Source organism: Gracilibacillus saliphilus, assembly GCF_010994085.1.
GTDB lineage: Bacteria > Bacillota > Bacilli > Bacillales > Amphibacillaceae > Gracilibacillus > Gracilibacillus lacisalsi.
This window is the reverse complement of sequence record NZ_WJEB01000001.1, coordinates 1-888,054: the sequence shown is the minus strand read 5'-3', so window position 1 is coordinate 888,054 and position 888,054 is coordinate 1. Positions and strand designations below refer to the sequence as shown.

855 protein-coding genes, 1 tRNA gene, 1 other RNA gene, 7 pseudogenes, 4 riboswitches and 4 other annotated features are annotated in these 888,054 nt (G+C 36.6%); of the genes and pseudogenes, 171 read left to right on the top strand and 693 right to left on the bottom strand.

The features are described from left to right. Positions 1 to 176: 176 nt before the first annotated feature. From GHT08_RS04275 to GHT08_RS04260, 4 genes are all read right to left on the bottom strand, one after another. Positions 177 to 1,100 (bottom strand): manganese-dependent inorganic pyrophosphatase, encoded by a 924-nt coding sequence (locus GHT08_RS04275; protein ID WP_163580058.1) that lies wholly within the window; start codon positions 1,098 to 1,100, stop codon positions 177 to 179. 75 nt (positions 1,101 to 1,175) lie between these two features. Continuing rightward, positions 1,176 to 2,420: a glutamate-5-semialdehyde dehydrogenase gene (locus tag GHT08_RS04270; RefSeq protein WP_163580056.1), complete on the bottom strand. Its 1,245-nt coding sequence runs from the start codon at positions 2,418 to 2,420 to the stop codon at positions 1,176 to 1,178. Beyond that, positions 2,413 to 3,540: a glutamate 5-kinase gene (gene proB, locus GHT08_RS04265; protein ID WP_163580054.1), complete on the bottom strand. Its 1,128-nt coding sequence runs from the start codon at positions 3,538 to 3,540 to the stop codon at positions 2,413 to 2,415. Before proB ends, GHT08_RS04270 begins: the two co-directional genes overlap by 8 nt. A gap of 112 nt (positions 3,541 to 3,652) precedes the next feature. Continuing rightward, positions 3,653 to 3,871 (bottom strand) — a binding site (T-box leader). Positions 3,872 to 3,916: 45 nt separating this feature from the next. Beyond that, positions 3,917 to 4,993 (bottom strand): branched-chain amino acid aminotransferase, encoded by a 1,077-nt coding sequence (locus GHT08_RS04260; protein ID WP_163580052.1) that lies wholly within the window; start codon positions 4,991 to 4,993, stop codon positions 3,917 to 3,919. Positions 4,994 to 5,128: 135 nt separating this feature from the next. On the opposite strand from GHT08_RS04260, the gene GHT08_RS04255 reads away from it, so the two are divergent. Then, a complete protein-coding gene (locus GHT08_RS04255; protein ID WP_163580051.1) occupies positions 5,129 to 5,860 on the top strand; it encodes a CBS domain-containing protein in 732 nt (243 codons plus the stop codon). 268 nt (positions 5,861 to 6,128) lie between these two features. On the opposite strand, the gene GHT08_RS04250 is transcribed toward GHT08_RS04255, so the two are convergent. Together GHT08_RS04250 and gltB are read right to left on the bottom strand one after the other, a co-directional pair. After that, complete coding sequence (locus GHT08_RS04250) at positions 6,129 to 7,625, bottom strand: glutamate synthase subunit beta (RefSeq protein WP_163580049.1); 1,497 nt, start codon at positions 7,623 to 7,625, stop codon at positions 6,129 to 6,131. A 16-nt stretch (positions 7,626 to 7,641) separates the two neighbouring features. Continuing rightward, positions 7,642 to 12,195, bottom strand: coding sequence for a glutamate synthase large subunit (gltB, locus tag GHT08_RS04245; RefSeq protein ID WP_163580048.1), 4,554 nt, complete (start codon positions 12,193 to 12,195; stop codon positions 7,642 to 7,644). A 127-nt stretch (positions 12,196 to 12,322) separates the two neighbouring features. On the opposite strand from gltB, the gene gltC reads away from it, so the two are divergent. After that, a complete protein-coding gene (gene gltC / locus GHT08_RS04240) occupies positions 12,323 to 13,225 on the top strand; it encodes a glutamate biosynthesis transcriptional regulator GltC (RefSeq protein ID WP_163580046.1) in 903 nt (300 codons plus the stop codon). A 64-nt stretch (positions 13,226 to 13,289) separates the two neighbouring features. On the opposite strand, the gene GHT08_RS04235 is transcribed toward gltC, so the two are convergent. Continuing rightward, complete coding sequence (locus GHT08_RS04235; protein WP_163580045.1) at positions 13,290 to 14,186, bottom strand: 5'-3' exonuclease; 897 nt, start codon at positions 14,184 to 14,186, stop codon at positions 13,290 to 13,292. 97 nt (positions 14,187 to 14,283) lie between these two features. Here GHT08_RS04235 and msrA point away from each other — a divergent pair, with 97 nt between their 5' ends. Next, on the top strand, positions 14,284 to 14,811 hold the full coding sequence (gene msrA, locus GHT08_RS04230) for a peptide-methionine (S)-S-oxide reductase MsrA (RefSeq protein WP_163580043.1): 528 nt from the start codon (positions 14,284 to 14,286) through the stop codon (positions 14,809 to 14,811). 452 nt (positions 14,812 to 15,263) lie between these two features. Here msrA and hisIE read toward each other — a convergent pair whose 3' ends face one another. Genes hisIE through GHT08_RS04195 form a run of 7 tightly spaced genes read right to left on the bottom strand, consistent with a single transcriptional unit; the run spans position 15,264 to position 20,878 of the window. Next, a complete protein-coding gene (gene hisIE / locus GHT08_RS04225; RefSeq protein ID WP_163580041.1) occupies positions 15,264 to 15,911 on the bottom strand; it encodes a bifunctional phosphoribosyl-AMP cyclohydrolase/phosphoribosyl-ATP diphosphatase HisIE in 648 nt (215 codons plus the stop codon). After that, positions 15,901 to 16,659, bottom strand: a complete 759-nt coding sequence (gene hisF / locus GHT08_RS04220) for an imidazole glycerol phosphate synthase subunit HisF (protein WP_163580040.1) — start codon at positions 16,657 to 16,659, stop codon at positions 15,901 to 15,903. The genes hisIE and hisF overlap by 11 nt, the downstream gene beginning before the upstream one ends. Then, on the bottom strand, positions 16,656 to 17,273 hold the full coding sequence (gene hisH, locus GHT08_RS04215; protein ID WP_163580038.1) for an imidazole glycerol phosphate synthase subunit HisH: 618 nt from the start codon (positions 17,271 to 17,273) through the stop codon (positions 16,656 to 16,658). The genes hisF and hisH overlap by 4 nt, the downstream gene beginning before the upstream one ends. Next, positions 17,270 to 17,857, bottom strand: coding sequence for an imidazoleglycerol-phosphate dehydratase HisB (hisB, locus tag GHT08_RS04210; RefSeq protein ID WP_163580037.1), 588 nt, complete (start codon positions 17,855 to 17,857; stop codon positions 17,270 to 17,272). The genes hisH and hisB overlap by 4 nt, the downstream gene beginning before the upstream one ends. Continuing rightward, positions 17,857 to 19,140 (bottom strand): histidinol dehydrogenase, encoded by a 1,284-nt coding sequence (hisD, locus tag GHT08_RS04205; RefSeq protein WP_163580035.1) that lies wholly within the window; start codon positions 19,138 to 19,140, stop codon positions 17,857 to 17,859. The genes hisB and hisD overlap by 1 nt, the downstream gene beginning before the upstream one ends. Further along, positions 19,137 to 19,757 (bottom strand): ATP phosphoribosyltransferase, encoded by a 621-nt coding sequence (hisG, locus tag GHT08_RS04200; protein WP_163580034.1) that lies wholly within the window; start codon positions 19,755 to 19,757, stop codon positions 19,137 to 19,139. Before hisG ends, hisD begins: the two co-directional genes overlap by 4 nt. Beyond that, positions 19,754 to 20,878: an ATP phosphoribosyltransferase regulatory subunit gene (locus tag GHT08_RS04195; protein WP_163580032.1), complete on the bottom strand. Its 1,125-nt coding sequence runs from the start codon at positions 20,876 to 20,878 to the stop codon at positions 19,754 to 19,756. Before GHT08_RS04195 ends, hisG begins: the two co-directional genes overlap by 4 nt. Positions 20,879 to 21,051: 173 nt before the next feature. Here GHT08_RS04195 and hisJ point away from each other — a divergent pair, with 173 nt between their 5' ends. Continuing rightward, the gene (gene hisJ / locus GHT08_RS04190) at positions 21,052 to 21,855 is read left to right on the top strand and encodes a histidinol-phosphatase HisJ (RefSeq protein ID WP_193568276.1); all 804 of its coding nucleotides are present in this window, start codon (positions 21,052 to 21,054) and stop codon (positions 21,853 to 21,855) included. A gap of 63 nt (positions 21,856 to 21,918) precedes the next feature. On the opposite strand, the gene GHT08_RS04185 is transcribed toward hisJ, so the two are convergent. The 4 genes from GHT08_RS04185 to GHT08_RS04170 form a co-directional block, all read right to left on the bottom strand. Continuing rightward, on the bottom strand, positions 21,919 to 25,518 hold the full coding sequence (locus tag GHT08_RS04185; RefSeq protein WP_163580030.1) for a dynamin family protein: 3,600 nt from the start codon (positions 25,516 to 25,518) through the stop codon (positions 21,919 to 21,921). 776 nt (positions 25,519 to 26,294) lie between these two features. Then, on the bottom strand, positions 26,295 to 28,748 hold the full coding sequence (gene parC / locus GHT08_RS04180; RefSeq protein ID WP_163580028.1) for a DNA topoisomerase IV subunit A: 2,454 nt from the start codon (positions 28,746 to 28,748) through the stop codon (positions 26,295 to 26,297). Positions 28,749 to 28,888: 140 nt separating this feature from the next. Next, positions 28,889 to 30,841 (bottom strand): DNA topoisomerase IV subunit B, encoded by a 1,953-nt coding sequence (parE, locus tag GHT08_RS04175; protein ID WP_163580026.1) that lies wholly within the window; start codon positions 30,839 to 30,841, stop codon positions 28,889 to 28,891. Between the two features lie 71 nt (positions 30,842 to 30,912). Beyond that, the gene (locus GHT08_RS04170; protein ID WP_163580024.1) at positions 30,913 to 31,326 is read right to left on the bottom strand and encodes a CoA-binding protein; all 414 of its coding nucleotides are present in this window, start codon (positions 31,324 to 31,326) and stop codon (positions 30,913 to 30,915) included. Positions 31,327 to 31,546: 220 nt separating this feature from the next. Between GHT08_RS04170 and plsY the strand changes: the two genes are divergently transcribed. The 3 genes from plsY to yidD all read left to right on the top strand — a co-directional run bounded on the left by plsY (position 31,547) and on the right by yidD (position 33,399). Continuing rightward, complete coding sequence (gene plsY / locus GHT08_RS04165; RefSeq protein ID WP_163580023.1) at positions 31,547 to 32,131, top strand: glycerol-3-phosphate 1-O-acyltransferase PlsY; 585 nt, start codon at positions 31,547 to 31,549, stop codon at positions 32,129 to 32,131. A gap of 106 nt (positions 32,132 to 32,237) precedes the next feature. Then, the gene (folE2, locus tag GHT08_RS04160; RefSeq protein WP_163580021.1) at positions 32,238 to 33,161 is read left to right on the top strand and encodes a GTP cyclohydrolase FolE2; all 924 of its coding nucleotides are present in this window, start codon (positions 32,238 to 32,240) and stop codon (positions 33,159 to 33,161) included. A gap of 10 nt (positions 33,162 to 33,171) precedes the next feature. Next, positions 33,172 to 33,399, top strand: a complete 228-nt coding sequence (gene yidD / locus GHT08_RS04155; protein ID WP_083939080.1) for a membrane protein insertion efficiency factor YidD — start codon at positions 33,172 to 33,174, stop codon at positions 33,397 to 33,399. A 101-nt stretch (positions 33,400 to 33,500) separates the two neighbouring features. Here the strand turns inward: yidD and GHT08_RS04150 are convergent, their stop codons facing one another. The 6 genes from GHT08_RS04150 to GHT08_RS04125 form a co-directional block, all read right to left on the bottom strand. Beyond that, entirely contained in the window at positions 33,501 to 33,800 is a 300-nt protein-coding gene (locus GHT08_RS04150; RefSeq protein WP_163580019.1) for a hypothetical protein, read from the bottom strand. A gap of 6 nt (positions 33,801 to 33,806) precedes the next feature. After that, on the bottom strand, positions 33,807 to 34,226 hold the full coding sequence (locus GHT08_RS04145; protein WP_163580017.1) for an acyl-CoA thioesterase: 420 nt from the start codon (positions 34,224 to 34,226) through the stop codon (positions 33,807 to 33,809). Then, the gene (locus GHT08_RS04140; RefSeq protein ID WP_163580016.1) at positions 34,223 to 36,502 is read right to left on the bottom strand and encodes an AAA family ATPase; all 2,280 of its coding nucleotides are present in this window, start codon (positions 36,500 to 36,502) and stop codon (positions 34,223 to 34,225) included. The genes GHT08_RS04145 and GHT08_RS04140 overlap by 4 nt, the downstream gene beginning before the upstream one ends. A 24-nt stretch (positions 36,503 to 36,526) precedes the next feature. Then, entirely contained in the window at positions 36,527 to 37,123 is a 597-nt protein-coding gene (locus GHT08_RS04135) for a redoxin domain-containing protein (protein WP_163580014.1), read from the bottom strand. Positions 37,124 to 37,787: 664 nt separating this feature from the next. Continuing rightward, on the bottom strand, positions 37,788 to 40,490 hold the full coding sequence (gene acnA, locus GHT08_RS04130; RefSeq protein WP_163580012.1) for an aconitate hydratase AcnA: 2,703 nt from the start codon (positions 40,488 to 40,490) through the stop codon (positions 37,788 to 37,790). A gap of 182 nt (positions 40,491 to 40,672) precedes the next feature. Beyond that, positions 40,673 to 41,773: an ATP-binding protein gene (locus GHT08_RS04125; protein WP_163580010.1), complete on the bottom strand. Its 1,101-nt coding sequence runs from the start codon at positions 41,771 to 41,773 to the stop codon at positions 40,673 to 40,675. 190 nt (positions 41,774 to 41,963) lie between these two features. Here GHT08_RS04125 and GHT08_RS04120 point away from each other — a divergent pair, with 190 nt between their 5' ends. Then, positions 41,964 to 42,437: a DUF2621 family protein gene (locus tag GHT08_RS04120; RefSeq protein WP_163580008.1), complete on the top strand. Its 474-nt coding sequence runs from the start codon at positions 41,964 to 41,966 to the stop codon at positions 42,435 to 42,437. A 58-nt stretch (positions 42,438 to 42,495) separates the two neighbouring features. Here the strand turns inward: GHT08_RS04120 and GHT08_RS04115 are convergent, their stop codons facing one another. The 6 genes from GHT08_RS04115 to GHT08_RS04090 form a co-directional block, all read right to left on the bottom strand. Continuing rightward, complete coding sequence (locus GHT08_RS04115; protein ID WP_163580006.1) at positions 42,496 to 42,921, bottom strand: Na(+)/H(+) antiporter subunit B; 426 nt, start codon at positions 42,919 to 42,921, stop codon at positions 42,496 to 42,498. A gap of 43 nt (positions 42,922 to 42,964) precedes the next feature. Next, complete coding sequence (locus tag GHT08_RS04110; RefSeq protein ID WP_163580004.1) at positions 42,965 to 43,669, bottom strand: cytochrome c biogenesis CcdA family protein; 705 nt, start codon at positions 43,667 to 43,669, stop codon at positions 42,965 to 42,967. A 238-nt stretch (positions 43,670 to 43,907) separates the two neighbouring features. Then, entirely contained in the window at positions 43,908 to 44,132 is a 225-nt protein-coding gene (locus GHT08_RS04105; protein WP_018934021.1) for a YneF family protein, read from the bottom strand. A gap of 218 nt (positions 44,133 to 44,350) precedes the next feature. Continuing rightward, positions 44,351 to 46,351, bottom strand: coding sequence for a transketolase (gene tkt, locus GHT08_RS04100; protein ID WP_163580002.1), 2,001 nt, complete (start codon positions 46,349 to 46,351; stop codon positions 44,351 to 44,353). A gap of 166 nt (positions 46,352 to 46,517) precedes the next feature. After that, positions 46,518 to 46,745, bottom strand: coding sequence for a DUF896 domain-containing protein (locus GHT08_RS04095; protein ID WP_153834217.1), 228 nt, complete (start codon positions 46,743 to 46,745; stop codon positions 46,518 to 46,520). 113 nt (positions 46,746 to 46,858) lie between these two features. After that, positions 46,859 to 47,506, bottom strand: coding sequence for a YneB family resolvase-like protein (locus GHT08_RS04090; protein WP_153834218.1), 648 nt, complete (start codon positions 47,504 to 47,506; stop codon positions 46,859 to 46,861). A 262-nt stretch (positions 47,507 to 47,768) separates the two neighbouring features. On the opposite strand from GHT08_RS04090, the gene lexA reads away from it, so the two are divergent. Then, positions 47,769 to 48,389: a transcriptional repressor LexA gene (lexA, locus tag GHT08_RS04085; protein ID WP_163580000.1), complete on the top strand. Its 621-nt coding sequence runs from the start codon at positions 47,769 to 47,771 to the stop codon at positions 48,387 to 48,389. A gap of 227 nt (positions 48,390 to 48,616) precedes the next feature. Here the strand turns inward: lexA and GHT08_RS04080 are convergent, their stop codons facing one another. Together GHT08_RS04080 and GHT08_RS04075 are read right to left on the bottom strand one after the other, a co-directional pair. Next, complete coding sequence (locus GHT08_RS04080) at positions 48,617 to 49,345, bottom strand: hypothetical protein (RefSeq protein ID WP_163579998.1); 729 nt, start codon at positions 49,343 to 49,345, stop codon at positions 48,617 to 48,619. Between the two features lie 424 nt (positions 49,346 to 49,769). Beyond that, positions 49,770 to 50,693 carry an N-acetylmuramoyl-L-alanine amidase family protein gene (locus GHT08_RS04075; protein WP_163579997.1) on the bottom strand — a complete coding sequence of 308 codons (924 nt, stop codon included), beginning with the start codon at positions 50,691 to 50,693 and terminating at the stop codon, positions 49,770 to 49,772. Positions 50,694 to 51,136: 443 nt separating this feature from the next. On the opposite strand from GHT08_RS04075, the gene GHT08_RS04070 reads away from it, so the two are divergent. From GHT08_RS04070 to GHT08_RS22110, 3 genes are all read left to right on the top strand, one after another. Continuing rightward, a complete protein-coding gene (locus GHT08_RS04070; protein ID WP_163579996.1) occupies positions 51,137 to 51,700 on the top strand; it encodes a hypothetical protein in 564 nt (187 codons plus the stop codon). 23 nt (positions 51,701 to 51,723) lie between these two features. Next, the gene (locus GHT08_RS04065; RefSeq protein WP_163579995.1) at positions 51,724 to 51,942 is read left to right on the top strand and encodes a hypothetical protein; all 219 of its coding nucleotides are present in this window, start codon (positions 51,724 to 51,726) and stop codon (positions 51,940 to 51,942) included. A gap of 114 nt (positions 51,943 to 52,056) precedes the next feature. Then, the gene (locus tag GHT08_RS22110; protein ID WP_238343495.1) at positions 52,057 to 52,284 is read left to right on the top strand and encodes a hypothetical protein; all 228 of its coding nucleotides are present in this window, start codon (positions 52,057 to 52,059) and stop codon (positions 52,282 to 52,284) included. Positions 52,285 to 52,439: 155 nt separating this feature from the next. Here GHT08_RS22110 and GHT08_RS04060 read toward each other — a convergent pair whose 3' ends face one another. Beyond that, entirely contained in the window at positions 52,440 to 52,769 is a 330-nt protein-coding gene (locus GHT08_RS04060; protein ID WP_163579994.1) for an HIT domain-containing protein, read from the bottom strand. A gap of 310 nt (positions 52,770 to 53,079) precedes the next feature. Here GHT08_RS04060 and GHT08_RS04055 point away from each other — a divergent pair, with 310 nt between their 5' ends. Further along, positions 53,080 to 53,262, top strand: coding sequence for a hypothetical protein (locus GHT08_RS04055; RefSeq protein WP_163579993.1), 183 nt, complete (start codon positions 53,080 to 53,082; stop codon positions 53,260 to 53,262). A 1,209-nt stretch (positions 53,263 to 54,471) separates the two neighbouring features. Here GHT08_RS04055 and GHT08_RS04045 read toward each other — a convergent pair. The 4 genes from GHT08_RS04045 to GHT08_RS22545 all read right to left on the bottom strand — a co-directional run bounded on the left by GHT08_RS04045 (position 54,472) and on the right by GHT08_RS22545 (position 56,144). Then, complete coding sequence (locus GHT08_RS04045) at positions 54,472 to 54,816, bottom strand: DUF898 family protein (protein WP_163579992.1); 345 nt, start codon at positions 54,814 to 54,816, stop codon at positions 54,472 to 54,474. Between the two features lie 132 nt (positions 54,817 to 54,948). Beyond that, complete coding sequence (locus GHT08_RS22365) at positions 54,949 to 55,083, bottom strand: hypothetical protein (protein WP_272953877.1); 135 nt, start codon at positions 55,081 to 55,083, stop codon at positions 54,949 to 54,951. A gap of 212 nt (positions 55,084 to 55,295) precedes the next feature. Continuing rightward, entirely contained in the window at positions 55,296 to 56,027 is a 732-nt protein-coding gene (gene erm(A) / locus GHT08_RS04040) for a 23S rRNA (adenine(2058)-N(6))-methyltransferase Erm(A) (RefSeq protein ID WP_163579991.1), read from the bottom strand. Positions 56,028 to 56,084: 57 nt separating this feature from the next. Next, positions 56,085 to 56,144 carry an erythromycin resistance leader peptide gene (locus GHT08_RS22545; protein WP_163580097.1) on the bottom strand — a complete coding sequence of 20 codons (60 nt, stop codon included), beginning with the start codon at positions 56,142 to 56,144 and terminating at the stop codon, positions 56,085 to 56,087. A gap of 232 nt (positions 56,145 to 56,376) precedes the next feature. Between GHT08_RS22545 and GHT08_RS04030 the strand changes: the two genes are divergently transcribed. The 3 genes from GHT08_RS04030 (at position 56,377) to GHT08_RS04020 (ending at position 57,458) form a co-directional block, all read left to right on the top strand. Next, the gene (locus GHT08_RS04030) at positions 56,377 to 56,616 is read left to right on the top strand and encodes a YolD-like family protein (RefSeq protein ID WP_163579990.1); all 240 of its coding nucleotides are present in this window, start codon (positions 56,377 to 56,379) and stop codon (positions 56,614 to 56,616) included. Between the two features lie 71 nt (positions 56,617 to 56,687). Beyond that, a complete protein-coding gene (locus GHT08_RS04025; protein ID WP_163579988.1) occupies positions 56,688 to 57,062 on the top strand; it encodes a YhjD family protein in 375 nt (124 codons plus the stop codon). Between the two features lie 120 nt (positions 57,063 to 57,182). After that, positions 57,183 to 57,458, top strand: coding sequence for a DUF378 domain-containing protein (locus GHT08_RS04020; RefSeq protein ID WP_337747074.1), 276 nt, complete (start codon positions 57,183 to 57,185; stop codon positions 57,456 to 57,458). 30 nt (positions 57,459 to 57,488) lie between these two features. Here the strand turns inward: GHT08_RS04020 and GHT08_RS04015 are convergent, their stop codons facing one another. The 115 genes from GHT08_RS04015 to smc form a co-directional block, all read right to left on the bottom strand. Continuing rightward, on the bottom strand, positions 57,489 to 57,797 hold the full coding sequence (locus GHT08_RS04015; RefSeq protein WP_163579986.1) for a hypothetical protein: 309 nt from the start codon (positions 57,795 to 57,797) through the stop codon (positions 57,489 to 57,491). A 175-nt stretch (positions 57,798 to 57,972) separates the two neighbouring features. Then, positions 57,973 to 58,284: a hypothetical protein gene (locus GHT08_RS04010; protein WP_163579985.1), complete on the bottom strand. Its 312-nt coding sequence runs from the start codon at positions 58,282 to 58,284 to the stop codon at positions 57,973 to 57,975. Between the two features lie 264 nt (positions 58,285 to 58,548). Further along, positions 58,549 to 59,880: a type I glutamate--ammonia ligase gene (glnA, locus tag GHT08_RS04005; protein ID WP_163579983.1), complete on the bottom strand. Its 1,332-nt coding sequence runs from the start codon at positions 59,878 to 59,880 to the stop codon at positions 58,549 to 58,551. A gap of 25 nt (positions 59,881 to 59,905) precedes the next feature. Next, positions 59,906 to 60,313: a MerR family transcriptional regulator gene (locus GHT08_RS04000; protein ID WP_163579981.1), complete on the bottom strand. Its 408-nt coding sequence runs from the start codon at positions 60,311 to 60,313 to the stop codon at positions 59,906 to 59,908. Between the two features lie 117 nt (positions 60,314 to 60,430). Then, positions 60,431 to 61,651, bottom strand: a complete 1,221-nt coding sequence (locus tag GHT08_RS03995) for a methionine gamma-lyase family protein (protein ID WP_163579979.1) — start codon at positions 61,649 to 61,651, stop codon at positions 60,431 to 60,433. Next, positions 61,648 to 62,901 carry a GTPase HflX gene (gene hflX, locus GHT08_RS03990; RefSeq protein ID WP_337747071.1) on the bottom strand — a complete coding sequence of 418 codons (1,254 nt, stop codon included), beginning with the start codon at positions 62,899 to 62,901 and terminating at the stop codon, positions 61,648 to 61,650. Before hflX ends, GHT08_RS03995 begins: the two co-directional genes overlap by 4 nt. A gap of 89 nt (positions 62,902 to 62,990) precedes the next feature. Further along, positions 62,991 to 63,215, bottom strand: a complete 225-nt coding sequence (gene hfq / locus GHT08_RS03985) for an RNA chaperone Hfq (protein WP_018934477.1) — start codon at positions 63,213 to 63,215, stop codon at positions 62,991 to 62,993. A 38-nt stretch (positions 63,216 to 63,253) separates the two neighbouring features. Continuing rightward, positions 63,254 to 64,189: a tRNA (adenosine(37)-N6)-dimethylallyltransferase MiaA gene (miaA, locus tag GHT08_RS03980; RefSeq protein ID WP_163579978.1), complete on the bottom strand. Its 936-nt coding sequence runs from the start codon at positions 64,187 to 64,189 to the stop codon at positions 63,254 to 63,256. Positions 64,190 to 64,256: 67 nt separating this feature from the next. After that, entirely contained in the window at positions 64,257 to 66,107 is a 1,851-nt protein-coding gene (gene mutL / locus GHT08_RS03975) for a DNA mismatch repair endonuclease MutL (protein ID WP_163579975.1), read from the bottom strand. Beyond that, a complete protein-coding gene (gene mutS / locus GHT08_RS03970) occupies positions 66,108 to 68,711 on the bottom strand; it encodes a DNA mismatch repair protein MutS (RefSeq protein ID WP_163579973.1) in 2,604 nt (867 codons plus the stop codon). A 557-nt stretch (positions 68,712 to 69,268) separates the two neighbouring features. Beyond that, positions 69,269 to 69,832 carry an outer spore coat protein CotE gene (cotE, locus tag GHT08_RS03965; protein ID WP_153834231.1) on the bottom strand — a complete coding sequence of 188 codons (564 nt, stop codon included), beginning with the start codon at positions 69,830 to 69,832 and terminating at the stop codon, positions 69,269 to 69,271. A 547-nt stretch (positions 69,833 to 70,379) separates the two neighbouring features. Continuing rightward, a complete protein-coding gene (locus tag GHT08_RS03960; RefSeq protein ID WP_163579971.1) occupies positions 70,380 to 70,799 on the bottom strand; it encodes a YlbF/YmcA family competence regulator in 420 nt (139 codons plus the stop codon). After that, positions 70,800 to 72,377: a tRNA (N6-isopentenyl adenosine(37)-C2)-methylthiotransferase MiaB gene (gene miaB, locus GHT08_RS03955; protein ID WP_163579969.1), complete on the bottom strand. Its 1,578-nt coding sequence runs from the start codon at positions 72,375 to 72,377 to the stop codon at positions 70,800 to 70,802. 106 nt (positions 72,378 to 72,483) lie between these two features. Next, positions 72,484 to 73,401, bottom strand: a complete 918-nt coding sequence (locus GHT08_RS03950) for a dipeptidase (RefSeq protein WP_163579967.1) — start codon at positions 73,399 to 73,401, stop codon at positions 72,484 to 72,486. 76 nt (positions 73,402 to 73,477) lie between these two features. Further along, entirely contained in the window at positions 73,478 to 73,738 is a 261-nt protein-coding gene (locus tag GHT08_RS03945; protein ID WP_003468886.1) for a stage V sporulation protein S, read from the bottom strand. 124 nt (positions 73,739 to 73,862) lie between these two features. Continuing rightward, complete coding sequence (locus GHT08_RS03940) at positions 73,863 to 74,660, bottom strand: TIGR00282 family metallophosphoesterase (RefSeq protein WP_163579965.1); 798 nt, start codon at positions 74,658 to 74,660, stop codon at positions 73,863 to 73,865. A gap of 271 nt (positions 74,661 to 74,931) precedes the next feature. Then, on the bottom strand, positions 74,932 to 76,491 hold the full coding sequence (gene rny / locus GHT08_RS03935) for a ribonuclease Y (RefSeq protein WP_018934489.1): 1,560 nt from the start codon (positions 76,489 to 76,491) through the stop codon (positions 74,932 to 74,934). 720 nt (positions 76,492 to 77,211) lie between these two features. Next, positions 77,212 to 78,243 (bottom strand): recombinase RecA, encoded by a 1,032-nt coding sequence (gene recA, locus GHT08_RS03930; protein WP_163579963.1) that lies wholly within the window; start codon positions 78,241 to 78,243, stop codon positions 77,212 to 77,214. Between the two features lie 194 nt (positions 78,244 to 78,437). Further along, the gene (locus GHT08_RS03925; protein WP_163579962.1) at positions 78,438 to 79,685 is read right to left on the bottom strand and encodes a competence/damage-inducible protein A; all 1,248 of its coding nucleotides are present in this window, start codon (positions 79,683 to 79,685) and stop codon (positions 78,438 to 78,440) included. Beyond that, positions 79,685 to 80,263 (bottom strand): CDP-diacylglycerol--glycerol-3-phosphate 3-phosphatidyltransferase, encoded by a 579-nt coding sequence (pgsA, locus tag GHT08_RS03920; RefSeq protein ID WP_163579960.1) that lies wholly within the window; start codon positions 80,261 to 80,263, stop codon positions 79,685 to 79,687. The genes GHT08_RS03925 and pgsA overlap by 1 nt, the downstream gene beginning before the upstream one ends. Before the next feature lie 344 nt (positions 80,264 to 80,607). After that, positions 80,608 to 81,504: a helix-turn-helix domain-containing protein gene (locus tag GHT08_RS03915; RefSeq protein ID WP_163579958.1), complete on the bottom strand. Its 897-nt coding sequence runs from the start codon at positions 81,502 to 81,504 to the stop codon at positions 80,608 to 80,610. A 261-nt stretch (positions 81,505 to 81,765) separates the two neighbouring features. Continuing rightward, the gene (locus GHT08_RS03910) at positions 81,766 to 82,023 is read right to left on the bottom strand and encodes a DUF3243 domain-containing protein (RefSeq protein WP_163579956.1); all 258 of its coding nucleotides are present in this window, start codon (positions 82,021 to 82,023) and stop codon (positions 81,766 to 81,768) included. A 144-nt stretch (positions 82,024 to 82,167) separates the two neighbouring features. Beyond that, positions 82,168 to 82,887 carry an elongation factor P 5-aminopentanone reductase gene (gene ymfI, locus GHT08_RS03905; RefSeq protein WP_163579954.1) on the bottom strand — a complete coding sequence of 240 codons (720 nt, stop codon included), beginning with the start codon at positions 82,885 to 82,887 and terminating at the stop codon, positions 82,168 to 82,170. A 9-nt stretch (positions 82,888 to 82,896) separates the two neighbouring features. Then, positions 82,897 to 84,183, bottom strand: a complete 1,287-nt coding sequence (yfmH, locus tag GHT08_RS03900) for an EF-P 5-aminopentanol modification-associated protein YfmH (protein ID WP_163579952.1) — start codon at positions 84,181 to 84,183, stop codon at positions 82,897 to 82,899. After that, on the bottom strand, positions 84,173 to 85,456 hold the full coding sequence (yfmF, locus tag GHT08_RS03895; RefSeq protein ID WP_163579950.1) for an EF-P 5-aminopentanol modification-associated protein YfmF: 1,284 nt from the start codon (positions 85,454 to 85,456) through the stop codon (positions 84,173 to 84,175). Before yfmF ends, yfmH begins: the two co-directional genes overlap by 11 nt. Before the next feature lie 213 nt (positions 85,457 to 85,669). Continuing rightward, positions 85,670 to 86,392 carry a GntR family transcriptional regulator gene (locus tag GHT08_RS03890; RefSeq protein ID WP_163580092.1) on the bottom strand — a complete coding sequence of 241 codons (723 nt, stop codon included), beginning with the start codon at positions 86,390 to 86,392 and terminating at the stop codon, positions 85,670 to 85,672. A gap of 103 nt (positions 86,393 to 86,495) precedes the next feature. Next, complete coding sequence (locus tag GHT08_RS03885) at positions 86,496 to 88,808, bottom strand: FtsK/SpoIIIE family DNA translocase (protein WP_163579948.1); 2,313 nt, start codon at positions 88,806 to 88,808, stop codon at positions 86,496 to 86,498. Positions 88,809 to 88,932: 124 nt separating this feature from the next. Beyond that, positions 88,933 to 89,154, bottom strand: a complete 222-nt coding sequence (locus tag GHT08_RS03880; RefSeq protein WP_163579946.1) for a YlzJ-like family protein — start codon at positions 89,152 to 89,154, stop codon at positions 88,933 to 88,935. Further along, positions 89,151 to 89,870: a ClpP family protease gene (locus GHT08_RS03875; RefSeq protein WP_163579944.1), complete on the bottom strand. Its 720-nt coding sequence runs from the start codon at positions 89,868 to 89,870 to the stop codon at positions 89,151 to 89,153. Before GHT08_RS03875 ends, GHT08_RS03880 begins: the two co-directional genes overlap by 4 nt. Positions 89,871 to 90,251: 381 nt before the next feature. Beyond that, positions 90,252 to 91,127, bottom strand: a complete 876-nt coding sequence (gene dapA / locus GHT08_RS03870; RefSeq protein ID WP_163580090.1) for a 4-hydroxy-tetrahydrodipicolinate synthase — start codon at positions 91,125 to 91,127, stop codon at positions 90,252 to 90,254. Positions 91,128 to 91,464: 337 nt separating this feature from the next. Then, a complete protein-coding gene (gene dapG, locus GHT08_RS03865) occupies positions 91,465 to 92,679 on the bottom strand; it encodes an aspartate kinase (RefSeq protein ID WP_163579942.1) in 1,215 nt (404 codons plus the stop codon). A 13-nt stretch (positions 92,680 to 92,692) separates the two neighbouring features. Next, positions 92,693 to 93,745, bottom strand: a complete 1,053-nt coding sequence (gene asd, locus GHT08_RS03860; RefSeq protein ID WP_163579940.1) for an aspartate-semialdehyde dehydrogenase — start codon at positions 93,743 to 93,745, stop codon at positions 92,693 to 92,695. Between the two features lie 94 nt (positions 93,746 to 93,839). Next, positions 93,840 to 94,430 (bottom strand): dipicolinate synthase subunit B, encoded by a 591-nt coding sequence (locus tag GHT08_RS03855; RefSeq protein ID WP_163579938.1) that lies wholly within the window; start codon positions 94,428 to 94,430, stop codon positions 93,840 to 93,842. Between the two features lie 115 nt (positions 94,431 to 94,545). Further along, complete coding sequence (gene dpaA / locus GHT08_RS03850) at positions 94,546 to 95,424, bottom strand: dipicolinic acid synthetase subunit A (RefSeq protein WP_163579936.1); 879 nt, start codon at positions 95,422 to 95,424, stop codon at positions 94,546 to 94,548. Between the two features lie 298 nt (positions 95,425 to 95,722). Then, positions 95,723 to 95,962: a YlmC/YmxH family sporulation protein gene (locus GHT08_RS03845; protein WP_018932622.1), complete on the bottom strand. Its 240-nt coding sequence runs from the start codon at positions 95,960 to 95,962 to the stop codon at positions 95,723 to 95,725. A gap of 19 nt (positions 95,963 to 95,981) precedes the next feature. Then, positions 95,982 to 97,199 carry a M16 family metallopeptidase gene (locus GHT08_RS03840; RefSeq protein ID WP_163579934.1) on the bottom strand — a complete coding sequence of 406 codons (1,218 nt, stop codon included), beginning with the start codon at positions 97,197 to 97,199 and terminating at the stop codon, positions 95,982 to 95,984. A gap of 638 nt (positions 97,200 to 97,837) precedes the next feature. Beyond that, entirely contained in the window at positions 97,838 to 99,943 is a 2,106-nt protein-coding gene (gene pnp, locus GHT08_RS03835; protein WP_163579932.1) for a polyribonucleotide nucleotidyltransferase, read from the bottom strand. A gap of 263 nt (positions 99,944 to 100,206) precedes the next feature. Continuing rightward, a complete protein-coding gene (gene rpsO, locus GHT08_RS03830; RefSeq protein ID WP_153834254.1) occupies positions 100,207 to 100,476 on the bottom strand; it encodes a 30S ribosomal protein S15 in 270 nt (89 codons plus the stop codon). 126 nt (positions 100,477 to 100,602) lie between these two features. Next, a complete protein-coding gene (gene ribF, locus GHT08_RS03825) occupies positions 100,603 to 101,547 on the bottom strand; it encodes a riboflavin biosynthesis protein RibF (RefSeq protein ID WP_163579930.1) in 945 nt (314 codons plus the stop codon). Between the two features lie 9 nt (positions 101,548 to 101,556). Further along, positions 101,557 to 102,468, bottom strand: a complete 912-nt coding sequence (gene truB, locus GHT08_RS03820) for a tRNA pseudouridine(55) synthase TruB (RefSeq protein ID WP_163579927.1) — start codon at positions 102,466 to 102,468, stop codon at positions 101,557 to 101,559. Between the two features lie 370 nt (positions 102,469 to 102,838). Further along, entirely contained in the window at positions 102,839 to 103,195 is a 357-nt protein-coding gene (gene rbfA, locus GHT08_RS03815) for a 30S ribosome-binding factor RbfA (RefSeq protein ID WP_018932628.1), read from the bottom strand. 26 nt (positions 103,196 to 103,221) lie between these two features. After that, positions 103,222 to 103,500, bottom strand: coding sequence for a DUF503 domain-containing protein (locus GHT08_RS03810; RefSeq protein WP_163579926.1), 279 nt, complete (start codon positions 103,498 to 103,500; stop codon positions 103,222 to 103,224). Further along, positions 103,500 to 105,575 carry a translation initiation factor IF-2 gene (gene infB / locus GHT08_RS03805; RefSeq protein WP_163579924.1) on the bottom strand — a complete coding sequence of 692 codons (2,076 nt, stop codon included), beginning with the start codon at positions 105,573 to 105,575 and terminating at the stop codon, positions 103,500 to 103,502. Before infB ends, GHT08_RS03810 begins: the two co-directional genes overlap by 1 nt. Before the next feature lie 4 nt (positions 105,576 to 105,579). Further along, positions 105,580 to 105,900: a YlxQ family RNA-binding protein gene (locus GHT08_RS03800; RefSeq protein ID WP_163579922.1), complete on the bottom strand. Its 321-nt coding sequence runs from the start codon at positions 105,898 to 105,900 to the stop codon at positions 105,580 to 105,582. 1 nt (position 105,901) lies between these two features. Next, positions 105,902 to 106,171: an RNase P modulator RnpM gene (gene rnpM / locus GHT08_RS03795; protein WP_163579920.1), complete on the bottom strand. Its 270-nt coding sequence runs from the start codon at positions 106,169 to 106,171 to the stop codon at positions 105,902 to 105,904. A gap of 12 nt (positions 106,172 to 106,183) precedes the next feature. After that, positions 106,184 to 107,332, bottom strand: a complete 1,149-nt coding sequence (gene nusA / locus GHT08_RS03790; protein WP_163579919.1) for a transcription termination factor NusA — start codon at positions 107,330 to 107,332, stop codon at positions 106,184 to 106,186. Between the two features lie 14 nt (positions 107,333 to 107,346). Continuing rightward, the gene (gene rimP / locus GHT08_RS03785) at positions 107,347 to 107,820 is read right to left on the bottom strand and encodes a ribosome maturation factor RimP (RefSeq protein WP_163579917.1); all 474 of its coding nucleotides are present in this window, start codon (positions 107,818 to 107,820) and stop codon (positions 107,347 to 107,349) included. Between the two features lie 517 nt (positions 107,821 to 108,337). Continuing rightward, on the bottom strand, positions 108,338 to 112,624 hold the full coding sequence (locus GHT08_RS03780; protein WP_163579915.1) for a PolC-type DNA polymerase III: 4,287 nt from the start codon (positions 112,622 to 112,624) through the stop codon (positions 108,338 to 108,340). Positions 112,625 to 113,277: 653 nt separating this feature from the next. Next, positions 113,278 to 114,978, bottom strand: a complete 1,701-nt coding sequence (locus tag GHT08_RS03775) for a proline--tRNA ligase (protein WP_163579913.1) — start codon at positions 114,976 to 114,978, stop codon at positions 113,278 to 113,280. 52 nt (positions 114,979 to 115,030) lie between these two features. Then, on the bottom strand, positions 115,031 to 116,287 hold the full coding sequence (rseP, locus tag GHT08_RS03770) for an RIP metalloprotease RseP (protein ID WP_163579911.1): 1,257 nt from the start codon (positions 116,285 to 116,287) through the stop codon (positions 115,031 to 115,033). 30 nt (positions 116,288 to 116,317) lie between these two features. After that, on the bottom strand, positions 116,318 to 117,460 hold the full coding sequence (gene dxr / locus GHT08_RS03765) for a 1-deoxy-D-xylulose-5-phosphate reductoisomerase (RefSeq protein ID WP_163579909.1): 1,143 nt from the start codon (positions 117,458 to 117,460) through the stop codon (positions 116,318 to 116,320). A 24-nt stretch (positions 117,461 to 117,484) separates the two neighbouring features. Further along, a complete protein-coding gene (locus GHT08_RS03760) occupies positions 117,485 to 118,267 on the bottom strand; it encodes a phosphatidate cytidylyltransferase (protein WP_163579907.1) in 783 nt (260 codons plus the stop codon). A gap of 14 nt (positions 118,268 to 118,281) precedes the next feature. Continuing rightward, positions 118,282 to 119,049, bottom strand: a complete 768-nt coding sequence (locus GHT08_RS03755; protein WP_163579905.1) for an isoprenyl transferase — start codon at positions 119,047 to 119,049, stop codon at positions 118,282 to 118,284. Positions 119,050 to 119,180: 131 nt separating this feature from the next. After that, on the bottom strand, positions 119,181 to 119,738 hold the full coding sequence (gene frr, locus GHT08_RS03750) for a ribosome recycling factor (protein WP_163579903.1): 558 nt from the start codon (positions 119,736 to 119,738) through the stop codon (positions 119,181 to 119,183). 3 nt (positions 119,739 to 119,741) lie between these two features. Next, entirely contained in the window at positions 119,742 to 120,464 is a 723-nt protein-coding gene (pyrH, locus tag GHT08_RS03745; RefSeq protein WP_018932642.1) for a UMP kinase, read from the bottom strand. A 163-nt stretch (positions 120,465 to 120,627) separates the two neighbouring features. Beyond that, on the bottom strand, positions 120,628 to 121,515 hold the full coding sequence (tsf, locus tag GHT08_RS03740; RefSeq protein WP_163579901.1) for a translation elongation factor Ts: 888 nt from the start codon (positions 121,513 to 121,515) through the stop codon (positions 120,628 to 120,630). A gap of 79 nt (positions 121,516 to 121,594) precedes the next feature. Continuing rightward, the gene (gene rpsB / locus GHT08_RS03735) at positions 121,595 to 122,347 is read right to left on the bottom strand and encodes a 30S ribosomal protein S2 (RefSeq protein ID WP_163579899.1); all 753 of its coding nucleotides are present in this window, start codon (positions 122,345 to 122,347) and stop codon (positions 121,595 to 121,597) included. Between the two features lie 152 nt (positions 122,348 to 122,499). Continuing rightward, positions 122,500 to 122,970: a DUF6115 domain-containing protein gene (locus GHT08_RS03730; protein ID WP_163579897.1), complete on the bottom strand. Its 471-nt coding sequence runs from the start codon at positions 122,968 to 122,970 to the stop codon at positions 122,500 to 122,502. 10 nt (positions 122,971 to 122,980) lie between these two features. Next, positions 122,981 to 123,286, bottom strand: a complete 306-nt coding sequence (locus tag GHT08_RS03725) for a hypothetical protein (RefSeq protein WP_163579895.1) — start codon at positions 123,284 to 123,286, stop codon at positions 122,981 to 122,983. A gap of 64 nt (positions 123,287 to 123,350) precedes the next feature. After that, positions 123,351 to 124,718 carry a DUF342 domain-containing protein gene (locus tag GHT08_RS03720; RefSeq protein ID WP_163579893.1) on the bottom strand — a complete coding sequence of 456 codons (1,368 nt, stop codon included), beginning with the start codon at positions 124,716 to 124,718 and terminating at the stop codon, positions 123,351 to 123,353. 21 nt (positions 124,719 to 124,739) lie between these two features. Next, complete coding sequence (locus GHT08_RS03715) at positions 124,740 to 125,504, bottom strand: FliA/WhiG family RNA polymerase sigma factor (RefSeq protein ID WP_163579891.1); 765 nt, start codon at positions 125,502 to 125,504, stop codon at positions 124,740 to 124,742. A 34-nt stretch (positions 125,505 to 125,538) separates the two neighbouring features. Then, positions 125,539 to 126,030, bottom strand: a complete 492-nt coding sequence (locus tag GHT08_RS03710; RefSeq protein WP_163579890.1) for a chemotaxis protein CheD — start codon at positions 126,028 to 126,030, stop codon at positions 125,539 to 125,541. After that, positions 126,027 to 126,653 (bottom strand): chemotaxis protein CheC, encoded by a 627-nt coding sequence (locus GHT08_RS03705; protein WP_163579888.1) that lies wholly within the window; start codon positions 126,651 to 126,653, stop codon positions 126,027 to 126,029. Before GHT08_RS03705 ends, GHT08_RS03710 begins: the two co-directional genes overlap by 4 nt. Positions 126,654 to 126,657: 4 nt before the next feature. Beyond that, positions 126,658 to 127,128, bottom strand: a complete 471-nt coding sequence (locus tag GHT08_RS03700) for a chemotaxis protein CheW (protein WP_163579886.1) — start codon at positions 127,126 to 127,128, stop codon at positions 126,658 to 126,660. 10 nt (positions 127,129 to 127,138) lie between these two features. Then, positions 127,139 to 129,187, bottom strand: a complete 2,049-nt coding sequence (locus GHT08_RS03695; protein ID WP_163579884.1) for a chemotaxis protein CheA — start codon at positions 129,185 to 129,187, stop codon at positions 127,139 to 127,141. A 7-nt stretch (positions 129,188 to 129,194) separates the two neighbouring features. Beyond that, complete coding sequence (locus tag GHT08_RS03690; protein ID WP_163579883.1) at positions 129,195 to 130,244, bottom strand: protein-glutamate methylesterase/protein-glutamine glutaminase; 1,050 nt, start codon at positions 130,242 to 130,244, stop codon at positions 129,195 to 129,197. Between the two features lie 6 nt (positions 130,245 to 130,250). Further along, complete coding sequence (locus tag GHT08_RS03685; protein ID WP_163579882.1) at positions 130,251 to 131,105, bottom strand: MinD/ParA family protein; 855 nt, start codon at positions 131,103 to 131,105, stop codon at positions 130,251 to 130,253. Between the two features lies 1 nt (position 131,106). Next, the gene (gene flhF, locus GHT08_RS03680; RefSeq protein WP_163579881.1) at positions 131,107 to 132,216 is read right to left on the bottom strand and encodes a flagellar biosynthesis GTPase FlhF; all 1,110 of its coding nucleotides are present in this window, start codon (positions 132,214 to 132,216) and stop codon (positions 131,107 to 131,109) included. Next, positions 132,213 to 134,246: a flagellar biosynthesis protein FlhA gene (flhA, locus tag GHT08_RS03675; protein WP_163579880.1), complete on the bottom strand. Its 2,034-nt coding sequence runs from the start codon at positions 134,244 to 134,246 to the stop codon at positions 132,213 to 132,215. Before flhA ends, flhF begins: the two co-directional genes overlap by 4 nt. A gap of 38 nt (positions 134,247 to 134,284) precedes the next feature. Then, the gene (flhB, locus tag GHT08_RS03670; RefSeq protein ID WP_163579879.1) at positions 134,285 to 135,364 is read right to left on the bottom strand and encodes a flagellar biosynthesis protein FlhB; all 1,080 of its coding nucleotides are present in this window, start codon (positions 135,362 to 135,364) and stop codon (positions 134,285 to 134,287) included. A 3-nt stretch (positions 135,365 to 135,367) separates the two neighbouring features. Beyond that, positions 135,368 to 136,138 (bottom strand): flagellar biosynthetic protein FliR, encoded by a 771-nt coding sequence (gene fliR / locus GHT08_RS03665; protein WP_163579878.1) that lies wholly within the window; start codon positions 136,136 to 136,138, stop codon positions 135,368 to 135,370. Positions 136,139 to 136,141: 3 nt separating this feature from the next. Beyond that, positions 136,142 to 136,411, bottom strand: coding sequence for a flagellar biosynthesis protein FliQ (gene fliQ, locus GHT08_RS03660; protein ID WP_163579876.1), 270 nt, complete (start codon positions 136,409 to 136,411; stop codon positions 136,142 to 136,144). A gap of 25 nt (positions 136,412 to 136,436) precedes the next feature. After that, positions 136,437 to 137,111: a flagellar type III secretion system pore protein FliP gene (gene fliP / locus GHT08_RS03655; protein WP_163580087.1), complete on the bottom strand. Its 675-nt coding sequence runs from the start codon at positions 137,109 to 137,111 to the stop codon at positions 136,437 to 136,439. Continuing rightward, positions 137,095 to 137,757, bottom strand: a complete 663-nt coding sequence (locus GHT08_RS03650; RefSeq protein WP_163579874.1) for a flagellar biosynthetic protein FliO — start codon at positions 137,755 to 137,757, stop codon at positions 137,095 to 137,097. Before GHT08_RS03650 ends, fliP begins: the two co-directional genes overlap by 17 nt. 4 nt (positions 137,758 to 137,761) lie before the next feature. Beyond that, complete coding sequence (locus GHT08_RS03645; RefSeq protein WP_163579873.1) at positions 137,762 to 138,124, bottom strand: response regulator; 363 nt, start codon at positions 138,122 to 138,124, stop codon at positions 137,762 to 137,764. Positions 138,125 to 138,146: 22 nt separating this feature from the next. Then, positions 138,147 to 139,325 (bottom strand): flagellar motor switch phosphatase FliY, encoded by a 1,179-nt coding sequence (gene fliY / locus GHT08_RS03640; protein ID WP_163579871.1) that lies wholly within the window; start codon positions 139,323 to 139,325, stop codon positions 138,147 to 138,149. Beyond that, positions 139,315 to 140,316, bottom strand: a complete 1,002-nt coding sequence (fliM, locus tag GHT08_RS03635; protein ID WP_163579869.1) for a flagellar motor switch protein FliM — start codon at positions 140,314 to 140,316, stop codon at positions 139,315 to 139,317. The genes fliY and fliM overlap by 11 nt, the downstream gene beginning before the upstream one ends. 25 nt (positions 140,317 to 140,341) lie before the next feature. Further along, positions 140,342 to 140,758, bottom strand: coding sequence for a flagellar basal body-associated FliL family protein (locus GHT08_RS03630; RefSeq protein ID WP_163579868.1), 417 nt, complete (start codon positions 140,756 to 140,758; stop codon positions 140,342 to 140,344). Next, a complete protein-coding gene (locus tag GHT08_RS03625) occupies positions 140,748 to 140,972 on the bottom strand; it encodes a flagellar FlbD family protein (RefSeq protein WP_163579866.1) in 225 nt (74 codons plus the stop codon). The genes GHT08_RS03630 and GHT08_RS03625 overlap by 11 nt, the downstream gene beginning before the upstream one ends. Before the next feature lie 46 nt (positions 140,973 to 141,018). Further along, a complete protein-coding gene (gene flgG, locus GHT08_RS03620) occupies positions 141,019 to 141,876 on the bottom strand; it encodes a flagellar basal body rod protein FlgG (RefSeq protein ID WP_163579864.1) in 858 nt (285 codons plus the stop codon). A 76-nt stretch (positions 141,877 to 141,952) separates the two neighbouring features. Beyond that, a complete protein-coding gene (locus GHT08_RS03615; protein WP_163579861.1) occupies positions 141,953 to 142,312 on the bottom strand; it encodes a TIGR02530 family flagellar biosynthesis protein in 360 nt (119 codons plus the stop codon). 15 nt (positions 142,313 to 142,327) lie between these two features. Continuing rightward, positions 142,328 to 142,780: a flagellar hook assembly protein FlgD gene (gene flgD / locus GHT08_RS03610; RefSeq protein ID WP_163579859.1), complete on the bottom strand. Its 453-nt coding sequence runs from the start codon at positions 142,778 to 142,780 to the stop codon at positions 142,328 to 142,330. A gap of 10 nt (positions 142,781 to 142,790) precedes the next feature. Continuing rightward, positions 142,791 to 144,185, bottom strand: a complete 1,395-nt coding sequence (locus GHT08_RS03605) for a flagellar hook-length control protein FliK (RefSeq protein ID WP_163579857.1) — start codon at positions 144,183 to 144,185, stop codon at positions 142,791 to 142,793. Between the two features lie 28 nt (positions 144,186 to 144,213). Then, complete coding sequence (locus GHT08_RS03600; protein ID WP_163579855.1) at positions 144,214 to 144,798, bottom strand: MotE family protein; 585 nt, start codon at positions 144,796 to 144,798, stop codon at positions 144,214 to 144,216. A 14-nt stretch (positions 144,799 to 144,812) separates the two neighbouring features. Continuing rightward, positions 144,813 to 145,253, bottom strand: a complete 441-nt coding sequence (gene fliJ / locus GHT08_RS03595) for a flagellar export protein FliJ (RefSeq protein WP_163579853.1) — start codon at positions 145,251 to 145,253, stop codon at positions 144,813 to 144,815. Further along, a complete protein-coding gene (fliI, locus tag GHT08_RS03590; protein ID WP_163579852.1) occupies positions 145,253 to 146,569 on the bottom strand; it encodes a flagellar protein export ATPase FliI in 1,317 nt (438 codons plus the stop codon). Before fliI ends, fliJ begins: the two co-directional genes overlap by 1 nt. Further along, positions 146,544 to 147,311, bottom strand: a complete 768-nt coding sequence (gene fliH, locus GHT08_RS03585; RefSeq protein ID WP_238343494.1) for a flagellar assembly protein FliH — start codon at positions 147,309 to 147,311, stop codon at positions 146,544 to 146,546. The genes fliI and fliH overlap by 26 nt, the downstream gene beginning before the upstream one ends. Continuing rightward, the gene (fliG, locus tag GHT08_RS03580) at positions 147,304 to 148,314 is read right to left on the bottom strand and encodes a flagellar motor switch protein FliG (protein ID WP_018932675.1); all 1,011 of its coding nucleotides are present in this window, start codon (positions 148,312 to 148,314) and stop codon (positions 147,304 to 147,306) included. Before fliG ends, fliH begins: the two co-directional genes overlap by 8 nt. 15 nt (positions 148,315 to 148,329) lie before the next feature. Continuing rightward, positions 148,330 to 149,928, bottom strand: coding sequence for a flagellar basal-body MS-ring/collar protein FliF (gene fliF / locus GHT08_RS03575; protein WP_163579848.1), 1,599 nt, complete (start codon positions 149,926 to 149,928; stop codon positions 148,330 to 148,332). A gap of 44 nt (positions 149,929 to 149,972) precedes the next feature. Next, positions 149,973 to 150,272 (bottom strand): flagellar hook-basal body complex protein FliE, encoded by a 300-nt coding sequence (gene fliE / locus GHT08_RS03570; RefSeq protein WP_163579846.1) that lies wholly within the window; start codon positions 150,270 to 150,272, stop codon positions 149,973 to 149,975. A 23-nt stretch (positions 150,273 to 150,295) separates the two neighbouring features. Next, positions 150,296 to 150,751 carry a flagellar basal body rod protein FlgC gene (gene flgC, locus GHT08_RS03565; RefSeq protein WP_163579844.1) on the bottom strand — a complete coding sequence of 152 codons (456 nt, stop codon included), beginning with the start codon at positions 150,749 to 150,751 and terminating at the stop codon, positions 150,296 to 150,298. 2 nt (positions 150,752 to 150,753) lie between these two features. After that, on the bottom strand, positions 150,754 to 151,146 hold the full coding sequence (gene flgB, locus GHT08_RS03560; protein WP_163579843.1) for a flagellar basal body rod protein FlgB: 393 nt from the start codon (positions 151,144 to 151,146) through the stop codon (positions 150,754 to 150,756). A gap of 881 nt (positions 151,147 to 152,027) precedes the next feature. Next, positions 152,028 to 152,804: a GTP-sensing pleiotropic transcriptional regulator CodY gene (gene codY, locus GHT08_RS03555; protein WP_163579841.1), complete on the bottom strand. Its 777-nt coding sequence runs from the start codon at positions 152,802 to 152,804 to the stop codon at positions 152,028 to 152,030. 17 nt (positions 152,805 to 152,821) lie between these two features. Then, a complete protein-coding gene (hslU, locus tag GHT08_RS03550) occupies positions 152,822 to 154,225 on the bottom strand; it encodes an HslU--HslV peptidase ATPase subunit (protein ID WP_163579840.1) in 1,404 nt (467 codons plus the stop codon). A 19-nt stretch (positions 154,226 to 154,244) separates the two neighbouring features. Continuing rightward, positions 154,245 to 154,787, bottom strand: coding sequence for an ATP-dependent protease subunit HslV (gene hslV / locus GHT08_RS03545; protein ID WP_163579838.1), 543 nt, complete (start codon positions 154,785 to 154,787; stop codon positions 154,245 to 154,247). 12 nt (positions 154,788 to 154,799) lie between these two features. After that, positions 154,800 to 155,705: a tyrosine recombinase XerC gene (gene xerC / locus GHT08_RS03540; RefSeq protein WP_163579836.1), complete on the bottom strand. Its 906-nt coding sequence runs from the start codon at positions 155,703 to 155,705 to the stop codon at positions 154,800 to 154,802. 323 nt (positions 155,706 to 156,028) lie between these two features. Continuing rightward, positions 156,029 to 158,107 (bottom strand): type I DNA topoisomerase, encoded by a 2,079-nt coding sequence (topA, locus tag GHT08_RS03535; protein ID WP_163579833.1) that lies wholly within the window; start codon positions 158,105 to 158,107, stop codon positions 156,029 to 156,031. 291 nt (positions 158,108 to 158,398) lie between these two features. Beyond that, positions 158,399 to 159,298, bottom strand: coding sequence for a DNA-processing protein DprA (dprA, locus tag GHT08_RS03530; RefSeq protein ID WP_163579832.1), 900 nt, complete (start codon positions 159,296 to 159,298; stop codon positions 158,399 to 158,401). A gap of 64 nt (positions 159,299 to 159,362) precedes the next feature. Next, the gene (gene sucD, locus GHT08_RS03525; RefSeq protein WP_163579830.1) at positions 159,363 to 160,265 is read right to left on the bottom strand and encodes a succinate--CoA ligase subunit alpha; all 903 of its coding nucleotides are present in this window, start codon (positions 160,263 to 160,265) and stop codon (positions 159,363 to 159,365) included. A gap of 36 nt (positions 160,266 to 160,301) precedes the next feature. Then, the gene (sucC, locus tag GHT08_RS03520; RefSeq protein ID WP_163579828.1) at positions 160,302 to 161,468 is read right to left on the bottom strand and encodes an ADP-forming succinate--CoA ligase subunit beta; all 1,167 of its coding nucleotides are present in this window, start codon (positions 161,466 to 161,468) and stop codon (positions 160,302 to 160,304) included. A gap of 114 nt (positions 161,469 to 161,582) precedes the next feature. Further along, positions 161,583 to 161,864, bottom strand: coding sequence for an EscU/YscU/HrcU family type III secretion system export apparatus switch protein (locus tag GHT08_RS03515; RefSeq protein WP_163579826.1), 282 nt, complete (start codon positions 161,862 to 161,864; stop codon positions 161,583 to 161,585). Next, complete coding sequence (locus tag GHT08_RS03510) at positions 161,861 to 163,930, bottom strand: hypothetical protein (RefSeq protein ID WP_163579824.1); 2,070 nt, start codon at positions 163,928 to 163,930, stop codon at positions 161,861 to 161,863. Before GHT08_RS03510 ends, GHT08_RS03515 begins: the two co-directional genes overlap by 4 nt. 15 nt (positions 163,931 to 163,945) lie before the next feature. Continuing rightward, positions 163,946 to 164,707, bottom strand: coding sequence for a ribonuclease HII (locus GHT08_RS03505; protein WP_163579823.1), 762 nt, complete (start codon positions 164,705 to 164,707; stop codon positions 163,946 to 163,948). A gap of 768 nt (positions 164,708 to 165,475) precedes the next feature. Continuing rightward, positions 165,476 to 166,321, bottom strand: a complete 846-nt coding sequence (gene ylqF / locus GHT08_RS03500) for a ribosome biogenesis GTPase YlqF (protein WP_163579821.1) — start codon at positions 166,319 to 166,321, stop codon at positions 165,476 to 165,478. 24 nt (positions 166,322 to 166,345) lie between these two features. Continuing rightward, positions 166,346 to 166,897 (bottom strand): signal peptidase I, encoded by a 552-nt coding sequence (lepB, locus tag GHT08_RS03495; RefSeq protein ID WP_163579819.1) that lies wholly within the window; start codon positions 166,895 to 166,897, stop codon positions 166,346 to 166,348. 97 nt (positions 166,898 to 166,994) lie between these two features. Then, positions 166,995 to 167,339, bottom strand: coding sequence for a 50S ribosomal protein L19 (gene rplS, locus GHT08_RS03490; RefSeq protein WP_163579817.1), 345 nt, complete (start codon positions 167,337 to 167,339; stop codon positions 166,995 to 166,997). 120 nt (positions 167,340 to 167,459) lie between these two features. Then, a complete protein-coding gene (trmD, locus tag GHT08_RS03485; RefSeq protein WP_163579815.1) occupies positions 167,460 to 168,203 on the bottom strand; it encodes a tRNA (guanosine(37)-N1)-methyltransferase TrmD in 744 nt (247 codons plus the stop codon). Next, positions 168,203 to 168,712, bottom strand: coding sequence for a ribosome maturation factor RimM (rimM, locus tag GHT08_RS03480; RefSeq protein ID WP_163579813.1), 510 nt, complete (start codon positions 168,710 to 168,712; stop codon positions 168,203 to 168,205). Before rimM ends, trmD begins: the two co-directional genes overlap by 1 nt. A gap of 17 nt (positions 168,713 to 168,729) precedes the next feature. Then, positions 168,730 to 169,116, bottom strand: a complete 387-nt coding sequence (locus tag GHT08_RS03475) for a YlqD family protein (protein WP_163579811.1) — start codon at positions 169,114 to 169,116, stop codon at positions 168,730 to 168,732. A gap of 681 nt (positions 169,117 to 169,797) precedes the next feature. Next, positions 169,798 to 170,025 (bottom strand): KH domain-containing protein, encoded by a 228-nt coding sequence (locus GHT08_RS03470; protein WP_018932698.1) that lies wholly within the window; start codon positions 170,023 to 170,025, stop codon positions 169,798 to 169,800. Positions 170,026 to 170,042: 17 nt separating this feature from the next. Next, the gene (gene rpsP / locus GHT08_RS03465) at positions 170,043 to 170,312 is read right to left on the bottom strand and encodes a 30S ribosomal protein S16 (protein ID WP_018932699.1); all 270 of its coding nucleotides are present in this window, start codon (positions 170,310 to 170,312) and stop codon (positions 170,043 to 170,045) included. Between the two features lie 78 nt (positions 170,313 to 170,390). Further along, positions 170,391 to 171,752 (bottom strand): signal recognition particle protein, encoded by a 1,362-nt coding sequence (gene ffh / locus GHT08_RS03460; protein WP_163579809.1) that lies wholly within the window; start codon positions 171,750 to 171,752, stop codon positions 170,391 to 170,393. A 12-nt stretch (positions 171,753 to 171,764) separates the two neighbouring features. Further along, positions 171,765 to 172,082, bottom strand: a complete 318-nt coding sequence (locus GHT08_RS03455) for a putative DNA-binding protein (protein ID WP_018932701.1) — start codon at positions 172,080 to 172,082, stop codon at positions 171,765 to 171,767. A gap of 78 nt (positions 172,083 to 172,160) precedes the next feature. Continuing rightward, on the bottom strand, positions 172,161 to 173,159 hold the full coding sequence (ftsY, locus tag GHT08_RS03450; protein WP_163579808.1) for a signal recognition particle-docking protein FtsY: 999 nt from the start codon (positions 173,157 to 173,159) through the stop codon (positions 172,161 to 172,163). Positions 173,160 to 173,177: 18 nt separating this feature from the next. Further along, positions 173,178 to 176,744, bottom strand: coding sequence for a chromosome segregation protein SMC (gene smc, locus GHT08_RS03445; protein WP_163579806.1), 3,567 nt, complete (start codon positions 176,742 to 176,744; stop codon positions 173,178 to 173,180). 148 nt (positions 176,745 to 176,892) lie between these two features. Between smc and GHT08_RS03440 the strand changes: the two genes are divergently transcribed. Further along, on the top strand, positions 176,893 to 177,114 hold the full coding sequence (locus GHT08_RS03440; RefSeq protein ID WP_018932704.1) for a DUF1128 domain-containing protein: 222 nt from the start codon (positions 176,893 to 176,895) through the stop codon (positions 177,112 to 177,114). A 574-nt stretch (positions 177,115 to 177,688) separates the two neighbouring features. On the opposite strand, the gene GHT08_RS03435 is transcribed toward GHT08_RS03440, so the two are convergent. From GHT08_RS03435 to GHT08_RS03390, 10 genes are all read right to left on the bottom strand, one after another. Then, positions 177,689 to 179,209 carry a methyl-accepting chemotaxis protein gene (locus GHT08_RS03435; protein WP_163579804.1) on the bottom strand — a complete coding sequence of 507 codons (1,521 nt, stop codon included), beginning with the start codon at positions 179,207 to 179,209 and terminating at the stop codon, positions 177,689 to 177,691. Between the two features lie 361 nt (positions 179,210 to 179,570). Next, a complete protein-coding gene (rnc, locus tag GHT08_RS03430) occupies positions 179,571 to 180,257 on the bottom strand; it encodes a ribonuclease III (RefSeq protein WP_163579802.1) in 687 nt (228 codons plus the stop codon). Positions 180,258 to 180,488: 231 nt separating this feature from the next. After that, positions 180,489 to 180,722, bottom strand: coding sequence for an acyl carrier protein (gene acpP / locus GHT08_RS03425; protein ID WP_018932706.1), 234 nt, complete (start codon positions 180,720 to 180,722; stop codon positions 180,489 to 180,491). Between the two features lie 35 nt (positions 180,723 to 180,757). Next, on the bottom strand, positions 180,758 to 181,498 hold the full coding sequence (fabG, locus tag GHT08_RS03420; RefSeq protein WP_163579800.1) for a 3-oxoacyl-[acyl-carrier-protein] reductase: 741 nt from the start codon (positions 181,496 to 181,498) through the stop codon (positions 180,758 to 180,760). Positions 181,499 to 181,500: 2 nt separating this feature from the next. Beyond that, positions 181,501 to 182,445, bottom strand: a complete 945-nt coding sequence (fabD, locus tag GHT08_RS03415) for an ACP S-malonyltransferase (RefSeq protein ID WP_163579798.1) — start codon at positions 182,443 to 182,445, stop codon at positions 181,501 to 181,503. A gap of 3 nt (positions 182,446 to 182,448) precedes the next feature. Then, positions 182,449 to 183,453: a phosphate acyltransferase PlsX gene (gene plsX, locus GHT08_RS03410; protein ID WP_163579796.1), complete on the bottom strand. Its 1,005-nt coding sequence runs from the start codon at positions 183,451 to 183,453 to the stop codon at positions 182,449 to 182,451. After that, positions 183,450 to 184,031: a transcription factor FapR gene (gene fapR, locus GHT08_RS03405; RefSeq protein ID WP_163579794.1), complete on the bottom strand. Its 582-nt coding sequence runs from the start codon at positions 184,029 to 184,031 to the stop codon at positions 183,450 to 183,452. The genes plsX and fapR overlap by 4 nt, the downstream gene beginning before the upstream one ends. 105 nt (positions 184,032 to 184,136) lie before the next feature. After that, entirely contained in the window at positions 184,137 to 186,170 is a 2,034-nt protein-coding gene (gene recG, locus GHT08_RS03400; protein WP_163579793.1) for an ATP-dependent DNA helicase RecG, read from the bottom strand. A 652-nt stretch (positions 186,171 to 186,822) separates the two neighbouring features. Further along, positions 186,823 to 188,487 (bottom strand): DAK2 domain-containing protein, encoded by a 1,665-nt coding sequence (locus tag GHT08_RS03395; RefSeq protein ID WP_163579790.1) that lies wholly within the window; start codon positions 188,485 to 188,487, stop codon positions 186,823 to 186,825. A gap of 68 nt (positions 188,488 to 188,555) precedes the next feature. Continuing rightward, positions 188,556 to 188,918: an Asp23/Gls24 family envelope stress response protein gene (locus GHT08_RS03390; RefSeq protein WP_163579788.1), complete on the bottom strand. Its 363-nt coding sequence runs from the start codon at positions 188,916 to 188,918 to the stop codon at positions 188,556 to 188,558. Between the two features lie 437 nt (positions 188,919 to 189,355). Between GHT08_RS03390 and rpmB the strand changes: the two genes are divergently transcribed. Continuing rightward, positions 189,356 to 189,544, top strand: a complete 189-nt coding sequence (rpmB, locus tag GHT08_RS03385; RefSeq protein WP_163579785.1) for a 50S ribosomal protein L28 — start codon at positions 189,356 to 189,358, stop codon at positions 189,542 to 189,544. 65 nt (positions 189,545 to 189,609) lie between these two features. On the opposite strand, the gene spoVM is transcribed toward rpmB, so the two are convergent. The 14 genes from spoVM to GHT08_RS03315 form a co-directional block, all read right to left on the bottom strand. Continuing rightward, positions 189,610 to 189,687, bottom strand: coding sequence for a stage V sporulation protein SpoVM (spoVM, locus tag GHT08_RS03380; protein ID WP_100362494.1), 78 nt, complete (start codon positions 189,685 to 189,687; stop codon positions 189,610 to 189,612). 132 nt (positions 189,688 to 189,819) lie between these two features. Continuing rightward, a complete protein-coding gene (locus tag GHT08_RS03375) occupies positions 189,820 to 190,458 on the bottom strand; it encodes a thiamine diphosphokinase (RefSeq protein ID WP_163579783.1) in 639 nt (212 codons plus the stop codon). Between the two features lie 44 nt (positions 190,459 to 190,502). Then, positions 190,503 to 191,150: a ribulose-phosphate 3-epimerase gene (rpe, locus tag GHT08_RS03370; protein ID WP_163579782.1), complete on the bottom strand. Its 648-nt coding sequence runs from the start codon at positions 191,148 to 191,150 to the stop codon at positions 190,503 to 190,505. A gap of 1 nt (position 191,151) precedes the next feature. Continuing rightward, a complete protein-coding gene (rsgA, locus tag GHT08_RS03365) occupies positions 191,152 to 192,033 on the bottom strand; it encodes a ribosome small subunit-dependent GTPase A (RefSeq protein ID WP_163579780.1) in 882 nt (293 codons plus the stop codon). Continuing rightward, entirely contained in the window at positions 192,034 to 194,022 is a 1,989-nt protein-coding gene (gene pknB / locus GHT08_RS03360) for a Stk1 family PASTA domain-containing Ser/Thr kinase (protein WP_163579778.1), read from the bottom strand. Further along, on the bottom strand, positions 194,016 to 194,765 hold the full coding sequence (locus GHT08_RS03355) for a Stp1/IreP family PP2C-type Ser/Thr phosphatase (RefSeq protein ID WP_163579776.1): 750 nt from the start codon (positions 194,763 to 194,765) through the stop codon (positions 194,016 to 194,018). The genes pknB and GHT08_RS03355 overlap by 7 nt, the downstream gene beginning before the upstream one ends. A gap of 20 nt (positions 194,766 to 194,785) precedes the next feature. Then, entirely contained in the window at positions 194,786 to 196,144 is a 1,359-nt protein-coding gene (gene rsmB / locus GHT08_RS03350) for a 16S rRNA (cytosine(967)-C(5))-methyltransferase RsmB (RefSeq protein ID WP_163579774.1), read from the bottom strand. Continuing rightward, complete coding sequence (gene fmt / locus GHT08_RS03345; RefSeq protein ID WP_163579772.1) at positions 196,141 to 197,079, bottom strand: methionyl-tRNA formyltransferase; 939 nt, start codon at positions 197,077 to 197,079, stop codon at positions 196,141 to 196,143. Before fmt ends, rsmB begins: the two co-directional genes overlap by 4 nt. A 14-nt stretch (positions 197,080 to 197,093) precedes the next feature. Beyond that, positions 197,094 to 199,502: a primosomal protein N' gene (priA, locus tag GHT08_RS03340; protein ID WP_163579770.1), complete on the bottom strand. Its 2,409-nt coding sequence runs from the start codon at positions 199,500 to 199,502 to the stop codon at positions 197,094 to 197,096. Between the two features lie 2 nt (positions 199,503 to 199,504). Next, the gene (gene coaBC / locus GHT08_RS03335; RefSeq protein ID WP_163579769.1) at positions 199,505 to 200,704 is read right to left on the bottom strand and encodes a bifunctional phosphopantothenoylcysteine decarboxylase/phosphopantothenate--cysteine ligase CoaBC; all 1,200 of its coding nucleotides are present in this window, start codon (positions 200,702 to 200,704) and stop codon (positions 199,505 to 199,507) included. 82 nt (positions 200,705 to 200,786) lie between these two features. Continuing rightward, complete coding sequence (gene rpoZ, locus GHT08_RS03330; protein ID WP_018932724.1) at positions 200,787 to 201,002, bottom strand: DNA-directed RNA polymerase subunit omega; 216 nt, start codon at positions 201,000 to 201,002, stop codon at positions 200,787 to 200,789. After that, positions 200,999 to 201,619, bottom strand: coding sequence for a guanylate kinase (gmk, locus tag GHT08_RS03325; protein ID WP_163579767.1), 621 nt, complete (start codon positions 201,617 to 201,619; stop codon positions 200,999 to 201,001). The genes rpoZ and gmk overlap by 4 nt, the downstream gene beginning before the upstream one ends. A 14-nt stretch (positions 201,620 to 201,633) precedes the next feature. Continuing rightward, positions 201,634 to 201,894: an extracellular matrix/biofilm regulator RemA gene (remA, locus tag GHT08_RS03320; protein ID WP_018932726.1), complete on the bottom strand. Its 261-nt coding sequence runs from the start codon at positions 201,892 to 201,894 to the stop codon at positions 201,634 to 201,636. Positions 201,895 to 201,926: 32 nt separating this feature from the next. Beyond that, complete coding sequence (locus GHT08_RS03315; protein ID WP_163579765.1) at positions 201,927 to 202,805, bottom strand: YicC/YloC family endoribonuclease; 879 nt, start codon at positions 202,803 to 202,805, stop codon at positions 201,927 to 201,929. A 303-nt stretch (positions 202,806 to 203,108) separates the two neighbouring features. Between GHT08_RS03315 and GHT08_RS03310 the strand changes: the two genes are divergently transcribed. Then, positions 203,109 to 204,827 carry an Rqc2 family fibronectin-binding protein gene (locus GHT08_RS03310; RefSeq protein WP_163579763.1) on the top strand — a complete coding sequence of 573 codons (1,719 nt, stop codon included), beginning with the start codon at positions 203,109 to 203,111 and terminating at the stop codon, positions 204,825 to 204,827. A 100-nt stretch (positions 204,828 to 204,927) separates the two neighbouring features. Here the strand turns inward: GHT08_RS03310 and GHT08_RS03305 are convergent, their stop codons facing one another. Beyond that, on the bottom strand, positions 204,928 to 205,626 hold the full coding sequence (locus GHT08_RS03305; RefSeq protein ID WP_163579761.1) for a polysaccharide deacetylase family protein: 699 nt from the start codon (positions 205,624 to 205,626) through the stop codon (positions 204,928 to 204,930). A 275-nt stretch (positions 205,627 to 205,901) separates the two neighbouring features. Next, the gene (locus tag GHT08_RS03300; RefSeq protein WP_163579759.1) at positions 205,902 to 207,002 is read right to left on the bottom strand and encodes a citrate synthase/methylcitrate synthase; all 1,101 of its coding nucleotides are present in this window, start codon (positions 207,000 to 207,002) and stop codon (positions 205,902 to 205,904) included. A 116-nt stretch (positions 207,003 to 207,118) separates the two neighbouring features. Here GHT08_RS03300 and GHT08_RS03295 point away from each other — a divergent pair, with 116 nt between their 5' ends. The 3 genes from GHT08_RS03295 (at position 207,119) to GHT08_RS03285 (ending at position 209,941) form a co-directional block, all read left to right on the top strand. Continuing rightward, positions 207,119 to 207,997, top strand: coding sequence for a LysR family transcriptional regulator (locus tag GHT08_RS03295; protein WP_163579757.1), 879 nt, complete (start codon positions 207,119 to 207,121; stop codon positions 207,995 to 207,997). A 216-nt stretch (positions 207,998 to 208,213) separates the two neighbouring features. Beyond that, on the top strand, positions 208,214 to 209,476 hold the full coding sequence (locus GHT08_RS03290; RefSeq protein WP_163579755.1) for an alpha/beta hydrolase: 1,263 nt from the start codon (positions 208,214 to 208,216) through the stop codon (positions 209,474 to 209,476). Between the two features lie 18 nt (positions 209,477 to 209,494). Further along, on the top strand, positions 209,495 to 209,941 hold the full coding sequence (locus GHT08_RS03285; protein WP_163579753.1) for a DUF3887 domain-containing protein: 447 nt from the start codon (positions 209,495 to 209,497) through the stop codon (positions 209,939 to 209,941). Between the two features lie 826 nt (positions 209,942 to 210,767). Here the strand turns inward: GHT08_RS03285 and GHT08_RS03280 are convergent. The 7 genes from GHT08_RS03280 to GHT08_RS03250 all read right to left on the bottom strand — a co-directional run bounded on the left by GHT08_RS03280 (position 210,768) and on the right by GHT08_RS03250 (position 218,667). Further along, entirely contained in the window at positions 210,768 to 212,000 is a 1,233-nt protein-coding gene (locus tag GHT08_RS03280; RefSeq protein ID WP_163579751.1) for an MFS transporter, read from the bottom strand. Positions 212,001 to 212,020: 20 nt separating this feature from the next. Beyond that, the gene (locus tag GHT08_RS03275; RefSeq protein WP_163579749.1) at positions 212,021 to 213,070 is read right to left on the bottom strand and encodes an ArsR/SmtB family transcription factor; all 1,050 of its coding nucleotides are present in this window, start codon (positions 213,068 to 213,070) and stop codon (positions 212,021 to 212,023) included. Between the two features lie 226 nt (positions 213,071 to 213,296). Then, the gene (locus GHT08_RS03270) at positions 213,297 to 213,521 is read right to left on the bottom strand and encodes a DUF3892 domain-containing protein (protein ID WP_153836514.1); all 225 of its coding nucleotides are present in this window, start codon (positions 213,519 to 213,521) and stop codon (positions 213,297 to 213,299) included. A gap of 151 nt (positions 213,522 to 213,672) precedes the next feature. Next, positions 213,673 to 214,899 (bottom strand): MFS transporter, encoded by a 1,227-nt coding sequence (locus tag GHT08_RS03265; RefSeq protein WP_163579747.1) that lies wholly within the window; start codon positions 214,897 to 214,899, stop codon positions 213,673 to 213,675. Positions 214,900 to 215,163: 264 nt separating this feature from the next. Continuing rightward, positions 215,164 to 215,426: a binding site (T-box leader), on the bottom strand. Positions 215,427 to 215,628: 202 nt separating this feature from the next. Further along, on the bottom strand, positions 215,629 to 216,891 hold the full coding sequence (locus GHT08_RS03260; protein WP_163579746.1) for an MFS transporter: 1,263 nt from the start codon (positions 216,889 to 216,891) through the stop codon (positions 215,629 to 215,631). Positions 216,892 to 216,988: 97 nt separating this feature from the next. Further along, positions 216,989 to 218,119 carry a winged helix-turn-helix domain-containing protein gene (locus tag GHT08_RS03255; protein WP_163579745.1) on the bottom strand — a complete coding sequence of 377 codons (1,131 nt, stop codon included), beginning with the start codon at positions 218,117 to 218,119 and terminating at the stop codon, positions 216,989 to 216,991. A gap of 245 nt (positions 218,120 to 218,364) precedes the next feature. Beyond that, positions 218,365 to 218,667, bottom strand: a complete 303-nt coding sequence (locus tag GHT08_RS03250; protein WP_163579744.1) for a metal-sensing transcriptional repressor — start codon at positions 218,665 to 218,667, stop codon at positions 218,365 to 218,367. A 376-nt stretch (positions 218,668 to 219,043) separates the two neighbouring features. Between GHT08_RS03250 and GHT08_RS03245 the strand changes: the two genes are divergently transcribed. From GHT08_RS03245 to GHT08_RS03235, 3 genes are all read left to right on the top strand, one after another. Continuing rightward, positions 219,044 to 220,744, top strand: a complete 1,701-nt coding sequence (locus GHT08_RS03245) for a DUF2207 domain-containing protein (RefSeq protein ID WP_163579743.1) — start codon at positions 219,044 to 219,046, stop codon at positions 220,742 to 220,744. Positions 220,745 to 221,139: 395 nt separating this feature from the next. Next, complete coding sequence (locus GHT08_RS03240; protein ID WP_163579742.1) at positions 221,140 to 221,382, top strand: DNA alkylation repair protein; 243 nt, start codon at positions 221,140 to 221,142, stop codon at positions 221,380 to 221,382. 24 nt (positions 221,383 to 221,406) lie between these two features. Continuing rightward, the gene (locus GHT08_RS03235) at positions 221,407 to 221,559 is read left to right on the top strand and encodes a small acid-soluble spore protein P (protein WP_153836518.1); all 153 of its coding nucleotides are present in this window, start codon (positions 221,407 to 221,409) and stop codon (positions 221,557 to 221,559) included. Between the two features lie 411 nt (positions 221,560 to 221,970). Here GHT08_RS03235 and GHT08_RS22105 read toward each other — a convergent pair whose 3' ends face one another. The 26 genes from GHT08_RS22105 to GHT08_RS03110 all read right to left on the bottom strand — a co-directional run bounded on the left by GHT08_RS22105 (position 221,971) and on the right by GHT08_RS03110 (position 246,978). Then, positions 221,971 to 222,117: a hypothetical protein gene (locus GHT08_RS22105; protein ID WP_238343493.1), complete on the bottom strand. Its 147-nt coding sequence runs from the start codon at positions 222,115 to 222,117 to the stop codon at positions 221,971 to 221,973. Positions 222,118 to 222,213: 96 nt separating this feature from the next. Further along, positions 222,214 to 222,378 (bottom strand): hypothetical protein, encoded by a 165-nt coding sequence (locus GHT08_RS03230; RefSeq protein ID WP_238343492.1) that lies wholly within the window; start codon positions 222,376 to 222,378, stop codon positions 222,214 to 222,216. 184 nt (positions 222,379 to 222,562) lie between these two features. Further along, positions 222,563 to 223,324 carry a class I SAM-dependent methyltransferase gene (locus GHT08_RS03225; RefSeq protein ID WP_163579741.1) on the bottom strand — a complete coding sequence of 254 codons (762 nt, stop codon included), beginning with the start codon at positions 223,322 to 223,324 and terminating at the stop codon, positions 222,563 to 222,565. A gap of 219 nt (positions 223,325 to 223,543) precedes the next feature. Beyond that, positions 223,544 to 223,828, bottom strand: a complete 285-nt coding sequence (locus GHT08_RS03220; protein WP_163579740.1) for a hypothetical protein — start codon at positions 223,826 to 223,828, stop codon at positions 223,544 to 223,546. A 491-nt stretch (positions 223,829 to 224,319) separates the two neighbouring features. Beyond that, entirely contained in the window at positions 224,320 to 224,943 is a 624-nt protein-coding gene (pyrE, locus tag GHT08_RS03215; protein ID WP_163579738.1) for an orotate phosphoribosyltransferase, read from the bottom strand. Continuing rightward, complete coding sequence (gene pyrF / locus GHT08_RS03210; protein WP_163579736.1) at positions 224,936 to 225,640, bottom strand: orotidine-5'-phosphate decarboxylase; 705 nt, start codon at positions 225,638 to 225,640, stop codon at positions 224,936 to 224,938. Before pyrF ends, pyrE begins: the two co-directional genes overlap by 8 nt. After that, complete coding sequence (locus GHT08_RS03205) at positions 225,640 to 226,548, bottom strand: dihydroorotate dehydrogenase (RefSeq protein ID WP_163579734.1); 909 nt, start codon at positions 226,546 to 226,548, stop codon at positions 225,640 to 225,642. Before GHT08_RS03205 ends, pyrF begins: the two co-directional genes overlap by 1 nt. After that, entirely contained in the window at positions 226,545 to 227,306 is a 762-nt protein-coding gene (locus tag GHT08_RS03200) for a dihydroorotate dehydrogenase electron transfer subunit (RefSeq protein WP_163579732.1), read from the bottom strand. The genes GHT08_RS03205 and GHT08_RS03200 overlap by 4 nt, the downstream gene beginning before the upstream one ends. Continuing rightward, positions 227,303 to 230,503, bottom strand: coding sequence for a carbamoyl-phosphate synthase large subunit (gene carB, locus GHT08_RS03195; protein WP_163579730.1), 3,201 nt, complete (start codon positions 230,501 to 230,503; stop codon positions 227,303 to 227,305). Before carB ends, GHT08_RS03200 begins: the two co-directional genes overlap by 4 nt. Continuing rightward, complete coding sequence (locus GHT08_RS03190; protein ID WP_163579728.1) at positions 230,503 to 231,594, bottom strand: carbamoyl phosphate synthase small subunit; 1,092 nt, start codon at positions 231,592 to 231,594, stop codon at positions 230,503 to 230,505. Before GHT08_RS03190 ends, carB begins: the two co-directional genes overlap by 1 nt. Continuing rightward, positions 231,591 to 232,871, bottom strand: coding sequence for a dihydroorotase (locus GHT08_RS03185; RefSeq protein WP_163579725.1), 1,281 nt, complete (start codon positions 232,869 to 232,871; stop codon positions 231,591 to 231,593). The genes GHT08_RS03190 and GHT08_RS03185 overlap by 4 nt, the downstream gene beginning before the upstream one ends. Next, the gene (locus tag GHT08_RS03180) at positions 232,831 to 233,760 is read right to left on the bottom strand and encodes an aspartate carbamoyltransferase catalytic subunit (protein WP_163579723.1); all 930 of its coding nucleotides are present in this window, start codon (positions 233,758 to 233,760) and stop codon (positions 232,831 to 232,833) included. Before GHT08_RS03180 ends, GHT08_RS03185 begins: the two co-directional genes overlap by 41 nt. 34 nt (positions 233,761 to 233,794) lie before the next feature. After that, complete coding sequence (locus GHT08_RS03175; protein WP_163579722.1) at positions 233,795 to 235,174, bottom strand: solute carrier family 23 protein; 1,380 nt, start codon at positions 235,172 to 235,174, stop codon at positions 233,795 to 233,797. Between the two features lie 130 nt (positions 235,175 to 235,304). Then, positions 235,305 to 235,847, bottom strand: a complete 543-nt coding sequence (pyrR, locus tag GHT08_RS03170) for a bifunctional pyr operon transcriptional regulator/uracil phosphoribosyltransferase PyrR (RefSeq protein WP_163579719.1) — start codon at positions 235,845 to 235,847, stop codon at positions 235,305 to 235,307. Between the two features lie 217 nt (positions 235,848 to 236,064). Then, the gene (locus GHT08_RS03165) at positions 236,065 to 236,979 is read right to left on the bottom strand and encodes an RluA family pseudouridine synthase (protein ID WP_163579717.1); all 915 of its coding nucleotides are present in this window, start codon (positions 236,977 to 236,979) and stop codon (positions 236,065 to 236,067) included. Beyond that, positions 236,976 to 237,449 carry a signal peptidase II gene (gene lspA, locus GHT08_RS03160; protein ID WP_163579715.1) on the bottom strand — a complete coding sequence of 158 codons (474 nt, stop codon included), beginning with the start codon at positions 237,447 to 237,449 and terminating at the stop codon, positions 236,976 to 236,978. Before lspA ends, GHT08_RS03165 begins: the two co-directional genes overlap by 4 nt. 454 nt (positions 237,450 to 237,903) lie before the next feature. Next, a complete protein-coding gene (locus tag GHT08_RS03155; protein ID WP_163579714.1) occupies positions 237,904 to 238,461 on the bottom strand; it encodes a TetR/AcrR family transcriptional regulator in 558 nt (185 codons plus the stop codon). Continuing rightward, positions 238,461 to 239,339, bottom strand: a complete 879-nt coding sequence (locus GHT08_RS03150; RefSeq protein WP_163579712.1) for an SDR family oxidoreductase — start codon at positions 239,337 to 239,339, stop codon at positions 238,461 to 238,463. The genes GHT08_RS03155 and GHT08_RS03150 overlap by 1 nt, the downstream gene beginning before the upstream one ends. Positions 239,340 to 239,677: 338 nt before the next feature. Next, positions 239,678 to 242,437, bottom strand: coding sequence for an isoleucine--tRNA ligase (gene ileS / locus GHT08_RS03145; RefSeq protein WP_163579710.1), 2,760 nt, complete (start codon positions 242,435 to 242,437; stop codon positions 239,678 to 239,680). A gap of 277 nt (positions 242,438 to 242,714) precedes the next feature. Then, positions 242,715 to 242,933: a binding site (T-box leader), on the bottom strand. 59 nt (positions 242,934 to 242,992) lie between these two features. Next, positions 242,993 to 243,508 carry a DivIVA domain-containing protein gene (locus GHT08_RS03140; protein ID WP_163578543.1) on the bottom strand — a complete coding sequence of 172 codons (516 nt, stop codon included), beginning with the start codon at positions 243,506 to 243,508 and terminating at the stop codon, positions 242,993 to 242,995. A gap of 85 nt (positions 243,509 to 243,593) precedes the next feature. After that, positions 243,594 to 244,367: a YlmH family RNA-binding protein gene (locus GHT08_RS03135; protein ID WP_163579708.1), complete on the bottom strand. Its 774-nt coding sequence runs from the start codon at positions 244,365 to 244,367 to the stop codon at positions 243,594 to 243,596. An 8-nt stretch (positions 244,368 to 244,375) separates the two neighbouring features. Next, complete coding sequence (locus GHT08_RS03130; protein ID WP_163579705.1) at positions 244,376 to 244,660, bottom strand: YggT family protein; 285 nt, start codon at positions 244,658 to 244,660, stop codon at positions 244,376 to 244,378. Positions 244,661 to 244,669: 9 nt separating this feature from the next. Then, complete coding sequence (locus GHT08_RS03125) at positions 244,670 to 245,104, bottom strand: cell division protein SepF (RefSeq protein ID WP_163579703.1); 435 nt, start codon at positions 245,102 to 245,104, stop codon at positions 244,670 to 244,672. A 12-nt stretch (positions 245,105 to 245,116) separates the two neighbouring features. Then, positions 245,117 to 245,797, bottom strand: coding sequence for a YggS family pyridoxal phosphate-dependent enzyme (locus tag GHT08_RS03120; protein WP_163579700.1), 681 nt, complete (start codon positions 245,795 to 245,797; stop codon positions 245,117 to 245,119). 23 nt (positions 245,798 to 245,820) lie between these two features. Next, entirely contained in the window at positions 245,821 to 246,621 is an 801-nt protein-coding gene (gene pgeF / locus GHT08_RS03115; RefSeq protein ID WP_163579698.1) for a peptidoglycan editing factor PgeF, read from the bottom strand. Positions 246,622 to 246,684: 63 nt separating this feature from the next. Next, positions 246,685 to 246,978: a YlmC/YmxH family sporulation protein gene (locus GHT08_RS03110; protein WP_153837045.1), complete on the bottom strand. Its 294-nt coding sequence runs from the start codon at positions 246,976 to 246,978 to the stop codon at positions 246,685 to 246,687. A 122-nt stretch (positions 246,979 to 247,100) separates the two neighbouring features. Here GHT08_RS03110 and GHT08_RS03105 point away from each other — a divergent pair, with 122 nt between their 5' ends. Beyond that, on the top strand, positions 247,101 to 247,274 hold the full coding sequence (locus tag GHT08_RS03105) for a YfhD family protein (protein ID WP_018932758.1): 174 nt from the start codon (positions 247,101 to 247,103) through the stop codon (positions 247,272 to 247,274). A gap of 331 nt (positions 247,275 to 247,605) precedes the next feature. On the opposite strand, the gene sigG is transcribed toward GHT08_RS03105, so the two are convergent. The 23 genes from sigG to GHT08_RS02990 form a co-directional block, all read right to left on the bottom strand. After that, a complete protein-coding gene (gene sigG, locus GHT08_RS03100) occupies positions 247,606 to 248,385 on the bottom strand; it encodes an RNA polymerase sporulation sigma factor SigG (protein ID WP_163579696.1) in 780 nt (259 codons plus the stop codon). Positions 248,386 to 248,478: 93 nt separating this feature from the next. Next, positions 248,479 to 249,198 carry an RNA polymerase sporulation sigma factor SigE gene (sigE, locus tag GHT08_RS03095; protein WP_153837044.1) on the bottom strand — a complete coding sequence of 240 codons (720 nt, stop codon included), beginning with the start codon at positions 249,196 to 249,198 and terminating at the stop codon, positions 248,479 to 248,481. Between the two features lie 27 nt (positions 249,199 to 249,225). Next, on the bottom strand, positions 249,226 to 250,119 hold the full coding sequence (gene spoIIGA / locus GHT08_RS03090) for a sigma-E processing peptidase SpoIIGA (RefSeq protein ID WP_238343491.1): 894 nt from the start codon (positions 250,117 to 250,119) through the stop codon (positions 249,226 to 249,228). A gap of 823 nt (positions 250,120 to 250,942) precedes the next feature. Continuing rightward, positions 250,943 to 252,094 carry a cell division protein FtsZ gene (ftsZ, locus tag GHT08_RS03085; protein WP_163579692.1) on the bottom strand — a complete coding sequence of 384 codons (1,152 nt, stop codon included), beginning with the start codon at positions 252,092 to 252,094 and terminating at the stop codon, positions 250,943 to 250,945. 68 nt (positions 252,095 to 252,162) lie between these two features. Next, positions 252,163 to 253,467, bottom strand: coding sequence for a cell division protein FtsA (gene ftsA, locus GHT08_RS03080; RefSeq protein ID WP_163579690.1), 1,305 nt, complete (start codon positions 253,465 to 253,467; stop codon positions 252,163 to 252,165). Between the two features lie 137 nt (positions 253,468 to 253,604). After that, the gene (locus GHT08_RS03075) at positions 253,605 to 253,973 is read right to left on the bottom strand and encodes a small basic family protein (protein WP_163579688.1); all 369 of its coding nucleotides are present in this window, start codon (positions 253,971 to 253,973) and stop codon (positions 253,605 to 253,607) included. Further along, a complete protein-coding gene (locus tag GHT08_RS03070) occupies positions 253,973 to 254,698 on the bottom strand; it encodes a DUF881 domain-containing protein (protein ID WP_163579686.1) in 726 nt (241 codons plus the stop codon). The genes GHT08_RS03075 and GHT08_RS03070 overlap by 1 nt, the downstream gene beginning before the upstream one ends. Before the next feature lie 5 nt (positions 254,699 to 254,703). After that, a complete protein-coding gene (locus GHT08_RS03065; protein WP_163579684.1) occupies positions 254,704 to 255,390 on the bottom strand; it encodes a DUF881 domain-containing protein in 687 nt (228 codons plus the stop codon). After that, positions 255,380 to 256,174, bottom strand: coding sequence for a cell division protein FtsQ/DivIB (locus GHT08_RS03060; protein WP_163579682.1), 795 nt, complete (start codon positions 256,172 to 256,174; stop codon positions 255,380 to 255,382). Before GHT08_RS03060 ends, GHT08_RS03065 begins: the two co-directional genes overlap by 11 nt. A 106-nt stretch (positions 256,175 to 256,280) precedes the next feature. Further along, a complete protein-coding gene (gene spoVE, locus GHT08_RS03055) occupies positions 256,281 to 257,375 on the bottom strand; it encodes a stage V sporulation protein E (RefSeq protein WP_163580085.1) in 1,095 nt (364 codons plus the stop codon). A 102-nt stretch (positions 257,376 to 257,477) separates the two neighbouring features. After that, positions 257,478 to 258,824, bottom strand: a complete 1,347-nt coding sequence (gene murD / locus GHT08_RS03050) for a UDP-N-acetylmuramoyl-L-alanine--D-glutamate ligase (RefSeq protein ID WP_163579681.1) — start codon at positions 258,822 to 258,824, stop codon at positions 257,478 to 257,480. Beyond that, complete coding sequence (gene mraY, locus GHT08_RS03045) at positions 258,821 to 259,807, bottom strand: phospho-N-acetylmuramoyl-pentapeptide-transferase (protein WP_163579679.1); 987 nt, start codon at positions 259,805 to 259,807, stop codon at positions 258,821 to 258,823. The genes murD and mraY overlap by 4 nt, the downstream gene beginning before the upstream one ends. 46 nt (positions 259,808 to 259,853) lie before the next feature. Beyond that, complete coding sequence (locus GHT08_RS03040; RefSeq protein ID WP_163579677.1) at positions 259,854 to 261,311, bottom strand: UDP-N-acetylmuramoyl-L-alanyl-D-glutamate--2,6-diaminopimelate ligase; 1,458 nt, start codon at positions 261,309 to 261,311, stop codon at positions 259,854 to 259,856. A gap of 90 nt (positions 261,312 to 261,401) precedes the next feature. Continuing rightward, positions 261,402 to 263,327 (bottom strand): stage V sporulation protein D, encoded by a 1,926-nt coding sequence (locus GHT08_RS03035; RefSeq protein WP_163579675.1) that lies wholly within the window; start codon positions 263,325 to 263,327, stop codon positions 261,402 to 261,404. A gap of 84 nt (positions 263,328 to 263,411) precedes the next feature. Continuing rightward, a complete protein-coding gene (locus GHT08_RS03030; RefSeq protein WP_163579673.1) occupies positions 263,412 to 265,619 on the bottom strand; it encodes a penicillin-binding protein in 2,208 nt (735 codons plus the stop codon). Between the two features lie 9 nt (positions 265,620 to 265,628). Continuing rightward, positions 265,629 to 266,009: a cell division protein FtsL gene (gene ftsL / locus GHT08_RS03025; protein WP_018932774.1), complete on the bottom strand. Its 381-nt coding sequence runs from the start codon at positions 266,007 to 266,009 to the stop codon at positions 265,629 to 265,631. Positions 266,010 to 266,025: 16 nt separating this feature from the next. Beyond that, positions 266,026 to 266,985 (bottom strand): 16S rRNA (cytosine(1402)-N(4))-methyltransferase RsmH, encoded by a 960-nt coding sequence (rsmH, locus tag GHT08_RS03020; protein WP_163579672.1) that lies wholly within the window; start codon positions 266,983 to 266,985, stop codon positions 266,026 to 266,028. 26 nt (positions 266,986 to 267,011) lie between these two features. Then, entirely contained in the window at positions 267,012 to 267,443 is a 432-nt protein-coding gene (mraZ, locus tag GHT08_RS03015) for a division/cell wall cluster transcriptional repressor MraZ (RefSeq protein ID WP_018932776.1), read from the bottom strand. Between the two features lie 654 nt (positions 267,444 to 268,097). Next, complete coding sequence (gene bshC / locus GHT08_RS03010; RefSeq protein WP_163579670.1) at positions 268,098 to 269,720, bottom strand: bacillithiol biosynthesis cysteine-adding enzyme BshC; 1,623 nt, start codon at positions 269,718 to 269,720, stop codon at positions 268,098 to 268,100. A gap of 104 nt (positions 269,721 to 269,824) precedes the next feature. Beyond that, positions 269,825 to 270,211 (bottom strand): DUF3397 domain-containing protein, encoded by a 387-nt coding sequence (locus tag GHT08_RS03005; protein WP_163579668.1) that lies wholly within the window; start codon positions 270,209 to 270,211, stop codon positions 269,825 to 269,827. A gap of 421 nt (positions 270,212 to 270,632) precedes the next feature. Next, positions 270,633 to 271,082 carry an RsfA family transcriptional regulator gene (locus GHT08_RS03000; protein WP_163579667.1) on the bottom strand — a complete coding sequence of 150 codons (450 nt, stop codon included), beginning with the start codon at positions 271,080 to 271,082 and terminating at the stop codon, positions 270,633 to 270,635. A gap of 216 nt (positions 271,083 to 271,298) precedes the next feature. Then, positions 271,299 to 271,472, bottom strand: a complete 174-nt coding sequence (rpmF, locus tag GHT08_RS02995; protein ID WP_018932780.1) for a 50S ribosomal protein L32 — start codon at positions 271,470 to 271,472, stop codon at positions 271,299 to 271,301. Between the two features lie 32 nt (positions 271,473 to 271,504). Then, a complete protein-coding gene (locus GHT08_RS02990; RefSeq protein WP_018932781.1) occupies positions 271,505 to 272,032 on the bottom strand; it encodes a YceD family protein in 528 nt (175 codons plus the stop codon). A gap of 222 nt (positions 272,033 to 272,254) precedes the next feature. Between GHT08_RS02990 and GHT08_RS02985 the strand changes: the two genes are divergently transcribed. Further along, positions 272,255 to 273,496: a nucleotidyltransferase gene (locus GHT08_RS02985; protein WP_163579665.1), complete on the top strand. Its 1,242-nt coding sequence runs from the start codon at positions 272,255 to 272,257 to the stop codon at positions 273,494 to 273,496. A gap of 71 nt (positions 273,497 to 273,567) precedes the next feature. Here GHT08_RS02985 and GHT08_RS02980 read toward each other — a convergent pair whose 3' ends face one another. Then, a complete protein-coding gene (locus GHT08_RS02980; protein WP_163579663.1) occupies positions 273,568 to 274,593 on the bottom strand; it encodes a SepM family pheromone-processing serine protease in 1,026 nt (341 codons plus the stop codon). A gap of 164 nt (positions 274,594 to 274,757) precedes the next feature. Here GHT08_RS02980 and ylbJ point away from each other — a divergent pair, with 164 nt between their 5' ends. After that, positions 274,758 to 275,954 (top strand): sporulation integral membrane protein YlbJ, encoded by a 1,197-nt coding sequence (gene ylbJ, locus GHT08_RS02975; protein WP_163579661.1) that lies wholly within the window; start codon positions 274,758 to 274,760, stop codon positions 275,952 to 275,954. 98 nt (positions 275,955 to 276,052) lie between these two features. Here the strand turns inward: ylbJ and coaD are convergent, their stop codons facing one another. The 7 genes from coaD to GHT08_RS02940 all read right to left on the bottom strand — a co-directional run bounded on the left by coaD (position 276,053) and on the right by GHT08_RS02940 (position 280,095). After that, positions 276,053 to 276,538: a pantetheine-phosphate adenylyltransferase gene (gene coaD / locus GHT08_RS02970; protein ID WP_163579659.1), complete on the bottom strand. Its 486-nt coding sequence runs from the start codon at positions 276,536 to 276,538 to the stop codon at positions 276,053 to 276,055. Further along, complete coding sequence (gene rsmD / locus GHT08_RS02965) at positions 276,531 to 277,100, bottom strand: 16S rRNA (guanine(966)-N(2))-methyltransferase RsmD (protein WP_163579656.1); 570 nt, start codon at positions 277,098 to 277,100, stop codon at positions 276,531 to 276,533. The genes coaD and rsmD overlap by 8 nt, the downstream gene beginning before the upstream one ends. Before the next feature lie 439 nt (positions 277,101 to 277,539). Then, positions 277,540 to 277,818, bottom strand: a complete 279-nt coding sequence (locus tag GHT08_RS02960; RefSeq protein WP_018932787.1) for a YlbG family protein — start codon at positions 277,816 to 277,818, stop codon at positions 277,540 to 277,542. Between the two features lie 29 nt (positions 277,819 to 277,847). Next, positions 277,848 to 278,291 carry a YlbF/YmcA family competence regulator gene (locus tag GHT08_RS02955; protein WP_163579654.1) on the bottom strand — a complete coding sequence of 148 codons (444 nt, stop codon included), beginning with the start codon at positions 278,289 to 278,291 and terminating at the stop codon, positions 277,848 to 277,850. A 63-nt stretch (positions 278,292 to 278,354) separates the two neighbouring features. Beyond that, a complete protein-coding gene (locus GHT08_RS02950; protein WP_163579652.1) occupies positions 278,355 to 278,588 on the bottom strand; it encodes a YlbE-like family protein in 234 nt (77 codons plus the stop codon). 10 nt (positions 278,589 to 278,598) lie between these two features. Beyond that, positions 278,599 to 278,988 (bottom strand): spore coat protein YlbD, encoded by a 390-nt coding sequence (gene ylbD / locus GHT08_RS02945; protein WP_163579650.1) that lies wholly within the window; start codon positions 278,986 to 278,988, stop codon positions 278,599 to 278,601. Positions 278,989 to 279,057: 69 nt separating this feature from the next. After that, positions 279,058 to 280,095 (bottom strand): CAP domain-containing protein, encoded by a 1,038-nt coding sequence (locus tag GHT08_RS02940; protein ID WP_163579648.1) that lies wholly within the window; start codon positions 280,093 to 280,095, stop codon positions 279,058 to 279,060. A 155-nt stretch (positions 280,096 to 280,250) separates the two neighbouring features. Here GHT08_RS02940 and GHT08_RS02935 point away from each other — a divergent pair, with 155 nt between their 5' ends. Together GHT08_RS02935 and ytvI are read left to right on the top strand one after the other, a co-directional pair. Beyond that, positions 280,251 to 280,616, top strand: coding sequence for a YugN family protein (locus tag GHT08_RS02935; protein WP_163579645.1), 366 nt, complete (start codon positions 280,251 to 280,253; stop codon positions 280,614 to 280,616). Positions 280,617 to 280,720: 104 nt separating this feature from the next. Beyond that, entirely contained in the window at positions 280,721 to 281,776 is a 1,056-nt protein-coding gene (gene ytvI / locus GHT08_RS02930; protein ID WP_163579643.1) for a sporulation integral membrane protein YtvI, read from the top strand. Positions 281,777 to 282,123: 347 nt separating this feature from the next. On the opposite strand, the gene GHT08_RS02925 is transcribed toward ytvI, so the two are convergent. The 7 genes from GHT08_RS02925 to cyoE all read right to left on the bottom strand — a co-directional run bounded on the left by GHT08_RS02925 (position 282,124) and on the right by cyoE (position 288,947). Then, positions 282,124 to 282,579, bottom strand: a complete 456-nt coding sequence (locus tag GHT08_RS02925; RefSeq protein WP_163579641.1) for a DUF420 domain-containing protein — start codon at positions 282,577 to 282,579, stop codon at positions 282,124 to 282,126. Positions 282,580 to 282,597: 18 nt separating this feature from the next. Then, positions 282,598 to 283,488: a cytochrome c oxidase assembly factor CtaG gene (ctaG, locus tag GHT08_RS02920; RefSeq protein WP_163579639.1), complete on the bottom strand. Its 891-nt coding sequence runs from the start codon at positions 283,486 to 283,488 to the stop codon at positions 282,598 to 282,600. 519 nt (positions 283,489 to 284,007) lie between these two features. Next, positions 284,008 to 284,331 carry a cytochrome c oxidase subunit IVB gene (gene ctaF / locus GHT08_RS02915; RefSeq protein WP_163579637.1) on the bottom strand — a complete coding sequence of 108 codons (324 nt, stop codon included), beginning with the start codon at positions 284,329 to 284,331 and terminating at the stop codon, positions 284,008 to 284,010. A 3-nt stretch (positions 284,332 to 284,334) separates the two neighbouring features. Next, positions 284,335 to 284,955: a cytochrome (ubi)quinol oxidase subunit III gene (locus GHT08_RS02910; RefSeq protein ID WP_163579635.1), complete on the bottom strand. Its 621-nt coding sequence runs from the start codon at positions 284,953 to 284,955 to the stop codon at positions 284,335 to 284,337. Continuing rightward, positions 284,955 to 286,805 carry a cytochrome c oxidase subunit I gene (gene ctaD, locus GHT08_RS02905; protein WP_238343500.1) on the bottom strand — a complete coding sequence of 617 codons (1,851 nt, stop codon included), beginning with the start codon at positions 286,803 to 286,805 and terminating at the stop codon, positions 284,955 to 284,957. The genes GHT08_RS02910 and ctaD overlap by 1 nt, the downstream gene beginning before the upstream one ends. A gap of 26 nt (positions 286,806 to 286,831) precedes the next feature. Then, positions 286,832 to 287,926 carry a cytochrome c oxidase subunit II gene (coxB, locus tag GHT08_RS02900; protein WP_163579632.1) on the bottom strand — a complete coding sequence of 365 codons (1,095 nt, stop codon included), beginning with the start codon at positions 287,924 to 287,926 and terminating at the stop codon, positions 286,832 to 286,834. Positions 287,927 to 288,011: 85 nt separating this feature from the next. Next, complete coding sequence (cyoE, locus tag GHT08_RS02895; RefSeq protein WP_163579630.1) at positions 288,012 to 288,947, bottom strand: heme o synthase; 936 nt, start codon at positions 288,945 to 288,947, stop codon at positions 288,012 to 288,014. Between the two features lie 371 nt (positions 288,948 to 289,318). On the opposite strand from cyoE, the gene GHT08_RS02890 reads away from it, so the two are divergent. Then, entirely contained in the window at positions 289,319 to 290,209 is an 891-nt protein-coding gene (locus GHT08_RS02890) for a COX15/CtaA family protein (RefSeq protein WP_163579628.1), read from the top strand. A 248-nt stretch (positions 290,210 to 290,457) separates the two neighbouring features. Here the strand turns inward: GHT08_RS02890 and GHT08_RS02885 are convergent, their stop codons facing one another. Continuing rightward, positions 290,458 to 291,651 carry an FtsW/RodA/SpoVE family cell cycle protein gene (locus tag GHT08_RS02885; protein WP_163579626.1) on the bottom strand — a complete coding sequence of 398 codons (1,194 nt, stop codon included), beginning with the start codon at positions 291,649 to 291,651 and terminating at the stop codon, positions 290,458 to 290,460. A gap of 274 nt (positions 291,652 to 291,925) precedes the next feature. After that, entirely contained in the window at positions 291,926 to 292,207 is a 282-nt protein-coding gene (locus tag GHT08_RS02880) for an Fpa/YlaN family protein (RefSeq protein ID WP_153835369.1), read from the bottom strand. Positions 292,208 to 292,381: 174 nt separating this feature from the next. Here GHT08_RS02880 and GHT08_RS02875 point away from each other — a divergent pair, with 174 nt between their 5' ends. Both GHT08_RS02875 and GHT08_RS02870 read left to right on the top strand, forming a co-directional pair. Then, the gene (locus GHT08_RS02875) at positions 292,382 to 292,840 is read left to right on the top strand and encodes a hypothetical protein (RefSeq protein WP_163579624.1); all 459 of its coding nucleotides are present in this window, start codon (positions 292,382 to 292,384) and stop codon (positions 292,838 to 292,840) included. A gap of 86 nt (positions 292,841 to 292,926) precedes the next feature. Beyond that, entirely contained in the window at positions 292,927 to 293,517 is a 591-nt protein-coding gene (locus tag GHT08_RS02870) for a YhcN/YlaJ family sporulation lipoprotein (RefSeq protein WP_163579622.1), read from the top strand. A gap of 102 nt (positions 293,518 to 293,619) precedes the next feature. Here the strand turns inward: GHT08_RS02870 and GHT08_RS02865 are convergent, their stop codons facing one another. Then, entirely contained in the window at positions 293,620 to 293,874 is a 255-nt protein-coding gene (locus GHT08_RS02865) for a hypothetical protein (protein WP_238343489.1), read from the bottom strand. A 642-nt stretch (positions 293,875 to 294,516) separates the two neighbouring features. Here GHT08_RS02865 and GHT08_RS02860 point away from each other — a divergent pair. Further along, positions 294,517 to 294,723 (top strand): YlaI family protein, encoded by a 207-nt coding sequence (locus GHT08_RS02860; protein ID WP_153835366.1) that lies wholly within the window; start codon positions 294,517 to 294,519, stop codon positions 294,721 to 294,723. Positions 294,724 to 294,859: 136 nt separating this feature from the next. Here the strand turns inward: GHT08_RS02860 and GHT08_RS02855 are convergent, their stop codons facing one another. After that, positions 294,860 to 295,243: a YlaH-like family protein gene (locus tag GHT08_RS02855; RefSeq protein WP_163579618.1), complete on the bottom strand. Its 384-nt coding sequence runs from the start codon at positions 295,241 to 295,243 to the stop codon at positions 294,860 to 294,862. Positions 295,244 to 295,367: 124 nt separating this feature from the next. On the opposite strand from GHT08_RS02855, the gene GHT08_RS02850 reads away from it, so the two are divergent. Next, on the top strand, positions 295,368 to 295,538 hold the full coding sequence (locus GHT08_RS02850; protein ID WP_163579616.1) for a DUF5325 family protein: 171 nt from the start codon (positions 295,368 to 295,370) through the stop codon (positions 295,536 to 295,538). Between the two features lie 36 nt (positions 295,539 to 295,574). On the opposite strand, the gene GHT08_RS02845 is transcribed toward GHT08_RS02850, so the two are convergent. After that, the gene (locus tag GHT08_RS02845) at positions 295,575 to 296,378 is read right to left on the bottom strand and encodes an inositol monophosphatase family protein (RefSeq protein ID WP_163579614.1); all 804 of its coding nucleotides are present in this window, start codon (positions 296,376 to 296,378) and stop codon (positions 295,575 to 295,577) included. Between the two features lie 140 nt (positions 296,379 to 296,518). Here GHT08_RS02845 and GHT08_RS02840 point away from each other — a divergent pair, with 140 nt between their 5' ends. Continuing rightward, entirely contained in the window at positions 296,519 to 297,139 is a 621-nt protein-coding gene (locus tag GHT08_RS02840) for a YktB family protein (RefSeq protein ID WP_163579612.1), read from the top strand. A gap of 104 nt (positions 297,140 to 297,243) precedes the next feature. Here the strand turns inward: GHT08_RS02840 and GHT08_RS02835 are convergent, their stop codons facing one another. Next, complete coding sequence (locus GHT08_RS02835; protein WP_163579610.1) at positions 297,244 to 297,513, bottom strand: UPF0223 family protein; 270 nt, start codon at positions 297,511 to 297,513, stop codon at positions 297,244 to 297,246. Between the two features lie 144 nt (positions 297,514 to 297,657). Here GHT08_RS02835 and GHT08_RS02830 point away from each other — a divergent pair, with 144 nt between their 5' ends. Continuing rightward, on the top strand, positions 297,658 to 299,127 hold the full coding sequence (locus GHT08_RS02830) for an aminotransferase class I/II-fold pyridoxal phosphate-dependent enzyme (RefSeq protein WP_163579608.1): 1,470 nt from the start codon (positions 297,658 to 297,660) through the stop codon (positions 299,125 to 299,127). 65 nt (positions 299,128 to 299,192) lie between these two features. Here the strand turns inward: GHT08_RS02830 and GHT08_RS02825 are convergent, their stop codons facing one another. The 8 genes from GHT08_RS02825 to GHT08_RS02790 all read right to left on the bottom strand — a co-directional run bounded on the left by GHT08_RS02825 (position 299,193) and on the right by GHT08_RS02790 (position 308,013). Beyond that, positions 299,193 to 300,110 (bottom strand): hypothetical protein, encoded by a 918-nt coding sequence (locus tag GHT08_RS02825; protein ID WP_193568275.1) that lies wholly within the window; start codon positions 300,108 to 300,110, stop codon positions 299,193 to 299,195. A 92-nt stretch (positions 300,111 to 300,202) separates the two neighbouring features. Continuing rightward, entirely contained in the window at positions 300,203 to 300,712 is a 510-nt protein-coding gene (locus GHT08_RS02820) for a TetR/AcrR family transcriptional regulator (RefSeq protein ID WP_163579607.1), read from the bottom strand. Between the two features lie 195 nt (positions 300,713 to 300,907). Beyond that, complete coding sequence (locus GHT08_RS02815; protein ID WP_163579605.1) at positions 300,908 to 301,816, bottom strand: polysaccharide deacetylase family protein; 909 nt, start codon at positions 301,814 to 301,816, stop codon at positions 300,908 to 300,910. Between the two features lie 359 nt (positions 301,817 to 302,175). Beyond that, positions 302,176 to 303,585 (bottom strand): dihydrolipoyl dehydrogenase, encoded by a 1,410-nt coding sequence (lpdA, locus tag GHT08_RS02810; protein ID WP_163579603.1) that lies wholly within the window; start codon positions 303,583 to 303,585, stop codon positions 302,176 to 302,178. Between the two features lie 4 nt (positions 303,586 to 303,589). Then, positions 303,590 to 304,885 (bottom strand): dihydrolipoamide acetyltransferase family protein, encoded by a 1,296-nt coding sequence (locus tag GHT08_RS02805; RefSeq protein WP_163579601.1) that lies wholly within the window; start codon positions 304,883 to 304,885, stop codon positions 303,590 to 303,592. A 30-nt stretch (positions 304,886 to 304,915) separates the two neighbouring features. Then, the gene (locus GHT08_RS02800) at positions 304,916 to 305,893 is read right to left on the bottom strand and encodes an alpha-ketoacid dehydrogenase subunit beta (RefSeq protein WP_163579599.1); all 978 of its coding nucleotides are present in this window, start codon (positions 305,891 to 305,893) and stop codon (positions 304,916 to 304,918) included. Between the two features lie 3 nt (positions 305,894 to 305,896). After that, positions 305,897 to 306,979, bottom strand: a complete 1,083-nt coding sequence (gene pdhA, locus GHT08_RS02795; protein ID WP_018932819.1) for a pyruvate dehydrogenase (acetyl-transferring) E1 component subunit alpha — start codon at positions 306,977 to 306,979, stop codon at positions 305,897 to 305,899. 389 nt (positions 306,980 to 307,368) lie between these two features. Beyond that, a complete protein-coding gene (locus tag GHT08_RS02790; RefSeq protein ID WP_163579597.1) occupies positions 307,369 to 308,013 on the bottom strand; it encodes a YkyA family protein in 645 nt (214 codons plus the stop codon). 172 nt (positions 308,014 to 308,185) lie between these two features. Between GHT08_RS02790 and def the strand changes: the two genes are divergently transcribed. Then, on the top strand, positions 308,186 to 308,743 hold the full coding sequence (gene def / locus GHT08_RS02785) for a peptide deformylase (RefSeq protein WP_163579595.1): 558 nt from the start codon (positions 308,186 to 308,188) through the stop codon (positions 308,741 to 308,743). Positions 308,744 to 309,025: 282 nt separating this feature from the next. Here def and GHT08_RS02780 read toward each other — a convergent pair whose 3' ends face one another. Then, positions 309,026 to 309,802 (bottom strand): Cof-type HAD-IIB family hydrolase, encoded by a 777-nt coding sequence (locus GHT08_RS02780; RefSeq protein WP_163579594.1) that lies wholly within the window; start codon positions 309,800 to 309,802, stop codon positions 309,026 to 309,028. A 430-nt stretch (positions 309,803 to 310,232) separates the two neighbouring features. Between GHT08_RS02780 and GHT08_RS02775 the strand changes: the two genes are divergently transcribed. Beyond that, positions 310,233 to 310,442, top strand: a complete 210-nt coding sequence (locus tag GHT08_RS02775; RefSeq protein WP_163579592.1) for a DNA-dependent RNA polymerase subunit epsilon — start codon at positions 310,233 to 310,235, stop codon at positions 310,440 to 310,442. Positions 310,443 to 310,445: 3 nt separating this feature from the next. Then, positions 310,446 to 312,113 carry a ribonuclease J1 gene (gene rnjA, locus GHT08_RS02770; protein ID WP_163579590.1) on the top strand — a complete coding sequence of 556 codons (1,668 nt, stop codon included), beginning with the start codon at positions 310,446 to 310,448 and terminating at the stop codon, positions 312,111 to 312,113. 76 nt (positions 312,114 to 312,189) lie between these two features. On the opposite strand, the gene GHT08_RS02765 is transcribed toward rnjA, so the two are convergent. The 3 genes from GHT08_RS02765 to GHT08_RS02755 all read right to left on the bottom strand — a co-directional run bounded on the left by GHT08_RS02765 (position 312,190) and on the right by GHT08_RS02755 (position 316,603). Then, on the bottom strand, positions 312,190 to 312,861 hold the full coding sequence (locus GHT08_RS02765; RefSeq protein ID WP_018932825.1) for a potassium channel family protein: 672 nt from the start codon (positions 312,859 to 312,861) through the stop codon (positions 312,190 to 312,192). Positions 312,862 to 312,997: 136 nt separating this feature from the next. Beyond that, the gene (locus GHT08_RS02760) at positions 312,998 to 314,824 is read right to left on the bottom strand and encodes an ABC transporter ATP-binding protein (protein WP_163580084.1); all 1,827 of its coding nucleotides are present in this window, start codon (positions 314,822 to 314,824) and stop codon (positions 312,998 to 313,000) included. 27 nt (positions 314,825 to 314,851) lie between these two features. After that, the gene (locus GHT08_RS02755) at positions 314,852 to 316,603 is read right to left on the bottom strand and encodes an ABC transporter ATP-binding protein (protein ID WP_163579588.1); all 1,752 of its coding nucleotides are present in this window, start codon (positions 316,601 to 316,603) and stop codon (positions 314,852 to 314,854) included. 200 nt (positions 316,604 to 316,803) lie between these two features. Here GHT08_RS02755 and GHT08_RS02750 point away from each other — a divergent pair, with 200 nt between their 5' ends. Next, complete coding sequence (locus GHT08_RS02750; protein WP_238343488.1) at positions 316,804 to 317,637, top strand: mechanosensitive ion channel family protein; 834 nt, start codon at positions 316,804 to 316,806, stop codon at positions 317,635 to 317,637. A 99-nt stretch (positions 317,638 to 317,736) separates the two neighbouring features. Here the strand turns inward: GHT08_RS02750 and GHT08_RS02745 are convergent, their stop codons facing one another. The 3 genes from GHT08_RS02745 to cbpB form a co-directional block, all read right to left on the bottom strand. Then, positions 317,737 to 318,852 (bottom strand): N-acetyldiaminopimelate deacetylase, encoded by a 1,116-nt coding sequence (locus GHT08_RS02745; protein WP_163579586.1) that lies wholly within the window; start codon positions 318,850 to 318,852, stop codon positions 317,737 to 317,739. Between the two features lie 203 nt (positions 318,853 to 319,055). Beyond that, positions 319,056 to 319,775 carry a 2,3,4,5-tetrahydropyridine-2,6-dicarboxylate N-acetyltransferase gene (gene dapD / locus GHT08_RS02740; protein ID WP_163579584.1) on the bottom strand — a complete coding sequence of 240 codons (720 nt, stop codon included), beginning with the start codon at positions 319,773 to 319,775 and terminating at the stop codon, positions 319,056 to 319,058. 69 nt (positions 319,776 to 319,844) lie between these two features. After that, positions 319,845 to 320,285, bottom strand: a complete 441-nt coding sequence (gene cbpB, locus GHT08_RS02735; RefSeq protein ID WP_153835350.1) for a cyclic-di-AMP-binding protein CbpB — start codon at positions 320,283 to 320,285, stop codon at positions 319,845 to 319,847. Positions 320,286 to 320,461: 176 nt separating this feature from the next. Here cbpB and GHT08_RS02730 point away from each other — a divergent pair, with 176 nt between their 5' ends. The 3 genes from GHT08_RS02730 (at position 320,462) to GHT08_RS02720 (ending at position 322,434) form a co-directional block, all read left to right on the top strand. Further along, positions 320,462 to 321,313: a metallophosphoesterase gene (locus GHT08_RS02730; RefSeq protein WP_163579583.1), complete on the top strand. Its 852-nt coding sequence runs from the start codon at positions 320,462 to 320,464 to the stop codon at positions 321,311 to 321,313. A gap of 13 nt (positions 321,314 to 321,326) precedes the next feature. Then, entirely contained in the window at positions 321,327 to 321,899 is a 573-nt protein-coding gene (locus GHT08_RS02725) for an SCO family protein (protein WP_163579581.1), read from the top strand. 70 nt (positions 321,900 to 321,969) lie between these two features. After that, positions 321,970 to 322,434 (top strand): YkyB family protein, encoded by a 465-nt coding sequence (locus GHT08_RS02720; RefSeq protein ID WP_163579578.1) that lies wholly within the window; start codon positions 321,970 to 321,972, stop codon positions 322,432 to 322,434. A gap of 60 nt (positions 322,435 to 322,494) precedes the next feature. On the opposite strand, the gene GHT08_RS02715 is transcribed toward GHT08_RS02720, so the two are convergent. Beyond that, the gene (locus GHT08_RS02715; protein WP_163579576.1) at positions 322,495 to 322,827 is read right to left on the bottom strand and encodes a hypothetical protein; all 333 of its coding nucleotides are present in this window, start codon (positions 322,825 to 322,827) and stop codon (positions 322,495 to 322,497) included. 108 nt (positions 322,828 to 322,935) lie between these two features. Here GHT08_RS02715 and GHT08_RS02710 point away from each other — a divergent pair, with 108 nt between their 5' ends. Then, the gene (locus GHT08_RS02710; RefSeq protein ID WP_163579574.1) at positions 322,936 to 324,096 is read left to right on the top strand and encodes an aminotransferase A; all 1,161 of its coding nucleotides are present in this window, start codon (positions 322,936 to 322,938) and stop codon (positions 324,094 to 324,096) included. Between the two features lie 827 nt (positions 324,097 to 324,923). On the opposite strand, the gene GHT08_RS02705 is transcribed toward GHT08_RS02710, so the two are convergent. Then, positions 324,924 to 325,103, bottom strand: coding sequence for an aspartyl-phosphate phosphatase Spo0E family protein (locus GHT08_RS02705; protein ID WP_163579572.1), 180 nt, complete (start codon positions 325,101 to 325,103; stop codon positions 324,924 to 324,926). A gap of 866 nt (positions 325,104 to 325,969) precedes the next feature. Here GHT08_RS02705 and GHT08_RS02700 point away from each other — a divergent pair. The 3 genes from GHT08_RS02700 to GHT08_RS02690 all read left to right on the top strand — a co-directional run bounded on the left by GHT08_RS02700 (position 325,970) and on the right by GHT08_RS02690 (position 329,059). Then, positions 325,970 to 327,088, top strand: coding sequence for a hypothetical protein (locus GHT08_RS02700; protein ID WP_163579570.1), 1,119 nt, complete (start codon positions 325,970 to 325,972; stop codon positions 327,086 to 327,088). A gap of 16 nt (positions 327,089 to 327,104) precedes the next feature. After that, a complete protein-coding gene (locus GHT08_RS02695; RefSeq protein WP_163579568.1) occupies positions 327,105 to 328,232 on the top strand; it encodes a S1C family serine protease in 1,128 nt (375 codons plus the stop codon). Between the two features lie 167 nt (positions 328,233 to 328,399). Beyond that, positions 328,400 to 329,059 carry a hypothetical protein gene (locus GHT08_RS02690; RefSeq protein WP_163579567.1) on the top strand — a complete coding sequence of 220 codons (660 nt, stop codon included), beginning with the start codon at positions 328,400 to 328,402 and terminating at the stop codon, positions 329,057 to 329,059. 96 nt (positions 329,060 to 329,155) lie between these two features. Here the strand turns inward: GHT08_RS02690 and GHT08_RS02685 are convergent, their stop codons facing one another. Beyond that, positions 329,156 to 329,602 (bottom strand): hypothetical protein, encoded by a 447-nt coding sequence (locus GHT08_RS02685; RefSeq protein ID WP_163579565.1) that lies wholly within the window; start codon positions 329,600 to 329,602, stop codon positions 329,156 to 329,158. Between the two features lie 158 nt (positions 329,603 to 329,760). Between GHT08_RS02685 and GHT08_RS02680 the strand changes: the two genes are divergently transcribed. From GHT08_RS02680 to spoVAE, 4 genes are read left to right on the top strand one after another with little or no spacing between them, the layout of a single operon-like run. Further along, positions 329,761 to 330,219 carry a YhcN/YlaJ family sporulation lipoprotein gene (locus GHT08_RS02680; RefSeq protein ID WP_163579563.1) on the top strand — a complete coding sequence of 153 codons (459 nt, stop codon included), beginning with the start codon at positions 329,761 to 329,763 and terminating at the stop codon, positions 330,217 to 330,219. Positions 330,220 to 330,232: 13 nt separating this feature from the next. After that, positions 330,233 to 330,688 (top strand): stage V sporulation protein AC, encoded by a 456-nt coding sequence (gene spoVAC, locus GHT08_RS02675; RefSeq protein ID WP_018932843.1) that lies wholly within the window; start codon positions 330,233 to 330,235, stop codon positions 330,686 to 330,688. Further along, positions 330,688 to 331,692, top strand: a complete 1,005-nt coding sequence (gene spoVAD / locus GHT08_RS02670) for a stage V sporulation protein AD (protein ID WP_163579561.1) — start codon at positions 330,688 to 330,690, stop codon at positions 331,690 to 331,692. The genes spoVAC and spoVAD overlap by 1 nt, the downstream gene beginning before the upstream one ends. A gap of 17 nt (positions 331,693 to 331,709) precedes the next feature. Then, a complete protein-coding gene (gene spoVAE, locus GHT08_RS02665) occupies positions 331,710 to 332,060 on the top strand; it encodes a stage V sporulation protein AE (protein ID WP_163579560.1) in 351 nt (116 codons plus the stop codon). Between the two features lie 289 nt (positions 332,061 to 332,349). Here the strand turns inward: spoVAE and GHT08_RS02660 are convergent, their stop codons facing one another. Beyond that, positions 332,350 to 333,327, bottom strand: coding sequence for a zinc-binding dehydrogenase (locus GHT08_RS02660; protein ID WP_163579558.1), 978 nt, complete (start codon positions 333,325 to 333,327; stop codon positions 332,350 to 332,352). A gap of 1 nt (position 333,328) precedes the next feature. After that, positions 333,329 to 333,802 carry a DUF6884 domain-containing protein gene (locus GHT08_RS02655; RefSeq protein WP_163579556.1) on the bottom strand — a complete coding sequence of 158 codons (474 nt, stop codon included), beginning with the start codon at positions 333,800 to 333,802 and terminating at the stop codon, positions 333,329 to 333,331. A 665-nt stretch (positions 333,803 to 334,467) separates the two neighbouring features. Between GHT08_RS02655 and ilvB the strand changes: the two genes are divergently transcribed. The 8 genes from ilvB (at position 334,468) to GHT08_RS02615 (ending at position 343,491) form a co-directional block, all read left to right on the top strand. After that, positions 334,468 to 336,201, top strand: coding sequence for a biosynthetic-type acetolactate synthase large subunit (gene ilvB, locus GHT08_RS02650; RefSeq protein WP_163579554.1), 1,734 nt, complete (start codon positions 334,468 to 334,470; stop codon positions 336,199 to 336,201). After that, positions 336,198 to 336,716, top strand: coding sequence for an acetolactate synthase small subunit (gene ilvN / locus GHT08_RS02645; protein ID WP_163579552.1), 519 nt, complete (start codon positions 336,198 to 336,200; stop codon positions 336,714 to 336,716). Before ilvB ends, ilvN begins: the two co-directional genes overlap by 4 nt. A 57-nt stretch (positions 336,717 to 336,773) precedes the next feature. Further along, positions 336,774 to 337,805, top strand: a complete 1,032-nt coding sequence (ilvC, locus tag GHT08_RS02640) for a ketol-acid reductoisomerase (protein WP_163579546.1) — start codon at positions 336,774 to 336,776, stop codon at positions 337,803 to 337,805. Then, positions 337,792 to 339,315: a 2-isopropylmalate synthase gene (locus tag GHT08_RS02635; protein WP_163579544.1), complete on the top strand. Its 1,524-nt coding sequence runs from the start codon at positions 337,792 to 337,794 to the stop codon at positions 339,313 to 339,315. Before ilvC ends, GHT08_RS02635 begins: the two co-directional genes overlap by 14 nt. A gap of 24 nt (positions 339,316 to 339,339) precedes the next feature. Next, complete coding sequence (gene leuB, locus GHT08_RS02630; protein ID WP_163579542.1) at positions 339,340 to 340,407, top strand: 3-isopropylmalate dehydrogenase; 1,068 nt, start codon at positions 339,340 to 339,342, stop codon at positions 340,405 to 340,407. A gap of 128 nt (positions 340,408 to 340,535) precedes the next feature. Next, positions 340,536 to 341,954 (top strand): 3-isopropylmalate dehydratase large subunit, encoded by a 1,419-nt coding sequence (leuC, locus tag GHT08_RS02625; protein ID WP_163579540.1) that lies wholly within the window; start codon positions 340,536 to 340,538, stop codon positions 341,952 to 341,954. 21 nt (positions 341,955 to 341,975) lie between these two features. Next, positions 341,976 to 342,560: a 3-isopropylmalate dehydratase small subunit gene (gene leuD, locus GHT08_RS02620; protein ID WP_163579538.1), complete on the top strand. Its 585-nt coding sequence runs from the start codon at positions 341,976 to 341,978 to the stop codon at positions 342,558 to 342,560. Between the two features lie 232 nt (positions 342,561 to 342,792). Next, a complete protein-coding gene (locus GHT08_RS02615; protein WP_163579536.1) occupies positions 342,793 to 343,491 on the top strand; it encodes a TraR/DksA C4-type zinc finger protein in 699 nt (232 codons plus the stop codon). A gap of 246 nt (positions 343,492 to 343,737) precedes the next feature. On the opposite strand, the gene GHT08_RS02610 is transcribed toward GHT08_RS02615, so the two are convergent. The 11 genes from GHT08_RS02610 to GHT08_RS02560 all read right to left on the bottom strand — a co-directional run bounded on the left by GHT08_RS02610 (position 343,738) and on the right by GHT08_RS02560 (position 352,349). Further along, a complete protein-coding gene (locus tag GHT08_RS02610) occupies positions 343,738 to 344,343 on the bottom strand; it encodes a DUF421 domain-containing protein (RefSeq protein WP_163579534.1) in 606 nt (201 codons plus the stop codon). Positions 344,344 to 344,394: 51 nt separating this feature from the next. Then, positions 344,395 to 345,423 carry a spore photoproduct lyase gene (splB, locus tag GHT08_RS02605; RefSeq protein WP_163579532.1) on the bottom strand — a complete coding sequence of 343 codons (1,029 nt, stop codon included), beginning with the start codon at positions 345,421 to 345,423 and terminating at the stop codon, positions 344,395 to 344,397. Next, positions 345,417 to 345,680, bottom strand: coding sequence for a transcriptional regulator SplA domain-containing protein (locus tag GHT08_RS02600; RefSeq protein WP_163579530.1), 264 nt, complete (start codon positions 345,678 to 345,680; stop codon positions 345,417 to 345,419). The genes splB and GHT08_RS02600 overlap by 7 nt, the downstream gene beginning before the upstream one ends. 70 nt (positions 345,681 to 345,750) lie before the next feature. Beyond that, a complete protein-coding gene (locus GHT08_RS02595) occupies positions 345,751 to 346,494 on the bottom strand; it encodes a CPBP family intramembrane glutamic endopeptidase (RefSeq protein ID WP_163579528.1) in 744 nt (247 codons plus the stop codon). Between the two features lie 154 nt (positions 346,495 to 346,648). After that, complete coding sequence (gene deoC, locus GHT08_RS02590) at positions 346,649 to 347,320, bottom strand: deoxyribose-phosphate aldolase (protein WP_163579526.1); 672 nt, start codon at positions 347,318 to 347,320, stop codon at positions 346,649 to 346,651. Positions 347,321 to 347,329: 9 nt separating this feature from the next. After that, positions 347,330 to 347,731, bottom strand: a complete 402-nt coding sequence (locus GHT08_RS02585) for a cytidine deaminase (protein ID WP_163579524.1) — start codon at positions 347,729 to 347,731, stop codon at positions 347,330 to 347,332. A 20-nt stretch (positions 347,732 to 347,751) separates the two neighbouring features. After that, positions 347,752 to 348,564, bottom strand: coding sequence for a purine-nucleoside phosphorylase (locus GHT08_RS02580; protein WP_163579522.1), 813 nt, complete (start codon positions 348,562 to 348,564; stop codon positions 347,752 to 347,754). A gap of 16 nt (positions 348,565 to 348,580) precedes the next feature. Beyond that, positions 348,581 to 349,759: a phosphopentomutase gene (gene deoB / locus GHT08_RS02575; RefSeq protein WP_163580082.1), complete on the bottom strand. Its 1,179-nt coding sequence runs from the start codon at positions 349,757 to 349,759 to the stop codon at positions 348,581 to 348,583. A 17-nt stretch (positions 349,760 to 349,776) separates the two neighbouring features. Next, a complete protein-coding gene (locus GHT08_RS02570) occupies positions 349,777 to 349,941 on the bottom strand; it encodes a XapX domain-containing protein (protein WP_163579520.1) in 165 nt (54 codons plus the stop codon). 94 nt (positions 349,942 to 350,035) lie between these two features. Next, positions 350,036 to 351,337: a pyrimidine-nucleoside phosphorylase gene (locus GHT08_RS02565; RefSeq protein WP_163579518.1), complete on the bottom strand. Its 1,302-nt coding sequence runs from the start codon at positions 351,335 to 351,337 to the stop codon at positions 350,036 to 350,038. 286 nt (positions 351,338 to 351,623) lie between these two features. Then, positions 351,624 to 352,349, bottom strand: coding sequence for a GntR family transcriptional regulator (locus GHT08_RS02560; RefSeq protein WP_163579516.1), 726 nt, complete (start codon positions 352,347 to 352,349; stop codon positions 351,624 to 351,626). Positions 352,350 to 352,577: 228 nt separating this feature from the next. Between GHT08_RS02560 and htpG the strand changes: the two genes are divergently transcribed. From htpG to GHT08_RS02545, 3 genes are all read left to right on the top strand, one after another. Then, entirely contained in the window at positions 352,578 to 354,458 is a 1,881-nt protein-coding gene (htpG, locus tag GHT08_RS02555; RefSeq protein ID WP_163579514.1) for a molecular chaperone HtpG, read from the top strand. Between the two features lie 466 nt (positions 354,459 to 354,924). Beyond that, positions 354,925 to 356,862, top strand: coding sequence for an aconitate hydratase (locus GHT08_RS02550; protein WP_163579512.1), 1,938 nt, complete (start codon positions 354,925 to 354,927; stop codon positions 356,860 to 356,862). Between the two features lie 20 nt (positions 356,863 to 356,882). Further along, positions 356,883 to 357,059 (top strand): hypothetical protein, encoded by a 177-nt coding sequence (locus GHT08_RS02545; protein WP_163579511.1) that lies wholly within the window; start codon positions 356,883 to 356,885, stop codon positions 357,057 to 357,059. 45 nt (positions 357,060 to 357,104) lie between these two features. Here the strand turns inward: GHT08_RS02545 and GHT08_RS02540 are convergent, their stop codons facing one another. The 7 genes from GHT08_RS02540 to GHT08_RS02510 form a co-directional block, all read right to left on the bottom strand. Then, positions 357,105 to 358,148: a lactonase family protein gene (locus GHT08_RS02540; RefSeq protein ID WP_163579509.1), complete on the bottom strand. Its 1,044-nt coding sequence runs from the start codon at positions 358,146 to 358,148 to the stop codon at positions 357,105 to 357,107. A gap of 333 nt (positions 358,149 to 358,481) precedes the next feature. After that, the gene (locus tag GHT08_RS02535; RefSeq protein ID WP_018934037.1) at positions 358,482 to 358,739 is read right to left on the bottom strand and encodes a hypothetical protein; all 258 of its coding nucleotides are present in this window, start codon (positions 358,737 to 358,739) and stop codon (positions 358,482 to 358,484) included. A 72-nt stretch (positions 358,740 to 358,811) separates the two neighbouring features. After that, complete coding sequence (locus tag GHT08_RS02530; protein WP_163579508.1) at positions 358,812 to 359,348, bottom strand: RNA polymerase sigma factor; 537 nt, start codon at positions 359,346 to 359,348, stop codon at positions 358,812 to 358,814. Between the two features lie 14 nt (positions 359,349 to 359,362). After that, positions 359,363 to 361,369, bottom strand: coding sequence for a DUF6449 domain-containing protein (locus GHT08_RS02525; protein ID WP_163579506.1), 2,007 nt, complete (start codon positions 361,367 to 361,369; stop codon positions 359,363 to 359,365). Next, entirely contained in the window at positions 361,344 to 362,243 is a 900-nt protein-coding gene (locus tag GHT08_RS02520) for an ABC transporter ATP-binding protein (protein ID WP_163579504.1), read from the bottom strand. Before GHT08_RS02520 ends, GHT08_RS02525 begins: the two co-directional genes overlap by 26 nt. Continuing rightward, the gene (locus tag GHT08_RS02515) at positions 362,218 to 362,625 is read right to left on the bottom strand and encodes a GntR family transcriptional regulator (RefSeq protein ID WP_163579502.1); all 408 of its coding nucleotides are present in this window, start codon (positions 362,623 to 362,625) and stop codon (positions 362,218 to 362,220) included. The genes GHT08_RS02520 and GHT08_RS02515 overlap by 26 nt, the downstream gene beginning before the upstream one ends. Positions 362,626 to 363,103: 478 nt before the next feature. Next, positions 363,104 to 363,712, bottom strand: coding sequence for an alpha/beta hydrolase (locus GHT08_RS02510; protein ID WP_163579500.1), 609 nt, complete (start codon positions 363,710 to 363,712; stop codon positions 363,104 to 363,106). 158 nt (positions 363,713 to 363,870) lie between these two features. Here GHT08_RS02510 and GHT08_RS02505 point away from each other — a divergent pair, with 158 nt between their 5' ends. Beyond that, complete coding sequence (locus tag GHT08_RS02505) at positions 363,871 to 364,512, top strand: precorrin-2 dehydrogenase/sirohydrochlorin ferrochelatase family protein (protein ID WP_238343487.1); 642 nt, start codon at positions 363,871 to 363,873, stop codon at positions 364,510 to 364,512. 161 nt (positions 364,513 to 364,673) lie between these two features. On the opposite strand, the gene GHT08_RS02500 is transcribed toward GHT08_RS02505, so the two are convergent. From GHT08_RS02500 to nirB (GHT08_RS02480), 5 genes are all read right to left on the bottom strand, one after another. Then, entirely contained in the window at positions 364,674 to 365,720 is a 1,047-nt protein-coding gene (locus tag GHT08_RS02500; RefSeq protein WP_163579498.1) for an anthranilate phosphoribosyltransferase, read from the bottom strand. Beyond that, on the bottom strand, positions 365,692 to 366,459 hold the full coding sequence (locus tag GHT08_RS02495; protein WP_163579497.1) for a sirohydrochlorin chelatase: 768 nt from the start codon (positions 366,457 to 366,459) through the stop codon (positions 365,692 to 365,694). Before GHT08_RS02495 ends, GHT08_RS02500 begins: the two co-directional genes overlap by 29 nt. A gap of 12 nt (positions 366,460 to 366,471) precedes the next feature. Then, positions 366,472 to 367,254: a uroporphyrinogen-III C-methyltransferase gene (gene cobA / locus GHT08_RS02490; RefSeq protein WP_163579496.1), complete on the bottom strand. Its 783-nt coding sequence runs from the start codon at positions 367,252 to 367,254 to the stop codon at positions 366,472 to 366,474. A gap of 672 nt (positions 367,255 to 367,926) precedes the next feature. Then, positions 367,927 to 368,253: a nitrite reductase small subunit NirD gene (gene nirD, locus GHT08_RS02485; RefSeq protein WP_018934047.1), complete on the bottom strand. Its 327-nt coding sequence runs from the start codon at positions 368,251 to 368,253 to the stop codon at positions 367,927 to 367,929. A 17-nt stretch (positions 368,254 to 368,270) separates the two neighbouring features. Continuing rightward, positions 368,271 to 370,670, bottom strand: coding sequence for a nitrite reductase large subunit NirB (nirB, locus tag GHT08_RS02480; protein ID WP_163579495.1), 2,400 nt, complete (start codon positions 370,668 to 370,670; stop codon positions 368,271 to 368,273). A 235-nt stretch (positions 370,671 to 370,905) separates the two neighbouring features. Between nirB (GHT08_RS02480) and nirB (GHT08_RS02475) the strand changes: the two genes are divergently transcribed. The 4 genes from nirB (GHT08_RS02475) to GHT08_RS02460 all read left to right on the top strand — a co-directional run bounded on the left by nirB (GHT08_RS02475) (position 370,906) and on the right by GHT08_RS02460 (position 378,882). Next, entirely contained in the window at positions 370,906 to 373,230 is a 2,325-nt protein-coding gene (gene nirB, locus GHT08_RS02475; protein WP_163579494.1) for a nitrite reductase large subunit NirB, read from the top strand. Positions 373,231 to 373,341: 111 nt separating this feature from the next. Beyond that, positions 373,342 to 375,477, top strand: coding sequence for an assimilatory nitrate reductase catalytic subunit NasC (gene nasC, locus GHT08_RS02470; RefSeq protein ID WP_163579493.1), 2,136 nt, complete (start codon positions 373,342 to 373,344; stop codon positions 375,475 to 375,477). 372 nt (positions 375,478 to 375,849) lie between these two features. Then, on the top strand, positions 375,850 to 377,292 hold the full coding sequence (locus GHT08_RS02465) for an MFS transporter (protein WP_163579491.1): 1,443 nt from the start codon (positions 375,850 to 375,852) through the stop codon (positions 377,290 to 377,292). Between the two features lie 144 nt (positions 377,293 to 377,436). After that, on the top strand, positions 377,437 to 378,882 hold the full coding sequence (locus GHT08_RS02460; RefSeq protein ID WP_163579489.1) for a nitrate/nitrite transporter: 1,446 nt from the start codon (positions 377,437 to 377,439) through the stop codon (positions 378,880 to 378,882). A 57-nt stretch (positions 378,883 to 378,939) separates the two neighbouring features. On the opposite strand, the gene GHT08_RS02455 is transcribed toward GHT08_RS02460, so the two are convergent. Next, complete coding sequence (locus GHT08_RS02455; protein ID WP_163578453.1) at positions 378,940 to 379,167, bottom strand: hypothetical protein; 228 nt, start codon at positions 379,165 to 379,167, stop codon at positions 378,940 to 378,942. A gap of 230 nt (positions 379,168 to 379,397) precedes the next feature. Here GHT08_RS02455 and GHT08_RS02450 point away from each other — a divergent pair, with 230 nt between their 5' ends. Genes GHT08_RS02450 through GHT08_RS02435 form a run of 4 tightly spaced genes read left to right on the top strand, consistent with a single transcriptional unit; the run spans position 379,398 to position 383,688 of the window. After that, a complete protein-coding gene (locus tag GHT08_RS02450) occupies positions 379,398 to 380,531 on the top strand; it encodes an ABC transporter ATP-binding protein (RefSeq protein ID WP_163579487.1) in 1,134 nt (377 codons plus the stop codon). Further along, on the top strand, positions 380,528 to 381,454 hold the full coding sequence (locus GHT08_RS02445; RefSeq protein ID WP_163579485.1) for a carbohydrate ABC transporter permease: 927 nt from the start codon (positions 380,528 to 380,530) through the stop codon (positions 381,452 to 381,454). Before GHT08_RS02450 ends, GHT08_RS02445 begins: the two co-directional genes overlap by 4 nt. After that, entirely contained in the window at positions 381,451 to 382,263 is an 813-nt protein-coding gene (locus GHT08_RS02440; RefSeq protein WP_163579484.1) for a carbohydrate ABC transporter permease, read from the top strand. The genes GHT08_RS02445 and GHT08_RS02440 overlap by 4 nt, the downstream gene beginning before the upstream one ends. 18 nt (positions 382,264 to 382,281) lie before the next feature. Then, positions 382,282 to 383,688 carry an ABC transporter substrate-binding protein gene (locus tag GHT08_RS02435; protein WP_163579482.1) on the top strand — a complete coding sequence of 469 codons (1,407 nt, stop codon included), beginning with the start codon at positions 382,282 to 382,284 and terminating at the stop codon, positions 383,686 to 383,688. A 93-nt stretch (positions 383,689 to 383,781) separates the two neighbouring features. On the opposite strand, the gene GHT08_RS02430 is transcribed toward GHT08_RS02435, so the two are convergent. From GHT08_RS02430 to GHT08_RS02415, 4 genes are all read right to left on the bottom strand, one after another. Next, positions 383,782 to 384,714 (bottom strand): aldo/keto reductase, encoded by a 933-nt coding sequence (locus GHT08_RS02430; RefSeq protein WP_163579480.1) that lies wholly within the window; start codon positions 384,712 to 384,714, stop codon positions 383,782 to 383,784. Between the two features lie 13 nt (positions 384,715 to 384,727). After that, complete coding sequence (locus GHT08_RS02425) at positions 384,728 to 385,696, bottom strand: 2-hydroxyacid dehydrogenase (protein ID WP_163579478.1); 969 nt, start codon at positions 385,694 to 385,696, stop codon at positions 384,728 to 384,730. Between the two features lie 837 nt (positions 385,697 to 386,533). After that, a complete protein-coding gene (locus GHT08_RS02420; protein WP_163579476.1) occupies positions 386,534 to 387,343 on the bottom strand; it encodes a pyruvate, water dikinase regulatory protein in 810 nt (269 codons plus the stop codon). Between the two features lies 1 nt (position 387,344). Beyond that, positions 387,345 to 387,995, bottom strand: coding sequence for a helix-turn-helix transcriptional regulator (locus GHT08_RS02415; protein ID WP_193568274.1), 651 nt, complete (start codon positions 387,993 to 387,995; stop codon positions 387,345 to 387,347). Between the two features lie 241 nt (positions 387,996 to 388,236). Here GHT08_RS02415 and GHT08_RS02410 point away from each other — a divergent pair, with 241 nt between their 5' ends. Beyond that, positions 388,237 to 389,472, top strand: coding sequence for an MFS transporter (locus GHT08_RS02410; RefSeq protein WP_163579472.1), 1,236 nt, complete (start codon positions 388,237 to 388,239; stop codon positions 389,470 to 389,472). 97 nt (positions 389,473 to 389,569) lie between these two features. Here GHT08_RS02410 and GHT08_RS02405 read toward each other — a convergent pair whose 3' ends face one another. The 11 genes from GHT08_RS02405 to GHT08_RS02355 form a co-directional block, all read right to left on the bottom strand. Continuing rightward, positions 389,570 to 390,316, bottom strand: coding sequence for an SDR family NAD(P)-dependent oxidoreductase (locus tag GHT08_RS02405; protein WP_163579471.1), 747 nt, complete (start codon positions 390,314 to 390,316; stop codon positions 389,570 to 389,572). A 25-nt stretch (positions 390,317 to 390,341) separates the two neighbouring features. Then, the gene (locus tag GHT08_RS02400) at positions 390,342 to 391,814 is read right to left on the bottom strand and encodes a sodium:solute symporter family protein (RefSeq protein WP_163579469.1); all 1,473 of its coding nucleotides are present in this window, start codon (positions 391,812 to 391,814) and stop codon (positions 390,342 to 390,344) included. Positions 391,815 to 391,967: 153 nt separating this feature from the next. After that, positions 391,968 to 393,704, bottom strand: a complete 1,737-nt coding sequence (locus GHT08_RS02395; RefSeq protein ID WP_163579466.1) for a methyl-accepting chemotaxis protein — start codon at positions 393,702 to 393,704, stop codon at positions 391,968 to 391,970. 619 nt (positions 393,705 to 394,323) lie between these two features. Beyond that, complete coding sequence (locus GHT08_RS02390) at positions 394,324 to 396,036, bottom strand: DNA-binding protein (RefSeq protein ID WP_163579465.1); 1,713 nt, start codon at positions 396,034 to 396,036, stop codon at positions 394,324 to 394,326. Positions 396,037 to 396,202: 166 nt separating this feature from the next. Continuing rightward, entirely contained in the window at positions 396,203 to 396,892 is a 690-nt protein-coding gene (locus GHT08_RS02385) for a hypothetical protein (RefSeq protein ID WP_163579463.1), read from the bottom strand. Positions 396,893 to 396,903: 11 nt separating this feature from the next. Next, positions 396,904 to 398,049, bottom strand: a complete 1,146-nt coding sequence (locus GHT08_RS02380; RefSeq protein ID WP_163579461.1) for a substrate-binding domain-containing protein — start codon at positions 398,047 to 398,049, stop codon at positions 396,904 to 396,906. Positions 398,050 to 398,137: 88 nt separating this feature from the next. Further along, positions 398,138 to 398,803 carry an ATP-binding cassette domain-containing protein gene (locus GHT08_RS02375; RefSeq protein ID WP_163579459.1) on the bottom strand — a complete coding sequence of 222 codons (666 nt, stop codon included), beginning with the start codon at positions 398,801 to 398,803 and terminating at the stop codon, positions 398,138 to 398,140. Continuing rightward, the gene (locus GHT08_RS02370) at positions 398,796 to 399,161 is read right to left on the bottom strand and encodes a GntR family transcriptional regulator (protein ID WP_163579457.1); all 366 of its coding nucleotides are present in this window, start codon (positions 399,159 to 399,161) and stop codon (positions 398,796 to 398,798) included. Before GHT08_RS02370 ends, GHT08_RS02375 begins: the two co-directional genes overlap by 8 nt. 3 nt (positions 399,162 to 399,164) lie before the next feature. Further along, positions 399,165 to 399,899 carry a hypothetical protein gene (locus GHT08_RS02365; RefSeq protein WP_163579455.1) on the bottom strand — a complete coding sequence of 245 codons (735 nt, stop codon included), beginning with the start codon at positions 399,897 to 399,899 and terminating at the stop codon, positions 399,165 to 399,167. Positions 399,900 to 399,991: 92 nt separating this feature from the next. Beyond that, the gene (locus tag GHT08_RS02360) at positions 399,992 to 400,477 is read right to left on the bottom strand and encodes a GNAT family N-acetyltransferase (protein WP_163579453.1); all 486 of its coding nucleotides are present in this window, start codon (positions 400,475 to 400,477) and stop codon (positions 399,992 to 399,994) included. Between the two features lie 86 nt (positions 400,478 to 400,563). Next, entirely contained in the window at positions 400,564 to 400,845 is a 282-nt protein-coding gene (locus GHT08_RS02355) for a DUF2524 family protein (RefSeq protein WP_018934075.1), read from the bottom strand. Between the two features lie 113 nt (positions 400,846 to 400,958). Between GHT08_RS02355 and mnmM the strand changes: the two genes are divergently transcribed. Both mnmM and GHT08_RS02345 read left to right on the top strand, forming a co-directional pair. Further along, positions 400,959 to 401,516: a tRNA 5-(aminomethyl)-2-thiouridylate-methyltransferase MnmM gene (mnmM, locus tag GHT08_RS02350; protein WP_163579451.1), complete on the top strand. Its 558-nt coding sequence runs from the start codon at positions 400,959 to 400,961 to the stop codon at positions 401,514 to 401,516. 19 nt (positions 401,517 to 401,535) lie between these two features. After that, complete coding sequence (locus GHT08_RS02345) at positions 401,536 to 402,261, top strand: class I SAM-dependent methyltransferase (RefSeq protein ID WP_163579450.1); 726 nt, start codon at positions 401,536 to 401,538, stop codon at positions 402,259 to 402,261. 60 nt (positions 402,262 to 402,321) lie between these two features. Here GHT08_RS02345 and GHT08_RS02340 read toward each other — a convergent pair whose 3' ends face one another. Both GHT08_RS02340 and GHT08_RS02335 read right to left on the bottom strand, forming a co-directional pair. Beyond that, entirely contained in the window at positions 402,322 to 402,720 is a 399-nt protein-coding gene (locus GHT08_RS02340; RefSeq protein ID WP_163579448.1) for a hypothetical protein, read from the bottom strand. Between the two features lie 230 nt (positions 402,721 to 402,950). Beyond that, positions 402,951 to 404,021, bottom strand: coding sequence for a tetraprenyl-beta-curcumene synthase family protein (locus tag GHT08_RS02335; protein ID WP_272953873.1), 1,071 nt, complete (start codon positions 404,019 to 404,021; stop codon positions 402,951 to 402,953). An 82-nt stretch (positions 404,022 to 404,103) separates the two neighbouring features. Between GHT08_RS02335 and GHT08_RS02330 the strand changes: the two genes are divergently transcribed. Beyond that, on the top strand, positions 404,104 to 404,631 hold the full coding sequence (locus GHT08_RS02330) for a gamma carbonic anhydrase (RefSeq protein WP_163579445.1): 528 nt from the start codon (positions 404,104 to 404,106) through the stop codon (positions 404,629 to 404,631). A gap of 23 nt (positions 404,632 to 404,654) precedes the next feature. Here GHT08_RS02330 and asnB read toward each other — a convergent pair whose 3' ends face one another. The 6 genes from asnB to GHT08_RS02300 form a co-directional block, all read right to left on the bottom strand. Then, positions 404,655 to 406,556, bottom strand: coding sequence for an asparagine synthase (glutamine-hydrolyzing) (gene asnB, locus GHT08_RS02325; RefSeq protein WP_163579443.1), 1,902 nt, complete (start codon positions 406,554 to 406,556; stop codon positions 404,655 to 404,657). 215 nt (positions 406,557 to 406,771) lie between these two features. Beyond that, positions 406,772 to 407,974: a methionine adenosyltransferase gene (gene metK, locus GHT08_RS02320; protein ID WP_163579441.1), complete on the bottom strand. Its 1,203-nt coding sequence runs from the start codon at positions 407,972 to 407,974 to the stop codon at positions 406,772 to 406,774. 454 nt (positions 407,975 to 408,428) lie between these two features. Then, positions 408,429 to 408,911: an RNA deprotection pyrophosphohydrolase gene (gene ytkD, locus GHT08_RS02315; protein ID WP_163579439.1), complete on the bottom strand. Its 483-nt coding sequence runs from the start codon at positions 408,909 to 408,911 to the stop codon at positions 408,429 to 408,431. A 22-nt stretch (positions 408,912 to 408,933) separates the two neighbouring features. Then, the gene (locus GHT08_RS02310) at positions 408,934 to 409,488 is read right to left on the bottom strand and encodes a hypothetical protein (protein WP_163579438.1); all 555 of its coding nucleotides are present in this window, start codon (positions 409,486 to 409,488) and stop codon (positions 408,934 to 408,936) included. Positions 409,489 to 409,587: 99 nt separating this feature from the next. Further along, a complete protein-coding gene (locus GHT08_RS02305; protein ID WP_163579436.1) occupies positions 409,588 to 409,911 on the bottom strand; it encodes a hydrolase in 324 nt (107 codons plus the stop codon). Positions 409,912 to 410,022: 111 nt separating this feature from the next. Next, entirely contained in the window at positions 410,023 to 410,868 is an 846-nt protein-coding gene (locus tag GHT08_RS02300; protein ID WP_163579434.1) for an ABC transporter ATP-binding protein, read from the bottom strand. Between the two features lie 370 nt (positions 410,869 to 411,238). On the opposite strand from GHT08_RS02300, the gene GHT08_RS02295 reads away from it, so the two are divergent. Then, a complete protein-coding gene (locus GHT08_RS02295) occupies positions 411,239 to 412,489 on the top strand; it encodes a DNA polymerase IV (protein WP_163579433.1) in 1,251 nt (416 codons plus the stop codon). A gap of 65 nt (positions 412,490 to 412,554) precedes the next feature. Here the strand turns inward: GHT08_RS02295 and GHT08_RS02290 are convergent, their stop codons facing one another. From GHT08_RS02290 to GHT08_RS02270, 5 genes are all read right to left on the bottom strand, one after another. Then, on the bottom strand, positions 412,555 to 413,985 hold the full coding sequence (locus GHT08_RS02290) for an o-succinylbenzoate--CoA ligase (protein WP_163579430.1): 1,431 nt from the start codon (positions 413,983 to 413,985) through the stop codon (positions 412,555 to 412,557). Positions 413,986 to 414,464: 479 nt separating this feature from the next. Beyond that, entirely contained in the window at positions 414,465 to 415,283 is an 819-nt protein-coding gene (gene menB / locus GHT08_RS02285; RefSeq protein WP_163579428.1) for a 1,4-dihydroxy-2-naphthoyl-CoA synthase, read from the bottom strand. Then, the gene (gene menH, locus GHT08_RS02280) at positions 415,261 to 416,073 is read right to left on the bottom strand and encodes a 2-succinyl-6-hydroxy-2,4-cyclohexadiene-1-carboxylate synthase (protein ID WP_163579426.1); all 813 of its coding nucleotides are present in this window, start codon (positions 416,071 to 416,073) and stop codon (positions 415,261 to 415,263) included. The genes menB and menH overlap by 23 nt, the downstream gene beginning before the upstream one ends. Then, positions 416,063 to 417,805: a 2-succinyl-5-enolpyruvyl-6-hydroxy-3-cyclohexene-1-carboxylic-acid synthase gene (gene menD, locus GHT08_RS02275; RefSeq protein WP_163579424.1), complete on the bottom strand. Its 1,743-nt coding sequence runs from the start codon at positions 417,803 to 417,805 to the stop codon at positions 416,063 to 416,065. The genes menH and menD overlap by 11 nt, the downstream gene beginning before the upstream one ends. Before the next feature lie 2 nt (positions 417,806 to 417,807). Next, positions 417,808 to 419,193 (bottom strand): isochorismate synthase, encoded by a 1,386-nt coding sequence (locus tag GHT08_RS02270; protein WP_163579422.1) that lies wholly within the window; start codon positions 419,191 to 419,193, stop codon positions 417,808 to 417,810. A gap of 232 nt (positions 419,194 to 419,425) precedes the next feature. On the opposite strand from GHT08_RS02270, the gene GHT08_RS02265 reads away from it, so the two are divergent. Then, positions 419,426 to 420,358, top strand: a complete 933-nt coding sequence (locus GHT08_RS02265) for a 1,4-dihydroxy-2-naphthoate polyprenyltransferase (RefSeq protein ID WP_163579420.1) — start codon at positions 419,426 to 419,428, stop codon at positions 420,356 to 420,358. A gap of 15 nt (positions 420,359 to 420,373) precedes the next feature. Beyond that, positions 420,374 to 420,748 carry a PaaI family thioesterase gene (locus GHT08_RS02260; RefSeq protein ID WP_163579418.1) on the top strand — a complete coding sequence of 125 codons (375 nt, stop codon included), beginning with the start codon at positions 420,374 to 420,376 and terminating at the stop codon, positions 420,746 to 420,748. A gap of 34 nt (positions 420,749 to 420,782) precedes the next feature. On the opposite strand, the gene GHT08_RS02255 is transcribed toward GHT08_RS02260, so the two are convergent. Together GHT08_RS02255 and GHT08_RS02250 are read right to left on the bottom strand one after the other, a co-directional pair. Next, positions 420,783 to 421,361 carry an ECF transporter S component gene (locus GHT08_RS02255; protein ID WP_163579416.1) on the bottom strand — a complete coding sequence of 193 codons (579 nt, stop codon included), beginning with the start codon at positions 421,359 to 421,361 and terminating at the stop codon, positions 420,783 to 420,785. A gap of 68 nt (positions 421,362 to 421,429) precedes the next feature. Further along, entirely contained in the window at positions 421,430 to 422,488 is a 1,059-nt protein-coding gene (locus GHT08_RS02250) for a M20/M25/M40 family metallo-hydrolase (protein WP_163579415.1), read from the bottom strand. A gap of 70 nt (positions 422,489 to 422,558) precedes the next feature. Between GHT08_RS02250 and GHT08_RS02245 the strand changes: the two genes are divergently transcribed. Next, entirely contained in the window at positions 422,559 to 423,578 is a 1,020-nt protein-coding gene (locus GHT08_RS02245; protein WP_163579413.1) for a potassium channel family protein, read from the top strand. A 736-nt stretch (positions 423,579 to 424,314) separates the two neighbouring features. Here GHT08_RS02245 and GHT08_RS02240 read toward each other — a convergent pair. The 3 genes from GHT08_RS02240 to yugI all read right to left on the bottom strand — a co-directional run bounded on the left by GHT08_RS02240 (position 424,315) and on the right by yugI (position 426,751). Beyond that, a complete protein-coding gene (locus tag GHT08_RS02240; RefSeq protein ID WP_238343486.1) occupies positions 424,315 to 424,731 on the bottom strand; it encodes a YugN family protein in 417 nt (138 codons plus the stop codon). A 139-nt stretch (positions 424,732 to 424,870) separates the two neighbouring features. Beyond that, positions 424,871 to 426,217 carry a glucose-6-phosphate isomerase gene (locus tag GHT08_RS02235; protein ID WP_163579409.1) on the bottom strand — a complete coding sequence of 449 codons (1,347 nt, stop codon included), beginning with the start codon at positions 426,215 to 426,217 and terminating at the stop codon, positions 424,871 to 424,873. Positions 426,218 to 426,400: 183 nt separating this feature from the next. Continuing rightward, positions 426,401 to 426,751 (bottom strand): S1 domain-containing post-transcriptional regulator GSP13, encoded by a 351-nt coding sequence (yugI, locus tag GHT08_RS02230; RefSeq protein ID WP_163579407.1) that lies wholly within the window; start codon positions 426,749 to 426,751, stop codon positions 426,401 to 426,403. Positions 426,752 to 427,358: 607 nt separating this feature from the next. On the opposite strand from yugI, the gene GHT08_RS02225 reads away from it, so the two are divergent. Then, positions 427,359 to 428,165 carry an alpha/beta fold hydrolase gene (locus GHT08_RS02225; protein WP_163579405.1) on the top strand — a complete coding sequence of 269 codons (807 nt, stop codon included), beginning with the start codon at positions 427,359 to 427,361 and terminating at the stop codon, positions 428,163 to 428,165. Positions 428,166 to 428,248: 83 nt separating this feature from the next. Next, positions 428,249 to 429,418, top strand: a complete 1,170-nt coding sequence (locus GHT08_RS02220) for a MalY/PatB family protein (RefSeq protein WP_163579403.1) — start codon at positions 428,249 to 428,251, stop codon at positions 429,416 to 429,418. Positions 429,419 to 429,450: 32 nt separating this feature from the next. Here the strand turns inward: GHT08_RS02220 and GHT08_RS02215 are convergent, their stop codons facing one another. From GHT08_RS02215 to GHT08_RS02205, 3 genes are all read right to left on the bottom strand, one after another. Beyond that, positions 429,451 to 430,032, bottom strand: coding sequence for a superoxide dismutase family protein (locus GHT08_RS02215; RefSeq protein WP_163579401.1), 582 nt, complete (start codon positions 430,030 to 430,032; stop codon positions 429,451 to 429,453). Between the two features lie 59 nt (positions 430,033 to 430,091). Next, complete coding sequence (locus GHT08_RS02210; RefSeq protein ID WP_163579399.1) at positions 430,092 to 430,259, bottom strand: hypothetical protein; 168 nt, start codon at positions 430,257 to 430,259, stop codon at positions 430,092 to 430,094. Positions 430,260 to 430,347: 88 nt separating this feature from the next. Next, a complete protein-coding gene (locus tag GHT08_RS02205) occupies positions 430,348 to 430,611 on the bottom strand; it encodes a phosphocarrier protein HPr (RefSeq protein WP_058306856.1) in 264 nt (87 codons plus the stop codon). Positions 430,612 to 430,850: 239 nt separating this feature from the next. On the opposite strand from GHT08_RS02205, the gene deoD reads away from it, so the two are divergent. Further along, on the top strand, positions 430,851 to 431,558 hold the full coding sequence (gene deoD, locus GHT08_RS02200) for a purine-nucleoside phosphorylase (protein ID WP_163579397.1): 708 nt from the start codon (positions 430,851 to 430,853) through the stop codon (positions 431,556 to 431,558). Between the two features lie 198 nt (positions 431,559 to 431,756). Then, the gene (locus tag GHT08_RS02195) at positions 431,757 to 432,230 is read left to right on the top strand and encodes a divergent PAP2 family protein (protein WP_163579395.1); all 474 of its coding nucleotides are present in this window, start codon (positions 431,757 to 431,759) and stop codon (positions 432,228 to 432,230) included. 79 nt (positions 432,231 to 432,309) lie between these two features. Here the strand turns inward: GHT08_RS02195 and GHT08_RS02190 are convergent, their stop codons facing one another. From GHT08_RS02190 to GHT08_RS02180, 3 genes are all read right to left on the bottom strand, one after another. Next, on the bottom strand, positions 432,310 to 432,993 hold the full coding sequence (locus GHT08_RS02190; protein ID WP_163579393.1) for a 3D domain-containing protein: 684 nt from the start codon (positions 432,991 to 432,993) through the stop codon (positions 432,310 to 432,312). A 68-nt stretch (positions 432,994 to 433,061) separates the two neighbouring features. Beyond that, positions 433,062 to 433,373, bottom strand: a complete 312-nt coding sequence (locus GHT08_RS02185) for a YuiB family protein (RefSeq protein ID WP_163579391.1) — start codon at positions 433,371 to 433,373, stop codon at positions 433,062 to 433,064. Between the two features lie 407 nt (positions 433,374 to 433,780). Continuing rightward, positions 433,781 to 434,995, bottom strand: coding sequence for an NAD(P)/FAD-dependent oxidoreductase (locus GHT08_RS02180; protein ID WP_163579389.1), 1,215 nt, complete (start codon positions 434,993 to 434,995; stop codon positions 433,781 to 433,783). A gap of 282 nt (positions 434,996 to 435,277) precedes the next feature. Here GHT08_RS02180 and GHT08_RS02175 point away from each other — a divergent pair, with 282 nt between their 5' ends. Next, a complete protein-coding gene (locus GHT08_RS02175) occupies positions 435,278 to 436,261 on the top strand; it encodes an NAD(P)/FAD-dependent oxidoreductase (protein ID WP_163579387.1) in 984 nt (327 codons plus the stop codon). A gap of 142 nt (positions 436,262 to 436,403) precedes the next feature. Here GHT08_RS02175 and GHT08_RS02170 read toward each other — a convergent pair. The 15 genes and pseudogenes from GHT08_RS02170 to GHT08_RS22540 all read right to left on the bottom strand — a co-directional run. Further along, positions 436,404 to 437,071: pseudogene (locus tag GHT08_RS02170) on the bottom strand (IS3 family transposase); the annotation flags it as partial. A 263-nt stretch (positions 437,072 to 437,334) separates the two neighbouring features. Continuing rightward, positions 437,335 to 437,964 (bottom strand): 4'-phosphopantetheinyl transferase family protein, encoded by a 630-nt coding sequence (locus GHT08_RS02165; RefSeq protein ID WP_163579385.1) that lies wholly within the window; start codon positions 437,962 to 437,964, stop codon positions 437,335 to 437,337. A gap of 176 nt (positions 437,965 to 438,140) precedes the next feature. Then, complete coding sequence (locus GHT08_RS02160) at positions 438,141 to 440,378, bottom strand: ABC transporter permease (RefSeq protein WP_163579383.1); 2,238 nt, start codon at positions 440,376 to 440,378, stop codon at positions 438,141 to 438,143. Further along, positions 440,378 to 441,076 carry an ABC transporter ATP-binding protein gene (locus GHT08_RS02155; protein ID WP_163579381.1) on the bottom strand — a complete coding sequence of 233 codons (699 nt, stop codon included), beginning with the start codon at positions 441,074 to 441,076 and terminating at the stop codon, positions 440,378 to 440,380. The genes GHT08_RS02160 and GHT08_RS02155 overlap by 1 nt, the downstream gene beginning before the upstream one ends. A 98-nt stretch (positions 441,077 to 441,174) precedes the next feature. Next, positions 441,175 to 441,900 (bottom strand): hypothetical protein, encoded by a 726-nt coding sequence (locus tag GHT08_RS02150; RefSeq protein ID WP_163579378.1) that lies wholly within the window; start codon positions 441,898 to 441,900, stop codon positions 441,175 to 441,177. Next, on the bottom strand, positions 441,901 to 442,602 hold the full coding sequence (locus GHT08_RS02145; RefSeq protein ID WP_163579376.1) for a fluoroquinolone export ABC transporter permease subunit: 702 nt from the start codon (positions 442,600 to 442,602) through the stop codon (positions 441,901 to 441,903). Between the two features lie 244 nt (positions 442,603 to 442,846). Beyond that, complete coding sequence (locus GHT08_RS02140) at positions 442,847 to 443,392, bottom strand: hypothetical protein (RefSeq protein ID WP_163579374.1); 546 nt, start codon at positions 443,390 to 443,392, stop codon at positions 442,847 to 442,849. 18 nt (positions 443,393 to 443,410) lie between these two features. After that, complete coding sequence (locus GHT08_RS02135; protein ID WP_163579372.1) at positions 443,411 to 444,001, bottom strand: NAD(P)/FAD-dependent oxidoreductase; 591 nt, start codon at positions 443,999 to 444,001, stop codon at positions 443,411 to 443,413. Positions 444,002 to 444,022: 21 nt separating this feature from the next. After that, a complete protein-coding gene (locus GHT08_RS02130; RefSeq protein WP_163579370.1) occupies positions 444,023 to 444,241 on the bottom strand; it encodes a hypothetical protein in 219 nt (72 codons plus the stop codon). 211 nt (positions 444,242 to 444,452) lie between these two features. Continuing rightward, positions 444,453 to 445,049, bottom strand: coding sequence for a TetR/AcrR family transcriptional regulator (locus tag GHT08_RS02125; protein WP_163579368.1), 597 nt, complete (start codon positions 445,047 to 445,049; stop codon positions 444,453 to 444,455). A gap of 95 nt (positions 445,050 to 445,144) precedes the next feature. Further along, a complete protein-coding gene (locus GHT08_RS02120; RefSeq protein WP_163579366.1) occupies positions 445,145 to 446,002 on the bottom strand; it encodes an ABC transporter ATP-binding protein in 858 nt (285 codons plus the stop codon). Between the two features lie 69 nt (positions 446,003 to 446,071). Further along, complete coding sequence (locus GHT08_RS02115; protein WP_163579364.1) at positions 446,072 to 448,483, bottom strand: thioesterase domain-containing protein; 2,412 nt, start codon at positions 448,481 to 448,483, stop codon at positions 446,072 to 446,074. Next, on the bottom strand, positions 448,452 to 449,000 hold the full coding sequence (locus GHT08_RS02110; protein ID WP_163579362.1) for a polyketide synthase: 549 nt from the start codon (positions 448,998 to 449,000) through the stop codon (positions 448,452 to 448,454). The genes GHT08_RS02115 and GHT08_RS02110 overlap by 32 nt, the downstream gene beginning before the upstream one ends. Beyond that, positions 448,988 to 449,923, bottom strand: coding sequence for a beta-ketoacyl synthase N-terminal-like domain-containing protein (locus GHT08_RS02105; RefSeq protein WP_163579360.1), 936 nt, complete (start codon positions 449,921 to 449,923; stop codon positions 448,988 to 448,990). Before GHT08_RS02105 ends, GHT08_RS02110 begins: the two co-directional genes overlap by 13 nt. A 26-nt stretch (positions 449,924 to 449,949) precedes the next feature. Continuing rightward, entirely contained in the window at positions 449,950 to 450,057 is a 108-nt protein-coding gene (locus tag GHT08_RS22540) for a beta-ketoacyl synthase N-terminal-like domain-containing protein (protein WP_420370952.1), read from the bottom strand. A gap of 188 nt (positions 450,058 to 450,245) precedes the next feature. Between GHT08_RS22540 and GHT08_RS22470 the strand changes: the two are divergent. Next, a pseudogene (locus GHT08_RS22470) lies at positions 450,246 to 450,452 on the top strand (beta-ketoacyl synthase N-terminal-like domain-containing protein); the annotation flags it as partial. Here the strand turns inward: GHT08_RS22470 and GHT08_RS02090 are convergent. Continuing rightward, entirely contained in the window at positions 450,445 to 451,017 is a 573-nt protein-coding gene (locus GHT08_RS02090; RefSeq protein WP_163579356.1) for a ketoreductase domain-containing protein, read from the bottom strand. The pseudogene GHT08_RS22470 and the gene GHT08_RS02090 sit on opposite strands and share 8 nt — an antisense overlap. Positions 451,018 to 451,573: 556 nt before the next feature. Between GHT08_RS02090 and GHT08_RS22100 the strand changes: the two genes are divergently transcribed. The 4 genes from GHT08_RS22100 (at position 451,574) to GHT08_RS22085 (ending at position 452,456) form a co-directional block, all read left to right on the top strand. Then, positions 451,574 to 451,774 carry a recombinase family protein gene (locus GHT08_RS22100; RefSeq protein ID WP_238343485.1) on the top strand — a complete coding sequence of 67 codons (201 nt, stop codon included), beginning with the start codon at positions 451,574 to 451,576 and terminating at the stop codon, positions 451,772 to 451,774. 52 nt (positions 451,775 to 451,826) lie between these two features. Continuing rightward, positions 451,827 to 452,006, top strand: coding sequence for a recombinase family protein (locus GHT08_RS22095; RefSeq protein ID WP_238343484.1), 180 nt, complete (start codon positions 451,827 to 451,829; stop codon positions 452,004 to 452,006). Positions 452,007 to 452,111: 105 nt separating this feature from the next. Then, complete coding sequence (locus GHT08_RS22090) at positions 452,112 to 452,216, top strand: hypothetical protein (RefSeq protein ID WP_238343483.1); 105 nt, start codon at positions 452,112 to 452,114, stop codon at positions 452,214 to 452,216. Between the two features lie 33 nt (positions 452,217 to 452,249). After that, entirely contained in the window at positions 452,250 to 452,456 is a 207-nt protein-coding gene (locus tag GHT08_RS22085; protein WP_238343482.1) for a hypothetical protein, read from the top strand. 381 nt (positions 452,457 to 452,837) lie between these two features. Here the strand turns inward: GHT08_RS22085 and GHT08_RS02080 are convergent, their stop codons facing one another. The 3 genes from GHT08_RS02080 to GHT08_RS02070 form a co-directional block, all read right to left on the bottom strand. Then, entirely contained in the window at positions 452,838 to 453,197 is a 360-nt protein-coding gene (locus GHT08_RS02080; protein ID WP_163579355.1) for a HesB/IscA family protein, read from the bottom strand. A gap of 93 nt (positions 453,198 to 453,290) precedes the next feature. Further along, a complete protein-coding gene (gene dapF, locus GHT08_RS02075) occupies positions 453,291 to 454,145 on the bottom strand; it encodes a diaminopimelate epimerase (RefSeq protein ID WP_163579354.1) in 855 nt (284 codons plus the stop codon). A gap of 16 nt (positions 454,146 to 454,161) precedes the next feature. Beyond that, on the bottom strand, positions 454,162 to 454,407 hold the full coding sequence (locus GHT08_RS02070; protein ID WP_163579353.1) for a DUF1450 domain-containing protein: 246 nt from the start codon (positions 454,405 to 454,407) through the stop codon (positions 454,162 to 454,164). Between the two features lie 194 nt (positions 454,408 to 454,601). Between GHT08_RS02070 and GHT08_RS02065 the strand changes: the two genes are divergently transcribed. Continuing rightward, positions 454,602 to 454,832, top strand: coding sequence for a NifU family protein (locus GHT08_RS02065; protein WP_018930821.1), 231 nt, complete (start codon positions 454,602 to 454,604; stop codon positions 454,830 to 454,832). Between the two features lie 659 nt (positions 454,833 to 455,491). Here GHT08_RS02065 and thrB read toward each other — a convergent pair. From thrB to GHT08_RS02045, 4 genes are all read right to left on the bottom strand, one after another. Beyond that, positions 455,492 to 456,400: a homoserine kinase gene (gene thrB, locus GHT08_RS02060; protein ID WP_163579352.1), complete on the bottom strand. Its 909-nt coding sequence runs from the start codon at positions 456,398 to 456,400 to the stop codon at positions 455,492 to 455,494. Beyond that, positions 456,397 to 457,458, bottom strand: a complete 1,062-nt coding sequence (gene thrC / locus GHT08_RS02055; RefSeq protein WP_163579351.1) for a threonine synthase — start codon at positions 457,456 to 457,458, stop codon at positions 456,397 to 456,399. The genes thrB and thrC overlap by 4 nt, the downstream gene beginning before the upstream one ends. A 5-nt stretch (positions 457,459 to 457,463) precedes the next feature. After that, entirely contained in the window at positions 457,464 to 458,756 is a 1,293-nt protein-coding gene (locus GHT08_RS02050; RefSeq protein WP_163579350.1) for a homoserine dehydrogenase, read from the bottom strand. 158 nt (positions 458,757 to 458,914) lie between these two features. After that, positions 458,915 to 459,886, bottom strand: a complete 972-nt coding sequence (locus tag GHT08_RS02045; protein WP_163579349.1) for a protein kinase family protein — start codon at positions 459,884 to 459,886, stop codon at positions 458,915 to 458,917. Positions 459,887 to 459,968: 82 nt separating this feature from the next. On the opposite strand from GHT08_RS02045, the gene GHT08_RS02040 reads away from it, so the two are divergent. Then, positions 459,969 to 460,481 carry a phosphatidylglycerophosphatase A family protein gene (locus GHT08_RS02040; RefSeq protein WP_163579347.1) on the top strand — a complete coding sequence of 171 codons (513 nt, stop codon included), beginning with the start codon at positions 459,969 to 459,971 and terminating at the stop codon, positions 460,479 to 460,481. Between the two features lie 490 nt (positions 460,482 to 460,971). Here the strand turns inward: GHT08_RS02040 and GHT08_RS02035 are convergent, their stop codons facing one another. Together GHT08_RS02035 and mobA are read right to left on the bottom strand one after the other, a co-directional pair. After that, a complete protein-coding gene (locus tag GHT08_RS02035; RefSeq protein ID WP_163579345.1) occupies positions 460,972 to 461,370 on the bottom strand; it encodes a YbaN family protein in 399 nt (132 codons plus the stop codon). A gap of 86 nt (positions 461,371 to 461,456) precedes the next feature. Next, positions 461,457 to 462,050 (bottom strand): molybdenum cofactor guanylyltransferase, encoded by a 594-nt coding sequence (mobA, locus tag GHT08_RS02030; RefSeq protein WP_163579343.1) that lies wholly within the window; start codon positions 462,048 to 462,050, stop codon positions 461,457 to 461,459. A 160-nt stretch (positions 462,051 to 462,210) separates the two neighbouring features. On the opposite strand from mobA, the gene GHT08_RS02025 reads away from it, so the two are divergent. Beyond that, complete coding sequence (locus GHT08_RS02025) at positions 462,211 to 462,942, top strand: Crp/Fnr family transcriptional regulator (protein WP_163579341.1); 732 nt, start codon at positions 462,211 to 462,213, stop codon at positions 462,940 to 462,942. Positions 462,943 to 462,961: 19 nt separating this feature from the next. Here the strand turns inward: GHT08_RS02025 and mobB are convergent, their stop codons facing one another. From mobB to GHT08_RS01985, 8 genes are all read right to left on the bottom strand, one after another. Next, on the bottom strand, positions 462,962 to 463,438 hold the full coding sequence (gene mobB, locus GHT08_RS02020; RefSeq protein ID WP_163579339.1) for a molybdopterin-guanine dinucleotide biosynthesis protein B: 477 nt from the start codon (positions 463,436 to 463,438) through the stop codon (positions 462,962 to 462,964). Position 463,439: 1 nt separating this feature from the next. Beyond that, positions 463,440 to 463,673 carry a molybdopterin converting factor subunit 1 gene (gene moaD, locus GHT08_RS02015; RefSeq protein WP_163579337.1) on the bottom strand — a complete coding sequence of 78 codons (234 nt, stop codon included), beginning with the start codon at positions 463,671 to 463,673 and terminating at the stop codon, positions 463,440 to 463,442. After that, entirely contained in the window at positions 463,666 to 464,142 is a 477-nt protein-coding gene (locus tag GHT08_RS02010; protein WP_163579335.1) for a molybdenum cofactor biosynthesis protein MoaE, read from the bottom strand. Before GHT08_RS02010 ends, moaD begins: the two co-directional genes overlap by 8 nt. A 2-nt stretch (positions 464,143 to 464,144) precedes the next feature. Continuing rightward, positions 464,145 to 465,386 (bottom strand): molybdopterin molybdotransferase MoeA, encoded by a 1,242-nt coding sequence (locus tag GHT08_RS02005; RefSeq protein WP_163579333.1) that lies wholly within the window; start codon positions 465,384 to 465,386, stop codon positions 464,145 to 464,147. An 11-nt stretch (positions 465,387 to 465,397) separates the two neighbouring features. Continuing rightward, the gene (locus GHT08_RS02000; protein WP_163579331.1) at positions 465,398 to 466,411 is read right to left on the bottom strand and encodes a ThiF family adenylyltransferase; all 1,014 of its coding nucleotides are present in this window, start codon (positions 466,409 to 466,411) and stop codon (positions 465,398 to 465,400) included. A 17-nt stretch (positions 466,412 to 466,428) separates the two neighbouring features. Further along, positions 466,429 to 467,448, bottom strand: a complete 1,020-nt coding sequence (gene moaA, locus GHT08_RS01995) for a GTP 3',8-cyclase MoaA (protein ID WP_420370951.1) — start codon at positions 467,446 to 467,448, stop codon at positions 466,429 to 466,431. A 100-nt stretch (positions 467,449 to 467,548) separates the two neighbouring features. Continuing rightward, entirely contained in the window at positions 467,549 to 468,175 is a 627-nt protein-coding gene (locus tag GHT08_RS01990; RefSeq protein ID WP_163579327.1) for a helix-turn-helix transcriptional regulator, read from the bottom strand. A gap of 22 nt (positions 468,176 to 468,197) precedes the next feature. Beyond that, entirely contained in the window at positions 468,198 to 468,638 is a 441-nt protein-coding gene (locus GHT08_RS01985; RefSeq protein WP_163579325.1) for a DUF86 domain-containing protein, read from the bottom strand. Between the two features lie 839 nt (positions 468,639 to 469,477). Here GHT08_RS01985 and GHT08_RS01980 point away from each other — a divergent pair. Beyond that, complete coding sequence (locus tag GHT08_RS01980; protein ID WP_163579324.1) at positions 469,478 to 469,759, top strand: SAV0927 family protein; 282 nt, start codon at positions 469,478 to 469,480, stop codon at positions 469,757 to 469,759. Positions 469,760 to 469,773: 14 nt separating this feature from the next. On the opposite strand, the gene GHT08_RS01975 is transcribed toward GHT08_RS01980, so the two are convergent. Next, the gene (locus tag GHT08_RS01975; RefSeq protein ID WP_163579322.1) at positions 469,774 to 470,049 is read right to left on the bottom strand and encodes a YutD family protein; all 276 of its coding nucleotides are present in this window, start codon (positions 470,047 to 470,049) and stop codon (positions 469,774 to 469,776) included. 117 nt (positions 470,050 to 470,166) lie between these two features. On the opposite strand from GHT08_RS01975, the gene GHT08_RS01970 reads away from it, so the two are divergent. Further along, positions 470,167 to 471,129 carry a M23 family metallopeptidase gene (locus tag GHT08_RS01970; RefSeq protein ID WP_163579320.1) on the top strand — a complete coding sequence of 321 codons (963 nt, stop codon included), beginning with the start codon at positions 470,167 to 470,169 and terminating at the stop codon, positions 471,127 to 471,129. A gap of 31 nt (positions 471,130 to 471,160) precedes the next feature. Here GHT08_RS01970 and GHT08_RS01965 read toward each other — a convergent pair whose 3' ends face one another. The 7 genes from GHT08_RS01965 to GHT08_RS01935 form a co-directional block, all read right to left on the bottom strand. Next, positions 471,161 to 471,262 carry a MetS family NSS transporter small subunit gene (locus tag GHT08_RS01965; RefSeq protein WP_163579318.1) on the bottom strand — a complete coding sequence of 34 codons (102 nt, stop codon included), beginning with the start codon at positions 471,260 to 471,262 and terminating at the stop codon, positions 471,161 to 471,163. Between the two features lie 26 nt (positions 471,263 to 471,288). Beyond that, complete coding sequence (locus GHT08_RS01960; RefSeq protein ID WP_163579316.1) at positions 471,289 to 472,770, bottom strand: sodium-dependent transporter; 1,482 nt, start codon at positions 472,768 to 472,770, stop codon at positions 471,289 to 471,291. A gap of 217 nt (positions 472,771 to 472,987) precedes the next feature. Next, a complete protein-coding gene (gene yunB / locus GHT08_RS01955; protein ID WP_163579314.1) occupies positions 472,988 to 473,779 on the bottom strand; it encodes a sporulation protein YunB in 792 nt (263 codons plus the stop codon). A gap of 64 nt (positions 473,780 to 473,843) precedes the next feature. Then, positions 473,844 to 474,938, bottom strand: a complete 1,095-nt coding sequence (locus tag GHT08_RS01950; protein ID WP_163579312.1) for an HD-GYP domain-containing protein — start codon at positions 474,936 to 474,938, stop codon at positions 473,844 to 473,846. A 112-nt stretch (positions 474,939 to 475,050) separates the two neighbouring features. Beyond that, complete coding sequence (locus tag GHT08_RS01945) at positions 475,051 to 475,359, bottom strand: YunC family protein (protein ID WP_163579310.1); 309 nt, start codon at positions 475,357 to 475,359, stop codon at positions 475,051 to 475,053. Between the two features lie 51 nt (positions 475,360 to 475,410). Then, the gene (locus tag GHT08_RS01940) at positions 475,411 to 476,799 is read right to left on the bottom strand and encodes a bifunctional metallophosphatase/5'-nucleotidase (RefSeq protein ID WP_163579308.1); all 1,389 of its coding nucleotides are present in this window, start codon (positions 476,797 to 476,799) and stop codon (positions 475,411 to 475,413) included. A 15-nt stretch (positions 476,800 to 476,814) separates the two neighbouring features. Then, on the bottom strand, positions 476,815 to 477,645 hold the full coding sequence (locus GHT08_RS01935) for a sulfite exporter TauE/SafE family protein (RefSeq protein ID WP_163579306.1): 831 nt from the start codon (positions 477,643 to 477,645) through the stop codon (positions 476,815 to 476,817). Between the two features lie 503 nt (positions 477,646 to 478,148). Between GHT08_RS01935 and GHT08_RS01930 the strand changes: the two genes are divergently transcribed. From GHT08_RS01930 to GHT08_RS01915, 4 genes are all read left to right on the top strand, one after another. Then, on the top strand, positions 478,149 to 478,763 hold the full coding sequence (locus GHT08_RS01930; RefSeq protein ID WP_163579304.1) for a hypothetical protein: 615 nt from the start codon (positions 478,149 to 478,151) through the stop codon (positions 478,761 to 478,763). 372 nt (positions 478,764 to 479,135) lie between these two features. Continuing rightward, complete coding sequence (locus GHT08_RS01925; RefSeq protein ID WP_163579302.1) at positions 479,136 to 479,432, top strand: DUF378 domain-containing protein; 297 nt, start codon at positions 479,136 to 479,138, stop codon at positions 479,430 to 479,432. A gap of 30 nt (positions 479,433 to 479,462) precedes the next feature. Continuing rightward, complete coding sequence (locus GHT08_RS01920) at positions 479,463 to 479,699, top strand: hypothetical protein (RefSeq protein ID WP_163579300.1); 237 nt, start codon at positions 479,463 to 479,465, stop codon at positions 479,697 to 479,699. Positions 479,700 to 479,726: 27 nt separating this feature from the next. Next, the gene (locus GHT08_RS01915; RefSeq protein ID WP_163579298.1) at positions 479,727 to 480,629 is read left to right on the top strand and encodes a nucleoside hydrolase; all 903 of its coding nucleotides are present in this window, start codon (positions 479,727 to 479,729) and stop codon (positions 480,627 to 480,629) included. A gap of 150 nt (positions 480,630 to 480,779) precedes the next feature. Here the strand turns inward: GHT08_RS01915 and sufB are convergent, their stop codons facing one another. The 10 genes from sufB to GHT08_RS01870 form a co-directional block, all read right to left on the bottom strand. Then, positions 480,780 to 482,177 (bottom strand): Fe-S cluster assembly protein SufB, encoded by a 1,398-nt coding sequence (gene sufB, locus GHT08_RS01910; protein ID WP_163579296.1) that lies wholly within the window; start codon positions 482,175 to 482,177, stop codon positions 480,780 to 480,782. A 33-nt stretch (positions 482,178 to 482,210) separates the two neighbouring features. Continuing rightward, positions 482,211 to 482,654, bottom strand: a complete 444-nt coding sequence (sufU, locus tag GHT08_RS01905) for a Fe-S cluster assembly sulfur transfer protein SufU (protein WP_163579294.1) — start codon at positions 482,652 to 482,654, stop codon at positions 482,211 to 482,213. Further along, positions 482,644 to 483,864, bottom strand: a complete 1,221-nt coding sequence (locus GHT08_RS01900) for a cysteine desulfurase (protein ID WP_163579291.1) — start codon at positions 483,862 to 483,864, stop codon at positions 482,644 to 482,646. Before GHT08_RS01900 ends, sufU begins: the two co-directional genes overlap by 11 nt. Then, entirely contained in the window at positions 483,864 to 485,171 is a 1,308-nt protein-coding gene (gene sufD, locus GHT08_RS01895; protein WP_163579290.1) for a Fe-S cluster assembly protein SufD, read from the bottom strand. The genes GHT08_RS01900 and sufD overlap by 1 nt, the downstream gene beginning before the upstream one ends. Positions 485,172 to 485,186: 15 nt before the next feature. Next, a complete protein-coding gene (gene sufC, locus GHT08_RS01890; RefSeq protein WP_018930858.1) occupies positions 485,187 to 485,972 on the bottom strand; it encodes a Fe-S cluster assembly ATPase SufC in 786 nt (261 codons plus the stop codon). A gap of 953 nt (positions 485,973 to 486,925) precedes the next feature. Beyond that, entirely contained in the window at positions 486,926 to 487,066 is a 141-nt protein-coding gene (locus GHT08_RS22650) for a YuzK family famiily protein (protein WP_475404879.1), read from the bottom strand. Between the two features lie 215 nt (positions 487,067 to 487,281). Next, positions 487,282 to 487,605 carry a thioredoxin family protein gene (locus tag GHT08_RS01885; protein WP_163579288.1) on the bottom strand — a complete coding sequence of 108 codons (324 nt, stop codon included), beginning with the start codon at positions 487,603 to 487,605 and terminating at the stop codon, positions 487,282 to 487,284. 17 nt (positions 487,606 to 487,622) lie between these two features. Next, positions 487,623 to 487,973 (bottom strand): ribonuclease M5, encoded by a 351-nt coding sequence (locus tag GHT08_RS01880; protein WP_153836526.1) that lies wholly within the window; start codon positions 487,971 to 487,973, stop codon positions 487,623 to 487,625. A gap of 369 nt (positions 487,974 to 488,342) precedes the next feature. After that, positions 488,343 to 488,726: a glycine cleavage system protein GcvH gene (gene gcvH / locus GHT08_RS01875; protein ID WP_163579286.1), complete on the bottom strand. Its 384-nt coding sequence runs from the start codon at positions 488,724 to 488,726 to the stop codon at positions 488,343 to 488,345. A 22-nt stretch (positions 488,727 to 488,748) separates the two neighbouring features. Continuing rightward, a complete protein-coding gene (locus tag GHT08_RS01870; RefSeq protein ID WP_163579284.1) occupies positions 488,749 to 489,105 on the bottom strand; it encodes an arsenate reductase family protein in 357 nt (118 codons plus the stop codon). Positions 489,106 to 489,315: 210 nt separating this feature from the next. Here GHT08_RS01870 and GHT08_RS01865 point away from each other — a divergent pair, with 210 nt between their 5' ends. Genes GHT08_RS01865 through crcB form a run of 5 tightly spaced genes read left to right on the top strand, consistent with a single transcriptional unit; the run spans position 489,316 to position 492,102 of the window. Then, complete coding sequence (locus GHT08_RS01865) at positions 489,316 to 490,068, top strand: metal ABC transporter ATP-binding protein (protein ID WP_163579282.1); 753 nt, start codon at positions 489,316 to 489,318, stop codon at positions 490,066 to 490,068. A gap of 13 nt (positions 490,069 to 490,081) precedes the next feature. Next, a complete protein-coding gene (locus tag GHT08_RS01860; RefSeq protein ID WP_163579280.1) occupies positions 490,082 to 490,945 on the top strand; it encodes a metal ABC transporter permease in 864 nt (287 codons plus the stop codon). 4 nt (positions 490,946 to 490,949) lie between these two features. Next, positions 490,950 to 491,357 (top strand): Fur family transcriptional regulator, encoded by a 408-nt coding sequence (locus tag GHT08_RS01855; RefSeq protein ID WP_163579278.1) that lies wholly within the window; start codon positions 490,950 to 490,952, stop codon positions 491,355 to 491,357. Then, positions 491,348 to 491,743 (top strand): fluoride efflux transporter FluC, encoded by a 396-nt coding sequence (locus tag GHT08_RS01850; RefSeq protein WP_163579276.1) that lies wholly within the window; start codon positions 491,348 to 491,350, stop codon positions 491,741 to 491,743. The genes GHT08_RS01855 and GHT08_RS01850 overlap by 10 nt, the downstream gene beginning before the upstream one ends. Next, positions 491,740 to 492,102 carry a fluoride efflux transporter CrcB gene (gene crcB, locus GHT08_RS01845; protein ID WP_163579274.1) on the top strand — a complete coding sequence of 121 codons (363 nt, stop codon included), beginning with the start codon at positions 491,740 to 491,742 and terminating at the stop codon, positions 492,100 to 492,102. The genes GHT08_RS01850 and crcB overlap by 4 nt, the downstream gene beginning before the upstream one ends. Here the strand turns inward: crcB and GHT08_RS01835 are convergent. Continuing rightward, a pseudogene (locus GHT08_RS01835) lies at positions 492,092 to 492,489 on the bottom strand (universal stress protein). The gene crcB and the pseudogene GHT08_RS01835 sit on opposite strands and share 11 nt — an antisense overlap. Positions 492,490 to 492,663: 174 nt before the next feature. Here GHT08_RS01835 and GHT08_RS01830 point away from each other — a divergent pair. After that, entirely contained in the window at positions 492,664 to 493,809 is a 1,146-nt protein-coding gene (locus GHT08_RS01830) for a glycosyltransferase family 4 protein (protein WP_163579270.1), read from the top strand. Between the two features lie 615 nt (positions 493,810 to 494,424). On the opposite strand, the gene GHT08_RS01825 is transcribed toward GHT08_RS01830, so the two are convergent. After that, complete coding sequence (locus GHT08_RS01825) at positions 494,425 to 495,582, bottom strand: acyl-CoA dehydrogenase family protein (protein WP_163579268.1); 1,158 nt, start codon at positions 495,580 to 495,582, stop codon at positions 494,425 to 494,427. 139 nt (positions 495,583 to 495,721) lie between these two features. Here GHT08_RS01825 and GHT08_RS01820 point away from each other — a divergent pair, with 139 nt between their 5' ends. From GHT08_RS01820 to GHT08_RS01805, 4 genes are all read left to right on the top strand, one after another. After that, complete coding sequence (locus tag GHT08_RS01820; protein WP_193568273.1) at positions 495,722 to 497,227, top strand: spore germination protein; 1,506 nt, start codon at positions 495,722 to 495,724, stop codon at positions 497,225 to 497,227. A 7-nt stretch (positions 497,228 to 497,234) separates the two neighbouring features. Further along, the gene (locus tag GHT08_RS01815) at positions 497,235 to 498,338 is read left to right on the top strand and encodes a GerAB/ArcD/ProY family transporter (protein ID WP_163579266.1); all 1,104 of its coding nucleotides are present in this window, start codon (positions 497,235 to 497,237) and stop codon (positions 498,336 to 498,338) included. After that, entirely contained in the window at positions 498,325 to 499,404 is a 1,080-nt protein-coding gene (locus GHT08_RS01810; RefSeq protein WP_163579264.1) for a Ger(x)C family spore germination protein, read from the top strand. The genes GHT08_RS01815 and GHT08_RS01810 overlap by 14 nt, the downstream gene beginning before the upstream one ends. A gap of 67 nt (positions 499,405 to 499,471) precedes the next feature. Further along, a complete protein-coding gene (locus GHT08_RS01805; RefSeq protein WP_163579262.1) occupies positions 499,472 to 500,104 on the top strand; it encodes a YczE/YyaS/YitT family protein in 633 nt (210 codons plus the stop codon). 451 nt (positions 500,105 to 500,555) lie between these two features. Here GHT08_RS01805 and GHT08_RS01800 read toward each other — a convergent pair whose 3' ends face one another. The 7 genes from GHT08_RS01800 to GHT08_RS01770 all read right to left on the bottom strand — a co-directional run bounded on the left by GHT08_RS01800 (position 500,556) and on the right by GHT08_RS01770 (position 506,644). Then, complete coding sequence (locus tag GHT08_RS01800; RefSeq protein WP_163579260.1) at positions 500,556 to 500,912, bottom strand: response regulator; 357 nt, start codon at positions 500,910 to 500,912, stop codon at positions 500,556 to 500,558. A gap of 30 nt (positions 500,913 to 500,942) precedes the next feature. Continuing rightward, positions 500,943 to 501,410: a chemotaxis protein CheW gene (locus tag GHT08_RS01795; protein ID WP_018930876.1), complete on the bottom strand. Its 468-nt coding sequence runs from the start codon at positions 501,408 to 501,410 to the stop codon at positions 500,943 to 500,945. Positions 501,411 to 501,428: 18 nt separating this feature from the next. Then, positions 501,429 to 501,896 (bottom strand): chemotaxis protein CheX, encoded by a 468-nt coding sequence (locus GHT08_RS01790; protein ID WP_163579259.1) that lies wholly within the window; start codon positions 501,894 to 501,896, stop codon positions 501,429 to 501,431. 980 nt (positions 501,897 to 502,876) lie between these two features. After that, entirely contained in the window at positions 502,877 to 503,875 is a 999-nt protein-coding gene (locus tag GHT08_RS01785; RefSeq protein ID WP_163579257.1) for a siderophore ABC transporter substrate-binding protein, read from the bottom strand. Positions 503,876 to 504,001: 126 nt separating this feature from the next. Beyond that, on the bottom strand, positions 504,002 to 504,760 hold the full coding sequence (locus GHT08_RS01780) for an iron ABC transporter ATP-binding protein (RefSeq protein ID WP_163579255.1): 759 nt from the start codon (positions 504,758 to 504,760) through the stop codon (positions 504,002 to 504,004). Further along, positions 504,754 to 505,701, bottom strand: coding sequence for an iron chelate uptake ABC transporter family permease subunit (locus tag GHT08_RS01775; RefSeq protein WP_163579253.1), 948 nt, complete (start codon positions 505,699 to 505,701; stop codon positions 504,754 to 504,756). The genes GHT08_RS01780 and GHT08_RS01775 overlap by 7 nt, the downstream gene beginning before the upstream one ends. Continuing rightward, positions 505,691 to 506,644 (bottom strand): ABC transporter permease, encoded by a 954-nt coding sequence (locus tag GHT08_RS01770; RefSeq protein WP_163579251.1) that lies wholly within the window; start codon positions 506,642 to 506,644, stop codon positions 505,691 to 505,693. Before GHT08_RS01770 ends, GHT08_RS01775 begins: the two co-directional genes overlap by 11 nt. 257 nt (positions 506,645 to 506,901) lie before the next feature. Between GHT08_RS01770 and GHT08_RS01765 the strand changes: the two genes are divergently transcribed. The 3 genes from GHT08_RS01765 (at position 506,902) to GHT08_RS01755 (ending at position 509,704) form a co-directional block, all read left to right on the top strand. Then, positions 506,902 to 507,480 carry an anthranilate synthase component II gene (locus tag GHT08_RS01765; protein WP_163579249.1) on the top strand — a complete coding sequence of 193 codons (579 nt, stop codon included), beginning with the start codon at positions 506,902 to 506,904 and terminating at the stop codon, positions 507,478 to 507,480. Continuing rightward, on the top strand, positions 507,481 to 509,199 hold the full coding sequence (pabB, locus tag GHT08_RS01760) for an aminodeoxychorismate synthase component I (protein ID WP_163579246.1): 1,719 nt from the start codon (positions 507,481 to 507,483) through the stop codon (positions 509,197 to 509,199). It begins immediately after the preceding gene. Positions 509,200 to 509,275: 76 nt separating this feature from the next. Then, a complete protein-coding gene (locus tag GHT08_RS01755; RefSeq protein ID WP_163579244.1) occupies positions 509,276 to 509,704 on the top strand; it encodes a BrxA/BrxB family bacilliredoxin in 429 nt (142 codons plus the stop codon). A gap of 749 nt (positions 509,705 to 510,453) precedes the next feature. Here the strand turns inward: GHT08_RS01755 and GHT08_RS01750 are convergent. The 7 genes from GHT08_RS01750 to GHT08_RS01720 all read right to left on the bottom strand — a co-directional run bounded on the left by GHT08_RS01750 (position 510,454) and on the right by GHT08_RS01720 (position 519,197). Continuing rightward, entirely contained in the window at positions 510,454 to 511,686 is a 1,233-nt protein-coding gene (locus GHT08_RS01750; RefSeq protein WP_163579242.1) for a coiled-coil domain-containing protein, read from the bottom strand. A 253-nt stretch (positions 511,687 to 511,939) separates the two neighbouring features. Further along, the gene (locus GHT08_RS01745) at positions 511,940 to 512,572 is read right to left on the bottom strand and encodes a YesL family protein (protein ID WP_163579240.1); all 633 of its coding nucleotides are present in this window, start codon (positions 512,570 to 512,572) and stop codon (positions 511,940 to 511,942) included. 43 nt (positions 512,573 to 512,615) lie between these two features. After that, positions 512,616 to 513,455 (bottom strand): carbohydrate ABC transporter permease, encoded by an 840-nt coding sequence (locus GHT08_RS01740; protein WP_163579238.1) that lies wholly within the window; start codon positions 513,453 to 513,455, stop codon positions 512,616 to 512,618. Between the two features lie 2 nt (positions 513,456 to 513,457). Beyond that, positions 513,458 to 514,354 carry a carbohydrate ABC transporter permease gene (locus tag GHT08_RS01735; RefSeq protein WP_163579236.1) on the bottom strand — a complete coding sequence of 299 codons (897 nt, stop codon included), beginning with the start codon at positions 514,352 to 514,354 and terminating at the stop codon, positions 513,458 to 513,460. Positions 514,355 to 514,440: 86 nt separating this feature from the next. Continuing rightward, complete coding sequence (locus tag GHT08_RS01730; RefSeq protein WP_163579234.1) at positions 514,441 to 515,769, bottom strand: ABC transporter substrate-binding protein; 1,329 nt, start codon at positions 515,767 to 515,769, stop codon at positions 514,441 to 514,443. A 130-nt stretch (positions 515,770 to 515,899) separates the two neighbouring features. Then, positions 515,900 to 517,441 carry a response regulator transcription factor gene (locus tag GHT08_RS01725; protein WP_163579233.1) on the bottom strand — a complete coding sequence of 514 codons (1,542 nt, stop codon included), beginning with the start codon at positions 517,439 to 517,441 and terminating at the stop codon, positions 515,900 to 515,902. Next, a complete protein-coding gene (locus GHT08_RS01720; RefSeq protein WP_163579231.1) occupies positions 517,416 to 519,197 on the bottom strand; it encodes a cache domain-containing sensor histidine kinase in 1,782 nt (593 codons plus the stop codon). The genes GHT08_RS01725 and GHT08_RS01720 overlap by 26 nt, the downstream gene beginning before the upstream one ends. 173 nt (positions 519,198 to 519,370) lie before the next feature. On the opposite strand from GHT08_RS01720, the gene nagZ reads away from it, so the two are divergent. Beyond that, positions 519,371 to 520,603 (top strand): beta-N-acetylhexosaminidase, encoded by a 1,233-nt coding sequence (gene nagZ, locus GHT08_RS01715; RefSeq protein WP_163579229.1) that lies wholly within the window; start codon positions 519,371 to 519,373, stop codon positions 520,601 to 520,603. A gap of 75 nt (positions 520,604 to 520,678) precedes the next feature. Here nagZ and GHT08_RS01710 read toward each other — a convergent pair whose 3' ends face one another. Further along, complete coding sequence (locus GHT08_RS01710) at positions 520,679 to 521,116, bottom strand: DoxX family protein (RefSeq protein ID WP_337746916.1); 438 nt, start codon at positions 521,114 to 521,116, stop codon at positions 520,679 to 520,681. A gap of 97 nt (positions 521,117 to 521,213) precedes the next feature. Between GHT08_RS01710 and GHT08_RS01705 the strand changes: the two genes are divergently transcribed. The 3 genes from GHT08_RS01705 to GHT08_RS01695 all read left to right on the top strand — a co-directional run bounded on the left by GHT08_RS01705 (position 521,214) and on the right by GHT08_RS01695 (position 523,250). Next, the gene (locus GHT08_RS01705; RefSeq protein WP_163579227.1) at positions 521,214 to 521,912 is read left to right on the top strand and encodes a YetF domain-containing protein; all 699 of its coding nucleotides are present in this window, start codon (positions 521,214 to 521,216) and stop codon (positions 521,910 to 521,912) included. Between the two features lie 96 nt (positions 521,913 to 522,008). Further along, positions 522,009 to 522,125: a biofilm-forming protein gene (locus GHT08_RS01700; RefSeq protein WP_163579225.1), complete on the top strand. Its 117-nt coding sequence runs from the start codon at positions 522,009 to 522,011 to the stop codon at positions 522,123 to 522,125. Between the two features lie 264 nt (positions 522,126 to 522,389). Then, complete coding sequence (locus GHT08_RS01695; protein WP_163579223.1) at positions 522,390 to 523,250, top strand: AraC family transcriptional regulator; 861 nt, start codon at positions 522,390 to 522,392, stop codon at positions 523,248 to 523,250. A gap of 296 nt (positions 523,251 to 523,546) precedes the next feature. Here the strand turns inward: GHT08_RS01695 and GHT08_RS01690 are convergent, their stop codons facing one another. Next, positions 523,547 to 524,140, bottom strand: coding sequence for a YitT family protein (locus tag GHT08_RS01690; protein ID WP_163579221.1), 594 nt, complete (start codon positions 524,138 to 524,140; stop codon positions 523,547 to 523,549). A gap of 113 nt (positions 524,141 to 524,253) precedes the next feature. Beyond that, positions 524,254 to 524,412 carry a hypothetical protein gene (locus GHT08_RS01685; protein WP_163579220.1) on the bottom strand — a complete coding sequence of 53 codons (159 nt, stop codon included), beginning with the start codon at positions 524,410 to 524,412 and terminating at the stop codon, positions 524,254 to 524,256. 577 nt (positions 524,413 to 524,989) lie between these two features. Between GHT08_RS01685 and GHT08_RS01680 the strand changes: the two genes are divergently transcribed. Next, positions 524,990 to 526,288: a hemolysin family protein gene (locus tag GHT08_RS01680; protein ID WP_163579218.1), complete on the top strand. Its 1,299-nt coding sequence runs from the start codon at positions 524,990 to 524,992 to the stop codon at positions 526,286 to 526,288. Positions 526,289 to 526,550: 262 nt separating this feature from the next. On the opposite strand, the gene GHT08_RS01675 is transcribed toward GHT08_RS01680, so the two are convergent. From GHT08_RS01675 to secG, 11 genes are all read right to left on the bottom strand, one after another. Continuing rightward, positions 526,551 to 527,084 carry a DUF5643 domain-containing protein gene (locus tag GHT08_RS01675; protein WP_420370950.1) on the bottom strand — a complete coding sequence of 178 codons (534 nt, stop codon included), beginning with the start codon at positions 527,082 to 527,084 and terminating at the stop codon, positions 526,551 to 526,553. Between the two features lie 499 nt (positions 527,085 to 527,583). After that, positions 527,584 to 528,171 (bottom strand): YdcF family protein, encoded by a 588-nt coding sequence (locus tag GHT08_RS01670; RefSeq protein WP_163579214.1) that lies wholly within the window; start codon positions 528,169 to 528,171, stop codon positions 527,584 to 527,586. A 357-nt stretch (positions 528,172 to 528,528) separates the two neighbouring features. Further along, entirely contained in the window at positions 528,529 to 529,014 is a 486-nt protein-coding gene (locus GHT08_RS01665) for an NUDIX hydrolase (RefSeq protein ID WP_163579213.1), read from the bottom strand. A gap of 115 nt (positions 529,015 to 529,129) precedes the next feature. Then, the gene (locus tag GHT08_RS01660) at positions 529,130 to 529,714 is read right to left on the bottom strand and encodes a hypothetical protein (protein WP_163579211.1); all 585 of its coding nucleotides are present in this window, start codon (positions 529,712 to 529,714) and stop codon (positions 529,130 to 529,132) included. A gap of 413 nt (positions 529,715 to 530,127) precedes the next feature. Next, entirely contained in the window at positions 530,128 to 530,583 is a 456-nt protein-coding gene (locus GHT08_RS01655; protein WP_163579209.1) for an arsenate reductase/protein-tyrosine-phosphatase family protein, read from the bottom strand. A 350-nt stretch (positions 530,584 to 530,933) separates the two neighbouring features. Continuing rightward, on the bottom strand, positions 530,934 to 534,023 hold the full coding sequence (gene ileS / locus GHT08_RS01650) for an isoleucine--tRNA ligase (protein ID WP_163579207.1): 3,090 nt from the start codon (positions 534,021 to 534,023) through the stop codon (positions 530,934 to 530,936). A gap of 53 nt (positions 534,024 to 534,076) precedes the next feature. Next, positions 534,077 to 534,329 (bottom strand) — a binding site (T-box leader). Positions 534,330 to 535,325: 996 nt separating this feature from the next. After that, positions 535,326 to 535,688: a transfer-messenger RNA gene (gene ssrA / locus GHT08_RS01645) on the bottom strand. A gap of 129 nt (positions 535,689 to 535,817) precedes the next feature. Next, entirely contained in the window at positions 535,818 to 536,282 is a 465-nt protein-coding gene (smpB, locus tag GHT08_RS01640) for an SsrA-binding protein SmpB (RefSeq protein WP_163579205.1), read from the bottom strand. Positions 536,283 to 536,434: 152 nt separating this feature from the next. Further along, positions 536,435 to 538,717, bottom strand: coding sequence for a ribonuclease R (rnr, locus tag GHT08_RS01635; protein ID WP_163579203.1), 2,283 nt, complete (start codon positions 538,715 to 538,717; stop codon positions 536,435 to 536,437). An 87-nt stretch (positions 538,718 to 538,804) separates the two neighbouring features. Then, positions 538,805 to 539,545: an alpha/beta hydrolase gene (locus GHT08_RS01630; protein WP_163579201.1), complete on the bottom strand. Its 741-nt coding sequence runs from the start codon at positions 539,543 to 539,545 to the stop codon at positions 538,805 to 538,807. Positions 539,546 to 539,713: 168 nt separating this feature from the next. Beyond that, positions 539,714 to 539,944 (bottom strand): preprotein translocase subunit SecG, encoded by a 231-nt coding sequence (gene secG / locus GHT08_RS01625; RefSeq protein WP_163579199.1) that lies wholly within the window; start codon positions 539,942 to 539,944, stop codon positions 539,714 to 539,716. A gap of 105 nt (positions 539,945 to 540,049) precedes the next feature. Here secG and GHT08_RS01620 point away from each other — a divergent pair, with 105 nt between their 5' ends. From GHT08_RS01620 to ptsP, 4 genes are all read left to right on the top strand, one after another. Further along, positions 540,050 to 540,292 carry a hypothetical protein gene (locus GHT08_RS01620; RefSeq protein ID WP_163579197.1) on the top strand — a complete coding sequence of 81 codons (243 nt, stop codon included), beginning with the start codon at positions 540,050 to 540,052 and terminating at the stop codon, positions 540,290 to 540,292. Further along, positions 540,282 to 541,229, top strand: coding sequence for an alpha/beta hydrolase (locus GHT08_RS01615; RefSeq protein ID WP_163579195.1), 948 nt, complete (start codon positions 540,282 to 540,284; stop codon positions 541,227 to 541,229). Before GHT08_RS01620 ends, GHT08_RS01615 begins: the two co-directional genes overlap by 11 nt. Positions 541,230 to 541,332: 103 nt before the next feature. Continuing rightward, positions 541,333 to 541,602, top strand: coding sequence for a phosphocarrier protein HPr (locus GHT08_RS01610; protein ID WP_018930942.1), 270 nt, complete (start codon positions 541,333 to 541,335; stop codon positions 541,600 to 541,602). A 7-nt stretch (positions 541,603 to 541,609) separates the two neighbouring features. After that, positions 541,610 to 543,325, top strand: coding sequence for a phosphoenolpyruvate--protein phosphotransferase (gene ptsP, locus GHT08_RS01605; RefSeq protein WP_163579193.1), 1,716 nt, complete (start codon positions 541,610 to 541,612; stop codon positions 543,323 to 543,325). 794 nt (positions 543,326 to 544,119) lie between these two features. On the opposite strand, the gene GHT08_RS01600 is transcribed toward ptsP, so the two are convergent. The 17 genes from GHT08_RS01600 to clpP all read right to left on the bottom strand — a co-directional run bounded on the left by GHT08_RS01600 (position 544,120) and on the right by clpP (position 565,427). Next, the gene (locus tag GHT08_RS01600) at positions 544,120 to 546,153 is read right to left on the bottom strand and encodes an iron ABC transporter permease (RefSeq protein ID WP_163579191.1); all 2,034 of its coding nucleotides are present in this window, start codon (positions 546,151 to 546,153) and stop codon (positions 544,120 to 544,122) included. A gap of 6 nt (positions 546,154 to 546,159) precedes the next feature. Then, a complete protein-coding gene (locus GHT08_RS01595; RefSeq protein WP_163579189.1) occupies positions 546,160 to 547,179 on the bottom strand; it encodes an ABC transporter substrate-binding protein in 1,020 nt (339 codons plus the stop codon). A 683-nt stretch (positions 547,180 to 547,862) separates the two neighbouring features. After that, entirely contained in the window at positions 547,863 to 549,149 is a 1,287-nt protein-coding gene (gene eno, locus GHT08_RS01590; RefSeq protein WP_163579187.1) for a phosphopyruvate hydratase, read from the bottom strand. Positions 549,150 to 549,173: 24 nt separating this feature from the next. Further along, positions 549,174 to 550,712, bottom strand: coding sequence for a 2,3-bisphosphoglycerate-independent phosphoglycerate mutase (gpmI, locus tag GHT08_RS01585; protein WP_163579185.1), 1,539 nt, complete (start codon positions 550,710 to 550,712; stop codon positions 549,174 to 549,176). Continuing rightward, positions 550,709 to 551,467: a triose-phosphate isomerase gene (gene tpiA / locus GHT08_RS01580; RefSeq protein ID WP_163579179.1), complete on the bottom strand. Its 759-nt coding sequence runs from the start codon at positions 551,465 to 551,467 to the stop codon at positions 550,709 to 550,711. The genes gpmI and tpiA overlap by 4 nt, the downstream gene beginning before the upstream one ends. A gap of 20 nt (positions 551,468 to 551,487) precedes the next feature. Beyond that, positions 551,488 to 552,669: a phosphoglycerate kinase gene (locus GHT08_RS01575; protein WP_163579178.1), complete on the bottom strand. Its 1,182-nt coding sequence runs from the start codon at positions 552,667 to 552,669 to the stop codon at positions 551,488 to 551,490. Between the two features lie 134 nt (positions 552,670 to 552,803). Further along, positions 552,804 to 553,811, bottom strand: a complete 1,008-nt coding sequence (gene gap / locus GHT08_RS01570; protein ID WP_163579177.1) for a type I glyceraldehyde-3-phosphate dehydrogenase — start codon at positions 553,809 to 553,811, stop codon at positions 552,804 to 552,806. Positions 553,812 to 553,849: 38 nt separating this feature from the next. Continuing rightward, positions 553,850 to 554,878, bottom strand: a complete 1,029-nt coding sequence (locus GHT08_RS01565) for a sugar-binding transcriptional regulator (RefSeq protein WP_272953872.1) — start codon at positions 554,876 to 554,878, stop codon at positions 553,850 to 553,852. A gap of 118 nt (positions 554,879 to 554,996) precedes the next feature. Continuing rightward, a complete protein-coding gene (locus GHT08_RS01560; protein ID WP_163579176.1) occupies positions 554,997 to 555,251 on the bottom strand; it encodes a glutaredoxin family protein in 255 nt (84 codons plus the stop codon). 368 nt (positions 555,252 to 555,619) lie between these two features. Beyond that, positions 555,620 to 556,576, bottom strand: a complete 957-nt coding sequence (locus GHT08_RS01555) for an L-lactate dehydrogenase (RefSeq protein WP_337747089.1) — start codon at positions 556,574 to 556,576, stop codon at positions 555,620 to 555,622. A 91-nt stretch (positions 556,577 to 556,667) separates the two neighbouring features. Then, on the bottom strand, positions 556,668 to 557,585 hold the full coding sequence (locus GHT08_RS01550; protein WP_163579174.1) for an alpha-hydroxy-acid oxidizing protein: 918 nt from the start codon (positions 557,583 to 557,585) through the stop codon (positions 556,668 to 556,670). Positions 557,586 to 557,661: 76 nt separating this feature from the next. Continuing rightward, positions 557,662 to 557,769, bottom strand: a riboswitch (SAM riboswitch). 12 nt (positions 557,770 to 557,781) lie between these two features. After that, entirely contained in the window at positions 557,782 to 559,467 is a 1,686-nt protein-coding gene (gene acsA / locus GHT08_RS01545) for an acetate--CoA ligase (RefSeq protein WP_163579171.1), read from the bottom strand. 24 nt (positions 559,468 to 559,491) lie between these two features. Continuing rightward, the gene (locus tag GHT08_RS01540; protein WP_163579169.1) at positions 559,492 to 560,220 is read right to left on the bottom strand and encodes an ABC transporter ATP-binding protein; all 729 of its coding nucleotides are present in this window, start codon (positions 560,218 to 560,220) and stop codon (positions 559,492 to 559,494) included. 15 nt (positions 560,221 to 560,235) lie between these two features. After that, entirely contained in the window at positions 560,236 to 561,093 is an 858-nt protein-coding gene (locus GHT08_RS01535) for an ABC transporter permease (RefSeq protein ID WP_163579167.1), read from the bottom strand. A gap of 60 nt (positions 561,094 to 561,153) precedes the next feature. Next, positions 561,154 to 562,161 (bottom strand): aliphatic sulfonate ABC transporter substrate-binding protein, encoded by a 1,008-nt coding sequence (locus GHT08_RS01530; protein WP_163579165.1) that lies wholly within the window; start codon positions 562,159 to 562,161, stop codon positions 561,154 to 561,156. A 26-nt stretch (positions 562,162 to 562,187) separates the two neighbouring features. Continuing rightward, on the bottom strand, positions 562,188 to 563,984 hold the full coding sequence (locus GHT08_RS01525) for a PLP-dependent aspartate aminotransferase family protein (protein ID WP_163579163.1): 1,797 nt from the start codon (positions 563,982 to 563,984) through the stop codon (positions 562,188 to 562,190). Positions 563,985 to 564,074: 90 nt separating this feature from the next. Continuing rightward, positions 564,075 to 564,182, bottom strand: a riboswitch (SAM riboswitch). A gap of 197 nt (positions 564,183 to 564,379) precedes the next feature. Further along, positions 564,380 to 564,494, bottom strand: a riboswitch (SAM riboswitch). Between the two features lie 336 nt (positions 564,495 to 564,830). Continuing rightward, positions 564,831 to 565,427, bottom strand: a complete 597-nt coding sequence (clpP, locus tag GHT08_RS01520) for an ATP-dependent Clp endopeptidase proteolytic subunit ClpP (protein ID WP_163579161.1) — start codon at positions 565,425 to 565,427, stop codon at positions 564,831 to 564,833. Between the two features lie 257 nt (positions 565,428 to 565,684). Between clpP and GHT08_RS01515 the strand changes: the two genes are divergently transcribed. Next, positions 565,685 to 565,757, top strand: a tRNA-Arg gene (locus tag GHT08_RS01515). Positions 565,758 to 566,208: 451 nt separating this feature from the next. On the opposite strand, the gene GHT08_RS01510 is transcribed toward GHT08_RS01515, so the two are convergent. The 51 genes and pseudogenes from GHT08_RS01510 to GHT08_RS01270 form a co-directional block, all read right to left on the bottom strand. Then, the gene (locus GHT08_RS01510) at positions 566,209 to 567,087 is read right to left on the bottom strand and encodes a peptidoglycan recognition protein family protein (protein ID WP_163579160.1); all 879 of its coding nucleotides are present in this window, start codon (positions 567,085 to 567,087) and stop codon (positions 566,209 to 566,211) included. A gap of 12 nt (positions 567,088 to 567,099) precedes the next feature. Then, positions 567,100 to 567,378, bottom strand: coding sequence for a hypothetical protein (locus tag GHT08_RS01505; protein ID WP_163579158.1), 279 nt, complete (start codon positions 567,376 to 567,378; stop codon positions 567,100 to 567,102). Between the two features lie 12 nt (positions 567,379 to 567,390). After that, entirely contained in the window at positions 567,391 to 567,648 is a 258-nt protein-coding gene (locus tag GHT08_RS01500; protein ID WP_163579156.1) for a hemolysin XhlA family protein, read from the bottom strand. Positions 567,649 to 567,822: 174 nt separating this feature from the next. Beyond that, the gene (locus tag GHT08_RS01495) at positions 567,823 to 567,966 is read right to left on the bottom strand and encodes a hypothetical protein (RefSeq protein ID WP_163579154.1); all 144 of its coding nucleotides are present in this window, start codon (positions 567,964 to 567,966) and stop codon (positions 567,823 to 567,825) included. A gap of 261 nt (positions 567,967 to 568,227) precedes the next feature. After that, a complete protein-coding gene (locus GHT08_RS01490) occupies positions 568,228 to 570,714 on the bottom strand; it encodes a phage tail spike protein (protein ID WP_163579152.1) in 2,487 nt (828 codons plus the stop codon). A 68-nt stretch (positions 570,715 to 570,782) separates the two neighbouring features. Then, entirely contained in the window at positions 570,783 to 570,929 is a 147-nt protein-coding gene (locus GHT08_RS01485; protein ID WP_163579150.1) for a hypothetical protein, read from the bottom strand. A 12-nt stretch (positions 570,930 to 570,941) separates the two neighbouring features. Beyond that, positions 570,942 to 571,598: a hypothetical protein gene (locus tag GHT08_RS01480; protein ID WP_163579148.1), complete on the bottom strand. Its 657-nt coding sequence runs from the start codon at positions 571,596 to 571,598 to the stop codon at positions 570,942 to 570,944. A gap of 11 nt (positions 571,599 to 571,609) precedes the next feature. Continuing rightward, positions 571,610 to 573,106 (bottom strand): distal tail protein Dit, encoded by a 1,497-nt coding sequence (locus GHT08_RS01475; protein ID WP_163579146.1) that lies wholly within the window; start codon positions 573,104 to 573,106, stop codon positions 571,610 to 571,612. A gap of 10 nt (positions 573,107 to 573,116) precedes the next feature. Continuing rightward, positions 573,117 to 575,147 carry a tape measure protein gene (locus GHT08_RS01470; RefSeq protein ID WP_163579144.1) on the bottom strand — a complete coding sequence of 677 codons (2,031 nt, stop codon included), beginning with the start codon at positions 575,145 to 575,147 and terminating at the stop codon, positions 573,117 to 573,119. Between the two features lie 252 nt (positions 575,148 to 575,399). Beyond that, entirely contained in the window at positions 575,400 to 576,005 is a 606-nt protein-coding gene (locus tag GHT08_RS01465) for an NUMOD4 domain-containing protein (RefSeq protein ID WP_163579142.1), read from the bottom strand. A 119-nt stretch (positions 576,006 to 576,124) separates the two neighbouring features. Next, entirely contained in the window at positions 576,125 to 576,385 is a 261-nt protein-coding gene (locus GHT08_RS01460; RefSeq protein WP_193568272.1) for a hypothetical protein, read from the bottom strand. A gap of 110 nt (positions 576,386 to 576,495) precedes the next feature. Beyond that, on the bottom strand, positions 576,496 to 576,852 hold the full coding sequence (locus GHT08_RS01455) for a tail assembly chaperone (protein ID WP_163579140.1): 357 nt from the start codon (positions 576,850 to 576,852) through the stop codon (positions 576,496 to 576,498). A gap of 49 nt (positions 576,853 to 576,901) precedes the next feature. Beyond that, positions 576,902 to 577,411 carry a phage major tail protein, TP901-1 family gene (locus tag GHT08_RS01450; RefSeq protein WP_163579138.1) on the bottom strand — a complete coding sequence of 170 codons (510 nt, stop codon included), beginning with the start codon at positions 577,409 to 577,411 and terminating at the stop codon, positions 576,902 to 576,904. A 5-nt stretch (positions 577,412 to 577,416) separates the two neighbouring features. Beyond that, a complete protein-coding gene (locus tag GHT08_RS01445) occupies positions 577,417 to 577,803 on the bottom strand; it encodes a hypothetical protein (RefSeq protein WP_163579137.1) in 387 nt (128 codons plus the stop codon). A gap of 4 nt (positions 577,804 to 577,807) precedes the next feature. Next, complete coding sequence (locus tag GHT08_RS01440) at positions 577,808 to 578,158, bottom strand: HK97-gp10 family putative phage morphogenesis protein (RefSeq protein ID WP_163579135.1); 351 nt, start codon at positions 578,156 to 578,158, stop codon at positions 577,808 to 577,810. Beyond that, on the bottom strand, positions 578,155 to 578,457 hold the full coding sequence (locus GHT08_RS01435) for a hypothetical protein (protein WP_163579133.1): 303 nt from the start codon (positions 578,455 to 578,457) through the stop codon (positions 578,155 to 578,157). The genes GHT08_RS01440 and GHT08_RS01435 overlap by 4 nt, the downstream gene beginning before the upstream one ends. Beyond that, a complete protein-coding gene (locus GHT08_RS01430) occupies positions 578,457 to 578,783 on the bottom strand; it encodes a phage head-tail connector protein (protein WP_163579131.1) in 327 nt (108 codons plus the stop codon). The genes GHT08_RS01435 and GHT08_RS01430 overlap by 1 nt, the downstream gene beginning before the upstream one ends. A gap of 12 nt (positions 578,784 to 578,795) precedes the next feature. After that, entirely contained in the window at positions 578,796 to 579,974 is a 1,179-nt protein-coding gene (locus GHT08_RS01425; RefSeq protein ID WP_163579129.1) for a hypothetical protein, read from the bottom strand. A 66-nt stretch (positions 579,975 to 580,040) separates the two neighbouring features. Next, a pseudogene (locus tag GHT08_RS01420) lies at positions 580,041 to 580,298 on the bottom strand (fibronectin type III domain-containing protein); the annotation flags it as partial. A gap of 13 nt (positions 580,299 to 580,311) precedes the next feature. After that, positions 580,312 to 581,199: a phage capsid protein gene (locus GHT08_RS01415; protein WP_163579127.1), complete on the bottom strand. Its 888-nt coding sequence runs from the start codon at positions 581,197 to 581,199 to the stop codon at positions 580,312 to 580,314. Positions 581,200 to 581,214: 15 nt separating this feature from the next. Continuing rightward, the gene (locus tag GHT08_RS01410; RefSeq protein WP_163579124.1) at positions 581,215 to 581,811 is read right to left on the bottom strand and encodes a capsid assembly scaffolding protein Gp46 family protein; all 597 of its coding nucleotides are present in this window, start codon (positions 581,809 to 581,811) and stop codon (positions 581,215 to 581,217) included. Between the two features lie 269 nt (positions 581,812 to 582,080). Beyond that, positions 582,081 to 582,275, bottom strand: coding sequence for a hypothetical protein (locus GHT08_RS01405; protein ID WP_163579122.1), 195 nt, complete (start codon positions 582,273 to 582,275; stop codon positions 582,081 to 582,083). 10 nt (positions 582,276 to 582,285) lie between these two features. Continuing rightward, positions 582,286 to 582,438, bottom strand: a complete 153-nt coding sequence (locus GHT08_RS01400) for a hypothetical protein (RefSeq protein WP_163579120.1) — start codon at positions 582,436 to 582,438, stop codon at positions 582,286 to 582,288. A gap of 63 nt (positions 582,439 to 582,501) precedes the next feature. Further along, on the bottom strand, positions 582,502 to 582,681 hold the full coding sequence (locus GHT08_RS01395; RefSeq protein ID WP_163579118.1) for a hypothetical protein: 180 nt from the start codon (positions 582,679 to 582,681) through the stop codon (positions 582,502 to 582,504). Position 582,682: 1 nt separating this feature from the next. Further along, positions 582,683 to 583,600: a minor capsid protein gene (locus tag GHT08_RS01390; protein WP_163579116.1), complete on the bottom strand. Its 918-nt coding sequence runs from the start codon at positions 583,598 to 583,600 to the stop codon at positions 582,683 to 582,685. Further along, positions 583,593 to 585,056, bottom strand: a complete 1,464-nt coding sequence (locus GHT08_RS01385) for a phage portal protein (protein ID WP_163579114.1) — start codon at positions 585,054 to 585,056, stop codon at positions 583,593 to 583,595. The genes GHT08_RS01390 and GHT08_RS01385 overlap by 8 nt, the downstream gene beginning before the upstream one ends. An 11-nt stretch (positions 585,057 to 585,067) precedes the next feature. Beyond that, a complete protein-coding gene (locus tag GHT08_RS01380; RefSeq protein ID WP_163579112.1) occupies positions 585,068 to 586,333 on the bottom strand; it encodes a PBSX family phage terminase large subunit in 1,266 nt (421 codons plus the stop codon). Further along, positions 586,320 to 586,760 (bottom strand): helix-turn-helix domain-containing protein, encoded by a 441-nt coding sequence (locus tag GHT08_RS01375; RefSeq protein WP_163580074.1) that lies wholly within the window; start codon positions 586,758 to 586,760, stop codon positions 586,320 to 586,322. The genes GHT08_RS01380 and GHT08_RS01375 overlap by 14 nt, the downstream gene beginning before the upstream one ends. 193 nt (positions 586,761 to 586,953) lie before the next feature. Beyond that, positions 586,954 to 587,154 (bottom strand): hypothetical protein, encoded by a 201-nt coding sequence (locus GHT08_RS01370; protein WP_163579111.1) that lies wholly within the window; start codon positions 587,152 to 587,154, stop codon positions 586,954 to 586,956. A 79-nt stretch (positions 587,155 to 587,233) separates the two neighbouring features. Then, entirely contained in the window at positions 587,234 to 587,689 is a 456-nt protein-coding gene (locus GHT08_RS01365) for a sigma-70 family RNA polymerase sigma factor (protein ID WP_163579110.1), read from the bottom strand. A gap of 209 nt (positions 587,690 to 587,898) precedes the next feature. Further along, entirely contained in the window at positions 587,899 to 588,105 is a 207-nt protein-coding gene (locus GHT08_RS01360) for a hypothetical protein (protein WP_163579109.1), read from the bottom strand. A gap of 279 nt (positions 588,106 to 588,384) precedes the next feature. Next, positions 588,385 to 588,744: a RusA family crossover junction endodeoxyribonuclease gene (locus GHT08_RS01355; RefSeq protein ID WP_163579108.1), complete on the bottom strand. Its 360-nt coding sequence runs from the start codon at positions 588,742 to 588,744 to the stop codon at positions 588,385 to 588,387. Beyond that, positions 588,741 to 588,866 (bottom strand): hypothetical protein, encoded by a 126-nt coding sequence (locus GHT08_RS22360; protein ID WP_272953871.1) that lies wholly within the window; start codon positions 588,864 to 588,866, stop codon positions 588,741 to 588,743. Before GHT08_RS22360 ends, GHT08_RS01355 begins: the two co-directional genes overlap by 4 nt. 1 nt (position 588,867) lies before the next feature. Further along, complete coding sequence (locus tag GHT08_RS01350; protein ID WP_163579107.1) at positions 588,868 to 589,185, bottom strand: MazG-like family protein; 318 nt, start codon at positions 589,183 to 589,185, stop codon at positions 588,868 to 588,870. Next, the gene (locus GHT08_RS22645) at positions 589,185 to 589,286 is read right to left on the bottom strand and encodes a YuiA family protein (RefSeq protein ID WP_475404878.1); all 102 of its coding nucleotides are present in this window, start codon (positions 589,284 to 589,286) and stop codon (positions 589,185 to 589,187) included. Before GHT08_RS22645 ends, GHT08_RS01350 begins: the two co-directional genes overlap by 1 nt. Positions 589,287 to 589,301: 15 nt before the next feature. Further along, positions 589,302 to 589,586 (bottom strand): hypothetical protein, encoded by a 285-nt coding sequence (locus GHT08_RS01345; protein WP_163579106.1) that lies wholly within the window; start codon positions 589,584 to 589,586, stop codon positions 589,302 to 589,304. 4 nt (positions 589,587 to 589,590) lie between these two features. Beyond that, positions 589,591 to 589,938 carry a hypothetical protein gene (locus GHT08_RS01340; RefSeq protein WP_163579105.1) on the bottom strand — a complete coding sequence of 116 codons (348 nt, stop codon included), beginning with the start codon at positions 589,936 to 589,938 and terminating at the stop codon, positions 589,591 to 589,593. After that, a complete protein-coding gene (locus GHT08_RS01335; protein ID WP_163579104.1) occupies positions 589,939 to 590,112 on the bottom strand; it encodes a hypothetical protein in 174 nt (57 codons plus the stop codon). Positions 590,113 to 590,117: 5 nt separating this feature from the next. Then, positions 590,118 to 590,279 (bottom strand): hypothetical protein, encoded by a 162-nt coding sequence (locus GHT08_RS01330; RefSeq protein ID WP_163579103.1) that lies wholly within the window; start codon positions 590,277 to 590,279, stop codon positions 590,118 to 590,120. 115 nt (positions 590,280 to 590,394) lie between these two features. Further along, positions 590,395 to 590,565 (bottom strand): hypothetical protein, encoded by a 171-nt coding sequence (locus GHT08_RS01325; protein WP_163579102.1) that lies wholly within the window; start codon positions 590,563 to 590,565, stop codon positions 590,395 to 590,397. After that, positions 590,549 to 590,896 (bottom strand): hypothetical protein, encoded by a 348-nt coding sequence (locus tag GHT08_RS01320; RefSeq protein WP_163579101.1) that lies wholly within the window; start codon positions 590,894 to 590,896, stop codon positions 590,549 to 590,551. Before GHT08_RS01320 ends, GHT08_RS01325 begins: the two co-directional genes overlap by 17 nt. Before the next feature lie 5 nt (positions 590,897 to 590,901). After that, positions 590,902 to 591,027 (bottom strand): hypothetical protein, encoded by a 126-nt coding sequence (locus GHT08_RS22355; protein WP_272953870.1) that lies wholly within the window; start codon positions 591,025 to 591,027, stop codon positions 590,902 to 590,904. Next, a complete protein-coding gene (locus GHT08_RS01315; protein WP_163579099.1) occupies positions 591,024 to 591,797 on the bottom strand; it encodes a DNA cytosine methyltransferase in 774 nt (257 codons plus the stop codon). Before GHT08_RS01315 ends, GHT08_RS22355 begins: the two co-directional genes overlap by 4 nt. 8 nt (positions 591,798 to 591,805) lie before the next feature. Continuing rightward, on the bottom strand, positions 591,806 to 592,066 hold the full coding sequence (locus GHT08_RS01310) for a hypothetical protein (protein ID WP_163579098.1): 261 nt from the start codon (positions 592,064 to 592,066) through the stop codon (positions 591,806 to 591,808). 138 nt (positions 592,067 to 592,204) lie between these two features. Further along, positions 592,205 to 592,531, bottom strand: coding sequence for a hypothetical protein (locus GHT08_RS01300; RefSeq protein WP_163579095.1), 327 nt, complete (start codon positions 592,529 to 592,531; stop codon positions 592,205 to 592,207). Beyond that, positions 592,528 to 592,908, bottom strand: coding sequence for a YopX family protein (locus GHT08_RS01295; protein WP_163579094.1), 381 nt, complete (start codon positions 592,906 to 592,908; stop codon positions 592,528 to 592,530). Before GHT08_RS01295 ends, GHT08_RS01300 begins: the two co-directional genes overlap by 4 nt. A gap of 10 nt (positions 592,909 to 592,918) precedes the next feature. Continuing rightward, positions 592,919 to 593,209, bottom strand: a complete 291-nt coding sequence (locus tag GHT08_RS01290) for a hypothetical protein (RefSeq protein ID WP_163579092.1) — start codon at positions 593,207 to 593,209, stop codon at positions 592,919 to 592,921. An 11-nt stretch (positions 593,210 to 593,220) separates the two neighbouring features. Next, on the bottom strand, positions 593,221 to 594,003 hold the full coding sequence (locus tag GHT08_RS01285; RefSeq protein WP_163579091.1) for an ATP-binding protein: 783 nt from the start codon (positions 594,001 to 594,003) through the stop codon (positions 593,221 to 593,223). Positions 594,004 to 594,015: 12 nt separating this feature from the next. Continuing rightward, the gene (locus tag GHT08_RS01280; protein ID WP_163579090.1) at positions 594,016 to 594,789 is read right to left on the bottom strand and encodes a DnaD domain-containing protein; all 774 of its coding nucleotides are present in this window, start codon (positions 594,787 to 594,789) and stop codon (positions 594,016 to 594,018) included. 19 nt (positions 594,790 to 594,808) lie between these two features. Further along, on the bottom strand, positions 594,809 to 595,378 hold the full coding sequence (locus tag GHT08_RS01275; RefSeq protein ID WP_163579088.1) for an endonuclease domain-containing protein: 570 nt from the start codon (positions 595,376 to 595,378) through the stop codon (positions 594,809 to 594,811). A gap of 4 nt (positions 595,379 to 595,382) precedes the next feature. After that, the gene (locus GHT08_RS01270) at positions 595,383 to 595,535 is read right to left on the bottom strand and encodes a toxin-antitoxin system HicB family antitoxin (RefSeq protein ID WP_163579087.1); all 153 of its coding nucleotides are present in this window, start codon (positions 595,533 to 595,535) and stop codon (positions 595,383 to 595,385) included. A 132-nt stretch (positions 595,536 to 595,667) separates the two neighbouring features. Here GHT08_RS01270 and GHT08_RS01265 point away from each other — a divergent pair, with 132 nt between their 5' ends. Beyond that, complete coding sequence (locus GHT08_RS01265; RefSeq protein ID WP_163579086.1) at positions 595,668 to 595,811, top strand: type II toxin-antitoxin system antitoxin; 144 nt, start codon at positions 595,668 to 595,670, stop codon at positions 595,809 to 595,811. A 174-nt stretch (positions 595,812 to 595,985) separates the two neighbouring features. Here GHT08_RS01265 and GHT08_RS01260 read toward each other — a convergent pair whose 3' ends face one another. The 20 genes from GHT08_RS01260 to GHT08_RS01165 all read right to left on the bottom strand — a co-directional run bounded on the left by GHT08_RS01260 (position 595,986) and on the right by GHT08_RS01165 (position 604,106). Then, complete coding sequence (locus GHT08_RS01260) at positions 595,986 to 596,429, bottom strand: DNA N-6-adenine-methyltransferase (RefSeq protein ID WP_163579085.1); 444 nt, start codon at positions 596,427 to 596,429, stop codon at positions 595,986 to 595,988. Then, the gene (locus GHT08_RS01255) at positions 596,426 to 597,007 is read right to left on the bottom strand and encodes a hypothetical protein (RefSeq protein WP_163579084.1); all 582 of its coding nucleotides are present in this window, start codon (positions 597,005 to 597,007) and stop codon (positions 596,426 to 596,428) included. Before GHT08_RS01255 ends, GHT08_RS01260 begins: the two co-directional genes overlap by 4 nt. After that, positions 597,000 to 597,245, bottom strand: coding sequence for a hypothetical protein (locus tag GHT08_RS01250; RefSeq protein ID WP_163579083.1), 246 nt, complete (start codon positions 597,243 to 597,245; stop codon positions 597,000 to 597,002). The genes GHT08_RS01255 and GHT08_RS01250 overlap by 8 nt, the downstream gene beginning before the upstream one ends. An 11-nt stretch (positions 597,246 to 597,256) precedes the next feature. Beyond that, a complete protein-coding gene (locus GHT08_RS01245; protein WP_163579082.1) occupies positions 597,257 to 597,865 on the bottom strand; it encodes a DNA cytosine methyltransferase in 609 nt (202 codons plus the stop codon). A 163-nt stretch (positions 597,866 to 598,028) separates the two neighbouring features. Beyond that, positions 598,029 to 598,430, bottom strand: a complete 402-nt coding sequence (locus GHT08_RS01240) for a hypothetical protein (RefSeq protein WP_163579081.1) — start codon at positions 598,428 to 598,430, stop codon at positions 598,029 to 598,031. Further along, positions 598,411 to 598,755: an HNH endonuclease gene (locus GHT08_RS01235; RefSeq protein WP_163579080.1), complete on the bottom strand. Its 345-nt coding sequence runs from the start codon at positions 598,753 to 598,755 to the stop codon at positions 598,411 to 598,413. Before GHT08_RS01235 ends, GHT08_RS01240 begins: the two co-directional genes overlap by 20 nt. Before the next feature lie 26 nt (positions 598,756 to 598,781). After that, complete coding sequence (locus tag GHT08_RS01230) at positions 598,782 to 599,411, bottom strand: ERF family protein (protein ID WP_163579078.1); 630 nt, start codon at positions 599,409 to 599,411, stop codon at positions 598,782 to 598,784. Then, complete coding sequence (locus GHT08_RS01225; protein WP_163579076.1) at positions 599,412 to 599,951, bottom strand: host-nuclease inhibitor Gam family protein; 540 nt, start codon at positions 599,949 to 599,951, stop codon at positions 599,412 to 599,414. Positions 599,952 to 600,051: 100 nt separating this feature from the next. Continuing rightward, positions 600,052 to 600,261, bottom strand: coding sequence for a hypothetical protein (locus GHT08_RS01220; protein ID WP_163579075.1), 210 nt, complete (start codon positions 600,259 to 600,261; stop codon positions 600,052 to 600,054). Continuing rightward, complete coding sequence (locus GHT08_RS01215; protein ID WP_163579073.1) at positions 600,254 to 600,466, bottom strand: hypothetical protein; 213 nt, start codon at positions 600,464 to 600,466, stop codon at positions 600,254 to 600,256. The genes GHT08_RS01220 and GHT08_RS01215 overlap by 8 nt, the downstream gene beginning before the upstream one ends. Then, positions 600,435 to 600,575 carry a DNA-binding anti-repressor SinI gene (gene sinI / locus GHT08_RS01210; RefSeq protein ID WP_163579072.1) on the bottom strand — a complete coding sequence of 47 codons (141 nt, stop codon included), beginning with the start codon at positions 600,573 to 600,575 and terminating at the stop codon, positions 600,435 to 600,437. The genes GHT08_RS01215 and sinI overlap by 32 nt, the downstream gene beginning before the upstream one ends. Positions 600,576 to 600,745: 170 nt before the next feature. Beyond that, entirely contained in the window at positions 600,746 to 601,018 is a 273-nt protein-coding gene (locus GHT08_RS01205; protein ID WP_163579070.1) for a hypothetical protein, read from the bottom strand. 246 nt (positions 601,019 to 601,264) lie between these two features. Then, a complete protein-coding gene (locus tag GHT08_RS01200) occupies positions 601,265 to 601,543 on the bottom strand; it encodes a hypothetical protein (RefSeq protein ID WP_163579069.1) in 279 nt (92 codons plus the stop codon). A gap of 2 nt (positions 601,544 to 601,545) precedes the next feature. Next, entirely contained in the window at positions 601,546 to 601,707 is a 162-nt protein-coding gene (locus GHT08_RS01195) for a hypothetical protein (protein ID WP_163579068.1), read from the bottom strand. Then, positions 601,704 to 601,892 carry a hypothetical protein gene (locus tag GHT08_RS01190; RefSeq protein WP_163579067.1) on the bottom strand — a complete coding sequence of 63 codons (189 nt, stop codon included), beginning with the start codon at positions 601,890 to 601,892 and terminating at the stop codon, positions 601,704 to 601,706. The genes GHT08_RS01195 and GHT08_RS01190 overlap by 4 nt, the downstream gene beginning before the upstream one ends. Positions 601,893 to 602,128: 236 nt before the next feature. Further along, on the bottom strand, positions 602,129 to 602,413 hold the full coding sequence (locus tag GHT08_RS01185) for a helix-turn-helix transcriptional regulator (RefSeq protein WP_163579066.1): 285 nt from the start codon (positions 602,411 to 602,413) through the stop codon (positions 602,129 to 602,131). Between the two features lie 141 nt (positions 602,414 to 602,554). Further along, entirely contained in the window at positions 602,555 to 602,842 is a 288-nt protein-coding gene (locus GHT08_RS01180; RefSeq protein WP_202882518.1) for a helix-turn-helix domain-containing protein, read from the bottom strand. A gap of 12 nt (positions 602,843 to 602,854) precedes the next feature. Continuing rightward, complete coding sequence (locus tag GHT08_RS01175) at positions 602,855 to 603,175, bottom strand: hypothetical protein (RefSeq protein WP_163579064.1); 321 nt, start codon at positions 603,173 to 603,175, stop codon at positions 602,855 to 602,857. Then, a complete protein-coding gene (locus GHT08_RS01170) occupies positions 603,175 to 603,864 on the bottom strand; it encodes a Rha family transcriptional regulator (RefSeq protein ID WP_163579063.1) in 690 nt (229 codons plus the stop codon). Before GHT08_RS01170 ends, GHT08_RS01175 begins: the two co-directional genes overlap by 1 nt. Further along, complete coding sequence (locus GHT08_RS01165; protein ID WP_163579062.1) at positions 603,861 to 604,106, bottom strand: helix-turn-helix transcriptional regulator; 246 nt, start codon at positions 604,104 to 604,106, stop codon at positions 603,861 to 603,863. The genes GHT08_RS01170 and GHT08_RS01165 overlap by 4 nt, the downstream gene beginning before the upstream one ends. Before the next feature lie 153 nt (positions 604,107 to 604,259). On the opposite strand from GHT08_RS01165, the gene GHT08_RS01160 reads away from it, so the two are divergent. The 3 genes from GHT08_RS01160 (at position 604,260) to GHT08_RS01150 (ending at position 606,896) form a co-directional block, all read left to right on the top strand. Continuing rightward, a complete protein-coding gene (locus tag GHT08_RS01160) occupies positions 604,260 to 604,661 on the top strand; it encodes a helix-turn-helix transcriptional regulator (protein ID WP_163579060.1) in 402 nt (133 codons plus the stop codon). Positions 604,662 to 605,218: 557 nt separating this feature from the next. Continuing rightward, a complete protein-coding gene (locus GHT08_RS01155; protein ID WP_163579058.1) occupies positions 605,219 to 605,677 on the top strand; it encodes a hypothetical protein in 459 nt (152 codons plus the stop codon). Positions 605,678 to 605,717: 40 nt separating this feature from the next. Further along, a complete protein-coding gene (locus tag GHT08_RS01150; protein ID WP_163579056.1) occupies positions 605,718 to 606,896 on the top strand; it encodes a site-specific integrase in 1,179 nt (392 codons plus the stop codon). A 271-nt stretch (positions 606,897 to 607,167) separates the two neighbouring features. On the opposite strand, the gene GHT08_RS01145 is transcribed toward GHT08_RS01150, so the two are convergent. The 7 genes from GHT08_RS01145 to GHT08_RS01115 form a co-directional block, all read right to left on the bottom strand. Next, positions 607,168 to 607,311 (bottom strand): hypothetical protein, encoded by a 144-nt coding sequence (locus tag GHT08_RS01145; RefSeq protein ID WP_018930962.1) that lies wholly within the window; start codon positions 607,309 to 607,311, stop codon positions 607,168 to 607,170. 102 nt (positions 607,312 to 607,413) lie between these two features. After that, positions 607,414 to 607,671 (bottom strand): HPr family phosphocarrier protein, encoded by a 258-nt coding sequence (locus GHT08_RS01140; RefSeq protein ID WP_163579054.1) that lies wholly within the window; start codon positions 607,669 to 607,671, stop codon positions 607,414 to 607,416. Between the two features lie 100 nt (positions 607,672 to 607,771). Beyond that, a complete protein-coding gene (gene whiA, locus GHT08_RS01135; RefSeq protein WP_163579053.1) occupies positions 607,772 to 608,719 on the bottom strand; it encodes a DNA-binding protein WhiA in 948 nt (315 codons plus the stop codon). 36 nt (positions 608,720 to 608,755) lie between these two features. Next, on the bottom strand, positions 608,756 to 609,709 hold the full coding sequence (locus tag GHT08_RS01130; protein ID WP_163579052.1) for a gluconeogenesis factor YvcK family protein: 954 nt from the start codon (positions 609,707 to 609,709) through the stop codon (positions 608,756 to 608,758). 2 nt (positions 609,710 to 609,711) lie between these two features. After that, complete coding sequence (rapZ, locus tag GHT08_RS01125; protein WP_018930966.1) at positions 609,712 to 610,593, bottom strand: RNase adapter RapZ; 882 nt, start codon at positions 610,591 to 610,593, stop codon at positions 609,712 to 609,714. Between the two features lie 332 nt (positions 610,594 to 610,925). Beyond that, on the bottom strand, positions 610,926 to 611,876 hold the full coding sequence (trxB, locus tag GHT08_RS01120; RefSeq protein WP_163579050.1) for a thioredoxin-disulfide reductase: 951 nt from the start codon (positions 611,874 to 611,876) through the stop codon (positions 610,926 to 610,928). A 72-nt stretch (positions 611,877 to 611,948) separates the two neighbouring features. Continuing rightward, complete coding sequence (locus tag GHT08_RS01115) at positions 611,949 to 612,956, bottom strand: tetratricopeptide repeat protein (RefSeq protein ID WP_163579049.1); 1,008 nt, start codon at positions 612,954 to 612,956, stop codon at positions 611,949 to 611,951. A 177-nt stretch (positions 612,957 to 613,133) separates the two neighbouring features. Between GHT08_RS01115 and GHT08_RS01110 the strand changes: the two genes are divergently transcribed. Next, positions 613,134 to 614,060 (top strand): ketopantoate reductase family protein, encoded by a 927-nt coding sequence (locus GHT08_RS01110; protein WP_163579047.1) that lies wholly within the window; start codon positions 613,134 to 613,136, stop codon positions 614,058 to 614,060. Positions 614,061 to 614,115: 55 nt separating this feature from the next. Here GHT08_RS01110 and GHT08_RS01105 read toward each other — a convergent pair whose 3' ends face one another. From GHT08_RS01105 to GHT08_RS01055, 11 genes are all read right to left on the bottom strand, one after another. Continuing rightward, the gene (locus GHT08_RS01105; RefSeq protein ID WP_163579045.1) at positions 614,116 to 614,655 is read right to left on the bottom strand and encodes an acyltransferase; all 540 of its coding nucleotides are present in this window, start codon (positions 614,653 to 614,655) and stop codon (positions 614,116 to 614,118) included. Positions 614,656 to 614,657: 2 nt separating this feature from the next. Further along, on the bottom strand, positions 614,658 to 615,299 hold the full coding sequence (gene ppaX, locus GHT08_RS01100; protein WP_163579044.1) for a pyrophosphatase PpaX: 642 nt from the start codon (positions 615,297 to 615,299) through the stop codon (positions 614,658 to 614,660). A gap of 63 nt (positions 615,300 to 615,362) precedes the next feature. Next, on the bottom strand, positions 615,363 to 616,208 hold the full coding sequence (gene lgt / locus GHT08_RS01095) for a prolipoprotein diacylglyceryl transferase (protein WP_163579043.1): 846 nt from the start codon (positions 616,206 to 616,208) through the stop codon (positions 615,363 to 615,365). Between the two features lie 23 nt (positions 616,209 to 616,231). Further along, positions 616,232 to 617,194 carry an HPr(Ser) kinase/phosphatase gene (gene hprK / locus GHT08_RS01090; protein WP_163579041.1) on the bottom strand — a complete coding sequence of 321 codons (963 nt, stop codon included), beginning with the start codon at positions 617,192 to 617,194 and terminating at the stop codon, positions 616,232 to 616,234. A 547-nt stretch (positions 617,195 to 617,741) separates the two neighbouring features. Further along, on the bottom strand, positions 617,742 to 618,083 hold the full coding sequence (locus GHT08_RS01085) for a phage holin family protein (protein ID WP_163579039.1): 342 nt from the start codon (positions 618,081 to 618,083) through the stop codon (positions 617,742 to 617,744). A gap of 2 nt (positions 618,084 to 618,085) precedes the next feature. Next, complete coding sequence (locus GHT08_RS01080) at positions 618,086 to 618,283, bottom strand: PspC domain-containing protein (RefSeq protein ID WP_163579038.1); 198 nt, start codon at positions 618,281 to 618,283, stop codon at positions 618,086 to 618,088. Between the two features lie 98 nt (positions 618,284 to 618,381). After that, positions 618,382 to 619,038 carry a bacillithiol biosynthesis deacetylase BshB2 gene (gene bshB2 / locus GHT08_RS01075; protein ID WP_163579037.1) on the bottom strand — a complete coding sequence of 219 codons (657 nt, stop codon included), beginning with the start codon at positions 619,036 to 619,038 and terminating at the stop codon, positions 618,382 to 618,384. 18 nt (positions 619,039 to 619,056) lie between these two features. Further along, positions 619,057 to 619,407 carry a YojF family protein gene (locus tag GHT08_RS01070; protein ID WP_163579036.1) on the bottom strand — a complete coding sequence of 117 codons (351 nt, stop codon included), beginning with the start codon at positions 619,405 to 619,407 and terminating at the stop codon, positions 619,057 to 619,059. Positions 619,408 to 619,555: 148 nt separating this feature from the next. Beyond that, on the bottom strand, positions 619,556 to 622,411 hold the full coding sequence (gene uvrA / locus GHT08_RS01065; RefSeq protein ID WP_163579035.1) for an excinuclease ABC subunit UvrA: 2,856 nt from the start codon (positions 622,409 to 622,411) through the stop codon (positions 619,556 to 619,558). Positions 622,412 to 622,416: 5 nt separating this feature from the next. After that, positions 622,417 to 624,402, bottom strand: coding sequence for an excinuclease ABC subunit UvrB (gene uvrB, locus GHT08_RS01060; RefSeq protein WP_163579034.1), 1,986 nt, complete (start codon positions 624,400 to 624,402; stop codon positions 622,417 to 622,419). Positions 624,403 to 624,640: 238 nt separating this feature from the next. Then, positions 624,641 to 626,221 carry a peptide chain release factor 3 gene (locus tag GHT08_RS01055; protein WP_163579033.1) on the bottom strand — a complete coding sequence of 527 codons (1,581 nt, stop codon included), beginning with the start codon at positions 626,219 to 626,221 and terminating at the stop codon, positions 624,641 to 624,643. A 153-nt stretch (positions 626,222 to 626,374) separates the two neighbouring features. Between GHT08_RS01055 and GHT08_RS01050 the strand changes: the two genes are divergently transcribed. Next, positions 626,375 to 629,602, top strand: a complete 3,228-nt coding sequence (locus GHT08_RS01050; protein ID WP_163579032.1) for a DEAD/DEAH box helicase — start codon at positions 626,375 to 626,377, stop codon at positions 629,600 to 629,602. 3 nt (positions 629,603 to 629,605) lie between these two features. Here GHT08_RS01050 and GHT08_RS01045 read toward each other — a convergent pair whose 3' ends face one another. The 21 genes from GHT08_RS01045 to GHT08_RS00945 all read right to left on the bottom strand — a co-directional run bounded on the left by GHT08_RS01045 (position 629,606) and on the right by GHT08_RS00945 (position 653,111). Next, on the bottom strand, positions 629,606 to 630,805 hold the full coding sequence (locus tag GHT08_RS01045; RefSeq protein ID WP_163579031.1) for a PDZ domain-containing protein: 1,200 nt from the start codon (positions 630,803 to 630,805) through the stop codon (positions 629,606 to 629,608). Positions 630,806 to 631,176: 371 nt separating this feature from the next. Beyond that, positions 631,177 to 632,655: a S41 family peptidase gene (locus tag GHT08_RS01040; protein WP_163579030.1), complete on the bottom strand. Its 1,479-nt coding sequence runs from the start codon at positions 632,653 to 632,655 to the stop codon at positions 631,177 to 631,179. 253 nt (positions 632,656 to 632,908) lie between these two features. Continuing rightward, positions 632,909 to 634,321 (bottom strand): murein hydrolase activator EnvC family protein, encoded by a 1,413-nt coding sequence (locus GHT08_RS01035; protein WP_163579029.1) that lies wholly within the window; start codon positions 634,319 to 634,321, stop codon positions 632,909 to 632,911. Positions 634,322 to 634,361: 40 nt separating this feature from the next. After that, complete coding sequence (gene ftsX / locus GHT08_RS01030; RefSeq protein ID WP_163579028.1) at positions 634,362 to 635,255, bottom strand: permease-like cell division protein FtsX; 894 nt, start codon at positions 635,253 to 635,255, stop codon at positions 634,362 to 634,364. Next, the gene (gene ftsE / locus GHT08_RS01025; RefSeq protein ID WP_163579027.1) at positions 635,245 to 635,931 is read right to left on the bottom strand and encodes a cell division ATP-binding protein FtsE; all 687 of its coding nucleotides are present in this window, start codon (positions 635,929 to 635,931) and stop codon (positions 635,245 to 635,247) included. Before ftsE ends, ftsX begins: the two co-directional genes overlap by 11 nt. A 201-nt stretch (positions 635,932 to 636,132) precedes the next feature. Next, positions 636,133 to 636,996 (bottom strand): YitT family protein, encoded by an 864-nt coding sequence (locus GHT08_RS01020; protein WP_193568271.1) that lies wholly within the window; start codon positions 636,994 to 636,996, stop codon positions 636,133 to 636,135. 118 nt (positions 636,997 to 637,114) lie between these two features. Continuing rightward, positions 637,115 to 638,216 (bottom strand): peptide chain release factor 2 gene (gene prfB, locus GHT08_RS01015; protein ID WP_163579026.1). Its coding sequence is split into 2 segments (ribosomal slippage): positions 637,115 to 638,143 and positions 638,145 to 638,216, totalling 1,101 coding nucleotides; the frame shifts between segments, so codons are not numbered across the junction. Between the two features lie 22 nt (positions 638,217 to 638,238). After that, the gene (gene secA / locus GHT08_RS01010; protein WP_163579025.1) at positions 638,239 to 640,749 is read right to left on the bottom strand and encodes a preprotein translocase subunit SecA; all 2,511 of its coding nucleotides are present in this window, start codon (positions 640,747 to 640,749) and stop codon (positions 638,239 to 638,241) included. An 870-nt stretch (positions 640,750 to 641,619) separates the two neighbouring features. Next, complete coding sequence (locus tag GHT08_RS01005; RefSeq protein WP_163579024.1) at positions 641,620 to 642,597, bottom strand: SPFH domain-containing protein; 978 nt, start codon at positions 642,595 to 642,597, stop codon at positions 641,620 to 641,622. A gap of 26 nt (positions 642,598 to 642,623) precedes the next feature. Beyond that, complete coding sequence (locus tag GHT08_RS01000; protein ID WP_163579023.1) at positions 642,624 to 643,388, bottom strand: TPM domain-containing protein; 765 nt, start codon at positions 643,386 to 643,388, stop codon at positions 642,624 to 642,626. Continuing rightward, complete coding sequence (locus GHT08_RS00995; protein WP_163579022.1) at positions 643,385 to 644,413, bottom strand: TFIIB-type zinc ribbon-containing protein; 1,029 nt, start codon at positions 644,411 to 644,413, stop codon at positions 643,385 to 643,387. Before GHT08_RS00995 ends, GHT08_RS01000 begins: the two co-directional genes overlap by 4 nt. 10 nt (positions 644,414 to 644,423) lie before the next feature. Beyond that, entirely contained in the window at positions 644,424 to 644,948 is a 525-nt protein-coding gene (locus GHT08_RS00990; protein ID WP_163579021.1) for a hypothetical protein, read from the bottom strand. A gap of 154 nt (positions 644,949 to 645,102) precedes the next feature. Then, entirely contained in the window at positions 645,103 to 645,663 is a 561-nt protein-coding gene (gene hpf, locus GHT08_RS00985; protein ID WP_018930994.1) for a ribosome hibernation-promoting factor, HPF/YfiA family, read from the bottom strand. Positions 645,664 to 645,857: 194 nt separating this feature from the next. Beyond that, on the bottom strand, positions 645,858 to 646,211 hold the full coding sequence (gene fliT, locus GHT08_RS00980) for a flagellar protein FliT (protein WP_163579020.1): 354 nt from the start codon (positions 646,209 to 646,211) through the stop codon (positions 645,858 to 645,860). Then, on the bottom strand, positions 646,211 to 646,609 hold the full coding sequence (fliS, locus tag GHT08_RS00975) for a flagellar export chaperone FliS (protein ID WP_163579019.1): 399 nt from the start codon (positions 646,607 to 646,609) through the stop codon (positions 646,211 to 646,213). The genes fliT and fliS overlap by 1 nt, the downstream gene beginning before the upstream one ends. Positions 646,610 to 646,637: 28 nt before the next feature. Then, a complete protein-coding gene (gene flaG, locus GHT08_RS00970; protein WP_163579018.1) occupies positions 646,638 to 647,003 on the bottom strand; it encodes a flagellar protein FlaG in 366 nt (121 codons plus the stop codon). Positions 647,004 to 647,141: 138 nt separating this feature from the next. After that, positions 647,142 to 647,318 (bottom strand): YjfB family protein, encoded by a 177-nt coding sequence (locus GHT08_RS00965; RefSeq protein WP_100361070.1) that lies wholly within the window; start codon positions 647,316 to 647,318, stop codon positions 647,142 to 647,144. Positions 647,319 to 647,349: 31 nt separating this feature from the next. After that, a complete protein-coding gene (gene fliD, locus GHT08_RS00960; protein ID WP_238343481.1) occupies positions 647,350 to 649,440 on the bottom strand; it encodes a flagellar filament capping protein FliD in 2,091 nt (696 codons plus the stop codon). 281 nt (positions 649,441 to 649,721) lie between these two features. Continuing rightward, positions 649,722 to 651,035, bottom strand: coding sequence for an acyltransferase family protein (locus GHT08_RS00955; RefSeq protein ID WP_163579017.1), 1,314 nt, complete (start codon positions 651,033 to 651,035; stop codon positions 649,722 to 649,724). Then, the gene (locus GHT08_RS00950; protein ID WP_163579016.1) at positions 651,025 to 652,146 is read right to left on the bottom strand and encodes a DUF58 domain-containing protein; all 1,122 of its coding nucleotides are present in this window, start codon (positions 652,144 to 652,146) and stop codon (positions 651,025 to 651,027) included. Before GHT08_RS00950 ends, GHT08_RS00955 begins: the two co-directional genes overlap by 11 nt. Then, on the bottom strand, positions 652,143 to 653,111 hold the full coding sequence (locus GHT08_RS00945) for an AAA family ATPase (protein WP_163579015.1): 969 nt from the start codon (positions 653,109 to 653,111) through the stop codon (positions 652,143 to 652,145). Before GHT08_RS00945 ends, GHT08_RS00950 begins: the two co-directional genes overlap by 4 nt. Positions 653,112 to 653,359: 248 nt before the next feature. Between GHT08_RS00945 and GHT08_RS00940 the strand changes: the two genes are divergently transcribed. From GHT08_RS00940 to GHT08_RS00915, 6 genes are all read left to right on the top strand, one after another. Next, entirely contained in the window at positions 653,360 to 654,421 is a 1,062-nt protein-coding gene (locus GHT08_RS00940) for an NAD(P)/FAD-dependent oxidoreductase (RefSeq protein ID WP_163579014.1), read from the top strand. Between the two features lie 245 nt (positions 654,422 to 654,666). Beyond that, positions 654,667 to 655,278: a CalY family protein gene (locus tag GHT08_RS00935; RefSeq protein ID WP_163579013.1), complete on the top strand. Its 612-nt coding sequence runs from the start codon at positions 654,667 to 654,669 to the stop codon at positions 655,276 to 655,278. 117 nt (positions 655,279 to 655,395) lie between these two features. Beyond that, positions 655,396 to 656,295: an amyloid fiber anchoring/assembly protein TapA gene (gene tapA / locus GHT08_RS00930; protein ID WP_163579012.1), complete on the top strand. Its 900-nt coding sequence runs from the start codon at positions 655,396 to 655,398 to the stop codon at positions 656,293 to 656,295. Then, positions 656,292 to 656,888 (top strand): signal peptidase I SipW, encoded by a 597-nt coding sequence (gene sipW, locus GHT08_RS00925; RefSeq protein ID WP_163579011.1) that lies wholly within the window; start codon positions 656,292 to 656,294, stop codon positions 656,886 to 656,888. The genes tapA and sipW overlap by 4 nt, the downstream gene beginning before the upstream one ends. Positions 656,889 to 656,964: 76 nt before the next feature. Continuing rightward, a complete protein-coding gene (locus GHT08_RS00920; protein ID WP_163579010.1) occupies positions 656,965 to 657,600 on the top strand; it encodes an LPXTG cell wall anchor domain-containing protein in 636 nt (211 codons plus the stop codon). Between the two features lie 189 nt (positions 657,601 to 657,789). Then, complete coding sequence (locus tag GHT08_RS00915; protein WP_163579009.1) at positions 657,790 to 658,572, top strand: EAL domain-containing protein; 783 nt, start codon at positions 657,790 to 657,792, stop codon at positions 658,570 to 658,572. Positions 658,573 to 658,770: 198 nt separating this feature from the next. On the opposite strand, the gene GHT08_RS00910 is transcribed toward GHT08_RS00915, so the two are convergent. The 4 genes from GHT08_RS00910 to GHT08_RS00895 form a co-directional block, all read right to left on the bottom strand. Beyond that, positions 658,771 to 660,024, bottom strand: coding sequence for an anti-sigma-I factor RsgI family protein (locus GHT08_RS00910; RefSeq protein WP_163579008.1), 1,254 nt, complete (start codon positions 660,022 to 660,024; stop codon positions 658,771 to 658,773). Further along, positions 660,021 to 660,731 (bottom strand): RNA polymerase sigma-I factor, encoded by a 711-nt coding sequence (gene sigI / locus GHT08_RS00905; protein WP_163579007.1) that lies wholly within the window; start codon positions 660,729 to 660,731, stop codon positions 660,021 to 660,023. The genes GHT08_RS00910 and sigI overlap by 4 nt, the downstream gene beginning before the upstream one ends. 184 nt (positions 660,732 to 660,915) lie before the next feature. Next, the gene (locus GHT08_RS00900; RefSeq protein ID WP_163579006.1) at positions 660,916 to 662,010 is read right to left on the bottom strand and encodes a DUF5667 domain-containing protein; all 1,095 of its coding nucleotides are present in this window, start codon (positions 662,008 to 662,010) and stop codon (positions 660,916 to 660,918) included. Between the two features lie 18 nt (positions 662,011 to 662,028). After that, positions 662,029 to 662,520, bottom strand: coding sequence for a hypothetical protein (locus tag GHT08_RS00895; protein ID WP_163579005.1), 492 nt, complete (start codon positions 662,518 to 662,520; stop codon positions 662,029 to 662,031). A 28-nt stretch (positions 662,521 to 662,548) separates the two neighbouring features. Then, a riboswitch (cyclic di-GMP riboswitch) is annotated at positions 662,549 to 662,623 on the bottom strand. Between the two features lie 166 nt (positions 662,624 to 662,789). Here GHT08_RS00895 and GHT08_RS00890 point away from each other — a divergent pair. After that, the gene (locus GHT08_RS00890; RefSeq protein ID WP_163579004.1) at positions 662,790 to 663,545 is read left to right on the top strand and encodes a hypothetical protein; all 756 of its coding nucleotides are present in this window, start codon (positions 662,790 to 662,792) and stop codon (positions 663,543 to 663,545) included. Between the two features lie 14 nt (positions 663,546 to 663,559). Next, positions 663,560 to 664,645, top strand: a complete 1,086-nt coding sequence (locus GHT08_RS00885) for a hypothetical protein (RefSeq protein WP_163579003.1) — start codon at positions 663,560 to 663,562, stop codon at positions 664,643 to 664,645. 404 nt (positions 664,646 to 665,049) lie between these two features. On the opposite strand, the gene GHT08_RS00880 is transcribed toward GHT08_RS00885, so the two are convergent. From GHT08_RS00880 to GHT08_RS00785, 20 genes are all read right to left on the bottom strand, one after another. Continuing rightward, the gene (locus GHT08_RS00880) at positions 665,050 to 666,060 is read right to left on the bottom strand and encodes a sulfotransferase (RefSeq protein ID WP_202882517.1); all 1,011 of its coding nucleotides are present in this window, start codon (positions 666,058 to 666,060) and stop codon (positions 665,050 to 665,052) included. A gap of 272 nt (positions 666,061 to 666,332) precedes the next feature. Continuing rightward, positions 666,333 to 667,160, bottom strand: a complete 828-nt coding sequence (locus tag GHT08_RS00875; protein ID WP_163579002.1) for a glycosyltransferase family 2 protein — start codon at positions 667,158 to 667,160, stop codon at positions 666,333 to 666,335. Between the two features lie 16 nt (positions 667,161 to 667,176). Next, the gene (locus GHT08_RS00870; RefSeq protein WP_193568270.1) at positions 667,177 to 667,875 is read right to left on the bottom strand and encodes an acylneuraminate cytidylyltransferase family protein; all 699 of its coding nucleotides are present in this window, start codon (positions 667,873 to 667,875) and stop codon (positions 667,177 to 667,179) included. A gap of 1 nt (position 667,876) precedes the next feature. Next, positions 667,877 to 669,496 carry a beta/alpha barrel domain-containing protein gene (locus GHT08_RS00865; RefSeq protein WP_163579001.1) on the bottom strand — a complete coding sequence of 540 codons (1,620 nt, stop codon included), beginning with the start codon at positions 669,494 to 669,496 and terminating at the stop codon, positions 667,877 to 667,879. Beyond that, positions 669,496 to 671,340: a motility associated factor glycosyltransferase family protein gene (locus tag GHT08_RS00860; RefSeq protein ID WP_163579000.1), complete on the bottom strand. Its 1,845-nt coding sequence runs from the start codon at positions 671,338 to 671,340 to the stop codon at positions 669,496 to 669,498. Before GHT08_RS00860 ends, GHT08_RS00865 begins: the two co-directional genes overlap by 1 nt. A 2-nt stretch (positions 671,341 to 671,342) precedes the next feature. Beyond that, positions 671,343 to 671,933: a hypothetical protein gene (locus tag GHT08_RS00855; protein WP_163578999.1), complete on the bottom strand. Its 591-nt coding sequence runs from the start codon at positions 671,931 to 671,933 to the stop codon at positions 671,343 to 671,345. A 124-nt stretch (positions 671,934 to 672,057) separates the two neighbouring features. After that, positions 672,058 to 672,891 (bottom strand): flagellin N-terminal helical domain-containing protein, encoded by an 834-nt coding sequence (locus GHT08_RS00850; RefSeq protein ID WP_163578998.1) that lies wholly within the window; start codon positions 672,889 to 672,891, stop codon positions 672,058 to 672,060. Positions 672,892 to 673,018: 127 nt separating this feature from the next. Continuing rightward, positions 673,019 to 673,249, bottom strand: a complete 231-nt coding sequence (gene csrA, locus GHT08_RS00845) for a carbon storage regulator CsrA (protein ID WP_163578997.1) — start codon at positions 673,247 to 673,249, stop codon at positions 673,019 to 673,021. A gap of 1 nt (position 673,250) precedes the next feature. After that, the gene (fliW, locus tag GHT08_RS00840) at positions 673,251 to 673,697 is read right to left on the bottom strand and encodes a flagellar assembly protein FliW (protein WP_163578996.1); all 447 of its coding nucleotides are present in this window, start codon (positions 673,695 to 673,697) and stop codon (positions 673,251 to 673,253) included. Between the two features lie 12 nt (positions 673,698 to 673,709). After that, the gene (locus GHT08_RS00835) at positions 673,710 to 674,300 is read right to left on the bottom strand and encodes a DUF6470 family protein (protein WP_163578995.1); all 591 of its coding nucleotides are present in this window, start codon (positions 674,298 to 674,300) and stop codon (positions 673,710 to 673,712) included. A 59-nt stretch (positions 674,301 to 674,359) separates the two neighbouring features. After that, positions 674,360 to 675,256, bottom strand: a complete 897-nt coding sequence (flgL, locus tag GHT08_RS00830; protein ID WP_163578994.1) for a flagellar hook-associated protein FlgL — start codon at positions 675,254 to 675,256, stop codon at positions 674,360 to 674,362. 9 nt (positions 675,257 to 675,265) lie between these two features. Beyond that, a complete protein-coding gene (gene flgK, locus GHT08_RS00825; RefSeq protein WP_163578993.1) occupies positions 675,266 to 676,912 on the bottom strand; it encodes a flagellar hook-associated protein FlgK in 1,647 nt (548 codons plus the stop codon). Between the two features lie 15 nt (positions 676,913 to 676,927). After that, positions 676,928 to 677,425, bottom strand: coding sequence for a flagellar protein FlgN (locus GHT08_RS00820; RefSeq protein ID WP_163578992.1), 498 nt, complete (start codon positions 677,423 to 677,425; stop codon positions 676,928 to 676,930). Between the two features lie 31 nt (positions 677,426 to 677,456). Continuing rightward, positions 677,457 to 677,711 carry a flagellar biosynthesis anti-sigma factor FlgM gene (gene flgM, locus GHT08_RS00815; protein WP_163578991.1) on the bottom strand — a complete coding sequence of 85 codons (255 nt, stop codon included), beginning with the start codon at positions 677,709 to 677,711 and terminating at the stop codon, positions 677,457 to 677,459. A 200-nt stretch (positions 677,712 to 677,911) separates the two neighbouring features. After that, positions 677,912 to 678,334 carry a TIGR03826 family flagellar region protein gene (locus GHT08_RS00810; protein ID WP_163578990.1) on the bottom strand — a complete coding sequence of 141 codons (423 nt, stop codon included), beginning with the start codon at positions 678,332 to 678,334 and terminating at the stop codon, positions 677,912 to 677,914. 25 nt (positions 678,335 to 678,359) lie between these two features. Beyond that, positions 678,360 to 678,905: a ComF family protein gene (locus GHT08_RS00805; protein ID WP_238343497.1), complete on the bottom strand. Its 546-nt coding sequence runs from the start codon at positions 678,903 to 678,905 to the stop codon at positions 678,360 to 678,362. A 149-nt stretch (positions 678,906 to 679,054) separates the two neighbouring features. Further along, positions 679,055 to 680,392: an ATP-dependent helicase ComFA gene (locus GHT08_RS00800; RefSeq protein WP_238343480.1), complete on the bottom strand. Its 1,338-nt coding sequence runs from the start codon at positions 680,390 to 680,392 to the stop codon at positions 679,055 to 679,057. Positions 680,393 to 680,435: 43 nt separating this feature from the next. After that, a complete protein-coding gene (locus GHT08_RS00795; protein ID WP_163578988.1) occupies positions 680,436 to 681,278 on the bottom strand; it encodes a DegV family protein in 843 nt (280 codons plus the stop codon). A 338-nt stretch (positions 681,279 to 681,616) separates the two neighbouring features. Further along, a complete protein-coding gene (locus GHT08_RS00790; RefSeq protein ID WP_018931049.1) occupies positions 681,617 to 682,318 on the bottom strand; it encodes a response regulator transcription factor in 702 nt (233 codons plus the stop codon). A gap of 109 nt (positions 682,319 to 682,427) precedes the next feature. Beyond that, the gene (locus GHT08_RS00785; RefSeq protein ID WP_163578987.1) at positions 682,428 to 683,573 is read right to left on the bottom strand and encodes a sensor histidine kinase; all 1,146 of its coding nucleotides are present in this window, start codon (positions 683,571 to 683,573) and stop codon (positions 682,428 to 682,430) included. A 156-nt stretch (positions 683,574 to 683,729) separates the two neighbouring features. On the opposite strand from GHT08_RS00785, the gene GHT08_RS00780 reads away from it, so the two are divergent. Continuing rightward, a complete protein-coding gene (locus GHT08_RS00780; protein ID WP_163578986.1) occupies positions 683,730 to 684,371 on the top strand; it encodes a YigZ family protein in 642 nt (213 codons plus the stop codon). A 50-nt stretch (positions 684,372 to 684,421) separates the two neighbouring features. On the opposite strand, the gene GHT08_RS00775 is transcribed toward GHT08_RS00780, so the two are convergent. From GHT08_RS00775 to GHT08_RS00770, 3 genes and pseudogenes are all read right to left on the bottom strand, one after another. Continuing rightward, positions 684,422 to 684,568 carry a hypothetical protein gene (locus GHT08_RS00775; protein WP_238343479.1) on the bottom strand — a complete coding sequence of 49 codons (147 nt, stop codon included), beginning with the start codon at positions 684,566 to 684,568 and terminating at the stop codon, positions 684,422 to 684,424. Continuing rightward, positions 684,513 to 684,773: pseudogene (locus GHT08_RS22535) on the bottom strand (VanZ family protein); the annotation flags it as partial. The gene GHT08_RS00775 and the pseudogene GHT08_RS22535, both read right to left, overlap by 56 nt. A 619-nt stretch (positions 684,774 to 685,392) precedes the next feature. Continuing rightward, positions 685,393 to 685,719, bottom strand: a complete 327-nt coding sequence (locus GHT08_RS00770) for a helix-turn-helix domain-containing protein (protein ID WP_163578984.1) — start codon at positions 685,717 to 685,719, stop codon at positions 685,393 to 685,395. A gap of 305 nt (positions 685,720 to 686,024) precedes the next feature. Between GHT08_RS00770 and GHT08_RS00765 the strand changes: the two genes are divergently transcribed. Together GHT08_RS00765 and GHT08_RS00760 are read left to right on the top strand one after the other, a co-directional pair. Continuing rightward, positions 686,025 to 686,600, top strand: a complete 576-nt coding sequence (locus tag GHT08_RS00765) for a class D sortase (RefSeq protein ID WP_163578983.1) — start codon at positions 686,025 to 686,027, stop codon at positions 686,598 to 686,600. A 55-nt stretch (positions 686,601 to 686,655) separates the two neighbouring features. Further along, positions 686,656 to 688,677 (top strand): penicillin-binding transpeptidase domain-containing protein, encoded by a 2,022-nt coding sequence (locus GHT08_RS00760; RefSeq protein WP_163578982.1) that lies wholly within the window; start codon positions 686,656 to 686,658, stop codon positions 688,675 to 688,677. Between the two features lie 123 nt (positions 688,678 to 688,800). Here the strand turns inward: GHT08_RS00760 and GHT08_RS22075 are convergent, their stop codons facing one another. From GHT08_RS22075 to GHT08_RS00740, 5 genes are all read right to left on the bottom strand, one after another. Then, the gene (locus tag GHT08_RS22075; RefSeq protein WP_238343478.1) at positions 688,801 to 689,157 is read right to left on the bottom strand and encodes a hypothetical protein; all 357 of its coding nucleotides are present in this window, start codon (positions 689,155 to 689,157) and stop codon (positions 688,801 to 688,803) included. Positions 689,158 to 689,334: 177 nt separating this feature from the next. Beyond that, positions 689,335 to 689,757, bottom strand: a complete 423-nt coding sequence (locus tag GHT08_RS22070) for a nuclease-related domain-containing protein (RefSeq protein WP_238343477.1) — start codon at positions 689,755 to 689,757, stop codon at positions 689,335 to 689,337. 54 nt (positions 689,758 to 689,811) lie between these two features. Next, positions 689,812 to 690,804, bottom strand: a complete 993-nt coding sequence (locus GHT08_RS00750) for a Gfo/Idh/MocA family protein (RefSeq protein WP_163578981.1) — start codon at positions 690,802 to 690,804, stop codon at positions 689,812 to 689,814. Between the two features lie 12 nt (positions 690,805 to 690,816). Beyond that, on the bottom strand, positions 690,817 to 691,590 hold the full coding sequence (locus GHT08_RS00745; RefSeq protein WP_163578980.1) for an SDR family oxidoreductase: 774 nt from the start codon (positions 691,588 to 691,590) through the stop codon (positions 690,817 to 690,819). Between the two features lie 120 nt (positions 691,591 to 691,710). Continuing rightward, positions 691,711 to 692,163, bottom strand: coding sequence for an IDEAL domain-containing protein (locus tag GHT08_RS00740; protein ID WP_238343476.1), 453 nt, complete (start codon positions 692,161 to 692,163; stop codon positions 691,711 to 691,713). Positions 692,164 to 692,373: 210 nt separating this feature from the next. Here GHT08_RS00740 and GHT08_RS00735 point away from each other — a divergent pair, with 210 nt between their 5' ends. Continuing rightward, positions 692,374 to 693,414: an FUSC family protein gene (locus GHT08_RS00735; RefSeq protein WP_163578978.1), complete on the top strand. Its 1,041-nt coding sequence runs from the start codon at positions 692,374 to 692,376 to the stop codon at positions 693,412 to 693,414. A 33-nt stretch (positions 693,415 to 693,447) separates the two neighbouring features. Here GHT08_RS00735 and GHT08_RS00730 read toward each other — a convergent pair whose 3' ends face one another. Then, the gene (locus GHT08_RS00730; protein ID WP_163578977.1) at positions 693,448 to 695,178 is read right to left on the bottom strand and encodes a methyl-accepting chemotaxis protein; all 1,731 of its coding nucleotides are present in this window, start codon (positions 695,176 to 695,178) and stop codon (positions 693,448 to 693,450) included. Between the two features lie 802 nt (positions 695,179 to 695,980). Between GHT08_RS00730 and pxpB the strand changes: the two genes are divergently transcribed. The 3 genes from pxpB to GHT08_RS00715 are packed head-to-tail and all read left to right on the top strand — an operon-like array spanning position 695,981 to position 698,338. Further along, a complete protein-coding gene (gene pxpB, locus GHT08_RS00725; protein WP_163578976.1) occupies positions 695,981 to 696,661 on the top strand; it encodes a 5-oxoprolinase subunit PxpB in 681 nt (226 codons plus the stop codon). Then, entirely contained in the window at positions 696,651 to 697,622 is a 972-nt protein-coding gene (locus GHT08_RS00720; RefSeq protein WP_163578975.1) for a 5-oxoprolinase subunit C family protein, read from the top strand. The genes pxpB and GHT08_RS00720 overlap by 11 nt, the downstream gene beginning before the upstream one ends. After that, positions 697,610 to 698,338, top strand: coding sequence for a 5-oxoprolinase subunit PxpA (locus GHT08_RS00715; RefSeq protein ID WP_163578974.1), 729 nt, complete (start codon positions 697,610 to 697,612; stop codon positions 698,336 to 698,338). The genes GHT08_RS00720 and GHT08_RS00715 overlap by 13 nt, the downstream gene beginning before the upstream one ends. 183 nt (positions 698,339 to 698,521) lie before the next feature. Here the strand turns inward: GHT08_RS00715 and GHT08_RS22465 are convergent, their stop codons facing one another. From GHT08_RS22465 to GHT08_RS00675, 8 genes are all read right to left on the bottom strand, one after another. After that, the gene (locus tag GHT08_RS22465; RefSeq protein WP_163578973.1) at positions 698,522 to 702,391 is read right to left on the bottom strand and encodes a family 43 glycosylhydrolase; all 3,870 of its coding nucleotides are present in this window, start codon (positions 702,389 to 702,391) and stop codon (positions 698,522 to 698,524) included. Next, a complete protein-coding gene (locus GHT08_RS00705; protein ID WP_163578972.1) occupies positions 702,388 to 704,634 on the bottom strand; it encodes a family 43 glycosylhydrolase in 2,247 nt (748 codons plus the stop codon). Before GHT08_RS00705 ends, GHT08_RS22465 begins: the two co-directional genes overlap by 4 nt. Before the next feature lie 147 nt (positions 704,635 to 704,781). Then, positions 704,782 to 708,315: an immunoglobulin-like domain-containing protein gene (locus GHT08_RS00700; protein ID WP_163578971.1), complete on the bottom strand. Its 3,534-nt coding sequence runs from the start codon at positions 708,313 to 708,315 to the stop codon at positions 704,782 to 704,784. Between the two features lie 30 nt (positions 708,316 to 708,345). After that, positions 708,346 to 711,105, bottom strand: coding sequence for an immunoglobulin-like domain-containing protein (locus GHT08_RS00695; protein ID WP_163578970.1), 2,760 nt, complete (start codon positions 711,103 to 711,105; stop codon positions 708,346 to 708,348). 28 nt (positions 711,106 to 711,133) lie between these two features. Further along, positions 711,134 to 712,120 (bottom strand): galactofuranose ABC transporter, permease protein YjfF, encoded by a 987-nt coding sequence (gene yjfF, locus GHT08_RS00690; protein ID WP_238343475.1) that lies wholly within the window; start codon positions 712,118 to 712,120, stop codon positions 711,134 to 711,136. After that, positions 712,117 to 713,160, bottom strand: coding sequence for an ABC transporter permease (locus GHT08_RS00685; RefSeq protein ID WP_238343474.1), 1,044 nt, complete (start codon positions 713,158 to 713,160; stop codon positions 712,117 to 712,119). The genes yjfF and GHT08_RS00685 overlap by 4 nt, the downstream gene beginning before the upstream one ends. A 1-nt stretch (position 713,161) precedes the next feature. Beyond that, on the bottom strand, positions 713,162 to 714,673 hold the full coding sequence (locus GHT08_RS00680; protein WP_337746853.1) for a sugar ABC transporter ATP-binding protein: 1,512 nt from the start codon (positions 714,671 to 714,673) through the stop codon (positions 713,162 to 713,164). An 830-nt stretch (positions 714,674 to 715,503) separates the two neighbouring features. Continuing rightward, positions 715,504 to 716,565 (bottom strand): ABC transporter substrate-binding protein, encoded by a 1,062-nt coding sequence (locus GHT08_RS00675; protein ID WP_163578969.1) that lies wholly within the window; start codon positions 716,563 to 716,565, stop codon positions 715,504 to 715,506. 282 nt (positions 716,566 to 716,847) lie between these two features. Here GHT08_RS00675 and GHT08_RS00670 point away from each other — a divergent pair, with 282 nt between their 5' ends. The 4 genes from GHT08_RS00670 to GHT08_RS00655 are packed head-to-tail and all read left to right on the top strand — an operon-like array spanning position 716,848 to position 722,316. After that, complete coding sequence (locus tag GHT08_RS00670; RefSeq protein WP_163578968.1) at positions 716,848 to 718,089, top strand: HAMP domain-containing protein; 1,242 nt, start codon at positions 716,848 to 716,850, stop codon at positions 718,087 to 718,089. Positions 718,090 to 718,113: 24 nt separating this feature from the next. After that, positions 718,114 to 719,847: a cache domain-containing sensor histidine kinase gene (locus tag GHT08_RS00665; protein WP_163578967.1), complete on the top strand. Its 1,734-nt coding sequence runs from the start codon at positions 718,114 to 718,116 to the stop codon at positions 719,845 to 719,847. A 1-nt stretch (position 719,848) separates the two neighbouring features. Further along, entirely contained in the window at positions 719,849 to 721,354 is a 1,506-nt protein-coding gene (locus GHT08_RS00660) for a response regulator (protein ID WP_163578966.1), read from the top strand. A gap of 14 nt (positions 721,355 to 721,368) precedes the next feature. Then, positions 721,369 to 722,316: a substrate-binding domain-containing protein gene (locus GHT08_RS00655; RefSeq protein WP_163578965.1), complete on the top strand. Its 948-nt coding sequence runs from the start codon at positions 721,369 to 721,371 to the stop codon at positions 722,314 to 722,316. A gap of 650 nt (positions 722,317 to 722,966) precedes the next feature. Here GHT08_RS00655 and GHT08_RS00650 read toward each other — a convergent pair. The 7 genes from GHT08_RS00650 to GHT08_RS00620 all read right to left on the bottom strand — a co-directional run bounded on the left by GHT08_RS00650 (position 722,967) and on the right by GHT08_RS00620 (position 730,080). Next, the gene (locus GHT08_RS00650) at positions 722,967 to 723,569 is read right to left on the bottom strand and encodes a YesL family protein (RefSeq protein WP_163578964.1); all 603 of its coding nucleotides are present in this window, start codon (positions 723,567 to 723,569) and stop codon (positions 722,967 to 722,969) included. 10 nt (positions 723,570 to 723,579) lie between these two features. Next, entirely contained in the window at positions 723,580 to 724,614 is a 1,035-nt protein-coding gene (locus tag GHT08_RS00645) for a LacI family DNA-binding transcriptional regulator (protein WP_163578963.1), read from the bottom strand. 30 nt (positions 724,615 to 724,644) lie between these two features. Continuing rightward, positions 724,645 to 725,490, bottom strand: a complete 846-nt coding sequence (locus GHT08_RS00640) for a carbohydrate ABC transporter permease (protein WP_163578962.1) — start codon at positions 725,488 to 725,490, stop codon at positions 724,645 to 724,647. A 13-nt stretch (positions 725,491 to 725,503) separates the two neighbouring features. Then, positions 725,504 to 726,424 carry a carbohydrate ABC transporter permease gene (locus tag GHT08_RS00635; RefSeq protein WP_163578961.1) on the bottom strand — a complete coding sequence of 307 codons (921 nt, stop codon included), beginning with the start codon at positions 726,422 to 726,424 and terminating at the stop codon, positions 725,504 to 725,506. Positions 726,425 to 726,506: 82 nt separating this feature from the next. Beyond that, complete coding sequence (locus GHT08_RS00630) at positions 726,507 to 727,805, bottom strand: ABC transporter substrate-binding protein (RefSeq protein WP_163578960.1); 1,299 nt, start codon at positions 727,803 to 727,805, stop codon at positions 726,507 to 726,509. A gap of 510 nt (positions 727,806 to 728,315) precedes the next feature. After that, positions 728,316 to 728,996 carry a YesL family protein gene (locus GHT08_RS00625; RefSeq protein WP_163578959.1) on the bottom strand — a complete coding sequence of 227 codons (681 nt, stop codon included), beginning with the start codon at positions 728,994 to 728,996 and terminating at the stop codon, positions 728,316 to 728,318. 49 nt (positions 728,997 to 729,045) lie between these two features. Further along, positions 729,046 to 730,080, bottom strand: a complete 1,035-nt coding sequence (locus GHT08_RS00620; protein WP_337747087.1) for a LacI family DNA-binding transcriptional regulator — start codon at positions 730,078 to 730,080, stop codon at positions 729,046 to 729,048. A gap of 412 nt (positions 730,081 to 730,492) precedes the next feature. On the opposite strand from GHT08_RS00620, the gene GHT08_RS00615 reads away from it, so the two are divergent. Next, complete coding sequence (locus GHT08_RS00615; RefSeq protein WP_163578957.1) at positions 730,493 to 731,002, top strand: DUF3221 domain-containing protein; 510 nt, start codon at positions 730,493 to 730,495, stop codon at positions 731,000 to 731,002. A 55-nt stretch (positions 731,003 to 731,057) separates the two neighbouring features. Here GHT08_RS00615 and GHT08_RS00610 read toward each other — a convergent pair whose 3' ends face one another. Then, complete coding sequence (locus tag GHT08_RS00610; RefSeq protein WP_018931074.1) at positions 731,058 to 731,240, bottom strand: cold-shock protein; 183 nt, start codon at positions 731,238 to 731,240, stop codon at positions 731,058 to 731,060. Between the two features lie 61 nt (positions 731,241 to 731,301). Beyond that, positions 731,302 to 734,403, bottom strand: a complete 3,102-nt coding sequence (lacZ, locus tag GHT08_RS00605; RefSeq protein ID WP_163578956.1) for a beta-galactosidase, LacZ type — start codon at positions 734,401 to 734,403, stop codon at positions 731,302 to 731,304. Between the two features lie 133 nt (positions 734,404 to 734,536). Here lacZ and GHT08_RS00600 point away from each other — a divergent pair, with 133 nt between their 5' ends. After that, positions 734,537 to 735,520, top strand: a complete 984-nt coding sequence (locus tag GHT08_RS00600; RefSeq protein WP_163578955.1) for a LacI family DNA-binding transcriptional regulator — start codon at positions 734,537 to 734,539, stop codon at positions 735,518 to 735,520. Between the two features lie 9 nt (positions 735,521 to 735,529). On the opposite strand, the gene GHT08_RS00595 is transcribed toward GHT08_RS00600, so the two are convergent. The 7 genes from GHT08_RS00595 to GHT08_RS00565 all read right to left on the bottom strand — a co-directional run bounded on the left by GHT08_RS00595 (position 735,530) and on the right by GHT08_RS00565 (position 740,109). Continuing rightward, positions 735,530 to 736,303 (bottom strand): sugar phosphate isomerase/epimerase family protein, encoded by a 774-nt coding sequence (locus GHT08_RS00595; protein ID WP_163578954.1) that lies wholly within the window; start codon positions 736,301 to 736,303, stop codon positions 735,530 to 735,532. Between the two features lie 15 nt (positions 736,304 to 736,318). Continuing rightward, positions 736,319 to 737,314 (bottom strand): hydroxyacid dehydrogenase, encoded by a 996-nt coding sequence (locus GHT08_RS00590; protein ID WP_163578953.1) that lies wholly within the window; start codon positions 737,312 to 737,314, stop codon positions 736,319 to 736,321. 320 nt (positions 737,315 to 737,634) lie between these two features. Next, on the bottom strand, positions 737,635 to 738,252 hold the full coding sequence (locus tag GHT08_RS00585; protein WP_163578952.1) for a hypothetical protein: 618 nt from the start codon (positions 738,250 to 738,252) through the stop codon (positions 737,635 to 737,637). Between the two features lie 135 nt (positions 738,253 to 738,387). Next, positions 738,388 to 739,404, bottom strand: coding sequence for a dienelactone hydrolase family protein (locus GHT08_RS00580; protein WP_163578951.1), 1,017 nt, complete (start codon positions 739,402 to 739,404; stop codon positions 738,388 to 738,390). Between the two features lie 160 nt (positions 739,405 to 739,564). Then, on the bottom strand, positions 739,565 to 739,708 hold the full coding sequence (locus tag GHT08_RS00575) for a hypothetical protein (protein WP_163578950.1): 144 nt from the start codon (positions 739,706 to 739,708) through the stop codon (positions 739,565 to 739,567). Beyond that, positions 739,698 to 739,868, bottom strand: coding sequence for a hypothetical protein (locus tag GHT08_RS00570; RefSeq protein WP_163578949.1), 171 nt, complete (start codon positions 739,866 to 739,868; stop codon positions 739,698 to 739,700). Before GHT08_RS00570 ends, GHT08_RS00575 begins: the two co-directional genes overlap by 11 nt. Positions 739,869 to 739,899: 31 nt before the next feature. Beyond that, positions 739,900 to 740,109 carry a hypothetical protein gene (locus GHT08_RS00565; RefSeq protein ID WP_163578948.1) on the bottom strand — a complete coding sequence of 70 codons (210 nt, stop codon included), beginning with the start codon at positions 740,107 to 740,109 and terminating at the stop codon, positions 739,900 to 739,902. Between the two features lie 174 nt (positions 740,110 to 740,283). Between GHT08_RS00565 and GHT08_RS00560 the strand changes: the two genes are divergently transcribed. The 3 genes from GHT08_RS00560 (at position 740,284) to GHT08_RS00550 (ending at position 743,055) form a co-directional block, all read left to right on the top strand. Continuing rightward, positions 740,284 to 740,535 carry a YkuS family protein gene (locus GHT08_RS00560; protein ID WP_153835851.1) on the top strand — a complete coding sequence of 84 codons (252 nt, stop codon included), beginning with the start codon at positions 740,284 to 740,286 and terminating at the stop codon, positions 740,533 to 740,535. 228 nt (positions 740,536 to 740,763) lie between these two features. After that, on the top strand, positions 740,764 to 742,155 hold the full coding sequence (locus GHT08_RS00555) for a Na+/H+ antiporter NhaC family protein (RefSeq protein WP_163578947.1): 1,392 nt from the start codon (positions 740,764 to 740,766) through the stop codon (positions 742,153 to 742,155). Between the two features lie 54 nt (positions 742,156 to 742,209). Further along, positions 742,210 to 743,055 carry an alpha/beta hydrolase gene (locus GHT08_RS00550; RefSeq protein WP_163578946.1) on the top strand — a complete coding sequence of 282 codons (846 nt, stop codon included), beginning with the start codon at positions 742,210 to 742,212 and terminating at the stop codon, positions 743,053 to 743,055. Between the two features lie 443 nt (positions 743,056 to 743,498). Here GHT08_RS00550 and GHT08_RS00545 read toward each other — a convergent pair whose 3' ends face one another. Further along, positions 743,499 to 744,155: an SGNH/GDSL hydrolase family protein gene (locus GHT08_RS00545; RefSeq protein ID WP_163578945.1), complete on the bottom strand. Its 657-nt coding sequence runs from the start codon at positions 744,153 to 744,155 to the stop codon at positions 743,499 to 743,501. Positions 744,156 to 744,172: 17 nt separating this feature from the next. Next, positions 744,173 to 744,694, bottom strand: a complete 522-nt coding sequence (locus tag GHT08_RS00540; RefSeq protein WP_163578944.1) for a D-lyxose/D-mannose family sugar isomerase — start codon at positions 744,692 to 744,694, stop codon at positions 744,173 to 744,175. 271 nt (positions 744,695 to 744,965) lie between these two features. Here GHT08_RS00540 and GHT08_RS00535 point away from each other — a divergent pair, with 271 nt between their 5' ends. Beyond that, a complete protein-coding gene (locus GHT08_RS00535) occupies positions 744,966 to 745,538 on the top strand; it encodes a DUF6434 domain-containing protein (RefSeq protein WP_163578943.1) in 573 nt (190 codons plus the stop codon). Positions 745,539 to 745,570: 32 nt separating this feature from the next. Here GHT08_RS00535 and GHT08_RS00530 read toward each other — a convergent pair. The 5 genes and pseudogenes from GHT08_RS00530 to GHT08_RS00510 all read right to left on the bottom strand — a co-directional run bounded on the left by GHT08_RS00530 (position 745,571) and on the right by GHT08_RS00510 (position 751,366). Further along, positions 745,571 to 746,486, bottom strand: a pseudogene (locus GHT08_RS00530) (IS1595 family transposase). Between the two features lie 111 nt (positions 746,487 to 746,597). Further along, positions 746,598 to 747,752: a Gfo/Idh/MocA family protein gene (locus GHT08_RS00525; protein ID WP_163578942.1), complete on the bottom strand. Its 1,155-nt coding sequence runs from the start codon at positions 747,750 to 747,752 to the stop codon at positions 746,598 to 746,600. Between the two features lie 64 nt (positions 747,753 to 747,816). Continuing rightward, complete coding sequence (locus tag GHT08_RS00520; RefSeq protein ID WP_163578941.1) at positions 747,817 to 748,695, bottom strand: carbohydrate ABC transporter permease; 879 nt, start codon at positions 748,693 to 748,695, stop codon at positions 747,817 to 747,819. 11 nt (positions 748,696 to 748,706) lie between these two features. Then, on the bottom strand, positions 748,707 to 749,621 hold the full coding sequence (locus GHT08_RS00515; protein WP_163580060.1) for an ABC transporter permease: 915 nt from the start codon (positions 749,619 to 749,621) through the stop codon (positions 748,707 to 748,709). Between the two features lie 95 nt (positions 749,622 to 749,716). Further along, positions 749,717 to 751,366 carry an extracellular solute-binding protein gene (locus GHT08_RS00510; RefSeq protein ID WP_163578940.1) on the bottom strand — a complete coding sequence of 550 codons (1,650 nt, stop codon included), beginning with the start codon at positions 751,364 to 751,366 and terminating at the stop codon, positions 749,717 to 749,719. A 418-nt stretch (positions 751,367 to 751,784) separates the two neighbouring features. On the opposite strand from GHT08_RS00510, the gene GHT08_RS00505 reads away from it, so the two are divergent. Then, entirely contained in the window at positions 751,785 to 752,447 is a 663-nt protein-coding gene (locus tag GHT08_RS00505; RefSeq protein WP_163578939.1) for a YesL family protein, read from the top strand. A 215-nt stretch (positions 752,448 to 752,662) separates the two neighbouring features. On the opposite strand, the gene GHT08_RS00500 is transcribed toward GHT08_RS00505, so the two are convergent. The 12 genes from GHT08_RS00500 to GHT08_RS00445 all read right to left on the bottom strand — a co-directional run bounded on the left by GHT08_RS00500 (position 752,663) and on the right by GHT08_RS00445 (position 769,036). After that, the gene (locus GHT08_RS00500; RefSeq protein ID WP_163578938.1) at positions 752,663 to 753,682 is read right to left on the bottom strand and encodes a Gfo/Idh/MocA family protein; all 1,020 of its coding nucleotides are present in this window, start codon (positions 753,680 to 753,682) and stop codon (positions 752,663 to 752,665) included. A gap of 100 nt (positions 753,683 to 753,782) precedes the next feature. Next, positions 753,783 to 756,047, bottom strand: coding sequence for an alpha-xylosidase (gene yicI, locus GHT08_RS00495; RefSeq protein ID WP_163578937.1), 2,265 nt, complete (start codon positions 756,045 to 756,047; stop codon positions 753,783 to 753,785). Positions 756,048 to 756,068: 21 nt separating this feature from the next. Next, positions 756,069 to 756,893, bottom strand: coding sequence for a carbohydrate ABC transporter permease (locus GHT08_RS00490; RefSeq protein WP_163578936.1), 825 nt, complete (start codon positions 756,891 to 756,893; stop codon positions 756,069 to 756,071). Beyond that, positions 756,890 to 757,753 (bottom strand): carbohydrate ABC transporter permease, encoded by an 864-nt coding sequence (locus tag GHT08_RS00485; protein ID WP_163578935.1) that lies wholly within the window; start codon positions 757,751 to 757,753, stop codon positions 756,890 to 756,892. The genes GHT08_RS00490 and GHT08_RS00485 overlap by 4 nt, the downstream gene beginning before the upstream one ends. 72 nt (positions 757,754 to 757,825) lie before the next feature. Then, positions 757,826 to 759,121 carry an ABC transporter substrate-binding protein gene (locus tag GHT08_RS00480; RefSeq protein ID WP_163578934.1) on the bottom strand — a complete coding sequence of 432 codons (1,296 nt, stop codon included), beginning with the start codon at positions 759,119 to 759,121 and terminating at the stop codon, positions 757,826 to 757,828. Positions 759,122 to 759,317: 196 nt separating this feature from the next. Next, complete coding sequence (locus GHT08_RS00475; RefSeq protein ID WP_163578933.1) at positions 759,318 to 759,752, bottom strand: type 1 periplasmic-binding domain-containing protein; 435 nt, start codon at positions 759,750 to 759,752, stop codon at positions 759,318 to 759,320. After that, positions 759,749 to 760,396: a substrate-binding domain-containing protein gene (locus GHT08_RS00470; protein ID WP_163578932.1), complete on the bottom strand. Its 648-nt coding sequence runs from the start codon at positions 760,394 to 760,396 to the stop codon at positions 759,749 to 759,751. The genes GHT08_RS00475 and GHT08_RS00470 overlap by 4 nt, the downstream gene beginning before the upstream one ends. An 848-nt stretch (positions 760,397 to 761,244) precedes the next feature. Beyond that, positions 761,245 to 763,272: a beta-galactosidase gene (locus GHT08_RS00465; protein ID WP_163578931.1), complete on the bottom strand. Its 2,028-nt coding sequence runs from the start codon at positions 763,270 to 763,272 to the stop codon at positions 761,245 to 761,247. Positions 763,273 to 763,497: 225 nt separating this feature from the next. Next, a complete protein-coding gene (locus GHT08_RS00460) occupies positions 763,498 to 765,198 on the bottom strand; it encodes an ABC transporter substrate-binding protein (protein ID WP_163578930.1) in 1,701 nt (566 codons plus the stop codon). Positions 765,199 to 765,359: 161 nt separating this feature from the next. Continuing rightward, positions 765,360 to 767,048: an ABC transporter substrate-binding protein gene (locus GHT08_RS00455; RefSeq protein ID WP_163578929.1), complete on the bottom strand. Its 1,689-nt coding sequence runs from the start codon at positions 767,046 to 767,048 to the stop codon at positions 765,360 to 765,362. Positions 767,049 to 767,095: 47 nt separating this feature from the next. After that, positions 767,096 to 767,980, bottom strand: coding sequence for a carbohydrate ABC transporter permease (locus GHT08_RS00450; protein WP_163578928.1), 885 nt, complete (start codon positions 767,978 to 767,980; stop codon positions 767,096 to 767,098). A gap of 21 nt (positions 767,981 to 768,001) precedes the next feature. After that, a complete protein-coding gene (locus tag GHT08_RS00445) occupies positions 768,002 to 769,036 on the bottom strand; it encodes an ABC transporter permease (RefSeq protein WP_163578927.1) in 1,035 nt (344 codons plus the stop codon). 695 nt (positions 769,037 to 769,731) lie between these two features. Between GHT08_RS00445 and GHT08_RS00440 the strand changes: the two genes are divergently transcribed. Next, entirely contained in the window at positions 769,732 to 770,430 is a 699-nt protein-coding gene (locus tag GHT08_RS00440; protein ID WP_163578926.1) for a hypothetical protein, read from the top strand. Between the two features lie 566 nt (positions 770,431 to 770,996). Here GHT08_RS00440 and GHT08_RS00435 read toward each other — a convergent pair. The 14 genes from GHT08_RS00435 to GHT08_RS00370 form a co-directional block, all read right to left on the bottom strand. After that, positions 770,997 to 772,337 (bottom strand): DUF4340 domain-containing protein, encoded by a 1,341-nt coding sequence (locus tag GHT08_RS00435; RefSeq protein ID WP_163578925.1) that lies wholly within the window; start codon positions 772,335 to 772,337, stop codon positions 770,997 to 770,999. Then, entirely contained in the window at positions 772,324 to 773,010 is a 687-nt protein-coding gene (locus GHT08_RS00430; protein ID WP_163578924.1) for a YesL family protein, read from the bottom strand. Before GHT08_RS00430 ends, GHT08_RS00435 begins: the two co-directional genes overlap by 14 nt. Before the next feature lie 12 nt (positions 773,011 to 773,022). After that, on the bottom strand, positions 773,023 to 774,504 hold the full coding sequence (locus GHT08_RS00425; protein ID WP_163578923.1) for a response regulator transcription factor: 1,482 nt from the start codon (positions 774,502 to 774,504) through the stop codon (positions 773,023 to 773,025). Continuing rightward, positions 774,505 to 776,313, bottom strand: a complete 1,809-nt coding sequence (locus tag GHT08_RS00420; RefSeq protein ID WP_163578922.1) for a cache domain-containing sensor histidine kinase — start codon at positions 776,311 to 776,313, stop codon at positions 774,505 to 774,507. Positions 776,314 to 776,384: 71 nt separating this feature from the next. Continuing rightward, positions 776,385 to 778,646, bottom strand: coding sequence for a glycosyl hydrolase family 95 catalytic domain-containing protein (locus GHT08_RS00415; RefSeq protein ID WP_238343473.1), 2,262 nt, complete (start codon positions 778,644 to 778,646; stop codon positions 776,385 to 776,387). Then, positions 778,643 to 781,438: a beta-glucosidase gene (locus GHT08_RS00410; protein WP_163578920.1), complete on the bottom strand. Its 2,796-nt coding sequence runs from the start codon at positions 781,436 to 781,438 to the stop codon at positions 778,643 to 778,645. The genes GHT08_RS00415 and GHT08_RS00410 overlap by 4 nt, the downstream gene beginning before the upstream one ends. A gap of 126 nt (positions 781,439 to 781,564) precedes the next feature. Then, complete coding sequence (locus GHT08_RS00405) at positions 781,565 to 782,350, bottom strand: Nif3-like dinuclear metal center hexameric protein (protein WP_238343472.1); 786 nt, start codon at positions 782,348 to 782,350, stop codon at positions 781,565 to 781,567. A 186-nt stretch (positions 782,351 to 782,536) separates the two neighbouring features. Further along, positions 782,537 to 783,529: an endo-1,4-beta-xylanase gene (locus GHT08_RS00400; RefSeq protein WP_163578918.1), complete on the bottom strand. Its 993-nt coding sequence runs from the start codon at positions 783,527 to 783,529 to the stop codon at positions 782,537 to 782,539. 19 nt (positions 783,530 to 783,548) lie between these two features. After that, entirely contained in the window at positions 783,549 to 784,466 is a 918-nt protein-coding gene (locus GHT08_RS00395) for a carbohydrate ABC transporter permease (protein WP_163578917.1), read from the bottom strand. A gap of 12 nt (positions 784,467 to 784,478) precedes the next feature. Then, the gene (locus GHT08_RS00390; RefSeq protein WP_163578916.1) at positions 784,479 to 785,447 is read right to left on the bottom strand and encodes an ABC transporter permease; all 969 of its coding nucleotides are present in this window, start codon (positions 785,445 to 785,447) and stop codon (positions 784,479 to 784,481) included. Positions 785,448 to 785,672: 225 nt separating this feature from the next. Further along, on the bottom strand, positions 785,673 to 787,394 hold the full coding sequence (locus tag GHT08_RS00385; RefSeq protein ID WP_163578915.1) for an extracellular solute-binding protein: 1,722 nt from the start codon (positions 787,392 to 787,394) through the stop codon (positions 785,673 to 785,675). Positions 787,395 to 787,661: 267 nt separating this feature from the next. Then, positions 787,662 to 789,422, bottom strand: coding sequence for a sensor histidine kinase (locus tag GHT08_RS00380; RefSeq protein WP_163578914.1), 1,761 nt, complete (start codon positions 789,420 to 789,422; stop codon positions 787,662 to 787,664). Positions 789,423 to 789,432: 10 nt separating this feature from the next. Next, complete coding sequence (locus GHT08_RS00375; RefSeq protein ID WP_163578913.1) at positions 789,433 to 790,971, bottom strand: response regulator transcription factor; 1,539 nt, start codon at positions 790,969 to 790,971, stop codon at positions 789,433 to 789,435. After that, the gene (locus tag GHT08_RS00370) at positions 790,964 to 791,629 is read right to left on the bottom strand and encodes a YesL family protein (RefSeq protein WP_163578912.1); all 666 of its coding nucleotides are present in this window, start codon (positions 791,627 to 791,629) and stop codon (positions 790,964 to 790,966) included. The genes GHT08_RS00375 and GHT08_RS00370 overlap by 8 nt, the downstream gene beginning before the upstream one ends. Before the next feature lie 196 nt (positions 791,630 to 791,825). Between GHT08_RS00370 and GHT08_RS00365 the strand changes: the two genes are divergently transcribed. After that, the gene (locus GHT08_RS00365) at positions 791,826 to 792,965 is read left to right on the top strand and encodes a family 8 glycosyl hydrolase (RefSeq protein WP_163578911.1); all 1,140 of its coding nucleotides are present in this window, start codon (positions 791,826 to 791,828) and stop codon (positions 792,963 to 792,965) included. Positions 792,966 to 793,061: 96 nt separating this feature from the next. Here the strand turns inward: GHT08_RS00365 and xylB are convergent, their stop codons facing one another. Together xylB and xylA are read right to left on the bottom strand one after the other, a co-directional pair. Beyond that, the gene (gene xylB / locus GHT08_RS00360) at positions 793,062 to 794,561 is read right to left on the bottom strand and encodes a xylulokinase (protein ID WP_163578910.1); all 1,500 of its coding nucleotides are present in this window, start codon (positions 794,559 to 794,561) and stop codon (positions 793,062 to 793,064) included. A 115-nt stretch (positions 794,562 to 794,676) separates the two neighbouring features. Next, on the bottom strand, positions 794,677 to 796,002 hold the full coding sequence (gene xylA / locus GHT08_RS00355; RefSeq protein ID WP_163578909.1) for a xylose isomerase: 1,326 nt from the start codon (positions 796,000 to 796,002) through the stop codon (positions 794,677 to 794,679). Positions 796,003 to 796,163: 161 nt separating this feature from the next. On the opposite strand from xylA, the gene GHT08_RS00350 reads away from it, so the two are divergent. The 3 genes from GHT08_RS00350 to GHT08_RS00340 all read left to right on the top strand — a co-directional run bounded on the left by GHT08_RS00350 (position 796,164) and on the right by GHT08_RS00340 (position 799,431). Next, complete coding sequence (locus GHT08_RS00350; protein ID WP_163578908.1) at positions 796,164 to 797,339, top strand: ROK family transcriptional regulator; 1,176 nt, start codon at positions 796,164 to 796,166, stop codon at positions 797,337 to 797,339. Between the two features lie 184 nt (positions 797,340 to 797,523). Then, the gene (locus GHT08_RS00345; RefSeq protein ID WP_163578907.1) at positions 797,524 to 798,396 is read left to right on the top strand and encodes a superoxide dismutase; all 873 of its coding nucleotides are present in this window, start codon (positions 797,524 to 797,526) and stop codon (positions 798,394 to 798,396) included. Positions 798,397 to 798,480: 84 nt separating this feature from the next. Continuing rightward, a complete protein-coding gene (locus tag GHT08_RS00340) occupies positions 798,481 to 799,431 on the top strand; it encodes an NERD domain-containing protein (protein WP_163578906.1) in 951 nt (316 codons plus the stop codon). Between the two features lie 231 nt (positions 799,432 to 799,662). Here the strand turns inward: GHT08_RS00340 and GHT08_RS00335 are convergent, their stop codons facing one another. From GHT08_RS00335 to GHT08_RS00290, 10 genes are all read right to left on the bottom strand, one after another. Continuing rightward, positions 799,663 to 801,171, bottom strand: coding sequence for a GH39 family glycosyl hydrolase (locus GHT08_RS00335; protein ID WP_163578905.1), 1,509 nt, complete (start codon positions 801,169 to 801,171; stop codon positions 799,663 to 799,665). Beyond that, the gene (locus tag GHT08_RS00330) at positions 801,168 to 801,812 is read right to left on the bottom strand and encodes a bifunctional 4-hydroxy-2-oxoglutarate aldolase/2-dehydro-3-deoxy-phosphogluconate aldolase (protein ID WP_163578904.1); all 645 of its coding nucleotides are present in this window, start codon (positions 801,810 to 801,812) and stop codon (positions 801,168 to 801,170) included. The genes GHT08_RS00335 and GHT08_RS00330 overlap by 4 nt, the downstream gene beginning before the upstream one ends. An 11-nt stretch (positions 801,813 to 801,823) precedes the next feature. Beyond that, the gene (locus GHT08_RS00325; RefSeq protein ID WP_163578903.1) at positions 801,824 to 802,780 is read right to left on the bottom strand and encodes a sugar kinase; all 957 of its coding nucleotides are present in this window, start codon (positions 802,778 to 802,780) and stop codon (positions 801,824 to 801,826) included. Positions 802,781 to 802,782: 2 nt separating this feature from the next. Next, positions 802,783 to 803,628: an SDR family oxidoreductase gene (locus tag GHT08_RS00320; RefSeq protein WP_163578902.1), complete on the bottom strand. Its 846-nt coding sequence runs from the start codon at positions 803,626 to 803,628 to the stop codon at positions 802,783 to 802,785. After that, complete coding sequence (gene uxuA / locus GHT08_RS00315; RefSeq protein ID WP_163578901.1) at positions 803,597 to 804,703, bottom strand: mannonate dehydratase; 1,107 nt, start codon at positions 804,701 to 804,703, stop codon at positions 803,597 to 803,599. The genes GHT08_RS00320 and uxuA overlap by 32 nt, the downstream gene beginning before the upstream one ends. Before the next feature lie 17 nt (positions 804,704 to 804,720). After that, the gene (locus GHT08_RS00310; RefSeq protein ID WP_163578900.1) at positions 804,721 to 806,766 is read right to left on the bottom strand and encodes an alpha-glucuronidase family glycosyl hydrolase; all 2,046 of its coding nucleotides are present in this window, start codon (positions 806,764 to 806,766) and stop codon (positions 804,721 to 804,723) included. A gap of 17 nt (positions 806,767 to 806,783) precedes the next feature. After that, a complete protein-coding gene (locus tag GHT08_RS00305) occupies positions 806,784 to 807,461 on the bottom strand; it encodes a GntR family transcriptional regulator (RefSeq protein ID WP_163578899.1) in 678 nt (225 codons plus the stop codon). A gap of 77 nt (positions 807,462 to 807,538) precedes the next feature. Further along, positions 807,539 to 808,024: a hypothetical protein gene (locus tag GHT08_RS00300; RefSeq protein ID WP_163578898.1), complete on the bottom strand. Its 486-nt coding sequence runs from the start codon at positions 808,022 to 808,024 to the stop codon at positions 807,539 to 807,541. 892 nt (positions 808,025 to 808,916) lie between these two features. Next, positions 808,917 to 809,435 (bottom strand): DoxX family protein, encoded by a 519-nt coding sequence (locus tag GHT08_RS00295; protein ID WP_163578897.1) that lies wholly within the window; start codon positions 809,433 to 809,435, stop codon positions 808,917 to 808,919. A 53-nt stretch (positions 809,436 to 809,488) separates the two neighbouring features. After that, entirely contained in the window at positions 809,489 to 810,007 is a 519-nt protein-coding gene (locus GHT08_RS00290; protein WP_163578896.1) for a DoxX family protein, read from the bottom strand. A gap of 245 nt (positions 810,008 to 810,252) precedes the next feature. Here GHT08_RS00290 and GHT08_RS00285 point away from each other — a divergent pair, with 245 nt between their 5' ends. Next, complete coding sequence (locus tag GHT08_RS00285) at positions 810,253 to 811,173, top strand: aldo/keto reductase (RefSeq protein WP_163578895.1); 921 nt, start codon at positions 810,253 to 810,255, stop codon at positions 811,171 to 811,173. A 76-nt stretch (positions 811,174 to 811,249) separates the two neighbouring features. Here the strand turns inward: GHT08_RS00285 and GHT08_RS00280 are convergent, their stop codons facing one another. The 5 genes from GHT08_RS00280 to GHT08_RS00260 form a co-directional block, all read right to left on the bottom strand. After that, entirely contained in the window at positions 811,250 to 811,672 is a 423-nt protein-coding gene (locus GHT08_RS00280) for a hypothetical protein (RefSeq protein ID WP_163578894.1), read from the bottom strand. A 467-nt stretch (positions 811,673 to 812,139) separates the two neighbouring features. Continuing rightward, on the bottom strand, positions 812,140 to 812,961 hold the full coding sequence (locus GHT08_RS00275) for a sugar phosphate isomerase/epimerase family protein (protein WP_163578893.1): 822 nt from the start codon (positions 812,959 to 812,961) through the stop codon (positions 812,140 to 812,142). Next, positions 812,958 to 814,136 carry a dihydrodipicolinate synthase family protein gene (locus GHT08_RS00270; RefSeq protein WP_163578892.1) on the bottom strand — a complete coding sequence of 393 codons (1,179 nt, stop codon included), beginning with the start codon at positions 814,134 to 814,136 and terminating at the stop codon, positions 812,958 to 812,960. The genes GHT08_RS00275 and GHT08_RS00270 overlap by 4 nt, the downstream gene beginning before the upstream one ends. Positions 814,137 to 814,149: 13 nt before the next feature. Next, the gene (locus tag GHT08_RS00265) at positions 814,150 to 815,301 is read right to left on the bottom strand and encodes a Gfo/Idh/MocA family protein (RefSeq protein ID WP_163578891.1); all 1,152 of its coding nucleotides are present in this window, start codon (positions 815,299 to 815,301) and stop codon (positions 814,150 to 814,152) included. Positions 815,302 to 815,521: 220 nt separating this feature from the next. Then, positions 815,522 to 816,343: a helix-turn-helix transcriptional regulator gene (locus GHT08_RS00260; protein WP_163578890.1), complete on the bottom strand. Its 822-nt coding sequence runs from the start codon at positions 816,341 to 816,343 to the stop codon at positions 815,522 to 815,524. A 131-nt stretch (positions 816,344 to 816,474) separates the two neighbouring features. On the opposite strand from GHT08_RS00260, the gene GHT08_RS00255 reads away from it, so the two are divergent. Next, complete coding sequence (locus GHT08_RS00255) at positions 816,475 to 817,656, top strand: Gfo/Idh/MocA family protein (RefSeq protein ID WP_163578889.1); 1,182 nt, start codon at positions 816,475 to 816,477, stop codon at positions 817,654 to 817,656. A 43-nt stretch (positions 817,657 to 817,699) separates the two neighbouring features. On the opposite strand, the gene GHT08_RS00250 is transcribed toward GHT08_RS00255, so the two are convergent. Together GHT08_RS00250 and GHT08_RS00245 are read right to left on the bottom strand one after the other, a co-directional pair. Beyond that, the gene (locus GHT08_RS00250; protein ID WP_153834351.1) at positions 817,700 to 817,948 is read right to left on the bottom strand and encodes a hypothetical protein; all 249 of its coding nucleotides are present in this window, start codon (positions 817,946 to 817,948) and stop codon (positions 817,700 to 817,702) included. Between the two features lie 36 nt (positions 817,949 to 817,984). After that, positions 817,985 to 818,875, bottom strand: coding sequence for a helix-turn-helix domain-containing protein (locus GHT08_RS00245; protein ID WP_163578888.1), 891 nt, complete (start codon positions 818,873 to 818,875; stop codon positions 817,985 to 817,987). 275 nt (positions 818,876 to 819,150) lie between these two features. Between GHT08_RS00245 and GHT08_RS00240 the strand changes: the two genes are divergently transcribed. Then, positions 819,151 to 821,520 carry a carbohydrate binding domain-containing protein gene (locus GHT08_RS00240; RefSeq protein WP_163578887.1) on the top strand — a complete coding sequence of 790 codons (2,370 nt, stop codon included), beginning with the start codon at positions 819,151 to 819,153 and terminating at the stop codon, positions 821,518 to 821,520. 63 nt (positions 821,521 to 821,583) lie between these two features. Here GHT08_RS00240 and dhaM read toward each other — a convergent pair whose 3' ends face one another. The 7 genes from dhaM to GHT08_RS00205 form a co-directional block, all read right to left on the bottom strand. Beyond that, the gene (gene dhaM / locus GHT08_RS00235; protein WP_163578886.1) at positions 821,584 to 821,970 is read right to left on the bottom strand and encodes a dihydroxyacetone kinase phosphoryl donor subunit DhaM; all 387 of its coding nucleotides are present in this window, start codon (positions 821,968 to 821,970) and stop codon (positions 821,584 to 821,586) included. A gap of 2 nt (positions 821,971 to 821,972) precedes the next feature. After that, the gene (gene dhaL / locus GHT08_RS00230) at positions 821,973 to 822,593 is read right to left on the bottom strand and encodes a dihydroxyacetone kinase subunit DhaL (RefSeq protein WP_163578885.1); all 621 of its coding nucleotides are present in this window, start codon (positions 822,591 to 822,593) and stop codon (positions 821,973 to 821,975) included. A gap of 12 nt (positions 822,594 to 822,605) precedes the next feature. Further along, positions 822,606 to 823,598, bottom strand: coding sequence for a dihydroxyacetone kinase subunit DhaK (dhaK, locus tag GHT08_RS00225; RefSeq protein ID WP_163578884.1), 993 nt, complete (start codon positions 823,596 to 823,598; stop codon positions 822,606 to 822,608). 117 nt (positions 823,599 to 823,715) lie between these two features. After that, positions 823,716 to 825,368, bottom strand: coding sequence for a glycerol-3-phosphate dehydrogenase/oxidase (locus tag GHT08_RS00220; protein ID WP_163578883.1), 1,653 nt, complete (start codon positions 825,366 to 825,368; stop codon positions 823,716 to 823,718). A gap of 124 nt (positions 825,369 to 825,492) precedes the next feature. Then, entirely contained in the window at positions 825,493 to 826,983 is a 1,491-nt protein-coding gene (gene glpK / locus GHT08_RS00215) for a glycerol kinase GlpK (RefSeq protein WP_163578881.1), read from the bottom strand. A 66-nt stretch (positions 826,984 to 827,049) separates the two neighbouring features. Further along, positions 827,050 to 827,892, bottom strand: a complete 843-nt coding sequence (locus GHT08_RS00210) for an MIP/aquaporin family protein (protein WP_163578880.1) — start codon at positions 827,890 to 827,892, stop codon at positions 827,050 to 827,052. Between the two features lie 216 nt (positions 827,893 to 828,108). Beyond that, complete coding sequence (locus GHT08_RS00205; protein WP_163578879.1) at positions 828,109 to 828,645, bottom strand: glycerol-3-phosphate responsive antiterminator; 537 nt, start codon at positions 828,643 to 828,645, stop codon at positions 828,109 to 828,111. A 367-nt stretch (positions 828,646 to 829,012) separates the two neighbouring features. On the opposite strand from GHT08_RS00205, the gene ppc reads away from it, so the two are divergent. From ppc to GHT08_RS00185, 4 genes are all read left to right on the top strand, one after another. Continuing rightward, the gene (gene ppc / locus GHT08_RS00200; RefSeq protein ID WP_163578878.1) at positions 829,013 to 831,766 is read left to right on the top strand and encodes a phosphoenolpyruvate carboxylase; all 2,754 of its coding nucleotides are present in this window, start codon (positions 829,013 to 829,015) and stop codon (positions 831,764 to 831,766) included. 579 nt (positions 831,767 to 832,345) lie between these two features. Next, positions 832,346 to 832,627 carry a spore morphogenesis/germination protein YwcE gene (locus GHT08_RS00195; RefSeq protein WP_163578877.1) on the top strand — a complete coding sequence of 94 codons (282 nt, stop codon included), beginning with the start codon at positions 832,346 to 832,348 and terminating at the stop codon, positions 832,625 to 832,627. Between the two features lie 167 nt (positions 832,628 to 832,794). After that, positions 832,795 to 833,925 carry a glycerate kinase gene (locus GHT08_RS00190; protein ID WP_163578875.1) on the top strand — a complete coding sequence of 377 codons (1,131 nt, stop codon included), beginning with the start codon at positions 832,795 to 832,797 and terminating at the stop codon, positions 833,923 to 833,925. A 64-nt stretch (positions 833,926 to 833,989) separates the two neighbouring features. Beyond that, positions 833,990 to 834,940 carry a ribose-phosphate diphosphokinase gene (locus GHT08_RS00185; RefSeq protein WP_163578874.1) on the top strand — a complete coding sequence of 317 codons (951 nt, stop codon included), beginning with the start codon at positions 833,990 to 833,992 and terminating at the stop codon, positions 834,938 to 834,940. Positions 834,941 to 835,362: 422 nt separating this feature from the next. Here GHT08_RS00185 and GHT08_RS00180 read toward each other — a convergent pair whose 3' ends face one another. Further along, positions 835,363 to 835,779: a DUF3995 domain-containing protein gene (locus tag GHT08_RS00180; RefSeq protein ID WP_163578873.1), complete on the bottom strand. Its 417-nt coding sequence runs from the start codon at positions 835,777 to 835,779 to the stop codon at positions 835,363 to 835,365. A 34-nt stretch (positions 835,780 to 835,813) separates the two neighbouring features. Next, on the bottom strand, positions 835,814 to 836,392 hold the full coding sequence (locus GHT08_RS00175) for a TetR/AcrR family transcriptional regulator (protein ID WP_163578872.1): 579 nt from the start codon (positions 836,390 to 836,392) through the stop codon (positions 835,814 to 835,816). A gap of 305 nt (positions 836,393 to 836,697) precedes the next feature. Here GHT08_RS00175 and GHT08_RS00170 point away from each other — a divergent pair, with 305 nt between their 5' ends. From GHT08_RS00170 to GHT08_RS00155, 4 genes are all read left to right on the top strand, one after another. Then, positions 836,698 to 837,453 carry an ABC transporter permease gene (locus GHT08_RS00170; RefSeq protein ID WP_163578871.1) on the top strand — a complete coding sequence of 252 codons (756 nt, stop codon included), beginning with the start codon at positions 836,698 to 836,700 and terminating at the stop codon, positions 837,451 to 837,453. A gap of 20 nt (positions 837,454 to 837,473) precedes the next feature. Continuing rightward, complete coding sequence (locus GHT08_RS00165) at positions 837,474 to 838,244, top strand: ABC transporter ATP-binding protein (RefSeq protein ID WP_163578870.1); 771 nt, start codon at positions 837,474 to 837,476, stop codon at positions 838,242 to 838,244. A gap of 26 nt (positions 838,245 to 838,270) precedes the next feature. Continuing rightward, complete coding sequence (locus GHT08_RS00160; protein ID WP_163578869.1) at positions 838,271 to 839,341, top strand: ABC transporter substrate-binding protein; 1,071 nt, start codon at positions 838,271 to 838,273, stop codon at positions 839,339 to 839,341. 99 nt (positions 839,342 to 839,440) lie between these two features. Next, complete coding sequence (locus GHT08_RS00155) at positions 839,441 to 839,968, top strand: nitroreductase family protein (RefSeq protein ID WP_163578868.1); 528 nt, start codon at positions 839,441 to 839,443, stop codon at positions 839,966 to 839,968. Positions 839,969 to 840,228: 260 nt separating this feature from the next. Here GHT08_RS00155 and GHT08_RS00150 read toward each other — a convergent pair whose 3' ends face one another. The 28 genes from GHT08_RS00150 to GHT08_RS00015 form a co-directional block, all read right to left on the bottom strand. After that, positions 840,229 to 842,019, bottom strand: coding sequence for a DUF2264 domain-containing protein (locus tag GHT08_RS00150; protein WP_163578866.1), 1,791 nt, complete (start codon positions 842,017 to 842,019; stop codon positions 840,229 to 840,231). Between the two features lie 10 nt (positions 842,020 to 842,029). Next, complete coding sequence (locus GHT08_RS00145; protein ID WP_163578865.1) at positions 842,030 to 843,721, bottom strand: heparinase II/III domain-containing protein; 1,692 nt, start codon at positions 843,719 to 843,721, stop codon at positions 842,030 to 842,032. Next, on the bottom strand, positions 843,718 to 845,325 hold the full coding sequence (locus GHT08_RS00140; protein WP_163578864.1) for a response regulator transcription factor: 1,608 nt from the start codon (positions 845,323 to 845,325) through the stop codon (positions 843,718 to 843,720). The genes GHT08_RS00145 and GHT08_RS00140 overlap by 4 nt, the downstream gene beginning before the upstream one ends. Beyond that, positions 845,303 to 847,123, bottom strand: coding sequence for a sensor histidine kinase (locus GHT08_RS00135; protein ID WP_163578863.1), 1,821 nt, complete (start codon positions 847,121 to 847,123; stop codon positions 845,303 to 845,305). Before GHT08_RS00135 ends, GHT08_RS00140 begins: the two co-directional genes overlap by 23 nt. A 92-nt stretch (positions 847,124 to 847,215) precedes the next feature. After that, a complete protein-coding gene (locus GHT08_RS00130; RefSeq protein WP_163578862.1) occupies positions 847,216 to 848,619 on the bottom strand; it encodes an ABC transporter substrate-binding protein in 1,404 nt (467 codons plus the stop codon). A gap of 109 nt (positions 848,620 to 848,728) precedes the next feature. Then, entirely contained in the window at positions 848,729 to 849,568 is an 840-nt protein-coding gene (locus tag GHT08_RS00125; RefSeq protein WP_018931170.1) for a carbohydrate ABC transporter permease, read from the bottom strand. Positions 849,569 to 849,586: 18 nt separating this feature from the next. Next, complete coding sequence (locus GHT08_RS00120) at positions 849,587 to 850,528, bottom strand: carbohydrate ABC transporter permease (RefSeq protein WP_153834374.1); 942 nt, start codon at positions 850,526 to 850,528, stop codon at positions 849,587 to 849,589. Next, positions 850,518 to 851,186, bottom strand: a complete 669-nt coding sequence (locus GHT08_RS00115; RefSeq protein WP_163578861.1) for a YesL family protein — start codon at positions 851,184 to 851,186, stop codon at positions 850,518 to 850,520. The genes GHT08_RS00120 and GHT08_RS00115 overlap by 11 nt, the downstream gene beginning before the upstream one ends. A gap of 228 nt (positions 851,187 to 851,414) precedes the next feature. Further along, on the bottom strand, positions 851,415 to 855,257 hold the full coding sequence (locus GHT08_RS00110) for a glycoside hydrolase (RefSeq protein ID WP_163578860.1): 3,843 nt from the start codon (positions 855,255 to 855,257) through the stop codon (positions 851,415 to 851,417). Positions 855,258 to 855,398: 141 nt separating this feature from the next. Next, positions 855,399 to 858,518 carry a family 43 glycosylhydrolase gene (locus tag GHT08_RS00105; RefSeq protein ID WP_163578859.1) on the bottom strand — a complete coding sequence of 1,040 codons (3,120 nt, stop codon included), beginning with the start codon at positions 858,516 to 858,518 and terminating at the stop codon, positions 855,399 to 855,401. 323 nt (positions 858,519 to 858,841) lie between these two features. Continuing rightward, positions 858,842 to 863,758, bottom strand: coding sequence for an immunoglobulin-like domain-containing protein (locus tag GHT08_RS00100; protein ID WP_163578858.1), 4,917 nt, complete (start codon positions 863,756 to 863,758; stop codon positions 858,842 to 858,844). 582 nt (positions 863,759 to 864,340) lie between these two features. Continuing rightward, complete coding sequence (locus GHT08_RS00095) at positions 864,341 to 865,684, bottom strand: GH1 family beta-glucosidase (protein WP_163578857.1); 1,344 nt, start codon at positions 865,682 to 865,684, stop codon at positions 864,341 to 864,343. A gap of 20 nt (positions 865,685 to 865,704) precedes the next feature. Further along, a complete protein-coding gene (locus tag GHT08_RS00090) occupies positions 865,705 to 866,661 on the bottom strand; it encodes an acetylxylan esterase (RefSeq protein ID WP_163578856.1) in 957 nt (318 codons plus the stop codon). An 18-nt stretch (positions 866,662 to 866,679) separates the two neighbouring features. Further along, positions 866,680 to 867,669, bottom strand: a complete 990-nt coding sequence (locus GHT08_RS00085; RefSeq protein WP_163578855.1) for an aldo/keto reductase — start codon at positions 867,667 to 867,669, stop codon at positions 866,680 to 866,682. A gap of 143 nt (positions 867,670 to 867,812) precedes the next feature. After that, entirely contained in the window at positions 867,813 to 868,256 is a 444-nt protein-coding gene (locus GHT08_RS00080; RefSeq protein ID WP_163578854.1) for a GNAT family N-acetyltransferase, read from the bottom strand. A 170-nt stretch (positions 868,257 to 868,426) separates the two neighbouring features. Further along, positions 868,427 to 869,044, bottom strand: coding sequence for an SGNH/GDSL hydrolase family protein (locus GHT08_RS00075; RefSeq protein WP_163578853.1), 618 nt, complete (start codon positions 869,042 to 869,044; stop codon positions 868,427 to 868,429). Positions 869,045 to 869,055: 11 nt separating this feature from the next. Beyond that, positions 869,056 to 870,039, bottom strand: coding sequence for a glycoside hydrolase family 113 (locus tag GHT08_RS00070; protein ID WP_193568268.1), 984 nt, complete (start codon positions 870,037 to 870,039; stop codon positions 869,056 to 869,058). Positions 870,040 to 870,050: 11 nt separating this feature from the next. Further along, positions 870,051 to 872,492 carry a beta-mannosidase gene (locus GHT08_RS00065; RefSeq protein WP_163578852.1) on the bottom strand — a complete coding sequence of 814 codons (2,442 nt, stop codon included), beginning with the start codon at positions 872,490 to 872,492 and terminating at the stop codon, positions 870,051 to 870,053. Positions 872,493 to 872,552: 60 nt separating this feature from the next. Then, positions 872,553 to 873,482, bottom strand: a complete 930-nt coding sequence (locus tag GHT08_RS00060; protein WP_163578851.1) for a glycoside hydrolase family 113 — start codon at positions 873,480 to 873,482, stop codon at positions 872,553 to 872,555. An 11-nt stretch (positions 873,483 to 873,493) separates the two neighbouring features. Next, entirely contained in the window at positions 873,494 to 874,324 is an 831-nt protein-coding gene (locus GHT08_RS00055; protein ID WP_163578850.1) for a carbohydrate ABC transporter permease, read from the bottom strand. Position 874,325: 1 nt separating this feature from the next. Beyond that, on the bottom strand, positions 874,326 to 875,198 hold the full coding sequence (locus tag GHT08_RS00050) for a carbohydrate ABC transporter permease (protein WP_018931186.1): 873 nt from the start codon (positions 875,196 to 875,198) through the stop codon (positions 874,326 to 874,328). Between the two features lie 178 nt (positions 875,199 to 875,376). Beyond that, positions 875,377 to 876,735, bottom strand: a complete 1,359-nt coding sequence (locus GHT08_RS00045) for an ABC transporter substrate-binding protein (protein ID WP_163578849.1) — start codon at positions 876,733 to 876,735, stop codon at positions 875,377 to 875,379. A gap of 286 nt (positions 876,736 to 877,021) precedes the next feature. Next, complete coding sequence (locus GHT08_RS00040; RefSeq protein WP_163578848.1) at positions 877,022 to 877,618, bottom strand: DUF624 domain-containing protein; 597 nt, start codon at positions 877,616 to 877,618, stop codon at positions 877,022 to 877,024. A gap of 345 nt (positions 877,619 to 877,963) precedes the next feature. Continuing rightward, entirely contained in the window at positions 877,964 to 878,971 is a 1,008-nt protein-coding gene (locus tag GHT08_RS00035; protein ID WP_163578847.1) for a LacI family DNA-binding transcriptional regulator, read from the bottom strand. Between the two features lie 133 nt (positions 878,972 to 879,104). After that, on the bottom strand, positions 879,105 to 880,280 hold the full coding sequence (locus GHT08_RS00030; protein WP_163578846.1) for a glycoside hydrolase family 130 protein: 1,176 nt from the start codon (positions 880,278 to 880,280) through the stop codon (positions 879,105 to 879,107). Beyond that, a complete protein-coding gene (locus GHT08_RS00025) occupies positions 880,277 to 881,452 on the bottom strand; it encodes an AGE family epimerase/isomerase (RefSeq protein WP_163578845.1) in 1,176 nt (391 codons plus the stop codon). The genes GHT08_RS00030 and GHT08_RS00025 overlap by 4 nt, the downstream gene beginning before the upstream one ends. A gap of 150 nt (positions 881,453 to 881,602) precedes the next feature. Further along, positions 881,603 to 883,390, bottom strand: coding sequence for a methyl-accepting chemotaxis protein (locus GHT08_RS00020; protein WP_163578844.1), 1,788 nt, complete (start codon positions 883,388 to 883,390; stop codon positions 881,603 to 881,605). A gap of 110 nt (positions 883,391 to 883,500) precedes the next feature. Then, a complete protein-coding gene (locus tag GHT08_RS00015; RefSeq protein ID WP_163578843.1) occupies positions 883,501 to 885,303 on the bottom strand; it encodes an ABC transporter ATP-binding protein in 1,803 nt (600 codons plus the stop codon). A 187-nt stretch (positions 885,304 to 885,490) separates the two neighbouring features. Here GHT08_RS00015 and GHT08_RS00010 point away from each other — a divergent pair, with 187 nt between their 5' ends. Next, positions 885,491 to 887,719 carry an alpha-galactosidase gene (locus GHT08_RS00010; protein ID WP_163578842.1) on the top strand — a complete coding sequence of 743 codons (2,229 nt, stop codon included), beginning with the start codon at positions 885,491 to 885,493 and terminating at the stop codon, positions 887,717 to 887,719. 36 nt (positions 887,720 to 887,755) lie between these two features. Here GHT08_RS00010 and GHT08_RS22530 read toward each other — a convergent pair. Beyond that, positions 887,756 to 887,992: pseudogene (locus GHT08_RS22530) on the bottom strand (VanZ family protein); the annotation flags it as partial. Positions 887,993 to 888,054 lie beyond the last annotated feature (62 nt).

Sequence of the window (888,054 nt, the reverse complement as noted above, 5' to 3'; positions counted from 1 at the left end):
TGGGAGTCTTCTCGCCTATTGCTGATAAATTAATTTTCATCCCCTTTCACCTACCCTTAAAATAGTGTTTTTTTATTTTAACGTTAGAAACCGTATATAAGTTTCGACAATTCCTATAAGTATAAAGAGAGGTGCCAGTCATTATTTAATGTCTGACACCTCTGTATATTTCTCTATTAAAATGCATTTTGTAGATTTGGAACAACTTGTTTCTTACGTGATACGACACCTTTTAATGTGGCTGTTTTGTTTTCAAGTGTTACACTAAATGCTTCTGCTACTTTTTCTTCTGCTTCACCTACTGCAAGTACAACAGAATCATTATTCAAGATATCGGTGATGACGAAGACGAATAGCTTTAAATCTTTGTCCGCTACTGTTTTTTCAATTGCTGGCTCTATTTTATCGCGTAGTGCTAGTACATCATTTACTTCCACCGTATTTACTTGTGCAATTTCCACTTTGTTTCCATTCATATCGAATTCTTTTGCGTCCATGGAAATTAGTTCTTCAGCAGATTTATCACTTAAATCAGCACCAGCTTTTAGCATTTCAAGACCATACTTTTCAGCATCTACATCAGCGATTTCAGCCAATTCTTTCGCTGCTTCTACATCTTGATCAGTACATGTTGGTGATTTAAATAAAAGTGAATCAGAGATAATTGCTGAGAGCATTAATCCAGCTGTTTCTTTTTTCATTTCTACACCATGTTCTTTGTATAATTTGTTAAGAATAGTCGCTGTACATCCAACCGGTTCTGCACGGTAATATACAGGATCTTTTGTTTCAAAGTTTGCGATACGGTGATGATCAATAACTTCCAACACTTGTACGCGATCGATATCATCAGCACTTTGTTGGCGTTCATTATGATCTACTAAAATCACCTGATCAACTTCATCTGATACATTTTCAACCATGCGTGGCGCAGTTTGTTTGAAATAATCCAATGCATATTGTGTTTCATTGTTCACTTCACCTAAACGCGCTGCTTCTACATCTTCCCCTAGCGCTTGTTTAAGCTCCGCATATGCAATTGCTGAACAGATCGTGTCTGTATCCGGATTTTTGTGTCCAAAAATTAATGTGTTTGCCATGACTCATACTCCTTTATTTACCAAATGTTTATCTCCAACTCTATTATACAGGAATTGTGACGAAAGAAAAATAGTTTACTTCATTTGCCCGTTACCATATAATAAATATTTCGTAGATGTTAATGCTTCTAAGCCCATAGGTCCGCGAACATGTAATTTCTGTGTACTAATACCAATTTCTGCACCAAATCCAAACTCAAATCCATCGGTAAACCTTGTTGATGCATTATGATAAACAGCTGCTGCGTCTACCTCATTCATAAACCTTACAACATGCTCATCGTTTTCAGAAATAATTGATTCCGAATGATTGGTGCCATATTGATTAATATGATCAATCGCTTCTTGCACCGAGTCTACAACCTTGATTGCGACGATATGATCTAAATATTCTGTTTCATAGTCTTCTTCTGTTGCCTTGATAATATGATTACCTTTAGACACCGTGATACTATCTCCATGTATTTCGACACTCGCATCCTGTAACGCTTGAATTAATGCCGCTAAATGACTTTCCGCCCAGTTACGCTCTACTAAAATAGTTTCGATCGCATTACATACGGAAGGTCGTTGTGTTTTCGCATTAATCGCTATCTCAATGGCCATGTCCTTGTTTGCTGATTCATCGATAAACAAATGACAATTACCTGCGCCTGTTTCTAATACTGGGACAGATGCATTTGCAACAACCGTATCAATTAATTTTTTTCCTCCACGAGGAATTAAAACATCTAAATAATCATTCAGTTTGAACATCTGTGATGCTGTCTCACGACTCGTATCTTCGACAAGCTGTACAGCGTCTTCTGGTAGGTCAGATTGTTTCAATGCGTCATGAATCACTTTAACTAAAGCAGTGTTGGAATAAATCGCTGATGAGCTTCCTCTAAGTAATACAGCATTTCCAGTTTTTAAGCAAAGACTTGCAGCATCAATGGTTACATTTGGTCTTGCTTCATAAATCATGCCGACAACACCAATAGGTACACGTGCTTTTTGGATTTTTAAGCTATTTGGTCGAGTCCATTCTTCCATTATCTCACCAATAGGATCCTTTAAATTGGTTAACTGGATTAAAGCATCTGCCATATCCTCAATTCGCTCTTCGTTTAAAATAAGACGATCAATTAACGATTCATGTAAGCCATTATTACGACCATTTACGATATCACGGTTATTTTCCGCCATGATATAATCCTTTTGTTTTCTTAGCTCATTAGCTAACAATTTTAGAGCCTGATTCTTTTGCTTAGTAGATTTAGTAGCTAAAGCAGTTGTTGTAGCATTTGTTAATTTAGCTTTCTGAATTAAATCACTCATAATTATAAGCCTCCTCTATTGATAAAACGAGTCGATCACGATGTATGACTTCAGGACGATTACTTGCAGATTGTTCCATCGCAATTTGACTCGATTCCCCCTTGAATTTAATTAATTCATCAGATGAATAATTGACTTGCCCTTTTGCGATAATATGATCTTCAAAAACTAAATCGACAACAGCTCCAACCGGAAAATCTCCGTCTACCCATTTTATCCCTGCAGGCAATAAACTTTTTCCTTGGTAAAGAATGGCATCACTTGCGCCTTTATCAACGTGTAGCTTCCCTGAAACATTGGAATGAAAAGCAATCCATTGTTTCTGTTTGCGGTAATTATTCGTTAGATCTTCACCAATATACGTACCATCACCTTGGTTTTGCATAATGCGGATTAATTTATCTTCACCATCACCGGTACCTACAAATACTTTGACACCAAGTGAAAGAGCGGTTTTAGCTGCTAAAAGTTTGGATTTCATCCCTCCGGTTCCGAATTTAGATCCAGATTCGTGCTTCGTTTGCTGTAAAATTTCTGCTGATAATTTCTTGAGACGATAATACTTTTTAGCTGTTGGATCTGTTTTTGGATTTTTGTCATATAGACCATTAATATCAGTTAACATGACTAAGAAGTCTGCATGAACAAGTCCACTTACTAATGCGGATAACATGTCGTTATCACCAAATGTTAATTCATCAATTGCTACAGTGTCATTCTCATTAATAATCGGGATTACATCTCGTTTCAATAATTCCGTCAATGTCGAATAAACATTACTATATTGTATCTCATTACTGAATACATCTTTCGTTAGTAATAGCTGAGCAGTAACCATGTTATATGTTCGAAACTCATCAGTATAGGCTTGAACCAGCAAGCCTTGACCAACGGCTGCTGCTGCTTGCTTTCCTGCTATAGTAACTGGTCTTGTCGGGTAACCTAAATCAAAGAAGCCAGCAGACACGGCACCAGACGAAATTAATATTACTTCGTAGTTTTGCTTTTTCAGTTTTGCAATCGCTGCGGTATGTTCTTTTAATTTAATGAGATCAAGACCACCGTTTTTGTTTGTTAATGAACTGCTCCCGATCTTCACTACAATACGCTGCTTTGCCATAAGTTTTCACGCCTTCACTTATTAAAGTATTAGAGTATCTTTTCACTTTATCTAACACCTTAAAATATTGTCTAAGTCTAGAACTAAAAAAGCCCCTTTCATCCTTCATATCGTAAAGGACGAAAAGAGCCATTTCCGCGGTACCACCTTTGGTTGAACATATGAGCAATATGTTCCCCTTAACTCTTTAACGCAGAGTAACGATTAAGTTTATGCTTAACAGTTCATAGAGTAGGTTCATTAGTATAGCGGGTGATGGAATTTTTCAGCCTGTGAATTCCACTCTCTTATCACCATATTCCTAACTACTGGCTCTAGTCATTACTTTTACTTATTCTAAAGCTATTATAGAAAATAGTTACACAAATCTCAAGTATTAATAGTTCACTTTAACAGTCCAATTAAATGGATCTTTTTCGGATCCATATTGAATACCTGTCAAGGTATCATATAGACGTTTAGCAATTTCTCCCGTTTGTCCGTTATTAATTTTCATTTTCTTACCTTCCCATGCAAGCTCTCCTACTGGAGAAATAACAGCAGCGGTACCTGAACCAAACGCTTCTTCTAATTCTCCATTTTGATAATGTTCAGATAGCTCTTCCATCGAGATCTTGCGCTCCACGACCGGAATCTCCCAATACTTTAATAATTGAATAACAGAGTTTCTTGTAACCCCCTCTAAGATACTTCCGTTAAGCGCTGGTGTTACGACTTCACCATTTATTTTAAAGAAAACGTTCATACTGCCAACTTCTTCAATATATTTCTTCTCAACACCATCCAACCACAATACTTGCGCATATCCTTCATCAGCTACCTGTTCCTGCGCCTTCAAGCTAGATGCATAGTTACCGGCAGTTTTTGCTTCACCTGTACCACCTTTTACCGCACGAACAAATTGATTTTCTACTGCGATTTTCACAGGATTAATACCTTCTTCATAGTAGGCACCAACTGGTGATAAAATCACAATAAACTGGTATGTAGCAGAAGGAGCTACACCTAAATACGGCTCGGTAGAAATAATGAATGGTCTAATGTAAAGAGATGTTCCAGGAGCATCTGGTACCCAGTCTTGATCGATATGAACCAAGTGTTTGATTGCGTCGATAGCATATTCTTCATCAATTCTCGGGATACACAATCTGTCATTGGATCGATTTAAACGTTCCATATTCTTATCTGGGCGGAATAACTGAATTTTATCCCTTTTGGTACGATATGCTTTCAACCCTTCAAATACCGTTTGACCATAATGGAAAACAATAGCTGCCGGATCAAGTACAAGTGGTTGGTACGGTACAATACGCGGATTATGCCAGCCCTTGTCTGAATTATAGTCTTGAATAAACATATGATCGGTAAAATATTTTCCGAAAGATAGTTGATCTGATTTTGGTTTTTCTTTTGGCTTTTCGTTTTTGATATAAGTAATGGTATACTCTGACATAAAAAAAGACTCCTCGTTTGAATGAATTCAATAATATTTCGGTAAAATAACCTATAATCTATATTTTATTACTAAACGACTAGAAATGACAACCATTTATTTTGAAAATTTTCTAACAATTAAAGGAGTATTAGCATGGCTTATGAACTTTCCGAACGGTTTGAAGCTGCTTTCAACCAAATACATGATAAATTATGTGATTATGCAAATGAACATAACAATCATGCATCCTTTACAGAAGTGTTGACAAAAGCGAGAATCCAACATCATGTAATTGATCAATATTATGATTTATTAAAACAATGCAGTAAACTGCGAAATGCAATGGTACACCGGAAAATTAAGGAGGACTTCTATATTGCAGAACCACACGAAGATGTGGTCAAGGAATTGGAGCAATTGGCAGAATTACTAGCTGAACCCCCAACTGCCTTGTCCATAGCTTCCAGACCAGTCGAGTATTTTGATTTAAACTCACCTATAAAGAAATTAATGACGAAAATGCAAGAAAAAGAATACTCACAGTATCCCATCTATCAAGAGGATAAATTAATCGGAATGTTGACAGATGGTGATATTGCAAATTGGTTTGCTGCTAATATCAATCAATTAAAAATTGAATTAGATCAACCTATAGGAGAGATATTTCAAATTGAGAAGAAAGAACATACAAAGATTGTGGCAAAAACTGCTACTGTAATGGATATTGAAGCAGTATTCAGAGAGTATTTAGAAAAAAATAAAAAAATAGAAGCAATCATAATCACGGAAACTGGTACAGCAGCAGAGCTACCAATAGGAATCATCTCCTCATGGGATCTAATCCGACTGAAAACATACAACTTCCCACTGCTTAAACACACCTAATACATCAGGCGGTGTCTATCCAATCAAAGTAAATACGTGAACTGCGAAGTAAACAAGGGATGGACTCTGTTCCGGGGATAAAGTCTTCTCTTCCAGGGATAAATGACTATATCCAGGGAAGAGAAGGAGATATCCTCGGAGCAGAAAGCAATATCCCCGGAAGAGAAGGAGATATCCTCGGAACAAAAAGTGATTTCCCCGGAAGAAGGGCTTGTTAACTTTGATCTTAAAGAAAAACCTACGACAATGCGTAGGTTTTTCGGTTCTCTTACATGTTTGCAACGGATGGTAAGGCAGTTTCGCCCATTAAATATTGATCAACATGGTATGCTACTTCACGTCCTTCATTAATTGCCCATACGATAAGGCTTTGACCACGACGTGAATCACCTGCAGCAAATACATGCTCTACATTTGTACGGAAATCGCCATAAGCGGCATCTACACGGTTACGCTCTGTTTTTACATTAAACGCTTCTAGTACTGGGTGTTCTGCACCTTCAAAACCGATAGCGATTAATACTAATTGTGCAGGCCAAACTTTTTCTGTACCTGGAATTTCCTCAAATACAAACATACCCTTTTCATCACGAGTTTTCTTCATTTCTACTGTGTGTAATTCTTTTAGTTTGCCATTCTCATCTGTCACAAATTTCTTCGTTTGAATAGAATATTGACGAATATCTTCACCATAGTATTCTTTTGCTTCTTTGTGGGCATATTCTAAGCTGAATACTTGTGGATATGCTGGCCATTGGTTTTCTTCTGAACGTTTAATTGGCAATTGCGGGTGTTTACCGAATTGTGCAATACTATTTGCACCTTGACGAAGTGCTGTAGCGATACAGTCAGCACCCGTATCCCCACCACCAATAACAATAACGTCTTTACCTTTGGCATCTAGTTCTTCTTCCACTTCGACACTTTCATCTAGTACACTTTGAGTTGCTTTGGTTAAATAGTCCATTGCAAAACGTACACCTTTGCCTTCACGGCCTTCAATAGGAAGATCTCGATGTTTCTGTGCACCAGTACATAAAATCACAGAGTCATAATTTGCTTTCATTTCTTCTGCAGAAATATCTTTACCTACTTCTGTATTTAGCACAAATTCAATACCTTCTTCACGTAGTAACTGAACTCGGCGTTCTACTACACCTTTATCTAATTTCATGTTTGGAATACCGTACGTTAAGAGACCCCCAGCGCGATCAGCGCGTTCATAAACTGTCACATTATGCCCCGCTTGATTCAATTGGTCTGCTGCCGCTAAACCAGCTGGTCCGGAACCGACAATGGCAACTTTCTTTCCTGTGCGATGCTCCGGAACACGCGGTTCTATCCATCCTTCTTCAAAACCTTTATCAATTATCTTCTGTTCAATATTTTTGATAGTTACAGCAGGATCATTGATAGCAACCGTACAAGACCCTTCACACGGAGCTGGACATACTCTTCCTGTGAATTCAGGAAAGTTATTTGTTTTCATTAAACGATCTAATGCCTCTCTCCACTTTCCTTTATACACCAAATCATTCCATTCTGGGATCAGATTGTAGACAGGACAACCTGATGGTGCCCCATCAATATCCATCCCGATGTGACAGAATGGTGTACCACAATCCATACAGCGTGCTCCTTGCGTTTTTGCTACTTCATCGGAGAAAGGAGCAGAATATTCTTTCCAATCATGAATTCTTTCTAATGGATCTCGTTCATTTGCCGTTTGTCTTTCAAACTCCATAAAACCTGTTGCTTTCCCCATATCCTCTGTCTCCTTTCTATTTAGTCAATACTTCTTCCGGATTTAAAGTCACTGTCATTTTATTGTCTTTTTTCGCTGTAAATGCTTCAAGCCTAGCTTCGTCCATTGATAATCCTTGAGATTCAAACCAATCAATTTGCTTTAGCATTAGTTTATAGTCTGTTGGGATTACTTTCACGAATTTCTTCACTTCATCTCCCCAGTTTTGCAACGTTACTGCTGCTTTATCACTATTTGTATATTCATGATGGTTCATAATTAGCTCTTTTACATCTTCGATCTCTTTAGCATCTGTTAATTCTTCAAATTGTACTAATTCCGTATTACATAGTAGTTTAAATTGCTCAATATTGTCTGGTTTCACATAGGCAATACCACCAGACATACCAGCAGCAAAGTTTTTACCTACATTTCCGAGAATCACTACGCGACCACCTGTCATATATTCACAACCATGGTCTCCGACGCCTTCTACAACGATTTTTGCTCCACTATTTCTTACAGCAAAACGTTCTCCGGCGTAGCCCTGAATATAGGCTTCACCACTTGTCGCACCATAGAAAGATACGTTACCTGCGATAACATTATTTCCTGGATCGATCGTTGTTTTCTGAGAAGCGCGAACAATTACTTTACCACCTGATAAGCCTTTACCAACATAATCATTGGCATCTCCTGTTACGGTTAACGTCATACCGGAAGGAATAAAGGCACCAAAACTTTGACCTGCTGATCCAGTAAAGTGTAGATTAATCGTATCTTCTGGTAGACCTCTTTCGCCATATTTCTTAGAAATCTCACTTCCGACAATTGTACCTACAACACGATCGGTATTTTTTATCGGGAAGGATGCTTCTAATGCTTCCCCTGTATCAATTGCTTTTTGTACAGTCGGTAAAATCTGTTTCAAATCTAATGACTTATATAATTCATGATCTTGTGTTGTTGTATTAATACGTGTTCCTTCAGGTTGGTAAAGGAGTGTAGATAGATCTAAATGTTTAGCTTTCCAGTGTGCTTCTGCCCTTTCGGAAACTTCTAATACATCTGTTCTTCCAACCATTTCATCAATAGTTCGGAAACCTAATTCAGCCATGATTTCACGAACTTCTTCTGCTATAAAAGTCATATAATTAACGACATGATCAGGGTTACCAGTAAATTTCTTACGTAACTCTGGATTTTGTGTTGCAACCCCTACTGGACATGTATCATTATGACATACACGCATCATAATACATCCGACAACAACTAATGGTGCTGTTGCGAATCCATACTCTTCTGCACCTAATAATGCAGCCATCACGACATCTTTACCTGTTAATAATTTCCCATCCGTTTCTAATATAACTCTATCTCTCAGTCCGTTTAGCATTAAGGTTTGGTGAGCTTCTGCAAGACCTAATTCCCATGGTAAGCCTGCATGTTTAATACTTGTTTTTGGTGAAGCACCTGTACCACCATCATAACCAACAACAGAAATAACATCTGCATTACCTTTTGCAACACCTGCAGCAATCGTTCCAACACCAGATTTTGCTACGAGCTTGACACTAACTCTTGCATCACGATTAGCATTCTTTAAGTCGTGAATTAATTGTGCTAAATCCTCGATTGAATAAATATCATGGTGTGGTGGAGGTGAAATTAAATCTACACCTGGAGTTGAGCCACGAACATCTGCTACCCATGGATAAACCTTCATACCAGGTAATTGTCCCCCTTCACCAGGCTTTGCACCTTGTGCCATTTTAATCTGTAATTCTTTTGCGTTAACAAGATAATGACTTTTGGCACCGAAACGTCCAGATGCTACCTGCTTAATCGCACTTGAACGAAAGTCGCCATTTGCATCTCTGCTAAAACGATCAGGGTCTTCCCCGCCTTCCCCACTATTACTTTTCCCGCCTAAGCGGTTCATGGCAATCGCAAGAGCTTCATGTGCTTCTTTACTGATGGAACCAAAAGACATCGCACCTGTTTTGAAACGTTTGACAATGGATTCAACTGGTTCCACTTCTTCGATCGGGATACTGTTGTCTTTCTTAAAATTAAACAGGTTACGTAAAAAGCCGATACGCTCTTCGTTAGCAGCTTTAGAGAATTTCTTGAATAGATCATAATCACCGCGACGGCAAGCCCACTGTAACGTATAAATAGTAGTTGGGTTAAAGGCATGGTGTTCGCCTACTTTACGCCATTGGAAATCACTTCCTGATTCAAGCGATTCTTGAACTGCAGCTTTATATGCTTCATTATGACGTTTTTCCGTCTCTTCTTGGATAACGTCTAAACCAATGCCATCAATCTGTGATGCTGTACCGGTAAAATGCTCTTCAATTACCTTTTTACTAATACCTACAGCTTCAAAGATTTGCGCACCTCGATAACTTTGCACAGTAGAGATACCAATTTTCGACATAACTTTAATGATGCCTTCTGTTGCTACACTAATAAATTTATCTTGTACCTCTGCAAGCGTCATATTTAAACGATCATCCAAAATAGAAGTGTAATACGTTTGATACACGAGGTATGGATGAATGGCATCAACACCGTATCCTAACATCGTAGCAAAGTGATGAACTTCTCGAGCTTCACCTGATTGAGCAATCATACTTGCTTGCGTTCGAATACCTTCTCGCACTAGATACTGGTGCAAACCGCTAACAGCGAGAAGTGTTGGGATAGCTTTTTGGTTCGGATCCATATTCTTATCGCTTAAAATAATGATATTGCTTCCATCTTCAATTGCTTTTTTCGCTTGTTCATACACATTGTGAAGGGCTTTTTCCATATCATCTGTAAACAATGTTTCGATAACTTCTGATTGGAATCCTTCTATTTCATCATTCGCTAACTTTTCAATTTGTGTATTAGATAAAATTGGTGAATCTAGACGAATTCTACTTGATCTCGTTTTTGCTGGATGAAGGATATCTCCCTCAGCACCTAACCATGTCAACATTGATGTAACGAGTTGCTCACGATAAGCATCAATTGGTGGATTTGTTACTTGGGCAAACAATTGTTTGAAATAGTTAAACAAACTTTGTGGACGTTCGGATAATACCGCTAATGGCATATCGTTCCCCATTGCACCAATTGGATCTTTTCCACCCTCTAGTAAAGGAAGGAGATATTTCTCGACATCTTCCGTTGTATAACCAAATGTTTTTTGTTTCTGAAGCAGTTGTGGATCGATGTAATCATCGTTTTTCGCTTCTACTTCTAACAGTACAATTTGATCATCTAACCAGTATTGATATGGATTAGCACTTGCAACCTCTTCTTTAATTTCTTTATCAGATATGATACGCCCTTCTTCAATATCAATAAGCAACATTTTACCAGGGCTTAGTCGTTCTTTTAATAACACATTTTCTTCTTCATAGTCGATAACACCAACTTCTGAAGAATAAATGATATAATCGTCCTTAGTTACATAATAACGTGCCGGACGAAGACCGTTACGATCCAAGATTGCTCCAATTTGTTTCCCGTTTGTAAAAGTAATCGAAGTTGGACCATCCCATGGCTCCATCATCATACTGTGATATTGATAGAAAGCACGTTTCTTCTTATCCATGTGTGGGTTTTTCTCCCATGGTTCAGGAATTAGCATCATCGCAGCATGTGCTGGCTTACGACCTGCTAATGTGAAGAATTCCAATGCATTATCTAATGTGGCAGAGTCACTTCCACCACCATTAATAATTGGTAATACTTTATCTAAATCATCACCAAATGCTTCTGATACAAATTGCTTCTCTCTTGCACGCATCCAGTTTACGTTACCTCGCATTGTATTAATCTCACCGTTGTGAATGAGATAACGGTTCGGGTGAGCTCTTTCCCAGGAAGGAAATGTATTAGTACTGAAACGAGAATGTACAAGTGAGAAAGCAGAAACAAATTCTTCATCTTGTAAATCTAAATAAAATTTATCTACTTGATCAGGTGTTAATAAACCTTTATAGACAATTGTTCTATTTGATAAACTTGGAAAGTAAAAACGAATTTCTTTTTCATTCGCCCAATTCTCAGCTTGTTTGCGAATAATATATAATTTTCTTTCGAAGGCTAAATCGTCTTCAATTTCATCTGCTGCTTCAATGAAAACCTGATGTACAGTTGGTAATGTTTCAATCGCCCCTTTACCAATGTGGGAAGGATCAGTTGGTACATCTCTCCAGCCGATTATTTTTTGTCCTTCTTGTTCGATTAATTGATTAATTTTTTCAATTGCTAGTTTTTGTTCATTTTCATCTTGAGATAAGAACAACATACCAACTCCGTAACGTCCGACAGCTGGTAGTTGAAAGTCTTTACATTCTCTTCTAAAATATTTATCAGGGATCTGTACCATTAAACCAGATCCGTCACCTGTAAGTGGATCGCTCCCTTGTCCACCTCGGTGCTCTAATTTACATAACATGTCTAAACCTTTTTTTACGATCTCGTGTGTTTGTTTCCCTTTTATATGCGCATATAATCCAATACCACAAGCGTCATGTTCAAAATCCGGATTGTATAACCCTTGGGCACTAGGCAAGTCGCGATACGTCATATATGTCGCCCCCATTCAATATACTTTTAAGGTGTCTAATACTATTGTAGGTTTTCTTATTGATCGAAACAATATATAATAAACATAACATTGTTCTAATTCTGATATATATCATGAGGTGAATCGAGTGGAATTACGTCAATTACGCTATTTTGTTGAAGTCGCAGAGCGGGAACACGTCTCTGATGCGGCAGCAGAATTGCATGTAGCCCAGTCTGCAATTAGTAGACAAATAGCTAACTTAGAAGCAGAGCTTGGTGTCGAACTATTTGAAAGAGAAGGAAGAAATGTGCGTTTAACCCATATAGGAAGGATATTTCTGACTCATACCAAAACGGCATTAAAAGCAATTGATCATGCAAAGAAACAAATCGATGAATATATTGATCCTGAGAGAGGGTCGATTAAAATTGGATTTCCGACCAGTCTAGCCAGTAACTTGTTACCTACTGTCGTTTCAGAATTCAAGAAAAAACACCCTAAAATCGCCTTTCAATTACGACAAGGTTCATATAATTTCTTAATTGAATCGGTAGAAAACCGCGAAATTGATGTAGCTTTTTTAGGTCCTGTTCCGACAGAGCATCCTGATATTTTAGGGGATATTTTATTTAGAGAAAATTTTTATGCATTAGTACCCAATTCACACCCATTAGCAGAGCAGAGCAGTGTGAATTTACGTGATCTACATGATGAATCCTTTGTATTATTTCCGGAAGGCTATGTTCTACACCAGCTCGTCATCGACGGTTGTAAACAAGCAGGATTTACACCAAATGTATCTTCTCAAGGGGAAGATTTAGATGCAATCAAGGGGTTGGTTGCAGCAGGCATTGGGATTACCTTATTACCGGAAAGTGCATTCAATGATTTAAATCCGTACTACAGCGCAAAAGTTGCCATCCAGAACCCTGAGTTAAAACGTACGGTTGGCATCATTATTCCCAAGAACAGAAAACTTGCTCCATCTGAACAAGTATTCTATGAATTTATTAAGGAATTCTTCTCGATTTTACAGAGGTTTCAATAAGTAGATATCGATTAAAAGAGCTAGCTTTATGGCTAGCTCTGCTAAATGTATATTATTGAGGTTTTTATCCAGTAGCTCTTTCCCATAATTTATCCAACCAACGTCCAGGGTTCTGGAATTCTAACTCATCGATTAGATAAGAGCGAATATTGGTTAAATCATCGCTCCATAATGCTGTTTCTATAGAAAAGGTCAGCGGTACTTCGGTATGAATAGCTGCTAATTTACGAGAAATTGCTAGGTCTTCTGCGTACTGCTCCAATTTCTTCTGCATGCCTTTAGTTAAATTCTCTTTATCTGCTAACAAGTTATCAATTGTTTCATATTGCATTAATAATTTTAAAGCAGTCTTCTCCCCTACACCTTTTACACCTGGATAGTTATCAGATGAATCGCCCATCAATCCTTTTAGATCGATAATTTGTTTAGGAGTCAATCCCTTCTTCTCATAGAAGTTATCGACATGAAAGACATCATAATTGCCTTGTCCTTTTTTCATGATAGCAATATTAATGTGATGATCTACTAATTGTAACATATCCTGATCACCCGTTACGACTGTCACTTGATGTTCTTTGTGCAGTTGTTTGGCAAGTGTACCAATACAGTCGTCCGCTTCAAATCCAGTAACTCCTACATTCGGAACTTGAAATGCTGTCACAATATCTTTTGCCAAGTCAAACTGTGGTACAAGCTCTTCTGGTGGTGCATCACGGTTTGATTTATATCCATCATACAATTCATTACGAAATGTTTGACTTCCCATGTCCCAACAGCAAACAACATGTGTTGGTTGGAAGGTTTCTATCGCATTGGTAAAATAATTCAAGAAACCAAACAATCCATTTCTTGGAACACCTTTACTATTGACCATAAAATTACCGGTAAATGCTGTTGCAAAAAATCCTCTAAATAATAATGCCATTCCATCTACAATAAGGACGTGTGATCTATCTGTCATTTTATTCACCCTTTAAGTTTAATTGATTTACTTCTATTAATATTACTTGTATATTAAATGCTACAAGAGCATTTTGCAAGATAAAGGAGAAACAAACATGGAGAAAAAATTGGAAAAGGCCACGTTTGCTGGAGGCTGTTTCTGGTGTATGGTCAAGCCTTTTGATCAATGGGATGGTGTCGAAAGTGTCATTTCAGGTTACACTGGGGGCCACGTGGATCACCCATCATATGAAGAAGTGAAAACCGGGACATCAGAACATTATGAGGCTGTTCAAATCACCTATGAACCTGAGAAAATATCTTATCAACAAATTCTCGATTTATATTGGCCACAAATCGACCCTACCGATGATGGTGGACAATTTCATGACAGAGGTCCACAGTATCGGACAGCGATTTTCTACCATAACGATGAACAGAAAGTATTAGCTGTCAATTCTTTAAAGGAATTAGAAAATTCAAACCGATTCCAAAAAGAGATCGTTACGAAAATTTTGCCCGCCAGTGCGTTTTACCCGGCGGAGGAATATCATCAAGACTTTTATAAGAAGAATAAAGAAGAATACCTAGAAGATCGTGAGAAATCAGGTAGAGATGAGTTTATCGAGAAACATTGGGAGTAAGCCTAAAAGAACAGCCTTATGATGACTTGTAAGACTGTTCTTTTATCATTCCATTTGAAATTTTAGATAGTGTTTTTTTCAAGTAATAACATCGTGTATACATCGTATTACCATTATAAAAAAGATAATGTGTTTCCATACATATATAGAAATAAAGCTAACTAACCAATTTCCTCCGTAATATATAATGGCTACAGCTACTCCAATATACATAATATAACTCAACACTATTCCTATAATCTGTTTCACTGATAGCTTCTTTATAAAGAGATTATGATCCAGTAAACGATAAATCAAAACGAGAATTGCTACAGTGTAAAAGATATAATCCATTAGCAAGTCTAATTAAAAATATAAAACGTTATTCTTTAATGGATTATTCTATTTCGCAACTAATATTAAACCTTAACTGACCATAAAAATCTCCACCAATTCATAGTGGAGATTTTATGTTACCATTTTTGTATTTCAGCTCGATCACCTTTACTATTTCCTTTTTTAGCAAAGCGATTAGATAATTCTTGTTTAACATCTTCTAATGTGACACCTTGATTCGCCATCATCACAAAGGTGTGATAAAGCAAATCACTAACCTCGTTTGTTAGTTCCTCATTGTCATTATTTTTTGCAGCGATTACCACTTCACCTGCTTCTTCAATTACCTTCTTACCAATCTTATCGACACCTTTATCGTATAAATAATTGGTATAAGAATTCTCAACACGTTCTGTTTTACGCTGTTTTACTTCTTCCATAACATTTTCAATGATGGAAGTATCAAAGCTCGTTTCTTTTTCAGCTACTCGATTGAAAAAGCAAGACACTTCACCGGTATGGCATGCCGGACCTGCCGGGATCACTTGAATCAATAATGTATCCTGATCACAATCTAAATCTATCGACTGTACCTCTTGTGTATTTCCAGACGTCGCACCTTTATTCCATAATTCATCACGAGATCTAGAATAAAACCAGGTCTGTTTCGTTTCTATGGTTTTTTCATATGCTTCTTCATTCATATATGCAAGCATTAACACGTCTTTTGTATAATAATCTGTTACGATTGCTGGTATAAGTCCTTTGGAAAAATCAGGCTTCACGAATATTCACTCCTTGTTCGGTGCAGACCTCTTTTACTTGTTTTACTGTAAAGGTATTTTCATGGAAAATTGATGCAGCTAAACCTGCGGAAACATCTGTTTGATTAAAAACTTCTGGGAAATGCTCTGGTTTGCCAACTCCACCTGAGGCAATGACAGGAATACGTACGGCTGAAACTACCGCTTCCGTTAAAGCCAAATCAAATCCATCTTTGACACCATCCGTATCAACACTTGTCAAAAGAATTTCACCTGCACCTCTACTTTCAGCTTCTTTTGCCCATTCAATAGCATCAATACCGGTGTCCTTAGAACCACCATGTGTCATCACATGCCATTTGTCACCAACTCGTTTTGCGTCAATTGCTACTACCGTGCATTGCGCACCAAAATGACCAGAAGATTCTGTAATTAGTTGTGGATTGTTAACAGCAGCTGAGTTCATCCCTACTTTGTCAGCACCGGCTTTTAACAAGCGGTTTACGTCTTCAATAGTTCGAACACCACCGCCAACAGTAAAGGGGACATAAACTTGTTCTGCAGTTCGTCTTACAATATCAATCATTGTTTGTCGTCCTTCGTTTGTCGCTGAGATATCCAAAAAGATGATTTCGTCTGCTCCATCTTTCGAATAATTAGATGCCATTTCTACCGGGTCACCTAATTCTCTTAAGCCAACAAAATTCGTTCCTTTTACTACTTTTCCTTCTTTCACATCTAAACATGGAATAATCCGTTTGGCAATCATGCTAGTTGCCTCCTATCACTATTGGTTTCCTCCATAAATACTTTTAACAAATCAACGCCAACTTCCCCACTTTTTTCCGGATGAAATTGCATCCCATAGACATGACCATTTTGCACAATACCGGGAACCTTTGTGCCATAATCTGCTGTTGCGACAAGATATTGTTGATCGGTTCTCGCTTGAAAGGAATGTACAAAATAAACATGTTTATCTTGGAACGGTGCAAAAGCTTGATTATTGTTTTCAATTTGTAATTGGTTCCAGCCAATGTGTGGCAGGATATATTCCGTTTCTATTCTAGTAACCTCACCTGGTATCAGTCCCAGTCCATCCGAACTACCATTTTCATAGCCTTTATCGAACAGTAATTGCATACCAAGACAAATCCCTAAAAAAGGCTTTTCTTTCGCAAGTTTACATAATGGTTCAGCCAAATGACGTTGATTAATCTCTTGAACTGCTGCTTGAAAAGAACCTACACCAGGTAAAATAATGTGGGTTGCCGCTTCTAACCGCTCAATAGAGTCGGTAATCTCCACCTCATACCCTAACCGTTGAAAAGCTGTTCTGACACTTGCTACATTGCCCATACCATAATCTACAATTGCAATCATTCGATTAACCCCTTTGTAGAATTAACCCCTTTAATATCCGGATTAATTCGAATTGCTTCGCCCAATGCACGTCCTAACGCTTTGAAAATCGCCTCAATTTTATGGTGTGTGTTATGTCCATATAATACTTTCGCGTGCAAGGTAATGGCAGATTGGAATGCAAAAGCCTGTAAAAATTCCTGAACTAATTCTGTATCGAAATTTCCAAGCCTTTCATTAGAAAACTCCGCGTCAAATACAAGGAAAGGTCGACCACTAATGTCCAACGCAACAAACCCTAATGATTCATCCATTGGTACATAGGCACTTCCAAAACGATTAATCGATTTCTTGTCACCAAGTGCTTCCTTGATCAATTGACCCAATACAATCCCGACATCTTCTACAGTATGATGGCTGTCAATATGCAAATCCCCATCTGCTTTCACTACAAGTCCGATTCGACCATGTCGAGCAAAAGCTTCTAACATATGATCAAAAAAGCCAACACCTGTTTCAATAGTCACTTCTCTTGGGTCATCTAAGTTTACCGATACGTCAATTTGCGTTTCTAATGTTTCTCTTTTTTTACTAGCTGTTCTCATCATTTCTCCTCCAAACGTTTCGTTACCGCAATCCCATGTCCCTCTAACTGCTCTTGATTCGCTATTTTTACCACATCATCTCCAGCTTCTCGCAAAGCGTCCTCTGTATAGTAAAGATAAGTTGTCTTTTTAACAAAGTCGTCAACGGACAATCCAGATGAGAACCTTGCTGTACCTGAAGTCGGTAATACGTGATTAGGCCCTGCAAAATAATCACCCAATGCTTCAGGCGTGTAATGACCTAAAAATACGGAGCCGGCATGTTTTACTTTGCTTAAATAGCTTAATGGATCCTGTGTTTGAATTTCTAAATGTTCTGGCGCAATCTTGTTTGCTACATCAAATGCCTTTGCTAAAGTGTCTACTACTACACTGGCTCCTTTTTCCTGTAAAGCAGTATTGGCGATATCTTTACGAGGTAACACTTCACATTGTTTGACTAATTCTCGATCGACCTCTTCTACTAGTGAGCGAGATGTAGTGATAAGGAAAGCTCGAGCAATGGTATCATGTTCGGCTTGAGCGATCAGGTCAGCTGCGACAAAGACAGGATTTGCTGATTCGTCGGCGATAATCGCAACCTCACTTGGACCAGCAATCATATCGATTCCAACATCACCATATACTAGCTTTTTCGCTGCTGCCACATATGCATTACCTGGACCAACAATTTTATCGACTTTTGGTATCGATTCTGTGCCGTAAGCAAATGCTGCAATAGCTTGCACGCCACCAACTCGGTAAATTTTTGAAACACCAGCGATGTCAGCTGCTACAGCTAAAATCGGAGACAATGCTTCACCATCTTTGACAGGTGTTGCCATATTCACTTCTCCAACTCCGGCAAGGACTGCTGGAATAGCATTCATGAGTACAGATGATGGATATACAGCTGTTCCACCAGGTACATAAATACCTACACGATCGATCGGACGGTAAAGTTGACCTGAGATAATATCTCCATCAGCTTGCATCATTCGCGAATTATTTAATTGCTTGCGATGAAAATCTCGAATGTTATCAGCTGCACGTTGTAATGCACGAATCACCTGGTCATCTACTTGATCCCATGCCGCTTTCCGTTCCTCTTCTGATACTAAAAATGTTTTCGGTGCTTGACCATCGAATTTCTCAACATAAAACCTTACCGCTTGATCGCCGTCCTTTTGTACGTCTGCAATAATGTTGCTTGCTGCTTGTAAGAATTGTTGCTGTTCTTGACTATTGGTTTTTTCGGGTGCAGCTTTGGCTAAAAATTGATCAATAGATAATAAAGGAATCATTCGTTTCTCGCTCCTTCCCTAAACCGTTCAATAACAGGAACTAATTGATCTCGTTTAATTTTCAATGAAGAACGGTTGGCAATTAACCTTGCACTAAACGCCAAAAATTCGTCTTCTATTACAAGACCATTCTCTTTTAACGTCGTTCCTGTCTCGACAATATCAACAATAGCATCCGCAAGGCCTAAGATTGGTGCCAATTCAACAGATCCTTCCAGTTTGATAATGTCTACGGATTCACCTTTTTCTTTAAAATATGTTTTCGTAATATTCGTGAATGTACTGGCAATTCGTTTCTTCTGTTCTGGCCATTGGAAATCTTTTTTCGTTGCCAGCGCCATTCGACAATGACCAAATGGTAATGGAAATAAGTTAAAAACATCAGGCTGGTGTTCAATTAATATGTCTCCACCGACAACACCCATATCAGCTATACCGTTCTCTACATAAGTAGTTACGTCGACCCCTTTGGCAAAAAAGAAAGAAAATTTATTTGTTTCAATTTGTAGCTTTCTGCCTTTTTCCAATAAAGGTTCCACTTCATAACCTAAACCTTCAAAAAATTTCAAAAATTGTTTTTCCAGTCTCCCTTTTGTTAGTGCAATTACAGGTTTCATTTTTCAACCACCTTATACTGACTGTTCTCCACTACCACTTGATAAATGGTATGATAGCTCGTTTGATTCTTTAATTCGTATTGAATATCGACTACTTGTTCTTCCATTTCCATACGAAACTCTTCAGCAATCGCATGTGTTTCGGGTGAAGCAATGATACATATTTTATCTGGTTCTTTTTCAGCTGCCATATGTGTGGCTAATACATCGACGTCAAATGCAAGACCTACTGCAGAGGTTATTAACTCAAATTGCTTGTAAAGACGATCATATCTACCACCAGAAAAACAAGTCGATCCATCATTAGTCAAAAAACCTCTAAACATAATGCCATCATAATACGGCAAGTTCTTAACACGCCCTAGATCTACGATAACTTCTGTTACACCAGAAGCTTCGAGTAAATCAATCAGTTTGTCAATATGTGTTAATATTTCCGTTAAGTCATCCCGATCCGACCAACGCTTGCGGTATTGTTCAATGATATCGCGCGAACCATATGCATTAATTAATGCCGTTAAAGGCTTTGCAAGCTCTGCATTACCTGCTTTTACAACAATTTCCTCGACAAGATCAGACCTTTTATCATGCATAGCTTCCAATAATTGAGCTTCTTCCTGTTTGCTAAAGCTAAAAGGTGCAATTAATGCATCGAAAATTCCTGTATGGCCAAGTTCGATAACATAATCCTCAATATTTAAATGTTTTAAATAAGCTACAGCGGTTAGCAGACTCTCTGCCTCTCCGAAAAAACGATCAGCATGAACGATTTCTATTCCGGCCTGTCTGCTTTCGGTATCTTCTTTGTCAAAGCGAAACACACTTCCTTGATAAGACCACTTTTGCTTAGATGGGTGCTGCCCTGCAATCGCTCGAGCAATTGCTGCAGTCCAGTCCGGTCTTAATACTTCAATCTCACCTTCCCCATTAAACCATTTCAACATGGAATGTAAGTCCATACCTGCTACCTCATTAGTAAATGTTTGGGCATATTCCACAACGGGAGTAGAAATTTGTTGAAAATTCCGCTTTTTTGTTACCTGTCTAAAAATCTCTGACGCTCGTAGCCGATTGGAGATTTGTACACCTGTTTCATCTTGACTTCCTGCTGGTAAAAACATATCGTTCACATCCTATATATACTTTATTAATTTACCACTCTACCGTGATAAAGCGTTCATTTCTAAACACTACATTAGCATACTTTTTTTAATTTTGTCAATCATCACTTTTCATTTTAAAGAATTCTGTTTACAATAAGAAGCAAATCTATTTACATAAGGAGATGTCTTATATGAACATGAAAGGAGACTTTCACGTACATACCCCATTCTGTCCACATGGTTCGAATGACAGTATCGAAATGTACATAGAACAAGCCATAAACAAAGGAATTACCGAGTTAACCTTTACAGAGCATGCGCCATTACCCGTTAATTTCATTGATCCTACACCAGATCAAGACAGTGCTATGTCATGGGAAGATCTTGATGCTTATATTCAAGTTATAGAGAATGCCAAAAAGCAATTTCAATCAAAAGTAAAAATCAATCTAGGCTTTGAAGTCGATTATATTGAAGGCTATGAAGATGCCACTACTTCATTTCTAGATCAATATGGCCGTTATATCGATGATGCGATTTTGTCTGTACATATGCTAAGAACACCTGACTTTAACTATGTATGTATTGATTTCAGCAGTGAAGAATTTGCGCGTATCATTCAGATGTTTGGCAGCGTGGAAGCCGTATACGATAAGTATTACCGAACAATGGAAAAAGCGATTATATCTGATCTTGGCGCTTATAAACCAAATCGAATCGGTCATTTAACCTTAATTCACAAATATCAACGGAAATATGCCGTTGATCAAAGGTATAATGTGACAATCGAACGGTTACTTGATTTGATACAAGAACAACAGCTAGAATTAGATGTTAACACAGCTGGTCTTTACAAAGAAGAATGTCTTGAACTGTACCCACCACTTCCAATCATCGAAAAAGCGATACAAAAAGGTATTCAATGGAAACCCGGTTCAGATAGTCACGTTTCCAAGACGATCGCACGTGGATTTGGTCAATTAAAGTTAAAATAAATAGTAAAAATGAAGGACAAAAGTTGTCTTTCTCAGGATTTGTCCTTCATTTGTATATGAACTTCAAGCTAGTTTTGAATCTAATACTTCATCTAAATGTTCTTTAATGGCAAGCAATTGCTCTTTATTTTCTTCCTGATCTTCGATACCTGCTATTACTTGATGATAATACGCTTGTGTTTCTTTTTGATAGTGATTCCAAATCTCTTGATCATAGTGCTCCCATTGTTTTTGGTAAAAGGTAACCATGTCTTGCTCCATTTTGGTTACAGCTTCATCCCAAGTCTTGTCGAAATAATTACCAGTATACTCCTCGAGATCCTTTCTTCCATTTTCAGCAAAAAAACTTTTTGAATCTTTGTAGCTATTACCCCACTTAGATAATAAACCTTTATCTACTTCTGTTTGTTCCAACTGTATATCTGGCTGTGGTAAATGGATATCCTCTAGCTCCGATAAAGAGAATTGTGAGTCCACTTGTTTTACTTTCGCTTGTATATCCTGGCGCATTTGTTGTAATGCTTGATTAAAACTTTGCTCCAAACGAATGGAAATAGCTTCATATTCATGTTGTAAGCGTGTGTCTATTGCTTTTGATAGTGCAGACAGTGCTGTTTCCACTTCTTTCTTGCCCCTGCGACCATTCGATTGAATAGCACCTGGGTTAATATAATCCTTGAAGACATCGGCATATTGAATCGAAAACCGCTGTTTTGCATAGAAAGTTTGTTTTGTTAATTTTTGCTTGACTTGATCGAAATAGGAGCGATTATCTCGATATTTGATTTCCTTCTCTATTTCTAGTTGATTGGTTTTACCTTGTTCTACTAGATGTTCTTTTTCCGCCTGATCTCCATTGATAATCGACAGCCAGTTCGTTACCAGAGCATTTGCTCTATGCAGATCCGTGTAGATGGAACGCATACTCATTTGAGTTAATTCTTCTTTCACAAACCGATAAAACGATTGCTCAAATTGTGGTAATCCAGTCGTTTTACTTTTTTCTTCTATTGCCTTTTTACTGGAGACGGAAAACATTCTCGGATCTTTAATATCAAATTGAGATAATTCATTACGGACATAATCCACAACTAGTTGAGCTTCTTGTTCATCTTTTGCCAAGTCAATCGCATTAATAATAAAGAACATTTTATCTAATTCAAACGCATCCTTCACTTTTCCGAGTCGTTCTAAAAATTGTTGATCAGGCTTAGAAAAGGGATGATTGTAATACGTGACGAACAAAATTGCGTCAGCATCTTTGATATAGGAAAATGCTAAATCTGTATGTCGTGCATTAACGGAATCAGCCCCTGGTGTATCAACTAACGTAATTTGTTTTTCTGTTAGCGGACAGTCATAAAAAAGCTCCATTTCCTTAACAAAACATGCAATCTCTTCTTCACGAATATATGAATGAAAGTCATCAAAACCAATAACATATTCGGTGCCAATTTTTTTGTGCATCTCATTAAATCCATTGTAAAATGCAGTTAGAAATGACTTATGTTGATCGGCAATATCTAATTTGTCCAATTTGGTTTTTTGCATCCATTTATAAGCTTTAGAAAGACTTGGGAAGTCCTCTTCCACCATTTCCTCTATATCTGCTAAAAGTTCCTGTTCTTGTTTCATCACGACATATACATCTTTATGCTGATAATTTTCATTTACTGGACTAATCTTATTTATGGCTGCCGTTGTCGGATTTGGTGAAACAGGCAATACTTTCTCTCCGATTAATGCATTAGCAAAGGAAGACTTACCAGCACTAAAAGCACCAAATAGTGCAATCGTAAAAGATCGGTTGTGCAGTCGATCTTTTTTACTGTGTATTTCTTGACGAATCGAATCTAAGCCGTTAATTCCTTCAAACATTTGGTCTGCTTCTTCTACATCTTTAACCGTTTCGTTAAAAGAAAACAAGGTTGTGTCATTAACGTTATCAGTCTGTAGGTGTTGCTGTTTTTTCTCTTCTGTTTTTTTATTGTCTGGTAATTCTGCTATATCGATTACTTTGTCGATAATTCTGGCATCTGATTCCTTCTCCAACGCCTTTAATACATCTTCACCAAAAGTAAAATCGTTTCTTAAAATAGATTCAGCGTTTTTTTTATACAGATGAAAATCTTGCTTCATTTGATCCATTTCTTCCTGAATGGCTTGATACTTTTCGATTGTTTCTAACTCTGTTTTCTTTTCAATTAATTGCACTTCAATTGGATTAAGAATTTTTTCTTTTAATTCATGCCACTTGTTTTTATAAAACTGACGATACATTTTCTTAATTGCTGCTGCGACCTGGTCTGTATAAACAAGTATATAATCGCCATTTACCGTCGCACCATCATTCATTAGTTTCACTAGTTCATTTGTTTGGAAGCGCTCTTCAAAGATAGCCTCTGAAAAGTGAACTGATAGATAAGGTTTTAAAAATTCCGACATTTTATCTCGTAATTTCCACTCTAGACTTACTTCTGCTTTTTCTTTTATCGCTTGATAGAAAGCAGCTAACCGGTCATTACGTTCGGCTTCTATCTTCTTGCGATTGCGGAAAAGCCCAACTTTAAATTTGGGATCAAAGGCTTGAAGTACATACTTTGCTTTTTCACGAATTTCAAATGGAATCAGTTGTGCATTTCTAGTAGTTTGTTCAACCTCATGTAAATAATCCTTTTCCAAATGGTGTTTCTTTTCTTGTAAAGCTCGAAAATGCTCTTGAGCCTCTAGATAGGACACTGCTGGCAATTCTATCACTTCTAGTTCTTCCTCTAAATCACTGAGTCTGTCATCCATTTGCTTTTGTCTTTCCTGGATACTTTGATAAACCGTGTATGCTGTACCATGCCATAAAGTGTCCTGTAAAACCTGCTGATGATTAGCCGTTATTAAACGATTGATCGTTGCTCTTAATTCATTAAATTGATTGATTGTCTTGTCGGTGCCGTTCATGGACGTATAATATACTTGTTCAGGGGTAATAGCCCATTGCTGAAAAACTTGTTCTAAACTAGTTTGGAAATCAGAAAACGTTATTTCCTCTTCATCATGTTTATCCATCTGATTAATAATCACGTAGTATGGCTTATTCATTTCATCTATTTTTTTCAAAAATCGTGCATTTACCTCTGATTGAACATGGTTATAATCCATCACATAAAACAACACATCGACTTGGTGGAGTGCGGATTCGGTCATTAAGCGATCTGCATCATTGGCTGCATCAATACCTGGTGTATCCATAAATGTTACCCCTGGAGGTAATGCCTCCATGTTTTTAAATATCTCCACTTTTTTGACTTCATCACCATCGCGACACAATTGATGCAGTTGATCCATCGGCGGAAGAGCTTTCATTTTAATTGCTGGCTGATCAGCAAAATGAACAATAACCCCGTCTTCTCCCTTTTTTATCTCGACGATATTAGCACTGGTTGGGATCGGGCTTTGAGGTAATAATGCTTCGCTCATTAAATGGTTAATTAACGTCGATTTTCCTGCTGAAAAATGCCCACTAAAACAAATATGTACCATTTGTTGCTGTAATTTAGCATAGTAATCAAGTACTTGCTCTTGTTGTGTTAGTTCCTTATTTTGTTCGTAAAAATGATATAAGTCCGCTAATTGTTGCTTATCTACCCTTTGGCTACTTGTTGTCAACATAATCTAAACTCCTTGATTGATCATTCTATTTTCCCATTATACTGATTTTTTACAATTATGGCTAATAGTTTTCTTCCTTTTCCAACGATAAACCTGAATTATAGATATATACTGCGAAGTAATGAAAGTTCTGTTTGTTCAAAGTAATATGGTAATTAGATGTGCGGTCACATAAGACATAATTTTTGAAATATATAGTGATGATAACTACCACTCCGGCTGCCCACTTCCCTTTCCGTGGGGTTTGCCCTTCAGCTAACTTTTTCGAGCACAAACCGCTCAAAAAAGTGGATCTTCAGGTCAAACAGGTACCACAGGAGTTGAAGTGGGCGGCCTTCGTTAAGATATGCTCCACAACACTTATCCGAAATCAGCCAGTTGATTCCTCCACTATATATAGCATAGGGTTCGAGTATGCTACAGGAGCATTCAAAGCCGATTAGTACTGTAATAAAACAGAAAGTTTAGTTCCATGAGTTCATTTCTTTCTATAATCAGAGAACAAAAATAGCGTAGGCAGAATACGGAGACTCCTGTGGGAACAGCACGAGCTGAAGATCCACTTGGTAAAGTGCTTTTCTTTACCAAGTTAGCTGAAGCCGTGCCCACGGAAAGCGCAGTATTCTGCCGAAGCGTATGGCAGCACTCATAAAATGCAGTATGGAAGAGAGCAAATCCATGCCTAAGTTACTGCGCAGTTTATGTTTTATACGAAGTTTATCATTCATGTTTCATGTAAAAAAAATACCCAACGAGAGGCTGGGTATCTGGGTATTTTATTCTTTTTCTTCGTCAAAGGCTTTGGTTAGTTCCATTTTGGATTTGATGGTTGTTACTTCACCGGCAAGGTCGCTGTCTATTACGTATGAACCATTACTATATCGATCACTTATTGGAAGCTCCATCGGTTTTACTTCATGGATTTCATCCTTCGCAGTTACTAAAGTGATAACATCCTCACTATCAACTAAATCAAAGCCAACAATTCGATGTGGTTTTGATTTTAACTCCCTTAGCATAACCGATCCTTTTTTTGCTCGTGAAGATTTTTCAAAGCGAGCTATCGTCATTCGTTTACAAGCACCACGCTGAGTAGTTACAAACAAATGTCTATTTTCTTGCAGTTCATCCATTAGAACCGCATTAACAACGAATTCATCCGCTTTTAACTGGATTGCTTTCACACCTGCAGCACGTTGACCAATCACTGATACTTCTGATTCATGATACCAAAGTCCGTAACCTTTATTAGTAGCTACGAATATGTCCTGATTACCATCTGTTTCATACACATTGACTAACTCGTCTCCTTTTTTCAAATTCAAAGCTATCAATGGACGGGAATAACGCTGAGAATAGTATAAATCTAACGTACTTTTCTTTACCATACCATTTTTCGTAAAGAAAATGAGATATTTATCTTTGGCAAATTCGCGAATTGGTATGGCTTTAACAATCGTCTCGTCTTTATCAATAGAAGCTATATTAGACAAATGCTGCCCCAGTTCTTTCCAACGAATATCAGGTAGCTGGTGAACTGGTATCGGCACATAACGACCTTTGTTGGTAAACAGCAACAAATGATCTGTCGTGTTAAGTTCCAATAAAGAGATTAAATGGTCATTTTCTTTGATCGTAAAATCCTCATTGCTTGAAGCAGTATATGACCTGATACTAGTTCGTTTCACATAGCCCTGTTCCGTCACAGTCGTAACGACATCTTCACTGGCTACTGTTACCTCTACATTAATCTTTAATTCTTCAATCTTTTCTTCAATTTTTGTACGACGCGCTTCTGCATATTGCTTTTTCATACTTCTCAAGTCTTTTTTAATAACAGATAACAATTTCTTTTCATCTGCAAGAATCGCCTGATATTCAGCTATCGCTTTTTGAAGTTCACTCGCTTCTTTTTCTAAAGCTGTTATATCTGTATTGGTTAATCGGTATAACTGCAATGTCACAATTGCTTCTGCTTGTGGTTCCGTAAAACCATATGCTTCCATAATCCGCTTTTTGGCATCTTGTTTATCCTTAGATGAACGTATCGTTTGGATTAATTCATCTAAAATGGAAACAGCTTTGATTAGACCTTCGACAATATGTGCTCTTTTTTCCGCTTTATTTAAATCAAATTTTGTTTGCCTAGTAACGACTTCTTTTTGATGCTCGATGTACGCATCAATCATTTGTAATAAATTTAATAATTGCGGAGTTTTATCCTTGATTGCCACCATGTTAAAGTGATAGGTAATTTGTAAGTCGGTATTTTTATATAAATAATTAAGTACACCTTGACTGTCTGCGTTTCTTTTTAACTCAACAACGATTCGTAAACCTGTTCGGTCTGTTTCATCGCGAACCTCTGCAATTCCTTCAACTTTGCGATCAATTCTTAGCTCATCCATTCGTTTAACTAGGACAGCCTTATTCACTTCATAAGGAATTTCGTCAATAACAATTTGTTCACGATTCCCTTTCACCGATTCTATATTAGCCTTTCCACGTACGACAACTTTTCCTTTTCCAGTCTGATAAGCTTTCTTTAATCCTTCATAACCTTGGATAATCCCACCAGTAGGGAAATCTGGTCCTTTGACAATCTCCAGTAATTCTTCTACGGTTACAGAAGGTTTATCCAGACGTTTAATAATGGCATCGATGACTTCACCTAAATTATGAGGTGGTATTTCAGTCGCATAACCAGCAGAAATACCAGTTGATCCATTCACTAATAAATTTGGTATTCTTGCTGGTAGTACAACTGGTTCATCAATTGTATCGTCGAAGTTCGGGATATAATCAACTGTCCCTTTATCAATGTCACGAATCAATTCCGATGCGATAGCGGATAATCTCGCTTCGGTATAACGCATCGCTGCAGGTGGGTCACCATCAACACTACCATTGTTACCATGCATTTCCACTAACACATTACGAAGTTTCCATGTTTGACTTAATCGTACCATGGCTTCATATACAGATGAATCACCATGCGGGTGATAATTACCGATTACGGTACCTACTGTTTTGGCTGATTTTCGGAAAGGTTTATCATGGGTGTTCTTTTCTTCGTGCATTGCAAACAGAATTCTGCGTTGTACTGGTTTTAGTCCATCACGTGCATCAGGTAGTGCACGATCTTGGATAATGTACTTACTGTAACGTCCAAAACGATCTCCCATTACATCTTCTAGAGGGAGATCTAAATACTTTTCTTCTACTGCCAACGAAATTCCTCCTATAAAGTAAGACTTCCAACAATGGAGGTTCCCCACTGTTGGTTAGCAAAAAGTATCATAGTGTTATCGGCCGTTTCCTCCACTAAGCTTCCTTTGGATTCCACGAACAATTAGCACCGTTAAAAGTCTTACATTTGAATATTCTCATTATCAATAATATTTTCATCTTCTTCTAAACTGAACTGAACATGCGATTCTATCCATTTACGACGTGGCTCAACTTTATCCCCCATCAATGTGGTTACTCTTCGTTCCGCTCTAGCTAAATCATCAATGGTTACACGAATTAACGTTCGAGTTTCAGGATTCATCGTCGTTTCCCATAACTGGTCAGCGTTCATTTCTCCCAGACCTTTATACCGTTGCAAGTGATAACCATTTTTGAAATTTTTAGTTACCTCTGTTAGTTCATCTTCGGTCCAGCAATACTCTATCTGTGCTTTGGCACCTTTTCCTTTAGATACTTGATATAAGGGTGGTAAAGCAATGAATACTTTTCCAGCTTCAATTAACGGTCTCATATAACGATAGAAAAAAGTAAGCAATAATATTTGAATATGAGCACCATCTGTATCGGCATCGGTCATAATGACGATTTTATCGTACTGGACATCATCAAGAGAAAATTCACTGCCAACACCCGCGCCAATTGTGTGAATAATCGTGGAAATCTCTTCATTCTTCAGAATATCTACTAGTTTTGCTTTTTCCGTATTGACCACTTTACCTCTTAAAGGTAATACTGCTTGGAACTTTCGATCTCTTCCTTGTTTTGCCGATCCGCCAGCAGAATCACCCTCGACAAGGTAAAGTTCGTTCTTGTCTGGATTGCGGGACTGTGCTGGTGTTAATTTACCACTTAATAAGGCATCTTTACGGCGTTTTTTCTTACCGCTTCTTGCTTCTTCCCTTGCTTTTCGCGCAGCTAATCGAGCATCTTTAGCACGAATTGCCTTTTTAATCAGCATCGAAGCAATGTCAGGGTTTTCCTCTAGAAAATATAGCAAATGCTCAGCTACGACCGTATCGACAGCAGACCGCGCTTCAGCTGTACCTAGCTTCCCTTTAGTCTGCCCTTCAAATTGCAGCTTTTCTTCTGGAATTTTCACGGAAATAACCGCTGTAAAGCCTTCACGGATATCGTTACCTTCAAGGTTTTTGTCTTTTTCTTTTAAGAGATTGACTTTTCTTGCATAATCGTTGACAACTCTTGTAATGGCGGTTTTCGCACCAGACTCATGTGTCCCGCCATCTTTTGTTCGAACATTATTAACAAAAGACAATATATTCTCAGCAAAGCCATCGTTAAACTGAAAAGCAAAATCCAACTCCATTTCTTGCTGCTCACCTTCAAAAGCAACTACCTCATGAAGCGCATCCTTTTCCTCGTTTAAGTAAGAGACAAACTCTTTTAATCCATTTGGATAATGGAAAGACTCCTCTACACCATCATTTCTTTCATCAATCAGATCGATGGTAATACCTTTTAATAAGAAAGCTGCTTCTCTTAATCTCTCTGCCAATATATCAAACTGAAACATATCCGTAGAAAAAATCGAACGATCCGGTTTAAACGTGATCGTCGTTCCCGTTTTTTTCGTTTTGCCTTTTTTCTCTAGTGTTGTAACTGGCTTACCACCGTTCTCAAATCGCTGATAAAAAACGGCGCCGTCTCTTTCAATCGTAACTTCTAACCATTCTGATAGAGCATTTACAACTGATGCACCTACACCATGTAGACCACCACTTGTTTTATATCCGCCTTGACCAAATTTCCCACCTGCATGTAATACAGTTAATATTACTTCCGGAGTCGGTCTACCTGTTTGATGCATACCTGTTGGCATACCACGACCATTATCAGATACGGTAATGCTTTGATCCGGATGAATGGTTACTTTAATGTGTTCGCCATAACCAGATAATGCCTCGTCAACTGAATTATCTACTATTTCAAAGACAAGGTGATGTAAACCTCTGGCATCAGTACTGCCTATATACATCCCTGGTCTTTTTCTTACGGCCTCGAGCCCTTCTAAAACTTGAATCGAATCATCACTATACGTTGTATTATTGCTCATTACTTTCTCGATACTCCTTCCCTACACTACCTCTATACTAGAATATAGAACATACATTCCTGATTGTAAAGTTATTTCATTAAAACGGCATGTGCGACTTTTATACACTGGTCCATAATAACCTGTTTGTTATGTTCAGTTAAATAGTCGTATGCTTCATGATCCATAACACCTTGTTGCATCCAAACATAGTCCGCATCCGTTTTTACGATTTCTTTCGCTAATTCTTTTAAGTAAATAGATCGTCTGAAAATATTGATCAACTCAAAAGGTTCTTGCACGTCTTCTATGGAATCATATGCCTTTTCACCTAACACTTCTTTCACATTCGGATTTACCGGAATAATTCGATATCCCTCATTTTGCATCGCTTTTGCAATTTGATACGAGGTTCGATATGATTTATCTGATAGCCCGATCACCGCAATAGTTTTCGTTTTTTGTAACATTTCCCGCATTAATTGTTGTTCATTTTCATTACTCATCTTGTTACACCTCATTTTTATTGATTAAACCATTTAATAGGATTCGACGCAAGTAAACACGTAAAAAATGTTTCTGATTTCATCCATTTCTTGCTAGTTATTCTTCTGTTTTATCATAGTTGGACAAAAATTTAAATATTGCATGTATCTCTTTTGCAAACATCGTGCTAAAATAAAGTCAACAATATCAATCATAACATTATATTTAAGGAGTTTGATGATGGAGTATATTATTTTTATCATTCTTGCCTATTTACTTGGTTCAATACCTACAGGGCTAATCGTAGGTAAGGTCGGCTTTCAAAAAGATATCAGAGAACACGGTAGTGGCAACTTAGGTGCTACTAATACTTTTCGGGTACTCGGTGTGAAAGCTGGTATTACGGTAACCATAGTCGATATCTTAAAGGGGACTTTAGCTGCTGTACTACCGGTTCTTTTTCAAGCAGAAACAGTTTACCCACTGGTAGTCGGAATTTTCGCCGTTATAGGGCACATGTTCCCCATATTTGCGAAATTTAAAGGTGGGAAAGCAGTAGCAACCTCTTCAGGGGTAATCTTAGGTGTTAATCCGTTATTATTTCTCATTATGGTCGGCAGCTTTTTAGTTATTCTTTATTTAACAAAATATGTATCACTAGCTTCTATGTTAACTGGTATTATTACCATTATTGTTACCATTGTGCAGCAAGATATTGGTTTAACGATTGTCATTTCTATTTTAACAGCATTTGTGATATATCGACACCAAGCAAATATAAAAAGAATAATCAACAAAACCGAGCCTAAAATAAAATGGATGTAAAAGGGTCTAACAGTACCGTTAGATCCTTTTTTCAAGCTTTTTAAATTGAATATTATACGTAGATTAAGTATACTTTGAAATAGTTGAAGACGAAAGGGGTCTAATCATGAAAGATTTTAGCACCAAACAACTTCCAAACAAAACAGAAAGACACAAATTGTTTGGCTCAGTTGAACCAGGTGAGAAAACAAAACCAACTGAAAAAGAAAAAATGCCTGATTTACAAAATACACAGAAAGACTTTTTATTTGATATAGATCAAGTGGGAATTTCCAAAGTCAAACATCCCATACAAGTGCACAGTAAAGTGAAGCCAGAAACGCAAACAACTATCGGAACTTTTAAAATGACTTCTTCCATTAAGAAAAGTCATAAAGGGACAAATATGAGCCGCTTTACAGAAATGATGCAGCATTATAGTGATGGTAATCCGTTCGAGATGTCTGTCTCAACATTAAAACAATTTACTAAAGAAATGGCAGATCGATTAGAACAGGATGATAATCAAATCACGGTTTCATTTCCTTGGTTCTTTGAGCGCAGTGGACCAGCTTCAGACATGGCTGGCATGAATCATGCCAATGCAGAAATCACCATGATTTATGATAAAAATGCTGGTTATAACATGACAGTGTCACTAGAAGGTACGATTACTACATTGTGCCCTTGTTCAAAAGAAATTAGTGAATATAGTGCACATAACCAACGTGGTAATGTAAAAATGACTGCAGAATTATCACGCGACTACAATGAAGATGATGTAGACTGGAAACAAGCGTTATTAGAAGCAGCCGAAAGCAATGCAAGCGCACGAATCCATCCCGTTTTAAAACGACCAGATGAAAAAATGGTCACGGAACAAGCGTATGAAAATCCTCGCTTTGTAGAAGACATGGTTCGATTAGTCGCAGCGGATTTATATGAATTACCGTTTATTGAGAAGTTTACCGTAACATGTGAAAATGAAGAATCCATCCATTTACATGATGCCATTGCATCGATAACGTATGATAAGGCACTTCATCGATGAGGTGAGTAATTTGAAAACATTGATTATATCATTTATTCGTTTTTATCAACGTTTTATCAGTCCAATGTTTCCACCAAGTTGCCGGTTTCAGCCAACTTGTTCTCATTATAGTTTAGAGTGTTTTCGCCAATTTAATATATGTAAAGCTACCTATTTATCAGTGAAAAGAATACTAAAATGTCATCCATTTCACCCTGGTGGTTTTGATCCCGTCCCAACCAAAAAGACCGAGCATTAATGCTTGGTCTTTGTTGTGTAGAAAATTCCATAGGCTGGGCATCTTTCATTCTAACTTATTAATGAAATGCAAAGGTGCGTTATGCTGTTTAAGCGTTAATTTTACAAATGGAATTTCTTTATCTGTTCCCATTGTTGTTCATTGGTTAAGATTTCTCTTTGCCTATCTCCAAATAAATCAAAATGTGGATAATCCGGATCTTGGTGGATCCATTCCTTCCTCAGCCCGTATTTTTTACCCCATTCTATTAATTTCTGATAATCAGCACAACCTACTTTGGTAACAGTTGTACATCCCGGAAATCGATCATCAATCCAGTAATGTGTTAGGAAAGCTATTTTCCCATTGCGGACATCTGCTTTCCATGTTCTTAACGTATTTCTGTCAATTCCAAAAGCCATCATTATTCACTTACTTTCTAACGCTTTTTGATATGCTTCATGCCAGTTTGGAAATTGTTTTTTCAACGATAGCGGACGGAAATTATCTTTTTTTACAATAACATGTTGAGTTTCCCCTGTAACGGCAACTTCTCCGTCCTGCCCAATGATTCGATAACCATATGTTGTACGAATACCATTATATTTCTCTAGCCACGTCTCAACATATGCATCATCTCCATAACGAATTGGCTGTTTAAATTGAACATTGGCATCAATCACTGGGGATACAACCCCCTTTGCTTCCATTTCATGATACTCGAAACCTAACTCTTCAATAAAAGCAGTTCTTCCTATTTCAAACCAGATTAAATAATTGGCGTGGTAGACAACACCCATTTGATCTGTTTCCTGATATCTTACTTTGATTGGTGTAGTTACTTTCATTGTTGATTCGTCCCCCTAATTGATTTCCATGCTAATTCAAAATCTTTTTTCGTTAAAAGTTCGAGCTGTTCCATTTCAGCAGTCTCCATATCTAATCGTAATGCTTGATACTGAATCGCTTCGTTTATCAAGTTAACAACAAACCGTCCATTTCCATTAATGTTTGTATCTTCAAATTGTTTGGATAAATAATCAACCACATCAACATCTAATTGGTATTGAAATTCTTGTATATGATAGCTTACCATCTCCAGAAGTTCTTCTTTCGTATAATCCTGAAAATGAAAGTATTTCTTAAACCTCGATTCCAATCCTGGATTACTGGCAATAAACCGCTCCATTTCATTTTTATATCCAGCAAGAATAATCACGATATTTTCGTTATGCTTGGTCATTTCGTCCACTATCGTATCTATCGCTTCTTTCCCAAAGTCCTTTTCCCCACGATATAACGCATATGCTTCATCAATGAATAATACGCCACCTAACGCTTCTCGAATTTTATTCTTTGTTTTCGTAGCGGTTTGACCCACAAATCCAGCGACAAGATCACTTCTTGAAGCTACAACTAAGTGACCTCGTTTCAGTAAACCACATTGCTTTAAAATTTGAGCAAACAATTTAGCAACTGTCGTTTTTCCAGTTCCCGGATTACCTGAAAAAACCGAATGTAATTGAACTGGTACAGTTGGAAGTTGTAGTGATTTGCGCTTTTGTTGTATTTGGACGAAAGCAGATAATTTTTTGACTTCCTCTTTTACATTATTAAGACCGATAAGTTGTTCCAATTGTTCCATTGGTTCAGTAGAATCCTTCTGATCATCCAGTGCAGCAATATCTTCTTCAGATATGCGCATATGGGCTAGCCAGTTGTTTTCTAATGGCAGCTCGTGGCTTGCACCAATATGAAAAATTACTTTAAGTACTAAATCTTTAACAGTACGAGCATTACCAAATGATTCATCCACACGGGCCTTTTCAATTAATGAGAGGAAGCGATGACGTGCCTGTTCTGTGAAAAAATAATCATTTTGCAATGCTGTATCCTCAGCAATTTGTAATAATTCTTCATTCGAAAAATCAGGTAACTTAATATAATTCCCATCTGGAAAACGGCTTCTTAACCCTTGATTCGACCATAAAAAATGTTGCATTTCATCTGGATATCCTGCTATAATAACCGCAAATTTGTTAGCATATTCCTTACTGGTCATACTGGAAACGAGCGTATCAATGACTGCTTGGCCATAATCATTACCTGTTTGATCTTCACGCTTTAAATTATAAGCTTCATCAATAAACAGTACTCCGCCTAGGGCTTTTTTTACATAATTTAATGTATTCTCTTCACTTTGTCCCATAAAAGAACCGACTAATTGCGAGCGATTTACCTCAATTACCTCATTTGTTTCCAAAAGCCCCAGCCGATAGTATATATCCGCTAGTAACCGAGCAATCGTTGTCTTACCAGTACCAGGATTTCCGGTAATCACCATATTTAACCCTTGCTCATCCACCATTTGAAATCCTGCTTCTTTTCGTTTTTGCTGATATTTTAAATAATGATAGTAATGATTTATGTAATCCTTCACTTCATCTAGGCCAATCATTTTTGTTAATTCATCTAATGGATCTGAGTTTGTATCCTCCTTAATGAAAGAAGGTAACGCATCATAGAAAAGGGTAATATAATAGCTTAATTTTTCAACAGCCTCATTGTAGGGCTGAATGTCTTTCGATGACTTGCGTTGTTCCAATGTGTACACTACGGTTTCGGCGACATCCTCTATATATTCCACCTGTTCAAAAATCTGATCATATGTCCTTTTAATTCGATTAGTAGATGCTGTATGGATCGATTTCAATTTTAACAGACGTTCCATTTCTGTTAAGAGGCCTTTAGCTTTCTTAAGTTTAACTGGATCAAAGTCTGTTTCCCGAATGTGAAATTGAGCAAGATCAGTCTCCTGGAAGTCATTATAGATGGACAAGTAGTGTTTTAATGCTTGGACATCTGCAACCATTGGGTGATTGCTTTCTTTTTTTAGTTGCTCAATATGTTTATTTAAATGATCATCTGTGACGTTTCTTTTTAAACGATAAAAAGTAAGCATACTATACAGTAATGCTTCTGAGTCTAATTGTAATGAAAAGCTAGCATGCTCAACTTTGTCGAGGATCCTTAATATTTCTACTTCATTATATGGAGGAATCTCATCAAGTGAATTCCAACTTTGGACTTTTTCTTCTATTTCTTGCCATTCTATCGTTGACACCAATATACTCCTCCCCAATCATTTCTAACTCTGTATTTCATTCAAATGATCTTGCATTTGCTCTAATGACATGGCACCATTGATTCGTTTGATAACTTTTTGGTCACTAGTTCGAATTATAAATGATGTAGGCATGCCAATAATGGAATAGTGATCATACACTGTGTCATCTTCATCTAATAAAACTGTAAACTTAAAATCTCCTTCATCTACAAATTCTTTTACTTTGGCGATGGAACTTTCTGTATTCGTAGTGTTTACTGCAATAACCTTAACTGTATCCCTATTCTCATGCTCAAATGTCTGCAAATCAGGCATTTCGTCGAGACAAGGTTTACACCAAGTTGCCCAGAAATTCAACAAGATATAGTCTTGTTCCACATCAAATGCCTCTACTTCACTACCTGAAAGATCAGGTAATCTAAAATTAGGTGCCTTGTCACCTGCTTGTAACTGTTTAACATTTGGCGCAGTAATACCTACCCCATCTACAGACGTATCCTCTGTTACATCTATAATATTCGGTTCAGATTGTTCGTCTCCAATATTTGTGAAATTGGTGACTATTAAAATCACGACTAAAATCAATACAACCGATACCGATAAAACACGCTTCCACATAACGATCATCCTTTACAATAGCACTAAAGCCTATTATATAAGATAACAGCCAAAGCGTCTAATTTTTAAAATGAGATAAAAACCATTCTATTCTACAATAGTCAATTAGAAGCAAACCTCGAATTATAGAAAATTTGTGGAGTGTGGCTCTCCTCCATTCTTTCCATAGGAAGTATAGGAATACTGATCCAGCGGAATACTCCGCTTTCCGTGGGTTCGTCTTCAGCTCTCGCTCTCCCAAAGGAGTCTCCATATTTTGCCTGCGCTAATTTTAGTGTTCTGATTATGGTAAGAACAGGATTTAGAAACTCTATTCTTTGGATTCCTTTCTTTTTATCAGAATGCTATTCTAAGCTGCGGAAATAGCGAGACTCCTGTGGGAAAGGAACAGTCTGAAGTCCCCTCGCGATGCACCTCCGTCTCCTAGTAAAGCTTTGAAGTAGGCTTCCTCGGTGCAAGGGAGCAAAGATGTTTAATCAAGAAGTTCCCTGGTTGAAGCGTTCCCAACGGAAAGCGAGTATTTTTTCCGCAGCGGCGACTTAGCACTCAACTAGAATTAGAATGAAGGAGAGTAAATCTATGCACGTGACTTTGCAGTTTATGTATTAGTGCTAATAATAAAAAAAGATAGCCCGTTATTAGGCTATCTTTTTCTTGCAATCTATTAGGCTAGTTTGTTTCGAAGTACCATTTGAAGGATACCACCGTGGCGGTAATAATCTACTTCTACTTCACTTTCAAAGCGTGCGATTACTTCAAATTCAGTTACTTTACCGTCTTCATCTGTCGCTTTCACTTTAACTACATCACGAGGCTTAACAGACTCATCGATTTGTACTTCAAATGTTTCTTTACCAGTTAAACCTAGTGATTCTGCACTGTCACCTTCTTTGAATTGAAGAGGTAACACACCCATCATTACTAAGTTTGAACGGTGAATACGTTCAAAGCTCTGAGCAATAACTGTTTTAATACCTAATAGGTTCGTACCTTTGGCAGCCCAGTCACGAGAACTTCCCATACCATAATCATTACCAGCAAGTACAACTAGACCTGTTCCATCTTGTTGATATTTCATTGCTGCATCATAGATAGGCATTACATCACCAGTCGGCCAGTACGTTGTGAAGCCACCTTCTGTACCAGGTGCTAATTGGTTCTTAATGCGAATGTTCGCAAATGTACCGCGCATCATAACTTCATGGTTACCACGACGAGAACCATAAGAGTTAAAGTTACGAGGAGAAACATTTTTATCCTGCAAATATTTACCTGCTGGCATATCTTTTGCAATCGCACCTGCTGGTGAAATGTGGTCAGTTGTTACCGAATCACCAAATTTACCAATGGCACGTAAGCTGGATAACTCCTCTACAGTTCCAGGTTCTTTTGAAAGTCCTTCAAAGAACGGAGGGTTTTGAATATAAGTAGAGTCATCGTTCCAAGAATATAAAGGTTCATCCGTTGTTTCAATTGCATTCCATTTTTCGTTAGAAGCGAATACATTCTTATATTGTTCACGGAAGATTTCCGGTGTTACGACTTTTTCAACTTGTTCACGAACTTCTTCCATAGATGGCCAGATATCATTAAAGTAAACTGCATTGCCATCTTTGTCATGACCAATTGGATCGTTCTTAAGGTCAACGTCAACAGTTCCTGCTAAAGCATATGCCACAACTAATGGCGGTGAAGCTAAGTAGTTAGCTTTCACTAACGGGTGGATACGACCTTCAAAGTTACGGTTACCAGAAAGTACAGAAGAAACGGTTAAATCATTATCAGCAATTGCCTTTTCAATTTCTTCACGTAACGGGCCTGAGTTACCGATACATGTTGTACATCCATAACCTACCAAGTTGAAGCCTAATTGGTCTAAGTATGGCATTAAACCAGCATCTTCTAGGTAGCCTGTAACAACTTTTGAACCAGGTGCAAGGGAAGTCTTCACATAACCTGGTACTTCGAGTCCTTTTTCTACTGCTTTCTTCGCAAGTAAACCTGCACCAAGCATAACGTAAGGGTTAGAAGTATTGGTACAAGATGTGATCGCAGCAATTGCAACCGCACCGGTTTTCATGACAGATCTACGTCCATTCGGATGATTAATTTCTACTTCTTTGTCAAATTCAGAAGCATCTAGACCAAAACCTTGGTTTCCAGCTGGAGCTGTAATAGCTTCATTAAATGACTTCTTCATTTCTGATAGTGGAATTAAGTCTTGTGGACGTTTTGGACCAGATAAGTTAGGTTCCAGTTCAGACAGATTGATTTCCACTAGTTCAGTGAACTCTGCATCTGGTTGATCTGGTGAGTACCACAAGCTGTTTTCTTTACAATACTTCTCTACAAGCGCAATTTGCTCTTCACTTCTGCCAGTTAGACGAAGATAATTTAATGACTCCTCATCTACAGGGAAGAAACCACATGTAGCACCATATTCTGGCGCCATGTTAGAGATAGTAGCACGATCTGCTAATGGCATATCTTGGAGACCTGGTCCAAAGAATTCAACGAACTTACCTACTACTTTCTTCTCGCGCAATACTTGTGTAACTTTTAATGCTAAGTCAGTTGCTGTTGTGCCATTAGGGAAGCTTCCTGTGAATTTCACACCGATAACTTCTGGTGCAGGGAAGTAAGAAGGCTGTCCTAACATACCAGCTTCTGCTTCAATACCACCAACACCCCAACCTAGTACGCCTAAACCATTAATCATGGTTGTATGGGAGTCAGTACCGACTAGTGTATCTGGAAAAGCATCGACATTTCCGTCTTCATTTTCCACCGCATGTACAACATTCGCAAGGTACTCAAGGTTTACCTGGTGTACGATACCAGTTGCCGGTGGAACGGCACGATAGTTATCAAAAGCTTTTTGTGCCCAGTTTAAGAATTCGTAACGTTCTGCATTACGTTCGAATTCTAATTCCATATTTGCTTGCAATGCATTCTTTGTACCATACTCGTCTACTTGTACAGAGTGGTCAATTACAAGATCAACCGGTACTTCTGGATTAATCTTATCTGGTGATCCACCCATATCTACCATTGCTTTACGTAGCGAGGCAAGGTCAACTACTGCTGGTACACCAGTAAAGTCTTGTAAAATAACACGAGAAGGTTTAAATGGTACGTCTTCACCTTTCTCTTTACCCCAGTTTGCTAGACTCTTAACGTGTTCGTCTTTAATAACATGTCCATCGTGTTGACGAATTAACGATTCTAATAAAACACGAATCGAAAAAGGTAAACGATCGATATTACCAATCCCTGCATTTTCCAATGCTTTTAACTGGTAATAGTTATACTTTTTACCGTTCAGATCAAATTGCTTTTTTGCTTGAAATGGATTCTGATTAGTCATTTCGCCCAGTTACCCCCTTAAAAAAATGTTAGACCGAAATCTGATCTCTCTTATCTCTAAATACTATGTAACATAGTATGCACCATACTATTTTAAATGAAATCGGTTTATAAGTAAAATGATTCACAGCAAAAAATTCGATTAAATCCATCAATCTATGAGTTCGATACCAAATATTAGTGTCAATTTCCGTTAAAAGGAAGGTAAATACTGAAAGTACTTCCTTGCCCATTTTCTGATTCAATCTCTAATCTTCCACTATGATTATCAATTATTTGATTGGAAATCATTAATCCTAAACCCGTACCATTCTTCTTAGTTGTAAAAAAAGGTTCTTTCAGCTTATGAATAAGATGCTTAGGGATTCCTGGCCCTTGATCTTTTATCGCAACCATACACTCTTCCCCATCATTTTTGACTAAAACATGGATCATACCACCGTCAGTCATTTCCTCAATTGCATTCTTTATTAAATTAATAAAAACCTGCTTAATTTGAGAACGATCACAGTACACCATACAGTCCTCATCATCTGCTTCTAATACTAAATCGATATCATACAAGTTAGCTTGTGTTTTCAAAAGTGTTATCACATCATGCAGCATTTTATTTATATTCTCATCGCTTTTATCGTCTGTCATCGGTTTAGAAATAAACAATAACTCCGATGTGATCGTGTTTATCTTGTCAATTTCATCCATCATGATTTTATAATACTCATCTTTACTACTAATACCGCCTTGCAATAACTGTACGAAACCTTTCAATGAAGTAAGAGGATTTCTTATTTCATGAGCTATACCTGCAGCTAATTGACCCGCGATTGACATTTTCTCAGATCGTATCAACATTTCCTCTGCTTGTTTTTTATCAGAAATATCTCTTGAAAGGGACAGAATCTTTTTTTCACCGTTCCAGTTAATTACTTGCAGAATCGTTTCGAACACAATAAATCTGCCTATTTGATTACGTATATGTATATAAAATTTCTGCTCCTCGGAACTGTTTACATTAAAAAATTTTCTGACATATTTCTGATCATCACGCATGATATAACGAAACACTGACTTACCAATTAGTTGTGCTTTGCTAAAGCCTAAAACTCTTCTAACTGATTCCGATATATATTCAATCTTTCCAGAATAATTATTAATACTTATAAGATCAAATCCATTAGCTTCGACCTTATTCAGTATCTCTTTTGGTAAATCCGAAAGCATGATATTTTTTTCCACTTCGTCATTTACACTCGTGCTATCTGGCTGATCGACATAATTAAGCAAGGCCTTACCCCCTAACTTTTTTCATCAAAAATATTTTGTTAAAAAGTCTAATCATGCTATAATATCAACGATCTAGTAAATTATATGAGAAATATAAATAATCATGACTAAATATACGATTCATAGTTATATTACTATATTTTACATAAAAATAAAATGATAATAAATTTGAATGGCAGGTGTCACCTTTATGTCCTTTAGCTTTATGCTATTTATCATGATATGGACTTTTATTTTATTAGGTCTGATTGCGATTGGTGGATATTTTATGTTTCGCAAATTTTTAAAGAGTTTGCCTAAAGATGATGGAAAATCTGATTTAGATTGGGAAAAATATTACATAGAACAATCTAAACACCTATGGAAAGATGATGAGAAAGCCTTTCTTGAAGAGTTAGTATCACCTGTGCCAGAATTGTTTCGTGATGTAGCAAGACAGAAGATTGCCGGTAAAATTGGCCAATTGGCTCTTGAGAAGAATGAATCGGAAATTACACAGGTAACTTTAATTCAAGGCTATATAATGGCAACTCCTAAACGAGATCATAAATTTTTACGTAAGAAACTAAAGGAAAAGTCTATTGATATAAACCAATATGAACCTTTCTTTCAATATTCACCTGAAGATTACCGGAATAAAAAATACGCAGCAAAAACACGCTAATATCTACGTTAAACGTGTCTTGCTGCGTTTTTAATTACCCCGAAAGCAGAGTTTCATGTTATCGATCACTAGAAATAGTTAAGACAATCGTCATCGTTACGCCAATAACCGTTAAATAAACACCTAAATCAAATAATAGTGCTGTTGCCAGCTCCACCTCACCGAAAACAGGAAGGTGGAAATAATCAAATGTTTGGCTAAGAAATGGTTGACCAAATAGGAAAGAGCCAACACCTGTAGCAATTGCAATAATCAGTCCAATTGTAATCATGGTACGATAATTAAATGGCAATACTTTATTAACAGCTCTTTCACCATAAGCCATATACATCAAAACAATTGCAGCCGCAGTCATCAAACCTCCAATAAAACCTCCACCTGGTTCATTGTGCCCTGCAAAAAATAAATTTACTGCAAACCCAAACAAGATAAACGCGATTAATACAGTCATTGTTTTTAGAATTAAATCATTCGTTTTTACCATAGACTTCCCCTCCGAATATTGTTAGTATATCTCTATCCGTTTGTTAAAATCCTTTAAAGTTAAAAAAACCAGCAAGAAATGATGTGAGCTTTGTCATTAAATCAAAAAACAAGAAGAACCCCATAAAAATCATTACATAGCCACCGATTTTCACTAACTTTTGTGAATTTCTCTTTATCCATTTCATTTTACCAATAAAAAAGGCAAGAATAAAGAACGGAATAGAAAAACCTAATGAATAAGCAGTCATTAATAATATCCCTAATTCAGTATTTGTTGCTGCGAGCGAAATGACCGCCATCAAAATTGGACCTGTACATGGAGTCCATCCTAATGAAAATGCCATACCAATAATAAATGATCCAATGAAACCAGCTGGTCTGTTTTTAAAATGTACTTTTTTTTCTTTCATTAAAAAATCAAAATTTAAAGCTCCTATGATAATTAGACCAAAAAATACAATTAAAATTGCACCTATTTGACGAATTAAATTCTCCCAGTAATTTAAAAATTCACCAATGAAACTTGTCGTAAAACCAAGGAGAATAAATATACTAGAAAAACCTAGAAGAAAAAATAAAGTATGTAGAATGCTTTTATAGTTAAACATTGCTTTTTCTTCTTTTATATCATTGACACTCATACCAGTAATGTACGAAAGAAATGCTGGATAAAGCGGTAATACACATGGAGAGATAAATGATAAAAAACCTGCTCCAAATGCAATAAAAATATTTACTTCATTCAAGTTGGTCACTCCAGACTCCTCAAAATTCATCACGCTGCTAACGGTAAGCCCCCACTTCAAGTTAACATAAGTAAGCAACAGACGCTAACAGCCTGATAAGTTTTGTTAATGATCAATGGGGATCAAACCGTCCTGATCAAAGGCTCATTTTATAGAATTCCTATCTCTATAAATATAATAAAACCCTTGCTGTTTATTAGCAAGGATTCTAATTCGACAATTATGTTACAACCTATGGTTATTTATTATCCATTTGGTTGTTCATAGAACGCATCATTTGCTTGATTTTCTTCTGCGATGGTTTTTGGCCCATTTGCATCATTAATGTTCTTAACATTTGTTCATTAATGGGTGGGTTTTTCTTTAAATAGTTCATCATATACTTTCTCGCGATAAAAAAGCCTAGGGCAATCCCGGCTAAAAGAGCAACCACGATAAATATAATCCAAAGAACAGTGCTCATTCGTTTTGTTCCTCCTTCAACTTGTCTCTTATACAGTATAGTAAAAGTCCTTTAATAATACAAGCACTTGCTTGTGAATTTGTCTACTCAAAAAAGCTTTAGCTTAATATCATATCATGATTGTTCGCATTTACAATATTTTTAGGTTTGTTGAAACACATTTCTAATGGCAAAAAAATGGGACGAGGAACCTGCTCCTCTGTCCCATTTTAGTTTAATTAAAATAATTCATTTACATGTTTAACGACATTTTCTACAGTAAAGCCGTATTCTTCAATAAGCTTGTTTCCATTCGCAGATGCACCGAATGTGTCGATTGCAATGATTTTTCCTTCAAGGCCGACATAACGCTCCCAGCCTAATGAAGAAGCCATTTCAATAGCAACTCGTTTCGTTACAGCACTTGGTAATACTGATTCTTTATATGCTGCATCTTGTTTGTCGAAACGATCCCATGAAGGAATACTTACAACACTTACGTCTTTTCCTTCTTCTTTTAAAGTTTTTTGCGCTTTCACTGCAAGCTGTACTTCAGAACCAGTAGCAACTAGAATCGCATCTGGAGTTTCTTTCGAAGCAGGGCTTACTACATAACCACCTTTTTTCACACCTTCATATGCATTTTCAGCAGTACCTTCTAATGTAGGAAGTCCTTGACGAGTAAGCACTAATGCAGTTGGCTGTGATGTAGACTCCATAGCTAAGCGCCATGCAGCTTGTACTTCATTACCGTCTGCTGGGCGAATAACAGAAAGATTTGGCATAGCTCTAAACGCAGCTAGTTGTTCTACTGGTTCGTGAGTTGGTCCGTCTTCTCCTACCGCAATTGAATCGTGTGTTAATACATATGTTACAGGGAGATTCTGAATAGCAGACAGACGAACTGCTGGACGTAAGTAGTCACTGAATACGAAGAAAGTACCACCGAATACTTTAAGTCCTCCATGTAATGCCATACCATTTAACGCAGCTGCCATCGCAAATTCACGTACACCAAACCAGATATTACGTTTGTCTGGCTCTGCAGCTGAGAAGTCACCAGCATCTTTTAGATTCGTTTTATTAGAACCTGCTAAGTCTGCACTACCACCGAATAACGAAGGTACAGTTTTCGCAATAGCATTTAACACTTCACCTGATGTAGCACGAGTAGCAGCTTCGTCTTTACCTGCTTCATATACTGGTAAGTCTTTATCCCAGCCTTCAGGTAATTGATTGTTAATAGCCTCATCTAATTCCTGACCTAATTCAGGGTATGCTTTCTTGTACGCATCGAATAATTGTTTCCATTCTTGCTCTACTGCTTTACCGTTTTCAACAATTTTTGTATTAAAGTCCTGATATACTTCATCAGGTACATGGAAATCTTCATGTTCCCAATTATAATATTCTTTTGTTAATTTAACTTCATCTTCTCCAAGTGGTGCACCATGTGACGCAGCTGAAGCAGATTTATTAGGAGAACCATAACCGATTACAGTTTTAACTTCAATTAATGTTGGTTGGTCCGTATTTGCTTTTGCATCTGCAATAGCTTGTGAGATGGACTCTGTATCCGTACCATCTTCAACGCGGATTACTTGCCATCCATAAGCTTTAAAACGATCTTCTACATTCTCAGAGAAAGCTTTGTTTAACTCACCATCTAATGAAATATCATTTGAGTCATATAAAGCAATAAGCTTGCCTAATTTTAAGTGACCAGCTAGAGATGCAGACTCATGTGAAACACCTTCCATTAGATCTCCATCACTAACAAGTGCAAATGTATAGTGATCTACTACATTAAATTTATCTTTATTGTATTTAGCTGCCAAGTGTTTTTCAGCCATTGCCATACCAACACTCATCGCAATACCTTGACCTAATGGTCCTGTCGTTGCTTCTACCCCATCGGTATGGTGTACTTCTGGGTGACCAGGAGTTTTGGAATCCCATTGACGGAATCCTTTTAGATCATCAATTGTGACATCATAACCTGACAAGTGAAGTAAGCTGTACAATAACATAGAGCCATGACCTGCAGATAATACAAAACGGTCACGATTAAACCATTTAGAGCTTTTCGGGTTATGATTCATGTGTTGTGTCCAAAGCGTATATGCCATTGGAGCAGCCCCCATTGGCAACCCTGGATGACCAGAATTAGCTTTCTCAATCGCGTCTATTGACAATGTTCTTATTGCATTAATAGACATTTGTTCCATTTGATTTGCCATCTTTTCATTTGTCCCCTTTCAAAATTGCAAAATATGTACGCACATTTATAATCCTATAACGAAATCAGTTTAAAGACAAGTATATCAAGACAAAAAGCGCGTAATTTCTTTAGAAATATCAGTTTTTGCTAAACTTTTATAATTTTTGAAGAAAAAGTAGAATTCTCTACTTTTTCTTCTCTTTTAATCGTTTTAATTTTTCCGGAGTGACATCATTCCCGTTCGGGTCAACCACAGTCATCCCCTTCATATGATTTTTAAATGATTTTCTGACATTTTTCAGATAGGCTTCACGCAAAGATTTTTGTTCCTGCTTTTCTTCATCTGATAAACCTTCTGTTTTCGCTTTATTTGCTAATTCATTAATACGAGCAATTTTTTCCTTTGATAACATAGAGATTTGACACCTCTTTTCTATACCATAATAACGATTGATTTATTCTAGTTTACAATGAAAAAGAGTATACACGAATCGTATACTCTCTCTTTATTCTAATCTTGATTTAATCAGTTTTCAAGTGATTGGTATTCCTGATAACGGCGATGCACAGTTGCTTTAGATACATCGTAACCCATTCCTCTTAAAATCGACGCGATCTCTTGGAAGGTTAAATTATTCCCTTTTAACCTGACTACTTCTTCTATCGGAAATTCTTTTCGTTCTCTACCTTTGGCGAGATGCTGATTAGAAAGATTTTCAGCTGGATTAAATCCATTATTTACTGCCTTCTTCATCCCTCTTTTTATTTTTGCATTGTGTAATTTCCTTTGGTATTCCTCTACTATCGAGACAATTTGTAGTACCATTGAATCGCCTTCCGATAGTTGTAATTCACCATGGTGTGAAAGTGTATATATGTTGACATTTAAGCGATTTAACTGATGAAGTAATGCTATCTTTGTATTTCCTCTTCCAAGTCTTGTTTCATCTTGAATGAGTAGTGTGTCAGCCTTTCCGCTTTGAAACTCCTCTAACATTTCAAAAATACCTTCTCGTTCAATCTCATATCCACTCTGTTTTTCTTCTATTATATTGATGATTTCGAAATTATATTTATTTGCAAACAACTGCAATTCTTCTTGCTGCCGTTTAATAGAAGTTTCTTGCGCTTCCTTTTCTGTACTCACACGACAATAAATGATTGCTTTCGTCATAGATTTACTCCTTCATTTTATAAACTAGTTACTGCTGAAACATAAAAAAAGACAATAGCTAGTATAAAAGCAACCAAATAGAAAATGTCAATCTTAGAAATATTTTTTAACATGATAAATCCCTCCACAGAACTTTTGTTCGTACTTTTATTATACACGAACAGGTGTTCATGTCAACACTTTTCTCGAACGAATGTTTGTAAATCTAATCTTACTATGCTATACTTTGATTAATAAATAATACGTATAAGGGGATTTAAATATGACAAATCTATCAAAACGACAAGAGGAGATATTAGCTTATATTAAAGAGCAAGTAGAGCTAAAAGGATATCCACCATCTGTTCGTGAGATTGGAGAAGCAGTTGGTTTAGCATCAAGTTCAACCGTTCACGGTCATCTAGCCAGATTAGAGAAGAAAGGTTATATTAGACGTGATCCTACTAAACCAAGAGCGATAGAAGTACTTCCACAAGATGGAGAACTGGAAATTCCGAAAACAGAAGCTACATTTGCGCCAGTTATCGGGAAAGTAACGGCCGGTCTTCCTATCACAGCAGTCGAAAATATTGAAGAATATATTCCGATTCCGCACAATGAAATGCATGTAAGTGAACAGTTATTTGTATTGATTATTGAGGGAGACAGTATGATTGAAGCAGGAATATTAGATGGAGACAAGGTAATTGTCAAACAACAAAACACAGCAGAAAATGGAGATATTGTAGTTGCAATGACAGAAGACAGTGAAGCAACTGTAAAACGTTTCTTTAAAGAAAAGGATCATATTCGCTTGCAACCTGAAAATGCAACAATGGATCCGCTAATCTATGATAATGTCAGTATTTTAGGAAAAGTAGTCGGTTTGTACCGAAATATATAGTATATAGACTTAATAAGGTTTAATAAAAAAAGTGCGACCTATAAACGGTAGCACTTTTTTAACTATAATTTTATTACGGTAACTCCATGGCATTAAAAAACTTCCGCTATTTTCCTTTTTTCATAACATAAATTCTGAGCAGTTAAGGACAAATATAAAGGGATAAGAAAATAACCCCGACACTTAAAGTGCCAAGGGTTACCATGAATTTACACTGTTGTTGGAGATTAGCCTAGCAAGCCACCATTTGGTGGTGCAGGTAAAGTGAACGATGGCGGACCATTTGTGTCGTCACAACGGTTTGGATTTACATCACAAATATTTCCTTGTGAATCCTGGATAACTGGACGAGTTACAGTAATCGTTGTGCGTAAAACCACTTTAAATAAAATACCTTCAACTAATTCAATTCCAGCAGCACCTATCACTGGAACTCCAGGTTGAATGAAAGTTCCTTCCACTTCCAGAGGTGTTTCTTGTACGATATCTTGTGGACAAGCTCCTGGAAAATCAGTATGCTCTTGGAACGGAATGGTAGTATCTAAGGTAACTGGTAGTTCGATACCTAAAATTGACACCGTAATAGTAACTGGAAGAAGCCCGATATTAACAACTTTATCCTTAATAACACGAGCATTTTGAGTCACAGCATCCACATTCGGAGTAAGATTAACAGATACAAGATCGTCTAACACTCCTAAACCTGCAAATGCGGTTATAGGTAAAGTCACCTCTGCAACCTTTTGTACCGTTTTTGTTCCAACAAGTGAATTGACAACTACACAATCGTTCGTTAATTTAGCTGGTTCAAGAGCAGGTTTTTTAACATTACACTCGCAGCCTGCCGCTTGTTTTTTAGGTGGACATGGACAATCATGCTTTTTCCTTCTGGTTTTCGGTTTTATAGGAATTTTTCCGGGAACTTCCACTTTTACACCACAATTATGATGAGTCACTTTATTTCATCCCTTTCTGTTGTTTTTTAACCCAATTTCGGATTCTCTATATTTTACTTATTTTGATTGTTTTTGTGTGGGCATTCATTACATAATATGGTGTAAAAGTTCAAATTTTAATTTATGAGTAATTAAAGCTAAGAAATATATTCAAAGAAATGTAATTTAAAATTAAGTTATCAAATAAGAAACTAGTATTATTAACTACTTAACAATAAACAGATAGACTCGCCCATAAATGGAAACGACTTTATCACGGTATGCTATCGTCTGTAAGATTACCACTTCAAACTTCGAGTAACACGATGATAAAGTTATGCTCAGTGGTGGCCAAAAACCTAACTGAACAAAGGCTTTATTTTGAACAAGGAGTACATTCCAAATCGCTCCTTTGTTACAGCGGTTTTTTTGTATTCATGACTCACTAGAATGTTCCATTGTTTAAATTCTGTTGCAATTCTTTCACGACAAGTGAAGGTTCACTTAATTTTCCATCTACCACAGTACCTAGATATTGCTGGAGTTTCCGGATTGTTTGTGGTCCTAAATAACCGTCAATCTTAGCGCCAACCTTACTTTGTAATGCCTTAATAACTAAGCTACCGCCTTTACCAAAAGTGATACCTGATACGATCTTTGAGGTAACTTCATTGCGTAATTGATTGCTGATAACACCATCAACCACGGTTCCAAGATATTTTTGAAGTGCTCGTGTGGTTTGTTCTCCCCACCATCCATCTATTTTTAGGTTGGCTTTCTTGCTCTTTTTCCTGCCAATAACTGCATCAGGATTAATTGCTTTGACTTTTTCTTTCAAATTGAATATTTTAATCAAACCATCTACATGACCTTGAGCAATGCCCTCTAAAAAAGAATCCTTTTGTAACCTAGCTGCATCATCTTCAGAATCAATAAAGCCATTTTCCGTTAGTAATGCTGGCATATTAGATTCACGCAGCATATGGAAATTAGCTTTTTTTTGACCACGATTAGCCAAATTAACTTGACCAATAATGGCTCGGTGCATCACGTTACGATACTTAGCTGAATGTGAGCTATTAGATAATCCATTATAAATATAATCTTCATAGCCAGTTCCACCACCTGCGTTAATATGAACAGATACTAAATAATCTGCTCCCCATTTATTAGCATCATTCGTACGTTGATTTAACGATAATGTTTTATCGGTAGTACGACTTAGACGAACAGACAGGCCTTGGTACTGATTTAATTTTTCTCTTATATTCAACGATATAGCTAAGTTTAAATCTTTTTCTCTTAGCCCGTATCCCGTTGCACCTAGATCATTACCACCATGACCTGGATCAATATAAATTTTAACCATCTTTATCCTCCTCTGATCACCAAACTCTTCTCGTAATACTTCCGTCAGTTTTTTGTCACTTACTTCATTTATATGCTTAAACTTATTTGCTAGGTTGGACGGTACCATTACATCAACCTAATTAAGATTCTTGAAGATCAATAGAATTACCCTTTTATCTATTTTCGAGATTAAATAGCCTGCATTTTAACTATTATAAATATATAATTGCCCCAATCTTGCACCAAGTACCTCGATGGTAATCAATTATTGTATGACCGAGATATTTGTATTGTCTGTCCTGGTGCTAGTATAATTTTTTGTTTATTCCTAAAGAGTTGGGAGTTTTTTTACAAGAATATTTGGTATTTAGGAAGAAATTAAATCCCCCTGTATTAACGTCCCAATTAAGGACACATTAAAATATGATGTCGAACTTTGTGATAAATATAGGAGGGCATTTTATGAAATACAGGGAATATTGGGAGCAGATATACGAAAAACATGAAGAGTTAAATTCGATAATATCTTCTTATTGGAATAATTACTCCCACATGGGAACTTGGCAATTTTGGGTTGTGATTTTTTTATTGTTATTTCCCCTATTCTTGCTCTACTTTACAGTGGATAGAAAAAGGTTGTTTGAATTGTTTTTCTTTGGATACACTGCTCATATGCTATGGGCATATATTGATATTATGCTCGAAAGTTACGGTTATTTTGTTCACCCATACTTTCTTATACCAGCATTGCCGCTAGCACTAAATATGACTGCTTCCGTGCTTCCTGTAGGCTTCTTACTTGTGTATCAATATTGTACTAATAATCAGAAAAACTTCTATTTGTATACTCTAATTTTAAGTGCAGTCTTTGCATTTGGTTTTGGAAGCTTAGAAGCCCATTTTGGATTGGTAATATTCAATAAAGGAATGAATCAATTTTATCTGTTCCTCATCGATATAGTCATAGCATTTAGTTCTTATTGGTTTACGAAATTCATCAGAAGAATCGTAAATAATCAAAGATAATTACTCTATTATGGAGGTATTAGTTGAAATGTGTAAAAACATTTAGCTTTTTTCAAAAAAAGTGGGGCAAATGTGGAGCATCTGGTGGGGCAGAAAAATTATTAGCACCTCCTTACTCGGTAGGTGCTATTTTTTCTTTTGCTTCGTTAAATAGACGCAGAATATCAGGTTGTAAACTACCTTCCTCTATGTTCATATATTATGAAGAGTTAATAGAATTAAATGAGAAAGCCTTTAGCTAAGGCTGCTTTTTTTGCAGGAATTTTCGCTATGATATAATTACCTATTGTAAAATGAAACTCCTAATAATAAACCTTAGACAACTACTTATCACTTTTATGGAAAGGAATAGGTAAATGGATAATCAAAAGTTTCATTATAAGGTGAAATGTTATAACTGCAAAAGAGAGTTTAATGGATACGAAGGAAGTTTAAAATACAACCAGTATAAGCAAAATAGGTATGGTGTCTTTTGTTGTGAAGATTGTGGCCATAGAATACGAATGGAAGCTATAAAAAATTTCTTCAGAAAAATTATAAATAAAAAATCCCTACCACAAAAAATGAAGGGCGTAGTGCAATGACAGTATTTCTCAGAGGCACTGCTTTTTAGGCATGACCTGAATCTTGTAATTTGCCGTGATGATGGATATTTACACATATACCATATCCTCCAAAAGCTATATGGTATTTTTTATCATTCATTATTAACTTCCCCCATTCCCTGTTACTTTAATAACTATCTCAACGGTTCTCCAGAAACTATATGCCAATGTAGATGTTTTGAGTCCTGATAATCCCCTAAGTTTGTAATTACTCTACATGCACCATTTTCCTCGGTAACCATCGTTGCAACCTTTTTAATTACTCCCAATAGTTCTAATAATAACTCGTTATCACTTTCTTTCAACGTAATTAAAGAAGGTATATGCCTCTTAGGTATTGCAACAACATGGACTGGCCAAAAGGGTCTCGTATGATGATAGGCTAAAACATTTTCTGTTTCTAACACTTTATTGACTTGGGTTTTACCACTTAATACTTCATCACAATAAAAATCTTCCATCATAATGACCTCCTAAAATAATTTGTTATTTTGACAATTTCTATTCCTTTGTTTAACAATTTTGCCCGTTAGTTTAAGTGAATATCTTAATAATACCATAATTTTCATACTGAAATTATACCATAAAATAACAAATTGCGATTAATTAGTCTCCTCTCTTCATATAAAGAGCTTATAACTTATAATTTTAAATTTTTCCATTGCCTGGTCTATTCCATCCTGATTTATACCAATACTGTATCCTCATTTATATTTGTTAAATAAAGTTAATGATGCTATTATGTTCCTAGTGTATAGGAGGTGCATTTAAGTAATGACTACAATTAATGTTTTTGGTATTTTTGTGACTCTAATTCCACTAATTTTATCAATCGCTGCTATTATTTTTATTATTTGGTTTGCTCTTACTTTGATAAAAACATTGCAAGAAAAGAATAGAATTTTATCTGAAATTTCTAATGAGTTGAAAAAGAATAACCATCAAGATAATTTGTAAAGACTGCTCTAGCGGTCTTTTTTAATTTATAAGGAAAGTATATAATAAGCGGTATGATAGTGTTTTTGTATCATAGGTGGTCATTTTGAAGTGATGTGTAGACGGAAAGCATCGCTCCGGCTGCCCGCTTCCCTTTCCGTGGGGTTTTGCCTTCAGCTAACTTTCCCAAGCAAAAACCGCTTGAATAAGTGGATCTTCAGGTAACACATTTCCCACAGAAGTTGAAGCGGGCGGCCTCCGCTATAAGCAGCTCTACAACGTATGTGACAGCTAACTTTTTGAGGTTTTATACAATGTGAAATAAAAGACGTAATGTCCATACGTTAAAACAATGTATAACGTTATTTAGCGTAGGCGTCCACTTCGACTCCTGTGGGATCAGCGTGATCTGAAGACATGCCCTACGGAAAGCGAAGTGGGCAAGCCGCAGTGGTTGTTACGCCTATTATTCATGTCAAAATATCTACTTTGGACAGGACCGGGCAGGCTTTCCCGGTTTTTCTTGTCTTCAAATTAATATTCCTTATTGCCGTGCTTGTATTATTTAACTCTTGAAAATAATCGCGTCTTCGAGATCAGTATTTCTACATCCGCATAAATCAAAAATTCTAATGCAGACATTTGCTAATTATTTTCAAACTCTTCTTGATTTCTTTACGATCAGCTTCCAGTGCTTCAGATACTTCACTATGGATTAGCGCCAATAATATTTCGGTTTCTCTCGTCTCGGTTCATCATACCAATGGAGGCGGGTACGACCTGAAATTTATTCAAGAACGCCTAGGACATGGTAGTTATCAAATTACTGCAGACGTATACTCACATATCTCTAAACGATTGGAGAAGGAATCGATGGAAAAATATGAGTCTTACTTTAATGACATTACTCCTGTAAAAAGTGTGGCATTTGTGGGGCAACTAAAAAACGCACATTTCTCATGATAAGAAAAACCCTCGACACCAACCCACCAACCGTGCCAAGGGTTTATAGTTATTAATACGTTTGGATATATTGTTCTCTTTCCCAAGGGTGAACTTGTGTTCTAATTATAAATTAATAGGAGGAAACTCTTTAAATTTAGTTCAAATGATTGATAAAACAACCTTTTTAAATTTTTTGGGGTGGATTTTTGGGGTGTATTAGAATTGAATAAACTGTTGATATAAAAGGTTAGCACCTACTTATACGGTAGGTGCTTAAATATATTATTAATCCACGAATTTCGTATTTTTAACTTTCCATTGTTCTAGTTTAATGAATAACCAAAATGAATAGATGCCAAGGGTAACGATAGTAAGAAGCCACCACTTAATCCAATTACCGAATAAACCAACAGCTGATCCTGTAAACTTTAACCTTCTACCTTCATAGACTGTATGATTGATCTTCCAAGCATATTTCATCGTTATGGACCAAGGGTAACAAATTCCAAATGTACATACTGTAACTAAGAAACCTAATATGCTCCATCCAATATACTGTAAAAGACCACCATCGAAATAAGATTTAACCTCTACTGATTTTGCAACAAAAACCTCTTGTGTTTCGCTCATATTAATTTCTCTCCTTTTAATAGAAATAAGTTCAATACTATAATACTACAATTCATGACTATATTCCTACTCAAAAAGTAATTTTATATATTGAACTCCATTATTCTACAACATTTCCATGAGAAAAAACACCTACTTTTGTGTAGGTGCACCTCTTTTTCCTTCTTCTCTTTCTTGGATAAGTGTATCTAATTTCTCATTGATGCGATCAATGTCTTCCTTCGTTAGTCCGTTTAGTAGGTCTTGATGGGATGTATTTCTTAGCATTTTACCACCCTCCCACTATGACATATACTATTACTTTCGACATTCACCTTTATATTCCTTCCAGAAAGTATAATTTGCATAAACTTAATATTCGGATATACAATAGCAACAAACATTCCTGTACTGGAGTGATTTTATGATTGATTTTTTGAAAATTTTCTTAAAAGAAAAGCGTCCTCTAAGGAACTAGAGAACGCTTCGTTACATTTTCTTTAGTGAAACAATTTGTAACTATTGAAAATAGATATAAATTGTTCCTTTGATATTTTATTAAAATTAGTGACATTTGCATGCTTCAAGGCCTGTCGGAATTGATTTTTAGTAAAAAGAACATGATATTCTCTGTTTACCCATTTATAAACAAACGAGTGATACTTTTTGTAGTCTTTTTTTAAAATCAATGGTTTATGTCGTTCAAGTACGATCAATACAGAATCTACACTTGGCTTAGGGTGAAAATATGCTCGTGGTACTTTTTTTAGGGTTTTTATGTCTATTTCCACCATCAACAGCAAACCCAAAGCCCGTTGCGTGTTTTGCAACCTTTTCGCAAAACCTTCCTCCACGAGAAGGTAATTATATTTCGACTGGCTTTCAAAAGCGATTTTTTTGACAATATCAGTACTGATATTAAAGGGAATATTACCGTATATTTTATAGTCAGCATCTTTTGGGAAGGCAAATTTCAGAATATCTGTATGGATAACTTTTATATTCTGAAAAGGCTCAACCGCTTTTTGAGTGGTTCGACATAAGTCTTCTTCAATTTCTATAGCAGTAACCGAGTGACTCATTTTGACTAGTTCTTTGGTAAAATGCCCTTTTCCTGCTCCGATTTCTATTACGTTGTCTTGTTTATTGATATTCGTATGATTCAATATTTCTTTTACATGCTTTTTAGAAGTAATAAAATTTTGCGTGTCTTTTGGTTTTTTCTGGTTCATTATAACCTTCTCCTTGCTGGTTATAATGAACTGATCATAAGTGTTCATTATAACCAATTATTTTTGATTTGGTTGATAATGAACATATTTAATGACAAATATAGAAAATATACCCATACTTTTATCTCCTTTCCAATCTTTTCATTATGAAAGAGATAAAGTAAAATCTACTACTGCAATACTAGTGCACATATTTGAATCCTCCTTATAAAACTTATTATATCATCTTTGATTACTTTTTAGAATATTGTCCTCTATATAATTTTAGACTTGTTTTTTTGTAAATTTGCATAAATTTGATATTTGGATATTTAATAAGAACAAACATTCTTGTTATGAGGTGATATTTATGATTGATCGGGGAAATAAGAAATGGACTGCAATGATGATGCCTGAACATCTTGAGATGCTGCATGAAATTTTCGAAGAAGAACAAAAGATTGATAAACCTATTTTATCTGAAGATCAGTATCATGAAATGCAGATCACCATAAATGAAGCTATGCAATTTAAAAAGAAATTAGATATAGTTTACTGGAATAATCATAGGCTTCATACTATTGAAGGTTTTATCGAAAAAATCAAATGAACAAATCTCACTATCAATATTGTAGACAGCATTGATCTATTAGACATTAACAATGTTGTGGAGTTGTCTTTATGCGATATATAACAGATGAGGAATTCAAAATAGCAAGCCGTTTTTTATTTTTTAGTATGGCCATTGAAGTAATCCAGAAGGATTTAGATACATTACGTAGCAACACCATCTTTAAAATTAACAAACCTTATATTAAGTTGCTGGAATCGATTGAGAAGAAAGCCATTGAGGAAAGACGTGAGTTGAAGCAACAAATGAATATGAAACATTTAAATGTGTTACAGACAGGTAAAGATGACATGTTTACGGAGTATATTTTCTATTCTAAACGTAAAGAGGAAAAAAGGCATTATTTTAATCCGGCTATACGGAAGAAGGTATTGGTGATAATAGAGGAATTATTTGAGTCAATTAAGTTGAAAACGGGCAACTAAGGTTGTCTTTTTTTATTGCAAAAACTTTTATAATTGATCGTATAACTAGGAAAAACAAACTAATGATAAAGATAACTATCTAAAAAAAGGAGGCGATATAAATGAATACACTACAACGTATTGCTTAGCATTAGTAATTATTGGTGGTATAAACTGGGGGTTGCATCTATATTTGGAGGACAAGATGCTGCACTTTCCAGACTAATCTACACATTAGTAGGAATCGGTGCTTTATGCTGTTTACCCTTATCGTTCGCAGATGAGTCTAAGAGAGCCATTGAAGGAAGTCAAAATTTAGCTTATTCTACTGAGTTTGCAGAGGAAAATGAGCTGTCTGAATTTAACAATAAATTTTACTGGGAAATTTTTTCAAAAACCCCCCTCTTTTTTTTCTAAAAAAAATTTAAGAAGAAGGATGAAGCTTGGTTAGAAAAAGAATCCAAATAGTCTTCGTAGAAAATCTATTATTAAAAAGATAACTAATAGACCTAATACTATTTGTGAGAGTATAGCCCCTATTTTCGCAAACAGATGATCTTTAAATTTAATCCCAATTGTTGCAGCTAAAATGAGCAGGGTAATAGTGATTATACTCTCTGGTATATTAAGCCGAAGGAAATTAAATACATGTTCACCGAGAGGTTTTTTATTGATTATCGTATTCGACACTGCGATAGCTAAAATAAAGAAAAGTAATGATAGACTACCTACTCCTAACCTTCTATTTTTTTTCAAATTAATTACCTCCTAATAGAAAAATTCGGAAATGATAATGATAAATGAAACGCTTTAAGTTATTAGATGCAATATAACATATATGTTATAAAATACCAATACTTAAAAAGGAGTGTTTTTATGGAAATCAGATGGAAATCGTTGGGCGTGTCGATTGTCGCTATGTTTCTTTTGCTTATTCAACCAATATCTCGTGTTCGTCAGCTTTATTAATATATTTTTCTAACAAAATTCTTTTCTTAGCTTCAGTTATTTCGGTATCGACTTCCTCATTCCAATTAATTATTGTTGAAATCATATCACCTATACTACCCATTAAACCTAATGCCTTGTATCTGATAGTCCCAATAGTTTTATATTTTACTATTTCATTCTCTTCCTCAGAATCAATTCTAATCTTGTCTAAACTTTTTTCTAGCGATTGGCCTTGAACGTATAAGTAATTATCCGTATTAGTAGCAATAAACTTTGATTTTTCCTTGTCCATCGTATACCTCCCCTGAATTTTAATTTACTATTATTCTACAGAAGGTATATTTTTAATACAATTATTCATTCTCACATATCCAAAAGACTCGATAAACAATCAATGGAAAAATATGAATCTTACTTCAATCAAATTACATCAACAGGCAATGATTAATTTTTTGTGGGTGTCTCGTGGGTGCTGTTGTGGGTGGACAAAAATTCACTACTATTATTAAACAAAAGAAAAACCCCCGACACCAACAGTGCCAAGGGGTTCCACTTATTAATAGCTGGACATATATTGTTCTCTTTCCCAAGGGTGAACTTGTGTACGGAACATATCCCATTCGATTTCTTTTGATTCGATAAAGTGTTCAAATAAGTGCTCACCAAGAGCTTCTACAATTGTTTCGTCTTTTTTCAATTCATCTAATGCATCGGCTAGCGTAGCAGGTAAATCTTTTACTCCATTAGCTTCACGCTCTTCTTTATCCATTACATAGATATTGCGGTCTATTGCTTGTGGAGCTTCTAATTTATTTTCAATTCCGTCTAAACCAGACGCTAAAAGTACAGATAGTGCTAAGTATGGGTTAGCAGATGGGTCTACACTACGAACCTCAACACGTGTACTTAAACCACGAGAAGCTGGTACACGGATTAATGGACTACGGTTAGACCCGGACCAAGCTACATAACAAGGTGCTTCATAGCCAGGTACAAGACGCTTATAAGAGTTTACAGTAGGATTCGTTACTGCTGTAAATGAAAGAGCATGCTTAATGATACCTGCAATGAATTGATATGCAGTCTCACTTAATTCAAGTGGTCCATTTTCATCTAAGAATGTATTTGTTTTTCCTTTGAATAATGACATGTTACAGTGCATACCAGAACCGTTAACACCGAAAAGTGGTTTTGGCATAAATGTAGCATGTAAACCGTGTTTACGTGCAATAGTTTTAACAACTAGTTTAAATGTTTGAATATCATCTGCGTGCTTAATAGCATCAGAGTATTTAAAATCAATTTCATGCTGACCAGGAGCAACTTCGTGGTGAGATGCTTCGATTTCAAATCCCATTTCTTCTAATTCAAGTACGATATCGCGACGGCAATTTTCACCTAAATCTGTAGGTGCAAGGTCAAAATATCCACCCTTATCGTTAAGTTCTAGAGATGGATCACCTTTTTCATCTAATTTGAATAAGAAGAATTCTGGTTCTGTACCAATGTTAAAGGCAGTGAAACCAAGTTCTTCTGCTCTTTTCAGGTTACGTTTTAAATTATAACGCGGGCAACCTTCAAATGGAGTACCATCTGTATTATAGATATCACAGATAAAACGCGCTACTTTCCCTTTTTCAGAAGTCCATGGGAATACAACGAAAGTATCTAAGTCTGGATAAAGCTTCATGTCAGATTCTTCAATACGTACAAAACCTTCGATTGAGGAACCATCAAATACCATTTGGTTGTCCAACGCTTTATCCAATTGGCTTAATGGAATCTCGACGTTCTTGATTGTTCCAAGTAAATCTGTGAACTGCAAGCGGATAAATTTGACATTTTCCTCTTTGATTCTTTGCTTAATCTCTTCTTTAGTTAATCCCATTGAGTAAACTCTCTCCTTTATCATTTTAATGGAAGAATCTTGATAATTCTCCCTGTCTTAACGAAGTTTTGCCCAATCTGCCAGCATCTAATAATTCTTTATGCAATATTTTTCGTAGTTCCTTTTCAGATATTTCAGACGATTTTGCATCTGAAGCGGAATTGGAATCGGACTTTTCTGTTTTCGGCATACTTTTCATTTCAAGCACTTGTTTGATGCCTGCTAAATTGAGACCTTTTTCAATTAATTCTTTAATTTCTAATAGACGATCTACATCATTAAATGAAAATAGCCGTTGATTTCCTTCTGTCCGAGATGGATGTATCAATTGATGCTGTTCGTAGTATCGGATTTGCCGTGCAGTTAATCCTGTAAGTGATTTAACAATTCCGATAGAAAACAAGGGCATGGAACGTCTATCTAAATCACTCATCTCAATCACCCCTTCCGTCTGTTTTCTATAACTCTATTATACACTTTGTAAATTTAGTGTCAAGACATGTTAGGTAAGTTAACATAAAAATCATCAGCGAAATTTGATCGTTAATCCTCATGATTTCAACTTGTTTGCCGCATTGATAACTGCTAATTTGACATGATTGTAAGTTAAGCCACCTTGTACAAAAGCAGTATATGGTTCTCTTATCGGACCATCTGCTGTTAGCTCTAGACTTGCTCCTTGTATAAAGGTACCTGCTGCCATGATCACATCATCTTCATAGCCTGGCATTGAGGCAGGATATGGCAGTACATGTGAATTAATAGGTGACTGTCTTTGAATTGCCTGACAAAAAGCAATCATTTGCTCAGCAGTATGGAATGTAACCGATTGGATTAAATCTGTACGGTGAGCATCAAATGTGGGCGTTGTATTATATCCAAGTTTTTGCAAATAAGCAGAAGTAAATACCGCTCCTTTTAATGCTTCACTTACAACATGTGGTGCAAGAAACAAGCCTTGATACATTTCTTGTAACATACCAATACTTGCACCAACTTCTTTCCCAATTCCTGGAGCTGTTAACCGGTTAGCTGCCATTTCCACATAAGCTTTCTTCCCAGCAATATAACCTCCCATTCTAGCTATACCGCCACCTGGGTTCTTAATTAAAGAACCGGCGATAAGATCTGCACCTAAATCAGTTGGTTCTTTCATTTCCACAAATTCCCCATAACAATTGTCAACAAAAATAATGACATCTTCTTTTAAATGGCGAATTTGCTTGATTACTTTCTCCATTTCCTCTATTGTTATCGATGGTCTGTCATCGTAACCTTTGGATCGCTGAATAGCAATAACTTTCGTCTGATCGTTTATCATTTGCTTCACTTGCTTGAAATCAATACAACCATCATTCAAATCCGTATGGTGATATTGTACGCCAAAATCAGAAAGTGATCCCGATACAAATTTTTCATGGCCGATCACTTGATTTAACGTGTCATATGGTTTTCCGGTAATATACAATAATTCATCGCCTGGACGAAGAACTCCGAACAAAGCTGTGCTTATCGCATGTGTCCCAGAGGTTATTTGAGGACGGACAAGTGCATCCTCTGTTCCAAATACAGAAGCATAGACCGCTTCTAACTTATCTCTTCCATAATCATCGTATCCATAACCGGTTGTTGGATTAAAATCACTGTCACTGACTTGATGTGTTCGAAAAGCGTTTAACACTTTTTCTTGATTATAGTATTCCACCTCTTGGATTTTATGGAAAATTGGTTCTATTTGTTTCTCGACTTCCCTAATTATTGATTGATTCATTCTTGATGGAACTCCTTTATTTCTTTCATAATAGCATGATTCGGATCGACAAATCCCTCCACATGATAGCCTGATTTGTCCTCTACATAGGTCTGTTTTTCCAAAATAGCATATTGTCGTATTTTTGCTAGTTTACTTGCTTTATCTTCCGGTACAAAACCTGAGAAATAAGTCCATTGTTCTTTAATTAATTTTTCGATCTCCTGTTTCACACCAGAAATATCTTCACTTTCTAGGGCACTAATGATCAAATATGGATGGGATGATGGAACAAACTCATCTGCTTCAATTAAATCCTTTTTATTATAAATGGTTAAAATCGTAATAGTATCTGCTTCTAATTCTGATAATAATCGATAAACTGTGTTTTCATGATCATGTCTATTCGGTGCAGCGACATCGATCACATGCAGGATCAAGTCTGCTTCACGAACTTCTTCTAATGTAGAACGAAACGCCGCTATAAGCGCTGTTGGTAAATCCTGAATAAATCCAACTGTATCCGTTAACAACACTTCGAGATTGGACGGCAGTTTCATTCTTCGGGATAACGGGTCTAATGTTGCAAATAATTTATCTTCATAGAGAGAATCGCTTTTCGTCAGACTATTGAACAAAGTTGACTTTCCGGCATTGGTATATCCTACAACTGCAACTTGAAATAGTTGTTGTTTACGTCTATTGCCACGATATTGTTCCCGTTGATTGACCACTTGTTTTAAACGTCTTTTAATATCATCCATTCGATTTTGAATATGACGACGGTCTGTCTCAAGCTTTGTTTCACCAGGTCCTCTGGTACCAATTCCACCACCTAGTCTCGATAAATCCGCACCTTGTCCATGCAGTCTTGGTAGCATATATGCGTATTGAGCAAGCTCTACTTGCAGTTTACCTTCTTTGGTACGTGCTCTAGCTGCAAATATGTCCAGTATTAGTTGACTTCGGTCAATTACGCGCACATCCAACTGTTCCTGCAAATTCCTGATTTGCCCACCTGACAATTCCTCATTCGTTATGACAATATCAATATTTTTCTCTTCTATAAGTTGGTTAATTTCCTCTAATTTACCTTCCCCTACATAATATTTCCGATGTGGAGCAGGACGTTTTTGAACGATTGTTTCAACTACTTCGCCTTCTGCAGTTTGTACAAGAGCTTCTAATTCATCTAATGAATAATAAAATTGTTCTTCATCTTTTTGTTCATGCATAATAGCAATTAATAATACTTTCTCGATAGCGATCACCTACTATTTTTATTTATTAGTGTAACAACAACATATGTTTTAATGCATAGAAAAGGCGCTACTGAAAGAATAGCGCCAATCATGCTTCATTATTCCTTATCAAGCGTAACATTTTTAGATGGAGCAAAGGTGGATATTGCATGCTTGAAAATCAACTGTTGCTTTCCTTCTGTCTCAAGCAACACCGTAAAATTATCAAATGCTTTAATGACTCCACGTAATTGGAATCCATTAGTTAAGAATACAGTTGCCGGAATACGTTCTTTTCGAAGTTGATTTAAATACTGATCTTGAATATTGACTGATTGAGACATGGTAGTACCTCCTCTAATTTCTCTATGTTTTTTATATTCTATGTTTCTTCATAGAATCCTTCTAAATCTGCTAAAATATTTTGAAAAACCTGATTCTTCGTTTCTACTGTAATGGAGTACCAATCTACAGGCATCTTATTCTTGAACCAAGTATATTGTCGTTTAGCAAACCGACGAGAATTTGTTTTCAAAGTGTTAATTGCTTCTTCCAAGCTTTGTTCCCCTTTTAGGTAGGGAAGTATTTCTTTATAACCAATACCTCGCATTGCTTGAGTATTCTCCAGACCTGCTTGATAAAGGCCTCTGACTTCTTCGATTAATCCTTCTTCCACCATTTGATCGACACGTTGATTGATTCGCTCGTACAATAGTGGACGATCCATCTCTAAACCTATGATGCGAAAATCGTAACGAGATTCTTCCTGTTGCTTTTGCTGGTACTCTGTCATTGTCATACCTGTACGATCATAGACTTCAAGTGCTCGAATAAGGCGCCGGCTATTGTTAGGGTGTATTTTTTCCGCTTGCAAAGGGTCTACCTGCTTCAATCGCTGATAAACAGAATCAATTCCCTCACGTTCCATTTCAATCTCAATTTGTTCGTGATATTCGTTAGATCTTTCACTGGCTGCGAATTGATAATCATATAATACAGATTGTATATATAAACCTGTTCCACCAGCAATGATCGGCAGTTTACCCTTCTCTTGAATCTTATCAATATTTTCTTGCACTTGTTTTTGAAAATCAGCAACAGAAAAGGAATCGACTGGGTCTAATATATCTATCATATAGTGAGGGATTCCTGCTTTTTCTGCTTCAGTTACTTTGGCTGTACCAATATCTAGGCCTTCGTAGATCTGCATGGAATCTCCACTGATTACTTCACCATTAAATTTTTTAGCAACCTCAATAGATAACGCCGTCTTCCCTACAGCAGTTGGACCAACAATGACTACTAATTTCTCTTTCATGTTATCACTTCCAATGATGACTATGCTTTCTTACAGTATACCTTACATTACCTGTTTCTTCATCTATTTACATGATTCGTTTGAACATTTTTTCCATTTCGTACTTAGTGAATTGGATAATAATCGGTCTGCCATGTGGGCAAGTAAAAGGCTCCTCACATTTTCGCAAGTCATCTAGCAGTCGTTGCATATCCCCTGTATTTAAATAATGATTAGCCTTGATCGATCGTTTACACGACATAAGAATAGCTGCTTCCTCTCTTAACTTGTGCAAGTTGAGCTGCTTTTCTTGAATTAGTTGATCTACCATGTCCCGGATTATCTCTGCTTCTTCACCTTTTGGAAACCAGTGTGGGTGTGACCTTACTATATAGGCATTTTGGCCAAATGCTTCTAAAAATAACCCTACTTTTTGTAACTCTTCTTTATATTGTTCAATATAGAGTGCTTCTTGCTGCGTAAATTCAAAGGTTAGCGGGACCAATAAGTCTTGCACATGCCCATCTACTTCTCCTATTTTGTCTCGGAAATATTCATATTTGATTCGCTCTTGAGCTGCATGTTGGTCAATAATATAGAGCCCTTCTTCATTTTGAGCTAAAATATACGTACCATGGTGCTGGCCAATTGGATACATAACTGGCACTCGAGTCTCTTCTTTATTCACTACCTGTTGCTGTTCTTGTGAATTACCTTCTACTACTTCTTCCAAGTTATTGCTACTATTATGTTCATTATTTTCTATTGTCATACTAGTGCTAATATGTTCTGCCTCACGAACCATTCCGATATCGTCTAATGAGTCCTGATCTGACTTCTCTTGAAAGGGTTCCTGCATCGGTGTATTCGCACTTGGCTGATGTCTGTCAAAATCAAATTGTGGCTGATCTGATTTCTCTTTTGGAGTACTTTTTTTCTGACCAGCAGGTATTAGCGTCTGTTGATGAAGAGCATCTTTAATCATTTTTTCCACTGCTTGAAATAACTCTTTTTCTTTACTAAATCGTACTTCCAATTTAGTCGGATGAACATTAACATCGATTAAATACGGATCCATCGAAATATTCAGCACGACAACCGGCTGCCTGCCGATTGGAAGAAAGGTGTGAAAACCATTGGTAATAGCTTTTACCAGACCAATACTTTTAATAAAACGGCCATTTACTATGGTCGTAATATAGTTTCTTGAAGCTCTGTTGACTTCTGGTTTTGCAATATATCCGGTTATTTCGTAATCTAATGTTTCGGTATGCACGGGAATCATTTGTTTTGCTACTGACATCCCATATACGGAAGCTGCAATTTGTCGTAAATCTCCTTTACCTGTCGTTTGAAATATTCGCTTACCGTTATGGGTTAACTCAAAACGGATATCAGCATGAGAGAAAGCCATGCGGTTAATAATATCTGTGATATGACCTAGCTCTGTATGAACAGTCTTTAAATACTTAAGCCGAGCAGGAGTATTAAAGAAGATGTCCTGAACAGTAATTTCAGTACCTTGCCTGGCATCACTTCTTCCTTCTTCTTTAATATGGCCCCCTTCTAAAAGCATTCTTGTTCCTGCTTCATCGCCTGTAGATGTTTTAATTTCTAACCGGCTAACCGCTGCAATACTTGCAAGGGCTTCACCTCGAAACCCTAGTGTTCTCACATGAAAAAGGTCGTTTTCATTATTTATCTTACTCGTTGCATGTCGTAAAAATGCTTTCTTACATTGATCATGAGGAATACCATTCCCATCATCTGTTACTTTGATTTCTTGTAATCCAGCTTCTTTAATCTCGATTTTTATCCAACTGCTGTTTGCATCAACACTGTTTTCAACTAACTCTTTGACAACAGAGGCGGGGCGTTCTACGACTTCACCCGCCGCAATCTTATTGGCTAAATAATCCGGAAGTTCGTTGATTTGCATCTATTCTCGCCCCTTTAATCCTTGCGCTTTCTTTTGCAATTGGTAGAGCTCATTGATCGCATCCATTGGTGTCATTTCCAATAATTTAATCTCCTGTAAACTTTCTATAATGGCTTGATATGCTGATGGTTCGTCCTTTTTAACAGGTTCTTCCGGTGCGAAAAAAGAGATTTGTTCCATCGCCAAGTCATTCTCTTCCTGCTTCACCGTAGAAAAGGATTGCTCGCTCGACTTTCCTTCAAATTGGGACAAAATAATATTAGCTCGCTTGATTAACTTATCTGGTAACCCTGCTAATTGTGCTACATGAATCCCATAGCTTTCATCTGCTGCTCCTTCGTGAATCTGATGAAGAAACACTACCTTTCCTTCTATTTCTTCCGCTCTAACATGGATATTTTTAAGAGAAGATAAGTTATCTTCTAAACTTGTTAATTCATGATAGTGAGTAGAAAATAGTGTTTTAGCTTTAATATGATCATGGATATATTCAATAATTGCTTGAGCTAGAGCCATTCCATCATAGGTACTCGTTCCTCTTCCGATTTCATCAAGTAATATGAGACTATCATTCGTAGCATGTTGAATGGCGTGATTAGCTTCTAGCATTTCTACCATAAAAGTACTTTGACCTGATACAAGATCATCCGCTGCACCAATGCGTGTAAAAACCTGATCCGTTATCGACAGATCGGCACGTTGGGCAGGAACAAAACAGCCGACTTGAGCCATAATAATCGTTAAAGCTAACTGCCGCATATACGTACTTTTACCAGACATATTCGGTCCTGTAATTAATAACAAATGTTTATCATCAGCCAATTCAATGGTGTTAGGGACAAATTGTTCACCTTTCATCACTTGTTCAACGACTGGGTGTCTGCTTTCTTCTAAGTAAATATGATGATCTTTTGTAAAGTTAGGTCTGACATAATTATTCTCCTCACTTACCGTTGCGAAACTTTGCAATACATCAATTTCACTTAATGTTTCTGCTAATTGCTGTAAGTCAGGAATAAATCTTTTTACTTTTTCTCTAATCTCAAGAAAGAGTTGGTACTCTAATTCAACACTTTTTTCTTCTGCTTCTAATATTAATGTTTCTTTTTCTTTTAATTCTTCGGTAATAAATCGTTCAGCATTCGTTAAAGTTTGCTTACGTTGATAACGACCTTCTGGAATCATCGGCAAGTTTGGACGAGTTACCTCAATGTAATAACCGAATACTTTATTAAACCCGATTTTTAACGACTTAATATTCGTTTCAGCTTTTTCTTTTTGTTCCAGTTCTGCTATCCAATGCTTTCCATTCCTTGACGCATCTCGATATTGATCTAACTCCTGATTGTAGCCATCCTTGAGAAGCTTACCTTCTGTTATTGAAATTGGCGGATCTTCAGCAATACTGTTTTCAAGAAGTTCGTAAAGTTCGGGTAACGGATCCATCCTATCGGAAAGCGCTTGTACTGCCTTACTATCAAATTGTTTTAACTGCTCTTTGATATACGGAACTTTTGCCAATGATCTCTTCAATTGAATTAAATCTCTTGCATTGACATTTCCAAATGATACCCTACCTGATAACCGTTCCATATCATAAATAGATTGCAAGGCTTCTCTGATTTCTTCTCGTTCGAAAAACTGTTCATAGAAACCGTTAACTAAATCCAGTCGTTTTTCAATTAACGATTGTGTCAGCAATGGCCTCTCTAGCCATTTCTTCAGCTTTCGTGCTCCCATGGCCGTAACAGTGCGATCGATTACCCATAATAAACTGCCATACTTTTCTTTTCGCAATAACGAGGAAGTAATTTCTAAATTACGTTGAGAATACATATCTAATGTCATATATTCGGCAAGCTCAATCACTTGAGCCTTCTTCAAGTGGTCAATTGCCCTTTTTTGTGTATGGTATAAGTATTGGTATAACACCATACAAGTCTTTCTAAGATGGTCATCCGCAATATCATTGACAAGTTCAGCTATGGCTTGATCAGGTGTTGTTTCTTTAGCGTATGAAACAGTTAGTTGCATTTTTTCTTTTAATTCATCAATATATGTAGCAGCTAGATCTTTCTCGACAACTACCTCTTTAATAGGACGGTTATATAACTCACTTAACACCGCACTCCATCCACGTTTTATTTCCATGACGAATGTTTCACCTGTCGACATATCGGTATAGGCTAGATTAAATTTCTGATCAGTTGTTTCTGTCACTACTGCCAAATAATTATTTTCTTTATCATCCAGCATATTCCCTTCCATCACAGTACCAGGTGTAATAAGTTGAACTACTTCTCTTTTGACTACACCTTTTGCTGCTTTTGGGTCTTCTACTTGTTCACAAATTGCCACTTTATACCCTTTATCAATTAATGCTTTGATGTAGTTTTCAGCAGAATGAAATGGAACACCGCACATCGGAATTCTTTCATCGCCGCCACCATCTCTGCTCGTAAGTGTTATTTCTAGTTCTAATGCTGCTTTTTTTGCATCCTCAAAAAACATTTCATAAAAATCGCCTAAACGAAAAAATAAAAAGCAATCCTGGTAATCTGCTTTTATTTTTAGATACTGCTGTATCATTGGCGTATAACTCATTCTAATATCCCCCAACATCTTTCATTTCTTGTAACATTATAGCATAGAAGCAGAATGCAGATAAACAATTAAGAAATTACCTCACCCCGTATCATTCTCCCTATTTTTAAAAGTGGAAAGGGAGTAAGATAAGAAAAACCGGCAATCCTCGCCGGACCGTTATTACTTTGGTAGTAAGTATGAAATATTTGAACAGCTTAATCACCACTCCGGCTGCCCACTCCCCTTTTCGTGGGTTTTGCCCTTCAGCTAACTTTTTCGAGCAAAACCCGATCGAAAAAGTGGATCTTCAGCCCAAAAATTCCCACAGGAGTGGAAGTGGGAGGTCTCCGCTATTATCATGCTCTACAACGATAGCATGAGCTAACAAGGTTGTTTTCCCTTACTAATAGCGATTTTTACCTTGTCCATTGTAAAAAGTTAACCTATTACCGCTGACAAGAATTGTTACACCTCCTCATAGCCAACAATAATTATGGAGACTCCTGCGCTGATTTTATACTTTCTTTCTATAAAAATAAAAAAATACAGTGTGAGCATTCCCCACACTGTATACGTTATTCTTCTTCATGATCGTCTAGGAAATCAGGGTCAATGTCATCGAATTCATCATCTGAAATTGCTAGATCCCAATCTTCATCATCATAGACTTTACCTTTAGGATCTACCTTAACAGAGATCTTTGTTTCACCAATTACTTCTACTAGGAATTCTCTTTCTGCATCCACTTTAATTTTATTCCCTTTCGTATCAATACTGCATTCTAAGCAATTTGGTTGTTGAATGACTTTTGCAATTACTTCACACTCATCACCAATATGTTGTTTATCTCGAATCGATAACGGTACATGATCACAATATTCTACTCGTTCTGTTACTACTTCTGTTTTTGTATTATCATTGTATGCATACCACACATTTACATCATAAGTTCCTTTAATCTCTACTGTATCCTTTTTCACTAATTTTGCATGATAGTTATGATTGATAATCCAACAACCTAAAATACTTGATGGACGATGGGCTGGTGTGATAGTATTCGTTTCTTGCTTAAATTTTCTTCCCTTTCCAATGACCGCTTTTGTTATAATTTCTCGGTATTCTTGGTCTAGATAAGACATCGAATTATAACCTCCCTCTTATTTCAATTTCATCATATGCGAGATATTCGTCTATAGTGCCTTCATTCGTATAAAAAATGTTAGCCATAGCGCCTACTTCATCCTATGCAGTTGCCTAGGAATGTGTACATATGTAAAATGAGGGATTATAAATTCGTTACAACCCTTCCTAAAGCTAGCTTATTTACAGTAATTTTGACAAAACGGTTCACAGATAATATTCCATCTTCTCCATTCATAACTTCATTATAAGTTCATGAATTTTTTTAATTATCCACCTTATCCCATCAACTATTTTTCGTGTACAGTTACAATTACCCCATCCATATTGTTTCCTGAAATCTCATACTCCTTATGTTCCGGTATATTAATTGTTAGGTTTTTGGAAAATGGATAATATGTAACAGTGTATTTCTTATCCTTAAACTCTATAGAAACTTTCTGGTTCTCCTTCAGATAATCCAAGTAACCTTCAATCGCTATCTCCTTTCATCCATACAGAAAAAGCACGATCAACTCTATTGGATGATCATGCTTTTATTGATTGTTAACAATGACTTTGTCCTTTTTTAGACCCTGTTTCTCCAGCAAGTACATCTCCACCAGTGGAGCGAATCACTTCATTTGTAATCTCCCTAGCAATAGTATTGGTTACAAGTTGAAGAAGATCATTAATGACAACTTGTGATTCCTTAAATTCCTGCACAACTGGAATTTCATCAATTTCTTCTTGCAAGCGGTCGATTTCTGCTTCCACACGTTTTAATGCTTCATGCTTACCATAAGCTTGGAAGTTAACGGCTTGTTTTTGTAAGGCTTTGATTTTTTTAATCGAGCTTTGAATTTTATTATTTTCATTTAATTTAGCTTCTAATTGCTTAAAACGATCGATTTCTTCGATGTTAGCCATTTTGTTAGCTAATTTATGTGCTTCTTCAATCACTTCTTGTCTCGTATATTTTGCCATTTATTTCACCTCAACTGCTGATTCAACCATTTCTCCATCTAGAGTCCATGTTTTGGTGTTCGTGATCTTCACTTCAACAATTTCTCCAATGACAGATTTTGGTCCTTTAAAGTTTACTAATTTATTGCGCTCAGTGTATCCAGATAAGACATCAGGATCTTTTTTACTTTCGCCTTCTACCAATACTTTTACTGTTTCACCTTGATATTTTTTCATTGCTTCTGCTGATTGCTTGTTCACTAGTGCATTCAATCGTTGCAGGCGCTCTTTTTTCACTTCCATTGGAATATTGTCTTCCCAACGTGCAGATGGTGTACCTTCCCTAGGTGAATAAATAAAGGTATAAGCACTTTCAAATCCAACTTCTTCGACAAGCGTCATCGTTTCTTCAAATTGTTCATCTGTTTCATTAGGGAAACCAACAATAATATCAGTAGTTAATGTAGCGTTTGGCATGGCTTCTCTAATTTTTCGTACCAATTCTAAGTAGCTTTCTCTTGTATAACGACGCGCCATTACCCGGAGAATGTCAGAGCTACCTGATTGTACTGGTAAGTGAATATGATCTAGCAAGTTACCACCTTTTGCAAGTACTTCAATTAAGCGATCGTCGAAGTCGCGGGGGTGTGATGTTGTAAAACGCACACGTGGAATATCAATTTTGCTGATCTCTTCCATCAAATCACCGAGACCATACTCAAACTCTAAGTCTTTTCCGTAAGCATTGACATTTTGTCCTAATAAGGTAATTTCTTTATATCCTTGAGCGGCAAGGTGACGTACTTCCTGGATAATATCCTCCGGCATACGACTACGCTCTTTACCGCGAGTATATGGCACGATACAGTACGTACAGAACTTATCACAACCATACATAATGTTAACCCATGCCTTAATTTTACCTTTACGTTGCTTTGGAAGGTTTTCAATAATGTCGCCTTCTTTAGACCATACCTCGACAACCATTTCCTTGCCAAACATCGCTTCATTAATGAGTTGTGGTAAACGGTGAATATTATGTGTACCGAAAATTAAATCAACAAATGGGTGTTTTTTCAAGATACGGTTAACTACTGACTCTTCTTGGGACATACATCCACAAACACCTAAAATTAAATCTGGATTCTCTGTTTTTAATGGTTTTAAGTGACCAATTTCACCAAATACTTTATTCTCTGCATTCTCACGGATTGCACAAGTATTTAATAAAATAATATCTGCATCATTCGTATCTTCTGTTGGAGTGTATCCCATTTGGGTAAGAATACCAGCCATCACTTCGGTATCATGCTCATTCATTTGACATCCATAAGTTCGGATAAGGAATTTTTTCCCTTTACCAATCGCTCTCATCTCTAATGGAATGTCAAAATCATAATGAATATCTACATCTTTTTTCAATCGTTTCTTTGCTTTACGCATGTTTGGTGGTTCATAAGTCGTTTGGAAATATCTCGAAATTAACTCATCGCTTGACATGTTTTTTAAACGATCTAAATTATCGTTCGCATCGGATTTTACGTCCGCCGAACTCTTTTGGTTAATTTGTTGACTTTCTAATCGTTGTTTTTCGTTCATGCTATTTATCTCCTTTCTTACCCCTAATCAATCTTAACAAACTACTTCATCTATTATAGGGGAAAAACCGTGTAAATACAAAGCGAATTAATTGATATTTTAGCAATTATTCTGGAAAATGGTTGATAAAATTTTGATAACTAATTTTTTCTACAATGGACGCAGGAAATTTTCGTTTCATTGCAGCTTGTAAGTAGCCATACTGATTGATAGAAGACAAATTTTCTACAAATTGGTCTGTTCCATCGAAATCAGACCCAAATACGAGATGATCTTCTCCACCAACACTTATAAAAAAGGATATATGTCGCAGAAGGTCATCTATAGTAGCACGATGATTGGCTGTCACAAAATATTGGACGAAAGTAACACCTATTAATCCGTTGTAATTAATGATTTTACGTACTTGTTGTTCCGTTAGATTACGAGAATGTGCACAAACAGATCGACTGTTTGCATGAGAGACTATCAAATGGTCACTAAGTTCTACTGCTTCATCAAATCCTTGCTCCGAAATGTGTGCGAGATCGATCCATGTCTTATGTTGATTAGCCAACTCAATAACTTTTCTCCCCAGCGAACTAATCCCACTACCTCTTGGCTCTTCTATCCCGTCTACAGCTAGATTTACATGATTCCAGGACATACCAATCATCTTCACACCTAGCTGAAGAAGTATTCTCAGTTTGTACAGATCCGCCCCAATACAATCCAGTCCTTCTAAGGTTAGCATCGCACCTTTTTCATTCGGTTTCAGGCTTTCTATATCTTCCTTCGTTTGAACAAAGCGGATATTAGAAAACGGTTTAATAATTCTCTCAAAAAAAAGGTCTATCATATGTAATGCCACAGCAAATTTCGATTCTGTAGGAGTGTGTTCAGGAATATAAATAGCAAAACACTGCACTTTTACTGGACTTTGCATCCATTTCTGATAATTTACATCTAGGACGGAATCATCGTCAAAATTGACATGGTGCAACCACATTTTAGACAATGCATCACAATGACAATCGATAATCATCTACTCCACTCCCTGCTAAAAATAGACATTTAAAAACCTGTTTGTCTATTAACAAACAGGTTACTAATATTCCGTATTATCTCGGCTCGACAATTAACTTTATAGCTGTACGCTCTTCATTATCAATCATAATATCAGTAAAAGCTGGAATACAAATGAGATCCACTCCACTTGGAGCAACAAAACCACGTGCGATTGCAACTGCTTTCACTGCCTGATTAAGTGCACCGGCACCTATCGCTTGGATTTCCGCTGAACCACGTTCACGTAATACATTTGCAAGTGCGCCTGCTACAGAATTCGGGTTTGATTTTGCTGAAACTTTTAATATGTCCATTCCTGGTACCTCCTTCAATTGCTATTGTTATTCCACTTTTACTATATTCATGATATTGCAATATATTCCTTTTTATTATGAAGGATAGTCGTCGAAATTTCAAATCTTTCGCTGGTGGCAAGGCTTAGGAGAAGAACGGATGATCATCATTTATTTGTATTCGATCAATTTTTACTGCCTTTCCTGAAGAATTATCGATATCGATTAATACTCCACTTAATTGGGCGCGTCCTGATTTTGGTACCTCAAAACGGACAGGCAATCCAGTAAGGAACTTCTTGATCACAGCTTCTCTCTCCATTCCTAATATCTCGTCATAAGGTCCAGTCATTCCAACATCCGTTATATAACCTGTCCCATTAGGTAATATACGATTATCTGCCGTTTGCACATGGGTATGTGTACCTACAACTACACTTGCTTTACCATCAGCATACCATCCAAAAGCTTGCTTTTCGCTTGTGGCTTCTGCGTGAAAGTCAACAAAAATAATATTAGTACGCTTTTTTGCCTCATTAATCAATTCATCTATTTTACGAAACGGATCATCAACTGGCTGCATAAACGTCCTGCCAAGCAAATTGATAACTGCTATCTCTTTTCCATTTGATTTAATGTAGACAATCTCATTTCCGGGTGTATCAGGCGGTAAATTACCTGGTCGAACCATGTAAGTGGCATCATCAATAAAATTAAATATTTCCCGCTTATCCCAGGTATGATTGCCCATAGTAAGTGCTTGCGCCCCCCACTCAAGTAGGCTTTTATAAATTTTCTCGGTAATGCCTTTTCCTGCTGCTGCATTTTCACCGTTAATAATCGTTACATGTGGTTGATACTTTGCTTTTAATTTTGGTAAATACTCTTGTACCATATTTCTTCCTGGTGAACCTACAATGTCACCAATAAATAAAATCTTCATCTACGTCTACCTTTCTATTTTAAGTACCCATAGTTTTGCACATTATTTTCTAAAAGTCAAAGTTTGATGCACCACCTTACCTAGACTTATTCATATGATTAGTATAGTAAAGAATAAGCAATATAAAGTGAGTCTATGATTCACCCTTACTGATTATTAGCTATGCTTACCAGGGGATTAGCAACTGTTATCCTTATGTTACTTGAAGTCGATGTCAAGAGATGTATAGTTCCATAATAAACATAAAAATAGAGAGACTATGAAAGCCTCTCTATTTCGCATATTCTACTGAACGAGTTTCTCGGATTACGGTTACCTTTATATGACCTGGATAATCCAACTCATCTTCAATTCGTTTACGAATATCTCTTGCGATCTTGGTAGATTCTGCATCATCAATTTCGTCTGGTTTGACGATGATACGAATTTCTCTACCAGCCTGAATTGCAAATGATTTTTCAACACCTGCATATGATTCTGAAATTTCTTCTAATTTTTCTAAACGTTTAATGTAATTTTCTAATGTCTCACTTCTTGCACCTGGACGAGCAGCTGAAAGTGCATCTGCTGCAGCAACGATTACCGAAATAACAGATGTTGCTTCTTCGTCTCCGTGGTGTGAAGCAATTGCATTAATAACGACATCATTTTCTTTGTATTTCGTTGCTAGTTCTTTACCGATTTCTACGTGGCTGCCTTCCACTTCATGATCGATTGCTTTACCAATGTCATGTAATAAACCGGCACGTCTAGCCAGTGTTTGATCTTCTCCGAGCTCAGCAGCTAATAGACCGGATAAATAAGCTACTTCCGTTGAGTGTTTTAAAACATTTTGTCCATAGCTAGTTCGATATTTCAATCGCCCTAATATCTTCACTAAATCAGGATGAAGACCATGAACTCCTATTTCAAAGGTTGTCTGTTCTCCATATTCACGAATATATTCATCGACTTCACGTCTTGATTTATCCACCATCTCTTCAATTCTCGCGGGGTGAATTCGCCCATCCTGCACTAATTTCTCTAATGCAATTCGAGCAATCTCTCGACGAATTGGATCAAAACCAGATAGAATTACTGCCTCTGGTGTATCGTCAATTATTAGATCAATACCTGTTAGTGTTTCTAAAGTTCGAATATTGCGCCCTTCTCGCCCAATAATTCGACCTTTCATCTCATCATTCGGAAGATTGACAACGGAAACAGTGGTTTCTGCAACATGATCAGCAGCACATCGTTGTAGTGCGAGAGATAAGATATCTTTCGCTTTTTTATCTGCTTCTTCTTTCGCACGATTTTCTGCCTCTTTAATTATCATTGCTGATTCATGAGTAACTTCTTCTTCCACACGTTGCAAAATAATTTGTTTTGCTTGATCCGTGGTATATCCTGATATCCGTTCTAATTCTGCTTGTTGCTCGCTTAACATTGCTCCAACTTTGCTTTCCATTTCTTCAATTTGTTGTTGTTTTTCTGTAAGCGAACCTTCTTTCTTTTCTAACAATAACTCACGCTTGTCTAAAGTTTGATCCTTACGATTGAGGTTTTCTTCCTTTTGCATGAGACGACTTTCAAGCTTTTGAATTTCTGCTCGACGTTCTCTAAGCTCTTCATCCGCTTGTTGACGAATTTTATGGTTTTCGTCCTTCGCTTCTAGTAATGCTTCTTTCTTCGCAACTTCAGCGTTTTTATAGCCCTCTTCCACAATTTGTTTTGCTAATTCTTCTGCACTCGAAATTTTCTTCTCTGCAATTTTCTTTCTAATCAGATAACCAACAACAATACCGACAAATGTAAGCAAAATGGAGATGATGATCGCTACAGTATCCATACTTTCACCTCCTCTTGCTATAAACTTGTACAATTTTTTTAAGTCGGCATGTACAATAATACATTTTTAAAAATTTAAATGTATAATAATATATGAATTATACATGTTAATTTTAATCTTCTATTACTTGGATGTCAAGGATTGTAAAGTTTTTGCACAGATAAGTGAAATTAGAAATATTTACCCGAATCTATAACCTTATTCATTTGTAACTGGAAAATGAAAGTAACTTCTCTTATTTCTCTTCTCTTCCTTCGAAAAACATCATCCCATTAGAAAAGCGCAGAGCGCCCGTCTAGAAACGTAGCGGCTTCAGAATCAACTGAGATAAAGGAATCACGGTGAGTTTACGAACCGATGATGACTTATCGTAGGGCGATTCGTGAAGTCGCCTAGTTTCTGGGCGCTCGGAGCTAGACAGGCAACCAATTTTATGCTTTCTTACCTTTTTAGAAAAACCGGCAAACCCCGCCGGTCCTGTGCAAAGTAGTTATTTTGACATGAATAATAGGCGTAACAACTGCTGCGGCTTGCCCACTTCCCTTTCCGTGGGGCGGCCTACTTTAAGTACTACTCTACAACCTATATCAGAGGTAGAAATCTGGATTATTATCTCATGGAAGCACTAAAATATGTCATTGAAATCTAAAAAAATTGTCATACCTATGGTTTAAAAGAAGAAAAACTCTGCAGTCTATTCACAGACTACAGAGTTTTTCTTTATTCCTCTAGTAAACTTTCTTGGAGCTCTTCTTCTTCGTTACCATCTTCTATATCATAGTGGGCTCGAATAGAGCGATAGATTTCCTCTGCTACAGCAGGATTTTCTTTTAAGAATTGTTTAGCATTTTCACGCCCTTGGCCAAGTCTTTCATCGTTATAAGAGTACCAGGCACCACTTTTCATCACGATATCCAAGTCAGATCCTATATCTAGTATTTCCCCTTCACGAGATATACCTTCACCATACATAATGTCAACCTCAGCTTGTTTGAATGGCGGCGCTACTTTATTTTTTACGATTTTAATACGTGTTTTGTTACCAACCATATCATTTCCTACTTTTAACGTTTCTGCACGTCTTACTTCCAATCGAACGGAAGAATAGAACTTCAATGCTCTACCACCAGGAGTTGTTTCCGGATTACCGAACATCACACCGACTTTTTCACGGATTTGGTTGATAAATATAGCCGTAGTCTTGGATTTATTGATTGCACCTGATAATTTACGTAACGCTTGAGACATCAAACGTGCTTGTAAACCGACGTGAGCATCACCCATTTCCCCTTCAATCTCCGCTTTTGGTACTAAGGCAGCTACAGAGTCAATAACAATAATATCAACGGCACCACTACGAACAAGAGCTTCAGCAATTTCCAAAGCTTGTTCACCAGTATCAGGTTGAGATAACAATAGCTCATCCACATTAACACCTAATTTTCTTGCATATACCGGGTCCAGCGCATGCTCCGCATCGATAAATGCAGCTTGTCCACCTGCTCGTTGTGCTTCAGCAATGGCATGAAGAGATACTGTTGTTTTACCAGATGATTCTGGTCCATATATTTCAACTACACGTCCACGTGGGTAACCACCAACACCTAATGCAACGTCTACTGCAATGGAGCCACTTGAAACGGTTGCTACTTTTTGTTCTGCCTGTTCACCAAGCTTCATAATGGAGCCTTTACCGAACTGTTTTTCAATTTGTTTTAACGCCATATCTAAGGCTTGTTTTCTATCACTCACATTAATTCCTCCTTCATATCACTATTACTATCTTACAATCTTTTGGCTCGTTTCACAAGTAAAAAAACGAATAAATGTTCCCGTTATTTTCATAACAATAAAAACAATTATGGATAAAACGCCTGATGAAAAGCATTTTCCCTTTCATTAATCCTCTAGAAAAAATGCTTTTCTGTTTATGTTAATAAATATTTTCATATTTTAAGATGATAAAATAGCAATTCAAATGCTTTTTTAACCGCGCGATTTCGAATTGCTTGACGGTCACCATTAAATCGAAATTTTTCCGTGTAGTACTGATCACTTGCATCACATATAGAGATATAAACCGTGCCAACAGGCTGATTTTCCAATTCTTCCGGTCCAGCTACGCCAGTGAAACTAATACCAAGTTTTGACTGATAGACTTTCTTTACTTGTAACGCCATAGCTTCGGCACACTGTCTACTAACGGTTCCATAAGCTGTAATAAGCTCATCATTCATCTTTAATGCCGAAATCTTGGAGAAAGGTTGATATACAACAGCTGCACCATTAAATATTGCTGATGCTCCACCTTGATCCACTACTTTAGAGGCAAAAGCACCTCCCGTCAAGCTTTCAGCACTAGCCATCGTCAACTGTTTTTTCTTCAATAATTCAAATACTTTCTTTTCGATACCAATATTGTCATAGCCATAAAGGTATTGTCCGACTTGTTCTTTTATCTTTAGTTCTATCTGATCAATCAGTTGCTCTGCCTCTTGATTATTTTCCGCCTTAGCAGTAAGTCGTAAAGCTACTTCTCCTTCAGATGCTAAAGGAGCAATCGTAGGATTAGTTTGACTCGATATTAAATCTCTAAGCTCATGTTCTAATTGAGATTCGCCAATCCCAATAAAGTGTAACATGCGAGATTTGATCACTGTATTTAAAGCTAATGCATCAGTTAGAAAGGGTAATACACCTTCTGTCATAATTGCTTTCATTTCCCGTGGCACACCTGGCATAAACACCCAAAGTGTTTGATTATAGTCTGCGATGATTCCTGGTGCGATTCCGACAGAATTATGCAACACCTTTGAACCTTTAAACACATGCGCTTGCTTACGATTATTCGGTGTCATCATACGACTATTTTTGATAAAAAAAGCTTCCATTTTATTTAATGTATCTTGATCTTCTATGATTTCTAAACCTGATATATGTTGAAATGCCTCTCTTGTAAGATCATCTTCTGTCGGACCTAGACCTCCTGTTATGAAAACAAGATCAGATCTTTTTCCAGCTTCACGAAAAACGTCGGCTAAGCGATTAAAATTATCACCTACTGCTGAATGATAATAAACAGAGATTCCCTTATCCGCTAACTGTTCTGAGATCCAGGCTGCATTTGTATTAACAATTTGTCCTAACAATAGCTCTGTACCTACTGAAATAAGTTCTGCTTTTACTTCAGTCATTATTTAGATTCTCCCATTACATGCCAATTTTTCACAAAATATTCTACTCCTGAAACAATCGTAATGATTAAAGCAGCATATAACAAAATAGTATCAATTGGTAGTCCAAGTGCAGAAAACGGTACATTATGGAGCAACAAGAAAATGATCGCAGCTATTTGCAGAACTGTTTTCAATTTGCCAAGCTGTCCAGCAGCAAGTACATTTCCTTCTCCTGCTGCAACAAGTCGCAACCCTGTAACTGCAAATTCACGACTAATAATAATAATCACTACCCAAGCAGGTGCCATATCCCAAGCAACTAACAATATAAATGCGGCAGAGACTAATAACTTATCTGCCATTGGGTCAAGAAATTTCCCCAGATTTGTCACTAACTGATATTTCCGAGCATAATATCCATCTAGCCAATCCGTTGCTGAGGCTACCGCAAAAATAATGACAGCAACTAAATGGGCAATAGGAATGGACTGATTAGCAACCTGCCATACTCCCCAATCAAATGGATAGGATAATAATAAAATAAAAAAAGGTATCAGCATAATGCGCGATAAAGTTATTCGATTAGGTATATTCATTACTTAACACTCCTTCATTTTTTAAGAAAACCAAACTAAACCCGGCAGATTCAGCTCATCACTGAATCAGAACAGGTAACAACTGTGAGCTAGTATTGAGCAGACATTTAATCGCTTATTCGAGTCTTTTCATCCAAAATTAGCGTTATTTTTGATGAATAGCGGAATAGATGTCCACAAACAGCATAAAAAACCCACTTTTGTCACAAATAACGGAACAAATGTCCGCTCGACCCAGATTCTGGTGATCCTCGTTACTTCGTATTTTATGATTTATGTACATTGTTTTATTTTCTGAAAACATAACCCTCTTTATCAATCAAAAGAGGGTTATGAAATAGTGTTTATTGTTTTTCAATCGTAATCCAAGCTCTTTGAATTTGGGATGCTTGTATCTCGTCAGATAACTCAAGTTCTTCACCATTCAATTCAATATTGATGGATTGTGGTTCCCCAAACCTTAAATATAACTCTTCAACATCTGAAACATCAAGCTCCAATGGGCTTTCATCAGTACTAAATGTTTTTTCATATAGACTGTTACCTGTTTCATCTGCGATTTCAAGCCAATTTCTATTTTCAGTAGTAATCACTAAATTGACATTATCTTCAGTTGTTGTCAAGTTATAGTAAGACTCGTTATTTTCATAGTTATCCAAGGATACCTCTGTTTCCTGTTCTGGTTCCTCGGGCTCATCCTCTTCTACTTGTTCTTCATCTGAGGATTCACTGCCTTCACTTTCTTCGTCTTGACGTGGTGACGTATCCTGAGTTGGCGGTAATTGCACGGATTCTCCCGCTGTATTATCATCATTACCTGCCGGAGTCGGACCTCCTTCATCTCCGGCAAAATAACCTTGTCTAAATAACCAAACCAATACGACAATACCAATGATCAATAAAACTACAATTACACTCGGTAATAGCGAAAAAATCGCTGGTGTTTTGGTTGTTGGTTTATTTTTTTTACTGCTCTTCACTCTAGAAAGTGCTATATTTTCCTCTTTCTCAAAAGGTAAATCATTTTTGTACTCTTCCATTAATTCATCCGGGTTTAAGCCAAGTATTGTTGCATATTCCTTAATAAAAGCCCGTACATAAAAAGAACCGGGCATAACATTAAATCGTTCCTGTTCTATCGCATCCAAATACCTTACTTGTATTTTGGTAAGATTTTGAACATCATCTAGTGACATATTTTTACTTTCACGTTCTTCTTTTAGTCTTTCTCCGATTCCCATCTTAACACCATCCATCAATCATTAATCTATATTAATCGAACTGTATATGATAACGTACTCTATAATAGCTGACGTTTATTTACTCTAATATGTTTCATTTTAAACAACATATCTTAATCATATCTTAAAATAAAACGATTGAAAAGTGATAATATACATGAAATCTTACAAATTAAAGAAATTTTAATAAAGAAAGACATGACCATAAAGTTAAAAACCCTATAAAACATATAAATATGCTTTATAGGGTATCATTCTACGTTATTTCGAACCTTCGTTTTGAACAAGCTTTACCATAATATTTGCAATGGCATGCTGTTCTCTCTCATCAGCTGCATTCCACAAGTCACGTAACATTTTCTCTTGATCGTTTTTAGCTTGCACTTCTGTTGATAAATAGTTACCAATATCGTAGGCAAGCTCTGAAATTGCTTGATTACTTATACCATTATTTTGTGCATCATGCAATCGATCTCCTAAAAAATCCTTCCATGACTCAAAGTTGTCAATTACAGACATGTTCATTCCTCCTTTATCAGCATACATTAGTATCTTTCGATATTTTGATTAAAATATGCATACTAACAATAGGAAGATAAAGTGAACTATCTGTAACTTGAAGTATCGGTCATACAGAAGTTTTAGCACCATGATAATCAATAATCATCCCCATGCACCATTAACTCGAATGAGTTCACCTTGTATATACTTAGATTGCTTACTACAAAGAAATTGTACAGCATCTGCAACATCCTCTGGTTTCCCTGCTCTTTGTAAGGGAATGTCTTGAATCAACTCTTGTTTTTCTTCAGCGCTCAAAGCTTGATTCATTTTAGTATCAATAAAACCAGGACTAACTCCATTTACATAAACATTACTTGGACCTAACTCTTTTGCTAAGGATTTGATAAAAGCATTTTGAGCGCCTTTCACGGTAGAATAGGCTACTTCACAGCTCGCACCAATTTCCCCCCAAATCGAAGAAATCAAGATAATCCGTCCAAATTTATTTCGTACCATAGCAGGAATTAATGCCTGTGTTATTTTCCAAGGAGATTTCACATGTAATTGGAGCATAGCGTCCATATCATGTTCAGCCATATCTTGAAATAAGCCAAAATAAGCCTTTCCGCTCGTATAAACCAGGTGATCCATATCATGCGGTACTTGTTTGATAAATTGAGCCAAGCCTTCACTCGTCGCTAAATCTGATTGAACCACATCCAATATTTGATCTCTCGGTATTTGCTCCAGTAGTTGCTCTATTGCTGTTTTGTTCCGGTTATAATGCAAAAAAAGCGAATGGCCTTGATTTGCTAATTGGTTGGCAATCGCCATCCCAATTTCCCCACTTGCACCAGTAATGATCGTTCTCTTCTCCATTGTTATCCTCTATTCATCTGCTTTGACAAAACAAGTAGAAAGTTGTTCTTCTTTAATCCAATCTCGAGTGAAATCCAGCATATCAGCATGTGTCAACTTTTCCAACCAATCGATACTTTCAAAGAAATCAATCCCTAATAATTGATAATGCGTGTATTGATTAGCAATGAATTCCAATGAATTCATTGCACGTAATAGTTGGCCGATTTTCTTGCGTTTTATCCGCTCGAAACTTTGATGATCCATGGAAGTGGATTGGAGATTTAACAACTCTTGTTTTATTCTTTGTGCTAATTTTTCCGGATCTTTGGTATTTCCACCTATAATACTAAAACCGAAATTACGTTCTAAATGCGACTCACTACTAAATGATTGATCAATTAACCCTTCTTCATACAATCGTTCATATGCTACACCACTTTTAGAGAATAAGTGATCTAATACGATATCCATTAACCATTCTTTTTCCATAAATTCTTTTGGGTCTTCAGGAATAACATTTTCTTTTATTCCGACCAAGGCTTTCGGAACAGAAACTGGCATGGTGATCGTTAATTCCTTTTCCGCGACTTCCTTTGGTTCATCTGGAAATTTTCTGGTGATCGGTTGTGGTGCTTCAAAGTCTTTTTTGGCTTGGTTATCCTTTATAAATGCCATTGTTTCTTCTGGATCGACATTTCCAGCAATACACAACACCATATTATTAGGATGATAAAAGGTGTGATAGCACGTATATAAATCATCTTTTGTTATGTTATGAATCGATTCCACTGTCCCAGCGATATCAATTTGCACGGGATGATGGTGATAGAGACTTTTAATCGTTCCAAAAAATGCTCGCCAATCTGGTTGATCATCATACATACGTATTTCTTGCGCGATAATCCCTTTCTCTTTTTCAACAGATTGCTCAGAAAAATAAGGGTCCTGGACAAAATCTACAAGTGTTTGTAAACTCTCTCGAACCTTTGATGTTGCCGAGAATAAATAAGCTGTTTTGGTAAAAGAAGTGAATGCATTTGCGGAGGCACCCAGTTTTGAAAAATCTTGAAATACATCACGATCTTCTTTTTCAAATAATTTATGCTCTAAAAAATGGGCAATCCCATCAGGAACTGTCTGTAAATCCTGTTCATTTAAAGGAACAAAGCTTTGGTCAATCGAACCGTAATTAGTTGTAAAAATAGCAAACGTTTTTGCCATTTCTTGCTTCGGTAAAATAAAAACACGTAAACCATTCGAAAGTGTTTCTGCATATATATTTTCTTCAATTTGCTGATAATGTTTATGCTTCACTTTGTTCCGCCTCCTTACTCGTCAACAAATATATCGTGTCAAGCTTGATTTTATTAGCAACATTAATTACTTGTTCTTTCGTAACAGTGTTTACTTTTTTTAACAATTGTTCTGGTGTGATCGATGATTTTGCCAATACACTTTGATAATGTAATTCGATCATCCCTTGAGGGTTATCTAATGTTTCCCGTAACTGATTAACAGTCATTTCTTTCGTTTCGCTTAGTTGATCATCACTAAACTCACCATTACGCATTTGCTCCATTTGTTCCAATATGATCGTTTTAGCTTTTTCATACTGTTCAGGCGCAATTCCACTAAAGACAAACATTAACCCTTTGTGACTTTCAATTCGGGATGCTGCATAATAGGCTAAGCTATGCTTTTCCCTCACATTCATAAATAATTTAGAACTTGGAAATCCGCCAAACAAACCATTAAAAACATGTAATGCTGGATAATCTTCATCATTAAACGTAATATTTGTGCGATAACCAAAATGTAATTTAGCTTGCTTGATATCATCATCTTCTATCAGTGTTTGTTCATTATCTTTTGTTACTCTCATCGCTTTTTCGATTGGTTGCTGCTGTCGCTCTTCTACGAGTGCTGTAATTTTTTCCTCAACATCTAACCCGTCAATATCACCAACTGCAAAAATATCGAGGTGATCATGACTCAATATTTGCTGATAATAAGCATAAAGGTCATCTGCTGTAATCTTATCCAAATCTTCTTCATAACCATGCACTCGTAAACGATATGCCTCTTCTTTACACATTTCCTCAATCATCCGTGTATTCGCAAAACTCATTTTATCTTCTTTTAGTGATTCTATCTTGCTGCGTAATGTTTCTTTTTCACGAGCAACAATTTTAGGATCAAATGCTTGGTTCACTAATTTTGGTTGATAAATAATTTCCCGAAGAAAGGCAATTCCTTTATCTAATAAATCCTGAGAACCAGCAATATATTGTTCATTCGGCAATTCTAACCGAATCGTAAAGATATGATTCTCCCCTTTTTTACTACTGTCAACCGCTAATACGGTACCATATAATTCATCAAGCTGTTGTCGTAATTGTATAGCGGTAGGATAATTCTCTGTACCTTGTTGTAAAATGTAAGGAAGTAACGCTCTTTTCGTAATATTATCTCTTGTTAAATTTGACGTAAATTTTAATGATAAGTGAATCGTTTTAAATTTCTTTGTATGTATAAGATGTAAATCATACCCTTCTCTCGGGATGATTCGCTCTAAAGTTTCAGCCATAACTCTACTCCTTTGAATTTTATTTTTGTTGTCTTCTATATTCTATCAAAAAAATCCAAATATTATGCTAAATAGGGAAGTTGTCTCCAAAGTATTTTAAGCAAATGATTGCATTTCAAACTATACGAAAAGCTTAAAAACCCGTCTTGTTGAGTCTAAACGGGTTCTTAAGCTTGCTTATGAGACTTCTTACTTTTCTAGAGAAGACTCACTTTATAATCTTTTTCTTAAGACGTAAAAACTAAATACATCCGCTCTAAAAAAGTTAGCTGAATATAATACTGGTTCGTTTTCTTTTGTATAATGCATTTGTCGTAATAATAACAGTGCCTGATCTGGTTCACAATTTAAAATAGGTGAAATTCTTTCATGATAACCGATTGGTTCAATATAAGCTACAGCATAATCTATTTCTTTTTTTGCATATGTTTTTAAAGCTTGAAATATAGATTCCTGACTGTGAATTAATTCTAATGGCATAATACGTTGATCTACTCTATCTATACAATAAACTACTGGATCACCATCTGCTGTACGTACTCGTTCTAACTGTGCAAATTTTTCAATTTCCAATGGATCAAAGCGACGCTTATCTTCATAAGTTGGTTCTGTAATTTCTGCAGATATATATTGTACACCAGGCTTTTTTCCTGATTTTTGTATCATTTCGGTAACACTACCTAGCTGCTCAATACCTGAGGATAGAATCGGTTTTGCGTGTACGAAAACACCAACACCAGGTCTTTGAATTAAGATATTTTCTTCTTCTAAAATGGTAATGGCATCTTGAATTTCTTTACGTGTTACACCTAAATTTTTTGCCAATTCATACTCAGTAGGTAATTTTTCTTTTTCTTTATAATGCCCGTCCTCTATTAAATTTTTTATATAATGTACCGCAGAAATAGTAGATCCATTATTTAAATTAGATAACATAGCTTCCCCCAACCAATCTATATCCATTGTTTTTATTACAAACAAATATAACACTTTTAGATCGAATAATAAAGAATATTTTGTCTCTTTTGCATTTTTAGTACTAGGATGACGAATTTGCTGTCATGTCATCTGATGCCTGACTTTGTAAAACTGTTCGAGGTTTTGAACCTTCGTATGGACCTACAATTCCTCTATCCTCCATAGCATCTATTAATCGAGCTGCACGTGTGTAACCAATCCGAAAACGCCTTTGTAGCATGGAAACACTGGCACTTTGCATTTCCAGCACTAACTGCACCGCATCATCAAAGAGGGCATCATCTACCTCTTGGACCACTTCTGTTTCTTCTTCCGGAATCATTTCTTCCTGATATTGTGCTTTTTGTTGCTCGACACAATGATCCACGACACGCTCGACTTCTTCATCAGATAAGAAGGCACCTTGGATACGGACTGGTTTGGATAAACCAACTGGGATAAAAAGCATATCTCCACGTCCTAGCAATTTTTCAGCTCCACCAGAATCCAGAATGGTTCTGGAATCAGTTTGTGATGAAACACTAAATGCTATACGTGACGGAATATTCGCCTTAATAACTCCCGTAATGACATCAACAGACGGACGTTGCGTTGCAATAATCAAATGAATTCCTGCTGCTCGTGCCATTTGAGCAAGCCTTGTAATAGCATCTTCCACTTCATTCGATGCAACCATCATTAAATCAGCTAACTCATCCACAATGACGACAATATAAGGAAGCTGAGGTTGCTGATCCTCTTCTGCTGCATTATGTCGCTTAATATATTCATTATACCCTTCTATATTTCGTGTACCAGTTTCTGAGAACAGATCGTAACGTCTTTCCATTTCGGCTACTACTTTTTTTAATGCTCTTGAAGCTTTTTTAGGATCTGTTACCACTGGAGTCAGTAAATGGGGGATGCCATTGTAAACATTTAATTCAACCTTTTTAGGGTCAATCATCATCATTTTTACTTCGTGTGGTTTAGCTCTCATTAGTACGCTTGTAATAATACCGTTAATACAAACACTTTTACCACTTCCTGTTGCGCCCGCAACCAATAGGTGTGGCATTTTATTTAATTCTGCAATCACAGATTCACCAGCAATATCTTTACCGAGAGCAAATGCCAACTTATTCTGAATGTGATTCTTTTTAGATTCTAGCACTTCACGTAATGTAACCATAGCTGTCTCTTCATTCGGCACCTCTATTCCTACAGCGGATTTCCCTGGAATAGGTGCTTCAATACGAATATCCTTAGCAGCTAAAGCAAGTGCCAAATCATCATGTAGGTTCACAATTTTACTAACTTTCACACCTGCTTCTGGGTATACTTCATATTTTGTTACCGATGGACCAACATGCACTTTGGTAACCCGTGCTTTTACACCAAAGCTTTGAAAGGTTTTTTCTAATTTGCGAACAACTCGTTGTATGTATGTTTTTTCTTGTTGTTTACCAAAGTTTTTAGGAAGCTCTAGTATGTTCATTGTTGGTAATTGATAATCCTCGTTCTCAAATACTGTTGTCGGTAGTTGCTCTGACTCAGATGTAGTCCAATTGTCTTCTTTAACCTCGTCGTTAACTTCTAATTCTTCTGCATCTATCGTCTCTATTTCTTCTTCATTATTTGCCTGCTCTGTCATCTCTAGATCTTCATTTGCGTATGCAATAGCTGGTAGTTCACTTTCATTAGTATCCTTGTCACTTTCAAGTAACATATCATTATTTTCTTCCAGTTCTTTTTCTTGCCTTTTCTCCTTCCGTTCTACCAATCGTTGTTTACTTTGCTCCAGCTTTTCTTGTAATTTATGAAAAGCCTTTGAAAATAGATCCCCGATTGATAGATTGCTAAACACAATTATCCCTATTAACATGAGAAAAGCAGCAACAATCATTGCGCCAGAAAAAGAAAAAAGAAAGTAGCTAATCGCAAACATGATTGCTGCAATCATTCCTCCACCTAGAAAAAAGGTATCTCGGTCGCCTTGAATATAATCTGTGTAAAATGTAAAACTTTGACCTATAATTGAAGGATAATCAGTTGTTCGACTAAATGCTTCTTGAAACGTAAGAATATGAGTAAGTAACAAGAGACCTGCCAAAACTAAATACGTACCTATCCATTTGCGGGTTGATAACTTTGGCCATTTTCGTTTCACCATAAGAAATACCCCAACAATTAACAAAAAAAGTGATACAAGGAAATACCAATTTCCGAAGAAAAACCTAAAGATATTTTCCAATAATGATGAAACAGCTCCATCGCTTATCAAAGTAGCTCCACTACCGAATATAGCTAAAAACACTAATAATAAACCGAGCAATTCTTTTTTTATATTATTTTTTAAGGGTTGTTTTTTTCTTCTTTTTTTTCTTTTTGCCATATAAACACTCCTCAAGTCCCTTTTAATATGTATGAAATACCCTTGCTGTTCGTAAGCAAGGGTGTCTAATTAGCTCTATTTCCGATTTCTATTATAGCATAGAATCAAAAATAGAACGAATATTCTATTGAAGATTTTCTTGACTGGGAATAATCGTTCCCGGTGAGAAATGTTCTGCTAAATAATCATTTGGATCTGTAGATAACAATTGAACAATTCGCATATCACCGTTCTCTAATCTTTGGATACAGCATGGTTTGCTTTGGAAGCTAATAATTTCGTATTGCTGGTAATCTTGTTCAGAATAATGGACATCCTCATAACTGAGCGGTGTATATAATATCATTGGATCAACTCCTGAGAATCCTTTTTCCCCTCAATTAACTCATTAAGTTTTGACATTGCTCCACTGATACCGCCAACTTCATTAATTAAACCGTACTTCACAGCATCTTCTCCGACCACATTTGTTCCAATATCCCTTGTTAAATTTCCTTTTTCGAACATTAATTCTTTTAATTTGTCTTCCTTAATATTGGAATGAGTAGTTACAAATTGAAGGACTCGTTCCTGCATTTTATCAATATATTCAAATGTTTGTGGTACACCAATCACAAGTCCTGTAAGTCGAATTGGATGAATCGTCATTGTTGCTGATGGCGCAATGAAAGAATAATCGGTTGATACAGCTATCGGAACACCAATGGAGTGACCTCCACCTAGTACAACAGAAACGGTTGGTTTAGATAGTGATGAAATCATTTCTGATAAGGCAAGACCTGCCTCGACATCACCACCGACTGTATTTAACACCACAACTAGCCCTTCTATTTTCGGGTTTTGTTCGATTGCAACTATCTGTGGGATGAGATGTTCATATTTGGTTGTTTTATTTTGTGGCGGCAATTGAACATGCCCTTCCACTTGACCGATGATGGATAACACATGAATATTAGAGTCTGGTGCATTCGGTATGGTGGATTGTCCTAACTGTTGAATCTTTTCAACAAGTGATGATGATTGCGATTCTTTTTCTTTTGTTTCTTGTTTTTGTTGTTTCATACCTAATTACCCCTTTTCATCATAGTAGTAATTAGTATGAACCACCTAGCTTATTTCATTCTGTACCCTTAACAGTTCTAAAAAGATTTTTCCAGTCGAAACCTATTTAAAAATAATTGTTGAGCGGACATTTAGTGCGTTATTGGGCGGAATAATCACCCACTTTCGGTGTTGGCGGACATTTTAATCCCTTATTTGCTTCAGTTCGACTTCAAATAGCACTATTTTTGGTGAATAGCGGAATAGATGTCCGCAGGCTAACCGAAAAACGAAACTTTTGTATAAGCTATGGTTACGTTGCTTTACAGTTTATGTATTTGCTTCAATTTTTTTGCAGTTGAAAAGAACCTGTTTCATAGTGATGGAAACAGGTTCTAACCATTATTGAAATGATTCAATTACTCTAAATAAATTTTGTTCCTCAAATGGCGATAACGGTACTAATGGTAAACGTACAGAGCCTACATTGATTTGTTGGTAGTTCAAGGCAGACTTAACTGGTGAAGGAGATGGTGCCATAAATAATGCACGCATGATCGGAAGTAACTTGCGATGAAGTCGACTTGCTTCTTTCACTTTACCTTGTTCGAATAATTCAATCATTTCTTTCATTTCTTTCCCAATAATATGAGAAGAAACGGAAACAATCCCTGAACCACCAATAGATTGGATTGGTAAGGTTAATGAATCATCACCACTATATACAGAAAAGCCGTCATCTGCTTGTTCTAATATAGAAGCAATTCCGTCCAGATCACCAGTAGAATCTTTAACCGCCACAATATTCTCGATTTGTGACAAAGCAACAACTGTTTCTACATTCAAGCGCACAACTGCTCTTGAAGGAATATTGTACAACATAATTGGTAATTTGGTCTCTTTAGCGATCGCAGCATAGTGCTGGTATAACCCTTCTTGATTGGGTTTATTATAATACGGGGTTACAACTAGAGCACCATCAATTCCTATTTGTTCTGCTTCTTTGGTTAGTTCGATCGACTCTTGTGTATTATTACTACCCGTTCCAGCAATAATAGGTACTCGACCATCCACCACTTTCACGACGTGTTCAAATAAAGTGATCTTTTCTTCATGACTCAACGTTGGAGATTCACCTGTTGTACCTGCTACAACAAGTCCATCTGATCCCGTAGCAATCAAATGTTCGATCAATTGTGTCGTTATATTTAAATCCATACGATTATTTTCATCAAAAGGTGTCACCATTGCGGTTAACAGTCTTCCGAAATCCATAATGTCACCATCTCCTTTCCAATCTCCTTCACCTGATTTGCAAATGCTAAACATTGATTAGTATAATTTTGCTTCATTTAGTGGTTTTTATTTTACAATACGCTCTAAAGTACGTGTTCAAAAAGTTGCCAAATTAAAAGCAAGAAGGTCGAGGCGGCGCAGTTTCGAGTAGCGGAACGTATGCATTTAATACGTGAGCAACGGAGAAACAAGCTAACGAAGAGATTCGCCGCTTATCACTTATCATTTGGTGACTTTTTGAACAACATCTTATATAGAAAAATGGCGAACATAATTATGCCATGAATATACGATTTCATCAATAGAAAATTATAATTTTTTATTTTTCTAATCGAAAGGCTTCATGTAATGCATTAAGTGCTGTTTCTAAATGGACATTTTGAATTAAGACCCAGATGGTTCGATGACTATCTGCTGATTGTAAAATCGGAATATTTTTATTAGTTAACGTCTGTACGATTTTTGATGTAACTCCAGGCACTCCTGACATACCTGCTCCAACTAATGAGATCTTTGCACAATCTTTCGTAATAATCGGTTCAAGCTCTAATGACTCTAAGACTTGCTTCGCTAAATCTTCGTCTCGTTCAAATATCGTATATATTACACCATTTGGTGATATATTGATAAAATCAACAGAAATACCTGCCTCAGCCATCGCTTTAAATACTTTCACGTGTATTTGTTGCGGTTCTTTCACCTCTTGAATTTTTATCTGAGTAATCTGATTAACATATGCAATCCCTGTAGCCAAACGATCATGTATACTCTCCGAATAATCAGTTTCAGGAATATTGGTAATAAGTGTGCCTTTATCATTCAGTTTTGTAGCACGCACTCTAATTGGAACATTTGCTTGCATCGCAATTTCTACCGCACGAGGATGGATAACTTTTGCTCCTTGATACGCTAAATTACATATTTCTGTATAGGAAATAGTATCTAATTTTTGTGCTTTGGTAACAACACGCGGATCTGCTGTCATAATGCCATTCACATCCGTAAATATATCTACATATTCCGCTTGTAAAGCTGCTGCCAATGCAGTGGCAGAGGTATCACTCCCACCCCTGCCAATGGTTGTTATTTCATTATTCTCCGTTTTTCCTTGAAATCCAGCTACAACTACTACTTGATGGTTACTTAAAACATCATATAAATGTTTGGTATCTACCGTTTTAATTTGGGCATTGGAAAAGTTACTAGTCGTAATAATACCAGCTTCTCCACCAGTCATTGCAATAGAATGAATTTGATGTTCCAGTAAATCATGGGAAAAAACCGTCGCAGAAATTGTTTCTCCACAAGACAACAATAAATCTTTCTCCTTATTACTTAACATAGAATGATTTCCATCGATTAATGATAATAATGCATCTGTTGAATAAGGTTCAGGGTAACGACCCATTGCTGAAACAACTACAACTACCTTATAGCCTTCAGCTAGTGCCTCTTTTATATGGCGAATCGCGTATTCTCTGGATTCTTTATTTTTAACAGACGTACCACCAAATTTTTGTACCAATACCCGCATGTTCCCACCTCATTTATTTATTGAGCCAGTTATTTTTAATTAGAGATTCAGCAATTTGCACGGAATTCCAAGCAGCTCCCTTTAACAAGTTATCAGAGACTACCCATAAGTGGAATCCTTTCTTATTATCCAAATCTTTACGGATACGTCCTACAAACACATCACTTTTACCTGCTGCTTCCAATGGGGTAGGATATACTTGATTGGCTGGGTCATCTTCTAAGACAACACCATCCGCGTTACTAATTGCTTCTTTAAACTGATCAACGGTTACGTCATCTTTATCAACTTCAACATATACACTTTCTGCATGAGATGTAAAGAATGGTAATCGTACACAAGTTGCTGCAACTTGAACAGATTCATCATGCATGATTTTCTTTGTTTCATTTATCATTTTCATCTCTTCAAATGTGTATCCATTATCTTGGAAAACATCAATTTGAGGTAATGCATTAAATGCAATGGGGTAGTGATGTTTTTCCCCAGATACAGGTAATAATTCTGGCTTTAATTCTTCACCATCTAAAAATGCTTTGGACTGAGAATGCAATTCCTCGACAGCCTCATTTCCAGCTCCTGATACTGCTTGATATGTCGAAACAATTACTCTAGACATACCAAACTTATCTTGAACTGGTTTAAGAGCAGCTACCATTTGAATGGTAGAACAATTTGGGTTTGCGATGATTCCGTTATGATTCTGGATATCTTTTTCATTTACTTCTGGTACCACTAGTGGTACTTCAGGATCCATTCGGAATGCACTTGTATTGTCAACAACGACTGCACCACGTTTTACTGCTTCTGGAGCTAACTTTTTAGAAACTGATCCACCAGCTGAAAACAGAGCAATATCAACACCTTCGAAACTTTCTGGTGTAGCTTCCTGTACCGTATAGGTTTTACCCTGAAACTCCATTTCTTTTCCGGCTGAACGTTTAGAAGATAATAACAGTAATTCGTTGATTGGAAAGTTCTTTTTATCCAATGTTTCTAGCATTTTTGCTCCTACTGCACCAGTAGCACCTACTACTGCCACATTATATTGTTGTCCTGTTGCCATGTTAATTGTCCCCTTCCATTTGATTCAATGATTAATTTGATTATCTTTTTTATCATAACATATTATCGATTATACTTTAATTATTTCATCATAATTACTTGTTTCTTTCTATAACTACCGGCTGTATTTGCTTATATTCAAGAGCGTTCACTACCGTTTCCGGAATGAGTGTCATATCTGATACCATTGAATTTGGTTTCTTTATCGGATCGTCCTGACCAAATGGTACGAAATATATTAGCTTAGTAGACATTAACCGCATTAAATTAACACCGTTTAAGCCTAATGCATCATTGGTTGAAACCCCAATGACAACTGGATTTCCGTTTCTAATCGTTGCTTTCGTTGCCATCAGAACAGGACTGTCGGTTATGGCATTGGCGAGACGACTCATGGAATTACCAGTCAAAGGAGCTAATATCATAGCATCTAATGGTTCGATCGGTCCTAATGGTTCAGCATCTACAATAGTTGCGATCGGTTCTCTACCTGTAATTTCTTTAACGCGATCCATATGATCTTGAGCTTTACCGAATTTACTGTCAGTTTCTTTAAATGTATATGAGACAACTGGCACTAATTCGGCACCTAACTCGACTAATTTCTCCATTTGTGGAAAAACATCTGCATAAGTACAATGTGATCCAGTTAAACCAAATCCAATCTTTTTCCCTTTTAAATCCACTAAAATACCTCCTATATTTGTAATCTTTTTACAGAATCACAGGGTTCACCAATTGGGCTTACGTTATATGCCCATTATATGCCCATTATATGCCCAGATCATCTGTGTGTTACTGTTAGGAGGTGAATAGTATTTTGGCTATGCGATCAGCCAGAATTTCGCCTGCAGTTGTCGGAGCTACCATCCCCGGCAAACCTAAAGCATGGATCGCTTCTATACCTCTGGTTTTCGCATATTCAAAATCAATTCCTCCAGGCTTGGAGGCTAAGTCGATAATAATCGCCTGACTATTCATTTTTTCAATAAGAGATTTATCTACTACTTTTGCAGGAATCGTATTAATTAAAATTTGACATTTATCTATATATTGCTCGATCTGGTCTAACGAATACGCTTCCCATCCTTTTTCATAAACACGTGCCAAATCAGTTTCATGCTTGGAAATAACTGCTATGTTAGCTCCAAGGCCAGCAAAGCTATTGGCAGTCGTTTCACCAACTCGCCCATATCCAAATACGAATACATTCGAATGATGAATGGTGAAATCGGTATGTTTGATAGCAAGCATAATAGCTCCTTCGGCAGTAGGGATGGAATTATAAATAGCAACATCATCCCTTTCCATTAATTTGATTAAATGTAAATTGTTGTCGCTAATATGCTGATCCAGTTTTCGATTGGATATGCCAGTGAACACTATACAATCTTCTGGTAATGACTGAAACCATTCCTCTGTTAATTGTATTTTTTCATTTGAAAACATTGTTTCGACAAAGCCATCATCATCTATACCGGTAATCGGTAATATGACACCATCTAATTGAGATGTATCCAAATTCTCGATTGTTGACTGCATAACCCCTGTGTAGCTTTGCTCTACTTGTTCAAAACCTAATATGCGAATACTTAAGTGATCAATCGTTTTAAGTGCATGTATTAAAGGCAAATAGCGTGCATCGCCTCCAATAATTGCAATATGTTTAGTCTTCTGCATCTTGTCACCTCACCAACTCTCTATCTAAACAATAAATCTTATCTAAAATTATCATATGAAAACATGGAACAGAAGTGAAGAGGCAAATATCCCAAGAAATAAGAAAAGCTTTTCCCCCAGGAGTGAAAGTAGGCAGGCTTCGTTTAATGCAGCTCTACTACATATGCCAGAGCTAGAAACTTTGATTATTATCCTCAGCATAGAAGTGCTGAAATTTGGCAATGAAATCACTGTGATACCAATGGTTATATAATTTCCTATCTAAAATAAAAAACGAAGCTTCGATTAGCTTCGTTTTTTACACCTCATCTGTTTCCACAATAATCATATCATCACCGATTTTTTTAATCTGTTTCCAGTCAATTCGTGAATAGGATTCTGACTTTCTTAAGCCAAACATACTATATTGCGGAATGGTAAAAGAAATGATTTGACCTGTTTTTTCATCAATTTCAAGATCTGTTTGTCCCAAAACACCCAGTCTAGAACCTGTAGTTAAGTCAATCAACTCTTTACTGCTTAAATCGTTAAAACGCATCATTAACACCTCCAATCTATTATTCAGGTGAAATAATGGCAGTTGCAACTCGATCAGACTGTAATGTATCAAGAATATGTTGAACATCATCTAATTTGACTTCATCAATTTTTTTCATTATTTCATCAAGGGAAGGATGAGTTTGCAATAATAATTCATTTCTGGCATTTCGGCTCATTTTGCTATTTGTACTTTCGAGACTTAACATATAAAGTCCTTTTAATTGTTCTTTACTGTTTTGCCACTCTTTATTAGATAAACCATTCTTCCTCAATTGATCGACAATATAGTGTATTTTATCTTGAACAATATACAACTGATTTTTCGAAGTTCCCGCATAAATGGTTAACAAACCACTATCAACAAAAGCACTATGATAAGAAAAAATGGAGTATGCCATCCCTTCTTTTTCTCTTATTTCTTGGAACAACCTGGAACTCATACTGCCACCTAAGACATTATTAACAATCATCATGGCGTATTCAAGGTTATTTTCTATCCCTACACCTTCATATCCTAAACAGAGGTGAGCTTGTTCTGTTTCTTTCGTTTGTGAAATTTGCTTAGGATAAAATACTGGTTTGCTTGCACCTTTTTTATCGGTTAATGGTTGATTTTCCACAGATAACGTATCTTCCACTGTTTTAATAAAACTGGAAGTCACATTACCGACGATCGAAACTACGATATTCTCAGGAACATAGTGGTTTTTCATATATTGAAATATATCTTGTTGTGCTAGTTGATTAACGGTAGACTTAGAACCTAATATTGGCTTTGCCAATGGATGTTGTTGGTATGTTACCTCTGCTAATAAATCATGGATAATGTCATCTGGTGTATCCTCTGTCATATTAATCTCTTCTAATACTACATTCTTTTCTCTTTCCATCTCTGTTTGATCAAAAGTAGAGTGAAGTAGCATATCTGCTAAAATTTCGATTGCCAATTCTTTATGCGTATCGAGGACTTTAGCATAAAAGCATGTGTATTCTTTTGAAGTGAACGCATTAATTTCGCCACCAATGCCATCAAATGCTTCCGCAATTTCCTGTGATGTTCGATTTTCTGTTCCTTTAAATAACATATGCTCGATAAAATGAGATATGCCGTTTAGTTCTGTCGATTCATCTCTTGAACCAGTTTTAACCCAAATCCCGATCGTTACTGATCTGACAGATGTGATTTCTTCCAATACAATTCGCATCCCATTACTGCATTCCTTACGATGTAACAAATCAAAATCCTCCTAAAACTATGCTAGTACCTAACTTGTGTAGTAGATACAAACTGCGAAGTAATGTGGTAATTAGATGTGCGCTCACCTAAGACATAATGTTGAAATATATCGTGATGAATAACTACCACTCCGGCTTCCCACTTCCCTTTCCGTGGGGTTTGCCCTTCAGCTAACTTTTTCGAGCAAAAACCGCTCGAAAAAGTGGATCTTCAGGTCAAACAATTCCCACAGGAGTGATAGTGGGCGGCCTTCGTTAAGATATGCCTACAACACTAATCCGAAATTAGCCAGGCAGAATTACAGCCGATTAGAACTGTAGTAAAACAAAAAAGTTAGTTCCATAAGTTCATTTCTTTTTATAATCAGAGAACAAAAATAGCGTAGGCAGAATACGGAGACTCCTGTGGGACTCACGAGAGCTGAAGATCCACTTTGCTAAGTGGTTTTCTTTGCAAAGTTAGCTAAAAACCGCCCACGGAAAGCGCAGTATTCTGCCGGAGCGGTTTGCATGCACTCTCTAAGTGAAGAATGGAAGAGAGCAAATCCTTTTCCTCGTTACTGCGCAGTTTATGTATGATGTAATCCTTTACCTAAAGGTTTAAAAAAAGAAACTGGTTGGCCAGCTTCTTCTTTGATTAATTGTTTTCTTTTTGTTCGATAAGTACTGCTTTTCTTGAAAGATTGATGCGTCCTTGACGGTCGATTTCTTTTACTTTGACCATAATCTGATCGCCAATTGACACTACATCCTCTACTTTGCCGATTCTTTCCTCAGCTAATTCTGAGATGTGCACTAATCCTTCTTTTCCTTTAAATAACTCTACAAAAGCACCAAATTTTTCAATACGTTTCACTGTACCCAGGTACATTTGTCCAACCTCTACTTCACGTACTATATCTTCAATTAATTTCTGAGCTTTTTTATTCATCTCTGTATCAGTTGAAGAAATAAAGACATGTCCATCTTGCTCAATATCAATTTTGACACCAGTCTCTTCAATAATTTGATTGATTTGTTTACCACTTGGACCAATCACATCACGAATTTTATCTGGATTAATATCCATTGTTAAAATTTTCGGAGCATAATCAGATAATTCATGTTTAGGCTCTTGAATCGTTTCTAACATATGAGAAAGAATGTGCATACGTCCTTTTTTCGCTTGTGTTAGAGCCTCATCAAGGATTTCACGTGATAAGCCTTCAATCTTAATATCCATTTGCAACGCTGTAACACCTTTTTCAGTACCCGCTACTTTGAAATCCATATCTCCTAAGAAGTCTTCCATACCTTGGATATCACTTAAGATCGTATAATCTTCACCAGATTTAACAAGACCCATCGCTATACCAGCTACTGGTGCTTTAATCGGAACACCTGCATCCATCATTGCTAATGTACTTGCACAAATACTTGCTTGAGACGTTGAACCATTAGATTCCAATACTTCTGAAACAAGACGAACGGTATAAGGAAATTCTTTTTCGTCTGGTATTACTTTTTCTAATGCACGTTCACCTAATGCACCATGACCGATTTCACGTCGTCCCGGTCCACGGATTGGTCCAGTTTCCCCTACACTGAAAGATGGGAAATTATAGTGATGCATAAATCGTTTTGATTCCTCTGCATCCAATCCATCTAAGATTTGTACATCACCTAATGCTCCTAATGTACATACACTTAATGCTTGGGTTTGACCACGTGTAAATAATCCAGAACCGTGAGTACGAGGTAAAACACCAATTCTTGAAGACAACGGTCTGATTTCATCAATTTTTCTTCCATCTGGACGTACTTTTTCTTTCGTGATTAAACGACGAACTTCTTCTTTTACAATCTTGTCTAATACAGAAGCTACTTGTTTTAATGTATCGGCTTCTGCCTCAGCTTCTTCATACTCTTCTTTTATTTCTGCTTTTACTTGTTCAATTGCTTCCTCGCGCGCATGCTTTTCTTGTACTTGAATTGCTTCTACAAGTCGAGCTTTTGCTTTATTTTCTACTTCTTCTACAATGGAATCATTAACTTCGAATAATTGAATTTCCATCTTCTCTACTTGTAATGCTTCAATGATTTCTTCTTGAAAAGCAATTAATCGTTTGATTTCTTCATGACCAAACATGATCGCTTCTAACATAATTTCTTCCGGTACTTCATTTGCTCCTGCTTCAACCATGTTAATCGCATCTTTAGTACCAGCTACTGTTAGATCAATATCACTTTTTTCGCGTTCTTCCAATGTTGGATTAACAACGAAATTTCCATCGACTCTTCCTACTACAACACCCGCAATAGGTCCTCCAAAAGGAATATCAGATACACTTAACGCAATCGATGAACCGATCATTGCCGCGATTTCAGATGGCAAGTTTTGATCCACACTCATTACGGTACTAATCACCTGTACCTCATTTCGGAAACCATCTGGGAACAACGGGCGGATCGGACGGTCAATCAGTCTTGATGTTAATACAGCTTTTTCACTGGGTCTACCTTCTCTTTTGATGAATCCTCCCGGGATTTTCCCAACCGCGTATAAACGTTCTTCATAATTGACGGTTAACGGGAAGAAAGGTAAATCTTTTGGTTCTTTTGAAGCTGTTGCAGTTGCTAATACAGCAGTATCACCATAATGCACCATGCATGCTCCATTTGCTTGTTTTGCTAGTTCACCAATTTCCACTCGGAACGGTTGACCAGCGATTTCAGTTGAAAATACTTTCTTTTCTTCTACCATTATAGTACTCCTCTCAAAACAACTATGCTTGTACATGACTACTTTTTATTTTAGCATGTTGTTTCCACATATGTAACTAGTTCTATTGATTAAACATTTATTCGGAATAATATTAGTATTTTCTATTTTGCCTAGAAATAATCAATATGTTATTCATTTCTTTCATCAACATCAAGAAAAAATATACTTATTCCGTATTAGGTTGTATTTCACTAGTTTTTTACATACAGAAAAAGCGGGATCACTCCCGCTTTTTAGTTGGTTTATCGACGTAAACCTAATTTTTGAATTAGTGTACGGTAACGAGCAACATCTTTGTTACGTAAATAGTTTAACAAGTTACGACGTTTACCTACCATTTTTAATAGACCACGACGTGAATGGTGATCTTTCTTATGAGTACGTAAGTGGTTATTCAAATTATTGATTTCCTCAGTAAGGACAGCAATTTGAACTTCTGGTGAACCAGTGTCGTTCTCATGTGTTTTGTATTCATTGATGATTTCGTTTTTACGCTCTTGTGTAATAGCCATCCTATTCACCTCCTAATATTTCAAGTTGAACCCCTATCCCCTAGCAATCGCCGGAGAAATCGAATTGCCAAGTGGATGGTTTCCGTATTAAAGGTTACAACTTTTCGACTTAAAATGCAAGTGGTTTTATTCATTTATTGCAAAAAATTCACGACTTTGGTCTTCGTCATCTTTCAGCTTTTCTACCAATTCATCGATTCCAGAGAATTTTTCTTCATCTCGAATAAATTTTTTCCAATAGACGACTATCTGTTCGCCATAAATATTCTCATCAAAATCGAAAATGTGTACTTCAAGTTTTGTATTTTCCCGATCATCTGTAAATGTCGGGTTATATCCAAGGTTTGCCATACCATAATAATGCTTATCTCCAACTTCTACTTCCACAGCATATACACCTATTCTAGGTAAAAAATAATAATCCTCTATTTTGATGTTTGCAGTTGGATAGCCAATTGTTCGACCACGTTTATCGCCATGAATAACTTCTCCAGTTAGAGAATAGGGCCTGCCAAGTAATATCTCTGCTTTTTCCATATTCCCTTGCTTTAACTCATGACGAATTCTAGTTGAACTAATTTTATCTTCTTGATAATCTAACCTGCTGATTGTTGTAATCTCCAGTTCATTACCAGTAAACTCATAGATATTTTCCATATTACCTGAACCTTTATGTCCAAACGTAAAATCAAATCCCGCAACTAAGTGAGTGATATGTAGATTTACAATAAAATGGTCAATAAATTGTTTTGGTGTTAATTTCGCTAATGATTGATCAAATCGAATAATATATAAACGATCCACCCCTGATGCTTCCATCTTTTTAATTTTATCATCGATAGGGGTAATATACCGTACTTGTTCTTTTTGTTTTTGTAATACTACAGAAGGATGCGGATCAAAAGTAATTACTGCAGATTCTTTTTTTGATTGGCTGGCAATATTCATTGCTTGTTGTATGACCGCCTGATGTCCTTTATGAACCCCATCAAAAAATCCAATAGCAGCTACAGTATCCGGCAAATTTTCTCTTTTTAAGTCATGGGGATATACAAGTGATTGCACTTCCACCTGTCTCACCTACTTTCTTTCATTCAATCTGAAAACACGTGCTGGTTTTATTTCTTTCTTATTATCATGTACTTGATAAATAGCTACCATTCTATCGCGAAAAATTACTCGAAAAAAAGGTGTGTTAGGTATTGGGCTTGGTATTGGTAATTTTTGTCCATGTAAAACTTTTTCCATCGTTTTTTCGTCTATTGCCCAATTATCTAAATGAGCAAGACCTTTATTGATCGATATAAGTGGTACTGGTTGGTTTTGATCCAAACACTCTTGAATTTGGTCAAGAGTAATTGTATCTTGTTCTGATAAATTCCCTGTAGCTATTCTCACTAAATGTGACATATGGGATGGGAATCCTAAAGCTTTTCCTATATCAACACATAGTGTACGGATATATGTACCTTTTGAACATGTAACTTCAAATTCTACTGATTGCGTCTTCTTTACTTTATCATATGTAGTAGATAAAAAACGAATATTGTGAATCTTCACTTGACGAAACGGTCTTTCAACTGGTTCATTGGCTCTTGCATATTCATAAAGCTTTTTGCCATTCACTTTAACTGCAGAATATAAAGGAACTTGTTGGGTAATGACCCCGCAGAATTCTTGTAGCACTCGAAGAATAGCTTCTTTCGATACTTCGATAGTAACGTTCTCATCTTGCTGAATTTTACCTGTGTGGTCTTCTGTATCGGTAGAGTAGCCTAATGTTGCCGTTGCTCGATACGTTTTTGTCGTATCTGTTAAATAAGGAACAATTTTGGTCGCTTCTCCTATACAAATAGGTAGAACCCCTTCTACTTCCGGATCTAATGTACCTGTATGCCCTACCTTTTTGGTGCCAAGTAATTTTCTTACCTTAAAAACACAATCATGTGATGTCATTCCTTTACTTTTCCATAATGGTAAAATCCCGTCCATACGTCACCTCCACTCTATATATTGTAGACAAAAACGAGCATAAATCACGATTTTTTCTCACATTATGCAAACTAGATACAAACTGCGAAGTAGTGAAAATACTGTTTGTTCGAAACTAAGTGCACAGTCACCTATGAAGTAATTTTGACATTTATCGTGATCAGAACCTCCACTCCGGCTGCCCATTTCCCTTTCCGAGGATTTGCCCAGGGAAAGTGCAGTATTCTGCCGGAGCGTATGGCAGCACTCATCAAAACTCAGTACGAAAGAGAGCAAATCCTTGTCCTCGTTACTGCGCAGTTTATATATACTGTTTGATTTCGTTGTTTCAGTCAGAAAACCCTTGTTGAAAGACAAGGGTTTTCCATTCTTACTGTTCTTTTTCAGATTCGTTTAATTCTCTCAAGATATGCTCAATTCGGTTTCCTCGTTCGATTGTATCGTCAAAGTCAAACATTAATTCAGGTGTCTTTCTTAACCTGATTCGTTTGCCAATCTCTGAACGGATAAACCCTTTTGCTTTAGCAAGACCAATTAACGTATCTTGCCTTTTATTTTCATCACCTAAAACCGAGATAAATACCTTTGCCTGCTGCAAGTCTCCGGTAACTTCTACATCTGTGATGGTAACAAATCCTACGCGAGGATCTTTGATTTTGCGGGATATGATATCACCAAGCTCTTTTTTCATTTGTTCGGCGACTCGATTAGAGCGTAGTTCCCCCATCTGTATCACCTCTTTCCTAGCTTACTTCATCTTATTTCAATATTTGTAATAGTCCGTTCAATTTCCGTAAAGGAATCCAGTATACCTAGTGCTTGTTGGATAATTTGCTGCCCAATTTCGCTCGACTCCGAGACGGTGACTATTCCCAGTTTAGATCGTTGCCATAAGTCTTGATAATCCATTTCAGAGATGGCAATATTTAAATCTTTACTAAGACGATTTTTAATTCTTTTTAATACAGATCGTTTATCCTTTAACGAATGACATTCATACAAAAAGATTTCAACTTCTGCATAGGTAATCATTAAATTTCAATTTCCTCCATTACATATGCTTCGATTATATCGCCTTCTTTAATATCATTGTAGTTTTTAATCGTAATACCACATTCGTAATTTTGGGCAACTTCTTTGACATCATCTTTATAGCGTTTCAATGTATCAATTTCACCTTCATAGATGACTACACCATCACGAATTAAACGAACACCAGAATCTCTTGTTACTTTTCCATCTGTAACATAAGCTCCTGCTATCGTACCAATTTTGGACACTTTAAAGATTTCTCTTACTTCTACTTGACCGATTACTTTTTCTTGATATTCAGGGTCTAAGAGACCTTTCATAGCAGCTTCTACTTCTTCAATTGCTTTATAAATAACACGGTGAAGACGAATATCAACATTTTCAGATTCTGCTGCTTTTTTCGCGTTATTATCCGGTCGAACATTAAACCCAATAACAATAGCATTAGATGCTGAAGCGAGAATAATATCTGATTCTTTAATTGCGCCAACACCTGTGTGAATAATGTTGACTTTAACACCTTCTACATCAATTTTTTGTAATGATGCAGCTAATGCTTCGGCAGATCCTTGTACGTCTGCCTTAATAATCACATTAATGTCTTTGATATCACCTTGTTTAATTTGTTCGAATAAGTCATCCAAGCTGACACGAGACTGTGTACCACGTTTTTCTTCCAATTGTTTTTCTTGTCTCATTTCACCGATTTGTCGCGCTTGTTTTTCATCTTTAAATACAACAAATCGATCTCCTGCTAATGGCACATCATTAAGACCTGTAATCTCAACAGGTGTTGAAGGTCCAGCTGAGTTAATACGTTTACCTAGATCATTTACCATCGCACGAACACGACCAAACGTATTACCAACTACAATCGGATCTCCTACTTTTAGTGTACCATTTTGTACAAGTAATGATGCAACAGAACCTCGACCTTTATCCAATTGTGCTTCAATTACTGTACCATTAGCACGACGGTTTGGATTTGCTTTTAATTCTTCTACTTCTGCTACAAGGAGGATCATTTCTAACAAGTCATCGATTCCTTCCCCTTTTATCGCAGATAGTTGTACGAAGATAGTATCTCCACCCCAGTCTTCAGGGATTAATTCATATTCCGTTAATTCTTGCATGACACGATCCGGATTTGCGCCTTCTTTATCCATTTTGTTCACTGCTACAATTATTGGTACTTCTGCCGCCTTAGCATGGTTGATCGCTTCAACGGTTTGTGGCATGACACCATCATCAGCTGCTACTACTAAAATAGCAAGGTCTGTAATTTGAGCACCACGAGAACGCATGCTCGTAAATGCTGCGTGGCCTGGTGTGTCTAGGAAAGTTACTTTTTTATCGTTTTCTCTTACTTGGTAAGCACCAATATGTTGAGTGATTCCGCCTGCTTCACCCTCTGTAACTTTCGTATGGCGAATCGAATCAAGTAAAGTAGTTTTCCCGTGGTCTACGTGCCCCATAATCGTTACAACTGGAGGACGTTCCTCTAATTTGTCTGGATCATCTTCTTCAATATATGTTTCAAGGTCTGCTTTATCAATTTCAATTTCTTGTTCTACTTCTACTCCATATTCCCCACAAATTAATTCTAAAGCATCTTCATCAAGATCTTGGTTTTTGGTAGCCATAACCCCTAAAAACATAAGCTTTTTAATAATTTCATTTGTCTCTTTATTTAACTTTTCTGCTAGTTCTCCAACAGTTATAGAACCAGAATAAGTTATTTTTTCAGGCTTTTGTGGTTGAGTATTAGTTGGCTTTTTAGCCTCTTGTTTGTTGTTTTTCTGATTGTTTTTCTGATGTTTATTATTATTCTTTTTCTTATTAGATTGTTGATTATTATTTGGCTTTGTATTTTTGGATTGTTTATGCCCCTGTGCCTTTTTTGGTTGCTCTTTTGGCTTTGGTTGAAAGCTTTGATCTAGCTTTGCTTTCATATCATCAGAAATAGTAGACATGTGGTTGGAAACCGGAAGCTCTAATTCTTTTAGTTTATTAATAACTTCCTTACTGGTTTTATTTACTTGCTTAGCGTACTCATATACTCGTATTTTTGACATACGTTCACCCCCGAATATTTTCATCAAGTAATGCAATTAATTTCTTCGCAAATCCATTTTCATGAATGGAAATAGCTACACGACCTGATTTACCAACTGCTTGTGAAAGTGTTTTTCGATCGTCTACGAAGAAATACGGAATATTATAAAACGTACATTTATCTGTTAATTTCTTTCGAGTCTGATCGCCTATATCACTTGCAATTAATACAATTTTTGACTTTTTTGACTGAATTTCTTTGACAATGAGTTCTTCGCCGAACGTACATTTTCCAGCACGATTGGCTAATCCAATTATATTAAGATAAGATTTATGATTGACCACATTATTCGCCTTCAATCTGTTTTCTTAATTCATCATATATTTCTTGCGGAATCTTTATTTCTAACTGTTTTTCTAGTGCACCATTTTTCTCTGCTTTGTCGATTACTTGTAAGTCCTTTGACACATAAGCTCCTCGCCCATTTCGCTTGCCAGTAGGATCTACAAATACCTCACCTTCTTTGGTTTTCACCACTCGAATTAATGACCCTTTAGGCATCATTTCTTGAGTTATAACGCATTTCCTTAATGGTACCTTTCGTTTTTTAGCCATATGAATTCCTCCTTACTTAAACAGATCTTCATCCATATCTTCGTAGGATTCTTCATATTCCAAGCTATCCTCATATTCTAAGGCCTCTAGACTTTCTTCAATTTCTTCTTCTGAAATCAGGCCTTCTTCTTTTGCTTCAGATTCACTTTTAATATCAATTTTCCAACCTGTTAATTTGGCAGCCAATCTAGCATTTTGCCCTCGTTTTCCAATCGCAAGCGATAATTGATAATCTGGAACGATTACAGTAGTTGCCTTTTCCTCTTCATCAACATTTACTTGGATCACTTTGGATGGGCTAAGTGCGTTGGATACGTAGACTACTGGATCCTCAGACCATTCTACAATGTCAATTTTTTCTCCTTTTAGTTCATCGACAATCGTTTGTACTCTTTGTCCTTTTTGACCAACACATGACCCTACTGGATCAATTTCTGGATCCTCCGCATGAACAGAGATTTTAGAACGATCTCCTGCTTCACGCGCAACAGATTTAACTTCAACGGTTCCATCATAAATCTCCGGTACTTCCATTTCAAATAATCGCTTTAATAATCCAGGATGTGTTCTGGATACGAAAATATTAGGTCCTTTATTAGTATTTTCCACTTTGGTTACAAACACTTTAATTCTGTCATGAACATGATATGTCTCGGTTGGCATACATTCCGACTCTGGCAATTTGGCCTCGACTTTACCTAAATTCACATAAATAAAACGACCGTCCATACGCTGAATCGTACCATTCATGATGTCTTCTTCACGGTCAATATATTCATTGTAGATGATGCCTCGTTCTGCTTCTCGAACTCGTTGTGTTACTACTTGTTTTGCGGCTTGAGCAGCTATTCGACCAAAATCTCTTGGTGTTACTTCAATTTCTATTACATCACCAATCTCATATGCCGGATTAATATTATGTGCTTCTTCAAGCGAAATTTGCTGATTATGATCTTCTACCTCGTCTACAATTTCTTTTTGAGCAAATACACCCATCGTTCCAGCTTCCTCATTTAAATCCACTCTAACATTGGTTGCTGATTTAAAATTCTTTTTATAAGCAGAAATTAAGGCAGCCTCTAACGCTTCCATCAGAATCTCTTTGTTAATTCCTTTTTCCTTTTCTAAATAATTCATCGCATCGAACAATTCTCTGTTCACGAATTTCTCCCCCTTTAATCAAAAGTTACAGCTAGACGAGCTTTCGCAATTTTGGTAAATGGAATCTCCACTTCTTTTTGCACCGTTTTTTCTTTATATTGAACAGTTGCGTAACCATCCTTGAAACCAACTAAATCTCCAGTAAATTCCTTTTCACCTGCAATCGGCTCATACAGTTTTACATAGACATGTTTTCCGATATGCTGCTTGAAATCAGCCTCTTTTTTTAATGGACGTTCTACACCTGGTGAAGAAACTTCAAGGAAATATGCTTCACTAATAGGATCTTTCTCATCTAACTCGCTACTTAACCTTTCAGAAACTTGACCACACTCTTCAATATCTACACCGCCATCCTTATCGATGTATACTCGTAAAAACCAATTTGGTCCTTCTTTTTCATAGACAATATCTACAAGTTCTAAAGAAAGCTCATCTAATATGGGTTGAACTAGTTCTTCTGTTTGCTGTACTATCTTGTTTGCCATTCTGATACCTCCTCCACTGCGATTATGTTCTTTAAGATATATTTCCCATATTTATTAAACGATACACACATAAAGTGAGACTCCCACAGTGAGTTTTTTATCCTTGACTGAGGATTAGCGAAACTTATCAGAGTGTTCGTCTCACCTGAGACTCCTAAACTTCTTCGATTTATTTGACCTTGAAGCGAGACTTTTATGGATGATTAACACTGTGATAAAAGGGCTCTAATACAAATGTTGGGTGTTCATTATAAATTTGTAAGTTGATAAGTAATCTATGTAGCCCAACAAGTTTCATGGAACCATTCACATTTAGTGAAGTCGGAATGATAAATCCCTTGCCAAAAATGGCAAGGGATTTATCAAAACCCTATATCGTTCTTTGTTGATACCTAAGAAGAAAGAGTGGGAAGGCCCACTCTTTCTGTCCGCATCAAATGAAATCTGTATAAAATATAGCATGAATGGTGGAATAATGCAAGGGATTTACTGTATTTATCCAATAAAAAGTTCCTTATTAAAACAGAGATAATTGATTTTTCTCTGCCATTCCGTCTAAACAACCATGTTGATCCAAGTATTCCAATACAGTTTTAGAAATACGGCTACGTTCTCTTAAATCTTCTTTTGATAAGAATTCTCCGTCTTCTCGCGCTTTCTCAATATTGATTGCGGCATTTGTTCCTAATCCATCGACTGCATTGAATGGAGGGATCAGACTGTCACCATCTACTAAAAACTCCGTCGCGGAAGAACGATAGAGGTCTACTTTTTGAAGATGGTAGCCTCGTTCACTCATTTCCAATGCTAATTCTAAAACAGTAAGTAAACTTTTTTCTTTAGGTGGCGCATCATTACCTTTATCCAGAATTTCTTTGATCCGTTTGCGCATTGCTTCTGAACCTTTGATCATCGTATCTAATTCAAAGTCATCAGCTCTTACGGTAAAATATGCTGCATAAAAATAAATCGGATAATGAACTTTAAAATAGGCTATTCGAATCGCCATTAATACATATGCGGCAGCGTGTGCTTTTGGGAACATATATTTTATCTTTTTACAAGAATCGATATACCAATCTGGTACATCGTGTTTCTTCATTTCTTCGATCCACTCAGGCTCTAAGCCTTTCCCTTTACGTACAAACTCCATAATCTTAAAGGCAAGTGATGCATCTAAGCCTTTGTGCATTAAATACACCATGATATCATCACGACAACCAATAACATCTGGTAATCCACAAATACCATTATTAATAAGTTCTTGAGCATTACCTAACCATACATCTGTCCCGTGACTTAGACCTGAGATGATAACTAACTCCGCAAAGGTTTTCGGCTTGGTATCTTCGAGCATTTGGCGTACGAATCTTGTACCGAATTCAGGTACACCTAATGTTCCGGTCTTACACATAATTTGGTCTGGTGTTACACCTAACACTTCAGGACCGGAAAATATCTTCATTACCTCATCGTCATCAGTCGGTATTGTTTGTGGATCAATACCACTTAGATCTTGAAGCATGCGAATCATAGTCGGATCATCGTGTCCAAGGATATCAAGTTTCAACAAGTTATCATGAATCGAATGGAAATCAAAGTGTGTTGTCCGCCATTCCGAATTTCGATCATCTGCTGGATATTGAATCGGGGTAAAATCATAAATTTCTTTATCATCTGGTACAACAATGATACCACCAGGGTGTTGTCCCGTTGTCCGTTTAGCACCGGTACACCCTTTTACTAAACGGTCAACTTCTGCTTGTTTCAGCGTTAATTCTTTGTCACTTGCATACCCTTTAACATATCCATAAGCTGTTTTTTCGGCTACCGTACCAATTGTTCCTGCTCGGTATACATTATCTTCGCCAAAAAGTACTTTCGTATAATTGTGGGCACGTGGCTGGTATTCACCGGAAAAGTTCAAGTCAATATCTGGAACCTTGTCCCCTTTGAAGCCCAAGAAAGTTTCAAACGGAATATCTTGTCCATCTTTTTTCAATTCTGCATTGCATTTTGGACACTTCTTATCAGGCAAATCGAAACCACTACCGACTGAACCATCATTAAAAAATTCACTATACTTACATTCTGGACATACATAGTGAGGTGGCAATGGATTAACTTCTGTAATCTCGGTAAAAGTCGCGATTAATGAAGAACCGACAGATCCACGTGATCCTACTAAATAGCCATCATCTAATGATTTTTTTACTAGCTTTTGTGAAATTAAGTAAATAACCGCAAATCCATGGCCAATAATACTTTTTAATTCCTTTTCTACCCGTTTCTCCACAATCTCCGGAATTGCTTCACCATAGACAGATTTAGCAAAGTTATAACTTAATTCGCGAATTTCTTCCTCTGCACCTTCGATATTCGGTGTATAAAGGTCTTCTTTTACTGGTTTGACCTCATCAATTTGATCGACAAGGGCGTTTGGATTAGTGATTACAATTTCTTTTGCTTTTTCTTGGCCCAAAAACGAAAATGCATCCATCATCTCGTTCGTAGTACGAAAATACGTATTCGGTAATGTTTGTCTGTTTAACGGATTACCACTTTGGGATGCGATCAGTATTTGCCGGTAAACCATATCATTCTTTTCTAAATGATGGACATTTCCTGTAGCAACACAAGGTTTACCTAGTTCATCAGCAAGTTGAACAATATTGCGAATAATATCAAATAACTGCGCTTCATTCTGCACTAATTCTCGATCATAAAGATGGACAAAATTTTCAGGAGGTTGAACCTCGATAAAATCATAGAACTGTGCCACCTTCTCAGCTTGTTCTTTTGATTTTTGCATCATTGTTTCGAATACTTCACCTTGGTCACATGCCGTACCTACTAAAATACCTTCACGATATTGTTGTAATTTAGACCGAGGTATACGTGGAACACGGTAGAAATAATCAATATGTGCTAATGAAACCAATTTATAAATATTTTTCAACCCTTCTTGATCTACAGCTAATAATGTAGCATGGAACGGGCGAGAACGTTGATAAGCATTGCCTTCTCCCATGTGCTGATTAAATTGGTTATGATTCACAATACCTCGCTCAATTGATAGTTTAACAAACTTCCATAATAAATAACCCGTTGCTTCTGCATCATAAATCGCACGGTGATGTTGGGTAAGCTCGATATCAAGCTTTTTACACAACGTATTTAAACGGTGATTCTTTAATTCAGGGAACAATAAACGAGCTAATTCCAATGTGTCAATAACGGGATTATTTGCTTCTTCATAACCAATACGCTTAAATCCAGTATTTAAGAATCCCATATCAAAATCAGCATTATGTGCTACTAAAACGGCGTCTCCCATCCATTCATGAAATTCTTTTAATACTTCCTCCACTTCTGGCGCATCTTTTACCATGTCATCTGTTATGCCAGTTAGGTTAGTAGTAGTTTCAGATAGTGGGTGGTGGGGATTAGCAAAAGATTCATAACGATCAATTATTTCTCCATTATGGACTTTAACGGCAGCGAGTTCGATAATGGTATCATATATTGCCGATAATCCTGTTGTCTCCACGTCAAATACAACATACGTATCTTCTGCTAAGACACGGTCTGATTCATTATAGGCAATTGGTACACCATCATCGACAATGTTTGCTTCCACACCATACACAACTTTCACACCATGTTTTTGTCCAGCAGCATATGCTTCTGGATAAGCTTGGGCTACGGCATGATCTGTAATGGCAATAGCTTTATGTCCCCATTTACCAGCTTGTTCAATCAATTTCGAAGCGGACACAACGGAATCCATTTGGCTCATTAATGTATGTGCGTGTAATTCTACTCGTTTTTCCTCATCATATCCATGATCTTCTCTTGTAATGGAAGCTACCTCTTGAATATCTTTGGCCATCATGGTTAGTTCATTTGAGAAATTATCAGTCTGAACCATCCCTTTAGCTTTAATCCACATACCTTCTTTTAACTGTTTGAACTTCTCCGCATCTTGGTCACCTTTAGAGAACATTTTTATCAGAAAAGAATCGGTATAATCTGTTACTTTAAGTATTAATAAATGTCTACCAGAACGTAATTCTCTAATTTCAGCATCAAAAACAAATCCTTGGAAAATAACATTTTTTTCTTCCTCTACAACATCCTTCATTGGAATAGAGTTTTCTTTGATAGGATATCCAAGCTGAACTGGACCTGATGGGCTTTCTGGTTTTGCCTCTTTTGCACGCTTTTCTTGTTCTTTAAAAGCCTCTTCTACTTTTTTGCGATCTTCCATCGCCTTCGCCTGTTGGAATTTTTCAATTTCCTCTTGTTGTGCGGCTACTTCAAGTTGAATAAGTTGTTTTGGTAAACCAACTTTCAGACAGAAATGATCAAATTGTGATTGAATGGTTTTACTCCACTGTGCCTCAATTTGATTACTCACAGTTAACATAATATTATTATCGTTAAATAGAGGTTTTTTATTTTCAAAAGTACGATATTTAGGTGATTCACTCATCAATTCTGATAAAAAGATTTGCCAATAACGGAATCGTTCCTGTTCGTCTAACGCATGTTGATCCACTCTAATAGTCCATGAAACTTTAGCAATAGATGAAAAAGCTTCGGTTAATTTCAAAATAAACGCTTGATATATATCAGCAGGGATCGTTTGTTCAAGATGAAAATAGAAGTGCCATAATGGATTAGACCGATAAACTTCCAGCTTTTCAATAGCCCCATTTTGAAAATATTTATTTTTCATATCATCAGCAATACCAATCTGTTTCATTAGTAGCTGAAATTTTTCCTGACTAGAGATACTCATCTTCGATCTCCTTTACCTATTAATCTTCCTATTATTTTATCATAAGACAAAACCACGCAAAAACCAGTTCCATTTTCTCTCCTAAAAAACTTCGTAACTAATAAATACTGCGAATCAAGTGAAAATTTCGAGAGTGAGACTTTCTTCCATTCTTTCCATAGTAAGTACTGGAATACCGCTCCGGCAGAATACTGCGCTTTCCGTGGGCTCGGCTTCAGCTAACTTTGCAAAGTGGATCTTCAGCTCTCGCTGTCCCACAGGAGTCTTCGTATTCTGCCTTCGCTAATTTTACTTTTCTGATTGTTGTTAGAATAGAACACTTGGGTCGGTCTTTCTTAGGATTTCCTGTCATTTGTTTAGAACACAAATCTAAGCTGCGGAAAAATGCGACACTCCTGGGGGAATAGCACGAGCCGAAGATCCACTTGGTGAAGTGGTTTTCCTTCACCAAGTTAGCTCAAGATCGCCCCTGGAAAGGGAGTATTTTTCCGCAGCGACGATCATCCACTCATCAAAATTCAGTACGGAAGAGAGCAAATCCATGTCCAGTTACTTCGTAGTATATGTGTAAACTATAACATGTATATTGAATGGTTGTCTTTTTGTTAAATAGATAATTCCCTTGCCTGCGATGTTGCGACAAGGGAATGTGGTTATTTTAGTAATGAATTGATTTTGTCAATTAATTCTGACACGTGAAGATCTTCTTGCTCCCCGTTCTCTCTTAACTTGCACTCTACGTATCCTTCTGCAGCTTTTTTACCAACAGTTATTCTAACTGGCAATCCGATCAAATCACTATCAGCAAACTTAACACCTGGTCGTTCTTTTCGATCATCAAATAAAACAGAGATATTGTTTTCTTGCAGTTGTTCATAAATATTCTCTGCTAGAACCTGCTGTTCTTGATTTTTCGGATTTACTGCAATTAAATGGACATGATATGGCGTAATTTCTTTTGGCCATTTAATACCATTATCATCATGATATTGTTCTACAATTGCAGCTAGAGTCCGAGACACTCCAATACCATAACAACCCATCGTCATTGTTTCTTGTTTACCTTGTTCGTTTAAATATTGCACGTCTAGTTTTTTTGCATAGAATTGACCTAATTTGAATATATGGCCAACTTCAATTCCTTTAGCAAACTTAATCTTACCTTGACCATCTGGAGACGGATCCCCTTCTTGAATAAAACGAAGATCTTGATAAGAAGATACCTTAAAATCTCGATCTGGGTTTACATTTTGGTAATGCTTGTCATTCTTATTAGTACCGCAATAACCATTACGAATAACGCCAACGGCATGATCAGCAATAACTTCGATATCTTCAGGTACATCAATAGGGCCAATCGAGCCTACTTCTGCATTCAATAGTTGTTTTGTTTCTTGCTCTGATGCCAATTCTACATTAGTAGCAGCTAACGCATTCTTCAACTTAATATCATTGATTTCATGGTCACCACGAGATAAAACTAAAACAAATCGTTCATCTACTTTAAACAGTAAAGACTTGATCCCTTTTTCTAATGGTTGTCCTAAAAATTCAGCGACTTCCACCATAGTTTTATAGCCCGGTGTATCAATCATTTTTAAGTCCAGTGCAGCTTCATCACTTTGTTCATATGTAACATGGACCGGTGCCATTTCAATATTAGCGGCAAAATCAGAAGTATCGGAATAGGCGATTGTATCTTCACCGATCTCTGATAATACCATGAATTCATGCGTATCTTTACCACCCATTGCACCAGAATCAGCAATAACTGCTCGGAAATTCAAGCCGCAACGAGTAAAAATGTTTGAATATGCTTGATACATTTTTTGATAAGCTTCGTCAAGACTTCCTTGATCGGTGTGGAACGTATAAGCATCTTTCATAATAAATTCTCGTCCTCTTAAAAGGCCGAATCTTGGACGTTTTTCGTCACGGAATTTCGTTTGTATTTGGTACACATACAGTGGTAGTTTTTTATAACTTTTTACTTCATCACCAATAAGGCTTGTAACAACTTCCTCATGTGTTGCTCCAAGTGCAAACTCTCTTTCATGACGATCGTTTAGCCGCATCAACTCAGGACCCATCGTATACCATCTTCCTGTTTCTTTCCACAGATCAGATAGTTGCAGAGCAGGCATTAACATCTCAACAGCTCCTGCTTTTTCCATTTCGTCACGTACAATTTTCTCGACATTTTTTAATACTTTATTGCCCATTGGTAAAAAGCTGTATACACCTGAAGCTGTTTGTCTAATAAATCCTGCACGGACTAACAACTGATGACTTTTAATCTCAGCATCTGCAGGTGTTTCCTTTAATGTAGGAATTAAAGTTTGACTTTGTCTCATCTTCTCAACTCACCTCGATAATTTCAATATTACCCATATAGATTAGCTAGCATCACAAAAACAATCTCTGGATGTCATTCCATGTAACGATGATCATCAGTAGCATCAATAATGCGAAGCCAATGAAATGAACAACACCCTCTTTTTGTGGATCGATCGGTTTACCTCGGACTGCTTCTAGCCCAACAAACAAAAGCCTTCCTCCATCTAATGCGGGTAACGGCAACAGGTTAATAATTCCTAAATTAACACTTAATGCTGCGGTCCACATTAAAAAGTTCAAAAAGCCTGTTTTGACGATTTGATCTGTAGCGTCGTAAATTCCAACGGGTCCAGATAGTACATCTATAGAGAATTGACCAGTTATCAACTTCCCTAAATTCGTTAAAATCATAGTTGACCAACGATATGTTTCTTCTAAACTATAAGGAATGCTTCGGACAAACGATTTCTCTGTCGCTTGAATTACACCTACTTGTCCAAAATCTCCCTCAGGTGATTCGATTAATGCCGGAGTGACTTCCAATGGAACTTGTTGTTCGCCACGTAAAACAATCATTTCCAACGTTTCATTCGGACTTTCTTGGACGATTTCATGAAATTCTTCCCATTTGCTAATGCTTCGACCCTCAATTTCAATTACTTTATCATCAGCTTGAAAACCAGCTTCTTGTGCAGGACTATTATCTGCGACAGCCCCGACCTGCATCTCTTTTACTGGAACACCTTGTAAATTAGCTAATACAAGAAAGATCACTATTGAAAGTACAAAGTTCATGAATGGTCCTGCGAACAATTGTAAACCTCTTTGACCAACTGTTTTTGAGGAGAACTGACGATCGTATGGTGCGATTTGGGTTGCTTTCTCATCCATAATAAAGGATGCTTTTCTATTGACACGGAAGGAATACTTTTCATCTTCATTAATTTCATAGCCTTGAATGGTTAAAGCATGATCTAAATCAATATGCTCCACTTCAATCACAAAAGCATCGGGATGTTTCTCTTTATTGTTTACAATAATTTCTTTTACTTCGCCGTCATTATTAAATGTTAACCCGATATGTTGACCTGGTTTAATATCAATGATTTCTGGGTCTTCGCCAGCAACTCGTACATATCCACCCATCGGTAATAATCTTATGGTATATAACGTTTCGTTTTTCACCGTAGAAAATACTTTAGGTCCAAAACCAATTGCGAACTCCCGAACAAGCATCCCGGTCTTCTTAGCAACATAGTAGTGACCAAACTCATGAACGAATACTAGTAGTCCAAACATTAAAATAAAGGCAATAACAGTTGTCACTTAGGAGCACTCCTTCCTACTAACACTTCTTTAATATTTTTCGTACGTTTTATTTCTTATTTCCTGATCGATCGCATTGATTGTTTCTAAGTCAGGCTGTTCAACAAAACTATGGTTTTCCATAGCATTCTCGATTAATTGTTCAATCTCTAGAAAGGTAATCTTTTCACGCAAAAATAAATCTACTGCAGCTTCATTTGCTGCATTCAACACTGTAGGTAATGAACCACCTTTATTACCTGCATGATAAGCAAAAGCTAAACACGGAAATCGTTCCATGTCCATTTTTGAGAAATGAAGTGTACTCATTTCCACTAAATCAAGGCTTTGAGATGATGACACTGGCAATCGATCTGGATATGTTAGAGCATACTGAATTGGTACACGCATGTCGGGAGTTCCCATTTGAGCAATAATACTTTTATCAGCATATTCAACCATTGAATGGATAATACTTTCTTTATGCTGAATGACTTCTATTTTGTCGTAAGGTACATCAAATAGCCAATGCGCCTCAATGACTTCTAGCCCTTTGTTCATCATGGTAGCAGAATCAATCGTTATTTTAGCCCCCATACTCCAATTAGGGTGATTAAGAGCATCTGTTACAGTTACTCCTTGAAGCTGATCTCTCGTTTTATCACGAAAACTGCCACCTGAAGCAGTTAATATGATTTTGTTGACATCTTTGTGTGATTCTCCATTAAGTGCTTGAAAAATAGCCGAATGCTCGCTATCCACAGGTAATAAGTCAACGCCATACTGTTTAGCTGCTTTCATGACTAGGTGACCTGCTGTAACTAATGTTTCTTTATTGGCTATCGCAATTTGCTTATTGTGTTTGATCGCAGTTAGAGTTGCCCCTAGTCCAACACTACCCATTACCGCGTTCACTAATACATCTGTTTCTGGATCAGCACTTACCTCTTCCATTCCTTCTTTCCCAACTAATATCGTGTTTTGGTCGGTATTAATTAACAACTCATTGCGGATTTTTTCATCTTGAACTACAACTTTTTCAGGTTTGAATTCCGCTATAATTTCTTTAGCCTTGTCTACATTTTTACCAAAAGCGATCCCATATAACCGAAACTGATGAGGATGCTCCCTCATAACATCTAATGTTTGTAGACCTATAGAACCTGTTGCTCCTAATAAAGTGATATTTTTCATAACTGGTACTCCTACTAATAATATCTATGATATAAAATGAATAAAATGTAATAAAGGAAAAACAAATAACCAACTATCAAAACGGTCTAGTATCCCACCATGACCAGGCAATATTTTTCCAGAGTCCTTCACATCATAATGCCTTTTGATAGCAGACTCGACTAGATCACCTATCTGAGCAGATATAGAAGCGATAATTGTAACCACAACAACTAACAATATTGATTCATGTACTTGGAAAAAGTACTGAAAAATAATGGCTACTACACTAGCTACTAATATTCCGCCAAGTGCTCCTTCAACAGTTTTCTTTGGACTGATTTGCGGCCAAAGCTTGTGCTTGCCAAATGCTCTTCCAAAGAAATAAGCACCTGTATCAGTTGACAATATTACTAGAATAGCATAAAAAATATAAACTAGTCCATCATCTACTTCCCTAGTTTGGATGAAATAATGAAAGCCCAAACCAACGTAAATCGATGCTAAAATTAAAAAACCTGCATCTTCAAATGTAAATTTATTTTTAACTAACACTGTATAACCTAGCAAAACTAATACAAAAAACATGAGCAACTCTAAGCGTGTAGAAAAAAATAAATATTCATCTTGAAATAACAAAGACCATAATAAAATAACACCTAAAACAGTAGGGATTGGATACTTGGTCATCTTTCTCATATGTAATAGTTCCAGAAAACCAATTGTGGCAATGATATACATGATTATTTGAAAGGGTAAACCACTTAAAAATATAAATGGGAAGAAAAGCAAAATTGCAATAATCGCAGTAATAATTCTTGTTTTCATATTATTTTCACACCTTATATTCCACCATAACGACGTTTTCGTTTCTGAAAATCGTTGATAGCTTTCTCAAATTCTTCTGTACTAAAATCTGGCCACAATGTATCTGTAAACCATAATTCTGTATAAGCGGATTGCCAGAGTAAGAAATTACTAAGTCTTAATTCACCACTCGTGCGAATTAATAGATCAGGATCTTTAATATGAGAAGTATATAAATGGTCACTTAGTGTAGTTTCTGTAATCTCTTCGATTCCATACTTACCATCTTGTACTTCTTGGCAAATCTCCTTGATCGAACGGATCATTTCAAACCTACTGCCATAGTTAATAGCAATATTTAATATTAATCCATTATTATCTGCGGTTTGATCTTTAGCTTTCTGAATCGCTGCTTTTGTATTTTTAGGTAGGTCATCGAATTCACCAATAGTTTGGATACGAACATTTTCCTCCACTAACTCAGGTAAATAATGCTGCAAGAAATCGATAGGCAACTTCATAATATATTCTACCTCAGTTGATGGTCGTTTCCAATTCTCAGTTGAAAATGCATATAATGTTAATATTTCAACTTGTAATTGATTGGCTGCCTTTACAATTCGCTTGACATTATCCATTCCTTCTCGATGACCAGCAATCCGCGGTAATCCTCTTTTTTGTGCCCATCTGCCATTCCCATCCATGATGATAGCAATGTGCTTAGGTGAATTTTCAGACACTGTTTGTGATACTTCTACAGTGTTGTCTTTACTATTCTTAAAAGGAAGTTTAAACAAACGCATAATTATCCTCCATCATTAAAAAACCGTTCTATTCAATATTCCATATATGTATGGCTATCATGTAAAGTGGAAAAACCCTCTTCTTATTAAGAGGGCTTCTACACTCATCATATATTCTACCTTTTTTTTGCTTAGACTTCCATAATTTCTTGTTCTTTTTCTTTCGTTAATTCATCAATTTTTTGAATATGTGTGTCTGTTGCTGATTGTACGTCATCTTGGAAACCTCTTAATTCATCTTCTGTAAGGTCACCATTCTTTTCATCTTTCTTTAATTGATCATTAGTATCACGTCGAATATTACGGATTTGCACTTTTGATTCTTCCGCATACTTGCCAACTACTTTCACTAATTCTTTACGACGCTCTTCTGTTAATGGAGGAATATTGATTCGAACTACATTACCGTCATTTGATGGTGATAAACCTAGATCAGCTTTTTGAATAGCCTTTTCGATATCAGAAACGGTAGATTTATCAAATGGTGTTATAACTAATAACCTAGCTTCCGGCACAGAAATAGATGCCAGTTGGTTTAATGGTGTCAATGCACCATAATACTCCACTTGTACACTATCTAATAAAGCTGGGTTTGCTCTTCCCGCTCTTACTGTTGCCAGATTTTTAGAATATGCTTTTACCGCTTGATCCATTTTCTCTCGAGTTTCTTTAATTAACTGTTCAGACATGTTTTAGCTCCCCCTTATAATTGTTCCAATATTTTCGCCAATTACAGCTTTCTTAATGTTTCCTTCCTCTGAAATGGAGAATACAAGTAAAGGAATGTTGTTATCCATACACAATGATGATGCCGTTGAGTCCATTACACCTAATCCTTCATTTAAGATTTCTAAGTAAGATAACTCATCGTATTTTTTAGCTTCTTTATTAACTTTAGGATCAGCAGTGTATACACCATCTACGTTATTTTTAGCCATCAAAATAACATCTGCTTCCACTTCTGCTGCTCGTAAAGCTGCAGTTGTATCAGTTGAGAAATATGGATTACCAGTTCCAGCAGCAAAAATAACCACACGCTTTTTCTCTAGATGTCGAATTGCTTTACGACGAATATATGGTTCTGCTACTTGACGCATTTCGATGGAAGTTTGAACACGTGTTGGAATGCCTACATTTTCAAGGCTATCTTGAAGAGCTAAAGAATTCATGACAGTAGCTAACATTCCCATATAATCAGCATTAGCACGATCCATGCCCATTTCACTTCCTACTTTACCACGCCATATATTGCCACCACCAACAACAATTGCAACTTCTACGCCTAATTCAACTATATCTTTTACTTGTTTTGCCACTGATTGAATGATAGATGGTTCAAGACCAAATCCTTGTTCACCACTCAGTGCTTCTCCACTTAATTTAAGAACAATCCTTCTGTAGTTAGCAGTAGCCATAATTACCTCCATATATGTAAATATTATAAAGAAAACGAAGAATTTAGCCAAGTAAAAGGGTAAGAATCTCCAATTTCCTAAAATATATTAGTAAAAACAATTGGTTTATCATTGTTACTTTTCAAAGAAAAGGGACACCAAGTGCCCCTCTTTTTAATCAAAGCTATTTTTTGTTTACTTGACTCATTACTTCTTCAGCAAAGTTATCTTCACGCTTTTCAATTCCTTCCCCAACTTCATAGCGAACGAAAGATTTAACTGTTGCATTGTGATTTTTGGCAACTTGTTTTACTTTTTGATCAGGATCTTTTACAAAACTTTGCTCTAATAAGCAAATTTCTTCAAAGAACTTGTTAAGACGACCTTCTACCATTTTTTCAACAATATGTTCTGGTTTACCTTCGTTTAATGCTTGTGTTTTAAGTACTTCTCGCTCTTTTTCGACATCTTCTGCTGAAACAGCATCACGAGATAGATATTTAGGATTTACAGCAGCTACGTGCATTGCAATATCTTTGGCTACTTGTTCATCAGTTGTTCCTTCAAGAACAGTAACTACACCAATATTACCACCCATGTGGATATATGCTCCAAACGCATCATTATCCGTTTTGTTAAATAGTGTAAAACGACGCAAGGAAATTTTCTCACCAATTTTTGCAATATTGGAGTTGATGAATTCTTCTATTGTTTCACCGTCACCGTTAAGTGGTTGTTTTAAAGCATCTTCAACAGTTTCAGGTTTTTGAGAAAGAATGTGTTTAGCAAGATCTTGTGCTAAAGTCTTAAACTGATCGTTTTTGGTAACAAAGTCTGTTTCACAGTTTAATTCTAATAATACTGCTTCGTTTCCAGAAACTTCTACATATGCAGAACCTTCCGCAGCAATACGGTCTGCTTTTTTCGCAGCTTTAGAGATACCTTTTTCACGTAGATAATCAATAGCTTGCTCGATGTCACCATCAGTTTCTTGAAGTGCTTTTTTACAATCCATCATACCTGCACCAGTTTTTTCTCTTAGTTCTTTTACTAATTTTGCTGTAATTGCCATTAGAATTTCCTCCTTTAATATCATATATTGCTGAAAAAAAGGTGATAAAAGGTCTCCCTCTTATCACCAAAACCTTTAATTACTCTTCTACAGATTCAACTTCAGCTTCTTCTGTAGCTTCTGCTTGCTCAGCAGCTTCTTCTGTTACTTCTCCTTGTTTCGCTTCTAAAATAGCATCTGCCATTTTACCAGTAAGAAGTTTCACAGCACGAATAGCATCATCATTCGCTGGAATTACATAATCAATCTCATCTGGATCACAGTTTGTATCAACAATACCTACGATCGGAATGTTTAGTTTATGTGCTTCTGCAACAGCAATACGTTCTTTTCTTGGGTCGATAATGAATAAAGCATCAGGAATTTTATTCATTTCTTTAATACCGCCTAAGAATTTCACTAGGCGTTCTTTCTCTTTAAGAAGACCTACAACTTCTTTCTTCGGCAACACCTCAAAAGTGCCGTCTTCTTCCATTTTTTCGATATCTTTTAAGCGATTGATACGTTTGCGAATTGTTTCAAAGTTCGTTAATGTTCCACCTAACCAACGTTGGTTGACAAAGTACATTCCTGAACGGATCGCTTCTTCTTTTACTGATTCTTGTGCTTGTTTCTTTGTACCTACGAATAAAACAGTTCCATCATTTTCAGCGATTTCTTTTACGAAATTGTATGCTTCTTCTACCTTTTTCACTGTTTTTTGTAAGTCAATAATGTAAATACCGTTACGCTCTGTGAAGATATATTTCTTCATCTTTGGGTTCCAACGGCGTGTTTGATGTCCAAAATGAACACCAGCTTCTAGTAGTTGTTTCATTGAAATAACTGCCATTATTTTTCCTCCTGTAAATTGGTTTTTATTCCTCCATTTGTTTCATACGATACAAGGACTAGTAAATAGCACCACTTGTACCTTCCACAAACGTGTGTATTTAACACCGAAAACAAATATACCATAATGTATAGTTGCAATCAAGCGATATTTCATTTTTTTTGTTGAAATTTCAATAATAGCTCAACTTCTGTTTTACCCTTGTCCAGCTCTTTCGCTATTTCATCTACTGTATAACCTTTTTCATGCAAATGTAACACAGAAGCTGTCGTTGAACGTTCTACAACATCTTCGACTTGTTCAACATGTGAAATGGGTTGATATTCTTTTGTTGACTGTTTAGGTGTATTGACTTCTTTAACAGATTTTCTAACTTCATGTTGTTTTTGATTATTATTATCTGAGTTGTTACTATTAAACTTTTCCACTTGTTGTACAAATTTCTCGTTTTCTTCTTTTAACTCCACCAAATAAACAGCAAGAGTGTCTTCGATATTTTTCACTTGCTGGTTCACGTTATCTTCTACCCCAGCCAATGTATCTTGTTTTAATTTCAGTTGCCGGATGATGATAAAAGTTACAATATGAATGATAAAACTAAACAATAACAATATATATAGCATAATCTACCTCTTAACCACTAAAATCCACTTTATTTCCTAGGTAAGGATGTTTGTATTGATGTTGATGACGTTTCTCTTTTTTCTTATCTTCCGATACTTCTTGGAAGTGGCTGTCCCTTTTTTGCTTGTTGTTTTTTAGTTGTTCACTTGCTTCTTGTTCCAAAACTTGCTTTCGTCTTTTTAAGTCTTCTTTAGCCATTGATTGTGCTAGTTGATTCTGATCAATCCTGCCTTGTTGCTGCATCTGATCCTGAATTTTACCTGCATCCTGTGTTCTAGGCAACGCTACCTGCATTTCTACTGCTTTCCAACTCATGGGATACCTCCAATATTTGAAATAAATATCCGCACTTTCATTTGTTTCCAGTATAACAGTTTAGCTATAAAGATTGAATCGTTATTTCTTTTTCTTCTAAGTAAGCTTGAAAATATTGATGCTCTTGATATAAAACCCGTTTATATTTACCAAACATTAATTCAACATTCTCATACGCTTTTCCTTTAACCATTAATTTCATACCAGCATAATTACCAATTTCAAATTCTAATTCATTTAATTCGTCCTCAATTAACTGTAACTTTTCATTAGTTTTATCAAGCATATTACGCTGTTTTAATAACATAATTCTTTCTTTTGTTGGTAGTTCCCCTACAGCATCTTTCTTCTGCTTCAATTGGTCACCTAAGATTCGTAATTTCTGTTGGTTCTTTTTTAATTCTTTTCGATTTTGTTTTAAACCGCTTACACGATCTAAGATTTTTTTACTGATTCCAAACGCTAATTCCGTTTTTGAATTTGCCAAATTCCCTAAATTCTTTACTTCCATGACTTTTCCAGCTGAACAACTACCTCCAATGATACTTCCGTTCGTACAGAAAAGATTATGTTGCGCAACACAGTTGGAATGCATGATCGACTTCTTCACCTTCAGATCTCTACCTGCCGTTACTTCAGCTTGATTAATATAACCTACTTCAATATCCGCATCAGCCGTTACAATGGCTTTCTCCATACCTGCAATACCTTCTCTGATTAGGACATTACCACCTGCATGAATATAGGATGCTTCTACAATTCCATATACCGTTACATCACCATTTGCTGTTACACTATAACCAGTGGGAACATTACCTTTAATCATTACGGAACCATTAAATTGTATATTACCTGTTTCAAGGGATAAGTCACCATTTACTTCATAAAGTGAATACACATTTATGACTTGATCACCAACAGATAATTGCCCATCTGAAGTTGCAATAAATGTATAAGTTGATTCATCAAAAGAAACATTTTCTCCTGATCTACACTTATAAGGCTTACCTTTCCTTTGTTTAACTGGGTTATTAAAGATATCTATCCCTTGTTCACCATCGGTCGGTGGTATTAATTGTGCCAAAATGTCATTTGTCTCAACCATTGGGATTCTAGTAATATCTCTAAAATTCGTTTTTTCTTCTTCGGCTAAAGAACTGTCTGTTGATTGCTTTACGATTAATTTACCATCTGTACCATTTTCCGGCTTTTTCCCTTCTGCTATGATAAATTCCTCATCCGCTATTAGTTTTTGTTTCCAATCTATCTCAGCTAGATTCATTACCCCGAATTCAATGTTATAACTTTGGAGTAACTCTTGAATATCTTCCTCTGTTATGTCTTCTATTGCATCTGGATCTTTCACATACAGCGTAGCCACTAATCGATTTTTCGAGATATTAATATCTATTTTTTCTTTTATTTCATTCATGATCAAGCCCCGCCTATACTCTTATATTTTTTTATATAAATGACGAACTTTTACTATTGCTTGTTTATGAATTTGTGAGATCCTTGATGTTGTTAAGCCTAATACTTTACCGATTTCGGTAAATGTTAATTCCTTATCATAAAATAAACTTAATACCATTTGCTCATTTTCGTTTAATTGTTGGATACACTTCGATAATTCTTGGTAGTTTTCCTTTCGTACCATATTATCTTCAGGTAACGGCTCTCGATCATCTGGAATAAGATAACCAATTCCTTCTTTTGTATCTTCGGAGTTATTTTTACTTTTCTCCTCCATTGATAACAAGTTAGCAAAAAAACTATCTTTCAATGAATCCTCTACTTCTTCCACAGTTAAACCTAGATAGTCAGCAACCTCTTCTGTCGTTACTTCTCGTTGAAGTGATTGTTCTAATGATTCCATTGCATGGTCAATTTTTTTCACCTTATCTCTTGTCGTTCGAGGCAGCCAATCTTCCTTTCTTAATCCGTCAATGATAGCTCCCTTGATCCGAAAAGAAGCATAGGTATCAAATTTTAAATCACGACTATTATCAAATTTTAATATCGCATCAAACAATCCAAATAACCCTAAACTTTTGATATCATCTTTGTTAACACTTTTAGGCAGATTAACAGCGATTCGTTGGACATGGTAATGTACCAGATACATATAGTTTTCTATTAATTCATTCGTATTATCTTCACTTTTGTTGCTTAACCATTTATTCCACAAACTTTTTTCCATAGACGTATCTTTGACCATCGAATCACCTCATTTCAAAAATAATGAATCCTAATTAAATTTGCATAATTCCACTATTTACTGTTCTTACTTCAAGCATGCCTGTTTCGATATCGAATTCGATTGTTCTCCCTTTATTGCCGCCAACATCCTGTGCTACTACCGGAATTTTATGTTCCCTTAATTTAGCAAGCACCGCTTCGACATTGCGTTCACCAATTTTTAACATATTGTTATCTGACTGAAAGGAAAACATATGTGCTCCACCTGCTATTTTCGCTTTCAACTTAGATTTACTAACTCCTTCCGTCAAGAGTTGCTCCAATAATAAATCAATCGATGTATCTGCATACTTCATTTCGTTTACTAGACTTTTTTTCGATGCAGTTGAATCTGGTAACATGACATGTGCAAGTCCTGCTATCTTCTGTTCATAGATGACAACTCCTACGCAAGACCCTAGTCCAGATGTTTTTATGGTGTTTGGTATTTGAGTCACTTTTAAATCTGCTATACCAACTTTTACAACAGTAGTTATGATTGTCATTCCTCTTCGACCCCTAGTGCTTTGAAAATTTCATCAAAAGAGTCAGGGTCTGGTAATAAAAAGAAATGGCCTTTCACCGACTCGTTTGACTGTTCTTCTTCCTCAATCATCGTATCTATGATAATGGCATAATCACTTTCTTGCGAAATCTCAAGAAGGCCTTGCATTAAAATAGCGGCTGCCATATCAATCGTTACATTCGGAACAGTTGGTTGCATATTAATAGATGTAAAATCAGATAAAGCAGATAAGTAAGATCCTGAAAGAATATTGCCAATTTCAGAAATAGCTGAAATAGCGAGTTTATTTTCTTCGATATTATCTCCTGATGTACCTGTCAATTGTTCCACTAATGAACTTGATTCTTCTGGTGATAGTACAAAAAACATACTTCCAGGTGCTTCCCCTTGTATTCTTAAAAATACACTTACAATGACTTGTTCTGGCCCACCTACATAATCCATTAATTCATTAAAATCAACAACCTTAATAGATGGAATAGACATTTCTATCTTTTTTCCTAATAAGCTTGAGAGTGCTGTAGCAGCGTTCCCAGCACCAATATTACCAACTTCCTTTAATACGTCTAAATGATGTTGCGATAAGTTTTCCATCTGGACCATTTATCTAACCTTCTTGTCCAAAAAATGCTGCCTGATAGGATTCTTGGGATAATACTTTTTCCAATTCTAGAAGCATAATCAATCTTTTGTCGACTTTTGCTACTCCACCTATATAATCTGAGTCTACTGTTCCAATAACCTGTGGAGCAGGTTCAATCGCATCTTCTGGAATATATAAAACGTCATAGGCAGCATCTACAATAAAACCAACATCATAGTTCTCCATATGAATAATGATAATTCTTGTACTTTCTGTATGCTCTGCCCTTTCCATTCCGAATCGCTCGCGTAAGTCGATAATTGGTGTAACTACACCACGAAGATTTATAACACCTTTTACGAAATTAGCTGTCTTTGGCACTCTCGTAATATGTTGCATCCGCTCGATAGCTCCGACGACTTCTACAGGAATCGCATATTCTTCTTTATCCAATTCGATAATAATTGATTGATGATTGTTAGTTGTTTCTTCCATGCTACCCCTCCTAGTTTATTAATGTGTTCGTATCAACAATTAACGCTACTTGCCCATCACCTAAAATAGTGGCACCTGATATTGCAAATACATCTCCTAAATAATCGCCTAATGACTTTAAAACAACTTCCTGTTGACCAATGAATGTATCCACAACCAGTCCTGCCATCTTGTCCCCTTTACGAATAATAACAACGGAATATAGTTCATCGTCTTCTTCTTCAGTTGGTACTTCAAATACATTCTTTAAATCTATTAATGGTACTACTTTTCCTCGGAAATCTATTACTTCTTTGTTGTGAGCATTTAGAATTTCTGATCTACTTATTATTGCTGTTTCAATAATAGATGATAAAGGAATCGCGTATTTTTCTTTCTCTACTTCTACTAAAAGAACAGATATAATCGATAGTGTTAATGGTAATTGAATAGAGAATAACGAACCTTTTCCTTCTTCTGATTCAATCGTAATCGTTCCACCAAGTGACTCGATAGTATTTTTTACTACATCTAAACCTACTCCACGACCTGAAACATCACTAATCTTATCAGCAGTAGAGAAGCCGCTTGACATGATCAACTGATATACTTCTTTATCTGTTAACTGCTTAGCTTCCTCTTCTGTAATAACGTGATTAGAAATTGCTTTGTTTACCACTTTTTCTCTGTTTATTCCTGCCCCATCATCAGAAATTTCAATAAAGACATGATTTCCGCTATGATACGCTTCTAATAATAAATGTCCTTCATCATTTTTTCCTGCTACCTGTCGTTTCTCAGGTGTTTCAATCCCATGATCTAATGCATTTCGAATCAAGTGTACTAATGGATCACCGATTTCATCGATAACAGTTCGGTCTAATTCCGTTTCTGCACCAACAATTTCAAGGTTGATCTTTTTGCCTAAATCTTTTGAAAGCTGACGTACCATTCTTGGGAAACGATTAAAGACTTGTTCAATTGGAACCATACGCATATTTAATATAATATTTTGTAAATCTCCCGAAATTCTCGACATGCGCTCTACAGTTTCTTGTAATTCTGTATGTTTTAGATTTGCTGAAATCTGCTCTAAACGGCCTCTGTCGATGACTAATTCCTCAAACAAATTCATTAAACCATCAAGACGGTCGATATTGACCCGAATCGTCTTATTTGCAACACCTTTGGCAGTCTTTTTCTTGCTATCATCTGCAGTTTTATTCTTAGAAGATTCCTTAAGTTCATTTGATTGTTTTTCAACATTTTCTTTCTCTTCATTATGTTCTTGTACGCTCGCAACTTGTTCGAACGTTGATACTACAACTTCCTTTATCTCAGACACTTTTAGAATTTTTTGTTTTACATCTTCAGCGCTATCCTTCGTTACTAATAACACATGAAACTGCAGATCAAAATTTTCTTCTTCTAACTCTTGAACTGTTGGGTCGGCCTTAATTACTTCACCAATTTGTTCTAAGACTTCAAACACCATATATACACGAGCAGCTTTTAATAGACAATTGTCATTTAATTTCACAGTTACTTCTAAGTTCTCGAATCCATTTTCTTTTGATTGATCTAATATTGCTAATTCAAATTGATCTAGTTGGTCAAAATGTGCTTGATCACTTGTCGTTGTTGTACTCATTGTATTGATGCTCGTGTTGGTAGTTGATTCATTTACCTCTTCAAAACCTTGATTACTTTCAATCGCCTGTAAGGTATTCACAAGATCTTGTACATCTGATGAACCATCGCCGCCTTCAGCAATATCTAAAACCATTCCCTCCAGTTGGTCAACCGCTTGAAATATCACGTCAATGATCTCAGAAGTTATTTTCACTTGATCATTTCGTACTGCATCTAGGACATTTTCCATCTTATGAGTTAAATCAGCTAGATCTTGAAAACCCATTGTCGCTGCCATACCTTTTAACGTGTGTGCAGACCGGAAGATTTCGCCTACTGTATCCATGTTTTCCGGTTCGTTTTCTAAAATTAATAGTTGATCGTTTAAAGATTGAATATGTTCTTTACTTTCTTCAATAAATACTTCAAGATACTCGTTATTTTCCATCGGTATTTCACCTCTTCGTTTGGATTTTTTGCACTAACACATCACTAATATTGTCCAAGTCTTCTACATAATCTACTAAACTAGTTTTTTCTGCTGCTTGAGGCATACCATAAACTACACAGGTTTCTTTCGACTGAGATATAGCAATAGTTCTAGGATGTCTTTGTTTGAGGTGTAACAGACCATTTGATCCATCACTCCCCATACCTGTTAGTATGACTGCAAGAGGGTGACACTCTTTTACATTGGCAATCGATTCAAACAGTACATCAACTGATGGCTGGTGCCCATTAACCGGCTGTTCTGTTTTAACTTCTGCATATAATCTGCTGTCGATTTCTTTTACTTTAAATTGCTTACCCCCAGGTGCTATGTAGACATTGCCATTCTCTATTAAATCTCCATCTTCTACCTCTTTAACCGTGACATTGGATAATTTATCAAGACGCTCAGCCAATGATTTGGTAAATCCTTTTGGCATATGCTGCACAATAACAACCGGTGATGGAAAACCAGCTGGCAACTTAGTGATGACTTGTTGTAATGCTCGTGGTCCTCCTGTGGAAGAACCTATTGCGACAATCGGACGGTTACTTGAAATAGGTTTATAGCTTTTCTTTTTAATAGAAGATGACGTATTGATGGATAACTTGTAATTAGCACGTGATGCATGCTCTACTTTTTGAACTATCTCTGATTCAACGTCTTTAATATTTAAAGATATGGATCCTGAAGGTTTTGCGATAAAGTCAACAGCCCCGTAAGACATTGCCTCTATCGTTTTATCTGCACCAGATTTCGTTAAACTAGAAAGCATAACAATAGGTGTTGGCCTCTTTTTCATGATTTCTTTTAACGTTGATATACCATCCATAAGCGGCATTTCTACATCTAATGTAATAACATCAGGCTTTAATTCCATCACTTTCTGCAACGCATCTTCACCATTTCTTGCCGTACCAATCACTTCTAAATGAGCAGATGAATGGATAATATCTGAAATCATTTTTCGCATAAATGCTGAGTCATCAACGACTAATACAAGTTTTTTGTTCATAGATTTCTACCTTTCTGTAATTAATCTTCTGAGTTTGTTGAGAAATCCTGAGTCTTCTGATTTTGTTGATGGTTCCCCTAGGTACTGATTAGCAACATGTTCGATTGCCACTGATGCTTTCGATTTAGAGTTATGTATAAGAAAAGGTTGCTGTGCTAATACAGCATCTGTAACAGCTGAATCATCAGGGATTGTTCCAAGCGGGATAACATCATGATGTAAAAATCGCTTCACAGCACTATTCATCCGATTCATGATATCGACACCCTGCTTTTTATTTTTCGCTCGATTAATAATTAAATGAAACTTTATTGGTTGTTGCAATAACACATGCTTGATCATGGAATATGCATCCGTCATCGATGTTGGTTCTGGAGTTGTTACAAGAATACATTCATCAACAGCTAAAATATAATGGATCGTTTCTCGTGTAACACCTGCCCCCATATCAAAAATGATGTAGTCATATTCTCTCATCAGTAGTTCTAATTGCTCAAGAAAGTGTTGGAACCTTTCCTTATCAAGATAGAAAATATGATCTTGCCCACTACCACCAGCAACATACGACAGTGATTTTGGACCTATTTCTATAATATCATATATCGACAAATTATTCTCGAACAGATTTATAATAGAATAATTAGAACTTTTTCCTAATAATATGTCAATATTACCCATACCAACGTCCAGATCGAATAATAAAACTTTTTTTCCTTTACTGGCTAAGGATAAAGAAAAGTTTAATGCAATATTAGACTTTCCTACGCCTCCTTTACCACTAACGATGGCTATCGTTTTTGCATGATAATGACTGTGTACCCCTTTTAATTTTTGTCTAAGCTTTGCTGCTTGATCAGCCATTTTAATCACCAACTATTAATTTTGCAATTTGGTCTATAGAACTTTCTTCGATATCATCTGGTACATCCTGACCATTTGTCATATAGGCAATTCCAATTTGATATTTTAAGCATAAATTTAATACAGGACCATAAGTAGTTGTTTCATCTTTCTTCGTTAAAATAAGTTGTTTGATTGGAATATTATCAAATTGTTGATATATATCTTCTAGATCCTTTGCCCTAGTGGTTAAGGAAAGGACTAGATACGTATTGACCTCGTAATTTAAATCAACTATTTTACCTAATTCTTTTATATATTTTTCATCTCTGAAATTTCTGCCAGCTGTGTCAACGAAAACATAATCATACTCTTGAAACTTTTCCTTCGCTTTTTTATAATCATCCAAATTATATGCGATTTCTATTGGGACATCTAAGATTTTTGAATAAGTCTTTAGTTGCTCAATCGCAGCAATCCGATACGTATCTGTTGTTATAAATGCTACTTTTTTTTGGCGATTTAACACGCAATGAGCAGCTAGTTTTGCGATCGTTGTCGTTTTTCCTACCCCAGTAGGTCCAACCAGATGAATAAACTGTTTATCAAATATTTCTCCACCGAAAGTCCCTTTGTTTGCAATACGGTGCTTAACTTCAAAAGAAAGCTGATCCCATACTTTACTTTCCGCTATCTCCTCATGATCAAATCTTGCTTGAATAGATTCGATTAATTCATAAGCGATTGACTCATCTACTTCTTGCTTGACTAAATGATCGTAAACCACTTGATAGGGTAGCTTAAAGACCATATCCTTTGTCGTATTCTTTTGCATCCATTGCTTCATTTCTCGCAATTCTTTTAAGACCTCTTCTTGATTTGGATTCTTGCTTGTAGAGTGAGTATCTAATTTAGGTTCTACTACCTGTTTACTCACGTTATTTCTTCTCTTTGGCAGTTTTGTTTGATCCATTGCCGCTAAGACTTCGATTTTTCTCTTCTTAAAAAGTCCCAAAAATCCGCCTTCATGTATGACCTTAGAGTTTAAAATAACAGCATCAGACCCTAATTCTTTTCTGACGACTTGCATCACTTCTGGCATTGTTGCACCTTTGAATTTTTTTACTTTCATGCTACGTTCACCACCCCGATGCTTTGAATTTCTGCAGTTGGTTCAATCTCATTGTAAGACAGAACAATAACATGTGGATAAAAGCGATCTAATAATTGCTTAAAATACATGCGAATGGTCGGTGAACATAAGATAACAGGAGTCTCTTCCTGTAAGCTCATGTTCTCGACATTTTCCGAAACAGAATGGATCACTTGTTGTTGTGTATCAGGGTCCATTGCTAAGTAACTTCCATGCTCAGTTTGTTGTATGTGTTCAGCAATTAATTTTTCCACTTCACCTGAAACAGTGATCACTTTTAGTTGTTGCTTACCTTGTACGATATCATTCGTAATTTGAACGGATAATGATTGTCTTACATATTCGGTCAGTAGATCTGTATCAGTTGTCATTTTGGCAAAATCGGCTAATGTTTCAAAAATAACGGGCAAATTCTTAATAGACACATTTTCACGCAACAACTTAGCTAAAACTTTCTGGACATCTCCAACCGCTAATGGCTCTGGTGTTACTTCTTCTACCAAAATCGGATTAGAATCTTTCAAATGATCAATTAGTTGTTGTGTTTCTTGACGACCAATTAATTGGTGTGCAAAACGTTTGATTAACTCTGTAATATGGGTCGATACAACAGATGGAGGATCTACAACCGTATAACCAGACATTTCTGCATCATCTCGAACATCTTCCGTAATCCATTTAGCAGGTAACCCGAATGCCGGTTCTACTGTATCAATACCCTCTAATTCATCATCTTCAATACCTGGACTCATCGCTAAATAATGATCAAGTAGTAACTCTCCTCTAGCAATTTCATTACCTTTTATTTTAAGCCGATATTCATTAGGGTTTAACTGAATATTGTCTCGAATTCTTACCACCGGAATAACTAAACCTAATTCAATTGCTAATTGACGTCTGATCATAACAACACGGTCTAATAAATCTCCTCCTTGATTAGAATCAGCTAACGGAATTAAGCCATAACCAAATTCAAATTCAATCGGATCCATATTAATCAGACCAACTACATTTTCTGGTGATTGCATTTCTTCCGATTCTGCTTCATCTACCTGTTCATCACTTGGAGCTTCATCTGCCTGCGTGCTTCTTGATAACAGATATGCACTAACAATTAATACAGCTGCGATCATCGTTGTCAGAAGAAAATTGATCGGTGTTAAACCTAAGAAGAAAATCGTACCACCCGCGATATAAAGTAGTGTAGGATATCTCAATAATTGTTTGCTGACATCCGCACTCAAATTACCCTCTGAGGCAACTCTAGTAACCACGATCCCAGTAGCTGTTGATATTAGTAAGGCTGGGATTTGACTAACTAATCCATCCCCAACAGTTAATCGCATATATATATCGATTGCTTCATTAAAACTCAATCCAAGCTGTGCCATTCCAATAATTAATCCAAAGATAATATTGATGAGTACAATAATAATACCTGCAATGGCATCACCTTTTACGAATTTACTTGCACCATCCATTGCGCCATAAAAATCAGCTTCATGCTCAATTTTTTCCCGTCGTTCTTTTGCTTGTTGTTCATTAATCATTCCTGCATTTAAATCGGCATCGATACTCATTTGCTTACCTGGCATTGCATCTAATGTAAAGCGAGCAGCAACTTCTGATACACGCTCACTCCCCTTGGTAATAACTAAAAATTGAATAATCACTAAAATAACGAACACAACAAAACCTACCAAAGGATTATCTCCGATAACGAAAGTCCCAAACGTCTCCACTACGCCACCTGCATCTGCCTCTGATAGAATAGATCTGGTAGTTGATACATTCAAACCTAACCGGAATAAAGTCAATAGCAATAGTAAAGAAGGAAAAACAGAGAATTGCAAAGCCTCTGTTGTATTCATGGAGACTAAAATCACGATTAATGCTAGAGATATATTGGTTAAAATTAATATACTTAATAACCACCCTGGAAGAGGAATAACTAACATAATAATAATAGATATAACACCAAATAAAACGGAAAAATCTCTAGCTTTCATCTTCTTACAACTCCTTTACGTAAAACACACAAACGTTCTTAAATCTTCTTTTGAATCCGATAGACATATGCTAAAATTTCTGCTACAGCTTGGAAAAATTCTTCACTTATGATTTCATCAATCTCAACTTGATCATACAATGCTCTTGCTAAAGGTCGATTTTCTACCATTACCACATCATGATTTCGTGCAATATCCTTGATTCGCATCGCAACAAAATCGACACCTTTGGCAACAACATATGGCGCATCTGCCTTTCGTTCATCATATTTAATTGCAATCGCATAATGAGTTGGATTGGTGATCACAACATCTGCATTAGGTACTTCACTCATCATCCTTTGCATCGCCATCTGTCTTTGCTTTTCCTTAATTTTTGATTTGATCAATGGATCCCCTTCAATATTCTTATGTTCATCTTTCACATCATTTTTAGACATTTTGTTTTGTTTTTCAAAATCATATTTTTGATAAGCATAATCAATCACCGAAATAATCAGCAATCCGATTGCCGCTGCAACTCCCATTTGAATTGTCATCTGTCCAAAGAAAGCTAATGCACCATGAACATCTTTATCGACTAGCATCATCATTTCATCTCGATTGATCCATATGATTGAGAACGTAATCACACCTACAACGACAATTTTTAATAACGATTTTACTAACTCCACCAGTGCTCTGGCAGAAAATATCCTCTTCGCACCTTGAATCGGATCAATTTTATTTAATTTCATTTTTAGCGGTTCAGTTGTAAACAAAAAGCCTATTTGCATAAAGTTTGAAGCTAGCCCAGCAACAATTGCAATAAGCATAATGGGCGCGATAGCTATACTTATTTGGGACAAAACATCTAAAAACATACTGAACAGTTCTTCTTCAGTTACATCATGATGAATATATTCTGTGAATGATTTGCTAAACATGTCTGACATCGTGCTTTTTAGATAATCACCTGTCACTAACAAAATAATAAATACAAAAAATAGTAAAATGGCTGTATTTACATCTTGACTCTTGGCAACTTGGCCCTTTTTACGAGCGTCTTGTCTTTTCTTCGGAGTGGCTTTTTCTGTTTTTTCGCCTGCAAAATATTGAAGATCAAGCCGTAATTTCATCTATTAAGCACCCCCGAACATTCGAATAAGACTTTGCATCGTTTCTAACGTATATTGAAAAAGTTGTTGCACAACCATCATATAAAAAGTTACAAACATAAATAGTACAGCAAAGGAAACAAAAATTTTCAGTGGAAGTCCTACGACAAAAACATTTAGTTGTGGTACGGTTCTGGCAATAATACCTAATGCTACATCCACTAAAAACAAACAACCAACTATTGGAAGAGCTAATTGAAATGCCATTAAGAACATTTGGCTGAACGTTTGCAAAATCAAATCTAGATTATTAAATTGAAATAACTGATCTAACGGCAACTCTTCAAAACTATACATCAGCCCATTAAGCAGCAGATGATGACCATCAACTGCTAACAAAAAAAGAATAGCGATCGTATAAAAGTATTGTCCGATTAATGGACTTTGAGCTCCTGTTTGCGGATCAACAACATTGGCAATCGCAAAACCCATTTGAAAATCGATAAAGCCACCTGCAATCTGAATAGCGGATAAAATTAAATAGGCAATTAAACCTAACAATAAACCGATGACTGCCTCTTTCATAATGAGTAAGATATACATGCCATCAAATGCAAGCTCAGGGATATCCAGTGTATAAAACATAATCCATGCTATAAAAACACCAATACCAATTTTTAATTGTGTTGGTATATTTCGATAAGAGAAGATCGGTACTGTTGCAAAAAATGATATGACTCTGACTAAGATTAAAATAAATGCCGGAAAACGATTGATATCTATTAACTCAAACATAACCTATCCCACAAACTGATTCATATTTTGGAATATATTTGTTGCAAATTCTACCATTGTTGCTAACATCCAAGGGCCAAAAATAATAATACCTAATAAAACAGCAACAATCTTCGGTATGAATGCAAGTGTTTGTTCTTGAATTTGGGTAGTAGCCTGAAAAATACTTACTAATAAACCTACTACTAGCGCCAATATAAGGATTGGCCCTGCCACCATTAATATGGTGAATATTCCCTGTTCGGCTAATGAAACGACAAATTCTCCACTCACTATCAGTATCTCCTCTCAAACTATGTCAAAGCGGTAAGAAACCATCTAATAATGAATGTGTAATTAAATACCACCCATCTACTAGAACAAACAATAATATTTTAAATGGTAATGAAATCATTACTGGCGGTAACATCATCATCCCCATAGACATTAAGACACTTGCAACTGCCATATCAATGACTAGGAATGGTACAAATATCATAAAGCCCATCTGAAAAGCGGTTTTTAATTCACTTATTGCAAAAGCTGGAACTAATGTTGTCAATGGGATATCTTGAACAGTTTCCGGTCTGTCTATTTCTGCATAATTCATGAATAACGCTAAGTCTTTTTCCCTTGTATGTTTCGACATAAACTCTTTAATTGGTACACTAGCATTATCATATGCCTCTTCTAACGTTATCTCTTCGTCGAATAACGGCTGTAATGCTTCCTCGTTCACCTCTTGAAATGTAGGTGCCATAATAAAAAATGTCATAAATAAAGCGAGGCCAATCAATACTTGGTTTGGCGGCATTTGCTGTGTCGCTAGAGACGTCCGCACAAATGATAAAACAATCAAAATTCTAGTAAAGCTAGTCATCAATATTAAGATACTTGGAGCCAATGAAAGAACAGTTAATAATAATAGTAAACGGACAGATGTAGATATACTCTCGGGATCTGTACCAGAGAAAACATCAATGAGATGAATCATCATTTTTTCGACTACTTTCCTTCAGTTTTTGATATACTTTCTTTCTTCCTTCTTTCATTGTATTAAGCTCCTTATTAAATAGCGAAGTGAAATTTTGATTGCTACTTTTCGTTGACTCTACTGGTTGTTTTGTTAATTTTGCCTTGAGTTTATCTAAAGAATCACTTGTTTCTTCTTTTTTCATTAACTGTTCGATTGTATTAGGGTCCGTAATTTCCATCAGCAATTCAATATTATCTGCAACACCGATGACATAAAAACGGTCCCCTATTTTTATCGTTTGAATCGATTTATTCGATCCAACGGTTATACCACCATAATTCTCAATCACTTGATGCTTCTTGAGAAAACCATTTTTTTTACGCAAAAACTTTGAGATCAGCACAATCAAACCAATTACTACAGCTAAGGCGAGAATGAGTTTAAAGAAACTGCCTATAAAACTAGGGGACTCAACAGCAAGCTGATCATCGGTTTCTGTGACTCCTTCACTTTCATCCACTTGATTCTCTTCTTCTAGTTGTATTTCTTCTTGATTATCTAATATTTCATTTACCATTCTTGCTTCTAGATTATTTGGTGAAAAACCTACAAGAAAGGAAATAAATAATATACTAATACATAATTTCAGGCTAATGTTAATCACCTCATTAACCTATAACTTTTGAAATGGCTTCGATTACCCTGTCAGCTTGGAATGGTTTTACAATAAAGTCTTTAGCCCCTGCTTGAATTGCATCAATTACCATTGCTTGTTGTCCCATAGCAGAACACATAATAATCTTAGCATCTCCATTGATACTTTGAATTTCTTTTAAAGCAGTAATTCCATCCATCTCTGGCATTGTAATGTCCATTGTAACTAAGTCAGGTTGTAATTCTTTATATTTTTCAACAGCTTCTTGGCCATCTTGCGCTTCACCTACTACGTCATATCCATTCTTTGTTAAAATATCCTTGATCATCATTCTCATAAAAGCAGCGTCATCTACGATTAATACAGTTTTAGCCATGTTTATCCATCCTTTCAATTATCTATTTAAGTTGCTTTAATCTATCTTCTTTACTTACGATATCTGTTACCCGCACACCAAAGTTTTCATCGATGACTACTACCTCACCTTTGGCTATCAGTTTTTGGTTGACCAATATATCAACTGGCTCACCTGCGAGTTTATCTAATTCTACAATAGAACCTGAGGATAGTTCTAAAATCTCTTTTACCGTTCGCTTTGTTCTTCCTAACTCAACCGTTACCTGTAATGGAATATCCATTAATAAGTCTAGATTTCGTTTTTCGCTTTGTTGTAAAGGTACATCTTCAAAGCTTGAGAATGCTGCTGCTTGAACCCCTTGACTTGTTCCCGCTGATTGAGTTCCTAATTGTTTTGGCTGGTGCTGATGAGTATTGCTCTGTGCTTGTTGCTGTACCTGTTGTGTATTAGGCACAGTTTCAGTAGTCTCATGATCTTGATTGATTTCAGTTTCATCAGTCGTTTGATTATTTGATGCATCTGTTTCCTCGGATGAATTCAGTAATTGATCTACTAAATCTTTAGCAAAAGGAACTGGTAATAACTGCATAATTTTTGAATCTATTAACGTCCCAATTTTTAATTGAAACGAAACCTTGATTAAGATATCATCTTCTGGCGTTAAGAATTGTGTTTCTTCTTCTGTTACATCCATAATAGATGTTGTCGGCGGAGAAATATCCACCTTTTTATTAAAAACAGTAGACATACTAGTCGCTGCAGTTCCCATCATTTGATTCATTGCTTCTTGAACAGCACTTAAATGAATATCATTTAACTCCTGTGATTCGGGTTTTCCATCTCCACCAAGCATCAAATCAGCGATAATGGCAGCATCTTTTGATTCGAGTATAAATAAATTTGCTCCACTAAAGCCTTCTGTATATTTCACTTCGATTCCAACATATGGTACAGGAAATTCTTCCTCTAATTCACCCTTATGAAGAACACTAATGATTGGTGTTGTAATCTCTACTTTTTGATTTAATAAAGTAGAAAGTGTGGTTGCCGAGCTTCCAAAGGATATATTTCCAATTTCTCCTAAAGCATCTTCTTCAATAGATGATAGGCATTCATCTGTGGAAGGAGCCTCATTTGAATTCACATCTTCATTGGTATCATCAGAACCATTTAATAGTGCATCTATTTCGTCTTGGGATAACATTCCATCATTCATCATCGTGATCCCCTCCCTTAATTTCGTCTATTACTTGCACTGCAATCTTTTGTTTTTTCTTCCCTGGTTGTACAAGAAATTTAGGCTCTTGATCAATTTGTAATGTTAAAGCTTGATCAATATTCTTATCCAGTACAATGGTGTCATCTATTCCTAAAAATAAAAATTCTTCTAATGTAATTGATGTTTCACCTAATATTGCTGTCATATCCAAACTTGTCTGTTTGATATTATGAGAAATAGATTCATATTCTTCTGGTTTTCTTTCTTTAGAATTTTCATTTTGCATCCAATAATGAACAGATAATTTGGGTATAATCGGTTCAAGTACTACATGAGGGATACAAATGTTAATCATACCGCTACTATCACCAATGGTAGTATCCAAAGATACGACAACAACCGTTTCATTAGGTGAAACTAGTTGTAAAAACTGTGGATTTACTTCAAAATCCTCCAACATTGGATCAATATTAACTACTGAACTCCAGGCTTCTTGAAGATTGTCTAAAGCTTTTTCAAACAGTTGTGACATCAGTGTCGTTTCAATCTCGGTTAAATTATCAATCTTATTAACACTGCTTCCTTTACCACCTAGCATCCGATCCATCATGGCATAAGCTATATTTGGATTGAATTCAAAAATTATTCTTCCATCCAAAGGTTCAACACTGTAGACATTTAAAATTGTTTTGCTTGGAATCGAGCGAATGAACTCTTCATAAGGAATTTGGTCTACCGAAGCAACAGAAATATGTACATAAGTTCTTAACTGTGCTGAAAAATATGTTGATAACAATCTAGCAAAGTTATCATGAATTCTGGAAATACTTCTGATTTGATCCTTAGAAAATCTTAATGCTCTTTTAAAATCATATACTTTTACCTTTTTATCTTTTTCTTCTTCTTTTAATTGATTGGCATCCATTTCACCAGATGATAAAGCTGATAATAAGGCGTCAATCTCATTTTGCGAAAGAACTTCATCTGCCATTTTTCCACCTCCATTCGGAGTAAACTTACTGGATAACTTTACTTATAATTAAGACATCGACGATTTGACCCTCCGTCATATGTTTATTCATAGCTGTTTTCATATCACTTTCTAACTCCGATAAATTGTCTTGAAAGTCATTTGCTGTTAAATCAACTGAAAATTTTATAAATTCATTTTTTACTTGAAATTCTCTTTTTTCAATTTCTTCTAATCCAGCTTTACTATTCGTAATAAATTGAAATTGAATGAGAACAAAATTACCATCATTTAAATCTGTTCTTATTTCTTCGGTTGTATAAGAGTATTTCACCATATCATCAATGGACATTGCCTTACCTTCATCGGAGCTGCTATCTAATAGGAAATATAATGTTACAGCTCCTGCTATCGTAATGATTAATAACACGACAACTAGTATTTTTATTAACTTAGGATTCATTACCTTGTTCACCTACTTCTCTTTGAAGTTGAAAGAGACCAATTTCCTTATAAAACTCTCTCACCATTTCCTTCACTACTTCTTCTGATTCTTTCACAAACATTTTTTTCTGATTGGTCAACGTGATCGTTGTATCTGGAAAAGACTCAATCCGTTCTATGTATATTGCGTTAATCGTAATCGTGTCACCTTTTAATTTCGTTAATGTAATCATAGATTTAGAGAGTTAAGGATTAGAGCCTTAACTCTCTTCCTCCCTTTTATCGTTTTAAGTTCACTAGTTCCTGTAATATTTCATCAGAGGTAGTAATAATTCTAGTATTTGCTTGAAAACCACGTTGGGCAGTAATCATTTCGGTAAATTCTTCAGAAAGATCGACATTTGACATCTCTAATGCACCAGCAACAATAGAAGCAGTTCCACCTTCTTCAGGTTGGTAATAAATCGTATCATTTTCTCCAGTATCCAACTGACCGTCGTTAACAGTAGTTTGATACATATTTGATCCTATCTTTTCCAACCCACCTTCATTAGCGAACTTACTTAAAGCAATTTGACCGGCAACTCTTGTTTCTCCATCTTCAACATAATTAACTACGCCATTTCCTTCAATGCTGAAACTTGAAGCAGTATCAGGGATATTAATAATCCCAACTTGAGTATGGTCGATATCATCAATAGACGAAGGCTCATCTCCTTGTGGTTGAAAACCCATTAAATATTGACCATTAGCATTTACGATATTACCATCATCATCGAGGTACATATTACCTGCACGTGAGTACTGTAATTCATCACCTTCTTGAAAAACAAACATGCCGTCCCCTTCTAATTGTAGATCTAATGGGCGCTCTGTCGTTTGACGATTTCCTTGGGTATGAACATTATCAATCGAACCTAATTGAGAGCCTGTCCCAACTTGTGCAGGATTGATCCCACCACGATTAGCAGTTGGAGCACTTGCACCAGAGACAGTTTGACTCATCATATCCTGAAATGTTGCACGGCCTTTTTTAAAACCTGACGTGTTGACATTAGCTATATTGTTACCTACTACATCTAATTTTGTTTGAAAACTCTTCATACCTGAAATACCAGCATACATTGAACGTAACATTTATAAACTTCCTTTCCGTTTTTATTAAGCTATCGCTGTCGGTTGATAGCTTTTAAGCCTCCCTTGTGGGTCCAGCCTAGTCCATTACGATCGTTCCATTAATATTGGTAAAGATTTTACTGCTTAACTCACTTTTATCCAATGCAGTTATCACTTTTTTACTTTCTGCATTTACAATAAATGCTGCGTCACCCATTATCACTAGCGACTCTTTTACACCTTTGTCCTTGGCTTGATCCAGTCTCTCGTTCATCTTGTTCCAATCCGTATCACTCAAATGAATATCTCGCTGAGACATTCTGTCACTAGCATGTTTACTTATTTCAATTTCCTGGTGCTGTTTTAAGACTTTAGCAAAATGGCTAGAATTATTCTGTTGAACTTTTAAGTTTTTTGGAACAAATGGATGATGATAAGCATGAATCCGATTATCCATAGTATCCCTCCTCTTTTATTCCGCGGAAGGGTCATTAATTCTGAGTACCTCATCGGTAAATATGTTCGTTTCGTTCTCTAACTCTATTACAGCATATCCATTCTTTTGGGAGATAGCTTTTACTTCACTAGTTATTATCTCTTTTGGTTCTGCCACTTTACCTGTTTCTTCATCTATACGATAATAACTAACGTCTTTTCCGATTAGATGGCTATATTGTATAACAGGAGAAACGGTTTGATTCTTTACTAACGAATCAATAGAATTAGACATGTTCATCATTTGCTCTAACGATGAAAAAGTTGTCATTTGTGAGATAAACTCTTTATCCTCCATCGGGTTTAATGGATCCTGATTTTGCAATTGTGTCATTAAAATCTTTAAAAACTCTTCTTTCCCTAAACTATTATTAACCTCTCTTGATTGATTTTGGTTAGATAAATAATAAGATGAATCAATAGAAGTCATTGTTTATCACCTACACTTTCGCGTCCATCAAGATGTCGTGGAAACTTAGATTTTGATGTTCTGAATTAGTCTCTTCCTGCTCCTGGTCGTGCGTCTGTTCCTGCTGATCTTCTTCTTGAGAATTCAAGTTGTCATCCGTTAATTCTTCTTGGTTAACCTGACTAAAGTTTTCTTGTTTTTCAATGATTACTTGTTGTGGCGAGAACATATGACGAAGCTGCTTTAAGTTACCTTCTAACAATTCCTTAGCACCATGTGTACTAGCAATCATTTTAACTGTCATTTCTCCATTGATTTGCGTTAATTTAACAGTAATATCGCCTAAATGTTCCGGTTGAAGTTTTAACATCAGCTGATTAGCCCCACTTGCTAGTTTCATAAAATTGCTTTTTTGCATAACTTGCTGAAATTGATCAATAAGTTGTTTCTGTACTAATTGTTGATCACTATTTGTTTGGGACAAATGAATTACATATTGTTGTACTTTCGATTGAACTTGTTGATTCGCCGTATCATTTCTAACGATTTGCGCTTGCTCCTGCTTAATTGCAGGTTCTATTCTTTCCATTGCAGCTTCAATCCATCGCTTTACATCTTGTTGTGTAACTTTTTGCGTACTTCCATAATGTTGTTGCATAGACGTGCGATTTTGAAAGTTTGCTAATAACTTAGACCATATTTCATTACTTTTCTCATTGGTAGCTTCTGATAGAAGATTCTGTGCTGCATGTAATGACTGATTATTCATTTGTGACCATTGCTTCAACAATTGCAAGATTTGTTTGTAATCTCGATTATTAATAGGTTGATTTTGAATTTGTTGTACCATTTTTTCTGTTTGTTCGACTAATGATTTTACTTTTTCAGCTAAAGCGTCTTCTGTATTTTGGCTTTTTTGAACTATACTATTTTGTAAGAGATAGCTATCGCTAGAATAAAAATTAGTATATTGGTCTGTTGGCTTTTGAGTTTTATCAGATTTATCCTCACCTATGTGATCGATTTCTAGCAATTTCTTGATCAAGTTCATTAATACTTCTTGATCCTCTACTCCTAGCTGCCCTTCTAATAAATCTATCTGATCATCATTAAGGTTCTCCGTGATAAATGTCATTAATTCCGATTGCGATAAACCTTTATTGTCAGTGTTCTCAATCATATTATTGATCTCGTTAAGTATTTCTGTTAATCCATCTAACTGTTCTTCTGATAAACTACCTAAGGACTCTCGTAGCTTGCCTAAATTTCTGTCATCTTCGGATTCTGTTATACTAGCTCGTTGTCCATTGCTTACCATATTGGCTGACATAAGATCAGAAAAACCTTTTCCCTCTACTTTATCTCTTATTGTCTTAAGTGCGGAAACAGTTGATCCATTTGCAAACCATTCAGGTGCTACTATCATTTTTTCACCCCCTTTCAAATACTTTTCATCACTCATTCACTAATAAATCTGAATATTCTGCTGCTATTTCTGGATCCATCTCACCTAAGATTTCTCCTCTAACTTCTGAATCTAATTGACGTAACAACGGAACTGCGATGCTAGTCTCCATCGTTTCCATGATAGGTGCTGCCGTCTTTGGTTTCATTGCCGTAAAAGAAGCAGCAAGCTCTTCATATGAATCTGAACTTTCGGTATCGCTCTCTTGATCTTCTTCCAATTCTACTATTTGGGAAGACAAATCTGATATTTCTTCTTCCAATTCAGAAATAGTTCCATCTTTGGATTGAACGTCATATTGCAAGGCATCGATCTCTTCTTGAAGGGTATCAATTTGTTGATCCTTCTCAGCTATCTGATTGGCATGTAATTCTTCTTGATCCGTTGTCACATACTCGTCTATAAATGGAACCTTATTCAATGTTTCCTTTGTATATTTACCAACATCCACGCCCATAAAGTATAGGATGACTACCGCAAACAGTAATGCAACAATTAACGGTACAACTATAACTATTAACCATTGAAAAATACTCGGTTTTTTTTCTTTATTTTTCTTTGGATTGGTCGCCATTTCTTCACCTATCCTTACTTTTCTAAATACTTGCGGATGGAAACTTCATCCATTAGCATTAAGTCTTTTTTATCTTCCAATTGTTTATACTGCTGTTCTTTTTTGTCGATAATCTTCTCTATTTTTTTCACTTCGATATAATGCTCGGTTACATACTCTTGTACTTGGTCCATATACTTTCTTGCTGCATCTACTTTTTTTTGAACATTTACTATCGCAGGCATAAGAAAGTCTAAATATTGATGATAGGATTTGATCGTTTCAATTTGGGACTTGTCTGACAATGACTGCTTATAGCTTTCTTCAATCTTCTCTTTCTTTTTCAGCAAATCATATAAGTGACTTGCATGCTTTTCAAATTCCGCTGTGGCTTCTTGAAATTGAAGTTGGGCGTCGTTTTTTTCATTCTCTCTTATCATTCTGATTTTTTCATAACCATGTAATTGATTCATCATCAGGAATTACTCCTTTTTGCCAGTTCTTGTAATTGTTGAAGCGCCGTTTTTTCATCTTCGTTTTCATTCATATCCTGCTTCAAGACGTTTAAAATCCCTGGTTGAAGGTGAATCGCCTGGTCAACTGATTTATTAGAACCTCTTTTATAAGCCCCTATTTGAATTAACTCTTGATTATCATCATAGGTAGCTAGAATAGAACGAATTTTCTGCGTTAATTCCAGCCTTTCTTTTGAAACAATCTCAGGCATTACCCTGCTTACAGACTGCAGAACATTGATCGCTGGGAACTGTCCTTTTTCAGCTAATTTACGATCCAAAATATAATGACCATCCAAGATACCTCTTGTTGTATCAGCTATCGGTTCGTTAAAGTCATCACCATCGACAAGAACGGTATAAAAAGCTGTGATTGAACCTGTTTTACTAGTACCTGTCCGTTCCAACAGAGATGGTAGCATCGCAAAAACAGACGGAGTGTACCCTTTTGTTGTTGGTGGTTCTCCGATGGCAAGTCCTATTTCTCGCTGTGCCATAGCTACCCTTGTAACGGAATCCATCATCAAATTCACATCATAACCCAAATCCCGAAAGTACTCGCTAATTGCTGTTGCTGTATATGCACCTTTAATTCGCATTAAAGCAGACTGATCAGAGGTCGCAACCACCACAATAGACTTCTTTAAACCTTCCGGACCTAACTCGCGTTCAATAAATTCTTTTACTTCACGTCCACGCTCGCCAATCAAAGCAATTACATTGATATCGGCATTACTATTACGAGCAATCATACCTAACAGCGTACTTTTACCTACACCACTTCCTGCGAAAATTCCAATTCTTTGGCCTTTTCCAACTGTTAACATCGTATCAATTGCTTTTACGCCAATCTGAATTGGTTCTTTAATTCTAGGTCTTTCAATTGGATTAGGTGGAGCTTGCTCTGTTGGATACTCATTTAAGCCTTTAGGTAAATGAGAACCATCTAGTAAATTGCCAGTTGAATCGATTACCTTTCCGATTAATGCTCTACCTACCTTGATTTGCAATGCGTTTTTGCTTGCCTCTACTAAACAACCTGCCGCGATATTATGCACTGTCGAATAAGGCATTAAAAGAACTTTCTTTTCGTAAAAACCAATTACTTCTGCCATGATTTTTTCGTTCTTCTTTTTCGTGTGGATATAGCACACTTCACCAATGCGTGCTTCAGGCCCTCTTGCTTCAATCAATAACCCAATTACGCGGTCTACTTTTCCATATCGCTTATAGGCATCTAGATCATGAATTTCATTCAGTATCATTTGTGTTTTCACGTGTGATCTCCTCCACTACATGAAAAAGTCTCGTTCTAATCTCTTCTAATTGGCTGTCAACAGAAGCATCAATTCTTCCAGAAGGTGTCTCGATTATAATTTGTTCTCCTTGCAACTCAACCGACGGATATATTCTAAATTCTATATCATCATGGATGATCGAACCTAACTCACCCTTATTTTCGATAAGAAATGGATAATAATGACTGGAGACAAATAATTTTATGCTTGATTGGTCTTTCACCTGCTCTATCAAAGATTGCGCAATTCCAACAAATTTCGCATGATCTTGTTGAATTGACTGTTTCAAAACTTTTTCGGCTACAGCCATTGCAATTTGTAAAACTGTCTCATCACTCTCTGCAATAATTTTGTGATATTCCTGGTTGGCCGTTTTTAGTACGTCTTTAGCTTCTTCCACTATTTTCTGAAATTGTTGCATACTATCTTCTTGCCCTTGTTTAAAACCTTGTTGATAGCCTTCTTGTTGGGCCTGTTCAATATAGTGTGCTTTTTCTTGCTCCCACTCCTGGCGCCATTGATTGATTTCTGCTTGTACTTCTTCTTTCCGTTTTTCTGTTTTGTTCAATGTTTCTTTATACTTCCGTTCTGCATCCTCTATTTGTTGGTAGATATTATGTAGCGTTTCTTGATCATCTTGTTCAGTTGAAAGTTGGTTTGTTTTCGGTGTTTCTATTTTACGTAACTGGATTTGCCTTGGTGGTAAGGAGCGATTAGACAATAATATCATCTCCTCCACCTCTAGCAATGACAATCTCGCCAACTTCCTCTAATCTTCTAATAACAGATACTATACGTGATTGTGCTTCTTCTACATCACGTAATCGAACTGGTCCCATAAATTCCATTTCTTCTTTGAATGTTTCTGCCATTCGTGTAGACATATTATTAAAGACAATTTCTTTCACTTCATCACTCGCAACTTTTAAGGATAAGCGTAAATCATCATTTTCAACTTCACGAATAACACGTTGGATAGCGCGATTATCAAGAGTAACAATATCTTCAAATACAAACATTCTTTTCTTGATCTCTTCTGCTAATTCTGGATCATCAATTTCAAGCGTATCTAAAATCGTTCGCTCCGTACTTCGATCCACACCATTTAGCACTTCTACAACTGCTTGAATACCACCAGTTTGTGTATAATCTTGTGAAACAGTAGTAGATAGCTTTCGTTCAAGAATTTGCTCTACTTCGGAAATGATCTCCGGAGATGTAGAGTCCATAACTGCTATCCGTCTTGCAATATCAGCTTGCATTTCTTGTGGTAATTCTGACAAGATCTGAGCAGATTGTTCAGAATCCAAGTAAGATAAAACAAGTGCAATTGTCTGTGGATGTTCATTTTGAATAAAATTTATTATTTGATTAGGTTCAGCTTTCCTAGCAAAATCAAACGGTTTTACTTGTAGGGAGGAAGTCAGTCTATTTAAGATATCGCCTGCTTTTTCCTCTCCTAATGCTTTTTCAAGAACGGTTTTTGCATAACTGATACCACCTTGAGAAATATAATCCTGAGCCATCGCAATCTCATGGAATTGCTCCAAAATCTCATCCTTTTGAGTCCCATCAACTTTCTTAACAGATGAGATTTCTAATGTAAGTTTTTCAATCTCTTCTGGCGTTAAATGCTTATACACTTGGGCAGAAACATCAGGACCTAGAGAGATTAATAAAATAGCAGCTTTTTGTTTTCCGGTCAGTTGTTGTCTTTTAGCCATGATTATTAACCTCCTTTAATCCTCTGTAATCCAGCTTCTTAATAATTTCGCGAATTCTTCTGGCTTTTCCTGAGCGTATTTCTCTAATTGTTTTCGCCTCATCGATGAATCTGAGTCATCTGTATGTGTGATTGGCGGAACTTCCTGTTCTTGAATTTCCGAGGTTTCTACCTCTTCAACCACTTCATCTTCTTCTGAACGCCTTCTTCTCAACATCCATATCAATACAATAATTGCTATTAGCAACAAGGCTCCTACAATGTATACCCACGTCGGAATTGTTGGACTAACCGCAGGATTTGCTATAGTATCCGTTCCTTCAAATGGCTGAAATACGATTGATACTTTTTCCTCTGGTGCAATTTCACCATATGATTTATCGATAGAAGTAGATATAATCGAGTTTAAAATAGAAGCAACACTTTCCTCTACATTCATTTGTTCCTGTGCAGTAAGTTGTTCAACTTCTCCATCACCTATTACTCTCGTATTATCTATCGCTACTTGGATACCTAGATCTCTGATTTTATATGGACTTTCTACAATGTCTCTTTGAATTCGATTAAATTCATTATTAACGGATTCTTTGACAAGTTCGTAGTCTCCTACGTTCCCCTCTAGACCTGCCGGATAGTTAGCAATTTCTCCTTCTTCAACTCCAACTGCACCATCTTCTGGTTGCGCACCTGTAAATGATTCAGTAATGGTTTCAATGCTGACTGGTAACGTGTCATTTTCTTCATCAACCGGTTCTACCAATTCTTCCACTCGTTGCTCCTGCGTAAAATCAACATCTGCAGTAGCTGAAATAGCTACTTTATTCATCCCTATCATAGAACCTAACATTTTTTGAACATTTCTCTCGATATCTTTCTCAATATCGCTTTTAATTTGTTGTTGGGAAGTGTATGTATCACCATTCCCAGAAGCATGTTGATTATTTAAATCAAAGTACTCAAAGTGTTGGTTCATAATTACGATATCATCTGTAGAGAGATTAGGGATTGATTTTGAAACAAGATGATACAAAGCATTCACATTACTCGGTTCAAATTGATATCCAGGTGCAGTTTCAATCACGATTGATGCTGTCGATGGTTGTTGTTGATCACTAATAAAAACCGGTTCTTCTGGTATATTAAGATTTACTTCTGCTCCCTTAATCCCATCAATTTGCGTAATTAAATTTGCTAATTCCGTCTGCATTGCGTCCAGCTTCATTACTTCAAATTCATTGTCAGTTACTCCCCATGAACTGTTCTCTGCAAAAAAAGAATAGTCAATACTTCCACTATCTGGTATCCCTTGTGCAGCAAGGTCTACTAACAAAGAATCCCCCATTGTTTCTGGGACTTTGACCCCCGTTCCGGCATCGGTAATTTCATATTTAACACCACGAGCATCTAATTCTTCTGTAATCTGCCCTACTTCCTGTATGGACAAATCATTATATAGTGCTACCATATCACTTTTGGCAGATGTCATTACTGTGACGAGAACGATGACAGCTATAAGTGCTGCAATTCCACCGAAAAGTAACCCTTTTTGCTTTTTTGACATCGATGTGTAATAGCTAGATACTTTATCCTTGTATTGTTTTAATTTCTCGTTCATTTTGTGCCCCCAAAAATCATTACTTGCTTACAACAATCAATGTATTAAACTTGCATTCTCATTACTTCGTTGTATGCATCCACCATTTTCTTCTGAACTTCTACACCGGTTTGTAACATAATACTTGCTTTTTGAGCTGTTATCATGACGTCATGTAAGTCATCGATTTCTCCCTTAGCAAGTGCTTCTGTTTTTTGATCTGACTCGTATTGTGCTTTATTAATACTGTCGATAGCTTGTTTAAAACTATCAGCAAATTGTTGTTGTGATTCTCCTACTGTTTGCTTTTTATTCACAGTTTCAGCCGTAATTGGCTGAATGTTTTCTAATGAGTAAATATTCATTTTATGTATTCACATCCTTTTTACTATTTGCCAATTTCCAGTGCTTTCATCAACATTGTTTTAGAAGCATTTAAAGAGGTGACATTTGCTTCGTAGGACCTTGTAGCACTCATCATGTCAACCATTTCTTTTAATGGATCGACATTAGGCATTTCTACATAACCATCTTCATTTGCGTCAGGATGATTAGGGTTAAACACTTGTTTGAACGGTTCTTCATCATCTACAATTTGAGATACTTTCACTCCATCCCCAGTGGTTTCTCCTCTTTGAGTAGTCCGATTAAGAATGGATGAAAAACTTTGATCTTTAGGACTGAACACTGTCATTTTTCTTCGATATGGTTCATATTCTCCATCTGCATTGACAGTCGCTCTTGTAGTGTCTGCATTGGCAATATTGGAAGAGATCGTATCCATTCTTAGTCGTTGAGCGGTCAGACCGCTGCCACTTGTATTAATCGCGTTAAATATGGACATGATTAACTACCTCCTCTGATGACACTTTGTAAACTATTAAACTTGCCATTCATCCGGTCTACTAATCCCTGATAGTAGATTTGGTTTTTGGCTAATTCTGTCATTTCCTTATCGATATCTACGTTATTTCCATTGTGGTTATACATTGTGCTACGATCTGTTGTTATATGTATATTCGATTTGTCAGTTGAAAAAGGAATATGTCGTTCATTCGTTCGTGTTGCTTGAAATTGTTCCGATAATTCATTCTTTAATACATCATCGAATTGAACTCGTTTCGCTTTGAAATTGGCTGTGTCTGCATTCGATATATTATGTGCTATCGTTTTATTCTTTACAGAAGCATATTCAAGTGAATTTTCCAGCGTCTGAATAGTCCCACTAAATAAAGACATTAAAAAAATTCCTCTCTTTTTTTATTTTAACCACCATAAAAATCATTTATCTATCGAATATTGTAAAGTAAATGGTCTACACTGTCTATGACTTATCGTCATATTCTGACTAAAGTAGGGTATATTTTTTATTTGAGCAGGACTTTAGTCTTATTATCCTATTGGTGAATTTGTTATTTTATGTGTTTTTGTGTCGGATTAAATCATAAGACTTGATTCATAATTCATACAAAATTGCGTAAAAAAATACAAAATCAACCTTTTTCATATCTTGCTTTTGTATAAAAGTTATGATTCGGGTGGTTATACACTTTCCTTACAAATTAAGAAAAAAAAAAAAAACGGCTAACCCCGCCGGTCCTTTATTACTTTAGTAGTAATGATGAAATATTTGAACAGCTTGACCACCGCTCCGGCTGCCCACTTCCCTTTCCGTGGGGTTTGTCCTTCAGCTAACTTTTTTGAGCAAAAACCCGCTCAAAAAAGTGGATCTTCAGGTCAAACAATTCCCACAGGAGTTGAAGTGGGTGGCCTTCGCTATTATCAGGCTCGACAAAGCTAGCATGAAGTAACACAGCTGCTTTTATACTCACGTATAGCGGTCCATTGTAAAAAAAGTCAACCTATTACAATTGTTGCACCTTCTCATAGCGGAGACTAATTACGGAGACTCCTGCGGGAATAGCGCGAGCCGAAAATCCACTTTGCAAAGTTAGTTGAGGCCATGCCCGCGGAAAGAGAAGTAATAAATCGGAGTGTTGCCAATATACATCAATCATTTCATAATAACTACTTGGCTTAACGCAGTCATTGCCCTGATTTTATACTTTCTTGTCTTAGAACAAAAAAAGATCTCCTCATTATTTAGAGGAGATCTTTTTTTAGATGCTATGATGTTTGAGTTCGTTTAAGAATTTGTTGTTTAATACTTTAATATATGTTCCTTTCATTCCTAGTGATCTAGATTCGATGACACCAGCACTTTCTAATTTTCTAAGTGCATTTACAATAACAGAACGAGTAATTCCAACACGATCAGCTATTTTACTAGCTACTAGTAATCCTTCATTACCATCCAATTCTTCGAAAATATGCTCAATTGCCTCCAATTCACTGTATGACAATGAGCTTATTGCCATTTGTACTACTGCTTTACTGCGAGCTTCTTCTTCTATTTCTTCTGTTTTTTCATGTAATATTTCCATACCTACTACAGTTGCACCATACTCCGCCAACACTAGATCACTATCATCAAAACTATCTGACAAACGACTTAATATAAGGGTCCCGAGTCGCTCACCACCACCAATAATTGGTACAATGGTTGTTAAACCTTGTGCAAACAAATCACGATTTTCTACGGGAAAAGCGGTGTATTCACTATCGATATCAATGTTTGTGGTTGTGGTTGAGATATTAAATAAATTATCTGTATACGTTTCAGGGAACTGCCTCTCTTCCAGCATTTTTTTCATTCGCTCGTTTTCAATCTGTTGATTAATCGCAAAACCTAATAATTTTCCTTTACGACTGACAATAAATATATTTGCTTCAATAACATCCCTTAACGTTTTCGACATATCTGAAAAATCAACTGATTTTCCTTTCGTTTTTTGGAGCATAGCATTAATTTCCCTTGTTTTTTCTAATAATTGCATATTTTTCACCATCCATATTATAAGATAAATTGACTTAAATCTTTGTTCGTTGCTATTGATTTTAATTTCTCATTCACATAGTTTTCTGTTATTTCAATATTTCCAATTCCAATTTCAGAAGCCTCATATGATAGTTCTTCCAATAATTTTTCTAAAATAGTGTGTAATCTTCTTGCCCCAATATTGTCCGTTTCCTGATTTACTTCATATGCAATTTCTGCTAAGCGATTAATTGCTTCCTCTGTATATGAAATAGTTATCCCTTCTGTTTCCAACAATGCTTTATATTGCTTCAATAGTGCATTAGAAGGCTCAGAAAGAATTCGTTTAAAATCTGCCACTGTTAATTTTTCAAATTCTACACGTATTGGAAAGCGTCCCTGCAACTCAGGAATTAGATCAGAAGGTTTTGCCATATGAAAAGCTCCAGCTGCAATAAATAACATATGGTCTGTCTTAACCGGACCATATTTGGTAACAATCTGAGAACCTTCTACAATCGGTAATATATCACGCTGTACACCCTCTCGTGATACATTGGCAGATTGTTCTTGTTTAACAGCAATCTTATCCATTTCATCGATAAAAATAATACCCGTCTGCTCTGCCTTTTCGATCGCTTTTTGTGTGACATCATCCATATCAATTAATTTTTGTGCTTCCTGTTGAGTTAAAACTTTTCTTGCCTCTTTTACTGTTAAGCTTCGTTTCTTTTTCTTTTTAGGAAATAACTGTCCTAATGCATCTTGCATATTCATTCCCATTTGTTCCATACCAGAGCCTTGTAACATATCCAACATATTCGATGCTTGTTCTTCTACTTCTATCGTTACCGTACGATCTTCTAATTCACCAAGGTCTAATAATTTTTTTGTTTGCTGTCTTTGCTGTTTAATATTTTCTTTTTCTTGTGAATCATCATTCGTATCTTCTGAATTGTTTTGTTGCTGATTCGGGTTCATGAAAATATCAAATGGATTTTTGGACGTAGTCGTTTTCTTCTTAGATGGAACCAGAATTTCTACTAGCCGTTTATTTGCTAGCTGTTCGGCTTTTTCTTTTACTTCTTCCATTGCATCTTCTTTCACCATTCGAACAGATGTTTCAACAAGATCACGAATCATTGACTCCACATCACGACCGACATAACCCACTTCCGTATACTTAGTAGCTTCAATTTTAATAAACGGAGCACCGACTAGTTTCGCTAACCTTCTGGCTACTTCTGTCTTACCAACACCAGTTGGACCTATCATTAATATATTTTTAGGAACAATCTCATTCTTTAGTTCTTCAGGTAATTGCATTCTTCGGTACCGATTCCTTAGAGCAACTGCCACCGCTTTTTTGGCATCTTGTTGTCCAATTATGTACTCATTTAATTTTTCAACGATTTGTTTTGGCGTTAAACTGATAGACACGAGCATCATTCATCCTTTCTTATTGCAATTCTTCTAACACAAGCTGGTTATTGGTAAACACACAAATTTCTCCTGCAATTTCAAGAGAGGCTTTTGCAATTTCTTTCGCCTCCATACCTGAAGCATGTTTTTTCAACGCTCTTCCTGCACTTAAAGCATAATGACCACCTGAACCGATTGCAAGAATACCATCATCAGGCTCTATTACTTCACCAGTACCTGATACTAATAGTATTTCCTGTTTATTCATTACGATTAACATCGCTTCCAGTTTTCGTAAGTATTTATCATTCCGCCAGTCTTTTGCTAACTCAACAGCAGCTCTTGATAAATTGCCATCAAATGTTTCCAGTTTTGTTTCAAAACTTTCAAACAGAGTAAATGCATCTGCTACTGAACCTGCGAAACCTGCTAAAACTTGATCTCGAAATAACCTTCTTACTTTTTTTGCTGTATGCTTCATCACCACTTGATTTCCAAATGTCACCTGCCCATCACCACACATTGCAGACTTCCCATTGTGCTGGATAGCAAATATCGTGGTTGCATGAAATGAGTCCATTCTTAATTCCTCCTACCGCTTCGCTCTCGGATGAGCTGTTTTATATACATTACTTAATCGATCTTTTGAAACATGTGTGTAAATTTGAGTGGATGATAAATGAGAATGTCCTAATAGCTCTTGTACCGCTCTTAAATCTGCTCCATTATCAAGCAAATGCGTGGCAAAGCTATGTCGTAATTTATGCGGATGAATATGTAATGTTATTGCTGCCTCTTCCACCAATTTATTGATAATTAACCTTATTCCTCTTGCTGTCAGCGGGTTTCCTCTTGCATTCAGAAATAAAATATTTTGCGGTTGGCTTTTTTCCGTTATTAATGATGGTCGGCTTTCCTTGATATAAATTTGTAAAGCCTGATTAGCATAATCCCCGAAAGGAACATATCTTTCCTTATTACCTTTCCCTGTTACTAAGACGGTTTGAAGATCAAAATCGATACTGTCTAATGTTAATTGAACACATTCACTAACACGAATCCCGGTACCGTATAAAACTTCTAAGATAGCAATATTTCGTTTGCCAAGTGTAGTATTTTGATCGATCGACTCCATTAGTATCTTCATTTCCTCTTGGTAGACAAATTCGGGGATGGTATGAGCCGTTTTTGGTAAATGTAAATGAACAAAGGGATTCTCTAATACAATTTGTTCTCTCAGCAAAAACTTATAAAACGACCTTAGCGTAGAAATACGGCGGTTAATCGACCTTTTAGATAAACCCTTATCATATAGAGTAGTTAAATATATGCGAATAATACTATAATCTACACCCTCTAATGACGAAATATTTTCAGAAGTCAAAAACTCAAAAAAATCAGCTATATCTTTTTCATACGCTTCAATCGTCAGTTTGGATGCATTTTTTTCGATTTGTAAGTAATCTAAATAAGCTAGCCAATTTTTAAAAAAGTCCATAAGTCACCTCTAAATGCGTTAAAATATTAACACAATAGATTCAAGTCTGCAATTAAATTTGCAAAATTGTCACTACTTTCTCCATTATTACATTGATTCCCTTTTATTAGATGCTTTAAACCAATACAAATGAAGCCTTTTAGTTATAAATACACTATATTATTTTTATAGTAACATTCTTAGAACTTTTTAAAAAAGGATAAGAAATTAGATTTTAACTTTTTCGAGCAAAAACCGCTCAGTCCTTATCACGAGATACTTTACTTCCAAGTAAAAAAGGTGATTCCGATTCATTTGTCGGAATCACCTTTAACGTGGTTTACTTATTTTTGTTCTTCTTCTTTATAGTCACATGTCGCACATTGAACTTGTACTTTCTTCTTTGACTTCTTCTCGACTAACATATTGTTACACTTCGGACAGTTTCTTCCGACTGGCTTATCCCAGGAAATGAATTCACAATCAGGATAATTGTCACAACCATAAAATGTTCTTCGTTTCTTGGTTTTTCTTTCTACGATATTGCCATCTTTACAATTCGGACATTTAACTCCGATTTCTTTTAAGATTGGTTTCGTATTTCGACAGTCAGGAAAATTAGAACATGCTAAAAATTTTCCATAGCGCCCCATTTTATAAACCATTTCGTGGCCACATTTTTCACAGTCAATGCCAGCCGGTTCATCACGAATTTCAACTTTCTCCATTTCCTTTTCTGCCTTTTGTAATTGTTTCTCAAACCCCGAGTAAAATTGGTCAATAATTTTAACCCATTCTGTTTTCCCTTCTTCGATAGCGTCTAAATCACCTTCCATTTTTGCCGTAAAGGTGACATCAATAATCTCAGGGAAAAATTCCTCTGTTAATTTGATAACAATTTCTCCTAACTCCGTCGGGACAAATCGGCGATTATCAAGAGCAACATATCCACGTCTTTGAATGGTATCTAACGTAGGAGCATATGTTGATGGTCTGCCAATTCCTTTTTCCTCCATTGTTTTGACTAATCTTGCTTCTGTATATCTTGGAGGTGGCTGTGTAAAGTGTTGATTCGGTGTGATTTTTTCAGCTTTTATAGTTTCGCCCTCTGTTAAATCAGGTAACCATTTATCTTTTTGTTTTTGCTGATCATCAGAACCCTCAATATATACTTCCATAAAACCTTTAAATTTGATTTTGGAACCAGTTGCTCTAAACTCTATACCTTGATTTATTAAATGAACAGTCATAGTATCCATAACAGCCGGTGCCATTTGGCTGGCAATAAATCGTTCCCAAATTAACTTATATAACCTAAATTGATCCCTAGACAGGACTGATTTTAGTGATTGTGGATCTCTCAAGGCATTTGTTGGTCTAATCGCTTCATGGGCATCTTGTGCACCTTCAGCATTTTTAGATTTTTTTGTGAAACCGGTAAATTCTTTTCCATATTTGTTTTCGATAAACTGACTTGCTTGCGATTTAGCAGTATCTGATATCCTTGTGGAATCCGTACGCATATAAGTTATGAGACCTGTAATACCACCTTCGCGTTTGCCTAGATCTATACCTTCATATAATTGTTGTGCTACCATCATCGTTTTCCTCGCTCGGAAATTAAGCTTTCTTGCTGCTTCTTGTTGTAATGAAGAAGTTGTAAAAGCTGGAGATGGATTACGTTTTCTTTCTCGCTTCGTTACTTTTTCTACTAAAAAATCTTTTCCTTTTAAAGTAGATAAAATATTATCTACATCATCTTTGGAATGAAGTGCTTTTTTCTTGCCGTCTATCCCATAAAAAGCACCCTCAAAGGATTGTTTTCCCTTTTTAAAGATTGATTCAATACTCCAATATTCTTCTGGTTTAAAATTTTTGATTTCATTTTCACGATCAATAATCATTTTAACTGCAACAGATTGGACACGTCCGGCACTAAGACCTTTTTTCACTTTTTGCCATAGTAGTGGACTGATATTATAACCAACTAAGCGATCTAGAATTCTTCGCGCTTGTTGTGCGTCTACTAAATCCATATTGATCGTTCTTGGATGTTTAAAAGAGTCCTTTACGGCATCTTTGGTAATTTCATTAAACACTACCCGACACTCAGAGTCTAAATCAATATTTAAACTATGTGCCAAGTGCCATGCTATTGCTTCCCCTTCACGGTCAGGGTCGGCCGCGAGGAAGATTTTATCTGCTTTTTTAGCGGCGGTTTTCAACTCTTTTAATACAGGACCTTTTCCACGGATCGTTATATATTTGGGCTCGTAGCCATTTTCAACATCCACACCTGTTTGACTTTTTGGAAGATCCCTTACGTGCCCCATCGATGCTTTCACCTTATATTTTTTTCCTAAATATCTTTCAATAGTTTTGGCTTTTGCCGGTGATTCAACAATTACTAGATATTGCGCCATATTACTTACACCCTCCCAAGAGGCAAAATCATTTCGTATTAATTCATATTATAAAATAGGACTTTCATCAACAGGATTACTTGAGACCCTGTTGATGGTTTGCTAACTTATCAGGATATTAGTATCCGTAATCCACCATACACTTCTTGATTCAATTAAACCTTGAAGTGGTGAATTTACAGATGATTATCACCATGATAAATGTTTGCTGTTAGATATGATAAATCTTCCCTATTATTAAATACTTTGTTAGTGTTTGTCAAACAAAGCAATAACAAAATTGCATAAATTTCATTTATTTTCCTTCTGATACTCCTGTTTTGGCTGGTATTCTTCTAAAATATCACGACTTGATTGAACTAATTTTGCACCATCCTTAATCAGTTGATTACATCCTAGGCTTGTTTCTGCTAGCACTGACCCGGGAACTGCAAACACTTCCTTCCCTTGCTCTAAGGCTTGATCAACGGTAATGAGGGTACCGCTTTTTTCTTTAGCCTCAATAACTAGTGTTCCAAAGCTTAATCCACTAATAATTCTATTTCTCTCAGGAAAATGATACTTTCTTGGAGGTTGATCTGGAGGGTATTCCGATATAATTAAATTTTTTGCTACTAATTGGCTATATAAAGATATATGTTGCTTGGGATAGATATGTTCAAAACCACTACCAAGTACAGCAATTGTTGGACTTTGATGGTGTAAGGCTAGCTGATGGGCAAATCCATCGATACCGATAGCCATACCACTCGTAATCAGAAAATCATTTTTGAATAATGGGGTAAGAATATTAGCCATGATGGACCTTGCGAATTTTGAAGGATATCTCGTTCCTACGACACTGAGGTTGGGTGAGTGTGAAAGCAGGCTTTGATTTCCGTTGAGGTATAATACTAATGGAGGATCTGGAATTTCTCGTAGACTAACAGGGTAATCTTCACTAAATATGGTTATTACAAAATATGTCTTTACGTAACCTACTATTTTCTGTTTGAGTGACTTATACTGTAATCGTTCTACAAGGAAAGATGCCTTTCTATCATTAATATGAAAATTTTCTTTCCATTGTTGTTTGTTCCATCGATATATCTGTTCCAGCTCTGGGTCCTTTTTCATTACACTCCATATCAATTTACGATTCGTACCAATAATGTAATGCAAATGAATTAATCGCCATTCTTGTTTTTTCATTCATACATACACCTCTTTCATTATAAGAAATAAGCTGAGAAGATTCTCAGCTTATTTTAGAAATTTAGTGTGTCTTACATTTATCATGTAGACCTTTCTCTTTTAATACATTTATTAATGTCTCTCCCATGACAGAAGGTGTTTCTGCTACTTGTATGCCACAAGCATTCATCGTTTTAATTTTTTCTTCAGCAGTACCTTTACCACCTGAAATGATCGCTCCTGCATGACCCATACGTTTTCCTGGAGGTGCAGTCGCACCACCAATAAAGCCAACTACAGGCTTTGTCATATTTGCTTTTACCCATTCGGCAGCTTCTTCCTCTGCTGTACCACCAATTTCACCGATCATCATCACTGCTTCTGTTTCAGGGTCTTCATTAAAGGCTTTAAGCGTATCAATAAAGTCAGTACCGTTGACAGGGTCACCACCAATACCTACTGCAGTAGACTGACCAAAACCATTCTCTGATAGTTGGTGTACCGCTTCGTATGTTAAGGTACCCGAACGCGAAACAACCCCAATATGACCTTTCTTATGAATATATCCTGGCATAATACCAATCTTACATTCTTCAGGCGTAATAACACCTGGACAGTTTGGTCCTACTAATCTCGTTTTCTTGCCTTCCATGTATCGTTTTACTTTGACCATATCCATAACTGGAATATGCTCTGTAATACAAATAACAAGATCTAGTTCAGCATCCACTGCTTCCATAATAGCATCTGCAGCGAATGGAGCTGGTACATAAATAACTGATGCATTGGCACCTGTTTCATTTACAGCGTCTGATACTGTATTAAATACAGGTACTCCTTCAACTTCTGTACCACCTTTTTTTGGCGTTACCCCACCAACAATTTTCGTCCCATATTCTAGCATTTGTTTCGTATGGAAAAGTGCTGTTGAACCAGTTATACCTTGAACAAGCACTTTGGTATCTTTATTAACAAAAACACTCATGTAAATGGATCCTCCTTTTTCCCTTAGAGATAAAATTTATCCTTCATTAACAAGTGCGACAATTTTCTCTGCACCGTCTGCCATTGACTCAGCTGGTGTAATGTTCAAGCCAGATTCAGCTAAAATTTTCTTACCAGCATCTACATTTGTACCTTCAAGACGAACTACTAAAGGAATAGTTAAACCAACTTCCTTCGTTGCTTGGACCACACCTTCTGCTATAACGTCACATTTCATAATTCCACCGAAAATGTTTACAAAAATACCTTTTACATTGTCATCCGACAGAATGATCTTGAATGCTTCCGTTACTTTTTCTGCAGTTGCTCCGCCACCAACATCGAGGAAGTTAGCCGGATCTCCATTATAATGTTTGATAATATCCATGGTTGCCATTGCCAGACCAGCACCATTTACCATGCATCCAATATTACCATCAAGCGCAATATAACTTAGATCATACTTAGATGCTTCGATTTCTTTTTCGTCTTCTTCATCTAAATCCCGATACTCGACAATGTCTTTTTGACGGAATAGGGCATTATCATCAAAGTTAAGCTTCGCATCTAATGCTAAAACGTCACCATCACCTGTCGTAACAAGTGGGTTAATTTCCGCAATGGAGCAATCTTTTTCGACAAATACCTGATATAACCCCATCATGAATTTAACCGCTTTCGACAAGTATTCTGCTGGAATATTAATATTAAATGCCAGACGTCTTGCTTGATATGGTAATAAACCAGTAACTGGGTCAATTACTTCTTTAAAGATTTTTTCAGGTGTCTTTTCTGCTACTTCTTCGATTTCTGTACCGCCTTCTTCCGATGCCATCATAGTCACTCGTGAAGTAGCACGATCTAACACAAGGCCGACATAGTATTCTTTTTGGATGTCGCAGCCTTCCTCAATCAGTAAACGCTTTACTTCTTTGCCTTCTGGTCCCGTTTGATGTGTTACCAGCGTTTTTCCTAAAATTTCATCAGCATATGTACGGACTTCATCGATATTTTTTGCTACTTTCACACCGCCTGCTTTACCTCTTCCCCCAGCGTGAATTTGAGCTTTTACAACCGATACCGCTGAACCTAATTGTTCCGCAGCTTCCACAGCTTCATCTACTGTATAGGCTACTTTTCCGTTAGGTACGGCAACACCGTAACTGCGCAAAATCTCTTTGCCTTGATACTCGTGAATATTCATCTTTCATCCTCCCATCAATTAATCACTGCATTCTCATTGTATAAAAAAGTGCCTTCAATTGTCTAGAAAAGACTATGCATATTTCTAGCTTTTTTCTAAAAAGAGATAGATTCATTATTTTCCGGCTGCTTTTTGGTCTACTTGATAAATATAAGCAAACACTTCTGCCACTACTTGGTATAATTCCTCCGGTATTTGTTCATTTATATTTAATTCAGATAATAATTCTACTAGAGAGGGGTCAGATTGAATCGGAATATTGTTCTTTTTTGCTCTATCCAAAATTTCTTCTGCCACATAACCTTTACCTGTCGCGGTTACTTTTGGTGCTACATCTGTTTCCGTATCAAACTGTAAGGCTGCTGCTCGTTTTCGGTATCTTTCTTGCTCTGTCATACCCGATAATCAATCCCTTCTCTTTTAATAGGTTTATATGCTGTATGGTCACTATTTATAGCGTGCTGCTCTTTATCTGATAATGCTTTTTGTGTAACAGAAGATAATTGATAATTTAAGTCGGACAGTTTCTCTTTTAATAAAGGTGTGAAAGTATCCATTAAAGCTTTTATACCTTGTTGGTCATTGTAGACCGAAATATGCACGATTCTTTTTTGAATGGACATGGTAATCATCGTTTCGCCTAATGTTTGCAAATGTAGATGAAATAAAACACGGCAAAATTCTGGATCAATCTCTTGACTATTCTGACGCTTTTTTCCTTCAAATTGCATACGAATGTCCTTAGCTAAACCAAACCGCTCTCCGGGTATTTGAAAGCTTTGTTGAGTAATCGCTTGTTCATCTTGCACCATATTTAATTGCATTCCTGTTAAACTCTGAATTAAGCGTTGCATCTGATTATTGGCTATATCCGGATGCTGTTGATTTGCTAATAATAGATTTTGTTTTAAAGAATGATCCATTTCTCTTGTTTGACCCGATACTTCCACCTGTTGAATCACTTGACGAACTAATCGCAAAAAGTGATCTTTATTTACAACTTGATCACTTGCTTCTAATGAAAGTAGCAGCTGTCGAACTAGTGACTGCTCAGACTGAGGTAATTGTTGTACATTGATTCGTTGCATTACTTCTGCTATATGTTGATTTTGTGTCATTGTCGGTTGTGCTTGATTAATCCATTGCTCCATTACTTGCCGATCTTGTGGTGACATTGCCGTCATCATGGCTTGCCATAATGGACTAGTACTATACGTCGTACTACCGGAACGGACAGCCTGTGCTAGTTGTGCTTCATCTTGCAGTCCGCTAGTTTGTACAAAATGTTTCATCAAATGCAAAAATTGATCTTTTATTTGTAGTGACTGTGGGTTTGCAGTATCTAGATGTAACAATAAAGCACGAAGCCGATTTTGCTCGAATTGCGGCAACTGTTGTGCATGCAGTTGTTGTAACAAGGTTAGAACTTGTCGATCTTGACTCGCATTTGGCTGTGATGATGACTGTAACCACATTTGAACCATTTGCTGGTCTTGACTTGGTATTACTTGCATTACTTTTTGAAAAAAGGCTTGTTGCTGTACTATATTTTTAAAGGTGTTCGTCACCGATCCTTGTTGCACCATTCGTTCAAAACGTTGTAAAAATGATTGAAACGTTTGGCGTTCCCCTTGCTGAAATGGCAATTGTTTATTTAGTGTTTGATTCAGTTGTTGTGTGAATTCCTGTGTTTGATTATTCGATAAGCGCTCGCCATTAGTTACCTGTTGTAAAGACGAGAGTTGATCAGGTATTGCTTTTGACAATACTTGTTCAAGCGCTGGCTGATTAGTATACATAAACTGTTGTAACATCGATTGAGCTTGTGATGGTGATGGACCACCAAATAGTGAAAGTTGTTGTTGCAATTGTGATAACAAGGAATTACTTTGATTAAATGGTGCTAATTGCTGATGCAGTTGGTTCATTTGTGTACCTATTGGAGTTGATTGAAATGCCTGTAAACTTCGAAATACTTGTTCTGTTAGGGGAAAATTTTGCTTTGTCATTACGAAAAGCAATTCCCGATTGGTACTATTCCCACCAAATTGCTCTAAAAGTTTAGCTAATGCTTGCCCGTCCTTATGGGTAAATGGTATGTTTTGACTAACAAGTTGTTGAATCAATGTTTTTAGCTGTTGGTTATTATGTAATCCGAGCTGCTGCATGATTTGGCCGCTTAGTTGCCTATTACTTTGAAGTGGTGAATCACTTATTTTTTTTAGGCGTAGCACATCCCCAACAGACGTTACTTGAAAGAGATAATCCTGTTTGGAGGTCAATGATGTTTCCAATTGGGCCACCACCTGAGAACCGCCTAGCTGAATCGCCGCTCTTTGGTTAGGGTATAATTCGAGTACTTTTCCGGTTAACATTTGCCCTGGTTTTAGAGTATTTTGTGTCACATTCATTCGTGTATTGTCAGTACGCAATACGTTTGAAAATGAAGGAATGCTTCGCATATGGCTACCTCCTCTCTACGAATAGGATTTCAGAAAGCTTTTGCGGTGATAAGGTGTTAAACCATGACCGTTTATTGCATCTAGGTGCTGTTTCGTTCCATATCCACTGTTTTGATCAAAAGCATATGCAGGATACTGTTGATGTAACTTTTCCATCATGTCATCACGTGTTACTTTGGCAATGATGCTGGCAGCAGCAATCGAAATACTTTTTTGATCTCCTTTTATGATTGCATCACTAGGTACGTCTAATTTCTCCAGGTTCACTGCGTCAATAAGTACATAATCTATTTGTTTTAGCTTGTTTAACGCTTGATACATCGATTTTTTTGAAGCTTGTAAAATATTGATCTGGTCAATTTCACTGGCATCCACGATTCCTACAGCATAGTCAATTGCATGCTTGGTGATATATTGATAAAATAACTCTCGTTTGTGCTTTGATAATTTTTTAGAATCATTGATTCCTAATAATTCGAAATCACTTGGTAAAATCACAGCAGCTGCTACAACTGGTCCAGCTAGTGGTCCTCTGCCGACTTCGTCTACGCCTGCAATATATGTAATGTCTTTATTCCATAACTCTTTCTCATTTTGACGCATTGTTGCAAATAGTTCTTGTTGAGCTTGTGCCTCTTGTTGTCTTTTTTCATATTGTTTAAGTAATGTTTGCACGCCTTTGCGCTGATCTTGATACAATACTTGCAACACTTCTTCAGTAGGTTGTTCTTCTGTTAAATAATGTTTAATTTCATTAATCGTCCATTTTTCCTTCATCGTTAAAAAACCTCGTTTCCTAATTTATCGGCACTTTTTCAAAAAAATAAAGAATTATAATTGCTTCTCTCAATAAAGAAAAACGTCATCTGATTCGCAGTAGATACAAACTGCGAAGTAATGTGGTAATTAGATGTGCGGTCACCTAAGAGATAATTTTGAAATATGTCGTGGTGATAACTACCACTCCGGCTGCCTACTTCCCTTTCCGTGGGGTTTGCCCTTCAGCTAACTTTTTCGAGCAAAAACCGCTCGAAAAAGTGGATCTTCAGGTCAAACAATACCCACAGGAGTGAAAGTGGGCGGCCTTCGTTAAGATATGCTTCACAACACTTATCCGAAATCAGCCAATCGATTTCTACACCATATGTAGCATAAAAGGGCCATTTACAGCCGATTAGCACTGTAACAAAACAGAAAAATTTAGTAGCATGAGTTCATTTCTTTCTATAATCAGATAACAAAAATAGCGTAGGCAGAATACGGAGACTCCTGTGGGATCAGCACGAGCCGAAGATCCACTTGGTAAAGTGTTTTTCTTTACCAAGTTAGCTGAGGCCGTGCCCACGGAAAGCGCAGTATTCTGCCGGAGCGGTTTGTCAGCATTCCCAAGGAAGAATGGAAGAGAGCATATCCTTACTCACGTTACTGCACAGTTTATGTATTTTGTGCTTTCTTTTCATACAAAAAGTATACACTCACTCGTTTCCTTTGTAATGGAAACGGGGTGTATACTTTTATGGGCGCTTTGTACTTCTACATATCCTGTTACTCGGGCTGTTCAAGTGTTATCTTTCCTAATCTTCCGGATCGCAAGTCTTGGAGGATGATATCTGCTGTTTTCTCAAAATTCACTCTGCCACCTGATTCAAGGCAGCCTCTTCCTCTACCGATTTGTTCAAATATTTCGTTCATATCCGCGTTATCCTCTGTTATTTGATAACGTTCTTCTAATACAGAAGGATAAGTGGATTGTAAATACTGAATCATAAACGCTGCGATATCTTCTATTGGCAACAACTGATCCTTGATTGTACCAATAGCTGCCAGTCGATAACCAACTACTTGCTCCTCAAATTTTGGCCAGAGTATTCCGGGCGTATCTAATAACTCAAAATCCTTCTTTACTTTGATCCATTGTTGATTTTTAGTCACGCCTGGTTTGTCTCCCGTTTTGGCTATTTTCTTCTGAACTAACCGATTGATTAAGGTTGACTTTCCTACATTCGGTATTCCAATAATCATGGCACGAGCAGGTCTTGGACGAACCCCTTTTTTCTTTAATCGATCCATTTTCTCTTTAGCCATGTCCTTTGCTGTTTGAATGACATGTTGGATATCTTTCCGTTCATTTACATTCACCGCAATGGCAACCATGCCTTGTGCAGAAAAATGGTTAAGCCAAACTTTTGTCGACTCCGGATCAGCTAAGTCATCCTTCATTAACACTACCATTTTTGGTTTTTGATTTAAAATTTGCTGTAAAAGAGGGTTTTGTGAAGAAGCGGGCGCCCTTGCATCTACTAATTCAATCACAAAATCAACCAATTTTAGTTTTTCTTGTACTTCTCTTTTCGCTTTGGCCATATGTCCAGGAAACCATTGTATTGTCATGTATCCACCTCTTTTTCTACTATGTTAATCTACGAAGCCGATCTTATCCACGGGCCAATACGTTACACCAGCAATTCCTACAACTTGATCTATCGGGATAAATCCCAAATGTCTACTATCTGTTGAATTTGGTCTATTATCGCCCAAAACAAACACATGCCCCTCCGGTACTTCTTCAGCATTCCCCGGAATATCTCGCAAAGAAAAATTAGTTGTGTAATTCGATTCCTCTTTGGCTATTTCCTCTTCAATAAACGGTTCTTCAACTGGTTGTCCATTAATATATAACTGGTCATCTTGATAGACAATGGAATCACCTGGTAAACCAATCACCCTTTTTATGTAATCCTTCTTCGTCGTAGCATGAAAAACAACAACATCAAAACGATCTGGCTCACCAAACATTAAACCTATCTTATTTACAATAATTCGATCCTTATTTTCAAGAGTTGGTAACATGGATGGACCATCAACTATAATCGGTACTGCAATAAACATGCGAAACAAAATTACGATCAATCCTGTAATAATAATGGTTTTAATCCAATCAACCCAGTCAATCTTTTTTTTAGTCATGAAAGATCCCTTTCCTTCATACACTCCAAGTGCTTCTAAAATAATATAATAGAAGAAAAAGGAGCCTGACAATGCAAGCTCCTTTTTACAATACTCATTAGCGAATTTCTTTAATACGAGCAGCTTTACCACGTAGGTTACGTAGATAATAAAGCTTAGCACGACGAACTTTACCACGACGACTTACTTCGATTTTTGCAATTCGTGGTGAATGCACAGGGAATGTACGTTCAACCCCTACACCGTAAGAAATTTTACGAACTGTAAATGTTTCACTAATACCACCGTTTTGGCGCTTAATGACAACACCTTCGAATACCTGAATACGTTCACGGTTACCCTCAACAACTTTCACGTGAACTTTTACTGTATCACCAGCACGGAACTCAGGTAAGTCAGTTTTTAGTTGATCTTTTGTAATTTCTTCGATTAACTTTTGCATTCTGTTACACTCCTTCCAAACCAATGCTCTTAACGAATTAGATCGCAGCGGAACATCGTTTATTCACCTTAAGCGTTCACTTAAGCACAACTATCAATATAGCATATCAATCAAGGGAATTCAACTATTTTCTTGTGAAGTTTCCCATTCTTTTATCCACTTTTTTTCTTTTTCGGTTAATTGCAGATGTTTCAATAAATCTTGTCTTCTATCATAAGTCCTTTTTAACGCTTCTTTTCTGCGCCACTCTTCAATATGGGCATGGTTTCCTGATAACAATACATCTGGTACTTTTAAACCGCGGAAATCAGCAGGTCTCGTATAATGAGGATGCTCTAATAACCCGGTTGAAAAAGAATCCTGAACCGCTGAATCTTCGTTACCTAATACATCTGGTAACAAGCGGACAACACTGTCAATTACTACCATCGCTCCTAATTCCCCACCTGTCAGCACATAGTCTCCGATCGATATCTCATCGGTTACAAGCTCTGTTCTAATTCGCTCATCATAGCCTTCATAATGGCCACATATAAAGATTAAATGTTCTTCTTTTGCTAGTTCTTCTGCTTTTTTTTGCGAATATGTTTCTCCTTGAGGACACATTAAAATAATACGGGGTTTTTGGGTGGTATTTTTTTCGATCGCCTCTACTGCATCAAAAATAGGTTGAGGCTTTAATACCATCCCAGCTCCTCCACCATAAGGATAATCATCTACTTTATTATGTTTATTATCCGTATATTCACGAAAATTCACATAATTATAGTGAAAAGCACCTGACTCATGTGCTTTTTTTAAAATGGAAGATTGAAAAACACCGTTAAACATTTCTGGAAACAATGAGAGTATATCTATTTTCATCAGTCTAATAACCCTTCCATTGGTTCAATTTTAATAAGGTGCTGATTTATATCTACTTCTTTCACTACTTGTTCAATATAAGGGATTAAATATTCCTTTCCCTTCTGCTTCACAATCCATACATCATTTGCGCCAGGTGAAAGAATTTCTGTAACCTTACCAATAAGTTCACCATCGGTTGTTTCCACTTCACAACCTATAATTTCATGATAATAAAACTCGTTCTCTTCTAAATCTGAAATTTCACTTGTTTTAATAACTAACAATGATTCTTTAAAGTGTTCTACTTCATTGATATTGTTAAATCCTTCAAAATGTAATAAATCAAAATTTTTGTGTACGCGATGGCCATCAATAGTAACTGGTTTTAATTCCTGACTATCTTTTCCTTTAATCCATAAGGTAGTGCCAACTTCGAAGCGTTCGTCGAAATCGGTAATACGAACTACTTTTACTTCTCCTTTAATACCATGCGTATTGACAATTTTCCCTACTTTTAAATGATCCATTTATTTCATACCACCTGTTATGTAATTTTCTTAATCATGCCATCCTTTATAATAATGGATTTTTGTTCTGTTAAGTCATCCCAGTTCATACCTTCTTCAATATCGATGACTGCTTCAACTTCTCCATCATTAATTTCACTTCCAATTGGTAATATATCCAACTGTTCGAGTTTGTATTTATACCAATTAATATGGTCCTTACGATTAGATAACTCTTTTTTGAATTTGGCTGCGATATCAGCTTTTTTGTTGGCTGAGCGTTGTTCTAATTTTTTCTGCTCAAATTTTAATTGTTCACATTCCTGTTCAAGTTGAAAAATTTTAAATTGGTATTCTTCTCTCAATTGTTCTTTACTTTGATCAGTTACTATTTTTTTGACGGCTACTTTTTTAATAATTTTCATTGTTTCAGCCTCTCTCTCATCCCTATTAAAGAGTATGGAAACACCTATCAAAAGAATAGCATGTCACCAAACAAAAGCGCAAGTACACACTAGAAAATCCGCACACTAACCTCCCCTCACCTGATTCGTAGTAGATATAAACTGCGAACTAGTAAAAATTTGTGGAGTTAAGCTTTCTTCCATTCTAACTTTAACTGAGTGCTTACTTACGCTCCGGCAAGATACTACACTTTCCACGGGCACGGCCTTAGCCTCCTCGGAAAGCAAAGATCGCTTTCCTGCGGGGGCTTCGGCTCGCGCTGTTCCCGTAGGAGTCTACGTATCTTGCCTCCGCTTTGCGTAGTGTCCTGAATTTTGAAAGAAGTAATAACAGGAAATGGTTACTGAGCATTTCCTCTTATAAAAGGTAGAATTATCTAAATAGCGTAGGCAGAATACGGAGACTCCTGTGGGACAGCGAGAGCTGAAGATCCACTTTGCAAAGTGGTTTTCTTTGCAAAGTTAGCTGAAGCCGAGCCCACGGAAAGCGCAGTATTCTGCCGGAGCGGTTTGCATGCACTCTCAATGTGAAGCATGGTAGAGAGTAATTCCTTGTCCTCGTTACTGCGCAGTTTATTAATACAGCGCTCTATTTATTTAACCGTTCTGCTAAAAAAGAGGGGGCTTTTCGCCTCCCTCTTTTTACATGATATCTAAATAGATTTTTTTATTAGATTTCATTCCAGCTGCATAAACAACTGTTCGTATTGATTTGGCAATGCGACCATTCTTGCCGATCACTTTACCTACATCATTTTCATGAACTTGCAGGTGATACACAACTTTGTTTTCCTCTTCTTGTTCGGTCACAACGATGTGCTCAGGATGATCAACTAACGGCTCCACAATTGTTTCAATCAAAGATTTCATCGAATCACATCACTTTATTATTGATTTTTTGATTCGTGGAATTTCTTCATGATGCCTTCATTTGAGAATAAGTTACGTACCGTATCACTTGGTTTCGCACCTTTAGTCATCCAATCAAGTGCTTTATCTTCATCTAATTTCACTTCAACCGGGTTCACTACCGGGTTATATGTTCCAATTTGCTCGATAATACGTCCATCACGTGGAGAACGAGAATCAGCAACTACGATACGATAGAATGGATTTCTTTTAGATCCCATACGTTTTAAGCGAATTTTTACTGCCATGTTTAACACCTCCATATAAATATCTAACACAAGATAGAATTGTATCAGATTTATTTTAGTCTGTAAAGGGTTTTTACCTTACATGAATGGAAAATTAAATCCTTTTGATTTTTTTCCTTTTTTCCCTTTTTTTCCTTGCTGTGAATTCGTCATTTGCTTCATCATTTTCTTCATTTCTTCAAACTGTTTCAACAAACGGTTCACCTCTGAAACAGAACGACCTGAACCTCGAGCAATACGTTTACGACGACTGGCATTAATCACACTTGGATCTTGACGTTCTTTTGCAGTCATGGATTGGATGATCGCTTCCACATGAGAAATTTGCTTTTCATCAAAATCTACATTTTTAAGACCCTTCATTTTATTAGCGCCAGGTATCATATCAATTAATTCATCCAACGGTCCCATGTTTTTCACTTGGCCCATTTGTTCGAGAAAGTCATCTAGTGTAAAGGAAGCAGACCGCATTTTCTCTTCTAATTCTTTAGCTCTTTTTTCATCAACATTTTCTTGAGCCTTCTCAATTAGTGAAAGAACATCTCCCATTCCTAAAATACGAGATGCCATTCGTTCCGGGTGGAATACTTCCAATTCATCTAACTTTTCACCCATACCTGCAAATTTAATTGGCTTTTCTGTAACAGCTTTAATTGATAAAGCCGCACCACCACGTGTATCTCCGTCAAGTTTCGTTAAAACAACACCAGAAATCTCTAATTGTTCATTAAAGCTTTCAGCTACATTAACTGCATCCTGACCAGTCATGGAGTCAACCACTAAAAACACTTCATCCGGATTAACATTTTGTTTAATTTGAATCAATTCATCCATTAATTCATTGTCGACATGAAGACGGCCAGCAGTATCAATGATGACATAATCCAAATGTTCCTCTTTAGCACGTTCCATGGCTTTATTGGCAATATCCACTGGATTTGCATCCGTTCCCTCTGAATAAACTGGCATATTTAATTGTTTACCTAAGGTTTCCAGTTGATCAATTGCTGCGGGACGGTAAACATCAGCGGCAACTAATAATGGCTTACGATTATATTTTTTACGTAATAAATTGGCTAATTTACCAGTAGTTGTTGTTTTACCGGCACCTTGTAAACCAACCATCATGATCACTGTAGGAGGCTTATCTGCCACAGCGATTTTACTTTCATCGCCACCCATTAATTCTGTTAATTCTTCTTTTACCACTTTGATAACTTGTTGACCTGGTGTTAAACTTTCCATTACTTCCTGGCCAACTGCACGTTCTTTCACTTTCTTAATAAAATCTTTCACGACTTTAAAGTTTACGTCCGCTTCTAGTAAAGCTAAACGAACTTCTCTCGTCATTTCTTTGACATCTTGTTCCGTTACTTTACCTTTTCCCTTAATTTTTTGAATGGTATTCTGCAGGCGGTCGGCTAAACCTTCAAATGCCATACTATACGCCCCCTATTCGATTTCAATAATCTGTTCTACTTTTTCTTTCAGTACTTGGTCTTCTGTCAATGTAAGCAATTCCTGAAGTAGACTTTGTCGCTTTAAAAATTTCTGATAGAGACCAAGCTTTTCCTCATATTCCTCTAACATTTGTTCTGTTCTACGAATGTTATCATAAATTGCTTGTCTTGATACATTAGATGTCTCCGAAATTTCCCCTAATGAGAAATCTTCTACATAATACATCTCCATATAATTTCGTTGCTTGTCAGTTAGCAATTGTTGATAAAAATCATAAAGAGCGTTAATCCTTGTCGTTTTTTCTAACATAATAAGGACACCTCGTTAAGTAAAATACCTTTACAATCCAGTCTAATCATCTTAAAGTAATACTGTCAAGTCTCAAGACTATTCTTCTTCCTCTAACAAATCTGCAAATAAACCATACACAAATGCATGCGGATCAAAAGTTTGCAAGTCTGTTACCTTTTCTCCAAGACCTACTAATTTTACTGGTGTACCTAATTCATTTCGAATTGCCAAGACGATTCCACCCTTAGCTGTACCGTCTAATTTAGTTAATACGATTCCGGAAACATCTGTTGCTTCTGAGAATGTTTTCGCTTGGCTTAAAGCATTTTGTCCTGTTGTGGCATCAAGCACAAGCAACACTTCATGAGGTGCATTTGGAATTTCCCGCTCGATTACACGTTTTACTTTTGCTAATTCATTCATTAAATTAACCTTATTTTGCAAACGACCTGCTGTATCGCAAAGTAATACATCCGCATTACGGGATTTTGCGGCTTGAATACCATCGTAAATAACGGCTGCTGGGTCACTGCCTTCATTATGTTTAATAACATCAACACCGACACGTTTTCCCCATTCATTTAATTGTTCAATAGCTCCAGCACGGAATGTATCACCAGCAGTTAATAATACTTCTTTACCTTCTGATTTTAATTGATGTGCTAATTTACCAATCGTTGTTGTTTTTCCAACTCCATTAACTCCCACAAACAGGATAACTGTTAAGTCATCTTGTTGCATATTTAATGAAGTATCTTCTGATTCGTCATTATCTCCCTGGTAAATTTCGACCAGTTTTTCAGAGATCACTTGTTTTACTTCATTAGTATCCTTAATATTTTGCCTTTTTACTTCCATTTCAAGTTCTTCAATTAACTCCATCACAGTTGTTACACCAACATCAGCCGCGATCAACACTTCTTCAAGATCTTCAAAAAAGTCTTCATCCACTTTTCGATAGCGAGCAACTAAATCATTGATCTTTTCGGAGAATGACTTCCTTGTCTTGCTTAAGCCATCTTTATACTTATCTGATACTTCTTCTTGCTTATCTGTTGCTTGAAATTTATCTTTCAGTTTTTTCAGGAAACTCATTTTTCTACCTCCTCGTACTTATGCTTCTAAAAGCTCTGGCGCTTCTTCTAATTTGACAGAAACTAAGCGTGATACACCTGATTCCTGCATGGTAACACCATATAATACGTCTGATTCTTCCATTGTACCCTTTCTATGTGTAATCACAATAAATTGGGTGTTCTTACTATAATGTTTCAAATATTGGGCAAAGCGAGTCACATTTGCTTCATCTAGAGCAGCTTCCACTTCATCCAGTACACAGAATGGAACAGGACGCACACGTAAAATCGCAAACAATAAAGCGATAGCAGTTAATGCTCTTTCTCCACCGGATAATAGACCTAATTGTTGTAATTTTTTACCTGGAGGCTGTGCAATAATATCTACACCAGTTTCTAATAACTGATCCGGATCAGTTAACTTTAATTCAGCATGGCCCCCGCCGAATAAACGTTGGAAGACTACCGTAAATTCTTCTTTAATTTGCGAAAAAGTTTCATTAAATCTTCTAGTCATTTCTTCATCCATTTCCGCAATAATTTCATATAATGTTCGTTTTGCTTCCACTAAGTCTGTTTGTTGACTGGTAAGGAACTCATGTCGTTCTTTAATCCTATCATACTCATCAATAGCACCAATATTTACTGTTCCTAATTCTTCGATCGATTTCTTAATTAATTTCACTTGTTCTTTCGCCTCTTCGAGATTGTCAGGCTCAGGGTAATCAGCTTTCGCCTTTTCAAAAGTCATAAAGTATTCACTTTCTAGTAATTGAAGACGATTTTCCAACTCCAGATCTAATCGGTTTCGTTCAATCTCTATCGTTTGGATCTCCTGTTGTAATTGATACTCCTCTTTTTTCGCTTGTTTAAGCGATTCTTCTAAAGTCGTAACTTTTTGCTGTGTTTCGGATCGTTGTTCACGTAATTGTTGCAACTCTTGCTGCAAGTCTGTTTTTTCTTGTGTTTTGAGATGAATCTCTTCGTCAATTTCTTCTGGTGTCTGTTGGCTATTTTTAACGTCGATTAATTGCTGTAGCTGTTCTTGCTTTCCTTTAATCGTTTCGGAAATCTCAGATAATTCATTTTTTGAATTTGCAACCTTCTCTTTTTGATTGGACAGCTTACTTCTAAGCTCTGCTTGCTCGACATGCAATGTTTGTAATTCTTGTTTCAATTGTTCTTCTTTAGCTTCAAAATTTTGGTGCTGATCTGTTAATTCTTCAATTTCGTTATCTAATTTACTCAATTTTGCTTGTGTTTTTACTAGATCTTGTTCAATTTGTTCCAATTGCTGTAACAATAGTTTTCGATCTTCTTCTTGTTGTAATTTGTCCTGATCATAAATGGATAACTGATCATTTAAATGCTCTAAAGACAGTTTCCATTCTTTATAATTGCTTTGGTGTACTTGATATGTTTTGCGAACTTCATCTAGTTGTCGATAACAATTATCTTTTTCTTCTTGAAGACTCGCTAATGCATCTTTTTGTTCTCTAATTTGCTTCTCATAGTCCGTTACACGAGTTTGATATTCTTTATATTTCTTCGTTAATGTTTTTAGTTCACGATCTCTCGTAAATAATGATTGATTGTTTTTCTTTTTGGCACCGCCAGACATGGAACCTCCAGGATTCACCACGTCTCCATCGAGTGTCACGATGCGGAATCTCCTTCCAGTTTGCTGTGCAAAACGATTTGCAGCACTAAGTGACCTAGCTATAATAACATTGCCTAACAATGCTTGCATGACAAGTTGATATGTGGCTTCATAACGGATTAAATCCGCAGCTACTCCAATAAACTCTTCTTCCTGCTCAAGCATTTGGATCATATTTGCAGGTATCTGTTTCGGTTTCATCGCGTTAATTGGTAGAAAAGTTGCTCTACCTTTGTTTGTTTTTTTCAACCATTGAATTGCCTCTCGTGCCGACTTCTCTGAATCAACCACAATATGTTGAGCTTGAGCACCTAAAGCAGTTTCCATTGCATCCACTAATTGATCATCGAATTCGATTAGTTCCGGTATCGCACCATGAATACCTGTTAACTTCTGTTGTTCCCTTGCTTTTAGTACTTCTTTTACACCAAAATAGAAACCTTGAAAATCTTCTTTTAAGTCCTCGAGCATTTCCTTTTTTGACTTAAGATTTTCAACCATTTGATAACCTTTATATAATTTTTGCTGCATATCTTCTAATAGTTTCGACTCTACCGTTACTTTTCTTTCCAACTGGTCGTACTCTGATTGGCATTTATGTACTTGTTCCTCATCTTGTTTGCACTTTTCTTCTGCTTCATGAACAGCTTGCTTTAACTGAAGACGTTCTTCATGTAGGTTTTCCCATTTAGAAGATTTCGCATGTTGTTTCCCTTCCATTCTCTCCAATTGCTGCTCAATCGAGCTTTTCTCGTTTCGTTTAGCCGCTTGCTCATTTAACCATTCAATATAATCACCTTTAAGTGTCTCGATATCTTCTTCTATCGTATTTTTACCTGTTTCTAATTGTTCTTGGATATCAGTTATTTGTCCTGATAATTGATGATTTTTTTCCTGGTACTTCCTAAGATTATATTGCTCATCTTCCAAGCTGTTTAAAAGTATTGCTTTTTTGTTTTCCGACTCTTCTATTTCCTGTTCTAGTTTTTCTTTATTCTCCTGGAAATGTTGAAGTCGTTCATGAAATATCTTTTTATTTCCTTCAAGGCTTTCTAGCTTTTGAGTTTCCACAAGTAGTGTTTCTTGTAAGCTTGTGATTTGCTCATCCATTTCTTGTATCCGTGCTTTCAGTTGATCACTTTCTGTCTCTCTTGTCTCGACCCATTGTTGTTTTTCTTTTAATGTATGATGTTTATCATCTATTTGACTTTTTGATGTTTCCCATTGTTCATTCAATTGTTCAATTTCTTTAGCTAACAAACCAACTTCCACATTAGTCAGTCGATCTTTTTGGGCTAAATACTCTTTAGCAATAGATGCTTGCTGTTCAAGTGGTTCTAGTTGGCCGTCTATTTCGTAGATAATATCTTCCACACGATTTAAATTTTCTTGTGTTTCTGCCAATTTATATTCAGCTTGTTTCTTTCTAGTTTTATATTTTAAAACGCCTGCAGCTTCTTCAAATATAACGCGGCGTTCCTCTGATTTTGAACTTAAAATTTCTTCAACTTTCCCTTGACTTATAATAGAAAACGCTTCTTTACCCATACCTGAATCCATAAATAGCTCTGTAATATCTTTCAAACGGCATGGTTGTTTGTTCATCAAATATTCACTTTCGCCTGAGCGATATACTCGACGCGTTACACTGACCTCGTGATAATCAACAGGTAATGCATTGTCTGAGTTATCTAACACGAGTGTTACTTCAGCAACGTTTAACGCATTACGTGTATCACTCCCTTGGAAAATGATATCTTCCATTTTGGAACCACGTAATGATTTTGCTGATTGTTCTCCAAGTACCCAACGGATCGCATCTGTAATATTACTTTTCCCACTACCGTTAGGCCCTACAACAGCTGTAACACCTGGTACAAATTCTATTTTTACTCTTTCAGCGAAAGATTTAAAACCAATTGTATCTAATTGTTTTAAATACATGTTTAAAACCCCTATTTATTATCATCTAACAACATAACTTGTATGTTGATGTTAATTTATCCTTTGCATTTCAACTTATTTATTTTATCATAAAGAATAGAGTAAGAGAAGGAAGTTTCATAAAATACCGAAACAGGAGTGAATTGATTTGAATTTAGAAGAGAAATCCGAAGAAAATTTAGCACATATTATTCATGAGATGGGAAGAATGTTGCAAGTAGTCAATGATTCTATCATGGACCCTAAAGATTATGACCTTGATAATTATGAAGAATTAAAATCCTTATATGATCTCCTGCAACAGAAAGGAAAACTTACTGTTGCCGAAACCCAAGCATTTATTGCAGAGCTAAGAGAATACCGAAAATAAGAAGAAAAGCGCAGAGCGCCTGTTCAGAAACGTAGCGACTGGAACGCATCAACTGAGATAAAGGAATCACGGTGAGTTTACGAACCGCTGATGACTTATCGTAGGGCGATTCGTGAAGTCGCCTAGTTTCTGGGCGTTCGGAGCTAGACATCTGCGCAAACTTTATACTTTCTTGTCTCTAAGAAAAACCGGGAAAGCCCACCCGGTCCTGTCCAAAGTAGTTATTTTGACATGAATAATAGGCGTAACAACCGCTGCGGCTTGCCCACTTCGCTTTCCGTGGGGGGTTTCCTGTACAAGCTATTTCAAAATGGCTACTATGCTTACAAATGCGTTGATACCGCGGATTATATGCTTTCCTATATTAACAAGAAAAGCGCACAGCGCCCGTTTAGAAACGTAGCGACTGGAACGGCATCAACTGAGATAAAGGAATCACGGTGAGTTTACAAACCGATGATGGACGTGACAGGTTGCCTCCATGTTATCTACATCCGATAATTTATAATTTCCTGACAAACAAAAAGTCTTAGGAGTATCTAAGAAAACTCCTAAGACTTTCTAATTCTTATAGTTAGTGATCATCCACTACGCTAGTTTCCTCCATCAATTCTTCCAATTTCGTTGTAATTTCATTTAATGTTGAAATTAGTTCAGATAAATACGCATTAGATTTAAGCTGTTCTTCATTTGTAAGTACAGCTTTTTGAGCATAGTCTGACGTTTCTTCCACAATTGTAGTCACTTTTTGGATCGATTTTTGTGCTTCTTGTGCTACATAAGATACTTCTTCACTTGCTTGGAAAATTTGCTTGATTTGTTCTGCTACATTTCCAATAGATGAATGAATATTCCCGAATATTTTTCCTGTTTCTCGCACAATTTCCTGCCCATGCTCCACTTCACTGATAACCTGGTTCATTGAAGCAACAGATGTATCAGTCTCTTGTTGGATAGACTGGACAAGGTTAGCAATTTGGCTGGCAGAATCCACGGTTTGCTCAGATAATTTTCGGACTTCATCCGCCACAACAGCAAACCCTTGACCATGTTCTCCTGCTCTGGCAGCCTCTATCGCTGCATTTAAAGCCAACAAGTTTGTTTGGGAAGAAATGTCTGTAATTAAACTGACAATCCCATTAATTTCTTTCGATCGATCATTTAATAATCGTACTGTCTCAGATGTTGTCCTCACTGTTTGATTTATATTATCCATTTGTCCTACCGTCTTTTGAATCATACCATTTCCATCTTCAGCTTTTTGTTCAGTCATTTTCGTGATATCAGATACTTCAGATGAAGTTTTAGCTATTTGCTGCATATCCTGTGTCATTTCCTGAATGAATTTTGAATTATCCTCGACTTGTTTTTTCTGATTCAGTGCACCATCAGAAATCTGTTGTATGTAGGAGACACTTTCCTTAAAAATAGCTTGATTAGACTGATTCATCTCTTTTAATTGTGAAGAAACATCAATTACCTTCTCTGAGGTTAACGACAAACTATCTACAATTCCACTTAGTTTAAGTTGCTTTTGTTCCTTTTCACCAAGGTCTCCGATTAATTTCCGCTTATGTCTAACTTGCCAAATTATAGCTCCAGATGTCCCAATTAAAAATAAAGCATGAACAAGTAACATGGAAAATGGATAATCATTTGTCCCAAAAACATACTCTCCTAAAAAGAAGTAACCTCCAATATGTTGAACAGCAAATAGGACTGTCATAATTAGAATTAAGTTAATTTTCTCATAGTAACCAATCATCGCTACCACCATAAAAATAGAAAAATGATACTCTACCATTCCCTCTCCACCAGCAATCATTGACATGCTGCTAAATGTAATAGTTAGCGTATTAAAAAGTGGTATTAACGGATGATCACTCTTCTTTTTAAACAGCAGTATTGTTACAGTAAAGAGGAAAATCGGAATGACTAGAAAAATATTTGTAATGGCCGTTAATTGTTCTGCACCATGATGCCCCCAAAATTCAGATATGTTAAAAATACGATGTAACACGTGAATAATAATAGATACCATAAGTACAAGAAACGATAAAATTAAATTAACTCGATTTTTGTTATTTGAATCCATAAACCTTCCCCTTCCCAATAAAAAGCGTTCAACCATAAGAACATCTTTATGACAAATAGTAATATTTACCCTGGTTCTATTGTACTATTTATTAAAAATGTTGTCTATTGTGGTATCCAGTGGGAATTTAAGGATGGCTTTGACCAAAAGTAATATTTCGAGTACCATATTCCTTTATTGCGATATCTGCATTGTTTATTGCGAGATGTAGCTTCTTTATTGCGAAATCGCCTTGTTTTATTGCGAAATACTACTTCTTTAATCATATATGCTTAAATTTTCTTTTTTGATAAGAAACCCCCCGCTTCAACCTTAATTGAAACAGAGGGTTCACCTTGTCAGACTATTTTATGAATAACTTTTAATGAGGCAAAGCGTCTAATGCTTGTTTTGCCGCACGTTGTTCTGCTTCTTTTTTCGTCCGACCTACTCCTTTTCCAGCTGTCTTACCATTAATTGTAACAACAGCGAAAAATTCACGGTCATGTGCAGGACCTTTCTCGTCTACAATGTTGTATTCCACTAGTCTATTCTTATGTTGCTGTACTGTTTCCTGCAATTGACTTTTGTAATCCATCGTATGCGAAAAAGCACCGGTTGTAATCTCAGGGTACACATACTTCCTTAAGAAGGTAATAACTTGATCATATCCTTGATCTAAGTATAATGCGCCAATGAAGGCTTCAAAGACATCTGCTAGTAATGCAGGGCGATTACGACCACCAGTCATTTCCTCACCCTTACCTAATAAAATGTATTTGCTAAAATCAAGTGTCTCTGCAAAGCGAACTAAAGCTGGTTCACACACAATCGAGGCTCTCAGTTTTGTTAAATCCCCTTCCTCTAATTCATTATATTCTCGATAGAGGTATTGAGAGACTCCCAGTTCTAGAACTGCATCACCTAAAAATTCTAACCTTTCATTATCTAGTAGATTCTTTTTCCGGTGCTCATTCACATAAGATGAATGAGTAAAGGCTTGTTTTAACAATCTTTCGTTCTCAAAAAAAATCCCCAATTTTTCCTGAAGCTCTTTAAAATCAGACACATTCTTCACCTACCAACATGAAATCAATCATTGTCATTATTATAAAGGATACATAGCTGATCGCCAACCCTAAATTGTAAAGGTTTAATAGTTTTAGTTTTGCCTTACTGGATCAGAAACACACTGCTAATCCATTATAAAGGACAAACCCGTTTCATGATGATTGAAACGGGTTATCTTTTCAGACTGTACTCTTAGACAGCCACAACTTATTACTTGATTTAACAGTTCCTATTGGTTGCTGTCTATGTAATTTACAGCATCACCTACTGTAGCAATTTTTTCTGCATCTTCATCAGCAATTTCCATGTCGAACTCGTCTTCTAATTCCATTACAAGTTCTACAACATCAAGAGAATCAGCTTCCAAATCATCTTTAAATGATGCTTCAAGCGTAACTTTATCTTCGTCTACATCAAGACGATCGACAACGATTTGCTTTACTTTTTCAAAAGTCTCGGACATTTCACGTCACCTCCTTTCAAAGTATATGTACCTTTCTACATAACCATACCTCCGTCAACCGGTATAGTTTGTCCGGTAACATAGTTAGCTTGTTCAGAAGCTAAAAATAATGCAACATTCGCTACATCTTTCGCTTCTCCTAATTTATTTAATGGAATTAATGCTAGCATTTGCTCTTTCTGTTCTTCAGTGAGTTGATCGGTCATATCTGTTCCAATAAAGCCAGGCGCAATAGCATTGACTAATATATTTCTCGCTGCTAATTCCTTTGCAGTTGTTTTCGTTAAACCAATAACACCCGCTTTGGCAGAGACATAATTTGCCTGTCCAGGGTTGCCGCTTATACCAACAACTGAAGATACATTAATAATCCGACCGCTTTTTTGTTTCATCATTTGGCGAGTCACTGCTTTGGTACATAAGAATACCCCTTTTAAGTTAATGTCAATAACATCATCAAAATCAGCTTCACTCATTCGCATCAGTAAATTATCTCTTGTAATACCTGCATTATTCACTAAAATATCGAGACTTCCAAACGTTTTTGTCGTTTCTTTCACCATTGCTTTGACGTCATTTTCATCACTGACATTTGCTTTGATTTTAATTGCTTCTCCTCCGTCAGCAATGATTTGATCCACTACTTCCTGAGCTTTATTTTCACTACCAGAGTAGTTTACCACTACTTTTGCCCCTTTACTAGCAAAAGTTAAAGCTATTTCACGTCCGATTCCTCTTGAGGCACCGGTTATCAGTGCAACTTGATCCTTTAACATGGTTAATCCTCCTTCATCCATTCGATAAATTCAGTTAAAGTTGCTACGTCTTGAACAGCAAAAGTTTTCGCACGGCGATTCACTTTTTTCACGAGGCCTGTTAACACTTTGCCACTGCCTACTTCGACAATCGCATCGAGTTGCTCTTCCAATAGCTGTTCGATAATTTCTTCAAAACGTACTGGCGAATATAATTGTTCTACTAATAATTGTTGTATTTGGTCTTTTTCAGTGACTTTTTCAGCGGTCACATTTGCATAAACAGGTATTTCAGCGTCAGACCAGTTGATATTATGTACTAATTGTTGAAACTCTTCAGCTGCTGGCTTCATTAGACTTGAGTGAAATGGTCCGCTCACGGGTAACGGTAATACACGTTTTGCACCTGCTGCTTTTAAATGATCGGTCGCTGCATCAATTGCTGATTTCGTACCAGATACAACGATTTGTCCTGGGCAGTTGAGATTAGCAATCTCAATAACGCTATCCACTTGTTCACTAATTTTTTGCAGTTCATTACGTAATGTTTCTTGATCCATTCCTAAAACAGCTGCCATGGATCCTTTGCCTTCAGGATAGGCATTTTCCATTAACTTACCTCTTTGATGTACTAAAGAAACAGCATCAGAGTAGGAAATAGCATTCGCTGCAACAAGTGCACTATATTCACCAAGACTATGCCCACTTGTAACTGATGGTTTAATACCATTTTCCGCTAAAATTTTTGTAATAGCTGTACTAACTGATAACAATGCTGGTTGTGTATTTTCTGTTTTTGTCAGTAACTCTTTAGGACCTTCAAACATAATCGAAGTTAAGTCATAACCTAAACGTTCATTAGCAATGGCGAAGAGCTCTCTTACTTGTGGAAACTCTTCATACAAGTCCTTTCCCATTTCGACTACTTGTGATCCTTGACCAGGATAAACGAAAGCGACTTTTTTCACGATTTATTCCTCCTCAGTAGCAGCTTGCAATGTTTTTACGTCTGCTTCTATCTTTCCGATTACATCTTTCTCGACAATGTTTATTGTTTGTTGGATGGCACTGAAAATGGCTTGTTGATTGGATGAGCCATGTGCTTTAATCACTGGAGCAGCGAGACCAAATAATGCAGCACCACCGTACTCGGAATAATCAAGTTGCTCTTTTAAGCCTTTCAGATCTTTTTTCACAAGTGCAGCAGCGAGTTTAGTTTTGGTATTAGTCATAAATGTGTCTTTAATCATCGAAAACATCGTCAAAGCTGTTCCTTCCACTGTCTTTAAAGCAACATTTCCACTAAAACCATCAGTAACAACAACATCCGCCACACCATTTAACAGATCTCTCGCCTCGACATTACCAACGAAATTTATTGGAAGTTGTTGCAATAGCTCAAATGCTTTTTTCGTTAAGTCATTTCCTTTGCCTTCCTCTGTTCCAACATTCAAAAGTCCAACACGCGGATTCTTTACTTGACGAACTTTTTCCATATAAATAGACCCCATTAGACCATATTGCTGAAGGTGTTGGGCTTTGGCATCAACATTTGCACCTACATCCAACAATAAGAACCCTTCGCCATTAACGGTTGGAAGTGTTGGACTTAAAGCTGGACGATCTATCCCCTTAATTCTACCGACTACAAACAATCCAGCGCTCATTAAAGCACCCGTGTTCCCCGCAGAAATACAAGCATCTGCACGTCCAGACTTTACTTCGTTTGCCATGAGCACTAAAGAGGCATTCTTTTTTCGACGAACTGCTTTTACAGGTTCATCCTCACTCGTAATCTTTTCTTCTGTATGAATAATTTCAATAGCATCATGTTTTTCCAAATGCGGCGTTATTTTGTTTTCATCACCAATTAACGTAATTTCCAAATCATTAAAGTGGTTCACCGCTTTTAATGAACCTAAGACAATTTCCTTTGGTGCGTGGTCACCGCCCATAGCATCGATTGCGATTTTCATGATTCGTTCCCTTCCTTCTCTTGAGTCGATCGAAACATTTCAAATACTCCTGAAAAGACCATTTCGTTATCTACATAGCTAAACACTTCTACTACAGTCCGATTGTTTTTCTCTGAACCTATTACTCGTGCTTTAGCAATGACTCGTTCTCCCTGTATGACTTGACGGGTAAATTTAATCTCTGCATTTGTTGTTAAGGCTAGCTCATCATTGATAACGGCAACAGCAAGGGAGTTTGCCTGCGCAAATAAATGATGGCCCCGTGCAATTTTATTTCGTGAAAATACATGTTCTGCTGTAATATCCATAATCGAAATTGCACGTTTATCTAATTCTAAGTCAATAATTTCACCTATAACCTCATCAATCGGCAGTGCCTTAACTGTTTCATTCCAATTATTCGTTGCAACAGATTTTATCCGTTCACGTAACTCCGGAATGTTTAACTCCATTCGATCTAAACGGATGGTCTGTATGCTAACATCAAATGATTTTGCTAGCGCCTCATCCGTTATAAAAGGTTTTGCTTCAATCGTTTCTTTTAACAGCGACTGCCGTTCTTTTTTATTTCTTTTCATGAATTACACACCGTCCATCTGCAAGTCATCATTTATTCCAACGAAAAAATTATGACTAGGTACTAATAGTAATATATAATACCATTAAAAATTATGCAAGTGAATCTAATTTAATAATTGCTGATCTATTTCAATTTGAGAAAGCAAATACTTAATTAATGCTTGGAATTCGGCCTTCCTCCACCATTCATTTTCGACAATATCGACAGCATCTGCCCTTGCTGTTTCTAATGCACGATAATCGTGAACCAAATCTGCTAATTTAAATTCTGGTAGTCCACTTTGTTTGACACCAAATATATCCCCAGGTCCCCGAAGTTCTAAATCTCGTTCTGCTAAAACAAAGCCATCAGTTGTTTCCGTCATAATTCGCATACGTTCTTTCCCGGTTTCACCTTTAGGATCAGCTACTAAAATACAATAACTTTGCTTATCGCCTCTTCCGACACGTCCTCTTAATTGATGTAACTGTGATAAACCAAATCGATCTGCGTCTTGAATCATCATAACTGTAGCGTTCGGAACATTGACCCCTACTTCTACAACTGTTGTAGAAACTAATATTTGGATTTTATTTTCGGCAAAGTCATTCATTACTTGTTCTTTTTCTTCTGTAGTTAATCTTCCGTGCATAAGCCCTACCGAGGCTTTGCCTTGTAAGATTTCTTGAAGTTGGTGATATAGATCAAGGGCATTCTGAATATCTAATTTATCTGATTCTTCAATTAACGGACAAATAATATATGCTTGATTACCTTTTTTTATTTCCTTATAAACAAAATTAACGGTTCTTTCAAACATGTTATGCTTGACCCAATATGTTTCAATTGGCTTCCTGCCTTTAGGCATTTCATCTATTTTGGAAACATCCATATCTCCAAATGCAGTAATAGATAACGTTCTCGGGATAGGTGTTGCGGTCATAAATAAAATATCTGCTAAAATCCCTTTTTCACGTAATGTATTACGTTGTTGCACACCAAATCGATGTTGTTCATCGATAATAACATATCCTAAATTTTGAAAATTAACATCATCCTGAATGAGTGCGTGTGTTCCGATTACGACATCACATGATCCATTTTCAATTTCTGTTAACATTTCTTTTCGCTTTTTGCCCTTTATTGATCCAGTTAATCTGTGTACACGAACATCACCTGGCAGTAGGTGTTTTAAAGATTCTTCATGTTGTTCCGCTAAAATTTCTGTTGGTACCATCAAAGCAACTTGCTTTCCGGCTTTAACAACTCCATAAAGACTTATAACAGCAACAGCAGTCTTACCTGAACCTACATCTCCCTGTAATAATCGATTCATTCGGTATGGTGATTGCAGATCCTTAAAAATTTCTGCTAATGCTTTTTTCTGAGCAGAAGTTAAAGCAAAAGGAAATTGTTTAATCAATTGTTTTACTTTTTCCATGTTGATCTCTTTTGCATTACCTTTTGTAGCTTCCCGATTTCTCTTTCGATAGAGCTGCATTTTTATTTGAAACAGCAATAATTCTTCATAGATAAACCGCCTCTTCGCGTGCTTTAATTGTTGGAATGAAGATGGGAAATGAATATTTTCCAAGCCATCGGTCCGATTCGGTAATTTGTATTTATCTAAATAAGAAATCGGGAGAATTTCGATAATTTGATCACGGTAGGTAGACAATGCACTCTCGATTATTTTTAGGAATTGAGCATTTTTAATGTCTCCTTTGGAAGAGTAAATCGGGGTAATAGGATTTGAGCCGTCTATTGTGCCCTTTTTATAATTATCAATCGTTATTTGCAACCGGTGTTGATCCCATTTTCCATTTACCGATACTTCCTCACCTGGAATAAAGTGCTTTTTGGCAAAGGAACGGTTAAAGAGAACACCCTTTACAACTGCTCCATCAACACGTAAAGAAACAACCATCCGGGATTTTTTTCTTTGATAAAATTGTACGGTTGGCTCATGGATAACTTCACCAACTATTGTCACTTTTTCATTATGTATCAGTTCGTGAAGTGGTTTTTGCTCATAATGATCATATCGGTTCGGAAAGTAATATAGCAGATCTTCAATTGTATAGATGCCAATTTGCTCGAGCGTTTCGGCTAGCTTCGGCCCAACACCTTTCACTTCTTGAACAGAAATATTATTCATTTCACTCACACTCTCTTAATTCAAATATGTAATCCAATCCACCAAGTTCACAGTAGATATATACTGCGAAGTAATGAAAATTTTGTGAAGTGAGGCTTTCCTCCATTCTTTCCATAGGAAGTACTGGAATACCGCTCCGGCAGAATACTGCGCTTTCCGTGGGATCGGCTTCAGCTAACTTTGCAAAGAATACCACTTTGCAAAGTGGATCTTCAGCTCTCGCTGTCCCACAGGAGTCTCCGTATTCTGCCTACGCTGTGTAAATAATTCTACCTTATATAAGAGGAAATACTCGGGAACCAGTACCCGTGTGTTACTTCTTTCAATAATCAGAACACTACGCAAAGCGGAGGCAAGATACGTAGACTCCTACGGGAACAGCGCGAGCCGAAGACCCCGTGATGCACCTGCGTCTTCTAGTAACGCTTCGAAGTGGCTTCCTCGGTGCAAGGGAGCAAAGAAGATAATTCCAAGTAGTTCCCTGGCTATGGCCGTGCCCGTGGAAAGCGAAGTATCTTGCCGGAGCGCATGTAAGAACTCATCAAAATGCAGTACAGGAAGAGAGCAAATTCTTGTCATGTTACTGCGCAGTTTATGATTTTGTGCTCTAATTGGATAAAAAGCTCTATCGCCTTGGATAGAGCTTTTGGTTTTATTCGATAGAAAATATATAAGAGTAGATCGGTTGGTTCCCTTGATGAACTTCCACTTCTATATCTTCAAAATTATCCTCTATAAATGCAATAATTTCGTTTTCTTCTTGATCAGTTGTTTCTTCTCCTCGAATTACAGTAACAATCTCATCTTCGTCTGTTTCAATCATTTCAGTTAACAATTCCTTAATAACTGTCATTTGATCAGCATTCGTTACTTTAATTTTTCCATCCGCAAGCCCCATATAATGACCATTTTCAATCGTCATGCCTTCTATCTGTGTATCACGTACGGCATAGGTAACCTGACCAGTTTTCACTTCCTGGCTTGCATCTGTCATGTTTTCTTTATTGTCAGCTAAACTAACTTCAGGGTTATACATTAACATAGCTGACATACCTTGTGGGATTGTTTTCGTTGGCACTACTGCTACATTAACTTCCGCTAGTTCTGCAGCTTGTTCAGCTGCCATCACAATATTTTTATTATTAGGCAATATAATAACATTTTCAGCATTTGCCTCTTCAATAGCATTCGTTAAATCCTGTGTACTTGGATTCATCGTTTGCCCACCTTGAATCACAACTGTTGCTCCTAAGCTTTTAAATAACTCTGTTAAGCCATCTCCCATTGCAACTGTTACTACACCGAAAGGCTGCTTTGCTTTAGGCTTCTCTTCTTTCTGATCAACAATATTGGAATGTTGCTCTCTCATATTCTCTGCTTTTAAATGAATAAAGCTGCCAAATCGTTGTCCTAAATTGAAAACATCACCAGGGTATTCTGCATGAATATGAACTTTGACGATTTCGTCGTCTGATACAACTAATAATGAATCACCGTGCTCACTTAATTCTTCTCTAAAAGCAGCTTCATCATATGGATGATCTTTTAATTTATCGTCTTCAAAGCGAACCATAAATTCTGTACAATAACCATACTCTATTTCGTCAGTAGTCATATAGTCTTGCGCTAGTTTGTGATGCTCCGCACTGACAAGGTCATCTAAATCCATTGTGTCATCCTGGGAAGATTCCGGAACTTCTTCACCTTTTAACGCAGCTAAAAACCCTTCATAAATAACGACTAATCCTTGTCCACCACTGTCTACTACTCCTACTTCTTTTAGTACTGGTAAAAGTTCAGGAGTTCTCTTCAAAGATTGTTTAGCAGCTTGAACAACTTGCTCCATAAATGCAACAATATCCTGTTCTGCTTCTGCGATTTTTTTTGCTTCAACAGCTGTGTCTTTTGCAACAGTAAGAATCGTTCCCTCTACCGGTTTCATTACTGCTTTATAGGCAGTATTTACACCACTATCAAGCGCTGTAACAAAACTTTCAATATCTAACTTATCTGTTCCTTCTAATCCTTTAGCAAAACCTCTGAATAATTGAGATAAGATAACTCCTGAATTACCTCTAGCACCCATTAGTAATCCTTTGGCAAATGCATTAGCTACTACTGAGACACTTTCATGGTTTGCTTTTTTCACCTCATTTGCCCCTGAGGTAATGGATAAATTCATATTTGTTCCAGTGTCGCCATCAGGTACTGGAAAGACATTTAATGCATCTATTTTCTCAGCATTATTTGCTAAACTATGCGCACCAGCTAACACCATATTGGCAAACAATGCTCCATCTATATTTTTTTGCGTCACTTGCGTGTTCCTCCCTCTGCTCCTTTTTCCGGAATAACGAATTTTGCATGTATAGTAGATAATCGTAATTAATCTTGAATCACACGTACGCCTTGAATATAAATATTGATTGACTTAATTTTTAAACCGAGTGTTTTTTCAAGATTATATTTCACTTGTGATTGGACGTTATGTGCAACTTCAGATATTTTTGTACCATAGCTTACAATGATATACATATCAATGTGCACATCTTCATCATCTTGTCGAACGACAACACCTTTGGCAAAGTTTTCTTTTCTCAAAATTTCTGCAATACCATCACGTAGTTGTTTTTTCGATGCCATACCAACAATACCATAACATTCGATGGCAGCACCACCAGCGATAGTTGCTATTACTTCATTAGTAATCGTTACATGACCATCTTCTGTTTTTAGTTCTATTGACATATTTTATCCTCCTTCTTAAATAAATAAAAGAAAAAGTTCCATCAGCGTCTACACCATTTTATAGTTGAGTTTTCATTTGATTATTAGAAAAAATGGCTTATTACCAAGTTACTAGCGTAGTCTTTGATTATTTTATAATATGTAGGTTCTAAAGTTTCACTACGTCGAGTCACTTCACTGCTAAAATTTTATAGTTCCTACAGCGCCAGAGAAAATAAGGGTATTCCATTATAGAATGTATGAAAATCACGTCTATGTCAAGCAATTATAAGAAATGCTTTGTACACCTCTATAAAAACAGTCTGACTCTATCGAAACTTACGCAACCCTCTCTATCATTAATTCGTAAATACTTTTCTAATTTGAAATTGCAAAATCATAAAAACTATGATAAATTATATAAGTATGGATTGAGTTAGGTAGGAGGGAACGAAATTATGGGACGTAAATGTGCAGTAACTGGTCGTAAAACGACTTCAGGAAATAAGCGTTCACACGCTATGAATGCAAATAAGCGTAACTGGAAAGCAAACGTACAAAAAGTTAGAATCATGGTTGACGGCAAACCAAAACGTGTGTATGTTTCTGCTCGCGCGCTTAAATCTGGCAAAGTAGAACGCGTTTAATTTTATAATCAACTCTTAAAAGAAGAGAATAGAAAAGGCTCCTGTATACAAGGAGCCTTTTCTATTTATTTCTTCCCTGAACCTAACAATGCCCGAATGAAACCACCAATAAACCGCGGGAGCTTAATTGTATAAAATTTCATCATACCCCTCCTCTTCACCATGAAGACATAACCTCATCATTATCATTACAACATCTGATTCTTTTACAGCTTATGAGGATACATGACTATAATTGCATACCTTTCCATATTTTCATAAGATTTTACGGAATTCTACTCCGTACTCTTTATCATTATTAATATGCCATCATTAAAGAAAAAAGTACCTTGTTCCTTAATTAATTGATTTGATATACAACGAGTACTCCCCCATGTAACTGTATAATCATCTAACGGATAATAGAATCCATCTAAGGTCAGCCCCTTAACAGTAGGGGTTAGTGGTATAAATGATATTAGTTCAGAACTATTCGCCTGGATACTGTAATGACCTGGCTTATAAATAGATAAGATATTTTTGCGATCAATTATTTTGGCACTAACGTTTTTTTCTAATAGACGATAAAGCAGCTGAATATTCGCTAATTCATGGTCCAGCCTGCCAGCAGTAACACCAAACAAAAAAATGGAAGCAGGCTGATAGGAAAGAGCTGCTTCTACTGCTAATTCTAAGTCTGTTTCATTTTTTTCCGGAGGAAATTCACGAAAGATATTTGCCTGCTTTTTAATGACTAGTTTTTCTTCGTTATCAAGTGAATCAAAATCTCCTATTGCAATATCAATAGGTAATTGCTTCCTTAAAAGATAAGAAGCACCTAAGTCTGCACCTATCCAAATATCGATATCATCCCGATAGTAAAGTAAAGAGGCAAGTGCTTTTTCAGGCCCTCCTGCGACGATTCCGATATTCACGTCAAACACCCCTTCCTCATTAAAATAATCAACATCAAAGAGGTTTAATTTCTAATTTTTTGAATAGCTAACGCCCGATCTTTTTCATTAAATATTGCACTTCCAGCTACTAGAACATCTACACCTGCTTCGACACATTGTTTTGCTGTTTCTTCGTTTACTCCTCCATCTACTTCAATTTCAAATGATAAATCTAATTCTTCACGCCATTGTACAGCTTGTCTTACTTTATCTAACACTTCCGGGATAAATGTTTGACCACCGAAACCAGGGTTAACTGTCATAAACAGAACAAGTTCGACATCTTTAATAATCGGTTTAATCATTTCCACTGGTGTTGCTGGATTAATAACAACCCCAGGTTTAACACCTGCATCTTTGATCATATGTATAGTTCGATGTAAGTGGGTACAGGCTTCAACATGAACGGTTAAGATATCTGCACCAGCATCAATAAAGTCTTGAATGTAGCGATCTGGATTTTCAATCATGAGATGTACATCAAGGGTTGCATCTGTTACAGGTCGAATAGCAGATAAAACTACTGGTCCTATTGTAATGTTTGGTACAAAATGTCCATCCATCACATCAACATGTATATAGTCTGCACCTCCTTTTAATACATCTTCCATTTCTTCTCTTAAACTGGAGAAATCAGCTGATAAAATCGATGGTGCTATTTTCGTACTCATGTTAATACCTCGGCTTTCTATTTTTAATTTCTTCTACAAATTGCAAATAGTTTTGATAACGACCTTCTAAGATTTCTTGTTGATCTAAAGCTGCTTTTACTGCACATTTAGGCTCTTTAATATGCATACACCCTCTAAATTTACACTGATCTTGTAAATCAACGAACTCCGGAAAACAGCCTGGTAATTCTTCTAACACAATTTCTTTAAAATCTAAGGCGCTGAACCCAGGTGTATCCGCAATTAACCCTTGTTCAAATGGGATAAGTTCTACATGTCGAGTTGTATGCTTACCTCTGCCTAAACTTTCTGATATGTTATCTGTTTCTAATTGTAGACCAGGTATAATTCGATTCAGAAGTGATGTTTTTCCGACTCCAGATTGCCCGGCAAAAACAGAAACTTTATTTTTTAGGTACACAGATAATTGTTGGTTTACTTCCTTATCTTTCGTAGAGAGAAACTCCACTGTATAACCGATCTTTTTATAATAAGCGAGCTTATCTTTAATAAGCACTGATTCTTGTTCCGTAAGTAAATCCATCTTAGTAAAAAACAATAATGGTCTGATCATTTTGGACTCAACCAATACGAGAAATTTATCTAAAAGGTTAAGACTTAAATCCGGCTCTTTAACAGATGTGACAATAATAGCTTGATCCACATTGGCTACCGGTGGACGTGTTAATTGATTGTCACGTCCATCGATAGAAAGAATATAGCCCTCTTTTTTATCGCGGTATTCAAATTCGACAAAGTCACCAACAAGAGGGGTAATCTTTTTTTGGCGAAAAACCCCTCTTCCCCGGCATTGGACAAGACCGCCTTCATATTGCACATAATAAAAACCACTCAATGCCTTGACAATTTTACCTTTTGGCATTTACTCACCCTCTACATCTTCATATGTTAATGTTTTTTCTATGATGATTTCGTCGTCTTTAATCACTTTATACGTCCCTTCGTCATCAGGTTCAATCGTTAATTCAATCGTAAATGTTTTATCTTCTGTAATCATTTCGACATCTTGATATAGATCTGAAATCTCGTTATTCATATCCCCTACATAAATACTGATCTCTTGAGGCTCAGGTTCATCTGTTTCCTCATCACCAGTATATGGTACGGTAAAGGATTCCGTATGCGTTATAGGTTCTTTTGGCTCAGGCCCTTTGGATACTGTTAGCTCAACAACTTCGCCCTTTTCAATCTCTTCATTTGCAGATGGGTTCTGCTCAATGACATGACCTTCTTCCACTTCATCATGATGTACCTCTTTAACATCAGCTGAAAGATCTCTGTCTTTTAAATAATCCGTTGCTTCATCCACATCTAATCCGATCAATCTGTTTAATGTTATTTTTTCTGGGCCTTTACTAATTTCAAAAATAACATTTGTATCTCGAGGCACTACTTCATCACCTGGTGAAGGTTGATATTGAGCAATAATTTCGCCTACTGGACGATCCGAGAATTCCTCGTAAAACTTAACATCATTAAACCCTTCCTCAAGAAGAAATTCTTCAATACGTTCATAGTCCTTGCCAACATAATCATCGACAACAACCGCCTCAGGTCCTAAACTGACATAGACCGTTATATCTTTCCCTTCTTTAACCGTGTCATTGGGACGCGGATAAGTTTCGATCACGTGGTTTTCTTCTACTTCTTCATCGTGCTCTTCTTCCTTCAACACATTCAATTTTAAATCTTCTAATTCTTGAAGTGCTTCTTCATAACTTAATCCGGATACATCCGGAACTTGTACATCTTTCGGTTGAAATAAACTAGGTAACACGAACAATGCTAATAAAATTGCCCCGAACAAGATCACAAATAAGCTTGTAACCCAAATAAACGTTTTTTTACGCTTTTTCTTTTTCTTTTCTTTCGGTTTATCCTGTTCTTCATTATTAGTACCATTCGTAACGATTGTTGTCTCTTCATCAACCACATTGTTCTTTACAATGTCATCATCTTTCACAATCGGTATAGCCTTTGTAATCGTATCGTCAGTGTCTGGTGTCTCGTATTTAGCTACATGTAATTGGTCCGGATCTAATGCATGTGTTAATTCAGCTTCCATTTCGAAAACTTCCTGATAACGGTGAAACGGATCTTTTGCTGTTGACTTTAAGACAATATTTTCTACAGATTGAGGTACTCTCGGATTAAATTCCTTGACTGACGGTGTTTCAGTTTGTAAATGTTTAAGTGCAATCGAAACAGCTGATTGCCCTGAAAATGGCAACTGACCTGTTAATAATTCAAATAAAACAATTCCTAGGGAATATATATCTGATTTACGATTAGCTTTGCCACCTCGTGCTTGTTCTGGTGACAAATAATGTACGGACCCTAACATCGAATTGGTTTGTGTCAAAGCAGTTGCACTTAATGCAATCGCAATTCCGAAATCAGTTACCTTGATTTGACCATATGGGTCAATTAATATATTTTGCGGTTTAATATCACGGTGAATTAAACCATTATCATGTGCATGTGAAATAGCAGAAGTAATTTGCGTCATAATTTCTATGACTTCCTCTACTTCTATCGGTGCATGCAATTGTATGTATTGCTTTAACGTCATTCCATCCACATATTCCATCACCATATAATATATTTGATCTTCTTCCCCAACATCAAAGATATTTACGATATTTGGATGTGATAAGCTCGTAGCTGCTTGTGCTTCCCGATGAAATCTTGTAATAAACTCATCATCATTGGCATATTCTAAACGTAATACTTTAATCGCTACCTGTCTTTCCAGAATAGTGTCATTTCCCAGATAGACATTGGCCATTCCACCGCCACCAATTAATTTAATGATTTCGTATCGTTCATTTAACACTTTTCCTTCTAACATGGCGGCTCACCAACTTCTTCGTGCTGTTTAATAACCGCTAGCGATATGTTATCTTCTCCACCGCGGTCATTAGCCAAATCAATTAATGTTTGACTTAGCTTATCATCTTCTGTTCGCATAATTATTTCATGTAGTTCCTCATCCGTAACTTTATTGGTTAATCCATCGGAACAAATTAATAATCGCTGATATTCATCCCACTGAGCGCGAAAAATATCCGGTTCTAAATCAGGTTCTGTACCCAAAGCCTTTAGAATAACATTCCTTTTTGGGTGTACTTGCGCATCTTCTTCTGATAATTGGCCAGTGCGGACCAGTTCACCTACTAAGGAATGATCAGCCGTTACTTGTTTCCAAGTTGATTGATTGAATAAGTATGCACGGCTATCCCCAATATGGCCAATCACAAGTTCTTGTGCCGTACAAATTGCAACCACTACGGTAGTTCCCATACCTTGACAAGAAGTGTCCGACTGAGCTTTTTCAAATACCACGTTATTTACTTTCTTAATAGAATCTGCTAACCAATTTTCCAAATCTAGCTTTTCCAAAGGTACATCCAGTTCGGACCACATTTTTTCTATTTCTTCAATGGTAAGTTTACTAGCCACATCTCCCGCTTGATGTCCGCCCATGCCATCAGCTACCACTGCAAGCACTGCGTTTTCACTAGGGAAAACAGCTACAGCATCTTCATTTAATTTACGGACCTTACCTTTATCGGATTGATATACGTATTTCATTTCAACACCTCTTCTCCCAGTCAACTATCCCTGACTAGTCTTGTCATGAAAAAGCCATCACTATTAATATCTTGAGGAAAAATCTGAATCCCCCATTCACTACGACCACTACTGTCCTGCAATACTTCTGGAAGTTCAGCAAAAAACGCAGTATCTACTCGATAAGCTGGGTGTTTTGCGAGGAAATCCTTGATAACTTCTTCATTTTCCTCTTGATCAACGGTACAAGTGCTATACATCAGTTTACCTTCATTTTTTAATAATGGTTCCACATGGTGTAAAATTTCTTTTTGAATTGTTGCTAGCTTCCTGATGTCCTCACTTGTCTTATTATATTTTATATCAGGCTTACTTCGAAGTACACCAAGACCTGAACAAGGTGCATCAATTAGAATTCGATCAAATGTATGGTTAACATGCTTTTCTTGTAGCTTTCGTGCATCTGATTGCGCTGCTTGAATAGATGTTAGCCCTAATTCTTTTGCTTTTTTGTTGACTAATTCTGCTTTTTTCGCGTGCAAATCATACGCCAATACAGTCCCGCTATCATTCATTTTTTCAGCGATATGTGTTGCTTTTCCTCCAGGTGCACTACATGCATCAAGCACGGTCATTCCTTCTTTTAAGTCCATCAATTCTGCTACCAACATAGAGCTTTCATCTTGAATGGTAAATAAAGCTTCCTGAAACGTTTCATCCTTCAAAATATTACCTTCTTCAATTACTAAACCTTGCTCTGAAAAACTGGACAACCTCGTCCCTATATGACTATCTTCCAACCTTGAAAGTAATTGCCTCCTCGTTATACGAAGCGGTTGGACACGAATAGACACTTGTTTATGCGTGATATTGGTTTGACACATTTGTTCGGTAGTTTCGATTCCGTATTGCTGATTCCATCGCTTTACCAACCAGAGTGGATGACTTGTTTCGATACTGACTCGTTTCACTGGATCATTTATAAGCTGATAATCAGGAAAACCGTCCCGTTGTGCCGAGCGTAAAATACCATTTACAAAGTTGGCAATTCCTTTATGTCCTTTTCGCTTAGCAATTTCAACAGACTCATGAATCACAGCATGGTCTGGTACTTTGTCCAAATACTTCATTTGGTAGAAAGATAAATAGAGTAACCATTTCACCCATGTATCGATCTTTTTGTTCGATTTAATAAACGTGTTCAAGTCATATTCAAGTGTTAGCTTTCTTTGCAGTGTACCGTAGACGATTTCTGTAAGTAAACCTCCGTCTCGAGGTTCAAGTTGGTGTTTTTTAAGCATTTGATCAATAACTAGGTGACTATATCCCCCTTGATCACTTATGCGCATTAAAAGGTCGAGTGCTATGTTCCTAATGTTGTATGATTGTTGTTTTGTCATTCGCCTAGTTTCTCTCCTACTGTCATATTGCTTCCTACACCTCTAAGAAAATCTGCTGTCGTCATTTTTTTCTTTCCTGCTGGTTGTACTACTTTTAATTGTATTGCTTTGTGATCACCAGTTGCAACAAGAAGGCCAGCTTCACTAATGTCAATCACGCTACCAGCATGCTCATTAGTTGTTTTGTTTACCTTGGCTGCTTGATAAACTTTCAATACTTTGCCATTCCAGGTCGTAAATGCAACCGGCCAAGGATGTAATCCTCGAATACGATTATAAACATCTTGTTGTGGCTGCGTCCAATCAATTTTTTCTTGATCACGGCTAATATTTGGCGCAAATGTTGCTTGGCTATCATCTTGTGGCTTTCGATTAGCTTCCCCTGAAAATATCGAAGGAATCGTTTCTAGTAATAAATCTGCTCCCAATTCTGATAGTTTGTCATGTAATGTTGATACATCATCATTGTCTTCGATAGTAACTTCTTTCTGACTAATGACATCACCAGCATCTAATTTTTCTGCCATATACATAATCGAGATTCCCGTTTTATCATGCCCCTCGAGAATCGCATAATGAATCGGTGCACCACCCCTTAACTTCGGTAATAATGACGCATGAACATTAACACAACCAAACTTCGGGATTTCTAATAACCCTTTTGGAAGTAATTGACCAAATGCAGCTGTAACAATAAGATCAGGATTTCTCTTCTTAATTTCTTCATAGTCGTCTTTTATTTTTTCCGGTTGAAATACTGGAATACCATGCTTTTCTGCTGCCACTTTCACTGGTGGAGGTGTCAGGATTTTTTTTCTTCCACGAGGGCGATCAGGCTGTGTTACGACTAAATCAATGTGGAAGTCTTCCTTAATCAATCCTTCTAAAACTGGCACAGCAAAATCTGGCGTTCCCATAAAAATGATTTTCTTCATTTAAAAAACTCCTCTTACATTAATGAATATGGTTCAAAATCGACTTGTATCGTTAAATCATGTCGTTGAATATCATCATAATAATGTTCTTGTATTTTGCGAATAATTTCTCTTTGATTCGGTTCATCCTTATATTTTACCATGCACTGGTAGCGATATCTATTATTTATACGAACCATTGGTGAAGGAGTAGGTCCTAAAATAGTGGCATGATCTGACAAATATTTATATAACAGCTTACAAATTGTTTTGGTTACTTCTTGTGCCTTCCATTGATTTGGATGTGAAACTGTAATTAATGTCAAAAAATAATAAGGGGGATAATGAAAGCTTTTACGCATTTCCATTTCTTGCAAAAAGAACTGTTCATAATCATATTGACTAGCTAACTGTACACTGTAATGTTCAGGTGTATAGGTTTGAATAATAACTTCCCCAGGTAAACGATGTCTCCCTGCCCGTCCACTCACTTGTGTCATCAGTTGGAATGTTTTTTCAGCAGACCTGAAATCCGGCAAATGCAACATCGCATCTACTGCTAAAACACCCACAAGCGTTACATTTTCAAAGTCTAGTCCTTTAGCAATCATTTGAGTACCCAATAAAATATTGGCTTGTCCATTTCCAAATTGCTCTAACAGCTTTTTATGTGATCCCTTTCGTCTCGTTGTGTCAACATCCATCCGAATGACACTAGCCTCTGGAATATGTTCTTTTAAGGCTTCCTCGACTTTTTGCGTTCCTGTTCCAAAATAACGAATGGTTTTACTTCCACATGTTCCACATTCTTTCACCATAGGTATTTGATGATCACAATAATGGCATTTTAATTGGCGAGAACTTTTATGAAACGTTAAGGCAATATCACAATTCGGACATTTCATCACATCTCCACATTCACGACACATCACAAAAGTTGAATATCCTCTTCTATTTAAAAATAAAACAACTTGCTGATTCTGATCGATCCTTTCTTTTATCGCATCAAGCAATTTTCGTGAAAACATGGTGCGATTGCCTGCATATAATTCGTCACGCATATCGACTATATCGACAGGAGGCATCGTTCCTTCATTCATACGATCAGGCATTTCTAATAAGTGATAAACACCTTTTTTTGCTCTAGCATACGATTCTAACATTGGTGTCGCACTCCCTAAGACTACAGGACATTTATGATAGGCACCTCGTTTTTTAGCAACTTCTCGTGCGTGATATCTTGGTTGTTCATCTTGCTTATAACTGGTTTCATGTTCTTCATCAATGATGATAATCCCAATATTCTCAAATGGTGCAAAGATTGCCGATCTTGCTCCCACAACAACTTTCACTTCTTGTTTATGAATCTTTGTCCACTCATCAAATTTCTCTCCTGGTGATAATGCACTATGTAAAACCGCCACTTCCGATCCGAATCTACCTTTAAAACGTTGCACCATCTGTGGTGTAAGTGCAATTTCAGGAACCAATACAATGGCTTCTTTTCCTTGATTTAACACTTTTGCGATCGCTTGTAAATACACTTCTGTTTTTCCGCTACCTGTTACACCATGTAATAGAAAGACTTGATCCTGTTTCTCTTCAATTGCTTGCCAAATTGGTTCGATCGCTTGTTGTTGTTGCTTACTTAATGGTAATGGTTGTGTTCTTTCAAAATCGTTGCCTTGATAGGGATCGCGATAAACCTTTTTTTCTATCTTCTTTAAGAGCTTCTTTTCGACTAATTGATTAATGGTAGCTGTAGTCGTTTTAAAATTAGTTAAGAGTACTTTTTGTTCGATCGGATCAGGATGTTGAATAAAGTAATCAATGATCTGTTTTTGTTTTTTCGCCCGGTTCGATATATCTTCTAATGCTTCCTCTAATAAGTATGTCTCTTTATCTGGTGCAATAAACAGTTTTGTTTTCTTCGTTTCTTTAGATTTAACGATATAATTGATTTGCACATGTCCGTTGCGTACCTCTTTTAATAATAGATTATAGTTACCATTTTTTTCGATAAATTCATCGTAATCAAGAACGACTCTTCCTGCAAAAAGCTTTTGTAATTCATCTGGTAAATCGTAATCTGTTAATGCCTCAATTTCCTTTTTGTATTTTGCCTTTAATATCTGCGGTAACATCGCCTGAAATGTTTGGATATAGAAGCTAACCGTTTGCTCGCTAATCCATTTGCCTAGTTGCAATAACTCCTCTGTTAAGACCGGTGTAAGATCCATCACTTCATCAATAAATTTGAGTTTATCCAAATCAGAGTGATCAACAACGTCTAATACAAACCCCATTATTTTTCTTGGCCCAAATGGAAGTGATACACGCATACCTTTTTGCACGAGATTCTCTAGCTTTTCTGGTATCAAATAATCAAACGTATGATTTGTCTGGTTTGAGGGGACATCCACAATAACTTTTGCTACTCGCATACTTAAACCTTCCTTAGTTCAGAATCTATTAGTTGAATAATCTGTTTGGCAATGTTTTTTTTGCTGTCTTGTTCAATTGCCTGTTCTTTCCCATCTCTCGTCATAAATAAAACTTCATTTCGATCAGAGACAAACCCGATATCTTTACGACTAATATCGTTGAGTACAATGGCATCTAGATTTTTCTTCTCAAGCTTTTTCCTTCCGTACCTCTCAATATCTTGTGTTTCTGCAGCAAATCCAACAATAAATTGCTTTGTTTTGTGTTGCCCAAGATAATGTAGAATATCCATGGTCCGTTCCATTTCCAGTGTCAATGGCCCTTCTTGCTTTTTCATCTTGTGTTTGTTTCTTAATGCTGGACGGTAATCTGCTACTGCAGCTGCCTTAATAATAATATCCATATTCTCATAGTGCCTTTTCACTTGTTCAAACATTTCATCCGCACTTGTTACTTCAATCGTTGTGACGTTTACCGGAGGGGTTAATGTTGTGGGTCCTGTTATTAAAATGACTTCCGCCCCGTTTTCCATAGCTGCTTGTGCTAATGCATATCCCATTTTTCCAGAAGAATAATTGGTGAAAAAACGAACCGGATCTAAAGCTTCTCGAGTTGGACCCGCTGTAATTAATACTTTCTTTCCCATCCAGTTATTTGTTCGATTTGTGTCCATTTCTAATAGTTCGACGATGTTTTCCGGTTCTTCCAATCGACCTTTTCCAATATAACCACATGCGAGATAGCCATCACCTGGTTCGATAAAGCGGTAACCCCAGTTCTCCAGTGTATGCAGATTCTGTATCACAGCTGGGTGCTGATACATATGAACATTCATGGCTGGTGCGACATAAACAGGTGCTTGTGTAGCTAAAAGAGTAGTGGTTAACATATCATCCGCAATCCCGTTTGCTATTTTGCCTAAGATATTTGCCGTAGCAGGAGCTAACAACACAAAATCAGCCCAATCTGCCAAATCGATATGTGCTATTTTCGCAGGATCTTTTTCATCAAATGTATCTGTATAAACAGGATTTCTTGATATCGCTTGAAAAGTAAGAGGTGTCACAAATTCAGTTGCATGTTCCGTCATCATTACTCTCACATCTGCCCCAGCCTGTGTTAATTTACTAGTTAATGCAACTGCTTTATATACAGCAATGCCACCAGAGACTCCTAAAACCACTTTCTTTCCGTTTAACATATCGGTAACCCCTTTCCTGATATAGAAGAAACCCCCGCAAGCAGAAGCAATGCGAGGGAGTCTCTTCTATTCAACATCGATATTATTCATTGATCATTTTATACTCAGGATCTACTGTTAATTTCTCCTCTAAGATTTCCTCCAAAGCAAGCCCTACGAAAGTTGCTGCTCTAGGAGTTTCTACCTGGTGCATCTTCGTATCTTGAATTTGTCGTGCTCTTTTGGCAGCAAGTGTTACTAATGTGTATTTGGAATTAATTTTTGTTTGTAATTTATCAATCGATGGCTCCAAAATCATTTTTCATCTACCTCCAATAATGCTTTGTATTGTTTTGCCACTCTTTCGCGTTTACAATGTTCACTTTGTACAATTGCACGAACTTTTCTGACAGCTTCATTTATATTATCATTTACCACAACATAATCATATTTATCCATCATTTCAATTTCATTTCGTGCTTCTTTCAACCGGTTCATGATAAGGGCTTCTGTTTCCGTACCACGGTCAATAATTCGATTTTTTAATTCTTCCAGACTAGGTGGTATTAAAAAGATAAAGACACCTTGTGGGAAGTTTTCTTTCACTTGTAATGCACCTTGAACTTCAATTTCAAGAAAGACATCATGGCCTTTCTCAATTGTATCTTCAACATATTGTTTTGGTGTGCCGTAATAGTTGCCAACATACTCGGCATATTCTAACATTTTTTTCTCATCTATCATTTGTTCAAACTGCTCACGTGTTCGATAAAAATAATCGACACCTTCTTGTTCTCCTTCACGCATCGCTCTTGTTGTCATAGAGATAGAATATTTTAAATTCGTGTCTTGTTCAAATAACGCTTTTCGTACTGTTCCTTTTCCTACTCCAGATGGTCCAGATAGAATAAACAGTATTCCTTTCTCATCTATCAACATAGCTCCTCCTACTACTCTTCATTTATTTCGTCATGACTAATCACTCTTTGGCCGACAGTTTCTGGTTGAACAGCTGACAACACTACATGGTCACTATCTGTAATGATAACCGCTCTTGTTCTTCTGCCATATGTAGCGTCTACCAGTTTATTATTATCTCTTGCAACCGTAATAATACGTTTGATTGGAGCAGATTCTGGTGACACAATGGAAATGATTCTATTTGCAGACACCACGTTTCCAAAACCTATATTAATTAACTTCAAACTCATCTCGAGCTCCCCCTTAAATTGTAAAGAACAACTTATTCTACATTTTGTATTTGTTCTTTCATTTTTTCTGCTTCACTTTTTAAATAAACAATTTGCTCACTGATCCACACGTCATTTGACTTAGAACCTATTGTATTTAACTCTCTGTTTAATTCTTGAACAATAAAATCTAATTTTCTACCAATCGGATCAGTCTCCTCCATCATTTGCTGAAATTGCTTAATATGACTTTTTATTCTCGTTAACTCTTCAGAAATGTCGCCTTTTTCTGCAAGCAACGCAACTTCCTGATAGAGTCTCGAATCTTCGGAAACAGGCGTATCTTCAAGATATCTGTTAATACGCTCAAGTATTCGCTCTTGATACTCTATTATAACAATTTTTCGTCTTTCACCCAACTGTTTTATATTATGAAGTATATTTTCTGTTCTCATCAAGAGATCTTTTCTTAACTCAGCTCCCTCGGTTGTTCGCATTTGATTTACTTTAGTGACCGCTTTTTCTAATGTTTTTTTCACATGTGTTTCTGTGTCAGAGCTTATTTCTTCCTTTTCTTCAATGTGAAATATATCGGGAAACTGACTGATCATTTCCACTGAGATTTCTCCTGCCAATTGGTATTTTGTTTGTAATTGTTTTACATGATCAACGTATTGATCCACTAAGTCCCAATCTGTCTTTAATTGTTTACGGTGGGTATAGGTACCGGAAATATGTATAGAAACGTTGATTTTTCCCCGTTTCATCTTATTTTGAATGATTTTTTTCAATTGATCTTCAATAGCTAATAAAAAATGAGGCATATGAAAAGTAATGTCGAGATAACGATGGTTAACCGCTTTAATTTCTGCATTAATCTCCAATTGTTCATTCCGAAACTCTTCTCTGCCAAAACCAGTCATGCTTAACATATTTCATATCCCTTCCATTTACAGTATAAACACTAGTTTCTAACCATAATCATCATATCAAAAATTCTATTCAATAGACAAATAATTCTTCGATTTTTTTCCACCTATAAAATTTGTGTTCAAAAGTTAGCAAATAAGAAACAAGAAGGTCAAAGCGCTGTAGTTTCGAGTAGTGGAACGTATGCTTTTAGATACGTGAGCGACGGAGAAACAAGACAACTAAGAGATTCGCCGCTTATCATTTGGTGACTTTTTGAACAACTTCTATAAGAAATGGTATAATGAAAGAATGAGGTGATTTAAATGGTATTTGATGGAATTGTTACACGTGCAATAACACACGAACTTCATCAGGAAATGGCATCAGGACGTGTATTAAAAATATATCAACCTACAGATACCGAATTACTATTTACAATTAGAAAATTCGGTACCAATAAACAACTTTTAATTAGTGCTCATTCAAGCTATGCTAGGATGCATTTTACAACAGATACATACGAAAATCCTACAGAACCTTCGATGTATTGTATGATGCTTCGTAAATATTTAAATGGAAGTTTTATTGAATCGGTTGAGCAAATGGAAAACGAAAGAATCATTCATATTCATTTTCAGACGAAAAATGAAATCGGAGACCAAAGCGTAAAAACATTGATAGTGGAACTGATGGGGAAACATAGTAATATCATTTTAGTTGATCAAGAACGTCAGGTGATACTTGAAAGCATTAAACATGTTTCAAGTGCTCAAAATCGACATCGATCGATTTTACCTGGCAGCTCGTATGTGCAACCACCTGATCAAGGGAAATACAATCCGTTAACTATTGATGGCGATACATTTATTCGAAAATTGGATTTCAATGCAGGAAAACTTGATCAACAAATTGTCAATACCTATATGGGGGTTTCTCCTGTTTTAGCAAAGGAAATAGTAGCGCGAGCAGGGCTTGGAAAAACAGATGCTTTTAAAGACGCTTTTACAAGCATTCAACAGCAAATACTAGAACATCAATATGAACCTTTTATATCGAGGAATAAAAAAGAAGGATTTTATGTTTTACCTTTATCGTTCAAAGATGGAGAGAAAGAGTATTTTAATTCTGTCAGCAGTATGTTAGATACGTTTTATTCCGGTAAGGCTGAACGTGACCGAGTAAAACAAAAAGCTGGTGATTTATTACGCTTTTTAACGAATGAACAAAAGAAAAACAAACGAAAGCTAGTGAAATTAGACAAAACATTGGAGCAAGCAAAAAATGCTGACCGCTACCAACGAGATGGAGAATTGTTAACAGCTCACATGCATTTAGTGAAAAAAGGCGATAAAGAAGTCAAAGTAGTCGATTACTATGACCCAAATCAAGCGAAAAGAACGATTGCTTTAAACGAGAATAAAACACCAAGTGAAAATGCGCAAGCTCTATTCAAAAAGTATCATAAATTAAAAACGTCGAAACAGATGGTTGAAGAAGAGAAAAAGAAAACCTATCAAGAAATGGAATATTTAGACCAAGTGATCGAACAAATTGACACTGCTAGAGAACAGGATATCGAGGAAATACGTGAGGAGTTACAGGAACAAGGATATTTAAAGAAGCGACAAACGAAAACAAAGCAAAAAAAGAAAACGAAAAAACCAGTTCCGGAAATCTTTTATGCTTCAGACGGAACCGAAATTTTGGTTGGGAAAAACAATAAACAAAATGAATATTTGACCAATCGTATAGCGCGCAAGGATGAAGTCTGGTTGCATACAAAGGATATTCCCGGTTCACACGTTGTGATTCGTTCAACAGATCCTAATGAAGATACTTTACTAGAAGCAGCACAGTTGGCCGCTAATTTCAGTAAATCCAAACATTCTTCTTCTGTTCCGGTTGACTATACGTTAATCAGACATGTAAAAAAACCAAATGGTGCGAAACCAGGCTTTGTCACCTATGATAACCAAAAAACATTGTTTGTGACACCTGATCAAAGCTATTTGACAAAATTAAAAGCAACACCCTCAAGCTAATCGTTCAATCGGTCTGATATATTCCCCTTAAGGTAGATAGATTAATAAATAAAATCTGGTTCCATCTTAGGGGGAATTTTTATGCCGGCAGTCTACCAGCTTACACTTCTTGTAATGCATTGACCGTGATAAACTGATAATCTCTCTCAGATAACGTTTCTAAAATACCTTCGATGGCCTGAAGTTCTTTCCCTGTATCATCATACATTGGATGCATCAATATAATGGAGCCTGGCTCTATATTTTCTACTACGTAGTTTACTTTATCAGCAGCTTCTTCATAAAAACTATCTGGTTCAAGATTCCACATAATCGTTTCGATGTTATTGTTATGTAAATACCATGGCAACGCAATAATTTTCTTTCCGTTTGGCGGGCGAAAATCAATTTGTCCTTCATAACCAATATCTCTAATTAATTGGTCTGTTTTTTCAATTTCGTTTTTAATAAACGATGGCGATTTGAAAATCATTCGATTGTGAGAATAAGTATGATTTGCTACCTGGTGTCCAGCTTGCACGATAGCTTCAGCCTCTTCTGGGAAGTCTTCTATATATTCCCCAATCAGAAAAAATGTCGCTTTTGCATTATATGTATCTAACAACGCTAGAATCTCATGAACATTTTCAGTAGGACCGTCATCAAACGTCAGTGCTACGACTTTTTCATTTGTTTCAACTTTGGCAGTTATATCTCCAAATAATTGAAAGGTTCTAGAATTCATTAACTTATATCCACCAAATAATATGAATACGAAACAAATCACCATGATAGTAATTAAAACGATTGGTTTTCTCATATCCAATACCTTCTCTTTCATCATATGATCAATAACATGAATAACTAATACTCCATTAATATAACACAGAACATCAACTAGGTAATTGGAGATAGCAAGACTCATTCACGATATAGTAAAGTCATATAAAATAACAGTCTATAAATCATATGATTAACAAGCTTGTTTTTAATTCATTCGTATGTCCTTTTGCATCGACTCGAACAGCATCGCAGAGAAATATCCTGAAACATCTGTAAAATATAGTTATGGACTAGCTTTTACTTCCTTGTTTATTATCTCTCGTCCACCTCGATTATCTTTCCCACATAAGTAGATTGTGGTCGATATATCGTATTATTGTCAGCTTGTTCAAGTACATGAGCAGTCCAACCAACCACCCTACTTGCAGTAAATGTCGGTGTGAAAAGTTGTGGATCTAGGTTAATAGACTTCATAATTGCCGCTGCGTAAAATTCTACATTTGTATATAAAGAACGACCTGGCTTTAATTCATTTAATACTTTAACTGCTACATCTTCCGCATGAATGGCAAGATCTAACCAGTCATCTGAACCTTTCGATTGAAGCAAGGTCTCTCGTAATGCAATTGCTCGAGGATCATGTGTTTTATAAACACGGTGTCCAAATCCCATTAACTTTTCACCATTGTTCAGCTTATTTCTAATCACTTTTTCTGCATTTTCTTTTATGGCTATTTCCTCCAATAATTGGATCACTCCTGAAGGAGCTCCACCATGTAAAGGTCCTTTCATCGTTCCGATTGCAGTAGTTATACTCGATACTAAATCAGATTCTGTTGAAGCGGTGACTCTAGCAGAGAAAGTGGACGCATTCATTCCATGCTCCATTGTCAAAATCATGTATGTTTCTAATCCATCCACTTGAGCTTTAGTTGGCTTTTTTCCGTTTAGCATGAATAAATAGTTTTCAACGTGACCGTAAGCATCATTTGGTTCATTAGCAACATTCCCGTTAATTTTATTGTACCAATAAGCGATAATACTAGGAATTAATGCTGTTAATCTTATAGCTTGAGTAATCGAAGGCTTCCATTGATAATCTGTAGTTCCTTCTGCTGATATAACCGTTCTAATTACGCTCATCACATCCATATTTTGCGGTAGATGCTCCATTATGGACTTGATTGTTGCTGTTAAATGTCGATTTCTGATTAGTTCAGTCTTTAGGTTTTCTAATTCATCTGCAGTTGGTAAATAGCCATACCAAAGCAAATAGGCAACCTCTTCAAATGAATTGGATTTTGTCAATTGTTTCGTTTCATATCCTCTATAAATAAGTTGTCCCTTTTCACCGTCAATATGGCTAATATACGTCTCTGCTGCTACAACTCCTTTTAGCCCTTGATTAATCATTTTCCTCTTCCTTTCTGATAGAACTTCATTTATAAATATTGTATAATAACAATTTGATTATAAAAATTAAATATCTTTAAATATATTGATTAATAAATTAAATAAGGAGGATGAATATGGAGTTTAGTTGGATTCGTACATTTATTACTGCGGCTAAAACAGGCAATTTTCGAAAAACTGCTGAACATTTATTTATTTCACAACCTTCTGTAACTGTACATATTAAACAATTGGAAAAAGAACTTGGAGTTCAGTTATTTCAAAGAGATGGTAAACGTGTAAAATTAACCGAAGCTGGTAGCAAGTATTTAAACCATGCCATCCATTTGACAGAGGTATACGAAGCAGGAATCGAGGATATCAAAACCTTTAGCCAAGGTTTCACAACAAAATTAACCTTAGCTATCTCCCCTCTCATTGCTGATACAATTATGCCTTTTGTGCTTAAACAATATATTAAAAAACACCCAGAAGTAGAAATCACAATAGAGATTGTAGAATCAAAAGATATTGAACAAGTAGTTAATGAAGAGACGGTAGATATTGGTCTATCATGTCTTCCGAGTTTCCATCCTGACCTTATGAACCAATTACTTTATGATGATAAAGTTGTTTTGGTTGCACCTCATGATGGAATCGATTTTGAAGCGGCCCTACCGTTAGACGAAGAGGAAATATTATCCTCCAATCGCTTGTTGACACATAATCACCCTGGCTACTGGGATGCATTAATCCAAAATATAAAATTATTCTACCCAGGTATTCAAATGATGAAAGTTTCCCAAACTCATATTACGAAGCGTTTTATTATAGAGGGCTTAGGGGTATCCTTTCTACCCTATTCAACGGTAAGAAAGGAACTACTTGAAGGAAAAATGATCAAGGTCGATATTCAGTCTTTTCTACCACCCAAAGCAAATACATATGCTATCTATAAATTTGATCATCAAAAGCAAAGGGAGTTTTTGGAATTTATTTCTCAATATCATCTCTAATACTTACTAGTGATTTTAGATTGAGCTTCCGTATTAGTTAGAAAGGGTTGTAAAACGAATTTTTCAACATCTATACCGAAATATTTCCTATGTGTTTGATTTGACTTTTATATGATAATTTATGTTATATACTTATGGTGTTTTAATCTCCTGCCATTAATAAAATTTTGAAACCCTAATCGCTTTCGACCCGTATACCCAATAGGAGGTATTTATATGAAAAGCTGCCATTACATATTTGTGTCTTGTTTGCTCTTGATCGGCTGTTCAGTCGCATCACCACCTGATGATGAAAAAATAATTGGTATGCTGATTGACCAGGAGTTTGAAAGGGTATACAACGATATTGTTGCTAGTGAATTGAAAAACTCGATGACAGTAAATGAATTTATCGAGAAATGGGAAGAAAATGCTCACGGTGAATTTGAGAACACTCATTCCTTAAAAAGTTCGAAACGAGGAGATGCCTATCGTGTCATAGAGGCCGAAATTGAATATAGCGATTCAGCCTTTCAATTGCGTCTAACACTTAATCAAGAAAATAAAATAGTTGGATTTGCCACTTCTGAGCTTGCTCTATTACCAAACTCTATTATTGAGAAGGATGTAACAGTCGGTGAAGGTACGGATTATGAACTTGACGGGACGTTAACATTGCCAAAAAATCAACAGAAAAATCTACCTGCAGTAGTACTTGTTCATGGATCAGGTCCTAGCGATAGAAACGAAGCTGTTTATCAATATGAGCCGTTTCGTGATATTGCATGGGGACTAGGTGAAAAAGGGATTGCTGTGCTTCGTTATGATAAGCGCACATTTAGCTATCAATTATCCAATGATCTGACGGTTCAAGAAGAAACAATAGAGGATGCCATACGAGCTGGTGAACTTTTGAAAAAAAATTCACGGATTGACTCGGATCAAGTCTATCTTCTTGGTCATAGTTTAGGAGGAATGCTTGCTCCGAGAATTGATCTGGATGGAGATTTTGCCGGGTTAATCATCCTTGCTGGATCGCCTAGACCATTATGGGAAATCATCTATGATCAAAATATGGAGATGAATCTCAATGAGGATGAGCAGCAACAAATTGAACAAGAATACGAAAAAGCTCAGCAAATCTCCAATATGACTATAGACGAAGCAAAAGAAGAAACCGTGTTTGGACTCCCCGCTTACTATTTCAAAGAAATGAACAACTATGATGCTGGAAGATTGGCACAAGAGTCGACTAAACCAATGTTATTTTTACAAGGTGAGGATGATTTTCAAGTTTATCCAGACATCGATTTTTCCATGTGGAAAGAACTTTTGCAAAGAAACGATAACGCCACTTTCATTAGCTATCCTGGACTCAACCACTTTTTTATAGATTATGACGGACCTGGTGCGGGTACAGTTGCCGAATATGCGCAACCTGGAAAAGTTGACGTAATAGTCATTAATGATATTGCTGATTGGATATCTGACCAAAACTAATTAACGGAGGTAGTATTTATGAAAAAAACCGTACTTTTATTTATCTCGATTTTTATCATTTTCGCATTAGTTGCTTGTACAGGTGACTCCGATAAAGAGCTTTCAGAAGATACTGCAGAAGAAGCTAAAAATGAAGAAATGTCTGAGCAAGAGAATCCTCAATCCGAAAAAATCATTGGCATTGCCGATTCCTTTATTGAAGACATTGCTACTGGTGAGTATGAAGCTGCGGGCGAACATTTTGATGATACAATGAAAGAAGAGTTAACTCCAGATGCTCTCGAAGACTTGTGGAGGACTTTACAAGACCAAGTTGGAACATATATCGATCATGAATATTCATCGACACAAGAAGCTGATGGATATCAAGTGGTATTGCTGGACGGATTATTCGAAAGTTCTGATGTCGTATTTCAAGTTACTTTTGACGATAATCAGAAAATAGCAGGGTTTTTTATTCATTAATAAGAAAGCTCAGGTAAGAAAGGCATTTATAATATCTTTTTTTGAAATTCCTTTGCTGGTGAAGGTGCCAGTCATTTCCACATATTATTAAGACAATAATATGGAATGAAAATAGATACTTAAAAAGGAAGTGTGTTTTGTTGGAGTATTATAATTCATAGAGAGACTGAACTTCTTCACCTTTTAGATAATAATGCCTTTCTGCAAAGTTTTCATATTATTGCACTGGCACCTAAGTTACCGTTTAATAACTTTTAACATGTTTTAGGTGTTTGTATAGAATAATTGCTTTTTTGCATCTTTTAGCTACAACTGATAAGCCTTCCGCTCTCCATGAGTATACACGAAGTCAATCATACCTCTATAAGTAAACCCTGCTGCTAAAATAACTTTTTCCATAATTATATTTGTCGGGGATGGATCGATCCTGATATTTTGGTATTTCAAGTTGTAAGCATATTCAATTAAAGTCATGGAGAAGCGTTTTGACCAAGCCTTTACCTCGAACATTCCTATCTATAACAGCACAATTGATTATTAGATCATTATTTGCTTTTCCTTCCCTACTACCTTTTAACATATCCTTCTAGGTTCTTTCCCTCCCAAGCACTAGTGTACCATATCAATACATAAGTATAATCATTCACAATATCAACTTTGGCAGTATCTGGAATAGGCACATAACCATCCGCCATTGAGGCAAGTCTTGTTCTCTTAAGTAAGCCATAACAACTTTTTATTGCATCCGTATTAGTTGTCTCAGCATTGCGTGTATATCTCTGTTATTTTTTATCCCCTAACTCCTCTTATTTTTAACACGCTTATTTCATACCGCTTTTAAAGATGGATGCAGATAAATAAAGGAAGCAATAGTTGCAATTAACCCGCCTATTAATAAAGTGAAAGTAGTACTTAGGTATTCAGCAATAAATCCTGCAATTAAAGCTGATACTGGCATTAGTATCCATGTCATGAAACGACTTGTAGCTTGAACCCGCCCCATCAGATGATCTGGACTTATTATTTGACGTATCGTTACAATACAAGGGCCCACAATCGCAGCAGAAACTGTACCTAGAGCATTCATAAGAGCTAACCATAGAAATGATTCATATAATGTAAACGCTATAATAGATATCCCCCCAATAAATCCTGCAGTAAAAAGGATGCTTCTATATGTAAAATGTTTTTGTAAGAAATTAGTAATTAAAGCACCACCTACAGCTGCAATCCCGCCAATTGAAAAGATGTATCCTATCTGTACAGAATCTAAATGGATAGTGGATTTCAGGTGAATAACCAGCATTGTTAAAAAGAGAGTGGTTCCAAAAGTTGAAAAGAGCATTGCTAAGTTAGTGAAAAGGATAGGTTTTATAGAGAGAACAAACTTAAAGCCCTCCTTTATATCATTAAATATTTTCACACTATTTAATTTGTCTTTATGTAAACTACTATCGATATTAAGACTTAATATAACTAGAAATCCAAGTAGAAAGGACAGGCTATTAATAATCAATCCCACACCTGGATTAAAAATACTAATGAGTATTCCACCTAACCCAGGTGCAATAAATACTGCTGATTGAAATATACCTGTGTTAATTGAATTTACCAGTTGTAAATCCTTTTTTTGGACTAACCTAGGAACTGAGGCGAACTGGGAAGTATTATACACTTGTGTGAATAAGCCAACTATTAATGCTCCAACATATACCTCCCATATAACCAATTGATTCATTATGTATAAAACTCCTAGTAATCCTACAACTAAAAACCTAGCTAAATCACAAAATAAGAGGATTTTTTTACGATTAAAATTATCAGTTAATACGCCAGTAAAAGGTTGGATTAATATTGGAAGTCTCTCCAAGGCTGCTACTATTCCCATACTTAACGGAGATCCAGTGATTGCTAATACAATCAAAGGGAGAGCAATTAAATATATTTGATCACCAAAAAAAGAAACTAAATTACTCCCCATAAATCTAAATACTTGGTAATTCTTTTTGAATTCGGGAATCTTATCTTTTGATTCAACTTGACCAACTGAATAACTCATCATTTTCTCCCCTTTATTATCTAATCACTGTCCAAATACAAACTTAAATCAATTGGTAAGAACTCCATCGCCCTTTGGTTAATTTCATAATTGTTTGTAGAAATCTGAGATATTAACCTAGCTGACTTTAAAATCTTCAAATGATGATGAACGGTTGTTTTACCTAACTTCAGTTCATTGGTCAATTCTTGTAAAGATAAATGTCCACCTTTTATCATTTTAAGTATCTTCAAACGTGTTTCATCACCTAATGCTTTATATCTCTGCACCAATTGTTTATTTGGAACAAATTTTTCATCAGAAATGCTCTCATTCGCTACCGCATAATAATAAACCTTAACATCCTCTAAGTCTGCCTCAACATTCCACGGTCGGTATATATATTGAGGGATGAGAATAACCTTATTAACATCTGATTCTGGAGAGTATTTGACGCCATCAGTGGCCCATTCGATAAATTCTTCTGGTTCTAATCTGTTTAGCATTTTTTCTTTTGAAGCCTTGTCCTTTAATAGGATAGTTTCCAATCTATCCTTTTCAGGTGAAATAATGGATTCGAACCAACCTGACATAACTTCTATTAAGTGGTTCTTTAATTCCTCGACTGAAACACCTTTTATAAACTCTAAGTAACTTGAGAGAAAGGGATGATTTATAGTTATTTTTTGCAATTCGTGCAGTGCCCTTTCTGATCCTTCCAACAACTCATTTTTCAAATGAAGATATTCCTTTCCTAAGTATGGTATTGCTATATCTCTTAACTCCTTAGAGGACATTTTTGTTACATATTCAACAAAAGAGGATAATTGATCAAAGTCCTTTTGATGAAGAATCTGAAGAAGTGTTTTCCAAGTGTTATTCTTTCTTACGTATTCAAGATGTTCTTTCATCACTTTGGATAGAGAGTGATCTATTAATTCTCGATTTTTTCTTGAAATATCTAATGTTTCAATCAATGAATCATTTGTTAATGCTGCTATACCTAATGCTGATTCCCATAAGAGCGAGGCTTTTATCTCAACACTATACTTATTTTTAGATAATTTGGTACTTGTAGAATATAATTCCATATTATCCCTCCTGTTTTCATTCTATATTAATAGAACATAACATTCAATATTTTTAGTAAAATATAAAAAAAAGAAAAGCATTCTCACTAAGAATGCCTCTCAAAAAACTTTTGACCGATTTTATTAAAATTCTATTTAAGATGAGCTTGAAAAAGAACTTTCCACTTTTTCACCTAGTATTATACTTAAACTAGTATCTATTCTAAGGATAATCGTTTTTTATATGTTAAAACTGTGGCAAATTATCTAAGTTATTGCTTGGATCACCATCTGCATCACTACGCAAATGCTTGTCGCCATCCCGTCCTTTAAATGTATTGACATGTTCGATCTCACCGTTATCTGCCATTTGTTGTGCTTGTTTATAATCAACGACTTGTCCAGAAGATAATTTCATTTTCACAATATCTCCATCTTCATTTTTTTGAACAGCTACAATTTGTTCAGCCATTATATCGCCTCCTTTATTTCCTATTTTGCCTATTTGTTAAAAATTTATGCCGATTTCAACGGATCAATTAATTACAAGAGCACAAATTAATCTAATTTAACAAGTAATTTGGTGGATATTATCTATATCTAAATTTTATTTTCAACCCTAATTAACTAACTTGATATAGTTCGCTTTTTGAAGGGGATAAACTTACTGTCAATAAGATTAGTGAGAAAAACATCATTACTAATGATCCTAGAATTACTGTTATTTGAATCGAAATAACTTGAGCAACAGCTCCCATAAGACTTGTTGTCAGAATTATTAACATTGATTCTATAAAACTATAAATACTTCCTACTCTCCCCATCATATCAGCCGGTATATTCATTTGGTAAAATGTGAGAAATCCAGTATTTGCATACGAGATAAAAAAAGCAAGAATAAAAAAACCTATTCCCGCAATAAGAAATGTATTAGAAAAAGCATAAATAATATAACCAAACGAAACTACTACGCTCCCTAATCCAATCAAAATAGAATTTGTTATCCTTTTTACTAAAAAAGAATTTATAATAGCTCCTGCCACGATTCCTGCACCAGCAATGGATACTAGAAGCCCATAATCGCTATCCGACAATGATAAAACATCTTTAGCAAATGCTGCTTCCAGTGAATCAATTGAACCAGCCAATACAACCATTACAAAACTAAACAAGAAGTAAACCATCATTATATATTTCCTTTCACGGCTGAATTTCAGTACTAAGAACCAATCTTTTATGAATAGCTGAATGGAGATATTGTTACCTCCTGAAGAAGGAAGTTTTCCCTTTTCTAGGTTCGGCATTAAACAGGTGATCAATCCAGAAAAAAATAAAGCTATTGCATTTATATAAATTGCAATTGTAGGATTACTAATCAGAAACAATAATCCTGCTATAGCTGGGCCAATTAAAAATGCCCCTGAAGTAACTAAACTATGAAGTGAATTAAATCTTTTTCTATCTTTAGCAGGTATCAGTTTTGTAATATAAGTCATAGATGTTGGCTCAAACATTGAACTAGCCATGTTTATGATAAAAACAACTAGATATATAAGAGGCACGGATGACATCAAAGGCAATAAAGCGATCAATATAGCTCGTATCAAATCAAGAAATATCATAAATTTTCGCTTGTTTATACGGTCTACAAGACTCCCAGCCCAAAAATTTGTAAATAAAGTAGCTAAAGGTTTAATAATATACAATCCTGATACAGTAAGAGGTGAGCCAGTCATATCTAAGACGATTAAGTTTAGTGCTATGAAATAAATCCATTCCCCTACCTTAGATACACCAATACCCAGTAATAAGATGGACGGGTATTTCCAAGACATAATAATATTCTTCATTTATACACCCCCATTTTACATCCTTGAAATATTGTCAAATTCGTTCAAACTGTATAAGAAAAGCGCAGAACGCCCGTTTAGAAACATAACGACTGGAGCGCATCAACTGAGATAAAGGAATCACGGTGAGTTTACGAACCGATGATGACTTATCGTAGGGCGATTCGTGAAGTCGCCTAGTTTCTGGGCGCTCGGAGCTAGACAAGCATACAAATTTTATGCTTTCTTTCCTTACAAAAAAAATCTCACCCCCAAGACCTTAGTCTTGGGGGCGAGATTTAGAATTTATAGTCGCGGTGCCACCCCAGTTTATTAATATGTCACCATATTAACCTCTTCAAGTACGACAAAATATAATTTTGCTTATACTTTAGCCCTATAACAGGAGCCCCTGTCACGCCATCATTTTATAAATCCAACGTGATACTCTGAGGTTTGTTTCAACAAAATAATTCATACTCCTTTTCACCTACTGGAGCTCTCTGATATGAATCCATTTAGTTTACTCTTCTCGTCATTGTATTTTGCATTTGAATGTATAATTTTATTTATGTTAACATTTGGTAGCTAAATATTCAATACTTTTATTTAACATTCACTCTTTATAGTGCGATACAAAGTTAAAGAATAGCACCTGTTATTTATTTGACATAAACTTGTTTTAACATAATACCCATTTTATATGCTGCTTTTTATAAAAATCGATAAAATAATTTTATGTTAATGCGTTTATAAAGTTTTGGCTACTGAATTGGTCGAATCCTTCTTTGAAGACTCTCTCCATAATGCTTTTCTAAATATTATTCCAGTTATACCGATAGCAAATAATGACAATCCGATGAATTGGTACACAACGGTAACACTTATAACACGAACAAGAATTCCACCGACTAACGGGGCAACTAAAACCATTAAACTCGTTAACGAACTGAAAATTCCTGATACACGACCGATATTCTCATTAGTTGATTCTTTTTGCAAAACAAGATTAATACCAAAAGAAAACAATCCTACACCTAATCCCGCAACAAATCCCAAACTAATGGGAATATAGTTTGGAACACCGGCATATAGAAAGCCCATCCCTCCGAAACCTATCCCAATACAAAGTGCACTTCCTCCTAAAAATAATCCATAAGTCTGAATTTTATTAAATCGATTCATTATGAGTAATATCACAAAAGCACCGGCCCCTGCTGCTCCCATTAGCCAGCCGACAAGTTCCGGACGACTCGGAGCAATTTCACGGAGTAATACAGCAATTTGAGCATCCACCATTTGGATCACTATGAAAGACAATAAGGAGAAAGTGATACTTACAAGTAAAATGCGACTTTTAAAAACAGTAGACCAACCTTCACGCCAAGATTGCCAAAAAGAAGTATCACTACTCTCCCCTTCTAAATTTGACTGGATATCGATTTTACCTTTCTTTAAAACACTTATCATAATAAATGCTGACAAGGCGTAAGCTACGGCGTTAAAGAGGATACAAAGCTCTGGTGAGAAAGCAGAGGCCAATGCCCCTCCTAGAAATGGACCAATAATTTTGCTTAATTGATCAACAGAGCCATTTAAAGTGACTGCCTTCACGATTAATTTTTCTTCTACTATGTTTTTAATAAGTGCTTGTTGGGCTGGATAGTGAATAACTGTTAGCGTTGCTCGTAACATTATTATCGGTAAAGCTATCCAAGGATTCGGTGCCATGAATAAAAACAGCGTCAATATTGCCGTTGAAACATCCGCTACCAACATGAGTTTCACTTTATTAAAACGATCTGCCAATATACCAAAGAATTGACTAAAGAGCGCGTGTGGTAATGCAAAAGCAACTGGAATCAAAGCAATAATGAATGGATCTGCTTCCCACACATAGCTAAATAGAATCATAACGGCTACCATGTCAAACCAACGACAAAGCATAGAAACGGAATACGAACTAAACAAACGCATAAAAGTGTTATTTTTCCAGATAGATGTATTTTCCATAAATAATCCTCACCTATTATTGTTTTCATTCATCTTAAATGATCAATGTCAGAGGAATATCAGACAGAAAAAAATAACCTTCAAATCAAATGGAAGGTTATAAGTGTTCTTTAAGTTGACGATCAATTTCAGCTTCTATTTTCTCGAAATCATAGTCTTGATTAAATGTACTCCATTCTGTGTTTAATTGTTTATATAGATCTGGTTCATGTATGTAATGTTGTAACATAAATAAACTAATTTTAATGGTTAAAAATATATGTGATTGGAAGCGAGTTTGACGTGTAATGTGTAAGCCCTTGTGGATTAATCCTTTTCCTTGTTCGTTTTTACCTTGCTGAATAGTAAATAATCCTTTTAAGACATGAAATAGACCGAACTCTCGTTGATAAGGTTTTTCTGAGAAGAAATCGTTCATGTGATTAATGGTTGTTGTTACTTTCGATGGCTCGTTTAAACACATATGGTACATCATCAGGTTTAACTGTAGGAATGGATAAAAGCCGCTTTCTTGTGCAATATGATCATTTGCTATCTCAAAATGTTTCCTTGCCTTTTCAAAATCCCTTGCTAGAATGTAAAAAGTAACTGGTGATAATATCATTGCTTCATCGCGATTGTCATTAGAAAAAATATCTTTTTTTCTAGCATTCTCGTAATATACAATAACCTGATCAGGTTTATCCGTAATCATCATATAAAAGTAAAAGTGGAATAAAGCTTTTTCGGAGAATGAAAATTCTTCTGTATTGATAAAATTAGCAACATCCCCCTTCATAAATGCAATAATAACCCTCATACTTCTTTCAACTTCAATACCAAGAGCCTCCTGTTGAATAAGGGTATTTAATGCTGCTCCTTGGCCGAACAAGTGATATTTGTTAAAAAGATGGGAAGCTAATCGTTTAAATTCTTCGTCATGGACAAGTGGCGATCCTGTTTGTTGATCATGGACTCTTAAACGATACCCATAGCCTTTAACTGTATCAATCGACATGAAGTGGTTCCAAGTATTTAATTTTTTTCGAAGACGATATACATGGTCATCGACAGTGCGATCACTTGGAGCCTCTAGAGGCCATACGGCATTTAATAGTTCTTCTCTTGTAAAAGCATGATTAGCATTATTGAATAAATATTGCAGGAGCGCGAACTCTTTTCTTAGTAATTGTACAATTTCACCTGCATATGTAACGGAATAATTGTCTGTTTGAAAAGATAAATTCATGAGTTCACCTCTGGCCAAAAGAATTGTTATAAATATTATATAAACTGCTTAGGTAGATGATGAAAATTTTACCACAAGCTAAAGTAAGACTATGGGGGGATTTTGATCCCCACTGCTCATTAGCGAAACTCAGCGTCTTTATCCCTAACCTTACAGGCGTCTAGCACCATGATAAATTTATGTACATAACATATTTATTTGAGCAATATGTTATGTACTTTTCACTCTATCCCTGAAAGCAATTCTTAATTGGAAAACTGCTTCATGACATCCAGTAATTCCTCAATGGTTTCTTGTCCCTCACCTTGCTTGATCGCTTCACTGACACAATGTTTGATATGTCGTTCTGTGACTGAAAACCCTACATTTTTAAGTGCTGATTGAATGGCACTTATTTGAACTAATACATCTACACAATATCGATCGTCTTCTACCATTTTTTGTATTCCCCGAACCTGACCTTCTATACGTTTTAAACGGTTAATGACTTTTTGTTTCTCATCATTGGTTCTTGGCTTAATTGGTTGGTCGCGTAAAAATTCATCCACAAAAACACTTCCTCTCTTTGGACTTATGTCATATCCATTATGGATATTCGTATTTTTTGCAAGCGAACTGATAAAGTAAAGCTATTATATCATATCAATGCATTACCAGTTATCGTTCAATCGTGTCAATATATAGTACACTTGGATTATTGCTGAATCCTTAGTTAACCATAATAACTCCATAATTGTAGTTATCTATCTAGTTAATGAGATCCCTCGTCGACTTACAAAATTTTGCGTTTAAAAAGTTTCTACAACATTGGCAATACGATCTTAATATATGAACTTAGCCCCTGTTAGGATTACCTTATTACAATGATTGAAACCTTTTATACATCCAGATCGTATATGAATTAGAGAGGAGCTTGAAAACAATATGAAGAAGAACCTGCTACTAGTTGCTTTTGTATTTTCTATTTTTTTACTACCTCAACAAGTCTTGGCAGTCGAGTTTTCCATTACAAACACAGAAATTAATGCACTTTTACAGGAAAATGGTGATGTGCAAGTTAAAGAACAACACACCTATCAATTTGATAGTGACTTTAATGGAATCACCCGGACATTGATACCGAAAGAACATACAGAAATAACAGACTTTCAAGCATTTGAAAATGACCGCTCTTTAGATATTGAACAAGAAGAGAATCTTTTTAAAATTTATCGAAGTGGTTCAGAAGAGGAGATCCAAATTGACCTCTCGTACACCATTACCAATGGAGTAGAACTATACACGGACTTGGGAGAATTTTACTGGCCTTTCTTTGACACCAATAACGAATCCACGTATCAAAATATGGATATTTTTATCCACCCGCCTCAGGAAACTGAAGATGTGCTGACATTGGGGTATGATGAAGCTTATGAAACTTCGAGTATAGCTTCAGATGGGATTGTGCATTTTGCAATGGGTGAAGTTGAAAGCGGGACAATTGGTGACATCCGTGTAGCTTATGATGCTTCACTTTTCCCCGCCGCGGATCTTAAAGAAAACAAGACAATTCGCGAAGATATTCTAGCAGATAAAGCTGAATTAAAGGCAAAACAAGAGGCTTACGAGAATAGACAAGATCTATTAAGCCGTATCTCCCCTTATATTGTTAGTGGCTTATGTATTTATTTAATCGCGCTAGTTATGATCGGATGGAGAAAAAAGAACAGCAGATTAAGAGAAGTAGAACGTAGCTTCATGCAATCACTATTCTTACCGAATCAAGGGTTGAGTTTACCAGCTACTATCCTTTATATAAGAAATATGTCAGTGAGTAGTGAATTGGTTTCGGCAGCATTATTGGATCTAGTTAGAAAAGGGTATGTTAAGCGAGATAGTGAAAGTAAATTTGTTGTCGTAAGTTCGAACACAGACTTTCAGCATGAAAAAATATTAATTGAATGGTTATTCCATAAAATAGGTGAAAAAGGTGTATTCTCCTTAGCAGATCTTGATGCCTATACAAAGAACAAAGATAACCATTCGACATACCACAGTGACTTTGGCAAATGGAGGGAAGCTGTAAAAGAAGAGGTAAAACAGAACCACCTGTTTGAAAAGAAAAAAGGAGTTCGTTGGACAGCTGGTATTGTCAGTCTTTTAATCATTCCCTTTATTATCATGCTAGGTGTACATTCTCTTTTCATGTGGATGATTTTCTCTATCTTTCTAAGTTTCTCCTTATTGCTATTCGCTATATTCTACCAACCTCAAACTATTCAAGGGGTTAGGATCAGACAACAATGCAAACAGCTCAGCTCCAATTACGAGAATATCAGTGAAAACGATTGGAATGAATCGATGAGTGATGAACATATGCAAGCATATATTTATGCAATCGGTACAGGTAATAAGTCAATGCAGAAGAAATTCGAACACCTTAGTAATAATTTGTCCCCAACCTCTAAAGCTGATAGTAGCTTGCAAACAAATGACATAGTGATGTTTATGCTTATTGCGAGTGCAATAAATAATCAATTTGACAAGGCTGATTCGACGGTGTCCGCTACTACTAGTAATAGTGGAAGTGTTCCTGGCGGCGGAACAGGAGTCGGTGGCGGCGGTGGAGGTTCAGGTGCCTTCTAATAATAACAAAGGTTTCGATCCTAAATTAAGTGATCGAAACCTTTTTATTAATTTAGTAATAACATTCTCACGTTACTAAAATAAATCCCTTATCAAATCATTTACAGTGTCTATGTTCAAAAGTAGTATATAGCTCCCTCTACTATGATTAAATTGGATATAACGCAAACTTAATCAACCAATAAATTTAACCCCCTCTCTATATATGTGCTTTAATGACATCCCATTTTTTACTATGATGATGGATCATATAAACAAGCCCTCACCTTGTCGTCTGAAAAAGGTTAAAGCCTTCGTATAATTTAGTAGGAATCAGAGAAAATAAAAAGTAAGTATCGTTGAAACTTGGTAGCAATACTCCTACAAATAACAAAGTAACCATGGAGGTGTTTTACTTGAATCAGCCTTACCGGTGCCCTAAATGTAAAACAAACCGTTCACGTTTTAATGTGATTGAACAAGTTGTCAAACCAGTAAAATTAAACTCAGCTACTGGAGAAGTGATCAATAATTACGAGCAGGAACCGTTAGAAGCTTTTCATGTCGCCTACAACGGCCCTACTAGGAGAATACAATGCGGTGTATGTGGCTTAATTGAAGATGAAAACACCTTTATTAAGTATGCTCAAACAACATAAATAAATCATGGAGGATGAATAAAAATGACCAAAAATCGCAAAGGACCAAAACAGCAGGAACAACCTAATTTATCCCAAAACGTACAACAGCCCTACGGTGAACCATTAGCAGGATCGCATAAAGTAAAAAATAAAAACCATTCCCGACAAAAACATGATGCATCACACGACATGTGAGAACCCTATTCAATACGAGGCACTTGCGGTAGGAATTACTCTACAATCTGGACCAACTGCGAAACAAAAAAATACTGCATGTCAATGCAGAATTTTTGATCAAAGTTGTTACAGCTCACCTTCAGAAGTGATGTTTGGCTAATTAAAACAGCCCCCCTACCATAGTTCAACAAAAGAAATCATCTAAAGTCCTTATGTCAGAAGGGATTTAGATGATTTGCCTTTTTGATTCTACTATGATTTAATTATATTTAACGTAAACTTAAGATATTATCTGATTTAGCTTGGAACACTACTTTTTAAACCAAGTGCAGCTTTAATTTTCAGTGCTACTTATAAAAATTGGTTAATACATTTTATTCATCTATAATTTGTATCAGCCTCTTAATTCTAATTCAACAATCGCACCCACTAGTACTTTTTACTGTTTTCCTTCAATTGTTCACGTATTTTTTTTAGTTCCTCAGTCTGCTCAAGGATATTATTATTAACTTTTCTTATTACATCATATATTCCAAAAATACCAGCAAAAATTAAAATTAAAAACAGTATTTCCATTTCGTTTCCTTCTTTCAATTATTAATATTTTACTAGCGCACCCTCTAGCTTAATAAGAATTAAAGCAAGAAATAGTCTAATTATTTAATTCCTCATTTATTTGTTGCAAATGGTGAACAAGATTGTACTTATCCCAATAATATAAGTGCCCTTTAATTTCTCTAATTGACTAATAGGTTCCTTTAGCTGAGATTCTTGTATATCTTTTAAGTTCTGAATATCCTCCAGTGTATCTTCAAATTGCTTTAATATTTTCTTCAAAAACCCTTCACCCTATCAGATAAAATTGAATACTTATGTATTTACTATTTTACAATAAGAAAAAATAAACACGAGCTAACGTTCCTATTTGTTTTTGGAATATCTCACTGTTACCTGCTCGTTAGCTCAATATCTTATTACACTATTTAACATAATATTCCATATTTCTTTTCTAAAAATAACGTTATTTCTTATTAACGACTGCTTCAAATGTAATTGATTGATTTGACTTAGTTGGATATTGTCCATATTGATAATCTGCTGATATTACAATATCTTCAAACCCTACCTGTTCAAGAAGAATTTTAAACTCTTCAATTCCATACCAACGAAGTGGAAAACGTTCTAATTCTGTTTGTATTAGTGAACCACTTCGCCACTTTTCATAGCGGTTGTGGGAGATTGTGTACTGATTGATATAGTCTACTTCGACTATCTTAGTTTCTAATGTAATCATATCATCATTTTTAGTTTCCCATGTTCTTGTTGAAACTTCGTCGATTTTTAAATCAGTTTGCAAAAAAGTATCTATAATAAGCCTGCCTCCATTTGAAAGATGATCATAGAAATTCTTTAATGCTTGAATAGAATCTTCTCTTTTGTGTAGTAATAGGAATGTTCCAGTTGGCACAATAATAGCTTCATATTTTGTATCTAATGAAAATGCCTCCATTTTCTCTTTAAATAATTTTGGGTTAAACCCTCTTTTTTCACAGTTATTACGACATATCTCTAACATTTCTGCTGAAACATCGAAGCCATCAACGTTCAATCCTTTTTCTAAAAGTGGAATAAGTATGCGACCTGTTCCAACTCCTGGTTCAAGAATGTTACCCTCACAAGATGCTAACCTATCACTATAAAATTCTACATCTCCAAATGAAAGGCCAACATATTTGTCCAAATCATAAACTTCTGAAGAAAGTTTACTGTAATAACCTAACATGAAATCATCTCCTTCTTGTTTATTCCTTATTAAACTCTTCTGCCTCGTTAGTTCAATTTCTTTGTAATTTATAATTTTTACATAATACCCCAACAATTCATTTGCAAAAAGAAAGGACAACAAATAAAGATAGTCTTGGTTCAATTCTAGCAACTGTTAGTTATACATAAAGACCTACACAATTATTGCATATTATATAAATGAAGTGACAATAAGTAATTATTTCTTACCTTTTAGTTCTAAAAATATAGGTCCTATATTTAGTAAGATAGAAACAATTGTCAAAAACCATAATGCTCTTTCCATACCAGGTACTACATCCGACAAAGCTGCCCAATCTTCCACTTTTACCCATCGAGATACAAGCCTGTATTCTGCACAAAGTGTTAATGCTGTAAATGATAATCCCATCGCCATAGCAAGCTTATAATCCTTTCCTGCTTTATACATGTAAAGATTTATAAAAGTTGCTACTATAGCAATAACCCCTAATATTACCCACATAACTATACCTCCATATTTTTATTTATGTCCTGTAATAATACTAATGTGCTTCATCTCAATTTTTTTGCATGACTTTTTTATTGGGCTTTAATAAGTCTAATATTATTTCACAGTAATTGCTCATTCCTTTGGTGATTTCTTATTAAACAAATCTTTCACTTTAGTTTAAGTACATTTTTCACAAACTCATTTATATCTTAACATAAATATCCAATACTGGAATACTGCATGTCAATAGAGGATTTTTACCGAAAATTTAAATTAATCTCCAAAAGTACTGTTTGACTTTCCCACTATGATTAAAAATGAGTTCCATACAAAAAAATTGCCTACTCCCACTTGTACTAATGGAAATAGGCAATTTACGATTCTATCTATTAAGATGATCAAGTATATAAGCTTTCATTTCAATATATGGCATTTTTCCGCATATCCTCGTCGAACAACATCGAATAAATACATTTCCTGCGGTTTCCCAGGAAATATTAATTTTAATTATTTCCTAATTCATCTCGCCATTGTAATAAGTCTGTTTTCTCTGCATTTGTAATTTCATTATTTTCAACTAATGCTTCAGCTAAAATATCAAAGTTAGTAATCGTTGTAAAAGGTATGTTAGCATCCTTAAATTGTTTGTCTGCTTTTCTTAATCCATAACTAAAGATAGCTAATACACTCAAAACCTCAGCACCTGCTTCTTGTAACACAAGTGCACTTTCAATAGATGATCCACCTGTAGATATAAGGTCCTCAATTACGATGACTTTATCTCCTTGTTCTACCTTACCCTCTATCTGATTTTGTTTACCATGTCCTTTTGGTTTGGATCGTACATATACCATTGGAAGATTTAAATAATCTGCTAGCCATGCAGCATGAGGTATTCCTGCGGTGGCACAACCTGCAATCACATCTGGTTTTTCTTCTAATTGATCAATTATTTCCACGAATTGTTTTACGATTTGTATTCGTACATCTGGGTAAGACATCGTTAATCGATTATCACAATAGATGGGAGAATGAATACCAGATGTCCATACGAACGATCGGTCGGGACGAATTTGAATGGCATCTATCTCATATAGAGCATTGGCAATTTCTTTTGATTTAAGCATTTCCCCACTCCTCTACTACTCGGCTATAATTAGCTTTTGGATTTTCTGCCTGTGTAATACTTCTGCCTATCACTAGATAATCCGCTCCATTTTGTTTCGCAAATTGAGGGGTTGCTACTCGTTTTTGATCATTCTGATTAGACTCAGTCAATCTAATTCCTGGTGTTACGGTTAAGAAGTCATCACCACAAGCTTGTTTAATAATTGGTACTTCATGTGCTGAACAGACAACACCATCTGCACCGCTATTTTTGGTTAATAATGCTAGACGTTTAACGGCATCGTCTACTGATTGATTGATATATAATTCCTCTTTTAATGTTGACTGATCCATTGATGTCAGAACAGTTACCGCAATTAGTTTAGGAACTTTACCATCCGCCCCTGCTTCTAGTCCTCTCTTTGCTGCTTTGATCATTTCAGACCCTCCTGAAGCATGAACGTTGACAATATCAACCCCTAAGGTAGCTAAATTAAACATGGCTTTTTCTACCGTTGTCGGAATATCATGGAGTTTCAAATCTAAAAAAATCGGATGTTTATGTCCTTTTAGCCAATCAATCATTTCCCTGCCTTCACGATAAAATAACTCCATTCCTACTTTTACAGGTACTCCATGTAAGTCATGCTTCTCGATAAATACTTTCACATCATCTGCTGTACGAAAATCTAATGCGAGGAAAAATGGTTGTTCCATTACACATGCCCCTTTCCTATTGCGTCTTCCACTGAATCAAATCCATATTGCTTTAACACACTTGGTAAATCATTCATTATCTCAGGGCATGCAAGTGGGTTTTGAAAATTAGCCGTTCCCACTGCTACAGCATTAGCACCTGCTAAAAGAAATTCTAAAACATCTTCCGCTGTAATGATTCCACCCATTCCAATAATCGGAATATCGAGTGATTGACGGACTTCATAGATCATCCGAATCGCAATCGGTTTTATTGCTGGACCTGATAACCCACCAGTTTGATTGGCAATAATCGGTTTGCGCTGTTTTAAATTTATTTGCATTCCTGTTAGCGTATTAATCATCGATAAACCATCAGCTCCGGCATCTGCTACCGCTTTTGCCATTTCTACAATATTAGATACATTCGGAGATAATTTAACATAAACCGGGTAGTCACTTGCTTCTTTTACCTGATAAGTTACTTCTTTCGCAAGTGACGGATCCGTTCCAAATTGGACACCACCCTCTTTTACATTAGGGCATGATATATTTAGTTCTAATGCAGCGATATCTTCTGAACGATTCAATGTTTCGGTAACTTTGACATATTCCTCTACCGTACTACCTGCAACATTTGCAATAACTGGTGTGTCATATGATCGTAAAAAAGGTAACTCTTCTTCGATAATTTTTTCAACACCAGGATTTTGTAGTCCGATCGCATTTAACATACCACTAGATGTTTCGGCTACTCGTGGAGTCGGATTCCCGAATCTTGCTTCACCTGTTGCTGCTTTGACGATAATTGCTCCCAATTCACTTAAATCATAAAACTGACTATATTCTTTACCAAAGCCGAAACAACCAGAAGCAGGCATGACAGGATTTTTTAACGTTAAGCCAGGTAATCTTGTCGTTAAATTCATGATAAGATCACCTCATTTGCTGAAAATACTGGTCCATCCTTACATATTTTTTTCGATTGTTTAGGATCTTGTTTTAAAGGTACAACACATGCATAACATGTACCGACACCACATCCCATTCTCTCTTCTAAAGAAATGTAGCCGTTGTACCCCTCTAATTGATGCGAAACAGCCTTTAACATTGGGGTTGGTCCACAAGAGAAAAAGTAATCGAAAGTAGGATTTATTTCATCAATAATATCTGTAACAAAACCTTTTGTTCCATAACTACCATCGTTTGTTGCAATATACGTATCACCTAACACTTGAAACTTTTCTTCATAAAAGATTTGATCTTTCGATTGGAAACCCAGAACACTCGTCACCTTTACTCCATTTTCCTTGAGCGTTTTTGCTAGATAGTAGAGCGGAGGGACTCCAATCCCTCCACCAACTATTAAAGCTTGATCTATTGCTAACTGATCAATTGGGTAATAGGAGCCACATGGCAAAATAACATCAAGAGTGTCTCCTGCCTGACATTTACTTAGTTCACGCGTTCCAGCCCCAAATATTTTGAATATGATCGTAAAAGTTTCTGCCTGCGTGTCAACCCCTGCGACAGAAACTGGTCTGCGCAACATATGATTCGTTAAGGCGATATGCACAAACTGTCCAGGTTTTAGTTCTTTTGCTAAAGGTGATTGCAATACCACTTCAAAGGTATCTTCTGCAATTTGCAGATGACTGTTTATTTTCAGCAATTGTTTCGTGATCACAGTACAATCGCCTTCCCTTCTACTGCAGGCTTGGCAGTAAATGTTGTCGAATCAATTACATTAACGATTGCTTCTGCAGTATCTAAGCTGGTTAAACATGGAATACCATGCTCTACCGCTTCACGACGGATTCTAAAACCGTCTGAGCGTGGTTTCTTACCAGAAGTCAACGTATTAATAACGACTTGTACTTCTCCTTGCTCAATAATCGAAATTACGTTTTTACCTTCTGCTCCAACTTTACCAACTTCTGTGACAGGGATATTTAATTCTCTAATCGTTTTAGCAGTTCCTTCTGTTGCATAAAGATGGAAGCCTAGTTCAAAGAAGCGTTTCGCAATTTCCGATGCTTCGCCCTTATCTTTATCAGCTATCGTAATCAGGATTGCTCCTTCCATCGGAATCTTTAACCCAGATGCCGTTAGACCTTTATATAATGCTTTTTCTAAGGTTCTGTCACGTCCAATTGCTTCCCCTGTTGATTTCATTTCAGGTCCAAGCATTGTATCGACACTACGTAACTTTTCAAAAGAGAATACTGGTACTTTAACTGAAACTGTTTCTGACTCAGGTAGTAAGCCTTTTTGATAACCCATGTTTGCCAGTGATTCACCAATAATACAGCGTGTAGCAATATTGGCCATTGTTACACCTGTTATCTTACTTAAAAACGGAATCGTCCGGCTTGCTCTTGGGTTCACTTCTAGTACATACACTTCATCGTGGTGCACGACAAATTGAATATTTATAAGTCCTTTGACACCTAATTTTTCCGCTATTTTTATCGTAGTGTTTACACATTTTTGCTTAATATCATCTGATAATCGCTGCGAAGGATAGACGGCAATCGAGTCACCAGAGTGTACCCCAGCACGTTCAATGTGCTCCATTACACCTGGAATGATCGTTGTTTCCCCATCACTGATTGCATCGACTTCCACTTCAATTCCAGTCAAATATTTATCGATTAACACTGGATGCTTATGCTTAATATGGTTTGTTTTCGCTAAATAGCTCTCCAATTCATCTTCACTATAGACAATTTCCATCTGACTTCCACCAATTACATAGGATGGGCGTACTAAAACTGGATAACCGATCGAGGAGGCTGCTGCTTTTGCTTGATCTAACTGACGCACACTTTTACCTTGTGGTTGTGGAATGTCTAATTCTTGTAAAAGTTGTTCGAATTTATCCCGATCTTCCGCTGTATCTATAGCTGTAAGTGGAGTACCTAATATTCTTACTCCGCGACGTTCTAACCCTTCCGCAAGATTGATAGCTGTTTGACCTCCAAATTGAACAATTACTCCTTCTGGTTTTTCTAAATCAATCACATGCATGACATCTTCTAATGTTAATGGCTCAAAATATAACTTGTCTGACACACTAAAGTCAGTTGAAACTGTCTCTGGGTTACTATTCATAATGATTGCTTCATAGCCAGCTTCTTTTAGTGCTAGTACAGAGTGAACCGTCGCATAATCGAACTCAATCCCTTGACCAATTCGGATTGGACCAGAACCGATCACTAATACTTTATTGCGGTTGGTTACTACCGACTCATTTTCCTCTTCATATGCACTGTAGAAATAAGGTGTTTCCGATTCGAACTCTGCTGCACAAGTATCTACCATCTTATAAACTGGTAAAATATCTTCTGCTTTTCTAAGCTGATACACTTCATCTACATCGACATTCCAAAGGCGAGCGATGTGTGTATCCGACAAACCTAGTTTTTTTGCTTCTTTTAGCAGGTCAAGATTTTGCGGAATATCCGCTAATTTCGCTTCAAAGTCGATAATCTTCTTTAATTTTTCTAAGAAAAAGCGGTCTATTTTGGTTAATTGAAATATTTCTTCAACTGACATCCCTTGTCTCAATACTTCTGCTAATACATAAATTCTTTCATCATCAGCATGTACTAAGCGTTCTTTTAACAGTTCTATTGATTCATTTTCTAAGACAGGCAAGTAGAAATCTTCACCACTAATATCCAGTGAACGTATTCCTTTCAATAAGGACTCTTCGAAATTACGGCCGATCGCCATTACTTCTCCTGTCGCTTTCATTTGAGTACCGAGCTTCCGGTTACCCAATACAAACTTGTCAAATGGAAAGCGTGGGAATTTCGTCACAACATAATCTAATGCTGGCTCATACATCGCATAAGTAGTTCCGGTAATTGGATTCATGATTTCATCTAAACTCATACCGATCGCGATTTTAGCGGCAATCTTGGCAATTGGATAACCTGTTGCTTTTGACGCTAAAGCTGACGAACGGCTCACCCTTGGATTTACTTCAATAATATAATATTGGAAGCTGTTCGGATCTAGTGCTAATTGAACGTTACAGCCTCCTTCAATTTCTAATGCGCGAATGATTTTTAAAGAGGCAGAACGTAACATTTGATATTCACGGTCGCTCAAAGTTTGTGATGGCGCAACGACTATGGAATCTCCCGTATGAATGCCGACTGGATCAATGTTTTCCATGTTACATACAACAATTGCTTGATCATTTTTGTCGCGCATGACTTCATACTCTATTTCTTTAAAACCTGCGATATTCTTTTCAATCAAACATTGGTTTACTGGTGATAATGCTAAGCCATTTCTTGTTATTTCTTTTAAATCTGCTTCGTTGTAACACATACCACCACCGGTACCGCCTAGTGTGTACGCTGGTCTTACTATTAGTGGATATCCGATTTCTTCTGCAAAATCTAATGCTTGATCTACTGTGTTGACAATTTGACTTTCTGGTACAGGCTCATTAATTTCATTCATTAAAGTTCTAAATTTTTCACGATCTTCTGCCTGTTGGGTCGCATCCAGCTTCGTACCTAATAATTCTGCTCCATACTCTTCTAAAATACCTGATTCATCTAAAGCAACAGCTAGATTCAAGCCAGTCTGGCCACCAAGCGTTGGCAATACAGCGTCAGGACGTTCTTTACGAATGATTTTAGATAGAAATTCTACAGTTAAAGGTTCCATATATACCGTATCCGCAATCGTGTGGTCGGTCATAATCGTTGCTGGGTTGGAGTTTGCTAGAATAACTGTATAACCTTCTTCTTTCAATGACTGACATGCTTGTGTACCGGAATAGTCAAATTCTGCTGCTTGTCCAATCACAATTGGACCTGATCCGATTACTAAAATCTTTTGAATATCCGTTCTTTTTGGCATTAGACTTCCTCCTTCTGTGCTGTTTGATAGCTTGCGATATTTTCCATAAATAGGTCAAATAAATAGTTCGTATCATCAGGACCTGGTGAGTTTTCCGGGTGATATTGAACCGAAAAAGCTGGATATTCGGAATGTTTAACTCCTTCCACGGTTTTATCATTTAAGGCGATTTGCGTAAGCACTAAATCTGTTTGTGCAATCGATGATTCGGTGACTGCATACCCATGGTTTTGCGAAGTTAAATAAGTTCGTTGTGTTTCAAAATCATAGACTGGATGGTTGGAGCCACGATGGCCAAATTTTAATTTTTCTGTATCTGCTCCACATGCTAAAGACAATAGTTGATGTCCTAGGCAGATCCCGAAAGTTGGAACAGTAGGAATTACTTTTTTGATCATTTCAATAGCTTCGGGAACATTCTTAGGATTACCAGGACCATTCGTTAGCATGATGCCATCCGGCTTCAGGCGCAAAATATTATCTGCACTGTAGTTGTAAGGTACGACTGTAACATGACAATTACGTTTCGTTAATTCTCGTAAAATTCCATGCTTCATCCCAAAATCGACTAATACAATCCGGTATCCTCTTCCTGGTGAAACATACGGCTTTACAGTAGAAACCTGCTCTACTTGGTTTGTTAACAGATTTGCTTGTTTTAATTTCTCCAAAGCTTCTTTATCTTCAGCACCTGCTTCTGTTAAAATGCCACGCATTGTACCATGCTTACGCAATATTTTCGTTAGTTTTCTTGTATCAATTCCAGAAATGCCTGGTATATTATTTGCTTTTAAATACTCATCGAGGTTTTCATCACTACGGAAGTTGGAAGGCATTTCAGCATATTCCTTTACTATAAATCCAAAAATGGATGGCGTAATCGTTTCAAAATCATCTCGATTAATGCCATAGTTTCCGATAAGCGGATATGTCATCGTGACAATTTGACCACAATAGGAAGGATCTGATAATATTTCTTGGTAACCTGTCATCCCCGTATTGAATACAACTTCGCCCATACTTTCTTCTAATGAACCAAATGCATCCCCATGAAAAACGGTACCATCTTCTAAAATAAGCTGTCTTTTCATTCTGTTGCCTCCTCATAAGCAATCTGACCTTGATAAATCGTCATAACTGGTTTTCCCGTTACTTCCCATTTGTCAAATGGTGTATTTTTTCCTTTCGATACAAACGTATCTTTATTTATATTTTCATTTGTTTCGAGATCGAGTAGTGTTAAATCGGCACTAGCACCAACCTCCATTCTTCCGTATGGTAGCCCGAAAGTATCTGCTGGTTTTACGGTCAACCAATCAATGAGCTGTTTCAGTGTAAAGATTCCTTTTTGGACAAAATGGCTATATAGAAGAGAAAATGCTGTTTCAAACCCAACAATGCCAAATGGTGCTTCTTCCATACCGTTTGCTTTCTCCTCAGCAGTATGCGGCGCATGATCTGTTGCAATAAAATCGATCGTTCCATCTAGTAAGCCTTCGATAAGTGCCGCTTGATCTTCTTTTGCACGTAAAGGTGGGTTCATTTTAAAATTCGCATCATTTTCGGTAATATCATTTTCATTGATTATTAGATGATGTGGTGTTACTTCTGCTGTTACACGAATCCCTGCTTGTTTCGCATCGCGGATTACGCGGACAGATTCTTTCGTACTGACGTGGCATACGTGATAATGACATCCCGTTGCTTCTGCTAGAAGAACATCACGGACAATTTGAACAGACTCACAAATCGAAGGTATTCCAGGTAAACCTAATCGCTGGCTCACTTGACCTTCGTGCATCACGCCGTTGTGGATTAAGGTATTTTCCTCACAGTGAGCAACAATAGGCATGTCAACAGCTGCTGCTTGTGTCATCGCCTGGAGCATCATATCAGCTGATTGAACACCTACACCATCATCTGTATAAGCAAAAGCTCCCGCTTGCTTTAATGCCTTCATATCCGTTAACTTGTTTCCTACAAGTCGTTCGGTAATCGATGCATAAGGCAATACTCGAATTTCTGCTGTTTCTTTAATTCTGTCCTGGATGGATTGTAGCACTTCAACAGAATCAGGTGTTGGTTGCGTATTAGGCATCGCACATACTGTTGTATAGCCCCCACGTGCTGCTGATTTTGTACCCGTTGCAATCGTTTCTTTAGCCTCACCACCTGGCTCTCTTAAATGAACATGGACATCCACAAATCCTGGAGTAACCAAGTTGCCATTACCATCGATTCTTTCTGCTCCTGGAACTTCTATGTCGGTTCCAATTGCTTTAATTTTTCCCTCTTCTATCAAAATTTCACACGATTGTACTTTACCATTATCCGATAATTGCTTGACGTTTGTTAAAATTTTCTTCACTGAAGTTGCCTCCTTGGTTCAAAAGTGTCTCCATTACTGCCATTCTTGCTACTACACCATTTTTCATTTGTTTAAAAATTCGAGATCTTTCACATTCTACTAAGCTAGAATCTATTTCTACTCCTCTATTCACAGGTGCCGGATGCAAGATTATCGCATGCTTTTTCATGCTTGCTTCTCGTTCTGTCGTCAATCCGTATTTCTCCAGATAACTTTCTTGTGGCAGGCTGAATTGACCCTGATGTCGTTCATGCTGAATACGCAGTAACATCAGAACATCCGCTATCTCGATAGCTTCATCCATCGATACATATGGAAAAGCTAATGAGTTATCATGCCATTCTTCCTTACCTGTTAGATAGACCTCACATCCTAATGTGGAAAGGGCAATTGCATTAGATCGAGCAACTCGACTATGCTTGATATCTCCAGCAATCACTACTTTTAATCCATTAAATTGTTTATATTCCTGATAAATGGTTACAAGATCAAGCAGGCACTGTGTTGGGTGCTCGCCTGTCCCGTCTCCTGCATTAATAACAGGGATGGATAAAGATTCGGCTAATTGTTTCGCAATATTCTCTTCTTGATGTCTTAAAACGATAAAGTTTGCCCCAATCGCTTCAAATGTTTTTGCTGTATCATAAATACTTTCACCCTTCGTTATACTTGAGACGTCTGCCATAAAGTCTAATGGTTCAATTCCAAGTTTTCTTTCTGCTACAACAAAACTCATCTTAGTGCGCGTACTAGGTTCAAAGAAAAGGTTAGCGGCAAAAAATTGTCCTTTTAGTGGATTTCCGCCTGTCTGACTAATATGATTTGCTCTTTTTACCAATTGCAGTATTTCTGTTGCTGTTTGATCCTTCATCGTCACAAAATGCTCCATCTTTACATCCTCCCCATCTTTTTTTATTGAACACTTATTCTTCATCTTCAGGTGCTGCAAACATATTACCATTGCCATAACCTGATTCTTTCTCAGGTAAGATAAGGTTTAAAATCAAACCAATTAAGGCTGAAAGTGCCATGCCTGCGATAGTCACATCTACATCTCCGACCGGTATGTTTACATATGCTCCACCTATACCGATTACTAAGATAACTGACGAAATGACTAGATTTCGTTTAATTCCAAGGTCGATGTTGTTATCAATCAGCATTCGTAATCCACTTGAGGCAATAATACCGAACAACAGGATTGACACACCGCCCATTACTGGGGTAGGAATAGATGCTATCAGTTCGGTAATAATCCCGATAAATCCGAAAATAATCGCTAGTACTGCTGCTCCACCGATAACAAACACACTAAATACTCTCGTTATTGCCAATACGCCAATGTTTTCACCATAGGTTGTATTTGGCGGCCCTCCTAATAATGAGGCAATAATCGTTGCTACCCCATCACCTAATATCGAGCGATGTAATCCAGGCTTTTTAATAAAGTTTTTGCCTGCTACTTTAGATAACACCATTTGATCACCGATATGTTCTGCTACCGTTACAACTGCAACTGGTACCATAAGTAATACGATACTCCAGCTAAACACATCGGCTGGATTAAACGTAACAAACGGGATAACAAAATCGGGTACTAAGAATATAGACTGAACCATCTCACCAAATGAGTTACTGGAAACTATTTTATCCCATGCAGCTTGTACGCCACTGGCATCTAAAACCTTAACATTGGTGATGGCAGATATAATGATTGAGTAAACATAACCAGCTATGATCCCAATTAAGATCGGAATAAGTCCGAAAAATCCTCTAAATAATAAGGAGCCAATAACCGTGATCAGCAACGTTACAATGGCTGCACTGAAGTGAACACCGCTATATTCACCGTCTACGTTCATTGCCATATCAATCGCAGTTGGAGCTAACCCTAATCCAATCACAATAATGACTGGTCCTACTACGATCGGTGGTAATACTTTTATAATCCAATCCGTTCCAAAAGCAGCGATCAGTAACGAAAGTGCTCCATACACAACACCTGCAAGGAAACTTCCAATCATGACTCCGCCAGGTCCACCTATCGCCATCGCACTTGTGATCGGTGCTATAAAAGCAAAGCTGGAACCTAAATAGGCCGGAATTTGACCTTTTGTAATTAGTAGGTATGCTAGTGTACCTAAACCACTGGATACTAAAGCGACCGCTGGCGATAATTCTGTTAGAAACGGTACTAAAATTGTAGCGCCAAACATGGCAAATAAGTGTTGTATACTGAACAGTAACCATTTTGATAATTTCGGTACTTCTCTGACATCTAGAACCATTTTTTTCTCTGACATTTCTCTCTCTCCTTCTTTTCGGATAAAAAAAACCTCTTTGCTGGTCGCAAAGAGGTAGACGTGTAGTATAAAAGGTACACGTATCCTTTAAATGCGACCTTGCAAGCATCTCTGTACTTGTTTAAAGGTCTTATTCTTTTTCATAAATACTGACACTATCTTTTTGATCTATTTCTTCCAACTCAACCGTAATAATTTCATTTTGGGATGTTGGAATGTTTTTTCCAATAAAATCTGCACGTATAGGCAGTTCACGATGTCCCCGATCAACTAAGACAGCCAGTTGCATTTGAGATGGTCTTCCTTGATCCATAATGGCATCCATTGCAGCTCTCACTGTTCTCCCTGTGTATAAAACATCATCTACTAAAATAACATTTTTACCTGTAACTTGTTCTTTTAGGTTGGCTTCATTTAGTGTTGGTTCCTGATCGTCAGCATGTGATAAATCATCACGGTAAAGCGTAATATCCAATTCTCCAATCGGAACCTTTACACCTTCGATATCTTGAATCCGTTCTTGAAGCCGTTTGGCAATCGGAACTCCTCTTGTTTTAATACCTACTAACATCAATCCTTCTACACCTTTGTTTCGTTCGAGAATCTCGTGGGCAATTCGTGTCAGTGCCCTTCTCATTGCCGGTGCGTCTAGTACATTTGCTTTTTTATTCATCATAAAAACCTCGCTTTATATTACTTATTAAGACCTATTTAGAGATTGATCGTCATTTATCTTTTTATTCCAATAAAAAAATCCTTATTCTTCGTGAGAGAACAAGGATTTTGGACATACTTGTGGTATGTTGATCCGTTTCCTTTTCAGCCTCACGGGACTGTTTTAAAAGGTCTTTATGATATTGGTTATATTATGTCAAAAACGGCAAGCGAAGTCAATAACTTTTTCGGATATTTTCTAATACCTTCGCAAATTTATCTGGTAACGGTGCCTCAAACTCCATCTGCTCTTGCTTGACGGGATGTTCAAAGCTTAGATGATATGCATGCAATGCTTGACCATCTACATCAATTGTTTTCCGTTGACCATATTTCGGATCGCCAACCAATGGGTAACCAATATATTTCATATGCACACGAATCTGATGGGTTCTTCCAGTTTCTAACACGCATTTCACAAAAGTGAATTTCCCATGAAGTCTTTCGATTACTTCAAAATGTGTCACAGCATCTTTGCCTTTCTCCGTAACATCCATTAATTGACGATTTTTTTCGCTTCGTCCTATCGGAGCATCGATCGAACCATATTCATGCGGAATATCCCCATGAACAATTGCTTTATATGCTCTTTTAATTTTTTTCTCTTTCAGTTGCTCTGCTAATCTTTCGTGTGCAACATCATGTTTAGCTACTACTAATAAACCACTCGTATCTTTATCAATTCGATGGACTATCCCAGGTCTTTTTACACCATTAATACCTGATAAATCATCACAGTGATACAGTAAAGCATTGACTAAAGTATCTTCCTGATGGCCAGCTGCTGGATGAACGACCATTCCACTCTTTTTATTAATGACAAGTATATCTTCATCTTCATATACGATATCAATTGGTATCTCTTTTGCCACTACATCTAACGGTTCTGCTTCCGGTACTTGCCACTCAATTTGATCCTCAGTCTGGCATTTATAGTTTTGTTTCACGGACTTACCGTTTACAAGCACTAAGTTTTTATCAAACCAAGTTTTAATTTGTGATCTGGAATAATCTTCTGTAATGTCGACTAACAGTTTATCTATCCGTGTTCCTTGATCACTCGCCTTAACTACATAAGAAAACTCGCTCATTTCTGGTTGCTCCTTTTTTTGTTTCTCTCATCTAAAAATGTATAGATGAAAATAGCGATAACTCCTACTACCAATGCGGAATCAGCAATATTAAAGATTGGATAATCATATGTACCGATATAAACGTCAAAGAAGTCGACTACTTCTTTTCGGAACAGGCGATCAATAAAATTGCCAATTGCCCCGCCTAATACAAAAGCTAATGCTAGTCTTAACCACTTACTCTCCTTACCATACTTTTGGATGTAAAAAATAATAAAACCAATAACAATCACGGTAATGATATAGAAAAAGAACATTTGACCTTGCAATATCCCCCATGCTGCACCAGAATTTCGGTGTGATGTTAAATAAAAAAAGGGTTCAATAACGGTGATTCGTTCTCCAATTTCCATATTTGTTACGATGAGCCATTTTGTTAATTGATCAACAATGACAACTACTAATGCTATTACATATACTCTCCACATAATATACCTCCGACATTTCATTAAACGACTACTTAAATACCCATCATATTATACCATTATCTTCCCATTAAAGAAAACTTGTAATACAACTAAGCTACAAACAAGACTTTATCTTATTAACAATCTTCGCAGTACGCATGTACTGTGTAACAAATTGTCGTTGTGCTTAAACAACATTAATGTGCTAAACAAAAAGAGGCTGAGACAAAAGTGTAATTAGATAGGAAAAATCCGAACATTAAAGTCTAAGTACACATACCGCTTCTGCAAAATACTTCGCTTTCCGTGGGCTTACTTGAGCTAACTGTGTGAAGAAAAGCACTTCACACAGTGGATCTTCGGCTCGTGCTCGTCATAAGGAGTCTGCGTATTTGCTTACGCTAAGTTCAGATTGTTCGAATTCTCATTCTACCTATTTAGTTATGTCCCAGCCTCTTTTTGTAGATGATAACACCTAGACCTTATTCAAAATCATAATATTAACAATTTGTTGCCAAATCGATAGAAGTACGTCCTCATCATCATGAAGGATACAATGTACCAGAAAACCTATAATAATGATATCGAACATATATAGCCACTTTATATCGACTTGAAATATTTTCTGTAGCTCCTTTGAAACAGTATTCTCCTCAATAATTTGCTTCCGCATTGCTTGAAACTGTTTTTTATAGTTTTCATCTTGAAAGCACTTTGATATCCATAAAAACATAATGGCATGTTCTGAAGACTTTTTCTTAGACGTTTGGATTAGATGATGCCCGAATAGGTTGATATTTTCTTGAAATGACCGTTCATTACAGTATGAAAACTCAACAAGGCTATGATTTAAGGAATATAAAAATGCTTCTTTCATCAAGTCGTCAATATTTGAAAAGTAGTAATAAAAGGACCCTTTACTACTTTCTGCCTTTTTAATTACCTTATTAATAGTTAGTTTTTCAAGACCATGTTTCATAATTAGATCAATTGTTGCTTGAATGAGATTTAGCTTTGTCTGACTAGTATACATTATTGCCCTCTTTGTTTATTAATACTTTCAAAATATGATTTTAAATCCACCTTACCATGGGATTCAGCAACAACATTATGTGTCATCATATAAAAGATAAATAGAAACAAATTGTATTGCTTTCTATTGATAACCCTTAACAATGGTAAGCTGATTTTAACTAACCATTCAGGAACTGTAGTGATTTTTTCCTTTTTACTAACTACCTTTAAAGCTAATTCAGCCATCTCATGATAAGTGTAAACATCTGGTCCCCCAACCTCAACGATTGAGTTTTCTTTAGAAAATGCATAAACACAAACATTAGCAAGGTCATCTCCATGAATAGGATTCATTTTATTTAAACCCTTACCAAATAGAAACACTCTTCCTTTTCGAGCCATGGTTAAGAATTCAGTCATATCAGAGTAATAGCCTGTTGGATTGATAATAATATGATGAACAGAACTATGCTTCAGTTCATTTACAAATCTCTGCTTTGCTTTAATTAAAGTAGAGGGACATTTATCAGCTCCATGTACATTAATATACATAAATCGTTGGACCTTACTTCGTTCTGCTTCTCTCAATAAATTAAGATTCCCTTTAAAGTCTACATCCATGAATGTTAAATTGTCCTTTTGCTTTGTTATGCCTACTGAAGAAAAAACGAAATCAACATCTGTGCATACATCTTTAATAGATTGTGACCTAGTAACATCTCCAATAACAATATCATCAACATAATCATAGATAGAAGGAGAAGAAAAAGCACCCTCTTGATTTAACTTATCTTGTGATCTCACCAATACTTTTACATAATAACCTTTTTGTTTTAATGCTTTTACAACATATCGTCCAAGGTAACCGGTAGCACCCGCAACTAATACTCGCTCCATTACTTATCAACTCCTATAGACTATTTGGTCTAACCTCATTTTAGACCAAATAGTCTAAAATAACAATAATAAAAATGTTCAATTTTTTCTTACCTAAAACGTATTAACAGATTTCGATCAACATCATTTGGAATAAGTATTAGTATTCCAGGAATGAACAGTTACTTAACAATCTGGTACGTTCGCGGAAATCAATCACCTATAAATAAAACTATTTACTTTAATTACATTCTCTCACATAAGATTATATTTGTTGTATAGTCACTGGCTATTACGATATTTCTATGTGGAATAGAAAAGCAACTATCTTTTTGTGGAAGATAGTTGCTTTAATATTACTATTCTACAAGGTCGGCATAGTTTTCTTTTACTACCGTTGCACAACGTGTACATAATGTCGGATGATCTTGATCTTCACCGACTGTCTCTGAAATCACCCAACAACGTTCACAGGTTTCCCCTTCATGTTTACTAATTTTCAATGTAACATGTTCAAACGTTTGACCATCTGTTAGCTCATCTACTAGTTCCACATGAGAAACAATTAACAATTGATGTAGATACGGTACTTCAGCTAATAACGTTGCTACCTTATCATCATTTGCTTTGATAGTTACAGAAGCCTCTAATGATTTACCAATTACTTTTTCTGCACGCGCGTCTTCTAATGCTTTCAAAATATCATCACGTACATTCATAAATTGTGACCATTTAGCAGCTAATTGCTCTTGGTCTTTGATTTCTCTTGCTTCTGGCATATCCGTTAGCTGTGGACTTTCTGCTTCCACACCTGGGATATAGCTCCACACTTCTTCCATAGTATGAGTTAAGATCGGTGTTAGCAATTTCACTAAGGAAGTGATGATTTCATGATAAACTGTTTGAATGCTACGTCTTCTATGATCATCCTCTGCTTCAATATAGAGAATATCTTTTGCAAAATCTAGATAGAAGGAGCTTAAATCAATCGTACAAAAATGATGAATCGTTTGATATACCGTTGAGAAATCATATTCGTCATATGCTTTGCGTGATTTGTCAATCACTTGTTGCAGACGATATAACATATAACGGTCGATTTCTTCCAATTGTACTTCTTCTAGACGGTTTTCTAGGGTGAAATCAGATAAATTACCTAGTAAGAAGCGGAACGTATTTCGAATTTTACGATATCCTTCTGACGTTTGTTTAATAATCTCATCGGAAATACGAACATCTGCCTGATAATCAACAGAAGCTACCCATAAGCGCAGAATATCTGCACCGTATTGTTTCATGATTTTAGAAGGCACAACTACATTTCCTACTGATTTACTCATTTTACGACCTTGGCCATCTAATGCGAAACCGTGACTGATTACTGTTTCATATGGAGCTTTACCTGTTACGGCCACAGCTGTTGAAATTGATGAGTTAAACCAGCCACGATACTGATCAGAACCTTCTAAATAAACGTCCGCAGGTCGTTGTAGATCTTCTCTTCCTTCCAATACGCCTTCATGAGAGCTACCAGAGTCAAACCATACGTCCATGATATCCATTTCTTTCGTAAATTCTCCATTTGGACTGTGTTCAGAAGAGAATCCTTCCGGTAGTAAATCTTTCGTATCCCACTCAAACCAGATATTAGAACCATGCTCTTCAAATAGTTTGGCAACATGATTGATCGTTTCGTCATTAATGATTGGTGTTTTATCTTCACCGTAAAATACTGGGATTGGCACGCCCCACGTACGTTGTCTAGAAATACACCAATCTTCACGATCACGCACCATATTAAATAGTCGCGTTTCACCCCATTTTGGCAACCAGTTAATCCGGTTAATTTCCGCTAGAATATCTTCTCGGAAATCTTTAATCGATGCAAACCACTGATTAGTCGCACGGAAAATCGTTGGTTTTTTCGTACGCCAGTCATGTGGGTAGGAGTGAGTAATAAAGTTAAGTTTTAACAGCGCATTGTTTTCCTCGAGTTTTTCGGTTACTTGTTTGTTAGCTGCATCATAGAATAGCCCTTCAAAACCTGGTGCTTCGTCTGTGAAAACTCCTTTTTCATCAACCGGGCACAATACATCTAAACCATATTGCTTCCCGACAATAAAGTCATCTTCCCCATGACCTGGAGCAGTATGAACAAGTCCTGTACCACTTTCCGTAGTTACGTGCTCACCTAAAATAACTAAAGATTCACGTTCATAGAAAGGATGCTTTGCTACTAGTTTGTCAGCTTCCTGACCTTTAAATGTTTTAACTACTTCTGCTTCTTGCCACTCAAGTGTATCTTTTAAATCACTTAACATATCATGTGCGACAATGTATTTTTCTTCAGCTTCTTTAACAACTGCATATTCCAGATCAGGATGTACCGAAATTGCTAGGTTTGCTGGAATTGTCCATGGTGTCGTTGTCCAGATGATAAATTTTTCATCTCCATCTAATAAATCTTTACCATCTTTCACATCAAATGTTACATAAATAGATGCTGAGCGCTTATCTTGATACTCAATTTCCGCTTCTGCTAAAGCAGACTCTGATGATGGAGACCAGTAAACAGGTTTTAGCCCTTTATAGATATAGCCTTTTTTGGCCATTTCTCCGAATACTTTAATTTGTGCTGCTTCATAGGACTTGTTTAATGTAATATAAGGATTTTCCCAGTCTCCTCTGACACCTAACTGTTTAAATTGATTGCGTTGATTATCAATTTGCTTTAATGCATACTCCGCACATTTTTGTCTGAATTCCGCAATGGTCATTTTTTTGCGGTTCACTTTCTTCTTAGCAAGTGCTTGCTCGATTGGAAGACCGTGTGTGTCCCAGCCTGGCACATATGGTGCGTGGAATCCTGCCATTGATTTATATTTGACAATAAAATCTTTCAATACTTTGTTTAGTGCATGCCCCATATGGATGTCTCCATTGGCATATGGAGGTCCATCATGTAATACGAACAATGGTTTCCCTTCTGTTCGCTGTTGTACTTTTTCATAAAGATTTTCTTCATCCCACTTTTTCTGCATTTCCGGTTCTTTGTTAGGTAAATTACCACGCATCGGAAATTTCGTTTGTGGCATTTTTAATGTTTGTTTATATTCCAATTTAACTCCTCCTTATTCTGATTTGCAAAAAACTACGAACTAGTAAAATGTTTGTTGAGCGGACATTTTGTGCGTTATTTGACGGAATAACAACCGTTTTTCAGTGTTGACGGACATATAATCCCTTATTTGGTTATTTTTCGAGAGAATTAGCCTTATTTTCGATGAATAACGGAACAAATGTTCGTAATTATCCTGGGATTACGTTATCCCGCAGTTTATCGATTTTGTTCACCGTGTTAAAGGGATCTGAAACAAAAAAGAACTCCTCATCCCGGAAAGGGACGAGGAGTTCTCGCGGTACCACCCTTATAGATAACAGTATTCGTTGTGCTATCCACTCAGTAATTCGTAACGTGAATCACTCGTTTACACCTACTCTATTCAGTGTAACTACTCATGGGTGATCTTCTATTTAGGTACTAAGTTAGGCTTACACCATCCCTAACTCGCTTTGTTAGTAATCCAAATATACTCTCCCAATCATAGTATTTCCTTCAAGTATAAAAAGTTTGTAGTAAGAATTATATGTAATATTTTTTATTACGTCAAGAATTAATATTGATTGGACTCTTCTCTTTCTAGATCTTCTTCTTCGTTTTCGATGTCCATTTCAAATAATCCATCCCAATCATTATTTTCTACTAAATCAAGTTGTGCTTCTACCAACATTTTCAATCTGGTACGGAAGACTTTCGCTTGTTTCTTTAATTCTTCTACTTCTAAAGCGATAGATCTTGATTTATGCAGTGCTTCATTAATGATTCGGTCTGCATTTTTTTCTGCTTCTTTTATGATTAATTTAGATTCCTTTTTGGCATTTTCTTTTACTTCTTCTGCAGTCTCCTGTGCGACCAGAATCGATTTGTTTAACGTCGTTTCGATATTGGAAAAATGACTAAGCTTCTCATTTAATTGATCCACTTTTTCTTTTAAATCTTTCTTTTCACGAATAACCGTTTCATAGTCTTTGATCACTTGATCAAGAAATTCATTTACATCATCTTCATCATAACCCCGAAAACCTCTAGCAAATTCCTTGTTATGAATATCGAGTGGTGTTAAAGGCACATCGGCCACCTCCTATTAGATGTCATTCTTTATACAATATCTTATCATACTTTATTGACAAATCACTAAAAAATTCAACAAAAAATTATAATAATTTTTCAAAAGTGATTCTTATTTTATCTTTTTTAGTACGACCTTGTAATTCAGTAATCCTGGATCTACCTTTACCTCTAATCGATATGAGATCTTCTTCCTCAAGCATAAAGGAAGGCTGATCAATGGTTTGGAAATTTACCTTCACTAGACCTTTCTTGATCAGATTTAACGCTTGTTGTCTGGACATTTGGTACATTTCTTTGATGATTACATCTAAGCGTAAAGATGCGCATGTTGCCGTTCTTGATTGCCAAGCATCTTGAGATGGCAGTCTTTCGATCATCGGAACTCTTTCAAAAGTGACTCCTGCTTTTTTAATTGACGTGACATTTGTAATAAGATAGGTTGTTATATCTGATGCTACGAGAATTTGAATAGTATCATTATGAATAACAATATCACCCATCTTTTTTCGTTTAATACCAGCAGATAAAAAAGCGCCTAAAACGTCTCGATGTTCAATGGAAACAAATTTTTGTGGGAATGTGGCTTGTAATAACTCCACTTCAAAACTCGATTCCATGATTTCTTCATAAAAAGGGGCGAGTATAGCTCGTCTTCGTTCAGCTGATTCCCATCCTCCAAAGAAAGCTAACTGCAATTCTTCATCATTTCCAATTATCATCTCAAAAATCTTTTGTTCCCTTGGGTGTAGAAAATCAATTACTTTTCGCTGATATCTTGTCGTTACTTCATCACGCCAAGACAATACTTGGTCGATAAAAGGATATTCCTCTTGCCTAAAATGTTGATATAAATCCATAGGATCACCTATATACCGATTACGATATAAAGGAAGTTATAAAATAAGAAATTTAACCCTCGCAAAGCGAATTGCAATACAAATAGTGCCACAATCGGTGATATGTCAATCATACCACCAATTGGCGGAATAATTTTCCGAAATGGTTCCAAATACGGCTCTACGATCGAACCTAACATTTGACCAAAAGAGGACTCCCTAGCTCCTGGAAACCAAGACATCAAAATATAAATAATAATCGCATATGTGTAAAGCGTCATCGCATAATATAAAATATCATGTAATAATCCCATTTCAACTAATTACCACCTTTGTTCTGGATCTGCTTCTTCCATTATTTCCGTAATGTTTCCAGATATTTCAATATTTTCTGGGGTGCATAGAAAAGTTTGTGAACCGAGCTTTTTAATCTGACCAGAAACAGCATAAACTGTGCCACTCATAAAGTCAATTATTTGTTTAGCTTGTTGTGTATCTACTCGTTGTAAATTAATGACAACAGATCTCCGATTCACAACATGATCAGCAATATCCTGTACTTCGTTGAATGACCTAGGCTCAAATAAAACCATTTTCGCACTTTTTTGGACAGACTTTAAACTGACAACGTTGCCTTTCTCTTCTTTTCTTTCGCTTCGCCTCTGTGGTTTATCCTCTTGTTCTATTTCTTCTTCGATGATCTCATACTCTTCATCTTCAATTCCGAAGAAATTACGGAACTTCCCCTTCATACTCATCATTCATCACCCCTATTCTTCATATGGCCCCACTAAACTGGAACCAATACGTATATGAGTAGCACCTTCTTCAATTGCAACCTGATAATCATTACTCATTCCCATAGACAAATACTGACACGGTGCATGGTCCCATCCCTTTTCTTGAATAGTATTCTTTAACTTATGTAAAGATTGGAAGGCATTACGCAATATCTGTTCATCATCTACATGCGGAGCCATCGTCATTAATCCGACTGTTCTAATCATTGGATAGTTTCGTAACGTGTCAATAAACGACTCAACATCTTCTGGTTGCAGTCCATGCTTCGATTCTTCTCCACTAACATTCACTTGAACAAAACAATCAACAGGCTTGTCTGTCCGTTTATTAATTTCCTTAGCTAATGATTTTCGGTCTAATGAATGAATATAGTCTATCTTATCAATAATGTCTTTCACTTTACGGGACTGTAACGTACCAATAAAATGCCAAATTGCTTGTTCTCCTATATTCTCGTGTTTCTCAAGAAAACCTTCCATCCGATTTTCCCCTAAATGGCGAACCCCAGAATAAACAGCTTCTAAAGCTCTTTCTATTGTAACATATTTTGTTACCCCGATAATGGTGATATCTTCAGGACCCCGTCCCGCTTTCTCGCATGCATGTTTGATATTTTCCTGTATTTGTGTGAGATTTTCTGCTACTGTCATGTTTAAAGCTCCTTTCATCACCGTTAAACAAATGCAATAAACCCCATCATCCTGCCAGTAGGGTGCTCGTCTCTTCGATGAGAGAAAAATGATGAATGATGTGATGTGCAATACTTGGAAATATGTATATGATCTGGTGAAACCCCTGCATCCACTAATAATCGATAGTTCAAATCTTTTAAATCTAACTGGTATTGGTCATCTGCCCCTTGATAAGAATCAACATATTTTGCATCAATATGCTGAATAACATGATCATTTACTTGATAGCATGAGCCGCAAATACTTGGTCCAATCACAACCTCAATATCTTTTACATCAGATGACAATTTTTTAAAATAATCGATTGTTTTTTTTGCAATATTGGAAACAGTCCCTTTCCAACCTGCATGTGAAATAGCAACTGTTCCTTGCTTTCTGTCAGCGAAAAATAATGGAACACAGTCTGCAAACAATGCGGTACACAACACATTTTTCTCCGTTGTAATTAAACCATCCGTTTTTGGTATTGCATCCTCTCTGGAAAATGCTCCACTACCACTATCTTTTGATTGAATGAACTGCACATGATTACCATGTATTTGGTCTGCCATTACCCACTTGTCTAATGAAAATGAGATCATTTCCGCTACTCGTTTTCGGTTTTGTAATACGTCGCTCGGATTATCCTCCACATGAAAACCTAGGTTATTGCTTTGATATGGGGGATGACTTATACCGCCCTCACGTGTTGTAAAACCAGCTACAATGTTAGAGTTATTACTCATCCATGGTTTAATCCATAATATTCCTTTATCTTCAAGTTGCATAAAGGGTTCTGTCATCATACCCCTCCTATTTTAAATTATTTTATCATATTTTAGCGTAGCAATACAGTTCGATGTCGGTTACTGCTGATAAGTGGATGAAGAATCCTCTTTCTCTTGAACTGGAAGAGTTGGATATTGTCCGTTCTTTTTCACCAAAATAACATCATGTCCTATTTTCATAACATGTTCCCAAGGAATGATGATTTCCCGTGACTCTCCAAAAACTCCAAAAGTTTTTGTTTTTGTTGCTACAACTAAATTGGTTATTTTTCCCATATCTACATTTATCTCAATATCCGTTAAACTCCCTATTTTTGTTCCATCTTCAATATACACAATATCTTTCATTTGTAAAGCGGATAATGTTATCATTTCGCTCCCTCCTTTATATCAATATATATGTCTTGACTTAAAAAATATGGTGGTTATGACAATAAAATTCGCACATGTTCTCTTCATAATGGCACACATTAAGTATACGAGGAGGGATTAATATGGGTAGAGATGAACATAAGAAAAATACTACGAGAAATCCATTAGCACAAACACCAAAAATGGAAAAAACAGATGGAATTGACGTAGAATTCTCTAATGAACTCGCCGACGCAGAAGATTTAGAAGCAAAAGAACGAGGCGAAAGAGCAGACAAAAGAGCCAAGAAGCGATGAAACCTCATCGCTTCTTAACATCATAAAACACACAATATTTATAAACGATGAAATAACGTGGACATAAATTGATTACCTCCATTGGAGCAAACTGTCCCGGGATTCCGATCCTTATCCCCGAAAAAGTCTTCGCTGTCCCGGGGATAACGTCTTCTCTTCCGGGGATAAACGACTATATCCAGGGAACAGAAATGAATATCCAGGGAAGGGAAAGAGATATCCCTGGAACAGACAGGGATATCCCCGGAAGCGCCCGTCCTATTAACAGATGATCCGCAGTATGTTTTGAATGAATAATAGGAGCAAAACCGCTATGGTTTTGCTCCTATTTTTATTCAAACATTTCTTTATTCATTTCTTTAATTGCAGCTTTTTCCAACCGCGACACTTGAGCTTGTGAAATACCAATTTCTTCAGCTACTTCCATCTGTGTTTTACCTTGGAAAAAACGTTTGTTAAGTATCATTTTTTCACGTTTATTTAACCGATGCATACCTTCTTTTATCGACAAATGATTAATCCAGTCATTATCTTTCACATTGTCATCACTTACTTGATCCATTACATAAATTGGATCCCCGCCATCATTAAAAATAGGCTCAAATAAAGAGACAGGGTCCTGAATTGCATCAAGAGCAAAAATCACATCAGTTACTGGTACATCTAATTCTTCTGCAATTTCCATAGGAGAAGGATCTTTTGACGTTTTGTTTAATAATTTCTCTCTTGCATGCAGCGCTTTATAGGCAATATCTCGTAATGACCTGGATACTCTTATCGGATTATTATCACGTAAATACCGTCTAATTTCACCGATAATCATTGGGACAGCATAGGTGGAGAATTTTACATTCTGACTTAAGTCAAAATTATCAATTGATTTTAATAAACCGATACAACCGACTTGAAATAAATCATCACCGTACTCCCCGCGATTATGAAATCTTTGAATAACACTAAGTACTAATCTTAAATTGCCATTAACTAATTTTTCTCTTGCAGATTGATCCCCATTCTGCATAGCCTTAAATAAAATTCGCATTTCATCATTCTTTAATACTGGTAAGGTTGCTGTATCTACCCCACAAATTTCTACTTTATGTCTTGTCATTTAATACCCTCCCAATTGGAGATCCTTCTCAAAAATCAGTATCACCAATCGGGAGGTTTTTATGCATCATCCATCATTTACCATATACGTTTTTCAGACCATTTTATTAAACTCCTTTTGCAACCTTTTTATAATCTTTTTCTCCAATCGTGAAATGTAGGATTGCGAGATACCAAGTAAATCCGCAACATCTTTTTGGGTCATTTCTTCCTTATCCACTAGCCCAAATCTTAACTCCATAATTTGTCTTTCCCTGCCATTTAATTGATCTAACGCTTTTCGTAATAATGTTTTATCAATGCTCTGTTCCAAATCTTTAAATGTCACATCTTCATCCGTACCTAACACATCTGAGAGTAAAAGCTCATTGCCATCCCAATCCACATTTAACGGTTCATCAAACGAAACCTCTGTTTTTATTTTGTTATTTTTCCGAAGATACATTAATATCTCATTTTCAATACACCTTGACGCATATGTCGCTAGTTTAATCTTCTTTTCGGGATTAAAGGTATTGATCGCTTTAATTAAACCAATTGTTCCAATACTGATTAAATCCTCAATATTAATACCCGTATTTTCAAATTTCCGAGCAATATAAACAACAAGGCGTAAGTTTCTTTCAATTAACATAGCTCTTGCAGCTTTATCACCTACTGGCAATCGATGAATTAATTCATATTCCTCTTCTTTAGATAGTGGTGGTGGTAATGCTTCGCTTCCCCCAATGTAATAAATTTCGTCTACTTTAAAGCCCATTTTCTTCAGAATTTTGTAAAATATCATTTTATATTTTTGTTGTACGATTAGCATTCCTTCCACTCCTTATCCTTTATAATGTCACCCTGTCTGCTGAAAAAGTTTAGGGTGTAATAAACAATGGTAACTGTTGTCAGCCACTAAATTCCCAAATTGAATACCTATTAAAACCTTCTTGTTTGTCAGTTGGACATTTTTCATATGTATTTCAAGTAAATCCGGTTTAAAAGCCAGCATAAAATCATGTTGTCCACTCACCCCTTGAAAAGGTAATATTCGAAAAGTGTCCGAAGTAGAATCGGGTATTTCACCTTCCATTAAATTCTGAGCGGATGTTTGCAGTTTCATGATTTCTTCTTTGTCAAACCAATGTTCCAAAATCGTTTGATCGACTATAATGACAGGCGTCTGGGTAAACGGATCTACTAAATGGTTTCCACTATCCAAATATCCAGTTGTTTCCATTTGTTTGCCTTTCCACTTAATCGTTACCTGGTAGTAAAACTCTTGTTGGAACTGGTGCATTTTGTGCTTGTCCATTCGGTATTTTGTAAAGAAAAGGATGATAGGAAATCCAATTAAAACAAATAGGCCATGTATTTCATCATTTGCTAGACCTGGACTTGATACATAATCTTCAGTTGAAAACAAAAAGTGAATGGCAAATAAGCCACCACCTATCGAAAATGTCATAAAATAAAACGAACAAAGCAATTTGAAATAGATAGCAACATTTTGAAAACCAAAAGCAATCCAAATAATAATAAAAGAATGCACTATTTTTAGTATCCATGAATCAATCGGAAACGTTGGAAAAATGAAGGATATTGGTACAATAAGTGAACCAAAAAAACTGGCTATTACTAATCGATACCATTTGGTTATGTGCTTTGTAATCGATTGAGTTAGTAATAGAATCATCCAGTCTATCATGAAATTGAGCAGCCATACGACTTCTACATAAACAACCACCATGTCCTTCCTTTCCAGCTAATTTGAAATAAGCTTTACTTGTCTATTTAGTATAAAGAATAGAAAGAAAGAAGTCTGTCACAGTTTGTATGCAAAAAACATCTAGTTTTCAGAAAAAAAACATAAAAATGTTGAATTACTGAAGAATCGAAGTGAGGATAAATCTAAGAGAGGTATGCTAAAAACTTATGAAAGCAATTTCAATATACTTCGCACTATGTCAACACTACAAAAAAAATGATTCTTTTACATAGTAGATAGAAACTGCGAAGTAATGAAAGGAGAAAAAGTGAGCTTTCTCCCATTCTGCTTAATGATGAGTGCTCACATACGCTCCGGCAGAATACTGCGCTATTTTTGTTCTCTGATTATAGAAAGAAATGAACTCATGGAACTAAACTTTTCTGTTTAATTACAGTACTTATCGGGCTGTGAAAACCCTTTTAGCATAGTCGTACCCAACGCTACATATGGTGGAGAAATCAACTGGCTGATTACGTATAAGTGTTGTGGAGCATATCTTAACGAAGGCGCCCACTTTCACTCCTGTGGGAATTGTTTGACCTGAAGATCCACTTTTTCGAGCGGTTTTTGCTCGAAAAAGTTAGCTGAAGGGCAAACCCCACGGAAAGGGAAGTGGGCAGCCGGAGTGGTAGTTAACATCACTATATATATCAAAATTATCTCTTAATACAGTACGAGTACGGGAGGAGAACAAATCCATGTCCAGTTACTGCGTAGTTTATGGATAATATGTATGCTGTTAGATTAAGAAACCCCCGTTTCAAAACAACTGAAACGGGGGTTTACTGTCAAGGATATTTCCTTATCTTCTTCGATTACGATTTCTTAAAAATGTTGGTATATCTAATGTGTCTTCTTCTTGCTTTGGTCTTGAACTAGAAGAAGATGAAGATGATGATGATGGACTAGGTTCTTGTGTTTTTTCTGACTGCTGTTTTTCTCTCTTAGGAGAACTAGCTTGTAAAACGGACTTTGGTTTATTTTGTGCATTTTTGATTTGTGACTCATCAAAGCCGGTTGCAATAACAGTTACGACAATTTCATCCTTCAAATCTTCGTTGATGACAGAACCGAAAATAACATTCACTTCTTGATCTGCTGCTGATGTTACAATGTCTGCTGCCTCTTGTACTTCATATAAGCTTAAATTTGTTCCGCCTGTTATGTTCATTAAGACACCATGCGCACCATCAATAGAAGTTTCCAGTAATGGAGATGAAATAGCCTTCTTAGCCGCCTCAGCCGCACGGCTTTCACCTGTAGCTATACCGATACCCATAAGTGCCGAACCTTTATCAGCCATAATAGTTTTTACATCGGCAAAGTCGACGTTTATTAGTCCAGGTGTTGCAATTAAATCAGAAATACCTTGTACACCTTGTCGTAACACATTATCTGCTTCACGGAATGCTTCTAGCATAGGTGTATTTTTATCAATTATTTCTAGTAATCGGTCATTAGGAATAACAATTAATGTATCCACACTGCTTTTTAATCCATCAATACCTGACACCGCTTGAGTTGCTCTTTTTCTTCCTTCAAAAGTAAACGGGCGAGTAACTACCCCTACTGTTAATGCTCCTAACTCTTTAGCTACTTGGGCAATAACTGGAGCAGCACCTGTTCCTGTTCCACCGCCCATACCAGCTGTAACAAAGACCATGTCAGAGCCTTTAAGGATTTCTTCAATTTGTTCCTTGCTTTCTTCTGCAGCTTTTCTTCCTACCTCTGGGTTTGCACCTGCACCCAATCCTCTTGTTAATTTTGTACCAATTTGCATTTTAACTTCTGCTTTTGAAAGATTTAATGCTTGTGCATCTGTATTCACTGCAATAAATTCTACACCTTGTACACCGTGCTCTATCATTCGGTTAACAGCGTTACTTCCACCACCGCCTACACCGATTACTTTTATCGTAGCTAGCTGATCCATGTTCGTATCAAAGTCTAACATACCATTTCCTCCCATTTTGCTAGATTAATAGTCTGTCTTTTTCCACGTCTTCATTTACCCCAATATTCTTAGTCAAAGAAATATTTGAAGAAGTTTGCTAATTTAGGTTCTTTCTTTTCTTTCACATTTTGTTTATTGGTTGTTTTCTTTGTTCGTTTTGGTTTTGGCTTAGGTTTTTCCATTTCTACCTGATGTACTTGTTCTCGTTGTTCTGTTACTGCATCTGAAAACTCTTTCCCTTGTATTTTCGCATTCTTGTACGCAAATTTCAAGATACCAATGCCTGCTGTAAATTGAGGTTCACGAACCCCAATGTAATCAGGAATTGCAATTCGAACATTACTTTGGTAAATATCTTGTGCTAAATCAGCAGCCCCTGGCATACTCATCGTACCACCTGTAAGCACCAGTCCACCAGGAATTTCGTCATATCCCATTTTTTGAATCTCACGCGCACTATATACTAATATTTCTTCTAATCTAGCTTCGATTATTTCGGTTAAATCTAGCTGATTATACACTTGCCTTTGATTACTACCAATGATATTCACTTCAAATGTTTCCTCTTCATTGGCATCATTAAAGAAGGCGTGTCCATGATCGAGTTTAATATCCTCCGCTTCTTCTGAAGATGTGCGGAGTCCAATAGATAAGTCCTTCGTAATATTATACCCACCTAATGGTATTACACTAGTAGCTACCAATCCGTCGTTTTCAAAAACAGAAACGGTTGTACTTCCTCCACCTATATCGAGTAATGCAACACCTAAATTTTTCTCGTCTTGAGATAAAGCCACTTCTCCTGTTGCTAATGGTTGCAAGCAAATATCCATAATACTTAAACCAGCTTTTTCAACGCATTTCAATATATTATGTAACATCGTCTTCGAACAGGTAATAATCGTACCTTCCATTTCTAATCGAACCCCAATCATTCCTCTGGGATCTCGAATCTCATCTAAACCGTCAACGATAAATTGCTTTGGTATTACATCAACGATTTCTCTTTCAGGTGGAATGGACATTACCTGTGCTGCATCCAATACACGATGAATATCTTCTTCTGATATTTCCTTATCATCACTGGATACTGCAACAACTCCATGGCATGGTTGTAATTGCACATGATTACCATTAATTCCTACTATAACTTGATCAATATGTATATCTACCATGCGTTCAGCTTGTTCAACTGCTGTTCGAATTGAATGAACAGTCTCGTCTATATCAACGATGGCTCCTTTTTTCATACCTAGAGACTTAGCGGTACCAACCCCAATCACATTTAAAGAATCACCAAGAATTTCTCCGATGATAACCTTTATTTTTGATGTACCTATATCCAAGCTGACTAGAATTTCACCGTTATCCATAAGGCACCTCCTATTTCAATGCATTAAACTACGATTCATTTCATATAAGTATAATAAACTGTATTAAACACTATTATAATAAAAAAAACAATATTTTTACATGAATATATGTAAATTTACCGGAAAAATATTAAATATTATGATTTAGCACCTTTTTTTGCTTTTCTATACAATTCATATTTTTCAAGTAAGAGCCTTCTTATCATCGCTAAATTCTGGAATAATCTCACTCCAAATGCGAAAATTGCTGCTAAATATAAGTCAATGCCTAGTTGTACACCGATAAAGGCTAAAAAAGCAGCTAATGATACATTGAAGAAGAAACCAGAAATAAATACTTTTTGGTCAAATTTCGCCTCCAGTTGCGCTCTAATACCTCCAAATAACGTATCTAAAGCAGCCAACACTGCAATAGATAAATAATTGGTATAAGCATCCGGTATGCTCATATTTGTCATAAAACCTAATAATAAACCAATTATTAAAAAGAGTGCCGGTAACCACATTAACTTTCACCTTCTTCTGGGACTTCAACTATATCTACATCTTGTAAATCGATCTGCTCATCATACTCTGGAAGTATGATATCACTTTGTTCAGATATATTCATTGTAACATTTTCTAACGCGAAGTAGTCACCTATTTCACTAACTTCTAGATGGTTTATTATTTCTTCCGAATCATTTGTAAGAACATATATTTTAGTTGGCAATTCTCCAATTGAACTATTGTTAACATATATGTTTCCATTCACATCTCTTATAGGTGTTATATTAATGACTCGTTGACTTTCAACAGCAAGTTCTATTGCACCAGCTGCATTTAATTCGTTGATTAATAATTGGAGTAACTCGGCATTTATTTTAGGATATTCCTGATAATCTTCTTCTAAAAACATTGGCTCTAGTGAAATAATTATCCCTTGTCCACTTTTCTCTGTTAACCCTGCTTGTTCTCGTAATTCATGGATCGAATTTTTTAATGATTCAATTTGCTGGTGTTCGGTTTGTTCTTGATACTCTTGAAGTGTTTGCTCTGCTTCTGCAATCTCCATATAGAGATTTTGCTGAATTTTCTGTTCTTCTAACAGTGCTGTTCTAATTTCCCAAGTATCTCTTGTATCTCGATCAACGGTATGGTGATTGGTATTAAATAATATGGCAATCATCAAACCGATCAATAAACATACTATTCCAATCGCAACTTGTTGTTTATTAAAAACATTTTTCATACCCGTCACATATCCTTTGCGTACATTTCAATATTAGATTTCTTATCGATTGTCACTTCGATGTTATCTTGAACTAGTTGGTCGATAATCCCATTTCTAAGGTTTAAACTGACATCAAGGACCTCTTGATCACCAATTGCAGTGATCACAAATGGTGCAGGATATGAATTGCCGTCAATTGATATAACTGGCCCAACACAAGATATGTAACTATTACGATATATTCGCTGTCCATTTATTGCTATTGCTTTGGCACCAGCACTAAATAATTCGTTTACCGTTTGATGAATGTGCCGGTCATGAACAATATATTGATTTGCGTGATCCTCTGCAGGAATAAAGCTTGCATCTTTTAATGTTACCATAATTCCATCACCACTAATTGACAATTCACCAGTCAATTTTTGCAAATTAGATTTGGTAGCTACTAAATCTTTTAATACATCAGCTTCCTCACCAATTTCTTGTTCTATGGCTTGTACTTCTTGGCGAATTTGTGTTAATTCAGATCTTAATTGCTTATTTTTTTCTTCCATATCAATTAATTGCTTTCGATAATAAAAATCTCGTTCCCATTCCTGATTATTGACTTGTGAGATTTCCGCAGTTGATTTTGTTTGCTGATAACTAAAAGTTAACAAGAAGCCTGATACTAGAAAGACCAATGCAAACACTAATTGTCTACTCTTCATTTTCCTCTTCTATCTCCTCCTCCTCTTCCTTATCTACATCATATGGAGTAAATACTGCTCCACTTTCGTCAATTTTAATAATACCTGCCTCGCTCTGATCCAACTGACTTACAATTGAAGGATAGCTGTCCATGTTTGCAGATAAATTCCGTATCGAGGACTCTACCTCCTGACCATCTGTCATATATAGTTGAATCTTATATGGATTGGAATCTGAAGGAATCCAGTTTACTTCAGAGATTAATGCAGAAACATATGTAGATAGGTTGGCTAATTCTTCCGCTATTTCTTGCAAATAGTGATTATCTTTAAATCCTTTTAAAACAGGAACATCTCCATTTATATTGGAAGAATTAACCTCGTCTAATAAATCACCATTTTCTAAAAGTGGATGTATTTTTCCGTCCAATTCAACATATGCGACATGGGTTAATTCAGTTATATCCATAATGATCGTGTTCGGAAAAGATTTCGAAACATCCGCATCTTTAACTTGTGGATGTGAAACAATATTTTCTTCTAATTCTTTCGTTTGTACTCCCCAAAAATTTGCATTTTCTTCTATTTCACTTTGAGATATTATTTCTTCTTTGGCCAGCCATTGCAAACCATTTACTGATATATTTTTTACATAACTCATAGGTGATTGCAAGTAAATCACAATAAAAATCAATACAAAAAAGATGAGCAAATAAAAAATCAGTTTTCTGTTTGCTTTTTTGCGACGCTCTTGTTTCAATTTTGGAATTCGATCTTCTATCGAAACGACTCTTTTTTGTACCATATTTATACTTCCTTTTCTATTATCCATTCACTAATTTTGGTATGCATGTCTTATTCCGATTATATCATAGTCATTACTTTCTAGGTATCATCCAAATCTCCCAAGTTTATTGCCGATATTTACTAATGTTGATTAATATTCCGACAGAACAAAGCGTCAAAGTTAATGAGGAACCTCCATAGCTTAAAAATGGTAATGTTATGCCAGTGACCGGAATTAAACCAATGACAACACTGATATTAATCATGACTTGGATAGCGATCATACCAACAATGCCAACCGCTAGTAATCTAGCAAAAAGATCTGGTGCATGGATCGCAGTTAATATTCCTCTCCAAATAAACAAAAAGAAGAGGACAATGACAAAACTTGCACCGATAAATCCTAATTCCTCTGCAATAATTGCAAAAATAAAATCATTATGCGGTTCCGGCAGGTAAAAATATTTTTGCAGGCTGTTTCCAAAACCAACTCCTAATAACCCTCCTGGTCCAATCGCGTACAAGGACTGAATGATTTGAAAGCCTGTCCCTAAAGGATCTTGCCATGGATCGAGAAATGCTGTGATACGATTGATTCTGTAGGGAGCAGAGATAATAAGCAGTAGAAACCCAATGACACCAAAGCCTGCTAAAAATACAAAGTGCATGATTTTGGCACCTGCTACGAAAATCAACAGAAAACAAGTTAACAAAAATACCATACCTGTACCTAAATCAGGCTGCAGCATAATAATTAGAAAAACGATTACTGAAATCGAAAGTGGTGGGAGAAAACCCTTTTTGAATTCTGTCATTTTATCCTGATGATTGACTAGAAAACCACTTAAAAACATAATCATCGCAAGTTTAATAAATTCGGCAGGTTGAATGCTAAATGCACCTACTCCTATCCAACTTCTTGCACCACCTCTAACCATTCCGATCCCAGGAATCAAAACAGCAACTAACAGGATTAATGATCCGATAAAAATCCATTTTCGATACTTGATCCATTGAAAATAAGGAATGTTAGAAACAATCATCATCGCAATTACACCTACACCAGCAAAAAGTATCTGTCGTTTTAAGAAATAAAAAGAATCATTGAATTTATAATCAGCCCAAATCGAAGAGGCGCTATAAACCATGATTGTTCCGACCAACAAGATAGCAACGATGACAAAAATCAAGAAATAATCCGGTGTATGTTGACTTTTCATCTTCGCTTCCACGAAAAAAACCCCCAAATCTATAAATGAATTAGGGGCCTGTTATATTTTTATACAACATTATCTGTGCTCATTATAATAGACAAGCCCCTATTATAATTTATGCACAGATTCCATAAACATGTTGCCTCTTTCTTCAAAGGTTTTATATTGATCCCAGCTTGCACAAGCAGGTGATAATAAGACAACATCGTCTTTATTGGATAATTGATATGCTTTTTGAACAGCTTCATTCATCGTGTCGACCACTTCTATATTTTCAATTTCACAAGCCTCTCCGACTTTTCGTAATTTCTGACTTGTTTCACCAAACAATACAAGTGCCTTCACATTTGACATATATGGCATTAATTCATCGAAATCATTACCGCGGTCAAGACCACCTGCTAGTAATATAACCGATTGATTAAATGCTGATAATGCCTTAGTTGTTGCAAGTATATTAGTTGCTTTGGAATCATTATAAAACTTTCGACCATTCACTTCTTTCACAAATTGCAGACGATGTGTTACACCTGTGAATGATGCAAGGACAGTTTCAATCACTTGATTTGAAATACCTTCAAGTTTCGCAACCGAAACAGCAGCTAAAATATTCTCTAGGTTATGTTCCCCTACTAATACGACAGATGATAAGTCGATCACTTTCTCTCCACGGAAATATATTGCTTCTTCGTCACAATATGTACCGTTCGTGATTCCACCTTTACGGCTAAATGAAACAAGATTGGCGCCAGCATATTTAATTAAATTTACAACACGTTGATCATCAGCATTATAAACTAAATAATCATGTTCTGTTTGATTTTTAAAGATATTAGCTTTTGCATTTTGATAATGCTCCAATGTATGATGGTAATCTAAATGTGCTTCAAAAAGATTAAGCAGTACGGCGATTTTAGGTTTAAATGTATCGATACCTAATAATTGAAAAGAAGATAATTCAGCAATCATTGTTTGCTTGTCATCCATTTGCTCGGCAACTTCTGATGCAACATGGCCAATATTTCCCGCCAAGCTAACTGGCGCATCTGCTTTTTTAAACATTTCATAAATTAATGTTGTTGTCGTTGTTTTCCCATTTGAACCAGTAATACCAACGATTTGATCAATGCCGAAGTACGGTATTAATTCTATTTCTGTTAAAACAGGAAGATCTTGTTTAACAGCACTATCTATTAAAATATTTTCATAGGGAATACCCGGATTTTTAATAATGGCATCAATATCTTCAATCAATGACAAAGGGTGATCACCAACAACTACAGAAACACCTTCAGAGCGGAGAGTCTGTACATTTTCATCATCTTCTTTAGCTTTCAAATCATTGGCAACTACTTCTATACCATTTCTATTTAACAATTTCGCAACAGCTGTTCCACTCTTGGCAAGACCTAACACCAGTACTTTAGCAAAAGGGAAATCCTTTAATTTTCTCATGACGATAACACCTCAATATAAATACCTAAAAATGCAAATAGTATACCGACTGCCCAAAACGTGGTCACTACTCTCCATTCAGACCAACCTTTTAACTCATAGTGATGGTGCAGTGGGCTCATTAGAAAGATTCTCTTTCCTCTTGTTTTAAAAGAAATAACCTGAATAATAACGGACAATGTCTCTAAAACAAAAACACCGCCAATAATAACTAATAAAATTTCCAATTTTAAAAGTATAGCAATAGCGGCAATTGCACCACCTAAAGCCAAGGAACCAGTATCACCCATAAATACTTTGGCAGGATGTGCATTAAATACTAGGAATCCCAATAATGCCCCTACAACAGCTAAACTAAATAATGTTACACTCAAATTCGGGATACCGTACCAAGCTAATATAGCAAACGCACCAAACGCAATAGCAGCGGTTCCAGCCAATAATCCATCAAGTCCATCAGTCAGGTTGACGGCATTGGAAGCACCTACTAACATCACTACGATAAAAATAGGATATAACCAACCTAAGTCAAATGAGATGTTGGTACCTGGTACAGCAATGCTTGTTGAAAAATTTTGTTGCAGTAATACTACATAAAAGATTATGGCAATCACGATTTGTCCTAATAACTTTTGCTTAGAGGTTAATCCTAGGTTTCGTTTTAAGACCACTTTAATAAAATCATCAAGGAAACCTAATAAGCCGAACCCAATCAATACTAATAGTAACAACAAGACCTCATAGCCCAAAACACCATTGTTAACACGGCTAACGACAATGATGCTTGTTATCGAAATACTTAGGATAATCATAACACCACCCATTGTTGGCGTGCCTGATTTTTTTTGGTGTGATTGAGGTCCTTCTTCTCTAATACTTTGTCCAAATTTTAACCTTTTCAGAAAAGGAATTAAAATCGGGGATAGTAGGACAGTAATTAAAAATGCGATCGCTACTGTAATTAAAAACGTATATTCATTCATCCATGTTCTCTCCAATCTTCTATCCGGGTGTTACGAATGTAACTTGTTAATTCAAATACTTGATAGCTACTTGTTCATCGTCAAAATCTAAGACTTTGTCTCCGACAATTTGGTATGTTTCATGTCCTTTACCAGCGATTAAAACAACATCTTTGTCATTTGCTTGTTCAATAGCTTGTTTAATTGCTTCTTCCCGATCTAATACCGTTTGATAATTGTTATGCTTCAGACCTTCCACCATATCATCAATAATTGCTTCTGGGGATTCTGAACGTGGATTATCAGAAGTAAAAATTGCTTGATCTGCGTATTGACAGGCAACCTCTGCCATCAATGGTCTTTTACGACGATCCCGATCTCCACCACAACCAACTACTACACGTATATCTCCAGTACAAAAGCGCTTGATGGTTGACAAGACATTTTCCAATGAGTCTGGTGTGTGTGCATAATCAATAATCACACCAAAGTCTTGCTTATGTTCCACTGGTTGGAAACGTCCTTTTACTCCTGAAGTATTGTTTAATACATGTTGTATGATGTCTAATTCAATACCAGATGCATAAGCTGCAGTTGCCGCTGCTAACAGGTTATAAACACTAAACATTCCCATTAGTTTACTCTTGATTGGAACATTTCCTTTTGGTGTTTTCATTATAAAGGAAACACCATTAGCCATCAATTCTACATTGACAGCTTGTAAAGATGCTTTATTTTCTACACCATAGGTTAACACTGGTTGAGCTGTTGCTCTATATAAAAATTCTGCATGTTCATCATCTTGATTAATAACCGCATATTTTGGTTTTTTATGTTTCAACGTATTACCTAACTGAGAAAATAATAAACTTTTAGCGTATAGGTAGTTTTCCATTGTTTGATGATAATCAAGGTGATCTTGACTTAAATTAGTAAATACAGCGATATCGAAATCTACTCCATGAACTCTCCCTAAATCCAATGCATGTGAAGATACTTCCATTGTCGCAACATCTATTTTCTTTTCGACCATTTGATGTAAGTTTTTTTGTAAAAATAAAGCATCAGGTGTTGTGTTTTTTACTGGATGACTCTCTCCATCAATCACCATTTGAATCGTACCTATTAATGCTGTTTTTTGTTTTGCATAATGGTGGATTTCATCGATGATATGTGTAACCGAGGTTTTTCCATTTGTACCGGTGACACCAATAACCTTTAACTTACAGGAAGAATGGTCATAAAAAATGTTAGCTAAATGAGCCAAAGCCCTGGATGTATCTGGGACGATAACAACCGGTACAGATACATCCAGTTCTTTTTCCGCTACGATAACTGTGGCACCATTATCAACCGCAGCTTCTGCAAATTGATGACCATCTACGGTATATCCTTTGATACATACAAATAAAGAATCTTTCTTTAAAAGTCTGTGATCCATTTCTATATGTTCTATATTAATCATATCAAGGTTCTGTTGACATTGATAATCTGGTAAATTTTCAATTAATTCTTTAGCATGCATACTAGTCACCTTTTCTTTTTTTGGTTACTTTTTATAAACAACTACATTATTATATCAAAGACTTTTAAACTTTACGATAAATATTTTTAACTATTTATTGCCTAAAACAAGCCTGATTTTACTTCCTTCTTGGACTTTTTCTCCTGCAGCAGGTGCTTGATCAATAATATAATCGCCTTCTCCGACCACATCAACTTCTAACGAAACTAAATACTGCTGTAATTCACTTTTATTTAAACCGACTAAGTCAGGTACTTCTACTGGAGGAGATTCAGGCCATTGATAATCCTTTTCAATGCCATCATCTTGCTTTGGTACTCCTAAAGAACGTAGGCTATCTTCTATTATGGTGCCGACGATTGGGGCAGCTACCACTCCACCAAATTGCACAACATCTTTTGGATTATCTACTGCAACATACACAACTATTTCAGGATCATCAGCTGGTGCAAAGCCGATGAATGATACAATGTGATTATTCTCCATATACTTTCCATCTTCACCTACTTTTTGTGCAGTCCCTGTCTTCCCACCAACTCGATAACCATCCACATAAGCACTTCGACCAGTTCCTAAGGCTACAACTGACTCAAGAGCCTCACGTACTTCCTTAGATGTATCGGCAGAAATAATTCGATTTTTCAGGACAGGCTCAGTGGTATTTACTGCATCACCTGTCACAGGGTCAAGGAATGCTTTTGCAACATATGGCTCATATAAGTAGCCACCATTCACTGCAGCTGATACAGCCATTACTTGTTGGATTGGGGTCACTGATACACCTTGACCAAAAGCAGTAGTCGCTAACTCAACAGGACCAACATTGTCTAAATCGAATAAAATCCCTGTAGCTTCACCTTGTAAATCAACACCTGTTTTTTGGCCAAAACCAAAATCTTCAATATAAGAAAATAGTCTTTCTTTACCTAGCTTCTGCCCTAAAACAATAAATCCTGGGTTGCACGAATTCTGTACAACTTCTAAAAATGTTTGATGTCCATGTCCACCACTTTTCCAGCAATGTAAATGTGTGCCGCCTACCTCAATATCTCCATCATCCACATATTCATCGTTTTCAAGGTCCACAAGTCCTTCTTCCAAAGCTGCGGCTAACGTTATAATTTTAAATGTGGAACCAGGCTCATATGTGCTCCAAATCGGCAAATTGCGATTATATACGTCGGCACTAATATCCTGATAATTTGCAGGGTCAAAATTCGGTCTTGATGACATCCCTAATATACTTCCATCCTTAGGATTTACTGCAATAGCTATGGCGCCATCCGGATTATATTTCTCTTCAGCTATATCTAATTCTCTCTCGATAATGGTTTGGACTCTGCTATCTATGGTGAGTTGAAGATCATAGCCATCTTCAGGGGGGGTATATTTATCAGCCATTTGCGGCATTCTTTTTCCTTTTGCATCACTGTAAAAGGATAAACTGCCTTCTGTACCACTTAACATTTCTTCATACATTAATTCAAGTCCCGTTAATCCTTGGTTATCAATACCACTAAATCCAAGTACATGTGACAAATAAGCCCCATTGGGATAGTGTCTAATGGAATCTTCAGCAATATAAATTCCTTCTAAATCTAACATTTGAACAGCCATTGCTTTTTCTTCCGATATTTTCCTTCCTTCAGGCTGTAATATCACAATTCGCTCATTTTTATGAATAGCTTCTAATACGTCTTCATAAGACATATCCAGTACATTTGCTAACTGTCTGGCTGTTTGTTCTGCTTCTGTCACTTGTCTTGGCACTACCATTACAGTAGGTGCGGAAACATTCTCCGCTAAAACCTCTTCATTAGTGTCAATTATCTTACCTCTTTCTGGCTCAAATACAATATCTCTACTCCATAAGTCTTCCGCCTCAGCAATAAGAAAATCGGACCAGATAAGTTGCACATAGCCTAACCTTATCACAATGACTGCCATAATGATTAATGCAAAAAGAAACACAGTGACTACTCTGCGTTGCACCTTAATATTGGTTATTCGTTTCATGACATATCTCCTTTAATTCAAGAAACTGTTTGTCCCAATATATGTTTGTGAAAGGCTGAATAGAACACTGTGTATGATTGTTTACTATTCTTCTTCGTTCGCTTCATCATCGGATTCATCTGATTCATTTTCCTGATCTTCCGGTACATCCGGTTCTTCCAGTTCAACCATTAAATAATCTTTTTCTTTAAGTGATGATCCTGTCTCAATACTTTGTTTCTTGACATAACCATTCCCCATCCACTCTAAATCTAGATCTAAAAAGTCTCGGAAAGATAAGACATCTCTAAATGACCATCCCGTTAAATCTGGCATTTTCATATTATCCGTTGCCACCAAAACGGTTTGCCTTGCTGTTATCTTGGTACCTGGTTGTATGTTTACTTTCTTAATTTCTTCACCATCACCGATAACAATTGGCTCTATGCCTAAGTCTTTCAATTTATTAATATATGAATCTGTTTGTTCACCTTCCCACTCAGGAATCTTCACTACTTCGACAGGTTCTGTTGCATCCTTGTCCGGTTCGATATTTAAATAGCGCAAACTATTTTCCATTACATTTTTAAAGACAAAAGAAACGGGTGCTGAACCTGATTCTGTTTCATCTAATTGTGGTTCTTTAACTGATACATACATAATTAACTCTGGGTCTTCAGCAGGAGCCATTCCTAAGAAAGAAAAGGTGTAACTATTTCTTCCCGTTTTATATTTACCTGTTTCAGAATCTACAAAGTTGGCAGTGCCTGTTTTACCTGCAACTGTATAGTCGTTCAAATTATAAATGTTGTGACCTGTTCCATTTTCAGAAGTAATAACCGTTTCTAACACCTCTAATGTTTTTTTCGCAGTTTCGGCAGAGATTGGTTCACCTACTACTTCAGGTTCATTCTCAGCAATTACTTGATGTGTATCATGATCGACTGTCTTATCAATGATATATGGTTTTAACATTTTACCTTCATTTGTAATCGCAGTTGCTGCTTTCATCAATTGAATTGGTGTTGTAGTAGAACCTTGACCAAACGCAGTCGTTATCTTCTCATCCAACCATTGGTAAAGAATTTGTCCTGGCACTTCTCCAGGTAAATCTATACCAGATTTTTGGTCAAAATCAAATGCGTGCAAATAGTCTAAAAAACGATCCGCTCCAATTTTTTCATAGGCTAACTTTGCTGCCGCTACGTTTGAAGAACGTTGTATTCCTTCTAAGTAGCTGATTGTTCCCCAGCCTTGACGACTATTATGATCTCCAATTGTTTGAGCATGGTCTTCTGCCTTGTATTGTCCTGATTTATATTCTTCTTCAGGATTCCAGACACCTTCTTCGATTGCTGCTGCTAAAGTAAATACTTTCATCGTTGAACCAGGTTCGAAAGGTGTAGCAATAACGTCATTATACCAGTTCTCTACTTCACCAATACTATTAGGGTTATAACTTGGTCTGTTACTTAGAGCAAGTATTTCTCCTGTCTTGGCATTCATGACAACAGCTGTCATTCTATCAGGATCATATTCTTCTTCCACCTCTGATAATGCATCTTCAATTAATGTTTGAACTTTCTGATCAAGTGTTAGATAAACATCATCACCATTATCTGGTTCATTAATTACCTCTTTAGGATCTAATAGTTTCATATTAAATTTATCACGTTGATACGAAATCGAACCATTAACTCCAGTTAGCATATCATTCATGAACCCTTCTACACCATTAATTCCGATAATTTGATCGTCTTGTTTATCTGTTAATCCAATTGTATGTGAAGCAAACATCCCGTTTGGATAGAAGCGGGTTGGTTCTTCAATAAAATTAATACCAGGTAATTCTAAAGCCTCAATCTCTTCTTTCTGTTCCTGATTTAATTCTCTGGCGTTAGAACCAAATTCTACCTGGAATCTTTCATTTTTAATCCCATCGTTCAAACGTTCTGCTATTTCACTTTCTTCCATTTCTAATATAGGTGCTAGTTTTTTGGCAGTCTCGTTAACATCTTTAACATGTTTAGGTTGCAGAGGATTGGTAGTATGTGACTCATCAACAACAGCGTATAATCGGTACACCACATGTTCTTGAGCTAGTGCCATGCCATTGCGGTCATAAATTGTTCCTCTACTAGCGGGAATAGTATAATTATTCGTTCTTTTTTCATCAGCCAATTCTTGAATTGAAACTCCAGATACTTCTCCAGATACTTGAATATACAAAAACCTGCCAGCTATGACAAGAAAAAAGCTCGTAAATATAACAATCCAAACAATTGGCATGACTTCTGTTGTTCTACTTTTCATCGTTAACACCTATTCTACTAAGTCTGTCGCTCGTTTCACTTGGGTGTTTTGAACTTCCAGACCGTGTTTTTTGGCATTTTCAATAATCCGTTCAGGTTGGCTTAATTCTTTTTGTTTAAAAGCAAGGTTCTTGTTATGTACCGTTTGTTGTTGAATTTGTGTATTTAACGATTCAACCTCACGATTTAATTGGTCTAACGAAGAACTGTAGCTAACCAAGTAAGCAGAAATACTAAGAAAAATGACAGCAAAGATTGCATACATCATTTTTTCACCGCGAGTTACCCAGCGCTTCTGCACCTTTACTTTTTTTCTGACTACATTTGGTTGTTGGACTTGTTCTCTTACTTGATCATGTGTGTAATAAGCTCTTGCGTGTTGACTACTCATGGTTTTTGCCACCCTTCTATTTTATATTATCTTCATTCCAATCCTTCACTTTTTCAATCACTCTCAACTTTGCTGACCTTGAACGTCGATTCTCTGCCAATTCATTCTCTGATGGCAGAATTGGTTTTCGATTAACTAGACGAAACGATGGTTTAAATTCCTCTGGTATTACCGGAATATTCTTTGGTACAGGAGGAGGTGTACTCCACTTTTTAAATGTTTGCTTACAAATTCGATCTTCTAGCGAGTGAAAGGTAATAACGGAAATACGTCCACCTATCGAAAGATATCTTCCTGCTTGATACAATGCATCCTCAAAAGCTTTCAATTCATCATTAACAGCTATTCGTATCGCCTGAAAAATTCGCTTGGCAGGATGTCCACCTTTTCTTCTAGCGGGAGCAGGTATTGCTTGTTTAATGATGTCAACTAATTCAAATGTAGTGTCTATTGTTTTTTTCTCTCTTTCTGCTTCTATAGTTCTTGCAATTTGTTTGGAAAACTTCTCTTCACCATACCTAAAGAAAATCGATACAAGATCTTCATATGGCCATTTATTCACTATCTCAAATGCATTTAATTCACTGTTTTGATCCATTCGCATATCTAATGGCGCATCATGCTGATAGCTAAACCCTCGTTCCCCTCTGTCTAATTGTGGAGAAGAGACACCTAAATCAAACAAAACACCATTCACTTCTCTTATTTGTAATTTTTCTAATTCTTCACTTAAATGACGGAAGTTACGTTGTATCAAGGTGACTTGGTTAAGTCGGTCTTTCAATCTTTCTTTAGCAGCATTAATAGCGTCTTGATCTTGATCAAATGCGATCAATCTGCCTTTCTCATTCAGTTGTTCTAATAAATATCCGGAGTGTCCGCCACCACCTAATGTACAATCAACATAAATGCCATCTGGATTGATATCGAGACCACCAACAGTTTCTGCTTTTAATACCGTATAATGTCCAAACATGGAGTCACCCCTATTTCTTGTTGTCTTTACAAATCAAAATCCATCATATTTTCTGCAATTTCTGCGAATGATTCTTCTGATACATCTACAAATTCATTCCATTTATCTTCTGCCCAGAATTCTACTCGGTTTGATACACCTATCACTGCACATTCTTTTTCAATTCCTGCATATTTACGAAGTGGAGCAGGTATATTTATCCTTCCCTGCTTGTCTAGTTCACATTCAACTGCGCCAGAAAAGAAAAAACGGGTAAATGCTCGGGCATCTTTCTTAGTTAACGGTAATTTTTTCAGTTTTTCTTCCAACTGGTGCCATTCATTCATCGGGTACGCAAACAAACATTGATCCAAGCCACGGGTAACGACAAACTGTTCTCCGAGTCCGTCTCTGAACTTAGAAGGTACAATTATACGTCCTTTTGTATCAATGTTATGTTGATATTCTCCCATGAACATACCCAGGCACCCCACTTTCTATCCTTATCGTACCACATTCCCCCACTTTTCACCACTAAATCTTTAAAAAAACTATCCATTTTTTTGTAAAGGCACTTTTTTTGCTACAATAGCTGGAATCCGTGTGTAAAATAATAAAAGAAAAACTTAAGAAAAGCGCAGAGTGCCCGTTTAGAAACGTAGCGACTGGAGCGCATCAACTCAGATAAAGAAATCACGGTGAGTTTACCAACCGATGATGACTTTCGCCTAAAGGCATAAGTGCGACTAAGCCTCTGGTTTCACCAATCGGCAATTCTTCTTTATCGGAGGGCGATTCGTGAAGTCACCTAGTTTCTGGGCGTTTGCGTAGACAAGCACTAATTTTTATACTTTCTTTAACATGAACAAAAGACGTTCAGTCCTTATGACTAAAAGCTAAAGATTTACCATTTCTCTAGTATTCACTATGAAATACTTGAACAGTTTAACCACCACTCTTGCTGTTCACTTCCTTTTCCGTGAGTTACTCTACAGCGAAGTAATTAGTTGGAGCATTGCAAATATACATCGAACATTTCAACATAACTACTTCGTTTAACACGGTCATTGCACTGATTTAATACTTATTTTCCATATAAAAAAGGTAATTGGCTTTCAACCAATTACCTTTTTTTATAAATACACAATATAATGTTGTTTTTTCCAATCAAACGAATAATTATTTATTTGTTTGAACCATTCAAACCCATAGAGATTGAGGAAATAAGTTATATTCCAAACTCGTTCTTGCAGTCCATTATCAGGTTTCAAGTGCACTTGAATATAATCGAACTCTGTTAATTGACGCTGATACTTTTTGGAAAATTCTTTATGGATTCTCATTGAAAGTTTATCTACTTGTTGTAATAACAGTTGCAAATTTTTATCCGCATATTGTGTGACATCAGCTGTTAAATCATTTGTCACTTCTTTTAGTGGTTGATGTCCCAATTTAATAGCTTCCTTCAGTTGAATCGTCATTTCTTCAACAGGACTGTTAGCTTGAGCTGATAACCAATTTATTTTTTGAGTCTGGACTCCATTATCAATTGCGGAACTAGGATCAATATTATACTTACTCAATACCTTTAAGAGCTTCTCATCCACTAATGTTAGCGACACACGTGGTAAAACAGGTGGCATCTTTAGCGATATACTATGAAATGCATCTTTTAATAGAGACCAGTAAGCTGCTTCACTCGGCCCCGCAAAAAAAGCTAGTGTAGGAAATAATTTTTCTTGCATTAATGGTCTAGTTACTACATTATTGCTCAATCGCTCTGGTGTTTCTTTTGCTATTTCTAAAAGCTCTTGATTCGAATATTGACATTCATTATTTTTTCCTATCCAATTTTGACCATCTTTTTGAAGTAAGATTCTTTCCCCTTCCTGTTCTACAAATAAATGTCCATCTTGTTCATTGGCATCAACACTAACGTGATATCCCTTTGTTCTTATTGACTGTAGCGATCGATAAACATTTCGGCTTATTTCTGGCTGCTTTTCAATCATTTCATAAAAATATGCTGATTCTAATTGACGTACTTCATTATCTCCAGAGTCAACCAGGATTAATCCAGTATCAGCAAAAATCTCATGAATAAAGGATGCGAAAAAATCAACAAATGTGTTGGCTTTCATCAATTTATCATATAAAGTTTGAAACAATTCCTTCGTATAAGCAGTTTCTTTGAGTGATCGAAATGTTGTTTTCAACCAACGATAGGTTAGCTCTTTGTTTAATGTTCGTTTAGACACAGACGTTCTTTCTTTATGATGATCCTCTATAGGATATTTTCGCAGTTCTGTCTCTTCTGGCAAAAAAATATGGTTCACTTCAGCAAAATCGTGGTCCTCTCCTGCTATCCAAAAGACAGGTAACACGGGAACACCTAATATCTCTTCTTGTTGCTTTGCCAAAGCAATAATGGAGACTATTTTGTTGATCGTATAAAGTGGACCAGTCAGCATTCCTGCTTGTTGCCCCCCAATAACAACCACACTGTTTTCATCTCTCAGTCTTTCAATATTTTCAAATGTTGCTTCCGTGGCAGACCAACGTCGATTGATCGAATATAACACATCAGCCAAGGCATTTCTTTGAAATTGCTGCTCTTTCAAATCTTTCTTGCGTTCTTTAAAAACATTTTCATCATAAGGATTATACTCAAAATGAGCCAACAAATCCTTTACTTCCTTTTGATAATCCATGATAAATTTATTATGTAAATCGAGTCTTTGGGATTCGATACGCATTAATGAACTGCTCCTTTATCTTCAATATATACAATAGTAATCCAATAGTATTGTACATAATGAAAACGATAAAAGCACATAATTTGTTTGTAATAATGAGATCGTTACAACACTTTGCTTATATTATAAAAGATTCCATATAAGATCGTAATAATATGTAAAGTAAAAAATAATAAAAAAGTAGCTTTCCAGAAACGCTTACAGACATGAGAAAAAATAATGTCAGTATACACCCTCCAATGAATCAAGACACATATCATCAAAATGAATAACAACAAGAGAAAAATATAACTAATGGGATTTATCGAAAAAATAGAATAAATAATGGCTGCAACTGACGCAATATATAAAACGGTTGTCGTGTCAATCGCTAAATGAAAGCAATATCGTTTTTCACCTACAAACTTATAAGATAATTTATAAACTAAAAATGTTATAGCAAACGGTAGTGTAACCATCAATGCAAGCAGATAGTACAAACCTTCTATCATAAAATACCCTCACTTCAAAAATGTTAAAACTTTCATACTATTACTTTTGGTCATTTTAATATTAATTATATAAGACTTTTGAACTTGTGCAAGCACCTTTTTTAAAAACCCATTACATTTACATCTGCCTTAATAATTTCCGAGGGATAAAGAATACATATACAGCGAAATAACGTGACTATAGATTACATTCGGGTAAGTCCAGGATAAGCACGGACATCTATTGTTGCTATTCATCGAAAACAATGCTTATCAAGGCCAAAATGGACCAAACATCGGATTCAATGTCCGCTCAACTAGTTCGCATTATTTAACTAGTGTAAAATTCTTAACATGATGTGGAAAGTCAATTACTTATCATGGCAAATCACATAAAAACCCCATCTATTCGATGAGGTTACTAACTCATAATAATAATGAATTAATGCTTTACCTTTTCCATTGCTTGCTGCACAGTTTCAAGGAATACTTGATACTGATATAACTTTTGCTTTAACTGTTTATTTTCTTCCGCTAATTTACGTAATTCTTCCTGATGGTCTATTTCCTGATAATATTTTTGCAGTCGTTCCAAAGTTTGGATCACTTCATGAATGTTTGGTTGTTCCGTTTGACTTGCATCTAGTTTTTGGTAAGATTGATAAGATATTTTCTTCCGGTTCTGTTTTGCTAACTGGATAGCTTCTTCATATTGTTTCCTTAACGTTGCGTTCCAGCGAAAACCACATGCTGCTGATGTTCGAGATAATTTTTCTCCTACTTCCTTAAAAGCCTCTAACTGTGTTTTTCCTTCACGAATATACCGTAACACAGTTTCAGCTAGCAAAATATCTTCATCACTAGTCCATGCATCTTGTCGATTCCCTTGCACAACTCCACCTCCTCTATTCTTGATACAATGTATGCAATTAATAGAAGAGATAGACATATTGTTCTAAAATATTATAAAAACTTGGTACTCCCTTATCATAAGAAAAGCGCAGAGCACTCGGAGCTAGACATCTGCGCAAAATTAATACTTTCTTAAAAATAAAAAGTAGTGTAAGAGATCTCATCTCTTACACTACTTGTTGTACAACATATCAAATTATTGTTCTACTACTTGTTTTCCATCATATTGTCCACAAGATTTACATACATGGTGTGGTTTTGTTAGTTCACCACAATTTGAACATTCTACCATTCCTGGTACATGTAATTTTTTATGAGTACGACGTTGGTTTTTTACCTTTTTTGAAGTTCTACGCTTTGGTACTGCCATGCATTACACCTCCTTTAAAGAGAAGCAAAGATCTATCCTTCACTATCTTTCTCATTACTTTTGTCATCTAATAAAGATTTCAATTTTTCAAGGCGCGGATCAACTTTTTCTGATTGTTCCTCTTCAGTAACCAGTGTCCAACCTTTACCTTCCTTCATCGTGTTCGCTTCTAATTTTTCGTCATCAGCAAACACTCTTAAAGGCATTTCTAATAGTACATTTTCCTTGATAAATGGTGTTAAGTCAAGTACCTCACCATTTACTACATGTACCTCTTCTTCTTCACGATAAGATGATGTCGTAAAAAATTCAATTGCATGAATTGAAAATTCATACGGTACATCTACTAACGTTCTCGCACAAGGTAGAATCATCGTTCCTTGAATTTGAAAATCACAGGTAATATCGTCACCATCCATCCTAGCTGTTCCGTCAACTAAAACTGGTTCGATTCGCCGGATATCATTTTCCAAGTTCGCAATATCTGAAATGTCTACTTCCTCACGAAAAGAAACGGGTTCTCCCTGTGACTGTTTAAGTTTTTGGATATATAATTTCATTTACATTCACCTCAAGGCAACAAGAAATATTTTAAAATGTATTGATCCATTTGTCAATATATTTTCTTTACAGAACAAACATTTATTACTTAATCACGAGCTAACACTCTGATAAGTTTCGCTAATCATCAAAGGGATACTCCTCAACTGACCATAGACTTACTTTATATGATATACTTACTACAATATGCTTATCATGCACATTAACTTAAAAGATCATTCATGAAATCAATGGTGGAGGTGGTTGCTCTGAAAGCATGTGGTTTAATTGTTGAATATAACCCCTATCATAACGGACATCACTATCACTTTCAACAGGCAAAGCGTGTGACAGGTGCGGAATGTATGATTGCAGTCATGAGTGGAAACTTTTTACAACGAGGGGAGCCAGCGATTTTAGATAAGTTCACCAGAGCCAAAATAGCTGTACAACAAGGGATTGACCTCGTAGTGGAACTACCTTATTTTTATGCCGTTCAACATAGTGAGCTTTTTGCAAATGGTGCAGTCAAAATTTTAAATAGTCTGCAAGCTGATTCATTGTGTTTTGGAAGTGAACACGGGGAAATAGAAGACTTTAATACATTGTATCATTTCATTACGGAACATCAGGAAGACTATGACCATTATTTAACGAATGCTTTAAGCCAAGGTCATTCCTATCCAAAAGCAAATAACATAGCTTTCAATAAGATTGGTGGAGAAACGCTGTCTATCGATTTTGCCAAACCAAATAATATACTTGGGTATCAATATGTCAAAAATATATTTGATCTACATACAGCCATAACACCTTACACAATTAAACGAATTAAAAATAATTATCATGATCGTGAAATCCATGATCCTATAGCTAGCGCAACTAGTATTCGCAATCAATTATTGTCAGATCATACTAAAAATAATGAACTGAACGATGCTATCCCTCACCTAACCAAAGAAAAACTTGAAGAATATAAAGAACTTCATGGTACTTGGCATGATTGGGAGGCATATTTCCCATTATTAAAATATCGGATATCAACGATGAAAAAAGAAGAATTTGCTAATATTCATGGTATTAAAGAGGGGTTAGAGAATCGAATAGTTAAAACCGCGAAAAACGCAGATTCCTTTTCAAATTGGATGGAATCGTTAAAAACAAAAAGATATACTTGGACTAGTTTACAACGCGTATTTACACATCTCTTGACCAATACATACTCTAGCGAAATCGAAGCTTTCGTAACGGAAAGACAACCGTCTGCTATTCGAATTTTAGCTATGAGTGAAAATGGTCAAAACTATTTAAGTGCCAGAAAAAAAGATATCGATGTAGAGTGGTTTACAAGCAGTAAGAAGCCCTACCCTTATCAAGATTTTGAAGAGCGTATTGATCATGCCTATTACAGCGTTTTACCTCTATCTTCACAAAAGTATTTAACGAAACAATCCTATCAAAAACCAATATTTAAGACGCCTTAATAATTAAGGCGTCTTAATTAACCAGAATGGAAGGTTACTTCACTTTCGTTTATTTAATGGTGTTTATCCTCTTATCCGTTTAGATTTTCAAGATAGTCTAAGGCGTCGTCGAAGGTATCAACAGGAATGATCTCCATGTCTGTTCCGATATCTTCTGCAACTTGTTTTGCTACTTGATAGTTTGAGTCTTCTCTACCGTTTTCATTAGGTGCGAAGAAGATATCACATCCCTCGCGGTCTGCTGCAACTACTTTCTTATCTATGCCACCAATTCTCCCTACATTGCCTTGGTAATCAATTTCACCCGTACCAACGATTTGATAACCTTTCGTTATATCTTCTGGTGTTAATTGATCGTAGATTTCCAACGAGAACATCAATCCTGCACTCGGCCCCCCAATTTCACCACTAGAGAAAGTTAGTTCTGGTGATACCGTCACATGTCGGTTTGTAACTAGTTGAATTCCAATACCTGGTTGCCCATTTAACGCATCAAGAGCTTCCAAGGTAATATCTGTTTCAAAAGTCTCCTCATTTCGTTTTACCGTTAACGATACACTGTCACCAACATTTTTTGTTGTTACATAATCAATCAAGTCTTCAGCCTCATTTATCGTATGTCCATCGATTTCGATAATTTCATCTGCTGACTGTAAGATTCCATCAGCTGGCATGTCTTCTACTACTGACACTACATAAATTCCTTGATAATCGATGTTAATCTCCTTATTTGCTGCTTCATAAGCAACAACAGTTGATGCCTCTTGTGAACTTTCCATCATCATCAACTGCATTTGTCGATATTCTTCATCTGTCATCCCATCCACTAGTACTTCCTCGATCGGTAGTATATCGTGATAATCTCTCCATAAAGCCATCATATATTGAAATGGTGTAGCCCTTCCGCCTTGTATAGTAACAAGATGCATATCTCCTTCACTTTCTGAGGCTCCATCCACTTCTACAACAGGATTTAGCGGATCTGCATGTCCCGGTTTATGGATATAATAGGGTAACTGATAGCTAAATAATAAGAAAATGATAATCAATGCTACGAAAAAACCAATTATTCTTGCTTTACTTTTTGTCTGAAACATCTAATCCCTTCCTTTTCACGGTCTTCCAATTTTATCTGAAGATAAGTCATAATTCTTCTATACAGTTGCGTATATTTAAATGAAGGACAAACTTAAAAACACTACATATTTTACTACTCATTCTGATAAAGGTACAGAAAAGTGCTATTAAAGGAGTGCAAAACTTGAAGCAAAAGTTGTATTCTATTATCTATGCATCAGTCTCCGTATTTATGGCAACCATGATTATAACTTTCCCTCAAGAAGTATTAAAAGCTAGCCAGAGAGGGTTAGATGTTTGGGCTAATGTTGTATTCCCTTCGTTATTACCTTTTTTTATTGTAGCTGAATTATTAATCGCTTTTGGAGTTGTACATTTTATAGGGGTATTATTTGAACCTGTCATGAGGCCACTATTTAATGTCCCAGGTGTTGGTGGGTTTGTGTGGACAATGGGAATGGCTAGTGGTTATCCGTCAGGGGCGAAATTCACCGCAAGATTAAGACAAGAAAATCAACTATCAAAAACAGAGGCAGAAAGGCTTGTTAGCTTTACAAATGCCTCTAATCCATTATTTATTATTGGAGCTGTTTCAATCGGCTTTTTTCATGATCACAAGCTAGGTATATTGCTCGCTATCACTCATTATACTAGCAATTTCTTTGTCGGTATTTGTATGCGATTTTACAAGTACCACGAAAGAAATCGTCATTCAACACAACACTTCTCTATCGCAAAAGCTATGACACAACTCCATCACGCAAGAATGAGGGACAAAAGAGCGCTAGGGAAAGTATTAGGAGATTCTGTAACCCAGTCTATTCAAACATTACTTGTTATCGGTGGCTTTATCATTCTTTTTTCGGTTATAACAGAAATCTTACGCGAAGTACAAATTGCTCAATTTATATCAGGAGGTATCAGCATTATTTTAAGCTGGTTTCAAATACCAGGCGAGTTGGCTTTACCACTATTATCAGGTATGTTTGAAATTACCATAGGAGCAAACGAAGTAGCAAGCGCTGATTCATCTACTTTAATTAAAGCTATTTTAGTTTCCGTTATCCTAGCCTTTAATGGTTTTTCTGTTCAGGCGCAAGTTGCCAGCATACTTGCGGAAACAGATATCCGATTTACGCCTTACTTCTTTGCTCGTTTGTTACATGGTATTTTCGCTGGCATTATTGTAACCATACTATATGTACCTGTTTATAAAAGCTTACAAACAACTAATGAAACGGTCATAGCAGCTATAGCACAACCATCTGTTGACAACATTCAGCAGTTATACTTAATGTTTGAACAAATGGGATTCATCTTCACCCTGTCAGCTTTATTTATCTATTTGATTATTTTAATGAAACAAAAAGAAAGACTATGATCAAGGTGTTATCGTCTGTTCCCCCTCACATAGAGCTTCCTTCTGTTACTTGAATCTTGAAGTGGGTGGCTTACAGACGTTTAGCCCCTTAATAAAAATTAAACATTGCTAAACTTTTCTTTTAGTGCCTCTTCCACAACTGGAGGTACTAAATCCGATACATTTGCATGATACTTTGCTATTTCCTTTACCATACTTGAACTTAGAAAAGAATATTGATTGTTTGTCATCATGAAAAACGTTTCAATTTCTTCATTTAGTTTTCGGTTCATAGAGGTAAGCTGTAGTTCATATTCAAAGTCGGATACTGCTCTTAATCCGCGTAACACAGCCTGAGCATTTTTACTTTTAGCATAATCCATTAATAAACCACTACATGCATCTACCGATATATTATCGAAATCCTCTGTAGCTTTTTCCAAAAGGTGAACTCGTTCCTCAACGGTAAAGAGTGGATTTTTGGATTGATTGTTAAAAACAGCAACAATAATTTCGTCAAAAACTTTAGCTCCTCTTTGAATAATATCCAGGTGACCATTTGTTACTGGATCGAAACTGCCAGGGCAAATTGCTAGTCTAGTCATCATCTTTCACACCTTTCTTGAAAATCGTGATAGCAGTAGTGGTGTTATATACTTCATGTTTCCATATATGATACCCTTCGTAGCTATCCTCCATACTAATATTAGGATCATGCTCACAAATAATGAGCCCATTTTCAGTGACTATGTCTGTTGAACTAATACCTTGCAACAATTTATCATAAGACACTTTATGGTAGGGTGGATCCAAAAAAATAGTATCGAACTGTAATGCTCTTTTTTGTAAAGCCTTTATGGCTCTAAAAGCATCATTACGATATATTTCTACCTTGTCTTGAATATGTAAATGGCTCACATTTTGATGAATAATAGAGATTGCTTTAGGTTGTTTGTCCACTAAAATCGCTTTATTCATTCCTCTACTAATGGCCTCTATAGCCAAAGCACCACTACCGGCAAATAAATCAAGACATATTCCACCATCAAAGAAAGGTCCAATCATTTGAAATAAAGACTCTTTCACTTTGTCCCCAGTAGGTCTTGTTAATTGGTTAGGAACTGCCTGAATTCTGTTACCTTTAAAATCACCAGCAATTATTCTCAAAGCATTCCCTTCTTTCCTGCTTTTTAAATCTCCCTTACTATAGCACGAAAGTAACAAAATTCTCAAATTCATTTGTATAAAAGCAATCGGTTTTGTACAAACTCTAAATATAGCAACATAAAAAGTTGCTTAAATACGGAGAAGACTTACATTTCCCCATAAGTTCTTCCTCCGGTTTCTCCTCTCCCTTTATCTTTTTATTTTCTTTTTTAGAAAATAAAAAGAACCTGCAGTTGTTAATGAACTGCAGGTTGTTTTTTATATTCTAGGAAAGTATAAATTTTGCGCAGATGTCTAGCTCCGAGCGCCCAGAAACTAGGCGACTTCACGAATTGCCCTACGATAAGTCATCAATCGGTTCGTGAACTCACCGTGATTCCTTTATCTCAGTTAAGTCGTTCCAGTCGCTACGTTTCTAATCGGGCGCTCTGCGCTTTTCTTATATTCCCATTTTGTAGTCATATTCTTTTTCTTCTTTATCAAACGATTTACTTTCGAAATCCGTTTTAATAAATGGTTTGTAAGAGGGTTCGACATTTGTGACAAAAGGTAATTTTAACAGCGATTGATATGTATCATCTAACTTTTCTTGATCAACATATATCATTGCATATTTTAACTTTTTTGACACATGAACCATATGACCAAATTTTTTAATATGTTTAACATGCTTCATTTGATGAAACCAAACAATTAATCCTTGTCTTTTTACTAGCATAAGGCCACCTCACTTTTCACTGCATTTCGCTAAGAAGCTCTACAGCCACACCCACTGCTTCCGGATCCACATCCACATCCACCATCTGTAAGTGCTGCTCCATCCATCGGAACTTTTACTTTATCACTTACACTAAAAGCTACTAACTGAGTAATCTCATCTAGAAATTTCTGAAGATTGGTTTCAGCCATTTTATAAGCAGCAATGGATTCATGCATATCCATCTCACGTTTGGCTACACGTATTTCTTTCATTATTTTACTATAATCAGGATGATATCTGCCAAACCTTTCTACTTCATCGTACGATTGCTTTATTTGATTAAAGCTTGTGATTAGCTCCTGTGCTTTTTCATCCTGTTCCATTACTTCTTTTGCTTTATAAAAATCCTGCATAACATCAGATTCTAATACCATCTGACCTAGTGTTTCTGATTTATCTAGAATATCAACAATTTCCATTGTTGCTAACATAACTCTTACACCTCCATATCTTTATCATACCAATTATAAGAAAGAAATTAAAGAGGCAGCACTCTAATCATTCCAAGAGCCTGCCATTTGCATTAGTAATCGTACCATCTGTATATTTTGTTGTGCTTTTTCCATACGTTGAGGTAACGTTTTTCCATAAAATTGTTTTGCCTCTGTTTCCAATTCGCCAATCCTACTTGGATTTCTTGTTAAATACCGATACCACTCAGGATTCAGCCGAATGAAACGCCACAAGTCTTCTCGCTGCTGGATAAAACGATAGGTCTCCGGCTCCATCTAGATCCTCCTAATCCTTTGGTTTATAAAAGAAATTGTCTGATTGAGATTGGCCCATTTGATTATTTCGAAACTGTTTAAACTGATCGATCAATGTTACAATATTATCTATAGCGCCATTTAGATCATTAATATGATTTTCTACTTGATTCACATCTAATTTTTCTATATGTTTCCAAAATTTTTGATATAGTTGATTTGTGGTGGTATCTTTCGATTCGTTTTTGTCATGGTTAGCCTTATATTTTCCCCAAGCAGGGTCTTCCTCGCCTAATAAAACATATTGCTCATAAGCCTCTTGCAAGCTCATATTTCCACTTTTAATTTCCTTTATTAAAAGTGGATGCTCATGAATAAATGCTTTAAATTGTTGTACAGAAGGATTGGATGCATTTTTCATTGCTGTACTCCTCTCTTACAACTTCTCTACCACAATATATGCAAATGGCCTATTTTTGTGCTTTTTGCATTATTTTTGAATGAAATTTTGGGTGTAAAATGATTGGTAAACCCCAACACCCAAATGTGTATATTCTTCTTTTAATAAAGCTTCCCGATGCCCCTCACTGTTAAGCCATCCGTGAATGACAGCTGGCGCATCAACATAATGAGCAGCTATATTCTCTCCTGCAGATAAATAATGAGCATTAGCGGCTAACAAGCGTTCCTTCAATCCATCACCATTCAAGCTATAATGGGAAAAATAATTCTCTTCAAACATATCATGACTATGAGCTTTTGCAGCATCTGCTGCCTGGTCATCCCACGATAATATTTCCAATTCATATTCGGTGCGTATTTCGTTTGTTAAGTCAAAAATTTGTTGTTCTAATCCTTCCTCAATGGCTTTCCATTGATCTTCATCTGGTTCACTAGCTTCTGTTATTTCACCCCAATAGAACAACTCATAAGGTTTTAACAACTCAAACGCGTCTTTATTCAGCAGTCGTATACCTGCTAATTTTTCCGTGAATTGATCGATATATAACTGAGCAAATACCTCTTCAGATAGTCTTAAAACAGGCCTTTGTTGTAAATCGTCTTCAGTCAATTTAAACCGTATATGATCAAACTCAATTTCTTCTTGCAATTGATATATTTCTTCGATCTCCTTTATTGTCTGTCCAATTTCTAGCGGACTAAAGTCTAATGTATCCGCATTGGAATAAATACTTAAAATCGTTTCATTCTGCACCGCTACCTGTATATAGAAATCTTCTTGCTTAAATACCCACCATTCAAAGTCATATAATGAAGGGTCTTTACGATCCGGTTCTCCGTATACGGAAACAAAATTATCTATATTTTGATTTAGATATTTCCATACAGCATTTTGTTGAATGATAAGTGTATGATCTTCAGCCAAATGAACTTTATCACTTTTGGTAAGTGTAGGTTTTTTATGATAATGCACTAATTGAGGGCCATCAGGTTGACGAAAGTAAAATAAACTAAACAAAACTATTAAAAACACTATTAGGATAAAAGATACCACTTTTATTTTCATGTAATCCCACCTATTATTTACTTGTGTTAACTCCATTATATGCAACTCTATATTAATCATGAAAGTTTTTAATAGGGAATAAACTTTTTTAAATTGCATCTTTTGGCATTTCATACTATTATAGGTTTAGTGATAATTTTAGATGAGGTGAAAGTATGAAAATTACAAACACAGGAATGGAAGACGTATTAATTGATTTACAACCATTAGATCATGCAATGGCAAAAGCTAATTTTATACGAGCAGACCAGTGGGATTATGAACGTGTGACATATGATTATAAGATTGGATCGCCTGAAAAAAACATTACATATTACATAAGAGTTCAAGGCTATGCAGTGGAGGGTGATGTTGATAGAGGTGATGCAGTAATCAAATTGCTAACACCTTTATTAGGGAAGCATTATTATCCTCACGGTATTGAGTATGGAGAGGAAGAGGAGTTCCCTGCTACTACAGTTGAGAGAGCATCAAAGTTATTACAAAATGCAAAAGAAAATATGGAACCGTTTGTTAAATAGTGGTCCACATTCTTAATAAAAACGGCTGTATCCGGAATACAGCCGTTTTTCATAAGGATTCTATGTGTTCATTATGATTGTGAAAGGAGTTTCAAGCTTACTTAATGAAAAATCTCAATAAAAAACATATCAAATTATTTTTTGTAATCCTATTCTTACTTTTAGTAGCTATATTTATTTTACCAGTCTCGATTCCCCTTATATTAGCATTTGTTACAGCATTGATCCTGAACCCGGTTGTACGATGGTTTATTAGAAAACTAAAGATAAACCGTAAGCTTTCCGTTACCATTGTATTTCTCCTGTTTCTCATAATCATCAGTATCATCGGAACATATGCAGTAACTAAAATAGTTGGGCAAGTCATAAATTTCGCTGAAAATGTACCATCCTACATTATTCAAGTAAAAGATCAATTACTCCAATGGGAAACAGAATTTGATCATTTTACTGAAGAATTACCAAAAGAACTTGTTGAAGAAGTAAATAGACAAATACAATCCACTACAACCGCCTTAAGTAACAACGTTAGTGACATGCTACGGATTGAGGAAATCGCCAAAGTTGCTAGTAAAGTACCAGATTATCTGGTTAGTTTAATTGTATACTTAATTGCTTTATTTATGTTTATGCTAGAAATACCTCGCTTAAAAGCAAAAGCATATAGCCATTTAAAAGAAAGCACAGCAGATAAAGTGAAATTTATGAACGACCGTTTGTCTTACGTAATTTTTGGCTTTTTTAAAGCACAGTTTTTAGTAAGTATCATCATTTTTATTGTGACACTTATTGGTCTATACATTATAGTACCGGAATATGCGTTAATTATGTCCTTAATTATTTGGATTATTGATTTTATACCTATTATTGGTTCTATTGCGATATTGGGTCCATGGGCTCTCTATATGCTAATTACAGGTGACTTATTTATCGGTGGGCAATTAGCTATCTTAGCTATCATTCTCCTTGCCATTAGAAGAACCGTGGAACCAAAAGTAATGGGTAAACATATCGGCTTATCGCCACTCGCTACACTTATTGCTATGTATATTGGACTCAAACTATTAGGTATCTTAGGGTTTATTGTTGGTCCGTTGCTTGTGATAGCCTTCAATTCGGCAAAAGAAGCCGGTATTATTAAAATGAATTTCAAAATCTAACAGAGACATTTGTATCTTTTATCTACACCAATTCAAAAAATTTATTGTGGAATAATAATTCAAATTTCTAGGTATGGCATAGGAAATTACTAATAAGGTTTATAAAAACTGATATACTTTTTCTATTATTCGTTGTAAAAAAAGGATAGCGAAACGGTCAGCCGTAGCGGTTGACTTGCACTAGCTAGCTTTCAAAATGGCAACTCCATATATATAGCTATTCTTGTTTTTTAAATATGCGTAATAAATCACCTTTTCCTATCATACTTGCTTATAAAAGTTGTGATACCAATGTTTATATACTTTCCTTACAAGTTAAAAAAAGCTGAGCATAATGCTCAGCTTTTTTATGTACCTAAAATTGCCTTTAATAAACTTGTTGTTTCTCCACCGTCATAGAGGACATACAATAATAAGTATACCATTACCCCTGTAATAGCACTACAAAACCAAATAACACTTGTCACAGGGCCAATTTTTTGGTGCTTTTTAATATTTCGCTTAAATGCTAATGTTAAAGTTATAACACCAAAAACTGCTCCAGAAGTTGCTAGTATAATATGAAAAATCAAAAATATCGTGTAGTAAACTTCTAATTCCTCTGGTCCACCAAAGCTTGTATTTCCCACGAAAATTGTTCTGGACATGTAAATGATAAAGAAGGCTAGTGCACTTAATGCTCCTGCTATCATCACTTTTTTATGAGCTTTGTATTGCTTTTTAACTACTAAGCGCCAACCAATAGCAACTAGTATCGCACTTAATATAATAAAAAATGTACTTATAGTCGGTAATAATTCCATCAGATCCAATCCTTCCAATTAAATTTGTTCTGTATGTTGGCTAGTCGGTAACGGATCGATTTTATCTGCGCCACTTCTAAACCATGGGAAGAAAATTCGGGCTAAGATTGAACCATAAATAATTTCTTGTGTAATTTTCATGACAATTCCACCAAGTTGTTGATCTTCCAATATCCCTAATGGTGAGAACATTTCTGGTCCACTTAACGACAGACTACTTAATACGTCCTCAGGCACACATAATGCCAATGCTTGTATCCATCCGCCAGTAGCACTATAAGTCGTATATATAGTAGTATTAGCAAAAATAATAAGCGCACAAGCAGGTGTTATTAAGATTCCATTTGCCGCAATATAGCCAAGTTTAAGTAAAGGTGACATCGTATCCATCTCTTTTATTGGTGTAAAGATTGGCCACCAGACAATAAATGCAGCGACTAAAATAGTTAATGTGATCAGAGCATGTGCAATGTCATTTGCTTTAGCGTAATCGAAAACCACTGGAATATGATAGATAGAAAACAATCCATTAAACAGCAGTAAAGCGATTAAAGGCTTTGTTAATAAGCGTAATATTGGACCAATTACAGACAGACGGAATATATTTTGCCACACCCAAACCGGGATCCCTTTAATGATCAGAATCGGGAACAATAAATAATATAAAGCCATTTGTATCATATGGGCGGTAAACATAATATGAGATAATAAATCTATCGGAGATCCTTTAATCATATAGAGTAAAAATAAACCACTATAGAAATAAGAAATTTGTTTAATATCTGCTTTTTTATCATCTTTTCGTTTTATGAAAAATAAATAATATAAAACAGTTAAACTTAATATAAATAAAACATAATAAGGACTCCATAATGCACGAAAACCAAATATTTGCAACTCTTGCCACATGTATATCACTCCATTTTATATCATAACAACTATTTCTTATTATACCGAACTTACCAGTTATTAAAAAGCAATATAAATATTATATTTCAACAATTTAATGAACACATTAGCATAACCAAACATTTCTTCCACTCTTCTGAATAGATTATAACTTCAAACCAACGACCTTCCTTCCATTATTATTGAATCATAGTGCTGATTCGGAAAAAAACTCCGCGGAAAGCGAAGTAATTAGTTGGAGAGTTGCAAATATAAGAAAAAGCGCAGAGCACCCGATTAGAAACATAGCGAATTCAGAATTAACTGAGATGAAGGTGATGATAACTTATCGTAGGGCAATTTGTGAAGTCGCCTAGTTTCTGGTTGCTCGAAGCTAGACAAATCCCCATTTTTTCTTACCAGATACATCAAACATTTCAAAATAACTACTTTGTTTAAAACGGTCTTTTCGCTGATTTTATACTTTCTTTCTATATAAAAAAGCTTGAGAAGTGAATTAAACTTCTCAAGCTTTTTGAATTACCACCAAACTAATACTACAAGTGCTAGGATTGTTAAAAATGCAGCAAACACTCCACCGTAGAACATTAAAGCTGGTAGTTCGTGTCCTTTATGACTCATATGCATAAAATAATACATTTGAAAACCAACTTGGATAGCGGCTAACACTAATAGTACAGGAATAACAAATAGCCTATCCAATTCCGCGATAACCATTGCAAACGCAACGATAGTGAAAATAATCATTAAAGCAAAAGTAATAACTTGTTGTTTCATTTCATCTTTTCTTTTCTGTTTCTCAAAATCAAATTGTTCAGCAGTTCCAGATACTTTGTCAGCCATTTGTTAAAGCACCCCCATTAGATAAACTACTGTGAAGATAAAGACCCATACTACGTCAATAAAGTGCCAGTAAAGACTCGCCACATAAAATTTAGGAGCATTATACAGGTTTAAACCACGCTTGGCATTTCTAATCATTAACGTTATGATCCACAATAGACCGAAAACAACGTGACCTCCGTGAAATCCAACAAGTGTGTAAAATGCTGAGCCAAAAGCAGAAGATCTCATTGTAAATTCATATTCATGAATATAATGGTAAAATTCATAAATTTCAAAACCTAGGAATCCTAAGCCAAGTGCAACTGTGATTCCTAACCAGACTTGCATCTTTTTAAAGTCTTGATTTTTCATATGATACATTGCATACACACTAGTTAAGGAACTAGTAAGGAGTAACATGGTCATAATAAAAACTAGTTCAAGACCAAATAATTCTTCAGAGGATTTACCTCCATTTGTGGAATTATTCAATGCTAAGTAAGTACCAAACAAACTGGCAAATAGCACAGTTTCTCCACCTAGGAAAAACCAAAAACCCATAAATTTGTTTTTACCTTCTAAGGTGGCTTTTTCAGGGTCATGAGGCATATGTTTTGGATTTAGCACATCTTGTTCACTCATTATTCCTCTGCCTCCTTCTTCAAGTCTTCTTTATGGATATGGTAACCTAGGTCATCTTTGATCGATCTTACTAGCATTGCTCCTAGTGTAATACCCATTCCAATAAATAATACAATTAACCATGATAAATCATACTTTTGATAAATAAAGCCAAAGCCTGCAATGAACAAACCTAAAGACATTACAAACGGTAAGAAAGAATTATTTGGCATATGAATGTCTGAAAGTGGTTCTGCAGGTGTCATGCCTTTTCTTCCTTCTGTTTTTTCTACCCATAATGGGTCTAATCCACGAACTAATGGTAATTGCTTAAAGTTATAGAAAGGTGGTGGTGATGGTATTGCCCATTCTAATGTACGTGCATCCCAAGGATCCCCACTCACTTTTTCATTTTTGGCAGTTGTTTTAATAATATTAATTAATAAAACAATGGTACCAATTCCCATTAAGAAAGCACCGATTGTACTGATCATATTTCCTGCATCAAGACCTTGACCTTCTAAAAATACCCAATAACGTCTAGGCATCCCCATTAATCCTAAGAAATGTTGGATAAAGAATGTCAAGTGGAATCCAGTAAAGAATAACCAGAAAGTAACTTTTCCTAATTTATCATCTAAGACTGTACCAAACATTTTTGGCCACCAGTAGTGTGTACCAGCAAGTAATGCAAATACAACCCCTCCAACAATTACATAGTGGAAGTGTGCGACAACGAAATACGTATCATGGTACTGAAAGTCAGCAGATGCTGCTGCAACCATAACACCTGTCATACCACCGAGAGTAAATGTAGGAATAAAGCCTAATGCCCACAGCATCGGTGTATTTATCTGAATATTACCACCCCAAAGGGTAAACAACCAGTTGAAAATCTTAATACCTGTAGGAACGGCAATCGCCATTGTAGCAACAGCGAAAATAGAGTTTGCTGCTGGTCCCATACCTACAGTAAACATATGGTGAGCCCATACCATGAATCCTAAGAAACCAATTAATACAGTTGCAAATACCATTGCTGTATAACCAAATAGACGCTTCTTAGAAAAAGTTGATATAATTTCACTAAAAATACCAAAAGCAGGTAAAGCCAAAATATAAACTTCTGGATGTCCGAAGATCCAAAACAAGTGTTGCCAAATGACAGAGTTACCACCCATTGCAGGATCAAAGAACCCTGCACCGAATAATCGGTCAAACATCATTAAAAATAAACCTACTGTTAATGCTGGAAATGCAAATAAGATAAGTGCACTCGCAACAAAAGCAGTCCATGTAAATAGTGGCATTCTCATATAAGTCATACCTGGTGCACGCATGTTTACAATCGTTACAAGGAAGTTAATACCACCTATCAATGTACCTGCACCTGAAATTTGTAGACCTAGTACATAGTAGTCTACACCTTCACCTAGTGAAGTAGTAGAAAGCGGTGCATATGCTGTCCAACCAGCATCTGCTGCTCCACCTGTAAACCAACCTACGTTTAACATAATTCCACCAAATAAAAATAACCAAAAACCTAATGAGTTTAAAAACGGAAATGCAACGTCACGCGCCCCAATCTGTAAAGGCACTACTGCATTCATAAACGCAAAGATTAACGGCATTGCTGCCAGAAATATCATCGTTGTACCATGCATTGTGATTAACTCGTTATAAAAACCTGCACTTACAAAGTCGTTCATCGGTTTTACTAATTGCCATCTAATAGCTAATGCTTCTAAACCACCAATGATAAAGAAGAAACCACCAGCTATGAGGTACAAAATAGCAATTTTCTTATGGTCTACTGTTGTTAAGTAATCCCATAATGTGGCACCGAAGCCTTTTTTGTTCGTAGCTACCATAGTACTCACGTTAAGTTAACCTCCCTTTAGTTATCATTTGCTTCATTTTCTCTAAATTGTTGAACACTGTCTACTGGTTCATCAGTAGCTTTTAATTCCAGTAAGAAATCAGCGATTTTCTCAGCTTCTGCTTGCCCAATAGAATTCTCTTGAAGATATGGTGCGTCTAACATCCCGTTTCCTGGTTTTACTTCAGCAGGATCTACAATCCATCTAACGATTTCTTCCTTACTGAAGTCACTGATCCCAGCAACTTTTGTACGGTTAGCAAAGTCTGCTAAGTTAGGACCAACTACAGGATGGTTTGCACTTCCGTCAATAGCATGACAGCTTATACAGCTATTTTCAAATAACTCCTGGCCTTCCTGAGCAGTAGCAGATTCTGCTGTGTATTCCGGATCAGTGTTTTGCATTGCATCTACCCACTGATCATATTCTTCTTGACTGACAGCCACAATCTTAAAGTCCATTAGTGAGTGAGAATCTCCACAGAACTCTGTACATTTACCCCAGTAAACACCTTCTTCGTAAGCTTCAATGTACATTGTATTTTCATTTTCAGGACTTACATCCATCTTACCTGATATGGATGGTACCCAGAATGAATGGATTACATCACTGGACATCATGTTTAAATAGATTCTTTCATTTACAGGAATATAAAGTTCCTGGCTAGTTTGAATTTCCTCATTCGGATACTCGAAATTCCACCAGAACTGTAAACCTGTTACATTTACATTAATACTGTCTTCTTTTTCTGATTCATCTGCTAAATCGTATGTACTAGCAATAGTCGGAACAGCAATGATAATTAATAGTAAAATTGGAATAACTGTCCAAACTACTTCTAACGTTTTGTTCCCCTCTGTTTGTTTAGGGATCTGGTCTTCTTGTCCTTTTCTCTGGCGATACTTAAAAATTACATATACATATATTGCCATTACAACAACAAAGACTACAATCATTACAAGAATTGAAATGATAATGACATTAAATGATTGTTCTGCCCCATATCCTTTTGGCACTAATGCAGTTAAGTTGTCTTTACCGCACGCTGAAAGTATGATTACCAAAAAAGAAAATAATGACAGAGTTCGGATTTTTCCCATCCAATCTTTCATGTTTAACCCTCTCTTTCTTTTTAACTTAATATATTATTTAGAAAAACTTGAATAATTTCAAGTTCTACTGACAAAATTTACTCCATTATAACAAATTACTAGGTAAAGTTATAATAATCATCGAAAAGAATATTGCTGTTAAGTATAATAATGAATAAACAAACATTTGGTTGGACCATTTTTTGTTATCAATTGTAAACAGCCCCTTAATTGCTAAGGCTAACCAACCTATATTTAATATTGTCCCTAATAGGACAAAAATAAATCCTAATTCATGTAATAAAAAAGGAATTGGTAGTAAACATACTACATATACAATCATTTGACGTTTCGTGATATCAAAACCATGTACCACTGGTAACATCGGAATATTAGCTTCTTTATAATCATCCACTTTTTTCATCGCTATCGCAAGAAAGTGTGGAGTCTGCCAAATGAAAATAAGTAAAAATAAAATCCATGGAATAACATGTAAATCAGGGTTAACTGCTGACCATCCGATTAATGGTGGGACCGCACCTGATAAACTTCCAATAGCTGTGTTGATCGTGTAGCGCCGTTTGGACCACATTGTGTATAACACGACATAGCTAAACCACCCGATCGCACCAAAAATTGCTGTTGGAATGGATGCTAAGGACAATATTAATACACCCACTACAGATAACGAGATCCCGATGATTAAGACGTGTGATAAATCAATACTCCCGGTCACCGTAGGGCGCTTCTTTGTTCTTTTCATCACTTGATCAATGTCTCGGTCATAATAATTATTGATGACACAGCCACCAGCAATTACAAATGCTGTGCCGACAAGTGTTACTAATAATACATGCCAATATTGAGATAAGGAGGCACCTGTATAGAATAAGGCTAACCAAAATCCAGCAAACGCAGTCATTGTATTCGAATTAATAATACCGACTTTCAGCAATGATTTAAGTTCAGACCATTTGTACAAATATTCATTTGTATGAGTTGACAATATCGGCTCATTCGAAGAAAACCCCATTTTATCCATCTTTGTAGTTACCTCCTTTCCATCATTTCAAAACATAAAAGTTTGTTATTTTAGCACAAATATTGTATCCATTATAAACTATCAAACAATGATATTGTATCATGTATTTAAGCGCTTCGCTATTTATGTTGAATATTGATTTTTAATTTTGACATTTCTGTGAACAATTAATTCAGATAGTACTTAGTCGACACGAATGTAGTTTTATTTGTTATAATAAATAAGATTTTGATTTCAACGTTTTCTATTATACCCTATTTATTTCTAGCATAATACATAAATACTTTGCAAGAGATATATGTAATTTAATATAATTGCAGAAGTTTTGATGAGTCGTAATAGAATGATCTAAAGTTTATTGAGGTGTAGTAATGATGAAATTATTAAAATATTTATCGGTATTATCAACAATAGCCATGGTTGGCGTTCTAGTCGGTGGTGCATTAGTAACAAAAACAGAATCTGGAATGGGTTGTGGTGCGAACTGGCCCTTCTGTTACGGTACCTGGTCAGTAGAAATGTTCATTGAACTAAGTCATCGTATCGTTTCTTCAACTGCAGGAATTTTAGTCCTGTTGTTATCGATTATTTCTTGGCGAAAAATTGGGCATATTCGTGAAACCAAATTTTTAGCATTTATATCCATCTTTTTTCTTGTGGCACAAGGATTGATTGGAGCAGCAGCTGTTTTGTGGCCACAATCTGATTTCGTTTTAGCATTACACTTTGGAATTTCCTTAATTTCGTTTGCGGCAGTCTTACTATTAACATTGTTAATTTTCGAAGTGGATCACAAATTTGATGCAGATTCATTAGTCATTTCCTCATCTTTTCGAAAACAATTTATCTGGCTGACTATATACATAATGATAGTAGTCTATTCCGGAGCACTGGTAAGGCATATTGATTCTAGTTTAGCTTGCCCTAATTGGCCATTTTGTGATGCTAGTCAACCATTAACCTTTGATTATCATTTAGGTCAGTGGGTACAAATGGGACATCGTCTGTTAGCAGGTATCGCATTTATTTGGACATGGATATTATTTTTTAAAATCAGAAAGCATTATCGACATAGTCGTATCATGTATTACGGTTGGGGAATTGCTACTTTATTTATTACTATCCAAGTGATTTTAGGTGGGCTTGTCATTTTCACGAAAGCTAATCTTATGATTGCACTATTACATGCACTATTTATTACCCTATTTTTCGGTTTGTTATGTTACTTTTTATTATTATCCAATCGTAGCATAAAAAGGTAATAAACGAAGTGATATAATTCACTTATTTTTATATAAGAAAAGCGCAGAGCGTCCGCTTAAAAACGTAGCGGCTGGAGCTAATCAACTGAGATAAAGGAATCACTTGAAAAAGCGAACCGATGATGACTTATCGTAGGGCGATTCGTGAAGTCGCCTAGTTTTTGGGCGCTCGGAGCTAGACATCTGCGCAAATTTTATACTTTCCTTATATGTAATGAAAAAAGCAAAGCCATGATTGGCTTTGCTTTTTATGATGAATAATTTCTTCTTAATCTGCCTGTTGTTCGGGCACCTTGGAGCTTAGTCTCTTCCGTTTCAGTTGTCTCCTCATTAAATCGTTGATAATTCACATGACGAGCAATATTATTTAAAATGCCGACAGAGAATAATAACATAATTAATGATGAGCCTCCTGCACTCACAAATGGTAAAGGTACACCAGTTATCGGTAGTAATCCACTAATCGCACCTAAGTTAACTACAGCTTGTATACCAACCATGGAAGAGATTCCGATTGCTAACAGAGTGCCAAACGGATTATCACATTTCTTCGCAATAAATAATCCTCTTATGACGATAATACTCAAATTCACCAGCACAAATAATACACCGAAAAGACCAAGTTCTTCCGCAATAACTGCCATAATAAAATCACTTTCGGCTTGGGTTAAGTAGCCTAATTTCTGAATACCCTGCCCTATTCCGACACCTGACAATCCACCTGTACCAATCGCTATGTATGATTGTATAAGCTGATACCCACCCTGATCAGGGTCTTCAAAAGGTTGATAAGCTCCAGTAAATCTTGAAATTCGCACATCTGTTACCATGTGGAACCCAACCGCAATTAACAAAATCAAACCTATAAGCATTAAAATCGATAAATGTTTAAATTTAATTCCCGAACTAAATATAACCGTACATGCTATAGCAAAGACTATTGCAGCAGTACCTATATCCGGTTGTTTAATTATCAATGCTGTTAAAGCACTAGTAATAATTAACGGAGGTATCACAGCTTTGAAAAAATCATCAATGTAATTGAGTTTCTTAGTATAAATGGCAGCCAAATAAATAATTAAACCTATTTTTGCAAATTCTGCTGGCTGTACGGAAAAGGGACCAATTGCCACCCAAGATTGTGCATTATTTATTGTACTTCCGAACAGATCTACCCAGATAAGGCTAATAAACATAAAAAGAACGATCCACTTCGTTAACTTAAGATACAAAGTGTATTTAAAATAGCTAGCAAATAGAAAGAATCCCAATCCAATAAGCAAATACATAGCTTGTTTTAATGCTAAAGAATAAGCCGGATCTTCCCGCATTATTACGGATGTAACCATACTTGCACTATACACCATAACTACACCGAAACCTGCTAACAATAATGGTGATAACATCAATAAAAAGTCAAACGTTTTAGTTTTTTGTTTCATAACGATTACCTCAGAATCTTATATATTATTACTTTCATTTTATCATAATCAAGTAAGCTTTTAACATAGGACATTTTATATAAAGTTAGAATATAAACATTGGTGGAATTGACCCCTATTACTCATTAGTGAAACTTATTAGGTTATAAGCACTGTTAACTCGCTTACGTTGCATGATAGTTGAAATTAGGGTTACAGAAGACTAGCATCAGGATAAATCTGCTTTAAATACAAAAACCTTGCCTAGTCTGGCAAAGTTTTTATGTGTTAAACATTATGCTTTCTGTGATGCCTCATGTAAAACATTTAACTGTCTTTCAAGATTTTCTAATAATGCTTTTCCATCTTCTTCTCTTATTAAATGTAACCTCACAGCAAAATCTATTTCTCTAGATAAACCAAACATTTGTGTATCCAATACTTCCTCATATAAAGGGCACTGTGGCATCGTTAAGTTATCTATCTGAACTTTTATTAATTGTAAAATTTTATCCGCATCAGCCTTTAGAAGGGCATAGGCTTGCTCTTCTTTACTTAAAGCCACTTCAGGTATCAACTAAATCCCCTCCGTATTAAAACTTCTACTTTTAATATTATCGTGAAAAAGACAAAAATGCAAGATTACTACTATTATATAGTAGTAAGATAATTGCATAATGGATGTGGAATGCATTTTCCCTGATTGTTTGCTATCCTAAGAAGTAACGTAAAAATAAAGAGGTGAAGTAAAGTGATCATTCAAATTAAGGGAAAGGTGAAATACCAAATAACACTAGATCCAAGTGTATGGATTTTTGATGACAGAAAAGTAAAATTAGAAGACGCATTTACACCAACTACTGTTCCAAATGAAGATGTAATCGAATCCAACAGTAAATTAAATAAGCCACCTGTCAATCATAGTATAAAAAAGTATAATAAAAAGGAATTATTAGAACATTCCTATCTTATGCCTATTCAAGAATTCGTTGAAAATGCTGAAGTAGATAAAGAAGTATCTGAAGCAATATTAAAAACATCAGATAATAATGAACATACAATTACATATGGTGAATTATTGGAATCGTTTTTATTATTTTCTATTGACGGTAAACAAATAAAAGAAAATGGACCTGCATATTTATTTTATGGGGATGGTTCAAATCAAGATGATCCGATAAAGGGAATTAAGGTTATTGAGCTAAGATAATATATATTGTACGTCCTTTCTTCTTCTCGCAAGTATATTTTATTAATTTCAACAAAAAATATACAGAGAAGAAGGAGGGATTTTTTATGAAGTACATTTATTTATTGTGCTTTGTAGCTGTTTTGATTGGTTGTCAGCAAGATGTACAGGAGAATAAATTCGCTCAGAATTCGGATGACTTTGGACAGGTTCAAGTTAAGAACTCTGATCCATCAACAACAGATGATATGGATAATCAAGAAAAAGCACAATATTTGGCCAATTTGGCAAGTGAGGTACCGAATGTAAATGATGCATCTGCTCTAATCACAAATCGTGGTGTCATCGTCAGTATAGACGTCGATGAAGATTTAGATCGTTCACATGTAGGCTCAATCAAGTTCTCTGTTTTGGAAGCATTAGAACATGATCCATTCGGAAGAAAAGCAATTATCGTAGCTGATGCTGACTTACATGAACGAATACAAGGTATGGGGCAAAAAATCCAGGAAGGTCATCCGATTGAAGCTATTACAGAAGAACTGGCTAACATTACCGGTCGTTGGATGCCCGAATTACCTCTGAACGAAAACCAGTCGGATAACGAAGATTTAAACAAGCAAATAATGGAAGAAGATGAACAAGAACAGCTTGAAGAAATTAATGAAGAGCAGTCTAACCAACAGAAAAATCGATAAATATTAGAACTAAACGGAATAAACCGCATGAATTCGTATTTATAATATGGTTTTCATGCGGTTATTTTATTACTGTATGTCACTTCATGATCCATTCTCTTCTTACTGTCTTACTTTATTATAATAGTGAACTCCGAATTGAGACCCTTCTGCAACCATATCTGCATTTTCTAAATTATCTTTCCCTGGGTCTCCAGCTTCTTCAATTGGTAAATGAGATTCATTCATTTGCATAGCATTTTTCCATTTATTCATAAGGCTTTGTCTTTTAGACTTATCCATTAACACTAAAGATATAGAGGTAGCAATCCCAGCTGCTCCTATCATTCCTACTATACTTCTTTTACGCACCTTCATCACCCTTTCGCATTTCTTCTTACTATAGCTATACCCAGACATCATTAGTTAAAACATCTTTTTTTATACGTTAACTGATGCTATAAGAAAAGCGCAGAGCGCCCGATTAGAAACGTAGCGACTGGAACAAATTAACTGAGATAAAGGAATCACGGTGAGTTTACGAACGATGATGACTTTCACCTAAAGGCATAAGTGCGACTAAGCCTCTGGTTTCACCAATCGGCAAGTCTTCTTTATCGTAGGGCAATTCGTGAAGTCGCCTAGTTTCTGGGCGTTTGCGTAGACATCTACGCAAAATTTATACTTTCTTATCATATAAGAAAAACCGGGAAAGCCCACTCGGTCCTTTTCATTGACCAAAATAATAGTTATTTTGAGTTGGATATTGGGCGTAACAACCACTACGGCTTGCCCACTTCGCTTTCCGTGGGGCATGTCTTCAGCTAACTTTTTCGAACAAAACGATCTTCAGTTCAAATAATTCCCATAGGAGTGAAAGTGGGCGGCCTTCGCTAAGATCTGCTCTACAACATATGTCCGCGTTACCTTGTCCACCAGCAATTATGTGTAATATGAAAATTGTGAAATTTGTGTTACAATATTCAGAAATAGGTATTTGTTTATATTTGAGGTGAAACAATGCGAGTAAAATGTGTCATTTGCGATAAGATAAATAAAATAGATAATGATTGTCCTAAAGCTAAGAAATTGCGCAATCGACTAATCCACACCTATCTATGTCCTGAGTGCGATGAACGTATTGAAGAAAATACAATCAAAAGGCATAAAACTGGTAATTTTAAACTTTATCGAAAGAAAGAAGTACAAGACCAATATTTATCATGAACCACTCATCAATAAAGTGACAAGTATTTTGGTGAACATTGACAAAATGAAAGATGCTCATCAATTTTAGCTTTAACTGCAACTTAGAAGCAGATATTCATTCCATATACAGATATACAAAAGCTGAGCAATTTTTCTATTGCTCAGCTTTTTTTGTTTGATGTTGTTTTCGTTCTTGAGATAGCCTTAAACGATAAACTCCCATTACTACTGCGATAATGAATAAACTTTCTGCTAATGGAAGATTTAGACCAAATATTAATGTCAAAAAGAATGTCCCAATAATCAATAAGATATAGATAACGAGTGATTTAAGCGGCGAAAGTTTTTTGGCAAAACCAAATTTATACGCGAATATAGCGAAAATAACAACTGTTAGGTAAAGTAGCATAAATCCTCTAATTAAGGTAGCCATCTCCCCTTCGTCCGCTACATTTACTTCCCCACCTAAGTCTCTCATGAAAAAATCAGCCACTGGCCATAGATTGTCAGGTACTTGAATTACTGTTTCTCTTTGCATGTGAAACCTCCAAATTCTACATTCAAACAAATCTATTATACTTTAATCCCTTGATAAATACAATTTCTCTTAAAGATATGATATGCTAAGAATAACAACTAAACTAATTATCTGAGGTGACATAATGAATTTTCAGTTTTCCAAATTCCTTTTAGCATTATGTGTAATCCTGGCATTTTCAGCTGCCGGAGTTGGTGTAGCCCTTCGCAACATTTGGTTTATCGTCATTGCTTTTCTAGTTGGCTTTGCACTAATGGGATACGGTATATCAATAAAGAAAAAAGAAACCAGTTAAAAATACTAGCAATCCTAAGACTGCTAGTATTTAAATTTATTTAAATTCAATATATTCACCAAGTAATTGTTGCTTAATTTTACTATTGCAAGTTAATATCGTATTTTTCTCTAAGAGATTTACAGGTTTTCCGTTTGCTTGGATCGTAACCCCGCCTACTTCTTCTACCAGAATTAAGCCTGCCGCAAAATCCCATGGTGCTAATCTCATCGTTAAATAAGCGTCAACTATACCTTCTGCTACAAAGGCAAATTCTAATGCTGCAGAACCATATGACCTTGTTCCACGGCTATCTTTAATTAATTGCTGGACTTTCTTTTCATTAATCAGTTTATTCTCACAAGCTAAGGAGCTATTTAATGCTATGATACTTGTTTCTAAGTTAACCTGTTCACCTAGTGGTGGAAGCTTGTCTTGATTGCGGTAGGCACCTTCACCTTTTTTTCCACTGTACAATACATCTTCCACTACATTATAAATGAGACCTATTTCTCCAACACCTTCATGAAAAATACCAATTGAAATGGCAAAGTTTCGTTTTTGATGTACAAAATTCATCGTACCATCAATAGGGTCAATAATCCATAAGGTTCCATCTAACGATTCGACTTTATCACCATATCCTTCTTCACCAACGATAGAATGAGTAGGATATTTTTCTCTTATTTTCTCAGTAAAAAACTGCTCTGTCGAACGATCTACTGCAGTTACAAGGTCATTCGCATCTGATTTAGTATCAATTTGATATGGATCATCTATTTGATCACGAATTTGTTTACCAGCTTGATAAACCCATTTTCTTGCATCCTCAAAAATTAGTTGCCGAGTGGCTGCATCCATCAACCTTCCTCCATTCTCCTTAGGGTAATTACTATTTTAGCAAATATTCAGTTAATTTAAAAATGTATACTATTTCTTTGCAAACAAATAATAATTAATATAATATTAAAATGATACTAATTAAATAGAAGGTGAACAAAATGACATTTAAGGGATTCGAACAAAAAGATTTTAAAACATTCCAAATCGAGGGACTTGATGAAAGAATGGAAGCAATTCAAGAGCGTATTCAACCCAAGTTCAAAAGTATTTACGAAGAAATTAAAGAAGACTTAAATAAATTTGCTGGACGGGAAATGCATTTACACATTGCAAAACATGCCAGACGTACAGTTAACCCACCTAAAGATACTTGGTCAGCATATTGTCATAATAAGCGCGGATATAAGAAACATCCCCATTTTCAAGTTGGTTTATGGGACGATCATCTCTTCATCTGGTTAGCATTTATTTATGAATTACCACATAAAAGTGACATTGCTGAAAAATTCTTAAGTGAAATAGACGATATTAAAGAATCTGTCCCTGAGAACTACCATATTTCACTCGATCATATGAAGAATGAAGCCACACTCCTTTCCGAAACAGATTTACAAGAAGGACTGGAACGCTTTAAAAAAGTTAAAAAAGGTGAATTTCTAATCGGACGCAGAATTGAAGCAACTGATCCTCTTTTACAGGATGGAGACAAGCTTATCAAGACGATTAAAGAAACATTACAAACATTAGCACCTTTATATCGCTCTTCTATGGATCTTTAATTAAAACACAGCAAAGTTGCGGAAAGATATGCAGTCTTTTTAGCACCAGCATGAAGTCTTGGTGTGCTACTGTTCTATCGATATCTTTCCGCCAACATTGACTGTTACATTCTTATAATATCTTTTGAAGATAAGTCTTTTGCTTTTTTTATCACACGGAAAGGAACATATCCGGACTGTTTTTCAAATTGTTTATCTAATTGTTTTTCTTCACTTTTAGATGGGACGATTTCTTTATACCGATTATATGCTGCCACTAAATCTTGCTTTTCTACCCCTTTTTCATAAGCTTTTTCAATTAATGAAAAATAATTAACGACATCAACTATTTCCTCTGTTGACCATGTTTCATCAATAGGATAACTATAATTCATTTACAACACCTCACGTTTGGATTCGCCCGTATTTTAACATGTTCATTTTAGAAAGTATAGCGATAAAACTAGCTATTCAGCGATGGATTTGCTATAATACCATTTGCTTTATATTTCAAATGGTAAAGGAGCACTATACAAAGCATGAATCAGAATGCAACTCCACTTTTTAGTGGATTACTACAACATATAAAGAAAGACCCGAAAGCATTCCATATTCCTGGACATAAAGCTGGTAAAGGAATGGAGCCTACATTTCAAGAGTTTATCGGATACAATACACTCGCTATCGATTTAATTAATATAGAGCCTTTAGATGATTTACACCACCCGAGAGGGATAATCAAGGAAGCACAACAATTAGCAGCAAGTGCCTTCGGAGCTGATCATACCTTCTTTTCCGTACAAGGAACAAGTGGTGCAATTATGACAATGATTCTTAGTGTATGTAATCCTGGTGATAAAATTATCGTCCCAAGGAATATTCACAAATCCGTATCGTCGGCTATTATTTTTTCCGGTGCAATCCCCATATTTATTCAACCTGAATTAGACCATACATTGGGTATTTCACATGGCATAACACCAAATGCAGTGGCAAAAGCATTACAAGCACATCCAGATGCAAAGGCTGTCCTTGTTATCAATCCTACTTATTTCGGTATCGCTGCTGACTTAAAACAAATTGTAAATATTGCTCATCAATTTCATATACCAGTGTTAGTGGATGAAGCTCATGGTGTGCATATTCATTTTCATGATAAACTTCCTTTATCAGCAATGCAGGCCGGTGCAGATATGGCTGCTACCAGCGTCCACAAGCTCGGTGGATCCCTTACCCAAAGCTCTGTACTTAATGTCAAAGACGGACTGGTAAATCACGATCGCGTCCAAACCGTTATGTCAATGTTGACTACAACTTCTACATCATACATTCTCCTAGCATCATTAGATGTAGCGAGGAAGTATTTATATCAGCATGGAACGGATTTGCTAACCCAAACAATAAAATATGCTGAGTTTGCTAGAAGCGAAATTAATCAAATCCCTCATCTATATAGTCCCGGAGGGGAACTTTTAGGTACAGAAGCAACATTTGATTATGACCCGACAAAGATTATTATCTCCGTTAAAAATTTAGGGATTACAGGACATGATGCAGAAGTATGGTTAAGGGAAAACTATCAGATAGAAGTTGAATTATCGGATATGTATAACATATTATGTATTTTAACCCCTGCTGATAGCAAGGAAGATCTAAAATATATATTAAATGCTTTAAAACATTTATCTCAACATTACCAAGACGGTGCGAACCTACAAGAAATTAAAGTTTCTGTCGCAAAAATCCCTCTACTGGCAGTCAGCCCCAGAGTTGCATTTTACGCAGAATATGAGGTAATACCTTTACAAGAATCTGCTGGCAGAATTAGTGCAGAATCAATAATGGTCTATCCTCCTGGAATTCCAATATTTATTCCAGGTGAGATCATTTCCGAAGAGAACCTTGAATATATTTCCAAAAATATTAATTCAGGATTACCAGTTCAAGGGTTAGAGGATGAAACATTAGCAACAGTTCGTGTATTGAAAGAACGCGTGGCTTTTAAATAATAAAATGATTTGAACTGCCCTTTGTTTACTTGACAAGGGGCAGTTCGTTTTTTCTTTTTTTTGATCTACCTATTCTGTTGAGTAACAGTTGCTTGATCTATTGGTATATTGTTGGCGCTTTTTGGTTTCATAAAAAACACAAATGTACTTATTACTGCACCTAGCCAAATTAATAATATTACACTTGCCATGATAGGCAAAATTGTTAGCTCAAATACGGGACGGCCAAATCCAGTTTGAATACCGATAAGTAAAATCATAAGTAACCAAGCAATACTCCCTAAATGGATTAATCTATTTTTGATCTGGTCTTTAATCTGCGTGTTCTCTAAAAACCAAGCAGGTAAAGTTACTGTTTGCAATGCATGGAATCCTAGACCGTGGAGTACAATTAGATTACCTGCATCACCTGTAAGTCGGTCTTGAAGTAAAATCATCCAAATTCCAGCGACATTGGCTACAAATACAGAAAGAAAGGCATAACGAATCCCCACTAAGAGTAATGGTCTCTCATAAGGCGGTTTTATTCGAAAGAAATGAATCATTAGTATGATCGCTAAAATTACAAGTACTAAAGAAATTATCCCGAATAAAATTCCTGCAATCATATCGATTTCCGTACCTATGCGTGAAAAACGTGGATTAATTCCTCTAAAATTCTGAACGGTTTCAATGACATACCCATAAATGCTTGCCACAATAAAAAACCATCGTACTACTTTCCTTTTTCGATCACTAAATCTGGTAAGGGGTAAAATTGCAGCTATGGATAGTATAAAAATACCAAGAGCTGCATTAAAGGAAAATGCATCCTTCATATTGCCTTCCGGTAACTTAATATGCCCCTGAAAAAGAATTAAAAAGGCAATACTTAATGAAAGTATAACTCCAAATATCCCTGTAATAATAAGCCAACGTTCACCTTCAAACAGCTTTACTGACGGCTCTTTTTCAATTCGGTTAAACTTCATGAATTTTAACATGTAATGATCCCTTCTTTCGAATAGTTTTTACACCAATATTTATTTATCAATAAATAAATATTGGTGTAAAAAAGGAGGCTTATTACTCCTTTTTACATATCTTTATGGAATAATTGTGGTAAATCCAACACTTCTGCAACAGTAATGAGTAAACCAGTGCCTATAAATTGAGATGCTGTCTGTTTTGCATTCGGAATACCTGCATTTTCAAATTTTAGTGTCAAGGATTCAAAAATAGTAAGGAAAAGCTGCTTAACATGGTCACGAATCCCAGTTTCCGTAATTGCATGTGCTTGCATAACCATCAAAACCTCATCATGGTGTGTTTGAATGATTTGTTCAAACGCACACCCCATCGTTTCAATTAATTTATCAGTAGGAGCTTGAACTTCTGAAAACGTATCGTAAATTCTGGTGAAAGCACGATCAATAACCGCTTTAAATAGTTCTTCCTTATTTGTAAAAAAGTGAAATACATATGGTTGTGTCACCCCTGCAGCTTTGGCAACCATTGCAGTTGTTGCTTTATAATACCCCTTCTCCGCAAATACTGCTACAGCGTTATCAATAATGATTTCTTTTTTATCTTCCTTTGGTGTCATTTAATCATCCTTATGTAGAATATTTATTTATTACTCAATAAATAATAAAATATTTATTGAGTCGTGTCAATAGGCAAATGTTGAGCTTTGTTACTCATTCTCTTTTTCTCGAACACACAAAAAACACCATCGAGATAGTTTTTCAACTAATCGAAGGTGTTTTTAGACTTATGAAAGATGATTGGGAACGTCCGATTACTCCGGAACTTGTAATGTCATTGGATCTACGAATTCGTAGCCTTTATCTCGCAAACCTTTTACAATATCTTCTAATGCAGCTGCAGTCCATTCTCTATCATGCATTAATAAATTGGCACCAGATTTTAAGAGAGAATATGAGATATCAATTTCGGGAGCTTCACCTGAAATCATAGCTTCTTTGAGTTTTTCAGCATCCATGTATGGCTCAAAATAATCATATCCATATGTCCAATTCATGAGAAGCATGCCTTCTTCTTCAATTAATGATTTAGCATAATCAGTATTATCCCCATGTGGTGCACGGAAGAATTTTGGTTTATCCCCAATTATCTCCTCAATAAGATCATTTAACTCCATTATTTCTTGTTTTTGTGTTTCCTCGTCAACATCTGATAGTTTTTGATGATGATATGTATGGTTTCCAATTGCAAATCCCATCTCATGAATTTGACGTAATTGTTCTTTTTTTTCATCAGTTTCTAAGAAATGACCATTTACGAAGAAAATAGCTGGTGCTTCTAGTTCTTTTAATGTTTGAGCCATTTCTAAAGCATATTTTTCTGGAGCATCATCAATGGTAAGTAACACTACCTTCTCATTCGTACCATCTTCCAAAGGTACTACATTCCAGTTATCGTCGATTTTATACAATGGTTCCGTTATTTCTTGTACTGCTTCTTCTTCTATATTTTCTTCATCTTCAATCTTATTGTCTTCATTATTCTCTGTAACCGGTGGCTCTTCCTCTACTTCATTCTCTTTTTCTGTTTGATCGGTTGATGTCTCTTCTGTATTAGCTTCTTCTCCCTCAGCTACTTCATCTTCTTCATTCATGTTATCACTACATGCACCCAAAATGAGTAATATCCCTAACAGCAATGAAAAGATACTTTTTTTAACCAACGAAAATTCCTCCATTTCAAATTAATAATACAACCAGACAATGCCCACTACTTCGCAGTAGATATAAAACAGGACTTCTCTTCCAGGGATATCTCTTTCTGTTCCAAGGATACCTCTTTCTCTTCCCTGGATATCCTTTGCTGTTCCGGGGATATGCCCTTCTCTTCCCTGGATATAGTCGTTTATCCTCGGAAGAGAAGATCTTTTCCCTGGAAGAGAAGCCTATTTCCTCGGAACAGAGTCGGCGCTTCCGGGGATATCTCTTTTCCATATCTACGTTATTTCACAGTATATGGATTTTTTGCATTTTCTTTGTTTTAAAAAGGAGCCTGCCATAGCAGACTCCCTTTGTTCACTTATTATTTTACAATATGAATTGGTGTGCCAATAGCAACCTCTGCTGCTTCCATTGTGATCTCACCTAAAGTAGGGTGAGCATGAATTGTTAGAGCAAGATCTTCTGCTGTCATACCAGCTTCGATAGCAAGTCCAAGCTCAGAGATCATATCACTAGCGTTTGGACCAGCAATTTGAGCACCAATAATTAAGCCATCATCTTTACGAGTTACAAGCTTCATAAAGCCTTCAGATGCATTCAATGACAATGCACGACCATTTGCTGCAAATGGGAATTTAGATGCTTTTACATCGTAACCAGCTTCTTTTGCTTCCTCTTCAGAATAACCAACAGTAGCTAATTCTGGATCAGAGAATACAACTGCAGGGATTGCGTTATAGTCAATTACTGCATTTTCCCCAGCAATTGCTTCAGCTGCAATTTTACCTTCATAAGAAGCTTTGTGTGCAAGTGGTGGCCCTGGAACAATATCACCGATCGCATAAATGTTATCTACATTTGTACGACATTGCTCATCAATTTTGATAAGACCTTTATCTTCCATTTCAATACCAACTTGCTCTAGACCAAGTTCATCAGTGTTAGGTTTACGTCCAACTGTTACTAATACGTAATCCGCTTCAACAGTTTCTGTTTTACCCTTCACTTCATACGTAACTTTCACACCGTCTTCTGTTTCTTCTACACCTTGTGCCATTGCTTCTGTGACAATTGTAGCACCTTTAGACTTCAATTTCTTTTTAACAAGGGCACTCATTTGTTTTTCGAAACCACCTAAGATTTCGTTCATACCTTCTAAAATCGTTACTTCTGTACCAAAGTTTGCATAAGCACTACCTAATTCCGTACCAACATATCCTCCACCGATAACTACAAGTTTCTTAGGAACTTCTTTTAAGTTAAGAGCTCCAGTTGAGTCTAATACACGATCAGAGAATTTAAATGTTGGTAATTCGATTGGACGAGAGCCTGTTGCAATAATACAGTTTTTAAATGTATATGTTTGAGAGTTTTTGTCATCCATTACTTTCACTGTATTTTTATCAACAAAGTAAACTTCACCATTAACGATATCTACTTTATTTCCTTTTAATAACCCTTCAACACCGCCAGTTAGTTTTTTAACAACTGAGCCTTTCCATTCTTGTACTTTGGAAAAATCTACAGAAACATTTTCTGCTTTAATCCCTAATGACTCATCACCTTGAGCGTGATCATAACGGTGACCTGCTTCGATTAATGCTTTTGATGGGATACATCCGACGTTTAGACATACACCACCAACAGTACCTTTTTCAACTACGGTTACTTTTTGTCCAGTTTGTGCTGCGCGAATTGCTGCAACATATCCCCCTGGACCAGCACCAACTACAAGAGTATCTAATTCTACCGGAAAATCTCCTACTACCATTTGTTTACCCCTCCATCATAATTAATTGTGGGTCTTCTAACAGACGTTTAATTTGATTTAATGCTAACTGTGCTGTTGCACCATCAACAATTCTGTGGTCAAAGCTCAATGATAATGCTAGTACAGGCGCAACGACAATTTCACCGTCACGTACAACTGGTTTTTCAGCGATACGTCCAATTCCTAAGATTGCTGCCTCAGGATAGTTGATGACAGGTGTAAACCATTGTCCACCAGCTGATCCGATATTAGAAATAGTACAAGAAGCACCTTTCATTTCGTTAGGAGCAAGCTTTCCATCTCTTGCTTTTCCTGCAAGTTCATTAATTTCATTGGAAATAGCAAAAATCGATTTAGAATCTGCATTTTTCACTACAGGTACAAGTAAACCTTTCTCTGTGTCAGCTGCAATACCGATGTTGTAATAATGCTTATGAATGATTTCATCTGTATCATCATCAATAGAAGCATTTAAAATCGGATATTTAGATAATGCAGAAGTTAAAGCTTTTACTACATATGGTAAGTAAGTAAGCTTAATTTCTTGTTCTGCTGCAATTGGTTTAAATTTCTTACGGTGAGCAACCAATTCAGTCACATCAACTTCATCATGTAATGTAACGTGTGGTGCTTTATGTTTAGAATTAACCATTGCGTTCGCAATTGCTTTTCGGATTCCGCTCATCTTCTCGCGAGTTTCAGGGAATTCACCTTCAGGAACTGTTTGCGTAGTAGTTTGAGCTGGTTCTTCACTAGCTTGATCTCCAGCTGCTGCATCCGCTGCTTTTTGATCGCCATTTAAGAAGGTATCGATATCTTCTTTCAATATTCGATTATTTTTTCCAGTTCCCTGTACTTCTGCAATATTAACATTGTTATCACGTGCATATTTACGAACAGAAGGCATCGCAATTACGCGGTTGTTCGGATCTTTAGCTGCTGGCTCTTGTTTTTCTTCTTTAGCCGCACTTTCATCTTTTGTTTCTTCTTTTTTCTCTTCTTTTGGTTCATCTTTTGCTTCAGCTTTGTCACCATCATCTGCTGATCCTTCATCTTCATATCCTTCAGCATCGATAGTAATAATAGTTTCACCTACTGTCGCAACGGAACCTTCATCAAAATGTACTTCTTTAACCGTACCTTCTACTGGAGAAGGAATTTCAACAACTGCTTTATCGTTTTGTACTTCACAAATTACGTCGTCTTCTTTTATCTCTTCACCAGCTTTTACAAACCATTTTACAATTTCACCTTCATGGATACCTTCACCAATATCAGGCAATTTAAATTCAAAAGCCATTCAAATGACCTCCCGTCTCGATTTTATTGCTTAAAAATTAATGACTTTATTTACTTTTTCGATAATATCGTTATAGTTTGGTAACCAAACTTCTTCTGCTTGTGTGAAAGCATATACTGTATCAGGAGCAGCCACTGTAAGGATAGGTGCTTCTAAGTGTAGTATAGCTCGTTCTTGGACATTAGATACTACATAAGAAGCAATACCTGCTTGACGTTGCGCTTCTTGCACCATTACTACGCGATTTGTTTTCTCTACTGATTTAATAATAGTATCGAAGTCAACAGGCATAACCGTACGTAAGTCAATTACTTCTGCATCAATGCCGTCTTTTTCTAGTTCTTCCGCTGCTTTTAATGAAGAGTGTACCATTGCTCCATATGCGATTAATGTTACATCATTTCCTTCATGTACAACATTTGCTTTACCTAATTCTAGTGTGTAGTCTTCCTCGGGCACTTCTTCACGGAATGAACGGTAAAGTTTCATGTGCTCTAAGAATACTACCGGATCATTGTCACGGATAGATTGAATTAAAAGACCTTTTGCATCATAAGGACCAGATGGAATAACTACTTTCATACCTGGTTGTTGTGCAATCAGACCTTCTAAAGAGTCAGCGTGAAGCTCCGGTGTATGCACACCACCACCAAATGGTGAACGAATCGTAATTGGAGCCGTTTGTGTATTACCAGAGCGGTAACGTAAACGTGCCATTTGACCATTAATAGCATCCATTGCTTCATACACGAAACCAAAGAATTGAATCTCCGGTACCGGACGGAAGCCTTGAGTTGCAAGACCAATGGAAATACCTGCAATTGCAGATTCAGCTAAAGGTGTATCGAATACTCGATCTTCACCGAATTCTTTTTGTAAACCTTCCGTTGCACGGAAAACCCCGCCATTTTGGCCAACATCTTCTCCGTATACAAGGACATTTTCATCATTTTTTAATTCTACTCTTAAAGCATCAGTAATTGCTTGTATCATTGTCATTTGAGCCATGATTTACTTCGACTCCTTTGCTTTATATTCTTCCATTTGTTCCTGCAAGTGAGCTGGAAGTTCTTCATACATATTACCGATTAGATCAGTAACTTTTTGTTTTGGTTGTTCATCTGTTTTCTTAATCGCTGCTTTGATTTCTTCTTTAGCTTTTTCGATCACTTCATTTTCTTCTTCTTCAGACCATAAGCCCTTTTCTTCTAGGAATTTACGGAAACGAACGATTGGGTCTTTCTTCTCCCATTCATTATCCATATCTTCCGTACGATATCGGGTAGGATCGTCACCAGCCATTGTGTGAGGACCATAACGATATGTTAATGTTTCAATTAATGTTGGACCTTCACCATTAACTGCACGATCTCTTGCATCTTTTGTCGCTGCATATACAGCAAGAACATCCATACCGTCTACCTGGATCCCTTCTATTCCAGCAGCTACTGCTTTTTGAGCTAATGTATCAGCAGCAGTTTGCTTTTCAACTGGTACTGAAATTGCAAAATGGTTATTTTGCACAACAAAAATAGCTGGAGCTTGGTACGCACCTGCAAAGTTGATTCCTTCATAGAAATCCCCTTGGGATGTACCACCATCACCAGTGTAAGTAATAGCTACTGACTTTTTACCACGTTTTTTCATACCTAATGCAACACCAGCAGCTTGTGTATATTGTGCACCAATAATAATTTGTGGACTTAATGCATTAACTCCTTCTGGCATTTGATTTCCATGATAGTGACCACGAGAAAATAAAAATGCTTGATAAAGAGGCAGTCCGTGCCAAATTAATTGAGGTACATCACGATAACCAGGTAAAATAAAGTCTTCTTTTTCCAGTGCAAACTGTGTTCCTAATTGTGATGCCTCTTGTCCTGCTGTCGGTGCATAGAATCCTAAACGCCCTTGACGGTTTAGCGCTATCGAACGTTGGTCAAGAATTCTCGTATACACCATGCGATACATCATTTCTTTTAACTCTTCATCTGAAAGATCAGGCATAGCATCTTCGTTTACGATTTTACCTTCTTCATTCAGAATTTGAAACGTTTCAAACTGTTCTTCGATATTTTCTAAAGTACGTTTCAAAAGAATTCACCTCTTCCTTTCCTTTATAGCCTAATTTAAATTTATCAAAATTAGCTTTCCCAAAAGATTAAAAAATCTGTACCAAAGTCATTATTATTGCTATACCCTTTAGGACAAAAAATAATCTGCCTATGTAATAAATAAACTGTTACATAAGAATTGACTTAAAATACTGGTACAATTTTTACACATGTATAGTTTAGCTTATTGAAGTCTGTTGGTCAAACACTTTGCAAGATTTAATTACATTTTTATTCTACCTTTTTAAAATCGTATCCCTACATTTATTAAAGCGCTTTTACAAAATCTGTTTCATAAACTTTCTTTATCTGTACTATTATTGTTACTTTTTAAAACAACAAAAAAAGCTTCCGAAAAAATCGAAAGCTTTACTCATATACGACATTCAAATCAGCAGCTTTATAGAAATCTTCTTTAAGCTGATTGTATGTATCTGTTAGTTCATTAAATTCCGTATTAATTTCCATTACTTTATCATATGATTGGTTTACTGTATCAATTTGTTCACGGAGTTTTTCTTCTGTAAGTTCTTCGTCCATAAATAATTCATATAAAATTTTATCTTGATCTAAAGAGCTTAAATATGCTTCATTTAATTGTTGATAAACTTCATAGCGTTGATCCATCGTTTGAATCATTTCTTCAGCTATTTCTTTAGGTTCTTCATCTAAATCATCCACATAGTCTTTAACTTGAGAAAATTCTTCTTCTGCTCCTTGCATACTTTCTAATTCAGTTTGAAGTAATTCTTTTCGTTCTTCAATCGTATCAATTGCTTGTTCTGACAATGATGTAATTTCATCCATCTCATCAGCAGTCAATTCGATAATTTGGTTATATAGTTCTTGTTCTTCTTCTTCCAGTGCTGTAAATGGTTCTTGTTGTTCAACAAATGTTCGTTCTAATTCTACTGTTTCTTCTAAGTGTTCATACATGTCATTAGCGACAGATTCTCCACTACATCCCACTAATACCAGTGTAAGCAAAAAGCCGATTAGTAATAATCTTCTCATATTCCCTAAATCCTCCTAAAGCAACTTCAAAAATTATTATAAGCCAATTTATTATAACATAAAAAACCTTTGCATTTATACAAAAGTTAAAATTGCATAGTAGAATTCTATATTTTTTACTCATTTTTCGTTATGATAGATAATACGAATATTTATGAAGAGGTGTATGTCAATGATTACGATGAAAGATATAGTTAGAGAGGGAAATCCTGTTTTAACACAAGTGGCAGAAGAAATAGAACTGCCATCAACTGAAGAAGAGAAAAATACATTGGAAGAAATGCTACAGTTCTTAAAGAATAGTCAAGATGAGGAGATCGCTAAAAAATATGATCTACGAGCTGGTGTTGGCTTGGCCGCACCACAAATTGGCATATCTAAAAGAATGATCGCTGTTCACTTTCGAGACTTTGATGACAAAGAATACAGCTATGGATTATTCAATCCGAAAATTATCAGTCATTCTGTTGCGGAAACATACCTATCTGGTGGTGAGGGTTGCCTATCCGTTGATAGAGAAATACCTGGGTATGTTCCTCGCTATCAAAAGGTTACAATAAAAGCCACTGACTTAGAGGGAAATGAAGTGAAGCTTAAATTAAAAGGCTATGCCGCGATTGTGTTCCAGCATGAAATTGATCATTTAAATGGTGTGATGTTTTATGATCGCATAAATAAACAAGATCCATTTGCAGTTCCGGAAAACGCTAAGCCTTGTGATCCAAAATAATACACTCTGTACACAAAAATCCCGTTTCAACAAGATTGAAACGGGATTTTATTATGACCTTATCGGAAATAGATTAGATAAAAATGAAAATTTATTTAGCGGATATTGAATCCCTTATTTAGTTCATTTTGGCTTAATTGAGCACTATTTTCGATGAATAGCGGAATAGATGTCCGCAGACACCCTGAAAACGGAGATTTTGTCACAAATAACGGAACGAATGTCCGCATTACTTCGAAGCATATGTATTTTTTGTTAACTTTGTAACCGATTAGAAACATTTTATTGGATCAATGATAATTTCCTCATGGCGTTGCTTAGACCGTTTTGATCTACGTCATCAGTTACGAAAGTTGCCGCTTCTTTGACTTCTTGTACACTATTCCCCATCGCAACACCTGTATGAACTGTTGAAATCATTTCTAAATCATTTAAACCATCGCCAAAAGCATATGTATCTTCCAAGTTAATATGTAATGCCTCCATAAATTTCTCAATACCTTTTGCCTTTGATCCATTTTTCGGCATAACATCACAGGAAACTGGATGCCATCTAACAAAACGTAATTGTTGAAATGCCTCTTCATAAACAAGTTGTTCCTTTGGCTCACTAAATAATAAAACTTGAAAGATTGGTTGATTTTTATAGTACTCCGTATCCATTAATGGATGATTTCGCTTTAAACTGCCCATACCTTCCTCAATTTGCGGATGATTAGTTACAGTAGACTTCATATCATCAACACTTTGGTAAACAAGTGGATGATTATGGTCAACGCTATATGCCGTCAATTCTTCCAGTTGCTCAGAGTTAATCGGATTTTGATATATAACCTCACCATTGTATACAACATATTGGCCATTAAAACTAATATACGATTTAATATTTAATTCCTCTAAGATATCTTGAAACATAAATGGTGCTCTTCCGGTAGCTATCGATACAATCACACCAGAATCTTGTAGTTGTTTAACTGCCTCTTTTGTTGCGGTCGGAATTTGTTTGTCATGATTTAAGATTGTCCCATCAATATCAAGAAATACAACTTTTTGTCCCACATTCATTCTCCTCTATATATAATTTAAAAATAACCAAACTGATTATACCACGAAGAAAATGCATAAGTATAATCTTCTCAGTAAAAACTAAGGAAAGCTATTGATATTCGAGACCTAAATAATAAGCAAATTAGAAAATAATTCATTTATTTTAACCTTTTTTGTTTCAAATTTCCGAAATTCATACTATACTATATAGTAATAGGGATTGGATCGGTTCGTTGAATACTTGCTTTTCTTTTCTATATAGATAGGAAGGAGTTGAGCAGTAATTATGTTAAAACGTTTAAAAGAAAAATTAAAACGACGCATGCGGGAAGTTTTACGGAGAAAACGTATACCAACTACTATTAATCGTTCTGATGATGTGTACAACCAACAAAACAAACCATAGAATCGAAAAACAACTAACAACTAAAGGAGAGATAGTATGATCTATAAAGTACTTTATCAAGAAAACGCATCAGAAATACCTGTACGTGAACATACAAAGAGTTTATATATCGAAGCATCTTCTGAAAGAGAAGTGCGTGACTCTTTAAAAGGAAAGCATATTAATATTGAATTAATCCAATTGTTAAGTGAGGCACATTTAGAATTTGAACAACAATCACCTTTTTACAAAGTGGAGACTGCTTAATATATGAAATTTGTAAAAAATGACCAAACAGCGGTTTTTGCTCTAGGTGGTTTGGGCGAAATTGGTAAAAACACATACGGTGTTCAATTTCAAGACGAAATCATTCTTATCGATGCAGGAATAAAGTTTCCTGAAGATGAATTATTAGGTATTGATTATGTCATTCCTGACTACACCTACCTTGTGCAAAATCAAGATAAAATAAAAGGTTTATTCATTACACATGGTCACGAAGACCATATTGGTGGAATACCTTATTTGCTACGTGAATTAAATGTGCCTATTTATGCCGGCAAATTAGCAATTGGCCTTATACGAAATAAATTGGATGAACATGGATTATTACGAAAGACAAAGTTACACAGCTTCCAAGAAGATGATGTAATTAAGTTTAGAAAGACAGCTGTGTCCTTCTTTCGAACGACACATAGCATTCCCGATTCTTATGGTATTGTTGTAAAAACACCTCCAGGAAATATTGTTCATACTGGTGATTTTAAATTTGACTTCACACCAGTAGGTGAACCTGCCAATTTGGCCAAAATGGCCGAAATTGGTAAAGAGGGCGTTCTTTGTCTATTATCAGACAGTACGAACAGTGAAGTTCCTGGATTTACTTTATCAGAACGAGTAGTTGGTGACAGCATTAATGATATTTTCTCACGAGTGGATGGCAGATTAATTTTTGCCACTTTTGCTTCAAACATCCACCGCTTGCAACAAGTCGTTGAAGCAGCCGTTAAACATAACCGTAAAGTTGCCGTATTCGGACGAAGCATGGAAGCTTCCATTAAGATTGGACAAGAGCTCGGATATATTCGTGCACCTAAAAACACGTTTATCGAAGCACATCAAATAAACCAACTTCCTGCTAACGAAGTGACCATCCTATGTACTGGTTCACAAGGAGAGCCTATGGCTGCATTATCTAGAATCGCTAACGGTACACACCGTCAAATTCAGATTATACCTGGTGACACAGTTGTATTCTCTTCCTCACCAATCCCTGGGAATACACTAAGTGTCAGTAGAATTATTAACCAATTGTATCGTGCCGGTGCTGAAGTCATTCACGGACCACTTAACGATATCCATACTTCAGGACATGGTGGTCAACAAGAACAAAAATTGATGCTACGACTTATTCAACCAAAGTATTTTATGCCAATCCATGGCGAGTATCGTATGTTAAATGAGCATACAAAATTAGCGGAAAGCTGTGGTATACCACCTAAGAATAGCTTTATCATGGATAATGGCGAAGTATTAGCCTTAGGAAAAGATAGTGCTGCAATCGCTGGTAAAATCCCTTCTGGCTCAGTCTATGTAGACGGTAGTGGAATTGGTGATATTGGTAATATTGTATTGCGCGACCGACGCATCCTTTCTGAGGAAGGATTAGTTATTGTAGTCGTAAGTATTAATATGAAAGAATTCCAAATTGCATCAGGCCCAGATATTATATCGCGTGGCTTTGTCTATATGCGAGAATCTGAAGACTTAATTAACGAGGCTCAAAAGCTTGTTTCCAAACATTTGCATAAAGTAATGGAACGCCGGACTACACAGTGGTCTGAAATCAAAAATGAAATTACCGATACAATCGCTCCATTCCTTTATGACAAAACAAAACGTCGTCCAATGATCTTACCAATCATTATGGAAGTATAATGTAGCTAAAAAACCCGTTTCAATTATTAGTTGAAACGGGTTTTTAAGTTTAAGTATAGATCCTCTGGTACACAAACTAGTCTTCTACAACTAACTGCTTTTCAAATCGGGATATGTCTTTATCCGCTCCAATAACGATAAGAATATCATCTCGCTCGATCGTTTGTGTTGCCATCGGAGATACATTAATACCTTTCTCGTCAGCTTCTTTAATGGCGACAACGTTACAGCCATACTGAGCACGAATATCTAATTCCAACAAGGTTTTGCCGTTCATTTTCTCCCCTGCTTTAACCTCCACAATACTATGATCATCAGATAATTCCAGGTGATCTAAAATATTGGTCGAGATAATACTATGTGCAATACGTTTCCCCATGTCACGCTCTGGATGTACAACATGATCTGCACCAATTTTATCTAATATTTTTGCATGATAATCATTTTGAGCTTTAACGGTTATTTTGTTGACTCCCAATTCCTTTAACATCAATGTAGTAAGTGTACTTGCTTGGATATCATCACCAATGGCGACAATAACATGGTCAATATTTCGGACTCCTAATTCCTTTAACACATTTTCATCAGTTGTATCCGCAATTACAGCATGTGCTGCAATATTTTTAAATTCTTTTATTCTATCCTCTTGTATATCGATAGCCAATACATCCAAACCATCTGCACTCAACTCACGGCAGATACTTCCTCCAAATCGACCTAACCCAATCACTGCAAATTCACGTTTCATATAAATTCCTCCAACACTTATAATCATACTCATTTTATCACATTGAAACAAAAAAGAAACCAGATTTAATATCTGGTTTCCATTTTTATACTATCCGTAAGTGAAAAAGGAGATGGATTTGCTCCAGACACTTTTCTTATAACGCGTCTAGCATTTCAAATTGCGATTTAACAAGATCATAATATTCACCTTTTTGCTTCATTAAATCATCATGGCTCCCTTGCTCCAAAATACGACCATGCTCCAAAACAATAATATTATCTGCTTCTCTAATCGTAGACAACCGGTGGGCAATCATAATTGCTGTCCGTCCTTCCAGCAATTTTCTTAGTGCTTGTTGAATTTTCACCTCTGTTTCCGTATCAATACTAGCTGTTGCTTCATCTAAAATTAAGATCCTAGGATCAGCTAATAATGCACGGGCAAAAGATAACAACTGTCTTTCACCAGCAGACAATATATTGCCCCGCTCTTCTACTTCTGTTTGATAGCCATTGGATAACCTTTTAATAAAATCATCTGCTCCTACAACTTTTGCGGCTTCTATTACCTCTTCATCTGTTGCTTCCGGACGTCCGAAACGAATATTCTCCATGATTGTACCTGAAAAAATAAAAGTATCTTGCAGTACAACTGATATATTCGTTCGTAAACTATCTAATCGCATATCACGAAGATCATGCCCGTCAATCTTAACGGTACCTTCAGTCGGATCATAAAAACGACTGATTAAATTCGCAATGGTTGACTTACCTGAACCCGTATGACCAACAAGTGCAACCGTCTGACCTTGTTTCATTTCCAATGAAATTTCATGTAATGCTACACGATCTTCATCATAGGAAAATTGTACTTTATCAAATACGATATGACCTTTCATATCATGAAAAGCTTTTGCATGCTTTTTCTCTTCAACATTTGGTTGTTCATCTAAAAACTCAAAAATACGTTCTGAAGAAGCCATTGCTACCAATAATTGATTGTAAATCTGTCCTAATCGAGAAATTGGTTCCCAGAACATACCTAAACAGAAAGCAAAGGTAACGAACACACCAATCTCAATATTTCCTATAATAATCAGATGTGCACCATATGAAATTAAAATCACTGTACCAATCGCGTTACTCATCTCTACGAAAGGACCGAAATATGCACTCTTTTTCATGGCAATTCGTTCTTTTTCATAGTTATCTGTGTTTACACCATTAAAGAATTCTGTATTTTCTTTTTCCTGTGAGAAAGATTGGGTAATACGGATCCCTTGCATACTTTCGTTCAAGTGTGAATTCAGACGTGATTTTTGAATACGTACATCCTGCCACGTACGGCGTATCTTTCTTCTTAATTTAGTAGAAATAAAGAACATAATTGGTAAAATTATTAGAACGGCTAATGCTAATGGTGGACTTAATGCAAACAGGATGACAATAATACCTGACAACATCACAACATCCATTAGTAAATTAATAATCCCGTTCGTAAATAATTCTTGTAAAGAGTTAACATCGTTTAATATCCGGACCAGTATAGATCCTGCCGACCTCTTATCAAAAAAGTTGTGAGATAAACGTTGTACATGTGAAAACAAACTTTTACGTAAATCATGAATAACTCGTTGACCTAAAATATTTACCCATCTGATTCGATACGTGTTTGCTACATAACTTAATAGATATAATACTGAAATTCCTATAATTAAATAGGTAAGTAAACTAACGTTTTGATCTGCTATCGCCCTATCAATAACCCATGTACCAATGATCACCGGTACAACTAATCTGACAATAGTAGAAACAAGCATCGCCACTATTGCAGCTGGCATAAGTGTTTTGGCGTATGGCTTTAAATATATTAGCAGCCTCCACATTTGCTTCCAGTTAAACGGCTTTTCCACCGCCTGGTCCAATGGATAATAAAAGCGATTCAAATGGGGACTATCTTTTTTCATCTCTTTTGCTGTCATCGACTTCGCCACTATGATTCCCTCCTTCTATTCAACAGAATGCATAATACTGTCTCGATCTTGATATTGAATATCGTAGATACGACGATATGCACCATGCTGTTTAATTAGTTGATCATGTGTGCCACGTTCCTTAATTTCTCCTTCTTCTAATACAAGAATCTCATCAGCATGCTTTAATGAAGAGATACGATGTGCAATAATAAATGTTGTCCGACCATCCATAACTTCTTTAAGCGCTTTTTGAATCTGAAATTCCGTTTCCATATCTACTGCTGATGTTGCATCATCTAACACTAGAATACTTGGGTCAATTAAAATCGCACGAGCTATTGCAATTCTTTGTTTTTGCCCTCCGGAAAGTCCCATACCACGTTCCCCAAGTAATGTATCGTAACCATTCGGCATTTCCATGATAAAATCATGTGCCTGTGCTCGTTTAGAAGCAGCTATAATTTCATCCATGGTTGCACCTGGATTACCGTAGGAAATATTCTCCTTAATGGTTGTAGAGAATAAAAACGATTCTTGCAATACAAAGCCAATATGTTTACGTAACCATTTTAAAGAGTAGGAGCTAGTTGGTTTCCCATCAACTAAAACTTCTCCTTCTTCTGGTTCATAAAATCTTGTAATTAACTGTGTAATACTTGTTTTACCTGCGCCGGTAGGACCAATTAAACCGATAACTTTTCCCGGTGGTGCATCAAACGAAATATTTTTTAATGCAGAATCATCATCTTCCGTATACGTTAATGAAACGTTGTTAAAAGTAACATGACCTTTAATGCGTTCCGGAATAATCGGGTCATCTTCTTCCACTATATCCTCTTTCGCTTCAAGAATTTCCAACAGTCGTTCACCAGATGCCTTTGCCTGTGAAAATTGGTTCACAATAAAACCTAAATGCATTAAAGGTCCTAAAATATATGTTACCAAACTAAAGAAAGCAACAAGTTCACCTAGCTGTATGGAACCATTAATCACTAAGTAGCCACCATAAATTAATAATGCTACCATACTAATATTTCCGATAAACTCCATTAACGGAAAATATCTCGACCATATGTTAGACGTGAAAATATTAACTTCTTTATAATTAGCATTATTTGATGTAAATCTTTCAATCTCAAAATCTTCTTTCGATAAAGATTTAACCGTATTCATACCACTCACATTCTCTTGAATACGAGTATTTAGTCGACCTAATGACTTTCGGACACTTCTGAATGCCGGGTGTACTTTTTTATCAAAGCGATAGACAACGACAGCCAAGAATGGCATAGCAGCCATTGTCACCAGTGCTAGCGGTATAGAATAATAAAACATTACCCCTAAACTGATTACTATTAATAATGATACTCTGATTAGTTCACGAAAACCTGCTGCTAAGAAAAAACGGAAACCTTCTACATCCATTGTTAACCTCGACATTAGATCACCAGTACGGGCGTTATCATAATAAGTAAAAGAAAGCCTTTGCAATTTCTTGTACAATTGATCACGCAAAGTATATACAGCCTTCACACCAAACAAGTCACCTAAGTACTGTTGCAGAAAGTTGGAAACCCCTTTCAAAAGCATAATTAAAATAAAGCCAACTGCTAAGAACGGAATCAGTTGATAGTTTCCAGGTGTAACCACATCATCAATTGTAATTTGTAAAATGATTGGATATACTACCGTAATACCGGCTACAATCATAACAAATAGCACCGATAAGAAGAAGTATTTTTTAAAAGGCCAATAAAAGTCTTTCAGTTTTTGAAATGTTTCCATCTTGTTTGCACCCCCTATTTTTTTACGTATGTATAAATATAACGGCATCCGAAATAAATTTCCACCTTTTCGACTTATTTTCTAAAAATTTTTTTAATTTTTTTAATTCTTGGTAATAGATTAAAGGATCTAGCCTATCATTTGCGTGTTAATTTACATTTTTATATGATAGAGTTAATCATCAACAGAGGAGGCAAAGCATGTTTGAAGATGGATTACAGATTGATTGGAGTTACATATTAGAAAACGTGATTAATTATGGTATTAAGATTTTAGTACTTATCATTGCACTACTTATTGTATCGCCAATCGGAAAGAAATTAATCTCTGCAGCTCTTAAAAAATCGAGTCAGCGACAAAATGTATCTGAAGCAAGAATGCAAACTTTAGAAAAACTACTATTAAATGTTTTTTCTTATGTTTTAATTTTTGTTTTTGTCGTTATGTTCTTTGGCATCATTGAACAACCAATTGGTCCCCTACTTGCTGGTGCAGGGGTTGTAGGTTTAGCGATTGGTTTTGGAGCTCAAGGATTAGTAAGTGACATTGTAACTGGATTTTTTATCTTATTGGAAAAACAGATCGATGTTGGAGACTATGTGACTGCGGCTGGATACAACGGAATTGTAGAGGAAGTTGGTTTACGAACTACAAAAATTCGTGGCTTTGATGGCACGCTTCATTATGTTCCAAACAGGGAAATTGCTGGGGTCAGCAACCACTCCAGAGGAAATATGCGAGCACTAGTTGATATTGGCATAAGTTATGATGATAATATTGATCAAGCAATGGCAGTATTAAAAAGTGTATGTAAAGAATTCGAGACAGATCCTCGCTTTGCGGAAGGCCCTGATGTATTAGGTGTACAAGCCTTCGGATCTAGTGAGGTAGTTTTACGCATTATTGGTAAAACCGAAAATATGGAACAATGGGGTGCAGAAAGAGATATTCGTAAACGGATTAAAGAAGCGTTTGACGAAAACAATATCGAAATCCCATTCCCACATCAAGTGTACGTACAAAAGAATAACTAAGCAAAAAACTCACTCATTTCAGAGTGAGTTTTTCTATTGAATGATTCTATAGAAAATACTGACTGATCATTTGCGTGAATATTATCGTTTCATTACTCCCTATATCTCTTTCATCGTTGTTGTTACTGCTCTAATACCTATTTCGATCGCATCTTCGTTCGGGTTTAGTTTGCTGTGATGCAATCCATATGGTGAATCTACACCTAACCAGAACATAAAGCCTGGTATTTCCTTTAAAAAATACCCAAAATCTTCACCAGTCATCGCCGCATTTGCTTCTCTATACTGAATCCCTTTCTTTTGTACGGCTTCAACAAACTTATCGACACATATCCTATGATTGTTCACTTGATAATACATTGCACCATAATCTACTTTAATTGTACAATCATGGGCAATTTCGAAGCCTTTGATCATATTCTCGAGTTCTCTTTTTATAGTCGACATTGTTTCCGGTTGTAGTGTACGTATAGTACCTTCCAGTCGTGCTGTTTCTGCAATAATATTTTGGACGGTTCCAGCAGTCATTTTCCCTATTGTGATCACACCACTATCTAAAGGATCCACTTTTCTGGAAATAATTTGTTGTAATTGTGTAACAAAACTACTGGCAGTGACAATCATATCTTTCGATAAATGCGGGTATGCAGCATGACCACCCTTTCCGGTGAAATCAAGAAATAACTCACTTGTATTAGCAAACAAGATACCTGCTCTACTTGACACGGTTCCGACAGGCAGTTCAGGTGCTATATGTAATGCAAAAATATTGTCTACCTTCCACTGTTGAAATTTTTCAGATGCGAGCATAGGTTCAGCTCCACCTGGTCCCTCTTCCGCTGGCTGAAAAATAAATAAGACATTATCATCAATTGGATTAGCACTAATTTCGTCGAGAGCTCCTAATGCAATGGTCATATGTAAATCATGGCCGCATGCATGCATTTGACCATCGTGTTCAGACTGAAATGAAAGGTCTGTTTCTTCTTTAATTGGAAGTCCATCAATGTCTGTACGGTAACCAATTGTTTTCTTCGGATTTTTTCCTTGTACCAAAACAAACAAACCAGTTTCCCATTTGGTAATTTCAATATTTGATCGTTTCATATTTTTAATAATTTGTAGTAAATATGCTTGTGTCTTATATTCTTGAAAACCAAGCTCCGGAATCTTGTGCAAATCACGTCTAATTGCTACTAACTGATCCTTATTCATCAAAACTTCCCCCTTTTCCGTTATTCATACTAGATACAAACTGCGAAGTAATAAAAGGTGAAAAAATGAGGTTTTCTCACTTTAATGATGAGTGCTCACATACGCTCCGGCAGAATACTACGCAGTTTATAAATTTCGTATTATGTTGCATTCTTCTTCTTAAAAAAGACAGGATCTACATGACCCTGTCTTTTTACGAGATATTAATCATCTAATTTTCGTAATGCTTCCATAATTTCAGTTTTTGATTTTGTTTGGTCATCGATTTCTTTAATAACTTTTGCCGGAGTACCAGCCACTACAGTGTTTGGTGGTACATCCTTTGTCACAATCGCGCCTGCTGCAACAACTGCTCCTTCACCTACACGAACACCTTCAAGTACTACAGCATTCGCACCGATTACCACACCATCTTCAATAATTACTGGTTGTGCTGAAGGTGGCTCAATAACACCTGCTAATACTGCGCCAGCTCCAACGTGACAATTCTTACCTACTGTTGCACGACCACCTAATGATGCATTCATATCGATCATTGTTCCTTCACCTATAACAGAACCGATATTGATCATCGCACCAAACATAATAACAGCACCATCACCGATTTCCACTTGTTCACGAATGATCGCACCTGGCTCGATACGTGCATTAATATCTTTCATATCTAATAGTGGGATCGCTGAATTACGACGATCATTTTCCACAACATGATCAGTAATGTTATCACTATATGTATCAAGTAATTCTTTTACTTCTTTCCATTCACCAAAAATAACGCCATTCGTATCGTTTAAGAAAGTCTGGATTGACCCTGTTGCTTCAATCGTATCCAACCCTGTACCTTTCACATATACTTTTACAGGTGTTGATTTTTTACTGTTTGAAATAAATGAGATTATCTCATGTGCATCCATTTGCTTCATTGTTTTCTTCCTCCAATATTTGTTGTTTTTATAAATGTAACAAAAAATAATTTACTTTTACAAGTATTATTATTTTTGCGCATACATTGATTTGTTAACCTCTTTTAAAATAGCACGCCTTGTCAAAATACCAAGAAAATATCCCTCTTCGTCTACAACACATGCAAAAGCATGATTGATAACGACTTTTAGACATGTTAAAAAATCGGTATCCATTGTTAAAGTTGGTTGCTCAACTTGCATAACAGCTTCTACTTTTGTCTCTGCTAGTTTCTCCATCTCGAACCGTTCCATTCCCATTACACTTTTTAAAATCGGTGTTTTGGCAATCGTACCTTTGAATTTATAGTCTAAGTCCAATACCGGAACAGATGAATAACCTGATTCAACTAATACTAGTAAAGCATGCTCTACAGGATTACCTACTTGAACATGTGCCACCTTTTCTGCTGGTATCATCAAATCCTCTACAGTCAAATCAGTTAATGATTTTTTTAATAAGCTTGACATATGGGACACTCCTTTTTCTCTTTGGTGAAGGAGCTATTATGACATCACCTCTACTATTTTAACATAAATTTTAAAAATTTGTGTAATGTATCGCATGGATATCATATTTGCTTCACCCCATGCTATAATGGAATACATAAATTATTATGGCTGTAAGGGAAAGGGCTTTAAACTGTATGAACCGTCGAACTTTTTTAAAACGTTTATTTGGAGGTATCATTACACTATTTGGGCTTAGTGGTGGTACTTATTATTATGCGAGAGAAATAGAACCTAATATGTTGGATGTACACGATGTTGATATTTATTCATCTAAAACTCCTTCTGCATTTGAAGGATACAAAATACTACAATTCAGTGATACTCATATTGGTTTTCAATATACAATTGATCAACTAGAAGAATTAGTAGTTAAAATAAATCAATTAGAACCGGACCTGATTGTGTTTACTGGCGATTTAATAGATAACCCACGTACATATCATATCGACGAAAGATTAATATCCACACTAGGTAGCCTGAAAGCAAGAGATGGGAAGTTTTGGATATACGGTAACCATGACCATGGTGGTTATGGAACAGATATATTAATGGATGTTTTTCAGCAGAGTGGTTTTGAATTGTTACAAAATGGACACAGACAGATTGATAAAAATGGTGATATGATTTATTTAGCTGGTCTAGATGATGCATTATTAGGGAGACCTGACATCAAACAAGCATTAGATGGAATTAGTAATGAACAGCTAACCATTTTGCTTGCACATGAACCAGACTATGCAGATGTAACAAAAGACTATCCGGTTGATATTCAGTTATCGGGCCATAGTCACGGTGGACAAGTGCAGATACCTTTTATAGGGTATATTTACACTCCTCACTTAGCACAAAAATACGTAGAAGGCACCTATGAAATCGGCAGTAATCCTTTGCAGTTGTTTGTGAGTCGCGGAGTGGGAACTACCAGATTACCGTACCGATTTTTCTGTAAACCTGAAATTACGATGTATCAATTAAAGAAAGAATAAACGAGGTGAAGGTATGAAACGCAATGTAATACTTATGATGTTTATTGCACTTATATTAGCTGGCTGTGCAGATTCGAATAAATATGAAGGTGATTTTTCTATTGAAGTAGAAGATTTTACCTTTACAAATCAAGATGGAGAAGAATTTTCGAAGAGTAATTTAGACGGAAAATTTTGGGTCGCGAATATGATATTTACTAACTGTAATACCATTTGTCCATCAATGACTGCTAATATGGCCAGACTCCAGGGTCTTTTAGAGGATGAAAATATAGATGCTGAACTGGTATCCTTTAGTGTTGATCCAACTAATGACTCACCAGAGATATTAACGGAATATATTGAGGAACGTGGTGGTACATTGGATAATTGGCACGCGCTAACAGGTTACACTGATGAAGAAATCAGCCAATTTGCCTCTAATTCCTTTAAAGCATTCATAGAAAACCCTGAAAATGAAGATCAGGTAGTTCACACCAGTCAATTCTATCTAGTAACACCAGATGGCAATGCTATTAAAAAATATACTGGAGATCAAGCAGACAATATGCAAAAAATAGTTGAAGATATTCAAGCAATGAATTAAAGTAACAAGTAGAAGGGTTGATCTCCTTCTACTTTTCTTATGATGTGAAATTTGGAAAGAAGGTGATGAAATGAAGGATTCAGATGAAGAGATTGAAAAAATTGGACAAGCATTATTTATTGTTAATCGACATGCCAAGACGGCGCCAGATCCTACTCAATTATACCGCTTGAAAAATGAAACGATGAAAAAACTTATTAAAGAAAATAAGGCAATAAAAGTTGGATTGCATTTTTCAAACAATCCGAAGCAAAGTCGCCAACATTCGGTATTACTTGTTCAAGTCGGTAATTACTACTTTCACACTCCTCCTAATAAAGAGGACATGGATACGTTACCCCACCTTGGTCAATTAAATGATAGCTATCGAAATCAAAAGCCTACTCTCTCATTAAACAAGGCAAAAGCAATCCTAGTTGAATATTTAGACTGGTCTGTTCCAAAGCCAGCAAAAAGGTATAATCCCAACTATAAACCCTTTTTACAGCAAACCTCTTCACTTTCCCCTTTTTTTCACAAAAGAAAACGCCGATAATACTATTCCTATCACAAACAGGAAGATATGCGTATCTTCCTGTACATTTCTATCCATACATTAGTTTGAATAGGGTTGATTTTTTTTCATGATAGAGAAACTTCTTTTTATACTTACAATAATAGAGAAGATTAATACTCCATACAGAACATATTTCCAATCTGGTACATCGATAAATTCGGATACAAGTAAGAACATGATTAATACCACAATCATATAAGTTATGAAAGTGTTCCACTCTAAAGCTATAACGAACTTCACAAAAGGTTTGCATACATAATACAGAATAATTAATCCAGTTACGATATAAAGTACAAAAAACAATTCAGTCTGCATCGTTAATAAAAGAAAATCACTTATTCTTACAATCTCTTTCCAAAGGTCTTCAGCCACTATGTGTCCCTCCTTTTCATTTTATGATAAAATAATGCTAGCTTTTATAATTAGTATTATTTCCAAAGATTGTACTAGTTATAAGCGGAAATGAAGGAGGCATACATTTTGGAATCATTCATTAATGAGCAAGTGAAAGGTATTGAAATATCTGGAATCAGACAATTTTTTAATATGGTGGGGAATAAAAACGATATTCTATCATTAACCATTGGTCAACCTGATTTCCCTACCCCTTCCCATGTTAAAGAAAAAACAAAGGAAGCAATTGATCAAAATCAAACTACGTATACCCATAATGCAGGTATTTTATCTTTAAGAGAAGCAATAGCTTCATTTATAAAAACGAACTATCAACTAGAGTATGATCCTAATAATGAAATCATTGTTACTGTCGGAGCATCCCAAGCTATTGATATTACCCTTAGAACTATTTTAATGAAAGGTGATGAAGTACTCTTACCTGGGCCAGTCTATCCTGGTTATGAACCATTAGTGAAATTAGCAGGCGGAATACCAACGTTTATCGATACTCGCCAATCCAATTTCAAATTAACAGCTGACCTGATAGAAAAATCTATTACGCCTAATACAAAGGCTGTCATTATCCCTTACCCTTCCAACCCTACAGGTGTGACGCTTACAAAGGATGAATTAATAGATATAGCAACAGTTGTTGAAAAGCATAATATCTTTTTGATTGCAGACGAAATATACAGCGAATTAGTTTATGATCAAAACCACTATTCTATTGGATGCTTTCAAGCTATTCGTGATAAAGTAATCATTATTAATGGCGTGTCAAAATCACATTCGATGACCGGTTTTCGAATTGGTTATATTCTTGCTGCTAACTGGTTAGCAAAACATATACTGAAAGTTCACCAGTATAATGTATCTTGTGCATCCTCCATTAGCCAGCACGGCGCATTAGAGGCCATTAAGAACGGGCAATATGATCCGATTAAAATGAAAAAAGTATATCAGGAACGAAGAGACTATGTATATCAAAGGCTAAAAGCAATGAATATAAAAACATACTTACCAGATGGCGGATTCTATTTTTTTGTAGATGTTAGCCACCTACAAAAAGATTCTTTCTCATTGGCACTACAATTAGTCGAAGAAGCTAAAGTAGCGCTAGTACCTGGCAGCGCGTTTTCTGAATTTGGTGAAGGCTTTTTGCGTTTGTCCTATGCTTACGATATGGATACATTAACAGAAGGACTAGATCGGATCGAGACGTTTATCTCCAAATTAACAAGTTAGTTAGAAATATTCCATAATAAGAAAAGCACAGAGCGCCCGTTTAAAAACGTAGCGACTGGAACGAATTAACTGAGATAAAGGAATCACGGTAAGCTTGCGAACCGATGATGACTTATCGTAGGGCGATTCGTGAAGTCGCCTAGTTACTGGGCGTTCGGAGCTAGACATCTGCGCAAATTTTATACTTTCTTGTCTGATAAGAAAAACCGGCAAACCGCGTCGGTCCTTTATTAAATGCTAATTGGATTTCGATTACTTTGGTATTAATTATGAAATACGTGAACAGCATGACCACCGCTTCGGCTGCCCACTTCCCTTTCCGTGGGGTTTGCCCTTCAGCTAACTTTTTCGTGCAAAACCCGCTCAAAAAAGTGGATCTTCAGGCCAAACAATTACCACAGGAGTGGAAGGGGGCGGCCTTCGCTAAGTTCTGCTCTACAACTCTAGCATGAAGTAACATTGCTGCTTTCATACTTATGGATAGCGACTCTTGCTCTTATCTATTTTATAAAAGTCAACCTATTACTTCTGACAAGGCTTGCTGCACCTCCTTATAGCGGAGACTAATTACGGAGACTCCTGCGGGAATAGCGCGAGCCGAAAATCCACTTTGTAAAGTGTTTTTCTTTGCAAAGTTAGTTGAGGCCGTGCCCTCGGAAAGCGAAGTAATTAGTCGAAGTGTTGGCAAATACACTTAAAATTTGTCAAAATAACTACTTTGTTTAATACCGTCATTACGCTGATTTTATGCTTTCTTTCCATATCAGCAAACAAAACCCGTTTCAGGGAGTGATTGAAACGGGTTTTCCTTATATATTTATTCATACTCATTCTGTATCTTTATTTTGTGTTTGCTTATAATGCTCATAGTCATTTAATAATTCGTCCAACTCTTGACTAATGTGAAGTGATTCTTTGCTTGTAATACCTTTTTTGAGAGCAACATCGGTCATTTCTTTTCTTAATTCCTCAATCTTACTTATTAAATTTATTGGATACAGTGTCATTTACCGAGTTACCCCCTAAAATAGATTTGTCCGACAGTGCATTTGGTAAACGCTATTGATTATCCCAAAAAAATGATTCCTTGTAAAGCAAACCGCAATATTAGACAAATCTTTCGTATAAGAAAAGATTTTCTCGTAAATCTTTCAACATTTCGACATTTTCCTTGTATGGTATTTTATTATATTATGGAAGGAGTCTGGGTCCAGCAAAAGGACATGGTGCTTTTGGCTATATCAAAATGAAGCTTCTCCATCCATATGAAATCTGACTTAATAGCTTTGGAAAAAACAATCGAAAATTCAAATATATGTATTTAATATAAAATATTTAAAGATATTTTACAAGTAAAGTACGCATTAAGTTGGTTGTAAATTATGGTGAATTTTGTCTATATGAAGCACAACACCAGAACAGCAATCTGCTTATATTAGACTCAATAAGAAAACCTCAATAGACTGTTCTCTATTGAGGTTTTCTTATTTCTGCATTATTTTACACGATCAAAAATACTATAACCCATACAACCGATTAAAATCACAAAACATAAAATACCAAAAAGATCCACGTTCTACACCTCATTTTTTCAATTCTTCTTTTCTATATTATACCTAATTATCTTATTTTAATAAAGAATATTTTAGTATTTTCTCCCCAAATCCTCTAAAGAATTAAATCGATTCATGCTATAATAAAGTGAGACTTCTATCAGCTGGGGCTTACGAACTGTTAGGACTAAGATTCACATCAGTCATTAGAATTATGGGCCAGCCGTAAGCGCTATGCTATATGAAACCAACTTAGTCAAACTAGAAGGCGAGGAATTATTTTGTCCTTTTGTCCCAATTGTGGTAGTCAGGTTGAAGCAATGGAAACCTTTTGTGTTTCTTGTGGAAAAAGATTACCAGAAGATATAAATAAAAGAAAATTACCAGAGAAACCGTCTAAAAAATGGTGGTTACTCCCTACTGTCTCATTAATACTTGCGAGTTGTATAATTGGCTCCACCTATTTTATTACAAACTATCAATCTAATAAAGCCTTAACTTATTATGATGAAGCAGCTGAGATGGCTCTGATTGGTGATTATCAGCAAGCAATAACATTACTTGAGCGTGCACTGGATTATAAAGATAATTTTCCTGCTGCCGAAGAAGTTATAGAATTTTTAGATGTTGCAATGGAAGTGGAGGAAAATATTAAGCAAGTTGAGACCTTAAATGAACAAAGTAAATTTGCTGAATCATTTAAAATAATTCGAAATTCTGAAGCTGATTTACAAAAATTCAGTGGGGACTTGACCGATCAAATAATAGAAGAAAATCTGGCCACCAAAAATCAAACATTATTAAAACAAGCAACATATAAATTGAATAATGACCCTACTACCAATGAATTAAAGGCTTTATTATGGGAGGTAGAAGATATAACACATGAACAAGTAGCTGAATTACAAGAAGAAGTACACCAAAAGCTAGTGTCCATGACTTATCAAGAGGCTACTGCTTTACTTGAAGACTTTCAGTTTTCTCAGGCTTTACATGTAATTGAAGATACGTTAAAAGTAGTGGAAAGCTCTGAACAATTAGAAAGTTTAAAAACAACGATAAATAAAGAGAAAACAGCTTTCGAATCTGCTCAGGAGCAACGAATCGAACAAGCACTCTCTGCGTTTGAAGAAGAACAAGAGTTAAATGAAAGTCATGCCATAGAACTCATTGATATACAAATACAAGAAGAGAAAGATAACTGGATCATTACTGGTCAACTAAAAAGTGTTGCTACAGTCCCTATTCATTCTATTTTAGTCAGTTATTCTATCCGTGATAAGGACGACAATACTGTTTTAGAAAACGATGTTTATGTATTCCCAGAGACATTATATCCAGATGAAGAGGGTAATTTTGAATTTACTCATTATGACGTCGATACGGACTATGAGCGATTAACACCAAAAGTAGAAGAAGTTACTTGGTACTTAGAATAATCATCGGGGGATTTTTATGTATAAGAAAAGAAAATATATTCCTATTTTTTCGACTGTCATCATACTATTATTAGCAATAATTGCAGCAATTAGTATTTACTTCAGTTTTATGAAACAGCCATTAGAAATAACGAATACTCTAGCTACCAATATTGCAAGTGAGAGTGAAATAAATTTAAAAAATATTATTCATCAATCTCAAAAATCAGTCGTTCAAATTGAAAGCTCCAGTGATGTCAATAAAAAAACAGGTTCAGGTTTTGTAATAAACAATCAAGGTGATATCATTACAAATGCCCATGTAGTAGAGGATGCTGACACCATTATTGTGAAATTAACTAATGCTAGAGAATATCCGGCTGCAATAGTTGGGATCGGAGAGGATCAAGATTTTGCAGTAATACGTGTTCCAGAGCTAAACCAGCTAGAGCCAATAGCACTAGAAACTGATAAACAAGCCGATATCGGTGATGAAATAATCGCAATCGGAAGTCCGATGGGAATTCAGAATAGTGTATCTCTTGGATTGATCGTTGGTAATGATCGATCATTTTCGATTAATGATTATCAATACGATGAAGTGTATCAAATTTCTGCTAACATCACACATGGAAATAGCGGTGGTCCTCTTATTTCCAGAAACAGTGGAAAAGTCATTGGAATTAACTCTGCGGGAATTTCTGATACAGACATTGGATTCAGTATACCAATCTCACAAGTAGCTGAGACCGTTTCAGAATGGACGGAGAATGTACAAGAAGATGAATTAACTATTCTTTCTCCCTCCAAACAAAAAATTAATAAAGAAAAGCTTAAAGAAGACACTCTTTATATTGCTGATTACTTTTTTGATAATATTGAACTAAGAGATTATGTTAACGCCTATTCTTTATTAGGTAGTAAATATCAAAACAGCACGAGTTATACAGACTTCCGTCAATTATTTCAAACACTGATCGATTTAGAGGTTCAAGATAAAACGATTATTGATACTAAAAATGACGAAGTGCATATGGAAGTCAATGTAGAAATAACGATGAGAAATGAGACATACGAAGAAGTCCAAAAATCACGGCAGTATGTGTTAGTAGTTGGGTATGAAAATGACCAACTAAAAATACTTAAATTGCAACAAGCGACATAAAGTGAGACCTCCATTAGTAGGCGGGCTCTTTCCCCTACTGATGGTTAGCAAAACTTATCAGCGTGTTATCGACCGTTATAGCCTACTCTCACCTCTTTGAAACACTACATTCTTTTATGTGGGAAATTACGGAAGGTTAGTACCAAAGATAAAGAGGGGATGCTGTTTTGAAGAAAATAATTATTATTTCACTTATTCTTTTGATCGGATGTAGTAATAAAGAAAGCGAGCCGATGATCACAAAAGAAGATCCTGATCAACCAATAGATGAATTATTAGATCAAGAAGAAACACCTCAGGAAAAAGAAAATCCTGAAGTAGAGTTTATACTAGAAGATGAAATTATAACATTAAATACAGACAATATTACTATACTTGGCGCCTATCTCGACACGGTGGAAAACAAAGATAAAGCTATAGCTAATATGAATCTTGAAAAACTTGAACTGGATCGACTTTATCTACTTTCTTTTAATTGCTCGTCAACAACTTGTTCTTATCTCCTATTAGATAGAAATGAGCCAAACCGTTCATTCCTAATAGATGATTTAGTTTATTTAAAGGAAGCGATCCCAGCTCCTGATCAATCAAAATTAGTCTTTATTTTGGATGAATTTCAAGGGGATACATGGAAAGTATTCAACCTGGAAGCCTGGGATACAGTTGAATTTGAGTCTCCAGTGCCACCTGAAGATATAAGTATTCAATCAGCAGATTGGCTCGATGAAGAATCAATTATTATCAAATATCAGCAGCTGCCAGATGATAATGAACAGGAAATGATCATTACAGAGAAACAAGAACAATTGTTTGATTTAAAAGATTAATTACCACCAAAATTGGAATAAATGCTACATCCACACAAAAACCCGTTTTCATTTATATATGAAACGGGTTTTAAAAAGGGCACTATGTTGAGAAAATTATTCAAAGCTAATCGTTTCCTCTGCTTTAATGTCTACCCTTTCTCCATCAATAAAGAACTGGGTATGGACAAACATTTTATGATCCCCTTTTTCAAGAGCCGGAAAATTCAATGGTTGTTGTGGGTAATACTGATACCCAGGTTTCATCTGTTTGGATATCGGACTACCTGTAAAAGTTGCATTGTCAGCGTTAATAGTAATTTGTGTTAATGGTGTTCTGTGCTGGATCATCATATCTTCTTCCCCAATATATTGAATCGATCGTAACACTTGAAAACCATCACTAGTTGATTCTGCGCGTATATGTACAATAAAATCCTCATATTGTTCTTCAATCTTGACTGTTTCAACTAAAGATGCTTTCTGTAAATCCTTAATAACAAACAGTAGGACAGTCCCAATACAAGCGATTATAGCGATGACAATGGTGTATTTTTTCCACACATGCCATTCCTCCTCGCCATTTTTCTTTTCTTATATATCTTATATAGACGAATTCCCTAAGCGCTTGGTTTCATTTCTTTTACAAATTTTAAATGTATACTTTTTTAAAACTTCTACAAGATATGTATAAGGCTATTCCATTAAAGGGAGGAAATAAGATGAAAGTGTTACATATGTTCACTACTATCATGTGCATCTTAATACTTGCTGCCTGTAATAATCAGGACAATTCCTCTACGACTCAAGGAGATTCATCTGATATTGTCATGTTGAGTTCAGAAACGTCAAATGCACATGAGGAACAGTCTATACCAAGCATAGCACAAACATATTTGGACGACCAGACAAATGATATTGCTTCATACAAAGCAATTCATATGGAAGATCAACTTTTTGTTGCCTTTAATGCAACTCCTCTTAAACAAGCAGTTGAACAAAAAATAGAAAAACGAGTAAAAAAAGACTTAGAAACATTAACGAATATTAAAGAAATTCAAGTAACTTCTGATCAAAAATTTTTCATGGAGTTAACCAAGCTAGAAAATCAACCATTATCAAAGGAAGAAGCTCAAAAAAAATTAAAGAAACTAAAAAAACTGTTGAAAGAGAAAACGTAATGGAGGATATACAATGAAAGATCACCAAACAAATTACAAGGATTATGAAAAAGCCCAAGAACCGAAACGACCATTACTCAAAAACTGTATCAAGGCTTTTTTAATTGGTGGGCTTATTTGTGTCATTGGGCAGGTTATATCAACCATCTATATGTACTTCTTTGACTTCACCGAACAAACTGTTGGTAATCCGACAGTTGCAACATTAATATTTATCACCATGTTACTTACTGGATTTGGAGTTTATGATCGTATTGCTCAATTTGCTGGGGCTGGTACGGCTGTACCTGTAACAGGGTTTGGTAATGCTGTAATTTCTGCTGCAATAGAACACCGTACAGAAGGATTTGTACAAGGTGTTGGTGGAAATATGTTTAAACTTGCTGGTTCTGTAATTCTATTCGGTGTATTTTCTGCATTTATTATAGCTTTAATTAAAACTATTTTTTCTTATTGGAGTGGCGCATAATGATGACAGGTAAACAAACTTGGGTATTTGATACCCCTCCATCCATCATTTCAACAGGAGTAGTTGGAGGACCATTAGAAGAAAAAGGAAATATCCCCAATGACTTTGATTATTTCTATACGGATCAATGGATGGATGAAAAGTCATTTGAACTTGCACATCAACATATGATCGAAGATGCATGTCACTACGCCATTGAAAAAGCGAATTTGGAATTAAGTGACATCCAGTACTTTCTACATGGAGATCTAATTAACCAGTTAACTCCCTCTAACTTTGCGGCTAAAAATTTAGGCACTCCCTATTTAGGTGTATTTAGTGCTTGTGCAACGTCAATGGAAGGATTAGCTATGGCTGCTTTAATAATGGCCCAAATGAAAGCTGATTATGTGATGACTGGTGCAGCAAGTCATACTTCCGCAGTTGAAAGACAATTCCGCTACCCAAATGAATATGGTAGCCAAAAACCCGATACTGCTCAGTTAACTGTAACGGGTGCTGGTATAGCTATTCTTTCAAAGAATGGTACAGGTCCAAAAGTAACATCTGCAACGATTGGAAAAGTTGTGGATAGAGGTTTAAAAGATCCGTTTAATATGGGTGGTGCTATGGCTCCAGCTGCTTATGATACCATTACTAGACATTTGAAGGATCGAAATATTTCTCCTGATTATTATGATTACATCATAACCGGAGATCTCGCTAAAGTTGGCCGTGAAATGTGCTTAGATTTATTCCAACAAGATAATTATCAAATTAACGAAAATCAATTTGTTGATTGCGGGTTAATTATCTATAAATCTGATCAACCTATATTCGCTGGAGCTAGTGGGCCAGCATGTTCGGCAGTGGTTACATATGGCCACTTTATCAATAAGCTGTTAGAAGGAGAATGCAATCGTATTTTAGTTGTTGCTACAGGTGCTTTATTATCCCCACTAACTGTCCAACAAAAACAAACAATTCCGTGTATTGCACATGCAGTATCTATTGAAAATGCTTGAAAAAGAGGTGATTTAGAATGGTTTTTTTATGGTCTTTCATAGTTGGAGGTCTTATCTGTGTAGTCGGTCAGCTATTACTTGATGTAGGGAAACTGACCCCTGGTCATACATTAAGCACATTGGTTGTAGCTGGGGCTATTTTAGATGGGCTAGGGTTATATGAGCCGTTAATTGACTTTGCTGGAGCTGGTGCTACAGTTCCGATCACGAGTTTTGGTAACTCCCTTGTTCACGGTGCATTAGAAGAAGCTGAGAAACACGGATTGATAGGTGTTGTAACAGGTATGTTTGAAGTAACAAGTTCAGGTATTTCTGCAGCAATCATCTTCGGAATGATAGGCGCCATCTTCTTCAAAACAAAGGGCTAGATAAACTATGCAACCCACACCAGTTATAATTATCTGATGCTTGTTAAAAACATTTATTGAGCGGACATTTAGTGCGTTATTTGACGGAAAATCACCCATTTTTCAGTGTTGACGGACATTGAATCCCTTATTTGCTTCCATTCGATAAGAATTAGGATTCTTTTCAATGAATAGCGAAATAAATGTCCACAAATAGCCAAAAAACAGCATTTTTGTCACAAATAACGGAACAAATGTCCGTGCTCAATTAATATTCTACGTGACCTCGCAAAATAGCCCAAATAGCTTTTTACATATAAATATATATTTTGCCTAGCTGCTTTTGTGACTCTAAATGTGTAAATGCTTTATCTATATCAGTCAATGGATATCCTTTATCAAGTAGCGGTTTTATATTATGTTTTTCGATGAAATCAATCAACTCACGTAACTCTTCCCTACTCCCCATTGTCGATCCAATTAGTTTATATTGTCCATAGAAAAAAGAACGCAAATTAAATGTAATCTCATCGTTGGTAGATGAACCAAAAGTAACTATTCTGCCACCTTTTTTAAGTACTTCTAATGACTTGTTAAACGTAGCACCTCCTATACTTTCAATCACCATATCAATCTTTTCATCAGCTAAGACAGTTTTCCAATCTTCATCAGTTAAGATTCCACGATCAAAGCCTAGTTGCTCTGCTTGCTTTAATTTATCATAATCTCTCGAAGAAGTTATCACTTTTGCTCCTACTGCTTTAGCCATCTGGATGATAAAGGATGTTACTCCCCCTCCTACTCCAGGAATAAATAATGTTTCCCCTTCTTTTATTTGTCCTTGTGTAAATAATGCACGATAACCAGTAAGGGCAGATAAGGCAAAAGACCCTGCTTCTTCCCAATTTAAATGAGTTGGTACTCTTTCAACAAAGTCTTCTTTAATAAGGATTTTTTCAGCGAATGTACCATTAAACGGCACTCCCACGATTTCAAAATCTTTCGGTGGTGCCTCTGAATTATTATACCAGTTTAAGCCTGGATTAATAATTACTTCTTCCCCCATTTTAAACCGAGAAGATCCCTCGCCAGCTTTTTCAATCACACCAGCTCCATCAGATCCAAGAATATAAGGTTCTGGTTTACTACCAACACGATCTTTTATTTTCAAATCCCTATGATTTAACCCTGCTGATTTTAAACGTACTAAAACTTGCCCCGCTTTCGGCTCTAGCTCAGGCATATTTACTAATTGATATGTCCCGTTTTGGACAACATATGCTTTCATATTAAGACTCCTCTCTTATAGTATGTAAGGCTTGGTTATTCTCAATGCTATTCTTTAATAATCCTTGCATCTGGCCAATACCCTTTGTTCCTAACAAAGGGTATTGAATTCTATCTGCTTGCTGAAATGTCTGATTAATAATTGGTTGATATTTTTTTCCTGTCAACACAACAATATCGTGAAATATATCAAGCCCCTTTTCCTTTAATTGATTTCGTAATAGATTAACCGATATTACATCTAGATCATTAGGGCGAAATGTGACATCATAGTTACCCGGTACCGTATCATTTGGTAATAACAAACCGTGTTTTCCAGATATAATAACCCAATTTTCGAAATACAATTCAACATATTGACGGCATAAACGATGCAATACACCTATGTAGGCATCTTTGGCTTGAATTGGACCTACATCAGGGTTTTTATCCCATATTTTCTTTTTCCCACAAGGGATAATACACAATTGCGACATGATCATCTCTCCATTCTAACCATTCTATTATATATAACTAATTAGCAGCATGTAAAACACAAAAAAAGATTGTCAGATTAAAATAAGATAACAGCAACATTGTAATCGCTTACGGTTATGGTGCCTCAAAAGAAATGTCAGAAAATTATTAAAAAACGGTTGACCAAACGACTTTTTGGTTGTATTATTGTCGTCAATCAGATATTTCAGAAAATTAAACATTTTTTAAAAAATATCTGTAGACAGGATAGAATCAATCGTATAGTATAAATTATAGAATATATATATAAAGCGTTGACGGGAACAAAGGATTAGGATCATGTATTGAAAGAGAGCCGAGGGTGGTGGAAACTCGGTAATACACCCTTTTCCGAATACTCATCCCAGAGTGCTATGTTGAACAGACTTTCCTAGTAAGCATAGTCAGGTGTTCATACACCTGTTATCAAAATGAAGCTATTTAAAAATGCAGCTTCATAAGGCAATATTTGTAAGAATATTGCGAATCAGGGTGGTACCGTGAAAAGAAAGGCCTTTTCTCCCTTGTTATTTGCTATTTCAGTAGCAAGAACAAGTTAGAAATGGCCTTTTTTCTATATATAATGGAAATGAAATGATTATATTATATTTAATTTTTCAGATTCTAACATTTAGGAGGGATTATAATGGAAAGAATACAGAAGCAAGTACAATCAGCTACAGACTATAATGAACCCAAAACAGGTGCTGATTTACTTGTCGAATCGTTAATTAACGAAGGTGTCGATACATTATTCGGTTACCCAGGCGGAGCAGCTTTGCCTATTTTCGATGCTCTTTATAAAGCTCAGGATGCTTTCGATCAAATCCTAGCTCGACATGAACAAGGTTCCATACATGCAGCAGAAGGTTATGCAAGAGTTTCTGGTAAGCCTGGTGTTGTCGTGGCAACTTCAGGACCTGGTGCAACTAACTTAGTAACTGGTATTGCTGATGCAATGATTGATTCTTTGCCGATGATCATCATTACGGGTCAAGTTGCCCAAGGAGTAATTGGAACGGACGCATTTCAAGAAGTAGATGTAATGGGTGTGACTACGCCAATTACAAAGCATAACTATCAAGTTCGCGATGTTAAAGATTTACCTCGCATCGTCAAAGAGGCGTTTCATATTGCAACAACAGGACGTCCTGGACCAGTATTAATTGATATGCCGAAAGATATATCTGGTGAGGTTATTGAAAAAGAATTCAAACCAAATGTAGAATTGGATCTACCAGGATATCAACCAACAACCAAACCTAATCCATTGCAAACGAAAAAACTTGCTGAAGCGATTGGTAAGGCAAAAAAACCAGTTTTACTAACAGGTGCAGGTATCTTATTTGCAAAAGCTTCTGAGGAAGTCCAAGAGCTTGCTGAAAAGTATTCTTTACCTGTCGCCTCTACTCTGTTAGGTTTAGGAGCATTCCCTGGTGACCATCCATTATTTATGGGAATGGCAGGTATGCACGGGACATACGCTTCCAATACCGCTTTGTATGAATGTGACTTATTAATCAACATTGGAGCAAGGTTTGACGACCGTTTAACCGGTAAATTAACATCCTTTGCTCCGAACGCAACAGTAGCTCACATTGATATTGATCCAGCAGAAATTGGTAAGAACGTTGCTACAGATATACCGATTGTTGGAGATGCCAAGGCAGCAGTACAGAAGCTTTTATCACATGACATCCAACATCCTGAGCATGATGAATGGCTTGTCCGCATTCACGAAAACAAAGAAAGCTATCCACTATGGTTCAATAACCCTGATCAGGAGATGATCGGACAATGGGTTATTAAGAAAGTCCACGAGGCAACCAAAGGAAATGCCATTGTGACAACTGATGTCGGGCAACATCAAATGTGGGCAGCACAATATTACACCTTCACCAAACCCGACAAATGGGTATCATCTGGTGGCTTAGGAACAATGGGATTTGGTTTTCCAGCAGCAATTGGTGCACAGCTTGCTAAGCCTGATGAGACCGTAGTAGCTATTGTCGGTGACGGTGGTTTCCAAATGACGCTTCAGGAATTATCGATACTGCAAGAAAAAGGCTTGCCAGTCAAAGTAATTATTGTAAATAATCAAGCATTAGGAATGGTTAGACAATGGCAGGAAAAATTCTATTCTGAGCGTTATTCACAATCCATCTTTAGCATTCAACCTGATTTTGTTAAGTTAGCAGAATCCTACAATGTTAAAGGATTACAAGTAACAACTCAAGATGAGTTTATTCAAGCATTGCCTGAGATTTTCGATTATGAGGGTCCAGTAGTAGTAGATGCTCGCGTCTTGCAGCAGGAAAATGTATTCCCAATGATAGCACCTGGTACAGGACTAAATGAAATGATTGGGGTGAAACCATGAAACGAATTATAACTGCAACAGTTAGAAATCGCAGTGGCGTATTAAACCGCATAACAAGTCTCTTACAACGACGTCAATTTAACATCGAAAGTATATCTGTTGGCAGAACTGAAACAGAAGGGATGAGTAAAATGACCTTCGTTGTTGAGGTTGAAGATTCACAAAAGTTAGAACAAGTAACGAAACAGCTTAACAAGCAAATAGATGTTATCAAAGTTTCGGATATAACAGATAAAGCTATTGTCGCACGAGAGCTTGCATTGATAAAAATTGTCAGCAACAGCCAATTACGTGCAGAGGTTCAAGGTATTATTGAACCATTCCGAGCTTCGATTATTGATGTAAGTAAAGAAAGCTTATCCATCCAAGTTACTGGTAAGCCAGATAAAGTAGAAGCATTAATTGAACTGCTACGACCATATGGCATTAAAGAATTAGCACGAACAGGCTTAACCGCTTTTGTTCGTGGACAACAGCCCAATACAGATGGCAGTTTTCAATCACTATTAGGTTAATAATAATAATCATATTATTATAAAAAAATAAAATTAATGGAGAGGATGTAGTTTATTATGACTAAAGTACTTTATAACAACAATATTAATGAAGAGGTATTACAATCTAAAAAGATCGCCATTATCGGTTATGGTTCTCAAGGCCATGCACATGCATTGAACTTAAAAGAAAGTGGTTTTGATGTAGTGGTTGGTCTCCGTAAAGGTCGTTCTTGGGATAAAGCGGTAGAAGATGGTGTGGATGTAAAATCTGTAGCAGATGCAGCTAAAGAAGCAGATGTTATTATGATCCTACTTCCTGACGAATATCAGCCATCCATTTATAAAGAGGCAATTGAACCAAACTTAGAAGCTGGAAATGCCCTAGTATTTGCGCATGGATTTAATATTCACTTTAATCAAATCGTACCTCCAGCAGATGTAGATGTATTTCTTGTAGCTCCGAAAGGGCCAGGTCACTTAGTACGTAGAACATATGAAGAAGGTGCTGGTGTACCTGCACTTTATGGTATTTTCCAAGATGCAACAGGTCAAGCAACAGATGTGGCTCTAGCTTATGCAAAAGGAATCGGAGCAGGCCGTGCTGGTATTCTTGAAACAAGTTTCCAAGAAGAAACGGAAACAGATTTATTTGGTGAGCAAGCTGTACTTTGTGGCGGTACTTCTGCTCTTGTAAAAGCTGGTTTCGAAACGCTTGTAGAAGCTGGGTATCAACCAGAAGTTGCCTATTTTGAATGTCTACATGAATTAAAACTAATCGTAGACCTACTTTATGAAGGTGGACTAGAAAACATGCGCCACTCTATTTCTGACACTGCTGAATGGGGTGACTTCATGTCAGGTCCACGTATTGTTGATGAAGATACAAAGGCACGTATGAAAGAAGTATTATCTGACATCCAAACAGGTAAATTTGCTCAGGGGTGGATTCTTGAAAATCAAGCTAACCGTCCTCGTTATGCTGCTATTAAGAAAGCAGAAAGCGAACATCAAATTGAGAAGGTAGGTAGAGAACTGCGTGAATTAATGCCATTTGTTAAGCAAAAGGCTATTAATAAAAAGGAAGTGGTCTCTAATGACTCAAATTAAGATTTTTGATACGACACTTCGTGATGGTGAACAATCACCTGGTGTCAATCTCAATCAGCTAGAAAAATTAGAGCTTGCTAAACAATTAGAACGCTTTGGGGTAGATGTTATGGAAGCAGGGTTCCCTGCTTCCTCCAAAGGCGATTTTGAAGCTGTTAAAAAAATTGCTGAAACAGTGAAGAATGTATCTGTAACTGGTTTAGCTCGTGCAGTTACATCCGATATTGATGCTTGTCGTGATGCTTTACAAAATGCGACTCAACCTAGACTTCACGTTTTTATTGCCACCTCCCCTATTCATATGGAATATAAATTAAAGAAAACTCCAGAAGAAGTGATTGATACAGCCGTCAAAATGGTCACATACGGTAAACAATTTTTTGATCATGTTGAATGGTCTGCAGAGGATGCATCACGTACTGACTTAGATTTCCTGGCAAAGATTATTGAAAAAGTCATTTATGCTGGTGCTACCGTGATTAACTTACCTGATACAGTTGGTTATACTATGCCACGTGAATATGGTGCAATGTTTAAGTATATTAAAGAAAATGTACCAAACATCGATAAAGTTGACCTTTCTTGTCATTGCCATGATGACCTAGGGATGGCTTTGGCTAACTCTATTGCCGCAGTAGAAAATGGTGCTACCCAAGTCGAAGGTACAATTAACGGTATCGGCGAACGTGCAGGAAACGCATCATTGGAAGAGTTTGCTGTAGCGTTAAAAATTCGCAATGATTATTATCCTTATTATACTAATTTAGTTTTAAATGAAATAAAACGCACTAGTGATATGGTAAGTAAATTCACTGGTATGACGGTACCTGGAAACAAAGCGGTTGTTGGCCGAAATGCTTTTGCCCATGAATCTGGCATTCACCAAGATGGTGTATTAAAAAATGCGCAAACGTATGAAATTATTACCCCAGAATTAGTCGGTGTTCATTCTAATAACCTTGTATTAGGTAAGCACTCAGGTCGTCATGCATTTACAGATAAAATTAAGCAGCTTGGTTACGATCTTCCAGAAGACAAAATAAAAGAAGCATTTAAGGCGTTTAAATTATTAACAGACCGCAAAAAAGAAGTCACAGACGATGATTTGTTTGCAATCCTTACTGACATTCAGACAGATACCTCGAATGTGAAACGTTATCAACTGCAAAATTTCCAAGTTCAATATGGTTCGAATGATCAACCAAGTGCGACAGTATCACTTACTACTCCTGGTGATGAGCAAGTAGAAGATACGAGCACAGGATCAGGTAGTGTGGAAGCACTATATAACACTTTAGATCAAATAATAACGGAAGAAACACACCTTACTGATTTTCAACTAAATTCAATTGGTCAAGGTCGAGATGCACTCGCAGAAGTACATGTCAGCTTAACTGTTGATGGAAATACTGTAAGTGGACGCGGTTCCGCACAAGATGTGTTAGAAGCTGCTGTGCAAGCATATCTAAACGGTGTAAACCGAGCTATTTACCAAAAAAAAGCAATCTAAGTCGGTATGTAGGAGGTCAATGAATTGAGCAAAAAAATCGTCCTGCTTCCGGGTGATGGAATTGGAGCAGAAGTTATCTATGCTGCCAAAGAAGTCCTAGAAGCAATTAGCCAAAAATATCATAAAGTTTTTGAATTTTCTTTATACGACATCGGTGGTGTTGCCATTGATAATCATGCTACTCCCCTCCCTGACGAAACGGTAGAAGCTTGCAAAAGTGCTGATGCTGTTTTATTGGGTGCAGTAGGTGGTCCGAAGTGGGATAATAATCCTTCTGATTTAAGACCCGAACGTGGTTTGCTAGGTATCCGTAAAGCACTGGATTTATATGCGAACCTGCGCCCTGTTAAAGGCTTTAAAAATCTTTTACATGCATCTCCACTAAAAGAAGAAATCATACAAGGCAGTGACTTATTAATTGTTCGTGAACTAACTGGCGGTCTATATTTTGGAAGACCAAGTGAACGTCTTGATGATGGGAATGCAGTTGTTGACACATTAGCATATACACGAAAAGAGATGGAACGTATTATCGATAAAGCCTTTCAAAGTGCAGAGTTACGCAATAAACACCTAACATCTGTTGATAAAGCAAATGTGTTAGAATCTAGTAAACTATGGAGAGAAATTGTCGAGGAAAAAAAGGCAGAATATCCAAATGTCACCGTTGATCATATATTAGTCGACGCTGCGGCAATGAAACTGATCACGAATCCGACACAGTTTGATGTGATAGTTACAGAGAACATGTTTGGTGATATTTTAAGTGATGAAGCTTCTGTTCTAACTGGATCACTTGGGATGCTACCTTCTGCTAGCTTAGCTGAAGACGGTGTTGGTTTATATGAACCTGCGCATGGATCTGCACCTGATATTGCTGGTAAAGGTATTGCCAATCCAATTGCGATGATCCTTTCAGCTGCCATGATGCTTCGCTACTCATTTGATATGAATGAAGAAGCACAAGCAATTGAAGACGCAGTGGAAAAAGTATTAAATCAAAACTATCACACAGCAGATTTAAGAAATGACAAAGGAAAGCTAGTCAACACAACCGAAATGACACAGTTAATCGTTGACGAAATCCAATAATATCACGGAAACTTCGGCGTACCTATTCCACATAGATAAACGCCGATCTTTTTCTAAGTGAACAACTACTATGGTGCTGAGCAAAGCAAGTTTATGTTGATAAAACTATTACGTAAGGAGTGAATCAGATGAGAAAACCAAAGACTATTATTGAAAAGATTTGGGAAAAACATATCGTTCATCATGAAGAAGGGAAACCTGATCTTTTATATATTGACTTACACTTAGTCCATGAGGTTACTTCCCCTCAAGCGTTTGAAGGGCTTAGAATCAACAACCGAAAAGTACGCAGACCTGATCGTACCTTTGCAACCATGGATCATAACGTACCAACGATCCACCGTAATGTTATCAAAGATGAAGTATCCAAAACACAAATGGAGACATTAAAAGCAAACTGTGAAGAGTTTGGTGTACCTTTAGCAGATATCCATCATCCAGACCAAGGTATCGTACACGTAATAGGACCAGAATTAGGATTGACACAACCTGGTAAAACAATTGTTTGTGGTGACAGCCACACTTCTACTCACGGGGCATTTGGTGCATTAGCCTTTGGTATTGGTACAAGTGAAGTGGAACACGTATTAGCTACCCAAACCATCTGGCAACAAAAACCCAAAACATTAAATGTAAAAGTTAATGGTAAATTAGGTACAGGTGTAACAGCAAAAGACTTAATTTTAGCAATTATCGGCAAATTTGGTGTTAAATTTGGTACCGGATATGTTATCGAGTATACCGGTGAAGCAATTCGAGATCTGTCTATGGAAGGTCGTATGACAGTCTGTAACATGTCGATTGAAGCTGGTGCTCGTGCAGGTTTGATCAGCCCGGATGACACTACAGTTGAATTTTTACGTGGAAAACGTCATGTTCCAGATGGTCAAGAATTCGAGCAGCTTGCTGAAGAATGGAAAGCATTAGCAACAGATGAAGGTGCCATTTATGATGAGCAAGTCGAAATTAATGCGGATGAAATAGAACCACAGGTTACATGGGGAACAAACCCTGGTATGTGTATTCCGGTGAGCGCAAACGTCCCAACTGTTGATGATGCAAATAATGAGAATGAACGTGAAGAAATATCGCGTGCTTTAGAGTACATGGGACTTGAAGGTGGCGAACCGATCTCTTCTGTTGAAATTGAACACGTATTTATCGGATCTTGTACCAACTCTCGACTTGCAGACTTGAAGAAAGCATCTGAAATAGTAAAGGGACATAAAGTGAATCCTAATGTTCGTGCCATTGTTGTACCTGGGTCTCATAGTGTAAAAGCTCAAGCCGAAAAAGAAGGCATCGATGTCATCTTTAAAGATGCTGGTTTTGAATGGCGTGATGCTGGTTGCAGTATGTGTCTTGCCATGAACGATGACGTTGTTCCGGAAGGCGAACGCTGCGCTTCTACTTCTAATCGTAATTTTGAAGGTCGTCAAGGTACTGGTGCTCGTACACACTTAGTAAGTCCAGAAATGGCTGCAGCAGCTGCAATCAAAGGACACTTTGTTGATGTTCGTCATTTATCCATTCCAACACCAAGCTAAATGTTAAAGGAGGCTAACAAATTGGAACCAATTCGTAAACATGAAGGGCTAGTATACCCTTTGAATCGCGCGAATGTTGATACTGATCAAATCATTCCTAAGCAATTTCTCAAACGTATTTCACGTCAAGGATTTGGTCAATTCGTTTTCTATAACTGGCGTTTTGACTCAAAAGGTGAATTGCGTAACGATTTCTCTTTAAATCAGCCAAAATATCAAGGAACATCTATATTAGTAGCCGGAGAAAACTTCGGTTGCGGATCCTCCCGTGAACATGCTCCATGGGCATTACAAGATTATGGCTTTAGAGTAATTATAGCTCCAAGCTATGCTGATATTTTTTATAACAACTGTACAAAAAATGGTATCTTACCTGTTAAATTAACAGAAGATGAGGTACAGACCTTAATTAACAATGCGGAAGCCAATCAATATCACTTAACTGTAGACCTTGAAGCAAAAAAAGTCTATGACACTCAAGGCTTTGAAGCTTCATTTGATTTAGACGACTATAAACGAGAAATGCTTCTTAATGGTTGGGATGAAATTGCTGTTACTTTAACCCATGAAGATAAGATATCTCAATTTGAAAAAGCCAATGATTAATCGAAAAAGCTGATTTCCTTACAATAAGGAGGTCAGCTTTTTTAATATGGAAAGAAAGTACAAAATTAGCGTAATGACCGTGTTAAAGCGGATTTCACTCCGTTTTTTCTTAGTGACCTTCTATAATATATCCTCTCCTCTCTTCTTTCCTTTATCCATTTCATTTTCCAAAATCATCTTTAGTGGGATATGAAGATTCGGACATACTAACAGATATAAGGAGGTGTAATATTTGCTACATCCCACTGAAATACAACAATGCAAACAGGAATTATTAACACGAAAAAAAGAAATTAAAGAGCATATCAAAGATCATTTCGGATTAGAACAAGCCATTAATAAAGAATCCGTTTCAGAATTATCCAATTACGATAACCATCCAGCCGATACAGGTTCAGAGCTATTTGAACGAGAAAAAGACATTGCACTTAACGAACACGAGGAAAAAGAGCTAGCTGATATCAAACAAGCGTTACAAGCTATTGACAATGGAACGTATGGAAAATGTGAAATTTGCCACAGTGATATACCTGCAGAACGTATGATGGCAATGCCTACTACTACCCGATGTATGAAGCATGCAGAACATGATGTCAAAAAGCAAAGACCGATCGAAGAAGACATTCTCCACTCCAATATCGATGAACAGGAATTAGAAGGTGATGATCATACGATGTTTGATGGTGAAGACGCATGGCAAAGTGTAGAAATGTATGGCTCCTCTGATGGCCCTTCAGACTTTTATGATACCGAAAAAGATTATGATAATATGTATTATCATTCAGAAGAACAGGTCGGAAGCGTAGAGGAACTGGAAGGATTTTTATTAGCTGGGATGGATGGAAAATATATTGGTGTCAATGACGCACATGAAAAATATGAAGATTATTTAGATGAGAATGATATCAAGTCGATTTTATATGATCAATAAGAAAAGCGCAGAGCGCCCGATTAGAAACGTAGCGACTGGAACGAATTAACTGAGATAAAGGAATCACGGTGAGTTTACGAACCGATGATGACTTATCGTAGGGCAATTCGTGAAGTCGCCTAGTTTCTGGGCGCTCGGAGCTAGACATCTGCGAAAAAATTTATACTTTCATATCTAATAAAGTAAAACTTCCTGAGTGCTTTAAAAACATTATGTAGGACCGCCACAGGTTGGTCCTACATTAATTCACTCTAAATGTTTAGGAGGTGGTGTTTGGTGTTGCTTATCCGCTACCTCCTGAAATATATTATCTTTAGGATTTATATTATTCTGTAAGGTGTTGATGCTAAGTTGCATTTGTTGTAATTGGTTAACTAGTTGTTGTAAATCACCTTTTGTCATTGGTTGGGCTTCAGGCTTTAACATGAATCCTAACTGTCCATTCGGTTCTAACGTTGCCGATTCTACATCACTGATTTTCTGAACATTTTGCTGACGTAACAACATTTCTAATAAGTCCACAGATATTCGGTACTTTTTTAAATTCTTTTCAATAAGTTGCCCATTTTCGACCAAGGTAACTGACTTCCCAGTAATAATTTTTTCTGCTATATCCCATTTAATCTGTGAATACTCCATCACAATTAAGGTAAGAATTAAAATTGCGCCTACTCCAAATGTTACCCAGATATTTTTTCCAGATATAGGCTGAATGAGTAAGGATCCTATACCGATCATCAGGACTGTTTGTGCTAAAGACATTTGGGATATTGATTTTCTGCCCGCTACACGAAGTAGTAACGTTCCTATAACAATAACCAATATAGCTTTCCATATCCAATCAAATTCCATTAGTGTCCATCCTTTCGGTATCTGCTGAGTCTAGTCTTATTCTATCGTTTACTAAGTAAAGTACTCAAGTCTTGCATCTGGAAAGAACTTCTTCATGTAAGAATATAAATGGCTTTTTATCTGCTCTTCTTCTTCCTTTTGATAAATATATTTACCAATCCCATATTTCCCCCATTTATATCGTCTTTTTTCCTCATCTAATTCTAATTTTGTCATAGGATAATTTTTTTGAATTACTCGTTTCGCGGGTTTGGTAAATCGATGTTGAATAAACTCGAAGGTAATATCTTTTTTAGCATCTTGCGGTAGCTCTGCATCTAATCTTTCGAACATTTGATAATACCCATCTTTCCAACCCTCATGTAAATAAATAGGTGCCACTATAAAACCTAAAGGATATCCAGCACGTGCGACTTTTCCAGCCGCTTCAATCCTTTCTACCAACCTTGAAGTTCCAGGTTCAAAGTATTTGATAACATAATCTGCATTGATGCTGAAACGGAACCGAGTCTTGCCATTATGTTTGGCGTCTAACAAATGATCAACATGATTAAATTTGGTTACAAACCTTAATTTCCCATAGTCTGACTCACCGAAAAATTCGATGGCTCGTTTCAATGTATGTGTTAGGTGATCAATCCCAACAATATCTGATGTACAAGAAGCCTCAAATCTCGTTTCTTCGGGAGCTCTCTCTTCCATATACTGAATAGCGGATTCAAAGATCTCTTCAGTATTCACATAGGTTCGAATGTATGGTTTACTTCCCATGGTCGTCTGCAAATAGCAATAATGACAATGCCCCATACAACCTGTTGCTAAAGGAATCGCATATTCAGCAGATGGCTTTGAGGTATCGAACTTTAATGTCTTTCGTAAACCTACAACGAGTGTTGATTTAGCGACCCGATATTTCTGGAAGTCATTTTCTCCTGGTAAATTACGCACTTGATTGTGAGAAGTAGTGTATCGAATTTCTACATCTTGTTTCTCAAACTTTTCTTTTAAAGTTGCTCCTAATGGATATTCCAATGCTTGTGGTTCAAAATATACCAGCTGGGGCTGAAATGGCTTCACCATAAAATTTGTCCTCCTGAATCATCACCAAAATATTCTTGATAAGCTTTCTCCGCCTCTTCTTCACTCTTATAAATGGCCATTTCACTGTCAAGCGGATAGTAGGTCTCATATAGAAACAATGCTAGTCCTTCGTTAGGATCTTCTGGATTTCGAACAACTGCAGCTTCTTGCATATGTGCAACATCTTGCGTATGTGGATTACGATAGAATACATATACAATATCGCCTGCTTGATATTCACTATCATGCATTTCCATTATTATCACTTCCTTACTTTTCTTCCTTCATAGGTTGGCTTGTGATAGATGGATTATGTATGTTTTATCACTAAATGATTTCAAGCATTGCCAACATACCTGAAATAGCGTAAAGGTTCCATATAATGTGTAGAATAATGGGTACCATTAATGAATGAGTTAGACGATATAATATAACAAAAATCATCCCCATAATAGTTGCTGATAATATATGCCCTGGATGTAGAATTCCAAAAAGGAGAGAAGAACCGATCAGGCCGATTACAAAGTGATATTTAACATCTAAAAATTGATGGATAATACCCCTAAACATTAGTTCCTCTTTAATTGGTGTTATGATGGTAAAAGCAAGATAAAATAACAAAAGATTAAACCAATGATCAGATAATCCCTCTAAACCAAAAGTATCTATTTGACTACCGCCTTTTTCCCATTTTAATACATTTAATATTAAAAATTGAACAACGTAATTGATAACAAAAGCTAATACAAGATATAAATATGTTTTTCCTCTTTTTAATGGTTTCAATGAAAAAGACGACTTCAAAAAAGATCGCACTTTTTTAAATAGTATAAAAGCAATTACAATTCCAAGTGCATCGATAATTAACGTATAATGGCTTTCCATCAATAAATTTGTATAATATCCTTCGATTCCCCTATCTAAGATTACTGCAATAACTCCGAATATGAACCCTAATACAAGTACAAACCCTAAGTACGACAGAAAAAATCCGATTACGCCCCCCCATCCTAAACGAGCATGAGACTTTAGTGTATTTCGTTGTTCTTCATTATGTATGGTTTCTTCCATTTATAATTCTCCTCCAAAAAACATTTTTTCTTCCATTCTTGTTGATAATGTAAACTATCTGGATATATTGTTTTATCATATAAAAATATGCTTGTAGAGAATTAAATGGAACTCTCCACAAGCACAATTACATAAAGTTCTTTGATCATTTTATTTAATAATCACTATCAGTTGCTTCGCCTTTTACAATCGCTACACTTGCACTTGCTCCAATTCGGGAAGCGCCTGCATCGACCATTGCTTGTGCTGTTTGTAAATCACGTACCCCACCAGAGGCTTTTACCCCTATATCTGGTCCGACTGTTTTACGCATTAAGGCGATATCTTCTGTTGTAGCCCCTCCAGTTGAGAAACCTGTAGATGTCTTAACATAGTCAGCCCCTGCTGCAACAGCTAATCGGCATGCTGTTTCTTTTTCTTCATCCGTTAATAAGCATGTTTCAATAATTACTTTTACTAATGCTTTACCAGATGCAGCTTGTACGACTGCTTCGATATCTTGTTGAACTAGCTCCTGTTTTCCATCTTTTAAGGCTGCAATATTTATTACCATGTCAACTTCTGTCGCACCTTTTTCGATAGTATATTTCGTTTCAAAAGCTTTAACTGCCGAAGATGTCGCACCTAATGGGAAACCAATCACCGTACAAACTGCTACATTCGAACCGGTTAATAATTCTTTCGCATAGCTAACCCATGTCGGATTAACACAGACAGAGTAAAAACCATATTCTTTCGCTTCATTACATAACGTCTCAATTTGTTCATTGGTTGTATCTGGTTTTAATGCAGTATGATCAATTTTGTTTGCTAAAGTCATGTTCATCCTCCTTCATTATTTTACATTGGACATATCATCAGCAATAAATGCACCTGGAAGTAACTCCCTAACCGTAGTTTCTTGTACATCTCCTTGAAGATTCGTTAACAACACTTTCATATCAGGTTCACAAAGCTCTGCCAAGACTTGACGACATGCTCCACACGGTGATACAGGGCGATCTGTATCAGCCACGACAGCTATCATTTCAAATTTCTTAGAACCTGTTGCATAGGCATGAAATAAAGCAGTTCTTTCACCACAATTAGTCATCGAGTAAGCAGCATTTTCAATATTGCAACCGTGGAAAATGTTTCCTTCGCCATCTAATAATGCCGCGCCTACTTTAAAGTTAGAATACGGTACATATGCTTTTTTACGTGCCTTTTTAGCCTCGTCTATTAATTGTTTTTCCATCTCGTTCTCCCCCTTTTATTTTAGCTAATATCTTGTATTAGCTGTTTCACAAATTGTAAAAAGGATTCCCGAACTTTTTCTGTCGTTTCAATAACCTCATCGTGTGTTAATGGCTGATCTAAAATTCCTGCCGCCATATTGGAGATACAAGAAATACCGACACATTTAATGCCCGCATGACGAGCAACGGTTACTTCAGGTACAGTCGACATCCCAACGGCATCTCCTCCAATAATATCTAACATGCGGATTTCTGCCGGAGTCTCATAACTTGGTCCAGTATTCCAAACATAGACACCTTCTTTTAAAGTAATATCTAGTTGTTCAGCCGCTTGTTTTGCTACTACTTGTAAGTCACGATCATATGCAGTTGACATATCAGGGAATCGAACTCCATGCTCATGAACGTTTTCTCCGATTAATGGATTTTGCCCAGTGTTGTTGATATGATCCGTAATCAACATGAGATCTCCCGGTTCTAAAGAACGGTCCACACCACCTGCAGCATTCGTTACGATTAACTTTTCAACCCCCAATTCTTTCATAACACGGACAGGGAATGTTACCGCATCTATTCCGTAACCTTCATAGTAATGAAAACGCCCCTGCATGGCGATAACATCGATACCTTGCAAGTTTCCAATTACTAATTGACCTGCATGTCCTTCAACAGTTGATACTGGAAATCCTGGAATTTCTTCATATTTAATTTTAGTTGGATTTTCTATTTCATCTGCTAGCATACCTAATCCCGATCCCAGAATTAATCCGATTTTAGGTTGTGTTTTTATTTTGTCTTGTAGATATGCAGTTGCTTCAGCTAACTGGTTCACTTCAAACAGCCTCCTATTACTCAATTTCTTTCAGAAAACTTTTCCCGTTTACTGGTAATGTTACACCAAAATTGTCTGCAATGGTAGCACCAATATCAGCAAATGTTTCTCTTATTTCTAATTGTTTACCGTTTGTAATTTGATTATGGCGAATTAAAAGCGGGACATACTCTCTCGTGTGATCTGTTCCATGATGGATAGGATCGTTACCGTGATCCGCTGTAATAATGATAAGATCACCATCTTGCAATTTTTCAAGCATTTCTGGTAAACGTTGATCAAATGCTTCCAATGCTTCTCCGTAACCTTGGGGATCACGACGGTGCCCATATTTCGCATCAAAATCTACAAGGTTGAGGAAATTCAATCCATAAAAGTCTTTATCCATTGACTGAATGAATTTCTCCATACCATCAGCATTGTCCTTTGTACGAATCGCTTCTGTTACCCCTTCACCATCGTAAATATCAGATATTTTCCCTAATGCAATCACGTCATAGTCAGAATCTGCTAATTCATTCATGACCGTTCTACCAAAAGGCTTCAGTGCATAATCATGACGATTAGAAGTACGCTCAAAAGCGTCTGGTTCACCGACAAAAGGACGAGCAATAACGCGTCCAACCATATATGTTTCATTTTTTGTTAAATCACGTGCGATCTCACATATTCGATATTGTTCCTCGATCGGAATAATATCTTCATGTGCTGCAATTTGTAAAACAGAATCAGCTGATGTATACACAATCAGATCTCCTGTTTTCATATGTTCTTCACCTAACTCTTCGATAATGGCCGTACCAGAAGCTGGTTTATTACCTATAACTTTTCGTCCTGTTTTCTCTTCTAATTGTTGCACTAAATCATCTGGAAATCCATCTGGAAATGTTTGGAATGGCTGGTCAATATGCAAGCCCATGATTTCCCAATGTCCTGTCATCGTATCTTTCCCATTTGATGCCTCTTGCATTTTTGTGTAGTGTGCTTTCGGCTGCTCTGCTTTTTCAATTCCTTTAATTTCACGAATATTACTTAAACCTAATTTGCCGATATGAGGCATATGTAAGCCGTTCATATGTTCAGCAATGTGGCCTAATGTATCCGCACCTTTGTCATTGAACTGTGCTGCATCAGGGGCTTCTCCAATACCGACAGAGTCTAATACAATTAAAAATACTCGTTTAAAAGATTTCAATAGTGTTCTTCCTTTCTTTAAAAAAATGACTTCAACCATTCGGCAATCTGTCCTCCGAAATAAACACCAAATATACCAACTACACCAGCCAGTACAGGTGGAGCAGGCAGAGGTAATTTCATGAATTTAAAGACGATGCCGATAATGATTCCAGCAAGTAAGCTAAGGCCAATCTCTTTCATGCTGCTTCACTCCTATTTTAACTACCTTGATGTAGGATGTCCAACCTCTTTGGGCGGAGGCTTTTACTTTGAGTAAAAGGCTCATCTTGTATTATTAGTGAATAATATCATAGATTAAGGAATGTTTTGTTGTGTTTTCAGCTTTGATCGTATAAGCTTCGATGATTTTTTCTTCTACTTCTTTGATATTTTCCTGATTACTATATACTTTAACCAGTGTCTCCCCTTCTGATACTTGATCACCAATCTTTTTCTGTAACGCTACTCCAACAGCCAAATCAATTTTTGAATCTTTGGTTAAACGCCCAGCACCTAGCATACTTGCTGCAATACCAATTTCATCTGCTACTATTTCACTTACAAAACCAGCATGTGTTGCTTTGACATCTATAACATATTTTGCTTGTGGTAATTTACTTGGATCATCTACTACTGATGCATCGCCACCTTGTGATGACACGAATGTTTTAAATTTCTCTAATGCTCTACCTGAGTCAACTGCTTCTTCTAGTTTTTCTCTTGCTTCTGCAATAGAATCTGCTTGTTTAGCTAAATATACCATTTGACTTCCTAGTGTTAAACACAATTCATATAAATCTTCTGGCCCGTTTCCTTGTAATGTATCTATTGCTTCTTTGATTTCAAGTGCATTTCCTACAGCATGACCTAATGGTTGGTTCATATCTGAAATAACTGCAATTGTTTCACGACCTGCTCCATTTCCGATATCCACCATAGCTTTTGCTAATTCTTTTGCATCATCCAAATTCTTCATAAATGCGCCTGATCCAGTTTTGACATCCAATACTATTGCATCTGCACCAGAAGCTATTTTCTTACTCATAATCGAGCTAGCAATTAATGGGATCGAATTCACAGTAGCCGTGACATCACGTAAACTATATAGTTTCTTATCTGCTGGAGTTAAATTCCCACTTTGTCCTACAACAGCTACTTTTTGTTGATTGACGAGTTGATTAAATTTTTCAGCTGTTAATTCAACTTGAAACCCTTTAATCGATTCTAATTTGTCAATGGTTCCTCCGGTATGTCCGAGTCCTCTTCCTGACATTTTGGCTACAGGGACACCTACAGATGCTACTAATGGTGCTAAAATAAGTGTAGTGGTATCTCCTACCCCACCTGTCGAATGTTTATCAACTTTAACACCTTCTATATCTGATAAATCAACTTGATCTCCAGATTCCACCATTGCCATGGTAAGATCAACTCGTTCTTCTGTCGTCATTCCTTGAAAGTAAAGTGCCATCGCCATCGCTGACATCTGGTAGTCTGGTGTTTCTCCATTCGTATATCCTGCGATCATAAACTCTATTTCATCTTTACTTAAGGATTCACCATCACGCTTTTTAGCTATTAAATCGACCATTCTCATCGTACTGATTCACCTTTCTTAAATAAAGTTAAACTTTCATTAATGGTGGTTATTGAGCCTCCCATTTTGCCTAGAGAAACGTATTAGTAAGTTAACTACACTTATAGAAGTCTGATCTTGTTTATGTACCTATTTTTCCTTAGCATAATTGATAGGACGTCCAACAACCTATGTCGATAAAAAGAACCCTTATATATTGGATTCGGTTTCATTATATAGGTAAGACGTCCAACAAGTCAATGTATTTTTGTTCAATATAAAAACCACCCTTATCAGATGGCTTTTCTTAAAATATTCGTTTTCGAATGACACTAAAACTTACCTGATCAGCTCTGAAAAAGTTTAGTGAATATAAGATCGGTTGGTCATTAGTGTCATAATGCGTCTGTTTTAAAATCAATAGCGGCTGATCTGGGTCTGATTCTAATATCTCGGATATCTCCTGATGGTAACCAATCGTTTTTATATCGGCCTTTGCATAACTTATCGTTATACCTTTTTTCTCTTGAAAAGAATATAACATTGATTCTTCTCCAAAATAATAGTCCTCTCCAATTAAAGAAACTGGCACCTTGTCAATACAGTATACCAATGGCTCACCATCAGCTGTCCTTACACGTTTGACAAGGTAAACTCGATCCTCATCATTCAAGTCTAATTCTTGTTTATCTTCACTAACAGCATCAACTATCCCCTGAAAAAGTAAATTAGTTCCAGGTTCTTTACCCTCTCTTTTGATAAAATCGGTAACACTGAATAATTCCTCAATACCACCAGAAAAAGAAGGTTTTTTATTTACAAATGTGCCAATTCCATGTTTACGAATAATAACATTTTCTTCTTCTAATATCCGGAGCGCTTCTCTTAATGTATTTCGCGATACATTTAATTGTTTGGCAAAGTCCATCTCGGACGGCAATCGCTCACCAGGTTCTAACTCTCCATCATTAATTTTGGCTTTTATTTGTTCAATTACGTGCACATAACGTGGCGTTTGGTAATCAAAGGCCATGTTGACTTCCCCCTTTATGAACCGAACAACTTTTCTCATAAGAACATCTTATCATAAATAAACAAAAAAATACTGTTTCTTTTTTAAAATAAGTGATTGTCTCCAAGAAGTCAAACCGCTTTTGCACTTGACACTACAAGGGTTTTGTGATAACTATTATGTGTTAGCACTCAACGAACAAGAGTGCTAAAAATACATAAATCAAGTATTATAAGGAGGAGAATAACAATGGAACAAAAGCAATTCCAAGCTGAATCGAAACGATTGCTTGAAATGATGGTACATTCCATCTATTCACAAAAGGAAATCTTTTTACGTGAACTTATTTCAAATGCTAGTGATGCAATTGATAAAATCTACTATAAAGCTTTAACAGATGATAGTATCTCTTTCAATAAAGATGATTACTACATTCGAATTGAACCTAATAAAAATAATCGTACGTTAACTGTTAAAGACACCGGTATTGGAATGACAAAGGAAGAATTAGAAGAAAACTTAGGTACAATTGCTAAAAGTGGTTCTCTTGCTTTTAAAAATGAAGTAGAAATGAAAGATGGACAAGAAATCATTGGGCAATTTGGTGTAGGGTTCTACTCTTCTTTTATGGTTGCTGACAAAGTAACCGTTTATACTCGTGCACTTCATAGTGATCAAGGCTATAAATGGGAATCTGATGGTGAAGAAGGCTATACGATCGAACCATATGACAAACAGGATGTTGGAACTGAAATAATCATTCAACTAAAAGAAAATGCTGAAGAAGAAAACTATGATGAATTTCTTGAAGAATATAAATTGCAATCAATCATCAAAAAATACTCTGATTTTATTCGCTATCCTATTAAGATGGAGGTTACTGAAAAGAAACCGAAAGAGGATAATGAAGAAGAATTAGAAGACGTAATCGAAGATCAAACGATTAACAGCATGGTGCCAATCTGGCGTAAAAATAAACAAGAGCTAAGTGATGAAGATTACGAAAGCTTCTATCAAGAGAAACATTTCGGGTTTGATAAGCCATTAAGCCACCTGCATATCAGTGTAGATGGTATGGTGAGATTCCAATCTATTCTTTATATTCCTGAACAATTACCGTTTAACTATTACTCACAAGATTTCGAAAAAGGATTAGAACTATATTCCAATGGCGTATTAATTATGGAAAAATGTGCTGACCTTTTACCAGACCACTTCAGTTTCGTACGCGGAATTGTCGATTCTGAAGATCTATCGCTAAATATTTCCCGAGAGATATTACAACAAGACCGCCAAGTAAAATTAATCGCCAAAAATATTGAGAAGAAAATCAAGAACCATTTACAAAGTATGCTGAAAAATGACCGCGAAAAATATGAGAAATTTTATGATGCATTTGGTCGTCAAATTAAATATGGTGTTTATGCGGACTTTGGTGCTAATAAAGATAAATTAAAAGATTTATTACTGTTCTACTCATCTAGTGAGCAAAAGCTTGTGACACTAAAAGAATATGTAGTACGTATGCCAGAAGATCAAGAGCATATTTATTATGCAACTGGTGAATCACATGACCGCATCGAAAAATTACCACAAACAGAAATGGTTAAAGATAAAGGCTATGAAATCCTATACTTTACAGATGAAGTCGATGAATTTGCTATTAAAATGTTGATGAACTATGATGACAAAGAATTCAAAAATGTATCAAGTGGTGACCTTGATCTAGAAGATGAAGAAACGAAACAAGAAGCAGAAAAACAAAAAGAAGAACATAAAGATTTATTAGAGGAAATGAAAGAAATTCTAGGCAATAAAGTAAAAGATGTTAAGCTTTCCACTCGTCTAAAAACACATCCAGTCTGCTTATCAGCTGAAGGTGATGTTTCGATTGAAATGGAAAAAGTCTTAAAGCAAATGCCTGATAACCAGAACATTGAAGCAACAAAAGTATTGGAAATCAACAACAAACATGAGATTTTCCAGGCACTAGTACAAGCGCACCAATCAGACAAAGAAAAAGTTAAACTATATACCAATATTTTATATAACCAGGCATTACTTATCGAAGGCCTCCCTATCGAAGACCCAGTAGCCTTGACAAACGATATGTGTAAAGTCATGGTATAAGAAAGCGCAGAGCGCCCGTTTAGAAACGTAGCGACTGGAACGAATTAACTGAGATAAAGGAATCACGGTAAGCTTGCGAACCGATGATGACTTTCACCTAAAGGCATAAGTGCGACTAAGCCTCTGGTTTCACCAATCGGCAAGTCTTCTTTATCGTAGGGCGATTCGTGAAGTCGCCTAGTTTCTGGGCGTTCGGAGCTAGACATCTGCGCAAATTTTATACTTTCTTGTCTGATAACAAAAAAGTCGCAGTTCTCCCAAACTGCGACTTTTTTTTGTGAGTAATCGGGTACTTTTTCCACATATCGGTCACTTTAATAATATATACTCCGTATTGATTAAAAATCAGAAGCGAACTTCCCTTCTGATTTTTTGCCGTGAAAAGTTTATAAACAACTAAAATGTGTAATATTAACTGTAAGGTACATTCTAAATATGTCGGAAAAAATTTAGGAGGACAAATGAGATGAAACAAAATGTCGCTCAAAAGTTAATTAGTAAACATCTAGTTTCGGGGGAAATGCAACCAGGTAAAGAAATCGGTTTAAAAATTGATCAAACGTTAACACAAGATGCTACAGGTACAATGGTAATGCTTGAACTGGAAGCAATGGGGATCGATCGTGTTAAAACGGAAGCTTCTGCACAATATGTGGATCATAATTTAATTCAAGAGGATTTCCGTAATGCAGACGACCATCTTTTCTTACGAAGTGCAGCTCGTAAATTTGGTATTTACTATAGCCGTCCAGGTAATGGAGTCAGTCACCCTGTCCATATGCAACAGCTTGCCAAGCCAGGAAAAACATTACTAGGCTCTGATAGTCATACATGTGCAAATGGTTGTATGGGGATGCTTGCTATTGGCGCAGGTGGTATTGATGTTGCAATGGCAATGGCTGGAGAGCCTTATTACGTAAAAATGCCAAAAGTAATGGGCGTAAAATTAACAGGTAAACTACCACAATGGGTTAGTGCTAAAGATGTGATTCTTGAAATGTTACGTCGCCATGGTGTCAAAGGTGGCGTTGGCAAAATCATTGAGTATTATGGTCCTGGTGTTAAAAATTTATCTGCAATGGATCGACATGTTATTGCTAATATGGGAGCAGAACTTGGAGCAACAGCTACAGTCTTTCCATCAGATAATGAAATCAAAGACTTTTTAAGACAGCAAGGCCGGGAAAATGATTGGATGGAACTGACAGCTGATCGTGGTGCTCAATATGATGAAGAGGAAAACATTGATTTGTCAGAGTTAGAACCATTAATAGCGAAACCATCTAGTCCCGGAAATGTCGTACCAGTAGCAGAAGTAGCTGGCGAGACGATCTACCAGTCCTATATCGGTTCATCCGCCAACCCAGGCTATCGTGATTTTGCGATTGCTAGTGAAATTGTAAAAGGTAAACAAATTGCATCGGGTATTTCTTTTGATATTAACCCTACGTCACGTCAATTATTAGAGCAGTTGGTGGAAAATGGGCATATTGCTAACCTTCTTTCTGCTGGTGCACGAATGCACCAAGCTGGATGTAATGGTTGTATTGGAATGGGACAAGCACCTGCTACAGGGAGAAATAGTTTACGGACTACACCAAGAAACTTTCCTGGCAGATCTGGTACTAGGGAGGACAGTGTGTTCTTATGTAGTCCTGAAACAGCTGCCGCTTCTGCTCTGACTGGAAAAATTACCGATCCAAGAACTTTAGATATGAGGTACCCAAAAGTACAAGAACCGAAAAAATTCACAACCGAAGGAATGCTAGAAGCCCCTCCGAAAAACAATGCAAATGTCGAGTTAGAGAAAGGACCAAATATTACGGCAATTCCAGATTTTGAACCAATAAAAAATAATTTCGATTTACCGATTTTGTTAAAAATGGCCGACAATATTTCCACGGACGAAATCTTAGCTGGTGGCTCCAGAGTATTACCATATCGTAGTAACATTCAAAAAATCAGTACATTTGCCTTTGAAATCGTTGATGATGACTATTATGATAATGCGATGAAAAAACGCGATATTGGTGGTCATGCACTTGTCGCTGGGGTGAATTATGGTCAAGGTTCAAGCCGTGAACATGCCGCATTGGCACCTAGGTACTTAGGATTAAAAGTCGTACTTGTAAAGGATTTTGCTCGTATTCACTTACAAAATTTAATTAACTTCGGTATTCTTCCGTTAACTTTTGTAAATGAAACCGACTATGATTATCTAACGCAGAACGACATTTTAGAATTCCGTGATATACATGAAACGATCCAGGTAACTGACACATTTGACATAAAGGTGAAAGGAAAAGATCATACCATTCCAGTACGACATGACTTAACGAAACGTCATATCGATATTATTTTGCAAGGCGGTATTATCAACTGGATTAAGCAAAAACAAAAATAAAATAGAAAGGAAGTATAACAATGGGTTCTCAACATATGAAATGTAAAGCTTGTGAAGGTACAGGGTTATTGATGGATGATGAAGAGTGGCGTTATACTTGCTCGATATGCCACGGTGATGGCTTTATATCACGGTATGAATCGAAGGAAAATATGGAATTAATCGATGTAGATCTCAATAAAAGGACACTTGAATGAATAAGATTGAAAAAAGGCCACTTTGTTATTTGTGGCCTTTTTCCATTAGTAATTTAAAAATTTTACACAGACAGCTTCTGGAGCTTGTACGTCTTTTTGTAACAAGGTGAGTGTTCCTTTTTCTTGATCTCTTTCGAATAATACCAGTGTTCCGGATTCTTGATTAGCTGCTACGATAAATTGTTCGGTAGGATCTAATACAAAATCACGTGGCCAATCCCCTTCTGTGTGCGTCCATTCTAGAAACTCAACCGTATAATCTTCCTTTATGCGATAGATCGCAATCGAATTGTGTCCCCTGTTTCCTGCATAAACAAACTTTCCATCTGAAGAAAGATGAATGGCGCTTCCTTGACTATTTTCATTAAAATCGCCTGGAAGTGTAGAAATATATTGAACTTCTTCAAACGTTCCTTCTTTTTCATGATATTTAAGTACGATCACTTCATTACTAAGCTCTGTCATCACATAAGCGTAGGAAGCCTTTGGATGAAATGCAATATGACGTGGACCACTTCCAGGTTTTACAGTTAATACACTTACTTCCTGTAAAACGTCTCCATCTGGACGGTACGTTGTTATCGTGTCACTACCTAAGTCCACCACGACTACATATTGTTCATCTGGTGTATAACCTGCAAAGTGAAGATGAGGCTTTTCTTGACGCTCATGCGGTCCGTTCCCTTCATGTTCAATCGCTTTTGGCGGCTGTAATGATCCGTCTTCATTAGTTAAAAATGCCTCTACCTGCTTCGTATGATAATTGGCTGTTACGACAAGCTGATTCTCACTGTCTACACTGACATGACAAGGAGCTGAACCATCTGTTGCTTGACTGTTTATTCTGTCTAAATTTGCCATTTCATCGCTAATCGTAAAAGCAGTAATGCCACCTTGTTCTCCTTCTTTTGAAACTGCATATACATATTGATTATTGTTACTAATAGTTAAGTATGTAGGATTATCAAGATTTGCCGCAACTTCTACATTCGTTATTTGCTTCTTTTCTGTATCCAAAGTAAAACGATAAACACCTTGGCTTTCCTTCTTCGTATACGAACCTATATAACCTATGTATTGTTTCCCCATAATCCAAAATCCTTTCTTTTTAAAAAATTTTCGATCTTTTTATCACGGACGCTAACTCCTTGATAAGTTTCGCTATCGATCAACCTAGTGATGGAAGTCTTACTTTATTATAGCAAACATCAAAGATGAAAGAAAACTTGGCAGTTGCCAAGTTTTCCAAATCATTATATCGTTCTGTTTCTGCGCATTTGATAATATGCATATGCACCTATACCAATAGAAGCAAGCATTGGTAGCATTCTGTTTCCTCTTCTCATGTGTATCCCTCCATTCAATTGGGTACACCTATATTCTTTGCCATTTGGATAATTCTAATCGGCATTATTCTAGGTTTTACTGGAATTTGCTGCCGACGAAAAGAAAGAACAAAATAAATAAGCCAATCGTAAACGGTAAGGCACCGATTAAGCTGAGACTCATACCATTATAGCCACCTACTACTTCATTGCCAATTAAATAAATAATTACACCAGCAGCACAGCTTACAAATCCCCACCAATAGGCAAGCTTTTTCCATAAACTGTACACTGCGCCAATCACAAATAAGCATAAAAATATCCACGGTAAGACAACATATATAATGTAACTCATGTAATTCATCCTTTGATTAACCATACTAATCCTATTATAAACCTATTTGATAAAAGAAAAAACCAGAAACATTTAAGCTCCTGATTTTAACAAATAATCATGATTAACTTGATAATGCTTTTTAAGCAATTGTCTAGTTCTAAATATCCGAGTTTTAACAGCTGAATGACTAATCTTTAACGTTCTTGCTATCGTGTCATCGTCTAATTCTAATTTAAATTTTAACTGAAAAACATGTTTTAACTTCTTGCTTTTATTTATGCATTGCTCTAATTCATCCAATGTTGATTGCCAATTTATTTGATCATCCACTTCATTTGTAGAAAAGAGAGTCAATTCTTCAATCATGTATGGATTGTCGAATAAACATGTGTGACGACGCTTTTCCTTCCTTAATATATCGATTGCCGTTCTTGAGGTGACTGTTCGTAACCATGCTCCCCATTTATCAATAGCTTCCATTTCTGCGTGTTGTTTCATCACCTTCATCCATGACTCCTGGACAACGTCTTCTGCAATTTGCTGATCTTTCACTATTTTTAATGCTGTATAGTACATCATTGACTGATACTGTTCTACTAATGATTGATAAAAGTCATTCGCGAACATGGATTTCACCTCCCTTATTTAAAATAGTCTGTTACATAACTTGGCAACTGATCTTCACTAACTTGATAAGCTTCGATAATATTTTTATCGGATGGTCCGTAATAAGCAATCTCCCATGTTCCATCCACATCATTGTTCAGGTTAATAAGTTCTTCAATTTGCTCACTGTCCTCTATAAGCATCCATTCGTTACGATCAATTTCTTCCATATGAGGTAGTTCATAAAAGCTTTCTTCATTTTTCTGTGAGTTAGAAATGGCAACCATGGAAACATCAGTCGAATGAATGGTTAGACCGCGATCTAATTCTTCTTGTTCCAAAACTTCTAATACCTTTGAGTAACTATCTAATAAAGGCACGTGATAGAAGTAGATCTGATCCGACTCCACCTCAAATTCAAGATACTTCGATTCTCCATAGATCCTGCTATGAGTCATTTCTTCATAAGAAGTTTTCAGATAATCTTGCTTTAAAGCATCAGTAATTTTGTTAATGTTTTGCTGATCAGTTACTTGCTGTCTATAATCATAGCCAGAGACAGCAACAGACCTTATACGATTGTTTTTGTCATTTAACCAATCTAAACTGGATTGTTTGTATTCTTTCGATTCTAAAATTGGTTTTACATATTCTTCTACTTCATCCATGGACGGAATAAAATATTGCCTTACCATTCTTTTTCCATTTTTTAAATGATAGATGATTTCTATATCTGTTGATTTCTCCATGTAAATATTATCTTGGTACTGTCCGATATGATCATTTGCTAGGATATATTCATGTAGGTTAATGACCTTCTCCATTAATTCCGGATTGGTAATATTGGATTTTTCTAATTTTTGATCTAATCTACCACCGTACCAATTATTAAATGTGTTTTGCTCGACAAAATAAATTCCTTCCACTTCCTCTTTTTCAGGAACATTTGCCTCGAATCCATACCAATCGAACATGACAGATAATATCACCACGATAGAAATTCCTATATAAATCATAAAACCCTTCCATTGGTCAAATACTCGCCATGTTTTCTGGATTAACATTTTTGCTAACAAATAACCAAATAAAGCACCACAGATATAACCAAATATCATCCATCCTTCAGACTGCTGCTGAACTGCACCAAAATAAACTCCGCCAAGTAACATAAAACAAAAAGTAACACCAAATTTAAAAATTGGCTTGAGTAAAGGAAAGGCAATCGTTTGATTGGCAGATTCTATCGGACGAATTCGATATAACATCAAGGATATGCCAATAAAGACAGCGGAGAGTAACCAATATATTCCATATATCCAATTAGTAATTTCGAGATTACTTTTATTAGACAGTTCTATAAACCACCATATCGGTGTTAAATTGCTGGAATAGGAAAAGAAACTTGCATTATGAACACTAAAACCTTCCAATAGCATATTTAAATTTTCGTTAATTAATGCGGAGATCCCCGCAGGAAAAATAATAAATATAAAGCTTAAACCACCTTGAACTACCGACATACCTGTTAATGTACCAACACAGTATGCAATAGCATATAAGAAAGTTGTAAAGGTCAAAGTTTCATAAAACCAATTTAAGATGTCTTTACTTTGATAAATAAACTCAACGTCCATCACTCCAGACAAAACAAAGAGAACACAAGCTGTAATACACATTGGAACAAGGATCATCATGTAACCTATTAAAAATTGGTGAGTAAAAAGTTGAGAACGTCTCAGCGGTAAACTATGAATAAAATCTGCTGACCCTTTCACATGCATGTACCGAGATGTAAAAACAGCTGCCAACATCGGAATAATAAGAAACAATATGCCTTGTATTTCACCGTTTATACCAAATAGACCGTCAACATGCTGGCGAAAATAGTTAATATCATTCGGATCATTTTTTGTTTTGACCATAATAATTTGTAACGGTAATAAGAACAACAGGGCAAGAAAATAACCGATACCAATCCAACCGAAAGAACGGAAAGCTTGCTTCCATAATTCTTTTTTAAAGTAAGATGTTTTCGATGGCATATCCAACACCCTCCATTTCATAGATAAAAATTTCCTCTAGTGTTAATGGTAAAATATCAAACACAATTGGATTAAATCGTTCGATTATTTCCTCTACTTCCTGGTCATCACCACGGATAATACAGATATAAACACTTCCACGCTTCTCTTGATGTAGGATGTCTAACTTTTCAAAAAGTGTCTGATCTACTTCTTCTTTGAAAGCAATTTGTACTTTGTGAATATCTGACTTAAGTTCATCTAAGTCTTTTTCTAATAACAGTTTTCCACGATGAATGATACCAACAGCATCACAAATATCCTCTACTTCTCCCAAGTTATGAGAAGAAACAAGAACTGTCATTTCTCGTTCGGCAACATCTTGAATAATCCAAGATTTAATTTTCCGACGTATTACCGGATCTAAGCCGTCAAAGGGCTCATCAAGAATTAAGTAATCAGGCATTGCGCATAATGCGAGCCAAAAAGCTACTTGCCTTTGCATCCCTTTTGAAAAACGTTGGATTTTGCGATTGGGATCTAAATCAAGTGCCTGTTGCATTTGATCAAAACGTTTTTGGTTCCAATTGGGATAAACATTCATATAAAAGGTTGCCATTTGTGCTACGGTGTAGTGGGAGAAAAAGAACAATGAATCGGGAATGAATATCATCCGTTCTTTTAGTCTTACATTTTCAAATACCGGTTTTCTTTCTAGTTCTACAGCCCCTTCATTTTGCTTGATAATACCTGCGATTGTCTTTAATAAGGTTGTTTTACCAGCACCGTTGGACCCGAGCAAACCGTAGATCGACCCTCTTTGGATTTTTAAACTTACGTCATTCAATACATAATCTTTTTCGTATTTTTTAACGACGTTCTGAACTTGAATCATCTTCATCCCCCCTTGTTACCGATTGCTCCACTTCTGTAATCAATTTTTCTAACTCTTCTATGGTTATTCCTAAAAAAAGTGCCTCTGCTATTTGTTTTTTCAAATGCTCTTTCACTTTTTTGGTTTCAGCTGAATTATCTGTCATCATGATGTGATTCACGAAGCTTCCCTTCCCTTTCACTGAATATATATATCCTTGTGCCTCTAATTCACGATAAGCTTTTTGAATCGTATTAGGGTTAATCGACAGCTGCTGAGCGAGCACACGAACAGAGGGCAACTTCTCATCTTTTTCCAAGACATTATTAATGATTAACTGCTTCAGGCGATCTACTAGCTGCTCATAAATTGGCTTTCGACTACGCAAATCCAATTCAAACATAACACCCTCCCTTTCCACTGTGTGAACTGTATTAATTGTATTAACTGTATTAATATGTTTAGTACAGTTATATTATATACCTTACCTAGGAAAATGCAAGAAGAAATTTTTTGTTCTTGAGAGTGTTCTCGAAGCCCTTTTTCTGGTTTTGCCACTTTTTTGTCCTCGAGAGAGCTTCTCGAAGACAATTTTTTGATTCCTTCACTTTACTGACTTTTATAATGCTACTGGAATAGAGATTACTAACAAATCTTACTAATTAAGAAGTAGAGAGCAAAAGCGCAGGGACCAATTAGAAACTAGAATCAACTGAATTACAGGAATCTGATGATGCCTTTCACCTAAAGGAACGACGAACATGATCTAGTATCGATGTTTGTTACAGGACGGGGCTCGACACGCCCTTCCTCAGGTCAAATTTTATAATTTTCCAGAAAAAAAGCTATGCATCTTATAAAAAAGATACATAGCTTCACGCTTAAATATTTTTATTATGATACCACTCTTTTGCAGCTTCTGCTTCTGTTTGGGTTAACTGATGTCCATTATTTTCCCAGTGAACCTCTACATCTGCCCCATTTTCTTTCAAAACTTCCTCCAGATCTAGTGATTCTTGCTCCGTACATAATGGATCATTTCGGCCAGCTGTTATCAATACTTTTACACCTGCAAGATCAGGTAGTTCAATACCTCGTCTAGGCACCATTGGATGATGCAGAACAGCAGCATTTAATGCATCTTGATAATGGAATAATAAACTGCCAGCAATATTAGCCCCATTTGAATAACCGACTGCAATGACGTAATTACGATCGAACCCATACTCTTCAGCAGATTCATCCAAAAATTCATGCAACTCTTGGGTTCGTAACACTAGATCTTCTTCATCAAATACCCCTTCAGCTAATCGTTTAAAAAAACGTGGCATTCCATTTTCAGAGACACTCCCACGTACACTTAAAATATTTGCATCAGGATCAATAATATTCGCTAATGGTAGCAAATCATTCTCTGTCCCACCAGTACCATGAAGCAGTAACAGTGTCGGTCCTTGTAGACTTTTACCTTCTTTAAAAATATGTTTCATGTAAACATCCTTTCCGAATATCTCAACTTCAAAATACGTTCAGATAATCAAGCTATCTTTAGTTTAAGAAATTACGCAATCTTCTGTCAATCAGCTTGCCTTGACACCTTTCGAATACTACAATGAAGGGAGACTTCCATTAATGAGCAGGTAACGTCGTGACAAAGAATAGGAGTGGTAACTATATGAACTATTTACCTTTTTTCTTAAATCTAGAAAATAAGCAAATTGTGATCATCGGAGGCGGAAAAGTAGCAGAAAGACGTTTAATTCGACTGCTTCCATTTAAAGATAACATTACAATTGTTAGTCCTACACTGACCGAATCTCTACTTCAACTTATTCATATACATAACATCCATTTGATCCAGACAAAATGTGAACTAGAACATTTTAAGCAAGCAAATCTTATTGTTATTGCAACTAACGATGTGGAGACAAATCAATATGTCGTACAGAACGCACCATCATCTGCTTGGATAAACGCTACACATCAAGCTGAAGCAGGCAATATGCACTTTCCCATTACCATTCAAAGAGGTAAATTACAAATTGCCATTTCGACTGGTGGTGCTAGTCCGATCTTAGCAAAAAGACTAAAAAAATCAATCGAAGCAGAATTACCAGATCAATACGAACAATATATTGATTTTTTATTTGAAGCGCGACAACTTATGAAGAAATTAAATATCTCTTCTTCTGTTCGAAAAAAGCTGTTACATGAAGTCGTAGAAAAACCGATCTATTCACGAGAAGAACAACAAATTTGGATCGAAAATGTAAGTAAAAGCCACAAATGACTTGCTTGCTAACACAATTTTTTAACGTTGTTTGCTATATTTTATCCTTCATATGCTTGATGAGAGACACTTTTTTCCTCTTTTTGCTTTTTTTGTCCTTCATAGGCTTGATGAGGGATACTTTCTTTACTTATTATCAAAAAGACAAATGTGATGGAAGATTAAGCCTCACATTTGTCTTTCTGCAATTCTTTTAACTTCTGCATGGCTCTGCCGGATTTTATTTGCTCTTCCGCTATTTCAATCCCTTCTTCAATGGAACGAGTAACCTTAAATAAATAGTAGCGCAAGCCAGCATTTAATAATATTTGATGATAATAATAGCTGTGTTCCTGTTTTTGATCACCGGAAAAAATAGCATGAATAATACTTGCTTGTTCCTTAGCAGACAGTTTGACAGTTTTATCAAAATCTTTGTATTCTAATCCGTAATCTTTCGGTTTCATGATAAAAGAATTCAACCCAGCTGGTGTCCAATCAAACACAAAACTATTACGATGAACAGGTACATCTTCAGATCCTTCTAAGCCTTGAACGATATATACATGTTGATATTCCAGATGTTTAAAGACTCCTTCTAACTTGTTAATTGCAGTACGGTGAAACGCACCTAACATTACATTTTTCGCTTGAGAAATATTGATAAGCTTTTCCACCGTATTGAATAAGGTACGAACGCCGATCTCCTTACGAATGGATCTTAGCTTAGCGAGTGATGGACTGTATTGTTCTGTATCCACAAAGGCCATATTGATTTTTCTCATCTTCTTTTCTGTTTCATCACGTTCACTATCAACTGCAACTCCTAATTCGGAAAAAATCGCTTTTAAGGATGTTCCATATTTTGGTGGCAATGTATCACTAGCTGATAGAAATACCGGCACACCATAATCTGCTAACAATAACGATACAGGTATGGTTGCAGCAAAAGAATTTCGACCATTATATGGTCCAGCAAAATCGATTGCTTTTTCCGTGACTTCATCTGGTAAATGTAACCTCTTCGTATGTTGTTGTAATGTATGAATAAATGCTAATAACTCTTCATGTGTTTCCGTTTTTATCCGTTCTGCAACCAAATATGCTGCAATTTGGGCAGTGGTTGCTTCACCAGATATAATACTTTCTGCTACTTGCAATGTTTGTTGATAATCTAGATCCTTTGATCCTTTTTTCCCTCTAGCTACTTCTTTCAGCCATTGTTGCATATCTGTCCGCTCCTTCTCTCGCTTCTGCCACTCTTTCCACTAATACTTCGACTACATTGGGATGGTGCCCTAAATAATCAGCGAGCAATACCTTTTGCCCTCTCTTTAAGTCTAATGAATCAATATACTCTTTAATTCCCTTATCTAATAAACCAGTAAAAAGAAGATATGGCAGGACAAGAACTGATTTACCTTGCTTCACCTTTTCCAATAAGAATGGCTCAAACTTTGGCTGACTCGCAGCCAAGAAGCATTTATCGATCTGATTTTGAGGAAAATGGCTCCTTAGCATACTGACAATTCGTTCGGTATCCTTTACTGCCGATACATCACTGCTTCCTCGACCGACAAGTAAAATATCGATCTCTTCCAGGGTTTCGGTACAGGATTTGATTCGATCTACTAAAATATCTACCATTTTCGGTTCAACTTCGATTGCTCGACCATAAACGATTTCCACTTCCGGAAAGCGATACTTCTCTTTGGCAATCAGGTCTGGAATGTCTTTTTTGGCATGGCCAGCTGTCAATAAAAGAATCGGCATAATAACAACCTTCGTCGCTCCTTGATCGACTACCTTACGAACTGTTTCGGTTAAATCAGGTTCTTGTAATTCTAAAAAACAAGTCTCTTGGATTCGGGCAGTAATATTCTTCTTGACTTTATCGATTAATGCAAAAGATTCTTGTTTGGCTTCTTCTACCCTACTCCCATGACAAATATAAATGACAGCTTCCATTGTTTCTCACTCCTAAAATGCTTTTAATGTAGCAATAGTCTCTTGATCTTGAAATCTATCTTTTAAATATTGGAGTTTTTCACCAACTTTGACCACTTCCCCAATGACAATCATCGCTGGGTTTTTCACCTGATGTTGTTCTACAAGGTGGACAATATTCTGTAAAGTTCCTATAATGACTTTTTGGTTGGGCGTAGTGCCTTCCTGAATAATTGCAATTGGCGTTTGGCTTGATTTTCCACATTTTATTAATTGTTCCGTAATAAAAGGTAGATTACTCATCCCCATATAAATAGCTAACGTGTCCACCGATTTAGCTAAATACTCCCATTGAATATCTGAAGGTTCCCCGTTCTTACAATGACCTGTTACGACAGCAAAAGAACGACCTAATTCACGGTGTGTAATCGGGATATCTGCATATGCAGGTGCTGCAATGCCTGAAGTGATGCCAGGAACAACTTCATAGGATAATCCATTTTTCGCCAAAGCTTCTGCTTCTTCTGCACCACGACCAAATACAAAGGGATCTCCTCCCTTTAAGCGTACTACAAATTTCTTCTTTTTGCCATATTTGACGAGCAAATGATTGATCGTTTCTTGCTTCATTAGATGCAGCTTTGGTAATTTACCACAATATATAAGGTCTGCCTCAGGTTTAGCTTCTTTTAATAATTCCGGATTAACAAGTCGATCGTATAAAATAACGTCTGCCTGTTGAATAGCTTTTAATGCTTTCACCGTAATCAAGTCCGGATCACCAGGACCTGCCCCAATCAAATAAACCTTCCCCATATTTATTCCCTCCATAATCATGATTACTAAACTTGTAGCTTATAATCTCTTGTAAATAAATTTGTTAGTGGATACATACCGCGAAGTAATGAAAGTTGAAAAAGTGAGGCTTCCTCCCATTCTGAATAATGATGAGTGCTGAAACGACGCTGCGGAAAAAATACTCGCTTTCCGTGGGGAACGCTTCAGCCAGGGAACTTCTTGATTGAACATCTTTGCTCCCTTGCACCGAGGAAGCCTACTTCGAAGCTTTCCTAGGAGACGCAGGTGCATCACGCGGGGTCTTCAGACTGTTCCTTTCCCACAGGAGTCTCGCATTTTTTCCACAGCTTAGTGTAGTGTTCTGATGAAATAACAGAAATCCTAAGAATATAGTTCCCTAAGTTCCATTCTTACAATATCAGAACACTAAAATAAGCGTAGGCAGAATACGGAGACTCCTGTGGGACAGCGAGAGCTGAAGATCCACTTTGCAAAGTGGTCTTCTTTGCAAAGTTAGCTGAAGCCGAGCCCACGGAAAGCGCAGTATTCTGCCGGAGCGTATGGCAGCACTTATCAAAATACAGAATGGAAGAGAGCAAATTCATGTCCACTTACTTCGCAGTCTATGGATGTTGCTCATCTCTTGATTTATAAGAAAAGCCATGTACAAATACATGGCTTTTCCGTTGGTTATTTTTCTGGAATTTCTACATATACTTGGTTATCTTCGATGCTAGTTTTATAGGTTTGAACACAGCCTTCGTCAGGCGCTTGTACTAATCCGTCTGATACGTTAATCTTCCAATCATGTAACGGGCAAAAGACATGCTCTCCACTTACCATACCTTCTGACAGCACCCCGCCGCGATGGGGACATTTGTTTTCAATTGCTTTCACATTACCGTTAGATAAACGAAATACTGCAATTTCTTTATCCTCTACAACTACTGCTTTACCCAAACTCACTGGTAAATCTTGATAATTTCCGATGAATACTTTTCGTACTGTTTGTTCCATTCTGCTTCCCCCATCCTTTATTTCGTCGCTACTTTTTCATATAAGTCTTTAAGTGTCGTTTCACTTTCCAGTACTTCACTCCAAGGTTCTTTATAAATACCTAGTGCCTCATCCATACGTTCGTTCAATTCTTTACGTAGCTCTTCATCATTCACAACTTCTTGGATATGTTCAATACCAACACGTTCTACGTAATGTGACGTTCTTTCTAGGTAACTAGCATTCTCGCGATAATATTGTAAAAAGGCTGCAGTATACTCTAAAACTTCTTCCTGCGATTTAACTTTTACAAGTAATTCAGCTTTTCTGAGCTCAGTACCACCATTTCCGCCAACATATACTTCCCATACACCATCTAAACCAACAACACCTACATCCTTAATTCCACCTTCTGCACAGTTACGTGGACAAGCGGATACCCCCATTTTTACTTTGTGTGGTGTGTTTAACCCTTCAAATTTTTTCTCTAATTGAATTCCCATCCCTGTAGAATCCTGCGTTCCAAATCGACAAAACTCAGCACCAACACAAGTTTTAACGGTACGTACTGATTTGCCATATGCATAACCGGAAGGCATCCCCAAATCCTTCCAGACATTTGGTAAGTCTTCTTTTTTCACACCTAGTAAATCAATACGTTGACCACCAGTTAGTTTAATCATACCGACATCATATTTTTCTGCCACATCTGCAATGGTACGCAAATCTTCTGCATTCGTCACACCACCATACATTCTCGGCACAACGGAATAAGTACCATCTTTTTGAATGTTGGCATGTAATCGTTCATTGACAAAACGTGATTCGCGTTCATCCTCATGTTCTTTCGGATAAATCATGCCTAAGTAGTAGTTAAGTGCTGGCTTACACTTGGAACAGCCTTCCTCTGTTTTCCACCCTAATACGTTCATCACTTCTTTCGTATGTGTTAAACCTTTTTCTTTAATTTCTGCTACTACTTCATCACGGGTAAGGTCTGTACAAGCACAAATCGATTCTTTCGTATTTGCTTCATATTCGTCACCTAGCGTTTCGGTTAATAATTCAGATACTAGGTGTTTACAAGTACCACAGGAACGAGATGCATTGGTAGCACCTTTCACTTCTTCCACTGATGATAGACCATCTGCTTTGATAGCATCGACTATCGCACCTTTTGAAACACCATTACAACCACAGATAATTTCATCATCGCTCATCGAGGCTACAATACTTTCCCCAGCATCAGCACCCTGTTGACTCTCTAAGTACTCTTCTACATTAGCCCCTTTCGTAATCAGACTTTTTAATTTGGTACCTTCTTTTGTATTACCGAACAATACCGCACCAGTCAGCTTATCATCTTTTACTAATATCTTCTTGTACGTATTTTGCCATTCATCAAAAACTTTGATTGATTTTGTTTTAGCTGTTTCATTAATTAATCCAGTAGAAAAGACATCTACTCCAGATACTTTCAATTGTGTCGAAAGTACAGAACCTTTGTATCCTTGATGATTCATACCGCAAATATGTTTTGCTAGAGCTTGGCCTTGTTCATACAACGGAGCAACTAGACCATATACCATGCCATTATGCTCTGCACATTCTCCTACTGCATAAATATTGGCTATGTTTGTCTCCATATGATCGCTTACAACAATGCCTCGGTTAACTTCAATCCCTGTCTCCTGTGCTAACGCTACATTTGGTCTAATCCCCACAGCCATTACAACTAAATCTGCAGGAATAGCACCACCATCTTTAAACTTTAAACCGGTTACGCGTTTTTTACCGGTAATTTCAGCTGTTTGTTTCTCAAGATAAAAATTCATCCCTTGAGACTCTAATTCTTTTTGTAGTAACTCCCCAGCTGGACGATCTAATTGACGTTCCATTAAATAGTCAGCCAAGTGAATAACATCTACTTCCATACCTAGATTCAGTAAACCGCGTGCTGCCTCCAAACCTAGTAAACCGCCACCGATAACAGCAGCTCGTTTATAGTTTTTCGAGGCATCGATCATTTTCTCACAATCTTCTATATCACGGAAAGCTGTTACCCCTTCTTTATCCGCGCCTGGAAGTGGCAACATAAATGGATTGGAACCAGTTGCAATAATCAAATGGTCATAAGGAGTTTCCTTTCCTTTGTCGGTATATACTTTTTTGTTATCTTTATCAATCTTTGTCACCGTCTCACCTGGATAAAGTAAAATTCCATTATCTTCATACCATTGCCATTCATTTAACGTAATATCTTTTATCTCCGTATCTCCTTGTAATACTTTTGATAATTGAATACGGTTATAATTTGGATATGGCTCTTTACCAAATACGGTAATATCGAACTGGTCAGGTAAAAGTTTCAAAATCTCTTCAATGGTACGAATACCTGCCATACCATTTCCAATTAGTACAAGCTTTTTCTTCTCCATTTTGAATCCCCCAATTTGAGTGTGGAAATTTAACTTGACTTCAGCGTACACCTCTAGAAAAAAAGTTTCTATTTTGTTGTTAACTTTTCTAACATCATTTTTCAAAAAATTAAAATTATTCTCCAAAAAAGAACGTAACATTTTCTAACAGAGAAAAGGAAAACAAATAAACTGCATGATATTCTGCATGTGATGCTAGAATGATCTAGTTTCAAAGTTGGGAGGAACTATCTATATGAAAAAACAGCACCTCGTTATGATAGGGAACGGTATGGCTGGATTAAAAACAATCGAGTATTTGTTAAAAGAAACGAATCAATTATACGATATAACCATTTTCGGATCTGAACCTTACACTAACTATAGTCGTATCATGCTGTCATCTGTTTTACAGGGTGATGTAACGTTCGATGACATTACGATTCATGATTGGAAATGGTATGAAGATAATGAAATTACCCTATATCCAAATGAAACGGTTATCGAAATAGATGATCAACAGCAATTAATTGCTACTGATAAAGAAAGAAAAATGAATTACGACAAGCTTATTATCGCCACCGGTTCAAATCCGTTTATTTTACCTCTTCCCGGTATAGATAAAGAAGGAGTTATGACATTTAGAACGATTGATGATTGTAAAAAAATGATCGAAGCTGCCAAGCATTATAAAAAAGCAGCAGTTATAGGAGGTGGGCTGCTCGGATTGGAAGCAGCTCGGGGATTACTAAATTTAGGGATGGAAGTTGATGTCATTCACCTTGCTGATCGCCTTTTGAATAATCAATTAGATGCTAAAGCAAGTCTCTTATTAAAGAAAGAACTAGAACGACAAGGTATGCATTTCTATCTAGAGAAAGAAACATCAGAAATCTATGGAGATATGAGTGTTGAAGGCTTGCGTTTTAAGGATGGTACATCTATCAATACAGATTTGGTCGTCATGGCAGTTGGAATTAAAGCGAATATTGGCTTGGCTCAGAAATCTAGGATCGAAGTCAACAGAGGGATTGTCGTAAATGATCAAATGGAAACAAGTACTCCGAACATTTATGCAGTCGGAGAATGTACAGAACATAGTGGTATGGTATATGGACTTGTAAAACCATTATATGAACAGGCAGAAGTGCTTGGACAACATCTAGCAAATCAACAAGCTCAATATAGAGGATCTACTGTTTATACCCAGCTAAAGATTTCAGGAATCGATCTTTTCTCTGTCGGTAAAATAGACGAAACCGACCAGACCAAAGCCATTTATTCCTATGATGAAATTGGAGAAACATACAAAAAAGTCTTATTTGACGAAGACAAGGCAGTTGGCGCTGTTTTATACGGAGACACCTCACTTGGTGGCAGCTTGTTGGACATGATCAAAAAACAAAAATTTATACCTGATCACCAAAAAGCGGAACTGTTACAACCAGTTAAAATTGAAGAATCCTATGCAGCCACCCTTCCTAGAAATGAACATGTATGCACTTGTAACAGTGTTTCCAAATCTTGCATTATTGAGAATGTGTTAAATAAAAACCTAAACTCGGTTCATGATGTGAAAACACACACAAAAGCCTCTAGCTCATGTGGTGGATGCAAGCCTGTTGTACAGGAATTGCTCGACTATATACAGAGCGATTTCTTTCATGAAACAGTAAAAGATAATCGTTTCTGCTCATGTACTTCCTTAACAGAAGATGAAGTCGTTCGGGCAATCCAACAGTATAACTTAACATCTATCAATATGATTATGGAAACACTGGAATGGAATAACGCCACAGGTTGTTCTTCGTGTCGTCCTGCTCTTCATTATTACCTGGAAATGATTTATCCAGAACATTATGTGCATGAAGAATTTTTATTTCTAGATCATAAAACAAATGCTTTTCTTGAGAAAGATGGTACTTACACCATTGTACCGCAGTTATACAGCGGAAAAATTACAACAGAACAATTCAAACGGATTAGTGATGTGCTGATAGATTTTAAGATTGATACTGTATCCATATCATCTGATCAACGCCTTATCATAAACGGAATTCAGGAAAGTGACCTGCTTTCTGTTTGTAACGCCTTAAATATGACATTACACAGTTATCATCCTTCATCACTTCGAAGTGTACAAATACCAGAGTGTAACTGTAATAAAGAGAAAGAAGCACTTTCTACACTAATACAAGAAATAGAACAACAAACAGAATTTTTGAATTTGCCAACATCTCTCACCATAAAAGCATTTTGCTGTAAGAACATGCTAAGAGAGCATTATTTTGATCTAGCACTTTTACAAACCGGTAATGGATGGGAGTTCTTAACTGATCAAGGAATTTTATACGCAACGATTAACCCACAGGAAATGAGAAACGTATTACTTTCATTCCTACAATATTATCGGCGGTCCGCTAATTATAATGAAAAAACCGTACAATGGACTGAACGTGTTGGGATCGTTCATATTCGCGAGGTTCTCTTTGATTCAGCAACACAACAAATGCTCTTGGATGATTTAAATAATGATCAAATAAGTCGCAAACAATTAATGATTCGCCATCCCCAATTATAAAGTGAGACTTCCTTCAGTGGGGCATCTTGCCCCACTGAAGGTTAGCGAAACTTATCAGGGAGTTAGTGCCCGTGATAATCAGCCTTATTTTGAGAAAGGAAGAAGATATTTATGACCGAACTAATGCTCAAATATTTCCGAGATAAACAACAGAAAGTTCAATCCGAACAAATATATGAAACACAATGTCCATACTGCAGCATGCAATGCAAAATGCAGTTAATTGAGCAGCGAATCGTATCAAGAAAGAAACACAAAACGGTTGGTAAAGATAACCCTACCTCACAAGGCAGATTGTGTGTGAAAGGAATGAACGCCCATCAACATGCACTCCATCATGATCGCTTAAAACAACCACTAAGGCGAATCAATGGAGAATTCGAACCGATTACATGGGAAGAAGCATACCAATTGATCCAAGAAAATTTTGAACAGATTCAAAAAGAAGATGGTAAAGATGCCTTGTCTGTTTATGGAAGTGCATCTGTTACGAATGAAGAAGCTTACTTGTTAGGGAAATTTGCGCGTGTTGCTCTGGAAACCAAACATATTGATTATAACGGCAGACTTTGTATGGCTTCCGCTGCAACTGGTGCAAACATGACATTCGGAATCGACCGAGGCTTTACCAACACTCTTCAAGAAGTGCCACATACCAGATGTATTATTTTAGCAGGTACTAACATTGCTGATTGCCAGCCTACTATCATGCCATATTTTGAAAAAGCAAAAGAAAATGGCGCCTATATTATTGCCATCGATCCACGGGAGACTAGTACAACCAATTTAGCAGATCTTCATATTAAAAATATACCTGGCACAGATGTCGCAATCGCAAATGGTGTTTTAAAAATATTAATCGACCTAGACTTAATTGATCATGCTTTTATCGAACAACGAACAGAAGATTTTGCGGAAGTAAGAGCATATACCCAATCGATCATATTAGATGATGTTGCCAAAACAGCAGGAGTTTCCCTGGATGAATTATATCAAATCGCACTTGTATTTGGCCGTGAATCCTCAGGAATGATCTTTACCGCTCGAGGCATCGAACAGCAAATCAACGGAACAGAAACTGTCCGAAGCTTTTTAAACCTGCTACTTGCTACTGGTAAGATTGGTAAACGTAATTCTGGGTATGGAGCAATCACCGGTCAAGGAAATGGTCAAGGAGCGAGAGAACATGGACAAAAAGCTGATCAGCTTCCTGGTTATCGCTTAATCGAAAATCCAAAAGATCGTCAATACATTGCAAATGTCTGGGGAATTGAAGAAAAAAATCTGCCTAGAAAAGGTGTTTCTGCCTATGAAATGTTTGAAAAAATTATCGCTGGCGAGATAACTAGTATGTTTGTTATGTGTTCCAATCCGATCGTTTCCAATCCTAATGCCAATTTAATCAAAAAGGCCTTACAAAAACTAAAGTTTCTCGTAGTTTCTGATCTATTCTTATCAGAAACTGCCAAACTAGCAGATTTAGTTTTACCAGCCACCTCCTATTTAGAGGATGAAGGCACATTAACAAATGTCGAAGGGCGAGTAATGCTTAGAGATGCTAGTTATCCTATACAAGGTGAAGCAAAACACGACTGGCAGATTCTTTGTGATATTGCCCAAAGACTAGGTAAAGGGAAATATTTTGATTTTGAACAGGCAGAAGAAATTTTTGAAGAACTTCGTATCGCCAGTAAAGGTGGCAAGGCTGATTACTCTGGTATCACGTATGAGAGATTACGTCAAGAACAAGGAATTCTTTGGCCCTGTACGTCAGAGGACCATGCAGGAACAGACAGACTGTTTGAAGATTCTTTTGCCCATGAAAACGGAAAAGCAAAAATGGCTGTCATCCCCTATCAAAGTATAGATAACAAACCGACTATTACACAAGAATATCCATTATATTTAACAACTGGTCGAGTAATGAGTCACTATTTAACAGGGGAACAAACTAGAAAAAGTCCTTCCTTAGCTGCCAGAGATTTTGAAGCTTTTTTAGAAATTCATCCGCAAACTGCGGAAAAATATGGTATCGAAGCAGATTCACTAGTGCGTGTCACTTCGGAAAAAGGGTGGATTATCGTGAGATGTAGGTTGTCAAGCACGATTCGCAAAGACACTGTTTTTGTTCCTTTTCACTGGACGGAAAAACAAAATGTCAATCGGCTTGTCTCTGATCAATTAGATCCCTATTGCCGAATGCCCGGATTCAAGATGAGCGTCGTTCGATTGAGCCCAGTGAATTAAAAAACATGCAAATAATGGACACTTTTCCGTCTCTGAATAATAAATCCTAAATTAATATTAGATATAAACTGCGAAATAGCTTAGTTGCAAAATGAACAGGGCTTCTCGTCCGGGGATATCTCTTTCCCTTCCCTGGTATCCTTTGCTGTTCCGGGGATATACCCTTTTCTTCCCTGGACATAGTCGTTTATCCTCGGAAGAGAAGATCTTTTCCCTAGAAGAGAAGCCTTTTTCCTCGGAACAGATCGGCGCTTCCAGAGATATATACGTTACTTCGTAGTATATGTAAAAAGCGTTGTTATAAAGCATCAACGTATATGAATAGGGCCTCAATTTAGCAAATTAAAGATTACATTTACAAGGAGTTATATAATGACTACACGTAAACATGACTATGATGGACAAAAGCAAATGCTAACAATCGCAACACTTGCGTTTTTTATAAGTGTGATGGTTTGGTTCAATATGGCACCTTTCCAATCAACGATTCAGGAACAATTAGCACTGTCCACTGATGAAATTGGTGCATTAATGATCGTAAACTTAGCTTTAAGTATTCCCGGACGTATTGTAATCGGTCGATTAGTTGACCGTTATGGTCCGAGAAATGTATTCTCCATTTTACTTATTACAATGAGTATCCCTTGTTTTGTTTTTGCTTTTGGAACCACATATATGCAACTACTCATCTCGAGACTAATATTAGGAACAATTGGTGCTAGCTTTGTAATTGGAATTAGAATGGTAACGGAATGGTTTCCGACAAAACAAGCAGGATTTGCACAAGGAATTTATGCCGGTTGGGGTAATTTCGGATCTGCTTTTGCTGCCTTGACTCTGCCAACATTGGCAGTCTTATTCGGGGGTGAAAATGGTTGGCGTTATGCAATGTGTTTAACAGGTATGCTAGCATTGATATATGGTGTAGTTTTCTATTTAAAAGCAAAGAACACACCAGGCTGGAAAACGTTTCAATATACGAAAACAGCCAATCCTATTAAAGCCACAAGTCAGAATGATTTCATAATTCTACTACTGCTTACGGTCCCTATTTATGGCGGAATAGCGATACTAGTATGGACATTACAACAAACTGGTATATTATCTAATCTAATAGCAACACTCCTCTACATTGCAATTGTACTGTACTATGCTATCAATATGATAAAAAGATGGAAGGTTAATCGAAGTTATTTACAGCAAAAAATACCATATAAGGAAAAGTTTTCTATGAAAAATGTGGCCATTTTAAGTTTTGGATATTTTGCTACTTTTGGATCAGAACTTGCTATTATTTCGATGCTACCGATGTTCTTCCAAAATACGTTCACCGTTAATGCCGTTTTTGCAGCTGCTATCGCTAGTAGCTTTGCTTTTACGAACTTAATTGCACGTCCGGCTGGAGGCTGGCTTAGTGACCGTTTTGGACGGAAGAAAGTTACAATGCTACTATTAGTCAGCCTTTCTCTTCTTTATATCATGATGGCTTTTGTTAATGGCAACTGGCCCATTTACCTAGCACTGTTCCTGACGATCTGCTGTTCACTAGTAAGCCAAGCAGCCTCAGGAGCGATTTTTTCCATGGTATCACTCGTGAAAAAAAATCGAACTGGACAAATAGCTGGAATGGTTGGCGCTTACGGAAATATCGGCTCCCTTTGCTTTCTAGCAGTATTAAACTTATTTGTCCCTTTTACCTTTTTTATCACTATATCTATTATGTTATTAATATGCTTCTTGGCAACAACTCAACTGAATGTCAATCAGTCAAAGCCAGCGTTACAAAGAACGAAATTAAAAGAGAAAGCAATATAAAATCACCGCAAATTGTTGTTAGATAATATTACAACAATTTGCGGTTTATTATTTTTTCCTTGTTAGAGAATTTTACCACTTTATTGTTTATCGTTCCTATACTCCTATAATAAAACCATAACATCACTACAGGAGGTTTATGGAATGAATTCAGGTTATCAAGGAAATATTAAAACACTAGGATTTACTACCTTAGCATTTTTTATTACGTTTGTTGTATGGTTTAACATGGCTCCATTTATGACAACGTTAAAAAGTCAATTTGGGTTATCAAATGACGAAGTTGCTTTACTTGCCGTTGCGAATGTGACACTGACCATTCCTGCCCGAGTATTAATTGGAATGCTGGTTGATAGATTCGGACCAAGAAGAGTATATTCCGGCTTGTTAATTATATTAAGTATTCCTTGTTTTACTTTTGCTTTATCAAACTCATTTACACAATTGATGATTTCCCGTATCTTTTTAGCACTTATAGGTGCTGGTTTTGTAATCGGAATTCGATTAGTATCAGAATGGTTCACCGAAAAAAATGTCGGATTTGCTGAAGGCGTTTATGGTGGCTGGGGTAATTTTGGTTCTGCTGCAGCTGCCATGACACTACCAACACTAGCAATCCTTTTTGGAGGAGAAGATGGATGGCGTTATGCTGTTGGTTTAACCGGAATGATCAGTTTGGTTTACGGAATTCTATTCTTGAAATTAGTTAAGGATACTCCGGATGGAGTTACCTATAAAAAACCAAAGAAAAGCGGTGCACTGGAAGTTACCAGTTATCGTGATTTAATAGGATTAATGTTGATGAGTATCCCCGTCTTCGGTATCCTTATCTTTCAGAGCTACCGATTATGGAACTTAAATTTCATTAGTTCTTATGTATTAGTAATCATTGTTGTTTTACTAATCGCCTTATTTTTATACAATTTACGAAAGATTTGGCATGTAAATAAAGACCACCTTCGGAAAGGTGTACCTGAAAAGGAAAAGTATTCTTTTAAGCAAGTAGCTATTCTAAACTTTGCTTACTTTTGTACTTTCGGATCCGAGCTAGCTGTCGTATCGATGCTACCTCAGTTTTTTGAAGAAACTTTCTCACTTGGAGTAGCACAAGCTGGACTTATTGCCAGCAGCTTTGCATTTATGAATTTAATGTCTCGACCTAGCGGTGGTTTACTAAGCGATAAATTTGGCCGTAAAAAAACCCTTATGATTTTTACGGCTGGATTAGCTTTTGGTTACATCGGTATGGCATTAATCGGATCCAGCTGGCCAATCTGGTTAGCCGTTATCATTACCATGTGCTGCTCTTTCTTTGTGCAAGCTGGTGAAGGTGCAGTATATGCTATGGTTCCGATGATAAAAAAAACGGTTACTGGTCAAATTTCTGGAATGGTCGGTGCATATGGTAATATTGGGTCTGTTATTTTTCTTACAATCTTTACAATGGTCAGTCCTTCCATATTCTTCATCTTGATTGGTCTATCAGCTGTTGTTTGTTTCCTCTGCATGTTCTTCCTTGAAGAACCAGCGCCGGAAGAGGTAACTGAAAAAGCAAAGAAACCAAAAACAAAAAATGTTGTATCTTTGTAAACGTCATATTAACGGGTGCAAAACTAGTAACAGCCAGCTATAGTAGCTGGCTATTTTTCATAAGTTCAACCCTGGTTCCACAATCATTTGCCACCAAATAATTAAACTAATAATAATAGCAATAAAAACGATTAAACTTTTCACGGCATATGGTAAACGATTAGGAATAAATTTCAAGGCTAAACTAAACACAAGACCTGCCACAAACATGAAAGTCACAGCATAAATCAGCATTCCTAAAAAATTATCTACAGGCAAAGCCATTGCTTCTCTTATAATGTCCACATTTACACCTCATTACAACAATAAACATGTTTATCTATAGATTTCTTTACCATTACTATCATACAATATTCTGTCTATTATGGAAGTATTTTTTCTCGAATTTTATTAATTAATGATAAAATTTGTTAATTTTTGTATATATTTTTTTACACTATATTAATACTCCATTCATAAAACTTCTCTATAATCGGCAGTGACATACAAGCTAATCTATTAAAGGGGAATCTATTATGTATTCTGTCGAACTAAAACAAGTCGATAAAAGTTATGACAAAGAACAACTTGTTGTCAAAGATGTCAGCGTAACCATTGAACCTGGAGAATTTTTTGTACTTGTTGGACCTTCAGGATGCGGGAAAAGTACACTGTTACGAATGATAGCGGGATTGGAAGACATAACTTCAGGTTCGCTATTAATTGATGGCAAAAAAGCAGATCACCTCCCACCCAGCAAACGTCAACTATCCATGGTTTTTCAAAATTATGCACTCTATCCTCATATGACTGTTGAAGATAACATTACATTTGGTCTCGATGTTAAAAAAATGCGTAAAAAAGAAAAGAAAGAAAAGTGTTATGAAATTGCTGCCATGCTAGGTTTAACAGATTATTTAAAAAGAAAGCCTCGTCATTTATCAGGTGGCCAAAGACAACGTGTTGCTTTAGCGAGAGCTATTATTACTAACTCTCCTATTTGTCTGATGGATGAGCCTTTATCTAATTTAGATGCTAAATTAAGAGCACATATGCGTTCAGAAATTCGTGAATTACAGAGAAAACTAGGGATTACCTTAATTTATGTTACACATGATCAGGTGGAAGCAATGACAATGGGAGATCGGATTATGGTATTAAATGAAGGTGTGGTTCAACAAGTCGGAAAACCAATCGATGTTTACAATACACCGGCAAATCCATTTGTGGCAAAATTTATTGGTTCACCGCCGATGAATTTGACAACTGGATTAGTAGATAAAAATTCTTCTAAAATAACAATTAGTAAAGAAATTTCGATACCTGTTGATCGCTTAGTTGTAAATGACACAAACAGTGATCAAGTGCTTGTAGGTATTCGTCCCGAGAACATCAAGATCCAGGAAGAACCATCTAGCCTAGATCTGTCTTTTGCCGTAACAATCGATCATGTGGAAATTTTAGGGACGGAAACATTACTAAAATTTAAATGGAATGATGATTCTGTTTGGTATGCCAAGTGGTATGGCCAATGGGATATTCACGTTGGCCAGACAGTGAGATTGACACTAGATCCAGATTCGCTTTGTATCTATGATGGACAAACGGAAAAATTACTTCAAGGTCCCAAAAATATTCAACATCAGCATGTTCGCGAGGGAATCATATGAAAAGCACAGCAGAAATACAAGAGAAGTCCATTAATAAGATAGATTTAAAGTGGCGATTTATACATTGGAGATCAGCAATCTTATATTTACTACCATCCATCATTCTTTTTAGTGTCTTTTTATTTTACCCACTTGGAAAAACCTTGTATTTAAGTTTCTTTTTAACGGATCAGCAAGGTAATGCTAATGTTTTTGTCGGTTTAGAAAATTATCAATATATTCTTCAGGCAGAAAGTTTCCATAAAAGTATTAAAGCAACTATTTTGTTTGTGCTGTACACAGTACCGACTGGAGTTATTATTTCTTTATTCCTAGCTTTACTAGCAAATGAAAAGATTAAAGGTGTCGGCATTTTTCGAACCATTTACTCCTCGACAATGGGAATTTCCGTCGCTGCCTCTGCGGTAGTCTGGTTATTTATATTCCACCCAAGTATGGGGATTTTAAACCAGCTCATTACCTCCATAGGTGGCACTTCTATTGATTGGTTGCTACATCCAGATTGGGCATTAGTTTCCGTTTCTATCACAACGATTTGGATGAATATAGGATTCTCTTTTCTCATTTTATTAGGTGGCTTACAAAATATTGATGATCACCTTTATGAAAGCGCCAAAATTTCAGGCGCAAGCTATTTCTACCAACTGCGAAGAATTACGATTCCTATGTTATCACCGACTTTATTTTTTGTTATTACCGTTTCACTAATTAATGCGTTTCAAACGTTTGGACAAGTTGATATTCTCACACAGGGCGGCCCATCTGAGTCTACTAATTTAATCGTTTATTCTATCTATCGTGAAGCCTTTGTTAATTACCAGTTTGGAACAGCAAGTGCACAATCAATCTTCCTGTTTATATGCATTTTAATTGTAACGATTTTACAATTTAAATTTGGAGAAAGGAAGGTGCACTATCAATGAAAATACTTCGCCCTACCGTTACATATCTACTGTTAATATTGACAGCTGTCATCGTCTTTTTTCCGGTAGTATATGCGTTCTTGATCAGCTTTATGAGTGGTGCGGAACTATTACAAGGAAAGTTCATACCGGAAAGCTTTCATCTAGAAAATTATCAGAAGGCTTTCGAACGATTACCACTAGCCCACTATTTATGGAATAGCTTTTTTGTTTCAACTGTCGTGATGCTAGGACAATTAATCGTAAGTGCGTTAGCTGCTTATGCTTTTGTTTTCATTCCTTTTAAAGGTAGACACATTGTCTTTTTTATCTTTATCTCAACGATGATGATTCCATGGGAAGCTACCATGATTCCCAACTTCCTCACGATTCAACAACTAGACTGGATTAATAATTATCAAAGTTTAACGATACCTTTCTTTGCTATTGCATTTGGAACGTTCCTATTACGACAACACTTCCTTACCATACCTAAAGAACTGAAAGAAGCTAGCGATATCGCTGGATTACGCTCATTTAAATTTTTCTGGAAAGTTGTCATTCCATACTGCCGTACATCGTTTGTAACATTAGGAGCTTATGGATTCTTGACAACATGGAATATGTATTTATGGCCACTACTTGTGACGAACAATGATCAAGTAAGAACCGTGCAAATCGGTTTAAAGCAATTACAAACACAGGAAATGGCGTCAGAATGGGGGGTGGTTATGGCAGGAGTCATTATCGTCATCATTCCGACATTAATCTTGTTGTTTTTAGGGCAAAAACAATTGCAAAAAGGGCTTGCCCAAGGTGCACTTAAATAATAAGGGGGAATTATTCAAATGAAAAAGCTATTACTATTGTTTTTAACAGTAAGTTTACTAGTATTTATCTCGGCATGTTCTAATGATGCGGAGGGAGAGGAACCTGAAGAAGATACTTCCGGTGAAGAGCAACAAGCGGACGAAAGCAGCGAAAATGATGACACAAACGAAGAAGAAGCAACTGATGAAAAGGTGGAAGCTGTTTTTTGGCATGCGATGTCCGGTGGTGGACAAGAGTCCATTGAAGCAATTGTCGATAATTTCAACCAATCGCAAGACCAATATACGATAGTCCCTGAATTTCAAGGCTCTTATGAAGAAGCATTAACTAAATTCCGCAGTGTTGGCGGAACAGAAGATGCACCGGCAATCATCCAGACATTTGAAGTTGGTACAAAATATATGATTGATAGTGGTTTTATTGAACCAGTTCAGTCTTTCATTGATCAAGAAGGATATGATATTAAACAATTAGAAGAAAACATATTGAACTATTACACTGTCGATGATCAATTATATTCGATGCCATTTAACTCCTCTACTCCAGTCATGTTATATAATAAAGATGCATTTGAGGAAGCAGGTTTAGATCCCGAGGATCCGCCACAAACCTTTGAAGAAATCAAAGAAGCAGCTGAACAACTGACGGTTAAAGACGGTGATAACACAGAAAGATACGGTTTCTCGATTTTAAATTATGGATGGTTTATTGAAGAATTAATTGCTACACAAGGCGGACTCTTTGTCAACAATGATAATGGTCGCAGTGAGGAAGCAACGGAAGCCGTATTCAATGGTGAAGAAGGGTTACGAGTATTCCAGTTAATCGACGAAATGAACAAAGCTGGTACATACGGTAACTTTGGATCTAATTGGGATGATATCCGTGCAGCATTTCAAACTGAAAATACTGCTATGTATTTAGACTCTTCAGCTGGTGTTGCTGGCACAGTTGAAAATGCACCGTTTGAAGTTAGCGTTGCCTATATTCCTTATTCAGAAGAAGCTGAACGTAATGGCGTTATTATCGGTGGTGCCTCTCTTTGGATGTCAAATGGAATTGAAGAAGAAAAACAACAAGCAGCTTGGGAGTTTATGAAATTCTTACAAACACCGGAAAGCCAAGCAAAATGGCATATTGATACAGGGTACTTTGCTATTAACCCTGCTGCGTATGATGAAGAAATTGTACAAGAAAGATGGGAAGAGTTTCCTCAACTAAAAGTTACGGTTGATCAATTACAAGAAACAAAACCTTCCTATGCAACACAAGGTGCATTAATTTCCGTTTTCCCTGAAGCTAGACAACAAGTCGTAACCGCCATGGAAAATGTATTACAAGGCACTGATCCACAAGAAGCTTTAGATCAGGCAGTTGAAGAAACGAATCGTGTAATGGAACAAGCGAACCGTGCAAATGAATAAGTTAAAAACTAATGGTGCTTAATTAGTAAAAACCCCGGTTCATTTTGAACAGGGGTTTTTACTGCTTCCATTCCATTTATTTTTTTATTCACCTTAACGATAGATCTGATCTATTTTATCGTACTCGTCATCTGTTAACTGAACATCCAATGTTTTTAAATTATCGGAAACTTGACTTGGTCGTTTTGCACCTGGAATAATCGCATCAATGACTGGATTTTTTATATACCAAGCTAGTACGACATGAGCAGTTTCTGCACCTTTGGCAGCTGCGATTTGTTTTACTTCTTCCAAACGATCTAATTCTCGTTCAAAACGCTCACCTTTAAAGTGTTCCATATTTTGACGTAAATCTTGGAACTGATCACCTTTTTTATATTTACCTGCTAATAGACCGGCAGCGAGTGGAAAATAAGGCACAAATGAGATCCCATGCTCCTTCAAATAAGGGAAAAGTTCTTCTTCTGCCTGACGGTTGATTAAGTTATATTCCCCTTGAAAAACATCAACATATCCATCTTTATTAGCTTCTTTTAGTTGTTCAAGTGAAAAATTCGATACACCGATTGATCTTATTTTACCTTGCTCTTTTAATTCAAATAACGCTCCAACCGCTTCATCTTTAGGTGTTTCCTCATCAGGAAAATGAATATAAAACAAATCGATATAATCTGTCTGTAACCGGTTTAGACTCTCTTCTACCGTCTGTTTTAGAAAAGCTGGTGAATTGTCGGTAACCATGTCATTTCCTTTTGGACGATGAGCACCTTTTGTGGCAATGATCATTTCATTTCTTTTACCAGTTTCAGTTAATACTTCACCAATCAATTCTTCAGACCTTCCCGGTCCATAAATGTAGGCGGTATCTAAAAAGTTAATTCCTTCATTCATTGCTGTACGAATTAACTCTTTTCCTGTTTCTTCATTTAAATCAGGATACAAATTATGACCACCAACTGCATTTGTTCCTAGACCGATTGGATTGATATATAAAGTTGTGTTACCCAATTGAACATTCTTCATCATAACCCCTCCATTATTACTGTAATTCCTTAATGACGGCTTCCGGTTGTTTACCACTTAAACCTTGTAACATATTTTTAGCCGCGAATAATTTCATTTCTTCTCGTGTCTCTGCGGTTGCAGATCCTATATGTGGTAAAGTAACGACATTATCCATTTTCAATAGTGGATTATCTGATTCTACAGGTTCTTGTTCAAACACATCCAGCCCAGCTCCAGCAATTTCCTTTCCTTCTAAAGCTTTAATCATCGCTGCTTCATCGACCACTTTACCTCGCGATGCATTAATAAAAAAGCAAGAGTCTTTCATTTTTTTAAATGCATCTGCATTAATTAAATGCAGTGTTTCTTTTGTTAATGGAGTCATCAGTAATATAAAATCAGATTCTTGCAACAAAGGATCAATATCCTGATATATTACCCCTAACTCGTTTTCCACTGTTTCTTTACGAGATCGGTTATAGTATGTAACCTCCATTTCAAAGCCTAGTTTTGCTCTTCTAGCCACTTTCTCTCCGATTCTGCCCATCCCTATAATTCCTAGTTGCTTATGATGGACATTGTGACCAAATAATGGGGCGTCAACTGCTTTATCCCATTTACCTTGCTTGACATATTGATCTAACTCGGTAATTCTTCTTGCGCTGCTAAGAATTAACCCGAAAATAAGGTCTGCCACTGTTTCATCTAATACATATGGTGTGTGTGTTGCTATGACTTCTGAACGTTTTAATGCATCGACATCAAAATTGTCATAACCAACAGAAATATTACTCACTACCTCCAGTTGACCTGCTTGTTCTAGTAATTCATCATCAATGCGGTCTTTCGCTGTTATCAATCCATGAAAGTTGCCAATTGCATCTAATAGTTCTTCTCTAGGCATTTGTTCTGGACTATCCCATGTTGTTAATTCTACATGTTCTTGCAGATAATTTTTTACTGTTTCGGGAATTGGTTCGGTGACTAATACTCTTTTTCGCATATGTACCTCCTAAATTTACCAAGTTAATCTTATAATATCACGAACTGTTTGAATAATCGAAAAATGCGCATATAAGAAAAACCGGGAAGCCCACCCGGTCCTTTTCATTGACCAAAATAATATATCGATGGTATAAAGTAAGTTATTTTGAGATGGATATTGAACGTAACAACAGCTACGGCTTGCCCACTTCGCTCATTCATGCTCTACAATGAATGTACTCGCTGACATTCCATTTTTATTATCAGGTTAAGAAAGCTCGAGAAGTTAGCAGTCACAAACGTTGTAGAACAGTTTCATAGCGAAGGCCGTCCACTTCTACTCCTACGGGATGATTTTCGACTAAGATCCACTTTGGTAAGCGCACTTTGCTTATCAAAGTTAGCTTAGGCGAAAATCCCGTGGAAAGGGAAGTGGACAGCCGCAGCGATGGTTTCCTGTACAAGCTATTTCAAAATGGCTACTATGCTTGCAAATGCGTTGATACCGCGGATTATATACTTTCTTATATAAGAAAAACCGGCAAACCCCGCCGGTCCTCCCTTTCACACTTTCAAATTAGATATAAACTGCGAACTTATGAAAATTTGTTGCTAACATTTATTGAGCGGACATTGAATCCCTTATTTGGTTCATTTTGGCTTAAATGAGCACTATTTTCGATGAATAGCGGAATAGATGTCCGCGACCACTTTAAAGACAGCACTTTTATTACAAATAACGGAACAAATATCCGCACTCAGTTCAGATTCACTCGGGGATCACTATACTTCACACTTGAGTATTGTGTGTAAATTATTCTCGAAGTATCCATGGTGCTTATCTATGTATACCCCTTTAGCCTTCCGCACGCATTTTCATGATGACACCTGCTGTTTCTTCAATTGACTTATCAGAAACATTAATGACAGGACAATCGAGTTTTTTCATCAACTCATTAGCAGTTTTTAATTCTCGCTTAATTTGATCCATGGAAGCATACTTAGACTCTGCAGGTAATCCTAACGTTTTTAGTCTTTCGGTTCTGATTTTTAATAAGTGACCCGGATCAATGGTCAATCCGACAATCATACGATCAGCTGGTTGAAATAACTCTTCCGGAGCTTCCATATCTGGTAAAATAGGAAGGTTAGCTGTTTTAATTCCTTTATGTGCTAGAAATATGCTTAATGGCGTTTTAGAAGTTCTTGAAACTCCGATTAATACTACATCAGCTAGTAATAAACCTTTTACATCTTTTCCATCATCATATTTGACTGCGAATTCTACTGCTTCTATTCTTTTAAAATACTCTTCATCTAACACTTGGCGCTGGCCAGGTTCCGGTTTCGGATTGCCATTGAATGTATCAATATACGCTTGCATCATAGGCCCCATTACATCAACTGCTCGTATATCATAACGAATAGCATCTTGTTGCATTTTAGCTCTCAACTCAGGTTGAACAAGTGTATATGCAATAAAACTATCGTTTGACCTTACTTCTTGAACAATTGCTTCAATTTCTTCTTCTGTTTGGATATGACTATATCTTTTTACTTGCACATCTCTACTAGTAAATTGTCTAACTGTTGCCCTTACAACCGCTTCTGCAGTTTCCCCAACTGCATCAGAACACACAAAAATAAACGACTGATTATCTTGCATTTTAAGACTCCCCTTTATGCTGTACTTCAGAACCCATGTTAATTAATGCTTTTACAATATTTGTTTTGGTTATTCGACCAATCACTTTATAAGCTCGGCTGTTGTCAGTGTGTTTCACAACGGGTAAACTATCTACTTCGTAATACACCATCATTTTCGCTGCTTCGTAAACATTTTGATCAGGGGAAATCGTGTAGACTTTTGGTTGCCTTGTCATGACTAATTGCACTGGCATTGACGCCGCTTGAGGATTTCCTAAAGTAACCTTTAGTAGATCTTTACGAGATACAATTCCCTCTAATTGGTTATTATCATCTACAACGATTAATGTTCCAACATCCTCTAAAAAAAGTGATATAACAGCATCATTCACTGTTGTCGTACCCTTTACAGTAACAGCAACTCCTTGAATATCTTTGACAAGCGTTTGTTTCCAAATATCATGTTGATTAGTCTGATTTACATTCTTAGATAAAAAGTAACCTACTTTCGGTTTGGCTTCGATATGCCCTGTCATTACTAACACCGCTAAATCAGAACGAAGTGTGCCCTTGCTTACACCAAGCATTTCTGCAATTTGTTCTGCAGTAATAGGTTCATGCTTTGTTAAAATATTCATTATTTCTTTTTGTCTTTTAGTAAAATCGATCATAATCTTCCTCCCAGATTTCATACCAAAACAAACGCAATGATTATAGGACCATCATAACATAATTTCAACAGGGAAATGGAAAAGTACATATTAATATCAGATTAATTATATGTAAAATTCTTTTTGCTGGATAAGTCATGCAAGGGAAGTATGATCCAATAGTATTGAATCACAATAGATTACAAATCTATTTTTATATTGTATGATTTAATTTAACGCTTACATAAGGGGACTTGTACATATGCACTTAAATAAGAAGACAAATTATTATCTATTATTATTTGTGATTTTCGGAGGTTTTTTAATTTTTGGTGTCTCCGAAAATATCAAAGGACCGGCAATTCCTGATATGCAACAGGAACTATCATTATCTGATGGAACATTGGGTGCTTTATTAGCAATCAACGCTTTTGGATTCTTACTTGCTTGTACATATACGTCTTGGCTGATTGCTAAAATCGGAGCAAAAGCTACGAGTATACTAACCTTTGCATTAATGGCGATTTCTGGCCTATTTATCTATTTTTCTACTAATTTCGCCTCTTTGGTAGGAGCTTATTTCTTACTATATATCGGAAATGGAATGCTTGAAATTAGTCTTGCGATCATTGCTGCTCGATTATTTACCAAAAATACTGGAACCATGCTGAATTTATCGCATTTCTTTTACGGACTTGGATCAACAGTTGCACCAATTGTTGCTGCACAAATGATGGGGTGGGAAATCAATGCCACTGTTTTAGGGTGGCGAGGTATGTATTTAATCATGCTCTCCTTATCGGTTTTGCCCATTATTCCAGTTGTGTTAAGTCGTTTTCCGAAAGAGGAAGGTGATGATGAAGAAGACCGAACATCTTTCAAAAAATTAACCAAAGATCCAATCGCTTGGCTGATTGTATTTGCATTAACAATGGGTGTTACAGCTGAATTAGGAATCGCAGCCTGGCTTGTTAACTATTTAGTCAAAGTTAGTGAATGGACCATTGCAGATGCTTCTGGTATGTTATCCATTTTCTTCTTTTCTTTTATGTTAGCAAGGCTTTTACTTGGTCCTGTAACCGATAAATTTGGTTATGCGATATCGATTATTGTTTTTTCTTTTTTGGCAGGTGTGTTAAGTTTAATTCCTATTTTCACAGGTGATAGTCTCGCTATTCTCTTTGCAATTGCTGGCTTCGGAATCGGTCCTATTTACCCAACAATGATGGCACTCTTAGCAAGAAAGTATACAAAAGGAACAGATACAGCAATTACGTTTACAGTTGTTCTTATTGGAATCGGCGGCGTTATAACCAATTTAATCATTGGCTATATCATCGAATGGGTAACAAATCTCTCTTTCGGTACTACATTTGCAGAGAGTAACAAAGTCGGAATGCAAGCAGGTTACTTCTTCATCAGCATGACCGCGATACTATGTGGACTTGCAACGATAGAGATATATAGAAGATTGAGAAAAGAAGGAAACGTATTATAGAGTGGATTTTTTGGTTTTTTCAGAACTATCTACTGTCGGTGAGATAGATATGTTCTTCTAATCTCACCAACAGTATTAGTTCCAAAAGGTAGGACTCCTATATAAACACTGCCCCACCATTTGGGCTGATAAACTGACCACAGAAAAAGTCACCCTCGTTGGAAGCTAGTAAAAGTGCTGTTGCAGCAATCTCTTCCACTTTCCCTAATCTTTGAAGCGGGATATCTTTCTCTTTTTCAATCCATTCAGGTTCCATATCTGATAAGATCATATCAGTACCCACTGGGCCAGGTGCTAGAGTGTTTACTAAAATATTCGGAGCCAATTCTAAAGCAAGACTTCTCGTTAAACTATTTACAGCGCCTTTTGCTGCAGTATAATGGGTATAATTTGCCCTGCCTTTAATCGACAATTCAGATGAGATATTGATTATTTTTCCAACACTTTCCGGATCAATGATAGGGATAAAGTTTTTACACATGAGAAACACCCCTCTAAGATCTATATTCATCAGATGGTCCCACTCCTCTGTAGACATCTCAACTAGAGGTTTTTCCTCTCCTATGGTCCCAGCGTTATTAACAAGTATATTAATTTTCCCAAATCTATCTTCTGTCAACTTAGCTAGTCGAATGATATCTTCTTCCTTACTAATATCTGTTGGAACAGCTAAACACTCTACTCCGAAAGATTTGATCTGCTGGAGAACTGAATCGACATTTTCTTCATTAGGCAAATGGGTAAAAATGATATTTGCTCCTTCTTTAGCAAATTGAATAGCAATACCCTTTCCTATCCCTTTACTACCTCCTGTAATTAGTGCAACTTGATTTTTTAACTTCATCATAATTGCCCCTTTCTATGATTAATTAAGCGTTTTGTTCATGAGTTAATGAGATATTTTCATCATTCGATGGTGTCGTCTCCACTTTATGAGCCTCTAGAGCTGCTTCACTAGGGGTGGTAACGAAGGAAACGGCAAACATAACAATACCAGATATAAGAAAACTAAAAAATCCGGGAACTTGAAGCAGCGTCCAAATTAAGCCACCTTCACCTGGCAAAGGAACACCAAACATCGTTGTTGCTAAGTAAACAATGAGCCCTACACCAATACTCCACCACACAGCTTTTCCAGTTACCCCTTTCCAAAATGGCGGTATAACTAGTGGCCAAATTAATGTTACAAGAATGATATCCCATGCTAAGTATGCTAAGGATAAGATTTCCTCAAAGGCAATTGATAACACTAGCGCAACTAATCCACAAACAACAATCGCAATTCGAGAAATAAGCAGAAAGCGGTCTTGTTTTGGTTTCGAATCAATAAAATCTAAATAAATATTTTTAGTGAATACACCGACAGCTGCCATATAACACGCAGCAAGAGTTGACATCGCCATACCTGCCATAGCTGTCAGAAATAGGCCAGCAAAGATAGGATGCCAATACGTAACGGTGTAAGTTAATAATAAGGGTTCTGCATTGTCTACACCAGGAAATATTGTCCTAAAAGCTTCCCCAATCATACCGGGCGTCCACGCAATTAATAAAACAACGATACCGGCAATGACCATTGATTTAGAAGCGACTTTAGGACTTTTGGCTCCACATACTCTTTGTCCCAAATCGGCTGCTGCTATGTCACCAATCGCTAGTACTAGAAATAACGACCAGAATTCTGCTCCTGCTTTTTGGAACAATTTATTAGGGTCCCACCACTCAGGATTAAAAATAGTTCCATCTGATGTGACTGCTATCACGACTGTGACGGCAATAATGCCGATGACCGATATAATTCCATTCAAAATATCAGCATATGCTAGTGACCATAAACCACCCATAATACAATAAACTAAAGTTAAAATAACAAAAATAATAGCTGCTGCCCAAAGTGGTATATTAAAGATGGTTTCAATTATTAATGCACCACCGACAGTCAGTGCTCCAGCATTAAAAAAACCAAATGCAATAATGGTAATCGTTCCTGCAAAAGCTCCTAATTTTTTATCAGCAAATCGAAGACCGTAATAATCACCAATTGTCCAACCTTTTAGTCTTCTTAGAGGCTTTACCCAAGTAAAAGCTCCAATTATCATACAAGTTCCTAAACCACCCATTGTGGCAAAAGCTTCCCAACCTCCTAGAAAGTAACCTGAATCAATTGCACCAAGATAAAAAGGTGCTGCAAGTAAAGCTGCTGTCAGACTCCATGTAACTAGAGGTAATGGAAGATCCCAGTTAGCAACGATTAAATCCTCTGCGGAATTAACGCGTTTATAGCCTTTAAATCCTAAATAATAAATTGCTATCATAAAAATAATAAAGATTGATATTATCATACGGTTTTTCCCCAATCTGTCTGTATATTTTACTCTGTACTAAGTAGTAATTTTCTCTTTCAAAATTTGCTGTTGTCTATATTGTCATGAGGAAAAATCAACAGCGAATAATTTCCTTTTTTCGCTGTTGATTTTATGATTGCTTGTAACCTATTACAACTTGAATTGACCTACTAATCTACGCAGATCTTCAGACAATTTAGCAAGTTGCTCGGAGCTATCCGCAACACTTTCCATAGAACTACTAGTTTGCTGAGACGACGCTGTGGTTTGCTCAACTCCAGCCGCAGCTTCTTCCGAAGTAGAAGCAATATTTTCAATTGAAACGCTCATTGTGTTACTACTTTGCGATATATCTGCTAAATTACTAGAAACAGTTTGAATGTTGCTAGCCATTTCTGATAAAGAACCTGTAATGTTTTTAAATGTTTCATCCGTATTTTTAATGAGATTTGTTCCATGTTCTACTTCTTTATATCCACCTTGTAATGATTGAGCTACATTACTAGACTCTGCTTGAATAGTATCAACAATACCGGTAATGTCGGTAACAGACACGGAAACCTGTTCAGCCAATTTTCTTACTTCATCGGCAACTACCGCAAAACCTTGTCCATGTTCACCTGCTCTTGCAGCTTCTATTGCTGCATTTAATGCTAATAAGTTCGTTTGCTCAGCAATATCCATAATAACGGAGACAAGCTTAGAAATTTCTTGTGATTGTTTATCTAAGCCTTGAACTTTTTGAACGGCATCTTGTACAATTTGATCAATTTTAACCATTTGTTGATTAGACGATGCCATTAACGAACTACCATTTTCCGTTAACTCTTGTACTTCATTGGATGATTGGAGTATATAATCACCATTCTTATTCGCATCTTTTACTTTATCAGAAAATGTTTCCATTAAGGAGGAAAGCTCTGCCACACTTTCTGCTTGTTGCTCAGATCCTGTTGCTAATTCTTCCATAGTGGTTGTAATTTGTTCAGAACCAACTTGTACTTCTTTTGCCGACTTATTTAACTCCTCACTTTGGTTCGATAACACTACCGTTGTATTAGAAATACCTGAAATTAATTCTCTTAACTTCACTAACATATTGTTAAATGCTTCTGTTAATTTACCTACTTCATCGTTGGAATTTACTTCCAAATTTTCATGAGTCAGATCTCCTTGAGCTATGCCCGTAGCTACTTGAACAACTCTGTCGAGAGGTTTAGTCATTTGACGAATAACGATGTAAATAAGCACACTTAATACAATTACACTGATTACACCTATAATGGATTGAAGTAGGATCGCTCCATTAATAACTGATGAAATGTAATCAGCTGAATAATCAATACCTAGCACGGCAACCTGGTTACCTGATTCATCTTTTAAAGGGACAAAAATGGTTCGCCAAGTTCCGAAAGGATCTTCAAAAATATCTGTTACACTCGGCTCTCCTGTTTCCATAGCTTGATGAGCATGCAATAAGTGAATATCTGCTAAATCGCTAAAAGACTCACCAGCATTATAAATATCATTTAAATTTTCTGTATATGCTACTGGAATAATACTATCTTCACTTTCCATCTCCCAAATGTAACTCCACTCCATAATACCTTGTTCATTCTTAATCTCTTCCAGCATTTGTTGTGCTTCTATGAAGCCTGGATCATTTTCACTATCAGCTTCAAGCATTTTACTCACTGTTTCCCCATTCAGCTGCATGGCAGTTAATATACCTACACTACGCAGCTCCTGTGCCAGATCATCCTGTGCATTACTTTCTAGACTTTGAACACTCAGCCAAGTCAATATTACTATACACAAAATAACAACAGGTAAGATGATAAGGGATATCTTGTTTCTTAATGATAAATTGGCAATTTTAAAATTCATAATAATCCACCTTTTCTGTATGATTGATTGTTGTGAAAGATAAGGAATTTTATCCTTAAACAGGTATTAAATAGATATAAAGAATCAGTCATTACGCACCATTTACAACTATACAACATATAGAAAAGATTGTAATGGGACTTTTAGATGAAAATTATAACTTTTTATCTAGGACTTAAGAACAAGTAGCATGAAGATAATCTGATAGACACTTGAATCCATTTAAAAATACATACTGATTGAGAAAAAGCTTAGTGCGCCCGTTTTAGATTATAATTAACTGAGATAATGTTCGTTTTATGAGGGAAACTGCTAAATAAATCTGTCCATGCAAATGAACAGTTTTCCGCGTAAGTAGTTAGTCTATCATTAGTCCGGTGTATGCTAAATATATTAACTTAACTCTTCTAAAAAGCTCGCTTTTTTATTATCTTTGCAATTGTTTATTGCGAAATGGCACTGGTTTATTGCGGAATTGCTCTCGTTTGTAATTAGTAGAATTCAAAGGAAAAGAGCTTTGATAATATAAAAAAGTGACCCCTGTATAACACAGGAGTCACCTTTCTTGTATAGTTTTTTAAAACATTGCTATTGCTTCATAGCAATGTTTTACATTTTATTATTCAGTTAACTCTTCAATTACTAATTCTTCGACAGTTGCTGTTCCATTGTCTAATATTTGAACTTCAGCGTCAATGCTGTCGCCTTTTTCCAAGAAAATGGCTAGTGGTGATTTACTCGCATTTACTGTATAAATGGTCGCATCGTCTGTTAATAAAAACTGTACGATTTGCCCTTGTTCAGATGATGTAACTAATACGCGATCCACTTCACCTGTTACTTGCTCTGTCACGGTTTCATCTGTTGCGCCAACGTTGCCAGGGTCTTGTAACAAGGCCATTCGATAGGCATCTAGTGTTTCATTAGCAGTATCTCCAAAGACAACAAAATCAGAATCATTCGCCTTAATATATGCGTATTGCTTATGCAATCCATTTGGATCTAAGACGTTGACCACCCATGTTGGGTTACCATCAACATTATAAAGAACTGGCATATAGCCTTCCCATTTCTTCTCAGGGAATTCTTTATTCACTATTTGTTTTGCACCTTCACTGTCCATAATTCCATTGTTCTTTTCTCCACCATAATAGGTAAGCTCTCCCGTTCTGGCATCTACTAATGTATAGCCTAAAGCTGAATCGATATTTTCTTTTGGTGATGTCATATCAGTAAAGTAGAACATGTCACCATTCTCATCAAATATTGGTGTTACTCCAGATTCTGAACCAGATTCATTAGGAAGCTTAACGTCTCTTTTACCAAACACACTGTTCAACCAGCCATGAATATATTTACCAAAGTAATTATTCTCTAAAGTAGCCATTTCAGAGCTGACAGAGCCTTCTATAAATTCTGGTGCTTCATTAGTATCAAACATCTGCATATCCCCAGAAGTTGGATCAATCACCACTACTTTCAAGTCTTCCAAATTCGGTTTATTCGTTACATGCATCGGGCGATATACGGTTTGCACATACCAAGGTTTTCCCTCATCATCTACTTCAATCTGTGCTTCACCACTTTGAATGTAATGAGGATACTTATTATAAATGACCCGTTGAACATATTTATTGAAGTAACTTGAGTTTGTATATTGCATAGCGTTATCATGAAACTCTGGTTGGGCATTTACATTTGTTGCTGAAATGGTAAAGTAACCTGCTGTTTCTTTTCCTCTAAGATACTTCCAAAAACCTGCAAATTCCACAGGCGCCACATAAACAATCTCTTCCTTAACTTTTTGAACTTGAAGCTTTCCTAGATCATAAAATTGCGGATTCGGTACAACACTCATTGCTTTTTGGATTTTATTTCGAGCAAATTCTGGTGCTACTGTAATTGGTGTTTCATCCTTAGTTAATGGTTCTGCCTCTTCTTCTTCTTGAACGGTAATACTCTGATGTGCTTCATCTAGTGTCGTAAATCCTAAGATAATCACAACAATTACCCCAATTAACCCAACACTAAAAAAGATAATAAGAGGACTTAATACCTTTGTTTCTACTTTTTCGCCTGGTTGAATCACATATAATAATAATGGCAATAACACTACTGCTACGATTAAATTAGCGATCAACATGTTCGGTACAGTAATCGCCGGCATCATAAAATAGAAAATGACACCTGTAATCACATAACCGATTACGAAAATAATCAGACCATGTTTCATAATCCGTGAAGCATTTAACGAAGAAATACTTACGGTAATGATCAAGCCTACTACATATAAAAGCATTGCAATAACAGTTGCAATTAACACACCTATCATTCTAAATTCCTCCTCTTGTTACTATTAATTAATACGAACGAAAGAAGGAAAGGTTTCAAATTTTTATTATAAATCATTATTAATTAGGCGAAAAGCAATGATTTTACTTCCTGAAGCCAATGCCACATGCTGCCACAAGAAAAATAAACTACTAAGAATCCGTTAGTCACTCCCACAGCCTTTCTTCTGTCTCAAAATAATATTGATTTTCTGTAGTAGAAATAAGCAGATGATAACCATCTTTACTTACATATACAACAGGGATATAACCACTCCCCCACTTAGGCTTAACACCTTCTACCAAATAAGGGAATTCTTCAGCATGCTCTTGCTCCACATTCATTTGTTCATCACGCCATTTGTTAAAGTCTAATTCTTGTCTCGTAGCTGTATCCAATGCTTCAGAAAATGTATCTGGGTCCAATGAGATATTATATTCGCCTGAAGAATGAATTGTCTTTACCTCTGCATTTTCAACATTGGCCAGAAAGGTTTCTACTTCATCATCTGGATAGAGCATGGATTGTAAAATTATCGCTATTAGTCCTGACAAGAGAAATAAATAACTAGACCAAAACCCCCACCAGACAAACGTACGTGCTCGCTGCCAACGCTCTGAATCCTTACGCATAAAAAAATACACAATCCAAACACCTAAAGGTAAAACAGGAATTCTCCATTCATTTTCTATATTCCAGTGAAAATCTAACGTAAACATTCCGACAAAAATAAGGATGGCAACCTTCCAAATCGCCATCTCTTCCTCTTTCTTGCGATAATAATAGATAGCCCCCAACACAATGACTAGCCATACGGGAATATAAGATAGAAGCTCGACTACATTGACAGTAATCATTAACACACCTCCTACGGTAATGGAACATACCCAGTTTGTTCGACAAGAGATTGGCCTTGCGGTGACTGCATCCATTCAATAAATGGTGATACATTCGGATTATTAATTGTCGCAGTAACCGCATAAAATTCTGCAACGACTGGATAAGTATTATTTTGGATATTTTCTTTTGTCGGTGCTACATCATTAACGGCAACATGTTTAATATCACCATTCTCCACCATTTCTTGTGAAAAATAACGGAACGAATAACCGATCGCATTTTCCTTATTTCGATAGTCCAACGTTTCGCGAATAATGCCAGCCATACCAGTTACAATCTCATCAGCTGGCGGATCCATTAACGATTTTCCATCCATAAAACGAATTAAGGCAGACTGACTGCCACTTCCCTCCGGACGTTGAAAAGCGAGAATTTCCTCATCATTCCCCCCTAGCTCTTTCCAGTTGGTAATCTCTCCTGCATAGATTCCTTGAATTTCTTCCACTGTTAATGATGCTACCGGATTATCATGATGAACAAAAAAGACAAATGCTTCTCTACCAATTGGTGTGAGTGACAACTCTATGTTTTTTCTTTCTGCTTGTTGATATTGCTTTTCTGATGGTTCGGCAAGAAATGCAATATCTACCGCTCCGTCTATTAGATTATCGAAAGCACCGGACGTTTGACAGGATATCACTTCACTATTGTTTACGGAATAATCTTTATCCGGATAAACTGCTTGCGCAAACGCAGCATAAACAGGGTATAGTGCTGTAGCACCATCTAATCGAGGCAAATTCTCTTCTATTTGTAAAGTTGATGCTTCCCCAAGTGTGACTGCTTGCGTATTCTCTGCAAATGGTTGATATTTGCTAAGCTCAACATCTTGTGTACTGACAATTTCTAGACTTCTTAAATAATATTGATACCCCTCATAACTTCCAACAACAATACCAGCTAACAATAAAAAAGTAATGCTAATTATTTTCACAGCACGTTTTTTCCATTTTTCATAAATAAGTAGAATAGAAATTATGATGAAGCCAATTGTCACAATTGGAATAAATCTCCCATAAAACGCTTGACTCTTTGTCGAAAAAGAAGCGAACCACAAAACCGCTCCAGCAAAACCAATTCCAAATACCATGATCAAACTAGCAAAAAACTTCATATGTACACCCTCCGGGAAATACTAAATTATACACAATATGGAATGAATCAGATTATATCATATTACAGAGGGTGTGAGAATATTGCATTTAGTATATTTGCTGGAGCCAATCTTGAATCGTCGTCTCCTCCCTGATTTGTTCCACTTGCTTTTGTTTCATAATAGTTCCATTCTTCATAACGATTACTTCATCTAGAATGGGCTCTACCTCCAATAACTCATGAGTAGTTATAATTAATGACTGTGATTCTAAATCGATAAATTGAATAATACCTTTAATTATTTTTTCTTTTACTAACGGATCAAGTCCTGCCAATGGTTCATCTAATACTAGGAAAGGGACTTCTCTTGCAATTGTCACTGCAATTTTGACTCTGCCTAATTGCCCTTTGGAAAGATATTTGATCTTTTCTTTTCGATTCAACTCAAAAAAATCTACCAATGCATTAACACGTTCCTGATTAAAATCTGGATATTGTGATTGGTAAAATTCGATTAACTCCTCAATAGAAAAATAATCATAAAAATAAGATTGGTCCGGACTATAAGAAATCTGTTGGCTTCGGTCGTTTTCAAGATTAATAGTCCCTTGATCAGCACGTAATATACCAGCTAACACTTTTAAAAGGGTTGTTTTCCCACTACCATTTTCACCGATTATTCCAATAATTTTGCCAGTCTCAATCACAAATGAACAATCTTTCAACACCTTACGAAACTTCCTTCTTTTACTGATATGCTGTACTTCAAGCATCATGCTCCCCCACTTTCAGACTTAAGATGATTTCCTTTTTGCTAAACCCTAGTGCCCCCATATCCTCTACAAATTGGTCAACATATTGCTTTTTCAACTCTTCCCGAACCTGAGTAATTAACCGGCTATCCTCTGTGACAAATGTGCCTTGTCCTCTCTTCGTAATCGTGATCTGACGCTGATCCAATTCTCGATAAACTCTTTGAATCGTATTCGGGTTAACTCCTACTTCGATCGCATACTCACGAACTGACGGCAATTTTTCTCCAGATTGCCTTATGCCACTCACTATTTCCTGAATAATTGTATCGACCACCTGTAAATAGATCGGCTTATCCCGTTGAAACTGCTGAGGCATTGGCTACACCTCCACTCTTTTTACAAGTACCCATGTAAAAAAGCGGTAAAAGCCATATAAAATCAAGCCAAACGTTAAGAGTAAGCTTAGTGACAATTGATTATCCACCATAAAAATAGTAAAGGGGACATCAACAAAAGATTTGGCTTCGACTAACCAAACGTTTTCTAAAAAAGACAGGACCGACAAAATCGACCCTAGAATTCTGATCACTACATATAATAAAAAAAAGACAGCTACAATACTTAAAATAAACCCGAGATTTTCTTTCAGCCATTGATGTATTACCCACGCAATATAAACCGAAACTGATATTTGTATTGAAATAAACAGGATAAATAAAAAAGTGGCAAGTAATATCTTTAATAGTTGAGCGAAAGTGTAGTTGGTCATGTTAAAAAGGGAAAAAATAATTGCCATTGCAATTATTAACCCAAAATATATTCCAGTCAAAAACAATCCATGCAAAAATTTCAGCTGTATTTGCTTCGATATTTGTAACTTTGAAAAGAGAAACATGGAGAGTTGATTAGTTTCCATATTAAGACTAAATAACAGAGTGGCTGGTAAAACAATCATACTCATTGTAGATAAATCTAATAGAAAATGTTCATCCAACGGAGAAGATCTTTGATACATCATAAAACAGGTTAATGCGATAAATACTAAGAGCATAACAACATGATACCCTCTCATCATTACCATTTCTTTTCTCCATAAACCTTTGTAAATACTCACTTTCATCGCTCCTTGTATTAGTGTACTATCTAAATAGTACACTAATACATGTAAGGATGCAATATAAAAAAGCTCGGTTCGCTCCGAACTTTTTACAGTACTAATACCATTCGAATTGTTTTTAAAATATGGCCATCGAAGTTATCATCAAATTCTTCCACTTCCTTAAAGCCTTTAGCATCATAAAAATGCCGTCCAATGCTGTTTTCCTTTTCCACCTCCACATAAATTTCCTTGACAGCTTGTAATTTTTGGATACCTTTGTCTAGTAATGATGTACCGATTCCCTTTCCTTGATACGCAGGCATTAAATAGATAGCATGCAACTCTACCTCCCCGTTATTTTTCACCGTTGAGAAGTTGGCAAAACCGACAAGTTGTTCTTCCATTTCAGCAACCAATAGTACCGACTGTTTCAATCTTTTTTCCATCATTTTTTCACTATATGCCGAAGCTAAAAATTTCTCTTGTATTTCGGTGGGGATAATCCCTTGATATGTAGCAAACCAACTTGTTCTCGCAATCTTCTGTACCTGTTTAATATCTCTATACTCCATCTTTCGAATAGTTAATGTCATTCTATTATCACCTCTCCCATTTATTGTACAACAAGGAGATTGAAAAAAGAGGTACCAATCTAGAAAAGATTGTACCTCAAGCAAATTTATTCATATCTTGTAACATCAATTTCATCCAATATCATATCATTTAACTTTTCATTTACCACTAACTGAAAACGATGAAGTTGCTCCCGTTGTTGCGCATTAGCACTTGCCATTACCCGATCAATGCTCTGTGATAATTTCTCTAATTCCAAATGTGCGTTTGTATAATCTTCGTTTAATAAAAACTGATTACGATTAGACATATCTAACTGCTCTTCCGCTTGTTGAATAATATGTTGTCCTTCAATAAGTAAATTTTCAATCGAATCTCTTGTTGCCATCGTGATCACCTCAAATTTATTGTATGACAATCGCTAAATATCATACACTTTTCAAAAATTGTTTGCTAAAATACAGAAGAACACAGAACACTTTTTTCAGAGGAGTAATCAACATGAAAGCAATCATCCCTTTTTCTCATCAATTATTAGAAGAGACTGTCAGAGAAGGAGACCGTGTTATTGATGCAACTTGTGGAAACGGTAATGATACCTTAAAGCTAAGTAAGCTCGTTGGTGACACAGGAAAAGTATACGCATTTGATATTCAGAAAGAAGCTATTGAACAAACAAAAGGCTTGTTATCAGATCACCAAATAAAAAATGTCGATCTCATTCATGATGGTCATGAGCACGTAGCTTCTTATGTAAAAGAACAAATGATTTCAGCTGCAATTTTTAATTTAGGTTATTTACCTAAAGGAGATCATTCGATTATTACGACACCAGATACAACGATCCAAGCGATCCGCTCCATGCTGTCACTATTAACAACTAAAGGACGAATTGTATTAGTAATATATCATGGACATAAAGGTGGTACTACAGAAAAAAATCATGTATTAAACTTTTGTTCAGAATTGGACCAAAAACAATATCAAGTCTTGCAATATCAATTTATTAACCAGATAAATAATCCACCGTTTGTAATTGCGATTGAAAAGCTTAAATAATGTAAGGGGCTGAAAGTTGATGAAGCAAAATAAATATGACAATGATCAGTTTTTTTCTGCTTATAAAAGTATGCCGAGATCAACTATTGGTCTTGAAGCAGCGGGAGAATGGCATATTGTTAAAGAGTTAATCCCTGACCTACAAAATAAAGATGTTCTCGACTTAGGTTGTGGTTTTGGCTGGCATTGTCGATATGCTCGTGAGAAAAAGGCAAATTCAGTCATCGGTATAGACATTTCAGAAAAAATGTTGCAACAAGCAATAAAGATGACCAATGATTCTGCAATATCTTATATCGAACAACCAATAGAAGACATCCGTTTTAATAATGCTTCATTCGATGTTGTATTCAGTTCATTAGCTCTACATTATGTAAAAGATTATCAAGCAATCTGTAACAAAGTATTTGATTATCTAAAACCTAGTGGCGCTTTTCTTTTTTCTGTTGAACATCCAATTTTCACAGCAAGGGAAGAACAGGACTGGTATTATGATCAGAACGGCCAGCGATTACATTGGCCTGTTGACCTTTATCATACAGAAGGAATACGGCAAACCTCATTCCTTGCTGATAATGTCATCAAATATCATCGAACGATTTCGACATATATCAATGGTTTAATAGCAGCAGGTTTTAGTATTAAAGCAGTCGAGGAATCCACCCCATCTGAGGAGATGCTACCAGATATGCAGGATGAGTTACGCAGACCCATGTTTTTAATTATATTGGCTGACAAAATATAAATCGTGACTTCCATTATTGGGTTTTAATGGAAAATAGTATCGTGAAGAATAATAATCTTATCAACCTTCCACCAGAGCTTGGTAAACAAGTAATTGACCATCTTTTTCGACTAGTATTGTAGATAAAAACTCACTACTTTGATAATCACTACTCTCATTGGCATAAAGGATCGTACCTTTTTCTAATTTAGTAGCAAAGCGATCGCGATAAAACCATTGGCGATCTGTTTGTTTGACTATTTCACCGATCACTTCACCTATCTGGTAACCTGTCGGTAACCATTCTCTGTCTGTTACATTTTGATAAACCATTCCATCCCATTGAATAATATCGGCATCAGGATTTTCACTTAAGATATTTCGTGCATTTGGATTGCTTATGGAAGAGGAATTTGCCGAAACCAACAATATAACGATGAGGAATAAAATAGATCCAGCGATAAAGTATGTTAACCTCATTAACCATCCTCCAATCGTTGATCACAGTCAAGCAACACAGGAATGATAAGTATGAGAGATAGCAGACACCAATCTGATAAGTTTTACTAATGATCAGTGCCGTCTCACTTTATATAATATGTCGTTTTTTAAATTGATAAGTTACACAATAAATTAATTGGTCTTTACAAGTAAAAAACTATGTGAAACCAAATAACAGACAACCTGAGCGGACTGCTAATCTACTCAGGTTAATTTCTTCCTGCCAATCGATTGTATATTTTAATATTCCAATGAAAGAATTGAGACTTACGCCCACTTACTCGAATTAAGCGTTTGACAATCGTTTCAAACTGTTTCATCTTTTTCACTTTGGGGTCCGCTAAATAAAGACCGACTAAGCCGTGCTGGATCATTTCGTGAAAAGCGCGGTCCGGTAAAGTTTGAACATGGTAATTGGTCTGTTCTACAAAATAGACAAGACGTTGTTCTAATTCCTGTGGAGTTTGATAGTAATTACAGAAGTTTAAGTCTCCTTCCTCCTCATCTTCCTGTTGATCAATAAAATAATCCAACATAATATGTAAGCCTTGTAAGAAAGGAAAATAACTATCAAATATTTTTTCTGCCAATTCTTCTGTCATTTGATCGTTTAGTCCGTATGAAACCATACAAAAAATCCCTAGCGTAGAACCTGTACAAGCGGAAAACTCATACCAGCTTAACATTGGCCATCTTTGTTGGTGTTGCTGAAACCAACTTTCTAACCGTGGAATACGCTCATTATGAACGACATGTTTATGTACTTGCAAGTCACTGTATAGTGATTCTAATTGAACCATCTGGGATTGAAAAATGGAGTAATGACGAATCTTAAGTAGTACTTGTTGACAAGTTTGGACCAGATCAACTAAATAATCACCATCTGCTTGTTCCTCACGATATTGATAATAGTTTTTAATTTCGTTTCCCGGTGATAATGCATCCTCCATGGATTGGTGGAGCATACGGAAATCGGTTGGATCAAGTGACGTACTCCGATCACATAAATTATCTAAATAATCACTAATCGTTTGATAGGCAACAATAAATCGAATTGCCTCGCGCCACATATCTCCAGCTAATAAGCTGTATACACTGCCACCCTGACAGTGGAATTTTTTATCCTTAATACTAGCTAAAGCTTGTGTGCGAAGTTCTTCATTAGGTATTTCTTTGGCACGCTTTGACCAATAACTCAATTCACTTTTTACTTGTGGAAATATTTTTTGATAGACATTTTTCATTAAGATTGGTGCATTTGTTGGGACGTTTGTAGACAACTTTTTTCCCTCACTTTACTGTTATTACTTCTATATCAATATGATATCATATATTTAACTAGATACTAGGAGGTTATCATACATGTTATATGGTTATAAAGGAAAAACACCTTCGATTGACCAAACTGCTTACGTTGCACCAGATTGTGTCATTACAGGAGATGTTGAAATCGGAGCATATTCCAGCATTTGGTTTAAAACAGTGATTCGCGGTGATGTCGCACCGGTTAAAATCGGTTCCTATTCCAATATTCAGGATTTATCCTTACTCCATCAGAGTCCGGACATGCCCTTGATCGTAGAAGATCAAGTTACAGTTGGACATCAAGTTACTTTACATTCTGCTGTGGTTCGTAAACATGCGTTAGTCGGCATGGGATCGATCATTTTAGATGGAGCAGAGATTGGAGAAGGAGCATTTGTTGGTGCAGGTAGTTTAGTACCTCCCGGCAAAAAAATTCCACCACGTACACTTGCTTTTGGCAGTCCTGCTAAAGTAGTTCGGGAATTAACAAAAGAAGACGTTGAAGAAATGGAACGCATTCAAGAAGATTATGTGAAAAAGGGCCAAATCTATAAAAAGACTCAGCCATCAGATTTGGAGCTCTGATACAGAAAACACAAGCTTGCTCATTATACATGAACAAGCTTGCTTTCTGTTTTATCCTCTTCCTGTAATTCTGAAATATCAAACCTTTTCTCGATATAAATTTGGTGCCATAACATAAACATGAAAACAGTCCATAGTTTTCTACTATTATCTTTTTTACCTTTACCGTGTTGTTCAAGCAAATTAAAAATAACATGTTTTTCTAGCAAATGATCTGTTGCACTCTCTTGGATAAGATTTATTGCCCATTCATATAACTCATTCTTTAACCAGTGACGAATGGGAACAGGAAAACCTAACTTCTTACGATTCAATACATGGTCAGGGACTATGCCACTTGCGGCTTCACGTAAAATATGTTTCGTGGTACCATTTGCTATTTTCTTGGATACTGGTATCTCTCTAGCAACGTTAAATACTTCTTTATCTAAAAATGGAACGCGTAATTCCAGTCCATGTGCCATTGTCATTTTATCTGCTTTCAGTAAAATATCACCTTGTAACCAAGTTTGCATATCAATATATTGCATTTGATGTACTGGATGCTCTTGTTCGATTTGATCATAAAGTGGAGCTGTTACCTTTTGATAGTAGTATTCTTTCCGATAATTCCTTAACAACCTTTGCTTCTCTTCCTCTTCAAACATTTTGGCATTTCCAATATACCGTTGCCTTATTGGAGTTGTACCTCTCGCTAAGAAGCTCTTTCCTTTAACACCTTCTGGTAGCACATCGGCAACGCGTGCTAGTAAATCTTTTGCTGTTGTAGGAATCGATTCAAAGACTCGTAGTGATTCAGGCTCACGGTATATATTGTAACCTCCAAATAATTCGTCCGCTCCTTCCCCTGATAACACTACCGTTACATGTTTCTTTGCTTCTCTAGCAACAAAATATAAAGGGACACAAGCCGGATCTGCCAATGGATCATCCAAATGCCAAATAATCTTAGGTAATTTAGCTACATACTCCTCTGGTGAAATAGTGTAAGCATAGTTTTCTACTCCTAATCGATCCGCTGTCTCTTGGGCAACATCGATTTCAGAATAACCGTTTTGTTCAAATCCAACCGAAAAGGTTTTTATATTCGGATGGTATCTTTTGGCTAAGGCAACGATAAATGAAGAATCGATACCACCAGACAAAAAAGAACCTACCGGAACATCGCTACGCATATGCAGCGCAACAGATTGATCTAAAGCAGTCTGAATTCGTTCTATCCAATCCCTATTTTCATAATGTTTCACTTTAAAATCTGGTTGGAAATAACGATAGCTTACTAATTGCCTATCTTTTTCTTTTATAAAATAACTCCCCGACTCTAACTTACTTATATCTTCATTCATTGACATTGGCTCAGGTACATATTGATAGGTGAAATAATGTTGGAATGCTTCTTGATCTATTTGCTCTGATTCTGTAAGTAAACTTTTCTTTTCAGAAGCAAAATATACCCCCTCTTCCGACTCTTTATAATAAAACGGTTTGATACCGAACATATCTCTAGCCCCATATAGACATTGCTCTTCTTTATCCCAAATTAATAATGCAAACATGCCTCGGAGTTCATGAAATGTATCAACACCTTTTTGTGAAAACATGGCAATAACCACTTCTGTATCAGATTCTGTCGAAAAAGTCATTCCTTGTTTCTCTAGTGCTGCTTTCAATTCCAGGTAATTATATATTTCGCCATTGAATACCATGCAATAGCGATCGTCATGATAAGTGAATGGTTGTTGTCCACTTTCAACATCAATAATACTTAACCTTCTAAAACCAAATATAATATGCTCATCTTCATAGTATCCTTCATCATCAGGTCCTCTATGTTGAATAATATTACTACGGTTTTCAAATTCATTTCGTTCTATAGAATCTAACCATTTTGGTTCTGCTTTTAATAGTCCAATAAAACCGCACATCCTGTTTCCTTCTTTCCCATAAATTTTAATTCACTTATTTGACGATTAATTTATACCTAGTGTTACACATATTTTTCTTTTCTATTAGAAAAACGCAGAGTAACCGTTCGGCAACGGACAAAATAGGCTGGGGGCTCATTTTCACACATGGTCTTATATACAAAAAAGACCAAATACTATTAATTGTACTTGGCCTTTGTTCATTATATATCTATTTACGCTTTGGACAAGAATGACTTTAGCACGTCTACTTTGTCTGTATTTTCCCATGGGAAATCTCCATCTGTACGTCCAAAGTGACCGTAGGCAGCTGTATTTCGGTATATTGGTCTCCTTAAATCTAACATTTTAATAATGCCAGCTGGTCGAAGATCGAAGTTTTCCCGTACCGCTGCAACCAATTCTTCTTCCGAATACTTTCCAGAACCAAAAGTATTAATTGAAATAGATACAGGCTGTGCTACACCAATCGCATATGCTAATTGTACTTCACAATTTTCTGCTAATCCAGCAGCCACAATATTTTTCGCTACATAACGAGCAGCGTATGCAGCTGACCGGTCAACTTTTGTCGCATCTTTACCACTGAAAGCTCCGCCGCCATGACGAGCATAACCACCATACGTATCAACGATAATTTTTCGGCCTGTTAAACCAGCATCCCCTTGAGGACCTCCAATAACAAAACGGCCAGTTGGGTTAATAAAATATTTCGTATCCTCATCTAATAGTTCAGCTGGTACGACAGGGTTAATAACATGTTCTTTAATATCCTTTTGGATTTGCTCTAGTGTAATGTCTTGATGATGTTGTGTTGAAATAACAATAGTATCAATACGTTGTGGTTTGTTATCCTCATCGTATTCTACAGTTACTTGTGTTTTACCATCGGGACGCAGATAGTCTAGTGTTTTATTTTTTCGAACATCTGATAATTGTTTCGCTAAGCGGTGTGCCAAGCTGATTGGTAGCGGCATTAATTCCGGTGTCTCATTATTGGCATAACCAAACATAAGACCTTGATCTCCAGCACCAATTGCTTCGATTTCATTATCTGTCATCTGACCTTCTCGTGCTTCAAGTGCCTGGTCAACACCACCAGCAATATCAGCTGATTGTTCATCAATAGCAGTTAATACACCACAAGTTTCAGCATCAAAGCCATACTTCGCTCTTGTATACCCTATTTCTTTAATCGTATTACGAACAATTTTTGGAATATCCACATACGTGGATGTAGTTATTTCACCAGAAACTAATATCAATCCAGTTGTTACTGTTGTTTCACAAGCTACCCTAGCATTTGGATCTTTTGATAAAATTTCATCTAATATTGCATCTGAGATCTGGTCACAAATTTTATCGGGATGACCTTCTGTAACCGATTCTGACGTAAATAAGCGTCTATTTTTCGCCATTTTTTTGTTTCCTCCTTCTTAGTTTACACCAAGACTTTCATCATTCACTTTTATATAAAGTTGGACTTCCATTAGCCGGGTTTCTTCATCCCAACTGATGGTTAGCGAAACTTATCAGGGAGTTAGCGTCCGTTATCACCCACTGTGCTTGACGGACGGTTAGCGCCGTGATAAAAGTCTAATTAAAGAATGTATGTTATAAAAAATCTACATCTTCAACTATACAACTTTTCCTTTGAAAATGCACGAGTCAAGTTAATTATAAAATCGACAAAATTAACTTATTAATCCTATAAAAATACTTGGTTATTAAAACGATATAGGACTCTAGACTTTTTTGGTGTAAGCCTAGAGATATCTTTTTCATAGTTATAGCATATATCGTATCGAATTCAGGTAATGAAGTCAACCGATTAGCGATATACTGTGAATATTAAAAACGTATAGCTAGCAATCAGCTATACGTTAATTCCATTATTTTTTCGATATAGTCTAAACTATAGGATAAAACATCATCTTTCATAATAAAACTATAGTTTTCATTGGATTTAATATTTTCAGGAAGCTTTTCTAATAAAACTGGCCCTTCTGTTTCATAATAAGAATCTTGTTCTTTTAATTTCTTTACCATTGCAAAGTAGATATTTTTCGCCAGCTTTTCTCTCTTTCCTGATACAAAATATTGTCCAATATACTTAATTTGATCTACTTCGCCTCCTGTCTCCTCTAATACTTCTCTTATTGCTGCTTGTTTTGGCGTTTCATTTTGCTCTACTTTGCCACCTGGAAATTCTAGCCCGCGATTTTTATGCTTTGTTAACAGCCACTTCTTTTCGAAACGGCAAATTACCCAGACATGCTTCGGGTCTGAATCAAATGGCTGATCTTCGAATGATAATTGTATTTTGTTATTATAGTAATCATAAAAAGTTTTCATACCTCTATACTACCTTTTATTTTTACTCATGGCTAATGTTTGCTATTTTCCATGTACCATCTATTTTTTCAAATACAATTTCTATCGTGTAAGCCCCATATAACTCGTTTTCGTTGGATTGTGTAATAATTACTTTGTTATCTTTTGATTCTTTTTCGTAGTCTTCATCTTTTTCGAACCATGGTGGGGTTTCTGTTGGTACGATATATAATCCATCTTCTTTCTCTTCATAATAGTAATCAATATAAGGTTTTACGGCATCTTTTACAACATAGGGCTCAAAAGCATTTAGCAAATCCTTTTTTGTATCGAATCTTACTACTTTATAATGATCATCAATTTCCTGTACTAATAGGTCCATGAATGTATCTGTTAGCTTCACAATTTCTTCATGTGTTATCTCATTCGTCTCAGCTGCTTGCTTGATATTGTCAACATGTACTTGTTTGAGTCCAGCGGTTTTGTGTGCATATTCGTGATTTTGCTTTGCAAATGTTTGTGTGTCTGGTTGATTGATCGTGATAATCGCAAATGCAAAAAGGACTACAAATGTTATGATCGTGATGATTTTTTTCATGGTTTCTCCCTCCTCGTGCCCTTTTATATATCTATTCCTTTTATTATTTATTGTAAACATCTATTTATATAATTAGACGTATTGGCCTACTGATTTGTTTCAATTATTTTCATTTTTCGGACTGATCCCAGACTCGTCCATTGCTTGTTTTGTTTGGGGTGTGGCTAATTGATAGATCATCTGCATAGCGTCTTGTAAATCCGTATCATAATCATCATTTTCCGGATCTTGGTGATACTGAACAAAAGGAATATGTGCACGTACAAAGGTACCGATATCATCTTCATGTATTTCATTAAATTTTTCCCTTAGTAGAAAAACTTCTTCGTCTGTTGCTTGAATGGTGTATTCTGCATTATTACCATATGGGATTTGTGAGATTTCCTGTGAAGCTATATTAACGTAGTATGTTTTCTTTTCCATGTTTATTCACCTCTTCACAGGTATTGTATGTAAAATGATCAGAAACATGCGGATCCTATGTATATAGATAGAAAAAAGCCCTGCATTCTCGTTAGAACACAGGGCTTTTTCTTAACTACCTACAGATTGTATTTGTTGTTGTTTCGATTCTTCGACAACCTCTTTAATAAGACAACGGCCACGACCATGTGGAATACACATTGGTGTACCGAACATCGGGTCATACATTACATCAGCTTTCATTTGAAATACATCATGTACCAAACTACAGTTAACGATTTCTTCTGGTTTTCCTTGCGCATATACTTGCTTATCTTTAATGGCAACAATGTGATGTGCATAACGACAAGCCAAGTTCAAGTCATGTAATACCATGACAATCGTGCTCTTCCGACGCTCATTTAATTCAAAGAGCAAATCAAGTATTTCAATTTGATGTGTCATATCTAAATAAGTAGTAGGCTCATCTAATAATATGGTATCTGTTCCTTGAGCAAGTGTCATCGCAATCCATGCACGCTGACGCTGACCACCTGATAAGGAATCAACAGAACGGTCCTTCAAGTCTGTCATATTGGTCGCATCTAAAGCCTCTACAACAGCCTTTTCGTCTTCTTCAGACCAACGCTTAAACATCGTTTTATATGGATGCCTTCCCTGTTTGACTAGATCTTCTACTGTTAATCCTTCTGGACTAATAGGACTTTGTGGCAAAATAGCTAACTGTTTTGCAACTTCCTTTGTTGGAACCTTTGCAATGTCTTCTCCATTTAAAACAACATCGCCTTGTTTCGGCTTTAACAACCGAGCTAATGAACGTAATAATGTTGATTTGCCACAACCATTACCGCCAATAAAGACGGTTATTTCTCCTTTAGGGATGGTAATATCCAATTCATCTATAATAATTTCATCGCCATATCCAAGCGTCAAATCCTTTGTTACTAATGTTTCCATGCTGAACCTCTCCCTTATTCACACTGTTCGGGCTTTTTAATATCTTCGATTCAAACTTTTACTCTGTCTCTAGTTTATTAGCTTTTGGCAATTAAGTCAATGAGTTTGAGAATCGTTTTCAATCTTTTCTCTGAATTCACAATTCTTACATTATGGTAACCTTGCCTTAATGGCGCCTTGCTCAAGCCAATACTTATATAAAAAAATTCATAAAATGATCACATTAAAAAAGGAAGCTTGATTCCTGAATGATCTTTAACTCTTTCTCCACTAGTATCCTTAGAGTAATTACTATATTTTAACACTATTATTTTTTAGACGCATAGGCTATACTAAAAACAGAACGAATGTTCGTTAGAGGTGTTGAACAATGGATTATAGCTCTTTCCCTAAACATAATGTGCTTTGCATCGATATGCGATCTTTTTACGCAAGCATTGAATGTGTTAAACGCGGACTGGATCCGATGACAACCATGCTTGCAGTTGTTGGGGATAAAAATCGATCTGGCAGTATTATTCTTGCTGCTTCCCCTGCCTTAAAGCAACGGCATGGGGTTAAAAATGTAAGTCGCTATTTTGAATTACCTAAAGATCCTGCTATCTATGTTGTCGAGGCAAAAATGGGCGATTACGTTAACATTTCAATGCAAATCACCAAATTGTTGCATCATTATGTTCCCAAAGAAGCAATCCATCCCTATTCCGTTGATGAAATGTGGATTACTGTCGATGGATTAGAAGATTTATACGGGGACGCTCACCATGTTGCTCAAATGATTAAGGACGAAATATATGACACAATGGGATTAACCTGTGCAATCGGAATTGGCGATAATAAATTTTTGGCAAAGGTAGTCATGGATCTCTATGCAAAAAAGACCGGCATTGCTACATGTCGTTATCGAGATGTCGAGCGTTTATTATGGCCAGTTCCGATTGAAAAAATATGGGGGATTGGAAAACAACTGACAACACATTTGAATCGGATGGGAATTGTTTATTTAGGCCAATTGGCTAATTATCGCTTAGACCGACTCAAAAAACGATTCGGTGTCATTGGAGAGCAATTATATTGGCATGCGTGGGGAGTTGATTTAAGTCCTGTTTATGATTCTTTTGGAAAAAAAGAGGAACAAAAAGGCTTTGGACACGGTATCACCTTATTACGTGATTATACTGCAGAAGAGACATTAATATGTATGCTCGATTTATGTGAGGAAGTATGCAGACGTGCTCGTACACACCGCAGAGCAGGAAGAACGATTCATTTAGGCATTGGCTATGCCGATAACAGTGGAGGTTTCCATCGCTCACGTTCCCTTCACTTACCCACCAATGTGACGATGGATATCTATCATGTATGCTTACAATTATTTCACGAATTTTATAATCAGCATAGTAAAATTCGCCGTGTCACTGTTTCATTGAACAACTTGTATGATGATATAGAAACACAGTTGAATTTATTTGAGGATCAACCGAAAAAGAAAGATGTCGGTTATGTGATGGATACCATTCGCGCCAAATATGGATCAACTGCTATTTTACGTGCAACAAGCTATACCGAAGCGGGTATTACCCGAGAACGAAGCAAGAAAATTGGGGGACATTATGCATAGAAAAAAGGACAGCAGTTGGAGCAATGCTGTCCTTTTTGTTACTATCAACTTCGATCACTTTACTATCAACTCTTCAATAAATGACGCTGCAGTTTATTCGTGGCATTGCGTGGCAGGTGATCACGGAAAAAGATTTGCTTTGGCACTTTAAAAGAAGCGAGTCTTGCTCGACAGTGTACTAGCAATTGTTCAGCCGTCACTGGTTCATCTGCTACTACATAAGCAACAGGGACTTGCCCCCACTTACTATCTTCTATCGCCGTTACTCCTGCTTCTTGCACACCTTCAAATGATAAGAGTACTTCTTCTACCTCGGCTGGATAGATATTTTCACCACCGGAAATGATTAAATCACTTCGGCGATCAACTACAAAGAGGAACCCTTCTTCATCTACATAACCTAAGTCACCAGTGTGAAACCAGCCATTTCGAAAAGCTTCTTTGTTAGCTTTTTCTCGATGATAATAACCGGATGTTACCATCGGGCCCTTTACGACAATTTCCCCCACTTCGTTAGGCTTCGCTGTCTTATTATTAGCGTGAATTTGCAAGGAGGCTGAGAAAAGTGGCTTTCCGGCAGAACCTAGTTTCCGTAATGCATCAGCTTCGCTCAATGTCACTACCTGGGAAGATGTCTCCGTCATACCATATGTTTGCACGATCGGTACATTTTTATCTTTCGCCTTTTCTAATAAAGGTTTTGGTGCCGGTCCACCCCCTAGCAACATACAACGAAAAGAGCTTGGATAATAATCATCTGCTAACCTGTCTAATAACCGGGAACAAGTTACCGCTACAACGGATATAATGGTAACATCTTGCTCCATTATCGCATCGTGCACCTTTTCTTCATCAAACCGTTCTAGTAAATAAACTGGCATACCATATATCACACTTTTGAATAAAATCGATAAGCCGCCGATATGGAATAACGGGAGACATGCAAGCCATTTATCATGTGGCATCAACCCTAGATTTAAAGCAGACGCTACTGCACTGGACCAATGGTTTTGATACGTGTGGATCACAGGCTTTGCCCTTCCTGTTGTCCCAGAAGTAAACATCATGGAACAAACTGAATCAAGATCGACATTATGCGATAGAGTACACTCTGCAGGTCGAAAAGTATGAATATCAGAAAAAGAGTAAGCCGGTAAAGCTAACGTTTGAACGCTCTCCCTGTACTGATCAGCGTAAATAACAGCTTTGACATCAGCATCTTCACATTGGGCCTCCCATTCTCTAGTAGTTAATCGCGTATTAAGAAAAACCACTGGAACATTCAAATATGTACATGCCCAAAAAGCTACCACCATATCGATAGAATTGTTTGATAACATAGCGATATGGCCATTTTGGTGAACCGTATAGATTTTGGAAGCAAGCGCATGCGCTCTCTCATATAATTGAGCAAACGTCAGCGCCTCGCCACTACTTAACTCGATCGCAATGTTGTCTGGTGTTAAATAAGCTCGTTTCGTCAACCAATGTTCCATTCTTTCTCACACCTTTTTTTAATTCTAAAAAACGAGTGCAATCCATCATGCACTGTTCTGATTCATATAAGATACATACTGCGAAATAGCTTAGTTGCAAAATGAACAGGGCTTCTCGTCCGGGGATATCTCCTTCTGTTCCGAGGATACCTCTTTCCCTTCCCTGGATATCCTTTGCTGTTCCAGGGATATACCCTTCTCTTCCCTGGATATAGTCGTTTATCCTCGGAAGAGAGGATCTTTTCCCTGGAAGAGAAGCCTTTTTCCTCGGAACAGATCGGCGCTTCCAGTGACATCTACGTTACTTCGTAGTACATGTATTTTGTGCACATGCATTACATTTCCTATTTTATTATGAAAAAGAACTGGCCAACACGTATGTATTGGCCACTTTTGTTCTTTTAGGAAATATAGGGTTGTAACTTTTAGAACGATGTGGAGCCACAACCAGCTCCGGGCGCTCTCCACTATTGTACTTCTTATGGAAAACGCGGGAATTGTTTGAAGTCCGGTTTACGTTTTTCTTTGAACGCATCACGGCCTTCTTTTGCTTCGTCTGTTGTATAGTAAAGCAATGTCGCATCTCCACCCATTTGTTGCAGACCAGCTAGTCCATCTGTATCTGCGTTGAACGATGCTTTTAGGAAGCGAAGTGCAGTTGGTGATTTCTCCAACATTTCTTCACACCATTGAATGGTTTCTTCTTCTAACTTCTCGAGTGGTACTACTGTGTTAACTAAGCCCATATCCAGTGCTTCTTGTGCATTATATTGACGGCATAAGTACCAAATTTCGCGAGCTTTCTTATGACCTACAATACGTGCTAATAAACCTGCACCATAACCCGCATCAAAACTTCCTACCTTTGGTCCTGTTTGTCCGAAAATTGCGTTGTCTGCAGCAATTGTTAAGTCACATACAACATGTAGCACATGACCGCCACCAATCGCATAGCCCGAAACCATCGCTACAACCGGTTTTGGAATGACACGGATTAAGCGTTGTAAGTCTAGAACATTAAGACGTGGAATCTCGTCTTCGCCAACATAACCGCCATGGCCGCGAACTTTTTGGTCTCCTCCGGAACAAAATGCTTTGTCTCCTGCGCCTGCTAGCACGATTACACCTACTTTGGAATCATCACGTGCATATGTAAAAGCGTCAATTAATTCGTTCACCGTTTGTGGCCGAAATGCGTTTCGTACCTCTGGGCGATTAATAGTAATTTTGGCAATGCCATTGTATGTTTCATATAAAATATCTTCATAAGTACGTTCACTTACCCATTCTACTGTCATTTGAATGACCCTCCTCTAAAATAAATTCCTCTAATATTGTACCAAAAATTTTTATTTGTTCCACATGAATTGCATGTCCAACATACTTAATAATTTCTAAACGGCTATTTGGCATCCATTTATCCATTTTTTTATTGATCTCAACAAACTTCTGGTCCCACTCGCCGACCATTAATAATACAGGCATTTGCAATTGATCAAGTTGGTTCCATAGCGGGGGCATCATTCCGGTCCCCATCATTAATAAAGAATGTACTAAACCTTCTTTTGCTTGCGATAAGCGCTCATGGCGAATTTTTTCTCTTATTTCAAAAGGCAATTGTTTTTGGGAAGCAAATAGCGGTATATTCTCCCATTTATTCACAAATGCTTCAAGAGAGTGGTTGGAAATATAATCAGCAAGCTCTTGGTCTTTAAGTTGTCTTGCGTCTCGCTCAGCTTTGGTAGCTAAACCTGGTGATGCACTTTCTAGCGTCAATGTTCTTACCATTTCAGGATATTTACAGGCAAATGATAAAGCTGTTCTTCCTCCCATCGAATAGCCGACGACATCAAACAGCTCAAGCCCCATTTCACTAAAAACACGGTAAAGGTCCTTACAACAGTCATCCATTGACTTCACTTTAGCCGTTGTATGACCGTGCCCAGGCAAATCAATGACGATCAACTGTTGATTAGGAAAAAAAGGACGCAGTGATTGCCACGTTTGTGAAGAACCGGTAAAACCATGTAATAACACAACAGGCTGACCATTACCATAGCGTTCTACCCAATAGTTATCAATATACATTCCGATACTCCTCTAAAATAGTAAGAGTATGCTTTTCGATAAACTGCCATTTTTGTTGGTGCCAATTCACATTTTCATTTCGATCTGTTTTTACTTCGATTAGCGACACACCTTGCTGTCGATAGCTGTTTTCAAGCGCATGTAAGTAAGCTGACCACTCCTCTACCGAAGTGAAATCAATATCATAAACCGCTGCTACCTTTTCAAATTCAACAGATTGTGGTGTTCCAAATAACATTTCATAATGAGGACTTTCTTCTTTCGCTTGTGGTAGAAAAGAAAAAATTCCTCCACCTTGATTGTTAATTAACACAATAGTCAAATCGAGTTGATAATTTTTTGTTAGTAATAAACCATTGATGCTATGCAAAAAGGAAATATCGCCGATCAATAACGTAACACGCTTTCCACTCGTCGCCATGCCTAGTGCCGTTGATAGAACACCATCAATACCATTGGCGCCACGATTCGCATGAATATTTATCGTTTTATCTGTCGCCAACCAGAATGTGTCCACATCTCGAATCGGCATACTATTCCCAACAAATAAAATACTTTCATCAGGGATAACCGTTTGGATGCCACGAACTGCCAAACCTTCCGTTAAAGCTTGTTGCTCTTGAATCAGTACTTTTTTTGCTGACTCATTTAATTGTTGCCACATTAATAGCCAGTCACGATCTAATGATAGTGAAAGACTTGCTAATTGTTTGGCAATGTCTGCTGGTTTTCCAAATATATAATGTGCACTCTTGATCGATGGGTTTCGAAATGTTACATCTTCATCGATAATAAATTGCTCGATATCATTTTCCTGCAAAAGTTGTAAAATAGGCTTCGAAACAGGCATTGCACCAAAACGAACGATAAAATCTACACGGACGAGTTCTCTTACTTTGTTCGATTTCAAGATACTGTCATAGCTTTCTACCACTACATTTTCTCCATCCAAATGCCTTAAAGACGAAAGTGGATCAGCAAATAGAGGTAATTGCCATTTTTCCGCTAAGTTTAATATTTCATCCGCAAGATCGAGATAGTCATGTGGGCCACAAATAATGATTCCACGTTTTCTCCCATGCAATTGCTGCTCGATATCTTTTAACACAGAGCCAGACATCTGTGTCCCTTCAAATGGAAAATGCTGTGTAAGGATAGCACCATTCCCCCAAACATCATCTAAACTGAAGTCGGGAATAAGTGGTTCACGAAAAGGAAAATTTAAATGAACTGGTCCTTTCACTTGATATTGCGAAGTATGTACTGCTCGATCTGCATGATTTCGTGCATATTGCAATATGTTTGGCGTTGCTTCTGGCAAAGCCATTTCGTGAAACCATTTCACATAGTCTCCATAGAGCTTAATTTGATCAATGGCTTGTGGTGCACCAACATCACGTAATTCATGTGGGCGATCTGCTGTCAGGACAATTAACGGAATGCGACTATAGGCAGCTTCAATAATGGCCGGATAATAATTAGCAGCAGCCGTACCAGAAGAACAGACTAGCACGACAGCTTTCTTAGTTTGCTTAGCGATCCCTGCTGCAAAAAATCCTGCAGAGCGTTCATCTATATCTACCCAAATATTAAATTGATTGTACTCCGCAAAGGTGAGAGATAACGGTGTTGAGCGTGATCCTGGAGAAATAACAACATCACGCACACCACTTTGATAAAGCTGGTCAACGAAATGACCAACATATTGGGTTAAAGATTCCATATAACTCATCATTATCCTCCCAGCGCTTGTAACATTGGGGTAAATTTAATACTTGTTTCCTGATACTCTATTTCAGGGTCTGAATCTTGAACAACTCCACAACCAGCAAATAGCGATGCTTTGTCTTCAGAAACAAGTGCAGATCGGATTGCCACTGCAAATTCCCCATCAAAATACTGATCAAACCAGCCAATTGGAGCACCATACCAGCCGCGCTCCAATTGTTCAAATTTACGAATAAAGTCTAACGAGCTTTCTCGTGGAAAACCACATAAAGCCGGTGTTGGATGAAGCTTTTCTACTACATCCAATAATGTATAGCCTTGATCTAATTCTGCTTGAACAGGCGTAAATAAATGCTGAAGGTTTTTTAATGGGTATAAAATCGGTTGCTCCGGAATTTCAACATACTTGGCAAAGGAACTAACCGCATCCTTAATCATATCTACTACAATTTGGTGCTCATTACGGTTTTTCTGGTCGTGTAATAATTGCTGTCCCAATCGGTTATCTTCTTCTTTCGTTTTACCTCTTGGAGCAGTTCCAGCAAGACAAGTAGAAAATAATTGTTGCTGATCTACCTTCACTAAACGCTCAGGTGTTGCACCAATAAAACATACAGATTCTTTTTCCCATGCAAAAATAAAACTGTTCTCCTGTGTATTTCGTAATTGATCAAGCACTCGTCCAATATCAGAAGAATCACCAAATTCAATTTGCAATTCTCTTGCTAAAACAATTTTGTCTACCTTTTCTGAATCAATCGTATTGGTCGCTTGCTTCACAAGTTTTTTCCATTGGATAGGATCTACTTCATGCTTTAATACGATGTTATTCTCTTGGTATGTTGGTTTTTGCGCATATAATAACTGATTCTTTCTCGTTATTAGTTCTGCTGCTAATTGATCAACATTACTTCCTTGCTCTACATAAGCTGTTGTCGTCAAAAAGGTTTGATTGCTTTCCATCGTTAATAAAAAGGTAGGTACCCGAAATTGACTCCCATTGAACGATTTCCATAATTCTGCTGCCTTTTCGTCTGCATCAAATGGAAAACCACCAAAAGCAATTGGGCCTGTCTTATATTGATCAAAAGGATTAACTATCCAACTGTTTTTCAAGACTTGTTTCCAGTTTTCTTTCAATTTCTGATAAGAATCATCCTCATCATGAAAAAGCAATGCCTCTCCAACTCCAACAAATGTAGTTTTTCGGTCTGCACTCTGCCAAAAAACTCGATCTTCTCCCATCGATTTTCCAGTTTGAAAGAAATCAATAGGATCTAGTCCTTCTATTTGCTCTGTAATACTAACAAAGGTTGGTGCCGATTTATCTATAGAGTGTTTTTGTGCTGAGTGTAAAACACCATCTATCTTTATTTCCTTTGTTTCAATCATGGATAAACCCTCCAATATAATAGGGCATTTTTTCATAAACGCTATTCATTATAGTATAAATTGCTCTATTTTTAAAGATAATAATGTCTTCTCTAGCTTATATACCCTTTAATAGTATAACAAAAAACTTAACATTGGTGATGGAAATTGTTTATGACAATAGTTTGACACATATATAAGTATTCACTAAACTTATAATGTTACTTAATTTTTATCAAGGAGATTTCTTACAATGGAAACAAAAGCAAACCATTTAAATGAGAAGCCTGGATTTCATATATGGTGGAGGTTACTGAGACCACATACGTTAACTGCTTCTTTCATCCCTGTTTTTGTCGGAACGATGTTAGCGGTATTAGATAATAGTTTCCGACCACTGTTATTTATTGCAATGTTAATAGCAGCCATGTTGATCCAAGCAGCTACTAACATGTTTAACGAGTATTATGATTTTGCAAGAGGCTTGGATAACGAAAACTCTGTCGGCATAGGTGGAACCATCGTCAGAGATGGAGTAAAACCAATCGTCGTAAAAAGATTAGCCTTTACCTTTTTCGGGGTGTCCATCTTATTAGGAGTCTACATTTGTATGGCATCGAGCTGGTGGATCGCACTAATCGGCAGCTTATGTATGCTAGTGGGATATCTATATACCGGTGGACCGATACCAATCGCCTATACACCATTCGGAGAAGTTTTTTCTGGATTATTAATGGGGACAGTCATTATCGGAATTAGCTATTATATTCAAACATTAACAATCACATGGCAAGTAGTCGTTATTTCGATTCCAATCGCTATCTTAATTGGCTGTATTCTGTTAGCCAACAATATTCGTGACTTGGATGGTGACAAAGAAAATGGTCGAAAAACGATCGCTATTTTGATTGGCAGAGATCGTGCTATCTTTCTTTTATCTAGTTTAATGTTGCTTAGTTACGCGTTGACAGCCGCATATATTATCTCTGGACTATTACCCATTTATAGTATTATAAGTTTATTAAGCATATGGAAAGCACGCAAGGCAGTTCGTATATTCCAAGCGAATACAACAAATGTTGGGATGATACCTGCCATGGTCGCGACAGCTCAAACCAATACCATTTATGGGGCATTAATCGGGATATCCTTATTATTACAAATTTTGATGCCACTGCCATTGTAATGGGGAGGTACACTGATGCATAACACTTTAATGGAAGCATTACAAATGGAAGTAAAAGAACAAGCAAAAAGTCTTGTCGCTATTGAAATGCCAATTACCGGAAACGTCAAGCAACCGATGGGTTTTCTACATGGAGGTGCAACCGTTGCTTTGGCCGAGACAGCTGCAAGCATCGGCGGCATGGAACATGTTGATACTAGCTCTCAAGCGATTGTCGGCATCGAAATTAATTGTAATCATCTAAAAGCGAAAAAAGATGGCGTTATTACTGCAAAAGCAACTCCTCTTCACATTGGCAAGCGTACAATGGTATGGAACATTCAAGTGGAAGATGAAGACGGAGATTTAATTGCCATTTCACGTTGTACATTAGGAGTTATTAATAAATAAGCAGAAAAAAATCGAGCAACTGTGCTCGATTTTTTTATTTCTTCTGTATCCAGTTTTTAAGTTTGGTGAAGATTAGTGCAAAAACAACACCTACGATGATCCCCTTTATCAGGTTAAATGGCAGGATACCAACTAGTACTGTACTACGCTTTACACTTTCGGACATTTCTTCCCAACCCATAAACCAGCTGTATGCCGGGATAAATAAGATGTAGTTTAAAAGGCTTAAACCAATGGTCATCAGCAAAGTGCCGATCCCTAAACCGATTAGCACGCTTTTCATCGAACGATATTTCATATACATAAAACTAACCGGTACGACATAGAACATTCCAGCAAAAAAATTGGCAAGTGCACCAATTGGATCAGAAATCGCAGTTACAAGCACATATAATATATTTTTAATGGCTACAACCACTACTCCAGCGACTGGTGAAAAAATAATCCCTGCAATTAGGGCTGGAATATCACTTACATCTATTCGCAAATAGGCTGGAATAAAAGGAAATGGTAAAGGAAAATTTAAAAACATTAATAATACCGAAATCGTACCCATAATTGAAATCACGATTAAACGATAGAGGTTACTTGTTTGGGCAGAAGGTGTATTCAATATGTTTGCCTCCCCATCGAGATAATAATTTAATCGTATGGGTTTTAACATTTTATGTCAACATTTTTCTAATCATCTAATGGATTTAAACTTTCCTTTCCAGTCATATTGGTGATCATTTCTACCAGTAAAGAAATTTCTTCATCGATATCCTTAATACTCGCCGTTTCAACAGGTGAATGCATATACCGTAATGGAAGCGAAACTAAACTGATCGGTACACCTTTACCAGTTAAACGCATCTTGTCAGCATCTGTTCCAGTATGTCGTGGTGTTAATTCATATTGGACATCGATACTTAATTTTTTGGCGTTATTTTTTAACAATTGATTTAATTTACGATTGATTGGTGCTCCTTTTGCCAATACAGGGCCACCATCTAAACGAATGTCACCATGCTTTCGTTTATCAACAGATGGATAGTCCGTAGCAAAAGTAACATCTATTGCTAAGGCGGCATCAGGTTGAAGGCCAGCTGCTGCGAAATAGGCACCACCCATATTTGTTTCTTCATTCACTGTACTGACACCATAAACCCCAATATTAATATTCTTATTAGAAAGTCTCCTCATTACTTCAGCCACAATAAAAGCACCTGTACGATTATCTAAACCTCTACCTGAAATATAGCGGTTTTTTAAGATTTCTGATTGACGACGGTACACGACTAAATCCCCGATTTGAATGTCTGCTTCTATTTCCGATTTATCTTTTGCTCCACAATCGATAAATAGCTCATCTACATCAAAATCACCTTTTATTCCTCCGTGATGTTGAGCATTCACACCAATCACACCTGGTAGATGTTGTTCTTGCCCGATAATTTCCACCTTCATACCAATTGCTGCCTTTGGATTAATACCACCCATTTTATCAACATAGACAAAGCCATTTTCATCAATGCGATTAACGACAAAGGCAATCTCATCACAATGGCCAGCCAAAAGCAAATGAAAATCTGCATTTTCATTCTTTACCGCAGTAACATTACCAGCATGATCGGTACGTATTTCATCAACGAAAGGCTCCACGTATTTCATCCATTTTTTCTGAATTTCCATCTCCATACTTGATGGAGATGGTGTATGTAATAACTCTTGTAAAAACGTAATTCTTTCTTTTTCCATAATAAACATTCCTCCTAAGTAAGAATAAGGTACTTGAACTTGTTTAGACTATATAAAAAAAGGTGATCACATGTTTTTGCATAAATGTGTACAATTTTACTTCCATCTTCCTATTATTGTACGGTTATTATTAAGTGTCTCGATACTAATGATAATGTTCGGATCTCTTATCCATTTAATCGAACCTGATCATTTCCCCTCTGTGTTCGACGGAATTTGGTGGGCGATAGTCACAGGATCAACAGTTGGATATGGAGATTATGTACCACTTAGTGCAATCGGGAAAATCATAGCTATCCTGCTAATATTAGCCGGGGGTGGTTTCGTTACCTTTTACATGGCTACCTTGTCTGCTGGAACCATCAAATTTGAACAAGATTTATCTGAAGGAAAAACTGCTTATAAAGGTACGAACCACACTATTATTATAGGTTGGAATGAGCGAACGAAACAATTAATTGATATGTTTGAGGCTCATAACCTTAATACAGAAGCGGTATTGATTGATCATTCTTTAAATAAGCTATCATATCAGGATCATCACATACATTATATCAAAGGCGAGCCTACTTCAGATAAAACATTACAAAAAGCTAATATTCAACAAGCAAAATATATTGTTATTACCTCCGACCCTAATTTAACGGAAGAACAAGCTGACCGGCAAACGATTTTAAGTATTATTGCAGCGCGTGGCAATAATGCTTCTATCCGTATCATTTCCGAAATTTTAACCGAAATGCAGCGAAAAAATGCAATTCGGGCAGGTGCTGATGTAATAGTCCGATCTAATAATTTCATGAGTTCCTTATTTTATCAATCACTATTCCAAACCAATCCTCAAGTTACAGAAATTATAGCAAAAACTTTGGAAGAACAACAATTTTGCTCAGAATTAGTTGACGAAGATTTGATTGATAAAGATTTTTCTTTCTGTGCCCAACATTTTTTAACAGATAGAAAATGGTTGATTGGTCTATTTAGAGAAGAGGAAATGATCTTACATCCCGACTTTTCCTTACGTACTAAAAAAGGGGATTATTTCATATTTTTACAGCCATTAGAACATAACCGAAAACAAGTTGAATAATACGAAAAACCGAGCAAAATTCACTCAGTCCTTCTCACTAAATGCTCAGATTTACGCTTCCTCTAGTGGTTATTATGGGATAATATCAACTGCTTAATCACCACTCCGGCTGCCCACTTCCCTTTCCGTGGGGTTTGTCCTTTAGCTAACTATTTTGAGCAAAACCCGCTCAAAATAGTGGATCTTCAGGCCAAACAATTCCCACAGGAGTTGAAGTGGACGGCCTTCGTTATTATCAGGCTTTCAACACAGCTGCTTTTATACTTTCAGATAGCGGTCCATTGTAAAATTACTTATGACAAGAATTGGTTGGCGGAGGCTAATTACGGAGCCTCCTGCGGGAATAGCGCGAGCCGAAAATCCACTTTGCAAAGTTAGTTGAGGTCGTGCCCGCAGAAAGCAAAGTAATTAGTCGGAGCGTTGCCAATATACATCAAACATTTCAACATAACTGCTTGGCTTAACGCAGTCATTGCACTGATTTTATACTTTCTTGTCTGATAAGAAAAGCGCAGAGCGCCCGATTAGAAACGTAGCGACTGGAACGAATTAACTGAGATAAAGGAATCACGGTGAGTCTACAAACCGATGATGACTTATCGTAGGGCAATTCGTGAAGTCGCCTAGTTTCTGGGGCTCGGAGCTAGACATCTGCGCAAAATTTATACTTTCTTATCATGTAATAAAAACCCATTTCTTCTTTTTCGAAATGGGTTAAGTAGATTCTCAATCATTTTCAATCCGAAATTTGCCCAAGTAATACTTCCAAATTTTGCAATACTACTTTCCCTTTTTCAATATAATTGGATGGAATATCTCCGTCTTTTTCTGTCGGAGCTTGAAATTGATTAAAAGCAGCTTGCATAACACTACTCTCAGCATAGGCATCAACATCATCTTGATAACGATGGGTTAATATATACGGCTTCCCCATTCTTATTACTGCAGCATCATGTTCAATCTCTCCTCTTTCGGATTGAAAAGGAATACGAAGAAAATGATAACCGCCATCATTCGCTAATTTATAATCAAAATAGCCATGATCATAATCCCAGGCCCCACCTAATGCATATCCTTCTTTTTCAAGGATTGCTTTTACTTGCTGATAGGAATACACATGATTCTCAATTTTTGAATCTAATTCGTACAACACATTCACCCCTTTTTTGATTAGGGTACCCCTTGCAATAGCAAGATATGTAAAGAACATTTGTAGTGTAGATCAAATCAAGCAAAATTAAACTTTTCCATGTAAAAAGGCCTGTCCTATTTGAGGGCAGACCTTTTATGCCTTAAAGGCGTTTTTCTAATTTTGCTTTTTCTTCTTCAAAACCTGGTTTACCCAATAAGGCAAACATATTTTTCTTATACGCTTCTACACCTGGTTGGTCAAATGGATTGACACCTAGTAAATATCCACTAATAGCACATGCTTTTTCAAAGAAATAAACAACATATCCAAATGTGTACGCATCTAATTTAGGTAGATGTACAAGTAAGTTTGGTACTTCACCATCCGTATGTGCCAGTAATGTACCCTGGAATGCTTTCTCATTAACAAAGTCCAGTGTTTCACCAGCCAAATAGTTTAATCCATCTAAATCCTGATCTTCCTTTTCAATCGTGATATTGGATTTTGGTTCTTCCACGTGAAGTACTGTTTCAAAAATATCACGACGACCTTCTTGTACATATTGACCTAATGAGTGAAGGTCTGTCGAGAAGTTAGCAGAAGATGGATAAATACCTTTGAAATCTTTCCCTTCACTTTCACCGTAAAGCTGCTTCCACCACTCAGAGAAATACTGAAGTGCTGGCTCGTAATTAATAAGCATTTCAATCGTTTTTCCTTTATTGTATAACACATTACGAACTGCAGCGTATTGATAAGCCGGGTTCTTCGCTAAATCTGCTTCACTCAATTCTTCTTGAGCTTTTTGCGCACCTTGCATCATTTCATCAATATCTACTCCACTTACCGCAATTGGTAATAATCCTACTGCTGTAAGAACAGAGTAACGTCCACCAACATCATCTGGAATAACGAAGCTTTCGTATCCTTCTTCATTCGCTAGTGTCTTTAGGGCACCTTTGGCTTTATCCGTTGTAGCATAAATACGTTTCTTTGCTTCTTCTAAGCCATACTTTTCCTCAAGAAACTTACGGAAAATGCGGAAAGCAATTGCTGGTTCTGTTGTGGTACCACTTTTGGAAATAACATTTACAGAAACGTCTTTATCTTTTAATACATCAAATAAATCATTAATATATGGAGCACTAATGCTGTTACCAACAAAGAAAACTTGTGGAGTTTTACGTTGTTCTTTCGCTAATTCATTATAGAAAGAATGATTCAGCATTTCGATTGCTGCACGTGCACCTAAGTAAGAACCTCCAATACCTACAACTAATAGCACGTCAGAATCTGATTTGATTTTCTCAGCAGCTTTCTTAATACGGGAAAATTCTTCTTTATCGTAATCAGTTGGAAGATCAACCCACCCTAAGAAGTCATTTCCTGCTCCTGTTTTGTTATGTACCATTTCATGTGCTAGTTTGACAGGTTCTTTCAAGTACTCTAATTCATGTTCCCCGAAAAAGGCTAGTGCTTTCTCGTAATCAAAGCGTACATGTGTCATTTTTTTGTAACCTCCAATAATTATTCTCACTATTTAAATGTACCGAATCCTGCTTACTAAATCAAGCAATGCATCAGGAGAATTAATAAAAGGTTCTGAATTTAAGAAAAATTTCTGATAGGAGCAGAACATTCGAGCTACTAAATGTAAAATGCCCGCTTTTTTTAAAAGCGGGCAAAAAACTTATTCGGATTGTTTAATCCATTCTTTCAGCTTGTCCTTCAGTGTGTTAAATCCGTGTTCTCCTTCTTTTTCAGCAATTGAATTTGTATTGTGCTCTCCTTGTCTATCAGGCTGAAGTGCACGGATTGATAATGCATATTTATTCTCTGCTTCATCAACTTCAATTATTTTAACAGTTACTTTATCTCCTTCTTTGACATGATCTGTAATATCTTTGACAAATCCGTTTGTAACTTCAGATATATGAACTAAACCTTGTACGTCCTCACCAAGAGAAACAAATGCCCCATAGGGTTGAACACCTGTGATTACTCCTTCCACCACGTCTCCTATTTGATATTTATCTGACATACTTCCAACTCCTCTAAGCATTTTCTTACCAATTAATGACTCTATAAACATTAAGTAATCTTAGCATACTTAAGATAAAAATAGCAAAAGAAAGCTGAATCATTTGATCTAAAAACTATCTCAAAAAAAAGTGGAATTTTTTCATAAAAAAAGGTTTAAAATTTATAGAAATGGGCAATTTATATATATGTAAGACTTTCTCGTATTCCCCCTGGATAGCAAAGCGATCCGTCGCTTTGCTTATTTTTTTATATAAATGGAAATGCAGATACAAAATAACATTGGAATGAGTGATTTGATGCACTTGTCCCACTATTTGTGACAAAAGTGGCATTTTTAAGACCTGAGGACATCTATTCATGAAAAATCCGCTAAATATATACCTAAAGCAACAGAATAAGGGATTAAAGGTCAAATGTTATCATCTCTCGTACATAAGCTACAAGCACAGTATACAGTATATTGTAGGAGCGGAATAAAAGCACCTACTTACTTCAAATCATAATGACAGAAAACACAAATCCATACAAAGTTTCACCCATTCACAGTAATTATTGAATATGACAGGTTGTATTTACTTAATCATGTTTAAGTGAGGTTACATCATATGAGAAGTACTATCCCGTATAAAGGTCACATTATCAGCTTCACTTTTTATAAACATTCGTTAAAGCCGACCATTATCATGCTACATGGTTTCTTAGCTTCAACATATTGCTTTCGAAAATTAATTCCATTATTACAAAAAAATTTTCAAATCATGTCCATCGACATCCCTCCCTTCGGAGAAAGTGAAAAGTCCAACGCATGTTTATTTTCCTATGACCATATGGTAGATACGGTCCGTTACATCATGAAAGACCAATCCATTGATAAAGCGATTTTTCTCGGTCATTCAATGGGTGGACAAATTTCTTTACAATTTGCGTACAAGTATCCTGAACATATCGACCGATTATATTTGTTAGCACCCTGTAGTTTTATGAGACATTCCCCGTTGTTTGCTAAAGCAATCTGTCATAATCCATTTTCTCCTTTTATTGCTAGAAGCTTATTAAAGCGAAAAGGAGTTTATGAAATGCTGAGACATTCGATTTATCAAGATCATATCATCACAGGTGAAATGCTGGAACACTATAAAAAACCTTTTCTAGACAAAAAAATATATCCATGTATCATCAAAATTTTAAACGATCACCAAGGTGATTTATCTGAAGAAGAACTCGCAACTATCGATATCCCTACTGATATTATATGGGGAAAAAACGATGAAATAATCCCATACAAAATTGGATATGAGCTTATTAAATACCTCCCAAATGCAACATTAACAACCTTAGATAAAACTGGCCATCTTCTCCCAGAAGAAAGTGCTCACCATATTGCCAAAATGGTTAGAAAAGCAAATTTATAAGTCGAGTATTAGACTTTTCTTTGAGTGGGCGGTATGATTGAAGTGGAATAACAAGAAACGTTATTAAGGGAGTGCTAAAACATATGACATTTTCTTTTGATAAAAAAATTGAAAGACGAAATACAAGAGCGGTTAAGTGGGATCTGGTCAAATCACTTTATGGATCAGAAGATGTCTTACCAATGTGGGTAGCGGATATGGACTTTGAAGTTCCACCTGCTGTTAAAAACGCATTAACCGAGCGCGCACAACACGGTGTATTCGGCTATACTTATACAGACAATGCGCTGCAAAATACCATTACTGATTGGCTCGAGTACAAACACGATTGGAAAGTGAAAAGTGCTTCAATCCTGTACAGCCCAGGTGTGATTGCCACGTTATATATGGCTATTCAAACTTTCACAGACAAAGGGGATAAAGTATTAATTCAGACACCTGTATATCCTCCTTTTTATGATATTGTAAAAAATCATGACCGAGAATTAGTGACAAATTCACTCGTTGTACAGGAAAATAGATATGAGATTGATTTCGTGGATTTTGAGGCGAAATTAAAACAAGGAGTAAAAGTTTTTATTCTCTGCAATCCACATAATCCAGTTGGACGTGTGTGGACGCAAGCAGAATTAGAAAAAATCGTTGCACTATGTAAAAAATATAACGTGATGATTTTTGCTGACGAAATCCATGCTGACCTTGTTTATCACCCAAATAAACATGTACCTATCGCTAAAATCGATGAAGACATGGAAGAACAGATCATCACTTGCATGTCACCAACTAAAACATTTAATTTGGCAGGTCTGCAAGTCTCCTATGCAATCATAGCTAATAAACAAAAAAGAGACGCTTTAGAAAAGACATTTCATAAACAAGGAATGCATATCTTAAATACAATGGGAATCACTGCTTTAGATGCAGCCTATAATAACGGGCGAGAATGGCTCGAACAATTACTCGAACAATTACAAACAAATATTGATTATGTAGCTAACACATTTGCCGACCATCCTAAAGTGAAGGTATTCCGTCCAGAAGGTACATATTTAATATGGCTTGACTTTAGTAAACTTGAGCTTTCCCAAGATGAACTTAAAGAGTTCTTACAAACACGAGCTCAAGTTGGTTTGAACGACGGAGCCTCATTTGGCGAAGAAGGTACAGGTTTTATGCGAATGAATATCGCCTGTCCTTTAGATATAGTAAAAGAAGGTACTACCAGAATTAAAAATGCATTGGATAATGCTTAGAGAATATAAAAGAAGAGTAAGCAATTGAATGCCTACTCTTCTTCTTCTTTATTAGATTCAGTAGGATCAGTCGGTTTCTCATCATCGGTTGCTTCCTCTAATGAGATTACACCACAAACGATGCGGTCACCTGCATCACCTGCAGGTTGTGAAACACCGTCATCCTCTCCTTCATGAATAATAATAGAGGTACCATCTTCTCTTAGTAACGACTTATCTCCGTCCATTAATGTTGCGCCTGGAAGCTCCAATTCTACATCTGCCGTTCCATCTGCCTCTACTTCTAGATTTGGCATATCACCTAGATGAGCACCATCAGGATGCATGAGTCCATGTTCATTTCCTTCTGGATTAAAATGATTGCCGGCAGATTGAAAATCCGGCCCTTCACATTTAGCATATTCGTGAATATGTACGCCATGTAGCCCTTGTTCCAAGCCTTCCACATCAATTTGCACAGATACCATATCTTCCTGTTCTTTGAACGTAGCAGTTCCCACAGCATCATTATCCACATTATACAAACGGACTTCTAACGGAGAGCGATCCTCTGCCTGACAGCCTGCAAGGAACATGAGCACAGCTAAACAGAAACAAAGTACATACCTTTTCATATCATCTACTCCTCTTTACTTATCCACTAACTATTATGGACAACGAGAAGTAAACTTAATCAATCTTTTAAATCGTCATATTTTTGTTTCCATTTCTCTTCTTCTTTTCGGGATGCTTTCTTAATGAAATGCATCGCAACAAAAGCACCGATTACAAATACTAATAAACTAAGGACAGCTGGAATATATAACGATTTATCTTCTGGGAAATAAAGAAATTCCATCATCGTACATCACTTCCCTTTTATAAAGAATTACTAATTAAGATCTTATTATAACATAAAAAAAGCTAGTTATTTAACTAGCTTTTTTTACTTATTTTCCTAAATGTTCTTCAATAGTTTCTGCAATTCCTTCTAGAGCTTGATCTTCATCATTACCATCAACTGTAATACGAATTTCTGCTCCTTTCGGTACACCTAGTGACATAACACCCATGATGGATTTTAAATTCACTGTCTTACCATTATAATGTAATTCCACATGTGATTCATATTGCCCAGCTTTATTTACTAATAAAGTAGCTGGTCGTGCGTGAATACCCGTGTCACTTTGAATAGTAAAAGATTGTTCTTTCATAACCATAACTCCTCCTCATCACTCGTTCATCTTCCGTGAGTCAACTAATTGCCCAAACTTGTGAAATGACTAACTAAAACTATTATATACGATAAAAGCAAATTAAGAAACTAAAAAAGAAAAATTTCCATAAACCATGAAAGGGATACCATTATATACCGGAAGGGTTCCATTTGTATTTCGATTTTTATTATGATATTTTCTAATTATAACATCTTGCCTGAAGGAGGGCTTATACATTGAGTGTACATATTGGAGCAAAAAAAGGTGACATTGCAGATACGATCTTACTTCCTGGAGATCCATTGCGTGCTAAATATATAGCAGAAAATTTCTTAGAGAACGTCACTTGTTATAATGAAGTTCGTGGGATGTACGGATATACTGGTACATATAAGGGAAAAGACATCTCTGTTCAAGGTACAGGAATGGGCGTACCGTCTATTTCAATCTATGTAAATGAATTAATTCAAAGTTATGATGTGCAAAATTTAATCCGTGTCGGCACATGCGGGGCCATTCAAAAAGATGTACAAGTAAGAGATGTTATACTAGCAAGTACATCTTCAACAGATTCGCAAATGAACAGAATGGTATTTGGTGGTATTGATTACGCACCAACCGCTGATTTTGATTTACTGAAAAAAGCATATGACACAGGTGTGGAAAAAGGGCTTCCCCTCAGAGTTGGGAATGTGTTCACGAGCGATAGTTTTTATCGTGATAATATGAAGGAATTATTGGAATTACTTGATCAATATAATGTGTTAGCTATTGAGATGGAAACAACTGCATTGTATACCTTGGCAGCTAAACACAATCGTAATGCCTTATCTGTACTGACCGTTTCTGACCATATTATCACCGGTGAAGAAACTACTGCAGAAGAGCGTCAAACAACATTTAACGAGATGATTGAAGTATCTTTGGATGCTGCAGTTAAATAAGAGCCAAAAAGATGAGAGCATCAGTTCGTTCTCATCTTTTTTAAATATTAAAAGCATGTTAATTGATGTGTAATCAATTCTAAAGACGTAAAAGCTATGCTATAATGGTAAAGAAATTGGTCAGTAGATACATATTATAAGTCGTATACTACTCATAAAATCATTATATCCACCTAAGAGACAGAGAGGATGTTCTAATTGGAGCTTTTCGAAAACTTTCCACTTTGGGCAGCCATTATTGCAATTACTTTTGCTCAAATCATTAAAGTTCCCCTACATTTTATCGCTACAAAAGAATTCAAACCTGGCCTAACATTTAGCACAGGTGGAATGCCGAGTAGTCATTCAGCTGCTGTTACAGCAGTTACCACCGGAATTGGTATTGAACACGGTGTATCATCCGGCCTTTTTGCGGTATCTTGTGTGTTGGCTATTATCATAATGTTTGATGCGACAGGCATTCGCAGACAAGCTGGAGAACAAGCCATTTTAATAAACACACTTGTAAAGGACTTCCACCATTTTGTCACCGAGGCAAAAGGATGGTCAAAAAAAGGGGAATATGAGAAACAAAAAGAATTAAAAGAACTACTCGGACATCAGCCAATTGAAGTTTTCTTCGGTGGATTAACAGGAGTCCTTTTAGCTTTCTTACTTTATCCGTTATTTTAAAATGCCTTTTTATACCTAACAAAAAACAGCCACAATGGCTGTTTTTTGTCGTGATACTATTAATCTTCATTTAATGAGCTTATTCTGCCTTATATTGATGTCTAAATACTTGTAATGATTCTGTATTATTCAACGATACCAAAACTTCTTCGGTCAATTCACCAGTTCCATATTCAATCACATATACATCAACTTCTTTTTTACCCCATTTTTCATATACATCATTCACTGTTGGGTAATATAAATCAATCTTGTTTCCTTTGATTGCACCACCTTTATCCGCTACAACACCATATCCATAATCAGGAATATACAATATCGTACCAATCGGATAGACATCTAAATCCGCAGCGATTGTAGAATATAAATCCCTAGTAACTTTAACTCCAGAATACGTTACACCATAAGCGGGATGATCTGGCGTTTTCCCAGTAGATTCCACACCAGCTGTATACCCAGTGGCTACGACATTGTTTTTCTCATATTGACTTAAATCCAACGTTTCTTCCAGAGTAGATGGCTCTGCTATTTCTTCACTTGAAATGTATGTGACGCGATTGTTACGATGTTTAACGTATTTCTTTTTGTCTAGAATTTCTCGATCATGCTGATAACCTATATCAAGTGAATCATTTGTTTCCTCTGTTAAGCTATTAAACATTTCTTGTGCTGATACATTAGATACCATAGTGAAACTAGACGTTAATGCCCCAAACAACAGAATAATCATCAATAGACTTTTGGAAATTTTCCATATAAACATAAAAAGATCACACCTCTCTTAGGTGTAATCTTTTCCACTAACAACAAGAAATATACATTTCGTACGTATTAGAACATTTGATAACCATTTTTTCTAAGAAACTTAATCACGATCCCAGCAACTATTGTACCGATAAAACCAGATGATAATATAATCGCATCTTGTACACTTAGGGTAATTAACTCATTCCACAGTGTTGGAAATGCATGACTTGGGTCAGTGATATATGTAGAAAAAGGAAAAGTATCAACAATAAAGATAACAATGATTGGAAAAACGAAGGCCATTAGCCATGTCTGACGTAAAATCATGTTAAGAATAAAGCTAATCCCAAAAAATAAAACAAAAAATAAAAGAACAGAGATAAAAAGTTGAATCATTTGTATACTCCTCTTCGTTCATATAAAGTGAGTCTATGATCAGCGGGGGATTAACCCACCGTGACCAAAATTAATAACTCTTCTTATTTTATACTGCCATGTGAACTTGTGCAATAAAGTTCATCTATTTGTAATAAATAAAGCATTTAGGACTGGATAGACATTTGTTCCGTTATTTGTGACAAAAAAGCCATTTTTAGGGTGTCGGCGGACATCTATTCCGCTATTCGGCAAAAATAATGCTAATTTTCACCGCAACGAACCGAATAAGGGATTAAATGTCCGCTAACACATAAAACCGGGTGATATTGCGTTAAATAACGTACTAAATGTCCGTTAAAGCTCATAGTTACATAAGCTTGCATGTAAAAAGCAGAGGACCTTATCCTCTGCTTTGATTTGTGATATTAAAAGATGTTAAATTTACCTTTTTTCAACACTAATCCTACACCACCGATTTTGAATAGTGCACGGTTATCGATTACTTTCTTCATGAAAGAAGCAGTCCAACCGAAGATCTTCTTGCCACCGAAGATAGATCCCATTGCATCTTTATCACCAAGTGAACATACTGTTCCTCGATTAATAAATTCAAATGGTTCTAACTCGCCACCTTTTACAAGGGCAATTAAATTGTGTGCACAGACTTCTGCTTGTTGCATAGCAATTTGAGCAGTTGGTGGGTATGGACGATCAATTTCTTTGTTCCATACTAATGCACAATCGCCAACGACGAAGACATCTTCATGTGATGGCGCACGTAATTCAGGTGTTACTTCTACTTTACCACGATTGTCTTCTAATGCAGATTCTTCGACTAGGTGGTTTGCACGAACTCCAGCTGCCCAGACAGTTGTCATGGTTGGAATATCTTCTTTTTCGCCATTTTGCTCGATCGTAATTCCATCTGCACGAACCTCTTTCAACATAGCACCTAGTTTAAACTCGACACCACGGGCTTCAAGAGAGTTCATGGCATATTCAATTAATTCCGGATCAAAGCCAGGCATAATCGTGTCCATTCCTTCTACAACCATGAGACGAACCTTACTACGATCAATATCATATTCTTCACATAGTTCAGGAATACGGTTTGCTAATTCCCCAACAAACTCAATTCCAGTGAAACCGCCACCGCCGACAACAATGTTTAAACGTTCTTGCTTAGTTTCAGCTTCATTATTATACGTTGCAAATTGGTAATCAATATGTTCACGAATCTGACGCGCTTTATTAATGCTTCCAATCGTAAAGGCATTATCCAATAAACCTGGAATTCCAAATGTAGCAGCTTCAAAACCTAAAGCAACTACTAGATAGTCATACTCTAATACGTCATCTTGCAATTCTACTTTCTTCTCATCGGGCTTAATTGCTGTTACCGTATCTTGTACAAAATTAACCTTTGCTGAGTTAATTAGGTCAGAAATTTTCACACGACTGCGGTCATGATGTAATGTCCCTGCTGCAGCTTCATGTAACCAAGTTGACTCATAGTGATAATCATGCTTGTTTACAAGCGTAATGTGTGCGTCATTAACACCTAACTTTTTTTGTAACTTTGCTACTGTCGTTAACCCGCCATAGCCAGCTCCCAAAATGACAATTTTTGGTCTGTTCATCTTTCTCACATCCATTTAAGTATTTTTTTTGTAACTATTCGTGATGTATTTCACGTACTATCACGTAATAATACATATGTCTTAATAATTAGTCCATAGTATATGTTAGCCCTTTTTACGACATTTTTCAACCCTTGATTTTAATTTTGTGAATTTTTTAACCTCTTTTTTTGAATTTGGCAGAATTCACAAATATTCAATCACCATCTTGTAAAAATGACACGATAGTTACTGTTATGTTAAAATATAAGGCATTGATGTAAGTATTAGGGGGAATCTAATATGTCAAAGGAAGTTTATGATATAACCATTATTGGAGCAGGACCTGTTGGATTGTTTACAGCTTTTTATGGTGGCTTACGACAATCTTCTGTAAAAATCATCGAGAGTTTACCACAAATCGGTGGACAGCTGAGTGCATTATATCCAGAAAAATATATCTATGATATAGCCGGCTTTCCCAAGGTTCGTGCGCAAGAACTCGTCGATAACTTAAAAGAACAAACAGATTTATTTGAACCGGAAATTGTCTTAAATCAATCTGTTGAGAAAGTCGAGCGTTTAGAGGATGAAACGTTCCGGATTACCACACCGACAGAAGAGCATCTATCTAAAGTAATCATTATTACAGGTGGAAATGGTGCTTTTCAACCAAGAAAATTATCGATAAATAATGCAGAGCATTTTGAAGATAAAAACCTCCACTATTTCGTGGATAATATGGATAAATTCCGTGACCAACGTGTTGTATTATTCGGTGGAGGCGATTCAGCTGTTGATTGGGCGCTTATGCTAGAACCCATTGCAAAAGAAGTGACATTAGTACACAGAAGAGATTCATTCCGTGCACATGAGGCAAGCGTGGAGAATTTAATGAATTCTAATGTGAATATTTTAACACCGTATGTTCCAGAAAGTCTGATCGGACAAGATAAGATTGATCAAATCCGATTAAAAGAAGTGAAAGGTGACAAGGAAGTCGTACTTGATGTAGACCATGTACTAGTGAATTATGGCTTTATTTCATCGTTAGGACCAATTAAAAATTGGGGATTAGAAATTGACAAGAACAGCATTGTAGTCAATTCGAAAATGGAAACAAATGTTCCAGGTATCTATGCTGCGGGTGATATTTGTACGTATCCGGGTAAAGTTAATTTGATTGCTGCCGGATTTGGAGAAGGACCAACAGCAGTTAACAATGCTAAAGCATATATGGATCCAAAGGCGAGAATTCAGCCGAAACATTCAACCAGTATGTTTTAGTAGTAAAAACATCCTTGCATTTACATGCGGAGTATAATAATACAATATGTTGATTAAAAGTGTATCATTTATAGTATCACGAAAAAGCACCTACTTCAATTTGGACTGACCTAGTAATATGAGACAAGAAAAAGCACCTAGGCGCCTTTGCCCTGAATTGAACAGGAGAAAGGCAGTTTAATTTTGAAAATGGTCGTATATAGTTGTAATAATACATGTACCATTCCACTTTTTCTAGTACAATGGAATTTGTAAGACGCATCTTTTGATGTGTGTAGAATTCTTCCGACTTTATGGTGGAGTGGAAGGATTCAATGACGGCATTATCAAAGCAATTGCCTTTCCGGGACATGCTTGTGATAATGCCTTTTTCTTCAGCTAATTCTTGAAAAGCGTAGGATGTGTATTGAGCCCCTTGATCACTATGAAGAATGAATCCCTTTGTTTCACGCCCATTACAAGCTGCTTTCAGTGTTTCTAGTACTAATTCTTCTTCTTGGTTAGGACTCACTCGATAAGCGATAATTTCGTTGTTATACAAATCCATAATGGTTGATAAATACATCATCGATTCTCCAAAAGGCAAGTAAGTAATATCAGTAACCCACTTTTGATTTAGTCTATCTGCCTTGAAATTTTGTTTTAATAAATTAGGAACGATGCATTTACTTTCACCAGCGATGTTCGATTTTCTCTTTGGTTTTACCCGACATTGGATTTTATATTTTGCATGATCCTTTGTACAGTAAGTCTGTTCACAGAAATGTTGTGTTCCTGTTTAAGTAACTTATTAATCCATTTTTCACTAATAAATTAATCCACTATTTATGATACGGTTCACCGTGGTTATTTAAGAGGCAAAAAACAGCATTGGATATTAATTAATCTATTATCTCCATCTCTAACTTTGGACCCCGGTGGTCGGGGGCGAAATAGCTTAATAAATACTTAGTTTACAAGTCTTTTTGTATTTGGTTTGTGTAAAGATGTACTAAAAGTTCCCTGTTTCCGTTATACTGTCTAGAAATTCATCTGCTTCAAAGATTTTGATATTGAAACTTTGGTAATCGCATCTAGATAAACAGACTGCTGCAGCGCCTTGAATCAAGATGAATCGTATGAAAGTAGCAGGAATCTTCATGATTATTACTAAATAATAATTCCTGATGCTTATTGTATAAAAAACGAAAGGAGTCCAATTCGGTACTAAGGCCAGTTCCTTTCCATTTTATGTAGCTTTCCTTTAATGACCATAATTTAAAGAAATGCTTCTTTCTTTCTACTGCAGGCATTGTGTTAAGCTGGGCAACTTCTTGTGCATCAAAAAATCGTCTAGCTAGATCCATCTCTTTTACTGGGTGGACAACTTCTACATCCACTCCGACAGGTTCTGAGTCCATAGCAAATAAAATCCAATCACCTGAATGGGACCAATTAAATGCCAAAGGTACTTCTAGGTTAACATAAGGTTTACCGTGAGAACCTCGATGAAATTCCAAAGATCTAAATGAAATACCTGCTTGATCGGATATGCACTTTCTTGCTACAAGTTCACTAATCAAGGCGCGAATACGGTCCACATCAAATTTAAAGTAAGCTATTCTTTCATTTCTTTCATCTGATATCATATAAGCCCACTTCCTATAGTTTTCCATCTTCATATCAGCATGAATTCGAACTGCCACAAGTAGTATAGAGCTCAATGAGTATCACCTACCATTTTTATTTGTTTGCTATATTAATAGAAACAATTATCCATCTATATTTTAGTTGAAATATTTCTCTATTATAAATTCGGTTAATAATGGTTTGCATTTGAACCTTACAATGTAATAAAGAAATGAACCCTACTACGATTAGAAGGGCCCATTACATCCATTTACTCAACACGATTCTTTAAAATTTCTGCCATCGATATATTCATGATTCGTTTTCTAGCTAACCAATTCGATAATGTGTACGTGATATAAATGATAACAAATCCAATAAGGATGTTAATTTTATTCAGGTGTGCTGGTAAAGTCATTTTTAAATCTTTTGCTATACTTTGAAACATGATATCCACCGATAATATAATAAGAGGAACTGCTATGATAAATCCTATAATTACAAGAATAGAATTACTGCTTAACACCAGCGAAAAAATCTTCTTTTTAGGATAGCCAAGCACTTTTAATAAAGCTATATTCATCTTGTTTTCCTCAATCATCATCGACGTAATCATGAAAATAATGATTAACCCTAAAATAAAGGCAACAACCGATACACCACCAACCATATATTTGACTGGCTTAGTTGCTTCTTCAAAAGCGGCCATTACCTCATCATTAGTCTTCGAAAATAACAGGTTGTCTTGTTCAACATCGACTTTTTTATTAGACATTACCCCTGTATAACTATCTTCTGGATACCCATTCATCTGATTAAATTCATCAAGTGGTAAAAACAAATAGTCACCTGCATAAGTATCAGCAACTGCATCAATCTCAAGCGTAAGTACTTTGGCATTTAATTGATTCTCAACCTCGATGGAGTCTCCAACAGATATATCCAAGTTATTTGATAAAGACTGGGTAACAATCACCTGATCTTTGTCTAATTGATTGTTTTCTTTATCAGTAAGACTAATTAGTTTAGCGTCTTCCTGAATTCCGTAAATGCTTAATTCAAATGAACCATCACCATTTGTTTGCTCACTTTTAAAAGCAGAAATCGATAACTTCTCTCCCTGTCCCAGCTTACCATATTGCATGTCATTATAGATATAATAATAATCGTAGTTAAAGGTTTCTTTGAGAGAATGGTTAAAAAAATGATCAATGGAATCCTTTGTTGTAAAACCCATTAATAACAACATCGAGGCAAAGGTTATTCCTAAAATCATCATAATACTGCGTGGTATACTGCGTAACATATCACGAATTCGGAACTTGGTGTCAAATGAAAAACGATTTAAATGCAAACGACGCTCAATCCAACTAATTTTTGTTTTCACTTGTTTTCCACGCATTAATTCTTGTGGAGTTAGCTTAAGAGCTCTCCTAATTACAAAAAAGGTAACTGTAACTAACAACAGTGCTGGTAATAACAAACTGATGACGACATGTTTTAAATCAAATGAATCTACCTCTAGGTTTGGTAGAATATACTGAAATGTAAAGGACATCATCAGTGGCTTTGCCAGATATTGACCAACAAATGTGCCTATTATACTTCCTACAAGCGAAACAAAAACAGGATACATCAAGTAATGTCTATAAATTTCTTGTTTCTTATAACCGAGACCGAACAGCGTTCCTACTTGCACATATTCCCCTTTCAACAGGCGGGATAAAACTGCCGCGATTAGCATACAAGTCAAAATCAAAATAATAATAGGAACTACTTCACCAATTTCTGACAATGCATTAATGTCGCCATTAATAAAAGTAATTCGTGGGTTATCACTTCGACTAATCCACTGACTCACATAATTACTTTCTGACAATTGCTCTTTAAATAAATCACTGTTATCTTGGTTAAATTTTGCGCTGTAATAATTATAACCTTTCTCCATCGCCTGTAACTCATCTTTACTGATAATTGCTACACCGAAACTACTAGAATTTGATGCCATATCCTCTTCAGTTTTTAGTGGGTAAATATAGTCTGGCATAGCTACCAAACCACTAATAGTGAAGTCTTCTCCATTTAAAGTGATTTTGTCCCCAACATCTAATTCATGGCTATTAGCAAAATGCGGATCAACGACTAACTCCCGTTGTTCCGTTAAAGCTTCTCCTTCGATAACCGAGTACCGATTTAATTTCTCTGTATCACTCAGAACACGTAGAGTCACGCCATCACTATATTCATAATCCCAACTATAACGTTCTTCTAAAATCAAATCATATTCCTTTTCCAAGGACTCTATGTCTTCTATTGGTTCCTGAGTGATGAAGTATGCGTCTTCTAATACACTTTCATCGATATACTCATCAAGTCCTGTTTGTAGATTAGGAACTGTCATGTTAAAGGCAGTATATAACGCACAACTAATAATGACTAAAATAATTGATCCTAAATAACGTGATTTATTGTCCATCATCGTCCGCAGGATTTTACGGTTTAATTTCATTACCATTCAATCCTTTCAGGTGGTACCAAGGTGTCATTTACTAAATCTTCAATAATTTTTCCACTGCGCATCTTCAGTACACGATGTCCCATCTCAGCAATGGCGGTGTTGTGGGTAATAATTAAGATTGTTGTATTGTATTTCTTATTTACATCAATGAGCAATCTTAATATCTCTTTAGATGTTGTATAGTCTAAAGCACCAGTAGGTTCATCACAGAGTAATAGTTTTGGATTTTTTACCAATGCTCTGGCAATGGAAATACGCTGCTGTTGTCCTCCACTTAACTCTGTTGGAAAGCGATGTTCGAATTCCTTCATTCCTACCGCTTCCAAAATCTCATCGATATCAAGAGGATGTTTGCTAATGGTCGTGGTTAATTCCACATTTTCACGTGCAGTTAAGTTGGGTACGAGATTATAAAACTGAAAAATAAAACCTACCGCATCCCGGCGATATTGCGTTAGTTGTTTCTCTTTGAGGTCATTTAACTTCCAACCTGCTACACGAATAGACCCACTATCAGCTAAATCAATGCCACCGATAATGTTAAGTAAAGTAGATTTCCCCGAACCTGATGGACCTAATATAACACCTATTTGTCCCTGCTCCATAGAAAGATCCACAGTTTTTAAAGCCTGAAAAGTTGTTTCACCGGACTGGTACGTTTTATTAATATCTTCCATCTGTAAAAACATCTTTGACCTCCTAGGATAAAACTTAAAAATCCATGACCGAATTATTTTTTTGGTCATACAAAGTATAAATGGTTTCTTACTAATAAGCAATGTTTTTCTTAAAAAACGGTACGTTGAAACCTTACTAACATTAACTTGATATAGATAAAATGAATCATGATTCCACCAATAACAAACATGGCATATAGTAGTGTGGAATTAAAACTATGGAAAAAGGCACTCGACACCCAGAAGGTTGGTACCATATATCCAAACCATACCCATTTTGATGACACAAAGTAAACAATAAACGGTATTGTTAAAATAACACCCGCTCCTTTAGAAATCGCGAGTCCCTCTACCTTATTGGAAGCGAACACTGCCATTGCTAAAGTGATTAGTGGAGCTTCTAAAGCTGTAACAACAGCTACAGGAAGTAATTTGATTACATCAAGTTCTATAAACCCAATAAACGCCCACATAAAAATAGTGAGTAGGAAGCTAAGCACAAATGGCATCGCCAATCGGTAATAGAGATAACCCTGTTTAGTTATCGGCGTTACTGCATAATAGACTAATAAATTTTCATCTTTTTCATCCAGTATGATTAAACCTATTAAAATACCAACTAGGAAAGGAACGAGCAACATAATAAATCCCATGATTAGCTCTTTAAACGCTAGGAGATTAAAACTAAAATGTGAATGTAACAATTTATCTACAATTGGTAAGCCAAAACGAAATAAAAAGGTAAGTAGAATAGGGCCGAGAATAATGAATAATAACATTGGATCACGGCGAATATTTTTCAAATCATTCAACGACAACATGATGATTTTCTTCATTCAACGACCTCCTATTCTTAAGATAATCCGTCTGTAAAATGAACGGTGTGCAAGCAAATAGGCCAATACAATCCAGACTGACAATGTACCAATTGCATAGAACATTGCCAGCGGATTTATTTCCTCAAATCCAGCTTCAAGCAAAACTAGACTCGCTTTACCTGGGATGAGGTTAAACAAAGGATGGGCATAAATATCAAGGTATTCTAGCACTGGTAGGTAAAATACTGAGACTATTAAAGGTGCTTTCAAAAGATATTCATTTATGCTGTTAGAATAAACGGCTGCCGTTAATCCTAGTAAAGTAAAGAATATCGATGTCAAGATTACTCCTAGTAATAATGTGAACAGATGCAATTGACCTTCCCAGGTAGTCAGTACGATGATTAGTGTGATAATCACAGCTAAGAAAGTTAGCGAGATCACCTTGGAAAAGATATATTCATAAATTCGAACCGGTGTGACAAAAAGATTTTCTAACGTGTTTTGATCAATTTCTAATAATATAATGCCACCGATAATAAAATAACCAACTGCAGAAGGGTCACTAAATATTATTAATACCTCCATATCATTCCGCAGTTCAGTTGGCAGGTTGGATAACAATGCATAGTAAAGTATGAGAATTGCAATATAAGCGTAGTAAAATCCATAACGAAATTGTGATAATACATCGTATTTAATTGTATAGAATAGTCTCATGAACCAACTTCCTCTCCTTCTACACCCGGATAAAGCTTGTCACTCTTATAAATTTAACTTCTTACTTTGTGCTTCGCATTACTCTTAAAAAACAGTGTCTTCTTTAACTTATTATAGTTAGTACTCCATGCACCATACGTATACGCCCACATAAACTGGCATAATAAAATAGGAACAATTACTCTAAAAGGAAAATGAGATGTATCATTTGGCTTTGGAAGAAAGAATTTAGCATGCTTAATCTCTATTTCTTTCCCTGTGATATCAACCAACTTTTTTTCCCAGCGAAAGGCATCTTAAATAGTTTAGGAAGAGGAGACCATAATAATTTCATTCTAGGTGTATGTACGCCGTTACTAACACGCCAACGTGCACGTTCACTCATTTTCCTTTGCAAATAACCTTGAATTTTACGTCCAGTCTCAGGCTTAACTATATTCATAGAAATAGCTTTAGAATGATAGAGATTCTTACGCAGTTTACTACGTAATTTCATGTGTAATTTATTATCATTGGCAGGATTACATTTCGTTTCTGAAAGCAATCGCGTAATATACCATCTTTCGTTCAACCATGAAGATAAAACTGTATTATCTAGTAAATGAGATAAGATAAAGAAACGATTATCTGCTATTGCAGATGTATATTTCTCTTTAATGATATTGCGTATGACGAGCCAGTCTTCTTTCAAATTGTGATTCATCCTATCTATATATTCTGTATCCAATTCATTCTTCTTCACATCTTCATATACGATATTACTAATATGAAACGATGTCACCAGTGACATGGAAATCCCTTGACTATATTATGCATCAACGTTCGTCGCTGCATCCCCTACAATCCCATAACGCTTTTCACTTACAAACGTATCGGTTGTATACTGGACATCTTTGTACATCCGAAATTCAAGCATATGCTCTTCTTTAAGAAACCTTGTTAATAATGGATATCGTTTAATAATATCCCAATACTGCTCCTTAGGTGTTTTTCCCTGCGGTGGTTTCTGCTGATCAAAAGTGACACCAACACTAATACGTCCGCCTTCCAAACGAATTATCCAAATCCAATATCCATCTCCCCAAAGGTGACAAGTATGCTGTTCTCGTCTACTCTCCGCACCACTGTGATGGGTGTACTTCCACACATCACCAAATACGTCATCCGATACATTTTCAAATTGAGCCCAAATTGCAGTTGTTTGGAAGTCATCACCAAATCCTGTTGCATGATTAAATTTCTTGGCCAACATACGTCGCCGTCCTGCACAATCAATAACCCACTTACTTCTTGTGATACCAGTCTCCTTCGTCTCTCGACAGACCCACTCGATATCGTGGAGACGGTCGCCATCGTAAATGGTGACATCTTGTACTAACGCAGAATCGAGTATCGTCACATTATCGTATCTACGAAGTTTCTAAAGTTGGAACGCTTCTGCCTCCGGTGGTACCAATTGCTTTTCATGGAAGGTTGCTCGATATTGCAAGGTATCCGGCATGTGGTTAAACCAATCCTCCTGGTAAGACAGGGCCCACTCTGTTTTATCTTCAAATGATTCTTCGCCTTCCAACCCGTGGGTAAACCATATTCCTAACTTAGGATGTGACTTAATAGCAAACTCATCCAACTCCCCCATTGTCCTCAAGAATGCATTACTATGACTTAATAACGACTCACCAACCTTATAGCTCTTTTTGTTATGGTTTAAGTTATCGATTACTTTATATTTTGTTTAGCGTACATTAATGCATTACATAGACCGATAATCCCAGCACCCATTATGACAACATCAGCAGTTTCAGCAGCTTTCTTGACCTCCATCTTCATCTAAAACTCTCCCTTTTCATTTATTCTTTTATAAGATATGACGAAACCATGTCAACTAAAAGCTCAATCACTTCATCGTAAGAATCTTCATCAAAGCCGTCCTTGTTCATATTCACAAAGAAAATCATCTTAAATACCCCTGATACGGCTTTGGATTCATAATCTTCAAAAATCCCTCGTCGTTTCTGTTCTTCAACAAACTGTAAGAAAAAGTCATTTTCATCTCCAAAATGTTCCTTGAGCTTCTCTTCTGGCAGTTTTCGAATCAGATAATTCATTTCTCCTTTTTGAAATTGATCTAAGATAGGATTTTCCTCCATCATTACAATTGCTTTCTTAAGGAAATGCTTTAAACTTTCTTTTGGATTAATGCCTGGTTGAAAGGCATCTTCGAGTAAACGTTCACGAAATTCAGACTCAAAATGCTCAAGTATGTCAAAAAACAATTCTTCTTTGGAATTATAGAATGAATAGAATGCCCCTTTTGATATACCTACCGCTTTGGTTAATTCTTCAACACTTGTTTTTTTTATGCCGAATTGACCGAATAACTCTTTACCTTTTTCAAATAATTCTTTTTGAATAATTTCTCGTTCTCTACTTGAAAATCCCTTCACGTTTTGGACAACCTCCTGCATAAATATATGACTAAATAATTTTCCCATACATATAAAGCATAATACTTACAGATCCCTCCTTTCAAATTAGTAGGCTATTTATCCAAATATTGTCCTGTTACTTTTATAAAAATGTCTTCTAATGTTGCTTCCTGTGTATGCATGCGTTCAATCTGTTCTGACTTTAATAGTTCAAGAAAACGTTGGTTTTTCCCAATCCCCTTTAAAATAAAATCCTCTGCTTCGGTCCTATTATTTTTTATATATTCCAAACGCAGCTGTTTTTTACCATATTGAAGCTTTAGGTAGCGGGGTGTATCAATTAAGGCAACCTGTCCGTCTACAATAAATGCCACGCGATTACAGATTTCATCTGCTACATTCATATTGTGTGTTGTTATCAAAATGGTTTTGCCTTCCCGTTGTTTCTCCAAAATTATTTCCTTAACCAATCGTGCATTGGTCGGATCCAATCCTGAGGTTGGTTCATCCAGAAAGATAAGGTCAGCGTCGTTTAGAAATGCTCGACAGAAATTAAGCCGCATTTTCATCCCTTTGGAGAATTTGGATACCTTTGTATTCCGATGTTCCCCGAGTCCGACCGATTCAAGTAACTGGATCGGATCGTTGGTCTTCCCACTATAGAGAGAGCGAAAAAAAGACAGATTCTCCATTGCTGAAAACTTTGTGTAAAGATTTGGAAGTTCAAAGGATACCCCTATGTTTTCATAGTAATTAGAATTGATTTGGTTTATATTTTCTCCCATAACACGGACTTGTCCCTGATATCCCTTTAGGATGCCAATAATTATTTTCTGAATCGTACTCTTTCCAGCTCCAGAAGGGCCGAGAAATCCAAAAATTTCACCCTTTTCAACATTAAAATTCACTTCTTTTATAGTCGGCTTAGTTTTTCCAGGGTAGGTATAATCTAAATTTTTGACTTCAATCATGGACAATATCTCCTTTTTGGATTACTTCATTCTCCCATGATTTATTAAAAAACATGTGAGAATTGTTAACTATAGACTTTCAATTACCTCTGTTGTAGGGATTTTTCCATTCTCCATCCGAATGTAACCTTCCAGCTCTAGTATTTCAATCCAAGAGTTAAAGAGACTTGAGTACACTGGTGACAATTCAAGTTTTTCTAACAGTTCCTGTTTGTTATATATTTTGCCTGCTTCCTGGAATACGTCCATATCCTGGAAGGTTTGTAGCAGGAGTGTGGCATCTTGTACTGGTGCAGTCTCTTTACTCTTCTTTGTTTCACTCATAGAACTACATGATTCTAGTAAACGAAGCACTTTTGGAGCAACCTCGCTAAGAATTGGTTCTTCTAATATCCCATTGTGATCACATTCTACTGTAAAGACATCTAAATCCTTCTTCACCATATTATTCCAGTAAGTAGAGTAATCGTAACCATCTAAAATATTTACTCCTAGTAAACCTAGTGGATTGTCGTCAGATACGAAACCTTTTGTAGTTTTAAAAAATGTCACATTAGATACATCATAGGAATCCGGTTTATGTGTAGCATAAGCTTCTTCCGCATAGTCAGAAACAAGCATTCCACCTCTTATAAAATTACAAATTTCATCTGTTTCGATTAACGTACCGCTTTTCTCTTTAGCTAATTTAGCAAGATAAGAGGTTTGTAAGCGTCTAGGTACATCTTTTATATCTTCATTTGTAATCAACAGCTCCGGATTCTCATCCGACTTTAAAAACGCATTTACTAGAAATAGCTTCAAAAAGTCAAAATCATATGTTCCATAGAATAGTTCATTCACTTCTTCCGTTGGTGGATAGGTGGCAAACATAATGAGATGTAGGATTTCTTCTCCTTCCGCTTTAAGACGTCGTGCAATTTCCATGGCGACTAATCCACCGAAGGAGTATCCACCAAAAAAGTAAGGTCCGTTCGGTTGAATCATTCGGACACAATTGTAATAATGGTCAACCATTTCGTCAAACAAGTGCGGCATTGTTTTACCACCCATTCCACGTGCTTGAAAAGCATACATTGGATAGTCTGGTCCCAAAATCCGAGATAAATTTCGGAAAACGGTAGAATACCCAGTAGCCCCATGGAACCAAAAGGAAATTTGTTTATTCCCCTTTGTGTTAATTGGAATCAATTCCGGTGGGTATTTCGGCTTCCTTACCTTTGGTTTGGAAGATACACGTGTTGATTCGATATCCAGTGGCTTCATTTCTTCTAAAATATAGTCACCCAAAGCAGAAATAGTTGGGTACTCCACGATAACATTCGCATCCATTTGTTCGCCAAAACGTTCTTCTACAACTTGGATAATTACCGAAGAAAGCATAGAATCGACACCATACTCAGAAAGTTCTACATCTTCTTCAATTTCCGTTGGATCAAGCTTTAGCTTTTCAGCTAAAATTTCCTTTAACATTTGGATTATCTGCTCACGGTTTAAATCCTTATTTGTCTCGGTTTCTTCGCCTTCGATACTCGTAACCGCTAATTCAAGATTGGTCCTATTCATGAGAGATTGTTCTGTTTGAATGCGATCTTTTTTGGGTTGAGATTTTGGTGCCCAATAACGCTCCTTGGCGAACGGATAAGTCGGTAGTGATACACGTTGGATTACCTGATTGGCATATAATAACCTTTCCCAATTAATTTGTACTCCATTTATCCACTTTCTAGCCAATTGATGCAAATCTTCAGTTTGCAATAATTGTTCGATTTCTTCCTCTTGATTAACTGTCTGTTCATCCAAACCGCTAGCGGAAACGACCCTCCCTTGGTAGAGTCCATTAATGCTATCTCCTCCACGCACAAAATCCTTTAACATTGCCGTTAATTCCTGAGGAGTAGCTGCTACACAGGCGATTCGTGTGTCCATTTCCTCTCTACCCATTTGTAAAGTACAGGCCCAGCGTTTGCCCATATCATAATGGTTTTTGTTAGTATCACTTTGCCCGCCGATTCCAAATGTAGATTGTAAATAGTCTGCTAGTTCACTAATTGTCTTATAGTAGTTCTGCATTGTCATCGCCGGCTGAAGGTCCATCTCATATTTTGCATATAACTCCGTAAACAAGCGATTCCATTGCACATTTCCGAATCCGTAATCTTCAAATTCCTCAAATGGGTCTATATCCTGTGGACTAACATTCATAATCTTAGCAATAATGTCGGTTAACTCCGACTGGAAGCTGTCTTTTGATAAGGAAGACTGCTTCTGATTCATTGTCTCCTTCTCTATAAAATCTATAAATTGTTGTGCATATTCTACTAACCGTTCTTCATTTCTTGCAGACAATACTATTAATTGATTACTAGTTTCCGTTTCAATTGTTTCTGGGGTCTCCTCATATTCTTCTAAAATAATATGAGCATTCACACCACCAAAGCCAAAGGAACTAACTCCTGCCCCGTCGTGGAACTTTATCACCACAATCGTCCGTTATCCGTTCCCAATTACGCGTTTTTTCCGTGATATAAAATGGCGTTTTATCAAGTCGCACATATGGATTGACTTCATTAAGATGCAATATTCCTGGTAATTTTTTATGTTTCATCGCAAGAATTACTTTCATAATTCCTGCAATTCCTGATGCAGGCTCTAAATGACCAATGTTTGTCTTGACGGAGCCGATTTCACAATAGGACTGCTTAGTCAATTGCTTCCCTTGATTACGTGCTAGTTGTTTAAATGCCTTTTTAATTCCTTCAAATTCCACAGGGACACCAAGCTCTGTACCAGTACCATGCAGCTCTAAATAACTAATAGTCTCCGGGTCAAAGCCCGCTTCTTCATAAGCTTCCGTTAACAAGCTCGCCTGTGCGTCAGAATTGGGTGCCGTTAATGAGTTAGCTTTACCACCATGATTGACAGCTGTACCTTTAATAACGGAATAAATATGGTGGTTATCAGCAATCGCTTTACTTAATGGCTTCAGCATAAGCATGCCGATTCCTTCCCCTTTGACGTAACCATTGGCACCGGCGCCAATGTTTTACAACGTCCATCTGGTGATAAAATTCTCATTTGTCCAGTACTAATCATACCATATGGTGCTAAATTTAAGCTAACTCCACCCGCAATCGCTACTTCACTCTCACCATTTCTAATTGATTGAACCGCACGATGGATAGCAACTGATGAGCTAGAACATGCGGTGTTGTAGGGTTCACTTGGCCCATGGAAATTTAACAGATAAGAGATACGATTCACTAAAATGGAAAGCTCATTACCAGTTCCCATTTGCGCATTAAACTGTTCATCATCGTGCAGCAATTGTAAGTAATCCTGGAACTGTGCACCAATGAATAATCCAACTTTACGTCCAGAGTAGCAAGACGCCTTATATCCTGCATCTTCGATTGTTTTCCATACCGTCTGTAATGCTAGACGTTGTTGTGGGTCCATCATTTCTGCTTCATAAGGTGAAATGTTAAAAAATCTTGGATCAAATTTATCAACATCCTCGATAAACCCACCCCAGTTCGAAGGGGAATAAAGTTTACTAGCCTTGTCAGAAAACTCCTTCCAATCCCAACGCTCCTCAGGTACTTTTGAAATCATGTCAGTCTCATTCACCAGGTTGTTCCAGTACTCCTCCAAATTTTTGGATTGTGGAAAAATACCATCCATTCCAATAATGGCAATAGGCTCATGCTCATAATTGCTTGTATGTTGCGATTTTGAGACAGGTGTTTCTGGTTGTTTCAGTTTTCTTTCTTTATCTGTTGCCTGCTTAACCTCTAAGGTTTGATTGTTTTGATAGTAAGACCGTATTTCATCACTGAATTCGTCTAGCATGTATTCTGCTATACCAGCAATGTGACTCTGATCAAAAAACGCTGTTAGTAAAATGTCAACTTGATACAAAGTACTCAATTCGTCTGATAGTTCTTTTAAACTGACAGAATCAAACCTTGATAGATTGACTTACCCGCTATTGCGGTATCAGCTTCACCCCTCTTACAAGCAAGATGTAGTGCCGTTAAGGAAGAAGAACACATCGTATCCACTGCCATACTTGGTCCAGTCCATATAGTACGACACCCGATTAGCTACTGATGCATGAGAAGAACCCGGGACAAAGCCTTCACCCTTCAGTACATTCTGTATGCCATACATTTGGTATTGATCATACATAACGACGACAAATACGCCCATACGACTTTTCTTTAATACGGATAGGAAAGGTGATGAACCTGTAGCTATTATTGGTGTTAGCGGACGCTACCCGATGGCGGATAACCTGGATGAATTTTGGGAGAATCTAAAAGATGGAAAGGATTGTATTACCGAAATTTCAGAGGAACGATGGGAACCGAAGCATAGTTATAGTGATAGTAAATGGGGAGGATTCATCAATGACGTGGATAAATTTGATCCACTCTTCTTCAATATACAGATGCTAACGATGAGAAAAGAGCGAAGAAGTCTAGATGCTCATGTTTAGTAAATTCATCAAGCCACAACGTGCCATACAGCTTAGGGTCAACTGCTGCTTGTATTTCATCAAGTGACTTATTCATGATAAGGCCGTCACGAAGCACACCCGCACCGTGTATAACTCCATTGATTTCTCCAAATTTCTGCTTAGCTGCCACAACAAGTGCTTGTACATCCTCTTTTTGAGTAACTTCTGCTTGTTGGTAGATTGCTTCTGACCCAAGCCTTTCCAAGTCCTGTACTTGTGCTTGTTGTTTTGTAGTGAGGGAAGAACGCCCGATCAATACCAATTTAGCTTGATAGTTCTTAGCTAGAAAGTTGGCCAATGTGAAACCTATGCCTCCAAGTCCACCAGTAATCACATAGCTCCCAGCTTTTCGGAATGGCACTTCCTCTTCGGTTTGATTTTTAGATATATATGGACGTAACACTAACCCCCAACGCTCACCAACTAAATAGCGCACCTGTTCAATGTGTTTAGGTAATTCAGTTTGAGACTGGACAGCAGCAAACTCATGCATAAATATCCGCGATGGAGTGAATTCATTATCCTGTTCAATACACTGGTATCGAAAACTAGGATTCTCTTGAATTAACGTTTGTAACCAACTAGAAACCGCTGCATATACGGGCTGGAATTCTCCTTGATTCGGATGGCTGTAACTAGGAGGTGAAAATGTGGTTACAGATATAACATCTGCTGACTGAACAAAAAAGTATATGCGTATTCACTTTCAATGTAGGATAGTATTAATAGCATCCCACATACCCAATGACAAGCACGCTCGATAACACAATTGTCCATTTTTTCCGTTCTAAAAATAAGCCTAATTGAAAGAATAACAAATACTATAGCTCCAACTAGAAAAAATATATATTTTCACTGATACTCATGTATTTTTCTCCCTTTAAATTCTTGATTCATAAAAATACATTTACCATGATGGAATGTCTTTATTTCCATGAATTTAAAACCAACTTCGGATAAGCTTTCTTTCAGAATTAGCCGTTTCATTTCTGGACGTCCTTTTACGGATTTCTGTAATAATATGGAAAATCTCCCGACTTTCAAGAAATATGTTAGATACACTCACGATTCTAGATAAGTTTGAAAAATACAATGTAAAATTTATATCCGACTCTGAGAACTTTGATACCAGTAGTCCTATAGGCCGTTTAGTACTTCAAATTATGGCTTCTATTGCTGAAATGGAGCGTAATACTTTAGCAGAAAACGTAAGTCTAGGAATGAAGCAACAGGCATTAGAAGGGCGATAGAACGGTGGTATTGTATTTGGATACGACACTGTAAAGAAGGAACTTGTTATCAATGAAAAGGAAGCAGAAAGTAGTACAACTCATCTATCATATGTATACAGATGGTAAAGGGCTAAGAGCAATTTCTAACCACTTAAATAAAGCAGGATATATGACGAAACGTAGAAAAGGGAAAAATCCTAATCCCATCCTTGTAGAAAGAAAGCATGAAGCTATTATTTCCGATGAATGAAATATTGTACAAGCAAGAAGAAAAAGTGAGTCGTTTAAGCAACGTCGATCGAACGAACCATTTTTATTTAGTCGCCTCTTACGTTGTCCAGATTGTGGTCAATCAATGGTTCCTTCTATTACAACATACACACTAAAAAATGGAATGAAACAAAAACACCGCTATTACGTCTGTAGTGACTTTCATAACAAAGGATCCTCCGCATGTTAAGCTAATTCCATTAAGGCAGGTGAAGCAGAGGATATGGTCATTAAAAGAATTGAACAATTCATTTCTAATAAGAAAAAGTTGTATGAAACTCTCGCAGACATTAGTTCTAGTTCTGCTCATTCGATAAGTCGGCTTAATAAAGAACTAGAAGCGATTAAAAAACAGTTAAAGAAAATTGAACAATTACAAGGGAAGTATATGACATTCAGCCATTTAACAAAGTACCACCAGTCTTTTTGATAATCCTTCAAGGTTCTTTCTCTTAATCCTTCTGCACTTTTCCCGAAATGACTAAATCAATTGCCTGTTCCAACGTAAGTTTAGGATATTCCTTTTGATTAGACATTTTTCCTACTGGTTTTCGTTTCTTCCTCTTGTTTAAAGCAATAAAAAAACTACCTCCTCAATAGTATTGTTTAAACATTTACTATCAAAAAGGTAGTGATTCACAGCCTCGATTACATCAATCTGGGGTTGTTATTATGCACATTCATTCACACTTGTGAATCTTCATATTCTTACTGTAATTCATAACCATTTAGAGATTTTTATTTTGGAAAATTCCACCTTTAAATAAAAGCATTAAATCTCTAACAAATGTTGATACAACAGTCTTTAAAATTAGCAATTTCCCGGTGTTCCTTCTCGTTCCTTCGCTTTAAACGATGATCCACAACCACAAGAAACAATGGCGTTCGGATTATCGATTGTGAATCCGCCCCCCATCATGTTCTGTTTGAAATCGATGGTTGTTCCTTCGATCACATCAATATCAAACTTCTTGATTGTTAATGGGATACCATTTGATTCTTCCGTATGATCTAATTCTTCATTCACATCATAATCAAACGCTAATGAATAAGAAAGACCACTGCATCCTCCACCTTTGACACCAAAACGTAAACGTACTGTTTCTGCATCCTCTTCTTTCATCATTTCTTCTATTTGATGTCTTGCGTTATCCGTAATATTAATAACCATAGAAAAAACTCCTTTTTCTAAGTACTTGTAATACTTATTGTATGATCAAGTATACAAACTCAATTCTTGTAATTCAATATTTTTGCTTTGGATTTACTCCATGAAAAATGTTCCTTCAATCGTCGTTTCCGCTTTGCCGCGCATCCAAACATGATCATCTGCTGCCCAAGTAATATATAAATCCCCTCCGGCTAAATGAACGGTTATCTCTCTTCCGTTTTCTAATTTACCATTTAAAATCGATGCTACGACCGAAGCACAAGCCCCAGTACCACATGCCTGTGTCACACCTGATCCGCGTTCCCATACTCGAAAATGAATTTCCTCGTCATTCACTTGCTCAATAAACTCAACATTGACACTTTCAGGGAATCGTTGATCTTTTTCAATAATCGGTCCCAATGTTGTTAAAGGTGCTTCATTTATATCATCCACGAAAAAAACAGCATGCGGATTCCCCATCGAAACGGTAGTTACTTCCAGTTTTTCGTCTTGAACTTCAAATGGCTCAGCTACAACCTGATCCTGGTCCTCACCTAACATAGGAATTTTTGATCGTTTTAATATCGGCACACCCATATCAACGGTTACTTCCTTTACTTGTGATCGGTCTCCGTGTACTTCTGCACTAACATTTCCTGCTTTTGTTTCGATTGTAAATTGTTTTGCATCTACTAATTGATGTTCATAGGCATACTTTGCTACACAACGCAAACCGTTGCCACAGTTTTTTCCTTCTGAACCATCTTTATTGAAGATGCGCATGCCAACAGCGGCTTTATCAGTAGGGTGAATTAGTATTAAACCATCAGATCCAATTCCTGTATCTTTATCTGCAACAGCTATTGCCAAATCGGCCAGAATATTTTCTTGTAATGGAAAGTCAAATACATTGATAAAAATGTAACTGTTTCCGAGTCCATGCATTTTTGTAAAAGGTATATTCATTTCTTTATCTCCTCTTTTATAACTGATCCATTAGTTCATTATCGATATAATCGTTAATATTATCTAATAATTGCTCTGGAGTATCTGCAGTGATTGGTTTTCCATTTACAATTGCTTTATGAAAATGGCGACAAATACCACAATAACTTGTACAACCATATTCTGCTACATCTATATCAGGATCTTTTAATAATTGTTGTCGGACTTGCTCAGTACCTTTGGCAAGGTTTTTTACACAAAATCCAACTCTGATTCTTATCATCATTATATCACACCTTCAGTATATCTTAAGGTTCATCTGCCTAATATATTTTTAACACACTTTTATTTACAAATAAATGAATAACAGATAAAATGATATTGAAAATGTTTATCATTCATGTGACATATACGATAGCTTTATAAACAAACAACCTTGATAATAGAGTAGTAGTAAGGAAAGGAGAGTTTCCATTCATGGAAGAACAATCAGCTCAAGTACAGGAAGTATTAAATAAATTACGTCCATTTTTATTACGTGATGGTGGCGATGTCGAATTAGTCGATGTGGAAGATGGTATCGTACGTTTACGTTTGATGGGTGCATGTGGTAACTGCCCAAGCTCCACCATTACTTTGAAAGCAGGGATTGAACGTGCACTAATGGCAGAAGTACCTGGTGTAACTGAAATTGAACAAGTATTTTAATTGTACATTATAAAAAAGGAAACGGTCCTACGTGAGAGGCGTTTCCTTTTTTTGTATCCATTTTTAATGAATCCTTGTCCTTTCAAATAAGTTTGGTCCATGATCATGCCATAAAAGTGAATAAGAAAACTGACAAACCTCGCCGGACCATTGTTAAATGCTAATTTAATAATGATGAAATAGTTGAACAGCTTAACCGCCACTCCGGCTTCCCACTTCCCTTTCCTTGGGTTTTGTCCTTTAGCTAACTTTTTCGAAGAAAACTCGTTCGAAAAAGTGGATCTTCAGGTCAAACAATTCCCACAGGAGTGGAAATGGGCGGCCTTCGCTATGATCGTCCTCTACAACGCTAGCATGAGGTAACATGGTTGTATTTACTCACAAATAGCAATTTTCACAAAGTCAACTATTACTTATGACAAGAATGGTTGCACCTCCTCATAGCGTAGACAAATTACGGGGATTCCTGCGGGATTAGCGGGAGCTGAAAATCCTCTTTGAAAATGTTTTTCTTTGCAAAGTTAGTTGAGGCCGTACCCGCGGAAAGCGAAGTAATTAGCGGAACACGTTCATTGCGCTAATTTTATACTTAACTTACAAAAAAAGAGATAAACCCGTTTAAAATGGGGTTATCTCTTATCAATAAGTAATCTTTATTGTTATTTTTTAATTTCTTCACGGATTTGTTCAACGAACGATCCGGTGTTTTCTACTTGTAGCGGGAGCCATTGATATTCTGGGTATTCTGTTTTCCACTTTTTGACGAGTGAAAATACCTTTTTATCATCCACCACTGCAATCATCGTCGGACCTGCCCCACTTAGAAAAACGCCATAAGCACCTTCATTTAAATAACTATAAAGCTCATCATAGTGAGCAATTAATGCTTTTCGATATGGCTGGTGGAAAGGGTCTTTTTCCATCATCTCACCTAATGTTTCCCAATCACCTTGGCAAATAGCCGCTACACTTACATTCGCTACACTGCTGGCTTGCACACCTTCTTTAAATGTAAATTGATCTGGTAATACAGCACGAGCATCCTTTGTTTTTAATTCAAAACTTGGAATCACCGCTACAAAAGTAACACCTTTTACTGGAATTTGTGTGTAAGACACTTTACCGTCGTAATGCCCAACCACACAACCACCTAAAAGAGATGGTGCTACATTGTCCGGATGCCCTTCAATATCTGTCGCAATTTGAAGTTTATCATCATCAGTTAATTGTAAATCCAATAAAATATTGGCTAATTCTATTCCAGCAATTATAGCTGTTGCACTGCTTCCTAAACCTCTTGCAAGCGGAATCTCACTCTTCATCTCAACACGGCAGGCAGGCATTTGATCAGGTCGCCCGTATTGGGTCGCCACTTGTTCCGCAATCTCATAGACTAAATTGTCCTTACCTGTTGGAATTCCTTCCAAACAGGCAGAACTAGCTATAAATTCCCATTGATCTGCTTCTGTTACATGTAATTCTAAATATAAGTTTAGTGCCAAACCAATCGAATCAAAACCCGCTCCCAAGTTAGATGTACTCAATGGTACTTTTATTGACCAGCTCATGCCTTGACACTACCTAAAATTTCATTGATGATTACTTCTTCCTCATTTGGCAATACAGTAGGTTTAACTTCACTATAATTGATTGCTGTATCTGGATCTTTTAAGCCATTACCAGTTAAAACTGTAACAACTGTTGATCCTTTTTCTACTTTACCTTCTTTTAATTTTCTCAGTAAGCCTGCCACAGATGCGCAAGAAGCTGGTTCAGCAAATACCCCTTCATTTTGGGCAATCCATTGGTATGCTTCAATCATTTCTTCATCTGTAATTTCATCGATCTGACCATTAGATTCATCACGAGCGTTTACAGCACCTTGCCAGCTTGCAGGATTACCGATGCGAATAGCTGTACCTACTGTTTCTGGGTTTTCGAATACGCGATTATGTACAATCGCTGCCGCACCACTTGCTTCAAACCCCATCATTTTCGGTAAACCTGTTTGTTTCTTGTCATTATATTCTTTAAATCCTTTCCAGTATGCCGTGATGTTTCCGGCATTACCTACAGGAATGAATAAGTACTCAGGTGCTTTGCCTAGTTCATCACAAACTTCAAATGCAGCGGTTTTTTGGCCTTCGATACGGTATGGATTAACAGAGTTCACTAAAGCCACTTCACCTGATTCTGCTAGTTTACGTACATAGCGCAATGCATCGTCAAAATTACCATCAATAGCATAAATTTCAGCGCCATACATAACTGCTTGTGCTAGTTTACCTTGTGCTATTTTTCCATCTGGAATAACCACGATACATTTTAAACCAGCTCTGGCAGCAAAGGCAGCCGCAGATGCTGATGTATTACCGGTTGAAGCACAGATAACTGCTTTTGCACCCTCTTCTACAGCTTTTGCCATAGCCATCACCATACCACGATCTTTGAATGAACCTGTTGGGTTTAATCCGTCAAATTTTGCATATGCATTTATCCCATATTTTTCAGATAATGTTTCTAATTTGTATAAAGGTGTATTCCCTTCATATAAAGTTAACATTGGAGTTTTTTCAGTAATTGGTAATAATTCTTGATACTCTTTCAACAGTCCTTGCCATGCCATAGTCATTAATCCTCCCCATCGACGCGATAACAACTGATTATTTCATTAACAACGTCTAATCCTTTTAGATTTTCTCTACTATTTAATAATTGCTGCTTACTGATTTTGTGCGTAACCATCACAATTTCTGCCATTTTTTCTTTGTCAGAAGGTAATTGCAAGATCTTTTGGAAACTCACTTTTTCACTGGTAAACACGTTCGTTATGTTTTGGAAAGTGCCAGCTTCATCATCTACTTCCATACGAATGAAATATTGCATATACTTTTCATCATTTTCTTTTAATTGTTTTTCATATTGTGGAATGACATACTCATTTCCGGTAATACCAAGGCGGATATTTTTCACTACATCCATTAAATCGGAAACAACCGCTGTTGCAGTTGGCATGCTTCCTGCTCCTGGTCCGTAGAACATCGTCTCCCCTACTGCTTCACCATAGACATATACGGCATTAAATTCATTTTTTACTAATGCTAACGGATGATCTTTCGGTAAAAGTGTTGGCTCAACACTTACTTCTACTTTTCCATTATGGATCGATGCAATCCCTATTAATTTAATAGTATACCCTAAACTTGTCGCAAAAGTAATATCTTCTTGCGAAATTGTTCGAATTCCTGACACTTCCACATCATCTAAGCCAATTTCCATTTTAAATGCTAGGTTCGCAAGCAGTGTCATTTTTCGCGCAGCATCTAATCCGTCCACATCTGACGTAGGATCTGCTTCGGCAAAACCAAGTGCTTGTGCCTCTTTTAAAACTGGTTCAAATTCTAATTCATCGTCTGTCATTTTGGTAAGAATATAGTTAGTTGTCCCATTAACAATCCCCATAATTTTTTGAATACGATCAGATGCAAGTCCTTCTGTTAATGAGCGAATAATCGGGATACCACCGGCAACACTAGCGTCATATAAAATATCACAATTATTTTCTTTGGCTAATCGTAGTAATTTCTGACCGTGAACCGCCATTAAATCTTTGTTAGCTGTGACAATATGTTTTTTATTATGGATTGCTTTTTCTAACAAAAGGTTAGTATCTTCAATACCTCCCATCACTTCGATTATAATATCGAGCTCCGGGTTGTTAACTAATTCCTCTGGATTATCGGTTAACCATTCCTGCTGGATGATAACATCTCGATTCTTTTTCGTATCATTAACCAGAATTTTTTTTATTTGAATTTCACTACCAACTTTATATTTTATTTCATCAGCGTGGCTTTGTAACAGTTTGACAACCCCAGTTCCGACTGTACCAAGCCCACATAAACCAACATTAACTTGATCCATCTAGACGTCCTCCCTTTGTTTACGTTACGTGTACATCTGTTTATATATAGTGGACATTATACATGTGAATCCGATCTTTATCAAGGCACAATCGTCTAAAAATTAAAAAAAATATACACCTCCATCTTTGCCAATGGAGATGCATGAATAACTATCTACTACACATCTAACAACCAATCTATTTGTATACTATTTATTTCTCTTTGCTCAATTCCGATTTGATAAAAAAATGTCCGCAAATTTTCTTCATAAACAGCTTGATTTTCGACCAATTCATCTATATCTAAATGATGATTAGAAGTTTGGCGAATTTGATCCATGGAATCCAATAAATGAATAGGAAAAATCAATCGAGCATATAATAGTTTCCATCCGAATGCTGATATTGGTATGTTAGATACATAGCGTTGCAAAAATTGTTGACATTCCTGAGAGGATAATCCATTCGGAGTTAGCATGTACTTCCTTAACTTCTCCGCCATGTCACGAACAGGATGATCATAAACAAAGCGATTACTCCAAATAAATACTTCGCTCATATCACTTTGATAACGTCCGAAAGTAATCGAAGGCTGATCACTTTCATTAAATTGTGATTCTTGTTCGACAATATGCATATATTGAATTGCATTTTCTGCCAGGCCAACAATATAGGGAAACATGTTGACAAATCCGCGGATAAAGGGAGATGCTGGTCGTTGTTGATATAATTGTTTATAAAGTGCCTCATATTGATCTATCTTGGTAATCCATAACTCTTTCCATCTTCCATAGCTGTTCATCGTACTTGGTTGATATGGATAGCCAAACCCAGTTTGATGAAAACCAGATAATTTAGTGGCTTCTTCCCGTTGATCATCGTTATATATCGCATAACATAGTAAATACTTCTCCTTACCAATGGACGTAAGAAATTGATTGTGTACATTTGGAATCGGACAAGTAACATTCGTCCAGCCTTGTTGATGATAATGCGTTGCAATTGTATATAACTCAAGAGCAAATCGTTCTGTTATCGATGTAGGTATAATAAAATAATAATACGACTGATCTGCAAAAGTTAAATACGGTTTGTCTGAGACTTGTTTAGTAGGCACCTGAATTGGGTAGTGTAAGAATATAGGATGCACTGTATTTCCCCCTTTAATGTCTATATAATAAACTATATGTATACCATGAAATGAAAATGATGAATATAGGATGTGATCAAGTATGACAAATGTACGAAAACAGACAGAATTAGAACAAAAAGCAAGGCAATGGTTAAAAGATCGAGGTGTCACCTTAGAGGATATTGCAGAATTAGTTTATTTTTTACAGAATAAATATCAGGATGAATTAACGTTAGAGCATTGTTACGAAAATGTAGACAAGGTATTAATGAAACGTGAAGTGCAAAATGCCATCATAACCGGTATTCAACTTGATGTTTTAGCAGAAGAAAATAAATTAGAGTCTCCTCTCCAGGAAATATTGGAAACAGATGAAAGTTTGTATGGTATTGATGAAGTGATTGCATTGTCGATCGTCAATGTCTACGGTTCGATCGGATTCACGAATTATGGATACATCGACAAACAAAAACCTGGTATTCTAGAGAAATTAAACGATAAATCTCAAGGTTGTCATACCTTTTTAGATGACATCGTGGGTGCAATCGCAGCTGCTGCCTCATCCCGCTTAGCCCACAGTGCAGCCAATGAACAATCAATAGATGACGAATAAGAAGGTATACCTCTTTTTCGATAGTTAATCGAAGGAGGTATACCTTTTTCATAAGGAAAACTTATTTAGAGATTTCAATGCTATAATTCAGCGCTTTTATGGAATAATAATCCAAGTAGCCGCAGTGGTGGTCAAGTTGTTCAAATATTTCATCATTACTATCAAAGTAATAATGGACCGGCAGGGGTTGCCGGTTTTTCTTATCAGATAGGAAAGCGCGGCATGATAGTATTTTTGTATCATAGGTGGTCATACTGAAATGATATGTAGACGGAAAGCATCGCTCCGGCTGCCTGCTTCTCTTTCCGTGGGATCAGCGTAATCTGAAGATCCACTTTTGTAAAGGGATCTTCTTTACAAAAGTTAGCTGAAGACACGCCCCACGGAAAGAGAAGTGGGCAAGCCGCAGCGGTTGTTACGCCTATTATTTAGGTCAAAACAACTAATTTACACAGGATCGGGTGGGCTTTCCCGGTTTTTCTTATGTTTTTCACCCCATTATTTCTGAACTTTTATGTTTCACTTTTAAAAGAGGCGAAGTAAAGATAAATAATGTTACAAAGATAGCAATCCCAAGCATAAAGACCTTTACAAGAAATAAAGGTATCATAGTAAGCGTAAATATTACACTTGTCCAAACAACGGTAACAGCAAAAACCTTAATTCGAAGCGGCACACCTTTCCCGCTCTTATAATCTGCTATATAATGCCCGAAGTATGGATTTGTCATAAGCCAGTTGTACAAGCGAGGCGATGATTTACCATAACAAAAACTTGCTAATAGGACTAATGGCGTTGTAGGAAGTAATGGGACGATAATCCCTATTAACCCCATAATAAGACTGAGACTCCCCCCTACTATCCATAGTGTCCTTTTGAAATTCCACATTTTACTCACTCCAATTTATCATACTGCTAAAAAGATAACAGACGCTAATACCCTGATAAGTTTCGCTAATAATCAAGGTCACTTGATCATAGGCTCGCATTATCTCTTACAAAGCGTTGATATTCTTCCTGTGTGTTGATATTGATAAAATATTTCTCTTCATCCGCAGAAAAATCGACGTATGTTACCGTTAATTTGTCTAACAATTGATGCATGGAACGCTTACCAGCAATTAATTGTTGTTTCATCACACCAATAGTATCAAGTTTATATAGGGCAATTAACGGCTGGATTCTATTATTTATCCTTGGGACAATAGCATCTACACGATCATCTGTATAACTGATTAATCTCTTTAACATAAATGGTTCTATTAATGGTGTATCAACAGGTAAGACGAGATACCAATTAGCAGCATTATTATTCATTGCAGAATAAATCCCCGCTAGCGGCCCAAGTCCTTTAAAAAGCTCTAGATCTTTGATGACATCAATGTTTTCCGTTTCATGTTGTAAAGGTTGATTATCACGCACTACGAAATACGTGTTATCCACACAAGCTAACATCACGCTTAAGGCATTTTCATAGAAGGTATTTCCTTGATAAGAAGCAAATGCTTTGTCCTTCATAAACCTTGATGACTTACCTCCATTTAACACGATACCCATGATTTTTTCCACTTATTTTACACCTCTCGTTCACTTTTTCACAAAATGGTCAAAGTTCTTTCACGAAATTGTTTTTCTTTTCTACAATTACTTACTCATAACCATGCTACAATAATAGTAAATAGCTTAACAAACGGATCTTACTATCACCTTAAAAATGGAGGATTTTACCATGCAACCTGCTGCACAACCATTAACGACAAGGCATCGACAACACCATGATCAAATCTCTCAAGAGTTACGTAAACTATTGGAATCAATCAGCCATACGAAAAAAATGAGAAAAGATACATTTTTGTTTCAAGAAGGTATGGACGCACATGAAATTTTCATTCTAAAATCAGGCTTAATTCAGGTTGAAAAGTTAACTGCAGATGGTAAAGAATTAACATTACGCCTGTGTAAAGCGAATGATATGGTTGGTGAATTAACACTATTTAGTGATGATGCTAAATATTTATTAAGTGCACGCGTGATCACTCCAGGTGAAGTACTAGTCATTAACCGAGAACAATTAGAAGAAGCCCTCATTGATAATGGTAAATTAACGTTTGAATTTATGCGTTGGGTAAGCAATCATATGCGCATATTTCAATCTAAGATTCGTGACCTGCTCCTTAACGGTAAGAAAGGGGCATTATACAGTACTTTAATTCGTTTAACCAACAGTTATGGTATCGAAACAAGTGAAGGCATTCTAATTGAAATGGCTTTAACCAATCAGCAACTTGCGAACTTCTGTGCTACGACGAGGGAAAGTGTTAACCGAATGCTCAGCGAACTAAGAAAACTCAATATCGTCGACGTGAAAAAAACCGGTCATATTGTCGTTAAAGATCTTCAATTTTTACGTGAGGAAATTGGTTGTGAAAACTGTCCAATCGAAGTTTGTAACATAGACTAAATGTTTACCTTCCTTTGTTTTAAAGGAAGGTTTTTATCTTTTCGAATTCAAAATCATGCCAGTTAGCTTCTACCTGATTAAAAATATACTCCTGATTTTCTTTGTACACATATTTCACATTTTCTACTGTTTCTATTATCGGATCCCTTTCTTTCTGCAACAGGACTACTTTTGGTAAAGGTAGATGCTTGTATCCTTCGATCATTACAACGTCGATATCAATCGCTTGATAGAATAACAGCAGTGTTTCGAGTGAAAGTTTCTTTTTATCAGCAGTAATTAAAAGCTGATTCTCCCCGATAACCGTAGTCAACTTGGCACCACGGTTAAAATGCTGATAACTGTCTGTCTCTTGTACTTGTTCTGGCTCTCCACCATGGCCATGATGCTTGATGGTAGCGACATGATAATCTTTTTTCTTCAAATATTCAATCCATTGTGAAATAAAGGTTGTCTTTCCGCTATTTTTATAACCGACCACTTGAACGACATACATCTTAACCACCGCTAACTGGAGGAATAATTGCCACAGTGTCACCAGATCGAATGATGTCATCCTCTAATGCATAGGCTTCATTAACGGCAACCATCGATGCTTCGATCTGACTCAAGTCGAATTGAGATCGCAATTGATGTTTGATTTCCTTGACGGTTATTTCTTTTATATCTAAAAGAACTTTATCTTTACCGACTTCTTCTTGTAACTGAGCAAATAATAATACTTCAACCATGGTCCTCATCCTTTACATTTGGTTTACCTGTCCGGTATCGAACGTTTTCCAATTGGTCCCCAATCCATGCTTCGCCATCTTCCCATTGTTCCTTCTTCCAAATCGGAACTATTTGTTTAATTCGCTCAATCGCATATTCGTTCGCTTGGTATGCTGGTTTACGGTGAGGGGAAGAAACAGCAATCACTACGGCAATTTCCGAGATATCAAGGGAACCAATCCGGTGTGTAATAGCCACTTTTGTGTCTGACCATTTTTGATTGATTTCTTTACCGATCTGAGCAAGCATCTTTTCCGCCATCGGTTTATATGCTTGATATTCAAGATATACTGTTTTTTTTTCACCGGTGATTTCACGAACTGTACCAATAAAGGTAGTGATCGCTCCAGCATTACGATCTTCTACTTTTTCGATTAGTGATTCAACAGAAATAGGGTCTTCTACAATTTCAAACATCTTGTTTCTCATGCTCATTCTCCTAACAAATGAATTGTTACTTGATCACCTTTTTTATATCCTTCTGTACTACCAGGTAATTGGATAAAACAGTTAGCCATTGCCAAGCTGTGCACCATATTAGATTTATCTTTACCTACAGGTTCTGCAACAAGTTGCCCATTTTTAACTTGGTAACGCCCTCTAACGAACCGATCAAATGGATTAGCTTTGGAAAAATCAACAGCTAATGTAGCTTGTTCCTGCTGCATCCCGATTGTTTCCTTCGCCAAAAAGTGACCGATAATGGGTCTTACAAATAGTTCGAATCCCACATAACATGCTGAAGGATTCCCTGATAATCCATATAATAATTTATCATCGACAGTAGCAACGGTTGTGACACTGCCAGGTCGCATCGCCACTTTATTGAATAATACTTCAGCGCCTATTTCATGATAAATCTCTGGAAGTAAATCATAATCACCTACAGATACTCCACCAGTTGTAATGACAAAATCAACTTCTTTCATGACTTGTGTAATCTTTTCCAAACTTTCCGATAAATTATCTGGTAATTGACCATAATACTTTGGTATTGCTCCAGCTCTTTCTAATTGTGCCATGATCATATATGCATTACTATTACGAATTTTCCCTTGTTCTAACGGCTGATCTACTTCTAATAGTTCACTTCCAGTAGCAATTACACCGATTATCGGTTTTTTTGCTACTGGCACCTGTGCATAACCAAATGTTGCCAATAACGCTACTATTCCAGGATTTATCACAGTGCCTTTGTTCACTAATACTGATCCTTTTCCAACATCTTCGCCTTGAAATGAAATGTTCTGATGATGCTGAAGGGGCTTCCTAATCGTTACATATGTTCTTCCATCTTCTTCAAAGACAGTAGTATCTTCTAACATGATGACAGCATCCGCTCCGTCTGGAATAGGTGCACCTGTCATAATTCGAACAGCTTGATTGTTTGCTACATGTTCATGATGGACACTGCCAGCACCGATATGACCGACAACCTCCAAGATTTTCGAGTTATGCTCCGTTACTTCAGTTGTATCTTCTGAACGAAGTGCATAGCCATCATATGGAGAGCGGTCAAATGGTGGCACATCATGATCCGCTTTTAAATCTTCCGCTAATATACGTTGATGTGCGTTTGTTAATGGGATATATTCTGTTTCACCTTTTTTATAATAGTCCGTAACTCTTTTAACAGCTTCTGAAACCGGGATTGGATTACGTTCATTTAACATAAGTCATGCTCCTAACCTACAATCTGATAATATAGCTTTTTAGCATCCTCTATCGAATTGGTACCATGGACAAAAGTACGGCCATCTTGGAAAAATACTAACCTTTTTTCATCAATATCGACAGAAACTAAAAAGGGATTTGCTTGGACTTCTCCATAACTGGCGAGCTTTGACTCGAGCATCTCGAGTGGATATTGTTTACCACGAATTTGCACCGTATCTCTACCACATAAAACCTCGGTCTTTGTTCTATCATGATAAGATAAATGAGGATAAGTCGGTGCCTGACCACAACTGGTGCAATTGGTGCGTTTCGCACGACTGACGTCAATCGTTTGGTAATGATTATTCCACAAATCAAAAATAATCAATTTACTATTTATTTTGTGCTTTGCTTCGATTAACAGCTTTAACGCCTCTGTCGTCTGATGTGTGACAACCATTTGTACTGCTGGTCCTATCACTCCGACTGCATCACAGGTTGCACCAAACATAGGAGTGACTTTTAATAAACAATCAAGACAAGGTGTTTGCCCTGGAATAATCGTAAATGTCATACCCGAACTGCCCACACATGCGCCAAAAATACATGGTTTTCTATATTTATGTGCAAGGTCATTGATTAAAAAACGTGTATCGAAATTATCCGTTGCATCGATCACAATGTTAGCCTGTTGTACATAAAAAGCGAGATTCTCCGCCGTAGCATCGATCACAACAGGACGTATATCGATCTCACTATTGATTTTTTTTAACTTTGAAGCTGCAGCGATTGCTTTTGGAGTTTGTTGATGCACATCATCTTCGGTAAATAAGTGTTGTCGCTGAAGGTTGGTCCATTCAACATAATCGCGATCAATGATAGTGATGTTGCCGACTCCCGACCGCGTTAGCATCTCCGCTGATGAGGACCCAAGAGCACCGCAGCCAATGATGAGAACATGTTTCGACAGCAAGTGTGCTTGTCCCTCGTGACCAATTCCTTGAAAAAGCGTTTGCCGATGATATCTGTTCCTATCTGACATCCTATACAACCCTCTCTTTAACCGCCAATATAAGACATTTCAATCTTCTTACGGTTTCTGGCAGATTCTTCTGTACGTTGATCTGAATAACGATCATCACGGTATTTCCAACGAGAAATAATTGTATCCCTTACTTCTTCATCTGTTGCTCCACCTCGTAAAATATCTTTCAGGTTCAAGCCCTCACCTGCAAATAAACATGTAAAAAAGTGTCCATCTGCTGCTATTCTTGCTCTTGTACAAGAAGAACAGAATGATTCCGATACAGATGTGATAAATCCTACTTCTGTATTTGTTCCTTTATAACGGTAACGCTTTGCTACCTCGCCAAAATAAGCAGGATCAACCGGTTCTAATTCAAACTGTTCTGAAATTTGATCATACATTTCTTTTTTGGTGACAACATGCTGAAAATCCCAGCCGTTTGTCTGTCCAACATCCATAAATTCAATAAACCGTAACGTTACACCAAGCTCTTTAAAAAACTTAGCCATCGGTATCACTTGATGATCATTCATCCCTTTTTTTACTACCATATTCACTTTTACACCTAACCCTGTTTCTTTAGCTTTGATTATGCTGTCGATCACAGGCTGTGTACGTACTTTACTGTCATTGATCTGCATAAATGTGTCATCATTGATTGCATCTAGACTAATATTCACACGTTTTAACCCGGCTTTTTTAAGGTCTTCTGCCATCTTCCCTAGCAATACAGCATTCGTTGTCAGACCGATATCTTGCAAGCCTTGCAAATGAGATAACCGCTCAATTAACGTAGTAATATCACGTCTTAATAGTGGCTCTCCACCCGTTAAGCGAATCTTTCGAACACCTAAGTTTAAAAAGATTTTTGTTAACCGCTCGATTTCTTCAAAGCTTAATAAGTGTTCTTTTGATAAAAAGGTGAAATCTTTTCCGAAAATCTCTCGAGGCATACAATAGCGACAACGAAAATTGCAACGATCTGTCACAGAGATCCGCAAATCTTGTAGCGCTCGACCAAATTTATCTGTTATGACTGACTGTTGCATGATGAATCGCCCCGTTTCTAAAGTATTTTATCTGTCTTTAGTAAAACATAATCGCTCAGAAATCCTTGTGAGAAACATCACAACTATCCTTAAAAGAAAAAGCTTATTTCTCCTCTATTAGAAAACTACAACACTGCTCTCCCATAGCGATACAACTATTCATGTTGACTTTTGCATTTGGTAATAACTCTCGAAAAACCGACTCTTCTGTTAGACATGCTGCCTTATAGTTACAAGCAACGGAATAAATCGGACAATGATACTGATCCAGTTGAAATCGTTGAGAATCAATTTGTTTTAGTGAAGACATATATCCTTCCTGTTTTTGAATGGTTAATAGTTGTTCCACTTTGTCCGACAGTTGTTGGTATGGCAACAATTGTTGTTTATAGGATTCCATACGATCTTCCGTCCAATCAGAGATTAATGATTCCACAAAATCTGTACCAAATTGATTTTCCAATTTATCCAACAAACTTACAGATAATTGCTCATAGTGTTGTGGGAAGTTCTGCTGCGCTTTTTCCGTTAAACGATATTGTAAAAACGGACGACCAATTTCTTGCTTAACCGTTTTTGCTTCTATTGTACCTTGTCGTTCCAACGTTTTCAGATGTCTTCTAAGCGCAATATCTGAAATAGAAAAATGGCTTAATAATTGGGGTACGGTCATTGCTTGCTCTTTTTTTAATAACTCAACAATCTTTTCCTTCACAGATCGTTTGGCCACCGTTACCCCTCCCTTTCTAACATTACTGATCATTTGTAAATGTATTTGCTACACCCATTTCCGTTGCCAAGTAGGTACGGATGTGTGTACTAAATTTCTTAAGTATGTCGATATTTTCATTTAATACAGCTAGTAATTGTTCGTGTTCGATTTGCTTATAGTCCTGTACAAGCGTTTTCCGCAATCCAATAATAACTTCATACCCGCTATTTTCTTTTTCTGGAATAACACTTTCATCGACCAAAATATGAATGATGTCCAGATAACTTCCCGGATCACGCATAATAAATCCGTCAATCATCATATTTCCGACGTCTAAGATACATTCTATTAATAGATGTGTTATTCGTTCTAATGCCAGATGTTCAATAGCTGATTCAAATTTATTTTCTTTCACTAACGTTAAGGTTTGATCAAAATAATCCAATGTTTCATTCATTTTTCTCATATCTACAAAATACACTACTAATCCCCCTACACTCAAAACAACGTCTACCTATATAATACCATATTATACAAGTTGTCGTTAGAGGTAATTTCCGATTGATTTGGTTGCATTAAGGTGAACGAATTTCAAAAAAAATGATTCAACTTTCCATAACGTTCATACACTACAGTAAAAATAGTCAAACTCAAAAGTACCTGCGAAGAAATGAAAATACTGTTTGTTCAAAACTAAATGCACAGTCACCTATACAGTAATTTTGTCATATATCGTGATCTTAACAAACCACTCCGGCTGCCCACTCCCCTTTCCGTGGGGTTTGCCCTTCAGCTAACTTTTTCGAGCCAAAACCGCTCGAAAAAGTGGATCTTCAGCTCAAACAGGTCCCACAGGAGTTGAAGTGGGCGGCCTTCGTTAAGATATGCTCTACAACAATAATCCAAAAAGCAACCAGTCGATTTATCCACCATATGCAGACTATGTGCGGCATTCACAGCCAATTAGCAATGTAACAAACAGAAATATTTAGTTCCATGATTTCATTTCTTTCTATAATCAGAGAGGTAAAATAGCGTAGGCAGAATACGGAGACTCCTGTGGGACAGCGAGAGCTGAAGATCCACTTTGCAAAGTGGTTTGCTTTGCAAAGTTAGCTGAAGCCGAGCCCACGGAAAGCGCAGTATTCTGCCGAAGCGAATGACAACACTTCTCAAAAAGCAGAATGAAACATCGCAAGTCCAGGACGTTACTTCGCAGTTTATGGAAATAGTTTGCTAAATAATTTCATTGGCAGCTGTTCTTTGAATATTTTACAGTAAAGGAAGAAATGGCTATAATCTGGAATAGGGAGTGATTAGATGAGGGATGGAAAGTTAGACTTTATCAAAAATGAAACAGAACAAAGTAAGACAAGGTTGGTTAGTTTTAAAGGCGATATGGAAAGATTTGATTTGGCAGTTATATCTTCTCCAGCATTCGGTGATGATTGTCTTGTCATCGACCTTAATACGAATAAATACTCACGCATTAATCGAGAGAGGATTAAAGAAAGCAATTTTGTGGAACACGCCTTTCAATTCAATGAACTGGAAGCAGAGGATTTCCGATTATTTATCCAACCATTATTGAACGAAAACTAACACATAATTATGTGTTAGTTTTCAATTTGTTTAACTATAAAAAATCGGCAACCAAAATTGCAATATTCGTATAAATAGTCCTCACAAGTGCTTATTTTAGTATCAAAAGATGCTTTAGGATTTTGATCATCATAAAATCCTTTGAGACGAAGTTGTTCATAACCCCAATCCCCTACAATAAAATCATATTTACTTAAAATGTCTGTATATCTTTCTTTAAACGCTTTTTCCTCAAATCCATTACGATAATCCTTGATTATCTCGTAACGATGACCTTGTACTTCAACCAATATATTTCACACCTTTTTTGCAATAAGAATTTAACAAAAGTTACTAGCATGAAATCAAAGTTTATAACCTAAACTAACGATATCCACTTGAAAAATTAACTAAGGAGGCTATATCCTTTGATTCAGCGTTACTTATTATTATCATTCACAAGTTTTTTTCTTCTTTCTACTATAGCACATGCAGAAGAAAATGTGGATATCGATCAAGAAAAAATCAGTTTATATAAGCAAATGGAAGCTGTCACCTTAATACCTTGGTATTATTTAGCAGCAATCAACCGTTATGAATCCAATATTCATGACGAGCAATCAGATGAAGAGGACAATGCTTTAATCAAGATAAAAGTACCTGAACAAAAATGGTACGGTTTTTCACCAACCCGTGAGCCTACCGAAGAAAGTCTACTCGAAATCTTTGGTGGTATCGGAAAAGATGGGGATGGAGACGGAATAGCTGATCACACCAATGACCATGATATTTTATATACAGTGGCCCATTACATTCAACAATTTGGACATGCAGACCAAGATATTCGGACGGCACTTTGGCATTATTATCATCGTGAATTAACGGTTCTGTCTATAATGAATTACGCTCGCTTGTTTAAAACATATCAAAAAATCAGTCTGGACGAAACTGCTTTTCCAATACCTAAAGGTTACAATTATACTTACCATAATACATGGGGTGATGCTAGAGGATTCGGTGGCAGAAGAATCCATGAAGGTACCGATATATTTGCTAGTTATGGAACACCAGTAAGAGCTACCACTTTTGGTGTTGTCGAGCTGAAAGGCTGGAATAAATTTGGCGGGTGGCGTGTTGGTATTCGTGATATATACAATAGATACCATTACTACGCACATTTAAATGGATTTGCTGATGGATTAGAAATAGGAGATATCGTAGAAGCAGGCCAAACTATCGGTTCTGTCGGCTCATCTGGTTATGGACCTCCAGGAACCTCTGGAAAATTCCCACCACATTTACATTATGGTATGTACAAGGATAACGGAAAAACAGAATGGTCATTTGATCCCTATCCACATTTAAAGCGATGGGAAAGAAAAAATCCGTAAAGGAAATTATCACTTTACGGATTTTTTTATATTAATTTTTGGATGCGATTATTGCTTTTATTACACTGGCGATTAAGCCACCCCAAATAATTACCATACCGATTACTGCCATTGTAATTGCACTACCAGACATAAAGGCAACCTCCTTTAACGTTCAATTTATGCTTCGTTATCTTTACTTGGCCATTTTTTAATCGTTAATAACGCACCAACGAACATCGCACCAATTGCTACTACCCAACCAAAACTGAATAAGAAATCAATTGGATAATCCTCATATGGACGAGATACTTCAGTTCTTAGGTTCTGTAGCATCATAGATCCTAATACGAATGGCGTAATAATCCCTAAACAAAGTCTCCACCATATACCAAGTTTAATGTCGGATACAGAATTTGCGTGGTTTTGTAGATCTTTGAGTGAGCGTGCAAACCATGCGATCGCTACAACTTCAAATAGACCCGCTAAAGCAACACCATAATTATTAATAAAGTAGTCTACCGTATCTAACAGGTTAAGTCCACCTTGGGTTGCATAGAAAAGCGAAACCAGTAAAGCAAGTCCTCCACCGAACAACACCGCTTTTCCTCGTGAAATGGAGAATTTCTCTTGTAAACCTGCGACATATGTTTCCGAAATCGAAATCATCGATGATAAACCTGCTAAGAACAAGGATGCAAAGAATAAGAATCCAAAGAATCCCGATGCAGGCATTTGACTAATGATTTCAGGGAATACCATAAAGGCTAATCCAACGCCACCTGCAACTACTTCAGATACTGCTGTATTCGATTGAACTGCCATAAACCCTAACGCAGCAAATACCCCAATACCAGCTAATAATTCAAAAGATGAATTCGCAAAACCTGTGATAAATGCATTGTTCGTAATATCGGATTTTTTTGGTAAATAAGATGAGTACGTAATCATAATGGCAAATGCGATCGATAAACTAAAGAAGATTTGACCATATGCTGCAACCCAAACCGATCCATCTGCAATACTACCCCAGTCAGGTTTAAAGAATGCATCTAAACCTTCCATTGCTCCAGGTAATGTAACCGCACGAATAACGATAATTAGAAATACGATAAATAATGTCGGAATAAAGATTCTATTTGCTAACTCAATACCTTTCTTCACGCCACGACCTAGGAAAAATAACACAACTACCCAGATAATTAGTAAAGGAATCATGACTGCAGGAACGATCGAACCAAATGTTCCAGCATCAGCAAGGTTCAAAAAGTCTCCAACAAAGAATCCAGTTGGATCATCTCCCCACTGTGTTCCTAAAGAGAAATATGCATACATAACCGACCAAGCAATAATAATTGGATAGTAAGTAGAAATAACAAATGAAATAAGGACTTGCCACCAGCCTATCCATTCCATCCCTTTACTAATTTTTGAAAAACTTCTTGGCGATGAGCTGCGATACTTATGTCCAATCGTATATTCCATAATAAGTAACGGAATACCTGCCGTTAATAAGGCAAACAAATACGGTACAAAAAAGGCACCTCCACCATTTTCAAATGCTGTGGCAGGAAAGCGCCAAATGTTTCCTAACCCTACAGCGGAACCAATTGCTGCAAGAAGGAAACCGAGACGCGTTCCCCACTGTGATCTGTTTTCCATTAACCTAACCCCTTCCCTTTTTTATAATTTATCAAGGTGCTAGTCGTCCATAAAACCTCCACTTTAGGTTTTGAGTCAATCAAAGCAGCTAAATGGAGAATGAGGTGAGCTAACACCCTGATAAGTTTTACTAAATCTATTTTAATAATAGTTTTAATCTTTGAAATTATATCGAACTTCTGAATATTCTGTCAAAGGAAAAACTAGGAAAATTCTATTATTCTATATCTGGATCTATTGGAATAGAAAGATCAGATGATCCATCTCCACCTTCATGATAATAATTGGGAACATCACCAGGATGAAATACCTTTGTTACCGGAATATCTTGAATCACCTTCGTTGGCTCTGAAGCAAAAGGGATCACTACCATCATTTCTACTTCTATATGCACATTGACGTGGATATATGCGCCATTTATACCAGTTTCAACAATTTCACTCGTTATTTCTGTCCCGACACTACCGATCACTTCCAAATTCACCGGCACTTTTGGCCCAAGGTTAGCTATAACAGGAATTCCTAATGCTTGACCTAACGGTACTTCTACTAATAGGCCTTTTTCCCTTACATCATCAAGTAATTCTTGTTCTGATGGCTCCAAATCCAATTCTACTTCAAGAGGCACGCCTGTTTCAGGTCGCTCTCCTTTCTCCAATAGCTTAAGGAAATTTTCTACACGATATTGAACATTTCTTTGTACACGATTTTCTACTACTGCATTAAAAATATAATTTTCTACTCTTCCTTCTTCATCCAATTGCACTTCTATTAAATCCCCAGCTTCTAAATCCTCTGAAATCTTTTTGCTAACCGCTATTCCCATTGCTTGATTCGCAATCGCATCAACACGAACTTTTGCGTAATTCAGCAGTACTGGTTTGATTCCCTCGTTAACGATTAGAATACTTGCAATCATCACGAGAACAAAAATAAAAAAAGCAATAAATACAATTTGATTAGCTGGAGGTGAACCTATTTTTCGTCTACTCCACTTTTTTGTTCGCATAATAAATCCCCCCAATCTATTCATATGATTGCGGGGATTTATTTAGATATAATTAAAGAAATTTTTATCTGCTTGTAATAAATTGATCCGTATTTACAATCAGGACATCCAATACCTTTGTTAAATCTAAGTCATACGGTTTTACTCTGGAGCCATTTTCTTTCAGCACTCGAACTACTGGACGATCAAACATTTGTGAATTTTGGCGGGCAACGACCCCTTCTCTGCCATCACTTAAATAAACGGTTAAGCCATTTGGATAAAGAGCAATGGTCTTCTTAAATGCTTCTACAAGGTGTATGTCGAATTGCGTCCCAGCACCACCATATAATATTTCTAATCCTTCATGTGGTAACATCGCATCCCTATAAGTTCGATTACTTGTCACCGCATCAAAAACATCCGCTACCCCTATAATTCTGGCAAATGGATGAATATCATCTTCTTTAATGCCTCGCGGATAACCTGTTCCATCTAAACGTTCATGATGCTGATAGGCACAGTGGGCAACCAATAGTGGAATATTATGAGCTTTTCGCAACAAATCAAAACCATATTCTGTATGTGCTTGAACAATCTTAAATTCCATATTTGTGAGCTTTCCAGGCTTATTTAAGACTTCCTCTGGTATAACGATCTTACCGATATCATGTAACACGGCACCTAATCCTAATTGTTCCATATCTTTATTTTTTAAGTTCAATTCCTGTGCTAATGCAAGTGTATACATACTCACATTTAGGGAATGCGTATAGACGTAATCATCAATAATTAATAAGTCTGATAAATAATGAATAACTTCCTCATTTTCACTTAACTCTTTTGCAATTTCTTTGACTAGTTGATCTAACTTAAAAGCAGCTTTATCTAATAAATAATTATTTTTCGTTAAATCTTCAAATTTTAGCGACCGGAATGTCTCTTTTATTTTTTGAATTGCTTCTACCCTTTGCTGATCAGGAATAGGAGGATGAACCATAATATCTTCCGTATCCTCATCACGAGTAAAAACATAGGTAATTCCTGAATTTTTCAGTCGATCTATCATCGAGTCAGTTAATTGCATATTTTTTTGCAGTAAAATCCGACCATGCGCATCATATATTGGTTTTGCTAATTCAATGCCTGGTCGAATAAGTTTGGTTGGAACTAATCTCATTTTCAAACACCCATTTGCCATTTTGGTAAAATTTTATCAGATAATGTCGATATAATCTACTATTTTTATTGCTACTTTGTAAATAAATTTCACTAACTAGGCAAATAGTCACTTATTTGTTGGATATTTTTAGTAATGCTTCTTCTATTGGCATTCCTTCTTTCCAACCATAATTTTGGGAATGATGAGTCACTTTATCCAGCTTAGCGTGCTGCAATTCTTCTATCGTCTTCACACCGATAGCTCTTCCTGCAACAATGGGACGGTCAGTCAAACGGTCATTTAATAAATCTACATCTAATGCTCCGCACATGACATATCCTACTTCATTCGTAATCACCAACAAATTGGTATATGGCAGCTTAACCGAAATAGCTGTAAACGGATGATCCTTAATAAATATTGGTTTCACTTCCATCATAAAAAACACACTCCTCTCCATATAAAATATGAAGGGAGTGTATAATTGTTCCTATGATGACCTTAAAGCATCTGCTAATAGATCTCTCATGAATTCAGGCAAATAAAACTTCTTTGTCGTAGACCTTGCAATTGCTGGGAACATCCTTCCAAAAGTAAACATATCTGCAGTCGCAAACGTATAAATTTTATCATGTTCAATCTCACGCCCATTAAGATGAACATGCTGAACATGTTCTATACCATCTTCATCTATCTCTGTATCAATATCAATGCCACTAAAGACAAATTTACCTAACACTTTGCCTCGGAAACCAAAACCCTTTAGTTCAAAATGCATTAATGCCTCGTCATATGCACCACGCACAACCTCCAATACTTCAATTCCTCTTAGTTTGACTGTACAAGGATTGATTGGATGAGGACAGATTCGATGTATATCTCCATAGGTAACATAGCCTTCTGCGATATTTTCTAACAGTATGCCTGCATTTAACATACTTATATCGGCATTCGTCCAGTCTTTTAGTTTAGCCGTTAACGATTCAATTATAGGTGTCTGTTCAAACCAATCTACAGTTAGACTCTTTTCTATATACGTCACTGGCTTATTTAAAAGTTCTTGAGCAGCATCATTCAGTTTTGCAAGTCTATGAACAGTATCTTGATCCTGACTAAGATATTTAGTTTCCACTGTGTAGGCCTGTTTATCCACTATTTTATTTAAATGGTGGTCCCAATCTATATGTACTTCTCCGACATATTTGCCATGTTTACCTGCTGCAGTTAGTAATACATTATTAACCACTTCCCCATTTTTTAAGATGTGATGGGTATGACCGCCAATAATAATATCAATCTCTGGATATCGTTCGGCAATTAATTGGTCTTCCGTGAACCCGAGGTGAGAAAGTAAGATCAGAATGTCTGCATCTTCTCTCAATTCCCTCATTTCACGTGCTAAATAATCGTAAGGCGATTCAACATGCCACCCTAGAGGATTATAGAAGGCATTAAATGGGGCGGTCAATCCGAACAATTTGATCGTTAAGTTCTCTTTCGTTTTTATCTTAATACTATTTTGTAACCACGCTGGTCTATCTTTATTTACAGGTATCAAATTACCACAAGTAACTTGAAAATTTGCCCGATCATACAAATGATACAAATGTTCATGCTCCAGGGTAATCCCTTCATTATTTCCAATCGTTGCAGCATCAAAGCCAGCTGCATTTAATAATTCAACATTAGCTTTCCCGTTGTACGCTTCTGCAATTGGATGGAACCGATCTACATGGTCCCCAATATCAATTCTCCAACTTTGCTCATCAGCCTGAGCATGCTGTTTTTTCTTTTTGTTAAAATAATCAACAATGTTTGGCCATTGGTCAAAGTGACTATGTAAATCATTACAATAATAAAAATGGATATGTTCGATCATGAAGACTAACCCTCCCTAAAACAAACCTTGCCAAATCAGACGTAATCCAATCAATAATACAACCGCTCTTAATAAATACTCCACAGCTTTACTAGAAAGTTGCTGATTAATTTTCGCACCTAAAATTCCTCCAAACCATGCACCTGGTACAAAAGCCCATACATAGATCCATTGTATATGACCTAACGCAATGTGTGTACCAGAACTTACAATACTAAGCGCTAAGATCATAAACATGGAGGTAGCCGTAGCGATATGCGGTGGGAAACGGAACAAAATAATCATGGCAGGAACCATTAAAGATCCCCCACCAATTCCGAAAAAACCAGATAACATCCCTACTGTAAAAGCAATTGCAACGGCAATAAACGGAGAAAAAGAGTAGCGGTATACGGCATCCCCAATTTTTACCTCACGAACAACCTTTTGTGAAGTGTCTAAATTCATGTCGTCCTTCACCTGGTTTGGTGCTTTCTTAAATAAGAACATGGTAAAGATTAATAACATAAATATACCTAAAAATAACGAAAACATATCGGTATCCACAAATTGATTCAACCATGCCCCTAACACACCACCAGGCAAACTACCTGCAATAAAATATAAGCCGCTTTTATAGTCTATTCGTTCACTCTTCGCATAAGCATAAGTGGATGACAAAGCAGTAAATATCATAATAATCAATGAAATACCGACAATTGTACTAGCATCCGCCCACTCAAATAAAGGGGTTGTAGAATGAAGAATTAGTAAAATAGGTACCAGAATTACTCCGCCGCCAAATCCTACAATACTTCCTAACATAGCTGACAATAACCCAATTAATAAACAAATAAAAATAACCAAATTTATCCCTACTATCACATTGTCTTAGTTGTTTTCTAAACGTTACTCTTTTTAATTATAAAGGTAATAAAGGAATTTATCCAATCGAGTATTTTGTATATTATATAGTGGTTCGCTTTTCTAATGATTTCTATAATGCATAAAAAGGAATTTATTACCTGTTAAACTTATGATACACTATTATGCGGATTCTAGTATTGGAATCAGAAATTATTTAGAAATGGGGTTAGTTCTTATGAAATATAGTATAGGCATTCATCTTCTTGTCTCTGCTAGTCTCCTGTTAATTCTTTTCTCACCGAATTACAAAATTGGGTAGAGTTCTCTTCTATTCGACAGTGGTTAATGGGATTTACCATTATTGTATGGTTAGCGCACTTGTTTACCATTTTATATTTGACCATAAGAAACAATAGAGACAGTATATAAGAAGTCTCCCTATAAAAAGTTTTTGCAGAATAACTTTGAGAATATTACCTACTGACAATAAGGAGGACATAATAATGGAATTAACGAGTAAGGGAACAGGAAAAATATTAACAATACTTTTAACATTAGGAGTTGTACTCAGCAGTATATTAGTATTTACAACCTTTTTTTATGCTTATTTTTACGATTTTTTTGCGTCATTTTTAGCTAGTATAGATCAAGCAATTTCTGTCATTTATTTGGTTATCTTTATCATAACTGGCGTTTTTTATTTAGTTTGGATTTATAAAGTTCATAAAGATCTAAGAAGCATTAATTCCCAATACCCCATCACACCAGGTGGTGCTCTGGCTAGAATAATGATTCCTATTTACAATATATATGGGCTGTGGAATGTATTTTCAACCATGGGTAACTATTTCGGCGATTATAGTAGCACCGTAAAGCAGGCTAAGATTATTACAGCATTACTCCCATATTATTACATATTATACTGGCTAACAAATATATTGGATCGATTAATTGTAAGAGGGCATATTATAAATGACCATGTTATCGTGTCATCATATGTACTTGATACAGTATTAGTAGTTATTTATTTATGCATGACCAAATATATCTTAGAATCGCTACAGATTATGAGCACTGAAATAACATCTAACAGCAAATCGCAAATTGAAGCTACATAGGTTATAAACTAAACAGGTTCGATTTCTCCGGATCTGGATGGTATCATTTTATCTAATGCTAAAGAGTATATTTACATTTCCACTAATGATCCCCTAGCCACAATACAAATTTTGGTTAGGGGTCTTGTCATACTTAACAACAGATTATTGATCGTATCCACAATATTACGAACTTTCACTAGTAATCGTTAACTAATTTACTGTACATTGCCTACGTACTTATCTCCGATTTGTTTTGCGATTGTGGTCGTGTTATAAAACCAAGCCATATTAGCATTTGTTTAATTTATAAAATGATCATTTAAATCCGTATAGATAAAGAAAAAAAACGAATAATATTTTTAAACAATACATCAAAAGGAGGTGATGTGCATGGATACAATACGACGAATTGCTTTAACCTTAGTAATTATTGGTGCTCTAAACTGGGGGTTAATTGGATTGTTTCAATTTGATTTGGTTGCAGCTTTATTCGGGGGGCAAGAAGCTGGATTTTCGAGAGTGATCTATACATTAGTTGGAATTGGGGCTTTATTCTGTATACCTTTATTGTTTGCTCCAGTAGAAGAGGAAAACAAAGGTGCTCAGAGAGGACAAAATTTGGCTTATTCTACTGAGTTTGCAGAAGAAAATGATCCGTCTGAATTTAACAATGATAAAGAAAATTGATCGACTATTTTATTTCAGGGACTGGCTTTTATGTCGGTCCTAATGCAATTTATATTATATACTCAGCTCTTAGAAATGATTGGTATTCAAATAATGGCAGTGTCTAAATATGAGACACTGCTTTTTAATATAGATAAAAATAAAAAAATGGGTGTAACTAAAGGGATTTTGTTAAGTGATGTAGAAATATATATTATTGAGATAATGAAATCCCCCATTCTTCACGGCGAACGATTAATTGGAATTTATCTCTATCACTTAGTTTAAATTAATAGTTATGGAGGCTTTATCGAAATGAAATTTATGATACCAGAAGAAAAGAAAGCAAGGGTAATTATTAATACTGATGCAAAGAATGAAGTAGACGATCAGTTTGCAATTGTACATGCGGTCCTATCTAGCTCATTCGATCTTCATGGAATCATTCCTGCGCATTTTGGTGATCAAAAATCAAAAACAAGTTTACAGGATAGTTATGACGAAACGATGCTTCTTTTAAATCTAATGGGATTGAAGGGAAAATTCCGTGTGGAGAATGGTGCAGCAACCGCTATGCCAGATGAAGTAACACCTATTGACTCACCTGGTGCTAGGCTGATTATTGAAGAAGCAATGAAGGAAGATAGTAGACCTCTTCATATTGCATTTTATGGTCCACTAACTGATATGGCATCTGCATTGTTAATAGAACCCAGAATTGCAGAAAAAAATATTAAGGTAATCTGGATCGGTGGCAGAGATTGGCCCTCAGGTGGTCGTGAGTATAACTTATCAAACGATATCCATTCTGCTAATGTAATTTTCAAATCTAATCTTGAAGTTTGGCAAATCCCTAGAAATGTTTATCGAACCATGTCTGTCGGGTATGCAGAACTAATTGAAAAAGTGTATCCACATGGAGAAATAGGCAAATATCTAGTAGAACAACTCATTAAATTTAACAATCAAAGCGTTTCAAGACCTTCAGAATACCGTTTATTAGGTGATTCCCCAGCAGTTGGTGTAATACTATATGCAGATTGTGGTAACTGGTCATGGAAACCTGCTCCTGTATTTGATGAAAATATGAGATATGTTCATTCAGGTAAGTATCGACCGATTAAAGTGTATGTGTCAATAGATTCTCGATTTATACTAGAAGATCTATTTGCAAAATTGGCTCAATTCTGTAGAAATTATGGAGATGAAATCAATTAATTATATCATCCATACTAAATAGAAGTTTATTAGGTAGATGATGCTTTTGAAAATATAAAAAAAGATAACGAGCTCAGCAATATTAGCTTGAACTCGTTATCTCAGATTTAAATTTCCTCTTAAAGCTTAAAAGTAAAGCTCCAATCCCAATTATCCAATACTACCTTCCATTTCGAACTTGATAAGACGGTTCATTTCTACCGCATATTCCATTGGAAGTTCTTTTGTAAATGGCTCGATGAAGCCCATAACGATCATTTCAGTAGCTTCTTCTTCTGAAAGACCACGGCTCATTAGATAGAATAATTGTTCTTCCGATACTTTAGAAACTTTCGCTTCGTGCTCTAATGAGATGTTATCATTTAAAATCTCATTGTAAGGAATCGTATCTGAAGTTGATTTATTATCCATAATTAACGTGTCACATTCAATGTTAGAACGAGCACCCTCTGCTTTACGTCCAAAGTGTACCATACCAAGGTAAGATACTTTACCACCTTGTTTAGAGATCGACTTCGAAACGATCGTTGAAGACGTATTAGGCGCTAGGTGGTGCATTTTAGCACCTGCGTGTTGGTGCTGTCCTTTACCTGCTAATGCAATGGAAAGCGTATTTCCACGAGCTCCCTCACCTTTTAGAATAATGGCAGGATATTTCATAGTTAATTTAGAACCAATGTTACCATCGATCCATTCCATTGTTGCATTTGCATCACATGTTGCACGTTTTGTAACTAGGTTATAGACATTGTTCGCCCAGTTTTGAATAGTAGTATAACGGCAATATGCGTCTTTCTTAACAAAGATTTCAACAACCGCACTGTGTAGGGAGTTAGTTGTATACGTTGGTGCTGTACAACCTTCCACATAGTGTACAGAAGCACCTTCATCAACGATAATTAACGTACGCTCGAACTGACCCATGTTTTCAGAGTTAATACGGAAGTATGCTTGTAAAGGTGTCTCCGCTTTAACGCCTTTCGGTACGTAAATAAAAGATCCACCAGACCATACTGCAGTGTTTAATGCTGCAAATTTATTATCAGATGCCGGAATAACTTTACCAAAGTACTCTTTAAATAGGTCCTCGTTTTCTTTTAGTGCAGTATCTGTATCTTTGAAGACAATACCTAACTCTTCTAAGTCTTCTTTTAAGTTGTGATATACAACTTCAGATTCGTATTGTGCAGATACACCTGCTAGATATTTTTGCTCTGCTTCAGGGATACCTAATTTATCAAATGTTTGTTTGATTTCATCAGGTACTTCATCCCAAGAACGCTCAGAACGCTCAGACGGTTTTACGTAATACGTAATTTCATCAAAGTCTAATTCTGAAAGGTCGCCACCCCATTGTGGCATTGGTTTTTTATAGAATTGTTCTAATGCCTTTAAGCGGAATTCTAACATCCACTCTGGTTCTTCTTTCATACGAGAAATTTCTTCCACTACTGCACGTGTAAGACCTTTTTCAGTACGAAAAATCGAAACATCTCTGTCATGAAAGCCATATTTATATTCGCCTATTTCAGGTGCTTTTTTAGCCATACTATTACCTCCTATATTAGGATTTCTTTGTGCTTACTCCTCTTCGTCGGCTGCTACTGCTTTTTCCATCGCCTTCCACGCCAATGTTGCACACTTAATTCTTGCCGGGAATTTGGAAACACCTTGCAGTGCCTCAATATCCCCAAGGTCGAAATCCACATCTTCTACGTCTTCACCTAACATCATTTTGGAAAAAATGGATGACATTTCTAAAGCATCCTCTACATTTTTCCCCTTCACTGCTTGTGTCATCATAGAAGCAGATGACATACTGATCGAACAACCTTCCCCTTCAAATTTCGCTTCTTTTACTGTGCCATCTTCAACTTGAAGGTGTAATTCAATACGGTCACCACATGTAGGGTTATTCATATCTATTGTAACAGATTCGTCCGCTAAAGTTCCACGGTTACGAGGATTTTTATAGTGATCCATAATAACCTGTCTGTACAATGTATCTAAATTATTAAATGACATCGCCGAAATACTCCTTCGCTCGCTGTATTCCTTCAACTAATCGGTCAACATCACTTTCATCATTATATAGATAAAAGCTTGCTCTTGCTGTAGCAGTCACATCTAACCATTTCATTAAAGGCTGTGCACAATGATGACCAGCTCTTACTGCAATACCTTCTGCATCCAGAACTGTAGCTGTATCGTGTGGATGAACACCTTCAATATTGAAGGTTACCAAACCACCACGTTCTTTTGGTCCGTAAATGGTCAGTCCAGCGACTTTAGAAAGTTTTTCCTGTGCATACTTCGCAATTTGCTGCTCATGTTCTAAGATGTTATCCATTCCAAAATCGGAAAGAAAATCAATCGCTGCACCTAAACCAATTGCTCCAGCGATAATTGGTGTTCCACCTTCAAACTTCCATGGAAGCTCTTTCCATGTAGAATCATAAAGGCCAACAAAATCGATCATTTCTCCACCAAATTCAACTGGTTCCATTTCTTCCAATAAAGCTTTCTTACCATAAAGGACACCAACACCAGTTGGGCCGCACATTTTATGGCCAGAAAAAGCATAGAAATCACAATCCAAGTCCTGCATATCAACTTGCATGTGTGGAACACTTTGGGCACCATCTACTACGATCACTGCACCATTGTCATGAGCAATTTGGGCAATTTCCTTGATCGGATTAATCGTACCTAACACATTAGAAACATGTGTTACAGCAACTAGTTTCGTATTTTCCGTAACAGTGGAACGGACAGAATCAAGCGTAATCGTTCCATCAGCTTCCATTGGAATATACTTTAAGGTTGCACCAGTATATTTCGCTGCCTGCTGCCAAGGAATAATATTACTATGGTGTTCCATTTCAGTAAGAACAATTTCATCACCTTCTTGTAGAACGTGACGAGCATACCCATAAGCAACCGTATTAAGTGAGGTTGTCGTTCCACGGGTAAAGATCACTTCTTCCGTTGAACTGGCGTTGATAAAGTTTTTTACTTTATCACGAGCTCCTTCATATTGATCGGTTGCTCTAGTCCCCAGTGTATGGACACCACGATGCACATTAGAATTATGTTGCTTGTAATAAGCTTCCATGGACTCGATAACAGATAACGGTTTTTGTGATGTTGCCGCTGAATCAAGATAAACTAGCGGATGGCCGTTTACTTCTTGATTCAGAATCGGAAATTGCTCACGAATAGCTTTAATAGTCATTAGTAGACTTTCCTTTCGATAACTTCAGTCAATTGTTCACGTACTGCATCAATTGGAATCTCCTTAACAACCGGAGCTAAGAAACCATGAATAATGAGACGTTCAGCTTCTTGCTGAGAAATACCACGACTCATTAAATAGTATAGTTGAACCGGATCAACACGACCGACAGATGCTGCGTGACCTGCTGTAACATCATCTTCATCGATTAACAGAATAGGGTTTGCATCTCCCCGAGCATCTCTACTTAACATTAATACACGAGATTCTTGTTCTGCATTTGCTTTTGTTGCACCATGTTCGATTTTTCCAATACCGTTAAAAATAGAGGATGCACTCTCTTTCATAACTCCGTGTTGAAGAATGAAACCTTCACTTTGTTTACCAAAGTGGACAATTTTAGCTGTATAGTTTTGAGATTGATCTCCACGACCTACAGAAACTGTTTTGGCATAAGAATATGAGTTATCACCAATGAGGTGTGTAATATTCTCAGATACGGTGTTACCGTCATTCATTTGCCCAAGATTCCACTCAATTCGTGCATCACGATAGGCTACTCCACGACGGTTAACATAAACCGTTGTGCCTGCAGCAAAATTATCTACAGACCCAAAGTTAATGTTCGCATTATCATGCGCAATAACTTCTGTCACAATATTAGCTACTGCATGTTCTTCTTTATTTTGTGAAATATAGTTCTCCACATACGTTAAAGAACTATTCTCTTCTGCTACTACAATTACATGGTTAAAGGTAGCTGCTTCCGGATCTTCTTGCCAAAAAATAGCTTGCAGTGGCTCTTCAATTTGTACGTTTTTTGGTACATACACAAAGACACCGCCGTTCATTAATGCTGTGTGTAGTGCAGTTAGTTTATGTTCATCAATTTGTACAGCATCTTTCATATAATAGCGCCTTACTAGATCACTATGTTCTTGTAATGCTGTTTGAATGTCTGTTAGTATAACTCCTTTTTCTTCTAGTCCAGAAGCAAGTGATTTATACGCTACAGATTGATTACGTTGGATGACAAGATTCTCATTGTGATTTTCCATATCCAAGAACACTTGAATATCTTCAGGTAAATCATTGATTGAGTTGATGGATTCACCAGCAACATCATGTTTGTAGTCATCAAACTTCCAACGTTTTATACTCGTTTTATCCGGTTTTGGCATTTCAAGCCCTTCTGCTAAATCAAGAGCTTGCAAGCGCAACTCTTTCATCCATTCCGGTTCTTTTCTATTTTCTGAAAATGATCGGACATAGTCCTGATCATATGGCAGTTTAGTTTCCACAGTCATACGATACCTCCTACCTTATGCTTTTTGTCCTACAGTTTCATCTTCAATACCAAGTTCTTGCTTAATCCAGTCATAACCTTCCGCCTCTAAGCGTTGAGCTAGCTCAGGTCCACCAGATTTCACTACACGACCTTTCATCATTACATGTACTTTGTCTGGTGTAATATAATCTAATAAACGTTGATAGTGCGTAATGATCAAGCAACCGAATGACTCATCACGTAGTTTATTGATACCTTTAGATACTACTTTTAACGCATCAATATCTAGACCAGAATCAATTTCATCAAGGATACCGATAGCTGGTTTTAACATCATTAATTGAAGAATCTCGTTACGTTTCTTCTCACCACCGGAGAAACCTTCGTTTAGGTAACGTTGTGCCATGTTTTTATCCATTTCTAGATAGTCCATAGCTTCGTCCATCTCTTTAATGAATTTCATCAATGAAATTTCGTCGCCTTCTTCACGGTGTGCGTTAATAGAAGAACGTAAGAAATCAGAAGTTGTTACACCACTAATTTCACTCGGGTATTGCATAGCTAAAAATAGACCAGCTTGTGCACGCTCATCTACTTCCATTTCTAATACATCTTCCCCATCGAGAAGAATTTCACCTTTTGTTACTTCATATTTAGGGTGACCCATAATCGCTGATGCTAATGTTGACTTACCAGTACCATTCGGTCCCATTACTGCGTGGAATTCTCCACCTTTTATGGTAAGGTTAACACCTTTTAATATTTCCTGACCTTCTATTTCAACATGAAGATCCTTAATTTCTAAAGTAGAACTTGCCATAACTACATACCTCCAAAGCTTTTAAAATGTATTGATTTGAAGTGGAATTAAATCCATTCTCACTTTATTCTCATTATAATCTTATACTATTTCGAATCTATAATCAACCATTTTACCGCTATCGAAAACAACTGATTTTATTCATTCCGTCTGATATTATACCACACTTAACCTGTATTTATCGATCTATTACTGCTAAAAGCCGATCCATTCCATATTCGGACAAGATAAATACTGTAAACGAGTTAAAATTTATCTTGATGCTAACATTTATGAACGGACATTTAGTGCGTTATTTGTTGCTTGGATCTAGACATTTTCGTTTATACTTTCTAACTCTTAAGAAAAACCGGGAAAGCCCACCCGGTCCTGTCCAAAGTAGTTATTTTGACATGAATAACAGGCGTAACAACCGCTTCGGCTTGCCCACTTCGCTTTCCGTGGGCCGTGTCTTCAGCTAACTTTTGTAAAGAAGATCGCTTTACAAAAGTGGATCTTCAGATCACGCTGATCCCACAGGAGTCGGAGTGGACGCCTACGCTCATTCATGCTCTACAATGAATGTACTCGCTGACATTCCAATTTTATTACTCAGGTTAAGAAAGCTCGAGAAGTTAGCAGTCACAAACGTTGTAGAACAATTTCATAGCGGAGGCCGTCCACTTCCACTCCTACGGGATGATTTTCGACTAAGATCCACTTTGGCAAGCTAACTTTGCTTACCAAAGTTAGCTTAGGCGAAAATCCCGTGGAAAGGGAAGTGGACAGCCGCAGCGATGGTTTCCTGTACTAGCTATTTCAAAATGGCTACTATGCTTACAAATGCGTTGATACCGCGGATTATATGCTTTCCTATATTAATAAAAAACAACAGCTACTTATCGAAAAGTAACTGTTGTATCTTCGTGTCTATTTTCATTTCATTTATTTTTATTTCCTCTAACATCCAATTATTATCTGTGAACTAAGCGTTCTACGTCTTTCACAACTTCTTGGCTTTTTTTATAGCTAGTTTCTCTTTCTTTTTCTACATCTAATCGCTGAGAGAGTTTACGGCTGTATTCCGCATATCCTACTCCGTGCGACTGATGCATCGCTTTTTCCATTTCCGTTGTGTACTGTAGATGTAATTGGTCACTAATAATAAATCAATCCTTTCTTTATTTGACAATTATTATTGTAACATCTTCTAATATAGTGACCAAATACACTGTGTGGAGATCAGCGCAGATACACAACCACCTGTAATCAAAAATAACCAAAAGAAAAATATATGATATAAATTCTTACAAATTACTTGATTTTATTGCTAAATGCTTTGTTTTTGTTTCCATCCTTCCAAAACAGCATGTAATTTAGTTACCGATTCAAATGCATACAATTGATCGATAACCACTCCATCTTTTACCAATAATAGGGCCGGAACACTCTGGATTTTATTTTCCTTCATAAACTCTGGAAAAAACGACGCATTCATTCGATAAAAGAACTGCGCTTGATCCGCTTCCTCCAAGATTGCTAACATTCGTTCTGCCAATTGACAGGTCGCACAAAAAGGTGTGTGCACAAAAATGACTAGCGATTCCTTATGATGTAACAAGTTCTTCCATTGTTCCTTCTTTATATCTATCATTACAATCTCCTTCTATATTATAAGTAATCTGGGTTGATCATAATATGTGATGAAATCAGTGCTACTGCTAACTCAGACTCAGGTGTAGCTGCCACTTCTCTATACGATTTATCAATATAAATATGAATTGCATGTGGCAATTCTTTAGAAAGTTGTTTTCTTAATTTCTTCCCAGCCTTATCCTCGTCAACCAGGATAAAAACATCCCGATAATCCATATTAAACATTTCAATTAAATTTTCCAAGCGTTCCACATTAATCGTACCATTAGTACAGACAATTTCTACTTCTTCATCCACTAATTTTGCCACTTTTTCTTTATCTGTTCTACCTTCCACTATGATTACTTTTATTTCTTGTTTTGACAATTGGCTCACCTACTTCATCAAAGTTCAAATAAAACCAAAAGCTTTTATGTTATCACGGCGTAATCGTCCCGTAAGCCCCCGCTGATGGAAGTCTCACTTTATTGTATGGATACACTTAATCAAGTTATGACAGACTAATGGTACTTAGATTAGAAAAGCGCAAAACGCCCGCTAAGAAACGTAGCGGCTAGAGCGAATCAACTGAGATAAAGGAATCACGGTGAGATTACGAACCGATGATGACTTATCGTAGGGCGATTCGTGAAGACGCCTAGTTTCTAGGCGCTTGCGTATAAAGGTACCCAATTTTTATACTTCCTTTTCTGTTAAAAAATATAGCATCCGCTCCATGCGAATGCTACCTGTTTATTACGCCTCATTGATCATCTTATCATAATCTTCAGCAGATAATAAATCATCTAATTCTGACTGGTTACTAGGTTCTACTACAATCATCCATGCTTTTTCATATGGAGACTCATTTACTAATTCCGGATTATCCTCTAATTCACTATTAACTTCTACTACTTTACCTGTTACAGGTGCATATAATTCTGAGACGGTCTTAACTGATTCAGCACTACCGAATGGTTCATCCGTTTTGATTTCATCGCCCACTTCTGGCAATTCAATAAACACAATATCTCCCAGTTCTGATTGTGCATGATCTGTCACACCGATTCTTACTTTTTCCTCTTCTTTTTTCACCCACTCATGCTCTTTCGAATATAGATAATTTTCAGGTAAACTCATGAAAACTCCTCCTAAATTTTATTTAATTCCAGCTCTGCTCAAATGTTTCTTCTTTAAAACCAACTGTCACTTGGTTTTCGTCAACTGTCAGTGGTCTTTTTAATAACATACCATCTGAAGCAAGATAATCCAGCATTTCGTCTTCTGTGGCTTCTTTTAATTTGTCCTTCAAGCCTAATTCTCGATATTTCTTACCACTTGTGTTAAAGAATTTTTTATATGGTAAACCACTTTTAGAAATAATATTTTTTATTTCTGCTTTGCTAGGCGGGTTGTCCACAATATGTATAGCTTCATAATCAACACCATGATCATCTAACCATTTCTTCGCTTTTTGGCACGTCCCACATTTAGGATACCAATAAAACTGAACTGTCATGTATTAGCCTCCTCTTCTTCGTTGCTATTATTTTAACGAAAAGATAAGATAAAAAGCAAATGATCTAGTTGGTAGTTCATGACAGTACGGAATAAATTATTATATAGAAGGAAGTCTCACTTTATGTATAGCACATTTTCCGATTTCAGTAATTTACAAAGCGTAATGATTACGATATAATATGTTGAGATTGAAAACGAAGGTGATAACATGAAAAAAACAATTGTTGAGATGGAGAACGTCAGCTTTCATTATGGTGAGCGACAAGCTTTATCAAAAGTTAATTTTATAATAAACGAAGGTGACTTTATTGGACTGGTAGGGCCGAATGGCGGAGGTAAAACAACATTAATTAAACTTTTGTTGGGTATGGAAAAACCAACTACCGGGGAAATCCAGCTTTTTGGTCATCCAATTCGTAAATTTAAAGAAAAAAATAAATTAGGTTACGTTTCACAAAAAGCAAACAGCTTTAATAGTGGATTCCCTGCAACAGTAGAAGAAGTCGTAACAATGGGGCTCACTTCTAAGTTGGGCTATTTCAGAAGATTAACACGTCAAGATAAACTACACATTTATGAAGCAGTAGAAAAAGTTGGCATGACAGAATATCTTTCTGAAAATATCGGAGAACTGTCTGGAGGGCAGCAACAGCGGATTTTTATTGCTAGAGCGCTTGTCAGTGATCCAAAATTATTGATATTGGATGAACCTACTGTTGGTGTTGATGCTGAAAATGTAGAAAAGTTTTTTGATTTATTACATGAATTAAATCAGCAAAACATTTCTTTATTATTAGTAACCCATGATATTGGAACGATGACACACCATGCATCTAAAGTGGCTTGTTTGAACAAATCACTGCATTTTCATGGTAATCCAAATGAGTTCCAAACACTATCACAAGATCAACTATCGGATTTCTATGGTCACCCACTAAATCTAGTGACCCATGAGCATTAATGGAGGAACAAATATGTTAATGAATTTATTAGAATATGAGTTTTTAAGAAACACCTTTTTTACTGGTATTATTATCGGTATTATCGCTCCATTACTGGGTGCCTTTATTGTAGTACGTCGATTGTCTTTGATAGCTGATGCACTATCTCACGTAACACTAGCAGGAATTGCATTTGGTCTGTTACTGGAAAAGAAGACAGGTGCTATGCTGATCACCCCCTTTTATTCGGGATTAGGTTTCTCCATTATCGGCTCTGTCATTGTTGAGCGCTTGCGCCGTGTATACACTGCATTTCAAGAATTGGCCATCCCGATTATTTTATCTGGTGGTGTTGGATTAAGTGTTATTTTTATTTCGGTTGCAAATGGATTTAATACAGACTTATATAATTATTTATTTGGCTCTGTTTCAGCAGTAAGCAGACAAGATTTGTACAGCATTATCATTATTGCAGTTATTGTATGTGTAGTTATCTTTTTCTTATATAAGGAACTGTTTTTATTATCTTTTGACGAAGAACAAGCAGTGGTTACTGGTGTACACGCAAAAAGGATTCATTTTATTTTTATCGTTTTAACTGCACTCGTCATTGCTGCTTCGATACGTATTGTTGGTGTTCTACTAGTTTCAGCATTAATGACATTACCTGTTGCAGCAAGTATTCGTATTGCAAAAGGATTTAAACAAACGATTATTTATGCGATAATATATGGAGAAACAGCTGTTATTTTGGGATTAGTATCTGGTTACTATTTAGAAATACCACCAGGTGGTACGATCGTCATGCTACTCATCCTTTTATTAATAGCTACGATTGTAACAAAAAAAGTAATAGCAAAAATAAATAGCAGAAAGCATCGTTTGAAAACGGGGTGATCAAATGAATACAACTGAAGCACTTGGTATTTTAAAAGAAAAAGGCTATAAATATACGGATAAGCGAAAACACATGATCGACTTCTTTGTAGAAGAAAATCGATATTGTACAGCAAGAGACTTATTGCAAAATATGGAGCCTAATTACGAAGGAATCAGCTTTGATACAATTTATCGAAACTTGCATTTATTTGACCAGTTAGGCATTTTAGAGTCAACGGACTTAAATGGTGAAAAACACTTTAGGCTTAAATGTGATCATCATCATCACCATCATTTTATTTGTAAAACTTGCGGTGTTACCAAAGAAATTCACCACTGTCCAATGGATGAAATCTCGGAGGAATTAAAGCAATATATGATTGACGACCATAAATTTGAGATTTACGGTTTTTGCCCAACATGTCAATGAAGACGAAAGAATTAAAACTGTTTTTAGCAGTTGGGATTGGTGGTATACTCGGAGCTCTTCTCCGTTATATCATTGCAGAATCCGTATCCTTTATCAGCTTTCCTGTCGGGACAACCATTGCCAATTTAATTGGATGTTTTGTATTGGCATATGTTACATTCCATCCTTTTTTCAAGAATAAATTGCCAGCATCTATCTTTACAGCATTTACAACAGGACTGCTGGGATCTTTTACTACCTTTTCCACCTTTATTGCAGAGAGTGTATTGCTTTTCGATGAAAGTACAGCATGGTTCATTCTTTATCTGGCAATACAAATTCTCGGTGGTGTAGTGTTATGTTTTATTGGAGCTAAGTTAGCAAGCAACAAGGAGAAGATCACATGAGTTATTTGTTTGTTGGATTAGGTGGCTTCATTGGTGCCATACTTAGATATCTGTTAAGTCTGCAATTTAACACAAGTAAATATTGGCTACCTGTAGGTACATTGCTTGCCAATTTTACAGGTAGCATCCTATTTGCTTTTACGTATTTGTTTTATCAAGCAGAATGGCTTTCTTTATGGACATGGAACTTTTTAGGTGTAGGAATTTGTGGAGCATTTACCACTTACTCCACATTTAGTGTTGAGGTTGTTAAAATGCTGGAACAAAAACAATCGAAGAAAGCTTTCCTTTATCTGTTTGGATCCGTGGCAATCAGTTTTACTACGGTATTTACTATTTATAAAGTCATTACTTTATGATTAAGATCGGACAATTAATATGTTTAACTGTTTTATGACTGACACTTCCAAGTACCATTCCTTGAAATCTATTTAATCCTCTACTCATAATACAAAGGTCAACTTCTTCTCTTTTTGCATATTTTACAATTTCCTGTTTAGGATCACCAAGTAAAATAACCGTTCGAAAATCAACATTTGTTTTTTTAATTTTTGTTTCGTTAATTTTAATCTTTCTTCTACCAAGCTCGCCATATTGACCGCTTGTTTTCCTTTCATTCCATCATTCATGACAATAACTACATCTAACCAATACTCTGGTACACTTTTCACAAATTTAATGGCGTGATCCACCGCTCTTAGTGCATGCTCAGAACCATCTACAGCTAGTATTATTTTTTGATACATCCCGCATTCTCCCTTTCCTACTACACCCATTATAGTAAAAACGTTTTTCGCCTTGAAAGCGTTATCTATATTTCTGTTAGAATTTTTTTACAATCATTTTACATATTCCTGTTGTTCTTTACATTGTTTCGACATATGGTTGAAGTAAGGAATAGTTCCAAGGGGGGAGATAATATGAAAATCGCTATCTTTACTGATACCTTTCTTCCGGATGTTAATGGGGTTGCCAAAACACTGGGACGTTTTACGAAGTATTTAGATCAGAGCCACCATTCTTACATTGTGATTTCACCTAAACAAACAAAAAAAGAAATAAGCGCCGGGCAGATCTATCGTCAATCGAGTTTTCCATTCCCACTTTATAAAGATTGTCGTATTTCTTTACCAAATACTATTCATTTAAAAGAAATTATCAAAAAATTCCAGCCTGATATCATCCATGTTGCAACACCGTTTTCTATTGGCTTAACTGGACTTCATCTCGCAAAAAAGTACAATATTCCTATTGTTGGTTCTTACCATACTGATTTTGATCATTACTTAAAATACTATCATCTTACCTTGTTATCGAAAGCACTCTGGCGTTATATGGAATGGTTTCATCAACCATTACTCCGTATTTTCGTACCGTCTTCTGTAACCTACCAACAATTACAAAAAAAAGGATTTCAGAACTTACAAATTTGGCAACGCGGTGTTGATACAACCGTATTCCATCCATATTACTCTACTGAAGAAATTAGAAAAAAGTATAACATTAAGGAACGCTATATATTAAGTTATGTTGGTCGGTTAGCACCAGAGAAAAACGTAGAGTTACTTCCACAGATTGCAAAACAACTCCCAACTGAACTACAAAATAATATCCACTGGCTTATTGTTGGTGATGGTCCATCTAAAAATAGTCTAGAGAATGACTGGCAGCAAAATGTAACATATACTGGGTTTTTACCACAAAACGATGTAGCTAAAATTGTTTCTGCCAGTGATTTATTCGTATTTCCTTCTGAAACAGAAACATTCGGAAATGTAGTATTAGAAGCATTAGCGACAGGAACACCGGTTGTTGCTGCTAATAAAGGCGGGGTAAAAAGTATCGTTCAAGAGGGCTTTACCGGAAGATTATGTAATAGTAATCATTTAGATTCTTTTATTAACGCTATTCATTCGATATTAAATGATAAAGATTGGCGAGAGCAATTGAAACAAAATGCCGTTCGCTACGCCCAAAAACAACGTTGGGAAGATCGTTTTGAAGAATTACTCAGCACTTATCAATTTATATTAGAAGATACTAAAACTAACCAAAAGCATGCTTAAACAACTAAGCATGCTTTTTACATTAAGAAAAATAACCCATTTCAAACAGAACTTAACGTAATACGCCAAAATAAAAATGTTATCAAAATAGATATACTACGAAGTAATATGGACATGGATTTGCGTTGTTCCATTTTTTTTGAGAAGCGTTGTCATTCGCTCTGGTAGAATACTCCGCTATTTTTGTTCTCTGATTATAGAAAGAAATGAAATCATAGAACTAAATTTTTCTGTTTTGTAACAGTGCTTATCAACTGTAAATGCCCCTTTAGCATAGTCACCCCCTTTCCTACATATGGTGGAGAAATCGATTAGTTGATTTCAGATTAGTGTTGTAGGGCATATCTAAACGAAGGCCGCCCACTTTCACTCCTGTGGAAATTGTTTGACCTGAGGATCCACTTTTTCGAGCGGTTTTTGCTCGAAAAAATTAGCTGAGGGGCAAACCCCACGGAAAGGGAAGTGGGCAGCCGGAGTGGCGGTTATGATCACGATAGAATTCAAAATTACTTCACAAGTGACTGTGCATTTAGATTCGAATAAACAGTATTTTTATTACTTCGCAGTTGGTATCTACTACCAATAAAAACCGATTGATTATGTCGGATTATCATATTATGAAAATGCGTTTTTGGCCAATGAGGAGATAACCATGTCATCCATTGGTGGGTTATGAAGCCCCGCTCGTACGTCACGGTAATATTGTTCAAACGGCATGTTTTTAGACAAGCCACGTCCCCCAACAATGCGCATCACGAGATCGACTACTTCATTAGCACTATTAGTAGCAACTAACTTTACAGCTCCCAATTCTTTCATTAACTGCCTGCGTTTATCTGGATATCTATCCCATTTCTCCGCAACACTATACATAAAGTAACGTGCCTGTAATAATTTTAAATCTATTTCTCCGACTTTATTGCGAACATGTTCCACTTCAGATATCGGCTTATTTAAACTGTTCGGCTGAAATTCTTTAGCAAATTGAATCACGTCATTGCGAGCTGCCATTGCAATGCCTAAGTAACAGGCTGGAATATGTAATAACCACCCTTTTGGACCTGGTCTCTTTGGTTGATCACTTATTTCTACTAAGTTATCTTTTGGTACACGAACATTCTCTAAAATTAAATCATCACTACCTGTACCGCGCATACCTAAAGTATCCCATGTTTTTTCGACACGCAAACCTTCTGTTTCCTTTGGAATTAAGATAGAACCAACAGCATCTTTGCCTTCCACATAAGCAGTGACAATATAATAATCTAGCACTAATGCCATCGTTGTAAATGTCTTTTTTCCATTTACAACATATTCTTCACCATCTAAAACAGCAGTAGTTTCCGGTACTCCGCCACGTGTTGGACTTCCGGTTGCAGGTTCTGTAGCACATCGGTTGATTAACTTTTGTTTCTCTCCTATTTCTTTGGCTATGTAGTCAAACTTTTGCTGGTCCCATAAGTTCTCTTCGCTTAATTCTTTAACTACTCCTAAGTGCCAACCTATCGACAAGGCTGTTGCACCGTCACCCTCTGCTACTTTCTCCTGAACAAGCAAAAATTCATATAAAGATAGCGATTCTCCACCATATTCTTTTGGTAATGTTAACGATAAATAGTTTTCATTGCGTAAATCTTCGATATTTTCCTTAGGCAAAGCTGCTTCACTATCGCCTTGTTGCCTTCTAGTTTTGATTTTCTTAGCTAATTGTTCTGCTTTCCGATAAAGCATTTCATGCCGGTCTGTCTGAATAAAGTTACTTGACAAGTCCATAATCTGCCTCCTTTCATTGCTACTTTGATGATAGCGAACTATCTTGTTTTTTGCCACTAATCTACTCAATGATTAGAATGCATAGTTAAAAGTCAATCAACACATACTAACGATAAACTTTCACCAAGAGGTATCTATCATGACAAGAAAGAAAATCTCCCACAAACGCAATCAACATAAACACTCTAAAAAAGACGTAAACAATTTTGGTGACTTAATCCACCTTATGAAGGCTAGTGATGATTTTAAGCATTTTACGTTAGGAAACGTAAATAATATTGAAGTCTTTTATTATCAATCGTTAATCAATTTAGACAAGATTGAAGTTACACTTTTCGGAAAATTAGAAGACGCTAAGATAGATAATCTTGATGTTTTAGAAAACTTGTTACCTTTTTCAGAGACAGAGATCACTTCAGATTTAACCATAATTGAAGAAAAAATATTAACCGGATATATGGCTCTTAAGCTTACGAATAACAGCCAAAATATATTACTGATTCCAGCTAAATTTGAAGTTGATCGACAAGTGGCTATGCCTGAAATTGAATTTAGTGTGATCGGCCCTAAACTTGCTTTCATCGAAGATATTAATACAAACATTAATCTCATTCGAAAAAGAGTAAAATTACCGCAATTACATATAAAAAACATTGAAGTAGGCAAAATTACCAAAACGAATGTTGCAATCACCTATATAGATGGAATTGCTAATCAAGATAATGTCGATACCATCATACAAAGAATATCCGCTATTGAATATGACCAAATCATGGACAGTTCTTTTATTTCACAGATGATATCTGACAATTCTCAATCACCCTTTCCACAATTAATGGATACCGAACGCCCAGACCGGGTCAGTAGTGCTTTAGTGGAAGGAAAAATCGCCATCGTTGTCGATGGCTCACCTCACGTCCTCATTGCACCGACTACATTAGTTGAATTTTTTGCATCTTATGAGGATTATTTTTTAACATGGCCGCTTGCCAGTGCATTTCGTATTATACGTATATGTGCAGTTATTTTTTCGGTTCTGATTACACCGATGTATGTTGCCGTGTTAACTTATCATTATCATATTGTTCCTGGAGATCTTTTGGGGACATTGGTTTCCTCTAGAAAAGACATTCCATTCCCGCCGATACTGGAGGTTTTGATCTTAGAATTAACGATCGAACTATTACGTGAAGCTGGAGCACGTCTTCCAACCAAAATCGGCCAAACAATCGGTATTGTTGGTGGTATTGTAATCGGGACAGCAGCAGTAGAAGCTGGACTTACAAGTAATGTATTACTTATATTAATCGCATTAGCCGCACTGGCGTCCTTTACTACACCTATTTATCGGATTGGTAATACGATACGGTTACTGCGTTTTCCATTTATTATATTTGCCCAAATGTGGGGGCTTGTTGGGATTACAATTGCGGCAATGTTTCTTATCACACATCTGTTAAGGTTAACTTCACTCGGAAGACCGTTTCTGGAGCCTCTATACCCTCCTCGTTGGAGAGACTTGAAAGATGCTGTGATTCGGTTTCCGTTTAATTTGCAAGGATCAAGACCTGTAATTACTACAGCAACCGATAAACATCGAATCAATACGAATAGAACGAGGTTAAAACGTGGAAAGCGAAAGTAGGTTGATCATGAATCATTTCAAACCGGACATCACCCAGATGATTTCACCCTTTTTGTTACTCTTTATCATTCATGCAACTCAAATCGGAGAAGGCATATTAAGTTTCGAACGGCAAATTGCAAGTATCGCCGGTTATGACTCCTGGATTAGCATTATTCTAACCGGTGTACTTACAACCTTCATTGTTGTGATTATTTGGAAAATTGTCGGAGAAGAGCAAACTGACTTCATGGCAATTCATCAGTATATATTTGGTAACATATTAGGAAGATTGTTAACTTTTTTATTCAGTTTATATCTGTTCGCTGTCTCCATGATTGTATTAGTTTCCTATATCGAAATTATTCAAATTTGGTTTTTCCCTGAGATGTCGATACATTTTTTTATGTTTATTTTACTCATGTTAGTCTTATATATTAGTTTAGGTGGATTTCGAATTGTGGCCGGATTCGCGTTTTTCAGTGTCTTTGTCACTGGTTTTTTAGCAATTTTTAAGTACAAGGCTTTTACAGATGGTCATTTTAATAATTTGTTACCTGTTTTTAATACTCCACCCAAAGATATCATTTTGGCTATGGAACCAATGTCCTTTAGTTTACTAGGCATTGAATTAATTTTAATCTACGCACCGTTTATACATCGTTTTCAATCTGGATTAAAGTGGGCGGTTTCAAGTAATATTTTTACAACTTTCGTCTACTTTTTTTCTGCCATTGCGATATTTATGTATTACAATGAGCAGCAAATTCAGACTATATCCTGGCCAACTCTACAATTATGGAAGGTTATTAACTTTCCGATTATCGAAAGGTTTGAATATGTTGGAATCAGCTTACACTTGATCGCGATCATCGCAACTAGTTGTTTATATTTTTGGGCAAGTATGCAATGTTTTTATCGGTTAACCAGCTTCTCTTTCCGGAAAATTAGCATCTTTTGTGCCCTTATAGGGATTTCAAGTGTTCATTTCATTCATAATTTTCTTATTATTGAAAAAATAACGCTAACCCTATCAAGGATTGGGATGATACTATTATTTGTCTATTTTCCTTTATTATATGTTTGCCATAAAATTGCATCAGGAGTGAAGAAAAAACATGCGAATAAATAGATTATGGCCTATATTGTTGTGTTGCTTAATATTATCAGGTTGTGTCAAAACTAAGATTCTTGATGATGTTGAATTAATTATGACATTCGGTTTTGATTGGGATTCAGCTTCGGAAAATTACAAAGGGACTGCTGTTGCCCCAGTATACGGCCAAAACGAACAATCAGAATTGGGTGAAAATATCCGCTATACTGGTGAAGCAAAAACTTTTCAAGATATTAACTCGTTTATTCAAACCGAAGCCCCCTTTCAAGTAGAAGTTGGCAATATAGTAAATATAGTATTTGGTGAGGACCTTGCAAAAAAAGGAGTAGCGGAAATTATCTATGGAATTAATGAAATACCCGATCTAGGACGCGATATTAACGTCGCAATTGTACAAGGAGATGCAGAAACACTGCTAAAAACGAATTATAGAATGGAATTAACTCTTTCACGCTTCATCGAGAAACTAATTCTAAATAATAATAAATCCAATATTCCTAAAATGAATTTGCATCAATTTAATTATCGATTAATTGGCGATGGGATGGACCCTTTCCTTCCCATCTTGAGACAAAGCGAAACGTCTATCGATATAGTAGCTTTGGGTATGATGAAGGATGATAAATTGGTTCATCAAATTCCCTATGAGCAATTTTTTACCTTTAAATTATTATATGAAGATTGTGAAGACCATACGTATGAATTTGAATGGGAAGAAAAAAACAAGACAGTCGCCATTAGCTCGATTCGCTCGACAAGAAGTTTACATTGGAAATCAAAAAATGAGGTAGTCATAAAAGCTGATATCATTGGTACGTTAACAGAGTCAAAAAAGGGGGAAATTCAATCTTTTGCAGCAAAAAAAGAATTGGAACAGGCTGTTGAGAAAAAACTGGAAGAAGAAGCGAATCAATTAATACAGACTTTTCAAGACTTAGAGATTGATCCGCTCATGGTTGGAGCTTCTGCTAGAAGTAAGTTTAGAGATTGGAATCGGAAAGAGTGGGAATCTCAATATCCAGAAATCACGATTACCCCTAACATCTCATTCGAATTAGATTTAAGTAACATTGTACAATAATAATGCTTCCTTTGTTTCCTTCTTACCATTTTTTTGTTATAGTATATCGTGCTGGGAGGCGAATACGATGCTACAAAATATGGCTCGATCATTTGTTATATATATCATAGGTATTATTACGTTAACATTAGGGATTTCATTAACGATTCAATCACAGTTAGGAGCATCACCTTTTGATGCCTTATTGGTTGGTTTGTATCGAACATTTGGATTAACGATTGGAAGCTGGGAAATCATCGTTGGCTTTACCATCGTCATGCTCAATGCTATCGCAATCAAAGCAAAACCTGAATGGTTTGCCATGCTAACTTCATTCATTACAGGACTCGGGATCGATTCATGGCTATTTATCCAAGGATCTTGGCTAACACCTGATAATTGGTTGGAGCAATCAGCCATTCTACTATTTGGCATCATTTTCAGCGGAATTGGTATTGCCATCTATTTAGAATCTAGCTTCGCACCAAATCCGATGGATCGCTCCATGGTTATTATAACGGATAAAACTGGCTTGTCGTTTGGTATATCTCGTGCTATTATCAGTATTGCTTTAGTGATCGTCGCCCTCCTCTTTCAAGGCGATGTTGGAATCGGTACCTTAGTAAATGCATTATGTACTGGTGTTATTATTCAAGCATTACGACCATATGTTGTTTTAATTAAACAAAAATACGTTGTTCCCAGTATGAAAGCAAGTTAATAATTAAATGCTAAGTTAATCTACGATTCGTTTAGTAGCCATCATGGCATTATATCAGCTGCTTGACCACCACTCCGGCTGCCCACTTCCCTTTCCGTGGGTGGTGACTTTTTCGAGCCAAAACCACTCAAAAAAGTGGAGCTTCAGGTCAAAACAATTCCCACAGGAGTGGAAGTAAGCAGCCAACGCTAAGATCTGCTCTACAACATATGTCAGAGCCTAAAAACGTAGCGGCTGGAGCTAATCAACTGAGATAAAGAAATCACTGAGAAAAGCGAACCGATGATGACTTATCGTAGGGCGATTCGTAAAGTCGCCTAGTTTTTGGTCGCTCGGAGCTAGACATCTGCGCAAATTTTATACTTACCTTACAAGCGACAAAAACCCCGTTATCTGGACTGATAACGGGTTTTTCTAGACGATAACAAAGCCATCGTACAGTTTCTGTTATTTATAATAATTTATCCAATGTTTCTTTTACACGGTCTTCTGTAAATGGTTTTACGATAAAATCAGAAGCTCCTGCTTTTATCGCGTCTAACACCATTTGTTGTTGCCCCATCGCAGAACACATAATAATTGTTGCATTGGCATCTTTACCTTTTATCTCTTTCGTTGCCTCTACCCCATTCATTTCTGGCATAGTAATATCCATGGAAACAATATCAGGTTGTAATTCATCATACATATTTGCTGCTTGTTGTCCGTTCTCTGCTTCTCCAACTACTTCATGTCCTAAATTCGTAAAAATATTTTTTAATTGCATGCGCATAAATGCAGCATCATCTACAATTAATACTCGTGCCAAGGTATTCCCCTCCGTTGATATATGTAATTTTTATTCATCCACTACTTGTTGCACTTCATTGATCTCATCCACACTTAATACATAATCAAGGTCTAATAAAAGCAGCATACCCCGATCTTCTAGTTTGGCCACTCCTTTTATATATTGATAATCAACCCCTTTTACTAACTCTGGTGCATCTTCCACTACTTCAGGTGAAATATCAATTACATCTGTCGCTTCATCCACGATTAAACCTACCTGGACTTCACGAACATTTGCAATTAGTACTCTAGTCTGTTCCGTAGGCTCAGCCTCTTCCATTCCAAGTCGCGTACGCAAATCGATAATCGGGGTCACACTTCCACGTAAATTGATAATTCCTTTAATAAAATCAGATGTCTGTGGTAATGAAACAATCTCTTCTAGTCTTTCAATAGAGCGAATTTGATCGATATTTGCACCGTATTCTTGATTCTTTAATTTAAAAATAATTGTTTTAGTTATTGTTCCTTCCATTTATATCGTCACCAGCCTTTATTGATTTAATAAAAGTGACATTTTCATATCACCAATGCTTGGATAGTGAATTTCTACCTCAAGTATTCTTTTAAAACCAGATAAATTTGCATTACCACTAATAATTGTTGGATGCGTTATATCTGTATCAATTCCTGCATTTGCTAAGTAAGTAGAAAGTCCTCCTGCTAACATATTACCTAATTCACCTGAGAAGGAATCTAACATCTCTTCAGACAACTGCATACCATACAAAGCTTCTCCAATCGAACTGAATACATGATGTTCTGCTTGAATTAATAAATCCCCTTTGAATGTTCCACTATACCCTATCAATACGCCATACTCTACTTTCAATGGATGAGTAGTGATTTTTGGTGATTCAAACTGATGTTCAACTGGTACAACATTTTTAATAGATTGGACAGATCCATTATATAATTCTTTGATGACCTCATTTGTATTCACTTCCGTTGATGATGACATATTCATTTCCCCTTAATCTTATCTAGTAAAATTTAATCAGTTCTTACATTCCATAATACCTAATGATAAGACAATATACAACAGCATCAATCAATTTGAAGTAAATATTGTGGTTTTTTAGTTATAATTATATCATAAAAAAGACCTATTAAAATAAGTATTTTTGCCTATTTTTAGAAATAACAATGGACTTATGTAATAATCATTATCTCTATCGAAATAAATTAATGAACTAAAAGTATCATCATTACATCATCTATTCAACTGAAAACATATCCCAACTAGTTACATTCTAACTAACTGATGCATTATAGATACAAACTGCGTACTAGTGAATTTTTTCCAAAGAGACTTTCCTCCATTCTTTCCATCAGGAGTGCTGAGATACCGCTCCGGCAGAATACTCCGCTTTCCGTGGGCTCGGCTTCAGCTAACTTTGCAAAGAAGACCACTTTGCAAAGTGGATCTTCAGCTCTCGCTGTCCCACAGGAGTCTCCGTATTCTGCCTACGCTATATTTGTGCTCTGATTATAGAAAGAAATGAACTCATGGAACAAAACTTTTCTGTTTAATTACAGGACTAACCCTTTTAGCATAGTCGTACCCTACGCTACATATGGTGGAGAAAGCAACTGGCTGATTTCGGATAAGTGTTGTGGAGCATATCTTAACGAAGGCCGCCCACTTTCACTCCTGTGGGAACTGTTTGACCTGAAGATCCACTTTTTCGAGCGGTTTTTGCTCGAAAAAGTTAGCTGAAGGGCAAACCCCACGGAAAGGGAAGTGGGCAGCCGGAGTGGTAGTTATCATCACGATATATTTCAAAATTATCTCTTAATGCAGTACGAGTACGAGAGGAGAACAAATCCATGTTCAGTTACTGCGCAGTTTATGGATTTTGTGCACCGTTTTTTTAAACAAATACCCCGTTCCACTGGAGATGGAACGAGGTGAATGGTTGCTATGACAGCATCGTTTTATTATTGAATTGCCTCTTTTACTTCTGTTGCCATTTCTTTAACAGAGACTAAACCTCCACCTGACACATACCAGAAGTTTGGATCTAAATAAATGATTTTATCATTTTGTGCTGCATTTGTTCCTTGCACAAGATCATTGTCTAATGTTTTTTCTGCAGATTCTTCTCCACCTACAATCGTATTACGATCCACAACGAATAAGTAGTCTGGATTTGTTTCAGCAATATATTCAAAGCTTACATTTTGACCATGTGTAGCCACGTCAATATTGTCATCAGCTTGAGCAACACCTAATTCATCGTGAATCAAGCCAAAGCGTGAACCTGCTCCATATGCACTAACGCTACCATCATTTGTTAAAACTATTAAACCTTTGCCTTCAGAAGATTCAGTAGTTGCTTTCACTTCATCAACAACTGCTAATACTTCATCTAATTTCTCTGCTGCTTCCTCTTCTTTAGCAAAAATCTCTGCTAAGGTTTCTACATTAGCCTGGAAAGATTCTAAATAATTGTCAGTATCTACCCCCATATAAATGGTTGGGGCTAACTCGGCTAAATCTTCATATACTTCAGATTGTCGACCAGAAATAATGATAAGGTCTGGATCAAGAACAGCTAATGCTTCAAAATCAGGTTCTTTCAAAGAGCCAACACTCGTATACTCTTCCCCTTCAAATTTTTCTAAGTGAGGTGGAAGATTTCCTTGAGGAACACCTGCTACTTCAACACCTAGTTCAACTAATGTTTCTAGTGTACCATAATCAAACACCACGACTTTTTCCGGATTCACCGGTACCGTAGTTGTATCTAATTCATGTTCTACTACAACTTCCGCCGGTTGTTCCTCATCTTCTGTTGCTCCTTCTGAGCTTTCTACCTCTTCACCTGATTGACCTTCTGTTTCATTTGCCGCTGCATCACTATCACTATCAGCACCACATGCTGCTACAACAAATAGTACTGTAATTAAAGATAAGAATAAAAGAACTTTCTTCATGATTGTACACCCCTTTGAAATTTTAAATATATATTCATATGAATCACTATTTTCTCGTTGTCACATGCTAATGGGCCCTATCAACATATTTAATCATGATGAAAAAGTGTTCACATAGATAATAAATTAATGAAAATATAGACAAATCTTACATTGATCAATATCTTGAATTTGAATATCCATATCATAAACATCTCGAAGTACTTTTTTATCGATCATGTCATTTTTGGGACCTTGATGAACAATTTTTCCATGTTTTAATGCAACAATATAATCTGAATACACAGATGCAAAATTAACATCATGTATCACTATGACAACTGTTTTCCCCAACTCATCGACCAATCTTTTTAATACCTTCATAATCTGTACGGAATGTTTCATATCGAGATTATTAAGAGGTTCATCTAATAGAATATAATCGGTATCCTGGGCTATTACCATTGCAATAAAAGCCCGCTGTTTTTGACCACCACTTAATTGATCTAGATACTTATTCTGCATATCGTTTAGCTCCATATAATCAATTGCATCTTGGACATATTGACGGTCTTCTTTTGTCAATCTTCCTTGTGAATAAGGAAAGCGACCAAAGCTGACAAGTTCCTTAACGGTTAACCTTACATTTAACTGATTGGACTGCCTCAAAATCGCAATTTTTTTTGCTAGTGTATTACTTTTAACTGATGAAATTTCCTGATCATCTATTCGGACTTCTCCAGCATCCTTTGTTATTAAACGGCTAACAATCGATAGTAAGGTACTTTTACCTGCACCATTTGGACCGATAAAAGAGGTAATTTTCCCTTTTGGAATCGAAACAGAAACCTGATCAACAACTGCGGTATTACCATACTTTTTTGTAATTTCCTGTACTTCTACCATGCTTTATTCTCCTTTAAAATCAGATATAAGAAATAAGCTCCACCAATAAAATTAATGATTACACTTAATGTGGTTTCGAATGAAAAAATACGATCTACTACTAACTGTCCACCTATTAAAGCAACAATACTTATTAAAGCTGAAGCAATTAATAGATAACTGTGTCGATAAGTTTTCATAAACTCATAGGTGACATTTGCTACTAATAACCCTAAGAACATGATCGGACCGACTAGTGCGGTTGCAACAGAAATCCAAATCGCAATTACAATTAGTAACCTCTTGACCACTTCGTCATAATTTATACCCAAATTAATCGCATGTTCTTTTCCTAATGACATTACATCAAGAAACTTGATATACTTCCAAAAATAGATAATCGTAAAAATGATTAGGAGGATTGCAACCAATAAAATATCGGTATTCACGTTATTAAAACTTGCAAACATTCGATTTTGCACAATCATAAATTCATTGGGATCAATCAATACTTGCATAAATGATGATAAACTTCCGAAGAAGGTACCAAATACGATCCCTACCAATAATAGAAAATAAACATTTTTCTGCTTTTTAAAGAGCAAGTGATACAGTAAAAAGGCAAATACCACCATTGCTCCAACAGATAGGGCGAAATTCAAATTCGGATTGGCCGCAAAGGCACTCGTTGAACCAAACACAAAGATAAAGAATGTTTGCAGTAACACGTAAAGGGAATCTAAACCAATTACGCTCGGTGTTAAAATCCGGTTATTGGTGATCGTCTGAAATACGACTGTGGCAATTGCAATAACAGAGCCTGTTACAATAATGGCTAGCACTCTGCTAAACCTTCGTGGTAATATGTATTCCCAATTACCCGGAATACCTGCAAATAAATAAATAGCAACTAGGATGAGACTTAATATAAGTAATATCGATAATTTTGACTTAAGACGCATATGCAGATCTCCTCATAATTAAGTACAGGAAGATCCCACTACCAATAACACCGACTGTAACACCAATGGCAATTTCATAAGGGAAAATAATAACTCTTCCTAAGATATCACAAGCTAATACAAATACAGCTCCTAGTAATGCTGTATGTGGCAAGCTGTTTTTCAAATGATCTCCTCGATAGATAGAAACGATATTCGGAATAATTAATCCTAAGAATGGGATCATACCAACTGTTAGTATCACAACAGAAGTTATAATTGCTACAATGACCAAGCCCACATTAACAACACGCTTATGGTTCATCCCTAAGTTTTTAGCAAAATCTTCGCCCATGCCTGCTATTGTAAACTTATTCGCATAGATATAAGCAAAAATCACTAAGGGCACACTTATGTAGAGCATTTCATATCTGCCTTGTAAGATCAAAGCAAAATTTCCTTGTAGCCAGGAAGACATATTTTGAATTAGATCATTCTTATAAGCAAAAAATGTAGTAATCGAACTAACAATATTCCCAAACATCAAACCAACTAACGGTATAAAAATAGGATCTTTAAATTTTACTTTTTCTAAAATTTTCATAAAAATAAAGGTTCCTATTAAAGCAAACGTAAATGCTATTAACATTTTTTCAATTGGCCCTGCAGCTGGAAAAATCATTAAAGCTACTAAAATCCCGAATCGTGCCGAATCCATCGTACCTGCAGTTGTCGGTGAAACAAATTTATTCCGACTAAGTTGCTGCATAATTAAGCCACATATACTCATGCTCATTCCCGCAATGACAATACTTATTAAACGCGGAAATCTGCTGATAAGTAAAATCTCCTTTTGATCTTCTGTTAATTGGAGTAAATCGTTTGGATTTAATTCAATCACCCCAATAAATAAAGAAACCAGAGATAATATTACGAGTAATCCTATTAAATATCGCTTCTTCATAAAAAAATCCTTGGCCTTCCTGTTTACTTTTTCAATAATGAAATTCATTATCAATTAGACAATTATTATAGTATCATAATCTTGAAAACTGTCAATAGTTTTTTGAAAATTAAGGTAAATAGAATCAGGTAAAATGATGATGAATTCTAAAACAAATATTAGAGGTATAAATGGATATACGCTATAATTACGGATGGTATGTTTTATCTAGATAACTGAAATGGTTGACTGCGCTAAGTAAGAAAGGACGAACAATAGTGGTAATTATTATTGATAATTATGATTCATTCACATATAATCTTGTTCAATATTTTCGGCAACTAACGAATGATGTAATGGTTTTTCGAAATGATCATGTTACAATTGAGAAAATCAAAAGATTAAATCCTGATTTAATTGTATTATCTCCAGGTCCGGGATCACCAGAAGATCAAAAACAATGTATATCGATATTAGATTATTTTCATACAACGACACCTATTCTCGGTGTATGCTTAGGCATGCAAGTAATCGTACACTATTTTGGCGGGCAAGTAGCAAAAGCAACTGTCCCCATGCATGGGAAAGTTTCGAAAATAAAGCATGGTGGGCAAGGCGTTTTTGACTCTTTGCCTAATGATATTTCCGTCACCAGATATCACTCTCTCATTACAAAAAAACTGCCAGAACACGCATTATTTATAACAGCGACAACCTATCAAGAAGAAATTATGGGGATCAGGCATAAACATTATCAAGTAGAAGGAATACAGTTTCATCCTGAAGCAATTCTGACAGAGTATGGCTTTAATATGATTCAAAACAGTTATAAGCAAGCAATTGATGGAGTGAATTAAATGAATAAACCTTTTTTACAGTTTAATTTTCAGCAGACGGTCCGGCAATTTACCAATCCGATTAAAGTATGGAATGGGACTAACATAAAAGAAATACCTGCTATGTTTGAAGAGTTGGAACAATTTCTTGATAAAGGCTATTATATTGCAGGCTTTGTTTCTTACGAAGCTGCTCCTGCATTTGATCCGAGTTACCATGTTCATAAAGATAACGGATTACCATTAATCTGGTTTGCGGCCTATGAAAAACCCTTCGATAAGACAGATCGTTTAGAAGACATGGATTACCAACTGTCAGATTGGATTGATACGACCAGTTATGAAGATTATCAAGTAAATATTAATCGTATAAAAAAAGCGATTGAAGAAGGTAATACTTATCAGGTCAACTATACAACAAGACTCAAGTCTCGTTTTATAGGTAATCCATATTCCTTCTATCAACAGCTAGTTGAGAATCAAGCAGCTTCCTATTGTGCCTATCTAGACATTGGTGAAAACCAGATCTTATCTGCATCTCCCGAACTATTTTTCCAAGTGAAAGATGGTAAAATCATTACAAAACCCATGAAAGGTACGATCAAACGTGGACGAACTTACCGAGAAGATCTCCAATTTAAACAAACGTTAAGAGATTCCGTAAAAGATCAAGCTGAAAATGTGATGATTGTCGATTTACTACGGAACGATATCGGACGAATTGCTAAACCTGGTACCGTCAACGTAACCAGCTTATTTGATGTTGAAACATATCCAACTGTTCACCAAATGACTTCTACAATAGAAGCAAGTTTAGAAAAGATGAAGGTTTATGATTGGTTTCAAGCTTTATTTCCATGTGGGTCGATAACAGGTGCACCGAAAGTAGAGACAATGAAATATATTGCAGCTTTAGAGGATACACCAAGAGAAGTTTATTGTGGGGCCATTGGCTGGATTTCTCCTGCACGTGAAGCTATTTTCAATGTTCCAATCCGTACAGTAATTGTCAATGGAAATAATGCCATATTCGGAACCGGTGGAGGTATTACTTGGGATTCAACAAGCAAAAATGAATACGATGAATTAAAACAAAAAGCAGCTATATTGCATCAAAAAAGAAAAGTTGTTTCCTTATTGGAGTCGATCAAATTAGAAAATGGGAAATACCCATTAATGCCATATCACCTACAACGTCTTAAGCATTCAACACAATATTTCGATTTTCCCTTTCATGAAGAAAGTGTAAAAGAAAAATTGAGCGTGTTAGCAGAAAAAAATCAGAATGGGTGTTATAAAGTTCGGCTATTATATCATCCATCAGGCAAGATCGAATTAGATCATCAAGCTGTCAACAGATTAGAACAGCCTGTTTCAACTGTAATAGCATCGGAACCAGTCGATAAAGAAAATATTTATTTATACCATAAAACAACTAACAGAGAAATATATGAGAAATTCGATCAAGCAAAGCCCTCTCATATTCTAACTACTCTTTTGTGGAATGAACAAGGACTTATTACGGAATTCACGATTGGAAATATTGTAGTTGAAAAAGACGGTCGTTTTTTTACTCCACCTGTTTCAGATGGATTACTTCCAGGAACTTACCGGGAACAACTGATTAATGAGGGAATATTAGTTGAAAAAAGTATACCTCTGGCAAATATTACGACCTACGAACAAATTTGGTTTATTAACAGTGTCCGAGGATGGCTTAAAGTACAATTAATTCAATAATGCTCAAACAAATATGTCGCTCTTACTACTATATTTTTGTTAAAATCTGAATAGAGTATAATTAGGAGGTATAACGATGAATGCATATGAAGAATATATGAGAGAAATCACACAGTCCATGCGTGATGAATTAACAAATGCTGGATTTGAAGAATTAGTAACACCGGAAGCAGTAGATCAATTTATGTCTACAAACGAGGAGACAGCACTAGTTGTGGTAAATTCTGTTTGTGGTTGTGCAGCTGGATTGGCGCGACCTGCAGCTGTTCAATCACTAGACGGGGAACAGAAACCCGCAAAGCTCGTTACCGTTTTTGCCGGTCAAGACCGAGAAGCAACTGCAAAAATGCGTGAATATTTTGAGAATGTAGAACCTTCTTCTCCATCCATGGCCATTGTAAAAGGCGGAGAACTGAAACATTTTATTCCTCGTGAGCAAATTGAGGGGCACGAAGTAGAAGACATTGTCACGCAACTGACCAATGCTTATTCAGAATTTTGCTAGCTTGAATATTGGTACGAAACCTAACGAAAGGATGAGCGCATAATGCTCATCCTTTCTTTTAGTTGTCAATGGAAGTAATTAAAGTTTCTGTACACGGCGATCTTCAGTGTCCGTTGTATACTCCGTCATAAGAGAATGGCAGGTCGACGGTTTCTTATTATTTTTAATAATTAATTGATGTAGGAGGTGAATATAATGATGCAGTGCCGTTTCTTAATTTAAACCGAGCAAAATTCGCTCAGTCCTTATGATAAATGCTCAAGATTCACGCTTCCTCTAGTGCCCATTATGACATTATATCAACTACTTGACCACCACTCCGGCTGCCCACTTCTCTTTCCGTGGGGTTTGTCCTTCAGCTAACTTTTTCGAGCAAAACCCGCTCGAAAAAGTGGATCTTCAGGCCAAACAATTCCCACAGGAGTAGAAGTGGGCGGCCTTCGCTATTATCATGCTCTACAACGCTAGCATGAGGTAACAGGATTGTTTATACTCACAAATAGCGATTTTTAACCCATTGTAAAAAGTCAATCTATTACTACTGACAAGAATTGTCGCACCTCCTCATAGCGGAGACTAATTACGAAGACTCCTGCGGAAAGCGAAGTAATTAGTCGGAGCGTTACGAAAATACCTCAAACTATTCAAAATAACTACTTCGATTAATGCACTCATTGCACTGATTTTATACTTTTTGTACTTAATATAAAAAACCCCCGTTTCGTGTTGAAACGGGGTTTTTCTTTGTTTTATGATCCTACGCGGCGTACAAGACCGGAGAAGTTTGATTTCCAGTAGCCACTTCCCATGTCAGCAATAGCTACACCTGTTGAGCTTTGAGAACCGATAAATTTATTGTTACCCAAATATATTCCGACATGTCCGTTCGTTTTATACGTATTGAAAAATACTAGGTCTCCTGGTTGCATATCACTAGTAGAAACTTTTGATCCTACTGAAGTTAACCCTGAAGTACTTGCAGGTAAGCTGATTCCTGCCTGTTTAAAAGCCCAGCTGACAAATCCAGAGCAATCAAAACGACCATTAGCAATATCGTACGCAGATCTACCGCCACCAAAAACATACACAGAGTTGCCAATATACTTTTCTCCCACTGATGTTACGATATCTACTGTACTACCACTAACTGATACGGGCTCGGAAGAATTGCTAGAATACTGTTCAATAGCACCATTTGATCCATTACTTCTAGTTGCCAGTTCCTGAGCACGTTGTTGTTCTTCTGCTTCTTTAAGTGCTTTTTCTTTTTTCGCTAGAATTTCATCCTCAATTTTCAAATCGTCCAAGTACTCACTATTTTCTTCTTCTTTTTCTTTCAACTCATCTTTTAGCTCTTCATTTTGTTCTTTTTGTGCAACGATTTGTTGTTGCATTTCTTCATATTCTGCTTTCATATCTTCTAATTCTTCTAACTTATTGTCCAACTCAACTTTATTCTTCTCTACTTCTAACTTATCTTGTTCTTGACTCTCTAATAAATCTTGGTCAGCTTGTGTAATCTTATGTACTAATGCAACTCTATCAACAAAATCTACGAAATCAGTTGAACCTAGTAGTACTTCTAGATAGCTAGATGACCCACCATTCTCTTGTAATGAAGAGATTCTCTCCTTAAGAATTTCATTTCTACGTTCGATATTTTGTTGGATTTCTTCGATTTTCTCTTCTAGTTCACTTACTTCTGCTTCAACATCGGTTATTTCCGTTTCCGTTTCGTCAATTTTTTGCTCATTATCTTTGATCGCTTCATCCAACCTCATAATTTGCTCATTTAACTCAATTAACTCTTCTTTAATTTCCTGAAGTTCCTGTTCTTTTTCGTCAATACTTGATTGTACTTCCGATCGTTGAGATTGAATTTCTTCTTTTGTCTCAGCGCTAACGGTCTGAACAAAAAACAAACTTGACATAATCGTTACTACAACAACTGAATCTTTTACTATACCTCGTATTTCTCGCACTCGATTCCCCTACTTTCCAACAAAATTTTCGTTTTTACGTTCTCTCTATGTAAGCTCCCTTAATTAAAAAGGTTTTCTTGTAGTCTTTTCATCCTATCATTTGAACCAGATTCATTGTAACATAGTTAGATTTCACTAATGTTATGTGAATGTTACAAAAATATTTCAATACTATCATTCTTTATGTCATTATATGTCGAAACACAACTATAATAGATTACCATAAAAAAAGAGCCCTTGGCAAGAGCTCCTGTTATTCTTCCATTAATTTTTGTTTACTAAGATAAGCTTTCTTTTCGTGGATTTTGGAGAAAGCTTTATGTGCGGGCATCGTAAGTGCAAGAGCTAATAGACTGATGCTGAAGAACAATGCTAACCCTTGGAAATGCCATAATCCATATGTAATACCAAACACTCCCAACACCATAACTGCTGTCGGTATGGGATTCAATACCATAATAAAAAATGAACTTTTCAATACTTGTAACGGTTTCATATCATAATGAACATAGACCGGGAAAACATACAAAGATGTTAATATAAAGAATATCGAAATAAATAAGAATGGAATAGTAAGTAACATTAAATAATCATTTTCTACCAGTGTAACAAATAAGAAATCTAAGTACAATATATAACCCATTGTTGCAATTATATATCCTAAAATATTCGCTTGTAGTAACGATTGGCGATAAACTTTCCAAAAAGTTTTAAACAGAGGAATATCAGTATTTCCAGAAACCCATTTTCTCACTATTGAAAAGGTTGCAGCAGTTGATGGAAATAAACCTACAATGATCAGACCAAATAATGTAAATCCAATCCATAATAAGTTCAGATATGCTACTTTCGTGATCCATTCAAATGCTTTATTCAATGCGTTCATACTAACATCCCCCTTAATTCTTCTTGCTGGATTACCTCCGTTTTTAACCCTTTAAGCCACTAGTACTAATACCCTCTACCACGTAACGTTGGAAAATGAAGAAAATGATAAACACCGGAATTAAGGATACTACTGACATGGCAAACATTGCCCCCCAGTTGGAAACTGTTTCGTTACTTAGGAACATGTTTAAAGCCATTGAAACTGTATATTTAGAAGGACTATTCAAATATAACACTGGTCCAAGTAAGTTATCCCATGTCCAATAGAATGTAAAAATCGAAGTCGTTGCTAAAGCAGGAACAATTAATGGCAATATAATTCTTCTGTATATACCAAATGTATTACATCCATCAATAATTGCCGCTTCATCCAACTCTCTAGGTATCGTTCTAATGAATTGCACCAATAAAAAAATGAAGAAAGGATGACCAAAATATGCAGGTACCACAAGTGGTTTTAAGGAATTTAGCCAATCCAGTTGGGCAAATATAATATATTGTGGAATCATTACTACTTCATAAGGAAGCATCAATGTTAATATCATAATCGCAAACCAAAAGCTTCTTCCAGCAAATTTTAATCTCGCAAATCCGAATGCAATTAAAGAACAAGAAATTAAATGACCTATTAATACTAAAATAACAAAGATAAACGTATTTAAAATATACGTATCAAACCCATAATCACCGAAGCCAGCCCACCCTTGTGCATAGTTGCTTAATATAAATGGCTGTGGGATTAAAGATTCTGCTGTTGCAAATATTTTTTCACTTTGTTTAAATGAGCTCATTATTAGCCAAATTACTGGATACAGTAAAAGGATAGCAAAACAACCAACGATTAAATGATAGATGATTTTTTTTATATATTTCGCTTGCATCGTTATCTGCCTCCCTCTGATTCATAGTGCACCCAATATTTAGATGAAAAGAAGATTAGCGAAGTTAGTATCCCTATAATCACTAACATAACCCATGCCATGGCTGATGCATAACCCATATGGAAGAATTCAAAACCTTGCTTGAATAAATAGAGTGAATATAATAAGGTCCCATCTAATGGTCCGCCTGTACCCTTTGAAATAATATAAGCTGGAACAAATGTCATAAATGCAGCAATTGTTTGCATAACTGCATTAAATAGGATAACAGGGCTTAACATTGGTATTGTGATGTTAAAGAATTTTTGAAAGAAGCTTGCACCATCAACACTTGCAGCTTCATAATAACTTTGTGGTATCGACTTTAGACCAGCTAAAAAAATCAGCATCGAAGAACCAAACTGCCAAACAGATAGAAATATTAACATCCATAATGCAGCCGTTGGATTTCCAAACCATCTAACAGGATCTATTCCCATGGTCATAAGTGCTAAGTTGACGATCCCATCATCACCAAAGATTTGTCGCCACATAATTGCTACTGCAACACTTCCACCTATTAAAGATGGTAAATAATATAAGGTTCGGTATAAACCAACCGCTCGAGATGCTGTATTGAGTAACATAGCTACTACTAATGCAAATAATAGTCGTAATGGAACGCCAGCAAATACATAGATAAAGGTTATTTTTAAAGAGTGCAAATATCTCGGATCTGATGTAAACATTTTTTTAAAATTCTCTAAGCCAATCCATCTAGGTGCATTAAATAAATCGTACGATGTAAAGGAAAAGTAGAAAGAAGCAATGATAGGAATAATGGTAAATGCCAAAAATCCTATAATAAACGGACCAATAAATAGATATCCCCATAAATTTTGCTTCATATGAGTTTGCATTTTGTAAAGCTCCCTTCTATGATTCTGAATAATGGAAAAACAATAGCTGATCTCATAAGGATCAGCTACTGTCCTTCATAATCCTTTTAGTTACCTAAAATGCTTTCAGCTTGTGTTCTAAAGTATTCAGCTGCTTCTTCTGGTGTAATCTCACCATAAGAGATTTGTTCACTTATATTAGTTAATTGCTCAATAATTTCACCTGCACCTGCCGGATCTGGAGCACCCATTGGTGTACTATTATCTTCTGCCCATGCAACATAATCAAATACCGCTTGCTGAGCTTCAGAAACATCATCTGCAATTTCTTCCTGAACTACAGAAGAAACTGGAACCCCACGGTCACCAAGAATAAGTTTGTTCGCTTCAACATCGTTCACCCAAAAATCAATAAAAGCAGCTGCTGCTTCTTTTTGCTCTGAATTTTCGGAGATCGAGAAATACATACTAGGCTTTAAGAATAATCCATCTTCTAGATTCTCTCCTGGAGGAGTGGCAAATGCGAAAGCATGCTCTGACATATCCTCCAACCCAACAAATTGATTGGACCACTGGTAAATCCCTACTCCGTCACCTAATACAACTGGGTCATCTTCAGGGCCGGCTAATTGTGCCAGAAAATCAGGAGTTGGAGTTGCTTCTGCTTCCACCTGTTCTTGAATTATCGTAAAAAAGTCTACAAATAATTGATCGTCGTCATATCCAAGGCCACTTCCATCTTCTGCGTAAAGACGGGCACCATTTTGGCGTAAGTAATAGTTAAAAAACACATCTGCTTGCATACCGTTATCAAAGTAATATCCGGCATCTACTGCCTGTTGAGCCATTTCTTGATATTCGTCCCATGAGTAGGTTTCAGGGATCTCATCAATTCCGATCTCCGCTAAAATCTCAGGGTTATAATGAAAACTTAGTGCATTGGAACCTAGATTAAAACCGTAAAGCCCGTCGTTAATTCGGCCACCTTCGATCGTGTTTTCTGCAATATTTGAATCGTCGATCTCACTGCCAAGAAACTGTTCTAAATCTGCTAATTGTCCATTTTCTGCATATTGAGAGATATAAGATAAATCCATTTGAATAATGTCTGGTAACTCATTTGCTGCTGCTTGAGGTGATAGTTTTTGCCAGTAGTCATCCCAACTAGCATATTCTGGCTCAATCGTTACATTCGGGTTTTGCTCTTCATACAATTCAATAACTTCCATAGTGTAATCATGACGTGGCTGTGACCCCCACCAAGCAATTCGTAACGTTACTTGATCCCCGCTTGTTTCAGAATCGGAGTCATTTTCTGTTTCTTCTGAAGTATCATCGGTATCGCCGCCTGTATCTTCTGAGCTATCATCGCCACTACATGCAGCTAACCAAAGAACCATCATCATTCCTAATAGTACTAACAAAGATTTTTTCATTTCTTTCCCTCCCCTTTTTAATCCGCTGTAAGCGATTACAAGTTATATGATAGCAGATATTGACACGTAGGTATGATAGAAAAATCAGTGGTAAATGTTTAAAAAGAAGAGTTTTTTGAAAAAGCTAACTTTACCCTTCATTTGACTTAATAATTTCGGATGGTGTGAATCCTTTCATTCTTTTAAATATTTGACTGAAATATTGTGGGTTATTACCAAATCCTAGTCTCTCCGCTAACTCAAATACTTTAATATCCTGTTCGGCTTCGATAATTTCCACTGCTTTATTAATGCGGGCATTGGTTACATAAGACGAGAAACGTTGTCCAATTTCTTTTTTGAAGATTTTCCCTAAATAGTCAGCATTCATATATAGATAGTGGTTAGCCAGCCACTGAAGTGACAAAGCAGGATTCTCGATTTCATCTTCAATACAAGTTAACATTTGTTGGACCACTTTTGAATATTTTTGTGGTGTTTGATCTTGGATAATCATTCTTTCAAAAAGTTCTTCAAAAAACGAAACAAAATCAGAAATATGCTGATAATCCTCCATTTGTCCAATTGCTTGCACCCGATCCTCTGTTGAATGATGTGCTAATTTACTCATTAACAATAAATAAATTTGAATAAAATAGCCCCTTGTAATCTTCGGAGCAACTTTATGTTTTTTCAGCTTATCTACGAAATCTATAAGGTAGGACACCGCATCCTTCTTTTGTTGGTTTTTCAAATAATACATAATCGTATCTAAGTCTATTTCAATATCTGGTTGTAATTTTTCATGAAAATAAATCCAGTTTTGATACGGTATAAAACTATTCTTGGGTTGGTAAAAAACTTGCTGTACCATTTCTTCTATTGTTGGGATTTTTTCTATTTGGTCTTTTGTAAAGTCTTTCGATAAAACGGAAGACATACTCAATGTTGATCGATCTATTTTTGCTTGGAGAATGTCTTTGATCTTTTTTTGATATTCAGGAGATTGACGCATCATTACGACTACTTTATTTTCGATTAATGTGGTGACGACTTGTTCATTGAGAAATGCTCGATTAATCGTTTCGATTAGTTGGGTGATTTGATCATATGCAATTTTCCTTTCGATGAAAAGCATCCAAAAAAAGAATGATTCTGATGAGTAGAGTCCTTCCACCATCTGCTTCATTTTTGACTGGCTTTTTTCCGTTATTTGTTCGTAAATAAAAAACTGCTTTAACACTTCCTCACATTCATTGACCGTATTTTTTGTCACTTCTTCTTCCATTGCCTTCATGTATTTAATAGCTTCTTCTTCTTCTCGAATTTCTTGAACAACATCGTCTAGAGCTTCAGAAATATTCACTTCATTACACGGCTTTAGCAAATAATGTTTGACACCAAACCGCATAGCTTGTCTTGCGTATTCAAATTCACTAAATCCAGATAAAAAAATCCATTTAATAGATGGATAGTCTTGTTTTGCCTTTTTCACTAGTTCGATCCCATCTAAACCGGGCATGGTTATATCGGTAATCACAATGTCAGGCTGTTGTTTCGTAATAAAATCATATGCTTCCAGGCCATTCATTGCTTTCCCTATTAATGTTGTATCATGTTGATTCCAATCCACAATTACAGAAATACCATCCAAGATCATCCGTTCATCATCTACTAACAACACTTTGTACATAGGCTTCCTTATCCTCCTTCGGCAAAATAATGGAAACTGTCGTACCATTCCCTATTTCGCTGTCAATGTTTAGTCCATATTCCTCTCCAAAAAGTATTTTGACACGTTCATTTATATTGCGCAGACCGATCCCTGTCCCTTTTGGCTGATAGTCACCTGATTCAATCTGATCCAGATAAGACTTGTTAATACCTGGACCATTATCCTCCACTTGAATAACGATCGTGTCTTCTCCCTCGTGAATCGAGAGATGAATTTTACAAACACCAACCATTTCTTGTAGACCATAGCGAATGGCATTTTCCACTAATGGTTGAATAATGAATTTTGGTACTTGTACATCTAAGAATTGCTTAGGTATCTCTTTTGTAAACTGTAATCTTTCATCGAAACGATAACTTTGAATCGTGATATAATGGTCTACTACTGTCAGTTCCTCTTCCAGTGGAATCAATGCATCTTTCATGTTAATCGATGCTCGTAAGACGTAACCAAGAGATTCAGCCATCTGGGAAATTTTCTTTTCACCTACTATTTTGGCGGACCAATTGATCGATTCAAGTGTATTATAAAGAAAATGCGGATTTACTTGTGCCTGCAATGTTTTAAATTCGGATTCTTTAATTAATAATTGTTTTTTATAATTTTCTCCAATTAAATAATTAATTTGATTCATCATTTTCTTGAAATTCTCATGCATTTGCCCTGCTTCATCTTTGGTCAGCTCTATTTCCATGCCAACATCATAATAATCCAAATCACCTGTCTGAACTTTTTTCATTTTTTTATTTAAACTTTCAATCGGGTTTACAATCGTGCCGGTAAATTTACTTCCTAGGAAAATCATCAGTAAAAATAGTGCAAAATAGGTTAAAAATACAGCCGTTCGAGCCTGGCTAATCACTGTAAACAAATTACTATAAGGGGTTAGAATCATATACGTCCAATCCAAGTGATTGGCTTCTGTATACGTTAAAAAATATCGTTCACCGTTATGTTTTATAATTTGATAGCCTTGCTGATTAACCAGAAAGTCTGAAGGTTTAATACCGTCTAAATTATTTTCATCGGAGAAGACTTGCCGCTCATTCTGGTCAAAAATAAGAAAATTAGTTTCTTGTTCTTCTAAATTATTCGTAAGCTCATGCATCATTTCATGAATATCAACTCGTATTCCTACCGTTCCTAATCTTTCAAAAGAAAAATCCATATACTCTCGTATATCCCGTACTGCCATCACTGTCTCATCATTTTCAGATGGAGATAACCAATTGACCCCACCCTCTTCTTCTCGTGCAGTCTCCTTCATGGTTGCTAATCTTTCTTTAGATAAATTGATAATTAAATTACCACTGGCATATTCTTTGTCATATATATCATACACTTGAATCGATTGTACATATTTGTTTAATGCACCAATATGTAATAACCTTTTCCGGAGTTCATTTCCAATCATGTACTTATCGTAGTTTGAATCGGTGTTCATTAATTCTAATAAATAGGATTGTACATATGTATCAGTAGTGATTTGATAGGAAAGACGTTCCATCTTCTTTAATTCCGCTTCAACGGAATTCGTTGAAACTTGCAAAGCTTGAGCAGATTGGCGGTATATTTCCTTATTATAGAGGTTAAAAGCGTATTGCAATATCGACAAACCACCTATACTAAATGCAAGCAGTACTAAAGATGTGAGGATAATCATTTTATATTTCAGACGTAAGTTCAAAAATTTCAAGCGAATCTTATTAATCATACCGATAACACCCACTCTCTCTGTTAACGCTTACAGTTATTATATGTTGAATAAAAGCATTACGTCAATTTGATTCGCTTCAAATTAAGTAACATAAAAGCTTAAAATTCGCCTAATCTATAAGCATAGCTTTATATAAATATTATGCTAAGGTTAATAGGAGTTTTGAAACTATGAAGAAATTAAGTTTATGGATACTTATACTCATGTTTATAAGTAGCTGCAGCGATAAACCCATAAAAGAGCACGGGTTGTCTTCTCACCACCTGACAACCTTATCAACCGGTGAATTGAATAGTGAGCGTTGGGACTCTACCTACAATATTGATGCTATGACAGTAACGGAAAAGATCGGTCAACTAATGATGATCGGATTGGAAAGTACCTCCATTGACCAACAAGTTACGCATTATCTATCCGATAAAAAGGTTGGAGGATTCATTTTATTACAGAAAAATATCCAAAATACGCAACAAACTGTAGAGTTAATTAATGACTTAAAACAGTCAAACGACAATCAAATACCTCTATTTTTAGGTATTGACGAAGAAGGCGGACGAATTACAAGACTTCCTAAAGAGATAATGGTAACACCAACAAGCCAAGCAATTGGCAAAAAGGGTGATCATGATCTGTCTTATCAAATCGGGAAACTGTTAGCCAAAAAAGCGAAGGAGTTTGGTTTTAATATTAATTTTGCTCCGGTACTTGATGTGAATAGTAACCCGAATAACCCTGTCATCGGAGACAGGTCATTTGGAGACAAACCTGAACTGGTGAGCAAGATGGCAATTGCACAAATGAAAGGCTTGTCTGACGAAAATGTTATTCCCGTCGGAAAACATTTTCCGGGGCACGGAGATACAGATGTTGATTCACATATTAACCTTCCGCTTCTTGATCATTCGGTTGAAAGATTAAATCAAGTAGAACTCATGCCTTTTCAACAAGCGATTAACCATAATGCTGAAGCAATTATGATTGGTCATTTAATGGTTCCATCGATTGATTCAGACAATCCTGCAACATTATCAGCAGAAATTATTCAAGGGTTGTTAAGGAAGAAATTAGGCTTTGATGGTCTTGTAATTAGCGACGATTTAACAATGGGTGCAATTTTAGAGAATTATGAGATTGGCGATGCAGCTGTGCAAGCAATCCAGGCAGGGACAGATTTGTTATTGATCTGCCATGAATATGAGCATATCGATGCTGTATTTGCTGCTATCGAAGATGCAGTAGCGAATGGTGAAATCTCAATGCAACGCTTGAACGACAGTGTTAACCGTGTAGTACAACTGAAAAAGAAATATGGTGTAACAGATGAAAAAATAGCGTCTATAGACGTAGAACAGCTAAATCGCGAGATAACAAAAATACTATCTTCAACAAAACTAAGTAAATAAAAGATGACGGGCATACACGGCTGACTGTTTCAGCTGGATGGCCGTCATAAACATGTTTTTATTTAAGGTAAGAGATTACCTGATCTCCAATAATCCTTTGAATTTATCTCTGAAATGATACAATAAATATCCTTGCAGGATAACCATTATTACAGCCAAGATAAGTAATGAAGGATCTACAAAGATGTGCAGTAAGAAAATATTGGCTGTAATCGGTGTTAATACTGCTAAAGTTAATGGAACAAACCGATTAATCAATAGTAATAATCCGCAAATTACTTCTAATGACTTTTCCACAACTAATAAATAGTTAAATTGAAATAATGCCATTGCTTCAGGGCTTGTTGGAATTAATGGCTCGATATCAAATACAACAAGAAACCCGTTTAAACCCGCGATCAGAAAGATAATACCCAACACTAATCTAGCAGCTTGATAAGCTATATTCTTTTCCTCCCTTTTGGTATTTCCATTTTCATTTAAATTGTTATCTCCAATTTTATTATATACCATTTCCATTACTTAGTTGTTAAATAAATGAATATGGGTAACTTAATACAGTAGAAATATTAGAAAAAAAAATATACCCATTTAGCAAAGGAGTCTTCTTATGGATTTTACTGAACTAACACTTAGAATTATAGCTACATTTCTGTTCCTGTTATTTCTTACGAGAATAATGGGTAGAAAAGAACTACGTCAGTTAACTTTTTTTAATTTTGTGTCTGGAATCGCAATTGGTTCGATTGCAGCTTCCCTTGTTGTGAATCAAAATTTAGACATATGGGCGGGGATATATGCGTTATCTGCATGGGCGATTCTTACGATCATTATGGGTTTAATAGACATTAAATCTAAGACAGCTAGAACAGTTATTCAAGGACAACCGGTAATCCTTATAAAACAAGGGAAAATTATGGAGGATGAGATGCGAAAGGCCAGATTAGATATCGATGCATTAAACGGACTGTTGCGCAAGAAAAATATTTTTTCAATTACTGATGTTCAATATGCAATATTTGAAACGGACGGAACACTTTCAGTTATGAAAAAAGAAGAGAAACAAACGCTAACTAAAGGTGATAGGAATATACAGGTGGTAAAAACGGAACCATTCCCAATAGCTACAGAGATTATTACTGACGGAAAAATAAATAAGAAAAATTTATCCAAATTAAATCTAGATGAAAATTGGCTAGAAAAACAACTGAAACAAGCTAGTGTAAATGATATTTCTGATATATTTTTCGCTGAGATACAGAAGGATGGGACATTATATATTGACTTAAGAGATGATGGTATTTCTTAGCAATAGATTAGTTAAGAAAGGTGTCCATCAGCTATGCATGCTTGCACAGTACTTAGGGAAATTTAAGGATGATTGATAAAAAAGGTGGTGAAAAACATGGCGAAGAAAGGAATTCAAAATTCAAGTATTGAGCAAATGAGAAAAGATCATGAATCCGAAACGGCCTTTACAGCAGACAACCCTAAAAAGCAAAAAAATCAAAAAGGTAGATAATAACTTGCTGTGGGTAGCTCGGATATATGCCTTTATTCAAGCAAGAATAAAACTTCTCCAGGAAACTAAAACACGAGCATCAATCTATGATGTTCGTGTTTTGTCGTAAATCAAGTTCTCTGTCCTTGCCTCCCTTATATTATGCAATGATTGGTAGAGGACCTATAATAATATGAAAAATACATTCCGATAAATTCCGTATGTAAAATATCGAGTAAATGACTAATTTTATCGATAATATGTATTTGTAAAGGAGGGAAAGAAATGTTACAAGAATTCAATCATTTAATGGACTACATTGAAACACATTTGACGGAAGAAATCTCCGGAAAAGATATTTCAAAGATTGCAGGCTTATCTGATTACCATTTTAAAAGAATGTTTTCGTATATGGCTGGAATGTCATTGAATGAGTATATCAAAAATAGGAGATTATCAGTTGCAAATGTTGAATTAATCAACGGAGCAAAAGTGACAGATGTTGCCTATAAATATGGTTTTCAATCGATAGAAGGATTTTCAAGAGCCTTTCGTGAATGGAGTGGTTTTTTACCATCAGAAATAACGAAAAACAAAATTCAAAAATCATTTCCCAAATTTACATTTTTTATAGATATAAAAGGAGGAATATCAATGGAATTCAAAATCGAAAAGAAGGAGAAGTTTAATATAGTAGGTGTATCGAAAAGAGTACCAATTCAATTCGAAGGTGAAAATAATGCTATCTTTGAACTAGCCCAGTCCATTACCGAACAACAAAGAAATGAAATGCATCAATTAGCTGATTTATATCCACATCAAGTCTTGAACGTATCTTATGATTTTGATGATGGTTTCTTAGAAGAAAAAGGCTATTTAACTCATATGATTGGTTTTGCAACTACAAAAGAAAATACATTCAATGATTTAGAACAACTTTCTATCGATGAAAGTTTATGGGCAATCTTCCCTAATCAAGGACCATTTCCTGTTACACTTCAAGAAACTACTGCTAAAATTTATTCTGAATGGTTGCCTTCTTCAGATTATGAAGTAGCTGATCTACCTGGTATTTCTTTTACAAAACACAATGGTAGTTCGGAAAATGTATATAGCGAAATTTGGATGCCAGTAAAAGAAAAATAGTTAGCAATAAACTTGATAGATGATTTATTTACTAAAGCGTGTGTTATTCCGTTAAATCTTCATTTACACTATTTGGCCAGTTAGATATAATCTGACTGGTTTTTTATAAAACCTAAATATTTAGTGAGATAACACATAAAGCTTAACAGTCAAACAAAAAAATCATGCTATATTTCATTATCACACTGAGCCTCTAAAAATTCCCTCGAGTTTTCACACTATTTCTACAATGTACATTAGAAGAAATCCCCAAAATAAAATAGTAAATACTATCTGACCAAGCATCACCTCAAACTTTAGCTAAAGCTTTTTACATTCAAAGTGCAAAGACTTGTAACTATACCGACACAAATAATCGTTATAGATGATAATAGCAAGGTTTCTGTTGAAATAATGATGCCACCAACTATTATAATTAATGAATCAATTATAAAAATAATAACCCCAACATTCATTCTAGTCATTCTAGAAAGGAGTTGGGCCAATAAATCAGTTCCACCAGTACTCGTCCTATAACGAAGCATGATCCCCGTCCCTACTCCAATTAATATCCCTCCAATGACGGAACTAATTACAGGAGGCAATTGAAAGTTGGTTATAAAAGAATGTTGTAATGGAGCGAAGCAATCGATAGCAAAAGATGAAATTAGTAGTCCATGCAAACTGTTATAAAAGTATTCTCTTTGATGAACCCAAGCTAATATAAAAATTGGTATACTTACGATGATAATGACTAAGCCAGCTTGTATACCAACTAAGTATTTTATAACTAAGCCTACTCCTACCATTCCCCCATCCAACAGTTTAAAGGGTATTAAGAAGAAGTTCACACCAATGGCTAATAAGATACTACCAAGTATTATCGTATAAATTTTTTTGATTATAAACATACCAGTTTTCACCAAATCTCACTTGGATTTAAGACATGTTTATTTATATGACAAGGGTACTCCAATTTGAACCTTTTATTTTATACTAAAAAAAGACTGGGAAGACCAGTCTTTTATGCTAAATATCTTTGTAATTTTTGTAGCATAGCCTTCGTGTTTTTGGATCCGTTGTTTTCCATCTTACTCATGAGCCTCTGTTTTAATTCTTCATCACATTTTTCAATCAAAAGAAACGCCTTCATTTCATTAGAAGTAATGATCTTCCGATACAACTTGGAGACATCCCTCTCATCATCAACCATTTTTGGAAGTGAAACCCCTTTCAGTAGAAATTAATTACATTATACCTGTTTTAATATTGATTGTAAAGCTAGCATCTGGTGTAAGTGGTCATGACAAAAAGATTCGATTTGTCTTGAATCATATGACTATACACAAGGGGTGTCTCCGATAAACTAACGAATAGTGATAACCAATGAATAAATTATTTCCTCTTTTTTATCTAGCCCATTCATCGTTACAGAAAGGTGTAATGGTGAGTTGAAATTGAACGTGATAAACACATACTTAAACGTAGTATAGGAGAAGAAAATCCCTAAAATTTAGCATATTATCATGATGCACCGGAAAATATAAAGTAAGACTATTATCAGTGGGAGTTTTAACCCCTTCTGCTCGTTAGTGAAACTTATCAGGGTGTTGATTCATTTTCTCTACCAAATTTATTAATAGTCCTCCTTGATCAAATGTCTGAAACAAATTGTTATGAATGATTAAAAATAATAATAATTAGTCAATTTTTTTATACAGGAGGTGAAAACCTTACACCATTATCGTGTAGGGAGTATTTTGGATATAATTAATTTAATCATTGTTGCTATATTAATTTTATTAACAGCTTTCTTCGTTGCATCGGAATTTGCAGTTGTTAAAATGAGAAAATCCAGAGTTAGAACATTAGTAGAACAAGGGAAACCAGGCGCAAAATCTGCTGATAAAGTTACGAGTAATTTAGACGGTTATTTAGCCGCTTGTCAGTTAGGTATAACAGTGACAGCACTCGGCATTGGTTGGTTAGGTGAGCCAGCAGTTGCTCACCTTCTGCATCCAGTTATTGCTTCATTCGGCTTTTCCGAAGGGCTTGTTTCGACTATTTCGTTCATCATTGCATTTGGTTTTATTACATTCTTACATGTTGTCATTGGCGAACTCGCCCCAAAATCATTTTCCATTCAGAAAACGGAGGCAGTTACGTTGTTACTTTCCCCTTTATTAGTTGTCTTCTATAAGGTGGCGTATCCGTTTATTTGGGCTTTGAATGGTACTGCTCGTATATTAGTTGGGATGTTTGGTTTACCTCCTGCATCAGAAAGTGGAGAGGTTTACTCAGAGGAAGAAGTTCGCTCTATCCTTTCAACTAGCTACAAAAAAGGCGAAATTAACGCTTCTGAAATGAGCTATTTAAATAAGGTCTTCGAATTTGATGAACGAATTGCAAAAGAAATTATGATCCCAAGAACAGAGGTTGTATGTATTTATAAAGATCATACACACCAGGATAACTTAAATATTATTAAAGCAGAAAAGTACACTAGGTATCCTGTGGCAAATGGTGATAAAGATCATATTGTTGGTGTCGTAAACACGAAAGAATTCCTTAATGACATTTTACAAGGTGAACAATTGGATCCAACTAATTATGTTAAACCGATTGTTTTTGTTGCAGAACATACACCAGTAAATGAAGTATTAATAAAAATGCAAAAGCAACATAGTTATATGGCTATAGTTGTGGATGAGTATGGTGGTACAGCTGGACTAATTACTGTGGAAGACATTATGGAGGAAATCTTCGGAGAAATTCAGGATGAATTAGATGTAAATGAACAACCAATGTACAAAAAAATAGATGAGTATACATATCTCATCAATGGGAAACTTCTTATTTCTGAACTAAATGAGTTAGTTGGAACAAATATCGATGACAGTGAGATTGATACAATTGGTGGTTGGTTTCTCACAAATAAAATAGATCCTCAAAAAGGGACCACTATCGAGTACGATAATTATAAATTTACCATCCAAGAGGTAGATGGCCATCAGATTAAAAAAATCGAAGTAAGTCAAGTAAACACAAACAAAAAATAACAAACTTTGAAGCAAACGCCCCTAATTCAATGGCTTAAAATGAATTAGGGATCAAATTTTTATTATAAATGGCTATTTCAGTTTTTGCAGCGATTTATACGTAAATAAATAATCTTCCTTTAACAATATCGTGCTTGTTGTCCCCAATCATAATATCATTTAGTTCAAGTTTATTGAACTTATCTAAAAAGCATCCAAGTTATAAGTATATATAGATTTTTTATTTTCAATTATTAAAACTTACTTCAATCCTATTCAGGTTTTACTCCATACTTGTTATGGAATCATTTAGTTTTTCTTCATAAATAACTTCACCATCGTTATTCAACCCTCGTAACGCTAGACTGATATAGTCATTTTCCACTTCATTCCAGCGAAATAAAAACATACGATGTTCCTTTAACTGATAATCTAACGTAACAATATCTTCTGCAGGGACTTGTTCATCCCAATCATATCCTTCTGTAACATCTAGTTCCCCCTGATCTAATGAAAACTCCGTTTGAAACATCCGATCATACCACTCGAAATCTACTACTATTGTATCTACATTTTCTTTCAAAGGTTCATAATTCTGAACCGTGTACTGGCCCCAAGTACGAACTGATGAAGAGCCACCTTTTCCACGATAAGTATTTCCTTGTTTATCATTTAATTTAAATGAAGAGCTTGGAAATGACCATCCATTCTCTTTGGAGAGTACTTCAAAAATTAATGAGGTCTCCTCTGCTGTTAATACAAGATATTTAAACAATATCTCGTCATTTTCCAGATTTACCTTTTTGTCTAAATCAATAAGTACTGCATCCCCGTTATTAACTTTACCTTGAATATGCTCGGTAATTCATTAGTTAGCCCTGAAAAAAACGAAAAAATATTAGGTATAAGTGCAATCACACAAGCTATTATGATAAGGCGTCTGATCCATACCCCCATTACAACAACTCCTACTTCTAAAATATTCTGTTAATACTTCCCACCTAATTTTAACTCTCGCACTATTTTATCATATTAGTCCAATAGGCTTTATAATAAATATAAGCCATTAGAAAAAGCTCGCCTGTAAATGACGATCCTCTTGTGAAACTCTTATGCCCATTATTTTAGTGCATATCTTAAAAAGTTAGCACATAAAGATGTTGTTTAAAAGTGCAGTAACTTTGTACTGAGCAATAAGTGGATCTGTAGTTTTTCCTTCTTTACTGGACATACTCCCCCGTTGAAGAAACACCCATATTGCTATATCTTTCTTAAATAAAGCAGTGTCATTTTCATCCTTTTTAACGTAGTTGTGTTCATTGTCTTCCTTTATAAAAACGTAAATAAATTATGAACATCTGTATGTATACGTAAACGTAAATGAATCCTACTCCTATGAAGAATTCTTTTGGCACTTTAGAATTTTCCAAGGTATGCTCAATTTCTAACCGAAACGCATATGAACTGGCTTTTCGCAAGTGCCAAGGTGAGGTGACTATAACCACTTTTTTCAATCCTCTCTCGTGCATGATTTTTCGGGATTTTATCAAATTTTCATAAGTGTTCTTTGCTTTCGTTTCTCGTATGATTTGGCTACAATCCACTCCTAACTTCACTAAGGCTCGTGCCATGACATCTGCCTCAACATGATTATTTGCGACAGCTGCACCTGAACAAATAACTATTTCAGCAATTCCAGCATGATAGAGATCTGCTGCTTTATTGATCCGTTCTCGTAAAATCGGAGACATGCTTCCATCCTTTTTTGCGGGATAACCAAGTACAATCATAACATCTCTTTTTAGCCCATGATTATAACCCGCTTTATTAAAATGCAGACGAATAAACAAAAAAACCACCATAAAGCACATTAAAATTAAGCATAAAATATACAATCCTATCATTTAACATACCTCCTCTGACATATCTCTCTATCAATCGTCAGATAAAAAACTATGTATTGGGAACACCTCGGATTTAATGACAATCATTATACAAGTAAACTGCTCGTTACTTTAAGATCAACATTTCACAATACGACTAATATTTATATTAAAATCATACCAGAAGACAGTGGGGATTTGGTCTTTTTTTCAATAAATTATTACTGCCCAGTATCAGTCAACTAAGAAAGACGACCACCCAAAAAGGTAGATGTTTATATTATTTCCAGTATATTTATACTGCGCAGCAAAGCAATTGGGTTTTGTTAGTTGGTCTTATTCAAAATAAGCCGCCGTTAACACAATAACGATATTCAACTATTTTAAAACATTCCACTCTTCATAAATATTAGCTTCAATACCTAATTCATTAGTCCTTAACCATTCAACAGCTTTTAGTACTAGTGGTGAAGCTTTTTCCAACGATACATCGTTTTCCGACACCCATAATGCACCTAGTGAATCTTGTCCATCAAATTGTTCTGGAACGCTTAACTCTCCACTTATTTTTTTTACAGAATAGAAAACTGCAATATGATGCACATCCGTATAGCCTCTCCACAACCAAGGAAGTTTGAAGTCGATTACACCTATATTTTCTTCAATTTCAATTTCGAGGCCCGTTTCTTCAAGAAATTCTCTTTTCAAAGCATCAGATAAAGATTCATCCCCCTCTAAGCTACCACCAGGGAGGTCATATCGGTTTACATATGGCCCACCATTTTTGTTTATCACTAATAATTTACCGTCTTCCACACATATTCCATATACACCAAAAGCTCTATGATATTTTTTTCCAGACAAAAAATCCCCCCCAATTTTTCATAAAGATATAAAAGTAAACTGCCACTTTAATCAATAAAGCTGCATTCCTTGTTCCAGATGAGCTACCCAATAGTTGAACAAAAAAGTCTGTACCTTATAATTCAATTCCTTTCTTTATATATATCCATTCGTCAAATTGTTCTAATGATTTTATGTTATTATTTATAACAGCATCATAAATATCTACACTGAAAAACTTCTTACGGTATTTAGGGTTACTATGTAATTGATTCTTTAATGATAATATTGATTTTCTTTTAGCATTATCGATTCGGTCTTTCAATTTTTCTACTTCATTTTGTTTTTCCTTTACTTCTCCTGGACCAATTGCCGAGATATCAATTTTCCATCTCTGACCAAATAGATTTGTATGCACTCCCCAATATAATCCGTTAGGTAAATGCGGGGTTTTTCCAATTAACTCATTTCTATAACTCATCTTTGAAGGGCTTAGTAATAGAGAAATTTCTTTACCTAGATCAAAAAATTCCTTATTACTTATTGTATCTGATTCAAGGTAAATATCTAGATCTCTCCAGGTCATCATTTTTAGAGAGTAACTTCCGCTCACTTGTGGATTACCAAACTTTTGTAAAGTATCGTACAATCCTAATGTGTAAAGAATTTTATTTACCTCTCCAAAAATACAGTCATTTAATGTTTCTAAGTTTTTACTCAAACTTATTACCCCACTTTCAAAACCTATAAAAATCAACTGACCGATAAAAAAGAACCGTGATCAGCTCAAGACTTGTTCAATTATTTTAAGAGGAAACTAAACCGAACATTCTTAAAAAAGCGTACAAAGTAAATCCTACACCGATAAATATAATGATGAATCTAATAATAAATCTAATCATCCGATGCTATTTAGAAGGCAAAAAAAATCAATAATACCACCGTTAAGAACAAAATCCCTATAATAAAACTAATTAAAATTTCCAATAAACTCACTTCCCTAAGCAATAAAAAAGTTCTTTATTGAATTATCCTGCCCTTATTCCAGCAATGAAAGGCGATGCCCCTTGTTCAGTATTTGCACCAGTTAATTTAATATGAAATGTACTTTTATCGCTGTTTTATTGAAAAAGTCTATTTGACTTTCTCTAAATTTTTTAATATGTATGGTACAGAATTATTTATATATCTCACCAATTGATTCATTTGTTCTAAGAAATCATCACTATTAGGAGAACTAATTACAGGTGTTTGTTGACCGTTAAATACTTCGTTAAATAAATATATTTCACGATTATAATATTGTTTAATATAGTCTTTATGTAATTCACTCATCCCAATAATTACATCGAATTTCTCGAAAAAAATCTCCTCAAATTGGGTTCTTTTAAAGTCAGATGTATCAATGTCTAATTCTTGCATTATTTCAAAATGAATACTTGAATATTTGCTTATATCACTATTAGCTCTTATACCGCTTGATGCAACTTTTACTGAATTATTATTGGTACTTTTCAGATATTCCTTCATACATAATTCTGCAATTACACTACGAGTATAATTATCAGTACAAACAAATAGAATATTCATTGTGTTCCCCCTCATATATTATCCATTTCTTAATAATTCGCCTCATCTTTACATTTACCTTTTTAAATTAACCTGCTTAGTTAGTTTGAGTGAATAAGTTCACAATAATATATCTTCTTTCTTTAATCATACCAGAAGATAAAGAATTATTATTCCTATTTAACATAATTATGGAAATATTTTGTTGCGCCGTATAAAGTCAACTAAGAAAGACGACCCCAAAAAAGTAATCGTCTTCTAGATGTTTATATTTTTACCAGTATGGTTGTACTGCGCAGTATATTGATCAATTTAACCAATCCTTCTTTTAAAATTAGAAAAGAGGTTAAAAATAACCCCTTTTTTACTTACTATTCCACTTTAATACCAATTTTAGCTCCATCAATCACTATGAACTTCATACCATCTTTTTTGTTATACTCCAAATTTTTTATAAGAAGGTTGCTTTGCAGAAGATTTTTAAACTGTTCTATTACTTCTTTCATTGATTCATCAACATCAAAGAAAAGGTTCACTCGTTGTTCTACCGGGAGGTTCAATTCTTTTCTATATTGTTGTACTGAACGGATAAGTTCTCGTGCTTTCCCTTCTTTACGCAAATCGTCTGTAATGATTGTATTTAAAAATACACTAAAAGTTGAGTTTGAAGCCATTTCCAAGCCCTGATGTGTGTTTTGATTTACAATTAAATCATCTATTTCTACTCGAATCTTTTCACCAGTTGGAGAATTAATTTCATAGTAACCTTGTTCAACAACTTTTTTTACATCTTCAGGTGGTAAAGATTGTAGAGACTTTTGTACAAATCCTACCAGCTTGCCGAGCTTTGGACCTGCAGTTGGAAAATTCAACTTCAGTTCATATTGTACTGAATCTCCGGCATGGTCTTGCAACTGAACGTTCTTTACATTTATTTCATCTTTAATTATATATGCATATTTCTGAAGTAATTCCGTATTATTTTTCGAACCAACTACAGTAAGCATAGATAGAGGTTGCTTCGTTTTAATATTTGTCATATTACGAGCGGAACGAGCTAGCTCTACAACTTGTAACACTTTATCCATTTCCATTTCTAAAACTGGATTATCCTCTTCATTATTTGCTTTAGGGAAATCAGAAAGATGCACACTGTTACTGGTTAAATTCATATGAACATCTTCTGCAATATATGGCGTAAAAGGAGCAAGTAATCGGCTGACTCTTACTAACACTTTATATATTGTGTGGTAAGCTGCTAACTTATCATCATTTAACCCTTCGCTCCAGAAACGTTCGCGCGATCTGCGTATATACCAATTACTAACTTGATCAACTAATATGGATAATTCACTTGCTCCTGCTGTAAAATCGTAATCATCTAAATGTTCCATAACGTTTTGTGTTACCGTATTTAATCGAGATAACACCCACTTATCTAGAAGAGATGGTTCTCCTTGTTTATGTTTATTAGGATCAAAACCATCTATATCTGCATAAAGAGTGTAAAAGGAATGAACATTGTTGAGAGTATCAACTAGCTTTGACTTTGCTTGACTGACTATGTTTTCAGAAAAGCGTTTATTATTCCAAGGTGCACTATCTGCAAGTAATGCCCAACGTAATGCGTCAGCACCATAGTTTTCAACTAAATCCATCGGTTCAATGACATTCCCTTTACTTTTTGACATTTTACGCCCATTTTCATCTAGTATGTGTCCTAGTGATAAGACACGTTTATAAGGTGCTTTCCCTGTGAAGAGTGATGAAACCGTTAATAAGCTGTAGAACCAACCCCTCGTTTGATCTACCCCTTCCGCAATCACATCTGCAGGGAATTGCTTGTTAAACAACTCTTTATTTTCAAATGGATAATGGTACTGTGCAAATGGCATAGACCCACTATCAAACCAAACATCAATAACTTCTTTAGTCCTTTTCATATCATTAGAACAACAAGAACATTTCACTATTATTTTATCGACATATGGCTTATGAAGTTCAAGATTTTCCTTCATTCCACTTTTAGCATTTTCTTTTAAGTCTTGAATACTATCAGGAACATACTGGTGCTTACATTCGTCGCAAACCCAAACATTCAATGGTGTCCCCCAGTAACGATTCCTTCCTAGATTCCAATCGACCATATTTTCAAGAAATTTGCCAAAACGACCATTTTTCATATGATCTGGATGCCATTGTACAGTTTGATTGTTTTTTAGAATAGTCTCTTTAATTTTAGTTGTTTTTATAAACCACCCTTCCATCGCATAGTAAATAAGTGGTGAATCACAACGCCAGCAATGTGGATAGCTGTGTTCATACTTCTCTTTTGAAAATAGAAGGTCTTGGTCTGCTAATAACTTTATAATCTTAACGTCGCAATCCTTTGTAAATTCTCCAGCAAGTGGTTTGATTTTATCAGTGTAGCATCCTTTTGCATCAACAACGTTGACAAAATCCAAACCATTTTCTTTAATAGCATTGTAATCGTCTTCACCGTGTGCTGGGGCTAGATGAACAATACCAGTCCCGCTATCATCTGTTACAAAGTTTGCAGAAATAACTTCATGCCCACGTTCAAGAGCGAAATAGTTAAAAGGTGGTTGGTAAGTAAGCCCAACGAATTCATGTCCTTTATGCTCACTTATTACATTAAAATTATCTCCTAAAACATCTTCTACAAGATTCTTAGCAAGGATATACGTCTCACCACCTTGTCGGACTTTTACATAATTTAAATCCTCTTGTACAGCAAGAGCAACATTTGATGGAAGAGTCCACGGTGTTGTAGTCCACCCTAAAAAGTATTCATGATCTTTCCCATCAAACTTGAATTTTGCTGTAACAGATAAATCTTTTACATCCTTATAGCCTTGAGCTACCTCATGAGAACTAAGGGAGGTTTGACAGCTAGGACAATAAGGAACGACTCGGTGCCCACGATAAAGTAAACCTTTCTTATGAATTTTGGAAAGAATGTACCAAACACTTTCAATATAGTCATTATTGAGCGTCACATAAGGGTCATCCATGTCGATCCAATAACCGATTGCCTCGGTAAACTTACGCCACTGCTTCTCATAATCAAAAACACTTTTTTTACATTCATCAATAAATTTTTCAACACCATATTCCTCAATTTCTTGTTTACCGGAAACCCCGATTTTCTTTTCAACGCCTAATTCTACAGGAAGACCATGTGTATCCCACCCTGCTTTTCGTATTACCTGATAACCACGCATTGTTTGATATCTTGCTACAAAATCTTTTATCACACGACCTAAAACATGCCCAGCATGTGGAAGACCATTGGCAGTTGGTGGCCCTTCATAAAATACAAATGATTCTTGACCTTCACGATTTGTCACTGATTTTCGAAAAATATTATTCGCATCCCAATAGCCTTGAATTCGCTTTTCCCTTTCTATCGACTTTTCGTTTACATTAACCTTTTGCATTTCATCACACCTTTATTATTTTTTATAAATAAAAAAACTCGCCCCTAACTAATGTTAGGGACGAGTTTTAACCCGCGATACCACCCTGATTCTATAAATAAATCCTTCATTGGTTTCATTCATAGCACTCATTCAACGTACAATCATACGCGTTCCTTTTAACGGCGGAACCCCGTCAAAGCTTAAAAATCTTCAGCTTTGCTTCTCGGAGAGGATATTCAATATGGTCTGAACATTGACTTCCACCAAACGTCAACTCTCTGTAGAACAGATTACATACCTACTCGTTCTCGTCATCAAATTTAATCCTTACAATTTTTATTAAAACAAGATTATACATTAAGGTTAAAAATGTCAAGTCTTTTTGAAAAAACAAATAATATTTATTATTATTTGATGGCTCTCTCTATTGTTTCAGAATGAGGTGGATCTCTTTTCTTCACAAAATTATCAAAAAAATGAAATGAAGAAATTTATTGCACAGTATTTAGTCTACTGCGTAATACAAGAGTTAATCTGAGCCATTTGTAAAGACTGATTATAAAATATAATTTTAAATCTTTTATCACCAGAAAAATCGCAGTGGTAAACAGTCTGTAGTTCTTTGGTACACTTTGGGTCATTTTGTGGTAAAAAACTATGCCAGAGGTGGTATATTTCAGTGGTCGTATTAAATACGCCTTTACTCCTTGTTGTTCTCCTTTAGTGTTCAACAATATTCTAAAGTTAACACTACGATTATGATTTATTAAAAAGTTACCAAATTAGGGATTTAAATCCGATTCCCTATAGATGTAAGCATATTTGGAGATTTATGTTGAAAAAAATTTATTGATAGTGCAACAATATACTTAGTAATAAAAGTATCGAAAACGCTTTATTTACCCCGAGTATTCTGGGGCCAATAAACAAAGACTGAAAGAAAAAAGAAACTCTTTAATCTCCCAGTCTTCTATTCAAACGATCTTAATTTTAATATATCAAGTTTTTCTTTTTCCATCTTTAATCGACTAATTCCAATTAAATTGTGTCGATTCTAAATTATCTTTCTCTCTTTCAAAGAAAAAGATTGATTTTGTGCGATACATTTAAAGATGGAATACTTTTAAAAAAACCCGAATTTATTTAAATAAACAATATTGAACCACCAAAAGTTTGTGGATTTTCGTTGTAGCAATAGTTTTTGCTTATTTGAAATTTATCATGGTAGTTTACAATAAATTATCAAGCATAAGCTTTCATTTTATGAAAATCTATGCTTGAAGTAACATAAACCACAATAAAAAACCACCAATTATGTATTGGTGGAGACGGAGGGAGTCGAACCCTCGTCCAAGGATATCGCCACTCAGGCGTCTACACGCATAGTTGGTATATTACGCATTCGCTAGCTCTTCTGCCTACCAACAGGCGTCCGAGTAGCTAGTCTGATTAATCTCTTCTACCGATCCACAGACGGAGGATGGTAGCGTAGCCCACTAATAAGTGAGACCCTTCAATCTACCACATGGGCGATGGTAGGAAGGATCCTTTAACAGTGCTTACGCAGCTGCTAAAGAGTAATTGTTTTCTTTGCCAGTTATTATTGGCGATAACGTTTTACGAGACGTAACCTCGACGCGCAACCTGAGCTCGATCTACCCCTGTCGAATCCGTAACGTCCCCATATAAAGAATATAAGGTCCCACGGACAAGAGCAATCTTACTCGCTCTTATTCAATTATAGATGTCCTGCCGATAATTAATATTATACCATAAATTATATGGAATTCAAGATAACTCTCTTGGTAAATTTTAGTTTAATCGATCTTTGATTGCCCGATCCATATCACGCTTGGCCTGTTTCTGTTTTAAATCTTCTCGCTTATCATATTTCTTTTTCCCTTTCCCTAAACCGATAAGGACCTTGGCAAAACCATTTTTAATATAGACTTTCAATGGAATAATCGAATACCCTGCTTGTTGACTTTCTCCAATTAACTTATCGATTTGCTTCCGATGTAATAACAATTTCCGAGCACGAGTAGGCTCATGATTATAACGATTTCCCTGTTCATACGGTGAAATGTGCATATTGTTAATATATGCTTCCCCTTGTTTAATCGTTGCAAAACTGTCTTTTAAGTTAACTCGTCCTGCCCGGATTGATTTTATCTCCGTTCCTTGGAGGACAAGGCCAGCTTCATATGTTTCTTCTATAAAGTAATCATGATTTGCTTTTTTATTTTGCGCGATTACTCTTCCATCATTTTTTCCCATAATCCGTTCCTCCTATTGCTACGTAAAGCCTATTTTAACAAAAAATCGAGAAACGTGCGAATGGTTAGTTAAAATTTTCTAAGAAAGATTGATTCTTTCACAACCTTCAGCAGCTAGAATAAGTAAGATCCTAGCTGCATCGGTAAACTTAATCATTTATTCTTCTTCTTTTTACGTGCTTTTTTCTTTTTCTTGCCATTTGCTGATGCTGATTGTTGAGATTTTTTTGCTGTCTTCTTTAATTCACCATTACCACGCTTAGCATTGATGACTTTTTCTTCTTTAGAAGGCTTCTTTTTTCTCGGTGACATTCCAACAATCTCAAAGTCAACAGCGCGTTCATCTAGATTGACTTGTGCAACTTTTATCGTGATGGCATCACCTACTTGAAATACGTTACCGGTTCTTTCCCCGATCATTGCATAAGCCCGCTCATCAAAATGATAATAATCATCAGTCAAATAGCTTACATGAACAAGACCTTCCACCGTATTTGGCAGTTCTACAAACAGACCAAAGTTTGTAACAGAGCTAATCACACCTTCGTACTCTTCGCCTATTTTATCTTGCATGTATTCTGCTTTTTTCAAGTCATCTACTTCACGTTCAGCATCCACTGCAGCTCTTTCTTTTAAGGAAGCTTGTTTGGCAATGACTGGCATCTTACCTTTCCAGTGCTGCCTTGTCTTTTCATCTAATTTGTTTTCGATGAGATAGGTCCTGATTAAGCGATGAACAATTAAGTCCGGATATCTTCGGATCGGTGAAGTAAAATGGGTATAAAACTCAGTTGCTAACCCAAAATGTCCGATTCCCTGCGGATCATATTTCGCTTGTTTCATCGAGCGTAACATTAGTTTAGAAATAATCATGTCTTCATCTGTTCCCGCTACTTCATCTAAAACATTTTGTAATGCTTGCGGGTGGATTTCATTTGATGTTCCTTTCACGACATAACCGAATCTTGCGATAAATTCAAAGAATGTTTGCAGTTTAGACGGGTCTGGATCTTCGTGAATACGATGAATAAAAGGAACATCCATCCAGTGAAAATGCTCTGCAATTGTTTCATTGGCACATAACATAAACTCTTCAATTAAACGTTCTCCTACTGAACGCTCTCGAATCACAACGTCTTGTGCTTTTCCTTCGTCATTTACTAATACTTGTGCTTCTTTAAAATCAAAGTCAATCGCACCTCGTCCAAATCGTTTTCCTCTTAATATCTCGGCTAAACCTTCCATATCTTTAAACATAGGCACTAATGCTTGATAACGATCGATCGTTTCCTGATCATTATCAACTAATATTTGATTGACCGCCTTATATGTCATTCTTTCGGTTGTTTTAATGACTGCCTGGAATATCTCGTGATTGACTACTTCACCTTTAGGGCTAATTTCCATATCACAACCTAATACAAGACGATCAACCTGTGGATTTAATGAACATATACCATTAGATAAACGGTGTGGGATCATTGGAATAACTCGGTCAACCAAATAAGCACTTGTGCCGCGCTCAAAAGCTTCCTTATCAATAGGAGAATCTTCTTTTACATAGTGAGTCACGTCAGCAATGTAAACTCCTAATTTATAATTACCATTGTCTAACCTTTTAACTGTTACCGCATCATCTAAATCCTTCGCATCTGCTCCATCGATTGTAACAATTGTTTCATCTCTTAAGTCGCGACGCCCTTGTACATCTTCTTCGCTTATTTCCTCGGAAATATTTTCCGCTTGTTCTAGTACTTCTGGTGGAAAATCGATCGCAATACCATTTTTATAAATGATCGATAAAATATCCATTCCAGGATCATTTTTATGCCCTAGGATCTCCACCACACTTCCTTCAGCACTCATTCGACCTTCTGGATATTTGGTGATTTCAACAATAACTTTATGACCGTCTACAGCGCCTTTTGCTTCTCCTTTTGGTACAAAAATATCATTTGGTATTCGTTTGTCGTCTGCGATAACAAAACCGAATGCACCGTTATCTTCATACGTACCGATAATCTCTTTCGTATAACGTTCAATAATCCTAACGACAACGCCTTCTGCTCTTTTTCCATCATCATCACGTCGATCGACACGGACAAAAACCTTATCTCCATTCATAGCAGACGCTAAATCGGCATGATTAATATAAACATCTTCCATTCCTTCATCATCCGGGATTAAGAAGGCAAATCCTTTCGCATGCATTTGAATCGTTCCACGGATTAAATTCATTTTTTCTGGTAAACCATAACGATTTTTTCGCGTTCGAATTAATTCACCTGATTCCTCCAGATCGTTTAAAGCTTTCATTAATTCTGTAAATTGATCCGCGCCTTCCAATTCTAGAACCTCTTCTATTTCCTGTACGGACAAAGGCTTTGTAGCATTTTCATTAAAAAAGTCTCGTATTTGTTGTTGTAATGATTCCATATCGTCACCTCTTTCTCTATTTTTTGCTTTAAAAGTAAGTATATACAGAGATGTCTAGTTCCAGTTGTTTTTCTTATGGTATGGCTATTACCAGTCCAGTGATTCTAAAAATGCAGCCACATCTTCATGTAATTGCTCTTTATCCTTACTAAATGTAATCGCATGTCCAGCATTTTCATACCATTTAATCTGCTTATTATCAGATTCTACATTTTCATAAATATAATTCGCACTTTCCGGATTAATCATTTCATCGTTTGTTGCTTGTACTACGAAAGTCGGCGTGTAAATCATATCTACATTTTCCTTAACACGTGTAATCGACGTTTCAATTTCTCGAAAAAGTTCTTTTGAATCTTCTAATAATTGCTCTACCTCTTCTTCGATTTTGTCATTTTCTTTTCCTTCTAATTGTTTATATTCTTTAGCAAATTTCCGGAAACCTATTGTTAATTGCTTCTCATTGTCAAAGTACATCGGCGAACACATCGTTACTACTCCTTGTAGTGGTGTATTCCCTGCTAGCCGTAAAGCTAATACTCCTCCAAGCGATAAACCTACAACTGCAATTTTTTGATAACCATTATCTTTAAGATGTTGATAAGCTTGTTGAACATCTTCCCACCATTCTTCAGCAGTAACACCTATTAATTCTTCCGGAGACTTGCCATGCCCTCGGTAGATCGGTGCATAACATGTATACCCTTCACCATTTAAATATCTTCCAAGCATTCTCATATCTGCTGAATGACCAGTAAAACCATGTAATAATAATACCGCACGTTCGTCTCCTTCAAACATAAATGGTTCTGGTTGTTTCATCTTCATTTCTATGTAGACTCCTTTCATAAAACAAGACAGTCGGACTGCCCACATCCTATTAATGTATATTTCCCTTTATTTTTTTTCACATTCCTTTTATGTTGAAACAAAAACATCCTCTGCATTTTTGCAAAGGATGTGTTATTGATGCTATATTAATTTGTCCTTTATTGATTATAATAGATAAGCAATAGCAAAAGTAAGAACAAATAGTAATACACCCGTTACGACTGTTCCACGGTGTAATACTGCATCGACACCTCTTGCTTTTTGCTTCCCGAATAATTGCTCGGCACCACCTGAAATAGCTCCAGATAGTCCTGCACTCTTTCCGGACTGTAATAATACAAATACGATTAATACGATGGCATCAATAATTAACAAAGTCATTGCAACGGTTAACATGTTGCAAACCCCCCTTAGACGTACAAATACATATTTACAATGTAGCAAAAAGTATACCAAATAGCAAGAAGTTTCTACTAATCATCTCCCTAGTGATATAATAAGATGGAATATGAAATAGTGAAAGGTCCATACAGAGACTGGATAATGTTTGTAGAGCGGACATTTAATCCTTTATTCGATTCATTTCGGCTTACATTTGCGTTATTTTCAATGAATAACGGAATGGATGTCCACTTGGGCCCTAATAACAGTAATTTTATCACCAATAACGGAATAAACGTCCACATTCCACTCGGATTTATCGTACCAACTATAGAAAAGGAGCGTGAACAAGGTGAAGGCTGATTCTTTTTGGTTTCGTACGACTGATGACCATGAACTTTTCGTTAAGCGCTGGCAAGGCAGATCGTCACCAAAGGCAATTATTCAAATTGCTCATGGCATGGTCGAACATATCGAGCGGTACCAGAGCTTTGCGACATACTTAACAGCACACGGATTTACAGTCTACGGTCATGATCATCGTGGACATGGTCACACTGGTGATCATGCAAACGCACTTGGCTATTTTGCTGAAGCAAACGGGTTTGATCGTGTCGTACAAGATTGCATCGAACTGACAGAGATGATTGAAGCAAAACATCCACAAGTCCCGATTTTCCTTGTTGGACATAGTATGGGATCCTTTATTAGTAGAAGATATATCACATTAGCACCTGAACGTTTAACAGGAGTTATTCTCGTTGGTACAGGTTTCCAACCAAACGGTTTATTGAAAATTGCCAAACAACTTGCTAAAACAGTCGGTCATATCAAAGGAAAAAAGAGAGAAGCAAAATTAATGAATAAACTTACTTTTTTCGGCTATAACAAAAATACAGATAATCAAACGACTTTTGATTGGATATGTTCTGATCAAAATGAAGTTGAAAAATATCAACAAGATAAATGGTGTGGCTTTATACCGAGCAATCAGTTTTTTTACGATTTGTATACTGGATTACAATTAATTCAATCGAAAGATACAACCGATACCATTCCAAAAGATCTTCCATTGTATTTTATAAGTGGAAAAGCAGACCCTGTTGGACAATATGGACAAGGTGTACAAAAAGCAGTTGCATTTTACCGTTCTATTGGTTTGGAACATGTTGACTATCATTTATATGAAAATGGAAGGCACGAAATTTTAAATGAAACCAACAAAAAAGAGATATTTCACGATATTGTCACATGGATTGAAAAGCAAATGGCTTGTCACAACTTTACACAATCTTTATAATAAGCATGTTACTTTATAATTTCCCTTGAAATATAACCTATAGAAAGAGTAAAATTAGGTTGTAGTACTATCTAAATATAATTTTATTAGGAGGTTTTTCTTTATGGCAGTAGAAAAAACAGTAACAATTACAGATGAAACAGGAGTTCACGCACGTCCAGCAACAGTACTAGTGAATAAAGCAGGTAGCTTTGCATCTGATATGAACTTAGAATATAACGGGAAATCCATTAACTTAAAATCAATTATGGGTGTTATGTCTCTAGGTATTCCTCAAGGTGCTGAAATCAAAATCGTTGCAGACGGTTCTGATGAACAAGAAGCACTAGACGCAGTGGTTGAGGTTATCAAATCAGAAGGTCTAGGAGAGTAATTCATACATGAGTCAATTAACAGGTATAGCAGCATCTAATGGAATTGCGATTGCTAAAGCTTACAAACTCGCTATTCCAGACCTTTCTTTTGACAAAAAGAAAGTAGATGATACAACAAGTGAAATTGAGCGCTTAACGAAAGCGCTAGAAGTTTCTAAATCAGAATTAGAAAAAATTAAAGAGCATGCTCGTACCTCCTTAGGAGACGAGCATGCGGAAATTTTTTCTGCTCATTTACTAGTACTAGGTGATCCTGAGCTCATTAATCCAATCAAGGATAAGATTGAGTCAGAACAAGTCAATGCGGAATTTGCATTAGATGAAACAGCACAAATGTTTATTGACATGTTCGAAAATATGGACAATGAATATATGAGAGAACGTGCTGCTGATATCAAGGATGTTACGAAACGAGTAATGGCACATTTATTAGAGGTTTCCTTCCCAAATCCTGCCTTAATAGATGAAGAAGTAATTGTCATTGCAGAAGATTTAACTCCATCTGATACGGCACAATTAAATAAACAATTTGTGCAAGGTTTTACAACGAATATTGGTGGTCGTACTTCTCACTCCGCCATTATGGCTCGCTCACTAGAAATTCCAGCAGTTGTTGGAACCAAAACGATTACAGAACAAGCAAAAGAAGGCGACATCTTAATCGTCGATGGTATTGATGGTGAAGTCATTATCAATCCAACAGAAGATGAAGTGCACGAATATCAAAAGAAACAAGAAAAATTTGAACAGCAGAAACAAGAATGGGCTAAACTGAAAGATGAGCCTACAGTTTCTAAAGATGGTACACATGTTGAATTAGTAGCTAACATTGGAACACCAAACGATGTAGAAGGTGTTATCAACAATGGTGGTGAAGGTGTTGGTTTATATCGTACCGAATTCTTATACATGGGTAAAAATGAACTTCCAACAGAAGACGAGCAATTTGAAGCTTATAAATCGGTATTGGAACAAATGGGAGACAAGCCTGTAGTCGTTCGTACACTGGATATCGGTGGAGATAAAGAGCTTCCATATTTAGAATTACCGGATGAGATGAACCCATTCCTTGGCTATCGTGCCATCCGTCTTTGTCTTGAACGAGACGATATTTTCCGTACACAACTACGCGCACTACTTCGTGCAAGTACATACGGAAATTTAAAAATTATGTTCCCGATGATTGCAACACTGGATGAATTCCGTCAAGCGAAAGCTATTCTATTGGAAGAAAAAGATAACTTGACGAGTGAAGGTACGGAAGTTTCTGATCAGATCGAAGTTGGTATTATGGTTGAGATTCCTTCCACTGCAGTTATTGCTCGTCAGTTCGCTAAAGAAGTTGACTTTTTCAGTATTGGAACTAATGACTTAATTCAGTATACATTAGCAGCTGACCGTATGAATGAACGAGTAAGCTACTTATACCAACCATATCACCCAGCAATCCTTAACCTTGTCAATAATGTGATTGAAGCAGCACATGCCGAAGGTAAATGGGCTGGAATGTGTGGAGAAATGGCTGGTGATTCTATCGCAATCCCGATTCTACTTGGATTAGGCCTTGATGAATTTAGTATGAGTGCAACATCCATCTTGCCTGCTCGTACACAAATTAAAGACCTATCAAAAGAAGAATTGGCTTCATACAAGGATCAGCTTCTAAGCATGGATACAGCAGATGAAGTAGAAGCATTTGTCCGTGAAAAAACGAATCAATAACTCGAAAGCGACTCAGAATTTATTCTGGGTCGTTTTTTTTATAATATCGGAAAGTATATAATCCGCGGTATCAACGCATTTGTAAGCATAGTAGCCATTTTGAAATAGCTTGTACAGGAAACCATCGCTGCGGCTGTCCACTTCCCTTTCCACGGTATTTTCGCCTAAGCTAACTTTGGTAAGCAAAGAACGCTTACTAAAGTGGATCTTAGTCGAAAATCATCCCGTAGGAGTGGAAGTGGACGGCCTCCGCTATGAAACTGTTCTACAACGTTTGTGACTGCTAACTTCTCGAGCTTTCTTAACCTGAGTAATAAAATTGGAATGTCAGCGAGTACATTCATTGTAGAGCATTAATGAGCGTAGGCGTCCACTACGACTCCTGTGGGATCAGCGTGATCTGAAGATCCACTTTTGTAAAGCGATCTACTTTACAAAAGTTAGCTGAAGACACGCCCCACGGAAAGCGGAGTGGGCAAGCCGTAGCGGTTGTTACGCCCAATATCCATCTCAAAATAACTACTTTATACCATCGATATATTATTTTGGTCAATGAAAAGGAACGGGTGGGCTTTCCCATTTTATCTTATGTATGTACTACTTTCATTAAAATAAAGCGTATACATAAATACCCTACCAAGTATTCTAATACGAAACAGTTATGATTGCAATCGTTTTCTATGAATACAGTGCTAGCCCTCCCCACTTCAAGCTTCAAGTAAATCAAGGAAGCTCAAAGTGGGGATAAACAAACGCTAACACCCTAATGATCAATGGATTAAATCCCGCACTGATCATAGTCTCACTTTATTTGATCGATTCATTAACCATAGGAAATAAGGTGCTCCGATGATCGCTACTATGATTCCGGAAGGGATTTCTTTAGGAACTAATAGCGTTCTACTTAATACGTCAGCAACCATGAGGATGACACCACCTAACAATGCTGTGGTGAAAAACAAATGCTTATGTGCCGGACCTAACAACAAACGAGCAACATGTGGTGCAATTAATCCAACAAATCCTATTGTACCGACCGTTGCAACACTTGCAGCTGCTACAACAGAAGCTAATAATGCTAAATAAAACCGCGTCTTCAATACCGATAACCCTAACCCTTTTGCAGTATCGTCTCCCAATCCTAATGTGTGAATCCGATCACTGACTAAATAGACAATGGGTACAAGAATGATTAGTGGTCCAACTAAATAATATACCAATTCCGACCAACTTTTCGCGTATGTCGTGCCAGATAACCAAGTTAATGCAGATGCTACTGCCATATCTGAGCGAACTACCATAATTTGAATCACAGCTGAACCAAACGCTGATATACCGATACCAAGTAATGCTAACAAAGCCGGTTGGAATTCGGCACGATAAGCAAGGACCATAACTACTATAAAGGCTACAATTGCACCAATAAATGCACCTAACGGAACCCATACGGCCGAAATAGAACCAATATAGAGGAAAATTAACGCTCCTACACCTGCACCTGATGTAATACCAATTACAGATGGATCTGCTAGTGGATTACGTAATACTCCCTGAAAAATATAGCCACTAATCGCTAACAAAACACCACTTACTGCAGCAACTAATAACCTTGGTAGTCGTAAATCGAGCACCATATTTTTAATAAAATCATCATTGTTTAAAAAGAGCGCCTGAAAGGTCTGAACTAATTGGATACCGTTATTTCCAGTAGAAATACCGACAAATAAAATCGTCACTGCAACCAAACTAAGAATGAGAATTACCCATTTTTGCATCACTGGCGAATTAATTTGCCCTGCTAGTATACCTGTATCCTTGCTACTATATTTCTTGTTTTGCTTATTCATAATTAGCCAGATTAACCACGGAGCACCGATAAATGCCGTAATCGCTCCTACAGGTAACTCGGAAAAAGACGGATCTAATATTCTAGCAAGAACATCAGCACCTATTAAGACAACTGCTCCCCATAAAAAAGAAGCTAAAATGACTACATAATGCTTTTGAAAACCTATTAATTTAATTAGATGGGGTGCAATCAATCCGACAAACCCGATCGTTCCAACCACACTGACGGTTACTGAGGTGAGAAAAACAGCAATTATTACCGTGACGATTCTGATTCGCTGTACTTTTTGCCCTAAGCCGGTCGCTACTTCTTCTCCCAATTGAAACAAGTCTAAAGATTTCGCAATCCATAAAGAGCCAATAAGTCCAATTATGATAAAAGGTAAGGCAAATTGTACACCTTGCCAGTTATTTTGCACGAGTGTTCCTGATCCCCATAAAAATAGACCAGCTGTCTCATTTTCAAAAAAGATCTGTAATAGCGAAGTAAAAGCGGAGAACATCATCGTAATAACCATGCCCGCTAATACCATTTTGACAGGATTCGAATTGGCCACACCAGCCAACGTGTATACAAGAACTGCTGTTAAAATACCGCCTAGAAAAGCAACTAATAAGCCACTCCATCCACTTGTTGCAGAAATAAATACACTAGCAAATACGACCGCAAAATAAGAGCCAGAATGAATGCCCAACGTACTGGCAGATGCTAACGGATTCTTCGTTATCGTTTGCAAAAGCACTCCAGATACGGCTAATGCGCCACCTGCCAATATACCAATAACTGCTCGTGGCATGCGTAGAAAACGAACGGTATGGTGTTCCAACTGATCTTCCGGCCAGAAAATCGCATTAAAAATAGTAGAGGGCGCAATCGAGACACTACCTTGATTCATATGTATAAATAATAAGAAAAGCAAAAGGACGGTTCCACCCCCAAAGGTCAGAACCGCTCTTGCTATATAACTCTGTTTTGACATCCGTTATCACTTCTCTTGTTTTAATGCTTCCTTAATTTGATTCGCAAAAACTTCGGCAGATAATGGACCACCAAATGTCCAAGTATCACCTGGCAATTGATATGTTCGTTCTTCTTTCACAAATGCAAGTTCTTCCCACGCAGGATTACCTGCCAATTGATTAGTGAAGACATTATCATCTTCCTGCACAATATAGAAGAAATGAGCATCTTGAGCTGTCTGTAATGATTCTACACTAGTTTCATCAAAACCGTAAAGCTGGAACCCTTCTGATTGATAGGCATTTTCCAAGCCGATTTTAGTCATAATCTCCGTTGCCATCGCATTATCCTTAAATAATCGAATAACAGGAGAGTTATCAGAGCTATATGCCTGTGATAATACAAAATCAGTATTCTCAATACCAGCTTCAGCAATTTCTGCTTCGATATCCTGATAACTTTGATCTAATTCTGTTAAAATTTCGTCTGCTTGCTCTTCTTTTTGAACAAGCTTAGCCATTTCTTTGAAGGTAGCTTCCATTTCTTCATACTGTGTACCTTCTCCTTCTTCAGGATATGGATTATAAGCTAATGTTGGTGCAATATCTTCTAAACTGTCCATAATCGCTTCATGACGATAATTAGCAGTAATAATAACATCTGGATCTAATGCATGTATAGCCTCCAAATTTGGCTCCTGTCGAGTCCCTACATCTTCTACTTCTTCATCTAATTCATTTTCTATGTTAACCCATGATTGGTATCCTTCAATATCAGCCATGCCCACTGGTTGCACACCAAGCGCCAATAAATCCTCCGCATAAACCCACTCTAATACAACAATACGTTCTGGCACTTCATCAAATGTATGCTCTCCATGAACGTCTGAGACAGTAATAGCATCACTCTCTGCAACTGCTTCATCTTCTGTATTTGTTTCTTCCTGATTTTGCTCCTCTTCTGTTTCACCGTTGTCAGTTCCACAAGCAACAGCAAAGATACTAACGAGCAACCCCAGTATTAATAGCAATAGTCCCTTTTTCATAAAAAGTCTGTCCCCTCTCTTATGTATTTATCCTAATTGAAAAAGATTATCATTTACAACCACATTCATATTACACTCCCTTCCGCAAACTGTCAAGAAGAATTTGAATTGCCCACTACTTATTAGGCATCAAGGTAGCAAATCTTAAATCCTTCTGTTTCAGACTATCTTCGATTCTTCATACAAATTATAGAGAGATTCATGATAATAATTCGATGCTAAGTAAGATCGATGATTCCTCAAGTAACCATTATGAAATATATCGACTGTTTAGCCATCACTCCGGCTGGCCCACTTCCCTTTCCGTGAGATTTGCCCTTTTTTGAGCAACCCGCCCAAAAAAGTGGATCTTCAGGTCAAACAATTCCCACAGGAGTAAAGTGAGCTGCCTACGCTCAGATCTGCTCTACAACGCTAGTATGAAGAAATATACGGTTGCTTTTACCATTGCCAATAGCGGAGACTAATCTGCTTTAAGAGCTCGAGTCGAAAATCCATTTTGCAGAGTGTTTTTCTTTGCAAAGTTAGTTGAGGCAGTGCCCGAGGAAAGTAATTAGTCGAAACATTATGCATTTCAAAATAATTACTTCGTTTAACACGTTCATTGCGCTGATTTTATACTTTCTGTCCTAAAACAAAAACAGCACCCTCCTATTGGGGTGCTGTTTTAATTATGCTATAGCTTATTTGTTTAAGTTGTAGAATGCTGAAGCGCCAGCGTATTTTGCTGTACCTACTAATTCGTCTTCGATACGAAGTAGTTGGTTGTATTTCGCAACGCGGTCTGTACGAGATGGTGCACCTGTTTTGATCTGACCAGCGTTAGTTGCAACAGCGATATCAGCAATTGTTGCATCCTCTGTTTCACCAGAACGGTGAGAAATAACTGCTGTATAACCAGCGCGTTTTGCCATTTCGATCGCTTCGAAAGTTTCTGTAAGTGTACCGATTTGGTTCACTTTAACAAGGATAGAGTTACCTACTCCTTGCTCGATACCCTGTGCAAGACGTTTTGTGTTTGTAACGAATAAGTCGTCACCAACTAATTGTACACGGTCACCGATACGGTCAGTTAGTAGCTTGTGACCTTCCCAGTCGTTTTCATCTAAACCATCTTCAATAGATACGATTGGGTATTTGTTAATCATTTCTTCATACCAAGCAACCATTTCTTCAGAAGTACGAACAACGCCTTCTCCTTTAAGGTTGTATTTGCCATCTTCATAGAATTCAGAAGATGCTACGTCCATTGCAAGCTTCACTTCTTCTCCTGGTTTGTAACCAGCAGCTTCGATTGCTTCAATGATTGTAGAAAGTGCTTCTTCGTTTGATTTTAAGTTTGGTGCGAAACCACCTTCGTCACCAACACCAGTGTTGTAGCCTTTTCCACTTAATACTTTTTTCAAGCTGTGGAATACTTCTGCACCCATACGAAGTGCTTCACGGAATGTTGGAGCACCTACAGGCATAATCATAAATTCTTGGATATCTACGTTGTTATCTGCATGCTCTCCACCGTTAAGGATATTCATCATCGGTGTAGGAAGTGTTGTTGCGTTGAATCCACCTAAGTAAGTGTATAATGGTACTCCTAAGTAGTCAGCTGCTGCATGTGCTGCTGCCATAGATACACCAAGGATTGCATTCGCACCTAATTTTCCTTTGTTTTCTGTACCATCAAGTTCTAATAGAAGTTGATCAATCACAACTTGACGAGTTACGTCGATACCTAATAATTCAGGTGCAATCACTTCATTAACGTTCTCTACAGCTTTTAAAACACCTTTTCCTAAGTAACGGTCTTTATCACCATCACGTAATTCAACTGCTTCGTGTTCACCAGTAGATGCACCACTTGGAACTAGGGCAGAACCGAAGGCTCCTGCTTCTGTGAAAATTTCAACTTCAACTGTTGGGTTACCACGGGAATCTAATACTTCGCGTGCATAAACATCTGTAATGTAAGGCATAATGTAAAACTCTCCTTTTTATAATTATTTTTGAATAAGGCTTTCGCCTGTCATCTCTTTTGGTTTTTCTACGTTTAATAAATCTAATAATGTTGGTGCTAGATCAGCTAGAATACCACCATCACGCAACTCTACGCCATCTTTTGTCACGATGACTGGCACCGGATTGGTTGTATGAGCTGTCATTGGATCACCATCAAGCGTGATTACTTCATCAGAGTTACCATGGTCTGCTGTAATAATCGCTTGGCCACCTTTTTCAATGATTTTGTCAACCACTTTTCCTAGGCATTCATCAACGGTTTCGATTGCCTTAACTGTCGGCTCCAACATACCAGAGTGACCAACCATATCTGGGTTGGCAAAGTTTAAGATGATCGCATTTTGCTCATCTTTATCCAACTCTTCTAATAGGGCATCTGTAACTTCATATGCGCTCATTTCCGGCTTCAAGTCATATGTTGCCACTTTTGGTGAATCGATTAATATACGCTTTTCACCAGGGAATTCTTGCTCACGTCCCCCACTCATGAAGAAAGTAACGTGTGGATACTTTTCCGTTTCAGCAATACGTAATTGATTTAGATCGTTTTGTGCTAAGACCTCACCAACCGTATTATCCAAATTTACTGGTTCATAAGCAACATAACCATCGACTGTTTCACTGAAGTTTGTTAAACAAACGAAATGAATATTCTTTGGTGCTTTGTCACCACGGTCAAAATCACGGAAATCTTCATTCGCAAACGTACGTGATATTTGGATCGCACGGTCTGGACGGAAGTTATAGAAAATCACGGAATCTTCATCTTGAATCGTAGCTTTTGGCTCCCCATTGTCATCTGTAATCACAGACGGAATGACAAATTCATCATAGATTTCATTCTTGTATGAATCTTCTACAACTTCGAACGGATCAGTATATTTAGGTCCTTCTCCATATACCATCGCATCGTAAGACTTTTTAACACGGTCCCAACGCTTGTCACGATCCATGGAATAATAACGTCCAGAAATCGTAGCGAACTCTCCGACACCATATTCTTTCATTTTTTCTAAAGCTTGTTCAATATAGATTTTAGCTGATTTTTGATCAACATCACGACCGTCTAAAAAGGCATGTACATATACTTTTTTAAGACCTTTGTCGGCAGCAAGCTTTAATACTGCATACATATGCTCAATATGACTATGTACACCGCCATCAGACAACAGTCCGAAAATGTGCAGTGCTTTGTCATTTTTTTTCGCATGTTCTACTGCATTTAGTAATACTTGATTGTCAAAAAAGTCGCCGTCTTTAATTGATAAATTAACTCGAGTTAAGCTTTGATACACGATACGACCGGCACCAATATTTAGGTGACCTACTTCTGAGTTACCCATCTGTCCCTCTGGAAGACCAACCGCTTCTCCACAGGCAGTCAATTGGCTTGTTGGGAATTGGTTCCAGTAACGATCAAAGTTTGGTGTATTAGCTTGTTTGACTGCATTTCCTTTTTCTTCATCTCTTAATGCATAACCATCAAGAATGATTAGTGCTGCTAGTTTATTCTGGCTCATTTTGTACCAGCCTCCACTAACTGTAAGAAGGAATCAGCCTCAAGACTTGCACCACCTACTAATGCGCCATCGATGTCAGATTGTGCTAATAATTCGTCCACATTAGCTGGTTTGACACTTCCACCGTATTGAATACGAACAGCATCAGCTGCTGCAGCAGATACCGCATCTGCTACAACTTTACGGATATGTGTACATACTTCGTTAGCTTGTTCAGAAGTAGCTGTTTTTCCTGTTCCAATTGCCCAGATTGGCTCATAAGCAATAATCGTTTCTTTAACTTGTTCTTCTGAAAGGCCTGCAAGTGCTGCTTTTACTTGTTCTTCCACGACATTCATCGTTTGATTTGCTTCACGTTGTTCTAGTGTTTCACCAACACAAACAATTGGTACTAAGTTATGAGCAAATGCAGCATGAGTTTTTTTGTTTACTGTTTCATCTGTGTCAGCAAACATTTCACGACGCTCAGAGTGTCCTAGCACTACGTATGTTACACCAATGTCTGCAAGCATACTTGGGCTTACTTCCCCAGTAAATGCACCACTTTCTTCAAAATGCATGTTTTGCGCTGCAACCTCTAGGTCGGTTCCTTTTGTTTTTTCTACTAATGTTGGTAAATAAGGAAAAGGTGCACAAACTACAGATTCTACTTTTTCATTACTAGCTACTTTGTCTTTGGTATCTTCGACAAATTGTACAGCTTCACCTAGTAGTTTATTCATTTTCCAGTTACCTGCAATTACTTTTTTACGCATGTTCTTCACCTCTCCTTTGATTACTTGTCGGTTAGTACACTAACACCAGGCAGTTCTTTACCTTCCATAAATTCTAAGGAAGCACCGCCACCAGTTGAGATGTGGTCCATTTGCTCTGCGTAGTTAAATTTCTCAACTGCTGCTGCAGAATCTCCACCACCAATTACAGTATAACCTTCTGTTTTACTTAGTGCATCTGCGACAGCTTTTGTACCATTAGCAAATGTTTCTAATTCGAATACACCCATTGGTCCGTTCCAAATAACAAGCTTAGAATCGCTAACAATATCTGCATATTTTTCGCGAGTTTTTGGTCCAATATCCAATGCTTCTAAATCAGCTGGGATCGAATCAATATCAACGATTTGCGTATTCGCATCATTTGAGAAATCATCGGCAACAACAACATCTTCAGGCATAACAAAATTTACACCTTTGTCTTTAGCTTTTTGCATATATTCTTTCGCTAATTCGATTTTATCTTCTTCTAATAGTGATTTTCCAATTTCGTGTCCTAATGCTTTAACAAACGTATAGGCAAGACCACCACCGATGATCAAATTATCGACTTTGTCTAATAAATTATCGATCACACCGATTTTATCTTTTACTTTTGCACCACCGATAATTGCTGTAAATGGACGGTCAGGATCAGACAACGCCTTTCCTAACACTTCTAATTCTCTCTCTAAAAGGAATCCTGCTGCAGATGGAATATGTTCTGCAATACCTGCTGTTGAAGCATGTGCACGGTGTGCTGCACCAAATGCATCGTTTACGAAGTAATCTGCAATGCTTGCGAATTCTTTTGCTAGAGCTGGATCATTTTTTGTTTCTCCGGGCTCAAAACGAACATTTTCAATTAATAACAGGTCACCGTCGTCTAGTTGGCTTACTGCTTGATTTACTTCTTCGCCATATACTTGGTCTGTTTTAATAACAGATTTGTTGCTTAGATCGCTTAGACGTTTGGCAACTGCATCCATACGAAGTTCTTCGACAACTTCTCCACCTGGACGACCTAAGTGACTGGCAAGGATAACCTTTGCACCTTGTTCTGATAAGTATTTGATAGTTGGTAACGCTGCTTTAATACGTGTATCATCTGTAATTTCGCCGTCTTTCATTGGCACGTTAAAGTCAACACGGCAGAATACCTTTTTACCTTTTACGTCAATGTCTTTAATTGTTTGTTTGTTCATTCGAATGAACCTCCTTAAGGACTTGAATATTGCAATCTCGATGGTGGGATGTATGGGACCCACAGTTTAACCTAGTATGAACTTCAGGCAAAAACGGGAGGAGGATCAATCCCCCTCCCGTTCATTTGTTACGCTTATAGTCCTTGTTTTTTTAGATATGCAGCTAAGTCAACTACACGGCTAGAGTATCCCATTTCATTGTCATACCAAGATACTACTTTTACCATATTACCTTCCATTACCATTGTAGAAAGTCCATCAATAGTAGAAGAGTTAGTGTTTCCAATATAGTCAACAGATACTAATGGCTCATCAGAGTATCCTAGAATACCTTTTAAGTGACCTTCTGCTGCTTCTTTAAGTGCACCATTTACGTCTTCAACCGTTACTTCTTGATCTAGTTCTGCAACAAGGTCAACTAGTGAACCGTCTGGAGTAGGTACACGCATAGCCATACCATTTAATTTACCTTCTAATTCTGGTAATACTAGAGATACTGCTTTTGCAGCACCAGTAGTTGTTGGAATGATATTTTCAGAAGCTGCACGAGCACGACGATAGTCTTTGTGTGGTAAATCTAGGATTTGTTGGTCGTTTGTATATGAGTGAATAGTAGTCATCATACCGCGTTTTAGACCGAATTTATCGTTTAATACTTTAGCATATGGAGCTAAACAGTTTGTTGTACAAGAAGCGTTAGAGATTACGTGGTGGTTAGCTGGATCGTATTGATCTTCGTTAACACCCATAACTACTGTAATGTCTTCTTCTTTTGCAGGTGCAGAAATAATAACTTTTTTCGCACCAGCTTCTAAATGTTTAGCTGCTGCATCACGTTGTGTGAAGATACCTGTAGATTCAACAGCGATTTCTACTCCAAGGTTACCCCATGGTAAGTTAGCTGGGTCACGCTCAGAAAGAACTTTAATTTCTTTGCCACCTACAACTAGAGAATCTCCATTAACAGAAACTTCTTCTTCTAGTTTTCCGTGTACAGAGTCATATTTAAGTAGATGTGCAAGCATATTCGCATCAGTTAAGTCGTTAACTGCTACTACTTCTACCTCATCATTTTTTAAAGCTTGACGAAAAACGTTACGACCGATACGGCCAAAACCATTAATACCTACTTTTACTGCCATGCTTAATTCCTCCTTAAAGTATCCTTTATAATTTATATTTAAAGGGATGAACCCTTTAACAACTCCTGTGCTGCCGCTTCGTCTGTGATCAATACATTACTTTTCCCTTGTTTAAAGTATGATTGAATGGCTTTTGCTTTCGAAGAACCACCAGCTACAGCAATAACATATTGTGCTTTTTCGAGTTCCTCTAATTGCATGCCTACAGTGCGTACCTTGTAAACGACCTTTCCTTGCTCATCAAGGTAATAGCCAAAGGCTTCACTCACAGCGTTACCACTTCTTAATTTATTTAATACTTGTTCAGAAGCTTTACGGCGTTTCGCCATCGTAAATGCGTCACCAATACTGTGTAGAACGATTTTAGTATCATGAATCATTTCTAAAATATCCTTAATAGCTGGTTCTTCAATGATGGAATGGTATGTTTCTTCACTTAACGGGTCAGGAACATATAACATCCGATAATTACCATTTGCTTTTTTAGCCATCTGTGCACAAATGGTATTAGCTTGATTTTCTACTTGTTCTCCTAAACCGCCTCTTGCTGGAACAAACGTACAATTCGCAGCATGTTCTAATGGCTTCATCTGATTAGCTACTTCCGCCATCGATGTGCCACCTGTAACTGCTATTGTTTGATTGGAAGTTAATATGGAACTTAAAAACTGTACACATGCTTTCCCCATGTCCTGCTTTACAGATAGTTGTGTGTCACTATTTCCAGATACGATAATGACATGCTCCAATTGTAATTTATCCTTAATTTGAGATTCTAAAACACGAAATTCGGAAATTTCACTCATAAACGAGGACAACTTCTCAATAATCGTATCCCCTTCGTCCGTAACCTGCATTCCTTTAGAAGTTACCATTATAAAACCATGCTTGCTTAAAAACTCAATTTCACTACGAACAACTCGTTCTTTTAGTTTGATATTGTCAGCTAAGCTACGGCGTCCGATTGGTTGCATCATTTGTATGTAATGAAGTATTTTATATCGTTTCTGCATGATATCGAGTAAATCTGGGTACAATTTTTCTTGAATATCTAATAAATCCTTCAATCGGAAACGCTCCTTTATCATTTGCCGGGGATTTTTTGTCCCTCCCAGTCGCATTTCGTCCCACTTAGAACAAAAAAAATAACTTCCATAATTATTGTATCAAATGGCTTAACATCTCTCAACTATTTTCTGAATTATTTTTCTTCTTTAGATAACTTTCGATCTTTTCCATGTCGACTAGCTCCATATCGACAATCGTATCTTCATGTTTAATGACAGGGATCATGAGATGATAAGCTTCTAGCAGTACATCATCATTATAAATATTAAATTCTTCAATTTCAAACAAATAGTCTTGTTGCAACATTTCTAGCATCACTTTTGCTTGATCACAAAGGCTACAGTTTTCTTTACCATATAGTTTTAATTTCATCATTCCCACCCTTTAACTTGATTACAAACTCTCGACAAAATCTGCTGCATGAAACCTCTCTATGTCTCACTCTTCAAGTATCACGAAAAAACTAATGATTAGTTGGAACCCGACACTGAGTTTGTTGACCGGACACTAAGTACGTTATTTGTCAGAATAACGTACTTTTTTTGATGTTAACGGACATTGAATCCCTTATGCCAGGTCATTTCAGCTTATATGAGCACCATTTTGCTCAATAGCGGAATAGATGTCCGCAGGCAACCTAAAAACGGCGATTTTGTCATAAATAACCGAACAAATGTCCGCAATTAGCCCGTATTTCTAGTTTGGTGCTAATCGTCTATAAGCCTTTACCGATCATCATTTCACTTTATAGCTTTCATTCCTGTGTCGATCATTTCTTGAATCACATCTGCTGATTGGTGAAGTTGTTGTTGTTCTTTCTCTGTCAGTTCTAATTCTATTACTTCACGGATGCCATTTTCGTTTAGCAGTACTGGCACACCGAGATAGAGATCATTCAATCCGTATTGTCCCTCTAATTTTGCGGAAACAGTTAAAATGGCATTTTCGTTGTTTAAAATCGCTTTTGTTAGGCGGACCAATCCTAGACCAATACCGTAATAGGTTGCTCCTTTTCGTTCAATAATATGATAAGCTGCATCTCGAACGTTCTCAAATATCTCTGTCATAGCTGGATTTTGATAAAAGTTATCGATTCCTGCATATTGACTTAAAGGTACACCACCTATTTGTACATGACTCCAGACCGGCAGTTCCGAATCACCGTGCTCACCAATGATATAGGCATGTACATTACGTGGATCGACTTCAAAGTGTTCTCCTAATAAATAACGGAAACGCGCAGTATCCAGGATCGTTCCAGAACCAATGACGCGCTCCTTCGGCAAGCCTGAAATTTCTCTTGTCAAATGTGTTAATATATCCACCGGATTGGTCGCAACAACAAAGATGCCTTGGAAGTCAACATCCATGACTTTTTCGACAATACCTTTAAATATTTTTGCATTCTTCGTCACAAGATCCAACCTGGTTTCACCCGGTTTTTGATTGGCACCTGCTGTAATGACAACTAAATCTGCGTTATGGCACTCTTGATAATCTCCTGCTTTGATACGCATCGGATTTCCAAATGCCATCCCATGATTTAAGTCACGAGCTTCTCCCTCTGCTTTCGCTTGATTCAAATCAATCAGGACTAATTCATTGACAACACCTTGATTTAATAGCGCATAAGCATAACTAGTACCGACTAAGCCTGTTCCAATAATGACTACTTTTCTTAATTTTGTTTTGCGTATTGCCACAAAAAACCATTCCTTCCATCAAAAAATGGGATATAGTTATACTATATCCCATTTTTACTACTTATGAAACAATGATATCTGAAAATTATGTGAATAGTTGAGCAATAACTTCTTCTGCACCTAAAACCCCTGATGTCGATAATCCGTAAATATAACTCTTTCGGATCGAAATAGCATCAGCACCTTGTTGTAAATAGCGGTTTAATTCATCTTTCGACTTCACTTCTGCTTCAACGACAACGGTTAATCTTTCGCTTGCAATAATATTAATCTGTTCCAGCAAATCCAAATTAGATTCATTAATATTGGACAGGATAATCCCATCAACTTGTTGTTCCAGACTTGAACGAACATCATCTAATGACAAGTCTCCATAAACAAAGATCGGTAATGTTGTAAATTGTTTTATATATTGAATCTCTTCCCAATTAATATAGCGTTTTTGATATTCTTGTGCCACTTGTTCTGCTAGTGGGCTTTGATTCGCATAATTTTTCTTAGCAAAAATTGGATCAACAACAAAGTTGGTAGTTCCTTTCACTAGTTGATCTGCTTTTAAATGAATTTCATCTTTAGATATAGACAAAATAATTGCCTGATAACCGGCTAGTTCAGCACGCTGAATAAAATGTTTGGTAAGTTCTAAATCTTGAAAAATATGAGCTTGGAACCATAGCTCACTACCTGGAACAGCATCACTAATTTCTTCAATGCTATAGGATGAATGACTGCTAACAATAAAAGGAACACCTTGCTTACTGGCAGCTTTTGCAGTTGCTAATTCTCCATCTTCGTGAAAATAAGTCTGCGCACCTACTGCACCTAATAATAGTGGAGAGATTTTTAGTTTGGACGGTGAAGTGTTATTAAGTATAAATGATGTAGCATTTGCTTTCTTGGATGTTATTTGATCTAAATATAATTTAGCTGTTTCGGATAATTGCTTTTCAGCTACTTCCTCTAGACTAGCTACAAAATTTCCCTTTACATTTGTTTTTACCATGTTATATGCCTCCTATTAATTTAGGGAAACAAAAAAGCCCTCTTGATAAACAAGAGAGACTAAAGCTATTATCTCCCTCTTATTTTTCAAACTAAAGTTTGCAGGATTTAGCACCTTTTAAGCATGGATTGCTTAAGGTTGCCGGGTTTCATCGGGCCAGTCCCTCCACCTCTCTTCATAAGAGTATCTATATGTTTTAGTTTTTCATTTTATTAGCTCTTTCGATTTCTAATGCTTTTAATTGCCTTCTTAAAATCTTTCCACTGATTTTGGTTTTTGGTAATTCTTCCATTACTTCAATTTCTCTAGGTGCAGCATGTGCTGAAAGATTTTTTCTCACATATAATCGAATGTCTTCCAGTAATTGATCTGATGGTTGATATCCTACTCTTAACGTAATAAAGGCTTTGACCAATTCTCCACGTAATTCATCCGGTTTACCTATTACACCAGCTTCTTCTACTGCAGGATGTTCAATTAATTTGCTTTCCACTTCAAACGGACCGATACGCTCACCGGCAGAGTTGATCATGTCATCGTTACGACCTTGGAAAAAGACATATCCTTCTTCATCTTGTAAAGCGAGGTCTCCAGAGATATACCAGCCCTCATATTGAAAATAAGATTTAAACTTGTCTTTGTTTCCCCAAATCTCTTTCATTAGTCCTGGCCAAGGCGTACGAACTGCTAGTTGACCTACTTCACCTCGAGGCAACTCCTTACCTTCTTCATCTAAGATACCTACCTGCACACCAGGAAAAGGTCTGCCCATTGAACCTGGTTTGATTTTTTCAGCTGGAAGGTTGACAATTAAGTGTCCACCAGTCTCTGTCATCCACCAAGTATCGTGAATGCGGACATTTAAGCTCTTCCATGCCCATTGGATTACTTCAGGGTTTAGAGGCTCACCAACACTTAATACATGTCGTACAGATGATAAATCAAATTGTTTATAGAGGTCCCCTTTTGACAGAAGCATACGGAAAGCTGTCGGTGCACTATACCAAATCGTTACTCCTAATTCTTCAATTAAAGAATACCAATTCTCAGCACTGAAGCGTCCACCTTGGATCACAACGGTTGCTCTGTTCAATAGTGGTGCAAACAAGCCATATACACTGCCTGTCACCCAGCCTGGATGAGACGTACACCAATAAACATCATCATCTTTAATATCTAGTACCCATTTTCCTGTCACGATATGATGTTGTGCTGCACGATGGGCATGTAGTACGCCTTTTGGTTTACCAGTAGAACCACTAGTATAATGAATAATTAAACCATCCTCCCAGTCAACCCATTCCACATACTGATCACCGTCAACAGGTTGTAACGGTTCTTTCTCGATATCCTCTACAAAAAGAATCGACTCTAGTGAAGGAATATCGTCTTTCGGTACACGTTTAACTAACTCCTGATCAGTAATTAGTAAAGTACCAGCACAATCATTGATACGGTCTCTAACCGCTTCTTCCATAAATGCTTCAAACAAAGGACCAGCGATAGCCCCTACTTTAATAGCTGCTAAGATCGCGATATAGCATTCAGGTGTTTTAGGGAGAAATACAAAAACACGATCCCCTTTCGTTACCCCATATTCTTTTAAAATGCGAGCATAATGGTCAGTTTGATCCTTTACTTCTTTAAACGTATACGATTGCTTTTCGTCCTCATTCATATAATGGAGAGCAATTTTATCACCATATCCCTCGGCTACATGACGATCAATTGTTTCATATGCTGCATTAATTTTCCCAGTCTTCGCAGCAGATAATAAATCTTTTGCATCTGACCAATCAAAATTTTCTCTTATTTCGCCATAGTTGCTTAGGTTATATTCTCCTTTAATAGTTGCGATATGTGTTGTTGCCTGCTGTGTCATTTGATGTTCCCCCTTGAAGACCGGTTACTGTTTGTTCAAGTCTAAAGATTCTAAAATTTCTGATTTTAAATGTGCTAACTCTTCACTTCCACGATCCCTTGGTCGCTCTTGTTCTATCATAATCTCTTTCTCTACCTCTCCTGGTTGCCCTCTTAAAATAACAACACGGTCACATAGATAAGTTGCTTCATCTATATCGTGTGTTACTAATACAATAGTAGATTGATATTTTTTCCAAACATCTAATAATAAATCTTGTAATTGCATTTTTGTGAAAGCATCTAATGCACTAAACGGTTCATCCAAAAGGAGAATTTCTGGCGATGTCACCAGTGCTCTCGCAATGGCTACACGTTGTGCCATACCTCCTGATAACTCACGAGGATAAAGCTTTTCTTTTCCCCTTAAACCTACACTTTCTAAATACTCAATAGCTCTATTTTCCTTATCTTTACGGCTACCTGTCAATCCGAATGTTACATTATCTAACACATTTAACCATGGTAGCAGTCTCGGCTCTTGGAAAATAAAGCCTGTTGTATCATGAATTTCTTTTGATACGGTTCCGTTAATTTCAATTTCACCATCATATTCAGGATCCAGCCCTGATATTGCCCTTAGTAAGGTACTTTTCCCACATCCACTAGTTCCAAGCAAACCGATAATTTCTCCCGGTTTCACTTCTAAGTTAACATTTTGTACGGCAGTAGTACCATTAAACGTACGGCTTACATCTCTTAATGCTAGACTCATATTAAATACTCCTTCCTATTTCTCTAAACGATCCTGCCAGTGCAAGGAACGATCTTCTACTAGCTTTAAAATCCAGTCGGTGATTTTACCGATAATCGCAAATAGAATAATACTTGCCAAAATAGTTTCAGGGCTTGACATATTCTGACCAAAGACAAGTAAAAATCCTAATCCTTGACTTGCGCCCATCAGTTCTGCTGCCACTACAAACATCCAACCAAGCCCTAAGCCACTACGCATCCCCACTAAAAAGGACGGTAAAGAAGCTGGCAAAATAATTCGCTTCACCAATTGTAAAGTATTTAATCCGTACATTTTTCCTACTTCAATTAATTTACGGTCTACGCCTAATATGCCGCTAACAATATTTAAATAGACAGGGAAAAATACCCCAACTGCAATCATTGTAACTTTTGATGTTTCACCAATCCCCATCCATAAAATAAACAATGGCACCCATGCTAGCGATGGGATCGAGCGAAACGCCTGAATCATCGGATCAAAAAGCTGTTCTGCCTTTTTATAAAAACCGACAAATGACCCGAGAACAATCGCAGCAACTGTTCCGATAACAAATCCAACAAGTACGCGATAAGTCGTAATCCAAACATGTCCCCATAGCGATCCATCCTGTGCCATACTTATAATTTTTTCCACTATGGTACTCGGTGCTGGAAGTTGATTAGAAGGGACAACACCAACACGACATAAAATCTCCCATATGATAATGAAAAGGACAGGAATGATGCTTCCCATAAACACGGTTTTTACCAGTGAATCTTTTTTCTTCTTAATGGATGCTTTTTTCCCTCTCACTTCTGATGGTGCTGGTTTAACATAGCCAGCCGTTACGTTATTTTGTTGCTCAGCCATTTTTTGCCCCTCCTAAATTCCTAAAACTTCTCTAAAACGCTCACTAATGGAAATCTTACTTTATTCGATTACCACTTCTGCATATTCTGGATTGATTAGTTCATTCGTTAATGCTTCGACATCATCGTCTTCTTCCAAGTCTCCAGCATTTTTCAACACATTACCAGCTGCTTGGATAGATTCAATATGTTCATCTCCAGGTATGGGATTAGACAAATCAGTTCTTTCTACTAACTGAATTTTCGCAACATCTATACTAATATCAGCTTCTTCCGCCAATAATTCTGCTGCTTCTTCTGGATTTTCTAATACCCACTCACGTGCTCTTTCATATAGTTCAATTACTTCTTCAACATATTCTGGATAGTTCTCTGCAAACTCTTCACGAACATTTAAGAAACCGTACGTATTTAGATTAATATCTCTATAAAAAAGTTCTGCTCCTGATTCTAATTCATGTTTTGCCATATGCGGGTCAAGGCCTGCCCAAGCATCAACATCTCCGTTAGATAATGCATTTCCACCATCAGCATGCTGTAAATTCACAAGTTCAATATCATCGATAGACATACCCACCGAGTCAAGTGCTCTAACTAAGAAAATATATGGATCTGTTCCAAGCGTTGCTGCTACCTTTTTCCCTTGTAAATCTTCAATTTTTTCAATACCTAAATCTTCATTAGTAACTAATGCTGTCCACTCAGGCTGGGAATAGATATACACATTTTCCAATGGTACGTCATTTGATTTGGCGATAAGTGCTGCTGCACCTGCTGTTGATCCAAAGTCAACACTGTCACTGTTTAAAAATTCGATTGCCTTGTTACTCCCTTGACTTAGTTCCCACTTTACATCAATATCTTCTTCGCCGAATGCATCTTCTGCCCAGCCAAATTCTTTTAATACAAGACTTGTAGGTGAATAATAAGCATAGTCTAAACGAATTTCAGTTGGTTTTCCTTCGTCCGCTTGGCTGTCTGATGAACAGCCAACTGCCAAAATAATAATAATTCCAAATGCTGCAATTGCAAGAAAACTTCTTAAATCAATTAATGGTACTCTTTTCATGATAGATATCCCCCAGATATTTTTTCTTAAATTTCACATGCATATGTTGAAATCGTTCCTCTTAAACGTTGTGCCTCTTTATATGTGCAACGGTTATGAACAACTTGCAAGCCACCTTCGAGCGCTACTTCTTCTGCCTTTGGAGAGACAACCCCTTCTTGAAGCCAGAATACTTTGGGATTTACTTCTATTGCTTCTTTAGCAATCTCTACTGCTGCTTCTGGACTACGGAATACTTGTACAATGTCGATTTCAACCGGTACACTTTTTAAGTCTGGATAAGCTTTCTCACCAAGAATTTCTGTTTCTCTCGGGTTGACCGGAATGATTTTGTAACCTAGTCTTTGCATTTTTCTTGCCAGACGGTAACTTGGTCTTGCTTCTTTTCCACTGAGACCTACAATAGCTAATGTTTTTTGGCGCGTTACTTCTTCACCATTTTCAATGTATCGTTCGTATGGAGAATTTAATGCCCATTTAATAATACCTTCATCGTTAACAACAATTTGTTTTTCTTTCTCTTCACCAATTCCTGTTGCCTTTACTAATGCTTGATCTAAATCATTTTTGATATCTCGCACGGATTCAATTCCTACAGATAAACGAACTAACTCTTCCGAAACACCCGTTTTTTCAAGTTCTTCTGTTGTTAGTTGTTGGTGTGTGGTAGAAGCCGGATGAATAATCAGTGATTTAGCATCACCCACGTTTGCAACATGTGACCACAGTGCAACATTGTTGATTAAATCACGTCCTGCATCGCGCCCGCCTTTGATACCAAATACAATAATCGAACCAAATCCATTATTTAAAATTCTTTTTGCTAACTCATGAGACGGGTGACTTTCAAGTCCTGGATATCTAACCCATTCCACTGCTTCATTATTCTCTAAGTATTCTGCAAGCTCTTGTGCGTTTTGGTTATGTCTTTCCACACGAATATGCAATGTCTCTAGTCCTTGTAGCAATTGGAAAGCATTAAATGGACTTAGTGCGGCACCAAAGTCTCTAAGTAATTGCACACGTACTTTTGTTATAAATGCTAGTGTTCCGAAATCTACTGCATAACGGATACCATTATAGCTTGGATCCGGCTCCGTAAATGCTGGATATTTTTCAGAATTCCAGTTAAAACGTCCACCATCAACAATAATGCCGCCGATTGAAGTTCCATGGCCACCAATCCATTTTGTTGCAGAGTGTACGACAATGTCTGCTCCTAACGTGATAGGTTTACAGCCAAATGGTGTTGCGAAAGTATTATCGATAATTAACGGTACACCAGCATCATGTGCGATCTCCGATACTCTTTCAACATCTAATACTTGTAAGCCTGGATTACCGATGATTTCACCGTACACAGCTTTTGTTTTATCCGTAATAGCTTCTTTGAAGTTTTCAGGATCTGTTGGGTCAACGAATTTAACGTTGATGCCATAGCGCGGAAGTGTTACATTGAACAAATTGTACGTTCCGCCGTAAAGGTTAACCCCTGCGACGATTTCATCTCCTGCACTTGCTAAGTTTAATATCGATAAAGTAATAGCTGACATCCCTGAAGCAGTTGCAACAGCCGCAACCCCATCTTCTAGTAGTGCCATTCTTTTTTCAAAAACATCTACCGTTGGATTACCAATTCTCGAATAGATATTCCCCGGCTCATCAAGTGCAAATAATCTTTCTGCATGTTCTGTGTCGTGGAACACGTAAGAAGTAGATTGATAGATCGGCACTGCCCGTGACCCTGTTGTTGGATCAGGTGCTTGCCCTCCATGCAGATGAATTGTTTCCGGATCGTAAGTTGATCGTTTAAAATTAGTCATTATTTATTTCCTCCCCAAGTTAAAATTCAGAAAATTAAAAAAGCCTTCTTCGATAAGAAGAAGGCTTTAACTGACAGAACAGTAGTCTTCCCCTTATCTTTCAGGATAAATATCCTGCAGGAATTAGCACCTTTTAAGCCGTTACTTAATGGTTGCTGGGCGTCATCGGGCCAGTCCCTCCGCCTCTCTGGATAAGAGTGATGTTATTTAGTTGAGCATTAAAGAAAAACTTGGCTTATCACCAAGTAGTGGCGAAAGCCTTAGTTTTACTTATAACTTTGTACATTCAAAATTCTCACTGCGTCGAACTACCACTCGGCTAAAATTTTATACTTTTTTAACGTAAAAAAATCTCCCTATACTAAAGATAGAGAGACTGAATAAATATATTCGCTCTCTTATCTCTCTAAGCATATACGCTTAGTGGAATTGGCACCTGTATTAAGGACGATTCACTTAATGGTTGCCGAGGCTTCACAGGGCCGATCCCTCCACCTCTCTCGATAAGAAGTATAGAATTCCGAGTTGTTTACTCGCTTTTCACTTTCGTTATTTAATACTTTAGCATGGCGCCAAAATGATGTCAATATGTTTTCTGAAAATTATATCAAATAAAAATGTGACTGTGACTGTTGTTTACTAACAACTTCTTCATTATTACTGGCAACTTTGGGTCGTTTACTATCAACTTTTTGATTTTACTGGCAACTTTGGGGCATTTACTGGCAACTTTTCGATTTTACTGGCAACTTCGGGGTATTTACTGGCAACCTTTCGATCTTACTGGCAACTTCTCCTTCTGCAAAAAAAAAGCGACGGTGAGTTACTACCGTCGCTTTTGGTTCTTTAGTTTAAGTCAGATGGCTTCTTTTCCATTACTTTATCGATTAAACCATAGTCTTTAGCTTTTTCAGCTGACATAAAGTTGTCACGATCTGTGTCTTTTTCAACTACTTCAATAGGTTGACCAGTACGGTCTGCTAGAATTTGGTTTAGCTTTTTACGCATTTCGATAATACGGTTTGCATGGATCTGAATGTCAGACGCTTGACCTTGTGTACCGCCTAGTGGTTGGTGAATCATTACTTCACTATTTGGTAATGCATATCGTTTACCAGGCTCACCAGCAGCTAAAAGGAATGCACCCATTGATGCTGCCATACCAATACAGATTGTTGATACATGCGGTTGGATGAACTGCATCGTATCATAAATAGCCATACCAGCTGTAATCGAACCACCAGGTGAGTTGATGTATAAGGAAATATCTTTATCTGGATCTTCAGCTGTTAAAAATAGCATTTGAGCTACAACACTGTTTGCCACATTATCATCAATGCCACTACCTAACATAATAATTCGGTCTTTTAAAAGGCGTGAATAAATGTCATATGCACGTTCGCCTCGGTTTGTTTGTTCAATAACTGTAGGGATTAAGTTCATGAAAAATTCCTCCTTTTAACACTTGCTTTTTTCATTCATGAAATCTAACTATTTTTATCTTAACGGAATGGTCAAAAAAGGTCAAACGATTTGATTTTCTAACTTCATCCTACCCTTAACTGTAACGATTTAAACCTCCAGAATCAAATAATCAAAGTTTGATATATCTATTGAAATTATACGAGTGATTCGCTATAATTATTCTTGTCGCCTTTTATCATGGGGTGAATCTTGTACTGATAGTAGTCTCACTTTATGCGCCCGTAGCTCAGGGGATAGAGCAATGGTTTCCGGTACCATGTGTCGGGGGTTCGAATCCCTCCGGGCGCGTTCTCTATAAAACTAGTCATACCAATGATTTTGAGCGTTTTTTCTTCTTGGTATTTTCACTTGGAAAACAAAGAATTCTAACATTTTTCTAACATAGCTTTTAAAAATACTATTTTATGCTATAATAAAAACACAAGTATAAGGTTAGACACCGCCATTTTATGTGGCGTTTTTTTCTTTTGTGTGGTATAATATAGGTACGTGAAAGGAACGTTCCCCGTCAGCGTTATCACGTGTGCAAATGAGAATGTCTCGAGGATTCGATTTTGCAACAAAGACGGGAGAGTACATAAAACGGCCGTCTTCGGCTAGAGGAAACCACTTGATTACATTGAAGTCCTTAGTTCCACTTTGGATATCAGTAGATGTGATGGGGTGGTTTTTTCTTTTTAGGGGCAGTTTTCCACGCTGCCCCTTTAACTACATAAATTATATTGTATTTACGACTTACTTAAGAAAATAATTGTTCAAATGTGTTCGGTCCTGCTATTCCATCTACACCAAGACCGTTATCACGTTGAAATGCTCTTACTGCACTTTCTGTATTCTTGCCAAAGATACCATCTACACCTAACGTGTCATATCGCTTGCATGTGAGAATAGATTGTAAGATCCACGTTAAATTACCTTCTGCACCTCTTTCGATATTAACAGATGCGCTTTTTGTTTTAGGACCCCATATTCCATCTACTGCAAGACCTCGTTTGAATTGTTTGTTTAATTCTCTTTGATATCCTTTTACAAGTGCTTTTTTGGTATTAGGACCAAAGATATTATCTACTGCTATTTTCAATCCATAACGGTCATTTAACGTCTTTTGGATATATGCAATAGTACCTTTTGTTGTTGTTTCTGATTTAACTTTTGATTTTGGTGTTTCGACTTTATATCCTTTTAGTCTTGCCCTTACTTTCTTCATATCAATACCAGGGCACGCGGTATTTGTTCCACTAAATTCATTATGACCATTCACATCATTTACAGATAGATTGAATCGTTTCATGTTGTATTTAGCACGTTCATCAAATGCTTTTTCTTGTGCTGGTGTAAAATTACCATTACCAACCACGCAGATATGATACGTGGTGTTATTGTGTCCATAGATACCGTTTGTGACTACATTTGGATCATAGTTGAGTTGTACAGTGCCATCACGTAAGATAATCTCATGATAACCGCCTGTTACCCAACCTTTACTTTTCCAGTGACGTTGAAAAGAAAACACGTCACCTACATCTGTTGCGCTGTGGTGACGTGCTATGTTTTTGATTTTAGAGCGTTTAGAGTTACCTCCCATGGTTTTACCGCGTAAATCTTGTATTTTAACCATTATTTATCCTCCTTATTTTAAACCTTTAGATTTCAATTCTGCATTTTGTCGCTGTGCTATCTTACCACTGTAATGGTTCTTATAAATGGTATAAGCGTTAATAGCAAATGCAGCAATAGCAAATAGCAATACCTCTAAGCCACTAATAAAATCTTCGTTAAACCAATCTAAGTTGATACCTAATACACCTAGAAATGGTAGTAAAGCTGTGAGTATACCAATAAACTGCATGATCAAACCTTTTACAGCTTCGTTCTTTACTTCTTGTTTTACTTCGCTTTGTAATTTCATGCTCTCACCTCCTTATAATTGACTAAAAAATAAAGCAATCACACCACCAATGACAGCCGTTGCCACTGCGGTTATAATTGCTTTAGTTATCGTTCTTCTCAACCATTTTGTATCTTCTTTTATTTCGTATAGCATCTGTTTAAGATAGGATATTTCTTTGTCTTGATCAGAATCCTTATGTTTCAAATCTTTGATATCATCTTTCATGATATTTTGATCTCTCTTGATGTCATCTATTTCTTTCCTGACACTCTCCTTCCAAATATCCATTTCATTCCCCTCCATATGCTCGTACCCCCTATGCTTAGTTAAATAGTTTCAATATTTTTAAAAACGCTCGACATTTGTAAACGATTTATCATATAATAGTTTCTAACACGGTATGACCCTATGCCATATCGTGCCAGGGTGGTAGCTGATACCTACCGCCCGATCTGGTATATATTATTTGAATAACTTTTCTAGTTTCGCACTAACAATAGCGATAACAATAACTATTGATATAAATATTTTTTTAATAGCAACCTTGATGAAATTGCCTTCATTTACCCATAATGCAAGCCGGTTAATCCTTTCGTCTCTTTCCATGAACACCATCCTTTTACTGCAATAAAAAAGAACGCCACTACTGACGTCCTTCCTTGCTAGACATTCCACATATGATACATTTGTGTGTGTAAATACTATAACGGTGTATACCCTTTAATCGACAGTCTAACCAATGTTTTAATCTCAACAATTCAAATCACCGTCCTTTTATGGTATACACTACATTATAAAGTACAAAACGTTCTTTAAAAAGAATTTTTTTGTTTGTTGCATAAATAATAAGACTATCTGGATTTGTTATTAACTGTAACCAACAACTCCATTTAGGTAATTCCATAAACTTTCTTCTGGTTGATACATTGTCGGATATTCAATCGGCACCATTTGAACACCATCACATAATGCTCTTGTGCTGTTTCCGGTAATTTGATCTATCCTAATCCTTAAAAACACTGTACCCGCAGGCAAATTTGTAAAAGTGGCTGCTGCTCGTTTCCATGTATAAGTTTCGTTTGGATTAACATCTATAGTAAATCCTCCAACACTGCTAGTCTGTGTCAGATTAAAGTCAGAATCATAGGCATGTACTAATAGTCTGCACGTTGTAACTGAGTTAGTATCTTCATACGCTGAAAAATAAGCACTTATCGTATAAGGACCATTAACAGTCCTATCCGCGTCTAGTCGAAGATATTGAACCCAATAATAACGCTGTTCTAATATAGCAGCTTGAAATCCGTATTTTGCTCTTTTGTATCCACCAGTGCTTAATGTGGATTGAATACGTGCATAATCTTGTTCACCGACAATCATCCAATTGTAGTAATTCTGCATTCTCGAGTAATCCACTCTACGCGTTGCATTAGCCCATGTTCCTGTCCCTAGAGGAACCAATTCAAAGCTATGGTCATTAACCATATTAGGAAGGGACATCATACTTGTTTCTAATTGGGTTACTTCATCCTTAACACGGAAGTCACCTTCGTTAGTGAGGATACCAGATGTATCAATAACAGTATTGGCTATTTCAACTGAACCTCTGAATACGCCTGTAGCACCATCCAAATTACCTGCATATTGAATATTACCGTTATCATCTACATAAAAAACATCTTCCCAAGTATCAGTTATTGAAGATCGTTTCTGAATAGCGATGCCTCTCGTTGCATTTAACACAGTTCTTGTCAATCCGTTTGACTTTAATACAAACAATCCATCTATATCATCCCAATAAAGACCATTGGTATATTGTTTTTCTTTAACCAACGCATTGGTATCAGTGTAATCATTAGCGTTGGTTTCAGCAGTATTAGCCTTTTCTTGTGACCCTTGTTTGTCTTCTATGTCACTTGCAGGCCGACCAGCGACTTTTTGCGTATCCAAAGCGGTGTGATCGCCCGTAATATCAGCGCCACTTTCGCCTGCCCATTTTCGATTAGTGGATTCTCCTATTTCATCAGCATTAGTTGGTGTCGCTTTTATCCACTCCACACCATTATGATGCTTTAAAATGTTCGGAGTAACAGACGTATCAAGCCATTTTGAAGTAGTATCTTCGGGTTCTGTACTAGATACTATGATTTCATTCTCTTTATTAAAAAGTTCTTTTCTTAGTGATTTTATAACGTTAAATATTTCTTCTTCTGTATACTCGATATAATCTCCTAATTCGATGGTTTTCTTACCATTACGCTTGATTGATCGTTCAACTGTGTGCACTCTTGCTTCGAGATATAACGGTGGATTAAACTTCAGATCTTTAATTTTGATCGTATCACCAAAACGAAATTTCTCATGTTCTAATCCAGGAACGTTTTCTAAGTCAACCACATCGGCGCGATATTCCACAACACTATTAACACGTTTTTCTAGTTCATTTTCTGTTAATGTTCTTAATCGTGTTTCTGTCATGTTTTGATCAGTGCTTTGTGGCTCGTATACTTCTATAATATGTCTACCATTTCTGCCCCATCGTTCTAACGCGTCTTGATCTTCGACTAATACTTCTAATCGCGTGCCATCTTCTCTTTCGGGACCAACACCAACCAAAGCAGTTACAATGTTGCTATTATCTTCTTTTCGCTCAATCTTTTCTAAATCCTTGCCAAATTCAACTTCTCGACCTTGCCAACCTCCAACACGTTCTATTAAATCGACATAGCGCCTTACTATGCGGTTTCCGTTTGATTCCACTCTAAAGTGTAGTTCTAAATCAAACTCACTTGCTATGCGGTTTAAGTAGGCATATGGATTGGTGTAATCTTCAAACGTGAATGTTCGTACACCATTAAAAGCAACTGTACCTGGTTCCCATTCCGTATTATCCAATGCTAATTGTGCGTGTGCTTCTGCTGATATAGCATTAGTAGTGTGTGGTGCAATAGATTTCGCCGTTTTTAATGTAACGTAAGTAGCAGAAGTGCGAACCTCACAAGTTAACACACCTCTTTTATGAAATTTATCTGTATTGGTAATGAAAAACTCGACGAGACGACCATCTTCATCTGGGATGATAATTCTATTACGTTTCGCTAAATATTCGGAGTATGGCTTATCACCAAATGTGATGAAATCAAATGTTTCCTTGTTGTTTTTCATGGCTTTTGTGTGCTTATCATCCCAAAATCCATCTTCTGTTATATCATCAAGTATCGTGTCTAGTTGGTGGTCTGCTATATGGATGATCGTTCCTTTAAATTGATCACTCGCACCGCCTTGTTGTGGCTGTTCTTCCACACCTACATTACCGATAAATTGACCGCCTACTTGCGTTAGGTTTTGTTGCATGATTTCACCTCGATTCCATTAAAAAAGCACCCTTAAAAAGAGCGCTTAAAATATACTGACGATATCCGTTAATCTGATTCTCCGTAAACATCTGCATCTCTGCGCCATACAGCTTTTTCCTCTGTCGGAGTTTCTCTCATTCCCCAAAATTCCCAACCTTGACCATCAGGGATAATTTCTTGTGCATCCGTCTCTATATATTCATAATTAATCAAGCTATCCACCCCTTAATACAAATATTGAATAACAACTTCATAATCAATACCTTCTCCGCTGCCAAAAGTACCCGTTATACCTGTAGACACCCTTAAAACCCCACCTAGAAAAAACGGATATACTTTATGATCAATATAACCTCCATTTGCGTAAAAATCAGTTGGATCAATAGATAAATCGGGATAAAATACCGCAATTTGTTGACCGGCAGAATTTATCTTTGTAAAACTATCATCGGTTAATCTCAACCTTCCATTTTGACCGATGTATTCAGTACCTGCATTAGTTAGCACCCTTAAAGAAATACCTTGACCACTACTAAATGTGCCAGTAACGCCGTGGACGATTAAAGATATAAAAACGCCTTTTACTCCTATTTTTTGGTCAATTATGATATTGGTTGCAGTCCCGGATGTAGAAACTCGTCTTGTTAATGGTTTATCTATCAAACTTCCCGTTACTTGCACATTAGCACTACCATCATCATTAACTTGTTTAGGTATCCATACACCACTAGAATTTTGCACGTAATTAGCAACTGGCAAAGGGTTACGGTGTCCTGTGGTTTGGAATTCTCCTGCTGTGTTTGTCTCATGTTGTGGTAGAAAACCCGGATAACCTGTTCCGGGAGTTGGATTCGATTCTCTTTGTAATCTTCCTTGTACCATGTTCTCACCCCTTATTTATAGCGTTCTTGGTATTTAACGCTTGTATTAAAACTATCACTAGGCATAGTAACTAATTGATTGTAACCAGGATTTAAAGCAAAATAAGAAGCCCCGAAATCTTTTAAATCTTTTCGCGGCTCTCCGTTTATTAATATGACTTTGTTTTTATGATCGAATGTTACGACGTCACCAGGATCAACGATGTATGGGATTTGGTTAGCATCTGGATCGTTTAATTTCCATACTTTTAAATCATAAATATTTGCATTGGTTGCTTCATAGTTTCCAAACTTAGCAATAGATATCTGAATTTGTGCTACTTGATCCATGTACGAGTTTTGCGTGTCTGTAAAACGTCTTGTTTCTCTTGATCTATGTGTTCCTTCTTCATCTATTTTGGCAATATAGGATGTCCATTCATTACCTTGTCTTTTAAGGCGCAGCATCCCTCTAAAATCATGCCAAGAACCTGCATAGGATTCATCTAATAGATAATGACCATTAGAAGCATTCCCTGCTCTAGCTTCACCACGGTTACGAGAATAGTCAGTCCATGCATCTTTCAACGTGATACGACCAATTATATTGTCGTTGACATCTAATAAATACATTTCTACTCGTCCAACTTGATTTGCTTCATCCATGTTTTGCACTCTAATGTCAATTTGGAAATCCTGTAATTGTTCTGACAAGCTTTTCTTTAATGCAGGGCCATACCATTTCGCTTCGCCTTCTGCTGCTCCCCAACTACTCACCACAAACGCTGATCCACTAGAACTCATAGAACCCGATACTGTACCGTTATCTAGTTGTGTTCCATCTGTCCATCCTACTGTAGAAGCCATCGAATCATGAAGGATTAATTCACGTTCCGCAATTACGAAATCATCTACATCTATAGGACGACCAACCATCATATATTCTTGATTCTGATTTTGTATCATAGCAAAAGTAGCTTGTTTTGTTGCTTCCATTTCAAATATAGGCAATGATGGTGCTGTTCCTTCGGTTGTGACAGATAAAACATCATTTGTGAAGGCGTCTGTTTTTTCTTGTCCGTATTTGTATGGATCAGAACATAAGAATGTGATAGTAGCAACCAATTTATTAGTTTCTTCTTCCGGAACATCATGTGTTTGCAATGTTGCATAAAAGAACACATCTTCATCTGTAAATACAATTGGTTTTTTTTCGCCAGAAAGTAATGAATTTAATCGATTGTATCTCTCTCTAAGTCCTTCGTTTGTCTTGTCCTCAATTTTATATTTAATTGTAATTTCACGAAAAGATGTAGTCGAATTATTACTTTCGTAAACACCATCCATTCCTAAAACTTCAAAAGTATCGATTCTTTGGTCAAGATTACTTCTGCCTGTAACTGTTAATGTGACAAAACTACCTGTGTCGTCAGTTAAACCTTCATCCAAATTATAACCATTAAAAATCGTTTGCAACGATAGATGATCATTATTAACACTACTAGGGACTGTGTCGACAAAATTGTACATATGACACCTCCTATCTAAAAGATTCATCGATGCTTCTATTTAAATTTTGTGTATCTGTTATATCCTCAACAAAACGATTGAATTCTTGATTACCTAACGTGATATTTATATATGCAGGTTGCCTTACTGTAAAATTGCTGTCGATCTCACTATTTATATTATTGTTGATACGTCTCTTGGCGCTTCTGTTTACGTTATCGACCATTCCAGCAATGTTAGGTTTTGGCACATCTAAACTAGGAATCATACTATTCATTGCTCGCTCAATCGGTCGTTTTGCTCTGTCTATTGAATCTCCTACAGGACCAGCAAAATCCATTCTATGAATGTCACTTAACGGACCTGTTTTAGCAGGTGAGAACGGCCAGTAATCGCGGACAGCGCCAACTATACTTTCTACTTTACCAAGTATCTTGTCTTTCATAGACATAATACCGTCGATGGCACTTTGGATTATCGCTTTACCCGAATCAAATAGGTTTATACCTCCAAAAAATTCTAAGATATTACCTCCTATTTCCTTAACCTTGTTTAGCGCTTCATTCATCTTTTCGCCAATCGATGAAACAATATCAGAAAATTTTTGCTTAACACTGCTCCATATATCAGATAGATAATTATTAAAAAACGTTTTGATATTTCCCCATATATTGGAAAGTAGCTGTTTTCCATTTTCCATCTGATTTTTCATGGCGTTTTTCATACCTTTAAAGTCACCCTTAACGAGCGCCTTCAAAAAATCAGTAGCATTTTTAAAACTGTTTTTTATATATTCCCAAACAGCTTTAATATTGTTCCAAACCATTTCCATGTAGCCTTTGATTATATTGATAATTTCGCTAAACTTTCCATCTGTGATCTTATCTAAATAAGCATAGGCTAACTGGAATGCTAATTTGACTTTTTCCCACAAATTCACAAAAAATTCGCTGATAGGTTCCCAGTATTGGATGATTAGTAAAACGGCTGCAACTGCTGCCATTGCTACAATTGTCCACGGATTAGCCATAACTGCTGCGTTTAACGCAATAACACCTTTTTTTATGGCTGTTATCATGGCTTTTGTTGCATAAAATGCTTTTATGGCTGTTACCACGGTTAGAATACCAGTAGCAACACTTAACATTAACGGGATCCAAGGCTTTAAATTATCGTAAACAGCTTTAACATTATCGATCATAATTGGTAGATTTTCATTAATAGAACTAAATGTCGAATTAACAGTTTCCTTCAAAGTATCAAAGACACCCGATATACCGCCGAAACTAGATAAAGAATCATCGATAGTACCGATCATGTCAGCGACACCTTTAACAACTGCAGTTTGCACGTTTTGCCAAGAGGTGGCAATACCTGTACTGCTTTCCTTAGCCATGTCAGCAAAACCGCCTGTTGCATTGCTTAAGTCTATTAATTTACCGTTAAAATCATCAAATGTTATTTCGCCTTCTTTTAAGGCATCGTATAAATCGTTTTGCGCCGATGAACCAGCAAATCCGAACGCTTCTGCTGTTTTCGTAAGTGCTACTGGCATCGTTTCTTGTAATGTTCGCCATGATTGGAGGTCTGTTTCTCCTTTAGCAAGCATCTGCACGTATTGTTCAAGACCTCGACTGGCATCTGCTGAACTCGAACCACTCGCTAAGAATGCGTTGTTAAGTGCTAGCGTTGTATCTACAGCACCGCCTAAATCTCCTGTCATGGTCGCTATACGTTGTGTTGTGCTTGCAACACTGTCTAGTGTAGTCGGTAAGCCGTCGATGCCATCAGATAACTTGTTAATAGCTGATTCTGATTCATCAGCAGAATGACCCATCATTTCCATTACTCTTGGAAAATTGGTCAATGTATCAAACCTTGATACCGCCCCATCTACTGCATTTCTTAATCCTCTGAATAATCCAATAGTAGCAGCTATACCAGCAGCGACCACAATCATATTTTTTATTGAAGTTCCAAAGTTATTCATTCTTTTCGTTGAATTATCGGCTGTATTCCCAAACTCTTGCAATCCATACTTAGCTTTATCTGTTTGACTCATAAAGCGCCCTTGAGCATTTCTCAATCTTCCTTGAGCATCTATAAATCCTCCTGATTTTTTAATAGCCTCTTGCACTGTGTTCGAGTAACCACTAGTGCTTTTGCCGAGACCACTCATGCTTCTAGATGCATTTTTAAATTGTCTAGCGAATTTATCAGCACCGGACGCTTTCAAGACGGCTTCAACACTGTATTGTTCGATATTTGACACCCCCTTTTTGCGCATAAAAAAAGAACTCAAAATATGAGTTCTTTAAACAAATTCCCATGTATGCCCTTTATGTGTTTTTCTTTTACCTAAGCAACACTTTGATATGCACTGATTAGCAAAACCATCCTTTTCTGCTGATAACATGCTTTCATACACTTTCGTCTTTCCGGTTTTTAAATTTATTGATTTAACTTTTTTTCTCCTTGTTTCTCCCATTTCTTTCATTCTTTTCTTGTAATTAGGGTGCGAATAAATCCTATGTTTTCTAGTTCCATGGTTTACATTCGTTTTTCTTGTGCACCATTCTAAATTGCTAACATGATTATTTGTTTTATCCTCATCTATATGATTTACTTCCGGATAATCGTTTGGGTTATCTATAAATGCATCAGCTACCAATCTATGAACTTTAACTGTTTTTCCTTTATTGTTCCTCATTAATTTAACCGCTAAGTAACCACCGTTAGGTCCCGATACTTTCGTAGGTTCCAATAATTTTCCTGGAACCGTGTTGTAATAACTACCACTCTTTCTATTCACCAATACTTTTCTTTTTAAAGATTTAACTCTTCCTTCATCGCTAACTTCATACCGATTTTCATAACCTTTGATAGGTTTCCAAACCTCTTTAATTGTGGTATAATTCATCTGCAATCAACTCCTTATTAGTTGGTTGTCATGCTCGTGGATGTTGGTAGCATCGCACGGGCATTTCTTATATATATTATATCACATTTCTTTATAAAGAACGAACAAATCAGTATGATTCAGCCATATTTTACCCCCTTCCCATTAGCCTTTTTAGCCAAATAAGCCATTTTTCTTTGTTGAGGGTTTAATTTTTTCGTAGGGTTCTCAATCTCTTTTACTCGTTTTTCGTAATCAAAGAAATCAGTGAAATTCTTGTATACTGGTACATGTTTTTTTCCTTGTTCTTTCGTTGCTGTCACCTGATGATTTAGCCAAGCTTGCAAGTGCATATCTCGCTCTATATCAACTCGTTTGAGGTTATAAGCTTTCATTTTCATTTGATACTCAAACAATGTCGTCGTATCTATGTCATAAAGGCTTGTGTACCCTAAATATCGAAAACAATTTGTAACTATTTCCCTGTACGTCGCGTTAGAGGATTCCCGTTTTACTGATCCTTCATATTCTCTTTTACTGTCTGGATCTTCTTCCGCACTAACGGCGCTTTCTCTAACGCATTGAAAAAATCATCAAACAACTGCCCTAGTTCGTCCTTTTCAGCTAATTCTGTGATGTATGCTTCAATATCCTCATTGCTAGGCTTGCTTTTCAAATGCGCTGTGCCTGCTTTAATTCCGTTGTATAGACTTGCAGGGTTTTCCATGTTTAAGTAAGTAATAAGAGACTCTACACCCATCCCGAATGCCATGCCATGCAAACTTTGTGTATAAATGTTGTCTAGTGCATTGATAAACTTCATGCCAAATGATAGTTCGTATTCTTTACCGCCAATCGTTAGATTCATAGTTATTTTCCTCCTTCAAATAAAAAAGAGAAGGCTATTAAGCCCTCTCTTAAACTCCTGTAGTTCCTGTTGCTAGTGTATCTGTAAATGCGTATTGGATTGCTTGTTGTTGCTCCTCTGTTAATGTCGCAAATCCGAATTGTGGTTCTAGTTCTACTGTGAAGTTAGATGAAATGGTAGCATCTTCTTCGGCACTTGCAGGGTTTTCCCAAGAATCAAGATAACCTTGTGCATAAACCGCCGGATACTTCCCTTCTTCGTTTGCGAGTTCTTCATCAACGGTTACTTCCCATAATTCGAGTTTTTCACCATTGATTACTGCATCGCGTAACATTTCTCCTGCCGGATCTCCTGCACCTTGAATAGCCTCGATTGATACTTCTGATTCTAAATCTCCAACACGAACCACGGTACCATCTTTTGTGACAATTCGTTCTAGTTCACGAGAATAGGAAAAAGTGTGCTCTGTTTGGAATACTAATTTAACGGCATCCTCTGTTTCTTGTTCGGATAGTTTTCTAAATAATAGCACCTTATGTTTACCATCTAACATTTCCATTCTATCTACCTCCTGTTATAGCGATATTCCACATCAATAATCCCTTGTAATAAAGGCTCATTGGTGGAATCATCTATTCTTATTTGTGTGTCAAAGCTGCGCAATGCTAGCTTGTAATCTCCTGCATATCTTGGTTGGATCAATGCACTTTTCAAATCGTTCATAAGATCCGTTAATTCTCGTCTTTTTTTATAGTCATGCCACACCTCTAATGATTGAAGTACATTTCCGTACATATAAGCCTTTGCCAGTTGCCCTGTATTTGTCGTCTGACCGACGAACACGAAAGGATAGGGTATTTGTTCCTGCGGCTTATAATCAAACGTTGCATAGCCTTTATTTAGGCTTATAGCATATACATCATCAAAGATACTTTGCTCTGGTGACTTCAATAGATCACCTCATTAATCTTTTCATGTCTTTTATGAATTGTGCTCTTTGCACGTAAAATGGTGGTCTAAAAAAATCCTGACTAGCCATAAATCTGGTACCATAAATCAAGTAAGGACTGTATTCTGTGCCCGGTCCTACTTTTCCTGTAAAGCCTTTATCCGTTAATTTTTGATTAATGGATCGCTTTGTAGTACCGGTAGAATATCCTTTAGTAAACACTGCTGCGCGTTGCATCTTGCGTTGTAATTCACTCGTGTTAATCCTCACGACGTTTTTTACATCAGTAAGATTAGCGTTACGCTTTAATTTACCTACAAGCGCATCAAGACCTTTTAACTCAACACCATTTTTCATGTTGTCGCACTCTCCAAAAATAAAACGCCTTTCCGATAATCGGATTGGCGCTGTACGTTGTATTTCTGTTCATTTATTTCTACATAATCAAAATCATCAGTATATGGCCTTTGTAATCTAGCTACTTCCATTTTACGATTAATCACACCAAAGATTTGCAAGGTACGCTCTGTACCTAAGGTGGATAACTTACACGGAACCGTAGTTCGTTGTGGTTCACCATCCACATATTGCCCTTCTTCTGGATCATAGTATCGCTCTCCTTCGTTTACGAAAGTGATTCTATCTGAAAAGCGCATTAGATAAACAACACCCTTCCTTGGTTGGTGCCTACACCGTCATCATCTTTGTGTTTGTCTATGATCGATTCATAAGGTGTAAATTCTTCGGATAAATCGTAAAAAGAAATACTATGACCTTCTACTGCTTCAGTTTTATAACCTTCTGTGCCAATACGGTTATATCTCCTTATCGTGATTTCTTCCACAATAAAACCTAACTCTGTTGGCACATCTTTACCTAACAATGCTCTGAGGTGGCTATTTACATTTTCTATAATGATATTGAGGACATCATCTTGTAGATTATCGTCAATAGCAAGTAATGTTTTGATTTTTTCTAACATCTTATCACCTCTTTATATCTCAAAAATAGATAATGTTGAATTGCCGTTGTACTGCGTCATAGATGTATCACCGGATATGCTAGTCACTCTAATGCTGAATTGTTTTGTTTCTGTAGGTCTTATAATGACATCAAACACACCGTTACCTTTTGCATTCGCATCTCCTCTAGGGGAGTAAAAATATTTAAAATCGGGATACTCTGATGCCCTCTTTGAATTTGTTACGTCATACAACTCAAGGCCAAATCCTCCACTTAAATTTGTAAATAGTGGAGACGCAACAATGTGATAGGTTTTATTTGCTCCCAACGTGAAAGTGGTACTCGTGTAGACCATATTACCTGTATACTTCTTGTCAAAGACTAGGCGATCTCCTGCGGTAATTGTTCGGTTAGTGGTAAGCCCCAAGTATAAAACATCTTTTATAGGTGTAAAGGAAACTCCGTCAATTGTGATATTATTGTTTTCATCCACGCCCAGCCTGTCTAAGTCAGACTTATTCGGGTGTGTATGACGCTGTTCTACTGCTTGTTCGATATTTGCTACGCTACTTGACGGTTTATTTTGCAATTCTGCATAGTCGACATTATCAAACACTATCTTCCCATTCGTTTCATCGACTTTTGCAACCTTGCCATCATGCCCTGTGTAACTACTTGGTGTATCAGACAATGCGATAAATTCATCGGAAAATTCAAAGTTACCAACAAAGTCCCACGCCCCGATATTTTCAGAATAGACGTATAAACTTCTACTACCATTACGACTTTCATCTGCCAAAACAACTGCAAGATCACCGTTACTCATAATAGATACCGCATCTAAATCAGCTTTTGTCTCAAACTTACCTCGATATTCCATACCACCTGCAACAGATTGCATGGTTACTTGCATATTGTTTATTTGATCTTGCAAATTACCCTCTGTGCCACTAAGCCAGTTGTTCAAATCAACTATGCCAATAGTTAGGCCTTGCAAATTTTTAATAACTAATTTGTTATCAGTAATCTCTACTGTTACATTGTCTACTTTGCTATCGAGATAACCAGGCGTCAAATCTGCTTCATTTGCTTTAACAGTATGAGCCGGCACTGGATTAGTACCGGCATAATCAATGAAATCATGGTAATCTTGTTCTGTAGGGATAGCGCCTGTGACAAACTTCTGTTTCAATTCTGTTTCGTTAGCCATTTAAGCACCTCCTATCCAATGATATTGGATTCACCTATTACGGCTTCCCCAATTCCTTGGGGTTCGTTAGGGAGTAGCGAGAGTCGTTACTTCTAATGCGTCACTTAATGATGATTCATTTCCATTTGTCGAAACAGCTTTAACTTGATAACTATATGCCGTTTCTGCTGTCAACCCACTATCAGCGAATGAAGTTCCTACTCTAGTTCCAACGGATTCACCATCACGATAAATTTCATAATGGTCTACTTCGATTCCCTCTGGTTCCGTAACCGCATCCCACGTTAATGTTAGACTAGTGTCGGTTACATTAGATGCAGCTAGTCCAGAGGGAGCATTAGGGAGTAGCGATAGTTACTTTAGTTACTGCAGCTTTGTTGTCATCAAGGATAAATTCTCCGGCTTTCCCTGCACCTTGAAGTGCTACACCGTCAAAATCTTCTGATTCGATAGTACGAGCAGTATTAATACCAGTGAATGCTTTTGCTACGTTAGGAACATAGATGTAAGCAATGTCGCCAGTTTGGAATAAGCTTGCTGGTAATGGATCGATAACAAAGTCTTTGAACATTTGTACTTCGTTGCGATCAATATTTACACTTGATCCTTTTGCAGTGGTGGAAAGTCCGCCATTAACAATAGCGTTGTACAATTCAGCGTTAACACGTGCTACTTTGGTTCCTACAACCTCGTTATCAAGGTAGTAAGCGTAAAGTGCATCAAACAATGCCGTTACATTATCCTCTGTATAATCTGCTAATTCTTCTGAATTTCCTGCTACACTTGAAATAAATTCACTGTGCTGTGCATTAAATTTCTTTACTTTGGCTTGTGATTGTAATTCCAAACGATCTGCAACTGCTGCATCAAAGTTATTATTTACTGTGTGACGGTCAATACCTTCGTGGTAAACCCATTCCCAAGTGTATGGTACTGGTGTATCAGTGTAGATAATCTCTGTACGCTCGCCAAAACGAGTTGAGTTAGATGTACCTGTTCCAAATGCAGTGTTAGGATCTTTGTCATATTCCGTACCAACAACTACCGGAATATCAGAAGTTTTAACATAGAACGCTGTTTCGTTGTGTTGCACACCATCTAGTGCTTCAATATTGCCACCAAAGAAATCACGGAAGTAAGCTTGTGATTGGTATACTGCTTGGAATAACTCTTTGAATTGTTGCTGATAACTACGTGCTGCTAATTTTTGATTATTTGTTGCCATTTTTTCATTTCCCCTTTATTTTTTGTATTTGTCTACTTTTTGTTGGAACACATCTTGTGTTAAATCTTGTGTGCTCTCATCTGGCGTTTCTTGTCTTAATTTTTCTTTAACCTGTGCATTGACAGCATCATCAAAGTCTTTTTTAATACCAGTGATAGCTTGTTTGATCTTCTCGTTGTCTTGAATGGAAAGTAATGCTTCGGCAAAAGATGAAGGAAGATCATTGTCCTTTAAATCAGATTCAATAGCAGAAAGAAGTTCTTTGTCTTGGATCGCTTTTTCACGCTTTTCAATTTCTTCTAAGCGTTTTTGGTATTCTGCTTCTTCTTTCTCCTTCTGTGACATTTTTGCGTATTCTTCTGCTTCATTCTTTGCTTTCTCAATCTCTTGTTGCTTTTCTTCTTCCCATTTAGCGCGTTGTTTCTTTAGTGCGCTATCTACAGCTTTACTGATCTGTCTATCAACTTCTGATTGTGAATGTTTTGGTTCTTCTGTTGTGTCATCCGGCTTATCATCTGGATTTGCGTCCGGTTCTGGACTTCCTCCGTCATCCGGATTTGGTTCATCAGCAAAAAACTGTATATTTAACTTCAATAATTTTGATTCTTCCATTTCATTTCCTCCTAATCCCATGTAGTCATTCTCTATCAATCTTTCATTGCATAAAAAACAAGCCCCATACAGTGCGTATATGCCCCATATAGTGCTTACCCTTACAAAAACTACTCGATCGATATCAAACACCCACACACGATGTTTATTTGCATAATAAATAAGCCTTTTTATGACTTGCTAAGGTCAAGATGCCGTTTATATTTAACGTCCTAGTCATCCTATTAGGACATAATAAAAGCACCCAACGCTTGTCTACTAGGTGAATTTCAATATAGGGATTGTTCTATCTTTTCATCCTTCGAAATGTCATAAATATATCTTTCGTCTCCGTATAATCCTTCTTCTTTCAATTCTGCTAATTTCCTTTTCGCTTCATCAAAATTGTTTGTTTTATAGACACAATCATCCATGCCACCAGCAGGATAGAACTCATATACAACAAACACCAGATATCTGTACAAAACATCACCCCTATTGAATATCTAAATACTCTTTCATCCTTTTGTTTACCTCTCTATGATCTTCATCTATTTCTTCTTGAGTAATATTGCCATGTTGTGTTTGGTAGTAATACAAAGAATCCATTACTGTTAGATATAAATCATAAGCCTTTTCTTTATCCAATTTAGACACGTCCCTTCACAATATACAAAGGCTACTCACCTAGTAGCTAGGAGATAGATAGGATCACACTCCTTTCTCCATCCGTTTTCGTTTACCTACTTCTTGTATGACTTTTTCAGCGATCAGTTCATTGTGATTATTAATAGATTTCCGTACTTTTCTGTTAGTAATGATTCCTTCGATTGACCACCAAACAGAAAGACACAACGTTATTATTAGTAATGTAATTAATATATCGACCACCTCATAACCCCCTTTCCTCTAAATCTCTTTCAAATTCTCTTCTATCCTGTATAGCAAAAATAGAACATTTATCATTAGGGTGAATTGGAGGCGCATTAACACCTGGTTTCATCTTACTAACATAAAATACTTTGCCATCCATAGCTTTGCACTTTTTGCATGCAGTTGGTTCAGTTACCCACCCATATGTTTTATAGTCTGATTGCTCAAAACTATCTTTTTGAACATCTGTCTGGATTCTTGTCATTTCTGTCCTTAATAGCCTTTCAGAGTTATCAACACTAGCATCCATTGTTTGCCTTAATTCTCTCGCTAGCTGTCTAGGATTCTGCCCTTGTATGATACCTCTGCTTAATAGCCTATCTAATTCAGTGCGTAAAGCGTCTTGATTATCCCATAACCTATCAGACCATGTAGCATTAAAAAAAGATGCATTAACAATGGCTTCAACTGTTGCTGTAGGATGACTTAATGACTGACCGAGTATTCCTGCTTGTCGTTCAAACTCTGCTCTTACAGATTCAGTCAATGCTTGATACATGATTCTTTCCTCTGCACTGGTTAAGGCCAACAGTTCTAAATAAATGTTCTGTTTGAGTAGTTCTAAGCGATTGATTTGCATTGTGACATTGTATAAACGCATTTCTTCATTTGCTCGTTTAGTGAAGTCTCTCGTTTCAACATATCGCTTTGCTTTGCGCTCATATCGTTCTATATCTAGCTTTCTCACACGTTTTCTAGCTTCCTGCATACTTATGTTATTCATTTCTGCATAACGACCGTAGAAGCCTTCTATTTGCTCTTCTATGTTGTCGTATGCTTCTCTATATTTCGCTTCAATTTGCTTAATGATGTCTTGATCATTTTTTAACGTTTGTTCAATGTGCTTTAACTCGCGATCTCGCCAGTAACTACTCATTTTCTTTCACTTCTTCTTGATTAACTTGCGCAAATTCTCTATACATATCTACTGATCGTTGCCTAGTTGGTTGCTGCTCATCCTCTTTTTTAATCTTCTGCATTTCATCATCTGCATTCTCCACAAAAGATAATTGAGATAGTAGCGTTTCTTGTGATAATTTACCACCTGCATCAGTAAACCATTTCAATTCGTTTTCTAGCATTGGCGGTAAGTTCTCGCTAAATGTGATAGTAATATCATCAACATTAAAGCCACCTTCACTAGCGATAGATAAAATGTTATTGATTAAACGGTAGCGATTACGCAATGACTTTTTGAATAAGCGTTCTTTAATGGTTTTCTTTTGCTGTAGTGCGAACAATTTCATTTTTAATGCTTCGCCACTTTGCGGAGTTCTGTTGCTCTCGTCATCCAATAGATTAGGGATAGAAGTGAACAATAGAATATTGCTGAAAACCCTATCTTTGTATGCTTCTGTTCCAGATACGTCATATTGCTTGTAAATGTAACCAGCGTCAACGTTTCCTTCTCTGCCATCTCCTAATTGTGGTGGTTTCATGTACAATATATTGGCTTCTTTCATTCTTTGCGCTACTTCTATTGGATCTTCTTCGTATTGATCTTCTAAATCCAATTCACCCTTGATGACCAGCATAGCATCGTTTAAATCTTGCATGTAGTTAGCTGTGTCTGATTGTGCGCTATCGTATAAATCAATAAGGCTTAACACATCTTCAAAATCACCTTGGCGAAACTTGTTGTTTTCATACTCGTTTACAGGCACGCCTTTAAAATAGTGTGATTTTTTATCTGTAGCTTTTAAGTCATAACCATTGTCCATCGTAAATCTATGTTCTTCTCTATCCGTGTAGACAAATACAGTTGTATTATCTGTGAATTGCTTGGAAATATAACGTACAGCTGCAATCGGTTTTCTTTCCACCGTTTCATCGTAAATGACGAATGTGTGTAGTGGATTTAACAACACAAATTTCGCTTGATCATCTTGACTGCGATATAACAACTCATAAGCGCGACCGAATATAGATTGATCTAGCGCTAAATCGCTGTTGTGCTCGTCTGCTTCGTTATTAATGTTTATATCTCGTATTTCGTCATTTATCGTCTCGTCTGTGTGCGCTGTTTTTAACGGTACACCTAACAAATAGCTTTGTATAAACTGACTTACATACTTAGCAAAGTTATGCGTTGCTCTATTGTCTGCTAAGTGTTCCTCTCGTCTGCGCTTTTCTTCTAATATTGCTTCATTATCGCCTTTGTAATAGTTTAATAGTGTCTGTAATCTTGGTTGTTGCTGTGACTGGTGATGCCTGATCATTGTGGTCAACACATCTTTATCTTGAAGTAGTTTCTCTGCACTTTCAAAACGATAATGGATATTAGCTTCATCTGAAAATCGTTTCACGCCTGGTATATAGTCTGTTGTTAGCATGTCACCCCTCCTTACAAGCCTAGTGATTGGATGGCTTTGTATGTTTGTTTGTGGTCTTTCTTAACTGGTCTAATTGGTTCACAAGCATAACGAATAGCATCTATGCAGTGGTTGTAAGTGTCTACTGGTTCATTCATGTATTCGTTAGTTCGCTTGTCTTTCTTCCAGGTATAGTTTTCTAATTCTTCAATCGTTTTGAAGCATCTTTCATCAACGCATATATTAAATTGCTGTATAAACTGAATGCCTTGCATGATACTGTCTTTACCTTTTCTTGCAGGTGCAATTCTGTTTATGCCACGTTGTCTAATCTCTGAAATACTCTTTTGTTCAGCACTATCAGCAATGATTCTTTCTTTGGAATAACCCAGGTTTTTAATGACCTCAGCAATCTCGTTATTTAACATGCCTTTTTTGACGTATTCATCAAGGATATATAATTTCTTGTTGTCTATATCTACTTTCAAATGAATAAAAGCACTTGGATCATTCACATAACCAAAGTCCAAACCAAAATATGAAGGTAAATGTCTTATCCCTTCTCGGTCGATTACCTTTTTCGTAAACTTCGGAAATACTAACTTGTCTAGCGTTGCAAAGTCACCCAATGCATATATGCGATAATAAGCAGGGTTTCTTTCTGCTAATGCTTCTAGTGTTCTTTTAACCGTTTCATCCAAGAATCGATTATCTGTATACGTCGAATGAATAATGACCGTATCGTTTGGGGTTCCATTTTCAAAGAAGTATTTATATACCCAATTCAATTTACTAACAGGGTTAAACATTAAAAATAATTGCTTATCCTTATGTGTTCTTTCCCTCAAACGGATAGTAAGTTGTGTGTAGTCCTCTAAGTTAAATTCAGTTGCTTCTTCCATAACCACATCGGATATACCTTTGATCGATTTTATTTTCTCCGGGTTATCCATCCCTTTAAATAAAAAAACCGCCCCATTAGGCAGTTCTATACGGTAATCTGTCATATTTATTTTGCAGTGATCTAATAGTTTAAAATCACTTAAGCACGATTTCACATCTTCAAATATAGAATCCTTAATTGTGGCTGCAACTTTACGAGTGAATAATACCTTTCTCGGCTTTGACCACGTTTTTAATGCTTTTAATACAATCTTTTGCACTACACCATGACTTTTACCACTAGATGCGCCACCATAATGTGCTTCTGTGAAATGTCTATAATCAAATATTACATCGTATATCTTTTTGTTAAATACCTTGTGTGGCTTAGGTATGTTTATATTAATCTTCGCCATCGTAATCACCTAGAGTGATATCAATGTTTTTATTTGTTTGTTCAATTTCTTGTTTATCACGATACTTCTTAGGAATTCTGTTCTTAAGTGCAAAGATTAATGATGTTGGATTAGGATGTTCATATTTCGTAATCTCTACTACTTCACCTGCATTAGTTATAGTCTGTTCTGTGTAGTAGTATCCTCTCGCTCGTTTATGCAATGCATTTTCTAATTCGTAATCAGATACCTCTTTGCCTTTTTTAATGGCGGTCGCAAAAGACGGATACTTCTTCTTCCATTCTTTCAAGACTGTATAAGAGACACCTAAATTCTCAGCAACTTGTTTATCTGATAATCCATCTCTTTTCCAACCTTCAACTAATGTCAATTTTGAATCATCCATAATTTCATCCCATTTACTTGGCCTTCCACCTTTTTTAGTCATCACATATTCACCTCACCATCCTTAATATTCATTTCCGTTATGTAAGCCACTCATTAAGAGTGACTATTTCTCGTTCTTCTTAGGTCCCGATCTACCCTCTAAACGTGAATCTTTTTTAGAAGTGTTTTGATTGTTCTGAGTAGGACCTGGCTTAACTTGACCTTTGTCCTTCTTAGCCATGCTGTACACCTCCTTATTGATTCATCATTACAGAGCAGGAATGTTTATGTATTCCTAATGTTTGTTGCTCTGTAATCATAGAACAATAATGGTGCCGGCTATTTAAACCGGTCACCTTTTGAGCATGATTTTGCGCTTGGTGATCGTCGGGATTAGGAATCGAACCTAATTGCTCAAGTAACCATACCCCACCGATAATATAAAAAGCACCCATGCTTAGACGAGTGCTTTTTAGTAACGCATATTATATTGTGCTTTTGCGGTGTGTTTTGCCTAACCGCCCTACCCACATTTTAACATGTGCTTTTTTCTTTCGTGAAATGCTGTGGAAAGTGGCATATTTGGCAGAAATGGTCGATCATTTCATCCTTTAATTCCCCTACTTTATATCTGCTTATGCCAAGGTGTGCAGCTATGCTTCGTAAAGACATACCTTCCATCATGCAATCTAATATGATCTGGTTAAAATCATTCTCCAGATAATCTGCTAATGATTCCACTACTTCTACATTCTCTTTAAATCGCATATAACGTTCATATAAGCGTTTTTCTCGTCTACTCATAGCATCTATCTCATGCTTGCTTTTCTCTTTTGTATTCGGCTTAGGAAGTGTTGCTTCGATGCCATATTGTGCTGTTCCTGCTCCTTGTGGTCCATCTATATTGTTAAGTATTCTTGAGATACGATCCACCTCTTTAATTTGCCAGTGGTAATTGTATATTAATTCTTGTAATTGATGTTTATTCATTCCAACCCGCCCCTTTGTTGAAAAGATATTGTGCATAACTACTTCTTCTGATTGATTTAAGCGCCCCTGTTCGCTTGTCTCGTCTATTTGGATTGATTACCCATTGTATTTTCATATCCATTCCTATGCACCCCTTATAATAAAATAAGGACACTAACGAAAACGCCCCCGCTTCGTTAATGCCCTTCGCCTACTCTGTAGGTAGAAGTTTAATTCAATTGTTCTTCTTCAATGTCTGTGTAATTTGTCTGTGGCTTAAAATTCTTTATCCTGTGATTTCTAAACTCAATATCTATCGTGCCATGCCCTGTTTTTGGTTGGAATACAGTATGCCTGCCATCCTTCACGACTATTACTTGATCTTTTGTTGAGTTAATCTCGAATGTTTTTAATGTCTGTATTTGTTTATCTGCCATGATGTACCTCCTAAACACTCATTTTCCGAACAATGCTATTAAAATTGATATTACACATATTGCTAAGAATATAAAAACTTCACTATTCATTGCTCGATTAAATTTCTTCATCTCTAACTTATCTTTCCTTGTTGTCACTTCAAAACCTCCGATTCAATCTATCTCTCATACTCTGCATTCGTTCTTTCGCTCGCTTGTGTTCCTTGCATATTTGTACGATGGATAAAGTAGATATTGTTATTACCAACCCAACTAGAAACCCACCTATGAATTCTATTGTCACTTCACACCCTCCAATACCTTAATATCAACCTCGACACGCTCTTGATCTTTCTCACACTCTATCTTTCTAATATCTGCTTGTGCTATTTGCCTATCATCCTCGTAAACTATTTTGTTCAACGAATCCGTGATTGACTTAAAATAATTGTCGATATCTCCTTGATTACCTCCTGATAGATAAATAGAAAGCGATACAGCGACTTTTTCACTTGTTGGCTTATCTTTATAGTCTCGTCTTGCAATTAACCCTACATGGCGTTTATATGACAAATAACGTTGTGCGTATTTATTCTTAAACATGCTTTTTTGTGTCATGCGAACGGCCGGTACTGGCCTGCCTGGTATAACTAATTTCATTGCCCCAACCACACCGATACCAACGCACAAATCAAAGCGAAAATCACTGCTCCTGCTATCCATAATCTGATAACTAATACTTTTATTGCATTTCGGTACGCATCTCTTTCTAGTTGTGTCATGTTATCCCTCCTGTAAGTCTGATTCTTTTACAAATACACCGTTTACCATTTTGCCTTTTCGGTCTTTGATTTCGTTGTAAGCATACTCAACACATTCTCTTATGTCCGTTTCACATTGCATTGATAGAATAGTTAAAACAACGAATGCGTCACCAATTGAATCTTTCACTACTTCTTTCTTGCCTTTTGCTAGTCCCTCTGATAATTCGCCGATTTCCTCCATGAGCTTAAGCATCTGTTTTTCGGGTTCTGCACCATGTAAACTTCTTGACTTAGCCCACATTTCTATTTGATCAGTTAGTACGTTTAAATCTCTCATCAAATCTCCCCTTCACCTAAACATTCTTCACACACTTCCCAATCACTGCCATCATTGTTAGAAAAATAACCTTCTCCCTTGCATTCTTCACATGTTTTCATATCCTCTAACCTCTCTTATTTGTTTTGTAATGCTTGATTAATCGCATAATCTATTAAATATCTATCTTCATCCCAGTCAGTAGCTTCATAATCTCTTATTTTTCTAAGTAGTTCCTCGTACCGTTTGTTTTGTTGCAAAGCTAAATCGTGTTGTTCTGATAGAATTTCAAATCGTTCTTCTAACTCCTGCTTTTCTTCTGCTAATTGCTTGTTTTGTTGTTGTAATTCTCTGATGTATTCTGATTTATGTTCTGATGATGCTTTTATATCTTCGTAATCTACATAGTTTGAATTATTCACCTAATCACTCCTTATTTTGTAATGCTTGACGTAATACCTTCATGCCCTCTCTATGTTCATCTTGATTAAAATGAGATATGGCTTGGTGTATAGCTGCCTCATACCGTTTGTTTTGTTGATGAACTTTAATTGCACTTTGTCGTTCTTCTACTACTTCGCGATCTAACTCTTCCACATGTTGGATAAGCCAGTTCATTGATTTTTCAATTGCTTTGATATTAGCCATTCCCATATTATTTGAATCAGTTTTAATCTTCCTGAATCCTTTCATCCTTTGCTTTATTTCTTCTAGTATTTCTGCATCTGTCTTTTCTTCTTCTATGATTTCATCTGCAATTTTTTCAAAATCCATCTAATCCCTCCTCGCCGTCTTATGAATAGCATCCATGGCTATCTCTTTGATATACTCATCATCCGTTATCGTGGCTATGGTTCTCATTTTCTCTCGTAATAGGTTCTTGTGACCTCTTAATCTAGTGTTTTCTAATTGTGTATTACTCCATCTTTGCTCATCTACAGTGGGCATGGTATTCACTCCTTATACAAATCGTATCTTATTTCAGTGGTAACGAACTTTGGCTTTTCAGTTAATGCTTGTGAATCGCAATACGGACATGATAAAGGTGTATCTACTACGGCATAATCCATATCACAACCTGGTGCATCACAATGGTAAATATAGAAATTCTTCATGTTTCTCACCTCTTAAAATTATTTAAAATAAGCGTTTCTCGTCGTTTTTATTTATCTCGGGTGTATTTAGTCTAGTAAACTATTTAAAACGATTCTGTGATACTCTACGTTAGAATTAGAACCATTTATTTGAATCGCAATCAATTTTAATTTGTTTTGCTTTCTGATAAGCTAATGCTGCTATTAATTCTTTCTCGGTCATCCCCTCTACATCGGTATAACCATGTTTGGCTAATTGGTTTTCTAAGTGACTGCGGTAATAATCTTGTTTAATAGCTGGTTGCATGTTCATCATCCTCAATGTAAATGCCATAGATTGAATCCTTGCGCTGTTCTAGTCTGTTCCTCATGCTCGGAGCACATAACACCTTGATTTCTTTTTCTGTTTTTCCTAGCTTTTCTGCTACTTCCTCAATACTGCCCCAAATCAGAAAACTATCTCCTTGGTAAATTGCAACGTCTTTCTTTGCGTCTCTGTCCTTCTTGTTTAGATGTGTCCCTTTTGGCAAGGTCGCCGCTTCTTCTAATGACCATCCTTTTCTAACTCTTGTTCGGTAGGTATAAACCTTTATCCCGTTTTCCTTTGCTACCTCTCTCCATTTTTCATATTCCGTCATTGCCCTCACCTTCTTTTGTCATCAAAAATGATATAGCTTACCTTTGTCGGTTTACTGTAATATGTCTCTACCTTCTGCAATACTTCACCATCACTATTTTTATAGGTGCTTTCTTTTACGTATTGTTTCATGAGATCACTTCCATATCATGAATTTGTTTAATCGCTTGAAATATTGGATAAATCTGTTGTGGTACTACCGCATTTCCCAGTCCTCTAATTCTGTCCAACCTATTGGGAATCCCATTATTTCCTCTGTGAATTCCGGATTCAATTGCCCTCTCTTTCCAGTTAACATCATCAAATAATTCGGTAGTTGACCCATGAAGGCTCTTTCTCCTTTTCTTAATCGTTCCACTGTCTTTTGATAATTGTTCATCCCTCTTGTATCCGATGCTGCTGGAGTTGGAAAGTTGGGCGACAATAAAGACTCTGTATCTTCTGTGTGGTGCGTTGACGGCACTAGCTGGTATAATAAACGATTTCCCTCTGTAACCGATACTTTCCAAGTCAAATAGTGTCTTGTCGAGTTCCATGTTGACGAAGTTAGCAACATTTTCACCAACAACCCAAGTGGGTCTGATTTCTTCGATGATCCTAAACATCTCTCCCCAGAGCGCACGGTCATCTGTCGAGCCTTTTCGCTTCCCGGCAATACTGTAAGGCTGGCAAGGAAATCCTCCTGAAATAATGTCAATTGTTCCAACGTCTACACCCCTTTCTTGTAATGTCTGTTTGTTTAGTTTTCGTACATCTTCAAATATTGGCACATCTGGCCAATGCTTTTTTAATACCTTTTGTGCGAATGGATCTATTTCACAAAATGCCTTTGTTTCAATTCCGGCCCATTCAGCAGCTAAACTGATTCCGCCTATTCCGGCAAACAATTCTATTGAATTCATAAATCACCTCACACAAATCTATAACCAATCGGCACATGTATTTTCTTCTTTCTCGCTAAATGACATACCGCCCAATGCACTTCCCATGGATCACGGTTATATAATTTAGCAATCTGTGTCTCGTTAAATCCGTTATTAAATAGGTCAGCGATTTGCTCTAATACAAAATCTTCAAAGCTATATTCCAGGTCCTCATTTACGATGGTGTAACTTTCTTCTTCTTTTAAGAAATAAGCATCTCGTAATGTGTTAATACTCTGACCTTGCACTATCCATCCCTCCAAACAAGATAATCCTGTAATATGCGATTAAAATTCTTTACACGTTGTTCCTTTTCTTCCTCGGTGCGTTCTACTTGGTGTATCTTTGTCTTTCTCTTATGTTCCTCGTACCAGTCTGGGATGATGTCATGTGTTGGCATTAGCTTCACTCTCTCGATATTCTTCACCCATGCTTGTTAAAAAGCAGCTTTTACATATCGTTTTATCTCCCATTGCTTTAGGAAATGGAAACGTCTGTCCTTTGCGATGAAATTCCCTAGTTTCTTTTCCGCAATTCTCACAATCTATAATTTCAATTTCAGAGGCACTAATAACAGGATCAAACTCAACTAATACCTCAAACTCCTTTTCGCATTCAGCACATTCTCTATCGAATTCATTTTCTGACATTTCGATTAAGTCATCTGTCATATCGTTTTCATATCCGCAATATGGACACTCTACTTCGTTCATGATTTAACCTCCAATAACTCGGGATTTTCGTATATGTTGCCGATTACTTCTAGTTTCTCACCTTCTATATAAGAAGTACCTCTCGGCGATTCCCATCCGCATTTCCTTTCATCCCACTTAATCACGCTTCTACCTCTTGGTTGTTCTTTGAATAAATAGAATGTACTTAAATCATTAAACTCTACAACATCCCCTTCATAAATCTCTTTTCCGTTCTTGTCATGAAGTCCGGTATATTGCATTAAAGGAAAACGAATGTTGCTAAAATCACCAGTAAAACCGGTAACAGGTGATGTATCATAAAAAAATTCGTTGTTCCACTCGATCATCTTTTGTTCTTCTGTATCCCAAGCACGAAACTTAATTTCTCTATTCATCTAATCCCTCCTAAAAGTCAGCCGTTGCAAACATATCTGGCTTATCGCAATACTTTTCAATCAAGTTCTTTATCGTATCTCTTTCTGGTGTAATGCAATCGTGATAATAAGTGAATTTTTCATCCATCGACATTTCTCTTACAAACATATCTTTATTTCCGTCATATGCTTCCAACCATTCATCAATAAAACCTTTACCGACCAAATCAGAATAAATGCTTATCGCTTCATCGGTGCTTGTTGCACAAACCCAATCTAATTTCATGTCAGCTTCAAAGAACTCATACATTTTCAATTCCATCCTTACCCCTCCTAAAAGTCTTTTCTGCGGTAACTTTCACCTTTAAATCTGATTGTTGTAGCATTGTGTACCAATCTATCTATAATCCTCTCACCGTTAATCCCTAGCTTTTCTTTTAAAGCTGATTCGCTATAATTCGTGGTAGTGATTAACCCTTTACCTAGTCGCATATCCATTACTCTGAACAAAATGTCTGACGCCCACGTTTCTTGTCCGTTCTCGGTAGGCTTTACATACTCTGACCCTAAATCATCGAGTACCAATAAATCTAAATCGTTAATCATTTTCATAATCCGATCTTCTGTCATGTTAGAAGTTGGATTATAGGTACTTCTTATGTGCATAAGTAAATCTGTTGTTTTAATAAATAATGCGTTAAATCCTTTGTTACGAACTCCTTTAGCAATGGCGTAAGCAAGATGACTTTTCCCAAGTCCTGGCGATCCACTAAATGCTAATGTTTTAGTTCCGTCAAAATCCTTTACATATGCAATCGCTTTTTGTTTAGCTTCAAGCTGTGATGATTCTTTGGGTTGATAACCATTAACCGATGCGTTTTTTAGATCATCCGTGATTCGTTCAAAGCTAAGGATGAAATTTAACTTTTTCTGTTGCTTGTATTCTTCTGATGTTGGCAAATCAAAATCCTTCATCACTTTTCGATCTGAACAAGGTTTACATGCTCCTTTTGGTCCTACTGGTGTTTGATATATTTTGTAGACTGTGCCACATTCCTTGCATTCTTCTTCTCCTACTTCTTGGAACATGCCAGCAATTTCTTTTAATGCTTGCATGAAAGCACCTCCCTAGAATAAATCCTTATTTGGATCATAGTTTTCTTCAAATCCAGATGCCTTTTGTTTCGGGTTGCTCTCTTGTTCTATTTCAGACAAAGTTAATAAATTACGGTTATCCCAGTTTCTTAAAATACCTTCTACATAGCTAAGTGTTCTTTTGTTATTTCCGGCTGCTATTTCTAGTGCTCTTAAAATAATTAATTTCTTTTCCTTGAAAGAAGAATCATCCAACCACGACAACAACTTTTGTTTTCCAAATACATTATTTAAACCAAAACCATTATCATCCCAAAATTGCATAATCTCTTTTACGTCTTCTTCTTGTTGTTCTTTTTCTTCTTCTCTTTCTCTTTCTTCTTCTCTTTCTTCCCCTAGGTCTATGGATAGGGTATCTATACGGTATCCATACTCTTTACAATTCCGTATGAAAAGCTTGACAAAATGCTTGTTCTTCACGTTTTTTAACTCTTTTGATATAAGAGAAAAAACCTTCACCGAATTTATCCAGTTATATTTAATCCAATTCAAGATCATAATTTCTCTAGTTAATTCGTTGTACATAATTTTTCCGTATTCCTCGAATCTCTTAAGTAGCTTTTCAACCGTTTCTCTGTTGTAACCAGTCTCTGTTTCTATGATTCTTTTAGGAAGTTCGTATATACCGCATTGAGAAGTTTTACTGTTCGTCATTAAATAAATATAGAAATACTTTTCCTCTGGTGTAAGGTCTAACACAAATCCATCTTGCCAAAATTCAATGTGTATCTGTCTGTATTTAGCCATTTTTGCGCCCTCCCAATGATTAAAATGGTAAATCTTCTTGTGTTCTTCTCGCTGAATACATTTTTTCTACATTCGATCTAACAATGTTTTCTATTTCCTTAGCGCACCATAAGGGATCTTGTATTATTTCTGATCCTGTATATCTAATAACGCTTATCCCTTGCATTGCAAAATACCTATCACGCCTTCTATCTTTGGCAGCTTGCTCTTTTGTTCTGTCATGAAAATCATGACCATCACACTCAACAACAAATTGCTCAAATATCTCTCTGTCTTTATCGAAGAATGAAATCAAAAAATCCACTCTAACATTTTCGTCGTTTCCATTTTTGTCGGTAAAAGTACATTGCATTTGTTTTTCAATATCTAAATTTCCGTGTTCATGCAAAATGGACGAATCTAAAACTCTACCTAATTCAAGAGACAATATTTGTTCAATAGGAGACTGACATTTTTCCAATCTCTCTAAAATACCTAAGAAACCATTTTCTACTCTATCTTGTATGTGTTCCATCACGTTATTTTCTATTTTTCCTAGTTCCTTGAGTCCTTTAAGAAAAGAATCGAATTCTTTTTGTAGTTCCTTCATAAACTCACCCCGCATCTTTGTAATGTTTGTGCAATACCATCACGATAAAAGCATTTTTGGATAGCCCTAGTTCTGCTGCTGCTCTTTCGATTTTTGTGTCAAGATCAGCATCAACTCTAACCGTCAATGATTTTCGTTTGACGTCTTTTACTGTCATTTTGACACCTCCTACTGTCATCTTACCATGACGTCACATTGACGTCAATAGTTCTTTATTGGCAACTTCTATTTATTTTTAAATTGTTTTGATATATAATGATGTCAAATAGACATTGAAAGGTGATAACTAATGTCAAATAGACGCTTTACTCTACGAATTAGTGAAGAAGTATTTCAAGCTATCAAGAAGGAAGCTGACGATAACAAGCGTTCCACTAGCGCTCATATCGAGTACATTCTTGAACAATACATTCAGAAGAAGGAGAACGACTAATCCTCCTTCTTCCTCAACACCGCCACTCTCCCCTTATCCTCAATCCTCACTAACTCCCAATCCGGTCTATTCTTGCTTATATATCCCTGTACATAACGTTTGAATAGATGTTTGTTCCCCTCTGACCAATACTGGTATTCGTGGGGGATTGGTTCTTTTAGTTCAGTTAGCATTTTAATCTCGCTTCATCGTCATAAATTTTGGTGGTCCAAATACAACAATTGCATTTGGGAATGGTGCGTTTTCTGTTGCCCCGATAAATCTTAGACGACCTTTTATAAATCTGATTTCTTTTGCTCTCATTACATATTCATGCCAGTATCTTGTATCAGTACGTGATGGTATCAAACATACAACCGTAACCCCTTTTAGAGATTCCTCATATGCTTTTTTCACCCATTTACCAATCTCACGACCATAGGGTGGATTCATCCAACAAGTACCATGCCAGTTTTGTTCAAGTCCGTTATCTTCTTCTGTGAAGTAATTATTTACTTTGGCGTTATCATGACTAGCGCAAACATCTAATGTGAAGTTAAATTCTTGGTTCAATTCCTCAAAAAAATCATTTGGTGTTCCCCAGTCCATTTTTTTAGAGGATAATAAAGCTTGATTCATATGGTCACCCCATCTAGTCTTTTCTCAACCGGACAAATAAGAGTGCATTTTTCGATTTTGCAAGGAGAAAAACCTTTAAAGTCAAGATATACATCTCTAACATTAATAACTTCCATAGCTTCTTTATCCTCGTCATAAACAATATCGCCTGTTCTATACTCATCCACATCACGACCAATACCAGACCAGAACCTACGCTTTTTCTCTTGTGCTATTTCTTCTTCTGTGGCGTGTCTGATGTGACTACTACTCATAAAAATATGCCAAACATTATCTAATTGGAGTCGAGGTGGTATAATGAAGTCTATTTGAGCAACCATTGGTTTGTTGTTATGAGTTCCTTTTGCATCAATGTAAATCCAATCTTTTGGTTTGAATTTTTTCTCTACCTCATAGCCGATGTATAAGGCTCTTATTAGTTCATCTAAGGAAAGAGTTGCTAGGCATTGGTTGTAACTTTCTAATTCATATTTAGGTGTATTTGCTATTGTTTGAATCAAAGTAGATTTATCACCGTAAGTAATCGTTTCTCTCAATCTATCAGCTTGTTTCCGTGTAATTTTCACTTTCTCACTCATTCGTTTCACTCCTAACTGAATACTTTTCATAAAATGTTTTGTGCGTTTCCATTACTTCATCTAGGCTATCGGATGATTCCATTTCGACTATCGTTTCACCTTTCCAGACAAGAGTCTCCCATGCCCATGATGTGAAATTCATGTTTTCATATTTCCTGTAAATTGTACTGATTCGATAATCTTTATTGATATTTGTATGAATACTTGTGAACATTTTTATATCTGTTCTACCTTCCATTTACTTCACTCCTATTGATTAATTAATTCATTATCTAAACAACATAAAATATATTTACCAACATCTGGTTGCACGCAATTCCTTAATACTTGACGTTTGTTTGGTAACTTGTAACCAGATAGATCGTACCCTAAGAACTCTTGTAGTTGAGGTATCTGTGCGCTTCTTAGCTTTGGCCTTTCAAATTCTTTAGGTTCAATTGCTACATTCGACCAGAATAAATGTCTATCCAATTCAATAGATGGTTCTATTAACGTCTTGTAATATGGCCTAACATTCTCAACAACGTATTTTCCTTCAAAATTGTTTTGCAGGAAGATAATTTCTTCATACAGTTTCATGTCTGGGTAAACTGGTTTAACACCTCTGTATCTTACCCCGATATTTTGCCTAAAGCTGCTATGACTTTGACAAGGTGGACTGGACCATATAAAATCAAATTCATTAAAGTTCTCTTTTAAATACTCATGTGCATCACCAATAATCACGTTGTCACTCGGAAAAAGGTCTTGATAAACTTTCGCTATATTCTCATCCATTTCTACAGCTGTTATTTCGTGCTCTTCTCCCCATAACTTTCTATTACCGCCAATTCCGGAATAGAGATTTAATATTTTCATTTCCTTCACTCCTTATAATTCCTTCATAAAGTAAGCTGCTAATATAACAAAGGCAATTACTAATCCAAGATGCACAGTCCAAGATAAAAACGCTAATAACATAAAGGTTGTGGCTAATCCTACATTGGCTAAGGATGATGCTTTTTTTCATGGGTTAACCTCCTTAACTGTTTTGGAGTTCTTGCTCTAATTTACTTCGTTTCTGGCGTAAATCTATCAAGCTATGGTTAAATGCTTCCTGTCGCCCTTTAAATTTGATATAAAGGGTAGTAGCATCCCTTTCTTCTTTTCTGTATTCGTATATGGCTAATTCAGCATTTGCTTCTTTCATAGCAACAGTACCTGTGCCATTCTTTACAGTTTCTGCATGGATTCTCTTGCGTTCCAAGTAAGCTGTATCTTTTACGTAATGTGCTTCTGCTACAAGATCACCAATGATAAATAACGCTTCATTGTGGAGTTTCACTAGTTCATATAAGTGTGCTAATTCTTCATGATCTAGTTGCTTGATGTTGCTGTTTATTCTTTCTAGTTGTTCCATTCGTTTAATGATTTTGTCGTTCATAATATCCCTCTAACTCTCGTTTCTTTTGCTTGCGCCATTCTCTGCCCTTCTTTGTTTTATCTGCGAAGTGGTGGCATGTTCCGCTATTTACTGAAGGCCCACATAAAAGGGCTATATTTGCAGGATCACTCCCAGATCCTAATTGACTAGCCTGTTCTAAATGAGACATTTCAAAGCAATATGCAACCGTTCTACCACATCGCTCACATTTACCCTCTGACCTTCTTAAAACCTCCTTACGCACCTTCTGTGTGATTCTGGTTAGATCTTTTTGCTTTGGTACTCGTCTTTTATGATTAGGATTGATTTTAGGTACTTCCGGCATATAATCACTCCTTTGGGAAGGGCGCTTTATGATGCGCCCTGTTTGTTTTCTAATCTTGCAACAACCTCGTCGTATTCCTTTTTAGTTAGGTCTTTCGCTTGCGTTTTTTTATAATCTTTCATCAATACTTGCTTAACATCTTCATTACTAAATCCAGCTTCTTTAGCTATGGCAAATAACCTTGATACTTGTTTACTTGATAAGTTACCGTTTGGAGGTTTACCTTGCGTTTGATAAGTTTGTGTATTGTTGTTTTGATTTTGATATTCGTCTGTATCAGCATCTTTGGTGTCATCAATTAGGTAAAGACCATTTAAAGCGTATTTCCTTGCGTATGAAGATGCTGTTCCTGTGATCTGGCTATCATCCACCCCTTTCTTGTTTAAAGATTCTCTAGCATAAGCTGTGACCGAATGTGTTTCATTTCCATCTGTTATAGTTGCGGTTGCTTTTATATAGTATCTATCGCCTGTTAAAATCGGTTCGTCTGTTAACGTAAGCAATAACCCTTCTTCAGCATTTAAAGGCTTTACGCCCTCTAAAATGTCCTCTGCTGACCTGTAATTGTAATTACCAAAGTTATTTTTTTGATCTTTTGGTACTTTAAGCTTGGATTGAACACTTAATAGTTTCTGAACTAGATTCTTTTCAGTCATTTAATCATCCACCTTTACAGTAAAATCTTCGCCTTGTTCCTCTACTGTGATACCATCCACCAAAAAGCCAGTATCCTCGTCTATTACCTTGCCATCTTCTACTTTGAATGCTTTTTTAATAGCCTTCTTATCTGGCTTTTCTGTTATCGTGACATTGATGTATTCATCCATTTTTGCTTGTTTTAAGAAGTTAACCAGTGCTTCTTCGTTGTAATTCCATTTAGGTTGTTTGTTACGGAATCCTATATATCCATTAGGAAGTTTTCTCGATTTGAAGTTAGGATCTTCCTCTCGTCTTTCCATTGCGTATTGTGCTAGTAAACTTTCAAAACGATCTATTTGTTTCTGCAGCTTTTCTTTTTCTTGAGTTTCCCAAGATTCGATTTTTTCTATTTCCGATTGTGCCAGTTCTGAATTGTCTTTTATTTGATCTTGTAATTCTTTGATTACACGTAATGTCCAATTAGCACTAGAATCATCTGTTACTTTGAATGGTTCGTTAGTTTGTTCTTCTTGCTCTAAATACTCTTGTAATTCCATCAAAATTCCCTCCTATTGATTTAACTAAGGGATTCCTGTATAATAGTCTTAACCTCAAATAAGAAATCCCTTAGCATTTGTCTACCGGCAAGTGCTATTTTTATGCTTCATCCTCAACTGCGCCACATTCACATAAGATTAGTTGTTCGTTTAGAGTTAACTCATTTTCTGCAAATACTTTTCCGTTTAATTTCAATACTGGATCACCAGGTTTCATGGTATTTCCCATTGAATCAATTGACTGTTCAACTGGTGGAAAGATAAATCCTTTTTGCTGCATACCTTCAATATCTGGATGATCTTTAAGCATGTTGGTAAACCTCCCCAAGAATTATTTTTGCTTCAATATGATTACCTTCTACATTTCTCCATTCATCTGTATACTGGTTGTAAAATACGGTAGTAACACCATCTGCAACGAAATAACTTACACAAGCAATTTGCCCATCTTCGTAAAAACTCACATCATGTACCTTAAAAATTTCACCGTTTACCGAAATCATTGGTTGCTTCATCATCATTTCTCCCTTCAATAAAGTTTTTAACTTGCTCTACAGTGACACCATTCTTTCTAGCTAAATGCATCAACTGTATCCATTCATCTAAATCAACGTACTCTTTCAACTGTTCACCCCTTTCTGCTAGTAAATCCTAGCGAGCACGAACGGTAGAACCAAAGCCGAGTCAAGACTTTTTATGGCAGCTCGTATTGACTGATACGATCATTACTTAAGGAGGTGTGGATGATCGTTCGCACTCGCTAGGAAAGACTAGCTTGTAGTCCTTCCTTTGAATCATTTAATTTTCAAATCTGTTCCAAATTCTTCATTTACTTTTTCTAAGTGATCTTTCAATTCGCTAATAGCTAATCTGTGTTGTGATTCAGAATTGATCTGATCAAATTTAATTTTTGTTCCATTTTTGGTTGGTGTGTACCAAGTGACCGGTATCATTCCCTCGTTTAACATTCGAGACCATACAAAGCATTTATTAATTTCGTAATCCCTGTGATTTAATTCGTTCGTAAGGGTTTCATATTGGATTCGCCCACCAGTAACTGTAATCATTATTTTCATCCCATCTATTAAAATTTTAAATATTGTGCTATACTGTACTTACAACAATTCAACTTCTTTTCTGAAAAGCGCCTTTTGCCGAAGGTGCTTTTTCATGTGTTTAATGCAATCATGAGGATAAACATTAATGAGATTGCTAGACTGATAAACTGTTTCAATCACAACGCCTCCCAAAAACTATGACTTGCCCATGCTACTGCTAGAATGAAACCTACAAAGTAGAGTGCTCCGATGTATTTACCATCTTTCTCCTGTTTCGATTTCATGTTGGATCCTCCTTGCATCTTCCTCTAAAATTGCATGGTGTAATTGAATGGCCGGATCTTCAAACTTCTTAGCAAGTGCATATATTCTTAATTGTCCTAGAGACTTCATCAAATCTTGCCCGAGTTTTTCTGCTTTTTCTGCTTCACCTCTAGCGCTTAATTGCATAATCTCTTGAAATAACTCGTTCATACAAACCAATTCTTGTTTAACCTGTGGTAATGCTACCGCCGGATAGTGTTGATATAACATGTTCATTCCTCCTCTACTTTCACTGCTATTCCTTCTGCTATTTGTTCAGCAGCCGACCGCATTTCATAACCACTTTCTATTTTTTCGATCTGATCAATAAATCTTAAATATACATACTCACCTTTTTGGGGTAATCCATCCACTTCTTTCCAACCTTTTTTCATTTCATTTCCTCCAATTCGTTATATACTTCATCATCCAACTGTCTTACCGCTTCATCTATACAATCTACATAGCCTGTTACTGCTTCCCAATCAATGTTCTTTGCTGTTAATAGTGGTATCATGCCTAGTGCTAATCCGATGATTTCTCTTGCTTTCGATGCGATGTAAAATCTGTTAGCTTTCATGGTGTTAACCTCCTAAATAGTTTTAATAATCACTTTGCGATTTTTATAGATGTACTTAACTTCCTTAGAAACATCTTCTAAAACTGGAATGTGTTTCATCTAATCCCTCCTACTTCATCCCTTTTCCGAAACATTTTTTGCAATTTATTTTTATTGAGCGTTTGCCAAAAGGAAAGTGATAATTAATAAAACCTTGACCATTGCAATACTTACATTTCTTCACTATATCCCTCCTATTAAGCTACAAACGGTAATATAAAACTTACTACGCCAGGCATGTTAATCATCGTGTCGCTGATAACTTGTGCACTGATCAAAAAGTTAATAAGCATTTCCTGTGTCTGTGGTGTCTTGGTGTAGCGTACCCATTCCCAAAAATCGTCTATTTTCATCTCTATATCTCCGTTTTCGATTCGGGAAATGGTTGATCGATTGACTTTAAATATTCGCGCCATTTCGCTTTGCGTTTTACCTGCAACCATGCGCGTACCTCTTAAGAAGTTCCCTGTTTTAACACTCACTTCCTACCCTCCTTTCGTTGCGCTGTATGCACGTTTGTTGTTCTAGATGCAATCTATCTATTAATCTATCTCTCTATTTGGTAGTATTAAGTTGCGCCCTAAGGTGATCACTGTTCACCTATTTAAGCCCTGCAAAACCCTTTATATTGCCGTTGAAGTTGCCTGTTTATCAATCCAGTTCATAAGTGCTGTGTAAGGTATTCGTATTTTGTTTCCCTCTCGAATTACCGGAAAATGGTTATGTTCTGATTGATGACACAACTCATAGGTAGCATTTCTCCCGATTCTTAATATTTCAGCAGCTTCTCGAACTGTTAAGAATCGTGGAGACTCTTTATAACCATGACTTTGCAATAATTCTTTGATGTTTTCTAAGTGTTTCTCGTTCTCTTCTCTTATGATTTGACGGATGGATTCTTCCATTGACATTTAGATCACTCCTTACACAAACTCGATAATGCAGTAAGTTTCATCATCGAACTTTGACGAAAATACAATTGCATCATTCGATAAATTAGTGTGATAATTTCGTTCGGTGAAAGTTAAGATATTTTCTTTTGTTGTGATATTAATAATCTTTCCGTGTTCTTCGACTTCTTCCATCCTTATAGTCTCTGCGTGACCAGAAACTACAAGGAATGGTTCACTTTGAAAATCGTGGTGGTAAAACTCAATGAGAATCTTTGTTAAATCGTTACTTGCGTTTTCTATCATTTTTCTGTAGCTAGTATTGAAACTGTTGAACTCTTTTATGTTGCTCATTACATCACCTCATGAATAGACTGCTGCTGATTTAATTCTTCAATTTCGATACGTAAGCTAGTGTTTGGTTGCCACATACCTAAGAATCTAAGACCATCATCAAACTGTTTACGAGGCAATTCACTATATCTTGGTAGTTGGAAGTGATTATTGAAGTCTCTCCATATACCAGAAAATACTTTGCGACTGATTTTTTTATATGCACTTGATTTAGTTCCGCCTAATGATTCAATAGCGATTGATTTAGCTTTGTCTTTCAGTTTCTTTTCTTGTATTCCGTCAATTCTCATGTGATCCTCAAGATATGAAACTCTATTATCTACTTCTGCTAATGAATTAACTGCTCTTTGAAGTATTTGAATTTCTGTTTGAGGTTCTTTAAGTTGTTTTTCCATTTCGTTGAATGCATTCATGTAATCCATTTTGAATCGCATTGCTTTTCGACCAGTGAAACCCATCACTAGTAATGTGAAACCATCGCGATTCATTAGATATTCTCGGTATTGTTGCTTGTTTTGTTCGTGGGTGTAAAACGTTTGGTGAAATAGGTTTGCCGAATTTTCCGCCACCCCTTCAATGATTCGATCTATAGCATCTAAAACATCTTTGTGTTTCCTGTTGAAATCCCTGGCAACATTTCTTGAACTTGTAACAACTTGATTTTTGTCTTGGAAAACTAATTGATTCATAAAACACACTCCTTATTATGATTTGTGTCACTAAGCAACACAGGTGGATTAAAAAAAATTTCACCTATTGCAAGATTGAAATACTCTGCTGTTCGTGTCATAACTCTAACACTAGGATTGTAATGCATGTTTTCTATCTTAGATAAAGAAGTTCGTTCTATATCCAAGAAGTCTGCTAATTCTTGTTGGCTAACACTGTTTTTCTTGCGAAGTTCTTTAATCTCGTTGTGTAGAACAGTCATTTATTCACCGCCTTTCAAAGTGTTGTGTTGTGTTGTGTCTATACACATAATATACACGCATTTGTGTCACTTGTCAACACATTTTCGAAAAAAGTTTATTTTTGTGTTGTATTGCGCTACAATGAATAATGGTAAAGATTGAGAGGGATTATCATGAATGAAAATAAATTCGGAGACTTTTTAAGGAAATATCGTAAAGAATACAAGTGTAGCTTGCGAGAAATGTCTGATAAGACAGGTATAAGTTTTTCTCACTTAAGTAAGATCGAAAGGGGTGAATACAATCCTAGCAGAAGAACTGTAGAAATAATTGCAGAAAAATTGAATTTAGATAGTAACGAACTATTACCTTTAGCTGGATTTAACCCGAACGGATTAGGTGAAGGTTTAGATGCGTTTTTTCCTAAAGTAGATAAAAAGAGAATTATTTTCGATGATGACACTCAGGAATTAATTGATATGTTACAAGACGTACCAGAAGAAAAAAGAAAAGAGATGCTAGAGTACTTCAAAGCGCATGTTGCGATAACAACACGCGCAAATGAAGAGGATTAATTTACTTTTTCAAGGATTCCTTTAATTCTTGCTTAACTTTTTCATATTGTTGAGAAGAGGATAAATAAACAAATGCGTCAACTAAAATCTTTTCTTTTTCATCCAAAGTAAATACAACCCCTTTTGTCGAATGCTTGTTACCCCCAAAGCATATGTATGTTCTCGTTGATCAAACGAACAAGCGTTCTTATAATGTATACTTTTATTGTAACATTTTTGTCATGTAAACGGTATATAAAAAATACATGTTTTAAAAGTTTTTGCGAAGTTCTTTCAAATTTCGACATTTTCAGTCAATGAAATATCCATTTTTATGTAGTTTAACCGATTTTACAATAGTCCTTTTCTTACATAAGAAACGAGCATAAAAGGTGATGTAGTTTTGTCTAATGCGATAGTCTACGATTCTATCATATTGACAGTTTGTTCTTATTCTTTTGAATTTGTATTCTGCTAATCTGGCTAGTTCACAAGCTTTATTCATAATATATTATTTTAAAATGTGGAAAACTTGTTTTATACAAGTAAATATTACCAATAAAAAAGGAGTTGATATAATGGGTTTATTTGGCAACAAATACAAAAATGTAGATTTTGAACCGAATATAAAAGGGGTTTCTGTGGCATTTGATGACAAAAGAGGAAAATTAGCAATTTTACCTGTTGTTGGGAAAGTCAAAGATGATCACATTATTAACTATGATGATATTTTAGATTTTGAATTAATGGAAGACGGAGAAAGTTTAGCAAAGGGAGGGATTGGAAGAGCGTTAGTAGGTGGTGCTTTATTCGGTGGTGCCGGAGCTGTTGTAGGAGGTATAACCGGAAGGAAAAACAAAAGTTATTGCAGAGAAATGAAGATGAAACTCACCTTAAAGAATAACGCTGAACTTGTTAGATATATAAATTTCATCGAAAATAAAACGAAAAAAGATTCAATCATTTATAAACAGTCTGAAAAAGAAGCGCAAGAAGCACTTTCTAAATTAAAAATAATATGTGATGAAAGAAATTAAGCGTACATGATGTGCGCTTTTTTAGTAGGGAGGTTTTTGCATGAAAGGTCATGTCGCTAAAAAAGGCGATAATTATTATGTGGTGGTTGATATAGGGAGAGATCACAAAGGGAAACGTAAGCAAAAATGGTTTAGTGGGTATAAGCGAAAGAAAGACGCGGAAAAAGACTTACCTAAAATCCTTCAGAAAATGGAAAAAGGATATAAAGAGCCAGAAGATATGACTGTTGAAGAATATCTAACAAAATGGTTAGAGCGAAAAAAGCAAACTGTTGCTTATGGTACATATCAACATTACTTATCTTATGTTAAAAACCACATTATACCTGGTATCGGCCATTGGAAGATAAATAAAATTAAAAATCATCATGTAGAATCATTCGTTGATGAAATTAACGCAAAGAAGATATCACAGCGCACAAAGAAACATATATTCAGAATACTGTCTAGCGCTTTAAACAAAGGACAACGCTTTGGTATGGATGAAAATATCATGGAAGATATAGAAGCACCTAGAGTAGAACGTGAGGAAATAGAGTATTGGTCTGAAAAAGAAGTGCAGCAATTTATTAGTCATTTAAACAGTAAGAATCATCGTACTCCTATCATACTTGCTTTAGCTACCGGAATGCGTAAAGGGGAAGTATTAGGGTTAACATGGTCCAAAATCGATTTGGATAATGAAACAATATCTGTTACACATCAATTAAAGCAGCAGGAAAAAGATAATGGTGATAAAGAGTGGATCTTATCACCGCAATTAAAAACTAAAACAAGCTATCGAACGATTAAAATAGATGATGATACGGTGGAATTATTAAAAATGCACAAGAAACAACAGGAAAAGGATAAAATGAAGCTTGGTGAGGATTACATGGATAAGGACTTGGTGTGCGCTACTACAATCGGTGATTTTATTAAGCCATCTTATATGCGTACTGTATTTAACCGTACAATAGAAAAAAGTGGTGTGAAGAAGATTAGCTTTCATGGATTGCGACATACACACGCTACCTTGTTATTGGCTAATGGTGTGCATCCAAAAGTTGTACAGGAAAGATTAGGGCATAGATCCATTCAAACAACGTTAGACACGTATTCTCATATTATACCGGGCATACAGGAAATAGCTGCACAAAGTATTAACAAATCATTATATCCAAAAGCTAATGTGGAAGATGAAAATATAGTCCATTTCAAACAAGATCATATGAAATAAATTTGTTAGAATCAAACATTTTTTCAAACGAAACGTCTAACATGTTCCGTTAGATGATAAAATGAAACAAACATTAATTGCTTTTAAAATGACGTATCGGAATAGGCTAAAATGGCTTAAAATGCGCTTTGTTGGTTTCCGGTACCATGTGTCGGGGGTTCGAATCCCTCCGGGCGCGCTTTTATAACAGGTAAACTCCAACCAAAGCACTTCTCCCATCTAATATGGATAGGAGAAGTGCTTTTTTATGTAGATTTGTTTTCTAACCTTGTTATTTAAACAACTTTCTTAACGCTTTTCCTGTTGCCTTACCTGCTACTCGACGGCCAATCCTTTTTCCTGCTCTGCCTTTACGAACTGCATCGACATCATTCCATATCCGTAAAATTTTATAAATACTCGATTTAAGGCTCATTCTGTCACTCCTTACTGTGGTTCTGCTATTATTCCCATCATATGGTGCTATCTGTATTTTTTCAACAAAAAACACTGCAAAAAAGCAGTGTTATACAGATCTTTATTTTTTCCCTTCAACAAAAGCCGCTAATTCGTCTAAAGCTTCCTGGTCGTCACTACCATCTGTAATAATTTTTATTGTATTCCCTTTTGACAACGCCAAGCTCATTAACCCCATAATACTTTTGGCGTTAATCCGCTTGGTACCTTTTTCAATAAATATTTCTGAAGTGAAACTGTTTGCCTTTTGTACAAATTGAGCCGCTGGTCTTGCTTGCAACCCTGGATCTACTGCAATTACAACTTCTTTCTCTAACATGGTAACCCCTCCTGTTTAGTAAGCGCTATCATTCCATTCTACTAAAGAACAGCTTATCTTATTCTTATAATATTGTAGAGGAGGGAAAATCCTCCTCTTGTTATTTCATGGTTAACTCTTCTTTTCGTAATTGATCTGCAAATTGATCGATTTTTTTCAATCGGTGGTTAATGCCAGATTTACTAATCTTACCACCTGAGACCATTTCACCTAATTCTTTCAATGATACATCTTGATGTTCCATTCGTAGTTTAGCAATTTCCTGTAGTTTATCCGGTAATGCATCCAACCCTACCGTCTTATCAATAAAACGGATATTTTCAACCTGTCGGAATGCTGCACCGATTGTTTTATTTAAGTTGGCTGTTTCACAATTCACCAAGCGATTGACAGAATTTCTCATATCCCGAACAATCCTAACATCCTCGAATTTAAATAATGCTTGATGTGCACCAATGTAATTCAAAAACTCGGTAATTTTTTCTGCTTCTTTAATATAGGTGATAAACCCTTTTTTACGTTCCAAAATGCGTGCATGAAGTTGATATTCATTTAACAAATCACACAATGATTGATTGTGTTCTTCATGAAAATTATATATCTCTAAATGATAGGAAGAAGTTTCTGGATTATTAACTGATCCACCAGCTAAAAATGCACCTCGCAAATATGCTCTTCGGCAACATTGCTTTTTCGTATATTTCTTTGAAATCGTACGAATAAATTGCAGGGGCTCAGCTAAAATCTCCATGTCTTGAAGCATTTCTTTTACGCCTTCCTTCATCCGCACGATGTAGACATTATTTTTTTTCAATTTCATTTTTTTACGTACTAATAATTCCACCGGTATTTGGTATATCGATTTAATTAACGTATAAATACGACGTGCAATCGCTGCATTCTCTGTTTGTACATCTAAGGAATAATGATTTTTTGAAAAAGAGATCGCACCATTCATACGAATCAATGCTGCTAATTCTGCTTGTTCGCAACAATCATCACTTTCTATTTTCGTTAATTCTTTTTTTATATCTGCTGCAAACGACAACTTTCTCCCTCCCCTCTTCGCCAACTGCTAACCCCTCTACATTAACGAATACAACACTTTCGCCACTTTGTCCGTATCATGTCGTAATGAATGATTTAATTCTTTAACAATATCTTCTTCGATAATTTCCAAGCCCATCTGACGTAATTTATCCAGATCGTATTTTACCGGTTCGGCATTTTCTTCCGCATAGACCATTTGTACGTCGCGAGCAATTGTTTTATTGTGTACTATAACGGATTGTAGACATCCGGTACCAATGTGATCCATGATTGCTTGCACATGATCAGATGCAGTATAGTGATTAGTTTCGCCAGCTTGCGTCATAACATTACATACATAGACAACTTTTGCTTTCGTATTGCGTAAAGCCTCACCAATTTGCGGAACAATCAGGTTAGGTAATGTGCTTGTATATAAACTTCCTGGTGCAATCACGACCAAGTCTGCTTCTTGAATAGCCAAGACTGCTTCCGGTAATGGCAATACCGGGTTTGGCTTTAAAAAGACACGTTTAATCCGTTTATTAGCTTTCGGTATATTGGATTCCCCGACTACTATTTCACCATCTTCATATTCTGCATGGAGAAACATGTTTTGATTAGCAATCGGATAAATGTTCCCTTTTACATTTAACACACGTGAAATCTCTTTAATTCCGTTGTAAAAGTCTCCAGTAACAGATGTCATAGCTGCTAATAAGAGATTTCCCATCGAATGTCCGGAAAGACCATTTCCTTTTGTAAAACGGTGTTGAAATAATTCCATCAACATTGGTTCGACATCAGAAAGTGCGGCAATCACGTTACGGATATCTCCTGGTGCCGGCATTTCCATTTCAGACCGTAAACGACCAGAACTGCCACCATCATCAGCAACAGTTACAATCGCGGATAAATCAATTGGTTGTTGTTTGAGTCCTCGAAGCAGAACCGGCATCCCTGTTCCACCACCGATAACCACTACTTTTTTTGGGTCAGATTTTGACATTTTTATCCCTTTCGTTTCTCTATATCACGGTGACTAACATGTGTGACATAATTTTTTTGAAAATGCTTTGCCAAATGCTCAGCAATCGCAACAGATCGGTGTTGTCCACCCGTACATCCAATCGCAATCACGAGCTGAGTTTTCCCCTCACGCTTATATTGCGGAAGCATAAATTGCAATAGGTCGATCGTTTTTTCTAAAAATTTCTGCGTGTCAGACCATTTAAATACATAAGAAGAAACTTCCGTATTTAAACCTGTGAGCGGGCGCATTTGCTCCACGTAATGTGGATTCGGTAAGAAACGGACATCAAATACCAAATCTGCATCTATCGGCAAACCATATTTAAACCCAAAAGAAACCGTATGGACTGAAAATATTTCTTGATCTTTTTTACTATAGCGTTGCACAATTTCTTCACGTAATTCCTTCGGCTTTAATTTAGACGTGTCAATAAAATGTTGTGCACGGCCACGCAATTCATCCAATATTTTTCGTTCAGCATGGATTCCTTCAAGTGGTAGTCCATCTTGTGCTAATGGATGAGAACGGCGAGTTTCTTTATAACGGGAAACAAGAACATGGTCATTCGCATCTAAAAATAAAATATGTTCTTCCAACCATTCTTCTTGTCCGAGTGTGTCTAATGCCTCAAATAGTGTATCAAAAAATTCTCTACCACGTAAGTCCATTACGAGTGCTACTTTTTGGATATTATTGGTGGCGTCTTTCATGAGTTCAAGGAATTTGGGCAGGAGAGCTGGTGGAAGGTTATCAACACAATAATAACCGAGATCCTCAAAGCTTTGAACGGCAACTGTTTTACCGGCACCTGACATTCCTGTAATAATGACAAGCTTGGTTTCCTCAGATTGTCTCCCCATAGGTTAAACACTCCTCTCCATTCAGAAAATTATGTAACGAGACTACTTGTATTTATACTTCCATTATACACGGAGTGGATGCCCTCTACCACCAAAATACTTATTAAGAATTTGTCTATTAGTAGCCATTATTGTAATATTTTCTGCATTTTCCAATAATGATCAATTTTCACATCAAAAAAATGGGCATAGGTATGGAAACCTATGCCGTCAAGTTATATTTATTAAAAAGGGGGTCAATTAGTTAATTACATTATATCTAATTAATATTTCGTGCGTGTTACAGCCACGTTAATTTCCAATTACTTATTATGTCGAAAAGATTACAATTACTAGCTTGGCGTATTAACAGCTTCTTCTAAATTTTCAATATATGCCTGTGCTGCTTGTGCTGCAATACTACCATCACCAGTTGCTGTTACAATTTGACGTAAATCTTTCTCTCGGATATCCCCAGCAGCAAATACGCCTGGTACAGTTGTTTCCATATTCTCATTTGTCGGGATGTAACCTTCCTCATTAGTAATACCTAATGATTTAAATGGTTCACTTAATGGCACCATTCCAATATAAATAAATGTACCATCTGTCTTATGCTCATATTCTTCGCCAGTCTTTTTGTTGAACAATGTAACACTGCCGACTTTTCCGTCTTTTTCATTAATAGATTTCACAATTGTATCCCAGATGAAATCAATTTTGTCATTATTAAAGGCACGATCTTGTAGAATTTTTTGTGCACGTAATTCTTCACGACGGTGAACGATTGTCACTTTACTAGCGAATCTTGTCAAATACACACCCTCTTCAACAGCAGAGTCTCCTCCACCTACAACGATAAGTTCTTTCTCTTTAAAGAAAGCACCGTCACAAACTGCACAATAAGATACACCTCGGCCACCAAGTTCTTCTTCACCTGGTATACCTAATTTTTTGTATTGTGCACCAGTTGTAATAATGACAGCTTTCGTTTTATATTCTTTTGATCCGGCTACTACTGTTTTGTAATCACCATGATCAATGACTTCTTTAATGTCACCATATGCATATTCCGCGCCAAACTTTTTCGCATGGTCGAACATTTTATTCGACAAATCCGGTCCTAAGATGTGATCATAACCTGGGTAATTTTCAACATCTTCCGTATTTGCCATTTGGCCACCAGGAATTCCTCTTTCCAACATTAATGTATCTAAATTTGCACGTGATGTGTAAACCGCTGCAGTCATACCAGCTGGTCCAGCACCTGCAATAATAACATCATAAATTCTTTCTCCAGTCATTATCGTCATTCCTTTCTAACATTATCTTAAAACCATTATCCTACGGTCTAAATAAAAGGTCTACTATTCTGCTCACTTCTCCCATTTCCATGGAGGTGTCTGTACTGCTAAAATATTATGTTGCTTACAACCTTCCTCCCATAAATGTTGCGCCATTTCCTTCAGCCCTAAATAATACTGACAAGTACTAAACCATCTATAATAGGAAGGATGGCCTTTTAGCTTTGATTTATGCAACAATTTAAATCGGTATAGTGCTTTTTCATACAGTCCAATTTGAGCAAATGTCACTGCAATCCTTAGTTTTTGTTGTTCGTGAATCGGATAAATATTATCAAGCAGACCTGTATAATATTGCAGCCTTTCTTGATTGGCTTCATGTGCATAAAAACAAGCTAAATTCATACAACTGAACAACGAGTCAGGATGGTCTTGTAAATATTTTTCCTCCATCGTAATAGCTTCTTCTCGTTCACCAGCAAAAAATAATGCATAATGATATTCATGTCTTCCCTGTGAAAACTCTGGAAACAATGTGATCATTTCTTCTAAAATGGCAATGGCTTCTTCCCATTCTTCACGTTCCAAGTGATAAAAAGCTGTTTCCTGATAAATTATCAGATCATCCTCTTCCTCTAGCATCCACTCGTCATCCTCATCTTCTTCCACTTCACTAAAATCTAATACGTCGAGTAAGGAAGATGCTGCTTCCGTAAATTCTCCATCAGGTGCTTTTTCGATATATAATTCCGCATATTTAACTGCATCCTGAAGGAGACCTAAATGCGCATAATTATTAGCAATTAAATAATAGCAATCCACATAATCTTCACCGTGTGATGACAGCACTTTTGTTAACATTTGATTAGCTAAATGATAGGAGCCCATTTCCGTGTAGACAATTGATGCCTGACATTGATAAAGCGGATTATCCGGTTTATCAGCAATCGCCTTTTTAAACCATTTTAAGGAGAGGTCAAATTTTCGTTTTTGAAAGGATTCAACTCCCTTTGAAAAATAAAAATCCCCTTCTGGTATGAAAGGTATGATGTTTCCTTCTATTTGATATGGATTAGTCACGCTTCGTATTCCCCTCCCATTCTAATTGTATTTTCTATATAATCGTTCCTTCATTTTAAATATAATGACTTTAGCATTATAACACACTTTTGCTACATTGAAAGAGCTTTTTTCAAATGTATCATTCGTGTAAAAGAAGGAAGTTATAGTATTATAAAGTGAGAAAGGGGAGATGATATGGACATTTCAATTGTTGGTGCAGGTGCTTTGGGAAGTTATTTTGGTACTCGCTGGAGTAAAGCTGGTGCTAATGTGCAATTTGTCGTTCGTGAGAAACGTGCTGCCCAATTGCAAGAAAATGGGCTTAAAATCAATAGTATTAACGGCGATGATCAGGTTAAAAACCCTGTGACAGTTACTGATCCAAAGCAAGCAGCACCTGCTGATATTATCGTCGTGTCAGTAAAAGGGTACCACTTGGAAAGCGTCATCGATACACTTGAAAAATTAGTTGATGCTCATACATATATTTTACCTATTTTAAATGGGGTTAAGCATTACGACGTGTTAACTAATCATTTTGGCAAGGAAAAAGTACTTGGAGGTCTAGCCAATATTATTGCGACATTAGATGACAAGGGACACGTAAAACATACAAGCAAGATCGATGAAATCCGATTTGGTCCTCTAGATGAACGACAGGTTAAAATTTGCGAACAACTAGCAGAGATTTCAGCTGACGCCAACATGACTTCAAAGTACAGTGATAAGATTTTAACGGATATCTGGTATAAGTATATGTTTATTACAGCATTTTCGGGAATCACTACCGTCAGTAACATGGAAATTGGTGAGCTTCTCGTACATGAGGAAACGAAGGATATTATACAACAGTTGCTTCACGAAATGAGACAGATTGCTGATCGTGAAAAGGTAGACCTGACTGTTCAGCATCTCGAGAAAGCTTGGAAAACATTGTACAGTTTACCAGCCAATGCGACGTCTTCCATGCACCAGGATTATCGCAAAGGACTCCATGTCGAATTAGAACATTTACAAGGTGCAGCTATTGAGTTAGCACGTAAACATCAACTTGATATTCCACATTTGAAAACCATTTATGGAATTTTAAAAGCGAAGATATCAAGAAGAAGGCCAATATGACGACCACTCCGGCTTTATAAAAGTGCAGAGCAGCAATCAAAAGCTGATGATCAGATTACTGATCATCAGCTTTTTGAAAAAAGGTATCCTTTTGTTTACGTTCCTGCATTTCTTCTTTTGTATAAATCACCCGCATAGGATTACCTGCAACAAACGTTCCTGCTTCTACATCTTTATGTACAACCGTGCCTGCCGCGACAACTGCTCTATTACCTATTGTCACACCAGGTAAGATAGTGCTGTTGGCTCCAATCATTACTTCTTGTCCGATATAAACGTCACCTAAACGATATTCTTCAATTAAGTATTCATGAGCTAAAATCGTGGTGTTATAACCGATTACCGTATTTTTCCCGACGTGAATTTTTTCCGGGAACATAATATCTAACATGACCATTAGCGCAAAAGCAGTTTCATTCCCAACATCCATCCTCAAAAAAGTACGATACATCGCATTTTTTAGTTTTAAAAAAGGCGTATATCTAGCAAGCTGAATAACGATAAAATTTTTGATTACTTTCCAGAAAGGAACGGTCTTATAGACATGCCATAAACTATTGGCACGATGGACACGATATCGATCCGTTTTTCGCATATTTATTCCACTCCAACGATTTGTAATAAATCACTCATTTCTTCTAACATATAATCCGGATCATGGTCTTCTAAAATCTTTCTTCCTTTGATCGTCCAGGCAACACCTACCGTTTGCACACCTGCATTATGACCTGCTTCGATGTCATGGTAGTTATCTCCGACCATCATTGTTGTCATCGGATTTGCTTTTAATTCATCAATAGCTTTTAAAATCGGTTCCGGATGTGGTTTTGCATGGTCAACATCATCAAGGCCGATTAATACATCAAAAAGTTGATCCATTCCGGTGATTTTTAAGCCTAATTTAGCAGTATCGTTCAGTTTTGTAGTAACAATTCCTAACTTGTATCCTGATTCCTTCAGTTTTTTGATAGTATCGACTACAGTAGGGTATGCCTCCACATATTTTTCATGGTTGGCATAGTTATGCTCTCGATAAGCCTCCATCATTTCTTCTACCTTTTCTGGGTTAACTTTTTTCAAGCTATCCGCTAATGGCGGTCCGATAAAATCGAGGATTTCTTCTCTCGTATATGTTCGATCTCCGTATTTTTCAAGCGTGTGGCTAAAGGAAGCGATAATCAATTCATTCGTATTGATTAATGTTCCATCTAAATCAAATAAAATGGTTTCTACTTTCATGCTTTTACCTCCAAATGACGAGAAACGAGCTTTTGCTTGAACATAGCAAAAGCTCAAAGTTCCTTATTTTTTCTTATCTTGTGTTATTTTTTTACCTTGATACGTTCTGTCGGATAAGCCTTTCTTACGACGATAGATCATAATTATGACCGCACCGACGATTAACAATATCGAAATAAACTGCGCCGTTCTCAGATCACCAATAATATATAAACTATCAGTTCTCATTCCTTCAATAAAGAAACGTCCGATTGAGTACGAAATGACATACGTCAAGAACATTTCTCCGCGACGCAATGGGTATTTACGTAAGAATAATAATAAAACAAATACCATGATATTCCAAACCGATTCATATAAAAAGGTCGGATGATACATCGTACCTTCAATACACATTTGATTCATAATAAAATCTGGTAAGTATTGATGGAAATTTTGATATGTAGCTTCAGAAATAGGTCCACCATGTGCTTCTTGGTTCATAAAGTTACCCCAGCGACCAATTGCTTGTCCTAATATAAGACTTGGCGCTAAAATATCGGCAATTTGCCAGAAAGATAACTTTTTCACTCGTGTGTAAACGATAGCCGTTAACACTGCACCAATCAGTGCCCCATGTATAGCGATTCCACCTTCCCAAATTGCGAACACTTTCCACCATGGTTCCCCGACATAACGATCCCATTCAAATATGACATAGTATGCACGTGCAGATAGAATTGCAATCGGAATTGCAAACACTACTAAATCAACAATATAATCCTTTTTTACACCTAATCGGTCTGCTTCCCTTGTCGCAAGCCATAATGCCAAAAAGACACCAGATGCGATAATCACTCCATACCAATAGATAGGCAATGGGCCTAATTGCAGGAATACAGGATTAAGTGCAGGAGCTTCACATGCCAAAGTTGATCTCCTCCGTTCATTAATTAATCCATATCTAGATCTGTATCAAAATCTGAAACCTCTTGTTCCCCATTTTCAATCATCTTTGATAATCGTTGGGAAAACTCCTCTGCTGCATTGACGCCCATCCGTTTCAAGCGGAAATTCATCGCAGCCACTTCTATAATAACAGCAAGGTTACGACCAGGTCGAACAGGAAGTGTTGCTTTCGGAATTTTAACATCAATAATTTGCATCGTCTCCTCTTCTAATCCTAATCGGTCATACTGTTTCTTTTGATCCCATGTTTCAAGATTAATGACTAATGAGATTCGTTTATGGGAGCGAACCGATCCTGCACCAAATAAAGTCATGACATTAATAATACCCAATCCTCTTATTTCTAATAAATGCTCAATTAGAGGAGGGGATGATCCAATTAATCGATCATAGTCCTCTTGGCGAATTTCAACGCTATCATCAGCTACAAGACGATGTCCCCTTTTAACTAATTCCAGTGCAGTTTCACTTTTACCTACTCCACTTTGTCCAGTAATCAGTACACCAATCCCATAGATATCAACTAAAACACCATGGACTGCTGTAAAAGGGGCAAATTTCGCCTCTAAAAAGTTTGTAATACGACTAATGACACGTGTTGTTTTATATGGTGAACGCATTAATGGTACACCTGAAGCTTCACATGCTTCCACTAACTCAACTGGGACGGCCATATCTCTGGTCACGACGATGCCCGGTGTAATATCCGTACATAGACGATAAGAGCGGTCCTTTTTTTCTTCTGGTGTTAATTCCGAAAAAAAAGATAATTCCGTTTTTCCTAATAATTGCAACCGATCTTTAGGATAATATTTAAAATAACCTGTCAATTCAATTCCCGGTCGAGAAACTTCACTCATAAAAATCTCACGATGAACTCCCTCCGCACCAGCAATCAGTTCAATCTTAAAGCGATCCAACAAATCCTGTGTACGCACCTTTGCCATACAAAAGCCCCCTTATCTCGGAACAGATGGACAGTGTCCTCGTCCCATTCTTTCTTATCTTTTTTATTCCATGATGTAACTATTGTAGCACTTTTTTAAAGATATAGTACAGATTTATTCGAAAAAATTCGACCGTATGCCCTAATTGTATAAGGTAAATACTGCGAATCTCAGTCAAATACGGTGTATGATGTTCGCTAGTTATTTAATCAAGTAACCATTTTGACATTTTGTAACTGCTAGCATAATTGGTTATTACTTGCTAAATACGTTATAGCATAATTATTAAAGAAGGCCGCCCTCTTCAACTCCCCATTTGTCCTCGAAAAAGTTAGCTGAAGGATAAACCTGACGGAAAGGGAAGTGGGTAGCCAGAGTGATGGAATTTACTGAATCAAGATTTCAAATTACCTCATCAAAGTGGTGCACACCAAAATTCTAATACCCACTGTTTCACAACGCGCTTGACTCATTTAAAATACAGCAATGGCACGGGAATTACTTTCTTAACTCAGCAGAAAAAAACCGCTATGTGACCACATAACGGTTAATCTTCTACTATTTTATTAATGACTAAGTTCATAATCGAGAAGAGTATGGCTGCTATAAATGCTGTGCCAAATCCTTCGATAATGAAGTTATTACCTAACAACGCTTGGGTAAGCCACAATGTGATAGCATTAATCACCAATAAAAATAAGCCCAATGTTATAATCGTGATTGGTAACGTTAATATGACTAAAATTGGTTTCACAATGGCGTTTAATACGGCAAGAATCACACTAGCAATTAAAGCAACGACAAAACCATCAAGGATAAAGCCATCGAATAAATAGTCAATTAACATTAACGCTAATGCATTAAAAACAAGTGATAAAATCCAGCGCATGCTTAATAATCACCTCTTTTAGGTATAATGATTGCTGCTGCTATATATAGAATAAATAGTGGAAATCCTGCTGTGAAAATAAGTAAGATTATATATATTAAGCGTAATATCGTCGCATCTAAATTAGTAGCTTCTGCTATTCCGCCTAATACTCCTGCTACCATATTATTCATTTCGGAACGATACAATTTATTATTCATATCGTAATCCTCCTAGGTCAGTTTCATATTATTACTATTCCACAATGGAGATAGAATAAACCTCGTTATTATACTATGATTTTTTCTAAAGATATTGCTTAAAACTTCCATGTGTAAAAAGATTCTACACCTAACCATTGTTTGGTTGCTTCTACAATATCATCTGCTTCGTTTCTGACCTTGGAAAGCATACCATCAGCCTGTGATTTATGCGCTTGGATTGTTTCAAATTTTTTGGTGAACACTTCACTTACATCATTCTGGATATCTGGCTCACCTAGTTCTTCCAAATGATTACGGCTGATTGCTTGTGCCCAAACAGTAGGGCGTTCATTTTCAGCGAACTTTTCAACTGCTTTTATTGCCGCTGCACCAAATGCATCATGATCAGGGTGTACAGCATGTCCTGGGTAGTGCGTTATAACTAATGATGGCTTGATTTTGTTTAAATAAGAAAAAATATGATCTGCTACTTCCTCAGTCGATTCAAATTCTAATGTTTTATCACGGTATCCTAGCATCTCCAAGTTGATGTCTAGTACTTTACATGCTTGGATTAATTCTTTTTTTCTAATTTCAGGTAAAGTTTCTCTTGTCGCAAAAGTAGGATTTCCCATATTTCTTCCCATTTCACCTAATGTTCCGCATAAATAGGTGACAGGAACTCCTTTTTCCCGAAAAGTTGTGATCGTTCCAGATGCACCAAATGCTTCATCATCTGGATGCGGATAAATAACTACGACGTGTTCTGACACAATAATTCCCCCTCTTCGTTAATACTGAAATGGTGATTCACTTATTTGTAAGGCTACCATCAGTCTTCCTTCGCGATCATGACCTGCCATTAAAAGTCTATTTTGCTCCACTTCAAACTGGTTAACACCTTCTGCATATATCCAGCCAATATCCAGTTTTAATCCAACACGATATGTAGCGCCTGCGCCTACTACTTTTCCTCGTTGATAAGTTACTTTCGCGTTACGAATAAACGCACCTACATTATAGGCATCTTGATTAAAATGGCTTGCATATGCTCCATTGGTTGTTTCCAAGTGAACATATACTTCTTTATTTGCAAAACTATCAATGTGTTCTTGTAGTTGATTGATTTCAATTGGTTCCATAGAAAATGGACTCCTCCTCTTCCAACATTCTGCCTCTATTTTAGCACAGTATAAGCAGAAGTTCTTGTCTCAGAATTGCAAGATTTTTCTGATAGTAGTAACTTGGAGTAGAAATAATGGCTGCCCTTATGGGGACAGCCATTGATGCTTAACTACCTATCTTCGCTTCCATTCTCGCTTTGTCTCTCTCTAAAATAGGTTTTAAATACCTTCCAGTGTGGGATTCCTCAACTCCTGCGATTTCCTCTGGCGTTCCAGTTGCGACTATCGTTCCACCACCATCGCCGCCTTCTGGACCTAGATCAATAATATGGTCTGCCGCTTTAATCACATCTAAATTATGCTCGATAATAATAACGGTATCTCCATTTTCAACAAGACGCTCGATTACCGCTAATAGACGGGAGATATCATCGATGTGCAAACCGGTTGTCGGCTCATCCAAAATGTACAGTGATTTTCCGTTTGAACGGCGGTGTAATTCACTTGCCAATTTTACACGCTGTGCTTCACCACCTGATAACGTTGTTGCTGGTTGGCCAAGACGAATATAGCCTAATCCGACATCATAAATGGTTTCTAATTTTCGTTTAATCTTCGGAATATTTTCGAAGAATTCCATTGCTTCCTCGATAGTCATATCTAATACATCAGCAATATTTTTTCCTTTATATTTTACTTCTAGTGTTTCACGATTATATCGTTTTCCTTCACAGACTTCACAAGGCACATAAACATCAGGTAAAAAGTGCATTTCGATCTTAATAATGCCATCACCACGACAGGCTTCACAACGACCGCCTTTGACATTGAAACTGAAACGACCTTTTTTATAACCACGAATTTTTGCTTCATTCGTTCGGGCAAAAACATCCCGAATATCATCAAAAGCACCTGTATAAGTTGCCGGATTGGACCGAGGTGTTCTGCCAATTGGTGATTGATCGATATCAATTACTTTTTCTAAATGCTCGATACCTCTAATTTCTTGATGTTTACCAGGTTTTTGTTTCCCTCGATGCAATTGCACCGAAAGACTTTTGTGTAATATTTCATTGATTAAGGAGCTTTTTCCTGAGCCAGAAACACCAGTAACTGCTGTATAAATACCGATCGGAATTTTGACATCGACATTTGTTAAATTGTTTTCTTCTGCTCCAATGATTTCGATAAAACGCTCATTAGGCTCAGACCGTGTAGCAGGAACTGGGATGAACTTATCTCCGGATAAATACTGGCCAGTTAATGATTTTTTCTTTTTCATTACTTGGTTTGGAGTTCCCTGTGCTACGACTTCTCCACCATGTTCCCCCGCACCTGGGCCAATATCAATTAAATAATCTGCTGCCAACATTGTATCCTCATCATGTTCGACAACAATCAGCGTATTACCGAGATCACGCATGCGTTCTAATGTCTGGATCAATCGATCATTATCTCGTTGGTGTAAGCCGATCGATGGTTCATCTAGCACGTAAAGCACACCAGTTAATGCTGAACCAATCTGTGTTGCGAGACGAATACGTTGTGCTTCTCCACCTGATAACGAACCAGCAGAGCGGGATAAAGTCAGGTATTCCAGACCAACATTTTTCAAGAATGTTAAGCGATCATCTAATTCATTTATGATCATATGTGCGATTTGCTTATCTTTTTCAGACAATTTAAGTGATGTAAAAAAGTAATGTGCTTCAGTCACTGATAGTGCTGTGACTTGACCAATATGCAAGTCATTTACTTTAACAGCAAGTGCTTCCTCGTTTAAACGGTAACCTTCGCATGTCGGGCAGGCTTTCGTTGTCATATATTTTTCCATTTGTTCACGGATAAAATCGGATGACGTTTCACGATATCGACGAGCAATATTATTTAATACTCCTTCAAAATAAATATCGTTTTCACGCAGCATACCATAATCATTTTCATAACGGAAATAGATTTTTTCTTTACCACTGCCATATAAGATCTTTTCTAGCTGGTTTTTCGGTATTTTATTTACAGGTACATCCATCTCTATTCCATAATGATCACAAACACTTTTTAGTAATTGTGGATAATATTGTGAACTAGTAGGTTCCCACGCAACTATAGCCCCCTGATTAAGGGTTAAGTCCTTGTTTGGGATCACCAAATCGATGTCTACTTCCAATTGAGAACCGAGACCATCACAAGTTTTACAAGCACCCCACGGACTGTTAAAAGAAAAGAGTCTTGGTTCCAATTCATCGATCGAAAAACCACAAATAGGACAGGCGTGATTTTCGCTAAATAACAGTTCCTCATCACCAATGATATCGACGATAACTTTACCATCACCTAATTTTAATGCTGTTTCCAGAGAATCGGATAATCGTCCTGTTATACCTTCTTTAACAACAATTCGGTCGATCACTACTTCAATCGAATGCTTTTTATTTTTGTCTAGCTGAATATCATCACTGATTTCACGCATTTCTCCGTCGATGCGCAAACGGATATACCCTTCTTTTTGCAGGTCCTCTAACACTTTTACATGTGTACCTTTACGCCCAGAAATGACTGGCGCAAGAATTTGTAATTTTGTCCGTTCGGGATAATCCATAATACGATCGACCATTTGCTCAACTGTTTGCGAAGTAATTTCTTCACCATGAATCGGACAAATCGGATGTCCAATTCTGGCAAAAAGTAAACGCATATAGTCATATATCTCTGTTACAGTACCAACCGTGGAACGTGGGTTTCGGCTTGTCGTTTTCTGATCAATTGAGATCGCAGGAGATAAACCTTCAATAGAATCAACATCTGGTTTGTCCATTTGTCCTAAGAATTGTCGAGCGTAAGCCGAGAGTGATTCGACATATCGACGTTGTCCCTCGGCATAAATTGTATCAAAAGCTAATGATGATTTACCTGAACCAGATAATCCTGTTAAAACAACTAACTTATCCTTAGGAATATCTATGGATATATTTTTTAAATTATGAGCACGAGCTCCTTTTATTGAAATGGATTTTTTAGCCATTTATTTCACCCTTCTGCTTTCAATTCTAAAACAAGATCACGAAGCTCTGCTGCTCGTTCGAAATCGAGCTCGCGAGCCGCTTGTTTCATTTCGCTTTCCATTTTTTCGATTAAATCTACTTTTTCCTTCTTCGACATTTCACTTACTTGTTTTGCTGAACTATCATATTGTTCTTCATCTTCTGCTGCCATCGTAGCACGGATCACGTCGCGAACTCCTTTATTGATCGTTTGCGGTATGATGCCATGTTTAACATTATAGGCTTGTTGTTTATCACGACGTCGATACGTTTCATCGATAGCGGTTTGCATCGAATCGGTTACTCTGTCGGCATACATAATAACCATACCATTTTCATTACGAGCCGCACGCCCCATGGTTTGAATTAAGGAGCGCTCAGAACGTAAGAAACCTTCTTTATCAGCATCGAGGATTGCCACAAGCGACACTTCGGGAATATCTAACCCTTCACGTAAAAGGTTAATTCCAACTAATACATCATATTTCCCTACTCGCAAGTCACGAATAACCTCAATTCGTTCTAATGTTTTTATTTCCGAGTGTAAATAAGCTACTTTTAGCCCAACTTCTTTTAAATAATCGGTTAAATCCTCTGACATTTTTTTCGTAAGTGTTGTTACTAACACTCGCTCATTGCGATCGACTCGTTTGTTGATTTCACCGATTAAATCATCTACTTGACCATCGATTGGACGAACATCCACTTCTGGATCTAATAAACCTGTTGGACGGATAATTTGCTCCGTCATTTCAGGTGTATGTTCTAGCTCGTATGGTCCTGGCGTTGCAGATACATAGATCAGTTGGCTTACCTTTTTCTCAAATTCTTCAAATGTCAATGGACGGTTATCTAATGCAGACGGTAAACGGAAACCATGATCGACTAATACCTGTTTCCGTGCCTGGTCTCCATTATACATCCCACGAATTTGCGGTAAGGTAACATGAGATTCATCAATCACAATAAGTGAATCATCTGGAAAATAATCAATTAATGTATAGGGAGTCGAACCAGGTTCTCTTAATGTAAGATGGCGGGAGTAGTTTTCGATTCCTGAGCAAAAGCCCATCTCCTCCATCATTTCTAGATCATAATTAGTTCGTTGCTCCAAACGTTGTGCTTCTAATAATTTATCTTCTTCGCGGAATTTTTCTAGTTGTTCCTGTAATTCTTTCTTGATGTTTTCCATTGCTACTTTTAATTTTTCTTCCCGAGTAACGAAGTGAGAAGCTGGAAAAATCGCAATATGTTCACGATCACCGATGATTTCACCTGTTAACGCATCTACTTCACGAATTCGATCAATTTCATCACCGAAAAACTCGACCCGGATGCAATGTTCCTCTCTTGAAGCTGGAATAATCTCGACCGAATCACCACGAACACGGAAAGTACCACGTTGGAAATCAATATCATTTCGAGCATACTGAATATCGACAAGACCTCTTAATAACTCATCTCGGTCTTTTTCCATACCTACTCTCAAGGATAACACTTGGCTGCGATATTCTTCCGGCGAACCTAGCCCATAAATACAAGATACACTAGCAACAATTAAGACATCATTACGTTCAAACAATGCAGATGTTGCGGAGTGTCGCAATTTATCAATTTCATCATTGATGCTCGCATCTTTTTCAATAAACGTATCTGTAGATGGTACATATGCTTCTGGTTGATAATAATCATAGTAACTAACAAAATATTCAACTGCATTGTTCGGGAAAAATTCTTTAAATTCACTGTAAAGCTGACCCGCTAATGTCTTGTTATGTGCAATGACTAATGTTGGCCGATTAATCTCTTTGACCACATTACTGATGGTAAACGTCTTCCCAGTCCCAGTTGCTCCGAGCAAAGTCTGGTGACGTTTCTTTTTCTCAATGCCTGTTACCAGCTCCTTAATCGCTTTAGGCTGGTCCCCTTGTGGCTGATAAGGTGCTTGTAATGAAAAAGTTTGTTCTTCCACCTTGATACCTCCGTTCTCATACTACTTGTCATATTATACACTATATTCCAATAAAAAGCGAACAAATATTCGTTTTGATTTTTGATTCTCTTTCTTCATTATAACCAAAGCTGCCGGGATGATAAAAAGATATGATGTAATGAAGGGGGAGTAGTGGATCACAGAGCTATGTTAGGAGTTACTATCAACTTTTGAAATTTACTAAAAACCACAGCTATCACAGCTGTGGCTTTTCTTATTATGTGGTTTGATCGTATTGGTTTACCTCGTATAAATCAATCAGGTCGATCTCTGGATGTTTATCAATGAACCATCTTAATGCGAAATCATTTTTAAACAACACAAGGAATTCGTCTTCACGGTCTTTCACTAACAGATTACGTTCATCAAATAATGTTGGATCGACTTGTTCTTTTTTAAGCCAACGTGGAATGCGATCACCTATTGATTCAAGCATTACTTCTACGTTGTACTCGTTTTTCATCCGATGCTGGAACACTTCATACTGCAACTGTCCTACAGCGCCGATGATCATCGAATCGGTTGGATAACCGCGGAACAATTGGATCGCACCCTCCTGTACGAGTTGCTCGATCCCTTTTCTAAACTGCTTCGCCTTCATCACATTCTTCGCTGTTACGCGCTGGAACATTTCAGGTGGGAATTGTGGCAGTTCATCATATTGAAATGACTTCTTACCCTCGATCAATGTGTCACCAATTCGGTATGATCCTGGATCATAGACACCGATAATATCACCGGCATAGGCTTCTTCTACCGTATCACGTGAGGAAGCAACAAATTGTTGTGTCTGCCCCAGGCGAATACTTTTCCCTGTACGAGCAAGTGTTGCATTCATCCCGCGCTCGAATCGGCCGGAGCAGACTCGTAAAAAGGCAATCCGGTCACGGTGCTGTGGATTCATGTTTGCTTGAATTTTGAAAATGAACCCGGAAAAATCAGGATAATCAGGACTGATGACTTCTTCTTCGGTACGACGTGGTCCTGGCGCAGGAGCCATATCGATGAATGTATCGAAAAAGGTCTGGACTCCGAATGGAGCGAGCGCACTACCGAAAAATACCGGTGTTTGCTCGCCAGCTAATACACGGTCTAACGAAAATTGATCACCTGCTTCATCCAGCAATTCCAATTCTTCCACCGTATCCTGATAGGTCGGATTATTATAAATTTCTTCCTCTTTTTCCATCTCAGCCATAGGTATATAGGTTTCTTCTTCATTACCATTAAAACGGATAAATTGATCATGGTAACGATCTAATATACCTAAGAATCGTTTTCCCATACCGACCGGCCAATTCATAGGATAGGTTTCAATATTCAGGACATCCTCGATTTGGTCTAATAACTCTAACGGTTCGCGTCCTTCCCGGTCTAATTTATTAATAAACGTGAAGATCGGTATCCCACGCATTTTACAAACTTTAAACAGCTTGATCGTTTGGGCTTCGATCCCTTTGGTTGCATCAATAATCATGACTACACTGTCGACAGCTGTTAAGGTTCGATAGGTATCTTCACTAAAATCTTCGTGCCCGGGTGTATCGAGAATATTCACTTTATGCCCTTTATAATCAAAGTTCATCACACTGGAAGTGACCGAGATCCCACGTTGCTTCTCAATCTCCATCCAGTCCGATGTCGCAAATTTTCCAGATTTCTTTCCTTTGACAGTACCTGCTGAGCGGATTAAATTTCCAAACAACAATAGCTTTTCTGTCATCGTTGTTTTCCCTGCATCAGGGTGCGAAATAATCGCAAATGTTTTTCTTTTTTGCACTTCTTCTTGTAATCCCATATTGTTACCTACTTTCTGCTTAACGTACCATTTAACCTCTCCTATTTTACCACTTATCAAACAGAGTGAAAATAAAAATATCATCTGGATGGCATCAAAAACAGAATCTGATATAATATAATGATGGATTCTTTAAATAAGGATGGGATCAATTTGCAACAAATTCAAATGACAGAACAATCGATCCGCCAGCTTACTGGTGAACGTTTCTATAAACGAGGTTATCAATATTATCAAACAGGAAAAGTATACGGGCTTTCCTATAATCCGGAATCCAACTCTTGGCGCGGACTTGTAAAAGGGACAAAAATTTATACCGTTCGCATTTATTTTACGGACGACATGAAGGTAGATACGACATGCAACTGTCCTGCTTTTGAGACACATGGTACATGTAAGCATGTTGCGGCAGTGCTGTTAGCCATTACGCAGGATGCTCAATCTAATCGGAGGAAATTCGCAGTGGACCGTGGTGCACAACAAGCACCTACACAAGATACTGATCTGTTCGCTAAACAATTATTACATACATTTCGTGATAAAAAAGAACAGACGGAGACACCATTAGTGATTGAGACGGAATACCTTTTGTCCTTAACAAAGGCAAACAAAAACTCTCAGTATGCCCTTAGTATCGAAGTAAAAATCGGGGATAAAAGACCATATGTAATCCGTGATATTCGTGGATTTTTAAAAGCATTGAGTAGTGGTGACTCCTATAAAGTAAATCAAAGTTTTACTTTTGATCCATCGATTCATTACTTTACATCCAAAGATCAAAAAATGATCGAAATGCTTTTGACTTGTTATGAGCAAGAGCGCCTATTCGGAAACAGCTATGTTTTAAAGCTGGAGCAACCTAGAAGTATTTATATTCCTCCAAGCTTAATTGACCAATTGTTAGATCAACTAACGGAAATGGACTATGTATTTCGACATGAAAACAGTAAGGAATATCCAGCAATAGCAGTGAGCGAAATGAATGATCAGCTACAGTTTCATCTGGATTATCAACAGTCCAATAATTATACATTAGAAATGACCGATCTATCTGAATATTACTTTTTAGATAGTTATCGATACGTAATCCATGAACATCACTTTTACAAATTAACGTATCACCAGAAAATGATTTTAGAAAAATTGTTCCGTGTTATCCCTTTTCAAAATAAGAAAAAACAAATGATTTCGCCAAATGAAATGGATGTCTTCGTCAAAAATGTCATGCCGCAATTTGAACAGGTTGGTACATTAAATATGACGGAAAGAATGGAAAAGCAGATCAACACGGCACCATTACAGTCGAAAATCTATGTCGACGAAATAGATGGAGCCTTAAAAGCTGAAGTGGAATATCACTATGGTGAGTCCGTATTTACCCCTTACTCTGAACAAGGATCAGGAGAAACAATTGTTAAGCGCGAAACACACAAGGAGCAAGAAATAATGCAAATGCTTCGTGATGAAGCATTTATCGAAATGAACCAGGCATTTTATTTGTTTAATGATGATGCGATTTATTCATTCATCCATGAAGGTGTCTATCATATGGAAAACGTGGCATCTGTCTTCCTTTCAAGAAGTGTTAAACAAATGGTCGAAGGTATCGATCAAATTACCTTACAATCCAATGTCGACTATCGTCCGTCTGAAGGAATGCTAGATATCGAATTCGACCTGGAAGGTATTTCAGACGAAAATGTCGCAAATATCTTGCAAGCTTTAGTCGAGAAAAAGCGATTTTATCGGATCCCGAATGGAGCACTTATCCGTCTAGAATCAGATGACTTTTCTTCCTTTCAAAAGCTACAAAAGACGCTAGACTTATCTAAAAAACAGATGGAAGATGGCAAAATATCGATTCCAGCTGCTCGGAGTTTCCAGGTCGAAGAAGCATTGAATAAGACAGATCACCGCTTTAGTCAATCATTTCAGCAAATGCTAGAGCAGTTAAAGCATCCCGAGCAACTACAATTTGAATTACCAGATCAATTAGAAGCGGATATCCGCGACTACCAAGTCACTGGATTTCAATGGATGAAAGCATTATCGCATTATCATTTAGGCGGTATTTTAGCGGACGATATGGGATTAGGTAAGACATTACAGACGATCAGTTACATTCTGTCAGAAGCAAATGATAAAGCAGGGCATTATCAAGCACTCGTCATTGCACCTGCGTCCCTGTTATACAATTGGAAAAAAGAAGTTGAAAAATTCGCACCGACTTTGACTGCGGGTGTCATTATCGGACCTAAGCAGGATCGACAAAAATTGTTGCAAGAGCATCAAGATACCAATATTCTCATTACATCCTATCCGACGCTTAGGAAAGACCAGGATTTGTATGAAAATCATTTGTTTGATTGCATCATTTTAGACGAAGCACAGGCGATCAAAAATCATTTAACCTTAACAGCAAAAGCGGTGCGATCATTACAGGCGAAACAATTTTTTGCACTGAGTGGTACACCTATCGAGAATGCTTTGGATGAATTATGGTCGATTTTTTATACGATATCACCCGGACTTTTCGGCAGCAAAAAAGCATTCAGTAACCTGGATACAGATTATATCGCCAAGATTACTAGGCCATTTATTTTACGACGAGTGAAAAAAGAAGTACTGGATGAACTACCAGACAAAATTGAGTCTGTTCAATACTCCGAACTAACGAAGGAACAAAAAGAAGTTTATATTGGATACTTGCAACGGATCCAAAATGAACTAGATGAAACCATTGAAGAAAAAGGATTTGACCGTGGCAAGCTACAAATCTTAGCAGGTCTCACCCGACTACGACAAATTTGTTGCCATCCGAGCCTGTTTTTGGAAAATTATAGCGGACAGTCAGGTAAGCTCGATCAGCTGATGGAGTTAACAACTGAATTAGAAGCAAACGGTAAGCGAACCTTAATTTTTTCACAGTTTTCCAGTATGTTGGAAATTATCCGTGATACATTGGAAGCTAATGGTCAGGAAGTATTTTATTTAGACGGTTCCACTCCTTCAGAACAACGAATGAAGATGGTCGAAGCATTTAATGAAGGTGAAAAAGGATTTTTCCTAATTTCACTCAAAGCTGGTGGAACCGGTCTTAACCTAACAGGGGCAGATACTGTCATTTTATATGATCTATGGTGGAATCCAGCAGTGGAGGAACAGGCAGCAGGAAGAGCACATCGAATCGGTCAGAAAAACGTAGTACAAGTGATTCGCTTTATTACAGAAGGTACAATTGAAGAAAAAATTTATCAACTGCAACAGAAGAAACGCGAACTAGTCGATCAAATTATTCAACCAGGTGAAACGTTACTATCAAAATTATCAGAAGAAGAGATTCGCGAACTATTGCAATTTAATGAAAAACAAGAGAGCTGATGATCAGCTCTCTTGTTTTTCTAATCTGGTTTCTTGTACGTAACTATCATTTTCTTTCACAAACAATATTCCTAATTTGTGATGCTCGCCTTCATATAATGCGCGTTGTGCAAAGCGGATTTCACCGTTTAAGTCTTTCACACTTAATTTACAAAAAGCTCGATTTTGATTCACTGCTTGGTAAAAGCTTTCTTCATTTTCAACTGTTATTTCGTTCACTTTCACAATTCTTTCCCCAGGAATCAAACCTAAATCGACAGCTGGCGTATTTGGCAATGTCCCAAGTACTAATAGTCCTTTTTTGGCTGGACGGAAATACGGTGTATGCCGCTCTTCTGAAGAGCGGTGAACAAGCTGTATTAATTCTTTTCCTAAGAATGCTACAACAAGCGCAACAACTGTTAAAAATGGCACGAAGTAACTGCCTGCTGCAATTAGCAAAATCAACATCGCTAATAATGCAATCTTTTTGGATAGCCATTTGGCTGCATCACGTGGCAATCGTGACTTCACGATATATTCAAAACCGAAAACATATGGTAAAATCATCACCCCAAAAGACTCGCCAGAAATTTCTAATAACGGCCATTCCGCAAAAGGCTCTATCCACCCACCAGGTACTAAGGCAATAAATGGGATAATGGTCAGTTTTTTGATTCGATGCTGACCTAAATATTTACCGCGGCTGCTTTTTACCAGCTCCGGATATGTATCATCATGCTGTAATTTGGCTAAGAACCACGTTTCTGTTAGTAACAAGATACCGATAATAAAAGGTATATAAAATAAATCTGTTGCATCTAATAAGCTGAGCCAATTACTTGGGAGATAATCCTCCCCATATATGTTGAGAAAATACATCATTGCGGACACAATTGCTAACGAGTATCCTGCTGACAGCCAACTGAATCGGTTACCGATTGAAACGATTAACATAACAAGACCTAATAATAGAGCAAATGGCATGGAAATGACAAAACCAAACGCAATCGCTAAAATCGATAGGATCAACCCTACCATGACCGATATCGACCATGTATGTTTTGTCTCGTGAAAATACGGATATACTTTCGTTCCAAAATTTTGACGATCCTTTTTAATGCGCCAATAACCGCTCAGCATTAGGAGCATTATAAATAAATAGATAAACGGCTGCATAAAAACACGTGCTATAACTCCGCCAAATTCAATCAACCAATCCATCCCAAACAACCCCTCCCCAACAAACGTCATTAGAAACATTCGCCAATTCCTTTATGTAGTGGCGAAAGCTAGTTTTTTATCTATCTTAGTAAAAAATATGTATATTACTTCTATTATGATAAAAAAAATCAAATTTGGCTACCCATAATTTAATTTTAGTTAAAATGGTTGTACATTCTTCAAGTGCATTTTTTAGATTACACTTGTTATTGGACACTTTTGTGTGTTTGCTGGACACTTTTTTTAGTTTATTGGACACTTTTTACAGTTTATTGGACACTTTTCTTGATTTACTGGACACTTTCGAACATTTATTGGACACTTTTAAAAAAAGCTGTCATAGTGAATTCTATGACAGCTTGAGTGCTTGCTTATTCGGTTAGGGTGTCGATTGCTTTTTCTAATTGGTAATCATCTTCGTTGTTTCGGATTTTTTCGATGATCGTTGTTTGCAATACTTCTGCAGTCTTTTCATCTACTTCACCTGTTACATTCAGTTCTTGATCTTGCTGGAACGCCTCAACTGCCGCTTGGGTTTCTTCATTAAAATAGCCGTCTGTTCTTCCTGGTTCATATCCTAATCCTTCAAGCATAATTTGCACATTTTCAATTTTGTCATCACTCTCGTTAAAAGTTAATGATTCATCGACTTGGACAGGATTGGTGTAATAATAATCCGGCATCTTTTGTTCAATTGTTGGTTCTACCCCAACTTCATGAATTGAATTACCTTCAGGTGTTAACCATCTCATTCGAGTAATTTTGATTGTACTACCGTCTCCCATTGATACAGTCTGTTGAACTGTTCCTTTTCCAAATGATGTTTCGCCAACAATATCATAATCTAATGCTTCATTTAATGAAGCGGCTAAGATTTCAGAAGCAGAAGCACTACCTTCGTTAATTAATGTGACAATTGGATATTCTTTAGCAGAGCTTATGTCAGAGAAATATCTTGTTTTCTTGCCTGAAGGATCCTCAATTTGAAGATAAGGGGAATCCTCAGGAACAAAATTACTTAGAATTTCTTGAACAGAAGGTAACAAACCACCTGGGTTACCTCTCACGTCAATCACTAATCCATCAATACCTTGTTCCTCTAAATCCGCTAAGCCATTCTCAAAGTCACTAGCCGTATTCTCCGAGAATGAAGTCAATTCAATAATACCAATTAACTTTCCATTCTCTTCTCTTGTATCGACATAAACCGTTTCTAACGGTATCGCATCTCTAGTCAGTTCTACCTCTAACAAATCATCTACGCCAGGTCTCCTGATTTCCAATACGACCTGTGAACCCTTTTCACCACGTATTTTATTGACAGCTTCATAAAGGTCTAATCCTTCCACACTTTCCCCATCAACAGAAAGGATTTGGTCATTAGGCTTTAAGCCTGCTTTTTCAGCAGGAGAATCCTTTATCGGTGCAACGATCGTCACATTTCCCTCTGTCATCGAAACCTCAGCACCAATTCCTTCAAAAGAAGACTCAATTTGTTCATTAAATTGCTCCATCGTTTCCTGATCCATATAAACACTATAAGGATCATCAAGAGATTGAAGCATACCTTGAATCGCACCTTCAATTAATTGTGTATCTTCAACATCCTCCACATAATTTTCTTGAATAATGGAAAAAGCATCTACTACTTTAGACATTTTCCCCATGTTTTCTTCTATTGTTTCTTGTTGATCAGCAAGTTCTGTTAGTAAATCCTGATCTAAACTTGCTATATTACCATTAGAGCTTGTTCCATCTGCAAAGAAAGCCAAGCCTACATAAGTACCAACTGCCCCTAAAGCAATCGCTATAAACAAAAATAACACGAGATACCTTTTTCTAATATTCATTATTCCACCCCATAGTCTTAAATAAAGTGAGACTACCATCAGGATTTTTTATACCTCAGATGGTTAAGCAGAGTTAGCTTCCTGATCCCACACTCCACTTCTTTGTACTTTCAATTAAGAAGTGAGTTTTTTGATCCTTCCTAAAAATATCTTTACTTCTATATTATGAAGGTTTAAAAAAGACATCACAAGTATTTTGTGATGTCTTTTATTTTTTACTATTGTAATTTATATGTAGGTTTAACTATCTACATTAATTGAGGTAATTCATCGGGTTAACAGGGTTTTTGTATCCACCCGGATGGATTTCAAAATGTAAATGTACACCAGTAGAATCACCTGTTGTACCCATTACACCTATTTGGTTACCTTGACTTACTGATTGACCAACAGAAACATTCATACTTTTTAAGTGACCATACAGTGTTGAATATGTTTGTCCATCAATCGAATGAGTAATCATGACAGTATTTCCATAGCCACTCATCCATCCCGCATAGGAAACTACACCATCTGCAGCGGCTTTAATAACTGAAGCATCCCCTTTATCATTTCGAAAATCAGTTCCATTATGTGCCTTAACTACACCGTGAATAGGATGAACTCTACCTGGATCGAAATGGGATGAAACCGATCCACTCGTTGGTCGAATAAATTTACCATTTCCACCATTTGTTGCTTGATTTGAACTATTGGAAGAGTTATTAGTGGATTCTTTTGCTTCTTCCTCAGCTAGTTGCTCTAATCGATTTTTTTTCTGTTTAGCCTCTTCTATAGCTTGTTGAACGGCAGCTGCTTGGGCATCAACTAGTTGTTGTTCTTCTTCAGCTGATAATTTTATTTCATGTAACTCTTCTTCTTCTATTTCTAACTCTGCAATTAGTTTTTCTTTTTGGTTCATTTGTTGATTTAAAGTTCCCTGAATCTCATCTAACTCTTGTTTTTGTGCTACTAAAGAAGCCTTTGTATCTTCTAATCCTTTTTTATCTTCTTCTAATGCAAGTTGTTTTTCTTCCATTTCTTCTTTATTCGCTTCTACAGCAACTTTGTTTTCTTCCAATTTCTCTTTATCAGCTTCTTGTTCTTCCATAATTTTTTTATCAGAGTCCATGATTTTGGTTACTGCTGTAGCACGGTTGATAAAATCCCCAAAACTTTGAGCACCTAAGATTACTTCTAAATAACTTGTGTTACCGCCGTTCTGTTGAATCGAACGTAATCTATTTTTTAATAGTTCTTCCCGAGATTCAATTTTTTCTTCAAGCTGTTTTATTTCATCTTTTAATGCCTCTATTTCTTCCTTTAAGTCCTCTATTTCATCTTCTGTCTTTGCTATTTCTTCTTCTTTTTCTGCGATTTTATTGTTTGTTGTTGCTATTTCTTCTTCTTTTGCTTGCAATTTAGCTTGTGTATTTTCTATATCACTATTAATTGCATCCATTTCACTTTTTGTCTCTTGTTGTTGCTCTTGATTTTCATTAATTTTTTCCTCTGTTTCATTTACTTTACTTTCTGCCTCATTCGCTTCTTGGTTAATTTGACTCTTTTCCTCTTCTAATTCATCTAGTTTTTTATCCAAATCATTCGCTGATTCAGCAAAAACGGAAGTTGAAGAGAAAATGGTACCGATGATAAGTACAGTTAGGATTAAGTAACACCGTTTCATAGAATTTCCCCTCTCTAATCTGACAATTTCTCGTATTCTATTAAACTTTTAAGAATTTACGGACACTCATGAGACTTCCCCATACACCAATTGAAGCACCAATACCAACAATAATCAGTGAAATTTGTAATGCGAATGGATAGAAGTCCAAAATCGTCACAAAGTCAAATTGCTGCAATATTGCCATATTCTGTGTTAAGAAATAGTAACCTATTAGAATCACAGCTATCGGAATAATACTTCCTAATATTCCTAACAACATACCTTCCACAAAAAATGGCCAGCGGATAAAGTTATTTGTTGCACCAACCAATTTCATAATTCCAATTTCTTTTTTACGAGCTAAAATCGTAATTTTGATTGTATTAGAGATTAAGAAAATGGCAGTGAATACTAATGCTGCTATTAAAACTAGTCCTACATTTCTAGCATACTCATTAAATTTAAATAGTGTATCGACATATTCTTGTCCATAATTAACACGGTAAATAAAATCAAATTCTTCAATCTCTGATGCTATTCTTTCGGTTTCCAGCGGATCTTCTGCTTTGACTATGAAGGCATCATTTAATGGGTTATCTTGTTCATATAATCCCCAAGCTTGTCCTTGTTCGCCCATGCTGTCAATTAAATTTTCAAGTTCTTCTTCTTTCGTCACAAAATCCATGCTTTCAATACCACTTATATTGTTAATATTTTCTTCTATTTCATCAACATCACTCTGTTCAGCAGTTAACTCGATTAACGCCTTGATTTGGACATCATCTTCCAATTCATTTGCAATATGATTTAAATTCAGCATTAATACAAGAAATACTCCAACTAGAATTAACGTGGTCGTTACGGCACCAATAGATGCGATAGTCATCCAACCATTGCGCCACGTGTTCCTAGCACCTTCTTTGAAATGTCGCTTTAACGTACTAAACTTCATATCCATACTCTCCTCGATGCTCGTCACGTACAATCATACCGTCTTCCATAGCAATGACACGTTTTTTTACTGTATTCACAATTTCTTTGCTGTGCGTTGCCATTAAAATCGTTGTACCACTTGCATTAATTTCTTCTAATATTCTCATAATTTCCCATGAAGTTTCCGGGTCTAAATTACCAGTAGGCTCGTCCGCAATTAATAAACCCGGATGGTTTACCATCGCTCTTGCAATAGCGACACGTTGCTGTTCTCCACCTGATAATTCATCCGGAATAAAGCGGGCTTTATTTTTCAATCCTACTTGATCTAGGACAGTCATCACCCGTTTACGAATGTTCTTTGGTGATTCTTCAATTACCTCCAAAGCAAACGCAATATTCTCATATACTGTTAATTTAGGTAATAAACGAAAATCCTGGTAAACAACACCTATATTTCTTCGGAAATAAGGTACTTCCTTCCACTTCAGTGTTGTTATATCTGTATTGTTCACGACAACGGAACCTTTTGTTGGTACCTCTTCTCGAAATAACATCTTGGTGAAGGTTGATTTCCCAGCACCACTTTGCCCGACTATGTAGACAAACTCTCCTTGCTCAATGGTTACATCTACTCCGTTCAGAGCAACAACCCCATTAGGATAAGTCATATATACTTCTTGCATTTTTATCATAAAGTAATCACCTTTTTATCGTTTTATCTAACAATTCCTCGAATGATCCAATCAAATTTCGACGATCCATTCCACACTGTCTACATTATAACATCATTTTCGATATTTTTTACCTTAATTTTTATTACAATTTCATTTCAAGATGTTAAGAAACCATAACTTTCATACCTAAGTCCAGGGTTATGAACCAGTTAATGGAAATCATCGTTTGAATCCTTCACCTAGCACTTCTGTGGCATTCATTGCGATAACAAATGCATCAGGATCTATTGATTTAACAGCTCGCGTCGTTTTACTGAATTCATTTTGCTGAACGACACACATTAATACTTTTCGATCCTCATCTGTGTAGCCACCAGATCCTTTAAAAATAGTAACACCTCGATCAATATCATTCAACAAAATTCGACGAACTTCTTCAGGTTGATTCGTTATAACCATAACGTTTTTAGAGGTATTTAGACCTACTTGTACAAAGTCAATCGTTCGGCTCGTAATAAATAAACCGATTAGTGCATATAAACCTTCTTCAATCGAAAAGACAAATGATGCTGTTAAAACGATTAAGCCATCAAACACCGCTAAACATATACCCAGCGGCAACGCAGTATATTTATGTAATATTTGTGCTGCTAAATCCATTCCACCTGTAGAAGCTTTTCCACGAAAGACAACACCAATCCCAATTCCGACGATCATCCCACCAAAAATAGCTGCCAGCAGTGGATCAGCTGTCGCTGGTTGCAAATCTCTTGTCAAAAATACATAAAATGGTAAAATTATCGTACCAACTAGGGATTTTGCTCCGAAATTTTTTCCTAAAATCACAATTCCTGCGATAAATAACGGAATGTTCAATCCCCATTGCACAATCGATGGTTCCCAATTGAAAACAGCCTTTGTAATGGTACTAACCCCCGCTACACCACCTGACGCGATATTATTAGGTAATAGAAAAAGGTTAAACGCCATGGCGACAAAAAAGGCACCTACTAATACAAAAGAATAATCTAAAATTTGTCGTAACCAATTCGGCATTTGCTTTCTTCGATATCTTGCGATCATGTTTGCATCACTCCTCATTTGTTAATGACACAGTAAAACGAGCAAAAGGAGAGCTTCCCCTTTTGCTCGTAGTGTCTACACCGAGCACCCAGAAACTAGGTGCATTAAGGTTGTCTTATTAATTCATTACAGATCGTAGATAAGCATCAATAAAGTTGTCTATTTCTCCATCCATTACCGCTTGCGTGTTTCCTGTTTCATAATCTGTACGGTGATCTTTTACCATGGAATACGGATGGAAGACATAAGAGCGTATTTGACTGCCCCAGCCGATTTCTTTTTGTTCTCCACGAATCGCAGCCATTTCCTGTTGTTGTTTCTCAATTTCTAACTGATACAATTTCGCTTTTAACATTTTCATTGCTTGCTCTCTATTTTTGATTTGCGATCTTTCTGACTGACACGTTACAACTGTGTTTGTTGGTAAGTGGGTAATCCGGACAGCAGAGTCAGTTGTGTTAACGTGCTGGCCACCCGCACCACTCGAACGGTACGTATCAATTTTTAAATCCTCAGTATTAATCTCGATATCAATATCATCGTCCAATTCTGGAGTTACATCACAGGAGACAAACGATGTATGGCGACGTCCTGATGAATCAAACGGAGAAATTCGAACAAGACGGTGCACCCCTTTTTCTGCTTTCAAATAACCATAGGCATTATGACCTTTGATTAGCAGGGTAACACTTTTGACCCCTGCCTCTTCACCTGGTAGATAATCCAATGTTTCTACTTTAAATCCTTTTGATTCTGCCCATCTTGTATACAAACGTAAAAGCATGCTTGCCCAGTCCTGTGATTCCGTTCCACCTGCACCTGGGTGTAATTCCAATATGGCGTTATTCTTATCATATGGTTCACTTAAAAGGATAAACAATTCAAATTGATTAAGGGCATCGGTAAGAGATTGTACTTCATTTTCCAAATCCTCACGAAGGTCGTCATCATTTTCTTCTTTGACCAATTCATAAGAAACTTCCGCATTTTCTAATGATTCTTCGTTTTTATCAAAAGCTTGTACTAGCTCTTTTAAACCATTTGCCTCATTGATTATTTTCTGGGCTGCTTGTTGATCATCCCAAAAACTCGGATCTGTCATCATCTCATCCAATTCTGCGATCCGGGCTCTCTTGGCCTCTAAGTCAAAGAGACCCCCTGAAATCCGCTAATCGCTTAGCCATTTTGTCTAATTCTTGTTTAATTTCTACTAGTTCCATCTTTCTTCCACCTCATTTATCCTTATCTTCCATGACAATGCTTATACTTCTTACCACTACCACAAGGGCAAGGTTCATTGCGACCTACTGTTTGTGCTTTGACAAAAGGTCTTTTCACTTTTTTCTTCTGTTGATCGCCACCTGAAACAGCTTGGGTATCTTTTACTACTGCTTCACGTTTTAAATTTTCGCGGATTTGGGCTTTCAATACATATTTCGCTACTTCTTCATTAATGACATCAATCATCTGTTCAAACATCGCGAAACCTTCCATCTGGTATTCGCGCAGTGGATCATTTTGACCATATGCTCTCAAGTGAATCCCTTGGCGAAGTTGGTCCATTTGATCAATATGGTCCATCCACTTCGTATCAACCGTACGAAGAACGATGACTTTTTCAAATTCACGCATTCTCTCTGACGTAAATTCTTCTTCTTTTTGATCATATTTTTCCTTGATTTTGGCCATGATCAAGTCGGTTACTTCATCTTTTTCTTTACCTTTCAGATCATCTTCTGTAATCCATTCCTCTTCAAGTAGAGTAGCATGGATATACTCGATTAAACCAGTTAGATTCCAGTCCTCTGGAATCTCCTCAGCCATATAGGTATCTACAGCATTTTCCACGGTTGTTTGTATCATTTGTTCAATGATCTCACGTAAATTATCAGAATCAATGACATCAAATCGTTGCTTGTAAATAATTTCACGTTGTTGACGTAATACATCATCATAGGAAAGTATCGTTTTACGTGCATCGAAGTTATTACCTTCTACTCGTTTTTGTGCAGATTCTACTGCACGTGATACCATTTTACTTTCAATCGGCTGAGTATCATCCATCCCAAGTCGTTCCATCATATTTTTCATATTATCTGATCCGAATCGACGCATTAATTCATCTTCCATTGATAAATAGAATTGGGTAACACCTGGGTCCCCTTGACGACCGGAACGACCACGTAACTGGTTGTCAATACGACGAGACTCGTGACGCTCTGTACCAATAACAGCAAGTCCACCTAACTCTTTCACACCATCACCTAATTTAATATCGGTACCACGACCTGCCATGTTGGTAGCAATCGTCACGGCGTGTTTCTGACCGGCATTTTCAATAATTTCAGCCTCACGATAGTGATTTTTCGCATTTAACACATTATGTTTTACACCAGCTTTTTTCAACAGCTTAGAAATCAATTCAGACGTTTCAACCGCTACTGTACCAACTAGTACTGGCTGACCTTTATCATAGCGTTCTTTTATCTCCTCAACAACCGCTCTAAACTTGCCTTCCATCGATTTATAAATTAAATCAGCTTTATCTTCACGGATGATCGGCTTGTTCGTCGGAATCGCCACAACATCCATTGCATAAATATTGCGAAACTCCTCTTCTTCTGTTTTCGCGGTACCTGTCATACCAGCAAGCTTCTCGTACATACGGAAATAGTTTTGGAATGTGATCGAAGCTAGGGTCATGCTTTCGTTTTGAATTTGCAAGCCTTCTTTTGCTTCAATCGCCTGGTGTAATCCATCACTATAACGACGACCTTTCATTAAACGACCCGTGAATTGGTCGACAATCACTACTTGATCTTCTTCCACAACATAGTCCGTATCACGGTGCATTGCAACATGAGCTTTTAAAGCTTGGTTAATATGGTGCATCAATGTGACGTGGTTCAAGTCAAAGAGATTCTCAATGTTAAAGAAACGTTCTGCCTTATTCATCCCTTCTTCTGTTAACTGTACACCTTTTGATTTTTCATCATACGTATAATCTTCTTCATTTTTTAATGTTCGAACAAAAGAATTCGCTTGTTGATACATGCTTGCCGATTTTTGGGCCGTACCAGAAATAATAAGTGGAGTACGTGCTTCGTCAATTAAAATCGAGTCGACCTCATCGATAATGGCAAAGTGTAATGGGCGTTGTACCATTTGTTCTTTGTATAACACCATATTGTCACGCAAATAGTCAAAACCAAATTCATTATTTGTACCATATGTGATATCTGCTTCATAAGCTTCACTTTTTTCCTCTTTAGGCATTCCGTTTTGGTTAAATCCGACCGTTAAGCCTAAAAATTGATATAATTCTCCCATTTCTCTGGCATCACGATCAGCTAAGTAGTCGTTTACTGTGATAATATGGACACCTTTACCGGTTATCGCATTTAAATATGCCGGCATCGTGGAAGCGAGTGTTTTCCCTTCCCCTGTCTTCATTTCTGCAATATTGCCATTATGCATCGCTATCGCACCGACTAGTTGTACATAAAATGGTCGCATGCCTAACACACGATTCGCTGCTTCACGAACTACTGCATATACTTCAACTAATAGGTCGTCTAAAGATTCACCATTTTGATAGCGTTCCTTGAATTCTTCCGTTTTATTTTTTAAATCATCATCAGATAATAGCTGTATCGATGGCTCTAACGCTTCTATTTCATCTGCAATTTTTTCTAAACTTTTGAGTTGACGTTGGTTACCATCACCGAATACTTTTTTTAATAATCCACGCATTGTAGCCGCTCCTCTTTATCTTAAAATCGATACATGTTTTCTAAAATAAATTTCCATTCTCTATCATAACACTTGGATGATGAAAATTACAATAATCCGCTAAAAGTGCATGTTCAAAAAGTTGCCAAATTAGAAGCAAGAAGGTCGAGGCGGTGAAGTTTCGAGTAGCGGAACGTATACTTTTATATACGTGAGCACAAAGGAAAGCTTCATAGAACTACATCGCACGTCGGAAAAGTGTTCTTCTTTTCCAAGGAACGGAGAAGCAAGCCAACAAAGAGATTCGCCGCTTATCATTTGGTGACTTTTTGAACAACCTCTAAAAGAAAGGAGAAGCAATCGGAGGGGTCATGATTGCTTCTCGATTGAAAGGAAGAGTGGGGGTGATACTTCCCCCTTAAAAAGGAGCTACCCTTTTTATAACACAGGCCCATCGCAAAGCAAAATGGCTGTTTTTTAATTTTCATAACTTGGAGGTAGTAGAAAACAAGTTTTTTATTAGTCTGTTTTCTTGTTTTGAAAGTTGTAGCGTGTTAGAAAAAACGATTTTGTACTTTTTAATGAAAAGATCACTTTATAAACCAGCTCGAAATAACTCTTAGTAAAATGGATTTAAAACAAGGCTAGGACATAACTAAATAGGTAGAACGAGAATCCGAACAATCTGAACTAAGCGTAGGCAAAATACGCAGACTCTGCATGACGAGCACGAGCCGAAGATCCACTGTGTGAAGTGTTTTTTCTTCACACAGTTAGCTGAGGCCGTGCCCACGGAAAGCGAAGTATTTTGCCGAAGCAGTAAGTGTACTCAGACTTTAATGTTCGTATTTCTCCTATCTAATTACTCTTTTGTCCAAGCCTCTCTTTCACTTAAGCTAACTTATGACCGCAATTTCCACAAAAATTCATTCCTGCTGTTTTGTTCCCACAATTCGGACAAAAATTAGGAATTGCTCCTGATTGATTACCTCCTTGATTTTGTCCAAGTTCATTGGATGGTTGATTTTGATTCCTGCCTTTCATCATTTCCTGGGCCATGTTCATCCCCATCATCATACCAGCCATATCTGTTGCTGTATTACCACCTTCTGATTTTCCAGATGCAATGGCATCTGTCATTGAAACGTCTTTGTATCGATTCATATCACCAATCATACCATGTGAAGCAGATTTGGTGATCATATCTTGGATTTCGTTAGGGTAATTAAAGCTCATAATATTAAAGCGCGTGATTTCAAATCCATCACTATTCACTTGCATATCTAAGTCTTCTTTGATGCCATTGCTGATTTCAAAGGAATTTGCTTGGAGATTGAACATATCCTTACCTTCTTTAGTGATCCATTTCATTAATAGTTGATCCAGAATGGCTGTAATACGCAAGCGAACATCCTCTACTAAATAACTATTCTTCACACCTGCAACATTATCAATTAGTTTCAAATAATCGGTTACTTTAAATTGAAATGTCCCATTAGCACGAATCGGCATTCCACCTGGAAGCTGTGGGGTTGGAATATTAATTGCATTTTTTGTACCCCATTTAACGGTAAATTCTTTCGTATTAACAAAAAGAACTTCTACTCGCATACCACTGTTAAAACCGAACTTAAATCCTTTTAATGTCGACAGAAAAGGAATAATCTCAGATTCTATCTCATACTCTCCCTCATCCTTAAAGACACCTTCAATTTTCCCTTGATCGAAGAATACCGCATCCTGGCCAGGGCGGATAATCAATTTACTGCCTTTTTTAATTTCACGATTGCTCCATTTCCAAAAAATCATATCATCTCGGAACTCTTCCCATTCCACTACATTCGCTAATTGGCCTCTAAAAAAACTCATCATTCTATCCAATCCTTTCTATTATTTTAAAATCCGCCACTGCTTCCGGAGCGGGAATGCCCTACTTTTGTCATTCCTCCACCCCCTCCGCTACTATTGTTATTATTTTTTTGAATTTTCGTTTTCTGAACAGACTTTCTAATATACGTGTCACGCTTCTTCACCACTCGAGAGTTTTGTGGATCCATATAGGTTTGATAATTAACCGTGACACGGCCACCCATATTGAATATCATTGTTCCAACAATTACAGCACCGATTAATGCTGCCAATACTAACTGAAACCAAGTTTTCAAGAAGATACTATTAGGATTAATAATTGGATTTACACCTAGATAGTGGTCCACTTTTTCTAGAAACAGCTTGGAAGCTTCTATATAGTTGTCATCTGTTAACTGTGGAGTTATATATTCACGGATTTGAGTTAATCGATCATCTGATAAATAGTCCTCCGCTTTGCCAAAACCACCTAAATCTACTTGGCGATTTTTTATATCAATCGCTAAGATTGCCGTATCGCCATGTGCTTTATCATATCCAGGAGCTGTTTCATCATAGAAATCATTCGTATAATCCCCTAAATCTCTTGACCCAGGATCCCTGGTGGTAACAATGAGTAAGTCTGTTTTATTTTCTTCACTATATTCGTTGGCTAACTGTTCAAGTTCCGAGATCTCCTCATCATTGAAAATGCCTGCATCATCATAGATATATTGATTCTCCGCCATTATTGGTATGGTAAAAAGAAAGAATAGCATGAAAATAAAGAAACTATTTCTAATTTTTTTCATAGCAGATCACCACCTAGTAATATAGCAATCGTTTTTAACACAACAAACGATCCTCCAGCAATACTTGTAAACCAGATGGCCGCTTTTTTATAGCTGAGGGGTGGTTTACCAACGATTTTCCCGGTCTGACCGTTCATCGCAAAAGTGTGCTCCTGTTTATCGAAGTCATAATACACCATCCAAACAGGCAACAAGGCATAATAACTATTTTTTTGCTTGGTATCGATTTTTTTTTGCTGATATTGAACCGTTGAATAACCAGAAATTGTCGAAGAGACATATGAATCTATGAATGTCTTAATCTTCTCCTTCACTCTGCCAAACAATTCTTTATCGGTGTAATTGTATTTTTCAGCTAAATAGCCTGCTAAATAAGGTGTTTTAAATTCTTTCAACTCATTATAATGATAAGGCTCTAACTTATCCATTAACGTATCATCTAGTTTCTCTGAAGCGTCTACGGGAACCTTCAAGTAACTAACATCTATATCACGATAAACATTATAATAGCGTGTTTCGGTATAGCGATAGTCTCCTCGCCGATAGGTTCTCACCTTTGTAGCAGTCGCTTTTACTTCGATATCACTGTCCAAATCGTACATCCAAAATGGGACATACATACCTGTGATACCTTTTACCCGGTCAGCTGTCATGAATCCTTTCGGTGTCAAGCGGCCGTTTTTACACCATTTTTTGAATGCTTCCATTGCCTCTTCTTTACTAATGGTAAAAGGGATCACTTTTGTTGGGGCTAAGTCTCCAGACAAACGATCTGCCAAGACAACTCCTGCACCACAAAAGCTACAGGAAGTAGCTGTTGTATCTTGATCAGTTAAAACGATAGCTCCACAATTTTCACATTGGTACTCTTTCGCCTCATTTTCTTCAAATGATTGGGTAATATGAACATCCTCGTATGTATCGATATGCTCTTCTCTAAGACAGCTTTCACAGGATAGATGGCCTGATTCACTGTCAAAAGCCATGTCTGAACCACAACTCGGACATTTATAATGAACTAACATCCTCTCACCTCTATTTTGTTGTAAATGAATCTTCCCGCAATTCTAATAATGCTTCTGCTTCTGCTAATTCTTGTCTAACTTGTTCTTCATATTTCTCAACTTCAATCAGCGATTCAGCTTGTTTTTGCTTTACGTTTGCTTCTGTCTCCATTGCATCAATATATGCTATATCCATCCCTTGTCTTTGGTACAATGTCTGATAGATATCCTCCAATTTTTTTACTTTTTGCTTGAACTCTGCTTTTCTAGCATCTAACTGATCGATTTCAGCTAAAGCCTGTTGCTTCTGAAGCGCAAACGAATTCGTCTCTTCTTGCTGTGTCGCCTTTTCTTCGTATCGCTCAAATTTTTGCACCTTACTTTGCTGTTCAATGATCTGTTGTTCAAGGCGGAGAATTTTTGCTTTCATTGTATCTACTTTGGCTTTTAGTTCACGCAATGTCTGTTCTGTATCTTTTTGTAATTGATGTAAGTTCTTTTTTTCATTATTCACGTTACTTTTGAGAACTTTCTTTACTCTACTGAACAACCCCAAACTTATCACCTCTTTCGCTCTGTATTTATTATATACGATTTAAGGTAAATTTTGTTTCATTTTGTAAAATATGCTTGTACAAATACAGAAAAACCCGTTTCAACTCAATGTTGAAACGGGTTAGTCCTATGATATTCATTTTGGTTAAGTATAATTAACTTGGTTCAATCAGGCCGTATTTGCCGTCACGACGTTTATATACAACATTGGTATTCCCTGTATCTGAATTTTCGAAAACGAAGAATGCGTGTCCTAACATATCCATTTGTAACACCGCTTCTTCAGAATCCATTGGTTTTAAATCAAAACGCTTCGTTCTAACAATTTCTATTTCGTCATCTTCCAATTCTTCTGCTTCTTTTACTTGAACTGCTTCCCGTTCGAGTTCCGCAAATACGTGCTTTGGTGCACCTTGTTGGCGGAATTTACGGTTTACTTTTGTTTTATGCTTACGAATTTGCCTTTCTAGTTTGTCAACAACAAGATCGATTGCAGCGTATAAATCAATATGATTTTCTTCTGCTCTCAGTAATAAATTTGTCATTGGAATCGTTACTTCGATTTGTTGCTCATCATTATAGACACTTATATTCACATTTACATCAGAAGTGGGAGGAGTATCAAAATATCTTTCCAATTTACCTATTTTTCGTTCGACATACTCCTTAATGGCACTTGTCACTTCTACATTTTCTCCTCGGATGTTATATTTCATGAAAGTGTCCTCCTTTCAAACTATCAAGCTATAATAAGCTATATATCTATAATACCACAGATTGTAAAAATTAAACGAGTAAATTGTGAATAAATTTCATAATATTTTTACAATTACTTAACACTCGGGAGGGAAGTTCACAAAAAAGAACGACTTGATCCGCAAAAAAATAACCACTGCACCGTTTGCAATGGTTATTTCTTCGAATCTAAAAATCTGCCGTCAAAACTAGCGACATTTTTATATGGGTTTAGGTAAGAATGATTAGAGCGCGGTTGTTTTTTTGCGTTTCTCATATCTTTTTTGATGTGCTGGAATACGTTTTTCAATGCTTGATTCAGCTGTTGATCCAGTTCGATCGCTTGTTTCCCCAATTCTTGTTGTTCTGAAGAAAAAGGAGGGACAATTTCTTTTGTTAATGCAGCTCGTTCCTCGATTAATTGGCTTATTTTATTAATCGCTCTTTCACGTTGCTCATTGTTTAACGGTTGAGCTAACAGTTGCAGCATGATTTTGGTTTTTTCGACGTATGTTTTTAATGCTTCCATCAGGCATTAACACCTTGTCCATGCTGACGAATACGTTCTTGTTTAATCACTTCTTTCCATGTGTCACGGAAATTCTCGATTATTTCCCTGGCTTGTTCCAATTGCTCCAGGTCATTTTTGATGTTTGCTTGGGTTAACGCATGATAGGCAAAATCATATAAAGGCATGATCTCTTTTGCAATTGGAGCATCTTGATCTAATGTTACCATCAATTCACGGATAATATTCTGTGTTTTCTGGATCATTTCATTTTTAGTTTGATGATCGTTTGCTTCAATAGCCTTCTTTGCCTGTTTGGTAAATTTTAGGCAGCCATTGTATAACATCAATGTTAATTCACCTGGTGACGCCGTGTTAACGGAATTGTTTTGATATGCTTGATATTGTTGATAAGCCATAAAACGTACGCTCCTCTATTCATTGTTCCTATATTTTTTCGTCTACGATAAATCCCATTAGTTCTGCCATCGATGCATAGACATCGAGCATTTTCTTAGGTGGAATTTCTTTAACGACTTCCTCTGTATCTCGGTCTACAATGGTTACATAATAACGATCTAATTTATCATGTAATTCATACCGAATACTAGTGCTAGATGGTTCTAAAAAGGAATTAAGCCCATCTACCATACTTTCTAATTGGTCTTTATTTAACTCAACGTTCCCGTTTAATAATTGTTGTTTTGCTTGTTCATGGTTATTGGATCGCTCTCTTGCGGATGTGGATAGTTCAAGCGTAGATTCAGTCTGTTGCATGAGTGGAGATCCAGTGATCATTTTACCAACTTCCATGACAGTTTTCATCTCCTTATTCAATTGTTTCTATTAATATCGGAATCTTCAATAAAAGGTTTAGTATTTTTACCATTTTCTTTAGCAAAAAGGAACCTAAGTGACATCCACTTAGATTCCTTTTCCCCTATCAGCCTTTTAGCCTTTGATATCAATGTTACTACCAAGATGGGGTTGCATAGATGACTCTAGCATCTTGATCATATCACTAGATTGAGATTCTGCTTGATCTAGCGCCTTGTCCATCAAGGAAACACTTGCTTGCTGTTTCACTTGTGCTTGATTCATCGCAATTGACATTGCTGCTATATCCATATTAGAGCCCCCTTTCAGAAGGTTGCTTTGTTTATTGCATCATCATCCCGCCGAATTGCTGTTGCATGTACATTGCTTGTTGATTATATTGTTGCATTGCCTTTTCCATAGCGGTGAATTGTCGCCAGTAACGATTCTCTACTTGAGTTAAACGATCTTCGAATTTTTGAATTTGTTTATTTACATCATCCAAATTTCGCCCAATTGTAAACTGTTGATTCGTGGTAGTTGCGCGACCAGCACGTTCCGTAATACGATCCATGGTATTATTAACCGTATCTGTTAGCCGGTGCATAATACCTTGTTCACCATATTCTTCACCTGATCCACGGAATAAAGTCTCAACAGCATCTGGATCTTCTTCTAAAGCTTCTTTTAATTTTGATTCATTTATTTCTAATTTACCACCATCCAAGTAATTAGATGTAGTTGTAATTCCAATTTCCGCTAAGTGATTATATACACTTGATGTATCATTATTTACTGGAGTATAGAAATCAGTTCTCATACTTGATAAGCCACTTTGTAATATTGAATCTCTCCTTAACAGACCACTTTTTGCCATTTCCTCCCAATCTTCTTGTTGTTTTTCAGATAGTGATGCTCTCTGGTCATCTGTCAATGGATCATAGTCACGATAGTATTCTTCATTTACTTTGGAATTAATAGTATCAATCAATGTATTATACGTATCAACAAATTCTTTAATATTGTCATATACCGCTTCCGTATCATTCGATACATTGACAGAAACAGGTCCTTCATCCGCGGTAAATGTCTGTTTTAAATTAAAAGTTACTCCATCTATTTGAAAATTGTTTGACGTACGTTCTGTATCTTCTATACCATTTATTGAGAAAATTGCATTATCTCCACCTGTCTCAGTCGCATTGCTAAATCGGAGTACATCATCTATAAATGCTCCGCCAGTAATAATTTCATTTCCATCTTCGTTGAAATTCCCTGTTTCCTTTCGGCTTAATGTCAGTTGATCAGTGAAGGAATCGTACATCATCGACAATCCGATGTCAGAATTGTTTACCTTACTAATAACTTGATTTAGTGATTCATTACCTCTGACCAAGAAATCTTTGTGTGTCTCACCATTTTTGGTATGAGCACCTAATGAAAATGAAGAGTAATTTTGTTGATATTGCGCTGAAATAGATGTACCTTCATTCAACTCATTCTGGAAAGAAATTGCGCCTGTATTTGTATTGATCGTTCCAATTACATTTCCGTTATCCACTAAATCATATGTATCACCATTCGCTGAATTCTGATCTATTGTATATGTCCCATCAGAATTAGATGATCCCGTAATATTCAACTCAAAACTATTAATATCGATAGATCTACCACTTAACCGTATACTACTAGTTGGTTTAGTAAGCTCTGTTTCATCGATATTAAGACCATCATGTGCATATTCAGCTTTAACTTTATCACCTTGTTTTAAAACACCGGCTGCAAAAGTAAGCGTGTTATTATTTTCGTCTAATAACACTTGATTCTCACTTAGGTCAGCTTGGGTAACACCTGTGACAACTTCATATCCTTTACCATTAAGCTGAACATTTAGTGCAGAGCTGTCTACTGATCCATTTGCATCTAACGCGATTGTTTCATCATTTGCAGATGCCGTAATGGTCTCATTCTCAATTGCTCCTTGTTGCCATGAAATCCCGGTAGCTAGTTTATCATTTTGACTGTATAAACTTTTAGATGAATCTAGTTTATCTGTATCTGAAGTTGAAATTGCTCCTTCATTTTTTAACTTTGCAGCAGTTGCTAACTGTTTGACTTCTGATATTTCAAATGAAGTTTGACTTGCTGCACTTGATGCAGTGGCAGTTAATTTTGATTCATCAGTTGAAGATACTTGTCTTGCACGAAAACTTGTTGTTAATTTCATATTTGTTAAAGTTGAACGAAAATCAAGTAACAATGTATTCATAGCACGGTAATCATCACGTTTCCATTCCAACAATTGTTTTTCTTGTTGCATTCTCTGAAGCGGCATACTTTCTGCTTTCATTAAATCGTTAACCATTGAATCAATATCCATACCACTGGCAAAACCACTTATTCTCATATACAATTCACGTCCTTTTTTTGTCATTATTACTTCTATTATCGGATAAAGAAGTCATATCTTTAGTAGATATAGCTAAAAAATGCTAACCAAGTATTCCTAGCTAGAAGATACTTATTTTATACTTAAAAGAATGTCGCTTTATGCGAGGCTCTATCCGTTGGAAATATAATTCTCTCCTTGGATATCTATCCAAAGAAGGAGAGTTCCTTTCAACGAAGAGAAATATGGCATCCAATAATCAGAAAACACGAACAATAAAATCGTTGTTCGTGCTCTCGTCACCATCAAATACTTCTTTCTCAATCTTATTTTTGCTTTATCTGATCCCATATATCGTTCAGTTTACTCTCATCATCACCGTAGAAACTTTGATTACCATAACGGATATCATCATACCATCGCTCCAACTGTACTAATTGCTGATTTTTCTCTGTTAATGCCAATACTTCATGCGCGGTCAGCGATTCACGCCATTTTTCTTGTTTTTTGACATCACGGGCAATCCGGCGATATAGAAATCGCACCTTTTCTTCGTTTGTCATTCGTTCAAATTTCGGCTTCCTTTTTGTTATTTGACGGAAGGCTTCCGTTATTTTTTCCTGATTTTCTTTTCGCCATTTCTTCCAGTCAAAAAGGCTTTCCTTCTCATCTCGGTAATCTGTTGCCGTTTCTGCTACTTGTTTCTTGCCGAATACTTGTTGAATCATTTTCCATAATGAAAGGATTGCTCTAATAAGCAATCTGCGGAATTTCTTAAAAAGAATTGCAATAAACAAGAGAATCAAAATTGCTACCAGTACTAATCCCATAATATATGTTAACGCATCGATCAACTCCGCAAACCTAGAAGGCTCCTGCTCTTCTGCAGCTGGAAATGCAGGCATTTCATTAGCTGGTTGGGGCTCCTCGATGATTTCATTATCATTTTCAGACAATGAAGTAAGCCACATAATCGACTGAATGATCGATCGTACACCTTGATAAAGCGCTGATTGGACTACCTGGAAATTGGTGATCGCAAATACAACTAACAGAGTAATGATTAAATATACTCGATTTAATTTTGTAATTTCTGGAGCCATTTTGTTCTGCTTATCTTTTGCTAGCGACTCTTTATGCAAATGCTCTTGATTGGTGATAAATAACATGATGATGATAAACAAAAAGCCCGGATAACTGATCCAATGTTGGTACCCTTCCAGTGAATTAATATTAATAAAAACAAGGTAACCAACGAAATAGACAGGCATGCTGACTGCCCAAAAGATCCTACTCGGTAAAATATCTTGCCATTCATTTTCAGCGTGCTGAATTCCGCGATAGGAAACGACTAGACTGAACAGCAATCCAGGAATAAATGCCCAGATAGTTGGTGATACCATCCAACTGATGATCATAGTGATAACTGCTGCACTAATCAGTACCTTCCAGCGATTATTTAGCCAGCAACGAATAAAATAAGAGACAGTAAATAAAACAAGTAAGGACAGAAACCAATAGTACAAATCAGGTTCAGCAAATAAAAGCACACCTACGATTAAGAAAACCGGGAAGAATCCAATAAACTCAATCACTCCGTGCATAATCGGGGAAATATGTTGTTTTAGTTTAGCTGGCATCGGCCTCTTCCCCCTTTTCTTGCTCTTCACCAATGATAACCACTTCTACTGCATTGCCGAGACTTTCTAACTGAGCAATCTGCTTTTCCATTTTTTCCGTTCTTCTAATAGCAAAAATAATCATATCTGTCTTGGTTAGCCCTTGGTCAATATCTTCCTGCAAAAAGGCACGAAAATTTCGGCTACGGTCCATCTTCACTTTTGCGATGGCATCTAAAATATACGCTATTTGCTGACCACTGTTCGATGGTTCCACACGTACAGACGGTTTGATCCGCTCTGTTGTATTCGTAAATGGTTCGACAAAATAACCATTACAGCCGAAACCGGTAGAAATTCCCTGTTCGATCGCATAGTTTGCTAAAGAAGCTGCATAGGATAATCCTTTCTCCACCATTTCAGGTTGTTCAATCGGCATTCGGATATCTTCGTTCGTATCAAAATTAACATAGATCATTAGATGATGATCGGCGGTGAAATCCTTCTTATTAATTTGTAATGATTGTGTTCTTGCAGTTGCTTTCCAGTTAATCGAATTAAGCGGATCACCTTGCTGGTACTCTCTAATCCCTGCTTGTAAAAAGGGATCCTCGACGATCCATCTTTTTACGGTAATATCTCCTAACCAGCTATGAGATGGTAACGGAATATCATCCAATGGTACGAGTTTCGGATAAACGGTGACCGCTGTACTTGCCTCAAAAGAATCAAATACTTCACCAAAACCGACACCATCCCCTGTTGTAACTGAAACGGTGTTTAACTGATAATAGCCACGTTTGGTTCCGATCAACCGATGCCGGCGAGTCACTTTTTGGTAGGGTAACAAACTGAACAGTGTACGGTGGAACATTTCTCCTTGCTTCTGTTGTTCTTTTTCCGATTGGGTAATAAGATAAGGACTCATTTTCGACTCTAAGCGGATCCATGGAATAGGCAACAGTTTTTTGTTGGCAATTTCATCCACCATTTCGATTGTTTCTCCTTCAAAGACCGCATCCTGCTTAAAAGCACGTTGATAAGTTATCCCTTTTAACCCAAACTTACTATACAGCATTCCTTGTAAGAAAATAATAATTAGTAGTACTACAATGATCCAAGCTATATTCATTCTCGGATCAGTTCCTTTTCAGCCTCTGTTGGAACAGCAACTTGACGTAAAACATCATTCAGTACACTATCCACTTCTCCCTGCTTCACACCAATTCTTTGAGCAAGGACAATACGGTGGCCTAATACAGGCTTTGCCATTTTCTTAATATCATCCGGAATCACATACGTTCTGCCTTGTAATAACGCATATACCTGTACTGCTTTTAACAATGCTTGGCTTCCACGAGGGCTAACCCCTAATGCTACACTGTCATGCTCACGTGTCTGTTCCACAACATCCATCAAATAACCAAGCACATCTTCACTAATGTCCACTTCACTATATATTTCCTGCATCTTCACAATCTCATCCACAGTAACAATCGACTGCAATGCATCTAATGGATTCTCCGCCTTGAACCGCTTAAGAATCTCCAGACCTTGCTCACGAGTCGGGTAACCCATATTGATTTTTAATAAAAAGCGGTCTAACTGTGCTTCCGGTAATGGAAAGGTACCTTGACTTTCGATTGGGTTCTGGGTGGCGATTACTAAGAAAGGCTTTGTTAATGTATGCGTATTGCCGTCAATCGTCACCTGTCGCTCTTCCATACTTTCCAGTAAACTGGACTGTGTTCGTGGTGTCGCACGATTAATTTCATCTGCTAATAATATATTGGTAAAAATCGGTCCTGGACGAAATTCGAACTCGCCTTTTTGCTGGCTGTAGAAATGGATACCAGTAATATCAGTTGGCAATAAATCGGGAGTGAATTGAATCCGTTTGAAATCCCCTGCCAGTGATTTAGCTAATGATTTTGCCATCAGCGTTTTTCCTGTTCCCGGTACATCCTCCAAAAGAACATGACCCGAAGAAATCATCGCCACTAATAGTAGGTCAATTGTATCGTCCTGCCCCACTACAACCTGATTGACATTTGCTTTTATTTTGCTCGTTATCTGTTGAATTTCCATTAATTCCATCAATTAAAAACCCCTTTACAAATATGTGTGCGCTTACAAGATACTATGCTACAGTTATATCATTTCTTCAACTTTTAGGCAAAAAATTTCCATTACATTTTCAGAATAATCAAACATTTTAATTTATCCAGATTTTTTATGGTTTTGTATAGTTTTATTGAACTAATTTTGGTAGTCTAATTATAGATAAGATTGGGAAACTATCTATAATGAACATCGATTTTATGATAGACAGGGGTTTTGAAAAGATGAAAAGGGTTGTTTTAATCGGTGGCGGTTATGGGGGAATGAACGCCTTACACCAATTAATTAATAATGGTATACCGAGTGATGTGCAGGTGACAGTGATTGATCGTAATCCATATCATTCATTAAAAACTGAATTTTATGCGATATCTGCAGGTACGAAATCAGACAAGGAAGTTCGCATTGACTTCCCGATACATGAACAAATTACATACATATTTGGTGAAATTGTAGAAATTAACACGGAAAATGAACAGATTCGCCTGAAAGACAATGAAGTACCTGTTGAATATGACTACTTGTTAATCGGTTTAGGCTGTGAAGATAATTATCACGGTATTCAAGGTGCAATGGAATATACCGAAAGTGTCCAAACAATCGCGAAAGCACGTCAGGCAAGCATAAAAGTTAATAATTTGCCTGCATATAGTCAAGTATCTGTTGTTGGTGCGGGTTTAAGTGGTATTGAGGTTGCATCTGAAATCAGAGAAAGCAGACCAGATTTGAATATTCGCTTATTAGATCGTGGTTCATCTGTCTTGTCCGCATTCGATGAAAAAATTCAAACCTATGTAGAAGATTGGTTCCGCAAAAACGAAGTAAAAATCTTACATCACAGTAATGTAGAATTAGTTGCAGAAGGTATCTTCTATAATAATGGTGAAGGTATCGAAAGTGATGTCATCATTTGGACAGCTGGAGTGAGGCCTCATTATTTGGTACGCAGCCTCCCTTTTGAAAAGGATCGTCATGAGAAAATTCTCGTCAATGAATTTTATCAAGTACCTTCCAACCCTAATGTATATGTTGTTGGTGACTGTGTTGCATCTGATTATTCTCCAAGTGCCCAGCTTGCAGGGATTCAAGGGGAACAAATCGGTGATATTCTTGCGGATGTATTAACAGGAAATGAACCACGTAAACCTCGAGAAATTAAGCTGAAAGGACAGCTCGGTTCGCTCGGTAAATCAGACGGGTTCGGAAATATGTACCGTCAACCAGTAACAGGACTTCTACCACGCTTGGCGAAATCCGGTGTTCTTTGGTTGAATAAACGACATTAAAGGAAAAACAGACATGTTGAATAACATGTCTGTTTTTTTATCGCTGATCGTTCTTTCTGAAGAACGAAAAAATATGTAAAAATCTAAAATTCATTGATATTCAAAGAATTTCAAAGTATTTGTTCTTTATAACGATCAAAAAGACGGATTTCCCTCTTTTTTCGGGCTTTTAAAAAAGTATATCTAGATGTACAATGCAATTGTAGTTCTTAATAAAGAACAAAAATATAAAGGAGGATTTATTTATGTCTTTAAAAAAGAAATTAGGTATGGGCGTAGCGTCAGCGGCACTTGGTTTAGCGTTAGTGGGAGGAGGTACATATGCGTATTTCAATGATACTGAAGTTACGAACAATACATTCGCAGCAGGTACATTAGATTTATCAGTTGATCCTACTACTATTATCGATGTAGACAATCTAAAGCCAGGTGATTGGATGAACCGTTCTTTTGAGCTTATTAATGATGGTTCATTAAATATTTCAGAGGTAATTCTTGACACAGATTATACAGTAACGGATGCGAATGGCGACAATGTAGAGGATTTCGGTGATCACATTCGTGTTAATTTCTTCTGGAATGCTGATAAAACTACTTTAGGTCCGCTATCTCCTGATCAGATTGTATTCTTTACGACTCTTTCCGAACTAAAAGATATGTCTCCTGATACGGTAGCAAATAATGTCTTTGTACCATGGCTTGAAGAAAGAGGTGGATTAGAAGCTGGTGATAGTGACACGCTTTACGTTCAATTCGAATTTGTTGATAATGGCGAGGACCAAAACGAATTCCAAGGGGACTCTTTAGAACTTGAATGGACATTCACTGCTAACCAAGAAGCAGGCGAAGCTAGATAATTTTCATGGAAAGGTGAGACAACCTCACCTTTCCAACCTTTATTTATTGCCGTGAATGTATAACCAGCTTGTATGTTCACGAAAATAAATAAATCTTTCCAAGATGGAGGAATGGCTATGAGAAGTACACGAATCATGAAATATCGGAAGAAATATAAAAAGGTAATCATAGCGGTGCAAATAGTATTTATTTTATATGCCGCTTTGTTTTCTATATCTCAACTCACCTCCAATACTAGTGCTTTTTTTAATCATTCGAGTGCAGTAAATACATCGATATCGACTGGTTTTTGGTGGGACGGAAGTGATTTGCTTTTTATTGGAAAAGGGAATCAAAATCTCAATGACTCTTGTCCTCCAGTAGATTTTTCAGTAGACATAAAAAATAATGGTTACAGTATGATTGGCCCAACCAACTATGAAATCTTTTATATCGAGAACGGCAATCCCAAAAATGGCGAAAAAGTATCAGAAGGTAAGTTAGAAGCTATGCAAGCTGACGATGTTACCACGATATCTTATCAAGCTGAAGATGAGGGATTTTATGTAGTAAAAGCCTATCAGCGTCCTGATTATGAAGGGGAATCAGAGGAAGTTATTTGGAGCGAAAAGATAAAAGTGAAATGTCCGGAGAAAGATAAAAAGAATGAGAAAGAAAAACAATCTGATGAGGTTGATTCATTAGAGGGTGAAGATCTAGAGAATGAATCTAGTGAAGAAGATTTAGTAGAGCCAGCAGACAAAGAAACTAAAGAGGCACCTGAAGAAGATAGTAAAGAACAGCCATCATCTAAAGAAACAGAAGAAAAACCAGATAAACCGTCAGAACAAACGGATAATGAAAAGGAAACAACGGTACCTGAGCAAGAAAAGAAACAAACAAGTTCAAGTGAACCTAGTAAGGAAACAGCTGACAAACCGAAGCAAGCAGTAACCAACAAAATAGAAAAAGAAAAACCTGTTGATGCTGAAGAACAGGAAAATTCTCAAGTTAAAAAAGAAGGTGAACAAGAATGAAAAAAAGCATATGGAAACCAATTAAACGCACGATTAGTTTTCTAATTACCGCAGTACTTTTTTTAACATTAGTATTTACCGTGTTTATCACGATCTCATCAAAAGCCTCAGGTGGCGAACCGGAAATCCTGGGATACCAACTTAAAGCTGTGTTATCAGGATCCATGGAACCCGACATTCAAACGGGATCGATCATTGCCGTCAAACCAGGTGGCGATATGACAAGGTTTAATGAAGGGGATGTCATTACCTTCATTAACGAGGATGAGAATTTAATCACCCACCGTGTTGTTGATGTCACCCATAGCGGTGAGCATATCATGTATGAAACAAAAGGCGATAACAATAATGCGCCTGATCCGACCCCGGTTCTGTCTGATAATGTTGTGGCCGAATATGAAGGGTTCACCATCCCTTATTTAGGATATGTCGTCAATTTCGCTCATTCACAAGCGGGTAGTGCCATTTTATTAATTGTACCTGGTATTTTATTGTTAGGTTACGCAGCATTTACCATCTGGCAAGCGATATCTCAATTAGAAGTCAGACAATCTGCTGAGACCAAAGTTAAAGAAACGATTGAACAAAAGTAATATTTTATAACACTCAGAAAAATTAATGCTATATATTCCTTTCGTATAGCTTCCTTAAAAAGGCGGGTGAATTCAATTGAGCAAACCGAAAATAATTTTCAGTGCTATCCTACTGTTTTTCCTTTTATTTGTTCCGATTCTGCAGGCAACTACTAACACGAATATTATCGATCTAGACGGTACATTTAGCGAAAATGGTAATTTGTTTAATCTAGATAATCTAAAACCTGGTGATTGGGCTGAGCGTGAAATCACGATCAGTAATCAGACAGATCACGATATTACTTATGATATTGATGTTCGTTATATAGAAGGATCCGAACTCTTCTTTAAGCAATTATCATTAGAAATCATGCAAGGTGATCAAGTCTTATTTGATGATAAATTAGCCAATTTTTCATTACTTACTGAACTGCCTCTACGAACAAATAGTGAAGAAAAGCTAGGTTTCACTCTAACCTTTCCGCCTGAATCAGGAAATGAATATCAGGGATTAACAACGACCGCGGAAATTATTGTAACAGCTTTCGATGACACTGAGGCCGAAACATCTAGCTTTCCAATCGCTTCTGATAGTCAACCAACAAGTGGTTCATCACTTCCAAGCACTGCAACGGTTATGTTTAACATCCTATTAATTGGTGGGGCTCTATTACTGGTAGGATCGCTTATCCTACTTTATCTCAAAAGGAATAAATTTGCTGAAGAATAGGTTCTATCACCTATTCTTTTTTTGCGCGTTAAGAAAAGTGTAAGGTAGTTATCCTAAGAAATCTGTAATTAGTATAGAAAATAAATAGATAATGTTGTAAAATGATAGGTACATTGTAACAGCTATGTATATTATACTTTATGATCGATAGTAATGATGTCATTTGTTGTGTTCGAGGAGGATGGACGGATGTCTATTGCAAAAATCAATGATTTAATTGTTAACGAGAAATTTGAACACCATTTCCAAGCAATCTATGACTTGCATACTTTAACTCCTATTGGATATGAAGCATTATTGAGAACTGATTTATTTACGAATCCCGAAATTCTCTTCGAAAAAGCAAGTCATACCAATCGATTTTTCGAGTTAGAAATGCGCTCGATAAAAAAGGCGCTTCATTCATTTGATACGATAAATCGGTGTACATATAACAACAAAAATATTCTGATCAATGTTTTTCCTTCTAACCTAGCAGACCCTGATTTTTTAGGTCAATTAAATAAAATATTAGGAGAAACAACACTAGCTGCGAATCAAGTTATGATTGAAATTAATGAATCCGAAATCATTCAAAATGTAGACTATTTTAGCACGACAGTGTATGAATTACAGGAAGAAGGCTATTTAATCGCCATAGACGATGTCGGAAAAGGAGTTTCCTCCCTTCAGGCCATCGTCGAATTACAACCTGACTTTGTTAAAATGGATCAATATTTTGCCAAGCACCTAGCCAAGTCGAGTCGAAAACAGGAAATGGTAAAGTCAATTGTAACTTATTGTTTTAACACGGATACCAAATTTGTTCTGGAAGGCATTGAAATTATGGAAGACTTAGAGATGGCAAAAGCAATTGGCGTCTCTACTGTACAAGGATTTTTATTAGCACGACCAGAGCCATTAGAAGTAATCAGAAAATATGAAATCGATGATTCTGAAGATAACGGCTTTTGCAGCGAAGTAAACAAATGAATCGATTATCGCTCTTCTGGGGATAGCTAGTTCTCTTCCCTGGATATTTCGTTTTGTTCCGGGGATAAAGGCATATATCCCCGGAACAATGAAACTTATCCATGGAACAGAAATACTTATACAACGACTATAAAACACGAACTTGATGTTCGTGTTTTGTCATAAAGCAACTTCTCTTATTAATCTATTCCGATATCATTACTCTTCCCTCTTGTTACTATCATTCCCTTTATCTTGATCTTTAGGGATTTCCTTAGTCGGTTTTTCTTCTGATTTGCCTTTATCTGCTGCTTTTTCCTCAGCCTTTTTTGGTGTTTCAGGATCTCTTAGCTCTTCCTTTTCGGGCTTTTGATTTGGCTTTTCAGGCTTTTCATTTGATGGAGGCTTCTCCATTTTCTTTTGCTTATTTTGATCATTTGAGGGCGAATTCGATTTTTCAGATGGAGATTTTTCATTATTACGTTCTTTATCCCTTTTATGTTTTTCTTCCTTAGATGGAGCTTGTTCAGCATTTTGTTTGTTTTCTTCGCCGTTCTTCTCATTTTTAGACTGCTTTTCACCTTCTTTTTTTGGAACACTAGTACTAGAATTGTGCTTTGACGATGAGTTTTCCGTTTCCTCTTTTGTATTTTTGGCTGCTTCCTCTTTATTTGGAGAAGATGATGACTTAGCACGTTCTGATTTTTTTCTTTCGCTTGCCTTTTCAGCTTCTTTTTCAGCGATTTGACGAAGTTCTTTTACCGACTTATTTTGCACATCTTTAATATCAACTTCAACTTCGTCGTTACTCATTTCTTGGTACATTCGATAAGAATTGACGGAAAGGTCCACCTCTTTTGCCTTCTTATAATAATCTTCATTTTCAACATAAACTTCCATTTCCGCTTCTACATAATTCTCCCCAAGAGAATGATTAAATATTTCTTCCACTGAACGTGAATTATTTGATATGGAATGGTCCTGCAACTCAATCCAGGTCGCTGTAATGATGACAGGCGTATCAGCGGATAAATAGTTATCATTTTTTAGTCGAACAACGATCTCATTAATCACCTTATCGATACCTTGACCTTTCACGTCCAAGTCTTTAATGACACGGTTTGCGTCTTCATTTAATCCCGTTATCTCTATCACATGTAAATCTTCGTCCAGAGATAATTCCATACTTGGATTAATATCCACCGCAAGTAGATAAGCGGATTGTTGCGGTTGAAAAAGAGAAACATTCATAATCGCAAATAGTAAGATTGCAGCTAGTGCTATTAATGGTAATACTTGCTTTCTATTTCCTAACAGTAAAGGGGATTTTTTTACTCGATATGTCACATACTCACCAACAGCTGGAATGTCATGTTGATCATGAGGAACATTACAAAATGTACCATCATCACACATTAGAACAACCTGGTGTTCTTGAACCTCCATGACAACACCTTTGATTTTTTGCTTCACTTTTTCTCCCCCCTTACCTTATTACGTAAAAATGTCTGTAAATTTTTCCATTCAGGATGTAATAAAATAATAATAATAGCGATAATATACTTTCGGTATTTTTCGATTGTTTTGACACGGTAATTGGCTACCTTTAAAAATTCCTTCATCGGAAATTGTTTTCGGTTAAATAATTGTTCGACAAGTTTATCTCTCTGAATAAATTCTTCTGCAATATTCAGTACTTTCTTTCTTGTTCGCTTTTGTTTTGGACTATGTGCTTCTAATTCTTCAAATCGTATGTAAAATTGTGACAATTGATCATCTAAATCAATAATTTCAGAAGCTATATTGCTAATTCGTTGATCTTGATGATACTGTTTTACCGACTCTTTTACACGGTTTGCTTCTAAAAGCTTATCCCCTTTTTTCATCAAGTTTTGATAATGATTTTCTTTTCTGAAAAAATCAATCAATTCGCGATGAATGATTAAATAGACATAGTTTAAAAAGGTTCTACCTTTTTGAGGATCATAGGTGTCAATGGCACGATTAAAGGCAATTAAGGCAATACTCGCCTCGTCATCATTCCATGTTTTAAATTTGTTACATACTTTTCCAACCACACTCAATATATATGGTTGGTAATATTGAATCAACTGTTCTCGACGTAACTCATTGCCTTTCTGTATCTCATTGATGATATGCTCGATGTCTTCTTGCTTCATCTGCTCCTCTCCCTTATCACTACTAAAAAAAGAAAGCTTTACCCTTCAACAGTCTTAAAATATGTAGAAAGATAAAGCATTTCTATATTTAATGTAAGCTATAAATAGCGACGGGTAAAGATATTTTCGAGAATTTTGTCGGAATTTGTTTTATTTTGCAACAACTATTGAATTCCTCGCCCATTTATTGATGATTCGGTTTACCATTTTCCTTTTCTTGCTTTTGACGATTTTCTTTGGCTTTTTTAGCTTGCTTTTTTTCGGCTTCTTCTTCAGCTTTCTCTTGCTTTTCTAGGGCCTTTTCTTCTGCTTTTTTCCGCTTTTCTTGAGCTTTTTCTTTTGCTTTTTCTTTTGCTTTATTAGCTTTCTCTTCTGCATCTTCTATTTTTTCTTGCGCCTTTCGCTCAGCTTTCTCAGCTTTTTCAGCAGCCTTTTGTTGTTTCTTTTCAGCCTTTTCTTCTGCCTTTTGTTGTTTCTTTTCAGCTTTGTTCTGTTTTTGTTCTGCTTTCACAACAGCTTCCGCTTCTTTATCATTTTCTTCCTCAACTTGTTCTGCAGCCGCTTCTTCACGTTCCTCTTGTAATTCTCTTTCTTCTTCTTCTTCTTTTTCTTGCTCTTGTTCATCTTCGTCTTCGTCTGATACAGCTTTTTCCGCTTTCGCTCTTAGATAGTTTTCTTCTGCACGCTTTTGATTTTCAAGCGCTTTTGCGATACCTGCTTTTGCTTCTTCTGGTAAATCTTCACGCTCTAATAAAGCTTGCAGTTTGATTGTACGTTGTTTGGCGCTTTCTCTTAATTCTTCTTCTGATTTATCTTGATCCTCCGCACTTTCTTCTTGATTTTCTTCATCGGAGTCTTCTCCTTGCTCATTTTCATCATTATCGTCACTATCAGGTAATTCTACTCTTTCTACTTCGTCAACCTCTTCATTTGCTTCCTCTTCTGATGCTTCTCGCTCTTCCTCTGATTCTTCTAATTCACTTTCTAAACGCTCCAAATATTCCTCATATTGTTCAATTAACTGTTCTGCTTCCTCGAGATTACCTTCTTCAATAGTTGCTTCTATTTCACTTAAACGATCATTAGCGAACTCATCTAATAATAACGCTCTTTCCATTTGATCCTCTGTTAGTGCAAGCTCTGTTTCCTCAATTAAAATCGATGTATCATATAATTCCTCATCAGGAGTTACCGTTTCCTCTGCTTCATTTGCAAACGCCGTATTCCCTACAAAAAATACACTAATAGTTGCTAGTGATAACCATGTTTTTAATTTCATATCTGCTATTCCCTCCATTTAAAATATAGTAATGCCTTCATTGAATGCATTAATTTGATTCTTGCTTTCCTGATAATGTTGTTCAGGTGTCATATAAGTAAAAATTAATTGGTGTTCCGAACCTTGGTGAAAGTAAACATCCCCACGAATATTTTCTTTTCGGTTCGTAATCAGTGCTATGTAATTCTCATCGTCTTCTATTAATTCTACTTTTTTAGAAAATGATGCTAGTACATCCTTTTTCAAGATATCAATCGTTTGTTCTTTGCTTACGATCGAGACTATTAATCTGGTTGTCCCATTAGAAAAAATCACGTTTTGCTCTTGTTCAGCAGTTGCTTCTTCATCAACCGACCAACCATCAATTTCTTCTATTTGGAAAACGTCATTTTCATACAACACTGCTTCTGTTTCTGCTTGTCCAGCATTGTTATCATCATTTGTAGCATCTTCACCTTGACCACAAGCACATAACATGAACAAACAGGTGATCATCATTGCTCGTTTCAACGTCTCACCTCCATCTTTTTTTCCCACTCTTGGCAGCTGGCTGACATGATTAGCCCCTATAGCTTTGCGTCACTGTTTTTCAACAGTTTTGCCTTTCTCCCTTTTCTACTACCTATACGAAAGAATCTAATCAAAACAGGGGGGAAACTGAAAATTGTTTTAAACGTAATTAACATTATGTCTATTATTTTTAATAGAACATTAACACTTTTTACAATGTATGATGCTACACTAGACTTGTAAAATAATAGATTGGAGGAATGGATGAAATGAAGAAGTTTGTTTCTGTTGTTACGTTGTTGGTGGTTGTTATGTTAGTTGCCTCCCCTTCCCTTGTCGCTAGTGTTCATCTTGATCCGAAAGAAGAAAAGTATGATGACTATGTTGCAGAACTTGTCCAAAAGCAACCAGGCATAACTACTGAAGAAGTGAAAGAAGCTATTGCTTTAGCTGCAGAAGAAACCCGAAAGCCAGAAATGGTTATTGCCAAACAAGCTTTAAATGAACTAAACCAAGCGATCAAACAGGAAAATGCTGAAAAGGATACCTCCATTTCCGTTATGGGCGGAAGTTCCGGTGCCTATAAATTAGAACCTGCCAGAAATAAAGGGGACTTATTCTATACTCCTTCCTCAACATTAGGTATCCAGCACGGTCATAATGGAATCTATCACACTACTACAAATATCGTAGAATCAATCCCTGACACAGGTGTTAGAAAAATAAAATACAATGCACGAAATGTTGAAAAAGATGCTGTTATGCAATCTGTCCAATCCTCGCAAACAAATCGGGATAAAGCTGCTGACTGGGCTAATTCCAGAGTAGGAGTAGATGCATATTCCTATAACTTTGCGACAAACCGCCATACAAGTAAATATGGTGATAAAAATTGCTCAAAATTAATATGGAGTGCTTATATGTTAGAGGCAAATATTGACTTAGACAAAAATCAAGGCTTCGGCGTCTATCCAACAGATATACGTGATAGCTCCTATACTGTTACGTATAACACCATTCAATAAGCTTAGGAGAGTCTATGAAAAATTTTCTACACTATATCGTTTTACTAGTATTGCTCGTTTTGATAGGCGGATGTGGAAATACACAATATGAAAGTATTCATGAATCAATCGGTCTATTATATTTTTCTACCTCTATAGATAAAAGTAATGGCAAAGGTAGTCTCTATACCATCGATTCATCCGGTAAGGTTGCCAATGTATTAGAAACAGAAGGCTTGGAGTTAGGAGAAATATATCATCAAAACGATACAGTGATCGTCAATGATGTATCACACAGTTATCTAATCGATGAAGATATCAGTGAAGAAACGCGAGAACAAAAAGAATATACCGCGATTTTCGCAGATTATATGGATGATGGAGAACGGGTCGAATTATACAACAGTGGATATGATGAAAATGGAACTTATCATTCTCATCTATATTGGGAGCACGAAGGCAAGATGCAATTTCAGGATCTACGCTATTTTATAACGACAGCAGGCATTTATGACGATTCGCTCTATGTTTTAGAAGAAAAAGAAACGGATGAACACATGGTACTACAAGAAATTGTGTTGGATGAGACTGCAGTAGACAATCCATTACTATCATTAGATTATCAAACCGACGAGCTTGTCCCATTAACTGATATGATCGTTACGGAAGAACTAATTTATTGTATTGTTGATATCCAACAGGAATATTCGGTCTTGGTGATCAATAAAGATACTGGAAAAGTCAATGAAAATAACTTTTTGTCATTCGATTCCAATGAGAACATGTCTACCTATTTACCTTATTCCGTCTACAATAGTATTCACTGGTCAGATAACCAATTATTTTTCTTAGATGGACAAGGTAGCTTGTATCAATTTAACAAAGATGGAGTACTAGAAACTACGTATGAGGTACCGGACACAAGTGATGAGAGCCTATATATTTTTCCATCTTGGTCGGAAAATGATTTGTATGTCTTTGAAATGACTGAGACTTCTTCGGTAAAAAAGATAAACTTGAGGGAAATGGATCTGGAGGATGAACTAGAATTAAAGGAAGGTTCATTTTCTGAGATTAGTGAACAGTTTTTGTATGATTTTGAAGTGATCAATGGGTTTTAAGCAAGGGGTGAGGCCTCTTGCTTTTTTATATGAAAATCCGCATTTATATTAGTATATATTCCTCTTACAAGCATTTTAACTTGTACATATTATATGGATATGTAACGGAAAGGAGGAAAACAATTGGCAAAGCAATCAAAACCGATGACAGCGAATTTAGCAAAGCAATTACTTTCCGATAGTAAAGTTTATTTAACGCCTGAGGGTAAGAGGATATTGAATAGTATGGTAAAAAAATAATCTTTTACAACAAGTGTGCACTTTCTAGTGCGCACTTGTTGTTGTCATTATTTCCAATTGGTTCAATAAAAACCCTGTTATCTATTTAATATTTGTTTATTTCATCTAAAAGTTTCCTGATAGTTTTTATTACTTTCCTTGTAAACATAATAATAGTGGCTAGATTATTTATTTTGAAATAATTCGACTATTTCACTATATGCTTTAGGAATTTCTGTATTTCCAACTTCTTTTCTTGTAACATTAAAATGCTTTGGACCTTGATATTTTTCATTTACTTCGTATCCTTGCACTTTCATTTTATAAGCTAAAGATTCATAAATTTTTTCAGGATCTTCACAAAATTCTTCATATTTTACAACTAATTTTTTATTTTTTGGCACTTTTGCTAGTCCCTTTTCTACAGCGCTATTTATACAATAAATTTGACCGGCTGTTTGCTTAACTGGATCGTTAATTTTTTTCAATTCATAATATTCAGGAATTTTAAATGAGTACCACAATTCTCTTGAACCTAGTTGACGTTCTCTAGCTTTAAGTGCTGATTCAATATTTGTATATGGATCTCTTTTAATATAAATAAAAATTGCTTTTTCAAATAATTCATTAAGGAATTCAATATTATAATTACAAATCATTGCTTTTAATGCAAAAGGCTTTTCAAATACATTGGAAATGCCATATAATTCATTGTTAAAAGCATCTATATCTACCTGATCGAATAGGATATCATCAGGTAAATAATCGATATCTTTGAAAGGTAAAAATCTTCTCCAAAAATACCAGAATTCATTTGGAGATATTGCTCCTTTTGTTTTCCCATTTTCAGATACAAAATCAATACTAGACTGAAAATCTAAAATTTCATTTCTGAAATTAAACTTTGGATCCGTAAGCAATCTTTGAATCTTTGCTCCAATTATTGGGGCACCATAAAATCTTGAAAGGAGATTAGATGGATAAGAAAACTGTTTAGTGCTAGCTAGCCACTGTAACATTAATGTACTACCTGATCGCAATGGCCCAACTACAAATATGATAGGATACTTCGTAGCCACATCGGATAGCAATCTTTCTTCAGAACTTCTTAAATCAGAGTTAACTTCATTCAGTAAATCTTCTAAATCCATATTTTTCTCAAATTGTATTTCTCTGATTTCATCAGAAGTTGACATGGAAATGCTTTATCCAAATGTTTATAAGTTTCTGGCCAACTAAAAGGGAAATCTTGGAAAACGTTAGCTGTTTTACAATAATCTATTATACTTTTAAAATCATTCTCCAAATAGTTTATTAATAAGTTCTCAGCAACTCGTTGATTTCCTACATCAAACCCTAAATCCTCACAGGCTTTTCTTATTGACGTTGTTCCAGTTTTATTTTGTCCAATACAAAATATTTTACAACCTTTTCCCATAACTTGTACTACACATCCTATTTTTTATTCTTATAGTAATTTTGCATTATCTACAATTCTTTGTTTTAAAAATTCAATTCTTTTTAATAACATTTTATTATATTTATAATCTGTAAACTCGTTAAAATTATAAAGCATCTTAATATATGTCAATGTATGATCTATATATTTGAATGGATTTAATTTCACATTTCTAGTCCAAGATCCATTTATACCTTTTCTATAAACGGACATTGTTTTATCGATATAGTATACTTCACCCTTCGAAGCACATAACAATACTAATGGAATGTCTCCATTATTATTTTCTTTATAAAATTCAGGTAATTGTTCTACTAATTCTCTCCTAAAAAGCAAGGATGACGTGTGTGGCATTCCTTCCCCTTGAATAATTTTCTCTACTGGTATAGTCGAACTGTTAGACATTAGTTGAATCGTATAATCTTGTTCACCATCTATATAATTTTTTACCTGTGTAGCATGCGAACATAGTGTATATCTTTCATTATTTTCTAGTATTTCTACCTGTTTTTTTAACTTTACAATATCTATCCAAAAGTCATCCCCTTCACATAATGCAATGTATTTCCCCTGTGCTTCTGGTAATAGATATGCCCCGAACATTGGTATATTTGTTATTGGTTTTTGATTTGTAGAATGATAGATTCCTCTTATAAGTTTCGGATATTTCTGTTCGTATTTCTTCACTATGTTTGGAGTATTATCTGTCGATGCATCGTCAAGTATAATAATTTCCATATCAAAGTCAACATCTTGCATTAAAAAGCCTTTGATCGCATCCTCAATAAATTTCCCATGATTATAGGCTAAACAACATATACTTACTAGTGGTTTCATTCCTTAACATCCTTTATTATCTTGTCTTCAATTCTTCATTATCCACTTGATTCATAATTGCTTCCGCTATTTTCCAATCTTCTTCCCAATCAATATCCAGGCTCTCTATCGTGGATGTTTCATAAAAAAGTGGGCGATCACCTATTCTATCTTTTCTTTCATGATATACATTAGTACTTGCGAGAAATATTCCGCTGTTAATTTCATATAATGGCGAAATAGTTTGGGTTCTCGGCCATTTCTCATTTGTATAATCATAGTTTATCGGCCCACCTTCATTCCATATAAAACCATTAATTGCAGATACTGTCATCAAAGAATCGTAATGAGTCTTTAAACCAGCAGCATATTCAGCTATCGCCTTTTTATATACTTCTTCTGTAATAAATGGAGATGTTACATGTGTCCACAAAATGTGTCCTTCCTGTACAATCTTTCCAGCATATTCTATTAACTCATCCGTGCTTGTTTTACTAGAGCATAATCTATCATCTCGTAAATCAACTATTAAATTTGATATATCAAGGTTCGTAGCATAATTGATAATTTCCTCATCATTTGTAGATAAAATAATCTCATCTATTTCTTGAATTTTTGCCAATTGTTTTAATTTTATTTCTAAAAGTCCATATTGATAGCTACTAAAGGGGCGAATATTTTTATTAGCAATTCGCTGACTTCCTTTTCTACAAGGTAAGAAACATGTTATTTTCACGTTAATATCCTCCTAATAATCCATAGACTGTTGTTTTAGGAATAGCATACTTAGTGGGTGTTATCGATAAGAATGGCAATGAACCTGCACTTTTCAAATAAGTATCGAATAATTTAGTCATTGATACGTTAGCTGAGGGATTATCCTCATAACCATCAAAGCCCGCTAACGTAATTTCTTTAGCTTTTCCACTGGAAGCTACACCTAGAGCATACGCAATAACTAAGTGTGTTGGTAGCACTGCATATGTATCATAAAAAGCAAATGAACTGTCACTAAATTCCACACCAAAATTATAAACGCTTGTTTTTCTAAGTTCTTCAATCATTTCATCTGTATACATTGCTAAAGGTGTGATGAGGGGTTGGGAAAAATGCTGATATAACTTTATATCCGCCATCACCCGAAGCGGATGGGATACAATCCGAAAATTAATTAACTTATTATCAATAGCATTTTGCGTATTAAGAACAAAAACGATCGGTTCATTTTCTTTTATATACAATTCAATAGCATCTTTATGTTCGTTAATACTTGGACCTGTTCCTAAAATTAACACTTCTTGTCCTTTTAGAATGTCACTTGGCTTCCAAGTATTTTTAATCTCATTCTTAAAAAACATTTTCTTTATATCAAGCTTTTGAGAATCGAATTTCCTACTGTCAGTTTGCTTCAAGAATTCGATAATGTTTAAAATTTCTACATGATTGTATCTTTCATCATTCAAAAGCGTTTGAATATATGTAGGGTGAATATTATTCTTTGCTCCTAAGTAATAAAAGATGTTTGTTCCCCATTTGTGTTGAGCTTTTAAAGGCTCAAAATATTCATTAATAAGATCTAGTAACAAGAGAAAGGCTTTAGAATTAGTAGGTAATAATTCGATATCTGCTAATAAATTTTCAAGTGCTACATTTCCAGCACCTCTGCCAATCCCGCTAATAGTAGCATCGACGAAATCAATTCCCTCTTCAATAGCTTGCTTTGAGTTTAATAATGCATTTCCCATATTATCATGGGCATGTATGCCGATATGGTTTCTACTGTGTTTTCTAAAGATGTTAACTATTCCTGCAATTTTACCAGGAAGTAATGCGCCAAAACTGTCACCAAAATATAATACATCAACATGTTTTAATGACAACTGTTCTAGTGTTGTGTCTAACTCGTCTAATCGGATGTCAGTTATTTTCATTACATTCAAGCCGACCATATACCCTTTGTTTTTTAACCATTTGACAATAAGCATTGCATCATGAATTTCCTCTATATTGACTGCTATCCTTACAAAGTGAATAGGTGACATTGAAGCAGCATTGAACGTTCTCTCTAATGCATCATAAATGCCATTACCCGCTTGTATATATTCCTTAGCATTAATCATCACACCAATTTTCAGATTATCGGGTATATCTAATTGTTTAAAAAAACTATCTTTTGAATAAGCAAATGGACCATAGTAATTGTTAAACGATAAAGAACGAAATCCTATTTCCACATACTCAATTGGCAAATCACGCATACAATTTAAATATCTTTGTGCTGTTTGCTGATCAAAATCCCAAGCATTATAATAGCCACCATCACGAAACGTACAGTCTAACACTTTTATATTTTTCATTACTTATTACCTCTTTGTAAAGCTTGAATTTTTTCACCAAAGTCTGCAAATAGAGAACTAACCATGTTGTCATTTTCATTGAAAATACTCACGATTCTTTCTACTTGTCGTTGGAAATTTTGATAATCTAATTGTAGAACTGCATTTATCTTTTTTATATTCCTAATAAACAAATCAAATTCTACTCTGGTCATAGGCTGCACTACATGAAGAAAGTATTTATTTTTCATTACTACTTCAAGTTCTTTTAAAATTTCATCTAATACTTCTGGTCTTTGAGCTTTCATTTCAATAAATTCGCTATTTAATCTTGATATTTTTTCTATATTAGAAATAAACAAAGATCGTTCCTTCATTAATTCGTGATGCTTTTCTTTTATATATTTTAAATCTAACAAATATTTATCATGCGCTTTCCAATCGTTCTCTACTACCTGTGTTATTAAGTTTTTCATTACCTCTTTAAGAGGTCTGTATTTCGTTCCTTCTATATGCGCTCCGCCACTAGTCGCATTAATAATTTCTACATTTGTACTCGATAACCGGCTAATTAAATATTCTATTGCCTTTTTCATTCGTTCAAGGGCTGGAGAAGTATATATTTTGTTACCAAATACGTCGGTTGTTTCTATTTGAATTTTCTTTCTTTGCTCTCGTTTTTCTTTTGTATTACGATAATAGATAGCTTTGGAGTAACTTTGCTCTCCCCTAAATGCTAAGTTTTGTCCAACTAAAATAATTTTACTTACTCCCATATGAAATAATGTTTGTAATGCGATAACAGAAATTGTTGGTGCATCACTCACCTTTAAAATCTCACTCTCACTATTCACGTAAAAAGAAGATACCGTATCCTGACTAGTTACCACATGGTATTTTTTTCCAGGGTATTCCGATAACTTCTCAAACCCAATACTTGTACCAAATATTAATGGAATCGAATCTATATTTCTTTCAAAAATTTCTTTGAAAACTTTTTCTTGATTGTCAAATTTCGGGTCATAACTAAAATGTCCATCAGGATAGATATCATTTGCAAGGAGTGTATTCACCGCTGAACCAACAGAAAATAAATAAGCTAATTTATTACTTTTTATATACTTTAAGTTCTCAATTTCATCATCTAAAGAGGCCCCTGCCGCAATTAGAATTACTGTTTTATCGGTTAAAATACGTTTATCTATATTAAAAAATGTAGGCGACGACAATGTTTCATATAAATTATAAATACTGTTATATACCCATCTCTTTTCAAATGTGTAATTGGCTAAATAATTCTGTTTTTTTTGTTTAATTATTTCAGTAAACATAGACATAAACGCTTGTGTTTCTTGTGAAAAAGCTCGCTCATAACTAGGTAATATTAAGATAAACACATCATCTAGCACCATATTTGCAAAATCAATTAGCCCCTGCCTTCTGCTTTCTAAAGTAGTTTCCACATACAGTCTTTTTACATTGCTTTTCAGTATACTAGTTAATTTACGTGATTCCATTAATGTGTGAAAGACTTCAATATTCGGCTCATACACTGTTATTGAAATATCCGGAAAACGTCTAATAATCTCTTCAACATGATAACCAAGTCCCATACCATAAATAAATACGTGTTCTTTTCCCTTAATCTTTTCCATATTCGCTTCAATCAAACGTTGTGCTTCCTTCTCTGGATCGTACTTACTGTGCAAAAAAGCTTGATGATCATTGACTTCGATAGTAATAGTGGGTAAGTTAGTTTTAGATTTTTGTAATGATATATTGTGATGGTATGAAACATCTTTGGTACTATTACGAACATAAGGGAATTTCTTCCTTAACAAATTTATGTTATCCACTAAAATCATATCTACAATCCTTTCTTTTTAATTTGTTCACAAGAATTTTTTAGGTTTTGGAACAAAGGAATGATGTCATATTGAAGCATATCCGCATATACTATAGGGTCATTATTTTGGAATACTTCCTCCATTTCAGACAAGATTTCTGTTAATCCTGTGGCTTGATTTACAAGTAAATGCCACTCTGCAGGTCTTTGTTCTAATGCATCTATTTTCTCAATCATATCTTTTACCCATTCAAGCCCTTCTAACAAAAGAAATGTGTTAGGTGCCCCAATTTGTTTAACACCATTATAAAGATCATTAATAAACAGTTCGAGCTCTGGTTGGCTTCTCTCTAAGTAGCCAGTTAAAGATGTGATGGCACTCTCAATTAATTGGGTAGCAGTATGTAAGATTGCGTGAACTTCCTCAATGGAATCCAGAACATTCAACAAGTATTGATCATGTTCATTATATATTTCTTTACCGTCTATAATAAAATGACTAAAAAAAACAGTCTCATCCTTTAATTTGTCATTCGTAATTTTATAAATTTCCTCCACTTTATCTACTGTATTCTCGAAAAAATAAGCATCATTATCAATTATAAATTTCATAGGATAATCTACCTCTCAAATTAAATATCTTACTATATTATATCGTCATAATATCTGCGAAATAAAGACTACAAATAAAAAAGATCTCGACTTTTGTCGAGATCTCTGATTAAATATTGGTTAATTAACCTAATAATTGTAAAACAGATTGTGGCTGTTGGTTTGCTTGTGCAAGCATAGATTGAGATGCTTGTGAAAGAATGTTAGATTTAGTCATCTCCATCATTTCTTTAGCCATATCTACGTCACGAACACGAGATTCAGCAGCTGATAAGTTCTCAGAAGCGTTATCTAAGTTAGCAATAGTGTGCTCAAGACGGTTTTGCATAGCACCTAAATAAGAACGACCTTCTGAAACAGTTGCGATTTGACTTTCAATCTCAGTAATAGCTGATTGCGCTCCTGATAGATCTGAGATATCTTCTCCTTGTGCTGCTGTAACAACATTTGATAAATTAACTCCTGATGTAGTGAAGTCTATCTCAGTAGTTTCACTTTCATTAGCACCTACTTGAATGGTTACAGTACCAGCATCCCCAGTCGTACCATCTAATAGAGTTTGTTTGTTAAATTGTGTATTATCTTTGATTCTTTCTAATTCTTTACCAAGCTCATCGAATTCATTCTGTAACGCAGCACGATCTTCTTCTACGTTAGTATCATTAGAAGATTGTACAGCTAATTCACGCATACGTTGAAGGATTGAGTGTGTTTCATCAAGTGCGCCTTCTGCAGTTTGAATCATTGAAATACCGTCTTGAGAGTTACGGCTTGCTTGGTCTAAACCACGGATTTGAGAACGCATTTTTTCTGAAATAGAAAGACCTGCTGCGTCATCTCCAGCACGGTTGATACGTAGACCCGAAGACAGTTTCTCCATTGAAGATTGCATGTTTCCTTGGTTGATTCCTAGTTGACGATGAGTATTCATCGCAGGAATATTATTGTTGATAATCATAAGTATAGTTCCTCCTTGAGAATTGTAAAATTTCCACATCCTTGTGGTTGTATACTAATTGGTGAGAGCGGCCGCCAATCACCTTAATTAGTTCCTACTAATACTATCGGTCAATTTTACTAGATGTTTAATACTTTTTATTATTTTTTTTAATTAAATCTAATAATTTTTCCGATAGTTGTGCAGCTTTGCTATTTTCATCTTGAATCGCTTGATAAATTTCCTTTCTATGAACCTCGACATTTTGGGGAGCATTGATCCCTAATTTGATTTGATCACCATCTACTGCTATTACTTTCACTTCAATCTCATCACCAATTTGGATGCCTTCATTAATTTTTCGGGTCAGCACTAACATATTACTCCACCTCTTCCTTCGAGGTCGTATTGAATATTAATTCTTTAGTAGTATAATTTTGATTTTTGGTAATGTACTGCTTTGCTAATTTGGCTGTTTGATTAATTACAACAGGAGCATGTAAATTGGCAGTACTTGTTATCAAAGGTTCTTTTACTGTAACAATTGCTAAAACTAAGACATCTTTTTCTTCTTTGATTTCTAATTGTTCTATGGTTGAATCATCTAATTCAAACTGATAATTTTTCACAAAAAGAAATGGATCCACTACGACAAATGCTGGGTCGATGCCAGTCGTTGATTGAAGTACTTGAAACAAACCACTTTCTTCAAAGCTTAATAATACAAATTCCTTTTCATTTACAAACCCTGGTATACCTTGTGGAAAATGAATGATTGCTTCTTCTTTTACATCTATCTCACCAAAATATTTTGATTCTATTTGCATATTTTCACCCTTCTATACTTCCATTTCAAAATGGTTACCAACATATTTTACATTTACAAAGTCAATGTCTATCCAATTTTTTTGTTCTAGGTAGGTTTCGACATCACCTGGTTGATAATAGAATTGATTTTCTGTTGGTTCTACATTTATGATAGGTCTATTCGCTTTATTATTTATTTCTACTTTCGCTGGTTCATAATCAATCTTCACACCATCACCAGATGGTATCCAGCCGATATTAAAGTCCTTTATCGGTTTATGACCATTTTGTTTTGCAATTTCTGCTAAAGGCTCTCCACCATTTTCAATCTTCATTAACATATCACCTTGTCTACGCCTTTTCTTTGATCCTTCTACTGCAGTTTGCATTGCCTCATTAACATGTTGTTTTACTGATTGTTCTGTTGGTATAATACCTACATCTGCAAGTGCTTTTGATTGATCGATAGTTAGTTTTCCCGGTGTAGTTTTAATTTGTATATCAGCTTGTGGTTGCTGTATCGTTTGTTTAGCTGGTCCAGATTCTATCGTTAACTGTGCGTCCTTTGTTTGTAGTCCCAATAAAGCGTTCTGTGATTGTATTCGTATTTGAGGTAATTTCATATATTATTCCCTCCTTTTGATAAAAAGCCTCACCTTTTCTCAAAGGCAAGGCTTTATAGTTAACGTAGGAAATCTAATAAAGTTGGTTGAATAACACGGGAACCAGCACTTAATGCTGCTCGGTGAATTGCTTCTTGTGAAGTTAAATTCATGATAACCTTTTCCATATCAGCATCTTCGTTTTTGGACATCATATCTTTAGCTGTTACAGCTTGTTCTTGTACACGATTTTCAATTAAATCAATACGATTTTGACGCGCTCCCAAGTCTGCTCTAGCATCTACGTTGTTATTAATATGTGTATCTAACTTGCCGATATACTCTCCAATTGCTGCATCATTATCACCTTGACGAAGTGCATTTGCAAAATCAGTTAGGTCATCAAATAACTCTTCCGTAAATACCTCATCTGGCTGCATATTAACTGTTATTTTTGAACCTGAAGAAACTTCGATGTTAACTGTTTCTTGGTTTCCTTCAAAATTGAAATTACCGTTTTCGTCTACTGTATAAGGTTTATCTCCACCGTCACCATCTGTTTTAGTCCCACTAAAGATATATTTGTTATTTACTTTCGTATTTGCTATTTCCAATATATGTTCTTTTAATTCATCAACTTCAGAAGCAATATTGCTACGTTGACCTTCTTCATAAGTTCCGTTACTTGCTTGTACTGCTAGTTCACGTAAACGCTCTAAAGCTTTTTGATTTTTATCTAAAGCAGAGTCAGTATTATCCATCCAGTTATGGACTTCCCCAATATTCCGTTCAAATTGCTCTACTTGTTTCACCTGTGTTCGGTAGTCCATACCTTTCATTGCGACAACTGGGTCATCTGAAGGACGATTAATTTTCTTACCTGTTGATAACTGATCCATATATTTTCCAAGACTGTTGTAGCTATTACTTAAGTTACGAAGCATATTCCCATTTAACATTCCTTGAGTTACTCTCATTTATTCTAGTTACCTCCCTACTAATCCCATATTGTTAATAATTCGATCTAACATTTCGTCAACTGCTGTCATATTTCGGGCAGCAGCGTTATAAGCATGTTGGAATTGAATCAAATTCGACATTTCTTCATCTAGTGATACAGAACTAATGGATTGGCGGTTTTCTTCTACTTGATTTCTTAGAATTGTTGAATTACTACTCATTCTATTTGATTCTTCAGCAATTACGCCCATTTCACCAACAGTTGACTCAAAGAAGCTTTTCAAAGAAGTTTTATCACTTAAAGTTGGTTCAAAATCAGTCGTTTCATATTCTTCCGCACGTTTAGTATAAACGTCAGCTAAATCAATCGCATTTTCACCATTACCAGCGACTCCATCAGCTGAATTACTTGCAGCTATATTATCCTTATCATCAAGGATATCATCGTGTACTGCCATCGTTGATGCTGACACACCATTAGGATCAAAGAAATTAATACCATTTTCACCATTTAAAGTGAACCCTTGCTTATGAACTGCGTTAAACTCGTTGACTAGGTTTTCAACCATTTCATCTAAGTCTGCGAGTATCTGGTTAAATTCACCCGCAACAATCGGATTACCGTCTTCATCCAGTTCCTCCGTAACATATCCTGCACCTTCCATTAATGCCTTTAATTTTCCTTGTACATCATAAGAATGTGCAGCAATTTCTCTATCAGCAGTTATCGTACCATCCATTAAATCATTTACTACATCTTCTGGTTTTCTATCGCGATCAGGTGATGTAAAAAAGAATTGTTGAGCATTATTATTGTCATCAAAACCAACAAAAATATGGTTGACTGCTTCATCACTACCAAGTTCAACATCTACACTACCATCTACTAAAGTAATCGATTCGCCTCCATTCACATCATCTTCATCTGCATTTAACGTAATTGTTACGATACCTTCAGAAATCGAACTTGGTTGACCAGTACTTTTTCTATAATCTACTGTTATGTCAACATACTCTGATAAGTCATCAATTAATCGGTCACGTTCATCATATAGATCATTAGGTACATGACCATGTGGCTCAATCTCGGATATTTGTCTATTGACACCATTAATTTGGTCAATTAGCGAATTAACTTCCGTATTATCCACGTCGATTTCTTTTTTTAAATTATTTCGAACATCTTGTAAAGAATTATGTGCATATTGAAAAGCTTCCGTTACTGCTATTCCCCGTTGACGCACAACAGATCTTGCACCGGCATCATCTGGATTCACTGATAAGTCCTGTAAAGATTCCCAAAATTTATCCATGGTATTAGCTAAACCTTCATCGGTTGGTTCATTCATGATTGCCTCCATTTGGCTCATCATTTCAGCTTTTGATTCATAGTAACCAACTTTATTGTTTTCTTGTCTAAACTGCTTGTCTACAAAACTATCTCTTATTCTTTGAATAGACCCTGTTTCTACACCACTTCCAATTTGTCCGGGTATTTCTGGTCTATTTCTTCCCGGTGCAGGATAGGCACCTGTTTGCGTCATATTCACTCGTTGTCTTGTATAGCCTTCTGTGTTCGCGTTAGCAATATTATGACCAGTTGTATATAATGCTGACTGTTGCGTATGAAGTGCTCGTTTTGCTACTTCTAATCCGTTAAAAGTTGATGGCATCTTTGTTCCTCCTACTTACGCTTTCGAATCAAATGCCGAACGCCTTGGTGCAGACGGCTTTGATTGATGCTTGTTATTTCCATAATTTAAATTTTTCATAGTTGGCTGCATCATGTCTAATGATAACTGAACAAATCGTAAGGACTGTTGGGTTAATTGTTTATTTAAATTCTCTAGGCTGCGTAATTCTACTAATTGCTCCGCTAATTGTAAGGTTACTTCTTTCAATTGTTGTTGTTCCGTTCCGGTTGCATATTCTTCAATGATTGTTGAAACTGTGACATTTGTTGGGTCTAGATTCTGTGTGATTGCCCAGCTTGCTACTGCTTCGATTCGCTTTTGCTCGATCTGGTTGATTGCTTGCACGTGTTTCTGTTCTTTGACCAGTAACTTTTGCAATGCATCTGTTTTATTTTCCTTTAAAATTTCTGTTTTTTGTTTTGAAACCTGCAGTAGGCTGTCATGTAACTCAATCAATTTATTTAGTTGTTGTATAATAGGATGAACGGACATAAGAGCTTTACTCCTTTTTTCTTACATTGTATTAGGCTTTCCAGTAGTTTAACAGCTTCTTCGCTGTTTCTTTGTTGTTGACTTGATATTCGCCATTATCTACTTGCTGTTTAATTTCGTTCACATAAGTCTGGCGAGATTCCTTTTGTTGCATTTTTAATGCTTTATCTGAAATTTCCAATTGATCGGGTTTCAGTGAACGGGACTTGGATGCTGTTTTCTGCTGGATATGTTGTTGTTTTTGATAGGGATTCATATTTGAATGGTTGGGTCCATGTATTTTCAAGACCTTTCACCTCTTTCTTTTTTTCTCGTACATACGTATTTATTATCTATATCGGACGGTTCTTTGAAATGTTTAATATTCTTTTAGTATATCGGTATTAGAATGGTTTGAGAAGGGGGATATTCAAGGTCAGAAGTGTTTTTCCATTGAAGAGATTTTTTTTCAAGAAAAAAGAAAAAACCTCCTGTAAGTTAGAGGTTTTAATCATTATTGATTCTAGTGTAGTAAGTTTTAGCTCTTTGCTTTTCTTGTTGCTCGTTTTTTTGTTCTACCTGTTCAATTTCATTTTGATAACGTAAGTCCGAAGTTAATTCATTTCGACAATTCTCACAAACTTTACCACTGGCAATCGGCTCACCGCAACGTTCACATGGATAACTTAAGTTAGGAAATTGGGTAGATCGTATCCGCTTATCTTTTACGAATTGCAGGATAACATCTTCTTCCACACCTGTAGCTTCGACGATTTCCGGAATCGTTGCTTGTCTGTTTTCACGTTTTTTAAGAAAATCATAGACGGTTTGAAACTGTTTTTCATCCTCTCTTACACAATCAGGACAAATTGATTTGTTCGTTTTGACAAAAACTTTATCACACCTTGCGCAATTTGCTAATTCTCCCATTGTGAGCACCTCTTTCTCTTTATTTCTATCTAATTAGTGTAAAACTGTATATATTAGGACATCCTTCTTCTTTAAGTAATGTTGCCGCATGATGAATCGTCATACCAGTTGTATATATATCATCGACAAGTAAGACATCAGTTTCAAGTGATTTGGTCAAGAAAAATGGATTTTTCGTTGTGATTCGCTGTTGCCTTGATTTTTTTGATTGTTTTTCGGATTGACTTGCCTTTCTTGAAAGTGCGGCTATGACCGGATTTTTATTGTGCTTGGCAATCACTTCTGCTATGGCTGTTGCTTGATTAAATGCTCGTTCCTGAAGTCTTTCATCCGTTAGAGGAATTGGTACGATTGTGAGCGATTCGATTGGATAAAAGTTTCGCAGCTCTTTTTGGATGTACGGTGTGAATATTTCTTTTAGTTGATAATCACCACGATATTTCCACTGCGTAACGACTTCTTGCATAAACGGAGTGTAAGAAAAAAGCGACCGATTATACTGTAATACATCTCGAAATTTTGTGCTAGATTGCCACTTTTTGCAATCATCACATATCGTTTTCTTCGTCATTTGTCTTCCACACCTTTCACAAATAATACCATTAATTCTATCCAACTGTGAAGTACAGTTATCACATAAGCTCGTCTGTTTGCTTGGAAGAAAAAGCGTGCTCCAAGTAACTGGCTGATTAATCCAATCCTGACATTTCAAACAATATGTCATAGCTTCTTTCCTTTCTTATTCATCATTTTGATTTGTGCTATGGCATCTTCCATCGCATTGGTTTTGCCTTGGTGGATAAACAGGACATTTCCATCGGGATCATCCGGACTTCTTCCTGCTCTTCCTGCAATTTGGACTAATGCTGCTTCATCAAAGACATGGTGTCCGGCATCAAGAATCACGACATCTACCGAAGGAAAGGTTACACCTCGTTCAAGAATGGTTGTGGTAACAAGGGTGTTGATCTTTTTTTGACGGAATTGTTCCACTTTTTCTTTTCTGTCTGGATCTTCGGCATGTACAGCAACTGCCTGGTAATGATCGGCTACTTTCTTTAATAAAGCGATCGTTGAGACAAAAATTAATAATTGGCGGGAAGTTGATCTTGTAGTGAGAAATTGCTGTAGCGCTTTTGGTTCTGTTCCTTGTTCGAGTTTTTTTCGTAGGTTTATTTCGATTTTGAGTTTGGGGATTGGCAGTGGATGGCCATGAAAGCGAATCGGTACAAATTGTACAGGTAATTTCCTTTGGTGGATTTTTCGTTTATGCTCTGATCTCGGTGTTGCAGTTAAATAAATCGATGTGGCATCCTTTTTGCAAGCTCGATCGGTTAAATAGGGTAATGTTTTGTCATGGTGAAAAGGGAACGCGTCAATCTCATCGATAATCATGACATCGAAAGCTTGGTAGTAACGGATTAATTGATGGGTAGTACTGATGATCAGCTGTCCTTTATCGGTTCGATCTGGAGAATCTGCATACAACGCTTCGATTTCGGTATCGGGAAAAGCTTGTTGAAGACGGGGAAACAGTTCTCTTACTACATCTGCTCTTGGCGTGGCAATGCAGATTCGTTTTCTTTCTTTAATTGCTTTTGTTATCGCTGGGAATAGCATTTCTGTTTTACCAGAACCACATACAGCCCAAATCAGTAGTTCTTTCTGTTGGGTGCTGATCGCTTGTGCAATTGCTTGTGCTGCTCTTTGTTGAGGTGGAGTTAATGTGCCTGTCCAATGACATGGCTGTGTTTGAAGTGGCCAAGACGGAGCTGTTCCATTCCATACAATCAGGGTATCACATTGGAGCACCCTACCAGTCTGGACACAATGACGGCAGTAGAGATGAGTGTGATTACACCTTGCACACGGTATATCGGCAAACAACAGTTGATTTTTATTGCCACAGCGGTTACATTTGTGACGTCCATATTTGGTCGTTATAGTTGGGAGCTGTTTTACTTGATCAGTGCGGAGTAGATAATCAATTGATGGCTTAGTAAGTGGAAGTTCCGAGGTTAATAAAAGCTTTCCTGCGAGGAGTTGGGAAAAATTCATGGCAAGCCTCCTGTATGATTGGTGGGGACAAGCCCCCACCATATTATATTTTATACCATCCCATCCCTAGTGATCCTTCACCGAGATGTGTGCCGATAACTGGTCCGAAGTAACTTACTGATATTTCTACATTGTCAAAACGTGTTTCTAATTCCCGTTTAATTTCTTCAGCCTCAGTCTCACGATTCGCATGTATAACAGTTGCTCGAATCGGTACGCCTGTTGAAGCATCTTCTTCGAATAATTCGAAGATTCGCTTTAATGCCTTTTTCTTGGTACGAATCTTTTCATATGGCACGATCTTAGTATCTTCAAAATGTAGAATTGGTTTAACTTGAAGCATGCTGCCAAGCAGAGCTTGAGCACCATTTAATCTGCCTCCGCGATGAAGATGACTTAAATCGTCTACCATGAAATAAGCGCGAAGTGATTCTTTTATCTCATGCAAGCGTGACATAATGGTTTGGGCATCTTCGCCATTCTGAGCCAATTCTGCTGCTTCTAGCACATAGAATCCTTGCGCCATACAACTGATTTCAGAATCAAATGGAAAAATTTCCATTCCTTCTACCATTGATTGTGCAGTAACGATGGATTGAAAGGTACCACTAATACCGCTGGATAATGTAATAAAAATGGCTTGATCATAATCTTTGGCGAGTTCGTTTAATTTTTCCGTTATGAGGCCGATTGAAGGTTGTGAAGTTTTGGGGAAATCCTCTACCTCCCTTACTTTCTGATAAAATTCTTCTGTGGAGATATCGATTTCTTCCTGATAGGAGTCGTTCCCAATTATCACATTCAAGGGGACCATATGTATATTTTCTTCTTCTCTATATGATTCTGGAATATATGCCGTACTATCGGTAATGACAGCAACTTTCATATTTATATCGAACCTTTCTACTAGTTTTTTAGTTTACTATATTTTATTTTACCTAATATTATGTTCGTTGCATAGTCTTAAGTTGAGAAAGGTTTTTGGAAAGAAATACAAGTCCCTGATCATGCTCGTATCCAAACAAACGAACGGACATTTATTCCATTATTTGCATCTAAAACGATTGAATGGTAACTTTCGCGGGCATCTATTCCCTTATTTCATACTATTTCTTATTAATAAGCATAAAACAGGTGAAATAGAGGATCAAATGTCCGTTCAACCTAACCATGATCGTTTATGTACAAAAATAGAGGAATAAATGTCCGCTTCATGGATAAAACTTACAAGATTTCTACCCATCCTTTTTTGATAGCAATAACTACAGCTTGCGTACGGTCTTTCACTTTCATTTTTTGTAAAATACTGCTTACGTGATTTTTTACGGTTTTTTCACTTATATAAAGAGATTCTGAAATCCCTTTGTTACTTTTACCTTCTGCCAGTAATTGCAACACTTGGCATTCACGTCGAGTTAGTAAATGAAGTGGTTTACGATGCTCTACTTCTTTTAATTTTGAAAGGGAAGTATCAGAATCATATAATGCATCTTCTTCTGTCACTAACCTGCGATATTCTTTCACCAAATTATGGGTTACTTTCGGGTGTAAATAAGAACCACCTTCTGATACAACGGAAATGGCATCAATTAGTGCATCAGAATCCATTTCTTTTAGTAAATAACCTTGTGCACCTGATTTCAAAGCGTGGGTAACATAATTTTCATCATCATGAATCGATAGAATGATGACTTTTACGCCAGGGTAACGTTCCAATAGCTCAGCAGTTGCTTCTACCCCGTTAACACCAGGCATGTTGATATCCATTAGAACTACATCAGGCTTGTACTTTTTCACAAGCTCTGCAGCCATGGAACCATCGTCACCTTCTGCTAAAACATTAAAACCATCCTCTAACTCTAATATCCTTTTAACCCCTTCGCGAAACAATTTGTGATCATCGATTAATACAATGTTAGTTGACATGATTACTCCTCCTCAAGTTCCTATATACTATTTTATTTATTTTTTGATATCTCATCATCGATGTAATAGTGCGATTAACTCCTATCCCTACCATTATACCTGATTCAGGTTAATTTGCAGTATTATTGTCGTGCTCAAGAGGGATTGTGATGTTAACTCTAGTGCCAGCCCCTTGTTTACTGGTAATGTCTAAGTCTCCTCCGAGAATATCGACTCGCTCGTGCATGCCTATTATACCAAAAGATTTATCTTTTTTCTCGGATTGTTCGAAACCCTTGCCATTATCCGTTATGGTCGCGACTACTCTATCACATGAAATGTCTAACTCCACCAAAATCAGTTTAGCTTCCGCATGTTTTATTGCGTTTTGAATCGACTCTTGGATTAAACGGAATAAAGCAACTTCGTAATGACTATGTAATCGCTCGTCAGACGACTGATATTGGAAGCGAATGTTAGGATGTTGATCTTCTAAAGTTCTTATGTACTTTTTAATAGTTGGTATTAACCCTAAATCATCCAGTGCCATTGGGCGTAAATCATAGATAATCCGCCTTACTTCATACAAAGAATCACGAATCATTACTCTAACATCACGCATTTCTCGAACTGCCCCATCGACATCACCTTTCTTAAAGGTACGGTCGACTATTTCTGAACGTAGCATAATGTTTGCTAGCATCTGTGCTGGGCCATCATGCATTTCTCTTGAAAGGCGGCGACGTTCTTCTTCTTGTGCTTCAATAATTTTTAAACCAAATTCTTGTTTTTCATAAGCATCACTAATCAAATCAGAAACTTCTTGAAAATCCTCATTTAAATAATTTAAGACAATCGAAACTTTTCCTACTAATCCTTCTGCCCGTTCGACCATTTGTTCGATCGATTTAAGCCGTAATTCAATTTCATCTCGTCTATCCCTGAGCATTTTTTCCTTATCACGTGTCACCACTAAATCTGTTTGAAGCTGATGGGCTTGGTCGTATACTTCCCTAATTTTTTCTTCTGAATATTTTTTGAAGTTTTTACTTACTTCCGCTAGTTTTTTCCTAGCTAGTTTTACTTTCTTTTCAAGGGCATCCCCTTCATCAATTACCAACGCTACATCTTCTTTTAACACAGCTAATTCTTGTTCTAGTGTTTGATATTCCTTACGAGAATCTTCGGCGATTTCAAAGATTTCATCCTTGCTGTTTTTTACTGTATCTATCATCTCGTCTATTATATAATCTAATGTACGATCTGTATGTTTCATATACTAAACCTCACCACCTAGTTTCATTTTATACCATACGAAATATATAGTTCTTTTTTAGGGGGTTATCATAATATTCTTTATTCCCTATTACAATTATTTTACACGTATTTATTTCATGAACACAAATTTATTCATATTTAGGAGGATTTATATATGCTTAACCACTATTTTACTGTAAAACTAGAAGGATCTGATGAACAGGTCATTCAAAAATCTAGATTTATCGGATATGTGAAACGCGTAACAAGTGAAGATGAAGCCCAACAATTTATTCAAGCTATCAAAAAGAAGCATGCTGATGCTACCCATAACTGCTCTGCCTATATGATTGGCGAACATGACCAAATTCAAAAAGCAAATGATGACGGCGAACCGAGTGGCACTGCCGGTGTTCCCATATTAGAGGTATTAAAGAAACGACAACTAAAAGACACGGCAGTCGTAGTTACCAGATATTTTGGCGGGATTAAGTTAGGAGCTGGTGGTCTGATTCGCGCATATTCCAGTACAACCTCATTGGCGATCAATACGACAGGTGTTGTCGAGCGAAAACGAATGAAGAAGTTTATTGTAACAGTTGACTATACTTTATTAGGTAAATTGGAAAATGAACTACGCCAATCTGATTATTTATTAGAAGGAACGGAATATTTAGACAAAGTAACCTTTCACGTACGTACTTTAGTTGGTGAAGAAGATGGTTTCTCAGACTGGATAACAGATTTGACTAGTGGAAATGTTGACCTAAAGAAAGGAGAGAATTCTTATATAGAGGTAGACGTTTCGACCGAGTGACTATTTCCCTGGAAATAATTCGAGTGTGAATCAACTTCACACTCTGTTTTTTATTTTTTATGAAATGATAATAGATTAGCCTGCTTTAATTCATTCGTCAGTTTTTTTATAAATTCTTGTGAATTATCGATTTGTTCTCGTTCAGTTTGATCTAGCATTTTTTGTAATATAGACCGATACACTTCTTGCTCCGTCAAACGACTCAACCCCTTTAACCATCCTAATTATACAATATGTTTGTACGTCTAGTTTCGTAACTTGTTTACTATCAAAATACCAAAAATCGCTATCAAGGCTCCTATTCCCGAGAACGACATCACCTGCGTATGGTGTACGGTTTGGTGTTAATCCTTGATGCCTTTCATCAAAAATAGCGTACACTAAAATAGTCAAAAAAGCAAAAAAAGATACTAGAGTTGCTTTTTTATACTACCATGTCTTCCTGATCGCTAGATATAATAGACCACATAGCATGACGAATACTCCACCCGATTAGAAACGTAGCGACTTCAGAATCCACTGAGATAAAGGAATTACTGAGAAAAGCGAGCCGATGATGACTTATCTTAGGGCGATTCGTGAAGTTGCCTAGTCTCTGGGTGCTGGAGCTGGACGTGGCTCATCATGCTACCTCGATACACATGGTCAAATTATTATAATTACCTAGCCCAAAAATTCGGCAACTCCTTCTACACCTAATTGTTCGACACAGACCACAGAATGATGATAGCTAAATGAAGTCGGCTGTGAAATGGATGTTAAAAAGGAGAAGTCAATATGTTGAGAAAGAAATGGCTTGATGTCTTGTTCCTCGTATGGTTGGTCAGTTGCATAATATATGACTCCCTTCCACAGTATTGGAATATATTAACTTCTTCATGATTTCCTTAAACTTCTCTTTTTTCTACTACAATAATTTGTAAATTATACCACTATTTCTGACTGTCGATTACATTCTTGTTCACTATGCAGATAAAAAAATAGTCAGCTACTCCTCTAAGTGGCTGACTTGTCTGTTTAGTTAATGACTTTGTTTCCATTTGTTGAATTCTAAAAATTCTTTGAATTCTTGCTTAGAGACACCAGAATGCATTGCCTCTTCTGCAAGCTTTAACCATTCTTCATCTAATTGTTCTTTAATTTCTTCATCTGATTGAGACATTAATAATTCATTAACGGTTACACCAAGGACCTTACCTACCTTCTCCATGAACTGAATCGATGGATTGGATTGGATTCCACGTTCAATAGAACTTAAATAGGACTTGGCAATCCCGGCTTGCTCGGCAACTTCAGATAATGACATTCTTTTTTGTTTCCTTAATTCTTGAATTTTTTGCCCTATCACAACAATTCACCCACTTTCCTGCTAACCATCATTATAACATAAATGTTTTTTTCTGTTCTATATAAAGGTACGTCTTTTTGTCGAATTTTGCAAGGGTTTATGACTATTTTTGCGTATTTTGCAGAAAATCAAGACTAAAGTCCTGTAGAATTATTCGTTAAAACGTAATATTTTAGTTTGTCCCTATTGTAAATTAGTTCAAATGTCGAAGATTTACAACTATTTTCCGTTAATAAACACGTGCATTTTACCATTATTATTAGTATAATATGGATAATACATAGACTAAAGAGGTGTGGAATACTATGAAGAAGTTAGCGCTACTTTTTATTCTTGCTGGAGTCGTACTTCTAAGTATTGGCGGTTATCGTTACTTTCAAATACAAGCTGCTGAAAAACAGGCTGTTACGGAAGTAAATGAATTACTTGAACAATCTTCTAAAGGAGAGACATCAAAACGAACACCAGAAGACTTTTTTCCAGATATGGGAGAAGCGGTTGGATATTTGCATATTCCAACACTTGATGCTCAATTACCCATCATCGAAGGTACTGACCCAGATGAATTAGATAAAGGAGTCGGCCATTATCGCGGTTCAGCCTATCCACAACAAAACGATCAAATTGTGCTGTCTGGCCATCGTGATACTGTATTTCGAGAATTAGGAGAAGTAGAAGTCGGAGATACTTTTATAATAGAATTAGAATATGGAGAATTTGAATATGAAATGGTTGATTCCAAGATTGTTGATGCAGACGATACAACCATTATTAAACCAACAGCGCCTGACGAAGAATTGGTTATCACGACTTGCTATCCATTTTCCTATGTAGGCAACGCACCTGAAAGATATATTATCTATGCAAAACCAATTTATTAAGCGTATTGTCTGTTAGCAATACGCTTTTTCACTTGTTTTATAGGGGGTAAATTAGATGAAAAGGTTATTAATTGTATTGATAAGTTTGCTAGCGTTTTTAGCTGCTTGTCAAGATGACGAACAAGTCAAGCCTGAAGATCGCTTGCAGGAATATGTAGACCATTGGATGGCGGAAGACTTTGAAAGTATGTATCAAATGGTTGAAGAAGATGTAGATAAAGAGGAATTTGATCGTTATCCAAAAATATATGGAGACTTGGAAGTATCCGATCTATCTGTCGAATACGAAGTACCAGAAGAAGAAGAGGAAGAGGTTGACTTGGACGAGGTTGAGTCGGTGTCATTCCCGCTCAATGTAAGTATGGAAACAATGGCGGGGCCGGTTTCTTTTGATACAGAAATCGAAATGGTAAAAACAATTAAGACGGTCGAAGATGAAGAAGAAATCGATTGGCTAGTTAATTGGCACCCTGGCTTCATCTTTCCCGAGTTAGAAAATGGCGGGACAGTTGGAATCAACAGAGTAGAGCCAGTTCGCGGAGAAATCTATGACCGAAATCGCGAAGCACTAGCTGTCAATGAAAGTATTTATGAATTAGGTGTCGTAGATGATTGGTTTAGTGAGAATAAAGAGGAAGAAAAAGAAGAAATAGCAGAAATACTGGATATTACAGTGGAAGATATTGATCAAGCATTAAGTGCTGACTGGGTCACACCAGATGTGTTTGTTCCATTAAAAGTAGTTCCTAGCATTAGTGAAGATGGATTAGAAGAAGCCTTACAATCGATTGAACCATTTACAAAACAAACGACGACAGGACGTATCTATCCTTTAGGTGAAGCTGCTGCTCATTTAGTAGGATACATCGCACCAATTACAGCTGAAAAATTAGAAGAAGTCGACTCTGACATTTATTCGGAAAGTGATTTAATTGGTTATCGAGGATTAGAAGAGTTATTTGAAGAAGAACTCCGCGGTGAAGAAGGTGCCCAGATTTATGTCGATAAAGAAGATCAGGATCCTGTTGTCATCGCTGAAACAGAGGTAAAAGATGGGGAGACCATCACCCTCACTATTGATGCAAAAGTACAACAAAGCACCTTTGATTCATTAGATGGGGACGCCGGAACTGCTGCTGCAATAGATCCTTCAACTGGTGAAACATTAGCATTAGTAAGCAGTCCAGCTTTCGACCCGCACGCTTTTCTATATGGACTTAGTGGCGACCAATGGAATGAGTGGCAAGAGGATCCGAAGAATCCATTATTAAATCGATTTAGCTCAACCTTTGCACCTGGATCATCATTCAAACCAATTACAAGTGCTATTGGCTTGGAAAATGGCTCGATTGATCCAAATGAAGGCTACACCATCGAAGGATTGACCTGGCAAAAAGACGGATGGGGAAATTACTCCGTTCGACGTGTTTCTGAATCAAACGGTCCGGTTGACTTAAGAGATGCACTCGTCCGCTCCGACAATATCTATTTTGCCATGCAAGCATTAGAAATGGGTGAAGATACATTTGTATCTGGCTTAGAAGCATTCGGTATTGGTGAGGAAGAGTTCCCTTTCACTTATCCAATCGAATCGAGCTCGATTTCTTCTGACGGTACATTAAGTGAAGAAGTACTTTTGGCAGATACGAGCTATGGTCAAGGGCAACTTGAAATGAGCGCACTACAACTAGCAACGAGCTATTCTATTTTCCAAAATGACGGCAACATTGTCCAACCAACCTTATTGATGGACGAAGAAGACGGACATACATGGAAAGAAGGATTGCTTTCCAGTGAAAATGCCGACATCATTCGTGATGCATTACGTGGCGTCGTAACAGATGGTACCGGAAGTGGCGCAAATGTTAGTGGATTAGGGATAGCTGGAAAAACTGGAACTGCTGAACTGAAGCAATCACTTGATGAAGAAGATGCTGCTGAGAATGGTTGGTTCGTCGGTTATCCGGAAGATGGCAGTGTAATCATCGCTATGATGGTTGAAAATATCGAAGACAAATCGAATGGCAGTGGATATGTCGCCGAAAAAGTTGGAAACGTATTTTCTGAGATTAAATAAGAATGGAGAGCTAGCCCCAGGGATCGGGCTAGCTCTTTTGTATAAGGTTATCTGGACACTTTTTTAAACTTTCTGGACACTTTTTGTGATAATCTGGACACTAATTCTCTTTTTCTGGACATTCTACATAATTGGTCCTAAATCATGATGTCTATAGTATGCACCTTTACTCGTTCCAACTTTAATAAATCCTGCTCGATTCATCATTTTCCTTGCTGCATCTGGAGTTTGTCCTCCTAAAAAATTATAAGCTAGTCTTTTCGTTATCCTATTCTCCGACAATAATGCTAAATCAAACAATACTGGCAAATGAGCATCAGAGCTGCGTTCATTACAAAAAGGACATTGCCAACGCATGTGTATTCTGTTCATCGCAAATCTTGTACATGCCGGACATGGTACACCTTTAATAAGATCACTCCACTTGATACCATATCGGTCCAGTATAGGAAAATGTGCTTCTTGGTGATGATCACGCAAAAAGGATACAATCTCCTGATTTCTAGAAGGTGATATTTTCGCCGGGTGTTTTCGTGCTATTTTTTCTAAAAAAGATGGAAGTGCTTGCGCTGTGAGGATCCGGTGCCTATCTGGGTAATCCTGAAGTTCTAGAATGGCATTACGATTGACGAATACCGCTGCGGTAAAGGTGGGAAGCTACTCGAAGTTATGCTCATCCAGAAACCGGCGTAATTGTGCATGTTGAAGATCTACTTGTAATAATGGATCTGGAAATACTTCTTTTTCTCCTGCTTTCGTTCGTATTAACTGCCGGGAATGTGGATCAAAGTAGATGGGTGCGGTGTAATTCTTGATTTCTAGTATGACACGATAACCTAGATCAAAAAGGAGCCAGTCGATCTGGAATGCTGATTGGTGCTCAATGCGGAGGCCGTTAAGAAATTGTGGTGAATCAAGGTAGGCTTGCTTCAGGTAATATTCAAGGTTTGCTTCTCCTGCTTGTCCTGACTCAAATTGCCGCCACTTATCATAGATGTAGCGATATTGTGGATGATCTTCCGGAAGTCGATCAAGTAGTGCTTTGTGCTTCAATAATTTTAATGAGGTTTTGGGTATCATTTCTCCTCCCCTTTCCAATATATAGGCACAGCAGAAATCTACTGTGCCCCTCTTTTATAATGCGATTACTTGTCCTGTTTTACTACTCTCATAAACGGCATCAAGTACTTTCATTTGATTACGTATTTTGGTAATGTCATAGAATAATGGTTGATTGTTTAATACTGCATGAGCAAAGTGTTCTGCCATTAATGTGTACTGGTCACCTGGTTCTTGCAATACCTCTGTACCTTCATCTGTTTTCACATGAATTTCACCTGTCATTCCTTCATTCGTGTCTGGGCGGAATGCTGATGTTACGGTAATGCTTCCCTTTGAACCGACCACTTCGTATGACTCACGCGATTTGCAATCAAAACTGGAATCAAAAGATGTAACTATGCCATTTCCAAAGGTCATCGTACCCGCCATCGTTGTATCTACTTTTAATTCTGGATGATAGTATGCACTTGCGTGAACGGATACAGGTTCTTGTTCTAGGATATTACGAATCGCATGTAAGGTGTAACATCCGACATCAAACATCGATCCACCACCAAGCTCATTATTCAAGCGAATGTTGGAACGGTCTTCCAGATAAAAAGAGAAGCTTGCGCGCATAAATGCTACATCGCCAATCACACCGTCTTGAATCAATTGCTTGACTTTTTGATGCTGGGGATGAAATTGATACATAAATGCTTCCATAAATACCACATTATTTCTTTCACACGCAGTAATCATTTCTTCTAATTCTTCGTTAGTGACTGCAACAGGTTTCTCACAAAGTACATGTTTGTTCTTTTCTGCTGCTTTGATCACCCATTCTTTATGTAAAGCGTTTGGCAGTGGGATATAGACTGCATCGATATCTGGATCGTCTAATAAAGCCTCATAGCTGTCAAACGTACATGGAATATCGAGCTCTTCCGCTGCTTCTTTTGCAGTTTGTTGATTTCTACTTGCGATCGCAACTACTTCCCCATTATTGGATCTCTGAATCGCTGGTATCACTTGTGTTCTACCGATTTTTGCTGTACTGAGAACTCCCCATTTTAATGTTGTCATGTTACCTCTCCTTTATAATGTCTTGATTGCCCCGCCATCTACAATTAAGGTTTGGCCCGTAATATATGTATTAGCAGCTGATCCTAGAAAAAGGATTGCTTTTGCGAATTCTTCTGGTTGTCCAATGCGACCAATCGGAATATTTGCGCCTGCTTGTTGAATACGTTCTTCAACCGATTCATCTGAAGGTTGTTGTTTGTATATGTCTCGAATCCGGTCTGTTTCCATTGTGCCAGGACCAACTGAATTAATCAAAATTTGATCAGTTGCTAATTCCTGAGATAAGCTCTTGGATAAGCCAACAATAGCAGGGCGGAATGTATTCGATAATAATAGTCCGTCTAGTGCTTGTTTCATCGAACTTGATGTAATATTAACAATGCGTCCGAATTGCTGCTCTTTCATTCCAGGTGTTACGGCTCTTACAGTACGAATAATATTCATGAGCAACAATTCAAAAGCATGCTGCCAATCCTTATCATCAAAGTCATTAAATTTACCTGCGGGTGGACCTCCAGCATTATTGATTAAAATATCAACACGACCAATTGTCTGCATTAGATTTTCAATGTCCTGACTTTTGGTAAGGTCACAGACGATTGCTTCTACATTAGCATTCCCTGTTTTTTCAATAATCTCAGCTACTGCTTGTTCTAGTTGTGCTTTACTTCTACTTGCGATAACAACATGTGCACCCTCTTCAGCATATGCTGTGGCACATGCCTTACCTAAACCTTTGCTTGCTGCTGTGACAAGAACCTTCTTATCCTTCACTCCTAAATCCATGACACACACACCTCCTAACATTATTTTATAAGGAATGCGATTACAATAGCAAGCAACAAGGGTCTTAAGCAATAGAGTTAGATTTCTTTACCAAGAAAAAACAGCTGCTCTAAGCAACTGCTACATTTCATTTAACTTGGTTGTATACAAATGGAAATTGTCAGGATTTTTTTCATCTAAAGCTCGATCAATAAGTCTTAATAAATTGCTTTTCTCTAATTCCATAATCACATGGTCAATATTATCCGTCTTCTCATCAGTTTGTGACACGATCATATATGGACTTAAAATAGTGGATAGATGCTCCTGAAAATCTTTTACTTTCATCAGATCTGATAATGTTATCCGGTTATATTTTTTACCTTTTTGAAAAACGAAAACATCATTTTTATTTTGAATTTGTTGTGTATCACGATTAATTCGAATTTCTCGAGCTTCGAGTGGAACAAAATGATATACTTCATCATCCATTAATAAAGAAAAATATTGATAAGCGAGTACCACCCGAATGTGTTTGCCTTCTTCTTTCACATAATACGGTTTTAACATTTTTACGGAAAGCAAATTCAACACCTCCTCAAAAATTCATAACGCACTAATCTGCTTGAGATATACTCTTATTTTACATCATATGCAAGAAATAAGAAAGCGTTTACAACTAATTACCAAAAAGAAATTTTTGGCTAGTAATCGTTATCTTTCCATTTAAGCAGATTCACCATGGTAAGCTAACGATTTCTGCGGTATACTAAGCAATACAATGTTCGAAGGAGAATTTTTCTAATGAAATGGTCAAAATTACGCTACCGTTTTTTTGGTAGGCGAATAATTAAAACAGCATTAGCTGTCTTTTTAACATCCATGTTATGTGAATGGATCGGCTGGCCGCCAGTATTTGCTGTCATCACTGCGATTGTCACGGTCGAACCAACTGTTGCTGATTCGATCAAAAAAGGGGTTGTCCGTTTTCCTGCTTCGGCAATAGGTTCAGCCTATGCCGTTTTATTTATCTACTTGTTTGGGAACTCACCCATTACTTATACACTGTCCGCATTGTTTACGATTATCACGTGTTATCGATTAGGTTTACATGCTGGTCTGCTAGTAGCAACCTTAACATCAGTTGCCATGATCGAAGTAATCCATACTAATTTATTTGTCTCTTTTATTATTCGACTTGGCACCACAACAGTCGGACTATTAGTATCAACATTAGTCAATATGTTTATTTTACCGCCTAATTACACCAAAAAAATAATGACTAATATCCATGATCTATTAAAACAGACAGGAGAAGAATTAGATATTATATTGAAGCAATTAGTTGGAAAAGACCGACTCTCCAAGCAAAAAACAGAGATAGACAGTCGTTTTCTAACATTAAAGACGACATTGGATCAGACGGATAAATTGTTGAACTTTCAAGCAGCAGAATCGAAATATCATCGCCTAGACGAGCATACGAAGCATGTATTTGATTACGAAAGAAAAAACCTGAAGAGGTTGCGATTGATTCATTATCATATCGGTAATTTAATTAATACACCAATCCAAAACATCTGTTGGTCGAAGCAAGAGTGTGAAGACATTATGGAAATGGTCGAAACACTAGTTGATTTCATGAAATATCCTGATCATTATAAAGCAAGTGCCTACCGACAACAGGTAAAAAAATTAATGAATCAATTCTGGGAAAGTAAAAAACCAAGTGATGATCAAAATACTACCCTTTTCACACCAGAAGTGATTATTTTATATGAATTATTGTCTATTTATAATATCGTAGAAAAGATATTAATTAGTGAGATCGAACTGAAGAAATAACAAAACTCCCAAGCAACTTGGGAGTTTTGTTTTTTAAATTTTAAATTGCCTTACTAAGCCATTTAATTCTTCTGCCAGTTTTGCCAGATCTTCCGAATTGGAGGATACTTCTTCCATCGAACTGCTTGCTTGTTGGGCGGATGCTGATGTTTGCTCGACACCGGCAGCTGATTCTTCCGAAATCGAAGCAATTTCTTCGACAGAGCTATTAATTTCATCGCTGCTTGATGCCATTTCTGATAAATTAGATGTTACAGTTTTAATGCTTGATACCATATCGTTAACCGCATCATTAATTCGACCAAACGTTTCTCCCGTCTTTTCAATTTGTGATGAACCTTCTTCAACTTCTCCGTACCCTTCCTCAAGTGACTTTGAGACATTCGAAGATTCGTTTTGGATATTTACTACAATTCCTGTAATATCTGAAACTGATTCACCAACCTGTTCTGCTAGTTTCCGAACTTCATCTGCTACAACAGCAAATCCTTTACCGTGTTCACCTGCACGTGCTGATTCTATTGCCGCATTTAGTGCTAAAAGATTCGTTTGTTCCGCAATATCTTTAATAACTGCTACTAGTTTTGTAATTTCTTTTGTTTGTCCATCTAAACCACGTACTTTTTCTACAGCCTCTCGTACGATCGTATGTATCCGTCCCATTTGAGCGACAGACGATTCCATCATTTCACGGCCACCACCTGTCATCTCCAACACATTTGTAGATGCATTTGCTACGTTTATCCCGTTTTCATTTGCCTCTTTTACCTTTTTCGAGAAATCCCCTATCATTGTGGATACATCACTAGCATGGTTAGCTTGTGTTTCTGCCCCTGAAGATAATTCCTGCATGGTGGATGCAATTTGCTCGGTTCCTGATTTTACTTCATTTGCCGATTGATTCAATTCTTCACTTTGGGCACTAACAGTTTTGGAAACTGTTGAAACTTGTTGAATAATTTCTTTTAAGTTGGTACTCATTGTATTAACAGAATGAGCTAGCTGGCCGATCTCATCTTTACCATCATAATCTATTACCTCTACTTGTAAATTGCCGTCAGCTATTTTATTACTTACATCAACTACCTTCGAAAGGTTTTTAGAAATGATGCGATTTACTAGGATAATTAAGAAAATACTCATAATAAGTGAAACGATAATAGCAATGATAAGGGCAAATAGTGCTATTGTTTGGCCACGTTTTGCTTCATCAGCTGCTGTTATCCGCTGTTCATTCATTAGTTCTTTTAATTCATCTAAAGCGTTTACAGTCTCTGACTGAATTCGTTGGGCCCTATTTGCATGGTGTTCAACAGAATCAAGATTCCCCTCCTCATGATTGATAACGATTTCATCGAAGGAAGTATTAAAGTCTAAAACCTCAAGAATAATAGTATCTAGCAGTTCTTGTTCATTTTCATTATTCATTCTTCCTGTTAATTCTTGCGCTAAATTAAGAAAACTTTGCTTGAGCTGATTAAATTCTTCTGCTATGTTTTCAGAAGGATCATTCATATATTGAAACACCCTAACACTTTGCGCACGCAAAAGTGACCCCATTTCCGTTACAAGCACTGCACGTTCGCCTCTTCGTTCCATGACTTCGATTTGATCCTTGGCATTTTGCATAAAAATACTAACAATAACAGTAGAAACGACAAATAATGCTAAGACAATACTTACTATTAATCCATACTTGTTACCGATCTTTACATTTTTAAGCTGTAAATTCCTCCATTTTAATTTTCCTACAAAATTTTTCATCTTCTTCCCTCCGTATGATATAACCAAATGTTGTACGTATAAATATCCTACTTATACTTGTATGAATCTATTGTATCATTTACAACCAACCATTACTACACGTACGTACTAGTCCTTTGAACCTCATTTAATTCAAAAAATATCCAATTATGGCAAGTACAATTTCACTTGGATATGCACTTTCAGCAGAAAAACTGGGGAAATACACTCAGTACTTATTCCAAAATGCTAAAGCCATATGATTTTTCTAGTAGCTAACCACTCCTGCTGTCCACTTGCCTTTCCGTCGGGATTGTCCCTCAACTAACTTTTTCCGAGCACTTCCGACAGGTGTGGAAGTTGGCGAAATATGTCAGACCAGGCAACTTGGGTTATTACCCTAGTGGCGATTATCATAGTTCTAAATAGGATGGTACCATTAAAATAAAAACACGAACATCAACTTTCAAAATGTTCGTGTTTTTATCGTATTTGAATACTTCTTTTGCAGGCATTTATGTTAAATCTTAAATTGTCTTACCAATCCATTTAGTTCTTCAACAAGTTGTGCCAGTTACTCCGAATTAGTTGATACTTCTTCCATTGAACTGCTTGCTCATTTCTCATCTAGTAATCTTTCATTCAAATGATTTTAAATAATATTGAATGGGGCTATTCTATCACATAATCGAATACATTAATATGCTTATTTATAGGCCCTTTTAATCTCATGCTGATTCAAAATACCTGAAAAACCTGTATTGGTTTTCTTATATGTTACAATATTATTAATAGACAATGAAAAGAAAGAAGGTTGCTGAAGATGCGTCTTCAATCTATTTCGGAAAATGCCATCATGATGACATTACCGTATACACCTGATTCATCTGCTTATTTGATTGCAGTGAAACAACAGCTGGAAAATCAATCGTTCATTGTTGAAGCAGTAGCTGGTTACAGAACGATTACCGTATACTTTGATCCTTTACGCATTTCTCACCGAGAGATGAAAAAAGTAATTACTGCTGCTAGCGAACAGAATCAAACAGAAAAAATAAAAAGTAGATTGCATCACATTCCCGTTTGTTATGACAAAACACTCGGTATCGATATGGCACACGTTATGAAAAACAAAAAATTATCATGGCAGAAGGTTGTTGCATTACATACCACCCCTACCTATAACGTCTCATTTTTAGGATTCTCACCGGGGTTTCCTTTTTTAACAGGAATGGATCAAACACTTGCTACACCACGAAAAGACAAGCCCAGACTGGAGGTACCGCAAGGATCTGTCGGAATTGCAGGCGGCCAAACAGGTATTTATCCGAGTACGTCTCCAGGTGGATGGCAAATCATTGGACGTACACCAGTAAATTTATTACCATTAGCTGATGACAGGCCGACATTATTAGCACCTGGGGATCAAATTAGATTTTATCCAATCACAAAAATGGAATTTGAACAGCTTCAGAATGAGGAGCGAATAAAAAATGACAATTGAAATAATAGAAGAAGGATTACATACCACCATCCAGGACCAGGGACGTCTTGGCTATCAATCCTACGGGTTTTCAGTCAGTGGTCCGATGGATGAGTTTGCTGCCAAAATGGCAAATATTCTCGTTAATAATGATATCGACGAAGCAGTTATAGAGATGAGCTTCATCGGACCGACGATCAAATTCCATCAGCATGCGATTATTGCAATAACCGGCGGAAATATGTCTGCTAATTTAAATGACAAGCCGATACCTCTTGCCCAACCTTTCCAAGTCAAAAAGAACGATATCTTACAGTTTCGTACGGTGAAAACTGGTGGCTTTGGATATATGGCTATTAAAGGTGGCTTGGACATACCTGAAATCCTAGGAAGTCAAAGTACAGTTGTGAGAGCGGAGGTCGAAGGAGTTTTAAGAGGGAAATTAGCTGTGGGTGACACAATTTCCTTTTCTCACTCCTATAACACTGAAAATCAGCTGCATTGGGGCATTACCCCTGCCCTTTTCAAATATATTGAACAAACGGCAAAGGTAATACGTTATATTGAAGGTCCTCAATATGATTGGTTTGAGTCCGACACACTTGCACAAACGGAATGGACTGCTTCCACACGATCCAACCGAATGGGATATCGCTTGGAAGGAACCCCGATTAAAAAAAGGAAAGATCAACAGCTTTTAACAGAAGCTACAACATTTGGTTCCATTCAAGTACCACCGAATGGGCAACCAATCATTTTAATGGCAGACGGTCAACCGACAGGAGGTTATCCAAAAATCGGACAGGTTGCGCGAGTTGATTTGAGTAAATTAAGTCAATTAAGACCTGGCCAGCCTTTCAGATTTCAGAAGATAACGGTTGATGAAGCAATTACCCTTTTACAATGTCGTGAGCGCTTAATTCGAACTATCCAGCGCTTTTGTCAGGAAAAATGGGGAGGGATAAAGCTGTGGCAGGAATAACATTGAATTGTGATTTAGGTGAAAGCTTTGGTATGTATCAAATCGGTAATGATGAAGCAATCATTCCATTAGTTGATGCAGTTAATATTGCATGTGGGTTTCATGCTGGTGACTCACATACGATGAATAAAACAGTACAGTTGGCTAAAAAGCATCAGGTTGATATTGGGGCACATCCTGGTTTTCAGGATTTACAAGGTTTTGGTAGAAGAAATATCGATATACTTCCAGAACAAGCCTACGAATTGGTTGTTTATCAGTTAGGTGCTTTGCAAGGATTTGTGACCATACATGATATGCAGTTAGCTCATGTGAAACCACATGGCGCTTTATACAATATGGCATGCAACAAACGTGAGCTTGCCATTGCTATAGCGCAAGCAGTACATGATGTCGATCCAAACTTAGTATTAGTCGGGCTTGCAAATAGTGAGCTAATTAATGTTGGAGAAGAAATGGGATTACAAGTAGCCAATGAAGTTTTTGCTGATAGAATTTATCAGCCAAATGGTAGCTTAACACCTAGAAGTGAACCAAATGCAGTTATTCATGATATTGAACAAGCTATGAAACAAGTTAATGAAATTGTCACAAAAGGACAGGTCACTACAATTAATGGAGATAACATCAATATCAAAGCAGATACTATTTGTGTGCATGGCGATTCAAAAGAAGCACTATATTTTGTGCAGAGAATTCGAGAAATAATTGGATAAGTAAGTGGATCTGGACACTTTTGGTGATTTTCTGGACACTTTTTACAATAATCTGGACAGTATTTCACGTTTTCTGGACACTTTGCGCTATTATCTGGACACTTTATGACATAATCTGGACACTAGTAAAAAAGAAAGACTGTCTCAATCGTCAGCAAGCTGATTTTTGAGACAGTCTATTTTTTATTCTAGTGAAAAAACTTGTGAAATAGGCTGCATTGAAGTATTATCGATTCCTTCGCCGTGCCAGATCATTACCTTTACCATATGGTCTGTGACATCATCAGGCAAATCTAGGCTGAGTGCTGTTGATGCCTCTTCACCTGCTTTAATCATGATTGGTTCTTCTTTCCATTCCACCATTTGCTTATCTTGATTATAAAGCGTGATCATCGCAGTTACCGTTTCATCTGATTCCGATTGGTTTGCAATCACCAATTTGCTTGTTAGTGTTTCATTCGCTACAAGCTGATCGTGACTGAACTGTTGACTTACTTTAAAGTTTGTTGCTTCTTTCACTTCTACGGTTGCGCTAACCTCCACGGTTGGACCGTTGACTAAACCGTCTCCATTCGGAACACCGAAATCTGGTGTACCATCTTCCTTCCAATTCAATACTTTTACTCGAGCATGACGGTTAGGATCATATAATGGGTCGCCTTCAATTTCTTTATAAGAACGGGCATGATAGACTAATATATCCGTTTCTCCATCTTCAGCAACGGTAAAAGTACTGTGTCCCGGACCGTATTGACCGGTAGCATCATTACTTTCCATTACAGGGTCTGGTGATTTCGTCCAAGAGGATGGGTCCATGATATCACTGTCTTCATCTGCTGTTAAAAGACCAATTTTATAATTATCATCTGTTGCACTTGCGGAATAAGAAACGAATATTTTTCCGTTACGCTTAATCACGTCAGGTCCTTCATTTACCCAAAAGCCGATTCGCTCCCATTCATAATCCGGTGTTGACAACAGCATCGGCTCTCCTTTTATCGTATAACCGTTTTCCATTTCTGCCATATATAAATTAGAGATATTGTTAACTTTTTGAGCCCAAATATAATAATTCCTACCATTATGCTCAAAAATCGTTGCATCTAGCGAAAAGTCTGTAAATGAGAAAGTATCATCTGGAGACTTTTGAATCATACCTTTCTCTTCCCATTCACCTTCCAGCGGATCTGAACTCGTATTTTCCAACGCATATGGACGAATCCGCCAAACATTATCAGAAGCACCTGCTGCATAATGAATATACCACTTGTTGTCAACATAATGAATCTCCGGTGCCCAGATATGAGCCGCTTGATCTCCTGTTTCATGAGCTTCCCATATGACCTTCTCTTCGGCTTCTCTTAAACCTTCGATAGTTTTAGCCTTCCTCATAATAATCCGATTGTATTCCGGTACAGAAGCGGTAAAGTAATAATAACCATCTGTATGCTTATAAATGTTAGGATCTGCTCGTTGTTCGATTAATGGATTTGTATAATGATATGTTGCCGCTTTTCCTTTTACGGTGAAGGTCCCAGTTTCTCTATAGTGATTCGGGTCTATATCATTCCAATCTACCGCAATTTCATCTGACATGCCATTGGTATAATGGGCAGTAACAGTAGTTGGCAATTCAGGCTCTACTCCTACTTCTGTCTCGACATGTACTTCATCAACATAGTCCAACTCAGTTACATGAATTACCACTTTTGCTGGAATGTCTGTACCATAAACTTCACCATTCACAGTATACGGAGATGAAGCTTCTGATAATTCGTCACTTTTAATATTCTCCCAATCTACTATTCGCGTGCCAGTACTACCATCAAAATAGGTCACTTCTACCTTCTCCGGTAATGTTGGCGGATGATGTGGAGGGGTAATCACACTGATCTCATCTACCGTTTCGATATTATCTGCTAAGACAGTTGCTTCAAATGTTTTTGTTTGACTACTTTCTCCTCTTGCAAAAGTTGCAGTTAACGTGACGACTGTGTCTTGTTGATCTTGTCCAGGTCTTGACACTTCACCTGAAGCGTTAATAATCTCTGAATGGCTCGATTCCCATGTGATCTCTACACCATTTCCAGTTGAACTTGATAATTCAATATCAGTAATTACTTCTGATAAATCTCCTAATTCAAACGTGGCAGCAGCTCTTTCAACAGCTTCTTGATCTGTTAATGATTCATTGATCACTTGTTGCAGATCATTTTCGCTTAAACCATCATTATAAATACGGAAATCTGCAACTTGACCGTCTAAACCTTTCCCTTCTACTTGTTCATGTTCCATTGCATGAAAACCAATAAACCGATTTGCATTTACTTCAATATCACTGGCATCCATTCCAATGTCTACTGTACCTTGAGAAACTCCATTAATATAATGTGTCATTTGCTTGTCGTTGATAACGGTAGCAACATGTGCCCATTCACTTTCTGCAATTGGCTCGGTTGGTATTTGATAAAAGGATTGATCTGGACGAAATAATTCCAGCATGCCTTCATCCGTATCTGCTTGTTTTAAAGCAAAGTTTATCGCATTACCTTGATCCCAGTTTCCTAAGGCATACAAAGATGCCCAATCTTTCGCTGTATCTACTTTGACCCAGCTGCTAATTGTCATATTGGCAGTACCTTCAAAAAGATCTGTCGGCATTTGGACATAATCACGATCTCCACCTAAGTCAACTGCACCACCTTTATCTGAATCGATTAAGGCTGCATCATTTACAAGTGTTGCATGTTGTTCATTGCCTGAAATATCGAATACATGATCGCTTTGTGTCTCATCAAAGCTATACCATGTTATGAAATCAGCCGCTACATCTGATGTCACATACACCGTAGCCATTGCAGTTTCTCCTGTATTTTCAATTGTGCCCTCGACTGTAAAATGAACGCCTGCCCTTTCTAATTGTTCTGCCGGTATTTCTCCCCATTCAACAGATACTTGTTCTTCTTCATTATCGGCGTATGTTACCTGAATTTGTTCAGGTAAATCCGGTTGTGAACCTTCATTTGTGTAAAGAATAACAGGTTCTATTTCTTTTATTGTTCGGTCTTCCACCACCGTAATATTCGCAATTGCTTTCATAGTTGTTCCTGCAACAGTGCCTTCCGCTGTTACTTCACCTGGAGTCTGAAAGTCGTCTGGGTTTATTTCATCCCATGTAACCGTCACGCTCTCTGTCATTCCATTAGGGTAGTGGACAGTTACTTGATCAGGTAATACCGGAAGAGAACCTGTACTTATATTAATATTTACAGCCTCAATCTCCGATATATCGAAATTAAATTCAGCTAATGTACGTAATTCAGTTAATGACAAAGCCCGATCGTACATACGAAAATCAGAAATTAGCCCTTGCAGTCCTTTACCTTCACCTTGTTCATGAGGCATAGCGTGATAACCAATAAAACGATTTTCTGCTACATGAATGTCTCCGGCATCCAAATCAATTTCAACTGACCCTTGATGTATGCCATTAATATAATGATGTAGTTCCTGATCTTGAATCATGGTTGCAACATGAACCCATTCCCCTTCAGCAACAGGTTCTGTCTCAACAGCTGGAAATGGCCATGGTCCAAACAATTCGAGTGCTCCGTTTTCAGAATCAGCTGTTTTGGCGGCATAATTAATCGCATAATCATTATTCTCTTCATCAAAGTTACCTAAGGAGTATACTGTTGCCCAATCTTTATGACTGTCAATCTTCACCCAAGTACTTATCGTCATATCCTCTAATCCATCCAAAAGGTTGGTTGGTAATAATCCATAGTCCTGATCACCATCTAATGATAAGGCACCACCTTTCTCATCTTCAACAAGAGTGGCATCATTGATTAACTCACCATCATGGCCGTTCCCACTCTTATCTTCTATGACATTTCCTGATTCGTTTTCAAAATCATAATGTAATAACAGTCCTTCATCCAACTGCATTTCTTCCGCTATTACATGGGATAAATCTGTCATTGGAAAGGGGCTGATAACTAAAGTAATGATCATCAGTGAAATAGTGATTCTTTTCAAGACTTGTTTCATCTCGCTTCCTCCTTTCTTTTTCTGACAACAAATGTGGCAGTAAGTCCTATTATGATAAGGAGCCCACCAATCAACATCAAATTAAATAGATTGGTTGCTGTATCCGGTAAGTCTTGATTCCCTTGCTTTTCGCTATCACTTTTTTGTCCTTGATCAGATTCCTGATCACTAGATGAAGAAGATTCGTTATGATCATTGTCTTTTTTATTTTTATCTTTGTCTTTTTCTTTGTCTTTATCTTTATCTTTTTGCTTGTCTTTCTCCTCTTTATCTCGACCTTTATCTGCTGAATCTTGTTTTTTTATCGTAAAGGTAGTTTCATAGGGATCATTTTCATTAGCACCTAGAAATACGTGATAATCTCCAGTTAGCTTACTTTGTAACCTAAAGTTAAAGCTAAATTCCCCGGAATCATTGGACGAAACTTGATCCAGGTAATCCACTTCACCATTTGGATTTTCTACTTTTAATGTTACGTTTTTGCCTGCTGTCTCTCCAAGTGTTCCAGTTATCTGAACGTTTTTTGTTTTAGAACTGGCAGAGACAATGATATCCTCTAGCGAAGCAGGAGTAGTGTCGATCGACTTAACTTCGACATCTATTGTCGTCTGGTGGTTGCCATCTAACGTCGATAATGTAATAGTTGTCATACCTTCTTGTTTTCCTTTAATCGTTAGCTTCGTTTCAGCTGTTTGATTTTGATAATCGGTTGTTACGTCAATAATATCTTCATCTTCCACAAATATTTCTAGTTCTTTTCTTAATGCTTCTTCTGGCAAAACGGTTGCAGAAACAATTGCAGTAGAGTTCTCTAACATAACTAGTCCATCCTTGGAAACGCTTACTTCTTTTACATCTGCATTGCTTAACCGAAATGTGGCATTTCCCTCATGCTCTAAACTATTTTCCGCTAAAAGTTGTAACGTGTTATCACTTGCCTTGGAAAGATACAAAGAATCATGAAATGTTTCATAGGAACTCCAAGATTCATCTGCTAATCCTGGAACTTCCTTGAAAGTTGCTCGTTCTTCAAAGCTAGCTGTACCATCATGTTTTGCTAAGTTTAGAGTAGAACCATCCCTGACCAGATAGAAACCTGGATTATTTTCAGATTGAAAAGAAAGGAAACCTTCATCATCACTGGCTAATCCATCCACGATGTGCCATTTAAATTCATACGTATCCCCTTCGAGTGGATCGACTCTTAAACTATTATTTAAATGACGAACATAGCGTGATTCATTATATGACTCTATCGCATAACTGTCATGTGTAATACCAGAAGCAGTAGGGATTACTTTTCTTATTTTCCCATCAGGTGTAAAGTGTAATTTATCAATCGCAACTGACCTTCTATAATCCCCACCTGTTGGTAATGCTGCATTATGATAGATCATGTAGGTTTCCCCTTCATATTCTAATACAGCAGGATGACTAGTCCCTGTAAACGGTAATTCATCCATCAATTTACCACCGTACTCCCATGGACCTTCTGGACTATCACTTGTCGCATATGCCAATTCTTCAGGAAAATTCATTGCAAAAAGTAGATAGTATATACCGTTTTGTTTATGAATCCATGGTGCTTCTGTAAAAGTCCCGGGCATATTTTCAATGTCAAAACGGTGGATATCACCTTCCAATTCAATCATATTATCTTTTAATTTAGCATAATATACGTGGGTATTTCCCCAATATAGATAGGCTTGTCCGTCATCATCAATAAATACAGTTGGATCAATATCATCCCAAGACCACGCCCCCATATTATCAGGGTTTTCGGTATCAGTACTCTTTACTAATGGGGCACCAATTGCATCTTCCCAACCTGTAACCGGATGATCTGATACCGCAACCCCAATTGCCATTCCGGGAGCTGCACTATCGCCATTCTCAACAGTTGTGTACCAATAGAATTTGCCATCTTTCTCAATCGCTTGTGAAGCCCAAGCAGTATCATTTATTGCCCACTCAAAGATATCACGAGGCACCCTCCCCTCTAATTCCCAATCTTTTAAATTCTCAGAAGAATAAATACTCCACTCTCTAAGAACATAGTAGTCGTCATCAATTTCAGCTTGATCATGTCCTGTATACAAATATACTTTACCATCATGTGTAATGGCTGCCGGATCCGCAGAGAATTCATCTTTAATGATAGGATTATCTGCTTGTACATATGTAGCTGTGACCAAGCTGATAAACGTCAGCATTAAGCATAAACCTATGATTTTATTAAACATAGCTCTTCTCCCCTTCCTCTTGTATTTTGATAGTTAAATTTACTTTATTAAAAAGAAAAAGGTAGAACATGTAAGAATTTCTATGTGCATGTTCTACCTGATGTTAGTGTTGAGTTTTTTCAAGAACTTTAAATCGTGAACTTTCTATTACATTACATTTCTTTTCCGCATGAAATACAATCCTAAACCAATGGCTAGTAATATAGCACCGAGTAGCAACCAATTAAACAGCATGGTTGCCGTATTTGGTAAGTCTTTGTTATTTTGGTCAGTTTGTTGATTTGACTCCTGTTGTTGTTGCGTACCATCTGCGCTCTTTCCACTTTGATTATCATCTGTATTTGATGTTTTCTCATCATTATTAGATGGCGGTTGAGCACTTTGATCATTATCATTATCATTATCATCATCCGGGGTTTCGTTTTGCTGACCTATAGTCTGTAGTACCCCGTAGACCGAGAAATGAGAAACATCGGCTGTTACAGTTCTCGCTTCAACATCAATGTCGCTTACTTGTTTTTCCCACTTATGTTGGGAAGCGTTGTAAAAGTAAATGGCTATCTCTTCTTCTTGATACGTCTCTTCTATTCCTAATGTTAATCCAAATGGACGCTTAGGTTCCGCTGCCCCTTCTGGATAGACAATCTCAAAGTCATAGACATCCCCTGCTATTTGCAAGTTTTGTTCACTCGTCAGTGCTTCCTCATCGACTCCTTTTATCGTCAATAAAGTTCCTTCAGGTAAATCCTCCGGCATCTTTATTCGTACCTTTGTTCCTTGGAGATAATAAGTTTCCCCAGCATTTATTTCTTTTTGCTGCTCTATTTCTAACTGATTAGACGTTTCCTCTGGATCTTGTTCAGTTACTACCACTTTTGCAACATCTACATAAAGTCCATCAGTTGTAGAAACCGTTATATATGCTTCCCCGATACTAACAGCCGTTACTTTGCCATCTGAATTAACTTCGGCTACTTCTTCATTAGTCGAAGTCCATAATAAGTCAACTGGTTGATCAGGTGTGACATTTACTTCAAGCTGTTTTGTTTCATTAACTTGTAAATGAATATCATTTTCTTCAAACGAAATTGATGTTACTTCGTCCTCTTTCTTTTTCTCCTCTTGTGGTACTTGTTGCGATAATGCTTGATATTCATCCGCTGTAATCGGTAAAACCGTACCATGGCGTGGACGATCAGGCAAATCGTATTCTTCTGGAATCGTCCATTCGCCTGAATTAAGATCGGAAGTTTCAAAAGGTACATAGCCTCTTCCACCAAATTCATCGATAAAAAGGTACCATTTCTCCTCTGTGTTTGATTTAAAGATAGCAGGACCTTCTCCCCTACTAATTTGCTCTTTCCCTACCCCTTCTTTAATCATTTCAAAATTTGGATCTAATACCGAATCACCTACCTCTTGGAAAATGAATTTACCATTTGGCGCATCTTCTGGATGATAGCCTCGCTCATCTTTGGTAAAACGATAGATTTTACCATCATGCTCTATCATTGTCGTATCAATGATCGAATAGCCATAGTCCATGTACACTTCAGGTTCTGTAAATGTGTAGAAGTCACGGGTTTTGCTATACATCATCCGTTGATAGCTGTCACCATTATTTCGATTATTCTCATCTTCATATAATTTCGATGCCCAAAAAACGATATACTCACCAGTCGTATCGTCATAGAAGATTTCAGGTGCCCATGTATTCCCTGCTTCTTTTGGCGCTACTTCTACCATTCGTTGCTCAGACCAATTAACAAGATCATTGGATTCCCAAACCATAATCGAACGGCTGCCTTCCGTTTGTGCTCGATTCCAATCTCCATTACCATAAATCTTCAGGTCTGTCGCAATCATATAAAACTTATCGCCTTCAGGTGAGCGAATAATAAATGGATCTCGTAATCCTTCTTCTCCTAACTCTGAAGTAAATACAGGCTCTCCATCATTTAATTGTTGCCACTTTAACGGATTATTTCCTTCACTTAAAGCAAAATAAATTTGCTCACCGTTCTCATACCCCTCCCCAGTAAAATGTGGGAATACATATCCTTCATAATCCTGTTCTTCTGGTAATTCTTTCACCTTAGCTTTAAATGCTTTCCGCAATCTTTCGCCATCTAACTCTAATGTGGCAGTTAAAATAACTTCCGAGTCGCCTTCACCATGCTCTGGCCTCGTTACTTCTCCAGTTGTTGTAATCATTTCTGGATCAGTAGATTCCCATGTGACCTCGATATTCTTTCCTAGTTCAGTAGGCAATGTCAGATTTCCTCTTACATCATGAATGTTGTGTACTATTAATGATTGAATAGCTTCTTTTAGCCTTATAACCGCTGCGTCCTCTTCTAACACGGTAAATGTGAACTCTTTGGATGTTGATACTTCACCGTCAGTTATAGTAGCTGTCAGTGTAACAGTCTGATTACCTGTTCCGTTAGCTGGTCTAACCACCTGGCCATCCTCTGAAATAATATCTGGATGAGACGATTCCCAGTTTATCGCTGTGTTATTACTTCCTTTGGCAGGGAGATCTAAATCTGTCATTATTTCATTAGCTGATTGATTGTTTCCCAGCAAGTCATCGATAATTAATTGTGCCTTCGCATCATCTACCAATATCGATTCAATTGCTGCTATTTTTTCATTAGCTTCATTTTTGAGTTCATCTATATCAGAAGTTGTTAATACACCATCATAGACTTTAAAATCCGCCAGAACTCCTTTAAAATATGGATCTGCATTATAGAAAGAACGACCAATATACCCGCTTAAACCTTCCATATTGGCAATGTCAGCTAATGTATAGCCGCCCGCTTCACTGCTTGTTGCTAATTCTCCATCGATGTATAGTTCCAATCTATTAGCATCACCATCAAAAACAGTAGTTACCAGCTTCCACTCATTTTCTTTCAGTCCATCTGTTTTGGTCGATATTTCATTTTGCCAGCCATTCGTTGCAATGCCGAAACGCGCTGAACCATCTGCATTATAGTTTGGTGTAAAATAGAGGTAGCGCTGATCATTTTGTCCAAATGTATAGAGCCATTCTGCTGAATTTTCGCCATTCCAATTCACCAACGTAGAAACCGTAATACTTTCTTTATCATCTAACACACCTTCCGGAATCTCAATATAGGACTCCTCACCTGTTAACTCAATGACACCGACCTGATCGGTAGTAATCACATTGTCTTCATCAATATTGACAAGTGTTCCATCAAAGTTACCAGATTGGTCTTGAAGTATATTGTTATCAATATTTTTCATATCGTATTCCAAAAGTAAAGATGGATCTGACTGCGGTCCTTCAGGCTCTTCAGGTGTTTCAATGGTCAACTCATCGGCTAACGCTTCTATTTCGTTAGCAGACAGTGCACGATTAAATAATTTAAATTCATCAAACCCACCTGCAAAATAAGCTTGATTGTTACGAGTTGATTTTCCTAGGTAATTCATCGTTGTTTCCATCAGCATCCGCGGTTCTACATTAAAAGTATCAGTAGAGGATACTTCTTCCCCGTTAACGAATAGTTTGGCATTAAATCCATCAATCGTGACTGCAACATGCTGCCATTGGTTTAATTGAAGTCGACTTGAATCTAAGCGATACTTATAATCAGATGGCAAGTCTGCGGATGCATTCGCAAATTTCTCTGTAAAAGGAGTCACCATTGCAAACTCTAATTCTCCAGATCCGCCCTATGTACTTAAATACATACTATTACGGTTTGCTTCTCTACCTGTATCAGATCCAAAATCAAAAATACGTTGGTCTGCTTGATTCTGATCTACCATTATCCAAGTTGATAGTGTCATTTTCTCCAAATTTTCTTGTTGAATTAAATTCTCTGGCATTTCTACAAAACCTGATTCTCCATCTAATTGAACAAACCCTTGAGAACCACCAGCTACTTGTTCAGTCTCTATTGATCCATTACCTTGAAGTATTGCATCATAGCCATTTCCACTTTGGTCAGTAATAACCCCATCCTCTTCCTCATCAAAGGAATAATGGACCACAGGATCATCACTTGGCTCTGGACCATCCGGAAGATAATGATTGGTTAAAGTTTGATACTCATCACTTGTAATCGGTATAACCGTTCCATGGCGAGGACCAGGTGGCAGAGCATATTCCGTTGGATCAAGTACATTGTCTACAAGTTGAGATCCATCTTCCAGATCAGTTGTCCAACGCACATGATATGGCCAAGAATCTAAGAAAAGATACCATTTTTCTTCATCAATTGCTTTGAAAATAGTTTGTCCTTCATTATTCCCACCATGTCCTATTAAGCCTTGATTGCCATCTTTTGTTCCAGGTATTTCTTCAAATTGATAGCCATTTTCTTCTATTCCATCTAAATCATCAAAAATATCTTGTGCTTTTTCATAGTAGACTTTGTAATTCACTTCAGATTTTGTAAAACGGTAAAGTGTTTCATCGTGTTCAATAAACGTCGTATCGATAGTTGGAAAGCCGTCATCAATATATACCTTTGGTTCGGAGAATGTTTGGAAGTCTCTTGTTGTCGCATAATACATCACATTATATTGTCCATTCGGACGCCCATTTGGGAAGTCACCATATGTCTCTTCATTCGGTATAGATGACGCCCAAAATACTACATATTCACCGGTCGGTTCATGATAGAAAGCTTCTGGTGCCCATGTGTTACCACCATTTTTTGGAGCAACTTCTACCATCCGTTGTTCACTCCAATTGATCAGATCATCAGATTCCCAAACCATAATCGAATGACTTCCCGTAATTTGTGCTTGATCAAAATTAGTGCTCTCGCCCATTTTTAAATCGGTCGCAATCATGTAAAATTTATCGCCCTCTGGAGCCCGAATTACAAATGGATCACGTAACCCTTCCTCCCCCATATTCGATTGGATTACTGACTGACCATTATTTAAAGCTCGCCAGTGTAATGGATCTTCTGCGACAGCAAACGATATTTCTTCTCCGCCTTCATATTCTCCTGTAAAATAACTAAAGAAATAAGCATCATATTCTTTATCGCCTGGGTCTTTTTTGACTTGAACCTGAAAGTCTTGTGTGGTAGTTGCATTATTATATTGGACATTAGCCGTTAAGGTCACATCGGTATCTTCATCTGGACGATCTACCCAGCCCAACTGATGTGGTTGATCTGCTATATCATCTGAACCTTTAATAATTGCAGGATGTGAGGATGTCCAACTAATATCTGACCCATGCTCACCAGCTATTGGTAAATAGAGGTTACCTTTGACATTGTCAGGATTATAGATAGAAATGCCAGTAGCATCAAGGTCTACTCTTTCCTGATCTGAAAATTCCTTTAATACGGTTACCTCAAATGTTGTTGATGCAGTTATCTCATTGATAGATAAGTTAGCAGTCAGTTCAACAACCGTATCTCCTTCCTCTACCCCCGGACGTTGAACAGTACCATCATTAGCAACCACATCGGGATGACTCGAATCCCATGAAATGTTGACACCGTTTTGACCACTTGTCGGTAAGTCTAGATCACGAGTTACCTGATCAACAGTATCTTCCTGATGTAAGTAAGATTCGATTGATAATTGTTCTTTTTGATCCTCTAACAAAAGTTGATTTAAAGGGTTGATTTTCGTTTGGATTTCAGATGATAGGTTGGCAACTTCTTTAGCTGATAAAGCAGCACCATGAATACGGAAGTCAGCAATCATCCCCTTAAAGTAATCATCATTTTGGAAAATAGATCTACCGATAAACCCTGAAAAAGAGCTTTTAGAATCAATGATATTAGCTAGTTGTAAACCGTTAGTAGCATCCTGTGCTACCTCTTCCCCATTTACGTACAACGACATCGTTTCATCTTCACTGTTAAAAACAGAGGTTACGACATTCCATTGATTTGCCGTCATTGCTTCACTAGCGGTAACCAGTACTTCATTTTGCCAGCCTGCCTCTGATATCCCTGTAGCAGCACTATTATTACTACCGTGTAGTGGAGTTGTGAATAGATAACTGTTTCCATTTTCTACGTCATCATCGACTCTTCCAAATCCATAAATCCAACGGTTCGTACCATCATTTGTCCAGTTCACTAATGCGGTGATACTAACGTTCTCTAAATCCGATAGCACATCTTTTCCATCCTCAGTCTTTGGAAGTTCAATATAAGCGTTAGTATCATTTGCAGAACCACCATCTAACCCCACGAAACCAACCTCATCATTTGCTATCAGGCGGCCTTTATCCTTATTTTGATAAATACCATCAAAATCTTCGTCTGCCAAATTTTTAAAAACTGTTTTACCTTCGACCTCTTCAGTCTCTTTCATATCATAATAAACGATAGTATTACTTTCTTGATTGGATTCATTGTCTTCTGCCATTACTGTGATGGGAATACTTCCTGCTACTACCTGAAACAATAATAATGAAATTACAAAAAGAGAAAGGTTTCGATTATTTTTCATCTGGATTCAAACTCCCTTATCACATTTTTCAACCATTACCTTGCTTTTTCTCACTTCTCCATACAATGACACGTTGTAATACGATAAATAACAACAACAATACTCCAATTGCAATTTTCGTCCACCAAGAGCTAAGTGTTCCCTCAAATACGATGATCGTTTGAATAATTCCTAGAATTAGCACGCCAACGACACTGCCAGCTACATATCCAGCACCTCCCGTTAACAATGTGCCACCAATAACAACAGCTGCAATGGTGTCTAATTCCATACCATTTGCATGCAAGCCGTAACCTGAAAGCATATAGAAGGTAAAGATCAGACCTGCTAAAGAAGCACAGAATCCACTTAATGTATAAATTAATATTTTCGTCCTAGCAACTGGTAAGCCCATCAACATTGCCGATTGTTCACTACCTCCAATTGCGTATACAGTCCTGCCAAAATTGGTGAAATGAGCAAGAAATATGGCTATCACTACAACAATTAAAGCGATTACCACACTAATCGAAATAAAATTATCTCCCGGTAAAGGAATTTGTGAGTTCGCCATATAGTTAAAAAAGGGATGATCAATCGAAATTGTTTCGACGCTAATAACATAACTAAGTCCGCGTGCTAAAAACATTCCCGCTAAGGTTACAATGAATGGTTGCAAATTATAAAAATGAATTAAAGCACCTTGCATAACACCTAAAACGGTACCTACTAACAAACTTATAGGTATCACAATCCATGGTGACAATTGTGCTTCCATAGTTAAACTTGCTGCAACCATACTTGTCAGAGCTATCACTGATCCAACAGACAGGTCAATCCCACCAGATAAAATAACGAATGTCATACCGACCGCTATTACAATAAGAAATGCATTATCAATAAATAGATTGAGAAAAACCTGCGTAGATAAAAATCCTGTATAACGTAAAGAACCAAAACTAAACATGAGAACAAACAGGGTAATCGTTGCTACTAATGGAAGCTGTTTATAATCTAGTGATAATCGATTAATCATGATAATGACACACCCTCTCTTTCTTTCTGTTCTCCTGTTCGTTTTGCCTTACCAAAACCAAATACTTTTCGGCGGAATTCTGGAGATTGTAATAAACAAACTATCAATACTACTATTGCTTTTACTACTAAATTTGTTTCTGCCGGAACACCAATGGAATAAATCGTAGTGGTTAAACTTTGAATGATTAATGCTCCAATAACCGTTCCCATCAGATAGAAACGCCCGCCCATTAATGAAGTACCGCCAATTACAACAGCTAAAATAGCATCCAGTTCAAACCATAATCCCGCATTGTTTCCATCAGCACTCATCACGTTAGATGATAAAATCAAGCCACCCACTCCCGCGCAAAATCCGGAAAACAGGTAAACCATTAACATAATATTTTTTGAATTTATCCCGGCTAATCGACTCGCATCAGGATTGGAGCCAACTGATTCTATAAATAGTCCGAGTGCTGTTTTTCGCGTTAACAAAACAGCAACAAGAAACACAAATGCTACAATAAAAACGGAAAATGGCAAGGCTAATAAATAACCACCACCAATAAAGGAATACGGATCATAATATACCGTTGTAATTTGCCCCCCTGTTATCAGTTGGGCGACCCCTCTTCCGGCAACCATTAAGATTAATGTTGCTACAATTGGCTGTACTCCAACCCTTGATATTAGCAGGCCATTCCAGCCTCCTACTAACGTACAAATCAATAATGACAATCCAATTGCCATAAATAAAGGGCTTAAACCTGTACCATCTGTACTAGCAACTGTCATCGCAGCAATTGCCCCGGACATCGCAATTACAGAACCAACACTTAAATCAATTCCTTTTGTTGCAATCACTAATGTCATCCCTATCGAAATCAACATTAATGGTGCACCACGATTTAAAATATCAATAAGACTTCCTGTTAAATGGCCATTTCGTATTTCTATCGAAAAAAAGCTACGATCAAAAAATAAATTGATCAGCAAAATAAGCAATAATACTAAAATTGGCCAAAAAAGTTTTGATTTCATCATAGATTTAAACATGTTACATTCCCCCGGCCATTTCTTTCATTAAATCTTGCTGTGTTAATGCTGTATCGTTAGCAAACTCATTTACTTTCTTTCTATCTCGAAGTACTGCTATTCGGTTACACGTTCTCAATATCTCATCTATTTCAGACGAAATGAATAAAATCGACTTGTCTTCTTCGCTTAGTTTTGTCATTAATTTCATAATCTCTGTTTTGGCACCAATGTCTATACCACGAGTTGGCTCATCCAGAATTAGCAAGTCAGGATTAGTTACCAACCATCTCGCAAGCATTACTTTTTGCTGATTCCCACCACTAAGGTTTTTAATTAACTGCTCTGGATTAGCTGGGTTAATATTTAGTAATTGAATATATTCATTCGCAATTTCCATTTGTTTTGCTTTTGATAAATAACGGAACCAACCATAAACACTTTGAATAGCTAAAATCATATTTTCCCGTACCGTTAACTCTGGAATGATCCCTTCAGACTTTCGATTTTCTGAACAAAAGCCAATTTTATTTACAATAGCACTTCTTGGTGAAGAAAAGTGGACTTCCTTCCCGTTCACTTTGATTTTTCCTTTATCGGCTTTATCTGCTCCAAATAAAACACGGGCCATTTCTGTTCGTCCGGAACCTAATAAACCTGCAAGTCCTACGATTTCTCCTTTATGCATTTCCAAATCAAATGGATCAATTTTTCCCTTTCGCCCAACCTCATCAGCCTTCAGAAAAGATTCTTTCATCTCTGATTGATTGTCAGTACTTTTGGAAGCAATAGATTCCATTTCCTCTAATTCTTTACCAATCATCTTGGAAACAAGCTCCATACGATCGATTTCATTGGTTTGATATTCACCAATCCATTCACCGTTTCGTAAGACTGTTAAGCGATCGGTAATCTCATAGATTTGATCTAAAAAATGACTAACAAATACAATTGCCAGACCTTCTTTTTTTAATTGTCTTATTACTGCAAACAACTGCTGCACTTCATCTCGATCTAAACTAGATGTTGGCTCATCTAAGATAAGTATTTTGGCCGATACATTAAGAGCACGCGCGATCGCAACCATTTGTTGAATCGCTACGGAATAAGAGGATAATAGTCTCGTAACATCTATTTTAAGCTGTAATTTCTCTAATAATTTCTCTGCACGTTGATGCATTTCTTTCCAAGCTAATCTCCCGTATTTTTTTATTTCCCGACCGATAAATATATTCTCTGTTACCGATAAATTGGAACAAAGATTAACTTCTTGATATACAGTGCTTATCCCCTGTTCCTGTGCCTCTAATGGACTATTAATATGAACAGGATTTCCTTCCAGTGTTACAGATCCTTGATCAATTGAATAAACACCTGTTAACACTTTTATTAATGTTGATTTTCCTGCGCCATTTTCACCCATTAAGGCGTGTACTTCACCTGGATAAAGTGAAAGTTGTACATTCGAAAGAGCTTTAACTCCTGGAAACTCTTTCACAATGTTTTCCATCATTAATCTCGGTTGCTCAGACAAGTAGTATACCTCCCTTATAGTTTTTTAAAGGTCACTTCTTTATTCAAAGTAGATACATATTGCGAAGTAATGAAAATACTGTTTGTTCGAAACTAAATGCACAGTTACCTATGAAGTAGTTTTGACATATATCGTGATCATAACCGCCACTCCGGCTGCCCACTTCCCTTTCCGTGGGGTTTGCCCTTCAGCTAACTTTTTCGAGCCAAAACCGCTCGAAAAAGAGGATCTTTAGGTCAAACAATTTCCACAGGAGTGGAAGTGGGCGGCCTTCGTTAAGATATGCTCCCCAACACTTATCAGAAATCAGCCAGTTGATTTCTCCACCATATATAGCATAGGGTTCGAGTATGCTACAGGGGCATGCACAGCCGATTAGCACTGTAACAAAACAAAAGAGTTTAGTTCCATGAGTCATTTCTTTCTATAATCAGAGAACAAAAATAGCGCAGGCAGAAGCGGAGATTCCTGTGGGACAGCGAAAGCTGAAGCCGAGCCCACGGAAAGCGGAGCATTCTGCCGGAGCGGTTTATCTGCACTCTTCAAGGAAAGAATGGAAGAAAGCAAATCCACGTCTTCGTTACTTCGCAGTTTATAGAAAATTCATGTTAATCTTACCTAGATACCTAGAAAGATAGGGTGAAACTTATCACGGTGTTAGCTTCTGATAACCCTCACTTAGCTTCCTTGTATGACTCAAAGCTTGAAGTGAGGACCTCACAGAGGTTTAGCACCGTGATAAATCCGAATTACTCCCTTATTAAGGGAATATTCATTCGGATGTATGTTTGACTTTTTCACACTCTACTTCATTGCTTTATCTCTATTTCTTAATATTCACGTGTTGGCAATAGTTCTTCTGCTTGATCCATCGTGTACATGCTTTCTTCTACCGCGATACGTTTCTCTAATTCTTCCCCAGCGAAATGTTGTTCTATTAAATCTACTAATTGCGGGCCAAACAATGGATTACATTCGATTGTGACGTTCATTTTGCCGTCAGCCATGGCTTCGAAAGCACCTTTTACAGCATCTACCCCAATAATCGTAATGTCTTCTGCCGGTTTTAAACCATATTCTTCAATTGCTTGAATCGCACCAATTGCCATATCATCGTTATGTGCATATAGTACATCAATGTTGTCACCATCAGATTTTAAGAACGCTTCCATCACTTCTTTTCCTTTTGCTCTTGTAAAGTCACCCGTTTGTGATTTGATAATTTCAAATTTATCTTCTTGACCAATAATTTCTTCAAAACCTTCTTTACGGTCAATAGCTGGCGCTGAACCTACAGTACCTTGCAGTTCAACGATATTGATAGGTCCCTCTTCATCTGTCATTTCTTCCACTAACCAATTCCCTGCTTTACGTCCTTCTTCTACGAAATCAGAACCAAGGAATGTCGCCCATAAAGAATCATCGTCTACATCTACGGCACGGTCTACAAGAAACACTGGTATGTCTGCATCTTTTGCTTCCTGTAATACTGTTTCAAACCCTGTTTCTACTACTGGTGAGAAAACAATTGCGTCTACCTTCTGGGTAATAAAAGAACGAATTGCTTTAATCTGGTTTTCTTGTTTTTGCTGAGCATCAGAGAATTTCAACTCGTGACCAGCATCTTTAATTGCATCTTGGATCGATTTCGTGTTAGCGGTACGCCATTCACTCTCAGCACCTACTTGTGAAAAACCGATCACTAACTTTTCAGCTGCTTGATCATTACTATCTTGCTCTTCTGTATCATTGCCATCTTCTGTTTGTTCCGTGTCATCACTCGCAGCCTCATCATCACTACCACTTTCATCTGCAGAACCACATGCTGCTAACAATAGTAAAAGTGCGAATAGTAACACTAATAACCCCTTAGCTTCTAATAATCTCTTCATGTTCGTATAACCTCCCTTTTTTCTTAACCAAAAAATGTTGGTATAGGCCCATTTTAAAACGCTTCCATGTATTTAGTAATAGAATTTTTTTTGAAAAAGATTAAATATTTATGAAAAATCCTTTTTAAAGTTCAATTTTTTTAACTAAAATTGTATTATTTTTTAAAATACGTAAAATAGACTATAGAAACTTGTTCTAATAAGTTAAAATATAGGAAAGACTTTTTTAAAACAATGAGCGTATCTATTACATATAAACCATCAATAAGGAGCATATTAAAAATGAATGCGTTTTCAAAATTTCGCAAATTATCGATTCGCTCAAAATTCCTGATTCTCTTTTTTTTACTTTTCGTATGGTTTGGCCTGATACAACTTATTCAGCTCTTCTTTTTTATTAGTTATATTAAGCAATACAACGAAATGACGGAAACGATCCATTTAACGAATTCAATTCATGGTCAGTTAAGAGATCAGTTAGAGGAAGAAATACGGGATATCGTTTACGGAAAAGTATATTTCGAAGATGGGAGCCAATATCAAATTTTATCCCAAATGGAGGAACACCTAAACACTGTAGCAAGTAAGGAAATGGCACAACCTTTTACAAATGAAATAGCAGAGGTAAGGACAGTTCTGGAAACAACAACCGAATATGTCGACCAACTAGGTGATCAAATTAAATTAAATGCACCTGCTGAAGACAAATATATAACACAAGAGTATATTGGCATTGCTTCAGGATTAATTAATGACCATGTCCAAACATTACTGCAAAAGACTTTACAAGAAAGTGAAATACAAAAGGAAGCGATTAAAGAAAAAATCAATCGCGATATCGTTATAAGTGTTACATTCTACATACTATTAGTAGTGGTTACATTTTTGATGATTTGGATTGTTTCTAAACGCATGTTAAAACCGATCTATTCTTTACAACATCTTGCCAAAGAAATTGCGAAAGGAAATTTAAATGTGAAGCTTAACCCGGTAACAGCGACAAATGAAATAGATGACCTTTATGATGGTTTTCGTTTAATGACGAATTATTTAAAACATATTATTAGTCAGGTACATCATACAAGTGAAGAAATCATCCACACTTCACGGCAAATTCATCAAAGTACAGAAGAAAATCTTGCAGCTGGCGAACAAATGACATCTACTAGTCAATTCATTACCCGTGACCTACAGCTACAACACACACAATTGCAACAACTGCAACGAGCAAATGAAAAATTATTACAAAAACAAATAAGTTTTCAAAAGCAACTAAATAATCTTCCAGAGGAACAACATTTCATCTATGAACACACTTCAATCACTATCACCATGATCAGACAGCTACAAAAAAATATCGAGGAATTTAAAAACCAAATTACGGAGTGTTTTGCCAATATGGAAGTGATCGGAGCTCTAGGAGAGGAACAATTAACCACTATCGAAGAAATCGCCGAAAACTCTGATAAGCAGCTTGCCTATTTAGATCAACTACAGCAGCAATTAAGACACTTTACCATTTAACTGCAGCCTAAGGGATGATATCTTATGCAAAAGAATTGGTTCAATTGGTTAGACAAAAGCTTACGCCTAAAAATGCTCGTTATGTTTGTTCTATTGACAGTCTTTCCGTTAGTTTTAATCGGATTAATATCTTATATAAAATCATCTAATATTGTTTCAGAACGAGCTTACAGTTTGGCGCAAATTAAAACAAGTCAAATCACACGTGAAATTGATGTTCTGTTTCAAGACATTCATCGATTTAATGAGATTGGAAAACAGCAAAGTACTGTTCAATTCTTACTCCATCAAGAAGAAACCTATGATGAAGCAAAAGAAATACTAAGCTTGTTTGATTTTTATCAAAAAAGCTATTTATCTGGTGAAGATATCTTCGACATTGAAATCATGAATTTAGAAGGCAAAACTATCAGTCATAACAAAGGGGTCTATCAACGCACCGATATCGATACTGAGGAATGGTTAACCGAAGATCCTACACAAGCTCAGATGGAAATTATCTATCGAAATGGTTTCCCCATATTAGAAGTAACGAATGCTATTGTCTGGGATATAACCGATTCTGTGATCGGTTTGTTAAGAATAACAATTGATGCATCTGTAATCACCTCTGTTTTGGATGATGTTACGTTAACAGAGAGCAGTTTCTTTTTTATCACATCAACTAATCGTGATATCTTCTTCCAACAAAAACAACGTAATGCTGCAGACAATGATTATATCGATCTGGATAGAATTTCAGAGAAAGAACAGGGCTATTACACTGATGGTGGCACATTTTATGTCTATGAAACGTCGAAAATGACTGATTGGAAAGTCATCGGACAAGCGCCACTTCATGAAATTATGAAAGATAGTAATGAAATTCGCAGCTTAATCTTTTTAACCGTTATTTGCAGTATTATTTTTATTATCGGACTTTATATGTTTATTTCTAACAAGTTAATATTACCGATCCGCATTTTAAAGACCAAAATGACACAAGCTGCCGAAGGAAATCTTCATGCAAAAGTACATCCGGTTGGAGAAGATGAAATAGCAACTTTAGGCCATAGTTTCAACCAAATGATTGCCAAAATAAAATTGCTTCTCGATCTAAGTATCGAAGAACAAAAGAAATTGAAAGCAGCAGAGTTTCGTACCATGCAAGCCCAAATTAATCCACATTTTCTATATAACACGCTCGATACGATCGTCTGGTTAGCGGAAGCAAAAGAACATGAATCTGTTATCGAACTAACCAAAGCGTTATCCCAATATAGTAGAATCTCTCTTAATAAAGGCAAAGACTGGATCACAATTGCAGATGAAATGTCTCATATAGATAGTTATTTATATATTCAACAAACTAGATATGAAGACATTTTAGATGTATCAGTTGATGTAGATCAGAATATATATCACTATCATATTTTAAAGCTCTTATTACAGCCTGTAGTGGAAAATGCCATTTATCATGGTATTAAAAATAAACGCGGCAAAGGGTTTTTACGGATAAACGGAACATTAGAAGGAGACGATAAGATTCGTTTTGAGGTGATTGATAATGGCATTGGAATGGATGAAGATCGATTAGAAAAGTTAAGAAATCACCTAATTTCCGGCGAAATAGTCCCCGATTCAAAAAATGGATTTGGACTTATTAACGTACAACAACGAATACAGCTGTATTACGGAAAAGAGTTTGGCTTAAAGATAAATAGTTGGAAAGGATCTGGAACAAAGGTAACGATCACTATTCCAAAAAGGGGTGTGTAAATTGAATAAAGTATTCTTAGTTGATGATGAAGCAGTGATTAGACGGGGAATTGCACAAAAGATTGATTGGGAAAGCGAGGGTTTTATTTATTGTGGTGATGCGTCTGATGGAGAAATGGCATTACCATTAATTGAAAAACATCAGCCTGACATTGTGATTACCGATATAAAAATGCCCTTCATGGATGGATTAACGTTAGCCAGAGTAGTAAAGGAAAAAATGCCACATGTTAAAATCATTATTTTGAGCGGACACGATGAATTCGAGTATGCTAGGCAAGCGATACAAATACAAGTAGAAGAGTATTGTTTGAAACCGGTAAGCAGTCAAGATTTAATTTCTATCTTACGAAAAGTAAAAACGGCGATGAAAACGACAAGGAAGGTAATTTATAGCATCGACACAAAGGAAACATTATATGAGCAACTTTGTAAAGGCTCCCTATCAACAGAGGAGAACATCCATCAAGCGAAAAATCTTCAAGTAGATTTAATGGCGAGTTATTACACTGTTCTTGTAATCGAACGAAAGGATGAAACGATTAAACAAAAATTAGCACGATACCAACCCTTACTTTTTGAGAAAGATACGAAATCGGTGATAATTTTAAAACATGATTTGGAGCACTTACTGTTAAAGCAAATCAAAGAAATCAAAGAAATGTTAACAACATATTATCAACCGCTTCTATTTGGGTTAGGATCGATCGAAACGAGGACGGAACATATTACACTATCTTATGAAAACGCATTAGAAGCTTATAGTTACAACCGGGCGATACAATCTTATACCTTTCTGCAAGACCATCAGGACATCCATCGGGAATTAATGCAGTCCTTTGATAGAAGAAAACTCATTCATTTTCTAAAGTTTGGACAATTAAATCAATTAGATTCATTTGTTCAATCATATGCTCGTTTTATTTATCAAAAACAAGAACTTTCCAATGTATTTCTCTATTATTTTTTGCTAGATTTTACGATTACACTTCGACATCATCTGGACGAATCTGATCAGTATGACAGCCGTTGTAAAGAAAGGATTGAACCATTAGAAAATTCTATCCACCAAGCTCGGACCAAAGAAGAGATGATTGATTTGATGAAGAAAATGCTACAACCATTGTTAGTCCATCATGATCATCATTCCGGCAAATATGGAAAGGTGATACAACAAGTGAAACAAGTAGTTACTTCACGATATCATGATTCCAGCTTGTCCCTTCAGGAAATTGCCAAGGAAGTAAATATTAGTGCTTCTTACCTTAGTAATATTTTTAGTAAAGAGATGGAACAGACGATTACGGAATATTTAACAAAAACAAGAATGGAGCAAGCAAAAATATTATTACAAACAACCGATCACAAAACATACGAGATTGCTTATAAAGTAGGCTTCAATGATTCTCATTATTTCTGTCATACATTCAAAAAAACGACAGGTATGACAACAAAGGAATATAAAAATCATGTAGCTAAAACTATTTCAGCCACAAGCTTTAACTAAAAAGAGGGATATCTATGTGGAAATGGATTTTTACCATAATCGGACTTTGCCTTTGCATTAGTATGTTTATTTTATTTTCTGAAACCAATCAACCAGTACTGGAAGAAGATAGTACACAGAATAATGAGCGACTAGCTTCGGATTATACTTTTGCTATTATTTATCCCGTTGCACATCCTTTTTTTGAAAAAGTAACCAAAACTGCTCGTAAACAAGCAACCGAGCTAGGAATTAATATTATTATCGATGCACCCAAGATTGCTTCTGCAGAAGATCAGGCAAAAATTCTGGAAAAGTATATAGAACAACAGGTAGACGGAATTGCCATCGGAGCTACAGATCCGGAAACGATAACTCCCATCATCAATCAAGCAATTGATCAAGGAATTCCTGTTGTTTGCTTTGATACGGATGCTCCGAACAGTAATCGATACGCCTATATTGGCACTGATAATTATTTGGCTGGCTTACATATTGGTGAAACGGTAGCAGAGCATTTAGATTATAGTGGAGAATTAATTGTAAGTAGCGGATTACCAACAATGGAAAACTTACAACTTCGAATAAAAGGGCTAAAGGCTGTCGTCGCACGATATCCTGATTTGACGATAGAAGAAATGGTCTTTAGCAACGGAACAGCACCTGATACTTTATCCAATATCGAAGAATTAGTAGATAATCACCCTAATTTTGATGGTTTTGTTGGTATTGATTCACTGGCTGGACCTGCTGCCATTACGGTATGGAAAGCTCATGGCCTTGATAAAACGGCTGTTACTTTTGATGATTTACCGATTATTATGGAAGGATTGAAGAATGGACAAATAACAAGCACGATCTCCCAAAATCAAACGGAATGGGGAAAACTGCTCGTCAAAAGACTTGTTGAATTGAAAAACGGGAAAAATGTTAAAGAAAAAGAATTTACGGAAACAATTGAACTGGATAGAATGGCAGAATGATCGAATATTTCCTAGACTATTGCAATAGTAAGAAAAATCGAGCAAAATTCGCTCAGTCCTTATCATAAATGCTCAAGATTTACGCTTCCTCTAGTGCCCATTATGGCATTAGATCAACTGCTTGACCACCACTCCGGCTGCGCACTTCCCTTTTCGTGGGGGTTGTCCTTCATCTAACTTTTTCGAGCAAAACCCGCTCGAAAAAGTGGATCTTCTGGCCAAACAATTCCCACAGGAGTAGAAGTGGGCGGCCTTCGCTATTATCATGCTCTTCAACGCTAGCATGAGGTAACAGAGGTGTTTTTACTCACAAATAGCGATTTTTAACCCATAGTAAATAGTCAATCTATTCCTTCTGACAAGAATTGTTGCACCTCCTCATAGCGGAGACTAATTACGAAGACTCTTGCGGGTATTGGATGAGCCGAAAATCCACTTTGCAAGCGTTGCGAAAATACATCAAACATTTCAAAATAACTACTTCGCTTAATACAGTCATTGCACTGATTTCTGTACCTATAAACTAAACCGCATGAAAGCTGAATTTCATGCGGTTATTTAATAATCTTTAAAGTTTGTCGCTAATTACTTTCAGCATTTATTCTTTTTCCTTCACAAGAATGACTTATTTTACTCAAGGGTTATCACCTTCATACAACTTGCTGTTCAACTTTGATAGATAATTTATGAAAGATATAATACATAGTGAATGCTAAAATACTTCCGAAGATTATTAGAAAAATCGGTGCAATCAAAGTGATTGTAATTACTCCAGCTATCGTTACCAACAGCAAAAGTGTATGAATAAAGTAACCTAACGAAAGAAATAAAGCATTCTTAAGCGTTTGTAATATGGAAAGTTCATAATGTACTAAAACAAAAAATACATACATGGTCATAAAAATAAATAAAATAATGGAAAATACCAATAAGGCAAATACTCCAGTCTTTCCAGTAAATTCTACTTGTTGCAGGATTGACCAATCAACAAATAAAATCAACCCTGCAATTGTCCATAAAATTCCAATCATAAAGCTTTTTGTAAAATTTTCTCTAAATAGTGAAAAAAACAATCGAACCGATCCGGCGTCTGTACCATCTGAGTGCCATTTACGGACAACCCCAAACAAAGCCGTTGTCGCAGGGAAAATAGTTACTATAGGTACAGAACAAATAATCCAAAGCGCATTGAGCAATACAAAGTGAGCAAAAATATCAAGTATACGAAAGAAAATGTTTTCTGATTTATTCATGTCATCACCCTCATGTGGACATTGTTATATCCTTTTCGATTACACAGGAATCTCGGATAACTAATTTTGGATCTACTAATATGGAACCTGGTTCTGTGTTTCCATTAATTAAATCATGTAGCATATAAGCTGCTAACTTTCCCATTTTATCCTTATCTTGCTTCACAGTCGCAAGCGGGGGATCACTATAGCGACACGCTTCAATATCATCACAACCTACCAACTTCATATCTTCGGGTACACGTATGCCCTCTTCTTTCAAAGCTTTTAATGCACCGAATGCCATCATGTCAGATGCCGTGTAAACTGCCTCTGGATATGGCTTATCAGCTAATATTCGTTTCATCGCCTGATAACCACTATCTTCAAAGTAATTACCGTATTGAATCCAATTTGATCTAACAGACATCCCAAAAAGGTTTATAAAATGGATAAAAGCTTCTTTTCGGAGGTTAGAAATGATTGAATCTGCCGGGCCACCGATAAACGCCACCTCTTTAATGGATTTTAAGTAAAGATATTCTACTACTCTACCAGAAACCTTTGCATTATCAGTAGATACGTAGCTAGATCTTGGTCCTTTCAATTCGATATCGACTCCAACGCAAGGTACATTACTCTGATCCAATTGGTTAACAGCTTCCTCTAATTGTTCCCCTGCGATAATGACACAGCCATCTAGATGAAAATGTTTACATCTAGCCACATAATCCTCTTTCATCTTATTAAACTTGTCATTAGAAAAAACTAGAATGTCGTATCCTAGTTTTCCTATCGCATTTTTAAATGCATTAACCACTTCATTAAAAAAAGGGTGGCTAAACTCCACATGAACTTCCCCAGCATAAATCAAACCAATTAAATTTGATTTTTTTGTCGCCAAGGACTTCGCTGAAAAACTAGGGTGATATCCTGTTTCTTCAATTATTTTCTTTACTTTTTTTACCGTTTTTGGACTAATACTGCCTGTTTTATTGATTACTTTTGATACGGTACCTGGTGACACTCCTGCCATATTGGCTATCTCTCTGATTGTTAACTTCATGTGAATCCCTCTATTTTATAATGTATTACTCTAACTTTTTACCGCACCCTCTGTCAGACTTTGAATAAATAATCTATTTAATAACAAGAATACGATGATCAGCGGGACAGTAGCCCAAAAGGTTCCAGACAAGATCATACCATTATCACGGACATAGTTATCAATCAAACCGCGTAAAGCAACCTGAATCGTAAATGATGATTCTTCACGCAAGACAACCAGCGGCCATAGAAAGTCATTCCAAATATACATAAATCGAATAATCGCTAAGGTAGCAAACGCTGGAATAATAACTGGTACGGCAATATTCCAATACACTCTAAAATTAGAGCAACCATCAATTTTGGCGGCATCCACCAGTTCATCTGGAACATTACTACTAATATATTGCCTCATCCAAAATATGCCAAATGCATCAATCAATCCCGGTACAATAATGGCTTTTAGATCGTTTAACCAATCTAGTTTCGTAATGATGAAATATTGTGGAATTAAACCCAATTGTGGTGGGATCATCATCGTAACCAAGATAAAGACAAACAAGACATTTTTACCTTTAAAGGAAAATTTAGCAAAAGCAAAACCTGCTAGAGAACAGAGAAATAATACACCTATTGTTGTAACAGTCGATACAATAAGTGAATTCCAAATAGCACCAAAGAAATCAATAGTCTCTATTACTTTCACAAAGTTCGTCACTAATTCTGCGCCCGGAATAAATGCCGGTGGAACACTATTAATCGCACTATTGTGGTTGGTTGCCATTACAAACATCCAATATAATGGAAAGATGGATAGAAAGGTAGCAATGGCAAGCAGCACATACACAAATATTTTCGAAATGGAAACCTTTTTAGATTCGACCTTTGCACTCATTGACTAACCCTCCTTATCTCCCAATCCGATTTGCAATTAAAACATTAATTGAGGATATGATAATGATAATAATAAATAAGATAATCGCAGCTGCTGAAGCTGGACCAAATGCTAAATTAGAAAATGCTTCACGGTATAAATAAAGCACTACAGTTATTCCTTCTTCTCTATATGTTCGACCAATATATATTAGTGGTTCGGTAAATAGTTGTAATGCACCAATTGTTGACGTAAATACAGTTAATATAATGATTGGTCTTAACATCGGAATAGTAATATACTGTATTTTCTGTCTAATCGTTGCACCATCAATCTGTGCAGCTTCATATAGTTCATTTGGAATAGCTTGAAGACCGGCTAAGTAAATAATCGTGTTGTAACCAACCCAACGCCAAAAAACCATCGTGGAGATTGCCACTTTTACCCCCCACCAGGATGTTCCCCAGCTAATAGGATCTACTCCGAACCAGCCGAAAATGACGTTAAATAATCCGAATTCCTGACTATTAAACATAATTCCAAATACAATAGCAACCGCAACTGTCGAAGTAACATAAGGCATAAAGATGGAAACTCGGAAGAAGCTTTTCATTCTTATCAATGCCGAATTTAATGCATATGCCAAAATAATACCTATTAACAATTGAGGAAGTGTACCTAATACCCACATAATTAACGTATTAGTTAAAGAGGTCCAAAATATCCCATCAGTAAGTACCCATTTAAAATTTTGCAATCCGACATATTCCATCTCACCTAAACCATTCCACTTTTGAAAGCCTAGGTAAAAACTAAAAAGAATAGGAAATAGTCCAAAAATAGCAAATAAAATAAAGAAAGGGGAAACATATAAATAACCTGATATGGCTTCTTTCGTTTTCTCACTTAAGGATGATTTTTTGTGCGTTTTAATCGATACATCTGTCCGAGACATTTCATTCTCTCCTTTCACTGATTTCAAACGGTCTATGTCAAACGGTCTATGAATGACACCATAGACCGTTCGATAATCATCCTTATTGTCTCTCTAGTTGTGAGTTGATACGTTCAACAGCTGCATCCCATTCTTCTTGGGGGTCAGCACCTTCGACAGCAACATTAATAAGTGCAGTATTTAGTTCAGTGTCAACAGTTGCATAATTAATACCCATATAAACCGTTTTCACTGATTGGGCAGCCTCTGCAAAAATTTGTGCAGTAGGAGCACCATTGAAATATTCATCTGTAGTTGCTAAAAATTCTTCATTTTCATACACATCTGGAGTAGAAGGGAATAATCCAGCAATTTCAAATGATCTCAATTGTTGTTCTGGTGCTGTTAACCAAGCAATAAAATCAAATGCTTCCTGTGGGTACTCGGATTCTGCTGGAACCGTTAAGAACGAACCTCCCCAGTTACCTGCCCCTTCCGGTATATTTGCGATATCCCAATTGCCACCTGCATCTGGAGCATTACCTTTCACGTTTGCTACCATCCAACCCGGAGCACCAGGCATTGTAGCATAGCTACCTTCAGCCATTGCATTTCCCCATTCAGGAGTCCAAAGTTCATTTTGGCCAATTAAATCTTCTTGAATCATTTTAGTAGTATAATCATAAGCTTCTTTCACAGTATCTTCGATGATCAATTCATCATCTTCATTAAAATATTGCTGATCTTGCTGGTCCCTAAGCGCATTGAAGACAAGCTGCGGAGCATCTGCTATAGGTTTACCGGTTTCCGCTTTGACAGTTTTAGCTGCCTCATAGTATGCATCCCATGTATCAATCTCTCCAGCAAGTTCTTCGCGATCTGTTGGAAGTCCAGCTTCTTCCATTACATCTGTGCGATAAAACATAGTGGTTGGTCCAATATCTGTTGGTAATCCAATTTGAAATGATCCATCGACATTCTGAGCCTGTGCCCACTTCCAATCAAGAAAATTGCCAGCGACATCCTCAGCTCCATAGTCATTTAAATTATAGAATTGATCTTGTGCATCTAAAAATTTTTCAATTGCACTAATTTCAATCTGAGCAATATCTGGTGCACCACTTCCAGCTGAAATAGAAGTAAACAAATTGTTGTGCATATCTTCCATTTCACCTTCGTTAATCGTGATTTCAACATTAGGATTTTCTTCCATGTATTCGTCTACTAACTCACCATAACCTGTACTTCCAAAGATCCAAAAATCTAATGAAACAGTTTCACCATTGTCACCACTATCGTTGCCACCACCGTCATCACTACCGGCACTCTCATTGTCATCACTACAAGCAACTAAAGCGAATACTAACGACGAGAACACAACTAACATCAACCATTTTTTCATGATTCTAACCCCCATATTTTTAAACTTAAATCTAACAACAAGAAATAATATAAATCAGACTGTTCTACCCTAAGAATACTAGGATTACTCTAAAAGAAAACGGTTTCCTTAAAAGAGAAAAAAATAAATACATTATTACGCTGCAGCAAAATGTATCCGCTTTCTTAACTCATTATATTACTTGGATATTGCAAAATCAACAGTTTTTTGAAATAATTCTTAGTAAATTATTTTTATAAAGAAAACGGTTTCCTTTACAGGTAAATTTATGGTTATGATTAACAATTAAGATATGGTAACAACTTCTGCATGATCTGGTCGCAATTCTAGGGCATTGCGGAAAGCGAAGTAATTAGTCGGAGCGTTGCGAAAATACATCAAACATTTCAAGATGGCTACTTCGTTTAATATAGTCATTACACTAATTTTATACTTTCTGTACTTACAAGATAGAGCTCTCTATTAATACTTTACTATATAAATAAAACTGCTCCTCAACCTAAGAAGCAGTTATCGATAACGATATTTTAATAAACACTGATCCAAAAAGTCTTGCGGTAATTTTTTGACAGCTTTTTGCCATATATTAATGTGAATAAATGCAAAAAGACTCACACCTGCAATAATTGCCATAGGAAAATATAATCCTACAATTACAAAAATGGCGCCTATGCCTCCAATTAATAATATATCAGGCAATATGGTAATCGAAGCAATCCAAGCGTGTTTCCATAACTTTAAGCCTTTTAAATGAGATGTCACGATTAATGGAAGCATTGCTATTAAGGTGAGAATGAAAATACTTGCTGCAAACAACCATATCACTTGCATAACAAAATGCAGCAATCCGTTAAATGTCGGAAGAATACTTGCATTTAAATTAAAGATAATCGCAATCACACCAACATTAATTCCCAGAAATAGCGTATTTCTAAAATTCAGTTTAAATGCTTGATAAAACGTCTTCCATACCCCTGTTATATCTATCCCATGTTTCGACCATTCCAAGACAACAGCATACATAGCAACAGTTGCGGGAATAACGGTAACAATCCCTAATGAGAAGAAAAACCATAATAACTGTAATGCCAAAAACGAAGCAAATACATGTAGAATGCGAAACAGCATCGTTTCCGTCTGGTTCATCTCATCACCCATTTCTCCTATTATTTTAGAATATTGTGTTAACATTATAGCCGTTTTCTAAAATAATAAACGTCCTCAATGAGAAATAGCTGATTTAAATTTGTCCGGAATCTCTGATAATTAATTCCGGGTCAACATATACAGATTTCTGTACTTTCCTCTCATTTATTAAGTCATGCAACATATTAGCTGCCAGTTTTCCTATCTTCATTTGGTCCTGCTTTACTGTTGCCAAAGTTGGATCACTGTATCTACATGCCTCAATGTCATCACAACCAATTATTTTGATGTCTTTAGGAACCGATAAGCCTGCTTCTTTAATCGCTTTCAAAGCTCCTAATGCCATCATATCGGACACAGCATAAACCGCCTCAGGTATACTTCCCTCTTCTAAGATTTCCTTCATTTTTTCATAGCCGCTCTCTTCAAAAAAGTTTCCGTATTTAATCCATTGATCACGCAAGTCCATTCCAAAATCTTTCATGGATTGTTCATACGACGCTTTCCGTACATTGGAGATTATCGAATCTTCTTGTCCACCAATAAATGCTAATTTTCGAATGCCATTCAAATAAAAATACTCAACAACCTGTCTTGAAATTTTTTCATTGTCCGTCATCACATAACTGGAATGCTCGCCAGATAATTCTAAATCGACAGCCACTGTCGGTATATCACTTTGATCTAATTGATAAATTGCTTCCTCGATATGCTCCCCTGCAATAATTAAACAGCCATCTAATTGGTAGTGCTTTGCTCGAGCTACATAGTCTTCTTTCCCAATATTAAACGATTGGTTTGAAAAAACAAGAATATCGTAGCCCAGCTGTCCTACCGTGTTTTTGAAGGCATTAATAACCTGGTTAAAAAAAGGATGGTTGAATTCAACATGAACTTCCCCAGCATATATAAGGCCAATCATATTCGATTTCTTTGTTGCTAGAGCTTTTGCTGAAAAACTTGGTTGATATCCTGTATCTTCTATGACTTTCTTTACTTTTTGAATCGTGTTTGGGCTAATGCTACCAGTTTGGTTAATTACTTTTGACACTGTTCCTGGTGAAACCCCTGCCATTTTTGCAATCTCTCGTATCGTCAACTTCATAATTTTATCCCTCTGCCTCTTTATCTAGTTAAAATGTCCGAACCAACAAAACATTCTATACTCTATTTTTAGCTTTTTATTGCCCTTTCTGTCAAGCTAGAAATAAAACATAACTAATTCTAAGCATTAATTCAATAACTATTTATTTCCATTATTATGAAAGTATTGTTATATTATAATGAAGAACTATTAAACCTAATAATTCTTATTTTAGAATCCCATAGTAAAATTATGATGATGCTCTTCACTTAAACTGGAACCAATTGGCACTATGCATATGGAGATCAAAGTGATGCGCCTATTTTAGATAACACAACTAATAAGATAATTGTAGTGCACTCAGCTGCTTATCAAAATCAGGTTTTAACTTAGGTGCAACATTAGATTCAGTGAAAGTCCTATATATTCAAAGTTCTTAAACAAAGAAGGAGATTTAATGCGTAAAATTCTATTTATTCTTATTCCTATCTTTCTATTATGCTCTATCGTGGTGGTTTTTGTTTTAGAATTTAACACAACAGAACCTGAAAATACCTCACCTTCAAGAAATGCAGACAATCAAAATTCCAATCAAGATCTAGATGCAGAGCCAATTACAGGATACTTCTACTTTGGTTATATAGACATGCGAGAAAAATTGGAAGCTGATGATGAAGAGGAGTATTTCTATTATATGGATAAGTACTTTCAAACATACTATAGAAAAATAACTATTGCAGAAGAAAATAAAGAATCGCAAGAATCTGAAGAAGAGAATTATGAAGATTACTTCCGTAAAATAAGTGGATTCAACCTATTAACCATTCCTTATGATCATAGAAAAGACCTAAACCTAAATAATGGAGATTATATTTCCGTCACGTTAGACGGCCCAATCTTAGAGTCTTTTCCTATGCAAGGCAATGTCACCCAAGTGGAGATCATTCAACCAAGAAATGCTTCTTAAACCTATCTAGATTATGAAAAAGCTACTCCCTGATCAGGGAGTAGCTTCTCATCTATTATTTCATTTCCGGAATTACTCTTACTTCCTTCTTCATTTCTGATTTACAGATTGGACATGCAGGTTCTTTTTCAAATGAATAATTCTCACGCATCCAGCCTTGACAATCATCACTTACGCAGGACCAAACATTCGTCTCAACATTTTGGACAGGTTCTTTCTGGTTATTAAAATAAGCCATACGGCACTCCCTTTCATGGGTGATACCTCTATTATACGCTTATTTGTCCACAAATACAAAGTTATCTGGAAAAACCTTTTAATGTGAATTGATAACGATAAGAGCGATTCGAATGCAATCGATATTCTGGATGAACCTGTTGACCCCAGCTATCATCTCCTCCAACACCCATTTGCCAGCCATTAATACGAACAGAAACTTTATCTGATTCTGGCAATTTATAATGATGACTAGCTTCTTCTAATTCAAATGGTGTATAGGAAAGAGCATTTACTTCAACGGTAGGGTCTCCCGTTATCTTCAGACCATTACCTTCTCCATCGGAAAGCTCCAACCAACGGACACCACACTTATTTCCGCTTTCCTGTGGTTTTAAATATGGCTGCAATTGTTCGTTTACTTTACCATTATGAATGGCAACTTTACCGCTTTTTTTACGATCCCAATACGTTTCATGTGGTCCTTTACCATACCAAGTCAGATTCTCAAAAGTAGCACCCATTTCAAAGCGCATGCCGATCTCCGGTATATCCGCTGACCTTTCTCCAGGAAGTAATTGCTGCTCTACTTCAACCTCTCCCGTTGTATCTACCGTATAGGTTAAGTTAACCATCGAAATAGTGGATGTTGGCAAGCGATAACTTGCTTCAACCACGATCTGCTTTTCACTGTCATGAACCTTGAAATCAACCAATTGTCTTTCCAAACTAGCTTTACGCCATTCACCACTTGTTTGATCTACCTTTGCACCACGATCATTATCAGTCATTGCTCGCCAGTAATTCGGTGCTAATGGCTGTTTAATAAACTCCTTATCCTTCACTTGATAGGAGGACAATGAGCCTGATTTCTTTTCAAACGTAACTGTAAATGATTCACCCGCCATTCGATAAACATGAGCATCCTCTTCGATATGCACTTTGCCACTGACTGGTTCTTTATTTGAAGCAGTAGGGACTATAAATTGCTCAAAAGCCACCTCATGATCTGTTTCTGCCCAGAATGGTGGATGCTCATAAATTACTTGTAATGTAACAATTTGCTCTTTTGTCGGCTGAAATTGTTCGCTTTGATAGGCTAATTTTATAATTTGTTCACTGCCTGGTTCCGCATCTAACGGGTGAATGCCAGACTCTATTACTTCTCCGTTCTCTTCTACAGTCCAAACTAATTTATAATCGTTTAAACGTTGGAAAAGATTTTTATTTACTACTTTAAATTCACCAGTCTTCATATTAATAGCTTCGAAATCAATATTACGATAACAAGCTTTTGTTTCTAGCAGTTTTGGCGAAACAGTACCATCAGCAAAAATCAAGCCATCACCGGCGAAATTACCATCATGTGGGGATTCACCAAAGTCACCGCCATAAGCAAGAAATTCCGTTCCATCTTTCGTCTGATGCCTTAATGCTTGATCTTTCCAATCCCAAATAAAGCCACCCTGCAAGGAAGGATATTGATCAAAAAGCTCTGTATATTTATGGAGGTTTCCTGTGGAGTTCCCCATCGAATGACTGTATTCACACAAAATATACGGCTTTTTCTCTCCTGGCTGATTTGCGTAAAATTCTAACTCCTGTGGGCTACGGTACATGGTAGTTTCCATATCCGATGCATCATCAGATCGACGGTAATGGAATACTCCTTCATAATGGACAAGGCGAGTCGGATCCTCATTTTTAAAATAATCATGCATTTTCAAGAAGTTATCTCCACCAAATGACTCATTCCCAAGAGACCAAATTACAATAGAGGCATGATTTTTATCACGTTCATACATAGATTTACAACGGTCTAAAACATTGGCAGTCCATTCTGGTTTACTTCCAGGTAAAGCATCCTCCAATGTTTCCTGACCATAACGCCAGGTACCATGGGTTTCCAAGTTGGTTTCGTCAATCACGTACAAACCATACTGATCACATAAATCATACCACTTCGGATGGTTCGGATAATGGGAAGTTCGAACCGCATTAATATTATGCTGCTTCATCAAGACAATATCATCAATCATATCTTGTTCGGTTACAGCTCGTCCTCTGTCTGCTGTAAATTCATGACGGTTAACCCCTTTGAAGATAATCCGTTTTCCATTTATATGCATAATATTGTCGATCAGTTCAAACTGACGGAATCCTACTTTTGTTGCAAATACCTCAACAACCTCATCATTGTCACCTGTTAATGTAAAAACAAGTGTGTATAAATATGGGTCTTCAGCACTCCATTTTTTAGGATTTGGTATCGTTGTTTTCGTCGTTACTTCTGCTTTTTCTTTATCGGTAATATCAAGTTCAACTGACTGTTTGGTAACGACTTCGTGCTCATCCGTTAATAATTCTACTTCTAGATGACTGGCAGAGAAGGGTTTTAGATGATAGTTGATTAGTTGTGCTTGCACTTCCAATTCTGCGTTCTCATAGTCTTGATCAAAAGTAGTGCGGACACGATGGTCATATAAGTGAATGTCCGGTAAAGCATATAAATAAACATCACGAAAAATTCCACTCATACGCCAAAAATCCTGATCCTCTAACCAACTTGCATCTGCCCAACGATATACTTCCACCGCTAATTTATTTTCTCCTGCTTGTAAATACGGAGTCAGATTAAATTCAGCTGGTGTAAATGTATCCTCACTATAACCTACTAGCTCTCCATTTAACCACACATAAAAAGCAGCTTCAACTCCTGCAAAATGTAACACAACCGGTTGGTCAGCCCACTTTTCAGGCACCTCAAAGGTTGTCACGTATTGACCTACTGGATTATAATTGGTTGGAGCAAAGGGTGCTTTAATGTCATCATGTTCAATCCAAGGATATCTTGTATTGACATATTGAGGATAATCGTATCCTTTTAATTGCCAATGTGCAGGTACCTGAATCTTATCCCAATTGGAAACATCATAATCTGTCTGGTAAAAATCCTTTATTCTTTTGTCTGGATTTTCCGAAAAGTGAAAATACCATTTGCCATTTAGATTTTGATAATAATGTGACTGCTGTTCTTGTTGTGCCAAAGCTTGTTTGCGACTTTGATAAGGAATCGCTATGGCATGCTGTGGCATCCGGTTTAATTGAAATATATCGGGATTATTATTCCATTCCGGATAACCATTCTGTGGCGCTGTGTATTCTAACTTTGATTTGTTTAACATCAAAACCCTCCTCATTCTGAAATCGTATACATTCTGTAACAAAAGATTGTGTTTTCTTAGCTAGTATAATAAAATAATTAGTAAAACTAGTCAAGTTAAATTTTACTTATTTTACTTAAAGGTAGTGAATAGTATGGCAACCATTAAAGAAATTGCCGAAAAAGCTGGTGTTTCGATCGCAACAGTATCGCGAGTGTTAAATTACGATCCGAAGCTCTCAGTAGGTGATGAGACGAAAAAAAAGATTTTTGAAATCGCAGAATCCCTTTCTTATCAGAAGAAAGCAACCCGGAAAAAATTAACGAGAAGAATCGCATTTGTACATTGGGTAACAGAAGCTGAAGAACTTACCGATTTATATTACATGGGGATCCGTCATGGCATTGAAGAGCAAGCCAATCAGCATCATCTTCACTTATTAAAATATACGGTATATGAATTAGCGGATATTCCGAAAGATATAGACGGCATTCTTGCGGTCGGTCGTTTTAGTAAAAAACAAATTGACCAATTCAAACAGCTAACGCAACATATTGTCTTGGTCGATTCTGACATTGAACATACTGGTTGTGACGCGGTACTGACTGATTTTCGCAGCGTGATCAGACAAGCAGTAGATCATTTTTTAACGCTTCATTTCAAGCAGATTGGCTTTATAGGTGGGAAGGAAACATTACAAGGGACGGCCGATCCTGTCCAAGATATTCGTGAACATTACTTTCGAGAATATTTGAAGGAAAAAGAGTTATTAGATGAAAGGCTGATATTATTAGATCATTTTAATGTTGGCAGTGGGTATGATTTAATGAATCAATTTTTAGAAAATCCATTGGAAAATAAGATTGGTTTTGTCGCTGCTAACGATCCGCTAGCTATTGGTGCACTGAAAGCAGTAAATGAAGCCAAAATCGAGATACCTGATCATATCAGCTTAATAGGTATTAATGATATTAGCGTTTCGAAATATGTTTATCCAGCACTCACAAGTGTTCGGATTGAAAAAGAGTTAATGGGGAAAACTGCGGTAGATTTGATGATGGAACGGTTGCGAGATGATCGGCAAATTTGCAAGAAAGTGTATATCGATACAACCTTAATCAAAAGAGAAACAACCTGATATTCGTTATCAGGTTGTTTTATATATGGTATCTCTTAACATATGCAATGTTTGAGCATCTTTCAAAAATTGTGCTTCATCATCATCTTTGACAAATTCCATTAATACGTAGCGATCGTGTCCATCTTGCTGGATTGCTTTCAAATATTGTTGCCATTCTCCTTCACCACTTATAAGCTCCAAACGGTCCTCGAAAGAATGCCAGTGAAAAATATGGACATTCGTTATCCACTCCTTCACTAAATCGATACTCGCTAACCGTTCTGGTACGGAGACATTATTAGCAGGCTGCCAATATAGGAAAAGGTTAGGATGATTGATCTCTTCCATTAGTCGTCTGGCACTTTCTTTTGTATCGGTTAACGTATGATCATGATATTCCAAATGCACAGTAATCCCTTCATCTGAGGCTAAATCTGCTACCCTTCTAGCATCCTCGACTACTTTTTTACGATCATGATCATTTGCCTCGTTACTTCCTTTCATACCTGCCCAAACACGAATTGCCGGCGCTTGTAATTTCTTTGCAGTCTCCAGAATTGTGGTAAAATCATATTCATTACCAGTATGGTCTGCTAGCCGATAGTAAGAACCGTAGGAACTTACCTCTAAGCCTCGTGATCTCGTGATCTTACCTACTTTTTCTGCATGCTCGTAATCTCTAGGTGGAACATGGACATCTCCCCCCCATTCAATCCCGTCTAACGAAACTTCCATCGCTAAATCTACAATTTGTTCTGGACTTTTATCACGAAATGTTACCGAGCATAAACCTATTTTCATGTTAAATCCCCTTTCTTAAGCCATTTTTTGAAATTGCTGCTTAGATACGGACCATTGGAGCGGCTCTTCGTTGATATATCGCTTTAATTCCTCTAACATATAGGCACCCATTCTGCCACATTCCTCTCCTTCACTTCCAGCCAAGTGAGGTGTTAACACAACATTTTGCATTTGGTATAACGGAGAGCCTTGCTCGGGAGGTTCAGGATCCGTTACATCCAATACTGCGGTAATGTCTGTTCTATGTTGTAAAACATCGATCATTTCTTTCTCACGGACAACTGCTCCTCTAGCAGTATTAATGAAGCTAGCTCCTTTCTTCATCACGCTGAAATGATTAGCCGTAATCATACCAATTGTTTCCTCTAACAACGGCGTGTGAAGAGAAACAACATCTGCTTTTAGAAAAATATCTTCCAGTGAACACAGTTTTACCCCTAATTGATTGGCTTCTTCCTCTGAAACAAATGGATCGTAAGCTAAAATATCTATTTCAAATGGTTTTAATAATTCTACAGTATGTCTCCCAACTGTACTTAAAGATATTAATCCGACAACACTCCGGTATGCACCTTTTATGGCAAAAGGTTTTGCTGGATATTGATGGGTAGCCTCAATACCTCGTACAAATTGCCAACCGTTTTTTAAACAAAATAGAATTTGTGATAAGGTAAATTCTGCTACTGGTTGTCCATTTGCCGAAACTGCTGTTGTAAATAGAATACCTCTTTCCCAGGCTGCATCTGTAGCGACGGTTTTAATCGAGCCAGCTGCATATAACACTGCTTTCAAATTTGGTGCATGTTCTAGTAATCTTTCATCTAACTCTGGACAGCCCCAGCCAGTTAGTAATATCTCCACCTCTTTAAGTACTGTTAAATCATCCAGCACTTGTTCTTTATTGATAGGCTCTGCTACTATGTCAACCAATTGCTCAATTTCTTCTCGTACAAACTTTGGATATACTAGATCAAACGAACGCTGATCCATTACATAAATGGCTTTTTTCATTGTAAACACACCTTCTAACTTATAAAATATAAGATAACAAGCAACTATTCATAGCTAAAACTCAAACTAATGAATTTGCTGTTGATTTCTACAGCTTGGATCACGTAGCATACGAATCGGGTGACACTAACGTTTTATGGAGCGGACATTTAATCCGTTATTCGGTTACTTTTGATCAAAATAAGCGTTATTTTCGATGAATAGCGGAATAGATGTCGGTTAACACGCTGAAAACGGCACTTTTGTAACAAATAACGGAACTGATATTCGCTCCCATTATCTAATGAGAAATCGACAAGTTGTTCTTGTCGATTTCTTGGTTAGGATTCTAATAACGTTTCTAAAAATTGTGTGGTTTTGTCATGGTTTTCTGAATTAATGGGGATGATTAAAACCTTATCCTGGAAAGGCTCGATATCATCAAAAACATCTAATTGATTCGTATCTATCCCATATATCGATTCTGTTCCGAACTGATATAATTCCACACCATTCTGCTCCAATAATGATTCGTCAACCACTTCGTCTACTTCTAATATTCCTTCCTGTTCTACCATTTGTTCCGCTATCGTTTCATTCGTTACAATAATATCCACCATATTAGCCCCAATATTAGCCCAAAACTTTTGAATATCTGCATAGGACAAATCCGCAATAGATTCGCCTCCAGAAGTTATATTATTAACTGCTACTTGGAATTCATCAAAGTATTTCTCATTGACTTGATTGGAGAATTGCTCCGTAATATCATACGGTATTTGGCTGACAACCATCACTTCATAGGTTTCCTCTTTCTCCCCAAAAATAGTCGATAAAATGGATACTAGAAAAGCTACTCCTAATACAATCCCGATTATGTGGATCTTATAATATTCCCAAATATAATCTACTGCTTCTTTAAAAGACATCGTTTTCAAAGTTTCCCATAATTTTTTCATCGCGCAACTTCTCCCCCTGCTACCATTCTGTCTTTAATTATGAGTATATCACATTCATGAGAAACTGAAATCGCAAACAAGAATTTTACATAAAGTTTCCATCGTATTTAGATTTCATCATAAAGTGAACTTCTCTCAATGGAGAAACAACTGATCTATCAACCAACCATACGACTTTCTTCCACTAATTTCATGTCCTCCCGGAAAAATATCATAAGCGAATTTTTCAGGGCGATTATGATAGTATTTCTCAATTTCAACAATTGCCTCTTTTACAAATTTATTGGGGAAAATCGGGTCTTTTTCCCCTGATTCAATAAACAAACTTCTTGGTGAGATTAATGATATCCATTCCGGCAATTCCGCATAATTCAATATGCCCGGTATATAATTATCAATACAATGATGCATCGCCATAATGCTTCCCTTAAAAGTATTCGGGAATCCAGTTAAGACAGTTGCACTTACGCGGAGATCTAGGGCAGCTGTATATGTCGTAATGACTGCCCCACCAGAAAAACCCATCATTCCTATTCGTGCAGTATTTACGTCAGAACAGGCTTCGATATAATCTAACATACGACGTGCCTCCCAAATTCGTAAACCTGCAAGAGTTTTCCCTTCCATCAACAGGTTTGTTGCCATTGCTTCACATGAATTAATATTGCCAGCAGCCTTATCTCGAGTGAGCCGCCGATCGCCAAATCCCATTACTTCTGGAGCGAACACTTTTAATCCACGTTTTACCAACTCTACTGCAAATTGCTTATGAATACCTGGCTCTCCTTGTTCTTCTTCTCCACTTTTAGTCAGTCCAACTGCTTCGTTAACACCATAGCCATGACCATGAAGTGCTAAAACCGAAGGATAGGTTTGTTGTTCATTTTTGGGTGTCAAGACATAGACTGGTATGTGGATTAATTCTGTAACTGGTAAGGAAATCAATTCTCTTGTATAGTCATCAAATTCTTTCGTTTCCTTAACAGTAGGTTTCATCTCCACTTGCGTTTCGTCTAGATAAGAGAAGTCACCTAATAACTCTACTAAACTACTTTTTAAAGATAGTTTTCGTTCGATGGGGCCAACCGCTTTAACCGTTTCTTCTAATGCATTATCATAAAATTGGTTAAACAATCGATCTAACTGATTCATATGTCCAACTCCTTTTATATTACGTAGCCAAACATGAAAACGTTTTAAAGTGTAATTCTATTATATACGATTTTGGTACTTTAAAAAAAGGAAAAATGTAAAAGGAGCATAAATTATTAAGTGGCTAACCTTCCAGAATCGAAAGTTAGCCACAAATGGATTATAGACCACCACAATTTCTGCCAGTTTGTCTTCTCACCATTTCATTTCTTTCTCCACCATCCGATAGTTCTTCCGAAAATTCATGATCTTCCTGATTTTTTATTTTGTCATCGGTATGGTTTGATTGTCTTTTATTTTTCACCTTGTCCACCTGTTTCCGTATTTAAATAATCATTACCAGGTTCCTTCGAGGCTTGTTGTAGTCTTGTTTCATCCCTGTCAGGATGATGAGTTTCATGATTAATTTCAGGTATTGACTCTTGTTCAATCTCTACTCTTTTTTGTGATTTTTTCTCTTTCATACTAATCATCCTTTTTCTGTTTTATTCAAGGTTACGAATTATTTCTTACTTGTTCAATTTCTTTGTTAGCAACATATTCATTCGCTTCTTCCAATTCTTTATGTGCGTCAACAGAGTCTCCTGCATAGCGCTCACGTGAATCTTCAAGATGAGCGGGATCTACGTCTTTTCTGATCCCTATTTCTCCATCCTGGTTTGCCGGGTTAGGCATATGAAAGCTCTTTTTTCGCTTGCTTTTCATAATGATCACCTCATCGTTATTTTTTGCATCGCTCTTGTTTTCATGCAAGAAGGTATTTAACAAGTAAAAAAATTTGAGGAATAAAACGATAAAAGTAGTAAAAAATATGACTATGTATGAAGTGAAAATGAAAAAAATATTAAAAGATGATGTTAATTTAAGGAGGAAGATAAAATGGCGCGTATTGGAGTAGAGGAATCCTTAACAGCAGTACAACAACAATTACAGGAAAATGGACATGAAGTCATCACATTAAGACAAGAACAAGATGCTAATGGCTGTGATTGCTGCGTTGTTTCTGGCCAAGATCAAAATGTGATGGGGATGCAAGACACTGCGATTCAAGGTTCAGTAATTAGTGCTCAAGGACTTAACGCGAATGACGTTTGTCAGCAAGTAGAGCAAAGGTTGCAACAGCAACAGTAAATTTTTTATAAAAATGTGAACAAAAAACCAGCCTTTCAATCATGAAACGGCTGGTTTTCTTATTTTTATTTAACATGCTCATCTATGATGCTGTCAATGTTGAAGTATCTAGCTTTTCTACCTATTCAGCCGGACAATCACTCCCCATTTTACCTTTTTAACAAAGTATAGTTTTATCATTTTAATACAAGCTATAAGCATCAGTTTGTTATCAAAGGAGCTACACAAATGGAAGGTAGTTGGATTGCCATTATTCCGTTTATCGTTGTGATCGTGACAGCGATAAAAACAAAACAAGTATTCCCAGGATTAACACTAGGGCTGATCGTTGGGGCTTATTTCGTTGAACCGTCTCTAATAGGTGGTATCGAACAAGCAGCACAATATATCGTAGACAGCTTAACAGATATTAATAATTTAAAGATCATCATTTTCTTATATATGTTTTCTGGTCTTGTTGGGATTATGAAGGCTTCAGGTGGTATCAAAGGATTTGTTGGATTGACTTCTGAGAAAATTAATACAAAGCGAGAAGCCATTTTGCTAACGTGGGCTTCGACACTTGGTACATTTAGTGCTCCTAGTTTCCGGATTGTAACAGTGGCACCGATTATGAAAGCATTATTACAAAAAATTAACATGACTCGCAAAGAACTTGCCTTTATGATTGAGACAAGTACACAACCCGTTATTGTGTTAATCCCGATTGCTACAGCTTTTGTTGGTTATATGGTTTCCGTTATCGAAATGGGTTTGCAAAATCAAGGAATTGAAGCTGATCCTTATTCTATGTTTATCCGCAGTATTCCGTTTAATTTTTTTGCCATTTCAATGATTGTTATCGGGACGTTATTTGTAATATTCCGCCACCCAAAAGAAATTGATCAAGATGAACGTGACCCTGAACGAATTAAAGATGAAGACAACACCTCTGCCGATGATATCGAAGCAAAACCATGGAATTTAATCATTCCCGTATCATTAGTGATTATCTTAACTTTGTTCCTGACCTGGTGGGATGGTAATCAACAAGGATATGGATTTTTCCAGGCCTTTATCGAAGCCGATGTCTTACAGGCAATGGTGGTGGCATTATTTATTACCTTATTAATAACGGTCATCATGCAAATCATTCAAAAAAACTCGTTAAAAAACACTATACATGAGTTTATTGAGGCTGGAAATAATCTTATGTCTGTCATCCTTTTATTAGCTGTTGTATGGGGGTTATCTTCTGTTACGGAAGATCTCGGTTTTTCAACGTTTGTTACCAACAATGTAGATTGGGTACCAGCTATGTTGATTCCACCTGTCATGTTTTTAATTGGTTCGTTTGTGTCCTATTTTATTGGCTCTTCCTGGGGAACATGGGGTATTTTAATGCCACTTGGGGTCTCTCTGGCACAGGCTGCTGATGCATCCTTACCTTTAGTAATAGGAGCGGTATTTGCAAGCGGATCATTTGGTTCAATCGCATCACCGCTAAGTGACAACAATAATACGATTGCTGGATTGTTGAACATTAATGCGATGCAATACGCTAGGTATAAATTAGTTCCTGCTTTAATCGCACTTGCTATTTCTGCCGTTCTATATGGAGTGATGACATTTATCTTATAGTTGAGACTTACATCAGCGGGCTTACCAGTGATAAAGCTAAAGTGGAGGTATATCATGTATTCGAGCAATTATATCCAATCAAAAGATGGCATTAACCTTTTTTATCAAACTTGGACACCTTCTCATCCAAAGGCAGTCATTATTATTGTGCATGGAGCCGGTGAACATTCTGGCAGATATCAGCCGATTACCGCCCAATGTGTCAACCATGAAATTGCTGTAGTTGCCCCTGACTTACGAGGTTTCGGACAATCAGAAGGAGCTCGAGGGCACATCAATACATTCCAGGAATATATAGACGACTTGCATACGCTCGTTGAGTGGGTATCCGCCCAGTTTCAACATATGCCCATTTTTTTATTCGGCCACAGCTTAGGTGGTTTAATTGTGATTCGGTACAGTCAAATTTACGCATATGAGACAAATGGTGTAATCCTATCTTCACCTGCATTAGCATTGCGTTTTGAGCTGCCTTCTTTTAGCAAGAAAATCCTTGCAGTTGCTTCTAGTGTATTACCGAACCTATCGATACGTCCTAATAAGTGGGAAAGGATTTTCAGAGCAATAACATCCTTAGAACCGTATCTACCAAAGAAAAAAGAACTAAAAAAAGACCCATTAATGACGTCGCAATATACGCCACGTTGGCTATTTGAGTTAATTCAAAATGGAGTTGATGCGATAGCAGAAGCAGCCTTATTCCAATTCCCAGTTCTATTTGTCTACGATCAAAAAGATCCGATCATACATCCTCGTTTTATTCAAGATTTTTTCCATTCCGTTTCGATACCGGATAAGCATTTCGTTACGTTTAATGATGGATTCCATCATCCGTTACAAGCCCACTATCGAGATTTAGCACTGGATAATGTTATGCAATGGATCAATAAGCGGTTATGAGTAATATAATAAAGATAAAACAACCTCAAAATTATTATTTATTCAGGCAAGGGAATGCTTTTTCCTCGGAACAGGATTTCGCTTCCGGGGATAAGTGCTCCGCTTCCGGAGATATTCGCTTCTCTTCCCTGGATATATTCACTTATCCAGGGAACAGGAGCCCTTTTCCTCGGAAGGGAATGGTTTTTCCTCGGAACAGGATTTCGCTTCCGGGGATAAGTGCTCCGCTTCCGGAGATATTCGCTTCTCTTCCCTGGATATATTCACTTATCCAGGGAACAGGAGCCCTTTTCCTCGGAAGGGAATGCTTTTTCCCCGGAACAGGATTTCGCTTCCAGGGATAAGCGCTCCGCTTCCGCGGGATATTCGCTTCTCTTCCCTTGATATCCAATAATTACTCAATAGAACGAACAGCAAGTGAAACTAGACTAGTTTAGTTACCCTTATTGTTTTCGCCAGTTAAAATCTATCGTATTTAAGAAAGCTTTTGCTAAAACGGTATGGCCTGTGTGATTGGGATGAACTCGATCCCATGCAATTGCAGCCGGATAGATTTTCTCTAAAACGGTGTTAAATGCTTTTTGTGTATCAACAAATAATGTATCGTGTTCTATCGCAATTTGCTTAACCAATTTACCATACTCATCCATCTTATAACGCATTGGATCGTTGGGGTTAGGTTCGATATAAAAAGGTGTCATCAGCACTAATTGTTTTACTTCTGATTTTGTTTTCTCGACTAGCTCCCGATATGTTTTCTCATATTCATCGATATAAACATGTCGATCTGGAATAAAGGGAGAATCGAATTGGCGCCACACATCATTTATACCGATCATGATGACTAACCAGTCCGGGGCTTGGTCAAGTACGTCTTCCTGCCAACGATTCTTTAAGTCTATAACATTATTTCCAGATATCCCTTTATTTACGACACGAATTCCTAATTCAGGGTATGTCGATTGTAGAAATGAATCAACACTGGATACATATCCAGTTCCTAACGCTTGAAATAATCCTTCCCCCTCTGGTTTCGCACGATCACAATCAGTTACAGAATCTCCAATAAACAATAATTTTTGATTTTTTGCTAGCTTCATTTTGTCCTCCTATTATATTAAGATATTCGATTAACTCCAGGATTAGTAAAGATATCATACTCATCTCGACTAGTAGTAGAAAATTCGGAAACAATTGCACCTTGGTCTGTTGCTTGGAACCAATGCAACGTATTCGGTGGAATTGTATATTGTTCACCTGGGTTCAATTCAATCTCGTGAAATACGGTATAATATGCTTCACTTTCTTTCGGAATTGTTGCTTGGATCGGTTCCGTCGGTTCTCCTTCTACATATAAATAAACTTTACCTGCCCGACAGCGAAATGTTTCTTGCTTCCCTTCTGTTTGACCAATCGGGGGATGCTTATGCTCAGGGCATGTTTGATTTGGGAACAAGACAAGTTCTTTAGCACAATAGTGGGAATTATTTTCATATGTAATTAACTGTAAGCCTTCTTGCTCTAATCGATTTAGACCAAAATCAGCAATTTCCACTCGTTGCTTTTCTACTTCCGTTAAAAATAACCCTGCCTTTGTTAAAGTTTCAATAGTTTTTCGTTGAGCTTCTTTTCGATTCATTTGTATCACCACCCATTCATTTATATGATGTTGTACACACCTATTATTCTATTTAATGAAATACAATTGCTTAAAACAACAGTTATCAAAACGCTTTCAAAACTATTTATTCAAATGTTAGCACATTAAGGTTTCTAAGCCAATATAGTCGTTAAAACTAAATAAAAAAAGGCTGTTTTCGCAAACTTTGTTATTCTTGATTGTTGTTATTTTTGCCAAAAAAGGAACATTTGTTCTATAATAAAAATAAGTAAATATGGAGGTATAATTTATGAGACCTAATCTTACGAAAGATATTAGTGTAGCGATTTTTAAAGATTTTTATTGGTTAAAGGAAGAATTACAATCTTTTTGCAGAGAAAATGGAATAAGTGCTTCTGGTTCAAAAATAGAGATTTCCGATAGGATTGAAATATTTCTTCGGACAGGAGAGATAAAAAAACCTATCAGAAAATCAAAAGTAAATAGGAAGTCAGAGCCACAAGTCGATTTAAGTCTTGATACAGTTATTACGGAAAACCATCGTTGTAGTCAAAATGTTAGAGCGTTTTTTAAGACAGTTATCCCGAAATTTCATTTTTCCACCTATATCCAAAATTATTTTAAAAACAATATTGGAAAAACGTATCGTGATGTTGTAGACGCTTGGTATGAGGAAGAGGAACGGAAAAAAGACCCTTCGTATAAGAAAAACATTGCACCTCAATTTGAATACAATCAATTCATTCATGACTTTTTTGCTGACCCGAAAAATCAAGGAAAAAGTCGAGAAGAAGCAATTAAAGCCTGGAATGAAACCAAGAAACTTCCTGGAAGCAATAAATATATGTCTAATAATAGTTAAGCACTTTTCAACATTTCTACTGTGATGTGATTTTACTTTCGACAAGCAGAAACAAGCATTTGTTTGACACGTTCATCAAATGTTATTTCATTGCCTATTTCAAACCAACGGAACCAATAGAGGTAGTTGTTTAAGTATTTAGTTGCACACCCTGGAAACGCTCCATCCCCCCTTTAAACGGCTATGAGAGTTATTTACGTGCTGAATGTGATACATGCCCTTCTTTACACGTTGTTATTGGCGTTCATTAACCGTTTTGTGTATCAATTCTTTGAGTTTAGCAAACTTCTTGTAGTTCGTTGCTGTATCTGTACATAATGACCAGTTCCTGCTTTTCGTGCGATTAGATTGCCGTTGCGGTCTTGTGCTACCATAACGGCAATTTTAGAGTTAGAAATCCCTCTTTTCTTGTCTTTTTCGCCACGGTTCTTTGGTTTTCTATCGACGACTTCGCAACCTTTTAAAGACTCACGAAAAAAGGTTTCGTCACTCTCAACGATACCTTGAAGTTGATTAAATCCGAGACCACCTAATGCGTTCAAGATTTTTTATCCCCCAATAAAATGCAGTGGAAATGTGTATTTGAAGATGTTTAGCGATTTTCGGCAGCTTGTAGCCTTCTACCATTAATTTAATATATTTCTTCACCCATTCTTCAGGATACCGTGAGTCGGAGAGCGGAGTATTGGTCATATCATTGAAAGATTTCCCACAATCATTACATAGATAGCGTTGTCTTGAACGATATTTACCGTTCCGGTTGACAGAAGTGCTTCCACAATGAACATACCCCAAACCAGAAACGAAGCGGGCTTCACGAATGTTTTTGAGTAATTTTGTGATTTTATCTGGTTCTTCTGGAAACAGGTCTTTTTTCATCGCATTAAATAACGCCATCTGCTCTGAATTTGTTAATTTGCTGAACTCCTCATATACATCTTTCCACATCCTTAACCCCCATTAAATAAACCTTTTAATAGGAAGGTCAAGAAAGCAACCATCTATAAAAAAACAGCCCTTGGATGTGTCCAAAGGGCTATTATTGTTTATTCCAATTTTCTATTCGTACTTACCACCAGTTGTAATTTCCGTATCTGAGAAATTCTCTACGGATGCTCCTTTTTCATAGAAGTTTTTCGCATTTTGTAAAATACCTTCTCTCGTGTAAAAAGGACTCTCTTTCGTTAATGGTAATGTCACTGTTCGCTGGTAGTTGGCAGATTCATAGATTGCTGTAATCAATTCTAAAGTTTGACGTCCTTGTATGCCATCAACCAATACCGGTTTGTTTTCTATAATCGCATCAAGTACATTTTCGATCTGGCCTGGATGTCCTTCATACTCTAAATCTGGCTGACTGTTAAATGCTTCCGTCAATAACTGCTCGAGTTCGGGATCATCATTCGGAAAGCCATTTTCCTTCGAAGTTGACGCCTTTACCTTCCATGGTACGGAGACACGTGCTTTCTTACCTTGGAAGATCAACTGCTGCTCTTCTCCGTGATGAACAACAGAGCTAGTGATTTGCGCTAAGCTCCCATCCTGATAACGACCAATTGCAATAGAAATGTCCTCTACTTCAGCATTGTCATGAGCCGTATTACTTGTTACTGCCGTTATTTCGGATGGCATGCCTCGCATCCATTGGAAAATATCAATATGATGTACGGCATGATTTAATGTACAGCCCCCGCCTTCTTTTTCCCAAGTACCTCGCCACCATAAATCATAATAGCTATGTCCTCTCCACCAGAAAGAATCAACTTGTGTATGGAGAATGGGACCCATTAATTCTGTTTCGAGTACATGCTTCAATTTCATCATCGGCGTAGTAAATCGATTTTGAGCGACAACCGATAGAATTTTGTTATTCCGTTTGCCGGCTTCAACCATTGCATCACATTCTTCTAGGGATGATGCCATCGGTTTCTCAACCAGTACATGTTTTCCAGCGTCCAAACTGTTTATCGCAATATCTGCATGAGTATATGGTGGTGTACAAATAGAGATTAGATCGACCTCTTCCTTGTCAATTAGATCCTGATAATTGTCAAATACATTCGCATCTAGGTTGAAGTCTTGTCTTATTTTTTCCGCTTTTTCTGGATAAATATCACATAATGCAACAATCTTACACTTACTAGGAAATTGTAGATAACTCTTTACATGAGATGGACATATTGCTCCTGTACCAATGATCGCTACTTTTAACATGAAACCTCTCCTATCTATTAAAAATTAATAACTTCCATATAGTAAGGTTGCCTAAAAATATTAATCATTCTTTTTCCGCTCCTAAAACGATACCCTTCACAAAATATTTCTGGATAAACGGGTAGACAATTAACATAGGTAATGCTGAAATAAAAATTTGCGCTGACTCTACTGTACGTTGAGACATGTTCTTCAATTCCTGAGCATCCGTCACATTACTTAAGTCTTTCTTAACGACGATGGACTGTAAGAAGGTTTGAAGTGGATAATTTCGTTCATTAGTCATATAAATCAATCCGTCAAACCATTGATTCCAGTGAAATACCATTGTAAACAAGGAAACGGTTGCAATCGCCGGAATAGAAATCGGTAAGTATATCTTTAAGAATATCGTAAAGTGGCCTGCACCATCAATAAATGCGGATTCTTCCAACGACTTTGGTACGGATGTACGAAAAAAGTTTAATAGAAGAATTAAGTTAAATGCATTGATCGCTGTTGGTAACACTAATGACCAAATTGTATCCCCCAAGCCTAAGCCTGTTACAATAATATAGGTTGGTACAATACCACCGTTGAATAACATCGTAAATACGAAAAACCACATATACCATTTACGTCCTTTAAACTCTTCATCATACTTGGATAGGCCATAAGCGGCACATAATAATAACCCCATGGAAATAATCGTACCTAGGACGGTTCGCTGTATAGCAATTAGTAATGATCTGATAAAATTATCGTTACCCATCGTTTTGTCATAAGCATCCCATGTAAAATCAACTGGCCATAACGATACCATGTTACCAGAAGCTGCTGCACTGCCACTTAATGAAACTGCTAATATATGAATGAGTGGCAAGACACAAATAAATGCAAGGAATGCTAAAAAAACATAGTTGAAGGCGGTGAAAATTCTATAGCCTTTAGTTTTATATATCATGATATTACCTCCTAGAAAATTCTCCAGTTTGCATATTTATAAGCAAGTCGATAACCTAAGACGATCAGGAAGAAGCTGATGACAGATTTAAATAAACCAACCGCTGTACCGAAACTGAAGTCACCATCAATTAAAGCTCGTCGATAAACGTACGTATCAATGATATCTCCTGTTTTATAAACCAGCGGATTGTACAGGTTAAAAATCTGATCAAAACCTGCATTTAATATATTTCCAAGAGATAATGTCCCAACAACAATAATAATTGGCATCATTGCTGGTAATGTAATATATAACGTTTGTTTCCATCGATTCGCACCATCTATATGTGCTGCTTCATATAAATTAGGATTTACTGCTGTTATGGCTGCTAAGAAGACGATCGTGTTAAAGCCTGTTTCTTTCCATAAATCCGTTATAATTACTGTAGGTACAAACCAAGTATTATCTCCCAGGAAAAAGATTGGCTCTATACCAAAAATCCCAATAAACTGATTAAATAAACCTCCTTCCGGAGATAGTAAATCTAGTAATATACCACCGAGAATTACCCATGAAAGAAAATACGGTAAATAAATAACCGTTTGTACCGTTCTCTTGAAAACATTGTGGTACACTTCATTTAACAATAATGCAATCGCGATCGGTACAATTAATCCGAAGATCAATTTTAACACCGAAATAATTAATGTATTTAATATGACTCGACGTGCATGATCTGTTTGCATGATGGTATGAAAATGTTCAAATCCAATCCATTCAGATTGAAAAAAGCCTAACCATGGTTTGTAATCCTGAAATGCCATGATCAAACCACCCATCGGGGCATATTGGAAAAATAGTGCTACAATAACGGCTGGTAATATTAATATATGTAAAGGCCAATTACGCCTTATGTTCCACTTTTGTTTTTTCTTAACCTCCATCTCCATCTCATATCCTCCTTTATCATCTGTATAAATGAAGGAAGGTGTGAATTAAATAAAGATAAGTATTTAATTCACACCTGATGCTTCACTAATTATTCCGCACTTTGGACTTGATCATACCATTCATTTACTTCTTCAGTAATTTGATCTCCACCACGTTCTTTCCATTCTTCAACAAAATCATCGAACGCATCGACCTCCACGTTACCCATGACAATATCAGCAAAAATTTCTAATTCGAGTTGCTCAAGGTTAGACCATTGGTCAGCCATCGTTTCTGTAGGTGCACCTGTAAATTTGTTCTCTATACGGATGTCATTGGACCGATTGATAATAGCTGCTGCTTCAATATATTCAGGATCTCTTTGTGCTAAGTCTGTTTCATACGCACCAGATGGCTCTTTGTCAGGGTTTTCATGGAACTCCTGTAATAAGCCATACATTTTATATGGGAAAGTTGGAACGTTTGTCGGCAAGAAATAACGACCCGGGTCGATTTTTTCCTCACCAGTTTCTTCTTCGATTACGTTTGCATCGTAGACAGGCTCACCATCAACCATAATATAGTCGTAACCTTCGAATAATCCATCTTCAAAGTACTCAGAATCATTTAAAATATATCCATATGTCTCATCCCAATATTCAAAAAATTTATCCCAGTCATCAAATTCTGAACTAAACAAAAATGATCCTGTTAATAAAGATTCACCTTTACGGCCCATTTCACCGTCTGGACCACTAGGTAGTTGATAAGGCTTGATAACGGCATCTGGGTCATTCGTTTTTGTTTCCCCAAACGGCCAATCCCAAGCCCACGGTGGGCCAAATGCTAAACCAGCTTTGCCGGATACGAAGATCTCTTGTGCTTGGTCAGCTGGAGCGATTGCCAGTTCCTGAGAAATATATCCTTCGCCCATCCATTCTTTCATCTTAACTAAGCCATCTTTCATACTTTCTTGAATAGAACCATAAACAAGATCTCCGTTTTCATCCTCTGACCAGAGTCCGGGAACATAGTCACCATACATACCGAATACTGGGCTAGTATCACCAATATTCGTTCTACCAAAGCCGACTTCACCAGCAGACAGTAACAAACCAAAGGTATCATCTTCACCATTACCATCTGGGTCTTCATTTACAAAAGCATCCATAACTGCTTCTAATTCTTCTAATGTTTCCGGTGCCTCAAGACCAAGATTATCTAACCAATCCTGACGTACCCACATTAATGATTCGGTACCGTTACCACCAGAGAATCTTGGAAGCCCGTATCTTTCGCCATCAATAGTAGCCTGGTTAAATGCATCAGAAAACTCATTAAAAATATCTTTTAAGCGATCTGGAGCATGCTCATCAATCACTTCTCCAATCGGTTGAACCTTTCCAGACTCAACCAAGTCAGCTATTAATTGCGTATCTGTTACTTGAAATACATCTGGTAAAGGCTCATTGGATGACATCATTAAACGAATTTGTTGATTATACTGTTCATCATTTGGACGTGTCCATAAGTATTCAAAGTTAATGTCTAATTCCTCTTCTGCCCATCTTGTTACAACATTGTCGTTAACATCTTCACCATCCTTGTAAACGGTACCATCATCCTGTGTACGTACCGTCGTGATAGTTGTTAAACCATCTTCTTCAGAGTCGTTACTGCTGTCACTACTTTCCATACAACCTACCAATAAAATAATGGTAATGAATACAAACAATGCACTGAATAATTTTTTTTGCATTTGCTGCCCCTCCCGAGAAATTTAATAAAGTGTAGCTAATTAACCCTACCTCAAGATCCGATATAACGCTTTCATTTTTCGGGTATTTACTGGAGATTCATCACCCCTTTCACCGGATATGCCAATACTTTTTTATTTGGACTAAGTATTGGTACTAAAATAAGCGATAACATTCCTACTTCCGACTATTAATCTGCTATGTATAGCACACAAGAAATACTAGTATGGTAGTTTAGGTAATAGAATGTATTGCCCCTCTATGCATTATTTGATATGATAAAGGAAACAACCTGATATAACTAGTATACTAGTGAACGATTAATTTATTTAATTATAACGCGTTTTTATTAAATGTACAATGTTTTTTCTGGACAATTGTCAAAATGCTAAGCAAAAACCTAATGTAGAGGTGAATACAATGAATCAAAATGGGTTGATTACAAAACTTTATACAGCGATGGAATGGATAACAAGAATTGCGTATGTCAATATTCTGTGGATTTTATTTACTGTATTCGGTCTTTTATTATTCGGCGTTGCGCCAGCTACTGCATCGATGTTTACAATAACTAGACAATGGTTGAAAGGCAACAGTGACATTTCTGTTTTTAAAACGTTTTGGCGAGCCTATAAAATACACTTCGTCCAAGCAAACCTTTTGTTATGGCCAATAGCACTTCTTGCCTATATGTTATATATTAATTATCAATATTTGTTTTTAGTTCCTCCGTCTGTATATTATCTAATGCTCTTTATTTTTGCAACATTGACACTTATTTTTTTAATATTATTGTTTTATATCTTTCCAGTGTTGGTGCATTTTGAACACAATACATTTAATTATTATAAAATCGCACTATTAACAGGAGTCTCTAATCCATTTCTTACGGTTACCATGTTTGTTACTACTTTGCTGATCGGATTATTGACAGAACGTATACCGGGGATTTTGCCATTTTTCCCTATGTGTCTCTCCAGTCTTATTACTATGCACCTGGCATTATTAGCATTTAAAAAATTACAAAAAAAGAGTATAAATCGACCAATAAGAAAATCGCAGAGCGCCCGCTTAAAAACGTAACGGCTGGAGCTAATCAACTGAGATAAAGGAATCACTGAGAAAAGCGAACCGATGATGACTTATCGTAGGGCGATTCGTGAAGTCGCCTAGTTTTTGGGCGCTCGGAGCTAGACATCTGCGTAAATTTTATATTTTCCTTACTTATTAAAAAAACGAAGGCAAAGACATCTAACTAGTCTTTACCTTCGTTTAAAATGAATCCAGTTAAAGCACTACTACAAGTAAACTTTCTCACCCTTTTCTGCACTTTCTATTGCTGCAAATACCATTTTCATACTATGAATGTTATCATGACAAGCTGTTTCTGCTTGACGATTTTCTTCCAAAGCAGAAAACATTTCATCTAAACAGCCAGCATGTTCTTCTTTTCCTGTCCAACTATTTGGTATCGTGCTTTGTTCCGTTTCTTTTAAAAAAGCTGTGTCATCTGGCTTCTTGACGATTTCGGTTGTAAGATGATCAAAGCCGTCCCATTTAGCTGTCCCTTTCGTTCCGATAATTCGCCAATCCCCGTTCCATGATGTGCGAAATCCTTCTGCTGCCCAGGACCCACGGAATGTACAAACAGACCCATCTGCCATTTCAAAGATACAAATAGCAGAAGCATTACCGTTATACCATGAACCCGTTGGATTGAACTCATGACAATAGACGGAGACAGCATTGCTATATGAAATATATCTCGCCTGATCAAACGTATGTATTGCCATATCGACAATTAACGGATGATCCATTTGCTCACGAAATCCGCCGAAATGAGGACCTAAGTAGAAATCAACGTTTACTGTATGAACTTTCCCTAATCCATCTCTTTCCAAGAAATGACGAAGGGATCTTATTTCTTTGAGATATCGTCGATTTTGCATGACACTATATGTTTTGCCTGTCCGTTCTGCTATTTTTTTCACTTCCAAAGCATCGTTTAAAGATTCCGCCATCGGTTTTTCACCGAATACATGACAGCCAGCTTCAAGTGCTGTTGTAACAACTTGTTTATGTGCAGCTGGAATGGTCACATCGAAGACGAGATTGGCTCCTGTTTCTTTTATGGCTGTTGCTAGATCTGTAAAAATAGGTACGTGTAAGTTTCGTTGATCAGCCTTATTCTGAGCTACTTCCTTATTGAGATCGACCAACCCGACAATTGAGGCATTTTCACGTTGTTCCACGTAGTCCAACCAAACATTTGCCATACCTCCACATCCTGCAACTATAATGTGATGTTTTGCAGACATAAACTCACCCCTTCACCACTCCATGATAACGGATTCATTCAGAGAATACTAGAATTTAGTATTCGCGAGACAAGTGTAGATATCTCGCGAATACTCTGCATTATATTTCAATTGTAACGTTTTGTTTTCCAGCGTTTACGGATACTTTCTTATGGCCGACAATTTCAATATGATAGGCTTGCTCGACACCGGTTGTCTGTACTTGAATCTTATTAGCATTTCGTTCTGCTACAATTGCCCCGATCTCTTCTCCTTTTGCGTTAACCAGTATTCGTTCCGCTTTTTGTTTGTTTGATAGTTGATAGATTTTAAAGGTTACACCATCGGTATAGTCGTAGACAGGATTTTCTTCACTTGTTCCTACCGGTAAAATGGTATTTGACTTTACAAAAAGCGGCAGGCTAAAGTAATCGTAATGTTCTTTTGACCATGTACCGCCATTCACTACTTCTCCAGTTAAAAGGTGTGTCCATCTACCTTCAGGCAAGTAGTAAGAGCCGATTCCTTCCTCATTGAAGATTGGTGCTACAAGTATGGAATCACCAAGCATATATTGGCGATCTAATGTTTCACATAGTGGATCATCTGGGAATTCTAACAACATCGAACGCATAACAGGGACGCCTGTTTGACTGTTTTCCACTGCTTGCCCATAAAGGTAAGGCATTAAACTATTTTTTAACTTAGTAAAGTGACGCGCAACATCTACAGCTTCGTCATCAAAATTCCATGGTACACGATAGGAAGAGCTACCATGAAAACGGCTATGGCTTGAAAGTAAACCGAATGCTGTCCACCGTTTGAATACATCCGGAGTGGCAGTATTTTCAAAACCACCGATATCATGACTCCAGTAACCAAAGCCTGAAGTAGTTAATGATAGACCGCCACGTAAACTTTCGGCCATCGCATCGTATGTCGAGTCACAGTCACCACCCCAGTGTACCGGGAATTGTTGTCCTCCTGTAGTTGCTGACCGTGCAAATACAACAGCTTCCTCTTCACCTTTTTCATCTTTCAGTAAATCAAACACTACTTTGTTGTATAGATAAGCATAGTAGTTGTGCATTTTCTGCGGATCTGATCCATCATGGTACACGACATCCGTCGGGATTCGTTCACCAAAGTCTGTTTTGAAGGAATCTACCCCCATATCCAATAATTCCTTTAGCTTGTCTTGGAACCATTTGCATGCATCTGGGTTCGTAAAATCCACAATTCCCATACCTGCTTGCCATAAATCCCATTGCCATACATCACCGTTTGGTTTCTTTAATAAATAACCTTTTTCCATTCCTTCATCAAAAAGTACTGACTTCTGTGCAATATATGGATTGATCCAAACACAAATTTTCAGTCCTTTGTCTTTCAGTCGCTTTAACATGCCTTCTGGATCTGGGAAATTACGACGATCCCAAATAAAGTTACTCCACTCGAATTCTTTCATCCAAAAACAGTCAAAATGAAAGACACTTAGTGGGATACCACGTTCTGCCATGCCATCAACAAAATGATTAACCGTTTCCTCATTATAGTCTGTCGTAAAAGAAGTGGATAACCATAATCCAAATGACCATGCAGGAGGCAAAGCAGGTTTTCCTGTTAATTCTGTATAACGACTGACTACTTCTTTTGGTGAAGGACCATTAATAAAGTAATAATCTAGATATTCTCCTTCAACACTAAACTGAGCGCGAGATACCGTTTCAGAGCCTAACTCATAGCTCACTTCTTCAGGGTGATTGACAAAAACACCATATCCTTTACTACTTAAATAAAAAGGAATATTTTTATATGATTGTTCAGAGCTTGTGCCACCATCTTTGTTCCAGATATCAATTGATTGACCGTTTTTTACAAATGGCGTAAAACGTTCACCTAAACCATAAAGATGTTCTCCTACTCCAAGGCGTAATTGACCACGCATATATGTTTTATTTGCCGGCCCATTAATCCATGCAAGTCCTTTTCCATCAGCATCTGTTAATCTACCATTAGCATTTTCAAATGATAATGCAAAATTTTGTTTGGATATTTGTAAGCGAAGAGTTCCACTCGTGAAAGAAACAAACTCTTCATTCTCTTCTAACACTATCGAATTTTGTTGGTCACTAATAGCAAAGTGCGGATATTTCGCTTTGCCACCTTTAAAATGCCATGTTTCAACACGAATCACTTCATCAACGGGGGATGAAATTTTAATCGTTAACAATGGTCCATCTAAAGTGTCCCCACGATGATTGAGATATTTACATGGTGCATATAAGGTTACCGAACCATCTATCTCTTCCACCTCATGAATTAATTTTGGAAAATGTATTTCATACCCCTCTCTTACTAACCAATTACCGTCTGTAAACTTCATATTTTTCCCTCCTGTATTAAATTATTTAACTGCGCCTTCAGAAATACCATCAATAATATATCTTTGTAGGAACATATATAAAACAATAATCGGAATCATCGCAATAACTAAAGCTGCTAAGGCAAGATGCCATTGTGTGGAATATTCACCAAAGAAATAAAATGTTTTCAACGGGATGGTGTACATGCCTTCTTTGTTGATCACAAGTGATGGAAGTAAGTAATCATTCCAGAACCAGATCGCATTCAGAACAATAACCGTTACCGTCGTTGACTTTAACATGGGCAACATGATGTACCAATAAACTTGAAATCTATTACAACCATCAATAATCGCCGCTTCATCTAATGCTTTCGGAATCCCTTTCATTGCACCTACGTATAAGAAAACTGCTAGACTAGACCCTAACCCTAGATACATAATGGCTAAACCAGTTCGATTTAATAAATCTACTGCACCAAATAGCGAAACTAAAGGAATCATAATAGACTGAAAAGGAATCAGCATACAAATAGCAAACAAAAAGTAAATAGCTGAACTAGTATTTCCTGGTTTGCGAGATAATGCATACGCTGCCATCGAAGTACAAATGACAATGATCAAGATACTTCCACCCGTTACTACAACGGAATTAAAAAACGTCAACAGGAAATCTAATTCGGCAAAAGCTGTTGGATAGTTTTCCAATGTAGGTGTTCCTGGAAGTCCTAAAGTACTTTCGAAAATATCTGATTTTGTCTTGATCGAATTAATGAATACTAGATAGAAAGGATATATCCACAATAAAGAGACAACAGCACCTATAAACATCATCGTATACTTATGTGTACGTTCTTTGTTTCTCATAGTTCTGTCTCCTTTTTACGAGTAATATAAAGTTGGATAACAGATATTAAAGTGATGATGATTAAAAAGACAATCGCTTTTGACTGAGCATATCCCATATCTTGCACTTTAAATGCCGTATCATAAATATTCATGGTAGCCATCTCTGTTGATCCAAATGGTCCTCCATTTGTTAAGGCCATATTTTGGTCATATACTTTAAAAGCATTTGATAACGTTAAAAATAAACTTACCGTAAACGCAGGAATAATAAGTGGAAACTTAACCTTCCAAAAACTTTGCCATTTATTTGCTCCATCTATAGTTGCTGCTTCTAGCAGTTCTTTTGGAACATTATTCAAAAAGGATATATAAATAACCATGATATAACCACTCATTTGCCATACAAAAAGGATTACCAATCCCCAAAAGCCCGTTTCTGTGTCAGAAAGCCAACCTCTAAAAAACTCGATACCTGTCACATCTGCAATTCCTGTAAAAGCTTTTAAAAAGACGAATTGCCAGATAAAACCTAAAATAATCCCACCAATTAAGTTCGGCATAAAATAAATCGTTCGAAATAATGTACTTGCTTTCCCTAATTTTTGTGTAACTAATAAAGCAAAAGATAATCCTAATACATTAATTCCGATCACAGAAGCAGCTGAAAAAGCTGCAGTAAATCCTAAGCTATAAAGAAACTGATCATCTGAAAATAGCTTGATATAATTATCAAAACCAACAAATGACGTTACTTTAAAGCCATCGTATTCCGTGAAAGAATAATAAACACCTTGAAAGAAAGGTATGATTAACACGAGTAATAAGGCTAGCAGAGTTGGTAATAAGAACAACCAGTATGTGCGGTTTTTAAAATTCAATCTTCCCACTCCTTTAAACCGTGTGTATGATGGAGCAAAAATAAGTTTTTGCTCCATCTTTCTTGGGGAACTTTAACGCATTTCTGAAAATGCATTGCTAGTTGCGTCCTCAAATTCTTCCCAACTTTGTTTTTCGCCTATATATTTTTGAAACTCTGGATGTAATGCTTCAGAGAAAAAGCCATCAGGATACTGGTTATTTGCCCAAATTTTCCCTTTACCATCTAATAAATACTGATATACTTCCGCAGATACTGGATCTGAAATGGAATCTGTATCATACCCTTCATGAGAAGGAACATACTTAAAATCTTCGACAATTAATTCTTTTCCTTTGTCAGAAGTATACATCCAATCAATAAATTTCTTAGACTCTTCTACTACTTCTTCATCATGGTCTTTATTAATACCCCAATACCATGACGGACCGGCAACAATTTTGCCTTCAGTATCTGAAGAAACAAAGAGAGGGAGAATTCCTAGTTTTTCTTGCGCGAAACTTTCGTCCATACTATTTAATGTTGGAACAATCCAGTTACCTTGGTGAATAATCGCAGCTTTATCATTTGCAAATAATTCTTCTACAGAAGTACTGTAGTCTAACGATAAAATAGGTTGATAGTTATACTGGTTAAATAAATCCGTATATTCTTTCATACGTTCACCATACTCAAAGTTTAGTTCATCTGATTCGAAAGCTGTCTTGACATCATTACCAAATTCCGGAGCTGTAAAATGGCTTGAGAATTGACTGACGACCCAATCTTCTTTTGCACTAAAGGCAAATACCGAATCTATCCCTAATTCTTCTTTTTGAGAATCGATGGTTTCTACTGCTTCAACAAATTTGTCATAACTATTAATAGTTGACGGATCTACCCCTGCTCTTTCAAAAATATCTTTGTTAATCATCCAACCATATCCTTCAATATTTAAAGGAATGCCATATGGTGTACCATCCATAGAAGCACCATCTAAAGTTCCGTCAATTGCTGTTTTAGCACTCTCCATATCTGATACATCTAACAAATATTCACTATATTTTTCGACATCCGACAGACCACCTAATAAAAAGATCGATGGTGCTTCACCAGAAGAAAACTTAGCTTGTAATGCCGATGGAGCATCTTGTCCACCACCAACTGTTGTTACATTAATTTTTACATTTTCATTTTCACTCTCGTAAATATCGATTAAGTTATTTAGCTGATCCGTTGTTTCTACTTTTATATTAAATAGATCAACTACTACTTCATCTCCTTGACTTGATGACCCTTCGTTGTCACCGCTTTCATTTGAACTACACGCAACGATTAAACTCATAGAAGCTAACATTATGAACGAAATAAAAACTAATCTGAATTTCATCATTGACCTCCTTAGATTTGATATCAATAGTTGATAGAATTGATACCTGTTACAACTTTCACCCTCCTATGATTCGCTATGATGTACGTACATCATTTCAAGGTGAAAAAGTAGATGAAGCACACAATGTAAAAGCGCATTCATCTTTAGGTAACTCAACTATTTATTAATATGATATATCAGAAAATGATGTACGTCAATCATTTTCCTGTTTATTAATTAAATTATTTTTGTTATTGATATAATATTTTGCATTAGCCTTCGTTACGATTTCAGGTTTGACAATGTATGAACTAATATCGTTAATATTATCATCTAAAAAGTAGTTCATTATCTTTTTCAATGAAAAGCTAGCTTGTGCTACCGGATCTTGACAGATTGAAGCAGTGATAAGATCCTTTTGAAACGCATGATAAATAGTTTCGTTAATATCATGGCCGATGATGACAGGCTTTTTCTCCCATTTCTCTATATTTGGGATAATCTTATCTAATAAACCACCAGCTACGTAGATAGCATCTGCATCCAACAGCAATTCTTTATGATCCTTTAACAATTTTTCTACTTGTTCCTCTTCGATATAAGCAGATGTATCATATTTAATTTTTTGTAATTGATAATTTATGTTCATTTTTTGAAATAATCAGTAAATCCATTTTCTTTATTTTGCATTTGGAAAGTGTTTTCTTTTTCTCTTATAAATACAATATGTTGTGCACTTCTACTAAATAAGTAGATTAGCTCTCCAGCCAGAAAACCCGCATCATAATAGTCACTACCTACATATGCTATACGTTGAGAATTTGGTACGTCTGTGTTTATGGTAAACACTGCTATATCTTCTTTTGTAGCTTGATTGATAATTCTTTCAAGTGGTTTCGTATCATGTGCTGCTATCACAATTCCTTGATATTCCTTCGAATCTACAATTTCCTGCAAATATTCTACTTGCTGATTTTCAGGCACTGTATGTACGCGATGGACATCGACTTTTAATCCGAACTCAGAATAAAGCATGGCTCCTTCTTTAATTTCAAAATCTAAGTCGTCCCAAAAATAATTAGGAAAGACAGGAAGAATAAAGGCAATATTAATTACCTTTTGCGTTGCTAGAAATTTAGCAGCTCTATTCCGTTGATAACCTAACTCGTGAGCTTTAGATCTTACTTTCTGTATCGTCTTTTCACTTACCCCTTTCCTATTATTTAAAACTCGATCAACTGTAGCTGGAGATAAACCTAGTTCATCTGCTATCATTTTTGCTGTTACTCGCATTTGTTAGCCACCTCTATACAAGAATGTTTTACTTTTATGTAATCGTCCTCATTATTTACACTTTTCATCTGATTGTCAAGTTTTTCATAGTATAAGAAAAGCGCAGAGCGCCCGTTTAGAAACGTAGCGACTGGAGCGGATCAACTGAGATAAAGGAATCACGGTGAGTTTACGAACCGATGATGACTTATCGTAGGGCGATTCGTGAAGTCGCCTAGTTTCTGGGCGCTCGGAGCTAGACAGGCACCCAATTTTTATACTTTCTTTATAAGAAAAACCGGAAAAGCCCACCCGGTCCTGTCCAAAGTAGTTATTTTGACATGAATAATAAGCTTAACAACCGCTACGGCTTGCCCACTTCGCTTTCCGTGGGGCCTGTCTTCAGCTAACTTTTGTAAAGAAGATCGCTTTACAAAAGTGGATCTTCAGATCACGCTGATCCCACAGGAGTCGAAGTGGGCGCCTACGCTAAATAACGTTCTACATTTTTTTAACGTACGGACATTACGTCTTTTATTTTACATTGTATAAAACCTCAAAAAGTTAGCTGTCACTTACGTTGTAGAGCTGCTTTATAGCGGAGTCCGCCCGCTTCAACTCCTGTAGAAACTGTTTTACCTGAAGATCCACTTTTCCAAGCGGTTTTTGCTTGGAAAAGTTAGCTGAAGGTAAAACCCCACGGAAAGGGAAGCGGGCAGCCGGAGCGATGCTTTCCGTCTAGATATCATTTCAAAATGACCACCTATGATACAAAAACACTATCATGCCGCAGATTATATATTTTCTAATCTTAATATAAAAAAACTAACGATGAACCCATATCACCGTTAGTCGTACGTCGTAATCTATTAAAGACTTAAAATTAATGTATCTTTTGCTTTTATTTCTGTTTCACCTGTATATTTTTCACCCGTTAATAGATTTGTATAGGTCTCTTCACCTGTATCAAAGCTTGCTGACTGATTATTATGATTCATTACAAATAAAATCTTTTCATCAGCTTTGTTTCGTGCTATAACTTCAACACCTTGTGCAGAATCTAATTCACCTTGTATATTTTTATCAGCAGCAATAGTATCGACAAAATCTTGGACAAATAATTGATCAGGACTAGAGGCGATATAGTAGGCATGACCTTCTCCATATTGATTTTTTGTTAGTACTGGCATTCCTTTATAAAAGTCTGAACCATATGTTGCCAGAACATCTGCACCTTCAGCATGAATCAGATCAAATAATATGTTACATTTGTACTCGCCCGATAGTGACCCTACTTTGTCCTGCATGACAATCTCGTTATAATTAGATGGCTCTAATGCGTCAATTTCTTCAGCCCAAATTCCAACTAAATCTCTTAACTCTCCTGGATAACCTCCCAATGTGACAAGATCGTTCTCGTTAACGATGCCGCTGAAGAAAGTGGTTACGAAGGTACCACCTTTTGCAACAAACTGTTTCAAGCGATCAGCATGTCCTTCTTTTACCATGTATAACACTGGCGCAATCACAATATCATAATCACTTAAATCTTCTTCCACACTTATCATGTCGACCGGAATATTACGTTGATAAAAAGCATCATAATATTTATGCACTTCTTTTACATAATCTAGTGCTATGGAAGGTCCGCTTGATAATTGAATGGCCCAGCGATTTTCCCAGTCAAAGACAATCGCTACCCGTGCATTCACACGACTATCAATAAGTTTATCTTCTAATTGGCTGAGTTCTTTCCCTAATTCAGCGGACTCACGGAATACGCGTGTATGTTCATGTCCGACATGTTCAATCACTGCACCATGATATTTTTCCGTAGCACCTCGTGAACGTCTCAATTGGAAAAACATCACTGTATCAGCACCGTGTGCTACCGCTTGATAACTCCAGAGGCGCATAACTCCCGGGCGTTTTAAGGCATTGTATGGTTGCCAATTTTGCTGGCTTGGTGTTTGTTCCATCAGCATAAACGGTTGACCACTTCGAAGACCTCGCATTAAATCATGGGTCATCGCTGTCATACTTTCTGGTGTATCGATCGAAGGATAGTTATCCCATGATACGACATCCATCTCTTTCCCCCATTTGAAGTAATCAAGCTCAGGATACAGTCCCATTAAATTGGTTGTTACCGGAAGGTCTGGTGTATGTTTCTTTAATGCATCTCGTTCTAGTTTAAACACATCTAATAAACTATCAGACTGGAAACGACGATAATCTAGTGAAATACCTTGGAAATTAGTGTTTTGACCACCTTGCCATTCTTCACTTAAACCATTTGGTGCCACAATCTCATCCCACTCATAAAATGTGTGACCCCAGAATCGTGTATTCCATGCTGTATTCACTTCATCAAGTGTCCCATATTTGTCTTTTAGCCATACTCTGAATGCCTTTTGACAATTTTCACAATAGCAATAACCACCATATTCATTGGAAACATGCCAGATTAATACAGCAGGGTGGTTCTTATAGCGTTCTGCTAACCTTTCCGCGATACGTTCTGCATATTTGCGATAGGTCGGACTGTTTGGGCAAGAGTTGTGTCTACCGCCAAACTGCCTTTTTCTACCTTCAAAATCAACTCGTCTAACATCCGGATAGCGCTTTGCCATCCAAGCCGGATGCGCCGCTGTACTGGTTGCAAGACAAATATAAACACCATTTTGGTATAAGCGATCAATTGTTTCATCCAACCAAGTGAAATCATAGGTGTTTTCATCAGGCTGATTTAATGCCCATGAGAAAACATTAACGGTTGCCACATCAATCCCCGCAAGTTTAAACATTCTGATATCTTCGGTTACAGTTTCTTCATCCCATTGTTCTGGATTATAGTCTCCTCCATACCATATTTTTGGTAGTTTTTCATGGATCATTTTGGTTCCTCCTCTAACTATTTATGTATAGCAAGTATTCGACAGATCAACAATAAATTCCTCTACTTTATTGCGATTTGTTGTAAATTAATCACGGTGCTAACCGTCTGATAACTTTCGCTAATCAACCACTAACATTAAAACCGAGATCTTCAAACCGATCTCATCCCATAATAGATGAAGCCTGAGACCACTTAGGTGGAATCAGGCCCATCATCTATCAGATTACTTTGTACCCCATAGTTCCATAACATCTAATGTTTTTTGAGTCATCAATTCATTGGCTTTTTCAATATCCATTGCTTCTAACTCTTCAATCATAGCATCCCATGATGCATCAAAGTCTGCTGGATCACCTAAAACGGCTTGTGTTATTCGTTGCTCTGTTAAGTCGTCTGCTTTCTGTTGGATAATCTCTAAATCACTTCCTGATTCGATGGTATAATTCGCCGCAGCACCATGTTTAGAAATTCCTAATTCTTCTGCCGGTGGGAACCAGTCTGTCCAGTTTTCCATATTGTATTCAGCTACAACTTCTTTTTCGGCCTCATTAAAGTTGTCAATAATATCTTGCTCAGAGTTTGGTGTGATCGGCTGACCGTTAGAGTCCACTGCTCCATTACCCCATTGTGGGAATGGATAGATATAATAGCCTACACCTGTTTCTTTAGCATAGTCACTATCGGAATTCATTCGTTCACGGTCATCTTCGTGCATCACTCGTTTTCCGTCTACAATATCGTAGTTTTCGCCCTCAATTCCCCAGTTAACGAGGATCTGAGCTTCTTCTGATGCCATCCAATCTAAAAACTCGAATGCTTCTTCTTGATGTTCACTAGTGGAAGAAATGGAAATCCCCCAACCTCCAGCAAAACCGTAATCTTTTAGACCTTGTGACTTATACTCTTCACCTAACGTGACAGGAAGTGGTGCGTATGTTCTCCATTCTTTTCCATCGGCTACAAGTGCTGCATCTGCGTCAGTAATATTCCAATTTTGATCAGCAATACTTAGTACACGACCAGATGAAAGCTTCGAAATATACGTGTCGTATGTGTGTGTAAATGACTCCGGATCTAATAGTCCTTTATCATTCATACCATTTAACCATTTAAAATATTCTTTTAATTCCGGTAACAAGAACTTGTAAGTTGTTTCACCTGTTTCATCATCTATAGCCCACTGCCCATCATCCGGTATGCCTGCAGCGAATCCTGCCGGGTTACCTACCGTAATCAACCAACGCCAGTCACTACCTAATAACGATAACGGGATTGTTTTTTGACCATCAATTTCTGGATACTTTTCGTAGTATTCTGTAATCGCTGCTTCAAAATCTTCTAATGTTTGAATTTCAGGATATCCAAGTTCACGTAAGACATCTAATTGTATTTGGAAGGTACCACTTGTTTCCCAACGTGCTTCTTCCACACCATAAGTACCGACGTTATAGATACTTGGGTCGTCTATTGAGTTACGTAAACGATCGAGTTGATCGCCATACATTGCTTTTAAGTTGTCACCTTTTTCTTCAATCAAATCATCTAATTTAATGATACCGCCAGCTTCAATCAGCTTTCCAATATCACCTTTTGCGAAAATTAAATCTGGATAATCACCACTTGCAATCATCAATGGGATCGCTTCATCATTCCCACCAACTGGATAATCCATTTCCAGTTTTATACCTGTTTTTTCTGTAATTTTTTGTGCTACTGGATCGTCAAATGATTTCTCTTCACCGTCAGCATTGAAATAAGTCAATGTCAACGGCTCATCACTTGAGGAATCACTTTCATTCTCTTCTGTTGCATCATCACCTTCAGCGCCTGTATCTGTTTCTGAATCATCACTACAAGCGGCTAAGAAAAGTACTACAAACATAAATAATAAAGATAAAGATAAGATGGATAGCTTTCTCTTCATGATTTTCCCCTCCGTTTTTAATAAATATCGACCAAAATTTTTCACTCTTCTAACCTATCACCTCTTCATTACAAGCCTGCTTATAATAAATACATCAAACTTCTTGCTGAATAGGGATATAAAAACTGGTAAAGAAGAAGTCGAAAAAGATTAGTTTATAATTATTTTGTACCCCAAAGCTCCATTATGCTTTGCGTTAATTCTGTCATTTCCTGATTTGCTTTTTCAATATCCATTGCATTCAATTCTTCAATCATGGAGTCCCATGCTGCATCAAAGTCTTCCGGATCTCCTAAGATTGCTTGTGTAATCCTTTGCTCAGTCAAATCATCAGCTTTTTGTTGAATAATTTCTAAATCACTACCAGTATCAATTGTATAGTTCCATGCTTGACCATGGTTAGAAACACCTAGTTCTTCTGGTGGCGGGAACCAATCAATCCAGTTCTCCATGCCGTATTCAGCGAGTACTTCTTTCTCTGTTTCATGGAAATTATTAATAATAACTTGCTCAGTATTTGATGTGATCGGTTGCCCACTCGTATCTACGGCTCCATTGCCCCATTGCGGAAATGGATATATATAGTAACCAACACCAGTTTCTTTACCATAATCAGAATCAGTGTTCAGACGCTCTCTATCATCCTCTTGCATGACGCGATTACCATCAACGATGTCATAGTTTTCACCTTCAATTCCCCAGTTAACTAAAATTTGAGCTTCTTCCGATGCCATCCAATCTAAGAATTCAAATGCTCTTTCCTGGTGTTCACTAGTAGAAGAAATTGCAATACCATAACCACCAGAAAAACCATAGTCTTTTAAACCTTGATGTACATTATCAGGTCTTACAGTAACTGGTAACGGAGCATAAGTTCTGCTTTCCATTCCATTTTGTAAAAGTGCTTTTTCAGCGTCCCCATAATTCCAAGGTTCATCTGATAGACTTAATACTCGGCCAGATGAAATTTTAGAAATATATGTGTCGTATGTGTGTGTGAAAGATTCTGGATCAAGTAACCCTTTAGCATTCATCCCATTTAACCATCTAAAGTATTCTTTAACATCAGGTTCGAGGAATTTATATACGGCTTCTCCTGTTTCATCATTAATAGACCATTGACCATCACCAGGGATTCCAGCAGCCTGAGATGATTTATCCCCTACTGTAATTAACCAACGCCAGTCACTGCCTAATAGAGATAACGGGATTGTTTTTTGTCCATCAATTTCAGGATACTTTTCATAGTATTCTGTAATCGCTGCTTCAAAATCATCTAATGTTTCAATTTCAGGATATCCTAGCTCTCTTAAGACATCTAATTGAATTTGAAATGTTCCACCTAATTCCCATACTGAATTTGTTACACCATAAGTACCAACTGAATAAATGCTCGGATCGTCAGGTGATCTACGTAGGCGATCAAGTTGATCACCATACATTGCTTTCAAATTGTCTCCTTTTTCTTCAATTAGATCGTCTAACTTGATAACGCCACCAGCTTCAATTAATTTACCAAGATCACCTTTAGCAAAAATTAAATCTGGATATTCACCACTTGCGATCATTAATGGTATTGCTTCATCATTACCACCAACAGGGTAATCCATTTCCAATTTAATTCCCGTTTGTTCTGTAATTTTTTGAGCAACTGGGTCGTCAAATGTCTTCTCTTCTCCATCAGCGTTGAAGAATGTCAATGTTAGCGGCTCATCGCTGTTATTTTCTTCAGTTGCGTTATCATCATTACTGCTTGTATCTGTATCAGAACTATCACTACAAGCTACTAAAGAAAGTGCAGCAACTATGAATAATAAGAACAATACAACAATGGATAGCTTTCTCTTCATATTTTCCCCCCATTTTTTTAAATTTTTATATTAATTTTCATTAATACCTAGCTTTTGACTGCACCTAGCGTTAGTCCTGTCACAAAGTATTTTTGCAGGAACGGATATACCATTAGGATAGGTACCGTAGCGATAATCGTAATTGCCATTTTAATCGATTGTGGGTTGGTCTGACCTGCTATGACCTCGGCATTCTGTGAGGTAATATCCCCGCTTGAGATATTAGCATTATCTAATATCTTCATTAATTCAAACTGCAACGTCGTTAAAGCCTCACTGCCTCTAGCATATAAATACGTATCAAACCAGCTGTTCCACTGCATAACTGCAAGGAATAACGCAATCGTTGCGATAACTGGTAAACATAACGGAATAATAATTCTGGTAAAGATAACAAAATCATTGGCACCATCCATTTTGGCTGATTCTTCTAATGCTGTCGGTAAATTATCCATAAATGAGCGGATAATGATAACATTAAATGCCGAAATTAACATCGGCCAAATATAAACACCAAAGTCATTAATCAAACCTAGCTGACGAATTAGCATATACTCCGGTATTAATCCCCCACTAATAAACATCGTTAATACTAGTAAGAAACCTACTAAGCCATTAAAAACGAAATCTCTTCTGCTTAACACGTAAGCAAGCATCGTACTTGCAATAATACCTGTAATGGTTCCAACTACTGTTCTTAAGATCGACATAAAAAATGCTTGCAGCAGCCTGTCATTACTGCCAAAAATTTCTTGATAATTAGCAAATGTAAAGTCACGGGGCCATATATGAATTCCGCCCTTAGCTGTATCTACCGCATTATTTAACGATATGGCTAAGATGTTCAGGAATGGATAAAGTGTAATGACTACAATGAAAAGCATAAAAATAGTTAAAATGATATCAAATGTTGTCCATTTTCTTTTTTTCATTTGATGTGACACTCCTTTCTGCTAGAATACACGTCCTTCACCTATTCGTTTCGCAAAGCCGTTACATATTAAAATAAGAATAATACTTATAACGGATTTAAAAATCCCGATTGCAGTACCGAATGAATATCGGAACATTCCTATACCATAATCTAGTGCATATAAGTCAATAACCAAAGCCTTTTCGGCGACTATATTGTTCCCTAATAGCATTTGCTTTTCAAATCCGATATTGATTAAGTTACCAATATTTAAAATGAGTAGTACAATGATAACGGGACGAATACTTGGTAAAGTAATATGCCACATCTGTCGCCATCTACTTGCACCATCTACTTTCGCTGCTTCATAGAGCTGCGGATCGACACCAGCCATTGCCGCCAAATAAATGATCGCGTTCCAACCAGTCTCTTTCCAAACATCAGCAGCTGTTACAATCCCCCAAAACATATCAGGTTGTGCCATAAAGTTAATGGGTCTATCGAGAATACCTGAACCAACTAACAAGTTGTTAATGATTCCTTCTGGTGAAAGCATAGTGATGACAATATTGGCAACAATTACCCAAGATACAAAGTGAGGTAAATAGGATATTGTCTGTGTCCATTTCTTTAACGTTAAAAACCTAACTTCATTGAGGAGTAAAGCAAATGCAATAGCTGATAATGTGCCGAACACCAGCCCTAAAATCCCCATCCCCAATGTATTCTCTAATGCCCGATAAAACATTGGTTCATTGAAGAGGTCTTTAAAATGCTTGAATCCTACCCATTCTTGCTCAAAAATACCTAATTGCGGCTTGTAATCCTGAAATGCCATCACCCAGCCCGCAACTGGAATGTATTTAAAAATTAGTAACCAGATAACAAAAGGAAAGGACATTAAGAATAACGCCTTTTGTTTACTCAACCTTTTAAAGAAGCCTTTATTGCCTGGGTCTGGTCCGTGCTTCTTTCCTTTATGTGAAGAAAAGCCTGGCTTCACTGGCGTTTGCAAAGGTGAGTGTGACTCAGGTAGATTCGGTTGCGCCTCTGCAGCATTGTTGATTCGACTCATTTTATCTCTCTCCTAACCTGTCAACCCTATATTGAAAGCGTTTTTTTAAGTTATTATTATTATATTAGAAACCGCTTTCCCAAAAAACATGGGAAACAAGACATAAAAACCGGTAAAAATGAGAGGTGGGGTTAAATACCTGCATTAATAGTAAATGGAGGGCCAATTGCTCGTGTGCAACACGGGTAAATCGATGAGGGTATGCTAAGAGACGGAGTTGATCGATCATTCCTCCCTTAAGAGATAAAAAGATCAAGATCAGCATGCAAGCAGAAAATGGTTTTTGTCAAAGCGAACGACGAAGTATCCATGCTCGTCACAGACATACCCAATTTCAGTAGATGAAATGAATTATCTAGATTTAGAGATAGTTTTTTGGAAAAATATGCGAATAGTTATAATTAGATTCTTCGTTGGTATGTTCTTCAAAGGATTGTACCAAAGAGGTTCTTTTTATAAAATAAAACCTGATAAACAGTGATTTGGAGATAATTAAGTGTTTTTTTATTCGATCATTAATATACTTTTTTACATAATTCCAGTATACTTTTTTAAAGGCCATTAGGTAGGATAATAACCTATCGGAAGGGGTACATCCAATTTAGAGTTGGGATATCTGCGCCATTTAGCCACATCCTAACAGAAAACCTTAATGATAGAAACGGATAAAAAAGTACAGAAAGAGAGGTACATTTATGCTAAAAAAATATTATAAGCAAATACTGTTAATATTGTGTTTTGGCATCTTGTTCGTTATTATCTATTACCAATATGAAGAAAAGAAAGTGTATGAAGTTTATATATCTGAAAACCTGAATCGTGAAATGCAACAACTGGTTGTTTCACTTGTTCAGAGTAATCATCTTTATCAGGAAATCTTACAGGAAGAAGAAATCACAAAATTCCAAGTACATACGCTGAATACATATACCAACCATCTTATAAAATCACCTCAAAAATACGAAGACTTAGCTGTTCGTTTCAACCGTATGGAACCGAGAGCAACGCCGAATGAAACAGCAATAAATGCAGAAAAGATTAGCCATTTTTTTTATGTTTTAAGGGGAAACAGTAGTCATACACCGGATGAAGATGAAAATGAAGATGATGTCATCCATGAGCTGGATAACAAGCCTGAATTGAAGGAAAAAATAAAAGAGCTCCAAGCTTTGAATACTTTATGGGCGGAATCTGCACAACGCCATATCGAGGGCTTGACAATCAGTAAAGATGGAGATGTAAGCTTTGATAATCTAGCATTCATTGATCATCTGGATGAATATAGTCTAACCAACGATTATTGGGTTGATCTTGTTAAAGACTTAGATCAAATTACTAATGATTACTTAATAGAAAAACAAATCAGAAGTGTAGATGAAATATTGAATCAATAAAATTCATGAGATGCTATAGCTTGAAATGATGAATAGAACCCTATTTATTAGTTGCATTGTTGTACCTTAACATCTTATCTGTTTTACCGAAAGCGTAGATACATTTGTTCCTGTGGGAAGAGATTCGCAGAAAACAACCAAATCAATCATAATAACTACCCACTTTTATTTGATACTTTTATTTTAACTATAAAAAAGATAGGATTCCCATCATAAATTCGAGAACCCTATCTTTTTTTCAATGGTCTCTTTTCTCGAAACGAGTTCTTTATTCAAAGTTCCTATTATTCTTTTTATTTGCTCGACTGTAAGAACTGGTTATTCAGCAGGGATAATCAACAAATTATCCTTGTCTAAGCTTATATTTGTCATACAAGAAAAGCGCAGAGCGCCCGTTTAGAAACGTAGCGACTGGAACGCATCAACTGAGATAAAGGAATCACGGTGAGTTTACGAACCGATGATGACTTATCGTAGGGCGATTCGTGAAGTCGCCTAGTTTCTGGGCGTTTGCGTAGACATCTGCGCAAATTTTATACTTTCTTGTCTCTTAAAATAAACAAACATCATGATTCAGTTTGTACTGCCCACTCTGCTTGATGCAGTTTATCTTTTTCAATGGTGAAGTCAATTTCACTGCTGTTGTTTTTGATGATTGCATAATCTGTATCTGATATTGCATGGAATGCTATCGTGTTTTCAATTGATTGATCGTTCTCGTCTGTTATTAGATAGCTGATCATTACTTCCGGCTCATCTTTCACCGCTTCTCCCTTATAAATTTGATCGAATGTCAGCCCTGCCAATTGTTTGTAATCATCCCGGAAAGTGTCGATGTCTAGCTCGTTCCCATCATGGAATACAGTTGTTTCCACCTCTTCTTCCGTATTTTCCTCATGGTCCATTGTATATTGCATACTATCTTCTGGTGTTTCGATTGTTAATTCATCGATTGCTTCCAGAGCAATAATATGAACAAAATGATCAATCATATCATAAGCCTTGTAACTGTATGGATCTAGTAATTCTGTAGGTACCTTATACACTTCTTCCTTACCATCAACCTGGACATAATACTGATTATTCGCCGCAGGATCACCAATGATCAGCTTTTCTTCTTCTACTCCATTCGAAAATATAATCGAAAAGTCAGAATCCGCTAAGCCGTATTGATCGTCGCCATCGACTGTTTCGACTTGTTCGATGCCATCTACACCAACTACCATCTCCTCTGCATTGGAAAAGGCAACACTATAAACATGTTGATAAGGCTCATGCATATACCAGCCACTAAGGTGTGCTAATGATTCTTTTTCTGAAAAAGGGGCCTCCTTATTCAACTTAATTACTTCTGTTCCATTATCTATTTCGATTTCTGTAATATCTTGAGAAGAAATGGTTAAAATTTTATTATCCAATAATGCTAACCGTTGCAATGGAATCATTTCCACCAATGATCGGTCCACTAAATAAACCGTTTCTTTTTCTTTATGTTCAACATAATAGCGATCCCCTTGGTCATGCATTTGACCTATAGCAATTCTTTGTCTATCACCTTGCTGATCCATAAAGGAAACAACTACTTTCGGAAAATCTAGATTGACATTTTTCTTCTTGACTTCAACCGCTTCCCCTGTCATTTCTTCCATTGCTAATAGAAAGCTATCTATTTTATCCGTATCTTCTTGTTCCTCTGCGTCCTCAACTTGCCAACCTTGATCCGATTTCGTTAAAGAAATATCCTCGCTTGTCAACACATCAATTGCAGTTACTTGTTCAAAATCATCAATGAGGTGATCTGACTCTGCTTCTGTTTCCTTTTTGTCCTGATTTACTAAAACGAATAACAAGACAGTTAATGCGACAATACTGATGATCACATAAATAAAAATTCTAGTTTTCTTCATATTCCATCCCTCTTTGTGCCAATTGTTCCTCCATCAACTGAAGTGGCTTTCGCATATTAAACATGATAAAAAAAGCTGCTGCACTCATACAAAACCAAACCGTAATCCCAGGAGCAAAATAATAGATGATTCCCAGTGATACCAATGTAGAAATATGAAACAAGGTCGTCTTAAAATAACGGAAGACCGCATATACCGATACAATAAACAAGTTCTTTAATTTCACTTCAAACCTTGTCAAAATCGGAAAAGCGTAAAGACAAACAAACAACGAAAAAATTAATAAGATTAGAAATACTGGAGATAGCACTGCCAGATAAAGATTCGCATAATATATATCTACTATTAAAATCGTCATAATCGTCAACTGAACAAGCCAGTATTTAGTTGCAATGCTGAAATTTTTTTTGTAATAGCTCCAGAAATCTTTTGTCGGACTAAGGTCACGTTCGCGAATCATTTTTCCCATTGTTGCGTATAAGGCGGCTAAAGAAGGACCTGCTGGCAATAACGCAATAAAAAAAAGGATGATATTTTGCACGGACATTTCAACAAATACAAAAGCTAGTAAAAACAGGAGATTGGCTAGCATAAAATGAATATTAGTTATGAGAAAGTAATAAAAATATTGAACACCTATATATAATGGCCTTTCTGTTACTGTTTGTGCCATCGACATCCCCCTTTAAGCGTGTTGTTTCCGCTGATTTTTTTGATACTCTTTTGGACTAACACCTGCATATCTTTTGAACTTCTTATAGAAATAATCATTATTGGAATAACCTACTTTTTCTGATACTTCGTATACTTTCAGCTCCCTTTCGACTAAGAAATATTTTGCTTTTTCCATTCTGACTATATCAAGATACTGATGAAAATAATATCCTGTTTGCTTCTTGAATTTTTTCCCTAAATAAGAGCGGTTGTAACTGAACAATTCAGCTATTACTTTTAAATTTAAATCCTTATAATAAAACTTCTCGACAAATTCAACAATTTTCTCAATTGTATTTTCTGAATTACAAGCAAATCCATTGATTTCAGAGGCTGCTTTGCTAAGTTGGTTCTTTAGTGAAGACAGCAGTTGTTGTAATGTCTGAGATGCACAAATAATATTGGCCATTTCTTCATTGGAAGGTATATGAATATCTTGGTTTGCTCGCGATAGAATCGTATAAATATCTTTGGTGATTTCAATTAATTCAGCAGTAATTCTTTGTGGCTGGTATTGTTTGGCTTGATAATATTTTTCCATTTCTTCAAAATAGTTGTCTAATTTATTATCATCTTCAAATTCAATCGAACGACATACTTCTTCTACCCAGCCGTCTGGTAAACTTATTTTCTCTGAGATCAGTTCTTTGTTAGATAAAACAGTTGTATTGCTATAACTGAAGTGTAAGTGTTGCAACTGCTTTAGTTGATTGACCTTGTCTGGTAACCCTTCAATGGTTGTACCTTCTTCTATAAGCTGAAATTGATGTTGTTTAACTGCCATTAATCGGCTCTTTGATTGGAATAACCGCTTGATAGAGGCAACTTCACCGTTTTTAAACAACAGATACATAACTTGATCGATCCAAATATATTTAAAGAGTTGATCCGACTCTACCTTTTGTTCCACCCAGTTTTTTTCTGGTCTATCGATGAATGTGACACTTGCTATATGGAAAGTCTCATTTTGATATTGATTCAATCTGTTATGTTTTTTTCTCCCTCGTAAAAATTGCTTCCACTCTTCGTTCTCTGTCATCGTCTCATATTCGTGTATTTGTGAATGCAATAGATACTCACTCTTGCATTTTTCTTTAAGCTGACGAATAAGTGGGATCAGCTCCTCTTCATCAACTGGTTTCAGTAAATAGGATTCCATCCCAAGACGAATGGATTGCTGTGCATAAGAAAAATTGGAATAACCAGATAATACAACAAACTTACAGGGATAACCTTCATTCTTCGCTTGCTTTACCATATCTATTCCACTTAAGCCTGGCATCCGAATATCTACAAAAACAACATCGGGTTTTAACGTTCTTATTTTCTCTAAGCCGACTTTACCATTTTCCGCAGTACCTACCACTTGATAACCATAGTCATTCCAATCAATAATGGAAGCAAGACCTTCTCTTATCAACGGTTCATCATCTATAAACAGGACTTTTAACATTCATCCTACCCCCTTCTCATACTGGTCATGTTTAATTTTAGGTATTTTTAGGGTCATCGTTGTGCCCAATCCTTCAATACTATCCATCTCAATACCATATTTTTCTCCGTAATAGAGCCTTAACCGTTGATGGACATTGTGCAAGCCAATTCGATTACCATCTGAATAGTATTCTTCATCGTTCAATCGTTCTCTGATTTCACTGAGACTTTCTTTCGGAATGCCGACACCATTATCTTTTACTTCGACCTGGATATACTTATCCTCTTCTTCCATCGTTATCTTAATAAACCCTTGCTCTTCTTTTGGCTCAAGCCCGTGAATAATAGCATTCTCTACAATAGGCTGAATCAATAACGGGAAAATATAATAGTCTTCTACTGCATCTTCCACTTCTAATTGATAACTGAATTTCTCACCGAAACGTAATGTCTGAATTTCTAAATAATGATGCATAAGATCTATTTCATCAGTAATCGGAACAGGGCGATCTGTTCTTTCTAATGCTGAACGCATCATTTTGCTTAACATTTTCACAATTTTTGCGACTTCCGGGTCCTTGTTTAAAATTGCCTTCATCCGAATCATTTCTAATGTATTGTAAAGAAAGTGTGGATTAATCTGACTAGCTAGCATTTTAAAATCCATTTCCTTTTGTTTGCGCTTCCAAGTCTCTTCTTTAATTTTATGAATATAGACTTCATCAATGATTTTCTGGACACTTTGGGAAGTTGTTGCTAAGTCATGGTAAACCTCACTAATTTCATCGTGTCCATTTATCTGTTGGTTAACCTGAAAATTACCTTTTGCTACTTGATACATCGTTTGCCTCAATTGCTGAATCCGCTTATGAAAACTTCTGATAAAAATACCGATTAACAGAATCGATACCGATAACGCACCAATGATCACCAAAAGTCCTCGTGTATAAATAGCATTTGGTTCCTTCATCACTTCTTCAACCGGAATAACGGACGAGACTTGAAAACTATTATCCAGCGATTTATCAGGTCGAAAGTCATGCTGATTTATTTTGACATGCTCCCCTTCAAACTCTGTATCCATCACATTATTTCCGGATGCATTAGATTCTTGGTTGAAAAAGGTAGCTTTGTTGCCAATATATTCACGATCTGTACTATATACGATTGTTTCTCGATCTAATGTGATATAGGCTTGATATGGCTCTCCTTCCACTACTGTTTTCAACATATCCGGTGAAACGTAAATAGCTAATACTCCTAATAAATCATTACTTTGACCGTATACTGCTCTTGTTAGCGCTAATAATTCCTGACCAGTCCAATAATCCTCCATATAAACCCATGATAAACGTCCACTTTTTTCAACTGCTTCCTTGTACCAATCCTCTTGCTTTACGATAGAATCCGCATAAATAAAATGTGAATCCGTTATCATATCTTTGTTCATAAAAAATTGAATGGTTTCAATTTCATCGTAGTATTTCAGAAAATCGTCGAACACCGGGTAACGATTATAGGCATTGTAAATTTCTAATGTCGATTCATACTCATTTTCTAACAACTCTTTCATATTCTGATTGATGTAAACCATATCTGCAATACTAATGACACGATTAAAGATCGTTTGTAATCGTAATTCGAGCTTATCTACATTCGATTCGGCTTCACTTAGTGAATGACTTAATACAATATCTCTGGTACTATCATTCAAATACGCACCAACCAAAAGAACAGGTATCGCTGTGACAATTAGGTAAATGCCTAACAATTTATGCTTTACTTTTAAATAATCAAATAAAGACATGATTTTTTTCTTTAGGAACATTTGTGATCCCTCCTGTCACAGCTTCTTCTAACTTATTATCTAGCTTTTCTCCGTTCGTTTCAATCACCTGTTTACAAATTTATCTGAAATGAAACTGGTTTATTTCGCTGTAGCATGATAGTTTGCTGATTTTGCTCCACCTCTTGATAAAGCGGCAAATATAATTTTATCTCCTGATCGATTTTGCTGACGATTTGTAGCTCTACGTGTTTTGCCTCTAAGTCCCAAGTCAATCTATTCACTATCATTTGATTTGGCAGGCGAATTCCTTTCATTTCTCCTTTTGAAATCGAAGCCGGAAGGGCGCCTAATAAGGTTAATCTGCCATTGCTGAAATCAACTAGCATCTCGTGAACGACTTGTGGTAAAGCTCCGTTTCCATCAACATTGAAGATTTGCTGTTCATTATAATGTGACATCATTAATGAAGAATAGAAACAATTATGATCAATCAACAGACGGAAAATATCATCTAATAAATCCGGCATATGGAATTGGGTAGCACACAAGGCGGAATGCATTCGACCATGAGTAGAGGATGTGTCTCCTTCTTCATTTAATAACCATGCTTCCAAGCGCTTATTAAATGCGGTTCTTGCAGCTTGCCACATTTCTGGATTTGTCTCATCATTAAATTCCCTGCTTTGGAAAACAGGATAAAGATGAGAAAAATGACGGTGGTTATAATTTTCACCTTTTTCTGGTATTAACCATTCTTTCAATGCACCATCTTCGTTTACCTGATAAGCAGGTAGTTTATTTTTCATCTCTTGACATTTCTTTATCTTTTCTTCTGGATAACCTAAAATTTGATAAGCTTCACTTAAGTTAGTTAATACTTCTTTTGCGACCGCTATATCTTGTGTTGCATTATCTGCCGCTCCATTTTCTGCTGAATAGGAAGGGGTAAATCGATAAGTGCCATCCGGATCTTCAACAAGAAAATCTTCATAAAACAAGACAATCTCTTCTAAAAAAGGTAACACTTCATTTTGCAAAAACAACCTATCGTCGGTAAAACGATAATATTGATAATACCAATGCGCTAACCACCCAGCACCACACGTCCATAAATGTAAGGGCCATTCTTGATTCCAGTGAACATGTTTGCCACTGTTACTGGAGTGAATTGCTGCCATAACACCTCTTGCACCATAATACTTTTGGGCATTCTCACGAAAACCTGGCATTAACTCTTTTATTAAGCGGAAATATCCTTCCAATCCTTCTAATAGATTACTAGAAAGTGCCGCAGCAATTGATAATTCTACATTGGTATCAAAGGTAAAATCACCACTCCATGCCGGTTCAAACGTCCCTGTCCAAATCCCTTGTAAATTTGGAGTGAGCTCACCAGCACTACAAATATACATATATCGACCGGCATCGTACATTTTTTCTAATAAAACAGGTGTGATCTGTCCTCGTTCTTTTGCCTTGTTTACTAATGACCAGATCGATTGTTGTCGTTCCACGTCTCTAGCTAACTTCAACTCCACGCGTTGAAACATTTCCTTATGAATAGCTGTATGTTTGGTAAAAAGAAGAGAATATTCATTAGATAAGTTTACTTTGTTTCGAATTATACTACGCTTCGACTTTTGCTGGTAAGGTAAAATTTCCATACGAACAAGTACCGGATTTGCACTCTTCACTTCAAACCCGATCTCATTAGCAAGCGGTTTGATCCCTTCAGCCTCTACTTCGATCATCACATCATATCCACCATCACTATAACGATAGTCAAAATGCGTATGGATTATTTTTTGGTCAACCTGACTCATTTGGCTCATTTTAGGATGTTGGTAATCTTCCAGCTTTATTTTGTAACTGCCGGGACTTAGAGAATGAAAAATTTGATTACAGTCCTGTGATACAAATGTTTTTCTATAGTAAATTTTCTCGTTTACTTTATAGGAGACTACTAACTCCCCTGTCTCATAATTGATACTCCGCTTATAATCTGAATAGTTTTGGTGATCTGTTTCCACATGTAAATGAAAACCTGGATGTGATGGGTCACTCATCGTTAACCCTTGGTAACCTAGTTCTGTCGCCTTCTGATAATAATAGGATATTGCCTGTTGATATCCTTGTTCGCGAATAATCGCTCGCATTTCTTCTAAATACGGAGCCATATCTGGTAAATCATAGCTGTTGCCTTGTGGTAAATAAAGTCGACAATGGTTGCCGATAATAGTATCGCGAACAGGATCACCGAATACCATTACTCCATGACTGCCATTCCCACTTACTAAAGCATCCTCCCATCTGGAGGCAGGTTGATCAGTCCAGATACCTCGTTTAGGTAATTGATGTAGCAATGTACTCATCCTTCCACTAATTGTACTGATTGAATCGATAAATGATTGATTTCGAGTATCATAGTGATTGGATCACTATGCGCTAAATCTAGCTCGATTATTTCATCTGTCCATTGATTGCTATCGATACTTTTCACAGCAACCGGTGACGCTTCTCGGTCATTGAAGAAAACATGAATCTGACCTGCCTCACCTTTCGCTCTTACTTTCAATTTTGCATTTGGTTTAGATTGAACATTCTGAAACAGAATCCATCCTTGTTGTTCAGCTGTGACACAAGGTTTTTCCATTTCTCCTTTTGTTAACGTAATATTTTCATAATCATCATAGTTTTCTGCTGGTGTTGGTTCTGCCAGTGAGCGTTCTGTGATTACTTCACCTTCAACTGCTATCGGATCAGAAGTGAAAACAAATTGTTCACTTGATTGACCAATAAGGAAACGAACGGTACCTTGTTCAAGCACAAACTGATTCGTTCGGACATCAAATACTTGCAATTGATCTGAATCGATAGATAATGTGACACGTCTTTCTTCATCTGGTAACAACAAGACTTTTTCAAACGCAACCAATTGTTTATTAGCTTTCGAATAGTAGCCTTCCGTTATCGTTGCATACACTTGCACAACTTCTGCCTGCGTAAAATTGCTTTCATTTTTCAATGTTAATGAGATGGACAGTGCTTCATTTTCCCCTATTTTCGATTTATCAACCGTAATATCTTGATATGTGACGGTCCCGTAACTTAACCCGTGACCAAATGGATACAAAATATTCGAGTCAGCATATTGATAAGTGCGCTTTCCTTTACGAATATCATAGTCTGTAATATCTGGTAGTTGGTCCGCATTTCTGTACCATGTCATGCTAAGTTTTCCTGAAGGATTGTTTTCACCGAAAATCGTTGCAGCTAAGCTATTACCAAGTTCTTGCGAGCCATGCGAGCTATAAAGAATTGCCGGAATGTTCTCTTGTTCCCAATTGATGGCAAATGGATAACTAGCCGTTACGACTAATATCATATTGGGGTTCGCTTGATAAACAGCCTGAACTAGCCGTTGCTGGTAGTCTGCCAGTTTAATATCCTCTCTGTCTTCTGTTTCTTTCCCATTTATCATGGGGTGATTGCCTACACAAACAATGGCAACATCACTTTCCTTCGCTTGAGCCGCAGCTTTTTGAATACCATTTTCAATAATCTTTTTCTCAAAAAGAGTACGCTCTGTTTCGTTCACTACTACGTTGTCTTCTGCTATTGTTAACGGGTAATCGTTCCAACTACTAAGTGTATACAAGTCCTGTTCATTTGTTTGAACACTGATTTTTTCACGATTGAACCAGTCAAAAACCTCTTCTTTTGTAGCTGAAAAAGTACTAGCTTGATCAGTTTGGGTTAGGTAACAATTTGTTTTCACACTTTTAAAGACATGCCAACTATTTCCCCAATCTTCATCCACTAATACCGCAGACTCTTCATCATATCCCGTAACGACCCAGTGATTTTCTTCATTCAATCCAACATGATTGCTCGATTCATTCGGTTGCCAAATTATGCGATCAAAACCATCATGATAAGTGATATCGACATCTGAAAGGTAGTTTTCGATACCGGCTAATGGTGTTACTTTATAAGGTGGGTAACCTGTATACCAATCTCGGAAGACATCATTAGCTGTCGGACCAATAACGGCAAGTTTTTTCAATTTATTTTTCTGTAATGGTAAAAACTGTTGATCATTTTTTAATAAAACAATCGATTCATCAGTTGCTTTACGAGCAAGTTTACCGTGTTCTTCACTACACATCACATCTAATGGTATATTGTGATAAGGATTTTGACTTGGATCATAATCAAAGTGCCCTAATCGAAAGCGTACCCGTAACATTCGACGAATGGCTCGATCAATATCTTCAGGTTGGATTAATTCTCTGTCGAGTGCGTTTCTTGCTGCTTCCTCGACAATCTCCTTGCGATCTACGAAACAATCAATTCCTTTGATCAATGCATCTGCTAATGCCTCTTCAAATGTGTGATAATATTGATATTCATCTACATTTAACGTCAATGCGCCACCATCGCTGACAATAAAACCATCCATATTCCACTCATCTCGGACAATTTCTTCGATTTCATGTATTTGCATACAAGGAATACCATTAACACCATTATAGGCGGTCATCATAGATAAAGCTTTTGCTTCTTTAAACGCTGGTTCAAACGCTTTTAAATAATATTCTTTACGATTACGTAGATCAATACTGTTGGATGTATCTTCTCGTCCTTTTTCATTATTATTCCCGTAAAAATGCTTTGGTGCTGCGACAAGTTTCACATAAAAAGGATCGTCACCCTGCATCCCTTTAATTAGTTCTTTGGATAATTGTCCTGTTAAATAAGGATCTTCTCCATAGGCTTCTTCTGTTCGTCCCCAACGAGGATCGCGTTCCATATCAATCGTAGGCGCCCATAACGTCAGACCCGTTTTTTCGTTCTGGAGTTGATAGAAAACTCTTGCTTCATCTCCTATCGTGCTTCCTACTTGATGCATTAAGGCTTTGTTCCACGTACTGGATAGTCCGATTGGCTGTGGAAATACGGTCGCTTTGCCTCCTTCACGATCAACTACTCCATGCGCTGCTTCACCGCCTACTGCATATTCTTTGATTCCTAATCTCGGTATCGCACTTTGACTGGTACTTAACAGCGATATCTTTTCCTCTAACGTTAGCGCTTCCATTAATGTTGTCAATCGTTGTTCTAATGATAAAGATGGTGATTGAATCTTTTCTATTAAACTCAAAATCTCACACCTTCCACTAAATTTTTAAAGAAATCGGTTTCCTTTTTGGCAGTTAAAACTTACTGTCATTATAAATAAATTAATTTAAAAAAGCAATGACAATTAGAATGGAAGTTTTAACTTATCTTAGATTACGGAAAATCGACTTGCTGTTGGTATGAATGTAACTGGAACATCCGGAAAGGTATATTGTAATTGGTTAGCTAACCTCTTCATGCCAGGATCTTCACTTTCTGCATGACCTAGTTGAATCAATCCTTTGGAAGCACCTTGCAGGGTTGCATCCCAAACAAACTCGGGTGTTTCCCACTCCGGTCCTTCTCCGTAAATAACAAGGTCAACCTTATCTAATAATGGTATTGTATTTACTCCATTTCCCCGATAGCCTACGAGCAAAGCTATCTTTTCACATTTAATGTATGGATTACCTACATACCGTATATTTTCAATCTCCAATTTCTCTTTCAGATAAGAAGCAATCTGTACAGGTGTTTTATTAGGTATATGTAGAATACTATGGGATGGTGTATTTTCGCATACATATTGCTGCCAATCAAGGGACTCAATTAAGCCTTGTGTAATACCATCCGGATCAGAGCGATGAATCGCATCATGGTTACGATAAATGGCAAGGTTAGTCTCTTCAATGATTGCTTTCTTCTGTTCGATTAGACTCATGTTTTTTTCTAACAAATGGTTGGAATGGTGTTGATAAAATAGGCCTTCATGTGTAATCAATAAATTGGCGTTTAGATCAACTGCTTTTCGAATCACATCTACACTAGCCATAAAGCTGACTACTATACCTTTTACTTGATCTTCCTTATTTCCATATTTCAACCCATCCACTGTTGATGAATCAAGTCTAATCCCCTTCTCAATCTGCTCCATAACATCTTGAATAGTAACCATCATCTCAACTCCTTTTTTACGCTATTGTTTGATTTGTCGTTTATCTTGATTCTTACGAGTTAAAGCACTTGCAATAAAAAAAGGATTAACTACAATTTTCAAATTTTACTGACTTATAGAAAAGTATAAACCCGTTCCATCATAATTGAAACGGGTTGATACCAATATAGCTAACTATTTTTATGTTCACTTGGACATTATTTTCTTCAACACTTCTTTTGGCTGCTGATTTTCATCAAATAGGAATGGCCAGTTTTTTCGCCCTTTTACCGGAAAATCGTTCAGCCATGTATAATCATCTGCCACTCCCCAGAACGTTACTGCTCCGATATGTTCTTTATATTCTTTAAAGACTTCAAAGAATTGTACATATCTCTCCAATTGCAAGGCTTCCATTTCTTCTGTCGGCTCGGATAAATCTGTCCGCTTATCATCGAACGTAAACATCGATACATCCATCTCGGTAATTTGTACTTCCACACCTAAAGATGCATACTTTTCAATCGCCTTGCGGATATTATCCAGTGTCGGGTCATATATATTCCAGTGAGCTTGCATGCCGACTCCATGAACTGGTACGCCTTTATCCTTTAATTGTTTGACTAATTGATAGATTTTATCTCGTTTGGCTGGATTCGATTCATTGTAGTCATTATAAAGTAACGTTGCAGCCGGATCTGCTAGATGTGCATATTCAAAAGCTTTTTCAATAAATGACTCTTCAAGCACCTGAAACCATTTGGAGTCACGATAAAACTTGTCTGCTTCATCGGCAATTACTTCATTGACAACATCCCAACTATAAATCTTGCCTTTATACCTGCCAACAACGGTATCGATGTGAGTTTTCATTCTTTTTAATAAGGTTTCTTGATCTACAAGTCTGCCGTTTTGTTCAAAAATCCAATCACTCGTTTGATTATGCCATACTAACGTGTGACCTCTCATTGCTTTGTGGTGTTTTTCTGCAAATGCTACGATTTTATCACTGATTTCAAATGTATATTCATTTTCACTCGGATGAACACTCTCAAACTTCATTTCATTTTCTGCAGTTAAACTATTAAAATGTTTTTTAATTATTTCTTCTGATGAATACATGGTCCGTTGGTTAATCGCTGCTCCAATTTTGAAATCTTTCTCAAAACGCTGATAAAGACTGGTTATTTGTTCTGTCATTAGCGTCACTCCTATACTTTTATTTTACTGCTCCAAGAGTCATCCCTTTAACAAAGTATCGTTGCAAAAACGGATAAACCATAATTATTGGTACACTTGCAACTATTGTCATCGTTGCCTGAATCGATTTCGGTGTTACCATATTGGAGTTACCGTCAGCTGAATTTGCAAAGGCAGATGCCATATCACCACTGGAAGTTGTACTTGAGTTTTGAAGTATTTTCATTAACTCATATTGTAGGGTAGTGAGATGTTCTTGACTCGAATTATATAAGAACACATCAAACCACTGATTCCATTGAAAAACCGCAACAAATAGTGCTACCGTTGCTAATACCGGCAAGGATAACGGTAAAACAATCTGAAAGAAAATTCGAAAATCACCTGCTCCATCGATTCTTGCTGATTCAAAAATACTGTTCGGCAAACCTTCAATAAAAGATCGCATAATAATTAAGTTAAAGGCACTAATTAATGTTGGTAAAATGTACACCCAAAAAGATCCGATTAATTGTAAATCTCTCATTAATAGGAATGTCGGGATTAACCCACCGTTAAAATACATTGTCATAATAAAAATAATCGTTACTGACTTTTTAAAGATAAAATTCGGTTGAGCAATAGCGTAAGCCACCATTGCGGTACAAAATAATCCGACACCTGCTCCGACAAGGGTTCTTAATACCGAGATAAAGATTGCTTGATAAATAGCAGCTTTCTCAAATACATGCTCATAGTTATGCCATGTAAATTCTCTTGGCCATAAGTAGATTCCACCTCGAACAGAATCTGTCGCATCATTTAAAGAAATCGCAATTTGATTTAAAAATGGATATAACATAAATATACAAAGAATAATCATAAAAATAATGTTTGATGTATCAAAAATGATATCTTCTTTTGTTCTCATAAAACTTGCTCTTTTTCTTTTAAACATGGATAGTCCCCCTTAATAAAGTCCGCCTTGACCCATTTTCTTCGATAATGAATTGGCTGCTATTAGGAATATAAAGCTGATAACAGTTTTGAACATACCTGCTGCGGTCGCTAATGAGAAGTTAAACATCGATATACCATATTTAATAACAAATACATCGATATTTTCTGAGTATTCGACGTTTTGACCATTTCCTAATAAGTATTGTGGTTCAAAACCAGCCTCTAAAATGTAACCAATATTCATAATTAGAAGAACGATGATAACAGACTTCATCCCAGGAATAGTAATATGCAAGATTCGCTGAATTCGGGAAGCACCATCAATTTTCGCCGCTTCATATTGCTCCTGATCAATCATAGAAATCGCAGCCAAATAAATAATCGCATTCCATCCGACATTCTTCCATGTTTCCGCAGCACCTAAAATCCCCCAGAAGTATTCACCTACACCTAACCAAAGAATTTCTTTGTCAATAAATCCTAATCCCATTAGCACCTCGTTAACGATACCTTCAATAGATAACACAGAAGAAACTAACGCTGCAGCCACTACCCAGGATAAAAAGTGTGGCAGATAACTGATCGTCTGAACTACTCGTTTAAATTTCATATTAGATAATTCATTAATTAATACTGCTAGTGTTATTGCGGTAATAAATCCTAATACAAGGTTGATTAAACTTTGTGCTAATGTATTTCGCAGCACACCAAGAAAACGGTCATCTGTGAATAAAAACAGGAAATGTTTCAACCCCACCCATTCCTGATCAGTAAAACTTAATGCTGGTTTATAGTCTTGAAAGGCCATGGTCCAACCCCATACCGGCAAATATTTAAAGATAAACACCCAAATAACAAAAGGTACAGTCATCCAAAGAAGTGCCTGTTGTTGTTTGCATTTCTTTAGAAAGCCTTTCAGACCTTTATCATCATCTGCTTGTGACATTGTTTTTGTTTTAATACTTGATTCTGATTGCATTGATAGTCCCCCTTTTCTTACTTTTAAAATTTTCTTTATGTTTTCGGACCATCAGGCAAACGTAATCGTTCGCCTAATGAACAATCGTTGCATAAGATTGCTTCATTCTTATCTGAATGGTCCGAAAACAACAAAGAATCTTGGCTGTTTGAAAAACTTAGCTAAGTAGTAAAAAGCGGAAGGCTGATAAAAGAAGTCAGCCTCCCTCTTCAACTTTTTAACTACTTACTCTGCACTACCTTCAACAAGTGCTGCTTTGTTTTGTACAAAATTTGCGATTACTTCTTCATAAGCTTCATATGGAAGGCTAGAAAACTCATTTGTATAAGCTTCCCACTGTGAATCGAATTCGCTTGGATTCGCGAAGATAATCTCTGGGAACTTACGTTTCATTAAATCGTCTAACTGTTGTTCATAAAGCTGTGCTTCTGATCCTGTTTCAATTGGTGCATCATATGCAGGATACCAAGGTCGTTCATCTGGTTCTGAGAATGCTCCTGTAAATGTGTCAATTTCATACGCTTCCAAAAACTCTTTATCGCCTTCATCATACATTAAACTAGCAACTGCCTCTTGTTTTGGAGGTTCAACTGCATTTCCGTCCTCATACTCACCATTCATACGCGGCCAGCCCCATTCGAAATATGAGAAGCCAAATTCATCACGGAATTCAGTTTTGGATGTTTCATCTATTTGTTCTTCCGTACGATAATAATGTCCATCATCATCGACCTCATAAGTTTCCCCTTCAATACCCCATGTAATTAATTTTTGTATTTCTTCCTTAGCAATATGATCAAGGTATTTTATAATACGGATTTGATCCTCTTCAGGCGTACCGACTGTAATACCCATACCAGGTGAAGCAGTAAAACCGATTGGATCAAGATATTGGTCTTTCGTGTCTTCATCAAAAACTACCGGAAAGCCCATATAATCGTTATATGGATCATCATCTTCTTCTAATGTGTTTAATGCTTGAGCTGCTTGCCAACGATAGTCGAAGAAGCCAACCACTCTACCTGAAGTGATTTTTGCTAGGTACTCATCATAGTTTTGAGTAAAGGCTTCTTGATCAAATAAACCTTTGTCATTCACTTCGTTTAATTTTTCCAACCAGCGTTTTGTAATTTCTTTATCATTGTATACTTCCGCTTCACGCGTTTCCATATCAATTAAAGCTCCACCATCATTTGGATACCCTGCCAAATGCATAGGTTGGTTGGATAGTGCGAAAAACCTCCAGTCATGTGTTAACGCAGTAAATCCAATTGTATCTGCACCGTCAATTTGAGGATTTTCACTTGCGTACTCTTCAATAATATTGAAATAATCATCTAGAGTTTTGGGTTCTGGATATCCCAATTCTTTAAGTACATCACGTTTTATCCACCAAGCTCCTTGATTCAAGTTTGCTGGTTTTCGGTAACCATGTGGTGCACCAGATGAAATAACATATATATTCCCATCATCACGTTTCATCAATTCCCAATAAGGCTCATACATTTTATATAAGTTCGGTGCATGTTCTTTAATCAAGTCATTCAATGGAACAAAACCACCTGCATCAATCACTGCATCTGTTGACTGTTCTGCATTTAATAATGTTGGATATTCACCACTTGCAATCATTGTTCCAATCTTTTGGTTTACATCACCAACAATGTGCTCAATGTCAAAATTCACGCCTGTTTCTTCTTCAAACATCTTTCCTATCGTTGTCTCAGCTGTATTGATATCTTCTCCTGGACCAGATGCATCAAAGAAATCATACGTATAAATCTCTCCATCATCTTCACTATCACTTGCTTCATTACTTGACTCTTCAGAGCTGTCATCGCCACTATCAGTAGAGCCTGTTTCCTCACTATCATCGCTACACGCTGCTAATAGTAGCAATAGTGCAGCAAGTAAACTTAGTAGCCATGTATTCTTTTTCCAACCCATAAACTAATTCCCCTTTCCTTTTTTAAGGTTTCTTTTGTGTCTTTTTTGTAAGCACTTTCATTGTAACGTGTAACGTTTTGGTTTGTTACCCATCAAAGTTTAGTTGAAACTTTGAAAAATAAACTTTAATAATCTATAGTTCATATAGTTTTGGTAACTTTAACCAAAAGAAAGAGACTACCCATAAGATTAGCTCACTACTTAGTAACGGGAATAGTCTCGTTTCCACGGACAACACTTGCTCCGTCTTGATAATTCCAACTAACCTTACTGGACAGTCCCTAGTGTTTGAACATTAACAGGTATTTTAAGATAAACGGTTGTGCCCTGACCTTGTGCTGTTTCAATCTTTAATTCAAAATCATCATGATAATACATTTTTAACCGCTGATAAACATTCCTTATACCGATACTCTCCCCGGTAATTTCATTTTCTTTAAAGGAATCAACAATCTCATTGTACATACCTTGTTCCATCCCAATCCCATTATCTTCTATCATACAAATGAGATAGTTATTATCCATTTCCATTTTCATATTGATCTTACCGGTTGTTTTTAATGGTTCAATCCCATGAATACTGGCATTTTCGATAAAAGGGATAATCGTCATATTTGGTATTAAGACATGTTCTGCCGCTTCAGATAGTTGTATACTATATTGCATCTTGTCAGCAAAACGATATTTTTGTATTTCTAAAAAAGCTTGGATTAATTGCACTTCTTCTTTCGCCGTTACAAAGTCTTTATCCCACGTAATCGAGTTTCTTAACAGTTGTGCCATATTACGAATGATTTCAGCCGTCTCATCCTCTTTTTTCAATAAACTTCTCATTCTGATCGTTTCCAGTACGTTAAATAAAAAGTGGGGGTTAATTTGACTTTGTAATGCTTTTAATTGTGTTTCTTTGTTTTGTATTTGCAAATCTTTTTTCTGAATCCGTGCAATGTAAACATCATTGATCAAATCTTTAATCTTCTTGGACATTCGATTAAATTCGGTAGTTAATACTCCAATCTCATCTTGATATGGTTTCCCAGGTATTAGCTCGAAATTTTGATTTTTGACTTTTCTCATTTTCTTCACGATCGTGTTCAGGCGAAAATGAATATTACCAGCAATATAAACGATAAATAAGGTGGGGATCACAAAATTCCATAACGCTAAATATAAAATAGACGGAATTGACTTTCTTACTTCTGCTAATAATTGATCTTCCGGCATAACCCCTACAACTTTCCACTCATCTATATATTGTACCGGATAGGATTCATCTAATACGGTAGCATGGTTAGGAATCGAAATAGTATCAAAAGCAATATACTCAGACTGCCACGGAACAGATTCACTCGTGGTATATTCAATGTTATTTTCCTCATTTAACAAATAGATATCTCCCTCAAATGTTTCATTTGCGAACAGCTGATGAATAAAACGATCATTTAAATTAATCATAATAACCTTCTCGTGTGATGAAGTATCACTTGAGTCTAAAGCTCTTACGACTACAAATTGGCTTAGATCACCATTTTCTGCGGCACTCCTTGTTACAACTGGGTATTTTTTTCTCGTTTCAAGTGTTGATTGATACCAATGTGACTCCTTTACTGAATCATCAATCGCAAATACTCCACCTGCTGTAATGACTGTCGGATTGTCTGTATATAAATAAATGGAACGAATCGAAGAATATACTGGTGTATATTTATTAATGTCACGAAAATTATTATTATATGCTAAGATAAAATCTACCGGTGACTCATACGTAGTATCTAATAATTGATAGACAAACGCATCAGCATAAAGAACGGATGCTATTCCGACAGCATCCTCAACTCCTTGTTTAAAGCTATTTGCCACTTGCCGTAACGCAAGTTCATTATCATGTATTTTTTGGGTACGGACATTTTCAGATGTTACATTATAGAAGATAACATTCGTGAGTACAATCGGTAAAAATACGGAAAACATATAAATTAATAATAATTTATTGCGAATGCGAATATCATTTAAGTGAATTTTTTTCATAGGAATCCTTCTAGCTGATTCGATCCATTAATTTTTTTCGATATTGTGACGGAGTGGTTCCAACAATCTTTTCAAATTGGGTAACAAAATAATCCGGATTATTAAATCCAACATTTTCTGCCACTTCATACACTTTTAAATCAGTCGTTCGTAAGAGTTTCTTAGCTTCATCCATTCTTACCGTTAAGATGTAATCCTTAAAATAAACACCATATGTTTTTTTAAACAATTGCCCCATGTATACTGGATTCATAAAAAATTTGTTCGCAATCGATTTTAGTGTTATCGGTTGGTCATAATGCGTATGGATGTATTTCTTGATTTGATAAATCGTTCCTTTCACATTGTTTTGATTTAATTTAGCCAAGATGTTGGCCGCATCTTTGATAAAATCTCCCCATAAAACTTGTAATTGTTGAAGACTTAAAGAATATTGATCCCACTCTAACATTTCTTTTAAATTGGCGATTTCCTGTTCATTTCCATCTGATTCTTTTATCGATTTAAGAATTTTATGATTGAGACGATTGACCATGGTTCGCCAAGCATCTTTAGCAAACTTCATTTCTTTGCAAGCTTGCAGCATCTTATTTAATTGTTTGTCGATCTTTTCATGATTATTTTCTTCTACACATTCCATCATTTTGTCATAGTAGGCCTGATCCAGATCGATGAAAAAGACATCTTTTTCAGCAATCATAGCAGCAGTAATAATCGGCTTATCAACTAAATATTTGAATTGCACACACTTTTTGGCTGTCTTATACGAAGTAGTTAAGTCCTCGACTTTCTGGACCGTTTCACCACAGTAAATATGCATATCTAAATCTGCACGTCGATACCACTCATGGAGAAATTGATCTAGCGTTTGATTATTCGCAGACAAAAATTTGTTATTGATTACTAAACCAAAACAATTGATATTATCTTCAAAACAGATAAAATGATTTTGTGCTTCCATCGAAAGCAATACATTTTCTAATTGTTCAAAGCTTTCCTGATAATCGATATTCAATCCGTTTAACTCGACTTTTATAAATGTATACGCTGTCTCTTCTAAGAAAGGATGCTTCCATTCATTTGACAGATTACATTCTTTGTCACATAAGAGGAACTTCTTCAATTCTGATACCGTTTCCATTTTATCTTCTATTTGTTTGGTTTCATATTCAACTTCGATCGCATTAGCTATTTTCTCCAATGTTTGATGAATTTCATCTTGATCAACAGGTTTCAAAATAAAATCTTTTACCCCATAACGAAGTGCGCGCTGTGCATATTTAAAATCGTTATACCCACTAATAACAATAAAATAAGGAGATTGGAATAACGTTTCTTTCGCATGTTTAATTAAATCCAAACCATCTAAGACAGGCATTCTGATATCTGTTAACACAAGGTCTGGCTGAAGTTCCTTTATTTCCTCCAATGCATCTTCTCCATTTCCTGCTTCCCCACAGACTGTAAAGCCATATGATTCCCAACCTATCAATGTTTTGATTCCTTTACGAACAAAGACATCATCATCGACCAAATAGACTTTATGCATGCTTCTTCTCCCCTTTCACATATTCTTTCTCTAATAAGCTTTGCTGCCTGTTTTCAAAGCTTTCAAAGGCAAATATCGCTGCCCGAGTGACAATATAAAAAGTGAAGCTGACACCAACTACAGGGAGTAGACCAGGAATAAACCTCCATACATATTGTAGTAAAAATAAAGCAACAAACATTGCTATCGTAACCAATGGGCTGAATAATCCTAATATAATCGCATGCTTAAATGTTTGCCGTATCGATAAATCGAAATGTGCAAAGGTTGGAAATATGTACAATATCGTAATCGTGTAAATAATCCCAATGACGATAAATAAGACCAGAAATAATGATTGAAAGGTTGAAGTATGTTGCATAATCCACTGAAAATCAACAAATAAAATATAGCCAATGATAGTCAATAGATAGCCGATTAGGTTAGATTGGATAAATGTGTGCTTATAAGCTTTGAAAAACGTTTTGTTAAAAGCAATACCATCCTTTCGTACACACCACTCCCTAATGGTAATCACTAAGGCCGCTGTAGCTGGAAATATACCAAGAACAATCAAGCCAACAAGTGACATCATTACCCACAACAAATTTAAATACATGATCCACATCAACCATTCCAAAAAACGATAAAATCCGTTGGAATTCACTGTTTTTGCCATGATGATTCCCCCTCCCTTGAAAACGCTTTAAAAATCAAAGAAAAAAATATACTTTGTTCATCCGATATACATACTTATTATAGTACAATATGAATCAAAAGAAAAGTGGGTTTTCGATTTATCGTGATTATTTTGCCCACGAAATCTCCACTAATCTTTTTTTTATTGTGTAAGGAACAGCAGAAGGAGGAGTTTGATGAGTTACACAGCTACATTTACAAACAGAAACTATCGGAACGTATGGAAAGAATATGGGTATGACGAGGAGCTAATCAATCATAAAGTAAAGAATACATGGGAACTCTTATTTGATTCCTCACACCCGGAAACACAAATCTATTTTCCTGTCGGTGATGACCTAGGTTATATGCTTGATACCGGAAATGGCGACGTTCGAACAGAAGGTATGTCTTATGGAATGATGATGGCAGTACAAATGGATGATCATGATATTTTCGATCGGTTATGGAAATGGTCCATGACTTATATGTATATGGAAGAAGGAGAAAATGCTGGCTACTTTGCCTGGTCATGCGCACCAGATGGTTCAAAGAATGCTTATGGCCCTGCCCCAGACGGTGAAGAATATTTTGCATTAGCACTGTTTTTCGCTTCCCATCGATGGGGTGATGGGACTGGAATCTATCAATATAGTAAGCATGCAAAGGATTTATTACATCGTTGTATTCATAAAGGAGAAAATAATGATGGTTATCCAATGTGGAATCCGGAAAATAAACTGATAAAGTTTGTTCCTAGCGTAGAATTTTCTGATCCCTCTTATCACTTGCCGCATTTTTATGAATTGTTTGCCCTATGGAGTTATAAGGAAGATCGTGACTTTTGGAAGGAAGCTGCCATCGCTAGTAGGCAATATATTGCAAAGTCGGCACACCCGATAACCGGTTTAGCTCCAGAATATGCTTTTTATGATGGTTCACCTAATCATATTAGAGGGTTCGGCCATTTCTTCAGTGATTCTTACCGTGTTGCATGCAATATTGGGTTAGATTATGAATGGTTTCAAGATAATGCTTGTCCAGTCGTCGTCGCGGAAAAGATTCAGGCATTCTTTGCTGATAAAGATCCTGAGGATTACAGAAAGTATAAAATTGACGGAGAACCTTTTGATGAAAAAGCACTTCATCCAGTTGGTCTAATCGCTGCCAATGCTATGGCATCATTAGCGACAAGCGGTGACAATGCGAAAAAAGCTGTTGATCTATTTTGGAATACCCCCGTAAGAACAGGAAAAAGAAGATACTATGATAACTGTCTTTACTTTTTCAGCCTTTTAGCATTAAGTGGGAGATTTAAAATTTGGTTTCCATCATAAATAAGGATATGGATTGATAGGGTAATAGTAAGTATCGGCAGTGTTATACTGTGATAATACTAAAAGCCAAGGAAATTAACCCTTGGCTTTTTAGTATTATTTTCTAAAGTCCATCAAATCTTGATTTAATTGCTGTGTTTGTTGATACACATCTTGATACAACTTAAATAACTGTTTATATTTTTCCACGTTGTCTGGATTTGGCTGATAGGTCTCAGCATCTTCTAATATAGTATCTGCACATTCTTTTAATGAAGCATACCAGCCAGATCCATAGGCAGCAAGCATCGCAGCTCCCACTCCAGGTCCTTGCTCACTTTTTAATTTCACAATATTAGCATCGAAGATATCAGCTTGCATTTGTAACCAATCTGGATTCTTCGCTCCACCACCAATTGAATAGACCGTATCGATTTGTTTGCCATTTTCTCTAAAGATCGCAATCGATTCGTTAAGGGAAAATGTAATCCCTTCTAATACAGCACGGGCAAAATCCTTCAATGTATGGGAACTATCCATACCAATAAAGCTACCGCGAATTTGTGAATCAGCATGTGGCGTACGTTCACCCGCTAGATAAGGCGTGAAAAGTAAACCATTTGCCCCAGCAGGTACTTCACCCACGCCATCTAACAGCTCATCAAAGCTTTGTTCTGCCGCAAATGTTGTTTTAAACCAATTTAAGCTATGTCCAGCTGCTAACGTAACACCCATGGCATAATATGCATCCTGCTCACCATGGTTGAAATAGTGCACTTTTCCTTTATAGTCTTTATCACCTGTTGGTTCATAGGAAAGTACCACACCAGATGTTCCAATACTAGCAAAAGTTTTCCCTTCAGATAAAATACCTGAGCCGATCGCACCGCAGGCATTATCCGCTCCACCAGCAAATACATCTGTATCTGCAGATAATCCAGTTTCATTTGCAATCTCTGACGTTATTTTTCCGACATTGTGATGTGAATCAACTAGTGGTGGACAAATCGAAACATCTAAGTCAAGTAAATCACAGATTTCTTTGCTCCACTCTTTTTTCGCTACATCTAATAAACTGGTACCAGCTGCGTCAGAGTAATCCATATGCACTTGCTCTGTTAAGCGGTAACGTACATAATCCTTAGGTAAAACAAATGTTTTTGCATTCGCAAAGATTTCCGGCTCATGTTCTTTGACCCATAAAATTTTCGGTAAGGTAAAACCTTCTAATGCTAAGTTTTTCGTAATATCAATAAACTTTTCTTTGCCTACTTTTTCATAAATTTCTGCACACTGCTCTGTTGTACGTGTATCATTCCAAAGAATTGCATTTCGCAACACTTGATTACTTTCATCCAGTAAGACTAATCCGTGCATTTGGCCAGAAAAGCTTAAACCTTCAATGTCAGAAACATCTCCATCAAACTGCTGAACAAGCTCTTTAAGCCCAGCAACTGTTTGTTCTACCCAATCTTCTGGTTTTTGCTCAGAATAGCCTGTTTTCTCCTGTATTAATGGATAATCTTTCGAAACTTCCTGAACTACTTCGCCGTCTTTGTTTACTAATAAAAGTTTCACCGCACTTGTACCAAGATCGACACCGATTACATAACTCACAGCCACACCTCTCCTCTAACTTTTACTTTTAATTTGTAACCAATACAACTGCCTAAATCGAAGTGAAGACTTAGCTATGCACAAGCTCAGCTAAGTCTTCTTCTTACTGCTTATCTTATTGATCAGCGTATGCGTTTAATAAGTATCGATTGATGGTTGCTTTGATTAATTCTAAGCGACCTGATTTATTTTTGATTTCTTTTAGGTTTAGTGCATGTTCTTCTAGTGATTTGAAGTCTGCTTTACCTTCTACGATATCTTTACCGATACCTTCTTTAAAGCTTGCATAACGGTCATCAATGATTTTTTCAAATACTTGGTCTTCTACTAATTTGTTAGCTACTTTGTAACCAACTGCAAAGTGATCCATACCTGCAATATGTGCAAGGAATAGGTCGTCTTGTTCAAATGAACCACGACGTACTTTGGCATCGAAGTTTAGACCGCCAGATCCAAGTCCACCGTTTTTGATGATTTCATACATTGCTAATGTTGTAGAATAAATATCTGCAGGGAACTCATCTGTATCCCATCCTAATAATGGATCACCTTGGTTAGCATCTACAGATCCTAGTAACCCGTTAACACGTGCATAACGAAGCTCGTGTTCGAATGTATGTCCAGCAAGTGTCGCGTGGTTTGCTTCAATATTTAATTTAAAATGATCCTCTAGTCCATACTTTAATAAGAACGCATGTGCCGATTGAGAATCAAAGTCATATTGGTGAGTTGTTGGTTCTTTTGGTTTTGGCTCGATTAAGAATTGCGCATCAAAGCCGATTTCTTTCGCATAATCTACTGCCATATGGAAGAAACGACCAAGGTTGTCTTGCTCTAATCCTAAATCAGTGTTAAGTAATGTTTCGTAACCTTCACGTCCACCCCAGAACACGTAGTTTTCTCCACCAAGCTCTTTACCGATTTCTAATTGTTTCTTTACTTTCGCTGCTGCATATGCAAATACATCCGCATTGCTAGAAGATGCTGCACCATGAACAAAGCGTGGATTTGTAAAGTTGTTTGCTGTGTTCCAAAGCAGTTTTACATCGCTATCTTTCTTATAATCCTTGATCATTTCAACAATTGTATCAAGGTTTTGATTTGATTCACGTAGTGTAGCCCCTTCTGGAGCAATATCAACGTCGTGGAAACAGAAATATTTCACACCTAGTTTTTCAAAGAATTCAAATGCTGCTTCTACTCTTGCTTTAGCACGATCCATACCATCATACTTATCCCAGTTACGGATTGCTGTACCTGTACCAAATGGATCTGATAAATCTTCTGTAAATGTGTGCCAGTAAGCTACACCAAAACGAAGGAATTCTTCCATTGTTTTACCATTGATCTTCTCTTCCGGATTATAAAATTTAAATGCTAACGGGTTAGTTGACTTCGGGCCTTCATATTTAATTTTGTCAACGTTTTCAAACCATGCCATTTATACCTACCTCCAAGTTATATCCATTATGGATTTGATTTCGTGATTATTATAGCAACTACATTTAAGTTTGTCTAGCGAATAAACAAAGATTATAGAATAATTTTTTTAAATATGTTAAAATGAGGTTAATTTATTAAGTTAAGGGATGAGTGAGCAGATTGAGTCAAACGTGGAATCAGCATGTCGTAAAGAAAGAGAACAAAGCACTAGTTCTTCAAACTATTCAAGAAAGAGCGCCTATCTCTCGAGCAACAATTGCAAATGTTACCGGTCTAAACAAAGGAACTGTTTCATCACTCGTAAGTGAACTAATAGATGAAAAATTAATCCATGAATCTGGTACAGGTAAATCCAGTGGTGGCAGACGACCAGTGATGTTACTTTTAAATGAAACTGCTGGATTTACTATTTCAGTTGATCTCGGTGTTAAAAGTATTTTAGGTGTGTTAACAGATCTTCGTGGTAATATCTTGTCGGAGAAAAAAATCCGTTATAGCCAGCAAGATTTCGATGAAGTATTAGCATTGTTGTATCAATTAATTGATGGATTAAAGAATGATGCCCCAGAATCTGAATACGGAATTGTCGGTATCGGTATCGGTGTACCAGGTGTTGTTACAACGGAAGGTGAAATTTTATTGGCACCAAACCTCGGTTGGAAAAAAGTCCCGCTCCAGCAAATTCTTTTTGACCACTACAATGTCCCTGTTACGGTGGAAAATGAAGCGAATGCCGGGGCATATGGTGAAAAAGTATATGGAGTCGGACAAATGTCCAATGAATTAGTCTATACAAGTATTAGTATCGGTATTGGTGTCGGCTTGATTTTAGATGGTAAATTGTATAAAGGATTAAGAGGCTTCTCTGGTGAACTTGGACACATGACAATTGAGAAGGATGGTGCAGATTGTCGTTGTGGAAACCAAGGTTGTTGGGAGCTTTATGCTTCTGAGCAAGCATTACTTGATCAAGCAGAAGCAGCTGGTTTTAAAGATACTACGGTTGATCATTTGATCGAAGCTGCTGATCAAGGTGACGCGAAAGCAATACAGTTATTAGAAAATGTAGGCGACTATTTAGGTGTTGGTATTACTAATATTATTCATATTTTTAATCCTGAGCAAGTAGTTGTCGGGAATACATTACGCCAGGCCGAAAAGTATATTATGCCTGCCATAGAAAAAAGAATTGAAAAAAACGCAATTGGTTTTAACAAGAATGATGTTCAGTTAAACGTAGCTAAACTGAAGAACCATTCTACCGTAATGGGAATGGCTGCTTTTAATATTGAGAAGTTTTTTACGGAAACTGGGAATGAACCTGTCATGCATTAAATTGTAAATTTATTATTTTTTTAAATGCAGCTGGACCACTTGCCCATTCCATTGGGTCCTCCCCTATTCCAGCTGCTGTTAGCTCTTTATTTCTCCTTTCTTACTCCGTTACTATTTTTCAATATGATGTACTAATATATTCACCCCATTTAGGCTTTTTTCATATGCTACATGGGGTGATGACATGAATGAAGAATATAAAGAATATCTTGAGAACTTGTTGAACTGGGGAGAAAAGCTGAAACAAACTATTCATCAGAGTGAGCTTTTAGACGATGAAAAAATGCATGCTTTAAAACAAGTGGAAAAATGGCAAGGAGATATTTACGAATTATTAGACCAAGAAGAAGCCGAGGCAAATACTGAAAGAATGTTAGATTTAAGAGCCGAGGGTGAACATTTGATCCAAGAAATACAAGGTTCTTCCAATAGAGAGAGTGTGCCTTATGGTAAGCACAAATTACCTCCTTTGCCTTATGCTTATAATGCATTGGAACCTTATATTAGTGAACAAATTATGAGGTTACATCATACGAAACATCACCAGTCCTATGTGGATGGGTTAAATAAAGCAGAAGAAGCTTTATATTTGGGTAAAAAAGGCAAGGAACCGATCAAGCATTGGCTAAGAGAGCAAGCATTTCATGGCTCCGGCCATTATTTGCATACGATCTTCTGGTTTAACATGACACCAAATAGTAAGAAAAAGCCGTCTGGTGAAATACTTCGGCAAATCGAAAAGGATTTTGGCTCATGGAATAGCTTTAAAAAATTGTTTACTGATGCTGCCGAATCAGTAGAGGGTAATGGTTGGGCAGCATTATTGTGGTCACCGAGAAGTGGTAAACTAGCGATTCAAACGTTTGAGAAACATCAATTATTTCAATTGCCGGACACCATTCCTTTATTAGTGTTAGATGTTTGGGAACATGCCTATTACTTGCAACACCAAAACGATAAAGCATCCTATATAGAAAATTGGTGGAATGTTGTGAATTGGGATAATGTGAATGACAGATTAAAAGAAGCTAAAAAAGTCAAATGGAAATTATTTTAAAATGTAATGAAGCGATATTTTTATCGCTTCATTCGACTATTTAACGGCCTTTTTGCTATACTTATTAGGAGAGGAGTTGATTAATTGATATTAAAAACCCCGCAAAAAACGAAATCATTGTTACAGTTGGAAATACTACAAGATCGTTACCTCGAAGTACCTCCTGATATGGTAGATGCATTCGGTCGTGAACTAGCAGGTTACCTTGGAGAAAAAAGCTTACCTTATTACATCAACCTCACATCATTAAATTCCCATTATGATTTGTATAACTTGCGTCTTGAGCATAATAGACACCATTTTCAAATGGATGGATTATTCCTTTTTTCGAACTTTCTTTTGATAATAGAAGTTAAGCACCTAATCGGAAAGATAATGCTTAATGATGCAAATCAACTGATTCAATCGAAAGATACTGAAGAAAAAGTTTATGATAACCCCATCATGCAAGCTGCTTTACAAAAAGAACAACTACATTCATTACTGTCAGAATTAGGCCACCACTCCATTCCTATTCACACTTTAGTCGTTTTCACACATAAAAAGGTAAACCTATCGATTGATCATCCAGATATAATCACTTCTCAACTGCTACCATTTCGACTAAAAAAACTTTCGAAGGATTTCCCTAACCATATACGAACAATGGATCAGTTGCTCACCCTTGGAAAAGAACTCCTTGCTTTGAATAGTGAAAAAAATTTGAAACTATTACAGGATACACACACAGATTTACGCAATATTCGCCGTGGTGTATTTTGTCCAAACTGTAAACCTATTGTCATGAAACGCACACACGGCGGATGGGTATGTCCCAAGTGTAATTATAAAAATCGAGACTGCCACATCTATGCTTTAATTGATTTCATTTATCTCTTTGGAGAGTACATTACAAACAGACAGCTTAGATGGTTCCTTTTAATCGATTCAGAATATACTGCAACCAGAATATTAAAAGATTTAGATTTAAAAGCAGAAGGTAACACGAAAAACAGAAGGTATAATTTATTACCTTTGTTGAAACATCATAGATAGAACATTTCTTTTTAGAATTGCAAGTTGCACAGCCTTTATGCGATATCTGCTTTTGTTTATTGCGAAATGATGCTCCTTTATTGCGAAATCACCTTTGTTTATTGCGAAATGATGCTCCTTTATTGCGAAATCACCTTTGTTTATTGCGAAACGGTGCTCCTTTATTGCGAAACACTTCTTGAAATATTAATTGGAAATCCGATGTGATCTCCTTGAACACACCGGATTATTTTATGAATATGAATCAATCAAGCTATCATCCAGCCCTGGGTACGAAGGTGTTTCATCCTTCAGTAATTCTACTTCCATTAATTTTACTTCATTTTTTGTTAATTGAAGGTCTAGTTGTAATCCTACATCTTTAGTATACTCTTGAAAGGATTCAAATAGTGGTACTGCACTTTGTTTCAATGTTTCCACTTGTGCTTTTGATGGAAAACGCGGTCGCCCCATCTCTTGCCATACTCGCCATGGATTGGCATGTTTTTCACTGATTGATTTAGAAGAGACAAAATATTTCCCGTTAGCTAAAGGCAATTGAATGTTTATTACACGATTATGATCATCACCTTTCTCCATCACTAAATTCCAGACAACAAGCGAAATACTCCCATCTTTCTTTTCCGTGACAAGGATGTGATCATCTCGATATAATACCTTACTTCCTAATCGATTAAAAAAGGTAAACAGATGATAGGTTGGCTTTCGTACATGACTTAAGCCCATCAAGCCAAAACCTCCATGAAATTGCGCTTTCGGTACATCTAGTTCTTCGAAAACATCGCTAAATGTCCAATACGAGAAGGAATCAACATGATCGCCACCTTCACTTAAAATCTTTGCTAAATAGGCAGCATTTAACGTTGTATCATGGACTGGATTAATCGGGCTATACGATGTATTGTATTCCGTTATATGAAAAGGTAGTTCAGGAAAATCGGAGTCTTTAATCATTTGTCTAACATTTTTAAACTCAGCTAACATCTTATCTGGTTCAGCCAGTTCTTGATAGTAATAATCTGCTGTTACTTTATGTGGTGGACGTGATGTATAGGCATGACGTGAAACAAAATCAACAGGCACGTTTTCGTTTTTACAAAATGTCAAAAAGTCTGTAATCCATTCATCTGATCCACCACAAATAGCCGGTCCTCCTACTTGGATCTGCTGATCAATCGATTTAATCGCATTCGCTGTCACTTGATATAATCTAAAATATTCTTCTTTATCAGCATCTTTCCAAAAATTCACTAGGTTCGGTTCATTCCAGATTTCGAATGGCCATGTTAACACTTCTTCTCTACTATAACGGTCGATAAAGTGTTGTGTTACTGCTTTGATTAAGTCTTCCCATTTTTGATAGTCATTTGGTGGTGTGACATTGCCTTCCCAGGCAAAAATCGTTTGATGATCAGAAGCTAATAATTTTGGCATAAATCCAATTTCAACGAATGGCTTTAGGCCAAGCTCTAGAAATGAATCGAAAATACGATCGATATAGGTAAAGTTATAAAAAGGTCTCTTCTCTCCATCAACTTCGATCTCCCGGTAAATCCCGATATCATCATGTAGCAGACCATGACCTCTTATATAGGAAAAGCCGATTTCTTCTTGTACTGTTTTTAAATGCTTCAAATATTCCTGTTGTAAAGCTAAACCTAAGCGACCAGTACCAATACATTTCTTCCAATTATCCGAAAAAATAGCTTTATGTTCTCTTTTCACCTGAATTGTGGTCATCTTTCGTTCCTTCCTTTCTCCACCGCTTCGATAAATGCTTTTGCTTTATTGGTTAAATCAGCTAAATAGTTGTCTGTAATCTGATCGGCCTGTTTAACTAATGTACTCCCCGCTCCTACGGCAACAGCTCCCGCCTTGATGTAGTCACTAGTATTATTGATATCGACGCCACCTGTTGGCATTAACGGAATATGTGGAAGCGGCCCTTTGATATCTTTAAAAAATCTCGGCCCTACTATACTAGCAGGAAAGACTTTAATCATATCTGCCCCTTTTTCATAAGCTGTTAAAATTTCAGTCGGAGTAAAGGCACCGGCAACAGATACAGCGCCGTATCGTTTCGTCATTTCAATTGTTTCTTCTCTTACTGTCGGCGAGAATATAAATGATGCACCGGCCATTAAGGCTGCACGTGCTGTCTCTGCATCAAGTACAGTACCTGCTCCAACCATTACCTCGTCACCTAATTCATCTTTTACTTTCTCTATAAGTGTTAACACTTTAGGTGTTTCCACTGTTATTTCAAGCGATGTTACCCCACCGTCACGTAATGCTTGCGCAATTGGAATAATCGTTTCAGGTGTGGTTTTACGCATTACCGCTACTACACCAGTATCTAACATCCTTTGTAATACTGTCATTTGTATTCAACCTACCTTTTGACATCGATATTATCTTGCTGGAACATAAATTGATGTAACGCTTCTTGATCTGGTAATCCTTCGTAATCGCCTTTAACTTGTGTTTGCATCGCCCCTACCGCATTCGCCCGCTTGACTGCATCGCTTAACGGAAGTTGATCAAGCATACCGGATAAAAATCCTGCCACGAAGCCATCACCCGCTCCGACAGGGTCGATCACTTGTGGAATCGGAAATCCCTCGATATATCCGCTTTCATTTTTAGTCTTAAAATACGCACCTTTTTCTCCAAGCTTAATAATAACTGTTTCACAGCCATTAGCTAAAAATGGATCGGCTACCTGTTCTGGATCTGTTTCATCAAATAAGAAGTCCGCCTCTTCTAAGCCTGGTAAAACAATATCTGATAACGCCACCATTTCTGTTAGCACAGTTCTTGCTTTTTGTTCTGACCATAGCTTCCGTCTTAAATTCGGATCAAAAACGACTTTCACCTGATGTTTACGAGCTAGCTTCATCATTTGAATCACAGTATGATAGGCAGATTCACTCAAGGCTGGCGTTATTCCGGTTACGTGAAGATATTTGGCATTTTTTATATATGCTTCATCAATATCATCCGTTTCTAAGGTACTGGCTGCCGATCCTTTGCGATAATAACTGACACGGATATCTTCAGCATGGCGGATTTCTTTAAAATAAAGCCCTGTCGGAAAATTCGGATCTCGTTTAACGTGGCTGACATCAATTCCTTCTCCACGCACCGTATTTAAAATATATGTACCAAATTCATCTTTTCCTAGCTTACTAACCCAGCCTACGTTATGGCCAAGGCGAGCAAGACCAATTGCAACATTTGTCTCAGCTCCGCCTACATTTTTAGAAAAGGCCTCTGCATAACGCATTATCGGACTTGATACCGGAGTGAACACAACCATTGATTCACCAATCGTAATGACATCTTGCATGATTACACCCCACTATATGCCATAAATCCGCCATCAACTGGTATACAAGTACCGGTTACAAAACCACTTGCTTCTTCATCAACAAGCCAAAGCAATGTTCCTAATAAATCCTCTGGCGATCCTAAACGCCGCATTGGTGTATGATCAATGATTTTTTGCATACGTGGTGTTGGTGAACCATCTTCATTTGTTAAAAGCGACCTGTTTTGTTCTGTTAAAAAGAAGCCGGGAGCAATTGCATTGACACGTACATTCGCTTCCGCCATATGCACTGCAAGCCATTGTGTAAAATTATTAATCGCTGCTTTCGCTGCACTGTATGCCGGTACTTTTGTCATTGGACTCGGTGCACTCATGGATGAAATGTTGATAACGGTCGTTTTCCGTTCCACCATCCGCTCAGCAAAAACTTGTGTTGGGATCAAGGAACCAATAAAATTAAGGTTAAATACCGATGAGAAGCCCTCTGTTGTCATATCAAAAAATGTACGGATGGAGGGGGCTGACAATTCCTCTTTTTCAAATTTTTCACTTGCTGTTGTACCGTCAGGATGATTACCTCCTGCACCATTGATCAGAACATCACAGGCTCCATATGCTTGGAATATTTTTTCTTCAGCTCTCCTCACCGCTTCTCGATCGAGTACATCACAAGCCACCGCCAATGCTTCTCCACCTTGTTCTTTGATATCATCGACTACCTTTTCTGCTTTTTCGTAAGTGCGATTTAATACGGCTACCTTCATGCCTTGACGCGATAATTCCTTAGCCATTGCTCCACACAGGACACCGCCGCCTCCAGTAACAACGGCTACTTTATTTTTTAAGTTCGAATGGATTGGTAACATCTGCTTCATCCTTTCCTTTGACTAATTGGTAAGCATCCCATAATCCCCATAAATACATAATGCCAAGTGCTCGGTCATATAGACCATAACCTGGCCTACACTGTTCATCCCAAATATGCCGACCATGATCTGGCCTAGTGTAGCCCGTAAAGTTAATATCATGATAGGCTCTGACAATCTCATCAATGCCAATTGAACCATCATTTGTTCGATGAGATGTTTCAATAAAATTACCATTATCGAATAATTTCACATTACGAATATGTGCAAAATGAATACGATCTTGAAACTCATGAATCATCGAGACGATATCATTATCTTTTCGAACTCCTAATGCACCTGAACATAAAGTAATCCCATTATACTTGCTTGGCACCAGACGCATAAGGTTACGAAGGCGCTCTTGTGTTGTCACTATCCGCGGAAGACCAAAGATTTCCCATGGTGGATCATCTGGATGAATCGCTAATTTGATATCATACTCTTCACATACAGGAATGACTTTTTGTAAAAAGTATCGTAGATGATCAATTAAATCATCTTCTGTAACGTGCTGATAGGCTGCAAATAAATCCTTTAGTGTCTCTAATCGTTCCGGCTCCCAGCCAGGCATCGTATAATCAGGATTTGCGGCAATTTTTTCGACTAATTCTAATGGATCCATATCTGTCACTTTTGCCTTTTCATAGAAAAGTGCTGTCGATTGATCAGGTAATGAACCAAATAAATCGGTTCTTACCCAATCAAATACAGGCATGAAATTATAACAAATGACTTTAACATTTACTGCCGCTAAATTTTTGATCGTTTCTATATAATTTGTAATATATCGATCACGGTCTGCTCTCCCTAGTTTAATAGATTCATGAATATTGACACTCTCCACAACATCTAGGTGTAATCCATAACGCTCTACTTGTTGCTTCACTTCATAGATGCGGTCTTTTGGCCATATTTCACCTGGAGCAATATCATGCAATGCCCAAACAATACCCTCCACTCCGGGAATTTGTTTAATTTGAGATAAAGTTACACTATCATTCCCCTCACCAAACCATCGAAACACCATTCGCATGTTGTCACATCCCTTCTTTAGTAGATGGTTCGTCCGTGTTGATCTGGGATACCAGATTTACGGTAAAAATAGCTATTGATCTGATCACGCCATTCCTTAGCGTTCTCCAGTTGTCGCTCTAAGCGATTCTTTACATTCTGAAATCGCTCCCTGTCAATATCGTTGCTTAATTCATTCCATTGCTCGATTAAGCCTTCTACCTGTTCATAGCCTTTGTAATGACTGTCATAGATATGTTGAATAACCGTCTTTCCACTTTTTAACGTATACTTGTATGGTACATGATGAAAAAATAAAAGCAGTTCATCCGGAACTTTATCTAAGTCATTATAAATAGATTGATGCGGTTCTTGATATTGTTCGGTGTAACCTGTTCCTGTTTCTTTCGTCCGATCAACACCAATTCCATCACGATCAGCGAAATGATAGGTCCCCCATTTCGAATACTCATACCCATCAATGTTAGGTCCGTAATGCACACCTGGTGTTACCATCCAGCCTACTCCAAGTGGAGCGGTATAATTTTCATAGATTTCCCATGCCTTTAATAGCATATCTTCAATCGTGTCAAGCACTTCTTGATTCGTACCAAACGTTAGCCTAATCCATTCTTTTGCGATCTCTTCCGAAGTTAATGCTGGATTCCAGGTTAATCTGCCATATCCGTAGAGATTTGCTTGTGCTAATGTATTTCCTGTCCAGTTTTCATCATCTCCAATATTGGAAACTGCTGCTACCCCACTGTATTTATTGTGATGAATATTCCCGGCAACTACTTCTTCAATGGTTGTTCCCTCTCCCTTAATATACGTATCAAAGGCAAGGACTTCTTTCCACTGTGGTATTAAATAACATAAATCGATTTGTTGACCAGTATATTCTTGCGCCACTTGAAATTCGATCATTTGATTCGTATTTGGCATCGCCCCAATTAATGGTGAGACAGGCTCTCGCACTTGAAAATCCATCGGCCCATTTTTCACTTGTAAAATCACATTTTCATGGAAACGTCCATCCAATTGTTTAAAGTGATCATAAGCTGCTCTTGCCCGATCTGTTGACCGATCACGCCAATCCTGTAAGTGGTTATAGACAAAACAGCGCCAGATTACTTTACCTTGAAATGGTTCTAATGCTTCTGCTAACATGTTCGACCCATCGGCATGGTCACGATTATATGTAAAAGGACCAGGTCTATTTTCGGAGTCAGCTTTCACAACAAATCCGCCAAAATCCGGAATATAATCATAGATTTCTTTTGTTTTTTCTTTCCACCAATTTTGTACGTTTTGATCAAGCGGGTCTGCCGTATCTAGATCTCCGAGAGTCACAGGGCTGGCAAAATTGATACTTAAATAAAGTTTGATACCATATGTACGGAAAATACTAGCAATCTCTTGAATTTCAGAAAGATATTTTTTGGTAATAAAATAAGTTTCCTCTTCCCATACGTTGACATTGTTAATCGAAATGGCATTGATACCGACAGAAGACAAAAATCTCGCATAATCTTTGATTCTCGCTTTATCTTCGACAAATTGATTATTTTGATAGAAAATCGATTGACCGGAATACCCTCTCTCAATACTACCGTCAAAATTATCCCACTGATTTAGCATTCGAAATTGATTTTTCGGCTGTTCAATTATACTTAATTGTGTGATATCTGCATGAAGCTGCATCAACCTTAACAAATGATGGACTCCATACAAGACAGCAACATCAGAATTACCGGTAATGATTAATTGTTTTTCATCCGATGAAAGAAGGAAAGCTTCTTCATTTTTATCTACTAGTTTCGCTTGCTTGTTTTCATCTAATTGTTGAGCTAGTTCATTCTTGTTACCGATTACAATTTTACTATCTAAGGGTTCACTTGAAACGTTGAATTCTTTGTCAAGCATTTGTGGTACAGCCGCAAACAGTTCTTCCTTTGCAGCTTGTACCTGTACCCCATCACCTACCACACAAACTTGATCAAATAATAGTTGGTATTGCGCTCTCGTTTTGCTATCTGTTACCGGCTGATATTGCAGCCACATATTATATTTTTTACTATTCATATCTACACTCCTTCTCTCTAAACAAAAAATTCTGGGTTTTGATCTTTCAGTTGATCTTTTTCTATCTCAACGAGCTGTAGATGTTCCATTGCTGCTTTTTCAGCTGTCTCAGGATCTCTGCCAGCTATTGCTTCAAATATATGACGATGCTGGGCGACGATGATTTTCCAATCATGATTGACAGAAAGACGTAGTAGGCGTAAACGGTCAAATTGAACATTCATTCGTTTCACCATATTCCATGTTCTATGTTTACCACAACCTTTGTACATTAACTGGTGAAATTCATCATCTAATTCAAATAAGCGTTGATAGGATCCTTTTTCTAATGAAAATTCCTGAAGTGTTAAGTTGGATTCCATTTGTAGCAAATCTTCTTTTTCCATTGTTTCGGCTGCTTCTCTTACAATAGCTTTTTCAATATTTTCTCTGACAAAACGTCCTTCCTCTACTAATGCTAAATTAATTTTAGTCACAATCGTTCCAATTTGAGGATAGACACCTAGCAATTCTTCCTGATTTAATTGTAGAAAAGCTTCTCTAACTGGTGTTCTGCTAACATTAAGCTTATCTGAGATTTCTTTTTCAGACAGCTTGGTTCCCGGGGCAATTTCGCCATTCATAATTTGTGTTTTAATCGTGTTATACACGTAATCCCGTGACGATCCTCTTGTTCTTTGACTTTGAGTGACCATTCCTACACCCTCTTTATACTAGTATGGTAGTTTATATTATACGCTTATTACGATTAAATTTCAACATCGAACATGGGTCATTCTTCATAATCCCATAAAATTCGCCATTCTTGATCCTCTTCAGCTAAAATAACTGGTTGATCAATTTCTAAATAACCATATTTACTCTGATAAATATAGGTTACGATAAGTCGGTAAACGGTTTGAGTGTTTGCCAGTTCAGTTGTCATTTGATAATTTTCAATTTTTACCGGTTCACTGATCGTATAATCAAACGTGTTAACACCAAAGTGTTCGAGAAATACGTGGGCACGATCTTGAATATAGTCACTTTTGTCAAATCTGTTCTTCATTGAAGAGTGAAACATCTCCCACGAATTAGAGAAGTCCCCATTTTGTTCGTATTGATAAAACTGATCTGCCACTTTTTCCACTTCTCGCTCAGTAGAAAAAAACTGTACGATCGCATACACAACTAACGTGATGAAAGCAATCGTGAGGATCAATCCGATTAACAATATGATGTTACGGTTTTTTTGATAATGATAACGGCGAAATTTCATATTCATCACCCATTTTTTAAAAATTATCATTCATTTAAAAAGCCTTTATATAAGCATATTCGCCATTACCCAATTTAGTATTGCCATTATTTAAAAATAAAATAGTTATATATACCTATTGTAATCGCTTTCTAAATTTTATATAATGAAATCGGTTACAATAATAGTTGTTGTGTACATATACTGTTCACATCTTTCTGAGGTGTGGATACATGTACAGTATTTTGATTCAAAATAGATTGTCCCCCTTTGCACCCTATAATATAGGGTGCCTTTTTTTGTTTGCAACAACAAAACTCCTTTACCGAAATCTCCAATCCTACTTGTTTTCCTTTATTCTTTCCATAAGGAGTGCTGGGATACGCTTCGGCAGAATACTCCGCTTTCCGTGGGCTCGGCTTCAGCTATCTTTACAAAGGAAACCACTTTGCAAAGTGGATCTTCAGCTCTCGTGAGTCCCACAGGAGTCTCCGTATTCTGCCTACGCTGTGTAGAAAATTCTACCTTTTAAAAGAGGAAATACTCGGAAACTAATACCCGTGTATTACTTCTTTCAAAATTCAAAACAGTACGCTAAGCGGAGGCAAGATACATAGACTCCTACGGGAACTCACGAGAGCCGAAGACCCCGTAATGCACCTGCGTCTTCTAGTAACGCTTCGAAGTGGCTTCCTCGGTGCAAGGGAGCAAAGAAGATCATTCTAAGTTGTTCCCTGGCTAAGGCCGTGCCCATGGAAAGCGAAGTATCTTGCCGGCGGATGGCAGCACTCATCAAAATGCAGTACAGGGGAGAGTAAATCCATGCGCGTTACTGCGAAGTATTTAAATTTTGTGCTATTCTTTGATATTCTTGGAACAAAAAACACACTCCACTTGGGAGCGTGTTTTTAGCTTAGTGTGCTTCTGCTTGTTTTATAAAGCTTTCTTCATTTTTGTGTGTTACCTTTTCTTTGATGAAAGGAATCACGTATCTGTCTAATCCGAATCTTCCAGCGTTACAACCTGCTACAAGTAAGAATAATGTGAGTAAAATCATTTGACCATTTGTACTGATTGTTCCACTGAATAGGAATGCAAAGTTCATGATGATTCCCATTAATGCTGCGAAATTAGTAAATACACCTAGGATAAGCGCGATACCTACTAGTAATTCTCCCCACATAACGAGAAATGTAAAAATATCGGCTCCAGGAATCGCAACAGCTTCTAAGAACGCTGCCCACCAGCCTTGAACAGTTGGATGTTCACCACCTGCATTTGCTACAGCTCCTTGCAGAAAGCCACTAGCATCGAATTCTCCACCAGTAATCTTGCCCCAACCAGCTGTCATCCATTGATACCCTAAATACACTCTAATAAAAGCTAAGATTCCTGCTACTACTTTATTATTTCTTAAAAAGTTTACAAACATTTTAAGTCACTCCTTTTAATTTTTGTTCAATATTTCACATATTAAGCTATAAGTTAATTTGTTTCTGCAACAACTTGTTTCAATTGATTTCTTCTTTTATCTGCTATTTTTTGACGAATCATTGGTATTACATAACGATCTAATCCGAGTCTACCTGCGTTCAATCCTGCTGCTAATAAGAATGCTGTTAATAAAATCATTTGTGGGTTACTGCTTACTGTTCCACTGAAAACAAAGGCAAAGTTCATTACAATTCCCATTAATGCCGCAAAGTTTGTGAAGATTCCTAGAATAAGTGCTATTCCTACTAAGAACTCTCCCCACATTACTAGAATGCTGAAGACATTTGCTCCTGGTATGGCGACATTTTCAAGAAATGCTGCCCACCAGCCTTGAACTGCTGGATGGTCACCACTTGCTTTAGCTACTGCTCCTTGCAAATAACCGGATGCATCGAAACCTCCTGTTATTTTCCCCCAACCAGATGTTACCCAAGTGTACCCTAAATAAATACGAATAATAGCTAGAAAACCTGCAACATAACGATTAGTTCTTAAGAATTCTAAAAACATCTTCCATCACTCCTTTTATTGTTCAATGATTCACATTTTGTTATGTTTTTTTTATCTTTATTACACTTATATCATATCATGTTTGTTTTCCTTTTCAATATGTTTGTTCATCAATTCACATTTTGATCAAATCTTTGTGTCTAATTTGTGACATCGCTTCCTTTTTCAGTTATGCTAATAATACATGCTTTTATTTGCAAGGGATAAACTATCACTTATATCAAAGAAAGAGATGAGGTGCAAAAATGAAATATCGTAGACTCGGTAAAACAAATCTAGATGTCTCAGTTGTAGGAATTGGTACTTGGCAATTCGGTGGTGAGTGGGGAAAGGATTTTACGCAAGTAGAAGTTGATCAAATTCTCGATCAGGCAAAACAAGAAGGAATCAACTTGATCGACACTGCTGAATGTTATGGTGATCATCTCTCTGAACAATTTATTGGTGATTATTTAAGTAGAAATAATCGTGAAGACTGGATTGTAGCAACTAAATTCGGTCACCATTTTCATCGTAATTTTGAACGGACGCGTCATTGGTCTGCAGATGAAGTGTTGAAACAACTGGATAACTCCTTGAGATCATTAAGAACGGATTACATCGATGTTTATCAGGCTCATTCCTGTACGGATGAAGAATTTACTAATGATGATTTATGGACCATGTTAGACAAACAGAAACAAGCAGGTAAGATTCGACACTTAGCGATTTCATTAGCAGGAAATGATGATAGCTATCAGACTGATAAAGCAACAGAAGTTGGAGCTGAAGCAATTCAAGTAGTATATAATCGCCTAGATCGTGCACCTGAGGAAAAAATATATCCCTCTGCCATCAACCAAGATCTTGGAGTTCTAGCTAGAGTCCCATTAGCAAGTGGCTACTTAAGTGGCAAATATAAACCTGGATCTACATTTGAAGAAAATGATGTACGTTCCAGACATGATCGTGACAAAACCGACCGCTTGTTAAGAATCGTGGAAGAAATTGCCCGTCATGAAGTTCCTGAAGGAGTAAAAATGGCAAGTTGGGCACTTGCTTGGTGCTTAAAACATGATGCAGTCACGACTGTTATTCCAGGATGTAAAAACCGGGAGCAGGTCATTTCCAATGCTCGTGCGGCTGATTTAGATATCGTTTCAGAGAAACATCCGCAGGCGAAATGAATTGCCTTGTAAATAATTGTTTCAATAAAAAAACAACAGCTCATTCACTGAAGGAAGCTGTTGTTTTTTTATGTAGTTACCCGCCATATACATCATCACGAACTGTAGAGCTACTGCTACTACTGCTATTACTCCTATTACTTCTACTGTTATAACTGCTCGAACTGTTATTATTGTCTCGATAATAGTAACTATTATTATTGCTGGAATCTACTTGTTCAGTTCCTTCATAAAGGTTTTCTTCATTTTCTAGTTCAACAGTTTCATCGATTTCTTCCTCATCTTGCTCTTGATCGTCATCTTCTTCATCTAATATTTCTAACCTTTGCGGTAAATGAATATTGATTGTGCTTAATGCTTTTGTCTGATGAAGATCATAAGCATATTGCTGAATGGAATTGTTATTAAAGACTGTTTTGCCATCAAGATAGCTTTTAATAAACCACCCTATGCCAATTAGTAATGTTATCCCTACTGCAATTGTGATGTATACGGCCATTGAGTCTTGATTATTTCTCAGGGCTCTCCCCTCCAAACATTACGACATTCATACTACTAAATTACCATTGGAAGATAAAAATGTAAATAAATCTAATCTAAACCATTCGAAATACACATAGTTTCCTAGTTTTTAATTCAAATCTAAAGTCAGATTTTTATCCCGGTTACAGATAAGAATCCCGTGTTCAGCTACTTGAATGGATGAACGTTTAGATAAATAAGAATCTTCTCCATAATCTTTTAAACGATCAGGGTGGGTAAAGTAGAAAATATATGCTTTATCATGAACAACTAATACATCCGCATGGAGACCGACACCTTGATCATCTTTTCTCCGCCCATCTTTATCAGAGATCGGATCTCTGAATAATGGTGCTGGAGCTTTTTCATGATCAACCCTCCATTTTTATATGAAAGGAGTGTACCCCTAAAAGATACACTCCTTCATCCCATCCTTATCAGTATTTATACATGTTTAGCAAAACTTTGCTTGACCTCTTGCAATACGTCATCCCCATCACGATCCCACAATGATTGATTAATAATCTCAACCTCAATTGGACCATGATAACCTGCTGATTCTACTGCTTTTCTCATTCTATTAATTTCGATCACACCGTCTCCCATCATAAAACGGCCTTTAAACATATCATCCATTGGTACTTTCCAATCGGACACATGAAATCCGAGAATTCTTCCTTTGGCCCTTTCGATTTCAGCGTAAAGGTTTGGATCCCACCAAACATGATAGACATCAACAATAACCCCCACTTCACTTGGGTGATATTTCTCTGCGATAGTTGTCGCTTGCTCCATTGTGTTAATAACTGACCTGTCTGCAGCAAACATCGGATGTAAAGGTTCAATCGCTAATTTTACACCATAATCTTTTGCAAACGGGACTAAAGTATCAATCCCTTCCGCAACGTGTTCTCTTGCTGTAGCAATATCTTTATCAGCACTAGGACCACAAACCAATACTAATGTATCCGTACCTAATTCTGCCGCTTCTTCCACAGCACGTTTATTATCATCAATTCTTTCTGCTCTTTCTTTTGCAGTAGCTGCTGGGAACATCCCACCACGACAAATACTCGATACTTGTAATCCTGCATCCTGAATCAGCTGCTTTGATTTTTTTAAGCCGATTTCTGCTATTTTATGACGCCAAACTGAAATCCATGGTACATCATGACGGAGGCAACCTTCGACAGCTTCCTGAAGACTCCATTGTTCGGTTGTAATTTGATTTAAACTAAGACGATTCATTAATTGTTCATCTGTCATCGTGTTCCCTCCTGTTTCACACCAGCAAGTTCTAATGTCAAACGCATTCTATCTGTTGCTAATTCTGGGTTTCTTAATAATTTAGCTTCGTCCGCCATCACAAATAAATCGGACAAATGAACAATTGAACGTGCACCTTCTTTTCCACCAATCATGCGGAAATGATCTTGATGACCATTAAGGTAAGCCATAAAGACCACACCTGTTTTATAAGAAAAAGTTGGCGTCTGGAAAATATGGCGAGATAATGGTACTGTTTTTTCTAATAATTGGTCATATTTTTCTAGATCACCTGCGTCTAAAGCATGCATCGCTCCCGCTGCTGCAGGCGCAATTGCATCAAAAATACCTAACAAGGCGTGACTGTATCCTTGTTCATCACCTTTGATAAGTTCTGGATAGTTGAAATCATCGCCGGTATACATTCTGACACTATCTGGTAACTTACGACGCATCTCAATTTCTTTTTGATCATCTAGGAGTGAAATCTTAATACCATCAACTTTTGCTTCATTGTCTCGAATAATTTGCAAGCATACTTCCATTGCTTCATCTAAATCTTCGTGGCCCCAGTAGCCTTTTAATGCGGGATCAAACATGTCACCAAGCCAATGTAAAATAACGGGTTGGGAAACATTTTGTAAAATTTTATTATAGACACGCTGATAATCCTCAGGACCTTGTGCACAGGCAGCAAGTGCTCTACTTGCCATTAAAATAATTTTCCCACCTTCTCCTTCCACGAAAGAAACTTGTTCTTCATATGCTCTTTCTACGTCTTCTAATGTGACGGACGGTGATGGTTCTAGATGATCTGTTCCAACTCCACTTGCCATATTCCCACCAACAGATTTTGCTTCTTTAATCGACCGTGATATTAGCTCTTTCGCACCTTCCCAGCTTAATCCCATTCCGCGTTGTGCGGTATCCATTGCTTCTGCTACAGATAATCCGAGTGACCATAAATAATGGCGATACTCCATCGTTTTATCCCAATCTATTTGAGCATTAAGTGTAGGATCAGCATCTGCTAAAGGATCAGCCACCACATGAGCAGCTGAGAATGCAGTCCTTTTTTCAAAAGGTTTATCTGTTGGCACATCAAAAGGTGTATAATTACTAGCTTCATAAGTATATAGTTTTCGATTCTTATTCGGTAAAATGAGCTTCGTCATTTTGTGTACCTCCTTACAATTTGATTTCTGGTACCTCTACCCAGCGTCTTTCTTCCCATGATTGTAAACCAAGGTCAGAAAGTTGTGTTCCTTTTGCACCTTCAAGCAGATCCCAAGGGAATTCCTCATCTGCAAAGACATGTTTTAAGAACAACTCCCATTGTACTTTGAATCCATTGTCATACACATCATTTGTCGGTACTTCCTGCCATTGTGCTTGGAAATCAAATGGATTTTCAATATCCGGGTTCCACGTTGGTTTTGGTGTATTGACACGATGTTGTACTTTGCAATCGCGAAGCCCTGCAACTGCACTACCTTCCGTACCATCCACTTGAATAGTTAACAAATCATCACGATTTACTCTTACTGCCCAAGATGAATTTGCCTGTACAACAACACCATTATCTAATTCAAATGTTCCATATGCAGCATCATCAGCAGTTGCTTGATATCTTTCACCATTTTCATCAACACGCTCTGGAATATGGGTAGCCCCTAAACACGACACTGCTTTGACATTGCCAAAAAGGTTATCAATGACATAACGCCAATGTGCAAACATATCAACGATAATACCACCGCCATCTTCTTTCCGGTAGTTCCAAGATGGGCGTTGTGCTTCTTGCCAATCTCCTTCAAACACCCAATAACCAAATTCCATTCTTACTGATAACATTTTGCCAAAGAAACCGGAATCGATAAGACGCTTTAATTTGAGTAGACCTGGTAAGAATAATTTATCTTGTACTACCCCATTTTTCACTCCTGCTTCCCTTGCCAGTCTTGCTAGTTCAACGGATCCTTCTAGGTTAGTAGCTGTTGGCTTTTCACAATAAATATGTTTTCCAGCTGCTATTGCTTGCTTAATACTTTCAGCGCGCCTAACCGTTGTTTGAGAGTCAAAATAAATTTCATTATAATCATCTTTTAATGCCGCCTCTAAATCTGTTGAATAGCGTTCAATGCCATGTGCTTCTGCCAACGCTTTCAATTTCTTTTCGTTTCTTCCTACTAAGATTGGGTCAGGCATTAATGTATCCTCATTTTTTAATAAAACACCGCCTTGTTCTCTAATTGCTTTAATAGAACGAATTAAGTGCTGATTCGTCCCCATTCTTCCTGTAACCCCATTCATAATGATACCGATTTTATGTTCTGCCATTATTTTTTCCCCTTTCAGTTGCTAATTTATATTAAGTTTAGCGTAATAAAAAAAATTCGTCTTATTAATCTAAGAACGAATTTCTTAAAATCGGAAATGAAATGGAGAGATTACTAGTATTTTAGTCGATTGTTGGGGCTTCTTTGATTCATTTACTGGCAACTTTGATTAATTTTCTGGCAGCTTTCGAGATTTACTGGCAACTTTCCATAATTTATCATCAACTTCGCTTATCAATATGCTTTTGTTTAGTCCGGTACTTATGAGGAGAAATCTCCGTGATATTCTTAAAAGCTCGATAAAAAGTTGAGAGCGACTCAAATCCAACTTCAAAACAAATCGAAGCAATATCTTTGTCCGTTTCTGCTAACATTTTCTTAGCTAGACCTACGCGGACTTCTGTTAAATATTGAATAGGAGTCATATAATAGGTTTCTTTGAAAATCGTATTCATATGTCTCGTACTTATTCCTAGCCGTGATGCCAAGTCTTCTGCATGGATCCAGTCAAAGTAATGAGAATCGATATAATCCTTTAGCCGCTCTGCCCGTAAGGTATTCGCATCTACTTTTTCATTATTTTTTCCTCCACGTGCGATTAATAGTAAAAGTTGTGACAAGTATGTTCGTAACGCTGTTTCCTGATGCAGACTGTCATGAGCCTGTTCATAAAGCATTGTCCGCAATAGCTGGCGAATCTCACTGCTATTAAAAGGATTTAAACCGATAAATTTAGATTCGTATAATGATTTTTCAAATAATTCAGTATTCGTTCCGTCTTTAATTCGTCTGTCAAAGGCGAGCACCAAGACAGTTAATTTATGATCTGAGATAATCGCATGTGGTGTCAATGGTGTAATAAATGTTAGGTGATCCTGTTCAAGAAGATATTCTTTTCCATCTAAGATGATTTTACCTGTCCCTTCAAGCGCGTAAAGTAGTTGATAGACTTGATGGTGATGTTCTTCAATACGGTCACCAGCGTGATGCTTGCTTTCATAAAGTTGTATACCAAATGATTCGATTCGAATATCTTTTAACATGAAACTTCCTCCAAATTTCAGATTTTTTTGTTTAGTTTTCCAGCATCTACTGCGAAAAATAGGAAGTTGTGATATATTGCTATTATATAGTATTGATTTTAAAAAAAGCAAAAAGTGAGGAGATTTGTCCTATGGATAACCAGATTTCCATTGTATTAGTTGGTATCGGAGGTTATGGAAATGTTTATTTAAAAAATTTATTTGAAAACAATTATGAAAACGTATTCTTGAAAGGTGCTGTTGACGTTGTTCCTGAACAGTCGAGGTATTATCAGGAAATCAAGGATAAAAATATCCCAATCTATGATACGTTGGAGCAATTCTATCAAGAACATCAAGCTGACCTTGCCATTATATCGACACCTATCCACCTACATAAGGAACAAGCATGTCTGGCGATGGAAAAAGGTAGTCACGTACTTTGTGAAAAACCAGCAACAGCCAATCGTGAGCATTTACAGGAAATGATTGAAACCCGGGATCGTACCCAGAAAAAATTAGCAATCGGATTTAACTGGTCCTTTACTAAATCAATTCAATCATTAAAACAGGATATTTTAAGCGGAGCATTTGGTCGTCCGATCAGGATGAAAAGTCTAGTATTATGGCCGCGAAACGCTGATTACTTTAACCGATCAGGGTGGGCCGGAAAAAAATATAGTCCGGATGGAGAAATGATTTTTGATAGTGTTGCCAATAATGCTACCGCACATTTCTTACACCATCTACTCTATTTATCTGGTGATTCTATTGAAACGAGTGCGGAAATCGATCAAATTTCGGCTGAATTATATCGTGCAAATCCAATAGAAACATTTGATACATGTGCAATTCATATTCATACCAAAAATGATATAGAAATGGTTTACCTTGCTTCGCATGCAGTTGCTGATGAACATCGTCCGAAATACACATTAGAATTTGAAGATGCAACAATCACCTATCATCCAGAGGGAGAGCGCGGAGACATTATAGCAAAGTGGCATGACGGCAGAGAAAAAGTATACGAAGATCCTGAAAATATTCATATCGTGAAATTAGAAGTTATGTTAGAAGCGCTCCGTAATGAAAAACAAAGTATTTTATGTGGACCAGAAGCAGCAAGTGCACATGTCAATGCTATTTTCGGAATACACCAATCCGTAAAGGACATACCTAAATTTCCTAAACATTGGATAGCTTATGACGAAGACCGAAAATTGACGACTGTTCAAGGATTAGATGAGACATTAAAACAATGCTATCATCAGTTTTGTCTTCCAAATGATTTAGGTGTTGAATGGAGTAACCCGGGGAAGATTGTGAAATTTTAAATAGACCTTAAAAAGCCATGGCATAGGTTTACCATGGCTTCTCTTATTTGGAATGAAGAAGTGAAGGGTGAAAACTTAAAACGGCTTCTACATTCTCGTTATACATCATTTCTTTGTAGCTATGGTAGAAAGGAATATCGGGATAATGGTAATAGACTATTCTTTTTATGGAAGGATCTTTATCAAAGATTGCAACTACATTTAAGTTTTGAATTAACCCATCATTGATAAAAGAGATATAATCATTAACTTCCTGATTCCAACCAACAATACCTAACCTTAATAATCCCATTCGTCAAAACTCCTTCTTTATAATACTTGGTAAGCGTTATCTTTTTAAGTAAGATAAATGAAGAGAATTATCATTATTCGCATTATGATAAATTTCAAGACGCTTTTTTCGGTAATCTCTTGGGGTTATGCCAACCTTCTCCTTGAAGTATCGACTAAAGTGTGAAATATTTTCAAAACCACTCTCATACGCGATTTCTTGCACTGGTTTCTTTTCTTCTGCTTCTAGCAAATATTTAACTTGTTTCAGCCGGCACGCCATCACATATTCCATTATCGTATATCCTGTCATCTCTTTAAATACGTGCGATACATATGATTTATTTAAGCAAAGGTTGTACGCAATTTCTGAAATGGTAATTTTATCTTGAAAATGATCCTGAATATAGGATGCGATTTTTTCAGAATGCTCTGCTTTACTGCTAAATTCTTTACTGACATTTGAACAATCATCCCTAAAAAGGAAATTAATCCACACTAGCATTTGACCTAGCAAGAATTTCAGTTCCCATTCCTTCTCGGAGTACATCATGCTCTTACATCGATCAACATGATCCATCTTTTTAAAAATCTCTTCTATCTGTTGAATACTTTGCGAGTTATTTGTACGAATTAGGTAATGGGAATGATGAAATACATTTAGTAATTCTATTGCCTTCATGGAATGTAAGACTGGTTCTATTACTTCTGGGATAAAATGAATATGACTTCTAATGTATTCACCCTCTTCTGGTATATTTGGTTTATGGAGAGCAAGTCCATCCATTAACAAAATATCTCCAGGTTGTAAATCATAGATTTGATTGTTAATAAGGTAACGACAAACGCCTTTGTGGAACATAAAAATTTCAAAATCTTCATGGGAATGTAGTTTTTGATGATCAGGATTTCCGCTTAATTGGTACTTTACGGAGAACAATTTGTCCACTATTATTCTCACTCCTAAGCTATGTTAGTTTTATTTTATTGTATTATAAAACGGAATAAAATAACTAGCAGTGGCAAATTTCATTTCAAATTTTGCTGTGAGTGTTTTCTTTTCATAAATGCTTGATTTTTAATTGTTTTGATGATATTAATGTAAACGTATAGTACCATACTAGGCAATCTAGAATATCTCTATCTGACTTAGCCGTGAAAGGAGGATTTAATACCATTAATTGAAAGCGCTATCTTCAAAATCATATTAAGGATGTGTCTATTATGAGTAGAAAAAGGCTTTATTTTATTTCCATTTTAGTGTTAACAATTAGCTTCGTTTCAACTAATCTTTGGTTATCGCAAGTAAAAGCTACTTCACCAACTAGTGTTATTGAATGGGATGAAAATCGACAGCATATAGACGGATTTGGCGGATCAGGAGCTTTTCAGAAACCATCATATATTATGGAACTTCCAGAACCCCAAAGAACGAAAATTTTAGATATGATTTTTTCTCAAGAGGAAGGCATTGGATTATCCATGGTACGTAACTTAGTTGGAGATGGTGAAGCTGCCTCTACAATCCAACCTGAGCCAGGGAAATATGTGTGGGATGAGCCGGATTGGGAATTAAAGAAAGATGATTTTGACAAGGATCAAATTTGGTTTATGAGAGAGGCCGAAAAACGAGGAGTTACTACTTTTTTTAGTTCTGTTTGGAGTCCTCCTGCTTGGATGAAGACAAACGATAGTGTAATTGGTACGGGAGAAGGAAAATTAAAGCGAGAAAATTATCAAGACTTCGCCAATTATCTAGCTGAATATGTGCTAGGCTATAAGGAACATTTTGATCTTGATATAACTTATATTTCGATTGCCAACGAACCTCATTATGGTCCAAGTTATTCGGGAGCAGTTTGGACACCAGAGGAAATGAATATATTTATTCGAGATTATCTTGGGCCTACCTTCGAAGAAAGGAATGTTCCGGCTAAAATTGTAATGCCTGAACATATGCATTTTACTGAGGAGTATGCACTTCCAGCATTAAATGATCCTGTTACGGCGGATTATATTGATGTCGTTGCTTCACACGCCTATGGTATTGGAACAGATGTACCAGAATTTCCGGTATCCACAGAAAAAGGTAAAACGATTTGGCAGACTGAATATATGAACCAAGGGGAATCCAAACAATCCTATGAATTCAATACGATAAGAGATGGACTTCGTCATGCTAATTTGATTGGAGATATGTTTGATGTAACTGGCATTAGTGCATACTTCTGGTGGTGGCCAGCTGCTGTTAATGGTGCAGATGGTTCTGATTTAATACGTTTGACCACTGATGATGACGGTGAGGTAAATGGAATGTTTAGAGTTTTCAAAAGGTATTATGCATTTGGAAATTATAGTCGATTTATTCGTCCTGGCTATATCATGATTGGGTCAGACACATCCCCTGTTGAAGATGTAAAGATCACTGCATATAAAGATCCTGAAACAAATAATTTTAGTATCGTTGCTATCAATAATAATGATACAAATCAAACCATCACATTTAAACTAGAGCAGTTCCCTGAAAAAGTAAAAGAACTTGTCCCATATCGAACATCAGGTAACGAAAACTTGAAAAAATTAGACAATGTGAAGGTTACGAATAACGGTAAATCTATTACAGTGAATATACGTAGTAATAGTGTAACCTCTTTTATTCCGAAAGATTATGAGCTTCCAGCATTTGAAGATATGAAGGATGTCTTTTCAAGTTATGAGGCAGAAGAAAATGATGGTCAATCGAAAGGTATTCCAAAAAACAAGGAAAAAACATACATTAAGCATGTTAGAAACGGCGACTATATTAAGTATGAAAATATAAATTTTGCAGATGGTACAGCTAATGGCCAACCTGGAATGGAACATATTTTATCAATGGATGCTTCTGTGAGGCCAATAAACGGAGGATTGATCGAAATTCGACTTGATGATCCAGTAGACGGACCGGTCGTAGGAGAAATGTCCGTTTCAACTGATAACTCTAGTAAATGGGAAACAGTTTCGACCATGATTGATACAAATCCATCTGATGGTGCGTATGGTTTCCATGACATGTACCTTGTATTTAAAGGAGATAGCAGGAAAAAGCTTTTTGCTATAGATAAATTTACTTTCAATGATGGAATTGAAGAGCCTATCGAACTTGAAAAGCTTTTGTTTGATTATGAAGATGGCACAACGAATGGCTGGAAAGGCAGAGGGGGATCAGAAATATTAGAAGCTACACAAGTAGAGAAGCAATCTGGTGAATTTAGTTTAAAAACAACTAATCGGACTTCCTCTTGGCACGGACCTTCTATTGATATTACAGATATGGTTGTAAAAGGAGAAGAATACGAATTTTCAGCCTATTTCCGTTTCGTTGATGCACCTGAAACTCCTAGTACAGTGAAATTCATGCTTGAAATAACCGATTTCGGAGGCACAACTTATTTACCACTTGAGGAGATAAAAACCAATAACGGTGAATGGCTCCCATTAACAGGAAACTATATGATCAACCCGGGGATTTCTTCCATGAAATTATATGTTGAAACTTCAAATCCAGAAGATTCATTTTATATCGATGATGTTATAATTGATCCAATAACCTAATCTTTCCATCTAATATGAAACCTAATCCCCTGTCTTATCCAGTGATGACAGGGGATTCTTAAATTACATATTTATCTTCATTTTCTCTAAGCTAGATATAATTTCCTCTACAGACTTACCTAAGTTAGATTCCACAGCAGCAATATAAGAACCTTCTACAACTGGAATATCCTCAGCGATACGAATATTCGAAGACTCCAATAATTCTATCGCCATTTCTGCATTCATTTTTGCACTACCTAGATCGTAAAAAATAATAGCGCCACTATCACCTGCAGCTTGTTCAATAGCTTCTTGGATTTTTTCAATACTTGTACCAATTTCATTATCCTCTGTTCCACATGCCAGTGAAAGTGGCACATCATCGATAACTTGATCAATCAATGCCTTGATTCCTTGACCAATCGGATAACTGTGGGAAACAATAATGATTCCTACCTTTTCTACCATCTCTATTCCTCCAAATCGAGTACTTCGGCCAGTGCTTCAAAAATATAAAAGGAAGACATCGAACCAGGATCTACATGTCCTTTGGAACGTTCATTGAGATAAGAAGCTCGGCCTTTCGTTGCAGCCATTTCTCGAGTGTCCTCAATCGTTGCCTGACAAACTTCTAGAATACCATGCCAATCATTGACATCCTCTTCATGTAAAAAATCCGAAACTTGTTTCCATACATCATACATTGTCTTTTCACCAAAGTCAGCTTTACCACGTGCACGTAGCCCATCTACTGCATCATTTATCGCTTGTTTAAACACGTCCTGATCTACTTCTTTCCCTTGCATTGCTAAAGACATTTTGAGAAAAGCAGTTCCGTACAAAGGACCTGATGCTCCACCTACTTTTGCCATTAATGTCATCGCAGCGCTTTTTAGGACATCCGCTACGGAATCATATGATGTATGATTAACTTTTGCGACAACTTCATGGAATCCACGCGCCATATTAATGCCGTGATCCCCATCTCCGATCGCTTGATCCAGTTCTGTTAATTGATCTTTATGATCAAACATTCTTTTTTGAATTTCTTTCATCCAGTCCTCTGCTTTATCAACCGTTAATATAATCATCCAATTCTCCTTTTACACGTGAAATGCAATCGTTTTGACATCTTGAACTAATAAATTCTTTAATTCACTATCTAATTTTAATAATGTTATCGAGAATCCTTCCATATCAAGTGATGTCATATATTCCCCTACCCAAGTTTTGTACAGTGTAATCTCTTTTTCCTGTAAAATCTCAGAGACCTTTCTATTTACAATATGTAGCTCCATTTCAGGTGTTGACCCTAAACCGTTTACCATTAATGCAACTTCTGCTTTCTCATAATTTATATCTGCTAAAATCTTATCAACTAAAATGGTAGTTATGTTATCCGCTTCCGCCAAAGGTAGTCGTTCTATCCCTGGCTCCCCATGGATACCTATACCAATTTCCATCTCGTTATCTGCTAATGTAAAGCTCGGTTTTCCAGCAGCAGGTACAGTACATGGTGATAATGCCACACCCATAGACCGAACATTTGCGATCGTTTTTTCAGCGACAGCTTTTACTTCTTCAAGTGATGCTCCCGCATCTGCCTTAGCACCAGCTATTTTATGAACGAACACTGTGCCAGCAATTCCCCTTCTTCCCACTGTAAAAGTACTATCTTCCACAGCAACATCATCATTCACAATCACACTGGCTATTTTTATCCCTTCCATTTCCGCCATCTCTTGTGCCATTTCAAAATTCATGACATCGCCTGTATAATTCTTGATAATTAAGAGAACACCGTTTCCACTGTCCACCGCTTTAATCGCTTCAATAATTTGATCAGGTGTTGGAGACGTGAAAACCTCCCCTGCTACGGCTGCATCTAACATACCTTTTCCAACAAATCCAGCATGTGCTGGCTCATGACCACTTCCACCACCACTCACAATACCGACTTTTCCCTGTACCGGAGCATCACTTCTCGAAATAACAGTTGTCTCCGGAAGCCTTTTCAAAAAGGACGGATAAGCTGTCACTAATCCAGCTAACATTTCATCCACGACATGATTGGCATTATTTATCACTTTTTTCATTTACCCATCACCTCTTTTTATTTATTTTCATCATAGCGGAAATTAATTGAATTTTCCAGTTTTTAGACAATAAAGATATAGTGGACTCAGCATGTTCGACTAAGTCCACTATTTCCTTTATTTATTAGTTGGATGTACAGCTTCGTATAATAATTGGTCCAGTTCCTCTGTATATGCTTCTTTAGTTTGATCGGACCAATTAAAGATTTGTTGCATCTCATGAATGACTGCTTGCTTCTCTTTTCTAACCCAATTAATATTAAAGAATAGTGCACCTGTTCTACGAATAAAAAAGTCAACTGGTTTACAAGTCGCTTCATGCTCGATACTATAATGAAGCATTGCATATGTTACCGGTGCAAGAGAATGTTCATTGTTCACAGCTTGTTGATAGTAATCATAAACAATCGGAATATTAGAGCCATAACGTTGTACAAGCATTTTTGCCTCTTCTGCAGATAATCCTACTTCTACCCCTTTGGCAATTTGTTCTGTCATGTATGCTTTAAAACCTTTTGATCCACCAACATCACCACCTGATATTGGTAAATGCTTCGTATCACTCGGATAAAAGACCTTTTTTTCTGCCTGCACCATTTTATCACGAATGACATTTACAACATGATCTGCCATTTTTCGATAACCTGTTAATTTACCCCCGGCAATCGAAATAAGACCGGATTCTGATTCGAAAATCTCATCCTTACGTGAAATTTCGGAAGGATCCTTCCCTTCCTCATGAATTAATGGGCGTAACCCGGCCCAACTGGATTCAACGTCATCAGCTGTAATCTTCTGATCAGGAAACATAAACGCAATCGCATCTAATACGTAATCCCTGTCTGCTTCTGTCATTGTCGGGTGTGCGATATTTCCTTGATAGACAGTATCTGTTGTTCCAACATATGTCTTCCCATCACGTGGAATTGCAAATACCATCCGACCATCAGGTGTATCAAAATAGATCGCTTGTTTTAAAGGGAAACGTGATTGATCAAAGACAAGGTGAATCCCTTTTGTCAATTGCAATGTTTTTCCTTTTTTTGAATGATCTTTTTCACGAATGGTATCTACCCATGGACCAGCGGCATTAACAACATATTTTGCATTAATCTCATGTACTTCATCAGTTAATTGATCAACTACCTCTACTCCATTAACACGGCCATTTTCATAGAAGAGGTCAGATACTTTTGCATAGTTTAAAGATAGAGCTCCTTTTTCCACTGCTTTCTTCATAACTTCCATCGTTAGTCTTGCATCATCGGTACGGTATTCGACATAATAGCCTGCTCCTTTAAGTCCGTCATCTTTCAATAACGGCTCACGTTTGATTGCTTCTTCCCGGTTAAGCATTTTTCGACGTTCCGATTTTTTAACCCCAGCAAGGAAATCGTACACCCTTAATCCAATATTAGTTGAAAATGGCCCGAATGTCCCATCTTGATAAAATGGAAGCATCATCCATTCAGGGGTTGTCACATGAGGACCATTTTCATATACAATCTCTCTTTCTTTCCCTACCTCAGCGACCATTTTCACTTCAAATTGTTTTAAATACCGTAACCCACCATGGACAAGCTTGGTAGATCTGCTTGAAGTACCCGCTGCAAAATCCTGCATTTCGACAACGGCAACTTTTAATCCTCGTAAAACAGCATCAAGAGCAATTCCTGCACCTGTAATACCGCCACCTATTATGATCATATCCAATGAATTGTGTTTCATTTGATCAAACGTATTACTACGATTTTTGCTTGAAAAAGTCATAGATTTCTCCCCTTTAAGTTCTGACAATCAATTGTTGTTCGTTTTTGGTTACAATAATAATATTTTTTATAACGGCGCTTGTCGTCCGTAATACTTCCACTAATGGAAGTTTCACTTATTTCTTTTATTTAAAAAGTCTGGTTGTTTCGACAGCTTTTTTCCAGCCTTTATATAGATCATCTCGCGTTTGACTGTCCATCTCACTATTGAATTGTTTATCTACCTTCCATTGACTGCTAATATTGTCTCTGCTTTCCCAATAACCAACAGCTAAACCTGCTAAATAAGCTGCTCCCAATGCTGTTGTTTCAATTACTTCCGGTCTTTCTACCGGAACGTCCAATAAGTCACTTTGGAACTGCATTAAGAAATTATTAGCAACTGCACCACCGTCAACGCGTAATGATTTCACTTCGATATTTGAATCCTCAATCATGGCTCCAAGTACATCCTTAGTCTGATATGCAATCGACTCCAATGTAGCACGGATAAAGTGTTCTTTTGTAGTACCTCTTGTTAAACCAAATACGGCACCACGAGCATCACTATCCCAATATGGTGTTCCTAACCCTACAAATGCCGGCACTAGATAAACACCATCTGCAGACTCCACTCTTTCTGCATAGCTTTCCGTTTCTCCTGCGTCTTTAAACATGCGTAAGCCATCACGTAACCATTGAACAGCACTTCCAGCAACAAATATACTTCCTTCTAGCGCATATTCTACCTTTCCATCGACACCACAAGCTAATGTGGTTAACAAGCCATGGTCTGACCGAACAGGCTCTTCACCAGTGTGCATCAGCATAAAGCAGCCTGTTCCATACGTATTTTTCACCATTCCTTTTTCAAAGCATGCCTGACCGAATAATGCTGCTTGCTGATCTCCTGCAGCACCAGCAATTGGAACATTCTGACCAAAGAAATGATAATCAACCGTTTCCCCATATATTTCCGACGATGATTTTACTTCTGGCAGCATGCTTTTGGGCACATCTAATATATCTAATAATTCTTCATCCCATTTCAAATCATAAATGTTGTACATTAAAGTACGGGAAGCATCGGAATAATCAGTTACATGGGCTTTGCCTCCAGTTAACTTGTAAATTAACCATGTATCTATGGTTCCAAAAAGTAACTTGCCTTGTTCTGCTTTTTCACGCGCTCCCTCTACGTGATCTAGAATCCATTTCACCTTTGTTCCAGAGAAATAAGCGTCAATCAATAGACCTGTTTTCTGACGGAATGTATCCTGGTAACCTGCTTCACGTAATTCCCGGCAAATATCTTCTGTCTGACGGGATTGCCAGACAATTGCTTTATAAATAGGTTTACCTGTTTCTTTATCCCAAACAACTGCTGTTTCACGTTGATTGGTAATCCCGATTCCGGCAATTTGGGATGCTTCGATATCTGCTTTTCTTAATGCTTCTGCAATACATGCCAATATAGAAGTCCATATTTCATTAGCATCGTGCTCCACCCAGCCAGACTTCGGGAAAAATTGTTGAAATTCCTGCTGTCCAACTTCAACAATCTCTCCTTTCTGATCAAAAATGATCGCTCTTGAACTAGTTGTTCCCTGATCAATTGATAAAATATACTTTTCCATTATACTTCCTCCCCAAAATGTATTTATCTCCGTAAGCCCCCACTGACGGTAGTCTCACAGTATCTTTTATACTGCTTCCTTTTCGGAAGAGTTGTTGGTTGACTTGATTGGTCCGTTATGCTTTTTCAACTCTGCAGTTAACGCTACTCCTAATATAACTGCTATTACAATCGACATGATCCAAAATAAAGGCGTGATTTCACCTACAAAGATAGCATTATAAAAAACTGCTCCATAAACCCCACCGATAATTGGACCTAGTACCGGTATCAAAGCATATCCCCAATCGGAATCTCCCTTTCCAATAATCGGTAAGATTGCATGAGCAATTCGAGGCCCTAAGTCCCGGGCTGGATTAATGGCATAACCTGTTGTTCCACCCAACGACACCCCGATTGCTAAAATTAATAAACCTACTATGGCAGGGTTTAATCCTTCCGTAAATTGATTAGCACCGATAAATAACAGCCCCATCACTAATACAAAGGTACCAATTATTTCACTGACTAAATTGGAAGGTTTACTTTTCACTGCAGGGTCTGTAGCAAAAACTGCCAATTTTGCCCCTTTATCTTCTGTTTCCTTCCAGTGTGGTAAGTATTGAAAAAAGACAATGACCGCTCCAATAAATGCACCGATCAATTGTGCACTAACATACATCGGAACTTTGGCCCATGGGAATTCGCCAATTGAAGCAAAACCTATTGTTACAGCAGGGTTGATATGTGCTCCAGAGACATTTCCTACGGCATAAACTCCCATCGCAACAGCTAACCCCCAGCCTATTGAAATGACGACCCAACCTGCTCCTTCTGCTTTGGATTTCTTCAAAACCACTCCACCGACAACACCACCACCAAAGATGATCAGTATCATCGTTCCGATTAATTCAGCTAAAAACTCTGACAAAATGATCCACCCCTTATCTTTTATAAGTCTTCCATCAACAAGAGATGCACGTGCAGTGCCAGAAAAAAAGCCCACACAGCCTTTTACGTACCACTTCCTAGGAAAGTACGCAAATTGCTGTGTGGACTCCTTATCTCCGACACGTTCTTTAACTTGTTATCTACATAATATACACTTCATGTAAAGCGCTGTCAATGATTTTCTTCTATCTTTTTTTCACCAAAGTTCTACATTAGAAGTCGTAATTGCTACCGCTCCTTGCTGCAGTGCATGATCGATATTTTCTCTAGATTTAATTAATCCACCTGCAATAACTGGTATACCTGTTTGGTTTGCTACTTCTCCGATCACATCCGGAATAATACCTGGCAAAACCTCAATGTAATCTGGTTGGGTTTTTGATACTAACTCAATGTTCTTGGTAATTGCTGAGCTATCAATAGCAAATAGCCGCTGTATGGCAACGATATTACTTTTTTTCGCCATCGCAATAACGTTTGCTCTTGTCGAAATAATGCCATCCACTTTGACATGGCGAATTAAAAACTCCATGCCATAGTGATCAACTTTCAATCCATTAATTAAATCTGCATGCACTAATATTTTTTTATGATGTTTTTTAGCATATTGAACGATCTGTGGAAGCTGAGCAATCCGTGTTTCAAGAATAATGAATAGATCGTGATCACTTTCAAGAATTTTGTCAAAATCTTTCATATTTCGAACTGCTGGCAAAACGCCTTCTAGTTTCATGTTTTCCCCTCTTTTTTTTTGAATGATTTGCGATTCTCCATCATTTAGCATAAACTTAATATAGAAATAGACTCAACTATTATACATAAAATGCGCGGATTTTCAGACAATTACGACAATAAAGAAAAATCATTATTCTTTTTGTCAAAATCATGTTATCATAATAGGTGTGTCTATTTTATGAACTATTTTCATTTATTATCTCTGACGATTCTAAGACAGTGTGAAATCGATCGTCCAGTTTAAGTCCTCTAACCAATTCCAGCCAACTATCAATTGCAAGTTATTCAAAGCACGACACTATTAAATGCATACGTTTATTTCATAACATTAATTGAAAGATAACTTTGAAAGGAAGTGGGACAATATGACAACAACATCAGCGGACAAAGTCAATGTATCATTGCTCAAAGATGTCGAATACTTAACCAAAATTTTAGACGATGTATTGCTTCATGAAGGTGGCGATACGTTGTTAGATACAGTTAAAGAGATTCGTGTTCTTTCCACAGAATTTAGAGAGACACAAGATGCAACCACTCAAGATAAAATCAAACAAAAAATTAATGAACTGGAACCGGGATTGAGAAAAACTGTTATTCGTGCTTTCTCTATTCACTTGCATTTACTAAACATTGCCGAGCAAAACTACCGTACAAGAAGACGCCGGGAATATCAAGCACAGGATGCAAATATTATCCAACCTGGTTCATTAGAAGCTGGAGTTAAAACACTAATTGATAACAATGTTAGTCCAGATCAGATTACAGATTTACTTGAGAAATTGTCATTAGAATTAATTATGACCGCACACCCAACAGAGGCAACAAGAAGAACTATCTTACAAATTCATAAAAGAATTGCTCGCTTATTAACTCAGTGGGATTATTCCTATACAAGATATGAGAAGAAAATGATCAAAGAGAGAATTGCAAATGAAATAACCTTCTTATGGCAAACACAAGAAATCAGACAAAAGAAACCATCTGTTATGAAAGAGGTTTCTAATGGGTTATATTATTTTGACCGTGTTCTATTTGATGTTTTACCAAAAATACATGACGATCTTGAGGATTTATTATTTGAAAAATATAACCAACGTTGGAATATCCCTTCATTCTTACGCTTTGGTTCTTGGATCGGCGGTGACCGTGACGGTAATCCAAATGTAAAAGCAACAACGACATTCGAAACATTAAAACGCCAGCGTGAACTAGTCTTAAGAAAATATAAAGAGGCACTGGATACATTAAAAGATCGTTTAAGTCATTCCGATTCTAAGATCGAAGTGAGTGAAGCTCTAAGAGATTCTATTGAGAAAGATCGTAAGGAATTATCCTATAATGGCTGGCATAAAGACGATGAAGTATATCGAGTAAAACTTTCTCTTATGCTGAAAAAATTAGAATTCACCGAAAAAGATGATAAACGCGGTTATGCGAAAGCAGAAGAGTTACTTGCGGATTTAAATCTTATCCGCGAAAGCATGAAAATTCATCATCCAAATCATAATCCTGTTAAGCTTTTACGCAAAGTAATTCGTCAAGTTGATCTATTTGGATTCCACCTTGCATCATTGGACATCCGAAACCATAGTGGTGAGCACGAATCAGCACTTAGTGAAATATTCCATAAGGTCGGGATAGCTGAGGGATATAAATCTTTAGACGAGGATGAAAAAGTTAAAACACTTATTTCTGTTCTAGAAAATCCTCGCCCACTAATTTCTATATATGATGAATTCAGTCCTGAAACATTAGAAGTAATTGACACGTTCCGCATGATCAAGCGTGCTCAAGACACATTTGGTTTACGTGCGATTGAAGTTTACTTAATCAGTATGACAGACAACGTAAGTGATCTTCTAGAAGTATTAGTACTAGCAAAAGAAGCTGGACTCTATCGTGTCTATCCAGATGGAAAAGTAGTTAGTCGCATCCATGTGGCACCACTTCTGGAAACAATTGATGACTTGAAAAACGGACCTGAAATGATTAAAAAATTATTTGATATTCCTTTATATCGTAAACATCTTGAAGCACGTGGTGATTTACAGGAAGTAATGCTTGGCTACTCTGACAGTAGTAAAGATGGCGGTAACATCACAGCAAACTGGGAGTTATACCAGGCACAACAAGAAATTCATGACATTGCATCTAGTTATGGCGTTAAATTAAAATACTTCCATGGACGCGGTGGATCACTTGGACGTGGTGGTGGACCATTATATTCCAGTCTATTATCACAACCAGCTGTAACACTTGGTGATGGGGTTAAAATTACCGAACAAGGGGAAGTATTATCATCTCGATACTTACTAGAGGATATTGCTTACCGTAGTTTAGAACAAGCTACCTCTACCCTGCTTACTGGTATCATGGGATTAAATGATGATAATACAAACATGAAACCTTCACAAGAAGAAGTGGATGCGATGAGTGTTATTTCTGAATACGCATTGAAGAAATATCAATCATTAGTTTTTGAAGATCCAGGATTTATCCAATACTTCAACCAAGCAACTCCGTTACACGAATTAGGTGACTTGAACATTGGCTCCCGTCCGATGAAGCGTAAAGGTAGTGACCGCTTTGAAGATCTACGTGCAATCCCATGGGTATTCGCTTGGACTCAAAGTCGCCAATTACTTCCAGCGTGGTATGCTGCAGGTACTGGCTTTAAGAAATATCTTGAGGAAACAGGAAACTTAGCCCTACTGAAAAAAATGTATGAAAAATGGCCATTCTTTAATGCAACCATCAATAATCTACAAATGGCCCTAACTAAAGCAGATATTCAAACTGCCCAGGAATATGCTAATATGATGCAAGATGAGGAAATTAGTTCTCGTATCTTTAACGATATTAAAGAAGAATATAGACAAACAAAAGATATCGTCTTAACAATTACGGGACAAGAAGAATTACTTGATAATCGTCAAAACATTAAAGAGTCGGTTAGACTACGTAATCCATTAGTAGATCCTTTAAATTTATTACAAGTTCAACTCGTTTCGCAATTACGCAATCAGGGAGAAGAAAGCGAGCAATATGATGAATTGTTAATGGAAGCTCTGCTCACCATTAATGGGGTCGCTGCTGGTCTGCGTAATACAGGTTAATATCATTATTGAGAAGCCTTTAAGCACTGTGTGCTTAAAGGCTTTTATATTTTAAGAAAGATAAGTCATCCAGAACTAATTGACTTCCGAATCGCCCTATCTTGACTCACTACTGCCCAATTATTATAAGGAAAACCTCTAATTCTATTTGATACATTTCCCTGTAATTATAAGTTTACCGGGAAATCTCACCATTTCCCTAGATACATTTCCCGGTTAATCAAACTTCACCTGGAAATCTTACGGTATTTTTAACAGTTTTTCTTATTTCATATCTTTCATCGTTAACATATTATTCTCGTCGTATTAACCATTGATTTAATTTGGGTATATGAAACTAAGTGCTTTTACAGGTTTAACGTTCCATTGATCATGGGTAATGTAATAATAAAGACAATGATAAAAGCTGTATATGGAAGATATTCATTTTATATTCTTTACCATAAATATACAGCGTCCTCTAGTCCGTGCCACTCAGATTTTTGTGTCTAAAAAATGAACTAATTGTTACAAAAATATGAACTTTATGTTATACTAACATTGAAAACACTTACAAATTAAAACTTGAGGTGACTCAGTATGGATATATTGTTAATTTTCTTATTGATTTTTAGTTTCACTCCTTTTTTACTTTGGGGAGACAACTGGAAGAAAACTGCGCTAGGTCAAATACCTTTTGTTATTGGTGCATGGTTTACCTTTGTTAAATATGTAACCGTTGGAATAGGACCTGGAGAGACCTATTTATGGGGAATATTCATTGCCAATCTGATATACGGTCATATTGCCTTTACTATCGTATTACTTGAAATGCGAAAATCTATTAAAGTACGTCAACCAATGGTACAACAAAATAATTAATCAAGGTGATGTGATTATTGCATCATCTTTTTTATATTTATGATTTCTCAACTTCTTGTTCCTCCTTAATTCCACCAAACGCTCCTCTCTTCCTTTTTAAGATTGATTGAAAGCGGTATCTCCTTTATACTTTACTAAAAAGTATCTTATTTATTGGAGGAAGTGTTATGAAAATTGTTGTTGCACCTGATTCTTATAAAGGAAGTCTTTCCGCTACGGAAGTCGCAAATACGATAAAGATTGCAATTCAAACAAGTGGAAGTCATGAAGTTATCACCAAACCAATGGCAGATGGTGGTGAAGGTACGATCGAGGCAATTTTATCGGCTACATCCGGAGAACAAGTCCAGATCTCTACACTCGGACCATTAGGGACTACAATTCAGACGAGCTACGCCATTATTAACAAGACTACTGCTGTCATTGAAACAGCCATGCATGCAGGATTGTATCAAGTTCCAAATGGAAAGCGAAACCCAGATTTGACGACAACTTACGGTATGGGACAAGCGATTCTCGATGCATTAGATAAAGGCTGTCAGCAAATCATTGTCGGTCTCGGTGGTAGTGCTACAAACGATGGTGGTTTAGGTTTATTACAAGCACTTGGATTAAAAGCATTTGATAAAAATGGTAATCCTGTAGATAAATTTGGCAAAGACCTGTTACATATTGAAACTGTTCAACTGGATGATTTAGACCCTCGTATTCAAGATGTTGATATCCGAATTGCATGTGATGTCGATAATCCTTTATGTGGAAAGCTTGGTGCAAGTGCTATATACGGTCCACAAAAAGGCGCATCCTCGGAACAAATCCAATTATATGATAATGCTTTAAACAAGTTTGCTCATCTGATAGAAGATCATTTACATCATCATTGGCAGCAGGTTCCCGGAGCTGGTGCTGCTGGTGGTCTAGGATTCGCATTCCTGGCACTTGGGGGTCAATTAGAATCTGGAGCCTCTTTAATTGCTGATGCTATCCATCTAGAACAAAGTATCGAAGCAGCTGACCTTATTTTCACTGGCGAGGGTCAAAGTGATGAACAAACCTTATATGGAAAAGCACCCGGTTTTGTGGCAGAAACTGCTAATAACTATAACACACCAACCATTTTATTATCTGGCAGTTTGGGAGGTAATACCGCAAAATTAAGAGAACATTTTGCAGGCTGTTTTTCCATTGTTAATCAGCCCTTAAGCTTGGCGGAATGTATGGAAAACACCTCGACTTTGTTAAAGGAACAAACGCTGCAAATTATGTCATTGATTCAAGCAATAAAGAAAGAGAGATAACTTGTTTCATTTGTCGCTTTTTGCGATAATGTAAGAGACATACATTAATTAGGAGGTCTTTTGCTTGAACGATACATACAATGATACCAAATTGAAAGTTTTTTCTTTAAACTCCAACCTGCCGCTAGCTGAAGAAATTGCTCATCATATTGGTATTGATTTAGGTAAGTCATCTGTCAAAACATTTAGTGACGGAGAAATTCAAATTAATATTGAAGAAAGCATCAGAGGTTGTGATGTTTTCGTTATTCAATCTACGTATGATCCTGTTGAAGATCATATGATGGAATTATTAATTATGATAGATGCTTTGAAGAGGGCTTCTGCAGCATCCATTAATGTCGTGATTCCTTATTATGGTTATGCGCGTCAGGATCGAAAATCTCGTGCACGAGAACCAATCACCGCTAAGTTGATCGCTGATTTAATCCAAAAAGCTGGTGCAGACCGAATTATTTCCATTGATTTACATGCACCCCAAGCACAGGGCTTTTTCGATATTCCTGTAGACCCAATTACAGCTGTCCCGATTATCGGAAGCTACCTGTATGCAAAACAATTAGAGAATGTTGTTGTTGTAGCACCTGACCACAGCAGTGTATCACGTGCCAGACATTTAGCTGAGCAGTTAAAAGCTCCGATAGCTATTGTAGACCGCAGAGGTCCAAGAGACAGCGCATCTACTATCAATATCGTTGGTGATGTTGAAAACAAAACAGCAATTATTATAGATGATATTATTGATACCGGACGACGTATTACGACTAGTGCAGAGGCATTAAGAAAACATGGTGCAAATCTGGTGTATGCGTGTACAACACATCCTGTACTTTCGGGAATAGCCGTCAATAAAATTGCTGAATCCGATATAAAAGAATTAATCGTTACGAATACGATTCCGTTATCCGAAGAAAAACAAATCGATAAAATTACACAATTAACTGTAGCGCCTGTTGCAGCCGAAGCGATTATCCGTTTATATGAACATCAATCTGTCAGCTCATTGTATCTCTAAAGTATAAAAAATAATTTATAGTCACTTATCAGGCAACTGGTTATAGGAAACCAGTTGCCTGTACTATTTTTCTGATTTTCATAGTATCGCAAAGTGCTCCTCTTCGAATTCAAATGTAAATCAAAAATTTTGTCGTTTTAAGTTAAAGTCCTTCTATCAATATCAATTGAAATGACCAATAGACCCATTAATGTTACATCATTTCCATTAGACCACCATCGTCATTTCGAAACGACTTGACTTTTCATCGCTAACTGGGGTATATCTTTTTTTTCAAGCATAAGGGCACTTGTTAAACCACTTATCCCTGCACCAATAATGACTTCTTTATTTTTCATGATTACTTATTCATTCCATAAAGGGATACTTCCCTCAGTGGGGGTTTTACGGACGATTAGCACCGTGATAAAAGTAATAAGGCCCTACAACCACATTAATAAAAATGAGATCCCTAAATAAAAACAAAGAGGACTATAGTATCTCGTATCATACTTAGCGAAAGTAGTATCTTTAACTCTTTTTGTGAACCCAAGATATTTAAAATCACCAATTGCTCTCAAAAAGAAAACAAAGGTAAATACTATACAAAACACTTTCGTTAGGATATTAGGGGGATAGAAAGGGATTGCATTGAATTGAGCTAATAGCATAAATCCGACAAGTAATAACCCTAACGCTACAATAAGAGTCTCAATGGTACTAGGAGTAAACAATGCATCACCTCCTATTTTCTCGGGTACTGAAGCGGTTTTGCCCCATCTTCCTCCAAATATCCAATAAAAATGAATAAAACTAATTATCGTTAACACTACTACAGATGAATAAACTAAAAATGACATGCTAACCTCTCACTCCTCTTTTCGATAGAAATAACTATTGTGCCACAATTCCTTCCCATACGATTTCAAATTGCGGATGAAAAATCTCTTTTAAATCTTCTTTTGTTTCTGCGGACGACCATGTAATAAGTGCGTTGAAGTAGATTCCGACTAGAACAGAAGCAATATGTAGGGGATTAAAGCGACTTTGAAACAATCCATTTTGCATTGATTCATCTATGATATCTGACAGAGCTTCATTAAACTTTACAATATTTGTTGATTCTTCCTTTAAGGTAGACCGGATGGTTTCATACAAAGTTAATTTTAGTACTTCCCCATGTTCTTCATAGACTGATAATAGTTCATTAAAAATGAGCTTTAACCTTTCCTTCATATTTGTCTCTTGGTGTTTTTGAATCACTTCCTTAACCAATTCATTTTGTGTATGACCTAAATGTAATAACACATGCTCTTTCTTTGGAAAATACGTAAAAAACGTCCCCTTCGCAATTCCACAAGTAGAAACAATTTTATCAACGGTTACATTGTCGTAGCCATACTCCTTAAAAAGTTCAATAGACGTTAAAAATATTTTCTTTTTTAGTTCTTTTTTCCGTTCATCTCGTAACATTTTATTCACACTCCAATTAAAAATGACTGTAGTCATTTATTGACCATAGTCATTTTAACATTATTTCCATATTTTATACAATATCTATTTTAATTAAGCATATTTATGTTACATCTAAAACAACTCGTTTAATTAACAATCAACAAATTATAAAACTTATTGTTAAACAATCCTCAGTTTGTGGGAAATTCTTATTGCAATATTTTTTTACTACACGTTAAAAGAAGATAATTGTTACACAGTATTTTTTGCACACCTTCTGGGCGAATACATATGATAGCCATATAAAGAGAGGAAGAGATGTCATGCGAAAAAAAATATCTATACCACAATTGATTACCATCTCCTCCCCAATCTGCTTACTTCTTTTATGGGAGTTTTGTTCACAATTCGAGATATTAGACCCTCGTTTCTTTCCGGCACCCACTTTGATCATACAAACACTAGTGCAGATGGGAGAGTCTGGGGAGCTTTTTACTCATGTTACTGTTAGTTTAACGCGGATTGTATTTGGGTTCTTACTCGGAGTTATTCCTGCAATCTGTATCGGGCTGTTAATGGGGATGTATCGGTATTTCAGACATTTTTTCTCACCTATCATCATGATTTTTATGCCGATTCCAACATTGGCGATGCTTCCTATTATTCTAATCCTATTTGGGATCGGAGAGTTCTCGAAAATGATCACCATTGCAATTAGTGTCTTTTTTCCAGTGGCTATCAATACGGCAGCAGGTGTCGCGAATATCGATAAGATCTACGTCGACGTTGCCAAAAATTATCAAGCCAATGCAAAAGACTTCTTTTTCAAAATTGCACTTCCCGGCTCATTACCGGTTATGCTTGAAGGAATTCAAATGGGCCAGGCGATCGCACTACTGACAATAGTAGCAGCAGAAATGATTGGTGCTAATTCGGGAATCGGCTACCTAATTTGGATGAATTATAAAGCCTTTCTACTGCCACAAATGTATGTCGGATTATTGCTTATTTCGTTTTTTGGTTACTTTTTCTCCTTATTACTAAGAGGAATAGAACGAAAATTATTGCCCTGGAAATAACGCAGAAAAGAGGGATAGAGTTGTCAAAAATTGAGATTAATCAATTATCGAAAAAATTTATTAAACGAAATAAGTATATTGAAGCTTTACAGGACATCACGTTATCGATTCAACCAGGAGAATTCGTCTGTTTACTAGGTCCAAGTGGCTGCGGAAAAACAACCTTACTTAGAATTTTAGCTAATTTAGAAAAACCGAGTACTGGTGAAGTAATCATTCACCAGACAGATAAAGAAAAGCCGTTACAATCGATGGTTTTTCAAGAAAATGGAATCATTCCTTGGCTCACGGTAGAAGAAAATGTTGCATTCGGTTTAAAAATGAGACATTTACCAAGTGCTTATATAAAAGAACGCACGGAATATTATTTATACAAAGTCGGCTTAACTAATTTCAAACGATTGTATCCGAAAGAACTATCTGGTGGTATGAAGCAGCGAGTTAGTATTGCGCGAGCTTTTGCAAATGACCCGGAAATTTTGTTAATGGATGAACCATTTGCAGCCTTAGATGAACAGAACAAATTCATTTTACAAGAAGAATTACTTTCGATTTGGCAGGAAACTAAGAAAACGGTTCTTTTTATCACCCATAGTATTGATGAAGCACTATTGCTTAGTGATCGAATTCTGCTAATGAGCTCACAACCCGGAAGAATTATTAAAGATATTAACATCGAGATGGAACGACCACGATCAATTGAAAAAGTGCGATCCGATTCAGCCATGACAGACATTTTCTTAGATGTATGGGAGCATCTACAAAATGAAGTAAAGCAAGCCAGGTTATAGTGAGTAATTGTAATGGAGGAATAACAATGAAAAAATTTCTATTTTTAATAATGGCAGTTGTCGCGTTCTTGGTTATAAGTGGTTGTCAATCATCAGAGTCCGATCAACAGAGTGACGGCGAAAATACTGATTCTTTAACCCCCCTTGATGAGACCGCCAAAGTCGTGATCGCAGAAGATGGATCCGCTTCTGGAGCAGGTTTTTACATCGCAAAGGATAAAGGCTATTTTGAAGAATATAACATTGAAGTAGAATTCGCAACGTTTGGCAACAGTGATGAAATGTTGCCTGCTGTTGCAGCTGGTGAAGTTGATGTAGCTGGTGGTATATCTTCTGCTTCCTTCTTCAATTCGATCGCCCAGGGTATTGATGTTCGCTTTATTGCTGACAAAGGGCATAACAATCAAGGGAGTTCCTATTTCACCTTTGTTGTAAGAGAAGATTTAAAGGGTCAAATTAACGATTATCCTGATGTAAAAGGTAAGAAAATCGCTGTTTCTACAGAAAACGGTGTTGATCATTATATTTACAATGAAATGCTGAAACATGCCGAGGTATCGCCAGATGAAGTAGAGTTTGTTTTGATGAGTGACTTTGGTAACATGATGTCTGCGATGGGAAATGAACAAATTGATCTTGCTTTGCAAATTGAACCTCTTATTACACAAGGAGAGAATCAAAGTATACACCAGCGTTTCCACGATGCAACCGACTATGCTCCAGAAGCGCAAATCGCAATGGTTTTAGGTTCACCAAAGTTTTTAACAGAACGACGAGATGTTGCCGTTCGCTTTATGGCAGCATACTTGAGAGGAGTTCGTGATTACCATGACGTCTTTATAAAGGATATTGATGACAACGGTGAAGTTATCTCTATCATGGCCAATCACACAGCATTGAAAGATGAAGCGCTATGGGAAGAAGTTGGTGTAACAGGCTTAAATCCAAATGGCTATATATTTGAAGAAGACGTAGAAAAACAATACCAATTCTATAAAGAAAATGGTGCGATTCAAGGAGAATTAGATTTTGATCAAATTATTGATATGTCACTTGTTGAGGAAGCATTAGATTTAATTGGAACATATGAAGAATAATAATCCTCCTTCCTATTTCAATCTAATAAATGGTTATTACAGGAAATTATTGATAGAATGGAATAAACATTAATTAGTAAATGGAATAGGAGGGATTGTATGGACGTATTAGAAGCTATTAAAAACAGAAGAGAAATTACAAGATACCTAGATCGTGAGATTGATAAGGAAGTATTGGAAACAGTAGTTGATGCTACCTATTTTGCCCCTACCGGAAATAATTTACCATCCAAAGATATTATCGTTATAACTGATCCAGAAAAATTAGCAGCTTTAAAAGACACTACACCGTTTATGCCATGGATTGCCGATGCTAAGGCAGCAGTTGCTATCACCGGTCGACCAGATGTTAGTAAGTATTGGTTACAGGACAGTTCAATTGCAGCTGGCTATTGCTGGTTAGCGGCAGTAGAACAAGGATTAGTTGGCGCTTTCGGTGCAATCTATCATGCAGAGGACGCCGAAGAATCAGAGAAACGTGAAAGTCATGCTAGAAAAATCTTAGCTATTCCTGAAGATCGACGAGTGGTGGCCATCATCGGTCTTGGTTATCCAGCTGAGACAAAGCCACCGAAAAAGCATATACCAAAAGAAGATATGGTACATTATGACTATTTTGGGGATTAATGATTGAAGGTTTTGACAGGTTTTCCTCAACTTTTTAAACTTACCGTAACTTCACATTCATGCGTGACTATTATTTCAAGAACATTTACTAGCAACTTCAGGGTATTTACTGGCAACTTTTTAATTTTACTGGCAACTCCGGGGTATTTACTGGCAACTTTTCGATTTTACTGGCAACTCCGGACCTTTTACTGGCAACTTTTCGATTTTACTGGCAACTCCGAGGCATTTACTGGCAACTATATCAATAGAAGCGAGGATTATCCCCGCTTCTCTATTAAATCAGCCAATTTCCACTCTTTGTCTTCTAAATAAATAATCCCGTTCTCTAATCTTGGCAATTCTGCTTTCGCTTGTGTCGGTGATCCGTAAAAGGCATGTACAAATAGATGAGTTCCCTTGTTTAATGATTTTGTTAGTGTTGGAATTACCGTTCGTTTTTGCATCAAATTCGTATTGGCATTCGGATAAATATGCTTATTTTCAGCATCTCCACTAAGGGCTATAGCTGACACTTTTCCATGGTCTGTTGTCACTGACTTCTCATCTATAGTAATACCGGATTCTGATAATCCAAGCGCAAACCCTCCATCAGCTATGTCCAGTGGTCGTTTGGAGGTAATTTCATGAATACGTATGTGCCACGGTAATCCAGGAATGATCCATGTACGAATGTCAACATCTTGCCACGGCGCCCACACCATATAGATATAATCATTCTCTACCTTTTTCTCCATGACTTGTCTCTTAACGCGAAACAATTGATCTTGTTCACTGAGTGCTAACATATTATCAAAGGCACCTTGATCCAATCCCCACTCTCCACGTGGTACACTAAAACCAAAATAATTCGAATAAGCAAGCTTTTCATATTTGCTGGACGTATGAGTATGTGCATTTGTATGCTGATAACCGGAAGTGAAAGCTACAACATGTTCGTCATGACGTTTAATTACTAAGGAAGCTTTTGCTAGTCGTTTTGATTTTGGCAGCGAAGGCAATGGTTGCTCATCCACTTGCCAAAAAGGATGATCTTCAGGCAAAGCTAATAGAAGAAACGATTTAAATGCCCAGTACGGTGAGCCTGGCGCATTATAGTTTTCTGCCATAAGAAGATTTGGATAATGATAGCCAATTGATAGTGTACCATCAGGCTGAAAAATATCTTGTTTACACCAGTAGCGAAAATGTCTGAGAATGATGCCTTTGACAGTACCTAAAGGAATATCATCTAAACCTGCAAAGACATAAGCACTCCAGAACGAACATTGGGCAAATCGATAGGTTAGACTACGTCCATACGGAAGTGCCCGTCCATCCTCACTAAACCAGTGGAGAAAATCCCTTGCAAACAAAATAGCTCTTTCTTTATAGACCTTCGCACGTTCAGGGTCATCTTTTTTCATGACGGTAGCATAGAACAGCCCATAATAATGAAGTGCAAAAGGTGTGTAATAATCGACATGAGCTACTTCGCCATCCTTATACCAACCGTCACCTAAGTAAAAATCATCAATCCTGTTTAAATTTTGTTCAATGGTTGCTTGATCGTATGGAGCCCCAACTTGTTTCAAACCGATATTCACGATCACTGCGAAAAATAACCAGTTACAATCATGAGCAGCGTTCTGATTGATTTGAGTTAACCAGTTTACCAGATTTTCTTGTTGAGCTCCGCTTAATGGTTCCCAAACTTGTTCCGGAGCTAGACACAAGGCATAACCAAAGGCTGCCATCTCAACAATTCGTTGATCATAGTCATGGATTTCGCCCCAGTAGCCTACACTCTCTCGATCTGTACCATTTACAATACCTTGTAAATGTTTCGACCATAATCTAGTACTGCCATTAGATGCAATAAAAGGGGCTGCTCCCCATAAAACTCTTGAAAAACATTCAAGTCCTGCTACACTTTCCGAGTAGGCTGCAGCTGTCTGCCCCACTCTTATCCGTGAATTTGTTTGATCATAATATGGCTCAAGCGGTGCCCACATATCTAGTAATACTTTTTCTACATCTTTTTTCGTCTGTAAAGGATTCTGCTTCACCATCATGTTCCTCCTAAAACTTAAATTCAAATCGAAGTGTAATATCTTTATCTAGGCTAATAACTTCACATAATATATGTAAATAATATTCTCTTTTACCCTGATGATTTCGAAAACTTTTCCTTTCCACACTTGATCGTACTTTATCTTTATCAAACGTTATTTCCAAGGTTGCCTGATCACCTTTTAAATAAATTCTATCCTCTTGCTGTTCAAAAGGAAGATCCGCTGCAATAAAAGATTCCACCAAAGAAGATGGTTCCGTCTCCAATGCAAACTCGTCGATAACTATTAACTTTGGTCTATCTGATTTATCCCAATTAAACTTGCGAATAAATTGTAGTTGTTCGCTGTATGCATCGCTTAAATCTAATGCAAGCTCGTCCTTACCGCTGCTTTCACTAATTTGGGTGATTTCACCATAAAATTGTGCACCTTCTTGTTGATAGACTCCATTAATAACAGGAACAGAATGACCTGCAGCACTATTGCAGATAAATTGATAGCGTTCATCACTAAAATAATCTTTATGATACTCACCAGATCCTAAATCTCGCAAAAACACATGTCCATGACCATAAAGGATAAAATGCCCGATATCATTATGGTTGTGTGGTTCGTCATTATGACCAGCCTTGACAGCAAATGCATGTTGGTCGATTCGCGATAAAAAGATAGCAGCCTGTTCCATCAAGTAGTTCCCCTGTGGCCATTCCCCTCCCTTGAGAATTGGGTCATACCAGCTTAACTCGCGGATAGCAGGTGCCCACCTACCACAATGATCAACAACATTTGTCAACGCCACACTCTCGTTTGGTACATGTACTTCGGCGAATTTTTTATGCAAATAATGGCTGAATCCGAGCATCGGAGCAGCAGTTGGTTCAGCATCTGAGAAATTGACGACGTGATTGTCATCCAAAAATATTTTTTGCTGAAAAGAAGCAATCGCTTTTACTTTGGGACGGTCGAATAAATTAATGTCCCGAAAACGCTCTAAAAGATCAGCGAAATAGACAAAATAACCGAAACCATATTGCCAGTATCCGTAGCCTTCCGTACACGCCCCATCATCCTCGAAGCCTGCTAAATAATATTCCATCGTTTGGATCACTCTCTTGATTATTTGGTTTTGCCTACGATCACCATTTAGTATATATAGCGCTGCCGCTCCAATTGATCCACCGCAGACAGATGCCCAATTATGTGTGGCTTTCTCCCAATGAAAAGATCGTTCTAGAAAAGGAGTGAAAACTCGGCGATCGATCTCAATTTTTATCTTTTCTACTAGAAAATCATCCAATTGTTCACCATACAGATCAATAAGTTCGGCTAGTGTAAAAGCTGTCTCTGCCGCAAAAAGGTCAACAGAATATTGCAGTTGAGCAGTTTGTCGATATGTTTGATAATCTTGCTCTTCGAATTGTCTGTCTAAGTGTGCAGGCAAACACCACGTAAATTCATTACATACTTGCCATATCTCATTTTCTAACGCATCTGTATATGTTTTCGTTTCTGGGTATAGGTAGTGAAGTAAACCAAATGTCGTTAATCTTTTTCGCCGCAGAAAATACTGTGTTTCGTACATTTGCCGATCGCCGTTTCGCATAAATTGCCGGTACGTATTAAAGCTGATGTTGTCAGCTGGTGTATGCAGAAAATGCTCAGCATCCTTCTCCAATTGTGCTATAAAGCTACTATTCATTTCACATTAGCCCCATTCCATTTACGTCCTCTATATTCTAATGGTGTACACCCTGCCTGCTTCTTGAAAATTTTGATAAAATAACTTTGATTGTCGTAACCAAGTTGTTCACATATTTGTCCAACCGAGTCATTGGTTAATTCCAATAACTCTTTAGCCCTTTCGACTTTTCTCTGTTTCACATATTCTACAAAAGTAATCTGCATTTCTTTTTTGAATAGTCTGCTAAAATAACTAGCATTTAAATATAAATATTCAGCCACTTCATCTAACGATAACTTTTTCTCAATATTATCTGCAACATAATAACAGGCATTGACGACATCTTGATGATAATTGTTTTTTAATTGCTGTGTCGTTTCTTTTAGGCATTTTTCAGCATAGTTATTCAGCCAATCGTGTAATTCATATATTGTATCTAACAGAAAAACCTCTTCTTGGATGGACTCCACATGGTAATTCGATTGAAAATACGGAATCGTCCGCAATCTTATGTTCAAGTCTAAAATCATTCGGAGAAACCATTCTTTAACAATCTTTGGCTCATACTGCTTTGCAATACAAAATTCTATCCATTGGGACAAGTTTTCTTTGAATGACACAAGATCACATTGGAACATGGCCTTTTTCAGTTCGTTTGCCACATCCTGATAATATTGAAAAATCTCTTGTCCATGATAAGTTCTAGTTATTTCTTCTGCATTCACTATGGTATGGTTACGAGTGAAAAAAATCTGTTTCTCATTATTCACTAAAGCAATAATGGCTGACTTTAATAAACTCACATCCGTTTTATTTCCTATCAAGAAGCTTACCTGTATATTCAAAAAATGGTTCAGTGAATGTTGTAACTCTTTCAATAAATCACGTACTTCTCCAAAAATATCATATTTGATCGTTAAATAATCTGGATAGAAGAGAAAGCCTTTGTTTTGCTCATAATGAATGCATAAAATCTTATTCAACTCTTTCCTATTGATAATTTCTCTCATAATGTTATAAATTGCAAATTGCAAGGTATCATCCGAAATAAAGTTTTTCTTCACTTGATAATAAGCATTTACATAAAAATATACAGGAATATATTGCACACTTTGATCGAATATTTCCAACAATTTATTTGAAGAGCCTTGTATGAGTTGTCGCAATAGTTTGTGATTTTCGATATCATAATTCATTTTCACTTTATGTCTTAATTGTTTCACTTCTACAACTTTGGAAGTATTATTATCTAATCGCCTTTTACAAGCTATTAAAATCTCTTCCACATCTTCTGGATTAAGTGATTCCTTTAATATATAATCCTGGACATCTAATTTAATCGCTTGCTGGGCATATGAAAATTCGTTATGACAAGAGATAATGGCTACTTGGATATTCGGGTTCCATTTTTTTATTTCTTTTGTAAGCTCGATGCCATCCATCTTTGGCATGCCTATATCCGTAATTAAAATATCAGGCATCTCTTTTTTTGCATATTGAAAGGCATGTAACCCATTCTCATGTGTACTGGATAACTGTAAGCCTAACTTCTCCCAATTAATCGTTTCAGATAAAAACTCAATCGTTGGATAATCATCATCAACTAACATGACTTTGTACATGACCTTCACCACCTAAAGGAATTTTTATCGTTATCATTGTACCTAACTTCAACTTACTTTCTATGTTCATCTCAGGACTCACGCGATAAGAAAGCTGTAAGCGTTCGTATACATTTGCCATACCAATACTCGAAAATCCTTTATTCGAACGTTTGGTTGTTGTCGATGAACCTAATTCCTCATTTAATTTAGCTAATTGTTGTGGACTAATCCCTTCTCCATTATCACGTATGCTAAGTTGAAGCATCTCATTAAGGATGTCCGCTTTGATAATAATTTGACCGGAACCTTGGTTCAGACCATGAATAATCGAATTCTCTATCAAAGGCTGTAATAAAAATCTAGGCACTAGTTGCTGATATGCTTCTTCTGTTACATCTATCTCTAATACTACTTTATTTTTCTGTCTCATATTCATTAAATTAACGTAATCTTTCATTAAACTTATTTCATCGAATAACGTGATTTGATCTTCTTTATTATCAATGGTCCAGCGTAACAATTTCGAAAGAGACTGAATCATCCCCGCACTTTCCTTATCACCAAATCTAAAAACTTTCATGCGAATCGAATTCAACACATTGAATAAAAAGTGCGGATTAATTTGAGCCTGAAGCATGGCCAATTCTGCTTTTCGTTTTCTTTTATGCGTTTGACTTACTTCATCAATCATCGTATTGACTCGATCGAGCATATGATTCAATGAATGAGAGAATTGACCAATTTCGTCATGACTGTTTACGTTTGCTCTGACACTCAAATCACCTGTTTGTACCTTCTTCACCACTTTATCCAAGTGTCTTAATGGTTTGGTAATTCTGTTCATTAGATAGGCTAAAATAACAAAAAATATGGCAAAGGAAACTGCTAATAATAAAAATACTTCTGAAAAAATCGAATTAATATTGGAAGTAGCAGCTTTATACGGAAGAACAGAGACCAATCTCCAGTCATTAAATGTTAATGATTTATGGGTGATCACATATTTTTTTCCGTTCCATTCGGCTATTTGTGAACTATCCATTAACGGGATATCCGCTAATATTGTTGCTTTTTCACCTATCAGTTCAGGATCTTTATGGGATAATATCTGATTGTGGTCATCAACAAGCATGATTTCTTCAGATGGGTTTTGATTGTTTAATATATTTCGAATTTTTGTTTCCAGTAAGGTGACAATAACATATCCATAAATGCCGCTGTTACTGTCACGTAACGTTCTGGCTACTGAAAGTTGATAGGGGCTTTGGATCCGTTCATACGTCAGCATCGTTGGTTCCACACCAGACCAGTAAGATTCAAAGCCATTTAATGAACTCAATTCCTTAAACCATTGCTCTTGATAGAACGAATTAGGATCAAATTGCCCAGTAGAATAATTCGTATAATACTGCCCATTTTTCAATAATATCGTTACATAGGATTTTTCACCTAACAGCGTTATATTTTCAATGGTTTTCCGGACTTGACGGTCTTCTAAATATTCCGTATAACTCTGATTGTCGACTTCATTCAAGGTTAGGTTCGATTTATTCTTCAAGATCGTATTCAATTCTGAGTCTATTTGAACAAAATTGGAGGCATTAATCACATCATCTATCACTCTAGTAACATTTTCTTCGGTTAAATCAAGCTCTTTCTTTGCGTTTTGCATTGCTTGTTCTTCTACTGCATCTCTTGTTAAGTAACTGTATATGGATAATGTTAATAATACGGGAATTCCAATACATATAAAAGATGCGAGAAATACTTTGGAACGAAAAGAAGGAGACGTTAATCTCCGGTAGTTAGTCCACATCATCATCCTCCTCTAATACAAGAATGTTAGGGGACAACGGAATTAACGTCCCTTATATCAATTGTAAACGCTTCAACTAAGTCATTTCAAGGTTATTGATTGTTTTTGATGATTTCCTGAGCTTGCTCATGCATGGCATCAATCGTTTCATCGACATTTTGTTCCTCATAAATGAGTTTCTCATATTCATCATTAGCCATCTGATAGATTTCAGCCTGATATGGAGCTGGCGGAATTAGTTTAGATGCTTTTGAGTTTTGTAATACGGAAATTAGTGCCTCTTTATCTACTTTTTCCGGATTATTGGTATCGTCTAAAATAATATCGACGATATTCTCTAATTCATCATCACCTACACCATTCCAAGAAGGAATATTTTTACCTTGAACGATTTGGCCTTCCGTTGTATACCAACGAATAAACTCGTAAGCTGCTTCCTTGTGTTCAGAATTAGAAGCGACTGCCATATAGTCTGTTGTAACCGGTGTATAGCCACCTTCATCATCTGGATTATTTTTCGGATATGGAGCTATCCCTACATTGAAGTCTAGCGGGAATTGATCTGTACCACCTAGTTCTGTATTCATCCAGCTTCCGATCATAACGAGACTTGCTTCTTGATTAAAGAAGGTATCGCGATAGTGTAATTGTTGGGACATAATATCTGTATATGGTGTAGCAGACTGATCTTCTTTCTCCATTTGCCAGCGAAGCTCTAATGTCTTTTTAAACATTGGATCCTCAAAGTTAGAGCTCCCATCCGCTTTTAGTAATTCTGTTTCCTCTGGTTTACTCGCTAAAGCTAATTTTAAATATTCCATCCATCCACCATTTTGTGGTCCATGAAAGAACGTTCCATAATGCTCATCTGTTGTTAATTGATTGGCATAGTCAGCATATTCATCCCAAGTCCAATCTGTAGGCATTTCTAAGCCTGCTTCATCTAAATGGTCTTGGTTAACCAGTACATACCAAGGATTAAATTTACCTGGAAGAGCATAATACTGATCTCCCAATTGTGTATTTACTTTATACTCCTCTGTTACCTCATATCCTTCTTCTTCAATAAATTCATCAATCGGAGCAACCATACCTAAGTCAACGCGTTGCGCATACGAAGCAGGATCACTAAACATCAACACATCTAATTGTTCACCAGATGATGCTGCAAGGTCTAATTTCTGCAATGCTTCATTTGTGTCCCCTTTTTCACTTAAAATGACGAGCTCTACTTCAATATTTGGATGTTCTTCTTCAAATGCTGGAATGGTTTCCGACCAGTTATAAGATGCTTCATTTCCATGTGTGTGAAACATAATCTTCACTGGTTCATCTGAGCTCGCTTCTTCCCCATCATTGTCACTTTCTTGTTGTTCGGTGTTATCTTCTTCTGAATCAGAGCTTGTAGCTGGTTCGTCCTCACTACTGCTACAAGCTGCCAAGATGCCGAGAAATAATGTCATACTTAATAATAAGAGCAGTAACTTATTTTTCATTTTTCAAACCCCCTATGATATTATTGAAAACCCTTACACTACTGATGCTAACAAATTACTCTTTAGCAAACATATCACTTTTTTTACCTTTAACAACACTTTTTTTACTTTACCCTTTTACTCCACCCAAGGCAATACCATCAATAACATGTTTTTGACCTAAGATAAAGACAATTAATAGTGGTAAAATAGCTGATACAGCTGCTGCCATAATTAAAGTATAAAAACTGCCATTTATAGTTGTAAATTTTTGCATCGCTAATTGAATCGTATACAATGCATCGGTACGTAGGAAAATTAACGGATTTTGATAATCATTCCATGTCCAGATAAAACGGAGTATCGCATATGTGGCGACTGCTGGTCGTACAATTGGTAAAGCAATTCGCCAAAATATTCGCCAATGTCCTGCACCATCAATTTTGGCTGCATCGATAAAGTCATTATGAATACCGATGAAAAACTGCCGGAGCATAAAGGTCCCTAACACACTGAAGCTACCTAGTAATATTAAACCAATATGTGTGTCAAACAACCCTAAATAACGATACAAAATAAACTGAGGTACTAAACTTGCTTGTGGTGGCACCATATATGTTGCCAGTACAATAATAAATAACCATGCACCTGCAGGAAATCTTACTTTCGAAAAACCATAAGCAGCTAAAGATGATACAACTACCGATATTAAAGTGGTACAGACAGCTACTTTAATCGAATTCCAGTAATATAAATAAAAGGGATGATCACCAAACCAGACTTCCTGATAGTTGCTTGCGGCGTTCCATCTTGACGGAATCCATTCTATCGGATATTTAAAAACATCTGCTTCAATTTTTAATGATGTTGATAACATCCAGATAAACGGTAATAAGAAAGCTATACTACAAAAGAATAAGATAATTGTACTGATAATTTTCTTGGCATCCCATTTTCTTTGTTTTTGCATCCAAACACATCCTTTCTCTTAGTAATTCACCCATTTTTTCTGTCCGATCCATTGGATAATCGTGATCGAAAATACGAATAAGAACAATACAACAGCTATCGCTGAAGCATAACCAACATCTAGATCAAGGAACGCTCTTTCGTATAAATGCCATACAAGCATTGTTGTTGAATTTAGTGGTCCACCCTCTGTTAGTACAGCTATAAGATCAAACACTTTAAAAGAAGCAATAATACCTGTAATTAACAAAAAGAATGATGTTGGCGATATTAATGGGAAGGTTATATTTCTAAATTTGTACCAGCTATTGGCACCATCAATATCAGCGGCTTCATACAATTCTTTCGGTATCGACTGTAATCCTGCAATATAGACAATTAGGCTAAAGCCGATCGAGATCCAAATATGAATAATCATTAACGAAATAAGGGCAAAATTGGGGTCAGAAATCCATGTTGGCGGATTTTCAATTCCCAGTGTCATTAATACTTGATTAATCGGCCCCTGAGATGGATGAAAAAGTACTTGCCATACAACAGCGATTGCGACAACACTTGAAATGTACGGCATAAAAAAGGCTACTTTAAAATAACTTTTTAAATAGACATTTTTATCAATAATAATGGCTAAAAAAAGCGCACATAGCATTGTGATTGGCACAGTAAATATAAAGATCGCATTATTGATCACAGATTTGATGAATTTCTCATCACTTGCTAAAGCTACAAAGTTATCAAATCCAATCCATTGTAACTGATCAATCCCGGTGACAAACTTCCAATCTGCGAAAGCCAAGATGAATGTGGCAACAATTGGGAATAATACAATAACAGATATTCCTAGTAACATTGGTGAAACAAATAATAAACCAACGAGATTTTCACTTTTTTCGATTTTTGATTTTCTTGTTTTTTTCGATTGATGTAATTCCTCTGTTGTTGAGACGGAGTTACTCGCCATGAAGAACACCTCTTTCTTCTAAAATTGTCTTTTGGGATGTTGACATGTTGTACTTGTCCAACCTTTTCAGAGCGTAATTGCTAAAATACATGGCAATAAAGGTTAAACCACTTCCTAAATATAAGAAAGAAAACCCTGGAATCACCCAACAGATAAAAAGAAAGCTAACTAATGACAGCCCCATCCAGATCGTTTGTATTGGAAATAATGTACTCAGCTGTATAGCTCTTCTCATTTGTTTGATCAAGCCTAATTCCGGAAATGTAATCATGAAACTAAACACATATAACAAAACAATAACACTTAAAATTAATACCGTTGAACTGCTACTAAGAATTAAATAATATAGCATTCCACTAAAGTTCTGAACTAGCGCAAAATCAATGTATAAGGCTATTGCAGTGACTACTATAAGCCCTCCAAGTAAATTACTTTTCACAAAGTGCTTCTTATATGCCTTCCAGAATTCTTTGATGACAGGAAACTCTTCGGCTTGAATCCATTTATTATTTAATGCGAACATAGCGGTGATTGCCGGGAACAATCCGAATACAATACCACCTAGTAAACTAAACCCAATTGCTATTACATTGAGTAATGCAAGACGATAGAGCCATTCACAAATTTTGAATAAACCACTTGATGTATCAAACTGCATATGGCTTCCTCCTTTCCTTACTCAAATTATAAACGCTTTCATTTTGGTAAAAATAGCACTATTTTTACTTTTATCGATAGATATTTGACTTTCATGATGAACCTATATTGCTGTTTACTTAGTATCTAAGACGAATAGCACCGTAATAAAAGTTGTGATACCAATGGTTATATGCTTTCTTATAAAATAGAGGCTAGCTAACATGTCGTTAGCTAGCCTCTATTTTCTTTATGATATTGGTTTTCTTCGCATTATCCATATACTGATTCCAAAAACTAATAGTAAAATACCTACCAATAGAATGTTGAATTGATTCGTTGCGGTATTCGGTAAATCATTTTCTTCCTTTTGTTGCTCTTTCTTTTCTTTCCCAGGAGTTTTTGACTCTGTTTCATCAGAAACATTTGCTAATACAGCATAGCTGGAGAAATGAGTAACCTCAATGGTTAATGTTTGATTTTTACCCTGTTTTGCCGTTTGGGCAATCCATTGATCATTTTCTTCCTGGTAATAATATATGTCTTTTTTACCTTGAACCCCTTCTTCATAACCTAATGAAAGAGTATAAGGATCTGAAGGATGCTCGGATCCTTCTGGAAAATCAAATATAAACGTAAAACTGTCTCCCGCAAGTGTTAACCCCTGATGATCCGTATCTTCTATTAATTTCTCTGATACAGCAAGCCTTGTACCAGATGGTAAGTCGGCAGGCATTTTAATCGTACTTCTTGTGCCTTTAATATGATAGATTTGATTCGCTTCCACCTCAAGGAATTGTAAGTCGTTAAGAGTACTGACCGGAAGTTCATTTTCACTTTTCCCAGGAGATGTCGGTTCTTGCTCATTCTCATTTGGTCTTTCATCATCTGATCCTTCTCCATTTTCAGGTTCTTCTTCCTCTTTTGGGTTCTCGATAAAATCGAGAGTATAAGTGTTACTTTGCTCCTCGTTTTCCGCTGTTACTGTAATTTTTGCTTTCCCTGGCAATGACTCTGGAAGTTCGATTTCGTAGGTTGCAAATAAATCGTTTGTTTCCACTTCAACAGCCGGAATATCTGATCCTTTTTTCAATTCCACTTCATAATGGAAATCATCAGCATTGAAATTTTTTAATGCTTTATTATCAATCCAAATATTTTTTAGTGTCGCATCTTCACCAGTTACCGGCGTTTCCCCGAATCCATATACTTCCATTTCCACAATAGCGATACATGTATCTGGTATAGCAGTTAATTGCGTTCTAACTTTATCAGTTGTAATTACGTCAAAAGTAATGTTTATTTCATCTTCGGCATCTACTTCTACATCTGAATTATCTATTTTAACCCAGTCCGTTCCATTCCAATACTCTAAGTATAAAGATTCTGGAGGTCTTGTTCCCCCTTCATCATCATAAAATGTAAATTTAACTTCGGAAATATCCCGTTCTAGGCCAAAATCAATTTCAACCCAATCTGTCTCCCGCCATTCATTCGGATCCCAGTTGGTCCAGCGATTACTGGAATAATCCCCGTCATTTACTCGATTAACATCATCCCACTGACCAGTAAAGGAAGCTGTTGCTTTTGGAAATTCAGCATTTGTATTGTTTAGCGCAAGATTTTCAAGCACACTTTCTACTACTTGCACAAGTGCAACAACTTGTTCATTCGTCCCTTCTACTTGGCCTTTAACCTTAAACTGACCATACGTTGCATAATCGGAAGTTTCTACTTCATCCCAATTGACAGGTACTTTGATTTCTCTTCCATTCGATAACTCAGCTGTTACTGTATTTGGTAGTTGAGGCGCTAAACCTTTTACCGTCTTTAGCTTTGTATCTGTTAATTGAACAATCTCACCTACATATACAACTGCCTCTGCTTTTAATGATGTTTGCTCCACCGTTCCCTCTACTGTAAATTCTCCTTCTGTATCGTATTGTCCAGGAGAAATGTCTTCCCAAATAACCTCTACTTCTCGTGTTACACCATCACCATATTCAGCAGTAACTGTATCAGGTAATGAAGGCGCATTTCCGATGGTAGTCCAAGTTGTAACATTATCAATAGCTGTTATACCAGCCTCTACTATTGTCCATTGTTGATTTGCTCCTGCATTAGCCTGCCAAACTCCGACCGTAGCACCGTCTTCAGTCGACTGACCACCGACCTCTAATAAGGTACCACTTTCTTTATTGATCAATGTATAGTTACCTTTACCAGAAGTAGATATAATCCATTTTTGCGCGTCAATATTTTGATAAGGTGACAAGATCACATTACCATCCTGATGTGTCAGTACTTCATTTGTTTCTGCGTTAATTATTTGATATTCTTCTTTATTTGTATAGCCATCGGTCACTTTCTTAAGTTTCCATTCCTGACTTCTATTTTCACGTTCTGCTGTATATTGAACAATGGATTGATCATTTAAATCAAGTACTTTTTCACTATTTAGATTTTCTATTTTATATGTCTTATTCTCTTGAAAGAAGGTATCCTCTTCATCTACTCCAGCCACACCTGAGATCACAAATGTTGTAACTGATTTCGGTTCCACAGTAGTTGTCAGACTCTCTTCTTCTATGTCTACGTCTTCACCTTCAGCAAGATTATGCTCTGCTGAAGTAACATGCGTTGATGCGGTAGCAGATTGATCTACTGCTCCAAATCCAGATAAATCAATATCAACTGATTTATCTGATTCTGACGTATTCGTATAAACAACAATGACCTCGTTAGCTGCTTTATTAATGGCAGCTAGTGTATTTTCATTATCAGAGTTAATCATATGGAATCCTGGACGAATGAATTTCGTATAGTTTGCCATGGTATAATATTTTTTGTTCTTGTGCCAATTTAATTCCTCAAAGTTTTCTGGATCAAAGTCAACATGAATTAGTCCCCAGTTCATATTCTCATTATCTGCATTCATATTAACTTGATCTTCAATTGCTTGCCAAAGTACCCAGGCCTTCGGTTCTAGACTCATAATATCTGATGTGATTCGTTCTGATAGAGCTAAGCCTGGTTCAATATTGTCAAAATCCTGAGGAATGCCACTTGGACCTAAGTCTACTTCTGACATCCATAATCGTTTGTTTTCTCCCTTAGCAATATCTCTAATAGGCGTTCGTTCACTCGGCCCGTACGTATGTACATTCATTTGGCCAATGTTATTTATAGTGTCTTGTTCGTATTGATACCAATTCTCCCTAAATTTAGTTGGGTTTGTTTCATCCATTGCTGAGACTACGGTGTCTAGATTTAGCGCTTCTAATTCCGCACTTACCTCATCTATAATTCTAGCTTGTGATGCAGGATCCCAATGTGAACCTTCCTGTCTACCTTGTGCTCCCCAATAATTTGTATTAGGTTCATTTACAGGAGACAAAGTTTGAAATGAGATCCCTTTTTCTTCTGCAAAATATTCTACAACTCTCGTAAGGTATGTGGCGAAGTTCTCATATTGATCCTCTTGTAAATTATCTTCAGTTGAATTCCAATTACCGGAAGTATAGCCACTGTTTGTCATAAAATATGGTGGTGAATTCGAAAATGCTTCAAATAAATTAGCTCCTCTTAGTTTAGCAGCTTCTAACCACCATTGTTGATTTTTATCCTTGTCCCAATCCCAATGGTTAGGATTATCTGGATCCCACCAGTCCTCTTGCTCTTTCCAATCTTCATCAGCATCATCCGGTGGACGAAATTCATCTGGACGATTCCAATAGCCCGGAACTGCACCACCAAGACGCATGTATGGTTCGGTCTCTGGCGAATCTTCGCCTCCGATATTATATCTAGCAATATTTAAATTCAAGCCACTTTCTCCAAAAAGCTCATCAGCTAACTCATTCTTAATCTCATCTGGCCATCCACCTGTGACATTCGCAAACCAAACTAATGCTGTTCCCCAACCATCAAAGGAAGAATGTTGATAACTTGGATCTAACTTTATGATAGTATCGCTGTTATCTTCTGTATTTTTAGCTGAATTTTGTGCATGTGTAGAAACAGGACTAAGTGTAGTTACCAAAAGTAAAATAATACTCCCTATTAAGGCTAGCTTACTTATCGACTGCTTCAAAATATTTCATCCTCTCTAATAGGCATTTCAAACATCAAGGTTTAGAGCGTAGCTTATTGTATTAGAAAAGCTAGCTAAACTAAAATGTCCCTTTGTTGTTCAGCTAGCTTTTCTTACTTTTTATAGCTAATGTCCTTCACATTAACCAGAAAGGTCTGTATCTAAATAGACTGGTTCTGTAATCCCTTCTAAAGTTGGTTGAACTTCTTTAATTGCACCATCATCATCGAATTCCATTTTATCTATCATTACTTCACGGTTATATCCATTTCCGTTTGGAATGGCAAAGCGGTGATACACGATATAATATTCATCCGTATTTGGTACGTTCAAGATCGAATGATGTCCTGTTGCTTTAATTCCTTGAGATAAATCCTTACTAAGAATAACATCTTGCTTTGTCCATGGTCCCATTGGTGAATCACCTGTCGCATATGCCACCTGGTAATCTTCTTCTCTTGTATCATTTTCAGACCACATGAGGTAGTATGTTCCATTTCGTTTGAATACAACAACCCCTTCTCTAAAGTTTGAAGGTGTCATTTCTTGCGGTTCTTCAGCAAATGAAACCATATCGTCATTTAATTTTGCTCCCCATAGTGATCCATTTCCCCAATAGAAGTAAGACTGTCCATCATCATCTGTAAAAATATATGGATCGATAGCTTGGCCGGAATATTCATCTCTAGCAACAAGTGGCTCACCTAATGCATCTTCAAATCCTTCTGTTGGAGATGAGGATTTCGCGACACCAATTTGTTGATTTGCTGAGAAATAATGATAGAAAGTTCCGTCCCTTTCCGCAAAGCCTGGTGCCCATGCATTACCAGTTGCCCACTCTACATCGTCGGTTGCAAGATCAATGATGACACCATGATCTTCCCAATTAATTAAATCTTTGGATGAGAAGGCTTTAAATTGTGTTCCTGACCAACCTTCAAAACCATCTGTCGTAGGATATAAATAGAAAGTATCATCGTGAACAAAAATTTGCGGATCTGCATAAAGCCCCGGTAATGTTGCAGATGGATATACTTCTACATCTACCGTCCACTCACTTGTATTTCCATCTTTATCGGTAACCGTATACGTGACGGTGTTTGTAAAGTCTTGAGGTTCATTAGCAGACGGAGTTATGTCTGCATCTGTGTGTAGGGATATACTAGGAATTAAGTTTGTCAAATCAACATCTTTGTCTTTAAATGACACTTTTATCGATTGATTAACAGAATCAATCTTGGTTAAACCGAACTGACCTGGTAATTCAAATGATGCTATACCCGTGGATAACAGGGACTTATCTTGAATTTCTTCCTCCGATAATGCACGGTTATATACTTGCACATTGTCAAAAGCCCCTTTGAAATACTGGTCTCCAGAATAAAATGATTTTCCTAAATACGCTAAAAGATCAGTACCTAAATCTGAAATCGATATAGATACTTCATTATTTTCGCCTAACAAAATTCCATCTTTATACATTTTCATACTTGTCGGTGTTATCACTAAGTCAATCGTCATCCATGTGTTCTCAATAGAAGCTGTACTTGCTTTAACCTCTTGTTCATTAGACCAGCTGTCTACAGTGATTGCATTTCGTAGTTCATTTTCCCTTGTTCTAAAAAACATATATCGTTGATTATCTTTACCTAAGGTGAATGTAAAGAAATTGCCAGAAACAGTTTCCGCTTTTATATCCATTGAAATCGTAAAAGTATCTCTTCCTTCAAAAAATCCGGTTGGAAAGGCAGCAAACGTATCTTCTGTTCCATCTAAATATAATACTTGAGATTCTTTTGCATCATCTTGTTTATAAGTTGCATTTCCATGTAATTCTCCATGATAATCATTGTCAGACTGATCTTGAATTACTTTTTCAGTTGCTGTTTCCTCAAAAGTGTACTCCAAAATAGGGGCTTCCTGTTCTTTTTCTTTTGGCTTCTCTACTTCATTAGTCCATTTATCTTTAATTGCTTGGTATTCTTTCTTTGTTATTGGTAATACGGAACCATGACGCTTCCGATTTGAACCTAAAGAATACTCATCTGACTCTAATTTTGTGAATTCACCACTGGATAAGTCATTTGTTAACAATGGCAGATATCCTTGACCGGTTGCATATTGATCAACCATCAAGTTCCACTCTTCACGGTCATTAAATTTAAATATTAACGGACCTTCTACATCATCATTGGTTAGACCCAAAGGTTCAAGATTTCCAACTTCTGACCATTCTCCTAATACTTGTTTGCTTTTTTCAATCGTAATTTGGCCATCTGCGGAATAACGATAGAAAGTATCTTCATCTCTTATAATGGTCGTATCAATTATATGCTGTTCACCAGGGCGATCAATGTATATTTCAGGCTCTGTAAAGGTATAGAAATCCCTTGTTTTTGCATAGTAAATGTCTGGAGGACTAAAGTTACCATTCTCATCCTCTGTAGTAGAAGCCCAAAATACAACATATTCTCCTGTTTCTTCATCATAAACCGCTTCAGGTGCCCATGCATTACCAGCATTAGACGGTGCAACTTCTACCATACGCTCCTCTGACCAATTAACTAAATCCGTCGATTCCCAAACAATTAGCGATTTACTACCATTTGTTTGAGCCTCATCCCATCCTTTACCATTTGCAATTCGTAAATCGGTAGCAATTAAATAAAATTTATCACCTTCTGGAGAGCGAATAATATACGGATCTCTAACACCTTTTTCTCCTACTTCTGAAATAAGCGAAGGGGCACCATCGTTTAAATCTTCCCAGTTCAAACCATCCTCACTACTAGCAAAGTATATTTGTTCTCCTATATCATGTTCACCAGTAAAGTGTGTCATGAGATAAGCTTTAAATTTCTTGTTCTTTGGTTTTGCTTTGACAGTGACCTGGAATTCTTTCGTATCTGTCACTTCTCCGTAATGAATAGTCGCAAATAAGTTAATAGAAGTATCTTTTTTCTGTCTTGTTACAATACCTGGTGGTGTATTATCATAATTGTCATTTACTACTTCATTCACATTGATAATTTCTGAATCACTTGATTCCCAAGTGATTGTCGCGCCTTCATCACTGCGTGTTGGCAGTGTAATGTTCCCTCTAATATTATCTGAGTTTGGTATGTCGAGATCATTTTTCGCTCTTTCCACTATTTCCTTATCTGTTAGCCCTTCCTCGGCATTAATCTCTTGCGCTGATTGATTAAAGCTATACAACATAAATATGGTCACTACTACAACTAAATATTTTTTTCTTATCATTTTTACCTCCTATTGTTTAGAAAGTTTGGCTGTAACGATCATCCCCGAAGCAAACGCTTACAATTATTGATAAAAAATCCCTCCTTTACAGCTATTATATTTATCATTATGGATAGCAAAGTAGTAAAATGGAATATAAAATTTTTCTCATTTATTGCAATTTTTTTATTCTTTTAGAAAAGCTCCTAGGAAAAATCCTTAGGAGCTTTTCTGTTAAACTTGATATCTAAACTCAGTTTCTATTCTATGGTTCCATTAGTTGTAAAGTCTTTGATCAGCTTTATGATGACCTAAGTTACCCCTCAACTACCGATAAATCGGAACTACTCTTTTATTTCACTTGGTACATTTTCAAGTAATGCATCATATTCTTCCTGCGTAATTGGTAAAACGGTACCATGACGTGGATGACTAGGTAAATCAAAATCTTCGGCTACTGTCCATTCTCCGGAATCTAAATCGGTCGTTTCAAAAGGTACATAGCCTTGGCCACCAAACTCGTCAATAAATAAATACCATTTTTCTTCTGTGTTGGACTTAAATATTGCTGGTCCTTCCCCTTGGCTAATCGTTCCTTTACCAATTCCTTCAGTAATCATTTCAAAATCAGGGTCAAGTACAGAATCTCCTACCTCTTGGAAAATAAATTTACCATTTGGTGATGTTTCTTCATTGTTTACTCGTTCATCCTTTGTGAATCGATAAATCTTATCATCATGCTCAACCATTGTTGTGTCAATAATCGAGTAACCATAATCCAAGTAAACCTCAGGTTCACTAAATGTATGGAAGTCTCTTGTTGTTGTATACATCATACGTTGATAACTATCTCCTGAGTTTCTATCTTCTTCACCGTCATACAGTTTCGATGCCCAGAATACGACATACTTCCCGATCGTATCATCATAAAAGATCTCTGGGGCCCACGTATTTCCTGCCTCCTCAGGCGCTACCTCTACTAATCGTTGTTCAGACCAATTCACCAGATCTGTTGACTCCCAAACCATGATTGACCTGCTGCCTTCTGTTTGCGCTCTATTCCAATCCCAATTACCATTGATTTTTAAATCAGTCGCAATCATGTAAAATTTATCGCCTTCTGGAGAACGAATAATAAACGGATCTCTTAAACCTTTTTCACCTAATTTAGATGTGATGACGGGTTCTCCATCATTAAGCTGCTGCCAGTGAAGAGGGTCATTTCCTTCACTCAAGGCAAAATATATTTGTTCACCATTCTCGGAACCTTCACCGGTAAAATAACTAAACAAATATCCTTGATAATCGAGTGGTTCCGGCATTTCTTTTACATTTGCCACAAATTCTTTGGTTGCTTTCTTACCATTGAGTGCTACAGTCGCTGCTAATGTTACTTCTACGTCGCCTTCTCCATGTGCAGGGCGCGTCACTTCACCTGTTGTCGTGATAACCGATGGATCTTCTGACACCCAAGAGATAGTTGTTTCGTGATTTCCTTCGATTGGTAATGTCAAATTACCACGGACATCATCAATATTATAAACTTTTAACGCCTCTACTGCTTCTTTCACTAAATCTTTATCTTTGTTCTTGTCTTTTTTACTTTTGTCTTTCTCCTTATCTTTATTTTTGTTCTTATCTTTTTTACTTTTGTCCTTCTCTTTATTTTTTTCTGCTGGACTAGCACCTGTAATAATATCAATTCCATCCAACACATAGTTACCAGCTTTCACTACTATTTTAGCTGTATGCTTCTGCTTTTTCAGGCCACGAATGTGATAAGAGGTTTGTCTGTCTCCTCTTGGATATACTCGATAGTCCTCCTCCACTAACTGATCATCAATATACACATCTATTAATGCGTCAGATGTTGCACCAAATAGATTAAAGCCATTTCCTTTAAAATCAAAAAGTATCATATTTTCACTTTCTTCAGGTGTACTGTAAATGTTGACACCGCGATAATCCATATATTGTTCTTTTGCTTCATTGTCACCTAAAGAAACTTTTAATGTATGGGCTTTATCTTCTAATCCTCTGACTGAGTATCTGATACCGTCATCCTCTACGTCAAAATTACCGACACTTTCGCCATCCAATTCCACATGGTAAGTGGTTTCATTTTCTGCACCTGCAAGATAATCAATTCCCGTACCTGTGAAGTTGATAAAGATATAAGGATTATCATTAAAGTCAGCCCAAGCATTGGTACTGTTAGCTCCCCAGATGTTGCCATTCTCACGGTAAGCATACACTGTATTTTCCTCATTTCCAATTTCTGAATCATCAGCTATTGCAGTAAAGTCATTGGGAGCTAATGTTGTTACTGCTTCAAAGTCAATCGGATCATTTGTCTCTATTTCTGCTCGAACAAAACTTGTATAAGCTTCTTTAGCAACCACTTTAAGTGTGTGCTCAGTTTCTTCCAGATCTGTCGCTTCCCAAACCTTTTTCACGATCGAACTATTATTCAAATAATCAGCTTCACCGACAAGTTCACCGTCTAAATAAATATCTGCCGTACCATTCGACGGATTGGTTTCACCATACAATCGGATAGCATTACCTTTAAAGGTAATCTCAAAGGAGTCACCATCATTTCCCCAAGCATTACCACTATTGGAGCCCCAATCTCCTGAATAGTATACCTTGTTTAATGTTCCTTGCTCATTGGTAGTATCTGTATGCTCCACAGTGATACCATTCCAAACCGGATAGTCACTTGATGCGCTCATTTGTGTACGATTATAGTGTCCATATCCAGCCTGGATAAATTCCCAGTCACCAACATACCCAATTGGGTTCCATGGATCATCGTTTTCTAATGCCTCTTCCTCTGTGTTGTAAATCTTACCTTGCGCACTATCCAATTTCAATGATTCATATGCATAACCCTTAATTGGCTCAACTTTCAAATTATCGATAAGTGTTTCGTAATAACCTGAGCCTAATGTCACTCTACCAGACATGACAGTTGAATCCTCATCTGTGTAAGAGGCTATTTCTTCATCATCAAGATAAAGGGTAAAGATATTTCCTTTTGCTTCAAATGCTAAGTTGTGCCATATAGTATTATCAAACGATTCTATCGTTCCTTCTTCAACCACATCACCAAGTTTCAAAATCTCGTACTTTCCATCCTTGTAGATCCGGGCATTATAAGGTGCCTGAGAATCAGACCAGTCAGACTTTACTTGGCGAACACCAATTAAAGCATAATTCTCTCTGCCTTCTGCTTCTGGAGTATGAGTATCTAATAAAAAGTCATATGATACTTTATAATTTACCCAGCGGAAATCTCCGATATTGGTGTTAGGATTAACATTTGCTTCAGATCCGTCTGTTCCACCCCAAACAGCCCAATCTGCTCCGATAATATCTGGCGTTATTTTTTGTTGCAGCATACTACCGTGTTCTTCAGCGTCCGGGATTTCGCGTTTTGTTCTTTCAAAGCTGCCACTTTCCACCTGTTTTGTTGCTTCTTTCACTACTTCAAAAGCACCGATTTGATCAGTTGTATACCTTGGTGTACCTCCACGTCGTTCTATATAGTCTCTTCCTTGTTCATCTTCAGCATATTTATCATACTCAAAATCATCTGTGTATGGTAAAGGCATAATCGTATCTTCTGATAAATCTACCGGATCTGATTGATATGCAAAATCATCGATTTCCGTTTCTTTATCTAACGTAGAAATGGTCACGATCGAATAAGGTTTCACCTCAATCTCATACGTTCCATCTTCCGGTTGAATGGTTTCTATATGTTGAAACCAATTTTCATCATAATCTTGTCCTTCTTCAGGCCCACGAGTCTCCCAAACAAATACTTCCGCATCCTCTTTTCCATCCAAGTTTTCTAATTCAATCGTATATTTACGTGTGTCTTTCGTGTTGTTGGCAAATACAGTAGTGTAATCGTCTGTTTCCGGATCTTTCAATGTCATATAATTATGGGTACTGGTATCTACATCTACTCCTCCGTCAAAGAAATTACCATCACTGTACGTGGCATTCTTTAAATATTGCCATCTTTCATTTTCTTTTGTGGAAGGATCATCATAGCCAACAAAATTCATGACATGTCTGACACCCTGAAGGCCACCATCTACTTCATAAAAACCTGACCAAGGATCAAATGCACTAATTAAATGCTTCGGATTGTATTGTGCACCTTGGTAAAAAGCAGCAACAGACGGTTGAAAATCAAATGAAACTGCATTTAATGGCAGATTGCCTGCTCCTTCCCAAGAATAGACAGAGATGATCCGTGATGTCACATCAATAATACCGCCACGTCCACCAAGGCCATTGTAATGTGGTTCCATGTTCTCACGATATCTGGCATTAATCATGGGTGCGATCCCTTCTGAAACCCAAACCTCTTTTGGTTCTTTACCTTCTGCAATTAATTGATCTTGTAATTCTGAAAGTTCATTAGAAGCGGTCAGACCATAATGGGAACTGATCACATCAATTTCATTAATCAAGTCTGGGTTATCTAATAACGTACGACTAATTGTCTCGGTATCCCGATATCCATCAGCAGCAACTAGCTTTATATCTTGATAATCTTCTTCATAATTTGGTTCTTCCTTTATTCTTGAAGTAAAATACTCGAGCCATTCTACATCAATTCTCCCATTACCATTTTGTGCTCTCTCGTTTTGCGATATGCCGATATAATCTAATTGGAAGCCATACTCTTCATTAACAGCATCAATCGTTTGTTTATACCACTGATAGCGATTTTCATAATTTTGATCAGCCGCACCGTTCCAAGACCAGCGAGGTTCGCCCCAACGTAAGATTTCAGTTGTGATAGCTGGATTAATAGATTTTGCATCAGCAGCAAATTGAAAGCCTGCACCTCTTAATACATTGGCAGGTTCATCTTCATAACGCATTGTTGCTGGTTCTGTACCAGAGGAAGAATTGATATCTCCACCTAATTCTACTTTTACATGAGTTAATCCTGCCCCTGTCTCTTTATTAAATAGTTGATTCATAATCTCCCAGTATTTTTCAGGATGTTCTTCTTTGTAATCGAGTAATAAGCGTGAAGTATTATTGCCTGATACCGTGCCAAAACCTTTAAAACGATTGTGTTCATCTACATCATTACCATCGATCGTTATCGTTTTTGTTATTTCTTCTGCTTGCGACTGATTGATTCCGATTAATGTCCCAAACCCTAGTAAAAGCAGTGTTATAGCTAAAAGTCTAATAAGTTGTTTAAAAGATCTCCTTCTACCTGTCATGTGCCACCATTCCTTTCAAAGGTATTTAGTCCCATCACATTCCCCTCGTACATCGTTGATTATGTATTGTCATGTTGTGAAAGCTATAATACCTCCTTCCATAATAATGGATACGCTTACATTATTTCATAAGAGCTCTTGGCTTTTTGATAATATTTTTACTATTTTTATTGTTAATTTGACATATTAAAAATATATCTACTAACATTGTTGATCAGATAATGCATGTTGTTTAAACGGCATCCCCTGCAAGTCCCATATTAAATGCTACATAGATTAGGAAAGCCCATCCAGTCCTGTCCAAAGTTGTTATTTTGGCATAAATAATAGGCGTAACAACCGCTACGGCTTGCCCACTTCGCTTTCCGTGGGACGTGTCTTTTCGTAAAGAAGATCGCTTTACAAAAGTGGACCCTCAGATCACGCTGATCCCGTGGAAAGGGAAGTGGACAGCCGCAGCGATGGTTTCCTGTACAAGCTATTTCAAAATGGCTACTCTGCTTACAAATGCGTTGATACCGCGGATTATATACTTTCCTATATTATAAAAAAGGACTTCCATTGAAGGAAGCCCTTACTCTTTTAATTCTCAAACCAATTATTTGCGATGGTTTGTTTATACCAATAAAAACTGTCTTTCTTCGTCCGTTCTAATGTGCGGTAGTTGACGTGTACAATACCGAAACGCATCGTATAGCCTTCCGCCCATTCGAAGTTATCCATAAGTGACCAGGTAATATAACCTTTCACATTAACACCTGATGCGATTGCACGACTCAGTGCTGTTAAATGTTGCTGGAGATAATTAATACGACCAGAATCTTTTACACTTCCATTCTCTGGTTCATCATTATAACAAGAACCATTTTCCGTAATATAAATAGGAATATCACCGTAACTATCCTTAATACGCATCAAAACGTTATAAAATCCTTCTGGGAAGATTGGCCAGCCGATATCAGTGCGATCATAATTCATTTCAACCATTTCCCAATCGAGCAGTCCTTCATTTTCCTTATAGCGGGCAATATGACCAGTGTAATAGTTAATACCAAGGAAATCTACTGGTTGATTGATCGTTTCCATATCGCCATCCTCTATGTCTAATTCGACACCTTTTTTCTTAAACCAATCGACCATAAAGTCTGGATAAGTTCCTTTAAATACTGGATCCATAAACCATTCAATATACCAACCGATTTCACGATTACATGCATCAATATCTTCTTGACGATTACTATATGGCTCCAGCCATGTCGTATTTGGCGCAAAACCAATTTCACCATCATTTCCAAGCTCACGGAATTTTTGTACGGTTTTTCCGTGGGCTACCAGTAAATGGTGAGAAATTTGCGTTGCTAATTGCAGATCTTGATTACCTGGTGCATGAACCCCGATGAAGTTGGATAAAAAGGAGATACACCATGGCTCATTTAATGTTAGCCATTTTTTGATTTTTCCAGAAAACTCTTTAAACATTAGTTCTGCATAATCTACAAATGCATCAATCGTTTCACGGTTACCCCAGCCACCTTTATCTTGTAATGCTTGTGGCAAATCCCAGTGATAGAGCGTACACATCGGCTCAATCCCATTTTCTAATAATTTATCAACTAAACGGTGATAATAGTCTAACCCTTCTTGGTTGACTTCACCTGTACCATTAGGAAAAATTCTCGGCCATGCTACCGAAAATCGGTAAACATCAATGCCTAGGTCTTTCATTAACTCTACGTCTTCTTCATAACGGTGATAACTGTCACAAGCTACATCTCCATTATCCCCATTTACGACATTGCCAGGTGTTTTTGAAAACGTATCCCAAATTGAAACACCGCGACCACCCTCATTAGCCGCTCCTTCAATTTGGTAAGATGCTGTAGCTGTACCCCATTGCATATCTTTCGGAAACTGAATAATTGCCATTGTTATACCCCTCCAAATATTTATAATCTAGTTAAAAATTGTTGAAAAGCTTGATCAGCATGATGTGGTAAATGTTCATGCCCATACTCATGAAAAAGTGTCATCTGTTTGTCAGAACGAATCTTGTTATATGCGGCAAACTGTGTAGATGGTGGACAAATGTGATCCCTCATAGCTGTTACCCATTGTACAGATGCTTGAATTCGGTCTGCTAAATGTTGAATATCAATATATCCTAATTTCGCAAAAATCTCTTGATGCCGCTTGTGTGTTGGATCAAAGCACCGGAAAAAATAGGCGATTTCCTCATAAGCACTGTTTTGTACATCCATATTCCATGCTCGTTCATAATCAGATAGAAAAGGATAGACTGCATATAAATGTTTAACCGTCGGCTCCAGTGCTGCACAAGCAGTAGCCAGTGCCCCACCCTGTGATTGTCCATAGACACCGATACGGTTTTTATCTACTCCTTCTATCGATTGTAAGATCCTAACTGTCTGTACGGTATCAAGAAATACGTGCCGATAATACAGTTGGTCAGGATTGCTATCTTCTAATCCTCTAATAATATGACCTCTTAATGTAGGGCCCTTCGTTTGGAGTGTATCCTCTGATAAACCTCCCTGCCCCCGACAATCTAATGCTAGGACAGTAATTCCTTGCGCTGCATAAGCTAATTTATCAAGCCAATCACCACTATCTACTGAATAACCATGAAAGATAGCAATCGCTTGGCCTGTTGGATGCTTAGGTTTAACTAATTTAGCGTGAACCCGTGCTCCTCCAACCCCTGAAAAATATAAATGATAGCAGTTTGCAAAATCAGGCGTAATATCCGCTTCCTCCAAGTCATAAGCTAATGAATACTGCGCCAATTCTTCTAAAGCTCGCTTCCAGTAGGCATCAAAATCTTCAGGTTTCGGATTGGTGCCATGATAGTTTTCTAATTCCTCGAGTGGCATATCTATGTGCATCGGTGTTCCCCCTTTATGCTAAGTTAATATACTGTTAATCGCTTGGTCTTCTTCATTGGTGAATGATAGATTTTCTATTGTTTTCATATTTTCAATGAGTTGCTCAACATTTCGAACACCAATTAACGCTGAAGAAACCGATTTCCTTTTTAGCACCCAAGCAATTGCCAACTGTGGAACGGATTGACCTCTGTTATCTGCTATTTCTTTTAATTGTTGTACTTTTGCTATTCTGTCGTGTGTAATCTGATCACTAGAAATCGAGTCCACGTTTTGAGCAATCCGGGAATCTTCTGGAATCCCATTTTGATATTTGGTACTTAAAAGTCCCTGAAATAACGGTTGATAAACAATTGCTCCAAGGCCTTCCTTTTCTAATAAAGGAAATAAACGCTTCTCCGGTTCTCTTAAAAACATCGAATATTGGACTTGATGCACGACAAAAGGCGTTCGGTATTGCTTGAATAAAGCAATGACCTCCTCCATAATGTCAGCTGGATAATTAGAAACACCGGCATATAAGGCTTTACCTTGTTTGACAGCAGTGTCTAACGCCGAGACCGTTTCCTCTAAAGGAGTATCAGGATCATAACGATGTGAGTAATAAATATCTACATAATCTAAGCCTAACCTATGTAAACTCTGATCCAAGCTAGCGAGCATATATTTCCTTGAACCGCCGTCACCATATGGACCAGGCCACATATCATAACCTGCTTTTGTCGCGATAATCATTTCATCACGATATGTTGCTAACTCTGTTCGCAAAATTTGGCCAAATAATGTTTCAGCACTTCCATTTGGCTCACCATAATTGTTTGCTAAATCAAAATGAGTAATACCATTATCAAAAGCAGTTAAAATAATGTCTTTTGCTTGTTGATATGGTGTGTCTTCACCAAAATTACGATACAAGCCCAATGATATAGCTGGAAGTAGTAAGCCACTATTACCACAACGGTTGTAAGTCATTGGTTGATAGCGTTCTTGATTTGCTATGTATGGCATAATCGCCCTCCTCTAATTTAGGATACCGGTTTCATTATACCACACATTTAAGTTATCGTTTACTTAAAAGACTCAAAACGTCGATTAGTTATATTATTATATAATTGTATGAAAATTGCAAACGTTTTTTTATGATATTTCCATCACAAATTCTTCTTGATAACGACTCTTTCCTGATTTTCCACATAATTATTTTTTATATAAAAGGCTTCTGCAGCTCCGCCCTTGGCTGTTAATAGATAAAGACTTTGAATATTTCTTTCCTTTAATTCATTCTCTAAATATTGAAGTAATCTAGATCCATAACCTTTGCCTTGCACTTGATTATTAACACATAATTCAGCTATATAAAAAGTTAACCCTTTATCTGATTGTTTACTGTTTCCAGCAATGAACCCGATTAAATCATCCTTTTCATATAATAGAAAGCCAAGAAATTTAGGTGTTTTCACTAAATCTATCAGTCTTTCTTTAGCGTCTTCAACTGTCCACGTCTCATTCCATGGTTCATCGTTAAAAACATTTATATATAGGTCGATGCACTGTTCTACTTTATTCATATTCATTGGTACAATTTTTTCAGCCATTTTAAACGCTCCTATCTAAATTTCTTGCAATTTTGGGGTTGATGTTTTCAAGCGTATATGATGTCCACCATTTTTGCAACATACTGATTGTACTCATCTAATAAATAATACACTAACGCAAAAAAGTAGCCCATTTTGGATGTAATCCAAAACGGAACTACTTTCTCCTACTATTTTGCTCGTTTTTCTACCGCTTCGATCCACGTTTTTGCCATCAACATATTTCCGGCACTATTCATATGAACACCATCTGTTGTCAGTCCGTATCTGCTATTTGCCGCTAAATACTGGACAAATGCTCTATGTGTAGGGACTAATACGGCCTGGTATTCATTAGCTAATTGGTTGACGATCTCCACATACTTTCTAAGTAATTGATTTCCTTCTGATTGGAGATTCTCTTCAATAACAGTTGGTTCCATTAAAATCAATTGACATGATTTTACTTGATCTAACAGCTGACGATAGGTCGCTTCAAATAATTCCGGTGATACTTGTTCCATCCCCGGATGATCTAATTGACGCCAAACATCATTAATCCCAATCGAGATCGATACAACGTCAGGCATTAAATCAGTAACATCCTGTTGCCATCGTTCTTTCATATCGATAATCCGATCGCCACCAACACCCCTGTTAAATATCTCAAAATTCTTCTCAGGTGCACTTACAAGCAAATAATCATGTAGTAGTCTTACATAACCAGTGCCAATTCCTTCTGCATCCTCATATCTTCCCCATTCCGTTATACTGTCACCGATAAAAACTATTCGTTTTCCTAGTTCCATTACCATTCTCCTTACGGTTTACTAACGAGTGTCTTTTCTTTATTATACCATTTTTTCACAATTTGCTCTGCTCTTTTACCGTAAATATCAAAATCGAGATCTTTTTTGGCATCTTCTAAAGGATAAATTTTAGTTTTCCAGTCCCACCAGAAGAACCCTGCGAACCACGGTTTATCCCAAAATACTTGAAAGACAGACTCATAAAAGTTTGCCTGTTCATCTTCATCGAAAGGTAAATGTGTATGCTCAAAATCCCAAGGCATGGTGGCACAACCTAATGCACTGCGACAACCAATTTCCATGAAAATGATCTGTTTGTTGTATTGTTGAGAAAGCTTTTCTAGCTTAACACTTATTTGTTCCCACTTTTTCACCATATTTTCTACCGAATCACCCGGCTTGCCGGCTACTGGATAATAAGCACTTGTCCCGATAAAGTCAACGGCATCAAACCATTCGACACCTTCTTCTTTTCCATGATTTGCATTATATATAATCGGTCCTTTATACAGACGTCGAACCTGTTCAATCACGAGTCGCCATCTGTCAACTTGATGTTCTGTATTTATCATTTCACAGCCAATACAGAACATTTCACATTCAAGCTCTTCTGCTAGCTCTGCATAATGTATTAAGAAATTAGTGTAGGATTTGAACCATTGATCCCAGTCACTTTCAGCTTCCTCTGGAAAACCAATTCGCGCTCTCCATATACCGTCACGACAATTCACAACCGGTTTCAAGCAAACTTTCAATCCTAATGATTTGGCCTGTTTTACCGCAAATATGATGTCACGATCTGTCATCGTATGGCCGTAATCAAAATGAATATCTGTGGAATGATACGTATCTTGCAAGGCAAAAAATGATAAAGCAATCCATTCACTGCCTGTAGCTTTTAGTTTTGTTAAGGAATCGACAGCAGCCTCTGTCTGGTAAGCTCCTCTTGTCGTATTCCAACCATATGTCATACCTTTAATAAAAATTTCCTGCATGTTACTCATCCTCAATGTGTAATATGGTAAACACTTCTTATGCTGAGTGTTCTTTCTAATTCAGCCTTTGTAAGTGTCTCTGTAAGCCTGTTTTTAGGTATTGTCACGGTTTTAGGCTCATCTTGTGATAAATCAAAGAAATTATCTGATAATACGGCGTCCTGTTCTAATTGTATTTCTACGTATTTTGTGTATGCTTTTGCACTTACTTGAATAGTAAATTGCTGATTCCCTTCCTCCACTTGGAAGTTCAATTGTGGATTTAAGAAGTCAAAATGCTTTGGCTTAGTAAAAATAACTGTGGTATTACTATAAGCCTCACCATCTATATAGAGAGTTGCTTCTAAATAGGTTTGATATTTCGTATTTTCATTAATCTCATCTGAAAAATCTAAGTATTGACAAGCTTTCGCCGATAAGCCATCGACCTTCACTTCTTTCCAACCTTCACGAATAACTCGTGATTGATTATCACGTAGTTTCCATTCAATACGGCCAGTAATTGCTTCCAAATGATCATTAGTGACATAGATGGAAGCATCTTTTTCCCCTTCTTCTATCGATAGAAGGATAGGATCATAGAATTTCTTAGCGTAATAATGTAATGCTTTCCAACGACCGTAATAATCAACACTAGACCATGAAGCTACCGGCCAACAATCATTTAATTGCCAATATAGTGATCCCATACATCTGCCTAAATTTCGTCTCCAATGCTCGACACCGTATTTAATTGCTTCCGCTTGTAACAGTTGGGAAGTGTAAAGCAGTGCATCAAAGTTTTTCGGATAAAGAAAGTTTTCGGATAAATAGTAAAGAATCATACCGTTTGCAGCATCATTTTTCTGATGTTGTTCCATTACTCTTGAGAAAATATTGCGATCTTCCGGTTTGGTGAAACTTTCTATCGTTTTCATTGATGGGAATGACTGAAAACCAAATTCAGAACAAAAACGGAAATAATAGTTTCGATAGTCTGTAAATGGTTTCTGACCATGCCATACTTCCCAATAGTGAACATCTCCAATATTCGGATCACGCGGTTTATCAAAACCTCCACCTGATGATGGTGATGAGGACCAATAAAAGGTTTGCGGATCATATTCCGCAACAATCTCAGGTAAAATGATTTCGAATAATTTGATATAATCACGGCGCCAGTCCGCTTTCTTCGGCCAACCCCAATGCTCCATGGCTTCCTCGACTTCATTATTTCCGCACCATATTCCTAGACAAGCATGATGACGAATACGCTTAATTTGATCGATTGCTTCTTGACGTACACTTTGCTCAAACTGTTCTGTTAAACGATAAACGCTACACGCAAACATAAAATCCTGCCAAACAATAATGCCGTACCTGTCACATAAATCATAGAAATAATCTTCCGGATAATGTCCACCACCCCAGACACGAATCATGTTAAAGTTGGCAGCCACTGAGTCTTGAATCAAGCGTTCTGTTCGCTCTTTCGATGTTCGTGGCAATAAATTATCTTCTGGAATATAGTTAGCACCTTTCATAAAAATCGGATAACCATTTATGATAAACTCAAATGATTTTCCCCACTCATCTGGTTCATGTTTTACTTCAATCGTTCTTAGTCCGATACTTTTTGTCAGACTATCGATTTGTTCGCCTTCCTTGTTGAGCGAAACCTCTAACGTGTATAATGATTGCTCACCATAACCGGCAGGCCACCATAGTTGTGGGTCATCAATTTCAAATAGAAAGGAATCATTTCCAACACCCTTACTTACCACTTGACCAGCAGGATCTTTTAACAATACCGTTGTTTCCCGACTGTCCATTTGATTTTCTACTGTTACATCCACCCTCACCTGTACTTGATTATTCTTGTGAATTTGATGAATCTGAATATCCTCTAATCGATTGTCGTTCCATGCTTTTAGTTCGACATCTCGCCACAAACCTAAATCGGGTATTTTCGGACCCCAGTCCCAGCCATACATACTGTGTGCTTTACGTAAGTGCTGATAACCATCTACGGCATGATCAACGCCAACTAAACGATTCTTTCTTTGCTTTTCCTCAATGTATTTTAACGGGGAGAATAGCGTGACGTGGATCTCATTTTCCCCCTCTACTAACAGTTCTTTCACATTCCATTCATAAATACGGTGCATATTTTCTGTAGTTGCTAATTTTTGCCCATTTATTGTAATTTCCGCAATGGTATCGATGCCATGAAAAGTAATCGTGACCTTCTCATGTGCAAGTAATGTCTGATCTACTTCAAATCTTTTATAAAATAGATAATCCTTATTCGCCACTTCTAATGCCTGCTCTTCATTATCACGGTAAAAAGGGTCCGCTATTTCATTCGCATCTAATAAAGTATTCATTACAGAAGCAGGCAATCTGACATGATATTCTTTCTCTGATTGTAAATCCTTCATTGTCCAATTGTCGTTAAAATTAACCTTTAGCATCATTACACCACCCTATTTATAGAAGAAGCCGTACTATCCGATAGCACGACTTCTGTTGTTTTACATCGATTGATAGAAATCTTTTATCACTTTTTCTGCCGCTTTTCCATAAACGGCATAATCATCGTCCTGGTCCGCTTGAGATTCAGGGTAAAGAATTGCTTTCCAGTCCCAAAGACCGAAACCTTTCACCCAATCACGTTTTGCTGTTTTTTCAAACATATCTTGATAAAAGGCTTTTTGCTCCTCTTGGTTAATCGCACCTTCTAGTCCCCAATCATTAGGAATTTGTGCGGAACCATCTCTGCTCGGGCAACCTGCCTCCGCAAAGAAAAACGGTTTATTGAAAGGTTTGATAATCTGCTCTATTCGATCTAACTGATTATCCCAGTCCCCTAACGGATAATAGCCACTGGAAGAAATAACGTCTACTTCATCCCACCATACTACATTTGCTTCCTGGTATTTATCTGTGTTATAGGTAATCAAACCGGAATATACTTTACGTACATCTCTGACTAAGCTGCGCCATTCTTTTTCACGACGCTCGGTCTGCACCATTTCACAGCCAACAATAAACATTTCAGCTTCTTTTTCTTCTGCTATTTTGGCATAATGCAGTTGATAATCTGTATAACTTTTAAACCAATCGCTCCATTTCGGTTCACAAGGTACGTCAATGTCAAAAAAATTAATATGGGCCCGCCAAATCCCATCAGCAGGATTGACGGTAGGCTTGATCATAACTTTTAAACCTATGCTTCGTGCATAATCAATCATATCTTTTAATTCTTCATCTGTTACCATATGTTCACCTTGATAGATCACATCGGTAGAAAAAGCTGTTTCTTGCGTCGCAGCTAAAGCAAAAATAACATAATTACTTGCTGTTCTTTCTTTCATCAATTGTAAAGACTGTTTTGCTTCTGGTTTGGTAAAATCTCCACGTTTCGCTCCCCAGCCAAACGTGAATCCTTTAATATACTCCATAAATACCTCCGTTATTTAACTGATCCTGATGTTAAGCCATTATAGATATGTTTTTGCAAGGAAATGAATGCAATAAATGTTGGAATAATGGCAAGCATAATCCCAGCACAGATAACTTCCCACTCTGACCCGTATGGCCCCTGGAATTTAAACAGTGCTGTTGAAATAACATGCAACTCTGTCTTCGGCATGTATAAGAATGGTGTATAGAAATCGTTATATACGAAAATACCTCTTACGATAATCACCGTAACAATTGCAGGTTTTAGTAACGGTAAAATGATTTTCGTATAAATGGTAAAATAAGATGCCCCATCCAGCATCGCTGATTCGTCTAGTGATACCGAGATTGAATTCATAAATTGCAAGAATATATAGATAGCGATAATGTCCGTACCTAAGTAAAGTATGATCGCTGCCCACATCGTATTAAATAAACCTAGTGCATTTACGATTTGGAATGTTGCTACTTGTGTTGTTACCCCTGGGATTAGTGTAGCTAGTAAGAATGCACCCAAAATTAATTTACTTCCTCTGAACTTAAAACGATTCAACACAAAGGCAACCATTGATCCGATAAGTGTGGTACCAATAATCGAGATCAAGAGTATAATAACGGTATTCTTAAAACCGTTTAACATGTTTCCTTCTACGAAGGCACGTTTAAAGTTTTCGAAATTCGTCCAGTCACTCGGAGGAGTTAGTGGACCAGTTGTTGTATATTCTGCACCTGTCTTAAAAGAGGCAAAAAATACAACTAAGATAGGTAATATTGCAGCAATTACTCCTAAAATTAATGACCCATACTTTAAAATGCTTCCCGCCGCATATTTCGCTTTCATCTTAATCCTCCTCCGAAAAGAATCGTTTTTGTAGGACAGTTACAATAATGACAATAAACAAGAGAATAACTGCCATCGCTGATGCAAGACCAATTTTTCCATATTTAAACGCTGTGTCTACTGTTTGAATGACAAATGTCGCACTTCCATTTGCTCCACCAGTCATGATATATGGAATTTCAAATGCACTTAAAGCACCACTGATTGCTAATACTAGATTTAAAGAAATAATGATACGGATACTTGGCATAATAATGTAGCGGAATTGTTGCCAGCGATTCGCACCATCAATTTCAGCTGCTTCATAAATTTCTCCAGAGATAGAGGAGATCGCACCTAAGAAAATAATGAAGTTAAAGCCCATGTATCGCCAGATCGATGTACCAGCTAAAGATATATTGATAATATCCGGATTACCTAGCCAATGCATGGCTAAGTCCCCTAGTCCAATCATCTGCAAGACCGTATCTAAGGCACCATCTGGTCTGAAGAAAAATAAAAACATAAACCCGATTGCTACCCCATTAAGAAGATAAGGGAAGAAAATAACCCCTTTAAAAAAGTTTTTAAATCGAACTCTAAAGCTTAATATCGTTGCAAAGTACAATGCAATCGCCATTTGTACGAATGTTGCAAAGAAATAGTACAAACTGACACCAAATACTCGGAAATACTCTGGATCTGTAAATACGGTAATGTAATTTTCCAAGCCTACAAATTCTTTGTCACTATAGCCATTCCAGTCAGTCACACTGTACCAGAACATATTGGCAACAGGTAAAAAAGAAAAAGTAGCTAGTAATGTAAGTGGTACAATTAAAAAGGAAACAATAATAATGATTCGTTGCGTTCTATAGGATAATTTGGAAAACATCTGATTGTCGCACCTCCTGGTAAAAACTAAATGAAACTGGAAGCAACTTGCATACTTCCAACATTTCATTTAATTTTCACTTTTCTCTCTATTAATCTATTATGGCAGTAGAAATAGATTGATGTTGAAAAGGAACACTATTCACCACTATTGGGTGAATAGTGTACACTTTCATCTATTATTCGTTTACAATTTTTTCATAAGCAGCAGACCAATCTTCATTCCATTTGTTCATTAAATCCTCAAATGAGTCGTCACGGTTACCAATTGCTGCTTCGATAAGGATTTGTTTTCGAGGTTCTAACCAAAGACCAACTTCCGATTCTTTGTCTATTTCATCTAATAAACCTTTTTTGCCGTCCGGAGAAGGTGTTAACATAGAGAATTGCCAACCTTCTTCTTCACCTGCTGCTAAAGCTTCTGGTAATGGAACATCTTTAGATGCACTAATACCGCCAGCTTGTTCTACAGAATAACCTGATTCATGAATAAACCAATCAACCCAAGCAAAAGCAGCTTCTTTATTTTCACTATTTTTGTTAATAGAAATATTTAAATCAGCACCTAAAGAGAAAATAGTTTCTTCTGCATCAGATGGATACGGCATAATCGCAATGTCATCCGCATTTTCTCCAGCACCTTGAACTTGTTCAAGCGCCCAAGAACCTAATACCATTGCTGCAATTTCACCATTATTCATTCTTACTTTAGAAGACTCCCAATCTGTAGTTAATGGATCTTCTTCAATTAAGCCTTGCTCAGCAAGATCATACATTAATTTATAGTGTTCATAGTGTGGATCCCCTTCATCAAATGGAGTCGGGTCATCGAGGATGTCCACATTGTAATAATCAACATCTCCAGCAGTTGTCGTTACAGCACCTTCCCATTGTGTTAACGGCCAACCATCTGCATAGTTTGTATAAAGCGGTATCGCATCTGTGTTATCTTTAATTTGTTGCATTGCATTGATAAACTCTTCTTGAGTAGATGGAATTCCTTCTACACCAGCTTCTTCAAACACTGCTTTATTATAAATAACGCCTGTGTAAGTTACGGCAATTGGAATCCCATAAACGGTGTTATCAACTGCACGTTCTTCTACACCTAGATAACTATCTTCCATTTCGTCTAATTTACCAATTGGCTCAAAGAAGTTTGGAATATCTGCAATTGGAACCTCAACTGGTAGGTATTGCACATCCCCATAGTCTTGTGTGTTCATACGTGGCATAATTTCTCCACCGTAATCGGTTAGTGCTTCAAACTCTACATTTACATTCGGATATTTTTCATTGAATTGATCTTTATAATCTTGGTAGACAGAATCTACAATATCCGTTCTGTGCGTGATGACAGTAAGGTCTCCTTCAATTTCTTCTGGATCTTTATCTTTCCAGGTTTCATAAAGTGGTGCGTCAGAGCCTGTGTCTTCACCATTGTCATTGCTAGCATCTTCACTATCTGATGAGCATCCTGCAATGATACCTACAACGATTAACATACTTGCAAAAAACACTAATAACTTTTTACTCATGTTTTTTGACCCCTTTCTCGAATTCGTTAAGTTAACGTTAAGTTAATAACAACTTAATAATAACCTGAAAACGCTTGCTAGTCAATACTTTTTTTGCTTTTTTATAAGTAATTTTTATCATATTTCATCATCCTATTTAAAATAGTACGATTATATCAACCTATATTAGGTTTCTAATGTTTTACAACAACAGGCAGACATGATTAATTTAGCGTTAAAGTTATATTGATTGATGTACAAAAAAATCCCTTGAGAAAAAACTCAAGGGTATAATCTTTCTCAAATCCTATTTTTCTAAAAACGGAGGCGAAAATTTGATAAAGCTCGTTGTGATACCACAGCCATATATACAAGGAGCTAGTGCGATAAATGCAACAAGGTTCCAAGTAAATAAAAAGGACAAGATCACTACTATAAACAATATATATATGGATCTTAACGGATATTTAATGGAAGAAACAAAAGCTAACGCCAATAATTTTTTCCACGCTTTAATACCCTTAGTCAGATAATACAATATAAAAGTATAGTTAATCACAAATAGAATCATAAAGTAGACAATAACTATGACCAATGCAAGACTAAACGAATGGTCAGATCTGTTCGCAAAAAATAAGGCCGTATAACTTAAAATCACAAACATCCCACTTAAGAAAGAAGCAAAATAATACGATTGATAGCTTTGATAATTTTCTTTGAACAATAATCCGATATCTTCTGGATTTTCATGGATTAGAAATTGCTCACTCGTCTTCAGCAATGATACAGTTGCCGGTATAAAACTGTAAATAACGACTCCTTTTAGCAGGTAAAGCCAATAATAAAAGCTGATTAAAAAAAGTTTATAACAAAACTGAAATACTTTTTGAATGGAACCACTCATCCCTCATCATCCTTTGTCTACATTTCAACAGAAAAACTATTAACCACACTAGATCCCACGAGCATTTATAGAACGGACATTTAGTGCCTTATTTGAATGAAAACCAGCTATTTTTCGATGTTAGCGGACATCGAATTCCTTATTTATTTCATTTCGGCCTCCATTAGCCCTATTTTCGATGAATAGCGGAATAGATGTCCACTGACAGCCTAAAAAAGCCACTTTTATCCCAAATAACTGAACAAATGTCTATACTTAGCTCCCCTAGGTTTTATTAGAGGGTAATCTCCTCAAACTTTCTGTCTTTGCAAACAAAACCAAGGCAATCACCTTGGTTTTGTTTGTTTATTTAATCGCTTTTACTGAATCGCGGTAGATAATTTTACCTTTTACTGCGACTCTTCCGAATTTCACTTCCGGATTATCCATTTTATCGCATATAAATTTAACCGTGTTTTTAGCCATTTCTTCGATATCTACTTCTACGGTTGTTAGGTGAGGCGTTGTCAGTGTGGCATAGATATCATTATCGAATCCGACCACCGAGCAATCTTCTGGTACCCGATATCCTTCTTTATTTAGTCTTTCGATAAGTAAATGTGCTACTTGATCACAGTTACAAACGAAAGCGGTTGGCATTTGATCGGGTAAATCCATTTCGATAAAAGCTCCCCGCTCATCCCGATCACTAATAACATATTCCTGTTTCAAATGAATTTTATGTTCTAACAATGACTTATAATATCCAAGAAAACGGTCCTGAATACTACTTGTAGAAAAAAGATTGCCGACATAGGCAACTTCTTTGTGCCCCTGTTGAATTAATGAATTCGTAATCTCATAAGCTCCATAAAAGTTATCGGTAATGACTGCATCTACATTATCATTCTCGTCATAGAAATCGAGGAAAACTAAAGGCATTTCAACACTTTGCATTAATTCTATATATTCTTTGCTAGGTTGTCCAAGCATAATGAAGCCATCTACTCTACGCTCGTGATAAATGCGTGGCAACTTTAACTGATCTTCGTCTTCATCAGGTAAAATATGAATAATGCCGTAATAACCACGGTCTTCTAAGATCTGCGCAATCGCTTGATATACTTTTAAATAAAAAGATTGCGTCATTCCTGTATAACGTTCAGGGATAATAACACACACATTATATGACTTACCATCTTTCATTGATTTCGCCATCGTATTGTATCGATATCCCATTCTATCCGCTAATGTTTTAATTTTTTCTTTTAATTCTTCACTGACACCTTCTTTGTCGTTCAGCGCTTTAGAAACTGTGACACTGCTAACATTTAATTTTTCAGCGATATCTTTCATCGTGACATTTGACTTCATTTTGTTCACCCCATACTCTTACTTCACATTTCATCTATCATAACATTTTTAAAGAAAAATTACTTAATAATTTAACTTAATTCGTGTTTATTTTACTCTAATCGATATGAAGAGAAAAAGGTGAACCAAGATGTCACCCTTTTAGTAATGCTTCATTATGTTCGATTAACACTTTACGTTGTTGTGCATTTTCTAGAGACCGATACGGATCTTCAGGTGTATGGAACGTGTAATCTACTAATTGGCCTACAGTTGTTTTAGCCACATGAATTCTCGTATCACTAGATGCATAGTAAACAAAAACTTCATTTTCTTCATTAACGACTGCACCATTACAGAAAATAACGTTAGACACATCACCTGTGCGCTCGTCATCGTATGGCGCAATGAAATGACCACCTGGTAACGCAATGAGTTTCGTAGGATCTTCTAAACTCGTTGCAAAGGTATAGAGAACATAACGTAAGCCAGCCGCGGTATTACGAACACCATGGGCAATATGAATCCAACCTTTATCTGTTTTAATCGGTGCAGGCCCTTGTCCGTTTTTGACTTCATAAATCGTATGATACTTTTTCCCGTGAATCACTTGTTCCTCTTGAATAATTGGGTTTGTAATATCTTCTGTTAATCCAAATGCAATTCCTCCGCCCGATCCCGTTGAAATAAAACCGTCTTGCGGTCGAGTATAGAAGGCATATTGTCCATCAACAAATTCAGGATGTAATACGACATTTCGCTGTTGAGGTGACGGTGTCTTTATATTCGGCAAACGTTCCCAGTTCTTGAGATCATTCGTACGAACAAGACCTGCTTGTGCTACTGCACTGGATGTGTCAAATTCATCTGCATCCGCATCCTTGCTCTCCGAACAATAAATACCATAAATCCAGCCATCTTCATGCTTCACTAATCGCATATCGTACATATTAGTTTCTTCTTGATCAATATCATCCCAAACTAGTGGAGTATCAATAAATCGGAATTGATCGACACCATTGTCACTTACTGCTAAAGCAAAAATTGATTTACGATCCAACCCTTCTAACCTCACTACCATGTAATATTTCCCTTCGTGATAGATCGCACCAGGATTAAACGTCGCATTAACACCTAAACGTTCCATAAAGAATGGATTCGTTTCCTTATTCAAATCAAAACGCCAATGGAGTGGCACATGATGTCTCGTTATGGCCGGATATTGATATTTCGTATAAACACCATTATAAAATTGCTTGTTTTCTGGATTTTCACGTTGAATTAATCGTTCTTGTTCCTCCAAAAGCTGATAGTATTTTTCATGAATCATGACTGCTTCACCCTTTCGATAAATTCTAAACAAAATCTACTATTATGGTAAGATGTCTTCCACGGTTCTCCGATTGCTCTTTCTGTTGGCTTGCCATCAGGCTCTATCGACCAATACCATTCTCCATTTTCACGATTATCGACTATATGTTTTTTAATATAGTCCCAAAGATTCTCCATTAATTGTTTAAATTTCGGATCTTGTGTATGTTCAAATGCATTTAAATAGCCGACCATCGCTTCTGCTTGTACCCACCAAATTCTCGTTTCATCATAATGGTCATCAACCTGTTCGTTGATTAATGAACCATCTGCCTGCATCGCATATGCAGCAATGTTATACGCAATATCGAGCACCATTTGATCAAACCTTTTATCATTTATCCCTATTGTTTTAATGGTTTCATCCATCAACCAGCTCGCTTCAATATCATGGCCGAATGATTTCATATTGACTAATGAATTCCATTGCTTATCGAAAAAAACGCCTAAAAAATTGGTATCTTGGTTATAAATCTTCTGATAATGCACTTCTAACAAATCTAGTAATCTTTGTTTTAATGCATCCGTAGGGTTTGCTTTATACAAATTGGTATACGCTTCCAATACATGAATATGTGTATTCATTGTAATTTCTGCAACGACACCATTTTCACTTAACATTTCGTTTGATACCGGATTCCAACATTGATCGAACTCTTCACCATAAGCACGATTTTCCAGGTCATAGCCCTTCTCTTCAATTAAATGATAGATTTCATTTGCCAAAGCTAATGCTTCCTCTAATTTCGTGACTCGATAATATTCACTTAATGCATAGATCGCAAATGATTGGGCGTATACATGCTTTCTTTTATCTTTCGGTTGCCCTTGATAATCCACTAACCAATAGATGCCTAGATGTTCCTGATCATATAGTTTGTCACGAAGAAAGTGATAAAGGTGATGAGCATGCTCTAAGTATTCTTCTTTCCCAGTAACTCGATATGCAGCTGAAAAAGTCCAGAGGAATCTTGCTGTCGCAATCCCTCCCTTATCTGCTTGCTTATTAATTTCTAAATGATAGTCTACTTCCCCATAAAAACCTCCATGTTGCTCATCCTTCAACTGCATCCAAAACGGGAGGATTTTCTGTTCTAAATGTTGTTGAATTTCGTCTGTCAGCTTTTTCATAAATGAAACCCCCTCTTTATGTTTATCGTTAACTTAATAAATTAATAATAATTAACTTAATGTTGTTTGTCAATTACTTACTTAAATTGAACTTCGATTCAACTCATTCAAAAAGCCAGCAAAAGAACAAAATCTTTCACCGGCTTTGATTTATACTTTAAATTTTGCAAAGGTTTCTTCTAATTCATGCGCCATAGATGCTAATTCTTGCGAGGAAGCAAGTAATTGTTGCATGGCTGCATTTTGTTGTTCTGAACCTGCCGCAATTTGCTCGATACTTTCTGCTGACTTTTCCGAGATTTCTTGAATATTGGTAGTTGCCGCACTTACTTGATCTATTTTGTCATTTGTTATGTCAATCGTTTGACTAGCTTGCTGATTATGGTTATTTAACATTTGAATCGAGCCTGATAAGTGGTCAAATACCGTACCTACCTTTTTGACTTTTTCTACTCCTTGATTAACCGATTCTGTACTCATTTCCATCACTTCTACTGCTTGACCGGTATCTTCAATCGAAGTAGCAATTAATGACTGAATATTCTCCGTGGCCTCTGCCGTTTGCTCAGCAAGTTTACGAACTTCGTCTGCAACAACTGCAAATCCTTTGCCATGTTCACCTGCTCTAGCAGCCTCTATCGTCGCATTAAGTGCTAATAAATTGGTTTGCGACGAAATAGAATGAATCATATCTACAATACTGCTAATCTTAGAAGAATGTTCACTTAATGAGTTAATAATGGTTGCTATTTCGTCCACTTGCCTTTTAACCATATCCATCTGCTCTACCGTATCTGTTACATCATGGGTTCCATTCTCAATCTCCTGTTTCGTTTCCTTACTTAAGCGAATCGCTTCTTGCATCGTTGTGGTAACTTCCGCCCAAGATTTTTTCATCTCTTCCATTATCTCTGTCGATTTTTGAACGGTTTGAACTTGCTCTTCACTACCATTCGCTATATCTACCATCGTAGTAGTGATCTGAGTATTTACATCCGTTGTTTCTTCCGCATTTTCTCTTAAGGCTTTCGACATATTCGTTACTGTTTCGGTTGTTTCTAATAATCGGACAATCGAACGTTGCAAATGATCAGCCATTTGATTCATTGCATTTTGGATAACTGCAATCTCATCTTTACCTTCCACTTCGATTCGTTCAACCGTTAAATCACCATCTCCTAACCGTTTCGCAAACAACGCCAATCTTGCAAACCTGGTGGACATTCTTTTATTTACGACTACTAGAATAACAATAGAACTAACTAAAACAAATACAACAAGTGCAACCACTACAATCATGGTGATGGTGGACTGTTTTTGTATATTGTCTTGTAAGGCACTTCGTTCAGACAACATCAATTCCTTTAACTCCATTAGTTCATCGATCGTATAATTGCGGAGTGTTGTTGTTTTTTTATGTAAATCAGTCTGAACAAAAATGTCTACTCTTTCTCCGTTGTCTCGATATTCGGCAGTTTTGGGTATGATTTCATCAAAAAATAATTGATCCATTTGGTCATTATAATCTAACACTTTCTCATATATTTTTTGTTGTTCATTTGTTTCTAATTCTGCTTCAATCATTTCCACAGAAGTTAAAAATGCATCTCCTTCTGCCTGATAATCTTCAACCGTGGTGGTTGGATGCTGCTCCGTTAAAATATCAGAAATAATAATCGATTTTTGCTTAAAGATCGAAGCTACCTCCACTATTTCTATCGATGCATCACTTTTTTCATCTACTGCTCGTGATTCTTTTAACACCCCATTCATCGATAAAATCGTAATCAATAAAGAGAGGACAAATAACACTAAAACACCAGTAAACAATAAGCCATATTTTTGTCCCACTTTACGATCTGTCAGAAAATGACGATTCCAACGTATTTTTTTTAGATTCCATTTCGGCAACGATATCTTTTTCCATCTTCTTTTCATATGAATCCCCTTTCATCTTATAAAGAAAACCTACCATCAGTGAGGTTTCATTATTCTACTCACTGATGGTTAGCAACACTTATCAGGTCTTCACAGGCAACACAGATGCGTCAGGAAATCTGGACTGCTTCTGAAGCCATTTTTATTTGATAGAATTCCCCTTGTTTCTCTACTAATTCGTCATACGTTCCCATTTCTATGCATTGGCCATTTTTCATCACGACGATACGGTCTGCATCTCGAATTGTTGATAAACGATGCGCTACGATAAAGGTTGTTTTCCCTTTAATTAATTCCTGCATGGCATCCTGAATTAATTTTTCTGAGACGTTATCTAATGCGGACGTTGCTTCATCCAAAATGACCATTTGCGGTTTACGAATAAATGCTCTAGCAATGGCAATCCGTTGCCTTTGGCCACCTGACATCCGATCACCGTGTTCCCCGATTTTTGTTTCCAAACCATCTGGTAATTCATCGATGATATCTTGCAAATTAGCCATTTGAACCGCTTGTTGTACCTCTTCTTCTGTAACTTCTGCTAAACCATACGTGATATTTTCACGGATCGATCCCGAGAAAAGAATCGTGTTTTGTGGCACTACAGCGATCTTCTTTCGGAAGCTTCTCATACTTAAATCATCCATCACGACGTCATCTATTAAGATCCTTCCATTACTAGGCCGATAAAACCCGGTTACTAGATTCAAAATAGTAGATTTACCTGCTCCCGACTCCCCAACGAAAGCAATCGTTTCTCCTGGTTTTACTTCAAGCTGAAAGTCTGTTAATACATGTTTATCTGAATCGCGATATTTGAAATAAACATGGTCAAAGTCTACCTTACCGTCTAATTGCTTCAGCTTCGTCTTCCCCTGGTATTCCTGTGTTTCCTTCGCAAAAAGGATTTCTGAGATCGAATGAACGGACTCAAAGCCTTTTGCTAATTGAGGATAAATGTTAATTACGCCAGATATAGACATTAAAATTTGCGTGAAATATGTCTGGTATAACACGACATCTCCAATCGGTATTTGTCCTTGATAAGCAAGGTAAACAGTAAAAAGTAAACATAAAACTTGAAACAGTTGAAATGCTACCCAGTTACTCGCTCCAAAGAATGCCTCCGTAATATCCAAACGATAACCTTTGCCACGAACATGATGTAATAAAGAATCTACTTTATTAATCTCTACTTTTTCTAACCCATGCGCTCGTGTTACTGGGATCATCTCTACTGTTTCCGCAACTTGACCAGACATTTCTTCTACTTGCTCCCGGAATTCCCTGTTTCGTTTTGTTAGCTTCCCACGGAAAAAATAAACAATCAAAATCGAAATCGGTATTGCCACCAAAAAGAAGGATGTCACGGTCCAACTTCTATTCGCCGTTACTGCAATTGCCACAATCACATTCATAAATGCCGGCAAGACACCCATCATCGTTTGCTTGGACATAATCTCGATCATTTCAACGTCACGCAAAACTTTTGCCTGTAACTTACCAGACCTTAATTCACTGTGAAAAGAAATGGAGAGATGTTGTAATTTTCGAATTAACGTACTTCTCAAACCAGCTTCTACGTGGCGAATCGCCTTACTCATAAAACTGATATGCAAAATTTGACTCGGCAAATTTTGAATAATAACAATGGTTAATACGATAATATTCATCCATAAATAACGAACGTCATAACTACTTGGATCAGATGCAAAATTGATTAGGTTTGCCGTTACAATCGGCAGAATCCAAACCGGTGAATGCTTTAACAAAAAGAAAATAAATGAGACAAATAATTTCAGATAATGGCCTCGGTACATGACATGTAACGTTCGAAACAGTCGTCCTTTTATATCTTGTTGTTCTTCAAATCGCTTTTCAAAGTCTAAGGAAATACCATTTTTGCTAGACACATAATCCCTCCTATATATTTATATCGGATCATAACTTAATCCATTAAGTAATATATTAAAACTTTTTGCTTTTAATTGTCTATATATTTATCTTATTCTACTATTCTACTTTGACAACAACCTGTGAATTTATTATATTATAATAAGTAAACGTTAACTTATTTACGAAAAAGGGAGGAAAAATATCATGCCAATCCAAGTGAACCAGGAGCAATTAGAATTTCATCTATATAACGACAGTGTAAGTTATATTTTCCGTGTATTAGAAAAAAGCCGCCAACTTGAACATTTGTATTTTGGAAAGCGAATTCATCATAGGGAATCATTCACCCACTTAATTGAACGAGAAATTCGCCCATCAACCAATATGTTTGAAGGTGATCATACTTCCTCGATGGAACATATTAAACAGGAGTATCCAAGTTATGGATCAACAGATTTTCGTTACCCTGCTCATGCAATTTTAAGAGAGGATGGCAGTCATATTACGAACTTCACTTATGATAGCTATCGCATCATAAAAGGAAAGAAGACGTTAGCGAACTTACCTGCTACATATGTAGAAAATGAGGAGGAAGCTGATACACTCGAAATCGAATTAGTAGATGATGTATTGCGATGTCGATTAATTCTTTCTTATACTATTTATCAAAATCGGAGTGTGATCGCCCGAAATGCGAAATTCATCAATGAAGGTACAGAAACTTATTATCTTGATCAGGCAATGAGTATGAATGTTGATTTAGCTGATGACCAATTTGATATGGTGCATTTACAAGGCGCTTGGGCAAGAGAAGGACATGTTGAAACAAAACGGTTATCGAAAGGGATTCAATCGATCTATTCAAACCGTGGTGCAAGCAGCCATGTTTTCAATCCATTTTTCGCATTAAAGCGACTGAACGCGAATGAGCATCAAGGGGAAGTCTACGGTTTCAGTCTCGTTTACAGTGGAAACTTCTTAGCTCAAGTAGAAGTAGACACTTATAATGTAAGCCGCGTTAACATGGGAATTAATCCTTATCGTTTTAAATGGAAATTAGCGAGTAGTGAAAGCTTCCAAACCCCTGAGTGTGTCATGGTTTATTCTGATCAAGGATTAAACGGGATGAGTCAAACCTTCCATAAACTTTATCGCGAACGGCTAGTAAGGGGGCATTGGCGAGACAAAGTTCGTCCTATCCTGATTAATAATTGGGAAGCAACGTATTTCGATTTTAATGAAGATAAAGTTCTAGACATTGCCAAAACAGCACGCAACTTAGGCATCGAATTATTTGTTCTCGATGATGGCTGGTTCGGAAAACGTGATGATGACACAAGTTCACTTGGAGACTGGTTTGAATACGAAGAAAAATTACCAAATGGGATTGATGGCTTAAGTGAAAAAGTAGAAGCATTAGACATGCAATTTGGTCTTTGGTTTGAACCTGAAATGGTGTGTAAAGATACCAAACTATTCGAAGAACACCCTGACTGGATTCTCTCTACACCTGAACGAAGAGCCTCACATGGTCGAAACCAATTTGTATTAGACTTTACTCGTGGTGAGGTAGTTGATTATATTTTTGATTTAATGGATAAGATTATTTCGAAATCCAAAATTTCCTATATCAAATGGGATATGAACCGGCATATTACCGAAGCATTTTCCCAAAGTCTGCCTGCTGATCAACAAGGGGAAGTGTTCCATCGTTATATTTTAGGTGTTTATGACTTATATGAACGTCTAATCAAGAAATATCCTGAAATCCTTTTTGAATCATGTGCCGGTGGTGGTGCCAGATTTGATCCGGGTATGTTATATTACGCACCACAAACTTGGACAAGTGATGATACCGATGCAGTCGAGCGTTTGAAAATACAATATGGTACATCTATGGTCTATCCGTTAAGTGCAATCGGAAGTCATGTTTCCGCCATTCCCAATCACCAAGTTGGACGGCACGCTTCGCTTGATACTCGTGCAGCTGTCGCTTATTTCGGTACTTTTGGCTACGAGTTGGATATTACGAAACTGACAGAAACGGAACAACAAAAGGTAAAAGAACAAGTTGCTTTCTTTAAAGAAAAAAGAGCCTTAATTAGAGATGGGGAATTTTACCGACTATCCACTCCATTTGAAAATAATGAAACAACATGGATGGTGGTAAATGAAGAAAAATCCGAAGCATTAGTTGGTTATTATAAAGTACTGGCAAAACCGAACGAGGCATATAACCGCGTCAAATTAACCGGGCTAGATCCTGATAGATTGTATGAAGTAAATGGCGAAACGACGTATTATGGTAGTGAACTGATGAATATCGGAATTATCCTAGCAGGTAATTACATTGACCGTGCTGATGAATATTGGGGACAGGAGCATCCTGGGGATTATCAATCGCGTTTGTTTCATTTAAAGGCGTTGTCATAATTAGCAATCGTTCAAAAGCTTAGGGATAATTGATCTCTAAGCTTTTTTCTTAAATACAGTTAAAAGTCTAAAACCTAAGTATCCACCTAATGTATTTAGAATAATATCATCTACGTCAAAAACACCTAATTGAGTAACAAGTTGCATGATTTCAATCGCTAAACTGAATGAAAAAGTGATACCAATTATTAAAAGCGATTCTTTTAGCTTTGTCGATAATATTGGAAGCAAAATTCCGAGGGGCACAAATACCCAGATATTGCCAAAGGTATTATAAAACCATTTAGTTGGACTATAACTATTATAAGTGAACTACTCCCACCACTTACCACCCT

What these genes read in the sequence shown, in the direction of transcription:
- GHT08_RS04275 (WP_163580058.1), bottom strand. Translation starts at nt 1,100, where the DNA reads ATGGCAAACACATTAATTTTTGGACACAAAAATCCGGATACAGACACG.
- GHT08_RS04270 (WP_163580056.1), bottom strand. Translation starts at nt 2,420, where the DNA reads ATGAGTGATTTAATTCAGAAAGCTAAATTAACAAATGCTACAACAACT.
- proB (WP_163580054.1), bottom strand. Translation starts at nt 3,540, where the DNA reads ATGGCAAAGCAGCGTATTGTAGTGAAGATCGGGAGCAGTTCATTAACA.
- GHT08_RS04260 (WP_163580052.1), bottom strand. Translation starts at nt 4,993, where the DNA reads ATGTCAGAGTATACCATTACTTATATCAAAAACGAAAAGCCAAAAGAA.
- GHT08_RS04255 (WP_163580051.1), top strand. Translation starts at nt 5,129, where the DNA reads ATGGCTTATGAACTTTCCGAACGGTTTGAAGCTGCTTTCAACCAAATA.
- GHT08_RS04250 (WP_163580049.1), bottom strand. Translation starts at nt 7,625, where the DNA reads ATGGGGAAAGCAACAGGTTTTATGGAGTTTGAAAGACAAACGGCAAAT.
- gltB (WP_163580048.1), bottom strand. Translation starts at nt 12,195, where the DNA reads ATGACGTATCGCGACTTGCCTAGTGCCCAAGGGTTATACAATCCGGAT.
- GHT08_RS04235 (WP_163580045.1), bottom strand. Translation starts at nt 14,186, where the DNA reads ATGACAGATAGATCACACGTCCTTATTGTAGATGGAATGGCATTATTA.
- msrA (WP_163580043.1), top strand. Translation starts at nt 14,284, where the DNA reads ATGGAGAAAAAATTGGAAAAGGCCACGTTTGCTGGAGGCTGTTTCTGG.
- hisF (WP_163580040.1), bottom strand. Translation starts at nt 16,659, where the DNA reads ATGATTGCCAAACGGATTATTCCATGTTTAGATGTGAAAGAAGGAAAA.
- hisH (WP_163580038.1), bottom strand. Translation starts at nt 17,273, where the DNA reads ATGATTGCAATTGTAGATTATGGTATGGGCAATGTAGCAAGTGTCAGA.
- hisB (WP_163580037.1), bottom strand. Translation starts at nt 17,857, where the DNA reads ATGAGAACAGCTAGTAAAAAAAGAGAAACATTAGAAACGCAAATTGAC.
- hisD (WP_163580035.1), bottom strand. Translation starts at nt 19,140, where the DNA reads ATGATTCCTTTATTATCTATTGATCAATTTTTAGCCAAAGCTGCACCC.
- hisG (WP_163580034.1), bottom strand. Translation starts at nt 19,757, where the DNA reads ATGAAACCTGTAATTGCACTAACAAAAGGGAGACTGGAAAAACAATTT.
- GHT08_RS04195 (WP_163580032.1), bottom strand. Translation starts at nt 20,878, where the DNA reads ATGTTTTTACCAGCAGGAAGTCAAGATGAAACAGGTGTACAAATCTCC.
- hisJ (WP_193568276.1), top strand. Translation starts at nt 21,052, where the DNA reads ATGAACATGAAAGGAGACTTTCACGTACATACCCCATTCTGTCCACAT.
- GHT08_RS04185 (WP_163580030.1), bottom strand. Translation starts at nt 25,518, where the DNA reads ATGTTGACAACAAGTAGCCAAAGGGTAGATAAGCAACAATTAGCGGAC.
- parE (WP_163580026.1), bottom strand. Translation starts at nt 30,841, where the DNA reads ATGAGCAATAATACAACGTATAGTGATGATTCGATTCAAGTTTTAGAA.
- GHT08_RS04170 (WP_163580024.1), bottom strand. Translation starts at nt 31,326, where the DNA reads ATGAGTAATGAAAATGAACAACAATTAATGCGGGAAATGTTACAAAAA.
- plsY (WP_163580023.1), top strand. Translation starts at nt 31,547, where the DNA reads ATGGAGTATATTATTTTTATCATTCTTGCCTATTTACTTGGTTCAATA.
- folE2 (WP_163580021.1), top strand. Translation starts at nt 32,238, where the DNA reads ATGAAAGATTTTAGCACCAAACAACTTCCAAACAAAACAGAAAGACAC.
- GHT08_RS04150 (WP_163580019.1), bottom strand. Translation starts at nt 33,800, where the DNA reads ATGGCTTTTGGAATTGACAGAAATACGTTAAGAACATGGAAAGCAGAT.
- GHT08_RS04145 (WP_163580017.1), bottom strand. Translation starts at nt 34,226, where the DNA reads ATGAAAGTAACTACACCAATCAAAGTAAGATATCAGGAAACAGATCAA.
- GHT08_RS04135 (WP_163580014.1), bottom strand. Translation starts at nt 37,123, where the DNA reads ATGTGGAAGCGTGTTTTATCGGTATCGGTTGTATTGATTTTAGTCGTG.
- acnA (WP_163580012.1), bottom strand. Translation starts at nt 40,490, where the DNA reads ATGACTAATCAGAATCCATTTCAAGCAAAAAAGCAATTTGATCTGAAC.
- GHT08_RS04120 (WP_163580008.1), top strand. Translation starts at nt 41,964, where the DNA reads ATGTCCTTTAGCTTTATGCTATTTATCATGATATGGACTTTTATTTTA.
- GHT08_RS04115 (WP_163580006.1), bottom strand. Translation starts at nt 42,921, where the DNA reads ATGGTAAAAACGAATGATTTAATTCTAAAAACAATGACTGTATTAATC.
- GHT08_RS04105 (WP_018934021.1), bottom strand. Translation starts at nt 44,132, where the DNA reads ATGAGCACTGTTCTTTGGATTATATTTATCGTGGTTGCTCTTTTAGCC.
- tkt (WP_163580002.1), bottom strand. Translation starts at nt 46,351, where the DNA reads ATGGCAAATCAAATGGAACAAATGTCTATTAATGCAATAAGAACATTG.
- GHT08_RS04095 (WP_153834217.1), bottom strand. Translation starts at nt 46,745, where the DNA reads ATGTTATCAAAGGAAAAAATTGCTCGTATTAATGAATTAGCAAATAAA.
- GHT08_RS04090 (WP_153834218.1), bottom strand. Translation starts at nt 47,506, where the DNA reads ATGACGAAAGCAATCATTTATTGTCGTGTGAGTACAGAAAAGGAAGCG.
- lexA (WP_163580000.1), top strand. Translation starts at nt 47,769, where the DNA reads ATGACAAATCTATCAAAACGACAAGAGGAGATATTAGCTTATATTAAA.
- GHT08_RS04075 (WP_163579997.1), bottom strand. Translation starts at nt 50,693, where the DNA reads ATGGTTAAAATTTATATTGATCCAGGTCATGGTGGTAATGATCTAGGT.
- GHT08_RS04070 (WP_163579996.1), top strand. Translation starts at nt 51,137, where the DNA reads ATGAAATACAGGGAATATTGGGAGCAGATATACGAAAAACATGAAGAG.
- GHT08_RS22110 (WP_238343495.1), top strand. Translation starts at nt 52,057, where the DNA reads ATGGATAATCAAAAGTTTCATTATAAGGTGAAATGTTATAACTGCAAA.
- GHT08_RS04060 (WP_163579994.1), bottom strand. Translation starts at nt 52,769, where the DNA reads ATGATGGAAGATTTTTATTGTGATGAAGTATTAAGTGGTAAAACCCAA.
- GHT08_RS04055 (WP_163579993.1), top strand. Translation starts at nt 53,080, where the DNA reads ATGACTACAATTAATGTTTTTGGTATTTTTGTGACTCTAATTCCACTA.
- GHT08_RS04045 (WP_163579992.1), bottom strand. Translation starts at nt 54,816, where the DNA reads ATGAGCGAAACACAAGAGGTTTTTGTTGCAAAATCAGTAGAGGTTAAA.
- GHT08_RS22365 (WP_272953877.1), bottom strand. Translation starts at nt 55,083, where the DNA reads ATGCTAAGAAATACATCCCATCAAGACCTACTAAACGGACTAACGAAG.
- GHT08_RS04030 (WP_163579990.1), top strand. Translation starts at nt 56,377, where the DNA reads ATGATTGATCGGGGAAATAAGAAATGGACTGCAATGATGATGCCTGAA.
- GHT08_RS04025 (WP_163579988.1), top strand. Translation starts at nt 56,688, where the DNA reads ATGCGATATATAACAGATGAGGAATTCAAAATAGCAAGCCGTTTTTTA.
- GHT08_RS04010 (WP_163579985.1), bottom strand. Translation starts at nt 58,284, where the DNA reads ATGGACAAGGAAAAATCAAAGTTTATTGCTACTAATACGGATAATTAC.
- glnA (WP_163579983.1), bottom strand. Translation starts at nt 59,880, where the DNA reads ATGGGATTAACTAAAGAAGAGATTAAGCAAAGAATCAAAGAGGAAAAT.
- GHT08_RS04000 (WP_163579981.1), bottom strand. Translation starts at nt 60,313, where the DNA reads ATGAGTGATTTAGATAGACGTTCCATGCCCTTGTTTTCTATCGGAATT.
- GHT08_RS03995 (WP_163579979.1), bottom strand. Translation starts at nt 61,651, where the DNA reads ATGAATCAATCAATAATTAGGGAAGTCGAGAAACAAATAGAACCAATT.
- hfq (WP_018934477.1), bottom strand. Translation starts at nt 63,215, where the DNA reads ATGTCTCAATCAGTCAATATTCAAGATCAGTATTTAAATCAACTTCGA.
- miaA (WP_163579978.1), bottom strand. Translation starts at nt 64,189, where the DNA reads ATGAAAGAGAAATTAGTAGTCATTGTTGGTCCAACTGCTGTAGGGAAG.
- mutL (WP_163579975.1), bottom strand. Translation starts at nt 66,107, where the DNA reads ATGCAAATCAACGAACTTCCGGATTATTTAGCCAATAAGATTGCGGCG.
- mutS (WP_163579973.1), bottom strand. Translation starts at nt 68,711, where the DNA reads ATGAGTTATACGCCAATGATACAGCAGTATCTAAAAATAAAAGCAGAT.
- cotE (WP_153834231.1), bottom strand. Translation starts at nt 69,832, where the DNA reads ATGTCTTATCTAGACCAAGAATACCGAGAAATTATAACAAAAGCGGTC.
- GHT08_RS03960 (WP_163579971.1), bottom strand. Translation starts at nt 70,799, where the DNA reads ATGGCAAAATATACGAGACAAGAAGTGATTGAAGAAGCACATAAATTA.
- miaB (WP_163579969.1), bottom strand. Translation starts at nt 72,377, where the DNA reads ATGAACGAAAAACAACGATTAGAAAGTCAACAAATTAACCAAAAGAGT.
- GHT08_RS03950 (WP_163579967.1), bottom strand. Translation starts at nt 73,401, where the DNA reads ATGATTATCGATTGTCATTGTGATGCATTGTCTAAAATGTGGTTGCAC.
- GHT08_RS03945 (WP_003468886.1), bottom strand. Translation starts at nt 73,738, where the DNA reads ATGGACATATTAAAAGTTTCAGCAAAATCAAACCCGAATTCTGTAGCA.
- GHT08_RS03940 (WP_163579965.1), bottom strand. Translation starts at nt 74,660, where the DNA reads ATGAAGATTTTATTTATTGGTGACATTGTAGGTTCACCAGGAAGAAAT.
- rny (WP_018934489.1), bottom strand. Translation starts at nt 76,491, where the DNA reads ATGGATACTGTAGCGATCATCATCTCCATTTTGCTTACATTTGTCGGT.
- GHT08_RS03925 (WP_163579962.1), bottom strand. Translation starts at nt 79,685, where the DNA reads ATGACTGAAGTAAAAGCAGAACTTATTTCAGTAGGTACAGAGCTATTG.
- pgsA (WP_163579960.1), bottom strand. Translation starts at nt 80,263, where the DNA reads ATGAATATACCTAATCGAATAACTTTATCGCGCATTATGCTGATACCT.
- GHT08_RS03915 (WP_163579958.1), bottom strand. Translation starts at nt 81,504, where the DNA reads ATGGGAATCGGAGAAAGACTAAAAGAAGAACGTGAAAGTAAAAATATG.
- GHT08_RS03910 (WP_163579956.1), bottom strand. Translation starts at nt 82,023, where the DNA reads ATGTCTGTAATTGACAACTTTGAGTCATGGAAGGATTTTTTAGGAGAT.
- ymfI (WP_163579954.1), bottom strand. Translation starts at nt 82,887, where the DNA reads ATGGAGAAGAGAACGATCATTACTGGTGCAAGTGGGGAAATTGGGATG.
- yfmF (WP_163579950.1), bottom strand. Translation starts at nt 85,456, where the DNA reads ATGGCTGAAACTTTAGAGCGAATCATCCCGAGAGAAGGGTATGATTTA.
- GHT08_RS03890 (WP_163580092.1), bottom strand. Translation starts at nt 86,392, where the DNA reads ATGTTATCTAATTTAAATAATGGATCTACTATTTCTGCGGTACATTAT.
- GHT08_RS03885 (WP_163579948.1), bottom strand. Translation starts at nt 88,808, where the DNA reads ATGGCAAAAAGAAAAAAAAGAAGAAAAAAACAACCCTTAAAAAATAAT.
- GHT08_RS03880 (WP_163579946.1), bottom strand. Translation starts at nt 89,154, where the DNA reads ATGATATTATATACACCGCTCAGTTATGAGGATGTCCATTATTCTGAA.
- GHT08_RS03875 (WP_163579944.1), bottom strand. Translation starts at nt 89,870, where the DNA reads ATGAAACAACAAAAACAAGAAACAAAAGAAAAAGAATCGCAATCATCA.
- dapG (WP_163579942.1), bottom strand. Translation starts at nt 92,679, where the DNA reads ATGCGGGTATTGGTACAAAAATTTGGTGGTACGTCTGTTAAAAATAAA.
- asd (WP_163579940.1), bottom strand. Translation starts at nt 93,745, where the DNA reads ATGGCAACAGGACAACAATATAATGTGGCAGTAGTAGGTGCTACTGGT.
- dpaA (WP_163579936.1), bottom strand. Translation starts at nt 95,424, where the DNA reads ATGCAGAAGACTAAACATATTGCAATTATTGGAGGCGATGCACGCTAT.
- GHT08_RS03845 (WP_018932622.1), bottom strand. Translation starts at nt 95,962, where the DNA reads ATGCGTTTTAACGATTTAAGCAGTAAAGAGTTGATTGACTTAACTACA.
- pnp (WP_163579932.1), bottom strand. Translation starts at nt 99,943, where the DNA reads ATGGTAGAAGAAAAGAAAGTATTTTCAACTGAAATCGCTGGTCAACCG.
- rpsO (WP_153834254.1), bottom strand. Translation starts at nt 100,476, where the DNA reads ATGGCTATTACACAAGAGCGTAAAAACGAAATCATCAATGAATACAAA.
- truB (WP_163579927.1), bottom strand. Translation starts at nt 102,468, where the DNA reads ATGGACGGGATTTTACCATTATGGAAAAGTAAAGGAATGACATCACAT.
- rbfA (WP_018932628.1), bottom strand. Translation starts at nt 103,195, where the DNA reads ATGGGGGAACTACGCTCTAATCGAGTCGCCGAACAAATGAAAAAAGAG.
- GHT08_RS03810 (WP_163579926.1), bottom strand. Translation starts at nt 103,500, where the DNA reads ATGATTACCTATGCAGAAGTTGAAATCTTTTTGTATGAATGTCATTCG.
- infB (WP_163579924.1), bottom strand. Translation starts at nt 105,575, where the DNA reads ATGTCAAAAATACGAGTATATGAGTACGCTAAGCAAGTAAATAAAACC.
- rnpM (WP_163579920.1), bottom strand. Translation starts at nt 106,171, where the DNA reads ATGGCTAAAAAACGAAAGGTACCATTAAGGAAATGCGTTATAACTCAA.
- rimP (WP_163579917.1), bottom strand. Translation starts at nt 107,820, where the DNA reads ATGGCAAACAAGATAGTACAGCAAACAGAAGAACTAGTTCAACCCATA.
- GHT08_RS03780 (WP_163579915.1), bottom strand. Translation starts at nt 112,624, where the DNA reads ATGAGTATCTCTAGTCAGGAAAAATTTCAGCTACTAATGAAACAGATT.
- GHT08_RS03775 (WP_163579913.1), bottom strand. Translation starts at nt 114,978, where the DNA reads ATGAGACAAAGTCAAACTTTAATTCCTACATTAAAGGAAACACCTGCA.
- dxr (WP_163579909.1), bottom strand. Translation starts at nt 117,460, where the DNA reads ATGAAAAATATCACTTTATTAGGAGCAACAGGTTCTATAGGTCTACAA.
- GHT08_RS03760 (WP_163579907.1), bottom strand. Translation starts at nt 118,267, where the DNA reads ATGAAAACAAGAATTATTACTGCGATTATTGCAATTTTGCTTTTCTTC.
- GHT08_RS03755 (WP_163579905.1), bottom strand. Translation starts at nt 119,049, where the DNA reads ATGCGTTTGTTTAAACTTCCTTTTAAGAATAGTAAAGACAACACTGTA.
- frr (WP_163579903.1), bottom strand. Translation starts at nt 119,738, where the DNA reads ATGTCTGAACAGTTAATTAAAGAAACTCGAGAGAAAATGGATCAAGCG.
- pyrH (WP_018932642.1), bottom strand. Translation starts at nt 120,464, where the DNA reads ATGGCTACTGCTAACTACAGAAGGATTGTTCTTAAATTAAGTGGAGAA.
- tsf (WP_163579901.1), bottom strand. Translation starts at nt 121,515, where the DNA reads ATGGCAATTACAGCAAAATTAGTAAAAGAACTAAGAGAAAAAACTGGT.
- rpsB (WP_163579899.1), bottom strand. Translation starts at nt 122,347, where the DNA reads ATGGCAGTTATTTCAATGAAACAACTACTAGAAGCTGGTGTTCATTTT.
- GHT08_RS03730 (WP_163579897.1), bottom strand. Translation starts at nt 122,970, where the DNA reads ATGCTATATATATTGTTATTGTTTAGTTTTATCATTCATATTGTAACT.
- GHT08_RS03725 (WP_163579895.1), bottom strand. Translation starts at nt 123,286, where the DNA reads ATGAGTTGGAAAGCAGTAGAAATGCAGGTAGCGTTGCCTAGAACACAG.
- GHT08_RS03720 (WP_163579893.1), bottom strand. Translation starts at nt 124,718, where the DNA reads ATGAATGAAATAAAAGAAAAAATAGATATTAATATCTCGAAAAATCGA.
- GHT08_RS03715 (WP_163579891.1), bottom strand. Translation starts at nt 125,504, where the DNA reads ATGGTCAAAGATACGTCTATGGAAAAAAGTTTGTGGAATAAATGGTTA.
- GHT08_RS03710 (WP_163579890.1), bottom strand. Translation starts at nt 126,030, where the DNA reads ATGACAATCATAACTACTGTTGTAAAAGTTGGTATAGCAGATTTAAAA.
- GHT08_RS03705 (WP_163579888.1), bottom strand. Translation starts at nt 126,653, where the DNA reads ATGGTCCAGATGGAAAACTTATCGCAACATCATTTAGACGTATTAAAG.
- GHT08_RS03700 (WP_163579886.1), bottom strand. Translation starts at nt 127,128, where the DNA reads ATGGAAGAAACAACTAACAATCATCAATCAATTATTATCGAATTGGAT.
- GHT08_RS03695 (WP_163579884.1), bottom strand. Translation starts at nt 129,187, where the DNA reads ATGGAAAATAACGAGTATCTTGAAGTATTTATTGAAGAAAGTAAAGAA.
- GHT08_RS03690 (WP_163579883.1), bottom strand. Translation starts at nt 130,244, where the DNA reads ATGAACAAAAAACTTGTATTAGTCGTTGATGACTCAGCATTTATGCGA.
- GHT08_RS03685 (WP_163579882.1), bottom strand. Translation starts at nt 131,105, where the DNA reads ATGGCTGATCAAGCAGCAAAGCTTAGACAAAAATTAAAAGGGGTACAC.
- flhF (WP_163579881.1), bottom strand. Translation starts at nt 132,216, where the DNA reads ATGAAAGTAAAAAAATTCAAAGGTGCAACAATGCCAGAAGTGATGCAA.
- flhA (WP_163579880.1), bottom strand. Translation starts at nt 134,246, where the DNA reads ATGAAAGCTAGAGATTTTTCCGTTTTATTTGGTGTTATATCTATTATT.
- flhB (WP_163579879.1), bottom strand. Translation starts at nt 135,364, where the DNA reads ATGAAATTACGGCTTGATCTTCAATATTTTGCAGGCGAAAAAACAGAA.
- fliR (WP_163579878.1), bottom strand. Translation starts at nt 136,138, where the DNA reads ATGTTTGAGTTAATAGATATCAATCGTTTTCCGGCATTTATTTTAATC.
- fliP (WP_163580087.1), bottom strand. Translation starts at nt 137,111, where the DNA reads ATGATTCATCTCATTGATGTTTTCTCTGGTACAGATCCCGAGAGTATA.
- GHT08_RS03645 (WP_163579873.1), bottom strand. Translation starts at nt 138,124, where the DNA reads ATGGCTAAAACTGTATTAATCGTAGATGACGCTGCTTTTATGAGAATG.
- fliY (WP_163579871.1), bottom strand. Translation starts at nt 139,325, where the DNA reads ATGATGAATGATGGAATGTTATCCCAAGACGAAATAGATGCACTATTA.
- fliM (WP_163579869.1), bottom strand. Translation starts at nt 140,316, where the DNA reads ATGGCAGATGAAGTTCTTTCGCAAAATGAGATTGACGCCTTATTATCA.
- GHT08_RS03630 (WP_163579868.1), bottom strand. Translation starts at nt 140,758, where the DNA reads ATGAATCCTAAGTTAATAAAAATACTAGTTGTCGTGTTATTAATCATT.
- GHT08_RS03625 (WP_163579866.1), bottom strand. Translation starts at nt 140,972, where the DNA reads ATGATTACATTAACGAAATTAAAAGGTGACACGATTACGATTAACGCA.
- flgG (WP_163579864.1), bottom strand. Translation starts at nt 141,876, where the DNA reads ATGTTACGTTCAATGTATGCTGGTATTTCAGGTATGAAGAGTTTTCAA.
- GHT08_RS03615 (WP_163579861.1), bottom strand. Translation starts at nt 142,312, where the DNA reads ATGGATAATCGGATTCATGCTTATCATCATCCATTTGTTCCAAAAAAC.
- flgD (WP_163579859.1), bottom strand. Translation starts at nt 142,780, where the DNA reads ATGACTTCTATTGATTCATCTTATTATTTATCTAACCAAAATCAATCA.
- GHT08_RS03605 (WP_163579857.1), bottom strand. Translation starts at nt 144,185, where the DNA reads ATGATAGTAGCACCTGAATGGTTTGCAAATGGATCAACTGTTTCCGCA.
- GHT08_RS03600 (WP_163579855.1), bottom strand. Translation starts at nt 144,798, where the DNA reads ATGGCGACCAATCCAAAGAAAAATAAAGAAAAAAAACCGAGTATTTTT.
- fliJ (WP_163579853.1), bottom strand. Translation starts at nt 145,253, where the DNA reads ATGATGAATCAATTACATGGTTATGAAAAAATCAGAATGATAAGAGAG.
- fliG (WP_018932675.1), bottom strand. Translation starts at nt 148,314, where the DNA reads ATGGCTAAAAGACAACAACTGACCGGAAAACAAAAAGCTGCTATTTTA.
- fliF (WP_163579848.1), bottom strand. Translation starts at nt 149,928, where the DNA reads ATGAACGAGAAATTAAAACAATACAAGGATAAAGTATCTAGCTATTAC.
- fliE (WP_163579846.1), bottom strand. Translation starts at nt 150,272, where the DNA reads ATGAATATTTACTCATTAGAAAACATTCAGCCAATTACGGCTGAAACT.
- flgC (WP_163579844.1), bottom strand. Translation starts at nt 150,751, where the DNA reads ATGTCCATATTTAACGCGATTAATACAAGTGGCAGCGGTCTGACCGCT.
- flgB (WP_163579843.1), bottom strand. Translation starts at nt 151,146, where the DNA reads ATGTCTTTATTTAGTGGGACTATTCAGACGCTGGAAAATTCACTTGAA.
- codY (WP_163579841.1), bottom strand. Translation starts at nt 152,804, where the DNA reads ATGCAATTATTAGAAAAAACAAGGGAAATTAATGCTATGCTCCAAAAA.
- hslV (WP_163579838.1), bottom strand. Translation starts at nt 154,787, where the DNA reads ATGGACTCATTTCATGCAACCACGATATTTGCTATCCAGCACAATGGG.
- xerC (WP_163579836.1), bottom strand. Translation starts at nt 155,705, where the DNA reads ATGGACTTTTTTAAAAATTGGCTAGCTTATTTAGATTACTTACAAATC.
- topA (WP_163579833.1), bottom strand. Translation starts at nt 158,107, where the DNA reads ATGGCGCAATATCTAGTAATTGTTGAATCACCGGCAAAAGCCAAAACT.
- dprA (WP_163579832.1), bottom strand. Translation starts at nt 159,298, where the DNA reads ATGAAAAAACAAGAATGGCGATTAATTCATTTGCATTACATTATTGGT.
- sucD (WP_163579830.1), bottom strand. Translation starts at nt 160,265, where the DNA reads ATGAGTGTTTTTGTTAATAAAGATACCAAAGTGCTTGTTCAAGGTATA.
- sucC (WP_163579828.1), bottom strand. Translation starts at nt 161,468, where the DNA reads ATGAATATTCACGAGTATCAAGGCAAAGAGATTTTGCGCAGTTACGGT.
- GHT08_RS03515 (WP_163579826.1), bottom strand. Translation starts at nt 161,864, where the DNA reads ATGACAGAGCAAGAAAGATACCGAAAACGAGCAGCAGCCTTACAGTTT.
- GHT08_RS03510 (WP_163579824.1), bottom strand. Translation starts at nt 163,930, where the DNA reads ATGCGAAGCATTCCTTCATTTTCAAACGTATTGCGTACTGACAATACA.
- GHT08_RS03505 (WP_163579823.1), bottom strand. Translation starts at nt 164,707, where the DNA reads ATGAAGGAAAAATGGACGATTAATGAAATTAAACATTATTTAACAGAA.
- ylqF (WP_163579821.1), bottom strand. Translation starts at nt 166,321, where the DNA reads ATGACAATACAATGGTTTCCTGGACATATGGCCAAAGCGAAAAGAGAA.
- lepB (WP_163579819.1), bottom strand. Translation starts at nt 166,897, where the DNA reads ATGACTAAAAAAAAGATTGACTGGGTTGATTGGATTAAAACCATTATT.
- rplS (WP_163579817.1), bottom strand. Translation starts at nt 167,339, where the DNA reads ATGCAAAAGTTAATCGAAGAAATTACAAAAGATCAACTAAAAACTGAC.
- trmD (WP_163579815.1), bottom strand. Translation starts at nt 168,203, where the DNA reads ATGAAAATAGATATACTCTCATTGTTTCCAGAAATGTTTAACGGTGTT.
- rimM (WP_163579813.1), bottom strand. Translation starts at nt 168,712, where the DNA reads ATGGATCATTTAAAAGTAGGGAAAATTGTCAATACGCATGGTATTAAA.
- GHT08_RS03475 (WP_163579811.1), bottom strand. Translation starts at nt 169,116, where the DNA reads ATGAAAATTATTAAAAAAGTAGCCGTCAAAAAAATAGTAACTGATCAA.
- GHT08_RS03470 (WP_018932698.1), bottom strand. Translation starts at nt 170,025, where the DNA reads ATGAAATCTTTGATTGAAACAATTGTGGAGCCGTTAGTTGATCATCCT.
- rpsP (WP_018932699.1), bottom strand. Translation starts at nt 170,312, where the DNA reads ATGGCAGTAAAAATTCGCTTAAAACGTATGGGATCTAAAAGAAATCCA.
- ffh (WP_163579809.1), bottom strand. Translation starts at nt 171,752, where the DNA reads ATGGCATTTGAAGGTTTAGCCGACCGCCTGCAGAATACCATTCAAAAA.
- GHT08_RS03455 (WP_018932701.1), bottom strand. Translation starts at nt 172,082, where the DNA reads ATGTTAGAAAAAACGACAAGGATTAACGCTCTTTATGATTTTTATCAA.
- ftsY (WP_163579808.1), bottom strand. Translation starts at nt 173,159, where the DNA reads ATGAGTTTCCTGAAAAAACTGAAAGATAAATTTCAAGCAACAGATAAG.
- smc (WP_163579806.1), bottom strand. Translation starts at nt 176,744, where the DNA reads ATGTATTTAAAACAATTAGATACAATTGGTTTTAAATCTTTCGCTGAA.
- GHT08_RS03435 (WP_163579804.1), bottom strand. Translation starts at nt 179,209, where the DNA reads ATGGATTCAAATAACAAAAATCGAGTTAATTTAATTTTATCGTTTCTT.
- acpP (WP_018932706.1), bottom strand. Translation starts at nt 180,722, where the DNA reads ATGTCCGAGACTTTTGAAAAAGTAAAGCAAATCGTTGTCGATCGTCTT.
- fabG (WP_163579800.1), bottom strand. Translation starts at nt 181,498, where the DNA reads ATGTTAAAGGATCAAGTTGCACTGATAACCGGTGCCTCAAGAGGAATC.
- plsX (WP_163579796.1), bottom strand. Translation starts at nt 183,453, where the DNA reads ATGAAAATCGCAATCGATGCTATGGGCGGTGACCACGCACCAAAGGAA.
- fapR (WP_163579794.1), bottom strand. Translation starts at nt 184,031, where the DNA reads ATGAAAAGAAATAAAAAAGAACGGCAGTCGCTGTTAAAAGAAACGATT.
- recG (WP_163579793.1), bottom strand. Translation starts at nt 186,170, where the DNA reads ATGAATAATATTTCTGTTCAAGAAGTGAAAGGTGTTGGGCCGAAGCTA.
- GHT08_RS03390 (WP_163579788.1), bottom strand. Translation starts at nt 188,918, where the DNA reads ATGTCAATAGAACTAAAAACAGAAGATGGTCATGTAACGATTACTAAT.
- rpmB (WP_163579785.1), top strand. Translation starts at nt 189,356, where the DNA reads ATGGGACGTAAATGTGCAGTAACTGGTCGTAAAACGACTTCAGGAAAT.
- spoVM (WP_100362494.1), bottom strand. Translation starts at nt 189,687, where the DNA reads ATGAAATTTTATACAATTAAGCTCCCGCGGTTTATTGGTGGTTTCATT.
- rpe (WP_163579782.1), bottom strand. Translation starts at nt 191,150, where the DNA reads ATGAGTACGAAAATAGCACCATCGATTTTATCAGCTGATTTCTCCAGT.
- rsgA (WP_163579780.1), bottom strand. Translation starts at nt 192,033, where the DNA reads ATGCCAAAAGGTAAAATTGTCAAGGCATTGAGTGGTTTTTATTATGTG.
- pknB (WP_163579778.1), bottom strand. Translation starts at nt 194,022, where the DNA reads ATGTTAGAAGGAAAAGTGTTAAATGAACGATACGAAATCATTAAATTA.
- GHT08_RS03355 (WP_163579776.1), bottom strand. Translation starts at nt 194,765, where the DNA reads ATGAAATACGTATATCAATCCGATAAAGGTAAGGTCCGTAAATTAAAT.
- rsmB (WP_163579774.1), bottom strand. Translation starts at nt 196,144, where the DNA reads ATGACAAAACAACAATCATACAACATTAGGAACATAGCACTCGACCTT.
- fmt (WP_163579772.1), bottom strand. Translation starts at nt 197,079, where the DNA reads ATGAAGAAAATCATTTTTATGGGAACGCCAGATTTTGCTGTGCCAGTT.
- priA (WP_163579770.1), bottom strand. Translation starts at nt 199,502, where the DNA reads ATGCGAGTAGCAAAAGTTATTGTGGATGTCCCCTCAAACCAGACAAAT.
- coaBC (WP_163579769.1), bottom strand. Translation starts at nt 200,704, where the DNA reads ATGTTAAACGGAAAGAAAGTGGTTTTAGGAGTCTCTGGTGGCATTGCT.
- rpoZ (WP_018932724.1), bottom strand. Translation starts at nt 201,002, where the DNA reads ATGATTTTGGAGCCATCGATTGATAAATTACAAACAAAAATTAATTCC.
- remA (WP_018932726.1), bottom strand. Translation starts at nt 201,894, where the DNA reads ATGAGTTTGAAGTTAATTAATATAGGTTTTGGAAACGTGGTGTCTGCA.
- GHT08_RS03315 (WP_163579765.1), bottom strand. Translation starts at nt 202,805, where the DNA reads ATGTTAAGCATGACTGGTTTTGGCAGAGAAGAGTTTCGGAATGAACAA.
- GHT08_RS03310 (WP_163579763.1), top strand. Translation starts at nt 203,109, where the DNA reads ATGGTATTTGATGGAATTGTTACACGTGCAATAACACACGAACTTCAT.
- GHT08_RS03305 (WP_163579761.1), bottom strand. Translation starts at nt 205,626, where the DNA reads ATGAGAAAACCAATCGTTTTAATTACTATCATGGTGATTTGTTTCGTA.
- GHT08_RS03300 (WP_163579759.1), bottom strand. Translation starts at nt 207,002, where the DNA reads ATGATTAATCAAGGGCTAAAAGGAGTTGTAGCAGCAGAGACGTATATT.
- GHT08_RS03295 (WP_163579757.1), top strand. Translation starts at nt 207,119, where the DNA reads ATGGAGTTTAGTTGGATTCGTACATTTATTACTGCGGCTAAAACAGGC.
- GHT08_RS03290 (WP_163579755.1), top strand. Translation starts at nt 208,214, where the DNA reads ATGAAAAGCTGCCATTACATATTTGTGTCTTGTTTGCTCTTGATCGGC.
- GHT08_RS03285 (WP_163579753.1), top strand. Translation starts at nt 209,495, where the DNA reads ATGAAAAAAACCGTACTTTTATTTATCTCGATTTTTATCATTTTCGCA.
- GHT08_RS03280 (WP_163579751.1), bottom strand. Translation starts at nt 212,000, where the DNA reads ATGAGTTATTCAGTTGGTCAAGTTGAATCAAAAGATAAGATTCCCGAA.
- GHT08_RS03275 (WP_163579749.1), bottom strand. Translation starts at nt 213,070, where the DNA reads ATGGAATTATATTCTACAAGTACCAAATTATCTAAAAATAAGTATAGT.
- GHT08_RS03270 (WP_153836514.1), bottom strand. Translation starts at nt 213,521, where the DNA reads ATGGCTGAACAAATTGTAGCTGTTCAAAAAAATGAAGATGGAGATATT.
- GHT08_RS03265 (WP_163579747.1), bottom strand. Translation starts at nt 214,899, where the DNA reads ATGAAGAATATTATTATGTCTTGGAAATACCCGTCCATCTTATTACTG.
- GHT08_RS03260 (WP_163579746.1), bottom strand. Translation starts at nt 216,891, where the DNA reads ATGGAAAATACATCTATCTGGAAAAATAACACTTTTATGCGTTTGTTT.
- GHT08_RS03255 (WP_163579745.1), bottom strand. Translation starts at nt 218,119, where the DNA reads ATGAATTTATCTTTTCAAACAGACAATTATTCCGTTACATATGCAGGT.
- GHT08_RS03245 (WP_163579743.1), top strand. Translation starts at nt 219,044, where the DNA reads ATGAAGAAGAACCTGCTACTAGTTGCTTTTGTATTTTCTATTTTTTTA.
- GHT08_RS03235 (WP_153836518.1), top strand. Translation starts at nt 221,407, where the DNA reads ATGACCAAAAATCGCAAAGGACCAAAACAGCAGGAACAACCTAATTTA.
- GHT08_RS22105 (WP_238343493.1), bottom strand. Translation starts at nt 222,117, where the DNA reads ATGGAAATACTGTTTTTAATTTTAATTTTTGCTGGTATTTTTGGAATA.
- GHT08_RS03225 (WP_163579741.1), bottom strand. Translation starts at nt 223,324, where the DNA reads ATGTTAGGTTATTACAGTAAACTTTCTTCAGAAGTTTATGATTTGGAC.
- GHT08_RS03220 (WP_163579740.1), bottom strand. Translation starts at nt 223,828, where the DNA reads ATGTGGGTAATATTAGGGGTTATTGCTATAGTAGCAACTTTTATAAAT.
- pyrE (WP_163579738.1), bottom strand. Translation starts at nt 224,943, where the DNA reads ATGCTTAAATCAAAAGAAATTGCCAATGCTCTATATGAGATAGATGCC.
- pyrF (WP_163579736.1), bottom strand. Translation starts at nt 225,640, where the DNA reads ATGGAACAACCATTTTTCCTCGCATTAGATTTTCGTACAGCAGATGAT.
- GHT08_RS03205 (WP_163579734.1), bottom strand. Translation starts at nt 226,548, where the DNA reads ATGAATTTAACGACAAGATTACCTGGCTTAACGTTAAAAAATCCTGTC.
- carB (WP_163579730.1), bottom strand. Translation starts at nt 230,503, where the DNA reads ATGCCAAAAAGAACGGATATTCAAAAGATTTTAGTAATCGGATCAGGT.
- GHT08_RS03190 (WP_163579728.1), bottom strand. Translation starts at nt 231,594, where the DNA reads ATGAAAAGACAGCTTATTTTAGAAGATGGTACCGTTTTTCATGGGGAT.
- GHT08_RS03180 (WP_163579723.1), bottom strand. Translation starts at nt 233,760, where the DNA reads ATGGAGCATTTTGTGACGATGAAGGATCAAACAGCAACAGAAATACTG.
- GHT08_RS03175 (WP_163579722.1), bottom strand. Translation starts at nt 235,174, where the DNA reads ATGTCAGAGAAAAAAATGGTTCTAGATGTCAGAGAAGTACCGAAATTA.
- pyrR (WP_163579719.1), bottom strand. Translation starts at nt 235,847, where the DNA reads ATGAATAAAAAAGCAAATGTACTAGACGCACCGGCAATGAGAAGGGCA.
- GHT08_RS03165 (WP_163579717.1), bottom strand. Translation starts at nt 236,979, where the DNA reads ATGAGCGAGTTTTCTTATGTAGTTAAGGCGAGTGATCAAGGAACACGG.
- lspA (WP_163579715.1), bottom strand. Translation starts at nt 237,449, where the DNA reads ATGTGGAGAGTATATGTAATAGCATTAGTAGTTGTCATTGTTGATCAA.
- GHT08_RS03155 (WP_163579714.1), bottom strand. Translation starts at nt 238,461, where the DNA reads ATGTATACTAGTCAGACAAAGCTAAATCTCATTCAAGCAACAATTGAT.
- GHT08_RS03150 (WP_163579712.1), bottom strand. Translation starts at nt 239,339, where the DNA reads ATGGAGCGAGTATTAGTTGCGGGTGCTACCGGTTACCTTGGACGATAT.
- GHT08_RS03135 (WP_163579708.1), bottom strand. Translation starts at nt 244,367, where the DNA reads ATGGATTTATATCAACATTTTAGGCAAGAGGAATATCCTTTTATCGAC.
- GHT08_RS03130 (WP_163579705.1), bottom strand. Translation starts at nt 244,660, where the DNA reads ATGGGATTATTACATGATATTTTATATTATGCGATGACGCTTTACACA.
- GHT08_RS03125 (WP_163579703.1), bottom strand. Translation starts at nt 245,104, where the DNA reads ATGAGTATGAAGGGGAAGTTCCGTAATTTCTTCGGAATTGAAGATGAA.
- GHT08_RS03120 (WP_163579700.1), bottom strand. Translation starts at nt 245,797, where the DNA reads ATGACAGTAGCAGAAAATCTCACACAAATACAGGAAAATATCAAACAT.
- pgeF (WP_163579698.1), bottom strand. Translation starts at nt 246,621, where the DNA reads ATGACAGAACCCTTTATGCAACTTGAAGATAAAGGAATATTATGGATT.
- GHT08_RS03110 (WP_153837045.1), bottom strand. Translation starts at nt 246,978, where the DNA reads ATGATAACATTATCCGCTTTACAAATGAAAGATATTGTGTATATTGAA.
- GHT08_RS03105 (WP_018932758.1), top strand. Translation starts at nt 247,101, where the DNA reads ATGGGTAGAGATGAACATAAGAAAAATACTACGAGAAATCCATTAGCA.
- sigG (WP_163579696.1), bottom strand. Translation starts at nt 248,385, where the DNA reads ATGACAAGACATAAAGTAGAAATTTGTGGGGTAGATACAGCAACCTTA.
- sigE (WP_153837044.1), bottom strand. Translation starts at nt 249,198, where the DNA reads ATGCTAATCGTACAACAAAAATATAAAATGATATTTTACAAAATTCTG.
- spoIIGA (WP_238343491.1), bottom strand. Translation starts at nt 250,119, where the DNA reads ATGGTGGTTGTTTATGTAGAAGTCGTATGGCTGCTCAATTTCATGATA.
- ftsZ (WP_163579692.1), bottom strand. Translation starts at nt 252,094, where the DNA reads ATGTTAGACTTTGATACGAACATGGATCAGCTAGCTACGATAAAAGTA.
- ftsA (WP_163579690.1), bottom strand. Translation starts at nt 253,467, where the DNA reads ATGGATAACGGTGAAATTCTAGTCAGCTTGGATATAGGTACATCAAAA.
- GHT08_RS03075 (WP_163579688.1), bottom strand. Translation starts at nt 253,973, where the DNA reads ATGTGGTTACCGGCACTCTTTTTAATAATTGGTTTATTATTAGGTTTT.
- GHT08_RS03070 (WP_163579686.1), bottom strand. Translation starts at nt 254,698, where the DNA reads ATGAAAAATGTTTTTAATAAACAACAAGTTGCGATTGGAATAGTATGT.
- GHT08_RS03065 (WP_163579684.1), bottom strand. Translation starts at nt 255,390, where the DNA reads ATGAAGAGTAGACAATTAGTGTTTGCATTGGTCTTTCTAGTATCAGGC.
- GHT08_RS03060 (WP_163579682.1), bottom strand. Translation starts at nt 256,174, where the DNA reads ATGGTACAAAAAAGAGTCGTTTCGATAGAAGATCGAATTCCAAAATTG.
- spoVE (WP_163580085.1), bottom strand. Translation starts at nt 257,375, where the DNA reads ATGAAAAGTCAACATACACCGGATTATTTCTTGATTTTTGTCATCGTT.
- murD (WP_163579681.1), bottom strand. Translation starts at nt 258,824, where the DNA reads ATGAGAAAATTAAAGGATTTCCCTTTTGCTAAAGTACTGGTGTTAGGT.
- mraY (WP_163579679.1), bottom strand. Translation starts at nt 259,807, where the DNA reads ATGAATGAATATACGTTTTTAATTACAGTAGCGATCGCATTTTTAATT.
- GHT08_RS03040 (WP_163579677.1), bottom strand. Translation starts at nt 261,311, where the DNA reads ATGCATGCTAAAGAATTAATTGAAAATTTACCAGATTATCAATGTCAA.
- GHT08_RS03035 (WP_163579675.1), bottom strand. Translation starts at nt 263,327, where the DNA reads ATGAAACGAATAACCAATATTAAGGTGCAACGCAGAGTAGTCACTGTG.
- GHT08_RS03030 (WP_163579673.1), bottom strand. Translation starts at nt 265,619, where the DNA reads ATGAAAAGTAGAACAACAGAAGTCATGCCAATTGTTTGGATTGTTATA.
- ftsL (WP_018932774.1), bottom strand. Translation starts at nt 266,009, where the DNA reads ATGAGTAGTCAACACGCAAGAGCTTATTACACACATGATCAAGTAAGA.
- rsmH (WP_163579672.1), bottom strand. Translation starts at nt 266,985, where the DNA reads ATGTTTGGACATTATACGGTATTAAAAGCAGAAACTGTTGGTGGTCTC.
- mraZ (WP_018932776.1), bottom strand. Translation starts at nt 267,443, where the DNA reads ATGTTCATGGGAGAATATCAACATAACATTGATACAAAAGGACGTATA.
- bshC (WP_163579670.1), bottom strand. Translation starts at nt 269,720, where the DNA reads ATGCGTATCGAATCCCAAAGACTCGATTTACATAATAAATTTATCATG.
- GHT08_RS03005 (WP_163579668.1), bottom strand. Translation starts at nt 270,211, where the DNA reads ATGATAGAAGGTTTGTACTATCTGCTTGCATTGATGGTTACACTACCG.
- rpmF (WP_018932780.1), bottom strand. Translation starts at nt 271,472, where the DNA reads ATGGCAGTACCAAAGCGTAGAACTTCAAAAAAGGTAAAAAACCAACGT.
- GHT08_RS02990 (WP_018932781.1), bottom strand. Translation starts at nt 272,032, where the DNA reads ATGAAATTATATATCCAAAAACTTAAACAGTCACAGGGAGAACCCGTT.
- GHT08_RS02985 (WP_163579665.1), top strand. Translation starts at nt 272,255, where the DNA reads ATGAAATCAATGGTGGAGGTGGTTGCTCTGAAAGCATGTGGTTTAATT.
- GHT08_RS02980 (WP_163579663.1), bottom strand. Translation starts at nt 274,593, where the DNA reads ATGTTTCAGACAAAAAGTAAAGCAAGAATAATTGGTTTTTTCGTAGCA.
- coaD (WP_163579659.1), bottom strand. Translation starts at nt 276,538, where the DNA reads ATGACTAGACTAGCAATTTGCCCTGGCAGTTTCGATCCAGTAACAAAT.
- GHT08_RS02960 (WP_018932787.1), bottom strand. Translation starts at nt 277,818, where the DNA reads ATGCTAGTAAAAAGACAAGGATTAATTGTTTGGTTTCATCAAATGAAG.
- GHT08_RS02955 (WP_163579654.1), bottom strand. Translation starts at nt 278,291, where the DNA reads ATGTTAGCAACAATGGAAATTGTTGATATTCTAGATAAATCAGAAACA.
- GHT08_RS02950 (WP_163579652.1), bottom strand. Translation starts at nt 278,588, where the DNA reads ATGGAGCCGGAGACCTATCGTTTTATCCAGCAGCGAGAAGACTTGTGG.
- ylbD (WP_163579650.1), bottom strand. Translation starts at nt 278,988, where the DNA reads ATGAAAAATGCATCCAATCCTTCTGTACAACAATTTAAAGCATTTATT.
- GHT08_RS02940 (WP_163579648.1), bottom strand. Translation starts at nt 280,095, where the DNA reads ATGAAAATAAAAGTGGTATCTTTTATCCTAATAGTGTTTTTAATAGTT.
- GHT08_RS02935 (WP_163579645.1), top strand. Translation starts at nt 280,251, where the DNA reads ATGAAAATTACAAACACAGGAATGGAAGACGTATTAATTGATTTACAA.
- ytvI (WP_163579643.1), top strand. Translation starts at nt 280,721, where the DNA reads ATGAAAAATCTCAATAAAAAACATATCAAATTATTTTTTGTAATCCTA.
- GHT08_RS02925 (WP_163579641.1), bottom strand. Translation starts at nt 282,579, where the DNA reads ATGGAATTATTACCGACTATAAGTACATTTTTTATTATATTAAGTGCG.
- ctaG (WP_163579639.1), bottom strand. Translation starts at nt 283,488, where the DNA reads ATGTGGCAAGAGTTGCAAATATTTGGTTTTCGTGCATTATGGAGTCCT.
- ctaF (WP_163579637.1), bottom strand. Translation starts at nt 284,331, where the DNA reads ATGGCTGACAAAGTATCTGGAACTGCTGAACAATTTGATTTTGAGAAA.
- GHT08_RS02910 (WP_163579635.1), bottom strand. Translation starts at nt 284,955, where the DNA reads ATGAGTGAACAAGATGTGCTAAATCCAAAACATATGCCTCATGACCCT.
- ctaD (WP_238343500.1), bottom strand. Translation starts at nt 286,805, where the DNA reads ATGGTAGCTACGAACAAAAAAGGCTTCGGTGCCACATTATGGGATTAC.
- coxB (WP_163579632.1), bottom strand. Translation starts at nt 287,926, where the DNA reads ATGAAAGATTGGATGGGAAAAATCCGAACTCTGTCATTATTTTCTTTT.
- cyoE (WP_163579630.1), bottom strand. Translation starts at nt 288,947, where the DNA reads ATGGATAAAATGGGGTTTTCTTCGAATGAGCCGATATTGTCAACTCAT.
- GHT08_RS02890 (WP_163579628.1), top strand. Translation starts at nt 289,319, where the DNA reads ATGATGAAATTATTAAAATATTTATCGGTATTATCAACAATAGCCATG.
- GHT08_RS02885 (WP_163579626.1), bottom strand. Translation starts at nt 291,651, where the DNA reads ATGAAACAAAAAACTAAAACGTTTGACTTTTTATTGATGTTATCACCA.
- GHT08_RS02870 (WP_163579622.1), top strand. Translation starts at nt 292,927, where the DNA reads ATGAAGTACATTTATTTATTGTGCTTTGTAGCTGTTTTGATTGGTTGT.
- GHT08_RS02865 (WP_238343489.1), bottom strand. Translation starts at nt 293,874, where the DNA reads ATGAAGGTGCGTAAAAGAAGTATAGTAGGAATGATAGGAGCAGCTGGG.
- GHT08_RS02860 (WP_153835366.1), top strand. Translation starts at nt 294,517, where the DNA reads ATGCGAGTAAAATGTGTCATTTGCGATAAGATAAATAAAATAGATAAT.
- GHT08_RS02855 (WP_163579618.1), bottom strand. Translation starts at nt 295,243, where the DNA reads ATGCAAAGAGAAACAGTAATTCAAGTACCTGACAATCTATGGCCAGTG.
- GHT08_RS02850 (WP_163579616.1), top strand. Translation starts at nt 295,368, where the DNA reads ATGAATTTTCAGTTTTCCAAATTCCTTTTAGCATTATGTGTAATCCTG.
- GHT08_RS02845 (WP_163579614.1), bottom strand. Translation starts at nt 296,378, where the DNA reads ATGGATGCAGCCACTCGGCAACTAATTTTTGAGGATGCAAGAAAATGG.
- GHT08_RS02840 (WP_163579612.1), top strand. Translation starts at nt 296,519, where the DNA reads ATGACATTTAAGGGATTCGAACAAAAAGATTTTAAAACATTCCAAATC.
- GHT08_RS02835 (WP_163579610.1), bottom strand. Translation starts at nt 297,513, where the DNA reads ATGAATTATAGTTATCCTATTGATGAAACATGGTCAACAGAGGAAATA.
- GHT08_RS02830 (WP_163579608.1), top strand. Translation starts at nt 297,658, where the DNA reads ATGAATCAGAATGCAACTCCACTTTTTAGTGGATTACTACAACATATA.
- GHT08_RS02825 (WP_193568275.1), bottom strand. Translation starts at nt 300,110, where the DNA reads ATGTTAAAATTCATGAAGTTTAACCGAATTGAAAAAGAGCCGTCAGTA.
- GHT08_RS02820 (WP_163579607.1), bottom strand. Translation starts at nt 300,712, where the DNA reads ATGACACCAAAGGAAGATAAAAAAGAAATCATTATTGATAACGCTGTA.
- lpdA (WP_163579603.1), bottom strand. Translation starts at nt 303,585, where the DNA reads ATGGTAGTAGGAGATTTTCCGGTAGAATTAGATACTCTTGTAGTTGGT.
- GHT08_RS02805 (WP_163579601.1), bottom strand. Translation starts at nt 304,885, where the DNA reads ATGGCTTTTGAATTTAAATTGCCTGATATTGGTGAAGGTATCCATGAA.
- GHT08_RS02800 (WP_163579599.1), bottom strand. Translation starts at nt 305,893, where the DNA reads ATGGCTCAAATGACAATGATACAAGCAATTACTGATGCTTTAAGAGTA.
- GHT08_RS02790 (WP_163579597.1), bottom strand. Translation starts at nt 308,013, where the DNA reads ATGAGAAGATTATTACTAATCGGCTTTTTGCTTACACTGGTATTAGTG.
- def (WP_163579595.1), top strand. Translation starts at nt 308,186, where the DNA reads ATGATTACGATGAAAGATATAGTTAGAGAGGGAAATCCTGTTTTAACA.
- GHT08_RS02775 (WP_163579592.1), top strand. Translation starts at nt 310,233, where the DNA reads ATGATCTATAAAGTACTTTATCAAGAAAACGCATCAGAAATACCTGTA.
- rnjA (WP_163579590.1), top strand. Translation starts at nt 310,446, where the DNA reads ATGAAATTTGTAAAAAATGACCAAACAGCGGTTTTTGCTCTAGGTGGT.
- GHT08_RS02765 (WP_018932825.1), bottom strand. Translation starts at nt 312,861, where the DNA reads ATGAAACGTGAATTTGCAGTGATTGGGTTAGGTCGATTTGGAGGAAGT.
- GHT08_RS02760 (WP_163580084.1), bottom strand. Translation starts at nt 314,824, where the DNA reads ATGACAGCAAAAGAGATGAAAAAAGATAGTCCCCATTTGAATCGCTTT.
- GHT08_RS02755 (WP_163579588.1), bottom strand. Translation starts at nt 316,603, where the DNA reads ATGGAAACATTTCAAAAACTGAAAGACTTTTATTGGCCTTTTAAAAAA.
- GHT08_RS02750 (WP_238343488.1), top strand. Translation starts at nt 316,804, where the DNA reads ATGTTTGAAGATGGATTACAGATTGATTGGAGTTACATATTAGAAAAC.
- GHT08_RS02745 (WP_163579586.1), bottom strand. Translation starts at nt 318,852, where the DNA reads ATGAATAAGGATCAGTTAGTAGCAATTAGACGTGATTTGCACAAGATT.
- dapD (WP_163579584.1), bottom strand. Translation starts at nt 319,775, where the DNA reads ATGAAGCAAATGGATGCACATGAGATAATCTCATTTATTTCAAACAGT.
- cbpB (WP_153835350.1), bottom strand. Translation starts at nt 320,285, where the DNA reads ATGTCAAGCTTATTAAAAAAATCATTAACTGATTTGACTGTAGAGGAT.
- GHT08_RS02730 (WP_163579583.1), top strand. Translation starts at nt 320,462, where the DNA reads ATGAACCGTCGAACTTTTTTAAAACGTTTATTTGGAGGTATCATTACA.
- GHT08_RS02725 (WP_163579581.1), top strand. Translation starts at nt 321,327, where the DNA reads ATGAAACGCAATGTAATACTTATGATGTTTATTGCACTTATATTAGCT.
- GHT08_RS02720 (WP_163579578.1), top strand. Translation starts at nt 321,970, where the DNA reads ATGAAGGATTCAGATGAAGAGATTGAAAAAATTGGACAAGCATTATTT.
- GHT08_RS02705 (WP_163579572.1), bottom strand. Translation starts at nt 325,103, where the DNA reads ATGACACTGTATCCAATAAATTTAATAAGTAAGATTGAGGAATTAAGA.
- GHT08_RS02700 (WP_163579570.1), top strand. Translation starts at nt 325,970, where the DNA reads ATGGAAACCTTTTGTGTTTCTTGTGGAAAAAGATTACCAGAAGATATA.
- GHT08_RS02695 (WP_163579568.1), top strand. Translation starts at nt 327,105, where the DNA reads ATGTATAAGAAAAGAAAATATATTCCTATTTTTTCGACTGTCATCATA.
- GHT08_RS02680 (WP_163579563.1), top strand. Translation starts at nt 329,761, where the DNA reads ATGAAAGTGTTACATATGTTCACTACTATCATGTGCATCTTAATACTT.
- spoVAC (WP_018932843.1), top strand. Translation starts at nt 330,233, where the DNA reads ATGAAAGATCACCAAACAAATTACAAGGATTATGAAAAAGCCCAAGAA.
- spoVAD (WP_163579561.1), top strand. Translation starts at nt 330,688, where the DNA reads ATGATGACAGGTAAACAAACTTGGGTATTTGATACCCCTCCATCCATC.
- spoVAE (WP_163579560.1), top strand. Translation starts at nt 331,710, where the DNA reads ATGGTTTTTTTATGGTCTTTCATAGTTGGAGGTCTTATCTGTGTAGTC.
- GHT08_RS02660 (WP_163579558.1), bottom strand. Translation starts at nt 333,327, where the DNA reads ATGAAAGCATATGTTGTCCAAAACGGGACATATCAATTAGTAAATATG.
- GHT08_RS02655 (WP_163579556.1), bottom strand. Translation starts at nt 333,802, where the DNA reads ATGTCGCAATTGTGTATTATCCCTTGTGGGAAAAAGAAAATATGGGAT.
- ilvB (WP_163579554.1), top strand. Translation starts at nt 334,468, where the DNA reads ATGGAAAGAATACAGAAGCAAGTACAATCAGCTACAGACTATAATGAA.
- ilvN (WP_163579552.1), top strand. Translation starts at nt 336,198, where the DNA reads ATGAAACGAATTATAACTGCAACAGTTAGAAATCGCAGTGGCGTATTA.
- ilvC (WP_163579546.1), top strand. Translation starts at nt 336,774, where the DNA reads ATGACTAAAGTACTTTATAACAACAATATTAATGAAGAGGTATTACAA.
- GHT08_RS02635 (WP_163579544.1), top strand. Translation starts at nt 337,792, where the DNA reads ATGACTCAAATTAAGATTTTTGATACGACACTTCGTGATGGTGAACAA.
- leuC (WP_163579540.1), top strand. Translation starts at nt 340,536, where the DNA reads ATGAGAAAACCAAAGACTATTATTGAAAAGATTTGGGAAAAACATATC.
- GHT08_RS02610 (WP_163579534.1), bottom strand. Translation starts at nt 344,343, where the DNA reads ATGGAATTTGATTGGATATGGAAAGCTATATTGGTTATTGTTATAGGA.
- splB (WP_163579532.1), bottom strand. Translation starts at nt 345,423, where the DNA reads ATGGTGAAGCCATTTCAGCCCCAGCTGGTATATTTTGAACCACAAGCA.
- GHT08_RS02600 (WP_163579530.1), bottom strand. Translation starts at nt 345,680, where the DNA reads ATGGAAATGCATGATAGTGAATATCAAGCAGGCGATATTGTATATGTA.
- GHT08_RS02595 (WP_163579528.1), bottom strand. Translation starts at nt 346,494, where the DNA reads ATGGAAGAAACCATACATAATGAAGAACAACGAAATACACTAAAGTCT.
- deoC (WP_163579526.1), bottom strand. Translation starts at nt 347,320, where the DNA reads ATGAACATGACTTTAGCAAACAAAATTGATCATACTGCATTAAAACCA.
- GHT08_RS02585 (WP_163579524.1), bottom strand. Translation starts at nt 347,731, where the DNA reads ATGGAAAAACAATTAATAGACGAGGCTAAAAAGGCACGTAAAAAAGCA.
- GHT08_RS02570 (WP_163579520.1), bottom strand. Translation starts at nt 349,941, where the DNA reads ATGAAAGAGATTGGCCTTAGCTTACTTGCTGGAATCATTATCGGCATC.
- GHT08_RS02565 (WP_163579518.1), bottom strand. Translation starts at nt 351,337, where the DNA reads ATGAGAATGGTCGATTTAATAGCTAAAAAGCGTGATGGTGAATCCTTA.
- GHT08_RS02560 (WP_163579516.1), bottom strand. Translation starts at nt 352,349, where the DNA reads ATGGCCTTTGATTACCAAACGCCACGTTATGTGCACGTAATTGAACAA.
- htpG (WP_163579514.1), top strand. Translation starts at nt 352,578, where the DNA reads ATGGAACAAAAGCAATTCCAAGCTGAATCGAAACGATTGCTTGAAATG.
- GHT08_RS02550 (WP_163579512.1), top strand. Translation starts at nt 354,925, where the DNA reads ATGAAACAAAATGTCGCTCAAAAGTTAATTAGTAAACATCTAGTTTCG.
- GHT08_RS02545 (WP_163579511.1), top strand. Translation starts at nt 356,883, where the DNA reads ATGGGTTCTCAACATATGAAATGTAAAGCTTGTGAAGGTACAGGGTTA.
- GHT08_RS02540 (WP_163579509.1), bottom strand. Translation starts at nt 358,148, where the DNA reads ATGGGGAAACAATACATAGGTTATATAGGTTCGTATACGAAGAAGGAA.
- GHT08_RS02535 (WP_018934037.1), bottom strand. Translation starts at nt 358,739, where the DNA reads ATGAGTTACATTATATATGTTGTCTTACCGTGGATATTTTTATGCTTA.
- GHT08_RS02530 (WP_163579508.1), bottom strand. Translation starts at nt 359,348, where the DNA reads ATGTTCGCGAATGACTTTTATCAATCATTAGTAGAACAGTATCAGTCA.
- GHT08_RS02525 (WP_163579506.1), bottom strand. Translation starts at nt 361,369, where the DNA reads ATGCCATCGAAAACATCTTACTTTAAAAAAGAATTATGGAAGCAAGCT.
- GHT08_RS02520 (WP_163579504.1), bottom strand. Translation starts at nt 362,243, where the DNA reads ATGATTCAAGTTCAGAACGTCGTTAAAAAATACGAAAAAGATTATGTA.
- GHT08_RS02515 (WP_163579502.1), bottom strand. Translation starts at nt 362,625, where the DNA reads ATGTTTGAATTGGATTTGCGTAGTCGAAAGCCAATTTATGAGCAGCTA.
- GHT08_RS02510 (WP_163579500.1), bottom strand. Translation starts at nt 363,712, where the DNA reads ATGAAACATATTTTTAAAGAAGGTAAAAGTCTACAAGGACCGACACTG.
- GHT08_RS02500 (WP_163579498.1), bottom strand. Translation starts at nt 365,720, where the DNA reads ATGCAACAATGGCTGAAAGAAGTAGCTAGAGGGAAAAAAGGATCAAAG.
- GHT08_RS02495 (WP_163579497.1), bottom strand. Translation starts at nt 366,459, where the DNA reads ATGGAAGCTGTCATTTATATTTGTCATGGGAGTAGGGTAGAAGAAGCC.
- cobA (WP_163579496.1), bottom strand. Translation starts at nt 367,254, where the DNA reads ATGGGGAAGGTTTATTTGATTGGGGCAGGTCCTGGTGATCCGGACTTG.
- nirD (WP_018934047.1), bottom strand. Translation starts at nt 368,253, where the DNA reads ATGGAACAAACAGTACGAAAAGTATTCATCGGAAATTATCAAGATTTA.
- nirB (WP_163579495.1), bottom strand. Translation starts at nt 370,670, where the DNA reads ATGGAGAAGAAAAAGCTTGTACTAATTGGAAATGGTATGGCAGGTATT.
- nirB (WP_163579494.1), top strand. Translation starts at nt 370,906, where the DNA reads ATGAAAAAACAGCACCTCGTTATGATAGGGAACGGTATGGCTGGATTA.
- nasC (WP_163579493.1), top strand. Translation starts at nt 373,342, where the DNA reads ATGACCGAACTAATGCTCAAATATTTCCGAGATAAACAACAGAAAGTT.
- GHT08_RS02465 (WP_163579491.1), top strand. Translation starts at nt 375,850, where the DNA reads ATGACTACACGTAAACATGACTATGATGGACAAAAGCAAATGCTAACA.
- GHT08_RS02460 (WP_163579489.1), top strand. Translation starts at nt 377,437, where the DNA reads ATGAATTCAGGTTATCAAGGAAATATTAAAACACTAGGATTTACTACC.
- GHT08_RS02450 (WP_163579487.1), top strand. Translation starts at nt 379,398, where the DNA reads ATGTATTCTGTCGAACTAAAACAAGTCGATAAAAGTTATGACAAAGAA.
- GHT08_RS02445 (WP_163579485.1), top strand. Translation starts at nt 380,528, where the DNA reads ATGAAAAGCACAGCAGAAATACAAGAGAAGTCCATTAATAAGATAGAT.
- GHT08_RS02440 (WP_163579484.1), top strand. Translation starts at nt 381,451, where the DNA reads ATGAAAATACTTCGCCCTACCGTTACATATCTACTGTTAATATTGACA.
- GHT08_RS02435 (WP_163579482.1), top strand. Translation starts at nt 382,282, where the DNA reads ATGAAAAAGCTATTACTATTGTTTTTAACAGTAAGTTTACTAGTATTT.
- GHT08_RS02430 (WP_163579480.1), bottom strand. Translation starts at nt 384,714, where the DNA reads ATGATGAAGAATGTTCAATTGGGTAACACAACTTTATATATCAATCCA.
- GHT08_RS02425 (WP_163579478.1), bottom strand. Translation starts at nt 385,696, where the DNA reads ATGCGAAAAAGAGTATTAGTCACCGAACCAATTCCCGAAACAGTAAAA.
- GHT08_RS02420 (WP_163579476.1), bottom strand. Translation starts at nt 387,343, where the DNA reads ATGCAAGATAATCAGTCGTTTATTTTTGTGTGTTCTGATGCAGTTGGG.
- GHT08_RS02415 (WP_193568274.1), bottom strand. Translation starts at nt 387,995, where the DNA reads ATGATCGATTTTACTAAAAGACAAAAAGAAATAATGAATATTTTAACA.
- GHT08_RS02410 (WP_163579472.1), top strand. Translation starts at nt 388,237, where the DNA reads ATGCACTTAAATAAGAAGACAAATTATTATCTATTATTATTTGTGATT.
- GHT08_RS02405 (WP_163579471.1), bottom strand. Translation starts at nt 390,316, where the DNA reads ATGAAGTTAAAAAATCAAGTTGCACTAATTACAGGAGGTAGTAAAGGG.
- GHT08_RS02400 (WP_163579469.1), bottom strand. Translation starts at nt 391,814, where the DNA reads ATGATAATATCAATCTTTATTATTTTTATGATAGCAATTTATTATTTA.
- GHT08_RS02395 (WP_163579466.1), bottom strand. Translation starts at nt 393,704, where the DNA reads ATGAATTTTAAAATTGCCAATTTATCATTAAGAAACAAGATATCCCTT.
- GHT08_RS02390 (WP_163579465.1), bottom strand. Translation starts at nt 396,036, where the DNA reads ATGATAGGTGTGTTAATTGCAACTGTTATTGCAATGCTTTTATATGTA.
- GHT08_RS02385 (WP_163579463.1), bottom strand. Translation starts at nt 396,892, where the DNA reads ATGATTACTGTCAATGTAGTCGAGCTTCTATCTTATATTCCCGTATGG.
- GHT08_RS02380 (WP_163579461.1), bottom strand. Translation starts at nt 398,049, where the DNA reads ATGAAGTTTTTTGCTAGTTTGATCATGGTATTTGGAATTGGTTTTGCT.
- GHT08_RS02375 (WP_163579459.1), bottom strand. Translation starts at nt 398,803, where the DNA reads ATGCTTGAAGTACAGCATATCAGTAAAAGAAGGAAGTTTCGTAAGGTG.
- GHT08_RS02370 (WP_163579457.1), bottom strand. Translation starts at nt 399,161, where the DNA reads ATGCCTCAGCAGTTTCAACGGGATAAGCCGATCTATTTACAGGTGGTC.
- GHT08_RS02360 (WP_163579453.1), bottom strand. Translation starts at nt 400,477, where the DNA reads ATGACATTAACTATTCGAAAGATGGAGTATAGAGATATTAAACAGGTA.
- GHT08_RS02355 (WP_018934075.1), bottom strand. Translation starts at nt 400,845, where the DNA reads ATGGCAACAAGAGATTCGATTGAAAATTTACTTATTGAAGGACAACAT.
- mnmM (WP_163579451.1), top strand. Translation starts at nt 400,959, where the DNA reads ATGAAAGCAATCATCCCTTTTTCTCATCAATTATTAGAAGAGACTGTC.
- GHT08_RS02345 (WP_163579450.1), top strand. Translation starts at nt 401,536, where the DNA reads ATGAAGCAAAATAAATATGACAATGATCAGTTTTTTTCTGCTTATAAA.
- GHT08_RS02340 (WP_163579448.1), bottom strand. Translation starts at nt 402,720, where the DNA reads ATGAGGTTAACATACTTTATCGCTGGATCTATTTTATTCCTCATCGTT.
- GHT08_RS02330 (WP_163579445.1), top strand. Translation starts at nt 404,104, where the DNA reads ATGTTATATGGTTATAAAGGAAAAACACCTTCGATTGACCAAACTGCT.
- asnB (WP_163579443.1), bottom strand. Translation starts at nt 406,556, where the DNA reads ATGTGCGGTTTTATTGGACTATTAAAAGCAGAACCAAAATGGTTAGAT.
- metK (WP_163579441.1), bottom strand. Translation starts at nt 407,974, where the DNA reads ATGGCGAAAAATAGACGCTTATTTACGTCAGAATCGGTTACAGAAGGT.
- ytkD (WP_163579439.1), bottom strand. Translation starts at nt 408,911, where the DNA reads ATGAAAACTTTTTATGATTACTATAATAACAAAATACAATTATCATTC.
- GHT08_RS02310 (WP_163579438.1), bottom strand. Translation starts at nt 409,488, where the DNA reads ATGAAAAAAATCATCACGATCATAACATTTGTAGTCCTTTTTGCATTT.
- GHT08_RS02305 (WP_163579436.1), bottom strand. Translation starts at nt 409,911, where the DNA reads ATGGAAAAGAAAACATACTACGTTAATATAGCTTCACAGGAAATCTCA.
- GHT08_RS02300 (WP_163579434.1), bottom strand. Translation starts at nt 410,868, where the DNA reads ATGGAAACATTAGTAACAAAGGATTTGACGCTTGGATATGGCGATGAA.
- GHT08_RS02295 (WP_163579433.1), top strand. Translation starts at nt 411,239, where the DNA reads ATGGATTATAGCTCTTTCCCTAAACATAATGTGCTTTGCATCGATATG.
- GHT08_RS02290 (WP_163579430.1), bottom strand. Translation starts at nt 413,985, where the DNA reads ATGGAACATTGGTTGACGAAACGAGCTTATTTAACACCAGACAACATT.
- menB (WP_163579428.1), bottom strand. Translation starts at nt 415,283, where the DNA reads ATGACAGTAGAATGGGTAAGTGAACGTACTTATGAAGATATTTTATAT.
- menH (WP_163579426.1), bottom strand. Translation starts at nt 416,073, where the DNA reads ATGTATATTGATAACTATTGGGTAGAACGCTATGGTAATGGTCAGCCT.
- menD (WP_163579424.1), bottom strand. Translation starts at nt 417,805, where the DNA reads ATGAGTTATATGGAATCTTTAACCCAATATGTTGGTCATTTCGTTGAC.
- GHT08_RS02270 (WP_163579422.1), bottom strand. Translation starts at nt 419,193, where the DNA reads ATGATTGAAACAAAGGAAATAAAGATAGATGGTGTTTTACACTCAGCA.
- GHT08_RS02265 (WP_163579420.1), top strand. Translation starts at nt 419,426, where the DNA reads ATGGAAACAAAAGCAAACCATTTAAATGAGAAGCCTGGATTTCATATA.
- GHT08_RS02260 (WP_163579418.1), top strand. Translation starts at nt 420,374, where the DNA reads ATGCATAACACTTTAATGGAAGCATTACAAATGGAAGTAAAAGAACAA.
- GHT08_RS02250 (WP_163579415.1), bottom strand. Translation starts at nt 422,488, where the DNA reads ATGGAAAAAGAAAGAATTACGTTTTTACAAGAGTTATTACATACACCA.
- GHT08_RS02245 (WP_163579413.1), top strand. Translation starts at nt 422,559, where the DNA reads ATGTTTTTGCATAAATGTGTACAATTTTACTTCCATCTTCCTATTATT.
- GHT08_RS02235 (WP_163579409.1), bottom strand. Translation starts at nt 426,217, where the DNA reads ATGACACATGTACGCTTTGATTACGAGAAAGCACTAGCCTTTTTCGGG.
- yugI (WP_163579407.1), bottom strand. Translation starts at nt 426,751, where the DNA reads ATGTCAGATAAATATCAAATAGGAGACGTGGTGGAAGGAGTAATCACA.
- GHT08_RS02225 (WP_163579405.1), top strand. Translation starts at nt 427,359, where the DNA reads ATGAGAAGTACTATCCCGTATAAAGGTCACATTATCAGCTTCACTTTT.
- GHT08_RS02220 (WP_163579403.1), top strand. Translation starts at nt 428,249, where the DNA reads ATGACATTTTCTTTTGATAAAAAAATTGAAAGACGAAATACAAGAGCG.
- GHT08_RS02215 (WP_163579401.1), bottom strand. Translation starts at nt 430,032, where the DNA reads ATGAAAAGGTATGTACTTTGTTTCTGTTTAGCTGTGCTCATGTTCCTT.
- GHT08_RS02210 (WP_163579399.1), bottom strand. Translation starts at nt 430,259, where the DNA reads ATGATGGAATTTCTTTATTTCCCAGAAGATAAATCGTTATATATTCCA.
- GHT08_RS02205 (WP_058306856.1), bottom strand. Translation starts at nt 430,611, where the DNA reads ATGAAAGAACAATCTTTTACTATTCAAAGTGACACGGGTATTCACGCA.
- GHT08_RS02190 (WP_163579393.1), bottom strand. Translation starts at nt 432,993, where the DNA reads ATGTTTATATGGAAAATTTCCAAAAGTCTATTGATGATTATTCTGTTG.
- GHT08_RS02185 (WP_163579391.1), bottom strand. Translation starts at nt 433,373, where the DNA reads ATGATTCAACTTTTTATCTCTGTTCTTTTATTTTTTGTTTTATTTTTT.
- GHT08_RS02180 (WP_163579389.1), bottom strand. Translation starts at nt 434,995, where the DNA reads ATGAACAGACCAAAAATTGTCATTTTGGGAGCTGGCTATGGCGGGTTA.
- GHT08_RS02175 (WP_163579387.1), top strand. Translation starts at nt 435,278, where the DNA reads ATGTCAAAGGAAGTTTATGATATAACCATTATTGGAGCAGGACCTGTT.
- GHT08_RS02160 (WP_163579383.1), bottom strand. Translation starts at nt 440,378, where the DNA reads ATGAAATTAAACCGTAAAATCCTGCGGACGATGATGGACAATAAATCA.
- GHT08_RS02155 (WP_163579381.1), bottom strand. Translation starts at nt 441,076, where the DNA reads ATGTTTTTACAGATGGAAGATATTAATAAAACGTACCAGTCCGGTGAA.
- GHT08_RS02150 (WP_163579378.1), bottom strand. Translation starts at nt 441,900, where the DNA reads ATGAAGAAAATCATCATGTTGTCGTTGAATGATTTGAAAAATATTCGC.
- GHT08_RS02145 (WP_163579376.1), bottom strand. Translation starts at nt 442,602, where the DNA reads ATGAGACTATTCTATACAATTAAATACGATGTATTATCACAATTTCGT.
- GHT08_RS02140 (WP_163579374.1), bottom strand. Translation starts at nt 443,392, where the DNA reads ATGTCACTGGTGACATCGTTTCATATTAGTAATATCGTATATGAAGAT.
- GHT08_RS02130 (WP_163579370.1), bottom strand. Translation starts at nt 444,241, where the DNA reads ATGGGGGAGTTGGATGAGTTTGCTATTAAGTCACATCCTAAGTTAGGA.
- GHT08_RS02120 (WP_163579366.1), bottom strand. Translation starts at nt 446,002, where the DNA reads ATGATTGAAGTCAAAAATTTAGATTATACCTACCCTGGAAAAACTAAG.
- GHT08_RS02110 (WP_163579362.1), bottom strand. Translation starts at nt 449,000, where the DNA reads ATGCTTATGCTGAAGCCATTAAGTAAAGCGATTGCTGATAACCACCAT.
- GHT08_RS22540 (WP_420370952.1), bottom strand. Translation starts at nt 450,057, where the DNA reads ATGTGTTCTTCTTCCTTAACGGCACTACATCTTGCTTGTAAGAGGGGT.
- GHT08_RS02090 (WP_163579356.1), bottom strand. Translation starts at nt 451,017, where the DNA reads ATGCATGAGTTTGCTGCTGTCCAGTCTCAAACTGAATTACCTAAACAC.
- GHT08_RS22100 (WP_238343485.1), top strand. Translation starts at nt 451,574, where the DNA reads ATGTTAGATACACTCACGATTCTAGATAAGTTTGAAAAATACAATGTA.
- GHT08_RS22095 (WP_238343484.1), top strand. Translation starts at nt 451,827, where the DNA reads ATGAAAAGGAAGCAGAAAGTAGTACAACTCATCTATCATATGTATACA.
- GHT08_RS22090 (WP_238343483.1), top strand. Translation starts at nt 452,112, where the DNA reads ATGGTTCCTTCTATTACAACATACACACTAAAAAATGGAATGAAACAA.
- GHT08_RS22085 (WP_238343482.1), top strand. Translation starts at nt 452,250, where the DNA reads ATGGTCATTAAAAGAATTGAACAATTCATTTCTAATAAGAAAAAGTTG.
- GHT08_RS02080 (WP_163579355.1), bottom strand. Translation starts at nt 453,197, where the DNA reads ATGGTTATTAATATTACGGATAACGCAAGACATCAAATAGAAGAAATG.
- dapF (WP_163579354.1), bottom strand. Translation starts at nt 454,145, where the DNA reads ATGAATATACCTTTTACAAAAATGCATGGACTCGGAAACAGTTACATT.
- GHT08_RS02070 (WP_163579353.1), bottom strand. Translation starts at nt 454,407, where the DNA reads ATGATAAGAATCAGAGTTGGATTTTGTGTAAAAAACCTTGCCAAAGGT.
- GHT08_RS02065 (WP_018930821.1), top strand. Translation starts at nt 454,602, where the DNA reads ATGGAAGAACAATCAGCTCAAGTACAGGAAGTATTAAATAAATTACGT.
- thrB (WP_163579352.1), bottom strand. Translation starts at nt 456,400, where the DNA reads ATGAGCTGGTCAATAAAAGTACCATTGAGTACATCTAACTTGGGAGCG.
- thrC (WP_163579351.1), bottom strand. Translation starts at nt 457,458, where the DNA reads ATGGCATGGCAAGGACTGTTGAAAGAGTATCAAGAATTATTACCAATT.
- GHT08_RS02050 (WP_163579350.1), bottom strand. Translation starts at nt 458,756, where the DNA reads ATGGATCAAGTTAATGTTGGTTTATGTGGGCTTGGTACAGTCGGAACT.
- GHT08_RS02040 (WP_163579347.1), top strand. Translation starts at nt 459,969, where the DNA reads ATGACAAATGTACGAAAACAGACAGAATTAGAACAAAAAGCAAGGCAA.
- GHT08_RS02035 (WP_163579345.1), bottom strand. Translation starts at nt 461,370, where the DNA reads ATGTGGAATTTCAAAAGGACACTATGGATAGTAGGGGGGAGTCTCAGT.
- GHT08_RS02025 (WP_163579341.1), top strand. Translation starts at nt 462,211, where the DNA reads ATGCAACCTGCTGCACAACCATTAACGACAAGGCATCGACAACACCAT.
- mobB (WP_163579339.1), bottom strand. Translation starts at nt 463,438, where the DNA reads ATGTATGTCGTTCAAGTGGTCGGTTATAAAAATAGCGGAAAGACAACC.
- moaD (WP_163579337.1), bottom strand. Translation starts at nt 463,673, where the DNA reads ATGGTTGAAGTATTATTATTTGCTCAGTTACAAGAAGAAGTCGGTAAA.
- GHT08_RS02010 (WP_163579335.1), bottom strand. Translation starts at nt 464,142, where the DNA reads ATGAGAAACAAGATGTTTGAAATTGTAGAAGACCCTATTTCTGTTGAA.
- GHT08_RS02005 (WP_163579333.1), bottom strand. Translation starts at nt 465,386, where the DNA reads ATGTTAAATGAACGTAATCCAATCCCGGTTTCAGAAGCTGTTAAAAGA.
- GHT08_RS02000 (WP_163579331.1), bottom strand. Translation starts at nt 466,411, where the DNA reads ATGTCAGATAGGAACAGATATCATCGGCAAACGCTTTTTCAAGGAATT.
- GHT08_RS01980 (WP_163579324.1), top strand. Translation starts at nt 469,478, where the DNA reads ATGAGGGATGGAAAGTTAGACTTTATCAAAAATGAAACAGAACAAAGT.
- GHT08_RS01965 (WP_163579318.1), bottom strand. Translation starts at nt 471,262, where the DNA reads ATGTCTGGTAGTGCAATTACAATGGCAGTAATCGGTATGGTAATTATT.
- GHT08_RS01960 (WP_163579316.1), bottom strand. Translation starts at nt 472,770, where the DNA reads ATGGAAAACAGATCACAGTGGGGAACGCGTCTCGGTTTCCTTCTTGCA.
- yunB (WP_163579314.1), bottom strand. Translation starts at nt 473,779, where the DNA reads ATGCGAACAAAAAAGTGGAGTAGACGAAAAATAGGTTCACCTCCAGCT.
- GHT08_RS01950 (WP_163579312.1), bottom strand. Translation starts at nt 474,938, where the DNA reads ATGAGATTAGTTCCAACCAAACTTATTCGACCAGGCATTGAATTAGCA.
- GHT08_RS01945 (WP_163579310.1), bottom strand. Translation starts at nt 475,359, where the DNA reads ATGATGGAAGTGAAACCAATATTTATTAAGGATCATCCGTTTACAGCT.
- GHT08_RS01940 (WP_163579308.1), bottom strand. Translation starts at nt 476,799, where the DNA reads ATGATCGAACATATCCATTTTTATTATTGTAATGATTTACATAGTCAC.
- GHT08_RS01930 (WP_163579304.1), top strand. Translation starts at nt 478,149, where the DNA reads ATGGAATTAACGAGTAAGGGAACAGGAAAAATATTAACAATACTTTTA.
- GHT08_RS01925 (WP_163579302.1), top strand. Translation starts at nt 479,136, where the DNA reads ATGGATACAATACGACGAATTGCTTTAACCTTAGTAATTATTGGTGCT.
- GHT08_RS01920 (WP_163579300.1), top strand. Translation starts at nt 479,463, where the DNA reads ATGTCGGTCCTAATGCAATTTATATTATATACTCAGCTCTTAGAAATG.
- GHT08_RS01915 (WP_163579298.1), top strand. Translation starts at nt 479,727, where the DNA reads ATGAAATTTATGATACCAGAAGAAAAGAAAGCAAGGGTAATTATTAAT.
- sufB (WP_163579296.1), bottom strand. Translation starts at nt 482,177, where the DNA reads ATGGCTAAAAAAGCACCTGAAATAGGCGAATATAAATATGGCTTTCAT.
- sufU (WP_163579294.1), bottom strand. Translation starts at nt 482,654, where the DNA reads ATGTCATTTAATAATTTAGATACATTGTACAGACAGGTTATTATGGAT.
- GHT08_RS01900 (WP_163579291.1), bottom strand. Translation starts at nt 483,864, where the DNA reads ATGACTATTAAAGCTATTCGTGAGCAATTTCCGATTCTGAATCAAGAA.
- sufD (WP_163579290.1), bottom strand. Translation starts at nt 485,171, where the DNA reads ATGACTGTGGAAACTAAACTGCCATATGATCAGGACTATGTCCGATCA.
- sufC (WP_018930858.1), bottom strand. Translation starts at nt 485,972, where the DNA reads ATGGCAAGTTCTACTTTAGAAATTAAGGATCTTCATGTTGAAATAGAA.
- GHT08_RS22650 (WP_475404879.1), bottom strand. Translation starts at nt 487,066, where the DNA reads ATGCATCAGTCGCACGGAGTAGGATATGCGGAATACAGCCGTAAACTC.
- GHT08_RS01885 (WP_163579288.1), bottom strand. Translation starts at nt 487,605, where the DNA reads ATGATAGATATAAAGAAGGAACAATGGAAGAACTTGTTACATCATAAG.
- gcvH (WP_163579286.1), bottom strand. Translation starts at nt 488,726, where the DNA reads ATGAGTTTACCTGAAAATTATCTATATTCGAAAGAGCATGAGTGGGTG.
- GHT08_RS01870 (WP_163579284.1), bottom strand. Translation starts at nt 489,105, where the DNA reads ATGACAGTTCAGTTTTATTGGTATCCTAAATGTGGGACGTGCCAAAAA.
- GHT08_RS01865 (WP_163579282.1), top strand. Translation starts at nt 489,316, where the DNA reads ATGAAAAAAACAATTGTTGAGATGGAGAACGTCAGCTTTCATTATGGT.
- GHT08_RS01860 (WP_163579280.1), top strand. Translation starts at nt 490,082, where the DNA reads ATGTTAATGAATTTATTAGAATATGAGTTTTTAAGAAACACCTTTTTT.
- GHT08_RS01855 (WP_163579278.1), top strand. Translation starts at nt 490,950, where the DNA reads ATGAATACAACTGAAGCACTTGGTATTTTAAAAGAAAAAGGCTATAAA.
- GHT08_RS01850 (WP_163579276.1), top strand. Translation starts at nt 491,348, where the DNA reads ATGTCAATGAAGACGAAAGAATTAAAACTGTTTTTAGCAGTTGGGATT.
- crcB (WP_163579274.1), top strand. Translation starts at nt 491,740, where the DNA reads ATGAGTTATTTGTTTGTTGGATTAGGTGGCTTCATTGGTGCCATACTT.
- GHT08_RS01830 (WP_163579270.1), top strand. Translation starts at nt 492,664, where the DNA reads ATGAAAATCGCTATCTTTACTGATACCTTTCTTCCGGATGTTAATGGG.
- GHT08_RS01825 (WP_163579268.1), bottom strand. Translation starts at nt 495,582, where the DNA reads ATGGACTTGTCAAGTAACTTTATTCAGACAGACCGGCATGAAATGCTT.
- GHT08_RS01820 (WP_193568273.1), top strand. Translation starts at nt 495,722, where the DNA reads ATGACAAGAAAGAAAATCTCCCACAAACGCAATCAACATAAACACTCT.
- GHT08_RS01815 (WP_163579266.1), top strand. Translation starts at nt 497,235, where the DNA reads ATGAATCATTTCAAACCGGACATCACCCAGATGATTTCACCCTTTTTG.
- GHT08_RS01810 (WP_163579264.1), top strand. Translation starts at nt 498,325, where the DNA reads ATGCGAATAAATAGATTATGGCCTATATTGTTGTGTTGCTTAATATTA.
- GHT08_RS01805 (WP_163579262.1), top strand. Translation starts at nt 499,472, where the DNA reads ATGCTACAAAATATGGCTCGATCATTTGTTATATATATCATAGGTATT.
- GHT08_RS01795 (WP_018930876.1), bottom strand. Translation starts at nt 501,410, where the DNA reads ATGGAAGGAACAATAACTAAAACAATTATTTTTAAATTAAAGAATCAA.
- GHT08_RS01790 (WP_163579259.1), bottom strand. Translation starts at nt 501,896, where the DNA reads ATGTCATCATCAACGGAAGTGAATACAAATGAGGTCATCAAAGAATTA.
- GHT08_RS01785 (WP_163579257.1), bottom strand. Translation starts at nt 503,875, where the DNA reads ATGAAGAAAGTTCTTTTATTCTTATCTTTAATTACAGTACTATTTGTT.
- GHT08_RS01780 (WP_163579255.1), bottom strand. Translation starts at nt 504,760, where the DNA reads ATGGTAGAAGTACAGGAAATTACAAAAAAGTATGGTAATACCGCAGTT.
- GHT08_RS01775 (WP_163579253.1), bottom strand. Translation starts at nt 505,701, where the DNA reads ATGCGTCTTAAGTCAAAATTATCGATATTACTTATATTAAGTCTCATC.
- GHT08_RS01770 (WP_163579251.1), bottom strand. Translation starts at nt 506,644, where the DNA reads ATGAAGAAGCGATATTTAATAGGATTACTCGTAATATTATCTCTGGTT.
- pabB (WP_163579246.1), top strand. Translation starts at nt 507,481, where the DNA reads ATGAATAAACCTTTTTTACAGTTTAATTTTCAGCAGACGGTCCGGCAA.
- GHT08_RS01755 (WP_163579244.1), top strand. Translation starts at nt 509,276, where the DNA reads ATGAATGCATATGAAGAATATATGAGAGAAATCACACAGTCCATGCGT.
- GHT08_RS01745 (WP_163579240.1), bottom strand. Translation starts at nt 512,572, where the DNA reads ATGAACGCATTGAATAAAGCATTTGAATGGATCACGAAAGTAGCATAT.
- GHT08_RS01740 (WP_163579238.1), bottom strand. Translation starts at nt 513,455, where the DNA reads ATGCAAGCGAAATATATAAAAAAAATCATCTATCATTTAATCGTTGGT.
- GHT08_RS01735 (WP_163579236.1), bottom strand. Translation starts at nt 514,354, where the DNA reads ATGCAAACTCATATGAAGCAAAATTTATGGGGATATCTATTTATTGGT.
- GHT08_RS01730 (WP_163579234.1), bottom strand. Translation starts at nt 515,769, where the DNA reads ATGAAAAAATCTTTGTTAGTACTATTAGGAATGATGATGGTTCTTTGG.
- GHT08_RS01725 (WP_163579233.1), bottom strand. Translation starts at nt 517,441, where the DNA reads ATGTACAAAGTGTTGTTAGTAGATGATGAACGGATGATCTTGGATGGT.
- GHT08_RS01720 (WP_163579231.1), bottom strand. Translation starts at nt 519,197, where the DNA reads ATGATTAATAAGATTCGCTTGAAATTTTTGAACTTACGTCTGAAATAT.
- nagZ (WP_163579229.1), top strand. Translation starts at nt 519,371, where the DNA reads ATGAAGAAATTAAGTTTATGGATACTTATACTCATGTTTATAAGTAGC.
- GHT08_RS01710 (WP_337746916.1), bottom strand. Translation starts at nt 521,116, where the DNA reads ATGGTATATAATAAAATTGGAGATAACAATTTAAATGAAAATGGAAAT.
- GHT08_RS01705 (WP_163579227.1), top strand. Translation starts at nt 521,214, where the DNA reads ATGGATTTTACTGAACTAACACTTAGAATTATAGCTACATTTCTGTTC.
- GHT08_RS01700 (WP_163579225.1), top strand. Translation starts at nt 522,009, where the DNA reads ATGGCGAAGAAAGGAATTCAAAATTCAAGTATTGAGCAAATGAGAAAA.
- GHT08_RS01695 (WP_163579223.1), top strand. Translation starts at nt 522,390, where the DNA reads ATGTTACAAGAATTCAATCATTTAATGGACTACATTGAAACACATTTG.
- GHT08_RS01690 (WP_163579221.1), bottom strand. Translation starts at nt 524,140, where the DNA reads ATGTTTATAATCAAAAAAATTTATACGATAATACTTGGTAGTATCTTA.
- GHT08_RS01670 (WP_163579214.1), bottom strand. Translation starts at nt 528,171, where the DNA reads ATGATAGGATTGTATATTTTATGCTTAATTTTAATGTGCTTTATGGTG.
- GHT08_RS01655 (WP_163579209.1), bottom strand. Translation starts at nt 530,583, where the DNA reads ATGAATATTCTATTTGTTTGTACTGATAATTATACTCGTAGTGTAATT.
- ileS (WP_163579207.1), bottom strand. Translation starts at nt 534,023, where the DNA reads ATGCAAAAGGTTAATGTAAACGAAAAGTCGATAGAAAGGGAAAAGCGA.
- smpB (WP_163579205.1), bottom strand. Translation starts at nt 536,282, where the DNA reads ATGGGAAAAAATGATGGAAGAGTAATCGCGCAAAATAAAAAAGCAAAT.
- rnr (WP_163579203.1), bottom strand. Translation starts at nt 538,717, where the DNA reads ATGGAATCATTACAACAACAAATACGAGACTTTTTTAATGAAAATGCT.
- GHT08_RS01630 (WP_163579201.1), bottom strand. Translation starts at nt 539,545, where the DNA reads ATGAAGATGAAACAACCAGAACCATTTATGTTTGAAGGAGACGAACGT.
- secG (WP_163579199.1), bottom strand. Translation starts at nt 539,944, where the DNA reads ATGTTAACCGTTGCAATGACTTTGTTAATTATTGATGCCATCGTATTA.
- GHT08_RS01620 (WP_163579197.1), top strand. Translation starts at nt 540,050, where the DNA reads ATGGAATATGAAATAGTGAAAGGTCCATACAGAGACTGGATAATGTTT.
- GHT08_RS01610 (WP_018930942.1), top strand. Translation starts at nt 541,333, where the DNA reads ATGGCAGTAGAAAAAACAGTAACAATTACAGATGAAACAGGAGTTCAC.
- ptsP (WP_163579193.1), top strand. Translation starts at nt 541,610, where the DNA reads ATGAGTCAATTAACAGGTATAGCAGCATCTAATGGAATTGCGATTGCT.
- GHT08_RS01600 (WP_163579191.1), bottom strand. Translation starts at nt 546,153, where the DNA reads ATGTCAAAACAGAGTTATATAGCAAGAGCGGTTCTGACCTTTGGGGGT.
- GHT08_RS01595 (WP_163579189.1), bottom strand. Translation starts at nt 547,179, where the DNA reads ATGAAAAAGGGACTATTGCTATTAATACTGGGGTTGCTCGTTAGTATC.
- eno (WP_163579187.1), bottom strand. Translation starts at nt 549,149, where the DNA reads ATGCCTTACATTACAGATGTTTATGCACGCGAAGTATTAGATTCCCGT.
- gpmI (WP_163579185.1), bottom strand. Translation starts at nt 550,712, where the DNA reads ATGAGCCAGAATAAACTAGCAGCACTAATCATTCTTGATGGTTATGCA.
- tpiA (WP_163579179.1), bottom strand. Translation starts at nt 551,467, where the DNA reads ATGCGTAAAAAAGTAATTGCAGGTAACTGGAAAATGAATAAACTACTA.
- GHT08_RS01575 (WP_163579178.1), bottom strand. Translation starts at nt 552,669, where the DNA reads ATGAACAAACAAACAATTAAAGACATTGACGTAAAAGGTAAAAAGGTA.
- gap (WP_163579177.1), bottom strand. Translation starts at nt 553,811, where the DNA reads ATGGCAGTAAAAGTAGGTATTAATGGTTTTGGCCGTATCGGTCGTAAC.
- GHT08_RS01560 (WP_163579176.1), bottom strand. Translation starts at nt 555,251, where the DNA reads ATGAAATTAAAACTATATGGTAAAGAAAACTGTAGCCTTTGTGATCAA.
- GHT08_RS01550 (WP_163579174.1), bottom strand. Translation starts at nt 557,585, where the DNA reads ATGGTAAAAACAAATGTAAAGGGAAATTTTGTAGCTAGTCTAGAGGAA.
- acsA (WP_163579171.1), bottom strand. Translation starts at nt 559,467, where the DNA reads ATGACACAGCAGGCAACAACACATATCGCAACTATTAAAGGAGAATAT.
- GHT08_RS01540 (WP_163579169.1), bottom strand. Translation starts at nt 560,220, where the DNA reads ATGAGTCTAGCATTAAGAGATGTAAGCCGTACGTTTAATGGTACTACT.
- GHT08_RS01535 (WP_163579167.1), bottom strand. Translation starts at nt 561,093, where the DNA reads ATGGCTGAGCAACAAAATAACGTAACGGCTGGCTATGTTAAACCAGCA.
- GHT08_RS01530 (WP_163579165.1), bottom strand. Translation starts at nt 562,161, where the DNA reads ATGAAAAGAGTACCATTAATTGATTTAAGAAGTTTTCTTGCAATTGCA.
- GHT08_RS01525 (WP_163579163.1), bottom strand. Translation starts at nt 563,984, where the DNA reads ATGACTAATTTTAAACGATCAACTTACGATCCGGAAACAATTCATCTG.
- clpP (WP_163579161.1), bottom strand. Translation starts at nt 565,427, where the DNA reads ATGAACTTAATCCCTACAGTTATTGAACAAACAAACCGAGGCGAACGT.
- GHT08_RS01510 (WP_163579160.1), bottom strand. Translation starts at nt 567,087, where the DNA reads ATGGTTAAAATACAAGATTTACGCGGTAAAACCATGGGAGGTAACTCT.
- GHT08_RS01505 (WP_163579158.1), bottom strand. Translation starts at nt 567,378, where the DNA reads ATGAAATTACAAAGCGAAGTAAAACAAGAAGTAAAGAACGAAGCTGTA.
- GHT08_RS01500 (WP_163579156.1), bottom strand. Translation starts at nt 567,648, where the DNA reads ATGGATATTTGGAAGGAGAGTGTCAGGAAAGAAATAGATGACATCAAG.
- GHT08_RS01495 (WP_163579154.1), bottom strand. Translation starts at nt 567,966, where the DNA reads ATGGAAAGAGACGAAAGGATTAACCGGCTTGCATTATGGGTAAATGAA.
- GHT08_RS01490 (WP_163579152.1), bottom strand. Translation starts at nt 570,714, where the DNA reads ATGCAACAAAACCTAACGCAAGTAGGCGGTCAATTTATCGGTAATGTA.
- GHT08_RS01480 (WP_163579148.1), bottom strand. Translation starts at nt 571,598, where the DNA reads ATGGTACAAGGAAGATTACAAAGAGAATCGAATCCAACTCCCGGAACA.
- GHT08_RS01475 (WP_163579146.1), bottom strand. Translation starts at nt 573,106, where the DNA reads ATGTACAATTTTGTCGACACAGTCCCTAGTAGTGTTAATAATGATCAT.
- GHT08_RS01470 (WP_163579144.1), bottom strand. Translation starts at nt 575,147, where the DNA reads ATGAGTCAAACAGATAAAGCTAAGTATGGATTGCAAGAGTTTGGGAAT.
- GHT08_RS01465 (WP_163579142.1), bottom strand. Translation starts at nt 576,005, where the DNA reads ATGAATTATACCACAATTAAAGAGGTTTGGAAACCTATCAAAGGTTAT.
- GHT08_RS01460 (WP_193568272.1), bottom strand. Translation starts at nt 576,385, where the DNA reads ATGAAAATGAAAGCTTATAACCTCAAACGAGTTGATATAGAGCGAGAT.
- GHT08_RS01455 (WP_163579140.1), bottom strand. Translation starts at nt 576,852, where the DNA reads ATGAATCTAACGATTGGCGGTAAAGAATACGAACTATCATTTGGCATG.
- GHT08_RS01450 (WP_163579138.1), bottom strand. Translation starts at nt 577,411, where the DNA reads ATGGAAATGTTAGATGGTAAACATAAGGTGCTATTATTTAGAAAACTA.
- GHT08_RS01440 (WP_163579135.1), bottom strand. Translation starts at nt 578,158, where the DNA reads ATGAAAAATGGTGTTGAGTTAAAAGGTCTTGATGCGCTTGTAGGTAAA.
- GHT08_RS01435 (WP_163579133.1), bottom strand. Translation starts at nt 578,457, where the DNA reads ATGCGCTTTTCAGATAGAATCACTTTCGTAAACGAAGGAGAGCGATAC.
- GHT08_RS01430 (WP_163579131.1), bottom strand. Translation starts at nt 578,783, where the DNA reads ATGTTAGAAAAAATCAAAACATTACTTGCTATTGACGATAATCTACAA.
- GHT08_RS01425 (WP_163579129.1), bottom strand. Translation starts at nt 579,974, where the DNA reads ATGGCTAACGAAACAGAATTGAAACAGAAGTTTGTCACAGGCGCTATC.
- GHT08_RS01415 (WP_163579127.1), bottom strand. Translation starts at nt 581,199, where the DNA reads ATGGCAACAAATAATCAAAAATTAGCAGCACGTAGTTATCAGCAACAA.
- GHT08_RS01410 (WP_163579124.1), bottom strand. Translation starts at nt 581,811, where the DNA reads ATGGAAGAATCAAAATTATTGAAGTTAAATATACAGTTTTTTGCTGAT.
- GHT08_RS01390 (WP_163579116.1), bottom strand. Translation starts at nt 583,600, where the DNA reads ATGAGTAGTTACTGGCGAGATCGCGAGTTAAAGCACATTGAACAAACG.
- GHT08_RS01385 (WP_163579114.1), bottom strand. Translation starts at nt 585,056, where the DNA reads ATGCTAACAACAGACTATATACCAGGCGTGAAACGATTTTCAGATGAA.
- GHT08_RS01380 (WP_163579112.1), bottom strand. Translation starts at nt 586,333, where the DNA reads ATGGCGAAGATTAATATAAACATACCTAAGCCACACAAGGTATTTAAC.
- GHT08_RS01375 (WP_163580074.1), bottom strand. Translation starts at nt 586,760, where the DNA reads ATGACTAAAAAAGGTGGAAGGCCAAGTAAATGGGATGAAATTATGGAT.
- GHT08_RS01370 (WP_163579111.1), bottom strand. Translation starts at nt 587,154, where the DNA reads ATGGGTGCTTTTTATATTATCGGTGGGGTATGGTTACTTGAGCAATTA.
- GHT08_RS01365 (WP_163579110.1), bottom strand. Translation starts at nt 587,689, where the DNA reads ATGAATAAACATCAATTACAAGAATTAATATACAATTACCACTGGCAA.
- GHT08_RS01360 (WP_163579109.1), bottom strand. Translation starts at nt 588,105, where the DNA reads ATGGCAGATAAACAAATACAGACATTAAAAACATTCGAGATTAACTCA.
- GHT08_RS01355 (WP_163579108.1), bottom strand. Translation starts at nt 588,744, where the DNA reads ATGAAATTAGTTATACCAGGCAGGCCAGTACCGGCCGTTCGCATGACA.
- GHT08_RS22360 (WP_272953871.1), bottom strand. Translation starts at nt 588,866, where the DNA reads ATGACACAACTAGAAAGAGATGCGTACCGAAATGCAATAAAAGTATTA.
- GHT08_RS01350 (WP_163579107.1), bottom strand. Translation starts at nt 589,185, where the DNA reads ATGAGAGATTTAAACGTACTAACTGATCAAATAGAAATGTGGGCTAAG.
- GHT08_RS22645 (WP_475404878.1), bottom strand. Translation starts at nt 589,286, where the DNA reads ATGAAAACATGTGAAGAATGCAAGGGAGAAGGTTATTTTTCTAACAAT.
- GHT08_RS01340 (WP_163579105.1), bottom strand. Translation starts at nt 589,938, where the DNA reads ATGGATTTTGAAAAAATTGCAGATGAAATCATAGAAGAAGAAAAGACA.
- GHT08_RS01335 (WP_163579104.1), bottom strand. Translation starts at nt 590,112, where the DNA reads ATGCCCACTGTAGATGAGCAAAGATGGAGTAATACACAATTAGAAAAC.
- GHT08_RS01330 (WP_163579103.1), bottom strand. Translation starts at nt 590,279, where the DNA reads ATGAAGAATTTCTATATTTACCATTGTGATGCACCAGGTTGTGATATG.
- GHT08_RS01325 (WP_163579102.1), bottom strand. Translation starts at nt 590,565, where the DNA reads ATGCAACCAGCTATTAAACAAGATTATTACCGCAGTCACTTAGAAAAC.
- GHT08_RS01320 (WP_163579101.1), bottom strand. Translation starts at nt 590,896, where the DNA reads ATGACGGAATATGAAAAATGGAGAGAGGTAGCAAAGGAAAACGGGATA.
- GHT08_RS22355 (WP_272953870.1), bottom strand. Translation starts at nt 591,027, where the DNA reads ATGAAACAATACGTAAAAGAAAGCACCTATAAAAATAGTGATGGTGAA.
- GHT08_RS01315 (WP_163579099.1), bottom strand. Translation starts at nt 591,797, where the DNA reads ATGAATTCAATAGAATTGTTTGCCGGAATAGGCGGAATCAGTTTAGCT.
- GHT08_RS01300 (WP_163579095.1), bottom strand. Translation starts at nt 592,531, where the DNA reads ATGAACGAAGTAGAGTGTCCATATTGCGGATATGAAAACGATATGACA.
- GHT08_RS01295 (WP_163579094.1), bottom strand. Translation starts at nt 592,908, where the DNA reads ATGAATAGAGAAATTAAGTTTCGTGCTTGGGATACAGAAGAACAAAAG.
- GHT08_RS01290 (WP_163579092.1), bottom strand. Translation starts at nt 593,209, where the DNA reads ATGGAATTGAAAATGTATGAGTTCTTTGAAGCTGACATGAAATTAGAT.
- GHT08_RS01285 (WP_163579091.1), bottom strand. Translation starts at nt 594,003, where the DNA reads ATGCAAGCATTAAAAGAAATTGCTGGCATGTTCCAAGAAGTAGGAGAA.
- GHT08_RS01280 (WP_163579090.1), bottom strand. Translation starts at nt 594,789, where the DNA reads ATGGCTAAATACAGACAGATACACATTGAATTTTGGCAAGATGGATTT.
- GHT08_RS01275 (WP_163579088.1), bottom strand. Translation starts at nt 595,378, where the DNA reads ATGAAGGAACTACAAAAAGAATTCGATTCTTTTCTTAAAGGACTCAAG.
- GHT08_RS01270 (WP_163579087.1), bottom strand. Translation starts at nt 595,535, where the DNA reads ATGACAGTAAAAGACGTCAAACGAAAATCATTGACGGTTAGAGTTGAT.
- GHT08_RS01265 (WP_163579086.1), top strand. Translation starts at nt 595,668, where the DNA reads ATGTCAAATAGACGCTTTACTCTACGAATTAGTGAAGAAGTATTTCAA.
- GHT08_RS01260 (WP_163579085.1), bottom strand. Translation starts at nt 596,429, where the DNA reads ATGAATCAAGCTTTATTATCCTCTAAAAAAATGGACTGGGGAACACCA.
- GHT08_RS01255 (WP_163579084.1), bottom strand. Translation starts at nt 597,007, where the DNA reads ATGAGTGAGAAAGTGAAAATTACACGGAAACAAGCTGATAGATTGAGA.
- GHT08_RS01250 (WP_163579083.1), bottom strand. Translation starts at nt 597,245, where the DNA reads ATGGAAGGTAGAACAGATATAAAAATGTTCACAAGTATTCATACAAAT.
- GHT08_RS01245 (WP_163579082.1), bottom strand. Translation starts at nt 597,865, where the DNA reads ATGAAAATATTAAATCTCTATTCCGGAATTGGCGGTAATAGAAAGTTA.
- GHT08_RS01240 (WP_163579081.1), bottom strand. Translation starts at nt 598,430, where the DNA reads ATGAACGACAAAATCATTAAACGAATGGAACAACTAGAAAGAATAAAC.
- GHT08_RS01235 (WP_163579080.1), bottom strand. Translation starts at nt 598,755, where the DNA reads ATGCCGGAAGTACCTAAAATCAATCCTAATCATAAAAGACGAGTACCA.
- GHT08_RS01230 (WP_163579078.1), bottom strand. Translation starts at nt 599,411, where the DNA reads ATGACTGAAAAGAATCTAGTTCAGAAACTATTAAGTGTTCAATCCAAG.
- GHT08_RS01225 (WP_163579076.1), bottom strand. Translation starts at nt 599,951, where the DNA reads ATGGAATTACAAGAGTATTTAGAGCAAGAAGAACAAACTAACGAACCA.
- GHT08_RS01220 (WP_163579075.1), bottom strand. Translation starts at nt 600,261, where the DNA reads ATGCTTAAAGATCATCCAGATATTGAAGGTATGCAGCAAAAAGGATTT.
- GHT08_RS01215 (WP_163579073.1), bottom strand. Translation starts at nt 600,466, where the DNA reads ATGAAGCAACCAATGATTTCGGTAAACGGTGAAATTTTTAAGGTACAT.
- GHT08_RS01205 (WP_163579070.1), bottom strand. Translation starts at nt 601,018, where the DNA reads ATGATTACAGTTACTGGTGGGCGAATCCAATATGAAACCCTTACGAAC.
- GHT08_RS01200 (WP_163579069.1), bottom strand. Translation starts at nt 601,543, where the DNA reads ATGTTATATCAACACTATCCGGCGGTAGCATTACCACAGGTTAAACAA.
- GHT08_RS01195 (WP_163579068.1), bottom strand. Translation starts at nt 601,707, where the DNA reads ATGAAAAAAGGTTGGAAAGAAGTGGATGGATTACCCCAAAAAGGTGAG.
- GHT08_RS01190 (WP_163579067.1), bottom strand. Translation starts at nt 601,892, where the DNA reads ATGAAAGCTAACAGATTTTACATCGCATCGAAAGCAAGAGAAATCATC.
- GHT08_RS01180 (WP_202882518.1), bottom strand. Translation starts at nt 602,842, where the DNA reads ATGTCAATGGAAGAATCCATCCGTCAAATCATAAGAGAAGAGAACGAG.
- GHT08_RS01175 (WP_163579064.1), bottom strand. Translation starts at nt 603,175, where the DNA reads ATGAGCAACATAAAAGAGTTCAACAGTTTCAATACTAGCTACAGAAAA.
- GHT08_RS01170 (WP_163579063.1), bottom strand. Translation starts at nt 603,864, where the DNA reads ATGAATCAATTAGTTTTCCAAGACAAAAATCAAGTTGTTACAAGTTCA.
- GHT08_RS01165 (WP_163579062.1), bottom strand. Translation starts at nt 604,106, where the DNA reads ATGACTGTTCTACACAACGAGATTAAAGAACTTCGCAAGAAAAACAGT.
- GHT08_RS01160 (WP_163579060.1), top strand. Translation starts at nt 604,260, where the DNA reads ATGAATGAAAATAAATTCGGAGACTTTTTAAGGAAATATCGTAAAGAA.
- GHT08_RS01155 (WP_163579058.1), top strand. Translation starts at nt 605,219, where the DNA reads ATGGGTTTATTTGGCAACAAATACAAAAATGTAGATTTTGAACCGAAT.
- GHT08_RS01150 (WP_163579056.1), top strand. Translation starts at nt 605,718, where the DNA reads ATGAAAGGTCATGTCGCTAAAAAAGGCGATAATTATTATGTGGTGGTT.
- GHT08_RS01145 (WP_018930962.1), bottom strand. Translation starts at nt 607,311, where the DNA reads ATGAGCCTTAAATCGAGTATTTATAAAATTTTACGGATATGGAATGAT.
- GHT08_RS01140 (WP_163579054.1), bottom strand. Translation starts at nt 607,671, where the DNA reads ATGTTAGAGAAAGAAGTTGTAATTGCAGTAGATCCAGGGTTGCAAGCA.
- GHT08_RS01130 (WP_163579052.1), bottom strand. Translation starts at nt 609,709, where the DNA reads ATGTCAAAATCTGACCCAAAAAAAGTAGTGGTTATCGGTGGTGGAACA.
- rapZ (WP_018930966.1), bottom strand. Translation starts at nt 610,593, where the DNA reads ATGGGGAGACAATCTGAGGAAACCAAGCTTGTCATTATTACAGGAATG.
- trxB (WP_163579050.1), bottom strand. Translation starts at nt 611,876, where the DNA reads ATGACTGGAGAAAGAATTTATGATGTTATTATTGCAGGTGCTGGACCA.
- GHT08_RS01110 (WP_163579047.1), top strand. Translation starts at nt 613,134, where the DNA reads ATGGACATTTCAATTGTTGGTGCAGGTGCTTTGGGAAGTTATTTTGGT.
- GHT08_RS01105 (WP_163579045.1), bottom strand. Translation starts at nt 614,655, where the DNA reads ATGCGAAAAACGGATCGATATCGTGTCCATCGTGCCAATAGTTTATGG.
- ppaX (WP_163579044.1), bottom strand. Translation starts at nt 615,299, where the DNA reads ATGAAAGTAGAAACCATTTTATTTGATTTAGATGGAACATTAATCAAT.
- hprK (WP_163579041.1), bottom strand. Translation starts at nt 617,194, where the DNA reads ATGGCAAAGGTGCGTACACAGGATTTGTTGGATCGCTTTAAGATTGAA.
- GHT08_RS01085 (WP_163579039.1), bottom strand. Translation starts at nt 618,083, where the DNA reads ATGCGCTGGATTTTATCACTTGTTTTTAATGCATTAGCGTTAATGTTA.
- GHT08_RS01080 (WP_163579038.1), bottom strand. Translation starts at nt 618,283, where the DNA reads ATGAATAATAAATTGTATCGTTCCGAAATGAATAATATGGTAGCAGGA.
- GHT08_RS01070 (WP_163579036.1), bottom strand. Translation starts at nt 619,407, where the DNA reads ATGGAACCAATTGAAATCAATCAACTACAAGAACACATTGATAGTTTT.
- uvrA (WP_163579035.1), bottom strand. Translation starts at nt 622,411, where the DNA reads ATGGCTAAAAAATCCATTTCAATAAAAGGAGCTCGTGCTCATAATTTA.
- GHT08_RS01055 (WP_163579033.1), bottom strand. Translation starts at nt 626,221, where the DNA reads ATGGGATTACAAGAAGAAGTGCAAAAAAGAAAAACATTTGCGATTATT.
- GHT08_RS01045 (WP_163579031.1), bottom strand. Translation starts at nt 630,805, where the DNA reads ATGGATTGGTTGATTGAATTTGGCGGAGTTATAGCACGTGTTTTTATG.
- GHT08_RS01040 (WP_163579030.1), bottom strand. Translation starts at nt 632,655, where the DNA reads ATGAATATTAGAAAAAGGTATCTCGTGTTATTTTTGTTTATAGCGATT.
- GHT08_RS01035 (WP_163579029.1), bottom strand. Translation starts at nt 634,321, where the DNA reads ATGAAACGGTGTTACTTAATCCTAACTGTACTTATCATCGGTACCATT.
- ftsX (WP_163579028.1), bottom strand. Translation starts at nt 635,255, where the DNA reads ATGAAGTTTAGTACGTTAAAGCGACATTTCAAAGAAGGTGCTAGGAAC.
- ftsE (WP_163579027.1), bottom strand. Translation starts at nt 635,931, where the DNA reads ATGATAAAAATGCAAGAAGTATATATGACTTATCCTAATGGGGTTGTT.
- GHT08_RS01020 (WP_193568271.1), bottom strand. Translation starts at nt 636,996, where the DNA reads ATGATCGCAAGATATCGAAGAAAGCAAATGCCGAATTGGTTACGACAA.
- secA (WP_163579025.1), bottom strand. Translation starts at nt 640,749, where the DNA reads ATGCGTGGATTATTAAAAAAAGTATTCGGTGATGGTAACCAACGTCAA.
- GHT08_RS01005 (WP_163579024.1), bottom strand. Translation starts at nt 642,597, where the DNA reads ATGAGTTTTTTTAGAGGCCAATTAGCGAATGTAGTGGAATGGGAAGAG.
- GHT08_RS01000 (WP_163579023.1), bottom strand. Translation starts at nt 643,388, where the DNA reads ATGAAAAAAATTAGAAATAGTTTCTTTATTTTCATGCTATTCTTTCTT.
- GHT08_RS00995 (WP_163579022.1), bottom strand. Translation starts at nt 644,413, where the DNA reads ATGTTAGTTCATTATAAATGTCCGAGTTGTGGTTCAGACATGGCTTTT.
- hpf (WP_018930994.1), bottom strand. Translation starts at nt 645,663, where the DNA reads ATGAAATATAACATCCGAGGAGAAAATGTAGAAGTGACAAGTGCCATT.
- fliT (WP_163579020.1), bottom strand. Translation starts at nt 646,211, where the DNA reads ATGGAAGCATTAAAAACATACGTCGAAAAAACCAAAATCATGCTGCAA.
- fliS (WP_163579019.1), bottom strand. Translation starts at nt 646,609, where the DNA reads ATGGCTTATCAACAATATCAAGCATATCAAAACAATTCCGTTAACACG.
- flaG (WP_163579018.1), bottom strand. Translation starts at nt 647,003, where the DNA reads ATGGAAGTTGGTAAAATGATCACTGGATCTCCACTCATGCAACAGACT.
- GHT08_RS00965 (WP_100361070.1), bottom strand. Translation starts at nt 647,318, where the DNA reads ATGGATATAGCAGCAATGTCAATTGCGATGAATCAAGCACAAGTGAAA.
- fliD (WP_238343481.1), bottom strand. Translation starts at nt 649,440, where the DNA reads ATGACAAAAAAAGGACGTGAATTGTATATGAGAATAAGTGGTTTTGCC.
- GHT08_RS00955 (WP_163579017.1), bottom strand. Translation starts at nt 651,035, where the DNA reads ATGCCAGCTAAACTAAAACAACATATTTCCCCGATTATGCACGGAGTG.
- GHT08_RS00950 (WP_163579016.1), bottom strand. Translation starts at nt 652,146, where the DNA reads ATGAATATAGCTTGGATCATTGTAGTACTACTAATTATTATTTTCTTA.
- GHT08_RS00945 (WP_163579015.1), bottom strand. Translation starts at nt 653,111, where the DNA reads ATGGAATTAATGGAAATTCAACAGATAACGAGCAAAATAAAAGCAAAT.
- GHT08_RS00940 (WP_163579014.1), top strand. Translation starts at nt 653,360, where the DNA reads ATGAAAAGGGTTGTTTTAATCGGTGGCGGTTATGGGGGAATGAACGCC.
- GHT08_RS00935 (WP_163579013.1), top strand. Translation starts at nt 654,667, where the DNA reads ATGTCTTTAAAAAAGAAATTAGGTATGGGCGTAGCGTCAGCGGCACTT.
- tapA (WP_163579012.1), top strand. Translation starts at nt 655,396, where the DNA reads ATGAGAAGTACACGAATCATGAAATATCGGAAGAAATATAAAAAGGTA.
- sipW (WP_163579011.1), top strand. Translation starts at nt 656,292, where the DNA reads ATGAAAAAAAGCATATGGAAACCAATTAAACGCACGATTAGTTTTCTA.
- GHT08_RS00915 (WP_163579009.1), top strand. Translation starts at nt 657,790, where the DNA reads ATGTCTATTGCAAAAATCAATGATTTAATTGTTAACGAGAAATTTGAA.
- sigI (WP_163579007.1), bottom strand. Translation starts at nt 660,731, where the DNA reads ATGAAGCAAGAAGACATCGAGCATATCATCAATGAGATACAGAAAGGC.
- GHT08_RS00900 (WP_163579006.1), bottom strand. Translation starts at nt 662,010, where the DNA reads ATGAAATTAAAAACATGGTTATCACTAGCAACTATTAGTGTATTTTTT.
- GHT08_RS00890 (WP_163579004.1), top strand. Translation starts at nt 662,790, where the DNA reads ATGAAGAAGTTTGTTTCTGTTGTTACGTTGTTGGTGGTTGTTATGTTA.
- GHT08_RS00885 (WP_163579003.1), top strand. Translation starts at nt 663,560, where the DNA reads ATGAAAAATTTTCTACACTATATCGTTTTACTAGTATTGCTCGTTTTG.
- GHT08_RS00880 (WP_202882517.1), bottom strand. Translation starts at nt 666,060, where the DNA reads ATGTCAACTTCTGATGAAATCAGAGAAATACAATTTGAGAAAAATATG.
- GHT08_RS00875 (WP_163579002.1), bottom strand. Translation starts at nt 667,160, where the DNA reads ATGAAACCACTAGTAAGTATATGTTGTTTAGCCTATAATCATGGGAAA.
- GHT08_RS00865 (WP_163579001.1), bottom strand. Translation starts at nt 669,496, where the DNA reads ATGAAAAATATAAAAGTGTTAGACTGTACGTTTCGTGATGGTGGCTAT.
- GHT08_RS00860 (WP_163579000.1), bottom strand. Translation starts at nt 671,340, where the DNA reads ATGATTTTAGTGGATAACATAAATTTGTTAAGGAAGAAATTCCCTTAT.
- GHT08_RS00855 (WP_163578999.1), bottom strand. Translation starts at nt 671,933, where the DNA reads ATGAAATTTATAATTGATAATGATGCTTATTTTTTCGAGAATACAGTA.
- GHT08_RS00850 (WP_163578998.1), bottom strand. Translation starts at nt 672,891, where the DNA reads ATGATTATCAACAATAATATTCCTGCGATGAATACTCATCGTCAACTA.
- csrA (WP_163578997.1), bottom strand. Translation starts at nt 673,249, where the DNA reads ATGTTAGTGCTGACCCGAAAAATTAATGAAGGCATCCAAATTGGTGAT.
- fliW (WP_163578996.1), bottom strand. Translation starts at nt 673,697, where the DNA reads ATGCAAATAGAATCAAAATATTTTGGTGAGATAGATGTAAAAGAAGAA.
- GHT08_RS00835 (WP_163578995.1), bottom strand. Translation starts at nt 674,300, where the DNA reads ATGAAATTACCTCAAATACGAATACAATCACAGAACGCTTTATTGGGA.
- flgL (WP_163578994.1), bottom strand. Translation starts at nt 675,256, where the DNA reads ATGAGAGTAACTCAAGGAATGTTAAATGGGAATATGCTTCGTAACTTA.
- flgK (WP_163578993.1), bottom strand. Translation starts at nt 676,912, where the DNA reads ATGCCATCAACTTTTAACGGATTAGAAGTAGCAAAACGAGCACTTCAT.
- GHT08_RS00820 (WP_163578992.1), bottom strand. Translation starts at nt 677,425, where the DNA reads ATGTCCGTTCATCCTATTATACAACAACTAAATAAATTGATTGAGTTA.
- GHT08_RS00810 (WP_163578990.1), bottom strand. Translation starts at nt 678,334, where the DNA reads ATGGGAGAATTAGCAAATTGCGCAAGGTGTGATAAAGTTTTTGTCAAA.
- GHT08_RS00805 (WP_238343497.1), bottom strand. Translation starts at nt 678,905, where the DNA reads ATGACGAAGAAAACGATATGTGATGATTGCAAAAAGTGGCAATCTAGC.
- GHT08_RS00800 (WP_238343480.1), bottom strand. Translation starts at nt 680,392, where the DNA reads ATGAATTTTTCCCAACTCCTCGCAGGAAAGCTTTTATTAACCTCGGAA.
- GHT08_RS00795 (WP_163578988.1), bottom strand. Translation starts at nt 681,278, where the DNA reads ATGAAAGTTGCTGTCATTACCGATAGTACGGCATATATTCCAGAATCA.
- GHT08_RS00790 (WP_018931049.1), bottom strand. Translation starts at nt 682,318, where the DNA reads ATGTCAACTAACATTGTATTAATCGATGATCACAAATTGTTTCGCGAA.
- GHT08_RS00785 (WP_163578987.1), bottom strand. Translation starts at nt 683,573, where the DNA reads ATGAAACATACAGATCGTACATTAGATTATATAATAGACGAGATGATA.
- GHT08_RS00780 (WP_163578986.1), top strand. Translation starts at nt 683,730, where the DNA reads ATGCTTAACCACTATTTTACTGTAAAACTAGAAGGATCTGATGAACAG.
- GHT08_RS00765 (WP_163578983.1), top strand. Translation starts at nt 686,025, where the DNA reads ATGAAGAAGTTAGCGCTACTTTTTATTCTTGCTGGAGTCGTACTTCTA.
- GHT08_RS00760 (WP_163578982.1), top strand. Translation starts at nt 686,656, where the DNA reads ATGAAAAGGTTATTAATTGTATTGATAAGTTTGCTAGCGTTTTTAGCT.
- GHT08_RS22070 (WP_238343477.1), bottom strand. Translation starts at nt 689,757, where the DNA reads ATGATACCCAAAACCTCATTAAAATTATTGAAGCACAAAGCACTACTT.
- GHT08_RS00750 (WP_163578981.1), bottom strand. Translation starts at nt 690,804, where the DNA reads ATGACAACATTAAAATGGGGAGTTCTCAGTACAGCAAAAATCGGTAGA.
- GHT08_RS00745 (WP_163578980.1), bottom strand. Translation starts at nt 691,590, where the DNA reads ATGGATTTAGGAGTGAAGGATAAGAAGGTTCTTGTCACAGCAGCAAGC.
- GHT08_RS00735 (WP_163578978.1), top strand. Translation starts at nt 692,374, where the DNA reads ATGAAATGGTCAAAATTACGCTACCGTTTTTTTGGTAGGCGAATAATT.
- GHT08_RS00730 (WP_163578977.1), bottom strand. Translation starts at nt 695,178, where the DNA reads ATGAAAAATTTTGTAGGAAAATTAAAATGGAGGAATTTACAGCTTAAA.
- pxpB (WP_163578976.1), top strand. Translation starts at nt 695,981, where the DNA reads ATGCGTCTTCAATCTATTTCGGAAAATGCCATCATGATGACATTACCG.
- GHT08_RS00720 (WP_163578975.1), top strand. Translation starts at nt 696,651, where the DNA reads ATGACAATTGAAATAATAGAAGAAGGATTACATACCACCATCCAGGAC.
- GHT08_RS22465 (WP_163578973.1), bottom strand. Translation starts at nt 702,391, where the DNA reads ATGAAACAAGTCTTGAAAAGAATCACTATTTCACTGATGATCATTACT.
- GHT08_RS00705 (WP_163578972.1), bottom strand. Translation starts at nt 704,634, where the DNA reads ATGTTTAATAAAATCATAGGTTTATGCTTAATGCTGACGTTTATCAGC.
- GHT08_RS00695 (WP_163578970.1), bottom strand. Translation starts at nt 711,105, where the DNA reads ATGAAAAATAATCGAAACCTTTCTCTTTTTGTAATTTCATTATTATTG.
- yjfF (WP_238343475.1), bottom strand. Translation starts at nt 712,120, where the DNA reads ATGATTAATCGATTATCACTAGATTATAAACAGCTTCCATTAGTAGCA.
- GHT08_RS00685 (WP_238343474.1), bottom strand. Translation starts at nt 713,160, where the DNA reads ATGTTTAAATCTATGATGAAATCAAAACTTTTTTGGCCAATTTTAGTA.
- GHT08_RS00675 (WP_163578969.1), bottom strand. Translation starts at nt 716,565, where the DNA reads ATGAAGAGATTATTAGAAGCTAAGGGGTTATTAGTGTTACTATTCGCA.
- GHT08_RS00670 (WP_163578968.1), top strand. Translation starts at nt 716,848, where the DNA reads ATGAATGCGTTTTCAAAATTTCGCAAATTATCGATTCGCTCAAAATTC.
- GHT08_RS00665 (WP_163578967.1), top strand. Translation starts at nt 718,114, where the DNA reads ATGCAAAAGAATTGGTTCAATTGGTTAGACAAAAGCTTACGCCTAAAA.
- GHT08_RS00655 (WP_163578965.1), top strand. Translation starts at nt 721,369, where the DNA reads ATGTGGAAATGGATTTTTACCATAATCGGACTTTGCCTTTGCATTAGT.
- GHT08_RS00650 (WP_163578964.1), bottom strand. Translation starts at nt 723,569, where the DNA reads ATGAATAAATCAGAAAACATTTTCTTTCGTATACTTGATATTTTTGCT.
- GHT08_RS00645 (WP_163578963.1), bottom strand. Translation starts at nt 724,614, where the DNA reads ATGAAGTTAACAATCAGAGAGATAGCCAATATGGCAGGAGTGTCACCA.
- GHT08_RS00640 (WP_163578962.1), bottom strand. Translation starts at nt 725,490, where the DNA reads ATGAGTGCAAAGGTCGAATCTAAAAAGGTTTCCATTTCGAAAATATTT.
- GHT08_RS00635 (WP_163578961.1), bottom strand. Translation starts at nt 726,424, where the DNA reads ATGTCTCGGACAGATGTATCGATTAAAACGCACAAAAAATCATCCTTA.
- GHT08_RS00630 (WP_163578960.1), bottom strand. Translation starts at nt 727,805, where the DNA reads ATGAAAAAATGGTTGATGTTAGTTGTGTTCTCGTCGTTAGTATTCGCT.
- GHT08_RS00625 (WP_163578959.1), bottom strand. Translation starts at nt 728,996, where the DNA reads ATGTTAACACAATATTCTAAAATAATAGGAGAAATGGGTGATGAGATG.
- GHT08_RS00615 (WP_163578957.1), top strand. Translation starts at nt 730,493, where the DNA reads ATGCGTAAAATTCTATTTATTCTTATTCCTATCTTTCTATTATGCTCT.
- GHT08_RS00610 (WP_018931074.1), bottom strand. Translation starts at nt 731,240, where the DNA reads ATGGCTTATTTTAATAACCAGAAAGAACCTGTCCAAAATGTTGAGACG.
- lacZ (WP_163578956.1), bottom strand. Translation starts at nt 734,403, where the DNA reads ATGTTAAACAAATCAAAGTTAGAATACACAGCGCCACAGAATGGTTAT.
- GHT08_RS00600 (WP_163578955.1), top strand. Translation starts at nt 734,537, where the DNA reads ATGGCAACCATTAAAGAAATTGCCGAAAAAGCTGGTGTTTCGATCGCA.
- GHT08_RS00595 (WP_163578954.1), bottom strand. Translation starts at nt 736,303, where the DNA reads ATGAAAATAGGTTTATGCTCGGTAACATTTCGTGATAAAAGTCCAGAA.
- GHT08_RS00590 (WP_163578953.1), bottom strand. Translation starts at nt 737,314, where the DNA reads ATGAAAAAAGCCATTTATGTAATGGATCAGCGTTCGTTTGATCTAGTA.
- GHT08_RS00585 (WP_163578952.1), bottom strand. Translation starts at nt 738,252, where the DNA reads ATGAAAAAATTATGGGAAACTTTGAAAACGATGTCTTTTAAAGAAGCA.
- GHT08_RS00580 (WP_163578951.1), bottom strand. Translation starts at nt 739,404, where the DNA reads ATGAATCAGTTAGATCGATTGTTTAACCAATTTTATGATAATGCATTA.
- GHT08_RS00570 (WP_163578949.1), bottom strand. Translation starts at nt 739,868, where the DNA reads ATGAAAGAGAAAAAATCACAAAAAAGAGTAGAGATTGAACAAGAGTCA.
- GHT08_RS00565 (WP_163578948.1), bottom strand. Translation starts at nt 740,109, where the DNA reads ATGAAAAGCAAGCGAAAAAAGAGCTTTCATATGCCTAACCCGGCAAAC.
- GHT08_RS00560 (WP_153835851.1), top strand. Translation starts at nt 740,284, where the DNA reads ATGGCGCGTATTGGAGTAGAGGAATCCTTAACAGCAGTACAACAACAA.
- GHT08_RS00555 (WP_163578947.1), top strand. Translation starts at nt 740,764, where the DNA reads ATGGAAGGTAGTTGGATTGCCATTATTCCGTTTATCGTTGTGATCGTG.
- GHT08_RS00550 (WP_163578946.1), top strand. Translation starts at nt 742,210, where the DNA reads ATGTATTCGAGCAATTATATCCAATCAAAAGATGGCATTAACCTTTTT.
- GHT08_RS00545 (WP_163578945.1), bottom strand. Translation starts at nt 744,155, where the DNA reads ATGAAGCTAGCAAAAAATCAAAAATTATTGTTTATTGGAGATTCTGTA.
- GHT08_RS00540 (WP_163578944.1), bottom strand. Translation starts at nt 744,694, where the DNA reads ATGAATCGAAAAGAAGCTCAACGAAAAACTATTGAAACTTTAACAAAG.
- GHT08_RS00535 (WP_163578943.1), top strand. Translation starts at nt 744,966, where the DNA reads ATGAGACCTAATCTTACGAAAGATATTAGTGTAGCGATTTTTAAAGAT.
- GHT08_RS00525 (WP_163578942.1), bottom strand. Translation starts at nt 747,752, where the DNA reads ATGTTAAAAGTAGCGATCATTGGTACAGGAGCAATATGTCCATCTCAT.
- GHT08_RS00520 (WP_163578941.1), bottom strand. Translation starts at nt 748,695, where the DNA reads ATGATATATAAAACTAAAGGCTATAGAATTTTCACCGCCTTCAACTAT.
- GHT08_RS00515 (WP_163580060.1), bottom strand. Translation starts at nt 749,621, where the DNA reads ATGGAGGTTAAGAAAAAACAAAAGTGGAACATAAGGCGTAATTGGCCT.
- GHT08_RS00510 (WP_163578940.1), bottom strand. Translation starts at nt 751,366, where the DNA reads ATGCAAAAAAAATTATTCAGTGCATTGTTTGTATTCATTACCATTATT.
- GHT08_RS00505 (WP_163578939.1), top strand. Translation starts at nt 751,785, where the DNA reads ATGAATCAAAATGGGTTGATTACAAAACTTTATACAGCGATGGAATGG.
- GHT08_RS00500 (WP_163578938.1), bottom strand. Translation starts at nt 753,682, where the DNA reads ATGTCTGCAAAACATCACATTATAGTTGCAGGATGTGGAGGTATGGCA.
- yicI (WP_163578937.1), bottom strand. Translation starts at nt 756,047, where the DNA reads ATGAAGTTTACAGACGGTAATTGGTTAGTAAGAGAGGGGTATGAAATA.
- GHT08_RS00490 (WP_163578936.1), bottom strand. Translation starts at nt 756,893, where the DNA reads ATGAGAAACAAAGAACGTACACATAAGTATACGATGATGTTTATAGGT.
- GHT08_RS00480 (WP_163578934.1), bottom strand. Translation starts at nt 759,121, where the DNA reads ATGAAATTCAGATTAGTTTTTATTTCGTTCATAATGTTAGCTTCTATG.
- GHT08_RS00475 (WP_163578933.1), bottom strand. Translation starts at nt 759,752, where the DNA reads ATGAACATAAATTATCAATTACAAAAAATTAAATATGATACATCTGCT.
- GHT08_RS00470 (WP_163578932.1), bottom strand. Translation starts at nt 760,396, where the DNA reads ATGCGAGTAACAGCAAAAATGATAGCAGATGAACTAGGTTTATCTCCA.
- GHT08_RS00465 (WP_163578931.1), bottom strand. Translation starts at nt 763,272, where the DNA reads ATGATCCATGAAAAACTACCAAAAATATGGTATGGAGGAGACTATAAT.
- GHT08_RS00460 (WP_163578930.1), bottom strand. Translation starts at nt 765,198, where the DNA reads ATGAAGAGAAAGCTATCCATCTTATCTTTATCTTTATTATTTATGTTT.
- GHT08_RS00455 (WP_163578929.1), bottom strand. Translation starts at nt 767,048, where the DNA reads ATGAAGAGAAAGCTATCCATTGTTGTATTGTTCTTATTATTCATAGTT.
- GHT08_RS00450 (WP_163578928.1), bottom strand. Translation starts at nt 767,980, where the DNA reads ATGAAAAAAAGAAAATGGACAACATTTGATATCATTTTAACTATTTTT.
- GHT08_RS00445 (WP_163578927.1), bottom strand. Translation starts at nt 769,036, where the DNA reads ATGAGTCGAATCAACAATGCTGCAGAGGCGCAACCGAATCTACCTGAG.
- GHT08_RS00440 (WP_163578926.1), top strand. Translation starts at nt 769,732, where the DNA reads ATGCTAAAAAAATATTATAAGCAAATACTGTTAATATTGTGTTTTGGC.
- GHT08_RS00435 (WP_163578925.1), bottom strand. Translation starts at nt 772,337, where the DNA reads ATGAAGAAAACTAGAATTTTTATTTATGTGATCATCAGTATTGTCGCA.
- GHT08_RS00430 (WP_163578924.1), bottom strand. Translation starts at nt 773,010, where the DNA reads ATGGCACAAACAGTAACAGAAAGGCCATTATATATAGGTGTTCAATAT.
- GHT08_RS00425 (WP_163578923.1), bottom strand. Translation starts at nt 774,504, where the DNA reads ATGTTAAAAGTCCTGTTTATAGATGATGAACCGTTGATAAGAGAAGGT.
- GHT08_RS00420 (WP_163578922.1), bottom strand. Translation starts at nt 776,313, where the DNA reads ATGTTCCTAAAGAAAAAAATCATGTCTTTATTTGATTATTTAAAAGTA.
- GHT08_RS00415 (WP_238343473.1), bottom strand. Translation starts at nt 778,646, where the DNA reads ATGAGTACATTGCTACATCAATTACCTAAACGAGGTATCTGGACTGAT.
- GHT08_RS00405 (WP_238343472.1), bottom strand. Translation starts at nt 782,350, where the DNA reads ATGGTTACTATTCAAGATGTTATGGAGCAGATTGAGAAGGGGATTAGA.
- GHT08_RS00400 (WP_163578918.1), bottom strand. Translation starts at nt 783,529, where the DNA reads ATGACAGAACAAATAACCAGTCTTTATCAGCGTTTTGAGAAAGATTTC.
- GHT08_RS00395 (WP_163578917.1), bottom strand. Translation starts at nt 784,466, where the DNA reads ATGTTTAAAAGAAAAAGAGCAAGTTTTATGAGAACAAAAGAAGATATC.
- GHT08_RS00390 (WP_163578916.1), bottom strand. Translation starts at nt 785,447, where the DNA reads ATGCAATCAGAATCAAGTATTAAAACAAAAACAATGTCACAAGCAGAT.
- GHT08_RS00385 (WP_163578915.1), bottom strand. Translation starts at nt 787,394, where the DNA reads ATGGGTTGGAAAAAGAATACATGGCTACTAAGTTTACTTGCTGCACTA.
- GHT08_RS00380 (WP_163578914.1), bottom strand. Translation starts at nt 789,422, where the DNA reads ATGAAAAAAATTCACTTAAATGATATTCGCATTCGCAATAAATTATTA.
- GHT08_RS00375 (WP_163578913.1), bottom strand. Translation starts at nt 790,971, where the DNA reads ATGCATAAAGTCTATTTGGTCGATGATGATGTCTTTGTTCGTAAAGGA.
- GHT08_RS00370 (WP_163578912.1), bottom strand. Translation starts at nt 791,629, where the DNA reads ATGGCAAAAACAGTGAATTCCAACGGATTTTATCGTTTTTTGGAATGG.
- GHT08_RS00365 (WP_163578911.1), top strand. Translation starts at nt 791,826, where the DNA reads ATGAGTTACACAGCTACATTTACAAACAGAAACTATCGGAACGTATGG.
- xylA (WP_163578909.1), bottom strand. Translation starts at nt 796,002, where the DNA reads ATGGCATGGTTTGAAAACGTTGACAAAATTAAATATGAAGGCCCGAAG.
- GHT08_RS00345 (WP_163578907.1), top strand. Translation starts at nt 797,524, where the DNA reads ATGAATGAAGAATATAAAGAATATCTTGAGAACTTGTTGAACTGGGGA.
- GHT08_RS00335 (WP_163578905.1), bottom strand. Translation starts at nt 801,171, where the DNA reads ATGACCACAATTCAGGTGAAAAGAGAACATAAAGCTATTTTTTCGGAT.
- GHT08_RS00330 (WP_163578904.1), bottom strand. Translation starts at nt 801,812, where the DNA reads ATGACAGTATTACAAAGGATGTTAGATACTGGTGTAGTAGCGGTAATG.
- GHT08_RS00325 (WP_163578903.1), bottom strand. Translation starts at nt 802,780, where the DNA reads ATGCAAGATGTCATTACGATTGGTGAATCAATGGTTGTGTTCACTCCG.
- GHT08_RS00320 (WP_163578902.1), bottom strand. Translation starts at nt 803,628, where the DNA reads ATGTTACCAATCCATTCGAACTTAAAAAATAAAGTAGCCGTTGTTACT.
- uxuA (WP_163578901.1), bottom strand. Translation starts at nt 804,703, where the DNA reads ATGCGAATGGTGTTTCGATGGTTTGGTGAGGGGAATGATAGTGTAACT.
- GHT08_RS00310 (WP_163578900.1), bottom strand. Translation starts at nt 806,766, where the DNA reads ATGAATAGTAAAAAATATAATATGTGGCTGCAATATCAGCCGGTAACA.
- GHT08_RS00305 (WP_163578899.1), bottom strand. Translation starts at nt 807,461, where the DNA reads ATGGTCACTCAAAGTCAAAGAACAAGAGGATCGTCACGGGATTACGTG.
- GHT08_RS00300 (WP_163578898.1), bottom strand. Translation starts at nt 808,024, where the DNA reads ATGAAATTTCGCCGTTATCATTATCAAAAAAACCGTAACATCATATTG.
- GHT08_RS00295 (WP_163578897.1), bottom strand. Translation starts at nt 809,435, where the DNA reads ATGTTTGTAAACTTTTTAAGAAATAATAAAGTAGTAGCAGGAATCTTA.
- GHT08_RS00290 (WP_163578896.1), bottom strand. Translation starts at nt 810,007, where the DNA reads ATGTTTTTAGAATTCTTAAGAACTAATCGTTATGTTGCAGGTTTTCTA.
- GHT08_RS00285 (WP_163578895.1), top strand. Translation starts at nt 810,253, where the DNA reads ATGAAATATCGTAGACTCGGTAAAACAAATCTAGATGTCTCAGTTGTA.
- GHT08_RS00280 (WP_163578894.1), bottom strand. Translation starts at nt 811,672, where the DNA reads ATGGCCGTATACATCACAATTGCAGTAGGGATAACATTACTAATTGGC.
- GHT08_RS00275 (WP_163578893.1), bottom strand. Translation starts at nt 812,961, where the DNA reads ATGACAGATGAACAATTAATGAATCGTCTTAGTTTAAATCAAATTACA.
- GHT08_RS00270 (WP_163578892.1), bottom strand. Translation starts at nt 814,136, where the DNA reads ATGACGAAGCTCATTTTACCGAATAAGAATCGAAAACTATATACTTAT.
- GHT08_RS00265 (WP_163578891.1), bottom strand. Translation starts at nt 815,301, where the DNA reads ATGGCAGAACATAAAATCGGTATCATTATGAATGGGGTTACAGGAAGA.
- GHT08_RS00260 (WP_163578890.1), bottom strand. Translation starts at nt 816,343, where the DNA reads ATGTTAAAAGATATTCGAATCGAATCATTTGGTATACAACTTTATGAA.
- GHT08_RS00255 (WP_163578889.1), top strand. Translation starts at nt 816,475, where the DNA reads ATGGATAACCAGATTTCCATTGTATTAGTTGGTATCGGAGGTTATGGA.
- GHT08_RS00250 (WP_153834351.1), bottom strand. Translation starts at nt 817,948, where the DNA reads ATGGGATTATTAAGGTTAGGTATTGTTGGTTGGAATCAGGAAGTTAAT.
- GHT08_RS00240 (WP_163578887.1), top strand. Translation starts at nt 819,151, where the DNA reads ATGAGTAGAAAAAGGCTTTATTTTATTTCCATTTTAGTGTTAACAATT.
- dhaM (WP_163578886.1), bottom strand. Translation starts at nt 821,970, where the DNA reads ATGGTAGAAAAGGTAGGAATCATTATTGTTTCCCACAGTTATCCGATT.
- dhaL (WP_163578885.1), bottom strand. Translation starts at nt 822,593, where the DNA reads ATGATTATATTAACGGTTGATAAAGCAGAGGACTGGATGAAAGAAATT.
- dhaK (WP_163578884.1), bottom strand. Translation starts at nt 823,598, where the DNA reads ATGAAAAAAGTGATAAATAATGCCAATCATGTCGTGGATGAAATGTTA.
- GHT08_RS00220 (WP_163578883.1), bottom strand. Translation starts at nt 825,368, where the DNA reads ATGACTTTTTCAAGCAAAAATCGTAGTAATACGTTTGATCAAATGAAA.
- glpK (WP_163578881.1), bottom strand. Translation starts at nt 826,983, where the DNA reads ATGGAAAAGTATATTTTATCAATTGATCAGGGAACAACTAGTTCAAGA.
- GHT08_RS00205 (WP_163578879.1), bottom strand. Translation starts at nt 828,645, where the DNA reads ATGAAACTAGAAGGCGTTTTGCCAGCAGTTCGAAATATGAAAGATTTT.
- ppc (WP_163578878.1), top strand. Translation starts at nt 829,013, where the DNA reads ATGACAACAACATCAGCGGACAAAGTCAATGTATCATTGCTCAAAGAT.
- GHT08_RS00195 (WP_163578877.1), top strand. Translation starts at nt 832,346, where the DNA reads ATGGATATATTGTTAATTTTCTTATTGATTTTTAGTTTCACTCCTTTT.
- GHT08_RS00190 (WP_163578875.1), top strand. Translation starts at nt 832,795, where the DNA reads ATGAAAATTGTTGTTGCACCTGATTCTTATAAAGGAAGTCTTTCCGCT.
- GHT08_RS00180 (WP_163578873.1), bottom strand. Translation starts at nt 835,779, where the DNA reads ATGTCATTTTTAGTTTATTCATCTGTAGTAGTGTTAACGATAATTAGT.
- GHT08_RS00175 (WP_163578872.1), bottom strand. Translation starts at nt 836,392, where the DNA reads ATGTTACGAGATGAACGGAAAAAAGAACTAAAAAAGAAAATATTTTTA.
- GHT08_RS00170 (WP_163578871.1), top strand. Translation starts at nt 836,698, where the DNA reads ATGCGAAAAAAAATATCTATACCACAATTGATTACCATCTCCTCCCCA.
- GHT08_RS00160 (WP_163578869.1), top strand. Translation starts at nt 838,271, where the DNA reads ATGAAAAAATTTCTATTTTTAATAATGGCAGTTGTCGCGTTCTTGGTT.
- GHT08_RS00155 (WP_163578868.1), top strand. Translation starts at nt 839,441, where the DNA reads ATGGACGTATTAGAAGCTATTAAAAACAGAAGAGAAATTACAAGATAC.
- GHT08_RS00150 (WP_163578866.1), bottom strand. Translation starts at nt 842,019, where the DNA reads ATGGTGAAGCAGAATCCTTTACAGACGAAAAAAGATGTAGAAAAAGTA.
- GHT08_RS00145 (WP_163578865.1), bottom strand. Translation starts at nt 843,721, where the DNA reads ATGAATAGTAGCTTTATAGCACAATTGGAGAAGGATGCTGAGCATTTT.
- GHT08_RS00140 (WP_163578864.1), bottom strand. Translation starts at nt 845,325, where the DNA reads ATGTACAAAGTCATGTTAGTTGATGATGATTATCCAACGATTGAGTTT.
- GHT08_RS00135 (WP_163578863.1), bottom strand. Translation starts at nt 847,123, where the DNA reads ATGTGGACTAACTACCGGAGATTAACGTCTCCTTCTTTTCGTTCCAAA.
- GHT08_RS00130 (WP_163578862.1), bottom strand. Translation starts at nt 848,619, where the DNA reads ATGAAAAATAAGTTACTGCTCTTATTATTAAGTATGACATTATTTCTC.
- GHT08_RS00125 (WP_018931170.1), bottom strand. Translation starts at nt 849,568, where the DNA reads ATGCAAAAACAAAGAAAATGGGATGCCAAGAAAATTATCAGTACAATT.
- GHT08_RS00120 (WP_153834374.1), bottom strand. Translation starts at nt 850,528, where the DNA reads ATGGCGAGTAACTCCGTCTCAACAACAGAGGAATTACATCAATCGAAA.
- GHT08_RS00115 (WP_163578861.1), bottom strand. Translation starts at nt 851,186, where the DNA reads ATGCAGTTTGATACATCAAGTGGTTTATTCAAAATTTGTGAATGGCTC.
- GHT08_RS00105 (WP_163578859.1), bottom strand. Translation starts at nt 858,518, where the DNA reads ATGATAAGAAAAAAATATTTAGTTGTAGTAGTGACCATATTTATGTTG.
- GHT08_RS00100 (WP_163578858.1), bottom strand. Translation starts at nt 863,758, where the DNA reads ATGACAGGTAGAAGGAGATCTTTTAAACAACTTATTAGACTTTTAGCT.
- GHT08_RS00095 (WP_163578857.1), bottom strand. Translation starts at nt 865,684, where the DNA reads ATGGCAATTATTCAGTTTCCGAAAGATATGCAATGGGGTACAGCTACA.
- GHT08_RS00090 (WP_163578856.1), bottom strand. Translation starts at nt 866,661, where the DNA reads ATGCACATAGATATGCCACTCGAGGAATTAGAAAACTATCATGGCACC.
- GHT08_RS00085 (WP_163578855.1), bottom strand. Translation starts at nt 867,669, where the DNA reads ATGCCATACATAGCAAATCAAGAACGCTATCAACCAATGACTTACAAC.
- GHT08_RS00080 (WP_163578854.1), bottom strand. Translation starts at nt 868,256, where the DNA reads ATGGCTGAAAAAATTGTACCAATGAATATGAATAAAGTAGAACAGTGC.
- GHT08_RS00075 (WP_163578853.1), bottom strand. Translation starts at nt 869,044, where the DNA reads ATGGAACTAGGAAAACGAATAGTTTTTATCGGTGACAGTATAACGGAA.
- GHT08_RS00070 (WP_193568268.1), bottom strand. Translation starts at nt 870,039, where the DNA reads ATGCAGGAAATTTTTATTAAAGGTATGACATATGGTTGGAATACGACA.
- GHT08_RS00065 (WP_163578852.1), bottom strand. Translation starts at nt 872,492, where the DNA reads ATGCTAAAGGTTAATTTTAACGACAATTGGACAATGAAGGATTTACAA.
- GHT08_RS00060 (WP_163578851.1), bottom strand. Translation starts at nt 873,482, where the DNA reads ATGGAGTATATTAAAGGATTCACGTTTGGCTGGGGAGCGAAACGTGGA.
- GHT08_RS00055 (WP_163578850.1), bottom strand. Translation starts at nt 874,324, where the DNA reads ATGAAAGCGAAATATGCGGCGGGAAGCATTTTAAAGTATGGGTCATTA.
- GHT08_RS00050 (WP_018931186.1), bottom strand. Translation starts at nt 875,198, where the DNA reads ATGTTTTCCAAATTATCCTATAGAACGCAACGAATCATTATTATTGTT.
- GHT08_RS00045 (WP_163578849.1), bottom strand. Translation starts at nt 876,735, where the DNA reads ATGAGTAAAAAGTTATTAGTGTTTTTTGCAAGTATGTTAATCGTTGTA.
- GHT08_RS00040 (WP_163578848.1), bottom strand. Translation starts at nt 877,618, where the DNA reads ATGAGTGGTTCCATTCAAAAAGTATTTCAGTTTTGTTATAAACTTTTT.
- GHT08_RS00035 (WP_163578847.1), bottom strand. Translation starts at nt 878,971, where the DNA reads ATGAAGTCAAATGTCACGATGAAAGATATCGCTGAAAAATTAAATGTT.
- GHT08_RS00030 (WP_163578846.1), bottom strand. Translation starts at nt 880,280, where the DNA reads ATGATTCATGAAAAATACTATCAGCTTTTGGAGGAACAAGAACGATTA.
- GHT08_RS00025 (WP_163578845.1), bottom strand. Translation starts at nt 881,452, where the DNA reads ATGAAAAAGCTGACAGACGAAATTCAACAACATTTAGAACAGAAAATC.
- GHT08_RS00020 (WP_163578844.1), bottom strand. Translation starts at nt 883,390, where the DNA reads ATGAAAAGAAGATGGAAAAAGATATCGTTGCCGAAATGGAATCTAAAA.
- GHT08_RS00010 (WP_163578842.1), top strand. Translation starts at nt 885,491, where the DNA reads ATGCCAATCCAAGTGAACCAGGAGCAATTAGAATTTCATCTATATAAC.